We start from the raw sequence: 850,000 nt of genomic DNA, 5'->3' as shown, positions 1-850,000 counted from the left end.
CGCAACCGCGTCGTGGTCAGCCGCCGCGGCAAGTTCGGCGGCTACACCCTCGCCCGCCCCGCAGCGGAGGTGAGCTTCGCCGAAGTGATCCGCGTGATCGACGGGCCGCTGGCGCTGGCCCCGTGCGTCAGCCGGCTCTCCTTCCGCAAATGCGAGGACTGCCCGGACCTGGCGACCTGCGCCCTACGCGAAGCCCTGCTCAAGGCGCGCGACGCGACCTCCGAAGTCCTGGAGGGCTACAGCCTCGCCGACGCGGCGGCTTCGACCGGCGCCGAAGTGTTCGCGCACATCTGATCGGCCCCGCCGGTTCAACCCGTCGCGATGTAGGCCTTCAGGCCGTCGGCCTCGGCCTCGACCTCGGAGATCTTCCACTTCACGAGATCGCCGATCGAGACGATGCCGACCAGGCGGTCGGACACGCAGACCGGCAGGTGGCGAATCCGCCGATCGGTCATGCGGCCGAGCAGGGAATCCACCGTCTCGCTCGGATCCGCGAAGATCACGTCGTGGGTCATGACGCTGGTCACCGGCCGATCGAGCGCCCCAGCGCCTTCGCGGGCCACTGCACTCACCAGATCGCGCTCCGATACGATCCCGACCACCCGATCGGCGTCCAGCACCACCATCGCCCCGACCCTGCGCGAATGCAGCAGGGCGCAGATCGCGCCGACGGTTTCCGCTGGACCGACCGTGAACACGAGGTCGCCCTTGGCCTTGAGGATCTGAGACACAAGCATCTGCACGTTCTCCCTGACACCGTCAGGGAAGCGTCGCGCAGGACGCCAGCGAAATCAACGTTCTCGCGAAAACGTCAAGCTTGCTGGGCGCCCGCGACGCGGCCGAACGCGCCGACCAGCAGCAGCCCGGCGATGTAGCCGAAGATGTGCGCCTCCCAGGCGACGCCCGCGCCGCCCAGCCCTGGCGCGAAGCCGACCAAGGCCAGCAGCAGGTTCACCGCGATCCAGCCCAGCGTCATGCTGATCACCGGCGGGCTGAGGAACGGGCCAGGCGTCGGACGCCCGATCAGCCGCGCGGCCGCGCCCACCAGTCCGGCCACCGCGCCGGACGCGCCGATCATAAGCGTGGTGCTGCCGGGATTGACGAGGCCATAGCCCAGGCTCGCGAGCCCGCCACACAATAGATAAAAGACCAGGAAGATCAGCGCCCCGCGGGCGCTGGCGCCGAAGTAGCGCGCGACCGGCGTGCCGAACGCCAGCGCCGCGCCGCCGTTCATCAAGGCGTGCGCCCAGCTGCCGTGCAGGAAAATGGCGGTGAACAGCAGCGGCCAGCGCCCCTGCTCAAAGGCGGCCGAGGAGAAGGCGAAGTTCGCCAGCAGCCAGTTCTGCGGCAGGAACGTCTGCACCAGATAGCCGAGGACAATGACCATGGTGGCCACGACCGCAGGCCACGGCGCGTTGAAGATCGGCTGCCGCTCGTCGTCGCTCAAAACCCGCACTCCGCACCCGACCAAAGAAAAAGACCGGCGTTCACCTTATTCCGCTCGCCTTAACCAAATCGCGAGGGTCTGGCCCCTAGATACACTCAAGTTCGGCCAGTCTGAGTGCAATGTGCGGCTGGCCGTCGTCTTTTTCGGGGTGGGACTTCCCAAGGGTCATGGCCGCAGCACCTTTCACAGCTCTGCGCATGCTGGCGTTCGCCGGCGTGGCGAGCCTTCTGGGCGTCGCCACCGCGCAAGCCCAATCGATGTCGACCAATTCCGCCGACTTCAACGCCGGCTACGGCCGTCGCGCCGGGTCCGAGAACCACCCAGTCAACGTGTCCACCCGCGACGCCAACGGCAACCGGGTGATCATCGACGGCATCATCCAGTCGGGCGAGGACCAATCCAGCTTCGCGTTCGGTTCGGGTGCCGGGGAATCCTACTCCGGCGTCGGCTCGCTGGGCGGCGGCTCCACCGCGATCGGCAACAGCCTCGTGGTCGTCACCCAGGGCAACTACAACACGGTCATCGTCAACTCGTCGCAGACCAACAACGGCAACGTCTCGGCCGGCTCCACCCTGAACGGAGGCGTCGCACCCGATGGCCAATAGTTACGCCATGCGCGCCGGCGCTCTGCTCAGCGTCGCGGCGATTGCGCTGTCGGCCTGCGCCACGCCGATCGCCGGCCCGGGCGGCAACTACGCCCGCGCCATCGGCACGGCGACAGTGACGCCCAACCCGACCCCCTACTCCGACGCGCTGGTCTGTATGGCGGGCTTTGCGCGCAACACCGGCCTGGTCGCCCCTCGCATCGCCATCGGGCGCATCGCCGACTACACCGGCAAGTCGGAATCCGACGGGTCGGGTCGCAAGATCACCCAAGGCGCCTCGCTGATGGCGATGTCGGCCTTCGCCAAGGCCGGCATGCCTTTGGTCGAACGCTTCGACACCTCGGTCTCCGAGCTCGAACTGAAGTACGCCAACAACAAGCTGATCTCGGACACGCCGAACCCGGCGCCGGACCAGGCGGCCGAGTACCGCCGCATCCTGGCCGGCCAGGTCCCCGGCTCCGACTTCTATGTCGCCGGCGGCATCACCGAACTGAACTACAACATCCGCTCGGCCGGCATCGACGTCGCCGGCGGCGACCTCGACCCGACGGATCCCAAGGGGTCGTTCCGCGGCCGCCTGTTCGTGATGAACATCGGCCTCGACCTGCGCCTCATCAACACCCGCACGCTGGAGGTGGTCGACGTCATCTCCTACCAGAAGCAGGTGATCGGCCGCGAGGTCGGGATCGGCTGGTTCGACTTCCTGAACGGCAATGTCTTCGACATTTCGGCCGGATCGGGCGCGCTGGAGCCGATGCAGCTGGCGGTCCGCAGCCTGGTGGAACGCGCCGTGGTCGAGATGACCGCCAATCTTTACGGCATGCCGGGCCCGGAAGCCTGCCTCGCCTACGACCCGCTCGGCGCCATCGGTTCGGTCGGCGCCACCGGCGGCTATGTTCCCGCCTACAACAACCTGGGCACCAACAATGGTCAGACGCGCGAAGATCCTTCTCGTTGGAACGCTCGCCGCGACTCTGCAATCCCAAGCCGCTACTAGCCAGACCCAGCCGAGCGCGGCTCTCAACAACCAGCTCCAGTTCGGCGACGTGTTCAGCCAGCAGTCGCTGAACGTGGTCGAGGTCAGCGACTACACCCAGGGTTCGTCGACGGCGACCGGCAACGCCTACTCGGCCGCAGCCAGCCGCTACGACGCCGACATGCGCTCGTACCAGGAGACGCAGGGTCAGGTCGTAGCCGACACCCGGCTGGACGTCGCGTCGAACTCCGGCGCGACCACCAGCCTGACGACCACCGCCACCGGCAACTTCGTCCAGGCCACCGGCTACGGCGCGACCGTAACCGGCGTCTACACTCAGGCGACCAGCGCGAACGCGGTCACCGCCCACAGCCATACCGAGGCGCCCGGCGGCAGCACCGGCGAGATCGCCAGTTCGGTCCAGGCCGCCGGCAACGCCCAGGCGTTCGGACTCGAGTACGGGTCGGCCGGGGTGCGGACCAGCCAGTCCAACGCGGCGACCGTCACCACCGACGGCGGCGGGATCTATGGCTATGTCGCCGGAACGGCCAGCTTCGCGGCCACCACCGCCGCCAACGACGTCACCCTGTCCGGCGCCAACGGCTCCGCCGCGCGGATGATCGTCGACCAGAACAACGCCGCGCCGCTGACCCAGGCGGCGCAGTTCACCGCCTTCGCCAACGTTCAGGACGCGGTCACCACCGCTACGGCGTCGGGCAACAACGTCAATGCCGTCAACCAAGGCCATCTGCTCGACGTCACCGCGCGCCAGAGCAACCAGGCGTATGTTCGCGCCCAGTCGGCCTCATCAGCCTATCAGTACGGCTCGGCCTCGGCGTCGGCCTACGGCGTCGGCAACGCCATCGTGGCCGGCGACATCGGCGGTGAGCTGCTGCTCGACACCGTGCAGTCCAACGACGGCGGCGGCATCGAGGCCGTGGCTCAGTTCGACGGGACGGAGGGCTACGACGCCAATGTCAGCGCCACCGCTTACGGCAACTCGGTCATGGGCTACGCCTGTTCTGACTGCCAGGGCCGGCTCGACGTCAACAATGACCAGATCAACAACGCCGACGTCGGCGCCCAGAGCGTGGTCAATGTGACGTCCGGCCGATCGGCGCGCGGCGTGGCCAATGCCGTCGGCAATTCGGCCACCTACTACGTCAGCCGTCCTTCCGGCCAATAGCCGCCTTTCTGCGCCGCAACCGCGCCTTGCGAAGGCCATCCTCGCCTGCGCATGGTTTCCGCTCCACTGGTCTCGGATCCGTAACACCTGATGCGACGTCTCTTCGGCGCGGCCTCCGTGCTCGCTATCGCCCTGTCCCTGCCCGTGGACGCCTCCAGCCTCCCCTTCCCAAAGCTGGGACGCGACAAGACGGCGGCGGCGGCGGAAGCGGCGCCGGCGGCGCTGAAGCCCGGTGAGTGGGCCCAGGCCAAATCAGACGTCGCGCCCGACCCGACCATCCGCTTCGGCGCCCTGCCCAATGGCATGCGCTATGCGATCCGCAAGCAGTCGATCCCGGCTGGCCAGGCGGCGATCCGCCTCCGCATGGACGCCGGCTCGCTGATGGAGACAGACGCTCAGCAGGGCCTGGCCCACTTCCTCGAGCACATGGCCTTCAACGGCTCCAAGGCCGTGCCCGAAGGCGAGATGATCAAGATCCTCGAGCGATTGGGGCTGGCCTTCGGCGCCGACACCAACGCGTCGACCAACTTCGACGAGACGGTCTACAAGCTCGACCTTCCGCGCACGAACGACGAGACCGTCGACACCGCCCTGATGCTGATGCGCGAGGCGGCCGGGAACCTGACGCTTGACCAGGGCGCCATCGACCGGGAGCGCGGCGTGGTGCTGTCGGAGGAACGCGCCCGCGACACCCCGCCCTACCGCATCTACAAGGAAAGGCTCGACTTTTTCCTGAAGGGCCAGCGCCCGCCGACCCGCTATCCGATCGGCCAGGTCCAGGTGCTGGAAACCGCTCCGGCCTCCGAGTTCACCGATTTCTACCAGCGCTACTATCGCCCCGAGCGGGCGGTGCTGGTGGCCGTCGGCGACTTCGACGTCGATGCGATGGAGGCCAAGATCAAGGCCAAGTTCGGCGACTGGGCGCCCACCGGTCCGGCTGGCGAGGCTCCGAATCTGGGTCAACTCCAGCCGCGCAAGACCGAAGCCAAGCTGGTCATTGAAGCGGGCGCGCCGCTGTCGATGCAAATGGCCTGGATGCGCAAGCCGAACCTGGCCGCCGACACTCTCGCCAAACGGAAGGCCGATCTTGTCGAGCAGCTGGGCTTTTCGGTGGTCAACCGGCGCCTGCAGCGACTGGCCCGCGCCGGTCAGCCGCCGTTCCTCGCTTCCGGCGTCTTCAAGAACAACGAGTACAACGCGGCCGAGGCCACGCTGCTGATCGTCAACGCCGAACCGGGCCGCTGGCGCGAGGCGCTGGCCGCCGCCGAACAGGAGCAGCGGCGCGCCGTTCAATACGGGGTCCGCCAGGACGAGCTGGACCGTGAGATCGCGGAGTATCGCGCCAGTCTGAAGGCAGACGCCGCCGGCGCCGCGACCCGCACCCCGGCGCAACTGGCTGGCGAGATCGTCGGTTCATTGGCCGAGCGCGAAGTGGTCACCGATCCGGCCCAGGACCTGGCGCTGTTCGAAGAGACCGTGAAGGATCTGAAGGCCGACAAGGTGTCGGCTGCACTGAAGGCCAGCTTCGCCGGCGAGGGTCCGCTGCTGTTCATGGCCTCGCCCCGTCCGATCGAGGGCGGCGAAGCCAGCGTGCTGGCCGAGTTGGAGGCCTCGCGCAAGGTCGCGGTCGCCGAGCCGTCGGCCGCCGTCGAAGTCGCCTGGCCCTACACCTCGTTCGGCGGCGCCGGGAAGGTCGTCGAGACCAAGGATGCACCGGACTTCGACACCACGTTCGTGCGCTTCGAGAACGGCGTGCGGCTGACCATCAAGCCGACCCGCTTCAAGGACGACGAGGTGCTGGTGCGGGTGAATGTCGGCGACGGCCGGCTCGACCTGCCCAAGGACGCCCAGAGCCTGGGCTGGGCCTCCGGAGCGTATATCGAGGGCGGCCTGAAGCAGATCAACGCCGAGGACATGGAGCGCGTGCTGGCCAGCCGCGTCTACGGCGCGCAGTTCGGCGTCGCCGACGACGCCTTCGTGCTCAGCGGATCCACCCGTCCCGAGGACCTGGACGTCCAGCTGCAGGTTCTGACCGCCTATGTCGCCGAACCGGGCTGGCGGGGTGAGGCGTTCAAGCGACTGCAGAGCGCATTCCAGACCGCCAACGATCAATACGAGTCCACCGACTCCGGCGTGCTGAGCCGCGATCTGGCGCTGCTGCTGCGCGACGGCGACAAGCGTTGGGCCTTCCCGAGCCGCGACCAGATCGCCGACGCCAAGCTCGACGACTTCCAGAAGATGGTCGCCCCCGCCCTGGCCGATGGCCCGATCGAGGTCGTGATCGTCGGCGACACCACGGTCGAGAAGGCCACGGAGGCGGTGGCCCGCACTCTGGGCGCCTTGCCGCCCCGCGCGGGAACGCAGGTCCCTGCCGCCCAGCGCGAGGTCGGCTTCCCCGGCGGCGTTCAGCAGCCGGTGGTCCTGACCCACAAGGGCCGCGCCGATCAGTCGATCGGCTACCTCGCCTGGCGCACCAACGACTTCTTTGCCGACCCGCAGAAGGCGCGCGACACCGCCGTGCTGGGGGAGATTCTCGAGCTCCGCCTCGTCGAGGAACTGCGCGAGGCGCAGGGCGCGACCTACTCGCCGAGCGTGGTCTACAGCCACAGCATGGTCTGGCCGCGCTGGGGTTATGTCTCGGCGAGCGTCGAGATTCCGCCCGCCAAGCTGCCCAACTTCTTCGCCGACGTGAAGAAGATCGCCGCCGACCTGCGCGACAAGCCCGTCACCGCAGACGAGCTGGCCCGCGCCAAGAAGCCGCGGATCGACCAGATCGAGAAGGCCCGCGAGACCAACGGCTACTGGCTGTCGGAATTGTCCGGCGCGCAAACCGATCCGCGCCGGCTGGACGCCACCCGCGGCCTGATCCCTGGCACCGAAAGGGTTACCGCCGCCGACGTGCAGCGCGCCGCCCAAGCCGTGCTGAAGGACGACGCGATGTGGATGCTAGAGGTCGTGCCCGCCAAGAAATAGGGAACGGCGCCGATCGTCGCGCCGAGCGCGGCATACCGTCATATGGTCAAGCTGGCGGCGGGCTGGCTCTATCCTCCGGCGAATCCGCGGCGCTGTCGCGGGACTGGAACGGCAGTCGGGGGGTATCGCCCGTATCAGCGACCCCGTCGTCTCGATCTTGCGCGCACTCCGCGTTGCGCCAAGATCGCCCCTCGAAGGGGCGAGCATGCTGCCGTTGGATCACATCGCGTTTCAGGGGCCGGACCTCCCTGCCCTGGCCCAGGCGTTCGCCGCCCTTGGCTTCACGGTCTCGCCGCGGGGCTTCTATACATCGCCCGATCAACCTGACGCCCGCTGGGACAGCCACTGCGTCTTCATGGATCGCGGCTGGTTCGACCTGTTGCACGCGCCTGGAGCGCCCGCCGCGGTCGCCCCCGGCGGCACGCTGTTCCTGACCTCGGACCTCGACGCGGCGGCGGCCCGCCTGGGCGACATGCGGCTGGCTCCGGCCTATCGGCTCGTCCGCGGCTGGGAGGACGAGCATGCCCATGAATCGTTCAAACTGCTTTCGATCCGCGAGCGCATCGCACCGCTGGGGCTGGCGGTCATCGAGCACGCCTACCCATGCGCCGACGCCCTGCCGCAATGGTTCTCGCACCCCAACACCGCGATAGAGGCGGCCGGGTTGATCTTTGCGGGCGCTCAGCCGGGGCCGTTGGCGCAGGTCGCCGACGCGGTCCTGGACCTGACGGCGTTCGAATACTGGGAGCCGCAACGGTTCAGCGACGCCTTTGGCGAGCACGTCGATCGCGCCGTCCGCGTCCGCGTCGCCTCGCTGGCCGCGGCGCGCGCGGCCTTGGCCGGCGATTTTGCGGTCCAGGAATCAAAAGGGCGGCTGCACGTGGCGCCGCCCTCGCCGCTCAGCTGCGGCTTTCAGTTCTTAGAGGCCTAGTAGATGTAGCCGCCGACGCCGCCGTCCAGGCTCAGCGAGCCGCTGACGGTTTCGATGCGCTCTTCTTCTTCGCGATAGGCGGTGTAGGTCTCGATTTCGGTGATGGTCAGCACCTTCACGCCGGCGCCGAAGCGGCGCAGCAGCGAGCGCTCGTTGCAGTCGCGGGCCGGGGTCTGACGGCGGCATTCCAGCTTGCCGTCGCGGCCGTGATAGAGCGCCTGGCCCTTTTCGCAGGCCATGGTCTTGCCGCCGCTGAAGTCGACCTTGCCGCTGAAGTCGGCGATGGTCGCCTGCAGCCAGGTGCCGGCGATGCAGCGGTAGAGCTCGCCCTCGAATGACGAGGCGATGTCGCGGTCGGGACGGACCTGCGAGGCCGGGTGCGGGATCTGGCGCGCGTCGATGCAAACCGCCTGGATCACGACCTGACGCGTGCGCATGCGGCTGGCTTCGTAGGGCACGCGGCGGATGCGGCTGCCCGCATCGACATTGAGTTGAACCGAGCCGGTGACCATCGGCGGGGTGTAGCCGCCGTTGTAGCCGCCGCCGTAGTAAACGGCCGCGCCTGCGCTGGCGCCAGCTCCCGCCCGGGCGCCGGCCGAGGCGCTGGCCACCGCAACGTTCACGTTGGAGACGTGGACGTTGATGTTCGGACGACCGGGGTCGCCGCAGCAAGGTGTCGTGGGCGGAGTCGGCGGCGGCGGCGGCTGGGTGCAGCACGGCGGCGTCGGCGGATTACAGCATACCGGCGGCGGTGGCGGCGGCGCGCAGCATTGCGCCGAGGCGCTTTGCGGCCCCACGAGCAAGAGAAGGCCAAAGCCGAGCATCAGGCCCAGCAAGGTCGAACGCGTCTTCATGGATGGCCCCTCCAAAGGCCAGCCGGCCGCCGCGGCGCAACTGCCGATCTACGCAGTAAAGCTTATGCGGCTTAAGAATCTCTGAGCCTCGCCAAGGTTCGGCGTCTCGTTCTGGCACGGCGGCGACTTGGCACGGATTTGCTTGCAAGCCCCATGCGGTCGCTGACGGCCGCCGCGGAGGCGTCGAGATGTTCCATTCGAACACGCAGCAGATGATCGATTACTGGCGCAGCAAGTGCGGCGTCGCCGGCCTGCCCGTTCGGGCCGATATCGATCCCACCGAGTTCGCCAAGCTGGCGCCGCAGGCCTTCGTGCTCGGGCGCGAGGCTTCGGGCGTCTATCCGGTGCGGCTGTCGGGCGGTCTCGTGTCCGACCTGCATCGGCGCGACCTGCGCGGCCGCAACTTCCTGACGCTGCTCGACCCGCTCGGCCGCCATGAGATCCAGACGGCTCTGGAAACCGGACGCCGCCGCCCGGAGCCTGTCGTCGCGCGCATCGATGCGCTCAGCGACACCGCTACGCTTGAACTGGAACTACTGTTTGCGCCGATCGCAGGTGGGCCCGGTTCTCCCGAACGCTTCCTCGGTCTCTATCAGCCGATCTCACTGGTCGCCGCCTTGGGAGACGAACCGCTGCGCCAGCTGTTCGTCCGCGAAGTCCACGGCGTGGGCCCGGCCAACGAAGAAACCAACCGGCTGCGACTGGCGACCCTCGACGGTCGCTGGGTCGCCTGAGGCCTCAAAGTGCTTCGCCGGCGTCATCCAGTATCCGGGACACGGCCTCTTCGGCTCGCACGCGGGCGTTGGGGGCGCGGAACAGCTTCGCCTGCTGCTGGAACGCCAGGCTGACCCCGACCAGTTCGAAGACAATCTGCCGGCAATAGTCCGGCGGCGCCTTGCCGGCCTTGGGCAGGTCGGCAGCCACGCGGACCAGGGTCTCGTGCCATTCACGCTGAGACTCGACCAGCCGATCGCGGATGGCGCCGGGACGGTCGTCGTACTCCTGGGCCGACACCGCGAAGATGCAGCCGCGCATGTCGGGCTCGCCTTCCAGCCAATCGAACCAACGACTGAGCAGGGCGTCCATCCTCGCCCGGCCGCGCGGCATCGCGAGACTGGGTTCGACAACGCGGCTGCTGAACCGCGCGATCGCTTCCTCAAGCACCGCCAGTTGCAGCGCTTCTTTGGAGCGGAAGTGAGCGAACAGGCCGCTCTTCGACAGCTCCAGGCTGTCGGCCAGCGGGCCGAGCGACAGCCCCTCCAGCCCGACCGCAACGGCCTGCTGGAGGGCCCGCCCGACAATAGCCTCTCGTGTCGCGGCGCCCTTTTTCATGCGCCGCACATTAGCACGATCGGTCGTTTTTTCAAGAATCCTTGGCCGACGCCTTGTCCAGGGTCGCCAGGTCCTCGGCCGTCAGGGTCAGCCGCGCCGATCCCATCAATTCGTCCAGCTGCTCCAGGCTGGTGGCCGAGGCGATCGGACCGGTCAGGCCGGGCTGGGCCATGACCCAGGCCAGCGCGACCTGCGCCTGCGACGCCGTGCGGGCGGCCGAGACTTCGTCCAGGGCGGCGAGGATACGCATGCCGCGCGCGTCCATCATCCGCTTCACGCCCTGGCCGCGCGGGCTCTTCGAGAGGTCCGCCTCGGTGCGGTACTTGCCGGTCAGGAAGCCGGAGGCGAGGCCGTAGTACGGAATCACCCCGACTTCGTTGTCGATGCAGACCTGCTGCAGGCCGCTCTCGAAGCCGTCGCGCGAGTAGAGGTTATAGAGCGGCTGCTCGCTATTGTAGCGCGGCAGGCCCTTGGCTTCGCTGATCTCCAGCGCCGACTTCAGACGCTCGGGCGTGAAGTTCGACGACCCGATGGCGCGCACCTTGCCGGACTTCACCAGGCGGTCGAACGCCTCGGCGGTTTCTTCCTGCGGGGTGTCGGGATCGTCGCGGTGCGATTGGTAGAGGTCGATGTAGTCGGTCTGCAGGCGCTTGAGCGAGGCTTCCACCGCTTCGACCATGTACTTGGCCGACAGCCCCTTCATCCCCTCGCCCATTTCCGAGCCGAGCTTGGTCGCCAGCACGATCTTGTCGCGCTTGCCGCCCTGGGCCAGCCACTTGCCGATCACCGTCTCGGACGCGCCTCCGCCGGCCGGGGCCCAGCGCGAATAGACGTCGGCCGTGTCGACCATGTTGAAGCCGCCGGCGACGAACGCGTCGAGCAACTTGAAGGAGGTGGCCTCATCGGCGGTCCACCCGAACACATTGCCGCCGAGCACCAGCGGCGCGACCTTCAAATCGGACTTGCCCAGTTTGCGCAGTTCCATCGTCGCCTCCCATGAAATTATTGAAAATATAAAGAAAAAGGCCCCCTCCTTTCGGAGAGGGCCAAATAATAGCGCTAAGCGGCCTTCTGGTCGTCCTCGTAGACCGGCGCGTCCTCCGCCGGCAGCGCGGCCCGGCCGCGGATCACATCCGAGATCTTCTCGGCGATCATGATCGTGGGCGCGTTGGTGTTGCCGCCGACCAGGGTCGGCATGACCGAGGCGTCGACCACGCGCAGGCCTTCGATCCCGCGCACCTTCAGTTCGCCGTCGACCACAGCCATTTCGTCGCCGTCCGAGCCCATCTTGCAGGTGCCGACCGGGTGATAGATCGTCTCGGCGTGCTTGCGGATCCAGGCGTCGATCTGCTCGTCGGTCTCCACGTCCTTGCCGGGGAACAGCTCCTCGGTTCGATAGGGATCAAGCGCCGACTGAGCGGCGACTTTGCGCATCATCCGCACGCCCTCGCGCAGGGCCCGGCGGTCTTCCTCGGTGGCGAGGTAGTTCGCGAAAATCGCCGGATCGTCGGTCGGATCGGCCGAGCGCAGACCAACGCGGCCGCGGCTTTCGGGGCGCAGCTGGCAGACGTGGAAGGTGAAGCCGTCCTTGGGAACGGCCGTGTTGCCGTGGTTCTGCATGATCGCCGCGACGGTGTGGACCTGCAGGTCGGGGCGGTCGAGATCGGGGCGCGACTTCAGGAACGCGCCCGATTCCAGGAACTGCTGGCGCCCCAGGCCCTTGCCGAAGAAGGCGTAATTCATGCCGATCGCCAGGGTCTTGATCAGGCCCTTGCGCAGCGAGTGGGCGGTGATCGGCTGCGGGCACTCCCAGGACATGGTCACGTCGAGGTGGTCCTGCAGGTTGGCGCCGACGCCCTTCAGCGCCTTCACCACCGGAATGCCGAACTTGCCGAGCTCCTCGGGGTCGCCGATGCCCGACAGCTGCAGGATCTGCGGCGACTGCACGGCGCCGGCCGACAGCAGCACTTCCTTGGCCGCATGGACGACGTGCTTCTGGCCCGACTTGGCGTCGATGTACTCGACCCCGGTGGCGCGGCCGTTCTCGATGACGATCTTGCTGGTCCGCGCGCCGGTGATGCAGGTCAGGTTCGAGCGCGACAGGGCCGGATGCAGATAGCCTCGGGCGGCGCTCCAGCGCTGGCCGTCATGGATGGTCAGCTGGTAGGGACCCCAGCCTTCCTGCTGGAAGCCGTTGAAATCGCTGGTGACCTTGAATCCCGCCTGACGGCCGGCCTCGACCGTGGCCGAGTAGATCGGGTTCGGGGTCGAGGCCTTGGAGACCTTCAGCGGACCCGCGCCGCCATGCCAGGCGTCGCCGCCGCCCTCAAGGCTCTCCGAGCGCTTGAAGTAGGGCAGCACGTCTCGATACGACCAGCCCTGCAGGCCCATCTGGCGCCACTGGTCGTAGTCGCGGGCGTGGCCGCGGATGTAGATCATCCCGTTGATCGACGAGGAGCCGCCCCAGCCCTTGCCGCGCGGCCACCACAGCTTGCGGTCTTCGAGGTTCGGTTCCGCCTCGGTCCAGAAACCCCAATTGTAGGTCCCCGGCTTGCCGATCAGGGCGCCGACGCCGGCCGGCATCTTGACCAGGATCGAACTGTCCTTGCCGCCCGCCTCCAGCAGCAGAACCTTGACCTGAGGATCCTCCGTCAGACGGTTGGCGAGCACGCATCCGGCGGACCCCGCGCCAATGATGACGTAGTCGAAGCGATCCATGTGTTCCGTCCCTAAACACTGTTAAGTTAGCCGCACACTGGCCGAAGCCCGGACGAGAGACAAGTGCCGCAGAACCCTGTTTTTGGGCGCCGCAGCGGCAGGTTTTGGCCCCCTCACTTCAGGAATCTGCCGGACGGCATGACGCCTTGAGTGCGACTGAGTTTCATGCGCCAATGGACTTCGGCGGCAATCTGGTCCTAACGACAGTCCTATGAGCGCCCAGCAGACGGCCTCGGCTGAAGGCGAGCACCGCCTCGTCCGAGGCCTGAATCATCAGGTGACCGCCGGCTTGACTGTCGGCGCGATCGTCTTCCTCGCGGCGATCGCGGGAATTCTGCTGCGCCCCAGCGGACACCTCAGCACATTTTGGGCGGCGAACGCGATCCTGCTCGGTCTGCTCGTGCGCCGCCCGGACCTGGCGACGCCTACCGGCTGGCTGGCGGCGGCCGCAAGTCTCATCGCCGCAGACACCATCACCGGCAGCGGCTCGACGCGAACCCTGCTGCTCACCGCCGGCAACCTGGCCGGGGTGATGACCGGCTATCTGCTGTTCAAGCGCCTTTCGCCCGAGGACCGCCGGCTGCAACGGCCGGCCTCCCTGCTGTCGGTGACGCTGATCGCGCTCGCGGCCTCAGCCGCCACCAGTGTGCTCGGTGCGGCGGTCAACGCCCTGCTGTTCCACCGCGATCCGGTCAGCGGCTTCTTCATCTGGTTGGCGACGGAGTTGGCCAACTACATCGTCGTGCTGCCCGTGGCGCTGACCTTCCCGCGCCCGTCCGAGCTGAAGTGCTGGTTCGTGCGGACCTTCACGACCGTTCCGCAGTTGCGGACGGTCGCGCCGCTGGTCCTCTATCTGATCAGCCTGGCGATGGTGCCCTCGGTCGGCGGCCCTGGCGCCCTGGCCTTCCCGGTCCCGACCCTGCTCTGGTGCGCGCTTACCTACAGTCTGGCGGCCACCACCCTGCTGACCCTATCGTTCGCGGTCTGGAGCCTGCTCTTCCTGTCGACCGCGTCAGCCTCGATGGGCTTTGCGTCGGTGATGGGCTTCGACCTGATGTCCCTGCGGCTCGGCGTCATGCTGGTCGCTCTGGCCCCGATCACCGTCGCCGGGGTCATGGCCAGCCGCAACGCGCTGCTGCGGGAGGCCGAGCTCGCCCGCCGCGCGGCCGAAGAGGCGATGGCCGCCCGCACCCTGCTGCTGGCGACGATGACTCACGAACTGCGCTCGCCGCTGACCGCCGTCGTCGGCTTCTCCGGGATGATGTCGCGCCAGGCCTTCGGGCCGGTCGGACACCCGAAGTATCTCGACTATGCGCAGTCCATCGAGATCGCCGGCTCGCATCTCAGCGAACTGGTCACCGACCTGCTCGACACCGCCAAGATCGAAGCCGGGCAGATCGAACTGTCGCCCTCCCCGGCGTCCAGCCGCGAGATCGTCGAACAGGCCCTGCGCCTGGTCCGGGGGCTGTCGATCGAGGCCGGCGTCACGGTGGTGATGGAGCCCGGGGATTGGCCCGACGTCCATGTCGACCAACGCGCCGTGAAGCAGATCCTGATCAACCTGCTGGCCAACGCCGTAAAGTTCTCGCCGCCCTCCGGACTGGTCGAGGTCTCCTCGGAGACCAAGGACGAGCGGCTGGTCATCTGCGTCAAGGACTTCGGCCAGGGCATCCGCGAGGAAGACCTGGCCATTCTCGGCCGCCCGTATGTCCAGATGGGCGATCGGGTGTCCCGCTCCGAGGGCTGGGGCCTGGGCCTGGCCCTGTCGCACGACCTGATCGAGCGGCATGGCGGCCGACTGGAACTCGAGAGCAAGCTGGGCGCGGGCACCCGCGCCTGCTTCGACCTCCCGCTGGCGGAGCCCGAGCCCGAGCCCGAAGCCCGGGCCGCCGGCGTCGCCCGCTAGTCCCGCGAGAGCGCGGTCTCGGGCATCTCGATGTCGATCTCCAGGGTCGACACCTGGTCTCCCCGGTCGAGCTTGACCACCACGCGGTCGCGATCGATCGGGATGTGCTTGGCGATCACGGCGAGGATCTCCTGCTGAAGGATGGCGGCGAGGTCCTCGCCGCCGCCCAGACCGCGCTCGTGCGCCAGCAGCAACTGCAGCCGATCGCGCGCCACCGGGGCCGAACGCCGTCCCCGGCCGAAGAGGTTGAGCAGGCTCATGCGACCGCCTTTCGGCCGAACAGCCGGCTCATGAAGCTCTGACGCTCCTTGGGGACGCTGACGGCGACGTTGTCGCCCATCAGCCGGCGCGCCGCTTCGCTGTAGGCCTGTGCGGCCGGCGACCCCGGATTGTGCAGGGTCACCGGGCAGCCGACGTTGGAGGCGCTGAGCACGTCGGGACTTTCCGTCACGATGCCGAGCAGCGGGATCGCCAGGATCTCCAGCACGTCGTCGACGCTCATCATCTCGCCCTTGGCGGCGCGGGCCGGGTCATATCGCGTGAGAAGCAGGTGCTTTTCCACGCGCTCGCCGCTCTCAGCGCGCTGGGTCTTCGAATCGAGCAGGCCGATGATGCGATCGGAGTCGCGCACCGAGGAGACCTCGGGATTGGTGACCACCACCGCCAGGTCGGCGTAGCGCATGGCCAGGGTCGCGCCCTTTTCGATGCCGGCCGGGCTGTCGCAGATCACCCAGTCGAACTGCTCGCGCAGATCGTCGATGACCCGGCCGACGCCCTCCTCGGTCAGGGCGTCCTTGTCGCGGGTCTGGGAGGCCGGCAGCAGGCTCAGCGTCTCCACCCGCTTGTCGCGGATCAGGGCCTGGGCCAGCTTGGCGTCGCCCTGGACCACGTTGACCAGGTCGAACACGACCCGCCGCTCGGCCCCCATGACCAGATCGAGGTTACGCAGGCCGACATCGAAGTCGACCACCACCACCTTCTGGCCCGCCTGGGCGAGCGCCGCGCCCAAAGACGCCGAGGACGTGGTCTTGCCCACGCCCCCCTTACCGGACGTGACGACGACAACCTTGGACATGACTCACCGTTCCTTCCCCTCGCCCCACGACGAGCAACTCAACTAGCCGAGCGCCGAGAGACGCAGCGCGCCCCGGTCGCAGCGGATCTGGACGGCCTGGCCGTGGAGGTCGGGCCCCCAGTGCTCGGCCGTCCGGTACAAATGATCGACGCCGACAAGTTCGGCCTCGAGCCGGCGGCAGAAGATGCGGGCCTCGGCGCCCGTCCGCAGGCCGGCGATCGCCCGCCCCCTCAGGGCGCCGTAGACATGGATCGAGCCCCCGGCGAGCACCTCTGCCCCGGAGGCGACGGGCCCGACGATGGTCACGTCGCCTTCTTCGAAGATCACCGACTGACCCGAGCGCACCGGCCGGTCGATCAGCAGCGACGGCGCAGCCGGCGCAGGCGCGTCGGACGCCTCCGGCGCGACGGCCGCGGCCACGTCGCTGCGGGCCTTACGCGCGACATTGCCGTGGAGATTGGTCGGCAGATGCGACCAGGGCGTGCCGCCGAGCGCCGCCGGCCGCAGCCCCTCGACGCCGATCAGCTTCAGGCCGCGCGCATTGAGCCCATCGAGCGCGACCAACACCGCCTCGGGTCCGACGCTCTCGAGCGCCGCGCCCAGATCAACGACGATGGGGCGGTTGTCGAACAGCGCCGCCGAGGCGTGCATCTGCTCGTCGAGCGCCGCGAACCACTGCGCGAACGGCGCCTCCGGGGCCAGGATCAGCGCCATGACGCTGCGCCCGCGCACCCGGATCTTGGGCAACTCGAACGTCTCGGCGTTCACGTCGCGCGGCCTAGGGCACAGGGCCAATTGTCAATGTGCGCGCTCATGACGCCTCCGTCCGAACTGGGGGACAGGGGTCCCCCTCCGGGCGCTCCCTGGCGTCGTAAGTTCAAGATTCGTGGGGCTTTCTTGCGGCCTGATCCCGCCGCAGTTTCGGCGCCATGAGGTCAAGCTTCAACGCGCAGGGCGGCGGAACTCCATGATCCAGTTGGTCTCCCAGGTTGCGCCGTCGTCATACGAGAAGGCCTGGCTCCAACGCGGCGTCTCGGTATCGGTGCCGCTCCAGTCAAAGAGGACCTTCACTGGCCGCCCGTCATCGACGTCGTCGCCGGCGAAGACGCCCTTGCCATCCTTGAACCGGCCGTAGACCGGCGGCTGCAGTTGGCCGTCCTTGGAGTTGATCCAGTAGATCGCCCAGCGATCTTCGCCTGGCTCGTAGAGACGCAGGGTCATGCCCTTGAAGCCCTTGGTCGGGAAGTCGCTCTCGTCGATCGAGACCGCGCCTCCCATCCAGAGCTCGGCCTTTTCGTAGGACGGGAAGACCTCCCAATCGTCGGAGCCGACCCCGCGGACCTTCAGCCGCCGGTTCGTGACGTCCCAGTCGCCGTGATTGAAGTCGAAGTCGTGCGCGGAACCCATGGGCTGATCCTCCTGCTTGAGCCGCGCCGGGTTTAGCCAGGCGCTGCTGCCAGCAGAGTGTCAGCAGCCTGTCAGGACGCCGATCAGGGCCGCATCGAGCCGGTTTCGATGAACCGCTGATGCCAGGAGAGCGCCTCGTTCAGCAGCGACGGCGACTGCTGGCCGTAGGCGTGCAAGCGGGCCCGAGCATAGTAGTCCGCCAGGGCCGGGCGATAATCCGGGTGCGCGCAGTTGGCGATGATCACTTCGGCCTTCTGCTTGGGCGAGAGGCCACGCAGGTCAGCCAGTCCCTGTTCGGTGACGATCACCTGGACGTCCTGGTTGATGTGATCGACGTGGCTGGCCTGGGGCACGATCGCCGAGATCTTGCCGCCCTTGGCGACCGAGGGCGTCACGAAGATCGAACAGTAGGCGTTGCGCGCGAAGTCGCCCGAGCCGCCGATGCCGTTCTGGATCCGCGAACCCATGATGTGGGTCGAGTTCACGTTGCCGTAGATGTCGGCCTCGATCATGCCGTTCATGGCCACGCAGCCTAGGCGGCGGATCAGCTCGGGATGATTGCTGATCTCCTGCGGCCGGAGGATCAGCTTGTCGCGGTAGAAGGCCATGTTCTCGTTGAGGGCGGCGGCGGCCTCCGGACTCAGCGAGAAGGCGGTGGCCGAGGCCATGCGCAGCTTGCCGGCGGTGATCAGGTCCAGCATCCCGTCCTGGAGGACCTCGGTATAGGCGGTCATGTTCTCGAACCGGCTGTCCAGCAGGCCGGCGAGCACGGCGTTGGCGATGTTGCCGACGCCCGACTGCAGCGGCAGCAGGTTCTCAGGCAGCCGCCCCTTGGCGACCTCGTGTTCGAAGAACTCGAGCAGATGGCCCGCGATGGCCGAGGCGACGCCGTCCGGCGACGAGAACGGCAGATTGCGGTCCGGCGCCTGCGTCTCGACGATGGCGACGATCTTGTCGGGGTCGCAACGGAAGTAAGCTTCGCCGATGCGGTCGTCGGGGCGCACCAGCGGGATCGGCACCCGGTTCGGCGGCAGGGCCGTGCCGTAATAGATGTCGTGCATCCCCTCGAGCGCCGGGTTCTGCCAGCTGTTGACCTCGAGGATCACCTGCTGGGCGCGGTCCAGCCAGGTCTTGTTGTTGCCGACCGACGACGACGGGATCAGCGAGCCGTCCGGCCGGATGCCGGACACCTCGACCACGGCGGTGTCGAGCGGGCCGAGGAACCCCTGCCAGGCCATCGGCGCGACCTGGCTGAGGTGCATGTCGAAGTACTCCATCTCGCCGCGGTTGATCTTCTCGCGGGCGATGGGATCGGAGTTGTAGGGCAACCGGAACTCGATGCCGTCGGCCTTGGCCAGGGCGCCGTCCAGTTCGGGGCCGGTCGATGCGCCGGTCCAGACGCGGACCTGGAACTTACGGCCAGCGGCGTGCTCGGTCTCGATGCGGCTGGCCAGGGCCAGAGGCACGGCTTTGGGGTAACCGGAACCCGTGAAACCGCTCATGGCGACGGTCGAGCCCGAGGCGATCAGGCTGGCCGCCGTCTGCGCGTCCGTCACCTTGGCGCGAAGCCTTTCGCAGCCGATCCGAGTCTTGTCCGCCATACGCGCCTCCACTGACAGGTCTGGCGCAAGCAATAGCCGGGACGCAGCGGCGTTCCCATGCGACACGCATGAAAACCGGCGGTCGGCGGACTAGGCGGCGGCGAAGCCGCGCCGCGAGCGCCGCAGCACGCTCCCGACCAGGCCGAAGCCCACGATCATCATCGCCCAGGCGGCCGGCTCCGGAACGGCGGAGAAGTCGCTGATGGTCAGGGCCACCGAATAGGGCGAACGCGCCGCCGGCGAGACGCGGAACACCCCGTCGAAGGTCGCGAATTGCGGGAAGAAATGCGAACTGCAATCGCCGGCCGTCGCCGGCGTGCAAGGCTTGTCGAAGCCGAGCGGCGTGCTGAGGGTCCCCGTCGCCACGCCCGGGCTGGTCTGAACCACGCAACCGCCGCCGAGCGAGCAGTCAAAGGCCAGGGAGTACTCGTTGCCCCAGACTCCGCCGATCGCCTCGTCCCACCAGGTCTTCTGTTCCTCGACGTTGCCGGTGAAGACCGCGTCGATGAGTTGAAGCCCGCTGAAGGTCAGGGTCGCGGTGGCGCTGTGGCCTTCCGGCGGCCAGTCGAAAGCGCCCGAGGCGTAGATGAAACCGTCGACATCAGGATCGGTAAGCGAAAGGTCCACCACCTGGGCGGACAGCGCCGGGGTCGCAAACAACGCCAACGCAGCGGCGACCGGGCCGCACCACGACAATGACTTCATCACAGCAGCTCCCTCTGGGCGCGTTAACCATTCGCCCCGCGCCAGAGGGAGTCAAGCTCGCCGAACCCGCTCAGCGAACAACGATAGCTTAGCCTTAGCGCCCCTTCCAGGCGGGCGCGCGCTTCTGGGCGAAGGCCATGGGCCCCTCGACGAAATCCTCGGACTTGAAGAGCGCGCTCACCGCCGGATAGCGGTTCTGGCCCTTGATCGCCGCTTCGAGCGTCGGCTCGTCCAGGCCTTTGTAGACCGCCTCCTTCGAGGCGCGGATCGACATCGGCGACAGTTCGCAGATCTGGCCGGCCCACCGCCGAGCGGCGGCCATCAGATCGGCCTGCGGAACCACTTCGTTGACGAAGCCCAGCGCCTGGCCTTCGGCCGCGCCGACGCGGCGACCGGTGAGGATCATGCCCAAAGCCTGCTTCTGGCCGATCATCCGCGGCAGACGGTGCAGGCCGCCGGCCAGGGCGGCCAGGCCGACGCGCGGCTCGGGCAGGGCGAAGGTGGCGGTATCGGCCGCCACGATCAGGTCGCAGGCCAGCGCGATCTCGAACCCGCCGCCCATCGCCACGCCGTTGACCGCCGCGATGAGCGGCTTGGTCAGGTCGAAGCGGGAGGTCAGCCCGGCGAAGCCCGATGGCGGGCTCTTCATGTCGCCGCCGGTGGCCTGGTGCTTGAGGTCGTTGCCGGCCGAGAAGGCTCGGTCCCCCGCGCCGGTGACGATGCCGACCCACTGGTCCGGATCGGCGGCGAAGGCGTTGAACGCGTCGTCGAGCTCGAAGTGAGCCGGCGAATGCAGGGCGTTCATCACCTCGGGCCGGTTGAGCGTGAAGATGGTGATCGGACCCTCGCGGTCCACGCGGATGAACTCATAGGCCATCGAGGATCCTCCCGTTGTCATGCGGCGCCCAGGCTCGCCGGGGCGCCGCTACGTCGGTCAAGCGTTCAGACTAGGCGTTCAGACCGGGCGCAGGCCGGCGCGATAGCGCTTCCAGTTCTCGACATAGTGCAGCGCCCCGCCCGCCAGCGCCCTGCCCTGCTCCGGCGAGATCTCGCGCACGACCTTGCCCGGCGCGCCCATGACCAGCGAATTGTCGGGGATCTCCTTGCCTTCGGTGATCAGGCAGTTGGCGCCGATCAGGCAGTTCTTCCCGATCTTGGCGCCGTTGAGCACGATCGAGCCGATGCCGATCAGCGAGCCGTCGCCGATGGTGCAGCCGTGCAGCATGACCATGTGGCCCACGGTGACGTTGGCGCCGATGGTCAGCGGATAGCCGGTGTCGGTGTGCAGGACGCTGCCGTCCTGGACGTTGGAGTTCTCGCCGATGGTGATCGGATCGTTGTCGCCGCGAATCGTCGCGCCGAACCAGACGGAGGCGTTCTTCTTGAGAATCACCCGGCCGACGACGGCGGCGTTGGGCGCGATCCAGTATTCATCTTCTTTAGGCAGTTCCGGGGCGACTTCGCCCAAGTTGTAGACACTCATCCGTACACCCCGTTTATTTAATCAAATGAGCCATTTAAGGATTCAGAAACCACGTTAGCATCACTCTAGTGATGCGATTCGAGAGGGGCGAGAGCCCTTCCGCATCACGCCGCGAGTCGGCGTCCGGTTCGTGGCCTGCGTTTGGGGCGGGGTACAAGGTGTCGCGTTTGCTACGGCGGGGTTTCCCGCCTGGATCACGAACCGAAGACGGACCTCCGGGCCGTTGCGCGCGGCCCCGCCGCACCACTGAAAACTTCATGGATCCTCGAGGGCGAGCCGTTTCGGCGTCGCCCTTTTTTCTTGCCCCTATGGAGGCCTAGATGACCAAGCGAGCTCTGAAGCGACAACTGCGCGAAGGCGCGTTCGACGCCGCCCAGTTCGAGGATGACGCGAAAGTCCGCCGGCTGCCGGTGGACCGGGCGTGGTCCCCCTTGGCCCATCACAACGACGATCGCGACCAGGGGTATCTCAAGACAATAAAAGCCAAGTCGCCGGGCCAGCAGGCGTTGATGGACGCCATCGACGCCAAGAACCTGGTCATGGCCCTGGGCCCGGCCGGCACGGGCAAGACCTACCTGGCCATCGCCAAGGCGGTGGAAGCGCTGGAGGCGGGACGGGTCGGCCGCATCGTGCTGTCTCGGCCCGCCGTCGAGGCCGGCGAGTCGATCGGCTTCCTGCCGGGCGACGCCGAGGACAAGCTCGCGCCCTACCTGCGGCCGCTCTACGACGCGCTGTCGGACCGGCTGTCGATGAAGCGGGTGCGGGCGCTGATGGCCGAGGGCGCCATCGAGATTGCGCCGGTCGGGTTCATGCGCGGCCGCACGCTGAACAACGCCTTCGTGGTCATCGACGAGGCGCAGAACTGCACCTACGGGCAGCTGAAGATGCTGCTGACCCGCCTGGGCTGGCATTCGACCATGGTGGTGACCGGCGACCCGGCCCAATCGGACCTGCTGCCGGAACTCTCGGGCCTCGGCCCCGTCGCCGACCGCTTCGAGGAGATCTCGAACATCGCGGTAGTGCGGCTCAAGGACGTCGACATCGTGCGCCACCCGCTGGTGGCCGAGATGCTGGGCGTGCTCTGACGCCGTAGTGGAGGCCGGCCCCGGATCACGGGGCCGGCGCTCGACCTGTTAGGGCAGGTCTTCGGCGAGGATCGCCATTTCGAACATGTACGAGCCGTCGCCGTCCTCGTCCTCGAAGACGACGCCGATGAACTCCTCGCCGATATAGACTTCGGCGGAGTCCTTTTGCTTCGGGCGGGGGACCAACGTGATCCGCGCGTTGGCGAAGGTGCCGCGCAGGTGGCCTTCGAGACGGCGGATAGCTTTTTCGTCCAGCACGCTGGGCTCCTTCGTAGATTTTCGCCGGGAACCTACGGGTTTTGCGCCGCACCGCAAAGCGCCTGCGCCCGAAAAAGCTGGGGACGCGGCCCTCGCGCCCGCTAGTCTGCCCGTCAAATCAAGGGGAGGACCGCGTGGCGGGCGTCGAGCTGGGACTGGTCGAGGGCTATTACGGCAAGCCGTGGTCATGGGCGGAGCGCCGGGCCGTGGTCGAGGCGCTGGTCCCGCACGGCTACCGATTCTTCCTCTATGCGCCGAAGGCCGACGCCTTCCTGCGCCGCCGCTGGCAGGAGCCGCATCCGCAGGAGACCGCTGACGAACTGCGGGCTTTCTCGGCCTTCTGTCGAGCGGCCGGCGTGCGGTTCGGGGTCGGCCTCAGTCCCTACGAGATCTACCGCGATTTCGGCCCGGCCGCGCAGGAGGCGCTGGCGGCGAAGCTGGCGCAGCTGGACGCGCTGGGGCTCGACGACCTGGCCATCCTGTTCGACGACATGCGCGGCGACCTGCCGGACCTCGCCGCCAATCAGATCGAGATCGTCCACTGGATCGCCGCGCGGACCACGGCGAAGCGGGTGATCGTCTGCCCGTCCTACTACACCGACGATTCCATCCTCGACCGCGTGTTCGGCCAGCGGCCGGCCAACTACCTGGAGGATCTGGGCGCGGGTCTCGATCCGTCGATCGAGGTGTTCTGGACCGGCGAGGAGGTCTGCTCGCGCGAGTTCAGCCCGGGCCACCTGGAACGCGTCGGCCGCCAGCTGCGCCGCAAGCCGCTGCTGTGGGACAACTATCCGGTCAATGACGGGCCGCTGATGTCGCCGTTCCTGCATCTGCGCGCCTTCACCGGCCGGCCCGCGAGCATCGGGCCGCAGATCGCCGGTCATGCAGTCAATCCGGCCTTGCAGCCCACCCTGTCGCTGATCCCGGCCATCACGCTGGCGCAGAGCTATGCGCAGGGCGAGGCCTACGAGTACGTCCGCGCCTTCCAGGCCGCCGCTCGCGAGGTGCTCGGCGAGGACCTCGCCGCCGCGGTGGAGCGCAACATGAGCCAGTTCCAGGGCTTTGGCCTGGATCGGCTGACCGAGGAGAACCTCGGCCGGATGCGGCCGCGCTACGCCGGCTTCGACCATGCGGCCGCCCGCGAGATCGTCGCCTGGCTGGACGGCGCCTACCGCATCACCCTGGCCGAGATCGAGGCGACTTGAACCGGCGCGCGGCCGGCGCCTAGAGTGATAGGACCGCGTTGGCGGAACACGCGAAAGACCTCCCCAGTGGCCGGCTGATCTCGTCCTAGACGACTGACCTTCGCCGACCGGCGCCACAGGCGTTCGGGTCGCCCTGCCGCACGACGATTTCCTGGACAGCCGCCATGGCGTTCTTCCGCAACTCCACCGTCAACCTGCTGAACCTGCACTACGGAATCCACGCTCTCGCGCTCAGCGGCGGCGGGGCGTTCTTCGCGGTCTATCTGCTGCGCGCCGGCGTTCCGGCCCATGGGGTGCTGGCTTCGCTGGCCGCGATCCTGATCGGCCGCTTCTTCATTCGCCCGGCGGTGCTGCCGCTCTGCAAACGCTTCGGCCTCAAGCCGATGGTCATCGTCGGCACCATCCTGACCGCCGGCCAGTACCTGCTGCTGGCCAGGGTCGACGGGATCGGCTGGCCGCTGTTCACGCTGTGCGCCGTCTCCTCGATCGGCGACACCTTCTACTGGACGACCTACCACGCCTACTTCGCCTCGCTCGGCGACGCCGAGCACCGCGGCCATCAGATCGGCGCGCGCGAAGCCATCGCCGCCCTGGTCGGGATCGCCGCGCCGCTGCTGACCGGCTGGGCGCTGGTCACCGTGGGAGCGGAGATCGCGTTCGGCGCGACGGCCGTCGTGCTCGCCTTCTCGGCCCTGCCGCTGTTCTTCACCCCGCCGGTCCCGATCGCGCTTGAGGCGCCGAACGCCTTCTGGTCGGCGCGCCCGGGCGTCGCGCTGTTCGTCGCCGACGGCTGGATGGCCTCGGGCTATCTGTTCGTCTGGCAGATCGCGCTGTTCATTTCATTGGGTGAGAATTTCGCAGCTTTCGGCGGAGCGATGGCGGTCGCCGCGGTCGCCGGAGCGGTCTGCGGGCTGCTGCTGGGCCGGTTCATCGACGCCGGCCATGGTCGGCGCGCCGTGTGGTTGGCGGCCGGAACGGCGGCGGCGGTCATCGCCGTCCGCGCGGCAGGCTACGGGCACCCGGCCATCGCCGTCGCCGCGAACGCGGCCGGCGCGCTGGTGGTGGCGCTCTACACGCCGACCATGATGACAGCCGTCTACAATCTCTCGCAGGCCTCGCCCTGCCCCCTGCGTTTCCACATCGCCACCGAAGGCGGCTGGGACGCTGGCGGCGCTGGGGGCGCACTCACGGCGGCCGCCCTGCTATGGGCTGGCGCGCCGTTCTGGGCGGCGATCCTGATGGGTCTTGTCGGCACCATCGCGGCCTTCGTGCTGCTGCGACGCTACTATTATGCTGCGCCGGCGCCCGCGCCTCAGATGACGTAGTCGTAGACCGCCTCGGCCAGGGTGTGGTCCATGCTGCGCGCCGGCTCTTCGCAGGTCGGGCAGTTGACCAGCCGCGCCGGCACGCCCGCGGCCGTGCAATGCGGCGGCACCGGCTTGAGCACCACCGAACCGGAGGCCACCTTGGCGTAGTCGCCGATGGTGATGTTGCCGAGCACCTTGGCGCCCGCGCCCAGCAGCACGCCATTGCCGATCTTCGGGTGACGGTCGCCGCGCTCGGCGCCGGTCCCGCCCAGGGTCACGCCCTGAAGCAGCGAGACGTCGTCGCCGATCACCGCGGTCTCGCCGATGACGATGCCGGTGCCGTGGTCGATGAACACCCCCGAGCCGATCTTGGTGGCCGGGTGGATGTCGACCTGGAAAATCTCTGACATGCGGCTCTGCAGATAGAGCGCGATGGTCTCGCGGCCCTGATGCCACAGCCAGTGGGCGACGCGCTGGGTCTGCAGCGCCTGGAAGCCCTTAAAGAACAGGAACGGTTGGACATAGCCCTTGCAGGCGGGGTCCCGCTCGAAGACGGCCTTCAAGTCCGCTTCGGCAATCTCGACCAATCGCGGATCGGCGCGATAGGCGGCGTCGGCCAGTTCGCGCAGGCTCATCGCCCGCAGCTCCTGATCGCCCAGTTTGCGCGCCAGCTGATACGACAGCGCCGCGCCCAGGTCGTCATGGCTCAGCACCACGGCGTTGAGCAGCGAGGCGAGCGCCGGCTCGGCCTTCGCGGCGCGTTCCGATTCCATGCGCAACGCAGCCCATACCGGCGGCGCGGCGGTGGGGTCGATCACTTCAAGGCGTTGGCTCAAAGGCTCCTCCCGTCCCAAAGGCGGTCCCCTATCCTAGCATGGCGCGCGCGAGCGACGCCGACAAAAGCCCTTCTCGGGCCATGTGGTACGCCCGAAGCAACATGGCAACCGTTAAGGCGTCGCGGATGTGCCCATCCATCGCGGCCTGGAGGACCTCGCGGAAGGGCGCGCGCACCATGGCGATGTCCTCGGTGTCGTCGGCGTGGACGGTCTCGGACGCTGCGCGCAGGTCGGTCGCCAGGTAGCCGATCGCCAGTTCATCGGTGACCGAGTTCGACAGCTGCACGCGCAGGATCTCGCGCCACTCTCCAGCCGCCAGCCCCGCCTCCTCGGCCAGCTCACGCTGTGCGCCGAGCAGCGGATCCTCGCTCTTGGGCCCGCCGCCCTCCGGGATCTCCCAACTGTAGTCCGCGAACGGAAACCGATGCTGTCCGACCAGCACCACCGAACCGTCCTGGTCGATGGGCAGCACCGCCAATGCGTAGTTCTTGAAGCCGACGACGCCGTAAAAGGCCGCGGCCCCGGTGGGCGCGACCGCGTCATGCTCGGTGATCCGGATCCAGGGGTTCTCGTAGGCGACCTTGGATTCGCCACGAAGCCAGGGCCTTCCATGTTCGGTCAGCCACGCCGGTTTTTGCGACATATTCTCAACTAACCTTGCAGATCGCGCCCGCGGCCCCCAATAAAGGCCCCCGACGATCATTCATCCCAGCGAGAAGCCCGTCTTGTCCATTGCACTTCCCGAAGCCCCGTCGTTCGGCGCCCCGGTCGACCAGCACCCCTGCCCCGAACTGCTGAGCTTCCTCGCCACCCGCCGCTCGGCCTCGGCGGTCACGCTGGCCGAGCCCGCGCCAGGCGATGAGGACGTCGCCGCCCTGATCCGGCTGGCCGCCCGCGCGCCGGACCACGGCAAGCTGGCCCCCTGGCGTTTCATCGTGCTGCGCGGCGAAGACAAAGCTGCGTATGCGGCGCGCCTGGAAGCGCTCGCCCAGTCACGCGGCGACACGCGCGCAGCCGCCAAGCTCGCCAAGCTGAAGATTCCGCCGATGGGGATCGCCGTGGTTTCGGCGCCGCGCGCGCACGACGTCCCCGAGTGGGAGCAGGTGCTGTCGGCCGGGGCGGTGTGCACGGGCCTGCTCTACGCGGCCCAGGCGCTCGGCTACGGGGCCAACTGGATCACCGACTGGTACGCCTATGACGGCGAGGCCAAGGCTATCCTGGGGCTCAATGCTGCTGAAAACGTCGCCGGCTTCATCTTCATCGGCACCGCAAAGGAATCGCCGATGGAACGCGAACGGCCCGACAGCGCAGCGCTGACCACCGTCTGGAAGCCCTGACCCGCGACAAGGGCCAAGAATCACGAAGGCCGGACAGCGATGGCCCGCTGCCCGGCCTGATGTGACACGCCCGAGGAGAGATGGGCACGGTCCTTATATCACGCAGGCGACCAGTCCGCTAGTCAATCGCGGCTCTCTCGCGTGGGACGCGAGACCGCGGCAGGCTCAGCGCCCCAACGCATTACAACCATTGCGATGTATTCAGCCAAATGAATACTCTCCGACGGCGAAGCGCATTCCAAGCTTCAACCGTCCCGACTAGGATTACCTGCGCGCAATGGCCCAGGACTTCTGATCAACCGCGACCGCGATACGTGGCCACACCCTGATCTGGCACCCAAAGCCCCTCGGGCGCAGGACCGCTTTGCCAGAAAACGTCGATCGGAATGCCTCCGCGCGGGAACCAATAGCCGCCGATGCGGAGCCAACGCGGCGCCGCGACCTCGACGATCTTGCGTCCGATCGCGACCGTGCAGTCCTCATGGAACGCGCCATGGTTGCGAAACGAGCCGAGATACAGCTTCAGAGACTTCGATTCGATCAGCCATTCGCCGGGGGCGTAGTCGATCACCAGGTGCGCGAAATCGGGCTGTCCGGTCACGGGGCAGAGCGACGTGAACTCCGGCGCGGTGAAGCGAGCCAGATAGAGAGTGTCGCTCTGCGGATTGGGGACACGCTCGAGGGTCGCAGCCTCGGGACTGTCGAAGCCCCGGACGTCACGGCCCAGCTGGGTCAGATGCAGTTCTTCCATCGCCGGGATTTATCTCGCCGCAAGGTTTGCGGCAACCGAGCGAACCGTTATCAGATCAAGCAAACAGACAGATGGGGAGAACGGCATGTCCGGCAGCGATTTCGAAGGCTTCGTGGTGGTGGTCACCGGCGCATCGACCGGCCTTGGCCGCGCCATCGCGGTGGAGACGGCCAGCCGCGGCGCGCAGGCGGTGGTCATCAACTACGCACGCAGCGCTGACGAGGCCAAAGAGACAGCCCGCCAGGTCGAAGCGCACGGCGCTGTCGCGGTGCTGGTCCAGGGCGACGTCGCCGACGACGCCGACTGCCGCAAGATCGCCGCCGCAGCCGAGCCCTTCGGGCGCATCGACGCCCTGTTCAACAACGCCGGCGTCACCAAGTTCGCGCCCAATCACGCCGACCTGGACGCCGTCTCCGCCGAGGACTTCCTGAACCTCTACGGCGTCAACGTGGTCGGCGCCTTCCAGATGACCCGCGCCGCCCGCGCGCTGCTTGAGGCCGGCGAGCGCCCCGGCGCCGTCGTCAACACCTCCTCGATCGCGGGCGTCGCCGGCATCGGCTCGTCGGTGCCCTACGCCGCCTCGAAGGGCGCGATGAACACCATGACCCTGTCGCTGGCCCGCGCCCTGGCGCCGAGGATCCGCGTCAACGCGATCTGCCCGGGCTTCATCGACACGCCCTGGTTCGACAAGGGCGTCGGGGCCGAACGGGCCCAGAAGATGCGCGAGGGCGCGGCAGCCAACACGCCGCTGAAGGCCGCTTCCACCGCCGAGGACGTCGCCGCCGCCGCGGTGTTCCTCGCCTCGCCGGGCTCGCGGCACGTCACCGGCGAGACCCTGCTGGTCGACGCCGGCACGCACCTTGGCTATGCGCCGCTGGCCATGCGGTGAGCAAAGGGCGACGCAATCTGGGGTGAAACCCTGACTCGCAGGACAGCCGTGGCGCCGAAGGCACACTCATTCGCCCAAAAGCGCGGCGCCACGCGCTGTTAACGCTCAAAAATCAAACAGCGATTACCCAGCAAAGGTGATCGGCTCCGCTCGCGTTGATCTGCCGGTCGGCCGCATGGCGATCTCGGTTCGACGGTCAGCTGGAGCCTGATCGAATAATGGGGATACAACGCTAATGAAGACTCTCACCACCGCGCTTCTGGCCGCTGCCGCCACCGTCGCCATGGGCGGCGCCGCCTTCGCCCAGGAGGACAGCGCGCTCGACCTCTCCTTCAACGTCGGCGCGGCCACCGACTACGTCTGGCGCGGCGTCAGCCAGACCGACGAAAGCCCGCAGATCTCGGGCGGCATCGACGCCACCATCGGCGGCCTGGTCTACGCCGGCACCTGGCTGTCGAACGTCGACTTCGGCACCGGCAACGACACCGACTTCGAACTCGACCTGTACGCCGGCATCCGTCCGCAGCTCGGCCCGGTCAGCCTCGACTTCGGCATCCAGTACTACGGCTACATCAACGCCCCGACCGGTTCGGACCAGGACTTCATCGAGTTCAAGGCCGCCGGCTCGGTTCCGGTCGGCCCGGCCACCGTCGGCGCAGCCGTGTTCTACTCGGACGACTTCTTCGGCGGCACCGGCAAGGCGACCTACGTCGAACTGAACGGCTCGAGCCCGATCGGCGAGAAGTTCAGCGTCTCGGGCGCCCTCGGCTATCAGGACGTCGACTATGACGGCGACTACACGACCTGGAACCTCGGCGTCGGCTACGCCCTCACCGACTACCTCGGCGTGGACCTGCGCTACCACGACACCAGCGAGCACGATTTCGGCGATCTCTATGAGAGCCGCGTCGTTCTGGGTCTTAAGGCCGCCTTCTAAGGGTCGCGAGACTTGAGGAAAAGGAGAGCCGCCTCGGCGACGAGGCGGCTCTCTTGCTTTATTCCCCGCGACTACTGCGGGAATTCGGCCACAGGTCAAAAAAACATCGTTCTCCTGCGGAGCGAAAACCTCGCCTTGGAGTTTCATTGGACGGTCGCGTTGACGCGTCTATGTTGCCAACCTTCGGACAGGACGCGGAGCACGATTCATGGAGCAGGTGGCCAATCGGGCTCAGACCATCGTCGCTGACGCCCTGATTGCAGCTGGCGCTTTCTTTCTGGCGTACCTGCTGGCGTCCGGTCAGTTCCTGGATACTGTTGGACCTGCTCTCCCTGCATTGAAGCTACTTCAGCTGATCGGAATCTATACCGGTCTGGCGGCGCTGTTCTCGACGTTGTTCCGCCGCGAGCTGTCGCCGTGGCGCTACGTGTCGATCCCCGACGCGCTGGTGCTGGCGCGCACCGCCTTCCTGACCGCCGGCGTCTTCCTGCTCATGGTGTTCGTGCTCAACCGCGCCGAGGGTCTGCCGCGCTCGGCCCTCGCCATGGCCGTGATCTTCCAGATGGTCGGCTCGATGGGCGCGCGCCTGATGCGCCGCGCCATGCATGAGCACGCCCTCGACAGCTTCTCGCCGCTGAAGACGATCAAGGACCGCGCGCCGACCGCCCCGTCACTGCTGCTGATCGGCTCGCCGGCACTGGCCGATTCGTATCTCCGCGACGCCGCCCGTCGGCATGACCAGGCGTGGACGCCGGTCGGCATCGTCAGCCCCGACGCCCGCGACCTCGGCCAGCAAGTGCGCGGCGTCTGCGTCATCGAAAGCCTGGGCAACCTGGACGAGGCGCTGGCCGATCTGCGCCGGTGGAACCGCTACCCCCGCGCCATTCTCTTCCTGGAAGAGCCCGGTCGTCTGAAGGGCCTGACCGCGAATCAGCTCGGCCTGCTGAAGAACGATGGCATCCGCCTGCTGCGCCGCCCCTCGATCGTCGAGCTCGCGCACCACGAGGGCATGCCGCTGCTGCCGATGCGCGAGATCAGCGTCGAGGAACTGCTGGCGCGTGAACCGATCGAACTCGACCGCGCCGCGGTCGGGGCCCTGATCCAGGGCCGCCGGGTGCTGATCACCGGCGCCGGCGGGTCGATCGGCGCCGAACTCGTGCGCCAGGTCGCGCAGTTCAACGCCGCCCACGTCACGGTCATGGACTTCTCGGAAACCTCGCTGTTCGAGATCGACCGCGAGATGGCCGAGACCTGGCCGCAGCTGTCGCGCACCGCCGTGCTCTGCGACGTGCGCAACTCCCATCGCCTGCACCAGGCTTTCCAGCGCGAGAAGCCGGACCTGGTGTTCCACGCCGCTGCGCTCAAGCACGTCTCGATGGTCGAACAGCACCCCTGCGAAGGCGTGCTGACGAACGTGGTCGGCACCTGGAACGTGACCGAGGCCGCGCGCGCCTGCGGCGCGGCGCAGATGATTCTGATCTCCACCGACAAGGCGGTCGATCCGTCGAACGTCATGGGCGCGACCAAGCGCCTGGCCGAAGCGGTCATCCAAGCCCAGCAGGCAGGCGAAGGCACGCGCTTCTCGGCCGTCCGATTCGGCAACGTGCTCGGCTCGGCCGGCTCGGTGGTGCCGATCTTCCGCTCGCAGATCGAGCGCGGCGGGCCCGTGCGGGTGACCCACGAGAATATCGAACGCTTCTTCATGACCATTCCGGAGGCCGCCCAGCTGGTGCTGCACGCCACCGCGCACTCGGCTGAAGGCGAAGAGACGAAGCACGCGCGCCTGTTCCTGCTGGAGATGGGCGAGCCGGTGCGGATCATGGATCTGGCCCGCCAGATGATCGCCCTGTCGGGCCATGTGCCCGGCAAGGACATCGAGATCGAGGTCACCGGTCTGCGTCCGGGTGAAAAGCTCACCGAGCTCCTGCTCGACGAGACCGAACGCTCCCTGCCCTGCGCGCCCAAGGTCATGGAGGTGGTGTCCTCCTCGGCGCTGCGGATCACCGCCAACCACCTGATCGAGCTGGAAGCCATGGCTCAGGGCGGCGACGTCGATCAGGTCAGGGCCAAGCTGTTCGACATCGTGGCGCAAGTGCGCGGTGAAAAGCCTTCCGCCCCGGCGCTGCGGGTCGTCTCGAGCGCCTGAGCGACGCCTAGGTCGTCGAGCGGACGTGACGCGGCCGCGCCGAGAGTATAATCGGGCGACATGGCGGTTATCCTGGTCACCGGCTCGGCCGGCTTCATCGGCTCCCACGTCGCGCATCGGCTGCTGGACCGCGGCGACACGGTCGTGGGTCTCGACAATCTCAACGCCTACTACGATCCGACGCTGAAGCAGGCGCGGCTGGCGCGGCTAGAGGCGCGCGACGGCTATCGCCATTCGGCCATCGACCTCGCCGACCGCGAGGCGATGACCGCCCTGTTCGCCGAGGCCAAGCCCGACCGGGTGATCCACCTCGCGGCCCAGGCCGGGGTTCGCTACAGCCTTGAGCAGCCCGCCGCCTACGTCGACGCCAACCTCGTCGGCTTCGGGAACATCCTGGAGGGCTGCCGCGCCGTGCAGGCCCAGCACCTGGTGTTCGCTTCGACCAGTTCGGTCTACGGGGCCAACGGCAAGCTGCCGTTCTCGGTGCATGACAGCGCCACCCACCCGATCACTCTCTATGCGGCGACCAAGCTGGCCAACGAGGCCATGGCGCACTCCTACGCCCACCTGTTCGATATCCCGTCGACGGGCTTCCGGTTCTTCACGGTCTACGGCCCCTGGGGCCGGCCGGACATGGCGCTGTTCAAGTTCACCAAGGCGATCCTCGAAGGCCAGCCGATCGACGTCTTCGGCCAGGGGAAGATGCAGCGCGACTTCACCTATGTGGACGACATCGTCTCCGGCGTCGTCGCCGCGCTCGACCGCCCGGCGCAGATCGATCCCAACTGGGATGCGATGGCGCCCGATCCCGCCACCAGCGGCGTCGCGCCCTGGCGCATGCTCAACCTCGGCAACAGCCAGCGGGTCGAGTTGATGCGCTATATCGAGGTGCTGGAAGAGAAGCTCGGCCGCAAGGCCCAGCTCAACCTGCTGCCGATGCAGCCGGGCGATGTGGCCCGCACGGAAGCCGACGTCACCGACACCAAGGCCGCGCTCGACTATGCGCCGTCGACGCCAATCGAGGTGGGGGTGTCGAACTTCGTCGACTGGTATCTCGACTACTATCGCGTCGGGGCGAACTGACGATCAGCGGCCGCGGGCCTGATCGCGCGCGGCGGCGGCCTCTTCCTTGGCCCGGCGCGCCGCCTCGCGGGTGGCGCGGCGTTCGGAGAGAATCGACCAGACGATCAGCCCGACTATGCAGGCCGCCAGGAACGGCAGGGAAAACTGGCCAAGTCGTTCCATCTGGAAGGGTCCTCACCTCGGCGTCGATGACCTAGTCGATACCAGGGTTCCGCGCCCTGGCAAGCGGCCCTCTAGAGTCGGAGGTCGGCCGCTCCCTGCGGGAACATCGCCTTGACGTCGTAGAGCACCGCGCCGGGCTTGCCCAAGGCGCGGATCGCGTCGACGCCCATTTCCTTGAACTCGTTGTGGGCCACGGCGACCACGATGGCGTCGTAGGCCCCCTGCTCCAGCGTCGCGACCGGGGCGACGCCGTACTCGGCCTCCGCTTCGGCCGGATCGGCCCAGGGCTCGTGCACGTCGACCGCGATCTCGTACTCGCCGAGCTCGCGGACGATGTCGATCACGCGGGTGTTGCGCAGGTCCGGGCAGTTCTCCTTGAAGGTCAGGCCCATGACCAGCACCCGCGCGCGGCGGACCTGGATCTCGCGGCGGATCATGGTCTTCACCAATTCCTGCGCGATGTAGCCACCCATGCCGTCGTTGATCCGCCGCCCAGCCAGGATGACCTGCGGATGATAGCCGGCGTCCTCGGCCTTGGAGGTCAGGTAGTATGGGTCGACGCCGATGCAGTGGCCGCCGACCAGGCCCGGCGTGAACTTCAGGAAGTTCCACTTGGTGCCGGCCGCGGCCAGCACCTCCTGGGTGTCGATGTCCAGGCGATTGAAGATCAGCGCGAACTCGTTGATCAGCGCGATGTTCAGGTCGCGCTGGGTGTTTTCGATCACCTTGGCGGCCTCGGCGACGCGGATCGAGCTGGCCAGGTGCGTCCCGGCCTGCACTACGGCGGCGTAGAGGGCATCGACGAACTGCGCGGCCTGCGGCGTCGAGCCGGCGGTGACTTTGACGATGGTCGACAGCCGATGCTGGCGGTCGCCCGGATTGGCCCGCTCGGGGCTGTAGCCGGCGAAGAAGTCCTCGTTGAACTTCAACCCCGAGACCTGCTCGATCACCGGCACGCAGTCTTCTTCGGTCGCGCCGGGATAGACGGTGGACTCAAAGATCACCACGCCGCCCTTGGCGATCGCCCGGCCCACCGTGCGGCTGGCCGACAGCAACGCGGTCAGATCGGGGCGCTTGTAGCGGTCGATCGGGGTCGGAACAGTGACGATGAAGACGTTGCAGGCCTTCAGCGCCGCTTCGTCGGCCGCAAAGCTCAAGCCGCTGGCGGCAGCCAGTTCTTCAGCCGACGTCTCCAGCGTGCGGTCGTGGCCGGACTTGAGCTCGGCGATGCGGTCGGCGTCGATGTCGAACCCGACCACAGGGTACTTCTCGGCCAGCGCCACCGCCAGCGGCAGTCCAACATAGCCAAGGCCGATCACGCCGATCGCGGCCGGCGTGCGGGTGAAGGGGTTCTGCAGCATCGCTGACAAGTCTCCTAGCGTCCGGTCGCCCGGAACAGCTCCGTGCAGGCGCAGAGGATATGGTAGAACGACGTCGCCGGCGCAGGCTCGTCGACAAAGGTCCCGTCGGGACGCAACTTGTCGCGCCAGGCGCCCGCAGCCGGGGTCTGCAGATAGCGACGCAGCACCTCGGCGGCCTCGGTCTTGCCCGCCTCGTCGCCGAACAGCAGCTCGGCCTTCAAGTGCTCGGTCTGCGGCCACAGGCGCGCCGTCGCTTCGCGCACCGAGAAGTCGTCCCAGAGCTCGTTCATCACCACCTGACGGCCGGGGTCGATCCCGCGTCGGCCGGCGTCGTAGAGGCCGCGGGCCGCAGCCAGGGCGTCGGCGCGTCCGCGCAGGCGGCCCCACTTCTCCAGCAGCCAGGCCCACTCGAACTGGTGGCCCGGTTCGACGAGACGGCCGTCGTCGCCGTCCACCAATCGCCAGTCGGCGTCGAAGAACTCGCGCAGGAACCCGCCCTCCGGGTCGATGAACACCCGCAGCGCCATCTCGACGATCTCGTCGGCCAAGGCGTCCCAGACGCCGCCTTCGTTCTCCGCCCAGGCCAAGGCCCCCTCGAGCAGGTGCATGTGGGCGTTGGCCTGATACGGATAGGCGATGTTCTCGACGAAGCCGCCAGCCGGATTGCGCATCGAATCGAGACCGCTCAGCACGCCCAGCGCCACCTTGCGCAGGTCGAGCCGGTCTGGATCGACGCGGTGCAGGGTCGCCGTGCCCAGCAGCGCGAAGGCCTGATCATAGAGCATCGGCGTGTCGTCGAGCGGCGCGCCGTCGAGGCCCACCAGGGTGCGGAACAGGCCGTCCGACCGCAGGTAGCGATCCAGGAAGAAGTCCATCCCGTGCCAGGCAGCCTCGCGCCACGGGCCATCCCAGCCGAGCGCCCCGGCGGTGGCGAAGACGTAGGTCTGACGCCCTTGCACCCGCGCACGGCGCGGCCCTGGCCGCGGCTCGCCCTCGATGCTCAGCGCCTCGTGATAGCCGCCCCGCTCACGGTCGGCCCCGCGCGCCCACCACAGCGGCAGCGCGGCCTCGCGCACCCAGCGGTCATACCAGGCTCCGGCGGCGTCCAGGCTCTTGAAGGGGGCTTCGTCCCGAGGATCCACGCTCTCGTCCCGTCGCGGCGGCGAATCGACTTTCAATACTTCCAACCTCGTCCTCACGGCCCCTCGATAGCGCGTCGGGGCGTACGCGTCATCGCGATTGCGCCGCGGCCGGATAAGCGCAGCTTGAGGCGAAATTGCGGGAACGCGCGCCGCGACGCCAAATCCACCGGAAACCTTTCCTCAGGGCGAGGATGCTAGACAGATGCTCGGCGTCTCCACCGACGCCTCGGTCACCGCAAAGGCTTCGAAATGCTCGGACTGTTCAACGCCGCCGTCCTCAAGCTGAGGCTCTACCTGATGAAACGGCGCCAGTTCGACAACCTGGCGCTGCGCAAACTGTTCCGCGAGCGCTACGACATCGACATCGGCATGTACTCGTACGGCTGCTTCGATCAGTGGCGCATGCCCGGACCGATCCGTATCGGCCGCTACTGCTCATTCGCCAACACGGTCCGCTCGGCGCCGATCAACCATCCGCTGGACGCGCTGACCACGCACCCGGCGCTGTATGAGAAGAAGTTCGGCGTGGTGGACGCCGACATCACCTGGGACGAGCCGCTGATCGTCGAGGACGACGTCTGGGTCGCGCACAACGTGGTGATCCTGCCGAGCTGCAAGTTCATCGGCCGCGGGGCGGTGATCGGGGCCGGAGCCATCCTGACCAAGAACGTCGACCGCTACGCTGTGATGGTGGGCAATCCGGCGCGCAAGATCCGTGACCGTTTCGATCCCGAGCTGGCCGCGGCGATCGAGGCCACTCGCTGGTGGGAACTCGATACGCCCGAACTGCGGCGGCTCGTGCAGAGCCACGGCGAAATGGTCAATCACCCGAGCGTCGCGGCCCTGGAGGCCTGGCGCCGCGGACAGCCGGTCAGCGGCTAGCGGGCTTCAGGGTCCGCAACAGCCCGACCACCTCACCGATCGTTTCGCGCTCGCGCAGCGCGACCCCGGCGGCGATCGCCGCCAGCAGCGCCGCGAACAGCGCGGCGAGAGCGTAGTGGCCGGAATCCGCGGCGGCTGCGGCGCCGTAGATCACTGCAAACGACGCCGCGAACGCGGCCACGCGATCCCAGCCGTCCCAGCCGGGGAAACCGACGGCCCTGTTCAACAGCACCAGGGCCACGATCAGGGCGGTGAACTCGCCGATGATGAAGCCGATCAGCACGCCAGGCAGTCCGCCCAGCATCATGAACCCTGCGATCGCCGCCGGCAGCGCGACCAGACGCGCAATGTTGTTGATCATGACAATGCGGCTCACTCCGACGCCGAGCGCGACATTGGTCGGCCAGAGACGGATGAAGCGCGCAGCCTGCAGCATCCCGATCAGGGCGAGCACCGTCGCCGGAAGGTCGAAGGCCCTGCCGTAGAGCATCACGACCGCCACGGGGGCGACCAGCGCGAACCCGGCGGCGATGCCGAGCGCCAGCAGCACGGACCGCCCGGCCAGCCGATCTGCAGCCCGCTTCAGGTGAGCCGGATCACTCCTGGCCGCAGAGATGATGGGCAGGTTCGTGGCCCCTAGCACGCGGCTCACCATCGCCGCCGGCGAACTGACCAGCAGCAGCACCGCGGTGTAATGGCCAAGCTCGGTCACGCCCAGCTGATGGCCGATCAGCACGCGGTCGCCTTGCGAGCCGACGAACAGCAAGAGGCCGTTGACCACCAAAGGACCGGCGAACATCGCCAGCCTTCCGGCGTAGTCGCGGGAATAGCCGATCGCATACGGGCGTTTGGCGGTCAGGTGGGAGACGATCACCTGCGCCACCGGCCGGGCGATCAGGCCGTAGAGAATGGCCGTGAAATCACGCGTGTAGTAGGCGGCGATGATGATCGCCGCGGTGCTGACCAGTTCGGCGACGGCGATCCCCAGGGCTTCCGGCCGGAAGTCGTGCGCCCGTTGCGCCCGCCGGAAATCGAGGTGGACCCAGCCGCCGATGAGCGGCGCGGCCGCAAGCACCATCAGGCCAGTGGCGAGCGCGGGCTCGTCGTAGAGGCTCGCCATCGGGTAGGCCGCAATGAGCAGGCCGAGCGCGATGAATATGCCACGTCCCACGAAGACCAGCTGGACGAGCTTCTGGACAGCCGGCTTGTCGCCGTCGGGATCCTGGATCAGGAACCGGTCGCTGCCGTTGTCGCTGACGGACTCGAAGAACGACGACGTAAGGATCAGCAGCGCCGCGAGACCAAGCTGCTCTGGCCCCAGCAGCCGCGCCATGATCGTGTAGCGCGCCAGCGAGCACACCTGCGCGATTACGGACGCGGCGACATATGCTCTCGTGCCTTGGCGAATGACGGCGCCCTCAATCTTGCATCTATCCAGCCGCACCCCGCAGCTGGCACCTCACCCGCCCCGTCGTCGGCGCTCGCCGACGTTGGAGGCCAAGCTTACTCAGCCCGCAGCCGCTTCGAAGGTTCGGCGAAGCTCCGCCCGATAGACGCCGAGCAGGTCATCCACCTCACGCATTCCGGCGACGATATCGGCCGCCAGCTCCTGCCGCCGATCAAGACAGTCCTCCAGGTACCCCAGCGCCCCCTCGACATCGACGCCCGACGTGGGGATCATCCACTTGTACGCCAGCAATCCGAACAACCCGCTGAACTTTCGACTGTAGGCGACCGGCACGACGGGCGTGCCCGATGAAAACGCTCCGATACAAGCATGCATCCGGCCGGCGACCAGGAAGTCGAGGCTGGAAATATAAGACTTAGCGTCGGAAGGATTTGTGAAGTTCCCAACCCTCACCGTGGCGGGGAATTCAGTCGCAAGTTTGTCCGCGATCCGGCCATCGTCATCCCAGGCGTAGGCCTCGGCGGTGGCGTGCGGGACAAGGTGAACCTCGACGTCGTCTCGGGCCGCGGCACGGCCGATGAACCGGCGCATCAGATCGGCGTAGTCGACGCTCAGCCCGAAGCGGTTGCGGCCGCTCTCGGCCTCGTTGAACAGCAGCCCGGACACGTTCACGCCGAGCCGCAGCCGTGCGCCGCCTCGCTCTGCGCTGCGGTCGACATAGGGCAAGGCGAACGCCACATCGACCGACAGGGCGCCCTTGGCGGCCGGGGCCAGGCCGCGAAGCGCGTCGAGCGAGGCCTGGTCGCGGGCCAGCACGCTGTCGGCCCGCTTCAGGGCCACCGACGCCATCTGGCGATAAGGCGATCTCGTAAACGGACCGATCGTCTGCGGCGACAGGACCAGCGGCGTACGCGCGGCCAGCGCCTGCATCTTGGTCAGCCACAGGAACATGAAGCGGCGCAGGCCGTAGATGTCGGCGAAGCTGTCGCCTGCGCCGATGTCGAGAATGCAGTCCTGGTCGGCGATGACACGCAGCGCCCCGCTGGGATCCAGAAGGGTGCGGGTGCTGACCACGAATAGATCCGCCTCGGTCGGCGACACGTACACCGCCCCGTCGTCCCGCATGCCGATGATCGTGAAACGCGGCGTGAGGCCCATTTCCGTCGCGACCGTACGCACGATCGCCATGTTGGCGACCGTCAACGCCCCGACGCCGAGGTTGCCGGAGTTCGGCGAGTGCCACAGCAGGCCGATCTTGATCGCCTTGTCCGCCATCGCGTTCACTCTCAACTCCAGTACTGCCGCGGCTTCAGCCAGTGCGCCGCACCCGAGCGTCTCCGCCCGCACCTCAATATCGTCGCACCGCCGGCCGAGCGCCGTCGCCGGCGTCAGGCCTTGATGGCGTTCGCCAGTTGCGTCCCGATCAGCGCGTTGCGGCGCGAGGCCGGGGTCGCGGCCAGCAGGGCCGGCACGAACCGGTCGATCAGGCCGAACGCGCCCTTGGCATCCGAACCCAACGCCGAGAAGCGCACCAGCACGCCGTCAGGCACGTAGCCTTCCATCGCCGTCTTCAGACGCACCGAGCGTTGGTCGCCGGCGCTCTTGGGCAGGTACTCGCCCATCCGCGTCCAGTAAGTCACGTACTCGATCCGGTCCGCGCCCTTGGCGACGATCCGGCGCACCGGCAGTTCCGCGCCGCCCGGCAGCGCCATTTCCCCGGCTCGCACCGATTGCAGCTCGAACCCCAGGGCCGGGTAGCAGGACTCTGGCCGGTGCAACTGCAGCAGATCGCTCTGGGTGTCCCCATAGGCGATCAGCATCATGATCTGCTCGTCGGTCTCCAGGTCGCGATAGATGCGGCTGACCATCTCGCTGTAGAGCGTCGCGGCCAGACCCTCGGTGTTGGGCTGGACCAGGCCGTCGCTCTCTTCCGAGGACCACTGACCGAAGCGCACCGGCACGATCGCATCGATCTTGTCGCCTGACTTGACCAGGCTGAGACTGCGGCGCGGCTTGAGCCCGTAGGAGACGCCCGCGGCGCCCGCACAGGCGCCGAGGAACAGGAGTTCGCGACGCCCGATCATGCCGCCGCTCCCTTCAGCTTCAGCAGGCGCGACATCAGGTTGTCGACCGCGAAGACCAGCAGCAGCGCCGTCACGAACAGGAAGATGCCGGCGGCCATGTGCAGGAAGCCCTGGGCCACGGCGTCGCCGAAGAAGTAGGTCAGCAACACCAGCGTCACGATCCGGATGATGTTGGCAACGATGGCGATCGGGATCACCAGCGCCACCAGGAAGAGCGAGTAGCGCCACGACGCGTTGCGCAGCAGGTAGATGTAGAACAGGCTGATCGCCACCAGGCCGGTGATCGAGTTCATGCCCGAACAGGCGTCCTCCACCAGCAGTTGGTAGTGGCCGATCATCAGCGTGACGCCTTCACGGAAGACGGGAATGCCGACGGCCTGCAGGCCTTCGGTGGCCGCGAACGACACGAACAGCTTCAGCGGCGCGGTGATGCCGTCCATGAACCAGCCTGGCGGCGGGACCAGGAAGCCCAGATAGAACAGCGGAAACCAGTTGGTCAGCAGCACCCGCAGGCCGAAGCAGGCATAGAGCACCGACACCCCGACGCCATACAGCCCGATCACCTCAAGGCTGATGAAGTCATAGGCTCGGCCAAAGATGTAGAGGGCCAGCGACGCGGTCATCGCGGGAATGGTCAGCCAGTCGCTGCCAGGGACCGCCGCAGCGAGCATCTCGTCCCGTTTGCGCCAGAGCAGCCAGAGGCCGGTGACCAGAACGATGGGGCCATGCGCCCCGGATTCCTTGGACCAGACCTGCTCGCCCAGCGTGGCGATCGTCGGGATCGCCAGCAGCGCCATACCCAGCGCGACAACCCAAGACGGGGTGATCGCGAACCGGGAACGCGGCGCGTTTTCTGATACTGCGGAGGCCACTGATCAGCCTTCGTTCATCACCGTGCCGACGATGCGGGCGCGGTCTTCATTCAGTTGGGCGGCCAGGGCCTGCATGTCGCCGACGAAGCTGCGGTTCCGGCGCACCACGATCAGGCTGTAGCCGACGACCGTGCTGATGCGGCGCGCGTCGGCGCAGCTGTTGGCCGCCGGCGTGTCGATGATCGTCATGTCAAAGTCGCGCAGTTGCTGGTCGACCAGGTCCTTGAACCGATCGCTTGCGAGCAGTTCCTGGGCGTCCGGAGCGGCGCCGCCCGAGAACATCACCGACAGGTTCGGCAACACCGACGACTGGATGACGCCGTCCAGCGGCTCCTCCGAGCTCAGCGCCTGGAACAGGCCGATCACCGGCTTGGTGGGACGAATGAGGTCCTGAACGGTCGGGCGTCGCAGGTCGCCGTCGATCAGCAGCGTATTGACGCCGATCTGCGACAGCGCCACGGCGAGATTGACCGCGGTGAACGTGCAGCCGACGCCGCTGCTCGGTCCGCAGATCGCCAGGCCGCGCCGACCGTCGTCGACGTGCTGGGCCATGATGTGCGTGCGCAGGGTGCGGATGGCCTCGGCCTGCTCGCCATGCGGGGCCGACAGGCTGACGACCGAGGGCGCAAACGAGTAGGCGCCCTCGCCGCCCCGGGGCGACCCGGCCTCGCCGATGGAGGCGCCGCCGAGGGGGGTGGCTTCATTTGTCCGAGGCACTTGCGTTTCCTTGCTCATGCGTTCGCAAATTTACGACGCGCCGGCCCCCGGGCGCCGCCGGTCGGCAGCGACATCCCCAGGAAGCTGGGCGGCTTGCGCGGCCCGGCGATCACCGCCAGCAGCGGCGCGTCGATGATCGAGGTGACGTCCTCGGCCCCGCGGACGCGGCGGCCGAACAGCTCGATGAGCAGCGACACCAGCACGCCGAAGCCGAGGCCGAAGCCCAGGGCGCCGAACATGATCAGCGGAATGTTGGGGAAGCTGGGGTTCTGCGGGGTCACCGCGCTGCCGAGCGGCACCAGATTGGTTTCGCCGACCTCGGCTTCCTGACGCAGTTCGGCGGTGCGCGCCGCGGCCTTCTCGAACTGCGAGCGGCGCAGATCGACTTCGGCCTGCAGTTGGCGCAGGCGCTCGACCTGATCACGCTGGCCGATGACCTTGTTCTTCTGGCGCTCCAGCGCACCGGCGCTGACCGCGTTAGCCCCGGCCATGGCGCCGACGGCGGACCGCTCCTGGGCGACCTGCTGGGCCATCACGGCGCGTTGCTGACGCATTGCGATCAGGTCGGGGTGGTTCGGACCCAGCACCCGCGAGGCCTGGGCGATCGAAGCGTCGATCTGGGCCAGTTGCATGGCCGAGGCCGACGGGCCGGCGATCACCGGGGCGGCGGAGGCCGCGGAAGCCGCCGCCAACGCACTCAGCTTGGCGCTTTCGATATCGGGGCCGCCGTCCTGCAGCACGATGCCGGTTTGCTTTTCGTAGGCGGTCTTGGACGCTTCGGCCGTGACCAGGACCGACTTGGCCTTCACCGTCTGGGCGTCATACCACTCGGCGGTGCGGCGCGCGGACTCGCGGCGGAAAGCCAGGCTGGTGTCGATGTAGGCCTTGCGCAGGGCGTCGGCGACGGTGCGCGCGGATTCCGGCGAGTTCGAGGTGTAGCTGATCTCTAGGATGTTGCTGCCCTCGATCAACGAGGCGCCAGTTCCGTCGATGACGCGCTGAGCGGCCCAGCGACGGAAGTCGCGGTCGTCGCCCGGCCCGCGCATGTCGTACTGCGTGATCAGGTTGGGATCTTGCAGCCAGCCGAGGTCCTCGACCACCTGGCCGGCGACGCGGTAGTCCTTGATCAGCTCGATCTGGGTCTTGGTGTAGGCCCGCGCGAAGCTGGGCGCGGCGGTGACCTGACCGGTCACCGGGTCCGGCTTCACGAGGTCCATCATGACCCGCGAATAGGCCGAGTACCGCGGCGGCACGATCAGGGTGACGATGAACGCGCCCAGCACGCAGCTGACCGTCGCCGCGATGGTCACCCACCGCCGGGCCCAAAGGATCCTGAGGAACTGGATAATGCTCATTGCCTGTCTCCGGCCCCCAAAGCCGCCTTAGAACAAACGCTCGCCGATGACGATCACGTCGCCCGGCTCGACCTTGTCGTCGAGATTGACCTTCAGTTTCGTGCCCGCACGGGTGACCTGCAGACGGCGGTCCGAACCCGCCGGGCCAAGGCCGCCGGCCTTGGCGATCGCCAGGCGATAGGTGAGCCCCGTGGCCACCGGGTACGATCCCGGCGAATTGACCTGGCCGCTGATGTAGAAGAGCTCGGCTTGCGGGGCGAAGATCTTGTCGCCGGCCGCGACGACCGGGTCCTGCGACGGGTCGCCCGTCGCCAGATCCTTGATCAGCAGGCGCTTCTCGGCGCTGCCGTCCGCGGGACGCAGGACGATGTAATCCGCACCGGCAGCATTGACGCCGCCGACCCGCGCCAGGATTTCCGACAGCCGGTAGGAGCGGTTGACCGTGACCAGGCCCGGCGAGGTGACCGCGCCCAGGACGGTGACGTAGCGGCTCGAGTAGGAGACCACTTCCACGTTGACGATCGGGCTGGCGAAGTAGCCGCCCGCCTGCAGCGCCGCGCGCACCTGTTCGCTGAGGGCGCGGGCCGTACGATCACCGGCCGCGATACGCCCGATCAGCGGCAGCTGGATGGTGCCGTCGGCCCCGATGCGCGCGCGGGTCTTGAAGTCGGCCCGGCCCAGCACCTCGACATCGACCACATCGTCGGCGCCGAGGATGTAGTCAGGCGACGGCGCCGGCTGCGCGTCAGGCGCAGCCATCGACGGGCCGACGGCCGGAGCCATCGCCGGACCTGCCGCAGGGTTGGTCGCCTGCGCCTGCGCGCTCAGCGGCACAGCGAGAGCAGTCCCGATGACGACAATCAGTTTGAGCAGGCTATTGCGCATGGTCAGGCCTCAGTCCGATTAAAACGCGACCCCCGCCGACAGCGCGACGACGGTCCGATCATAGGTGTACTGCGGGGCGTTGGCGTCCCGATCCTCGTAACGCGCATTCAGGGTCCAACGGATCCGCTCGCTTTGCGCAAACGTGACGCCCCCGAACACGGCGTAGCTCTGGGAATCCGTCAGCACCGGGAACAGGGAGGCGAATGAGCCGTCCGTTTCGGTGTCCACGAACTCCGTCCCGGCCGACAGTGCAATTCGCGAGCCAAGATCGTAGTCGGCCGTAAGGCGATAGTTGGTCGCGATCGAGTAGAGGCCGCCGATGCTGCTGGCCGGCACGACCGCACGGCCCATGCTGAATTCGGTCCGCAGGCGCGTCGTCGGGCGATAGATCAGATCGACGCTCCAGGTCGAACCTTCGAAATCGCTGTTGGCGATTAGGCTGTCGGTCTCGACCGTGGTGTAGCCGTAGTTGATGACGCCCTGCAGGCGGCTGCTGATCCGACGCTCGAACGACACGCCCAGGGTCGTGGTCTGGTAGCCGCTGGCCGAGGTCGGCAGGAGGCGGTTCGGATAATCGGTGTCGGAGTAGCCCGCATAGAGCGTGAGCGTTCCCAGGGCGGGACGCGAATAGGTCACGCCGACGGTGCCGTCCCACGTCTCTGAATCATTTTGGAACACGACGGCGTTGCTGTTCTCGGACCAGGTCTTGTGGGCCGCAGCCGTGACGCCGAGGCCGGTGCCGCGGGTGCAGGCGACGGTCGCGCCGAGCGAGCTGCTGTCGATGGCGTTCTCGGAGTCCACCAGGGTGACGGTCTGAATGTTCGCCTGGCCATGGTGGAACGATCCGCCGAGCTGGCCCTCGCAGGGACCGAAGCGCAGGTTGGCCCCGCCTTCGAAATCCAGGTTCTCGGTGTCGAGCTGGGTGTTCTTGTCGTGGAAGTCGTAGCCCACGCTGCCCCGCAGATAGAGCGACTGGCGGCTGACCGGCAGCAGCACGTCGGCCGTCACCGCGGGACTGAAGATGGTGTCCTCTCGCTGGATGCCGCGGATCGCCGCGGTCGCCGCGTCCGAGCGGGAGACGTTGCTGTCGTGCACGACCGTCGCCTGGACGCCGAACTTGACGCTTCGCGTCTCTTGCGCGAGCGCAGGCGTCGCCAACGCCACCACGCCAAGCAAACTACCGCAGACGAACTTTCCGTAATGCATGCGCGTGCCCCCCAATTCGTAACGCCTTCTGACAGGCCCGAAGCCCTTCAGAGAGATAGCGCCCGCGATTTGCGCGTGCACTAACAAAGTAGGCTGAAGTTTGTGAACAATCTGCTGATGAGCAGTTCGGTTAACTAGCGCTTTCCAAGCAGTACCCGGCGCATCGTTCCAACCAGATTGCGCGCGGCCTCCGCCGGCGGCGCGAGCCGCGCCGCGGTCGAAACCTCGGTCCCCCGCATGTCCGGCTTGGGCTGCAAGGTGGCGCTGAGCGCGCCCAGCCGCGCACGCACCAGGCGCTTTCGGCGCGCTTGCGACGGCTGCATCAGGTCAATCTCGCCGATCTCGAGCGGCTCGGCGCTCAAGACGCCGTCGTCGACCGCGCGCTGGAACATTTCGGCGCCCACCGGCGAGCGCACCACGATCAGGCTGCGGCCATCCTGTTCTTCGAAGCTCGGATAACCGCTCTCACCGCCATACCAGGCATCGGCGCAAGCGATGTCCGCCGCTCCGCCGACCGCGTCCGGGCAGATCTTGCAGCGGAACTGCACTTCCTTCGAGAGGTGGCCGCCCCAACTGTCGGCATAGGACATTTTCGCGACCCGGCCGTCATGCGTGGTCGCCGCCGCTGTTCCGGGCCAGCCCTGGCCGCGGAAGCGGAACGCCGCCACGTCCTCGAACGACACCTCCATCGCCTTCAGGATCCGGTGCACGCCGTCATGGCTGGGCATGCCGCCGCAGAAGAACGACAGCATCAGCGGCACGTGCTGATCGACACGCGGATCGTGCAGCGCGAGCCGACGCAACGCCGAGACGTCGCAGGGCTTGCCCACGAAAGCCATGCGCCCGCCGGCGGCCAGCGCCTCGTCGATGCCGCTCAGCGGCGAAGAGGCCGTGTAGCGCGAACCGGCGCCAGCCAGAATTTCCTGCGGCGTCGTCGAACAGACCGTAACGTTGCCGGTGGGATTTTCGGGATCGGCCTTGATGTGAACCACCCGGTCGACAAAGCCGCTGGCGAGGGCGTGGATCAGGATCGCCGAAATCGCACCGCCGGACGAGCCTTCGAAGCGCACGGCCTCGTCAGTGGCGAAGCCGGTCCAGACCCCGCGCCACGGTCCCCAGTAGGGATGCATGTTCGCATCGCGATCCCAGGCGGCGACGACCGCGCCGGGGCAAGACCCCGCTATGGCCCGCTCGGCCTCGGAGGAAATCGGCGCGGACTGCACCGGCCGGCTATAGCCGGGCGGCGTCATCTGCATCGTGATCGCACCCTCGGACACGGATGCGCAAAGCCCACACCCCGTGCAGAGCTGCCCACGAAGCACGCGTTCGACGGTTGGTGACGCCGGCAAGGCCATACTGGTTTCCCTGACCGCGCCGAGCGCGCGCGACCTCGCTACAACAAAAAAAGGTTTCGCGGCGGTTTAGCGGCGACTGGCCGACGAATATCAAGCCACGTAGTAACCCGTCTTTAGATGTCTGAGTGGTAACGAGAGATTTCCCGCGTGAACAGTGATGGCGAGACGGTGGCGGTTTCAGACGTCGTAGCTGCGGAAGCGGCGCCCGCCAGCGGCGCGAAGCCGGCAGGCCGTCGCCTGCGGCTGTGCCTCGCCGCCTCGGGCGGCGGCCACGTCCGCCAACTGCTCGACCTCGAGAGCATCTGGTCGAAGCACGACTATTTCTTCGTCACCGAGGACACCGCGCTGGGCGCAACACTCGCCCAAACGCATCGCACGCACTTCGTCCCGCACGTGGCGATAGGCCAGGCGCGGCTCGGCGCCCCATGGCGGATGGTCCGCGCCGGGATCAGCAATTTCTTTCGCTCGGCGTCGATCATCGCCCGCGAACGTCCGGACGTCGTCATCTCGACGGGCGCGGGAGCAGTGTTCTTCGCGGTCGCCTGGGCGCGGCTGCGCGGCGCGCGGACAGTGGTCATCGACTCGTTCGCACGCTTCGACCGCCCGTCGCTGTTCGCCCGTATCGCCGCCCCGATCGCCGACGACATGGTGGTGCAATCGAAGGCGCTGGCCTCGCACTTCCCCAAGGCCAAGGTGTTCGATCCCTTCCGGCTGCTGGACGCCGCGCCGCCGCCCAAGCGGCCGCTGCTGTTTGCGACCGTCGGCGCCACCCTCCCCTTCGAGCGCCTCGTCTCGTCTGTCGCCGAACTGAAGGCGCGCGGCGATCTGTCGGAAGAGGTCATTATCCAGACCGGCGTCGGCGCCCCGCAGCCCGAGGGCGTGACCGCGGTCGAGACCCTGCCCTTCGACAAGATCCAGCAACTGCTCACGGAAGCCGACATCGTCGTCTGCCACGGGGGCACCGGTTCGCTGATCACGGCGCTGCGCCAAGGCTGCCGGGTGATCGCTTTCCCTCGGTTGCTGGAAAAGGGCGAGCACTACGACAACCACCAGGCCGAGATCACGAGCGCCTTCGCCGCCCGCGGCCTGATCGAGGTCGCCAACGACGCCGACGAACTGGCTGCAGCGATCGCGCGCATCAAATCCCGGCCGCCGGTGCTGGCGACCACCGATCCGAGCGAACTGATCGGCTATCTCGACGGCGTCCTCGACGAGGAGCGCCGCAGGCGTAGGTCGAAAACGCAAAAAGCGTGACGACCGCTGGGGCCGTCACGCTTTTCGGTAGCGTGGTTCGGATGCCCCGAACCTGGGCATGGCGCCCAGGTCCGGGGAAGTCCGAAGGAGCCGCTTAGAGCGCGAACTCCGAGCCATCCAGGCTGTGAACGCCCGTCAGCTTGATGTGCAGGTCAGCCACCTTGTCGCCATTCATGTCGCCATAGACGTGAGTTTCGCCGTTGGTGACTTCGTAGCGGAGTTGGCCGGCCTGGCCGCTGAACGCCTTGGTCCCGATGAAGGCGAACTTGTCGTTCGCCGCCGTCTTGGTGTTGGCGTCCAGCTCGCTGAGCAGGATCTTGTCGCCCTGCGCCTTCGAGAAGTCCGTGATCAGGTCGGTCGACCCGAGGTCGGCCGGACGGAACACGAAGTTGTCGGCGCCAGCGCCGCCGGTCAAGGTGTCGGCGCCCGGGCCGCCTTCCAGGCGGTCGTTGCCGGCGCCGCCCAGCAGGACGTCATTGCCGTCGCCGCCGGTCAGCGTGTCGTTGCCGTTGCCGCCGTCGAGACGGTCGGAGCCGGCGTCGCCCAGCAGACGGTCATTGCCGTCGCCGCCCGACAGGGTGTCGTTGCCTTCACGACCGCGCAGGATGTCATCGCCGCCCAGACCCGACAGGTTGTCGGAGCCGGTGGTGCCGGAGATGTCGTTCGCCAGATCGTTGCCGGTGCCCGACGTCGCGCCGTCCTGCAGCTTCAGGTTCTCGACGTTGTCGGTCAGCTTGTAGTTCACCGACGCATAGACCGTATCGGTCCCACCATTCGCAGACTCGACGACCTTATCGTCGGCGTCCTTGATGATGTAGGTGTCGTTGCCGGCCCCACCGATCAGGACGTTGGCGCCCTTACCGCCGGTCAGCACGTCGTCACCAGCGCCGCCTTCCAGCTGCATGTTCTCCTTGCCGCTGACCGTCAGACGGTCGGCGCCGGAGGTGCCCTTCACGATGGTCAGCGAACCACCGTCAGAACCCGAGCCGCTTTCCGTACCCGAACCGCCGTCCGAACCGGAACCACCGTCCGAGCCGGAGCCCGTACCCGGATCGGGATTAGGCGTCGGATCCGGGGTCGGAACCGGGGTCGGATCGGGCGTCGGATCCGGAGTCGGGGTCGGCGTCGGAGCACCGCCCGGCAGCGGGAAGGTCGAGATCGCGCCGGCTTCACCCTCGTGCGCCTTCACCCAGGCGTCGATCTTGGCGATCTCCGCAGAGGTCAGGGCCTTGATGGTGACGTTGCCGCTGTTCGCCGTCGTGGTCGTGCCGCTCAGGTTGAAGCTGGCGGCTTCGTTGTTGGTGATCTTGGCATTGGTCGAGTTGGCGATCCGGATCCACGACGTCATGTCGCCATAGGGCGCGACAGTGTTGCCGTCGACGGTCAGGCCGTTGGTGTTGGACACCATGATGCCGTTGTACATGCCGCCCACGACCACGTTGTCGGTCACGGTCACGTTCTTGTAGCCGATGCCGGCCTGGTCGGTGATGAAGATGCCCTGGATGATGCCGCCTTCACCGCGCGCAACCACGTTGCCGCTGACCACGATGTTCTGCGCAGCCGAGGTGGCGCCGCGGGTCAGGAACTGAACGGCGTCCGGGTGGTCGCCGGTGGCCGGGGCGAAGTCGTGGAAGGAGTTGTTGAGAACCTGCACGTTGGACGTACCCACGGCGATCACGCCGTCAGCACGCATGTCATGCATGTTGTTGCCTTCGACGCGGACGCCGTTGCTGTTCATCATGCTGACGCCGTGCGCGAGCTCGTGGAACTCCGAGTTCGTCACCTTCACGTTCGAGCTTTCACGGATCAGCATCGCCGACTGGTCATCGCCGGGGTTGTTGTTCAGCGAGCCGTGGAAGTTGATGTTGTCGAACGAGATGTTCTTCGAGCTGTTGACCTGGGTGTTCCACACCGTGGACGGATTGCTGTAATCCATGTGCAGGTTCTCGAAGGAGAGCCCTTGGCTGTTGGCCACGGTCAGACCCGTCAAGGTCGCTGGATTACCCGCATCCTTCGAGGTGATCGTCACCGTACCGTCGAAGACAATGCCCTTCAGATTGACATTGCCGTAGTTGCCGGCCGAAAGAAGGATAGTATCGCCCGCCTTAGCAGTCGTAAGAGCGGCACGCAGCGAATCTGCACTATTAACAGTAATATTAGTCACGTAGGGAGACCCTCACTATTGGTGGCCAAAGTCCGGTACACTTGCGTGCACCAAAGCCACTGAATGTGAGCGTCTATCTACATACTCAGATTGCGCCCATCCAGGTGACGGAACGTCGCAACAATCCTGCAATGTCGCGAATTTAGACTGTCATATACCTGGATAGTGACGGTTGATTCGCGTCCAAGACATGTCACAAATCGGGCAGAATCCGGGCGAACAGCGACTAATCTTCAGTTCTCCTTTCGAACGACCAAAAGAAAACCCGCCGCTGCGGGGGACGCAGCGGCGGGATGGTGTTCGAACTCGGTTTTCAGCTCACTCAGAGCATGAAATCGGCGGCCGTGAGCTTGCTGACACCCACCACGTTTATCTCGAAGTCGGCGATGCGGTCGCCGTTCATGTCGCCGTAAACGTGTGCGTCCCCGTTAATGACCTGGAACCGCAACTCGCCCGCCTTGCCGCTGAAGGCGCTGGTGCCGATGAACGTGAATTTGTCGTTCGCGGCGGTGTTGGTGTTGGCGTCCAGCTCGGCGAGCAGGATCCGATCGCCCTGAGCCGACGAGAAGCCCTCGATCCGGTCCACGCCGACCAGGTCGCCCGGACGGTAGACAAAGCTGTCCGCACCGGAGCCGCCGACCAGCGTGTCGGCGCCGGGCCCGCCCTCGAGACGGTTGTCGCCGGCCCCGCCGATCAGGACGTCGTTGCCTTCGCCGCCATACAGGCTGTCATTGCCCGCCCCGCCGTCCAGGCGGTCGTCGCCGGCGTCGCCGTAGAGCTGGTCCGCGCCGTCGCCGCCGCTGATCGTGTCGTTGCCTTCACGCCCCCGCACGGTGTCGTCGCCGCCCAGACCCGACAGATTGTCCGCCTGGGTCGTGCCGGTGATGATGTTGGCTAGCCCGTTGCCCACGCCGACGGTCGCGCCTTCCTGCAGCTTCAGGTTCTCGACGTTGGCGCTGAGCGTGTGGTTGACGTAGGCGTAGACGAGGTCGGTCCCGCCATTCGCGCCCTCGACGATCACGTCGTCGCTGTCGCGGATGATGTAGGTGTCGTCGCCGGCCCCGCCGATCAGCGTGTTGGCGCCCGCACCACCGGTCAGCACGTCGTTACCCGCGCCGCCTTCCAGCTGCATGTTGGCCTTGCCGGTGACGGTCAGGCGGTCATCGCCAGCCGTGCCGGCGAGCACGATCACGGCGGTCTCCACCGGAGCCGGATCCTTGACGACCGGCGCCGTCGGCGTCGACGTGGTCGGCGCGGTCGGCGTGGTGGGAACCGTCGGAGTGGTCGGCGTGGTCGGGACCGTCGGGGCGGTCGGGGTCGTCGGCGTGATCGGGGCCGCGCCGTCCAGCATGCCCACCAGGCCGCTCGAAACGTCGGTGTTCGTGGCCAGCCAGGTCTTCAGGCTGGCGATCTGCTCAGACGTCAGCGGCTGCAGGACGACGTCGCCGGTCTGCGTCAGGGCGGAGTTGCCCTGCAGGATGTAGGCGCCCGCCTGATTGTTGCTCATCTGGACGTTGGTCGAGTCGCCGACCCGGATCCACGACTTCTGATCGCTGTAGGAGGCCACGACGTTGCCGTCGATGACGACGCCGTTGGCCATCGCCACCATGATGCCGTTGTACATGCCGCCGGTCACGACGTTGTCGGTCACCGTCACCCGGTCATAGCCGAGCCCGATCTGGTCGGTGATGAACACGCCCTGGATGATGCCGCCATCGCCGCGCGTGATCAGGTTGCCGCTCACCAGGATGTCGTGAGCCTTCTCGGTCGTGCCGCGGGTCAGGAACTGGATCGCGTCCGGATGGTCGCCGTCGGCCGGATAGAAGTCCGTGAAGACGTTGCCGACGATCTGCACGTTCGAGGTCCCCGCCCCCATCACCCCGTCGGAACGCAGGTCGTGGAAGCTGTTGGCCTCGATGCGAACGCCGTTGCTGTTCATCATGCTGACGGCGTGGGAGAACTCTTGGAACTCCGACCCGACCACCTTGACGTTCTCGCTGCCGCGGATCAGCAGCGCGTTCTGGTCGTCGGCAGGGTTGCCGTTCAGCGAACCATGGAAGTCGAGATTGTTGAGCTCGATGTTCTTCGAGCTGACGATCTGGGCGTTCCAGACCGTCCACGGCGAACTGAAGTCCATGTGCAGGTTCTGGAAGGTCAGGTTCTCGCTGCCCGTCACCACCAGGCCGGTAAAGGTCGCCGGATTGCCGGGATCCTTCGAGGCGATGGTCACCGTGCCGTCGAACACGAGGTTCTTGATCTGGACGTTTGAGTAGTTGCCAGCCTCAAGAAGGATCGTATCGCCAGACTTGGCGGCGTTAAGCGCCGCGGTCAGGGATTGAGCGCTATTCGCCGTGAGTATCACGATATCTCTCCGCCACCAGATCCGCACTCGCGCTGTGTATTGGCGAGTACGGGATGCCCCGTTGTGGACTTATGAGTAGCAACAAGCCGCTTGAACCGGCCTTAATCAGCTAGGTTAATTGCGCGATAACATAAACATCTGGAAACCATACGCTCCGACGCCTTGCAGGCGCACGGAATGGCGCCGCCCCGGCGGGCGCCAGGGCGGTCGATCGCTATCAGTGAGATCGGACTAGGTTTGCTGGGCGGCCAGTCGGCCGGCGCGCCGGCGGCGTCGATAGGCGTCAAGCGCCGGGCGCTCGACCAGGTGCCAGGACAACGCCGCCAGCGGCACCGTCGCAGCCATGGTGACCAGCGTCAGGGCCAGATGCGAGGAGGTCGGCCAGAAGGCGTAGATCAGCACCATCACCGGATAGCCGTAGATGTACATGCCGTAGCTGTAGTCCGGCCACTTGGCGGAGAAGACGCTGCGCTGCGCGCTGAGCAGGCCCCAGCACAACACCGCATAGCCGATCAACAGCGCGCGCATATGCAGGCCAAGCCCCACGGCGTGCGCCGCCAGGGTCAAGACGAACAGCACGCCCAGCCACGTCCACGAAAGCGGAATGCGCTCGCGGAAGAGATAGGCGGCGATGCCCAAGGCGAACGCCGCCCACAGGCGGTCGAAGGTTTCGATCAGATAGACCGCGCCATCGCCCACGAGGCTGCGGGCCAGTTCCTGGACCTGCGGAACATCCCAGACCAGCACGCCGACCAGGCTCAGCGGCAGCACCAGCCGCTTCATGATCGTCGGCTTGGCCAGACCCAGCGCGCCAAGGATCGCCAGCACGGCATAGCATCGGACCTCCCAGGGCAGGGTCCAGAGCGAACCGTTGATCACGCACGGCTCGCCGCCGCACTCCACGCCAGTCAGCCGGTAGGATGCGACTGTGAATGTCAGGTTGGTCAGGACGAACTTCGAAGTCTCGCCGCCGAGATAGGCGCCGGGGGCCGCCGTGGTGAAGAAGCCGCCCGCCAACACCGTCAGCAGCACGCACAGCGCCAGCCCCGGCCATAGCCGCACGAACCGCGCCGTGAGGAAGCGCACCGAACTGCTCAGCCGCAGCAGGCTTGGATAGACGAGAAACCCGCTGAGGAAGAAGAAGCCGTCGACCGCATAGGCCGATATCGGCGCGCCGAGAAACCCACTGAGGTCGTCGGCGTTCCGCACGCCGGTCGTCATGAAGTAGCAGTGCGTGTAGATGACCGAACTGGCGAGCAACAATCTCACCGCGGTGAAGTTATTGGCGTCGGCGTCCAGTCGCTCGTCGCTGATCCGCATTGCCCGTCCCTCAACCACGCCGCTTCGCACTATCCGAGCGCCAAGCAGCGACTAGTACAGCAAAGCTGATACGTAAACCTTACGCGAACCGCACCCGACCGCTCCGTCAACTCATACTGGCTGCAGGTCGCGCCAATATTGATGAAACGTCAACATCGCAGGGGCATATGTGCGACCGGGCGCGCCGTCGCGGCGGTCCGTTGTTCATGTGCGAGTTCGCCCCGCCGATGGAATTGACCGGAGACGCCCTGCCCCCTGGCGTGCAGCCTCACGTCAGCGTGATCGTGCCCCACTACAACGACCTCGCATCGCTGGATCGCTGCCTGTCGGCCCTTCAGGCCCAGACCTATGCGGCCGATCGCTTCGACGTGATCGTCGCCGACAACATGTCCCCGGTGGGGGCAGACGCCGTGAAGCTGACCATCGGCGGCCGCGCGAGCCTCGTCAGCGTAGCCGAGCGCGGGGCCGGCCCGGCCCGCAACGGCGGCGTCGCTGTGGCGCGCGGCCAGATCCTCGCCTTCACCGACTCCGACTGCATTCCGGCGCCCGAGTGGCTGGCCGAAGGTGTCGCGGCTCTACAGAACAGCGACTTCGTCGGCGGCGGCATGCGCGTGCTGGTCGGCGATGAAGCCCACGTCACCGGCGCCGAGGCGTTCGAACTGGTCTTCGCCTTCGACAACCAGGCCTACGTGGAGCGCAAAGGCTTCACCGTCACCGCCAACCTCTTCTGCCCGGCCGCATTGTTCGCCCAGGTCGGCGGCTTCCGGGTCGGGGTGTCCGAGGATCTGGAATGGTCGCACCGCGCCCGCGACGCTGGATTTAAGATCGGCTACGCGCCGGCTGCGCTCGTCGCCCACCCCGCCCGCCGCGACTGGAACGAGTTGTCCGCCAAATGGCGGCGGCTGAACGCGGAGACCTTCGGAATCGTCGTCGCCCGACCGCAAGGGCGGGGACGCTGGCTGGCCCGCAGCCTGCTGCTGCCGCTCTCGGCCGTCGCCCACACGCCACGCGTTCTGACCAGCCCGCGCCTGCGCTCCCCGCGCCAGAAACTCGACGCCGTGGCCATGCTCTACCGGCTACGCTTCTGGCGCGCCTTTGACGCCGTGGGCCTGCTGGCCCGTGCGGAGCGCTGATCCATGCATGTCGCCGTCTGCATCGTCGCCTTCCGCAACGTTCCCGACATCGTCGCCTGCCTCGACGCGCTGGGCCGCTCCAGCCACAGCGCGTTCGAGGTCCTGATCTGCGAGAACGGCGGCCAGGCGGCCTACGACGCGCTCGTCGCCCAGCTTCCCCAGGCCCTGCCCGGCGGCCAGATCGTCCGCGCTGTGCGCGCGCCGCGCAATCTCGGCTATGCCGGCGGCGTGAACGTCGGCCTGCAGGAAACGCCCCGCGCCGACGCATGGTGGGTGCTCAACCCCGACACCCTGCCGCAACCGCAATCGCTCGAACGCCTGGTGGCGCGGCTGCAGGCTGGCGACTGCGAAGCGGTCGGCGACACGGTCTACCTGCCGGACGGCCGGGTGCAGTCGCATGGCGGCCGCTGGCGGCCATGGCTGGCGCGGGCCGTCTCCATCGGCCACGGCTCGCCGCACGGCACGCCGCCCGATCAGGCGCAGATCGAGCGCGAGCAGAACTATCTCAACGGCGCGTCGATGATGATCGGGCGCCGCTTCCTCGAGACCGTCGGCCCGATGCGCGAGGATTACTTCCTCTATTGCGAGGAGGTCGAATGGTGCCTGCGCGGGCTTCAACTCGGCATGCGCCTGGGCTACGCGCCCGGCGCTGACGTCCTGCATGAAGCCGGCACCACCACCGGCTCCTACGCCGCCATCCGCAGCCGCCCGCGCACGCCGATCTATCTGGGCGAACGCAACAAGCTGCTGACCACCCGCGACCGTTATCCGACGCGCCTGCCGGTCGCGGCCGTCGCGGCGCTCGCCCTGCTGGGTCTGCGGTTTGGTCGCGCTCGCGCCTGGCGTCAGCTCGGCTATGCGCTGGCCGGTTGGAGCGCGGGCCTGCGCGGCGAGCGCGGCCCCCCGTCCTGGCTCGACGTCAGCTGACCCTGGCCGGCGGCGCGCCCGCCTCGGGCTTCTCGTGGGTGGCTCGGTAGACCATCGCCGTCACGATGCCCATCAGCATGAAGATCAGCGGGTGGTTGTCCTGCTGGCTGAACACCGACTTGATGACGATGAAGTTCACCAGGGCGATGGCCGCGGGCATGAAGTAGCTGAGCTCGCCCGTGGGTGACCGCACCGCGTACTTGGCCGCGTAGTAGGTCGAGATCACCAGCATCCCGTAATAGACGAAGAAGCCGATCACGCCGTACTCGAGGCCGACCGCCAGGTAGTAGGTGTCGATGGTCGTGATGCCCGCCGGGCTGACGAAGCCGAGCGTGCTGCCGCCCGTACCCGCCCCGTGCCCCCATGGCGCCTTCAGGATCATCGGAATGCCCATGTCGTACTGAGCGCCGCGCGAGGCCGTGCTGGCCGCCGTGTCGCCGCCACCCCAGACCATGTTGCGAAGCCGGCCTACGAACATCGTCGCAGCGATGAACAGGGCGAAGATCACCGGATAGGCCAGCACGATGGCCGGGGCCAGCAGGCTGGTCTTGTCCGCGCGCCATCGCAGCCAGCTCCACAGCAACAGGTAGAGCATGAACGACAGCAGGAAGCCGACCATGCCGAGACGGGAGTCGGTGATGATCACCACATAGAGCATCACCGGCATGGTCACCCCGGCGGCGATGCGGGTCACCAGCCTCTTCCCGAACATCACGAAATGCAGGATGAACGGCGCCGTCAGCGCCAGGAATTCGGCCAGACCAAGCGGCGTGGTGAAGGTGCTCTGCACGCGATACTGCCCGGTCGCCGAACGCATGCTGCCGGTGAGCGTCCGGATCACGCTCTCGTCCTCGACCTTCAGGAAGCTCGGCACGAAGGCGCCCCAGGACGGGCGGCTGATCTTGAACTCAAAGAGCCCCATCAGGCAGACGACGACGGTCACGACCCAGAGGATCACCGCCCAGCGGTGGACTCGCCCGGGCTTCAGGAAGACGAACGCACTGGCGAAATAGATCGACGTCCAGGTCAGCTGGGCGTTGATCACCCGCTGGATGGACTGATCCTTGTCGTCGGAGAAGGCGATCGTGACTACCTGGATCAGCACGAAGCCTGCCAGCAGCTTGTAGACCAGCGGCGTGGCGTTCAGCGCTTCCTTCATCTGCGCCCTGAAGTCCGGCGACATCGAGTAGCTGATGGCCAGAACCAGGGCGAGCGGCGCGCCGACCAGGCGCATCAGCGTGATCCACGGCAGGCCGGGCAAGGCCACAGCCAGATAGTTCGGCCAGAGGAACAGCACGATGATGAAGGCGAAGCTGAGCCCGTACAGCGTGCCGGTCGGCGCGGTGCGGGTGTCGGGCAGCGCCCAGACCGTCAGCAACGCCAGGAGGATGACCGGAATGACCAGCTGCTTGATCAGGTACGGCGTCGTCAGGCCGTAGAAGAAGCCGAAGAACAGGCAGAAGCCCATGAACGCGAGCAGGAAGACAGCCTGAACCAGGCGGCCGGGGCCGGGCCGGGTATAGGGTCTCAGGATAATCGGCCGCGAACTGCGGCCGTCATTGTCGCTGCGCGCCCACATCAGGGCTTCTCCCAGTCGTTTTCAATCCGCCGGCTCGCAGACGCGCCGAAGCTAGGCGTTCACAACCTGACGTCCATGAATTAACATTCCTCTCAGCGCTCGCTAAGTCGCGAAGCCGCATGGCGGCGGGAGAGTTCAGGACCCGCAGCCGCGTGCGACGGAGGCGAGTAAGGCCCCGAATTTAAGCATTTGTTAGGTGTACTCGGGCCCGATCGGCCCGACGGAGGCGCCAGACCTCCTGCGTCAATTTAGCCCCGGTGACCGTTGAGCTTCACCCGCTATGGTCGTTGAGACAGCGGGGGCTGCGACCAGAATAGAGAAGACGCGAACCTCATGGCTGATATCCTGTGCGCCAGCGCCGCCGAACTTACCGCTGCACTTGGCGCCGCCAAGGCTGGAGACAGGATACTCCTGCAAGCAGGCAACTATTCTAACGTCCAACTGAAGAATCTCGTCTTCGACAGCGCCGTTACCATCACCTCGGCCGATCCCGGCAATCCGGCCACCCTGACCGGGCTGACGGTGAGCAACAGCCAGGGGCTGGTGATCAGCAACCTGAACCTCGACTTCAGCGCGCCGTGGACGGTCTGGAACGCCCAGGTCCTCAGTTCGAAGGACATTACGCTCGCCAATCTCAGCATTCACGGTTCTTTGAACGGCAACCCGGCCGACGATCAGTCCGGGATCCTGATCCGCAACAGCACCGGCGTGCGCGTCACCGGATCGGAGTTCCAGCAGCTCGATCACGGCATCAGCCTGACCGACAGCAGCGACGTTCGGGTCGACAACAATCGCATGCACGACCTGCGCGCCGACGGCATCGTCGCGGTCGGCACGTCCCGGGTTCAGATCGTCGGCAACTCCTTCACCGACTTCTATCCGGTGAGCGGCGACCACCCCGATGCGATCCAGTTCCTGACGCGGGGCGCCACGGCCCGGGCGACCGACATCGTGGTCAGCGGCAACCTGATCACCCGCGGCTCCGGCGGGGTGATCCAGGGCGTGTTCATCACCGATCAGATCGGCCTCGGCTACGACCGGGTCACCGTCACCGACAATGTCGTGGTCGGCGGCATGTACAACGGCATCATGGTCACCAAGACCAACGGCTTGGTGGTCGACGGCAACCTGGTGGTCGGCTACGGCGACATGACGTCGTGGATCCGCATCAACGACTCGACCAACGCCCAGGTCACCAACAACCAGGCGATGACCTTCAACCTCCAGGGCACGACGAACCTGACGCAGTCGGGCAATTCGATCGTCGCGGCGCTGCAGGACAACGGCGCCAATGCGCTGGCCCACTGGATCAAGGGCGGCGACGGCGATGACCATCTCAGCGCCCGCATCGACGGCGGCAGCCGTATCGAGGGCGGCGCCGGCAATGACGTCATCACCGGCCGCGACTTCGCCGACTATCTCCGCGGCGGCGACGGCAACGACAGCATCCTGGGCGGCGGCGGCAACGACGACATCAACGGCAATACCGGCGACGACACCATCAACGGCGGGGCCGGCGACGACTGGGTGTCCGGCGGCCAGAACAACGATCTGCTGCTCGGCGGCGCCGGCAACGACCTCGTGCTGGGCAATCTCGGCAACGACACGATCTATGGCGACACGGGCAACGACACCCTGCGCGGCGGCCAGCACAACGACATCATCTTCGGCGGCGACGGGAACGACTGGATCTCGGGCGATCTCGGCGACGACACCATCATCGGCGGCGCCGGGGCCGACACCTTCCACATCTTCGCCCAGTCCGGCCTGGACCTGGTCACCGACTTCAACCGCGCCGAGGGCGATCGCGTCTTCATCGGCGACGGCTCGCGCTACAGCGTGACCCAGGTCGGCGCCGACGTGGTCATCGATCTGGTGGGCGGCGCCCGCATGGTCCTGGCCAACGTCCAGCTCTCGTCGCTTTCCGACGGATGGATCGTCTCGGCCTGACGACGCGGCCGCAACGTCTGATAGGGTGTCGCTCCGCCGAAGCTAACGGAGCGCACCATGCTGGAAATCCTGCTCTTGGCCCTGGCCGCGGACGTCGCGCCTCAGCAAGCGCAACTGTCCGCGCCGTCCGTTGAGCGCGTCGCCCAACGCGGGCCGGTCACGGTCCGCAACGCCCTCACCCTGACGCTGGCGATGAAGACCGCCAGCCCGGGCGCGACCGTCGTGCTGGCGCCCGGCGACTACGGCCAGATCGCACTGAGCGACCTGAAATTCGACACGCCCGTCACCCTGGTCGCCAAGGACGCGCAGACCACCGGCTTCGTGCTGAAGAACGTCACCGGACTGCGGGTCGTCGGGCTGAACGTGGTGCTCGACCAGCCGGGGGCCGGACGGCTCGCCGTCAACGACAGCCAGAACATCCAGTTCAGCGGCCTGACGGCGCGCGGACTGCCGACCGGCCAGGGGCTCTTCTTCACCAAGTCGCGCAATATCCGCGTGGATAAGTCGTCCTTCTCCGGCTTTCGGAACGGGATCGTCCTCAGCAACTGCTACGACGTGGCGATCGAGGGCAGCACCTTCCGGCGGCTGGGCGCCGACGGCGTCACCAGCAACGGCACCTCGAGGCTGCTGATCAAGGGCAACGACTTCGCCGACTTCGCGCCGACACCGGGCTCGCACCCCGACGCCGTCCAGCTGTTCACCCGCAACGCCACGGCCTCGGCCGAGGACATCACCATCGTCGGCAACCGGATCCGCCGCGGATCGGGCGGCATCATGCAGGGGATCTTCATCACCGACCAGGTGGGCACCCTGCCCTATCGCCGGGTGGTGATCCGCGACAACATCATCGAAGGCTCGATGTACAACGGCATCGCCCTGATGCACGCCGAGGACGTCGAGGTGTCCGGCAACACCGTCCAGCCCTATGCGGGCATGAACGCGCGCATCAACCTCTCCGGCGTCACCCGCGCCCAGGTCTTCAACAACCGCTACTGGAAGCTGCTGCAGAGCGACAACAAGGACATCGTCGTCAAGGATCGGCCGAGCCTCAGCCCGATCCGGCCGCCGGCCGCGCCCTAGATCAGGCGACGGCTCGGCGGGGCCGCCTGCTCGGCGATGTCGAGCAGGTATTTGCCATAGGCGGTCTTCTCGAACAGCTTGCCGCGCGCACGCAACTGATCGCGGTCGATGAAGCCGTTGATGTAGGCGATCTCTTCCAGGCAGGCGATATGCACGCCCTGCCGCTTTTGCACGGCGCGCACGAACTCGGACGCTTCGACCAGGCTCTCATGCGTGCCGGTGTCGAGCCAGGCGTAGCCCCGCGACAGCTGCTCGACGAACAGGTCGCCGGCTTCCATGTACATGCGGTTGAGGTCGGTGATCTCCAGTTCGCCGCGCGCCGAGGGGCGGACCTGCTTGGCGAACTCGACCACGCGATTGTCGTAGAAATAGAGGCCGGTGACCGCCTGCCGCGACTTCGGCTCGACCGGCTTTTCTTCCAGGCTTACGGCCCGGCCGGTGTCGTCCAGCTCAACCACGCCATAGGCCTGCGGCTGGTCGACTTCGTAGGAGAAGATCGTGGCCCCATGCTCGCGGTCGGCGGCGTTCTTCAGCAGCCGGCTCATGCCCGCGCCAAAGAAGATGTTGTCGCCGAGCACCAAGGCGGCGCGCTCATCGCCGACGAAGCTCTCGCCGATCAGGAAGGCCTGCGCCAGGCCCTCAGGCTTCGGCTGGATCGCATACTCGATGCGGAGCCCGAAGTTCGAGCCGTCCTCGAACAGCCGCCGATAGTTCTCGATATACTCCGGCGACGAGATGATCAGGATGTCCCGGATGCCGGCCAGCATGAGCACCGACAGCGGATAATAGATCATCGGCTTGTCGTAGATCGGCAGCAGTTGCTTGTTAACCGCCAGCGTCGCCGGATGCAGCCGGGTGCCCGAGCCACCGGCCAGGATGATGCCCTTCATCTAAAGTCCTTGTTCCTGCGGGGCGGGAAGCAGCGCCTCGACAATGTCTTCCACCGCCGCCCGCCAGGGGCGCGGTACGATCCCGTAGTCGGCCTGCAACTTGGCCGTATCCAGGCGCGAATTGGCCGGCCGGCGGGCCGGGGTCGGAAACTCAGCCGTGGTGATGGCTTCGAGCCGCGGCGACGGCGCGCCGCGCGCCGCGGCCTTTTCGAAGACGGCCCGGGCCAACTCGCACCAGCTCGCCTCGCCGGCGTTGACGAAATGATAGGTGCCGCTCGGCGCCGTTTGCGGATCGGCGATCATCCGGGCGGTGATCTTGAGCAGGGTCGCGGCGATGTCGACCGCGCTGGTCGGGCAGCCGCGTTGATCGTCGACCACCCGCACCTCGGGCCGTGTCTGCGCCAGCCGCAGCATCGTCTTGATGAAGTTGGATCCATGGGGGCTCACCACCCACGCCGTGCGCAGGATGACGTGACGACGGTTACCCGTTCGAACAGCCTGCTCCCCAGCTTCCTTCGACCCGCCGTAGACGCCCAGCGGCGCGATCGGATCGGTCTCCAGGTAGAGCCCGGACTTGGAGCCGTCGAACACATAGTCGGTGGAGACGTGGATCAGCGGGATCTGCGCAGCGGCGCTCGCCTGCGCCAGGGCTGCAGGCCCAAGGGCGTTGGCCCGCCAGGCCTCGACCACGTCAGTCTCGGCGCGGTCGACCGCGGTGAAGGCGCCGCAGTTGATGATCGCGGCCCAGGGCCGTGAGGCGACCATCGCCAGGATTGCGTAGGGGTCGCCCAGGCTCATCTCTGCGCTCGACGGCGCGACGACGTTCATCGTCGCCGGAGCCTGGCGACGAATTTCGGTTCCGACCTGACCGCTGCCGCCGGTCAGCAGCACGTCCGCCGTGACGGTCGAGGTCATGCGCTGACGGTCTTCAGGCCCAGCCGCTGGCCGACGTCGCTGCGCGCCAGGATCGGGCCCCACCACGCGTCGTTGTCGAGGTACCAGCGCACGGTCTTCTCAATGCCGGTGTCGAAGCTCTCCGCCGCTCGCCAGCCCAGTTCGCGATCCAGCTTGGTCGGATCGATCGCATAGCGGTGATCGTGACCGGGGCGGTCGGCGACGAAGCTGATCTGCTCCCTGTAGGACTTGCCGTCCGCGCGCGGGCGCAGGCGGTCCAGCGTCTCGCAGATCGCATGCACGACCTGCAGGTTGGTGCGCTCCGCGCGGCCGCCGATGATGTAGCTCTCGCCCGGGGCGCCGGCCTCGAACACCCGCGTCAGCGCGCGGGCGTGGTCATCGACATAGAGCCAGTCACGAACGTTGGCGCCCGCGCCGTAGACCGGCAGCGGCTCGCCAGCCAGGCACTTGACGATCATCAGCGGGATCAACTTCTCGGGGAAGTGGAACGGCCCGTAATTGTTCGAGCAGTTGGTGACCAGCACCGGCAGGCCATAGGTGTGGTGCCAGGCTCGCACCAGATGGTCGGACGACGCCTTGGAGGCCGAATAGGGCGAGCGCGGGTCGTAGGCGGTCGTCTCGGTGAAGAAGCCGGTGTCGCCCAGCGACCCGAACACCTCGTCGGTCGAGATGTGGTGGAAGCGGAAGGCGTCCTTGGCCGCCTCGTCCAGGCCGCGCCAATAGGCGAGCACCTCCGACAGCATGACGAAGGTGCCGATGACGTTGGTCTGGATGAACTCGGCCGGGCCGTCGATCGAGCGATCGACATGCGACTCCGCAGCCAGGTGGGTCACGACCTGCGGGCGGAAGTCGCGCAGGGCGGCGCGCACTGCGCCGGCGTCGGCGACATCGGCCTTGCGGAAGCCGTAGCGGTTGTCGCCCGCCACGCCGTCCAGAGAGCGCTCGTCTCCGGCATAGGTCAGCTTGTCGAGGTTCAGCACCTCATGCTCGGTTTCGGCGATCAGGTGCCGGATCAGAGCCGAGCCGATGAAGCCGGCGCCGCCGGTGACAAGAATGCGCAAAACCTACTCCCCCAGAGATCGCTGGCGTCGAAGGCTACTCCATACCGCCTGCACCGCCTTTGGCGAAAGGGCCAGCGGCCCTTTCGGTTCCAGATCAGGGCCGACCAGCGGCCCTCGGGGTCACGACAGTGGCCGACGCCGCCTTCTCGGCCGGCTTCTCAGCGGCGATTGGGGCGACAGGAGCCTTGTCGGTGGTCGGCACAACGGGTCTGTCGGCCGCCGCGCTCGCCGCCTTGCGACCCTCCAGGAAGCGCTGTTGCGCCGCCAGGATCCACAGGTAGGGCAGCACCGCCTCTTCCGAGAACCGGTAGCCGCGGCCGAACTCGTCATCGTGAGCGTCGAGCAGCACGTGCTTGGCCGCCAGTTCCTCGAGCGTCGCCTTGAAGCTCGCGGCGTTGGCCGTGCTCGGATAGAGGGCGTCCACGTCGCGGTCGTCGAAGCGGCCGTTGTTGAAGATCGCCGCGCCGGCCATGACGCCCAGCACATGGCGCACGCCAGTCTTGGCGGCTTGGTCGATCTGGACCAGCGAGTGCTTGGAGATCCGGCCGCGGAATTCGGTGAGCGCCTGATCGACGGCCTGCGACACGTCTTCGACCGCAACGTTCGTGCGGCCCTTGTCGATCGCGGCCAAGCCCGAGTGATGGCTCAACAGGCTGGCGAAGTAGGGCGAACCGTTGGCCACGAAGACGATGAAGTCGGTGGCCGACTTGTCGTAGGTCAGGCCGCTCAGTTCCTCGCCGTTCTCGACGAGGTGATTGACCTCCGTCGCGCTCATCTTCGGCACCTGCAGGGCGAAGATGTTGCGGCGGATCGAAGGGATGTGCTCGACCAGTTCGGTCAGGTCCGCGGCCACGCCGGCGATCACCAGCTGGGTGCGGATCGAACGGTCGGACAGGTTCTTGATCAGTTCAGCGATGTTGCGGCGGAATTCCGGAGAGTCGCAGACGTCGAACTCGTCCAGCACCACCAGCACGCGGGTGCCGGTCAGCTTGGCGAAGAGATCGGCGACCAGGCGCGGCGTCAGGGTGGTGGCCGGCAGCAGGTCGGCCAAGACGCCGCCGCGCTCGGCTTCGTTGGTGGTCGGCGCAAAGCCGCTGTGGAACAGCAGCGGGATATCCGCGGCCACGGCGCGGAAGATCTCGTCGAAGGTCGAACCGGCGCCGCACGAACAATAGACCACGATGTAGCGGGCCTCGATGGCCGCCTGGGTCAGCACGTGGACGAGCGACGTCTTACCGATGCCGCGCTCGCCGTACATGATCACGTGGACGCGTTGGTCCTCGATCGAACGGATCAGCGTCGTCAACACGTCGAGACGGCCGGCGAACATCCGACGGTCGGTGATCGGCTGCGACGGTGTGAACGCGCTGCGCAGCTTGATCCGAGCGCTCGCGAAGCGGTCGTTCAGTCGCGGGCTCAGCTGATCGCCGGCCATCGACTGGAAGCGCGGAAACGCCATGTCGGCCGGCTTCTTGGCGGGCGCGCCCTCGCGCGCCGTCGGCGGCGCAGCGAAGACAAGGTTCGGCTGGGGGTTCGTGGCGGCTTTCGGCTTACGCCCGAAAGAGCGCGCCATCATGTTATTGATCCAACTCACGGCGCCTCCAAGCACGCATGCTGCGGTGCATCTGCGATATCGACGGTCTACGACCGCAGGTCTGAACCCGCCACCCGTAAACACGTCGATTGTGGCGAAATCTTAAACCGGCCCGAGTTGAGTCAACGTTAATCGCCGCCGCTGCTCGCCGCCTCTACGGAATAACTTCCCTTCGCTGCCCCGCATGGCCTCGCGCCAGCCGCTCCGACACCTTCTCTGAAACCTTGTAGGCCGCCACGCCCAACGCCAACGAAACCGCCAGGATCAGCGGGACATTCTCGATGTGCAGGGTGTGCAGGAACGCGTGCACCGGCAGACCATGCGTCAGGTAGATGTAGAAGCTCGCCGCTGCGATCAGGCCGACCAGCCCATGCAGGATGTTGGGCAGGAAAATCCGCGGCGCCCACATGATCAGGCCGGCCGCCGTCGCGAACCAGAGGGCATGCGTGACGTTGGCGGGATAGCTGAAGTGCTCCCAGATCTCCTGCGGGCCGGCCACCTGCAGCGCCGCGATCGCGAGACACGCCACGGTCAATCCCAGCTTGCGCGTGATCGTCGTGGCCCGGTGCAGACACCAGCCGAACGCCAGCAGGTAGAAGATGCTGTCGGGCGTACGCTCCAGCAGGTACTCGTGCGGCAGGATCAGCGAAGCGATCACCCGCACGGCCAACGCCCCGGCCAGCAGCGTCAGGCCGAATTCCCACGGTCTTTGCACCGCGAACCGGCGCACCGGCCCGATCGCGAACAGCAGCGCGAAGATCACCATGCATTGGAAGAGCACCTCCAGGAACCAATACGGCTCCAGGAATGTGCCGAACCGGCCGAACAGGTTGCTGACCAACAACAACGACGGCAGGTCGAACGACTTTTCCGAGATCAGATAGAGACAGAGGATCACATAATAGGGCGCGATGATCCGCTGGAAGAACGTCACCAGCATCGAGACCCCGCCGCCCTCATTGAGGCGCGAGCCCTGGTAGCGCGAGAAATTGTAGCCCGACAGCAGCAGCAGCACGTGCGCACTGCCGCCGACGGGCCAGGCCGAGGCGTGCGCGATCACCACGCTGATGATCGCCGCCGCACGGATGGCGACCTCAGACTCGATCCCCCGCAGGCTGAAGACCCCACGATTGCGCGTGGTCGCCTTATCGGCCAGCGCCTGCAGTTCGGCGATGCTGGTCTCCTCCCAGCGCTCCGGGAGGAAGCCAAGCTTGCCTTCGATGTCGAGCGACAGGCTCACGTAGCCAAGGGAGTCGCCGCCGAGACTGACGAAACTGTCGGCCGGCGTGATGGTCGCGCGCGGGAACGCATGTCGGAACGCCGCCTCGATGGCCCGCCCTGCCCCGCTTCGCGCCGGTGCGCGACGGGTGCGCGCGGCGCGCGCCGCGGCGAGCACCGCCTGGTAGTCCATCTTGCCCGAACTCAAGGTCGGCAGCTCGTCATAGCCGACCACCTCGATGACCGCGGCCGGCAACGAGAACGTCTGCGCCAGCCCATCGGCCACGACTTGCGTATCGGCCGACGCCACGCCGACCGCCAGTACGTCGTCGTCGCCCGCCGCGATCGCGCTCACGCCCTCGCGCCGCAGGTGCGCCTCGACCTCGTCGAAGCTGATGCGAAGGCCGAACAGCTTGGAAAAGCGGTTCTTGCGGCCCACGATCCGATAGAGACCTCGCGCGTCGCGCACCGCCAGGTCGCCGGTCCGCAACTCGGAGACCTCGCGTCCCTTGGCGAGGTCGGCCTCGACCAGCGCATAGCCGGACATCACGTTGGGACCACGATAGACCAGCTCACCCTGGGTCTCGGCCCCATCGACGACCCGACCGGTGTCGTCGATCAGATGAAAAGCGCCCCCTGGGATCGCCACGCCGATGCAGCCCGGATTGTCGAGCAACCGCTCCGGCGGCACGTAGGCCATCCGCGCCGTCGCCTCGGTCTGGCCGTACATGACGAAGAAGCGCACGCCCGCGCCACGCGCCCACTCAGCGTAGGTCCCGGCCGTCTCGGCCGGCAGGCGGCCGCCGGCCTGGGTCATCGTGCGTAGCGAGGGCAGGCGGCGTCGACGCAGGCCGATCCGTTCGAACAGTTCGTAGGTGTAGGGGACCCCGGCGAGCGAGGTCGCCTCCTCGGCCGCGAAGAAGTCCCAAAATACATCATCGACCACCGAGCGGTCGGTGAGCAGGATCGCGCCGCCCGCGGCCAGGTGCGAGTTCACGACCGACAGACCATAGCTGTAGTGGATCGGCAGGGTGGTGATCGCCCTGTCCTCAGGCCCCAGGCCCAGATACTCGCCGATCGATCGAGCATTGGCCTCGACCGCGGCGCGCTCGAGACGCACCAGCTTGGCCGCGCCGGTCGAACCAGACGTCGACAGCAGCACCGCCAGGTCCTGGTGCAGGTCCCGCGGGCCGGGCGGACCGGCTTCGGCGACCCAGCGCGCTCCCGCCTTATGAAAGCGGATGCTGGGCCGATAGGTCTCGATGGTCCGTCGCAACTGGCCGCTGTCGCCGCCGGCCATGATCACGGGGTGCCCATGACGAAGGGCCGCGACATAGGCGACCAGCGGCGCCAGTTCGTTGGTCGCCTCGATCAGCAGCAGATGTCGCCCAGGCGGCAGGCCCTTGGCGAATTCGTCGGCGTGAGCCGCAAGCTCAAGGTAACTGAGGCGCTCACCGGCATCGGTGGCCACGGCCAACGCGTGACCGTGCTCCTCGAGGCGCCCCGCAAACGTGGCCGCGAGCGGAACGGATGGGGCAGCGATATCAGACGCACTCAACGGTTCGGCCCCCGCCTCTCTGGGTCCGGCCGCGTCGTCAGCCCCATGCCTTGCGCGACCGAAGGGGATACTCCCGGACCGCGAGATCCGGTTAGAACTTCAAGTTGAACGGCTTCAACACATAAGCAACGTAGGCAAGCACCGCGACGATAATCCCGAAGGCCGCCGCGCCATAACCTTCATTGCCCACGTAATTGGCCAGCGCACAACCGATGCACGCAGGCAGGTACTGATAGATGTTGTCCTTCGGCTCTTCCTGAGCCGTCGACCTGTGCAGAAATAGGACGATCAAAGCTCCGAAGATCGCGACCGTGACCCAATCGTAGATAGTCTGCAAGACACCAGCCCCTAAGCAATACTGTTAAATCCGAGCAGCTGCGCCCCTGCACAATTCGGGCCAGTCCGGAGGTCGCCGCCGGCCGTGATAGCCGAATTCCGGAACGACGCTACGCGAAAATAACGTATCGATGATGAACCTGGATGAAGCCTCGATCCAGCCCCAAGGCGATCGCGCTGCGGGAAATGAATCTTAACCGGCACGGTCTAGTTTGCGGGCTCGACTACAATGATCCGGCGTATCGTCATTGAGCCCATCACCCCCAGAGACCGAGCGGCGTCGCCAAGGCCGCACTCCGTTTCGCCGCTCGCGCCGCGAGGGTGAGCGCGTCGCCACGCTCGGCGTCGAGGTCGATCTGGTGCGTCCCGAAGAGGTCATGCACCAAATCAGCCAATCGGTCCTGGCCCGCGCGGCCGCGCGCATCGCCAATCACAACGCTCACAGCATCTATCTGACGAAGAAGAACCCGGAGTTCGCCGCCTTCTTCGACCAGGCCGACCTGATCGAGGTCGACTCCACCCCGCTCATCTTCTTCACGCGCGTTCTCGGTCTGCACAGCCGGCGCTTTCACCGCTGCACCTATCTCGACTGGCGCGACCATTTCTGGAGCGTCGCCGCCCGCAACGGCTGGCGCGTGTTCTATCTGGGCGGCGCGCCCGGCGTGGCCCAGGAGGCGGCCCGTCGGCTCTGCGAGCGCTACCCGGGGGTCGAGATCCAGACTCGCGACGGATTCTTCGACATGGTGGAAGGATCGGCTGAAAACGCCGAGGTTCTGGCCAAGATCGCAGCGGCTGACCCCCACATCCTGTTCGTCGGCATGGGCATGCCGCGCCAGGAGATCTGGATCCATCGCAACCAGCACCTGCTGCCGCCAACAGTCACGCTCTCGGTCGGCGCCGCCTTCGACTACGAGGCCGGCGTGCAGTGTCCCGCGCCGCGCTGGATGGGTCCACTGGGGATCGAGTGGCTGTTCCGCCTCGTCGGTGACCCGAAGCGGCTGTTCGCGCGCTATTGCGTCGAGCCGTGGTGGCTCGTCCTTCCGGCGCTGAGCGACGTCGCCTCCGCGGCCCGCCAAGGCCGCCTGTTCAAGACGCCGCGAAAGCGGCGCGCTCCGGCCGCGGCCACCGCCGCGCCCCCGGCCCACGCCCAGGATTTCGAGCCCTACGAAACGCGCTCGACCTGACCTGGCGCGCCGCCGCGCAGGCCTCGCGAACTCTACCCTGACCCGCAGCTGCAAGATGTTGATCAACTCCTGCTAGCGGCGACCGCGCATAAGTGCATAGTCCGCTCCCGACCGCGCCCGGCAACGGCGCGGCGGCGCATTGGACCGAAACTTGCTGCTGCGCGGCGAGTTCGAGAGAAAGGCCAGTTGCTTTATGGATGTCCTGGTTCAGGACAAGTCGCGTGCAAGTGCAAAGCGTACGCGTAAGGGGGGCCTGCTCTCCATTGTCATTCCGATGCACAACGAGCGCGAGATGCTCGACATCCTGTTCCAGCGCTTGGACCAGGTCGTCGCCACGCTCGGAATTTCAGCCGAGTTCATCTGCGTCGACGACGGCAGCCGCGACAACACGCTGGCCTTGCTGGAAGAGCGGGCGAAGTCGGATTCGCGCATCACGGTCGTGGCGCTGGCCCGCAACTTCGGCAAGGAAGCCGCCCTCACCGCAGGTCTCGACGAGGCGCGCGGCGACGTGGTCGTTCCCCTGGATGCGGATCTGCAGGATCCGCCGGAACTGATCGCCGAGTTCCTGGACCTCTGGGAGCAGGGCTACGACGTGGTCTACGGGGTCCGCGGCGACCGGGCGAGCGACACGCTGTCCAAGCGCGTCACCGCCAATCTTTTCTACAGCGTCTTCAACAAGCTCGCCGACTATCGCATCCCGGCCAGCACCGGCGATTTCCGGCTGATGGACCGCCAGGTCATCACCGCCCTACAGCAGTTGCCCGAGCGCAACCGCTTCAACAAGGGCCTGTTCGCCTGGGTCGGCTTCCGCCAGATCGGCGTGTCCTACGTGCGGCCCTCGCGAGCGGCGGGAACGACCTCGTGGGCCTCGCCGGCCCTGTGGAAGCTCGCCGTGGACGGGATCACCGCCTTCTCGACGGTGCCGCTGCGGATCTGGAGTTTCGTCGGCTTCCTCGGCGCCGCCGCCGCCATGCTGGCCGGCGCCATGCTGATCGCCAGGGTCCTGCTGTTCGGGCGCGACGTCCCCGGCTACGCGTCGCTGATGGTCGTCATCCTGTTCTGCTTCGCCGTTCAGATGATCGCCTTCGGCGTGATGGGCGAATATGTCGGGCGGCTCTATCAGGAGACCAAGGGCCGGCCGGTCTACATCATCCGGCACAAGACGCGGTTCGGGGGCTAGGCCGTTGAGCTGCAGGACACGCGCCCTGCCGCCGGAAGGACCGGGGGCATGATCACCGCCGCGCGCCTTCGTCAGGTCGGCGTCTTCGCGCTCGTCGGCGTGGCCGCCACCGCCACGCATGCGATCGTCGCCATGGCCGCCCACCGGGTCGGACACGCCTCGCCGCTCATCGCCAACATGGCCGGCTACCTGTCGGCCGTGATGATCTCGTATCTGGGGCATTCGACGTTCACCTTCGGCACCGACGCTTTCAGCGGACCTCAGTTCCTTCGGTTCGTGGTGGCGTCGCTCGCGGTGCTGATCCTGAACCAGGCGGTGATGTTCGCCTGCGCGAACCTGCTGGCGATCCCGTTCGACTACGCCCTGGCGATCACCATCGTCTCGGCCCCGGTGATCAGCTTCATCATTTCCAAGCTGTGGGTGTTCGTCGAATAGCGCCCGCCCCGGCGCCGCCTCCCAGGCGCCCCCGCAGTGCTCGCAAAGCACGCAAGACCCTTCAGACAGAGCCGAGCCAGTCCGTGAACGCAGCGTCTAAAAACTACCTGGCATGCGCCGGGATCTTCCTCGTCTCGCTGGTTCCGATCCTGTCGACGCCGATCCTGCCGCTGATCGACTTCTACAACCACATGGCTCGCTACTTCGTCCTGGCGCAGCTGGACCAGTCCGCCTTTCTCGCCGCGAACTACGCGTCCAACTGGTCGCTGTTGCCGAACATCGGGATGGACGTGATCGGCACGGCCCTGTTTCGCATCCTGCCGCCGACACTGGCGCCGCACGTCATCGCCATCGCCATCTTCGCGACCCTGTACTTCGGCGTGCTCTCGTTCAACGCCCGCCTGAACGGGCGCCCGTCGGTTCTAGTCGCGCTGCTCCTGGCCCCGCTTCTCTACAGCTTCATCTTCATCTGGGGCTTTGCGAACTTCCTCTTCGGCCTTGGCCTGACGTTCTGGGGCGCGAGCTGGTGGCTGGCCATGCGCGAGCGTCCCCGCATCGCGATCCCCGTCGCATGTCTGCTCGCGGTCCTGATCTTCCTCGCCCACGGCCTGACCTTCGCGCTGTATGGCCTTCTGCTCGGCGCGATCGAGCTCGGGGTCATGCTGACCCAGCGCGACTTCAGCCTCTCGCGCATCGTCAAGAGCACGGCCAGCCTGGCGGTGCAGGCCGTCGTCCCGGTGATCCTGTTCGCCAACGCCACGACCTCGAAGGCCGAGGGCGGCTTCACCAATGCTGAGGAGAGCATCGATCGGCTCGCTGGGTCCGGACGGCTGCTCGACCGCCTGCACGAACTGCTGCTCTATCGACTGCAGACCATCGTCCGGGTATCCGAGGGACCGAGCTTCGGGTTCGACCTGGCCTGCTTCCTGGTCGTCGGCGCCGTCGTCGGCTGGCTGCTGATGCGCAAGCAGATCAAGACGCCGAAACTGGTCTGGCCGGCCCTGGCGATCGCCGTGCTGCTGATCCTCGTCACGCCGCCCACCGTCTTCGGGGTCGGATATGTCGCCGACCGCATGCCGTTGTTCGCAGCCCTTATCTTCGTCGGGTCGCTGCAGGTCGACTGGAAGCGCACGCCGGCGGACACGGCCTGCCTGGGTATCCTCGTCGCCCTGGTCGGGGTGCGACTGGCGGCGATCGGCCTCGAGTGGCGCAGCTACGACGCCCGGTTCCGCGAGTTCGAAACCGCGGCCGGCAGCATCCCTCCGCAAAAGGTCGTCAAAGGCCTGGAGGTCGCGCTGGACCGGCGGCTCGCCGCGACGCCGCGCTGCGAGATGTACGGCCCGCTGCTCACCCTCCGGCACGGCCAGGCCTCGCCGCTGTTCGCCAACGCCACCCAGCAACCGATCAAGCTCTCGGGTCAGTTGAAGCAGGCCGTCGACGCCGCGCCCAAGCCCTCGGGGCGACGGGCCGACGAGGCCGCCGGCTATGTCAGCGACGTCATCGACCACGGGCGCGACCAGGCCGGCTTCGACTATGTGCTGATCTGCGGCGCCGCCAAGCCTGAACGCCCATTCCCCGACGGGGTCACGGTGGTCGCCCAGACGCCGAACTTCACGGTCTTGCGGTTCGGCTCACCCTAGGCGCGGGCTGCGCTCAGGCGTTCTCGACCTCGCGGACGTTTTCGACGCCGGCGTCCTTCAACGCCACGACCAGTTCGTCCAGCGCGCGCGCCAGCTCCTCGGGATCGCGGCTGCGCAGCACCAGGTTCGAGCCGTAGCCGCCATCGCCGAAGAACGGATAGCTGCCCAGCGACATGTCGGGATGGGCCTTGGCCACAGCTTCCAGCGGCGCGGCGATCACGCCCTCGCCCGAGCCCTCGACCCGCACGGTGCGCGCCACGGTCACCGCGCCGCCGCGCAGGCGCCAGCCCACGTCTTCCAGCATGCCGCGCATGATCGTGGGCACCCCGGCCAGGACGAACACGTTGCCGATGGTGAAGCCGGGCGGGCCTTGCACCGGATTCTTGACCAGTTCGCCGCCGACCGGCACCCGCGCCATGCGCCGGCGCGCAGCGTTCAGCTCCACGCCCCAGCGGGCGGTCATCATGGCGATGATCTCGGGATGCTCGATCAGTTCGACCCCGAAGGCCGCGGCCACCGCATCGGCGGTGATGTCGTCGTGGGTCGGGCCGATGCCGCCCGTGGTCACCACATAGTCGTAGCGCTCGCGCAGGGCGTTCAGCGCTGCGACGATCTCTTCCTGCACATCCGACACCGTCCGCGCCTCGGCCAGGTCCACGCCCAGCACGCCGAGATACTTGGCGATGTCGCGCAGATTGGTGTCCTGCGTACGACCCGAGAGGATCTCGTCGCCGATGATCAGCACTGCGGCGGTCACCCGGCCGTCCGTCGAACCCGCCATACGCACCTCCGCAACGCCGCCATTGTGTCGCACCTGACTAGTGGCCTCCGCAGGCGCGCACAACCTGTCATCCGTCCGCCGCTTTGCGCAGCACGCCGTTCGGATGCTAGCCACGGCCGGCCCGACCGGTTCAAGGAACGTCCATTGGAATTCGCCCGCCCCCTCGTCCGCGGCCAGCTCGTCAGCCGCTACAAGCGCTTCTTCGCCGACGTGATGCTGGATGACGGCACGCCGGTGACCGCCCACTGCCCCAATCCTGGCGCGATGCTGGGCCTGAACATCCCGGGCCTGCCGGTGTGGCTCTCGAAGTCGGACGATCCCAAGCGCAAGCTCGCCCACACCCTGGAACTGGTCGAGGAGGGCGGCGGTCTGGTCGGGGTCAACACCATGCATCCCAACCGCCTGGTCGCCGAGGCCTTGGCCGCCGATGCGATCCCGGAGGTCGTCGGCTACGCCGTCCACCGGCGCGAGGTGAAGTACGGCGCCGCCTCGCGCGTCGACTTTCTGCTCGAGCATGACGCTCGCCCGCCCTGCTGGCTGGAGATCAAGAACGTCCACCTGATGAGGTCGCAGGGGCTGGCCGAATTTCCCGATTGCGTCGCGGCTCGATCCACCAAGCATCTGGGCGAGTTGGAGGAGATGGTCCGTCAGGGAGACCGCGCCGTCGTGCTCTTCGTCGTCCAGCGCACCGACTGCGAGGCCTTCGCGGCCTGCGCCGAACTCGATCCCGCATTCGCCAAGGCGCTCGACCGTGTCGCCGCGGCCGGCGTCGAGGTCTACGCCTATGCCTGCGACATCTCCTCCGAGCGGATCGTCCTGTCGCGGCGGATCGCTTGAGGCGCGGCGCCTAGTTCAACGGCGGCGGCGAGCTCCCGTCCTGCCGCGCCGGCTTGGGCGCGGGGTGCCAGTGGGTCGACACGCCAAGCCGCCGCTTTACCTTTCGCCACAGCAGACCGCCGGCGTCAGGACCGGCGATCGAGTCCGGAAGGCCCGAGACCGGCTGCGGAACCAGGGTGTCATCGCCCTGGTCTTCGTAACAGTCGCTGGCGGTCGCCAATCGCTCCGACCAGTGGAACGGCTGATCCGCTGGAATATCGGGCCGCCAGTGCTCGCGCCGCTCGTGGGCAAATTCGCCCCGTTCCATCGACTCCGCGCGGGTCGCCATTCGACGCGCGATCTGTTCGGGCGAGCGGTACATGTACTGACGAAGCCGGATTGGCTCTGGATAGATCGGCCCCCAGTTTTCCGGCGGCAGCCGATCGAGGCCCCACCAATGGCGCACGAAGCGGGCCTCGCTGTAGCCTGACGGCACATAGTGGCGGAGCACCTCGCGCCATGGGCGGCTGCCGTCGTATCTGCTCGGATCGAGCATATAGGCGACCTGATCCCGATCCGTGAACAGATAGTTGTAGCTGTTGGCCCACACCGCGTTGTAGTGGCGCGGCACCCTCGCCAGGAACGCTCGCGGATCTTCGACATAAGCTTCGTCGGCGTCGAGCTTGCACCACCAGTCACCCTGGCGCACCCGGTCGCGATAGTGCTCGAACACCCTGTCGCGCATGCTGTCGCAGAAGGGGCTCAGGTCCTGCCGATAGGGCACGATCGCGGGATTGGAACGCGCCGTCTCGTTGACGAATTCCCAGGTCCCGTCATCGCTGCCGTTGTCCAGCACGTAGATGCGGTCGGCCCACGCCGAAGCCGTCGCCAGCGTCTGGGCGATGATATCCAGCTCGTTCTTGACGAGGCAGATCGCGTGGATCGCCATTGGCCTACCCCAGCGTCGTTAACCATGATCCGTTTGCACAACGTGGGTCGATTGCATTTGGCTCCACCGGTGCGATCGACGCGGCGTGCGCCGGGGTGGAAGTCCTGTGCTAGGATTGCGATATAAGCCCCAGCGCCATCCGCAGCGCCCGCCCGGTTCCCTGGCGCGACGCGGCGCTCAAGGAAGCCGAAAAGAGTACTGCCATGACCGACGTCCTCGAAGCTGAGCACCGCACCGGCCAGATCCGCATCCACGGAGCCGAAGGCTTCGAAGGCATGCGCGCCGCCGGCAAGCTGGCCGCCGAGTGCCTCGACGTGCTGACCCCGCACGTCGTGCCCGGCGCCGTGACGGAAAAGCTGGACGACCTGGCCCGCGAGTTCATCCTCGACCATGGCGCCATTCCGGCCTGCCTGTTCTATCGCGGCTACGGCAAGACCACCTGCATCTCGCCCAACCACATCGTCTGCCACGGCATCCCCGGCGAGCGGGTGCTGCGCGACGGCGACATCGTCAACATCGACGTGACCGTCATCGTCGACGGCTGGCACGGCGACACCAGCCGCATGTACGGCGTCGGGCCGATCGCCCCGCGTTCCAAGCGCCTGATCGACATCACCTACGAGGCGCTGCAGCGCGGCCTGGACCAGGTCAAGCCGGGCGCCCACACCGGCGACATCGGCTACGCCATCCAGCAGTACGTGGAATCGATGCGCTGCTCGGTGGTCCGCGACTTCTGCGGCCACGGCCTGGGCAAGGTGTTCCACGACGCCCCGAACATCCTACACTTCGGCCAGAAGGGCACCGGCGAGGTCCTCGCCCCCGGCATGTTCTTCACGATCGAGCCGATGGTGAACCTCGGCAAGTACCAGGTGAAGCTGCTCGCCGACGGCTGGACGGCGGTGACCCGCGACAAGTCGCTCTCGGCCCAGTGCGAGCACTCGATCGGCGTCACCGAGGACGGCTACGAGATCTTCACCGCCTCCCCTGCCGGCCTCTTCAAGCCGCCCGTCCAGGCCGACTGATCTTCGCGCGGCAGGGTTGCGAGAGCCCGCCGCTGCACGCCCCCTTGCCAAGCTCGAACAAATGACGAACACTGTTCGGCATGGATGGTACGCGCCACCTCGCCGAGGGCCCGCAGCCTGACCTCTGGTCGGCCGCGCCGACGAGTCCGCCCAAGGCGCTGCGCCCCCATTTCCATGGCCATCGCGAACGGCTGCGCGACCGCGCCGGCCGCGACCTCGCCGCCCTTCCCGACTACGAGCTGCTCGAACTGCAGCTGTTCCGCTCGATCCCGCGCGGCGACGTCAAGCCGCTGGCCAAGGCCCTGCTCACCCGGTTCGGGTCGCTGGCCGGCGTGCTCGCAGCCTCTACGGCCGAACTGCGCAGCGTCCCTGGCGTCGGCGAAAGCGTGGCCTTCGACCTCAAGCTGCTCAGCGAGATCGGCCTGCGGGTCGGCCGCGCGGCGGTCGGCAAGCGCCCGGTCATCAGTTCGTGGAGCCAGTTGCTCGACTATGTGAAGCTGGGTCTCGCCCACGCCCCGCGCGAGCAGTTCCGCGTGCTGTTCCTCGACAAGAAGAACCAGCTCATCGCCGACGAGGTCATGAACCACGGCACCGTCGACCACGCGCCGGTCTATCCGCGCGAGGTCGTGCGCCGCGCGCTCGAGCTGTCGGCCAGCGCGGTGATCCTCGTCCACAACCATCCGTCCGGCGACCCGACGCCGTCCCCGGCCGACATCGCCATGACCAAGGAAGTCGTCGAGGCCGCCCGCGCCCTGCGCATCGCCGTGCACGATCATCTGGTCGTCGGCCGCGATGGGATCGCCAGCTTCCGGGCCCTGGGCCTCTTCTGAATACGTAAAGCCAAGCTTCAAAGAACACCGCCTTGGGGGGCCGCCATGATCCATAAGTCTCTTCTCCTCGCCGGCGTCATGGCGCTGGCGCTGACCGGCGCGGCGTCGGCGCAGACGCCGGAGGCCGATTCCGAAGTCGATCCGCTCGGGCTCGCCTGCCTGGGAAAGGGCGGAGAAGCAATCGAGGCCCGTCTGGCCGCCTGCACCGAAATCGCCGACACGTTCGAGACGCCGGCGGACAGAGCCTGGGGGCTCCAGACGCGCGCGCATATCCAGCACAGCATGGGCCTCTCCGACCGCGCGCTCGCCGACGCCAGCAAGGCGATCCGTTTGGCCCCCGGCGACGCGTACGGCTACTACACCCGGGCCGACATCCTGACCGACACCGGCGACTACAAGCTCGGCCTCGCCGACGTCGAGCGCGCCGTGAAGCTCGATCCGAAGGAAGCCCTCTACCTCTCGCTGCGGTCGCGCCTGCGCGAGAAGACCGGTGACCGCCCCGGGGCGCTGGCCGACTCCACCCGCGCCATCGAACTAGAGCCGGCCGCGTGGCTGTATCTGGTGCTGCGCGCTCAACTGCGTGAGGACGGCCAGGACCAAGCTGGAGCCCTTGCGGACCTCGACCAGGCGGTAAAGCTGTCCAAGGATGATCCGGCCGCCCTGGTGATCCGGGCCGAATTCCTGCTCTACGCCGGCCGCTACGACGAGGCCAAGGCCGGCTACAAACAGGCCATCGCCAAGCAGCCGGACTACGCCGAAGCCTTCACCGGCCTCGCACGCGTCTTCGAGGAACAGGGCGACTACGCCGCCGCCAAGGCTGAGCTCGATCGCGCGCTCGCCGTGAACTCCGACGACGCCGACGCCTTCCAGGCCCGCGCCTGGGCGCGATACCGCCTGGGCGACGCCGTGGGCGCACGCAGCGACATCGACAGGGCGGTCGAACTCGACGAGGTCGCCGTGCTCAATCGCGCCATGCTGCTCTCGGAGCTGAAACAGTACGATCTCGCGCTGGCGGACATCGCCCGCGCCGAAACGATGGAGCCGAAGTCGGCCATTCCCGGTGTCGTGCGCGCGGGTGTCTTCGCCGCTCAGCAGGACTGGGCGAGAGCGATCGCTGAGGCCGATCGCGCGGTGAAGCTCGAACCCGACAACCTCGAAGCCCTAAACGCCGCCTGCTGGATCAGAGGTGAAGCCAAGCGCGATCTCGACCGGGCGCTGGCCATCTGCACCAAGGCGGTCAAGGTCGCGCCCAACAACTTCGCACCGCTCGACAGCCGCGCTTTCGTCCATCTGCGGCGCGGGGATCTTCAGAACGCGCTGGCCGACGCCGACGCCGCCCTCGCCCTCCATCCCAAGTCGGCCGAGACGCTCTACCTCCGCGGCGCGATCCGGCAGCATCTCGGCCAGAAGCAGGAGGCCGAGGTCGATCTGGCCGCGGCGCGGAAGCTGGATCCGAAGATCGAGGAGCAGTACGCCAGCTACGGCCTGCTGCTGTAACGGTTGGTGCCCCCTCCCGGACTCGAACCGGGACGCCTTACGGCAAAGGATTTTAAGTCCTCTGCGTCTACCATTCCGCCAAGGGGGCGCCGATTGCTCGGTACACGTGATCGCGCCGCGCCCGCAAGCGCGCCGCGCGGCATGCGGAACCTTTGGCGTCCGACTTGCTTACCTCCTCCCTGCGGTCCCGATCCGGGACGCCAGGAGGAGCACATGGGCGAACTGGCTTACGCGATCGATCCGGCCGACAACGGCTGGCGTTGGCGGGTGTTCGACTTCGAAGGCGAGCTGGTCGCCGGCGGCGTCGAGCCGAGCCAGGCCGAGGCGGAGTCCGCCGCCGTCGCCCTGTTCCACGACGGCGTCAGCGCCGCGTCCGCCATCTAGCCGCTAGCCCTTCGGCAGAGCCTCCACCGCCTCGCGCAGCGCCGCCAACCGCGGCCCGTCGGCCGGGTGGGTCGACAGCACCTCCGGCGGCTGCGGCCGCTTCTCGCCCTCGGCCGCCATCCGCTCGAAGAAGCGCACGGCGCCGGCGGGGTCCATGCCGGCCCGCTGCGCCAGTTCGACCCCGACGCGGTCGGCCTCCAGCTCGTGGTTGCGCGAATAGGGCAGGATGACGCCGTACATCGCCCCCATGCCCAGCGCCCCGGCGATCTCGCCGGCGTGCTCGGCGTACTCGCCATTGGCCAGGATCGCCTGCAGCACGTTGACGCCCAGCTCGACCGCCATCTGCTGGCTGACCCGCTCGGACGGATGGCGCGCCAACACGTGACCCACCTCGTGGCCCAGCACCCCGGCCAGTTCGTCGTCGTCCTGCACGAAATCCATGAGGCCCTTGAAGGCCCCGACCTTGCCGTTGGGCAGCACGAAGGCGTTGATCTCCGGTCGATCGAAGACCACGAACTCCCAGGCTAGGTCCGTACGGCCGCTGGCCTCGACGATCTTCCAGCCGATCTGCTCCAGCCGCGCCTGCGCGGCCGGATCGGCTGAGACCGGGGTCTGGGCGCGCAGGTCGGCCCAGGCCTGGTCGGCCATCTGGGTCAAGGCCTCGTCCGGAACCACGGCGAACTGGCTTCGACCGGTCTCGTTGTTCTGCGAGCACCCCACCAGCAGCACACCGGCCGCCAGCAGGCTCAGCAGGTTGCGGCGCGAGACCGGCTCGGCCCGGCCTTCGCGGCCGCAGCCGCACGTCACGCTCACGCCTCCGCCCGCGCCGCCGCTTCCCACTCGCGGAACTCCGGCGTCGCCAGCAGCCGGGTCACATAGGCGCCGCAGGTTCCGTCGTCGCCGTAGTCCGACAGATGCACGCCATAGGTCCGGAACCGCGTCGCCACCGGCGTGTAGAACGCATCTGCGATCGACCACTCGCCGGCCAGGTACGATCCGCCCGACCGACCCAGCAGGTCGGACCATAGCGCGACGATCCGGCGCACGTTCTTCTGGGTGGCTTCCGACAGGCTCGTCACCTTCGGTTCGGTCTCCAACGCCATGGGGCATTCACCGCGCAGGGACTGGAACCCGGAGTGCATCTCGGCGGCCGCCGCACGGGCCAGGGCGCGCAACGCCGGGTCGTCCGGCCACAGCTTCGCCGCGGGAAATTTTTCGGCCAGGTATTCGCAGATCGCCAACGAATCCCAGACCGTAAGCCCGCCGTCCTTCAGCGCCGGCACCAAACCCGAAGGCGAGTGCGGCAGGATCGCCGCCTCGGTCCGCCCCTCGTCCTGGCGCAGGCCGACCAGGGTCTCGGTGAAGGGAGCGCCGGTGCGCTTGAGCGCCAGCCAGGGCCGCAGCGACCAGGTCGACCAGCGTTTTGTTCCGATAACCAGTTCCATAGGCCGCTCCATTTCGTTACGTCAGCCTATTGCCCAAGCCCCGGGCTACTCGTCTAGAGTGGCCCCAACAATAAGAATTCAGTTCCCAATGTTTTGCAGGAAACGCCATTCATGACCGAGACCGTCGCGCCGTCGGTTGACTCGACCGCACCGCCGGCCGCGCCCGCGGCTAGCGCTCAGCCATACTCCGCATCTTATACCCGGTATGCGATGTTCCTCCTGTTGGGGATCTACATCGTCAACTTCCTCGATCGCGCCGTCGTCAACATTCTGGCCGAGCCGATCAAGAACGACCTCGGCCTCGCCGACTGGCAGCTCGGCCTGATGAGCGGCCTGGCCTTCGCCATCTTCTACACCGTGCTGGGCATCCCGATCGCCCGCATGGCCGAACGTAAGAACCGACCGATCATCATCGGCACCGCCGTCGCGGTGTGGTCCGGCTTCACCGCCCTCTCGGGCATGGCTCAGAACTTCGCTCAGCTGGTTCTGTTCCGGATCGGCGTCGGCGTCGGCGAAGCTGGCTGCACGCCGCCCGCCCACTCGCTGATCGCCGACTACGTGCCGAAGGAAAAGCGCGCCTCGGCCCTGGCCTTCTACTCGATGGGCACCCCGCTCGGCGGCCTGCTCGGCCTGGTGATGGGCGGCCTGATCGCCGACGCCTACGGCTGGCGCGTCGCCTTCTTCGTGGCCGGCGCCCCGGGCATCCTCTTCGCCCTGCTCTGCTGGTTCACCCTGAAGGAACCCCGCAAGCAGATCGCCCAGCACTCGGCCGCCATCCAGGCGACCCAGGCGACCTTCGGCGATACCCTGAAGTATCTCGGCACCAAGAAGACCTTCTGGCTCATCGCGCTCGGCGCGGCGATCAAGGCGTTCATCGGCTACGGCCACGCCCCGTTCACCGCCTCGTTCTTCCTCCGCGTCCATGGCGAGGAAGTCTCGAGCCTGGCTTCGATGTTCAACCTCCAGTCCATCGGCTTCCTTGGCCTGGCTCTGGGTCTGATGGGCGGCACCGCCGGCGCCATCTCGGCCTATCTCGGCGGCCAGATCGCCGACCGCTACGCCAAGAAGGACCTGCGCGGCTACGTGTCGGTCCCGGCCATCGCCTCGCTGCTGGCCGTGCCGATCTACATCATCGCCGTCAGCGTCCCGTCGGCGTCGGTCGCCCTGTGGATCCTAGTCATCAACGGCCTGCTCGGTTCGCTGTGGTACGGCCCGGTCTACGCCATCGGCCAGTCGATCGTGCCGCCGCACATGCGCGCCACCACTTCGGCGATCCTGCTGTTCACGATCAACCTGATCGGCCTGGGCCTCGGCCCGCTGGCGGTCGGCATTCTGTCCGACGTCATGAGCAACGGCTTCGGCCTCGGCTCGGCCCAGGGCGTGCGCTGGGCGCTGATGCTGTCGACCTGCTTCGGCTTCCTCGCCTTCGGCCTCTTCTGGATGGCCCGCAAGACGATCCGCGAAGAAATGGTCAGCTAAGTCTCTACGGGGGCGCCGCCAGGCGCCCCCGCCTCTTCCGTCCTCACAGCAGCGTGCCATTGAGGATCACCAGCGCCACGCTGAAGTAGATGACCAGCCCGCTCACATCGACGAGCGTGGCTACGAACGGCGCCGAGGCGCTCGCCGGATCGAACCCCAGCCGCTTCAGGATGAACGGCAGCATCGAGCCGGTCATCGATCCGAAGGTCACGATCCCCAGCAGTCCGGTCCCGACGGTCAGCGCAATCAGGCGCCAGTGCTCGCCGTAGTCATAGATTCCCAGGGACTGCCAGGCGGCGATCCGCACCATCCCGATGAAGCCGAGGATCGCCCCCAGCGTCAGGCCGGTCGGCAGCTCGCGCACCGCCACTTTCCACCAGTCGCCTAGCCGCAGCTGTCCCAGCGCCAAGGCGCGGATCAGCAGCGACGTCGCCTGCGACCCCGAATTGCCGCCTGAGCTCATGATCAGCGGGATGAACAGGGTCAGCACGATCGCCTTCTCCAGCTCGTGCTCGAAGTGCTGCATGGCGCTCGCGGTCAGCATCTCGCCCAGGAACAGCGCGCACAGCCAACCGGCCCGCTTACGGATCATCTCGCGGAAGCCGATCTGCAGATACGGCTTGGCGAACGCCTCGACGCCGCCGAAGCGCTGCACGTCCTCGGTGCTCTCGGCCATGATCGCGTCGATGACGTCGTCGACGGTGACGATGCCCAGCACCCGGCCGCGCTCGTTCAGCACCGGCACGGCCAGCAGGTCGTGCAGGGTGATCAACCGCGCCACCTCTTCGCGGTCGGTGTCCGGATGCACGCTGACCGGCTCGATCGGCAGCGCGATCTCGGTGATCGGCTGATCCGGCTCGCCGCCGATCAGCCGCCGCAGGCTTATGCTGCGGACCAATTCATGGGTCTGCGGGTCCAGCACATAGATCGCGTAGATCGTCTCGCGGCTGCGCTCGACCTCGCGCAGATGGAGCAGCGTCTCGCCAACAGTGGCGTCGGCCAGGACCGCCACGAACTCGGTGGTCATCAAAGCTCCGGCGGTGTCGGGCGCATAGACCAGCAGGCCCTTCAGGGCTGCGGCGGTCTCGAAGTCCAGCGACGCCAGCAACTGCGTGCGTTCGCTGTCGTCCAGGCCGCGCAACAGATGCGCGGCGCGGTCCGCCGACATGCCCGCCAGCACCTTCGTACTGCGCGCCGTCGGCAGCGACTGCAGCAGTTCGCCGCCGGCCTCCAGCTCCGGCCGGTCGAAGATCTGGATGACGCGCTCAAGCGGCAGGCGTTCGAGAACCGCTCCGGCCTCGTCGGGCGACAACTGATTCAGCCGCGCGACGTTGTCGCCGACGTGCTCGCCGCAAAGCGTCGCAAGCAGGATGGGATCGGCCGCATGGGCGGCGGTGTATTCTTGCATGGCTCACCTTTCGACACGCCGCCACGGCGCAACGCGGTGAGCAGACCGAAGGTCAGACCACGAGCTGCCGGGACGGCGCGATCAATCGACTACTGTCGCTGGGCATGGGTTCAGGTCCTTTGGGTCGCGTCGGACTACTCGGCCGGCGCCCGGCCCCCATGCGCCCCTCCCGGCGGGGCGTCAAGCGCGTTCAGGGCTGCAGAAACACCAGCCAGATCGCGGTCATTGCGAAGATCACCCCGAACACCAGGTTCAGCCACCGCGCGCGCCGCACCGGCCGCCCAGTCGCCGCCTGGATAAGGAACACCGCCGCAGCCAGGGCGCAGCCGGCGCCGGCCAGCCAGAACTTCGCCGGCGGCGCGACGAAGATCGCCGCCGCCACCATCGCCAGCGCCACGGCCCGCCCGATCAGTTCGGGGGCCACTCGCCCGCCGCTCTTGCCGCCGTCCGCCGCCATCGCGTCCTCACTCGCCTACCTGCATCCCGGGTTTGCCACGCCCACGAGCGGCGGCAAAGTGCAAGCCGCCCCCGTAAACCGTCCGATGCGAGCATGTCACCGAGACGTCATCTGTGGCTTCGGCGCCATGGCGCGCCTCCTGGCGATCCCGTAGAATCCTGGCGAAACACCCGCGAGGGTGGAGTCGCCAAATCCCGAGGGGGGAAATGATCTCCAAGCGTTCCGGCTTGCTCTGCGCAAGCGCCCTGGCCAGCGTCATGGCCATCTACGCTGCGCCCGCCGCCGCGCAAGACACCGAAGTGTCCGAGGTCGTGATCACCGGCTCGCGCATCGCCCGGCAGGACTACGTCTCCGAGAGCCCGATCGTCACCCTCGGCCAGGACCGCATCACCCAGGCCGGCATGGTCACGGTCGAGAACACGCTCAATCAGCTGCCGCAGTTCGTGCCGTCGAACGGCGCAGGCACCAACACCACGAACTTCGTCTCCACCCCCGGCCAAGCCTACGCCAACCTGCGCGGCCTCGGGCCCACCCGCACCCTGGTGCTCGTCGACGGCCGCCGGATGGTCTCCGGCAACCCCAACGCCGTCGTCGACCTGAACACGATCCCGACCTTCCTGATCGACAGCATCGAGACCATCACCGGCGGGGCTTCGGCGGTCTATGGTTCGGACGCCATCGCCGGGGTCGTGAACTTCAAGCTCAAGAAGGACTTCGAGGGCCTGGTCATCGACGCCCAGCTGGGTTCGACGACCCGCAACGACGCCGGCCAGCAGAGCTTCTCCATCGGTTACGGCCACAACTTCGCGGAGGGCCGCGGCAACATCTCGGCCGGCGTCAGCTACGACCGCCGCGAAGGCCTGGTGGCCTCCGACCGCGACTGGTCGGCGATCGGCTACTCCGTGCTCACCACCGGCCTCGTTCCCTCCGGCGCAGCGACCATTCCCGACGGCCGCTTCGATCCGTCCTCCAACGCCGGCGGCGCGGCCAACCTGCCGACCCAGGCGGCGATGGACGCGGTGTTCGCCAAGTACGGCCTGGCCGCCGGCAGCGTCGCCCGCGGCGCAAATCTCTCCTTCAACGCCGACGGCACGCTGTTCTCGACCTCGCCGGTGCGCAACTACCGCGGCGAGCAGGTGCCGGGCTTCGATCCCAGCAGCTACACCTTCAACAGCGCCGACTACCGCTACCTGAACCTGCCGCTGGACCGCTGGTCGCTCTACGCCGCCGGCCGCTACGACCTGACCGACAACATCGAGGCCTACGGCACGGCCAGCTACACCACCTACGACGTCTCGCGTCAGCTCGGCCCGGCCTCGGCCTCGGACGGCGCCTTCCCCGGCCCCGACATCGTGGTGCCGACCACCAACCCGTTCATCCCCGCCGACCTGCGCACGCTGCTCGCCTCGCGCGCCAACCCGACCGCCGCCTTCTATCCGCGCCGTGCCTTCAACGAGGTCGGCGGCCGCCTGTCGAACAACACCTACGAGACCTTCCAGGTCGTCGCCGGCCTGCGCGGCGACGTCGGCTTCAAGGACTGGAAGTGGGACGCCTACGCCGCCTACGGCGAGATGAACCACACCGAGAACCAGCATGGGAACGTCAGCCGCGCAGCCATGCGCGAACTGACCTTCGCCCCTGACGGCGGCGTCGCCATCTGCGGCGGCTTCAACATCTTCGGGGCCGGCAAGGTCAGTCCCGGTTGCGCGGCTTACATCGCTCGTGAAGTCACCAACGACACCAAGATCCAGCAGACCGTACTGGAAGGCTTCGTCACCGGCTCGGTGTTCGACCTTCCGGCCGGCGCGGTGAAGTTCTCGGCCGGCGCCCAGTATCGCAAGGACGAGGTCGGCTATTCGCCCGACCTGCTGCTGCAAGGCCCCGACATCGTCGGCTTCAACCCGGCGGTGCCGATCAGCGGCGACATCTCCTCGACCGAGGCCTACGCCGAACTGTTGGTGCCGATCCTCTCGCAGGCGCCCTTCGCCTACAGCCTGGACGTCTCGCTCGGCGGCCGCATCGCCGACTACAACACCACCGGCACGATCAACGCCTACAAGGCCGACTTCACCTGGCGCCCGGTCGAGAGCCTGATGGTTCGCGGCGGTTACCAGCGCGCGGTCCGCGCGCCCAACGTGGCCGAGCTGTTCTCGCCGCAGTCGCTGGGCTTCTCGGGCATCGGCACGCCGGGCCTGGCCACCACGGCCGGCGACCCCTGCGACGTGCGCTCGTCGTTCCGCAACGGCGGCAGCGCCGCGGCGGTGCGCACGCTCTGCGTCGCCCAGGGCGTTTCGACCGGCATTGTCGACACGTTCCAACAGGCCTCGACGCAGGTCGAGATCCTCGCCGGCGGCAACCCAGACCTGTCGGAAGAGAAGTCCGATAGCTTCACCTTCGGCGCGGTCTGGACGCCGAAGTTCGACGCGCCGCTGCTGCGCCGCTTCAGCGTCAGCCTCGACTATTACAAGATCGAGCTGGAGGACGTGATCGGGAACCTGTCGGTGCAGACCATCGTCGGCGAGTGCTTCAACACCGGCGGCGCCAACCCGACATTCGACAACTCCAACTTCTACTGCCAGCAGTTCAGCCGCATCGCCAATGGCAACATCACCGGCGTGCTGACCACCCAGGTCAACCTCGCCGCCTGGAAGACCTCGGGCTACGACGCCCAGATCGACTGGGGCTTCGACCTGACCGACCTCGGCCTGCCGGACGGCGCCGGCGCGCTCGACTTCAACCTGGTGGTATCCAAGCTGGAGAACTTCGAGAAGCAGGCGCGGCCCGGCGCACCCTTCCTGCAGAGCGGCGGCACCATCGGCGGCGACCTCTCGGGCGGCGCCTATCCGGAATGGAAGTCAGCGATGTCGGCGACCTACTCTGTCGGCCCCGCCAAGGTCACCCTGCGCTGGCGGCACATCGACGCCATGACCGACTTCCGCAACGTGCCGGTGTTCTCGCCGACCGCGGTCAACACGCCTGACTACGACCTGTTCGACCTGACCGGGACCTGGGCGTTCGACGAGCGCGTCACCATGCGCGCCGGCGTCAACAACATCGGCGACAAGGATCCGCCGTTCTACACCTCGTACTCCAACTCCAACACCGACCCCTCGACCTACGACGTTCTGGGCCGCCGGTTCTTCGTGGGCGTCACCGCCCGCTTCTAGGATCGCTGCGACACGACCTGAGCCCCGCCCGACCAGGGCGGGGCTTTTTCATGCCTGCTTGCCGAGCTGGCCGTTCCTCCGGAGAATGCCCCGGTGACCAAGCTGATTTTCGATTGCGACCCGGGCGTCGACGACGCCGTCGCCCTCTTCATGGCCTTCGCCGCGCCGCAGGACCTGGAGCTTCTCGCCATCACCACCGTCGCCGGCAATGTCGGCGCCGAGCTGACCGCCCGCAACGCGGGGATCATCCGCCAGATCGCCGGCCGCGAGGACGTGCCGATCTACGCCGGAGCCAAGCTGCCGCTGTTCCGACCGCCCTTCGACGCCGGCGCCTTCCACGGCGAGAGCGGTCTTGGGACCTTGCCGCTGTTCGAACCGGACCAGGGCCTCGCCGACGGCCGCGCCGCCGACGTCATCGTCGATCAGGTGATGGCGCACGCCCCCGGCGAAGTGACCCTGGCCGTTACCGGCCCCTTCACCAATCTGGCCCTGGCCATGCGGCTGGAACCGGCCATCGTCGAGCGCCTCGGCCCCGTCGTGGTCATGGGCGGCGCGCGACGCGAGGGCGGCAACATCACCGCCTCGGCCGAGTACAACATCTGGGCCGATCCCCACGCCGCCGAAATCGTGTTCGCGTCCGGCGCCCAGTGCGTGGTCATGGGACTGGACGTCACCCACCAGGTCCGCTCGGACCCGGTCCGCACCGCCGCCATCGCCGCCATCGACACCCCGGCCGCGCGGGCGACCCACAACCTCCTGGAATTCTCCAACGCCCTGGAGCGCGACATCGTCGGCGGGACCGGCGCGCCGATCCACGACCCCTGCGTGATCGCCTACCTGCTGGCGCCGCACCTCTTCACCCTGCGGCCCTGCGAGCTGCAGGTGGAGACCGCCTCCCCGCTCACGGTCGGCCATACGGCGGTCGAATTCCGCTTGCACGATCGGGCCGCGGCGCGGATTCTCTGGGCTGCCCATGCGGACGCCGACGGCGTGTTCGCTCTGCTGAACGACCTGCTCGCACGATGACCGCGATCACCGTCATAGGCTCGGTCAACCTGGACTTCGTGGCCACCGCCGCGAGCCTGCCCGCGCCTGGCGAGACGGTGACCGGCGCGAGCCTCGCCCGTCATCCTGGCGGCAAGGGCGCCAACCAGGCGCTGGCCGCTCGCCGGCTCGGCGCCGACGTGACCCTGATCGCCCGGGTCGGCGCCGACGCCCTCGCCGACGAGGCCCTCGCCCTGCTGGCCGCCGAGGGGGTCGATCTCGACCAGTGCGATAATGACGCCGGGGCCGCCACCGGCGTGGCCCTCATCGCCGTCGCCGTCGGCGGCGAGAACCAGATCATCGTCGCGCCGGGCGCCAACGCCGCCTTCACGCCGGACCACCTGACCACGCCGACGCACGACGCCCTGATCTGCCAACTCGAACTGCCGCTGGAGACGGTCGCCGCCGCCGTCGCCCAGGCCAGCGGCTTCGTCTGCCTGAACCTCGCCCCGGCCGCGCCGCTCGCGCCCGCCGCCCTCGCCCGCGCGAACCTCATCGTCGTCAATGAGACCGAGGCGGCGTTCTACGGCCCGGCGCTGCACGAGCTGCCGGGTCTCGTCGCGGTGACCTGGGGGGCGAAGGGCGCGGGCCTGTTCCAGGGCGGTCGCCAGCTGGCCGCCGCCGCCCCGCCGCCGGTCGAGGCGATCGACGCCACCGGCGCCGGCGACGCCTTCGTCGCTGCTCTGACCCTGGCCCTGCTGGAACACCGCCCGCACGAGGCCGCCCTCGCCTTCGCCTGCGCAGCTGGCGCCCTGGCCGCCACCCGCCCCGGGGCCCAGCCGTCGCTGCCGACCCGCGCCGAGGTCGAGGCCCGCCTGGAGACCGCCCGATGAGCGTTCCCACCCTCAGCCTCAAAGCCTTCACCCAGGGCTCGCCCGCCGACCGCGCCGCCTTCTCCGACGCTCTGATGCAGGGCCTGCAGCAGTACGGCTTCATCATCCTGGCCGACCACGGCGTCGCCGAGGACCTGCTCGATCACGCCTACGCGCACGCGCAGGAAGTCTTCGCCCTGCCCTATACGGTCAAGCGCCACTATGCGGCGGGCATGCGCGGCTATACGCCGTTCGGGACCGAGCATGCCCGCGACTCCAGCCTGCCCGACCTCAAGGAGTTCTGGCAGATCGGCCGCGATCCGGCGCCTGGCCTGCCGCCGGAGGACTTTCCGCCCAATGTCTGGCCTGCCGAGTTCCCGGCCTTCGAGCGCACCTTCACTGACCTCTTCGCCGCCCTGGACGTGACCGGCCGCATCCTACTCACCGCATTGGCGCCCAAGCTCGGCCTGGCCGGCGACTACTTCGACGACAAGGTGGCGGCCGGCACGTCGATCCTGCGCGTCCTGCACTACCCGCCGGTGCCGGAGGACGCGCCGGAGGGCGCCGTCCGTTCTGCCGCCCACGAGGACATCAACTTCATCACCCTGCTGGTCGCCGCCAAGGGCGCGGGCCTGCAGCTGCTGGACCGCGACGGGTCCTGGCTGCCGGTGGAAACCGCCCCAAACAACCTGATCGTCGACAGCGGCGACATGCTGCAGCGGCTGACCAACGGCGTGATCCCGTCGACCACCCACCGCGTAGTCAATCCGGTCGGCCCGAATGTCAGCCGCTACTCGATGCCGTTCTTCATGCACCCGGCCTCGGACGTCTCGCTCAAGTGCCTTCCCTCCTGCGAAGGCGACGGCGCGAAGTGGCCGGAAATCACAGCGGGCGAGTTCCTCGCCGAACGCCTGCGTGAGATCGGCATGGCCAAGTAGCGGCTGTCAGCGCGGCGGCGCGCCGATGAAGTCCATCTTGCCGACCGGGACGCCCTGGCTGCGCAGGATCCCGTGCGCGATCGCCACGTGGAAGTAGAAGTTCGGCAGCGCGAAGCCGAACAGATAGTCGTCGCCACGGAACACGTGCTTGTTGTCGGGGCCGAAGTTCAGTTCGACCGTCCGGTCCTCTGCGCCGTCCAGCGCCTTGGGCTCGATCGTCTGCAGATAAGCGATGGTGGCGTCGACCCGCTGGATCAGCTCGTCCAGCGTTGTCTCGGTGTCAGGCATCGACGGCGCCGCAACCCCGCTCAGCCGCTGCCCCGAGAGCTTCGAGGTGTCGCTGGCCCGCTGTACCTGGCCCGCCAGGGTCAGCATGTCCGGGGCCAGCTGCGCGGCGACCAGCGCATTCGGGTCGGTCTCGGAGGCGGCCGCATGCGCTGCGCCTTTCCGCAACAGGCCGCGAAGCGCGCTTAGCCCCCGCACGAAAACCGGGATCGAGGCTTGGTACATAGTCAGGGACATGGCGCGCTCCAGCGGCAGGATTGGTCAGCGTCCGATATGGTCGGCCTACAGCTCAGCCGCAACGGCGGTGAGGGGCGGCGGCGGGGCGGCGACCGCCTCTTCCAGCAGCCAGTCGCGGAACGCAGCCGTCACCGGCCGCGCAGAGGCCGTCGGCGTCACGAAATGAAACCGCGCCGGGGTCCGCACGAAGCCGTAGGGCGCAGCTAGGCGGCCCGAGGCTATGTCGCCGGCCACGTAGATCCACGGCGAGACCCCGACGCCCAGGCCGGCGACGGCCGCCTCCAGCATGTAGAACAGGTGCTCGTACTCGCGGTGCTCGCCGCCAGGCCCGATCGCCACCCCCGAATGGTCCGCCCATTCGCGCCACGCCTGCCGGTGCGGGCGCGTGTGCAGCCGTGGCGCCGAGGCGAGGTCCGCGTCGGCCAGCGACGGCGCCATCACCGGGCCGTGGTAGTTGTCGAGGAACGGCGTCGCTTCCAGACCTTCCCCGGCGATGGTCTCGGCCAGCCGGATCGCCGCATCGAACGGGTCGCGCCCGAAGTCGACCGGCCCATAGGCCTCGGTCACCCGGATGCTCAGCCCCGGATGGCGCGCATGGAAGCCGGACAGCCGCGGGATCAGCCAACGCATGGCGAGCGTGCCGACGCAGGAGACGTGCAGTTCCCTTTCCGCCGCCGAACGCAGCGCCGTGAACGAGCGCTCGATGCCGTCGAACGCGCCGCCCAGGCTCTCGGCCAGGCTCAGTCCCGCCTCGGTCAGCCGCAGGCTGTTGCGCGGCCCGTAGGTCAACCGCACGCCACACAGGCGCTCCAGACTTCGCACCTGCCGGCTGATCGCCCCATGGGTGACGCAGAGTTCGTCGGCGGCCAGGTTCATGCGGCCAAGACGCGCGAACGCTTCGAAGGCGCGCAGGGCGGTGAGCGGCGGCAGGTTTCGCTTTGGCATGTGACCTCAGATCACAGACATATCGTGGTTATACGCTACGCCCGGGCCCGCGACAGCGGGCCTTACTGATCCTTCTCGCCCGGACCCTGCATCACCTTCATCCAGGCGTGAGGGGGCTCTTCCAGGCAGTCGCGCGGTATCCCGTGACGGGCCGCGACATGGGCCCTCAACACCCACCAATAGCAGGTCCAGAGCGCATGCAGTTCGTAGACCGTTCGGTCGAGGACCCAGCGGAAGATCCCGCGTTGCTCGCCCGGCGCCATCGTCATCTGCTCAACCAGCATCGGTCAGCCCTCGATCTGCAGCCGGAGGATGCGAGGAGCCGCACCCGGCCGCAAACGACTAGTTGGCCGCGCATCTGTGAGCTGAGCTCACTTAGCCGTCCCGATTGACAGCGGCGCGCCGCGGGCCACCCTCTCCGGAATGGAAACCACCGAGATCGCCGGCCTTCGGGCCCTGCTCTGGCCCGAGGACGGGCCGCCCCTGGCGTCCGGCCGCGACGCCAGCGACATCATCGGCGACGCCTTTTCGGTCGAGGCGAAGATCGTCGTGATCCCGGCCGCGCGCCTCTCACCGGACTTCCTGCGTCTCTCGTCCGGCCTCGCAGGCGAGGTGCTGCAGAAGTTCGTCAACTACGGCCTGCGCGTGGTGATCCTCGGCGACGTCTCGGCCGCCGCCGCCGCCAGCGCCCCCCTGCGCGACTTCATCGGCGAATCCAATCGTGGCCGCCAGGTGTGGTTCCTGCCGGACCTCGCCACGCTCGAAGCCAGGACCGCCGCACTCATCTAACGTCGTTCTGCGACGTGACCCAGGTCACAGCCGGCGGCCCGCGGCGGGCCTATCAATCTGCCTCACAAGACGGCCGCATCCCGCGGTCCTTCACTCCCCTGGAGGCAGTCATGCATCGCTTGGTTCTCCCGACCCTCGCCGTCCTCGCTCTGTCGATCACGAGCGGCGCTCGTGCCGAAGAAGGCGTCATGCGGGTCAAAGTCGGCGATCTGAACGTCCATTCGGACGCCGGCGCCCGCACGGCTTTCAAGCGCATCAGCAACGCAGCCCGCGACTTCTGCGGTCCGCTTCAAGGCTACTCGCCCGGTTACCCGGCCGAGGTCCGCGCCTGCCGCAAGGAGATGACGGACAAGGCGGTCGCGAAGCTCGACGCACCGCTGGTCACTGCGCTCCACACGCCGCAGACCACGACCCAGCTGGCGCGGCGCTGAACCGACAGCCCACGGTTCGCACCGCTGTGATAGCCTCCGCCCTCAGGAGCGGAGGCTATCACTGTGTCCGATCGGATCGACGGCGTCGAAGCGGTCCTGGCCGGGCTCGGCCGCAGCTCCGTACTCGCACGTTTCTCGGCGCCCGGCCTTGAACGCCTAGCCAGGGCCGGCGGCTGGCGGCCGCTCGCCGCCGGCGAGATGCTGTTCCAGGCCGGCGATCCTGGCGATGCGGTCTATGTGGTGGTCGAAGGCGAGATCGAGGTCCGCACCACAACCGGCGGCGGCCGCGACGTACGGCTGATCTCACTGGGCCCCGGCGATCTGGTCGGCGAGATGGCCGCTCTCGACGGCGGCCCGCGTTCAGCCGACGTGGCCGCCCTGCGCCGCTCGCGGCTATGGCGGATATCGCGCGAGGCCATGCTCACCGCCCTTGAGGCTGAACCCAAGGCCGCGGTGGCGCTTGTGGTCGAGCTCAGCGCCCGCCTGCGCGCCGCCGACGCGGCGATCAGCGACAAGTCCGTGCTCGACCTCGGGGGCCGCCTCGCCCGACTGCTGCTGGCCGAGCAAGGCGCGGGCGGGATCGTGCCCCTCACCCAGACCGAAATCGGCCGCCGCCTTGGCCATTCGCGGGAGAAGGTGAACCGCAAACTGCACGAATGGGTCCGCGAAGGTTGGGTCGACCTGCCGCCCTCTGGAGTTCGCGTCCTGACCGCCGGACGGCTGCAAACCCTGATCGGGCATCGGTTGGGGACCTGAATCCCGGCAGGCTCGGCGCTGCGGTATGCTGGCGCCAACCTGGCGTCGCCGACGGCGCTCGCGCGGCGCCGTTCCCAGCTACGAGGGACGCCCTGCATGCCCGCGCTCCAAACTGCAATGTCCAAGCTCAACGCCTCGTTCGGACCGGACGAGATCGGCAAGTTCGCCGCCGCCAACGCAAGATCCTTCGCCCCCGGCGGGAAGATCGCCGCGGACCTGCTGACGCCGCCCGGCACCGTGCTGCACCGTGCGCTCGGGACCTATCTCGACACCCTGCCCGGCGCGTTCCACGAGACGTTGCGCGGCATCCTGCACTATGCGCTGAGCGCCGAGCCCCCGATCCCGGTAACCTTCGCCTGGGCCCCGGGCTACGACTTCGAGCTCAACATCTGGCAGGCGCCCGACGCGCCGGAGACCCGCGGCGGGATCACGGTGCTCATCAAGAGTCGCTATCCGGCCGACAAGCACCCGCTTAGCCGCTAGCAGGCGCGCTCGCCCTCGTCGCCGCGGAACGCCAGGCGCACGCCTTCGCGCAGGTGCCGCTCGTCCTCGGGATTGGCGTAGGTGACCAGCCGCGGCGCCTCGGCGCGGGCGCGTTCGCGCACGTCCAGCGGATAGGCCGCGCGCGCGTCCTCGAACCGCCCCAGCCGCGCCAGCCCCGCCGCCAGGATCGACGCGGCGCGGGAGTCGTTCAGCCGCACCGCCGACTGCGCATGACGCACCGCCTCGCCGTAGTTGCGCGCCTGGTAGTGGGCCAGGGCGAGCAGCTGCAGCATCGGGGCGATCTGCGGGTCGTAGGGACTGAGCCTCAGGCTGTGCTCGATCGGCTCGACCGCCTGCGCGGGCTGGCCGGAATAGATCAGCACCTGGCCCAGCCGGAAGTGCCCGAAGGCGAAGTTGGGGTTCAGCGACAGCGCCCGCTGCGCCTGCTCCAGCGCCTCCTCGTGACGGCCCAGATAGAGGGCCGCTCCGGCTCCAGCGAAATAGCCATAGGCGTCGCGCGGATCGAGCGCCACCGCCCGCCGCGACGCCTCGCGCGCCTCCTCCAGGTCGGCGAGCGGCTGCTCGGACCAGCCATAGATCGCCCCGCCGTAGAGCATCCGCGCCAGGCCGACATAGCCCAGCGCCAGGGTCGGATCGCGGGCGATGGCCTGGCGAAACAGCTCCAGCGCCTGGTGGTAGTCGCCCCGGCTCATGCGGTTGAAGTGCCACATGCCGCGCTGAAAGCAGTCGAGCGCGCTGAGATCGGCCAGGCTCTTGCGGGCGATCCGTGCCGCTTCGGTGTCCAGCATCGCCGGCTCGATGGCCGCCACCACATGCTCGGTGATCTCGTCCTGCAGCGCGAACAGGTCGGCCATGCTGCGGTCCAGGGCGTCGGCCCAGATCTGCTGCGCGCTGGCCGCCTCGATCAGCCGCACATTGACCCGCACCCGCTCGCCGGCCCGCCGGACGCTGCCTTCCAGCACGTAGCGGACGCCGAGGTCACGGCCCACCTGGCGCGCGTCGACACTGCGGCCCTTGTAGGTGAAGCTGGTGTTGCGATCGATGACGAAGAACCAGCGCCAACGCGACAGCGCCGTCACCACGTCGTCGGTGACCGCGTCGGCGAAGTAGTCGCTCTCAGCCTCCGGGCCGAAGCATTGAAACGGCAGCACCACCATCGAGGGCTTGTCCGGAAGCGCCAGGCCGGTCCGCCGCGAGGTCTCCGCCGCCCCGTCCAGCAGCACCCGATAGACCCGGACGGGCCGTGTCATGTTCTTCAGGCTCTGCTCTCCGACATCGTCGAACCCGACGTCGACCCGGCCCTGCGCGTCCTCCTGCACCCGCGCCGAGACCCATATGCCGCCAGGCTCGGCCAGGCCCTCCAGCCTCGCCGCGACATTGACCCCGTCGCCCAGGATGTCGTCGCCGTCGATCACCACGTCGGCGGCGTTCACCCCGACCCGGAAGCGGATCTGCTCGTCCTCGGCCACGCCGTCGTTGACGCTCGCCATGCCGCGCTGGATTTCAATGGCGCAGTTCAGCGCCTCGACGACGCTGTCGAACGCGGCCAGAAGCCCGTCGCCCGCCGTCTTGATGATCCGCCCCCGCCGCGCGGCGATGGTCGGCTCGATCAGCTCGTGCAGGTGATCGGCGAAGCGCGCCAGCGTCGCCTCCTCGTCGGCCTCGACCAGGCGGCTGTAGCCGACGACGTCGGCGGCGAGGATCGCGGTCAGCCGACGCTCCATGGGACCGGCCAAAACTCCTTCTGGCCCGCCCCGACGCCGCGGCGACTATAGCAAACTCGGCGCTGGCCGAACGCCCTCATCGGCGATCGCGGTGCAGAATCATCGGCTTAGCCGCAATTGCGACCAATACGGCCGCCGGGTCGACCAGCAGGGAGCCGCATTCGCAGCTTTGCTGCTAACCTCTCGCGAGAAACCCGAGGGCAGCGATGTTCAAGACCGACGTATCGCGACAGGCCGCATGGCTGACGCTCGGCATCTGGCTGCTGTCCGGCTCGCTGGCCTCGACCATCGCCGCGATCGTCGGCGTGCGGATGACCCCGGCCCTGATCGGCACCGCCATCGCCATCAACCTGGTCGGCATCCTCTGCTCGGTGTTGCTCTACCGGGTGTCCGTCCACGTCCGCGACAAGAACGCCTTCCAGCGCATAGCCTTGATGGCCGCCGCGGTGGTCTTCCTGGCGGCCGTGCTGTCCGGCTCGGACATGGTGATCATGGACCTGTCCAACACCGCCAGGCAGTGGTCGCCCAATCGCACCCTGTGGATGCGCTTCGCCAACAACGCCGGCGGCTTCTTCTGGATCTTGGGCGCGCTGGGCGCGATCTACACGACCCTGCAGGCCAACCACATGGTGCGCGAGCGCGAGCGCCAGCTCGCCGATGCGCGCACCGCGGCCAGCGAGGCCAACGCCGCAGCCAGCGCCGCGCGCCTGGCCGCGCTGCGCTACCAGCTCAACCCGCACTTCCTGTTCAACACGCTCAACGCCGTCTCGTCCGCCGTCATCACCGGCCGCAACGACGAGGCCGAGAGCATGCTGTCGAAGCTGGCCGATTTTCTGCGGGTCACCCTGGTCGCCGACCCCGAGGCGATGATCTCGCTCGACGACGAGATGGCCACGCTCCAGGCCTATCTCGAGATCGAGAGCGTCCGCTTCCGCGAGCGGCTGGCCCTCGAGTTCGTCTGCCCCGACGACCTGCGAACCGCCCTGATCCCGTCCTTCCTGCTGCAGCCGCTGATCGAGAACGCCATCAAGCACGCGGTCTCCCCGACCAGCGCCACCGTCACCATCCGCCTGGAAGCGACCCGCGACGGCCAGGACCTCGTGGTCCTGGTCCAGGACGACGGCGACGGCTCGCACGGCGGCGAGGTGCGCCCCGGCGCTGGCGTCGGGCTCAGCAACGTGCGTCAGCGGCTGGAAGCGCTCTACGGTCCGCGCGGGACGCTGCAGGCCGCGCCGCTGGCCCGCGGCTTCCTCGCCCTGGTCCGCCTGCCGCTGCAGCGCGCGCCCTCCGTCACCGCCATCCGATCGAAAGCCGCCGCCTGATGCGTCTCCTGCTCGTCGACGACGAACCCGCCGCCCTCGAGCGGCTCTCGGCCCTCCTGACCCAGGTCAGCGACGTCGAGATCGTGGGACAGGCCCGCAACGGCCGCGAGGCCGCAGAGGCGGTCGAGGCGCTTAAGCCCGACCTGGTGCTGCTCGACATCCAGATGCCCGAGCGTAGCGGCCTGGACGTCGCCGCCGGCCTGCCGCTGGAGGAGCGGCCGGAAATCGTCTTCGTCACCGCCTTCGAGCTCTACGCCGCCGACGCCTTCGAAGTCGAAGCCGCCGACTATCTGCTCAAGCCCGTCCGCTTCGACCGCCTGCGCCAGGCGATCGAGCGCGCCCGCCGCCGCCGCGCGCTGCGCGCCGCCGCCGCCCGCGCCGAAGACGCCGCGGCCACTCCCGCCGACGAAGACCCCGACGGCTTCTGGGTCCAGGTCCGCACCGGCTACGTGCGCGTGCCGCTGGGCGAGATCGACTGGATCGAGGCGGCCAAGGACTACGTGCTGCTGCACACCGCCACCCGCAGCCACATCCACCGCGCCACCATGACCGCGCTGGAGCGCAAGATGCCGCCGGCCGAGATGATCCGCGTGCACCGCTCGGCGTTCGTGCGGCCCAGCAAGGTCAAGGAGGTCAAGCGCCTGGGCAAGGGGCTGATCTCGCTGGTGCTCGAGGACGGCGTGAACGTCGCCGTCGGCCCCTCGTACGTCAACGCCGTCACCGAGCGCCTCGCCCTGTACCAGGACTGAAGCCGCGCAAACGAAAACGCCGCCCTGGGGGAAGGGCGGCGCTCGCAGCAGGCTGGTGTCCGGGGCGTCAGCCGTAGGCCAGGCTCCGCCGGCGGCTGCGGATCACGGTCCCGGCCAGGCCGAAGCCCATGATCATCATCGCCCAGGTCGCCGGCTCCGGCACCGCGCTCGGCATCGTCCCGGTGACCAGCAGGTTGTCGAACGTCACGCCGCGCCCGTACGCGGCATGGTCGCTGGCGAACTGGAAGCGGATGTCGATCACCTGGCCAGCCAGCGCGCTCAGGTCGTACACCGCCCGCCCCGACTGGTCGCCGGAATAGCCCTTGCCGCCCAACAGTGTCGCGGCGCGGCCGGACAGGTTGTAGAACTGGTCCGTCGCCACCGGGGTCAGCATCGCGCCCGGCCCGAACACGCCGGTGGTCGAGAACGCGACGTTGAACGCGTCGTAGCCGTACTCGCTGAGGATATCGTAGTCGAACGCCAGCAGAGCGTCGGTCGCCTTCGTCAGGTCGAGCCGCACCTGATAGAACGAGTACTCGTTGTTCGTGTGGACGCCGGCCTGGTGCCCGACCGTCCCGCTGCCGGCGCTGAACTTGCCGCCGACGCTCTCGTTCGCGCCCAGTCCGCTGTTGAAGTTCTGCGAGAAGATCGTCGCGGCCTCGGCCGCCCCGGTCATCAGGGCGCTCGCGGCCACCGCCGCCAGCAGTATGCTTGTCTTCATAGGAAGCCCTCATTGAGCGCCGCGACGTCCGCGGCGGCTTTTCCAGGGACTGCTCTTGAGGACCGCGCGCGCAGGCGTCAGCGTGGCTGCGCCCAAAGCCGACCGGCCGGCGCTCCGCGCACCGAAACACGACGCACGGTCGACCAGTCCTGGGCGATGTTCACCTCTGGTTTTATATCTGACCGATGTCGGGAACGGGCGCCCTGCCCCGTCCTTAGGGAGAACGAGACAGACCCATGCGCTACGCCATCCTCTGCTACAACGACGAGACCGTGACCTCCGCCTGGAGCAAGGAGGAGGACGACGCGGTCATGGAACGGCTGGAAGTGGTCCAGGAGCGGCTGCGCCAGGAGGGCAAGCTCGGCCCGGCCATCCGCCTGCTGCCGACCACCTCGGCCACCACCCTGCGCAAGGCCCAGAACCTGGTTGTGGACGGTCCGTTCGCCGAGACCAAGGAACAGCTGCTCGGCTTCTACATCGTCGACGTTGAAACCCTTGAGGACGGTCTGCAGATCGCCCGCGACCTCGCCGTGGCCAATCCCGGCGGCGCCTACGAACTGCGCCCGATCGCCCTCTTCCTGCCTGGAATCGAGATGACGTGACCACCGACCCCGCCTGGATCGACGCCGCCCTGACCTCCGCCCGCCCGCAGGCGGTCAGCGCCCTGCTGCGCTATTTCCGCGACCTCGACCTGGCCGAGGAGGCGTTCCAGGACGCCTGCCTGCGGGCGCTGAAATCCTGGCCGGAGAAGGGCCCGCCCCGCGATCCGGCGGCCTGGCTGATCCTGGTCGGGCGCAACAGCGGCATCGACGCCACCCGCAAGCGCTCGCGGCTCCAGGCCCTGCCCTCCGAGGACGTCCTCTCCGATCTCGACGACGTCGAGGCGCCGCTGGCCGAGCGCCTCGACGGCTCGGACTATCGCGACGACATCTTGCGGCTCCTGTTCATCTGCTGTCACCCCGACCTGCCGGCCGTGCAGCAGGTGGCCGTCGCCCTGCGCATCGTCAGCGGCCTGTCGGTCAAGCAGATCGCCCGCGCCTTCCTGGTCAGCGAGGCGGCCATGGAGCAGCGCATCACTCGCGCCAAAGCCAAGATCGGTCAGGCCAATGTCGCCTTCGAGGCCCCCGGCCCGATCGAACGGGCCGAGCGCCTGGCCGCCGTCGCCGCCGTGATCTACCTGATCTTCAACGAGGGCTATTCCTCCACCGTCGCCGAAGCCGACGCCCGCGCCCCCTTCGCCGAGGAGGCCATCCGCCTCGCCCGCCTGCTGCTGCGCCTGTTCCAGACCGAGCCGGAGATCATGGGCCTGGCCGCGCTGATGATGTTGCAGCACTCGCGCGCCGCCGCCCGCTTCGACGCCGATGGCCAGATCGTGCTGCTCGACGACCAGGACCGCGGCCTCTGGAACCGCACCCTGATCGCCGAGGGCCTGGCCCTGATCGACAAGGCGCTGCGCCATGCGGCTCCCGGCCCCTACCAGGTCCAGGCCGCCATCGCCGCCCTGCACGCCCGCGCGGCCAGCGCCAGCGACACCGACTGGCCGCAGATCGACCGGCTCTACGCCACGCTGGAGCATATGAACCCATCGCCGGTCGTCACCCTGAACCGCTCGGTCGCGGTCTCCAAGACGCAGGGGCCGGAGGCGGCCCTGGCCATGATCGACCCGCTCGCCGATCAGCTCGGCGGCTATTTCTACTTCCACGGCGCCCGCGGCAGCTTCCTCAAGCAGCTCGGCCGCAAGGAGGAGGCGCGTGTCGCCTTCGACCGCGCCATCGCGCTCGCCAACAGCGCCCCGGAGGCCGCCCACATCCGTCAGCACCTCGACAGCCTGGCCGGCGAGACCGGCTGAGCGCATTTTTTGCGAGACCCGCTGTCGGATCGGGCTAACCTCGTTCGTCCTTGGATTAGACGCCCCTCCTGAGGGGCCAGCCAGGAAGGAAGCCGCCATGTCCGTCACCGCGACCATGGAAACCACCGCCGGCGAGCTCGCCGCGATCGATATGCCGCCGATGACCGGCGTCACCCCGCACCTCAACGTCGTCGGCGCCAGCGATGCTTCGGCGTTCTACCAGAAGGCCTTCGGCGCCCGCGAAACCTTCCGGCTGCCGGCCGACGACGGCAAGCGGCTGATGCACTGCGCGCTGGTGATCAACGGCGGCAATCTGATGATCTGCGATTGCTTCCCGGAGATGGGCCACGGCTTCGAGCACCAGCCGTCGGGCTCCTTCACCATGCATCTGCAGGTCGACGACATCGAGGCCTGGTTCCAGCGCGCGGTCGACGCCGGTGCCCAAGTGCTGCAGCCGATCGAGGACATGTTCTGGGGCGACCGCTACGCGCGCCTGCTCGATCCCTACGGCGTCCACTGGGCCCTCGGCCAGACCAAGACCAACTGACGAAGGAACCGCCATGCTCGCCGCGCTCGTCGGCCTCCTGATCCTCGCGCTTCTGGGCCTCATCGCCTATGTCGCGAACCATCCCTCCGACTTCCGGCTCGAGCGCTCGACCACCGTCCGCGCCTCGCCGGAAACGCTCTTCGACCTGATCTCCGATTTCCACCGCTGGACCGCCTGGTCGCCGTTCGAAGGTATCGACGCCGACCTCAAGCGCACCTACGGCGGGGCCGAGCGCGGCGTCGGGGCGACCTACAGCTGGGAAGGCAGGAAGACCGGCGTCGGCAGCATGGCGATCACCGAGGCGACCGCCTCCTCGCGGGTGCTGATCGACCTCATCTTCGTCAAGCCGTTCCACGCGCACAACAAGGCCGAGTTCACCCTCGAACCGGACGGCGATGCGACCAAGGTCACCTGGGCGATGTCGGGCCATAGCGGCTTCTTCGCCAAGCTGATCGACGTCTTCCTCCCAATGGAGAAGATGGTCGGACCGCAGTTCGAACAGGGGCTCGCCAAGCTCAAGGCGCTCGCCGAGCAAGGCTGACCGCCGCTCAAAGGACCACCGCCATGACTTCCCTCGATCCTGCGGCGCGCGCGTCTGCGCCCGCTGCTTCCAAGGCTCTGACCTGGGCCGGCTGGGGCCTCACCAGCCTGGCCACCCTGTTCATGACGTTCGACATCGCCATCAAGCTCATCGATCTTCAGATCGTCCGCGACACCCTGGTCCAGCTCGGCTACCCGCCCGAGCTCGGCCGCACCATCGGCGTGATCGAGCTGATCTGTCTGGCGCTCTACCTCAACCCGCGCACCGCCGTGCTCGGCGCAGTGCTGTTCACCGGGGTGATGGGCGGGGCGATCGCCACCCACATGCGGGTCGGCGACCCGCTGTTCAGCCACGTCCTGTTCGGCGTCTATCTCGGCGCCGCGCTCTGGGGCGGGCTCTGGCTGCGCGACGCCCGCCTGCGCGCCCTCTTCCCTGTCCGTCTCTGACCCGGAGCCCTGACATGTCCGACAAGGTCGACGCCTATCTCGCGACGCTGCCCGATTGGCAGGCCGCCGCCGCCAGGACCATCCGCACCGAGGCGCAGGCCGCCGGGCTCTCGGAAGACTTCAAGTGGGGACATCCCATGTGGTCGTCGGCCGACGGCGCGGTGTGCCTGGTCAAGGGCTTCAAGACGCACATGAACCTCGCCTTCTGGCGCGGCGCCCAGATGACGCAGCTCGACGCCCGGCTGACGCCGAGCGGCGGCTTTCAGATGGCGACGATCAAGCTGACCGATCCCGTCGAGCTGACCTCCGGCCAGCTCCGCGGCCTGATCGAGGCCGGCGCCGCGCTCAACGCCCAGCACGGCGACCCGATGAAGGCGAAGGCCTAGTCGGCGTTCGACAGCGTGTCTCGGCGGCGGCCAGGCCGCCGCCGAGACGAACGCCCTAGAACTCTTCCCAGGCGTCGACCGCCGGCTCCAGCTTGCGGGCCGTCGCCGCACCAGAGGCTGCGATCCGCACCGGCGCGCCCGCGCGCCGCGGCGGCGCCTGGACCGCCGGGGCCGCACCGCCCAGTTCGAACTGGGCCATCGAGTGGCCGAGTTCAGACGCCTGTTGCGCGAGGGCGTGGCTGGCGGCCGTGGACTGTTCGACCATCGCGGCGTTCTGCTGGGTCATCTGGTCCATGTCGTTGATGGCGGTGTTGACCTGGCCCAGACCGACGGCCTGCTCCTGCGCCGACGCCGCGATCTCGGTGACCAGGTCGGTGATCTTGGCGACCTCGCCGACGATCCGCCGCAACGCCTCGCCGGTCTTCCCGACCAGCTCGACGCCCGAACTCACCTGGGCGGTCGAGGCGGTGATCAGCGCCTTGATCTCCTTGGCTGCTTCGGCCGAGCGTTGGGCCAGGGCCCGCACTTCGGAGGCGACCACCGCAAAGCCGCGGCCGGCTTCACCGGCGCGGGCGGCTTCGACGCCGGCGTTCAGCGCCAGCAAGTTGGTCTGGAAGGCGATCTCGTCGATGACCCCGACGATCTGGCTGATCTGCGTGGCCGAGGCCTCGATCTTGCCCATCGCCGAGATGGCGTCGGACACCACCACCCCGGACTGTTCGGCGTCGCCGCGCGCAGCGTTGACGACACTCTGCGCTTCCTTGGCGCCCTCGGCGGTCTTCTTGACCGTCGCGGTGATCTCGTCGAGCGCGGCGGCCGTCTCCTCGAGATTGGCCGCCTGACGCTCGGTCCGGCGCGACAGATCGTCGGCCGCCGAGGTGATCTCGCCGCTCCCCGACTGGATCGCTCCCGCCGCGGAGGAGACGCTGTCCATCACCTCGTGCAGCCGGCCGATGGCCGCATTGAAATCGGCCTGCAGGCGCAGGTACTCGTCGGGGAATTCCCCCTCGATGCGATAGGTCAAGTCGCCCTTGGCCAGCCGCGACAGGGCCTTGGCCGTGGCCTCGACTGCGAACACCTGCTGCTCGCGCGCCGCCGCCCGTTCGGCGTCGCGCTTCTGATGCTGCAGCTCGGTGGCGGTGATGTCGGTGGCGAACTTGATCACCTTGTAGAGCCGGCCCGACTTGTCGAACATCGGGTTGTAGGTGGCCTGCAGCCAGATCTCGCGGCCGCCCTTGGCGACACGAAGAAACTTGTCGGACAGGAACTCGCCGCGGTTCAGGCCGCGCCAGAACTCGCGATAGGCCTCGCTGGCCCCATAGTCGGACGTGACGAACAGGCTGTGCTTACGCCCCACCACCTCGGAGGGGGTGTAGCCCATCGCGCTGTAGAAATTGTCGTTGGCCTTGATGATCGTGCCGTCGAGTTCGAATTCAATGACGGCCTGAGACTTATGCACGGCGCCCATGATCGCCTCGAGTTCAGCGACCGCGCTGGCCGCCGCCTCGTCGGCCGGCGTCCTTCTCTTGAACATCATGTTTCTGCTCCCCCGCAGTGCGGCGGCACGACCCGCCTCACCCTAAGAGAGTTGCGCCGACAGGGTAAACGAAACCGTAAGGACAAAAGACAAAATTATACGTATTTTCCGCAACTTACGCCCGATTACTTGCAACATTATTGAGCAGCGTAGCGGCCGGCTGGCAGCGTCCTCGCGCCGCATTCGCAACCTGCGACGCATCGGCCCTTCCCCTCGGCCGCGGCTGCGGCCATGCTCGCCGCAACAAACATGTCGGGGGAGAGAACGACACTCATGGCCGCCACAGAAGCGGGCGCCGCCGCGCCACCCCGCCAGCCGTTGTTCTCAGAGGGATACAAGCAGTCCGTCCTGTGGCTCCTGGTCCTCGCCTACACCTTCAACTTCATCGACCGGACGATCATCTCGACGATCGGTCAGGCGATCAAAGTCGACCTGAAGCTGACCGACACCCAGCTCGGCCTGCTCGGCGGTCTGGCCTTCGCCCTGCTCTATACGACCCTCGGCATCCCGATCGCCCGCCTCGCCGAGCGCCATAGCCGGGTCAACATCATCACCATCGCCATCGTCGTCTGGTCGGCCTTCACCGCGCTCTGCGGCATGGCCACCAGCTTCCTGCAGCTGCTGCTGTTCCGGGTCGGCGTGGGCGTCGGCGAGGCCGGCCTCTCGCCGCCCGCCCACTCGCTGATCTCGGACTACTTCGAGCCCAAGAAGCGCGCTTCGGCCCTGTCGATCTACTCATTCGGCATCCCGCTGGGCACCATGTTCGGCGCCGTCGCCGGCGGCTGGATCGCCCAGAACCTCGACTGGCGCATGGCCTTCATGCTGGTCGGCCTGCCCGGCGTGATCGTCGCCATCCTGCTCAAGGTCTTCGTCAAGGAGCCGCCGCGCGGCTACTCGGACCGCCTGGTGGCCCAGCAGGCCGCCGACGCGCCGGTCCTAGAGGGCGACGAGACGGCGCCCGCCGTCCACGCCAAGCCGCCCTCGATCCTCGCCGTCGCCAAGCGCATCTTCGGCAAATGGGGCTTCTTCCACATGGTCGCCGGCATCACGCTGGCATCCTTCGCCGGCTACGGCACCGGCCAGTACTCGGCCCCCTACTTCATCCGCATGTTCGGCCTGGACCTCGCCACCGTCGGCCTGATCTTCGGGGTCATCGGCGGCATCGCCGCCGGCATCGGCACCCTGCTCGGCGGCTTCCTCACCGACTATGCCGCCAGGAAATCGGGCCGCTGGTACGCACTGGTGCCGGCCATCGGCCTGCTGATCGCCTGCCCGCTCTACATCCTCGTCTACACCCGCGACGACTGGAAGCTGGCCGCCGGCCTGCTGCTGATCCCCGGCATCTTCCACTACACCTATCTCGGCCCGACCTTCGGCGTCATCCAGAACGCCGTCAGCCTGCGCATGCGCGCCACCGCCACGGCGCTGCTGTTCTTCGTGCTCAACCTGATCGCCCTGGGCTTTGGCCCGCCCTTCTGCGGTTGGGTGATCGACACGCTCAGCCAGGCCCACTTCGCCGCCAAGGATCTCGGTCCGTTCTTCGACCTCTGCCCCGGCGGCGTGGGCAAGGAAGGCGCCGGCGCGATGATCGACGCGGCCTGCAAGGCCGCGGTCGCGCAGGGCACCCGTGACGGCATCGTCTGGAACCTGTTGATCTACGGCTGGGCCGGCCTTCACTACCTGCTGGCCGCGATCACCCTGCCCAAGGACATGGCCGACGCCCTCGCCAAGACCGAGGCCGAAGCCGCGGCCGGCGCCTGATGGACGGCCAGGCGGACCACATCGGCCGCCTGATCGGCCTTCCCGGACGCCTGACTGACGACGTGGTCCTGCTCGACGGCCACGTCGTCGCCGACGCCGAGGCCCACCTGGCCGGCGAGGACGCCGAGATGCTGCTGCGCTTCGAGGCGCCGCACGCCTCCACCCTCGAGCAGACCCGGGCGGCCATCGGGCGATGGATCGCGGCGCGGGCCGCCGGCGGCCCGATGTTCGCCTACGCCGTGCGCAACGCCGCGGGCGAACTGGTCGGCGGCTGCGAGCTGCGGCTGGCCGCGTCCGACAGCGCCGACGTCTCCTACTGGGTGTTTCCGGCCTTCCGCGGCCGGGGCTACGCCCGCCGGGCGCTGACCCTGCTCTGCCAGGCCGCCGCTCAGTTGGACGAGGTGTGCTGGGCCGAGGCCCGCATCGACGCCGACAACCTCGCCTCGCGCCGCGCCGCCGAGCGCGCCGGCTTCGTCGAGACGGGAACGGTTCACGACCGCGCCGCCTCGGGCGAGACGACGCGTCGCGTGCTCTACACCCTGGCGCTCAGACCCGAGCTGAGCCGCTACTCCGGCCAGCGGCCGACGCCGCCGTCCTGAACTAATAGCCCGGTGAGCGTGCGGTCGGCATGCTGGGCGCGCCAGGCCAGCATCGCCTGGGCCTGCGCCAGCACTCGCTCCGGATCGTTCGTCAGCGTGCGCCAGCTGGGATCGGCCGCCAGGTCGAAACACAGCCAGTCGCCGTCCGCGAACTGAACATAGGCGCCGTCCTGGTCCCGCCGCACCGCCAGGCTCTGCCGCTCCAATCGCCGGTCCCACGGCCACGGGTGCGGCCCGCGCGGAATGTTCCCGAACCGCCAGTCGAACTCCCAGTGCGCGGCCTCGCGCCACCACGGCGGATCCACGCCCTCAAGGAACGGCGTCAGCGGCAGGCCATCACACTGGGCCGGGACCGCAACGCCCATCGCCTCGTACAGGGTCGGCAGCACGTCGACGTTCTCGGTGAACCGCTCGACCACCGAGCCGTGCGCCTGCGGCTTGCGCGGATCGCGGACGATCCCCAGCACGTGGTAGCTGGCCTCGAAGTAGCCCGCCTTCTGGATCAGGCCCTGGTCGCCCAGCTGCTCGCCGTGGTCCGCCGTCACCACGATGAAGGTGTCGTCCCACTGGCCCGCCGCCTCCAGCGCCGCCCAGACCCGGCCGAGCTGATGATCGACCTCGCTGACCATGCCGAAATACTGCGCGCGCAACTTGGCCATCTCGGCCGGATCGCTCGGCGCAGCCAGGCCCGACTTCAGCAGCCCCTCGTGCAGTCGATGCCGCGCCTCACCGGCTGGGACCGGCGCCGGGACGTCGGCCGGATCGTACATCGTCGCAAACTCGCCGGCCGCGGCGTACGGCGGGTGCGGCCGCAGCTGCGAAAGATGCGCGAACCACGGCCCGTCCTGACGTCCCAGCCAATCGAGAAAGACGTCGGTATGGAACGCCGACAGGCTGTGTTCGGCCGGCCGATCGGGCTCGCCGGCCAGCGCGCCCTCGCTATCGTCAGGTACCTGGTGACCCAGGGCCCTCAACCTGCCGATCCAGGCGCTCGGGTCATGTGTCGTGAAGTCGAGCCCGACCTCGAAACCGGGCAGTACGCCCTCATAGGTGAACAGCCGCGGATCCTTGCGGTCGTTGACCTCGCGGGGGTCCACGGCCTGGTCGGTGTAGCCGAACAGCGTCGGAACGTATCCGGCGCGAACGGCGGCTTTCGCCACGTTGTCGAGCCTGCGATCCAATGGCGTCCCGTTGGCGACCACCCGGTGATTGAGCTGGTAGGTCCCGGTGTAGAGACTGGCCCGCCCCGGCGCGCAGGGCGCGGCCTGGCTGTAGTGCCGCGCCAGCCGAACCCCTTGCCGCGCCAGGCGGTCCAGGTTCGGCGTTCGCACGATCGGATGCCCGGCGCACGACAGGCAGTCGGCGCGGAACTGGTCGAGGGTGATGAAGAGGATGTTCACGCGCGCCACAGTGGACGCTGCGTGGCCGAAGGGGAAGCGGCCTAGCCTGGCGCCCAGGGTTGCGCTTACCCTTGGCCCCGCATGACTCTCACCGACCTCAATCCGCTCCCGCTCACGACCGTCGTCGGCGCCTTCCTCCTGGCGTTCCCGGCGCTGTTCTCGATCGTCAATCCGGTCGGCGCGGCGATCACCTTTCACCAGGTCACCGAGGGCCGCACCGACCGGCACGAGCTGGCCTGGCGCATCGCCTTCAACGCCCTGCTGATCCTGCTGGGATCGCTGCTGCTGGGCGGCTACATCCTGAACTTCTTCGGGGTCAGCCTGGGCGCCCTGCGGGTCGCCGGCGGCCTGGTCGTCGCCATCCGCGCCTGGCAATTGCTGATGCAGCCCGAGGCCCAGGAGAACCGCAAGGCCAACGCCGCGGCCTCGGCCGAGCAGCACGTGCAGGAAGACGTCGCCTTCTTCCCGCTGACCATGCCCTTCACCACCGGGCCCGGCGCGATCTCGGTGGCCATCGCCCTGGCTTCGCAGCGGCCGGCCGACGGCCAAGGCGTCCTGTCCTTCTTCGCCGGGGTCAGCATCGCCGCGGTGCTCGTCGCCTTGCTGGTCGGCGTCTCCTACCGCTGGTCCAGCAAGGTCCTGTCGCTGCTGGGCGCTTCTGGCGCGCGGGTGATGTCGCGGCTGGTCGCCTTCCTGCTGCTCTGCGTCGGCGTCCAGATCATCTCCAGCGGCCTGGAAAGCCTGGTCACCTCGTACCTCAAGGCCGCGGCCTGAGGCCCCCGAACATTGCGATTCCGGCTCGGTGGGGCTAACACCCGCCGCGAAGGAGCCCCGCCATGATCCCCCGTTACGCCCGCCCGGAAGCCGCCGCCATCTGGGACCCGCAGACGCGGTTCAAGATCATGTTCGAGATCGAGGCCCACGCCGCCGACAAGATGGCCGAGCTGGGCGTGATCCCGAAGCAGGCCGCCGAGACCATCTGGGAAAAGGGCCGCGACGCGATCTTCGACGTCGAGCGTATCGACGCCATCGAGCGTGAAGTGAAGCACGACGTCATCGCCTTCCTGACCCACGTCACCGAGATCGTCGGGCCGGAAGCCCGCTTCCTGCACCAGGGCATGACGTCGTCGGACGTCAATGACACCGCCCTGGCCGTCCAGCTCAGCCGCGCCACCGACCTGCTGATCGAGGACGTCGACCTGGTCCTGGCCGCGCTGCAGAAGCGCGCCTTCGAGCACAAGCTGACCCCGACCGTCGGCCGCAGCCACGGCATCCACGCCGAGCCGACCACCTTCGGCCTCAAGCTCGCCGGCCACTACGCCGAGTTCGTCCGCGCCAAGGAGCGCCTGGCGATGGCCAAGTTCGAGATCGCCACCTGCGCGATCTCCGGCGCGGTCGGCACCTTCGCCAACGTCTCGCCCGAGGTCGAAGCCCACGTCGCCGAGAAGATGGGCCTGGCCGTCGAGCCGGTCTCCACCCAGGTCATCCCGCGCGACCGTCACGCCGCCTACTTCGCGGCCCTCGGCGTCGTCGCCTCTTCGGTCGAGCGCCTCGCCGTCGAGATCCGCCACCTGCAGCGCACCGAAGTGCTTGAAGCCGAAGAGTTCTTCGACGTCGGCCAGAAGGGCTCGTCGGCCATGCCGCACAAGCGCAACCCGATCCTGACCGAGAACCTGACGGGCCTGGCGCGTCTGGTCCGCTCGGCCGTGGTCCCGGCCATGGAGAACGTCGCCCTCTGGCATGAGCGCGACATCAGCCACTCGTCGGTCGAGCGCGGCATCGCCCCGGACACCACCATCCACCTCGACTTCGCCCTGCGCCGCCTGGCCAACGTCGTCGACCGCCTGCTGATCTACCCGCAGAACATGCTGAAGAACCTCGACCGCCTCGGCGGCCTGGTTCACTCCCAGCGCGTGCTGCTGGCCCTGACCCAGAAGGACATCAGCCGCGAGGGCGCCTATGCCGCGGTCCAGCGCAACGCCATGAAGGTGTGGCGCGGCGAAGGGAACTTCCTGGACTTCCTCAAGGCCGACCCGGAAGTGATCCTCTCGGACGAAGAGCTCTCGGAGCTGTTCGACAACGGCTACCACTTCAAGAACGTCGACGCCGTCTTCGCCCGCGTGTTCGGCGAAGACGCCATGAAGGCCGCGGCGGAGTAGTTCCGTCGCGCGCCAAGTCAGGCTAGAGATCGGTCATGATCACCACCTCACGTGGTCGGCGGCGCTTCTGGCTCCGCCGGACCCAGGGCCCGACCTGCATCGTATGACGCCCCTGATCTGATCAGGCGACGCCGCACGGCCGTGCGGCGTCTTGGGGCGGCCTGCGCCGCCAGCGACACATACGAGATCCTTCAATGACCGATCACACCACCGCCTGGGCGCAGCGCTTCAGCGAACGCATGTCCCGCGTGCGCGCCAACGAAATCCGCGAGCTGCTCAAGCTGCTCGACCAGCCCGACATCCTCTCCTTCGCCGGCGGCATTCCCGACCCGGGCCTGTTCCCCGCCGAGCGCATCCAGGCCAGCTACCAGGCCGTGCTGACCGATCCGCAGCTGTCGCAGCAGGCCCTGCAGTACTCGGTCAGCGAGGGCTATCTGCCGCTGCGCGAGTGGCTGGCCGAGCGCATGGCCACGCATGGCGTCGCCTGCGGGCCGGACAACATCATGCTGACCGCCGGCTCGCAGCAGGCGCTGGACCTGCTGGGCAAGCTGTTCCTCAGCAGTGGCGATACCGTGGTCGTCGCCCGCCCGACCTATCTGGGCGCACTGCAGGCCTTCACCGCCTACGAGCCGAACTATCTCGATCTGCCCGACGACGCCCTGGACGGCGACTGCGACGCGCAAGGCCTGTTGGCCGGCCGCGCGGCCCGGCCGCTCGGCTACTTCGTGCCCGACTACGCCAACCCGACCGGCGAGAGCATGACCACCGCCCAGCGCCAAGCGCTGCTGGAGCTGGCCGACGCCGCGGACATGACGCTGATCGAGGACGCCGCCTATCGCGAGCTGCGCTTCGCCGGCGAGGCGCTGCCCAGCCTGCTCGCCCTCGACATCGCCCGTTCGGGGTCGATCGAGCAGGCCCGGACCCTCTATTGCGGCACCTTCTCCAAGACCATCTCGCCGGCCCTGCGGCTGGGCTGGGTCTGCGGCCCGAAGGCGGTCATCGAGAAGCTGGTGCTGCTCAAGCAGGGCAGCGACCTGCACGTCTCGACGATCAACCAGATGGTCGGCTGGCGCACCGTGACCGAGGACTACGAGCAGCACCTGTCGCGCCTGCGCAACGCCTATGGCGCCAAGGCCCAGGCGACCCTGGACGCCCTGGACCGCCACATGCCCGAGGGCGTGACCTGGTCTAAGCCGGAGGGCGGCATGTTCGTCTGGCTGCGCCTGCCCGAGGGGATCGACGGCAAGGACCTGCTGGCCAGCGCCATCGCCGAGGAGCGCGTGGCCTTCGTGCCCGGCGCGCCGTTCTTCGCCGAGACCGCGGCCGACAACACCATCCGGCTCAGCTACTCGCTGCCGACCCCGGACGAGATCGACGACGGCGTGGCGCGCCTGGCCCGGCTGATCGCCCGCCAGACCTAGAAGGGAAGGCTCCCCCGCGCGAGGGAGCCTTCGACTTGCCTAGACGCGCTCGACGATGATCGCCGGGGCCATGCCGCCGGCCGCGCACATCGTGATCAGCCCGCGCTTGAGGTCGCGGCGCTCCAGTTCGTCGAGGACGGTGCCGATCAGGATCGAACCCGTGGCGCCGATCGGGTGGCCCAGCGCCATGGCGCCGCCGTTCACATTGACCTTCTCGCGGTCCAGCTTCAGGTCACGGATGAACTTCTCGGCGACCACCGCGAAGGCCTCGTTGATCTCGAACAGGTCGATGTCGTCGATGGTCAGGCCAGCCTTGGCCAGGACCTTCTGCGCCGCCGGGACCGGGGCGTTGAGCATCAGGGTGGGGCTGTCGCCCATATTGGCCATGGCGACCACCCGGCCGCGCGCCTTCAGGCCGTTCTTGGCGGCGTAGGCTGGCGAGGCCAGCAGCACCGCGGCCGCGCCGTCGACGACGCCCGACGAATTGCCGGCATGGTGCACGTGGGTGATCTTCAGGTCCGGATAGACCTGACGGATCAGGTCGCCATAAGTGGTGCCCTTGTCGTCGACCGGCACGTTGGCGATCATTTCGAACGACGCCTTCAACCCCGACAGGCCCTCGAGCGTGGTCTGCGGACGCGGGAACTCCTCGCGGTCCAGGGCCAGCGAGCCGTCTTCGCGATAGACCGGCACCAGCGACTTATCGAAGCGGCCTTCCTTGATGGCGACGTCGGCCCGTTGCTGGCTCAGCAGAGCCAGTTCGTCCAGCGCCAGGCGGTTGATCCCTTCCAGCGTGGCGATGGCGTCCGCGCAGACGCCCTGCTGGCTCTGCGGATGACGCGCGCGCAGGCGCAGGTTGCCGCCGTCCATCATCGGCGGCGTCGACGGATCGCCCGTCGAGGAGGTGTAGGACATCATCTCGGTGCCGCCGGCGATCACCAGGTCTTCCATCCCCGACATGATCTGCGCCGCAGCCAGGTTCACCGTGGTGATGCCCGAGCCGCAGAAGCGGTCCAGGGTCATGCCGCTGGCCTTGACGTCATAGCCGGCGTCGAGCGCCGCCATCCGGCCGAGGTCGCCGCCCTGCTTGCCGCGTTGGCTGGAGGTGCCCCAGATGATGTCGTCGACTTCGCCGGTCTTCAGGTTGTTACGCTCGGCCAGGGCCTTGAGCACCGTGGCGGCCAGGTGCTGCGGGTGAAAATCGGCCAGCGCGCCTTTGCCGACCTTGCCGATGCCGCGCGGGGTGCGGCAGGCGTCGATGATCAGGGCCTCGGGCATTGTCGTGTTCCTTCCTGGTGCGTCCGGCGCGCGCCGGTTCGTTTGGAAGACAGTCGCCCACCCGCCGCCACGTCAGTCCAGCGCAAATCCGTCGCAGGGATCAGGCCGAGAAGATCCATCCCGCCGGCAAGGTCGACAGCTGCACGCCAGCCAGGATCAGCACGTCGGGGCCGCCCAGGTTCACCAGCACGTCGCTCCCGACCTGGCTGACCGTGTAGGCCACGCCGCCCTCGACCCGCACCCGGTCGCCCTCGCCGGCGTTGAAATCCAGCACCCGGTCGATGCCGGCCCCGGCGAAGGTGTTGAAGATATCCGCGCCGCTCCCACCAGCGACGGTGTCGCTGCCGCGATCGCCGCTGATGAAGTCGTCACCGGCCTCCCCATACAGCACGTCCGAACCTTGGCCGCCGCGCAGGGTGTCGTTCCCCTCCCCGCCAAAGCCGGTGTCGTCGCCCATATTGCCGTAGACTTGGTCGGCGCCCTCGTCGCCGTAGAGCAGGTCGCCGTCCTGGCCGCCCACGACCCAGTCGTCGCCCTCGCGCCCACGGATGGTGTCGCGGCCGACATTGCCGTTGATGTCGTCGAACCGGATGCCGCCGACGATCGAGTCGTCGCCCGCCTCGCCTCGCAGGTAGCTGTCGCCGGGCCCATGGTTGGTCCCGCTGACGATGACGTCGTCGCCGGCCCCGCCGTAGAGGCTGTCGAAGCCGCCGCCGCCGTCGATGGTGTCGTCACCGTCATGTCCGCGCAGGACGTCGTCGAGCGAAGCGCCAAGGAAGCTGTCGTCGCCGCTCAGGATGATCCGGAAGGCGGTGGGCATGTCGCCGTCAGCGGCCAGGCCGACGATGCGCGTCGCCGAAGCGGAAAATCCCGAGACGTCGAAGTGCAGGTATCCGGAGAGGTTTTCTTGGATGTGATTCAGCTCGCCGCCGGCCAGCCGCCCGGCCCCGTCGAAGCTGAAGTTCCCGAACAGCGCGACCCGGTCGCCGAAGGCGCCGTCCGAATAGATCCGCCCGGTGTTGGCCAGGGTGATCACCCCGCCGAAAAGAATATTGAGATCAATGGTGTCCATGTTGACGCCGAACCTGGCGCCGGCCTTCAGAAACGCCATCACATGCTCCCGTCGGTTCGCCGGCATGACGGGCTCGCCCCGGACGGGCGTCAATGGCCAACACGCATTGGTGGCGCAGTATTAAGACGAATTAGGAAATCGGCCCGTCTAGCCCAGCGGCCAATGAGGCCAGGGTATCGCGCGCAGCGTCACGGGGTTTCACCCGATCCCTTGCTTGCCCGCCGACCGCTTCTCTGTCGGCTCGCAGCAATCGGAGCGTAGCCATGGCCGCCAAGCAACCGAACATCCTCGTCATCTGGGGCGACGACATCGGGCAGTCGAACCTCAGTTGCTACACGCACGGGCTGATGGGCTACCGCACGCCCAACATCGACCGGATCGCCAAGGAGGGCATGCTGTTCACCGACAGCTATGGCGAGCAGTCCTGCACCGCCGGCCGCTCCTCGTTCATCACCGGCCAGAGCGTGCTGCGGACCGGCCTCTCCAAAGTCGGCATCCCCGCCTCGCCGATCGGCATGAGCGACAAGATCGTCACCATCGCCGCGCTGCTGAAGGAACAGGGCTACACCACCGGTCAGTTCGGCAAGAACCACCTGGGCGACCTCAACCACATGCTGCCCACCAACCATGGCTTCGACGAGTTCTTCGGCAACCTCTACCACCTGAACGCCGAGGAAGAGCCGGAGATGTACGACTATCCGAAGGACCCGAAGTTCCGCGAGCGCTTCGGTCCGCGCGGGGTCATCCACTCCTGGGCGACCGACAAGGACGACCCCACCGAGCAGGAGCGCTGGGGCAAGGTCGGCAAGCAGAAGATCGAGGACACCGGCCCGCTCAACAAGAAGCGCATGGAAACCTGCGACGACGAATTCATCGCCGCGGCGACCGACTTCATCAAGAAGGCGCAGAAGGACGGCACGCCCTGGTTCGTGTGGCTGAACACCACCCACATGCACCTGATCACCCACACCAAGCCCGAGAGCCTGGGCCAGGCCGGCAAGTGGCAGTCGCCCTATCACGACACCATGCTCGACCATGACAAGAACGTCGGTCAGATGCTCGACCTGCTGGACGAGCTCGGCATCGCCGACGACACCTTCGTCCAGTACTCGACCGACAACGGCCCGCACCGCAACACCTGGCCGGACGGCGGCATGACGCCATTCCGCAGCGAGAAGAACACCAATTGGGAAGGCGCCTTCCGCATCCCGATGCTGGTTCGCTGGCCCGGCAAGGTCGAGGCCGGATCGGTCTCGAACGGCATCGTCCAGCACCATGACTGGCTGCCGACCTTCCTCGAAATGGCCGGCGATCCCGACGTGGTCGACAAGCTGAAGAAGGGCCACAAGGCGATCGGGCGGACCTACAAGAACCACATCGACGGCATGAGCCTGCTCAGCCACCTGACCGGCGAGAAGAAGGAGAGCCCGCGCAACTTCTTCTTCTACATCAGCGACGACGGCGACATCCTCGCCATGCGCTACGACAACTGGAAGCTGGTGTTCATGGAGCAGCGCTGCCAGGGCACCATGCAGGTCTGGGCCGAGCCGTTCACCCGGCTGCGCATGCCCAAGCTCTTCAACCTGCGGACCGATCCGTACGAGTTCGCGGACGTCACCTCGAACACCTACTACGACTGGTTCATCCACAACGCCTACTTCATCTACGCGGCCCAGACCGGCGCAGCGATGTTCGCGGCGACCTTCAAGGATTTCCCACCGATCCAGCGGCCGGGCAGCTTCACGATCGACGACGCCGTCGCGAAGATGGCGGACGCCGGCGCCGGAGCATCCTGAGCGGCTGGGCGGGGCGGCGGTTCTGGCCCGCCGTCCCGCGCCTTTCCCGCGGCGCTTCCATTCCGTAACGTCACTATCCGAACGTCAGCCGGATGCTCGGGGAGGAGATGAACGACATGGACGCTGCTGCGATGAACGCCTTGTTGGCCAGGCAGAAGGCCGCTCACCTGCGTGACGGGGAGCCGTCCGCCCAGGTCCGCATCGAGCGTATCGACCGCGCCATCGCCCTGCTGATCGACAACCGCGCGGCCATCGAAAACGCGATCAACGAGGACTTCGGTTCGCGCTCGCGCGAGGCCACCACCTTCACCGACATCGCCGCCTCCATCGGCCCGCTCAAGCACGCCAAGGACAACCTGGCCAAGTGGATGCGGCCCGAGAAGCGCAAGCCGACGCCGGCGATCCTCGGCCTGTTCGGCGCCAAGGCCGAAATCCGCTTCCAGCCCAAGGGCGTGGTCGGGATCATCAGCCCTTGGAACTTCCCGGTGAACCTGACCTTCGGGCCGCTGGCCGGAGTGCTGGCGGCCGGCAACCGGGCAATGATCAAGCCGTCGGAGTTCACCCCCGCGACCTCCGACCTGATGGCGAAGATGTTCGCCGGCGCCTTTTCCGAATATGAGATCGCGGTCGTCACCGGCGGCCCCGAGGTCGGCCAGGCGTTCTCGTCGCTGGCCTTCGATCACCTGATCTTCACCGGGGCGACCTCGATCGCGCGGCACGTCATGCGCGCAGCCGCCGATAACCTCGTCCCGCTGACCCTCGAACTGGGCGGCAAGAGCCCCGTGATCCTCGGCAAGTCCGCCGATCTCGACGTCGCCTCGGCGCGGATCATGAACGGCAAGACGCTGAACGCCGGTCAGATCTGCCTGGCGCCCGACTATGTCCTGACGCCCAAGGAGAGCCTCGAGCCCTTCATCGCGGGGGCCCAGGCCTCGGTGGCGAAGATGTTCCCGACCCTGAAGGACAACCCCGACTACACCGCGATCATCGCCCAGCGGCACTACGACCGGATCAAGGGCTACATCGACGAGGCCAAGGCCAAGGGCGCGCGGGTGATCGAACTGAAGCCCGAAGGCGAGGACCTGTCGCAGCAGGAGCACCGCAAGATCGCCCCGACGCTGATCATCGATCCGAGCGACGACCTGAAGGTCATGCAGGAGGAGATCTTCGGGCCGGTGCTGCCGGTGAAGACCTATTCGGGGATCGACGAGGCCATCGCCTATGTGAACAAGGGCGAACGGCCGCTGGGCCTCTACTACTTCGGCTCCGACGAGGCCGAACGCGAGAAGGTGCTGGCCAGCACGACCTCCGGCGGGGTGACGGTCAACGACGTCATCTTCCACGTCGCCCAGGAGAACTTGCCCTTCGGCGGCGTCGGGCCGTCAGGGATGGGCAGCTATCACGGCGTCGACGGCTTCCGCGAGTTCAGCCACGCCAAGTCGATCTATCGCCAGATCAAGGCCGACAAGCCGCTGCAGCAGATGCGTCCGCCGTACGGCCCGGCCATTCGCAAGTACCTGGACGGCCAATTGAAGCGCTGACGAACAGCGCCAACTCCGAATCGGTGAGGAGGCCGGCGTCCGCGCCGGCCGCTTCAGGCGACGGCAGCAGCGGCTCATGCGCTTCGGCCGGCGTGAACGCGCAGACCAGGCCCCAGACGGCGACGGCGATCGGTCGTGGCATGGCTGCGCTCCCATCCGGCGGCCTTCAGGCTGCTCGTTGGGGCGTTCTTGCAGCGCTTCGCGCGTTGCGCGCAGTTGCACCGGAGCGCGTGTGCGCCGCTGCAACCCGGCGCCACCGGTTGCAATTTGCGGCGCCGCGATGCATTCGGCGACCCACGTTCGGCCAGCGGCGAGCGCGCAACAAAAAACGCCGCCCCGAAAGGGCGGCGCTCTTTTCGTGACGCCGGAAGGTCTTACTCGCCCGAGCGCAGTTGCTCGCGGGCCTGAGCCAGCAGTTCGTCCATCTTCATGCGCACTTCGCCTTCGCTGACGGCGACGCCCGAGCCCTTCAGGTCCTCGAACACCTTGCGCAGAACATCCTCGTCGCCAGGCAGCTCGAAGTCGGACTTGACCACGGCCTTGGCGTACTCGGCGACGCTCTCGGCCGAGAGGCCCATCAGACCGGCGGCCCATTCGCCCAGCATGCGGTTGCGACGAGCACCAGCCTTGAATTCCTGCTCCTGGTCGAGCTCGAACTTCTTTTCAAAGCCACGCTCGCGATCGTCGAAGGTCGTCATGTGTTCCCCAGTAGGCGGTCGGTCGGCGTTGCATATCCCGTGAACCGCGCCGTAGCAACGTAAACGCACGACCAGGCGATGCGGCTCTTGCGCCGTTTGCGCCGCGAAGGCCAATCCGTTAGTTTTTTCAGGCCTCATATGAGTGAGAGGGCCATACGGTCGGAGCCGCGCGCGTTTGCCTCGAACTGCGCGCGTTTTTTCGTTTTTCCGCTGGCGGCCAAGCCCTCGCTCTGGGAGAAGGCGCACATGACTACCCGCCGCAAGAAGATCTACGAAGGCAAGGCCAAGATCCTCTACGAGGGCCCCGAGCCCGGAACCCTGATCCAGTACTTCAAGGACGACGCCACCGCGTTCAACGCGCAGAAGAAGGCGATCCTCGAAGGCAAAGGCGTCATCAACAACCGCATCAGCGAGTACGTGATGACCAAGCTGAACTCCATCGGGGTTCAGAACCACCTCATCCGTCGGCTGAACCTGCGCGAGCAGCTGATCCGCGAAGTCGAGATCATTCCGCTGGAGGTCGTCTGCCGCAACGTCGCGGCCGGCAGCCTGTCGCAGCGCTTCGGCCTGCCCGAAGGCCAGGCCCTGCCCCGCTCGATCATCGAATTCTACCTGAAGGACGACAAGCTCAGCGACCCGATGGTCGCCGAGGAGCACATCACCGCGTTCAACTGGGCCTCGACCCAGGAGATCGACGACATGATGGCCCTGACCCTGCGCGTGAACGACTTCCTCACCGGGCTGTTCGCCGGCGTCGGCATCACCCTGGTCGACTTCAAGGTCGAGTTCGGCCGCATCTACGAGAACGACTTCTCGCGGGTGATCCTGGCCGACGAGATCAGCCCCGACTCATGTCGCCTCTGGGACAGCCAGACGAACGAGAAGCTGGACAAGGACCGCTTCGACCGCGACATGGGCGACGTCATCGAAGGGTACACCGAGGTGGCCCGTCGTCTCGGCATCATGAAAGAGATGCCCACCGTCATCCAAGGAGGCCTGCACTAGTGCGCGCGAAAGTTCATGTGTTCCTGAAGCCCGGCGTGCTGGACGTTCAGGGCAAGGCCGTCGAAAGCGCTCTGCACGGCCTGGGTTGGCCGCAGGTCGACGGCGTGCGCGTCGGCAAGACCATCGAGTTCGACCTGAAGGACGCGACCGACAAGGCCGCGGCCGAGGCCCAGGTGAAGGACATGTGCGAGAAGCTGCTCGCCAACACCGTCATCGAAAGCTACCGGATCGAGGTGGCGTGAGGGGGCTCATCGCCCTCTCCCCTATTCTTCCCCTGATCCTGACCGCCTGCGCGCCGGAGCCTGAACCGCCCCGGCCGCGCCTGGCGCTCGACTGCTCGCTCTCCTACGAGGCCCTGTCGGCCAAGGTCCTGGCCCAGCCGGGACTGATTCCGGCGTCGCAGGAGCGCGGCGAGCCTTATCGCTTCTACAACGTGCCGGGCAGCGGCGAGGCTTTCGTCCTGACGCAGGTCGGCGCGCCTGGCCACCCGGCGGTCTTCAAGCAGGAAGCGGTCCAGGAAGGCGGCCGCAAGGTCATGAAGAACACCGGCTGCGCCTATGGCGACAAGGCTGGATTCGACCAGGTGATGACCTATCTGGAGGGCCTGAGCGCCAGATGAGGGGGCACTATCGATGAGCGGCTATCACCTCGCCCAGATCAACGTGGGCCGGCTGAAGGCGCCGATCGACGCGCCCGAGACGGCGGACTTCAAGAACAACCTCGAGCGCATCAACGCGCTGGCCGAGGCCTCGCCTGGCTTCGTCTGGCGGCTGACCGGCGAAGGCGACGACGCCACCGACCTCGTCGCCTTCGACGACCCGCTGATCATCACCAACCTCTCGGTCTGGGAGAGCCAGGCCGCGCTGGGCGCCTTCGTCTACCGCTCGGGCCACGTCGAGATCATGCGCCGGCGCGGCGAGTGGTTTCACGAGATCGAGGCCTACATGGCGCTCTGGTGGGTCCCCGCCGGCCACGCGCCGACGCTCGCCGAGGCGGTCGCTCGGCTCGAACTGCTGCGGGCCAACGGCCCAGGTCCGGAGGCCTTCACCTTCCGCGAGCCGCATCCGGCGCCGGATGCGACCACCTCCCCCCTCCCCATTCTCGACAAATGCGCGTAAAGGGCCGCCCATGAAAGCCGCCGTCATCGTATTCCCGGGTTCCAACTGCGATCGCGACTGCAAGGTCGCCGTCGAACGCTCCACCGGCGCCAAGGTCGATATGGTCTGGCATGCCGAGACCGCCCTGCCCCAGGGCCTGGACCTGATCGTGCTGCCCGGCGGCTTCTCCTACGGCGACTACCTTCGCTGCGCGGCCATGGCCTCGCTGGCGCCGGTGATGAGCGAAGTGCGCGCCGCCGCCGACCGCGGCGTCGCCGTCGTCGGGATCTGCAACGGCTTCCAGGTGCTGACCGAGTCGAAGATGCTGCCCGGCGCGCTGCTGCGGAACGAGAAGCTCAAATACGTCTGCAAGCCGGTGGCGCTAGAAGTCACCAACGCCCAGACCCGCTTCACCGCCGGCTATGCCGGCCGCCGCGAGGTCGAGATGACCGTCGGCAACGGCGAGGGCAACTACTTCGCCGACGAAGAGACGCTGGACCGGCTGGAGGGCGAAGGTCAGGTGGTCTTCCGCTACCTCGACAATCCGAACGGCTCGTCGCGCGACATCGCCGGCATCGTCAACAAGCGCGGCAACGTCATCGGCCTGATGCCGCACCCCGACCGCGCCTTCGAGGCCGAGCTCGGCTCGGCCGACGGCGCGATCCTCTTCCAGAGCGCGCTCGCCAGCGCCTAGTCCTCGTCGTCTTCGCCGGTCTCGTCGCCGATCGCTTCGGTGACCAGCCGGCGCCAGACCGGATCGCTGTCGTCGACCAGGTCGACGTCCTCCAGCAAGGCCACCGCCCCGGCGCCGTCCGGCAGCACCAGGCCCAGCACCTCCATCACCTCGCCGTCCTCGGTCTCGTGGGCTTCGGCCTGCACGGCCACGGCGGCGATCTCGCCGTCGTCCTCCCACCAGATGATCGGTTGCGGCAGGTCCATGTCGATCGGGCGGCCGCGATGGGTGTCGCCCAGGGCGAAGATCGCGACCTTGGCCTGCACGTCCTCGAGGGTCGCCAGCGCGCCAGTGAACGGCTTCAGGCGGGCCCAGTCGTCGACATCATAGCCGCCGCCATCGAAGATCGGTTCGTCGTCAAACTCACTCATCGGGCCTGCCTAGACCCGATGGCCGCACGTTTCCAGGGCCCTCAGTGCACGGTGGCCGGGACGCTTGCGTCGTCCCACATCCGCACCGGCATCGGGAAGCCGGCGTTGCAGAGCGCCACGTTCAGGGTCCGGGCCAGCAGCACCGGCGCCTCGGGCGCGCCAACCAGCGGCCGCAGCAGCTGCAGCGCCACATCCGGCGCGGTGCGGGCGACGCCGCAGGCCAGCACCACGCGCTGCTCGTCCTGCGAATAGCCGCCGCAGGCGATGCAGTGGACTTCCATGGCCCGGCGGGCGTTGCGCTCGATGTGCTCCATCAGCGCCACGAAGACGCTGGCCACGGGCCTGGAGCTCACGTGGGTCAGGCCCGGCTGCACCAGCTCGCGCGGATCATCGCCGGCCATACGAGCCCTGGCCCAGGCGCGCAGGGAGGCGAGCACCAGCTGCTCGGACACCGCCAGGCCCTGGGGACCGACGCGCAGGGACGCCGCGGCGAGAGGTGCGATGGCCATGGAAGCGTTCCTTTATTGCGAATGACTCGCAATATCGATACGCCCGCCAGGCCCGCCGGTCAATCGGGCTGAGCCCCCTCGAGGTTGCGTTTCAGCGCCGCCAGGCCGGCCTCCATCAGCGGCGTCACCATATCCGCCAAGGCGTCGGGCTTGAGATCGCTGAACCACACGACGCGGCTGCCGGCCCCGTCCGCGACCACCTGCATCGAGGCGGCATGCCGCTCGAACGGCCCGTCGACGACGCTGTAGGCCACCCGCCGAGAGGGCTCGTCGACGCCGAGGATCTGCTCGGTCACGACCATGCCGTTCGCGAACGTGACGGTCCGCAGGTCGCCCTCGATGGACCCGTCGACCAGCACGCTGGCGAAGAGTTCGTGCGCCTTGCCGACCTGCCGCAAGCGTTCCCAGACGTCCGCTATCGGCAGGTTTACCGGCACGTCTCGCAGGATCGTGACCATGGGCGGCCTCCGCTGGCTGGTTTTCAGGGATTGTAGCCCTCGGAGCCGGCGGTTTCTGGCGGCTATCGGACGCTATCGGCAGCCTTTGCGCTGCCGTTGCGTCATGCCGTAAGCACGCCCGGGCAACCTGCGGAGGCGACATGCAGAAGCTTATGGGAACGGGCGAACTGCTCGACGCGAACGGACACCTGGTCGAGCGCGGCTGGGCCGCCAGCGAGGTTCGCCGCTACGACCGCGCCGCCATCGGCGTCGCCCATGACGATCCGGCGATCAAGGAGTGGGACTACTACGCGATCCTGTCGCCCGACTTCGGCCTGGCCCTGACCGTCGCCGACAACGGCCACATGGGCTTCCTCGGCGTCTCGTGGATGGACTTCCAGGCGCGGAGCTTCGTCAACGGCGGCGTCGGCCTGCCGGCCCCGCACGGCGCCATGAACCTGCCGCCCAGCGCCGACGCGGGCGACATCGCCCACGTCCACCCGAAGATGGAGATCGCGTTCCGCTTCGCGCCGGGCGGACGGGTGCTGACCTTCGACGCCCCCAGCTTCGACAAGGGCGCGGGCATCTCCGGCGAGATCGTCCTGGCCCAGCCGCCGATGGACCGCATGGTCATCGCCACGCCGTTCGCCGAGCAGGCGACGGCCTTCTACTACAATCAGAAGATCAACTGCATGCCGGCCGGCGGTCACGTGATCTATGCCGGCCAGCGCTACGAATTCGAGCCGACCAGCGCGTTCGCCGTGCTCGACTGGGGCCGCGGGGTCTGGACCTACGACAACACTTGGTACTGGGGCTCGGCCTCGGGCCTTGTCGACGGCAAGCCGTTCGGCTTCAACATCGGCTATGGCTTCGGCGACACCTCGGCCGCCAGCGAGAACATCCTTTTCTACGACGGCAAGGCGCACAAACTGACCGAGCTGGAGTTCCACCTGCCCGACGGCGCCCACGACAGCGGGCCCTGGCGCTTCACCTCCAGCGACGGCCGCTTCGAGATGACCTTCGAGCCGATCGTCGACCGCCACGCGGACTTCGCCATGGGTCCGGTCAGCAGCCGCCAGCACCAGGTGTTCGGCAAGTTCTCCGGCGTCGCGGTGCTGGACGACGGCACGCGGCTGCAGGTCCGCGACCTGATCGGCTTCGCCGAAGAGGTCGAGAACCACTGGTGACCGATCAGGCCTGCTGGTGCTTCAGCGGCAGCAGGGCGACCAGGCTGATCAGCGCGGCGACGGCGAGATAGATCCCGACCGGCACCAGGCCGCCCTGCGTCGACAGCGCCTGAGCGACCATCGGGGTCAGGCCGCCGCCGATGATGCCGCCGACGTTGAAGGCCATCGAGGCGCCGGTGTAGCGCACCCGCGCCGGGAACAGTCCGGGCAGGAACGCGCCCAGCGGGCCGTAGACGAAGCCCATGGTCAGCAGCGCCAGCGACAGGAACGCCCAGCAGCCCAGCAGCGAGCCGCCGCCCATCATCGGCGCCATGAGCGCGCCGACGGCGATGGCCATGAAGCAGCCGGCCATCAGCACCCGGCGCGGGTTGCTGGCGTCCGACCAGTAGCCGGCCAGCACGATCCCCAGCGCCATGAAGCCGATGGCGCCCAGCTGCACACCGAGGAAGGTCTCACGGCTGTAGCCCAGGGTCTGGGTGCCGTAGCCGAGCGCAAACGCGGTCGCGAGGTAGAAGGTGGCAAAGCACGCCACCACCGCGAAGGTGCCGGCCAGGGTCGGGCCCAGGTGGCGCTTGAACAGCTCGGCCAGGGGCACGTCGGACGGCTTCTCCTCGGCCAGGGCCTTGGAGAAGGCCGGGGTCTCGGTGAGCTTCAGGCGCACCCAGAGGCCGACGCCGACCAGCAGGGCGCTGCCCAGGAACGGAATGCGCCAGCCCCAGGCCTGGAACTGCTCGGGCGTCAGCAGCATCCCCAGGATCAGGAACAGGCCGTTGGCGGCGATGAAGCCGACCGGCGCGCCCAGCTGCGGGAACATCCCGTAGCGCGCCCGCCAGCCGGGCGGCGCGTTCTCGACCGCCAGCAGCGCGGCGCCGCCCCACTCGCCGCCGAGGCCGAAGCCTTGGCCAAAGCGCAGGATGCACAGCGCCACAGGCGCCAGCCAGCCGGCCTGATGGTAGGTCGGCAGGAAGGCGATCAGCACCGTCGAGGCGCCCATCAGCAACAGCGAGGCGACCAGGGTCGACTTACGGCCGATGCGGTCGCCGTAGTGGCCGAACACGATCGCCCCGACCGGGCGGGCGAAGAACGCCACGGCCATGCTGGCGTAGGATGAGAGGAGCTGCATCGAAGGCGAGGCGGCCGGGAAGAACAGCGGCCCGAACACCAATGAGGCGGCGGTCGCGTAGATGTAGAAGTCGTAGAATTCGACGGCGGTGCCGACCAGGCTCGCGCCCAGGACCCGCCGCGTCGACGGCGCCTCAACAGTCTTCGACATCCACACCCCCAATGTTGGCGTCCGGCTTCGCGCCAGACGCGGGCGAGGTCAAGGCGCAGCGAGGCGAAAACTGCGTCCGGGGGGTTGCGACAGTTCGCCTGATTGGCGTCTATCAGCACATAGATTCGCCGAGGACGGGAAAGTGACGCAAGGACTTGGGGCTCTGCGAATACTGGTCGTCGACGACAACGAGCAGATGCGCACGATCATCGGCACGGTTCTCGCCGCAGCCGGGGTCGGACGCCTCTACTATGCGACGGACGGGCGACAGGGCCTGGACCAGCTGATGAGCGCGCCGGTCGACGTGGCCTATGTCGATTACGAGATGCCGACGATGAACGGTCTCGACTTCATTTCCCGGGTCCGGGCGCTGCCGGGCGAGGCTCGCTATCTGCCGATCATCATGCTGACCGGCCACTCGGACCTGCCGCGCCTGAACGCCGCGCGCGACCGCGGGGTGAACGAGTTCCTCGCCAAGCCGGTCACCGCCCGCGACATCCTCAAGCGGCTGGAGTCGGTGATCCTGCGCCCGCGCCCCTACGTCGCGGCCACCGACTTCTTCGGACCGGACCGGCGCCGGCGCTCGCCGACCGGCTACGCCGGGCCGATGCGCCGCGCCATCGACCAGGCCGGGGTGCTGGAGCTTTAGAGTTCCGCACACCGCTCATCCCGGCGAAAGCCGGCACCCAAGCGGCGCTTCGGTCAAGCTGGAGTGCGGCCCGCTTGGCTGCAATTCAGCTTGGGTCCCGGCTTTCGCCGGGATGAGCGGATGGGGAGCCCCAGCTGGACTACCAGCTTCGGCAGACCGCATCGGGGACCGAGGCGACCCGCACCCAGCGATAGCCCTGCACCGGGACGCCGCCGACATCGTAGGTCGCCGGCTCGCGGGTGAAGCATGGACCGAACGCGCCGGCGTCGGGCACGAACATCTCGCCGCCTAGCACGACCCTCTCGAAGGTCCCGACCGCCTCGGGCCCTAGCTCGCCGCCGACCATCGCCTTCCAGGCCTCGTGGTCGAAGGCGGCGCCCTTCTCGCGGCTGACGAACATCGGCGCGAGCAGGTCGTCGAGCCGGCGCTTGCCGCCGGACTTGGCGCGGATCTTGGCGTCGAGGTCGGCGAAGTAGAGCGCGCCGCGATTGTAGGGCACGTGGCGGATGCTCTCCGAGCCGAAGCCGGCCTTGGCGATCTTCTCGGCCGACCAATCGCGCGCCTCGCTGCCCCAGTAGCCGCGGGTCATGGCGTCGATCTGCTCGCCATACTCCGCCACGGTGGAGAACCCGGCCCGCATGGGCGCGAGCGCCGTGTAGTGGGTGGTCAGCCCCTCGCTGAACCAGCTGCTGATCCCGACCGCGCCGGGCGACTCGATGCCGCCGACCCACTGGTGGATCATCTCGTGGGCGAAGGTGGTGCGCGGCCCCTCGGCGGCGGGATCGCGCGGCGCAGAGGCGCGCGAGAGCATGAACGAGTTGGGCAGCGCGGTGCCGCCGCCGACCGGCGGGGTGTCGAGGAAGCGCATGAACACCCGGTAGCGCGGGGCCGGCTTCAGATAGCCGAAGTCCTTGTCGAGCTGCTGGTAGAGCTTGCCGGACCATTCGAGCTCGGCGGCCGGGTCGAACGGCGCCTGGCCGAGCCAGGTCCCGCTGAAGCCGTCGATGTCGCCGGTCGCCGGATAGCGGCCCATCGGCCCGGCCATGTACCAGGATTGGCGCAGCTTCTCGGGATCGCCGGTCAGCGTGAGGTCGCCGTCGCCGAGCGAGGCCACGGCGCGCGAGCCCCTGGCCAGGCCGCTGAGATCCCAGCGCAGCTTCAGCTCGGCCTCGCCGACCTTCTCGGGCAGGACCAGGAAGCCGGCCCCGGCGCCGCTGACGCCGCCGGCCGCCGGCCGGATGCCGAACGGCGGTCCCTGGGGCGCGCCGGCCGGCTGCACCACGGCGCGGTAGCTGATCTTCACCGGATAGGAGACCGCGCGCTGGGCGGTCCAATGACGGAAATAGGGGAAGCCGCCCGGCGCGGCCGGATCGTCGACGGAGGTTAGCGGCACCACGCCTTTCGCATCGGTGACGACCAGGTCCTGCACCCGGTCGGCGACGCCGCGCACCCCGGCGTAGACGACCGGCGCCGACAGCACGAGCGCCTCGCCCTCGCCGCCCGCGAGTTCGGCCTTCACCTCGATGGCGGTGACTTCGGTCCCGCCGTCACGAACCGGCTTCAGCACCGTGTCGAGCCGCGGCGCGGCCTGCGCGCCCAGGGCGAACACGCTCGCCGTCGTCGCCAGCAGCCATGTTCCAGCCTTCAAACCGATGCGCATGTCGCCCCCTCCTGCTCGCGACAAATGCTATGCGCCGGCGGAGGCTTTTCTATGCAAAGTCGAGCATGGGGCGCAGGTCGCCGAGCAGGCCCATGCACGAGCCGCGCGAAGCGGCGAAACGGCTATGCGCGCGCCCGGGCCGGATTGCCGACCACGGTTGCGCCGGGCGGCACGTCGCGGGTCACCACCGCTCCGGCGCCGATCAGAGCATCATCGCCGACACGTACGCCGGGCAGGATGATCGCGCCGCCGCCGATCCAGACATTGGCGCCGATGCTGATCGGCCGGCCGAACTCCAGCCCGCCCGCGCGTTCGGCGGCGTCGCGCGGATGGTCGGCGGCGAGGATCTGCACGCCGGGGCCGATCTGGGTCTTGGCCCCGATGGTCACCGCCACGACGTCGAGGATCACGCAGTTGAAGTTCAGGAACGCGCCGTCGCCGAGGCTGATGTTGAAGCCGTAGTCGCAGTGGAACGGCGGCCGGATCGTCGCCCCCTTGCCGGCGTAGGCCAGCTTCTCGGCCAGCAGGGCGTGGCGCTCGTCCATCGGCAGGTCGAGGGCGTTGAAGCGAGCCATCCAGGCGACCGCCGCGGCGTGGTCGGCCTGGATTTCCGGGTCGCTCGCATCATAGAGCTCGCCGGCCAACATCTTCTGCTTCTGGGTCAGCGCCATGCCTATCCGCGCCAGATGCTGACGCCCTCCTTGATCGTCTTGACCACCTTCAGCGCGGCCAGCTTCTCGGGATCGACGGCCGTCGGGTCCTGAGACAGCAGCGCGAAGTCGGCCAGCTTGCCGGCGACGAGCGAACCCTTCGTCGCCTCCTCGAAGTGCTGATAGGCGGGCCAGATGGTCATCGCCTTCAGCGCGACGTCCACAGGAACGCGCTGATGCGGCCCCAATATGTCGCCCGAGCGGGTGCGGCGGGTGACGGTCGCCGAGAGCACCCGGATCGAGTCCGGCTTGGCCACCGGGGCGTCGTGGTGGGTGGTGAACATCATCCCCCGGCGCAGCGCCCAGCCGGTCGGCGAGATGTTCTCGGCCCGCACCGGCCCGAGCACGGAGTCGCGGTGCCAGTCGCCCCAGTAGAAGGTGTGCATCGGGAAGAACGACGGGATGATCCCCAGCGCCTTGCAGGCGTCGACCTGGTCCTCCCGCGCGGTCTGGCCGTGGATGAGCACCGGGCGGCGATCGCCGGGGCCGTACTTCCTGGTCGCCTCGCGCACCCCGGCGATCAGCACGTCGATCGCGGCGTCGCCGTTGGCGTGGACGAGGATCTGCCAGCCGTTGGCGAAGGCCTGGTCGATGGCCGCCAGGCATTGGTCGACCGGTACGGCCGGATAGCCGGCATAGGCCGCGCTCTGACCTTCCGGCGGCACGAAGTAGGGCTGCGAGAGCCAGGCGGTCTTGCCCTGCGGCGAGCCGTCGATGGACAGCTTCACGCCGCCGACGCGGAAGCGGTCCTTGTAGCTCGGCCCCCACAGCGGCGCCTTGACCACGTCGGTGGCGGTCAACACGTCCGGATAGGCGACGACGTCGGCGGTCAGCATCCCGCGGCTGGCGGCCAGCTGCAGCGCCTTGACCCCGCCGCTCGACGACTTGCCGTCCTGGCAGGTGGTGTAACCGTAGCTCGTGTAGAGCTTCACGCCCTCGGCGATCATCTTGAGGTTGGCGTCGAGGTCGAGACGGCTGAGCAGCTTGCCCATCACGCCCATGAAGGCGTGCTCCTCCATCACCCCGTTCGGTTCGCGGCCGCCGGGCTCGCGACGGAACACGCCGCCCTGCGGGTCGGGGGTGGCGGCGCTGATCCCCGCCGCCTCCAGCGCCTTGGAGTTGGCGACGCCCAGGTGGCCGGATTGGTGGATGAACAGCACCGGGACCTCAGCGGAGATCTCGTCCAGTTCGCGGCGGGTGGGATGACGCTGCTCGCGCAGCTGGGAGTCGTCGTAGCCGAACCCCATGACCAGCTTGTAGCGGTCGATGAACGGACGGTTGGCCTCCATCCAGGCGCGGGTCACCCGCTGCAGGTCGGCGACGGAATTGCCCTCGCCGTCCGGCGCGGGCAGCAGGTTGGCCGAGATCGCCTGCAGTCCGACAAACGAGACGTGGCCGTGCGGATCCACGAAGCCGGGCAGCAGCGCCCGGCCGCCCAGGTCCACCTGCCGCGCCCCGCGGCCGGCCTTGGCCAGCACCTCGTCCCTGCCGCCGACCGCGAGGATGCGCCCGCCGCGCACCGCCAGCGCCTCGGCCCGCGGTCTGGCGTCGTCCATGGTCAGGATCGGCCCGCCGAAATAGACGGCGTCGCCCTCCGCGGCGAAAGCCCGCGACCCCGCCGCCAGCGCCGCTGCGCCGCCCAGCATCACGTCCCGACGTGTTCCCCAGCTCATGCCCCTCGTTTCCTCCAGCCCGCGGCGCTTTCCGCCGTCTAATCCAGTTCCTGCACCCCGCCGCCGCTGACGGTCAGCACCTGACCGCTGATCCACGAGGCGGCCGGCGAGCACAGGAACAGCGCCGCGTTGGCGATATCCTCAGGCTCGCCCAGCCTACCAAGCGGGGTATGGCGCAGCATCGCCCGTTCCGCCTCGGGTGTCAGCACGCTGGCCAGCGCCTGGGTCCGGATCGCGCCGGGCGCGATGGCGTTGACCCGCACCCCCAGCGGTCCCAGATCGAAGGCGAGGTTGCGGGTCAGATGGTTCGCCGCCGCCTTCGAGGCGCCGTAGGAGGCCATCCGCACATTGCGGTTCTCGCCGGCCATCGAGGAGATGTTCAGCACCGCCCCGCCGCCGGCCGCCTTCATGTGCGGCACGCAGAGCTGGCAAAGCCGGAACATCGAGAACACGTTCAGCTCGAAGGCTCTCACAAAGTCGGCCATCGGCATGTCGAAGGGCTTGGGGCCGCCGCCGCCGGCGTTGTTGACCAGGATCGTCAGGCGGCCGAACCGCCCAATCGCGGCCTGAATCATCTCCTCTAGATCTTCCTCGCGGGTGACGTCGCAGGCGACAGCGATGGCCCTGCCTCCCATCCCGGCCACCTCTTCGGCGAGGCTGCGCGCCGCGGGCAGATCTCGGTCGCCGATCACCACCGCCGCGCCCGCCATCGCAAAGCGCGAGGCGATGGCCCGGCCGATGCCCGCCCCGCCGCCGGTGACGATCGCCACCTGATCGGTCAGCGCCAGCAGTTCCTGAACGCCCGTCGCCATCTCGGACTCCGTCGCTGTTTCGGAGCTAACGCGCCGCGAGATCCGAGGGCTCCTTGATTTGGCCGCTAGGCTGCGCCAGAGCTTCGGTCATGTCCCTGCGCATCGATCCGTTCCACGCCATCTCCGTCAGCGGCTTGGCCCATCGGCTGAAGTCCGAGGGCCGCTCGGTGATCCACATGGAGTTCGGCCAGCCCTCGACCGGGGCGCCGAAGGCCGCGATCGAGGCTGCGCACCGGGTGCTCGACAGCGATCCGATGGGCTATTGGGAGAGCCCGGCGCTGAAGGCGCGCATCGCGCGGCACTACAAGGACAAGTACGGCGTCGAGGTCGCGCCGAACCGCATCACCCTGACCTGCGGCGCCTCGCCGGCCCTGGTGCTGGCCCTGGCCTCGTCGTTCAATCCCGGCGACCGCGTCGCCCTGGCCCGCCCCGGCTACGTCGCCTATCGCAACACGCTGAAGGCCCTGCACATCGAGCCGGTGGAGCTGGCTTGCGGCGCCAACGAGCGCTACCAGCTCAGCGCCGAGCGCATCGCCGCCCTCGATCCGGCCCCGGCCGGCGTGATCATCGCCAGCCCGGCCAATCCGACCGGCACCATCATCCCGGCCGCCGAGCTCGAAGCCATCGCCAAGGTCTGCCGCGAGCGCGGCATCAAGATCGTCTCGGACGAGATCTATCACGGCCTGAGCTATGTCGAGCCGGCTCGCTCGATGCTGGAGTTCGAGCCGAACGCCCTCGTGGTCAACTCGTTCTCGAAGTACTTCAGCATGGCCGGCTGGCGGCTGGGCTGGCTGCTGTCGCCGCCCGAGCATGTGAAGGCGGCGATCGCCTATATGGGCGCGCTGTTCCTGACCCCGCCCTCGCTCGCCCAGCACGCGGCGCTGGCGGCGATGGACAGCGAGGACGAGCTGGAAGGCCACATCGAGGTCTACCGCGCCAACCGCGCCCTGCTGCTGGAGGCGCTGCCGCGGCTCGGCCTGTCGGCGATCGCCCCGCCCGACGGGGCCTTCTACATCTATGCCGACGTCGCCCACCTGACGAACGACAGCCTAAGCTTCTGCCAGCGTCTGCTGCAGGACACCGGCGTCGCCACCGCGCCGGGCGTCGACTTCGACCCGGTCGAGGGCCACCACTTCATCCGCATGTCGTTCGCGGTCTCGACGCCGGAGATCGAGGAGGCGATCGCGCGGCTCGAGCCCTGGTTCGCGAGCCAGGCCGCGGCGACCGCCGAGTAGGACCGCCCGTCAGCCGGCGTCCTGCGCGAGGTACTCGGTCCAGGCATGGACCAGCACCTGGCGCGAGCCCAGCGCGATCGGCGAGCGCTGGTGCAGCGTCGAGGGACGCATGTCGAGCACCGGGCCGTCGGCCCCGTAGGCGACGCCGCCGGCCTTCTCGATGAGCCAGCCCATCGGCGCGCACTCGTAGAGGATCCGCAGCTTGCCATTCACGACCTTCGGCCGGGTGTCGCCCGGGTAGAGGAAGATCCCGCCGCGGACCAGGATGCGGTGCACGTCGGCGACCATCGCCGCGGTCCACCGCATGTTGAAGTCCTGCTTCAGCGGGCCCTCGCCCCCGGCCAGGACGTCGTCCATGTAGCGGCGCAGACCCGGCTTCCAATGACGCTCGTTGGACGAGTTGATGCCGTACTCGGAGCTATGCTCAGGGACTGTCATCCCTGGATGGCTGAGCAGCCAGGCGCCGCGCTCGCGGTCGAGAGTGAAGCCGGCCACTTCGCCGCCGACGCTCAGCACGAGCATGGTCTGGGGGCCGTACATCGCATAGCCGGCGGCGATCTGATTGCGGCCCGGCTGCAGGAAGTCCGCCTCCTCCACCGCTCGCCCGGCGTCGAGCGCCGGCAGCACCGAGAAGATCGACCCCACGCACATCGACACCTCGATGTTGCTCGACCCGTCCAGCGGATCGAACGCCAGCAGCAGGCCGCCGCCCAGCGCGCCCGGCTTCACCTCGTCCAGTTCCTCGGACGCGAAGCCGGCGAACGCCGGCTCCTGGCCGCAGATGTCGAGGAATACGTCGTTGGAGACGACGTCGAGCGCCTTCTGGACTTCGTCCTGCACATTGGTCGTCGCCAGCGCGCCGAGCCGGCCTTCGAGCGGCGCGCGCTCCACCAGTCCCGAGATCACGCGACAGGCCTCGGCGACGCGCTCCAGTCCGGCCCGCAGCCCTTCGGCGGGCGCGTCTTGCTTGGCAAGCCAATCGGTGAGCGTCGTCGTCATGCGTCTTGTTCCTTCAATTCGGCCCCTCGATAGCCGTTTGTGCGGCCGGAGACGAGCCACCTCTCAAGCAGGAGCGCAGGGCGGGCCGCCATGCACTAAGGTCGGACCCGGCCGTCCCGCCGCCCCGGAGTGTTCCATGAGCGTCCAGATCCGCCCTTTCGTCGAGGCCGACCGCCCGGCCTGCCAGGCCATCGCCGCGGCCGCCGCCCTGACTTCGTACGGCGCGCACATGCCGCCCGAATCCTTCGGGCCGCATGAGCCGCTGGAGCCGGCCGACCAGCGCGCGGTGGCGGTCGTGGACGGCGAGATCGTCGGTTTCATCGAACTGGTCGGCGCCCGCGTCTCCAACGTGTTCGTCGGCCCGGCGGCGCAGGGCAAGGGCGTCGGCGGGCTGATGATGGCGTGGGCGGAGGCGCAGACCGACGGGCCGCTGACGCTGTCGGTGTTCACCGTCAATCCGAACGCCCGGCGCTTCTACGAGCGGCTCGGCTTCGTGGTCGAGGGGACCAAGAGCATCGCCTTCGCCGGCGGCGAGCACGAGGTCTGGCGCATGCGCAAGGACCGCGCCGCGCCGCTTTGACGAGGATCAAGGCGGGCTGCATCCAAGGCCGCTAGTTGGACGTTGCAGTGACCAGGAGGTCGCTATGGCGCTTCTGTCCCACCCTCTGAAGACGCCGCAGCGATGGCTCGGTCCGCGGCGGTCCTCCCTCGATCCGCCGCCCGGCGCTCCTCCGCCGCTTCGTCTGTCGCCAGGACGAGCGGCGGCGGGCGCATTGCTCACCCTGATCGGCGCCGCCGGCCTCATCGCCCAGATCGTGGTCTTCAACTGCGGCTCGCAGGCCTGTGACCGCGTGATGATGACCCTCGGCCTGGCCATGGGCGCGGCGCTGGCCGCGCTCTGCCAGCTGGCGGTCATCATCGGGCTGTGGCTGCTGGCCAGTTCGCGTCGCCGCGACTCCTAGGCCCTTGCCGCCCCCAGACGCCGCGCATAGGCTGGCCGCATTAATTTACGCCATAAAGGGAAGCGACGATGAGCGCGGCGGTGGAAACGACCCCCAAGTCGGAAGAAGTGCTCTACGAGGTGGCTGACGGCATCGCCACCCTCACCCTCAATCGGCCCGAGCGGCTGAACACCATTTCCGGGCCGATGCTGGCCCGCCTGACCCAGCTCCTGATCAAGGCCAACGAGGACCCCGCGGTGCGGGTCATCGTGCTGACCGGAACCGGCCGCGCGTTCTGCGCCGGGCTCGACCTGGTCGACGCGACGCAAGGCTCGGGCATCGGCTCGGACAAGCAGGTGTCGACCGTCTCGGTGAACATCGACCTGCGCAACACCCCGCCGACCGTGCTGTTCGCCATGGACAAGCCGACGATCTGCGCGCTCAACGGCTCGGCCGCCGGCTACGGCATGGACACCGCCATGGGCTGCGACATCCGCATCGCCGGCGAGAGCGCCAAGATGGCGGCCGCCTTCGTCAAGCGCGGCGTGGTGCCGGAAAGCGGCGGCACCTGGATCCTGCCGCGGCTGCTGGGCTGGGCCAAGGCGGCCGAGCTGATCTTCACCGGCCGCACGCTGTCGGCCAAGGAGAGCCTGGAGCTCGGCCTGGTCAACCACGTGGTGCCTGACGCCGAACTGGCGGCCAAGACCCGCGAGATCGCCCTGGAGATGGCGGCCAACGCGCCGCTGGCGGTGCAGTCGGCCAAGCGGCTGATGCGGATGGGTCTGTCGGAGACGTTCAACGACCACGTCCACCACGTCTATCTGCAGTTCCTGCAGCTGATCCGCACCCACGACTTCAAGGAAGGCATGACTTCCTTCCTCGAGAAGCGCCCGGCGGACTTCCAGGGCCGCTAGTACTTCCCGGCCAGCAGCAGCCGGCCCGGCCCCAGCCGGGCCAGCACCTGGGGCAGATCGGCCTCATCGAAGGCGAAGCAACCTTCGCTGCGGCCGAGCATGCCGTGCTGGGCGACCATCTTCGGACTGACGTACCAGGCGCCGTGCACGACGATGGCGCGCGGCTCGGCGTTGCTGTTGCTGCCTTCCAGGCCGTGCAGCCGCATCGAGCGGCCGTGCTTGCCGACATAGTAGTCGCCGGTGACGTAGGCGCCCTGCGAGGTCGCCGCCGACCCGACCTCGTTGGAGAACGAGCGGAGCCAGCCGCTGTGGCCGGGATCCGACCCACGGCCGTGCGACACCAGGAGGCTGGTGGTCGATCCGTTGCGCAGGTCGACGAGATGGAAGCGCGGCGTCTTGGACGCCGCGGTGAAGTCCGCGATCCCGACGAGGTCGCGATAGCGCACGGTGTCGCCGGCCCGTTCCAGGCCGCGGCGGGCCACCGAGACGAGCGCCGGCGTAGCGGCGGCCAGCGCCGGCGAAGCCGCACTGGCGGCGAAGGTCGCGAGGCCCGCCTGCAGCAGGCGGCGGCGATGAAACTGTCGGTCCAAGTCCGGCTCCCTGGCTAAGCCGCAAATCTAGGGTCGTAGGCGCCCGATGACACCCGCTCGCGGCGAAAATGCGCCGACCTGTCGCAGGGGTCAGCTGCGCGCATTGAATCCGATGCTGCCGTCGTCGTCCGCCGCCAGGGGCTGCACGCCCCCCACCGCCGCGGCCGGCGGCCCGCCGCGGCAGGCCTCGATCAGTCGTTCCAGGGCGACCTCGTCGCCGATCGCCAGCAGTTCGACGGAACCGTCGGGGCAGTTGCGCACCCAGCCATCCAAGGCCAGCGCGCGGGCCTGACGCTCGGCCCACCAGCGATAGCCGACGCCCTGCACCCGACCGGTGATGCGCAATCTGACCGCGCGGCGCTCCATGGCCGCCAACATGCGCCACGGCGAATACGGGTTCAACGGTCCCGATCAGGGGCCTGCCCGATATGCTGACGTATGGTCACTCGCCTAGGCTGTGCGGAATCGACAGTAAGGGAGACGGCGATGGTCAGGCAGGCATGGGTGGTCGCGATTGCGGCGTTGGCGGCGAGTTGCGCGACGCCGGACGGTCAGAAGCCGCAGGTCCAGGCCAAGGCCGAGCCGAAGCCGATCCCCGAGATCCGTCCCGGCTACCTCGCCGGCTACATGCAGATGGGCAGCGCGCCCAACAGCCTGGCGATCCTGCCTGGCCCCCCGGCGGCGGGCTCACCCGCCCAGGCGCGAGACGACGCCTCGGCCAAGGCCGCCGTGGCGCTGAACGGCAGCGCGCGCTGGTCGGTGGCGGTGCAGGACGCCGAACTGAAGTTCCCGGCGGCCGCGGAGACGTTCTCCTGCGCGGTCGGGGTCAAGATCAGCCCGGAGACCACCCCGCGGCTCTATACGATGCTGCGCCGAACCCTGGTCGACAACGGCCTGTCGACCTATCCGACCAAGACCAAGTTCCAGCGCCCGCGGCCGTTCATGGTCAACAACACCCCGATGTGCACGCCGCAGGACGACGCCGAACTGCGCAAGGACGGCTCGTATCCGTCCGGCCACAGCGCCATCGGCTGGGGCTGGGCGCTGATCCTGGCCGAGGCCGCGCCCGACCGCGCCACCGAGGTGCTGCATCGCGGCCGCGCCTTCACCCAGAGCCGCGTAGTCTGCAACGTCCACTGGCTGAGCGACACCGAGGAAGGCCGGATGATGGGCGCGGCGACGGTCGCCAAGCTGCACGACAACGCCGACTTCAAGGCCGACCTGGAGGCGGCCAAGGCCGAGATCCTCGCCGCCCGCGCCGCGGGGCAACTGCCGACCCGCGACTGCGCCGCCGAGACCGCAGCCCTGGCCAACGGCTAGTTCTCACCCGGCGTGGGCGGCCTCCAGGTCGGCGATGATGATCTTGTTCATCTTCAGCATGGCCTGGACCACCCGCCCGGCCTTGGCGGGATCCGGATCGCTCATCAGCCGCGGCAGCGCCTTGGGCACCACCTGCCATGACAGCCCGAAGCGGTCCTTCAGCCAGGCGCACTGGCTGGGGGATCCGCCGCCGGCGAGCAGCCCGTCCCAGTAGCGGTCGACCTCGGCCTGGTCCTCGCAGTCGATCACGAACGAGACCGCCTCGGTGAACTTGAAATGCGGTCCGCCGTTGAGCGCGGTGAAGCGCTGACCGTCCAGTTCGAACTCCACCGTCATCACCTGGCCGTCCATGCCGCCCGGCGATCCGGGCGGATAACGCGTCGTCGAGACGATCTTCGAATTGGGGAACAGCGAGACATAGAGCTCGGCGGCCTCATGGGCCTGGCCGTCGAACCACAGGAACGGGTGAACCTTGTGCATGTCGTCCTCCACATCGGGGCGGCGCGCCGCGCCCGCGACCGAGCCCACCAGCAGGCTCATGGATCAAGGACGAACGGGCGCCCCGCCTTCCGACATCGGTAGAAGACCCGATTGCCGCGTTCGCGGCTGAGCGCCCAAGCTTGCCGCCGAAAGGACACCAACGTGGTCCATCAGGCAGCCATCCCGCCGATCATCGGCGTCGAAGCGATATTCGAAGGCGGCCCGCCCCGGCGTCTGACGGCGCTCGCGCGCCTGCCCTCGCCGGTCGCCCCGAACGCCGTTGTGCGCGCCACCCTCACCTTCGGCATCGCCTGGATCCCGCTGGCGGTGCTGGTCGCCATCGACATCGTGCTCGGCCGGCCCGGCATCCTCTACAGCTTCATCGAGGACATCGGCGTGCACGCCCGCTACGCGATCGCCGCGCCGCTGCTGGTGCTCGGCCACGTCGTCTGCGCCCGCCGGCTGGGGCGCATCGCCTATCATTTCCAGGTCGCGGGGCTGCTCGACGAAGACGATCAACGGCGGGTGCGCGACGCGCTTGAGACCACGCGCCGCCGGGTCAACTCGCTGTGGGCCGAGGCCATCGTCATCCTGTTCGTCTATTCCCAGGTCGCGCTCATCGTGACCCTCGAGCCGCAGGCCCTTCGACAGGCCGCGTGGCAGGTCGCCGCGGACGGGGTAGGACTGTCGCCGGCCGGATGGTGGCACGGCGTGGTCAGCGTGCCGCTGCTGCTATCGCTGCTGCTCGGCTGGCTGTGGAGGATCGGCAACTGGGCCTGGTTCCTGCGCACGGTTTCGCGGCTGGACCTGAGGCTGGTGTCGGCGCACCCCGACCAAGCCGGCGGGCTCGGCTTCCTTTCCCAGTCGGTGCGGGCTTTCTGCATCGTCGGCGCGGGCTTGGGCGCGATCGTCGCCGGCCGGTTCGGATACGTCTATCGGCACGACCTGGCCACGCCGTTCACCAATCTGATGCTGGTCGGCGGCGTGGCGGTGCTGGCGCTGACCCTTGCGGTCGGGCCGCTGCTGTTCTTCATGCGGCCGCTGATGCAGTCCTGGCGTGAAGGGGCCTTGGAGTACGGCGTGCTGGCCAGCGACATGGGCGTGCAGTTCGAGCGCAGCTGGTTCGGCGCCTCGCCGCGGCCGATGCTGTCGGAGCCGGATTTCTCCGCCGCCACCGACCTCTACCAGGTGGTCTCGAACGTCTACTCGATGCGCTTCATACCGGTGGACCCGCGCAGCCTGTTGATGCTGGTGGCCGCCACCCTCGCCCCGTTCGTGCCGGCGATGTTCCTGTCGATGCCCACGGAGATGGTCATCGGCGAGTTGAAGGCGCTGCTGTTCTGAGGCGTTTCAGCGATCGAGCCAACGCCGCCAGGCGGGCTTCGGCTTGGGCTTGGCCGGCGGCGGCTCGGGCGCGGCGACTGGCTCGGCCACCGGCTCGGGCTTGGGCGGCGCGGGCGGCGGCAGGCTGAACATCGCCCGGTCCGCCGGCAGGAAGTCGACCCGCTTGACGATCCGCTCGCGCGGCGCGGCCTGGGCGCCGCCGCTGATCATCACCCGGTGCGCGATCATCACCGCCCCGACCCGGCGATAGTCGGACATCTCGTACGTCGTCGGCGCGCCCTGGCCGTCGTGCTCGACCATGCGGCCGAGCATGCCGCTGCGGGCGTCGAACCACAGGTCGCGCGGCGCCCCGCCGGCCGGCTGCACGCGCAGCACTTCGTAGCTGCGGCCCTGGTGCTGGCGCACCCCTTCGTGCGTGCTGCGCAGGTCGAAGCGGCTCGGGTAGAAGTAGCCGTAGGCGGCGAAGAACGCCTCGCCGCGCACCTTGGCCAGGTACGGCCCGCGGTCCGATCCGGTGGCCGCGCCGCTGGCCAGAATCCGCCACTCGGCCGCGCCGTTGTAGCCCTGGATCAGCTTGCTCCCGCTGTCGGTCTGGCTCTCCTCGCGCAGGCCGTAGCGCAACGGGTCGAACCAGCGCTCGACCGGCTTGCCGGCTTCCTCGCTGACCTCGTGCACGCCGCGCAGCATGTTCCAGCCGGCCGAGCCGCCCGAGGCGGTGCGCGCCTTGTCGAGCACCCGCTGGGCGGCGGGAGAATTCTGGGCCTGGGCGGCGCCTGCGGCGAGCACCGCGACGGCGACCACCGCGGCGAAAGGCTGACGCATCGGCGAAGTCCACATGAGCCGGCGAAGGAAGCGGCGAAGGTTGTCGAGAATGCGGCGACTCGCGCGCCCTCCCGGTTCTGTTAGCCCGCTGCGCGGCGTCTGCAAAACGCCTCGCCAGCTTGAGTTCGGCCTCCCCGACCCCGGCTCGAAGGCCTGACGACGGCGCTCCGCTCGGCCGCGCCCCCGCTTTCCCTTGGACGGCCGGCTGTTGCAGCGGCCGCACACTCGCTCAATTACGATACTTTGAAGTTGACTTAATTGAGCCGCGCGGAGACACCTCCCTCGCCTAACGCCGTGCGGCGAGGCCTGCGCTTCGCAGGCCGCCACGCCTATGCGGCGCAGAACAAATTGGGGGATGCATGTTCCACACTGCCTTCACGCGGACTTCCGCGCTCACCCGGCACGCGCTGCTGGCCGGAGTCGCGGCCGCCGCCGCGCTCGGCTCAGCCTCGAGCGCCCTGGCTCAGGACGCCGAGTACACCCTCGGCGAACTGGTGGTCACGGCCCAGAAGCGCACCGAGCGCCTGCAGGACGTGCCGGTGTCGGTGAACGTCGTCTCCGCCCAGGCGCTGGCCGACAGCCATGTCTCGGGCCTGCAGCAGCTGCAGCAGCTCTCCCCGTCGCTGACCTTCACCCCGTCGGCCAACACCCGCGGCCAGGGGCTGTCGGTGCGCGGCCTCGGCACCCTGAACTTCTCGGACGGCGTCGAGCCGACCGTGTCGGTGGTGCTGGACGGCGTCGTCATCGGCCGCAGCGCCGGCTCGTTCTTCGACTTCAACGACGTCGAGCGGATCGAAGTGCTGCGCGGGCCGCAGGGCATGCTGTTCGGCAAGAACGCGGCGGCCGGGGTGATCAACATCGTCACCGCCCGCCCGAACCTCAGCGAGTTCGAGGCCGACGCCTCGCTCAGCTATGCGACCTTCGACGAGGTGCGGGCCAAGGGCTCGGTCTCGATCCCGATCAAGAGCGGCGAGCTGGCCGCCCGGATTTCCGGATTCTACAATGAATCCGAAGGCATCATCACCAACAAGTTCGACGGCAAGAAGTACAACGGCCTGAACTCCTACGGCCTGCGCGGCAAGCTGGTCTGGAGCCCGGACGACAGCTTCGACCTCTTCGCCACGCTCGACTACACCCGCGCCGACCAGGACTGCTGCGTCAGCACCGTGCGCTCGATCCTGCCGACCACGCGCTACTTCGGCGCCACCGGCCCGACCCGCGCCTCGCTGTTCACCGGCGTAGAAGTCGGCCCCTACAGCCGCGAGGCCAACTTCGACGGCAAGGCGTTCAATGACCAGAGCACCTGGGGCGCCTCGGTCGAGATGAACAAGGAGTTCGAGGCCTTCACCCTGACCTCGATCACCGCCTATCGGGCGTTCGAGGTCGAGGACAACAACGACGCCGACGGCGGGCCGCTGGCGATGCTGAACGTCAACAGCGCCCACCAGAAGCAGGACCAGTTCAGCCAGGAACTGCGCATCACCTCGCCGGCCGGGCAGCGGCTGGAGTACGTGGCGGGCCTGTTCTACTTCGACCAGGACGTCTCCACGACGACCGAGATCCTCGGCAACTTCGGCCAGGTGCTGCCGGCCGGCCAGTACTTCGAGAACTTCATCGACCGGGCGATCAGCACCCGCAACTACGCCGCGTTCGGCCAGGCGACCTTCAACGTCACCGAACAGCTGCGGCTGATCGGCGGCCTGCGCTACACCAACGAGGAGCTGAAGGCGCGCTTCCTGCGCACCATTCCGGCCGGCGCCCGCGCCGCGGTCCCCAGCCTCGGCGGCCCGGCGCTCGACGCCCCGCACCTGAACGCCAGCGACGACGACGTCTCGGGCAAGCTCGGCCTGCAGTACAAGGTCAATGACGACGTCATGGCCTATGCGACCTACTCGCGCGGCTACAAGGGCAAGGCGATCAACCTGCTGAACAACCTCAGCGCCGCGACGGTCAATTCGGGCAAGTACGTCCTGGCCCCGGAAATCGTGAACAACTACGAGGTCGGCCTGCGCACCACGCCGTTCGACCGGCGGATGATCTTCAACATCACGCTCTTCCAGACCGAGATCGAGAACTTCCAGGCCCAGACGTTCGACGCCAACACCACCAGCTTCGCGCTGGCCAACGCCGGCCTGCTGCGCTCGCGCGGGGTCGAACTGGAAACCCAGTACCGTCCGAACCAGGCGTTCCAGTTCTCCGGCAACGTCGCCTATGCCGACACCCGGGTCGAAGACTTCGCCCCGGCCTGCTACCCGGGCCAGACGGCGGCCCTGGGCTGCGTCGGCGGCCGCCAGGAGGTCACCGGCAGCGCGCTGACCAACGCCCCGATGTGGTCCTACACGCTGACGGCCAACTACAACCGGCCGCTGGAATCCATCCCGTTCGACCTGACGGCGGACCTCTCCTACAGCTACCGCTCGTCGGTGTTCTTCACCTTCCGCGACCCGAACACCATCCAGCCCGGCTACGGCCTGCTGAACATGAACGTCGGCCTGCAGAGCCAGGACGGCCGCTACGGCGTCACCGTCTTCGCGCGCAACCTGCTGGACGAGCAGTTCTACTCGGGCATCGGCACCGGCTTCCTGGACACCAACGCCACGGGCGCGGGCTATACCCAGAGCCTGACCCAGGACGCGTTCCGCCGCGTCGGCATCGAGGCCAAGGTCCACTTCTGAGGCCGGTCGCGGCCCGCTTCGGCGGGTCGCTCCCATCACGAGGCCAAGGAGAAAGGGCGCCGCGATCGCGGCGCCCTTTTTCGTATCTAGTGCTCGAAGTAGCGGGCGAAGCGACAGACCAGGTCCGTCGACGGCCGCTCTGCGGAGCCGTACTTGCCCCACTCCTGGTCCCAGAGGCGCTGCAGGCGCGCGAGCTCCTGCGGGTGGCGCGCGGCCAGGTCGACGGACTCCGCGAAGTCGACGTCGGTGTTGTAGAGCTCCCAGCGATCCTGGCCCTCGTCGCACTTGTAGAGCGCCACCGCCCGCCAGCCGCCGTCGGTGATCGCGCGGTTGCCGCGCAGCTCGAAGTACTGGGTCGTGCGCGCCGGCGGGGCCGTCGGATCGGCGAAGGTCGCGGCGAACGAGCGGCCGGCGACCGGCAGCTGGCGCTCGCCGCCGACGCTGTCGGCGAACCTGGTCCCGGCGGCCGCCAGCAGGGTCGGGGCGATGTCGACGACGTCGGCGTACTGGCTGCGCACCGCGCCGCCGTCCTTGATCACCGCCGGCCAGGAGACGATCAGCGGCGTGCGCACGCCGCCCAGGTGCGGCCAGAGCTTGTAGCGGCGGAACGGCGTCACACCCGCCATCGCCCACGGGCGCGGATACTCGGCCTGGGTCTTGACGGTGCCCAGCTCGTCGAGCCGCGCGCGCTGCTGCGCCGGGGTCAGGGTGTTGGGACGATAGAGGCCGTCGAACGATCCGGTCTGGCCCGCCTCCGGCGCGGCGCCGTTGTCGGACAGCAGCACGACGATGGTGTTGCGGCTGAGGCCCGAGGTCTCGAGATGCGCCAGCAGCCGCCCGATCTGCTCGTCGGCGTGCTGCATGAAGCCGGCATAGACTTCCATGTAGCGGGCGTAGACGGCGCGCTCGTCCTCGCTGAGCTCGGCCCAGGGGCGGTCGCCCTCGGCCGACGGCGGCAGCACGGTGTCGGGCGGGATGATCCCGATCGCCTTCATGCGCTCGAACCGCTCGCGGCGGATCTCGTCCCAGCCCTTGTCGTAGACGCCCTTGTAGGCGTCGGCGTAGCGCGCCGGGACCTGCAGCGGCGCATGAGCGACGCCGAGCCCGAGGTTGAGGAAGAACGGCTGGGCCGGCGCCTTGCCCTGGTGCTCGCCGATCAGGGCGATCGACTTGTCCACGAGGTCGCTCGACAGGTGGTAGTCGGCCGGCAGGGTCGGGTGGATGTAGCCGTTGTTCTCCACGAGGTCGGGCTTGTACTGGTCGGTCCAACCGCGCGCGAAGCCGTAGAAGTAGTCGAAGCCGCGCTGCAGCGGCCACGACTCGCGGCCCGCCCCCTCGCCCAGCTGGCTCATCGGGATCAGGTGCCACTTGCCGACCAGCCAGGTGGCGTAGCCGGCGCCCTTCAGCGCCTGGGCCATGTTCTGGGCGTTCTTCGGAACGTCGAAGGCGCCCTTCGGGAAGGCGGTCGGCATGACCGCGGCGACGTCGGGCACGTCCGGCATGTTGACGGTGTGGCCGTTGCGGCCGGTGATCATCGCCGCCCGCGTGGTCGAGCAGACCGCCTTGGTGTCGAAGCGGTTGTAGCGCAGGCCGCGCGCCGCCAGGGCGTCAATGTGCGGGGTGCGGATCTCAGCCCCGAAGCAGCCCAGGTCCGAGAAGCCGACGTCGTCGAGGACGATGGTGATGATGTTGGGCCGCGCGCCGGCCGCCGGCTTGCGCGTCGCCGCCGACGCGGCCCGCGCCAGGGCGGTGGACGCCAGCAGAGAGGTGAGCAGGACGCGGCGGTGGATCATGGCGGACTCCGAGGTTCCGCTCAGGTTTCGACCCGCCCCGATATTATGTCAACTTTATAGTATCGTAATTCAGCGCACCGGACCGGGCGGCGTCAACAGGCTCTGGATCAAGGTGCGCAGATCCTCGTCGCTGACCGGCCAGTTGAGCGTATGGGTGTTGCGCGCGACCCCGTTCAGCGCATTGAGGATCACCGCGGCCGGCAGCGCCGGCGGCGGGGTCATGCGCTCCAGCGCCAGGGCCAGCGCGCGGGTGTTGCGGCCGCGTCGGCCCTTGGCGCCGGCGAACAGCGGCTCGGCGATCTCGCGGTTCACGCGGGCCTCGGTCTGCAGCGCCACCGAGCAGGCGCCGAGATGCGAATGGCCGTAGAGCTCGATGAGCTTGTGCGCGAAGGCCTCCAGGTCGGCCGCCGGGGCTCCGGTGTCCTTGAAGTCCGCCTCGTTCCAGACCTCGAGGAAGGCCTCCATCACGCAGGCCGTCGGGGTGTCCCAGCGCCGGTAGAACGTCGCCTTGGTCACGCCGGCTTCGGCGCAGACCCGCTCGAGCGTCATGCCGGAATAGCCGTGCCGGGCCAGCACCGTCAGCGACGCCGTCTTGATACGCTCTTGCAGGCCGCTGTCGCGCGGGCGCCCGCGTCCCCGGCGCGCCGGCTCTGCCGTCTTGGCCTCGGTCGAACTCATGACCTTGGATGTCTCCGCGCGCCGAATCCCCCAGCGCTCGGGTCTAGAGGCCTCCGCCATGGTCGCCCGTCAAGCCCTGCGACCCTCAAGCCCTTGGCCGCGCCCAGGATTTTCGCTAGGAGCGGTCGGGCGTCGCGGCCTCTTTCGGGTTTCCGGCCGTCGCCTCTCCCCCGAGCCCGCATGCAGGAGACATCCCATGGCGTGGCTCGTCCTCGGCGTCGCCGTCGTGACCGAAATCATCTGGGCGCTAAGTCTGAAATGGGCGGGGGTGCAAGCCACCTGGCAGGCCGCCAGCGTGCCGATTGCGCTTAGCTTCGTGAACATGGGCCTGCTGGCCTGGGCCATGCGCGGGCTGCCGGCCGGCACCGCCTATGCCGTCTGGACCGGCCTGGGCGCCGTCGGGGTCGGGATCTGCGGCGCGCTGCTGTTCGGCGAGAAACTGAGCGGCGTGCAGATCGGCTTCATGGCCCTGATCGTGGTCGGCGTGGTCGGGACCAAGCTCGCCGCCTGAGCCGGCCGCATTGACACCCGCGGCGCGCCGGCTCCATCTCCATGGCGATGTCCAAGTCGGAGAAAGCGCCGCGCCGCTGGTCGGACGCCACCCACGCCAGCCTGATCGCGGCGGGGCTGGAGGCGTTCGGCGAGCACGGCTTCGACGCCCTGAGCGAGGACGCCATCGCCCGCCGCGTCGACCTGACCCGCGGCGCGATCCAGTACCAGTTCGGCGGCAAGCGCGGCCTGTTCGCGGCGGTGTTCCAATCCGTCCTGAGCCAGACCGCCCGCGACCTCTACGACCAGACCATGGAGCGCGCCCACTCGGTCGCCGAGCTGGGCGAAGGGGTCGGGGTGTTCATGGACATGGCGCTGGACCCGCACCGCCGCCGGCTGCTGTTCGTCGAGGCGCCGGTCGTGCTCGGCTGGGAGGACTGGCGCGCAGGCCTGCGCGGCGCGTTCGAGCCGCTGCTGCATCACGCGCTGGGCCACTGGGTGTCCGCGGGGCTGCTGCGCGAAGAGGAAGTCCCCGGCTACGCCGAGGTGCTGCTGGGCGCCGGCGTGCAGGCGGCGCTGGCGCAGAGCGCCGGCGACCCGGCTCCGCGCGCGGCGCTGGAGGCGATGATCGCACGGCTGGCCGCCCGCCCCTGAGCCCATGGTTGCATGCCGAAGTTATTTCATGCACGCTGCACGAAATAACAGGAGGAGGCGCCCCATGTTCCGTTTCGCCGTCGTTTCGGCCGCCTTGCTCGGCGTGCTGTTCCCGCTGCTGGAGACGCTGCGGCGCGGCCTGGGCGCCTGGCTGACCACGCCCGTCACTCTATTGGAAGACTACGTCGCTGGCGGGCTGCTGCTGTGGGCGGCGCTCGCGCTGGCCCGGCGCCGGCCCAGCGGCTGGGTGCTGATGCTGGCGGCCAGCGCCTACGCCACCGGGATGATGTCTTCCAGCTTCTGGAAGCAGCTGGAGGCGCAGCTGACCGGCGAGACCTGGGAGGACAACCAGGGGGTCGTCGTCGGCTTCAAGCTGTTCCTGTGGGCGCTGCCGCTGATCCTGACGATCATCTCGGCCAAGGCGGTGCTGCGCGAACGGACCGCCGCGTGAGCAAGGACATCTATCTGGTCGCCCACGGCGAGGCGCAGCACCACGTCCAGGGCCTGGTCGGCGGCTGGTACGACAGCGAGCTGACTGAGCGGGGCCATCGCCAGGCGCAGGCGATCGCCGACAGCCTGGCCCAGCGCCTGGCCGGCGCGCCGGCCGTGGAAGTCTATTCGTCGGACCTGCGGCGCACCGCGCAGACCGCAGCTCCCATCGCCAAGGCGCTCGGCGTCGAAGCCATCCAATGGAGCGACCTACGCGAGCGCAGCTACGGCGAGGCCGGCGGCCAGCCCGACGCCTGGCTGGAAGAACGCACGGTGCTGGCGCCGAAGGATGGCGACCGGCTCGATCACCGCGACGGCCTCAGCGAAGCCGAGACCAAGCGCGAGTTCGCGACCCGCCTCTACCGCGCCATGGACGCCGTCGCCGCCAGCCCCTGCCCGGTCCAGGTGGTCGTCACCCACGGCTATGCGGTGACCTTCGCCATCGCCGCCTGGATCCGGATGCCGCTGGAGTCGGTCGGCTGGGTGAATTTCCGGTCGGCCTCCGGCGCGATCAGCCACCTGCGCGAGGACGATCGCTGGTTCAACCGCTACCTGATGAGCCTGAGCGAGACCGGCCATCTGGCCGGCGTCGACTAGGCCTCGTCGGCGTCGCGCTCGTAGGCGAGCGCCGCCTGGCGCGCGATGGCGAGGATCTCGTCGCCGCGCGCGCCGGGCCCGAAGACCCGGGCCAGCAGCAGCCCGCCGAGCATGGTGCTCCAGGCCGCCACCGCCGCGTCGGTCTTGCCGTCCGGCTCGCCCATGGTCCTGGCGGTCCGCTCGAACACGCCCTGCAGCCGATCGGCCATCAGCGCCCGCACCTGCGGATCGTCCGAGCGCGCGACGTCGGCGGCCAGCGAGGCGATGGGACAGCCCTGGCCGATGCCGTCGCGGTGCGAGCGGCTGAGATAGCGCGTGACCATGGCCCGGAAGCCGCCGCCAGCCCGCTGCTGCGCGGCCCGCTGGACGGCGAAGGTCTCGTCCAGCGCCCGGCCGAGCGCCGCCACCGCCAGCGCCGAGCGCGAGCGGAAATGCCCGTAGAAGCCGCCGCGGGTCAGGCTGGCCTGCTTCATCAGGGTGTCGATGCTGAGGTCTTCCAGGCCGCCGGCGCGGATCCGGTCGGCGGCCGCCGCCAGGATGCGCTCACGGCTCTCGGCCTTCTCGGCTTGCGAATGTCCCATCGGCTCCGGACCTCACGGCTGACCGTCTCCAGAGCTAGCACACTCTGTGCTGACGCAACAGGACACGCATGATTTTCCTCGCGAATCTGAATGATTGACTTCATGCAGATGAATGTCGACCATCATGCAGATTGCCGAGCTGGAAGAATTTCGATGACCGCCGCCACCATTTTGGCCCAAGCCCCCGCCCACCCGTTCGACGAGGCCCTGGCCCTTAAGGCCGTCGCCGAGGGCGTCTATGAAGGCGTTCCCAGCCAGCTCTACTGGAACATGGCCGGGCCGTTCGGCGGGGTCACCGCCGCAACGCTGATGAAGGGCGTGCTCGACCATCCTGCGATGCGCGGGCGGCCGCTGGCCCAGACCGTCAACTTCTGCGCCGCCGTCACGCCCGAGCCGTTCGTGCTGAAGGTCGTGCTGGAGCGCGACGGCAAGTCGACCCAGCACTGGAGCGTGCGCCTGGAGCAGGCCGGCCAGATGGCGGCCAACGCCACCCTGGTCACCGGGCCCGAGCGCGACACCTGGAACGCCCAGCCCTCGCAGCCGCCGGCCGCCCGCGACGCCGCCGACGTGCCGGTGTTCGCCAGCCAGGCGCTGACCGCCTGGTTCTCGCAGTACGAGATGCGTTTCGACCATGGCGCGCCGAGCCTGGACCAGGCCTCGGAGACCGGCCTCACCCGCGCCTGGCTGCGCGACCGCCAGGCGCGGCCGCTCGACTATCTGGCGCTGGCCTCGATGGCCGACGCCTTCGCGCCGCGGGTGTTCCTGATGCGCGGCGTGCGCGCGCCGGCCGCGACGGTCAGCCTCTCGACCTACTTCCTGGCCGCGCCCGACGAACTGGCGGCGCAGGACGTGCGCCCGATCCTGGGCGAGGCCCAGCCGCGCGCGGCCCGGCACGGCTTCCACGACCAGAGCGTCGAATTGTGGTCCGACGCGAAGTCGCTGCTTGCGGTCTCGCATCAGTTGGTGTGGTTCAAAGACTAGAAGAACGAAAAAGTACAAGACGGGGGACTAATGGGGGGAATTCGACGCGGGCGCGCCCATCTGGGCGCGGCCTCGCTTATCGCGCTGGGCTGGCTGCTGGCCGGCCAGGCGATGGCGCAGCCAGCCAAGGCCGACGACGGGACCGCGACCTTCCCAGCCGCCTTCTTCGCCCAGTACAATCCCGTGACCGCCGCCGACATGGTCGCGCGCGTCCCCGGCTTCGAGCTGCGCGACGGCGACGACCGCCGCGGCTTCGGCGGCTCGTCCGGCAACCTGCTGATCAACGGCGAGCGTCCCAGCTCCAAGACCGCGGCCTCGGAGATCCTCAAGCGGATCCCGGCCAGCGACGTCGTCCGCGTCGAGGTGATGTCGGCGACCAACGCCTCGTCCGACGTCAGCGGCCAGACCCAGGTGGTCAACCTGGTCATCAACCAGTCGGCGGCGCGCAAGCCCTCGACCACCTTCGTCGCCGGCCTACGCCAGATCCAGTATTCCGAGCGGGTCGGCTGGACGCTGCAGGCCTCGCGTTCGATGGCCCTGTCCGACACGGCCGACCTGTCGATGGACGTGCAGACGCCGAACATCCTCGGCCGCGGCGAGATCCGCGACCTGATCTACAACAACGTCGGCGACCTGACCGGCGCGCGCTACCAGATCGGCCAGTCGACCAATGTCAGCCTGCAGGGCTCGGCCCACCTGCGCTGGCGGCCCAACTCGCAGGACGTGATCAACCTCAACGCCCAGTACGTGCCGGCCTGGAACAAGACCGACACCGTCCAGTACGAGGCCATCGCCACCACCGCCCTGCGCAGCAGCCTGGTCGGGCGCACCGAGTACGACGACAACTATACCGCCGAGGTCGGCGGCGACTGGGAGCACCGCTTCTCGCAGGCCCTCTCGGTCAAGCTGATCGGGCTGATCTCGCAGTCCAGCGTCGTGCAGCAGGACGTCTACGACATCTTCACCGCGCCGGCGGCGTACCTGATCCGCACCCAAGACCGCACGACCAGCGGCGGCGAGCGCATCGCCCGCGGCGTGGTGAAGTGGAACGCGATCTCGCGCCACGCCCTGGAGTTCGGGGGCGAAGGCGCCTTCAACTTCCGCGACACGACCCTCGACATCGTCAACCAGCCGCGCGGCGGGACGCCGGTGCGCGTGCCCCTGCCCGTCGCCGACGCCCGGGTCGAGGAGGTGCGCGGCGAGGTGTTCGTCACCGACATGTGGTCGGCGTCCGAAAAGCTGACCATGGAGGGCGGGGTCAATGTCGAGTTCTCGCGCATCTCGCAGACCGGCGACCAGGAGCAGGAGCGCGAGTTCAACTTCGTCAAACCGCGCCTGAATGCGACCTACGTGCTCACCCCCGACCACACCCTGCGCTTCAGCCTGGTGCGCGACGTGGCCCAGCTCGACTTCGCCGAGTTCAGCAGCACCATCGACTTCGTCAATTCGTCGACCATCCAGGGCAATCCGGACCTGGTGCCGGAGAAGGCCTGGAAGTCGCGCGTGGAGTGGGAGGGCCGCTTCGGCAAGCGCGCCGCCGTGACCCTGGCGGCCTTCGCCGACGCCGTGCAGGACGTCCACGACCTGGTCGAGATCGGCGGCTTCGACGCCTACGGCAACATCGGCGACGGCACGCGGGTGGGCGCCGAGATCCGCGGGACCGTGCCGCTCGACCAGCTCGGCCTGGTCAACGCCGAACTGCGCTTCAACGGCCTCTACCAGCAGACCCGCGTCACCGACCCGATCACCGGCCAGAAGCGCTCGTTCTCGGTGCCGCTGGAGCGCCAGGGCACCGCGTCGGGCGCGCCGGTGCTCAACGCCGGCAACAAGGACTGGGCCTATGTGCTGAACTTCCGCCAGAACCTGCCGGCGATCTCCTCGGCCTGGGGCGTCGTCGCCGTGCAGTGGGCCGAGCGCGAAGAGTACCGCCGGGCCGAGATCATCACCTATGTCCGTCCCGAGCCGCGGATCGACGTCTTCTTCGAGACCACGCTGATCAAGCCGGTGACCCTGAAGCTCTACGTCAACAACATCCTCTCCTCGTCGGAGGAGCGGACGCGAACCTACTTCCTCGGCTCGCGCGCCGGCGCTCAGATCGACCGGGTCGAGGAGCGGCTGTCGGACGGCGGCCCCGAGGGCTCACGCGCCATCGGGGTCCAGGTGTCCGGTCGGTTCTAGGCTTCGGCGGCGTCCATCGCCGCCTTGGCCGCGGCCATCATCTTGGCGAAGGCGCCGCTGCGGATCAGCTCGCGGCGCTCTTCGAGGCCGCGGTGCAGTTCGGCCAGCACCTTGGCGGCGTGCTCGTTGGTCTGGATCGCCGCCCACCAGGCCGCGACGTTGGCCGCTTTCGGCACCGGATTCTCGACCCCGGTCCCCGGCAGCACGTTCTCGATCAGGAACAGAGCGGGCACCAGCGCGCAGTCGGCCAGGGTCAGCCGACCGCAGCAGGCGTAGCCGTCGGTCCCGATCATCTTGTCCAGCGCCTTGACGTTGCGCACCACCTGGCCGCCCAGCAGGTCGACGATCCCCTGGTCGCGGCTTTCCGCCCGCGACTGCGGACCGAGCATGAACATGTTGTTCATCAGGTAGACGTCGCCGATCCGCGCCAGGGTGCGGATGTGGGCGGTCTCGCGCGGGGTCGCGCCGAGCAGCGACGGCTGCGGATAGACCTCCTCGATGTACTCGGCGATGACGTCGGACTCCGGCATCAGGTCGCCGTCGATATCCAGCACCGGAATACGGCCGATCGGCAGCCGCTGGCGGAACGAGGGCATGCCGAAGTCGGCGGGCCGTTCCAGCTCGATGTCGGTGATGCCCTTGGCGTAGATCTGCATCCGCACGCGGGCGGAATAGGGGCTGAGATCGCCCGAATAGAGCGTGGGCATGGCTTCCTCCTGATCGACTTTGTTTTCCCCTTAAGAGCACGGATTCCGTCCGCCGCCCATGGCTACGCCTGGAACAACCGCGCCGGGCCCCCGTTTCCTGCTGCCTTACCCATCACCGCAAGGAGGAACGCCATGACCAGCCCCGCTGACCTGCGCGAAAAGCTCTGGAAGTCGCTGAAGTCCGACAAGACCCTGATGCTCGGCTTGGCCGGCGTCGACGAGGGTCACGGGCAGCCGATGACCGCCCAGTTCGACGGCGACGACACCCGCGCGATCTGGTTCTTCACCTCGCGCGATACCGATCTGGCCCAGGCGCTGGGCGCGCGCCACGAGGCCGTCGCCCACTTCATCGACAAGGGCCACGATCTCTTCGCGACCCTGCACGGCGACCTGGTGGCCGATAACGACCCGGCGATGATCGACCGGCTCTGGAACAAGTGGGTCGCCGCCTGGTTCGAGGGCGGCAAGTCCGATCCCAAGCTCCTGCTGCTGCGCTTCGAGCCGGAACGCGGTCAGATCTGGCTGAACGAGAACAGCCTGTTCGCCGGCGTGAAGATGCTGCTCGGCGCGGACCCGAAGAAGGACTTCGCCGACAAGACCGCCGAAGTCCGCCTCAACTAGACGCGGTATAGCCGGACCGGTGAACCGGCCGCGCGGGCGATCACCCGCTTGGCCTCGAGGTCCAGTTGCACGCACTTCAGCCACCAGCCGGCCTTGTCTCCGCCCGGGAACAGGTCGGCTGGGAGCTGGGGCAGCAATGCCGCCTTGGCCGCCGCCACGGTCAGGCCGGGCGCGTCGCCCGGCAGCACCGCCAGCAGGGCGGTCTTCATCGCACCGTACTTGGCCGCGTCGACGCGCGTGGTGCGGCCGGGGCTGTTGGGGTTCTCGACCTCGACCTTGTCCGACATGCGCGTCTTCTCCCTCTAGATTGGTTAGTTCGCGGCGGCCGCACCCGGATAGTGCACCTGCGCGCCGGGTCCCAGCGGCAGGTCCAGCAACACCCAGCCGACGGTCATGGCGATGCCGGCGGCCATGAAGCAGAGCGCATAGGGCAGCATCAGCGCCAGCAGCGAGCCCACGCCCATGCCCCGGTCCCAGCGCTGGCCGAACGCCAGGATCAGCGGGAAGTAGCTCATCAGCGGGGTCATGATGTTGGTGTAGCTGTCGCCCATCCGATAGGCCGCGGTGGTCATCTCCGGGCTGACGCCGAGCAACATGAACATCGGCACCACCACCGGCGACAGCGCGCTCCACTTGGCCGAGGCCGAGCCGATGAACAGGTCGAGGAACGACGACAGCAGCAGCACGCAGACCAGCAGCACCGCCGGCGGCAGGGCCATGGCCTGCAGCGCCTCGGCCCCGTTGATGGCGACGATCGGCCCGATCCGCGACCAGTTGAACATCGCCACGAAGTGCGCGGCGAAGAACACGAACACCAGGTAGGGCGCCATGGTGCGCACGCCGTGCTGCATCATCTGCACGACGTCGTCGGCCGACCGCACCGTGCCGGTCGCCCGGCCGAAGGCGATGCCGCTGAGGATGAACAGCAGGAAGAAGCCGGCGATCAGCGAGGCGTAGAGCGGCTGCAGACGCGCCGGCCCGACCGCATCCTGGTCGATGAAGGGGGTGTAGCCGGGCCAGAGCGCCAGGGCGGTGAAGCTCGCCACCACCGCCAGCGCGGCCAGACCCGCCCAGCGCAGGCCTTTGCGTTCCTCGGGAGTCAGCCCCGCCTTCTCCAGGTCGGCGCGCAGCTCCTCGTCGACCACGCCGTTCCAGACGCCGAGCCGCGGCTCGACGACCTTGTCGGTCAGGAACCAGATGATCGGGGTGAACAGCAGGACGATGGCGCAGATGTAGTACCAGTTGCCGAGCGGGTTCATCGTCCAGTCCGGCTGCACGATGCGCGCAGCCTCCTGGGTGAAGCTCAGCAGCAGCACGTCGATCTGGCCAGGGATCAGGTTGCCGGCGTAGCCGCCCGACACCGCCGCGAACGCCGCGGCCAGGCCGGCCAGCGGATGGCGGCCGGCCACCGCGAAGGTGATCGCCGCCAGCGGGATGAACACCACATAGGCCGCGTCCGAGGCGTGGTGCGAGACCATGCCGATCACCGCCACGATCGGGGTGAGCAGCGCCTTGTGGGCGTTGCCGAGCGAGGCCCGGATCAGCGCCGAGAACATCCCCGAGCGCTCGGCCACCGCCGCGCCCAGCATGATGGTCAGCACCAAGCCGAGCGGCGCGAAGCCGGCGAAGGTGCGCGGCATGTCGGCGAACAGCCGGGCGATGTTGTCCTGCGAGAACAGGCTGGCGGCGCGATAGGTCAGCACGCCGTTCGCGAGTTCGGCGTGTTCCGGGGCCTTGGCGCCCGAATAGGGCAGCGAGGCCTGCCAGCCCATCGCCGCGCCGAAGGCCGACAGCAGCATCAGGGCGAAGATCAGGTAGACGAAGATGATGGTCGGATCGGGCAGCAGGTTGCCCGCGCGCTCGACAAACCCAAGAAAGCCGCGTTGGCGGTCGGGTCGGGTTTCGTCGCTCATCAGGGCTCCTGGCGCCGCTTGAAAGGGGCGACCTGTCTAGCCAAGCCTGTGAGCGGCGACCATCAACATCTACTTGACCGCCTTGCCGGCGCTCCAGCCCGCAAACGCCGGGCGCGCGGACTGTGCGGCGACCGCCAGGCTCGTCCTGTCGAGCACGGCCATGAAGGCGGCGACCGCCTCGGCGAGCACGCTGCTGGTCTCGCAGCCCAGCCGCAGCTCGCAGTTGGCGCAGTCGGCCATGCGCATGCCTGGCTCCAACGCGCGCACCACCTCGCCGACCGTGATCTCCGTCGGCGACCTAGCCAGGGCGACGCCGCCGTTGCGTCCGCGCAGGCTGCGGATGAAGCCCGTCCGCACCAGCGCCTGGGCGACCTTCGACACGTGGTTGTACGACAGCCGCTGCTCGGCCGCGAAACTGGGCAGCGAGATCGGGCCGCCCTCCATCCGCGTCAGGACGATGAGAAGCCGCAGGCCGAAGTCGGTGTGCTGGGTGAGCTGCATGCCAGCCGCAATGTGGAAAATGCCCTTGCCGCAATCAAGCAGATATAATACCGGCTTTTTAATTACCTCTTTTAGGGAGCCCTTTATGCGCGTCGCGTCCGCCCAGGCCATGGCCATCGTCAAATCCACCGCGCCCGCCCTGCAGAAGCATGGCCTGGCCATCACCACGGCGATGTACGCCCGGCTGTTCGAGAATGCGGAGATCGAGGCGATGTTCGATCGCGCCGCCCAGGTCAGCGGCGAGCAACCGCAGCGTCTGGCGGGCGCCATCCTCGCCTACGCCAAGAACATCGATAAGCTCGAGAACCTCGGGCCGGCGGTGCAGACCATGGTCGCGCGCCACGTCGACACCGGCGTGAAGCCGGAACACTACCCGCATGTGGCCGCCGCCCTGCTGCCGGCGATCCGCGACGTGCTCGGCGCCGAGGTGGCGACCGACGAGGTGCTGGCGGCCTGGGGCGAGGCCTACTGGATGCTCGCCGACATCCTCATCGCCGCCGAGGCCCAGGCCTACGAGGACGCGCAGGCCGCCTGACGCTACTCGGGGACGGGCGGCGGGGCTTGGCGATACCAGGCCAACTGCTCGCTGGTCGCCAGCAGCCGCCCGTCGCGCGACCAGTAGCTGGAGCGCTCGTCCGAGGCGCCGCCGCCGCCGACCCGGCCTTCGCACTCGATCAGGATGAAGTCGTCGCCGAGTTCGGCGACCTCGTCGGCGCGGGCGTGCAGATAGACCGTCAGCGACAGCGTCGTCGTCATCACCCGGTCGAGCGCATACATCGCCCGCGGCGCGGAGTTGTCGGTGACCATGGCCAGCAGCGCCTTGTCCCAGACGCCGTTGCGCGGCCGCACCCAGGCCAGCGACCGCGAGTCGCCGCCGGGCTTGGGCGGGAAGCCGTCCAGCGTCCGGCGCTCGAACGCCGAGGCGCCGAAGTGCATCGGCCCGGCCGGATGGTCGGGGGTGGGCAGTTCGTCTGGCGACGGCGCCTGCGGCAGGGTCGCGAAGGCGAACGGCGGGGTCGGCGGGCGCCGCGCCATGGTGATCATGCCGTGGACGCCGACGTCCTCGACGCCCTGCGGCCGCAGCTCGACCTCCCAGACCCCGATGGAGCCGCCCTGGCGCAGGCGGCGGGTGCGCACGTCGAGCTCGCCCGACGGGAGGCCGGCGGCATAGGTCAGGGTCATCGACAGCACCTCGCCGGTCGCTTCCGGCTCGGCTTCCAGGGCCCGCACGCACAGGCCCAGCGCATAGCCGCCCCACAGGCCGCCGCCGGGATTGCGCCACTCGGGCGCGGCGAAGGTGGTCCAGCGCCCGGGGGCGAGGGACTGCAGGGCGATATCGTAGGCGGGGTTGGCGGACGTCGTGGACATGCCGACGTTCTACCGAGTGGGCGCGCGGGCGCAAGGATCGCCGGCCGCCGGGGATCCCAGCGGCCGGCTCCGCATCAGAATTTGTGACGCAGGATCAGCTGGGCGTTGATCATGGCGACCTCGACCAACGGCGAGTTGTTCCGCACCACCGGCCTGCGCAATCCCTATCCCGGCAAGATCGGGGTCGTCGAGGAAGGGGCCTATGCCGACCTGCTGCTGGTGAACGGCAATCCGGTGGAGGACATCAAGCTGGTCACCGACCCCGACCGGAACTTCCTGGTGATCATGAAGGACGGCAAGATCTACAAGGACACGTTGGCGAACTGACGTCGACCGGCTCAGAACACGTCGTCGAAGCCCTTTTGCACCACGTACTTGATGCCGACGTTCCCGGCCGACAGCACCTCAATGCGCGCACCCTTGAAGCCGATCACCTTGTCCTGCGAGATGTCGTATTTCAGGTCCTGACTGAAGGCGGGACGAGCCATGTCGTCGCGGAACTCGCGATAGGTCGCCGACAGGATGTTGTTCGCCACGCCCGTGTAGATGAACTCGACGCGGAAGCTGACCTTGCCATTCTCAACGTACGTCGCCGGCTCGTACGGAATCTGACCGACCGGCCTCAACTTCGGTCCAAAAGCCATGTAGCGGTAGGTGTACATCGGCTTAGACGTGTCGTTCGGCACAAAGAGACCGCCGAACTCGTGCGGTAAACTGACCCCGAGCGAAACCACCTCTACGAAGCTGTCGGATTGGTAGAACTTACCTTCCGGATTCACACCTTTGAGGTACAGCAGCCCGGCAGGGATGTTGAGCTGAATGCCAACCTCTTTGCTCGTCACCGGCGTACTGATTCGGATCGCCGGGATGGCGGTTTGCCGGTGGAAGCTGACCATGCTGCGCCCCAGGTCGGCCTCGGCGGGCCGCCCCGGCATGGGTTGCTGGATGACCTCGGTCTTGGCCGCCCCGGCCGCGTACATCTTGTTGTCGACCGCCCACGCAGGCGTTCCGAGCAGCGCCATAGACATGGCGCAGGCGAAGAATGTCTTGAGCCTCATTAGTCCCCCCATAGCGGGCCGGCGATCGCCGATGCGACCGCCGCCACCACCTATGCAGGTAACCACCCCGACCGCCCGCTGGGAATAGCGCACTGCGATCGTGCGGCGCCCAACGCCGCAGTTTGCCCCTTCCCCCTCCCCCTTGCGGCAGAGTCCCGCTATATGCGCGCCCATGAGCGCTCAGCCTGGCAAGACCCTTCGCGAAACGGCCGCCGAGTACGGCCTGAAGTCGGAAGAATTCGACGTCATCCTTCAACGCCTGAACCGCGAGCCCAACGAGGTCGAGCTGGGCGTGTTCTCGGTGATGTGGAGCGAGCACTGCTCCTACAAGTCGAGCAAGAAGCACCTCGTGAAGTTCCCGACCACGGGCCCGCGGGTGATCTGCGGTCCGGGCGAGAACGCCGGGGTCATCGACATCGGCGACGGCCAGGCCTGCATCTTCAAGATGGAGAGCCACAACCACCCGTCCTACATCGAGCCCTACCAGGGCGCGGCGACGGGCGTCGGCGGCATCATGCGCGACGTCTTCACGATGGGCGCGCGCCCGGTGGCGCTGCTCAACGCCCTGCGCTTCGGCGATCCGAGCCATCCGAAGACCAAGCGCCTGGTGTCGGGCGTGGTCAGCGGCATCGGCGGCTACGGCAACTGCGTGGGCGTGCCCACCGTCGCCGGCGAGACCAACTTCCACCGCGGCTATGACGGCAACATCCTGGTCAACGCCATGTGCGTGGGCCTGGCCGACGCCGACAAGATCTTCTACTCGGCCGCCCCGGCCGCCGGCCTGAGCGTCGTCTACTTCGGCTCCAAGACTGGCCGCGACGGCATCCACGGCGCCACCATGGCCTCGGCCGAGTTCGACGACGCCTCGGACGAGAAGCGCCCGACCGTGCAGGTCGGCGACCCCTTCGCCGAAAAGCTGCTGATCGAGGCGACCCTCGAACTGATGGCCAGCGGCGCGGTGGCCGCCATCCAGGACATGGGCGCAGCGGGCCTGACCTCGTCGTCGGTCGAGATGGCCGGCAAGGGCGGGGTCGGCATCGAGCTCACCCTCGACAACGTGCCCCAGCGCGAAGACGGCATGACCGCCTACGAGATGATGCTGTCGGAAAGCCAGGAGCGCATGCTGGCGATCCTGAAGCCAGGCCGCGAGCGCGACGGCCACGCCATCTTCGAGAAGTGGGGCCTGGACGCCGCGATCATCGGCATCACCACCGACACCGGCCACCTGGTTCTGAAGCACAAGGGCGAGGTGGTCTGCGACGTGCCGCTGGCGCCGCTGTTCGACGACGCCCCGCTGTATGACCGCCCGTGGGTCGCCTCGCCGCAGCTGCCGCGCCTGGCGCCGGCCGACGTCGCCGCCCCGGCCGACTATGCCGATGCAGTGCTCAAGCTGATGAGCAGCCCGGACATGGCCTCCAAGCGCTGGCTCTGGGAGCAGTACGACCGCCACGTCATGGCCGACACCCTCGAGGACTCGGCCACCGGCGCAGACGCCGGCATCGTGCGCGTGCACGGCTCGAAGAAGGCGCTGGCCGTCACCTCCGACTGTACCCCGCGCTACGTGCTGGCCGATCCCTTCGAGGGCGGTAAGCAGGTCGTGGCCGAGGCCTGGCGCAACCTGACCGCCGTCGGCGCCGACCCGGTCGCCATCACCGACAACCTGAACTTCGGCAACCCCGAGCGCCCCGAGATCATGGGCCAGATCGTGCGCGCCATCGAGGGCATGGCGGAAGCTTGCCGCGACCTCGACTTCCCGGTCGTGAGCGGCAACGTCTCGCTCTACAACGAGACCAACGGCGCGGCGATTCCGCCGACCCCGACCGTCGGCGCCGTCGGCCTGATCCCGGACTACGCGCACCGCGCCGACTTCGCCGGCATGAAGGACGGCGACGCGCTGGTGCTGATCGGTTCGACCGTCGGCGAGCTGGGGGCCTCGATGTACCTGCGCGAGGTTCAGGGCCAGGAAGCCGGCGCGCCGCCGCCCGTCGACCTGGCGCTGGAACGCAAGGTGGGTGACCTCGTGCGGAACCTGATTCTCTCGGACCAAGTCACTGTTTGTCATGACCTTTCCGACGGCGGCTTGATCGCTGCCGCAGCCGAGATGGCGCTAGCCTCGAAGGTGGGCTTCACGCTGCAGGCCGACGGTTCGATCCCCGCTCACGCCCAGCTGTTCGGCGAGGACCAGGCCCGCTACCTGGTCGCGGTCAAGGACGCCGGGCCGATCCTCGTCGCGGCCCAGGCGGCCGGTGTCGAGGCCGCCGTGATCGGCAAGGCCGGCGGCGACGACATCGCGGTGGCGGGGCTCTTCGCCTTGCCGCTCGCCAAGCTGCGCAGCGAGCACGAGGGCTGGATGCCGGCCTATATGGGCGGCTGATGACCAAGCTCCGCCGCCTCATCGACCTGGCCGGGATCCGCGACCTTGAAGACAAGGCGCTGATGCAGCCGCGCTATGCGGACGCCGACGCCCGCGCGACCTATCCCGAGATCGACGAGGTCTCGCGCGCTCTGTTCGGGATCACCCAGGACGAGGCCGACGACGTTCCGCGGCCCGAGGGCTGGGACCGCATCGACCGCAAGCCGGTCCGCGATCAGCTCATCGCCTTCGAGGCCGAGGGCTGGGACGTCACCGACGACAAACGCCGGCCGCTGCGGATGATCGACCACTTCGCGCCGCAGCTCTGGCTCGCCCTGCGTGGCGTGGCCGGCGAGTTGCCGTTCCAGGCCGAAGCCGATCCGGACGATGCGGTCTATTCGTCGCTCGCCGCCGACGCCGCGAAGTTTCGACGCGACCGGCGCTAGTGCATCCAGCCGCGAGGCTCGCGCGTAGGTAGGAACATGACCCGTCTCCTCGCCCTCGCCTCGCTCCTGCTGCTGGCCGCCTGCGCCAGCGCCCCGACCCGTTCGGGCTTCCTCTCCACCTATGACGGCCTGGCGCCGCGCACCGACACCTTGCGCGCCAAGATCGAGCAACGGCGCGACGAGGCCGCCTTGGCCGAGGTCCGCCAGGTGGCGATCGAGCCCACCGTCCTTGTGGGCCCTGGCGGCTGGCTCACCCCCGGCGAGCGCGTGCTGCTGCAACGCGAGCTCGACGCGCAGCTCTGCTTCGAGCTCTCCGAACGCTTCGATATCAATCCCACGGCGCCCAACCGGGTGCGCGTGGCGATCACCCGGGTGGATCCCACCGGGCGCGCCGCCTCGGTCGCCTCGGCCGCGGCGGGCTTCTTCATCCCCGGCCCGCTGGGGCTGCGCGCGCCCGGAACGCTGGGCGCGCTGTCGGCGGAGGCCGAGATGATGCAGGGCGAGCGCCAGTTGGTCGCGGTGAGCTGGAGCCGCAGCGCCACCGCCATCGGCACCGACGATCCCTCGCTCAGCCGCGTGGGCGATGCGCTGCAGTTCGCCGAACCGTTCGCCGACGCGGTCGCCGCGGCGATGACCCCCGAGGGCCTGAAGTCGCGCCCGATCCCCAAGCCGGACCCCTGCGCCGAGTACGGCGGCCGCTTCCGGCCGGAAGGTTGGGCGGCCAAGTTCGCCACGGGCCTCTACGTGCCGCAGATGAGCGGCGCCAAGGCTGAGGAGGCCGACGACGGCCGCTAGGCGCTGGCCTTGGCCAGCAGTTCCAGCGCCGCGGCGGCGAAGGCTTCCATATTGGCGACCCGGTCGTCCGAACCGGTCTCGATGGTGGTGACGAACTCGACGGGGCCCGAGATCGCCACGCAGGTGTGGCCGGCCGCGTCCCCGTAACCGTTGCCGGTCGGCCCCGCCGCGCCGGTCTCGGACAGCCCCCAGGTGGCGCCGAAGCGTTCGCGGACGGTGCGGGCCAGCAGCAGGGCGTAGGGCTCGCTGGCCGAGCGCATGCCCTCCAGCGCCTCCTTCGGGATATCCATCAGCATGACCCGCGCCTTGGGCGTGTAGACCACCCCGCCGCCGAGATAATAGGCCGAGGCGCCCGGCACGCTGAGCAGCGCGGCGCTGATCAGACCGCCTGACGAACTCTCGGCCACGGCCACGCGCTCCTTGCGCGCCTTCAGCTGCTCGCCGATCTGCGCGGCCTGGGCCATCAACGCCTGCATTCTCAGTGCTCCTCGTCCAGTCGATAGGTGGATCGCGCCACGTCGCGGAACAGCAGCGCCTTGTCGTCGGCGCTGGCGCCGGACGCCAGCCGCTTCAGCGCGTTCCAAAGGGTGGCGTAGTCGCAACTGCCCCGGTCGACCGGGAAGTTGCTCTCGAACATCGCCCGCCGCGGCCCGAACAGCTCGATGCAGGTGTCGATATACGGCCGCCACGCGTCGGCCAGCTCGGTCGAGGACGGCAGGTTCTCACGCTTGTGGAACTCGAAGCCGCAGATCGCCATGCCCAAACCGCCCAGCTTGACCACCACGTTCTCATGCCGGGCCACCTGCGCCATGTCGCGCTTCCAGCGGGCGAACTCCTCGTCGCGGCGGCCGGCATAGGGACCGATGCCGAGCACGCCGCCTACATGGTCCAGCACGATCGTGGTTTCCGGGAAGGCGCTGGCGAGATCGGCGACCTCCGGCAGCTGCGGATGGAACTGCCAGGCCTCGAACGACAGGCCGTTGGGCGCCAACTGGGCGAAGCCGCGGCGGAAATCCTCGCGTCCGTACAGCCCCTGAGGCGGATTGGTATGGCCGTTGCGCACGTCGTCGCTGGGGTCCCAGGCGCCGGTGTGGCGGATGCCGCGAAACCGCCCGCCGCCGGCGCGGATATGACCCGCGAGCGCCTCGCCGACGTCCGCGTGCGTCAGGTCGGCGAATCCCACGATCCCGGCGCAGGCGCGAACCGGGCCATAGCGGCCGCTGGCCGACATCGCCGCGACGCCGTTGACGAACTCGGTCTCGCCGATCGGGGACATCAGCCGGCCCACGTCGGCGCTGTACATGGCCCCGCACTCGACGAAGACGGTGCTCTCGACGTTGTGGCCCGAGCCCAGGTCGGCCAGCAGCTCGTCCAGCAGGTAGCGGCCGTTCGGGAAGTCCCAGAGGTGGTGGTGCGGATCGCAGATCGGCAGATCCGGTTCGATGATCTCCTCGGTCACGCCTTCCCCCGTTTGTTTTTCTTGGCTTCCGTACGCCGGCGCGCTCATGATGCCCGCCAATTAGAACGACCGCCATTTTCTTCGGGAGGATTTTTATGGACGCCCAATCTCAGTGGACGGGCCTGGACGCCGGGCGCCTGGCGCGCATCGACGACCACATGCAGCGTAACTACATCGGCCCGCAGAAGATCATGGGCGCCCAGATCGCGATTTCGCGGCGCGGCCAGCTGGCCTACCGCAAGTCGTACGGCTCCATGGACCTGGAGCGCAGCAAGCCGATGGCCGACGACGCCATCTTCCGCATCTATTCGATGACCAAGCCGATCACCTCGGTCGCGCTGATGATGCTCTACGAGAAGGGCTACTTCCAGCTCAACGACCCGGTCAGCCGCTTCGTGCCGTCCTGGAAGGACCACCGGGTCTATGTGTCGGGCGACGGCGACGATCTGGTGACCGAGCCGGCGCGCCGGCCGGTGTCGTTCCGCGACGTGCTCAGCCACACCTCGGGCCTGACCTATGGCGGCGGCCTGCCCGGCGTCGGCGTGCAGCATCCGGTCGACAAGGTCTATCGCGGCCTGAAGGTCCGCACCTTCGGCGGCGAAGACACCATGCAGGGCTTCCTCGACAAGCTCGCGCAGGTGCCGCTGCTGTTCCATCCGGGCGAGCGCTGGATGTACTCGCTGGCCACCGATGTCTGCGGCGCGCTGGTCGAGGTGATCTCCGGCAAGCCGTTCGGCCAGTACCTGCAGGACGAGATCTTCGGCCCGCTGGGCATGAAGGACACCTCGTTCTCGGTCGCGCCCGACAAGGCCGACCGCTTCTGCGCCAACTACCAGCGCGGCCCGGACAAGAAGCTGAAGCTGATCGACGATCCGGCCACCAGCGCGTTCGCGCGCCCGTCCGGGTTCGAGTCCGGCGGCGGCGGTCTGACCGGCACCACCGACGACTACATGCGCTTCTGCGAGATGCTCCGCCGCGGCGGCGAGCTCGACGGCGCGCGCATCCTCGGCCCGCGGACGCTCGAGATGATGCACATGAACCACCTGCCCGGCGGCCAGGACCTGTCGACCATGGCGCTGGGCAGCTTCTCGGAGACCGCCAACGACGGCGTCGGCTTCGGCCTGGGCTTCGCGTCCACCAAGGGCCAGGTCGAGACCGCCTCGCTCGGAGCCGGCGACTACTATTGGGGCGGCGCGGCCTCGACCATCTTCTGGGTCGATCCGAAGGAGGAGCTCTCGGTCGTGTTCATGACCCAGCTGATGCCGTCGGGCACCTTCAACTTCCGCGGTCAGCTGAAGAGCCTGATCTACTCGGCGATCGTCGACTGACGCTGGAGGGGACGTCGATGGACCTGCTCGTCAACATCGACGTCCCTGACCTCGCTACGGCCGAGGCCTTCTACACCACCGCCTTCGGCCTGACCGTGACGCGCCGCTTCGGCGACGGCGGGGTGGAGCTATCGGGCCTGCCGGCCCGGATTTACCTGCTGGAAAAGGCTGAGGGATCGGTCGGCGCGGGCGAGGAGCCCCGCCGCTACGTCCGCCACTGGACGCCGGTGCATTTGGACGTCGTGGTCGAGGATCTCGATCCGGCCCTGGCGCAGGCCCTAGCCGCCGGCGCAACCCTGGATTCCGAGCCGCGCACCCACGTCTGGGGCCGCATCGCCGTGCTTGCCGATCCGTTCGGCAACGGCTTTTGCCTGCTGCAGTTTCTGAACCGCGGATACGACGAGATCGCGCCTGCGATCTAAGGGCGACGCCGGGCGGACCCATATGGCAATCCAGCGGTTGTTAAGCTTTCTGCCGCACTAAAGATTCGCCGAGTGGAGTTCCCCCCGATGCCCATGTCCATCGCTGACCTGGAAGCCAATCTGAGAGAAGCGTTCCCGGACGCCGAGATCGCCATCGACGATCTGGCCGGCGACGGCGACCATTATCGCGCTCGCATCGTCTCGCCCGCCTTCGCCGGGCTCTCGCGGGTCAAGCAGCATCAGCTTGTCTACACGGCCCTGAAAGGCAAGGTCGGCGGCGAACTGCACGCTCTGGCGCTCGAAACCTCCGTTCCGGCCTAGGAGGCCCGCCCTTTGCGCTACCGTCCGTTCGGCGCATCGGGAAAGGCGGTTTCCGCCGTCAGCCTGCTATTGCGCGACGCGCCGAACATGGGCTCGCCAGCCGCTTGGCGCAGCCTCGTCATCTCGGCGATGGAAAGCGGCGTGAACAGCTTCGAGGCGACCGCGGGCTCCGACGTCCTGGCCATGGGCCTGGGCGAAGCGCTCAGCGTCGTGGAACGGCGGCTGATCTTCCTGGGCTGGCGCCTGCGCGGCAATCCGGCCGGCGCCGTCACCGCCCGCGACATCGCCGATCATGTCCGCGCCGCGCTCCAGCGCACCCGCGCCGGTTATCTCGACCTGCTGATGCTGGACGAGACGGCGGCCGAGACCATGACCCCGGACGCCTTCACCTATCTGGCCGACCTGCGCAACGCCGGCGTCTGCCTGCAGATCGGAGTGGTCGGCGAGGGCCCGGTGATCGACAAGTGCATCGCCAACGACACCTTCGATGTCCTGGCGACGGGCTTCAACCTGGTGTCCGACTGGCAGACTCGCCGCCGCATCCGCGACGCCTCGGCCGCGAACATGACGCTGATCGGCTGCGATCCCTTCCCGACCGGCCTGCAATCGGGCCCCTCGGCCCGTAGCGAGATCGAGCGGCCGATGCGCCGGGGGCTGCTTGGCGGACGCCGTCACGAACCCACGGCCGGTCCCAACGTCTACGGCTTCCTGCATGACACGCCGGGCTGGTCCTACGAAGAGCTGTGCCTGGCCTTCGCTCTGACCGAGCCGGCCTTTGCGACCATTCAGCTCGAGGCGGGCCGCGCGGACATGATCGAGCGCATGGCCGCAGTGACCGACAAGGACCTGCCGACCGGCGTCGCCGCCCAGATCGAGATGGCGCGCTTCGGCCAGATCGCCGCACAGCGGCGCGCCTGACGCCGCCGCCGCTTGACCCGGGCGCTCAGGCTCCCTAGCTCTGGGACGAATTCTTCGCCGCAAAGGCTCCAGTCATGACCGACTCCGCGACCGCCAATCCCGTCCACGACTTCATCGCCAAGGCAGTGGCCGACCATTCGGTGGTGCTGTTCATGAAAGGCGTGCCGGAAGAGCCCCGCTGCGGCTTCTCCTCGGTCGTGGTGCAGATCCTCGATCACCTCGGCGCGGACTTCGTCGGCGTCGACGTGCTGCAGAGCGAGCCGCTGCGCGAAGGCATCAAGACCTTCAGCGACTGGCCGACCATCCCGCAGCTCTACGTGAAGGGTGAATTCGTCGGCGGCGCCGACATCGTCCGCGAGATGTTCCAGTCGGGCGAACTGAAGACCCTGCTGACGGAGCAGGGCGTCCTGACGGCGTGAGCCGTCTGCTCGAACCGCCGTCCGGCCGCCAGGTCTTCACGCTCCAATTCACGCCGTCCGCGTCGGACATCGACGCCAACGGCCACGTCAACAACGTGGTCTATGTGCGCTGGATTCAGGACATGGCGACCTCGCACTGGGCGTCCCGGCAACCGGCCGAGGACCAGGCCCGCTGGGCCTGGATCGTGCTGCGTCACGAGATCGACTATCGCCGCGCGCTGATGCCCGGCGAGACGGCGACCGGCCGCACGTGGGTGGCCGAGACCGCCGAGGGACCGCGCTTCGACCGCTTCGTGCGGATCGACGGCCCCGACGGCGCCATGTGCGCTCAGGCGCGCACCGAGTGGTGCATGATCGACGCCACGAGCGGCCGCCCCAAGCGGGTGACGGCCGACATCATCGAACGCTTCACCTGACGCGCTAGACGCCCGGCCCGGTCCAGGCGGTCACCGGGTTCAGCAGGAACACCGTCGCGCGCGGCTCCAGGCCGAGCTCGGCCCAGGTGAAGCGCAGCTCGGTCTTGCCCATAGCGAAGGAGCGGCACTGATCCAGGCGCTTGCGCGCGAACGACACGGTCGGGGCCAGCCCCTTGCGGTCGACATAGAAGGCGAAGTCGTCCTTCCGCGTGCAGCCGTTCGAGGCGACCTGGATCGTCAATGCGTCCCGCCCGGCGACCGCGGCGTAGAGGGCCTCCAGCTCGGGATGTGTGGGCGCAGCGGCCCTAGAAGGCGTGACGACTGTCGGCGCGGTGGCGCACCCGGCCAGCAGGCCCAGGCCCGCCAAAAGCACTACTCGACGATTCATCCATGGACTCGGCCACAGATCGCCCAAAAGCAAAAGGCCCCGGATCGCTCCGGGGCCCTCGCAATTCGATCTGGTCTTCGGCGCCGATTAGGACGCGTAGAATTCGATAACCAGGTTCGGCTCCATCTTCACCGGGTACGGGACCTCGGAGAATTCCGGAACGCGCACGAACTTGGCGGTCATGGCCTTCGGGTCGAGCTCGATGTAGTCCGGGGTGTCACGCTCGCCCGACTGCAGGGCTTCCAGCACCAGGGCCATGTTGCGCGAACGCTCGCGCACGGTGACCACGTCGCCGACCTTCACGCGGTAGGAGGCGATGTTGACGCGCTTGCCGTTCACCAGGACGTGGCCGTGGTTCACGAACTGACGGGCCGCGAACACGGTCGGCACGAACTTCGCGCGGTAGACGACCGCGTCCAGACGGGCTTCCAGCAGGCCGATCAGGTTTTCCGAGGTGTTGCCCTTGCGGCGGGCGGCCTCTTCGTAGGTCCGCGAGAATTGCTTCTCGGTGAGGTTGCCGTAGTAGCCCTTCAGCTTTTGCTTGGCGCGCAGCTGCAGGCCGAAGTCCGAAACCTTGGACTTGCGACGCTGGCCGTGCTGGCCGGGGCCGTAGGCGCGCGAATTGATCGGCGACTTCGGACGACCCCAGATGTTTTCGCCCATCCGGCGGTCGATCTTGTACTTGGCGCTCTGGCGCTTCGACATACTCGTCTCTTTCTATTCGACCTAAGCCGGCGTCCCCGAAAGTGGGAACGCGATCTCAACGGCGGCGTCAGGTCACCCGTCATAGATCGCAGACCGCCAGACGAGGTCCGGCGGCGCGAAGGGGCGGTGTATGACGTCCGCAGGCCGAAGAGTCAATCGGGGCAGGCGTTTGCGCCTACTTGCAGCGCGCCTTGCCGAGCAGGTCCACGCGGCAGCTGGTCTTGTTCCCACGATCGTCGCTGACCACCGTGTTGCCCAGCACGTCACGGCGGACCGTGGTGCGATTGCCCTCGCTGTCCTCGATGATGCGGTTGCCGAGCACGTCGCGGCGCACCGAGACCTGATTGCCGTACTCGTCGACCCAGGTCGCCTTGCCCAGCACGTCCTTCGTGCCGACCACCGAGTTGCCGTAGATGTCGTAGCAGGTGACGCGGCCGACATCGTCGCGGCACATGACCTGCGCTGCGGCCGGGGTGGCCATCGCGGTCAGGGCGGCGAGCGTCAGGACGAGATTCTTCACGGCGCACCTCAAGCGTTACCTTGGACCACCCTAGCGCGAAACCTCGGCCGTCGCCAGAACGGCCGCCGTCAGCGCGCCGTACGCACGGACAGCCGGCCGGCGGCGTCCTGCGCCTCGCTCCACCACTGCCGGACCAGATCGCCGGCGTCGCCGGGACGCGCCAGCCGCACGCCCTGCCCGGCCCACAGCGAGATCATCTCCGGCTCGCCGGCCTTGGCGGCGGCCGCGCGCAGCGGCTGGGTCAGGCGGTTCTGCACCGGATAGGCCGGGACCTCGTCCTGCACCGTGCGGAGATCGCGCATGAAGCGGTTCTCGATGCCGCGGGCGCAGCGGCCGGTGAAGGCGCGGGTCAGGCGGGTCGCCTCGTCATCGGCCGCTTCGATGGCGCGCTTCCAGGGCGCGCTGACGCCGGTCTGGTCGGCGAGCAGGAAGGCCGTGCCCATCTGGACGGCGCTGGCCCCCAGCGCCAGGGCCGCGGCGACGCCGCGCCCGTTCATGATCCCGCCGGCCGCGATCACCGGCAGGTCGACCGCGTCCAGGATCAGCGAGGTCAGCGGCAGCGTCCCGACCAAGCTGGCTTCCGGATCGGCGAGGAAGTGACCGCGATGGCCGCCCGCCTCGAAGCCTTGGGCGCAGATCCCGTCGGCGCCGACCGCCGCCCAGGCCCGGGCCTCAGCGACCGTGGTGGCCGTGCCGACGACCAGCGTGCCGGCGCGGTGCAGCGCCTCCACCTGATCGGCGGTGAGAATGCCGAAGGTGAACGAGGCCAACGGCGGGGCCGCGCGGGTCAGGGCGGCGAGCTGCACCTCGAAGTCGGGCGCGAAGCTGTTGGGGTGGCCGGGCAAGGCCTCGCCCAGCTCGGCGTACCAGGGCGCCAGCCTGGCGAGCGCTGTTTCGACCGCCGCGCCGTCAGGTTCGGCGCGCGGCGCCATCAGCAGGTTCACGCCAAACGGGGCGTCGGTCGCCGCACGCAGGAGCTCAACTTCCGGCTCGATCTGGTCAGGCGCCAGCGCGCCAGCCGCCAACGAGCCCATGGCCCCGGCGCGCGACACCGTCAGCGCCATTTCCGGGGGAGATGCGCCGACCATCGGGGCCTGGAGAATCGGAATCGCCAGACGGTCCAACAGCTCGCGCAACGCCATCAGCTTTCTCCGTCGGCCTTCCTGCGGGCCAGCTTCTCGAGCGAACGCCCGCGCCCCTTAGATAGCGCCGTGACCACGCCGCGGAAGGTGCGGACCTCCTGGTCGGAGAAACGCGCGCGGCCCAGCGCCGAACGCAGGTTCTGCATCATCGACGGCTTCTTTTCCGGCGGATGGAAGAAGCCGGCGTCGTCCAGCTCGCGCTCGAAATGTTCGTAGAGGCCGAGCATGGCCGCGGCGTCGGCCGGCGGCGGACCATCGCGGAAGATCGGCGGCGCGCCCGATTCGACGGTCATCCGCCACTCATAGGCGTTGATCGCTACGGCCTGCGCCAGATTGAGCGAGCGGAACCGCGGATCGATCGGCAGCGTGACCACCGCCTGGCAGAGCGCGATGTCGGCGGTCTCCAGCCCCGCGCGCTCGCCGCCGAACAGCAGGCCGGTGGCGCGGCCTTCGGCGACCTCGTGCGCCAGATTCGCCGCCGCCTCCCGCGGTCCGATGACCGGAAGCTGCAGTTCACGCGGGCGAGCGGTCGTGGCGTAGACGAGATGCAGGTCGGCGATCGCCGCCTCGACGCTGTCATAGACGCGCGCGGCGTTCAGCGGCCACTCGGCCCCGGAGGCGGCCGCCCAGGCGCGTTCTTGCGGCCAGCCGTCGCGCGGATTGACCAGGCGCAGGTCGGTCAGGCCGAAATTGGCCATCACGCGCGCGACGGCGCCGATGTTCTGCGCCAGTTGCGGCACGTTGAGGATGATGCAGGGCGGAGCGGCGGATTCCATGCCGCGTTTTGAGATGCGAGGGGCGTAGAATGCAAGCGCCGCCTGCCCGATCGCGTCTATCGCAGGTCAATACGGGGTGACCCACCCTTTGCGTCCGGGCCTTGGCCTAGTATACGGCCCTTACCCTATCTACCCTACCCTATCCTAGCCGTTACGCCCCCGGAGCGCTCTGCCCTCATGGCCAAGATTAAAGTCGCGAACCCCGTCGTAGACATCGACGGGGACGAGATGACCCGCATCATCTGGAAGTGGATCAAGGACAAGTTGATCTTCCCGCATCTGGATATCGATCTGGACTACTACGACCTGGGCATCGAGCACCGCGACGCCACCGACGACAAGGTCACCGTCGACGCGGCCGAGGCCATCAAGCGCCACGGTGTGGGCGTGAAGTGCGCCACCATCACTCCGGACGAAGCGCGGGTCGAAGAGTTCGGCCTGAAGAAGATGTGGAAGTCGCCGAACGGCACCATCCGCAACATTCTCGGCGGCGTGGTCTTCCGCGAGCCGATCATCTGTAAGAACGTCCCGCGCCTGATCCCGGGCTGGACCCAGCCGATCATCGTCGGCCGTCACGCCTTCGGCGACCAGTACAAGGCCACCGACTTCAAGGTGCCCGGCAAGGGCCGCCTGACCATCAAGTGGGAAGGCGAGAACGGCGACACCATCGAGCACGAAGTGTTCGAGTTCCCCGGCGGCGGCGTCGCCATGGGCATGTACAACCTCGACGACTCGATCCGCGAATTCGCGCACGCCTGCCTGAACTACGGCCTGCAGCGGAAGTACCCGGTCTACCTGTCGACCAAGAACACGATCCTCAAGGCCTATGACGGCCGCTTCAAGGACATCTTCGCCGAGGTCTACGAGGCCGAGTACGCCGGCAAGTTCAAGGAAGCCGGCATCGTCTACGAGCACCGCCTGATCGACGACATGGTCGCCTCGGCCCTGAAGTGGTCCGGCGGCTTCGTCTGGGCCTGCAAGAACTACGACGGCGACGTGCAGTCCGACCAGGTCGCCCAGGGCTTCGGCTCGCTGGGCCTGATGACCTCGGTGCTGATCACGCCGGACGGCAAGATCATGGAATCGGAAGCCGCCCACGGCACCGTGACCCGCCACTTCCGCCAGCATCAGCGCGGCGAGTCGACCTCGACCAACTCGATCGCCTCGATCTTCGCCTGGACCCAAGGCCTGAAGCACCGCGCCAAGCTCGACGGCAACGCCGAGCTCGCCCACTTCGCCGACACCCTGGAGAAGGTCTGCGTCGACACCGTCGAAGCCGGCTCGATGACCAAGGACCTGGCGCTGCTGGTCGGCGACACCCAGGGCTGGCTGACGACGGAAGGCTTCATCGACAAGGTCGCCGCCAATCTGGAAGCGGCCCTGGCGAAAACGTCCGCCTAAAGCCATGAACGACCGCGTGCGCGAGGACTGGAGCCTTGCCCGCGCGGTCTTCCGCTTGATCGTTACGTTGATCGTGGGAACGGCGCTGGTCTTCGCGACCGCGCCGTTCTTTGCGTTTAGGGCCACCAAGGCCGCGGCCCGCGACGGCGACGGCCAGGCGCTGGCCCAGTTGGTGGACTACACCGCCGTGCGCCAGGGCCTGCGCCCGCAGGTCGCCGAACGCGCCGTCCCCGCCCCGCCGCCGCCCGACGTCTGGACCGACCCGATCGGCGCCGTGAAGCGCGCCATCGAACCGATCGTACCGACCCCGCCCCAGGTCGAGCCCTATCTCAGCGCATCTGGCCTCTATGATCTCGCGCGGGGCTACGCCCCAGGCGCCGCGCCGGCCGACGCCTCTGAGCGGGCCTTGCCGCGGCTGCGTTACTGGGACCCGAATCGCGCCCGCTTCCTGGTCTTGGCCAAGGGCGTGAAGTCGGCGGACCAAGGCGTGGTCTTCACCTTCGAGCGCCGCGACCTGTTCACCTGGAAGCTCGTGCAGATCCGCCTGCCCGTCAAAGCCGGCGCGTGAGGGGCGGCTTTCTGCTCAGCTTGCTGGCGGCCTGGTCGGCGGCCGGCGTCGCAGCAGCCGCGCCGCTGCGGGCCTGTACTCCGCCGGCCCACGTGACGCCGGCGCCGGCCGAGCGCGCGCCTGAACGCGAGATCGTCCGCAACACGCCGGTCGCCTCCTACATGCTGGCGCTGAGCTGGTCGCCCGAGTGGTGCCGGACGCGCGGCGGGTCCGCCGAGGCGCGGTTTCAATGCCGCCAAAACCACATGGGCTTCGTGGTCCATGGCCTGTGGCCCAACGGACCGGGTAAGCGCCATCCCCGCTACTGCGCGGCCGCGCCGGCCATCAACGCCGCGACTGTCCGCAGGAACTATTGCATGACGCCGTCCGCGGAATTGCTGCAGCACGAGTGGGCGGCGCATGGCACATGCGGCTGGAAATCGCCTGAGGCCTATTTCGATCGGGCCCGAACGCTCTGGGGCTCGATCGACGCGCCGAGCCTCATGTTCCCCGCCAGCAAAGAGGTCACGGCCGGCGACGTCCGCGACGCCTTCCTGGCCCGCAACCGCGGTCTTCGGCGCAACAGCCTCTATGTGAAGGTCGCCGACGGCAATCGGCTGCAGGAAGTCCGCATCTGCTACGATCTGGCGTTTCGGCCGGCGGCGTGCCGGAGCGGTCTCGGCGCGCCCGATCACGCCCGGATCCGGATCCAGCACTAGCATTTGTTCTTGTTATGTTCGCACCTCGCGACTAGCGTCGCCCCCTGACATCAGGGAGACGGACGACATGATCGGCTACGTTACGATCGGGGCGCTGAACGTCGAGGACGCCATGCCGTTCTACGACGCCGTGCTGGGCGCCATCGGCTACGAGCGGCAGTTCTTCGACAGCGGCTGGGCCGGATATGGTCCGAAGGGCCAGGAGGCCAACACCTTCGTCTGCCCGCCGTTCGACGGCCAACAGGCGCGGGGCGGCAATGGCGTCATGATCGCGTTCCGCGGCCCGGACAGGGAATCGGTCGATGCGGCCCATGCGGCGGCGCTCGCCTTCGGCGGCGCCGACGAGGGTGCGCCAGGTCCGCGGCCGGCGGATTCGACAACGTTCTATGGCGCCTATGTGCGCGATGCGACGGGCAACAAGATCGCGATCTTCACCCGTCCGTAGGCTGGAGCTTAAAGGAGGACCGCGTTGGGGTTCGCGGCCCTCCTCCTTCGTGGGGACGGACGTTCTCGCCGATGCGCGGCGAGCGGCGGCGTAAGGCCCCGCCGAGCCCCCGGCCCAGGCCGCTGGAGTCGGCTGGAATGGGAGCCTCATTCAGCGCGCGCCCTCGCTCCCCGGCAAACCTCTGCACCCCATGCGCGCACAGGCACGAACGGCGCAAACAAAAAAGGCCGGGGTCGCCCCCGGCCTTTCTGCTGACTGTTCGCGCGATTTAGGCCGCGACGAGCGTCTCACGACGACGACGGATGGCCACGCCGGCCAGGCCGAAGCCGGTGATCATCATCGCCCAGGTGGCCGGTTCCGGCACCGCCGACGGCAGGTCGATGAGCTTGAAGTTGGCTTCAACCACCGCGCCGTACTTCTGGCCCGGGTTGGTGCCGAACAGGCCCCAGTTGAAGTTGGTGTCCTTCAGCGACACTTCGAGCTTGCCGCCGTTGCCGAAGGTGTAGATGGCCGGGCCATCCCACTCGATGCGGCCGCCTTGAACCAGGAAGCCGTTGATGCCGAAGGTGTCGCCGGTGATCGGGCCACCCGACCACGGGCCGGTCGGCGCGGTGAACTGCAGCTGGACCGAGATCGGGCTATGCGCCCAGTCGTCGAAGTTGATGGCGCTTTCGTTGGTCCAGATCGAGAACAGGCCGACCGGGGCGCTGGTCACGCCGACTTCGAGCGGCAGGCTGAAGGTGTTGTAGTTGCCGGTCTGGACGACGAGGCCCGGATCGGTGTTGTTCGATTGGACGTTGTTGACGCCGCCCGAGAAGACGGTAGCGGCTTCAGCGGCCGGAACGGCGGCGAAGCTGAGCGCCAGCGCAGCGGCGGCAGCGGGCAGATACTTAAACATTGAACCCATCCTTACGTTGATCCTGCGCCCCGTAAGGCGCCCCTCTGGATGGTGAACTAGAGCTTAATGCAATTTCTGGCAACGCCACTCGCCTCACACGGGTATGCAAATTTTACGTTTCGCCGAGCGGCGTTCGCTTTTTTGCAAATCAGGGTTAACCCAGGGGCAATCGACAAAAAAAAGGGGGCGCATCTGCGCCCCCTTTCCGAACCGTCATTGAACCGAATCAGGCCCCCAGCAGGGCCTTGATCGCCGCCATGCCCTCGTTGGCCTTTGCGCCGTCGGGCGCTCCGCCCTGAGCGAAGTCGGGACGTCCGCCCGCGCCCTGACCGCCCATCGCCTGGACCGCCGCCTTGGCGAGATCCACGGCGCTGAACTTGGCAGCCGCTGCGCCGGTGACGGCGACGGTCACCGCCGCCTTGCCCTCGGCCGAACCGACCAGCGCGATGACGCCGTCCGGCAGCTGCTTCTTGAATTCCTCGGCGATGGGACGCAGGTCCTTGCCGCCGACGCCGTCCATGACCCGGGCGATGACCTGCACGCCGCCGATCTCTTCCGGGCCCGACGCCGCGCCGCCGCCGCCGCCCATGGCGAGCTGACGCTTGGCCTCGGCCAGTTCCTTCTCGAGCTTGCGGCGCTGGGCTTCCAGGGCCTCGACCCGCGCGGTCACTTCGACCACGGGCACCTTGAACTGGTCGGCGAGGGCCTTGGCGACGCCCGCCTGTTCGATCAGCCAGCGCCGCGCGGCCTCTCCGGTCAGCGCCTCGATCCGGCGCACGCCCGCGGCCACGCCGCTTTCGGACACGACCTTGAACAGCGCAATGTCGCCGGTGCGGGCCACGTGGGTGCCGCCGCACAGTTCGACCGAGTAGTCGCCCTCGCCCGCCAACGACTTGCCGAGGGTAAGAACGCGGACCGAGTCGCCGTACTTCTCGCCGAACAGCGCCATCGCGCCGGCCTCAATCGCCTGCTCCGGCGCCATTTCCTGGGTCACGGCCGGCAGGTTCTGACGAACCACCGCGTTCACCTCTGCCTCGATCTTCTCGATCTCCTCGGCGGTCACCGGACCGCCGTGGCTGAAGTCGAAGCGGATCCGCTCGCCGTCGACCATCTGGCCCTTCTGGGACACGTGCGGGCCGAGCACGTTGCGCAGCGCCGCATGCAGCAGGTGGGTCGCCGAGTGGTTGGCTCGGGTCGTGGTCCGCAGGTCGGGATCGACCGCCAGGCGCGCCTCGGCGCCGGGAGCTAGGTCGCCCTGCAGGATCTCGATCTCGTGCACGAAGAGATCGCCGGCCTGCTTTTGGGTGTCGAGCACGCGGGCCTTGCCGCCGTTCCACTCGATCTCGCCCACGTCGCCGGCCTGGCCGCCGCTTTCGGCGTAGAAGGGCGTGCGGTCGAACACCGCCAGCACCGTCTCACCGGTCTTGGCGCCTTCGACTTCAGCGCCGTTCGCGACCAGGGCCAGAAGCTTGCCCGTCGCCTCGGTCGTCTCGTAGCCGAGGAACTGGGTCGCGCCGAGGCGCTCGCGGATCGCGAACCACTCTGCGCCCTGCGCCGACTGGCCAGATCCCGTCCAGGCCTCGCGGGCCTGTTCGCGCTGACGCTTCATGGCGTCCTCGAAGCCCGACAGATCGACGCTGATGCCCTTGTTGCGGACCGCGTCCTGGGTCAGGTCGAGCGGGAAGCCGTAGGTGTCGTAGAGCTTGAAGGCGGTTTCACCCGAGAGCATGTCGCCCGCCTTCATCTTGGCGGTCGCCTCGTCCAGCAGCGTCATGCCGCGGCCCAGGGTGCGGCGGAACCGCTCCTCTTCCTGGCGCAGGGTCTCGACGATCACCGGCTCGGCGCGGCGCAGCTCAGGATAGGCCTCGCCCATCTCGGCGACGAGGACCGGCGCCAGGCGGTGCATCAACGGCTCTTCGGCGCCCAGCAGGTGCGCGTGGCGCATGGCGCGGCGCATGATCCGGCGCAGCACGTAGCCGCGGCCTTCGTTCGACGGCGACACGCCGTCGGCGATCAGGAAGCTGGTCGAACGCAGGTGGTCGGCGATGACCCGGTGCGAGGGGCCGTTGGTGCCGTCCCCGACCAGTTGCTTGGAGGCGGCGATCAGCGTGCGGAACAGGTCGACGTCGTAGTTGTCGTGCACGCCCTGCAGCACCGCGGCGATGCGCTCCAGACCCATGCCGGTGTCGATCTGCGGCTTCGGCAGGTCGATGCGCCGCCCATCGGCGAACTGCTCGAACTGCATGAAGACGAGGTTCCAGATCTCGACGAACCGGTCGCCGTCCTCATCCGGGCTGCCGGGCGGGCCACCGGGGATGTGCGCGCCGTGGTCGTAGAAGATTTCCGAGCACGGGCCGCAGGGGCCGGTGTCGCCCATCGACCAGAAATTGTCGTTGGTGGCGATGCGGATGATCTTCTCGTCCGGCAGGCCGGCGATCTTCTTCCAGAGCTCGGCCGCCTCGTCGTCGGTGTGGTAGACGGTGACGCACAGCTTCTCCGCCGGAATCTTGAATTCCTTGGTCAGCAGGGTCCAGGCGTACTCGATCGCGCCGGCCTTGAAATAGTCGCCGAAGGAGAAGTTCCCCAGCATTTCGAAGAAGGTGTGGTGGCGCGCGGTGTAGCCGACGTTGTCGAGGTCGTTGTGCTTGCCGCCGGCGCGAACCGACTTCTGCGACGACGCCGCACGCGGAGCGGGCGGTGTTTCGGCGCCGGTGAAGTAGTTCTTGAACGGCACCATGCCCGCGTTGACGAACAGCAGGGTCGGGTCGTTCTGCGGCACGAGCGGGGCCGACGGAATGATCAGGTGATCATTCTTTTCGAAGTAGCCCAGGAACGCAGCTCTGATTTCGTTGAGGCTCGGCATGGCTCGTCGGACGTTGAAAGCGAAAAAGAGATAGGGGCTTGCGCGCTGTTGCGCCGCCCCGCGCGCGACCGTTTACGGATTTTGTCGACACCCGCAAAGGAAAAGGACGCTTGGACGGCGTGCGTCCAAGCGTCCTTGCACATCTTCCGAAGCGACTGCGCGGGGGCTCAGCCGGCTCGGGCGGGTCCGGACGTCGGGTTGGAGGCGTCCGGGTCCGAGCGGCCGTGGCGGCCGCTCCGGCGATGCGGATCCTAGTCTTCGGCGTCTTCGTCGCCAGTCGGCCCGACCAGCAGCTCTTCCTCGATCGCCTCTTTGGCGCCGCGGACCTGCCGCTCGATCTGCTGGGCGATGTCGGGATTGTTCTTGAGGAACTCCCGGGCGTTGTCACGGCCCTGGCCTATACGGGTCGAGTTCCAGGAGAACCACGAGCCGGACTTCTCGATGACGCCGGCCTTGACCCCAAGATCGATGATCTCGCCCAGCTTGGAGATGCCCTCGCCGTACATGATGTCGAACTCGACCTCGCGGAACGGCGGGGCCACCTTGTTCTTAACCACCTTCACGCGGACGTTGTTGCCGAGGATCTCGTCACGCACCTTCACCGAACCGGTGCGGCGGATGTCGAGACGCACAGAGGCGTAGAACTTCAGCGCGTTGCCGCCGGTGGTGGTCTCCGGGCTTCCGTACATCACCCCGATCTTATGGCGGATCTGGTTGATGAAGATGACCAGGGTCTTGGACTTCGAGATCGACCCCGTCAGCTTGCGAAGCGCCTGGCTCATCAGGCGGGCCTGCAGGCCGGGCAGTTGGTCGCCCATTTCGCCTTCGATTTCGGCGCGCGGCGTCAGCGCGGCCACCGAGTCGATGACGATCACGTCGATGGCGCCGGAACGCACCAGGGTGTCGGTGATCTCCAGGGCCTGCTCGCCGGTGTCCGGCTGCGAGACCAGCAGATCATCCAGACTCACGCCCAGCTTGTTGGCGTACTGCGGGTCCAGCGCATGCTCAGCGTCCACGAAAGCGGCGACGCCGCCGGCCTTCTGGACCTCGGCCACCACGTGCAGAGCCAGAGTGGTCTTGCCGGAGCTTTCCGGACCGTAGATCTCGATGATCCGCCCTTTAGGCAGGCCGCCGATGCCCAAGGCGAGATCCAGACCGAGCGAACCGGTGGACACCGCCTCGACCTCGATATGGCTCTTTTCGCCAAGCTTCATCACCGAGCCTTTGCCAAAGGCCCGATCGATTTGCGCAATCGCCGCTTCCAGAGCGCGCTGCTTATCGCCTTCTTCTCGTCCCACGAGCTTTAACGCCGACTGACTCATTTCAAGGCGCCCCTTGTTTCATGATTCCAACCCGACAGTCCGTGCCACGAGTGGCGCCGGCGTCCGTCGAAACAAGGCGTACGCGCTTTGTTCTGAGTTCACAAGATGTTCTTTTTTACACCACCCCTACGATACGTCCGAAACTGACGCAGGACCAGCAACGTCTCAAAAGTCGTAGGTAGCCGTCAGTCCGAACCGGCGCGGGCGTGGCGCGATCGTCAGCGGCTGCCGGGCGGTGGTGGCGAAACTCGGGTCATCGACGTCGGTCAGATTCTCGACGAACGCGCCGATCGTCCACCGCGCGGCCCGCACGAAGGCCCGGGTGTTGAACAGCCAGTAGTCGCCCAGCGCCACATCCGAGCCGACGCCGGGATCGAACGTGCTGTTCGAGCGCCCGACATAGGCCGCGTCCCCTCGCAACATGAGCTCCAGCCCGCCGCCCAGGTCGCGCCGATACTCCAGCCAACCGTCCGCCGCCACGCGCGGCACCGCCGGAATACGGTCGCCGGCCGAGCCCAGGCCCACCCCGTCGGCGCTCGCCTGGTCGCTGGTGAGAATCGCGTCGGTCAGAGCCAGGTTCGCGCCGCCCCGCAGCGCCGGATTGAAGACGAAGCTGACGTCCGCCTCCAGCCCGTTGACCCGCGCCTGGCCGAGGTTGGTGATGAAGGAGAACGCCCCGTTCGTGCTGTTGGCGGTGTACTGCATGTCCCGCCAGTCGATGTGATAGAGGGCGGCGTTGACCGCCAGGCGGTTGTTCAACCAGGCGCTCTTGAGGCCGAGCTCGTAGTTCCAGAGCGAGTCGGCGCCATAGACCGCCAGGTTCACCGGCAGCCCCGGGACGGTATTGACCCCGCCGGGCCGGAAGCCCTGCGAGGCCTGGGCGTACCCCATTGCCGACGGGCCGAACCGATGGCTGGCGAGGAACTTGAGGCTCCAGCCGCTTTCTTCGACGCCGTTGCGGAAGTTGGCCTCCGAGGTGTTGGAGATCACGTTGACGACGAGGGCCCGGCCCTCGGTCCGCTTGTCATAGGCGAAGCGGCGCGCACCCATCACGAAGGACGTATCGCGGTCAGCGCCCACGGTGACCTCACCGTAGACCGCGCGCTGGGTCAGGCGGCTATCGACGATGCGCCGGCCGGTGAAATCGCCGTGCCGCGGCAAACCCGTGAGGGGGTCGCCGACGATGACCTGGCTGTCGATGGTGTCGCTGCGAACCTCGCGGAACACGCCGGCGGTCCAGGCCAGGAAGCCCGGCGTGTCCGACTGCAGCCGCACCTCCTGCACGTCTGCACTGAGGTCGATCGGCTGGTAGAGCAACCCTGGCGCGCGGCTGTCGACATAAGTCGAATAGGCGGAGAGTTGCGAGGCCGAACAGGTCCCGGCGATGGGGATCTGGAGATAGCGCTTGCAGCCGTCGACGCTGAGCCGCTCGCTCTGCAGCGTGCCGGTGTAGTCGATCTGGCGAGTGCTCTTCCATGCGTAGGACGCGGCGTTGGCGGCGAGCCTCATTCCCGAGAACCGCCAGGACAAGGCGCCCTCGAACATCGTCATCTGGCTGTCGAAGGGTGTCCGCACGAAACCGTAGGAGACGTTCGGCGGCGCGCCGGCCCAGCCGCCGCTGGTGTCGCCTTCGCGGGTGTCCTGGTGCGCCGCGGTCAGGTTGACCTGCAGGTCGTTGTCGAACTCGAAACCGAGTCCCAGCCGTGCGCCCCAGGTGGCGCTGTCGTTTTTGCCCTTCAGGCCCAGCCGGCGGTTCTCTAGATAGCCCGGATCGCGGCGGTGGTAGGCCGCCAGCCGCAACCCGACCTTGTCCTGCACGAGCGGCTGGTTGACGGCCAGCGTCTCGGCCTCGCCCCAGAACCCCGCATTCGTAGATGCTTCGGCCGACAGCGAGGCGCTGGGCTCGCTCAGATCTGGCCGCTTGAAGACCACCTTGAGCGCCCCGCCCATGGCGCTGGAGCCATAGAGCGTGCCCTGCGGCCCGCGCAGCAATTCCATCCGCTCGACGTCGACGAGCAGGAACTCCGGCGAGGAGCCGCCGGGATCGGCGGTCGTGCCGCTGGGGCCGGTCACCGGGATGTCGTCATAATAGAGTGCGGTGGTCGCCTCGCCGGAACCGTAGACGCCCCGCAGGCTGAAGCGATTGCGGCCCGTGCCGGTGCTGGTCTGGGTGAGCCCGGACATCAGCGTCGCCGCCTGGGTGAACGTGGCCGCCCCGGCCCGGGTCAGATCATCGCCCGAGAACGCCCGCACAGACATCGGCGTCAGACGATCGAGCGTCGGGCGGCGCAGGGCGGTGACCACCAGGCCTTCGATCTCGGCTTCAGGTTCCTCGATCGTTGGCGCCAGCGCCTGCTCGACCAGGTAACGCCCTTGGAACTCGCGCCAGCTGAGACCCGAGCCGCGGAGCAGCGCATTGAGCGCGGCGTCAGAATCCATCCGCCCAAAAACCGCCTTGCTTCGGCGGCCGGCGACCATGGACGGTGTGAAAAGGATGTCGCGGTCGCTCTGCGCCGAGAACATGGTCAGGGCGCGATCGAGCGGCGCCCCCGCGGGAAGCGCAAATTGAGTCTTCCGGCCGGCCGCCTCGGCCGCAGTCGCAAGCAGCATGGCGGACGACGCGCACGCAACAACGATCCCGAGACGTAGAATACTCAACGGCTACAAGGCTCCGCGCCAACGCCACGGCCTTCCGACAACCGCGGTTTTAAAGCCAGCCCTGCGGGCCAACCACTGCGCTCTTTGCCGCTCTCCGCCCCCATGGCGCCGACGACCGCCCCACCGTTGCACGAAAACACAGCAGCCCCCGCAACGAACGCGGAGGCTTCCCAAACGTCATTGACCTGGGCGCCCCCATCAACAACCATGACGCCAATAAGACATTTCGGGGTGTTCAGGAAATTTCCATGGCGTGGGCGGAAACGACCGGTGCCAGGGGCGAGCCGGAGGGGTTGGCGCATGCGTCGATCCCGTACCAGCAAGCCTTACGCGCTTTCTTTCGGCGTAGAGCCGACGGACACGAAATCGACGACCTGATTCAGGAAGTACTCCTGCGGCTGCACAACCGCCGCCAGGGCGGCGAGGTGACGAACCTCTCCAGCTTCATCTTCCAGACCGCGACCAACGTCCTGCTCGACCGCCGTCGCCGCGACACAGTGAGGCGCCGGGGCGCGCACTGCGAACTGGAAGAGGCCCACCACCCGCTCGACGAGTTGTCTCCCGACCGGATTTTGCAGGCCAAGCAGGAAGCTTCCGTGGCGCTGGAGGCTCTAAATCAACTTTCGCCCCGCACCCGTGCGGCTTTCATGCTCGTCCGCTTCGAGGGCTTGAGCTACAAAGCTGCTGCGGCGCAACTCGGCATCTCGGTGAGCGCTGTCGAGAAACACGTCACCAAGGCTCTCCGGATCGTATCGATCCGGTTGCAGGAATTCGATGAACGACAACCAACGACAAATCGGTCTTTCCGGTAGCCCGGACGCCGCGTCGTGGTTCGTGCGCTTGCAGCGCCATCCCGACGATAGGGGTGTGCAGAACGAATTCGAGACCTGGCTGGCGGCCGATCCAGCCCACCGGGAGGATTGGGCCCTGGTCAGCGGCGCGTGGGACCGCGTCGGCGACCTTAAGGACGATCCACAAATCCAGGCCGCGCGCGAAGCGCTGAAGGCCGATCTCGCCGCCGAACGTCGACGTCCGAACATGCGTTGGGCGGCCGGCATCGCTGCGACGATCGTGACCGCCGGCTCCATGCTCGGCTACGGCGCCTGGCGGCAGGCGCAAAGCACCGACACCGCGCCGGCCGCGGTCGTCGCCGCCGCGCCGCAAACGCTGGCGGTCTACCGCACGCCCGTCGGCGGTCAGCAGACCGTGACCCTGCAGGACGGATCCAGGGTCACGCTCAGCACCGACACCGAGGTGCAGCTGACCGACTGGAACAAGCGGCGCGGCCTGACCCTCGTGCGTGGCGAAGCCTATTTCGAAGTCGCCAAGAACCCCGAAAAGCCATTTGTCGTGACCGCCGCCGGACGGACGGTCACCGCGCTCGGCACCGCGTTCGACGTCCGCGTCGATCCTGGCCAATGGTCGGTCAGCCTGGTCGAAGGCAAGGTCCGCGTGGCGGCCGCCCACACCAGCGTCGACATGACGCCCGGCCACCATCTGGTCCAGACCGGCGCGGCGCCGTGGACGGTCGAGAAGCGCAACCTCGCCGAGCTGACGAGTTGGCGCGACGGCAGCCTGGTGTTCGAGAACCGGCCGCTGGCGTCCATCGTCGAGGAAATGAATCGCTACTCGGCCCGCAAGGTGCGCATCGCAGATGCGGATCTCGCCGCGACCCCGCTCAGCGGCCGCTTCAAGACCGGCGACATGGCCGGCTTCGTCGCGACGCTCGAGGCGTACGGCATGGTCAAGGCGGGCCACAGCGCCCCGAACGTCATCGACCTCTACCCGCCCGCGGGAGAGTGAGGATTTAGGACGCCACTGCGTCTTGAAGGGGAGCGGCCGCGCCCTATGCGCCGCCGTCCTGGAGGACCCATGAAACTGATTTCGAAGGCGCTGGCGACCAGCGCGCTCTGCGCTACTGCCTGGCTTGCCGCCTCGGCCGCCACCGCCGCCCCGCTCACCGCGGCCGACAAGAGCCAGCTGACTGCGGCCGTCGACGCGTACACGCCGAAGATGAACGATGCGGCCCTGAAGATCTGGAGCTTCGCCGAGCTCGGCTATCAGGAAACCAAGAGCAGCGCCCTCCTCCAGGATCAGTTGAAGGCCGCCGGCTTCAAGGTGCAGGCCGGCGTCGCCGGCGAACCGACCGGCTTCGTCGCCAGCTTCAAGAACGGCACGGGCCCGGTCATCGCCATTCTCGCCGAGTTCGACGCCCTGCCCGGCCTGTCGCAGGCCGCCGTCCCCACCAAGCAACCGATCGCCGGCCAAGACAACGGCCATGGCTGCGGCCATAGCCTGTTCGGCGCCGCCTCGGTGGCCAGCGCCGTGGCGCTGAAGCAGTGGATGGTCGCCAACAAGGTCCAGGGCGAAGTGCGCGTCTACGGCACCCCGGCCGAAGAAGGCGGCTCCGGCAAGGTCTACATGGTCCGCGACGGCCTGTTCAACGACGTCGACATCACCCTGCACTGGCACCCGGGCAACACCAACTCGGCCAACCAGGGCACCTCGATGGCCAACATCAGCGGCAAGTTCCGCTTCTACGGCCAGTCCAGCCACGCCTCGGGCGCCCCGTGGGCCGGCCGCTCGGCCCTGGACGGCGTCGAGATCATGAACGTCGCCAACAACTACCTGCGTGAGCACATCCCGGACCGGACCCGGATCCATTACGTGGTCACCAATGGCGGCAAGGCTCCGAACGTCGTGCCCGACTTCGCCGAGGTCTACTACTACGTCCGCAACGCCGACCCGAAGATCGTCGTCGACGTGATGGACCGGGTGAAGAAGGCCGCCGACGGCGCGGCCATGATCACCGACACCAAGGTCGAGTTCGAACAGACCGGCGGCGTCTACAACCTGCTGCCCAATGACGTGCTCGGCAAGGTGATGTACCAGTCGCTGAACGACGTCGGCGGCATCACCTGGACCGCTGAAGAGACCAAGTTCGCCCAGCAACTGGCCAAGTCCCTGCCGAACGGCGGCGGCGACCTGTCGTCGGTCGGCAAGATTCAGGCCTACAAGGACGCGGACACCTCGGGCGACGCCGGCGGCGGTTCGACCGACGTGGCCGACGTCTCGTGGGTCACCCCGACCGTGGGCCTCTCGACCGCCACCTTCGTGCCCGGTTCGGCCGGCCACAGCTGGCAGAACGTTGCCGCGGCCGGCATGAGCATCGGTCTCAAGGGCGCGGCCGTCGCGGCCAAGACCCTGTCGCTGACCGGCGCCGAGCTGCTGTCAAACCCGGAGCTGATCGCGCAGGCCAAGGCCGAGCTCAAGCAGCGCCAGGGCGCTGACTTCAACTACAAGTCGATGGTCGGCGATCGCAAGCCGCCGCTCGACTACCGCAAGGCCGGCGGCGCCGAGTAAGCCGCAAGCGGGGGCCGGCCGCGCCGGCCCCCGTCTTTTCAACGCCGCGGTATCCCCTCGCCGCGTTGAATTTTCATCCGCAACTGCAGGTGCGGAATCGAAGCCAGCGTGCGTCTCGTCTACTGAGGCAGGTCCATTTGTAGGACCGCCAGTTCTGGCAATCGAGACGGGGGATGGAATGACGCGAAAACACGCGATGACGGGCGCCGCCCTGGCGTTGGTCATGATCATGGGTGGGGCCGCCAACGCGGCGAGCATCACCCAGCCGAGCGAAGCCTTCGCCCAGAACCCGGGCAGCGACTACTTCCTCGCCGACTACACGGCCTATGAGGCCTATCTCAAGACCCTCGCCTCGCAATCCGACCGCATCAAGCTGGTCGACTTCGGCAAGTCCGAAGAGGGCCGCACCCAGTGGATGGCCGTGGTCTCGTCGCCCGCCAACCTCGCCAAGCTCGACCACTACAAGGCCATCTCCAAGCGCCTGGCCAAGGCCGAGGGCCTGTCGAAGGAAGAAGCCGCCAAGCTGGCGGCCGAGGGCAAGGCGGTGGTCTGGATCGACGCCGGTCTGCACGCCACCGAGACGGTGACCTCGCAGGGCCAGATCCAGGTGCTCTACCGGATGCTGAGCATGAACGATCCGGAGACTCTCCGGATGCTCGACGACGTCATCATCCTGTTCGCGCACGACAACCCGGACGGCATGGAGTTGGTGTCCGACTGGTACATGCGCCACGAGGACCCGAAAAAGCGCGAGTTCAACTCGATCCCGCGCCTGTACCAGAAGTACGTGGGCCACGATAACAACCGCGACAGCTACATGTCGCAGATGGCTGAGACGACCAACGTCAACAAACAGCTGTTCCGCGAGTGGTTCCCGCAGATCATCTTCAACCAGCACCAGACCGGCCCGACGGGCATGGTGGTGTTCGTTCCGCCGTTCCGCGACCCGTTCAACTACAACTACGACCCGCTGGTCATGACCTCCCTGCAGGAAGTCGGGATGGCGATGCACAGCCGCCTGGTCGCCGAGGACAAGCCCGGCTCCGGCGCGCGCAGCGCCGCGTCTTACTCCACCTGGCACAACGGGATGGAGCGCTCGATCGCCTACTTCCACAACTCGATCGGCCTGCTGACCGAGATCATCGGCGGCCCGACCCCCGAGACCGTGAAGCTGGTGCCGAACCTGCAGCTGCCGAACGGCGACCGGCCGATGCCGATCGCCCCGCAGACCTGGCACCTGTCGCAGACCGTCGAGTACCAGTGGACGATGAACCGCGCGGTCATCGACTACGCCTCGCGCAACCGCGAACGCCTGCTGTCCAACATTTACAAGATGGGCGCGAACAGCATCGAGCGCGGCTCCAAGGACAGCTGGACCACCACGCCGACCAAGATCGACGAGCTGAACGAAGCGGCCAAAAGCGCCAAGCCCGCGGGCGAGGACGACTTGATGGCCTCGATCTTCGGTCGCGCCGGCGCCGTCGACCCGAAGCTCTACAGCGTCCTGCAGAAGCCCGAGGAGCGCGACCCGCGCGGCTTCATCATCCCGTCTGACCAGGCCGACATGCCGACCGTCACCGCGTTCGTGAACGCGCTGATCAAGACCGGCGTCGACGTCGACCGCGCGACCAAGCCGTTCAAGGTCGGGGCCAAGACCTACCCGGCGGGCTCGTACGTCGTGAAGGCGGCGCAGGCCTATCGCCCGCACGTGCTGGACATGTTCGAGCCGCAGGACCACCCGCACGACCTCGAGTATCCGGGCGGCCCGCCGAAGGCGCCGTACGACATCACCGGCTACACCCTGGCCTACCAGATGGGGATCAAGTTCGACCGCATCCTGGACGGCTTCGAGGCCCCGACCGAACGCCTGCCCGACCTCGTGCCGGTGCAGGCCGGTTCGGTGAAGGGCTCGGGCAAGGCCGGCTGGCTGATCAGCCACGAGACCAACCAGAGCTTCACCCTGACCAACCGCCTTCTGAAGGCCGGTCAGCCGGTGTTCTGGCTGAAGGACGGCGCCAAGGCCGGCAAGGACAGCTTCGGTCCGGGCGCGATCTGGGTTCCGGCCTCGGCTGAGGCCCAGGCCGTGATCGCCAAGGGCGTGAAGGATCTGGGCATCGACGCCTTCGCTGTCGGCGCCAAGCCGGCCGGCGAAGCCCTGCCGCTGAAGCCGGTGCGCATCGGCCTGGTCGACGTCTATGGCGGCTCGATGCCCTCGGGCTGGAACCGCTGGCTGTTCGAGCAGTTCGAGGCGCCCTTCGAGGTGGTCTACCCGCAGCGCCTCGACGCCGGCGACCTGGCCAAGGACTACGACGTGCTGGTCTTCGCCGACGGCGTGATCCCGGCTCCCCAGGGCGGTCCGTTCCGGGCCGGCCGCGGCTTCCCGCAGCCGAAGGCCGAGAACATCCCGGCCGAGTTCCACCCGTGGCTGGGCGCGATCACAGACGACAAGACCCTGCCGCAGGTGGCCAACTTCGCCAAAAACGGCGGCACGGTGATCACCATCGGCTCATCCTCGCGCCTGGCGACCGTGATCGGCGCGCCGGTCGAGGTGGCCGTGGCCAAGAAGGACGGCGACAAGCTCGTCGGCCTGTCGAACAAGGAATTCTACATTCCGGGTTCGGTGCTGCGCGCCAAGGTCGATAACCGCCAGCCGCTCGCCTACGGCATCCCGCAGGACGTGGACGTGTTCTTCGACCGCAGCCCGACCTTCAATCTGAAGGCCTCGGCCAGCGGCGTGGCGCGCGTTTCGTGGTTCGACACCGACGCTCCGCTGCGCAGCGGCTGGGCCGTCGGCCAGGAGAAGCTCAAGGGCTCGACTGGCGTCCTCGATATCGACGTGGGCAAGGGCAAGCTGTTCGTGATGGGCCCGGAAGTGACCCAGCGGGCGCAGTCGTACGGAACCTTCAAGTTCCTGTTCAACGGCCTGCTGTACGGCCCGGCCGTGGCCAAGAAGTAGGCGTCTCCCCAGGACGCCGGCGCCGGGCGGCGACGCCCGGCGCGTCAGGAGCGCCGGACCTTCGGGTCCGGCGCTCTTTTCTTTTGCGCCGCCGCCTCGGGACGATCGCGCAACAGAAAGGGCGCCGGTCTTTCGACCGACGCCCTTCGCCGCCAAGGACGCAGCGGCTTGTGGCGACGGGGGCGGTGGGGCCGCCCCCGTCGCCGTTAGTCCTAGAAACGCTTGCGCATGCCCACGTAGTAGGTGCGGCCCATGACGTCGTAGTTCTGTTGGTCGTAGTTGTACTCGGTGTCGCCAGCCTGCGGCGGGTTCTGGTTGAGCAGGTTGTTGACGCCAAAGCGCAGGTCGGTCTCCCACGGCAGCTTCACGCGGCCGTTGAGGTCGAAGATGTTGTAGGCCTTCACACCGCGCGCAGTGCTGGTCGGGGAGACCACCGTGGCCGAGTTCTTCATCTCGCTGATATAGCGCCAGCGCAGGCCGACGCTGGCCGGACCGCGGGTGTAAGTCGCCGAGGTGACCGACTTCCATTCCGGGTGGGCCTGACCAGCGCTGGTTTCGACGGCCGTGCCCCAGGTGCCGGCGTAGTCGTAGGTCGCGGCGTTCGGCAGGTTCTGGATCTTGAACTGGTCCAGCCAGCCGACCGAGACGTTGATCGCCAGCGAGCCGGCGTCGTCGCCCAGGCCGACGTCCATCAGATCGATGTTCCAGTCGAACTGGACGTCGATGCCGGTGGTTTCGAACTGGCCGAGGTTCTGCAGCGGCTGAACCGGGTTCAGCGGCACGCCGGACGCCGTGTTACGCGCGATCAGCTGGCAGTAGTAGTTGTTCGGATCGAAGGTCGGGTTCGCGCCGCCGGCGTTGTAGCAGAACTGGAACGAGTTCTTGACCGGCAGGCTGCCGACGGCGTCCTTCACCTTGATGCTGTAGTAGTCAATCGAGGCCGACATGCGGCTCAGCAGCGGGTGTTCGAACGGCGAGGTGAGGACAGCGCCGAACGAGAAGGTGTCGGCGGTTTCTTCCTGCAGGTCCGGGTTGCCGCCGGTGAGGGCGAACACCTGGGCCGTGCCGAGCTGGTAGCTGTCGATGATCGCGGTCGGGACGCCCTGGGCCAGGCAGAGCGCCCGGACCTGAGCCGCGCTCGCGCCCTGACGGAACGACGAGCGGACGTCGCAGGGATCGCCGTCGGTGTTGGTCGGGCCGGCGGTGCCGATGGCCACCGAACCCGTCGAGACCGGCGCGTAGAGTTCGCCGACGCTCGGGGCGCGGATGGCGCGGTTGTAGCCGCCGCGGAAGCGAAGGCTGTCGATCACCGACCAGTCGAAGTCGACCTTGTAGGTGCTGATCGCGCCGACCGACGAGTAGTCCGAGAAGCGATAGCCGAGGTTGGTGTTCAGCTCCTTGACGAACGGCAGATCCTTCACGATCGGGATCAGCAGTTCGCCGAAGGCCTCGTAGGTGTCGACCGAGCCGGAGGCGTCACGCAGCACGCTGTAGCCCAGCACGTCCGAGGTGCCGTCGGGCTGGTTCAGCTGGCTGTCCGGGGTGAAGGTGTACTCGTTCGAGCGGTAATCGACGCCGGCCGCGAAGCGGATTTCGCCGGCGGGCAGTTCGAACAGGCCGCCCTGGACGCTGGCTTCAACGATGCGCTGTTCCAGTTCGTTCTGGTTCAGCGTGCGGCGGCTGATGTAGCGGATGCAGTCGCCCGACGGCGTCAGGTTGCCGAAGGGGTTCCAGCCGCCGGCGCAATACTCCGTGCCGCCCGTCGGGCTGCGGAGCAGGCGGTTGACCGCGCTGGCGCTGGCGCCGCCGGTCTGCTCGTTGTCGAACTTGGCCTTCGAGAACGAGGCGTAGGCGTCCCAGGTCCAGTCCTTGAAGCCCACCTCGCCCGAGAGGCCGCTGGTCAGCTGATAGACGGTGTATTCGTAGCGCTGGATCCGCGGCCCCAGGATGTTCAGCGCTTTGTAGAACGTGAAGTCAGCGCCGGGGGTGGGGCGCGAGGCCAGGATGCCGCGGAAGTCGGTCGGGATGAACGGGTTCGAGACCGGAACCGTCAGGCCGTACACGTTCGAGGCCAGGGTCGGGTTCGAGATGCCGACCGACTCATAGTCGGTGAAGGTGAACTGCGTGAAGAACTTGATGTTGTCGGTGACGTCGTAGTCGATCTTGCCGAACACCGAGTAGCGGTCGAGGTCCGACTGCATCGAGGCGCCGTCGTAGCCGAAGTTGACCTGCTGCTGAGTGCCCGACGCGTTCGAGTTGACGATGTAGGCGTCGTTGGTCTGCGGGTCGCGGAAGTTCTGCACCTTCACGCCGGCGGTCGAGAAGATCGACTGGTCGGTGTTGAAGCCGATCTGGCCGGTGTACTTGCCGGCGGCGTTGCCCGGCAGGGCGGCGGTGCCGTACTGGCCGACGAACACGCCGTTGACGGCGGCCAGGGTCGGCAGGTTGGCGCCGAACAGCACGGTGCCTTGCGGAATGGTCGACAGGCCCGGCGTCGTCAGGCGGAAGACGTTCCAGTCGCGGGCGCTTTGCAGGGCGATGTCGCGGTTGGTGTAGTCGACCGAGATCACGGCACGGCCGCGGCCCTCGTCGAACGCCCGACCGGCGGTCAGCGAGGCCTTGAAGGATTCGCCGTCACCATGTTCCGAAATGCCGTACTGGCTATCGATGGTGATGCCTTCGAAGTTGCGCTTCAGGCGGAAGTTCACGACGCCGGCGGTGGCGTCCGAGCCGTAGGCGGTCGAGGCGCCGCCGGTGATGACTTCGACGTTCTCGATCAGGGCTTCGGGGATGGTGTTGAGGTCGACCGAGCCGTCCGGGTTCGACGGCTGCAGACGGCGGCCGTCCATCAGGATCAGGGTGCGCTTGGCGCCGAGGCCGCGCAGCGAGGCGTACGACTGGCCGCCGTTCAGGCCGGTCGAGGTGGAGCCGGTGTTGCCCTGACCGAAAGAGCCGGTGAACTGCGGCATCTGCGACAGGGACTTTTCGACGGTCACCTGGCCGGTGTTCTCGATGGCAGCTTGGCCGACGGACACGATCGGGCTGTTGGCGACATAGTCGGGCCGGGCGATACGCGAACCGGTGACAACCACTTCTTCAACCGCGGTGGTCGCATCCTGGGCCTGAGCCACCCCGCCAGCGAGCAGCGCGCCGTAGGCGACGCCCCCCACCATCAGCCACTTCAAAGAACTCGAATTCATCCGTCCGCCCTTATTATTTGACGACGCACCCCTCGCGCGTCCGGACCCCAAGACGCAGGGGTTCCAAGGACCCACATGTCGGATCTGTAATTTTTCGCAGCGCGGCGCCGCGGCCTTCCGGAGTGCGGCTTTTGCGTCGCGCCCGATCGGCCGGCGCCCACTGGACAGGCGTGCGGTGTGGTTCGCACAATGGGCGCGCACGCTCGCGCGCCGGACTCGCGAATGCTCAGTGAACGGAAGTTGAGACGCTTGCTCGCCGCCCCTCCCCCGCCGCCGCCCGCAACCGCCCAGGCGCTGGATCAGGCGCGCGCCTTGGGTCGCGCCGGCCGGGCGCCCGAAGCCGAACGGCTGTATCGCGCCGTGCTCGCGGGCGACCCCGCTTGCGCCCAGGCCGCCGTCGCCCTCGCCCGCCTGCTGACCGGGCTTGGGCGCGCGACCGAGGCCGAGGCCTTGGCTCGTCCCTTCGCCCAGGGCGAGCCCCCGTGGCATGAGGCGCTCTCGGCGCGGGCCGCGGCGCTGAAGGCGCTCGACCGCAAGCCGGAGTCGCTGGCCGACTATCAGCGCGCCGCAGAACTGCACCCAGGCAGCGGCGTCGCCGCCCACAACGTCGCCTCCGGCCTCGGCGACGCGGGCCGCGACCGCGAGGCCGTCGCCGAGGCCGAACGGGCGTTTTCGCTCGGGCTCGACGCGCCTGAGACCTGGCTCGTCTATGGCCGGGCGTTGCAAGGGCTGCGGCGGTTCGAGGAGGCCGAAGCCGCGTTTCGCAACGCCGTCGCCCGACGCCCGTCCTATGCCGACGCCCTGCGCGATCTTGGCCAGCTGATCTGGATGCGCTCAGGCGACGCAGCCCTGGCCCTTGCCCCCATCGACGCCGCCCTGGCCGCCGCCGGCGCCGCACTGGCGCCGCTGCTGGCGGGCGTGAAGATCCGGCTGCTGAACCACGTCGCCGGAGAGGCTCAGGCCCTGGACTTCGCTCAGACCGCTCTGGCGGCCGCGCCCAGGGACCCGCGACTGGCGCTGGAGACCGCGGCGCTGTCGCTGCGCGTGGCGCCGGAACGCAGCCGCGAGCTCTGCGCCGCGGTGCTGGCCCGCAACCCCCGCGATCCGACCGCGCGCAGGGCCATGGCCCACGCCTGCCTGGCAGTGGGCGACGCCGCCGAGGCCGCGCGTATCGCCGAGCGACTGCTGATTGAGAACCCCGTCGACCAGGAGGCCGCCGCCGCCCTCGCCACGGCCTGGCGGGCGGCGGGCGACGAACGCTATCGCGGCCTCTGGGACTACGGCGCGCTGGTGCGCGCCCAGACCATCGACACGCCCGAAGGTTGGAGCAGCCTGGAGGCTTATCTCGCCGACCTGCGCGTCGCACTCGCCGAACTTCACGCCCTGCAGGCCCATCCGGTCGAACAGTCGGTCCGCGGCGGCACCCAGACCTCGCAGAACCTGCTCGCCTCCGAGCATTCGGTCATCCGCGCCTTCTTCCAGGCGGTGGAAGGCCCGATCGCCGCGTATCGCGCCGCGATCGGCGGAGGCGACGACATGTTCCGCAGCCGCAACGGCGGCGGTCACCGGGTGCTGGGCGCCTGGTCGGTGCGGCTGCGGCCAGGAGGCTTCCACGTCGACCACATTCATCCGCAGGGCTGGATCTCCTCGGCCTGCTACATCGACGTGCCGCAGGCGCTGGGCGACGAAGCCGACCGCGCCGGCTGGCTGCGCTTCGGGGCGCCGCCGATCCCGACGCAGCCGACGCTGGAGGCCGAACACTTCGTGCGCCCGCAGCCCGGACTGCTGGCGCTGTTTCCCTCGTACATGTGGCACGGCACCGTGCCGTTCGGCGGCGACCAGGTGCGCACGACCATCGCCTTCGACATCGCCCCGACCGAGGCCTAGCCCACGGAAAGGTTATGGCCGGCCGACGATTTGGCATGAGGCGCCGAGCCTTGCGTGCGTCTTGATGGAAAGTCGGAGTTCGCGGACCGCCCGCGCCGACCGCTTTCCACGAGCCGTGAGCCGCCTATGAACCGCCGTTTCGCCCTGCTGATCGTCCTTTCCATGGTGCTCGGCATAGGCGTCGGATGGGCCTGCAACCAGTTCCTCAGCGCCGATCAAGCCAAGCAGGCCGCGGACAATCTGTCGCTGATCACCGACGTGTTCCTGCGGCTGATCAAGATGATCATCGCCCCGCTCGTGTTCACCACCCTGGTGGCCGGCATCGCCCACATGGAGAACGCCGCAGCCATCGGCCGGATCGGCGCCAAGACCATGGGCTGGTTCATCGGCGCGTCGGTGGTCTCGCTGCTGGTCGGCCTCATGATGGTCCACTTGCTGCAGCCGGGCGCCGGCCTGCACCTGGAGACCGCGGCCGCCGCCGCGCCGACCGCCGCCAACACTGACGCCTTCACGCTCAAGGGCTTCATCACCCACCTGGTGCCGACCTCGATCGTCGACGCCATGGCCAAGAACGAGATCCTGCAGATCGTCGTCTTCTCGCTGTTCGTCGGCACCGCGGTCGCCGCGGTCGACGACCGCGCCCCGGCCGTCTCAATCCTGGTCGAACAGGGCGCCCAGATCATGCTGAAGGTCACCGAGTTCGTGATGAAGCTGGCCCCGCTGGCGATCTTTGCGGCTCTGGCCTCGACCATCGCGACGCAGGGCCTGGCGATGCTGGCGGTCTACGGCAAGTTCGTCGTCGGCTTCTATGCGACCATGGGCGTGCTGTGGGGGCTGCTGTTCATCGCCGGCTTCTTCGTCATCGGAAAGCGCGTAATCCCGCTGTTCGGCGTGATCCGCACCCCGGCCCTGCTGGCCTTCTCGACCGCCAGCTCGGAAGCCGCCTATCCGCGCATCCTCGACGCCCTGCCGAAGGTCGGCGTGCGTCGCCGCATCGTCTCGTTCGTGTTGCCTCTGGGCTACTCGTTCAACCTCGACGGTTCGATGCTCTACTGCACCTTCGCGACCATCTTCATCACCCAGGCGCACGGCGTGCACCTGACGGTCCAGCAGCAGATCTTCATGCTGTTGCTGCTGATGGTGACCTCGAAGGGCATCGCCGGCGTGCCGCGCGCCTCGCTGGTGGTGATCATGGCCACCCTCACCTATTTCGGCCTGCCGGAAGCCTGGATCGCCATCGTGCTCGGCGTCGACCACCTGCTCGACATGGGCCGCTCGGCGACCAACGTGGTCGGCAACTCGGTCGCCGCCGCGGTGGTGGCCAAGTGGGAAGGCGAACTGGAGGACATCGAGGACCAGGATCCCGACGCCCCCGGCGAGCCCGCCAAGGCAAGCGCCTAGCCGGCCGGCGGCTTCGCCCAGGCGCAGACGCCCAGCGTGGCGCCGGCCTTGAGCATCTGATCGGCCTGCGCCTTGGGAACCGCCCGCGAGCGGCCCGAGGCGCAGATCGCGGTGAGCTGGGAATGCCCCGCCACGTCCAGCAGCAGCTGGTCCCAGTGCCGGTACTGCACATCGTGCCCTTCGCCCGGGTAGAGGCGCATCTCCACCACGTTCGACAACTGCGCCTGCCACCGCTCGGCGGTGTCTGCAGTCACCAGCTTGTCCGCCGCGCCCTGGTAGATGAACGCCGGCGCCTTCACCGCCGAGAGGTCCGGCGACGCCCCGCAATAGCGCATGATCTCCGCCACCTCCGGCGCCGGGTCGCCCATTTGGCCGCGGATGTAGAAGGCCCGCGCGCCCTCGTCATAGGCGCGGTCGGCGAAGCCCGGGATCTGGTGCGTCGGACTGTCCTTCGGGAAGCCCCACCAGGTCTTCGGGTTCTGCACCTGGGACTTCATCACGCCGGTCAGCTGCTCGGCGGTCAGCTTGCAGATCGGATCGCCGTCCGGCCGCTGGGTTGCGGCGGCCAGCAGGTGCAGCGAGATGAAGCGTTCGGGCATGGCCGCGGCGACCTGCGCCATGTACGGCCCGCCGCCGGAGATCGCGACGCCGGCCATCCGCTGGACGCCCAGATGGTCGAGCACCGCCCGCACCTCGCCGACATAGTCGCCATAACCCCAACCGGCGGCGATCGGACTGTCGCCGAAGCCGTTCCGCTCGACGGTGATGAACCGCAGCTTCAACTGCTTGCGCATCGACTTGAGGAACTCGGTCATCTCGAACGCCCGGGCGCTCGTTCCCGTGCCGCCGATGAACAGAACCGGCCTGAACCCGGCCTCGCCAGTGTCCGTGAAGTGGACGGTGCGGCCCTCCGCGGTCTGCAGGGTTTGAACCGCCGCGCCGAGATCGTCGAACGCGACGGGCAGGTCTCCGACCTTGGCCACGGTCGGCGCTTCGGCATGCGCTGCTGAGGCCAGCAGGCAGGCGGCAAGGGTCAGGCTCAGCAGTTTCACGGCGTTCTCCCCGATCTTTGGCGACCACTGAAACCAGTTCGCCGCGCCGTGCCAGGGGCGCCGTGGCGTCAGGACATGATGCGCATTCGCCGCAGCAACCAGTACGCCCCCGCCACCACCGCCAGACAGAGCGCGCAGGCCACCGCGAACCCGGCATGGGACGCTGCGAACGGCATGCCTTCGAGGTTCATGCCGAACGCGCCGACGATGACGGTCGGCGGGATCAGCAGGCTCGACATGACCGTCAGCGCCTTCATGCTGCGGTTGGTGGCGCTGGTGATCTGGGTGTCGATCTCCTCGTGGATCAGCCGCGCCCGCTCCTGCAGGCTGGCGGCCTCGCGGTCGAGGTCTTCAGCTTCCTGCGCCAGACGCGGCAGTTGCGAGGACAACGCCTCGACGCCATGGGCGGCGCGGGGCGCGCAGGCGCGGTGCAAGGCGCTACGGAGACCGAGATACTCGCGGTGGTCGCGCGACAGACCGCGACGGGTCGGCCCCAGCTTCAGCCCCTCGATCTCGCCATGACCGCTCAGCATGCGGTCTTCGACACGGTCCAGCGCCTCGGCGGCGGCGTGCAGGCGCATCTCCGAGACGTCGACATAGCGTTCGATCAGGCGGATCGCCGCCTCCGCCGGCGACGCCAGCAGGTCGCCTCGCTCGGCCTCCCGCCGCACCTCGTCGACGACGCGCAACGCCTGGCGGCGGGCGGTGATGAGCCGATGGCTGCTGAGGGCGAACATCAGCCGGCCCGCGCCGTTCGCCCGGCCGTCCAGGTCACGCTCGAAGTCGGGGAGGACGCCGTAGGCCCAGGCGCCGCTGAACTGGATCTGCACGCGCTGTTCGGTGCGCAGGATCATCTCCCGCGCCGCGCCCGGCATCTCGCTGAAGTCCTGCAGATAAAGTCGCGCCCGCTGGTCGCTCAGCGGGAAATGGGTCCATACCCAGGCGTCGTGGGGTTGCGAGTTCAGGGTGGCGTCGGTCAGCGGCCGCGCCCGGCCGCTCTCGAACACATACGCCCAGAGAAAGGCGCTGGCCTGCACCATGGATCGACGACCTCCCGAGCCCTGCTCGAAGCGGTCATGCGACGCAGACGTGACAGGCCGATGACGGCCCTAGCCGACCATGCCGCGCAGGAAGACCACCGTCTCGACGGCGGCGTAGAGAACAGCGCCGATGACCACGAAATCAAAGGCGCGACGCGCCAAGGTCAGCATCGGGTTGCGCCGCACGACCGGCGCCTCTTCGGCGAAAGTGAACCGCATAGTGTCCTCCGTTGGGACGTCTTGCCCTGTCGGAGAACGGTGACCGCAAACTGCGGGCCAAGGTCGCTACTTGGCCAGCATCGCCCAGCTCCAGAGGCCGAGAGAGGCAAACAGCAGGGTCCACATGAAGACACGCAGAATGACCCAGCCGCTGGGCGGCGGCTTGCGCGGCGTCGGCTCCTCGTACTGGATCGAAAAACGGGTCATGCGCGGATGAATAACAATGTTCCGTCAAGTTCCCGTAAACGGTTTTGGTTAGTTTCTGCGCCCTTAACCCTAATGCTCGCGTCAAGGTTTCAAGGAGTTGACCAATGCACGCCGGATCCTGCCTCTGCCGCGCCGTTCGCTACGAGGTGGAGGGCGACCTGCCGCCCATTCAGCTCTGCCACTGCAGCGACTGCCGCAAAGCCCAGGGCGGTCCGTTCGGGGCCAACATCCCGCTTGAGACTGTCAATTTCCGCCTGCTCAGCGGCGAGGAACAGCTGACCGCCTACGAGTCTTCGCCTGGTAAGGAACGGGTGTTCTGCCGCCGCTGCGGCGGTCCGCTGTTCAGCCGCCTGGCCAGCAAGCCCGGCGCGATGCGGCTGCGCGCCGGCACGCTGGACGCGCCGGCCGACGCCACGCTGGGCTTCCACTTCTACGTCGACTCCAAGGCCCCGTGGTGGCCGATCACCGACGACCTGCCGCAATACCCGGACGCTCGCCCTTAGCGGATCGGATTGGGCCGCGCGGCGCCGCCCCCAGGCAGTTCGACGCGATAGGCGCCGAAACGCACGTCCGGCGACATGTAGTCGGTCGACACGAACTGCGCGCCCGAGGCGAAGGCGGCCTCGCGGCGGGCGGTGTCGCCGCTGCGGGCTTCGACCGTATCGGCGTCGGCCCGGGTGCGCACGATGATCCCCGCCTTCACCGCCGCGGCGATCCGGACGGCCTGCTCCTGCGGCTCGTTGAGCGTGATGTAGCCGGCCGCAGGCGAGGTCTCGTCGATGTTCACGAACATCGCCCGGCCTTCGAGAGAGCGGCGTTGGCCGCGATAGACGGCGACCTGCTCCGGCGGCGCGTCGAGCGCGAACATCACCTTGCCGCGGGCCGCCTTCAGCGTCGGCCAGGCGCCCGCCGTCACCGCTTCGCGTAGGCTGGCGTGACCGTCCTGGACGCTGTCTGGCGTGATCAGGTCGCGCTCGGCGAACACTGAGCGGATCTCGGCGTCGACCGCGTCCATCGCCGCTGCGTCGAAAGGCAGCGGATCGACCGTGCCCGGGACCTTCAACCCGTCTTCCTTGAGGTTCAGCAGGATCAGGATCGGCAGATGGTCGGGGTGAGCCTTCGACCATCCGGCGATCTGTCGCAGACAGTCCATGAACCGCGGACAGCTCGAGCGATAGTCGATGTCCTGGACGTGCATGACCTTCATGCCCGGCGCGCGCAGCGGATCAAGATCGTACGGCAGATCCGGGGCCATCTTCATGGCCAGCGGCGAGGCGTAGCGCCCGCCCTGCGGATCGTTCAGCAAGTCGAGCTCCAACTGCCGGGCGCCGGCATCGAGCTGCGCAGCCAGCGGAGGATGCGCGTAGTCGAGACCGTCGGCCTGCTTGCGGTCGACCGCCCGCAACAGCGCCATCTGCTTGGGCGCGATAGCCTGCTTGTAGGAGTTGTGGGTGCCGACGGCCTGCAGATCGTTGAGCTTCAGGGCGTCGACCGCCTCACGCGTGCAGCCCGGCCCGCCGGTGGGCTTTTCGAGGTCGCAGCCTGCGTGGATGGCTGCGGCCGCAGCGATCACGGTGATGATCATTTGTTCCCCCCAAGCGCCGTCAGTCGACGCTGATGATCAGCGGTTCGTCCGGATGCTCGCCCCTCGCCGCCGCACCGATCAGCTCGCAGAACCGCTCGGGCCAGATACGGTCGCTGGTGGCGGCGATCTCGTCCAGGCTCCACCAGCGGATGTCGTCGATCAGGTCGCGTTCGTACTCCTCCCACCCATCACGGGTCGGTTCGCCGCCGCGGCATCGCGCGACGATGTAGCTTTCCTTGAACAGCACCGTCTCGCCCGTAACCAGCGCGCTGACGGACTCGCGGACCCAGATGATGGGACCAAGCTCCACGCCGTCGACGAAGCCGGTCTCTTCGGCGATTTCGCGCATCGCCGCCTCGATCAGCGTTTCGCCGGGCTCCACCCCGCCGCCCACGGTGAACCATGACGAGGTGTGTGCAGGGCGGTTCGGCAGACGCCCCTTCAGGAGCAGAATGCGGCCGCTGTCGTCGAACAACAGCACCCTGGCCGTCGGTCGTTCGCGCATTCACCCCTCCTGAATACCTGCGGCGACAAGCCCCCGCGATCCGCCGCATTTATGGCGAACCTTGGTCTCAACGTGAAATTAATCGCGTCGGTAAAGTATGCGGCGCTTCCCGCGGGATGGAGCTCACCGCTTGTCACTAGCCCCTCAGCGCCTGCTCGGCTTCGCGTTCGCGAGCGCAGACCTCCTGCTGGAGATGGCGCCGGACGGCCGTATCGCCCTGGCGATCGGGGCGAGCGAGGCTCTGTCCGGATCGGCGGAAACCGATCTCGTCGGCCGCGCCTGGCGTGACTTCATCGACCCGCGCGATCGCATGATGGTCGCGGCCCTGCTGAGCGGGCTCAAGGACGGCGGCCGCGGCGGACCGATCGTCGTCGGCCTGGCCGGTGAGAACGACGGCGAACGCGCAGCTTCGATGACCGCGTTCAAGATGCCCGGCAACGGCGGCGCGATCTCCTGCGCCCTGAGCCGCGCAGCGGCCAAGACGCGCCACGACCTGCACGACAAGTCCGGCTTCGAGGCGGCCACCGGCGCGTTGATCGAGGCTGCGCGCGCCACCGGCGAAGAGCTGGAAATGGCGTTCCTGGAGTTCGGCGGCCTAGAGACCCTGCGCGACCGGCTGGGACCGGAAGCCTTCATGGCCTTGGAACAACGCCTGATCGGCGGCCTGCGCGCGCAATCGCACGGCGGCTCGACGGCCGCCAGCCTCGGCGCAGACCGCTTCGCGCTCGTTCGCCTGAAGGGCGAAGGCGTCGACGCTCTGGTCCAGCGACTGATCGCCGGGGTGACGTCGGACTCCGCTTCTGACCTGAACGCCAACGCGCGGCTGATGAGCCTGCAATCGACCGCTTCGCCGGCCCAGCTCGCCCGCGCCATCCGCTACACCCTGGACAACTTCATTTCGGAAGGCGTCGGCGACGGTTCGTCCCTCGACCTCAACGACATGGTCGACCGTTCGATCAAGAAGACCCTGGCCGACGTCGGGGTGCTTGGCGCGGCGGTGAACGACAAGCGCTTCCGGCTCGTCTTCCAGCCGGTGGTGGACCTCAAGGCCGGCTCGGCCCTGCATCACTACGAGGTGCTCGTCCGCTTTGGCGACAGCGCCAGCCCCTATCCGATGATCCGCATGGCCGAAGAGCTCGACATGATCGAGCCGCTCGACATCGCCGTGGTCGAGGAAACCATCGCCCGCCTTACCGCCGAGCCGGACCTGAAGCTGGCCGCCAACGTCTCCGGCCGCACGATCATCAGCCCCGCCTTCATCAACGCCGTGCGGCAGATGCTGGCCAAGTCGCCGAACGTCGCCGGCCGGCTGCTGCTGGAGATCACCGAAAGCGCCGCCATCGACGACCTGGCCCTGGCCGACCGCCATCTCTCGGCGCTGCGCCAGGAGGGCTGCATGGTCTGCCTCGACGACTTCGGCGCAGGCGCCGCGTCGCTCGCCTATCTGCAGCAGTTGACCCTCGACATCGTCAAGATCGACGGCCGCTACATCCGCGAACTGCAGCACGGCGGCCGCGAAAGCACCTTCATCCGTCACCTGGTCCGCATGTGCGCCGAGCTCAAGGTCCGAACCATCGCCGAGATGGTCGAGAACGCCGCCGCCGAGGACGCCGTCCGCCGGGCCGGCGTCGACTTCGCCCAGGGCTGGCTCTACGGCGCGCCGAGCGAGATCCCGGCTCGCGGTCCTGCGCCCGTCTCCGCCGTCGCCTCGGCTCGCCGCCCTGCCGCCCGCCGCGTGGGATCGGTCGACAGTTGGGGCTGATGGTCCAACCGCGTTTTACGACCGAACGGCTGATCCTGCGCCCTCGCCAGGTCAGCGATCTCGAAGACAGTATCGCCATCAACAGCGATCCAGAGGTCATGCGCTATCTTGGCGCGGTCTGGCCGCCGGAGCGCCAGCGCGCGCACCTGTCGGCCCAGATCGAGGCCGACTTCGGCGAGGGTCTCGGATACTGGAGCCTGTTCGAGCTGGCCGCGCCAGAGCGCATGCTGGGCTGGGCTCTCCTGACGCCCCTGCCGGGCACGGACGACGTCCAGATCGGCTATCGCCTGCGCCGCGACGCCTGGGGCCGCGGCATCGCCACCGAGGCCGCAGCCCGGCTGATGGATCATGCCTTCACCACCGTCGACCTGCCGGCCCTGGCGGCGAGCGTGCACCCTGAGAACCTCGGCTCCCAACGGGTCCTGACCAAACTCGGCCTGGCCGATGCTGGAAGCTACGAGGCCGGCGGCAAGATCGAACGTCTTTACCGCCGGCTCGCTTAAGGTCAGCCGCGCGCGCCGGCCACGTACTGGTCGACCACCGCCTCGAGCACGGTCAACGGCATCGCCCCCGACAGCAGCCCGGCATCGTGGAACTTGCGAATGTCGAAGCTCGCGCCGAGCGCGGACTTCGCCTTTTCGCGAAGCCGCAGCCACTCCAGCTTTCCGACCATGTAACTGCACGCCTGCCCCGGCCAGACGACATAGCGTTCGATCTCGGTGGTCGAGGCGGTGGTCGGGGTGCCGCTGATTTCGGTCATCGTCTTGATGGCCTGCTCGCGGCTCCAGCGCTTGGCGTGCATGCCGGTGTCGACGACCAGACGCGCGGCGCGGAACAACGCCGCCTGGATGTAGCCGATCTCGCCGCGGGGATCGCCCTCGTACACCCCCATCTCACGGGCCAGTTCCTCGGCATAGAGCGCCCAGCCCTCGCCGTAGGCCGACAGGAAGGTCGCGCGGCGGATCATCGGCAGGTCGGCTTCCTGCTGCAGCGACAGCTGCAGGTGATGGCCCGGGACGCCTTCATGATAGGTGATCGTCGGCAGCGCCCACTTGGGATACTCGGCCGTGTCGCGCAGGTTCAGCCAGTAGATGCCGGGCCGCGTACCGTCGAGGCTGGGCTGGTTGTAGTAGCCGCCCGGGGCCGCCGCCTCGATCGACTTGGGCACGCGTTGGATCTTGAGCGGCGCCTTGGGCAGCGTCCCGAAGTACTCCGGCAGGCGCTTGCTGGTGGCGGCGACCAGATCCATCAGGTCGGCGATCAGCTTTTCCTTGCCGGCGTCCGTGTTCGGATAGTGGTAGCGCTTGTCCTTGTAGAGCGCCTGGATCCGCTCGCCGACCCCGCCCTTGGTCAGGCCCTGCCCTTTCAGCAGTTCGTCGGCGCGCGCCTGCAGCGCCTTGGCCTGCTCGAGGCCGATGTTGTGGACCTCGTCGGCGGTCAGCCGCGTCGTGGTCGAGCCGTGCAGCGCGTGCTCGTAGTAGGCCTGCCCGTCCGGCCGGCGCCAGACGCCGGCGTCGTGCCAGGCCTTGCCCTGGATGTCCTTGAACAGCGCAATCTGGCGCTGCAGGGCGGGCGCGACCTTATCGGCGTAGATTTTGGCCGCCTGGCCGGCGTAGTCGCCGGCGATGCCCTTCTCCCGGGCGCGGCGGGCCACCGAGGTCACCAGGCCCGAAGCCTCGGGCGCGACCAGCATGCCCTGCATCTGGGGCAAGGCGCGGGCGATGATGAAGTCCGGCGGGATCACCCCGGCCCCAATGTCCTTGCGGGCGCGCTCGACCTCGTCGTCGATCACCTTGCCGAAGTCGGCCAGACGCGAGAGGTAGGCGTCGGCGTCCTCCTTGGTCTCGATGCGATGCTGGTTGTCGAGCCAGTCCGGCGTCGACTGATAGGACCCGCTCAGCTGAGAGATCATGTAGGGCACGCCCGCGCCCAGATAGCCGTAGTCGAAGCGCTGGTTGGCCGTCTCTGCGGTCTCCAGATTGAACATCACGCTGTCGTAGTTGACGCCGGCCATGCCGCTGAGCCGGCTGCGGTCGATCGCCTTCAGTTCGGCAAGCTGGGCGCTGTTCAGCGCCTTGGCGCGCGCCTTCTCCGCCATCGAAGCGTCGTCGAGCTTGAACTTGGCCGGCGCGCGGGCGTCCTTGTCGAGGCCGAGCCCGGTGACCAGTTGCGGCGAATCGTCCAGCGCCTGCTGGAAGATTTTCTCCAGGAACGCGTTCAGTTGCGTCTGGGCGTCCGGAGCCGGCGAGGCGGGCGGCGGGGCCGCGGCGACGTCAGGCGCCGCCGCCTTGCTGGCGCAGCCGCCCAGAAACGCCAAGGCGCCGGCGGAAAGTAGAAGTTGTCGGCGACTGTGCATGTCCGCCCCCCAAGCTGTCACAACGTGACGCGACCCTAGGGGCATCCCCCTTCCCGCGACAAGACATCGGCATGGCGTGCTCGAGGATTTCGCCTTAATGCGGGCGGCCGCTTCAATGTGCTGTCGTAGAACCACCGCATTCTGACGGCAGAAAAGACACCTGCCCCGTGACGGAAACTGGACCACGTGACCGATCCCAAGCCCGCCGACTGGAGCCGCAAGCTCGCCGCCTATAAGCGCCCGCGCCTGTCGCGCAGCATTTTTGAACTCGCGCTCACGGCCTCGATCCTAGCCGGCCTGTGGGGTCTTGGCTGGGCTGCGTTCCACTTCGGCTTCTGGTGGCTGGCCCTGCTGCTCGCCGTACCGGCGGCCGTGTTCCTGGTTCGCCTGTTCATGATCCAGCACGACTGCGGCCATGGCTCGTTCTTCGAGGACAAGGCCGCCAACGACTGGGTCGGGCGCGCCATCGGCCTGCTGACTCTGACGCCCTACGACTACTGGCGGCGCACCCACGCGATGCACCACGCGACGTCCGGCAACCTCGACCGTCGCGGCCTGGGCGTGATCGAGATGCTCACCGTCGATGAGTATCTGGCCCTGTCGCCGATCCGTCGGCTCGGCTACCGGCTCTACCGCAATCCGGCGGTCATGTTCGGCCTCGGCCCGACCTTCGTCTTCTTCCTGCAACAGCGTCTGCCGGTCGGCCTGATGAAGGACGGCTGGCGGCCTTGGGCCTCGACGCTGGGCAACACCGCGATCGCCGCGGCAGGCGTCGGCGTGATGATGTGGCTGCTGGGCGTCGCGCCCGTGATCCTGGTCAACTTCACGACCATGGTGATCGCCGCCACCATCGGCGTCTGGCTGTTCTTCGTGCAGCATCAGTACGAGGGCGTGTCTTGGTCGCGGAACGGCGAGTGGAAGCGCGACGACGCCGCCCTGCACGGCAGCTCGCACTACGACCTGCCCCAGCCGCTGCGCTGGCTGACGGCCAACATCGGCATCCACCACGTGCACCACCTGTCGGCCCGCATCCCGTTCTATCGCCTGCCGCAAGTGTTGAAGGACCACCCGGAGCTGCACGACGTCAGCCGCATCGGCCTCTGGGACAGCTTCAAGAACGCGCGCCTGGCCCTGTGGGACGAGCATGCCCAGCGCCTGGTCTCGTTCCGCGATATCCGCGGCCTCGCCCGCGCGGCCTGACGCGCCTGCCCTGGGGTCAACGTTGACACCCGCACGCGGCTGACCCCCAACTTCCTCCCAAAACACAAAGACATTGGGAGGTGACGTCGTGAGCGCGTGGACATTCGCTGACGTCTGGGAGGCGATCGCCGCCAGACAGCCTGACCATCCGGCCCTGATCCAGGGCGACCGCGTCGTCACCTGGGGCCAGTTCGACGCCCGCGCCGACGCGCTGGCCGCCCACCTGGTCGCCAACGGGATCACCGCCGACGCCAAGGTCGCCGCCTACCTCTACAATGGGCCGGAATACCTCGAGACCTACTACGCCGCCTTCAAGGCCGGGGTCGCGCCGATCAACACGAACTATCGCTACGGCGGCGACGAGCTGACCTATCTGTTCGACAACGCGGACGCCCAGGCCGTGGTGTTCCACGCCGGGTTCGCCGAGACGCTGGCGCCGCTGCGCGCCAAGCTGCCGAGCGTGAAGCGTTGGATCGCGGTCGCCGAGCCCGGCCACCCCGTCCCAGACTGGGCCGACGATTACGACCAGATCGTCGCCACACCGCCGGCCCAGCGCCCGTTCAAGGCGCCCTGGGGCCGCTCGCCCGACAATCTGCTGCTGCTGTACACCGGCGGCACCACCGGCATGCCGAAGGGCGTGATGTGGCGTCAGGACGACCTGTTCAACGTCATCGGGTCCGGCGGGCACGCGCTGATGGGCCTGCCGCCGCTGGAAGCTGTCGACGATCTTGGCGCGCGGCTCGGAACCTATCCCTCGCCGACCACCCTCGTCTGCTGCCCGCTGATGCACGGCACCGGCCAGTTCTCAGCCTTCATCACGCTCAATATCGGCGGCGCGGTCGCCAGCCTGCCCTCCCGGCACTTCAACGCCATGGAGCTGTGGGACGAGGCGGTGCGGCTGAGGGCCGACAACATCGTCATCGTCGGCCTGGCCTTCTCGACGCCGATGCTGGAAGCGCTGGAGGCCAATCCCGGTCGCTGGGACCTGTCGAACGTCAAGGCGATGAGCTCGTCCGGCTCGATGTGGAGCCAGGAGAACAAGCGCGGCCTGCTCAGCCACGCGCGCAACGCCATGATCATGGACTCGTTCGGCTCCTCGGAAGCCGTCGGCCTGGGCGCCTCGGCCTCGGCGCCGGGCGCCGAAGCGGCTACGGCGGCCTTCATGCTCGGCCCCAACTGCGCAGTGTTCACAGAGGAGGGCCGCCGGGTGGAACCCGGCTCGGGCGAGCGCGGCCTGGTCGCCGTCTCCGGCTTCCTGCCGGTCGGCTACTACAAGGACGCCGAAAAGAGCGCCAAGACCTTCAAGACTATGGAGGGCCAGCGCTGGAGCGTTCCGGGCGACTGGGCCGAGGTCAATCTGGACGGCACCCTGAAGCTGCTCGGACGCGGCAGCCAGTGCATCAACACCGGGGGTGAGAAGGTCTTCCCCGAAGAGGTCGAGGAGGCGCTGAAGACCCATCCGTCGGTTCGCGACGCGGTGGTGGTCGGGGTGCCGGACCCGCGCTTCGGCGAGCGCATCTGCGCCGTGGTCGAGGCCGAACCCAGCGCCGAACCGCCCAGCCTGGAGGATATGGCCGCCCACGTCCGCTCGCGGCTGGCCGCCTACAAGGCTCCGCGCGAAATGGTGGTGGTCCCCAGCATCGGCCGGGCCCCCAACGGCAAGGTCGACTACAAGGCCAGCCGCGAACGGGCGCTGGCGGCGTTGGGCGTGGGGGCCTAGCGCCCCCGTTCAACGTCAGGCGTGCCTGGGCTCGGGCGAGACCTGGACCAGCAGCTTGCCGTCATGGTCGCCGGTAAACAGCCGGCCCAGCGCGCCGACGGCGTTCTCCAGGCCGTCGACGACGTGGACCTTCCACTTGAGCTGGCCGCCGGCCACCAGCGGCTCGAGCTCGGCCATCGCCTCGGCCGCGCGCGGCAGGTAGTCGATGACGATGAAGCCCTTGATCAGGATGCGGTGCATCAGCACCCGCCCGAAGTCGGTCGGGCCGGCGATCGCGCCTTCGCTGTTGTAGGTCGAGATCATCCCACATAGCGGCATGCGGCTGAAGTTGTTCATCTGCCCGATGACGGCGTCCATCACCTTGCCGCCGACATTCTCGAAATTGATGTCGACGCCGTTCGGGGCCAACCGCGACAAGGCATTGCTGACGTCCTCGGACTTGTAGTCGATGGCCGCGTCGAACCCGAGGTCCTGGGTCAGCCAGCGGCACTTCTCCGGCCCGCCGGCGATGCCGATCACGCGGCAGCCCTGCAGCTTGGCCAGCTGGCCGACGATCGAACCGACGGCGCCGGCGGCGGCCGAAACCACCACCGTCTCGCCCGGCTGCGGCTTGCCGATGTCATTGAGCCCGAAATAGGCGGTCAGGCCGGTCGCGCCGAGCACGCTCATATGTGCGGTCAGCGGCACGTCGGTCAGATGCGGCACCCGCCGGGCCATGCCCTCGTGCACCACGGCATAGTCCTGCCAGCCGCCCAGGCCGGCGTTGACGATCGCTCCCTCGGGCAGCGCCGCGTTGCGCGACTGCTCGACCACCCCGATCGCGCCGCCGCGCATCACCTCGCCGATCTGGACCGGCGGCAGGTACTGGTCCTGGTCGCTCATCCAGATGCGGTTCGTCGGGTCGAGAGAGAGGTAGATGTTGCGAACCAACACCTCGCCGTCGTGCAATTCGGGCGTCACCGTCTCGATCAGCTCCAGGTCGTCGGGAACGATCTCCCCGGCGGGACGGCGACGCAATATCCACTGACGGTTGGTCGGCATGAGGGGCTCCTTCCGAGAGGCTCCCCGATCATGGGCCGCGCCAGGCGGCGGAGTCGAGCGCCTACAGCGGCTGCTCGCGACGCTTCAGTCGCCCGCTGAGCAGGCTGAGCGCCCCCAGCGCCGCCAGCGGCAGCGCCACCTGCGGCCGCAGCAACAGACTGGCGTCCGGCGTCCGCCCGCCCAGGAACGCCTGGCCCAGGCCTGCGCCGAGATAACTGTAGATCAGCGAATAGGGCACCGCACCGACCGCAGTGGCGGCCGCATAGGCGCGGAACGGCGCGCGCGCACAACCGGCCGCCAGGTTCACCAGGCCGAACGGGCTGAGCGGCACCAGGCGCAGGGTGAGCAGATAGCGGAACGGGGCGCGGTCGAACCCCTCCATCAGTTTGCGGAAACGCCCGCCGGTCAGCGCGCGGCGAATGCGGTCTCCGGCGGCGAACCGCGCCGCCAGATAGGTCATGATCGCGCCGAGCGTCGATCCGACGATGGTCGCCAGCGCCCCGATCAGCGGCCCGAACAGGAAGCCGCCGGCCAGCATCAGCACCAGGCCAAGCGGCACGAACGCGCCCGTAGCGACGGCGTAGAGCGCGATGAATACCGCCAGGGCTACGATCGGCGCAGCCGCGACCTCGCCGCGCAGACGGATCTCGTTGGCCTGAACGCTGTCGAACGAGAGGGTCCCCAGGCCGCTGGCGTAGAGGGCGATCGCCGCACCGACCAGCAGCACCGCCGGAACCCACCGCGCGGCGATGCGCAGGCGGGCCAGGCGTCGGTCTTTCTCGGTCTCGGTCATCCGGCTGGCGCCTTCGTCCCTGTCGCGCGTCCCCAAGAGAACGCGCGACCTCAGCCTAGGACTGATTTTGTGACCGGACCAAGACGGCTACTTGCGCTGATCGTTGCCCTTTTTCTTCCACGGCGGCTTGCCGGCCTTGGGCCCCGGCGCGCCCGGAGGCCCCTTGAAGGCGGGCTTGCCGCCCTCACGCGGCGGGCCTTTGCCGAACGGCTTGCCTTCGCCGGGCGGCCCCTTGCGGGACGTCGGCTTGCCTTCGCCAGGGGGGCCCTTGCGGAAGGGCCGATCGCCGTTCGGCGGCCCCTTGCGATGCGGACCGCCACGCGGCGGCGAAGTCGGCCCGCCGGGCGGGCCCGAGGCTTCGATCTTGATCTCGTCGTCGACCGTCGCCTTCACGGCGGCCGCGAACTTGACTTCGGCTTCCTTGGATATCTCGAACTTCGTCTCGCGATCGAAGATGCGGATCGAGCCGATGTCCTTCTTGGTGATGTGTCCCAGGCGGCAGATCATCGGGATCAGCCACTTCGGGTCGGCGTTCTTGGCGCGGCCGACCGTGATCCTGAACCACGAGACGTCCTCCGGCGCGAGACGCGGCGGGCGGCCCATCGGACCATCGTCGCGGTCGGACGGCTCCCAGCGATCGCCGCGCTGCGGGCGTTCGCGATCACGCGCCTGGGCGTCGCGCATCCGGCTGTCGTCGTAGAGTTCTTCCGGCGCCGGCAGTCGCTGGCGGTAGAGGCGCATCAGGGCGGCGGCCACCTGCTCGGCGCTGCGGGTCTCCAGCACCAGGCGCGCAAGGGCGAGGTCTTCCTCGGCCGGGGTCTCGGTGAGGATCGGGTCCTCGAGCATCCGGGCCTGGTCCTTGGCCTTGATCTCGTCGGCGGTCGGCGGCCCCTGCCACTGGACGTCTACGCCGGCCGAGGCCAGCAGCTGCTCGGCCTTGCGGCGGCGCGTGTAGGGGACGAGCAGGACCGAGGTGCCCTTGCGGCCGGCGCGGCCGGTGCGGCCCGAGCGGTGCAGCAGGGCCGGCTTGTTGATCGGCAGGTCGGCGTGGATCACCAGGCCGAGGTCCGGCAGGTCGAGGCCGCGCGCGGCGACGTCGGTCGCCACGCAGACCCGGGCATGGCCGTCACGCAGCGCCTGCAGCGCTTCGGAGCGCTCACGCTGGCCAAGCTCGCCCGACAGGCCGACGACCTGGAAGCCGCGCTCGCGCAGGGCCGCATGCATGTGGCGCACGCCGTCGCGGGTGTTGCAGAACACCAGCGCGCCGGGAGCTTCGAAGAAGCGCAGCACGTTGACCACGGCCAGCTCGACTTCATTGGGCGCAACGCGGACGGCGCGGTACTCGATGTCGCCGTGCGGCTCGTCGCGGCGCACGGTGTCGATGCGCAGGGCGTTCTTCTGGTAGCGCTTGGCGAGGGCCGCGATGTCCTTGGCGATCGTCGCCGAGAACAGCAGCGTGCGGCGGTCGACCGGCGAGGAGTCGAGGATCTCTTCCAGGTCCTCGCGGAAGCCCATGTCGAGCATTTCGTCGGCCTCGTCGAGGACGAGCACGCGCAGCTCGCCGAGATCGAGGTTGCCGCGTTCCAGGTGGTCCTTCAGGCGCCCGGGGGTGCCGACCAGGATGTGACAGCCGGCGGCCAGGGCGCGCTGCTCGCGGCGCGGGTCCATGCCGCCCACGCAGGTCTCGACCTTCGCGCCGGCCTGGCCGTAGAGCCAGCTGAGTTCGCGGGCGACCTGCATCGCCAGTTCACGGGTGGGGGCGATGGCCAGCGCCAGCGGCGGGCCGGCCTGGCCGAACCACTGCTCCTCGCCGAGCAGCGTGGGCCCGGCCGCCAGGCCGAAGGCGACAGTCTTGCCAGACCCGGTCTGGGCCGAGACCAGCAGGTCGCGCCCCTCGGCTTCCTCGGTCAGGACCGCGGCCTGTACGGGGGTGGGTTCTTCGTATCCCTGGCTCGCGAGCGCGCGCGCCAAGGCGGGATGAATGTTGGGGAAGGCCATGGTCGTCCTTGAAGGTTCGCGCCACACACAAAAAAGAGCGCGGGCGCGCCTTAGAGGCCAAGCAGGCGTCTACGGCAAGCCTTACAACGCGGAATTCGTACCGCCGGGCGCAAGCGCCGCAGAAATAAACGTGCCAAGCTGGTGTGATCAAGGGAGATGATATGTCGAACTACGAAGCGCAGATCGCCGCCGCCCTCGCCGTCACCGACGCGTTCATGACCGCCTTCAACGCCCGCGACCTGCCGGCGTTCGAACAGACCTTCAATTTCCCCAGCGTGCGGCTGGCCTCCAACACCCTGACGATTATCGAGCCTGGCTATCACCAGCCGCAGATGTTCGAGAAGGGACCGCTGTCGGACTGGGACCACTCGGCCTGGGAGCGGCGCGAGGTGATCCATGCCGGCGCCGACAAGGTCCACATCGACACCCGCTTCACCCGCTATCGCAAGGACGGCAGCGTCATCGGCGGCTTCGACTCCATCTATGTGATCACCTGCGAAGACGGTCATTGGGGCGTCAAGGCGCGCTCCAGCTTCGCGCCCTGAGGCTGGACATTTGCGGCGGAACGGCCTCTGACCTCGCCGATGTCCAAGTCAGTGAAGACCGCCGCGGTGGTCGGCGGCGGCCCCGCGGGCCTGATCGCCGCCGAGATCCTGAGCGCCGCCGGCGTGAAGGTGACGCTCTACGACCGGATGCCGACCCTCGGCCGCAAGTTCCTGATGGCCGGCCGCGGCGGCCTCAACCTCACCCACTCGGAAGATCTGGCGACGTTTGCCGGACGCTACGGCGAGGCCGCGGACTGGCTGGCGCCGATGATCGAAGCGTTCTCCCCCAGCGACCTGCAGGCCTGGACGCACGGCCTGGGACAGGAGACCTTCGTCGGCTCCAGCGGGCGTGTGTTCCCGAAGGCGTTGAAGGCCTCTCCCCTGCTGCGGGCCTGGTTGGCGCGGCTGTCCTCGCAGGGCGTGGAAGTGCGGCTGCGGCATGAATGGCGTGGCTGGAACTCGGCCGGCGAGCTGGTCTTCGCGGCCCCCGAGGGCGCGGTCGAGACCGTTGGCCCCGACGCCACGATCCTCGCTCTGGGCGGCGCCAGCTGGCCTAATCTCGGCTCGACGGGATCGTGGACCGCGCTGCTCGCCGACAAGAGCGTCGCCCTCGCGCCGTTCCGCAGCGCCAATGCGGGTTTCAACGTCGCGTGGAGCTCGATGTTCGCCGAGCGCTTCGCCGGCGAGCCGCTGAAGAACATCGCCCTTAGCTTCGACGGCAGGTCCGTGCGCGGCGAAGCGATGATCGCCGCCTACGGAATTGAGGGCGGCGCGATCTACGCCTTGTCGGCGGAGCTGCGCGAGACGCTCGCCCGCGGCGCCGCTGCGGTCCTGGAGGTCGACCTGACCCCCGACCTCAGCCGCGCCAAGCTGACGGACCGGCTGCACCGCGCGCCGGGCGGACAGTCGACCAGCAACCTGCTGCGCAAGGCGGCGGGACTGTCGCCGATCGAGATCAACCTGCTGCGCGAGGCGCACGGCGTGGACCTGCCGCGCGAGCCCGGTGCGCTGGCGCGGGCGATCAAGGCCGCGCCGTTGCCTCTGACCGGCATGCGTCCGCTGGAACGCGCGATCTCGTCGGCAGGCGGCGTCGAGCGATCAGCGTTGGACGAGGACCTGATGCTGCGCACGATCCCCGGCGTCTATGCGGTCGGTGAAATGCTCGACTGGGAAGCCCCGACCGGCGGCTACCTGCTGCAGGCCTGCTTCGCGACCGGCGTCCACGCCGCGCGGTCGATCCTTAAGGCTTAGCGCGCAGCCGGTCGCTTAGGGTCGGACGCGGCTTCTTCTTCGGGGCCGCGGGCTTGGCGCGCGGCGCCGGCAGCGCCGGCAATTGCTCGGCGCCTTCGGCCAGCAAACGGCCGGCCAGCATCATGTCGGCCTTCACGGTCCCAAAATCGCCGGCCTCGACCCAAGCCCGGACGGTCAGCTCGACGAAGGCCTCGGACATTCCGGTCAGTTCGACCTGAGGGGCCGGGTCCTTGAGCACCAGGGGATTGGCCTCGGCGCGGGCCTTCAGCCCCTCCATCAGGGCCGGGACATCGCGCTTGAGGTCGGTCTTGATCACCGCGTCGACGCGGCGGCGGCTGTGATAGCTTGTGTTGACGATGACGTCGCCGAACACCTTGCCGTTGGGCAGCACGACCTTGAGGTTGTCAGGCGTGGTGAGTTCGGTGACGAACAGGTCGAGCGACCGCACTGTGCCGGTGCGCCCAGCCACCTCGATGACGTCGCCGACCCGGTAGGGACGAAACAGCAGCAGCATGACCCCGGCCGCGACGTTGCTCAGCGTGCCCTGCAGCGCCAGGCCGACCGCCAGCGAGGCGGCGCCCAGCACCGCCAGGATCGAGGTCGTCTGCACGCCCAGCTGCTGCAGCACGGCGATGATCCCGACAATCATCACGAGGTAGCGCGCCGCCGAGCCGGCGAAGCCCTGGAGGGTCACGTCCGGCGGCCCGCCGCCATGCACGCGGGCGATCAGCCGCCGCACCAGCCGCGCGGCCCAGCCGGCCGCCCACCACGTGACGGTCAAAATGACGACGGCGACGACGAGGTTCACGGCCAGGTCGCCGGCCGCGTCGATGAACTTGTGGAAGACGTTCTCGTCAGCCCGGACCGTCTGGTTCAGACGGGTGGTGATCTCGCGTTCAATTCCCTGCATGCCCACCGCTTAGCATCGACGCCCCCGCCAAGGCTATTCCGGGCCCAACGCTAGGCCGCCTTCTGGAGTTCCTGTTTCACCCGTTCGGCCAGCGTCTTGATGTCGATCGGCTTGGGCAGGAACGAGATGTTTTCCTCGCCCTCCAGCAGGTTCGAGAACTCCGCCTCGGCGTAGCCGGAGATGAACATCACCGGCGCGCCGGCCAGATAGGCGCGGGCGTGCTTGAGCAGATCCGGCCCCTGCATGCCCGGCATCACCACGTCCGAGATCATCAGGTCGATCTGGCCGGCGTGCTGTTCGGCCAGTTCCAGCGCTTCCTCGCCCGACCCGGCTTCGATGACCTCGTAGCCGCGAGCCCGCAGCAGCTTGGCGGCCACGGTGCGCACCGCGTCCTCGTCCTCGACGAACAGGATGCGGCCGGCGCCCGACAGGTCGCGCGCCTTCGGCGGCGCCTTGTTGGCGGCGGGCGTCGGCGCCGGCGCGGCGGCGGTCGGGATATGGACGGGCAGGAAGATCCGGAACGCCGCGCCTTCGCCCGGCTTGGACGCGACGCTGATCCAGCCGTCGGACTGCTTGACGATGCCGTAGACGGTGGCGAGGCCCAGCCCCGTCCCCTCGCCCACCGGCTTGGTGGTGAAGAACGGGTCGAAGATCTTGTCCATCACCTCGGGCGGAATGCCGGGACCGTCGTCCGAGACCTCGATCAGCGCCTGGTCGCCCTTGGCGGCCGGATAGCCCTGGGCGGCGGCCTCGTCCTGGGTGAGCCTCGCCAGGCGGATGCGGACCACGCCGCCGCCATGGGCGCGCACCGCGTCGCGGGCGTTGACCGCCAGGTTCATGACCGCGGTCTCAATCTGGCTGCGGTCGGCCCGCACGTGCGGCAGGTTGCGGCCGTACTCGGTCTCGAGCTTCACGTCCTCGTAGAGCACGCGGCGCAGCAGCACTTCGGACTCGCTGATCAGCTCGCCGAGGTCGAGGGTCTCGCGCTGGACGGTCTGCTTGCGCGAGAAGGCCAGCAGCTTGCGGACCAGGTCGGCGGCGCGGGTCGAGGTCGAGCGGATCTCGTTCAGCCCCTCGTACGAGGGATCCCCGACCGGGTGGCGCTGGGCCAGCACGTCGAGCTGGAAGAAGATCGCCGTCAGCAGGTTGTTGAAGTCGTGGGCGACGCCGCCGGCCAGCTGGCCGATGGCCTGCATCTTTTGGCTCTGCGAGAGCTGCAGCTCGATCTGCTTCTGCTCGGACACGTCGACCAGGTAGGCGACCCAGCGGCCATCGCTCCTGGAGAGATAGAGGTGGGCGATCTTGGCCGGATCCTTGGCCAGCCGCACTTCCAGCGCCCCGACATGCCCCTCGGCCAGCTTCTGGACCGCATCGGCGCGTGAGCCCGCGTCGATCAGGTCGCCAAACCGCGAGCCGCTGGTCGCCCCGCCCGACAGGCCGGCCAGGGCGGGATTGGCCTCGATGATCGTCGCTTCGAAGGGGTCGTCCCCGTCCAGCAGCGCCGCGCCGAACGGCGAGGCGGCGGCGAAGGCGTCCAGCACCTTAGGCGGCGGCGGCTTGGCCGTATTGAACGCCTGCAGCACCTCGGCCGCGGCCGGCGGCAGGGCCAGCGGCGGCGCTTCGGCCAGGCGCACAAGGAAGCGGCGCTCGCCCAGCGGGGCGACGGTGGCCGAGTGCTCCGAGCCGTTGTTGCGGATCGAGGCCTGAGCCGTCTCGCCGCGGCGCGCGGCGGTCAGGGCCGAGAACAGGCTGGCGGCCGACGAACCGCCCTTGGGCAGGCGGGCGGCCGCGCCGAGCATCGCGCGCCAGGCGGCGTTGGCGGCATGAATGCGCCCGTCGGCGGCGGCGATCGCCGCTGGCTCGGTCAGCGCGTCGACCATCTGATCGGCGCCGGGCTCTCCGGCCACGGCCGGCTCGGCCGAGTTGCGCAGCGCGAACAGGCCCAGGCAGGCCACGCCGAACAGCCCGATCAGCAGCATCACCCCGGCGCGCGTCGCCGGGCCGGCGTTGAAGGCCGGCACGGCCGCAAAGCCCACCGCGGCGAGAAAGCAAAGCACCGCCAGCGCCGTCATCGGATCGAAGCGGCGGGCCGCGCGGTCCTTCGTCTTAGGCTTGGCCATGGGACGGTCCCGGTTGAATTCGGACGGGGAGGCCAGCGCCTCCGGCGAATCAGTCACGCAATGTTCTCATATTTCTCAGTGGTGGCGGGCCTTTGCAGCCACACGCGCGCTGCTCTGCATGATGAAGCCGATCAGCTTGGCCACGGCTTCGTAGTGAGCCGGCGGAATGAAGTCGTCGAGTTCGACGGCCGCATAGAGCGCGCGAGCCAATGGCGCGTCCTCGATGACCGGCACGCCATGCTCCTCGGCCAGGGCCCGGATCTTCAGCGCGACGGCGTCCATGCCCTTGGCGACGCACTGCGGCGCATTGGTTTCGCCGGCCTCGTAGCGTAGCGCCACGGCGTAGTGGGTCGGGTTCATGACCACCATGGTGGCGTTGGGCACCGCCGCCATCATCCGGCGGCGCGAGCGCTGGATGGCGATCTGGCGGCGCTTGGCCTTGAAGTGCGGGTCGCCTTCCGAGTTCTTGAACTCTTCCTTCTGCTCTTCCTTGGTCATGCGCATGCGCTTGAGGAAGCGCTGGCGTTGCCAGAGCCAGTCGAACCCGGCGATCGCCAGCATGAGCGCGGCGGTCGCGAACACCAGCTTGCGCAGGATCTCGACCATCAGCGGCAGCATGGCCGCCGGGTCCAGGGCGGCCAACTCCTTCAGCGGATGGATGTAGGGCTTCATCACCACCCAGCCGACCCAGCCGACCATGATGATCTTCACGATCGACTTGAAGAACTGCATCAGGCCGTCAGGCCCCAGCGTGCGCTTCAGCCCCGCCATCGGCGAGACCTTCTTCCAGTCGGGCTTGATCTTGTCGGGGCTGTAGAGCAGCCCGGTCTGCACCAGGTTGCCGGCCGCGCCCATGACGGCGGCGACCATCATCACGCCCAGCAGGATCGGGGCGGCCGCGCGGGCCACATGGCGGGCGACGTCGATCGAGCCGTGGCCTTCGAGGCTGATGCTCTCGGGCCGCGCGATGAACGGCAGCAGCTCGGCCGCCAGGTTGCGCGACATCCAGCCGCCGGCGATGGCGATCACCGCCGCAGCGCCGACGAACGAGGCGAGCATCGCCAGGTCGGGGGTCTTGGCGACATCGCCCTTCTCTCGCGCCTTGGCGAGTTTCTGGGGTGTCGCCTCTTCTGTTTTGGAGGCTGCGTCCTGTTCGTCGGCCATGTCCTAGCCCAGGAACAGCGAGACGAGCTCGCGATAGCGGTTGAGCCAGACCATGCCGATCACGCCCAGGCTGAGCGCGAAGATCGACAGGCCCAGCAGCACGATCAACGGTGTGACGACGAAGAACACCTGGAACTGCGGCATCACCCGGCCGACCAGGCCGGCGGCGACGTTGAAGATCACTGAGAACACCACGACCGGCGCGGCCAGTTGCAGCCCCAGGCGGAACGAGCCTGCCACCGTCTGCACCGCCAGCTGGGTGCTGTCGGCGATCGCCAGTTCGCGCGTGAACGGGAACACGGCGTACGACCGCACGATCGCAGCCAGGAACATGTGATGCAGGTCGGTGGCCATGATCAGGGTCACCCCGATCAGCATCAGGAAGGTGCCCAGCGTTGTAGACGGCTGCGCCTGCCCCGGCGCGGCGGTCTGGGCGAAGGACAGCGTCGTCTGGATCGAGATGATCTCCCCCGCCGTCGACAGCGACGACAGGAAGAGCTTGAGGATCGTGCCGATCATCAGGCCGATCAGCAGCTCCTTGATCACCGCGCCGGCCACACCCGACACCGTGCCCGGCACCGGCAGCCCTTGGGCCACGACCGGCATCAGCATCATCGCCATCAGCAGCGAAAAGCCCAGGCGGACGCGCGGCGGCACACTCGTGTCGCCCAGGCCGGGCAGCAGCATGATGATCGCGCCCACCCGGGCGAAGATCAGCCCGGCGGCGTAGACCTGATTGGCGGCGGCGAAGCTTTCCATGCGGGCGGCCCGGGCGGCCGCTACATCGCCGCGATGCGGGCGGCGATCTGGCGCATGAAACCGCTCATCAGCGCGCCCATCAGCGGCAGGAACAGCAGCAGCGACAGGAAGATCGCGACGATCTTCGGCGCATAAACGAGGGTGGCTTCCTGGATCTGCGTCAGGGCCTGCATGAGGCCCACGCCGACCCCGACCACCAACCCGACGATCAGCACGGGCGCGCAGAGCTGGATGGTGAGCCAGATGGCGTCGCGACCGACGTCCAGAACTTCGGCGCCGCTCATCGGTAGGCCTCTTGGGTACGCGTGAAACGCTGGAAATCAGCTAGGTCGAAATTGCCTACTTATGGTTAACGAAGGGCTACTTCGATGGTTCGAGCGCCCTTGCGGCCTGGGCCGGCGACAGCTTGCCGCGGTCGCGGTCGACGCTGTAGTTCGCCGCCCGCATCGCCTCCACCGAGATCGACCCGACCAGCGGTCGCAGGGCCTCCAGCAGGCGCGCATCATCGGCCCGCTTGGGAGAGACCAGGATCACCGCGTCGTAGGGCGGCAGCGCGCCTTTGGGATCGCTCAGCACCACCAGCTTGTCGGCGGCGATGCGCCCGTCAGACGAGAACGCCGAGATCACGTCCGCCTCCCCGCCCGCCAGCGCCCGGTACATGAAGGTCGGCTGGAAGGAGCGCTCGGTCTTGAAGTGGAAGTCATAGGCGGTGTCGACGGCCTTCCATTCCGGCCGCGACAGGAACTCCAGGTCCGACCCTAGCGTCAGCCTCGGCGCCCGGCGCGCCAGATCAGACAGGCTGGCGATCCCCAGACTGCTCGCGCGGTCGGCGCGCATCGCGAAGGCGTAGGCGTTCTCGAATCCCAGCGATCCCAGCACCACCACGCCGTCGCGCCGCTTCAGCTCGGCGGTCAGCTGCTCCAGCACCGCCTCTCGGCCAGGGTTGTCCTGGCGCTTCAGGACGTTGGTCCACAGCGTGCCGGTGTAGTCGACATAGACGTCGACCTCGCCGGCCGCGAGCGCGCGATAGGCCACGGCCGAACCCAGGTCTTCCTTGCGCGAAACGCGTGCGCCGGTCGCCTCCAGCCGTTCGGCCATCAGCTCGGCCAGGATGTATTGCTCGGAGAAGTTCTTGGCCCCGACCACATAGCTCGCCGGCTTGCCGAAGGCCGCCAGCGGGCTCATCGCCGCCAGCGCGCCGAGCACCAGCAGCGCAGCGCCCGCGATGACCAGGCCGCGCCGACGCTTGGCCGCGCCGGTTTCGATCAGGCCCAGCAGTTGGTCGACGATCATCGCCAGCGCCGCCGACGCCGCGCAGCCGAACAGCACGAACACCCAGTTCTCGGTCTGCAGGCCGGCGAAGATGTAGTTGCCCAGGCTGGTCTGTCCGACCGGGGTCGACAGCGTCGCTGCCCCGATGGTCCAGACCGCGGCGGTGCGTACGCCGGCCATGATCACCGGCATGGCCAGCGGCAGCTCGACCTGGAACAGCCGCTGGCGCGGCGTCATGCCGACGCCGTCGGCGGCCTCGCGCACGGCGGGATCGACCCCGAGGATGCCGGTGGTCGCCGTGCGCAGGATCGGCAGCATCGAATAGAGCGTCAGGGCCAGCAGCGAGGGCAGGAAACCGAGCGCTGAGAAGCCCTTTCCGAACACCGCCTGGCTGGCGGCCGACAGCCCCAGCAGCACCGGATAGAACAACGCCAGCAGCGCCAGGCTGGGGATGGTCTGGATCAGGCCCGCGAAGGCCAGCACCGGCCAGCGCAGGCGCGGGCTGCGGCTGGCGGCCACAGCCAGCGGCAGGCTGATCAGCACGCCCAGCGCCAGGGCGCTGGCGCTGAGCAGCACATGCCAGGCCAGATAGTCGGGCAGCAGGGCGAAGGCCTGGGCGATGCGCTCGTTCACGCCATGCCTCCCAGCCGCTCGCGCAGCCGTTCGGCCTGGCGCCGCGGCGCCTCCAGCAGGGCGCGGACCTCGGGATCGGTCGCCGTGGCCAGCAGGCTGGCCGGCGCGCCGTCCGCCAGGATTCGTCCCCCGGCCAGCACCACGATGCGGTCGGCCAGCAGCACGGCCTCGGCCATGTCGTGGGTGACCATCACCGTAGTCAGGCCAAGCTTGTCGTGCAGGGCGCGGTAGTCGCCGCCCAGGGCGTCACGGGTCAGCGGATCAAGGGCGCCGAACGGCTCGTCCATCAGCATGATCTTCGGTTCGGCCGCCAGCGCGCGGGCGACGCCGACCCGCTGGCGCTGGCCGCCGGACAGCTCTGACGGCGCGCGCCCGGCGACCTCCGGCGGCAGCGCCACGAGATCGAGCAGTTCGTCCACGCGCCGGGCGATCCGCGCCTTGTCCCAGCCCAGCAGGCGGGGCGTGACGGCGATGTTCTCGGCCACCGTCAGATGCGGAAAGAGCCCGATCTCCTGGAAGACGTAGCCGATCCGTCGGCGCAGCAGGTGACCCGCCAGCGCCCCCACGTCCTCGTCGGCGATGCGGACGGCGCCGGCGTCAGGCTGCGAGAGGCCGTTAATGGTCTTGAGCAGGGTGGTCTTGCCGGACCCCGACGGCCCGACCAGCGCGACGAATTCGCCCGGCTGGATCGTCAGATCGACGCCGGCCAGGGCGGCGTGGTCCCCGAAACGCTTGTCGATTTGCGAAAGCTCGATCGCCGCCATGCCCTAGGCGTAACACGGTGAGGTGGAAGGGGAACCCCTGCCTCGCCGTCAGATCGGCATACGCATGATTTCCTGGTAGGCGTTGATCACCTGGTCGCGGACGGCCATGACCGTCTCCAGGCTCGCCTCGGCGGCCGAAATCGCGGTGACGACGTCGATCAGCTCGGCCTTGCCGGCCACCTGGGCGGCGATCTGGCCTTCCGCCTTCTTGGTGTTGTGCATGACGTCGTTCATGGCCGACTTGACCATGGATCCGAAGTCGAGACCTTGATCCTCCTGGCCGGCCGACGGCGGCTTGATGACCGCGGTGTTCTGGGTGGCGGCGTAGGCCTTGGCGGCGGCGAGCGCGGTCATCATGACTTAGGCCGCCTTTACTTCTTGAGGATGTCGAGGGTGCGCTGCTCCATGGCGCGCGCCGTCTCGATGACGTTGAGGTTGGCTTCGTAGGCTCGCTGGGCCTCCTTCATGTCCAGCGCCTCGACCAAGGTGTCGACGTTGGGCAGCTTCACATAGCCCTTGTCGTCCGCCGACGGATGGCTGGGGTCGTAGACGCTGCGGAAGTCCTTGCGGTCGGGCTCGACGCGCGCGACGCGCACGCCCTGGCCGGCGTCGGTCTTGTAGGGCGTGAACACCGGCACCTGACGGCGATAAGGGTCGCCGCCCGGCTGGCGCGAGACCGACTGGGCGTTGGCCATGTTCTCGGCGATCACCCGCATGCGCGCCTGCTGAGCGCGCAGGGCGGTGGCGGCGATCATCTGGGTCGCACCGGTCATGGGCTTGATGTCAGCCATCTAGCGTTCCTTAGCCGCGGCCCGGCGCGCGGCTGGCCAGCCGCAGCATGCCCAGGGACTTCTGGTAGAAACTGATCGCCGCGTCGTAGTTCATCCGCGCCTCGGCCATCTTCAGCATCTCCTCCTCGAGCACGACGGAGTTGCCGTCGAGCGTGGTCTCGGAGTCCTTGGCCTTGATCGGCTTGTAGGCGCTGCGGTGCTGCGAGGCCGGCGTCATGTGCCCCGCCTGCGTCACTGCCTGTCCGCGGGCGGCCGAACCGACCGTGCCCGACGCCGTCTGCGCCGCGCGCACCTGGGCCTCGAAGCTGTAAGCCTTGACGTCGTTGGGCGTGTAACCGGGCGTGTCGGAGTTGGCGACGTTCTGCGAGATCAGGCGCTGACGCTCACCGAGGTGCGAGAAGCGCCCCTTGAGCATCGCGAACAACGGAATCTCGTTCAGGTTCATAGCTCAAGATGGTGAACAAACAGGGTTAACCGCGTCTTAAGACCCTGCGGCGCACACGAGGGAGGACAGCGCACGAGTCGCGCCCCGCCCCCTTTCGAACATCCGATGGAATTGGCTGATTTCCTCCGCGCCGTCTTCGCCCTGGCGCTGACCCTGGGGCTCGTCGGCCTGGCGGCCGTCGCGCTGCGGCGGTTCGGGCCCGACGCCGTCGCGCGGCTGGCGAAGGCCAAAGCCGACCGCCGGCTGAAGGTCGTCGAAACCCTGGTCCTGGACCCCTCGCGACGGCTGGTCGTGGTCGCGTTCGACGGTGAGGAAAAGCTCCTGCTGCTCGGCGAGGGCCAGGTTCTGCCGACCCAAGCCAAACCCGCCCGCAAGCCAAAGATCACCGCCGATGCGTAAGGTTTTCGCCGCCCTCTTCCACCTACGTGCCGAAGACTGGCGCCGCGCGGCGGGCATCTCGGTGCTGGCGACCCTGGCGGCCATGGTCTTCCCCGCGGTCGCGGCGGCTCAGGCCATCAATATCGACCTCGGCAGCGGCGCGGGTCTCTCCGAGCGCGTCGTGCAGATGGTCGGGCTGCTGACCGTCCTGTCGCTGGCCCCCTCGATCGTGATCATGACCACATCGTTCGTGCGGATCGTCGTGGTGCTGGGCCTGCTGCGCACCGCGCTCGGCCTGCAGCAGAGCCCGCCCAACGCGGTGCTGATCAGCCTGGCCCTGTTCCTGACCGCCATCGTCATGGGCCCGACGTTCCAGAAGTCCTACGAGGACGGCATCAAGCCGCTGATGGACCAGCAGATGGAACTGCCGGCGGCGTTCGACGCCAGCGCCGCGCCGGTGAAGACCTTTATGCTCAGTCAGGTGGACCAGGACGACCTGGCGCTGTTCATCCGGCTGTCGAAGATCCAGCGGCCGGCCACCGCCCAGGAGACGCCGCTGAGCGTCGTCACCCCGGCCTTCATGATCTCGGAGCTGAAGCGCGCCTTCGAGATCGGCTTCCTGCTGTTCATCCCCTTCCTGGTCATCGACCTGGTCGTCGCCAGCGTGCTGATGAGCATGGGTATGATGATGCTGCCGCCGGTGGTGGTGTCCCTGCCTTTCAAGCTGATCTTCTTCGTGCTGGTCGATGGCTGGCGGCTGGTCGCGGGCAGCCTCGTCGAGAGCTTCCAGCGCGGCGCCGGCGGAGGTTAGAAGCGGCGCGAAAGCCCGACGGAGACCTCGAGGTCCGGGGTGTCGCGCGTCAGCCCGCCGTAGATCCCGACATCGAACTGCAGATCGTCGTGACGCGGCGGCGACCAGGCCATCGTCAGGTCGAGCGACGCGCGGTGCGCGCGCTCAGCCGGATCGTCGTCGATCGAACCCCACAGTTCGGCGCCCAGAGTCACCGGCCCGAACGGCCGGCTGAGCCCGGCAGCCAGCGACCAGGCCGGATGCGCGCCGGCGCCGTCGGCGTCGCGGACGATGTCGACCTCGGGCGCCAGGCTCAGCGTCACCGTCTTCGAGAGCGGCAGCGAGAGGGGCGCGACCAGACCGCCTTGCCAGCCGCCGGCGCCGACGCCGCGCGTCGCGGTCGGCGCCGAAACGAACGGCTCCAACGCCACCGACAGGCCCGATCCGTCGGGGTTCAGCAGCGATCTGCGTAGAAGCAGGACGACGTCGCCGACGCCTTCGACTTTCGAGGCGCGCTCACCGCGCGTGCGGACCTCGGTGTACGGCGCCCATTGGACCTGCCCTTCCAGAGTCGGCGTCAGGCCCAGCCGCCACTCCATCGCGCCGATTACATAGGTGTCGCTCGAACCAGGGCCAGCGCGCTGGAATGCGGCGTCGAACGCGCCGAGCTCCAGTTGGACGACGCCGGGATCGACGACGCAGGGCGGTGATCCCTTGCCGGGGCGGTCGGGGCAGAAATCACGGCGCGGTTCGGCGTGCGCGCCGGCGGCGGACAGGATCGCGGCTCCAAGCACGGCGACGGCGCCGAGCCGGACCCGCACCGGGTCAGCCCCGAGCCGCCGTCGTCGCCGCCGCCTGCTTGGCGGCGGTCGGCGCGGGCGGCGTCTTGGCCGGCGTCGGCGGCCCCAACGGAGCCGGCTTCTCGCGGAACCTGACCTTCATCTTCGCGACCCAGCCGGCGAAGGCTTCGTTGTCCGCCGTCGCCCGGCCGAAGTCTGAAACGCTCAAGGGCCCCGATTGGACCCCGGTCAGTGCGACGCGCAGCGCTTCGGGATTGCGCGCCTGATCGTAGAAGCCGGAATAGCGCTGCTGCATCCGCGCCAGCGCGGCGTCATCCCCGGCCAGGCTGTAGGCGACGCCGGTCCGCAGCAGCTTGCCTTCGTCTTCGGCGGTCAACGGCCCGGGCTGTTTCCAGCGCTCGCCGAGGCTCTTCTCGAAGACGCCGCCGGCGGCGGCCCAGTTCTTCTGCTTCCAGTAGATCTCGCCGCGCAGGTCCTGGGCGTCGCGACCGGTGTCGCGCTCCAGCAGTTCGAGGCCGTGGTCGTAGCGGCCCAGGCCCATCATCGCACGCGCCTCGACCACCCGGCGCTCGGCGTTGAGGGCGGTCGGCAGGATCGTCGTGCGCGAGGCGTTGATCGCCTGCAGCGCCTGTTCGGGTCGGCGGTCCATCAGGTAGATCAACGCCAGGTCGGTGGAAACCTGGGCCCGCGGCACGCCGTTGAGGCGGTTCTCGGCCTGGTACTTCAGAAGTTCGGCCGCCTGGTCCAGCAGATCGACGTCGACCAGCCGGCGCACCAGCCGGCGCACCATCATGTCGCCGTCGGCGCCGAGCGGGGTCAGCTCGCGGAAATCATAGAACATCGCCAGCGCCTGAACCGGCTCCAGCCCATCGGCCGCGCCGTCCAGGAACAGGGTGCGGAAGGCCGCGCCCAGGTCGGCCTGCAGCTGCAGCGCCTCGGGCAGGTCGGGCAGCCGCGAACCGGCGCCGCGCAACGCCTCCAGCGCCTCGCGATAGCGCCCCTGGCTCAGATAGAGGTGACCGAGCGCGCGGATCGTCTCCAACTCGGTGGCGTCGCCACGCCAGCGATAGCGCAGCCCGGCGAAGACGTTGGCCGCCTGCACCGGGGTGATCTTGCCCGTCTCCAGCCGGATCTTGGTGGCGCGCAGGGTGGCCGGCGCGGCCAAGCCCTCGCTCGGCGCGCCGGCGACCGCAGCGTAGATCCGCAGCGCCCGATCCTTGTGGCCAAGCGCCTCGACCACCTGGGCCTGGACCAGGCGCGTGGCCAGCTCCTCCAGCGGGTCGGTCTTGTCCATCAGCGCGAGCTTGATGCGCGCGTCGGCGCCGTTGACGTCGCCCAGCGCCAGCGCCGCCAGGGCGTCGGACCGGGCGAAGCGGGCCTTCCAGGTCGGTGAGAACTGGTTGAAGGCCTCGGCGCCGGCCCCGAACTGATTGCGGGCCTCGGGCCATTGGGCCAACTGCGCGGCGATGTAGGACCGCCACAGCGCGACCGAGGGATCATCCTGCAGGATCGGCGCGGAGAAGTCGGCCTGGGCCTCCTTGTAGCGGCGGGCCATGACCCGGGCGATGCCGCGCAGGCCGCGGAACTCCGGATCTTCCATCACCGCCGGGCTGCGGCGCGCTGCTTCGTTGAGGACGCCGATCGCCTCGAACGACAGTTCAGAACCGACTAGGAAGCGGGCCAGCGCCATGCGCGCAGCCACGGGGGCGTCGCGGCCGACCGCGGCCTCCTCGTTGGCCGCCGACAGCAGCGCGTTGTAGCGCGACAAGAAGCCGCCCGAGCCGGTCTTGGACCAGTTCTCGTCGTCGATCAGGCCCGGCATGCTCGCCGGTTGCGGCGCCCCGAGCGTCGCTTCGGCCCGGGCGACGCTCGCCGAGGCCGGCGACAAGGTCAGGCCGCTGGGGCGGCCGATCTGCACCAGGTCGCCGTCCTGGCGCATCGCCAGATCGTCGATGTAAGATTCCGCCGCCAGGCCCTGGGCCGAAGGCAGCAGCGCCATCTGCACGAACTCGCGGCGCGACGGCAGGCCCTTGGCGGGACCGAGCGCGGTGACCACCGACAGGGTGTCGCCGACCACGGGGTCAGAGACCCGGACGACCTTGGTCGCGCCGGCGACAGCGGCCTTCAGGCCCGCCGGTCCGCCAGCCTGATCGCGCACCACGCGGATCTGGGCGGGCTGCTCGACCTGCGCGCCTGGGCCGAGGATCACCGTCCAGGTCGCGCCCTGCGACGAGGCGAAGAACGGCGTGCCGGTCGGCGAGTCGATCCGCACGGCCGTATAGTCGGTCCCGCGATAAGCGGCGGCGCCGGTCATCTGGCGCAGGCCGCGCGGCGCGGCCGAGACGTCGAGCGTCGCCGGGGCGTCGAACACGATCCAGACCGCCCCGCCGCGACGGAACACCGAGGCCCCGGCCGGATTGGCCCACGGGAAGCTGAGCTGCACTTGGCCGGCGCCGATCTTGGTGGCCATGCGCACGACGCCGCCGGCCGGGACCGGGTTGGGCCGCGGCGGCGACGGAGCCGCGACGGGCTCGGCCTGCGCGACCTCAGGCGCAGGCGGGGCCGGCGGCTTCTCGAAGAGATTGACGTAAGTGGCGCCGTCCGCGGTTCCGACACGCGCGTCCGCGTCGTCGGCGAGGGTCAGGACCAGCGCCGCGCCCGCGGCCCCGCGGCGCAACTCGGCGCTCTTCAGCCAGCGCGGCGGGGACGTCCGCAGGCGGCTGATGTCGGGATTGGCCCCGCGCGCCAACTGCAGCGTCAGGACCTGGCCGTCGCGCCGGGCCACCGCCCGGCCGCCCAGTTCGATTCGCGAAAAGTCCTTGGCCTGGGCGACGCGCACCTGGGCGCCGCCGCGCGGCGCGGCCTCGGAGGTCTGGGCCGACAGGCCGGTCGGCGCAGCGACGCTGGCGATGGTGATCGCCGCGACGCTCGACCTAAGGGCCTGACGCAGTTTCATCGATTAGCCGGCCTTGGCGGGCGGCGCGGCCGCTTTCGGCGCGGGCGCGGCGGCCTGGCCGGCGGCGCGCGGGGCGGCCGGCAGCGGACCGGCGGCGGCCTGGGCCGCGGCCGCGACCTTCTTCACTTCGGCGAAGCGGGCGGCCAGGGCCTCGGTCAGCTTCTTGGCCTCGACCGGCGGCATGTTGGCGATGATCGGCGAGAGCGCCCGCTCCTTCATCCGCGAGGCCACCGGCAGACGCACCGCATCGTCCAGCAGCACCATCCGCGGCGCGGCGTCCTTGGGCTTCATCAGCTCGAACACCTTCACCAGGCGGTCGATCTCGGCCTGTTCCTTCTCGTCGGCGTCGACCATCAGCTTGGCGATGTCGCCCTTCATGCCGTTCAGCGCCTGGATCTTGGCGTCAAGCTTGGCCTCGGCCGCAGCCATCAGAGCCAACTGCACGTCCATGTCCTGTTCGCGCTTGTCGAGCTGGCCGCGGCGAGCGCCGAGGCTCTGCAGGACCTGCAGCTCCGCAGGCGACAGGCCGGCTTCCTTTGCCAGCTCGGCAGCGGTCGGGGCGCAGACCGCAGCAGGCTTGGCCGCCGGCGGCAGGTTCGGAACCGCGGCGGCGGCGTCCTTGGCCTCGCCGGTCGCAGCCTTCGCTTCATCCTTCGCCGGCGCGACGCCCTTGGCGGCTTCCTCGGCGAAGGCGCGCGCGCCCGAGAACAGGTCGGGCAGGCTCTGGGCGCCGGACAGCGCATTGAGGCTCAGCACGCCGACCATGGCGACGCCGACCAGCGGCAGGATGCGGGGAACATTCTTCATCGGCGGGCTCCCAGGCGCGCGCCTGGCGTCGGGCGACGCTCGGCGGGCTGGTCGAAGAGGTCGTCGTCAAAGGCCGGGCGCGGCGGCGCGGCGGCGGCCTGGCGGCGGGCGGGGGCGGCAGGCGCGCGTTCGGGACGGCTGTCACGCGCGGCCGACAGCAGCGAACCCAGGCGCTGGGTGACGCGCTCGACATCGGCCTCGGCCACCGGTTCGGCGCTGTCGCGGCGCGCCGACGAGGCCGACGAGGCGGGCGCGCCTTGCAGCTGGCGGTCGAGCTTGGCGGTCAGGGCGCGGGCCTTTTCGATGCGGTCGGCCAGGGCGTCGTGGGCTTCGTCGGTGGCGGCGCGCAGGTCGGCGAGACCCTGCTCAGCCCGGGCCGCGGCGGCGTCCAGTTCGGCCACCGCCCTGGCGAAGCCCTCGTGGCTCTCGCGCAGCGCCTTCAGTCGCGCGTTGAGGCGGTAGCCCATCATCAGGGCGGCGGCCAGCAGGCCGGCCAGCATCAGGTTCAGGCCGATGGCGATGGCGCTCATTTGAACCTCGAAATGGCTTTTTTGGCATGCGGCGACAGCGGGCTGTCGACGCGTACGGCGATGTGGTGGTTGCGCCGCCCCATGCGCCCGCGGGTCAGCGGGATCGCCCCGGCGCGCAGTTCGACCTGGCTGTCAGGCGTGGCGTTCAACATCAGCGTGTCGCCGACTTTCAGCTCCAGCACCTCGCGCAGCGGCAGCTGCTGCTCGTCGAGCACGGCGCGGACGTCGAGCTGGGTGGTCCAGAGCTCGGTCGCCAGGTGGCTTTCCCAGATGTTATCGCGACCGAACTTCTCACCCATGAACTGCTGCAGCAGCATCTTCCGGATCGGTTCGAGCGTGGCGTAGGGCAGCAGCAGTTCGATGCGCCCGCCGCGGTCTTCCATGTCGATGCGCAGCTTGACCAGGATGGCGGCGTTGGCCGGCCGGGCGATGGCGGCGAAGCGCGGATTGGTCTCCAGCCGGTCGAGGGTGAAGGTCACCGGGGTCAGCGGCTCGAACGCGGCGCGGGCGTCGGCCAGCACCACCTCGACCATCCGCTGGACCAGCACCCGCTCGATGGTGGTGTAGGGACGGCCCTCGATGCGCATCGCCGCGGTGCCGCGGCGACCGCCGAGCAGTACGTCGACGATCGAGTAGATCAGGTTGGAATCGACCGTCAGCAGGCCGTAGTTCTCCAGCTCCTCGGCCTTGAACACCGAGAGGATGGCCGGCAGCGGGATCGAGTTCAGGTAGTCGCCGAAGCGGATCGACGAGATGTTGTCGAGGCTGACCTCGACGTTGTCGGACGTGAAGTTCCGCAGCGACGTCGTCATCAACCGCACCAGGCGGTCGAAGACGATCTCCAGCATCGGCAGGCGTTCGTACGAGACCAGCGCCGAGTTGATGATCGCGCGGATGCCCGAGCGCTCGGCCGCCTCCTCATCGGACAGGTCGAAGCCGAGCAGGCTGTCGATCTCGTCCTGATTGAGAATGCGCTCGGCGCCCAGCAGGCCCTCGACCTTCTCGTCAGGGTTCTGCCAGGTGGCCGGGTCGTCGGGATTTATCCCGCCCTGCAGCCCGCCGATGATCTGGGGTTCTTCGTCAGCCATGGGTCACGCGCCAACCAGGGACCAGCCCTAGTTGATCAGCATCTCCTCGATCAGGACGGCGTTCACCTTCGACGGGGCGATGACCAGGTTCACCCGGCGCTGGATCTCCATGCGCAGCTGGTACGACCCCTGGCTGCCCTGCAGGTCCTCGGGGCGCAGTTCGCGCAGGAAGGTCTGGAACATGTCCTGCAGCCTGGGCATGTTCGGCTCCAGCAGGTCGACGGTCGCCTGGTCCGGCACTTCCAGCGTCAGCTTGAGCTTCAGGAAGGTCGAGCGGCCGTCGGCGGTCTGCATGTTCACCACCACGCTGGGCATGGTGTAGAACAGGATGCCGTCGGGTCCTTCGCGGACCTGGCCGACGGGCTTCTCGGCCTCGCCCTTTTTCTCGCCCTTCTTTTCCTTCTTCTTCTCGGCGGCCTTGCCGGCGGCCGCTTCCGGCTTCGGCTTCAGCAGGAAGAACGCGCCGGCCCCGCCGCCGCCGAGCACGAGCACGGCCGCGACCCCGGCGATGATCATCATCTTCGGGGTGAACTTCTTCTTCGCGGGCGCACCCTCGCCGTCTTCGCCTTCGGCGTCGCCTGACGGGGCTTCCTTCACCTTGTCCTTGGCCACGCGCGCGCGCTCCTTAGAATCTTACCCCGTCTCATGGCCTAGGCATGGTTAAGGACAAGTTTTTAACGTGTGTTAACGAGCGCGATTTTCGTGCCGGGCAATTTCCGCCGGGCGGCGGGCGTTAACTTTATTTCCCGCTGTTTTCATTGAGCTTTTGAACTGGCCCGATCCTTGCAGCCAAACCAGCGACGAAAACGCCGCAGGTTAAGGCTTCGCCATGGACAACGCCCTCTACGTCGGACTCTCGCGCCAGATGACTCTGCGCCGTGAACTCGACATCGTGGCCAACAACATCGCCAACATGGATACGACCGGCTTCAAGGTCGAAAACCTGATGGTCGAGACCGAGCCGATGGCGCCGGCCCACACCTTTGGCGCGCCGCGGCCGGTGAAGTTCGTGATCGACCGCAGCGTCGGGCGCGACTTCGGCCAGGGCGTGCTGCGCCAGACCGGCGCGCCGTTCGACTTCGGAATCCAGGGCGACGGCTTCTTCCGGGTGCGCACCGCCGACGGCGAGCAGTTCACCCGCGACGGCCGGTTCCACATGGACGGCGACGGGCGTCTGGTGACCGAGGACGGCGCGGCGCTGCTGGACGAAGGCGGCGGCGAGATCGCCATCGACCCCAAGCTGGGCCCCGTGATGATCGCCAAGGACGGCACGGTCAGCCAGGGCGCCGAGCGCCTGGGCAAGATCGGCCTGGCCCGCTTCGACGAGCTGTCGGTGCTCGAGAAGGTCGGCGAGAACCGTTACCGCAACACCTCCAACGCCCAGGCCCAGCCCGCCACGGAATCCGTGATCCAGCAGGGGATGCTGGAGGGCTCGAACGTCAAGCCGGTCGCCGAGATCACCCGGATGATCGAGATCACCCGCACCTACGAGTCCGTCGCCAAGATGATGGACGCCAACGCTGAACTCTCCCGCCGCTCGATCGAGCGGATGGGCAAGGTGAACTGAGGAATTTCCGCCGATGCAAGCGCTCCGCACCGCCGCGACCGGCATGGCCGCCCAGCAGCTGAACGTCGAGGTCATCTCGAACAACATCGCCAACATGAACACCGTCGGCTTCAAGAAGCAGCGGGCGGAGTTCCAGGACCTGCTCTACCAGACCATCGAGCGGGCCGGCGCGCAGTCCTCCGACCAGGGCACGGTCGTCCCGACCGGCGTGCAGGTCGGCGGCGGCGTCAAGACCGGGTCGGTCTACCGCATCACCCAGCAGGGCAATATGACCCAGACGGGCGGCAAGTTCGACATGGCCATCTCGGGCCGCGGCTACTTCCAGGTGATGATGCCGAGCGGCGAGATCGCCTACACCCGGGCCGGCAACTTCTCGCCCAACGACCAGGGACAGCTGGTCACCGAAGACGGCTATCTGGTCGAGCCGGCCATCACCATCCCGGCCGACGCCACCGACATCACCATCTCCAAGAGCGGCCAGGTGCAGGCGATCCGCGCCGGCCAGACCGCCCAGGACGTGATCGGCAACCTCGAACTGGCGACCTTCGTCAACGAGGCCGGCCTCGACGCCATCGGCGACAACCTGTTGAAAGAAAGCGCCGCCTCGGGCGCCCCGACCGTCGCCGTCCCCGGCGTCGACGGTACCGGCACGATCAACCAGGGCTACACCGAAGCCTCGAACGTCGACGCGGTGACCGAAATCACCGCCCTCATCGTCGCCCAGCGGGCGTATGAGATGAACTCGAAGGTCATCACCTCGGCCGACGAGATGCTGCGCACCGCCAGCAACATCCGGTCCTGATCATGATGAAGCGTCTCCTGATCGCCGCTGCGGCGGCCCTGATCGCCTCCCCCGCCCTCGCCGGCCAGCCGGTCGTGCTGAAGGCCGATCCTGTCGACAGCGACGGGATCATCACCCTGTCGGACCTATTCGAAGGCGCTGGCGCGGCCGGCAAGACCCCGGTCGCGGCCAAGCCGGGAGCCTCGGCGGTGCTGGACGCCGCCGCCGTGCAGGGCGTCGCGCGCCGCGCCGGCCTCGACTGGGCCAACGCCGAGGGCTTCCGCCGCATCGTCGTGCGCAGCGCCGCCAGCGGTCCGGGCCTGGCCGCCGCCGGTCCGGCCGCCGCCCGCGGCAATGTCGAGGTGCTGACCTACGCCCGCAGCCTGACGGCCGGCGAGATCGTGCAGCCGCAGGATCTGGTCTGGGGCAAGGCCGCAGCCGCCCCGAGCGACGCGCCGAACGACGCCGAGGCGATCATCGGTCTGGCCGCCAAGCGCCCGCTGCGCGCCGGCTCGGCGGTCTCGGCCCGCGACGTCTCCGCGCCCCAAGTCATCAAATCCGGCGACCTGATCACCGTGACCTACGAGGACGGCGGCATCTCGCTGGTCCTGCAGGGCAAGGCGATGGCCGCCGCCAGCCTCGGCGAGACCCTGGCGGTCCAGAACGTCACGTCGAAGAAGATCATCCAGGCCGTCGCCAGCGGTCCCGGCCAAGCCGTCGTCGGCCCGGCCGCCGACCAGCTGAAGGCCCTTCCCCGCACCCAGTACGCGCTCCGATAGGGATCACCGCCCATGCGCCTTTCCGTTCTCGCCGTCCTCGCCCTGGCCCCGCTGGCCGCCTGCTCGACCGTCACCGAGGCGGTGCGCGCTCCCGAACTGGCGCCTGTCGGCTATCCCGCCACCCTGATCGCCCGCGATCAGCCGACTTTCGTCTCGGCCCGCGAACCCGCCCCGCAGGCGGCCTCGGCCAACTCGCTGTGGCGGACGGGCGCACGTGCGTTCTTCATCGACCAGCGCGCCAACCGGGTGGGCGACATCCTGACGGTGCAGATCGACATCGACGACAGCGCCCAGACCCGCAACGCCTCGACCAGCAGCCGCACCGCCGGCATGCAGGCCGGCGTCGACAACTTCTTTGGGCTGGAGGCCAGCCTCGGCAAGTTTTTCCCGGGCGGCTACGACCCGTCGAACATGGTCAACACCAACTCGGCCTCGAACAACGCCGGGTCCGGCGCCGTGACCCGCTCGGAGAAGATCTCGCTGACCATCGCCGCGGTGGTCACCAACGTCCTGCCGAACGGCAACATGGTGATCCAGGGCACCCAGGAGGTGCGCACCAACGCCGAGCTGCGCCAGCTGACCGTCGCCGGCATCGTGCGCCCCGAGGACATCTCCTCGGCCAACACCATCCGCCACACCCAGATCGCCGAAGCCCGGATCAGCTATGGCGGCCGCGGCGACATCAGCCGCGTGCAGAAGGTGCCGGCCGGCCAGTCGCTGGTCGAGCGCTTCCAGCCGTTCTGACGGTGGAGGCGCAGCCGAGCCGATGCTAGGTTGAGCCGATGAAGTCCGCCGCTCTCGCGTTCGCCCTTTTCGCCGTCGCCGGCGCCGCCCAGGCCCAGGAACCGCTGCACGTCTGGAGCGTCGAGACCCCGAAGGACGCGGACGCCGCGCTGCGCTTCGGCCTGCCCGACACCGACGACCAGCCGATCGCCTTCACCTGCGTACGCGGCTCAGGCCAGGTGAAAGTCAGCGCCGACATCGGCAAGCGGCTGGGGGTCGAGCGGGTCGGCGAGACCTGGGTCGACAAGTCCGGCGTTCGCGCGCCCTGGCCGATGAGCGTGAGCCTGGCGTCGGAAGGCGCGACGCTGAGCCTGCGCGGCGTCGGTCATCCCAACGACATCACCGACGGCACCCTGGTGCTGACCGAGTTCTCGACCCGCGCCCCGCTGGCCGCGGCCTTCCGCAAGACCGGGGTCATCAGCCTGAGCGCGGCCGGCGACAGCGTGAAACCGCCCCCCGCGCCCAAGGGCGCGGTGCGCAAGTTCCTCGGCGCGTGCAAGTAGAGCCGTAGGCCCGGCCGCCTAGCTGACCGTCGCGCTCACGCGCCGCCTTGCACGTAAAGCGGAACCAAGAACGCCGAAGCCGACAATCATCATCGCCCAGGCGCCCGGTTCAGGAACCGCACTACCGGTCAGATCATCGACGTAGGTGCGGAAAGCGAACTCGTTGCCAAGCAGCACCGGGCCCGGGAACCCCGGCACGTCGAACCTGTACGACTCTCCGCCAGAGTAGCTGATCAAGCCGTCCGCATTGCTCGCGCGCCAGACCTGCCCAAAGGGCGTGCCAGGCGATCCAGACACCTTGAGCATCAACATGTCTCCAGCCGAGACGAGGATGTTCGCTGACCGCACGCTCACGGTGAAGGCCTGCGCGGCGTCGATGCCGGCAACGCCCAAGGTCGGCAACTCCGTAGCGGCGATATCCACTGCGAACAGCACGACATTCGACGTGTCGAGAATCTCGAAGCGCGCGGTGCTGCTGGAGGCGTACCAGTTCTCCATTCCCAGCGAGACTTTGTCCAACCGCCCCGAGACACCGACGGTGAAGGTCTGACCGAGCGCGAGCGGCCCGAGCTCTCCACCGACCGAGCCGATCCGCGCAATATGCCCGCTTTCCGGAATGGTGGCCTGATCAAGAAGCACCGCCGCCGACGTGGGGCTAGCCAGAGTCAACGACAGCGCCAAGCGGCGAGAACTTTCGAAGCCATCACACCCCTCATGGTTAAGCTTCGCGAGGCTAGCGCGCCGAGGGAATGGCAGCAAGTTTAGATAGCGACAAACGATCAACTCCCGCCATGAGGGAATCGCGTCATCGACGGCGGACGCCGCTAGGCCCGGCGTCCCGCCGCCGAGACGTTGTCCGCGCCCAGCGCCGACAGGGCGCCGGCGACGATGCCTTCGGCGTCCAGCCCCGCCTGAGCGTACATCGCCTCGGGCTTGTCCTGGTCCTGGAAGATGTCCGGCAGGGTCAGGGTGCGGACCTTGAGGCCGCGGTCGAGCGCGCCGTGCTGGGCCAGGGCCTGCAGCACGAACGAGCCGAAGCCGCCCATGGCGCCCTCTTCCACCGTGATCAGAGCCTCGTGATTGCGGGCCAGGTTCAGGAGCAGGTCGATGTCCAGCGGCTTGGCGAAGCGGGCGTCGGCGACGGTCGCCGACAGGCCGCGGGCGGCTAGCAGGTCGGCGGCCTTGAGGCTCTCGGCCAGGCGGGTGCCGAACGACAGGATGGCCACGGCCGAGCCTTCGCGGACGATGCGGCCCTTGCCGATCTCCAGCGGCGACGCCAGGTCGGGGATCGCGACGCCCACGCCCTCGCCGCGCGGATAGCGGAAGGCCGAGGGGCGGTCGTCGATCTCAGCGGCGGTGGCGATCATCGCCGCCAATTCGGCCTCGTCGGCGGCGGCCATCAGGACCATGCCCGGCAGCGCGCCCATGAAGCCGATGTCGAACGAGCCCGCATGGGTCGCGCCGTCGGCGCCGACCAGACCGGCGCGGTCCATCGCAAAGCGCACCGGCAGGCCCTGGATCGCCACGTCGTGGACGACCTGATCGTAGCCGCGCTGCAGGAAGGTCGAATAGATCGCGCAGAACGGCTTCATGCCGTCCGCCGCCAGGCCGGCGGCGAAGGTGACGGCGTGCTGCTCGGCGATGCCGACGTCGAACATCCGCTGGGGGAAGCGCTTGGCGAACAGGTCCAGGCCGGTGCCGGAATCCATCGCAGCGGTGATCGCGACGATCTTCGGATCCAGCTCGGCCCGCTTGATCAGTTCCTGGGCGAAGACCTTGGTGTAGGTCGGGGCGGCCGGCTGGCTCTTGGCCTGCTGGCCGGTGATGACGTCGAACTTGGCGACGGCGTGCAGCTTGTCGGCGGCGCTCTCGGCCGGGGCGTAGCCCTTGCCCTTCTGGGTGACGACGTGGACCAGGACCGGCTTGTCCTTGATCTCGCGGACGTTCTTCAGCACCGGCACCAGGGCGTCGAGGTCGTGCCCGTCGATCGGCCCGACGTAGTAGAAGCCCAGCTCCTCGAACAGCGTGCCGCCGGTGACCATGCCGCGAGCGTATTCCTCGGCCTTGCGGGCGGCTTCCTGCAGCGGCCGCGGCAGCACCTTGGCCACCGACTTGCCGAGATTGCGCAGCGACTGGTAGCCACCGCCGGAGACCACGCGGGCGAGGTACGCGCTCATCCCGCCGACGGGCGGGGCGATCGACATGTCGTTGTCGTTCAGAATGACGGTCAGCTGGCCGGTGGTGGTGTGGCAGGCGCTGTTCATCGCCTCATAGGCCATGCCGGCGCTCATCGAGCCGTCGCCGATCACCGCCACCACGCTGTTGGACTTTCCGGCTGCATCGCGCGCAGCAGCGAAGCCCAGCGCCGCCGAGATCGAGGTCGCCGCGTGGGCGGCGCCGAACGGGTCGTACTCGCTCTCGCTGCGCTTGGTGAAGCCCGACAGCCCGCCGCCCTGGCGCAGCGTACGGATACGGTCGCGGCGGCCGGTCAGGATCTTGTGCGGATAGGTCTGGTGGCCGACGTCCCAGATCAGGATGTCGTCCGGCGTCTCATAGACGTGGTGAAGCGCCACAGTGAGTTCGACCACGCCCAGACCGGCGCCGAAGTGTCCACCGGTCTGCGAGACCACGTCGATCATTTCAGCCCGCAGCTCGTCGGCGAGCTGTCGCAGTTCAGGCGCGTTGAAGTCGCGCATGTCGCGGGGATACGAAACCTTGTCGAGCAGGGGCGTGACTGGCGGCATATTGTTGTCGTTCTCGAACTAATTTCGGCGATCTAGCACGAAATCCACGCTGGCCCGCAGGAAATCGGCCTGCTGACCAAACGGATCAAGGTGCGACTTGGTTTGCTCGGCAAGCAAGCCAAGGCGTTCGCGAGCAGCGTCCGCGCCCAAAAGGGTGACGTAGTTCGCCTTGCCCTTTTCCGCGTCCTTGCCGGCTTTCTTGCCCAGCACCGCGCTGTCGCCGTCGACGTCCAGCAGGTCGTCGGCGATCTGATAGGCCAGACCGATGTCCTGGGCGAAGGCCATCAGGGCGTGGCGCTCGGCCTCGCCCGCATGGGCCATGATCAGCGGCAGTTCGAACGAGACGGCGATCAGGGCGCCGGTCTTCAGGCGCTGCATCCGGGCGACGGCGCCCAGGTCGTCGCGCACGCCCAGCATGTCGATCATCTGGCCGCCGCACATGCCGCGCGCACCGGCCGCCTGGGCCAGCTTCATGACCATTTCGGCGCGCACGGCGCCGTCGTGATGGGTGTCGGGATCGGCCAGGATCTCGAAGGCGACCGTCTGCAGGGAATCGCCGGCGAGCACGGCGGTCGCCTCGTCATAGGCCTTGTGCACGGTCGCGCGGCCCCGGCGCATGTCGTCGTCGTCCATGCACGGCAGATCGTCGTGGATCAGGCTGTAGGCGTGAATGCACTCCAGCGCGCACGCGGCACGCAGGACCGGGCGATCCTCGAGATCGAACATCCGGCCCGTCTCGATGGCGAAGAACGGGCGCAGCCGCTTGCCCGGACCGAGCGCCGCATACCGCATCGCTTCGGTCAGCCGCTGCTCGGGCCCCTCGGCCCGCGGCAGAAGCTGGTCCAGCGCCACCGTCACCAGGTCGGCGGCCTCGGCCACGCGCTTGGCGAGGGCCATGTCAGTTGAACTCGGCGGGTTCGACGCCGGCCTGACCGCTGGCGCCGACCACGATCTTCTCGACCCGCAGGCGCGCGGCTTCCAGCCGCTTCTCGCAGTGCGCCTTCAGGAGCGCGCCGCGCTCGTAAAGCTCGATGGATTGCTCCAGCGGCGCCTGGCCCGACTCCAGCTGGCCGACGATGCGTTCCAGCTCGGCCAGGGCCTGCTCGAAGGAGAGCGCGTCAATGTCAGCGGCGTCGGCCATTCCGATTTCCTTGAGAAGCTATCAGGTTAGTGACCGGCGTCCCGGCCCGCAACGTTTCGAGCGTCGTCAGGATCGCTCGTAGCGCCGGGTGGACCAGTACTTCCAGCCCTGATTGGCCGTCAGGCGCCAGCCGCGCCGGCGCAGCGCGCGCCCGACCATGAAGTTGAAGAACCCGTGCGCCAGCACCACGACGTCCTCGCCGTGGCCGGCCAGGTCGACGATCAAGTCAGCGGCCTGGTCGGCCCGCTTCTCGGCCTCACGGCGGGTCTCCTGGCCATCATGGTGATTGAAGAACCACCACCAGAACCGCGCGATGAAGCCCCAGATCTTTGGCGACATCCGCACGAAGCCCGGAAAGTGCGGCGGCGGCAGCGGGGCCTCGACGAACAGGGGCGTGCGGTCGAACTCACGGCCCGCGGCCAGGGCCAGGGCGCTCTCGATGGAACGGTTTCGCACGGACGAGATGATCACGCCGGCCCGGGCGGTCTGCTCGATCAGCGCCGGCGGCGGCGTCTGGCCAGGCCGAATGCCCAGTTGTTCGTAGCGGCTCCAGTAGTCGCGGTAGCCGTGCACGTTCAGCATCACCTTGCGGTGAATGTCCGGCTCGCCGTGGCGTGCAAGCACGATCGCCCCTGGGCGCGCGGCGGTCGATTTCGGAAGGTCGGCGGTCAAAGCGTCGGCCATGTCATCCAATGGCCAGGATTCTTGCAACCCGGCCTTCGCCCTCACCCCTGCGAAAGTGCCTGTACATGCGCAAGCGCAGAACGGCCTAGAGCCTCCAGGTCGTACCCGCCCTCGAGCGAGGAAACAACCCGCCCGCGACTATGGGTCCGGGCAAGGCTCATGATCGCCCGGGTGGCCCAGGCGAAATCCTCGGCTTCGAGGTTCTGGCTGGAATCGCCGATCGGGTCGCGGGCGTGGGCGTCGAAGCCGGCCGAGATCAGAATCAGTTCGGGCGCGAAGGCGTCGACGTGGGTCAGCAGCCCCTCGAATTCCTTGCGCCACAGTTCGCGCGGCGCGTTCGGGGGCACCACGGCGTTGCGGATGTTGCCGGGGACCACCTCGGACGGATGGCCGCTGCCCGGCCACATCGGCCACTGCTGGACCGAAGCGAAGAACAGGTCGTCCTGCCCGCCGAGCGCGGCCTGGGTGCCGTTGCCGTGGTGGACGTCGAAGTCCACGACCGCCACGCGCTTGATCCCGGCCAACTGCGCGGCGCGTGCGGCCAGGGCGACGTTCGAGAAGATACAGAACCCCATCGGCAGCGCCGGCTCGGCATGGTGTCCGGGCGGCCGCACAGCACAGAACGCCCGCTCGATGCGGCCCGCGGCCACCTCGCGCGCGGCCTCGACCACCCCGCCGGCCGCCCGCAGCGCCGCGCTCAGGCTGCCGGGCGACATGTAGGTGTCGTCGTCCAGTTGCAGCATGCCCTGCGTGGGCGCGCTGTCGATCACCGCCTGGACGTAGGCCCCGCGGTGGGCGAGCTCCAGGTCGGCCCGCGCGATCAGCGGCGCCTCGCGCCGGTCGAGCTTCAGGTCGCTGTCTCCGAGCGCGGCCAGCACCGAGCTCAGACGCTCGGGCCGCTCCGGATGCCATTCGCCCGGCCGGTGGTCCAGCATCTCAAGATGGGTGTAGAGGGCGATATCCATGCGAATCGCAGCCTAACCCGGCTTACGTGGAACCCGAATGCAACAACCGACGATACGCCGCGCAGATCCTTCCGACGCTCAGGTTTTATCCGACCTTGGGTCGCGGACGTTCGCCGAGACCTTCGCCCATCTCTACCCGCCGCAGGACCTCGCCGACTTCCTGGCGCTGGCCTACGGCCTCGAGAAGACCCGAGCCGATCTCGCCGACCCGGCCAAGGCCCAATGGCTGGTCGAGGCCGACGGCCAGGCGGTCGGCTACGCCCTGGCCGGCCCCTGCGACCTGCCCCATCCCGACGTCACCGCCGCCAGCGGCGAGCTCAAGCGCTTCTACCTGCTGAAGCCGTGGCAGGGCGGCGGCACGGGCGGGCGGCTGTTCTCGGAGGTCATGGCCTGGCTCGAGCGCGACGGGCCGCGCGACCTCTGGATCGGGGTCTGGTCGGAGAACCTGGGCGCCCAGAGATTCTACATGCGCCAGGGCTTCGAACAGGTCGGCGAGTACGGCTTCCAGGTGGGCGGCACGGTCGACCACGAGTTCATTCTGCGGCGTGCCGCGCAAGGGTTCTCCACCTAGGGGCGAATTTTAGGGCGGCGCTTGCCAGTTGCCCTGCAAATTATCGTCCGCTTAGAGAAATATTGCTGCGAATTAACGTCGCGGACTTTGACGCTGACGCTCGCATTTGCGAACTTCCCGGCAATCATCGACGTAGCTGCACGCGACGGGTGGGATGCTCAAAATCGGATATGTCAGGCTGCGCGACGCGCGGTCCGCTGACGACACTGCGACCCTGAAGGCGATCGGCTGCCATGTCGTTCGCGCCGAGGAACCGGCCGGCCCGGGCGCCGACGGCTCGTGCGTGCTCATGTCGATTCTCGACTTCATCTCAGAAGGCGACCAGCTGGTCGTCACCCGCCTCAATCACCTGGCCACTTGCACCCGTGAGGTGCTTGACGTGATCGAACGACTGGAAGTCCGCGGCGCGAGCCTGTTCGTGGCCGAGTCGGACGTCAGCAGCCTGGGCGAAGGCGGTCGCGCGCTGCGCGCAGCGCTGGAGGCCGTCGCCTCGGTCGAACCGCCGTGGAACCGCCGCCGCCGCGGCGCGCCCGCCGCCGACATTCGCGCGCTGCAGGCGGCCGGCGTCGGTCCGGTCGAAATCGCCCGCCGGCTCGGCGTTTCGCGCATGACCGTTTGGCGCAAGCTCAAGGAAGCGGCGGTCTGACGCCGTCCCGCTGAAGCGGGCTTGAATCTGAAATGTTATAATATTACATTCCTTCTGCCGCGACGGTTGCGGCCGCTGCGGAGGGACGCTTGAAATCTGCCCCTAGCTCCCTCCTGGACGCCTCGGCCATCAGCCTGTCAGGCCTCTGCCTGGCCCACTGCCTGGCCCTCCCCCTCGTCGCCGCCTTCTCCCCAGTCGTGGCGACCTGGGCGGAGGCCGAGTGGGTCCACGCGCTCGCCATCGGCCTGGCCGCGCCGATGTCGGCCCTCGCCCTCTGGCGCAGGGGCCAGTCGCTGGCCGTGATCCTGCTGTCGCTGGTCGGCCTGTCGCTCATGGCGCTGGGCGTCGCACACTGGCCGAGCCATGAGGCCGAAACCCCGATCACCGTGGCGGGCAGCCTGCTGCTGGCCGGCGCGCACATCGCCAACTGGCGTCGCCGGCACAGCTGCACGGGCAAGCCCGACTAAGTCAGGCCGCCATCAGGGCGTCGAAGCCGTCGATCTCGACGATCGGCGAGGCGACCCCCGCATCGATGCGCATGACCTTGTTGCAGTAGGTCCGCAGGGTCATCGGATCATGCGAGGCCAGAACCAGGATGCCGGCGCGCTCGACCAGTTGCTGCAGGCGCCGGTGCGCCTGATCGCGGAAATCGGCGTCGCCGACGGCGATCCATTCGTCCATCAGCAGCACGTCCGCCTCCACGGACGTCGCCACCGCGAAGGCCAGCCGCGCCTGCATGCCGGCCGAATAGGTCTTCAGCGGCATCTCCAGGAACTGCCCCAGGCCCGAGAACTCGGCGATCTCCGGCAGCCGCTCCTCGATTTCGCGGCGGGTGAGCCCCGCGATCAGGCCGCGCAGGCGGATGTTGTCGAAGCCGGTCGCCGTCGGGTCGATGCCAAGGCTGAGGTCGAGCAGCGAGGCGATCCGCCCGTCGACCGCGACCAGCCCCTCATCAGGTTCGTAGGCGCCGGCCAACGCGCGGAGCAAGGTCGTCTTGCCAGATCCGTTGTGACCGACGAGACCCAGCCGATCGCCGGGCCGCAGCTCGAAGCTGACGCCCTGCAGCGCGGTGACGATCCGCCCGCCGTTGCTAAGCGCGCCGCCGACCGCGGCCCGCGCCAGGTGCTTCTTCAGGGATCGGTCGGCGCCGTAGACCGGAAAGCGCAGGGTCAGGCCCTCCACCCGGACCGCGACCAGCGAGTCGCCTGAGTCGTTCGGGGCGGGCACGACCTCCAGCCCGGCCGTGATCGGCCGCACGGTCGGCCCCGTCCGCGTCCCCGCCAGCCACCTGCGTCGCGTCGCGATCATAATTTGTTATGTGACTCGTTCTAACTTGTTAAGTTAAAACTGTAGTACGCCGTTCCCACGCGTTCAAGGCGCGCAGCCGAATGTTAGGGGCGCGATCTGGGCGCCGCATATTAGGTAGAGACCCTAGACGCCGCAGGCTCGGTCACGTCGCAGCGGCGCGACGCAAGGGCATGCTGGACAACGGCGGTCTGCGGCCCCATCTTTCGAAGTCAAACGTCTGTTCGTCTCCCAGCGGGAAGCCTGCCCATGTTCATGCGCTTTTTCACCGAGCTGCGCGAAGCCAAGGTGCCAGTGACGCTGAAAGAGTACCTGATGCTCATGGAGGCGCTGGACAAGGTGGTCATCGACCGCTCGGTCGAGGATTTCTATTTCCTGTCGCGCTCGGCCCTGGTGAAGGACGAGAAGAACCTCGACAAGTTCGACCAAGTCTTCAGCCACGTGTTCAAGGGTCTGGAGAAGGTCGAGGGCGAAGGCGTCGCCGACATCCCGGCCGAATGGCTGCGCAAGCTCTCCGAGAAGTTCCTGACCGAAGAGGAAAAGGCCCAGATCGAGGCCATGGGCGGCTTCGACAAGCTGATGGAAGCCCTGGCCGAGCGGCTGAAGGAACAGAAGGAACGCCACGAGGGCGGCAACAAGATGATCGGCACTGGGGGCACCTCGCCCTTCGGCGCCAACGGCTATCATCCCGAAGGCGTGCGCATCGGCCAGGACAAGGGCCGCCACGGCAAGGCCGTGAAGGTCTGGGACAAGCGCGAGTTCAAGAACCTCGACGACGCCGTCGAACTCGGCACGCGCAACATCAAGGTCGCCCTGCGCCGGCTGCGCAAATGGGTCCGCGACGGCGCCGCCGACGAACTGGACCTGCCAGGCACCATCAAGGGCACCGCCGAGAAGGGCTATCTGGACATCCAGCTGCGCCCGGAACGCCGCAACAAGATCAGCGTGCTGATCTTCTTCGACATCGGCGGCTCGATGGACAGCCACATCAAGGTCTGCGAGGAGCTGTTCTCGGCCGCTCGCTCAGAATTCAAGAACATGGAATTCTACTACTTCCACAACTGCCTCTACGAGAGCGTATGGAAGGACAATCGTCGCCGTCACACCGAGAAGCTGAACACCTGGGACATCCTCCACAAGTACTCCAGCGACTATAAGGTGATCTTCGTCGGCGACGCGACGATGAGCCCCTACGAGATCACCTATCCGGGCGGCTCGGTCGAGCACTGGAACGAGGAAGCCGGCGCGATCTGGATGGACCGCGTGGCCCAAATCTACGAGCACGTGGTGTGGCTGAACCCGACGGCCGAGCGCCATTGGGACTACACCCCGTCGATCGAGGTGATGAAGCAGTTGGTCAACGACCGCATGTTCCCGCTGACCATCGAAGGCCTCGACAAGGCGATGCGGGAACTGGCGCGCTAGGCCGCATCGCCCATCGCGTGCGACCTGCTAAGCTGGCGTGACGTATGAAAGATTCGCCCGTGGACCCGGCCCAGGCCAACGAACCCGAAGAGACCAACGAAGCCGCAACCAAGGCGGCGGTCTTCTGCGCCGCTGAGCGGCTGTTCGCCCTGCACGGGTTCCAGAACGTCTCGGTGCGCGACATCACCGCCGACGCCGGCGTGAACCTCGCCTCGGTGAACTATCACTTCGGCTCCAAGGACGCCCTGCTGTTCGAGATCTTCCGTCGCCGGACGGCGGAGCTGAACCGCGAGCGCGCCCGCATGCTGCACGAGGCCAACGATCGCCATCAGGGCAATCCGCCGGTTCGTGAGATCCTCGAGGCGCTGTTCGCCCCGCCGCTGCGCTGGGGCTCGCCCGAGAACGACCGCCGCATCTCGATCCAGTTCATCATCCGCTCGCGCAGCGAGGGGAACGAGGAAATGCGCGAGGCTCTGGCCAAGGACGTCAGCCACCTCGCCCGCTTCGCCGACGCCCTGATCAAGGCTCGCCCCGACCTGCCGCCCGAGACCGTCTACTGGCGGCTGCACTTCTGCCTGGGCATGGTCCACAACAACCGCTTCGCCGAATTCGACCGCCTGCACGTGCTGTCCGACGGCGCGACGCGCGAAGGCGACACCGCCGCCCTGCTGACCCGGATGCTCGACTTCGCCGAAGCCGGCTTCAAGGCCTAGGACGCCAGGTCCCAAGCGAACCTGAGATCCTCCACGAAGGCGGCGTAGGCCTGCGCCTTGGCCTGCGCGTCGGGCACGCGCAGCAGGTAGGACGGGTGATAGGTCACCACGCCCTGCGCCCGGTCGCCCAGTTGCAACGCCTGGCCCCGCGACTTGCCGATCGCCACCGGCTTGCCGACCACGCCGAGCGCGGCGGTCGCGCCCAGCGCCACGATCACCCGCGGCCGAACGATCCGCCGCTCGGCGTCCAGCCACCAGCGGCAGGCCGACACATGGCCGGCGGTCGGGGTCTGGTGGATCCGCCGCTTGCCGCGCAGCTCGTGCCGGAAATGCTTCACGGCGTTGGTGACGTAGGTCTCGGCGCGCGGCACGCCCGCCGCTTCCAGCGCTTCGTCGAGCACGCGTCCGGCCGGCCCCACGAACGGCCGGCCGGCTAGGTCCTCCTGGTCTCCCGGCTGCTCGCCGACCAGCATCAGCCGCGCCTGGCCCGGGCCTTCGCCGACCACGCCCTGCGTGGCGTCGCGCCAGAGTTCGCAGCGACGGCAGGCCTCGACGCCGGCCGCCACCTCTTCCAGCGTGGTGGGCGCGCCCTCCTCGAACGTCCCCTCCGGCGATGGCCGCTGGGGCTGGCGCACGACACGCCGGTTCGGTTCTGACGGTTGCTGGCGGACCATGTCCTGCGCGCGCGCCTCCGCGGTGGCGACCAGTTCGGGAATGAGCCGCGCCTCCGGCAGGTTCCGCCAGTAGCGCTTGGGCATCTCGCGCTGCATCGCCGCCGTCTTGAGCCGCGCCGGGTTGAAGATCGAGGCGTAGTAGGTGCGCCAATACTCCTCGAGCGCATCCTCGCGTGGCGCGTCCGCCGGGTCGGCGCCGGCGGTGAAGTTGAGCCGGCTGCGGTCCCAGTGCGCGCAGACGTCCGGCGTCAGGATCGACCAGCACATGTTGGCGAACCGCCGCTGGAAGAACGGCGCCGTCGCCTGCGTCACCCGATGGGCCGGCTCGAACCAGGCGACATAGGTCTCCTCGGCGGCGTCCTCGACCAGCCGGAAGCGGACGAAGGCCTTCATCTTGTGCGCCGCGCGCGACACCGCCCGGGCCATGTCGCGCGCGCGAGCCACGTCGAGATCGGAGGCCAGGTCCAGCAGTTCAGGCCGCTCGCACAGCCGCCAGAGCAGCCGGTAGAGCAGCGCGAACCGCTCCCCCGAACGGTGCAGCACCACCTCCTCCGCCAGGTCAACGAACGCCCGCGGCACGGTGAAGGCCGGCGCCCCCGCGCCAGGCGCCCGCGCCTCCTCCCCGAACAGGTCGCCCTCGCCGTCCACCGTCCAGATCACGTCCTGCGGCGAGGTTCCCGCAGATCTCAGCGCCCGGGCGGCCAGTCGCCAGCCGTCGAAGTCGATCTCCGAGGCGAGCCGCACCACCTGCATCAGAACAGACTCAGCTGCTTCGGCGCCGGCCGCAGATCGTCCTGGTCGGCCAGCCGGGTCGGCCGCCAGTCGTCGACCACGATGAACGGCTGCGAAGTCTTCGAGCCCCGGCTCAGCCGCCGCACGTCCTCCAGCCGCAGCCGCTTGCGCCGGCGCAGCACCAGCAGCTTGTCGACGGCGGTGACGCCGAGCCCCGGCACCCGCAGCATCTGCTCGCGGTCGGCCAGATTCAGGTCCACCGGAAACGCCCCGCGATGGCGCAGGGCCCAGGCGTGCTTGGGGTCGAGCTCGAGGTCGAGGTTCTCCCCGTCGGCGGCGATCTCGCCCGCTGCGAACCCATAGAAGCGCATCAACCAGTCGGCCTGGTAGAGCCGGTGCTCGCGCGCCAGCGGCGGCCGCGCCGGGGGCAGGCGCGCGGTGGTGTCCGGGATCGGGCTGTAGGCCGAATAGTAGACCCGCCGCAGGCCATAGGCGCCGTAGAGCCCGGCGCTGCGGGACAATATCTCGCCGTCGAAGGCCCCGTCCGCGCCGACGATCATCTGCGTCGACTGCCCGGCCGGCGCGTACTTCGGCGGCGCAACGGTCCGCGCTGGTTCTGACGCGGCCTCGATGCCCAGCCGCACCGCCCCCATCGCCTTGCGGATGCGGCGCGCATCCTTTTCCGGGGCGAGCGAGGCGATGCTGTCGTCACGCGGCAGCTCGATGTTGATCGACAATCGGTCGGCATAGAGCGCGGCCTCGTCGACCAGGGCGGGCGAGGCTTCGGGAATGAGCTTCAAGTGGATGTAGCCGCGGAAGTCGTGGACCTCGCGCAGGGTCCGGGCGACCCGGACCATTTCCTCCATCGTGTAGTCGGCGCTGCGGATGATGCCCGACGAGAGGAACAGCCCCTCGATGTAGTTGCGCTTGTAGAAGCCGAGCGTGAGGTCGACGACCTCCTGGACCGAGAACCGCGCCCGCGGGGTGTTCGAACTGACCCGATTGACGCAGTAGGCGCAGTCATAGACGCAGAAGTTGGTCAGCAGGATCTTCAGCAGGCTGATGCAGCGGCCGTCAGGCGCATAGGCGTGGCAGATCCCCATGCCCTCGGTTGAACCCACCCCGCGGCCGCCGACAGAATCGCGCCGCGACGTTCCCGAAGAAGCGCAGGAGGCGTCGTACTTCGCCGCGTCGGACAGGATGGAGAGCTTGCGCTTGAGGCTGAGAACCGCCATCCGCGCACATTAGTGTTCCACATTTGTTCTGTCGAGGGCTGGAAAGCTCGACGGGCTCTCTGTCGCAGCCTAGCCTCCGGCGCATGGATCTGATCGACCCCTTCGCCCAGGCCACCCCTCACCTGGCCACCCGCCTCAAGACCGGCGAGCCGCACCAAGTGTTTTCGGGCTTCCTGTTCCACGTCGAGGGCGACCGCTACATCATCCTGACCGCCCTGCACTGCCTGCTGCGTCCCAACACCTTCTACTTCAAGAACCGTGGGACCGAAGGGACCTGGGCCGACACCTACGCCCACGACCTCGACTGCGCGGCGCTGGGGATCAGCGTCCCGCTCTACGATGGCCGCACGCCGCGCTTCCGTTGGCATCAGGACCCCGACAACGCCTCGCTCGACATCGCCGGCGTGCCCGTACGGCTGCACAGCCAGCCCCAGGCGATCAATTGGACCGGGCGCTTCGGCGACTACGACGTCCTGTCCCAGGGGTTGCCGCTGACCACCGGCTCGGCGGGGATGATCTATGGCTTTCCCGGCGGCGCAGCGATCCTGCGAGAGGCCCCGATCGCGCGTGGCTTCACCCTGGCCAGCGACTATCGGCTCAACCCCTACGCCTTCCATGTCGACGGCATCGGTGGGGTGGGCTGCTCAGGCGGGCCGGTCGCCCTGCGGGCCGAGCGCGGCGACCGCACGCTGATGCAATGGATCGGCATCTACGTCGCCACCTACGAGGCCGAGCGCCTCGGCCGCTGCATCCCGCTGGGGCGGATCATGGAACTGGTCGACGCCATGACCGCCGAGCCGATGCTGTGGGGGGCCTAGGCCTCAAAAATCGGTTGCGCCCCGGCTGAGCTTGGCGTCCCGTACCGGTGTTGTCGGGGGACGCATGGAGGCTTTGGGCTGCATGGCGACGACGTTCAAACTCAATGGCCGCGATGTCACGGTCAAAGGCCCGAACGACTCCCCCCTGCTCTGGGCGATCCGCGACGAGCTCGGCCTCACCGGCACCAAGTTCGGCTGCGGCATCGGTGGCTGCGGCGCCTGCACGGTGCACCTCGACGGCGAGCCGGTGCGCTCGTGCGTCACCCCGGTCAGCTCCATCGCCGGCCACGCGATCACCACCATCGAAGGCCTGGACGGCCGCCATCCGCTGCAGAGCGCCTGGATCGAGGCCCAAGCGCCTCAGTGCGGCTACTGCCAGTCCGGCCAGATCATGTCGGCCGCGGCGCTGCTGAAATCGACGCCCAACCCCACCGACGCCCAGATCGACGACGCCATGAACGGCAACCTCTGCCGCTGCATGTCCTATGTGCGGATCAAGAAGGCCATCAAGCTGGCCGCCGCCAAGACGCAAGGGGCCAAGGCATGAACGCTATCGCCCCGCTCTCTCGCCGCGGCTTCCTGGCCGCGATCGCCGCCACCGGCGCGGCCATGACCTTCGCGGTCGGCCCGGCCGCCGCCGCGGCCGGCGATTTCGAGCCGACCATCTGGTACTCGATCGGCCGCGACGGGATCGTCACCGTCAACGTCATCCGCGCCGAGATGGGCCAGCACGTCGGCACCGCCATCGCCCGCATCGTCGCCGACGAGCTCGAGGCCGACTGGTCCAGGGTCCGCATCAACCACGTCGACTCCGCCGCCAAGTGGGGCCTGATGGTCACCGGCGGCAGTTGGTCGGTCTGGCAGAGCTATCCGCTGATGAGCCAGGCCGGCGCGGCCGGCCGCATCGTGCTGATCGAGGAAGGCGCCAAGCTGCTCGGGGTCGACCCGAAAACCTGCACGGCGGCGAACAGCGTCGTCAGCGGCGGCGGCAAGTCGATCGGCTATGGCGACATTGTCGCGCGCGGAGACCTGAAGCGGTCCTTCACCGCCGACGAACTCGGCAAGATGCCGATCAAGAAGGCTGCCGACCGCCGGCTGGTCGGCAAGCCCTCGGCCCAGCTCGACATCGACGAGAAGGTCGACGGCTCGGGCAAGTTCGGCATCGACGCCAAGATCGACGGCATGGTCTACGCCCGGCCGAAGATCCCGCCGACCCGCAACGAATCCAAGGTCGTCTCGGTCGACGACAGCGCCGCCAAGGCGGTGCCCGGCTACATCCGCACCATCACGCTCGACGATCCGTCGGGCACCGTCCCCGGCTGGGCGATGGTCATCGCCGACAGCTTCGTCGCCGCCGACGCTGCGTGCGAACTGGTCAAGGTCGAGTGGAGCTCCGGCGACACGGCCAAGACCTCGGAGGCCGATATCCAGAAGCGCGCCAGCACCCTGATCGCCGATCCCAAAGCCGGCGCCCTAGTGGTCGAGGATCCCGGCGTCGACGCCGCCTTCGCCGCGGCCAAGACCAGGCTTGAGCGCACCTACACCACCGCCAGCGCCCTCCACTTCCAGCTTGAGCCGGTCAACGCCCTGGCTTTGGTCAACAAGGACGGCTCCTACGAAATCCACACCGGCAACCAGTGGCAGTCGCTGGTGCTGCCGTGGCTGTCCAAGGCGCTCGGCGTGCCCGAGGACAAGATCGTCCTGAAGACCTACCTGCTCGGCGGCGGCTTCGGCCGCCGGCTCAACGGCGACTATGCGGTGCCCGCCGCGCTCGCCGCCAAGGCGCTCGGTCGGCCGGTGAAGATGGTCTGCACCCGCGCCGACGACAGCCGCTTCGACTCCTTCCGCTCGCCCTCGGTGCAGGTGGTGAAGATGGCGTTCGGCGAGGGCGGCCGCGTGACAGCCATGGACCACGCCGCCTGCGCCGGCTGGCCGACCCAGGTCATGGCCCCGTTCTTCATGCCCAAGGGCGCCAACGACGTCGCCTACGATCCGTTCGCGATCAGCGGCGCCAACCACTGGTACAGCGTCGGGGCCCAGCGCGTCCGCGCCGTGCCCAACGACCTGGCCAACCGCGCCTTCCGCCCAGGCTGGCTGCGCTCGGTCGGACCCGGTTGGACCAACTGGGCGGTCGAGTGCTTCATGGACGAGGCGGCGCGGTCGGTGGGCAAGGACCCGCTCGCCTTCCGCCTGGCGATGCTGGACGGCGCCGGCCGCAACGCCGGGACCCCGCCCAACTCGGTCGGCGGCGCCAAGCGGCAAGCCGCCGTGCTCTCGCGCCTCGCCGCCAAGGCCGGCTGGGACCAATCCCTGCCCAAGGGAACAGGCCTGGGCATCGCCACCACCTTTGGCCAAGAACGCGACATGCCGACCTGGGTCGCCTGCGCGGCGCGGGTCAAGGTCGACGCCGCCAGCGGGGCGGTGAAGGTCGAAAAGCTGACCCTGGTCGCCGACGCGGGAACCATCGTCTCGCCAGAAGGCGCCCTGGCCCAGATGGAGGGCGCAGCGCTCTGGGGCATGAGTCTGGCCCTCTTCGAAGGCACCGAGTTCGAGAACGGCGCGCCGCGCGACACCAACCTCGACGGCTATACGCCGTTGCGGATGGCCGACGTCCCCGAGCTCGATATCGAGTTCATCGAGAGCGCCGAGGTCCCGGTCGGATTGGGCGAGCCGGCGACGACGGTGGTCGGCCCGGCGATCGGCAACGCCATCTTCGCGGCCTCCGGGGCGCGGGTCCGCCACCTGCCGATCAGTCCTCAATCGGTGCTTAACGCCTTGAAGACCAACTCTTAACCCGCGGAGGGCTATCTCCAGGCCGCGCCTCCCCCCTCTTGGCGCGTAGCAGACCTGGAAAGCCCTTTCTATGCATCGCCTTCTTCTCGTGGGCGGCGCGGCCGCCGCCGCGCTCCTGTCCTCCAGCGCCGCGCTCGCCGCCGACGCGCCGCAGGTCGAGGAGCTGATCGTCACCGGCGAGAAGACTAGCCGCAGCCTGCAGGACACCGTCGCCAGCGTCGCGCTGTTCACCGAGCGCGACCTCGACGCCCGCAATGTCCGCGACCTCAGCGATCTGGTGAACCAGGCCGCCAACGTCGGCCAGACCTATCAAGGCTTCGGCTTCACCATCCGCGGCGTCGCCAACAACGGCGTCTCGGGCGGCGGCAGCGGCGGCCTGGCCACGGTCTATCTCGACGGCGCGGCCCTGCCCGACCGCGCGTTGGCGGCCGGCCCGCTGAACATGTGGGACATCGCCCAGGCCGAAATCCTGCGTGGCCCGCAATCGACCCTCCAGGGCCGCAACACGCTCGCCGGCGCCATTGTCCTGCGCAGCAACGATCCGACCTGGACCTGGAGCGGCGCGGCCCGCGCCGACCTGGCCGACGATGAGTCGCGCATCCTGGCCTTCGCCGCCGGCGGCCCGATCGTCGCCGACCAGCTGGCCTTCCGCCTGTCGTTCGAGGACCGCGAGTCCGAAGGCTTCACCTACAACGCCACCCGCAAGACCCAGGAAGACCCGCTGCTGTCGACCACCGTCCGCGGCAAGCTGCTGTTCACCCCCTCGGCCCTGCCCGACCTGACCGTGCGCGCCAGCGTGCTGCACAATCGGCATAAGGGCGGCTACATCTACAGCTACTCGCGCTCCGACGTGCCGAACCCGGCCGAGAACCGCGTCGCCACCAGCGACTATCCGGGCCAGACCCGCAGCACCTCCGACATCCTGACGGTCAACGCCGACTACGCGCTCTCCGACCAGCTGACGCTCACCTCGGTGACCGCCTGGAGCAAGGTGCGCAGCGCCAGCCTGTTCGACATGGACGGCGGCCCGGCCTCGATCGCCTACGGCCAGGAAGACGACCTCGACCGCTCGTTCTCGCAGGAGCTGCGGCTGCACTACGAAGGCGAACGCCTGTCCGGCCTCGCCGGCGTCTACTACGCCGACCGCGACCGCGACTTCGCCGTGGCCACCCGCAACGCCCTGGCCACGCCGCGCGCCACCCTGCTCGGCGTGCTGATGAGCGCCCCGTTCAACCTGCCCGCGGCCACCGCCAACGCCGCGGCCAACGCCTATGTCGCGGCCCTGCCGGCGGTCTCGGTCGACTTCGCCGGCCGCGCACCGGAAGAGATCCAGACGATCGCCCTCTTCGCCGACGGCCGCTACCAGCTGACGCCGCAGCTCTCGCTGCTGGCCGGCTTCCGCTACGACCGCGAAGAAAACACCCTGTCGGTCGCCCAGACCACGCGCTTCGCCGGGACCTATCCGAACCCAGCCGCCTTCGGCGCCCTCGCCCCGGTCATCGCCGGCCTGAACCAGGTCGTCGGCCTCTACGTCGCCCAGGCCACCGCCAACCAGCCCGAGACCTCGCGCACCTTCGAGGCCTTCCTGCCCAAGCTCGGCCTGAAGTACGACCTGACCGAGGACGCCTCGCTGAGCTTCGTGGCCCAGCGCGGCTACCGCTCGGGCGGCGCCAACATCAACGTCATCCGCTCAGCGGTCGTGCCCTACGATCCTGAGTACACCTGGAACTACGAGATCGCCGCGCGCACCAGCTGGCTGGACGGCGCCCTGAGCGTCAACGCCAACGCCTACTATGTCGACTGGACCGACCAGCAGGTGGTCGTGAACCTCAGCGCGACGCCCTACGACTACCAAACCGAAAACGCCGGCGCCTCGACCCTCTACGGGGCCGAGCTGGAAGCGGCCTATCGCCCCTCGGCCGCCTGGGACCTCTACGGCTCCGTCGGCTACAGCCACACCGAGTTCGACGACTTCACGATCCGCGCCGGCACGACGACCATCGACCTGTCGGGCAGCGAGTTCGCCTTCGCCCCGGAATGGACCTGGAACCTCGGCGGCGCCTACCGCTGGGACAACGGCGTGTTCGTCAACCTGGACGCCGGCTACCGCAGCAAGTCCTATGGCGTGTCGGGCCCGACCCAGAGCGCCAACAAGCTCGACGCCCGCACCCTGCTCGGCGGCAAGATCGGCTATCAGGCCGAACGCTGGACCCTGGCCGCCTACGCGACCAACCTGCTGGACGAAGAGTACGTCCAGTTCCGCCAGCCGACCCTCAACCGCGCCATGTACGGCGCGCCGCGCGTCTTCGGGGCCGTCCTCGAAACCCGTTGGTGACGACAGCGTACTCCCGCCGGACCGGCCACGGTTCGGCGGGGAAATGCTCCAAATCCAAAAAGCTCCCAGCGCGATCAGATTCTATCGAAGCCGATCGCGCTCTGGGCCGCTCGCGGCCCTTCCCCCGCGGCATCGGACTCTGATACGACGGTCGGCATAAAATTTAGCCGTAATAATTAGGGAGTCGCCCGCGCGACCCATTTAGCGATCCGTGCGCGGGCGGAACGCGATTGGAAGCACATATTTCAAAGCAGGACGCGGCCGACGCCGCGTCTGAGGACGCCCCTGTCGAGCTCACCCTGGCGGAGAAGGAAGCCGCCTACGAGAAGTTCGTCTGGGACAACCTGAAGCGCAATTACATCGGCAACTACCTGCATGGCATGCTTGGCATGACCGGGTTCAGGTTGATCAACGCCCCGACCTTCCTCCCCGCCTACCTGCACATGATCTCCGGATCGAACACCATCGTCGGGCTCGGCCTGGCGTTGCAGCAGGTCGGCAGCGTGATTTCGCCGATCTTCGGCGCCACCCAGATCGAACACCGCAGCAAGGTGATGCCGGCCGCCGTCTGGATGGGCGGCCTGGCGCGGGTCCAGATCATCGGCATGGCCCTGGCCGGCTGGTTCCTGAAGGGCCAGTCGCTCGTCGTGACCATGATGGTCCTGATGTTCCTGTTCGGGCTGTTCATGGGCACCCAGCGGGTGGTCTTCGGCCTGCTGATGGCCAAGGTCATTCCGCTCAGCCGCCGCGGCCGCCTGCAGGCCTGGCGCAACGCCACTGGCGGGCTCATAGCCGCCGCCCTGGCATGGGCGGCGGGTAAGTACCTGATCGAGGGCAACGTCTTCGGCAACGGCTACGCCACCACCTTCGCGCTGGCGGCCTTCCTGACCAGCATGGGCCTCTGGGCCCTGCAGGTCCTGCTGAAGGAGCCCGAACCGCCGAACCTGCCGGCCCAGGCCCGGTTCCGCGACCGGGTGAAGGACTTCCCGGCGCTGATCATGTCGGACAAGGGCTATGCCTGGTTCCTGGTCGTGCAGATGGTCGCCACCGCCAGCCGGATCGCCACGCCGTTCTACATCATCTTCGTCTCGTCCACGATGAAGCTGGACGGCATGACGCTCGGCCTGCTCAGCCTCGCCTTCCTCGGCGCCGACACCCTGTCGAACCTGGTCTGGGGCTATCTGGGCGACAAGACCGGCTTCAAGCTGGTGCTGGTGTTCTCGATGATCTTCTGGGTCGCGGCCACGGCGCTGCTGATGCTCAACCACGCCCCCTGGGCGATCTTCCTGGCCTTCTTCGGCCTCGGCGCGGCCCAGTCGGGTTACATGATGGCGGCCCAGACCATGATCCTGGAGTTCGGCTCGCGGGCCGAAATGCCGATGCGGATCGCCATCTCCTCGACCGCGGAAGGCATCATGGCCTCGCTGGGCCCGCTGGCCGGCGGGTTCATCGCCGACCACTACGGGTTCAACGTCGTGTTCGGCGCCTCGATCGGCTTCCTCGTGCTCGGCCTGATCGTCCTTCTCACCGTCGTGAAGGAACCGCGCACCGCACGGATGGCCTCGCTCTGAAGGCGTGCTAGATCGGAAGCCATGAAGCCCGAAAAGGACCCGGAGGTCGTCGACCTCGCCGAACGTCGGAAGGCCATCCAGGCCCGCGAGGCGGCCGCCAAGGCCGCCCGCGAGAAGGCCGCCCGACAGGCCAAGTCGGGCGGCTCGATGCTCGGCGGGCGCAAGCACGCCGGCCCGATCCTGATCCTGGTGATCCTCGTGCTGCTGGCGATCTTCGTCCTGCCGCGCCTGCTCTAGGTGAATTCTCGCCGCGCCGTGTCACACGGCGCGGCGCTCGCGCGTCCTGTGTTTGAACCCCAAGCACAGGACCTCCCCATGTCTGCTCGCCTCAATCCCTACCCCCACGCGCCCGAGATATTCGCGGCCATGACCGCGCTCGAAACGGCCGTCGTGTCGTCCGGCCTCGAACACAGCCTGATCGAGCTCGTGAAGACCCGCGCCTCCCAGATCAACGGCTGCGCCTTCTGCATTCACATGCACACCCGCGACGCCCGCGCCCACGGCGAGAGCGAGGAGCGCCTGTACCTGCTGGCGGCCTGGTGGGAGAGCTCGCTGTTCACGCCGCGCGAGAAGGCGGCCCTGACCTGGACCGACTCCCTGACGCTGATCGCCCAGACCCGCGCGTCGGACGCGGACTACGCGGCCATGCGCGAGCACTTCGACGAGGCCGAAGCCGTAAAGCTGACCATGCTGATCGGCGCGATCAACGTCTGGAACCGTCTGGCCGTCGGCTTCCGCAGCCAGCACCCGCGCAAGTGGGTCGCCGAGAAGGCGGCCTAACTCACAAGATGCTCCCCCTCTGGGGGAGCTGTCAGCCGAACGGCTGACTGAGGGGGACTTTGACAGCTTGAGAGCGGTCCCCCTCCGTCTCGGCGCTGCGCGCCAATCCACCTCCCCCAAGGGGGGGAGGATCGTTCTAAGCCGCCAGCTTGCCGGCGGCGGCCTGGGCGATGCGCGCCTTCGCCATCTCGTTGGCGACCTCGTGGCTCGGCCGCCCCTCGGACGCGGCGCGGTCGAGCACCTCTTCCAGCGTCAGCGTCAGGCGGTCGAGCTTGGCCGCGACCCAAGCCTGGTCGAACGCCTCGCCGCGCTCCAGGGCGCGGATCTCACCGGCGACGTTGATGATGCCGCCGCCGTTGATCACGTAGTCGGGCGTGTAGAGGATGCCGCGCGCGAACACCTCGCGGCCGATCTCGGCGCTGGCCAGCTGGTTGTTGGCGCCGCCGGCGATGATCTTGGCCTTCAGCCGCGGCAGGGTGCTGTCGTTGATCGCCCCGCCCAGCGCGCACGGCGCAAAGACGTCCGCCTCGGCGTCGAAGATCGCGCCCGGCGCGACGATGGTCGCCCCGGTCCGCGCCGCCACCTGCGACAGCGCCTCTTCGTTGACGTCGGTGATAATCAGCTTGGCGCCGGCCGCGTGCAGCTTCTCGGCCAGGTAGGCGCCGACATGGCCGACACCCTGGATGGCGACGGTGACGCCGTCCAGCTCACGGTTCAGGCCGCGGCGCACCGCCAGCCGCACGCCGCGAAACACACCCTCGGCGGTGACCGGGCTCGGATCGCCCGAGGCGGCCGGGTGGCCCTCCAGCCCGGCGACATAGCGGGTTTCCTTGCGCGCATAGCCCAGATCGACCGGCGAGACGCCGACGTCCTCGGCCGTCCAATAGACGCCGTTCAGCGCCTCGATCGCGCGGCCGAAGGCTTCGAACAGCGCCGGGGTCTTCATGGTGCGGCTGTCGCCGATGATCACCGACTTGCCGCCGCCCAGCTCCAGGTCGGCCATGGCGTTCTTGTAGGACATCGCCCGCGACAGCCGCAGCGCGTCGTCGAGCGCCGCCTCGGCGCTGGCGTAGGGCCACATCCGGCAGCCGCCCGCCGCAGGCCCGCGCGCGGTGGAGTGCACCGCGACGATCGCCTTAAGGCCGGTTATTTCATCGAAGAACGAATGTACGCCTTCGTGACCCTCGAACGCGGGGGAATCGAACAAGGTCATGCTGCAATCAAAGCCTCTGACTGGAAGAGCTTGCCCGCCTTACGCCCCTCCCCGGCGCATCACAAGCCCGCTCTAAGCCGCGCCGCCGCCTCAGCGTGGATCGGCGCATTCGGCTGGGTCGGCGAGCCCGGAATAGTGGGCGCGCCGGACGGCAGCGGGGCCTGCGGCGTCTTGATGAACGACAGCAGGTCGGCCCACACCACCGGACCCTGGTGATCGCGGGTCATCAGGTGCCAGCCCTTGGCGTAATAGGCCGAACGGTCGGTCGGCTTCAGCTTCTTGGCGGCCTGGAACGACGGCGTCTCTGGGATGATCTCGTCATTGGCGCCATAGATGTACAGCGTCGGAACCTTGATCTGCCCGGTCCCAGCCCAGGCCCGCTCCATCATCGCCACCAGGCCATAGAGGGTGTCCGAGCGCGCGCCCCAGACCATCAGCGGATCGCGGCCCATGGCCACCAGTTCCTCGTGATTGTCGGTGGGCTTTACGCGGGTGGTCAGCCAGCGCGGCGGCTCGTAGACCTTGGCGGCGGTGAAGCGCGAAGCCAGCCACAGCATGGTCTTGTAGGGCAGCGGCTGGTTCGACCAGCCCCAGACCGCCGGCGCCATGAGGATCAGCCGGTCAGCGTCGGGCGGTACGTCAGAAGCAAAGGCCTCGATCGCCACGGCCCCGCCCATGCTCTCGCCTGCGACGATCAGCGGCACGCCCGGATGGCGCATCCGCACCACCGAGACCATGGTCCGCAGGTCGTCGATCATCAGTTCGTCGCCGCCCCAGATGCCGCGATTGGGCGAGCGCCCGAACCCGCGCTGGTCGAAGGCGTAGGTGGTGACGCCATGCTCCGCCCAGTACGGCGCGGCCAGGTGGAAGGCGTTGGCGTAGTCGTTCATGCCGTGCAGGGCGACGACCACCGCCTGCGGCGGCCCTTGCGCCTCCCAGCGGGTCAGGCCCAGCCGCGCGCCGTCGAACGAGACGAAGACGTCCCGCTCCAGCCGCGGCCCTTGGAAACCCATGGGCGGCGCGCCGGCCTGCTGCACCATCAAGGGGGTGCAGGCGCTCAGCATCATGGCGGCGAGGACAGCGGCGAGGCGTTTCACGAACCCAGGATCTCCAAAACCCTTTGGCGAAGATAGGGCGCCACCTCCGCCTCGAACCAGGGGTTCCGTTTCAGCCAGCCGGTGTTACGCCAGGATGGGTGCGGCATCGGCAGATAACTCGGCGCATAGTCGCGCCAGGCCCGAACCGTCTCGGTCATGTTGGTCCTGGCGCCCGGCCCCAGCGCCCAGTCCTGGGCGTAGCCGCCGACCAGCAAGGTCAGTTCCACCTTCGGCAATTCGGCCAGCAGTTGCGGCCGCCAGAGCTGCGCGCAGCGGCGCGGCGGCGGAAAGTCGCCGCCCTTCGGATTGGTGCCTGGAAAGCAGAACGCCATCGCCGCGACGCCGATCTCAGGCCGGCCGTAGAAGGTCGCCGCGTCGATCCCCATCCACTGGCGCAGCCGGTCGCCGGACGGGTCGGTGAACGGCAGGCCGCTCTCGTGCACGCGTCGGCCCGGAGCCTGGCCGGCGATCAGCAGCCGGACTTCCGGCCGCACGAACACCACCGGCCGCGGCGCATGCGGCAGGTCGCCGGCGCAGGCCCGGCAAGCGGCGATGTCGTCGAGAACGGCCGAAAGGCTCATGGGCCCGATATGGGCCCCGGCGCCTTACTCGTCCACGTCGCCGTCGGCCGGCGGAGCTGCGACCACTTCGCCCTCCAGCGGCAGGCGCAGGCGATAGACGCCCTTGAACTTCTCGGGGTCGGCCGGCTTGCCGTGGCGGGTGATGACGATCTTGCCCTGACGGGCCAGGCCGCGCGCGGTGTTGCGCACGTGGCCGGTCAGGCGGCGCCAGTTCTCGTTGTCGGCGGCGCGCGCCACCTCTTCCGACGAGGCCGACTTGCCGGGCGCGAGCTTGCCCAGCACGTCGAAGATCACCGCTTCCATGTCGACGCTCATGATCAACCGCCCCGCTTCAGGGTTTCGCGGGCGATGACCACCTGCTGGATCTGGCTGGTGCCCTCGTAGATCCGGAAGATGCGCACGTCGCGATAGAACCGCTCGATGCCGTGGTCGGCGACATAGCCGGCGCCGCCGAAGATCTGCACCGCGCGGTCGGCGACGCGGCCGACCATCTCCGAGGCGAAGTATTTGGCCGCCGCCGCTTCCATGGTCACGCTCTGGCCGGCGTCGCGCTTGCGGGCGGTCTCCATGGTCATGGCCTTGGCGACCAGCGCCTCGGTCTTGGAGTCGGCGATCATCCCCTGGACCAGCTGGAAGTTCGAGATCGCTTGCCCGAATTGCTTGCGCTCGGTCGCATAGGCCACGCAGTCGGCCAGCAGCCGCTCGGCCACCCCGATGCAGACCGCCGAGATGTGCAGCCGCCCGCGGTCCAGCACCTGCATCGCGACCTTGAAGCCTTCGCCCTCATTGCCCAGGCGGTTCTCCACCGGCACCCGGACGTTGTCGAAGATCACGTCGCAGATGTGCGCGCCCTGCTGGCCCATCTTCTTCTCGGGCTTGCCGACCGACAGGCCCGGCAGGTTGCGCTCGACCAGGAAGGCGCTGACCCCGCCGCCGCCGGCCTTGCCGGGGTCGCTGCGGGCCATGACCGTGAACAGGTCGGCCTTGTTGGCGTTGGTGATGAAGCGCTTGGTGCCGTTCAGCACATAGACGTCGCCGTCCCGGATGGCGGTGGTCTGGACGTTGGCGCTGTCGGAGCCGGCTTCCGGCTCGGTCAGGGCGAACGAGGTGATGATCTCGCCCGAGGCGATGCCCGGCAGGTACTTGGCCTTCTGGGCCTCGGTGCCGAACATCACCAGCCCCTGGCTGCCGATGCCGACATTGGTGCCGAAGGCCGAGCGGAAGGCCGGGCTGGTGCGACCGAGTTCCACGCCGACCAGGCACTCGTCCTCCATGGAGAGGTCGAGGCCGCCGAACTCCTCGGGGATCGACAGGCCGAACAAGCCCAGCCCTTTCATCTCGTCGATGACTTCGGCCGGGATGGCGTCGTCCTCGGAGACCTTGGCCTCCAGCGGCCGCAGCCGTTCGGTGACGAACCGGCGGACCGTGTCGATCAGCTGTTCACGGGTTTCGAGGTCGAGGGCCATGGAGAAGTCTCGGCTATTGGCAGACGTGCTGGTCCGCCGGGGTCTCGGCGAACTTGGAGAGGGTGACGCTGATAACCGGATCAGGCCAGACCTCATAGCCCACGGCGCCGGCCGGGACCGTGCAGATCGTGCTCATCCGCTTCATCAGCTTGCCGCCGCGCAGGGCGGTGATCTCGGCCTCATAGGCCAGAGGACGGGTCAGGCCGTTCCAGATCTTCAGGATCGACTGGCGCTTCTCGACCGAGGCGTCCAGCGCGAAGGCCAGCTTGCCGGCCCCCGCGCCATTGTAGGTTTCCTTGCCGTCGGCGCTCGCCATGCCGACGCGGCCGGCCTCGACGTCGTCCAGCGCCGGCTGGCCGGCCTCATCGAGGCGGACGACCGCCCGCTGGCCGGTCAGCACCTGCACCAGGCCGTTCTCGACCTTGGTGTGCGGATCCAGCCCCGCCGCCTTCAGCGCTTCGACCGGGATGGTCGGCAGCTGGGCCTGGGCGGTCCCGGCCGCCAGCCAGACGCCGAGCGCCGCGATGGCCAGGCGCCGCATCTCAGGCGCGCGCCAGCGCCAGGGCCGAGCCCTGCCCGACCCCGACGCACATCGTCGCCAGGGCGCGCTCGCCGCCGTTGAGCTTCAAGGTGCGGGCGGCGGTCAGCGCGATCCGCGCGCCGGAGGCGCCGAGCGGGTGGCCAATGGCGATCGCGCCGCCGTGGGCGTTCACGTGAGCAGCGTCGTCGGCCAGGCCCCAGGCGCGGGTGCAGGCCAGGGCCTGGGCCGCGAAGGCTTCGTTCAGCTCGACGACGTCGAAGTCGCCGACCTTGATCCCCAGACGCGCGGTCAGCTTCTCGACCGCCGGGATCGGGCCGACGCCCATCACCCGCGGCGCGACGCCGCCGGACGCCCCGCCCTGGATCCGGGCCAGCGGCTCCAGGCCCAGCTTCTCGACCATCTCGGCGCTGGCCAGCAGCAGCGCCGCGGCCCCGTCGTTGACGCCCGAGGCGTTGCCCGCCGTCACCGTGCCGCCCTCGCGGACGATCGGCTTCAGCGCCTGCAGCGCCTCCAGGCTGGTGTCCGGGCGCGGATGCTCGTCCTGCGCCACCACCACGTCGCCCTTGCGGTCCTTGATGGTCAGCGGCGCGATCTCGCCGTCGAAGAAGCCGGCCGCGCGCGCCGCGCCGACCCGGGCCTGGCTGCGCTGGGCGAAGGCGTCTTGGTCCTCGCGGTTGATCTGGTAGTCGGTCGCCACGTTCTCGGCGGTCTCGGGCATGGCGTCGACGCCATAGGCCTTCTTCATCGCCGGGTTCACGAACCGCCAGCCGATGGTGGTGTCGTAGATCTCGGGGCTGCGCGAAAACGCCGCGTCCGGCTTGGCCATGACGAACGGCGAGCGGCTCATGCTCTCGACCCCGCCGGCGACGATCAGGTCGGCGTCGCCCGAGGCGATGGCCCGCGCCCCGGCGATCACGGCGTCCAGGCCCGAAGCGCAGAGCCGGTTCACGGTCAGGCCCGGCACGCTCTCCGGCATCCCGGCCAGCAACAGCGCCATGCGCGCGACGTTGCGGTTGTCCTCGCCGGCCTGGTTGACGCAGCCGTAGACGACCTCGTCGACCCGCGCCCAGTCCAGTTTCGGATAGGCGGCCATCAGCGCCTTCAGCGGATGGGCGGCCAGATCGTCGGCCCGCACCTTCGACAGCGCGCCGGCGTAGCGGCCGATCGGGGAGCGCAGGCCCCCGCAGAGAAAGACAGTCCGGCCTTGCATCACTTGTCCCCGCCGCCTAGTTCGCTTCGGGCCGCAAACTAGTGACTGGGACCGCGGCGGGCAAACCCTTCATAGGGGTCAGGGGACGGGAATGGACGGCGGCGAAGAACTCGAGATCGGCGGCTGGAAGCACCAGGTCGTGAAGGACGGCGAGTGGGCCGGCTGGGTGCTGTACGGCAACGACCCGTTCGAGGATCACGCCGGGCCGTTCTACTACCGGGTCGACGAGACCGGCCAACGGGTCTGCGCCATGCGCGCCGAGAAGCACCACATGAACGGCGGCGGCTTCATGCACGGCGGCGCGATCATGACCTTCGCCGACTACTGCCTGTTCGTGATCGCCCGCGACGACCTGCAGGACAGCCGCAGCGTGACCGCCCAGTTCAACGGCGACTTCGTCGGCGCGGTGCCGGTCGGCGCGCTGGTCGAGTGCCGCGGCGAGGTGGTCAAGGCCGCCCGCAGCATGGTGTTCGTCCGCGGCCTGATCACCACCGGCGGCGAGCCGGTGATGAGCTTCTCGGCGATCATCAAGAAGACCAAGCCGCGGACCTGACCCATGAAGAAGCTCGACGCCGCCATCGCCAAGAAGATCGCGCCCTCGGCGCTCATGGTCCTGATCGCCGGACCGATCTTCCTGTTCTTCGTCATGGACCTGATCATGTTCGCGGCGATGAGCGGGAGCCGCGGCGCGACCTCGCCGAACCAGGTGGTCGATCTCTCGATGGAGATCGTCATCTGCATCATGACCGGCGTGCTCAGCGCCTTCGGGATCCGCTCGATCCTGCGGGCCCTGAAGGACTAGCGCGGTGGGCCAGCTCGTTCCGCTGACGCCGGCCGACATCGCCGAGGTCATGCGGATCGAGCGGCTGCCCGGCTACGACGCCTTTATCGGCCAGTTCAGCGCGGACGAGCACGCCGCCGAGTTGGCTTCCCCCGACGCCCGCTACCTCGGCTACCGCCAGGGCGCCGGTCTCGCCGGCTTCGTAATCGTCCAGGCGTTCACGGCGCCGACGGTGTTGCTGCGCCGCATCGCGGTCGACGACACCGGTCGGGGGACCGGCAGCGCCCTCTTCCGCGCCGCCGTCGATTGGATCTTCGCCAACACGCCGGCGCAGGCCGTGAAGCTGCACGTGCGGCCCGAGAACCACCGCGCCCGCCACATCTACGTCCGCGAGGGCTTCACCCGCCACGGCGACGATCCGGCGACCGAGTACCTCTCCGTCACCCGCGCGCGCTGGGTCGGCTAGTCTACTCCGCTCATCCCGGCGAAAGCCGGGACCCAAGCGGACTCCCAGCCCCACGAGCCTGGGCCAGCCATGGCCGAACCTCAGCTTGGATCCCGGCTTTCGCCGGGACGAGCGGACGAAGTAACTAGGGAACGATCGTCGCCTCGATCTTCGTGACGCCGTAGACGCTGCGCCACGCCTTCTTGTCTTCGGACAGCACCAGCCGCCAGGGCGCAGCCTTGTCGTCCAGCGGCGCTCCGTCGACCGTGTCGGCCAGGATCACCGTGCCGGCGTGATAGTCGCGGTCGAGCTCGGCCAGCGAATAGACCGCCCGGAAACCGTCCTTGCCGCTGACCACCGCATAGGCGCGCAGCGGATCGCCGTGCAGCTTGGCCCCGACCGGCATGCCGCCGGCGCGCAGCACATAGGCCAGGATCGGCCCCTCATAGGTCTTGGCGCCCAGCTTCACGCTCTCGCGCGGCAGGCTGGCGAGGTCGGCCTGCGTCAGCACCTTGGCCGCGCCGCCGGGCGGCTGGATGGTCAGCTCGGCGGCGCTGGCGGCGACCGGCGCGAAGACCAGGGCGAGCGTGAAAGCCAGCGTCCTCACATCGCCGCCTTCGCCGCCGGGCGGCTGCGCATGACATCGGCCCAGCGGTGCAGGTTGGTGAGCTCTTCGGGGATCGGCAACTTGATCATCCGCGTGAAGTCGATGCCGATGAAGGCGATGATATCGGCGATGGTCAGGCGCTCGCCGGCCAGCCACTCGCTCTCGCCCAGCCGGCGATCGAGCACCTTCAGCCCCTTCAGGCCGATCTCCTTGTTGTACTCGCCGACCGGCGGGTTGGGCGCCTCGAGCGCCGCCAGGGCCGGATGGGTGTGGCGCACGCCCAGCATGAACGGGTTGGCGACCAGCATCTCGGCGCGCCGGGTCCACATCTCCACCACCGCGGCTTCTTCCGGCGTGCGCCCGAACAGGTTCGGCTCCGGATAGCGGGCTTCCAGGTAGCGGCAGATGGCCAGCGACTCGGTGATCGTCGTGCCGTCGTCCAGCTCCAGCGCCGGCACGTTCGGCAGCCCGGCCTTGGCCAGGTAGTCGGCTTGCTTGTGCTGGCCCTGGATCAGGTTGAGCTGGACGATCTCGATGTCGCCAATGCCCTTCTCGGCCATGAACCAGCGCACCCGCCGCGGGTTGGGAGCCATCGCCGTGTCGTAGAGCTTCATCCCTGATCCTCCCGCGGCTCTGGCGGCCGCCCTATTGTCCGAACAGTTCCCGCGGCATGGCGCCGACCAGCGCCCCGGTCATGCAGGTGGCCAGGAAGCCGGCGATCAGCGCCTTCCAGACCATGCCGATGATCTCGTTACGCCGCTCGGGCATCAAGACGCCCATGCCGGTCACGGTTATCCCGACTGACCCCACGTTAGCGAAGCCGCACAGCGCATAGGTCAGGATCATCCGCGTGCGCTCGGTCATCTCTCCGGACGGGATCGCGCCCAGCTGGATGAAGGCGATGAACTCGGTCAGCATCAGCTTCACGCCCAGCAGGTAGCCGGCCTTCAGCGCCTCGTCCCAGTGCACGCCCATGGCCCAGGCCAGAGGCGAGAAAACCAGACCCAGGACCCGCTCGATGGTGATCGGCTCGCCGCCGACCATCGGCAGCACCGACAGCAGCGCATTGCCGATCGCCACGAAGGCCACGAACACGATCAGGATCGCCGAGATGTTCAGCACCACGGTCAGGCCGTCCATGGTGCCCTTGCTGATCGCGTCGATCGAGCTGTCGTACTTCAGCAGCGAGGAGTAGTCGGCGTAGAGCCCGCCCTGGCCGGGCTTTTCCGGGATCATGATCTTGGCCAGCAGGATGCCGGCCGGGGCCGAGATGATCGAGGCGACCAGCACGTGCGCGGCGGCGTTGGGCAGCACCATCTTCAGGATGGTCGCATAGGCGACCATGGTCGAGCCGGCCACCGTCGCCAGGCCGACCACCATCATCAGGAACAGCTCCGAGCGGGTCAGCTTGTCGAGATAGGCGCGGATGACGATCGGGCTCTCGATCATGCCCAGGAAGATGTTCACCGCCACCGCCAGGGCCGAAGCGCCGCCCAGGCCCATGGTCTTCTGGAACAGCAGTCCGAAGCCGCGGGTGATCCACTTCAGGATGCCCCAGTGCCACAGCAGCGCCGACAGCGCCGAGATCACCAGGATCAGCGGCAGCACCTGGAAGGCGAAGACGAACAGCGCGCCGGAGTTCGTCACCTCGTAGGGCTGCGCGCCGCCGCCCATGTAGCCGAACACGAACTGGGTGCCGGTCGCGGTGGCCGCAGCCAGCCCATCGACCCCGCGGTTGATCGTCTCGATCACCGTCTGCGCGCCCGGCAGCCCGAACAGCAGCAGGATCAGACCTATCTGCACGGCGATCGAGCCCAGCGCCAACCGCCAGGGAAAGGCCTTCTTGTTTTCCGAGAGCGCCCAGCAGACGGCGATCACAAAGCCCAGGCCGGCCAGGCTCTGGGCGTTCTCAGGACGAAACATGCATGGCCCCCGGACGCCGCTCTCGCGGCGTCCAATCTTCCTCAGGTCCGCGCGGACTCGCGCAGGAAATCTCGCGCTATTGACTACGGCAGGGCAGGGTCATGCAAGCGCACGCAGCGTCGCGTCTGCACGTCGCCCCTTGACGAGGTCGGATAGCGTCATATTTAATTGTGCACAATTGAATTGGAGATAATCAGATGACCGCTCTCTACGCCACCCAGGCCCGCGCCGTCGGCGGCCGCGCCGGCCACGTCGAATCCCAGGATGGCCTGCTCAGCCTCGACCTGGCGCTCCCCCGCGAGATGGGCGGCAAGGGCGGCGGGACCAATCCCGAGCAGCTGTTCGCCGCCGGCTACGCCGCCTGCTTCGAGAACGCGGTCCGCTACATCGCCGGCCAACAGAAGATCCCGCTGAAGGGCGCGGCGGTCACCGCCACCGTCGAACTGCACCCGCGCGCCGAAGGCGGCTTCAAGCTGGGCGTGGCGCTCGACGCCGAGACCCAAGGCCTGGACCAGGCCGCGGCCGAAGCGCTGGTCGCCGCCGCCCACCAGGTCTGCCCTTATTCCAACGCCATTCGCGGCAACGTCGATGTTGCGATATCTGTGCGAGCTGAATGACCGCCAAGACCAAATCTTCGCCGACGACGCCGGCCGCACCCGCGGCCGGCGATCTGCTGCGCCTCGACAACCAGCTCTGCTTTGCGCTCTACGCCGCCAGCGGGCTGGTCACGCGGGCCTATCGCCCGCTGCTCGAACCGCTGGGCCTCACCTATCCGCAGTACCTGGTGATGATGGCGCTGTGGGAAACTGCACCGCGCACCGTCAAGGCGCTGGGCCAAGCGCTGGATCTCGACTCCGGCACCCTCACCCCGCTGCTCAAGCGGCTGGAGGCGGCCGGCTTCGTCACCCGCCGCCGCGACGCCCAGGACGAGCGCAAGGTGCAGATCGACCTGACCGACGCCGGCCGCGCCCTGCGCGAGAAAGCGGCGGAAGTTCCAGCCGCCCTCGCCTGCCAGCTGCATCTGCCGTTGGACGAGATCGTCGACCTGCGGGCCACGCTGCAGGACCTGGCCAGGCGGATGAAGGCCTAGCGCGCCCCCAGCCGCATCAGCACTTCGCGCGGAATGCCGTAGTGCTCGATGGCCGGCTTCTGATTGCGGATCCCGCACGCCTCGCGCTGGATGAAGTAGTACCAGACCGCGGTCGCCGCCTCCTTCAGCAGCGGCGCGCGCTCCTCGTCTGGACCGTCGAACGCCTTGAGCGCCGCGAGCGCCCGCTCGACCCGCTCCCCGGCGCGACCGAGCGCATAGCCGCGCTCTTCCTGGATCTCGTAGTCGAGGATGCTCGCGCCGGTCTTGAACAGCGGCGACGTCGATCCCTGCGGCATGCGGAGACTGGACATCCCGCCAATATGAGGGGCCAGGCGCGCACGGCAAGCGCTGTCGGATCCTCCCCTCTTGGGGGAGGTGGATCCATGCGCAGCATGGAGACGGAGGGGGACTGCTCTCAAGCAGCTTGAGACAAAGTCCCCCTCAGTCAGCCATTCGGCTGACAGCTCCCCCAGCGGGGGAGCAACTAACTTCGCCGCCCCTACTTCCCGGTCAGCTCCTTCACCAGCGCCGTCCGCCCGTAGACCTTGGTCAGCGCCTCGGTCGCCGCCGAGGTGGCGACCACCACCGTGCGGTTGATCGAGCCGTCATAGCCGAAGGCGCCGCCCAGCGAGTGGATGTTGCCGTCGAAGGCCGCGCCCAGCACCTCGCCCTTGGCATTGACCACCGGCGAGCCGGAATTGCCGCCGATGATGTCGTTGGTGGTGACGAAGTTGTAGACCGTGTTCGGGTTGACCTTGGATTGGGCCTCGACCCAGCGCGGGGCCAGCTTGTAGGGCTCAGCTCCGGTCGCGCGGTCGTAGAGGCCGGCGAACTTGGTCATCGAGGGCACGGTCACGCCGCGATAGCTCCAGCCGGCGACCTTGCCGTAGGACAGCCGCAGGCTGAAGGTCGCGTCCGGATACACCGCGTCGCCATAGGCCGCGAACTTGGCGCGGGCGACGCGCTCGGCGGCCGCGTCGGTCGGGCCCTGGACGTCGGTCTCCCAGGCCTTGCGCACGGCGCGGGCGGCCGGATCGTTGCGCAGCACCAGCTGGATCATCGGATCGTCCGAGGCCTTGATCGCCGCCAAGCCGCCGTCCCACAGCGCCTTGCGCGCCGCCGGATCAGCCAGCTTGGAGCCGGCGACCGCCCGCTTGGCCAGGCCCTCGGGGCTTTCCTTGCCCAGCAGGGTCTTCACTGCCGGATCATCGGTGGTCAGGTACTCGCGGGTCTTCGACAGCCAGAAGGCCAGGTAGACCTCCTCCAGCTCCGCATCGACCGGCTTGGCGTCCAGCAGCTTCTTCTCGACCAGCGGCAGGCGGGTGTCGGCGTACTCGGCCAGGCGCTCGGCGCTCGGCTTCTCGCGCTCCTCGGCGGCCCTGACCAGCGCCTGGGCGTAGTAGTAGAGGTTCGAGTAGCCCGCGCCGCCCTCGATCTGGCGATAGCGCAGGTAGTTGTTGGCGTAGGCGGCCTGCGCCTTGGCGATGTCGCTCCACGGATCGCCGATCTCGGCGGCCAGCTTCGGATCCGCCGCGACCTTGGCCTTCAGCTCGGCCTCCTGGGCGCGCTTGGCGTCCATGAACGCCTTGTCGTTCAGCGCCGATTGCTGGCCGTAGAACACCTTGAAGCTGTTCTCGACGCCGAACAGCGGGTCGGTGGCGATGCGCTTGTGCTCGGCGCTCTCCTCCCCGAACTGCGCCAGGCGGCCGCGGATCTCCGAGCGCTGCAGCTGGCCGACCGGGATGGTCAGGTCGCGCAGCGTCTCCAGCTGCGAGACGGTCAGCAGGCGGTTGGTCGAGCCAGGATTGCCCGACACGAACGTGGCCTCGCCTTCCTGCGGCGCGCGGGCGGTCCAGGTCAGGTGGGTCGGGGTCACCGCCGGCTTGCCGTTCTCGTACAGCCGGATGAAGCCGACATCGAGATTGAAGCGCGGGAAGTTGAAGTTGTCCGGGTCGCCGCCGAAGAACGCCGTCGCGAACTCGGGCGCGAAGACCAGCCGCACGTCGGCGTACTTGCGGTACTTGTAGAGCTTGAACTGGCCGCCCCGGTACAGGGTGATGACCTGGCAGCGGAGGCTCGGATCATCGCCGCAGCCGGCCTTTTCGATGGCCGCCATCGCCGCCTCGCGGGCCCGGACATAGTCCTGGCCGGTCTTGCCGGCGCCGGCCGCCTGGATGTCCTTGGTGACGTCGGTGATCGAGGTCAGGATCTCGGCCTGCATCCCCGGGCACTTCTTCTCGTCCTCGCGCCCATTGGTCAGGAAGCCGTCCTGCACAAAGTCCTTGTCGCCCGACGACAGGTCCTGGACGCACTCGACCACGCAATGGTGGTTGGTCAGCACCAGGCCCGAGCCCGAGACCAGCGAGGCCGAGCAGCCGGTGGTCAGGCGCACCGAGGCGCCCTGCATCCGGTCCAGCCACTTCTGGTCCAGCTTCAGCCCATAGGCTTCGTTGACCTTGGCGAGGGGAAAGTTGTCGTAGGTCCACATGCCTTCGTCGGCCAGCGCCGGCGCGGCGGCAATCGAGAACGCGGCGGCCAGTCCGAGGCCCGCGCCGAACTTCACTGAATTCATCATCACCAACTTGAAAGGCGCTGAGCGCCGCAAAGATGTAACTCTGTAACACCTGCATTTCGGCGGGACCAGCGGCCTGGGCCGCGCCTTACCTCGATTTAACTAGGCGAGAACCCCGGTCGGCCGCACATGCTGGGCGCGAGGAGGGCCCCATGTCATTGGCTCTAGCGACCCTGATCTACGAGTGGCGCCGCTATCTGGCGGCGGTGATCGCGCTCGCCTTTTCGGGCCTGCTGATCCTGGCCCAGGTCGGCATGTTCACCGGCATGATCCAGGCTGCCACGGCGACGATCAACCGCTCGCGCGCCGATCTGATGATCATGCCTGCCAAGTCGGAAAGCCTCATCAACTCAGGCCCTTCCAGCCTGCCGCGGCGCATCGGTCCGCAGCTCTACCTCAACCCCAACGTTGCAGAGGTCGCCAGCTTCGACGGCGGCGGCGGCCGCTGGACCAACCAGCCCAAGGACGGCCAGAAGCAGGTCACCACCTTCGTGCAGGTGAACATGGTCGACACCGAAGCGGGCGCCCTGACCCTGCCGGTCGACTACCCGGAAAGCGTGCGCATCGCGCTGATGGAGCCGAACGCCGTCGCCATCGACCGCTCGGGCCTGGGCCGTCTTGGCGTCAAGCTCGGTGACACCGCCACGGTCAACGGCAAGACGGTCCGCGTCCGCGCCCTGCTCGACAATTATCCCGACATCAACCAGCCCTCGATCGTCGTCTCGCGCGACACGCTTCGCCGGCTCGGCATGATGGAGAAGGGCGAGAAGACCGGCCCGCTGATGGTCCGCGTCAACAATCCCGCCCAGGCCGCGGCGGTCCGCGACCAGCTCAACGCCGACGCCAAGGGCGCCTATCGCGCCTGGACCCGCGCCGAGCTCGCCAAGGCCAACGAGAGCGCGCTGATGAAGGAGCAGATCATCGGCATCTTCCTCGGCTTCTCGGTGTTCCTCGGCTTCCTGATCGGGGTCGGCATCACGTCCCAGACCCTGCGCGGCGCCATCCTCGCCAACATCAAGGAGTTCGCCTCCCTGCGCGCGCTCGGCGTCTCGATGGGCTCGCTGCGGCTGATCGTGCTGGAGCTGTCGTTCTGGGTCGGGGTCGTGGGCCTCGGCGCCACCGCCCTCTTCACCTTCCTCGTCTCGATGCTGGCGCGCAGCGGCGGCCTGCCGATGGGCTTTCCGATGGGCTGGGTCGTGGCGGTCGGCGTGCTGCTGATGGCGATCTCGCTGGCCTCCGGGCTGATGGCCCTCGGCATCCTCAAGAAGAGCCAACCTGCGGACCTGCTGCGATGACCTCCAAGACCGCCATCGCCCTGCAGGGCACGGGCCTCACCAAGCGCTTCAAGACCGGCCGCACCCACATCGAGGTGCTCAAGTCCGTCGACTTCGACTGCCGCCACGGCGAGATGACCATGGTCATGGGCCCGTCCGGCTCGGGCAAGTCGACCCTGATCGCCAGCCTCTCGGGCCTGCTGCGGCCGGACGAAGGCCAGGTCGTCGCGCTCGGCGAGGACCTCTGGAGCCAGCGCCCCGGCAAGATCGACAAGTTCCGCCTCGACCACTGCGGCTTCATCTTCCAGGGCTTCAACCTGTTCGGCGCGCTCAGCGCCCTGCAGCAGGTGACGACGATCCTGAAGTACAAGGGCTACTCGCCGTCGGAAGCCAAGGACCGCGCCGCCCTGGCCCTGACCGAGGTCGGCCTGGGCCATCGCCTCGACCAGCGCCCGTCCGAGCTGTCCGGCGGCGAGAAGCAGCGCGTCGCCATCGCCCGCGCCCTGGCCAAGGATCCGCGCTTGCTGTTCGCCGACGAGCCGACCAGCGCCCTCGACGGCGAGAACGGCCAGATCGTCATCAAGCTGCTGCAGCGCGCGGCCAAGGAGCACGGCGCGGCGGTCATCTGCGTGACCCACGACCCGCGGCTCGAGGCCTATGCCGACCGCATCATCCACATCGAGGACGGACGCATTCTGGACGATCGCCGAACGCGCGACGCCCAGCCTCCCGTCCCCCACACCGAGCTCGTTGGAGCCTAAGAGACCATGCTCGCCTTCGTGAAATCCAACCGCATCAAGATCGCGGTCGTCGCCGCCCTCGTCGTTCTGGGCGGCGGCGCCTTCATGGCGTCGGGTCAGGCCAAGGCCAAGAAGGAAGCCGAGGCCAAGGCCGCCGCGGCCGCCGCGCCCAAGAGCCCGTTCGTCGCCGTCGCCAACGGCAAGGCCGACGTCGAGGGCGGCATGATCCAGGTCGCCGCCCGCCGGGCCGGCATCGTGCGCGAGGTCTATGTCCAGGAAGGCGACAAGGTCGTGAAGGGCCAGATCCTCGCGCGCCAGGAAGACGACGAGCCCAAGCTCTCGGCCGCCCGCGCCGCCGCCGCGGTCGAGCAGGCCAAGGCCCAGATGGCCCAATACCAGGTCCAGCTTTCCAGCGCCGAGCGCGAGCACAAGCGCCTGCAGGGCCTGGTCTCGACCAACTTCGTCGCCGCCCAGAAGGTCGACCAGGCCATCGACAAGATCCGCGAGGCCCAGGCCAACATCCAGGCCCAGCGCGCGGCCATCGCCACCGCCCAGGCCGCTCTGGAAGAAGCCCGCTACAATCTCGAACTGACCATCATCCGCGCCCCGACCGACGGACGCATCGCCCGCCGCTACGCCAATCCGGGCGCCGGCGCCTCGACGCTCAACGTCTCCAACATGTTCGACCTGGAGCCCGAGGCCCCGCGCATCGTCCGCGCCGAGATCGCCGAGAGCGCCCTGCCCCACGTCGCCATCGGCCAGACCGTCCAGATCGCCCCGGAGTCCGAGCCGACCAAGGTCTACAATGGCAAGGTCCTGCGCCGCGCTGCGGTGTTCGGCGCCCGCAAGCTGCAGTCGGACGATCCCAGCGAGCGCGCCGACGACCGCGTCGTCGAGGTGGTGGTCAGCGCCGACAGCGCCCCCTTCCTGATCGGCCAGCGCGTGCTGGTGAAGTTCATGCGCGACGGCGCGGCCGCCCTGGCGGCCCGCTGACCGGCGACGCCTGACCTCATCGGCCGCCAGGACGGAGGGAACCACGGCCAGAAATTTGAGGGATGCACCCGATAGGCGCGGCCGGCTCTTTGGCTTTCCGTGACTCCGCCGGGATGCGCCGCAGCACCCCTAAGGCGACGCCGCCCCCGGCCGACAAGGAGTTGGTCAATGGGCACGACAGCCGCCTCCTCGCCCCCGCCAGGCGACGCCGACATCTTCGTCGGCATGGACGCCGTCGAAATCAAGGTCACGATCCGTCCGGACCAGGAGCTTCGCGCCGAGCGCGAGATGCAGGTCAATGAGGACACCGCCGAAATCCGGGTGATCTACTTCTATGACACCCCGGATCTGGACCTGCTGAATGCGGGGATCGCGGTCCGCTCGCGCCTCGTGAAGGGCGACGCCGACGACTCCACCGTCAAGTTCCGGCCGGTCGAACAGGCGAACATCTCGGAGGCCTGGAAGATCCTGGAAGGCTTCAAGCTGGAGGCCGACTGCGTCGGCGAGCGGGTGGTCCGCTCGGCCTCGCTGACCTGTCTCCAGAAGCGCGACGAAATCGACGAGGTCGCCGAAGGCAAGCGGCCGATCGACAAGCTCTTCTCCCAGGACCAGGAGCGCTTCCTGACCGAGTTCTCCAGTCACCCCATCGACTTCTCGAAACTGAGCGTCATGGGTCCGATCCGCGTTCTGCGCTGGAAGCTGGAACACAAGGGCTTTCCGTACCGGCTGACGGTCGAGGAGTGGCGGCTCCCCGACGGCGACGACCTGGTCGAGGTCTCCATCAAGACCTCGCCTGAGGATGCCGCGACGGCCCGGACGGCGTTCGAAGCTCACCTCGCCAAGCTCGGCCTCGACCCGCAGGGCGCGCAGGAAACCAAGACCCGCACAGCGCTGGAATACTTCGCCAAGACGCTCAAGGGCGCCTCGGCCTAGTTCCGGCGCGGGAGGCTCCTATGCCGCCGATCGTTCCTCGATGGGAGTGGCGCGCATTCGCCGCCGGCTTCGGAAGCCTGGGAGAGCGCTTCGCCGCGTCGCCGCAGACCGGCGTGCAGGACAGCGACGAGATCTACTTCGTCGGCGGCTCCGGCGCGATCGTGAAGGTCCGCGACGCGCTGTTCGACGTGAAGGTGCTGCGCGAGGTGGACGCCTTCGGGCTCGAGCGCTGGGAGCCGGTGCTCAAGCAACCCTTCCCTCTGCCGGCCGCGGTGGCGGCCGACGTCTATAGGGCGCTCGGGCTCCCGACGCCGGACCTCCGCCGCGAGGCCTACACCCTCGACCAGGTCATCGATGACCTGGTCGCGCCCGCGGGGGTGCTCCACCCGGTGCAGGTTCACAAGCATCGCGTCCGCTTCACCGTCGACGGGTGCATGGCCGAGATGTCCGACGTCCTCGCCGCGGGAAAGCGATGCCGCACGATCGCCATCGAGGACGAGGATCCGGCTGCGGTCGTCCGCGCCGTCACGTCCGCTGGCCTGGGCGGCTACCGGAACACCAACTACCCACGCGGCCTGCAGCGGCTGCTTGGCGAGGCGCCCGAACGCTGCGCCGTGATCGACGTCGGGACGAATTCGGTGAAGCTGCATCTCGCCGAGCGAGACGGCTCCGGCTGGCGGTCGATTGTGGATCGGGCCGAGCTGACGCGTCTCGGTGAAGGCCTCGAGGCGAGCGGCGAGATTTCGCCAGCCGCCGCCGCCCGGACCGTCGACGCCATCTGCGCGATGGTGGAGGAGGCCGGCCGCCGCGGCGCCGACGCCATCCTCGCCGTCGGCACCGCCGGCATGCGGCTGGCCCGCAACAGCGCGGCGGTCATCGATCTGGTCCGGGCGCGAACCGGCGTCGAGATCGAGGTGATCTCCGGCGAGGAGGAGAGCCGGCTGGCCTACCGCGCCGTCGAGGCGGGCCTGACTGCAGCCGCCGGGTCCCTCGTCGTCTTCGACACCGGCGGCGGCAGCAGTCAGTTCACCTTCGGCCAGGGCGGCCAGGTGCGCGAACGGTTCAGCGTCAATGTCGGCGCGGCCCGCTACACCGAGCGCTTCGGCCTGGGCGGCGCCGTCGACCCCGAGGCGTTGACCGCGGCGCTGGCGGCGATTTCGGCGGACCTGTCGCGCCTCGACGGACGCACGCCGCCCGACCTCCTGGTCGCCATGGGCGGGGCGGTCACCAACCTGGCGGCGGTCAAGTTCGCACTGAGCACCTACGCCCCCGACGTCGTGCAGGGCGCCGTCCTGGATCGGGCCGAGATCGATCGCCAGATCGAGCTCTACCGGTCCTGCGACGCGGCGGCGCGACGGGCGATCGTCGGCCTCCAGCCCAATCGCGCCGAGGTCATCCTGGCCGGGGCCTGCATCGTCAGGACGGTCATGGACAAGCTCGGCGCCGGCGCGCTGACCGTCAGCGACCGGGGTCTCCGGCATGGCGTCGTCGTCGACCGCTTCGGCGCCTAGCGGCCACCTGGCCTTCGGGCCGCGCCCCGCACGCTCGCCCGTGACCTGGACGACGGGGAGGAACGCTTGACGTCCCCTCTCCCGCACCGCACAAACCGCGGCGAAAATTCAAACCCCTGTTTGATGGGAGACTTCTCATGGCGGACATCCGCTTCGACGGCAAAGTCGCGATCGTCACCGGCGCGGGCGGCGGCCTGGGCCGTCAGCACGCCCTGGAACTGGCCCGTCGCGGCGCCAAGGTCGTCGTCAACGACCTGGGCGGTTCGGTCGACGGCTCGGGCGGCTCCTCGGCCGCGGCCGACGCCGTGGTCGCCGAGATCAAGGCCGCCGGCGGCGAAGCCATCTCCAACGGCTCGTCGGTCACCGACGACGCCGGCGTCGCCCTGATGATCAAGCAGGCGATGGACACCTGGGGCCGCATCGACATCCTGATCGCCAACGCCGGCATCCTGCGCGACAAGTCCTTCTCCAAGATGGACATCTCGGACTTCGAGCTGGTCGTGAACGTCCACCTCATGGGCACCGTGAAGCCTGTGAAGGCGGTCTGGGAGATCATGAAGGAGCAGAACTACGGCCGCATCGTCGTGACGACCTCGTCGTCGGGCATGTACGGCAACTTCGGCCAGTCGAACTACGGCGCGGCCAAGCTCGGCATCATCGGCTTCATGAACACCATCAAGCTCGAAGGCCAGAAGAACAACATCCACATCAACGCCATCAGCCCGGTCGCCGCCACCCGCATGACCGAGAACCTGATGCCGGCCGAGGTGCTGGAGCGTCTGAAGCCGGAATACGTGACCCCGGGCGTCGTCTACCTGGCCTCGGAAGAAGCCCCGAACGGCGCGATCCTGACCGCCGGCGCCGGCGCCTTCGCCCTGTCGCGCATCTACGAAACCGAGGGCGTCTACCTCGGCGAGGGCGGCCTCTCGGTCGAAGAAGTCCGCGACAACTGGGCCAAGATCGCCGACCCGGCCGGCCAGCAAGCCTACGTCACCGGCGGCGAGCAGAGCGGCAAGTTCTTCCGCAAGCTGCAAGGCGGCTAAGCCTCCTCATCTGAGGCACTCGAATACGCGGGCGGTCGCTCCTCACGGGGCGGCCGCCCGTTTTCGTTTCAGGCCGCCTCGATGTCGGCGATCAGCCCCGGTCCCGTCGGCGTCCAGCCCAGCTTCTCCCGGGTCAGGGCGCTGGAGGCCGGCACGTCGTGCGTGGCGAACATCGCCATCCAGCCGAAGTGCGCAGGCGCCTCCTCGGCTGCGATCGAGCGGGCCGGAACCCCGACGCGCCGCCCGACCGCCTCGGCGATCGCCCGCATCGCAATCCCTTCCTCGGCGATGGCATGGTAGCGGGCGCCGCGCTCGCCGCGCTCCAGCGCCAGCCGGTAGAGCCGCGCGGTGTCGCTCACGTGCGCGGCGGTCCAGCGATTAGCGCCCTCGCCGACATAGGCCGAGACGCCCTTCGCCCGCGCCAGCTCGATGGCGTAGGTGATCAGCCCGTGCTTCTCGGTGTCGTGCACCTGCGGCAGCCGCACCACGCCGACGTTGACGCCCTTGGCCGCCGCCGCTTGCGCCGCTTCCTCCGACGCCGCCCGCGGCAGCAGCGCCGAACTCGCCGGCGGATCGTCTTCGCGCGCCGTCTTGCCTGGCCCGGCGGTGCTCATCCCCGTGCCCGAGGTCACCAGCAACGGTCGATCGGATCCGGCCAGGACCCCGGCCAAGGCCGCCACGACCCGTCGGTCGTCCTCGCAATTGGCCTGGTAGGTCGAAAAGTCGTGATTGAACGCCAGGTGGATCACGCCGTCCGCCTGAGCCGCGCCCGCCTTCAGGCTGGCCAGGTCCTCCAGCGATCCAGGGTGCGCTTGCGCGCCCAGCGCGGCCAGCGCCTCGGCGCCGGCTTCCGAACGGGTCAACCCCAGCACCTGATGGCCGGCGCCGATCAGTTCAGCGGTCACCGCCGCCCCGACGAACCCCGTCGCCCCTGTCACGAATACGCGCATGCCCGATCTCCTTGGCTATCTCGATCCACAGGGTGCGCGCGCCTCCTCATCCTGGTAAAGTAGTGCCTTTATCAGGGTATAATGGGTAACAGCATGAGCCTGGCCTTCGCGGACGACAACCGGCTCGGGACCTACCTCAAGGACCGCCGCGGCAAGCTTGATCCCACGGCGCTGGGCTTTGCGACCGGCCGGCGGCGCACGCCCGGCCTGCGCCGCGAGGAGGTCGCCCAGCGCGCCAATATCAGCCCGACCTGGTACACCTGGCTCGAACAGGGCCGCGGCGGCGCGCCTTCGGCCGACGTGCTCGACCGCATCTCCCGCGCCCTGCTTCTGACCGAGGCCGAACGCGAGCATCTGTTCCTGCTCGGCCTCGGCCGACCGCCCGAGGCCCGCTACCGGCCGAGCGAAGGCGCCTCGCCGCGCCTGCAGCGGGTGCTCGACGCCTTGCTGCCCTGCCCGGCCCTGATCCGCACCGCGACGTGGGACGTGGTGGCCTGGAACCGCGCAGCCAGCGTGCTGCTCACCGACTACGACGCCGCCCCGCCGGAGGAGCGCAACGCCCTGCGGCTGATGTTCCTCGACCCGCAGGCCCGCTCCCGGCACTACGACTGGGACGCCATCGCCCGCTTCGTGGTCAGCGCCTTCCGGGTCGACGCCGCCCGCGCCGGGGCGGCCGACGAAGTCGCCCCGCTGGTCGAGGAGCTCTGCCGCCGAAGTCCGGAGTTCGCCGCCATGTGGCGCGAGAACGAGGTCCTGCCCCACGTCGAGGCCGTCAAGCGGATGCGCCACCCGCAGCTGGGGACCATCGCCTTCGAGCATTCGGTCTTCGCTGTCGACGGGCGGCTGGACCTCAGCATGCTGGTCTACAATCCGGTCAGCCCCGCCGACGCCGGGAAGATCGCCGCGCTGCTCGATACGACCGCGCGCAAGGCCTGACGCCGCCCTCTATGCGTGCATGCGGGGCGGCGCGCGCGACGCACCGTCGCGCTCTCTCCCGCATTTCAACGAATTCACTTGCCGCAACCTAGGTGATCGCGCGTAACCTAACGGCATGAGGTGGCCCGTCAGAGGCTCGCCCACCCTAGGGAGAATCGAACCTTGACCCAGGCCTCGCCGGCTCCGCGCGCCAGCACGTTGCCGCTGTCCACCATCTTCGCCTTCGCGGCCACCAGCCTACCGATTCAGGCGGTGATCATCGCGGTGGCGGTCTACCTTCCCCGACATTACGCCAGCCACCTGGGTGTCAGCCTCGCCGCCGTCGGCGGCGCCTTCTTCATCGTCCGCATGATCGACATTCCGGTCGACGGCCTGCTGGGCTGGGTGATGGACAAGACGCGGACCAAGTGGGGCCGCTACCGGCTCTGGACCGTGGTCGGCGCGCCGTTCCTGATGGCCTCGATGTACTGGCTGTTCATGCCGGCCGAAGGGGTCGGGATCGGCTACCTGATCTTCTGGCTGCTGGTCATGTACCTGGGCACCTCGATCCTCAGTCTCTCTCACGCGGCCTGGGCCGCGACCCTGGCGCCGACCTATCACGACCGCTCGCGGGTGTTCGGCATCATGACCGCGGTGGGGGTGCTCGGCGCCGCCGCCATCCTCGCCATCCCGATCATCGCCGAGCAGCGCGGCCTGCCGGACTCCGGCAACGTCGCCACCATGGGCTGGTTCATCCTCGCCCTGACCCCGATCGCCGTCGGCCTGGTGGTCTGGCGCACGCCCGAGCGGATCGCCCCCGACGTTCCCGGCCACCAGTTCAAGCTGCGCGACTACTGGTCGCTGGTCTCGCGGCCCAGCATGGCCCGCATCCTGGCCGCCGACCTCTGCCTGGCGCTTGGCCCGGGCTGGATGAGCGCCCTCTACCTGTTCTTCTTCACCGACAGCCGCGGCTTCACCACGGGCCAGGCCTCGATCCTGTTGGCCATCTACATCCTGGCGGGCTTCGCCGGCGCGCCGATGATGGGCCGGCTGGCCATGACGATCAGCAAGCACCGTGCGGTAATGGTCGCCACCACCGGCTACTCGCTGATCCTGATCTCGCTGATGGCGATCCCGAAGGGAAACATGCTGATCGCCATGGTCCCGATGTTCGGGGCCGGCTTCCTGGCCGCGGGCTTCAACGTCCTGACGCGCGCGATGACCGCCGACATCGCCGACGAAGTGCGCCTGGAACAGGGCCGCGAACGCTCGGGCCTGCTCTACGCGATCACCACCATGACCTCGAAGATCGCCGGGGCCTTCTCGATCGGCCTGACCTTCCTGGTGCTTGAGGCGGTCGGCTACCAGGCCAAGGAAGGGGCGGTGAACACCCCCGAGGCGATCCACAACCTCGAACTCGCCTACCTGATCGGCCCGGTGGTGTTCGTGATGCTCGGCGGGGCCTGCATGATCGGCTACGCCCTCGACGCCAAGCGCCACGGCGAGATCCGCCGCCAGCTCGACGAACGCGACGCGCTCTACGACGAAACCCCGATCATCGAGGTCGTTTCCGCCGAAGCAGCCATTGCGGTCCCGCCCCAAGCGGGTCGATAACACCACTGCCCCGGCCCGGCTTCGTCCGGGCCGGTTTCATTTTGACCCTGCCCCTCTGCATTTTTCCGGGGCCTGACATTTGAGGCGATACATGGCGCATTCCGCCGCCGGCAGCACCCGCCTGCCCTTGCCCGTCGTTATGGCGTTTTCCTCGACCGCCCTGCCCATCGCCGCCATCGGCCTGGTGATGGCGGTCTACCTGCCGCGGTTCTTCGCGGGCCAGCTCGGCCTGTCGCTGGCCGCCGTGGGCCTGGCCTTCACCATCGTCCGGCTCATCGATCTGGCCATCGACCCGATCTTGGGCATGGCCATGGACCGCACCCGCACGCGCTTCGGCCGCTACCGGCCCTGGCTGCTGGCCGGCGGTCCGATCGTCATGGTCGCCGCCTACATGCTGTTCATGGCCCATCCGGGCATCACCGAGGCCTATCTGATCGAGTGGCTGCTGGTGCTCTATCTCGGCGTCTCGATCCTGACCCTGGCCCAGGCCGCCTGGGGCGCGTCGCTGGCCACCGACTACCATGACCGCTCGCGCGTCTACGGCGTCATCCAGGCGGTCGGCGTCATCGGCGCGGTGCTGATCCTGCTGCTGCCGCTGGCGCTCGGAAAGCGCGGCGAAGGCGCCAACGGCGTCCATGCCATGGGCTGGTTCTGCATCCTGCTGATCCCGGTCACCCTGGCGCTCTGCACCCTGTTCACGCCCGAGCGCGTCGCCCCCGACTCCGGCAAGGAACGCGTCACCCTGCGCGACTACTGGGACCTGATCCGCCGTCCCGAGATGGCCCGCCTGATCTTCGCCGACCTGTTCATGGCGCTTGGCCCGGGCACGACCGCCGCGCTCTACCTGTTCTTCTTCCACGACGCCCGCGGCTATACCGGCCAGCAGACCGGCGTCCTGCTGGTGTTCTTCATCGGCGCGGGCCTGGTCGGCGCCATGTTCTGGGGCTGGCTGGCCCAGAAGATCGGCAAGCACCGCGCCCTGATCGTCTCGGCGGTCGCCTACGCCGTCAGCCAGTCGGCGCTGATGATCATCCCGCCGGCCACCATGGCTTTGGCGATCCCGGGCATGTTCGCGGTCGGCTTCGTCTCCTCGGCCTTCGTGCTGATCGTCCGCGCCATGGTCGCCGACGTCGCGGACGAAGTCCGCCTGGAGACCGGCAAGGAACGCGTCGGCCTGCTCTACGCCCTGGTCACCACGACCCAGAAGATCGGCACCGCGATCACCGTCGGCATCAGCTTCACCGTTCTCGACCTGGTCGGCTACAACGCCGCCGAGGGCGCGACCAACACCCCCGAGGCGATCCGCGGCCTCGAGCTCTGCTACGTCTTCGCCCCGATCATCCTGGTGTTCTTCGGCGGCGCGGCGTTCATCGGCTGGAAGCTCGACGCCAAGCGTCACGCCGAGGTCCGCCGTCAGCTCGACGAACGCGACGCCCTGGCCGCCGAAGCCGGCCTGCTCGAGAGCGTCAGCGGCGTCGGCCTGGCGACCGACGCGCCGCGCTAGATCAGCGCCTTCGCCGCCGCGATGAAGGCCTTGGCGGCCGCGCTCTCGGGCGCGGTCGCCACCAGCGGCCGGCCGGCGTCGCAGGCCTCGCGCAACGGCACCTCCAGCGGGATCTCCGCCAGCACCGGCACGCCGAGCTTTTCGGCCTCGGCCTTGGCTCCGCCGGAGCCGAAGATCGGGATCGGCGCGCCGGTCGTCGGGTCGCTGAAGAAGGCCATGTTCTCGATCACCCCCAAGATCGGCGTCGCCGTCTTCTGGAACATCGAGGCCGCCCGCCGCGCGTCGATCAGCGCGATCTCCTGCGGCGTCGAGACGATCACCACCCCGTCGATCTTCATCTTCTGGATCAGGGTCAGCTGGATGTCGCCGGTGCCCGGCGGCAGGTCGACGACCAGCACGTCCAGCGGCGCGGCCTCCGTGCCCCAGGCCACATCGTTCATCATCTGGCGCACGGCCGAACTGGCCATCGGCCCGCGCCAGATCATCGGCGCGCCCTCGTCGACCATGAAGCCGATCGACATCACCTTCAGCCCCCAGGCCTCCAGCGGCTGCAGCTTGCCGTCCACGAAGGCCGGCTCCTCGTCGATGCCCAGCATCCGCGGCGCCGAGGGCCCATAGACGTCGGCGTCCAGCAGCCCGACCTTCAGCCCCTGGGCGGCGAACGCCGTCGCCAGGTTGACCGAGACCGTCGACTTGCCGACCCCGCCCTTGCCGCTGGCCACCGCGATCACCCGGCGCACGTGGGCCGGGCGCTGAGCGTCGGCCGGCGGGGCGGGCGCAGCCTGCGGATCCTGCGAGACGCGCGCGCCCTTGCGCACCCGGGTGACGCCCTCGGCCGGCGGGGCCGCGGCGTGCTCGGCGGTCAGCACGACCTGCGCCTTCTCGACGCCCGGCAAGGCCGCCAGCACGTCCTGGGCGGCATCGCGCACCGGCGCATACAGCGCCGTTTCGCCGGCCGGCACCTCGAGCATGAAGCCGGCGCGGCCGCGCCCGACCGTCAGCCCACGGACGAGCCCGGCGCTCGCCAACCCCTTGCCCGTCTTCGGGTCGAGGACGCGATCGAGCGCCGCCAGGATGCTGTCGCGGTCGGGGATTGTCGGATCCATACGGCCCTTTGACTTGCTTTAACCGGTGTTGGGCCACATATCCGGCTCACAGCGCCGGTTTACAAGCCCATCCACGGGCCTAACGACGCGGCCGCGCCGAGACGAAAGCAAGACGACGCGACCATGCCTTGGAATGACAACGCGAACCCTGGACCCTGGGGCGCGCCGCCGCCCAACGACGGGAACGGCGACAAGAAACCCGGACCCCGCCGCCCGCTGGGCGGAGGCGGAGGCGGCGGAGGCCCCCGCGGCCCGCGCCGGCCCGAAGGTCCTGAGCTGAACGCCGCCTTCGAGCGGCTGCAGCGCCAGCTGCGCGACTTCTTCGGCGGTCCTGGCGGCGACGGCGTTCGCCCTGCCGCGGTCGCCGCGGTGGCCGGCGTCGGCGTCGGCCTGTGGGCGCTGTCGGGCGTCTACATCGTCCAGCCCAATGAGCAGGCCGTGGTCACCACCTTCGGCGCCTATTCGCGCTCCGAGGCCCCGGGCATCCGCTACCATCTCCCGGCTCCGATCGAGCGGGTCGAGAAGGTGCCGGTCACCACCCTGAACCGCATCGACATCGGCGGGGTGGGCGACGCCAAGGTTCCCGAAGAGAGCCTGATGCTGACCGGCGACGAGAACATCGTCGACCTCAACTTCAGCGTCACCTGGCGCGTCGCCGACGCCAGCAAGTACGTGTTCACGCTGCGCGACCCCGACGCCTCGGTGAAGGCCGCGGCCGAAAGCGCCATGCGCGAAGTGGTCGGCAAGTCCGACCTGCAGCCGATCCTCACCACCGGCCGCGGCCAGGTGCAGGCCCAGACCGCCGAACTGATGCAGAAGACCCTGGATTCCTGGGGCGCCGGCATCAGCGTCGTCGAAGTCCAGATCCGCTCGGCCAACCCGCCGCAGGAAGTGGCCGCCGCGTTCCGCGACGTGAACAGCGCCGGCCAGGACCAGGAGTCGGCCCGCAACGAGGCCAACACCTACCGCAACCGCGTGGTCAACGAAGCCAAGGGTGACGCGGCCAAGCTGGTCCAATCGGCCGAGGGCTACCGCGAGCAGGCCGTCCGTGAGGCGACCGGTGACGTGGCCCGCTTCAACCAGATCTACAACGAGTATCGCCAGGCTCCGGGCGTGACCAAGGACCGCCTCTACATCGAGACCATGGAACGCGTGCTGGCCAAGTCGAACAAGGTCGTCATCGACGGCAAGGGCGCGAGCGCGCCGATCATCCTGCCGCCTGACGTCTTCCGTCCGCGCACCCAGCCGGCCCCGGCCGCGGAGCCCGCTCCGCCCACGGTCGCTCCGACGACGGGAGCCGCCCGATGAACCGCAGCCTTCCCATCCTCGGCATTCTGCTGGCCGGCGCCCTGATCGTCCTGTCGCAGACCTTCTTCATCGTCGATCAGCGCAAGCAGGCGGTGATCGTGCGGCTGGGTGAACCGGTCCGCGTCATCAACGCCCCCGGCGATCCCGATCCCGGCCTCAAGATGAAGGTCCCGTTCGTCGAGAACGTGGTCCAGTTCGACAAACGCAACCTCGCCATCGAGGCCGCCCAGGAGGAAATCACCGCCTCCGACCAGCAGCGCCTGGTGGTCGACGCCTTCGTCCGCTACCGCATCTCCAATCCGCTGCTCTACTACCGCACCCTACGCGACGAGCAGACCGCCAGCGACCGCATCGAGCGGCTGGTCAACTCTTCGCTGCGTCAGGTGCTCGGCACCGCGACCTCGACCGAGATCATCTCGGGCCGTCGCGAAGCGCTGCTGGCTCAGACCAAGAAGGACGTCGTCGCCCGCGCCGCCGCCTCGCGCCTCGGCATCCAGATCATCGACATCCGCATCAAGCGCGCCGACTACCCGCCGCAGATCCAGGAGTCGGTGTTCCGCCGGATGCAGACCAGCCGCCAGCAGGAAGCCGCCCGCATCCGCGCCCAGGGCGAGCAGGAGAAGCGCGAGATCATCGCCGGCGCCGACAAGGAAGTGGCCATCACCCTCGCCACCGCCCGCGAGCAGGCCGAGACCACCCGAGGCGCCGGCGACGCCGTCCGGACCCGGCTCTTCGCCCAGGGCTTCGGCAAGGACCCGGCCTTCGCGTCGTTCTATCGCTCGATGCAGGCCTACGAGGCCTCGCTCGGCCAGGGCGACACGACCATGGTGCTCTCGCCTGACAGCGCCTTCTTCAAGTACTTCGAGCGCGGGCCCAACGCCCGCTAGGGCGCCCATGCCCGCACTCGTCCGGCCAGACCTCGCGCATATGCCGTCCTTCGTGGCGGCGATGCGCGAGGGCTACGCCCGCGACACCCTGCGTCCCGAGACGCCGGAGAGCATCGCCCAAGTGGCGGACGATCCGGCGGCCTTCGTCGCCAGCCAGCTTGCCCCGCCGACCAGCGTCACCCTGCCCGACGGCAGCCAGGGCCCGGCCGTTCCCTACACCGTGCTGTGGTGGGTCGAGGGCGACCAGTTCCTCGGCTCGCTGCACATCCGCCATCACCTGAACGAGAACCTGGAAAAGGTCGGCGGCCACGTCGGCTACGCTGTGCGCCCCTCGGCCCGCGGCCAGGGCCACGCCAGCGCCATCCTCGCCGCCGGCCTCGACTACATCCGCGCGCATCTGCCGCTCGATCGTGTGCTGCTGACGGTCAATGCGACCAACGCCGCCTCGATCCGCGTCATCGAGAAGAACGGCGGCGTCCACACCGCCTCGATCCCGCACATCTGGATCCCCGGCGACACCGCCCTGCACTACTGGATCGAGCTGTAGGCCCGGCCGAGCGCGCCTAGCAGCAGCGACGCGGCGAGGGCCAGCATCGTCAGCCCGACACCGACGTCCAGCACCCGCCAGGACACGGGCCGGGCGAACACCGGCGCCAGCAGGCGCGCGCCGAACCCCAGGGCCGAGAACCACGCCAGGCTGGCCAGCGACGCGCCGGCCATGAACGGCGGCCGCTCGGCCGGCGACAGGCTCGCGCCGACCGCCCCCATCAGCATCACCGTGTCGATGTAGACGTGCGGATTGAGGAAGGTGAAGGCCGCGGCGCCGGCGATCGCCGCGCCCAGCGTCATGCCCGCCTGCTGCTGCACGACCATCACGCCTGGTCGAGCCGCGCGGCGCAGCGCCGACAGCCCATACCAGCCGAGGAACGCCGCGCCGCCCAGGCCCATCGCCAGCGACAGCCCCGGCACGAGGTTGAGCGCCGCGCCCAGCCCCTTCACCCCCGCGATGATCAGCAGCGCGTCCGCGCCGAACAGGTCCGGCTCATGGAGCGCGAGCTGACCGCCGACCTGCCCGGCCTGGGTGACACCGCCGAGCCGCCGTCGATCCGGATCGCCGTCAACGCCGACAGCATGAGCACCTGGTTTCCCCAGGCTGCGGCGGCCTTCGCTCGAGAGACGGCCGCCACCCTCGACCTCGTGTTCGACGACGAGGCGCACACCGCCGAGCGGCTGCGGTCCGGCGAAGTGCTGGCCGCCGTCACCGCCGATCCGGTCCCGGTCCAGGGCTGTCGCACCTACGATCTGGCCCCCCTGGTCTATGTGGCGACCGCGACCCCGGCCTTCGTCGCCGCCGCCTTTCCGACCGGCGTCGACGCAGCCAGTCTGCGGCAGGCGCCGACCTTGCGCTTCGACCGCCGCGACCTGCTCCAGGCGCGCTGGGCCCGCGAGGCCTTGGACCTGGAGCTGAGCGCCCCTGTCCACTGGTCGCCTTCGACCCAGGGCATGCTCGACCTCTGCCTGGCGGGCCTTGGCTGGGCCATGACCCCGCTCGACCTGGCCGCGCCGCATCTGGCCAGCGGCCGGCTGGTCGAACTGCCGCCCGCCCGCCGCATCGCCGTGCCGCTCTACTGGCAGCGCACCCGGCTCGCCGCGCGGCTGCTCGATCGCCTCACCCTGGCGGTTCTCGCCGCCGGCCGGTCGGACGGCGAATTATGATGAACGCCGTTATGCGACATGACATGCTGCCCCAACTCACTCTGAGGGCGGCGATGGGCGAGCGTCCAAGAGGAGGTCTCGACAGCGGGCGTTCATGACGCAGCCAACCTCCGAACCGGCCCGCGTCATCGGCGTCGCCGGGGTCGCGCTCACCTCCTTCAACTGCGTCGTCGGGGTCGGCATCTTCGCCCTGCCTGGGCTGGTCGCCGGGGTGCTGGGTCCGGCCGCGATCCTGGCCTACGGCGCCTGCCTGCTGCTCATCGGACTGGTCGCGCTGTGCCTGGCCGAAGCCGGCAGCCGCGTGCCCCATGCCGGCGGTCTCTACGCCTACGCCACGGCGGCGTTCGGTCCCGTGGTCGGCGGCGTCACCGGGGCGCTGGCCCTGTTCGCCACTTCGATCGGCAGCGCCGCGGCCCTGGCCCGGTTCTTCATCGACACGCTGGCGAGCTTCATTCCCGCCGTCGGCGAGCCGATCGGCGCGATCATGGTCCTGCTGGCCCTCTACGGCTTCCTGGCGATCTCCAACACCTTGGGAACACGCGGCGGCGGCCGTCTCGCCATCGTCTTCGGCATCCTGAAGTTCACGCCGCTGCTGCTGCTGATCCTCGTCGGGGCGTTCGCCGTCCAGCCGCAGAACCTCGTCTGGACCTCCGTCCCGCCGGTCGCCAAGGTCGGCGAGGGCGCGCTGCTGCTGTTCTTCGCCTTCATGGGCATCGAGTCCGGCCTCTGCATCTCCGGCGAGACGCGCAATCCCTCGCGGACGATCCCACGGGCCATCGCCCTGACCCTGATCATCGTCGCGGCGCTCTATATGGGCCTTCAGGGCGTGACCCAGGGCGTGCTCGGCCCGGCCCTGGCTGCGTCCAAGACGCCGCTGGCCGACACTGCGGGCGCCGTCTTCGGCCCCTGGGGCGCATCGCTGCTCGGCGTGCTGACGCTGCTGTCGGCCGGCGGCTATCTCGCCGCCGACATGCTGTGTACGCCGCGGATCGCCTTCGCCCTGGCGCGAGCCGGCCAGTTGCCGCAAGTGATCGGCCGGCTTGATCCGCGCTTCGGCACGCCCGCCGTGGCGATCTGGCTCTACTCGGGGCTGGTGATCCTGCTCGCCCTGTCGGGCAGCTTCCAGCAGATCGCCGTGCTGGCGGTCGCCGGGACGCTGGTCAGCTACATGATCTGCTGCCTGGGGGTGCTTCGTCTGCGCGCCGTGGACTTCAAGGGCGACGGCGCGCCGTTCGTCGCCCCGGGCGGGTGGATCGCGCCCGTCGCCGCGGCGGGCATGATCGTCTGGCTGCTGAGCACTCTGGCGCCGCGCGAGTTGGCCGCAACCCTTGCATTTGTGGTCGTCGCCGGCGCGGCCTACGCGACGCGGCAGGCATTGCAACGTCGTTCCCTGGTCGAATCCTAGACGATCCTGCCCCGAAACAGCCCCAAACTGCGTCCATCCGCAGCAGGCCCTAAAGGGAACCAAGCTGCGCCTTGGCCGCTTTCCGGCGTGAGTCCCTACGTCGGAGCCCGCACTTTGCGCACCCAACAACTTCTCTACGCCGCGGCCAGCGTTGTTATTTTCCTGATCCTGCTGCTCATCGGATTTGGGCTCAGCCATCGCGGCGAGGCCCCGGCCGCCCGCGGCGCGACCAACTTCGTCGACGCGGTCCAGCGGGCCCAGTCCGCCACCGTCATGCTCACGGTCTCCGGCTCTGACGGCCGCAATGGCGGCGCGCCAATGCAGATGGGCTCGGGCTTCGTGGTCTCGGCCGACGGGCTGGTGGTCACCGCCGCCCATGTCACCGGCGGCCTGCCGGTGGTCAATCTGGTGTTCGCCGACGGCACGGTCGCCCGCGCCGAACTGGCGGGCGCCAACGAAGCCGCCGACGTCGCCGTCTACCGCGCCACCCCCGGCCGCCAACTCTCGGCCCTCTCGTTCGGCGACAGCAACCAGGTCAAGGCCGGCCAGCCGGTCGTGTTGATGGGCGCGCCGTACGGCCTGGTCGGCACCGCCACCTCGGGCATAATCTCGGCTGTGAACCGCCAGATCGGCGCGCCGGTCGACGAGGACGACCCCTTCGCCGGCGCGGCGCTCAGCGGCCCGGTGAAGGCCTACCTGCAGACAGACGCGGCCCTGACCGCCGGCGGCTCCGGCGGCCCGCTGCTCAACAGCGCCGGCCAGGTGATTGGCATGGCCAGCGCCCGCGAGTCTCGCGGCGAGCCCGGCGCCGGCCTGGCCTTCGCCATCCCGGCCAATGTCGTGAAGTCGGTCGTCGACGAGGTGAGGGCCGGCCCGCCGCCGGCCGCCGCGCCCGCCCAGCGCTAGCCGCGCACCGCGACCATCAGCCTGCGCACTTCGTGCAGGTCGCCGGCGACCCGCACGCACAGCTCGCGCATCTCCTCGGTGGCTTCCAGCAGATCGGGGACCATGACCGTCATCATCCCGGCCGACGAGGCGGCGCGCACGCCGTTGTGGCTGTCCTCCAACGCCAGGCACAACTCCGGCGCCACGTTCAGCCGCGCAGCCGCGGCCAGGAACGGATCGGGGTTCGGCTTGCCGCGCTCATAGTCGCCGCGCGCCAGGATGGCGTTGAAGCGCGGGATGATCCCGCTCTTGCCCAGGTGCGCCTGCACCGCCCGGTGGCTGGACGAGGTGGCGATCGCCCGCGGCAGGCCCAGTTCGTCCAGCTGGTCGAGCATCTCCAGCACGCCGGCCTTCAGGGCGATGCCGGTCTCGCAGGCCGCATCGACGTGCTCCATGACCCGCGCGTTGAAGACGTCGATCGGGAAATCGGCGCCGAAGTGGTCGAGGACCTTCTGGTTGCCGGCCGGACCGGGCAATCCGATCATGCTCATGAACAGGGTCAGCGGCATGTCGTGACCGTGCTCGGCGCAGGTCGCGGTCATGGCGTCGCGATAGACGACCTCGGTGTCGCAAAGCAGGCCGTCCATGTCGAAGACGACGGCCACGGGAAGACGGGGCAAACTCATGGCCGGGCTTCTAGCGCGCGGCGGCCGTGAGCGGAATTCAAACCCGGCTTCAGTCCGTTACGAACTCTTCGGCGCGGTAGCCCTGGAAGTAGAGCAGCGCCGTCAGGTCGGCATGGTCGACCTTGGCGTCGGCCTGGGCCGCGACGATCGGCTTGGCGCGGTACGCCACGCCGAGGCCCGCGGCCTCGATCATCGCCAGGTCGTTGGCGCCGTCGCCGACCGCCAGGGTCTGCGAGAGCTCGATCCCCATCCCGGCCGCCTCTTCCTTCAGCGCCGCCAGCTTGGCCTCCCGGCCCAGGATCGGCTCGCCGACCGTGCCGGTCAGGGCTGCGCCGTCCTCGTTCAGGGTGTTGGCCCGATTGGCGGCAAAGCCCGCCGCCTGCGCCACCCGCGAGGTGAAGAAGGTGAAGCCGCCCGAGACCAGCACCGCGCGGCCGCCGCCCGCCGACATGGTCCGTACCAGGGTCCGCGCCCCGGGGTTCAGCCGCACGCGCTCGTCATAGGCCCGCTGCAGGTCGCCGAGCGGCAGTCCCTTCAGCATCCCGACCCGCTCGCGCAGGGCGCCTTCGAAATCCAGCTCGCCGCGCATGGCCCGCTCGGTGATCTCCGAGACCTTGTCCTTCACGCCGGCGAAGTCTGCCAGTTCGTCGATGCACTCGACGTTGATGATGGTCGAATCCATGTCGGCCAGCAGCAGCCGCTTCTTGCGGCCGTCCCAGGGCTGGGCGCAGGCGTCGACGCCGCTCCCGGCCAGGGCCGCCTCGGCGGCCGCGCGGACACTCGCGACGTCGGCGCCGTCCACCAGCAGGTCGAGCGCGCCGGGCCCCAGGGTGCGGGGCTCCTTGACGCGGGCGTGCACGCCTGCGAGCGCTGGGGCCAGTGTGGCGAGCGCCTTCGCGGCGGCGTCTGAATCGGGACCGACAAGGGTAAGGGCGATCTGCATGGAGCCCCGCATCTGGCTGATCGCCGGGCCGACCGCAAGCGGCAAGTCGGCCCTGGCCCTGCGCCTGGCTCGCGAAATCGGGGCTGAGATCGTCAACGCCGACGCGCTGCAGCTCTACCGCGACCTGCGACTGCTGACCGCCCGCCCCTCCCCCGAGGAGGAGGCCGCCGCCCCGCACCACCTGTTCGGCGTCGTCGACGCGGCCGAGGGCTGGTCCGTCGGCCGCTGGCTGCGCGCCGCCGTGGCCTTGATCGACGAGATCGCCGCCCGCGGTCGCCCGACCGTGATCGTCGGCGGCACCGGCCTCTATTTCCGCGCCCTGACCCACGGCCTGGCCGAGGTGCCCGACACCCCGCCGCAGATCCGGGTGCAGACCGCCGCCGAGTTCGAGGCGATGGGCGAGGCGGCCTTCCGCGAGCGGCTGGCGCAGGCCGATCCCGCCGCGCAGGCGCGCATCTCGCCGGCCGACCGCCAGCGCCTGACCAGGGCCTGGGAGGTGTTCGCCGCCACCGGGACCTCGCTCAGCGACTGGCAGGCGCGCACCGATCCGGCCATCGCCCCGGGGACCTGGGCCGGCGTCGCGCTCGACCCGCCGCGCGAGGCGCTGTTCGATCGTTGCGACGCGCGACTGGAGATCATGGTCGAGGCCGGCGCGCTGGACGAGGTCGCCGCCCTCGCCGCCCGTGGGCTCGATCCCAATCTCCCGGCCATGAAGGCGGTCGGCTACCGCGAGCTGGCGGCCGCGCTGGCCGGCGAGGTCAGCCTTTCGGCAGGTTTGCAGAACGCCCAGCGCGAAACCCGCCGATACGCCAAGCGTCAGGCCACCTGGCTGCGGGGTCAGATGGCCGACTGGCCGCGCCTTACCGCCGTCGCCCATGAGGACCAATGGAGGCAGTTTATTGCGCTACACCCCGCCTTGACGGGGTGAGCGGGGCATGTCATGACCTCGACGACTTCATTTGGAGAACGCTCGTGCGTGAGCTTCTTGTACTCTCTGTGCGACCTCTCGCGGACTGACCACGTGTCAGACCGCTGAAGGTCGCTCGCCCAGGCCCCTCGAGGGCCTTTTTTATTGCCGAAAATCAAGGCCTTGCTGAAATGACAGCCCACCAGACGATAGCTGCCGAAACGACGATTGAGACCCTGACCGGCGCCGAGATCGTGGTCCGCGCCCTCATCGACCAGGGCGTCGAAGTGCTGTTCGGCTATCCGGGCGGAGCGGTGCTGCCGATCTACGACGCGCTCTTCGAAGAGCAGCGCCTGCAGCACGTCTTGGTCCGCCACGAGCAGGGCGCGACCCACATGGCCGAGGGCTACGCCCGCTCGACCGGCAAGCCGGGCGTGGTCCTGGTCACCTCCGGCCCCGGCGCGACCAACGCCATCACCGGCATCGTCGACGCGCTGATGGACTCGATCCCGATGGTCGTCTTCACCGGCCAGGTCGCCACGCACCTGATCGGCACCGACGCGTTCCAGGAGTGCGATACGATCGGCATCACCCGCCCGATCACCAAGCATAACTACCTGGTCAAGGACGTCGCCGACCTGCCGCGGATCATCCACGAGGCGTTCCACATCGCCACGTCCGGCCGCCCCGGCCCCGTCGTCATCGACATCCCCAAGGACGTCCAGTTCTCCAAGGGCGTCTACCAGGGCCCGACCGAAGTCACCCACGCGCACAACTACAATCCGCGCACCAAGGGCGACGCCAACAAGATCGCCGAAGCCGTGTCGCTGATCGCCGGCGCCCGCCGCCCGATCCTCTACACCGGCGGCGGCGTCATCAACGCCGGCCCCAGGGCCGCCGAGCTGCTGCGTGAACTGGCCAAGCTGACCGGCGCGCCGGTCACCTCGACCCTGATGGGCCTGGGCGCCTTCCCGGCCTCGGACCCGGCGTGGCTGGGCATGGTCGGCATGCACGGCAGCTTCGAGAGCAACAACGCCATGCACGACTGCGACGTCATGGTGGCGATCGGCGCGCGCTTCGACGACCGCGTCACCGGCCGCCTCGACGCCTTCGCGCCGGGCTCGAAGAAGATCCACATCGACATCGACGCCTCGTCGATCAGCAAGAACGTCCGCGCCGACATCGGCATCGTCGGCGACGCCGCCAGCGTGCTGGAGGACCTGATCGCTGCCTGGAAGTCGCGCAACCTTTCGACCGACAAGGCCGCAATCGACGATTGGTGGCGCCAGATCGAGGCCTGGCGCGCCCGCCAGTCGTTCCGCTATCGGCCCGACGCCAAGCTGATCAAGCCGCAGTACGCCATCGAGCGCCTGTACGAGCTGACCAAGGACCGCGAGACCTACATCACCACCGAGGTCGGCCAGCACCAGATGTGGGCGGCCCAGTACTACCACTTCGACAAGCCCAACCGCTGGATGACGTCCGGCGGCCTGGGCACCATGGGCTACGGCCTGCCGGCCGCGGTCGGCGTGCAGATGGCCCACCCGGACGCCCTGGTCATCGACATCGCCGGCGACGCCTCGGTGCAGATGACCATGCAGGAAATCTCGACCGCCATTCAGTACGACCTGCCGATCAAGGTCTTCATCCTGAACAACGAATGGATGGGCATGGTCCGCCAGTGGCAGCAGCTGCTGCACGGCGAGCGCTACAGCCATTCCTATTCGTCGAGCCTGCCGGACTTCGTGAAGATGGCCGAGGCGTTCGGCGGCGTCGGCATCCGCGCCGAGCATCCGGACGAGCTGGACGACAAGATCCGCGAGATGATCGCCAGCCCCAAGCCGGTGCTGTTCGACTGCCGGGTCACCAAGGAAGAGAACTGCTTCCCGATGATCCCGTCCGGCAAGGCCCACAACGAGATGATCATGGCCGAGGAAGCCCGGGACCTCGGCTCGATCATCGACGACGCCGGCAAGCGTCTGGTCTAGGTCGAGCGGCGGCGCCCCCAGCGCCGCCCGCCTCGCCTCAGCCGTAGAAGAACCGCTCCTCGGCGATCTTGCCGTCCTTGATCGTGTAGACGCCGACCTCGTCCATCTGGATCCGATTACCGGATTCCTTCTGGGTCAGGTCCATCTTGAAGCGCACCACGAACTGGTCGCCGTTCACGTAGGGGCCCTCGACCTCGGTCGAGTGCACCTCGTGGGCGCTGGCCCACCACTCGCCCTTGCCGCGCAGGGCCTCCTTGCCGCGCATCTGCGCCATGTCGCCGGGCGCGGCCTCGACGCTCAGCACGTCGTCGGCCCAGTACTTCTTTCCCGCCTCGTCGAACTTGCCGGCCTTGCAAAGGGCGACCAGATCGTTGGCGATGTCTTGGGTGCTCATGACTGTCAGCTCCAGGGGGGCAGCCCGGGCGCAGCGCCCGGCCCGGCATTCCCGTCACCAAACACCGTTCTGCGCAAGTGAAATGTTCATGACTTGTTCACCCGCAGCCCGCAGTCACGACTTGCCCCCCACGCCTGCTTGTGACACGTCCTCAGCGACCGACGATTAGAGAGCCCCGCATGTCCGACGCCCAGCCCGCCTCCGTCTACGACCTCAGCCACGCCGAGGAAGCCGAGAACCTGGCGACCTTCGCGATCCTGGTCGAAAACGAGCCTGGCGTGCTGCATCGGCTGGTCGGGCTGTTCGCGGCCCGCGGCTACAACATCGAGAGCCTGACCGTCGCCGAGACCGACCGCCGGGCGCACACCAGCCGCGTGACCATCGTCACCCGCGGTGCGCCGCACGTGCTCGAGCAGATCGAGGCGCAGCTGGAGAAGATGGTCGCCACCCGCCACGTCCAGGACGTGACCCGCGACCCCAACGGCCTGGAGCGGGAACTCGCCCTGGTGAAGGTCAAGGGCACCGGCCCCGACCGCGTCGAAGCCCTGCGCATCGCCGACATCTTCCGCGCCAAGGTGCTCGACACCACCATCGACAGCTTCATCTTCGAACTGACCGGCGCCTCCTCGAAGATCGACAAGTTCATCGAGCTGATGCGTCCGCTCGGCCTGGTGGAACTCTCGCGCACCGGCGTGCTTTCCATCACCCGGGGCCCTGACGCCATGTAGGAAGGAGGATCGGATGGTCCGCATCGCCGCGACCGTTCTTGGCCTCGCCTTCCTATCCGCGCCGCACCTGGCCAACGCCCAGGCTGCGCCGCAGCCCGCGCCGCCCGAGCCGGTCCTCGACTGGCCCTGGCCAGATCCCGATCCGAAGTCCTGGTGGGACGACACGCGTCCCAAGCCCGACGAAGCGGCCGACCCGCTGGGCGGCCGCCGCCCTAACCGCGGCGAGCGACCGCTGGTCGTCGCCAACGGCTATGATCCCCTGCTCTATCGCCTATGGGGCCTGCCGCCGCTGCAGAACCAGGTGCTGCGGTCCGGTGAATTGATCGTCGAGATCGCGGTTCGGCCGGCGACTTCGGCGCGCCAGACCTTGGTACGCGCGACCGTGCGGCGCGACGGGAAGGCCTTCATCCAGGCCCGCGCCGGTCTCGGCTGCTGCGAGCCTGGCATCGCCCGCCGCGTCGGCTTCGACGCCGAGGCGCCGCAGGGCGCGGCCGCGCGGCTGGCCGCCCTGGCCCAGGATCCGCTCTGGAGCGCTCCGCGCGAGGTTCGAGTGGTCGACAGCGCCGGGGCGGCCGACGCGCTCTGCGTCGACGGCACCTCCTACGACATGACCCTGGCCCAGCCGGGGCAGGTGCGCGCCGTGCGCCGCGCCTGCGACAGCGCCGAGATCGGCCAGGCTGCTGACGTGCTGGAGACCGTGCTCGGCCTGGCGCTTGGCCACGAGCCGCGCATCGACGTGATCTATCCGGGCGGTGCGAACTATTCGGCGGCGCGGTCCGCCTATCGCGACCTGATCGCCGAGGGCGGCGGGCTGAAGCCCGCGCCGAACGCCCGCCCCCAGCCGCCGAGCTTCACGGAGCCGCCGCCCGAGGACGAGCCGGCGGCTCCGCAGTCGCCTAACGCAGAACGTTGAGGCGGTAGAGCGCCCCGCCGATGATCGCGCCGATCGCGGGGGCGACGAAGAACAGCCAGAGCTGCGACAGCGCCTGGCCGCCGACCAGCACCGCCGGTCCGAAGCTGCGCGCCGGGTTCACCGAAACGCCGGTGACCTGGATGCCGACGATGTGGATGACGGCCAGCGTGATGCCGATGGCCAGGCCCGCGAACCCCGCCGGGGCCGCGCTCGAGGTCGAGCCGAGGATGACGATGACGAACAGGGCGGTCATCACCACCTCGAAGATCAGCGCCGCCTGCATGCTGAACTCGCCCAGATAGCCCGGCCCCCAACCGTTCTGTCCCAGGCGTTCGGGCCAACCGGCGATGGCCGCCAGGATGACGGCGCCGGCCAGCGCGCCGAGGAACTGGGCGATCCAGTAGAGCACCATGTCCCGGGCGTTCATCCGCCCGGCGATGAAGGCGGCCAGGCTGACCGCCGGATTGACGTGGCACCCCGAGATCGAGCCGATCCCGTAGGCCATGGCGACGATCGCGAAACCGAAGGCCAGGGCGATGCCGAGCTGGCCGACATTCTCGCCGCCCAACACGGCGGCGCCGCACCCGAAGAGCACAAGCGTAAGCGTACCGATGAACTCAGCGACGAACTTCTGCATGGAATGCCTCCCGTTTGAAGCGAGGCTAACCCATGGTTGAAGCTTGAGATAGCGCCGCTCTGCGAACGGCGTAACGCTCACTCAGAGTTGAGCACAGCGTGGCTGACCCATGCGAAGCCTGGCTGTTAGGGTGCCGGACCGCGTGCAACCTATGTAGTTTCGCGGAATTGGAACTGCGGATTTCAGAAGCGAATACTCACGCGGGCCGCACGAACGTGGCCCGGCCCAGTGCATGGAGACAAAATGTACAAGCACGTCCTCATCTCCACCGACGGCTCCGAAACGGCCCAGAAGGGCGTCGATCAAGGTCTGGCGCTCGCCAAGGCGCTCGGCGCGCAGGTGACCCTGATCACCGTCACCGAGCCGTTCCCGGTCTATGCCAGCGCCGCCGGCGGCTGGGTGCCGACCGAGATGGGCAACTATGACGAAATCCAGAAGGAATTCGCCGACCGCGTGCTCGGCCTGGCCAAGGCCACCGCGGAAAAGGCCGGCGTCGCCGCCAAGACCCTGCACGTCCCGAACTCGCCGCCGGCGGAGGCGATTATCGAGACCGCCAAGTCGCAGGGCGTCGACGTTATCGTCATGGCTTCGCACGGGCGCCGCGGCCTTGGCCGGCTGATCCTCGGCAGCCAGACCTCCGAAGTGCTCAGCCACGCGCCGGTGCCGGTGCTGGTGGTCCGCTAGACGCTGACCGCCGTGTTTCGCCGCGCAACCGACCTGAACAGCAGGTACTGCGCGGCGAACAGCGCCAGCTTCGACCCCGGCGCCCACAGCGACATGACGCTCGCCGTCAGCTTCGGGTCGGCCAGCAGCGTCATGCCGAGATTGAGCAGCCCGCTGACGAACATCAGCCCCGCCCAGACGTATCCCGCCCCGTTGATGTAGGACTCCGGGATGCGGCCCTGGGCGATCGGCGGCATGTAGCGCCCCATCCAACCGCACTCGAGCATCGCCGCCCCGATCGCTGCATAGACGATGGTCGCCTTGAACAGCACGAACCGGGCGTCGTGAGTGATCAGCGTGGCTCCGCCCATGATCACCACCAGGGCCAGCGCCGTCCATTGCATGGCCGCGATCTTGCGCCCCCGCAGCTTCATCACCGCCACCTGCGCCACGCCCAGCGCGATGCCCACGCCGGTGGCCAGGGCGACGTCGCCGCTGGCGGCGAGAAAGACGTAGAAGACGAGGGTCGCGGCCATGTCGATCAGGATCGGGCGGGCGGCGTAGACGAGGGGGCTCACGGGGAAACTCCAGGCGTTGAAAGCGTGCCCAGAGCCTAGCGGCGAGGCCCCGCGACCGCCGAGGCCGCCCGCGCAGCCGGCGCGGCGGTTCGCGAAATCAACCTGTCCGTTCGCGCTTCGCGAACGGTCATCCACCGTTCCGAAGCCGGAAGTTCTTCTAAAACCAGCGCGTCACCCCTATATTGGGAGTGTCGGGGCTTGCCCTGACTATGGAGATAAACGCGCACGTCATAAGCGGACTGGACCCGGGTGCGATTCCCGGCGGCTCCACCAATCCTTCCTCGGCAGTTGTCGCCGGAAGCATGGGGCCGATCAGCATCGACAGACGTCTAAAGGTGTTGCTTTCTCTCGGCTTGGCCCACCGTTTCGGGCTTTAAACTAAATGCGAACGACAACTTCGCTGAAGAAGTCCGTCTGGCTGCGTAAGCGGTCCGATAGATTTCGACCTAAACTCCTAGTGTCTTAGCAGCGCTAGGCGGGGCCCGGAGGGGGCCTTGCAACAGAACCCCTCCACCTTCACCTGACGAACCTGCGATTCAACGACGCCTGCGGCGAGAGCCGCCTTGCGCGCTGACGCCGAAACGCTACCCTCCGCACCACGTTCAGTACCCCCGGAGTTTAGATGGCCCAGGACCCGCCGGCCCAAGATCAGATGCACTACGAAGCCATGGCCCAGGAGGCCCTGCGCGGCGTGGTGAAGGCCGCGTTGAAACGCGCCGCGGCCCCGGAAGGCCTGCCTGGCGCGCACCACTTCTACATCACCTTCAAGACCGAGGCCCCGGGCGTCTCCGGCCCCAACGACCTGCTGTCGAAATACCCGGACGAAATGACCATCGTCCTGCAGCACCAGTACTGGGACCTGGCGCCGGGCGAGACCTTCTTCTCGGTGACCCTGAAGTTCGGCGGCCAGCCGAAGCGCGTGTCGGTGCCCTATGCGGCCGTGACGCGGTTCTATGACCCCAGCGTCCAGTTCCTGCTGCAGTTCGAAGCTCCGGCCGCCGCCGCCACCCTGCCCGCCGCCGCCGCCGCCGAGGCGGAGCCGCCGGCCGCGCCGAGCGAACCGGCGGATCCCAACGCGCCCAACGTCGTGTCGCTCGACACCTTCCGAAAGAAGTAACTCGCCCGCATGACCGACGTCGCCCCCGCCGAACCCGAAGTCCTGACGGACGAAGCCATCCTGGCGCGCTTCCAGCGCTCGAAGAACCAGCCGACCGGCTCCCAGACGCTGGGCTTCCGCATCGTCGCGGTCAGCCAGGCCGAGAAGTCGGTCGAGGTCGAGTTCGACGCCAAGCCCGAACTGCTGCTCAACCCGATGAAGCAGGTCCAGGGCGGCTACCTCTGCGCCATGCTCGACGAATGCATGTCGGTGGCCTGCATGGTCGCCTCGGGCATGACCCACGTGGCGCCCACCGCCGAGATGAAGACCACCTTCTTCCGCCCGGCCATGCCCGGTAAGCTCAAGGGGATCGGCAAGGTCGCCAAGTGGGGCCGAACCATCGCCTTCACGGAGGGCGAGCTCTACGACGCCGACGGACGGCTGGTAGCCAAGGCGACAGGGACCGCGGTGCCCACGCCCTTCCAGCGGTACAAAAGCTGACATGTTGAAACGCGCTGGCATCGTCGGCGCGTTTTTCATTTGGGCCTTGGCCATGGTCGCGCCTTCCGTGGCGTCAGCCCAGGCCGGGCCGTTCGGCGACTGGGCCGCAGTGGTCATCGCCGGCGACTTCCACGGCGCAGGCGGCGGCCCGACCGAGGCCTTCGACAACGCCCGCCGCGACGTCTCCAAGGAGCTGCAGCGGCTCGGCTTTTCCCGCGACAACATCGTCCAATTCTCGGTCCGGCCCGAGCGCTACAAGGACCGGCCGCTGAAGTCGGACACCCTGGCGATCTACCGCTCGCTGAACGACCTGTCGGCCAAGGCCAAGGCCGGCTGCCTGGTCTACTTCACCTCGCACGGCGCACCGCAGGGCGTGGTCGTCGACCAACAGATCCTCACCCCTGGGCTGCTGGGACGAATCCTCGACTCCACCTGCCAGAACCGCCCGACCGTGGTGATCATGTCGGCCTGCTTCTCGGGCGTGTTCGTGCGGCCGTTGGCCCATCCGAACCGCATGATCCTGACCGCCGCCCGGCCCGACCGCACCTCGTTCGGGTGCGGCGAGGACAACATCTATCCGTTCTTCGACGACTGCGTGCTGAAGTCGAGCCCGTCGGTCCGCGACTTCGCCGCCCTCGCCAGCGCGGTGAAGAGCTGCGTGGCCCTGCGCGAGATCGCCGAGGGCATGAAGCCGCCCTCCGAGCCGCAGATCTGGATCGGCGGCGAACTGCGCCCGATGCTGCCGCTCTACGCCTTCCCGACCGGTCCGCCCGGCGGCGAATGAACACTGATCCACGGCCTGATCGTCGCAGGCCGCAACCGCTCTAGCGCCCCGCGCGTGCGGCGCCCTACAAGAGGAATCGTGGGGCAATAGGGGCCAGCGGGTAATCATCCATGCGTTTGATCTTCAAGGCTGTCTTCGCCGCCGCCTTCGCCTGCGCCGCCACGGCGGCGAGCGCCCAGGACACGGCCCAGCCGGCGCCCGCCTCGGCCCCAGCCGCCAGCCCGCCGCCGGCCTCCGCGCCAGCCGTCAATCCGCGCGGCCCGGTCCCCTACACCAGTCTCCAGCGCCCGCAGCGTCCGCGCCCAGTTGCGCGGACCACGGCTGCGGCTGCAGCGCCCACAGCGGCCGCGACGACGACCGCGACCGCCGCGCCGGGGGTCCCGCTGACCGTAGCGCCCGCCCTGCCCGCCGCCGCTTCGGGCGCGCGCCTGGCGCCCGGCGAGGCGATCCCCGCCGCTGAGCTCGAGTCCTACGTCGACGGCGTGGTGCGCAGCGCCATGAACCGCGACCACATCGCCGGCGTCACCGTCTCTGTCGTCCAGAACGGCCAGGTGGTGCTGAAGAAGGGCTATGGCCTGGCCGCCCTGTCGCCGGCCCGCAAGGTCGATCCCGACCAGACCTTGTTCCGCATCGGCTCGATCTCCAAGACCTTCACCTGGATCGCGCTGATGAACGAGATCGAGGCCGGCCGCATCCGCCAGGACGCGCCGGTCAATCTCTACCTGCCCGAGCGGCTGCAGATCCGCGACCAGGGCTTCCGCACCCCGGTGCGGGTGATCAACCTCATGGATCACTCGCCCGGCTTCGAGGACCGCGCGCTCGGCCACCTGTTCGAGCGCAACTTCGACCGCGTGCGCCCGATGGCCGACTACCTGCGCCAGGAGCGGCCGCGCCGCGTGCGCGAGCCTGGCTCGGCCTCGGCTTACTCCAACTACGGCGCGACCCTCGCCGGCCAGGCGGTGTCCTATGTCGCCGGCAAGCCGTTCGAACGGCTGATCGAAGAGCGGATCTTCCTGCCCGCGCGGATGAACAGCACCAGCTTCCGCGAACCTCATCCGCCGAAGGCCGGCATTCCCGGCGCGATCCCCCAACGCCTGGGCGAGAGCATCTCCGAGGGCTATCGCTGGACGCCTGGCGGCTATGTCGCGCGGCCGTTCGAGTACATCAGCCAAGTGGCGCCGGCCGGCTCGGCCTCGTCCACCGCGGCCGATATGGCCCGCTACATGCAGCTGCTGCTGAACGGCGGCACGCTGGACGGCGCGGTCATCTACGGCCCCGGCGCGGCCCGCGCCTTCAACACCCCGATCCGCAAGACCTCGCCCGGCGTCAATGGCTGGCGACATGGCTTCATCGAATACAATCTGCCCGGCGGCCGCACCGGCTTCGGCCACGCCGGCGGCACCCTGTCTTTCCTCTCGAACATGGTGGTGATCCCCGACCTGAACCTCGGCGTGTTCATCAGCACCAACACCGAGACCGGCGGCGACCTGGCCATGGGCCTCGCCGGAGACGTCGTGCAGCAGTTCTACGTCGCGCCCGAGACGTTCCCGCGCAAAGGGTCGCGCGCGCTGGCCGAGCGCGGCGGCGACTTCGCCGGCTACTATGTCGGCACCCGCCGCGCCTATCGCGGCCTGGAAGGCATGGTCGGCCTGATGATCGGCGGCGCGTCGGTGGCGGTGACGCCCGACGGCTATCTGCTGGTGACCGCCAACGGCAAGACCAGGAGCTTCGTGCCGCAGGGCGACCTGTCGGAAGGCCGCTTCATTTCCACCACTGGCTCCGACCACCTAGCCTTCGCCATCGACGGCGGTCGCGCCCACAGCTTCCAGAGCGCCTTCGGCGACCAGACCTTCGAACGCGCCGGCTTCTGGAAACGCCCCGAAGTCCTTGCCGGCGTGGCGATCCTGGTCGGGCTGGCGGCGTTGGCGACGATTGGCGGGCTGTTCCTGCGCAATCGCCGCGACTTCCGCGAGAGCGCAATCCAGCGTCAGGCCAGCCTGCTGCAAACCACCCAGGCGGTGCTCTGGCTGCTGGCCCTGGCGCTGTTCGGCGCCTGGGCGGCGAACGCCGCTGACATCGCCAACGTCATGTACGCCTGGCCGGGCGCCACGCTGATCTTCGCCTCGGCCTGCGTGCTCGTCGCCGCGGCCCTGACTCTGGGCGGGCTGATCCTGATGCCGGCCATCTGGCGTGGCGGTCGGCGGGTTGATTCGTGGCCGGCCACACGCAAGGCGGCGTTTACCTTTACCGCCCTGCTCTACGGCGTCTTCACGCTGCTGCTTGGCCTCTGGGGCGCGCTTACCCCTTGGAGTGGTTGATTTTTCTCAACCATAGAGAACGAAATTCTTCCGCGAATTGAGGCGTTAACGCCGCAAATGTAAACGCGTCGTTTACCAAGCACTGGGTAAATCCTGCCTAGCGGCGGGCGAGTGAGCGTCCGTCCCGCGTACCCCGGGAAGGACGCCCGCTTGAACAACTTCGTCGCCGCCCTGCAGAGGTTCGGAATAGGACGACTGGCGGCCATCCTCGGGATCGGGGTCGGCGTCGCCGCCGCCCTCATCGCGCTCACCATGAACCTGGGCGAGCCCAAGGCCCTGCTCTATTCGAACCTGGACCTGAAGGAAGCCGGCTCGATCACCACCGCCCTCGACCAGGCGGGCGTGAAGTACGAGGTCAAGGGCGACGGCTCGACCATCATGGTGCCGCGCGACAAGGTCGCCTCCACGCGCCTGATGCTGTCGTCCAAGGGCCTGCCGACCTCCGGCTCTGTCGGCTACGAGATCTTCGACGAAGCCAATGCGCTCGGCCAGACCGACTTCGTCCAGCAGCTGAACCGCCAGCGCGCACTGGAAGGCGAGCTGGCCCGCACGATCCAGGGCCTCGACGGCGTCACCTCGACCCGCGTTCACCTGGTGCTGCCCAAGCGCCAGTTGTTCGAGGAAGAGGCCGAGCAGCCCTCGGCCGCAGTCACCATCGGCGTCGGCGGCCGTGCGCCCTCGGCCGACCAGGTGCAGGCGATCCAGAACCTGGTCTCCAGCGCCGTGCCGAACCTGAAGCCGGGCCGCGTCACCGTCGTCGACCAGCACGCCAAGACCCTGTCGACGGGCGAGGACGGCTTCGGCGCCCAGGCCGCCGACGGCCGCCGCAGCGAGGTCGAGCAGCGGATCGCCAAGACCGTCACCAAGCTGGTCGAGGGCGTCGTCGGCCCCGGCAAGGCGCGCGTCAACGTCACCGCCGACCTCAACCTGGCTCGCGTCACCGTCCAGCAGGAGACGTTCGACCCCGACGGCCAGGTCGTCCGCTCCGAGACCACCAACGAAGAGAATTCGCGCGAGAGCCAGCCCGACGCCAACGGCGCGGTGTCGGCCAGCGCCAACATCCCCGGCGGCGTCGGGGCCAACGGCGAGACCACGAACCAGTCCGCCAGCGGCCGCACGGAATCGACCACCAATTACGAGATCTCCAAGACCGTCCGCACCGAGGTGCAGGAGCCGGGCGACATGAAGCGGCTGTCGGTCGCCGTGGCCGTCGACGGCGCCACCGCCGCGGGCCAGGACGGCAAGCCCGGCGCCTACACCCCGCGCACGGCCGAGGAGATGCAGCGCATCGAGCAGCTGGTCCGCACCGCCGTCGGCTTCAACGCCGACCGCGGCGATCAGGTCACCGTGGTCAACGTCCGCTTCCCCACCGCCGACGTGGAGGGCGGCGTCGAGGCCGCCAATCCACTGATGGGCTTCGACAAGAACGACATCATGCGCGCCGTCGAGATCGCGATCCTCGGCCTCGTCGCGGTGCTGCTGATCTTCTTCGTCGTCCGCCCGCTGCTGAAGCCGTCATCGGGCGCGGGCGGCATGCCCGCCCTGGCCGGCGGTCCCCCGATCACCCGTCTGGTGACCACCGCCGACGGCCAGCCGATGCAGATCCAGCTCGATCCGGCCACCGGCCAGCCGCTGGCCCTGCCTGGCCCTGGCAACGAGCTGGAGCAGCGCATCGACATCGCCCGCATCGAGGGGCAGGTGAAAGCTTCCTCGGTGAAGCGCGTCTCGGAGTTCGTTGAGACGCACCCCGAAGAGTCCGTCTCGCTGCTGCGTAGCTGGCTCCACGAGACGACATGAGCAGCCGCGTGAAGTCCATCAACGACGCATCCAAGCTCAGCGGTCCTGAGCGCGCCGCGGTCGTGCTGCTCGCGCTTGGCGAAGAGCACAAGACGATCTGGGAGCACCTGGACGAAGAGGAGATCAAGGAGATCTCCCAGGCGATGGCCGGTCTCGGCACCGTCTCGTCCAGCGCCGTCGAGCAGCTGCTGGTCGACTTCATCTCCGGCATGTCCGGAGCAGGCGCGATCATGGGCTCGTTCGAACAGACCCAGCGCCTGCTGCAGGCCTTCCTGCCGCCCGACAAGGTCGACTCCCTCATGGAGGAGATCCGCGGCCCTGCCGGGCGGACCATGTGGGACAAGCTGGGCAACGTGAACGAGGCGGTGCTCGCCAACTACCTGAAGAACGAGTACCCGCAGACCGTCGCCGTCGTGCTGTCCAAGGTGAAGTCCGACCACGCCGCCCGCGTGCTGGCCGCCCTGCCGGAAGACTTCGCGCTCGAGTGCGTCACCCGCATGCTGCGCATGGAGCCGGTGCAGCGCGAGATCCTCGACAAGATCGAGCAGACGCTGCGCACCGAGTTCATGTCGAACCTGGCGCGCACGTCCAAGCGCGACAGCCACGAGATGATGGCCGACATCTTCAACGCCTTCGACCGCCAGACCGAGGCCCGCTTCATCGGGGCCCTGGAAGAACGCAACCGCGAAAGCGCCGAGCGCATCCGCGCCCTGATGTTCGTGTTCGAAGACCTGTCGAAGCTCGACCCTGGCGGGGTCCAGACCCTGCTGCGCAACGTCGAGAAGGACCAGCTGGGCCTGGCCCTGAAGGGCGCGTCCGACTCCCTGCGCGAAATGTTCTTCTCCAACATGTCCGAGCGGGCCGCCAAGATCATGCGCGAGGACATGGAGAGCATGGGCCCCGTGCGCCTGCGCGACGTCGACCAGGCTCAGATGGCCATGGTCCAGGTCGCCAAGGACCTGGCCGCCAAGGGCGAGATCATGCTGGCCGGGTCCGGCGGCGATGACGAGCTGATCTACTGATGACCAGCACGCCCCACCAGAAATTCGGCTTCGACACGGTGTTCGACAACGCCGGCGACGTCGCCTACGCCGCCCAGCGGCCCAAGCGCCTGTTCCCGGCCGAAGAGGTCGAGGCCCTGCGCGCCCAGGCCTTCGCCGAGGGCGAGCGCCAGGCCCTGGGATCGATGGCCGCGCTGCAGGCCCAGGCCCTCTCTCAGATCGCCGCGAGCGTGGGCCAGGCCCTGCCCCGGCTGGCCGGCGTCGCCCACGAGCACCGCGTCGGCTCGGCCGAACTCGCCCTGGCCTGCGCCCGCGCTATCGCCGACGCCGCCCTCGCCAAGTTCCCCGAGGCGCCGATCCAGGCCGCGCTCGAGAACCTCGCCCGCGAGATCGAAGCTTCCCCGCGACTGGTCGTCAGCGTCGGCGCCGATCTGGCCGAAGGCGCCCAGGCGGCGCTGGAGCAGACAGCCCAGGCGATCGGCTACGCCGGCGCGATTCAGGTCCGCCCGGCTCCCGGCGTCGGCCCTGCGGCCTTCACCCTCGACTTCGGCGACGGCGCGGCCGCCTTCGACCCCGCCGCCGCAGCCGCCCGCGTGGCCGCCGCTCTCGAAGCGGCCCTGGCCGCCGAAGGGCTGCACGCCGAACCCCTCATTCCCGGAAGCGAAAGCTGACCGCCATGTCCGACAACGACCTCAAACTCGACGAATTCGGTCCCTCCGACATGCCCATGGCCGATATGGGCATGGAGATCGAGGACAAGACCGCCAGCGATCTGGCGCCGGTCTTCGACGTGCCGGTCTCGATCTCGGCGGTGCTCGGCCGCGCCACCATGTCGGTGGCCCAGCTGCTGCAACTGCAGTCGGGCAGCGTCCTCGACCTGGACCGCAAGGTCGGCGAGGCCATCGACATCTACGTGAACAACCGGCTGGTCGCCCGCGGTGAGGTCGTCATCGTCGACGACCGCCTGGGCGTGACCATGACCGAAATCATCAAGGACGGCGACACTCAGGGCTGATCGCCTGAGGGTCTGTAGGAGATAGTGCTATGCGGCTTTTGGTCGTCGGAAAACTGAACGGACAGCTCTCCAACGCCGTGAAGATGGCGATGACGGCGGGCGCCAAGGTCAGCCACGTTGAGACCATCGAGGCGGCCACCCACGCCCTGCGCGCGGGCCAGGGCGCGGACCTGCTGCTGGTCGATTACGACCTCGACATCGCCGGCCTGATCGCCGCCAACGAGGGCGAGCGCATCCGCGTGCCGGTGGTCGCCTGCGGCGTCGATCCGGACGCCCAGAAAGCTGGCGACGCGATCCGCGCGGGCGCCAAGGAATTCATCCCGCTGCCGCCGGACGCCGAGATGATCGCCGCCGTCCTGGCCGCCGTCTCCGACGACGAAAAGCCGATGGTCGTGCGCGACCCCGGCATGCAGTCGGTGATCAGCCTGGCCGACCAGGTCGCCCCGTCCGAGGCCTCGATCCTGATCACCGGGGAAAGCGGCTCGGGTAAGGAAGTCATCGCCCGCTACGTGCACCAGAAGTCGCGCCGCGCCAGCCGCCCGTTCATCTCGGTCAACTGCGCGGCCATCCCCGAGAACCTGCTGGAAAGCGAGCTGTTCGGCCACGAGAAGGGCGCCTTCACCGGCGCTGTCGCCCGCCGCATCGGCAAGTTCGAGGAAGCCAACGGCGGCACGCTGCTGCTCGACGAAATCTCGGAGATGGACGCCCGCCTGCAGGCCAAGCTGCTGCGCGCCATCCAGGAGCGCGAAATCGACCGGGTCGGCGGCGCCAAGCCGGTGAAGGTCGACATCCGCATCCTCGCCACCTCGAACCGCGACCTGGCCCAGGCGGTCAAGGACGGCACGTTCCGCGAGGACCTGCTCTACCGGCTCAACGTCGTGAACCTGCGCCTGCCGCCGCTGCGCGAGCGGCCCGGCGACGTCGTGGCCCTGGCCGAGTTCTTTATCCGCAAGTACGCCAAGGCCAACGGCATGCCCGAGCGATCGCTGTCGGCCGAGGCCAAGCGCCGCCTGGCCGCCCACCGCTGGCCGGGCAACGTGCGCGAGCTGGAGAACGCAATGCACCGCGCGGTGCTGCTGGCGAGCGGGCCGGAGATCGAAGAAGGCGCGATCCGCCTGCCCGACGGCCAGCCGCTGGCCGCCCCCGATCCGGCCGCCCGCGCCGCCCAGACCGCGGCCGACGCCGCCGAGGCGGTGACCCGCACCTTCGTCGGCCAGACCGTCGCCGACATGGAGCAGCGGCTGATCATCGACACCTTGTCGCATTGCCTGGGCAACCGCACGCACGCGGCCAACATCCTCGGCATCTCGATCCGCACCCTGCGCAACAAGCTCAAGGAATACACCGAGGCCGGCGTCCCGGTGCCCGCCCCGCAGATGGGCGCCAGCGCGGCCTGAACGAGTAACCCGAGCAGATCATGACCGACGCCTCGCTCCCTTCCTCGACCCGTCCGTCGCCCCGCGAAATGCTGGGCTGGCTGATGAAGGGCGAGGTCGCCCTGGCGCTGGGCGTCATCGGCATCGTCATTCTGCTGATCCTGCCGATCCCGCCGTTCGTGCTGGATCTGCTGCTGGCCGTCTCGATCACCTCCTCGGTGCTGATCCTGATGACCTCGCTTCTGATCAAGAAGCCGCTGGAATTCACGGCCTTCCCGACCGTCCTGCTGGTCACCACCCTGTTCCGCCTCGGGCTGAACATCGCCTCGACGCGCCTGATCCTCGGTCACGGCCACGAAGGCGCGCATGGGGCCGGCAAGATCATCGAAGGCTTCGGCAAGCTGATGATGGGCGGCAACTTCGTCATCGGCGTGATCGTGTTCATCATCCTGGTGATCGTGAACTTCGTCGTCATCACCAAGGGTTCGGGCCGGATCGCCGAAGTCGCCGCGCGCTTCACCCTGGACTCGATGCCCGGCAAGCAGATGGCCATCGACGCCGACCTCTCGGCCGGCCTGATCGAGGAAAACGAAGCCAAGAAGCGCCGCAAGGAGCTGGAGCAGGAAAGCACCTTCTTCGGGGCCATGGACGGCGCCAGCAAGTTCGTGCGCGGCGACGCGGTCGCCGGCCTGATCATCGTCGCCATCAACATCATCGGCGGCATCCTGATCGGCGTCGTGCAGCACAAGGTGCCGCTCGCCCAGGCCGCCTCGTCCTATACGATCATGACCATCGGCGACGGTCTGGTCAGCCAGATCCCGGCCCTGATCATCTCGATCGCCGCCGGCTTCCTGGTCTCCAAGGCTGGCGTCGACGGCTCGGCCGACAAGGCCCTGGTCGCCCAGCTGGCGATGAATCCGATCGCCTTGGGCATGGTCTCGGCCTCGGCCGGCGTCATCGCCCTGATCCCCGGCATGCCGATCATCCCGTTCGCGGGCCTCGCCGCCGGCGCCGGCTTCCTGGCCTGGAAACGCTCGCAGGACGCCCTCGCCCCGCCGCCCGTCGAGTTGGTGCCGGTGGACCCGGCCGCGGCCGCCCAGGATCAGGAAGAGCCGATCAGCCAGGCCCTGGCCATCGACGAGATCAAAATCGAGCTGGGCTACGGCCTGCTGCCGCTGATCAACGACCTCGAAGGCCGCCGCCTGACTGACCAGATCAAGGCTCTGCGCCGCACCCTGGCCCAGGACTTCGGCTTCGTGATGCCGGCGGTCCGCATCCTCGACAACATGCGCCTGCCCTCGCAGGGCTACATGATCCGTATCAAGGAGATGGAGGGCGGCGGCGGCGAAGTGCGGCTCGGCTCGCTGATGGCCATGGATCCGTCCGGCGGCCAGGTCGAGCTGCCGGGCGAGCACATGCGCGAGCCGGCCTTCGGCCTGCCGGCCACCTGGATCGACGACTCCCTGCGCGAGGAAGCCACCTTCCGCGGCTACACGATCGTCGATCCGGCCACCGTGCTCACCACGCACCTGACCGAGATCCTCAAGGAGAACATGCCCGACCTGCTCTCCTACGCCGAGGTCCAGAAGCTCCTGAAGGAGCTGCCCGGCGAGCAGAAGAAGCTGGTCGACGATCTGGTCCCGGCTGTCGTCTCGGCGACGACGATCCAGCGGGTGCTGCAGGCGCTGCTGCGCGAGCGGGTCTCGATCCGCGACCTGCCGGCGATCCTGGAAGGCATCGGCGAGGCCGCGCCGCACACCGCCTCGATCACCCTGCTGGTCGAACAGGTCCGCGGCCGTCTGGCCCGCCAGCTCTCGTTCGCCTATCGCGGCGACGACGGCGCCCTGCCGATCATCACCATGTCGGGCGAGTGGGAAAACGCCTTCGCCGACGCGCTGATCGGCGCCGGCGAGGAAAAGCAGCTGGCCCTGGCCCCCTCGCGTCTGCAGGACTTCATCCGCGCCGTCCGCGACAGCTTCGAACGCGCGGCCCTGGCCGGCGACAGCGCCGTGCTGCTGACCAGCCCGCAGATCCGCCCCTATGTGCGTTCGATCATCGAGCGCTTCCGCGGCCAGACCCCGGTGCTCAGCCAGAACGAGATCCACCCGAAGGCCCGCCTGAAGACGGTCGGGCAGATCTAGGTCGGCGTCAGCCTAGCGGCTTGGCGAAGATCAGCTGCGGGCCGAAGCCCTCCTCGTGCCGGCCGCCAGTGTCGACGAAGCCGATCTTCCGATAGGCCTCGATGGCCGGGATGTTGCGGGCGTTCACCGCCAGCATCAGCTGCGGCTGCACCGGACGCTCGCGCACGAACCACTCTTCCAGCAGGCTGATGCAGCGCCGCCCGACGCCCCTGCCCTGAAAGCCGGGCCGGACGCGGAAATTGTGCAGGCTGACGGTGCCGGGCGGCGCCCAGGGCGGACGGCGCAGCCCCTCGCGCAGGACGAAGAACCCGACCACCTCGCCGCCCGGTTCGACGACCGCGAAGCCCTGCTCGAGCCCGACCGCGTCGGACTCGTTCAATCGCCCGAACACCTCGTCCAGACTGCCGGCGAACGCCTCCTGTTCGGGCGGCAAACCGATGATTTCGACCACGTCGCGGTCGGCGCCCGAGATCGGCTCAAGTCTCCAGTCGGCGGCTTGTGTCGTCGTGCCCATGGCTCGAAGGCTAACACGCATTCAGCGAATGTTGTCATCCCAGCGCTCGCCTGGGCGCTCGGCTGGCGCTCAAAACCCCGCGCCCGGGCCGCCCGGACCGAAGCTGCGGCGCGAGGGGCGTTGCAGCCGCGCCCCCTGGCTGGTAGCGATTTGCGCCTGGCGCGGTCGATTGGGCCGCGAAGCGTTGGAAATCGAATGCGGCGACCTGCTTCCCCGACCCGGCGCGGCCCGGGCAGCTCGATCTTCTGGGATCTGCTGACCTTCGAGCGCCTGATGACCAACCAGGTGATTCATCTCATCTATTGGGCGGGCCTGGGGGTCATCGCACTGATCGCGTTCGGTACGGTCGGCGCCGCAGTCGGCGTGGCCCTGCGCGAAGAAAGCTGGATCGGCGTGATTCTGGCGATTCCGGTGCTGGTCGCCGGTCTGCTGGTGGTCGCTGGGCTGGTGCTGCTCTGGCGCTCGTTCTGCGAACTCTATGTCGCCCTGTTCCGCCTCAGCGACGACCTCCACGCCCTGCGTCAGGCCGCCGACGCCGCCGAACAGGCGCCTGCCCGCCCTGCCGCGCCGCGTGCGCCGACCCCCGGCCCGCTGAACTAGCGCAGTCCGTTGATCCAGGCGGCCGTCGCCGGCTTCGGACGACCGCGGCCGTCGAACAACAGCGGCTTGTCGCCGCCGCTCTTGTAGTTGAGCCACGAGTCCGGATCGCGCAGGCCCCAATGCGTGAAGGCGAAGCGCTGCTGCGCAGGCAGGCTTGAGAAGGCCTCCGCGGCTTCGGCGTAGAGCCGCGCCTGACCGGCCTCGAGCTCAGCGCGGCCGTGCAAGCCTTCGGCCCGCTTCAGCGAGACGTCCATTTCCGACAGGTGCACAGGCAGGCCGAAGCTGGCCAGGTCCTTGATCGCCGCGGTGATCATGCCCGGGGCGAGGTCGGCCGCCACATGCGTCTGGGTCCCGACGCCGCTCAGCGGCGCGCCGGCCTTCAGCAGCGTCTCGACCAACTTCATGAACGTGGCGCGCTTCTTCGGCCGGTTCTCCAGGTTGTAGTCGTTGAGGAACAGCACAGCGTCGGGGTCCGCTTCACGCGCGTGCTGGAAGGCCAGAACCATGTGCTCCAACGGCCCCAGCCGCTGGGCCCACAGGCAGTCGCGCCAGCCGTCGCCGTCCTCGTCGACCGCCTCGTTGACCACGTCCCACCCCACCGCCTGGCCGCGATATCGGCTGACGACGGCGGAGATGTAATTGCGATAGGCCGCCTCAAAACTGGCCCTGCCGGTGTCCAGATTCTTGAAGGCCGGCGGCTCCTGCGCGTACCAGACCAAGGTGTGACCGAAGAACCGCATGCCGTGCGTACGAGCGAAGGCGGCGATCTGGTCCGGCGCATCGAAGCGAAGCGAGCCGTCGTCCTGGACGATGTACTCCATCTTCATCTCCCACTCGGCGGTGAGTTGGGAGACCTGGGCGGCGATCAGCGCCGACAGATCCGGCTCGTCGAGCTGGAACGCCTGGACGCAGGTTCCGATCGGGAACGGCGCCACCGACTTCAGCGGCGGCAGATCGAGAGTTGCGGCCTGGGCGTCGGGGGCACGGTCGCAGGCCGCCAAAGCCAGCGCCGCTCCGACCACCGAGCGCCGTGAAAGGCTCACCGGGCGCCGGCCGCCCTGCGCAGCCCCAGTTCGTCCAGGGCGGCGGTCTCCAGGCGCGCGGCCTCCTTCACCTGGGCCAAGCGGATGCCCTCGGCCACCTGCTCGTATTTCTTCTGCTCTTCGAAGGCCAAGGCCAGCGCGTCGCGGGCGCCGGCCTCCTCGATGGCGACACGATCAATGTCGGCCTGGATCAGCGCCTTGCGGGCGCGCAGACCTTCCCAAAAGCCGACCTGGTACCACCCGGCCTCGGCGTCCTGGCGAGCGCGCTGCGCCTCGGCTTCACCCTCCGCTTCGAGGAAGGCCAGCTTCATCTCGTACTGCATGCGCCGGTCGGCGATCTCGGCCAGCCGCTTCTGCAGGATCTCGACCTCGTAGGTCGAGAGTTTGATCAGGGACTTGGCCCAGCTCATGCGGCTTCACCGTTCAGGATGTGGGCGAGGATGTTGAAGCTGTCGTCCAGGCTCGTGGCCTCGTCCTTGTCCTGGCCAAGGAACGCCTCGAGCGCCGGATTGAGGGCGATTGCCCGGTCGACCTGCGGATCGGCGCCGGCGCGATAGGCGCCGATGCGGATGAGTTCTTCCATGTTGGCGTAGGCCGACAGCGACTGGCGTGCGGACTTCACGATCTCGCGTTCGTGCGGCAGGTGGCAGCCCGGCATCGTCCGGCTGATCGACTTCAGGACGTTGATGGCCGGGAAGCGACCGCGCTCGGCGATCGCCCGCTCCATGACGATGTGGCCGTCGAGAATGCCGCGCACGGCATCGGCGATCGGCTCGTTGTGGTCGTCGCCGTCGACCAGCACCGTGAAGATGCCGGTGATCGGCCCAGCCGTTGTGCCGTCCGGGCGGATCGGCCCCGGCCCGGCGCGTTCCAGCAGCTTCGGCAGCTCGGTGAAGACCGTGGGCGTGTAGCCCTTGGTAGTCGGCGGCTCGCCGGCGGCGAGGCCGATCTCGCGCTGGGCCATGGCGAAGCGGGTGACGCTGTCCATCATGCAGAGGACCTCGAGGTCCTGGTCACGCAGGAACTCGGCGATCGCCAGCGTCATGTAGGCGGCCTGGCGGCGCTTCAGCGCCGGCTCGTCCGAGGTGGCCACCACGACGATGGCGCGCTTCAGGCCTTCTTCGCCGAGGGTCTCCTCGATGAACTCGCGGACCTCGCGGCCCCGTTCGCCGATCAGCCCAACCACGACCGCGTCGCAATCGGACTGCTTGGCCAGCATCGACAGCAGCACCGACTTGCCGACGCCCGAGCCCGCGAACACGCCCAGACGCTGGCCGCGGCAGCAGGTGGTGAAGACGTTCATCGAGCGCACGCCGAGATCCAGGCGCTCGCCCACCCGGCCGCGCGCATGGGCGGCCGGCGGGGCGGCGCGCAGCGGATAGGCGGCCGTGCCTTGCGGCAGCGGCCCCAGGCCGTCGATCGGCTCGCCGAAGGCGTCGACGATGCGGCCCAGCCAGGCCGTGGTCGGCCGCACGGCCGAGCCTTGCGGTTCGATGCGGATCTCGGCGCCTGGCGCGACGCCCTCGACCGGGCCGAACGGCATGAGCAGGGCGCGGGTCTCGCGGAAGCCGACCACTTCGGCGGCCAGCGGCTTGTCGGCCCGGCGCTCGATCTCGGCGCGCGCCCCGACCGCAAGGCGCGTCAGACCGCCTCGCGCCTCGATCAGGAGGCCGTTCACGGCCGCGACGCGGCCGGAGACGGTAAGCGGATCGATCCGCTCGACGGCGGCGACAAGGCTACGCAAGGACAGGACCCCAGCGGTCAGATTCGACCGCCTGGGAGAATCCGCCCGCCGCCGTTAACTCCCGATGAAGATTCCCCGCGTCGTCAACGCAGGGCCGCCGCCAGCCGCGCCGCCTGGCCCGGATGGCGCGCCACCAGCTTGGCCGCCGTGCCGGGGCGCTGCATGGCCGCGCGCAGCAGGAGCGGCCGCGCGGCCTTGGCCAGCATCGGCCGGGCGTTCTTGGCCAGACTGTCACGCCCCAGGAAAGCGGCGATCCCGACCACCGCCAGCGCGCCGAGCCCGAGCGTCAGACCGGGTCGCTTCTGCACCTCGGCGTAGACGCTGAAGCGGCGGCCCTTCAGGTGCTCGCTCTCGGTCAGGCCGTCGACCCCGTGCGCATGCAGGCTGTCGCGTGTCGGCTTGTCGCCGCGACGGCGGGTCATCGGCGGCATCATGCGGGCCATCATCTTGTCGACCAGGATCGGCGCGGCGGCCGAACCGATCGCCATCGGGCGCGCGCCCGAACCGACCGCGATGTCGCGGATCGGATGCGCCGCCGCATGCAGGATGGCGTCGGCGACCACCTCCGGCGCATAGCGCGGCGGCGGGACCGAGGCGGGCTGATCCATCATGTTGCGCGCGTGGTCGGCGAACGGGGTCGAGACGCTCGACGGCTTGATGAGCGTCACCGAGACCGGGATCTTCTCGCGCAGCACTTCCAGGCGCAGCGCGTCGGTGAAGCCCTTCACTGCGTGCTTTGAGGCCGAGTAGGCGCCCATCAGCGGGGCGGCCACGTCCGACAGCGACGAGCCCACATTGATCACCGCGCCGGAGCGGCGGTTCTCCCGGAAGTGCTTCACGGCCTCCAGCGACCCGTTGACCACCCCGAAGTAGTTGGTGCGGAACAGTCGTTCATGGTCTTCCGCCGTGGTCTCGGCCAGTTCGCCATAAAGCCCGACGCCGGCGTCGTTGATCCAGGTGTCGAAACGGTCGAAGCGCGCGATCGCCGCCCGAGCGATCTTGTCGACGTCCTCCGGCGCTCCGACGTCGGCGACCACCGCGTGGGCGCGGCCGCCCTGGGCGTTGATGTCCTCGCAGATCGCCCGCAGCGCCTCGCCGTTGCGCGCAGCCAGCACCACCGCCGCACCGGCCTTGGCGGCCTTGCGTGCGGTCGCCAGGCCGATGCCCGACGATGCTCCGGTGATGACGATGACCTGGTCGGCGAGCGGCTTCAGTTTCACGGCCATGACGATCCTTTGGGCTGGGGGATTGTTCCAGGTCCAAACGACCCGCCGGCGTGACCGTTCCGCCCGCCGCGCGCCGTTAAGATCGGGCGCCGCGGCAGCCGGTGTTCGCCAATCAAGTCCAATCACAAAAGATTCAACGGCCGTGCGACTCGCCCCGGAGGCGGGCGCTTGTCGCCGATTCCCGAACCGAGTTAACGATTCGTCCGAAGGCGCTTCACCATTAACCGGTCATAAATTAACTCGCTGGCAAGTTAACAGCGAGGATCGGGGCGGATTGCCCGGATATGTTGTTTTCTAGCGCTACCGTTCGAGGAGGAACTGATGCGCGTACTGTTGATCGAAGATGACAGCGCCACGGCGCAGAGCATTGAATTGATGCTCAAATCCGAGGGTTTCAACGTCTATACGACGGACCTCGGCGAGGAAGGCGTCGATCTGGGCAAGATCTATGACTACGATCTGATCCTGCTCGACCTGAACCTCCCCGACATGAGCGGGATGGACGTTCTGCGCACCCTGCGGGTCGCAAAAATCAACACTCCGATCATGATCCTGTCCGGCACGGCGGAGATCGACACCAAGGTCAAGACGTTCGGCGCCGGCGGCGACGACTACATGACCAAGCCCTTCCACAAGGACGAACTGGTCGCCCGCATCCACGCGGTGGTCCGTCGCTCCAAGGGCCATGCCCAATCGGTCATCAAGACCGGCGACATCACTGTGAACCTCGACGCCAAGACCGTCGAAGTGAACAACAGCCGCGTCCACCTGACCGGCAAGGAATACCAGATGCTGGAGCTGCTCTCGCTCCGCAAGGGCACCACGCTCACCAAGGAAATGTTCCTGAACCACCTGTACGGCGGCATGGACGAGCCCGAGCTGAAGATCATCGACGTCTTCATCTGCAAGCTGCGCAAGAAGCTGGCGGCCGCCGCCGACGGCAAGCACCACATCGAAACCGTCTGGGGCCGCGGCTACGTGCTGCGCGACCCGCACGAGAGCGCCGCGGCCGCCTGAACGGGCCCGACGCTTCACTAGACTGCCGAACGCCCGCCGCTCCTTCCGGCGGGCGTTTTCTTTTTGCCCGCGTTCCGCGTTAGGCTCCGCCACACAGTTCGCGGGGAGGCGGCGTTGGGAAGAACTATCGCACTGGTCGCGTGCCTTGCGCTCGCGTTCCTGATCGGTTGGGCGCAGGAGCGCACGCCGACGCCCCTCCCCGTCGACGCGCCTGCCTCGGCCTTCTCCGCCGGCCGCGCCATGGCCGACGTCGAGGTCATCGCCAAGGTCCCCCACCCGATCGGCAGCCCGGCCAACGCCGCGGTCCGCGACCACCTCGTCGCGCGGATGACCGAGCTCGGCCTCTCGCCGCAGGTCCAGCGCGCGCAAGTGCTGCGCCAGGAGGACGGCTGGATCGCCGGCGGGACGGTCGAGAACGTCATCGGCGTGCTGCCCGGTCGCGACCGGACAGCGCCGGCCGTTGCGGTCATGGCCCACTACGACAGCGTCCCCGGCTCGCCCGGCGCGGCCGACGACGCGGCCGGGACCGCCGCGGCCCTCGAGATCGCCCGCGCGATCAAGGCCAAGGGCCAGCCGGCCCGCGACGTGATCCTGCTGATCACCGACGGCGAGGAAAGCGGCCTGCTCGGCGCCCAGGCGTTCTTCGACCAGCACCCGCTCGCCGGCCGCATCGGCTTCCTGCTCAACATGGAGGCCCGCGGCGGCGGCGGCCGCGCTCAGATGTTCCAGACCGGGGCCGACAACGCCGGCACGATCGAGCTCTTCCGCAAGAGCGCCGTCGCACCCGTCGCCTCGTCCCTGACCGTCTTCCTCTACGAGCACATGCCCAACGACACCGACTTCTCGGTGTCGAAGGCCAAGGGGATCCCCGGCCTGAACTACGCCTTCATCGGCAGTCAGTTCGACTATCACGCCGCCACCTCGACCCCGGCCAACCTCGACAAGGGCTCGTTGCAGCACATCGGCGAGCAAGTGCTGGCAGCGACGATCGCCGCCGCCGACGCCACGACGCTGCCCGCCGAGGGGCCGAACCTCGTCTACGCCAACACCTTCGGCAGCCACATCCTCGCCTACCCTCAAGCCGCCGGCTGGCTTGTCGTCGCGGCGGCCGGGCTCCTGCTGACCTTGGCGATGCTGCGCGCCCGGCGAGCTGGCGCGCTGTCCTTCTTCGACGTCCTGAAGGGCATGGGCGCAGCGCTGTTCGCCCTGACCTTCGCCGCAGCCGTGTTCCGCCTCGCCCGCCTCGCCACCGGCGTCCCGTTCGGCTTTCTCGAGCAGAGCCAGTTGCTGGCCCAGGCCGGCCGCTGGGAGACCGCCCTCGCCCTGCTGGGCGTCGGCGCGCTGCTGCTGGCCGCCGCCGCCGCCGGCCGCGGCCGAACCCGGCTGGCCGGCGCCGTCCTGGCCCTGATCGTCGGCGGCGCGTGCTCGGCCTTCGGACGCCTCGACCTAATCGGGCTGGCGCTCGGCGCGATCGCCGCCGTCCTGGCGGTGGCGAGCTTCGGACGCCCTGCACGCCTGGCCGGCGCCTGGGCCGGCGTCCTGGCCACCGGCCTGCTGATCGCTGTCGCCCTGCAGTTTGCGGCCCCGACCACCGCCTTCCTGGTCGGCTGGCCGTTGGCCCTGGCGAGCCTGGCGGCGGCGCTGACCACGCTTGGCGCACGCCGCAGCCTGCCGGTGCTGTTCGTCCTGGCGATCGCCGGCGTGCTCGGCCTGTCTTGGCTGCTGGCGTTCGGGCACGGCATCTACCAGGGGCTCGACCAGCCCGAATTGTTGGCGGTGATCGTCTGGCTGGGAGCGCTGACGCTCTGGCCGCTGGCGCAGCCGGCCGAAGACCAGAAGGGCGCGCGGATGTCGGCCCTGGCCGTGGTCCTGCTCGGCGCCGTCGCGGTCTTGGTGGTGCGGCTCGATCCGCCCTGGACCGCCCGCCATCCGCAGGTCACCCACATCGCCTACTACCTCGAGCGCGAGGCGGGCCGCGCCTACCGCATCAGCGACGCGCCCGGCCTGCCCGACTGGACCCGCGGGATCCTGGCCGCCGACGGCGGCGCGGTGGAGCGGACGAAGCTGCCGGGCCTGCGCCGCGACGGCGTCTGGGCGGCTCGGGCTGCCGCCGTCGCCGTTCCGCCGGGCGGGATGGAGTTCACGCGCCAGCCGGACGGCGGCTACCGCCTGCACCTGGACGCGACCGGCGCGCGCACGCTCATCCTGCGGCTCGACGCCAAGACCAAACTGGAGAATGCGGCGCTCAACGGCCATCCGCTCAAGCCGCTCGTCGGCGGCTCGGCCCGGATCGCCTGGGAGGCCCCCACTGAGGGCCTCACCCTGACCTTCCGCGCCCCCAGCCCGGGAGCGATCGAGGTCAAGTATTCCACGGTGATCGACCAATGGCCGGCGGAAGCGAAGCCCTTGCCCGCTCGCCCCGCCGACCTGATGGCCTTCGGAACCTCGGGCGCGACCATCGTCGGCGGCGCCCGCAGGTTCACCTGGTAGCGCCCTACTTTTCGAAGGCGGCCGTGATCTTCAGGTCGACGTCGTCGCCGACCACCGGCAGGGCGTAGCCCAGGCCGAAATCGCTGCGCTTGATCTTGGCGGTCGCCTCGAAGCCGACGGTGTGGGCCTTGCTCATCGGGTTGGTCCCGGCGCCGGTCAGCTTGGCGTCCAGGGTCACCGGCTTGGTCACGCCCTTCAGCGTCAGGTCGCCGTTGATCTTGGCGGTCTGGCCGTCGACGACGACCGAGGTCGAGACGAACTTGGCGGTCGGGAACTTCTCGACGTCGAGCAGGTCCTTGCTGGCCAGGTGCTTGGTGAAGCCCGGCGAGGTCGTGGTCGAACCCGACATCGGGATGTCGATGACCACCTTGGCGGCCGCCGGGTTGGCCGGGTCGAGCGTCAGGCTGCCGGTCATCTCGCCGAACATGCCGTAGAGCACCGAGAAGCCCATGTGGTTCAACGACCAGACGACCTGGGTGTGGTGGCCGTCGACCTTGTAGGTCGCCGCGGCGATGCGCGAGGTGTCGGCGGCGCCGGGCATCTGGGCGAAGGCCGGGGTGGCGATCAGCATCGCCATGCTCGCGGCCGCGAGAAGCTTCTTCATGTCTGCAGTTCTCCGAATATCGAAATGGCCCAGATCGGACCTAGATCGAACCGCACCCGCCGTCCGTCAAGAACAAGCGCTGGTTTTCACAAGACCGTCGCAGGTCTGGCGCACCGCCGGGCGAACGCGCTATGCCGAACCCGCTTAGCCCAGCCAGGCCCGGAGGACCCCGCATGACCGCGCAGGACGACATCGTCATTTATCACAATCCCGCCTGCGGGACCTCGCGCAACACCCTGGCCCTGCTGCGCGAGAAGGGCCTCGAACCCACCGTCGTCGAGTACCTGAAGACCGGCTGGACCAAGGACCAATTGGTCGCCCTGGCGGCCAAGATGGGCGTCTCCCCCCGCGAGTTTCTGCGCGAGCGCGGCACCAAGGCGGTCGAGCTCGGCCTGACCGATCCGGCCACCTCCGACGAGGCGATCGTCGCGGCCATGATCCTCGATCCGATCCTGGTGAATCGCCCTATCGTCTCGACCCCGAAGGGTGCGGCGCTGTGCCGTCCTGCCGAACTGGTCCTTGGTCTGCTCTAACCGGAGCTGTGAGGGTCGTCGGATTGGTTACCGGCGATTAACCATATCGGTAGAGAACGGTTAAGCCGTTCGCCAGTTACGACGCAGCTTTCGCATGGCCGGCAGGCCGTGTGGCATCGCGAGTACGGGGGCACGATGCAAGAGTTCGATCCGCGACGTCCGACCTTTCGGCTGACTCCGCGCCTCGCCATCGGCGTGGCCGGCGTCGCCGCCCTGGCGCTGGGCTGGAAGCTCACCGCCGATCAGGCCGCCGCCCCGCCCAAGGCGCCGCTCGATCCGGCGGCGATCACCGCCCTCCAGCACGCCGCGTTTACGCAGTCCGAGGCTCAGCCCGGCTTCGGCCGCCCGCAGAGCGTGCCGGTCAAGGTGCTGCCGGGCGAGACGCTCGAGTCCGCCGTCGAGCGCGCCGGGGTGCCGCGCGACGAAGCCCGCCGCGCCGTCGAGACCCTGGCCGAGGCGATGGACACCGTGCACATCAAGGCCGGCATGGCCTTCGACGCCGCCGTCGCCCAGCCGCGCGGCGAGCGCGGTCCGGCCCGCCTGGTCGGCCTGTCGCTCCGCACCGGCCCGGCCCAGTCCATCACCCTCTCGCGCACCTTCGACGGCGCCCTGCGCCTGCGCGAGATGGAGGAAAAAATCCGCGACGAGCAGATGGTCGCCCGCGGCGAGATCACCGGCTCGCTCTACGAGAGCGCCTCGCGCATCGGCGCCAATCCGACGATCGTCGCCGGCATGGTCAAGCTGTTCTCGCACAAGGTCGACTTCGACCGCGACCTGAAGGCCGGCGACGCCTTCACCATGGTCTTCGACCGCAAGGTCACCGAGAGCGGCCGCACCATCGAGACCGGCGACCTGGAGTACGCCCAGATCAAGGGCGTGCAGTTCTATCGCTTCGAGCGCCAGAACGGCGATGTCCAGTACTTCGACGAAACCGGCAAGAACATCAAAGGTTTCCTGCTGCGCACCCCGGTCGACAACGCCCGGATGACCAGCCGCTTCGGCATGCGTCGCCACCCGATCCTCGGCTACAACCGCATGCACCAGGGGATCGACTTCGGGGCCGGAACCGGCACCCCGGTGCTCGCCGCCGGGGACGGCGTGGTCGTCGAGGCCCGCCGCTGGGGCGGCTACGGCAACTGGGTGCGCATCCGTCACTCGGGCGGGTTCGAGACGGGCTACGCCCACCTTTCGCGGTTCGGCAAGGGCATCAAGACCGGCGCCCGCATCAGCCAGGGCCAGGTCGTCGCCTATGTCGGCTCGACCGGCGCCTCCACCGGCCCGCACCTGCACTACGAGATCTGGCAGAACGGCAAGCGCGTGAACCCGATCGGCGCGAAGGTGCCCCAGGGCACCGTGCTGGCCGGCGCCGAACTGGCCGCCTTCCGCGCCCAGAAAGCCCGCATCGACACGCTGGTCCGCGACCAGGGCGCCGACGAGGCGCCCGCGCGTCTGGCGGTGGCGGAAACCACCCCTCCGCTGGCCCTTCGACGCTAGGTTGTCCTAACGGAAGCCTCCACGCGGCTTCCAACCTGCTCTCCTGCGCACTAATGTGGCAGATCGAACCCTGCTCGCGCGGAGAGTCGCCTTGACTGCAGCCGTCAAACCCAAGCCCCGCGCGCGGTACGCCGCCAAGCGCGACGCCATCATGGCGGCCGCGACCAAGGTGTTCGCCGACCAGGGCATGAGCGGGTTCACCCTGGCCGCCGTGGCCAAGCGGATGGACCTTCACCCGGTCAGCCTCACCTACTACTTCAAGCGCAAGGAAGACCTCGCCGCGGCGGTGTTGCACGACACCATCGCCCGCTTCGCGCTCATGCTCGACGAGGCCGAGACCCACACCACCCCGGCCGAACGGCTGACCGCCTTTATCGCCGCCTACTTCGAGACCCGCCGACGCATCGCGGTGGGTGAGGAGGATGTGCTGGCGCCGTTCAGCGAGGTCTATCTGATCGAAGGCGAACAGAAGCAGCCGGTGATCCAGAGCTTCGAGGCGCTCTACGTCCGCATCGGACGGCTGCTGAAGTCGGACGACACCCCATGGGTCAGCACGCCGCGCCGCCAGGGCCTGGCGCGGCTGGTGGTGAACCAGCTCACCTGGGCTGACACCTGGCTGTCGACCTATGAGCCGCAGGACTATCCCCGGGTCGCGGCCCGGCTCAGCGACATCATGATCAACGGTCTGCCGTCTGGGGGCCAACCCTGGCCGGATGGACCGTTGCTGGCGCTCGGCGCGCTGAGCGCCGAGAACGACGAGGTCACCCGCGACCGGTTCCTGCTGGCCGCGACGAAGCTGATGAACCGCGAAGGCTATCGCGGCGCGTCGGTCGACAAGATCTCGGCCGAGCTCAAGGTTACCAAGGGCTCGTTCTATCACCACAACGCCGACAAGGACGAACTGGCGGTCGCCTGCTTCGGGGCCACCTTCGACCTGATCGACCAGGCCAAGCGCGAGGCGGCCAAGGCCGGCAGCAACTGGACGCGGCTGTGGCTGGCGGTGACGTCGCTCGGCATGCTGCAGGCGCAGAGCGCCGGTGGGCGGCTGCTGCGCCACCACTGCATCGCCGCAGTGCCGCCGGCGATGCGCCGGCAGATGCTGGTGCGCTTCCTGCAGACGACGAACTCGTTCGCCGGCATCATCGCCGACGGCGTGGCCGACGGTTCGATCCGCCCGGTCGACCCGCTGCTGGCCGCGCATGCGATGATGGTGACGTTCAACGCCTGCCTGCCGCTGGAACCGCGGCGGCGCCCGGTGGTCACGGACGGGGTGATGGAGGAGTACCTCCGCCCGGCCTTGCTCGGCTACTTCGTGAAATAGAACCCCCGGTCCGGGTGCGTTCCGTCCGGGGGCTCCCAGCCTCCTACTTGGTCGGGGCCTTGGTGGCAGGAGGCGTCTTGGCGACCATGGCCGTGGTCGAGGCCTTGGCCGACGAGCACTTAGCGTAGTGCCCCTTGGCGTCTCGGCACTTTTCAGACTTGGCTGGGGCGGCGGCCGGGCACTTGGCGAAGTGACCTTGGGCGTCGCGGCATTGGGTGGCGGCCGAGGCCGCGCCGGCCGTGGACAGGCCGGCGACGAGCGCCAGGGCGGTCATCAGGGACAGACTGCGGGACATGGCGGTCCTCCTCAGGTTTGGACGACCTACTTGGTCGCCGGCGTGCTCGCCGTCGCGGCGGGCGCGGCCTTGTGGTGCTTGTGCTTCTTGTGATGGGTGGCCGGCTTGGCCGTAGTGGTCGCGGTCGACGAGGTGGTGGTCGGCGCGGCGGCCGGTGCGGCCGCCATGGCGACGCCGGCGAGGGCGAGCGAGGCGGCCAGCGAACCGGCGACGATGAGGGTGGGCTTCATGGGACTTGCTCCGAACGGCGGGGACATCCGCCTGTCAGCAAGCCTCGTCCTGCCACCTGACGCCGCTCAGGCGCGGGCCTTACAAATAGTTGAGCGAGCGCCCACGAAAAAAGCCCTCCCGATGGGAGGGCTCCTGTTCGTCCCCGGCGGGGAATTCTTCGTCAGTCGAAGACGATGACCGAGCGGGCCAGCTCGCCCTTCTTCATCTCGTCGAAGCCCTCGTTGACCTGCTCCAGCTTGATGCGCTGCGAGATCATCTCGTCGAGCTTCAGCTTGCCGGACATGTAGAAGTCCACCAGGCGCGGCATGTCGACCGGGAAGCGGTTCGAACCCATCATCGAGCCCTGGATGCGCTTCTCGGACAGGAAGGCGAAGCCCGGCAGGGTGACGGTCTGGCCGATCGGGATCATGCCGATGACGTTGGCCGTGCCGCCGCGACGCAGCATGCCGAACGCCTGCTCGGCGGTCTTGGCCAGGCCGATGGCTTCGAACGCGTGGTGCACGCCGCCCTTGGTCATCTCGAGCACTTCCTTGACCGCGTCGGTCTTGGAGGCGTCGATGAAGTCGGTGGCGCCGAACTGCGAGGCCAGGTTGCCCTTCGAGGACACCATGTCGATCGCGATGATCCGCGAGGCGCCGGCGATCGCCGCGCCGTTGATCGCCGCCAGGCCGACGCCGCCGCAGCCGATGACCGCCACGGTCTCGCCCGGGCGCACGTTCGAGGTGTGGATCGCCGCGCCGACGCCGGTCATCACCGAGCAGCCGATCAGGGCGGCGCGGTCCAGCGGCATATCCTTGCGGATCGCAACGCAGGCATGCTCGTGGATCAGCATCTGCTCGGCGAAGGACGACAGGTTCAGGTACTGCTGCATCGGGCCGGTGGTGGCCTTCAGACGCGGCTCCTGCTCGGCGTCGCGCTTGGTGTCGGGCGACACGCACAGCGACAGGTGGCCGGTCAGGCAGAACTCGCAGTGGCCACAGTAGGCCGACAGGCAGGTGATGACGTGGTCGCCCACCTTCACGGTGCGCACTTCCGAGCCGACCTGCTCGACGACGCCGGCGCTCTCATGGCCCAGCACCGCCGGCAGCGCCGTCGGATAGGAGCCTTGCATGAAGTGCAGGTCGGAGTGGCAGAGGCCGGCGGCCTTGGTGCGGATCAGCACTTCGTGCGGGCCCGGCTTGTTGATCTGGACGTCTTCGATCTGAAGCGGCTTGCCCACTTCGCGCAGCACTGCGGCTTTCATCTACGGCGATCTCCCCAAGCGACGCCCGATCGGGCGCGGATTATCGAAGCCACGGTATGGCCGCGGCGCTCGTCACGCCAACCTTATCGCTGTTCAGATGGCCGCGGCCAAGGACGTTTTTGGCGTGAGACACCCGATCGGGCGCTGGAGAGGTCGCTTGGGGTTACTTCGGCGCCCAGACGTCCGCGCGGCTGGACGAAGAGATGATATCCGAGCCCGAGGTGCTGAGGCTCGACATCGGCACCTTGGTCGTCTTGCCCTTCGATGAGAGGGTCACCATGCCGCCGTCGACCTTGACGACCTGGCCGACCTCGGCGCCGGCCGCATCCTTCACCCGCGAACCCGCGCGCAGGTTGGACGTGGTGGCCGCGGTGTTCGCCGCCCGTCCGGTCTCGGCGACCGGCGGAGCTTCGTAGTTTCTGCCCGGCTGGTTCGCTGGGGTGTCGATCGGCGGATTGAGCCCGCGACCTTGATCATATTGCATCGGTTGCTGCGCCGCCGCCGAGACGGCGAGCGCCGCCAGCGCGGCGCCGACGAGGGCTGGCAAGAACTTCACGTTCATCTTGGGTCCTCCGGAGGCCCGCCCAGCGGCGACCCAACTCAGGCCCTCGCGCGAAGTTCCGCCCACCCGTCCAATCGTGATCACGCCTGCGCCGTGCGTCCGCCCAGGCGCAGCTTGGGCCAGGCCAGTCGCGTCCAGGCCGGCAAGCGCAGCGCCCAGGCGTTGCGGGCGGGGATACAGGCCTCCAGCGAGGCCAGCAGCGGCTCAACCGGACCGTCGCTGATGAAGTGGTTTCCGCCGGTCACCCGCTCGAACCGGATCGGCTTCCAGCTTGCGGTCTGGACCGCCAGCCGTTCGGCGATCTCGATCGGTGCGAAGTCGTCCTTGTCGCCATGGATCACATGCACCGGGATGCGCAGCCGCGACAGGGCCTTGTGCAGGTGCTCCAACTGGCTCGGCTGGCCGGACACCTCCAGCACCGCATGGCGCAAGTCGCGCGGGATCACCTTCAGGAGCTTTGTGCCCAGGTGCACCAGCCAACGCGCGGTCGGCCCAGACTCACCGAAGTACCCCGACAGCATCACCAGTCCGGCGACACGGCGCGGGTTCTGCTCGGCCATGATCGAGGCGATCGCTGCGCCGTACGACTGGCCGACCAGCAGCACCTTCTGGCCCGGCCGGGCCTGTAGCAGCGGAGCCAGGGCCCGGGCCTGGGTCTGGATGTCGCCGACATACTCCACCGGCTCGGACCCGGCGTAGCCGGGGCGGTCGACGACGACCATTTCGCGGTCCTGCGGGAGGCCGGCCAGCACCGGAGCCCAGTACTCGGCCCAGGACGGCGCGCCGGTCACGACCACGATCTTCCAGGGCGCGGGCCGATCGCGGGGGGTGGTGAGCGCGGAAATCTTCCAGCCAAGGCCGCCACCGGCCTCGAAGCGAAAGCGTCGCACGACGCTGTCGGGATAGTCGTCCGACGTCGGCACGTGTTCGGTGCGGCCGCTCGCAGCCGAAGCGAAACACGCCCATCCCACGGACAACACGCCCTTGGGTCTCTTTTGCAAGGTTCAGCTCCCAACTCGGATGCCTGATGTAGGGTGAACGCCTTGAGGCGACGGCAGTTTCGTTGCGTCGCAACATCTCAACTACAGCGGGATATGTTCGCCTTCTGCGCCCGTCAGACGGCAAAGCGCCCGCTGTAGGCGAAAACCACGCCCAACCACCGATGGGCAGTGACCACGCTGAACCGATAGACGCCGTCGCGCTCGAACGACGCGGCGCGCACCTGCGGCGCCAGGGCCATCGGCAACACGAGCGGTCCCAGCCGCCACGACAGCAATCGCCAGGAAAAGCCGTTCGCTTTCAACACAGGTCGAAACCGGAAGCTCAGCGGCCCAACCTGCTCCTCGAACTCGCCGGGCGCGGCCAGCGTCCGCAACCGAGACGAAAACCGGCAGGGCCCGAAGTCGCGGGTCCATCGCTCGCCGCGCGCATCGGGCGCGATCGTCACCCTCAGATCCCGGTATCGCCCGGTTTCCGGCAAGCCGATCACCGCACGCGACAGGCGCTGCAACGGTCCGCGCGCGCCACGCGCCACGCCCTGGCCGCTAAAGGTCTGAGCGGCCAAGCGGTCGTGCACCGCAACCACCGGCGCAGGCAGCCTGCAGGCGCCGTCGCCAAGCAAACGCCGCAGCAGCGTCGGCGCATCCGGCGCGCCATGATCGACCTGCGTCGTGATCGCCAATCCAGCCAGTTCGGCGACGATCTCGTCGAGCGTGACCACGCCCACGCAAGCTCGCGCGCCGCGGATCGTGATCCGCCCCGACAACAGACCACGCAGCACCGCGGCGGCCGCCGCCACCGGCACGGTCGGCCCGGCGTTGGCCTGCGCCGCCAGCGACCAGCGCGCGCGACGAGGCGAACCGTCCTCGCCGCTCCCTTCGGCCAGCACGACCATCCCGCCGCGATCCGACCCCAGCCGCGCCACCGCGTCGGCCATGGCCCGCAAGGGCGCGGCCGCCGGCTCCAGCGAGCGGACGAGGCGCAGCCGCACGAGCCACGACAGCAGCCAGAGGCCCAGATGCAGCGGCGCCAGCTCCAATCCGGCCAGGAACCGCGCTTCCTTTCCGACGCGGCCGGCCATCAGGTCGAGGTCCGGGGTCTCGCACAGCGAGGCGAGCCGCTGGCCGACGCCGGGTATCGCGATGCGTCGCAGCCCGCTCCAGCCGGGCTGGCAGGTCCATCCGCCGCCGGAGAACACCCGGACCGGCTGACCGACATAGGAAAGGATCGCCCGCACCACCGAAACGCCGCGCGGCGCCCGCGCGCCCGGCGAGATGGCCACCAGGACCCGCTCGATGTGGGACCAGCCGGCGGTCATGGCGTGGAGGGTTTCTGGGCGGTCGCGGTCGAAACCTGCCGCTGCGCAGCCCAACTCGCGCGCCAGAAGCTGCGCCCGCTCCAGCCCACGCGCCGCCAGGATCAGCTCGATCTCAGGCCAGGAGGCCAGCAGCCGCGCCAACCGCTCCCCAAACGCGCCCGTCGCGCCGACCAGGAGGATGCGGCGCGTCACAGCGGCGTCCTCAGGCCGCCATGCGCGCCTTGAAGACTCCGTCCGGCAGCTCGCCGGCCCGGTCCGGGTGAACGAAGAAGTAGTCCTTCCAAGGCGCCTCGACGTCGACGTCAGAACTTTCTTCCAGACGGTCGCCGTTGAGCGCGAACATTCGGTAACCGCGGGACAGAAAGACCTCGAGCACCGCCTGCGCCGAACCGCCGAACCGGCCTTCGAGCATCAGCGGATGGATCTCGATCAGCACGTGCGGCAGGTCGCGTTCGAGGATCTGCTCGGCGCCTTTCAGCGCCTTCAGCTCGGCGCCCTCGACATCCATGCGGATGAAGTCGATCCGGCTCAGGCCCTGGGATTCGCAATATTGGTCGAGGGTCGTGACCAAGGTCGTCTCGACCTCCGCACCCATGTCCTCGAAGTCGGGTCGCACCGGGCTTTGCGGTCGCTCGGCGGCGACATAGGCGTAGCCGCGCGCCATGCGCCCGGACATCTTGATCGGCGTCACCAGCAGCAGCTCCCCCGGGATGTCGGCGACCGCCGCGTTGACCGGGGTGACGTGGGCCGAGATCCGGTGCCAGGCCAGGCAGGTCTTGAGCACCTCGAAGGTGAAGGCCGAGGGTTCGAAGGCGTGGATCTGCGCCTTCGGCGCGACCTGGGTCATCACGTACGAATGGCGCCCGTCGCTGGCTCCCACGTGCAGGCAGACCGGCGAACCGCTGAGCAGATCGGCGAGATACGGGGTCTCGGGCTCGTGCTTGGCCCACGTCCTGTTACGGCGCCAGGCGCGATAGGCGTGACCAAGCACCCTGATAGACGGCATGGGTACTTCCTCGTGGCCGGCCTCTTTACGCTGCGTCCCGCGTCACCGTCACCATGTAGTTGATGTCGCAGTCCGAGGAGCGGACCCACCGATCGGTCAGCGGATTGAACGCCACGCCGAACGGGCCATGCACGGCGACCGGCTCGCCGTCGAGGAATCCACGGAGTTCTTCCGGCTTGAGAAACTTGTTCCAGTCGTGGGTCCCGGCCGGCACCCAGCGCAGCACGTATTCGGCCCCGATCTTCGCCAGCGCCAACGCCTTCAAGGTGCGATTGAGGGTGGCCACGATCATCAGCCCGCCCGGCGCCAGCAGCCGCGCGCAGTCGCGCAGGTAGGCACCCGGATCGGCGACGTGCTCGATGACTTCCATATTCAGGATCACGTCGAACGGACGCTCGCCGGCGGCCAGCAGGTCCTCGGCGGTCGTGGCGCGGTAGTCGATGGCCAGTCCCTGTTCGGCCGCGTGCGCGCCGGCCGTGCCGATGTTGCGCTCCGAGGCGTCGACGCCGGTCACCTGGAAGCCGAGCCGGGTCATCGGCTCGCACAGCAGCCCGCCGCCGCAGCCGATGTCCAGCAGCCGCAGCCCCTCGAACGGCCGGATCGCCTTCGGGTCGCGCCCGAACCGCGCCTGAACCTCGTCGCGGATGAACGACAGCCGCACCGGATTGAACTTGTGCAGAGGGGCGAACTTGCCCTTCGGATCCCACCATTCGGCGGCGATGCGCGAGAATTGTTCGACCTCTTTCGGGTCGATCGAGGATGCGGACGCAGACGACATGAAAGCCTTTTCCTACCGAGCGGCGCACGGCGCCAGCCCCTATCGGCCGGCAAGGCCCAGAATGGGCGCCATCTTGCGCGGGGCGCGTCCTTTTCGCGCCTGCGAAGGCAGACATTGCCCCTGACGGCGCGCCCCGCTATTAGGCGCAGCCTTCCCTCTCAAGCGGAGCTCCTGCGCTGTCTCGGCTAGTGATGAAATTCGGCGGCACGTCCGTCGCCGACCTCGAGCGTATCCGACGCGTCGGCCGTCTGGTGGCGGCTGAAGTCGCGGCCGGACACAAGGTCGCCGTCGTGGTTTCGGCCATGGCCGGCAAGACCAACGAACTGGTCGCCTGGACCGACGGCGCCGGCGCCGCCGCCCAGGGCCTGCCCTCGTCCGACGACGAGTACGACGCCATCGTCGCGTCGGGCGAGCAGGTCACCGCCGGCTTGCTGGCCATGACCCTGCGCAACATGGGCCTGCCCGCCAGGTCGTGGCTCGGCTGGCAGATCCCGATCGTCGCCGACGACGCCCACGGCCGCGCCCGCATCGACGACATTCCGCCCGAGAAGCTCAACGCGGCGCTCGACGCTGGCGAAGTGGCGGTGATCGCCGGCTTCCAGGGCGTGACCCGCGACGGCCGCATCGCCACCCTCGGCCGCGGCGGCTCGGACACCAGCGCGGTCGCCATCGCCGCTGCGGTGAAGGCCATCCGTTGCGACATCTACACCGACGTCGACGGCGTCTACACGACCGACCCGCGCATCGAGAGCAAGGCCAGGAAGCTCAGCAAGATCTCCTACGAGGAGATGCTGGAGATGGCCTCGCTGGGCGCGAAAGTCCTGCAGACCCGTTCCGTCGAACTCGCCATGGCCCAGAACGTGCCGGTGCGGGTGTTGTCCAGTTTTGTCGAGCCCGGCGAAGCGCCCGGCCAAGGCACCATCGTGTGCGACGAGGAAGAGATCATGGAAAAGCGCATCGTGAGCGGCGTCGCCTATAGCCGCGACGAAGCCAAGATCAGCCTGTTCGGCCTGCCCGATCATCCGGGCGTCTCGTCCGAGATCTTCGGCGCCCTGGCCGACGCCAACGTCAATGTCGACATGATCGTGCAGAGCCATGCTCGCACCGCCGACACCGCGAACATGGAGTTCACGGTCGGCAAGCGCGACGCCCAGCGCGCGGTCGAGATCGTCCGCGCCCACCAGCCGCAGATCGGCTTCGACGACGTCCAGGTGAACGAGGACGTCGCCAAGGTCTCGGTCATCGGCGTCGGCATGCGCAGCCACACCGGCGTCGCCAAGACCATGTTCCAGTCGCTGGCCGACAAGGGCGTCAACATCCAGGTCATCTCGACCTCGGAGATCAAGATCAGCGTGCTGATCGACGCGGCCTACACCGAACTGGCCGTGCGCGCCCTGCACGCCGGCTTCGGCCTCGACCAGCTCTAGATCTTCAAGAGCACTCGCCCCTGCTTTCCGCGGGCGGCGAACCGATCAAAGGCGGCGTCGGCGTCCTCCAGGGCGTAGACGCTGTCGATCGCCGGCCGCATCGCGCCCATCCGCCAAAGCTCGACCAATCGCGACAGCTTGGCCGGATCGGTGCGCAGCATCATCAGCCAGCCGGCCCGCTTCCCAGACAACATCGCCCTGACGAAGCCGCCCATGTCCGCGGTCGGGTTGGTCGTCACATAGGTTCCCCCAGGCGCTAGATACGTCGCGGCCTCGGCGAAGGACGACTTGGCCGGCGCATCGATCACCAGGTCGAACCGGTCCCCGGCGCGATAGCGCGGGCCGTCCTCATAGGCCCGCACCTCACCCGCGCCTTGGGCTCGCACCCAGTCGGTGTTGGCGCGCGAGGCGATCGCGGTGACCTTGGCGCCCTGGCTTGCGGCCAGTTGCGTCGCATAGACGCCGACGCCGCCAGCCGCCCCGATCACCAGACACTGTTCGCCCGCCTTCAGCCGCCGGATGCGCTCCAGCACCTCGATCGCCGTCAAGCCCATCACCACCAGGGCGGCGGCGCCCTCGTCCGACAGGTCGTCAGGGATGACCTGCACGTCCCGCTCATGGACGCAGGCGAACTCGGCATGGGTCCGCGGGCCATTCAGCACGTGGCTGTAGCCGATGACCCGTCGCCCCGAGCGGATGCGCGCGCCGTCGCTGCGTGCCACGCCGGCGAACTCGAAGCCGGTCAGCACCGGACCGGCGCGGCGGAACCGCTTCACCTGGCCGGCCCAGCCGCCAGAGCGCACTTGGACATCCATTTCGTTCACCGCTGAGACCCTGATCTCGACCAGGATCTCACCGGGGCCAGGGGTCGGGACCGGCGCCTCGATCACGCTCGCCCGGGCCTGGCCCAGGTCTATGCCCAGCGCCCGCATCACGCCGCCCCGATCCGCACGCCGAAGGCCCGTAGACGCTCCACGGCCCAGTCGGCGTCGATGGTCGTCTCCGGTAGCCTGAAGCCCGCCGCCGGCGGCGCCTGGCCATCCAGACCCAGAACCCGCTCGGCCCCCATCAGCACCCCGAGCGCGGTTAGATGCGCCTGCCCCTTGGGATCGCTCATCAGGGTTCGGCGCGTCGTCGTCTCGCCCGCCGCGGTGGTTCCGGTGATGTCGATATAGAGGTCGTGCGAGGCCGCGCCGCCGCCCGCCGTCCCGATCGATGCGCCCGTGCCCAGGTCGAAGCGCACGTCGGCCGCCCCCGTCATCGCCGCCAGCCCCGGCGTGTCCAGCACCCCCATCGGCATGGCGTCGAAGGCCGGGGCTTCTCCCCGTTCGACCCGGCGACCGTTGACCGCCGCGTCGAGGTTCGCCCAGGCGTCGTTCTCGCGGACCAGGGCCCGGCCGACGAAGCCGCCGGAGTCCGTCGCCGTCATCGGCCCGATCGGGTCGGCGTAGTCATAGAGCGCCGCCAGCTCGATACGCTCGACCCGTGCGAAGACCCTGGCGGCGGCGAGCGCCGCCAGGATCAGCACGCCGGCCTGCCAGTGTCCCAGCATCAGCGCCGGCTTCTGCGCCAGATTGGTCGCAGCGACGGCGCTTGAGGCCATGCTGTCGGCCGTCCGTACGATCCCGATGTGCGCCGCGCCGGCTCGCAACGCTGCGGTCAGCAGGTTGTCGCCCGGGTCCTGCAGCGTGGCGATCACCAGGTCGACAGGCCCCAGCCCAGCCAGCGCCGCCGTTGGATCGGCCACGTCCAATCGCGCGGTCCGCGCGCCCAGTTCCGCCGCCAGAGCCTCCCCCTGCTCAGGATTGCGGCCGGCCAGCACCAGATCCAGGTCATGGCCCGCCGCCCGCAGATGCCGCGCGACCCAGCCGCCGACCAGGCCATAGCCCCCGGCGATGACGACCCGCGGGCTCACAGCGTCACCGCCATGCGGTACTCGGCCGGGAAGCCATGGTCGCGGCTGAGCAGCGGCGAGCGAAGCTCGGCGACGATGCGCAGGCCCATGGCCTGGTAGAATCCTACCGCCGGATTGTCGGCCAGCACGTCGAGCTGCAGCTCGCGATAGCCCGCCGTCCTGGCGCGGCCGATCGCGGCTTTCAGCAGGTCACGCCCCACGCCCTTGCCGCGGTGCTGCGGCGGCGTCGACAGGGCGTGCAGGTAGTAGACGTCCTCCGGCACATGGGCGTTCAGATAGCTGGCGATCTCCGCGCGCGCCGCCAGGCCGGCGAACTGTTCGTAGCTGACCTTGCCCTCCGCCATCAGCGCCGGCGCCAGCGCCACGAGATTGGCCTTGAAGGCATAGAAGTTCGGCCCGGCGAAACCGAGCTCGATCCCGAGCAGTTCGCCGTCCTGAACCACCGCCGTCGTGCAGGACGCGCAGAACAGCGTGTCCGGCGTCCCCCACGACGCGGCGACCACCTGCTCCAGCAGGCCGTCGACGCCGAACTGATAGTCGTAGCTGACCGGTCCGGTCGCCCGGATCAGGCCGGGGATCAGCGGCGCGAACCGCGCGATCTGGTCCGCACCGACCGGCGCGAGCTGAAGGGTGTTGGCTGTCACGTCCGCCTCCGCTAAGTCTGTTGTTACGATCTGTAAGTTACGGATCGTAAGTTACGACTCGTAAGGTCGCTGTCAAGCGGCGTGGAAGGACAGGGCGTGTCGGTCAGGCGCATGCCGCGCGATCAGCGGCGCAACCAGCTTCTGGAGACGGCGGCGGCCATCGTCCGCGCCGAAGGCACCGACGCGCTGACCCTGGCCCGGCTGGCCGAGCAGGCCGGCGTCACCAAGCCCATCGCCTACGAGCACTTCGGCACGCGGGCCGGCCTGCTGATCGCGCTCTACCGCTACTTCGACGAACGACAGGCGAAAGCCGTTCAGGCGGCGCTGGCGGCACAGGCCAAGACCCTGGAGGACGTGGTCGAGATCCTCAGCGCGGCCTATGTCGACTGCGTACTTCAGTCCGGCCCGGAGTTCGGCGCCATCGCCGCGGCGCTGTCGGCCAGCGAGGAAATGGACGATTTCCGTCAGGCGCTGCGCGAGGGCTACGTCGATCAGTACGCGGCCGCGCTCGCCCGCTTCGCGCCGCTGTCAGGCACGGCGGGACGCGCGGTGCTGCTGGGCGTGATCGGTGCGGCCGACATCCTCTCGCAAGCCGCTGCCGCCGGTCGGATGAACCGCGCCGAGGCGGTCGCAGCGTTGTCGCGCATCATGCTGGGCGCGCTTCGCCCGTCCTAGCCGACGTCAGCCCGAACGCCGCCCAGACGCCGGCGATGGCGAGCGGCAGCACCGCGACGAACACCCACAGACCCGCCGAACGGGCGCTGGCCTCGCTCAAGCCTTCCGAGAACCCGACCAGGTTGGCGACTGCGCCGGCCGCCGCCGCGCCCACCGCCGAGCCGGTCAGGCGCACGGTGGTCATCGCCGCCGCCCCGATCGCCCGCTCGTCGCCTTCGGGCAGCGAGGCCAGGATGCGCTGGCTCATGAACGCCCAGGACAGGCCAAAACCGCCGCCCAGGAACACGCCGGCCACGACCACGCCGACGACCGAGGCCGACGGCATGGTCAGGGCCGCGAACGCCACGCCCAGGGTGGCGACGATCGCGCCTAGCCGGATCATCCGCTGCGGCCAGGCTCCGGTCAGGTGCGCCACCAGCAGGCCCATCACCGTCCAGGCCGCCGCCTCGCCGGCGATCACGTAGCCGGCCTCCAGCGCCGTCAGTCCGGCCAGCTTCTGCAGGATCGCCGGGCCGTAGATCGCAAAGCCCATCGAGGCGACGGTCAGCAGGAACATCGCGGCGAACCCGGCCCCGGGAATGGTGGTCAGGTCGCTCGCCCCCTTGGGCAGCAGTCGCGTGCGCGCCCGCCCGTCGAACCAGACCGTGAAGGCCAACAGCGCGCAGCCTAGCGCCGTCAGCAAGCCTGACCTCAGGAAGTCGCGGGCCATGTCGGCGAGGCCGATGGCCATCACCCCGGCCGCGATCAACGCCAACTGCGGCCAGGCGACCTTGGCGTCGTCGTTCCCTCGGTCGCTCGGCAGCATGACATAGGCCGCCCAGGCCACGCCGACTCCCTGGATCGCAAACAACCAGAACACCCAGCGCCAGGCGCCGAGGTCGGCGAAGATCCCGCCGATCAACGGTCCCAGCAGGCTGGCCACGCCCCAGATCGCGGTGATCGTCGCATAGACCCGCGGCAACAGCCGGTCGGGGAACATCAGGCCGATGGCCACCGAACAGAAGCCGACCACCCAGCCGCCGCCCAGGCCCTGCAGCACCCGCCCGATCAGGAAGCTGGCGATGTCCGGGCCGCCGGCGCTGAGCGCGCAGCCGACGGCGTACAGGATCGCCGCGGCCGCCGTCGCCCGCCGCAGGCCAAAGCGCAGCCCCAGCAGCCCAGAGCTCGCCCCGGCCAGCACCGACCCCAGCAGAAAGCCCGCCGTCGCCCAGCCGAAATAGGCGTAGCCGCCGAGGTCGGCGCCAACGCTGGGCATGATCGTCGCCGTGACCATCGAGTCGGCGGCGCTGATCCAGACGCCAAGGCAGATCAGCACGAACCGCGGCAGCCGCCCCTCGCCCACCACATCGGCCCAACTTCCGTCCGCGCGCGCCGCCACAGCCATTTGGCAATCTCCAACTTTACATATTAGGCGCTAGACCCGGCGCGCAGGTTTTGCAATCATCTATTTGTCAAATGCACAGCACATCCGACCAGATCCTCCTGCTGCTGAAGAGCAAGGGCCCGGCTCAGACCAAGGCGATCGCCGAGGCCATGGGTGTCACCCGCCAGGCCGCCCGCCTGCAAATGGAAAAGCTGCATTCAGAGGGCCTGGTCGAGCACGTCACCGAACGCATGGGGGTCGGACGGCCGCGCCGCTCGTGGTCGCTCAGCGCCAAGGGCGACGAGCGCTTTCCCAACACCCACGCCCAGCTGACGGTCGAGTTGCTGGACGCGGTTCGCAGCGAGTTCGGCGAAGACGGCCTGGAGCGGTTGGTCGGCCGACGCGAACAGGCGATCGAGATCGGCTACCGCCGCGCGCTCGCCGCCGCCGACACCCTGGAACAGAAGCTGGAGCGTTTGGCCGCGGTCCGCGCCGCGGAAGGCTACATGGCCGAGTGGACCGCGCTGGCCGACGGCGGCTACCTGCTGATTGAGAACCACTGCCCGATCTGCGCGGCGGCCAGCGCCTGCCAGGGGTTCTGCCGCTCGGAGCTGGCGCTGTTCCGCGCCATGCTCGCGCCAGCCGGCGTCGAGCGCACCGACCACATCCTGGCGGGCGCGCGACGGTGCGCGTACCTTGTCACGCCATGGACATCGTCGCCTTCGAGCACCTGAACGCCGCCCAACGCGCCGAGAGCGCGCGCATCCTCCGCGAGGCCTTCGCCCACGTGCCCGCCTATCAGGAGGAGGGCGAAGCTGAAGCCGAGGTCGAGACCTTCCTCACCGTTCCCGAACGCTTCGCCATGGCCGCCCTCGACGGCGACACCGTCCTCGGCGTGATCGGAGGCATCGACACCTACAGCCACGCCGCAGAGCTGCATCCGCTGGCGGTCGATCCGCGCCACCACGGCAAGGGGGTCGGCGCGGCGCTCACCGCCGCGCTGGAGGCCCACGTCGCGGCCATGGGCAAGCTCACCGTCTATCTCGGCACCGACGACGATTTCGGCGGCACCAGCCTGTTCGGGGCCGACATCTTCCCGGACGCCCTGGCCAAGCTGGCCCAGATCGCTCCGACCAGCGGCCACCCGTTCTTCTTCTACCGCAAGCTCGGCTACGAGGCGGTGGGGGTCGTGCCCGACGCCAACGGCTTCGGCCGCCCCGACCTGCTGATGGCAAAGCGGGTCGCCCGTCCCTAACCCCGGCCCTTAACCTGGCGCCGGCAGCTGGAAGTTCGGCGACCAGTGCGTCGCCGTACCGGCGCTCACGTACCAGGTGAGCAGCAGCGCGCAGATCAGCGCCCCGGGCACATGGCTGCCGGTGCGACGCCAGGTGAACACCGAGATCACCCCGACCAGCGCCAGCAGCGGCACGAACTGGATGGCGATGATGGTGTTCAGCGGCTCGGCCATGGCCAGCTTACCGGTCAGGAACAGCGCCCCGTACTGGATCGCCAGCAGCATGGCGAAGCCCAGCGACATCGCGGCCATGCCGGCGAAGTAATGGCTCCAGCGCCCCTCGTCGGCCACCGCGAGCCGCGAGTGCAGCCCGCGCAGCGCAATGACGAAGAACACCGCCCAGAGCGGCAGATAGGCCAGCGCAAAGCCCAGGTGGCGCAGGTCCAGCGGCTTCAGCCCGACCACCCAGAAGCGATAGTCGACGTGCAGCACGCCCGCCACGACCACCAGGGTCAGATAGCCCGCCGCCACGGTCAGCAGCGCGATCGCCGCCGACCTTGGCCAGTCGGCGCGCACCGCCGGCTTCGGCGCCTTGCTCGCCAGCCCGATCACCAGGGTCAGGGCCGCGCCGCCCAGCGCCCAGGCCAGCAACTGGTTGGTGATCCACTGCGGATAGAGCGGCATCGGCAGGAACAGCATGCCGAGCTTCATCAACGGGAAGTAGGTGATCGCCGGCAGCGCGGCCGTCACTGCGAAGAACAGCCACCACCGGCCGTCACGGTGCGGAACGACGGGCGCCGCCGGCTGTGGTCGCCGATCCAGCCGGTGCAGCCAGCGCACGCTGAGCAGGATCTCGAACGCGGCCAGCAACACCGCGGCCATCCCGGCGAAGGCGATCAGGGTCCCGACCTCCTTCCAGAACCAGATCTGGTCTTCCGGCGGCAGCGGCCGCGCCTCGCCGTCCAGCGTGCGCTGGAACCAGTCGATGGTCGGCGCCACCCCGCCCGAGGAGAAATGCTCCCAGGGATGGGTGACGGGCGGCGCGTGGAGCACATGCGCCGTCCCTGCCGCGATGTCGCCGTAGACACGGCCTGGCACGATCGGCTCACGCGTCCCGAACAGCGCCTGCAGGGCCGGCGAGCGCGGAACATCGAAGCCGCGCGGGACCTGCCACATCAGTTCGGCGAACTCGTCATAGCCGCCGAACACCAGCGCCAGGTTGCGCAGGTCGGCCCTGGCCTTCGACCCGAACACCGCCCCGATCGCCGGGGTCGAGCCGAGCAGCACCGCCGCGCGGTATCCGTCCGGATCGGACGCCGCGGCCCCCACCACCGGCCCGCCGCCAAGGCTGTGCCCGGCCAGGCCGATATTGGCCGGATCGACCTGCGGCAGGCTCTTCAGGTAGCGCAGCGCCGCCGGGCCGCCGAAGTCGTTCGCCCCGACGATGGCGTCGGAATAGCCGTGGCCCGGCTGGTCCATCGCCACCACCACGAAGCCGCGCCGCGCCAGCTCGATGGCGAAGGCCGACTGCATCTCGCGGGTGTTGATGTAGCCATGGCTCAGCAGCACGCCCGGCGCGGGCGTCTCCGCCGTAGCGGACGCCGGCGTGTAGACCAGCGCCGACAGCGTCGTGCCCCGATCGCCCGCGAAGCGGACGTCGCGCACGCTCACGCCGCCCGCCGTCTGCACCAGCCAGGCCAGCAGCGCTCCGCTCAGGATCACCGCCAGCCCGCCGACCAGCCCCAGCCAAGCCTTCCCCATGGTCGCCGCCCCGAACGTTGTTATGCGGGAACTATGAGCGTGACCGCTCCGCTCAGGCAATCGTAGAGCGAGGCCTAGCCTTCCGGCTTGGAGAAAGTGACCGGGATTGTCACCAAGGCGCCGTCGACCGGCTTGCCCCGCAGACGGGCTGGGGCGAACACGAACTGCTCGACGATCCCCACTGCGGCGTCGTCGAAGCCCAGGTCCTGCGGCGCCTCGGACAGCACGACGCAATCGCTTGCCCGCCCGTCAAGCCGTACGCGGCAACGCACCCTCACCGCCCCGCTGGCGCCGACTTGCGAGGCGCGCTCCGGATAGGCCGCGGTCAGGCTCACGCCCTCGGGCCGCTGCAGCACGGCCACCGGCATGTCGAAGCCGACAATCTCCGCCGGCGTCAGTGTTTCGGGCGAGCGCGAGTATATCGGCGGCCGCGGCGCGATCTGGTTGATGCGAAAGAAGTCGATGCTGTAGGCGACCGCCGGGTCCAGGTCCGTGGCCCGGGCCCGATCGGCGCCGCCCCCCTGCCGATCCCCCATCGCTATCCGGGCCTCGCCGCGGCCGTAGAGCGCCCGGACATTGCCAGGACTGCGCCCCAGCAAGGCGTCGTAGTCGCGGACCGCCCCGGCCATGTCGCCAATACGCGCCTTGATCAGCGCCCGATCGCCCAGCACGCCCAGCGACCGCGGCGCCAGCGCCAGCGCCCGCTCACAGTCGTTGAGCTCGATTTCCGTCGGCGCGTCCCCCCGGGCGCGCTCGCGGCAGAGGTCGGCCCACAGCGCCGGGTCGGTCGGCTCAGCCGCCGCCCGCGCCGCCAGGTCTTGCGGCGCGTGGCCGAGCCGGGCAGCGACGGACAGCAGCACGACGACCGCCAGGAAGGCGACCCAGAGCGCCGCACGGACATGCGGCTTCTTCTCGCGCCGCGCGATCCGCCGCTCCCACGCCTCGACCGCCTCGGGATCGAGCATGTGCAGCACGCCGGGCGCGTGGCCGGTGGCAAAGTGGAGGAACTCGGACACCAGGCGATGACGGCGGTCGAGCCGCAGCCGCCGCCACAACCCCAACTTCTCCGGCGGACCGGCGCGCAGGGTCATGTAGCCCAGGTGATGCTCGTGACGGCGATTGCTCAGCCGCTCGATCATGCTCAGCGCCCGCTCTCGAGCCAGCGCGCCGCGGATCTCATGTGCGAGGTCCCAGCGTCCCTCCTGGTCATACCAGCCGAAGTGCTGGATCGCCGCGGGCAGCAGCACGTCGCCGCGCGGCGCGAAGTGCAGCAGCACCCGCGCCAGCCCCACCTCGGTGTCGGCGAAGATCTCGAGGTTCTCCATCGAGTCCGAGCGCAGCACCGCCTCGAGCGCGGCCTTCATGGCGGCGGGATCGACCCCGCCTTCCATGGCCAGAAGCTGCTCCAATCGCCCGCAGACGCGCCAGTGCGCCTCATGCGGATCCTCCTCGGGTATGAACGGCTCGGCGGCCGCCGGTTCCTCCTGCGCCAGGTCGGGGCGCTCGACCTCGGCCGCATCGACCGCCTGCCCGCGAACCGCCTCGTGCGCGGCGATCGCCATCGCGTGCTCATAGGACTGCCGCAGCAGCTGGAAGCCGGCGGCGTCATCCTCAGGATGCGTCCGCTTCAGCTGCCGGGCGTAGGCGCGCTTGATCGCCCGCAGGTCGTCGGTCGGATCGAGGCCAAGAACCTCCCAAATCGACCGTCCGCTCACAGGAAGCTTTCGCCTTCCAGCTGGTCCAGCGCCGCCAGCAGCTCGCCTCGCGCCAGCGCCGCCGCCCGCGGATCCTGCCGGTCCAGCACGCCCTCGAACTGACCGATCAGCCGGGCGACATAGTCGCGGCGCTCGCCGATGAAGTCCTCGTAGCAGCGGCCGGCCCGCGCCATCGCCGCGCGATTGGAGCCCTCGTCGCGCGGATGCACCTTGAGCTGCGTCAACGCCGCGCGCCGCGTCGCCACGTCGGCCTCGTCGACATTGTCCTCGTCGACGACGACCAGTTGCCGTCGCTCGCCGGTCAGCGGCACCTCGACGTCGACCTCCAGCAGGCCATTGATGTCGTAGGTGAAGCGACACTGCACCTCGACCTCGCCCGCGGGCCGGGCCGGGATCGGAATGACGATGTCGCCGAGCTTAATGTTCTCGGCGACCCAGCGCGCCTCGCCTTGATAGACGCCGAATTCGATCTGCCGCTGGCCGGCCCGCAGCGTGCGGAAGGACTCGACGCGACTGGCGGGGATGGTCGTGTTTCGCTCGATGATCGGCGAGAACAAGCCCGTGCGGATCTGGCCGTTGGGACCATGCTCGCCGACATCCACGCCCAGCGAATAGGGACAGACATCGGTCAGCACGACCTCGTTGAGCGCCGCGTCCCGCGCCTTCAGGCCGGCCTGCACCGCCGCCCCGCGGGCGATCGCTTCGTCGACATTGATCGATGCGGCCGGGAAACGTCCGAACATCCGCGTCACCGCCTTGCGGACCATCGGCATCCGCGTCGCGCCGCCGACCAGCACGATCTCGTTCAACGCCCCGATCCGCAGGTCGCTGTCGCGCAGCGAGCGCAGCACCGGATCGCGCAAACGGCTCAGCAGGCCCTCTGCCGCCGCCTCCAGGGCCTCGGCGCTCACCTCGTGTTCGTAGGCCCTGTCCTTCCAGACCACCGACAGCGTCGCGGTCGACTTCTCCGACAGCTCGCGCCGTCCGCGCTCGGCCGCCGTGCGCAAACGCTGCAGCAGCGTGGCGTCGTCCCGCGCAGCCTCGCCCCATTCGGCATCGAAGCGGCGACGCAGCATGTCGACCAGCAGGTCGTTGAAATCTTCGCCGCCCAGCCGGTTGTCGCCCGCTGAGGCGCGCACCTCGACCACCCCGTCGAAGAGTTCGAGCACCGAGACGTCGAAGGTGCCGCCGCCAAGGTCGAACACCAAGAAGCGCACCTCGTCGCCCCGCTCGCCAATGCCGTAGGCGAGCGCCGCGGCGGTCGGCTCGTTGATCAACCGTTCGACCTTCAGCCCCGCCAGCTCGCCGGCGCGTCGCGTCGCCTTGCGCTGCTTGTCGTTGAAATAGGCCGGTACGGCGATCACCGCCTCGGTGACGGGTTCTCCCAGGAACGCCTCGGCGTCGGCCTTCAGCGCGCGCAGCACGAGCGCCGACAGTTCCTCGGGCAGGAATTCGCGCCGGCCCAGCCGCGTCGCCTTTTGACTGCCCATGTAGCGCTTGAACGCCGTGGCGGTGTCGTTCGGGTGCGTCGATTGCCGCTCGCGCGCGGCCATGCCGACCAGCACCACGCCGTCGTCGGCGATGCCGACCGCAGACGGCGTCAGGTAGTGGCCAAGGCTGTTGGGGATGAGTTGCGCCTCGCCGTCGCGCCAGACGCCGATCGCCGAATTGGTGGTCCCCAGGTCGATGCCGACAATCACCGCCACACTCCAAGCTCGCCGCAGGGGCCCCCGATGCGCCTCAGCCAGAAAGAGTGCTGGCTGCGGCTGCGATCAAGCTTGAGTATGATGCTGGCGGCGGGACGAGGGAACGCATGGAACTGCGCTGGTTGTATTTTTCGGCTCGTGGACGTCTTAGCGCGAAGGCCTTTCGACAGACCTATCTGGGCCTGTTCGTCGTTTCGGTCCTCAGTTCGCTCATGCCGCTGATCGGCGTGATCTTCGCGCTGCTGACCTCGATCGCGATGATCAACATCACCACCAAGCGCCTGCATGACATGGGCCGCAGCGGCTGGCTGCAGCTCGCCCAGATCGCGCCCTGGGCCGGCGTCGTCGCCTGGGCTGCGCTCGCCGCGGCGGGCGAAGCGAAGGCCGACGAGGCCATCGTCCGGATGGCCCAGAACAACGCCCTGTTTTTAGGCGCCCTGGCGCTGGCGACGGCGATTTCCCTCGGCTTCCTCGCCTGGGTGGCGCTGGCCCCCGGGCAAGACGGAGCCAACGCTTACGGCGAACACTCGATCAGCATCGTGCGCTGAGGGCGCGCGCCGCGCGGACCAGCGACGCTGCGCGAATTATCGGCAAAGCGCCGCCGGGCGGCCGCAGCGGCCGCGACGCACCGCATGGCCGCGCTCACAAAGTCGCTCCGCCCCGTTTTCGTCTCCGTTCCGACGCGCAAAGCTGCTAGGAGGCGGTTAGGGAAAAGGGAGAGAAACTCGCCTGATGGCCATGCCGGGGATCGCGGTTCGGGGACAACGCAGTCTGCTGCGGCAGATTCGCGAAGCGCTCGCCTCGGGCGGGCCGGCCCAGTCGCGCCTGGACATCGTGGTGCGGATCATCGCCCGCTCGATGGTGGCCGAGGTCTGCTCGCTCTACATGCGGCGCGCCAGCGGCGACATGGAGCTGTTCGCCACCGAAGGCCTGGATCCCGGCGCCGTCCACGTCACCCGCATGAAGCCCGGCGAGGGCCTCGTCGGCGAGATCATGCGGCTCGGCCGGCCGCTCAACCTGTCCGACGCGCCCAACCACCCGGCCTTCTCCTACCGGCCCGAAACCGGCGAAGACCCGTTCCACGCCTTCATGGGCGTGCCGCTGCTGCGCGGCGGCCGCGCGATCGGCGTGCTGGTCGTCCAGAACCGCACCGAGCGGGTCTATACCGACGACGAGGTCGAGGACCTGCAGATCGTCGCCATGGTGCTGGCCGAGATGGTGGCCGGCAGCGAGCTGGAAGGCGAGCTCAAGGGCGTCGAGATCGCGCCGCACCGGCCCGAGCGGCTGATCGGCTCGAAGTTCGCAGACGGCCTGGCCCTGGGCGTGGCTGTGCTGCACGAACCGCCGGTCGCCCCCTCGCAGCTGCTGGCCGAGGACGTTGTGGCCGAGGAAGCTCGCCTGAAGGCCGCGATCCTCAGCCTGCAGGCGCAAATCGACGACATGCTGACCGGCGAGCACGGTCTGGTCGACGCGTCCTACGAGGTGCTCGAGACCTACAAGATGTTCGCCCACGACCGCGGCTGGAACCGCAGTCTGGAGGACGCGGTCCGCAATGGCCTGACCGCAGAGGCGGCGGTCGAACGGGTCCGCTCGGAACACCGCGCGCGACTGGGCCAGGCGCGCGATCCCTATCTGCGCGAGCGACTGCACGACTTCGAGGACCTGGCCGACCGGCTGCTGCGCCACCTCTCTGGCGAAGGCCACGCCGCGCGCGACCTGCCCGAGAACGCCATCCTGATCGCCCGAAACCTGGGCCCGGCCGACCTGCTGGAATACGACCGCACCAAGCTGGCCGGCCTGCTGCTCGAGGAGGGCTCCTCCGCCAGCCACGCGGCGATCGTGGCCCGCGCGCTCGACATCCCCTGCGTCGGCCGCCTGCCCGGGTTGCGCGACAAGGTGTCGGAAGGCGACCCGGTCATCGTCGACGCCGAGACCGGCGAGGCCTATCTGCGCCCGCGCGTCGACGTCGTGAAGGCGCTGCACGCCCGCCTCGAGGTGCGCCTGCAGCGGCGCGCCGAGTTCGCCAAGCTGCGCGACACGCCGGCCTTCACCCGCGACGGCGCCAAGGTGACGCTGCTGATGAACGCCGGGCTGGATGTGGACCTCGACATCCTCGGCGAGACCGGCGCGGAGGGCATCGGCCTGTTCCGCACCGAGTTCCAGTTCATGGTGGCCGAGGAGATGCCGCGCTTCAACGCGCAGACGGCGCTCTACGGCCGGGTGATGGACGCCGCCGGCGATCGGCCGGTGACGTTCCGCACCCTCGACCTCGGCGGCGACAAGGTGCTGCCGTACCTGGAGGCCGAACGCGAGGAGAACCCCGCCCTCGGCTGGCGCGCGATCCGCATGGGCCTGGACCGTCCGGCCCTGCTGCGCCTGCAACTGCGCGCCCTGATCGCCGCCGCCCGCGGCCGGCCGCTGCGCATCATGTTCCCGCTGGTCGCCAGCGTCGACGAGTTCCGCGCCGCTCGCGCCCTGGTGGATCACGAGGTCGCCTGGGCCCAGCGCCGCGGCCGCCCTGCGCCGTCGCGCCTCGACGTCGGCGCGATGATCGAGGCGCCGGCCCTGGTCTGGCACTTGGACGCTTTGCTTCCGATGACTGATTTCGTCAGCGTCGGCACCAATGACCTGATGCAATACCTGTTCGCCGCCGACCGCGGGAACCCGCGGGTGTCGGATCGCTACGACTTCCTCTCGCCGCCAGCGCTGCGGGCGCTGGAGGTGATTCAGAAGGCTTGCGAGGAAACCGGCACGCCGGTGTCCGTGTGCGGCGAGATGGCCGGCCGCCCGCTCGAAGCGTTCGCCCTTGTAGCGCTTGGGTTTGATCGCCTGTCGATGCCGCCGGCCGGTATCGGTCCGGTCAAGCAGATGGTGCTGTCCTGCGATCGCGAGGCCGCGCGCCGCGGCGTCACAGCCCTGCTGCGGACCTCGGCCGGATCGGTCCGGAACGAGATCGAAACCCTCGCCCGAAAATTGTATTTGGCCATCTGAAACAGGCTTGACCGGGGACGCTGCGTCGCACCCCGCCACCCGTTTAGCGCATTGAATTTCAATGCCTAGGGTGATACTCACAACCTAATATTAAGACCTATACTGTAAATCTGGCAGGGCGCGACTTCGCCTTTAGATCGTAAACGCTAGCAAGAGGCGCCAAAGTAGCCATGCCGCTCGATACTGGCGGGGTTACCAGTCTGGATTTGCGTAACAGCGGTGATCGCGAGACCAACCGCGCCAGCGGCCTGACCCCATCCCTCGAAGTTGGACCCGATGTTGGCGCCGCGCTGAAGGCCGCCCGGGAACTTCGCGGCCTCAACCTGCAGGAACTGGCCGACTCCACGCGAATTCGCCGCAGCTACCTGGCGGCGATCGAAGAGATGCGGCTGGACGAGCTGCCCTCGCGCCCGTTCACCATCGGCTACATCCGCGCCTACGCCGCCGCCCTGGGCCTGGACGGCGACGCCGCGGTCGAACGCTTCCGCCGCGACGAGCCGGTCACCGACACGGCCCTGCGCGCGCCGATCGGCGTCGTCGAGTCGAAGGATCCGCGTCTGACCCTGGTCATCGGCGGCGGCATGCTGGTGATCGCAGCGATCGTGCTCTGGAACGTCGCCCAGCGGGCGATGACCGCCGAGGCACCGCCGCCGCACACAGCGCCCGCCGCGGCCATCGCCAAGGCCAAGCTCGGCGCGCCCGCCGGTCCGGTCGCGCTAGGCGCGCCGTTGCCGGCTCCGGTCGAGTCGACCACCCCGACGCCCTACGAAACGCCGGGCCTGGCCGAGGCCACCGCCGCCGGCGGCTCGTCCGACGCCGTCGTCGCCGCCAAGAAGGCCGCGACGCTGGCCACGCAGGCCGATCCCACGGCCGCCGAACCGCTGCCTCCGACCTTCGTGCCCCGCGGCGCCGTCTATGGCGCCCAGCCGGCCGCGTCGCTCGTCACTCTGCAGGCCCGCAAGGGCGCGTCCCTGATCGTCCGCGGCAATGGCGGCGCGGCCTACTTCGCCCGTCAGCTTTCTGCGGGCGAGGCCTACCGCGTCCCGAACCTCAAGGGCCTGACCCTCGAGGTCACCGACCCCGCCGCCTTCCAGGTCTTCGTCGGCGGGCAGAGCAAGGGCGTGATGCCGGCCCCGACGATCGCCGCCGAGAAGCTTGCGGGCTAGCCTCGCGGCGCCGTCTCGGCGAAGTTGCCCTCCGATTCAGTACGGAGGTTCAGTCATGGTCGCAGGCGTCACAGAAGGCGGAGAGCACCCCAGCAACGCCGAGCAGATGGCCGCCCCATCCTATCGGCTGGCCGCGCTCGACGAGGACTTCCTGCTCGGCGACTCCATGCGCGGCGTCCGCTTCCTGCTGGAATACGCCAAGGCCGAAGAGGCGCTGCGCGCCTGGGGCGTGCGCTCGACCATCGTGGTGTTCGGCAGCGCCCGCATTTCCGAGGCGGGTCCCGGACGCCATGCCGACTGGTATGCGGCCGCCCGCGAGTTCGGCAAGATCGCGTCCCAGCGCGGCGGCGCCCTGCTCAGCAACGGCGGCCCGCGTGACAACGTCATCGCCACCGGCGGCGGTCCTGGCGTGATGGAAGCCGCCAACCGCGGCGCGGTCGACGCCGGAGCCCCTTCGGTCGGGTTCAACATCACCCTGCCGTTCGAGCAGGAGCCGAACGCCTACTCGACCCCGGACCTGACCTTCCGCTTCCACTACTTCGCCATGCGCAAGATGCACCTGGCCATGCGCGCCAACGCCCTGGTGGTGTTCCCGGGCGGCTTCGGGACCCTGGACGAACTGTTCGAGATCCTCACCCTTCGCCAGACCGAAAAGGCCCCGCCGATCCCGGTGGTGCTGTTCGACGAGGCCTATTGGCGCTCGGTGATCAACTTCGACGCCATGATCGCCGAGGGCATGATCAAGGCCTCCGATCTTGAGCTGTTCAGCTTCGCCGAGAGCGCCGAACAGGTCTGGACCCAGCTTGTCGCCGGCGGCGTCAAGCATGGCGAGGACATCACCTGACGCTATGCGAGGCTGCGCCGCTCCGCTGCGGCGCGGCGCGGCCTCGCGTTTTCCCGCCAAAGCCCTTATTTTCGAAGCCATGACCGTGCAAGATCACACCCACGTCCGTCCCTGGCGCGCCATCGACCGCCGGGTCTCGCGCAAGATCCGCGTCGGCAAGGTCGAGGTGGGCGGCGACGCCCCGATCACGGTCCAGTCGATGACCAACACGTTGACGGCCGACGCCGCGGCGACCATCGACCAGATTCGCCAGCTCGAAGAGGCCGGCGCCGACATCGTCCGGGTTTCCTGCCCCGACGTCGACTCGACCGAAGCGTTCAAGACCATCGCCCGCGAGGCCAAGGTCCCGCTCGTGGCCGACATCCATTTCCACTACAAGCGCGGCATCGAGGCGGCCAAGGCCGGCGCAGCCTGCCTGCGGATCAATCCCGGCAACATCGGCTCGCCCGATCGCGTGCGCGAGGTCATCCAGGCCGCCCGCGACCACGGCTGCTCGATGCGCATCGGCGTCAACGCCGGCAGCCTCGAACCGCACCTGCTGGAGAAGTACGGCGAGCCCTGCCCCGCCGCGATGGTCGAGAGCGCCCTCGATCACGCCCGCATCCTGCAGGACAACGACTTCCACGAGTTCAAGATCAGCGTGAAGGCGTCCGACCCCTTCATGACCGTCGCGGCCTACCAGCAGCTGGCCGAGGCCATCGACTGCCCGCTGCACGTCGGCATCACTGAGGCGGGGGCCCTGCGCACCGGCACCGTGAAGTCCGCGATCGGCATGGGCGCGCTGCTCTGGGCCGGGATCGGCGACACCATCCGCGTCAGCCTCGCCGCCGATCCGGTCGAGGAGATCAAGGTCGGCTTCGACATCTTGAAGTCGCTCGGCCTGCGCCACCGCGGCGTCAACATCATCGCCTGCCCGTCCTGCGCGCGGCAGGGCTTCAACGTCATTCAGACCGTCGAAGCGTTGGAGCAGCGCCTAGCCCATATCGCCACCCCGATGAGCCTTTCGATCATCGGCTGCGTCGTGAACGGTCCCGGCGAAGCGCTGATGACCGACGTCGGCTTCACCGGCGGCGGCAAGGGCGCGGGCATGGTCTATCTGGCCGGCAAGCCGGACCACAAGATGGACAACGAGCGGATGGTCGACCACATCGTCGAGCTGGTCGAAGCCAAGGCCGCCGAGCTCGCCAAGGCCGAGCAGGCCGCGCTGCAGGCGGCCGAATAGATCACACGTTATGCGAACTGCGTCGGGCCCGCTATTCGCGCCCGACGAAATGCCCTAGACCTTGTGATGAGTGCTCTGGGGTATTGATTTGACTACGTTCTCTCCCGTTCCAGCGGACACCCGCCGCGCCGTCGTTCGTATCGTCGCCACCGAGATGACCAAGATCTCGCGGGGCATGGCCAAGGTCCATGGCGACGACGTCATCGAGTATTTCGTGTTCACCGCCCTCTGGGTGCTGAACTCGAGCCACCTGATTGGCGACCAACGCTACGTCCAGCTCAAATCGATCCCGCCGGACGCCCTGCGCAAGCCCGCCAGCCTCGAAGAGCTGCGCGCCGCATTGCCGATGCCCGACGACATTCTGCAGACCTACGTGAAGCGCCTGCTCGACAAGGGGCTGGCCGAGGAGGTCTCGGGCAAACTGGTGGTGCCGACCGCGGTCTTCACCCAACCCGAGATGCTCCAGGGCACGAGCGAACTCTATGAGAGCGTGGTGCAGATGGTCACCTCGATGCGCTCGGCCGGTTTCTCCTTCGGCGACTGACCTGGACGGTTGACCAGGGCCCCGCCGGTTCGCATAGGTCGTTCGGCGAACGCAATTCGAGGGGGGCGACCATGGACGCAGCAGCCGACAATCGGCGCGCCGTGCTCCGCACCGGCACCTTCGAGATCCTCGCGGCGCTCCGTTCCTTCGCCAAGCTGCATGGCGGCGATGTCTTCGCCCTGCTGGTCTTCACCACCATCTGGAGCGCCAACGGCGAGAACCTGCTCGGCGACGACCGCTATGCCGGGCTGCACCGCATCGGCCCGGACAAGGGCAGTCTGCCGATGACCGACGCGGCGCTCTACAAAGCCATCGGCGCGCCAGCCGAGATCGTCGGCCGCTACGTCGAGGCTTTTATTTCCCTGGGGATCATCGAGCGCGCGCCCGGCGGCCTGATCGCCCCGGCCGCAGTGTTCACCTCGCCCGAGATGATGGACGCCGCCGTGGAATTCTACGAGCGCATCCAACGCCTTGGCCGCGCCTTGCGCGAGGTGGGCTTTGAGCTCGTCGAACCTGAGCTTCCTCCGCTCAGCGCGTGAACGCCGGTCCCCGAACGGCATTTCAAATTGAACATTGTCAAAGATGACGCCCGCGTCACCTCTTGCGCTCTCGCCTTAGCCTTGATTAGGTGCCCCGCCTAAACCCCAGGGAGGGACACAATGTCCGCTGACGGCAACTGGAAGATCACCATCAACTCGCCGATGGGCGCTCAAGAGGTCGAAGCCTCGATCACCACGAGCGGCGACACCTTCACCGGCCAGACCAAGGGCCGCATGGGTGAGCAAGCCATCGAAGGCAAGGTTTCGGGCGACACCCTGACCTGGTCGACCGCCATCACCCAACCGATGCCGATGACCCTCGAGTTCTCGGCCACCGTGTCGGGCGACTCGATGAGCGGCAACGTGAAGCTGGGCGCCTTCGGCTCGGCCCCGCTCACGGGCGTGCGCGTCTAAGACGTTTTTCCGCTTCGGCGGACGGACAGGCCCTCTCCTCGCGGAGAGGGCCTTTTTCGTTGGAGGCTCGACGCGGGGGCGTTAGAGAAGCGTCCCTTCATTTCAGCAGCGACTGGAACTCCGTGCGTCTCCCCCAGGCCAGATTGGATCAGGTCCTCGACCGCTTCCGCGAGATCGAGGCGCGCATGGGCGCGGCCACCGACGGCGCCGAAATCGTGCGCCTGTCCAAGGAGCACGCCGAGCTGAAGCCCGTGGCCGACGCGGTGCAGGCCGTGGCCCGCGCCCGCGAGGAACTGCCCGAGCTCGAGGAGATGGCCAAGGCCGGCGACCCCGAGATGGCGGCCATGGCCGAGGACGAACTAGCGGCCCTCAACGAACGCCTCCCGGGGCTGGAGCGCGACGTCGCCCTGCTGCTCGCGCCCAAGGACAAGGACGAGAACGCCTCGGCCATTCTCGAAGTGCGGGCCGGCACCGGCGGCGACGAGGCGGCGCTGTTCGCGGGCGACCTCTTCCGCATGTACCAGCGCTACGCTCAGAGCCGCGGCTGGCGGGTGGAGATCGACAGCGTCTCGGAAGGCGAAGTCGGCGGCTACAAGGAAATCATCGCCTCGATCACCGGCGACGGCGTCTTCGGCCGGCTGAAGTTCGAGAGCGGCGTCCACCGAGTCCAGCGCGTGCCCGAGACCGAGGCCGGCGGCCGCATCCACACCTCGGCCGCCACCGTCGCCGTGCTGCCCGAGGTCGAGGACGTCGAAATCGAGATCCGCGAACAGGACCTGCGCATCGACACCTACCGCTCGTCCGGGGCCGGCGGCCAGCACGTCAACAAGACCGACTCGGCCGTGCGCATCACCCACCTGCCGACCGGCATCGTGGTCACCTCGTCCGAGAAGTCGCAGCACCAGAACCGCGCCCGCGCCCTGAAGGTGCTGCAGGCCCGGCTCTACGACCAGCAGCGCGAGGCGCTCGACACCGCCCGCGCCGACGCCCGCAAGAGCCAGGTCGGTTCCGGCGACCGCTCCGAGCGGATTCGCACCTACAACTTCCCGCAAGGGCGCGTGACCGACCACCGGATCAACCTGACGCTCTACAACCTCGCCAAGGTCATCGAAGGCGAAGCCTTGGACGACGTGATCAATCCGCTGATCGCCGAGGACCAGGCCGCCCGCCTGGCCGCGCTGGAAGACGAGTTCAACTAGCGCCGCAGCGCCCGGCGCACGCGATCGGCTTGCCGAAGGCTGTCGCTCACCGCCTTGTTGGTGATCTTCGAGATATCCAGGTGGAACGCCAGGCCGACGCTGTCGGCCATGGCCGCGCCGCGCTCGCCCATCGGCTTCTCCGGACCGATCGTCGTGTCCAGCGCCGTCTGGTGCTCGATCTCGGCGTTGATCTCAGCTCCCAGCAGCACGACCATGACCGAGAACCAGATCCAGGTCATGAACGCCACCACCGCGCCCAGCGAGCCGTAAGTGACGTCGTAATGGGCGATGTTGTTGAGATACCAGGAAAAGCCCAGCGACCCGAGCAGCCAGAAGACCGCCGCGAGCACGGCCCCGACCGTCACCCAGGCCCACTTCGCCCGCGCCCTGCAAGGGCCGTAGCGATAGATCACGCAGAACGCGCCGGCCGCCATGGCTAGCAGGATCAACCATCGGAGCGGGCCCCACACGACCGCGAGTTCGTACAGGCCAAGATAGTCGAAGGCGATGGGGGCGGCGATCAGCACCGCGGTCATCACCACCAGGAACAGCAGGGCTCCAAACGTAAAGCCGTAGGTCAGCAGGGTGCGGCTGAAGAAGTTCCGCTTCTCATCCTCGTCGTAGGCGACGTTCAGACCGTCGAACAGCGCCTTCATCCCCGCATTCGAGGACCAAACCGACAGCAGCAGGCTGACCACGAACGCCACCGACAGCGTGGCCGAAGGCCGGTTCGCCAGCCGCAGCATCTGTTCGCCGACGATGTTGATGACCTCCGCCGGGAACACCGTGGACATGCTCGCCAGTTGCTGCTGGACCGCACCGACATCGGCGATCAGGCCGTAGAGAGAAACGAACACGCCCATGGCCGGAAACAGCGCCAGCAGCGTGTAGAACGTCACTCCGCCCGCCACCGAAGGCAGCCGGTCGCGGCCGATCTCCTGGTAGGTGCGCCAGACGATGTCCTTCCAGCCCTTGGGCGGGATGGCATGCGGGCTGTGGGCGAACCGCCCGCGCCGCGGCTCGGCCTCCTCGAAGGCCGCCGGCGTGGCGATCGCGTCGACGCTGAGCCCGCCGCGGACATGCTGGCGGCTGCGCCGCCAGAGCTCGGTCATGGCGATGAACCCGACCCACGGCGCGGCCCGCCAGAAGATTCCGACGACGCGATCCCACGCCGTTCGCTCTTCCTGCTCCGACATCCGCACCCTCTCTCCGCCGCACCCGACAGGCTGGAACACCCCGATCATGCCAGCGTTCCGCCCGCCAGGCAGCTACCGGCTCGGTCATGACTGTGCGAAGACAATCCACCCGTGGAAGGGTCAGGAAGACGAAGGGCACATGACCGGTCACATCGCCGCGCTTTATCGCCACCCCGTCAAAGGCTTCACGCCCGAGCGCCTGGACCAGGCCCAGCTGACCGCCGGCGGGCCGTTCCCCTGCGATCGGCTCTACGCCGTCGAGAACGGCCCCTCCGGCTTCGATCCGGCCGCCCCGGCCTACATCGCCAAGCAGAAGTTCACGGTGCTGATGTCCATCGCCGAGGTGGCCAAGGCCCGCACCCGCTACGACGAGGCCAGCGGCGTCCTGTCGGCGACCGCAGAGGGCCAGCCGGACTTCAGCGGCTCGCTGCAACAGGCCGACGGTCGCGCCGCCTTCGCCGGCTGGCTCACCGCCCTGCTCGGCGAGGAGGTCCGCGGCGAGCTCAAGGTGCTCGACGCGCCCGGCTACCGGTTCATGGACCACCCGCAGGGCCATGTGTCGATCGTCAACATGGCCAGCATCCGCGACCTGGAGGCCAAGATCGGCCGCCCGGTGGATCCGCTGCGCTTCCGCGGCAACCTCTATGTCGAGGGCTGGCCCGCCTGGGTCGAGAACGAGTGGGAGGGGCGCGAACTAATGGTCGGCTTCGCCCGCGCCAAGGTGTTCAAGCCCATCGTCCGTTGTGCAGCCACCCACGTGAACCCGGACACCGCCGAGCGGGACATGGATGTGGTCAAGGCTCTGTTCGACAACTATGGGCACATGAACCTGGGCATCTATGTCCACGTTACCGATTCTGGACGGGTCACGGTCGGCGACGCCGCCACCATGCCGTCCCTGGAGCCCACTGCATGACGATCACCCTCCTGCAAGCCTGGCAGTCGGCCAAGACGCGCCTGGAGGCCGTCGGCCTCGTGGGACCGGTGATCGACGCGCGCCTGCTGGTCGAGGCTGCGGCCGACGCCACCCGCGCCGACATCGTCGCCGACCCGCACCGCGCCCTGACGCCCGCGCAGGAGGAGCGCCTCAACGACTACGTCTCGCGCCGCGAGCGCCGCGAGCCGGTCAGTCACATCCTTGGCCGCAAGGGCTTCTGGAAGGTCATGCTGGCGGTGAACGCCGACGTCCTGACCCCCCGCCCGGAGACCGAGGTCATCGTCGACTACGTGCTCAAGCAGTTCCCCGAGCAGATGGCTTTCGACATCCTCGACCTCGGCGTCGGCTCGGGCGCGATCATCCTGTCGATCCTGGCCGAGCGCCCGGCCGCCAAGGGGCTGGCCACCGACATCTCCGACGAAGCCCTGGCCGTGGCGCGCGAGAACGCCTCCAACCTCGGCCTCGCCGGGCGCGTCGCCTTCGCCCGCGGCGATTGGACCGCCGGCCTGCAGGACGCCAGCTTCGACGTCATCGTCTCCAACCCGCCCTACATCGCCAGCGAGGTGATCGAGACCCTCGAGCCCGAGGTACGCCATTTCGACCCGCGCCTGGCGCTGGACGGCGGCGCGGACGGTTTGGACGCCTACCGACACCTCGCCCCCGAGATAATGCGGGTGCTGAAGCCGGGCGGCCTTTTCGCGGTCGAGATCGGCTACGACCAGAAGGATCAGGTCGAAGCCCTGTTCAACGAAGCGGGCGGCAGTGAAGTCTGGACGATCAAGGATTTGTCGACGAACGACCGCGTCGTCGTGGGCGTGAAAAACCCCTTGGAAACGCGCAAGTGAATCGCTAAGTCTTTATCTCGTCTCCACCCAATTCGCCGGTGCTAGAGGTTAGACGCCCTGAGAAGTCAGGACGTACACCCGCTCCGGAAGGCGCGCAGGCTTAGCGTGTCTCGCGCCTCAAGGTCAGGGCGGACGACGGAGAACACTTACGTCTTCAACACGGACTTACGGGCGAACGGCCCGACCAAGGCGAGAGGATAGACCGCGCGCAGACCGGCGAAAGACCGACGCGGCGGCGGACACAGAGAATGAGAGATTTCAAGGGTATGAAGCGCCAGCGCGGCCGCAATCGCGGTGGCGGCGGGGGCGGCAAGCCGCAGCAGCAGAACGCGAACCGGGCCTTCGACTCCAACGGTCCGGACGGCGTGAAGGTGCGCGGCAACGCCCAACACGTTTTCGAAAAATACCAGCAGCTCGCCCGGGACGCGTCGTCGGCCGGCGACCGCGTGCTGGCTGAGAATTACCTGCAGCACGCCGAGCACTACTTCCGCACGGTGCGCGCCATGCAGCCGAACAAGCCCGCCGCCGAGATCCTCGGCCGCGACACTTACTCCGGCGGCCTCGACATCGACTTCGAGGACGAGAGCGGCGCCCAGGCTGCGGCGGCGGAAGCTGAAGCGGCGGCCAACGAGGCCGCTGAATCCGGCGAGAACGGCGAAGGCGAAGGCCAACAGGCCCGCGGCGAGCGCTGGCGCGATCGCGACGACCGTCAGGATCGTCCGCGCGACGACCGCAACCGTGACCGCGACGACCGTCAACGCAACGACCGCTTCGAAGGCCGCAACCGCGACCGCAACGACCGCTATCGCGATCGCGACGACCGTCCGCGTGATGATCGGCCCCGTGACGATCGCCAGCGTGACGACCGCCAGCGCGACGACCGTCCGCGTGACGAGCGTCCCCGCGACGATCGGCCCCGCGCCGAGCGTGAGGATCGCCGCGACCGCGACGACCGTCCGCGCAGCGAGCGTTTTGAAGGCCGTCGCGACCGCGAAGATCGTGGCGAACGTCCGGACCGCACCGAGCGGGCCGAGCGGCAGGACCGCCCCGAGCGCGATCCGCTGGCCGTCGTCGAACCCAAGGCCGCGCCGCTGGTCGCGACCGAACAGCAAGCCTCGCCCGTGCTGCGCGACGAGGACGGCGGCGAAAGCCACGCTCCGGCCTTCCTGAAGGCTCCGCGTGCGCCCCGCGCCCCGAAGGCCGAGGCTCCGGCCGCCGCCGAGGGAGAAGAAAAGCCCAAGGCCCGCCGTCGCCGCGCCCCGCGCAGCTTCGAGGGCGGTGAAGCTTCTTCGAACGAGACTGAAGAAGCCTGAGGCCAGCGCCTAGGCTCTGAAAACGATCAACCCCTCCCTCGCGGGAGGGGTTTTTCTTTGGCCCCTAGAACTTGTAGCCGACGCCGAGCCGGACGCTGCGCCCCGGCAGCGGGGCCAGGTCCTTCAGGAACGAGGCATGCTCGCGGGCTTCGGCGTCGTTGAGGTTCCGGCCTTCCAGGAACAGCCGCAGCTTGCGGTCGGCGAACGGCGTGGCCGACAGATAGGCGTTGATCATCTGGTAGCTGTCGGTCGGCAGCTCGTACTCGGCCACGCGGTCCTGTTCGCCGACATGGCGCAACTCCAGCTTCCCGCTCCACCAGCCGCCGTCGAACACCGCCCGGCCGGTGACCGACCACGGCGGGATGCGCGCCGGCGGGCCGAGGTCGGTGTCGCCGTGCACATAGTCGGCCGCGCCCTGCAGCGAGAAGCTGCGCTCGCCGTCCTGCCACAGGCGGTACGACGCCTCGGCCTCGGCGCCGTAGAAGGTCGCATCGGTCTGCAGATAGTCGAAGACCGCAAAGCCGCTCTCCGGATCGATCTGGCCGTTGGCGCGCAGATCGATGAAGCCGTCGTACTTCACGGCGAAGGCGTGCAGGTCCATCTCCCAGGGGCCGGCGCCATAGTGCACCGTGGCGTCCAGCGAGTAGGAGACTTCCGGGTCCAGGTCGGCGTTCCCGACCTCGAACCCGCGGGTGGCCGCATGGGCGCCGTCAGCGAACAGTTCCGCCTCGGTCGGCGCGCGCGCCGTGCGCGAAGCCGACAGCCCCAGGAACCAGCCCTCGGCCGGGCGCAGGAAGCCGCCGATGCTGGCGGAGACGTTGGTGAAGTCGCGCGACATCGCGTCGGTCTCGAGTTCACGGCGGTCGAGCCGTAGCCCGCCCTCGACGCCCCAGGTGTCGTTGTCCAGCCGCTGCAGCGTGAAGAGGCCGAGTTCACGGGTCTCGGTCGAAGGCACGTAAGCCTCCTCGCCATTGGCGTCGAGCGTCCGCGACAGCGCCTGGAGGCCGACCGCGCCCTGCCAGCCGCCGCGGGCCTTCTGGACCAGCTCGGCCCTCGCCTCCCAGCCTTCGGAGAGGAACTGGGTGCCGATGTGACCGCCTTCCAGTTCGGCGTGCTCGTAGTCGGCGTAGCCGGCCGAGACCTTGAGTTGGTCGAACGGTCCAAGATCGAGATTGAGCCCGCCGCGCAGGTCGTAGCGGGTCTGCTTCAGGTCGATCTGGACGCCGCCTTCTTCGCCCTCGTGGTCATGGTCGTGATCGTGGTCGTGATCCTCGCCGGCCTCATGCGAGTGGCCGGGCACGCCGTAGGTCGTGTCGGTGCGCTTGACCGCCACGCCCAGGAACCCTTTGTCGCCGACATAGGAGACGCCGCCGCCATAGGCGTTCAGCTCGACCGCGGTGTTGGCGACGGTCGAGGGCTCCTTGCCCAGGTACTCCTCGCCCTCGGCGGCCATGAACCGGCGCGACTCCGCGGGCGAGGGAATGTCGTAGTCCGAAATCTCGCGGTGCAGGCCGTCGATGCTGAACACCCAGTTTCCGACGCCCGCCTTCACCGAGGCCGAGACCGCAGAGCCCTCGTCGACGGTCGTTCCCGAGGCCAACATGCGGCCATGCACGCCCTCGACCTTGGTGCTCGAAATCCGGTCGTCGATGATGTTGACGATGCCGCCGATCGCCGAGCCGCCATAGGCCAGGGCCGAGGGCCCGCGCAGCACCTCGATGCGCTCGGCTTCCTGCGGATCGTTGGCCACCTGGTGATCCGGCGACAGCGCCGAGGCGTCGATCATCCCGACGCCGTTGCTCAGCACCAGCACCCGCGGCCCGGCCAGGCCCCGGATCACCGGCCGGCTCGCCCCCGGTCCGAAGAAGGTCGAGCGCACGCCCGGCAGCCCAGCCAGCACGTCCCCCAGACCCGCCGACGGCGCAGCGTCCAGGTCGTCGCGCTTCATCACCTCGACGCTGGTCGTCACTGAGTCCATCGAAACGACGTAAGGGGCGGCGGTCACCACCAGCTCGGAGACCTCCTTGGCCGCCTCGGCATGGGCCGATCCCGCGGACAGCGCAGCAGCGCCGGCGGCGGCGAGCAGGTAGGTCTTGGTCATACGAACGCCTCGGGCATACTGACGGACGCCGGCCTTGAAATCGCCGCGCCATGTTACGAAATAACATCGACCGTTATGAGATAACATAACCACGCGTCAAGCGGCATTGCTTGCGGCGAGCGCGAGAGGCAGGTAGCCAAGGCTTATGGGAAGCGAGTGTCATCACGCGGACGGCGCGCATCCGGGCCTCAAGGGACACGCCCTGAGCCATGCGCTCGGCGCCGCCGAAAACCGTTGTGTGGCGACCCAGGAACGCCTGACCGCCCCGCGTCGCCGGGTCCTTGAGCTGCTGCTCGAGGCCGACGGCCCGCAGAAGGCCTACGACCTGATCGCCGCCTTCGGCGAGCATGGTGAACCGGCCAAGCCGCCGACCGTCTACCGCGCGCTGGAATTCCTCGAACGCCTGGGGTTCGCCCACCGGATCGAGAGCCTGAACGCCTACGTGCCCTGCCGCCATGACGGCGGCGAGCATCGCGCCGCCTTCCTGATCTGCGACTGCTGCGGGGCCGCCCAGGAATTCGAGCCCGACTTCTCCGCCCAACTGAAGGCGGCCGAAAGCGCGGGCTACCAGGTCGCGACCATCACCCTGGAAGCCCGCGGCCGCTGCTCGGCCTGCCGCGCCGGCTAGGGCCGAAGACGCGCCATCGAGATGGCGTCGACATGTTCCCCGTCCCGCCAGGCATAGCTGCGCATCAGCCCTTCGCGCTCGAACCCGAAGCGTTCGTAGAGCGCGATGGCCCGGGCGTTGTCGCTCCACACCGTGAGCTCCAGGCGCCGCAGCCCCAACCAGCGGTCGGCCTGCTCGACCGCCGCCGCCATCAAGGCTTTGCCCACGCCTCGGCCGGCATAGGCGTCGTGGACCGCCATGCCGAACGTGCCGACCTGGCTGCGACGCCCCTCGAGGCGGCTGAGTCCCAGACTGCCGACGGCCTTGCCAGCGATCACCGCCACCAGCAGGGTTTGGGTCGTCGAGGTGACCTTGAAGCGTTCGCGCCGGGTCGCAACGCTCGTGAAGGGAAGCTGCATGGTCCCCCAGACGGCGCGCGGCTGGTTCATCACCTCGGTCAGATCGGGCACGTCCTCGGGCTCGGCGGCGCGGATCAGTATTTCATCTTGGCTCATCGTCTTCTCTCGTTGGTTCGGAGAACGGAGCCATGAAAAAAGCCCCGTCCTTGCGGCGGGGCTGGCGGGGTTGATGCGGCCTAACAGTCCTAGCGCACGACATCCCTCACCGATCCCGCTTGGGCGGTTCGGCAGGTCACGTGCATAAGGGTCGCGAAAGCGCGCATGCGGCATAGTTAGTCGGAACGCAGGTATCTGGAAAGCCGGTGATCGAAGTCACCCCCACCATCGCCATCTCCGAGGACGAGATCACCGAACGGTTCATCCGTTCGGCCGGTCCCGGCGGCCAGAACGTCAACAAGGTCTCCACCGCGGTGGAGCTGCGATTCGACGTGCGCCGCTCGCCGTCGCTGCCCAATGACGTGGCGGTGCGACTGATGCGCCTGGCCGGCCGTAAGCTGACCCAGGACGGCGTGCTGGTGCTGACGGCGATGAGCTTTCGCACCCAGGAGCGCAACCGCGCCGACGCGCAGGAACGCCTGCTGGAGCTGATCCGCGAGGCCGCCAGGCCGCCGCCGCCGCCGCGCAAGCAGACCAAGCCGACCAAGGCCTCGCAGAAGCGCCGCGTCGAAGCCAAGGTCCGCCGCGGCGACGTCAAGGCCAAGCGCGGGCGGGTGCGGAGCGACGACTAGGGGTAAACCCTTGGCGCGCAGGCGTTGCGGTGCGTAATGTGCGCGCGCCATGTCACGCATCCGCCTGCTCTCCGCCTCCGCCGCCCTTCTGCTCGTCGCCGCCTGCGCTCCGACCCTGGGCCCGCCCCCGCCTCCGCCGCCCGGCGGCGGCCCCGCCACGGCCGGCGCCTTCCGCGCCGAGGACTTCTCGTGGTCGGCCGTGCCTGGCTCGGGCCGCGTCGACGGCCGCTTGACCTACAAGGCCGGCCAGACCCGCTATTCCTGCACCGGCGCCGGGGTTGTGCTGACGCCGGAGACGCCGTGGACCCGCCGCCGGATGGCGATCCTCTACACCTCCGCAGAGCGCGCCGCCCTGCCGGCCGACGAAGTCCGCGCCCGCACGCCTTCGGCGCCCAGCGGCGACTACTCGGCTTTCGTCAAGCGCGCGGTCTGCGACGCCAACAGCACGTTCAGCTTCTCTGGGCTGGCCAACGGCGCCTGGTACGTGATCACGGTCGCCAAGCCGGTCAGCGGCCCTGGCCCGGACATCGCCGTCATGCGCCGCGTTGAGATCCGCGGCGGCCGTGCGGTGAAGGTCGAGCTCTAGACGCCTTCGCAGTCCCAAACAAAAGCGCCCCGGAGATCGCTCTCCGGGGCGTTGTCGTTAGTGGACCTTGGCCTTGCCGATCTCCAGGCCGTCGGCGTCGGCCCCGACCTGGATCACTGCGCCGTCCTCCAGGTCGCCCGCGAGCAGCTTGCGGGCGATCGGATCGACCAGCTCCTTCTGGATCACCCGCTTCAACGGGCGCGCGCCATAGACCGGGTCGTAGCCCTTGTCGGCCAGCCAGTGCATGGCCGCGGCGTCCAGGGCGATCGACATGCGCCGGTCGGCCAGCAGCTTCTCGACCCGCTGCAGCTGGATGGCGACGATGTTGTCCATCTCCCCGCGGCCCAGCCGCTTGAAGAGGATGATCTCGTCGATCCGGTTCAGGAACTCGGGCCGGAAGTGGCGGCGGACGACCTCCATGACCAGCGGCCGCGCTTCCTCGACGTCCTCGCCCTCGGCTTGGTTGGCGAGGAACTCGGAGCCGAGGTTCGAGGTCATGATCAGGATGGTGTTGCGGAAGTCGACCGTGCGGCCCTGGCCGTCGGTCAGGCGACCGTCGTCCAGCACCTGCAGCAGCACGTTGAACACGTCCGGGTGCGCCTTCTCGACCTCGTCGAACAACACGACCTGATAGGGCCGGCGCCGCACGGCTTCGGTCAGCGCCCCGCCCTCGTCGTAGCCGACATAGCCGGGAGGCGCGCCGATCATCCGGCTGACCGAGTGTTTCTCCATGTATTCAGACATATCGAGGCGGGTGATCGCGCTCTCGTCGTCGAACATGAACTCGGCCAGGGCCTTGGTCAGCTCGGTCTTGCCGACCCCGGTGGGGCCGAGGAACAGGAACGAGCCGATCGGCCGGTGGGGGTCCTGCAGGCCGGCCCGCGCGCGGCGGACGGCGTCGGAGACGGCGACCAGCGCCTCCTCCTGCCCGACCACCCGGCCGCGCAGGGCGTCCTCCATCTTCAGCAGCTTTTCGCGCTCGCCTTCCAGCATCTTGTCGACCGGGATGCCGGTCCAGCGGCTGACCACCGCGGCGATCTGCTCGGCGTCGACGACCTCGGGGCTGATCGGATTCTCGGCCGCGGCCGCCTCCTCCTGCTCGAGGCGGCGCTCCAGGGCCGGGATCTCGCCATAGGCGATCTCCGAGGCGCGCTGCAGGTCGCCCCGGCGCTGGGCCGCGACCAGTTCGGCGCGCAGCCGGTCCAGCGCCTCGCGGGCCTGGGCGGCCGACGACACCTTGTCCTTCTCCGACTTCCAGCGCGCGGTCATCTCGGCCGAGCGGCCTTCCAGGTCGTCGAGCTCGTCTTCCAGCTTTTCCAGCCGCGCCTGCGAGGCGGCGTCCGGCTCCTTCGACAGGGCCTCGCGCTCGATCTTCAGCTGCACGACGCGCCGGTCGATCTCGTCCAGCTCCTCGGGCTTTGAGTCGACCGCCATCCGCACGCGGCTGGCCGCCTCGTCCACCAGGTCGATGGCCTTGTCGGGCAGGAAGCGGTCGGTGATGTAGCGGTTCGACAGGGTCGCGGCGGCCACGATGGCGCTGTCGGAGATGCGCACCCCGTGGTGCACCTCGTACTTCTCCTTCAGGCCGCGCAGGATCGAGACCGTGTCCTCGACGGTCGGCTCGCTGACGAACACCGGCTGGAACCGGCGCGCCAGGGCGGCGTCCTTCTCGACGTGCTTGCGGTACTCGTCGAGCGTGGTCGCGCCGACGCAGTGCAGCTCGCCGCGCGCCAGGGCCGGCTTGAGCAGGTTCGAGGCGTCCATCGCCCCATCGGTCTTCCCGGCGCCGACCAGGGTGTGCATCTCGTCGATGAACAGCACGATCGAACCTTCGGCCGCGGTGACCTCGCCGAGCACGGCCTTCAGCCGCTCCTCGAACTCGCCGCGATACTTCGCGCCGGCGATCAGCGAGCCCATGTCCAGGGCGTGCAACTGCTTGTCCTTCAGGCTTTCCGGCACGTCGCCGTTGACGATGCGCAGGGCCAGGCCTTCGACGATGGCGGTCTTGCCGACGCCGGGTTCGCCGATCAGCACGGGATTGTTCTTGGTCCGGCGGCTCAGCACCTGGATCGTGCGGCGGATCTCCTCGTCGCGGCCGATCACCGGGTCGAGCTTGCCGTCGCGCGCGGCCTGGGTCAGGTCGCGGGCATAGCGCTTGAGCGCGTCATAGCCTTCCTCGGCCGAGGCGCTGTCGGCGGTCTTGCCCTTGCGCATGGCCTTGGCGGCCTCTTCCAGCGCAGAGGCGTTGGCCCCGGCGTCCTTCAGGGCCCTGGCCGCGTCGCCGCCTTCCTTGGCGATGGCGATCAGCAGCCGCTCGGTGGTGACGAAAGCGTCGCCGCCGGCCTTCGCCCCGGCCTCGGCCTCGGCGAAGATCCGCGCGGTCTCGGGCGACATGTAGAGCTGGCCCGAACCGCCCTCGACCTTCGGCCGCTTGGCCAGCAGGTCGTCGGCGGCCTTGTCGGCCGCGTCGGGACGTCCGCCGGCGCTCTGGATCAGCGCGCGGCTCAAACCGTCCTTTTCTTCAAGCAACACCTTCAGCAGGTGCTCGGGCGCGAGTTGTTGATGGCGGCGCGCCAGCGCCAGGCTCTGGGCCGACTGGATCGCCTGCTTGGCGCGGTCGGAGTAGAGGTCGATGTTCATGTGTTCCCCTCGATAGGCGGATTGACGCGACCGCCTTCATCAAGCACGGCCGCGCCTCGACGGGATGTAGTGTGGCGATTTCGCCACACAACCGGGACCACCCCGAAATCAGCTCGGCGGGTTGTTCTTCTCCAGGAACATCGTCAGCGCATTGAGCATCCGCAATCGGGTGTCGCCCCCAGACAGCCAGTGGTCCTCGCCGTCCAGCACCACCAGCTCGGCGGGGGCGCCGGCCGCCTTGAGGGCCTCGGCCATCACGTAGCTCTGGTCGGCCGAAACCACCTTGTCGTCGCGGCCGTGCACCAGCAGGACCGGCGTCTTGACGCCCTCGACGTTGAACGCTGGCGAGAGCGTGATCAGCTTGCGGTCGTTGGGACCATCGGCGCCGAGGAACCGCATCCAGTAGCGCTCCTGGCCCCCGGCCGAGGTCAGCATCCGGCGCAGGTCGGAAACGCCCGCCACCGAGGCTGCGCAGCGATAGACGCCGCGGTCGAGCGTGGCCCCGGCCAGCGCCGCATAGCCGCCATAGCTGGCGCCGACCACGCAGACGCGGCGGGCGTCGATGGTTCCCTCTGCGGCCAAGTGGCGAACCCCGTCCGAGAGGTCGGTCTGCATCTTGCGGCCCCACTCGCCGAACCCGGCCTCCAGGAACTCGCGACCGAAGCCCGCCGAGCCGCGGAAGTTCACCTGCAGCACGGCATAGCCGCGCGAGGCCAGCGCCTGGGCCCACCAGTCGAAGCCCGGCGCATCGCGCGCGGCCGGCCCGCCATGCGCCAGCACGACCAGCGGCAGGCCCTTGGCCTCGCGGCCCTTCGGCAGGGTCAGGTAGCCCGAGAGTTCGAGACCGTCGGCGGCCTTGAAGCGAACCGGCTTCACCGTCGCGATGTCGGCCGTGGTCAGCTCGGGATAGTAGGGTCCGATCCAGTCAGCCTTCTTCGTGGTCCAGTCGACATAGGCCAGAGCCGGCCCCTCGACCGGCGAGTCCACGCTGACGATCAGGCGGTTGCGGTTGTCCGACCACGAGACGAGATCGACCAGTTGCCCGGGATAAGCGGCCTGCACCGAGCGCCAGAGCTTCTGGTCGTCGGCGCTGCGGAAGTCGTAGCGCCGCTGATCGCCCTCCAGATAGCTCACGCCGGTCATGTGAACGCCCATCGGATCCAGCACGATGTCGCGCCCGCTGACGTCGGCGAACGGCTCGGGCCAACCAGCGGCGTCGGGGGCGATCTCCCGCAGCATCGGCTTGCCGTCGATATCCTCTTCCACCAGGGCGGAAACCCCGTCGCGTCCCAGTCCCATCAGGACCGGCGTCTCGGCGAAGGAGGTCATTGACTTCACGTCCCGCCATCCAGCGGGCCCGTTCAGCTTCATGGTCCACTGGCCCTTGGCGGCGTCGTATCCGGTCTCGGCCAGCGGCTGACCGTCGGCGCCGACGAGCCAGTCCACGGTGTTCGGAAACCCGGCGTGCAGCACGGTGGAACGCCGCGTCTCCGGGTCGACCCGAAACAGGGCCAGCCGCGACTGCCCCAGCTTGTCGAACCGCGCGCCCTTGACGAAAACCTGCACCTCGCCGCCGACCTTGCGGACTTGCGGGCCGCCCACGGTGACGTTCAAGCCCGTGGTCGAGTCGATGAGCAAGGGTGATCCCTTGCGGCGCACGACATCGAAGACGCTGATGGTCGTGTATTCGGCGCCGGGCGCGAGCACGCCGACGACCTCCGCCGTGCGGTTGGTTGTGATCAGCAGGTAGCGGGGCCCGGCCCAGATGACTCCCGGCGCCTTCGCCCGGCCCGCGGCCATGACCTCCGCCTGGCCGGTCTCCACGTTCTTGATCAGGATCCGATGCTCGTCGCCTTCCGTGGTCACCAACGCGAAGTGCTTGCCGTCCGGCGCAAGCGCGGCCGCCTCGATGGCCGGCAGCCGGCCATAGGCCTCAAGCGGCGCGGCCTCAGCAACCGGCGCGACCGAAAGCAGCGCCGCGGCCAGCGCAATCACCCTGATAAGCACGATGGTAGTCCTCCCCGGATCACGAAGACCTTGGCCGAGCCAAGGCCGTCGCGCAACTCGGAGTTGGGGTCCGCAATCTACTGTCGCGACAGCGCCGTCAGCTCGGCGGGTTGTTCTTTTCCAGGAAGGTCGTCACCGCGTTGAGCATCCGCAGGCGGGTTTCTCCCCGAGACAGCCAGTGGTCCTCGCCGCTCATCACCACCAGTTCGGCGGGATTGCCCGCTCTTTCGAGCGCCCGCTGCATGATGTTGCTTTGCTCCAGCGGCACCACCGTGTCGTCGCGACCGTGGACGAGCAGGATCGGCGTCATCACCCCGTCGACCTTCTCGGACGGCGACAGTTCACGCAGCACCGGGTCGTTCGGATCATCCGCCCCCATGAAGCGGATCCAGTACTTTTGCGCCGTCCGTCCCTTGTTGGTCTTCGACCAGCCAACCATCCGGCGCAGGTCAGACACGCCCGCCACCGAAGCCGCACAGCGATAGACCCCGCGATCGAGCGTCGCTCCGGCCAGGGCGGCGTATCCGCCATAGCTCGCCCCAACGATGCAGACCCGCGCTGGATCGACGATCCCCTGCCCGGCTAGGTGCCGCACGCCGTCCGAGAGGTCGGTCTGCATCTTCCGGCCCCACTGGCCGTATCCGGCCTGCAGGAACTCGCCCCCGAACCCGGCTGAGCCGCGGAAGTTCACTTGCAGCACCGCATAGCCGCGCGAGGCCAGGGCCTGGGACCACCAATCAAAGGTCGGCGTGTCGCGCGCCGCCGGCCCGCCGTGGGCCAGTACGACCAGCGGCAACTTCTTGGCCTCGCGACCGCGCGGCAGGGTCAGGTAGCCGCTCAGGTCGAGGCCGTCGGCGGCCTTGAACCGCACCGGTTTCACCTGAGCAATGTCGGCTTCCTTCAGCCCGCGGTAGACTGATCCGATCCAGTCGGCGCGCTTGGTCTTCCAGTCGACATAGGCGATCCCAGCCCCTTCGGTCGGAGAGTCCACCCGGATGATCATCCGATCGCGATTGTTGGACCACGAGAGCAGTTGCACGTGCTGGCCGCGATAGGCCACCTCGATCGAGCGCCAGATCCTCTGGTCCTGCGGACTGAAGAAGTCGTAGCGGAACTCGTCGCCGATCAACGCCCGCGATCCGATCAGATTATGCCCGTCCGGGTCGAACAGCAGTTGATCGCCGCCCTGGGTCGACATGGGTTCACCAAAGGTGCCGTCGGCATTGAGCTCGCGCAGCACCCGTTCGTCGTCCACCTCGTCGAACAATAGGATCGAACGTCCGTCCCGGCCCAGGCCGGCCAGGCTCGGCCGATCAAGGTAGCCTTCCGAACGCATGGCGTCCTTCCAGCCGCCCGAGACCTTGACCTTCAGCGTCCAGATTCCGGTGGTGTGATCGAACACCGACGCCGCCGCCGGCTGACCGTCCCCGCCGACCAGCCACTCTTCGGTGTTCGGGAAGGCCTCGTGGACCACCTTTGAGGCGCCGCTCTTGAGGTCGATGCGATAGAGGGCCACCCGTCCGCGGCCGGTGCTGTCGAACCTGACGCCCTGCACGAAGGCCACCGGCTTGCCGTCGACCATCCGCCGGAACGGCGTGCCGAGCACGATGTTGAGGCTGTTCTGAGCGTCGTGCATCAACCGGGTCTGCCGGTTCGCCGCCACGTCGTAGAGCACGACGGTCGTGTACTCCTGGCGCGGCGCGATCACATTGGCGATGGTCGCGGTGACGCTGGCGGTGATCAACAGGTGCTGCGGGCTGGCCCAATCAAGGTCGCGGACCTTCGCCGCGCCCGCATGGATGACGCTGGCTGTTCCGGTGGCGATCTCCTTGACGACGATCTGACGATCCTCGCCGTCGTCAGGATGACGGCGAAACGCTCGCCGTCGGGCGACATCGCCGCCGCCTCGATGCTCGGCAGCTTGCCATAGGCCTCAAGCGGCGCCGCCAACGCCACGGACGCCGACGCCAGCAACGCGGCGGCGAGCGCCATCACTCTGATAAACACGTAGTTCCTCCCCCCGGATCACCGTGACAGTGGCCGAGGGGCGGCGTTTCCGCAACCCGGAGTTGGGCGGCGCAATCTACTGGCGCGCCAGTTCCGCAATCGCGACGGCGTCGCCGTCCAGGGCCTGGTCGGCGTCCATGGTCACCGTCACCGTGCGCAGGGCGCCGGTGAACTTGAACGGCTCGGCATATTCGCCGACCGCGCTGCCGCGGTCGCGGCCGATATCCAGGCCCGACCATGAGATCAGGGTCATGAAGCCCAGATGGGTGGCGACTTCGCCGGCCGGCTGGCCGTCGATGCTGAGGATGAACCGCCGCCCGTCGCCCTGCACGCACTGCACGCCCAGCCGCCGGCGTCCCGGCTCGACCGGCGCCTGCGAACTCACCGTGGTGCGAAGGCCTCCCACGTTCAGCGTGTGATGCAGCCGCCCGTCGCGGACGAACAGCGAATAGCCGCTGGTGGCGTCGCCATGCGCGATCAACACCCCCTCGTCCCCCGCGTCGAGGGTCACGTCGGCCTCGATGAAGTACGAGCGCGAGCGCACGTCAGGAGCGCAATCGCTGGGCACGTGGCCCATGCCCTTGTGGAACACGAACTGCTTGCGCGCGCCCTGGTGGCGCAAGGCGTTCTCGGCGAAGCGCGGGCCGAAGCGGTCGTCCAGCGGCAGCACGTTGCAGCGCTCGGCCTGGGCCCACCACTCGTCGATCAGCGCCTCCAGCCGCTCCGGCTCGGCCTGCGCCAGGTCCTTGGTCTCCGAGAAGTCGGCGTCGAGCTGGTAGAGCTCCCAGACGTCCTTGTCGAAGGGCGCGCCCGGCGGGTGGAACGCCACCGCCTTCCAGCCGTCCTTCCAGAGCCCGCGGTGGCCGAACATCTCGAAGTACTGCGGCGAGGTCTTGGCCGGCGCGTTGGGATCGGCCAGCGAGGCGGCGAAGCTCTCGCCCTCCATCGGCATCTGCGCGACCCCGGCGATGGCTTCCGGCGAGCTCATCCCCAGCAACTCCAGCAAGGTCGGGGTCAGGTCGCTGGCGTGCGCGAACTGGCCGCGGGTCTCGCCGCGCGCGGCGATCCCGTTCGTCCAGCTGATCACCAGCGGGTCGCGGATGCCGCCGCCGTGGGTGTTCTGCTTGTAGCGGCGCAGAGGCGTGTTCGAGGCCTGGGCCCAGCCGAACGGGAAGTTCGAATGGCTGTCGGGACCGCCGATGTCCTCGATCCGCGCCAGCTTCTCCGGCATCGGCTCGAACTTCATGTTGTAGGGGCCCATGGCGTTGACGAAGCCCAGCGGCCCGCCTTCCTGGCTGGCGCCGTTGTCCGACAGCACCAGGATCAGGGTGTCGTCCTTCACGCCGGCCTGTTCGAGGAAATCGACCAGCCGCGCCAGGTGGCGGTCGGCATGGTCCAGCATCCCGGCGAAGGCGCTCTGCAGGCGGGTGAAAACCTTCTGCTCGTCCGGCGAATGGTCGGCCCAGGCCTTCACTCCGTCGTTGCGCGGCGGCAGCTGCGTGTCGGCCGGCACGATCCCCATCGCCTTCTGGCGTTCCAGCCGGCGTTCGCGCTCGACGTCCCAGCCGGCTTCGAACACCTCGTCATAGCTGCGGATGATGTCCATCGGCGCCTGGTGCGGCGCATGGCAGGCGCCCAGCGCCAGCCACAGCAGCCACGGCTGGTCGGGGGCGTCGGCGATGTGGTCGGCGACGAAGCGGATGCTCTCGTCGACCAGGTCCTCGGTCAGGTGATAGCCCTCGCGATAACCGGCCGGCGCTTCGACCGGGGTGTTGTCGCGCACCAGCTCGGGCGAGAACTGATCGGTCTCGGCGTCCATGAAGCCGTAGAAGCGGTTGAAGCCGCGCCCCAGCGGCCAGCCGTCAAACGGCCCTGCCGCACCCGTCTGGTTGACCGGCGTCGCGTGCCACTTGCCGACCATGTAGGTCCCATAGCCCTGGCCGCGCAGGATCTCCGGCAGGGTCCCCGCTTCCCGGGCGATCTTGCCGCGATAGCCGGGGAAGCCGCTGTCGAAATTCGCCAAACAGCCCATTCCCACCGAGTGGTGGTTGCGCCCGGTCAGCAGCGCCGCGCGCGTCGTCGAGCACATCGCTGTGGTGTGGAAGCCGGTGAAGCGCAGCCCCTCGGCCGCCAGCTTGTCGATGGTCGGAGTCTTGATCGGCGAGCCGTAGCAGCCGAAGTCGGAAAATCCGACGTCGTCGAACAGCACCACCAGGATGTTCGGCGAGCCGGCCGGCGGCTTCGTCTTGGGCGGCCAATAGGGGACGGAGTCCGCCAGGGTGCGGCCGACCTTCGCCGCGTCATGCGATCCAGACATATGACAGGCTCCATGCCAATTTATCTAAATGTGGCTCCTGGGCCACGGTTTGGCAAGCGGTTGATCGCCGTTCTGCAACCGGCGACGGGCTCACCGGGTTTGGGGGACAACCGATCCGCGCGCGGATCCTCCCCCGGAAGACGAGCACCTCCCATGACCCGGCTGACCCTCCTGGCGGCGACCACGGCCGCCATCGCCCTCCTGTCCACCCAGGCCCATGCCGGCGGCTACTACCTGCAGGAACAGTCGGTGAAGGGCGCGGGCCGCGCCTACTCCGGCGAGGTCGCCGACCAGGGCGTCGCCTCGCTGTGGTGGAACCCGGCCGCCATCGCGCGCTCGGAGCGGGAGGCCTATGTCGGCGTACATGCCGTGTTCGTCGACGCCACCGTCCGGAACGAAGGCTCGACCATCACCTATCCGAACGGACTGACCATCCCGATCCAGGGCGAGCCGCGCGCCTTCAACCCGATTCAGGACGGCGCCGCCCCCAATTTCGCCATCGCCACACCGATCGGCGACCGCTTTGCGCTTGGCCTGTCGGTGGCCGCACCCTTCAACTTCACCACCGAGTACCGCAAGACGTCCTGGGCGCGGTACGACGCCCTGACCTCCCGCCTAACCACCGCCGACATCCAGCTGACCGGGGCGATGAAGGCCACCGAGTGGCTCGATCTCGGGGTCGGGGTGAGCGCCCAGTACACCGACGCCAAGCTGCAGACCGCCTATCCGAACCTCTCGCCGCTGCTCGCCGACGGGATTTCGCAGCTCAGCGGCGACGGCTGGGACTTCGGCTGGACCGTGGGCGCCCAGGCCTATTTCGGGCCGGTGACGGTCGGCGCCAGCTACCGCTCGAAGATCGAGCATGACCTCGACGGCAACGTGCTGGTCGGCGGACTGGTCGGCCCGCTTGCCCCGGTCAATCGCGAGGTCGGCGGCTCGGCCGCCTTCACCACCCCGTGGATCGCCACCCTCGGCGCGCGCTGGCAGGCCACCGACAAGCTCGCGCTCAACGCCCAGGTCCAGCGCATCGGCTGGGGCGAGTTCGAGTCGATCGACGTGAAGTTCGCCGGCGGCGGCGAAAACCTGTTCCAGGGCTACGAGGACGTGACGACCGGCGGCGTCGGCCTCGACTATGCGGTCAACGACAAGCTGACCCTGCGCGCCGGCGTGCAGTACGACCCGACCCCGACCCCGGACGAGGCCCGCACCGCCCGGGTGCCGGACGGCGACCGCTGGCTCTATGGGGTCGGGGCGACGGCGGACGTGATGTCCGGCCTCAAGGTCGACGCGGCCTTCGCCTACATCGACTTCGCCAACTCCGACGTCCACCACGACACGGTGTTCTACGAGGGCACGCCCGCAGCGACCACGACGCGCCTGCGCGGCGAGGTCGAAGGCGCCGGCTACGTGCTGTCGCTGGGCCTGCGCAAGACGTTCTAGTCCCACATCCGCTCATCCCGGCGAAAGCCGGGACCCAAGCGGCCTCGCACAACGCAGAAGCGGCGCTCCAGCCAGGCTGAAGCGCCGCTTGGGCCCCGGCTTTCGCCGGGGTGCGCGGTCGCCCTACTTCTGGTTCGCGTAGAGCTTCACCACCTCGTAGAGGAAGTCGCGGCCCTCATAGAGCGAGCGCACCCGCATCTTCTCGTTCAGGCCATGGGCGCCATTGCCGCTCGGCTCGCTGAACATCCCCGTCAGGCCATAGGTCGGCACGCCGACCGCGTTCAGGAAACGGCCGTCGGTGGCGCCCGTCGCCATCACCGGCACGATCGGCACGCCAGGCCACAGCTTGGCCGAGACGGTTTCGACCGGGCCCATGATCTGCTTGTTCAGCACCGGCGGCGGGGTGACCGGGCTCGGCTCGCCGACCGTCGTCACCTTGATCGCCGGATCGGCCAGCACCTTGACCAGCGCCTCGCGCGTCGCCTCGACGCCCTCGCCCGGCAGGATCCGGCAGTTGACGTTGGCCCGCGCCCGCTGCGGCAGGGCGTTGGGCGCATGGCCGGCGTTGACCATCGTCGCCACGCATGTGGTCCGCATCATCGAGTTGCGGCCCGGATCGCGCGCCACCGCCGCCACGGCCGCGGCGTTGGACGGATCCTTGGCGACGGCGGCCATCGCCTCGCCCATCGGGCCGCCCTCGATCTTGGCCATCTGCACGAAGTTGCCGCGCACCGCGTCGTTCAGCTTCACCGGGAAGTCGTACTCGCCCAGCCGCGCCAGCCCCTGCGACAGGTGGTAGATGGCGTTGTCGCGTACCGGTGCCGAGGAGTGGCCGCCCGGATTGGTCACTTCCAGGGTGTAGTCCTGATAGACCTTCTCGCCGGCCTGGACGCCGAGCGAGACCCGCTGGCCCTGGGCGTCCAGCCGCCCGCCCGCGCCCTCGTTGAGCACGAAGGCGGCGTCCATCAACTCGCGGTGGTTCTTGATCAGGTACTGGACGCCGTTGAAGGTGTCGGGCGTCTCCTCGCCGCAGGTCAGCGCCATGCGGATCGTGCGCTTGGGCTTGAAGCCCTCGGTCTTGTAGCGGGCCAGGGCGTCGACCCAGACCGCAGCCTGGGCTTTGTCGTCGGCCGCGCCGCGGGCGTAGAAGAAGCCGTTCTCCTCGACCAGCTTGAACGGGTCGCGCTCCCAGTCGTCGCGATTGGCCTCGACCACGTCGATGTGGGCCAGCAGCAGGATCGGCTTGGCCTTGGCGTCGGTCCCCTTCAGCGTCGCCACCAGGTTGCCGTCCTTGGGCCGGTCCGGCGAGACGATGATCTTCAGGTCCTCGTCGGCGAACCCGGCGCTCTTCAGCCGCGCGGCCATCGCCTCGGACGCCGCGGTGCAGCTGCCGACCGACAGGGTGGTGTTGATCTCGATCAGCTCTTTGTAGAGGTCGCGGAACGCCAGCTGGTCAGGACGCGGGCTCTGCGCCATCGCAGGCGAGGCGACGGCGGCGGCCGCCAAGGCGGCGGCGGTGAAGGTACGGATCATTGACGCTCCCCATGAACTGGCGGGAGCCTATGGGGCGTCAGCCGCGCGGGCAATGGCCGAGCCGCCCACAACAACCGGGGGATTTAGTTCACGTCCGACTTCTTCGGCGCGGCCGGCGGCAGCGGCGCGATCTGGATGCCGTCCTCCTTCAGCGCCTTGATCTCGGTGGGGCTGGCCTCGCCGTAGATGCCGCGATCCTCGGACCGGCCTTCGTGGATGGCGCGGGCCTCGCCGGCGAAGGCGTCGCCGACATAGTCGAAGTTCTCCTCGACGTGGGCGCGGACCTTGCCCATCGCCTCCATCACCATCGAGCGCACCTGCGGCGGCAGGTCGGCGGCCTGGGACTTCTTCGTGCCCGCCACCGACGGGGCCATGATCTGCTTGTCCACGGCCGTGGTCTCGCAGACCGGGCAGGAGACCAGGCCCCGCGCCGACTGGTCGTCGTAGTCGCCGGACGAAGCGAACCAGCCCTCGAATTCGTGGGCGTGCTCGCAGATGAGCGCATAGCGGATCATGCGATGGATATAGGCGCCGCGAAGCTTCGCGCATTGGGCAGGGCTGGGATCGCCGCGCGCGCCTTGGCGACGGCGCCCAGGTCGAGGTCGGCGACCAGCACCCCCGGCTCGTCGTGATCGACCTTGCCGATCACCTCGCCCCACGGGCCGATGGCCAGGGTCCGGCCCCAGGTGCCGCGGCCGTCCTCGTGGAATCCGCCCTGCGCCGGGGCCAGCACGAAGCTGCCGGTTTCGATGGCGCGGGCGCGCAGCAGCGTCTCCCAGTGCGCCTCGCCGGTCGGACGCGTGAACGCCGCCGGCGTCACGATCACCTCGGCGCCGGCCAGGGCCAGGGCGCGGTAGAGCGCCGGAAAGCGCACGTCGTAGCAGATGGTGAGGCCAAGCTTCAGCTCGCCGGCCCGCGCCGCCACCGCCAGTTCGCCGGGCTCGTAGGTCTCGCTCTCGCGCGCGGTCTCGCCGGTCGGCAGATCGACGTCGAACATGTGCAGCTTGTCGTAGGTGGCGGCGATCTCGCCCTGCGGCGTGATCAGGGCCGCGCGGTTGGCGGCCTTGCCGTCGGCGCGCTTCACCAGCGCCGAGCCGATCAGGATGGTGACGGAGAGCTCGGCCGCCAGCGCCTGCAGGCCGCGAACTACGGGATCGTCCTCAAGCAAGGTCAGCTGCGGCAGCAGCGCGGCCTTGTCCTTCTGTAGGATGTTGGTCCCCTCGGGCGTGGCGATGAAGCTCGCGCCGTCCGCAGCCGCCTGACGGATCAGCGGCGCCACGTGCGCCAGGGCGGCTTCGTGGCTGGCGGGGGTTCTCGTCTGGATCAGGCCGACGCGCAGGGTCATCAAGTACTCCACTCATCCCCGCCCAGGCGGGGATCCAAGCCCATGCTCAGCTTAGGCTCCCGCTTTCGCGGGAGTGAGCGGAAAGATCAAGCCTAGGCGGCGAGCAGGGCGTCCAGCTTGCCGTCGTATTCCAACGCCATCATGTCGTCGCAGCCGCCGATGTGCTGATCGCCGATGAAGATCTGCGGGAAGGTCGCCCGGCCGTTGGCGCGCTGGATCATCTCCTGGCGCTTGTCGGGATCGAACGACGCTTCGATCTCCTGGAACTCCACGCCCTTCTTCTCCAGCAGCGACACCGCGCGGATGCAGTAGGGGCAATACGGCTTCGTATAGATGGTGACTTCGGCCATGGCTCAACTGAAACGGGTTGCGACGGTTTCGGTTCTATATGGATCGACTTGAGCTTTCTTTAACCCTCGCCACCACTGCGGCATTCACGCGCAGCGCGCCCGCCGCCAGCAAGGCCCGCGCGCAGCCTTCCAAAGTGGCGCCGGTGGTCATCACGTCGTCGATCAGCAGGATGGTCTTGCCGGCCACCCGCCGGGCCCGCGCCGGCGGCACGGCGAAGGCCGCGGCGACGTTGCGCCGCCGCCCGCTCCCCGACTTGCCGCCCTGGGGCGCGGTGGCGCGCACCCGCGCCAGCGTGTCGGGCAGATAGGCGACGCCCGACAGCCGGCTCAGCGGCCGGGCGATCTCGGCAGCCTGGTTGTAGCGGCGCCCCAGCAGCCGCGAGCGGTGCAGCGGCACGGGAACCAGGGCGTCAGCCTCGTCCAGCAGCTCGCGGGCCGAGCGGCTGATCCAGCGGGCCATCAGCGGCGCCAGGTCAGTGCGGTCGGCGTGCTTGAGCTGCAGGATCGGTCCGCGCGAGGTCTCGTCATAGAGGCAGGCGGCCCTGGCCCGCGCGAACGCCCGCGGCCGCGCCGAGCAGTCGGGGCAGCGTACGCCGGGCCCCAGGTCGTACTCGAACGGCAGGCCGCAGCCGTCGCACAGCGGCCCGTCGATGAACGGGATGGCGCTCCAGGCCGCGGCGCTCAGACCGCCGCTCATCGCCGGCGCGCCGCCATCGAGCGATTGGGGTGGGAAAAGCAGGTCGAGCGCGGTACGAACCGCGGCCTTCGCGCGCGGCCCGGGTTTCCACCGGGCGTCCGCATCGCCATCTAGAAAGCCCATGTCCGCCTCGCCCCGCATCTTCGACCGCGACCAGCACCGCACCCGCCTGGACCGCGCCGCCCCCGGCTACGCCGCCGCCGACTTCCTCAAGGCCCGTGCCGCCGAGGACGCCGTGGTGCGTCTCGAAGCGATCATGCGCGACTTCCCGCGCGCCGTCGATCTGGGCGCGCGCAACGGCTGGTTCGCCCGGTCCCTGGCGCAGAGCGACGCCGCCGAGCGGGTCGGCTTCCTGGTCGAGGCCGACCTGTCGCCGCGCATGCTGGTCGGACGCCAGGGCGTTCGCCTGGTCGCCGACGAAGAGCGCCTGCCCTTCGCGGCCGGCAGCCTTGATCTCGTGGTCTCGACCCTGGCCCTGCACTGGACCAACGACGTGGTCGGCGCCCTGATCCAGATCCGCCGGGCGTTGAAGCCGGACGGGCTGTTCATCGGCTCGCTGCTAGGCGGCGCGACCCTGACCGAGCTTCGCCAGTCCCTGCTGGCCGCCGAGGCCGAGCTCACCGGCGGCGCCGGGCCCCGCGTCTCGCCCTTCGCCGACCCCTACGACGCCGCCGGCCTGCTGCAGCGCTCGGGCTTCGCCCTGCCGGTCGCCGACGTCGACCGCGTCACCGTCCGTTACGCCCATCCGCTCAAGCTGCTCGCCGACCTGCGCGCCATGGGCGAGACCAGCGTCCTGGCCGAGCGGCATCCCAAGCGCCTCACGCGCCAGGTCCTGGCCCGCGCCTTCGAGATCTATGTCGAGCGCTTCGCCGAGCCAGACGGCCGCGTCCCCGCGACCTTCGAGATCCTGACCCTGACCGGCTGGGCCCCCGACCCCAGCCAGCAGAAGCCGCTGAAGCCCGGCTCGGCCAAGATGCGCCTGGCCGACGCCCTCGGCGTCGTCGAAAACCCGCTGCCGCGGGACGAGGACTAGCCCGGCTGCCGGCGCCCGCAGGCGCGCAGCTGTCTGCGTCAAACCTGGGCGCCACGAGATCTTCACGGACCGAACGGCCAAGCCGGGTCGCTTTTTGGCCACGTCGGCGCTTTAACCTCGCTCCTGGCTCGACCCCAAAACGACTACAGGAACCCCCCTACATGCGTATTGCTATCCTGGCCGCCGGCCTGCTCGGCGCCGCTGTCGCCGCGACTTCCGTGCAAGCCCAGACCGCTCCGGCCGCCCCCGCCGCCGAAGCGCCTGCCGCGGGCGGCTTCTCCGACACTGACCTGAAGGCCTTCGGCTCGGCGATGACCGAGATCCAGAAGATCAACGGCGAGTACACCCCGAAGATGGCCGGCGCCGACGGCCCGACCAAGGCCGAGGTGCAGAAGGAAATGATCGGCAAGATGGGCGCGGCCGTGCAGGCCAGCGGCCTGTCGCCGCAACAATACAACGACATGTCGGCCGCCGTGCAGAAGGACCCCGCCCTGCGTGCGCGTCTGACCACGGTGCTGAACGCCGAACCGGCCGCCTAAGGCCTTAGGCTCACGCCTTTCGAAGGCCGCTCCGGTCCGCCGGGGCGGCCTTTTTCATGCCTGCAACGTCGGCCGCCGCGCCTCGTCCAGAGCCACCACGACATCGGCCCGCGCCGGCATCTCCGCCAGGATCCAGGCCGTCAGCCGCTCGTAGTGGGCGATGAAGGCGGAGACCTCTTCGTCGCTCATCGCTCGGCTGGCGTCGGCGCCTTCGCGCGCCAGCCGCTCGCGCAACTTGCGCTCCTGTTCGATCCGCCAGCCCAGCACCACCTCGAAGCTCGGCGCCTGCAGCAGCACCAGCAGGTCGAGGCTACCGAACAGCTGCTGGTAGGGGCCGGCCAGCGCCGCGTTCACGAACCTGCGCCAGGCGCCGTCCGCGTCCTGCTGCGCCTCCAGCGCATTGACCGGCCCGGCCAGCGCCTCCGCCGGTTGGGCCCGCGCCCCGACGCACCAGCCTTCGAACAGCACGACGTCGGCCGGGCCCTCGAACGGCGCGCCGTGCTCGCGGCGGTCGTCGCGGGCCTTCTCGAACACCGGCCGCTCGTGGTTCCCCGGCGTGCGCAACGCCCGCAGCATTTCCACGCCCAGCGCTACGTCGTGCGTGCCCGGAACCCCGCGCACCGCCAGCAGCGGATGCACCTGGCCCGCCAGCTCCTGCCGCTCGGCGCGCGTCAGATAGAGATCGTCCAGCGAGATCGCCGCCGTCTTCAGGCCGCGCTGCTCCAACAGCCGCGCCAGCACCGCTGTCAGGGTCGACTTGCCGCTGGCCTGCGGGCCGCAGACGCCGACCACGATCCCGCCCGGCCGCGCGGCCGCGGCGATGCGATCCGCCAGCGGCACGGCGACGTCGCGCACCACCGCCTCGTAGCTGGCCGGCAGCCGCTCCTGCGCCATGAACTGCGTCAGCCAGGGCTCAGGCGTCATCGGCGGCCTCCGTCGTCAGGCGCGCGGCGATGTCCTTCAACTGGCGACGCCGCGCCGAGCCCGTACGCCAGGCCATGACGATAGTCCGCCGCGGGGCCGGATCGGGAAACCGCGCCAGGCTGATGCGCGGATCGGCGAGGTTCCGGGCCGCCATCTGCGGCAGCAGGGTCACCCCCTGCCCGTGCGCCACCAGTTGCAGCAGCGTCGTCAGGCTGGTCGCACCGAAGGTGGCCAAGTCGCTGAGCTCGCAGGCCCCCAGCGCCTGGTCGCGCAGGCAATGGCCCTCCTCCAGCAGCAGCAGCCGGTCGGGCGGCAGTCGCCGCGGGTCCTCCGCCGCCAGCGGCGCGGCCGCGGGACTGGCCAGCAGGAACGGGTCTTCGAACAGCGCCACGGTCTCGATGCCCTCGGCCGCGAGCGGCGCGGCCGCGATCACCGCGTCCAGGTCGCCCGCCGCCAGCTCGGTCAGCAGGGTCGCGGTCTGGGTCTCGCGAACCTGCAGCTCCAGTTCCGGCAGCACCGCCTGCAGCACGGGCAGGGCCCGCGGCAGCAGATAGGGCGCCACCGACGGGATCATCCCCAGCGCCAGCCGCCGGGAGCCGACGCCGCGCCGCTCGCGCGCGAAGTCCTCGAGGTCCTTGACCCCCGCGGTCAGCGCCCGCGCCCGCTCGGCCAGCGCCGCGCCGTCCGGCGTCAGCACGCTCGCGCTCCGGCCGCGTTCGACCAGCACCAGGTCGAGCTCGGCCTCCAGGTCACGGATCTGCATCGACAGCGCCGGCTGGCTGACGTGGCACGCCGCCGCCGCCCGCCCGAAGTGGCGCTCGTCGGCCAGGGCGGTCAGGTAGCGCAGCTGTCGGAGGGTCGGCATCGGGATAAGCTAAACTTACTGCGCCATCGAACAAGCGTGCTCGACGCTTATGAAATTCGCCGCCCCTGAGGTGCGACGTTTCGCCCTAGCCGAACGGGGATATGGCGCTGGCGTTGAGGCGGGACTCGGGCTCAACCTTGAGGGGTCCGATGCACAGCCTGCGTCGACACGGTCGGGGACTAGCTAGCTCCGGCCCTGAGAGGCCCGCGGTGATCCGAGCTCACCGCGGGCCTTTTTCATTTCAGATCAGGTCGCGCAGCCAGGCCACCAGCGGCGCGTCGGCCGGCGGCATCGGATAGTCGCCCAGCTTCATCGGCTTCACCCAGGCGATGCCCGAGTGCTCCTTGGCGGTGACCACGCCCTCCCAGCGCCGCACGAGGTAGAGCGGCATCAGCAGGTGGAAGTCCTCGTAGGTGTGGCTCGCGAACACGAACGGCGCCAGGCAGGCGTGCGAGACGACGATGCCCAGTTCCTCGTCCAGTTCGCGGATCAGGCACTGCTCGGGGGTCTCGCCCGGCTCGACCTTGCCGCCCGGAAACTCCCACAGCCCGGCCAGCTGCTTGCCGGGTGGGCGCTGGCAGATCAGCACCCGGCCGTCGGAGTCGATGAGCGCCGCGGCGGCGACGAGAACCATGCGCTTGGTGTCGGACATGCCTGCTTCCTCGCGGGATGCGCCCGCGATTGCAAGAGCTCAGGACCACAGCTCGAAGGGCTCGTCGATGTCCTCGCCGGCCAGGAACCTCGCCAGCAAGGCCGGCAGCCGCCCCGGATAGAAGCGGCCGTCGTGGCCCTCGATCTCGGCCGGCGTCCACCAGCGGAAGTCGGTGTAGTCCTCCAGCTCGTAGTCGAGGCGCCCGGTCTCGTCGATCGCCGCGCCGCGCCCGTCCAGCCTCACCTCGACGACCACCTCATGCTGCAGCCGCCGGGCCTGGCGATAGCGGAAGGTGGCGGTGCGCCGCCACGACGGGCGTCCGACCTGCTCGGCCCGAACCACGATGCCGGTCTCCTCGCGCAGTTCACGCAGCGCCGCGTCGAGATAGGTTTCGCCCGCGTCGATCCCGCCGCCAGGCAGCTCCCACCACTCGCCCTGCTCCGGTTCGGTCACGTCGCGGGTGTGGAACAGCAGGATCCGGCCCTCGCAGTCGCGCACCACCACCCGCACCGCATGGCGCTCGGTCAGCGGCAGGTCGTCCGGCATCTCGAGCATCGGAGTCGGCAATCCCTTGCAAAACTTGACTTTCGGCGCGCGGCCAGCCATATCCCTGCTGCGCCGCAACATTCGTGGCGCTATCGGCGCTCCAGCCGCGTGATGGTTCCGCAACTCGGACCCAGCTGTCGAGCGCCCTGAAGAGATCGCATAGATCGCCCCGCCACGCGGGGGCTTTCCACAAATGACCCGCGACCTTCGCGACCCTCGCAGCATGCGAGCGGCCGCGCTCGGCGCATCCGTGAAAGACACTCGTTTGACCAAATTTACCGACCTCGGCCTCGACAAGATGCTGCTCAAGGCCCTCAACGACGAGGGCTATGAGAAGCCGACCCCGATCCAGGCCCAGGCGATCCCCGGCGTGCTGGCCGGCAAGGACCTGCTCGGGATCGCCCAGACGGGCACCGGCAAGACCGCCGCCTTCGCCCTTCCGATCATCCACCGCCTGGCCGCCGACAAGAAGCCGGCGCCGCGCCGCGGCTGCCGCGTCCTGGTGCTCTCGCCGACCCGCGAGCTGGCCACTCAGATCGCCGAAAGCTTCAAGGCCTACGGCAAGCACATGAACCTCAGCGTCGCCGTGATCTTCGGCGGCGTGAAGTACGGCGGCCAGATGCGCGCCATGGCCCCGGGCGTCGACGTCCTGGTCGCCACGCCGGGCCGCCTGCTCGACCACCTGCAAGAGAAGACCATCACGCTGCAGGGCGTGGAGATGTTCGTCCTCGACGAGGCCGACCAGATGCTCGACATGGGCTTCATCGTGCCGATCCGGCAGATCCAGAAGCACCTGCCGCGCGTGCGTCAGAACCTGTTCTTCTCGGCCACCATGCCGAGCGAGATCGAGAAGCTGGCCAGCGAACTGCTGCGCCCCAACCCGACCAAGGTCTCGGTGACCCCGCAAGCCACCACGGTCGAGCGCATCAAGCAGCAGGTCATCTTCGTCGAGACCGCCCGCAAGCGCGCCCTGCTCTGCGAGATGTTCGCCGAGCGCGACTTCAAGCGCGTCATCGTCTTCACCCGCACCAAGCGCGGCGCCGACCGCGTGGCCAAGTCGCTTGAGGCGGCCGGCGTCGAAGCCGCCGCCATCCACGGCGACAAGAGCCAGGGCCAGCGTGAGCGCGCCCTCGCCGCCTTCAAGGCCGGCGAAGTCCGCGCCCTGGTCGCCACCGACATCGCCGCCCGCGGCATCGACATCGACGCGGTCAGCCACGTCATCCAGTACGAACTGCCCAACGTGCCGGAAGCCTACGTCCACCGGATCGGCCGCACGGCTCGCGCCGGCGCCGACGGCTCGGCCGTGGCGTTCTGCGCCGACGACGAGCGCAACCTGCTGAAGGACATCCAGAAGGTCACCCGCCAGACCATCCCGTCCTTCGACCGCCGCAACGACCGCGGTCTGCACGTCATGACTCAGGCGATGCCGGAAGTGGCCGCCGAGCGCGCCGAGGCCGGCCGCAAGAACGCCGACCGCGCCAACGGCGGCGGCGGACGCAAGCCGCAAGGCCGCAGCGACCTGCCTCCGGGCCTGCGCAAGCAGCGCAACCGTCCGGCCAAGGCGGCCGGCGGCGGCCGTCAGGGCCAGGGCGGCGGCGAACAGCGCCAGGGCCAGCCCCAGCGCCACACCGACCACCGCGCCGGCGGCCAGCGCGCTCACGGCGAACGCGCCGCGACCACGCCGATCGACCAGTCGCAGTTCAAGGGTCCCAAGCGCGGCGCCAAGCCCGCCGCCGAGAAGCGCTGGTCGCCGATCGACTAAGCCGCTGAGTAAATGCTCCCCCTCTGGGGGAGCTGTCAGCCGAACGGCTGACTGAGGGGGACTTTGGCTTCCCTGCTTTGAGAGCAGTCCCCCTCCGTCTCGCCGCTTTGCGGCGATCCACCTCCCCCACTGGGGGAGGATCTGAAGCCGCTAAGACCGATAGTCGCCGTTGATCGCGACGTACTGCTTGGTCAGGTCGCAGGTCCACATGGTCGCCGAGGCGCGGCCGACGCCGACGTCCACCGACACTTCCAGCTCCTGGTTCTTCATGTAGGCGCTCATCTTGGCCTCGTCGTAGGTCGGCGAGATGAGTCCGTCCTGCGCGGCGACCAGCGGCCCGAACTGCACCTTGACCCGGTCGCGGTCGATCGGCTCGTCGGCGCGGCCCACGGCCATGACGATCCGGCCCCAATTGGCGTCCTCGCCGGCGAAGGCGGTCTTGACCAGCGGGCTCTCGCAGATGGTGCGGGCGATCTTGCGGGCGCTGGCCGAGCTCGCGGCCCCCGACACCGTCACCTTCACGAACTTGCTGGCGCCCTCGCCGTCGCGGACCAGTTGCAGCGCCAGGTCCATCAGCACCGCCTCCAGCTTCTCGCGGAAGTCGGCCAGCCGCCGGTCGCCGGCGCGGGTGATGTTGGGGGCGCTGGACTGGCCCGTGGCGAACAGCAGCAGGGTGTCGTTGGTCGACCGGTCGCCGTCCACCGTCACCGCGTTAAAGCTGTTGCGGGTGTAGAGGCTGGCCAGGGTCTGCAGGGCGGTCGACGAGATCTTCGCGTCGGTGGCCACGAAGGCCAGCATCGTCGCCATGTCGGGCGCGATCATGCCCGAGCCCTTGGCGATGCCGGCGATGCGCACCTTCTCCCCGTCGATCATCGCCTCGGCGTAGGCGCCCTTGGGAAACGTGTCGGTGGTCATGATCGCCCGCGCCGCGCCGGCCCACCCGTGGTCGGTCAGCTTGGCTTCCACCTCCGGCAGCCGGTGGGCGATCTTGGTGTCGTCCAGCAGCACGCCGATCACCCCGGTCGAGGCGACCATCACGTCGCGCTGGCGGCAGTCGAAGCGCTTGGCCACGGCCGAGGCCACCCGCCGCACCGCATCGGCGCCCGGCTTGCCGGTGAAGGAGTTGGCGCAGCCGGCGTTGACCACCAGGGCGCGCACGTCGGCGCCCTTGGTCATTTCCAGATGCTTCTTGCACCAGTCGACCGGCGCTGAGCCGATGCCGTGGCGGGTGAACACGCCGGCGCCGGCCGTGCCCTTGGCGAAGCGCATGACCAGCAGGTCCTCGCGCTCGTGCTTGTAGAAACCGGCCCGGCCGGTCGCCAGCTGCACGCCGGCGATCGGCGGGATCTGCGGGAACGGCACGGCCAGAGGCGACACCGGCAGCGCGCCCTTGGCGGGCTTGGCCGGCTCGGCCTTCGGGGCCGGCTCGGTCTTCTTGGCGGCGCGCTTGATGGCGGTGGCGAGCGGATCGACGATCGCGCCGGCCAGCGCCTCGACGGGCTTGGCGGCGGCTTCCAGCGCCTTGCCGGCGGTGGACTTGATCGGGGCGGCCTTCTTCGGGGCGGCGGGCGTCTTGGTCATGGCTGGGCGGCCTTGGCTGGGGCGGCGGACGCGGCCGGGGCGGCCTTCGTCGCGGGAGTTTGCGGAGCGGTCTTCGGGGCGTCGGCGGGTTCCTTCGGCTGACCCGGCACGTCTTGCGGCGCGCCGATCAGCGTCTGGACCTTCGCCCGGCTTCGGAGCTTCTCCAGCAGGTCGCGGACTTGGTCATAGGTCAGGAAACGCACGATCTGCGGTCTGGCCGCCTCGAAGGTGATCGGCTGCTCCAGCCGCCGGTCCTCGATCTTCAGGATCGCCCAGCCGCCCTCGATCCCGAACGGGCCGACGATGTCGCCGACCTTTCCGGTCTTGAGGTTCGCCGCATAGGCCTCGGGCATGACGTCGACGGTGAAGTAGCCGAGGTCGCCGCCGTTGAACCGGGTCGCCGCGTCGGTCGAGCGCTCCATCGCCAGGGCGTCGAACGAGGCCCCGGTCGCCAGCAGCTTGCGCACCGCCTCGGCCTCGGCCTCGGTGGCGACGACGATCTGGCGGGCGCGGATCTCCTCCGACTGCTTGGCCAGCTTCAGCTGCTCCTGGTAGAGCCCGCGGATGGCGTTGTCGTTGACGGCGTCGGCCACCACGCTCTCGACCAGCATGTCGCCGAGGATCCGCTCGCGCGCCGCGGCCAGCCGCTTCTGCGCCACCGGATCCTTGTCCAGCTTGCGGCTCAGCGCCTCGGCGGCCAGCAGCTTCTGGTCGACCACCTCGTCCAGCACCCGGCGGAACAGGTCCGAGGAGACGTCCAGCGGCTCGCCTTCGCCGATCAGGCCCTGGGCCACCGCCTCGCGCTTGACGTCCGAGGCCCACACCGTCTTGCCGTCGACCTTGGCCACGGCGGTGTCGCCGGGCGCGGGCGCGCCCTCGGTCCCGCCGCGGTCGCCGCAGGCGACGAGCAGGCTCGCCGCGACCAGCATGACCGCGGCCAGCGCCAGCGCGTTCGGGACGCGGCGAAAGGCGGAGTTCGTCATCGTCGACGTACCTCGTGTGCGAAAACCGCCCGCAGGCGCTTGCCCGTCCCTAGCCAACTCGGCGCGGGGATGCAAAGGTCGCGCCCGATCTAAAGCCGCCCGGACCGGATAACAGCCGTCGCGGCCTCATTTTTTTCGGAGGAATCATTTCATGACGCGTGAAGCCGTAATCGTCTCCTACGCTCGGACCGGGATGGCCAAGTCCCAGCGCGGCGGGTTCAACATGACCCCGACCGTGACCATGGCCGCCCATGCGATCAAGCACGCAGTCGAGCGCTCGGGCGTGGACAAGGCCGCCGTCGAAGACGTGATCCTCGGCAACGTGGCGCACGGCGCCGGGAACCTGGGCCGTCAGGCCGCCCTGCTGGCCGGCCTGCCGATCACCACCTCGGGCGTGACCGTCAACCGCTTCTGCTCGTCGGGTCTGCAGACCATCGCCACCGCGGCCAACTACATCCGCAACGACGGCGCTGAAGTCGCCATCGGCGCCGGCGTCGAATCCCTGTCCTTCCCGGGCGGCGGCGGCGGCGGCAGCGACAACTTCGACAAGAACCTCGTCGCCCAGTATCCGGCCATCTTCATGCCGATGATCGACACCGCCGACATCGTCGCCGAGCGCTACAAGGTCAGCCGCGAAGCCCAGGACGAGTACAGCCTGGAATCCCAGCGCCGCATGGCCGCCGCCCAGCAGGCCGGCAAGTTCAAGGACGAAATCGTCCCGCTGGCGACCAAGATGAAGGTCGTGAACAAGGAAACCAAGGAAGAGAGCATCGTCGACTATCTGGTCGATCGCGACGAGTGCAACCGTCCCGACACCACCATCGAAGGTCTCCGCAAGCTCCAGCCGGTCCGCGGCGAAGGCAAGTTCATCACCGCCGGCAACGCCTCGCAGCTGTCGGACGGCGCCGCCGCCGTGGTGCTGATGGAAGCCAAGGCCGCCTCCAAGGCCGGCCTCGAGCCGCTCGGCGCCTTCCGCGGCTGGGCCGTCGCCGGCTGCGCCCCTGACGAAATGGGCATCGGCCCGGTCTTCGCCGTTCCGCGTCTGCTGGAGCGTCATGGCCTGAAGGTCGACGACATCGACATCTGGGAACTGAACGAAGCCTTCGCTTCGCAGTGCGTCTATTCGCGCGACCAGCTGGGCATCGACCCGGAAAAGTACAACGTCAACGGCGGCTCGATCGCCATCGGCCACCCCTACGGCATGACCGGCGCCCGTCTGACCGGCCACATCCTGCAGGAAGGCAAGCGCCGCGGCGCCAAGTGGGGCGTTGTCACCATGTGCATCGGCGGCGGCATGGGCGCCGCCGGCCTGATCGAAATCTACTAAGACTTGAGAACTGACCCCTCCCCCGCTCATCCCGGCGAAAGCCGGGACCCAAGCTGAATTTCAGCCGAGCGGGGGATGGGCTTCTACACCTACATCCTGGCGAGCGGCCCTTACGGGACGCTCTACACCGGAAGCACCGACGACCTTCCGAAGCGGATCTTCGAACACAAAGAAAAGGTCCGGCGCGGTTTCACCGCCAAATACGACATCACGCAACTTGTCTGGTTCGAGGCCTTCGAGGGCCGAGAAGGCGCATTTCGTCGCGAGCGCCAGATCAAGGAATGGAAGCGTCGCTGGAAGATCGAGTTGATCGAAGCGCTAAATCCGACGTGGCGGGACCTCTATCCGGACCTCAACAATCTGCTCTCGCTCGATTGACGAGCAGCTTGGATCCCGGCTTCCGCCGGGACGAGCGGTGATGGGGCGCGACACCTCACCATTGCGTTGAGCGGCCACCCCCGCGTTGACACTGGCATGGGCGCTGCTTAAGTCTCGCGCGCCCTGAAAAGAGCGGAATTTCCGGGCAGGCGAGCAGGCTTAGAGGCGCCGCCGCCGGGCCCTCCCGCAAATCCGGAACGATTTCCCTTGAGCATCTTCCAACGCTTCTTCGGCTCCTCGAACGACCGCAAGGTCAAAGGCCTCAACACGCGGATCGCCAAGATCAACGCGCTAGAGCCGAAGATGCAGGCGCTCTCCGACGCCGAGCTTCGCGGCAAGACCGACGAATTCAAGGACCGCCTGGCCAAGGGCGAGACCCTCGACCAGATCCTCGAAGAAGCCTTCGCCGTCGTCCGCGAAGCTTCGCGCCGGGTGCTGGGCCAACGCCACTTCGACGTCCAGCTGGTCGGCGGCATCGTGCTGCACAACGGCGGCATCGCCGAGATGCGGACCGGCGAAGGCAAGACCCTCGTCGCCACCTCGCCGACCTATCTGAACGCGCTCGCCGGCAAGGGCGTGCACGTCATCACCGTCAACGACTACCTGGCCCAGTTGCACGGCGACTGGATGGCCCAGGTCTACGCCTTCCTCGGCCTCTCGACCGGCGTCATCGTCCACGGCCTTTCCCAGGGCCAGCGCCAGGCCGCCTACCAGGCCGACATCACCTACGGCACGAACAACGAGTTCGGCTTCGACTATCTGCGCGACAACCTGGTCTACGATCCGACCGAGATGGTCCAGCGCGGCCATAACTTCGTGATCGTCGATGAAGTCGACTCCATCCTGATCGACGAAGCCCGCACCCCGCTGATCATCTCGGGCCCGACCGAGGACCGCAGCGAGCTCTACAAGACCATCGACCTGGTCATGAAGGAGCTGATCCAGGATCCGACGACCTTCGACCACGACGAGAAGCAGCGCCAGGTCATCCTGACCGAGGAAGGCTCCGAGAAGGTCGAGGAACTGCTGACCGCCGGCGGCCATCTCGATCCCGACTCGGCCGGCCTCTACGACGCGGCCAACGTCTCGATCGTCCACCACGTGAACCAGGCGCTGCGCGCCAACATCCTCTACACCCGCGAGAAGGACTACATCGTCCGGGCCGGCGAGGTGATCCTGATCGACGAGTTCACCGGCCGCATGATGCAGGGCCGCCGCCTGTCCGAAGGCCTGCACCAGGCCATCGAGGCCAAGGAAGGCGCCAACATCCAGCCCGAGAACCAGACCCTGGCCTCGGTGACGATCCAGAACTACTTCCGCCTCTACGAAAAGCTCTCGGGGATGACCGGCACAGCCGCGACCGAGGCCCAAGAATTCGGCGACATCTACAAGATGGACGTCTCCGAGATCCCGACCAACCGTCCGGTCGCGCGGATCGACGACGACGACGAGGTCTATCGCACCGAGCGCGAGAAGAACGACTCGATCATCAAGCAGATCGAGGCCTGCTATGTCCGCGGCCAGCCGATCCTCGTCGGCACCGTCTCGATCGAGAAGTCCGAGCAGCTGTCCGAGCTGCTCAAGGCCCACAAGTTCGAGCACAACGGCAAGACCCAGAACGGCGTCCCACACAACGTTCTGAACGCCCGCTACCACGAGCAGGAAGCCATGATCGTGGCCGACGCCGGCATCCCCGGCGCGGTGACCATCGCCACCAACATGGCCGGCCGCGGCACCGACATCCAGCTGGGCGGCAACATCGACATCCGCGTGCTGAAGTGGCGCGAGGAGCAGCGCGGCCTCGGCATCGAGGTCACCCCCGAGGCCGCCGCCGAGGAGCGTGCGCGTATCGAGGCCGACACCAAGGCGCTGAAGGAACAGTCCCTGGCCGCCGGCGGCCTCTACGTGCTCGGCACCGAGCGCCACGAAAGCCGCCGGATCGACAACCAGCTGCGCGGCCGGACCGGCCGTCAGGGCGACCCCGGCCACTCGAAGTTCTTCCTCTCCTGCGAGGACGACCTGCTGCGCATCTTCGCCGGCGAACGCCTCGATGCGATCATGCGCACCTTCGGCGTCCAGGAAGGCGAGGCGATCACCCACAAGTGGCTGAACGCCGCCATCGAGAAGGCCCAGAAGCGCGTCGAGCAGCGCAACTACGAGATCCGCAAGAACCTGCTCAAGTACGACGACGTCGTGAACGACCAGCGCAAGGCCGTGTTCGAGCAGCGCGCCGAGTTCATGACCGCCGCCGACCTCTCGGAAATCATCACCGAGATGCGCCAGGACACGGTCGAGGACCTGGTCGAGCGCCACCTGCCGCCCAAGGCCTACGCCGAACAGTGGGACATCGCCGGCCTGACCGAGCGCGTTCAGGAACTGCTCGGCCTCGACCTGCCGCTCGCCGCCTGGGCGGCTGAGGAAGGCATCGCCAACGAAGAGATCCGCGAGCGCATCCAGCAGGCGGCCGACGCCCGCGCCGCCGAACGCGAGACCGCCATCAGCCCCGACCAGATGCGCAATCTGGAAAAGAGCTTCCTGCTGCAGATGATCGATCTGCAGTGGCGCGAGCACCTGATGCACCTCGACCACCTGCGCAACGTCATCGGCCTGCGCGGCTACGGCCAGCGCGACCCGCTGAACGAGTACAAGACCGAGGCGTTCACGCTGTTCGAGAAGCTTCTGGTCGATCTGCGCCAGAACGTCACCCGCTGGCTGATGACCGTCGAGTTCCAGTTCGCCGAGCCCGAACCCATCGCGCCGCTGTCCGGCTTGACAGAAGTCCACATGGACCCGCTCACTGGCGAGAACGCGGCCCAGATGGGCGCCCTGCCTGACGGCCTCTCGGCCGAACAGCGCCAGGCTTTGCCGATCACGGCCCTGCCCGACGGCTGGGAGCAGACAGGTCGCAACCAGGTATGTCCCTGCGGCTCGGGTAAGAAGTTCAAGCACTGCCATGGTGCGCTGATCTAGGGGACCCGAGCAGATGGCCGACTTCCTCTTCCAGGTCGACGGCTTCTGCCCAGTCTGCGAACTCCCCGCCACCTTCGCGGCCAGGGATCCCTGGCTGCGGGACCACTTCCTCTGCCAGACCTGCAACGCCCAACCGCGCGAGCGGGCGCTGCTCTCGGTGCTCGCCCAGCTGCGGCCCAACTGGCGCGAGCTGACGATCCACGAGAGCTCGCCCGGCACCGCCGCCAGCCGGCGCCTGGCCGACCAGGCGCCAAGCTACCGGGCCAGCCAGTACGATCCGTCGATCCCCTGGGGCTCGACCCATCCCGCCGGCGGCTGGCGCTCCGAGGACCTCGAGCGCCAGACCTTCGCGGACGCCAGCTTCGATCTCGTCGTCACCCAGGACGTCATGGAGCATGTCTTCGCCCCGGACCTGGCCCTGCGCGAGATCGCCCGCACCCTGAAGCCGGGCGGCCTGCACGTCTGCACCGTGCCGATCGTGAACAAGGAAAAGCCGTCGGTCCGTCGCGCCGCCCGCCGGCCGGACGGCGGCGTCGAGCACTTGCTGGAGCCGGTTTATCACGGCAACCCGATGGACCCGAACGGCTCGCTGGTGACCATCGACTGGGGCTACGACATCGCCGCCTACTGGGACTCGGTCAGCGGCCTGAGCACCACCATCTGGACCATCGACGACCTCGGCCGCGGCATCCACGCCGAATACATCGAGGTGCTGGTCTCGCGCAAAGGCGGGCTGCCCGACCTGTCGTGCGACATCGCCCCGCCGCCCGCGCCGCCGCGCAAGGGCCTGTTCGGCAAACTCTTCGGCTAGGCCTCCAGGGCTGCTAGGCTCCCCCCCAAATGGGAGGAGCCAGACCATGGCCGACGGTGCAGTTCAGGGTCTCGTCCACGACAAGTACGCCGGCGTGCGCACGGCGTTCGAAGCCAATCTCGACAGCGGCGCCGACATCGGCGCCTCGTTCTGCGCCACGGTGGAAGGCGAGACCGTGGTCGACCTCTGGGGCGGTTTCGCCGACGAGGCCCGCACGCGCCCCTGGGAGCGCGACACCCTCGTCAACGTCTACTCGACCACCAAGACGATGACCGCCCTGACGGCCCTGCTGCTGGCCGACCGCGGCGAGCTCGACTTCGACGCCCCGGTCGCCCGCTACTGGCCCGAGTTCGCCGCGGCCGGCAAGCAAGCGGTCAAGGTCAGCCACCTGATGAGCCACTCGGCCGGCCTCTCCGGCTGGAAGGAGCCGATGGTCAAGGAAGACCTCTACGACTGGGACAAGGCGACCTCGATGCTGGCCGCCCAGGAGCCGTTCTGGGAGCCGGGCACGGCCCCGGGCTACCACGGCCTGACCCAGGGCTATCTGATCGGCGAGGTCGTGCGGCGCATCACCGGCAAGAGCCTGGGCACGGTGTTCCGCGAGGAGATCGCTCAGCCGCTGGACGCCGACTTCTACATCGGCCTTCCGGCCTCGGAAGACGCCCGCGTCGCCGAGCTGATCGCCCCGCCGCCGGCCGAGGCGGGTCTCGGCGCCGGGCCGCGCAGCGAGCTGCAGGCCAATATGTCGGACAACCCGCCGCTGGAGGTTTCGGAGACCCGCACGCGCGCCTGGCGCGGCGCGGAGATCCCCGCCGCGGGCGGGACCGGCAATGCGCGCTCGGTCGCCGAGGTGCAGTCCGTCCTCGCCAACGGCGGCGTCGCCAAGGGCAAGCGGATCCTGTCGGAAGCCGGCTGCCGCAAGGCGCTGGAGCTGCAGATCGAGGGGCCGGACCTGATCCTCGGCATTCCGGCGCGCTTCGGCATGGGCTTTGGCCTGGCCGGCGGAGCGGTGCCCCTGCCCAACCCCAATACCATCTACTGGGGCGGCTACGGCGGTTCGCTGGTGATCGTCGACATGGATGCGCGCACGGTCTTCGCCTACGCCATGAACAAGATGGCGGGCACCACGACCGGCGACATGCGCGCCTTCAGCCTGGCCATGGCGATGTGGGAGGCATTGGGCTGAGGCGGCGCGCCCGTACGCGCCGCCCCAGCCCTCAGGCTTCTAGGATGGCCAGATCCTAGTCGCCTTTCTTCTTCTCGGCCGCGGTGACCACGCCGTCGCCGTCGCCGTCCTGTTCGGCGAAGGCGCGCAGGCCCGAGGCCTCGAATTCGGCCGGCGTCATCTTGCCGTCCTTGTCGCTGTCCAGGACGCCGAAGCGCACGTGCGCCTGGCGCATCTGGCGCACGCGCTGCTCTTCCTTGCGTTCGGCGCTCTCGCTGGAGGCCGCCAGCTGGGCGGTCAGGCGGCCCTCGTACTCGCCGACGTACTCGGCCTCGGTCAGCACGCCGTCCTTGTCGGCGTCCATGGCCGCGAAGCGCTGGTCGCGCGCGGTCTTGAACTCGGCGGCGGTCACCTTGCCGTCCTTGTCCAGGTCGTAGTCGGTGACGAAGGCCGAGTGCTCGTGCGGCGCGGCCTGCGCCGAGGCGGCGCCCAGCGCCAGCAGGGCGGCGGTCACGGCAAGCGGAAGACGAAAGCTGGTCATGTCGGTCGGTCCTATTCGGTCGCTTCGAAAGTCAGGGTGTAGGAGTAGCTGCGGTAGGGGGTCTCCGCGCCGGCCGGGGCTTCGGTGCGGTAACGGATCAGCGCCAGGTAGGTCCCGGCGTCCGGCGGCGTGATCGCGAACTTGCCGGCCGCGTCGGTGGTGATCTGGCCGCCGACCTGCTTCTTGCCGTCATAGACGCCGGCGCTGCGGAACACCTCGACGTGCGCGCCGCTGACCGGCTTGCCCTCGAACAGCAGCTCGAACTGCGCCGGCTGGGCGGCGAAGATTTCGCTCGGATGGGTGATGGGGCGCAGCTCCAGGCTCTTGCCGGTCGGCGCCAGGGCGTCCTTGCTCGGCCCGCCGCGGGTCACATAGACCTCGGCCAGGGTCATGCTTTGCACGTCGACCAGCGGCGCATCGGCCGGCTTGTCCTTGCCCTCGCTGATGATCCACTGGCCCTTGGCGTCGCGATACATCTTGCCCTTGCGGCCAAAGCGTTCGCCCGACGACACGCGATAGGTGCCCTTCGCCGCGATCGGCGCCTCGAACACCGCCAGGTCGCGCAGATAGGTGACGCCGGAGATCGGGGTCACCGCCCCGCCCGGGCCGCGCACGTGCCAGGCGTCCGACTTCATCACCACCTCGGCCTGGAACGGGTCTTCGGTGAAGCTCGCCTGGACGGTGACATGATCACGGCCGGTCAGGTCGAACAGGTTGGGCAGCATGTAAGGCATGTGCGCCTGCGCCATGCCTGGCGCCGCCGCCAGCAAACCGGCGCCTGCCAACGCCGCAAATCCGATACGCCCCATGGGGTCCCCTTCATCAGTTCGTCCTTTGCCGACTAATGCACTTGCGAGTCACTTGCAATTGACTTTCGGATGCTGCATTAGCGGCCTCATTGAGCGCCCACGGGGGGCGTCACACGAGTCATATGCGATTGACTCGCACTTGCATATTATTTGGAGAGAACGATGGCGCCGGGGCGTAGACGGGTTGGACTACTGGCGGGCGCGTCCGTCCTGCTGCTGGCCGGGGCGGCGAACGCCCAGCAGGCGTCGGAAGGCGCGGCCTCGCAGCTGTCGCTCGGCCGCATCGTCGTTTCCGCCGGCGCCGAGAAGGTCGCCATCGACACGCCCCAGGCGGTCACCGCTCTCGACCAGGACGACATCGACAACGCCCAGGCCACCACCATGGGCGACCTGCTGGAAGCCATTCCGGGCGTCAGCGTCGTCGGCGGCGTCTCGGCCCTGGGTCAGGGCTTCAACATCCGCGGCATGGGCACCGGCATCGCCGACTCCGACAGCCGCATCCTCACCCAGATCGACGGGGTGACGAAGTTCTACGAGCAGTACCGGATGGGCGCGCTGTTCAGCGAGCCGGACATGTACAAGCGCGTCGAAGTCCTGCGCGGCCCGGCCTCCTCGACCCTCTACGGGGCCGGCGCCCTGGCCGGGGTGGTCAACTTCACCACCAAGGACGCCTCGGACTTCCTGAAGGGCGACGACCGCTTCGCCGTGCGCCTGCGCGCCGGCTTCGAGAGCAACAACGAAGGCGTGTTCGGCACCGCCATCGTCGCCGGCCAGCCGGTCGAGAACCTCGACTTGCTGGCGATGTACACCCGCCGCGAGGCCGACAACTACAAAAGCGGCGACGGGACCACCGTCGACCCGTCCGGCGTCTCTTCCAGCTCGTACCTGCTGAAGGGCCGCTACTACATCGGCGGCGACCAGGACCACAGCATCTGGGCGACCTACCAGAACTGGCTGTCCGACAGCACCCAGATGTACGACCAGGCCGAGGCCTTCGGCACCACGCCGGTCCGCCGCAAGGTCGACGACATCACCGCCACCTTCGGCTACGAGAACGACTTCGGCGGCTCCAAGCTGTTCGACCTCGAGGCCCAGGTCTCCTACGCCAACTCCAAGGTCGAGCAGCGCGAGACCACCTTCCTGCCCGGCGTGGTCTATTCCGAGTTCTCCTACGAGACCTGGCAGGGCCGCATCCAGAACACCTCGCGCTTCGACTGGGGCGAGGACTGGACCGGCTTCCTGTTCCTCGGCGCCCAGGCCTACAAGCAGGAACGCCGCAATCCGCGGGTCAACGCCGCCGGCAACACCACGCCCGGCGCCGCCACCCACCCGGAAGGCGACATGGGCAAGTACGGCCTGTTCGCCCAGGCCGAGCTGATCTGGTCCGACAAGCTGACCATCATCCCCGGCGTCCGCGTCGATTGGACCAAGCTGAAGCCCGGCGCCGGCGTCACCAACCGCACCGAGGTCGAGGACAGCGCCGCATCGCCCAAGCTGGCCGTGCTCTACTCGTTCACCGACAACTTCGCGGTGTTCGGCTCGGTCGCCCGCACCGTGCGCATGCCGGTGCTCGACGAGATCTACAGCCGCACCAACGCCACCGCGAACAACTTCAGCCTCAACCTGAAGCCGGAAGAGTCGGACAATTTCGAGGGCGGCTTCACCCTCTCGTTCGACGACGTGCTGACCCAGGGCGACGCGGTCCGCGCCAAGGTCACCGCTTTCCGCAACGACGTCTCCAACCTGATCACCCGCGGCACCGCCAACTCGGCCTACTTCGTCAACGTCGGTGAATCGCGGTTCGAGGGCGTCGAGATCGAGGCCGAGTACGCCTCGCGCAACCTCTTCGCCCGCGCCGGCCTCTCGCGGATCGAGGGCGAGAACCGCATCACCGGCCTGCCGCTCAACACCATCCCGGCCGACGAGCTCGACATGACCGTCGGCTGGCGGTTCGTCGACCAGAACCTCAGCGCCGGCTGGCGTGGAGAGTTCGCGGCCGACCAGGACGACATTGGTCCGGGCGGCCGCCGCACCGGCGGCTACGGGGTCCACGGCCTCTTCCTGACCTGGACGCCGGACCAGGGTCCGTTCGAGGGCCTGGAGGTCCGCGCGGCGGTCGACAACGTGCTCGACAAGCAGTTCCGCCGCCACCTGCAGTCGCTCGACGCCGAAGGCCGGACCTTCAAGCTGACCCTGGCGCGGACCTTCTGATGATCCGCGTCACGCCCACACGCACGGTCGCCTTCGCGGTCTCCGCGGCGCTGAACCTGGGCGTCCTCGCCCTGGTCATGCGCTCGGGGGGCGATGCGGCGCCGGTGTGGGACGAGACGGTCATGCTGGCGGAATTGGTTCAGGTCCGGGGCGGCGCGAATAACGCCCCGGTCCCCACGTCGGCGCAGGCTCCTTCCTCCCCTCCTCGGGAGCCTGCGCCGACGTCTTCCGCCTCAGTCCCCGCGCCGCCGCAGCCGCGAGAGGCGCCCAGCGCGCCGCCGGCGGCCGCTGCGGCCGCCCCCGCGCCGTCGCCTTCGCCCGTGCAGGTCGCCGCCGCCGGCCCGCCCGCCCCGGCCCTGACCGCTCAGCGGCAGGGAACCCGCGACGGGCTCGACATCGACGCCAGGAACGGTGCCAGCAACGACTACGCCTCGCGCCTGCGCGCCTGGCTGGAAGCGCACAAGACCTATCCCAAGCGCGCGCGGATGCGCCGCGAGGAGGGCGTCGTGCATGTCCATTTCGCGGTCGATCGCCAGGGCCGGCTGCTCGGCGGCGACGTCACCCGCTCGTCCGGCTACGCCACCCTCGACGCCGAGGCCATGGCCATGCTGGACCGCTCCAACCCCTTCCCCGGCGCCCCGCACACCGTGCGCGGCGAACGGATCGAGGTCTCCACCCCGGTGGAGTTCTTCATCACCCGCTGACGCTCATCTCGGCGAAGGCCGGGGCCCACGACCGCGCTTGGAGTCGGTCACCGGCCCGGTCGATGCGCTGGACCCCGGCCTTCACCCGGATGAGCGGCAAGCCTTCAGTTCCTCTCCCGCTGGGGGAGGTGGATCGCGGCGCAGCCGCGAGACGGAGGGGGCCTGCTGAGTCGGAAGTCCCCCTCAGTCAGCTTCGCTGACAGCTCCCCCCATGGGGGAGCAATCGTCCTCACACCCCGTTCGCCGCGCTGAGCACCGCCCGCACCGAGGCGGTCGCCACGTCGGCGTCCATGCCCACCCCGAACACCGTGCGCCCGTCCGCCGTGCGGCACTGGACATAGGCCGCGGCGATCGCGTCGCCGCCGGCCCCGATCGCATGCTCCTGGAAGTCGGCGACGTCGAGCTTCAGCCCGCAGTCGTGCTCCAGCGCCGCCAGCAGGCTGGAGATCAGCCCGTTGCCGCGTCCGCGGATGGTCATCTCGCGCCCGTCCAGCCGCAGCTGGCCAACGAACACCCGCTGGCCGTCGACGCGCGAGACCCCCGACTCCTCGAAGCTGGCCAGCTCGAAGCGCTGGCCCGGCGTCAGGTGATAGGCGCGCTCGAACGCCTGCCAGATGTCGGCCGTCGCCAGCTCGCGGCTGGTCTCGTCGGCCAGCTGCTGCACCGCGCGGCTGAAGTCCGCCTGCATCGGCTTGGGCAGCTTCAGGCCCTTGTCCTGCTGCAGCACCCAGGCGACGCCGCCCTTGCCGGACTGCGAATTGACCCGGATCACCGCCTCGTAGCTGCCGCCCAGGTCGGCCGGGTCGATCGGCAGATAGGGCATCGCCCAGATCTGGTCGTTGCGCTTGGCCTGGGCGTCGAAGCCCTTCTTGATCGCGTCCTGGTGGCTGCCCGAGAACGCCGTGAACACCAGCTCGCCCGCATAGGGGTGGCGCGGATGCACCGGCAGCTGGTTGCAGTACTCGACGGTCTTCACGACCGTCTCCATGTCCGAGAAGTCCAGCCCCGGATCGACGCCTTGCGTGTAGAGGTTCAGCGCCAGGGTCACCAGGTCGACATTGCCGGTGCGCTCGCCGTTGCCGAACAGGCAGCCTTCGATGCGGTCGGCGCCGGCCATCAGCCCCAGCTCAGCCGCCGCCACGCCGGTGCCGCGGTCGTTGTGCGGATGCAGCGAGATCACCACGCTGTCGCGCCGCGAGATGTGGCGGCACATCCACTCGATCTGGTCGGCGTAGATGTTGGGGCTCGACGCCTCGACCGTCGCCGGCAGGTTCAGGATCACCGGCTTCTCCGGCGTCGGCTGCAGCACATCCAGCACCGCCTCGCAGACCTCCAGGCTGAATTCCAGCTCGGCGGTCGAGAAGGTCTCGGGGCTGTACTCATAGCGCCAATCCGTGCCCGGCCGCCGCTCGGCCTGCTCGCGCATGATGCTGACGCCCTCGACCGCCAGCGCCTTCACGCCGGCGCGGTCCAGGCCGAACACCACCTCGCGCCAGACCGGCGAGACGGCGTTGTAGAGGTGCACCGTCGCCGTCCGCGCGCCCTCCAGGGCTGCGAAGCTGGTCTCGATCAGGTCGCGGCGCGACTGGGTCAGCACCTGGATCATCACGTCGTCGGGCACTCGGCCCTGCTCGATCAGGCTGCGGATAAAGTCGAACTCGGTGGCGCCGGCCGACGGGAAGCCGACCTCGATCTCCTTGGCGCCGATGCCGACCAGCAGGTCGAAGAAGCGCTGCTTCTTCTCGGCGTTCATCGGGTCGGCCAGGGCCTGGTTGCCGTCGCGCAGGTCGGTCGACAGCCAGCGCGGCGCCTTGGTGATGGTCTTCGACGGCCACTGGCGGTCGGGCAGGTCGACTTGCGGGAACGGGCGGTATTTTACGGAAGGGTCGCGCAGCATGGTGCGGCTCTCTCTAACGAGGCGGTCAGGTACGATTGTCGATGAGGCTGGCGTGCCGCCGCCGGGGCAGCCGTCTAGGTCCGGCGGCCGCCGGTAAGTCGCGCAAGAAGGGCTGCAAAGGTGCGGACCATGCCCCATCCATAGCCGCAGGCCGCGCGCGGTTCAACCGCGCCGCCGCGTCAGCCGACCGTGACGAACGTCTCGCTCTCGATCACCCACTGGCCGACCACCTTCTTCCAGGCCGCGAGATACGGCCCGGTCGCGGTCTGGTCTTTCCACGTCGCCAGCCAGGTCCCGGCCTCGGCGGCGCGGGCGCCGTCGGCCGCCAAGGTCACGCTCTCGGTGGTCCGCAGATAGGTCACGAAGCTCGGATCGGCGAACTGCGCCTCGAAGGCGGCGATGATCGACGGCGCGCCCATCAGCAGGCCGCCCTCGCCCGAGATCAGGTTGGCGTCCGGCGCGAAGAACGGCTTCAGCCGCTGGGCGTCATGGGCGGCGATCAGCTTGTTGGTCAGCTTGCGCCGCGCGCGGATGGCGTCCTGCGGCGCGGTCACGGCTCGACCACCACCGTGCCGACCTTGCCGCCGCTCTCGACCAGCTCGTGCGCGCCGGCGCAGTCCTCGAGCGGAAAGCGCCCGGCCACCGACAGCATCCGCTCGCCGGTCCCGATCCAGCGGGTGATGTCGGCCTGGGCGCGGCGCCGCGCCTCGTGCGGCGACACCGGCAGGTAGACGCTGTTGATCTGCAGGTTCAGGCCCATGGCCGCCCCGGCCGCAAAGACCGGCTCGCGCGCGCCCTTGGTGGCGTAGTAGGCGATCGAGCCGTTCAAGCGCACGCTGGCCAGGGTCGAGGCGAGGTTGCCGCCGAAGTCGACCTCGACCGCGTGCTGCACGCCCTCCCCGCCGGTCAGCTCGCGCACCCGCGCGGCGACGTCCTCGCGGCGATAGTCGATGACGTGATGCGCGCCGCCTTCGCGGGCCCGCTGCGCCTTTTCGTCCGAGCTGACCGTGGCGATCACCGTGGCGCCCGCCCAGGCGGCCAGCTGCACCGCATAGTGCCCGACCGCGCCGGCCCCGCCGGTGACCAGCACCGTGCGCCCCTGCACCGGCCCGGCCAGGAACAGGCTGCGATGCGCGGTCATGCACGGAATGCCCAGCGTTGCGCCTTGTGCGAACGACACCGCGTCCGGCAGTTCGCTCAGCAGGTCGACGTCGAGCTCGATGTACTCGGCCGCCGAGCCGAACGCCCGGCCGTTGCGCTGGCCGTTGTAGAACCAGACCCGCTTGCCGACCCAGCTCTGCGCCACGCCCGGCCCGACCGCCTCGACCACGCCGGCCCCGTCGCTGTTGGGGGTGATGCGCGGATAGGCCATCGGCCCAGGTCCCGCCCGCATCCCGGCGTCGGACGGGTTGACGCCCGAGGCCCGCACCCTGATCAGCGCCTGGCCCTGCCCGGCCTGCGGCGTCGGCCGCTCGCCCAGCTCCAGCACGTCCCGCGCCGGTCCCGTCCGGTCATACCAGATCGCCCGCATGGCCCCTCCCGCTTGTTCAGGGCGACAGGTCTAGGGCGGAAATCGGCGGCCGTCAGCTTTTCCTCCCCCATTCATGGGGGACCGGCGCAGCCGGTGGAGGGGGCGTGACCGGGCTCGGTGGGCGGGGCCGCCCCCTCCACCACCCTTCGGGCGGTCCCCCTCCCCCGCTGTGCAGGGGAGGAAGAAGTTCGGCCCTACTCCGCCACCCAATTGCCGTGGAACCCGAACGGCACGCGGCGCGGCAGGTGCGCGGTCCCGATCGGGCCCTTGGCGATGTCCTGGGCGTCGAACACCACGAAGTCGCTGCGGTTCTCGGCCGCCCGCCAGACCACCGCCGTCACCCAGCCGTCGCCCTCGTCGGCGCTGTCCGAGCGCGGCGTGAACACCGGCTCCGACGTCATGTCCCCGCCCGACAGCTCGTAGACCTGGCGCTTGCCGGTCTTCAGGTCGAGGTGCGCGATCGCCGTCTGCTTGATGGTCTTGGCGTTGCTCGGGTCGGCCGCATACCAGCCGTGCCGATAGGCCAGGCCCGCATGCCGCTCGTCGAAGCGCGGGAACTCGCCGTCCAGGTCATCGATCGCCTCTTCCTTGATGGCGTCCGAATTGCCGTTCAGGTCGAAGGTCCAGCGCACCAGCCGCGCCGCGGCCTTGGCGCCGGGCGAGCCGTCGGCGTTGGGGAACAGCGGGGCGCTGTCATAGCGGAACACGTCGGCGATGATCTTGCCGTCCTCCTCCCAGGCGTTCATCGGGTGGAAGACGTAGGATGGCGGGGCGTTGAACCAGCGGATGGTCGAGACGTCGGCGTTGCGGCGCATCACCGCCACGTGGCTGCCCTTGTCGGGCTCCCAGGCGAAGGCCGGCAGGCCGCTCATCGCCCGCTGCATGCTGCCGGTGAGCGGCAGCACCGGGAACAGCACGTAGTTATCGGTGACAAGGAAGTCGTGGATCATCGAGGAATAGGGCGCCTCGAAGTCGTCGCGCCGGACGACCTTGCCGGACGCGTCGGTGACCCCGTAGCTGATCCCCGTGCCGAACGGCATCGGCCCGATCCCATAGCCGAACCAGACCATCTCGCCGGTCTTCGGATCGATCTTCGGGTGGGCGGTGACGCGGCCCTTGTACTGCTCGACCGGGCCTTGCGACTCCAGGGTCCGCGGCTGCATCTCGAACGGCAGATGTCCCTCTTCCAGGGCCAGCAGCTTGCCGGCGTGGAAGACGATGTTGGTGTTGGCCACCCCGCCGCTGTCCTTGCCCAAGACGCTCGGATCGGTGGTCGCCGGGTTGCCGAATGCGCCCCACAGCGCCCGGCCGGCGGCGTTCTCGGCCTCCCACTTGGGCGTGCGCACATAGCGGTTGCGATAGCTGACCTTGCCGTCCTCGACGTGGAAGGCGTGGATCATGCCGTCGCCCGAGAACCAGTGGTACTCGCCGCGCGGCTCGAACTGCGGGTTCGGCCCGGTGCGATAGAGGGTGCCGCGCAGGCCCTTGGGGATCTCCCCGGTCACCGTCAGCTCGAAGTCGTCTTCGCTGCGGACCGGCGCGAAGTTGCCGGCCAGGTAGGGATTGATGCGAACATCGCCGTCCATGGTCTTCCTCCTCTGACGCCGGCTTCAGGCCGGTCGAATGATGTGTCCTTCGTCGGGCCGGGCCCGGCCTTCCAGCACCTCGCGATAGGCCGCCAGAAGCCCGTCCGGGCCGGTCGATTGCTTCAGCTTCAGCCAACCGGCGTCGGCCACGAATTCGCGCAGCGCGGCGACGAACCGCTGGTCCAGCTCCTGCTGGCCCCATTCGGCTGCGCGCTTGCGGATCTGGTCGGGGGCGAAGAACAGCACCGGCTGCGGGCCGGCCAGGGCGCGCGGCGCGCGATCGCCGCTCCAGTGGGTGCCGCCGACGATGATGCTGCGCGCCAGGTCCCCGCCCAGCGCCGTGTGCACCGTCTCATTGACCTGCGCGTCGCCGGCGAAGTCGACATAGACCGCCGGCCCCTCAACCTTCAGCGATCCGGCCTCTCCATAGGGCACGATCCGATCGTAGAGTCCGAGGCTAGCCAGCGTTGCGGCGTTTCCCGGAGACGTCAGCCCCACCACCGGCGTCCCGCGCCGCCGCGCGAACCAGGCCAGCCCCATCGCCGTCTTGCTCGAGGCGCTCGACAGCACCAGCGTCTTCAAGGACGCGTCCTCGGACAGGAAGTCGTCCAGCAGCCATGAGGTCATGAACAGCGGCCGCAGCAGCGCCCGATGGTCGTCCGAGGCGTCTTCCGGCGCCTGCGCATAGGCGTTGTAGGTCGGCGGCAGTTCGGCCCGGTGCGCCGAGGTGTCGACATAGCCGCCGCCCTTGCGCGCCAGCCTCGCGACGAAGCTGCTCGACATCGGCAGATAGCCGAACACCCGCAGGCCGACCGGCGCGTCGGCGGCGTTGGAGTCCACCACCGTCGCAAAGCCCCAGACCGGGATCCGCCCCAGTCCCTCGGCGGCCGGGAAGAACTTCCAGTAGCCGAAGGCCTCGCCGATCAGGCCATAGGTGATGTTGTTGGCGGTGAGCGAGAACCGCTCGACCTCGAGCCGGACTTCGCCGTCCGCCAGCGGCGCCCGCGGCGCGGCCTCCCGCACCTCGATCTTGCGCAAATCGTCCTTCGCGACGAGCACATCCCAGTCCGACATCGCTTCCTCGCCTTTTTACGTTGTAAATTTATTACGTAAGAGCTAACCCAGGACAAGCACTTTCTTTGGGTCGAGTTTACCGATGCCCCGCGTCCTCTCCGAGTCCGATGTCGCCGACTTCCGCGAACGCCTGTGCGACGCGGCCGAGAAGCTGTTTGCGGAAAAGGGCCCCGACGCGGTGACCATGCGCCAGCTGGCCGCCGAACTCGGCGTCAGCCCGATGACCCCCTACCGCTACTTCACCGACAAGGAAGACATCCTGGCGGCGGTGCGCACCAACGGCTTCAACCGTTTCGCCGAAGCGCTGGAGACCGCGCTCTCGACCACCCAGGGCAGCGCCAAGGCCAAGAGCTCGGCGGTCGGCGAGGCCTATCTGAACTTCGCCTTCGAACACCCGCAGACCTACAAGCTGATGTTCGACCTCAACCAGCCGCACGAGAAGGACTATCCCGAGCTCGTCGCCGCCGCCGCCCGCGCCAACGCCATGCAGTCGGCCTATATCCGCGGCCTGGTCGAGGCCGGCGTCATGGAGGGCGACCCGGAAGAGATCGGCCGCATGTTCTGGGCCGCCACCCACGGCGCGGTGACCCTCGAACTGGCCGGCAAGCTGCCCAAGGGCATGGCCCGCACCCTCAACCGCCAGCTCGGTCACGCCCTCGCCAAGGGCCTGCGGCCGGAGGCGTAACGCGCGCGCCCTCTTGACGCCCCTTGGGGCAAGCCGCGCATCCTCCCCTCAACGAGATCGGGAGGGGTAAGATGGTTCAACCGTTCGAGGTCGCCTGGAGCGACCAGGCCGTGCAGGCGGTGCTGGATCAGGTCCGCGCCTATCCCTGGCCGCCGGCCCCGGAGGTCCCTGACGGCTGGGCCTATGGCTGCGATGGAGCTTACCTCAAGGATCTCTGCGCGCACTGGACCGGCGGCTACGACTGGCGCGCGGCCATGGCCGACCTCAACCGCTTCCCGCAGTTCACCGCCCGGGTCGAGGACTACGACCTGCATTTCGTGCACGTGGTCGGCGAGGCCGGCGGCCGGCGTCCGCTGCTGCTGACCCACGGCTGGCCCGGCTCGCACTATGAGTTCTGGGGCGCGATCGAGAAGCTCGCCTTCCCCAGCCGCTTCGGCGGCGATCCGAAGGACGCCTTCGACCTGGTGATCCCCTCGCTGCCCGGCTTCGGCTTCTCGTCCAAGCCGGTCCGTCCGATCGGCCAGCGCACCACCGCGCGGCTGTTCAACGCCCTGATGACGCAGGTGCTGGGCTACTCGAGCTACCTCGCCCAGGGCGGCGACTGGGGCGCGATGGTCACCTCCTGGCTCGGCCACGAGCATGGCGAGAACGTCCGCGCCATCCACCTCAACATGATGGCCCTGCGCCCGTTCGGCGGCCCCAAGGACGAGGCCGAGGTCGCCTGGCTCACCCGCCAGGGCCAGATGATGGAGCTCATGGGCGCCTACTTCCGGCTCCAGGCCTCCAAGCCGCAGTCGCTGGCCTGGATGGGCGCGGGCAACCCGGTCGGCCAGGCCGCCTGGATCGCCGAGCGCTTCCACGACTGGTCGGACCTGCGTGAGAAGCCCCTCGATCAGGTCCACCCCAAGGACAAGCTGCTGACCAATATCATGCTCTACGTGATGACCGGCAGCTTCACGACCGGCGCCTGGTACTACCGCGGCTTCCTTGAGGAGGGCGGCGTCGCCCTCGCCGAAGGCCAGCGCTGCGAGACCCCGACCGCCTTCGCCAACTTCCCGGGCGAGCCGCTCTACACCGCCCCGCCCCGCGCCTGGGCCGAGCGCGCCTACAACATCGTCCGCTGGAGCGACCAGCCGCGCGGCGGCCACTTCGCGGCCATGGAGGAGCCGGACCTCTTCGTTGCCGACGTCCAGGCCTGGGGCCGGGAGCACGGATAGCTCCTCCCCCTCCTGGGGGAGGTGGATCGATGCGCAGAAGCGAGACGGAGGGGGAGGCCTTAGCTCTCCACCACAGCGGCGATCGCCCCGATCAGCCGTTCCAGCTCGACCGGCTTGGGCACCAGCACGTCCATGCCGGCCGCACGGTACTCGGCCTCGTGATGGGCCATGGCGTTGGCGGTCAGGGCGATGATCGGCGTGCGCGCCAGCCCCTGCTCGGCCTCGCGCTCGCGGATCGCCCGCGCCGCCGTCGGGCCGTCCATCACCGGCATCTGCACGTCCATCAGGATCACGTCCCAGCCGCCCTCCTGCGCCGCCTCGACCGCCGCCGCGCCGTCCTCGACGCAGCGCAGCTCGACGCCCAGCTGGTTCAGCAGCGTCTTCAGCACCAGCCGGTTGACCGGATTGTCCTCGGCCGCCAGCACGCGCAGTTCGCCGGTCGGCGCCACGGCGGGCGCCTCGGGCGCGACCTCCGGCGCGGCCTTGGCCCGCACTAGCGGCAGCACCACCGTGAAGCTCGCGCCCTCGCCAGGCTGCGAGGCCACCGCGATGGTCCCGCCCATCAGCTCAGCCAGTTCCCGGCAGATCGCCAAGCCTAGTCCCGAGCCGCCGTATCGCCGCGTGGTCGAGGCGTCTTCCTGCACGAACTTCTGGAACAGCGCGCCCTGGCGTTCCGGCGCGATCCCGGGCCCCGAATCCGAGACCTCGAGCACCAGCTTGCCGGCCCGTCGCAGAGCCCGCACTCGGACATAGCCCTCCGCCGTGAACTTCACCGCGTTGGAGACCAGGTTGTGCACGATCTGGCGCAACCGGGTCGGGTCGCCGACCCACACGCCCTTGAGCGCCGGCTCGATCTCAAGTTCGAGCGCCAGCCCCTTCTCCGCCGCCAGCGGCCCGAAGGTCGACTCCGCCCCCTGCATCAGGGCGAAGATGTCGATCGCCCCGTCTTCCAGGTCCAGCCGTCCGGCCTCGATCCGCGACAGGTCCAGCAGATCGTTGAGCAGCACCAGCAAAGTTTCGCCGGCCTGGCGGACGACCCCGAGCCGCTCGCGCTGGCGCGCGCTCAGTTCGTCCCGCTCCATCGCCTGGGCCATGCCCAGCACGCCGTTCAGCGGCGTACGGATCTCGTGGCTCATGGTCGCCAGGAACGCCGACTTGGCGATATTGGCGGCGTTGGCCTGGTCGCGGGCGCGCTTCAGCGACGAATTCACCACCTTCAGCCGCCGCTCGGAGCGCTTCAGGTCTTCGATCGACTGGGTGATGACCACGCAGCGCACCGGACCCTCGCCTTGGAACCGCGCGGCGGTCAGCCGGAACCATTCGCCGTCCTTGGCCTGGTAGGCGCGCGAGAAGCTCGCCGCCTCACCGGCGATCACCGAGCGCACCCCGCGCACCAGCGCCTTGCCGCGACCGCCGGGCAAGCCATGAAACACCCCGAAGAGATTGCGGCCCATCGGATAGGCGTCTGCGCCGACGCGCTCGGCGCCGAGCTTCTTGAAGGCGGAATTGGCGGCGATGATCGCGCCGTCCTCGTCGATCACCGTCAGATAGGCCGGCAAGCCGTCGATCACGCCGCGGCCGAAACGCTCGGACTCCCGCAGTTCGGCGATCGATTCACGCTGGGCGGTGACGTTCTGGCTGGCGCCGTGCAGCGCCACGCAGCGGCCGTCGACCATCAGCGGCTCGCCCATCACCCGCAGCCAGATGATCTCGCCGTCGGCCCGGCGCGCCCGCGCCTCGAAGTCGATTGGGATCCCGGTGGTCATCGCCTCGCGCAGGTGGTCCAGCACCCACTCGCGGTCCTCGTCGGCATAGACCGCCAGCGACTCGATCTGATCGTCGACCGCGGGTCGCCCGAACAGTTCGGCCAGCTCCGGGCTCCAGCGCACCACGCCTTCGACCAGGTCGACCTCCCAGCCGCCGAGCCGCGCGAGCCGGCCCGCCGACTTCAGGGCCAGCGAGGCGGCCTTGAGCCGCTCGCGGGTGGCGTGGGCCGCCGAGATGTCGGCCGTGATCACGACGAAGCCGTCCAGCGTTCCGTCGGCCGCATAGCTCGGCCGCATATCGACATCGACGTGAATGCGTCGCCCGTCCTTGGTCTGGTCGACGACCTCGGTGCGGAAGCCGTCGCCGACCGCTACGGCCGTGTCCATGATCGCCCAGGCCTCGGGGTCGGCGTCGGGGCAACGCACCACTTCGGCCAGCGTGCGCCCCTTCACCTCGTCGAACTCATAGCCGGTCATGGCCGTGAAGCCGTCGTTGACCCAATCGATCCGCCCGGCCGGATCGCACAGCACCACCGAATGCGGCGTCAGCCGGGCCACGCTCGCCAACCGCGAAGTCAGGTCGGCCGACTTGGAACCACCCATACGCTACGCTCCCCCTGGCGCCACCATGCCCGACGTCTATGAAAAAAGCAGAAAACTCCGGGTATCGCCGTGACCTGGGGCCGCGCTACGAAGACGCACATGGCCCGCTACGACTTCGCTTCCGACAACACCGCCCCCGCCGCGCCCGAAGCGATCGAGGCGCTGGTCGCCGCCAACACCGGCTTCACGTCCGGCTACGGGACCGACGCGGTCAGCGCCCGCGCCGCCGACGCGGTCCGCGCCCTGCTCGACGCCGACGCCGAGGTCCGCTTCGTCGCCTCGGGCACCGCCGCCAACGCCATCGCCCTGGCCACGCTCTGCCGCCCCTTCGAGGCGGTGCTGGCCCACGAGCACGCCCACGTCTGCACCGACGAAACGGGCGCCCCCGGTTTCTTCGGCCAGGGCCTCGGCCTCGTCGGCCTTCCCGGCGCCAGCGGCCGCATCGATCCGGCCGCCCTGGCCGCGCCGCTGACCCAGCCGGACATGGCCCACCGCCAGTTCCCGGTCGCCCTGTCGCTGACCAACGCCACCGAGTACGGCACGGTCTATTCGGTCGAGGAGCTCGCCGCCCTCACCGCCCCGGTCAAGGCCAAGGGGCTCGGCGTCCACCTCGACGGCGCGCGGCTGGCCAACGCCGCGGCGGCCGGCTTCGACCTCAAGGCGATCGGCTCGCTCGGCGTCGACATCCTGGTGGTCGGCGGGACCAAGGCCGGCATGACCGCCACCGAGGCGGTGGTGATCTTCGACCGCGCCCTCGCCCGCCGCTTCGACGCCCGGCTGAAGCAGTCGGGCCAGCTGCCCTCCAAGGGCCGCTTCTACGCCGCCCCGTTCATCGGCATGCTGGAGAGCGGCGCCTTCGTCTCCCGCGCCGTCCACGCCAACGCCATGGCTCGCCGGCTGGCCGAGCTGTCGCCGTTCCCGCTCGCCCATCCGGTCGAAGCCAACGCCGTGTTCGTCGAGATGGACGATGCGACGCTTGGCCGCCTCCACGCCGCCGGCTGGTTCGCCTATCGATTCCTCGACGGCTCGGTGCGCTTCATGTGCTCGTGGGCCGTCACCCCGGACAGCGTCGAGGAACTCGGCGCGACGCTCAAGGCCATCGCCTGATCGTCCGATCCCCCGCGCCTTAAGGCCAAGGCTGCCACGCGTCACAAGTGTGTCGCATTCGCCGCACCTTAAGGCGATCTGATACCCCTCGATACGTAGCGTTGCGATTCTGTGACTTTTCCGTTGCAGGCGTAACAAACGCGTGGAAGCGTCCCGGTTCGCCGTTTTCGGGACGCAAGACCGTCACAATCGCAGCTGCGAGCGTAACAATCTGGCGTTGCGAGACGGCCGAGAAACCGCGGCTTCGGCGTCCCATCCGAAGCCCTCTTCCTCACCCAGGCCGGGGGGCCAGATTGAAAGTTCCAATGAAGAACGCGCTTCGAGCCGTATTGCTCGGCTCCGTCGCGGCGAGCAGTTTCGCCGTGCCCGCTATCGCTACCGCCCAGGAACAGGTCGCGGTTGACGAGATCGTCGTCACCGGTTCGCGCATCCGTCGCGACACCTTCAACTCGCCGGTTCCGGTCTCGGTTCTGACGTCCGAGCAGATCGCCGCGTCCGGCAACCTGTCGATCGGCGACATGCTGCTCGACATCCCGATGATCAACGCGGCCAGCAATGGTCAGAACACGTCGTCGACCCTGTTCCTGGCGGGTCAGGCCCGCGCCGACATCCGCGGCCTCGGCCCGACGCGCACCCTGGTGCTGCAGGACGGCCGCCGGATCGTCTTCTCCGACGCCTCTTCGCCCGCCGTCGACCTGAACCTGCTGCCGGCCATGATGGTCGAGCGCATCGACACCGTCGCGGGCGGCGCCTCGGCGGTCTATGGCTCGGAAGCCATCGCCGGCGTCGTCAACCTGATCATGAAGAAGGAATTCGACGGCCTGCAGATCGAGGGCCAGGTCGGGACCTCGCAGGAAGGCGACGGCGAGACCTTCCGGATCTCGGGTATGTACGGCACGAAGCTGCTGGACGACCGCCTCAACATCCTGGTCGGCGGTGAAGTCTCGCGCGAAGAGCCGATCTTCCAGGTCGACCGCGACTGGGGCTATCCGGGCATCCGCCGCAACACCCTGGCCAACCCGCAGACGGTGATCCCGGCCAGCAAGACGAACACCACCCCGACGGCGACCTTCCAGCTGCTGCCGGGCGCGGTGGGCGTGGCGCGCGCCGTCACCCTCGACTACCGCAATCCCTCGCAGGTCGTGCGCCTCAGCGCCCCCTGCTCGACCCCGGCCGTGCAGCCGACGTGTCAGGACGACGCCCTGTTCTACTCGGCCTCGCTGAACGCCCTGCAGGCCAAGTCGCAACGCGGCACCATCCGCGGCTACGCCGACTACCGCATCACCGACAACATCAAGGCCTTCGCCGACGTCACCTACTCCAAGGTCGACGGCTACGGCTTCTTCCAGCCGCCGTTCTCCAACGCCCAGGGCGGCGGCACGATGCCGGTGGTCCTGCGCGGCGACAACGCCTACCTGAACGGCGCCGGCTCCACCGCGGCGGCCCTGCGCGCCGAATGGCTCGCGGCCGGCAAGACCCTGACCCAGGGCTCCACCGCCCAGGTCGGCAAGTTCTGGACGGAGTTCGGCGGCCGTGACGTCAAGACCGAGCGCGAGACCCTTCGCGTCCTCGGCGGCATGGAAGGCGACTTCGAAGCCGTCGGCCGCACCTTCAACTGGGACTGGTACGCCCAGTACGGAAAGACCACCGGCTCGACGACCTCGTACAACGTGCCCCGCGTGGCGCGGGTGCAGCAGGCCACCGACGCGGTTCTGGTCAACGGCGCGGTCGTCTGCCGTGACGTCGCCGCCCGCGCCGCCGGCTGCGTGCCGTGGGATCTGATCAACGGCCCGAACCAGGCCGCTGTCGCCTGGACCAACGCCAACTCGGTCACCGACCAGGAGGTGAAGCAGACCGTCGTCGCCGGTAACATCGGCACGAACCTGTTCGAGCTGCCGGCCGGTCATGTCGGCGTCAACATCGGCGCGGAGTACCGCAAGGAAGAGAGCTTCTTCGCCCAGGACGCCCTCGGCGCTTCGGGCGCGCTGTTCTTCAACGCCATCGGCACCCGCGAAGGCGAGTACGACACCAAGGAAGCCTACGCCGAACTGCGCGTGCCGATCCTGAAGGATCTGCCGTTCGCCCAGGAACTGACCTTCGAGGCCGCCGGCCGCATCGCCGACTACTCCTCGATTGGCAAGACCGACCAGTACCAGGTCCGCCTGGACTGGGCTCCGGTGCAGGACATCCGCTTCCGCGCCTCGCAAGGCACCGCCGTGCGCGCGCCGAACATCGTCGAGCTGTATTCGCCGCAGAGCCGCAACTTCACCACCGCGGCCGTCGACCCCTGCGACAAGGACAGCTACGCCGTCGCCAGCGCCGCCAACAAGGCCCTGCGCCTGGCCACCTGCTCGGCCGCGATCGCCAACTATAACCCGGCGACCTTCGTCTCGAACTTCGGCACCGGCCGTCCGTCGCTGCCGCTGCTGCAAGGCGGCAACCCGGATCTCGGCCCGGAAACCGCGAACACCTACAACCTCGGCGTCGTGATCCAGCCCCGCTGGATTCCGCGGCTGCAGATGTCCCTCGACTTCTTCAAGTACAACATCGAGGACCAGGTCGGCACGATCCCGATCAACACCCTGCTGCAGGACCTCTGCTATCAGTCGACCGACGCCTACGCTTCGAACCCGTTCTGCTCGCTCATCGTTCGCGATCCGACCGGCACGAACGGCGGCGCGGTTCCCGGCGGCGTGGTCGAGGTCATCTTGACCAACCAGAACGTCGCCAAGGTGAAGGTCGAAGGCTACGACGCCTCGATCCAGTACGGTTTCGACCTGCAGGACGCCATCAACAAGCCGTGGGGCCAGGTGGCCATGCGCCTGGACGGCACCTGGATGTACCGCTGGGCCCAGCAGGGCCTGCCGGGCCAAGCCTACACTCAGCTCGCGAACAACATCGCCAACGCAACGCCGGAGTGGAAGGCCCAGGGCACCATCCAGTGGACCCACGACGACGTGAGCGTCAGCTGGACCACGCACTACATCGGCTCGATGGCCTCGACGACGGCCTTCACCCCGACCCAGCTCTCTCCGTACTACACGGGCGACTACTACAACCACGACATCAAGGTCAGCTACACCTTGAACGATCAGGTCTCCATGCGTGCGGGCATCCTGAACGTCACCAACGAAAACCCGCCGTACCTGCCGGAAACCTTCCAGGGCGTCGGCACCGGTTCGTCGAGCTTCGACAACCGTGGTCGCTTCTTCTACATGGGCGCGACCCTGCGCTACTAGGAACCGGACGCCGCTCGCCCGCCCCACGGGCGAGCGGCCGATGGTCCTCACGGCCAATGGAAAACCCGCCGGAGCGCTCGCTCCGGCGGGTTCTTCATTTCAGCGATGAAGCCGGCGTCTAGGCCGGAACCGAGCGCCGCTCCGGGGCGAAGCGGGCCAGGCGGCCGTGGATGATCTCCTCGGCCTCGCGGACGATGCGGCCGATCAGCTCCTCGCAGGACGGGATGTCGTGGATCAGGCCCTGGACCATGCCCGCCGACCAGATGCCGTGCTCGGGATCGCCGGCCTCGTAGACCACCTTGCCGCGGGCCCCGGCGACCAGGTCCTTCACGTCCTCGAACTTGGCGCCGCCGCGCCGCTCGATCGCCACCACCTCGTCCGAGACGGCGTTCTTCGCCACCCGCGCCGTGTTGTGCATGGTCCGGAAGATCAGGTTGGTGGCGCGCTCGTCGTTGGCGACGATCTGCTCCTTCACCTTCTGATGGATCGGGCTTTCCTTGGTGCACATGAAGCGGGTGCCCATGTTGACGCCGTCGGCGCCCAGCGCCAGCGCCGCCACCAGCCCGCGCGCGTCGCCGAAGCCGCCCGAGGCGATCATCGGGATCTTCACCTTGTCGGCCGCGGCCGGGATCAGGATCAGGCCGGGAATGTCGTCCTCGCCCGGGTGACCGGCGCACTCGAAGCCGTCGATCGAAATGGCGTCCACGCCCATCCGCTCGGCCGACAGCGCGTGGCGGACCGCCGTGCACTTGTGGATCACCTTGATCCCGTGCGCCTTGAAGTGGTCGACGTGCTCCTGCGGCTTGTAGCCGGCGGTCTCCACGACCGTGACGCCGCTGTCGATGATCGCCTGGCGGTACTCGGCGTAGGGCGGCGGCGTGATCGCCGGCAGGATGGTCAGGTTCACCCCGAACGGCTTGTCGGTCAGCTTGCGGCAGCGGTCGATCTCGCGCCGCAGGTCATCCGGCGTCGGCTGGGTCAGGGCGGTGATGAAGCCCAGGCCGCCGGCGTTGGCGACCGCCGCGACCAGTTCGGCCCGGCCGACCCACTGCATGCCGCCCTGGACGATCGGGTGCTCGACGCCCACGAGCTCGGTGAAACGGGTTTTCAAGGCCATCGCGCCCTCCAAACGTTTGTTTGGACGACACTGAGCCCGGCGCCGGAGCGTCAGGCAAGCGCGATCGGAGTCGACGCCTACTGCAGCCCGCTGCGGCCGATCGCGTAGAAGCGGTCGGCCCGCTGCTTCTTCAGCTGCTCGGCGCTCATGTCGGCGATTTTCGCCAGCTCGTCGGCGATCACCTCGCCCACCGCCGCGACCATCGCCTCCTTGTCGGAGTGCGCGCCGCCCGGCGGTTCCGGAATGATCCGATCGACGATCTTCATGCCGATCAGGTCCTGGGCGGTGATCTTCATCGCCTTGGCCGCTTCCTCGGCGGTGCGCGCGCCGCGCCACAGGATCGAGTTGGCGCCTTCCGGCGGGATCACCGAATAGATCGCGTGCTCCAGGATCAGCACCCGGTTGCCGCAGGCGATGCCCAGCGCGCCGCCCGAGCCGCCCTCGCCGGTGACGATGGCGATCATCGGCACCTCCAGCATCAGGCTCTTCTCGGTCGAGCGGGCGATGGCCTCGGCCACGCCGCGTTCTTCCGAGCCGACGCCCGGATAGGCGGCCGGGGTGTCGACGAAGCTGATCACCGGCAGGTTGAAGCGCTCGGCCAGCTCCATCAGGCGGATGGCCTTGCGATAGCCCTCGGGCCGCGCATAGCCGAAATTGTGCTTCACCCGGCTGACGGTGTCGCGGCCCTTCTCATGGCCGATCACCACCACCGGCTGGCCGCGGAAGCGGCCCAGGCCGCCGATCAGCGCCTGGTCGTCGGCGAACTTGCGGTCGCCGCGCAGCTCGACGAACTCGTCGATCAGCCCGCCGACATAGTCGATGAAGTGCGGACGGTCCGGGTGGCGCGCGACCTGGGTCTTCTGCCAGGCGTCCAGTTTGGAATAGGCTTGGCGGCGGACTTCCTGGGCGCGGGCGCGCAGCGCCTCGATCTCGGCGTCCAGGGTTCCCGAACCGGTCGTCTCCGACAGCTTCGACAGTTCCTCGATCTTCGCTTCGAGGTCGGCGATAGGGCGCTCGAACTCGAGATAGTGTGCGGCCATTCGAGGAATCTTCTCTTTCCGTTTGCGGAAGCGGCGGAAACTAGGCCCGAAGCGCCCGCCTCACAACCCCGAGGAACAGCCATCGGACGCCCGGCGTCAAGCCGCCAGCGCCCCGGCGCTGCAACTGCCCTGGCCCGCTCACGTTTTGTTGCGGACCAGGAGGTCGACCATGCACGCCACCAGAACCGTCATCGCCGCCGCCGCGCTCGTCGCGGCCGCCGCCACGCCCGCCCTCGCCCAGTACCCCTATCAGGGCCAGTACCAGGGTCAGTACCAGAGCCAGTATCCGCCGCCGGCGGCCAATCCGTACTCGGATCCGCGGCCGACGCCGCAGTACCAGTACGACCAGGGCCGCTATCAGGCCGACCGCGCCGCCTACGAACAGTCCCGCCAGGACTACGAGGCCGCCCGCGCCAACTGGGAGCGGTCGCGCGAACAGTATGACCGCCGCTACGGGTACGGCGCCTACGCCCGCGCCTACGGCCCGGCGCCGACCTGGTCCGAGCCGAGCTATCAGCCGACCACGTCCTACCCGCCCGCCGGCCAGAGCCGCTTCGACTACGAACAGCGGCTGGCCGCCTACGACCGCGCCCGCACCGACTACGACCGTCGCTGGGGCGCCGGCGCCTATCAGCGCGCCTACGGCCCGCCGCCGGTGTGGAGCGCCGACACCTACGCCCAGGACGCCTCGACCACCGCCTACATGAGCAACGATCCGTCCTGCACCAACAGCAAGACCAACCGCTCGATCGGCGGGGCCCTAGTCGGCGCCCTGCTCGGCAGCGCGCTCGGCTCCAACGTCGCCGCCAAGGGCGTGCGGACCGAGGGCGCGGTGCTCGGGGCGCTGGTCGGCGGCGGCATCGGCCTCGGGGTCGGCCGCGCCTCGGCCAAGTGCGACGAGCGCGGCTACTTCTACAGCTACGACCAGACCATCCCGTACCAGGAAAGCGACTTCGACCGCTCCCGACAGTCGGGCCAGTATGGCTACAACGACTACGACCGCATGCAGTGCCGCCTGGCCCCGGCCCAGGTCTCCAGCAGCGAGCAGCGCTACGTCCGCGTCTGCCCGGACGGTTCGGGCAAGTACCGGATCACGAGCTGACAATTCCTCCCCTTCTGGAGCGTCTTTCCTCCCCCGCGCGGCGGGGGAGGGGGACCGCCCGAAGGGTGGTGGAGGGGGCTAGCCCCAAGCTCTGACCAGCGGCCGCCCCCACCACCGGCTGCGCCGGCCCCCTCCCCCATCAGGATGGGGGAGGAAAGCAGGCGCTCTCGCCCCTACTTCTTCGCCAGCGGATGCTTGGTCTGCACCACCTCACGCAGCCGCTCGCCGGCGACGTGGGTGTAGATCTGGGTGGTGGCGATGTCGGCGTGGCCGAGCAGCTTCTGCACCACCCGCAGGTCCGCCCCGCCCTCCAGCAGGTGGGTCGCAAAGGCGTGGCGCAGCACGTGCGGGCTGACCCGGGCCGGATCGATCCCGGCGTCGGCCGCCGCCTCGTCCAGCAGCTGCGCGAACCGCCGCGGCGTGAGCCGCCCGGCCTTGCTGCGCGACGGAAACAGCCACGGGTTCGCGCCGTCCCCCTTCGGCAGGAAGTCCTTGCGGACCTCCAGATAGGCCTTCACCGCCGCCCGCGCGGCCTCGTTCAGCGGCGCCAGCCGCTCCTTGCCGCCCTTGCCCTTGACGATCAGATAGGCCGGATCGCGCGCCAGCACCGACAGCGGCAGCGCCGTCAGCTCCGAGATCCGCAGGCCCGAGGCGTAGGCCAGCTCGACCATGCAGGCCAGCCGCAGCCCCTGCCCGCCGTCGCGCGCGCCGGCCGCCGCGATGATCGCGTCGACCTCCGCCCGGCTCAGCACCTTGGGCAGCGGCCGGCCCTTCTTGGGGGCGTCGACGCGGCGCGAGGGATCATCGCTGCGCCAGCCCTCGCCCAGCACGAACCGATAGAACTGCCGCACGGCCGAGCGCCGCCGCGCCGCCGTCGCCGGCGACATGCCGCGGTCGCTCAGCGCGGCGAAATAGGCCTCGATCTGCTCGGCCCCCGCGGTGCTCAGGTCGACGCCGCGTCCTTTGAGGAACGCCTGCGCGTCGGCCAGATCCTTGCCATAGGCGGTCAGCGTGTTGCGGGCGCTGGCCCGCTCGCCGGCCATCATCTCCAGAAAGGCTTCGATCCAGCCGGCGCCGCTCATCTCTGCGCCAGCAGCCCTTCGACGGCGAAGGCGCGCGCGTCGGCCTCCAGCCCGGCCAGCCGCAGCGCGCGGATGATCCGCGCCCGATCGCCGGTCGCAGGCCCCGCGTCGCCCGCATCGGCGCTGATCCACAGCGCCAGCAGCGCGCTCTCGCCCATCAGCTTCGCCTCGCCGCCCAGGTCCAGCGCCAGGCCGCGGGCCACCGTCGCCTTGCCGGCCTCGGCCCCGGCGAACTTGGCGAACTCGCCGCGCGCCTGCGGCGTCATCGGCGCGCCCAGCGCCGCCAGCAGGATCGCCGCGTTCTGCATCTTGCCCCGGGTCTTGGCGTCGGAGACCGCGCCGCGCTCGACCAGCCGGTCCAGGGTCGGGCCGTCCGGCTTGCCGGCCGCCGCCGCGATCAGTGCGTCCAGCAGCGCCAGCTCGTTGACCGGCGTCGCGTCCGCCGTCAGCCCGGCCCGCAGTGTCTGCGCCCCGGCCAGGTCTCCGGCCGCTACCGCCGCCATCGCCGCCTGCAACGGCCCCGGCCCGCTCTCGATGTTCCAGGTCGCCGCCGCCGGCTCGCTGGCCGCCAGCGCCGCGGCCACCGCCGGCGCGGGGGTCGCGGCCGCGAGGTCCAGCCCCAGGCTGCGCGACAGCGCATAGTCCAGCCCGCCCCGCAGCGAGGCCGCGCCTGGATTTCCGGTCCCGGCCAGCTTGGCGCCCATCAACCGCCCGTAGGTGGCGTCGCGCGCCACCCCCTGGGCCAGGTCGAAGGTCACGTGAGCGGCGTCGGACTGGCCCTCGCGCGCCTGGCAGTAGGCCCGCAGCCGCAGCCAGTAGATCTCCTCGCGGCCGCTCGCCAGGCCATCGCCGATGGCGCAGGCCCGCTCGTCCTGGCCGGCCAGCAGCGCCGCCTCGGCGCCGGCCTGCGCCATCGCCGGATTGCTCTCCAGCCCCGAGGTCCGCGACAGGATCGTCCCGGCGTCCTTGATCCCGCCCTGAGCGATCAGCGCGGCGATCCGCGCCCCGGCCAGGTCGCGGTCCTGGGCTGCGCCTTCCGGGCCGTTGGCCCCGGTCGCCAGCACCCGCCGTGCCAGCGCCGCTGCGGCCGGCGATAGCGGCTTGGCGGCGACCAGCGGCAGCACCGTGCGCGCCGTCTCCAGCGAGGCTCCGCGCCACAGGTCGGCCGGCAGTCCGGTGTCGCGCGCGCCGTTGGCGAAGGCGTCGGGCGCCGCCAGCGGCGTGACTTCCACGGCGGGTTGGGAAAGGGCGGGGTTGGCGCCGATCAGGAAGGCGCCAAGCGTCAGGACAGCAAGCTTACGGCTCATCCCTGCCAGCTTTGCAGTACGGTCAACTTGGCGTCGAGGCACATGCTCGTGTAAGACCCTGGCCGTTCATGGACCGTTACACACCGCTGCGCGCCCGCACCATCACCCTCGTGGGCCTGATGGGGGTCGGCAAATCAAGCGTCGGCCGCCGCCTCGCCAACGCGCTCGACCTGCCGTTCAAGGACGCCGACGTCGAGATCGAGGCCGCCGCCGGCCGTTCCATCCCCGACATCTTCGCCGAGATGGGCGAGCCCGCCTTCCGCGAGGGCGAGCGCCGGGTGATCACCCGCCTGCTCGAGAACCCGCCGCACGTGCTGGCCACCGGCGGCGGCGCTTTCATGAACGACGAGACCCGCGCGCTGATCAAGGAACGCTCGATCTCGGTCTGGCTGAAGGCCGACCTCGAGGTGCTGGTCCGCCGCGTGTCGCGCAAGGACAGCCGCCCGCTGCTCTCGGGCAAGGACCCGCTGGAGGTCCTCACCGAGCTCGCCGAGAAGCGCTATCCTGTCTACGCCGAGGCCGACATCACCGTCGAGACCGGCGACACGGCCCACCACGTCACCGTCGACCAGGTGATCCGCGCCCTGACCCGCCACCTCGAGGAACAAGCCCCATGAGCCGCACCGTCCGCGTTGGCCTCGGCGATCGCGCCTACGACGTCGTGGTCGGCGGGGACCTGCTCGGCCAGGCCGGCGTGCTCCTGGCGCCGATGCTCAAGCAGGGCCGCACGGCCATCGTCAGCGACGAGACGGTGTGGAAACTGCACGGCCAGCGGCTGACCGACGCCCTCGCCGCGGCCGGGATCTCCTCCCAGGCCATCGTCGTGCCGCCCGGCGAGCCGACCAAGAGCTGGGACGGCCTCTCCGACGTCTGCGACCGGCTGCTGGAACTCGAGCTCGACCGCGGCGACCTGATCATCGCCTTCGGCGGCGGCGTGGTCGGCGACCTCGCGGGCTTCGCGGCGGCGATCTACAAGCGCGGCGTCGATTTCATCCAGATCCCCACGACCCTGCTGGCCCAGGTCGACTCCTCGGTCGGCGGCAAGACCGCCATCGACACCCCGCGCGGCAAGAACCTGATCGGCGCCTTCCACCAGCCCAGGCTGGTCCTCGCCGACCTCGACCTGCTGGGCACCCTGCCCGAGCGCGAGATGCGCGCCGGCTACGCCGAGATCATCAAGTACGGCCTGCTCGGCGACTTCGCCTTCTTCGAGTGGCTGGAGACCAACGGGCCCGCCGTGCTCGCCCGCGATCCCGACGCCCTGGCCTACGCCGTCGCCCGCTCGGTCGAGATGAAGGCCGAGATCGTCGAAGCCGACGAAAAGGAAGCCGGCCGCCGCGCCCTGCTCAATCTCGGCCACACCTTCGGCCACGCGCTGGAGGCCGAGACCGGCTATGGCGAGGCCCTGCTGCACGGCGAGGCCGTCGCCGCCGGCAGCGCCATCGCCTTCCGCTTCTCCGCCGCCCAGGGGCTGTGCTCCCCCCAGGACGCCCAGCGCGCCGAGAGCGCCATCGCCGCCGTCGGCCTGCCCACCCGCCTGGACCAGGTCGGCTCGGGCGCCTTCGACGCGCGCAAGCTGGTGCGCCACATGGGCCAGGACAAGAAGGCCGAGGGCGGCCGCCTGACCTTCATCCTCGCCCGCGCCCTGGGCGATGCGTTCGTCGCCAAGAACGTCGACGACCAGGCCGTCCGCGACTTCCTGGTCGCTGAAGGCGCGCTCCCGTGACGATCGTCGCCGTCCTCGCGGGCCTGGCGCCCGTGCTGGTCGTGCTGCTCTCGCTCTCGGGGCTGATCTCGGCGGCCGAGACCTCGATGACCGCCGCCAGCCGCGCGCGCATGCACCAGCTCGAACGCGAGGGCGACCGCGCCGCCAAGCGCGTCAACCGCATGATGGCCGATCAGGAGAAGATGATCGGGGCCATCCTGCTCTCCAACAACGTCATCAACATCGGCGCCTCGGCGCTCACCACCGTGGCGCTGTCGACGGCGTTTCCAGGCCCGGTCGGCGCCCTGATCGCCACCGCCGTGATGACCGTGCTGATCGTCGTGTTCAGCGAGATCCTGCCCAAGACCCTGGCCATCGCCCGCGCCGACGACGTCGCCCGCTTCCTGTCGATCCCGACCTGGTGGGTCGTGCGGATCTTCGGCCCGCTGGCCAACGGCGCGCAGTGGATCGTGCGCCAGACCCTGCGCCCGTTCGGCATCAAGCTGTCGATGGAGACCGACGTCCTGGCCGCCCACGAGGAGATCCGCGGCGCGGTCGAGTACCACCACTCCGAAGGCCTGGTGGAGGCCAGCGACCGCCACATGCTGGGCGGCGTGCTCGACCTCTCCGAGATGGACGTCACCCAGGTCATGGTCCACCGCCGCTCGATCTCGATGATCGACGCCGCGCTGAAGCCCAAGGACCTGCTCGCCGAGCTGCTGGAGACCGGCCACAGCCGCGTGCCGCTCTACCGCGACGATCCCGAGAACATCGTCGGGGTGCTCCACGCCAAGGACGTCCTCACCGCCCTGGCCGGAGCGCCGCTGGACGCCCTCGACCTGCCGGGCCTGGCCCGCGAGCCCTGGTTCATTCCCGAGACCACCTCGCTCAAGGACCAGCTCGCCGGCTTCCTCAAGCGCCAGAGCCACTTCGCCCTGGTGGTCGACGAGTACGGCGCCCTGCAGGGGCTGATCACGCTCGAGGACATCCTCGAGGAGATCGTCGGCGAGATCGAGGACGAGCACGACAGCGCCCTCAAGGGCGTCCGCCGCCAGGCCGACGGCTCGGTGATGGTCGACGGCTGGGTGGCGATCCGCGACCTCAACCGCGCCCTCGACTGGGATCTGCCCGACGATGACGCGGTCACCGTGGCCGGCCTGGTCATTCACGAGGCCCAGACCATTCCCAAGGTGGGGCAGACCTGGACGTTTTACGGTCATCGCTTCCAGATCGTGCGGCGCGAACGCAATCAGATCACCGTCATGAAGGTTTCGCCGCCTCAACAGCGCGCGCAAGACTAGTTCATTGGGCTTAGCCTCTTGACCTAGCTGATAAAACGACTTTGGTTTGCAGCCCAAAGTCGGCACAGTTCCGGGGCGCCGTACGATACCGTGAGCATGACTGAGACGACGTCCGCCAGGATCGAGGCGCTGGAAGCGCGCCTGGCGAGCGCCCGCGCGGCCCTCGCCGAAGAGACGGTCCGCGCCGACGCGCTCAACCGTATCGCCGCGGCCATCGGCGCCGGCGGCGACCTCGACCAGGTCGTGCAGATCGTCGTCGACGGCGGCGTTGAACTGACCGGCGCCGCCTTCGGCGCCTTTTTCTATACGGCGTTCGACGACAACGGCGACACGCTGACCCTCTACTCGCTGTCGGGCGCGCCGCGCTCGGCCTTCGACCACTTCCCGATGGTCCGCAAGACCGCGATCTTCGCCCCCACCTTCGACGGCGAAGGCATCCTGCGCAGCGACGACATCACCGCCGACCCGCGCTACGGACGCAACGCGCCGTTCCACGGCATGCCCCGCGGCCACCTGCCGGTGCGCAGCTATCTCGGCGTGCCGGTGATCTCGCGCTCGGGCGAGGTGCTGGGAGCGCTGCTGTTCGGCCACCCCGAGCCGGGCCGCTTCTCCGAACGGCTCGAGCATCTGATGGCCGGGGTCGGCGCCCAGGCCGCGGTCGCCATCGACAATGTCCGCCTGCACCAGGCCGCCCGCGCCGAGGTCCGCGAGCGCGTGCTGGCCGAAGAGCGCCAGCGGCTGCTGCTCAACGAGCTGAACCATCGGGTCAAAAACACCCTGGCCTCGGTGCAATCCCTGGCACGCCAGAGCCTGGTTAACGCCAAGGATATCGACACCTACTACAAGGCGTTCGAAGCCCGGCTGATGGCCCTCTCGCAGACCCATAACCTGCTCACCGCCCAGAACTGGGAAGGCGCCAGCCTGTTCGACATCCTGGCCGCCGAACTGCGTCCCTACGGCGGCGGACGCCAGGGCGGCGGGGCGCGCTTCAGCCTCCAGGGCGACCAGGACGTGCGCCTCCGGCCCAAGGCGGCGGTGGCGCTCGGCATGGCGTTCCACGAGCTGGCCACCAACGCGCTGAAGTACGGCGCCCTGTCGACGCCCGCCGGCCACGTGGCGCTGCGCCTGCGCCTCGACGACCAGCAAGCCGATCGCCGCCTGATGATCGAATGGACCGAGTCCGGCGGGCCCGAGGTGGTCAAGCCGGAGCGCCAGGGCTTCGGCAGCCGACTTCTGGAGCGCGGCCTTGCGGGAGAACTCGCTGGCCGCGTCCGACTGGACTATCATCCGACCGGGCTGTCCTGTCGGATGGACCTTCCCCTTCACGTCTTGGAGCCCTCCGAATGAGCGGACTTAGCGACCTGGCCGGCCTGCGGGTCCTGGTGGTCGAAGACGAGATGATGGTCTCGATGCTGATCGAGGACATGCTCGAAGACCTGGGCTGCAAGGTGGTCGGGCCCGCGTCCCGGCTCGAGGAGGCCATCGAACTGGCCAACAGCGTCGAGCTCGACTGCGCGGTGCTGGACGTGAACCTAGGCGGCCAGCCAATCTTCCCGCTCGCCGACCTGCTGCGCGAGAAGGGCGCCCCCTTCGCCTTCGCCACCGGCTACGGCGACGCCGGCCTGCGCGACGCCGACAAGGGCTCCCCGGTCCTCCAGAAACCCTTCCGCGAAGGCGACCTCGCCCGCATCCTCGGCGAACTCCTGCCCCGCGTGGGATAACCTGACGTGACTGTTCTGCTTGCGGCCATGGCAAGCGGCGTGGCCGGCCTGCTGGCCGCGACCGCAGCGCCGACGCTCCCCAAGGCTATCTCCACGCTGAGCTTCGAACTTCCGGTCGGCCGCTCGGACAACGTGCGCTTCCGCGAAGGGCTGATAGACTTCTCATACACGTACCGCCCCGGCGGCTTCCCGATATCCCACGTGGGCGAATTCGGCGACGGCCGCTACGAAATCACCATTGCGACCGATTGCAGCCAGTCGGACATGGTCCTCAGCGACATCATCCGCGGAGCCGCGCCCCGGGATCGCATTCCGGAATTCCTCGCCGCCGCGCGTGCGAACGCCCGCTGCCAAGCCGGCGTCCCGCCGCCGCCTATCGAGTGGCCCATCACCTAGTTCCTCCCCCCTTGGGGGAGGTGGCTCGGCGCACAGCGCCGAGACGGAGGGGGACCGCTGACTCAACATACCCCCTCAGTCGGCCCATCGGCCGACAGCTCCCCCAGGCGGGGGAGCAGTTCTCTTCCCTACAGCCCCTTCGCCATCAGCCCGGCCAGCACCTTGTCCGGCGTCATCGGATAGTCGCGCAGCCGCACGCCGGTGGCGTTGTAGATGGCGTTGGCGATCGCCGCCCCGGCCCCGGCGATGCCTAGCTCGCCGACCCCCTTGATGCCCATCGGATTGGCCTTGTCGTCGGCCTCGTCGAGGAACATCGAGTCCAGGTCGACGATGTCGGCGTGCACCGGCGCCAGGTACTCGGCCATGTCCTGGTTCATGAACGAACCGAAGCGCGGATCGACGGCGTTGACCTCGGTCAGCGCCGTGCCGACGCCCCAGATCATCCCGCCGGTGATCTGGCTCTTGGCGGTCTTGGCGTTGAGGATCCGCCCGGCCGCGAACACGCCGAACATCTTGCGCAGCCGCACCTCGCCGGTGACCTGGTTCACCCCCACCTCGGCGAAGTGGGCGCCGTAGGTATGCTGGGAATAGTCGCGCGCGTCGGCCGCCGGCGAGATCGAGCCCTCGACATAGACGCCGTCGGGCGCGGCCCGCCGCACCAGCGCCGCCAGCGTCTCGCTGCGGTTCTCGATGGCGATGTTTCCGTTCTCGAAGGTTACGTACTCGGCCGGCCCGCCATAGAGCGGCGAGTTGGGATCGCCCACCGCCAGTTCGGTCAGCGCCCGGCGCAGGTTCATCCCGGCCTCGAACGCCGCCGATCCGGCCGTCGCCGCCCCGAACTGGCCGCCCGAGCCGGGGGCCGGCGGGAAGTCGGAGTCGCCGATCTCGACCCGCACGTGGCCCAGCGGCACGCCGAGGGTCTCGGCGGTGATCTGCTGCAGGATCGTATAGGTGCCGGTGCCGATGTCGGTCATGCCCTGGCGCAGGGTGATGATGCCGCCGGCGTCGATCCGTACGCCCGCCTTGGCCGGCAGCAGGAAGTTGCCGCGGATCGCCGTGGCCATGCCCATGCCGACCATCCAGCGTCCGTCGCGGACCTGGCCGGGGACCGGATTGCGGCGCTCCCAGCCGAACCGCTGCGCGCCCTCGGTCATGCAGCGCACCAGCTGGCGGATCGAGAACGGCTTGCCGGTCTCCGGATCGATGTCCGGCTCGTTGCGGATGCGCAGCTCGATCGGATCGATGCCGAGCTTCTCGGCCAGCTCGTCCATCGCGCATTCCAGGCTCAGCATGCCCGGCGCCTCGCCCGGCGCCCGCATCGGACCGGCGTGCGGCAGGTCCATCCGCACAAGCCGGTGCCCGGTCAGTCGGTTGGGCGCGGCGTAGAGGTTGCGCGAGAAGTTGGCCGCGTGCTCAGTGAAGGTCGCCGCCCGCGCGCAGTGCGTCGTCGCCTCCACCGCGAACGCAGTCAGCCGCCCGTCCGGCTCGGCTCCCAGCCGCACCCGCATGTCCACCGCCGGGCGGTGGATGGTGCCGTGGAACATCTGCTGGCGGGTGTAGGCGACCTTGACCGGCCGCTTGAGCTCGCGCGCCGCCAGCGCCGACAGGATCAGGTCGTCATAGGGCTGGCCCTTCCCGCCGAACCCGCCGCCGATGTAGCGGGTCAGCAGGTGGACGTCGGTCGAGGGGATCGCCAGGGTCTCGGCCAGGGCGTGCTGCCCGCCCTTCACCATCTGGATCGAGGTGTGCACCGTGACCTTGTCGCCCTCCCACCAGGCGACGGTGGCGCAGGGCTCCATCTGCACGTGGTTCTGGATCGGGCTGAAATAGCTCTCGTCGATCGTCACCGGCGCGGCGGCGAAGGCGCCGTGGAAGTCGCCGATGTGCACGTCATCCTCGTCCGGCGGCAGGGTCGCCTGGTCGAAGCTGGCCAGGAAGTCGACCACCGCCGGCTCGGCCGCGTACGCGACCTTGACCAGCTCGGCCGCCGCCCGCGCGTTCTCGAAGGTGTCGGCCACCACGAAGGCGACGCTCTGGCCGTAGTACTCGACCCGGTCGCCGCCCAGCGCCGGGTTCGAGGCCCGCTGGCTGCGCGGATTGGCCCGCGTCCCGCGCGGCGCCTGGGTCGGCACGTTGAGGTGCGTCCAGACCAGCTGCACGCCCGGCGCGGCCTGCGCCTCCGCGGTGTCCACCGACGTCACCCTCCCGCGCGGGATCGTCGCGGTGACCAGCACCCCGATCGCCGGCGGCGAGGGCGCCACGGTGTCATAGGCATAGGGCGCGGTGCCGGTGACCTTCAGCGCTCCCTCGTAGCGGTCGACGCCCTTGCCGATCACGCCGCCGCGGTTCTCGGTGACGGGGTTGGGCCCAGCCCAGTCGCGGACGGAGGTCATCGGGCGCTCCCGGCGTCTTCGATGGTCGCGGCCGCCAACCGGCGGACCAGGGCGATCTTGTGCGTGCGGCGGTCGTCGGCGTCGGCGCCGGCCACTTCGGCGGTCGCCGCCTCGGCCGGGCTCGCGCCGGCCGCCAGCGCCGCTTCGGCCCGCTCGGCGCGCCAGGGCTTGGCGGCCACGGCGCCGAACGCCACCCGGCCTCCAGCCACCGCCACCATGGCCAGGCCGTGGGCGTAGGACGCGCGGTCGCGGACCTTGGCGTAGGCCTGCCCTCCCGCGGGCGGCGGCGGCAGCACCACCGTGGTGATCAGTTCGCCGGCCGCCAGGTCGGTCTCGACCTGCGGCGTCGCCCCGGGCAGCCGGTGCAGCGCCTCGACCTTGATGCTCCGCGTCCCGCCGTCCGGGGTCATCGTCTCGACGCTGGCGTCCAGCGCGGTCAGCGCCACGGCCATGTCCGAGGTGTGGGTGGCGATGCAGGCCTCGCTGGCCCCGAAGATCGCGCCATAGCCGCCCGGGCCGCCGATCGCGCTGCAGCCCGAACCGGGCTCGCGTTTGTTACACGGCTTGGCGGTGTCGTAGAAATAGTCGCAGCGCGTCCGCTGCAGCAGGTTGCCGGCCGTCGTCGCCTTGTTGCGCAGTTGCCCCGAGGCCCCGGCCAGCAGCGCCCTGGCCAGCACCGGATAGAGCTCGCGCACTTTCGGATGCGCCGCCAGCTTGGCGTTGGTCATCGCCCCGCCGATCCGCAGGCCGCCCTCGGCGGTCGCCTCGACCCCGGCGAAGGGCAGCCGGCCGACGTCGACCAGGTGGGTGGGCCGCTCGATCTCCAGCTTCATCAGGTCCAGCAGGTTGGTGCCGCCGGCCAGGAACTTCGCGCCGGGGATCTCGGCCACCGCCTTCACCGCCGCCTGGGCGTCGGCGGCGCGCTCGTAGGTGAACGGCTTCATGCGGCCTCTCCGGCCAGGTCGCGGATCGCCGCCAGGATCTGCGGGTAGGCCGAGCAACGACAGATGTTGCCGCTCATCCGCTCACGGATCTCGGCGTCGCTCAGCGAGGTCGGCGCCGTCAGATCGGCGGTTTCCTTGCTGGCCCAGCCGTCGGCGGCCTCCTGCAGCATGCCGACCGTCGAGCAGATCTGCCCGGGCGTGCAGTAGCCGCACTGCAGGGCGTCGTTCTCCAGGAACGCCTGTTGCACCGGATGCAGCGCGCCCGGCTGGCCCAGGCCCTCGATGGTCGTCACCTGGTCGCCGTCGTGCATGGCCAGGATCGACAGGCAGGAGTTGATTCGCACTCCGTTCACCAGCACGGTGCAGGCGCCGCACTGGCCGTGGTCGCAGCCCTTCTTCGAGCCGGTCAGCCCCAGATGCTCGCGCAGGGCGTCAAGCAGGGTGGTCCGCGGATCGACGTCGAGCGTTCGCGCCGTCCCATTGACCGTGATCGTCGTTTGCATCCCCACCTCCCCTGATGTGAGCGCTCACATACGCTGTTATTATGCTGGCCCAGCTACGAACGTTCAAACGCTCGTTCCGGTCCGCGGTATAGTTTTAGGCGGCCTCTCCGGGCGCCAGCGCCTTGACCGACAGCGCGTGCACCGGACCGGCCAGTTCGTCGGCCAGGGCCTTGTAGACCAGGCGCTGGCGCACCACTTTCGACACCCCGGCGAAGACCGCGGACTCGATCAACACATTGAAGTGGCTTTCCCCGCCCTCCCGTGCGCCGCTATGACCGGCGTGCCGGTCGGAGTCGTCGACGACTTCCAGGCGGGTGGGCGAAAACGCCGCGTCTAACTTGTGGTGGATAGCCTCAAATATGGCGCCCATCGTATCGATGTTCAATTCTTGAAAGGGACTCAGGGAGCCTCATACTTGGGCCATGGCCGGCGCGTTTCAATACAAGCCTAAGTTCGTCGATATCCGTGTGCGTCCCCCCGGTTCGGAGGAGGAGGCCAAACGGAACGACGATGTCTATGCGCTGAAGCCCGGCGAACGGGCTTGCGACCATCCGGGCTGCCGGACGGCGGCGACGGCGCGCGCGCCCAAATCGCGCGAGATGCTCAACGAGCACTACTGGTTCTGCCAGCCGCACGCGGCCGAGTACAACAAGCAGTGGGACTTCTTCGCCGGCATGAGCGAGGGCGAGATCCGCAAGCGCCAGGCCCAGAGCGCGGTCGGCGACCGCCCGACCTGGCAGTTCAAGGCCAGCAAGTTCTCACGTGAGGCCGCCGGCGCCGCCCACGGCTTCGGCAAGGGCGAAGGCTATGCCGACCCGTTCAGCCTGTTCGGAGCCGGCGCCAAGCCGCAGGCCAAGGCCGCCGAGCCGGCCCGCCGCCTCGGCAAGCTCGAGCGCAACGCCCTGGCCGACCTCGACCTCGACGAGGACGCCGACGGCCCGACCATCCGCGCCCGCTACATCGAGCTGGTCAAGCGCACCCACCCCGACTCCAACGGCGGCGACCGCTCGGCCGAGCACAAGCTCCAGCGCGTCATCAAGGCCTACCAGACACTGAAGAAAGCCAAGATGGCCTAGGCCTCCAGACTGTCGATCCAGACCTTGAACAGGAAGCCGGCGCCTTCGGCCTCGCAGTCCTCGACGATTTCGCCGAGCCGCAACATCGAGCGTCCTGCCCGCTCGTCAGTCGAAAGCTCGGCCTCCTCGGCCGAGCCCTGATAGAGGCCGAGGTCGATCCGCGGGACCTCCAGGTCGCCACGCAGCTCATAGGCCTCGACATTGCAGATCAGGTGCCCGCGTGACGCCGCGTATCGCGCGAACCGCGCCAGCTCGCCGGCGCCGCGGATCGAATGCCCCTTGCCGGTCAACGCCGCCTCGAAGCCGATGATCAGGTCGCCGCCGCTCATACGCCGAGCCTCGCAGCGGGCGACGGCGGGCGCAACGCCCTACCCCGGGTTCTCCGGAAACTGCTTGGCGCTGTCGCAGATCTCGTACCAGGCCGGCTTGACCGACACCCATTCGTGGAAGCGGTTGCGCACCAGCGGGTCGTCGTCCAGGCAGTGGGCGGCGATCGGGAAGCTCTCGGCGTCCGAGGCGATCTCCCCAAGACCCGTCCCGCAGCGGCGGCAGAAACAGCGCGCATACTTGAACGGCGGCTCGGGCAGATAGCTGGCGACGTCCTCGCGCCCGGCGATCCAGGTCAGAGTCTCGCGCGCCACGATCACGAACGTCCCGGCCCCTGCCTTGCGGCAGCGCGAGCAGTGGCACGTCCCCATCATGGTCGGCGGCGCGGTCAGCTCGAACCTGACCGTCCCGCAGTTGCAGCTTCCCCGGATCATCCTCGCCTCCATGTCTGGCCGCCAGCATGCTCCCCCGCGGCCAGGAACGTGTCAGCAGCCGCCTCAGCTGCGTGACCGCAGCGCCTCCACCAGCAGCGCGAACGCCGGCGTGTGCTGGCGCCGGCTCGGATAGTAGAGGTGGTAGCCGGAGAACGGCGGGCACCAGTCCTCCAGCGCCCGCACCAAGCGCCCGTCGGCCAGGTGCTCGGCGACATGGTCCTCCAGGATGTAGGCCAAGCCCAGCCCTGCGCAGGCCGCGCGCACGATCAGCCGGGTCTCGTTGAAGACCAGCTGACCTTCGACTCGCACGTTCAGCTCGCGCCCGTCCTTCTCGAACTCCCAGGCGTAGAGACCGCCCAGGGTCGGGAACCGCAGATTGATGCAGTTGTGGCCGGTCAGGTCGTGCGGCGTGCGGGGCGCAGGCCGCTGTTCGAAGTAGGCGGGCGCGGCGACCAGCGCCATGCGCAGGTCCGGGCCGATGCGCACCGCGATCATGTCCTTCTCGACCTGCTCGCCCAGCCGCACCCCGGCGTCGAAGCGGTCGGCGACGATGTCGCGAAAGCCGGTGTCGATCGACAGCTCGACATTGACGTCGGGATAGTCCGGCAGCAGCTGGGCGATCACCGGGAACAGCACCGTGTCGGCGGCGTGCTGGCCGGCCGTGATCCGGATCGTGCCGGCGGGCCGGTCGCGCAGTTCGCCAAGCGCCACCAGCTGGGTCTCGATTTCGTCGAAGGCGAACCGCAGGGACGCCAACAGCTGCTCGCCGGCTTCGGTGACCGCGACGCTACGGGTCGTACGGGTCAGCAGCCGCACGCCGAGCCGCGCTTCCAGACGCTTGACCGTCTGGCTCAGCGCCGATTGCGACGTCCCCATCCGCGCCGCCGCGCGCGTGAAGCTGCGCTCCTCGGCGACGGCGACGAAGGCGGCGAGCCCGCCGAGATCCTCGCGGCGCATTCATAAGCTCCAAGCATAAGTACATACGCATCCTAGCGGCTAATCGGCTGGATACGCGCCGCCTAAATTCCTGGTCGCGTCAGGCGCCGGAGCCCGTCTCCCGCCCTCCCGCGTTAGATCCACATCACGGCGGTCGAGAAACGACATGGAACAGCGCAAGCTTGGAGAGCTTCAGGTCTCCGCCCTCGGTTACGGCTGCATGGGACTGTCGTCCGCCTACGGACCGGCCACGCCCCGGCCCGAAGCCGTCGCGATCATCCGCGCCGCCTACGAACGCGGCGTGATCCTCTTCGACACCGCCGAGGCCTATGGCCCGTTCGCGAACGAAGAGCTTGTCGGCGAAGCCGTGGCCCCGTTCCGCGACCAGATCGTGATCGCCACCAAGTTCGGCTTCGACATCGATCTGCAGACCGGCGCGCGCAGCGGCGGCCTGAACAGTCGCCCAGACCACATCCGGCAGGTCGTCGAGGCCATGCTGACCCGCCTGCGGACCGATCGCATCGACCTGCTCTACCAGCACCGCGTCGATCCGGACGTGCCGATGGAAGATGTCGCCGGAGCGGTGAAGGACCTGATCCAGCAAGGCAAGGTGAGGTGTTTCGGCCTGTCGGAGGCGAGCGTCGCCTCGATCCGCCGGGCCCACGCCGTTCTGCCGGTGAGCGCCCTCCAGAGCGAGTACTCGCTCTGGACCCGCGACGTCGAAGCCAATGGCGTGCTGGGCGTCTGCGAAGAGCTGGGGATCGGCTTCGTGCCGTTCAGCCCGCTCGGCGCGGGCTTCCTGACCGGCAAGATCGATGCGGCGACCCCGCTGGCGCCCGGCGACTTCCGCGCCATCTCCCCGCGCTTCACCGCCGAGGCCCGCGCCGCCAACATCGCCGTCGTCGATCTGCTGACGCGGATCGCGCAAGCCAAGCGGGCGACGCCGGCCCAGATCGCGCTCGCCTGGCTGCTGGCCCAACGCCCCTGGATCGTGCCGATCCCTGGCACGACCAAGCTGCATCGCCTGGACGAAAACCTCGGCGCGGCCGCTGTCGCGCTGTCGGCCGACGATCTTGTCGCCATCGACCAGGCGGCGGCCGCGATCGTCATCCAGGGCGCGCGACTGCCCGCGGCGGTGCTGGCCCAGACCAATCGCTGAGCCTGGGCCTCAGTCGGCGACCGGCTCCATCCACTCCACCGACTTGCCTTCGTGCGCTTCGGAGACCGCGACGTGGGTCATGCCCGACCACGGCGTGGCGCCATGCCAGTGCTTCACGCCGGGCGGAATCCACACCACGTCCCCGGGGCGGATCTCCTGAACCGGACCGCCCCACGCCTGGACGTGGCCGGCGCCGACCGTGACGAACAGGGTCTGCCCCAGCGGATGAGTGTGCCAGACCGTCCGCGCGCCGCGCGCGAACCGCACCACGCCTCCGCCGACCCGCGCCGGCCCCTCCCGCTGGAACCGCGACGTCACGCTGACCTCCCCCGTGAAGTTGGGAGAACCCGCGACCGGAGGCTGGGGCTTCGACCGCTCGATGACGATGGCCGGCGCGCTGGCCGCGCTCAGGGCGACGACGGCGACGGACGCTGCGATGAAGCTCATTTCCCGGTCTCCTTTGATCCGCCCGGCTCGGTCCGGAAGACCTCCCGGGCCACGCTCACCGCGGTGATCGCGTTCGGCCAGCCCGCATAGAAGGCCAGCTGGGTGATCGCCTCGACGATCTCCTCCTCGGTCACCCCGTTGCGGCGGGCGAGCGCGATATGCGAGCGCAGCTGCTCGGGACGGTTCAGCGCCACCAGGGCGGCCACCGTGACCAGGCTGCGGTCGCGCTTGGACAGGCCGGGCCGCTCCCAGACGTCGCCCAGCAGCACCTCGTCGGTCAGCTCGGCCAACTTCGGCGCGACGTCGCCCATAAGTTGCTGCGCGCGCGAGGGCGTCTGCGCGGAGGCGGCCTCCGCCGCGCACAGGGCGCCGGCTGCGAGCAGCGGCGCAACCAGCTTGCGGGCGCCGCGCGGCGCCTGGCGATCAGTCAAGGTGGTTCTCCTTCAGGAAGCTTGAGACGACGTCGGCGACCTCGACGTTGTTGAGGTCCGAGAACGGGAAGTGCGTGTTCCCGCGGACGCCGATCTGCGGCAGGTGGATCAGGGTCGCCTGGCCGCCGTGCCGGTTGACCGTGTCGCGCCACTGGCGCGCCATCTCCAGCCGCGCCCGCCAGCTGTCCTGGGCCGGCGACGTCACCGGACGGTCGGGGATGTTGTCGCCATAGACGATCAGGATCGGGATCCTGGTCAGCGCCATGAACTGGTCCTTGGGCACGGCCGCGCCGGCTACGGTGTCGAAGGCGCTCGGGATCGGCGGCGGAACCTCGCCCTCGGGAAAGACGAAGCCGCTGCCTGGTTCGAAGGCGACGACGGCCTTGACGTTGGGGGTCTTGATGGCGGTCATCCAGCCCGGTCCGCCGCCCTGCGAATGAGTGAACAGCACGCCCGGGCCGATCTTCTCGAACAGCGCCTTGCCGGCGTCCGACACCACGTCGACGTCGTAGGGTCCCGTGTTCGGCGTCATCGACCGGAAGAACTGGTCGAGCGCCTCGGGCCCCTGGTCGAACTGGACGCCCTCGAAGTAGCTCGGCCAGAGCCCGATGCGGAACTGGTTGAACCAGAGCTGCTCGTCGGGGGTCGGCGTCAGCGTCGTGGCGGCCATGCTGCGGCCGGCCGCGCCGCGCCGCGCCTGGTCGATCAGATAGGTCGCGAACCGCCGGCGCAGGAAGATCGTCTCGAAGCCCTCGCGCCCGTCGGCGGTGGTCTCCCACGTCTTCGAGGACTGCCCCGCGCCGTGCCACATCACGATCGGGTAGCGGCGCGCGTCCACCGGCGTCTGATAGCGGGCGTAGAGGTGGTCGCCGCGATAGGTCTGCCCCGCCGGCTCCAGCGGCTTCAGGGGATCGAACGTCCCGGGGGCGGTCGCCATCGTCCCGCCGACGGCGAAGCTGCCCTGGCTCTGGATGGCCAGCGGCTCGCTTGCGGCGGCCGACGCGGCCGTGGCCACGCCGACCACCAAAGCCGCAATGCAAGCAGACCAGCTGTTCATCGGGGCGCTCCGGGTTCCGAGCGCCCCAAGATAGGTCTGGCCACGTTCAGCCATTAGGTGGGGAGATACGCTAGAACCTATTAGCTCTGATTATGAATCGACGTTCGCCACGGCCCAGCCGGCATGGCGCGAACGGGGGGATGGCCACTAGGCCCGGCGTGAGCCAATACTCGCCAAGCCATTCCGGAGACGGGCCATGGATGATCGCACGAGCGCCGCGCTGACCAAGGTGCCAGCCGTCACGCTGGGCTTCTGGATCATCAAGATTCTCTGCACCACCCTGGGGGAGACCGGCGGCGACAGCGTCTCGATGACCTGGCTGGGCGAGACGACGGATCAGGCGGGCCGGGCGGGCCTCAACGGCTATCTCGTCGGAACCGCCATCTTCGGCGCGCTGCTGATCGTGCTGGTCGCCGCCCAGATCCGGGCCTCTCGGTTCAATCCCTGGCTTTACTGGGCCACCATCGTCGCCTCGACGACCGCAGGCACGACCCTCGCCGACTTCTGCACGCGCTCCCTCGGCATCGGCTATCCGGGCGGCTCGCTGCTGCTGCTCGGCTGCGTCCTGGCCTCGCTGTTCGCCTGGCATCGGACGCTCGGCAGCGTCTCGGTCAACACCGTCGCCAGCCCGCGCGAAGAGCTGTTCTACTGGGTCACCATCACCTTTTCCCAGACCCTCGGCACCGCGCTCGGCGACTGGGCCGCCGACGGCGGCCTGGGATATCTCGGCGCCGCCGTGGTCTTCGGCGCGCTCCTGGCGGCGCTGGCCGCCCTGTTCTTCTGGACGCGGGTCAGCCGGGTCTTCCTGTTCTGGGCGGCGTTCATCCTCACCCGCCCGCTCGGCGCGACCGTCGGCGACTTCCTCGACAAGCCGCTGGACAAGGGCGGCCTCGACTTCAGCCGCCCGCTGGCCACCCTGGTGCTCGGCGTCGCCATCGTGCTGCTGATCGTCTTCCTGCCCCAGCGCCCCGGCCGGCATCCTGGGGCGGAGCCCGCCGCTTGAGGCCGCGCCTTAGGCTGACCGGCCTGCTGCTCGCGCTGGCCACGCCCGCAGCGGCCGGGCCGCCCTTCCTAACCGACGATCCCGAGCCCACCGACACCGGCCATTGGGAGCTCTACGCTCCCGCGCTCGACGCCGCGGGCAAGGGCCGAGACTACGACGGCGCGCTCGGCGTCGAGCTCAACTACGGGGCCGCGCCGGACATCCAACTGACGCTCGGCCTGCCCGCTGCCTATGTCCACGACGCCGACGGGTTCAGGTCCGGCCGCGGCGATCTCAAACTGTCGGTGAAGTATCGGTTCTTCCACGACGAGGCGGCGGGCTTCTCCGCCGCGGTGTTCCCGGGGATCACCCTGCCCACCGCCGCCCATGGGCTGGGCGCCGGCCGCGCGACCGCCCTGCTGCCGGTCTGGATCCAGAAGGACGCCGGCCCCTGGTCGGTGTTCGGAGGCGGCGGCTACGCCGTCAATCCGGGCGCGGGGGCCCGCGACTACTGGACCGGCGGCCTCGCCGTCAGTCGCCAGGTCTCCGACGCGCTGCTGATCGGCGCCGAGATCGACCGCCAAGGCGCCGACACCGTCGACGGAGCCGCGTCGACCAGCCTCGGCCTTGGCGCGATCCTGAATCTGAAAGCGCCCTTCCGGTTGCTCGCCTCCGCCGGCCCGACCTTCGTGGACGGCGGAGACGCGCCTGGTTTCCACGCCTTCATCGCCCTGGGCCTGGACTTCTAGCCTCGAAATAAGTTTCAATTTGCAAGTCATGGTCCGTCTGCTAGCACGCCGGCCAGGCGCAGGTCCGCGCCGCGAAGGGCGTTTCGATGAGCAGCTACATCCTGAACCGGCGTGATCTCGACTTCCTGCTGTTCGACTGGCTGAAGATCGAGGACCTGCTCGCCCGCCCGCGCTTCGCCGACCATTCGCGCGAGACCCTCGACGCCGTGCTCGACCTCAGCGAGGGCCTGGCCGCCGACATCTTCGTTCCCGCTTACAAGCCCGCCGACCAGCGCGAACCGTGGCTCGACGCGGGCGGCGTCCACGTCATTCCCGAGATCGCCGCCGCCGTGCGCCAGTACGCCGCCGCCGGTCTGATGGCCGGGACCTTCGACGCCGGGCTGGGCGGCATGCAGTTGCCGATCGTGGCGGCCAGCGCCTCGATGGCCGCGTTCATGGCCGCCAACATCTCGGCCTCGGCCTTCCCGATGCTGACCATGGCCAACGCCCGGCTGATCGCGACCTTCGGCACGAGCGCCCAGGTCGCCGCCTTCGCCCAGCCGCAGATCGCCGGCGAGGCGCTCGGCACCATGTGCCTGTCCGAGCCGCAGGCCGGCTCGTCCCTGGCCGACATCACCACCCTGGCGACGCCCGACGGCCAGGACGGCCTCGGCGCCCGCTACCGGCTGCGCGGCGGCAAGATGTGGATTTCCGGCGCCGACCACGACATCACCGGCGACATCGTCCACCTGGTGCTGGCCAAGACCCCCGGCCTGGACGGCAAGCCGCTGCCGGGCGTGAAGGGCATCTCGCTGTTCATCGTGCCCAAGCTGCTGGACGGTGAACGCAACGACGTCGTCGTCACCGGCCTCAATCACAAGATGGGCTACCGCGGCATCCCCAACACCGTGCTCGCCTTCGGCGACGGCGCCCATACGCCCGGCGGCCGCGCCGGCGCGGTCGGTTACCTGGTCGGCGAGGTCGGCCAGGGCCTGGCGCAGATGTTCCAGATGATGAACGAGGCCCGCATCAATGTCGGCCTCGGCGCCGCCATGCTCGGCTATCGCGGCTACCGCCAGTCGCTGGCCTACGCCCAGGAGCGGCTGCAGGGCCGCCCGGCCGGCGCCAATGCGCCCGCCCCGATCATCGGCCACCCGGACGTGCGCGGCATGCTGCTGGCCCAGAAGGCCTATGCCGAAGGCGCCATGGCGCTGATCTTCTACTGCGCGCGCCTGCTCGACGAGGAACAGACCGGTCAGGACCCGGAGACGGCCCGCCGCCTGCTCGACCTGCTGACCCCCGCCGCCAAGACCTGGCCCTCGGAACTGGGCCTGGCCGCCAACGACCTCGCCATCCAGATCCACGGCGGCTACGGCTACACCCGCGACTTCGACGTCGAGCAGATCTACCGCGACAACCGCCTCAACCCGATCCACGAAGGCACCACTGGCGTCCAGGGCATCGACCTGGTCGGCCGCAAGCTGGCCCGCGACCCCGCCGCCCTGGCCGAGCTCCGCGCCCGCATCGCCGCCACCGCGGCCGCCGCGCAGGCCCATCCCGACCTCGCCCCGAACGCCCAGGCGTTGCTCGCCGCCTGGGAGCAGGTCGCCGCCTTCGCAAGCGCCGTCGCCGCGCCGCTGACCCCGCACGCCCTGGCCGGCGCCACCAGCGCCCTGCGCGCCTTCGGCCACGCCGTGGTCGGCTGGCTGTGGCTCGACATGGCCCTGGCCGCCAAGGCTCTGCCCGCCGACGCCTTCACCGCCGGCAAGGTCGCCGCCTGCCGGTTCTTCTTCGAACAGGAGATGCCCAAGGTCGCCCTCTGGCTCGACCTCGCCCCCGGCTCCGACATCGCCGTGGAGCTCGACGCCGCGGGGTTCTAGCTCGGAAAATTCCTCCCCCGTTGGGGGAGGTGGATCGGCGCAACGCGCCGAGACGGAGGGGGCCTGCTGACTCAGCACCCCCTCAGTCGGCCGACGGCCGACAGCTCCCCCAACGGGGGAGCAATTGGAGGCCTCACGCCCACCGCTGCGGCGGAGCCTTGGCCTTCAGGTCCTCCAGCCGCGCGCGCAGCTCGTCCAGGAACGCCTGCCGGTCGCCCTGCCAGTGCAGCGGGTCGCCGACCAGCACCGTGCAGTTCATCGGCACCGGCAGCGCCTCGCCCTTGGGCAGCACCCGCCCCGCGCCCTGCAGCCAGATCGGATAGACCGGCGCCTGCGGCACGTCGGCGGCCAGCCGCGCCACGCCGCTCTTCAGCTGCGCCATCTCCTCGCCGTCGCCGCGCGTGCCCTCCGGGAAGATCAGCACGATGTCGCCGGCCTCCAACGCCGCGCGCACCGGGGCCAGCACGTCGACCCCGGTCCCGGCCTTGTCGCGCGCCACCGGCACGATGCCGATGATGGTGTTCGACAGCCAGCTGATCAGCCCGCCGCGCAGGAAGTAGTCGGCCGCCGCCGCCGGCCGCACCCGGTCCAGCCCCTTCGACGGATAGAGCGTCAGCATCAGGATGGTGTCGACGTGGCTGGCGTGGTTGGCGGCCAGGATCGCCGGCCCCTTCAGCGGCAGCTTCTCGCGCCCGATGATGTCGGCGCCGGTGAACACGCGGGCGATCGGACGCCCGATCAGCACCAGGACGAGGCGGCGGAACCAGCGCATCAGAAGTGCCCCAGGGCGAAGTAGGCGAGGATGTGGAAGTAGAGCGGCGCGGTGAAGGTCAGGCTGTCGGCCCGGTCCAGCAGCCCGCCATGGCCGGGGATCAGCGCGCTGGTGTCCTTGACCCCGATGTCGCGCTTGATGGCGCTCATCGTCACGTCGCCAGCGAAGCCCGCCAGCGGCAGGAAGATCGCCAGGCACGCCAGCCCGATGCCGCTCAGCGGCGTGAACACCGGGCCCAGGAACCAGATCAGCGCGCTGGTGGTGACCCAGCCGCCGATGAAGCCCTCCCAGGTTTTGTTGGGGCTGACCTTGGGCACGATCTTGCGCTTCCCGAACAGCTTGCCCCAGACGTACTGCGCCACGTCGTTGGCCTCGGTGACCACCAGCAGGAAGAACACCAGCCCCGCCGCGCCGGCCGGCTGCGCCTCGGCGGCCGGGGTGCGCATCAGGAAGGCGATGTAGCCGAGGTTGTAGACGCAGGTGACGATCGCCCAGTGGAACGTCGCCGTGGTCGCCAGGAACGCCCGCGTCTGGCCGATGCAGGCCATCAGGAACGGGATGATCAGGAACACGTAGGTCGGGATGAACACCCGATAGAGGCCGTAGTCGTCGATGACGATGAAGAGGTAGTTGATCCCCATCGCCACGAACGCCGCCAGCACGATCAGCCGGTCCTCGCGCCGCACCGGGGCCAACGACAGGAACTCGCGCAGGGCGATGAACGAGATCACGATCATCAGCGCCGTGAACGCCTGCCAGCCCAGCAGCAGCGCCCCGGCCAGCAGCGCGATCATCACCCACCACGAGGCGATCCGCTGGCGCAGGTTGGTGAAGTCGCCGGCCGGTTTCAGCACCGGCAGCAGCGCGGTGATCCCCACCGCCAGGGTCAGGACCGCCAGCACCCCGCCAAGTCCCCAGAGGACCACCGGCGACTGCTGCGCGAAAAAGGCCGTGAACGCGTCCATCCGTGAGCTGCTCCTGCTGGTTCGCAGCCTTGACCGTACAGCCGATGGCGGCGCAGATTCCATCCCCCAGCAGCAAAGCCACGTCCTGCCACCCTTGAGCGCGTTCCGCACCTTCGCCGGCTCGACCTTCGCCCATGTCGGCTTCGCCTTCCTGGCCATGGGCGGCTGGGCGCTCTACGCCAACGCCGGCCACGGCCTCGCCGCCGCCGCCCTGCCCGCCGTCTCGCAAGGCGTGCTCTCGGGTCTGATCACCCTGGTGCTCAAGCGCGCTCTTGAGGCGATGAGCCCCCGCTTCCCCGGCGCGCTCGCCTACGTGGTCCCCCCGGCGATCACCGCCGCGACGACCCTCGCCCTGCTGGCCAGCGTCCACAAACTGATCGGCACGCCGGAGATCGTCCGCACCATCGCGGTGCCGTGGTCTGTCTCGACCCTCTACGCCGTCGTCTACGCCGCGACCCTGGCGCGCGGCCAAGCCAAGGCCGCCAAATGACCGAAACGCCCGAGAACCGCCGCCCCCTGAAATCGCGCGGGACCGGCTGGGCCCAGGGCCTGGCCTCGGGCCTCGCCAAGGCCGGCGCCAGCCCCGACATGATCTCGGCCGGCAGCATCATCTTCGCCCTGCTCGGCCTGCTGGCCTTTCTCTACGCGGCCGGCGACCAGACGCCGTTCAATCGCGGCGCGCTGCTGATCGGCGCGGGCGTCTGCATCCAGCTGCGCCTGCTGTGCAACCTGCTCGACGGCATGGTGGCGGTCGAGCATGGCAAGGGCGGCCCCTCCGGCCCGATCTGGAACGAGTTGCCCGACCGCATCGCCGACGCCCTGTTCCTGGTCGGGGCCGGCTACTGCGCGGGCCTGGCCGGCTTCACCCTCGGCGCGCCGCTCGGCTGGGCCGCCGCGGTGCTGGCCGTGCTCACCGCCTATGTCCGCGAGCTCGGCCGCGGGCTCGGCTTCCCGGCCGACTTCTCCGGCCCCATGGCCAAGCCGCACCGCATGGCCGCCCTCACCCTGACCTGCGCCATCGCCGCCTTCGAGCCGATGTGGGGCTGGGACGGCCAGACCCTGATCCTCGGCCTGCTGGTCATCGTCGCCGGCGCCGCCTGGACCGTCGTCCGCCGCACCCGCACCCTGGCCGCGCGGCTGGCGGGACGGGACGTCTAGGGCCGCTACCGAAGTCAGCACTCCCGGCCGCCGGCATGTTCATTCGATTTGTCATCGCAAAGCGAGACCGCCAGTCGGGGCGGCGTCAGGGCCTGTTCTATGCCGCGTACGAACTGGAAGAGGTCGGCCAGCTGAGCGACCACGACCTGAAGAGGTTGGCGGCCGTCCATCGTTGGTTCTTCGAGAACATGGACGAGCCGACGCGCGCAGCGCTATCGGCACGCCCGCACGCCACAGCCATGGCGCTGAGCTGGTTCAAGGAGACTGCGATTGAACACGTCTCGAAGATGCGGGAGCTGCAGCGCAGCCTCGAAGACCACGGGGTCTACGCCGAAACGATACGGACAAGACGGCCAGGCTACATCGTCTATGAAGACGCCCATCAAGTCCTGGCTCAGCCCTTCGCCGACACGCCAGTCTGAGCGTTGGCAAGCCTCAGGCGCGGCCATGTCCGTCCGCCCCCCGGCCGAACTCCGCCCCCGCGCACCGGGGAAGCCCCTTGCGCGGCCGACCGCCCTCCCCGCACTCTCGCCGCCCAACCGGCCGGAGAACCGCATGGACAAGCCGCGCATCTTCCTGGGCTCGTCGGGCAAGCAGGCCAAGCTGCTCGCCGCCCTGACCCGCGGCCTGGCCGACGTCGCCGAGGTCGAGCCCTGGACCACGACCTTCAACCCCGGCACCACCACGCTCGGCCGGCTGCTGGAGCTGACCGGCCAGGTCGACTTCGCGGCCTTCGTCTTCGCCCAGGACGACTGGACCGCCGCCACCCCTGAGCCCGACGCCGCTCAGGCCTCGCCGCGCGACAACGTGGTCTTCGAGGCCGGGCTGTTCGGCGGCGTGCTGGGCATGCGCCGCACCTTCATCCTGCACGCCCGCGGCTCCAAGCTGCCGACCGACCTGCTCGGCCTGACCTGCGTGCGCTACGAGGACGCCCTCACCCCGGCCGAAACCAAGGCCATGCTCCAGAAGCTGCGCGGCGCCATCGAGGCCGAGCGCGCCCTGGCCCGCATCGAAGGGGCCTGGTGGCAGTTCTCGCTCACCGCCCGCACCGAGCGCGAACCCTCGGCGCTCAGCCTCATGCGGATCGCCCGCGCCCGCGGCGGCGAACTGGAGATGACCGGCCGCGCCTGGCGCGAGGACGGCGCCCTCTCCTCGCGCTACTGGAGCGAGGCGGTGAAGGAGCGGCGCGACCCGGCCGGCCTGTTCTACTACTGGAACGGCGAGCGGCCGCTCGACCCAGACGCCCCGCAGCTGCACGGCACCGGCGAACTCAAGCTCGAAGCGCCCGACCGCGCGACCGGCTACTTCACCACCTTGTCGGCCAGCCAGCCGGACCTCAACGCCCGCACGTCTGGAACCTATCTGCGCGCCAGCCCCGCCGAGGTCGCGATCATGGACGGCCGCGACGACGCCGCCCGCACCGCCCTGATCGCCGAACGTCTCGAGCACTGGAAAGCGATCCGCAGCGCGTAGGCCGCCTCGATTTCGCGCTAAGCTCACGCCGAGCGCGAGGGGGATCGGATGAGTTGGGAACTGGTCGGGGCGATGCTGGTCGAAGTCGCGCGCGGACGCGGCGGCCGCGGCGGCCTTCGCACCTGGTTCGGCACGGCGCCGTACGCATCCTCGCAGGACGAGGAGCTGCAGGCGATCGCGCAGATGGCGGGGTACGCCCTGGAAGCCCCGGACGCCTTTGTCGAACTGTCCGCCGACGCGGCCCGCGAAACGCTCGCCTTCTTCGCCGCCGACAGCATGGTCACGCCGCGCGGCCGGCCCGCTTCGGCCGAGACGGTCGAAGCCTTCGCCAAGGGGATCGAGCGCCTCGGTCCTTCGACGCGGTTCTTCTCGAACGGCCGCTGGCACGAGTACGCCACGTCCGGATCGTTCGGCAGCTACGCCATTTCCAAGGCCACCTTCGACGGCGGCGTGATCGGCACGAACGGCGAGGTCGCCTTCATCGTCTGGGCCGAGGAAGAGGACTGACGGCCGCCCCGCTCATCCCGGCGAAGGCCGGGACCCAAGCTGAATCTCAGACAGGCCGGCAGCGCTCCAGCGGACGCAAACGTCGCTTGGGCCCCGGCCTTCGCCGGGGTGAGCGGATGGAGTGAAGCCCTAGCTCCGCCGCCGCTCGACCAGCTCGTGCACGATCCCGCCCGGCGCCCGAAACGCCGCATAGGCCAGGCCCGCCTGCGCGTTCCAGGCCGGCTGCGCGTGCAGGAACTCCACGCCCTTGGCGGCGAGTTCGGCCATCGCCGGCCCGATCGCCGCGACCTCGAAGCTGATCACGCTGGCCCCGTCCGCCCCGTGCTCGCCCGCCGGCGCCGGCCGCGCGCAGGCGAAGACGTGCAGCGCCCGCCCGCCGAGCTCGAACACCAACTGGTCCTCGAACCGCTCGCTGAGGCTCAGCCCCAGCACGTCGCGATAGAAGACCAGCGCCGCCTCAAGGTCGGGCGTCATCACCAGCGCCGGGCCGAGTTTCATCATCGCGCCTTCACTCACACCGCTCATCCCGGCGAAAGCCGGGACCCAAGCGGAATCTCAGACACGCAGGCCGCGATCAACCGAAACGCCGCTTGGGCCCCGGCTTTCGCCGGGGTGAGCGGCAAAGGGGCTGCGCGCCCTAAACCGGCGCATCCCCCGCCACCGTCGTGCGGTGCATGACCCGCAGGTGGCCGTCATAGCCGCCCTCGGCGAAGTGCACGGTGCAGCGGTTGTCCCACATCAGCAGCATCCCCTGCTTCCACGTGTGGCGGTAGATGAACTGCTCCTGGGTCATGTGCTGGTAGAGGTAGCCAAGGATCGCGTGGCTTTCCTGGAAGGTCAGGCCTTCGATGCCGACCGTATAGGTCGGGCTGACGAACAGCGCCTTGCGACCGGTTACCGGATGGGTGCGGACCAGCGGATGGGTCAGGGTCTTGTCGGCCTCGGCCGAGACGATGATCTCCATCGTCCGCGCCTCGGTCTCCTTGGCGAACACCCCTTCGGTGCCATAGGCGCGGGTCGCCGAGTGCACCGCCTTCAGCGGCGCCAGCAGCGCCTTCATCCCGTCCGACAGCGCCTCATAGGCCCGCGCGCAATCGGCGAACAGCGTGTCGCCGCCGACCGGCGGGGTGACCTCCGAGCGCAGCAGCGTCGCGGCCGGCGGCTCCTTCTGGAAGCTCCAGTCCGAGTGCCAGCCGGCCCCGAAGTTCTTGGCCTTCTCGTCCGGCTCGCGGCGCAGCTCCAGCACGTTCGGATGGCCGGCCATCGGCTTGATGAACGGGTCGACCCCGAACGGCCCGATCTGCAGGGTGAAGGCCTCCAGCGCCTCCAGGCTCAGCGGCTGGTCGGGAAACGCCACCACCGCGTGCCTGGCCCAGGCGTCCTTGACCTGGCTCAGCGTCTGCGGCGCGAGCGGCGCCGACAGGTCGACGCCCGTGATCAGCGCCCCGAAGCCGCTCGGCTGCGGGGTGACGGCGATAGCGTCGGCGAGCATCTGGCCCATGGTCGTTTCCTCCTGTTTAGCGCAGCCTACCCCCGAACAGTTGACCTCACGCGCCGAAGTTTTGACATTATGCGCCATGCTGCAGCGGTCTGCCCTCGATCAGGCGATCGGACTGCCCTCTCCGGTGGAATCCGGCTAAAGACATTTCCCTTCCCAGGCCGACGCGACGTCATGCGCAAACAGCCGTTTGCATCGGCCCCGTAACCTTGTAATCGAACCGCGCCATGACCTCTTTCGCCAATACGCAAGAAGACAAGCTCATCGCCCTGGTGCCGGACAAGAAGGTCTCGGTCCGCGAGACCTTCGGCGTCGACGTCGACATGAACGTTCCGGCGTTCTCCGAACGTGACGCTCACGTCCCGGACATCGACCCGGCCTACAAATTCGACGCCGAGACGACCAAGGCCATCTGCGCCGGGTTCGCCTTCGACCGCCGGGTGATGGTCCAGGGCTATCACGGCACCGGCAAGTCGACCCACATCGAGCAGGTCGCCGCGCGCCTCAACTGGCCGCTGATCCGCGTCAACCTCGACAGCCACGTCTCGCGTATCGACCTGGTCGGCAAGGACGCCATCGTCCTGAAGGACGGCAAGCAGGTCACCGAATTCCGCGAGGGCATCCTGCCCTGGGCGATCCAGCGCCCGGTGGCGCTGGTGTTCGACGAATACGACGCCGGCCGCCCGGACGTGATGTTCGTGATCCAGCGCATCCTGGAAGCGCAGGGCAAGCTGACCCTGCTCGACCAGAACCGCGTCATCCGCCCGAACCCGTTCTTCCGGCTGTTCTCGACGACCAACACCATCGGTCTGGGCGACACCACCGGCCTCTATCACGGCACCCAGCAGATCAACCAAGGTCAGATGGACCGCTGGTCGATCGTCACCACGCTGAACTACCTGGCCCACGACGTCGAAGCCGACATCGTGCTGGCCAAGTCGCCGCACTACGACACCGCCGAGGGCAAGCGCACCATCGCCGCGATGGTCCGGGTCGCCGACATGACCCGCAACGCCTTCATGAACGGCGACATCTCGACCGTCATGAGCCCGCGGACCGTGATCACCTGGGCCCAGAACGCCGAGATCTTCGGCGGCGACATCGCGCTCGCCTTCCGCATGACCTTCCTGAACAAGTGCGACGAGCTCGAGCGCGGCACCGTGGCCGAGTTCTTCCAGCGCGCCTTCGGCCAGGACCTGCCGGAGAGCACCGCCCGCGTCCGCGTGGCCTGACGACCTCGCCAGCTGAGGCGGGATGTCGCAGACGTCCCGCCCGTCCGGCGCGATTCACCATTTGCTAGCGCGGCGTAGGCGACACCTTGGGCGAACCAAGTGTCGTGTGCCGTGTGATCAGATCGAGTCTCGCCCGTAACCGGCGCGCCATCAGCCGGATCGTCGCCTTTTCTTCAGCCGTGCTGTTGATCGTGGCCGCCGGCTGCCTGGGACTGATCTTCTACACCGCCAAGGTCGTCGACCGCGCCCACGTGGACGAGGAGCGCGCGCTGGTCTCCAACTACCTGCGCGAGCGCGAGCACGAGCTGGTCGGTCAGCTGATCTCGGCCTCGATCTGGGACGACGCCTACCAGAAGCTCGGCCGCAACGGCTTCGACGCCGAATGGGCCGACCTCTACGTCGGCAGCTACTTCGAAACCTACATGCGCCACGCCGCCTCGTTCGTACTCGATGAGGCGGACCAGCCGGTCTACGCCTGGCGCGACGGCGCCCGCGCCGGCGAGCGCCAGGCCGCCGCCTTCCTGCGCGAGACCGCGCCCCTGGTCGCCAAGGTGCGCGAGCTGGAGGCCCTGCGCGGCGCGGCCCGCAACCGCGGCATCGGCGGCTCGATCACCCGCACCGGCGTGATCAGCGTGGGCGGCGAGCTCTACATGGCCGCCGTCACCAACATCTTGCCCGAGACCCCGGCGATCAATTCGCGCGGCGCGCCCGACCGGCTGCTGATCTCGGCGCGCCGCATCGACGCCGCCCTGCTGCAGGACGTCGCCCAGGCCATGCGGGTCGACGACGTGCGCCTCACGCCCTGGAACCGCGCCGTCCCGGCCAGCGTGCAGCTGCACGCCCCCGACGAGACGCCGATCGCCGCCCTGGCCTGGACCAGCAGCCATCCCGGCAACGCCGTGCTGCGCCAGGTCGCGCCGCTGTTCGCCCTCGGCATGGTCGCGCTGCTGATCTCGGCCCTGCTGCTCGCCGCCCGCGTCCACCGGGTGTTCGGCGAGATCGACCGCAACGACCTGGTGCTGCGCCAGACCATGGACGACCTGGTGCGCGCCCGCGACGAGGCGGCCGCCGCCAGCATCGCCAAGTCGCAGTTTGTGGCCAATATGAGCCACGAGATCCGCACCCCGCTGAACGGTATTCTCGGCATGACCCAGATCCTGGCGCGCGAGGACCTCACCGCCGGCCAGCGTCGCCAGCTCGACGTCGTGCGCGAGAGCGGCCAGACCCTGCTGGTGCTGCTCAACGACATCCTCGACATGTCGAAGATCGAGGCCGGGCGCCTGCAGATCGACGCCCACGAGTTCGACCTCGGCCAGGCCGTGCACGTCGCCTGCGCCCCGTTCGCGGCCATGGCCGCCGAGAAGGGCGTCGATCTGCGGTTCGACCTCGACCCGGCCGCCGACGGCGTCTGGTGCGGCGACGGCGTGCGCCTGCGCCAGGTCATCGCCAACCTGGTCTCCAACGCCGTCAAGTTCACCGACGCCGGCGAGGTCGCGGTCCGCGTCGAACGCCAGGCGACGGCTGTCTGCATCACGGTCGCCGACACCGGCATCGGCATCCCCGCCGACCGCATGCACGACCTGTTCGACAAGTTCATCCAGGTCGACGCCTCCACCACCCGCCGCTACGGCGGCACGGGCCTCGGCCTGGCGATCAGCCACGAGCTGGCCGCGATGATGGGCGGCGAACTCACCGTCGAAAGCGTCCCCGGCCAGGGCTCGGTCTTCACCCTGGCCGTGCCGCTGGAATGGCGCGCCCCGGCCCTGGCGCCCGCCGCGCCGCTGCCGCCGGCCCAGGCCCGCATTCCCCGGCCCGACGCGCGCCTGCGCGTCCTGGCGGCCGAGGACAACCTGACCAACCAGCTGATCCTGCGGGCCATGCTCGAGCCGTTCCCGATCGACCTGACCATCGTCAGCGACGGCGCCCAGGCCGTGGATGCGTTCTTCCAGGGCGACTTCCAGCTGATCCTCATGGACGGCCAGATGCCGGTGATGAACGGGGTCGAGGCCGCGGTCGCCATCCGCCGCCTGGAAGGCGAGCGCGACCTGCCGCCGATCCCGATCCTGGCGCTGTCGGCCAACGTCATGCACCATCAGGTCGCCGAGTACCTGGCCGCCGGCATGAACGGCTTCGTGCCTAAGCCGATCGAGATCATCCAACTGCTCGACGCCATCGACCGGGCCCTCGACACCCGCCTCTGCGCCGAGCAGCGGGTCGCCTGACCGAGCAGAGCTAAGAAGCCTAGACCCCGACCGGCGTTCTGCGCATTCTCCGCGCCATTACGAAGACCAGATTTTCAGGTGGGGAAACATGTCCAGGATCACGCTTGCGGCCGCGGCCGCCGGCCTGCTTTTCAGCGCTTTTGCCGTTCCGGCCGCCGCCCAGGCGCCGGCCGCCGGCGACCATAACGACTACTCGAAGACCGACGCCTGGCTGTGCTGGCCGGGCCGCGCCGACGCCTGCGCGATCGACAACACCACGACGGTGATCCAGGCCGACGGCGCGATGAGCCAGGAGACCTGGAAGCCCGACCTCGCCGCGCCGGTCGACTGCTTCTACGTCTATCCGACCGTCTCCAACGACCCGGGCGTGTTCTCGGACATGACCCCGAACGCCGAGGAGCGCCGCGTCGTCGAGCAGCAGCTCGCCCGCTTCGGCTCCAAGTGCAAGATCTACGCGCCGATGTACCGGCAGGTGACCCTGACCACCCTGCGCGCGCGCATGGCGCCCGGCGCCAAGCCGCCGGCCGGGCCGATCCCGACCACCAACTACGACGACGTCGCCGACGCCTGGAACTATTACCTGAAGCACGAGAACAAGGGCCGCGGCGTCGTGCTGATCGGCCACTCGCAGGGCGCGGGCCTGCTGACCGAGCTGATCGCCAAGGAGATCGACGGCAAGCCGGCCCAGAAGCAGCTGGTCTCGGCCCTGCTGCTCGGAACCAACCTGCCGGTGCTGAAGGGCCAGGACACCGGGACCTTCAAGTCGATCCCGCTCTGCAAGACCCCGACCCAGACCGGCTGCGCGGTGGCCTATGTCAGCTTCCGCGAGACCTCGCCGCCGCCCAAGGGCAGCCGCTTCGGCGTGCCGCGCGAGCCGAACCCCGCCATGCAGGCGGCCTGCGTCAATCCGGCGGCGCTCGCCGGCGGCAAGGCCCCGCTGCACGCCTACCTGTCGTCGGGCGCGATGATCGCCGCCGAAGCCGCCCCGCCGCCGGCCTGGACCAAGGACGGCGCCAAGGTCACGACGCCGTTCGTCTCGGTTCCGGGCCTGCTGACCGGCGAGTGCGTCTCCAAGGACGGCTTCGACTATCTGTCGGTGGGGATCAACGCCGATCCGAACGATCCGCGTACGGATGAGATCGCCGGCGACGTAAAGGCCGGCCCGATCATCCTCAAGGATTGGGGCCTGCACCTGATCGACGTGAACCTCGCCATGGGCGACCTCGTCGATCTCGTCGGCAGCCAGTCCCAGGCCTATCTGGCCAAGAAGTAGAACAGCGCCAGCGGCCCGATTTTCCTCCCCCAGCTTTGATGGGGGAGGGGGACCGCGAAGCGGTGGAGGGGGCGGCGGCCGGCAATGAGCCGGAGGCTCGCCCCCTCCACCACGCTGGCGCGTGGTCCCCCTCCCCCGCTTCGCAGGGGAGGAACCAGCGCCTCGCCAGGCTATCCGCCTGTGATCTTCCGCCCGGCCATGAAGCCGAGCACCAGGAACAGCACGAAGCCGACCAGGAACACGAAGAACAGGATCTTGGCGATGCCGGCCGCTGCGCCGGCGATACCGCCAAAGCCCAGGGCGCCGGCGATCAGCGCCACCACCGCGAAAATCAAAGCCCATTTCAACATCGGAACGCCTCCTTGACTGTGGTGGCAACGCCCGTCCTCGGCGCCCGTTCCGCTGGCTTCAGTCGACCAGGCTCGCCCCGCAATCGGCCACCGTGTCGCGCGCCGGACGCGGCGCGAAGCCCAGCTCCGTCCGCGCCTTCTGGGTGCTGAACGCCTGGGTCCGGCCCAGCAGCGGCAGCAGCGCCTTCATCTGCGGCGAAGCCACGGCCAGCCCCTTGGCGACCAGGTCGGGCATGTTCGCGCTCGGGGCCCTGGCGCCGGCCTCCCCCAGCCGCTCACGCAGGGTCTGCGACAGCTCGGCGAACCATAGCGACTCGCCCAGGGCGATGTAGCGCTGGCCCGCCGCCTGCGGCGCCTCCATCGCCTTGATGTGCAGGTCGGCCAGGTCGCGCACGTCGCTGATGTTGAAGCCGAGCCGCGGCAGGGCCGGCGGCTGGCCCTCCAGCAGCCGCTGGATGATCCCCACCGAGCCCAGGTGCTCGCGGGTCAGCACCGGACCGAAGATCGCGCCGGGCAGGATGGTGGTCAGCTGCGTCTGCGGCGCCGTGGCGATGAAGTCCCAGGCCGCCTTCTCGGCCAGCACCTTGGACTTGCGGTAGGCCGCCAGGTCCTTCTGGTCGGGGTCGGTCCAGTCGCTTTCGTCGATCGCCCGCTCCAGCGGCTTCGCCGGCGTGCAGGCCGCGGTCGAGGAGGTCATCACCACCCGCTTGACGCCCGCCCGCGCCGCCGCGCCCAGCACCCGCAGCGTCCCCTCCCGCGCCGCCGCGATCAGGCTTTCGTCGTCGCCGCCCAGCGGCGAGGCGATGTGCAGCACGGCCTCACAGCCTGCGACCGCCTCGTCCCAGCCGGCGTCGGACTTCAGGTCGGCGACCGCGAACTCCAGCCCGTCGGGGGCGACCTGGGTGGCGACCGCCGCGCGCACGTCCGCCTCCCGCGCGGCGCTGCGCACGGACGTCCGGACCTGATAGCCGCGCCGCAACAGCTCGACGATCGTCCAACCGCCGACGAACCCCGTCCCGCCGGTCACCAACACCCGCTGCGCCATCGCTCGCTCCTGCCGCTCGATCCGATAAGTCTTCACTTGTATACTTATCGAACGCAGGTATGTCTACAGGCGTAGATTCATGACCCAACCGACCCCGCCCCGCCGCCGCAACGCCGCCGCCACCCGCGCCGCGATCCTGGCCTCGGCCCGCCGCGCCTTTGCGCGCGCCGGCTACGACGGCGCCGGCGTGCGCGAGATCGCGGCCGGCGCGGGCGTCACCGCCATGCTGGTCAACCGCTACTTCGGCTCCAAGGAGAAGCTGTTCGCCGAGGTCTGCACCGACACCATGCGCGACCCGGTCATCCTCTCGGCGGCCAACCTGGCGGCCAAGGACTTCCCCGCCGCCTTCGCCAAGGCCCTGGTCCAGGTCACCGCCCCGGGCGAGACCCCGCTCGACGGCTTCCTCGTGCTGCTGCACTCGGCCTCCAGCCCGCGCGCCGCCGAGATCGGGCGCGACTGGATCAGCCAGGGCCATCAGGAGACGCTCGAGCGCATGATCGGCGGCCCGCTCGGTCGCGAGCGCGCCGCCGTCGCCCTGTCGCTGGTGGCCGGGCTGCAGGTCATGCGCCAGATGATGGAGATCCAGGTCCTGGCCGGCGCGAAGCCCGCCGACCTCGAGGCCATCCTGATCCCGGTCATCCGCACGCTGTTCGAGTCGAAGGCCGACTAGCTAAACACCGGTCATCCCGGCGAAGGCGTGGCCGAGCTAAGCGCTTGGAACGCGACCGCGCTCTAGGAGCCCGACTCCAGCTTGTCGCGGACCCGGTCGTGGATCTCGGCCGCGGCCGGGGTCAGCGCCTCGCCGAAGTCCTCCATCTCGTAGAACGGGCGGATCTCGATCTCGCTGGGACCCGGCATCGGGTTGGGGCAGCGCTTCACCCACGCCACCGCCTCGTCCATGTCCTTGACCTCCCACAGCCAGTAGCCGGCCACGACCTCCTTGGTCTCGGCGAACGGCCCGTCGATCACCGCCCGCTTGTCGCCGTCGAAGGCCACCCGCTTGCCCTTGGACGAGGGCTGCAGCCCGTCGCCGCCCTTCATGATCCCGGCCTCGACCAGCAGTTCGTTGTAGCGGCCCATCTCCTCCAGCAGCTCGCTCGACGGCATCAGCCCAGCTTCGCTGTCGGCCGTCGCCTTCACCAGAACCATCACGCGCATCGTTCTTCTCCTCAGCATGAGCCCCGCAGGCCCGATCGACCCTAGGACGAACCAGAACCCAGCGAACCGACATCAGGACACGCGCCGACGAAATTTCACCGCACGCGGCGCCCCTCGCTGTAGTCTGGCTTCCCGCCGGCCCGGGCCGCGGTTGGTCTGGAGGCGTGTCCCATTCCCACCGAACCTATCCTGAACCTCGCCGTGGCGCTGGGCGTCGGGCTGCTGATCGGGGCCGAGCGCGAACGCCGCAAGCAGGAACGCCCCTCGCGGTCGGCGGCGGGAATTCGCACCTTCACGGTCGCCGCGCTGGCCGGCGCGGTCAGCCTCCTGGTTGGCGGCGTCGTTCTGCTCTCGGTCGTCACCGCGGCCACGGCGGCCTTCGCCGCACTTGCCTACTGGCGCGCCCAGGGCGAGGACGATCCGGGCCTCACGACGGAAGCCGCCCTCGTGTTGGCGGTTCTGGTCGGCGCGCTGGCCGTCCCGCAACCGATGCTCGCCGCGGGGGTGGGCGTCGTCGTCGCGATCCTGCTCGCCGCCCGCACGCCGCTGCATCATTTCGTGGGATCGGTGCTGACCGGCGACGAGGTCCGCAGCGGCCTGCTGCTGGCCGGCGCCACCCTGGTCGTGCTGCCGCTGCTGCCGGATCAGCCGATGGGCCCCTACCAGGCCCTCAACCCTCGCTCGATCTGGCTGGTGGTGATTCTGCTGCTGGGCATCGGCGCCGCCGGCCATGTCGCCATCCGCACCCTAGGCGTCCGCTTCGGCCTGCCGCTCGCCGGCCTCGTCGCGGGCTTCGTGTCCAGCACCGCCGCGATCGGCGCCATGTCGGCGCGCGCGGCCAAGACCCCGAATCTGCTGGCCGGCGCCGTAGCCGGCGCAGTGCTCTCGACCGTGGCGACCATCGTACAGTTGGCCGTCCTGCTCGCCGCTCTAAGTCCGCCGACGCTGCGCGCCATGGCCGCGCCGCTCCTCTGCGCCGGGCTGGCGGCGGGGGCCTATGGCGCGGTGTTCACCCTGCAGGCGCTGCGCCAGCCTCCCGCCGAGGAGGACGCCGACGCCGGTCAGGCCTTCAGCCTGTCCAGCGCCCTGATCTTCGCCGCGACCTTGGCGGTCATCCTCGTCGTCTCGGCGGCGCTCAACGCCCGGTTCGGCGGCGCCGGCGCGGCGGTGAGCGCGGCCGCCGCCGGGCTGGTCGACGCCCATGCGGCGGCGATCTCGATGGCCTCGCTGGCCGCCGCCGGGGACATGACGCCCCACGCCGCGGTTCTGCCCATCCTGGTCGGTCTGACCACCAACACGCTTTCCAAGACGATTTTCGCCCTGTCCGGCGGCCAGCGCGCCTTCGTCTGGCGGGTGGTCCCCGGCCTGGTGCTGGTCACGGCCGCCGCCTGGGCCGGCGCGTTGCTGCAGGCCTGGCTCGGGTGGTGATCCCTCGCCGGGCCCGCAACTCCCCCTTTAGGGGGAGCATCTGAGCCACACGGCGCATTCCCGCTTGGGCGACGCGAACCGTCGTTCTAAATGGGTGGCATGGCCAAGAACCCGGAAAGCCCTGTCGAGCCCTTCAAGCGCGCCCTGGCCCACGCCGCGCGCTCCCTGGCTGAGAAGCCGGACCTGGAAATCGTCTATTCAGGCGAGGGCCCGCAGCTGGCCGGCAACCGCGCCGTGCTGCCGCATCCGCCCCGTGACCTGACCCCGGCCGACGCCGCGCGCATCCGCGGCCTCGCCGACCAGATGGCCTTGCGCCTGGCCCACCACGACACCGCCGCCCACGCCAAGGGCCGGCCGGCTTCGGCGCTCGGCGCCCCGATCTACGACGCGCTGGAGCAGGCCCGCATCGAAGCCATCGGCGCGAATGCGCTGGGCGGGGTGAAGGTCAACCTCCGCGCGGTCCACGAGCACGCCTGGGCCAAGAAGCCGCTGAACCAGCTCGAGGCGCTCGCCAACCCGCCGATGGCCGACGTCGTCGCCCTGCTGGCCCGCGAACGGATGACCGGCGAGCCGCCGCCCTCGATGGCCAAGCCCTTGGTCGACCTGTTCCGCGCCGAGGTGGAATCCAAGGCCGGCGCCGACCTCGACCGCCTGGTCGAAGCGGCCGACGACCAGAAGGCCTTCGCCAAGATCGCCCGGACCATCCTGCGCGACCTCTCGATGGGCGACGACCTGACCGACGCCCCCGACCAGGCCGACGACGAGGAAGGCGACAGCGAGGACGGCGAGGCGGAATCGCAGGACGACGGCGACGAGGGCGAAGGCGAAGGCCAGTCCCCGCAGCAGACCTCGATGGACGAGAACGAGGCGACCCATCGCGAGAGCGAGGACGCCGACAGCCAGATGATGCAGGCGGAGGACGATCCCAACGCCGAGGACACCGACGAGCCGCCGGAGATGGGCGAAGGCGAGCAGCCGGCCCGCCCCGACCTCAAGGGCGACGCCAAGGTCGCCACCTACAAGGTGTTCACCACCGCCCACGACGAGGTCGTGGCGGCCGAGGAGCTCTGCGACGCCGAGGAGCTGACGCGCCTGCGCGCCTATCTCGACCAGCAGCTGGCCAGCCTCTCCAGCGTCGTCTCACGCCTGGCCAACAAGCTGCAGCGCAAGCTGATGGCCCAGCAGAACCGCTCGTGGAGCTTCGACCTCGAGGAAGGCATCCTCGACACCGCGCGGCTGACCCGGGTGATCACCGACCCGACCGCGTCGCTGGCCTTCAAGGAAGAGGAAGACACCGAGTTCCGCGACACGGTGGTCACCATCCTGATCGACAATTCCGGCTCGATGCGCGGCCGCCCGATCATGGTCGCCGCGGTCTGCGCCGACATCCTGGCCCGCACGCTCGAGCGCTGCGGCGTGAAGACCGAGATCCTCGGCTTCACCACCCGGGCCTGGAAGGGCGGCTCCTCGCGCGAGGACTGGCTGAAGGCCGGCAAGCCGGCCCAGCCGGGCCGCCTGAACGACCTGCGCCACATCATCTACAAGGCCGCCGACGCTCCGTGGCGGCGGGCCCGCCGCAACCTCGGCCTGATGATGCGCGAGGGCCTGCTCAAGGAGAACATCGACGGCGAGGCGCTGATGTGGGCGCACCAGCGGCTGATCGGCCGCCCCGAGGCGCGCCGCATCCTGATGGTCATCTCCGACGGCGCCCCGGTCGACGACTCGACCCTGTCGGTGAACTCCGGCCACTACCTCGAGCGTCACCTGCGCGACGTGATCACCGAGATCGAGACCAAGAGCCCGGTGCAGCTGATCGCCATCGGCATCGGCCACGACGTCACCCGCTACTATCGCCGGGCCGTCACCATCGTCGACGTCGAGCAACTGGCCGGCGTCATCGTCGACCAGCTGGCCGAGCTGTTCGACGAGGAGATCCGCAAGGTCACCCGCAAGAACGCGAACCTTCTGGCCCCGCCGCCGAGCACCCAAGGCCCGCAAGGCGGCCCCGCCCGCCGCTCGACCTTCAAGGAAGTCCGGAGAGCGGTGGCGTGATCGCAAGGCGGGGGCGCCGGTCCAGTTCCTCCCCCACTGGGGGAGGTGGATCGATGAGAAGCATCGAGACGGAGGGGGACTGCCCTCACATGGCGTCAAAGTCCCCCTCGGTCGGCCGTCCGGCCGCCAGCTCCCCCAGAGGGGGAGCAATTAAGGTGGCCGCCGCCTTCGCCGCGCTGGCGCTCGCCGCCTGCGCGCAGCAGGCCCCGGCCCTGCCGACCGCGCCGCTGCCCGCCGGTCCGGCCATCGCCATCGCCGCGACGCCGGTCCCGCTCAACCCGGCGGACCCCGCCCAGGACCGCATCGGCGACTTCCACTACGCCGGCGGCCTGGTGCTGTCCTCGGCCAACACCGCCCGCTTCCACGGGCTCTCGGACATGGCCGTGCGCAATGGCGTCGACCTGACCGCGGTCAGCGACGAGGGTGACATCGTCAAGGCGCGCCTCGTGCTCGACAAGGCCGGCCGCCTGGTCGGACTGACCGACGGCCGGGTCAGCGCTCTGACCGGCCTCGACGGCAAGCCGCTGCAGGGCAAGCTTGAGTCCGACTCTGAGGGCATGGCCCTGCTCGCCAACGGCGACATGCTGATCAGCTTCGAGCAGCGCCATCGCATCTGGCTCTACCCGGCCGACGGCTCCCCGCCGCGCGAGGCGCCCGCCCCCGACGCGACCTTCCCCGCCAACGGCGGCATGGAGGCGCTCGGCCCCGATCCCGCCAACGGCCCCGACGCCTATGTCGCCGGCGGCGAGGAAAGCGGCCAGACCTGGACCTGCAAGCTCTCGGGCGGCTGCACGCCCGGCCCGGTCATCGCCAAGCCGGTCGAGTTCGGCCTAGTGGCCGTCACCCGCCTGCCCCAGGACCGCACCGCCTGGCTGCTGCGCGCCTGGGACCCGGTGCGCGGCAACCGCATCGCCCTCAGCATCCACGACGCCGGCGGCGAGATCGCCCGCATGGACATGGCCCGGCCGCTGACCATCGACAATTTCGAGGCCATCGCCGCGGTCCCGGCCAAGGACGGCGCGGTGCGCTTCTACATCCTGTCGGACGACAACTTCCAAAGCAGCCAGCGCACCCTGCTGCTGGCCTTCGACTGGAAGCCGGCGCGCTAGCCGAGCGGCGGCTTTCTGGAAGCCCGCGGCCGAAACCTGCCGCTAGAGGGCCTATCGGCAGGCCAGAGCGGCCTATGGGCAGGTTGATGGCCCGAAAAACCGTCCTATCGGCAGGATCGCCCTAGCCCTCTGCCGGTAGCCAGACGAACCCGTCGCCGTGCGTCTTCACCCGGCCCAGGCCCGGATAGGGGAAGTGCACCGCATAGAGCTGCAGGTCCTGGTCGGCGGCCATCTTGAGCAGCGCCCGGCGGCTGGCCGGCGCGCTCGTCGAGCCGCCGTCGTACTCCAGGGTCCAGTCGGGCTTGGCGACCGAGATCACGAAGTGATGCATCGCATCGCCGATATAGAGCAGCCGCTGGTCGCCCGAGGCGATCTCGTAGGCGCTGTGGCCGGGCGTGTGCCCCCTGACCTCGACCGCCGTCACCAGACCGGGCAGGATCTCCGCGTCCGGCGCGAACGGCGCGACCTTCGGCGCGATCGCCTTCACCAGCGCCGCCTGGCCCGCATCGGCCTGCATCGCCGCCCATTCGGGCGCGGAGACATGGATCGCCGCATTGGGGAACGCCAGGCCCCCGCCCGCATCGGTCAGGCCGCCGACATGGTCGGCGTGGCTGTGCGAGATGAAGATGTCCGTGACCTGGGCGGGCTCGACGCCGGCCGCCCGCATCGAGGCGAGCAGCTGGCCGCCCTCCGCGAAGCCGACCCGCGCCGCGCCAGCGTCGAACAGCATGACGCGTCCCTCGCCGCGGACCAGCAGGGGCTGGATGCTGAGATCGAGCGAGTCGCGGCCCGCGCCCTTGAGCACGGCGGCCACTTCGGCCGGCGGGCGGCCGATCCCGAAAGTCTTGCCGTCGTTGGCGACCTTGATCGTCCCGTCCAGCAGCGCGTCGGCCCGCAACTCGCCGATCCTGAAGCTGTAGGGGGCCTGGGCGACTGCGGCGGGCTCGGGCGGTGCGGCGCGCTCGGTCTTCGGCGAGCAGGCCGCGAGCGCGGCGAGCGCGGTCAGGGTCAGGGCGACGTTGCGAAGGCTCATGGCCGGAGCTCCCTGTCGGACCTCGCCGAATATGGGCCCTTCGGACAACGGCCGAAACGAAAAAGGCCGCCCCGGAGGGCGGCCCTTTGAACTCTGGAGAGAGCTCGTAGACTTAGGCGGCGGCTTGGCTGGCCAGCTTGGCCTTCAGCTGGCGCTTGATCTTCAGAGCGCGCGGCGACAGTTGCTCGTCACGGGCGCCGGCAAGGAACACGTCCAGGCCGCCCTTGAAGTCCAGGGTGCGCAGCGCGGCGTTGGTCACGCGCAGACGGAACGATTGGCCCAGCGCGTCCGACTGGAGCGTGGCGGGCGACAGGGCCGGCAGGAAGCGGCGCTTCGTCTTGATGTTCGAGTGGCTGACGTTGTGGCCGACCATGGGACCGACACCGGTGAGTTCGCAACGACGCGACATGGCTTTATGACCTACGCGAGAAAGGGATGGACGGCGGGCGAACCCGCGCCAAGGAGCGGGCGATATAGTCGAAGGGTCCCGGCGGCGTCAAGGCGGAGCCGACATTTGCCTGCTCCAAACCGCCAGAAAAGCGACTCCCGCCGCTGACGAGGGGCGAGCCGCGTTGTGGTCCAATGACCTTGAGGTACAATAGCTTGTAGGGAACAAAAACTGAATCGGCCCGAGTCGCTGATTCGGTCACCCTTCGTTTCGCCGGTGTTCCCCGCGCCCCGCTAATCCCAGAACGCCGTTCTCCAAGAATGACAAAAGCCCCGCACGCGGACGCGCGGGGCTTTCGATTCTGCGGTGCTGTCTGCCTGTTAGGACAGAACCACCAGCACGACGCGGCGGTTGGCCATGCGGCCTTCGCGGGTGGTGTTCGACGCGACCGGCTCATCCTCGCCATAGGCGATGGTGGCGATGCGGTTCAGAGCCACGCCCTGCTTGTTCAGGTAGCGGCGAACCGTCTCGGCGCGGTCCTGGGCCAAGCGCATGTTGCCTTCCGGCGAACCGGTGGCGTCCGTGTGACCTTGGACTTCGACGTAGACGTTCTTGTTCTCGCCCTTCAGCTGCTCGGCGAAGGCCGACAGACGCGACTCGGCTTCCGGCGACAGCGTCGACTTGCCGAGCGGGAACTTCAGCGCATCGTCCGACATCACCACCGAGTACATGAACTTGCCCTCGGCCAGCTTGCCGGCCGCGGTGGCGCGATCCAGGGCTTCACGCGAGGTGCGGTCCAGTTCGCCCAGGCGGGTCTCGTGGTTGGCGACCTTGCCGTCGACAACGGCGACCTGCTCATTGACGAACTTCTTGGTGGCGCAGCCGCCGAGCCCGAGCGTCCCGATGGCGAGCGCGCTCAAAACCACCGCGCGAGTTTTTGTACCGATCATCTTCTTACGACCTCTCCCGTCGCCTTTTCCTAAGTCTGGATGCTTTCGAACCCCCCTGATGAGCCAAGGGTTTCCCCGCATGAAACGGGCAGACTTCGGCGTCCGTAACGGTCGTGGTGGCGCATGGTTGCCAATCGGTTGCGGCGACGTTCCGTCGCACCCTGGCCAAATGGCCAGGGCTCCGCGCCCTCCGGGTCCTACCGGAGACGGGTCTTAGGACCGCGAAATCCCAAGCCTGCTTTGGGTTGGCGCGCCCGCGCCCGGCCCGCGAAAAAATCGTCGCCTGTTCGGGAACCCGCGCCACGCCGGAACCTTAGGCAGTGAAGGCCGCCCGGAGCGCCACGGGATTGCGGAACCCGTGTCGATACACTAATAACTGACCGGTCAGTTATTAAAGGCGAGACAGATGCTTCCCGCCGGACAGCCGAAGTTCAAGCGCCGCAAAGCCGACCGACCTGACGAGATCGTCGCCGCGGCGATGGAGATCTTCGCCGAGAAGGGCTTCGCCGCCGCGCGGCTGGACGACATCGCCGCCCGCGCCGGGGTCTCCAAGGGGGCGCTCTACCTCTACTTCGCGACCAAGGAAGACATCTTCCGGGCCGTGATCGAACATGGCGTCGCCCCCAACCTGGGCCGCATCCAGGCGGCGCTGGCCGAGCACCACGCCTCGTTCCCCGACCTGCTGCGCGCCGTCGTGGCGATCGTTTCCGGCATCGCCGCGGACTCGCCGGTCGGCGGGATCATGAAGATGGTGATCGGGGAATCGAGGAACTTTCCGGAACTCGCCCGCGCCTGGCGCGAGCGGCTGGTCGAACCGGCGCTCGGCGCGATGAGCGGCGCCATCGCCGCCGCTCAGGCCCGTGGCGAACTGCGGGCCGGCGATCCGCGCCACTACGCGATCTCGCTGGTCTCGCCGATGCTGCTCGGGGTGATCTGGCGCGAGACCTTCGTCCCCGTCGGCGCCGAGCCGCTCGACATCCCGACCCTGGCGCAGCAGCACGTGGAGCTCTGGCTCCGCGGCATGCGTCCCGAGACAGGAGCCGCCGCATGAGGCAACGCCTTCTGGTCGTCGGCCTGCTGCTGGTCGCCGCCGTGCTGGTCGCGGTGCTGTGGGTCTTCCCGCGCCTGCACCGCTCGCCGGTGCTGTCGGGCTATGTCGAGGGCGAGGCGCTTTACATGGCCTCCCCCGTCGCCGGCCGCGTCGATCAGATGCTGGTCCAGCGCGGCGATCAGGTGGTGGCCGGCCAGAAGCTGTTCGTCGTCGATCCCTCGCAACTGCAGGGCGCGCGCGACCAGGCCAGCGCCGAGGTCTCCGCCGCCCAGGCCCAGGCCGCCGACGCCCGCAAGGGTCAGCGCCCTGTGGAACTGGCGGTGTTCGACGCCAATGTCGCCGCCGCCGAAGCGACCCTGCGCGACGCCGAGGCCACCCTGCGCCGGGTGCGGCCGCTCGCCGAGAAGGGCTTCTACGCCAAGGCCCAGCTGGACGACGCCCAGGCCTCCCGCGACGCCGCCGCCGCCCAGGTCGCCGCCGCCCGCAAGCAGCGCCAGGCCGCCGCGCTCGGCGCCCGTGAAGACCAGATCCGCGCCGCCGACAGCCGCGTGGCCCAGGCCGACGCCGCCCTGACCGCCGCCCAGGCCCGGCTGACCGACATCGCCCCCCTCGCCCCCGGCGCGGCGCGGGTCGAGGACGTCTTCTTCCAGACCGGCGAGTGGGCCGCCGCGAACCAGCCGATCCTGGCCCTGCTGCCGGACGAGCGCATCAAGGTCCGCTTCTTCGTGCCCCAGGCCGACGTCTCGACCTACAAGGTCGGCTCAGTGGTCAAGTTCGCCTGCGACGGCTGCGCGTCCGGTCTCACCGCCAAGGTCAGCTACATCAGCCCCCGGCCCGAATTCACCCCGCCGGTGATCTACAGCCGCGAGGCCCGCGACCGCATGGTGTTCCTGGTCGAGGCGGTTCCTTCGGCCCGACTCAATCCCGGCCAGCCCGTAGACGTCACGCCGCTGGAGCGCGCCAAGTGAGCCTGGCCATCGACGTCCGCGGGCTCAACAAGAGCTTCGGCGACAAGCACGTCGTCCAGGACGTCTCGCTGCAGGTCGAAGAAGGCAAGATCTGCGGCTTCCTGGGGCCCAACGGCTCGGGCAAGACCACCACCCTGCGGATGCTCTGCGGGCTGCTGACCCCCGACAGCGGCGAAGGCACGGCGCTGGGCCTCGACATCATCACCCAGGCCAACCTGATCAAGCGCCGCGCCGGCTACATGACCCAGAGGTTCTCGCTCTACGAGGACCTGACCATCGAGGAGAACCTGCAGTTCTCCGCCCGCATCCACAGCCTCAACCGCCGCAAGGACAGGGTCGACCAGGCGCTGGAACGGCTGGGCCTGATCGAGCGCCGCGCCCAGCTCGCCGGCTCGCTGTCGGGCGGCTGGAAGCAGCGCCTGGCCCTGGCCACCGCTACCCTGCACGAACCCAAGCTGCTGCTGCTCGACGAGCCCACCGCCGGCGTCGATCCCAAGGCGCGGCGCACCTTCTGGGACGAGATCCACGCCCTCTCGGCCGAGGGCCTGACCGTGCTGGTCTCCACCCACTACATGGACGAAGCCGAGCGCTGTCACGAGATCGCCTACATCAGCTACGGCCGGCTGATCGCCCGCGGCACGGCGCAGCAGGTGATCGAGAGCACCCACCTGGTGACCTTCAACGGCGACGGGCCGGGCGTCGACCGCCTGTCGGTGGAGATCGGCAAGCTGCCCGGCGTCGACATGGCCGCCCCATTCGGCCAGTCGCTGCACGTCTCGGGAACCGACCGCGCCGCGCTCGAGGCCGCCCTCGCGCCCTACCGCCGCGCGCCGTTCAAGTGGACCCAGGTCGAGCCGAGCCTCGAAGACGTCTTCATCCGGCTGATGGAAACGTCGGAGGACAACTTCAAATGAACGGCTTCTCGATGACCCGCGTGCTGGCGGTGATGATCAAGGAGTTCAAGCAGCTCACCCGCGACCGGCTGACCTACGCGATGATGTTGGCCATCCCGGTCGTCCAGCTGCTGCTGTTCGGCTACGCGATCAATTCCGAGCCGCGGCACCTGCCGACCGCTTTGCTGGTGCAGGAAGACAGCGTCTTCGCCCGCTCGATCACCGCGGCGCTGAAGAACAGCGCCTATTTCGACCTCGTCGCCCAGGCCCGCACCCCGACCGAGCTGGACGAGATGGTCCGGCGCGGCGAGGTGCAGTTCGCGATCACCATTCCCGGCGACTTCACCCGCCGCGTCGCCCGCGGCGATCAGGCCCAGATCCTGGTCGACGTCGACGCCACCGATCCGTCGGCGACCGGCGCGGCGGTCGCCGCCCTCGCCGCCCTGCCGCAGCAGGCCCTGGTCAACGACCTGAAGGGCGCCCTCGCCGCCCGCGGCCAGGCCGCGCCGCCGTTCGAGGTGATCGTCCACCGCCGCTACAATCCCGAGGCCATCACCGCCTACAACATCGTCCCGGGTCTGCTGGGGATCATCCTGTCGATGACCCTGGTGATGATGACCGCGCTGTCGGTCACCCGCGAGGCCGAGCGCGGCACCATGGAGAGCCTGCTGGCCACGCCCGTCGAGCCGATCGAGGTGATGGCCGGCAAGCTCGCGCCCTATGTCTTCGTCGGCCTGGTGCAGACCGCGATCATCCTGCTGCTGGCGCGGTTCCTGTTCGACGTGCCGATGATGGGCGGGTGGCTGGGCCTGTCGCTCGGGGTGGCCCTGTTCATCGTCGGTTCGCTGGCCCTCGGCTTCCTGATGTCCACCGTCGCCAGGACCCAGCTGCAGGCCATGCAGATGAGCATGTTCTACATCCTGCCCTCGATCCTGCTCTCGGGGTTCATGTTCCCGTTCCGCGGCATGCCGGCCTGGGCCCAGGCGATCGGCGAGGTGGTGCCCGTCACCCACTTCCTGCGGGTGGTGCGCGGGGCGCTGCTGAAGGGCCAGGGGATCGAGGACATGTGGCGCGAACTGCTGGCCCTGACCGCCTTCGTCTGCGTGGTCACCGCCCTGGCCATGGCCCGCTACCGCCGCACCCTGGATTGATCTCCCGGACGCGGCGCCAGATTAGCGCGAATTAACGGGAGCCCCCGCCTGCGGCGGTGTAACTGCATTTGCAAAGTTACAGTTACGGGGGGATCCCATGCATAACCGTCGCCAGCTCCTGGCGAGCGCCGCCGCGTTCGGCGCCGCCGCCGCCGCGCCGAAACTCGCCCTCGCCGCCGCGCCGACCGGCGAAGCGGCCAAGATGTACGCCTTCTTCGACCAGGCGATGGCCCGGACCTTCCGCCGCTCGCCGGAGGTGCCGACCTCGCTCGGCATCGACAAGGGCGACCTGGCCTGGACCAAGTCCGAGCTGTCCGACTACTCGCTGACCGCCCTGGCCGAGAACAAGGCCAACACCACCCGCGACCTCAAGGACCTGCGCAGCCTCGACCGCAAGCAGCTCAAGGGCATGGACGCGGTCAGCTACGACACCGTCGAGTTCGTGCTGGCCGTGCAGGACGAAGCCAACCGACGCTTCCAGTACGGCGGCCAGGGGGTGAACTCGCCCTATGTCATCTCGCAGCTGACCGGCGCCTACCAGCAGATGCCGGACTTCCTCGACACCCAGCACAGCATCGAGGCCAAGGACGACGCCGACGCCTATGTCGCGCGGATGGAGGCCTTCGGCCGCCTGCTCGACCAGGAAGCCGACGTCGTCCGCCATGACGTGGCCCTGGGCGTCACGCCGCCGGACTTCGTGCTCGACAAGGCGATCACCCAGCTCAAGGCGTTCCTGGCCTATGAGCCGGAGAAGGCCCCGCTGGTCGCCAGCCTGGTGCGCCGGACCAAGGAGAAGAACATCGAGGGCGACTGGGCCGGCCAGGCCGAGGGCCTCTACGCCGACAAGGTCCGCCCGGCCCTCGCCCGCCAGCTGGCCCTGCTGGAGGGTCTGCGCCCGAAGGCCGTGCACGACGCTGGCTGCTGGCGCCTGCCGGACGGCGACGAGTACTATCGCCTCGGCCTGCGCAACTACACGACCTCGAACATCACCCCGGACGAGGTGCACAAGACCGGCCTCGACCTGGTCGCCAGCCTGGGCGCCGAAGCCGACGCCCTGATGAAGAAGGCCGGCTACACCAAGGGCAGCGTCGGCGAGCGCTACCGCGCGATGGCGCAGGATCCCAAGCAGGTCTACCCGAACACCGACGCCGGCAAGGAAGAGCTGCTGGCCAAGCTCAACGAGCAGGTGAAGATCATCGAGGGCAAGCTGCCGCAGTGGTTCGGCCAACTGCCCAAGGCGCCGCTGGAAATCCGCCGCGTGCCTCCGGCCACCGAGGCCGGCGCCCCGGGCGGCTACTACTTCTCGCCCAGCCTCGATGGCGCGCGCCCGGGCATCTACTGGATCAACCTGCGCGACACCGCCGAGGTCCCGGCCTGGACCCTGCCGACCCTGACCTATCACGAGGGTCTTCCGGGCCACCATCTGCAGCTGGCGCTCAACAACGAGGCCGGCGACCTGCCGCTGATCCGCAAGGTCATCGGCTTCTCGGGCTACAGCGAAGGCTGGGCGCTCTACGCCGAGCAGTTGGCGGTCGAGATGGGCATGTATGACAACGACGTGCTCGGCCACATCGGCATGATCCACGACGCCATGTTCCGCGCGGTCCGCCTGGTGGTCGACTCGGGCATGCACCACAAGCGCTGGAGCCGCGAGCAGGCGGTGAAGTATTTCGTCGACAACATCGGCGACGCCGAGGCCAGCGCCATCACCGAGGTCGAGCGCTACTGCGTCTGGCCGGGCCAGGCCTGCAGCTACATGGTCGGCAAGATCACCTGGATGGACGCGCGCGCCCGGGCCAAGAAGGCGCTGGGCCGCAAGTTCGACATCCGCAAGTTCCACGACGCGGGCCTGCTCGCGGGCGGAACCCCGCTGACGGTCCTCGACCAGGTCATCGACAACTACATCGCCGCGGCGAAGTAGGCGTTCAATTCCTCCCCCGGTGGGGGAGGTGGATCGATGCGCCGCATCGAGACGGAGGGGGCTTGCTGAGTCAGCAGTCCCCCTCAGTCGGCCATTCGGCCGACAGCTCCCCCAGAGGGGGAGCAACTTAGGCGCACTCCCCGCCAAGCCCCGCTTGCCGCGCGGTGATTCCCGCCCCACCTTCAGTTCATGAGCGCGCGTCTGTCGGACTTCGGCCCGCCCAAGTTGGTGGCGGTGCTCGGACCGACCAATACCGGCAAGACCCACCTGGCCGTCGAGCGGATGCTCGGCCATGCCAGCGGCATGATCGGCCTGCCTTTGCGGCTACTGGCGCGCGAGATCTACGACCGTATCGTCAAGCTGCGCGGCCCGTCCTGCGTCGCCCTGATCACCGGCGAGGAGAAGATCGTCCCGGCCCGCGCGCAGTATTTCGTCTGCACGGTCGAGGCGATGCCGCTGAGCCGCCAGGTCGAGTTCCTGGCCGTCGATGAGATCCAGCTCTGCGCCGACCCCGAGCGCGGGCACATCTTCACCCACCGCCTGCTGCACGCCCGCGGCCGGTTCGAGACCATGTTCATGGGCGCCGGGACCATGGCGCCGCTGATCCGCCGGCTGCTGCCCGACGCCGAGATCGTCACCCGCGAGCGGTTCTCGCGCCTGACCTATTCCGGTCCCAAGAAGCTGACCCGCCTGCCGCGCCGCTCGGCCGTCGTCGCGTTCTCGGCCGACCAGGTCTATGCGATCGCCGAGCTGATCCGCCGCCAGCGCGGCGGCGCGGCGGTGGTCATGGGCTCGCTGAGCCCCCGCACCCGCAACGCCCAGGTCGCGCTCTACCAGTCCGGCGAGGTCGACTTCCTGGTCGCCACCGACGCCATCGGCATGGGCCTGAACATGGACGTCGACCACGTGGCCTTCGCGGGCCTTCGCAAGTTCGACGGCAAGCGCACCCGCTTCCTGCACCCGCCGGAGGTCGGCCAGATCGCCGGCCGCGCCGGCCGCTTCACCCGCGACGGCACCTTCGGCGTCACCGGCGAGTGCGAGGACATGGACGCCGACCTGATCGAGGCGGTCGAGCAGCACCACTTCGAAGCCGTGACCGCCGCCGAATGGCGCAACGCGGCCCTCGACTTCTCCTCGCTCGCGACCCTGCAGCGCTCGCTCTCGGCGCCGCCGGCCCAGCCGGGCCTGAAGCTGTCGGCCGAGGCGCTGGACGAAAAGACCCTGCGCGCCCTGGCCGACGAGCCGGAGGTGATCGACCGCACCCTGCGCGACCGCTCCGCCATGACCCGGCTGTGGGACGTCTGCCAGACGCCCGACTTCCGCAAGACGTCGGGCGAGGAGCACATCCGGCTGGTGCGCGAGTTCTTCGGCTGGCTGACCAGCCGCGACCGCAAGGTCCCCGAGGACTGGATCGCTGGCCAGTACAAGCACCTCGACCGCACCGACGGCGAGATCGACACCCTGGCGGCCCGGCTCGCCAGCGTCCGCACCCTGGCCTATGTCGCCAACCGACCCGACTGGCTGGCCGATCCCGGCGGCTGGCAGGGCAAGACCCGGCTGCTCGAGGACCGGCTCTCCGACACCCTGCACGAGAAGCTGATGGCGCGGTTCGTCGACCGCCGCACCAGCGTGCTGATGCGCGCCCTGCACGTGCGCGGCGACGTGCTGGCCGGCGTCGCCGCCGACGGCGCGGTGACGATCGAGGGCCAATATGTGGGCAAGCTGAGCGGCGTCGCCTTCGAGCCGGCGCATGGCTCCTCGATGATCGAGGAAAAGGCCCTGCGCGCCGCCGCCGTCGCCGCCGTCTCGCCCGAGATCGCCAAGCGGCTTGGCCAGCTGTCGGCCGAACCGGACGACGCCTTCTCCTTCACCCCCGACGGCGTCGTGCTGTGGCGCGGCGAGGCGACGGCGGCCTTCGCCGGCGGCACGCCGTTCGCGCCGCGCGTGCGGCTCTATGGCGAGCTTGGCCCGGCCCAGGCCCGCGAACGCGCCGCGCGGCGCCTGGAAGCTTTCCTGGCCGCAGAAGCCGCCCGCCGGTTAGCGCCGCTGCGCAGGCTCGAGGGCGCCGTCGCCACCGGCAAGGTCAAGGGCCTGGCCCGCGGGCTCGCCTATCGGCTGATCGAGGGCGGCGGGGTGCTGGATCGCGATCTGGTGCGGGCCGACGCCAAGGCGCTGAGCCAGGTCGAGCGACGCACCCTGAAGTCGCTGGGCGTGCGGCTGGGGGCCTTCAGTCTCTACCTGCCGGCGCTGCTGCGGCCGCAGGCCCTGGCCTTCGCCCAGGGCTTCGTGCCGCGCGAGGGTCGCCCCGCCGCCGGACGCCTCGAAGGCCCGGTTCCCGAGCCACGGATCCTCGCCGCCTTCGGCCTGCGTGCGGTCGGCCGCCACGCCGTCCCGGTCGAAACCCTGGAGCGACTGGACGCCCTGCTCCGCGCCGCGCCCAAGGCCGGCCTGCTGTCCGACCAGGCCCGCGAAGAACTCGGCTGGAGCCAGGACGACGCCCGCGAGATCATGCGCGCCCTGGCCTTCGCGCCGACCACCAGGCCCAAGGACGGCGAGCCGCTGGTCTGGCGCCGTCGCGGCGAGAAGCCCAAGCCGCAGGTCGCCGCCCCGCCGCCCGTCAACTCGCCCTTCGCCGCCCTCGCCGCGCTCAAGGAGGCGCCGCCGCCCGCCCGCCGGCCGCGCCGACGTCGCAAGCCCAAGACGGCGCGGAGCCAGGCGTCGTGAGCGAGGACGCTTGCCGGGCCGACGTGTGGCTGTGGCGCGCGCGGTTCTTCAAGACCCGCTCGATGGCCGCCAAGTTCCTCGATGACGGCAAGGTGCGGCTGACCCGCGGCGGGTCCGAGACCCGCATCGACAAGTGCGCGCGGCCGGTGAAGATCGGCGACAGGCTGGTCTTCGCGCTCGGCGGCCGGCTGATCGCCGTCGAAGTCGCCGCCCTGGGCGAGCGCCGCGGACCGGCCGAGGAGGCCCGCACGCTCTACGCCCCGATGGACGCCGGCTAGCCCGCGCCGTACATGGACGCCATGGCTTGGACCCGGCGCTACGACGACCCCGAACCCCAACGCGTCAACAAGTGGCTGGCGCAGAGCGGCGTCTGCTCGCGGCGCGAGGCCGAGGGCCTGATCGCCCAGGGCCTGGTGTTCATCGACGGCGAGCGCGTGGACGACGCCGGCCGCAAGATCCTGCAGGGCCAGACCCTGGTGCTGAACGACAGCGCCCAGGAACAACTGAACAGCAGCCTCTCGATCGTGCTGCACAAGCCGATCGGCATCGTCTCTTCGCTGCCGCAGGACGACCAGATCGAGGCCGTCACCCTGCTGACCCGGGATGCGTTGTGGGGCGGCGAGGCGACGGTGCCCACCGCCGCCAACAACCTGGCCCCGCTCGGCCGGCTGGACCGCGAGTCGCGCGGCCTGCTGGTGCTGTCCGAGGACGGCGTGCTGGCCAAGGCCCTGATCGGGCCGGAGTCCGAGATGGACAAGGAGTACAACGTGCTCCTGACCGGGGTGATCACGCCCCAGAAGATCGCCCTGCTGCGCCACGGGCTGGAGCTCGACGGCCGCAAGCTGCGCCCGGCCAAGGTCACCCAGGTGACCGAGCAGAAGCTCAACATCGTCCTGAAGGAAGGCCGCAACCGCCAGATCCGCCGGATGGCCGAACTGGTCGAACTGCGCGTCGTCGACCTGATGCGCGTGCGCGTCGGCCCGCTGAAGATCGGCGACCTGCCCGAAGGCAAGTGGCGGCCGCTGAGCGCCGAGGAACGCGCGGCGCTGATCACCGCCTCAAAGGGCTAGCCCCGGCCGGGCGCCCGGCCTAGCGTGGCCGTATGCAACGCTTGGTCACGCTTTCCGCCCTTCTGCTCGCCACCGCCGCCCACGCCGCACCCAAGCAGGAGACGCTGAGCGTCGCCGGTCTGGCCCAGCCGGCCGAGATCCGCATCGACCGCTGGGGCATCGCCCACATCTACGCGGCCGACACCCGCGACGCCTTCTTCCTGCAGGGCTACAACGTCGCCCGCGACCGGCTCTGGCAGGTGGACCTGTGGCGCAAGCGCGGCCTGGGCCTGCTGGCCAAGGACTTCGGCCCCGACTACGTCGCGCAGGACCGCGCCGCGCGCCTCTTCCTCTATCGCGGCGACATGGCCCGCGAGTGGAACGCCTACGGCGCCGGAGCCAAGGACAATACCGAAGCCTTCGTCGCCGGCCTCAACGCCTATGTCGACGAGATCGCCGCCGGCAAGCGGCCGCTGCCCCAGGAGTTCCAAGTGGCCGGGACCAAGCCCGACCGCTGGAGCGCCGACGACGTGGTGCGCATCCGCAGCCATGGCCTGACCCGCAACGTCCCCAACGAGGTCGGCCGCGCCCGCATCGCCTGCGCGGCCGGGATCGATGCGGCCAAGCTCTACAGGCACATCGAACCGCAATGGACGCCTAAGCTGCCCGCCGGCCTCGATCCCTGTGACGTCACGGAGGCGGTGCTCGGCGACTACGAACTGGCCACCCGCGGCGTGCGCTTCACCGGCTCGCAGGCCAAGCTCGCCATGCTGGAGATCCCGCCCGAGGCGATCGGCTCGAACAACTGGACCGTGGCCGGCAGCCGCACCGCCACCGGCCGGCCGATCCTGGCCAACGACCCGCACCGCGAGCACAGCACCCCGTCGCTGCGCTACATCGTGCACATGGAAGCGCCTGGCTTCTCGGTGATCGGCGCCGGCGAGCCGGCCCTGCCCGGCGTCTCCATCGGCCACAACGGCACGGTCGCCTTCGGCCTGACCATCTTCCCGGCCGACCAGGAGGATCTCTACGTCTACGAGACGAAGGCCGGCGCGCCGCTGAACTACCGCTACGGCGACGGCTGGGCGCAGATGACCACCGTCACCGAGACCATCGAGGTCAAGGGCGAGGCCCCCCGCAAGGTCGAGCTGCACTTCACCCGCCATGGCCCGGTGGTCTACGCCGACGCCGCCAAATCGCGCGCCTTCGCGGTGCGCAGCGTCTGGGCCGAGCCGGGCACCTCGGCCTATTTCGGCTCGATGGGCTACATGACCGCCAAGGACTGGCCGAGCTTCCGCGAGGCGCTGTCGGACTGGGGCGCGCCGTCCGAGAACCAGGTCTTCGCCGACACCAAGGGCGACATCGGCTGGGTCGCGGCCGGCAAGGTGCCGCGGCGCGCCAACTGGGACGGCCTGACGCCGGTCCCGGGCGACGGCCGCTACGAGTGGACCGGCTTCCTGAAGCTCGACGAACTGCCCAGCACCCACAACCCGGCCTCCGGCTGGTTCGCCTCGGCCAACCAGCTGAACCTGCCGGCCGACTATCCCTACGCCGAGCGCAAAGTCGGGTTCGAATGGTCGAACGCCGCGCGCATGCAGCGGATCGAGGAGGTGCTGGCCGCCAAGGACAAGCTGACCCTGGCCGACGCCATGGCGCTGCAGACCGATCCGACCGACGTCACCGCGCGGCGGATGAACGCCCTGCTGGCCGGCGTGAAGACGAGCGATCCGAAGCTCGCCGCCGCCATCGCCCTGCTGGCCGGATGGGACCAGAAGACCAGCGCCGACAGCGCCGCCGCGGCGCTCTACGAGGTCTGGATCACCAAGCACCTGGGCAAGGCGACCGTCGCCCGCGCCGTGCCGCAGCCGGCCCGCGCGGCTGTCGGCAACGGCGACATCGCTGCAGTCATGGCCCTGCTCGAAGCCCCGGACGCCAGCCTCGGGCCCGATCCGGCCGCGGCCCGCGACGCCATCCTCTCGCAGAGCCTGCTGGCCGCCTATGACGAGGTCGCCGGCCAGCTCGGCCCCGATCCGAAGATCTGGGCCTGGGGCAAGCTGCACCAGGCGCGCTTCGATCATGCGCTGACGCCCAAGGTCCCGGCCGCCGACCGCGAAGCCTGGTCCAGCGGGACCGCGCCGATGGCCGGCACCGCGCTCTCGCCTCTGGCGGCGACCTGGCGGCCGAACGACTACCGCGTCGTCGCGGGCGCGTCGTTCCGCATGGTTCTGGACGTCGGCGCCTGGGACAACAGCATGGCGATCAACACCCCCGGCCAGTCCGGAGACCCGGCCAGCCCGCACTTCCGCGATCTGTTTCCGTTGTGGGCGAAGGGACAGTACGTGCCGCTTAGTTATTCGCGGCAGGCGGTCGAGGCGGCGACGGAAACAGTGCTCCGCTTGCAGCCCTCCGGCGCGGCTAATGCCCCTTCCAGATAACTTGCGGGCCCCAGGCATTGACTTTGGGGCCCCAGGGCCGGAAAAACCGCCGCCCGATTAGACCGGCCGGAGCTGTACCCCGCGATGACCTACATCGTCATGGATCCTTGCATCAAATGTAAGTTCATGGACTGCGTGGAGGTGTGTCCGGTCGACTGCTTCTATGAAGGCGAGAACTTCCTGGTCATCAATCCGGACGAGTGCATCGACTGCGGCGTCTGCGAGCCGGAATGCCCGGTGGACGCCATCAAGCCGGACACCGAGGACGACTCCGACTCCAAGTGGTTGAAGATCAACACCGACTACGCCAAGGTCTGGCCGAACATCACGGTGAAGGGCGAACCGCCCGCTGACCGCGAGGAGTTCGAACGCGAGACCGGCAAGTTCGAAAAGTACTTCAGCGAAAAGCCCGGCCGCGGCTCGTAAGGCTCCGCCCCGGGGGCAAGCCTTTCTTTCGGCTGATTTTTATGCTACCTTCCGCGCTGATGTGACGGTTGCGATCAAACGCGCCGCATCAATTTCTGCAGAAGAGCCGTCCCCGGCCAGTGTACGCCGCTAAAAGGCGAAGGGTGTCCTAGAGGTCTATTCCGTTCCTACAGGGGTAAGCCACCGCGCAGTTTTGCGGATGGTGTCCTTTGGCCTTGGTGGAACCGATTAACGCCTCTTAACGGGTACGGACGAGTCGAAAGGACTTGAGCGAATGAGCAAGAGCGGTCTGGAATTCTCCGTCGGCGATCACGTCGTCTACCCGGCTCATGGCGTGGGCCAGGTACAGGGGATCGAAACCCAGGAAGTCGCCGGCTATTCTCTCGAAGTTTACGTCATCACCTTCGACCACGAGAAGATGACCCTCCGTGTTCCGACCGCGAAGGCCCGCACCGCCGGCCTGCGTTCGCTGGCCGAAGGCAACGTCGTCAGCCAGGCGCTGACCACCCTGAAGGGCCGCGCCCGCGTGAAGCGCACCATGTGGTCGCGCCGCGCCCAGGAATACGAAGCCAAGATCAACTCGGGCGACCTGATCTCGATCGCCGAAGTGGTCCGCGACCTGCACCGCGCCGAAAACCAGCCGGAGCAGTCGTACTCGGAACGCCAGCTCTATGAATCGGCGCTGGACCGCATGGCCCGCGAAGTCGCCGCGATCGAGCGCATCGACCGCGAAGAGGCCATCACCATCCTCAACAAGAGCCTGGTGAAGGCGGTGGCGGCCTAAAGCCGCCCCAACCGATTGCACGTTCGGAACGCCCGGCCGCAAGGTCGGGCGTTTTCGCATCCAGAGTTCCGCATGCCCGCGCCGATCACCTTCAGCGACCTGCTGTCCCGTCCCCGCGCCGCCGCCGACATACGCATCGCCTATGGCGAGGCTCCGCTGCAGTTCGGCGACCTCTGGCTGCCGCAGGGCGCCGGCCCCCACCGGCTGGTGGTGATGATCCACGGCGGCTGCTGGCGCGCCGACCTGCCGGGGCTGGAGCTGATGGACTACGCCTGCGCCGACCTGCGTGCGCACGGCGTCGCGGTGTGGAACGTCGAGTACCGCCGCATCGGCCACGACGGCGGCGGCTTTCCCGGCACCTTCGTCGACGTCGGCGCGGCGCTCGACCACCTGCGCCAGCTCGCCGGGCCGCACGCGCTGGACCTCTCGCGCACGGTCTTCAGCGGCCACTCGGCCGGCGGTCACCTGGCGGTCTGGGCGCTGGGCCGCCGCCGCCTGCCCCCCGCCAGCCCGCTCTACGTCGCCGATCCCCTGCCCGCGCGCGGCGCGGTCCCGCTGGCCGGGATCATCGACCTGGCCGCCTATCACGCCCGCGGTCCCGACGAGTGCGGCGGCCCGGGCGTCATCGACGCCCTGGTCGGAGCCGGCGCGCGCGACGACGTCTACGCCGACACCTCCCCGCCCCGGCTGCTGCCGCTGGGCGCCCCGCAGACGGTGATCTCGGGTGCCCTGGACCACATCGTGCCGAGCATCTTCGGCGCCGAGTATGGCCGCGCCGCGGCCGCGGCGGGCGACGCCGTGCAGGTGATCGACTTCGCAGACGCCGGCCACTTCGAGCTGATCGATCCGACCTCGCAGGCGTGGCCGACGATCCGCGCCGAACTGCTGGCGCGGCTCGGCTAGACCCGCGCGAAGATCGGACCCCAGAGGATCTGGTAGCGCGTGCGGTCGACCCGCCGCCGCGGCCGCAGCTGATAGATCCCAGGCGGCAGCGGCTCGGTCCCCTCGATCCGCGCCCAGGCGGCGTCCTCGTCCAGCGGGTTGGCCAGAGCATAGCTGTCGAACGCCGGCAAGGCCTGCCGCAGGGCGTTGGCGAGCTCGGCCTCCTGTTCCAGCTTGAACGGCAGCGGCGCGCCCAGCGCCCCGTCCGGCCGTGCATAGAGCCCCACCGCATAGGTCCGCTGTCCCCGCGCGACGACACCGAACCCGGCCTGGGCGTAGCGCGGCCGCAGCAGGTTCGACCAGTGCGAGGGACTGCGCCGCCAGATGCCCATCAGGTCGTCGGCGTCGGCGGTCTGCGCCGCTCGGCGGTAGGCGATGTTCTCGCTGGCCGACCCGATCATCCGCCGCGCCAGCAGTCCTACCCTGTGGCTGGGATCGAACCCCTCGGGCGACAGGTGCTCGACATAGCCGCGGGCGGCGAGATCGGCGGCATGCCCGCGCGCGACCTTGGCCAGCTCGGGATTCCAGGCCAGGGCCGGCGCGCCGCTCGCCGCGCGGGCCGCATTGGTCAGGGAGAGCAGCTGGCGCTCGCTCGCACCCTGGAACGCGCCGCCGCCGGCGTCGGCCGCCCGGGCGCGCAACCGCGCCTCGTAGGCCAGCCAGACGTCCTCCGTCACGCCGGGGATCACACGGGCCGCGACCGGCGTGGCGAGCAGCCCGGCCAGACCGGCGAGCAGCAGGCGGCGCGACGGCGTGACGGACGCGATACGGGATGGGGCGCGTGGCTGCATCCTGGTTCCCGTCGGGCCGAACCTGGCCCGTCAAGCTACGCTAGGCGAGGGCCGCGAACGCCCGCACCACCGGCAAGAGCTGATCATGATTGACCGGCTTGCTCAGCAGCGGAGTGTCCGGATAGCCGTCGCTCGGCAGAACTCCATAGCCCGTTGCGAAGACGAACGGCACCCCGCGCGCGCGCAGCGCCTCGGCCAGCGGGAACACCGTCTCGCCGCCGCCGAGATTGACGTCCAGCACGGCTCCATCCGGCGGTGTCTCCTGGCGCGACAGCCAGGCCAGGGCCGGCGCCAGCGCCCCGAAGGCCGCGGCGACTTCGCAGCCCAGGTCCGTCAGCAGGTCCTGCATCATCATCGAGACCAGCGGCTCGTCCTCGACCAGCACCACCCGCGGCGTCATGCGAGCGCCATCCGCGCCGAGAGCGGCGCGCGCAGCCGGAACTGCACGCCTTCCGGGTCGAACACGATCTGCGCCTCGCCGCCGAGTTCCTGGGCCATGCCCTGTTCGATCAGCCGCGAACCGAACCCACGCCTGCTCGGGGCGTCGACCTTCGGGCCGCCGCGCTCGATCCAGCGGAACTCCAGCGCGCCGGGCGCCTCGCGCTGGTCGATCTCCCAGCTCACATCGAGCCGGCCGCCCTCGACGCTGAGCGCCCCGTACTTGGTCGCGTTCACCGCCAGCTCGTGAACCGTCATGTGCAGCGCCACGGCCGTCTCGGGGGTCAGACCGACCTGCGGTCCCGACACCGCCAGCCGCAGTCCGCCGACCCCGCAGAACGGGGTCAGCGCCTGGCCCACCACGTCGGCGAGGCCCGCCCGCCCCCAGTCTCCGCGGGTCAGCAGTTCGTGCGCCCGTGACAACGCCTCGATCCGGCCGCTGAACGCTTCGACGAAGTGCGCCGGCGAGGCCGAGCGCCGCAGCGTCTGGTCGGCGATCGACTGCACGGCGGCCAAGGTGTTCTTGCAGCGGTGATCGAGCTCGCGGACCAGCAGCTTGCGCCGCTCCAGCGTCTCCTCCAGCGAGGCGTAGGCCTGGACGTTGGCCAGGGCGGTGGCCGTGGCGCGGGCGATGACCTGCAGCAGGGTGACCTCCGCCTCGGTCGGCTCGCGCGGCTGGCTCCAGTAGGCGCCGATGGCGGCGATGGCGTCGCCTGGACGCACCGGCGTCATCACCAGGCTGCGCACGAAGGTCGGGCGATAGGCGTCTTGCGGGATCCGCGGATCGACATGGATGTCCGGGATCACGGCGGTGCGGCCGTTCAGCATCGCCCAGCCGGATATGCAGGCGCTCATCGGAAAGCGCCGACCTTTCCAGAGCGGGGCGACGGCGTCCTCGTCCAGGTAGACGCACTCTTCGCCGTCGCGCAGCACGAAGGTCACCCCGTCGGCGCCCGACAGGGCGCGTGCGCGGGTTCGCACGATGTCGGCGATCTGCGCGACCGAGCGCGCGCCGGACAGCGCCTCGATCACCTCGACGAGGGCGAAGACCGGGTCCTTCGGGTCACCGCCCGACATCCCCATCTGAGCGGCCGCCTCCAACATGGCGTGCTCCCCTGGCGCTACAACTACTAGCCCTAGGTTGAATCCTGCCCCATCGGCGCCACCTGACGCAAGTCAATCGCGGGTTGATCGCGATTTGAATTCGCCGTTTCAGTCGGCTTCGGCGTGGGCGGGGACCGGCGGGGCGGCGGCATGGTTGGGACCGCGCTCGAGTTCACGAGCCAGGGTTTCGCGGTCGAGATCGCCCTCCCAGCGGGCGATGACCAGGGTGGCCACGCCGTTGCCGACCAGGTTGGTCAGGGCTCGGCACTCGCTCATGAACCGGTCGACGCCGACCAGGATCGCCAGCGAGGCGATCGGGATCTGCGGCGCCACCGCCAGGGTCGCGGCCAGCGTGATGACCCCCGCGCCGGTCACGCCGCTGGCGCCCTTCGAGGTCAGCATCGCCACACCCAGCAGGGTCAGCTCCTGGGTCAGGGTCAGGTCGATGTTGGTCGCCTGGGCCAGGAACAGGGTGGCCAGGGTCATGTAGATGTTGGTGCCGTCGAGATTGAACGAGTAGCCGGTCGGGATCACCAAGCCGGTCGTCGTCTTGCCCGCGCCCAGGCGCTGCATCTTGTCCATCATCTGCGGCAGCACCGACTCCGACGACGAGGTGCCCAGCACGATCAGCAGCTCCTCGCGGATGTAGCGCAGGAACTTGAAGATCGAGAAGCCGGCGGCCAGTGCGATCAGGCCCAGCACCACCAGCACGAACAGCAGCGATGTCGCATAGAAGGTCGCCACCAGCGCGCCGAGCTTCAGCAGCGCCGCCAGCCCGTACTTGCCGATGGTGAAGCCCATGGCGCCGAACGCGCCGATCGGCGCCAGTTTCACGATCACCTGGATGATCGAGAAGAACACCTTGGAGACGTCCTCGAGCACGCCGGCGACCTTGTCGCCGAACGCCCCCAGCCGCGAGCAGGCGAAGCCGGTGATGATCGCGATGACCAGCACCTGCAGCAGCGCCCCGTCGGCGAAAGCGCCGAAGAAGGCGTCGGGGATCAGGCTGAGGATGTAGTCGGGCAGGCTGTCGCCGTGCTCGGCCTTCTCGACATAGCCGGCGGCGATGCTGGGATCGAGGGTGCTCGGGTCGATGTTGAACCCCTGCCCCGGCTTGACCAGGTTGCCGACCACCAGGCCGATGACCAGCGCCAGGGTCGAGACCACCTCGAAATAGATCAGCGTCTTGGCGCCAAGCCGGCCGAACGCCTTGATGTCGCTCATCCGGGCGATGCCGGCGACGATGGTGCAGAAGATGACCGGCGCGACGGCCATCTTGATCAACTTGATGAAGCCGTCGCCGAGCGGTTTCAGCGCGATGCCGACGTCAGGCCATATCGCGCCCACCGCGATGCCCAGCGCGATCGCGACGAGAACCTGCACGTAGAGCAGGCGAAACACCTTCAAGAACCCCATACGCCCCTCTATCGCAGCCATTCCCACCGGAACAGCCTTGCGCTATCACCCCCACCGGTCGGCCCGGTAGCTCAGCAGGATAGAGCAGCGCTTTCCTAAAGCGAAGGTCGGGGGTTCGAGTCCCTCCCGGGCCGCCAGATGCTGGGGCGTCGTCGCTGTGCGGGCACCTTTCCCAGGTCTGCTTTCCACGCAGAGGCGAACTTGGCGGAGTCCGCATTGCGGAACGACCTGTCGCCGGGGCGGCTGCAGAATTGTCAGGCAAAATGCCACTTAAAATAGTCAACTTGGTCGATGCCATATTATGCGTTAGTTCACGTTTACGCTAGGACAGTCTCCCCGCGCCGCGCTCCCAGTGGAGGCGTGCGTAGGCCCGCCACTTCCCCCCAGGCCGGCCGCCAGTGGGTGCAGTCATGTCGCGTTCGTACAGTTCCTCGTCCCGTCGGATGGGGCTTTGCTTGACCGCTTCGGTCCTGGCGCTCAGCGCCGTCGTCCCGGCCCAGGCCGCAAACTTCACCGCCGGAACCGAACAGCAGTTCCGCGACGCCCTGGCCGCAGCGGCCGCAAGCGCGGACGCCCAGTCGACGATCCTGCTGACGGCCGGCTTTGCGGTCGCCGCGCCGATCAGCTTCCCGGACAAGCAGATCGTGGTGGATCCGGCCGGCTTCACGGTGACGGGGCTGACCTTCAACGGCGCGGCGGGCAGCCTCTCGGTGAGCGGGGCGGGGACGATCCCGCTGGCGGGCGCCAACACGTTGACGAACTTCAGCGTCAGCAACGGCGAGGCGCGGCTGCTGGGCGGCGCGACGCTGAACGTCAGCGGCCTCACCAATATCGCCAGCACTGGGAAGCTCGTCATTGACGGCGCCGGCACGTTGCTGACGACCGGCACGCTGTCGGCAGCCAACCCTGGGGTCACCCCGGTCATCGACATCCAGAACGGCGGACGGCTCCACGCCACAGCCGGCACCGGTATCGGCGGGTTGGGCAACACCGGCGCGCTGGAGCTGCGGGTCACCGGGGCCGGCTCTCGACTGGACATCGAAGGAGCGACTGCGACGACTTTCGGCGGAAGTACGACGACTGCGTCGTGGACGATCGCCGACCGCGGCGCGAGCACCATCGCCGGCGGCCTCATTATAGGCTCGCAGACCTCCGGAAGCAGCACGCCGCAGCTGACGGTGACGGATGCGAGCTCCATCTTGAACCTGGGCGGCCTGACGTTCTGGCGCGGCACGTTCAGCGTCCTGGGCGGCGGCCAGGTCAACATTTCCGGAAGTGTGGGCATGGGCCCGCGGATCGGCGCCGGTTCAGCCAATCTGCTCATTTCGGGCCCGGGCTCGCGGTTCGTCGTAAACGGTCCGATGTCGCTCGGCGCAAACGCCCCCGGCTCGAACGGCGCGGGCTTCCTGACCCTGGCCGACGGCGGCGTGCTTGAAGCGCGCGGCGGCGTCACCCTGGGCGCCAACTTCGCCGCGACCACCGGCGTGCTCAACATCGGCGGTGTCGAGGGCGGCGCGGCCGCTGCGGCGGGGACTCTCGACACAGCCACGCTGGCCTTCGGCCCTGGGACGGGTCGGCTGAACTTCAACCACACCGGAACCAATTACGAGTTCGTCGCCGCGATCACCGGCGGCGGGACCATCAACCAGGTGGCGGGCGTTACGCACCTGACCGGCGACAGTTCGGGCTTCACCGGCGTCGCCAACCTGACCGGCGGCACGCTCCATGTGGACGGTAAGCTGGGCGCAGCCACTTCGACCTTCGCGGTCGGCGCGGGCGGGGTGCTGGCCGGCTCGGGGACCATCGGCGGCGACGTCACCGTCACCGGCGGTAGGATCGCGCCCGGCAACAGCCCCGGCACTCTGACCATCGCCGGCGACCTCAGCCTGGATGCGGCGACGACGCTGGACATGGAGTTCGGGGAGTCGAACGTCGTCGGCGGGCCGATGAACGACCTGATCAAGGTCGGCGGCGACCTGCGGCTGGACGGCACGGTCAATGTCACGGTCACCGCGGGCGGCGTGTTCGACGCCGGCCTCTATCGCATCATGTCCTACAGCGGGACCTTGGATAACCAGGGCCTGAGCGTCGGCGCGACGCCGGCCGGATCGACCGTCACCGTCCAGACCCTGATCCCCGGCCAGGTCAATCTGGTCAACACTGCCGGGCAGCCGGTCAATTTCTGGGACGGCGACGGCGCCGGCAGCGCCAACAACGGCCGCGTCGAAGGCGGCGCCGGGACCTGGACGACGGCCAGCACCAACTGGACGACCGGGACCGGCGCGGTGAACACGGCCTATGCGGCCACCGACTTCCTGATCTTCGCGGGTGCGCCGGGCACGGTGAACGTCGGCGCGGTCAACCTGACCGGCGGGACGGGGCATGGCCTACAGTTTGCGGTGGACGGCTACCGCCTGACCGGCGGGACGATCGCGATGACCGGCTCCGGGCGCACGATCCGGGTCGGCGACGGCACCGCCGACGGCGCCAACTACGTGGCGACCATCGACACGCCGATCAGCGGCGGCGGCGCAGGCTTCACCAAGACCGATCTTGGGACGCTGATCCTCAACGGCGCCAACACCTTCAATCAAGTCATGACGATTCAGGCCGGCACGGTGCTGCTGAACGGATCGGTGGCTGGCGGCGGCAATGCGCTCATCGTTCAGGCGAACGGCACGTTTGGCGGAACCGGCACATCGCGTGGCGGCGCCATCAGTGGAACGCTCGCCCCTGGCGGCCTGACCAATCCCGGCACGCTGACCTTCAATGGCCCGCTCAGTCTCAACGCATCCGCTGTGCTGCGATATCGCCTGGGCCAGGCCGATACGGTCGGCGGGGCGCTGAACGACCTGACCGTGGTCAACGGCGCCCTGACCCTCAACGGCACGCTGAACGTCACCCAGTCGACCGGCGGCAGCTTCCTCCAGGGCGTCTACCGGCTGATCAACTACACCGGCGTCCTGACCGACAACATCCTCGACGTCGGGACCTTGCCGGCCGGGTTCACCGGGGTGATCCAGACCTCGATCGCCAACCAGGTGAACCTGATCGCCTCGGGGGCGCCGCCGGCGGGGCCCGGCGGCGGCGGGGAGCCGCCGGCTCCGCCCCCGACCTTCAACTTCTGGGACGGCGCGGGCGGCGCGGACGGTGCGATCACGGGCGGCGACGGCGTCTGGAGCGCCAGCCCCGCCAACTGGACCACCGCCAGCGGCGCGGCCAACGGCGCCTTCACCACCGACGCCTTCGCGATCTTCGCAGGGACCGCCGGCACGGTAACGGTCGATGGCTCGGAAGGCCCGATCGCGGTCACCGGCCTGCAGTTCGCCTCGGACGGCTATCGCCTGACCGGCGACGCGGTGACCCTGCAGGCCGGCGACAATGTCGTCCGCGTCGGCGACGGCACGAGCGAGGGCGCGACATTCGTCGCCACCATCGCCTCGGAGCTGACTGGCGCCGGCCTGCTGAACAAGGAGGACGGCGGCGCCCTGATCCTCACCGGCGAGAACAGCTATTCGGGCGGCACCACGGTCAGCGCCGGCGTGCTGCAGATCGGCGACGGCGGCAAGACCGGCTCGATCTGGGGCGACGTGAGCAACGGCGGGACCCTGGCGTTCAAGCGTTCGGACGACGTCAGCTTCGGCGGCGCGGTCTCGGGTGACGGGACCTTGGCGCAGCTGGGCGCCGGCGTGCTCAGCCTGACCGGCGACAGCTCGGCCTTCGCGGGCGTCACCGAGGTCCGCGCCGGGACGCTGGCTATCGACGGTCAGTTGGGCGGGGTGACCAACGTGCTCTCCGGTGCGCGGCTGATCGGTTCGGGCCAGCTTGGCGGGCTGGTCAACCAGACCGGCGGCGTGGCTTCGCCGGGTCGCGGCGGCGTCGGCGTGCTGACCGTCGCCGGCGACTATGTCGGGGCCGGCGGCGTGCTGGAGCTGGACGCGACCCTGGCGGACGACAGCGCTTCGGCCGACCGGCTGGTGGTGCGCGGCGCGACCTCGGGCGTCACTGGGGTCAAGATCAACCGCCTGGCCGGCGGGACCGGGGCCCTGACCCGGGACGGCATCCTGCTGGTGCAGGTGGACGGCGCCTCGGCGCCGGGCGCTTTTGCGCTGGCGCAGGGCGATTATCGCCGCGGCGACGAGAACGTGCTCGTGGCTGGGGCTTATGGCTACGTGCTGCGCCGCGATGCGGTGGGCGGCGACTGGCGCCTGCGCTCCAACCTGGAGCCGAGCGAGATTCCGGGCGCGCCGGCCGACGCGCCCCTCTACCAGCCCGGCGCGCCGATCTACGAAGCCTATCCGCAGGCGCTGCAACTGCTGAACGGCCTGGGCACGATGCGCGAGCGCACCGGCGCGCGGCAGTGGTCGGGCGAAGCGGGCGTCGGCGTCTGGGGCCGGATGGAGGGCGGCCGCACCCAGCTCAAGCCCGACGCCAGCACCACTCGCGCCGACCTCAAGGCCGATCGCTGGAAACTGCAGTTCGGGGTCGAGCCGCTAGTGGGTGAAGCGGCCGGCGGCGTGATCAGCGCCGGATTGACCGGCTATCTCGGCGGGGCGAAGACCAAGGTCGCCTCGCCCTATGGCGGCGGCGACATCGACACCAAGGGCTATGGCCTGGGCGCAAACCTGACCTGGATCGCGGCCGGCGGCGGCTATGTCGACGCCCAGCTGCAGGCCAGCTGGTTCGACAGCGACCTGTCCTCCAACCTGCTCGGCGCTCGCGCCGACGGGATCGAGGGAGACGGCCTGTCCGCCTCGCTGGAGGCCGGCCACGGTTTTGCGGCCGGCGGGCTGCGGCTGACCCCGCAGGCGCAGGTCACCTACGCCGGGGTCGATTTCGACAGCTTCACCGACGGGTTCGGGGCGGTGGTCGCCAATGACAAGTCCGAGAGCCTGATCGCCCGGGCAGGGCTCGGCGTCGACTACGCCCTGGCGGCCGGCGGCGGCGTCTACGCTGTGGTCGACCTTAGCCACGAGTTCCTCGACGGGACCGCGATCGACGTCTCCGGCGTGCCGGTCGTCAGCCGCGGCGAGCGGACCTGGGCCGGCCTCGCCGCCGGCGGGACCTACGGCTGGGGCGATGGCCGCTACAGTGTTTACGGCGAGATCGCCGGCGACACCTCGCTGTCCAGCTTCGGCGACAGCTACGACATCACCGGCGCCGCGGGCTTCCGCGTCCGGTTCTAGGGCGCACGGCCGGCTGGCTCTGCGGAGCTAGCCGGCCGTGTACCAAGCGGTAGGTGTCCGGATTGCCCCGGTCTTCAAGAGAGGTCCGATAATCCGGTTTCCCCTTGCTGAACTTAGCCATACGCCACGGGGCGGCGCGGATCGCTGCTCCAGCCTGACCAGGACGCCACATAGAGCGCAGGCGCCTTGCCGAGGATCGCCAGCGCCGCCGCGGCGTGCGCCGCCGATACGCCCGATCCGCATGAGACTCCCAGTCCGTCGTTCCACGCAGCATAGCGCGACGCCAAGGCCTCATCGGACAGGAACAACCCGTCCGGGCCGAGATTGCCGGCCGCCGGAAGATTGACCGAACCGGGAATATGCCCGCCGGTCCGCGCCGCCTCATCGCCCTTGAAGGGCGCGGCGCCGCGCGCGTCGAGCAGCCGCCCCGCGCTCGCCAGTCCGGCGGCGCCGTCGGCGTCCAGAACCGGCAGATGTCCGGCCGACAGCTCGGCGTCGCCTTGCGGACCAGATCGCTCCGCGAGCGGTCCAAGCGGCAGCGCGGCGGCCTGCGCCGCCTGGAGCCCCCCGTCGAGCAAGCGCACCTGGGAAAGGCCCGCCCAGCGCAGCGTCCACCACGCTCGGGCGGCCTGCAGGCCGCCCTTGTCGTCATAGACCACGACCAGGTCGCCGGCGTTGACGCCCCAGCGCCGGACGCGGGCCTGCAGATCGGCGACTTGCGGCAGCGGCCGCGAACCCAGGTCGCCGCCGCCAGCGCCGGCGAAGTCGGCCCCGAGGTCTGCCGGTACGGCGCCGGCGAGGCCGACGTCGCGGCCTTCGCGCGGTCCGACATCGATCAGCACCACGTCAGGCCGCGACTTCAGCTCCGCGGCGGAGATCAGGACGTCGGAGCGGCTCATGACCTATTCCGCCGCGGCGCGGGCGCCGCTCAGGGTGTTGGCCGGACGCGCCAGGCCGAGATGGTCGCGGAAGGTCGGTCCCGAATAGTCGCGGCGGTAGAGGCCGCGGTCCTGCAGCACCGGCACGACCAGATCGGCGAAGGCGCTGACCGAGTCGGGATTGTAGGACGGGAAGATGTTGAAGCCGTCGCAGGCTTCCTTCTCGAACCAGTCCTGGATGTAGTCGGCGACCTCCACCGGATCGCCGACCACGCCGCCGCCCTGCCCCGCCGCGGCGATGATCAGGTCGCGGTAGGTGATGCGGTTTGCGCCGGTCACGTCGCGGCGGGTCCGCTCGCTGATCTGGGCGAAGAGGCGCTGTCCCTCCTCGTTGGCTTCCTTCAGAACCCGCGGATCGACGGCCTCGTCCGGAGCGCGCCCGCGCACGTCGACCTCGATCACCCGGGTGACGTTGGAGAGGTTGCGTTTGCCGCGGCCGCCCAGCGCGCCATAGCGGCGGTGCTCCTCGGGCGTATCCTCGGCGTCGAGCTGGATGAAGCTGTTGAGCTGGTCGTAGATCTTCACCGCCTCGGCGGTGGTCGGGGCGACGATCGGCGTCATGCCCGGCAGGATGGCGATCTGGTCGGGGGTGCGGCCGTACTTCCTCGCCCGGGTCTTCACGTCGTCATAATAGGCCTTGGCCACCGCGATGGTCGGGCCGGCCGCGAACACCACGTCGGCGTCGCGGGCGGCGAGTTCGCGCGAACGGTCGGACGTGCCGGCGTGCAGGATGACCACGTGGCCCTGCGGCGGACGGCGCACCGGCAACGGGCCGTCGATCGAGAAGAAGCGGCCTCGATGGTTGATCGCCCGCGCGCCGCTGTTCGGCTCGGCGCCATAGGCGTCCTCGTCCCAGGAATCCCACAGCTTCTTGGCGACCTGGACGAACTCCTCGGCCCAGTCATAGCGCTTGTCGGTGTCCCAGTGCTCGTCGCGGCTGAAGTTCGCGGCCGCGATCTCGTCGGCGCCGGTCACCAGGTTCCACGAGGCCCGCCCACCGGACAGGTGGTCCAGCGACGCCGTGAGGTGGGCGATCGCGAAGGGGTCGTAATAGGTTGGGTTGGCGGTGACCACGATGCCGATGCGGCTGGTGGCGGCGGCCAGGCTGGAGGCCGAAATGAACGGCTCCAACCGCGACATCTGCGAAGGGTTGGTGGTCTGCAGCGCCGGGTCGGAGGCCAGGCGGTCGCCCAGGAACAGGAAGTCGAACTTCGCCGCCTCAGCGATCTGGGTCACGCCTTGCAGAAACTCGATGTCGAAGGGCGCGGTCTCGAGCGCCGTCGGCATCCGCCACCCCGACGGGTGGGTGCCGTTCGCCCAGAACATCAGTCCGAAGTGCAGTTCACGCTCAGCCATAGGACGCTTCCACTTTGGCGCCAGCGGAGCTTCGCCGGCGAGGGTCGTAGTTGTTGGCCGGCCGACCCGACGGCCGGCCGACGTCGATGCCGCGGCTCAAGCCGCCGCGTAGCGGTTCGCAGGCTTCTTCAGAGCCAGGTGATCGCGCAGGGTCGCGCCGTCCTGCGGGGCGGCCAGCAGCCCCAGGCGTTGCAGTTCGGGCGCAAGACTTTCGATCAGGGCGTCGAGCTGCCCTGGAAGCGCCGCGGCCTTCAGCGTCAGGCCGTCGAGCCCGGCGCTATCGGCATAGGCCGCCAGTTGCGCGGCGACCTCGCCCGGCGCGCCGGCGAAACGCGGCGCGGCGTCCGGAGGGAGCTGATCCAGCAGGGCGGCGGCGTTCGCGGCGTCTGTCGCCACGATCGGCGTCGCCTCGGCGAACAGGCGGACGTCGGAACGGTCACGGCCCGCGGCGGCGAGCGCCGCCAGGAAGGCCTGAACGCGAGCCTTCAGCTCCTCGACCGGGTGGGCGCCCAAGAAGACCACTTCGGCCTCGGCGGCGGCGAGCCGGTAGGACAGCTCCGAAGCGATCTCATGCGCCAGGACGAGCTGGCCCTGCGGCGGCCGCGCGACGTTAAGCGGCCCCTTGATGCGGAAGCGCTCGCCGGCGTGATGGATCGGATGGATCTTGTCGCCGTCGACGTACTCGCCGGTCGCCTTGTTGCGGATGAAGGCGTCGTCCTCCCAGGAGTCCCACAGCTTGCGCAGGATCTCCGTGGCCTCGGCCGCACGCCCGTAGTGTTCCTCGGCCGACGGTTCGGCCTGGCTGTAGTTGATCGCCGCGGGATAGGAGGCCCCCGAGACCAGCTCCCAGCCCGCCCGGCCATGGGTGACGTGGTCGAGCGATGCGGTGAGCCGCGCCAGGTTGAAGGGCTCGAAGTAGCTCGTATTGCCGGTGACGAAGAAGCCGAGCCGTCTGGTGCGAGTGGCCAGGAACGACGCCGTCGTGAGCGGTTCCGTGCGGGCGAAAGCCGCTGCGCCCTCGCCGACCGCCTGCTTGTCCTGGAAACGGATGAAGGTGAAGCCGGCCTTTTCGACGCTCTGGGCCAGGGCCGAAATCTGCGCGGGATCGAACGGATCGAACCGCGCCCCGGGCTCGCCATACGGCGCGTAGCTGAAGCCGAAATGCAGAGGTCTGGTGCTCATTTCGCCATGGTCCCGCTAGAATTTCACCGTCCAGCTGCGGCGCGCAGCACGCCTTGAGCCGGCTGGAAGCAAGGCTCGCCTTGCCCCCCAAGGCCGTGTCTGTTACGCGTCATATCCTAGTAGGTCAATAGGATTACAAGGATAAGAAATGAGCTCGATCGGATCGCTCCAGGTGAGCCGCCAGGGGTTCGGGGCCATGGGCCTTTCCCACAACTACGGGCATGCCGATGAGGCGGAGTCGCTGCGCACGCTGGAGCGCGTGCTGGAGCTCGGGATCAATCTGATCGACACGGCGAACGTCTACGGCGCCGGTCACAACGAGGAGCTGGTCGGCCGTGCGATCCGCGGGCGCCGCGACCAGGTGGTGATCGCCAGCAAGGTCGGGATCGTCGGCGGCGGCGAGGCCCAGGAAGGCGCCGAGGGCAAGCGCGTGAACAACAGCCCCGCCTACACGCGCATCCAGGTCGAAAAGAGCCTCAAGCGGCTCGGGGTCGAGCAGATCGACCTCTACTACCTGCACCGCATCGACGCCTCGCTGCCGATCGAGGACGCGATTGGAGGCCTGGTGCGGCTGAAGGAGGAAGGCAAGATCGGCGCGATCGGCCTCTCCGAAGCGACCGCCGAAACCGTGCGGCGCGCGCACGCGGTGCACCCGATCGCCGCCCTGCAGAGCGAGTACTCGCTCTGGACCCGCGAGGTGGAGGCCGAGATCCTGCCGACCACCCGCGAGCTGGGCGTCACCTTCGTGCCGTTCTCGCCGCTGGGGCGTGGCTTCCTGGCCGGGGCTTCGGCGCCCGAGGACGCCGAGGACGTCCGTCACCGCCACCCGCGCTTCCAGGGCGAGGCGGTCGAGGCCAACGCCCGCCGCCGCGCGGCGATCGAAGGCGTCGCCGGCCGGCTGGGCGCCACCAGCGCGCAGGTGGCGCTGGCCTGGGTGCTGTCCAAGAACGTGGTCCCGATCCCAGGCACGCGGCGGGTCTCGCATCTGGAGAGCAACTGGGCGGCCAACGACCTGCAACTGGACCAAGGCGTCGTCGCCGAACTGGAGGCCGCCTTCCCTGTCGGCGTGACCGTCGGCGCGCGCTTCCCCGAGAACGCGCCGGCCCAGGGCCCCTCCTAGGCGGACGTCCCCCGGCCCGCCAACACGGCGGGCCGGGCGGGCTCCTCCACGCCGGCGAAGGACGGCGTCAGCGCATCCTCGATCCGGTCGATCTTGCGAAGCGTCGGAAACAGCCAGAGCCACAGCCCGCCCACCGCCAGCACCCCGACGCCGCCGATGACTGCGGCGGGGGCGGCCCCGGTCAGGGAGGCGACGAACCCGGCCTCCATGTCGCCCAGCTCCGTCGAGGCGCTACCGAACACCATGTTCGCCGAGCTCACCCGGCCGCGCATGTCGTCGGGCGTGGAAAGCTGGATGAGCAGCTGGCGAACGCAGGCGCCGACCATCCGGGCCGCACCCATCACCGTCAGCGCGGCGACCGACAGCAGGTAGGACTTCGACAGTCCGAACACGACCAGCGAGACCCCGAACACCGCGAGAGCCACGAAGGTCCAGAGCCCGACCCGTCGCCGCAGCGGACGCAGGGCGATGACCGTCCCCGCCGCCAGGGCCCCGACCGCCAGAGCGCTGCGCAGCACCCCGAAACCCGCCTCGCCGACGTGCAGGATCTCGGTGGCGAAGATCGGCAGCAGCGCCGTCGCCCCGCCCAGCAGGCCGGCGAACAGGTCCATGGTCGTCACCGACAGGATCAGGGGGCTGCGGGCGATGAAGGTGAGCCCGCCGAGCAGATGCGCCAGGCCCTTGGTCTGGGTGTCGCCGCCGCGACTGCGGGTCTTCACCAGGGTGGCGAGCACGAAGGAGGCGAGATACGAGCCCGCCGCCACGCCGTAGGCCGACGCCTCGCCCGAACCGGCGATGATCAGACCCGCGACCGCCGGTCCGGCGATGGCGGTCAACTGGAAGGCCGACGAGGTCCACGCCACTGCGTTGGGCAGGTCCTGGACCGGCAGCAGCCGCGGCATCCAGGCCAGGGCCGACGGCGCCGAGAAGGTCTTGCCCATGCCGAAGATCGCTGCCGCCAGGAAGTACGGGGCCGCCGAGCTCACGCCCGCGACCGTGCATGCGGTGAGCAGCGCCGCCGCGGCGGTCAGCACCAGCTGGAAGACGCGATAGACGTTGCGCCGCTCGAAGCGGTCGGCGGCCTGGCCGGACGGCAGGGTGGACAGCAGGACCGGCACGAAGACCGCCAGCCCCACCATGCCCAGCGCGAAGGGATCACGCGTCAGCGCATAGACCTGCCAACCCAGCGTCGGCAGCATGATGTTGGTGCCCAGGTTGTTGGCGACGCGCGCCGCGTAGAACCAACGGAAGTCGCCCGAACGAAAGGCGGCGAAAGCGGTCATCGGAAATCGGCCGGGCCGCTCAGCTCCAGTTTTCGCGCGGAGACTCGATCAGGATCACCTTGATGTCGGCCTCGGCCAGGCCCAGCCCGCCGAGATTGCGCTTCACCGCCGCGAACAGCGCCTGCTTGAGCTCGTCGGTGCGGCCCGAGAAGAGCGTGATCTGCAGTTCGGTGTAGCGGTCGCTCTCCCCAGGGCCGCTGGCGAAATGGCTGGCCGGGTGCTCGACCAGCCGCAGGTGACGCGCCGCAGGCGGCGTGCCGATGCTCTCGGTCAGGGCGGACTGCACGGCGTCGAACAGCGCCTGCGGGTCTTGGATCCAGCCTTGGCGCGTGGAGATCAGGGTCGAGGGCATCGGGTTACTGACTTTCGGTGGGAGCAAGTTGGGACGACGCGCCCGGCTGGACGCCGGCGGCTTCGGGAACGAGATGGCAGGCGACGAGATTGCCGCCCTCGGCCGGCCGCAGTTGCGGCGCGACCTCGCGGCAGCGCGCTTCGACCAGCGGGCAGCGGCCCTGGAAGAAGCAGCCCTGGGGCAGGTTCAGGTTGCTGGGCAGTTCGCCCTGCAGGACGGGCTTGTCGATGGCTTTGGCGGCGTCCGGATCGGTCGCCGGCGCGGCGGCGAGCAGTGCGCGCGTATAGGGGTGCCGGGGCGCAGACCAGAAGGTCTCCCGCGCCCCCTGCTCGACGATCCGGCCGAGGTACATCACCACCACCCGGTCGGCGATGTGCTCCACCACCGAAAGGTCGTGGGAGATGAACAGGTAGGACATCTGCAGATCGCGCTGCAGGTCGCCCAGCAGGTTGATGACCTGGGCCCGCACCGAGACGTCGAGGGCCGACACCGGTTCGTCGCAGACGATCAGGCTGGGATTGAGCGCGATGGCGCGGGCGATGCCGATCCGCTGGCGCTGGCCGCCGGAGAAGGCGTTGGGGTAGCGGCCATAGGCGTCGGTGGGCAGCCCGACCAGGGCCAGGAGTTCCTCGACCCGGCGACGGGTCTCCTTCGCCGACCACCCGGCCAGGCGCAGCGGCTGGCCGATGCTCTTGCCGATCGTATGGCGTGGATTGAGCGCGCTGCCGTTGTCCTGGAAGATCATCTGCATCTTCGGCCGCACGGCGCGCAGCGCCTGGGCGTCCAGATGGGTGATGTCCCGCCCGTCGAGCTCGATCGCGCCCTCGGCCGACGGCGCCAGTCGCAGGATCGCCTTGCCGAGCGTCGATTTTCCGCAGCCCGACTCGCCGATCAGCCCGACCGTCGTCCCGGCCTCGATCTCCAGGTCGAGCCCGTTGACGGCGTGCACCACGCCCTGCCCGGTCGGCAGCCGGACGTGCAGATCCTTGATGCTGAGCAGGCTCATGCGCTCACCTCCCCATCAAACCAGCACTCGACCTCGTGGCGACGGCCGACGATCCGACGGGCTGGAGCCGTCGTCCCGCAGATCTCCAGCGCGCGGTCGCAGCGGCCGCGGAACGCGCAGCCCGCTGGACGGTCGGCGTAGGACGGCACGACCCCAGGGATCTCCGGCAGCCGCGCTCCGGCCGGGACCGGCCGCGTGAGCGCCAGGAGCCCTTGCGTGTAGGGATGCCGGGGCGCGCGGAAGATCTCCCGCACCGGGCCCTCCTCGACGATCCGGCCCGCGTACATCACCGCGACCCGGTCGGCCATTTCAGCGACCACCCCGAAGTCGTGGGTGACGATGAGCAGCGCCATCCCGGTCTCCTCCTTCAGGCGCTGCAGCAGTTGCAGCACCTGGGCCTGGATGGTCACGTCCAGCGCCGTCGTCGGCTCGTCGGCGATCAGCAGCCGCGGATTTCCCGCGATCGCCATGGCGATGACGATCCGCTGGCACATGCCGCCCGAGAGGCGATGCGGATATTCGCCTAGCCGCGTTTCGGGATCCGGGATGCGCACCAGACGCATGAGCTCCAGGGCCCGCGCGCGCAGCGCCTCGCGCGGCAAGGCCGCATGCGCGCCGATCGCTTCGTAGAGCTGGGCGCCGACGGTCATCAGCGGATTGAGCGCGCTCATCGGATCCTGAGAGATCAGGGCGATGTCGCGGCCGCGCAGGGCGTTCATCTCGCGCTCGCGCAGTCCCAGGATGTCGCGCCCGTCCAGCCGCACCTCGCCGCCGGTCACCCGCGCCTGGCCCTTGGGCAGCAGGCGGATCATCGAGAGGGCGGCCAGCGACTTGCCGCAGCCGGACTCACCGACGATCGCCACCGTCTCGCCGCGGCCGATCAACAGGTCGAGCGAGCGCACGATCGGTGTTTCGCCCGCGGCGGTCCGCACGGCCGTGGACAGCCCACGCGCCTCAATCAGCGGCTCGGCCAAGGTCATCGCTGCCTCCGGGGATTGAGAACGTCGTTGAGGCCGTCGCTGACTAGGCTGAGCGCGAAGACGGTGAGCACGATCGCCACCCCAGGGATGGCGCAGACGTACCAGGCGGTGCGGATCAGGCCCCGGCCTTCGCCGATCAGCCGGCCCCAGGTGGTGACCGACGGATCGCCGAGCCCCAGGAACGACAGTCCGGACTCGGCCAGGATGGCCCCGGCGATGCTGAGCGTGGACACCGCCAGCACCGGCCCGATCGCGTTGGGCAGGATCTCGCCGAAGATGATCTGCAGATCGCCCATGCCGATGGTGCGGCCGGCTAGCACGAAGTCGCGCTTGCGCCAGGTCAGGAACTCGCCGCGCGTCAGACGCGCGATCGACTCCCACGAGATCAGGCCGATCGCCAGCACCACGAAGATCAGCTGCGGACCGACGAACGACACGACCGCCAGCAGGAAGATGAGCCCCGGAATGGTCTGGAAGAGCTCGATCAGGCGCGTGAAGAACGCCCCGACCGCCCCGCCGTAGTAGCCGGCGATCGCGCCCACCGAGACGCCGATCAGGATCGCTGTGCAGGCGGCCGCCACGCCGATCAGCAGCGTGGTGCGCGCGCCATGGACCAGCATGGCCAGCATGTCGCGGCCGAGGGCGTCCGTCCCCAGCGGGAAGCCCGGCGAGAACGGCGGCGCCAGCGCCGGCCCGACGATCCGCAAGGGGTCCTGCGGAGCAATGACCGGCGCCAGCAGGGCGACCAGCAGGACCAGGCCCAGCAGGATCAGACCTGCCAGGGCCAGGCGGTTCTGGGAGAACCGTTGGAGGAAGTTGATCATGCGGCTAGTCCAGCGCGATGCGAGGATCGAGCCACGCGTAGAGGGCGTCGACCACGAGGTTCACCAGGATGACGACCAGGGCGCTGAGGATGATCACCCCCAGCACCATGGGATAGTCGCGGGCCACGACGGCGTCGTAGAGCAGGCTGCCGATGCCGGGCCAATTGAACACCGCCTCGACCACCACCGAGCCTGAGAACACCGTCGCGAACTGCAGCCCCAGCACGGTGACGATCGGCAGCAAGGCGTTGCGGAAGACATGGCGCAGGGCCACCGCCCGTTCCGACAAACCCTTGGCGCGCGCGGTCTTCACATAGTCGGCGGCGGACGCCTCGATCATCGCCGCGCGGGTCACGCGCAGGTAGATCGCCGACTGGTGCAGCCCCATGGCGAGGGCCGGCAGGATCAGGTGCTTGGCCACGTCCAGCACGCCGCCGACGACGCCGAAGTCGCCGCCGATGGTCCGCATGTCGCCGATCGGCAGCCATCCGAGCACGACCCCGAACAGCACGATCAACATGATGCCGAGCCAGAAGCCCGGGGCGGCGAACAGGAAGACGCCGGCCAGCGACAGCACCCGATCCAGCGCGCTGTTGGGCCGCGAAGCCGCCAGGACGCCGGCCGCGACGCCGGAGATCAACGCGACCAGCAGCCCGGTCACCATCAGGATCAGGGTCGCCGGCAGGTGGTGCAGGATCGCGTCGAGCACCGGCATGTTCTGGCGATACGAGAAGCCCAGGTCGAACCGGGCGATCGCCTCGAGGTACTTGAGCCACTGGATCCAGAGCGGCTGGTCGAGCCCGTAGGTCACGGTCAGCCGGTCGATCATCGCCTGGTCGGAGATCTGCATCTCCGAGGACATGATCTCGACGAAGCTGCCCGGCGCCGAGTGGATCAGGAAGAACGTGCAGGTGATGATCACCAGCATCAGCGGCAGCACGTGGGTCAGCAGGCGCAGCCCCACGCGGCGCGCGACGTTCAGCCCGCGCGAGGCGGTCGATGTCCGCGCCGCGCCCTCGAACCGCAGAGGGTCCGAGAACGGCGTCGGCAGGGTGCGCTTGCCCTCCATGTCAGTCTTCCGCCTGGCCGAGCGCGGCGGCGATCGCGGCGCGGGACGCGGCGTTGTGCGAAGGCACGGTCTCACGGCCGAACTGCGGGGGCTGAGCCACATAGGGCTCTTCCAGCCGCGCGATCTCCTCCGGGGTCAGGACCACGTCCAGCGCCGCCACGGCGTCGGTGATGTGGTTGAGCTTGGTCGCCCCGACGATCGGCGCCGTGACGCCCGGGCGCGAGAGCAGCCAGGCCAGACCCACCTGCGCGGCCGGCGCGCCCCGCGCCTCAGCGACCTCCAGCACGCGGTCGACGACGGCCTCGTCCTCGGGACGGGCGAAGTCCTTCACGACCTCGGAGCGCTTGGTGCCGCGCCGGCGCGAGCCGGTCAGCAGGCCCCGCGCCAGCGGGCTGTAGGGAATGACGCCGACGCCCTGGTCGAGGCACAGCGGGATCATCTCCCGCTCCTCCTCCCGATAGAGGAGGTTGTAGCGGTTCTGCATGGTCACGAACTTGGTCAGGCCGTTCTGTTCGGCCAGGGCCTGCAGCTTGGCGAACTGCCACGCGTACATGCTCGACGCGCCGATGTGCAGGACCTTGCCCTCGCGGACGAGGCCGTCCAGGGCTTCCAGAATCTCCTCCGGCGGGGTGGTCGGGTCGAGGCGATGGATCTGGTAGAGGTCGATGTAGTCGGTCCTCAACCGTCGCAGCGAGGCCTCCACCGCGTGGCGGATGTGCTTGCGCGACAGCCCCCGCTGGTTGACGTCCGGCCCCATGGCGCCGAACACCTTGGTGGCGATGACGACCCGCTCGCGGTCGACCCCCAACTCCTTGAAGACGTCGCCCTGGATCGTCTCGGCCAGACCGGTCGAGTAGGAGTCGGCGTTGTCGAAGAAGTTGATCCCGGCCTCCAGCGCGGCCTTGTAGAAGGGCAGCGCTTCGGACGGCGGCAACGCCCACGGCATCCAGTCGGTCGAGCCATAGCTCGAGCAACCGAACGCGATGCGGGAAACCTTCAGGCCCGTGGGGCCCAGATTGACGTACTGCATGGGGCGCGGCCTCAGTAAGCGTAGCGGACGCGCACGAACCAGGTGCGCGGATCCGAGTAGGTGGTGGCGTTGGACGACGTGACGCCGTTGCCGCGGGTGCCGCCGGTGTCGAACTGGTCGTTCAGCAGGTTGCGGACGGTGAACGAGAACCGCCAGTTGCGGGCGTTCTCGGGCTGGAAGCTGGCCGACAGGTTCACCAGTTCCTGCGCCTCGGCCGCGGCCGCGACGGTGTTGGGACCGTCGATGAAGTACTCCGACCGGTTCACGTACTCGGCGCCGACCCGATACTCGCCGAACTTGGTGATCGGCAGCACGTAGTCGACCGAGACGAAGTGCGACCACTCCGGCGCGTTCTGGACCTTCTTGCCCACGAACTGCGCGGTGTTGGACGCCGCGCCCCCGGCGCTCAGGACCTCGGAGTCCATGAAGGCGATGTTGTAGAGCAGCGAGAGGCCGGTGACCGGCACCCAGGTGGTCTCGAGTTCGAAGCCCTGGGTCTCGACCTCGCCGAGGTTGATGCGGTGGCTGACGTTGTTCTCATCCAGCGCGGTGGCCTGGTAGCCTTTGATCTTGTTGTGGAAGACCGCCAGGTTGGCGCGCAGGCTGCGGTTGAAGAAGTCGGTCTTCAGGCCCGCCTCGATCGCCGTCACGTACTCGGGATCGTACGGCAGGCCGGCGGCCTCCTTGGAGTTCGCGCGCCCGTCGAAGCCCCCGGCCTTGAAGCCCTTGGAGTAGGTCAGATAGGCCAGGACATGGTCGTTGGCCCGCCAGTCGACCCCGAGCTTCGGCGTGAACGAGTTCCAGTTCTCCCAGTCGCGATAGATCGTGTAGTTGATCGGAAGGTACTGGCCCTGGGCGTTGCGCTCGTCGCCGGTGAAGCGGAAATTGTGCTTCTCGACGGTGTAGCGGGCGCCGGCGATGACGCTGATGGTCGGCGTCAGCTCGTAGGTCGCCTGACCATAGACCGAGTAGTTCTTGGTCTTCTCGGCCGAGTCCTGGAGCGTCGTCCGCGCCTGCAAGAACTCGTTGCGGTAGGGCAGCAGCGCGTGGCTGTTCAGCGGCGAGTAGCCGGTCCGGTAGGAACGGAAGTTGTCGTAGAGGTAGAACAACCCGCCGACGACGTTCAGCCGATCTCCGTTGTAGAGGTACTGGAGCTCCTGCGACCAGTTCTCGTTGCGGTGGTCGGAGTAGGTCCGGTTGATCGCGTTGGCGCCGCCGTCCTGGTCGTAGTAGCCGGGCTGCTTGAAGGCCCGATACGACGTGATCGAGCGCAGCGACGTGTTCTCGTTCAGGTCATAGGTCGCCCGGATCGACGCGCCGCCCAGCTCCGTGTGGTTGCTGATCGGCCATTCCGAATAGTTGACCTTCTTGTTGATCACCCCGCCCGGCTGCAGGCGGGTCTGCTTGGGGGTCGGGTCGCCGTTGTCCTCGAAGTAGTCGGCGGCGAACAGGATCGCGAGCTTGTCGGTGGCGTTGTAGTTCACCTTGAGGCGGATCGCGTCGGTCGCGACGTCGCCGACATACTCGTCGTTGGTGACGTTGTAGACGAAGCCGCGGCGCTCGCGGTGGATGAACGACAGGCTGGCCGCCAGCTTGTCCTCGATGATCGGGCCGGAGATGCCCGCCCGGATGATGTTGGCCGAGTAGTTGCCCGCACCGACCTCGAAGAAGGTCTTCAGGTCGTTGTCCGGCAGCCGCGTCGTCACCTTGATGGCGCCCGCCGAGGAATTCCTGCCGTAGAGCGTGCCCTGCGGACCGCGCAGCACCTGCACGTCCTGGACGTCGTTCAGCTCGAAGGTGCCGCCGATCGGCCGCGAAATGTAGACGTCGTCGACATAGGTTCCGACCGTCTGGTTGGCGATCGAGTCCGACTCCCCGATGCCGCGGATGTAGTAGCTGGTCTGCGAGTGCTGCAGCGCGGTCGGCGCCGCCAGGCCCGGGATGCGGGTCACGACGTCGCGAAGGTTCTCGACCGCGCGGAGCTCCAGGGTCTGGGGCGTGACTACCGTGATCGCGATCGGCGTGTCCTGGAGCTTGGCTTCACGGAACTCGGCCGTGACCAGGACTTCCTCGACCGTGGCGGCGTCGAGCGCCTCCTCCGCCAGGGCGGGCCCCGCGGCGCCCGCCGCCAGGACCAAAGCTATCGCCGTCGATGAAGACCACCGACCAGTTACGGGCCGCAACATATGTACGCTCTCCACAATGTCGGACCGCGGCGCGCTTGCCGGCGCCGTCGCGTCCGCTGTCAGGCCCTGCGGCCCCCCGAATTCATACTTGTTGGATAGAGATTAAATTCGGCCGCGAGAAGAGGGTTCGAACACCAGTTTTCCTCTTGATATCGTTTAGTTTTTTATCCGCCGTCGCCGCAGCGAACGCGCACGCGTTTCGCCCGCCGCGCCGGGTGGCGGGCGGGTGAAAACAGGCTCGGATCTAGGGAGAGGATCAGCTCTTCGAGATGTCGCCCCAGGAGTCTGTCGCGATGCTCGCGGCGCTCGAAGCGATCTTCACCGAGCTCTTCTGAATGATGTGCGTCGGCCACTCGACGAGCGGCACGATCGGCGCGTCGCGCAGGATGATGCGGGTCGCCTGCAAGGTCTCGGCCTTGCGCCGGGCCGGATCGACCTCCTGCTTGATCTGGTCGAAGATCGCATCGAGCTCGGCGTTCGAGTAGCGCGCCGAGTTGCGGAAGATGAGCCCCTTCTTGATCCCCGCGGTCCCGAACACCAGCGGCAGATCCGGGATCGGGTCGTTGTAGGTGCCCCCGCCCTGGCTGTAGGCCACGTCGAAGTCGTAGTCGGTGTAGAGCGCCTTCAGCGAATTGGCGCGGTCCGGGACCTTGAGGGTGGTCGTGATCCCGAGATCCTCGAAGGCCTGCTTCAGGTACGCGCCGGACTTGCCGTTCTCCTCCGACCAGCCCGAGGCGAGCAGGTTCAGCTTGAAGCGCTCGGCGCCGGCCCGGCGCGGGAAGCCGGCCTCGGTCAGCAGCTTGTCGGCCAGGGCCGGGTCGTACGGGTACGTCGGGATGTCCGGATCGAAGTACAGGCGGTTGCTGCTGAGGATCGGTCCCGCCGCCGGCTTGGCGTAACCGTAGTAGACCGTGCGGGCGATGAAATCGCGGTCGACCGCATGCAGCAGGGCGCGCCGGACCCGCGCATCCGAGACCACGGGATTGCGCGTGTTGAAGTGCAGGCCCAGCGGCGCGCCCTGATCCTCGAAAATGACCGCGAGTTGGGGATTGGCCTGCAGCCGCTTGAGGTCGCCCAGCGGGGCCGGATTGTGCACCCCGATATCGAGCTGGCCGGTCTCGAACGCCGCGGCCCGCGAGGCCGGTTCGCGCCACCAGCGGACGATCAGCCGGTCCATCTTCGGCTGGTCGGGGATCCAGTAGGTCGGGTTCTTCACGAACTCGGCGTGCGAGCCGCGAACCCATTGCGAGAACTTCCAGGGACCCGTGCCGACCGGCGCGTTGTTCACCGGATTCAGCAGCAGGTCCGTGCCGGCGTAGAGATGCTTGGGCAGGATGTAGTTGGCGCCGTCGCTCAGCAGATAGCTGACGCTGAATTCGGGAACGGGGCGGTCGAAGCGGACCACGACGCCCAACGGGCCGGTCGCCTCGACCCCCGCCAGGAAGTCGAGGATCGTCTGGGGGAAGAACGGCTTCCAGTACTCCTGGATCGTCCAGACCACATCCTCGGCGGTGAACGGCTTGCCGTCGTGCCAAGTCACGTTCGGCCGCAGGTTCAGGGTCACCGAGCGATGGTCGGGCGCGATGCTCCAGTTCTCGGCGAGCACGGGCGAGAAGGTCTGGTCGCGGTTGTAGCGGGCCAGGCGCTCGAGCACCTTCGACCCCGTAAAGCCCGGGCCGCCGCCGCCGCCGCCCGGCGCGAACATGGTGTGAGGCTCAGGATAGCCCGTCGTCGCGGTCAGCGAACCGGCGCCGCCGCCGCCAGCCGTCTTCTCCCCGCCGCCGCAAGCGGCCAGCGCCATTCCAGCTCCGCCGACGGGGATGAGCGATAGAAGCGAGCGACGGGAGAACATGAACGACCTCAAACGTGAACTGGCGGCCGGCTACGCGGCCGGCTGCGGGGCCTGAACCAGGCCTGTGAAGCTGCGCTCGAAGTAGAGCAGCGGCGCGCCGGGCTGGCTGGCCACCTCCAGAACCTCGGCGATGAGAATGGTGTGGTCGGCGGCGCGGATCCGATGCTCGATGGCCAGATCGAACCGGGCTACGCCGCCGGCGTAGCGCGGCGCGAAGTCGTCGCTCAGGTTCCAGGCGGCGGACTTGAACCGTTGGTCCTGGGCGTCGGAGACCGCGAACAACCGGGCCTCCTCCAGATCGTCCTCGGCGAGCGCCACGGCCGCGCAGCGCCCCGCCTTCAGCAGCCCGTCATGGGCCGAGGCCGCGCGCCGGACGCTGAACAGCACGCGCGGCGGATCGACCGACAGGCTGACCAGCGAGGTCGCCGCCAGGCCGACCGGCGCGCCATCCGCCCAGCAGGTGATCAGGGTCACGCCGCTGGCCAGCCGCGCCATGCCGTCTCGCAGGCGCGCCGCGTCCAGGCGCGGCGAAGCCGGAGCCAAGGGATGCACTAGGCCCACGACAGAATCGCCCGCGCTTCAGGGGCCTGATGTTCGTCGCGCTCGTCGCCTCGCCAGACCGCCGACAGCAGTTCGACCTGAGCGGCCTGCTCGACCTGCAGGATGAGTTCCGTCAGCTGCGTCACGCTGGAGCCGGCCAGCACCGCGCCGCCCTGCGCATGAACGACGCCGGCATAGTTGTTGTTCAGGGCGGGCTCGAGCGCGGCCGCCGCCGAACCGTAGCGATAGACCTGCACGCCTTGGTGCAGGCTCGAGCGAGCCAGCGGCATGTGGGCGAATGGAAGGGTGCGTCCGCCTCGCGCCCAGGCATCCAGCTGCGGGCTGCTGAAACGGGCGATCGCAGTGAGGTCTTCCCGCCGACGGAAGAGGTCGATGAACTCCTCGACAGGCGCGCGCGCCGCGCGCTCTCCCGCCACCAGCTGCCCATCCAGGCCCAGGACCGTGACCTTCGGCTCCAGCGAGACCGACCACAGACCGGGATGCCCGAGCCGGACGACCTGCCCCTCCTCCGGGCCGCGAAGGATGAAGTCGAGTTCGGCGGCGGGATGAACATGACCCACGTCCCGCAGAACCCGGAACGCGCGAGCCGCCTCGAGGCGCGCGCCACTCAAAAACTCCTGGAGGGTTACGCTCAACGCCACCAATCCAAGGCCGACAGGCGTCTGGCGCATGAAATTCTAGCTCCTACGGACCAACTTTATATTCCTATAATTCCGATAGGAACAATATTGCAATACCGCAAGCGGATTGCGTCAGTGCGCGCCGGGCCTGATCGGTCTATCCGCCGGCGCCCCCTACAAACCGGCGGTCTTGTGGCGCATAGATTTCAAGCTCGTGACGTGGGGTCATATGCTCGTGCTTTCCGGCGACTAGAGAACCTCGAGCACGTAGCGTGAGTTCTGTGTAGCTGAACGAAGACGTGCCTTCGGACGACTGCGCCCACCAGTCAGGAAGACGGATACATGCCAATGCGCGCCCCAGCGTCGAGAGCGTCTTGCGGCCAGATAAGGCCGCCCATCCCGACCTTGCCGGGCGCCGCATCTTGATGCGGCGCAGCGCGATCCTCGCGACGCTGGCGAGCATGAGCCTCCTGACCGCGTGCGGGGCCAAGACCGATGCTCACAAGGGCGGGCACGACAACGGCCCCACGAACGTCGGCTATGTCGTCGTCCAGCCCACCCGCGTCGACCTGACCAACGAGCTCACCGGTCGCGTCGTCGCCTATCAGAGCTCCGAGGTGCGGCCGCAGGTCGCCGGCGTGATCGAGAAGCGCCTGTTCACGGAGGGCTCCCTCGTCACCCGCGGCCAGCCGCTCTACCAGATTGATCCGAGCCTCTATCAAGCGGCAGTCAGCCAGGCGCTGGCCAACGTCCAGAGCGCAGAGGCCAACCTCTCGGCCGCGTCCGCCCTGGCCGAACGCTACAAGCCCCTCGCGGCGATCGAAGCGGTCAGCCAGCAGGACTATGTGAACGCCGCCGCGCAGGCGGCCCAGGCCAAGGCGTCGGTCGCCCAGGCGCGCGCCGCCCTCGACACCGCCCGGATCAATCTGAGGTTCACCACCGTCCCTGCCCCGATCAGCGGCCGCATCGGGCGTTCGCTCTCGACCGTCGGCGCGCTGGTGACGACCAGCCAGGCCGATCCCCTGACCACCATCCAGCAACTCGATCCGATGTTCGTCGACATCCAGCAGTCGAGCGGCGACCTCTTGGCCCTGCGTCGGGCGCTGGCCGCGGGCGGGCTCGCGCCAGGCAGCGCCGCGGTGAAACTGACCCTCGAAGACGGCAGCACCTACGATCAGGTCGGCGCGATCGAGTTTTCCGAAGTGGTCGTCGACGAGTCCACGGGGACGGTCACGCTCCGGGCCCGCATTCCCAACCCCAAGGGCGTGCTGCTTCCGGGCATGTTCGTCCGCGCCAGCTTCAACCAGGCGGTCGCCACAGCCGCCTACCTCGTGCCGCAGACTGCGGTCACGCGCGATCCCAAGGGCGCGGCGAACGTCTACATCGTCGGCGCTGACGGCAAGGCCGAGCAGCGCACCATCACCGCCGATCGAACCGACGGCGCCAACTGGGTCGTCCGCAAAGGTCTCAACCCCGGCGACAAGGTGATCACGCAGGGCCTGGCCAACGTACAGCCCGGCAAGCCCCTCAAGGCGGTTCCGGCCGAGACGCCGCAACGTATCGAGACCCCGGCCGGCAAGTCCGGCGGGCAGGCCAAGGGCTCCGCCGCAGGGGGCGCCTGACCATGCTCTCGCGCATCTTCGTCGACCGGCCGATCTTCGCCTGGGTCATCGCCATCATCATCATGCTGGCGGGCCTGGGCGCCATCCGGTTTCTGCCGGTCGCCCAGTATCCCGACGTCGCGCCGCCGCAGGTCTCCGTCCGCGCCACCTATCCCGGCGCCTCGGCCGAGACGATCCAGAACAGCGTCACCCAGGTCCTCGAGCAGTCCCTGACCGGGATCGACGGCCTGCTCTATTTCAGCTCCTCGTCCACCTCGCGCGGGCAGGTCACGATCACCGTCACCTTCGACAAGGGCGTCGATCCCGACATCGCCCAGGTGCAGGTGCAGAACCAGGTTCAGCAGGCCGTTTCCCGCCTCCCGACCCAGGTGCAGCAGCAGGGGCTCGTGGTCAGGAAATCCAATCCCGACAACCTGCTGATCGTCGGGGTCTATGACGAGACCGACCGGATGACCAACCGGGACGTTTCCGACTATCTGGTCTCCAACCTCCAGGACCCGATCTCACGGCTGAAGGGGGTCGGCGACACCAACGTCTTCGGCTCCCAGTACGCGATGCGCATCTGGCTCAACCCCGACCGGCTGGCCAGCTACCAGCTGACGCCGGGCGACGTCGTGAGCGCCATCCAGAACCAGAACACCGAGGTCGCAGCCGGCGAGATCGGCGGCCAGCCGCAGCCGGACTCGCAGATGCTGAACGCGACCGTGACCGCCCAGTCGCGGCTGCAGACGCCCGAGCAGTTCGCCAAGATCGTCCTGAAGAGCCAGTCCAACGGCGCCGCCGTCATGCTGTCCGACGTCGCGCGGGTCGAGCTCGGCTCCGAAAACTACAACGCCCGCAGCCGGGTGAATCAGCACCCCGGCGCCGGCCTGGCGATCCTGCTGGCCCCGGGCGCCGACGCCCTGAAGACCGCCGACCTGGTCAAGGCGAGGGTCGAGGAGCTCTCGAAGGAGTTTCCGCCCGGCCTGACCTTCGCCTACGCCAACGACACCACCGACTTCATCAAGCTGTCGATCATCGAGGTGGTGAAGACGCTGGCCGAAGCCATCGTCCTCGTCGTCATCGTGATGTTCGTATTCCTGCAGAGCTGGCGCGCGACCCTGGTGCCGGCCATCGCGGTCCCCGTGGTCCTGCTGGGGACGTTCGCCGTGCTGTACGTCGCCGGCTTCTCGATCAACACCATGACCCTGTTCGGCCTGGTGCTGGCCATCGGCCTGCTGGTCGACGACGCCATCGTGGTGGTCGAGAACGTCGAGCGGCTGATGGAGGAAGACCCTGAGCTCAGCCCGCGCGAAGCCACCATCCGCTCGATGGACGAGATCACCATGGCGCTGGTCGCCATCGCCCTGGTGCTGTCGGCGGTGTTCCTGCCGATGGCCTTCTTCGGCGGCTCGACGGGGGTGATCTACCGGCAGTTCTCGCTGACGATCATCTCGGCCATGCTGCTGTCGGTGTTCGTCGCCCTGACGCTGAGCCCGGCCATCACCGCCAACCTGCTGAAGCGCAAGCGCGACGCGCACGAGATCCACGACGGCTGGTTCGGCCGCCGCTTTCCGGCCGCGGCCAGCCTGATCCATCGCGGCTCCAAGAGCTTCAATACCGGGTTCGACCGCATGGCCGACGCCTACCGGCGCACGGTGCGCGCGATCCTGGGCCGCCGCGTCCTGGCGCTCGGCGTCTACAGCGTGATCGTGGCGCTGCTCTGCGTGCTGTTCATCCGGCTTCCGACCGGCTTCCTGCCGACCGAAGACCAGGGCGCCGCGAGCGTCCAGTTCCAGCTCCCGGCCGGAGCCACCCAGGCTCGGACGGTCGAAGTCCAACGCCAGGTCGAGAACTATTTCCGCGAGCATGAGGACGCCAACGTCCGCACCATGTTCACAGTCAGCGGCGGCGGCGGCGGGGCCAGCGGCCAGAACACCGGCCAGGGCTTCCTCAACTTCGTCGACTGGTCCGAGCGCAACGGCAAGGACAACACCGCCGACGCCGTCGTCGCCCGCGCCTCGGCCGCCTTCCAGAACTTCCGCGACGCCCGAGTCTTCGCGCTGATCCCGCCCGCCATCCGCGGCCTCGGCCAATCCGACGGCTTCACCATGGAGCTGCAGAACGCCAGCGGCATGTCCCAGGCCGACTTCAACGCCGCCCGCGACAAGCTGTTGGAAGCCGCCCGCCGTGATCCCGCCCTGGCCTCGGTCCGCCTGACCGAACTGCCCGACATCGCGACGCTGAAGATCGACATGGACGCGCGAAAACTGGCCGCCCTCGGCCTCAGCCAGGCCGACGTCAACGCCACCCTGTCCACTGCCTGGGGCGGGCGCTACGTCAACGACTTCGTCGACCGCGGCCGGGTCAAGCGCGTCTACGTCCAGGGCGACGCGCCCTATCGCGCCGATCCGTCAAATCTCGAAGAGTGGTACGTGCGCGGTTCGAACGGCCAGATGGCGCCGTTCTCGTCCTTCGCCAGCATTTCCTGGTCGCAGGCGCCGACGACGCTGTCGCGGTTCAACGGCATCCCGTCCTACGAATTCCAGGGCTCGGCCGCGCCCGGCGGCAGCTCGGGCCAGGCCATGGCCGCGATCGAGAAGCTGGCCGCCGACATCCCCGGCACCAGCATCGCGTGGTCGGGCCTCTCCTTCCAGGAGCGGCTGTCCTCGGGCCAGGCGCCGATCCTCTACGGGCTTTCGCTGCTCGTCGTGTTCCTCTGCCTGGCGGCGCTCTACGAGAGCTGGTCGATCCCGTTGGCCGTGCTGCTCGTGGTCCCGCTCGGACTGGTCGGCGCTGTGATGGCAGTCACGCTGCGCGGCCTGATCAACGACGTCTATCTCCAGATCGGCCTGCTCACGACCATGGGGCTGGCGGCCAAGAACGCCATCCTGATCGTCGAGTTCGCCGAGCAGGCCGAGAGGCGCGGGGCGTCCGCCATCGAGGCGGTGATCCAGGCCGCACGCACCCGGCTGCGGCCGATCCTGATGACCAGCCTGGCCTTCATCTTCGGCGTCCTGCCGCTCGCCATCTCGACCGGCGCCGGCGCCAACAGCCGCATCGCGATCGGGACCGCGGTCATCGGCGGCATGCTGACCGCGACCATCCTGGCGATCTTCTACATCCCGCTGTTCTTCGTGATGGTCCGGCAAGGCTTCCGCGCGATGCGCAAGGGCCGAGGCGACTCCAACGAACTGGAGCCTGCATGAGACGCGCGCTCGTCCTCCTGGCCGGCCTGAGCCTCGCCGGGTGCTCCCTGGCCCCGCGCTATGAGCAGCCGCAACTGCCCACGCCCACGTCATGGCCGGCCGGCGATCCCTACCTGACGCAAAGCGAAGCCGAGCTGCCGAAGATCGGCTATCGCGATGTGTTCGCCGACCCGCGACTGCAGACGCTGATGGTTCAGGCCCTGGCCAACAACCGCGACCTGCGGGCGGCCAGCGCCAACATCCTGGCGGCGCGGGCCCAGTACCGCATCCAGCGCGCCGAGCGCCTCCCCCAGGTCGATGTCGCCGGCCGCTACACCCGAACCGGCGGCGGCTCGGCCCCCAACGTCGAGGCCTACACCGCTCAGGTCGGCGTCACCGCCTTCGAACTCGACCTGTTCGGCCGCGTGCGCTCGCTCAGCGACGCGGCGCTCAACCGCTACTTCGCCACCGAGGCGGCCGCCCGCGCCACCCGCCTGACCCTGCTCGGCGACGTCGCCGAGGTCTGGCTCACCTATGGCGCCGATGCCAGCCGCCTGAAGATCGCCCAGGACACCGCCGTCAGCGCCGAAAGCAGCGTCAAGCTGACCCGGGCCAGACTGCAGGGCGGCGTCGCCCCGCGCACGGATCTGCGCCAGGCCGAGACCGTACTCGCCGCCGCCCAGGCCGATGTCGCCTCGCTGCGCACGGCGCTGGCCCAGGACATCAACGCCCTGCAGCTGCTGCTGGGATCGCCAGTCGACCAAAGCCTGCTGCCGTCCTCGATCCAGGACGCCAGCCAAGGCTTGAAGACCCTGCCCGTCGGCCTGCCGTCTGACGTGCTGCTGCGACGGCCGGACGTGCTGCAGGCCGAATACGGCCTGCGCGCCGCCAACGCCGAGATCGGTGCCGCGCGGGCGGCGCTGTTCCCGACCATCTCGCTGACCGGCGCGCTCGGCTACGCCAGCCCCGCGCTCTCGTCGTTGTTCAACGACGGGACGTTCACCCGCTCGTTCACCCCGTCTGTGACGCTTCCGATCTTCCGGGCCGGGGCCGGCGTCGCCGGGGTGGCCGCCTCCGAAGCCCAGCGCGACGCGGCGCTGGCCGCGTACGAAAAGGCCATTCAGTCCGGCTTCCGCGAAACCGCCGACGCCCTGGCGCGGCAAGGCACGCTCGCCGAGGAACTCGCCGCCACCCGGACCCAGCTCGACGCGGCCCAGGACACCATGACCCTCACCGAGGCCCGCTATCGCGGCGGCGTCGACACCTTCCTCGCCAGCCTGGTCTCCCAGCGCTCCCTGTTCACCGCCCAGAGCGCCTACGTCGCCAGCCAACTCGCGGCCGCCGTCAACCGCGTCGACCTCTACCGAGCGGTCGGGGCCGCAGACGAGGCTGAAACTACGCGCTGATCACCGGCAGTCCGTCGACTGCTCGCGCATCGCCGCAGTGCTGCAAAGATGCGAGCAGATGCTATGGGGTCGCCCGCATACTGCTGCGATCCAATTCAACACGAGACAGTCTGGCGATGATTCAACCTGGTGCGGCCTTCAAGGAAAACCTTCTGCAACTGCCGCCGATCGATGGCGTGCAACGCATCGACCTCGTGGACGCGAACGGGAACGTGGTCGCCAGCATCGAGAACCAGCCGGGCAAGCAAGGCTCGTTGGCGGTCTATCAATACCTGAACCAGTCCTTCGGCGGGCTGGACGCGAAGGCCGCCGAACATGGCCTGGCCGTCTTCGGCGAACATACGGCCGATGCGCGCAGCCGGCCGGGCGCGCACCCCAACATCGACCGCCTGATCGAGATCGCCGCCGGCGGCGATCGGCTGACCATTGAGGTCGTCGCCAGCGGCGGCTGACCGCGCTGAGCGGTTCGGTCGCAGCGGCCGCGTAACGAGGATCGCTTGAGCCGATCCCGCCGCGGGCGTATGAGGGCGCAAATCGATGCGAACGACTCGCATTCGTATTTGCACTTCAGCTGGAGAGACCCTTTGCGCCGCCTTGTCTCCGCGCTCGCCGAGCCCCTCCGGTCCTGATGGCCGCCGCCGTCAAAGCCGGCGCGGCCTATCGGCTGGCGGTCGCCTGGCGCGCCCTCCTATCGGTGGTCGCCAACTACGGCCTCTGCGCGCTGGCCGCCACGGCGCTGGCCCGGCTGCTGCCGCTGGCCGGCATGAGCCGCGTCGAGGCGGCGGTCACCGCGACCCTGATCACGGTTCTGGCCATGCCGGTGGTCCCGATCTTCGTCTTCGCGGCCAAGAGCGCCTGGAAGCCGACCCTGGTCATGACCTGCCTCGCCGCGGCTCTGTGGGCGGGCGCATGGCTGGCGGGAGCGCCGGCATGAAGGGCGGCCTGCGCGCATCGACCAGCTGGCTGCACACCTGGACCGGCCTGATCTGCGGCTGGCTGGTGTTCGCCATCTTCGCCACCGGGACGGCGACTGTGTTCCGGCACGAGATCGAGGCCTGGACCCGGCCCTCGCTCAGCGCCGACCCCGATCCCGCGGCCGGCCTGCAACGGGCCTACGACTATCTGCTGACCGCCGCCCCCCAGGCGACGCTGTTCGGCGTCCAGGCGCCGAGCCGCCAGGAACGCGACATGCAGACCTACTGGTCCAATCTCGACGGGAGCTTCGGTCAGGCCGAACTCGACCCGGCCACCGGCGCGCCGGTCGCCGACCCGCCGACCGGCGGCGGCGAGATGTTCTACCGTTTCCACTTCGAACTGATGGCCCCCTACCCGTTCGGACGCCTGGCCGCCTGCCTGGCGGCGGTGTTCTTCGTGAGCGCCGTGATCAGCGGGGTCATCACCCACAAGCGGATCTTCTCGGACTTCTTCACCTTCCGGCCGGAGAAAGGCGGCCAGCGCGCCTGGCTGGACGGCCACAACGTGCTGGGCGTCCTGGCCTTGCCGTTCCACCTGTTCGTCGCCCTGACCGGGATCGTCACCCTGGCCACGACCTTCATGCCGTTCGGCATGGTCGGCGGCTATGGCAAGGACCTGGCCGCCTTCTACGCCGACAGCGCTCCTGAGACCCGCAGCATCCCAGAGCGCGCCGGCAAGCCGGCCGTCATGGCCCCGCTCGGCCCGATGATCGCCGCCGCCGAGCGCCAGCTGGGCGGCGAGGTGCTGCGTCTCACCGTCAACAATCCCGGAGACGCCTCGGCCCGCGTGACCCTGCATCGCGACAACGAAGGCCGGCTGAGCCGCCCGGCGGTCGCCGCGGTCTTCGACGGAGTCACCGGCAAGCTGCTGGTGTCCTCGCCGCCGCCGGGCCCGGCCATGGCGACCAGCGATCTGCTCTACGGCCTGCATATGGCCGAGTTCGCCGGCCCGGCCCTGCGCTGGCTCTACTTCTTCGCCGGGCTGTCCGGCTGCGGCCTGATCGCCTCGGGCCTGGTGCTCTGGACGGTCTCGCGCCGCCGCAAGCTGCCCGATCCGGCGAGGTCCTATTTCGGCTTCCGGCTGGTCGAGGTGATGAACGTCGGCGCGGTCATGGGCCTGCCGCTGGCCATCGCCGGCTTCTTCTGGGCCGACCGGCTGCTGCCGGCGGGCCTGGCCGAGCGGCCGGCGGTCGAGGGCCGGATCTTCCTGGCCACGATCGCCGCGACCATCGCCTACAGCGCCCTGCGCCCGCAGAAGCGCGCCTGGGCCGAGACCGCCGGGCTCGCCGCCTTCGCCTTCGCCGCCATCCCGCTGCTCTCGGCGGCGACCGGCGGACGCAACCTGGCCGCCAGCGCAGCGGCCGGCGACTGGGCCATGGTCGCCCTCGACCTCACCCTGGTCGCCCTGGGCGGCGGCTTCCTGTTCATGGCCCGCCGGGCGAGCCGCGTCGTCGCGCCGGCCCCGCGCCGGGCGGCTAGAGCCGCAGCGGAGTAGCGTCATGGAACTGCTCGGCCTCGCCAGCGCCCCGCTCGCCTTCGCGGCCTTAATCTGCGCGGCGCTGTCGATGGACCGCCACCACCGCCAGGCGACCGGCCACGCCTGTCCGCCCGCCCGTCGATCGCGGCTGCGGCTGGCCAGCAAGGCGCTGTTCGTGCTGGCCTTCCTGCTCGGGGTGATGGGCGGCGGCGTCGGCATCGTCGCCGGCGTGCTCGGCGCGGCCCTGGCGGCGGGGGTCGTGGTGACGACCCTGACCGTCCGGCCGGCCCTGCTGGCGCGGCTGCTCGCCCCCCGCGCCTAGGGTCGGGCCGCGCCGCGGAGCAAAGCCGCGGCGCGGTCTCGGCGTCAGCCCCCGGCCAGCTGCGCCTTACGCTCGCGGCGGCGGCGGGTCAGGACGTGCTCGGTGTAGCCGTTCGGCTGCACCCGGCCTTCGAACACCAGTTCCAGCGCCGCCTGGTAGGCGATGCTGGCGTCCGGGTTCGAGCTCATGGCCTGATAGGCCGCGTCGTTGGCGTTCTGGCCGTCGACCACCTTGGCCATCCGGCCGAAGGTCTCGCGCACCTGCTCCTCGGTGCAGACCCCGTGGTGCAGCCAGTTGGCCATGTGCTGGCTGGAGATCCGCAGAGTGGCGCGGTCTTCCATCAGCCCGACGTCGTGGATGTCCGGCACCTTCGAGCAGCCGACGCCCTGGTCGATCCAGCGCACCACGTAGCCGAGGATGCCCTGGGCGTTGTTGTCCAGTTCCTGCTGGATGTCGGCGGCGTTCCAGTTGGACTTGGCCAGCGGCGGGGTCAGCAGATCGTCGGTGCCGGTCTTGGTCGCCGACTTGAGCATCGAGGCCTGCAGCGCCGGGACGTCGACCTCGTGATAGTGCAGCGCGTGCAGCACGGCGGCGGTCGGCGACGGCACCCAGGCGGTGTTGGCGCCGGCCTTGGGGTGGCCGACCTTGGCGGCCAGCATGTCCTTCATCATGTCGGGCGCCGCCCACATGCCCTTGCCGATCTGGGCGCGGCCCGGGAAGCCCGTGGCCAGGCCGATCTCGACGTTGCGCTTCTCATAGGCCGGCAGCCAGGCCTCGGCCTTGATGGCGTCCTTGCGGACCACCGGGCCCGCTTCCATCGCCGTGTGGATCTCGTCGCCCGTGCGGTCGAGGAAGCCGGTGTTGATGAACACGATCCGCTCGCGCGCGGCGTGGATGCAGGCGGCCAGGTTGGCGCTGGTGCGGCGCTCCTCGTCCATGATGCCCAGCTTCACGGTGTTGCGTTCCAGGCCCAGGGCGTCCTCGACCATGTCGAACAGACGCACGGCCAGCGCCACCTCGTCGGGGCCGTGCATCTTCGGCTTCACGACATAGACCGAGCCGGCCGTGCTGTTGCGGCGCGCGCCCTTCAGGTCGTGCAGGGCGGCGGCGACGGTGACCAAGGCGTCGACCACGGTCTCGAACACCGGCTGGCCGTTGAAGGTCGCCACGTCGGTCAGCATGTGGTGGCCGACATTGCGCACCAGCATCAGGCTGCGGCCGCGCAGGGTGAGCGCGCCGCGGGACACGGCGGTGTAGGTGCGGTCTTCGTCCAGGCGGCGGGTCTCGGTCTGACCGCCCTTGGCGAAGGTCGCGGTCAGGTCGCCGCGCATCAGGCCCAGCCAGTTGCGGTAGACGTTGGTCTTGTCCTCGGCGTCGACGGCGGCGACCGAGTCCTCGCAGTCCTGGATCGCGGTCAGCGCCGCTTCGACCAGCACGTCGGCGACGCCCGCGGCGTCGTCCTTGCCGATGTTGTGCTCGCGGTCGATCAGGATCTCGAGATGCAGGCTGTTGTGGGTCAGCAGCACGCCGGCCGGCGCGGCCGCCTCGCCCCGATAGCCCGCGAACTGGGCCGGGTTCGCCAGCGCGACCTCACTGCCGTCCTTCAGGCGCACGACCAGGTTCTGCCCCGCCACCACATAGGCCGCGGCGTCGGCGTGGGAACCGGCGGCCAGCGGCGCGGCGCGGTCCAGGAAGCCGCGGGCGAAAGCCACCACCTTGGCCCCGCGCACCGGGTCATAGCCCTTGCCGCCGGTCGGCGGCTCGAGCGCGTCGGTGCCGTAGAGGGCGTCGTAGAGGCTGCCCCACCGCGCGTTGGCGGCGTTGAGCGCGAAGCGGCCGTTCGAGACCGGCACCACCAGCTGCGGGCCCGCGATCGAGGCGATCTCCGGGTCGACGTTCTGGGTGTCGATCTGGAAGGCGTCGGGCTCAGGCAGCAGGTAGCCGATCTCGCGCAGGAAGGCGGTCTCTTCGGCGACGTCCAGCGGCTTGCCGCGGCGCTCGCGCCACCAGCCGTCGATCTGGGCCTGCAGGTCGTCGCGGCGCTGCAGCAGCGCCGCGTTGCGCGGAGTGAAGTCGGCCAGCACGTTTTCCAGCGCGGCCCAGAACGCGTCGGACGCTACGCCCGTGCCGGGCAGAAGCTCGCCCTCCACGAAAGCGTGCAGCATATCGTCGACCGTGAGGGATTTGCTGATGTTCATGCGACTCGTGTCCCCAACTAAAGCGTCCCTGGGCTTCGCCGCAGTGCAGCGAGCCGGACCATTCCGGCGCTTTACTGCACGGAAGCGCGCCGGTTTGAAGCGTTTTGTTCGCGAGGGGCGACGCTTTGGGGCGTCAGGGGCAGAATTTGCCTTAAGCGTCCGAGAAGCCGAACGGCGCGCTCGTGCGGCGGATGTCGTCGGCCAGGATCTGGCGGCCGATTGGCGGGGCCGAGCGGGCGGTGCACTCGGTGCGATGGCAGAGCCGGCAGGTGACCCCGATCGGCGTGGCGCTCTCCGGCCCAGGCCGGTCCTGGGTGTAGATCAGCCGGTGCGCATGCTCGGCCGAGCAGCCCAGCGCGATGGCCCGCTCGACCCTCGGGGTGCCGAACGCGCCGCCTCCCGCCGTGACGGTTCGGGCGATCGAGAAGAACCGCTCGCCGTCCGGCAGCTCCAGCCACTGGGTGACGATCTCGCGCGGGGTCTTGAACGCCTGGTGCACCGACCATAGCGGGCAGCCGCCGCCGTGGCGGGCGAACGGAAACCCCGCCCCATCCAGGCGCTTGGAGACGTTGCCGGCCGGGTCGACGCGGATGAAGAAGAACGGCACCCGCTCGTGGCCGGGCTTCTGCAGGGTGGTCAGCCGGTGGGCGGTCTGCTCGAAGCTGGCCCCGAACTGGCGGCCCAGCGCCTCGACGTCGTAGCGCCGCGCCTCCACGGCCTTGGCGAAGGCGGTGTAGGGCATCAGGATCGCGGCGGCCGCATAGCTGGCCAGCGCCCGGCGGGTCAGCCGCTCGCCGCTCTCGCTGGCGAAGGTCCCTTCGGCGGCGACCGCGTCGACGTCGTCGCGCATCTCCAGATAGGCCAGTTGCAGGGCCAGCTGGAACACCTGGCTGGCGGTGTCGAGCGAGTCGTCGAGCAGCAGTTCCTTGCGGTGCCAGTCGAGCCGCCGGATCGAGCCGACCATGAAGTTGGATGGGATCCGGCGAACCCGCAGATTGTGCCGCGCCTTCAGATAGGCCGCGATGCTGTCGTGGGCGGCGACCTGCTGGGCCAGTCGCTCAGCTGCGTCGTCCAGCACCGGAAACGAGTTTCGCCGCGCGGCCAGGAACCGCCGGGACTCGGCGACCGGATCGGCCGCGTCCGGCCCTTGGGCGGCGTCGCCCGCCGGGCCCTCGGCGCTGCGGTCGGCCAGGGCCAGCTGTTCTTCCTTGTAGGACGTGTAGAGCCGCAACAGCGCCTCGGTGATGCCCGGGAAGTTGGTGGTGACGTCGGTGCTCTCCAGCGTCGGCAGGTCGATGTCGCCGAACATCGGGTCCTTCAGCACCGCCTGCAGCCGCGCCGCGTCGTCCGACCCGCCGTCGCCGGCCAGGGTCGCCATGTCCATCTTGTAGGTCTGCGACAGCCGCAGCAGCATCTCGGCGCTGAGCGGCCGGTGATTGCGCTCGAGCAGCGCGATGTACGAGGGCGAGACCTCGAGGTCCGCGGCCATGTCCGCCTGGGTCAGCCCATGGTCCCGGCGCAGGCGGCGCAGGCTCGGCCCGACATAGAGGCGACGTTCGGCGGCCATTTCTTACTCCGGCGATTGTCGAGACATTACAGCATTACAGAGATCGGCCGTAAAGTCTTACATCCGCACCTCGCAGCGACTCCACAGGCTGCGGCGGCCGTCCTAGGTGACCGTCCAACACCGGGTCCAGTTCCCCGGGCGGAGCGGAAGAGGCACATGTCCTACCAAGACCACATCATCGAGATGAGCCAGCTCATCAAAAGCAAGAACGGCACCTGGGACGGCATCAACGCCGAATCCGTGGCCCGCATGCGTCTGCAGAACCGCTTCAAGACCGGCCTGGAGATCGCCAAGTACAACGCCGCGATCATGCGCCGCGACATGGCGGCCTACGACCTGGACGCCGGCAAGTACACCCAGTCGCTGGGCTGCTGGCACGGCTTCATCGGCCAGCAGAAGCTGATCTCGATCAAGAAGCACTTCGGCAACACCGACCGCCGCTACCTCTACCTGTCGGGCTGGATGGTCGCCGCCCTGCGTTCGGAATTCGGCCCGCTGCCGGACCAGTCGATGCACGAGAAGACCTCGGTCCCGGCTCTGATCGAAGAGCTCTACACCTTCCTGCGTCAGGCCGACGCCCGTGAAATGGGCGGCATGTTCCGTGATCTCGACGCCGCGCGCGCCGCTGGCGACAAGAAGCGCGAGCAGGAACTGATCGACGCGGTCGACAACTACCAGACCCACGTCGTTCCGGTGATCGCCGACATCGACGCCGGTTTCGGCAACGCCGAAGCCACCTACCTGCTGGCCAAGAAGATGATCGAAGCGGGCGCCTGCGCCCTGCAGATCGAAAACCAGGTCTCGGACGAAAAGCAGTGCGGTCACCAGGACGGTAAGGTCACCGTTCCGCACGAAGACTTCCTCGCCAAGGTCCGCGCCTGCCGCTACGCCTTCCTCGAGCTGGGCGTCGACGACGGCATCATCGTCACCCGCACCGACTCGCTGGGCGCCGGCCTGACCAAGCAGATCGCCGTCAGCCACACCCCGGGCGACCTGGGCGACCAGTACAACAGCTTCCTGGATTGCGAAGAGATCGCCGCCGCCGACCTGAAGAACGGCGACGTCATCATCAACCGCGAAGGCAAGCTGCTGCGTCCGAAGCGTCTGCCGTCGAACCTGTTCCAGTTCCGCGAAGGCACCGGTGAAGACCGCTGCGTCCTGGACTCGATCACCTCGCTGCAGAACGGCGCCGACCTGCTGTGGATCGAAACCGAAAAGCCGCACGTCGAGCAGATCGCCGGCATGATGGACCGCGTCCGCGAAGTCATCCCGAACGCCAAGCTGGTCTACAACAACAGCCCGTCGTTCAACTGGACCCTGAACTTCCGTCAGCAAGTGTACGACGCGTGGAAGACCGCCGGTAAGGACGTCTCGTCCTATGACCGCAACGGCCTGATGAGCGTGGACTACGACGCCACCGAACTGGCGGCCGAAGCCGACGAACGCATCCGCACCTTCCAGGCGGACGGCGCCAAGCGCGCGGGCATCTTCCACCACCTGATCACCCTGCCGACCTACCACACCGCGGCCCTGTCGACCGACAACCTGGCCAAGGAGTACTTCGGTTCGCAAGGCATGCTGGGCTACGTGAAGGGCGTCCAGCGCAAGGAGATCCGCGAAGGGATCGCCTGCGTGAAGCACCAGAACATGTCCGGCTCGGATCTGGGCGACGACCACAAGGAATACTTCGCCGGCGAAGCCGCGCTGAAGGCCGGCGGCGCCCACAACACGATGAACCAGTTCGCCTAAGCGAGCCTCATCGACCGACAAGGGAACGGCCCGGAGCTCGCGCTCCGGGCCGTTTTCTTTGGCGCACCGCGCGGGGGCGCGCGCGAACTTCATTCTCAACTAAGGCATTTGGGCGTTTAATTCGCCGGCAGGCATCGCTGTGCTGGAAAGTGGTCTCGGATGTCCAGGATCAGACGTATCGCGCGCAAGGTCAGGAACCGCCTGGCGACGGCGGGCCGCCGCGCGCTTGGCCTGCCTGCCGGACCGGCGATCCTGATGTATCACCGCGTCAACGAGCCCGGTTACGATCCCTGGGAGCTGGCGGTCACGCCGGCCCACTTCGATGAACAGCTCGCCTGGCTCAAGCGCCGCCGCACGGTGCTGCCGCTGATCGAGTTCGCGGAGCGCCACGCCCGCGGCGACCTGCCGCGTGACGCGGTCGCCATCACCTTCGACGACGGCTACGCCTGCAATGGGCTCAACGCCGCGCCGCTGCTGGCCGCCCACGGCCTGCCGGCCACCGTCTTCCTGGCCACCAGCGCGATCTCGGCCGACCATGAATACTGGTGGGACGATCTGGAGCGCATCGTCGTCGGCGCGCCGGTCGCAGCCATGGATATCGAGATCGAAGGCCAACGCCATGCGTTCGACCTCGGTCCGGCCGGCGACCTTCACGCCCCCAACCCCCTACGCCAGGCCGCCTACAAGGCGCTTTGGCAGGCGATGCGCCTGCTCGACCCGGTCGAGCGCCGGGCGCTGCTGGCCGATCTCGCTCTTCGCCACGGCATGCCGGCGGCTGGCCGGTCCAGCCATCGCAGCATGACCCGCCAGGAGATCCAGACCCTGGCCGCCGAAGGCGTGATCAGCTTCGGGGCGCACTCGGTGAACCACCCGGCGCTCAGCGAGCTCAGCCGCGAGGAACAGCGCACCGAAATCGAGACCAGCCGTGAGGTCTGCGCCGAGCTGCTGGGCGCGACGCCGTCGACCTTCGCCTATCCGTTCGGCGACTACAGCGACGTGACCGTGGACGTGGTGCGCGAGGCGGGGTTCGCCGTCGCCGTCACCACCGACGCCGACGTGGTGCGCAAGGGCGCCAACCACCTGCGCCTGCCACGGCTGCAGGTCGGCGACTGGCCGGCCCGGCGGTTGAGCGCGGCGCTCAGCGCCTAGGCGCCGCGGCGCGCCTTGATGGTGATGATCACCGGGTAGCGGTCGTCGACCACGTCGAGCTTGCGCTTGCTGACCTCCTGGTGGGCGAGGCCCTGCAGGAAGGTCGTGGCCGCATAGGCGTTGCCGAAGGTCTCGATCTCGATGTTCTCGGGTCCGAAGACATCGCCGAACAGCCGCGTGGCCGCCAGCGTCGTCAGCGACCAGTACCAGGTCGCGCCCCATTCATCCTCGGCCACCGGACTGATGCCCGGCACCGTCACCAGCGCCACACCGCCCGGCTTCAGCCCGCGGCGCATGCCCTCGACCGCCGCCTTCATGTCGTAGATCAGGTGCAGCGTCTGGGTCAGCACGATGCAGTCCAGCCCCGCCTCGGGCAGCACGCCCGGCACGGAGATGTCGCCGACGATCGTCGCTTCCGGATTGCCGGGATTGATGTGCAGCACTTCCTGCTGGGTGATCTGCGCGCCCCCGAAGCGGCGGCAATAGGCGGCGTCGCCGATCTCCAGCGCCCGTCCGCGGATTTCGCCGGACTGCCGGGCCAGGAAGTTTTCGATGTAGTATCGATCGACCGGCGTGCCGCGATCGTAGCCGAATTCCCGGCTCACCGGTTCTGTGCTGAGGAACCTCAAGAACAGGCCAGCCCCGATACGGCGGTCGATTTTCGACATCAAGGCATGGCGCCGGCGGCTGTCGGTCAACACAGCATTCCTCAAAAGCGGCGGGGAAAGTTCAAATAGCGAAGCAGCAATTGACTATCGCGCTTCAATATTAACACTCCCTAAGCATCGGCCATGGTCAATGCCTTGGCAACTGGAGTCTTGATGTGGACGCCCGGTCCGGCCAATGCTCGGGAACCGCGAAGGAGTTCGTAACGACATGGCTGACAGCGCCGTAGTCCCGAACCATGAGGCGCCCGCCCCGCACCTGCTGCGGGAGACGGTCGTGCGCCCGACCAGCGGCTGGCGCTCGCTCAATCTCGGCGAACTGTTCCTCTATCGCGACCTGCTGATGTTCCTCGTCTGGCGCGACCTCAAGGTTCGCTACCAGCAGACCATCCTCGGGAGCGCCTGGGCGATCATCCAGCCCCTGGCGACCATGGTCGTCTTCACCGTCGTGTTCGGAAAGCTCGCCAAGCTGCCCTCCGACGGTGTTCCCTATCCGCTGTTCAGCTTCACCGCCCTGGTGATCTGGACCTATTTCAGCCAGGCGGTGACCGGCGCCGTGAACAGCCTGATCGGCAACACCCAGCTGATCGAGAAGGTCTACTTCCCGCGCCTGATCCTGCCGATCGCCGCGGTGGTCCGCGGCCTGGCCGACCTGGCGATTTCCTTCGGCTTTCTCATCGCGATGCTGGCCTTCTACGGCGTCTGGCCGACCTGGAAAGTCGTGTTCGTCGTTCCCTTCACCCTGCTGGCCATCATCGCCACCGTCGGCGTCGGCGCGGGGCTGGCGGCGATCAACGTCCGGTTCCGCGACGTGCGCCAGATGATGCCGCTGCTGGTCCAGCTCTGGATGTTCGCCACCCCGGTCGCCTATCCGGCCAGCATGGCGCCGGAGAAGTGGCGCGTCCTGCTCGGCCTCAACCCGATGACCGGCGTCGTCGAGGGCTATCGATGGGCCATGCTGAACACCGGCCCCTTCCCGTTTGATCTTGTCGCCCTGTCCACCGCCAGCGCGCTGGTCATGCTGATCATTGGCCTCTTCGTCTTCCGACGGATCGAGAGCAGCTTCGCGGACATCATATGAAGAACGAGCGGCCATGGGCGATTAAGGTCGACGACCTCACCAAGCGCTATCGCTTGGGCGGGGCCGGCTCGACGAACCTGCGCCAGACGATCTCGCAGGGCGTCCGGCGCCTCCCTGACCTTCTGCGCGGCGAACAACGCCCGCGGCCGGAGGACTTCTGGGCGCTGAAGGGGGTCTCCTTCGATATCAAGCGCGGCGAAATCGTCGGCGTCGTCGGCAAGAACGGGGCCGGCAAGAGCACGCTGCTGAAAATCCTGTCGCAGATCACCGAGCCGACCTCCGGCGAGGTGCGATTCCGTGGCCACGTCGGCTCGCTGCTCGAAGTCGGAACCGGCTTCCATCCGGAGCTCTCCGGCCGCGACAACGTCTTTCTAAACGGCGCCATCCTGGGCATGTCGCGCCAGCAGATCGGCCGCCGGTTCGACGAGATCGTCGCCTTCGCCGAGGTCGCCGACTTCATCGACACCCCGGTCAAGCGCTACTCCAGCGGCATGTACACGCGCCTCGCCTTCGCGGTGGCCGCGCACCTGGAGACCGACATCCTGCTGATCGACGAAGTCCTCGCCGTCGGCGACATCGGCTTCCAGCAGAAGTGCCTGGCGCGCATGGGCGAGATGGCGCACGACGGCCGCACCGTGCTGTTCGTCAGCCACAACATCACCGCCATCCAGTCGCTCTGCCCCCGCGCCATCCTGCTGCAGGGCGGCAAGGTCGCCGCCGACGGCCGCACGCACGACGTCCTGAACGCCTATCTCCGGGCCGGCGCCGAGGGCCCCTCCGGCGTCCGCATCTGGGCGCCCGAGGACGCCCCGACCGGCGGGTCGGCCAAGATCCATGCGATCCAGGCGATCTCGTTCGACGCCGACCGCCAGCATCACGTCGACATCCACACTCCGTTCCAGATCGCGTTCGACTACGAGTGGACCGGCGGCTCGCAGCCATTGCGTTTCGACATCCGGGTCCTCAACCGCAGCGGCGTCGTGGTCTTCTTCATCAGCAGCTCGAAGTCGACCTGGGCCCAGACCCCGGGACGCCACCGGATCAGCTGCTTGATCCCCGCCGACCTGCTGAACGCCGACGAGTACCGGCTTCACGTCACCCTGCTCCAGGGCGGCGAGGAGGTGCTCGACCTGCCCGACGCCATGACCTTCGAAGTGCTCGACAGCGACCGCGACCGCGACGGCTGGTACGGCGAATGGGAAGGCGTCCTGCGTCCCCGGTTCGAATGGCGCGCCGAGGCTGCGCCGGCCGTCGTCGCCTGACCCCGCCGGCCCGCCGACGGTGAACAGCCCGCTTACCAGCGACCTCATCGGTCCCGGCGTCGCGACGCCCGGCGTCAGCCACCGCCCGCTGTCGGCCGAACCAGATCCGGCGACGGCCATGACCGTCTTCTGGGACCAGGGCCTGCCGATCGCCCAGGCGCTGACCGGCAGCGACGGCGTCACGCGCCGCACGCAACCGACCGCGCGGACCGCCCCTCCGCGGCTGTCGCCCCAGTCGCCGTCGGTGAGCGTGGTCATCTGCACGCGCGACCGGCCGGAAGAACTTCGCCGCTGCCTGGCCTCGCTGCCGGCCCAGACCCTGCGTCCGCTGGAGGTGATCGTCGTCGACAACGCCTCAGCCGGCGACGCGACGCGCACCGCCGCCCAGGACGCCGGCGTCGTCTATGTCCGCGAGGACCGGCCGGGCCTCGACTATGCCCGCAACACCGGCGCGACGACCGCCCGCGGCGAGATCGTCGCCTATACCGACGACGACGTGCTGCTGCATCCAAACTGGCTCCAGAACCTGGTCGCCGCCTTTGACACGGCGCAGATCGGCGCCGTCACAGGACTGGTGCTGCCGGCCGAACTGGCGACTCCGGCCCAGCTGCATTTCGAGACCTACTGGAGCTTTGCGCGCGGCTACGCGCCGAAGGACTACACGCCAGAGGCCTTCAAGGCCGAGCGGCGGGCCTTTCCCGCTTGGGACATCGGCGCCGGCGCCAGCATGGCCTTCCGCCGCGAGGTGTTCGCCAAGGCCGGATTGTTCGACGAACGGCTTGATGTCGGCCGCGCCGGCTGCTCCGGCGACTCCGAATTCTGGCACCGGCTGCTCGCCCACGGTTACGTCTGCCGCTACGAGCCGTCCTCGGTCGCCTTCCACTATCATCGGAACTCCGACGAGGGCCTGGCCCGCCAACTGTTCAGCTACATGCGCGGCCACTCCGCCGCGCTGCTGGTCCAGTTCGAACGCAACCGCCGGCTGGGCGACCTGCGGCGCGCCTTCGTCAGCCTGCCGGTGCGCTATGGACGCCGGGCGCTGCGCCGCTCCCAGCCGCGTGACCGCTTCCTCGACCTGGAGGTTCGCGGCTACCTCTCGGGCCTGCGCTTCTATCTGACCGGATCGCGCCGCAACTAGCGGCCGACCATGCCGCGCACCGACCGCCGGACGGCGCGGCGCGCGCGCACGGCCGCCTCCGAGGCTCGCCGCGTCGCCAACGCGATACGGTCGCCGGGCCCCAGCGGCCACTCGGGCAGATCGTAGGGCGCGAAGGCCAACCGGAAGGCGCGCTCGGTCTGCGGCGTCATCAGGCCATGTTCCCGGGCATGTTCCGCCGCCCAGTTCAGGAACGCGATCCGCGCCGCATGCGGCCGATAGCGGTCATAGTCGCCGCCCTCGGCGGCCTTGTTCGACGTCGAGTCGGGATGCTGGCGATAGCGCGACTGGAACTGGTCGGCGACATAGACCGGATAGCGCAGCAGCAACTTGGCCCAGAGGCTCTGGTCCTCATAGAGCGCGAACTGCTCCTCGAAGCCGCCGACCTCCTCGAGGGCCGAGCGGCGGATCAGGACCGCGCACGTGCAGGGCACGTCGCCCTGCTGGCCCAGCAGCACGGCATTGAACAACGCAGGCGCCGGATGCGCCCGTCCAGCGAAGCGACGCATGGTCTCGGTCCAGGTGCGGGGGTTCTCGCCTTCCCACCACCAGAGCGTCGGCCCGTACACCCACGCTGCCTGCGGCGCGCGCTCCAGCATGGCCAGTTCGAAGGCAAGCTTCGTCGGCTCGAACAGGTCGTCGGCGTCCAGGAAGGCGATGAACCGCCCGCGCGCGGCGTCCATGCCGCGGTTGCGCGCGGCGGCCGCCCCGCGTCGGGCTGGATCGGGCGCAATGACTCGGATGCGGCCGTCGGCGGCGGCCGCCGCCGCGGCCATCTGCGGGCTGGCGTCGCTGGACCCGTCGTCCACCAACAGCAGTTCCCAGTCGCCGAAGGTCTGGGCCTGCACCGAAGCGATCGCCTGCTCGATATAGGCTTCGGCGTTCAGGAACGGCGTGATCACCGACACCTCGGCCATCAGCGGGGCGCCTTTCCAAGCAGGCGCCTGACCAGGTTCTTGGCCATCCTCAGCCGCAGCTCGGCGATCGTTTCCCGCACGGCCAGGCGCGCCTGCGGGTCCGCCTTCTGCGCCGTCAGGTAGCGCGACAGCCAGCCGAGATAGCGCAACCGCGCCCGGTCGTCGGCGCCCGCCGCAGCGGACTCGGCGGTCGCGCTCTGCGGATGCTGCCGATACTTGAACCACACCGCATCGCCGACATAGGTCGGCGCGGCCAGCAGCGCCTTGGCGTAGAACACCTGGTCCTCGAACATGCCCTTGAAGGCCGCCTCGAAGCCGCCGACCCCGTCGACCAGCGACTTGCGGAGCAACGAACCGCTCGAGGTGGGCGTCTGGTAGACGTTCTTCAGTTGCAGGTGAAACAGGTGCGGCGGCCGGTAGAGCTGATCAGGCTCCACGCCGAGATCGTAGACGAAATCCGCTTCGGCGGCGTCGGGCCGCCAGGCGTGCCAGATCAGCGCCCGCCCATAGACCATCCCGGCCTCAGGCTGCTGGTCCAGGATCGCCACCTGCTCGGCCAGCTTGCCAGGCGCCCAGACGTCGTCGGCGTCGAGGAACGCGACCAGTTCGCCCTTGGCGTGGGCCAGGCCCAGATTACGCGTCGCGCTCATGCCGCGGTTGACGCCGCCTGGATGGCGCAACAGCTGTACGCGCTGCGGATACGCATCCACGTAGCTTTGGGTCAGCTCGCGGCTGCCGTCGCTCGATCCATCGTCGACCACCAGCAGTTCGAAGTCGGGCCAGCTCTGCGCCAGTACGCTGTCGATCGCTTCCGCCAGATAGGTCTCGCCGTTGTAGACGATGATGATGACGCTGACCCTAGGCGGGGCCATGCGGACCTCCGGCCCGCTGCGCGCGGCGGCGGCGGAACGCCGAGCGGGCCGAGCGCAGCCGTTCGCGCGTGTTGGAGATCGCCATCCGGGCGGCGCTGGCTGGAAGGGCGCGCGGCGCGATTTGCGTGATCCCGATCGCCTGCCGCATCAGCGGCCCAAGCCCGGCCGGCTTACGGTTGGCCAGCAGGTTCATCAGCCAGGTGTCGGAGTAGAAGCGGATCCAGCGCGCCTCGCCGTCGTTGACGGCGGCCCGCCACTCGGGTCGCTCGTCGGCCGCGCTCCGATAGCGGCGCACGACGCCGAGCACCGAGCGCAGCATCATCGCGCTGTCGCGCGACATGTTCTGATCATGCTGCCAGTACTCGGCCATCATCTCGGGCCGGGCGGCGATCGCGTAGTTGCGCGACATGCGCAGATAGGTGTCGTAGTCCTCACAGGCGCGCAGCGAGGCGTCGAACGCCCCCACCGCTTCCAGCCGGTCGGCGCGATACATCACCGTCGCATGCATGCCGATGCAGTTGCAGCGCAGGAATGTCGCGAACGGGTCCTCGCCCGGCGGGAACAGGGTCACGGGCGTGATCTGCCGGGTGACGGCGTCGACATAGCAGTATGAGCCGTAGACCATGCCGCAGTCGGGATGCTGCGCGAACAGTTCCAGCTGCTTGGCCAGCGCGTCGGGCATCAACTGGTCGTCCGCGTCGAGGAAGACGAGGTACTCGCTGCTGGCCGCGCGCATGCCGGTGTTGCGCGCCGCCGACAGGCCCTGGTTCTCCTGGCGGATCAGCTTCACCGACGGATAGGCGGCCGTGACCGCGGCGGGGTCGTCGCGCGAGCCGTCGTCGACGACGATGATTTCCTTCGGCGGCGCGGTCTGGCCGAGCGCGCTCTCGATCGCCGCGGCCAGATAATGCGCGTGATTATAGGTCGGTATGATCACCGCTACGCTGGCTGACATCGCCCCACCCTGTCCTCTTACGAAACGACTGGATACCCTGCGTACTCGAGCCACGCGATGGAACGGCGTAGCCCCTCATCGAACGATACGACAGGAACGTAACCAAGTTCCACCTCGGCGCGAGCCCACGGCAGCCAGACCTCGCCCGTCTGCAGCAACGCCCGTTCCAATGAGACTTCGGGACCCCGGGCGGCCGCGCCGGAGGGCGGCGAGCGGCGTGCGCGATACGATTTCAGCCCGGCCCCGACCCCGACGCGGACCGGCCGCGGCAGAGCGCCCGCCAGCCCTTTGACCAGCTCCGAGCGCCGCAGCTGCTCCAGCTGCGAGGGCGGTGTGGGAACCTGCGCGGCGGCGGCCGGCATGTCGGGCAGGGAATCCAGGTCGACGCCCAGCGCCGCGGCGATGGGGCCATACAGATCGCGCCAGCTGGGCTGCTCGCGGTCGCCCAACAGATAGGTCCGTCCGTCCGCGCGGTCCGCGCTCGCCGCGAGCCCGATCGCATGGACGAGGTTGTCGACATAGATAGAGTTACAGGCGCCGCGCGCGCCGGCGACGACATAGGCCTCGCCGGCCAGCAGCTCGTCGGCCCAGCCCCCGACCCACTGCGAGCGCGGTCCGAACACGATGCCGGGGCGCAGCACTACGGTCTCCACCGCGCCGCCGCGGCGCAGCTCGGCCAGCAGCCGCTCGGCGCGGACCTTGGCGTTGTTGTAGTCCATCGGCTGACGGTCGCTGAGGACGCTGTCCTCGTCGACGCCGGCGGCGGGCGCCTGGCCATGAACCGAGGCGCTGCTCAGATAGATCAACCGTCGAACGCCGGCGTCCTGGGCGGCGCGGTAGATCGGCTCGACGGCGCCGACGATGGTCTGCGGATCCCCCGCGACGGCCGAGACCACCACGTCGCAGCCCTCCAGCGCGGCGGCCATGGCGACGCGGTCGCCGGCGTCGGCCACCCGCACGTCCAGATCGAAACGCCGCGGCAGGGCTGCGGCGCTGGCGCGGCGCACGATCGGGCGCACCTGGGCTTGGCCCGAGAGATGCAGCATTTCGACGGCGCGGTTTCCGACGAAGCCGTTGGCGCCGACAATGGCGATGCAGGTCATGCCGCGCGCCCGCCGTCGATCCACGGCTCGGCCATCGGTTGGCGGCGCGCATAGCAGAGATCGATCAGCCGCAGGGCCTCGACACCCGGCGTCTGCCCCCGGCCGACGCTGGCGGGACCGGCGATGGCCGCGCGCAGCTGGGCGGTGAAGGCGTCCTGGAACTCGCCGGCGCCTTCCAGGATCAAGGCCGCGGTCTGCCCGTCCAGGCGCAGTTCCAGTCGGTCCGTCTCATAAGGCGTCCAGGCGATGGCACCGGACGCGCCATTGAAAACGAAGCGGTTGGGCCGCGCCCAGTCGCGGCTGAGGCGGGCGTTCGCCCGCACGCCGGCGAAATCCAGTTCGACCCGCGCATTGGCCTCGACGCCGCCGCGGGCGTCGTCGGCGCAGGAGACCAGCTGCGGCTCCCCCAGCCAGCCGATCAGCAGGTCGAAGACGTGGGGCCCGAGATCGCGCAACACCCCCCCGCCGCTCTCGGCGCGGCTGAAGTAGCGTGGCGAGCTCACCGGCCAGTCGAACGGGCCGCCCTCGAAGACGTCCACCGAAATCAGCTCGCCGATCACCCGGCGCCGCAGAAGATCGGCGATGGCGCGCACCGACGGGAACTGCCGGCGCATCAGCCCCTCGGTCAACGGCCGGCCGGCGGCCTGCGCGGCGGCCGTCATCGTCGCCGCCTCGTCCCCGGACATCGCCAGCGGCTTCTCGCAATGCACCGCCAATCCCTTGGCGAGGGCCGCAAGGGTCTGTTCGGCATGGCGGCGCGGCGGGGAAGCGACCAGGACCAGGTCGAGCCCGGCGGCCAGCAGCTCATCATAGCTTGCGCACGCGCGCGCCTCGGGCAGGCGATCGCAGATCGCCTGCATCGCTGCGACGTCGGGATCGAAGACAGCGACCAACCGGGTCTCCCCGGCGGCCGCCAGTGCGGTCAGCGCGGGCACGTAGTAACGCGCGCTGACCGCACCGCATCCCGACAATCCGATACGGATCATGCAGCTTCCGCGTTACCGGCCGCGGAGCCGGCGCTCAGGGCGATGCCCGCGGCGCGCCGCAGCACGCCCGGGGTCGCACTCATCCTGACCGCCTCCAGCAAGTGCGCCTGCATCCCCTGCCGATCTCCGCTGCGCGCGAACCTGCGGGCATTGTTGAGGGCGGTGTCGGCATAGGTCAACCGAGCCCGGCGGGCGATTTCCCGCGCCCGATCCGCCGGCAGATACGGCGTGAACATCTCGATGGCGCGGCGCGTATAGCCAAGCTCCTCGGCCATGCGGAAGTGGCGGCCGGTGTTCGACTCCTGGTGCATGCGATAGCCGGCCAGCACCTCGGGCTCGTACCAGACCGGATAGCGCGCGGCGATGCGCACCCACATCTCCCAGTCCTCGGAACAGACGAGCCGCGGATCGAAGCCGCCCAACTCTTCGTAGACCTCGCGCCGGACAGTGATCGACGGGGTCATGATCCGCTGTTCCTCGGCCAGCCGCTCGACGCCGCCCGCCAAGACGCCGGCCCGCGGCTGCTCTGCGTCCGGAATGGACAGCTCACGGCCCTCGCCGTCGATGTAGCGATGCCGGCAGAACGCCGCGCCGACGTCCGGGGAGCTCTCGAAGCCTTGCTGCAATGCCCGATAGAAGCCCGGCTCGACGCGATCGTCGCCATGCAGCAGGTGCACGTAACGCCCGCGCGCCCGGGTCAGGCACGTCGCGAAGTTGAGGATGTGCCCGACGTTCTGGGGCTGTCTGAAAAAGCTCACGCGATCGCCGCCTACCGCACGAACGACCGCTTCGGGGTCGTCGACCGAGCCGTCGTCGACGACCTCGATCTGCATATCGTCGGGACCTGGCGCCTGATCGAGCACGCTGCGCAGGGTCTCGGCGAGATAGCCGGCGCAGTTATAGGTCGGGATCATCACCGACCAGTCCGGTCTTGGAAGGTTATCCATGATCGGTTCGATCTGGGCGCGCTGAAGGGAGGTGTTCATCGTCTTTCTCCGCTCCCCCACACGCGCCGGGATACGCGCAGCAAGCTGCGCGCGCTGAGCTGTCTGGCGCCGCCGGCGCGCAGCGCCCGCCAGAGACAGTCGCGGGCCATCGCGGTCTCACCACGCTCGGCGTAGACCTCGGCCCACTCGAAGAAGTAGCGGCTAGCGCCGCCGCGAGCGGCGCGCTGCTGATCGGGCGGCGAGACCGCCCGCATGCGCCGGTAGAACCCCTCGATGCGATCGAGCTTTTCCTGGCCCGGCAGCGACGAGAACATGCCGCCCGGATGCAGCCGGTAGCCGCCGATCGGCTCGTCCACGAAGGCGATCGGCCCCCACGCCGCACAGAGGATGTAGAGCGGCCAGTCGGTGATCGGGAAAAAGTCGGCGTACCAGTCGCCCAGTCCGCTCAGCGCCTCGCGCCGCATCATGCCGGCGCAGGTCGCGAACGGGTTGCCGTTCCAGAGATCGTCGACGCCGCTGAGCGCCTTCTGGTCGGCCGGCGTCCAGCGGCGCGACGGCGGCCCTTCGCCGTCGTCGATCATGGCATTGTGAAAGACGGCGGAGAGCGTCGGGTCGGCGTCGAGCAACTCGGCCTGATGCTGCACCTTGTCGTGATCGGTCCAGTAGTCGTCGCCGTCCAGCAGGCAGATATAGCGGCCGCGCGCGGCCCGGATCGCCCTGGCGACCACCTCGTTGGAGCGCAGGTTTTGCGGCGACATCAGCATGCGGATCTGCGGATGCCGGTCAACGTAACGGGCCAGGATCGTGCGTGTGGCGTCCGTCGAACTGTCCTCGCTGACAATCACTTCGACCCTCCTATCGGTGCGCTGGGCCAGCACACCGTCAAGAGCAGAGGAAATATAATCGGCGTGGTTATATGTAATTAAAAGAATACTGACATCCGGGTCGTCGTCATTTGTTACAATTGACAACCCATGCGATAATTCTGACGCCATATATCGCCCCGATAATGTGTGATATCGGCCGGCTACAGCTCAGCCAGGCCACACTCAACTATCGCGCGCCCCCACGCGTCGGCGATGAGAGCAATCTTCGCTATGAGATATTAAAAATTCCCCCAACCCGTGCAGCAAAGTTTATCCGGGTTTCATGGGAGGCGAGCCGCCGCTCGCGTGTAGTTGGGTGAAGAAGAGTCCAGGCAATGATTTCCCGCGAAGGCGGTGCGAAATCGACCTCGACTGTAACCGCTCAGAAACCCCTGACGGCTAAGGTGTGCATTCCATCGGAATTCTCCGAAATGGAGAATGACGTTTTTTCTGGATGTATCCGATCGTAAATCGACTAATGTACAGTCTATAAGTCTCGGATTATCGCGTACCTTTGGCTCCACCCCTTTTCGGGAAGTCGACGGCCCTAGTCAGCGGGTTGTCGAGCCGGCTTGTTGCTGGGTGGTGCTTGGCTCTACCGTTCACAACTGGGGGTGAATGTGGGAAAGGCAGTACTCGTTGCCGGTGGGTGTGGCTTCCTTGGCTCGCACCTGATCGATCGCCTCCTGCTGAGGTCTGATGTCGACCGCATCGTCGTGGTCGACAACCTTTGGACCGGCACGCGGGACAATCTCAAGCATATCTCGGATCCGCGCCTCCACCTTGAGGTCGCGTCGGCGGAGCACTTCTCCACCTCCGAGCGCTTTGACGAAATCATCCACCTCGCCTCGCCGGCCTCGCCGCCGTGGTACATGCGCGACCCGGTCGGCGTCATTCAGGCCAACCTCGGCGGCGCGCTGAACCTGCGCAACCTGCTGGCCAAGGGCGGCCGCTTCTCGTTCGCCTCCACGTCCGAGGTCTATGGCGATCCGCTGATCTCGCCGCAGCCCGAGCACTATCGCGGCTCGGTCGACTGCACGGGCCCGCGCTCGTCGTACGACGAAAGCAAGCGCTGCACGGAGTCGCTGCTGTTCGAGTGCCGCCGCGTCTACGGCATCGACATCCGCATCGTGCGCCTGTTCAACGTTTATGGCCCGCGCACCCGGATCGACGATGGTCGGGCGGTGTCGAACTTCCTCGGCCAAGCGCTGACTACCGGCAAGCTCACCGTCTATGGCGACGGCCTGCAATCGCGCAGCTGGGGGTATGTCGACGACATCATCGACGCGCTCGAACGCTATTTCTGGCGCGACCAGGTCAACTATCCGGGCCCGCTCAACGTCGGCAACGACCGCGAGATCTCGGTGCTGGAAGTCGCCGAGTACATCACCAAGCTGGTGCCCGGCTCGTCGATCGAGTTCCTGCCGCCTGTCCCGCAGGACCCGACCAACCGCCGGCCCGACCTGACCCGCATGAACCAGATCCTGCCCGGCTGGTCGGCCGACATCCCCTACGAGGACGGGATTCGCCGCACCCTCGAATGGTTCAAGCTGCAGATCGGCCAGCAGAAGACCGTGCCGCCGCTCGCGCCCGCGCCGCTGCTCATGGGTCCTAACTAACGGGGCGTCCCACCATGCGCGGATCGTACGCGGCGTCGAGCGCAGCCAGGCTTCTGAACCTTTGAAGCCGGCGCCTCGAATCCCAGGCCGTGTCGACCTCGGTGTCGGAATAGGCGTCGAAGTGGCGCGGGTCGATCACCCGCTCCACGTCCCCGCCGCTCCGACGGCCCAGGTAGACGAACGCCAGACGCGCCTGCTCAACAAGCTTGAGCGGGGCGCCCAGCGGGTCATGCGCGAACGCCTCGCCGACGGCGCCCAGCGCTTCGCGCGCCAGGCCGCGCCGGGCGCGGTTGCGGGCGTACTCGGCGAAGAAGGTGGCCATCCGCCGCCGCGCCAGATTGCGCGCCGTGTCATCGAGCTCCGGCCACATCACCCGGTACATCTGGATGTGCGAGCGGATCATGCGCCCGACGTCCTCGGTCATCGCCCCGTCGGTTCGGCGGTAGCCGGTCAGGTAGGCCGGCACGCAGGCGAACTGGTGCTTCAGCGCGACCTGCAGCTGGATCAGGTAGTCTTCGCACCCCTGGGCGTTCGCGGCGTTGAGCCCCGGATCGTAGCGCAGGTCGCCCAGCGCGCTGCGCCGGATCAGCGGCGTGCTGCCGTTGGAGACGAAGTTCCAGTCGAGATGCCGGTACAGCACCCAGCCCTCCACCACCGGTGCGGCGGAGGCGTCGATGATGCGGCCGGACGTGTCGATGCGGCGGTACCAGTTGTAGACGAGGCCCAGGCTGGCCGGCCCGTTCGTGAAGCGCTCGAGCTGCAGCCGCAACTTGTCCGGATGCCACAGATCGTCGGCGTCCAGCGGCGCGATGAAGTCGCCGCGCGCCGCGTCGATGCCGGTGTTGCGCGCCGCCGCCACCCCGCCGTTCGGCTTGGAAATCACCCGCACCCGGGCGTCCTGCGCCGCGAAGGACTCCGCCATCGCGCGGGTGTCGTCCTTCGACCCGTCGTCGACGACGATGACCTCGAGTTCGGCGTGGGTCTGCCGCAGCGCCGACCGCAGCGTTTCAGCCAGGGTCGGGGTGGCGTTGTATGCGGGCACGACGACAGAGATCAGGTTCGGCATGATCCAACTTCACGGTGAAAACGTGCAGATTTCGAACTACACTATACAAATACCTTTGATCGCCTTCGGCCTAGAGCCAATGTGCTGGTGAGCGGGAGTCATTGTGCGTATCGCCTTTGTCTCGCTGGGAAGTCCTTTCAACCGCTCCTCTTGGAGCGGCATTCCCTATTACGCGCTGCGCGAATTGAGCCGGCGCTTCAACGACCTCACCGTCATCGACACCCCGCGACTCGATGAGAGCCTGCGCTACGCCTCCAGCCTGGCGGCGATCGGCGTGCTGGTGTCGCGCGAGCCCGTGGTCACCCGCGCCTTCGGCCACTGGCTCGACAAGCGGCTGACCGAAACCGACGCCGACGCGGTGATCTCGATCGGCGCGGCCCACAAGGTCGCCTACATCGATCCCAAGTGGCCGGTGCTGCATGTCGCCGACGCCCTGTTCGGCCCGCTGGTCGACTACTATCCGAAGTATCGGCCGCTCAACGGGCGCAGCCGGCGCATCGGCAACGCGCTGCAGCGGCACCTGATCAATCGCAACCAGCCGATCATGCTGACCTCCGACTGGGCGGCGCGGTCGGCGGCCGAGTACTACGACGTCCCGACCGAGCGGTTCGGCGTGGCCCCGCTGGGCGCGAACTTCGACGTCGAACCGGCCGCCTACACCCGCGCGTCCCAAGGCGACAAGCTGAAGCTCCTGTTCGTCGGCTATGACTGGCCGCGCAAGGGCGGCGCCCTGGTGCTGCAGGTGTTCCGCGAGTTGCGCCGGCACATCGGCGACGCGGAACTGCACATCGTCGGCTGCAAGCCCGCCGAGACTTTCGGCGTCGCCGGAGTGGTCCATCACGGGCATCTCAGCAAGACCGACCCCGAACAGGCGGCGCAGCTGGAGAACCTGTTCCGCACGTCGTCCTTCCTGTTCATGCCCAGCCAGCAGGAGGCCTTCGGACTGGTCTACTGCGAGGCCTGCGCCTTCGGTCTGCCATCGGTCGCCCGCGACACCGGCGGGGTCAGCGCCATCGTCCAGAACGGCTCCAACGGCCTGCTGTTCGCGGCCGACGCCGAGGTCCAGGACTACGTGAACGGCATCCGAGAGATCTGGGCCGACGAGCCCCGCTATCTGGCCATGACCCGCGCGGCCCGCGCGGCGTTCGAGAACCGTCTGCGCTGGAACGTCTGGGGCGCGACGGTCGAGGCGGAGATCCGCGCCCTGGGGAGGAAGGTCAATGGCGATTGAGGCCGGTCGGGCCAAGCCCGCCATCCTGGTCAGCGGCGGCGCCGGCTACATCGGCAGCCACGCGGTCCTGGAACTGCTCGACGCCGGTTATCCGACCGTCGTCATCGACAACCTGGTCACCGGCTTCCGCTGGGCTGTCGATCCGCGCGCGACCTTCGTCGAGGGCGCCATCGACGACGACGCGCTGGTCCGCCGCACGCTTCGCGAACACGGCGTCGCCGGGGTGCTGCACTTCGCCGGGTCCACGGTCGCGCCGGAGTCGGTCTCCGACCCGCTCAAGTATTATCGCAACAACACCGCGGCCAGCCGCGCGCTGCTGGAGAGCGTGATCGGCGAGGGCATCCGCCACTTCGTCTTCTCGTCGACCGCCGCCGTCTATGGCGTGACGCCCGAACGGCCGGTGACCGAGCGCGATCGGGTCGAACCCGAGACCCCCTACGGCCGTTCCAAGCTCATGACCGAGCGGATGCTGGCCGACGTCGCCGCCGCGAAGGCGGACTTCAACTATTGCGCGCTGCGCTACTTCAATGTCGCCGGCGCGGACGCTCTTGGCCGGGCCGGTCCGTCGGGCATCGGCGCGACCCACCTGATGAAGGCCGCGGTCGAGGTGGCGGTCGGCAAGCGCGACGCGCTCATCGTCCACGGCGACGACTTCGCCACCCACGACGGCACCGGCGTGCGCGACTACATCCACGTCAGCGACCTGGCCGCCGTGCACATCCTCGCCCTCCAGCGTCTGTTCGACGAGCCGGGCGTCAGCCACGTGCTCAACTGCGGATACGGCCGCGGTCATTCGGTGCTCGACGTGGTCGGCGCGGTCAGCGCCGCGGCCGGCCGCCAGATCCCCTATGTCATCGGCGGCCGCCGCCCCGGCGATCTCGGCTCGGTCATCGCCGACAATGCGCGCATCCGCACCGAATTCGCCTGGCGGCCGCGCTACGACGAACTGTCGGTCATCGTCGCCGACGCCCTGCGCTGGGAGCAGGAACTGGATCGGCGTAGAGCCTGAGCATGTCTGAGCCAGATCCCCCCAGGTTGGAGCGTCTGCTGCAACTGGGGATCTTGCGGCTCCGCGAGCACTTCCTGCATCACGCCGAGCAGATCTTCCGCCAGATGCTGGCCGAGACCCCCGAGCATCCGCACGCCCAGCGGTTCCTGGGCGTGACGCTCTTCAAGCTCGGCCGACGCGACGAAGGCGTCGAGCTCCTGCGCCAGGCCACCGCCGATCCCGACACCCCGCCCAAGGCCTGGGGCGACCTGGCCGCCGCCCTGCATCGGATGGGCGCCGACGACGAGGCGGCCAAGGCCTACGGCCGCGCCGTGCACGGGCCGCCCACGCCGCCGCCGGCCGATATCGCCTTCGCCACCGAGCGGGCGGTGCACGAGTTCAAGCTCTCGGACTATCCGTATCGCGCCGTGGTGCGCTACGGCGCCGGACGCCCCTCGCACCCGCGTCTGATGGAGCTCATCGACTCGCGGCGCGACAACTACCTCCAGCAGTTCGCAGCTGTCGCCGAGATCCAGGCCGACTTCGCCGACATCGCCTGGAACGGCCACTACGACTCCACCGAACCGTTCTGGATGAACGGCTGGTTCCCGCCCCTCGACGGCATGATCCTGACCAGCATGCTGCGCCAGTCCAACCCCAACCGCTTCGTCGAGGTCGGGTCGGGCGTCTCGACCAAGTTCGCGCGCCGCGCCGTGCGCCGCTACGGCCTGCGGACCAAGCTGATCTCCATAGACCCCCAGCCGCGCAACGAGATCGACGGGATCTGCGATCAGGTCCTGCGCAAGCCGCTCGAGACATGCGATCCGGCGATGTTCGACGTGCTCGACCCTGGCGACGTCTTCTTCCTGGACTCGTCGCACCGCGCCTTCCAGGGCTCGGACGTCACCGCCTTCTTCCTCGATATCCTGCCGCGCCTGAAGCCAGGCGTGATCGTCCAGATCCACGACATCTACCTCCCAGACGATTACATCGGCGGCCACGTCGAGCGGCTCTGGAACGAGCAATACCTGCTGGCCGCGGCGCTGCTGTTCGGTTCGGGCGCGTTCGAGATCCTGTTCCCGGCCTGGTACGCGGGCCAGGACCCGGCGCTGTCCGATCACGCCGCCGGCCTGTTCCGGGGCGGTCCGCTTGAGGGTTTGAACCTCTACGGCGCGTCCTTCTGGCTGCGCAAAGTCTAGCAGCCCGCTTCCGCACATTGCCAGGCTTGGCCGCCGCGGGCAGGTTGCGCGGCCCGGTCGCCCAGCCGCAGGGCCGCCGCTTCAAACACCATGCGGCCAGGGAGATTCCATCGATGTCAGGCGCCCAAGCTTCCTCGCCGGCCAGCGAACTCGACCGTCTGCGCGAGGCCGCCTGCGAGGCCTGGATCTATGGTCTGCCGCTCATCGAGATCGCCGCCACTCGTGGCAGCAGCGTCGGCTTCGGCGGATCGCTGAACACCTTCGGCCACATGCGCAACCTGGCCAATCACAAGATGCGGGCGGTCACCACGCCCAATAACGACACCCTCTACACCAGCGCCCAGATCGACCTCAGCGAAGGCCCGGTGACGATTTCGCTGCCGGCCTCGGGCGAGCGCTATCTCTCGCTGGCCTTGATGGACGCCTACACCAACAACTTCGCGATCCTCGGCACCCGCACCACCGGTCCGGACGCCGTGACCTTTCGCCTGATCGGCCCGCAGGACACCAGCGAGGGCCCCAACACCCTGCGCTCGCCGACCAACCACGTCTGGGCCCTGGCCCGCATCCTGGTCGACGGTCCGTTCGACCTGGAGGCCGCCCGCGCCGTCCAGGCCGGCATCTCGCTGCAGGGACCGCCCGCCTCGGCCGCGCCCGTCTACGCCCGCCGCAGCGCGCCGTGGAACGAGTACTTCGCCAGCCTCGACGCCCTGCTGGTCGCCAATCCGCCGCCGGTCACCGATCTGGCGCTGCTGCGCCGGATCGCCGTGCTCGGCCTCGGCGGCGGCGCGTTCGACGCTTCGCGCTTCAGCGCCGACGAGGCGGCGGCCATCGAGGCCGGCATCGCCCAGGGCCGGACCATGATCCGCACCTCCGGCATCGGCGGCGTGAACTGGGTCGACGGCTGGTCCTATCCGCGCTCCGACCTCGGCGACTTCGGCCAGAGCTACGGCTACCGGGCCGCGGTCGCGCTGGCCGGCCTCGCGGCCTTGCCGCCAGTCGAAGCGATGTACATGCGCGGCAAGGGCGAGAGCCGCGGGCTCTATGACGGCGCCAAGTCCTGGCGCCTGCATTTCCCGGCCGACCGCCTGCCGGCGGTGGACAGCTTCTGGTCGCTCAGCCTCTACGAGGCGACGCCCGAGGGGCAGTTCTTCTTCACCGACAACCCGATCGACCGCTACGCGATCGGCGACCGCACCTCGGGCCTGACCTACAATGAGGACGGTTCGCTCGACATCTGGATCGGCCACGCCCATCCGGGCGAGGGACGCGAGAGCAACTGGCTGCCGGCCCCCGATGGCCCGTTTGCTCTCTTCATGCGCGCCTACCTGCCCAAGGCGGCGATGCTCGAAGGCGACTATCGCCTGCCGCCGGTGACCGCCGCCTAGACGTTCGTCGTGAGTGGGGGGCCCTAGTGCACCCGCTCGAAGTGGCCGCAGAGGCGCTCGACCGCGTAGACCGTGGTCCGCAGTTCGCGGGTCAGGACCGGGTTGAGCGTCTCGTCCGGGTCGACCACCCATAGCTCGCTGTTTTCGGCGCAGGTCGCCAGCAGCACGCGCAGCGCCAACATCAGATCTTCCCAGATCGAACGGTCGTTGTCGGGCGCGCCGTCCGGGTCCGACACGAACATCAGGTCGGCGAAGCGACGCATCGCCCGCGACGCGTGGGCGACGTCCATGGCCAACGCGCTGGCCTGGAACTGCGGCGCGGTCATCAGGCGGCCGAGCTCCCCGGGGGAAGCGCCGGCCCACAGCAGGCCCTCGTTGAGGCGATGCAGCGACTCGCTCAGCCGCAGCAGCCAGTAGGTCAGCTGGTCCTGCTGCGAGAGGCCCAGATAGGGCGTGTCCACGAACGCCGCCACGTCAGGGCTTGTCCGCCGGAGGGCCGCTGGCGAGACACCGCTTGAGGGCGAATCCCAGCGACAAAACCATGAAAAGCCAGACGAACGACAGGCCGGCGATATAGGCGGCGATACTCATGGAAACACACAGGGGTAGACGAAACTCGCCCCATGGGTAGTCCAGGACCCTGGCCGACAGGTGTAAACTTCCGGCGCATTTACACTTGTTTACCGGCCCAAGCCGGACCATGGCTGTAGTTCTCTATGTGGCGCTGATCATTTGCGGCGTCGATGACGATCTCGATCGAGCATGCGTATGAGAATTGCGGCGTTGGAAGACGACGACGCCCAGAGAGAGGCGATCGCTCGCCTGTTGGTGAGCGGCGGGCATAACTGTCAGTGTTTTCATTTGGCCACGCCGCTGATCGCGGCGCTGCGTCGGGAAACCTTTGACCTGCTTGTGCTCGACTGGAACCTGCCCGACATGAGCGGGCTGGACGTGGTCGCATGGGCGCACAAGAACCTGACGCCCTGCCCGCCGATCCTGCTGCTGACCAGCCGCTCGGCCGAAGCCGACGTCGTCGCCGGCCTGAACGGCGGCGCCGACGATTATGTGGTCAAGCCGGTGCAGTCGGGCGTCCTGCTGGCCCGCGTCAACGCCCTGCTCCGCCGCAGCTATCCCGATCGCGCCACCGGCGGGATCGAGACCCATGGCGAGTACCGCTTCAATCTCCCGGCCGAGCAGGTCACCCGCAACGGCGAGCCGGTGCCGCTGACCGCCAAGGAGTTCGGCCTGGCGCTGCTGATGTTCCGCAACGTCCACCGGGCGCTGTCGCGCGGCCACATTCTCGAGGCGATCTGGGGCCGCAACCCCGACCTGCCGACCCGCACGCTCGACATGCACATCTCGCGCATCCGCTCCAAGCTGGAGTTGCGCCCGCAGAACGGCTACCGCCTGGCGCCGGTCTACAGCTACGGTTACCGGCTGGAACGGCTGACCGAAGAGGCTCCGGAAGAGGCGGCGGAATGATCTGGAAATCGGCGGCGGTCGCCGGCCTGGCGCTGCACGCGCTCGCCGTGGCGCCCGCCCTCGCGGCCGAGCCGGTCGAACGCTACGTCGTCCAGCCGGGCGACACGCTCTACGAACTGGGCCGACGCTACTTCGCCGGCGGCGACTACCGCGCCGTCCAGCGCCTGAACCGCATCGCCGATCCGCGCCGGCTGAAGGTCGGCAGCCAGCTCAAGGTGCCGGCGCGCCTCCTGCAGGTCACCCCGATCGAGGCCCGCGTCGCCGGCTTCCGCGGGGCGGTCACCGTCACCGCCGGCGGCCGCACCCTGCCGGTCTCCACCGGCATGATGCTCAAGGAGGGCGCGGTCGTCGCCACCGGGCCCAACGCCTTCCTGCGTCTCGACCTGCCTGACGGCACGCACCTGTCGCTGCCTTCGCAGAGCCGGGTGCGGCTGGGCAAGATGACGCTCGTCGAGATGACCGGGGTCGTCCGCCGCGACCTGCAGGTCCAGGGCGGGCGGCTGGAATCCGACGTCACCCCGCTGCGCGATCCTCGCGACAGCTACACCGTGCGTACGCCGATGTCGGTCTCCGCCGTGCGCGGCACCGAATTCCGCGTCGCCTATGACGAACAGGCCGGCCGGGCCAGCACCGAGGTCCTCGAGGGTCTGGTCGCGGTCAGCGCCGATCACGACGGCGCCGACGTCTCCGCCGCCCATGGCGCGGTCGCCACCGCCGACGGCGTCTCCGATCCGATCGTCCTTGCGCCGGCGCCGGCCCTCGCTGAGCCGGGCAAGGTGCAGGACGAGCAGGCGGTGCGCTTCCAGATCGCCGCGCCGGCCGCGACCCGCGGCTACCACGTGCGCCTGGCCATGGACGCCGGCTTCGTCGAGGTGCTCGAGGAGACCGCCGCAGACGGCCAGACGGTGGCGCTCGGCGACCTGCCGGACGGCGTTTACTTTCTGCGGCTGACGGCGCTGGACGACAACGGCCTGCTCGGCCTGCCCGCCACCTACGCCTTCCAGCGGCGCCTCAACACCCTGCGCGCCGACACGCCCATCGCCTCGCGCGACGGCGGCGTGCGACGCTACAAGTTCCGCTGGCAGGCCGGCGGCGCCGGCGAGCGCACCTACCGGCTCCAGCTCCTGCGCGAGGGCGCAGACGCGCCCGTCGTCGACGAGGCCGGCCTGACCCTGCAGGAATTGACCGTCACCGACCTGGCGCCCGGCGTGTACAACTGGCGCGTGATGTCGCGGACCTTCGCGGGCGGGGGCTACTACGAGAAATGGACGCCCCTCGAGCGGTTCGAAATCGGCCGTTGAGCCCGCGCGCCGGCAAGCCTGCGGCCTGGTCCGCGCGCCGGCGGGTGATCGCCGAGTGGGCGCTGGTGGCGCTGGCGGTCTCGGCCCTGGTCGCGGTCCTGGTGCTGACCCGGGCGACCGAGCGCGCCGACAACGTGGTTTTCGACACCGTCTCGGGCTGGGGCGTGCGCGCGCCGCACGAGGACATCGTCGTCGTCGCCATCGACAACCGCAGCATCGCCGAGCTCGGCCGCTGGCCGTGGCCGCGCGCCCGCCACCAGGCGCTGCTTGAAACCCTGGCCGGCTACGGCCCGCGCGCCGTCGCCTACGACGTGCTGCTGGTCGAGCCCGACCCGACGCCCGGCGCCGACGCGGCCCTGGCCGGGGCGCTGACCGCCGGGCCGCCGGTCTTCCTGCCGCTGACCTTCGACGTTCCCGGGCCGAACGGCGCGCCCTTCGAAGTGCTCGCGCCGATCGCGCCGCTGGCCGCCGGCGCCGCCGGCCTTGGCCAAGTCAATGTGGACTTCGACAGCGACGGCGTCATCCGCCGCACCTACATGCTCGAGCGCGACGGGCCCCGCGCCTGGCCGCACCTGATGGCCTTCATGCAGGCCGCCGCCGAAGGCGCCGCGCCTCCCGCCAGCGCCGGCGCGGCGCCGGGCCCGGCCCGCGCCCCGCTGATCCGGGAAGAGCCGCTGCTGATTTCGTTCGCCGGCCCGCCCGGCCATTTCCGCACCGTCTCCTTCGTCGACGTCGTCAACGGCGCCACGCCGGCCGACTTTCTGAAGGACAAGCTGGTCCTGGTCGGCGCCACGGCCGACGGCCTCGGCGACCGCTACGCCACGCCGCTCTCGCACCACACCGAGATCATGTCCGGCATCGAGCTGCAGGCGAACCTGCTCGACACCCTGCTGACCGGGCGCGCCATCGCCCCGGCCGGCCCCGGCCAGTTGCTGGCCTTCTCGCTGACCCCGCTGGTCCTGGCGCTGGCCGGCTTCCTGCTGCTGCGGCCGCGCGCCAACCTGCTGCTCGGCGGCGGCCTGCTGGCCGCGACCATCGTCGCCAGCGCGGTGCTGCTGCTCCAGGCCCAGGTCTGGGCCCCGCCCACCGCCGCCCTGGCCGGTCTGTTGCTGGTCTATCCGCTGTGGAGCTGGCGGCGGCTGGAGGCGACCAGCGCCTACATGCTGCAGGAGCTGCGCGCCTTCTCCCAGGAGCCCGACCTGCTTTCGGCCCTCGCCCAGCGCCGCGGCGGCCCGCCGACCGACGTCATCGACCGCCAGGTGGCGCTGATGCACGCCGCCATCGACCGCGCCCGCGACCTGCGTCGCCAGGTGCTCGACACCCTGCAGGGCCTGCCCGACGCCACCCTGGTCACCGGCCTCGACGGCCAGGTGCTGATCGCCAACCGCGAGGCCGAGGCCCTGTTCGGCGGCGACCCGGTCGATCGCCCCGTCGCCGACCTCATCGCCGGCCTCTCGACGGAGGCGCCGGCCCTCGACATCGCCGCCGAGGCCGCCGACGTCGAGCTGTCGGTCCCCGACGGCCGCAGCTTCGCCATCCGCCGCACCTCGCTCAGCGAGGCCGGCGGCGCCCAGGTCGGCTGGATCGTCCGCTTCACCGACGTCACCGCCCTCAAGGACGCCGGCCGCCAGCGCGAACACATCCTCGAACTGCTGACCCACGACATGCGCTCGCCGCAGGTCTCGATCCTGACCCTGCTCGGCAGCTCCGAGGCCAAGGCCGCCGTCGCCGCCCCGGTCGCCGACCGCATCGCCGGTTATGCGCGGCGCACCCTGTCGCTGGCCGACAACTTCGTGAACCTGGCCCGCGCCGAGGCCGACGCCTATGCCGTCGAGGTGCTCGATCTCGGCGACGTGCTGCTGGACGCGGTCGACGACCTCTGGCCGCAGTCCTCGGCCCGCCAGGTGAGCGTCGTCGCGGCCGAGACGGACGGCGAGGTCCTGGTCGAAGGCGACCGCGCGCTGCTGACCCGGACGCTGATCAACCTCGTCGACAACGCCATCAAGTATTCGCCGCCGGGCGGCCGCGTCGACTGCGCGGTGCGGGTCGAGGGCGAAACGGCGTTCTGCACCATCGCCGACCAGGGCGAGGGCATGACCCCGGCCCAGGTCGACAACCTGTTCAAGCGCTTCCACCGCGTCCGCCCCAAGGGCGGCGAGCGGATCGACGGGGTCGGTCTGGGCCTCTCCTTCGTCCACGCGGTGGTTCAGCGGCACGGCGGGCGCATCGACTGCGCCAGCACCCTCAGCCAGGGCTCCAGCTTTACCGTCCGCCTGCCGCTGGCGCGCGCCTAGGGCGTCGGCACGGGCGCCAGCGCCGCCGCCACGGCGGTGTTCAGGCCCTCCGAGGCCTCGCCGCAGTCAGGCGCGCGGCCCTTGACGCTGGCGCGCACGCGATAAGCCTCGGCGCCGCTAGCCGCCTCCACGACCCGCGCCGTCAGCGTGCAGAGCTGGCGGCTGCGCGGCGCCCACCACGGGCGCTCCTGCGGCGGCGCCACCCACGCGGCCGGCGCGGCGTCGGCGGCCGGCCGGGGACCGGCGTAGGCGCCCACCATCTGCGGCCGCTCGCTGTAGCTCAGTTCAATCATATAGCCGTCGCCCGGAGTCTCGCGCACGGCCAGGCCCGCGGCCTGCAGCTTCTCGGCGACCGGTCGGCCGCCGACGTCGTCGGGCGCCAACGCCAGGCCGCGGACCCGCAGGTCCGGCCGCGCGCCGCTCTCGACCACGTCGATCTTGTTGGAAGCACAACCCGCCAGCAGCAAAGCGCCGACGCACGCGACCGAGGCTCTAATCATCTCGACCCAGACTTGGACATGCCCCGAGTATGGCGATTTCACCGGGCGAGTAAATCACGCGGCCGCCTCGCCCGGCGCAGGCTCCCCGCGCGCCAATTCCCGCTCAAGTCGCAGCCGCGGGCGGCGCCAGCAACAGCTGTCCGCAAGTTGCGGATATTGTGGGATTTGCAACCTCGCCGGAGCGGAGCCTCGATCTAAGGCTCCGCTTCAAATCGTCGCTTAACTCAGCCATAGGGCGAAAAATCCACCGAGACGCGTGAACGCGCTCAACCCGCGCAGCCCCGCGAGCACAACCGAGACTGAGGCCGCAAGGCGCCGATCCTGAGGCGAAATCGGCCGATATCTCGCCTTTCCGCCGCCTGCACGCCCCGATTTATTCGCCGAACAAAGCTTTCGGAGCGCGAGTACTCGAAAGCCGCAGAACGCGTTCGCTGAGCATGCTCGGCTGTCGTCGCCAATTGCGCCAACAGTACTCTTTTCAAAGGAGAATTATGGGCCTTAACTTCCTTGGAATCCAAGGCGATCCTCGGAGCCTTCACTCCGCCGGCGGACCTTTGGGTGAGGAGACCACAATGTCTGCTGAACCTTCAAACAAGACTCCCGATCCCATGGACGTGGCGCTCGGCGCGGCGGTCCGGATCCGGCGAAGGACAATCGGCATGTCGCAAGAAGCGCTTGCCGAGCAGTGCGGCGTAAGTTTCCAGCAGATCCAGAAATACGAGAACGGCGCCAACCGGATCTCGTTCTCCCGGCTCGTTCAGATTGCACGCGCGTTGCGATGCCGGGTTGTGGACCTGATGGACGTTCTGGACACCCCGGCCGGCGAAGGCGACGTCGACCTGCTCAGCCGGATGCGCACGCCAGGCGCCCTGGAGTTGCTGAGCGCCTTCGAACGCCTGCCGCAGGAAGCCAGGTCCTCCCTGGTCAATCTGCTGCGGGTGATGACCGACCCCGAGGCCGGCCAGCGGACGCGCCAGAAAGAAGTGGCCTAAACGAAACGAGCGCCGGCCTTTCGGACCGGCGCTCGTCGTCGCGTCTCTATAGTATCTGGCTTCTAGAGCGGCTTGAGATCGACCGCGGCGATCTTGCCGCGCTCCTCTCGCTCGACGAACTCCAGCTTCTGACCCTCGTCCAGGCCGCGCAGGCCCGCACGTTCGACAGCGGAGACGTGGACGAAGACGTCCTTGCCCCCATCATCCGGCTGGATGAAGCCGTAACCCTTGGTGGTGTTGAACCACTTGACCGTCCCGGTGGCCATAACGCTTTCGTCTCCCTGACTAGCGTCCAAACAGGACGCGCGCACAGCGCGCCCCGCAACAATCTCAAGTCTGGGAAGGCTGGTTCGGTCCGCAAAGGCGGGGGGAATGAACGTCTGCAGGCCCAAGTCCGGATTGCGGGCCAAATTTTTGCACACGGCCAGGCTGGGCGGTCAACAGAGAACGCGGGTCAACTTTCCGCCAGGACTTTGTCGATCAGGGCCTTTGCGTCCTTGCCCGACCAGTCGGCGTCGCCGGCCAGCCGGCCGCGCTCGACCCCGTCGGCGCCATAGATCACCGTCGTCGGCATGCCCGCCGCCGGCGGCTTGAAGGCAAACGGCAGGGCCATCTTCGGGTCGTGATAGAAGGCCAGCGGCGCGTGCTTGGCGATGAAGGCGCGGGCCTTGTCGGCGTCCTGCGGGCGATCGACGCTGATCGCCACCACCTGGACGGGCTTGCCCTCATAGCTGGCGGCCAGCTTGGCCAGGGTCGGCATCTCGATCACGCACGGCCCGCACCAGGTGGCCCACAGATTGACGATCGTCACCTGCCCCTTGAAGTCGGCTATGCGCTTGGGCGCGCCGTTGGCGTCCAGGAAGCTGGTGGCCGGCGGCGAGGTCGCTTCGAGCGGCGTCACGAACTTGGCCATCTCGCCCTTGGCCAGAGACTTCAGGTCGCTTTCCCGCTGGGGGTTTATGGAAGCCTGGGCGATGATGTAGACAACCGCGGCGACGCCGGCGACGGCGACGCCCCGAAGCACCCATTTCAACGGGAACGCCTTGGGTTCTCCAGCGGCTTTCTCGGCAGACTTCTCGTTCATATGACGCACTCTTCCTCGACTGGCGCCGACGGCGCGGCGCAAGCGCCCCAAGACGGGGGCCAGGCCATGTGGGGCGGACGGTTCTCGTCCAAGCCGGCCGAACTGATGCAGGCGATCAACGTCTCCATCGGCTTCGACAAGCGGCTTGCGGCCCAGGACCTGGCCGGTTCCCGTGCGCACGCCGCGATGTTGCTCAAGCAGGGCGTGATTACAAGCGAGGACGAGGCCGCCATCCAGGGCGGCCTGCAGGCGATCGAGGCCGAAATCGCCGCCGGGACCTTCCCGTTCCGCGACGAGTACGAAGACATTCACATGAACGTCGAGGCGCGGCTGCGCGAGCTGATCGGCCCGGCGGCCGGCCGGCTGCACACCGCCCGCTCGCGCAACGACCAGGTCGCGCTCGACTTCCGGCTCTGGGTCCGCGACGCCTGCGACCGCACGGTCCACCAGATCCAGGCGCTGCAGCGCGCCCTGGTCGCCAAGGCCGAGCCGAACGCGGCGACCCTCATGCCGGGCTTCACCCACCTGCAGCCCGCCCAGCCGGTGACCTTCGGCCACCACCTGATGGCCTATGTCGAGATGTTCGGCCGCGACGCCTCGCGCTTCGCCGACGCCCGGGCGCGGATGAACGAGTGCCCGCTCGGCGCCGCCGCCCTCGCCGGCTCGCCGTTCCCGATCGACCGCCACGCCACCGCGCAGGCCCTGGGCTTCGCCGCCCCGACCGCCAACTCGCTGGACAGCGTCTCGGACCGCGATTTTGCGATCGAAAGCCTGTCGGCCGCCAGCCTCTGCGCCGTCCACCTGTCGCGCCTGGCCGAAGAGATCGTGATCTGGATGACCCCGCAGTTCGGCTTCGTGAAGCTGACCGACGCCTTCACCACCGGCTCGTCGATCATGCCCCAGAAGAAGAACCCGGACGCGGCCGAGCTGATCCGCGCCAAGGTCGGCCGGGTGCTCGGCTCGCTGACCCAGTTGACCGTGGTCATGAAGGGCCTGCCGCTGACCTATTCGAAGGACATGCAGGAGGACAAGGTCCCGACCTTCGAGGCCTTCGACGCGCTGGAGCTGTCGCTGGCCGCGATGGCCGGCATGGTCGCCGACCTGGAGCCGAACGCCGAACGCATGGCCGCCGCCGCCGGCGCTGGTTTCTCGACTGCCACCGATCTGGCCGACTGGCTGGTGCGCACCCTCGACATGCCGTTCCGCGACGCTCACCATGTGACCGGGGCCGCGGTGAAGAAGGCCGAGGGTCTGGGCGTCGATCTGCCCGGCCTGCCGCTCGCCGAACTGCAGGCCATCGAGCCGCGCATCACCGCGGCTGTCTTTGACGTGCTGACGCCCCAAGCGTCGGCCGCCAGCCGCATGAGCTACGGCGGCACCTCGCCGGAGCAGGTCCGCGCCCAGATCGCGCGTTGGAAGGAGAAGCTCTGATGAACCTTCATCCCCTCGCCACGATCGCCCTGATCGGCGCGGCCGCCCTGGCGGGCTGCGGCAAGATGGGCGACCTCGAACGTCCCGGCCCGATGTTCGGCAAGGGCTCGGGCGCCGACGCCGGCGCCGACCCGGCCCGCGCCGTGCGCACCGTCGACCCGCGCACCCGCGACGACCGGCCCGCGCCGCCGCGCACCCTGCCGATCGACTCCGCCCAGAACCCGACCGCCAGCGCCCCGCAAGGCGCCCTGCCCGACCCGTACGCGAACCCGCGATGAATCATTTTGAGCTGAAGGGCGACGAGCTCTTCTGTGAGGGCGTGTCCCTGGCCGACGTCGCTTCGGCGGTCGGCACGCCGGTCTATGTCTATTCCACCGCCACCTTCGAGCGGCACTACAGCGTGCTGCGCGACGCCCTGGTCGCCGAGGGCATCAAGGGCGACGACGGCGGCGATCCGCTGATCGCCTTCGCGGTCAAGGCCAACTCCAACCTCGCCGTGCTGCGCACCCTGGCCAAGCTGGGCGCCGGCGCGGACACGGTCTCCGAGGGCGAGGTCCGCCGCGCCCTGGCCGCCGGCGTCCCGCCCGAGAAGATCGTCTTCTCAGGGGTCGGCAAGACCGAGGGCGAACTCGCCTTCGCGCTCCAGGCCGGGGTCGGCGAGATCAACGTCGAGTCCGAGCCGGAAATGCGCTTGGCCAGCCAGGTCGCCCAGTCGCTGGGGACTCGCGCGACCATCGCCATCCGGGTCAATCCGGACGTCTCGGCCGGCGGTCACGCCAAGATCTCGACCGGCAAGTCCGACAACAAGTTCGGCGTCTCGTTCTCCGAGGCCGAGCGGCTCTACGCCAACGCCTCCAACGACGCGGGCCTCAACCCCGTGGGCGTCACCTGCCATATCGGCAGCCAGATCACCGACCTCGAGCCGATGGCCCAGGCCTTCGCCAAGATGCGCGGCCTTGTCGAACGCCTGCGCGGCGAGGGTCTGTCGGTCAAGCGCCTGGACCTCGGCGGCGGCCTCGGCGTGCCGTATTTCAACCAGCCCGAGCCGCCCTCGCCGGCCGACTACGCCCGCATGATCGCCAAGACCATGAACGGCCTCGACGTCGGCTACGCGTTCGAGCCCGGCCGGATGATCGCGGCCAACGCCGGCGTCCTGCTGGCCCGCGTGCAGCACATCCACGAGCGGCCGGAGGGGAAGAAGTTCGTCGTCCTCGACGCGGCGATGAACGACCTGATCCGACCGGCGATGTACGACGCCTATCACGAGATCGTCCCGGTCCACCCGCGCGCGGGCGAGCCGGTGGTCTACGACGTGGTCGGGCCGATCTGCGAGACCGGCGACACCTTCACGCGTGAGCGGTCCCTGCCGCCGCTGCGGGCCGGCGACCTCGTCGCCTTCCTCAGCGCCGGCGCCTACGGCGCGGTGATGTCCAGCGAGTACAATAGCCGCCTGCTGGTCCCCGAGGTGCTGGTCAAGGGCGGCGCCTACGCGGTCGTGCGCCCGCGCCCGACCTACGACGACATGCTGGCCAGGGAAGCGCCGGCTCCGTGGCAATAGGGTTTCACTGAGCTAAACCATTCCTGAACTCCCTCCTGCCAGAATGTCGCAGGCATTGGGAGCGGCATGTGGCGCTGAGAGACATCCTGGACGACGGCCGGGTCGGCGCGACGCTTGTGATGAGCAAGCGCAGCACCTTCAGTCGTCTGACGATTACTGCGCTGATGGGCGCGCTCGTCTGGGCTGAGTTCGATTGGCATGCGGCCGCCGCCTGGGCGGCCGCGGCCGGCGTCCTCGAAATCCTGCTCAGGTCCACGCACGCCTACTTCTACAAGCGTCAGGCGCAGGGCCTGCCGGTCTCGCGGCTTCGCCGCATGGCGCCGGCGCTGATGTTCAGCGTCACCTGGTCGACTCTCGCGGCCGGATGCTGGGCGTTCGGCTCCGATCCGACCAAGTTCGCAGCGCTGGTGATCCTGTTCGGGATCGTCATCGCCGCCCTGAAGTACGCCGCACTCAGCCGCGCGATCTTCCTGGTGATGATCCCCTGGCCGCTGCTGGCCATCGTCATCGCGCCCCTGCAGGTCGACGGCGTGAGCGGCTGGCGCGCCGGCGTCGTCGTCGCCGCCCTGGCCGGGTTCGGCATCAGCCTCGTCAACGTCTCGCGGGCCTTGCGCGCCAACGCCCTGGCGCTCGAAAAGGCCCAGGCCGAGGCCCAGGAGGCCAGCCGCGCCAAGTCGGCCTTCCTGGCGATGATGAGCCACGAGCTGCGCACCCCGATGAACGGCGTGCTCGGCATGGCCCACGCCCTGGCCGCCACCAAGCTCAGCCGCCAACAGGCCGACTATCTCGACATGATCGTTCAGTCGGGCGACGGCCTGATGGCGATCCTCAACGACATCCTCGACCTCTCCAAGATCGAGGCCGGCAAGCTGAACCTCGAAAGCGTCGGCTTCGATCTCGAGAAGATGGGCCGCCAGACCTTCCTGCTGTGGAGCGAGACAGCCCGCCAGAAGGGGCTGGAGCTCTCGCTCGACATCGACGCCGATGCGCCGGCCTGGCTGGTCGGCGATCCGGTGCGCGTGCGCCAGATCCTGCTGAACCTGATCTCCAACGCGCTCAAGTTCACCGAGCAGGGCTCGGTCGCTGTCCGCATCGCGGGCGTCGCGCCGCAAGGCATCGAGATCGTCGTCACCGACACCGGCGTCGGCATGCGCCGCGACCAGCAGGAAAAGCTGTTCCAGGCCTTCTCCCAGGCCGAGGTCTCCACCACCCGCCGCTATGGCGGCACCGGGCTTGGCCTCTCCATCTGCCGCCAACTGGCCGAGATGATGGGCGGTTCGATCTCGGTCGAGAGCGAGCCCGGCTCCGGCTCGACCTTCAAGGTCGTGCTGCCGTTGCCGGCCGGTGCGGCGCCGGCGCCGACGCAGGCCGCGCCCGACACCGTCAGCCTCGAAGGCCGCCAGGTGCTGGTCGTCGACGACAACAAGGTCAATCAGGCCGTCGCGCGCGCCATCCTGGAAGCGGCCGGAGCCGTGGTCAGCCTGGCCGACGACGGGGTCGACGGCCTCGACCTGCTGCGGGCGGCCCACTTCGACGTCGTGCTGATGGACGTCCACATGCCGCGCATGGACGGCATTGAGGCTCTGCGCCGCATCCGCGCCGGCGAGGCCGGTCCGCGCGGCGTGCCGGTCCTGGCGCTCACCGCCGACGCCATGTCCGACGAGTGCGAGCGGCTGATCGCCCAGGGCTTCGACGACGTCCACCCCAAGCCGATCCAGCCGGCCGAGCTGATGTTCACCGTCGCGGCCTGGTGCGCGCGCGCCGACCAGGCGGCCGTGCTGGCCGCCAGCGCCGCCTAGTCCATCGCCCCGATGTAGGGCAGGCCGCGCAGCGCGCCGGCGGCGTCCATGCCGTAGCCGACCAGGAACCGGGCGGGCGCCTCCCAGGCCACGAAGTCGGGGACGATCGCCCGTGGCGTCGGCCAGGGCTTGCTGGCGAACACCGCGGTCAGCACCCGGCTGGCGCCGGCGTCGCGCACCAGCCGATGCGCCTCCGACAGCGACAGGCCGGTGTCGATGACGTCGTCGATGACCAGGGCCGTGCGTCCGGCCAGCGGCCGCTGCAGATCGGCCCGCACCTCGCAACGTCCCAGACTGGCGCGCTCGTCGCCGTACGAGGCCAGCCACAGCGCGTCGAAACGCACGAACCGCCCGGCCCGCGCCAGCGCCCGCGTCAGGTCCGAGGCGAACCACAGCCCGCCGGTCAGCAGGCAGACCGCCACCGTCTCGTCGTCGATCACCGGCGCGATCTGGCGGGCCAGCGCCTCGACGCGCCCGGCCACCTCCTGCTCGGTCAAAAGGACGGTCGGGGCGTCAGTCATGGGTCGGCAGTGCGTCGGGGCTGCCCGGCGGCAGCGGTTGAGCCTCGACCGGCGCCAGGGCCGGCGGTTCGGCGGCGGGACGCAGGGCCGGGCCGGCCGGCTTGGCGGCGGCCGGGGCCGGATCGCCCTGCTTGACGTTTAGGTTCACCGGCTCGCGCGGCGCGAACGCCACCTCAAGCTCCTTGGCGCTCGCCGGCGGGTCGAGCAGCGCGATCGCGAAGTGGCGGGTCTCGCCCGGCGGGATCCGCGCATCGGCCGGACGGGCGATCTTGGTCGCCACCGCCTTGCCCTCGGCGTCCAGCAGGCTGATGCGCAGCGGCGGGGTCACCACCGGCTCGTTCTCGATATTGCGGATCATGCCCGAGACCGACAGCGCCGCATGTCCGTCCTGCAGCGACGGCTCGAAGCGCACGCCTTCGATGACCAGCCCCAGGGTGTTCACCGGCAGGCCGACGCCGGCATAGGCGCTGGCCGTGCGCGGCCACAGCCGCACGACGTCGACGCGGAAGATGATCCCCAGCGCGATCATCAACACCAGCGCCGCGGCCATGCCCGCCCAGATGACGCCGGTCGCCGCCGCCTCGCGCACGCGCCGGTCGGTGTCGGCCTTGGCCCTGAACGCGCGCGGCAGCTCGTCGCCGCTCAGGTCACGGACCGGCTTCTCCGCGGCCGGCTCCGGCGCGGGCTCGCGCGCCACCGCGCCCTCTTCCTCGGAGGTCGCCAGCTCCAGCGAAGCTTCGGGGGCCGCGGGGGTCGCAGTCCAGCGCGCGCCGCAACTGGCGCACTTCACCAACCGGCCATCCGTGGGGATCTTGGAATCGTCCACGAAATAGCTGGTGGCGCAGTCTGGACAGGTCAGTATCATGACAGCCGAATCGGACGCTCCAGCAACCTCCACCGAGGTCGCCGATTTCGGTCTCCATGTCCAGAAACCCGAACGCCACAGGCGCCACCGACGCCGATCACGCCGTTGTCCGCTTCGATGATGTGTCGATGCGCTATGGTCGCGCCCCCGAGACTTTGAAGGACCTGTCCTTCTCCCTGCAGCCGGGGTCTTTCCACTTCGTGACCGGCGCCTCGGGAGCGGGCAAGACCTCGCTGTTGAAGCTTCTGTTCCTGGCGGCCAAGCCGTCCAAGGGACTCATGCACCTGTTCGGCCAGGACGTCTCCACAATCGCGCGCGAGGCCCAACCCTTCCTGCGCCGCCGGATCGGGGTGGTGTACCAGGAGTTCAAGCTGCTCGATCACCTCTCGGTGTTCGACAACACCGCCCTGCCGCTGCGCATCGAGGGCCGCAAGCCCGACACCTATCGCGACGACGTCGCCGAACTGCTGGCCTGGGTCGGCCTCAAGGACCGCATGCACGCCATGCCCGCGACCCTGGCCGGCGGCGAGCGCCAGCGCCTGGCCATCGCCCGCGCCGTCGTCAACCGCCCCGAGATCCTGCTGGCCGACGAGCCGACCGGCAATGTCGATCCCGAGATGGCGCTGCGCATCCTCAAGCTGTTCGTCGAGCTGAACCGCCTGGGCGCCACCGTGCTCTTCGCCACCCACGACCAGGATCTGGTCGCCCGCTCGGGCATGCCGGTCCTGCACCTGGAGCGCGGCCGGCTGGTCGCGCAGGGAGCGCGCCGATGAGCGACTTCGACGTCGCCCGCTGGCGGCCCGCCCCGTTCCTGCCGGAGTCCGACGCCCGCGACGGCTCGCTGACCTTCGTGGTGGCGGTGCTCTGCTTCCTGGCCTGCCTGACCCTGCTTGCGGTGCTCGCCGCCGACCGCGCCGCCCGCGACTGGACCGACCAGCTCGAAGGCCAGGCGACGATCATCGTGCGGCCCAAGGCCAACGAGACGCCCGACGGCGCCGCCGCCCGCGCCGCCGAGACCCTGGCCGGGGTCGACGGCGTGGCCGAGGCCCGCGCCATCGAGCGCGAGAAGGCCGAGGCGCTGATCGCCCCCTGGCTCGGCGACGCCGACCTTTCGGACCTGCCGGTGCCGCGGCTGGTCGCCGTGCAGCTGACCCGCGAGCGGCCGGCCAGCGCCGCCACCCTCGACCAGGCGCTGAAGGCCCAGGGGCTGGACGCCGTCGTCGACGACCATTCCGTCTGGATGGCCGACATTCAGCGCTCGGCCCGCACCGCCCGCTGGGTCGGGCTGGCGGTGTTCGGGCTGATCGCCGTGGCCGCCGCCGCAGTGGTCGCCTTCGCCACCCGCGCCGGCCTCGCCGCCCGCCGCGAGGTGGTCGAGGTGCTGCACCTCTCGGGCGCCGAGGACAGCTTCATCGCCCGCCTGTTCCAGGCCCGCTTCGCGCGCATGGCGGCGCTGGCGGGCTTGTTCGGAGCCGGCGGGGCGGCGATCATGGGGGCTCTGTTGCGTTTGGCGGGTGGAGGCCAAGGTTTGACGCCGGTGCTGCCGATCGCCTGGATCGATCTGTTGTCGGTCCTGCCCGCGCCGCTGGTGGCCGGCGGCGTCGCCGCCCTGGCCGCGCGCTTCACCGCCCAGGCCATGGTCCGGGAGCTGGCGTGAAAGGCCTCGCCGCCCTCCTCGTCGTCGCTGTCATCTGGGCGGCCGGCCTGCTCGCCTTCGCCGAGCGCGTCGAGCGCTCGACCCCGGCGCCGCAGCCGCAACCGGCCGACGGCGTCGTCGCTCTGACCGGCGCCGGCTCGAACGAGCGCATCGGCGCGGCCATGGAGCTGCTCGCCGACGGCAAGGCCCGCCGCATGCTGGTCTCCGGCGTCAGCCGCGAGGCCTCGCGCGAAGACATCCGCGTCGTCAGCCGCGCCGTGCGCCGGGTCTACGACTGCTGCGTCGACCTCGGCTTCGACGCCGCCAACACCCTCGGCAACGCCCGGGAGACCCAGGAGTGGGCGCGGGCCATGCGCTTCGACAGCCTGATCGTGGTCACCGCCGACTACCACATGCCGCGCGCCATGCTCGAGCTGCGCGGCGCCATGCCCGACAAACGCCTCACCCCTTTTCCCGTCGCCACCTCGGTGATGACCGCCGGCCGCTGGTGGCGCACCAGCGGGGCTGCGCGGTTGATGGTGACCGAGTACTGCAAGTATCTGGCGATCCTGGGCCGCGAGGCCGTGTTGGGCCTTGGCCCCCGCAACGACGCGCCGAAGAAAGGCTGACCTGTTTGACCACCCTGCGCTCCCTGGCGTTCGCCGTCCTGTTCTATCTGTGGTCCGTTCTCGTCGCGGTCGGCTGTGCGATCGTCGTCCTGCCGGCGCCGCGCAGCTGGTGCACGGAGATGATGCGCGGCTGGGCCAAGGGCATCATCTTCCTGCTGCGCGTGGTCTGCGACATCAAGGTCGAGGTCCGCGGCCGCGAACACATGCCGAAGGGCGCGGCCCTGCTGGCCCCCAAGCACCAGTGCATGTTCGACGTCTTCGCCCAGTTCGCCTTCATGCCGGACGCCTGCTTCGTCATGAAGAAGGAGCTGATGTGGATCCCGTTCTTCAGCTGGTACGCGATGAAGGCCAAGATGATCGTCGTCGACCGCTCGGGCCACTCGGCCGCCCTGCGCAAGCTGGTGAAGGATGCCCAGGAACGCTTCGCTGAACACCGCCAGGTGATCATCGCCCCTGAAGGCACCCGCACCGCCCCCGGCGCGCCGCCCGACTACAAGCCCGGCATCGCCGCCCTCTACCGCGAGATCGACGTGCCGGTGCACCCGATCGCCACCAACGCCGGCGTCCACTGGCCCAAGCACGGCTTCACCCGCAAGCCGGGCACCATCGTCTTCGAGTACCTCGAGCCGATCCAGCCGGGCCTCAAGCGCGCCGAGTTCATGCGCACCCTGCAAGAGCGCACCGAAACCGCCTCAAACGCCCTGCTGGCGCTGTGACTTCTCGATCCTTCTCCCCTTGTGGGAGAAGGTGGCCCCGCTCAGCGGGGTCGGATGAGGGGTAAGCGCCTATCCGTTCACGACGCATTCGGGGGCTTGATCGAAGCCCCCTCATCCGTCGGGCTTCGCCCGCCACCTTCTCCCACAAGGGGAGAAGGAACCAGGCCTCACCGCGCCGCCAGCTCGCGCGCCTCGACCATGCCCAGCAGCTTCTCCATCGCCTGATCGTGCACGCCCATCTCGCAGAGGTGGGCGACCAGGTCGCGCAGATAGTCGACATTGCGGCCCGACAGCCCGTGGGCCCCGGCGATCAGCTCGGCCTGCCGCTCCAGCGACAGCGCCCCGGCCCACTGCGGATGATGCACGTCCGACAGGAACACCAGCGTCTCGACCCGATGGCCGTTCGCCAGCCGGATGTTGGCCTTGGCCTCGACATAGGTCTCGGTCGGCTGCTCGCGTTCGCGCAGATATTCGTAGGTCGCCGGCCAGTGCTCCTCGGCGACCCGATAGGCCGCGCCGCGCACCGCGCCGCCCGGCGCCAGGCCCAGCACCAGGCCCGGCCGTTGGTAGGTGCCGCGATGGTGCACCGAATAGATGCAGAAGGCGCGACGCCGCCCGTGTAGGGTGGCGCTCTGGCGCTCGACGAACTCGAACCCCGGACGCCACATCAGCGACCCGTAACCGAAGACCCAACGCTCAACCGACATGGCCCGCCGCGACAATCCCGCTCCGCCTACCTCCCCTGTGCCCGATCCGGCGCACCACCGCAAACCCCGACGCGCGGCGCTCTACATCCCGTTCATCATCGCCGGGGTCGCGGCCATCGGCTGGAGCGGCCTGTGGGTCTATGCCCGCGGCGAGGCGGACAAGCGGCTCGAGGCCGGCGCCGAACAGCTACGCAAGGCCGGCTACGACGTCGCCTGGAGCAACAAGCGGATCTACGGCTACCCGTTCCGGCTCAACATCCAGCTCGACGACGCCAAGGTCCGCGAGCCGTCCGGCTGGGCGCTGGCCGCGCCGAAGCTCGAAGCCCAGGCGTTCATGCACGGACTGTCGACCTGGGTGCTGGCGACGCCGGGCGGCCTGACCTTTACCCGCCCGGTCGGGGGACCGGTCGACGTCAAGGGCGACGTCATCCACGCCAGCCTCGCGGGCCTCGACCAGCCATTGCCGCGCTTCTCGTTCGAAGGAACCAAGCTGACCTTCGCGCCGACGCCGGGCGCCCAGCCGTTCGCGCTGTCGGCCGCCGACAAGGTCGAGTTTCACTTCCGGCCCGGCCCCGAGGACCAGGCCGCGGTGTTCTTCAAGGTCGACGCCGGCACGGCGCGGCTCTCGGGCCTGTTCGCCCGCGTCGCCGGCGACAAGCCGATCTCGATCTCGTGGGATTCGCTGCTCTCGAAGATCAGCGCCTTCCAGGGCGCCAATTGGCCCGAGGCGGTCCGCGCCTGGACCACCGCCGGCGGCCGCATGACCGTGCGCCAGGCCGGGATCACCGCCGGCGAAGCGGTGATCGGCGCTCAGTCCGGCGTGCTCAGCGTCGGCTACGACGGCCGCCTCAACGGTTCGCTCGACGTGACCCTGCGCGAAGCGCCCAAGGCGCTGGGCGCCATGGCCGAGACCGGGGTGATCCGCCCCGAGGCCGCCATCGCCGCCTCCGCGGTCGCCGCCGCCCGCCAGGGCGCCGACGACGTCGCCCGCGCTAACGTCACCTTCCAGGCTGGCCAGACCACCCTCGGCCCGGTCGCCATCGGCCCGGCCCCGAAAGTCTACTAGGCCATGGCCTCGTCACCGTCGCTGGTCGCCGGATCCTGCCTCTGCGGCGCCGTGCGCTTCGAGGTCGAAGGCGCCTTCGACGCCTTCTTCCTCTGCCATTGTGCGCGTTGCCGGAAGGGCAGCGGATCGGCTCACGGCGCCAACCTGTTCGCGTCGGGCGGCCGCCTGCGCTGGCTGAGCGGCGAGCAGGAGGTGAAGACCTATCGCGTGCCCGGCACGCGCCACGAGCGCAGCTTCTGCACCTCGTGCGGCTCGGCCCTGCCGGACGTCCAGATGGACGGCGCCTTGCTCAAGGTCCCCGCCGGCAGCCTCGACGGCCCCGTCGACATCCGCCCCACCGCCCACATCAGCTGCGCCAGCCGCGCGGACTGGGACGCCGACCTCGACGCCGTCCCCAAGCTCGACGGCCTGCCCGGCTGATCTAGCCCGCCAGCTCCGCCGCGCACATCGCCCGGAACTGCGCCAGGCTATCGGCCCGCTCGGGATGCAGCGCGCCCAGCACCTCGATCGTGAAGGTGACCGGCGCCGAGCCGGCCGCCGTCACCAGCGTCCCGTCGCGCACCGCCGCCGACGTATCGACATAGAGGTCCCAGGCCCGGTAGCCGGGCGTATAGCAGCGCATGAAGTCGAGCGCGTTGGAGGTGTGGCGCCGGCTGTCCAACAGGCCGGCGCGGGCGGCCGCCACCGTCCCGGCGCAGATCGCTCCGACCACCTTGCCGGCTTCGTCGGCCGCCCGCAGCACGGGGGCGATGTCAGGCGCGTCGTCGCCGGTCCAGCCGTCCGACCCCACCACGACCAGCGCGTCGTAGGCGTCCGGCGTCAGGTCCTCGATGGCCGATCCGGGATCGATGGTCATGCCGCCCATCGAGGTGACCGGCCGCCCGCCCGGGGTGTGGAACGACGTCGCTCCGTCGAAATAGGCGCGGGCCGCGGCGCTGAGCTGCGCGTGCTCCCAGTCGGCGAAATTGTCGATGACGATGAAGGCGATGTGCTTGCCCATGGCGATACTCCAGACCCGCGATGACGAAACGCACCATCGCCGGTTCCGGCGCCAAATCCTGTCAGCAGGATGTCAGCCCATCGGCCGGTCGATCGAGGTCGGCGGCTTGGAGAACCAGCGCGGTCCCTGCTCGGTCATGTAGAGGCAGTCCTCCAGCCGCACCCCGAACTGGCCGGGCAGATAGAGGCCGGGCTCGTTCGACAGGCACATGCCCGGCGCCAGCTTCGTCGTTTCGCCGCGGACGAAATTGATCGGCTCGTGGCCCTCCATGCCGATGCCGTGCCCGGTGCGGTGCGACAGCCCCGGCAAGCCGTAGTCCGGCCCATAGCCCAGGCTCTCGTAGTAGCGGCGGACTGCGTCGTCGACGGCGCCGGCGGCGGCCCCGATCTGGGCCGTTTCGAAGGCGATCTGTTGGCCGCGCGCCACCTCGTTCCAGACCTTGCGCTGGGGGGCGGTCGGCTCGCCGAACACGAAGGTCCGCGAGATGTCCGATTGATAGCCCTCGACCGTGCAGCCGCAGTCCATCAGCACGATCTCGCCCTCGCGCACGACCTGCGGCTTCTCCGAGCCATGCGGCAGGGCCGCGTCCGCGCCCACCAGCACCATCTCGAACTCCGGCGATCCGCCCAGCGCGCGGGTGGCCTTGTTCATGATCGCCCCGACGTCGGCATGGCTCATGCCGCGCTCGACCTTGCCGTGGGTGTAGCGGTAGGCCGCCAGCGTCACGTCGGCGGCCAGTTGCATCAAGGCCAGTTCGGCCGGCGACTTGATCATCCGGCAGCCGCGCACGACGTCCGCGCCGGAGACGAACCGCACGTCGGGCATCCGCCGCGCCAGGCCGTCATGGACGAAGAACCGCACCGTCTCCTCGACTCCGATCTTGCCGGAGGCGAGCTTGCGCGCTTTCAGCCAGTCGGCGACGACCAGGGCCGGATCCTCGTCCTCCTGCCAGACCCGCACCTGCGCCGGGACCGCCAGGGTCTCGCGCACCGACGGCTCTTCGAAATGAGGGGTGACGATCAGCGTCTCGCCCTCGACCGGGATGATCGCAGCCGTCACCCGCTCGCTGCGCCACCAGCGCACGCCGGTGAAATAGGTCAGCGACGCGCCGGCCTCGACCACCAGCGCCGACAACCCTTGCGCCTTCATCAGCCGCTGGACCTTGGCCATGCGCGCCAGCCGTTCGGCTTGCGAAATCGGGACCGCGCCGCCGGTGATCTTGCTCAGGCCCTCGACCTGCGCGGCCGCTGCGCCGCCGAGGCTCAGCGCCAGGCCGGCGCCCGCCGCCCCGGCCAGGAAATTCCGTCGATCCAGAACCATGGCGCATCCCCCCTCGCCGCGCGGCGCTCGCGCCGTTGCGCGGCTATGTGAGCCGAGCCGCCGACCAGATCCAACCGATAACAATGATATTCCCGAAGCGTCCGCGCCCGGCTAGCCTGCCGCAAAACGGAGAGGCGTCCCCCATGACCACCCGCACCAGCATCCTCGCCTTCGTGCTCGCCGCCGGCCTGGCGGTCCCCGCGCTCGCCGCGCCGCCTGCCAACATCGCCGCGGCCCTGGCCGATCCGGCCCGCCCGGCCGCCGACGTCGCCCGCGACGCCGCCCGCAAGCCCGGCGAGCTGCTGGCCCTGGCCGACATCAAGACCGGCGACAAGGTGGCCGACTTCGTGATCGGCGGCGGCTACGTCACCCGCATCCTGTCGGCCGCGGTCGGCCCGACCGGCCACGTCTACGCCTACCAGCCGGCCGAGTTCATCAAGTTCCAGGCCTCGTACGGCGAGAACCTCAAGAAGGTCGCCGACGCCTACAAGAACGTCACCCCGCTCGACGCCAGCCTTCAGCAGCTCGACCTGCCCGACGGCCTCGACGCCATCGTCACCGTTCAGAACTATCACGACCTCTATCTGAAGCCGTTCCCGTCCGGGACCGCCGCCAAGGTCGACGCCGAGCTCTTCAAATCGCTGAAGCCCGGCGGCGTGCTGCTGATCGTCGACCACGCCGCCCTGCCCGGTTCGGGCATCAGCGCCGCCGACAGTCTGCACCGCATCGACCCCGAAGCGGTGAAGAGCGACCTTAAGGCCGCCGGCTTCGTGCTGGAGAGCGAAAGCCCGCTGTTCCACGACGCCGCCGATCCCCACACCACCAACGTCTTCGACCCGTCCATCCGCGGCAAGACCGACCAGTTCACCATGGTCTTCCGCAAACCGCGCTAGCCAGCAAAATCCGGTCATCCCGGCGAAGGCCGGGACCCAGGTCATAGAGCTGTGCCTTGGGGCGCAAACGCCATCTGCGGCGGCTGAAACTGGGTCCCGGCCTCCGCCGGGATGACCGGCGTTAAGATTGGGCTCCGCCCTGCCTCGCCGCCCCGCGCGGCAACAGGTTTCCCGTGCAACTTTTTTGCGGCGAAGGGGCCTATTGCGCCGTCGCCTGCGATGACCTATGCGCCAAACCTTCGTTTTCGGGGGAAAGTATGGCCAAGGCCGATCCCAAGTCCGCTCCGCCCACCCTTGAGGCCGTGCGCGCGCGCATCGACGCGATCGATGCGCAGCTGCTGGCCCTGGTCGACGAGCGCGCGGGCCTGGCCGTCCAGGTCGCCGCCGCCAAGGCCGCCGCCGGCGACGCCGACAAGTTCGCCCTGCGTCCCGGCCGCGAGGCCCAGCTCCTGCGCACCCTGCTCGACAAGCCGCGCAACGCCGCCCGCCCCAGCCTGGTGGTGCGCATCTGGCGCGAGCTGATCGGCGACAGCCTTTCGCGTCAGGGTCCGTTCCACATCTCGGTCTTCGGCGGTCGCGATTCCGGCCGCGCGGTCGAGGGCGCGCGCCTGCGCTTCGGCGCGGCCCCCTCGCTGCGCCAGGTCGCCCGCCCCGAGGACGCCATCGCCGGCGCCAAGACCCTCGGCGGCGTCGCCGTGCTCGCCCTCTCGTCCGACACCCCTTGGTGGGGCCGCCTGCTGGCCGAGCCGAAGCTCAAGGTGTTCGCCGCCCTGCCGTGCCTGTCGGCCTGGGGTCCCAACGTCGCCCTGGCCGTCGCCGAGGTCGAGGTCGAGCCCACCGGCGCGGACCTCACCTACTGGGTCACCGACGCCGGCGGCACGGCCTCGGCCATCGAGAACGCGCTCGGCCGCGACGGCGTCGCCGGCGACCTGATCGCCGAGGCCGGCGGCCTGAAGCTGTTCGCGCTGATGGGCTTCTACCAGCCCGGCGACGAGCGCCTGGCCCGCGCCCCCGGCCGCCTGACCGGCGTCATCGGGGCTGCGCCGGCGCCGATCGACGTGTAAGACGGCGCTCCCTCCCCTCGCCGCCGAGCCCCCGCCGCCGACCCCCATGTCCGACATCGTTCTCGACCGCGCCTCCGCCCCGCGCCCGACGCCCAAGCCGGGCATCCTCGACATCGCCCCCTATGTACCGGGCAAGTCGAAGGTCGAGGGGGTCGAGCATCCGCTGAAGCTGTCGGCCAACGAGAACATCCTCGGCTCTAGCCCGGCCGCGCGCGAGGCGTTCTCCACCGCCTTCGACCAGCTGCAGATGTACCCGGACGGGCGCTCGACCATCCTGCGCGAGGCGCTGGCCGCGACCTACGGCCTGGAGCCCGAGCGCCTGCTGTTCGGCTGCGGCTCGGACGAGATCTTCCAGCTGCTCAACCAGACCTTCCTCGAGCCCGGCGACAACATCGTCCAGGGCGAGTTCGGCTTCGGCGCCTACGCGATCGGCGCGCGCGCCTGCCAGGCCGAAGTTCGCATGGCCCCCGAGCCCGGCTACCGCATCGACGTCGACGAGCTCTTGAAGCTGGTCGACGACCGCACCCGCATCGTCTTCGTCGCCAACCCGGCCAATCCCACGGGCACCTGGAATTCGGGCGCGGAGATCCGCCGCCTGCACGCCGGCCTGCCGCCCAGCGTCGTGCTCTGCCTCGACGGCGCCTATGCCGAGTTCTGCGACGACCCGGCCTACGAGGACGGCATGTCGATGGTCCGCGAGTTCGAGAACGTCGTCGTCACCCGCACCTTCTCCAAGCTGCACGGCCTGGCCGCGCTGCGGGTCGGCTGGGCCTATATGCCGCCCGAGATGGCCGCCGCCGTCGACCGCATCCGCCTGCCGTTCAACGTCAACATCCCGGCCCAGCTGGCCGCCGTGGCCGCGCTCGGCGACGAGGACTTCCAGCGCCGCTCGCTCGACCTGGTGAACCAGTGGCGCCCCTGGCTGGCCCAGCAGCTCGGCGGCCTCGGCCTCGAGCCCCTGCCCTCGGCCGCCAATTTCGTGCTGGTCGGCTTCCCGACCACCCCGGGCAAGACCGCCAAGGAGGCCGACGCCTTCCTCAGCGCCCGCGGCCTGATCGTGCGCTACGTCGCCGGCTACGGCCTGCCCAACCACCTGCGCATCACCATCGGCCTGGAAGAACACAACCGCGCCGTCGTCGACGCCCTGGCCGAGTTCATGAAGGGAGCCGCGCAGTGAGCGTGATCTATCCGCGCATGGCGGTGATCGGCTGCGGCCTGATCGGCTCGTCGGTGATCCGCGCCGCCCGCGAGGCCGGCGCCGTCGGCCACGTCTTCGTCGCCGACGCCAGCGAGGCCCACCGCGCCCGCATCCTTGAGCTCGGCTACGCCGACGAGGTCACCGGCGACATTGCTGAGGCGGTGAAGGACGCCGACCTCGTGGTCCTCGCCGTCCCGGTGCTGGCCATGGGCCAGGCCGCCGCCGCCGCCGCCTCGGCCCTGAAACCGGGCGCCACGATCACCGACGTCGGCTCGGTCAAGGGCAGCGTCGCCGACGCCATGGCCAAGGCCCTGCCCGCTGACGTCTTCGTCATCCCCGGCCACCCGATCGCCGGCACCGAGCACTCCGGCCCCGACGCCGGCCTCGCCGAGCTGTTCCAGAACCGCTGGGTGATCCTGACGCCCCAGGCCCGCGACGACGAAGCCTATGTCGAGGCGACCGGCCGCCTGGCCGAGTTCTGGCGCGCGCTCGGCGCCAATGTCGAGCAGATGGACGCCGGCCACCACGACCTGGTCCTGGCCGTCACCAGCCACCTGCCCCACCTCATCGCCTACAACATCGTCGGCACCGCCGCCGACATGGAGGAGGTCACCCAGGCCGAGGTGATGAAGTACTCGGCCGGCGGCTTCCGCGACTTCACCCGCATCGCCGCCTCGGATCCGACCATGTGGCGCGACGTCTTCGTGGCCAACAAGGACGCGGTGCTGGAGATCCTCGGCCGCTTCACCGAGGACCTCCAGGCGCTGTCGCGCGCCATCCGCTGGGGCGAGTCCGACAAGCTCTACGACCTCTTCAGCCGCACCCGCGATATCCGCCGCGGCATCATCGCCGCCGGTCAGGAAAGCGCCGAACCCAACTTCGGCCGCGACCGCGGCAAGCACTAAGCTGCCGGCTGCTCGCCCTTGGTCACCTGCTCGGCCAGCCGGCCGGGCAGCTCGGCCATGTGGTCGAACGCCGCGGTGAACTCGCCAAGCCCCTGGGTCAGGCCGCGCAGCTCCTGGATCAGGTCCTGGCGCTCGGCTCGCGGCAGGCAGACCTCGATCTCGTCCCAGCCGCTCCAGCCCTCGCGCGGCGTAAAGCCGAGGATCTGGCCGCGCCGGGCGCTCACCGCCTGGGTGATCTTCGAGGTCGAGGCCTGCGGCGCGTGGATGATCAGCTTCTCGACCGGCTCCAGCAGATAGGGCGCGGCGGCCCGCAGGCCCTCGCTCATCGCCAGCCGCCCGGCCGCCCGGAAGCTCATCTCCGAGGAGTCGACGCTGTGGTACGAGCCGTCGACCAGCACCACCTCGACGTCGGTCACCGGAAACCCGAAGGCGCCGCGCTCCATGGCGTCGCGCACGCCCTGCTCGACCGAGGGGATCCACTGCTTGGGCACCACGCCGCCGGTGATCTTCTGCGAGAACGCAAAGCCCTCGCCGCGCGCCCGCGGCCGGATCTCCAGCACCACGTCGCCGAACTGCCCGTGGCCGCCGGTCTGCTTCTTGTGCCGTCCGCGCTGGGTGACGGGTTTGCGTAGGGATTCCTGGTACGAGACCTTCGGCCGCCCGGTCGCCGCCTCGACCCCGAACCGCCGCTTCAGCCGCTCCAGCAGCACCTGCAGATGCGCCTCGCCGCGGCCGGAGACGATGGTCTCCTGGGTGGCCGGATCCTGGGCGATGACGATCGCCGGGTCCTCCTCGGCCAGCTTGTTCAGCGCCGCCGACAGCCGCACGTCGTCCTTGCGGTCCCTGGCCGAGATCGACATCGAGTACAGCGTCGCCGGCGGGAACGCCGGCTGCGCCAGGCTGCGCGCCTTGCCGTCCATCGAGGCGACCATGCCCGGCATCGCCGCCTCCAGCTTGCCGATCGCCACCACGTCGCCCTCGCGCGCCTTGTCGGCCTTCTTGCCGTTCGGCGAGGAGAAGATCGTCAGCCCGCCGGCCCGCGCCTTGTCGCCGCCGCCCAGCGTCAGCTCCTGGCCGTCGGCCAGCTCGCCCTGCATCACCCGGCCATAGGCGATCTTGCCCGCCTGCCCGGCGTACGAGGTCTTGAAGATGTAGCTGCACGGGCCGTCCAGACCCATCCGCGCCGCCGCCGCCACCACGTCCGGCGTCTCGTGGCGCAGCGCCTTCAGCAGTCGCCGGATCCCAAATCCGTTCAGCGCCGAGCCGAAGAACACCGGGGTGATCAGGCCCTGAGCGAGATCGGCCACCAGATCGGCGAACACCGCGTCCCGCTCCGGACTGAGGTCCGACAGCAACTGCTCCATCAGCGTGTCGTCGAAGTCCGCCAGCTGCTCCAGCATATGAAAGCGCGCGTCGGCCTCGGCCGCGGCGACATCGCCGCTCAGGTCGACCTGCTGGCTCGGCTGGCCCGGCCGGTAGACGAAGGCCCGCTCCAGCGCCAGGTCGACGAAGCCGGTGACATGCTCCTTCTCGACCATCGGGATCTGCCGCGCGACCAAGCGGTTCCCGGACGCCGGGGCCAGGGCCGCCATCAGCTCGTCCAGCCCGCCGCGGGCCTGGTCGATCTTGTTGACGAACACCGCGTGCGGCGTGCGCCGCGCCTCCAGCTCCTTGAAGATCGGCTGCAGCAGGTGCGCCCGCGTCGGGTTCGGGTCGGCGACGATGATCGCCAGGTCCACCGCCGGCAGCACGAAGTCCTCGGTCCCGGCGAACTCGGGCGATCCAGGGCAGTCGATCACCGCATAGCGGTCGCCCATGAACTCGAAGCCCGCGACGTTGAACTCGATGGATTGCCCGCGGGCCCGCGCCTCGGGGCTGGCGTCGCCGACGCTGGCCGCGCCGACCTCGCCCTGGCGCGGGATCGCGCCGGCCGCGAACAGCATGGCTTCCATGAGGGTTGTCTTACCGGCTCCCGCCGCGCCGACGAGGGCGATGGCGCGTGCGGCGCCGGATCCTGGTCTGCCCATCCTTGGGCCCTCCCAAACGTGAGGGCGCCCGCCTCTGGCAGCGGGCGCTTGTGACCCCGACCGCCTATATGCTTCCACCCGCCATGCGATCTGCACAAGCGCCGAGTTCACTTAGGGAGTTGGGATGAACGGTTACGTCTGGCTGGGTCTTGCCATCGTCGCGGAGGTGATCGCCACCACCGCCCTGAAGGCCTCCGACAGCTTCACCCGCCTGGTCCCCTCGCTCGTCACCGCAGTCGGCTACGGCATCGCCTTCTACTGCCTGTCGCACTCGATGAAGACCGTGCCGGTCGGCATCGGCTACGCGATCTGGTCCGGCGTCGGCATCGTGCTGATCACCGCCATCGCCTGGGTGCTGTTCAAACAGCGCCTCGACGCCCCGGCGATGATCGGCATGGGCCTGATCCTGCTCGGCGTGCTGGTGATCAACGTCTTCTCCAAGAGCTCCGGGCACTGACCTCCTCAGTGGGCGCCGGCCGCCTCGACCTCCAGCGCCAACCGCTCGATCCCCTCGCGGGTGCCGTGGATGCGGTCCTCCAGGTCGTCGTGGCCGTCGAAATAGGCCAGCTGCTCGGTCATCCGCATGAAGGTCGCCGCGCCCTCGGCGCTGAACTCGACCGTCACCAGCGAGGCCGACAACCGTTTGCCGCCGATCTCGATGTCGTAGGCGAAGACGATCCGCTCATCCTGGACGATATCGAAGAACACCTTCTCCACCCGCTGGTCGATCCCGCCAGGCAGCTGCGCGCGATAGCTCTCGCGGCCGCCGGGCCGGAAATCCATGGTCAGTTCGGTCTCGCCCTCGCCGGTGTGACAGTCCGACCAGCGCTTCTTGGCCTCGACGTCGGCCCAGGCGCCGAACACCGCCGCCGGCGACGCGGCGAACCGGCGCTCGATCACGAAGCTGGTGTGGCTCGCCGATCTCATTGCCCGCCTCCATCCTTGGTTTGCGCCAGATAGGCGTCCAGCCGGTCGAACTGCGCGTTCCAGGCCCGCTTGCGCTGCGCCACCCAGGCTTCCAGTCCGGCGAAGGCGTCGGGCGCCAGCCGATAGGTCCGCACCCGCCCGGCCTTCTGCGAAGAGACCATGCCGCTGGCCTCCAGCACCGCCAGGTGCTTCATCACCGACGGCAGCGCCAGCGGGGTCGGGGCCGCCAGCTCGCTGGCCGAGGCCGGGCCGCTGGCCAGCCGGTCGATCATCGCCCGCCGGCCCGGATCGGCCAGCGCCGTGAACACGCGGTCGAGACCTTCTCCACCCCCGACCATGACCCCGCTCACGCCTCCTCCAGGAAGCGCGCCGGCATCAGCTCGCGATAGGGGAAGTATTCGAAGAACGGCCGCGCCTCGGTCAGCGTCCGCGCCACCGACGGCCGCGCCAGCAGCCGCTCGAAATAGGCGTCCAGCTCACGCCGCTCCTCGCCCCACGGCTCGACGATCCCGGCGTAGAACAGCGCCGGTGCGGCCGCGCAGTCGGCCAGGCTGAAGGCCTCGCCCGCCGCCCAGGTGCGGCCCGCCATGTGCCCATCGATCAGGCCATAGGCCATCTGCAGCATCTCGCGGGCGTTCTCGACCCCGCGCGGATCCTTCTCGTCCTGCGCCCGCATCCGGTCGGCGACGATCTTCTGCATCGGCGTCATCACGTACTGGTCGAACAAACGGTCCCACAACCGCGCCTCCAGCCGCGCCTCGGGATCGGCCGGCAGCATCGGCGGGCCGGGATGGTGCGCATCCAGATATTCCAGCTGGATGCTGGTCTCCGGAACCACCCGCGTCCCGTCGACCAGCAGCGGGATCTTCGCGGTCGGCCACAGCGCCGCGAACTCGTCCGCCGTCTGCGAAAGATCGAGCACCCGCGCCTCGAACGGCGTCCCGCGCTCATAGAGCCCGATCAGCACCTTGTGGCAGTAGGACGACAGCGGATGGAAGTGCAGCACCAGGCTCATCGGCTCGGCTCCTTGCGAGAGATACTTTCCGCAAAGGCTAACTATGAGCTCATGCGCCGGCAAGAAAAACTTTCCGCTGCAGCTAAGTATTTCCTTCGCGGGGGAAGCGCCCAACAAGCGCTGACGCGCTTTCCGGGATGACCCTCTGGGCTCAAACCTGTCGACGACAAGCAGGGCCCCACGCGGCGACCGCCCAGAAGGCCAGCCCGCTCACCGCGCCTGCCACCGCGGCGATCGCGGCGAGCCAGAGCAACGCCAACCCTGTAGAATTAAGCGCCAGCCCGGCAGCCGCCACGAACCATGGAACCGCGGCGACCAGCGCGCCGGCGATCATAGCGCGCAGCGGCGTGAGCCGAACGCCTCGCCGCCGTAACAGAAGGTACGCCGGGGCGCCCAAGACTAATGCGGGCAAGTATGCGAAGAACACCAAAGCGAACAGGCCGAGGTTTGCCCACACCGGGCTCCCCAGCAGAAGCGCCCCGAGGCTCCACAAGGCCGGCGTCAGAGCGGGCGCGAGGATGAAGGCGTAGATCAGCCGCACTGCCGGCATGCGGTTCGGAGCACCTTCAGCTGTGCTCCCCGCCTGCGTCACGACGGATCTTCCACCGCCGTCCCCGGCCCCAGGAACTCCGTCACCGCCTCGATGACCTCGACCAGGCCCAGCCGGTCGACCCGCACGCCTTCGGGCAGGCCCGAGAACAGCCGCGTCGGGGCCGCGGCGTCCAGCATCACGAACACGCCCTTGTCGTCGGCGCGGCGGATGAGACGACCGAAGGCCTGGGAGATGCGGGCGCGGGCGACGTTGTCGTCATAGACCTTGCCGCCGAACCGGGTCCGGCGCGCCTTGTGCAGGATGTCGGGCCGCGGCCAGGGCACCCGGTCGAAGGCCAGCAGCCGCAGCGAACGGCCCGGCACGTCCACCCCGTCCCGCACCGCGTCGGTGCCCAGCAGGCAGGCGTCCTCTTCCGCGCGGAAGATGTCGACCAGCGCGCCGACCTCCAGCGGGTCGACGTGCTGGGCGTAGAGCGCCAGTCCCTTGTCGGCCAGCGGCGCGGCGATCCGCTCGTGCACGGCGCGCAGCCGGCGGATGGCGGTGAACAGGCCTACGCCCCCGCCGCCGGCCGCCAGGAACAGCTCGCGCATCGCCGCGGCCACCTGGCGCGGGTCGTCGCGGCCGATGTCGGTGACCACATAGGCCCGCGCATTGGCCGCGTAGTCGAACGGCGAGGTCAGCTTCAGGGTCTTGGGCCGGTCCGGCAGCCGCGCCGCGCCGGTCCGCATCTCGGCCAGGGCGAACGGATCGTCCAGGGTCGGGTCGGTCAGGGTGGCGCTGGTCACCAGCACCCCGTGCGCAGGGGCGATGACGGCGTTGGTCAGCGGCTCGGTCGGATCGACCCAGTGGCGGCGGCAGGCGGCGTCCACCACCCGGCCATAGAGGAAGGTGGCGTCGAACCAGTCGACGAAGTCCGGATCGTCCTCGGCGTCCTCGTCGATGGCCCGCAGCATCGAGCGCCAGGCCGGCAGCAGCATCCGGCAGCGGCGGTCCAGGCCGCGCAGCGCCCCTTCGATCCGGCCGCGGTCGCTGGTGACGATCTGGCTGGCTTCCTCGTCCAGCAGGTCTTCCAGGTGTCGGGCCAGGGCCAGCAGCGGGGCCTCGATCTTGGCCAGGGCGACGGCGGCGTCGCGGGCGGTGGCGCGCACCAGATCCAGGGCCGGGCGCGCCGCGCACTCCATGCCGACGTCGGACGGCGCGGCCCGCGCGCGCAACTGCTCGATCACCGCCACCAGGAAGGCCTCGATCGGCCCGATCGGATTGACCTCGCCGTTCGGCGGCGCGATGCGGCCCGACCAGCCCTCGCCCGGCAGGGCGGCGGCGGCCTGGATGGCCGAGACCAGCGCCTCACGGGCGTCCTCGCGGTCGCCCAGCATGTCCATCAGCCGCGCTTCCAGCCCGCGGCCGCGGCGGCCGCGGCCTTCCGGTCCGCGGATCCAGCGGCGCAGCTCGGCGGTCTCCTGCCCCGACAGCGCCGCGGCGAAGGCCGCGTCGGCGGCGTCGAACAGATGGTGGCCCTCGTCGAAGACGATGCGCTTGAGCTGGGTGGTCTCGCCGTCGGCCTTCGAGCCGCGCGCGGCCCGGGCGCCGTCGAACGCCGCCTGGGTCAGCACCAGGGCGTGATTGGCGATCACCAGGTCGGCCTTGCGCGAGCCGCGGATCGCTTTCTCGACGAAGCAGGCCCGGTAGTGCTGGCAGCCGGTGTGCACGCACTCGCCGCGCCGGTCGACGAGATTGGCGGCGCTCGCCTGCCCCGCCGCCGGCACCGCGAACAGGGTCGGCAGCCAGGCCGGGAAATCGCCGCCGGTCATGTCGCCGTCGCGGGTGGCCCTGGCCCAGCGCGCGGTCAGCGCCATGCCGATCAGGTCGGCCCCGCCGAGCTGGGCGGTGTTGGCCAGGTCCTGGAAATTCAGCAGGCAGAGATAGTTCTCGCGCCCCTTGCGCACGACCGCCTTCTTGGCGCGCACCTTGGGGTCGGGGAAGATCGAGTGGCTCTCGCGCTCGATCTGCCGCTGCAGGGCGCGGGTGTAGGTCGAGACCCAGACCGACGGGCCGTTGGCCTCGGCCCACAGCGAGGCCGGCGCCAGGTAGCCGAGCGTCTTGCCGACCCCGGTGCCGGCCTCGGCCAGCATCATCCGCGGCTCGCCCTCGCGTTCGCGCGGAGCGAAGGCGAAGGCCGCCTCCTGGGCGTACTCGGCCTGGGCGGGCCGCGTCTCGTCCAGCCCCGAGCGCTGCAGCAGTTCGGCCAGCCGCTTGCCGGCGTCCTCCGGCGCGATCGGCCGCGAGCTCGCCTCGCCGGGCGGGGCCTGATCCTCCCACTCCATGATGCGGGTCCAGACGTCGAGGCCCGAGGTCCGGAACTGGTTGCCGACCGGGGCCGAGCGCAGGGCGGCGACCACCGCCGGGCCCCAGGCCCAGCCGGCGCGCATCATGGTCTCGGCGATGGCCAGCGCCTCTTCCCGGCTCGGCTGCGGGCTGGCGGCGATCTCGTTCAGCAGCTGCGTGCAGGCCGCGCGCAAGGCCTCGGCCTGGGCCTGCGCGCCCTTCGGCTCGGGCTGCCCCAGCGCCAGGGCCAGGCCCACCGACGACGGCGCGCAGAAGGTCGCGGGTCGGGCGAAGGCGTAGAGCTCGAGCGCGTCGAACAGGCCCGGCATCCGCGGCGGCGCGTTGAGCCCCAGCCGCCGCGCCGTCATCGAGGCGTGGGCGACCAGCACCGGGCCGCGCTGCAACAGATCGCGGGCGTCCGGCGCGCGGATCGCCTGGCCGCCGGTCGCGTCGGCGACGCCGCCCCGCGGCCCGGGCAACACCACCAGGGCGGGCGCAAGATCCAGACTCGGTGCCGGGGCGTTCACACCGCCTTGCTAGCGGCTTTCGGCAGGAAACGGAAAGGGAACGTTGAAAACCTGCCCATAGGCCGCATCTACTCGGCGATCGCCTCGCCGGAGCCGCCGAACTCGGCCGGGAAGTCCTTCAGTTTCGGCAGGCCGTCCTTCATCCGCAGTACGGTCTCGGCATAGTTGACGTGGACGCCCGGCGTGAATTCCAAGGTCGGCAGGGTCGCCGCGAACACGTCGATCAGCTTCAGGGGCGGATGATTGGTCATCAGGTGGCCGCCGCACTTGCTGCAGTACTTGCGTTCGCTCATCTCGGTCTTGGCGAAGGTCGCCACATGTTCCTCGCCCGCCGTCACCTTGACCGCCGAAGGCTCCCATAGACTGAAGGCGTTGACCGGCCCGCCGGACCACGATCGGCAGGATCGGCAGTGGCAATAGCCCATGGCTGCCGGTTGGCCCGTGACCTCGATTTTCACTGAACCGCAAAAGCACTCACCCGGGTACGACTGAGACATGCTCGGCTCCTGTCAGCTTATGCGCGACGGGCGCAAGTCTACGCCCCCCGCGTGCGCCGACCACCGACTCAGGGGCGCAAGAATTCGCTGAAACGGAACGGGAACATGCTATAGGCGGACCATGGCCGATAGCCCGGCGAGCCCGCCAGATCTGTTGCCCGCAAGGTTCGCCGCCTGGTTCGCCGAGCGCGGCTGGAGCCCGCGCGCGCACCAGCTCGACATGGTCGCCCAGGCCCGCCAGGGGCGCGACGCGCTGCTGATCGCGCCGACCGGCGGCGGCAAGACCCTGGCCGGCTTCCTACCCAGCCTGATCGAACTGGCGGAGCGCCCGCCGGCCAACGCGCCGCGCGGCATCCACACCCTCTACATCTCGCCGCTCAAGGCGCTGGCCGTCGACGTCGAGCGCAACCTGATGGCCCCGATCCTCCAGATGGGCCTGCCGATCGTCGCCGAGAGCCGCACCGGCGACACCGGCATCTCGCGCCGCCAGCGCCAGCGGGTGAAGCCGCCGGACATCCTGCTGACCACGCCCGAGCAGCTGGCGCTGTTCTGCGCCTGGGAAGGCGCGCGGCTCTATTTCGAGAGCCTGTCCTGCGTGATCCTCGACGAGATCCACACCCTGCACGGCTCCAAGCGCGGCGACCTGCTGGCGCTGGACCTGGCGCGCCTGCAGCAGTTCGCGCCGAACCTGCGCCGGGTCGGGCTGTCGGCGACGGTCGACGATCCCGACGTCATCCGCCGTTGGATGGGCTATGGCCGCTCCGCCGACACCCACGAGCAGGTCGCCCTGGTCCGCGGCCCGGCCGGCGCGGCGCCGATCGTCGACATGCTGCTGTCAGAGGGCAAGGTCCCCTGGGCCGGCCACACCGCCAAGCACGCGATGGACGAGGTCTATGACGCCATCAAGCAGGCCCGCACCGCGCTCGTCTTCGTCAACACCCGCTTCCAGGCCGAGTTCGCCTTCCAGGAGCTCTGGCGGCTGAACGACGAAAACCTCCCCATCGCCCTGCACCACGGCAGCCTGGCCGCCGAGCAGCGCCGCAAGGTGGAGGCTGCGATGGCGAGAGGCGAGCTGCGCGCCGTGGTCTGCACCTCGACCCTCGACCTCGGCATCGACTGGGGCGACGTCGACCTGGTCATCCAGCTGGCCAGCCCCAAGGGCGCCAGCCGCATGGTCCAGCGCATCGGCCGCGCCAACCACCGCCTGGACGAGCCCTCGCGCGCCCTGTTCGTGCCCGCCAACCGCTTCGAGATGCTGGAATGCCAGGCGGCCCGCGAGGCCATCGCCGAGAACCGCTTCGATGGCGAGCTGAGCCGCGTCGGCGCGCTCGACGTGCTGGCCCAGCACGTCATGGGCTGCGCCTGCTCCGAGCCCTTCGACCTCGTGGCGTTCTATGACGAGATCACCAGCGCCGGGCCCTATCGCGACCTTGCCTGGGAGGACTACGAGCAGGTCGTCGACTTCGTCTCCACCGGCGGCTACGCGCTCAAGACCTACGACCGCTTCCGCCGGATCGTGAAGACCCTCGACGGCCGCTGGACCGTGCGCAACGCCGAGACCGCCCAGCGCCACCGCCTCAACGTCGGGGCCATCGTCTCGCCGGCCATGCTGGCGGTGCGGATTTCGATGGGCCGCGGCCGCGCCGGCCGCAAGATCGGCGAGGTCGAGGAGGGCATGCTGGAAATGCTCGACCCCGGCGACACCTTCGTCTTCGCCGGCCAGGTCTGGGCCCTGGTCGCCGTCACCGGAACCGAGGTGCTGGTCAGCCCCGCCGTCAACAAGGACCCGAAGATGCCCTCCTGGGGCGGCTCGAAGTTCGCGCTCTCGACCTTCCTGGCCGGCCGCGTCCGCGAGCTGATGTTCGACCAGGAACACTGGCGGGTGCTGCCGCCGGACGTGCGCGAATGGCTCGAGGCCCAGCGCGACCTGTCGCTGATCCCGCCGGCCGAGGAGATGCTGCTGGAGACCTTCCCACGCGGGAAGCGGCACTTCCTGGTGGTCTATCCGTTCGAGGGCCGGCTGGCCCACACGACTCTGGCCATGCTGCTGACCCGGCGCCTGGAGCGCCTGGGCGCCGCCCCGCTCGGCTTTGTCTGCAACGACTACGCGATGGCTATCTGGGCGCTGAAGCCGATGGACGGCCTCGATTTCGACGAGCTGTTCGGCGAGGACATGCTCGGCGACGACCTGGAGGCCTGGCTCGCCGAGAGCTTCATGATGAAGCGCGCCTTCAAGGGCTGTGCGATCATCTCGGGACTCATCGAGCGGCGCTTCCCGGGTCACGAGAAGACCGGCCGCCAAGTGACCTTTTCGACGGACCTGATCTACGACGTGCTGCGCCGCCATCAACCCGACCACCTGCTGCTGCGCTGCGCGCGCGACGACGCCGCCACCGGCATGATCGACGTCGCCCGCCTGGGCCAGATGCTGGCGCGGATCAAGGGCGCCATCCGCCATGCGCCGCTGGAGCACCTATCGCCGTTCTCGGTGCCGATCCTGCTGGAAATCGGCAAGGAGCGCTCGCCCGGCGACGCCGGCGAGCTGATCCTGGCCGAGGCCCAGGACGACCTGATCGCCGAGGCGATGTCGTGAGCGCGCTCGCCGCTCCCGCCCCCTACGCCTTCGGCGCCAGTCCTTGCGGCGGCCTGCGCACCGGCCTGAACGGCGCCGCCGTGACCTTGCGGCCCAGCGGCGCGCTGTGGATCGAGGCGGCGCGGATGCTGGTGGTCGCCGACCTCCACCTGGAGAAGGGCTCGGCCTACGCCATGCGCGGCCAGATGCTGCCGCCCTACGACACCCGCGACACCCTGCGCCGGCTTCAGGCCGAGGTGGTCGCCGCCCAGCCGGACGCCGTCGTGCTGCTCGGCGACACCTTCCACGACCGCGCTTCGGAGGACCGCCTGGCGCGCGACGACGCCGAGGGCCTGCGGGCGCTTTCAGGCCTGACCCGGCTCATCTGGGTGGTCGGCAACCACGACGCCGACGGCCCCCGCCACCTGCCGGGCGAAGTCGCCGACGAGATCGGCGTCGAAAGCCTGGTCCTCCGGCACGAGCCGACCGCCGGCCGCCAGGACGGCGAGGTCGCCGGCCACCTGCACCCCTGCGCCCGCGTCGTCGCCTCGCGCGGCAGCGTCCGGCGGCGCTGCTTCGTCACCGACGGGGCGCGCATGGTGGTGCCGGCCTTCGGCGCCTATGCCGGCGGCCTCAGCATCCGCGACGACGCGTTCTCGGGATTGTTCTCGCGGCCGCCGCTCTGCGGGGCGCTGGGGGCCGGACGGGTGCACGCCGTGGGCTGGCGGTCCGTCGCCGGCGACTGAGTTCGCAAGATGATCGAAGTTCGATTTCGATCAGGGCTACATCCGCATCGCCTGTTCGAGCGCCAGGGCCAGCGACAGGCAGGCGCCGAGCGTCAGGGTGGTCATCAGCCGCGGGAACCGCGCCGGCACGTCGGGCGCGGCGTGGTCGTACAGCCACTGCAGGATGAACGCGGCCAGGAAGCCGCACAGCAGCCAGGCGGTCTCCACCGAGCCGCGCGCGAAGATCAGCGTCCAGGCCACCGTCGGCGACACCACCGAGGTCGCCAGCCGCGTCCAGCGCGGGCTGGCGCGGCCGCTCTCCAGGCCCCAGCGGATGCCCCCCAGGAACCCCAGCACGATCGCCGACCAGGTCAGCAGCACCGTCAGCGCCGGCCCGCTCATGTCGGCGTCGCCATAGACATAGGTCAGGGCCGAGATCGGGAACGGCGCCAGCCCGAACAGCGCGATCACCCAGAGGGGACGCGGCGCGGCGGTCTCGGCGTGCACGTGGCCGTCGGTTTCCAAGCGTCAGTTCCTCCGGAAGGCCGCCGAGGCGGCCCAGCCCGCGGCCAGCGCGATCGCCACCGAAGCCAGACCGTACGACCATGGCCTTTGATGGGCGAACAGGTAAAGCGCCCGCTCGACGCCGGCCTTCTCGACGGTCAGGCCGCGGGTGCGGTTCGACACCGGCTGGCCGTCCTGGAATAGGTAGATGTCAGCGGAATAGACCCCGATCGGCGCCCCGGTCGGCAGGTCGATCTCGGCTTTGAACAGTCCCTTGTCGACGAAGCTGACCCCGCGGGAGTCGGCGGCGTAGAGGCCGCTCGCCTCCTTCAGCCGCACCACCGCGCGGCGCCAGTCGAGATAGTCGGCCCCCAGGCCGCTCACCACCACGTCGCGCACGCCGTAGCGGCTCTCAGTGCGCTGCTCCATCGGCGCGTTGATCCGCAGGTGGTCGATCCCCGCCCCCAGTCGCCGCAGGGTGCTGAAGTTGGCGATCTCGTCCAGCGGGCGGGTCGAGGCGGCCATGTAGAAGCCCGGCGCGCCCTCGAACACCACCGGCCGGGAATTGACCCAGATCCCGGCGACACGGGTCTTGCGCGCCATGCGCACCGGCGCCTCCGGGCCGCGGACGATGACCACCACGTCGCTGGCCTTCTGGGCCGGATCGAGCACGGCTCCGTACAGAACGATGCGCGCGCCCCGGAAGCTGGAGGTCACCCGCACATTGGTGGTGGTCAGCGCGGCCGACACGGCGGCCGGCGGCGTCGGGGGCGGGGCTGCGTCGAGCGCCATCAGCCGTTCCCCGCCATCAGCACGAAGGGCTCGGACGGCGTGAAGAACAGGCCCAGTCCCATCCGCAGGCCGACGGCCAGGACGATCAGCGCCAGCAGCGCCCGCAGTTCCTCGGCCCGGAACCGCGACGAGGCCCGCGCGCCGACCTGGGCGCCCAGCACGCCGCCGACCAGCAGCAGGGTCGCCAGCACGACGTCGACGGTCTGGTTGCGCCCGGCCTGCAGCACGCTGGTCAGCGAGGTGGTGATGATGATCTGGAACAGGCTGGTGCCGACCACCACGCCGGCCGGCATCCGCAGGATGTAGACCATCGCCGGAACCAGCACGAAGCCGCCGCCGACGCCCATGATCGCCGACAGGATGCCGACGAACACGCCCAGCAGGATCGGCGGGATGACGCTGATGTAGAGCCGCGAGCGGGGGAACCGGACCTTGAACGGCAACCCGTAGAGCCAGGGCGGCCGCCGGTCCTTGCGCGGCTTGGGCGCATCCCCGCGACGCCGGCGCAGGATCGACCCCAGCGACTCCCAGAGCATCAGGGCCCCGATCACCCCCAGGAAGATCAGGTAGGACAGCGAAACGACAAGATCGGCCTGGCCGAGCAGGCGCAGCCAGCGGAACACCTCGACGCCGAGCAGCGAGCCGACCGCGCCGCCGGCCGCCAGCACCCCGCCCATGCGGAAATCGACCGCCTTGCGCCGGGTGTAGGAGATCACGCTGGAGGTCGACGAGGCGGCGACGTGGTTGGCCTCGCTGGCCACCGCCACCGCGGGCGGGATCCCTAGGAACACCAGCACCGGCGTCATCAGGAAGCCGCCGCCGATTCCGAACAGGCCCGAGATGAACCCCACCACCGCGCCCAGCGCGATCAGCAGGGGCGCGTTCACCGAGACTTCCGCGATGGGGAGGTAGAAATCCAAGGGCGCCCCTTACCCGGCGCGCGTCACCGCGTGAAGACCTGAAGCCGCGAAAGCGTGACGGGATCGAGCGAACCGGTCGCCGCCATGCCCTGATGGCGCTGATAGGCGGCGATCGCCATGGTCAGCGCCGGCGACACGGCCCCGTCGGTCGGGCCCTGGTAATAGGCCAGCCGCGAGAGCGCCCGCTGCGCGGTGGCGACGTCGTTGTTCGACACCGTCGCCATCGTGCCGGTCGAGCTGTTCGGCGCCACCGGACGGAACCCCTGCGCGGAGCGCTCCGAGACGGCGCGCGCCTCGGCCGACAGACCCGCGCGCACCCGCGCGGCGTTTTCCAGCGCCAGCTCGTCGCGGCTGCGGGCCGCGATCAGGTACCACTTGTAGGCCTCGGCGGCGTTCTGGGTGACGCCGCGGCCCTGTTCGTAGAGGACGCCGAGATTGTACTGGCTGTCGACCAGGCCAAGATCGGCGGCCTTGCGGAACCACTCGGCGGCCAGGGTCAGGTTCTTGGCGCCGCCCACGCCCTGGGCGAGCGCGATGCCCAGGTTGTGCATCGCCGCGCGATTTCCGCCCTCGGCGGCGCGTTCGGTCCAGCGACGCGCCTCGACGGGGTCCTTCTTGAGGCCCGCGCCGCCGTCCGCATAGAGCTTGGCGAGATAGAACTGCGCCGGCGAGTGGCCGAGGTTCGCGGCCTTGCGCAGCTTGTCGAGGCCGCCCGGCTCGGAGGCCTCGAGCGCGCGCAGCGCCTCGGCGTAGAGGCTGGCGACCGCCGCAGGATCTTCCACCGACGCAGCCGCCGCCGGAGCCGGAGTCCCGGGCGCGGTGAGCGGTTGCGGCGCCAGCGCCACGGCGGCGCGGACGGGGGTCGGATTCGGGGCGGTGTCGGCTTCGCCGCTGGTGATCTCGCCGGCCTGGTCGCTGGCGAACACCGCCAGGGCGTCGGCCACCCGCTGCGGCGGCGCGCCGCCGGGTTCGCCGTCGGCGACGAAGTAGCTGGCCGCGCCCAGGCTCAGGAACGCCGCGCCGCCGGCCACCAGCAGGGCGGTCTGCAGCGACGAGGACCCGACCGCCCGCTTGCGCAGGCTCAGTCCGGAGAACAGCGAACGGCCCCCCTCCTTCTCCTTGCGGGGCAGCTTCTCGATCTTGCCGCCGCCCTTGCGCTTGGCTTCGGCGGGGCTTGAGGCGGCGCGCGCGGCGGCGCGCGCCTGCTCGATGACCTCACGCGTCGACAGCGGACGGGCCGGCTCGGCGGGCTCTCCGCCATCGGCCGGTGTCGAGGCTTCAGCGACCTCGTCGACTTCGGGGGTCGGCTCGGACGCGGCCGGCGACATCCAGGCCGCGGCCGCGAACGGGTCGGCGTTCGATTGCGGCTCGGGAAGTTGGACTTCCGACGTCTCGGCCACCGCCTCGATCTCGGGCTCGGGCTCGGGCTCAGGCTCGATCGCGGACTCGCTTTCGGTCTCGATCTCGGCCTCGACCGGCGTTGCGGCGGCTTCCTCGATCGGATCGAAGCCGTCGGCCGCCTCGAAATCGACCGCGTCGAACACGGGCGCGTTGGTGGTCTGCGGGAACTCGGAGGCGACAGGTGCTGCGGCGAGGTCCTCGGCGGCCTCGGCGTCGGCGTCGCGCGCCGCTTCGCCGAACGCGCCGGCGGGCAGATCGGGGGCCGCGAACGCCTGCAGCGCCAGGCCTTCCGGCCGGACGGCCGCAACCGGGCCGAGCTCGCGGAACGGATCGTGGTCGAACGGGGTCGCCGCCGGTTCCTCGCGGGTCAGCCGCGGCGCAGCCGGCGCGGCGGCGGCCAGGGCCTGCTCGCTGATCCGGCGATGCGACTCGGCCAGGCTGCGGTCGATCTTCTCGCGCGCCTCGTCGAGCAGGCGCGCCGTGCGCTCCTCGCTCTGGCGGATGCGGTCGGCGAGGTCCTCGGCCGAACGCTCCTGGCGCTGGCTGATCCGTTCGCTGACGCGGGCGACCTGTTCGCCGACGTCGTCGATGGCCTGGGCGGCGCGGCGCTCGGAGCTGCCGATGCGTTCCGTCAGGCGGTCGGTGATGCGGCCGATCTCCGCGCCCAGCTTCTCAAGCGCCTCGGCGTGCGCGCCCTCGGAGCGCCCGAGCCGTTGCTCCATCGCCTGGGCGATGCGGGCGACTTCGCCGCCGACCTGTTCGATCGCATCGGCGCTGCGGTGTTCGGCGGCCTGAACCTGGCGGTTCAGCGTATCGGCCACGGACAGGACTTCGCGGCCCATCCGCTCGATGGCCTCGCCCGAGGCTTGCTCGGACTTGCGCACCGTCTCGGCCATCTCGCCGAGCTGGCGCTCCATGCGGTCGAAGCGGCCGGCGCCAACGTCCTGCAGGCCCTTGGCGATCTCGCCGCGCACGTCTTCGACGCGGCGCGACAGGGTCGCGGCCAGCGCCTCGATCCGGCGCTCGACCTCGGGACCGACGGCCTTTTCGGCCACGCCCATGCGGCTGTCGAGATTGGCGAAAGCCTGGCCCAGATTGACCAGCGCCTCCGACGTCCGCGTCTCGGCGTCGGTCAGACGCGCATCGACGCGATCGACCACTTCCTCGAGCAGGCTGGCCGGATCGCCGCCGCCGGAGGCGAAGATCTGGTCGATCCGCTGCTCCATGGCCTGGAGGCTGTCGCGAGTGCGGCCTTCGCCTTCGTAAAGATGATTGGCGACCTTGCCGAGCGCGGTCTCCAGCGAGCGCAGGGCCTCGGCCGACCGCGGGCCGGCGGCCTCCGCCTCGACCCGACGCAGGCGTTCGGCCAGGCGGGTGTTCTCGGCGCGCGCCTCTTGTACGGCGCCCTCGAAGCGGGCGGCGACGGCCACCGCATCGCGTTCGGCCGCCTCGATGCGGGCCATGGCTTCGCGCAGCACGTTCTCGGCGGCGATGGATTCCGGGGTCAGGCGCGGCGGCTCGGCGCGATCGAACTTTCCGCTCAAGCGGTCGAGCGCCATCGCCACGCGGCCCATTTCGTCGCCAGGATGCTGTAACGCCTCATAACGGCCGGGCGGCGGCTCCACAACCGCCACCGGCGCGGCGTCCGGCGCACGCGAGGTCTCGAAGTAGGCGCGGTCGGAACGTGCAGGACGTTCCTCGAAATAGGATTGCGAGGTGATTTCCTCGGGCGCGTCATCCTCGAGGATCATGCGGTTCAACCATTCGCCGAGGGTCATGCCGGACCGGCGCGCGAGGTCCTTCGCGACCTCCCTCGCCTTAGGGTCGATCCCCTTGACGCTCCAGGGCGCACCCGACGTCATATCGAATCGTTCTCCCAGCCCATTCTGGACGCTACCACCGATCCCTGGTGTGTAAACGGAAGGTTAACACTAGATATTGGGCCAGCCGTGAAAGTCTGTGGATGGCGCCGGGACCCCTAGGGAAAACAAGCCTCAACGTGGTTAAGAGGCCGTTAAGGCTTAGCGACGGGTTCACCTTTGCACCCGCCATCGGCCTGCTGTAGGCGCACGAAAATGGATCTGAACGTCACCCTCGCGCTTTGCGGCGCCCTGCTCGCGCTCGCCGCCTTCGCCGGCTGGCGCGGCTCCAAGCCGTTCGACCCCATCAAGGGCCCACGGCTGGTGCCGTGGCGCTTCATCATGGTGACCGCCAGCGCGTTTGCGCTGTTCATGATCGTCCACGCTGTGAATCTGCTTGGGGTGACGACGGGCCGCCGCTAGGCGACCGCGCGTCACGCCGCGGTGGGCAGCCCGGTCGCCTCCTCGGCCTTCTTCGGCCGCTTGGCGAGGCCCGCGACCCCGCCCGACGTCAGCAGGCCCATATCGGCCAGCAGCAGCGGGATCGCCCACTTGTTCGGCGCCGCCATATAGCGCGGCCGCCAAACCGGATCGTACTTGCCCTTGTACGCTCGGACGCCCTGAAAATTGTAGATCTCTTCGCCGCGCTCGAAGATCAGCGCCCCGACCCGCGAGAGCACCGGCGCCAGCGGCCGGTCGTCCAGCCCCGACAGCGGGGCCATGCCGAACTCGATCGCCTGATAGCCCTCGCGCCGCCCCCACTCGATCAGCTCGACGAACAGGTAGTCCATGATCCGCCGGGGGCCTTCCTCGATGTAGCGCATCAGGTCCATCGAGAAGGCGGTCTTGTTGGCGGTGATCCAGAGCGTCGCGAAGGCGATGATCTTGCCCTCGAAGCGCACGACGCCGACCGGGAACTCGGCCACGTAGGACGGATAGAAGCCGCCCATCGAGAAGCTCTTGTCGCCGCCGGCGTGGTGCACCAGCCAGGCGTCGGAGATCGCCTGCAGCTGCGGCATGATCTCGTTCACCCGCTCGGGCGGCACGACCTCGAAGGTGGCGCCGGCCTCTCCCGCCTGGCGCCAGGCGCGCCGCAGGTTGCCGCGCTTGGTGCCCTCGATGGTGAAGGTGTCCAGCGCCACGGCGGCGCTCTCCCCGACCTTGGCGATCGCAAAGCCCAGCTCGACCACGTCGGGCAGATCTTCGGCGTCCAGGCCATAGAAGCCTGGGCGCGCGGCATGGGCGTCGGCCAGCTCGCGGAAGCGCCAGAGCAGATCCATGCACTCGTCCCGGCGCCCGACCGGCGCGCCCAGGGAAATCCAGGACCGGCCGCGGACGCCGAACATCAGGAAGCTCTCGCCCGACGGTGAGAACAGGAACCGCTTGTCGCCGAGCATCGCCAGATTGGAGCCGGGCTCGGCCTCCTCGGCCTTGGCCAGGATGGCGCGCACGCGTGCCAGCTCAGGATCGTCCTCGCCGACCACCTTGGGCGTCGCGGCCGAGGCGAACAGCCGCCAGACCCCGAAGGCCAGCAGCAGGATCGCCGCCCCGACCCAGCCGCGGATGGCCCGCGCCGCATCGGCGTCGGCCATCACCACCCAGAACGGCTTGTCGCCGTAGTCGGCATGCTGAAACGACCAAAGACCCAGCAGCCCGGCGCCGACCATCACCGCAAAGGCCGAGATCAGCCAGCCCGGCGTGACCTCCATGCTGAGCAGCCGCGCCTTGCGCGGGAACGCGCCGTGGAACGGCAGCAGCGCCGCGGCGAACAGCGCCAGCGCCAGCGCTTCCTCCCAGGCGAAGGCCTTCAGCAGCGCCAGCGGACTGGCGAGGATCAGGGTGAACAGCGTCGCCCACCAGGCGCCGTCGAGTCTGGCCCGCAGTCCGAAGGCCAGCAGCACCAGCACCAGGCCGAGGATGCTGGACAGGAAGTGGCTGACTTCGATCAGCACCACGGGGCTGATCTCGTAGATCTGGAAGAACCGGTCAGGGATGGTGGGCGTCGCGCCCGAGGCGAGGAGCATGATCCCGGCCAGCAGGGCCAGGATGGCCGCTGTTGACGGCGCCGCGGCGAAGGCCGCCGGCTTCAGTTCGCGCCAAAACCTCATCCGCCCTCCAAATGGCCGCCCCTGGCGCCCGTATATATCGTGATTTGCCGCCTGGGCAGGGGCGCCCGGTTCAGTCAAACAAGCGTTTCGTTCCGCTTGCTCTTGCAACGCCCGGCGCTAATGTGCCCGCGCGTAAAGCGTTTCCGTTTGCGGGAGGAACTCATGGCCGACTTTGGCGGCGGCGATCTCGACGCGTTCCGCGGCGAGGTGAAAGCCTGGCTCGAAGCCAACTACCCTCCCGAACTGCGCGATCCGAACGCCAAGACCGACTATGAGGCGGTCTGGGGCGGCCGAGCCTTCGCCGGCTCCAGCGACCCGCAGATCGTCTGGATGCAGCGCATGGCGCAGCAGGGCTGGACCGCGCCGACCTGGCCGAAGGCCTACGGTGGCGGCGGCCTGTCGCCGCAGGAGGCCCGCATCCTCGACCAGGAGCTCAGCGCCGGCCGCTACCGTCAGCCGCTGGCCTCGTTCGGGATCTGGATGCTCGGCCCCGTCCTGCTCGAATACGGGACCGAGGAGCAGAAGCAGGAGTACCTGCCCAAGATCGTCCGCGGCGAGATCCGCTGGTGCCAGGGCTACTCCGAGCCGGGCGCCGGCTCCGACCTCGCCGGCCTGCAGACCCGCTGCGAGGACAAGGGCGACCACTGGCTGATCAACGGTCAAAAGGTGTGGACGTCCTACGCCAACAAGGCCGACTGGTGCTTCTGCCTGGTCCGTACCGATACTTCGAAAAAGCACGAAGGAATCTCCTTCGTCCTTATTGATATGAAGACCCCCGGCGTCGAGACCCGGCCTATCCAGCTGATCTCGGGCGAGAGCCCGTTCTGCGAGACCTTCTTCACCGACGTGAAGCTCCCGAAGGCCGCGCTGGTCGGCAAGGTCAACGGCGGCTGGGAGATCGCCAAGCGGCTGCTGCAGTACGAGCGCCAGAACATCTCCGGCGGCTTCGGCGGCGGCGGCGGCGCGGGCGGCGCGGCCGGCGACCTGGCCCAGATCGCCAAGACCTATGTCGGCGCCGACGCCGACGGCGTGCTGGCCGACGCCGACCTGCGCACCCGGATCACCAAGAACAAGATGGACTTCGACTGCTTCTACAAGACCATCGCCCGCGTGGCGGCGGAGTCGAAGGCCTCGAACGGCCCCAGCGCCGCCACCTCGATCATCAAGTACGCCGCGGCGACCTTCGCCCAGGAGCGTTCGGAACTGATGGTCGAGGCCATGGGCGCGCAGGGCCTGGGCTGGGACGGCGAGGCCTACACCCCGCTGGAACTGACCGCGACCCACGGCTGGCTGCGCTCGAAGGGCAACTCCATCGAGGGCGGCACCTCCGAGGTGAACCTCAACGTGGTGTCCAAGCGGGTTCTCGGCCTGCCCGACCCCAAGTAAGTGTGAACGACGGCGCCCTGTTCTTCGGGCTCTGTCCTTGATTTGATCGACCGGATTTCGAAAGGCGAGATTTCCCATGGCTGACTTCGGCGGCGACGACCTGCAGGCCTTCCGCGAAGAGGCGGCGAGCTGGCTCGAGGCGAACTTCCCCAAGGCTCTGGCCGCCGATCCGGCCGCCCAGACCGCCAAGGCCAGCGGCGGCGTCGAGTCGCCGGACGCGCAGGCCTGGCGCAAGGCCATGGGCGCCAAGGGCTGGGGCGTTCCGACCTGGCCGGCCGAGCACGGCGCCGGCGGCCTGAGCCGCCAGCAGGCCCGCGTGCTGCACGAGGAAATGGCCAAGGTCGGCGCCCGCAACCCGATCGGCGGCATGGGCGTGATGATGTTCGGCCCGACCCTGATCGAATACGGCACCGAGGAACTGAAGCGCCAGCACCTGCCGGGCATCATCAACGGCGACGTCCGCTGGTGCCAGGGCTACTCCGAGCCGGGCTCGGGCTCCGACCTCGCCAGCCTGCAGACCCGCGCCGAGGACAAGGGCGACCACTACCTCGTTAACGGCTCGAAGATTTGGACAAGCGGCGCGAACACCGCCGACTGGTGCTTCTGCCTGGTGCGGACGGATACGTCGAAGAAGCATGAGGGCATCTCGTTCCTGCTGATCGACATGACCTCGCCCGGCGTCGAGGTCCGGCCGATCCTGCTGATCAACGGCACCTCGCCGTTCTGCGAGACCTTCTTCACCGACGTGGTCGTGCCCAAGAACCAGCTGTTCGGCCCGCTGAACGGCGGCTGGACGGTGGCCAAGCGGCTGCTGCAGTTCGAGCGCGACAACATCTCGGCCGGCCTCGGCGGCGGCTCGATCGGCGCGCCGGTCAACGCCCTGACCGTCAAGAGCGCGGCGACCAAGTACGTCGGCCTCGACGACACCGGCCGCCTGGCCGACAGCGACCTGCGCAAGCGCATCACCGAACACCTGATGGAGGTGCAGACCTTCCAGCAGACCGTCCGCCGCGCCGCCGACGAAGCCAAGGCCGGCAACGGCCCGTCGGCCGCCACCTCGATCATGAAGTACATGGGCGCCAAGGTGGCCATGGACCGCAACGAACTGATCGTCGAAGCCCTGGGCACAGCCGGCGGCGGCTGGGGCGGCGAAGGCTACGAAGACCCCGAGCTGGCGGCCGTCCGCACCTGGCTGCGCTCGAAGGGCAACTCGATCGAAGGCGGCACTTCGGAGATCAATCTGAACGTCGTTTCGAAACGAGTGCTGGGCCTTCCCGATCCCAAGTGATTTCATAGACCCGCCCGGAAACGGGAGCGCGAACTATAATCGTCGCTAAGATAATGATTATTAGGGAGAATTTTCATGGCTGACTTTGGCGGCCCCGATTTGGAAGCCTTCCGCGCCGAAGCCAAGGAGTGGCTCGAGGCGAATTTTCCGAAGTCCTTGGGCAAAGACGTGGCGGCTCAGACCGCCGCGATGATGAGCCCCGAAGCCCCCACCGGCGACCAGGCGGTCTGGAAAGAACGCATGGGCGCCAAGGGCTGGGGCGTCCCGACCTGGCCGAAGGCCTATGGCGGCGGTGGGCTCAGCGGCCCTGAAGCCCGGGTCCTGGCCCAGGAGATGGCCAAGATCGGCGCGGTGAACCCGATCGGCGGCATGGGCGTGGGCATGTTCGGCCCGACCCTGCTGGAATACGGCACCGAAGAACAAAAGCAGAAGTATATCCCCGACATCGTCACCGGTAAGATCCGCTGGTGCCAAGGTTTCAGCGAGCCCGGCGCCGGTTCAGACCTGGCCTCCCTGCAGACCAAGGCAGAAGACAAGGGCGATCACTGGATCGTCAATGGCTCGAAGATCTGGACCAGCGGCGGCCAATACGCCGACAAGATCTTCTGTCTTGTTCGGACGGACCAGACCCGCAAGCATGAAGGCATCTCGTTTGTTGTCTTCGATATGCACCAGCCGGGCGTCGAAGTCCGCCCGATCCGCCTGATCGCCGGCAACTCGCCGTTCTGCGAGACCTTCTTCACCGACGTGAAGGTGCCGAAGGAAAACCTGGTCGGGCCGCTGCACGGCGGCTGGACGGTGGCCAAGCGCCTGCTGCAGCACGAGCGCAGCGGCATGAACGGCGGGCGCGCCGGCGGCGGCTCCAGCGTCTCGCTGGGCGTGCTGGCCAAGAAGTACGTCGGCGAGGACGAACAGGGCCGCCTGGACGATCCGGACCTGCGCACCCGCATCATCCTGAACGAGATCGACCAGCGCGCCGTGGCCCAGACCGTGGTCCGCGCGGCGCTGGAGTCGAAGGGCAATTCCGGCCCGTCGGCGGCGACCTCGATCATGAAGAACGCCTTCATGAAGGCGACCCAGGACCGCGCCGAACTGACCCTCGAGGTCATGGGCCACCAGGGCCTGGGCTGGGAAGGCGACGAGTTCAGCGAGGAGGAGCGCACCGCGGTCCGCACCTGGCTGTCGGGCAAGGCCGGCTCGATCTACGGCGGCTCGAACGAAGTGCAGAGCAACATCATTTCCAAGCGTATCCTGGGACTCCCCGACCTGACGCAGAACCACTAGGGTGATCCCGAACCAGGCCGTTTGCGCCATGTCATTTCGCATGGCGCGGACGGCCGCGAGTTTTCAAACGACCTGATTTTTCTAGGAGACTATTTCAATGGCAGATTTTGGCGGCGGCGATCTCGACGCCTTCCGGACGGAAGTGCGCGGCTGGGTCGAAGCCAACTTCCCGGCGGGCCTGAAGGGCAAGCCCAACCCGATGATGCGCGAAGAGCGCAGCAACCCGAGCGCCGACCAGGAAGCCTGGCGCAAGGCGGTGGGTTCGAAGGGCTGGGGCACCCCGACCTGGCCGGCCGAATACGGCGGCGGCGGACTGTCGGCGGCCGAGGGCCGCGTGGTCATGCAGGAATTCCAGCGCGCCGGCGCCTACAACCCGATCGGTGGCATGGGCGTCATGATGTTCGGCCCGACTCTGCTTGAGTACGGCACCGAAGATCAGAAGAAAGAGCACATTCCGCCGATCTGCCGCGGCGACCTTCAGTGGTGCCAAGGTTTCTCCGAGCCGGGCGCCGGTTCTGACCTGGCCTCTCTTCAGTGCAAGGCTGAAGACAAGGGCGATCAATTCATTATCAACGGCCAAAAGATCTGGACTAGCGGCGCTCAATACGCCGACTGGTGCTTCTGCCTGGTGCGTACGGATACCTCGAAGAAGCATGAAGGCATCTCCTTCGTGCTGTTCACCATGCACCAGCCGGGCGTCGAAGTTCGCCCGATCCCGCTGATCGCCGGCAACTCGCCCTTCTGCGAAACCTTCTTCACCGACGCCGTGGCGGACAAGAAGAACCTGGTCGGCCCGCTGAACGGCGGCTGGACCATCGCCAAGCGCCTGCTGCAGCACGAGCGTTCGGGCCTGTCGGGCGCCGGCGGCGGCGGCTACGGCGCCGGCCGCGGCCTGCCGAAGCTGGCCAAGGACTATGTGGGCGTCGACGAACAAGGCCGCGTGGCCGACAGCGACCTGCGCACCCGCATCATCCTGAACGAGATCGACGGCCGCGCCTTCCAGCAGACCGCCGTGCGCGCGATGATGGAAGCCAAGGGCAATTCCGGCCCGTCGGCGGCGACCTCGATCATGAAGAACGCCGGCACCCGCTGGATGCAGGACAAGGCCGAACTGACCCTGGAAATCATGGGTCACCAGGGCCTGGGCTGGGAAGGCGACGCCTTCACCGGCGAAGAACTGGGCGCCGTGCGCTCGTGGCTCGGCGGCAAGGCCACCACGATCTATGGCGGTTCGCAGGAGGTGCAGAACAACATCATCTCCAAGCGCATCCTCGGCCTGCCGGACCTGACGCAAAACAACTAACCATCAGAACAACCACAGATATTTTCGAGAATAGGATTTAAGACATGGCCGTTCTGAACGAAGAACAGAGCATGCTCCGCGACGCGGCGAAGAGCTGGGTCCAGGAAAAGAGCCCGGTCACCGCCTTCCGCAAGATGCGCGACTCGGGCGTCGAGCTCGGCTACGACGCCGCCGCCTGGAACGAGCAGGCTGAAATGGGCTGGGCCGGGGTCATCATCCCGGAAGACTTCGGTGGCTCGAACTTCGGCTACCTGTCGATGGGCCTGATCCTCGAGGAGATGGGCCGCACGCTCACCGCCTCGCCGCTGCTGGCCTCCGGCCTGGCCGCCGCCAGCGCCCTGATCCTGGGCGGCAACGACGCCCAGAAGGGCGAGTACCTGCCGAAGATCGCCGACGGTTCGCTGGTCGCCACTCTGGCGGTCGACGAAGGCGCTCACCACGCCCCGGAAAAGGTCGCGCTGGAAGCCAAGAAGTCGGGCGCCGGCTACACCCTGAACGGCAAGAAGACCTTCGTGCTCGAAGGTCCGGCCGCCGGCCTGCTGGTCGTCTCGGCCCGCACCTCGGGCAAGCCGGGCGACAAGGACGGCATTAGCCTGTTCCTGGTGCCGGCCGACGCCAAGGGCGTGACCAAGCAGAACCTGAAGCAAGCCGACAGCCGCGGCGTCTCGAACATCTCGTTCGACAACGTCGAGGTTTCCGCCGACGCCCTGCTGGGCGCCGAGGGCAAGGGCTGGGACGTGCTGGAAGCGACCCTCGACCGCGCCCGCGCGGGCGTGGCCGCCGAAATGCTCGGCGCCGCGGTCCAGGCCTTCGAAACCACGCTGGACTACCTGAAGGTCCGCGTTCAGTTCGGCCAGGTCATCGGTTCGTTCCAGGCCCTGCAGCACCGCGCGGCCAAGATGTTCACCGACCTGGAACTGGCCCGCTCGGCCGTCGAAGCCGCCCTGGCGGCGATCGACGCCGGCAGCCCGGACGTGCCGGAGCTGGTGTCGCTGGCCAAGGCCAAGATGGGCGACGTCTTCCACCTCGTCTCCAACGAGATGGTCCAGATGCACGGCGGCATCGGCATGACCGACGCCCACGACGCGGGCTTCTACCTGAAGCGCGCCCGTGCGGCCGAGGCGGCCTATGGCAGCCAGTCGTACCACCGCGACCGCTACGCCAAGATCCAGGGCTACTAAGCCCTAGAGCTTCGCGCCCCCCGGGGCGCGGGGCCATGGAGAGCAAACGAAACCCCGCTGGCGCGAGCCGGCGGGGTTTTTGTTTGGGGCGGCAGGTCATCGTCCCGGTTGCTAAGCCCACGGAAAATACCGCGACATGCATTTCACAATACTGAGTAGTGCGAATCGCCGAATATTCTCACCGATCTGAAATTATAGAGCGCGCCTGATGGACTACGAAACGCTACGCATCACACCTTCACAGCTCCTGCTGGATCCGAACAATTATCGATTTCACGATGTTCGCGGGTACAAAGAGGTCAAGCAGCGCGCTCGCTACCAGGAACTTGGCGTACAAGATCGCGCCCTGGCGCTTCTCAAGGAAACGACAGCGTTCGATCTGGGATCACTGACGGACTCCATCAGAACCAATGGCTACATTCCGGTCGAGCAGATCGTGGTGTCTCCATACGACAACGATGAAAATGGAAATGCGCGCTTCCTAGTAATTGAAGGCAACAGACGCGCGGCATCTCTAAAAATTCTACTTGCAGACAATGCGGCTGGAGCCGTCGACCTCTCCGAGAAGGTCAAAGAATCTCTCGTCGAAATTCAAGTTGTCGTTCTAAAGGCGAACGAGGACGAGATCGATTCGTACCAAAGAACTCTAATGGCAATTCGACACGTCGCCGGTATTCGCGAGTGGGGTCCGTACCAACAAGCGAAGCTGGTTGTTGAAATGTTTGAAGAAGACGGAGCCACATTAGGATCAGTCGCCCAAAAGATCGGAATTTCGTCTCGCGAGGTCGCCCGCCGCTACCGGGCATCCAAAGCGCTGAGGCAAATGGAAGAAGACGAAGAGTTCTCAGAACACGCTGAACCCAGGCTGTACGTCTTCTTCCATGAAGCCGTCTCGCAGCCAAAGGTTCGGGAGTGGTTGGGATTCAATGATGAATCCTACAAAGCCGAAAACGCTGATGCTCGTCGGCTATTTTTCGAGCTGCTCAGCCCCACTGAAATCGACGGGGAAAAGCGTCAGCCCAAGCTGACCAGCGCAAACCAGCAAGTCCGTCAGCTGAAGGAAATTGTCTCAAAGGGCTATGCGCTGGAAGTTCTCGCGGATCCCGACAAAACCTTCGAGCAAGCCGTCCAAGCAGCGCAAGCCGATATCGTAGAAACAGACGAGGGCGTCGTCGAAAGATCTCTAGCAGGCGCGATTTCGGCTCTTCGCAAGCCTGGCCTCGCATACATGGAGGCAAACGAGCGGGCTAAAGAGCTATGGAAAGAATTACTTAGCGACGTCGAGAAGATTAAGAAGATTCTTGGCCAATGACACCCACTGCGATCGTGAATGCGATCGAAGTCCGGATCGGCGTAAGCGGCGCGCCTCGCCAATTGCGCGATGCCATTGAGTACGAACTACTCGCCAGCGGGCTGAGCCCAGCCACGGCGGCCGAGCGCGTTGATCTTTTGCTCCGACGAGCAACGATCGAGATCCTTCGTCGGCGAGACGACCGCGACAATGTTGGCGAGATCTCCGTTCTCAATCTCCGTGGAGCAGGAAATGAGATCGTATTTGGTTCATGCTTTGTGCTCGCGGACGACAACGAGCAAATAAGGCAGTCCAAGCGCAATCGGGTCTTCGCAGAGGCTATCCTCGGCCACATTCGCGCCCTCACCTTTGGTGAGTTTGAGCGCTTCGGCCGAAGCGTGCTGCGTGAGCTTGGGTGCAGCGCGCCCCAAGTTACGCCCCACGCCGGGGATCAAGGCATCGACTTCTACGGCGACCTATCAGTCGGAAGTCTTCTCGGCGCAGAACCGACGATCCTTCGTCTAATGCACGAGACACGCGTCATAATTGTTGGACAAGCAAAACATTATCCAAATAACACCATCGGACCATCAACCATCAGAGAGCTCGTAGGCGCCCTTTCATTATCCCGAACATATACATATTCTCGCGACGGCCTAGATTTACTAAATGATGTAAAACTAAGACCATTCTCTCCCGTTCTTGCCTTAATATTTAGCACGGGGACATTCACGAAGGGCGCGAGACATCTAGCCAATCGCGCTGGGCTCATAGCATTTTCTGGCTGGCAGCTATCAGTTTTTCTTGCCGATAAGGGCGTGGGGATGGTCGATACTGGAGGAACTTCCCACTTCGATCCAGCCTCATTCAATGCTTGGCTTGGCTAGCCCCACGTCCGCTTCCGACGCCCCGGCACGCGATGCTCCGCGCCATGGCCCGCCCGCCCTCCCCGCCCCTGCCCGTCATCGACCACAAGGGCGGCGCCAAGGCGAGCCAGTACCATCCCAACATCGGCTGGGAGATCAGCCAGCGGATCTGCGACGGGCTGACGATCCGGGAGATCGCCGCCGATCCGGCCATGCCGTCCTACGCCACCATCTTTCACTGGCGAAAGATCCATCCGGACTTCGCGGCGATGTACGACGCCTGCCGCGACAAGCTGGCCTGGAAGCGGCAGTTGGAGGCCGCCTCGTTGGCGCAGGCGACGGCGGTGCTGCGCGAGCGGGAAATTGCGCGCGGCCTGCGTCGGCGGCGGCCGGCCGGGGCTGGGCGCAAGAGCACCTTTACGATGGAGGCGGCGCTGGCGGTGTGTGTGCGGCTGGCGGCCGGCGAGGCCCTGAGCGCCATCTGCGCGCGGCGCGGGGCGCCGTCGCTGAAGGCGGTCTATACCTGGCTGAAGCGGTTCCCGGAGTTCGAGGCCATGTACCTGGCCGCGCGCGAAGAGCAGCGCATGTGGCTGGAGCTGAAGATCGAGCACGTGGCCGCCTCGTGCCACTGGACGCAGTTGGACGCGGCCATGGCCCAGGTGGCGCAGCTTCAGGGGCGGCTGGGGCGACTGACGCCCAAGCACTATCGGCCAGGCGGGCGGACGGCGTCGGTGACGCTGGAGGCCGAGGGCGACGGCCCGCTGTTCGGCGACCACGGCGGGCGCGTGGCGCGCGGGCATTGGCTGAACGGGCTGTTGGACGAGGACGATTGAGGCTGGCGCCGGCTCCCCCTCACCCCATCCCTCTCCCCCAAGGGGCGAGGGGGTCGTTCGGGGGTGCTGCCCCCCTGAGGGAGGGCTATCGCTTATGGCGCGGGCTCCCTCCCCCTCTTTGATCGTCATCCCCGGCCGCGCATGCGCGCCGGGGATCCATACGCACCGGGGTTTGCCGGCGAACTCGGCGTCTATGGATGGCCGGGACCTGCCGGCCCGGCCATGACGAACCCCCAGCTTCGCGGCAAGCGCGGTTGCGTCGGCAGGGGGGTTGAGCCGCATCCTGCGCCATCCGGTGGGTCCCGGTCTTCGGCCTGCGGCCGAAACCGGGACGACAGGGGTGGGGTGCGGCTCAGTAGTAGTCCTTCAGGGTCAGCGGGGCCTGGGCGCCGTCCTGCAGGGTCAGCGTCATCACGCTGCCGGCCTTGGCGGTGCGCAGGGCGCTGTAGCCGGCGACGCCGAGTTCGGCGGCCGGGCGGCCGTCGACGGCGGTGATCAACTGGCCGGCCTTCAGGCCCGCGGCCTCGGCCGGCGAGCCGGGGGCGACCAGGGCGATGGTGAGGCCGCCTTCGGCCGGGCGGACCAGGGCGCCGGCGCGGTCCTTGACGAACGGGGCGGCCAGGGCGTCGGCGCGCGGGGTCAGCAGGATGCGGTTGCGGGCATAGTCGGTGGTCAGGCCAAAGCGGCTGAGCACCGGCATGCCGACGTTGCCGGAGGTGTGGCCGATGTTGAAGACGCTGTTGTCCTCGTCGCCGAACACGGCGGGGACGTCGCGCACCGCGATGCCGCCGAGGCTGATGGTCTTGACCGTGGCGATGGTGCGGGTGCGCGGGCCGCCGGCCCCGACGCCGCCGGAGAGCACTTTGGAGGCTGGGCGATCGGTCAGCATCGCCTGGGGCTTCCAGTAGTTGGGATAGACCAGCATCGGCGAGCCGTTGCCGAGGTCGAAGTGCATGAGCACCGGGTCTGCGCCCTCGATCGAGACCGGAATCGCGTGCAGGCCGCCGACATTGCTGACCGGGACGGCGACGGCGTCGGCCGGGGCCTGGAAGCTGGCCGGGTCGTGGAAGGTGATGGTCTTGCCGGCGAAGTCGAGCTGGACGGTCAGGACGTTGAGCACCTCCTTGCCGAGGATGGCCGGCAGCGGGCGGCCGATGCCGGCGGCGATCGGCGAGAGGTCCATGATCGCGACGGTGACGCCCTTCAGCTCGACCTCGCCGAGCTTGAGGGTGACGCCGCTGGCCAGCTCGGCGATGTCGCGCCCGCCGGTGCCGAGGGCGGCGACCAGGCCGTCCGGCTTGATGCCGAGCTTCTCGGCATAGGCCTTGTCGAGGACGGTGACCTCGGCCCCGCTGTCGAGCATGACCGGGGTGGCGACGCCGTTGATGGCGGCCGGGATGACGATGCGGTTGCCGAGGAAGAGCTCGAAGGCGAGCGGCGCGGTCGCCGCGCGGCCCTGCGGGAAGCTGTAGATCCGCCGCGAGGCCGGACGCTCGAACGCCGCGGCGTCGGCGGCTGGATCGATGTCGACCGAGGTCAGGCGGGTGGTCAGGGTCAGCGGCTCGCCTTCGGTGGTCTGGACCTGATGGAAGGCCATGCGCACGCCCTCGACCATCCGCCAGTCGGCGAAGCGGGTGGTGGTGGGCACGCCCTCCTCGGTGCTGCGGTCGGCGAGCAGCGCGCCGCTGGCCGGGTCGAGCAGCAGCTCGTAGGCGCCGCCGGAGGTGAAGGCGACGCGCAGCACCTGCACCGGCTTGCCGTCGAAGGTCTCGTCCGGGGCGAGGGTCACCTGCCCGTGGGCGCCGTCGAAGGCGTCGTCGAAGGCGCTGAGCCGGCGGCGGGCGGCCTCCTGGGCGGCGGGCTCGCCGGCGTCCTCGACCTGGCCGCTGAAGGTGACGCTCCAGCCGCCCTCGCCGATCAGGGCGCGGCGCATGTCGGCCGAGCCGACGGCGATGTGCTCGGCCAGGCGCCCCGGCTCGATGCGGCGCTCAAGGGTTCCCTGGTAGCGGCCGTTGTCCATGGTCCCGCGCACAGCCAGCCCTTGCGCCTTCGCGAACGGCGCGCCGCCGCGCCAGGCGACGTAGCGGGCCAGGGCGTCGGCGGCGGGGTCGGCGTGAGCGGCGGCCGGCGCGAGCAGGGCGACAGCGGCGGCGGCGGCGAGCAGGGACTTCATGGGCGGGCTCCTGAAACAGCGCCGGCATTTGTGCGCCCCGCGGCGCTCAAGTCCAATTAAGCCGCTGTAAGGATTGGCGTTTTCGTCCTATTTCGTCGTACGGGCGGCGGCTTTCGTCGATCAGCGGCCGTGCATTGCGGTGGAGCCTGCCGCGCGGGGGATGCTAAGGGCCTGCGTTCCGACCACGGAGAGTTCGCATGCACGGGCCGACGTCGCACTTCTACTTCTCGCAGCGCCTGCGCCTGCACTATGTGGACTGGGGCAACGAAGGGGCGCCGCCGCTGCTGCTGGTGCACGGCGGGCGCGACCATTGCCGCAACTGGGACTGGGTCGCCGAGCGGCTGCGCGACCGCTACCACATCATCGCCCCGGACCTGCGCGGCCACGGCGACAGCGCCTGGGCGGTCGGCGGCGGCTACGACATGAGCGCCTATCTCTACGACATCGCCCAGCTGGTGCATCAGAAGGCGATGGCGCCGGTGACGATCATCTCGCACTCGATGGGCGCGGGGATCTCGCTGAACTACTGCGGCGCCTTCCCCGACCAGGTGAAGAAGATCGTCGCCATCGAGGGGCTGGGCCCCTCGCCCAAGGTGATGGCGCAGCAGGCCAAGAAGAGCGTCGACGGCCGCCTGCGCGACTGGATCACTGAGCGCCGCGAGAACTCGGGCCGCACGCCGCGCCGCTACGCCAGCCTGGACGAGGCGACGACGCGGATGGCCGAGGAGAACCCGCACCTGTCGGCGCAGCAGGCCCGCCACCTGACGATCTACGGCGCGCACCAGAACGAGGACGGCACCTTCTCGTGGAAGTTCGACAACCACGCCCGCTGGGGCGGGGTCGGCGGGCTGTCGCACGCCGACCAGCACCAGCTGTGGCGCAACATCACCTGCCCGGTGCTGTTGATGCGCGGCATGGAGTCGTGGGCCTCGGACCCGGTCGAGGACGGGCGGATCGAGAACTTCGCCAACGCCCGGCTGGTCAATTTCGAGGGCGCCGGCCACTGGGTGCATCACGACAAGCTGGACGAATTCATGCGCGAGACCGAAGCTTTCCTCGCCGAGTGAGAGCCCCATGCGCAAAGCCCCGCCTGCCGCCGACCCTGACGCCTACGTCGCCGCGCTGACGGGCTGGCAGGGGCCGCTGGTGAGCGCGTTGCGCGCGGCGGTGCGCGGCGCGGCGGCGTTCGACGAACAGATCAAGTGGGGCCACCTGGTCTATTTCGCGGGCGGCCCGGCGCTGCTGATCCGGGCCGAGGAGGCCCGGGTGATCCTCGGCTTCTGGCGCGGCAAGCGGCTGACCGGCCTGGAGCCGCGGCTCGAGACCGGCGGCAAGTACGAGATGGGCCGCATCGTGCTGCGGGAGGACGAGACGCTCGCGCCTGAGACGGCGGCGGCGCTGGCCCACGAGGCTTGGCGGTTGAACCACGAGATCGGCGATCCCACCGCCCGCGCGTGACCAGCCTGGCGAGTTTGCGGTAAGGCCTGCGCACCGCCGCGTGTGTCAGGCGGCGTGGGGCGTCGCATGCAGTCAGGGTCATTGGGAAGTTGGTTCGGGGACGACGGCGATCCCCAGGCGCCCTACGACGTGGCGGTGGTCACCCCGAGCGTGCTGCGCCCCTCGCTGCTGGCCAGCCTGGAGTCGGTGTTCCGCCAGGACCTGGACGGACGCATCCAGGTGCTGATCGGGGTGGACGCGCCGACGCCGACGTCGCCGGCGCTGCTGGAGCTGATCGCGCGGCGGCCGGCCCATGTCGCGGTGTTGCTGCTGACCCTGCCCTATTCGACCTCGATCCGGCACGGCGGCGTGCACCGGGCCACCGACGGCGGGGCGCTCCGCTCGATCCTGACCTTCATGGCGAGCAGCCGGCACGTGGCCTATCTCGACGACGACAACAGCTGGGAGCGCGACCACCTGTCGGCCCTGCGCGCGGAGATCGAGGGCAAGGCCTGGGCCTATTCCCTGCGCATGCTGGTCGACGAGGCCAGCGGCCGCGAACTGGGGATCGACCGCTGGGACTCGGTGGGGCCGAACCGCGGCCGCTTCGCCGAGCGCGGCGGCTTCGTCGATCCCAACTGCCTGATGATCGACAAGCTGATCGCGCTGCGCACCCTGGGTCGGTGGTCGCAGGGACCGGGGATGCAGTCCGACCGGGCGTTCTTCGAGGCCATCCGGCTGGGCAAGCACGGCCACGTGCCGCGGGCCACGACGCGCTATTCGGTGCGAGCCGGCACGGACGTGTTCAGCGGTTTCATGGCGCAGGGCGTCGAGTTCTGATTCACCAAATCTTGGCGAACTCGCCCAATGAGTGTTCACACCAATAAGCTGCGCGTCACAGTGGCGGGCAGAGTTTGGGGGGGAACATCATGGCTCATCACACCGGGCGCCTCGCGCGCCTGATCGCAGTCCTGTGCGCAGGATCGTCGCTGGCGGCTTGCGCCACCGTCACCCGCGGCTCGGAAGACGCCTGGGTCGTCAACAGCGAGCCGTCCGGCGCCAAGGTCGAGACGACCAACGGCCACCAGTGCCCGGCCACGCCCTGCGCCATCAAGATGAAGCGCAAGTCCGAATTCACCGCCACCCTGTCCAAGCCGGGCTACAAGCCCGCGACGGTGCAGGTGACCCACAAGACCGCCGGGGCCGGCGCGGCCGGCGTCGCCGGCAACGTGCTGGTCGGCGGGGTGATCGGCCTGGGCGTCGACATGTACACCGGCGCCTCGCAGGACCTGACGCCGAACCCGGTCATGATCAAGCTGGAGCCGGACGCCCCGGCCCCGACGCAGGTCGTCATCCAGTAGGCGCAAAGCCCCTTCGGTTTCGCCGGAGGGGCTTCTTCTAGCGCCGCAGGGTCTTGCCGTGGGTGACGGCCGAGCGGGCGTGGATCAGGTCCGTCCAGGTCCAGTCGCCATCGCCGAGCGCGATGTGAGCGCCGCCGCCCCCGTCGCGCAGCGAGATCAGCACCAGGCCGCGGACCCGTTCGGCGCGGCAGGCCTCGGGCGCATAGGCGATCTCCCAGGTCATGATCTCGCGCACGGCGGCGAGGCCGCCGCCTTCCTGACCCGGATGCACGACCCAGTCGCCGTTCCAGACCATCACCGGCCGGCCGCGATGCGCGCTGGCCATCGCCGCCTGCACGCGGCGGTCCTGGCGCAGCTTGGCCTGCAGCCAGCGCAGCATGTCGCATTCGCCGCCGCCGGCCCCGTCGCCGGAGCCTGAGCCGGACCCGGCGCGGGCCGCGCCGGCGATCTGGGCGTCGGTGAGCTCGACGCCCGAGCCAACGCTGGCGGTCTCGACCCGGCTGGCGGGCACGGTCTCGACCTCGGGCGGCGGCGGGCGCGGCGTCGGCCGGCGCTTGGGCGGCGGCTTGGCGGGGGTCGGCTTGGGGGTTTCGACCGGCGCGGCGGCCGGGGCCGGCGACGGCTCAGGATCGGGCGCCGGCGGCGAGAGGATGGGGATCGGCTTGGGGATCTCGACCAGTTGCACGACCATCGGCGGCGGCTCGGGCTCGATGGGCTCGGACGGCGCCAGGATCATCGGCAGCACGATCAGGCCGTGGACGACGACGCTGAGCACCAGCACCACCGGCCGGCGGCGGCGCATCAGCCAGCCGCGCAAGGCGAGCTCGGCCCGGGCGATCGGGGGCAGGTCGTCGGTGATCGGCTCGCCCTCCCCTGGCGACAGTCTCGTCCATGCGGCGCAACCGCGGCGAGCGCCCTGCATTGAGGGCGAAAGGGGCGGATTGTGGGCGGCGGCAGGGCGCCGAAAGGTCGCAGCTTGACCGTCAGAGCCGCCGTCCGCGGGTCAGGCCCCCGACTACGCCCACGCAGATCAGGAACTGACCGAAGTAGTAGAGCCCCCAGATCGCCAGCCCGACCCAGGCCGCGCCGGCCAGCGGCCCGGCCCGGCCGAAGATCAGCAGGTCGGAGACCACGAACATCAGCGCCCCGAGGCCGACCAACGCCCGCGGGAAGCGGCTGGCCCAGGCGCAGGCGGCCATGATCGCCAGCCCGAGCGAGTAGAGCGCCGCGCCGCCGCCGAGCGCCCGGTCGGTCGGCAGGAAGTAGGCGGCGATCGCCGTACCCGGCACCAGCACCGCGATCAGCAGCTTGTCGGCCAGCGTCAGGCCGCGGCGGCGGTTGCGCAGATAGAGGCCGATGGCGACCAGGTGGCCGACCAGGAAGGCGACCGCCCCGACGTTGAGGCCGTGGGTCTCGAGCAGCACGTCGCCGAGCGCGCCGAACGCCATCACCGCGCAGATCAGCCAGCCGTCGAGATTGCGCGCGCGCAGGCCGGCATAGACCGCCAGCAGCGCCACCCCGGCCCCCTTCCAGGCGGTGGCGGCCCATTCGGGAAAACCGGCGAGGTTCCAGGAGGCGACATAGCTGACGCCCGCGATCACCGATGCGGCCAGCACCAGCCAGGCCAGCGGATTGGTCCGCTCCATTCGTGTCCCTCCCGATTTTGCGGCAAGTCTAGCTGCGCCGCAGCCGCGCCGTCACCACTGACCCGTTAGGGTTAAGGCGCCTCCTGACGCGAAAGCGGCTGGTCGCGCTGCAGTTGCAGACCATGTCGCGGCCCGCGCATGTCCTCATAGGTTGCCCTCCGACACCGCAGGTGGAGTGGGAGAGCAAGCGATGTTTCTGATCGGCAAGGCTGTGCGCGACGTCCTCAAGGGCGGCGCGGGCGACGACACGCTCTATGGCTACGGCGGCGACGACAGCCTGTCGGGCGGCGGCGGCAGCGACGTGCTGGCCGGCCACGAGGGCAACGACAGCCTGAACGGCGGGACCGGCGACGACTACCTGCTGGGCGGCGCCGGGACCGACATTCTCGACGGCGGCGCCGGCGTGGACTGGGCGGCCTACGAGGACGCGACCGCCGGCGTGACGGTGAGCCTGGCGCTGACCGGCTGGCAGGAAACCGGCGGCGGCGGCCGCGACAAGCTGAGCGGGATCGAGAACCTGTACGGCTCGGCGTTCAACGACACGCTGATCGGCGACGCCGGGGTGAACTACCTCAGCGGCGGGGCCGGCGACGACCGGCTGGAAGGCGGCGCGGGCGATGATCACCTTGAAGGCGGTCTCGGCAACGACACCATCATCGGCGGCGATGGCTGGGACGTGGTGAGCTACGACGATGGGATCGAGAACGGCGTTTACGTCAATCTCACCACCGGCATTTCCTACGGTCACGCCGCGGGCCCAGAAAATTCGCTTAGCGACTTCGACGTCCTAAGCTCCATTGAGGACGTCTACGGGACCAACTACAGCGACTATCTCGAAGGGAACGCTGGCGGCAACTATCTGGCCGGCCGCGACGGCGACGACGGACTGGTCGGCGTCGGCACGAAAGGCGCCCCTTCGACGACCGTCCTCGATGGCGGCAATGGCGACGACACCATGCGCCTGGGATACGGAGAGACCTTCGCTTTGGGAGGCGAAGGGGCGGATCAGATCGTGGTTCAGCTGGACCAATTCAGCACTCCCCTGACCATCGACCTGGCCAAGACCCACGTTCAGAACCTGGATGCCGACCACCAAGTGACGCTTTCGTCCGTCGAGGGCCTCACCCTCAACGGGATGGGGTCCGTCACAGTCTTCGCCAGCACAGCTCAGAACAAGATGACGGCGACGTCTGCCAACGCGACCTTTGTCTACCGAAGCCTCGAGGAGCTCGGGTTGGGGTCTCAGGCCGATGTCATCCTGACTGGGTATCAAAGCAAAATCGACCTGCGTGCAATCGATGCGGACACGAACACGGCGGGCGATCAGGCATTCAGGTGGGTGCTCGAGTTTACCGGTAGCGCCGGAGAGGCGAAGTTCTCGCGCGAGCCCACCACGGGATACACTCGATATGAGTTCGATGTGAATGGCGACGGGATCGCCGACGCAGGTCTTACGGCGGACATATCGCCTAGCGACTCCTTCCTGCTCTAGAGTGTTGACCTCGCGTGAGCGCCGACCGCTACGCCCGCCCCACGACCTCGACCTCGTCCCCCACCCGCACGATGGCCTCGCCGTCGCGCAGGGTGCGGTGGGCGAGGCCCTGGTTCGCCAGCCACGCTGCGGCGACCGTCGCGGCGTCGGCTTCCGGGTGATCGGAGGCGAAGTGCGGGACGATGACGAAGTCGACCAGGCCGAGCCCCTCGTAGATCGGGGCTCGGTCGTAGCCGTCGGCGACTTCGTCCGGCGCGTCCATCAGATCGACGCCTCGCAGGGTCGGGCCGGCGACGCAGGCGCCGGCGCTCCAGCCGCCGTAGGCGAGGCTGTCCTCGGCCAGCCGGCGACGCACGATGGCGTCGAGACCGCTCTGGGCCATGGCCCGGCGCAGCAGGAAGGCGTTGCCGCCGACCGCCCAGACCAGGCCGACATCCGCCAGCTCGCGCTCCAGCCCCGCCGCATCGCCGAACCAGCGGCGCAGATCGAGGTCGAACGGCGCAAAGCCCATCTCCGCCAGATCAGCCAGCGGGTCGTGGACGTTGCGGGCGTAGGAGCGGCGCGACTCGTCGGGGACCAGGTCGAGGGCGTTGGACACCACCGCCACCCGCGCGCCGGCCGGGACCAGGGCGATGAGCCGGTCGCTCGCCGAGCCGAAGCGGTAGGAGGAGAGGTAGAGGCGCATCAACGCGCCTCTGGCAGGGCGAACGGCACCTGGAAGCGCGCTCTCGCGCCCACCGGCGTTGCGGGATCTGCGGAGATCCAGTTCGTCTGCGCCATCCGCAGCGCCGCGGCGCCGAAGAACGCCCCTTTGGGCGCCTCATCCACGACCTTGCACCGCCGCAGCACGCTCTTCTTGCCGACCTCGCACTCGATCAGCGCCGAACCGGTGACGCGCTGCTGGGCGGCGACCTGCGGATAGTAGGGGCCGACCGGCCCCAGCTGGCGATAGCCGTCCTTCGGCTCGGCGAAGCGCACCGCCAGCGGTTCGTCCGCGACCGCCGCGATCGGGGCCGCAGCGAGCACGAGGGCCGTCAGCATCTTCCACACGAGCGTCATTCTCCCCTCGTCGTCACAGCCAAGCTAGCCGCCCGTCGTTTGCGCGTCGATCTGCGCTTTCGCCGGCCGTCGTCCGCGCTAGGGTGCGCCGCATAAGGGCCATGAGCCCACCGATTCATTAGGAACGAAACGCCCCATGATGATCATCGATTTCGAATGCGACACCCCGACCAAGGAAGCGGTCGAGGACACCGTCCGGCTCATCAAGTCCGGCCGCGGGTTCGACAAGGAAGGCTACGCTCAGCACATGGCGCCCGGCTGGGCCGCCCAGATCGGCATGAGCGTCGAGGAGTTCAACGCCGCCAAGGAGCGTGACGGGCTGACCAGCCTGGCGCTCAAGCTGTGCGAGGTCGACATGACCCGCGCCATGAGCCACGCCGACATCATCGCCATGCTCGACACCGCCCAAGTCCGCTACGCCTGCGTCGGCAACGCCGGGCGCCGGGCCAGCAACGAGGACGTCGCCAAGTTCGCGGCGGAGTATCCGGACCGGCTGATCCCCTGGTTCCGCATCTGGGGCGACGAGGGCGAGGACGGCGTCGCGGCGCTGGAGCGCGGCGTGCGCGAATGGGGCTGCAAGGGCTTCGAGATCTCGTCCTACCGCGAGGAGCGCTACATCAACGATCCGGCCTATTGGCCCTTCCTGGCCAAGTGCGTCGAGCTGGACATCCCGGTGCGGATCACGGTCGGCCTGCACTTGCTGTCGGACCGCCCCTACGACTATGCGCACCCGAAGTACCTGGACGAGGTGGCGGTGCGGTTCCCGGAGCTGAAGATCGTCGCCGGCCTGACCGGCTGGCCGTGGGTGGACGAGGCCTGCGCGATCGCCTCGCGCCATAAGAACGTCTACATCGACTTCGCCTGTAAGCGGGTGAAGCACCTGCTGGCGCCCGGCGCCGGCTATGAGGCGCTGATCTACTACGGAGCCCGCAACCTGCAGGACAAGATCATCTTCGCCACCGGCTGGGGCACCCAGATGGTGCCGCTGCACCAGCTGGTCGCCGAGACCGATGAGCTGCCGCTGAAGCAGTCCGTCCGCGAGAAGTGGATGGGCGGCAACGCGGCGCGGGTGCTGGGTCTGGGCGGGTGACGCTCGCCTTCCGCTCATCCCGGCGAAAGCCGGGACCCAAGCGGCCCAATCGCGGCTGCGGCCGCAAGTCGGCTTGGGCCCCGGCCTTCGCCGGGGTGAGCGGGATGTTGGCGATCGCCCTGGCGTCGCCGCCGGCCCACGCTGCGCCCCGGTTGACCGAGGCGCAGGCGCGGGCCTTCGCCCAGAAGCAGGAGGCGGCCTGGAACGCCCGCGACCTGGACGCCTACTTCGCGCTGTTCACGAAGGACGCGGTGTTCGTCGACCAGACCCGCGACGTGAAGCACGGCGGCATGATCCCCTATGGGACCAGCACCCTGCCCCAGGCCCGCGCCCAGGCGGCCAAGTTCCTGGCCGGGGCGACCTCCACCGAGCGCGGCGCGATCGACAAGGTCGAGATCGCGCGCGACGGGACCAGCGCGCGGCTGGTCGGGCGCGAGGTGACGAGCGTGCAGAGCAAGGGCCGCACCCGCAAGGCCTGCGCCGACACCGAGCAGACCCTGGTGCTGGTCGGCGGGCAGATCCGCTCCAAGGGTCAGACCGACACCATCACCCGCTGCCGCTAGGGGCTGACGGCCGGCCGGGCGTCCTCGATGCGGAAGCGGTCGTAGGCCGAGGCCGGCGTGGTCTTGAGCGATTGCACCAGCCGCTCCATCGCGCCCTGGCCCTCGCGGATGCCGCCGCGGGTGGGGCGGTCGATGTCGATGATCAGCAGCAGCGACATCGACAGCAGCAGCAGCATGAAGGCGGCGGCCGCACGGCCGCGGACGCCGACCAGCACGTAGCCGAGCACACCGGCGGTCACGACCATGTAGATCACCAGGACGATGAACACCTCGGTCGGCACGTGAACCGTGCGCGCGGCCTTGCGCGAGGCGTCGAGGTCGATGACCGTGTTCATGCTGTCGAGGTAGGCCGACGAGAAGTCGAGCCCCTTGATGCTCTGGAAGGCCGAGGAGGTGGCGGCCCAGAGTTCGGTCAGGAGGCGGTCGTTGGCGACCAGCCGCTCAGGGCTGCTCTTGGCGTCGGAATTGCCGAGGGCGACGCGGTTCTCGGCGTAGTCGATCAGCAGGCCGCTGATCCGGCTGCGGTGCGGCTCTTCCAGCAATTGGGTGCGCAGATAGGTGGTGCCGATGGCGTTGGCTTCTTCCAGCACCAGGCCGCGGCGGGTCTCGAAGCGGTCGACGGCCAGGGCGAAGGTGAAGCCCATCAGCAGGGCCAGCAGCCCCAGCACGCCGGAGACGATGTAGCCTTCGCCCTCGGCTTCGTCCTTGTCGGCCTTGCCTTGCTCGCGCCGGCGCTTCAGGGCCACGCCGATCGCCACCGCCGCGATCATCAGCACGATCACGACGCCGCCGAGGATCAGGATCGGCGCGCCGTCCAGCCAGGCCTTGAGAACTTCCATGATCGCCTCCTGAAGCGAGAGGCAGGATCATGCGGCCAAGCCTGAGGGCCTATCGGGCGAAACCCGTAGTCGGCGGCTCAGGCCACCGGGCCCAAATGAAAAGCGGCGCCTCCGTGGAGGCGCCGCGGGCCGGATCAACCGTAGACGAGGGCTGGCTCGTCGAGGTCCACCTTCGGCAGTTCGTCCTTCTCGGACCAGTAGTCCTGGGTGTGCCGCCACTCGGGCTTGTCCAGGCTCTTGGGCAGCAGGTGCATGCCGCGCATCAGATAGCCGGGATTGAAGTTGTCCGGGTCGATCCACGGCCGCAGTTCGTCGGACTGGTCCTCGGGCCGCAGGGCGGGCGTCACGGTCTTGAAGCCCTTGTCCTGCATGTGGCCCAGCAGGCGGGCCACGAAGTCGCCCATCAGGTCGGCGCGCAGCGTCCAGGAGGCGCGGAAGTAGCCGAACACCCAGGCCAGGTTCGGCACGCCGGTGAACATCATGCCGCGGTAGGTGACGGTCTTGGACCAGTCGACCGGCTTGCCGTCGATGGCGAACGGGATGTCGCCCATGACGCTGAGGTCGAAGCCGGTGGCGCTGATGACGATGTCGGCTTTCAGCTCCTCGCCGGACTTCAGCAGGATGCCGTTCTCGGTGAAGCGCTCGATCTCGTCGGTGACCACCGAGGCCTTGCCAGAGGCGATGCCGCGGAACAGGTCGCCGTCCGGAATGAAGGCGATGCGCTGGCGCCAGGGGCGGTAGCTGGGGGTGAAGTGCTTGTCGACGTCGAACTGGTCGCCGAGGAAGGCGCGCACGCCGCCGAGCAGCTCGGCCTTGACCGCCTCGGTCTCTTCCATCGCCCGCTTGGTGAAGGCCGCGCCGTCGAACAGGCGCTTGCGGCGGACGATCTCATGCACCCAGGTCTCGTCGACCTGCAGCTGGCGCAGGGTGTCGGCCAGTTCGTCGACGTTGCGGCCCGGCACGAACCAGGTCGGCGAGCGCTGCAGCAAAGTCACGTGGGCGGTCTGGTCGGCGATGTTCGGCACCAGGGTCGCGGCGGTGGCGCCCGAGCCGATGACGATGACGTTCTTGCCCTTCAGATCGAGATCGTCGGGCCAGGTCTGCGGGTGGACGATCTGGCCCTTGAAATCGGCCATGCCGTCCCACTGGGGCGTGTAGCCCTGGTCGTGCTTGTAGTAGCCCTGGCACATGAACAGGAAGTTGGTGGTGAACTGCGCCTTGCTGCCGTCCGTGCGCGCCACGTCGACGGTCCAGAGGTTGTCGGCGCTGGACCAGTTGGCGTCGACGATCTTGTGGCCGTAGCGGATATGCTGGCCGATGTCGTTCTCCTCGATCACCTCGTTCATGTAGCTGAGGATCTCGGCGGCGGTGGCGATCGGCGCGCCGGTCCAGGGCTTGAAGCGGTAGCCGAAGGTGTAGAGGTCGCTGTCCGAGCGGATGCCCGGATACTTGTGGGTCACCCAGGTGCCGCCGAAGGTGTCTTTGGACTCCAGCACCACGAAGCTGGTTCCCGGGCGCTGGGTCTGCAGGTGATAGGCCGCGCCGACGCCGGAAATCCCGGCCCCGACGATGAGCACGTCGAAGTGTTGGACGGCGGCGGAAGCCGGACGCTCGGCGATCATGTCGGTGGCGGTCATCTGTTTCCTTGCCCTGGGTGCGGACCGCTCGCCGCGGCCTCTAGGTTATCGGTGATAATGAACAAGCCGCGGACCTCGCGTCAAGCGCCCGCGTGACGCACGCCAAACCCGTTTTTCGAAAATGCAGGCTCCGTGGGGTCAGGCTTTCGTCGCCGGCCGCGCCAGGGCTAAGCTCTCGGCTGACCAAGGGATGGAACAAGGAACAGCATCATGAGCCAGGAACTGGCCGGCAAGGTCGCCTTCGTGGCGGGCGGATCGAGCGGCATCAACCTCGGCATCGCCAAGCGGTTCGCCGCCGCCGGCGCCAAGGTGGCGATCATCAGCCGCAGCCCGGAGAAGATCGAGGCGGCCGCCAAGGAAGTCGCCGCCTTCGGCCCCTGCATCGGCATGGCCGCCGACGTCCGCGACTATGCGGCGGTCGAGGCGGCGCTGAAGCGCACCCATGACGAGCTGGGCCCCATCGACATCGTGCTGTCGGGCGCGGCCGGCAATTTCGTCGCCCCGGCCCTGGGCATGAGCGCCAACGGCTTCAAGACCGTGGTCGACATCGACCTGATCGGCACCTTCAACGTGCTGCGCGCCTCGTTCGAGTTCCTGAACCGGCCGGGCGCCTCGCTGATCTCGATCACCGCCGGCCAGGCCGAGCGCGCCTCGATGTTCCAGGCCCACGTCTGCGCGGCCAAGGCCGGGATCAACATGCTGACCAAGTGCCTGGCGCTGGAGTGGGGTCCGGCCGGGGTGCGGGTCAACGCCATCTCGCCCGGCCCGATCGCCGACACCGAGGGCATGGCCCGGCTGGCGCCGACCCCGGAGGCCGAGGCGCGGGTCAACAGCCGCAACCCGATGCGCCGCTACGGCCAGAAGGACGAAATCGCCGACATGGCCATCTTCCTGTCGACCGAAAAGGCCGCCTATGTGAACGGCGCGATCATCCCGGTCGACGGCGGCAGCGGCGCCGGCGACGCCAGCGGCAATGCGCTCGGCAACTACGCAGCGGTGTACTGACCGGCGCTCAAGGCAGGAAGCGCGGGACCCGCGCTTCCAATAGCCTGACCAGCGCCGGGTCCATGAACTCGTAGTCGTCAGGGATGTCGAGGCAGATCACCCGAGCGCGCTTGAGCTGGGGACGGAAGCGCCTGGTCAGCTTGCTCCGGTGCGCCTTCTCCATGACGAAGATGATGTCGGACTCCTCAACCATCTCGGCCGTGAGCGGCTCGACCGCGTCGTTGTTCAAGCCGGCCGACGTGACCTCGATCCCCTCCCAGGCGGCGAACACCTGCTCGGCGGTCGGGCTGCGCAACTTGTTCTGACTGCAGACGAACAACACCCGCTTCATCCGGCAGACGCCGCCCCGTCCTCGGCGGGACGGTAGAACATGCCGAGCTTGAAGCTCTCGGCGATGCGGCCGGCCCTGGCCTGCAGCGCCTGGGCGATCGGCGGGACGTAGGTCTCGTCGGTCGCCTCCTTCCACAGCGCCAGCCAGCGGTCGAACATCGGTGGGGTGATCGGCTGGCGCATGTGCTTGGCCATCGGCCGGCCGGTGAAGCGCCCGACGCCGAGCAGGCCGGCGGCCCAGAACTGGGCGATGTGGTCCAGGTGATGGTCCCAGTCGTCGATCGCGGCGTTGAACACCGGACCGATCAGCGCGTCTTCGCGGGCGCGGCCGTAAAAGCGGCCGACCAGCTCGCGCAGGTTCTCGGGCGTCACTTGCGAATGCATACGCGCCAGATAGGGGGCCAGGCTCGGCGACGGTAGTCCGGAATTGTCCTGGGGGCCGGCGAAGCCCGCTTGCCGCCAGCCGGTGGTTCGGCCAAAGCTCAAGCTGAAGTTGCGGGGGCGGCGATGAGACTACTATCGGACGTGGCGGCCGGCGTTCTGGCGCTGGCGATCATGGCGAGCGGCGTCCAGGCCGCGCCCTACTGGAGCTCGGACGAGACGCGCGCCGCGCGGCCGACAGCGAGCGAGCCGGTACTGACGTTCGCAATGCGCACGGAGACGCAGGAAGGCGACCGCCCGGCGCGGATCAAGGCCATGCAGGTCGTCCTGGCCGAAAGCTACATCCATGTGGCCGAGGCCGACGGCGGGCACATCCTGCATGATCGGACGCTGTGCGAGGTCCTGGTCTGGCGCGCGGGCGGGACGCTGGAGAGCTCAAGCTGCCACGCCGTGCCGGCGTTCGCCTACTTCGAACTGGCCAACCGCCTAGCCCTGACCAAGGTGCTCGCCGCCGGCGACCTGGGCGACTCCGACCCGGCGTGGAGCGAGGCCGGCCTGGGCGTCAGCGTGCGCGACGGAGCGCCGCTCAAGGTGGCGCAGAGGGGCGACGTCACCGAGTTCCGGCTGGGCGAGACCCTCATGGCTTCGGTCAGCGGCGACGCGGGGAGCGCCAGCCCCGAGGAGATGGCGCGCTTCGCACGGCTGCTGGCGCGGCATGCGCCGATGCACCCGCAAGTCCGCGCCGCGATCGTGGCGCGAGGGCGGCTGCCGGCCCGCCTGGAACTGCACAGCCGCTCGCTCGGTGTCATCAAGGGGCGACAGGTGGTGACCATCGAGGGCGTGCGACGCGCCGCCCACACCTATCCCCTGCCCGCTGGCCTGCCGTCGGCGCTGCGGGCGACGCCGACCGACACGCCGCGCGGCCGCGGCGTCGCACGGGCGCTGGCGGTGATCGACGCGGGCGGCAAGGACGCGCCGCCGCCGCTGGCGAGCCTGGTCGCCGACCTGAAGGCCAGCAAGGTCCCGCTGGAGACGGTGATGCTGTTCATGAACATCACCCAGCAATACGCCGCCGAGGTGAAGCCCGGCGCGGACGACGTGCTTCCGCAGATCGTTCCCAGCCTGCGCGCGGCAATGGCCGATCCTCAGGCGCAGCGGTTCATGGCGATCAACAGCCTGGCCGGCGACCGCCGCGCCCAGGGCGACCGCGAGGCCGCCGCCCGCTTCCTCGCGAACTCGGCCGGCATGGACGAGTTGAAGTTCGGCACCTTCCGGCAGGTGACCTACGCCAACCTCGTCAGCGTGTCGGACACCTCAAAGTGGGATCCGGCCATCCGCGCGGCCATGCCCGAACGTCCGCAGGACAGCTATTGGACCCACATCGCCGCCTATCCATGGGCTGCGAACGCCTATGGCGACCTCGGCGACGTGCTGACCCGCCAGTACGACACCGGCCAGGCCTGGATCGCCTACGACCTCGGCCGGGCGGTCGATCCGAACTGGCGCGACGGGGTGTTGGCCCGCCTCGTCGACCGCGAAGCCCAGCTGAAGGCGCGAACGCGCGACTTTTACTGATCGACGAAATCCGGACTCGTTCATTATCAAACGACCGATCCGTACGGTTTTTTGCGGACACCCCGGGCGAGGACTTGCGCGGCGGCGCGCGCAGCGGCGCCGAACCGACGCCTTTCGAGGCGAAATCTTGCCGTTTCGGCGCCAGCCATAGGTCCCCAAAAACGCATTTCAAGGGGCGCTGCGCAGACTGTGACTGACCGGTCACACCACTCGCAGACCGGTGAAATGCAAGGGGTTGAGCCATTGTGACGGCGACATGACAGGCATAGCTGGGGTCCAGTGTTTCAAGCCCAAAAGGGGACAAGAACGTGAAGACCCAACTGATCGCGACGGCCGCCGCGGCCGCCTTTTTCGCGCTGACCGGCGCCGCCCAAGCCCAGACCGTCGGCCATGTCGGCGCCAACTATAGCCGCGCCGAAATCGACGCCGGCGCGCTCGGCGACACCGACGCCGACGTGTTCCAAGGCGAAGGCGCGGTGGCTTTCGACGTCGGCTCGTCGCTGCGCGGCGCCGTCGATGGTTCGGTGACGAACTTTGACGCCGACGGCGGCGACGCCACCACCTGGGCCGTGACCGGCCACCTGAACAAGACCTTTGAAGGCGGCCTGGCCGGCGGCTTCCTGGGCGTGAACAAGAGCGACGACGTGACCCTGTGGGCGGTCGGCGCCGAAGCCCAGTTCAACGTCTCGCCGAAGACGACCCTCTACGGCCAAGTCGGCTACGGCCAGTCGGACGACCTGGACGACGTGGACTTCTGGGCCGGTCGCGCCGAGCTGCGCTACTTCATCACCGACACCTTCAAGGTCCAAGGCACCGCCGGCTACACCAAGGCCGACGCCAAGGGCGGCGACCTCGACATGTGGAACATCGGCGCCGACGCCGAGTACCAGTTCGCGGGCACCCCGTGGAGCGTCACCGGCGCCTACGAGCACGGTGAAATGGACGACGCGGACCTGAAGGCCGACACCTTCAAGATCGGCCTGCGCTACACCTTCGGCGGCACCCTGCGCGACCGCGACCAAGCCGGCGCGTCGCTGGGCTCGACCACGAACCTGTTCGGCGGCACGCTCGGCCAGAGCGTGATCGCGGCCGCCGGCGCGTTCTAAGCGCCAGCGCTCCAGATCGGACGCAAGGACGCCCCCGGCTTCGGCCGGGGGCGTTTTCTTATGCGATGTGCAGCGGCTCGACGCTGACCGTGTTCAGGCTGGCCTCGAAATCCATGAAGATGTCGATCAGCTCGTCGACCGCGATCCGCGGCAGCTGGCCGGCCGGGAAGCGGAAGCGCCAGAAGCTGGCGACGTGCTCGATGGCCGAGAGCCGCTCGCCCAGGCTGTTGAACATCGCCGGCGCGCGCAGCAGGAACTCGCGGAACGCCACCGGGTCGCTGCGCTCGGTCATGGCCAGGTAGGCGGTGTCGTAGGCGGCCAGAGACTCGGTCACGGCCGTCGTGGCCGCGAAGATCCAGCCGCGCAGGTCCTTCTTGATCCGGGTGATGTAGACCCGGTCATCGTGCTCCATCGGGCCGACCGGGCGGATCACCGCGATCTCGTCAACCACCTTGCGGATCCGCGGCAGCAGGTCGCGCAGCTGCCATTTGTAATAAAGGAAGGCCTTCCAGCAGAACACGCCCTCGCGGAACTGCTGGGCGTCCATGTTCATCACCCGGCGCAGCGGCTCGAGCTCGGCGCTGCCGGCGTCCGACAGCAGCTTGGAAAGCAGCGTCGCCGACTTGGCCGCAAAGGCGTGGCCCGAGCCGAACGACATCCGCACCAGGGGCTCGAGCTCCAACCGGGCCGAAGCCGACATCCGCTCGACGTCGCCGTCGGAGAGGTTGAAATAACAGGCGGCCGGCGTGAAGCCGTTGGTCTTCAGACTCTCGCGCATCAGGAACGGATCGAGCGAGGGCAGACCCGAGATGATGTCGAGCACCAGGCGGTCGCGCGACCCGCGCCGCAGGTCTTCGGCAAAGGACGCAGCGGCCACCTCCTCGAAGTCGCGCTGGCCCACGAACAGGAAACGCGCGCCGTAGCGCAGTTCGCGCTCAGCGATCGGCAGCAGGATCTTGGTCGCGGTCTGCACCGGGTAGTCGAAGAGATCGACCTCGCTGCCGCGCACGCGATGCTTGAGGATCATCGCGCGGTTCAGCAGCGAGTTGCGGAAGAACGGATTCTCCTGGTGCTCGGGCTTGCCGCCCTCGCGCTGGGCGATCTGCCAGAGATTGAGCACGCGGGACGTGGCGGCGCTCTTCCTCAGGTATTCGAGGCTGCGATAGGTACGATCACGCGACACGGTTAATCCCCCAGACTCCGCGTCGTAGGATCGCGCGCGGTCCGCTTCAAGCCGCAATCAACAATTGCAACGATGCAAACGCCGGTCCGCCCAAAAGCGGGGCGGTCAAACGCGGACGTCGAAGGTGCGGCCTTCTTCGCGGCTTTCGACAGGGCGGCTGGGCACGACCCGGGCTTCGTCGGCGAAGCCGAGGTCCTGGAGGGTCTTGGCCAGATGCGTCGCCGCCGTCTGCGTCATCGGCGCCGCGCGGGACCAAAGCCCCTCTCCCATAAAGTGAAACTCCACCTTGAACATCGGACGACCCTTCTAGTCGCGACGTAGGGAAAGCTTGCGCCTGCATGGTTAGCGAGGGGTTAAATATATGGAAGTTCCGCGAACTTTGTTCGCTGAACACTCTTTATGTGGCGGCGCGGACACACGTCGAAAGGGGCCGGCGCACCGCCGAACCCCTTGCGGCGCGCCGTTTGGGCGGCGCGCCGGTGACTTGAACGTGATCGACGCGCGACGGCGCCGTCAGGCCTGTTGGGTCGCCCCGAGCGGCGCCGGCGCCGGAGCGCCCGGCGGGCGGCCGATCCAGATCTGACCGGAACGGGCCATCACCTCGCCCGCGCCGTCGAACAGCGCGACGCCGGCGAAGTGCTTGCGGCCCTCGACCTCGCGGGCCCAGGCGACGACGACGTAGGACTCGCCCGCCTTCGGCTTGCGCAGCACCTCGCCGGCCATGGTGCCGAGCAGGCCGACCGGAGAACCGGCCTTGATCCACCAGGCCATCGAGCCCGAACAATCGAGCGCGCCCCAGGTCACCTCGTCCGGGATCTCGCCGTTGGCGTCGGCGAAATTGGCGTGCGGCGTCCAGACGCCGGCGCAGTGGCCGGCCGGAGCGCCGTCGATCTGGCCGACGAACACGCCCAGACCTTCGCCGGCTTCGCGTTCGACGCAGCAGGAGAAGCAGCCGCGGTGCAACGACCGGCTGGCGAAAGGCGACGCCGCGCCGAAGGCCTTGGCCTCTTCAATGGTCGGGGTGGCTGGCGGCGGATTGGGAATTTGGCTGTCGTCGGCCGGACGGGCCGAGCCGAGCACGGCGCCCTCGGCGTTGACCAGCAGCACGCCGTCGCCCTCGCCGGGCTGCAGGGTCACCGCGGTGTCCAGCGGCACGCCGGACCGCAGCATCGCCACGCCGCGGCCTCCGACCGCGTTGGAGAGCACGCCACAGATATAGCCGCCATTGGCCGTGAAGGGAGGTCCCCGAAATTGGCGGGGAACAACGATCTCGCTCATCGAAATGATCTCAACTTTGAATCGGCAGTCGAAAGAATGGGGACATCATGACCCACGCGACCGCGTCCTGGGAAGCATGACGCAAGGGAAAGGCGTCGGAACCGCGACTGTGGTTCGGGGTTCAAGCTAGGCGCGGAAAGCCTCACCGGCCGCTCGCGCCCCTATCAGAACCGTCGCAGGAGCCGTCATGAGCATCGACATGAACGACCGCGCCGCCGTCGAACATAAGCTGTGGGACGACATCGAGCGCCACCAGACCGGCATGCTGGGGCTGGCGGATGGACCCGCCTTGCAGCCAATGACCGCCTTCGTCGAACGCGACGGCGAACGGCTATGGTTCTTCGCTCGCACCGACACTGCGCTGACGCGCCGCATCGGCCAAGGCGCCGAAGGCCTGTTCGTGTTCCAGCAACGCGACCTGCAGGCGACGATCACCGGCCACCTGAGCGTGCAGCACGACGAACCGCGGATCGCCAAGTACTGGAACGCCGTGGTCGCCGCCTGGCACCCGCAGGGCAAGGCCGATCCGCGCCTGACCATGATCTGCCTGGACGCCCGCGACGCGGATGTCTGGTGCCTGCAGGCCGGACCGATGACGTTCGCCTGGGAGATCGCCGTGGCCAACGCCCGCAAGCACGAACCGCACCTGGGCGGGCGGACGAACCTGCACTTCCACTGAGGCCTCCGCGCCCCTCGCCCGAGCGCGCGGCTTTTACTTCGGGTCGTCCTGAAGTTTAAAGAACGGCGGTCTATATTCGCCAGTTCTTGACGCGTGTTCTGACCCCGCCGCCACACGACCTTAAAGTTGTGTCGTGTTCACGACAGTCATCAAGCAGCGCTCGGACTAGGTTAACGCCAAGCCGTATGGCGACGCTTGATTCTCTGCTGCGAAGGTCTTCGAGTTCAGTGCAAAATCGCTTACTCGCCGCACTGCCTGCCGAGGATTACGGGCTGGTGGCGCCGCACCTGACCCACATGGACCTCGAACGCGCGCGGCTGCTGTACGAGCCCGGCGACCGCGTCGACGTGGTCTACTTCCCCCATGACGGGGTCATCTCGATGATGACCCTGATGGAGAACGGCGCGGCGATCGAAAGCGCCACGATCGGTTGGGAAGGCGCGGTCGGGCTGTCGGCGGCGGTGGCGCCGCGGCGCTCGCTGTCGCGGGCGATCGTCCAGACGCCCTGCCGCTGCTCGCGCATCGGATCGAGCCAGTTGCACGAGGCCTGGGCCAAGAGCCCGCGGATCCGCGAGATGGTCGACCGGCACGGCGAGGCGCTGCTGGCCCACACCACCCAGTCGGCCGCCTGCAACGCGCTGCACTCGGTCGAGGCGCGCTTCTGCCGGTGGCTGCTGACCTGCCACGACCGGATTTCGACCGACACCTTGGCGCTGACCCAGGAATTCCTGGCCGACATGCTGGGCGTGCAGAGGACCACAGTCACCGCAGTGGCGCGCAGCCTGCAGGAGAAGGGCTGGATCCGGTATCGCCGGGGCGTCGTCGACATCGTCGACCGAGACGGCCTGCAGTCGGCCAGCTGCGAGTGCTACGACGCGGTCCGCCGCCAGTATGAGCGCCTGGCGCCGCCGCCCCGCCCGGAAACCGCCCGCACCTAGAGCGAGAACAGCAGCCGGGCGCAGACGCCGTCGCGGGTGTCCAGCTTCAGCTCGCCGCGGACCTGCGCCGCCAGGCTGCGGACGAACCACAGGCCGAACCGCTCGCGCCCGCCCGGCGAGGCCGGATCGAAACCGCGGCCATGATCGCGCACCACCAGCTCGTAACGCTCGCCGACCTTCGACAGCCGCACCTCGACCTGACCGCTCTCGCCTTCCGGATAGGCATGGGCGAGCGCGTTGGCGACCAGCTCGTGGATGATCAGCGCCAGCGTCGAGGCGGCCTGGTCCGGAGCGATGACCGGCTCCATCTCCACCACGACCTCGGTGGGGCCGGCCGATTGCCGGCGCCGCCAGACCGGGGCCATTTCCTCGAGGTAGGCCTGGAAGTCGACCCCCTCCCCGCGGCGGTGGCGTTCCAGCGCGCCGAGCGCGCCGATCGCGTCGGCCATCCAGACCAGCTGGCGGCGCGCCTCGGGTTCGGCCGTCCGCTGGCCGCGCATGCGGGCCAGGGCGGAGATGAGTTGGAAGGTGTTGGCAGCGCGGTGGCGCATCTCCGCCGCCCGGACGTCGTCCTGGCCATCGTCCGTCATGGTCTCGCTCGACGCCCCACGTCATCGCACCCCGAGATGAGTATATCCGCCGCCGATCACACGCTTGCGCGGCCCGCCGGCAGTTGTCTCAGGGACTCAATCAGTATGAATCAGAATATGCGGCGCCTAAGCGCCACGAAAGCTGAATAATTCCCGCTTAGGTCGTGCAATTTGATCGCGATTCTCAGCGTTCGGGAACCGACCAGGCCAGGGCGGCGGCGACGCCCAGCGTAAAGCCAAGCTCGAACACCTGCTCGATCGCGCCCAGGACGTCGCCCGTATAGCCGCCCAGCAACCGGCGGGCGACCAGCGCCAGCATCAGGGCCAGCAGCGCCCCGGCCAGCAATCCCTGGAACACCACCCCGGCCGGCGACAGCGCCAGCGGCAGGGCGGCGAAGGTCACTGCGGCCAGGACCTCCCAGAAGCCGAGGTCGGACGGCGCGGGCTTCCACTTGCCGCCGTCGATGTCGCGGACATAGGCCAGCGCCCGCATGGCCAGCACCGAGGCGCCGCGGCCGCCCGCGTGCGCCGCCACCAGCGTCCAGGCGCCGAGCCCGGCCGGCAGGGTGGCCAGCGCCGCCGCCTTGGTCGCCAGCACGAGGCCGAGGCCGAGCGCGCCGTAGGTCCCGATGCGGCTGTCCTTCATGATCTCCAGCCGGCGCTCGGGCGAGCCGCCGCCGCCCAGGCCGTCGCAGGTGTCGGCCAGGCCGTCCTCGTGGAACGCCCCGGTGACCAGCACCCCCACGCCGATCGCCAGCAGGGCCGGCAGCGCGCCGGTCCACAGCTGCGAGGCGCCCCAGAACACGGCGGCGCTCACGCCGCCGACCAGCAGGCCGACCAGCGGGAAGTAGCGGGCGCTGCGTGAGATCCAGTCCGGTTCGAAGCCGGCCAGGGCCGGGGTCGGCACGCGGGTCAGGAACTGCACGGCGCAGAGGAACAGCCGCAGCTGGCGGGCGGCGAAGCTCACAGGCGGCCGGCCAGCACGTCGTCGAGGCTGGCCACTTCGCGGAGCATGGCCGCGGCGGCGCGGATCATTGGCAGGGCCAGCAGCGCGCCGGTCCCCTCGCCCAGGCGCATCGAGAGATCGAGCAGCGGGTCGGCTCCGGCCGCGGCCAGGACCAGGGCGTGGCCCCTTTCGGCGGAGCGATGGGTGAAGATGCAGAAGTCGGCGCAGGCCGGTTCGAGGCGGATCGCCGCCAGCGCCGCGGTCGAGGCGATGAAGCCGTCGATCAGCACCGGGGTGCGCGCCGCGGCCGCGCCGAGGATGGCTCCAGCCATGGCGATGATCTCCAGCCCGCCGAACTGGGCCAGCACCTCGCGCGGGTCGGTCGCGTCGCTGCGGGCGGCGGCGGCGGCGAGCACCGCGTGCTTGCGGGCCAGCCCTTCAGCGTCGTGACCGGCGCCCAGGCCGATGCAGTCGGCGAGCGGCGCAGGGGCCAGGCGGTGGAGGATGAGGGCGGCGCTGGCGCTGTTGCCGATGCCCATCTCGCCGACCGCCAGCACCTGCACGCCGTCCGCCTCGACGGCGTTGCGGGCGATGGCCGCGCCGCGGGCCAGGGCGCTCTCGACCTCGTCCGGCGTCAGCGCCGGCCCATGCTGCGCGTTGCGCGTGCCGCGGCGCACCTTGGCGTCGATCAGGGCCCGATGCGGCGGCAGGTCGGCGTCGACGCCGGCGTCGACCACCATCACCTGGGCCCCGACCGCGCCGGCGAAGGCGTTGGCGCTGGCCTTGCCGGCCAGCAGGGTGGCGACCATCGCCAGGGTGACGGCGGACGGATAGGCCGAGACGCCGGACTCGTTGAGACCGTGGTCGCCGGCGAACACCAGCAGCAGCGCTTTGTCGAACCGCGGATCGGGCCGGCCGGCGATCAGCGCCAGTCGGACCGCGAGGTCCTCGACCTTGCCCAGCGCGCCCGGCGGCTTGGCCTTGCCGTCGACGATCGCGCGGAACGCCGCCTCCTGGCTGCGGTCGAGCGGGACGATCGGGGTCATGCGCGGAGCTCCAGGCCGGCGATGGCCGCCAGGCGGGGGATGTCGAAGGACGACTGCAGCACGGCGGCGATCTCGTCCAGGGCCGCGTCGACGCGCGCGGACTGGTCCAGGCCGTCGGACGCCGCGCCCAGTTCCGCCAGCAGCGCGGCGCGGGCCTCGGCGCGATCGAAGAGACCGTGGACATAGGCGCCGGCGATACGGCCGTCGGGCGAGACCGCCCCCTCGCCCGCTCCGTCCTCGCGGATCAGCAGCGGCCGCTCAAGGGCCGGGCCTGAGGTGCGGCCGACATGGATCTCATAGCCGGCGAACGGCGCGCCGCTCGCAAGGCGTCCGGCGGCGGGGCGCAGCACCTTGTCGCCGGTCAGCACGGTCTCGACGTCGAGCAGGCCGAGGCCGGCGGCGGCGCCGGGCGGCCCCTCGACGCCGTCGGGGTCGGAGATGCTGCGCCCCAACATCTGGAAGCCGCCGCAGATTCCCAGCACGCGGCCGCCGCGGCGGACATGGGCGAGAAGGTCGATGTCCCAGCCCTGGGCGCGCAGGAAGGCCAGGTCGGCGATGGTCGCCTTGGTTCCCGGCAGGATGACCAGGTCGGCGTCGCCCGGCAGCGGCGAGCCGGGCGGCACGAAGCCGAAGTCGACCTCGGGCTCGGCCCGCAGCGGGTCGAAGTCGTCGAAGTTGGCGATCCGCGAAAGCATCGGCGCGACGATGCGCACCTGGCGGCCCTGGCGGCCGCCGACCCGGTCGAGCACCACCGCGTCCTCGGCTGGCAGCCGGCGGGCGGCCGCCAGCCAGGGCGCCATGCCAAGATCGGCCCAGCCGGTGCGGGCGACGATCTCGGCGCGGCCGTCGTCGAACAGGCTGGGATCGCCGCGGAACTTGTTGATCAGGAAGCCGGCGATCATGTCGCGATCGGCGGGTTCCAGCACCGTGTGCGCGCCGACCAGGGCGGCGATGACGTGGCCGCGGTCGACGTCGCCGACCAGCACCACCGGGACGCCGGCGGCGCGCGCAAAGCCCATATTGGCGATGTCGCCGGCCCGCAAGTTGGTCTCTGCCGGACTGCCCGCCCCCTCGACGATCACCATGTCGGCCTCGGCCTGCAGGGCGCGGTAGCTGTCGAGCACCACGTCCAGCAGCGCGGTCTTGCGCTCCTGATAGCCGCGCGCCTGCCAGGTCCCGGCCATCTGGCCGCGGACGACAAGCTGGGCGCCGACGTCGGACTGCGGCTTGAGCAGGACGGGGTTCATGTCGACGGTGGCGGGGGTGCGGCAGGCGATGGCCTGCAGCGCCTGGGCGCGGCCGATCTCGCCGCCGTCGACGGTGACGGCGGCGTTGTTCGACATGTTTTGCGGCTTGAAGGGGCGCACGCGCAGGCCCTGGTTGGCGAACACCCGGCAGAGCCCGGCGACCAGCACCGACTTGCCGACGTCCGAGCCGCATCCCTGGATCATCAGCGCGGCCACAGCAGTCCTCCCAGGGCAAGCGCGGCGGCGATGACCGCGCAGGCGCGCAGATAGAGCCCAAGCCCGCGCTTCAGGTCCAGCGGCGACGGACGCGGGCCCTCGCCGAAGGTGGGCCGCTCATGGGGAACGCCGTCATAGCTGGCCGGTCCGCCGAGCCGCACGCCCAGCGCTGCTGCCATCGCTGCCTCGGGCCAGCCGGAGTTGGGCGAGGCGTGCTTGCCCGCGTCGCGGAACATAGTCTTCCAGCCGCGGCCGGCGACCAGGGCGATCAAGGCGCCGGCCAGCCGCGCCGGGATCAGGTTCATCAGGTCGTCGGTGCGCGCCGCCGCCCAGCCGAAGCAGCGGTAGGGCTCCTCGCGGTGACCGATCATGCTGTCGGCGGTGTTGACCGCCTTATAAGCGAACAGGCCGGCCGGCCCGGCGACCAGGAACCAGAACAGCGGCGCGACGACGCCGTCGTTGAAGCTCTCGGCGAGGCTCTCGAGGGCCGCGGCGGCGACGCCCTCCTCATCCAAGGCGGCGGTGTCGCGGCCGACAATCATGGCCACGGCTGCGCGGGCGAGCGGCAGGTTGGCGCCGGGGTCAAGCGCCCGACTGACCGCGGCGACGTGGTCGTAGAGACTGCGGGCGGCGAGGCCCGTAGAGGCCAGCCCTATCGTCAGGATAAGCGCCCAGCCGTGCAGGAACCTGTCGATCAGGACGCCGGCGGCGGCCGCGCCTCCAGCGACGAGCAGCAGGGTGAGGATGCCGGCGGCCCGGCGGCGCAGGTCGCCGCCGTGGTTGAGCGCGGTCTCGAGCCGGCCCAGCGCCGCGCCGATCCAGACCACCGGATGGGGGATCGGCAGGCGGCGCGGATAGCCGAAGGCGCCCTCGACCGCCGCAGCGGCGAGGACGATCCAGGGATCAGCCGCCACGCCCGACGATCTCGATCAGCGGGCCGCCCTCGCCCTGAACCACGCGGGCGCGGACGCCATAGGCGCGGGCCATCACTTCCGGCGACAGCGCCTGGGCCGGCGGACCGTCGGCCAGCACCTTGCCCGCCGCCATGACGATCACGCGGTCGGCGATGCGCGCGGCCAGCGACAGGTCGTGCAGGGTGACGATGACGCCCTTGCCCTGGTCGTGCGCCAGGCTGCGGAACAGCTCGCCGGCGTCGAGCTGGTGACCCGGATCGAGGCCGGTCAGCGGCTCGTCGGCCAGCAGCCATTCGGGCTCGCCGGCCAGGGCGCGGGCGATCAGCACGCGGCCGCGCTCGCCGCCCGACAGGGTGGTGACGTCGCGGTCGGCCAACTCGACCACCCCGGCGGCGGCCATGGCGCGGTCGATGGCGGCGGCGTCCTCGATCGAGAGGCCGCTGGAGCCGATGAACGGCGTGCGGCCCAGACCGACCAGGATCCGCGCTTCGACCGCCCAGGCGACCTCCTGGGTCTGGGGCAGCACGCCGATGCGGCGGGCGCGGGCGCGGGGAGCCATGGAGATCACATCGTCGCGGTCGAGATCGACGTGGCCGAACTGCGGGCGGCGCAGGCCGGCCAGGCAGGCGAGGAAGGTCGACTTGCCCGCGCCGTTGGGACCGAGGATGGCGGTCACGGTGCCGCTCTCGAACGTGGCGCTGACCCCGTCGACCACGGCCTTGCCGCCGAGGCGGACCTGGACGTCCTGGGCTTGCAGACGGCTCATGCGATCCTCCGGCGCAGGGACAGCAGCAGGGCGAAGAAGAACGGCCCGCCGAGCACGGCCATGGCGACGCCAAGCTTCACCTCGCCGGCGGCGGGGGTCAGGCGCACGGCGATGTCGGCGGCGAGCACCAGCACCGCGCCGCCCAGGGCGCTCGGCCCGAGCAGGCCGCCCGGCTGGGCGCCGACCAGCGGCCGCAGCAGGTGCGGCACGATCAGGCCGACGAAGCCGATGACGCCGGTGACCGCGACGCTGGCCCCGGCGGTGAGCGCCACGCCGAGCGCCAACATCCAGCGCACCGTGGCCATGTTGACGCCCAGCGAGCGCGCGCCGGTTTCACCCAGGGTCAGGGCGTCGAGGCTGCGGCCAATCATCAGCAGCAGGCCGCAGCCGACCGCGATCAACGGCAGGGCGGTCTGCACCTCGGTCAGGCTGCGGTCGGCCAGCGAACCCATCAGCCAGTTGACGATCTCATTCACGGCCCAGGGATTGGGCGCCAGGCTGAGCGCCAGGGCGACGCCGGCCCCGGCCATGGTCTGCAGGATCACGCCGGCCAGCACGAAGGTGACGATGCTGGAGGCGCGGCCCGAGAGCGCCAGCAGCAGGAACACCGCGATCAGGGCGCCGAGCATGGCGAACGAGGTGATCACCCAGGGCTCGGCCGCGCCCGCGCCCAGATAGAGCGTCAGCACCGCGCCGAGCGCGCCCATCGACGAGACGCCGAGCGCGCCGGGATCGGCCAACGGATTGCGGGTGTAGCCCTGCATCGCCGCGCCGGCCATGCCGAGCGCCGCGCCGACGGCGATGGCCAGGATGGTGCGCGGCAGCCGCAGCTCGAAAATGATCGACCAACGCGGATCGCCGGGGTTCAGCCAGTCGGACAGCGGCACCCAGACCCGGCCGGCGGCCATGCTGATCATCGACAGCAGCACCAGCAGCAGGCCGAGGACGAGGAGGGTCGTGCGTCTCTTGCTCATGAGCATGCTCGGTCGCCCTTCTCCCCTTGCGGGAGAAGGTGGCAGGCGAAGCCTGACGGATGAGGGGAAAGCCGCCTTGCCGATGCGAGGCGACGGAAAGTCCCCGCCCCCTCATCCGACCTCGCTGCGCGGGGCCGCCTTCTCCCGCAAGGGGAGAAGGAAGATTGGCGTGCGGGCGCAAATTCAGTTGCGGGCGGCAGGGTCAGCAGGCCCCCTCCGTCTCGCGGCTGGCGCCGCGAGCCACCTCCCCCAGAGGTGGAGGAACTATGGAGCCTCATGCGCCCCTCCGCTTGGCGAGGGCGTCGTCGCGGGCCTTGGCGAGCATGCGGGCGGTCTCGATCAGCACCGGGCCGCCGCAGAAGGTCAGCTGCTGCGGGAAGGTGGCGCGGTGCATGCGGGTCGCGACCCGCGACAGCGCCGGATGGGTCAGGACCCGGTCGGCCCACGTCGGGGCGCCGGGCTCGGCCTCGCCGGCCAGCAGGACGTCAGGCGGATCGGCGACCAGCAGCTCGAGCGGGATGTTGCCGGTGCGCTTGAGGCCGTAGCGCGCGGCGGCGTTGTCGAGGCCGCAGCGGCGCATCATTTCGTCCATCATGGTGCCTGGGGCGGTGGCGAAGCCGCCGGCCTGGTAGGTGATCGCCGACAGCCGCGGCGTTCCCGGGCGCGGCGCGGCGGCGGCCAGAGCGGCGCGGACCTGGGCGATCACCGCTTCGCCGCGCTCGGGCCGATGCACCGCGCGGGCGACCTGGCGGACCTGGTCGAGGCTCTCCTCGACGGTGTTGGGCACCGCGAACAGCTCGGCCGGAATGCCCAGCCGCTTCAGCGCCGCGCGGGTGGCGGGCGAGGAGTGGCGGCCGGTCAGCACGAGGTCAGGCCGCAGGGCCAGCACCTCCTCGGCGCTCTCGTAGGTGAAGGGATAGGTCGCGCCGGCCGGGCCGATGCTGGAGGAGCTCGGGTCGTGCGAGTAGTGGCTGATCGCGGCGATCTGGGCGCGGTCGGCCACGTGGACCAGGATCACGTCCAGGCAGGGGTTGAGCGAGACCACGCGCCGCGGCGCGCGGACCGGCGCGGCCCCGGAAAGGCCCACCACGGCGCCCGCGGCGAGCGCCGACCGCCGGGTGAGCATCCAGCTCAAAAGTCGATGCCCCGCTGGGCCTTGATGCCCTGGTCGAACGGATGCTTGACCAGCGTCATCTCGGTGACGAGATCGGCGATCGCCAGCAGTTCAGGCTTGGCGTTGCGGCCGGTGACGACGACGTGCTTGTCGCGGGGGCGGGCCTGGAGATCGGCGACCACCTTGGCGATGTCGAGGTAGTCGTAGCGCAGGGCGATGTTCAGCTCGTCGAGGATGACGAGATCGAGCTCGGGGTCGTGGAGCATCTCCAGCGAGGTGGCCCAGGCGGCCTCGGCGGCCTCGATGTCGCGGGCGCGGTCCTGGGTGTCCCAGGTGAAGCCCTGGCCCATGATCTCGTAGCGGACGCTCTCGGGGAAGCGCTTGTAGAACTGGCGCTCGCCAGTGATCCACTTGCCCTTGATGTACTGGACGATCCCGACCTTCTGGTTCCAGCCGAGGGCGCGGGCGACCATGCCGAAGGCGGCGGTGGACTTGCCCTTGCCATCGCCGGTGTGGACCAGCAGCAGGCCCGGCGCATCGGTCTTCTCGGCCATCATCGCGTCGCGCTCGGCCTTGAGCGCCTGCATGGCGGCCTTGTGTTCGGCGTTCTTGCGGTCTTCGTCTTCGCTCATGGGCGGGAGCTCTCCAGGGCCGCCTTCAGACGCGGCCAATCCTTGGGTTTCGGCAGGCCGAACCTGAGCCAGGTCGGCTGATCGGGAAAGGGCCGCGTGAGCACGCCGCAGCGGGCGAGATGCTCGAAGCGGCGGCTGGCGTCCGGCGCCGACGCCAGCCGGAACAGCGAGGTTCCGCCCAGCACGGCGAAGCCGCTCGACGTCAGCAGCGCGTCGAGCCGCGCGGCCTCACGCACCAGACGCCCGCGCGTGCGTTCGGCCCAACCGTCGTCGGCATAGGCGGCCAGGCCCGCGGCGATCGCCTCGGCACCGACCGGCCAGTCGCCGAACTGGGCGCCGATGCGGGCGGCCAGGCCCGGCTCGGCGATCACGAAGCCGAGCCGAACGCCCGGCAGACCGTAGAACTTACCGAACGAGCGCAGCACGACGGTGCGGCTCGAGCGGCTTCCTTCCCCCTCCCCCGTTTGCACGGGGGAGGAGAAGAAACTCGCGGCGACGCTGAGCTGCGGCGCGGTTTCGACGAAGGCTTCGTCGACGATCAGCCAGCGATCGCCGAGGTCCGGCGCGGCGACGATCGCCCCATCGGGGTTGTTCGGATTGACCAGCACCACCGCCTCGGCGGCGCTGGTGGAGATCTGGTCGGCTGTGACGGCCTTCACCTTCGCGCCGGCCAGCCGCCAGGCCTCGGCGTGACCGCCATAGGTCGGCGAGACGATGGCCGCTGAGCGGGCGCCGAGGATCCGCGGCAGCACGCGCAGCGCCGCTTCCGTGCCGGGGGTGGCGACCACCCGGTCGGCGTCGACCCCGAAGGCGCGGCCGGCGGCGGCTTCCAGCGCCCTCACCTCCTCGGGATCAGGCAGCCGGCGCAGCGCCTCGGGAGCGGCCCGCGGGGCCCGATAGGCCCGCGGGTTGATCCCGGTCGACAGGTCGAGCCACGGCGCGGGAGCGTCCGGAAACGCTCCCTTGGCCGCCGCCAAGCGGCCGCCGTGGCGGAGGAAAGCCCCCGCGTCGAGATCAGAAGCGGGCGCGGACACCAGCGTACACGCCCCGGCCCGGCGAGCCGTAGTTGCGGGTGGTCTCGTAGTCGTCGTCGAAGGCGTTCTCGACGCGGCCATAGAGCTCGAAGGTCTCGTTGACCGGATACGACGCGCGCAGATCCAGCAGGGTGTAGGCCTGCAGGACGTAGCTGTTGGCGGCGTTGTCGTAGCTCTTGCCGACATAGCGGATCGAGCCGCCGAGGCTGGCGCGGTTTTCCCAGGTGTAGGTCGCCTGGATGTTGGCCTGATGCTCGGGCCGGCGGGCCAGGTGCTTGCCGCGGTTCGCGTTGCCGGGCGAGTCGTTCTCGGTGTCGGTCCAGGTGTAGTTGGCGCCGAGCTCCAGCGGGCCCAGGTCAGCGCTGCCTTCCAGCTCCACCCCATGCGCCTTCGTCTGGGCGGTGTTGGCGTAGTAGCCGAAACGGCGCACGCCGTTCACGACGCACATCGGGTCGGGGGTCGTGGCCGTGCAGGAGAAGTAGTCGATCTGGTTGTCGGTCTCGCGGTTGAAGTAGGTCGCGCGGACCAGGAAGCGTCCGGCGAAGCGCTGCTCGATGCCGGCGTCCCAGCCGTCGGCCTCTTCGGCTTCCAGCGCCAGGTTCCCGTACTCCGAATAGAGCTGGTAGAGGGTCGGGGCCTTGAAGCCCTGGCCGAAGCTGGCGCGCAGCACGGTGTTCCCGTCGTTCAGCGACCAGGCGGCGGCCAGTTGGCCGAGGGTCGCTTCGCCGAAGGTGTCGTGGCTGTCGCGGCGCAGGCCGGCGGTCAGGGTCAGGCCGGTGATCACCTCGCCCTGAACCTGGGCGTAGATGCCGTCGATGCCGGCCTTGGCTCTCGTCACCGGCGGGTTGGGGGCGAAGGCGCTGGGCGATGCGGAGCGCATCGAAGCGTCCTCGGTCTCGCCGCCGAAGGTCGCGGTCCAGGCGTCGTTGATCGCCCAGACGCCCTGGTACTCCCAGCGCTTGTTCTCGCCGCGGGCGTCGAAGGTGGTGGTGGTCACCGCCTGGTCCGGATTGGTGTTCTGGCGGTCGGTGCGGGTGTAGGCGTAGGCGACGCGGTTGGTCAGGGCGCCGTCGAACAGGTTGAAGTTCACCGCGCCGTAGCCGACGAACTCCTCGGTCTCGCCGGTCTCGCGGGTGTCGCCGAAGCTGAAGGTGGGCGGCGGGAAGCCGTCGAAGCCGTTGCGCCCCTTGGAGTAGACGCCGCGCAGGTCGAAGGAGAGGTTCTCGGTGGCGGTGAACAGCGCGCGACCGCTGACGCCGGTGTTCTCGTAGCCGTCCTTTTCCTTGCCGAGGCGATAGGAGGAGACGCCGTCGGTGTCGTAGCGGCCGGCGGCCAGGCGCCAGGCCAGGCGCTCGGTCTTGCCGCCGACGCCGGCGCGGAAATAGGTCGTGCCCATCGAGCCGCCCTCGGCGGCGGCGTCGGCCTCGAACGGCTCGGACGCCTCGCGGGTGATGATGTTGACAACGCCGCCGATGGCCTGGCTGCCCCACAGGGTCGACTGGGCGCCGCGCAGCACCTCGATGCGGCCGATGTCGCCCGCCAGCAGGTTCGAGAAGTTGTATCCGCCGCCGGTGGTCGACGGGTCGTTGAGCTTCACGCCGTCGATGATGACGACGGTCTGGTCGGCCTCGGCGCCGCGGATGCGCACCGAGGTCGAGCCGCCGACGCCGCCGTTGCGCGAGAACGAGACGCCCGGCATCGACGACAGCAGGGTCGAGATGTCGACCGTCTGGGCGGCCTTGATGGCCTCGTAGTCGAGGACGCTGATGGCCTGGCCGACGCGGTCGGCGGCCTGCGGGTTGCGGTTGGCGGTGACCACCAGTTCGCCGACGCTGGCGATGGCGACCGGGGCGGCGGTCTGGGCGAGCGCACTGGTGGCGAGACCGCAGAGCGCGGCGGTGGTGGCGAGTAGAACGGTCTTCAACGGGTTATCCCCCCTGACGCATGACGACATGACCCGCGCACGAACGCAGGTCGACGGACGTCGTCTCTCGGGAAGGTTCCCCGTTCGCGCGCTCCCACCGAGCGTACGAAGGACGACCGCGTCAGGCAGGTCTCCTGGCTCACGGGTCACAGCCTTTGCGCGCCGCCTTCCCAGACTGTCGTCCAGTGGCATATGACGCGCGGGCTCGCCGCTTACAGTTGCGGGGGCAGCCCAGGTTTCACACCTGAGTTCCCTATTAATCCCCTCTCGGGGAACCTGTCGCGGGGCCTGCCTAGGCTCTGCCATGCGGAGCGTCAATCCCATGAGCCTGACCTTCGTCCTGGGCGGCGCGCGATCCGGCAAGACCAGCTATGCGCTGCGCGAGGCCTGGAACCACGCCGGAAATCGCCGGGTGATGATCGCCACCGCCCAGGCCCACGACGTCGAGATGGCGCAGCGCATCGCCCGCCATCAGGCCGAACGCGGCGAGGGCTGGGTCACGGTGGAGGCGCCGCTGGAGCTGGCCGGAGCGGTCGCCGCGCTGGACGCCGGCGACGTGGCGGTGGTCGACTGCCTGACCCTGTGGCTGACCAACCACCTGCTGGCCGAGGCCGACCTGGCGCAGAAGGTCGCCGAGTTGGCCGCGGCGCTGAAGGCCAGTCCGGCGACGCTCTACGTCGTCTCCAACGAGGTCGGCCAGGGCATCGTGCCCGACAACGCCCTGGCCCGCCGGTTCCGCGACGAGGCCGGCTGGATGAACCAGGCGATGGCCGCGGCGGCCGACCGCGCGGTGCTGATCAGCGCCGGATTGCCGCTGGTCCTTAAGGGCTGACGCTTTTTGCATCCAAAATATTGACCGTTTGAATTCACACCCATAGGCTTGTCGAAACGCCCGCCAAGGGCGCAGGCCAGGGTGGAGCGCGATGGACGGACCGATCAGGATTCTGGTGCCGACGGGCTCGCTCGGCGCCGGCGCCAGCGAGAAGGAGGTCGCCTACGGCATCGCCCAGGGGGCGCGGGCGATCGCCACCGACGCCGGCTCCACCGACAGCGGCGCGGCCTATCTGGCGCTGGGGATCTCGAAGAACAACCGCGGCTCGGTGAAGCGCGACCTGAGCATCCTGATGAAGGCCGGGGCGGAGGCGAACATCCCGCTGATCATCGGCACCTGCGGCCAGGCCGGCGGCGACCGCAACCTCGACTGGACGGCGCAGATCGTCGTCGAGGTGGCCGGCGAACTCGGTATCCGGCCGAAGATCGCCCTGCTCTATTCCGAACAGGACAAGGCCGACCTGAAGGCGCGCAACGCGGCGGGCCAGATCTCGCCGCTGGCGCCGCTGGGCCCGCTGGACGACGCCGACATCGACGCCTGCGAGCACATCGTCGCGGCCATGGGCCCCGAGCCGTACATGGCCGCGCTGCAGGCCGGGGCCGACATCGTGCTGGGCGGACGCACCACCGACACCGCGGTGCTGGCCTGTTTCGCGTTGCTGCACGGCGCGCCGGCCGGGCCCGCCTGGCACGCGGCCAAGATCGCCGAGTGCGGGGCGCAGTGCACGGCGGTGCGCAACGGCGGGGCCGGGGTGCTGATCGGCATCGGTCCCGACGGCTTCGAGGTCGAGCCGCTGGCCGCCGACAACTGGTGCGATCCGGAAAGCGTCTCGGCGCACATGCTCTACGAGAACAGCGACCCGTTCCGGCTGACCGAGCCCGGCGGGGTGCTGGACGTGACCCAGGCGGTCTACACCCAGCTGTCGGAGCGGGCGGTGAAGGTGACCGGCTCGGTCTGGGAGCCGCGGCCCTACACCATGAAGCTGGAGGGCGCGGCGGCCAGCCGCTTCCAGACGGTGATGCTGATCGGCGTCCAGGACCCCGACGTGCTGGCCAATATCGACGCCTTCCACGACCGACTGCTGGCCGCCCTCTACCAGCGGGTCCACAAGACCATCGGGGCGGCGGCCGGCGACTTCCACATCTCGCTGCGGCTCTACGGCTGGAACGCGGTCTCGGGCGACAAGCCGCCGGAGGGCACGCCGCCGCCGCGCGAGGTCGGGGTGCTGTTCGTCGCCACCGCCGACACCCAGGAGATGGCCTCGCAGATCGCCAAGGCCTGCAATGCCTACTTCTTCCACTTCCCCCTGGTGATGGACAAGGAACTGCCGAGCTACGGGTTCGCGTTCACCCCGGCCGACATCGACCGCGGGCCGGTGTTCGAGTTCAAGCTCAACCACGTGGTCCAGGTCGACGACCCGATGGAGTTGGTGCGCACCGCCTGGATCGACCTGCGCGAGGGGGAGAGCGCCTGATGGCCAAGGTCAAGGACGTCTGCCGCCATGTGCGCTCCAAGAACGCCGGGCCGTTCTGGGTGACGATCGACTTCTTCTTCGACGGCCCCGAGAGCTTCGCGCGCTATCACGAGAGCCCGGTGCTGGGGCCCGAGCTGTTCGCGCGGCTGTTCGGGACCGACCCGGCGCTGGTCAAGCGGTTCGCCGCGCCGAGCCTCAACGTCGTGAAGGTCTCCTATCCGCGCGCTGCGCCGCAGGGCGGGATGGTCGAGCGCGACATGCATGCGGGCCAGCAGTACGTGCGGCTGCTGGACGTCGAGCTGGACGCGTGAGCCGCCGGGTCGTCGTCACCCAGCGCTTCTTCGACGACGCCGCCCGCGGCTATCTGGAGGCCAACGGCTGCGAGGTCGCGGTCGCCGACCTGCCGCCCGGCAAGGGCGACGGCGACTTCACGCAGGCCGAGCTTGAGACGCTGCTGGCCGGCGCCGCCGGCTGGATCGTCGGTCATGCGCGGGTGACGCGGCCGCTGCTGGCGGCGCTGCCGCAACTGCAGGTCGTCTCGCGCCGCGGGGTCGGCTACGAGCGGGTCGACCTGGAGGCGGTCCGCGAGCTGGGCAAGGTGGCGGCGATCGCGGCCGGCGGCAACGACGCCTCGGTTGCCGACCACACGATCGCGCTGATGCTGGCGGTCGCCCGCCGGCTCCGCGAGTCGCAGGCCGCGATGCAGGCCGGGAACTGGACGATCCTGACCGGCTCTGACCTCTATCGGAAGACGGTCGGCGTGGTCGGCGCCGGCCGCATCGGCCGCAGCGTCGTGCAGCGGCTGAGCGGCTTCGAGGCGAAGGTCCTGGTGCACAGCCCGCGCCGGGACGAGGCTTGGGCGCGCGCCGCCGGCGTCGCCTACGCCGATCTGCCGACCCTGCTGGCGCAGTCCGACGTCCTGACCCTGCATGCGCCGTTGACGCCGGCGACGCGGTTCCTGATCGACCAAGCGGCGCTGGCGGCGATGAAGCCCGGCGCGATCCTGATCAACACCGCCCGCGGCGGGCTGGTCGACGACCGGGCGCTGCTGGCGGCGCTGGAGAGCGGGCGGCTGGGCGGCGCGGGGCTCGACACCTTCGTCAGCGAGAGCGATCCCGACTGGGCGCCGGTAACGCAGGCGCTGCTGGCTCGCGGCGACGTGGTCGCCAGCCCGCACGCGGCAGCCTCCTCGCGCGAGGGCCTGGAGCGCACCAACATGGTCGCGGCGCGCTCGGTCGTGGCGGTGCTGGACGGCGGCGAGCCCGCGGCCGGATGCGTGGTCGCCGACGGGCGCTAGCGCAGCGCCGCGGCGATCGCCTGGCCGCAGGCGACCGTGCCCAGCGGCCCGCCGAGGTCGCGGGTGCGCAGCTCCTGGCGCGCCAGCACCGTCTCGATCGCGCTCACCACCGCGCTCGCGGCCTCGTGCTCGCCGAGATGGTCGAGCATCAGCGCCGCCGACCAGATCTGGCCGACCGGATTGGCCACGCCCTGCCCGGCGATGTCGGGGGCCGAGCCGTGCACCGGCTCGAACAGCGAGGGGAATTTGCGCTCGGGATTGATGTTGGCGGCCGGGGCGATGGCGATGGTGCCGGTGCAGGCCGGGCCGAGGTCCGAGAGGATGTCGCCGAACAGGTTCGAGGCCACCACCACGTCGAACCAGTCGGGGTGCTGCACGAAGTGCGCGGTCAGGATGTCGATGTGGTACTTGTCCCAGCGCACGTCGGGATAGTTCTGCGCCATGGCTTCGACCCTCTGGTCCCAGTAGGGCATGGTGATCGAGATGCCGTTCGACTTGGTGGCCGAGGTCAGGTGCTTCTTCTCGCGCCGCTGGGCCAGGTCGAAGGCGTACTTCAGCACGCGGTCGACGCCGATCCGGGTCATCACCGTCTCCTGCACGACCACCTCGCGCTCGGTGCCCGGGAAGATCACGCCGCCGATCGAGGAGTACTCGCCCTCGGTGTTCTCGCGCACGACGTAGAAGTCGATGTCGCCCGGACCGCGCCCGGCGAGCGGACTGGGCACGCCGGGCATCAGCTTGACCGGCCGCAGGTTCACGTACTGGTCGAATTCGCGCCGGAACTGGATCAGCGAACCCCAGAGCGAGACGTGGTCGGGCACGCTGTCGGGCCAACCGACCGCCCCGAAGAAGATCGCGTCGTGGCCGCCGATCTGCTGCTTCCAGTCCTCCGGCATCATCGCGCCGTGCCGCAGGTAGTAGTCGCAGGACGCGAAGTCGAAGTGGTCGAACGCGAAGCGGCAGCCGTAGCGCGCCGAGACCGCCTCCAGCATGCGCAGGCCCTCGGGCACGACCTCCTTGCCGATGCCGTCTCCGGGAATGACGGCGATGCGATGGGTGCGGCTCATGACCCCCTCGGGCGCTGGCGACTATGGACAGCGCCGATGCTATCGCCCAAAAGATTGGATGCAATAATTATATAAAATGGATGCCGTTTGCGGACGGCCTCATCGAAGGGTGGCGATGGCGAGGATGCGGGTCTTGGTGCGCAGCACGTGGTCGCTCATCGCCCGCTCGGCGCCCGGCGCGTCGCCGGCGCGGATCAGGCGCAGGATCTTCTCGTGATCGGCCTGCATCTCGACGATGTGCGGCGGGGTGGTCGCCGGCAGCGCCCGGGCCGGCGCCGGGACATGCGCGGCGATGGTCGGCGAGACCCGCACCGGGTCGCCGAACAGCGGGTAGAGCAGCGTCATGCGGATGGCGCTGCGCAGGGCGTGGTTGCGGGTCACCTGGTGGATCAGCCGGTGGAAGATGCGGTTGTACTCGTACCAGTCGCGCTCCAGCGCCTCGGACCAGTCGCCGCGCTGCACGATGGCCTGCGAGCGGGCCGCCACGTCGGCCAGATAGGCCAGTTCCTCTGCGGTCCAGCCGCGATCGACCGACAGGCGGCAGGCCAGGCCCTCGAGCGAGGCGCGCACGTCGATCGAGTCGTAGACGTCGCCCAGCGTGACCGCGCGCACGGTGTAGCCGCGGTTGACGCTGTAGAGCACCAGCCCCTCGGCCGAGAGCACGGCCAGCGCGCTGCGGATCGGGGTGCGCGAGACCTCCAGCTGGGTCGCCAGCCCCTCGGCGCGCAGCCGCGTCCCCGGCGCGATCTGCCCGGTCACGATCATCTCGCGCAGCCGGGTCAGCACGGTGTGGGTGGCCGGCTCGGTGTTCTGCGGATCGGCCAGCGCCTCGACACCGCCCATCGTCTTGCCCGCCATGCCCCGCTCCGAGAATCTTCGATCGGCCCCACGGTGGGCGATCCCCCGGAGCGATACAATCACCGGGCCGTGCGCGTCCCGCCCTTTCCACGCGCCGGCGCCGCCGCGCGAGCGACGGAGCTTCTGCCGTGATCCCCCAGCTGCCCCCGGCCCTGCTCGGCCTGGCGATGGTCGCCGTGTTCATGACCCTGATCATGACCAAGAAGATGTCGGCGATCGCCGCGCTGCTGATCGTGCCGATCGCGTTCGGCCTGCTGGCTGGGGCCGGGCCGCAGCTCGGCGAGATGATCATCAAGGGCGTGCTGCAGGTGGCCCCGACGGCGCTGATGCTGGCCTTCGCCGTGCTCTACTTCGCGATCATGATGGACGCCGGGCTGTTCGACCCGCTGGTGCGCAAGGTCCTGGCCACGGTGGGCGAGGATCCCGTGCGGATCAGCCTGGGCACCGCGGTTCTGGCGGCCGCCGTCTCGCTCGACGGCGACGGCACGACCACCGCCCTGATTGTGATCAGCGCCATGCTGCCGGTCTACCGGCGGGTGGGGATGAACCCGCTGATCCTCGCCACCCTTCTGGGCCTGACCAACTCGCTGATGAACTTCGTGCCTTGGGGCGGGCCCTCGGCGCGGGCCGCCGCGGCGGTGCACGCCGAGCTCTCCGACGTCTTCCTGCCGCTGCTGCCGGCGATGATCGCCGGGCTGGCCGCCACCTTCGTCCTGGCCTGGCTGTTCGGCCGGGCCGAGCGGCGGCGCCTGGCCGCCGCGCCCGCGACCCCGGCCTCGCCGCCCTCGGCGTTCGCCAGCGCCGATCCGGCCCTGACGGAGATCCGCCGCCCGCGGCTGTTCTGGCTCAACCTCGCTCTGACCGCGGGCCTGGTCGCCGGGATGATCCTCGGACTGGCGCCGCTGCCGGTGCTGATGATGGGCGCCTTCGCTATCGCCGTGACGCTCAACTATCCGCGGCTCGGCGAGCAGCGCGCGCGGATCGCCGCTCATGCCGAGAACGTCGTCAACGTCGTGGTGCTGATCTTCGCGGCCGGCGCCTTCACCGGCATCCTCAACGGCGCGGGCATGGCCGATGCGATGGCCCAGGCGGCGCTGTCGATCATCCCGCCGTCGGTCGGCCCGTTCCTGGCGCCGATCACCGCCCTGGCCAGCATGCCGCTGACCTTCGTGATGTCGAACGACGCGTACTATTTCGGGGTGGTGCCGGTGATCGCCGCCACCGCCGCCAACTTCGGCATCGCGGCCGAAGAAATCGCCCGCGCCTCGCTGATCGGCCAGCCGGTCCACGCGCTGAGCCCGCTGCTCGCCCCGATCTACCTGGCGTGCGGCCTGCTCGGCGTCGACGTCGCCGACGCCCAGCGCTTCGCGCTGAAGTGGGCGGTGCTGATCTGCCTGGTGGTGCTCGCCGCCGCGCTGGCGACGGGGGCCGTGCCGCTGGCGGCGTAGGTCGGCGCGGAAATGTCGGAAAGCTTCATCCGCTACGTCAGCGCTCCGCGCGGCCGGCAAACGCCTAGAACAGCGCGACCTCATTCGTGAACGACGAAATGTAAGCAAAGGGAGATGCTGGCACCCGCTGGTAGCGCAGGCCAACGGTGAGCTCGATGCTTGCCGCAACTGCTGCGCCGATACCCCCGAGCGCTGCCGTGGCGGCACCCATGCCTAGATGCCCAAGCCCTACAGCCGCACCCATGCCGACGGCATACGTCGCAGCATTTAGTTTCACCTGCAAATCACTGAACTTGACCTTAAGTCCACTCTCTCTCGTGACCTTAATGTGATCCGCGATTGCCTGATCAAGCCGGCCAATCTCCGCCATCTCGGCGTGCAGTGGGTCTCCCGAAACGATAATGCGTTGGTACACCCCATCCAATTCCGCCCGAAGCGCGAGCAACTCCGCGCCACGCCGTCGCTTGAAATCGAGAACGTCATGCATGCTCACGCTACCACTAGGAAATGGTAGGGAATTGGATAGTCGGAATAGGATACCCCGCCCCTCTTCGAGACGATCCTCGGGGAAATCAATCCCATGAATGCCCTCGGCGACCGCCCATTGCCCAGGCGTGGTCGCCTCCATATGGTCAAACGTGACGCCCACGACCGCTTTGAACAGTGCGGCACCACCGTTAGTCCCGCCCACGACATTGACCCGGCTTCGCTGGAAAATTCCTTCCTCGCCAAGGAAATCAAGCTCGGGACAGGTCCCGAGGTTGACCGAATTGTTGTCCGGCCAATCAAGACGGTCCCACAACAACGCAAACTTGCGGATCGCAGTGGGATCCCAGCCAATAGCCTGAAATCCACGCGTCTCCGCCATTACGCCTGGCGCAATGATTAGGCCGCGCTCTCCGCGCTCAAGTGCCCGGGAGTGCATCAGGTTGACTGCGAAACCCTCCGCTTCGCGACGAGCGTGGCCGCGAGTGAAGTATTTCTTGTAAATTCGAGAAGCTAGCTCGCGTGCCTCTGGAGAACTCACAGCCCCTGCCCCACAACTCTCCTGGCGCTTACATCGCCCAGATCGAACAAGGCGGCAACCACCCAAGTACGCCCCATCCCGCCGCAAACATTGCCGCACGGCAGCGAAGATTGCGCGGGTCAGGGTGCTACCCGCGGCTGTCGAGTTCGACGACGAACGATTCTCGCAAGATTCTTAGATAATTGATTTCGTACAGCTTTCTCAATCATTGCTGACGACGCTTTGATTCAGCTGGATCGACAAGATCGATTCAATCGCCCCCATAGGACGATAAGATTGATTCACTTGCGCGCTTCGGCAGGTCGCCCACCACCAAGCCCCATCAGCAGCGACATGCTCGCTCTGCGCCACTAGCGGAAGTCGGGGCTTGCTTAGGAGCGGACATTCGCTCACCCAGTTCGCTGGAATCGACCCAACGCTGATCGGCTTCTAGTCGTCATTTGACAGCTGCTCGGCCGCTTGCTGTGGCAAGAACTTAGGGAAGACGTCCCTCACTTCGAGGATGTCGAAGGTCCGCGATTTGCCATCCTCGTCCTCGATTGTGAACTCGCCAGCAAACCTGGGCGGATGAGCATGTGGGTCCTGATGAGTGCTCGATCGGACCAATCGTCCCGTGTGATGGCGGCCATTACGCTCGATGACGAGCAGATCCATGGAGACGCAAAACGCGTCGATGAAGGCATGGGCAACACGGGCGTACTCCCTCACCTCGTTCGGTTGAGTCCACCTCGCCATTCATCACCTCGCAGGTTCAAAGTACCGCCGCGCATCATAGCGGCGCACGCAGAACGACGTCGAGATCGCGCAAATATACATGGGGGCCGTCGTCTCGACGCTCTTGGCTGGGCGCCAGGAGAGGACGTTGGCGTCATGCCTAAAGGCAGACATCCGACCGGCGCTCTTTGCGCCGCGCAGAGAGCCAGGCACAACGAGGAGGAGGTCGTCCTGCGTGCCAAGCTCTAGGCTGCACTCAAACCCGCTGCCTTCAGACGGCTCTCAAGCTCGTCGACGAAGATGGAGCGGCCCTGATACCAACGGCCTCTCTTCGACGGGACCCAGCCCGAGTAAAGCATGTAGACGGCATCCCGCGCGCGGGTGAGGCCGACGTAGAATAGGCGTCGATCGTCAGCAAGTTGCTTGGGCGTCGCATTGCCCCAGGGCAGAGCGCCCTGATCCAGCCCCAGCATGATGACGACATCGTATTCGCAGCCCTTCGACGAATGCAGAGTTAGCAGATTGAGATGGTCTGGCGAGCCGTCTTGGCTGCCTAGCTCGCGCGTCTTGAAGCCCTCGAGGGCACCGCCCGGCTCGAGCGCCGCAGTCAGCTTCCTGACCTCCTCACCCTGATCGGCAAGAGTGGGCTCCGCGGAGAGCAGAGCGTCGAGGAGGTCTGCACACACCGCGCGCACGAACGAAGCGGCCTCCGCATCGTCCCGACGATGGTCCCAGAGGAAGCGTGTCAGGCGCTCGCCCTCTTCACGCCGCCGGATCTCGCCGCGCGCGCCGGCGTGGAAGGCGACCCAGCGATGAATGAGCTCGCGCAGTTGCGGCCGAGCTTCGCGCCAGCCGCCCGCGCACCATCCCGCGCAGTCCTCGATCCAGCTGGTCAAAGCGACCTTCTTGTAGGGGGCTGCGTTATCCACTCGGACGAACTTGCGACCCGCCGCAAGGGCGGCGGACGCAGCTGCGTTGCCGATGTTGAAGTCCTTGTAGAGGATTGCGATGTCCCCCAACCGCCGTCCGGACTTAGCCGCCAAGGCCTGCGGAATGATCTGCTCAATCGCGAACGCTGCCTGATCCTCCAAACCGTTCGGGCGCTCGACGAAATCGAGGATGGCTTGGCGTGCAGGTTCGCTCGCGCGGTAGCCGCGCTCCTCCCCCAACAAGAGTTCAGAAGCGCGGATCAGCCGCCCGGCCGACCGATAGTTCATCTCAAGCTGGACCTTCTCGACCTCAGACCGATTGGCCAAAGTCTCCAGCAGGGCACCGTCTGCGCCCGTGAAGCCGTAGACGGTCTGGTCGTAGTCCCCCACCGCGAACAACCGCACGCCGCCGGCGAACGCGAGACGCTCGACGATGTCGTGCAACGCGACTCCGAGGTCCTGATACTCGTCCACGACCAGGGCGGGAAACTTCGCCTGGACGAGCGGCAGCACCCAATCATGCTCCGTCACGAGCTTGCGCCCGTAGACCACAAGGTCGTCGAAGTCGACCAAGCCTTCGGCCCGGAGGTCGGCCTCGGTCCGCTCGGCCCACGCCGCCAGATTCGGCTCGGCGCGCCAGGCGGCACCGTTCCGATCCAGCACTGAGCGCCGGTGCTTCCCCATCTCGATCGCCTTATAGGGATGACCGAGACCGAACAGAGCCTCGCCCGCGCGCCGCTCGATCGCCCTGGCCTGAGAGGGCGAGGCCATGGTGAGCGGAACGGGCAGCGGCAGCCTGGCCAGTTCAGCGTAAGGCATTAGGAGATGGCGCAGGCAGAACCCATGCACCGTCCCCACAAAAAGATCGCGCCCCTCTGACAAGCCTAAGGCCAAGAGCCGGCGCGACAGTTCGCGCGCGCATTCTTGGCTATAGGTGATACAGGCGACGCCGCGCGGCGGGCGCACGTCTTCGGCAAGGATGCGCGCGAGCTTGAGCGTCAGGGTTTTGGTCTTCCCGCTGCCGGGGCCAGCAAGGACCACGCAGTGGCCTTTGGAGTCGTAGGCCGCGCGCTGACGCGAGTTGCCGTCGAGGCTGGCCGCCCCCGCAAGGTAGGCCGTAGTGACCTTACGAGACCGCATCACGGATGCGCTCCAGCGCGCGGCGGATATAGTCTGGGCAGTCGGCGGGCGCGGTCACCTGCGCAGCCAGGAGCTGCGCAAAGCGCCCTTTGCCGATGCGGTCGATCCACTTAAGGAGCAGATCACCGTCGAGCCCCACAGGCTCATCGACCCAAGCTGCGAGGGCGGCCTGATCCCCGGGTGGTAAGTTGAGCTCGTCAAGCAGGACGGCCCGGATAGCCGCGCCGAACCCCTCCGTGAACAACTCGACCTCCAAGGTGCTGCCGTTGAGATAGACGCCCTCTTCCTCGCCGCGCACACGAACCTGCTGCGGCGACAACAGGCTCAGGTCCTCTTCCGGGCGAAGGATCGCAAGCAGCGCTATCAAGCGGTTCAGTCCGAGTGACGCCCCAGAAAGCGTGACGTCGTAGTCGGTGAGCACGACGAATGGGATCTGCAGGCCGTCCGGACCGAGCAGCTTCACGTAGGGCTTGAAGTTAACCCCCGCCACCGAGCACACCGTCACACCCAGTTCGTCGAGCGGGATGCCAAGGACCTCCGCGAACGCGGGGATGAGGAAGCGCTCGGCGTCGCCCTCCACAAGGATGACGCCGCGGGCGAAGAATAGCTCTCCGCGCGTCACGTCGATGTAGCGCTGTAGGTCTGCCAGCTCGTCGGCCTCGAGCGGAGCTTTGGCTGCCGCGACGCCGGTGGTGGCGCCAGAGGCGACGTCGCGACGCAGCAGCACAATCGAGCGGAGGGGCGCGACACTGGCGATGTGCGGCGAGTGGGTGCTGAGAATCGTCGTTTGCGGACGCGGTCGCTCGGTGTCGGGCGACGCGAGGAAGTGGCGATAGACCAAACGCTGCACGTGAGGGTGAAGGTGCGCCTCCGGCTCCTCCACCGCGAAGAAGGTGTGATCGCGCTCGCCGTCGGCGACCAAGCGGTCCAACTCCAGGCTCTTCAAGGCCAGGAAGATTAGGTTGGCGCTGCCGAGGCTAGCGTCGCTGATGGTGCGCGTGCCGCCGTCGATCAGCAGCCGCAGGCCTCGCAGCAGCGCGTCGAGCCGCGTGGGCGCCAGACCGAGCGAGAGCGGGACGGCGTGCTGTTCGCCCACCATCTCGCTAAGCCGTGTGGTGATGCGGTCCGCCGTCGCCTGCACCTCAGGCCGCGCGCTCAGCACAGACTGCGCGGCGTCGATGTCAGCCTGAATATCTTGGCGGTCTTCATCGCCGAGCTCCGCCTGGAGTTCCTCGATCAACGGGCGAAGCGGAGAATGACGCCAGGAGGCGAGATCCTTCTCCGCGTCACGCAATGCGCCCTGAACATCCATGGGCGTCATGCGCCGCATATCCGAGCCCACGTCATTGTCGGGATTTGTGCCACCGAAGATCAGGTAGTCGTAGTCCGCCAGCGATGTCGGCGCTCGGCCGAGATCGACCTTGGGCTGATAACGGTAGGTAACCCGCCCCACGAAAGGCGGTCCCGGGTCCACGACGCAGTCAGCGAGATGCCGCAGCAGCCGCGGGTCCTCGGTCTCCTGCGTGAATTCGATCGAGACCTCCACCACGCTGCCGAGCTTGTCCGCGCCGAGGCCGTCCCAGAACTGCTCGAGGCCTAAACGCCGATCGCGCTCTGAAAGCCCGGGGTCGAGCACCAACTGCATCGCCCGCAAGAAGTTGCTCTTGCCGACCTTGTTCTCGCCGACGATGACGATGTCCTCGCCCGTCCGGATGTCTAACGCCTGGAAATTCGCAAAGTTCCTGATCGCGACGCGGGAGATGTGCATGTCTGTTCGCCTGCAGAGGGACCGACCAGGGAGCGGACCAAGCTGCGCACGAGCGCGCCTGCCGCGTGCACAGCGGACCCGCTGCCGCCCTGCGATCATGACGGCCCCGGCATCCCAAGGTTGTCGTCGGCAAGCTAAGCCGTTTGACGCTCGGGACAAGCCCCTAGCTGGCGAGATCACCGCCGGCCGACGAACAGGCAAGCGTGCGGCCGAAAGCGACCTCTCAACTAGGTCCTGCATCGGGAGGATCGCCTCCGACCCTTTCAGTGCGAAAGGTGCCCACCGCACATGGTGCGAAAGCCCTTTGCTTAGCCCTGGGTTGTCTGCCGTCGACGTTTGACTAGGATCGACTCTAGCAGAGCTTCCCCGAAGCTCGGGGGACCCAGGGATCAAATGCCGCGCAGCACCACCCTCAATGCAAGTGCGCAATTATGAGCAGGGACCCACGCTCACCATATTCGGCCGCCGAGCAAGGCCTTGGCTATATCTACCAGGCTCGGTTCGCGCTCCTGAAGATTCTGGAGCTTCCTGAGGACTGTTCGCTCCTCCTGGAGAAGGAGGACGACGTCGACTTCGACAACGCGGCGGGCCACAAGAGCCTAGTGTCCCTTAAGCACAAGGCCCCCGGCGACACGCTTACCGACATGGCGACCGACTTTTGGAAGTCGGTTCGAATCTGGCTCGCGCATTACAAGGCCAACGGCAAGATCGGTTGTGATGCCCGCTTCATACTGTTTACCACCGGGATCGTCAGTCCTGCCTCCATCCTGACCAAGTTCAAGGATGAAAAGATCGACGGTGAGGCTCGCGCACAGGCGGTCCGGGATCCCCTGTCCAAATCCAAAAGTGTTCTGGTCGTCGCCGTACGCGACGAGCTGGCGACGCTGACGGCGGCCGAGCTGGCCGACTTCTATGGTCGCATCACCATTGCCGACGCCACGCTCCGGATTACGGAAATTCCTAGCGCCGTCATCAATCAGCACTTGCGGACGATCCGGCGTGAGTCGCGACCATTCCTGTTCGAGCGGCTTGAAGGCTGGTGGATAGACCAAGCGATCCGACTTTTGGCGGGCGAGCGCACCGCGCCAATTTCCGGCGTGGAAGTCTCCGACAAGCTCTCAGCCATGGCCGAGGAATATCGCAACGACAACCTGCCCATCACCTTTCGGCAACGCCAACCAGACGAAATCGACGTGGTCAACGATCCGCGCCTTTTCGTCGAGCAGCTACGCGTGCTGGACCTCAACACGACGCGATTGCGCGCGGCGATCATCGACTACTATCGGGCGTTCGAGCAGCGTTCGAGCTGGGCGCGCGAGAACCTCTTGGTCTCGAACGAGATCGAGGAATACGAAGACCGGCTCATCGACGAATGGACCCGCTACAGGGACGTGGCGTTCGAGCGCCTCAACGACGCTAGCGATGACGAGGCCTGTCTAGCAGCGGGTCGCGAGCTCTATCGCTGGGCCGAGATGGAAACGACCTTCCTACGCATTCGAGAGCGGGTGACCGAGCCCTATGTCGTGCGGGGTGCCTTTCACATGCTGGCCAATGCCAGGCCCCAGCCGCACGTCCATTGGCACCCTCGGTTCCTGACGAAACTGGCCCGGATCCTGGCGAAGGCCGCATGAGGGTTTGGGATCAACGCCCCATCGAAATCCGCAATCTATTCAATCCGGCCTTCTGCGGACTGGTGCTGTACCGGGCCATGGCCGCCTACGAGATCGAAGACGAACGAGGCCTTCCGTTTTCTCTGGCGCCGCTCATCCTGCCGATCTGCTTGCACAAACCCTCCCGCGACGTCCTAGCCCCAGGCACGCGCAGCTACTTCCTCAAGCTAGTGGCCACCCATCCACAGCTGCTGGTCGGGTTCGGATCGCGCGCGCACGACATGCTTCCGTTCACTTTCGAAGCCCTGGGCCTGCTGCATCAGCTTGGCACGGTCCAGGTGCGCCCCGACGGCCGACTGAAGAGCAATGCTCAAGGGGTCCGCAAAGCGATTTCGGGGTCTGACGAGACCCAGGCGATTCAGAAAGTCGCCAAGTTTCTGGGGAAGGAGTTTGCCCGCATCGGTGATCGCGTGACGATCTACACGACGATGGGCGTGCGACCATGAAGATCAAATCCATCCACATCTACAGCCATGACGGCCGTCGCCGTGACGTGGCGTTTCATTTGGAAGGCCTGAACGTCATCACCGGCCGGTCCTCAACCGGCAAGTCGGCGCTGTCTGACATTCTCGAATATCTGATGGGCCGATCCAGCTTCAACATCCCCGAGGGAGTGATCCGCGATCGCGTGGCTTGGTTCGCGGTGATCTATCAGTTTGACGGCGAGCAGGTCCTGGTAGCCAAGCCCACGCCCGGCGCGGGCCGCGCTAGCTGCAGCCTGGCCATGATTCGGCGTGGGGCGCAGGTAGCAGTGCCGACCTTCGCGGAACTGGCGGTCAACGACGAGGACGAGGGCGTGGAAGCCCTGCTTTCGCAACTCCTGGGCATTCCAGAAAACGTCACGGACGTGCCGCTGACCAGCAGCCGGGAGAGCTATCAGGCCAACATCAAGCATACCCACTATTACCTCTTCCAGAAGCAGACGATCGTCGCCAACAAGGACCAGCTCTTCTACCGCCAGAACGAGCAGTTCCAGCCGCAGGCGATCAAGGACACGCTACCGATCCTGCTAGGCATCTCTTCGCGCGACAAATACGAACTGGAATCGCGGCTCCGGAACGTACAGCGTGACATTCGCCTGAACGGAAAACTACTCGAACAGGCGCGCACCGCCGTTATGACCTCGGACGAAAAGGCGCTGGGCCTGCTGTCGGAGGCCAGGGCCGTGGGCATTCCCCTGGCGGAGGTCGGCGAGACCGGGTCGTGGATCGAGATGTTGCGCAGCGTCCTGGCCTGGAAACCCATGCCGGTGCCGGAGGACGACGGCCTGCGGGTGTCGGCGATCGAGAACGACCTTGTGGCCCTGCGCGAACAGCGCCGGGAGATCCAGCAGCGAATCGATGCGGCGATCCAGTACGCGAGGCGCTCAGAAGGCTTCGAAACTGAAGCCGGAGAGCAGAAGGATCGCCTGACCTCGATCAAGCTCCTGCCCAAGAGCCCCACGACGGGGGAATGGCAGTGGCCGTTCGCTGAGGCAAATCTGGGTATGGAAACCCCGCTCGCCGCCGCGCTGCTAGCAGAGCTGGAGTCGCTCGAACGGGAAATGGCCGCCGTGGTCGGTGAGCGCCCCGTGCTCGACGAGTACCTGGCCGCCCAGCGCCAGGAAATCCAAGACGTCGGCGACCAACTGCGCAACAAGGAGGTGGAGCTGTCGGCGGCCATCGCCAGCAGTGAGATCATCGCCCAGATGGGCGGGCGCAACAATGCCGCCTCGCGCGTCGTGGGCCGAGTCAGCCTTTTCCTCGAAGGCTTGGTGCCTGACGAAGAGCTGGCCCGCCTTGAACGCGAGGATAAGCGGCTGAAGGCCAAGGCCGACGATCTGGAGCGCAAGATCGGTGCCGACGATTCCCGGGAACGGTTAGTCTCCACGCTCAACAGCATCGCCATGAACATGTCGGGCTACATTTCGGCGCTCGGCGGTGAGTTTGGCCAATTCCCTGCTCGGCTGGACCTGCACAACCTGACCGTGGCGATCGATCGCCCAGGCCGGCCCATCTACATGCCCCGCACGGGCGGCGGCGAAAACCATCTAGCCTACCACCTGGCTGCCTTGCTGGCCCTGCACCGCTACGCCGCCAACAACGGCCAGCCGATCCCCCGCTTCCTTCTGATCGACCAGCCGACCCAGGTCTATTTTCCCTCCGAAGCCGTCTACCAGGCGGCCGATGGGTCGATCGAGAAGACCGAAACCGACGCAGATCTCGAAGCGGTGCGTAGGCTGTTCGAGCTGTTGCGCCGCTTCACCGAGGAAGACGCCCAGGGATTCCAGATCATCGTCACCGAGCACGCTAACTTGCGGGATGACTGGTTCCAGGCCGCGCTGGTCGAGCCTCCCTGGACCAAGCCACCAGCCCTAGTTCCCGACGACTGGCCCGACGAGAATGGCGAGGTGGCCTAAGGCTCATGCTGAATAACCTAAAGCTGGTCCGCGGAGCTTTTGTGCCAAGCGCCACTCACGCTCACCCGTCTCGCTTCGCTGGCGCGTGGTGCCATTTGACGAGAACGGCAACAGCGGCGGCCTGACCAGACGGGCTCGAGCTTCCCCCTCGGTGGGGCCGACGAGCGAACCTCGCTATCTTCGCCCTTGAGCCCGGCGCGGGCATGCGTGATGTCGGGCATGCACTCCACACGGTGGGTGGGTGAGGCACCGTGCGCGTCCACGCACGCCAGCTCCTTAGGTCACCGCCGAGTTTAGCGCTGACTCAAATGCTTCTCGATTCCAGACATTGCATTTCGCAATCCTGTGTGCGGGTCTAAGGCCCAGCTTTTGCATCCGATAGCGGACCTCCGCCGGCGTGCAACTCAACCGACGGCTCGCCTCCGCATTGAACATGAGCTTTCGCGCAAACGCCTGGACGCTGGCCAAAGACACCTTTGAATTCCTAGGATGCACTTCGCCTACCAGTAATCCAGCGCGCACAGCTTCACTGATGCGATTGGCAGGAGCCCCGAGCATTCGACTTGCGGCTAAACAAGAGACCAGCTCACTACCGGCGCTAGATGAAAACCCGTCCAATGCCACTTTCATGTGACCATCGTCGATAGACATACTCGAGAATGGTGCTTCCGCGCTCCGCTTAGACACACCGACCTGATGCTTTAGGATCGCCACGATGGCCCATGCCCAGGCATGTGGGTCTGCGAAACCTTGCAACGCGGCCTCTAGCGGAACAGCATCAGCACTCTGGCTTTCAGGCAACTCCTCCAGTTGAGCCAGGAGATGAGTTACAGCCGATTTCACGACACGCGGGCGGTTGGGAAAAATCAGCGCTAGATCGGAATTCGACGGACGCTCCAACACGCCACGAGATACCAACGAGGGCATTACGAAGGCCGGCAGCCCCAATAGCTTCGCGGCAGCGATGTCCGACATGCTCGCATCTCGCCCCGCAGCAAGAGCTGCCAACCGCGCCCTGTCGTAGAGTTCTGTGCCGCCTCGCCCCGTTCGTCCGCCCACGAAGGTTTGGCTGCGGCCTTGCAACAACAGTAACTGCCTGCGCGCTATTCCAAATTGCGCTTCGGCTTCACTGCCGACAACAACAGTTTCTCTCCAACCGGCTTCGGACGACAGGCGCGAGCTGCGCTTCAGCGGAATGCCAGCCTGTCCAATCGCGTGGAGAACCTCTCCCCGCAGTAGATCGCGTAGTGGCGAGGGGCGCGCAGTCGCCGCGAGAAACTTGGCCAGCCCACCAAGACAGCCCCGGAACGACGGCGTTGCAGACTGCTCATACTCTGCGCGGACAACGTCAGTCAGGCTGCTCGGCCACTCGGCGACGCAGCGGAAACCTGCGTCCAGTTCCGCGAGGCCAAAATCGTCGAAGTCCCCGACAGCAACCTTCTTGTTGATTTGTGCGCTGCGGGGCCCCGCGGTGATCGCGGCGCCCAACTCGACAACGGCCGCAAACACATCTCCCGCGCCCCAGTTGCAGAATGGAGACGGCAAGGCCCTGAGCGTCCGCTCTCGATCGTCGTCAACATGGCTCACCAGCTTTGCAACAGCCGCCGCAGATTGGGCAAACTGCGGCGGCACGAAGTTGGGTTCCTGCGCGATAGGCTCATTGCAACGATCACAGCGAAGCAGATCATGGCAGCGCGCCCAACCGAACTCCTTCCGGCAGGCGCTGCACTCCTCGATCAACATCTCCATCGACTCTGGGCAAAATTTCAGCGGACGAACTTGCCAGTAGGCACGCTGGTGCGGCGATCCCTTCAGGCCGAGAGGCGAGACCCGCCGCACCTTCGCTTCCACGAAGCGCCTCTCAAGAGCGATCCCATTGAACATCACTCGCGCGGGTGGCTCATCATCTATAGTTGGGTGCAGGCGGTCTTCTATCTCCTTCAAACTTGCTCCGAACGCGGCAGCCAAGTCCTGCGCCCGGCCCGTCTGGGTAAACGGGACGAAGCTTGGAACTGCAGTCTCGATGCCGATTTCAGCAAGGAGGTCGGCCGGGCGCGCGACGAAGTTCGCCTGACCGTGCCGAACGATAAGCGACATCAAAGACTCGCCCGCAATCGGCGGAACGGTGATGGCCAGACGCCTACGCATCTTCATGCACCTGACGCCCGCTCAAAAACTTGAGTCCCGCTCGGAACGGGTTGGACCTGCTGCGATCGTACGCGACGTAATTGCGATCAACCGCAAGCTCGAGATCTTCCAATCGGATCTCATCGCGACCGCTGCTCACCGCCAAGTAGAGGGCCGCCTTGAGGATATTGCAGGTTTCACCCAGCACCCCCTTGGCGACCTCGAACAGTCCATCGGGAACTTGTGGAATTCTGAGCAGACGAGTCGCGTTCTTGGCGATCTTCCTCTGCTCAAGCTCGACCAGGTAGGTCGAGAGAAACGAAGCGAAGAGACCTCGATCGGCGTCGTTCGCGGGGTCGAGCGGGTTCAGTTCGAGGGGGGCCTCGCACCGATGAGCCAATTGCGCGTTCGCGCGCACCGGCCGCCAAGCATCTTCGATACCAGACATCACGACGGGAACGATGGATTCGATAAGCAGCCACTTGATGGTCTCGGACACCGAGATGCTGACTTCCTGCCGCTCCGAATGAACCAGGTGCTGAAACTCATCCAGGATCAGCAACTCGACTCCGCGGGCTTGCATGTAAGCCCTTACACGGTCGAGGAGCACGGTCTCCGAGCCAGACTTCCACGGCGCCAGGTAACCGAAAGGCTCGAACGCTCGCAGGATATCCTGAGCCAGGCCCTTGCGTGTTTGGTTGGCCGTCAAGGTCACCATCAGGACAGGAATACGACCGGCTTCCAAAGCCTCGGCGGTATTGGCGCGCTCCTGGTAGGTTCGCAGGATCTTCGACTTACCGCTCTGCGTCGGCCCGACGATCAGAAAACCACGGAACCCCCGCTCCGACCCTTGCTGCCTCTGCGCTCGCATGAAGTCGAACGTCCGGTGCGCGAGCTCCGCACGCGGATTGCTGATCGTCAGCGCATCAGCTTTCGCGATCCTACGGGCCGCAGCCTCCTGCCGCTCAAAGCTCACGCCTTCGACTCGCTGTTCTGGCGTGCAGCACGCAATTGAGCATTCCAGTCCACCGTGCCGAGCAGCGAGGTAGGCTTGGTCGTGGGCAGCATCTCCACGGTCCGCGCCGTTGGCGGGCGCTTGCTCGATTTCCTGGGCCCGCCCAACGGGCTTCGAGGCTCTTTGCGATCGCCGTCGGCGCGGTTGCCAGCGGTATCGATCAGCACCTCATTTTCGGCGGTAGCCCTCGCCTCGTCGGCACCTGTCACAAGTCGACGCACGACGACATCGCCATTCGCGACACGTTCCGGATGACGGGCGCGCTGAACTCGCTTTCGATCTACGACCTTGCTCGGTCGAAGCTCGTCGATGCGCGCATAGAACGCCGCGCGCGCGGACGTCATGTCCGCTTCAGTTTCAAATTCCCGGTCCGCTTTGGCAGCCCAACCGCGGACCATCTCGTGGACATTAAGCGCCAGGCCGCGGGTATAATCCGGCCTCGTGGACCGCGCTTCAACGTAGCTTCGCTCGATGGGATCCCAGACGAAAATCCGCTCCAGGTTCGCTGGATCGTAGGAGACCTTTACCTGCATCGATGCGGACTTGCGGTTCGCCCGGCTACTCTTCTGATGCAAGCGAAGGCGCAGATCCTTCAGCGCCTCGCTGCGATAGTGCAGGTTGTGGATTCCGACGCCCTCCTTGGACAGCGAACGTAAGACGACATGCGCGCAGGCTTGATTGAGCACCGCCGGATCACGGGCGATCTCGATGGTGTCGGTTTTGCTGCGCTCTCGCCAGACCTGGGCCGGAGCGGCGCCAAGCATCCGGTTCTTGGTGTTCGCGTAGATATCGACGACCCAGCGATGGATAAGTTCATTCAGTTTGGACAAGGTCAGCACCGCCGTCTTCTCTGGATCGATGCCGAGTTCTCGCATCACGGACGCCTTGAACTGCACTCCGCCAGGGAGCTTGTGGAAGAGTCCGCGATTGGCCGTCCCGAAGAGGCGTTCGATCTGGCCTTTGAATTCCGGCGTACGCACGGGTGCAACTTCAATCGCGATCCCTAGGGTCGCGCACGCATCCTCGAAGGTCGAACCCATGAACTCGACGCCTTGGTCGACCAGGATCGTGCGCGGCTGGCCGTATGCCAGCCAGGGGTGCTTGAGGTCGGGATAGAGCTCCTTCATGTAGAGCTTCGGCATCACCGCGTGCCGAAGGCAGGCCATCACGGACGCTAGGCTGGCCCCTTCCCATCCGACGTGAAATCCGAGCGGATAGCGCGAACAGGAATCGAGCAAGATCGTCAGCGTCGGACGTCCGATTGGCTGGCCACTCTTGTCGTCGATCACCCAGCAATCGAGGACCGTGTGATCGATGATCGCAAGATCGAGGATCGCCTCGGCGCGCATCGATCCCCGAACCATTCCAAACTGACGGCTGGCCTCCCTATGCCCCCAACGCCGACAAGCCCGCTCGAAGGTCACCAACTGCCGCAGGCGATGACAAATGGTCGAAAGCGCAGGGCACGACAACGCCGCGTGGCCAAGCCGCTCGTTCTCTTCACGAACCCGATACGCAATCCGATGCCAAATCTCGGACGGCGTCACTGCGATGTCGGACCAGTAGCGCTCGGCCTCATCCTCAAGCATCCGCTCGACATCAGGGACTAGGCGCGTTCCCCTGGGCCCCTTGTGCTGACGTCCAACCATTTCGTGGAGGCGTCGATGGTCGGGGATACCGCGCTGAACGATCCACCGCCGGAGGGCCCCTGGGGAAGGCGGCTGGAGATCGTCCTGCCTGCGAGCCTGCTCCTCAATGAACTCCCTGAGGCTCTTGGTCGACTTCGCTACCGGCGCTCGATCGTAGGCCTGAAGGTAGGCGAGCCGCCGCCTTGCTTTCTGAATTGCACGGCCAGCGCCGAGATCCTCCTTGTCTCCCGACCCGGTCTGCTGCGGGAGACGATCGCTGACCCGTTCGGTCGGGCTTAGAAGGCGAACCTTCTCGGCCGCGTAGACTTCGAGGAATTCGGGCAGAGTATAATTCTGGACCCGATTGGTCCGCGGATCGCGGAACTGAAAGTCGTCGTCACGAAGCCCGCCGCTATCGTTCGGCACCATACAATCGAGGATATGGACTCTGCCCTCGATGACGACGCGGTCCCCAGCATCGATGTTGAAATGTTGACGCGCCATGGCTCACACAGCGACGACCCGTGCAGTGGCAACCAAGTCGTTGGCGAGGTCGATCTCAACGTAGCGACCGACCATCATGGCCGAGACGACCGCGACGCCGACGACCGAATTCCGGAATAGACCCGTCAGGTCGTTCAGCGTGCACGCGCCACCGCCGCCGGCGATCGTCTCACGCACCCGAGCGAGATCGTTGGCGTCAAACCCGGTGCGCCGGTGGGACTGTACCTTCGAGATTGCCCGAAATCTCGAGCCCTCGCCGAACGAGGACCTCTCCACAATCTGAAATGACCAACCAAGGGCATAGTAGACATCGCCAAAGAAGGCGAGTTTCAGTGCGTAGTCTTCATCCCGCTTGGCCTCGAACTCCTCCTTCACCTCAACGATGCGGATGGACCCATCACTCAGCCGCTCTTCGATGTCGGGCGTGTAGCGCCGAACCCGACCGCCGATCAGCGCCTCGATCGTATGAGGCTGAGACCGATAGGCCACGACACGCGTATCGACCTCACTGCAATAGAACGCGTCGCGTTCGGCGCGGGACTCCCACCCGACCATCCGCCCATTCTTGTGGCTGGCGTAGAGACCGCCGGGCCGAACGCCCCGACGGCGTCCGACCGGCCTCATCGGCCCGCCATCTTCCCGCTCCGTGATGGTCGCCATCGTCCTGAGCGAGGAAATAAAATGGTCGCGCCGGCGCGCGCCGTAGCTCGCCGTGCTCACCACCGTCCGGCCTCAGCGAAGATCGCGGCCAGCGCCCGGTCGGCGCTTTCGACCGCGCCGGCCAGCAGGTCGCCACCATTCGACGGATAAGGTTCACGCGCAGGGAACGAGGCGAAATCGCCATTCATACTCGGCGGGCCAAGCGCAACATCCCGCGCCGCCTGCATCGCCTGCTCGCGGGTATCGAAGCGCCGCAGAATGAAGGCGGCCTGCCCCTTCCAGATCGTGACCCAAGGGGTGCCCGGATACCGCGGATCACGGGTGCAGATGAGTTGAGTCGCTTCAGCCGTTTTTGGATTGCTGCTCATTGCTACCGCCGCCCGCGCGTTTGGCGAGCGATCCGCGCGATACGGATCTCGCCGGCAGCAAAGCGAATGCCGGGACGCATGGAGGAACTCGGGCCGATCCGGGCCAGCCAGCCGTAGTACAGCAGACGCCCATCAGGTCCGAAAATGCCAAGGTGGCTCGCCGCGGTCTGGGCGGCGTCCGGCATCGGGAAGCACACTTCGGCGATGTTCGCCCAGTGGTGGCTGGAAGCCAGGTCGAACGCGACTGGCTGGCGCTCATACGTCCCGCCCCCCGTCTCAATGTAGGCGTCGCCCTCGATCGACGGCCTGGCGAGCAGCAGGCCGGCAGTGAGTTCGCCGGGCAAAGTCATCGCTAGGGCCTGGAAAATGACCGGTCCCGTATGGGCGCGGTAGAGTCCTTCGCCTTGCAGCGCGGGCCTCTCCTGAGGCTTGAGTTGTTGCGGGCGGCCGCCCGCGATTCCGATAGGCACGTTCATGTCTGCTCCAGATTGATCAAGTCTCGACGATCATCTGGATCTGCTGAGCGGGGATCAGCACGCGCACCGGCGGATCAATCGGTTGCTCGCACTCGGCGATTAGATCGCCGAGCAACCAACGCCGACTGGCCAGTTGGAAGGCCAGTTCATCAGCGCCAGTCGCTTCATGCGACACCGTGAGAGAACCGCCCCGCGCAATGTGAATGCGAAAGATCGCCACCGCATGCTCCAGAGAAATCGTTGGATAAATGCTAGTCGCGACGATCTGGAACCGACAGTAACTATATACTCATTTGATTCAAAGTGGACAATGTGGTCTATATTATCTTGCTTACTGTCACGTTTCGCGGAAAACATGACTATAAACTCACGACAACGGTATGATTATTTTCTGGAATTAAGCCGGACGGCACATGCCGAGGCGCACTGAAGCATGACTAAGAGCCCACTCGAAGGCCTGCCTCTACGGCACCAATCGGCAGCACCGGGTGTGCCGCTGCCAGCAGACGGGCACCCCCGTAAGTCGCTTTGAGCGGGCACCGTCGCCATTTCTGCCGTTACGGCGGGAGATACGAGAGCTCATCGCAGGTCGATGAGGTTTTCGCCTTCCATCTCGTCACAAGCCAGCTTCTGCCAGTCTGCCGCCGACACGCCCACCACGACTTTCTTGGAGGGCAGGTCGATGACGAAGCGCTGGCGAGTCTGGCCGAATAGGCCCTCGCCGCAATAGGCAGGCAGCGGCTGCGGCGTCAACAACTCACGCAGGTAGATGATCCGCGTGGTTTTCCCCGACTGCTTGAACAGCAGTTGCTCCATGAGATCGATCTTGTCTTCTCGAAAGCGCCGCAGCGCATCGTCCGCTCGGGATTGCGCCGAGGCCGGCTGCGCGCCGACAAGGAACACCGAGACGAGCCCGAAAACGATCCAGCGAACCAATCTAGGCATCCAGTCGCCCTCCACACGCAAATAATCACTATAGTGACTGGCTGAAAGTTTAGGATTCCTTGCGGCTGCCCCTATGCGTTTGGGGCAGGTCTTTGGGATCAACGTACGGCGCCTGCGCAAGGAACGCGGGCTGAGCCAGGAGGCGTTGGCGCACGAAGTGGATCTTGCCGTCACCTACGTGGGTCAGATCGAACGGGGGCTGCGCAATCCGACCCTGGACGTTGTGGAAGAGTTCGCGCGCGTCTTCGGTGTCGATCCGCTCGACCTGCTACAGCGGGCATAATTCACGGCCGCTGCGCGCCACTTGAACTGCGCGGCGTAGACGTCCCTACCGGGCGTTCAGGGCAGCCGTTTAGGTTTGGTCGAGGGCAACCAACCATGATCGTAGATCGCCCGGTTCCCGAACATCCCGAAGCACTGAAGACGTCGGCCAGGAGCCACTTTGGGGCCGAACGACGGTGCTAGGCTTTGCCGTCGAGCGGCTTGATCGCGACGCCTTCGACGCCAGCCCGAATCTTCACGAGAGCGGCTCACCGATCCACGGCGCCGACACGGGTCGTGAAGCCGCCGTCGACCGGCAGCAGGACGCCGGTGACGTGCTTGGCTTCGTCGGAGGCCAGGAAGAGAGCCGCATAGGCGGTGTCCCAGGCGTCGCCCATGCCGCCCTTGAGCGGCACGCGCGAATTGCGCATCTCGCGCACCACGTCGTCCGACACGTCATGTACACTGGCGTTGGCGCGGATCGCCATCGGGGTGTCCATCAGTCCGGGAAGGACCGCGTTGCAACGGACGCCGTGCTCGGCGTTGGCGCTCGCCACTGCGATGGTCAGGCGGTTCACCGCAGCCTTGGAGACCATGTAGCCAATCATGCTGTCGCCGGCGACCGAGGCCAGGGACGAGATGTTGACGATCGAGCCGCCCCCAGCCTCCCGCATGATCGGCAGCGCGGTCCTGATCGTCAGCCACATGCCCTTGAGGTTGATGTCCAAGGTGGCGTCGAAACCCTCTTCGCTCGCCAGATGCGCCGGGCCGTCGCCCATCAGGCCGACGCCGACATTGTTGACCAGGACGTCGATGCGCCCCAGCCGCTCGACCGCGCTCGTGATCATCACAGACACGTCGGAGGCGTCGACGATGTCGGCCTGGATGCTGGAGGCGCGACCGCCCTCCGCCTTGATCGCCGATACCGTCTCGTTCGCGCGGGCCAATTCCCGATCGACGCACACCACCTCCGCGCCCTCCCGCGCGAAGAGCAGCGCCATCGCGCGCCCGTTCCCGATCGTCGGGCCCGGCGTCTGACCGGCTCCGACGACGATGGCGGTCTTGCCCTCCAGTCGTCCCATCGCCCTACCGCCTCGCCCGACCACTTGGAGCTGCTGCGCCGCTGGTGGCGTTCCGCGCGGCCCAAGGGCTGGCTCTTCCCTGGCCGCGATCCGGGCCAGCCGATCACGACGCGGTAGCTCGACCGCGCCTGCAAGGCGGCGGCGGCGACGGCGGCGCTCGACAAACGGGTGTCGATGCACACGCTGCGCCACAGCTTCGCCACCCACCTGCTGGAGCGGCGGACCGACATCCGGGTGATCCAGGTGCTGCTGGGCCACAAGAAGCTGGACACCACGGCGCGCTACACCCGCGTGGCGCTGAAGACCCTGGGCGCCGTGAAGAGCCCGCTCACGCACCTGAGGCCACCGCCGGCCTGAGCCCGTGCGGCCACCGCTGGAGGTGGCCGATATCCTGCGTCGGCACGGCGAGGCCTTCCGCCGGGCGCACGCCGGACACCTGAGCCTGGGCCAGCTCAAGGTCATGTCGGCCGTCGAGGCCTGTCGCACCGCCGAGCTCGGCGGCCACGTCGCCCGCTGCGACGGCTGCGAGCGCCTGGCGGTGAGCTCCAACTCCTGCCGCAACCGCCACTGCCCCAAGTGCCAGGGCCAGGCGGCCCGGGCCTGGCTCGCGGAGCGGGAGGCGGACCTGCTGCCCGGTCCCCTACTTCCACGTGGTCTTCACCCTGCCGGCCCCGCTCGCCGCCATCGCCTTCCAGAACAAGGCCGTGGTCTACGACCTGCTCTTCAAGGCCGCCGCCGAGACGCTCACCACAATCGCCGCCGACCCCAACCACCTGGGCGCCCGCATCGGCCTGATCGCGGTGCTGCACACTTGGGGCTCGGCGCTGACCCACCATCCGCACGTCCACGGCATCGTGCCCGGCGGCGGGCTGGCGCCCGATGGACGCTGGATCGCCTGCCGCAAGGGCTTCTTCCTGCCCGTCCGCGTGCTCTCGCGGCTCTTCCGGCGGCTCTTCCTGGAGAAGCTCATGGCCGCCCACGTCCGCGGCCGGCTGAGCTTCTTCGGCGAGCTGGCGGGCCTAGCCGATCCGAAGGCCTTCGCCGCACACCTGGCGCCGCTGCGCCGCGCCGAGTGGGTGGTCTACGCGAAGCCACCCTTCGGCGGGCCGGCCGCAGTGCTCGCCTACCTCGCCCGCTACACCCACCGCGTGGCGATCGCCAACAGCCGGCTGCTCAGCCTCGACGACCACGCCGTCCGCTTCCGCTGGAAGGACTACCGCACCGCCGACCTCGCCACCGGCGCGGTGAGGATCCGCACAATGGCGCTCAGCCCGGACGAGTTTATCCGCCGCTTCCTGCTGCACGTCCTGCCCACCGGCTTCCACCGCATCCGCCACTACGGCCTGCTGGCCAAGGGCCCGCGCGCCCCGGATCTCGACCGGCTGCGGTCGCTGATCGCCAGCCAGTCCGGCCAGGCCACGACGCAGACCCACCTCAAGCCCGATCCGGCCGAGCCGGAGCCGCAGACCTGCCCCGGCTGCGGCGGTCGCCTGCGCATCGTCGAGATCTTCCGCCGCGGATGCTCGCCGCGGACGACCGTCACTAGCCGGCTCTGGATGGACAGCTCATGAGCCGCATCGTGCTGCCCCCGACCCTGCGCCGCCGTCGCCTCCCGGCCACGGCGCCGGACCGGCTGCGCTCATCGCTGCCGACAACCTCCAAAGCCGCCAGCTCACCTCGCGCCGTCACCGCCCAGGCCGCTTGGGCGATCGCATGCGACTGCCGCCACGGCCCGGGAGCGAACCGCTCAGGCCCCGAGGCGAGGCGCAATCCCCATAGCCGCGTCACGCTTCCCAGGCGTCCCGCCGGCTGACCGCGGCTTCCTCCCCTGAAGGCTTCCGGACGCCGGCCCCTCGGCCGGGCCGACCTCATGCGCGAGGGCCGGCATCCGAAACCCTCAACATCAGCGGAAGTAGGGCCAGGAGCGGAAAGCGGACCTCGTTCGCTACGCCTGGGGCAAAGGCGCCGGTGGCGACGGTCAGCACCCCATCCGAGTTGTGCATCGAGGTGTTCTCGGGGCTCGACTGGTCGAGGTCCGAGACGCGGTCTTCCCGCTCCCAGGCAAATGCGCAGATCCGGCGAGGCGTATTAGTCGTCGTACATGTTGCGCGACTTGCCGGGCGGGCCGTAGTTGCCCAGCGGCTCACACCAGACGCTGCCGGCCGCCATCAGATTCTCGTCGATCTTGGCCGCCGAGATGTTCAGCGTACTGAGGCCTTTGCCGACAAAGGCGAGCCATCGTCCGGTCGATCGACTGGAAGAACGGGAACGTATTCACGAGAGAGCGGCTCCCCGGGACGCCCGTGTAGCCGCCGGTCAGCGTGAACGCCTTGCTGAACTGCCTGCCGATGTTGCCGGCGGTGACGATCGAGTTCGATCCCGCGGACGTCCCGACCGTGGAGCTGTAGCTCAGCCGCCGGTCGAAGATGAGCTCTTGGCGCCTTGCGCGCCGAAATATAGAATAGGAATTATTGTTCTGGTTAAAATTAGTGAACTGCGCCTCTCCACCGCGGCAGCCGTGATCGCGCTGTCCCACCATGTGGCAAGGCTTGGTCTAGCGGCAGTGGCGGGGGTCAGGCGCTCGACTTGTGTCGACGCCATGAGCATCGCCACATCTGCCGACGGCGGGAGCCGGACTTGGTGAGCGACAAGGGGGTTAAATTATCAGGATGCGCAGTTGGACTTGGAGCGTGGCGATATGCGCCGCCCTTGCCCAGGCAGGTTGCAGCCCGCCGCCGCCCACGAGCTTGGCGCAGGGGACGGCGAGGCTAACCACGCCATGCCTCGCCGATCGCGTCGCGCCGGCGCCGGCGCCGGCTACGGAGGGCATGGTGTTGGTCCAGGGCGGGGAGTTCGTGCAGGGCGCGGCGGCGGCAAGACAGGAGGAAGGCCCACCCCGCAGGACTCGAGTCGGGTCGTTCTGGATCGATCGTACTGAGGTGACCAACGACGACTTCGCCCGATTCGTGGCGGCCACCAGCTATGTAACCTTGGCCGAACGCGCGTTGGATCCGAAGGCGTATCCGACCCTTAGCGGCGATCAACTCAAGCCGTCGGCCATCGTGTTCGTGGTCGCCGAGACGCCGACCCAGGGCGATCCTGGCCAGTGGTGGCAAGTCGTCCAAGGCGCGAACTGGCGACATCCGCAGGGACCAAACAGCACCATCGAGGGAAAGGGCGCTCTGCCGGTCGTGCAGATCGGTTGGACCGACGCCCTGGCCTACGCTCAGTGGCTTGGCCGCGATCTGCCGACTGAGGCGGAATGGGAATATGCCGCGCGCGGGGGACTGCAGGGCGCGGCCTATACGTGGGGCGACAAGCCGTTGGATACATCGAAGCCGCAGGCGAACGTCTGGCAGGGCCCGTTCCCAGCGGTGGACTCTGGCGCAGACGGCTACAAGGCGCAGGTGGCGCCGGTCGGCTGCTTCCCGGCCAACGGCTATGGCCTGCACGACATGGCCGGCAACGTCTGGGAGTGGACGCGAGACTGGTACGCACCCGGCCTGCCCGCCTCGGAGATCGTCGATCCGGTCGGCCCGGTGGAGCGGGCGGCCTACGATCCCGACGACCCGACTGAGCGCAAACACGTCATCAAGGGCGGCTCATTCCTGTGCGCCGACAACTTCTGCTTCCGCTATCGCCCGCCGGCACGGCAAGCTGGGCCTGCCGACACCGGCTCAGACCATGTCGGCTTCCGCACCGTCCTGCGGGTCGGAGCCGACCAGGCGCCCTAGCTAGCGCCCCGTCCACTGAGGCTGGCGCTTTTCGGCGAACGCGCGCGGCCCCTCGCGCAGATCCTCGCTGGCCATCATGGCTTGCACCGCCGGATAGGCGTTCTGGCTGGCCAGCGCGTCGGCCACCGAGGCTTCGCTAAGCCCGCGGATCACCGCCTGCTTGGAGGCGCGAATGGACATCGGACTGAGTTCGAGCATCTGACCGGCCCAGCGCCGCGCGGCGGCCATCAGTTCGGTCGGCGCCACGACCTCGTTGACGAACCCCAGCGCCCGCCCTTCGTCGGCCCCGACGCGGCGCCCGGTGATGATCATGCCCATCGCCTGTTTGACCCCGATCTCTCGCGGCAGCCGATGCAGACCGCCGGCCAGGGCGGCCAGGCCGACCCGCGGCTCGGGCAGCGCAAAGACGGCCGTGTCGGCCGCGACGATCACGTCACAAGCCAACGCGATCTCGAATCCACCGCCCATGGCCACGCCGTTGACAGCGGCGATCAGCGGCTTGTCGAGGTCGAACCGGTGGGTGATCCCGCCGAAGCCGCGGGGTGGAAGGGGTGTGCGTCCACGCTCGGCGGTGGCCTTCAGGTCGTTACCTGCGCTGAAGGCCTTCCCGGCGCCGGTGACGATGGCGACCCATTGCTCGGGGTCGGCGGCGAAGGCGTCGAACACCCCCGCTAGTTCCAGGTTGGCCTCCAGATGCAGCGCATTGAGCATCTCCGGCCTATTCAGGGTGACGATGGTCAGCCGCCCCTCGCGCTCGACGGTGCAGAATTGATGGCGGGTCATTTCTCTCTATTCCCTTCCTACACCAGGAATGGCGTACAGCCGGCGGCCTCAAGGACGGCGGCCAACTCGCGATCGTCCTTGACCGATCGGTACTTCTCACGCAGGGCTGCCAGCGACTTGGCGTGGTATTTTTGCGGCGGCTGCACATAGAGACGCCCCGCCAACTCGACGGAGAACTCCGCCGCCCCCCGGGCTAGGGCCTCGGCGTTGGCCTGCGACCAGGGGAGGAAATAGCGGCCGATGTAGGCGAGCAGCGGATCCAGCGTCGGGGCCAAGGTCGGCAAGGCCTCGAACGGGCCGCCATCGCGCGGGTCGACCATCCTGAAACACCAGTCGAGCACCGCGGGCGCGCGAGCCCGCATCACCGCTCCGCCTGTGGGGTCGGACGCCGCGTGGTAGAGCTGCGCCGCTAGGGCGAAATCACCGAACGAAGGCCGGGCGCCGAGCAGAAAGCACCGGCCCTCCAGGTGGGGCTGCAGGAGGTCCAGCAGTTCGACGAAGTAGTCGAAAATCAGCGGCGCAGTGGCTGGGCTGGAGCCGACGAAGCGCCCTCGCTCCGCCATCCGTTCCCGGACCGCTGTCGCGCGGGCGGCCACGGTCGGCTCGTCAGCGCCGGTCATGTTCAGCCGTGCGGCCCGGTCGGACGAGGCCGCCACATCGATGTCGGCGTACCAACGCAGGTGGAACATCAGCTTGTTGCCCCACTCGTCGCCGAACTCCTCGATCAGCGTCGAGAGGAAGCCCAGCAGGACGCCAGGCGGCTGGATGGCTGGTTCAGGATAGCTCGGTTCCAGCCCCTCGATGATCGGCGTGGAGTCCTGCTCGGCCTTCTCCTCGTCGGGCCAGACCAGGGTGGGGACAATCGGCAGCCGCGCGTGGCCGCGATAGCCAGGGTCGCTGGATCCGGGTCCGCTGGGAATCCAGCGGTGGGGGGCGCCCTTGTACCGGAACCAGGATCGCACCTTGTGCGAATAGGGCGACATTTCCGAACCGTAGAGCGTGAAGGGGCGGTTCATCGCAGAGCCTCCAGACAGCCGGTCTCGGTGAGGATCAAGTCGAGCTTCGCCTTCTCCGGAACGGCGGCGTAGCGGGCCTTGAGGGCCGCAAGGGATTTGGCGTGGTACTTCTGCGGCGACTGGACGTAGGCGCCGCCGGGCAGGTCGACGCGGAACTCGGCTTCGCCTGCCGCAAGCGCCGCGGCGTTGGCGACCGACCAAGGCAGGAAGTAGCGGCCCACATAGGTGATCACCGGCGAAAGCGTGGCCGCCAGGCTGCCCCAATCTTCGAACGGTCCCTCGTCGCGCGGATTGAGCATGCGATAGCACCAGTCGAGCACGTTCTGCGCACGCCCCCGGATCAGGCTGCCGCATGTTGGATCGACGGACGCCTCATAGAGCTGCGCGGCGAGGCCGAAGTCGCCGAACGACGGCCGTGCGCCGAACAGGTAGCGACGGACCGCCAAATGCGACTCGAGAAGGTCCAGAAGTTCGAGCAGATACGCGCGGATCAGGGGCGCAGTGGCGTCGCTGGATCCCACGAAGTGGCCGCGTCCGGTCATCCGCGCCAACACCGCAGCCGCCTGCGCGGCGACCGCCTCCTTGCCGCCGTAGGGCAAGGCCAGCCAGGCGAGGGTCTGGGCCGACGCGCGGGCGTCGATATCGGCGTACCAGCGATGGTGGAACATCAGCTTGTTGCCCCACTCGTCGCCGAACTCCTCGATCAACGCCGAGAGGAAAGCCAGTTCCGGCGACGGCGGATGAATGGAGGGTCCTGGAAACTTCGGCTCCAGCGCCTCGATGATCGGGGTCGAATCCTGCAGGCCCTGGCCTTCGGGCGTGGCCACCACCGGCACGATCGGGAGCTTGGCGTAGCGCTGGTACTCGCTCTCGCTCGCCGCGTTGCGCGCCACCCACTGGTGGGGCGTCCCCTTGTAGCGGAACCAGGATCGCACCTTCAGCGAATAGGGCGACATCTCCGAACCGAAAATGCGATAGGCGCCGCTCACGCCCCGCCCTCCGGCGAGAGCATGGCCTTCTGGCGCTCGGCGAACTCGTGCTTGCCGATGTTCGCGCCCCTCACCACCGCCTCGCGGGCGCCGACCCGCTTGAACCAGGCTTGCAGGTTTGGGAATTCCGCGAGGTCGATGCCCAGCATCTTGTAGCCCCGGGTCCAGGGCCAGGTGGCGATGTCGGCGATCGAATAATCACCCGCTAGATATTCGGCCTCGCCGAGCCGGCGATCCATTACGCCGTACAGGCGCCGCGCCTCGCCGACATAGCGGTCGATGGCGTAGGGAATCTTCTCCTTCCGATACTTGAAGTGGGCGGCCTGCCCGACCATCGGTCCCAGACCCGCGCACTGCCAGTAGAGCCACTGCTCCACCGCCGAGCGTGCACGCCGGTCGGTGGGAAAGAACCGACCAGTCTTGTCGCCCAGATACTGCAGGATGGCGCCCGTCTCGAAGATGGCGATCGGCGAACCATCCGGCCCCTCGGAATCGACGATCGCCGGCATGCGCCCGTTCGGCGATACGGCCAGGAAATCGGGCTTGAGCTGGTCGCCGGCGCCGATGTCCACTGGGATCAGCCGGTACGGAAGCCCGGTCTCCTCCAGCATGATGGTGATTTTCCAGCCATTGGGTGTGGGCCAGAAATGCAGGTCGATCATCCTCGGGTTCCTTTCACGCGACGGCCAGACGATTGCCGACCCGGGTCAGGGGGCGGGCGAGGTCGATGGCCAGCAAGTCTTCGGCCCCGATCTCGGCGGCCAGTTGGCCGCAGGCGCGGCGTTGGTCGACCGGCAGGGCGGCCAGCCAGCGCAGCGTGCGTTGCAGGACCCACAGCGAGTGGGCCGACGCACCGTGAGTCATCTGGCGACCGCGCAGTCGAACGGTGACCATGCCCAGGCTCGGCTGGTCCTCGTCCTTGTCGGAGACCAGCGCGCCGGCGGGCTTGGCGGGATTCCGCGCCACCCACTCGCGCCAAAGCCGGGCGGCCTCGATGAAGCTGGAAGCGTGGTCGACCATGATGTTGCGCAGGAGCTCGACCACGGCCGGCGGTATGGCGTCGTCCGGCAGATAGGACATGGGTGCCTCGGAGAACTCCGGCGAGCGGATTTCCGGGGTGTTCATGTGCTCCACCCAGCGGAACACCCTGGGCGCCCGGCGCTGCATCAGGTGCAGCGGATAGGGGTCACGCCCCAAGTGGCCGAACAGTGGTCCCATCAGACCGAAGTCGCCGACGCTGGGAAGGCCGCCGAACAGGTACGGATGCTCGGTGAATTGCGCCTCGAGCTGATCCAGCAGGTCGAGGTAGATCGCTTCCATGATTGGGAACAGGTCCGGCGTGATCCCGATCCGCGCGCGGTGACTGTCCATCTGCCGGGCGACAACGCCGCCATAGTGGTCAAGTTCGGCGTCCGTGCCCTGCGGCCGGAAGCTGCGGCCGAATTCCCGCGAGACAAAATGATAATTGGCCTCCTGGAAGTTCCAGCGGAAATGCCAGGCGATCTTCAGCGCCTCGCTCGCCATTAGGTCGATCAGGTACGCCGCCAGCCGCTGACGCGGTCCTGGCGGCAGGGCGGGCGGATCAGGAAAACGCCGCTCCAACACCTCGAAAATCTCGGTAGTGTCCTGCACCACTTCACCGGCCGGGGTCTCCAGGATCGGGATGCGCCGCGAACGAGCGGCCGGGCTGACCACCTCGCGGAACCGCGGATGACTGGGCAGGCGTTCGATGAAGGGGATGGCCTTCTTGCGCAGATAGCTGCGCGTCTTGCCGGTGTAGAACGAAGCGTGGGCGCCATAGAGGACATAGGTCGCGGCCGCGCCAGCGCTCGTCCCGTGATCGGCGGCTACTGGCACAGTCATCCTCCCCGTACGCGTCAAGACGGCCCGGGACATCCCCCGACCGCGCCAATATGTGAACCGAAATTACGGTTCAGTTCAAGGGCCGTCTTGATGTCTGCGAGCAATCGCTGCACAGGTTCCAGCTAGGCTCGGCGAACGCCGAGATAGCCGGCCAGCATTTCGGTCAGGGATTCGATGACGAAGGGCGTGCCTGCCCGCTCGCCGGTGACCTCCGAGCGCAGACCACGATGGATCAGCGCCGCTTCCACTGTCCGCAGGCCGAAGATGCAGGACTCCTCCAACTCGGTCGGCCGCCCTTCTCCGCGTTTGACCAGGAACTCCGCAAGCAGGCGGCCGGAACGATCGTCGGCGGCGCGCAGGGCCGGGACATAGGCCGAGCCCGCCCCCGACAGGGTGCGCTGGAACAGGGCGCGGAAGAAGCCCGGGTGACGCTCGATCACGCGCGCGGTGTTCGTGACCAGGGTGCGCAGGATTTCATAGCTCGACTTCTCCGCCCATTCCGGCATGGCGAGAAAGCGTTCCATGTTGTTCTCGATCCGCTGCGCGAACTGGATATGCAGCGCGCGGAACAGCGCCTCCTTGTCGCGAAAGCGGCGGTAGAAACTACCGATCGAGCATTTGGCGGCGGCGGCGATGTCGCTGACGTGGGCGTCGTCGTAGCCCTTGCGCGCGAACACCTGCTCGCCGGCCTTCATGAGCCGCGCCTGAGCCTCGCGACTTCGCGTCTGGTTGGCCGGGATAACGCCGTCGATGTCTTCGATATCGGAGGTCTGAGCCGCCAATCTTGTCGCCTTCCATCCCACATGCCGAGTCACGGATCACGGCCGCAGCGCCCTCATGACACACCCCCGAGGGGGCCGACAACGGAGCAGAAGGTCCGTCAAGAGTGATTAATCGATCGACCTATTGCATCCCACCTGGTCGTTGAATCAAGAGTGGAAACGGTCGGAACACGTATTCCGTTTCATAGCCCTGTTCATACGCTGGACATGGCTGGAAAAGAGGTATCCCCTCCCCCGCCGCGCCAGAGACCTAGTTGCCCCAGTAGACGTATTCGTCGCTCTCCGCCTGGGGTGTTTCAAGGGTGTGGTCGAGCATCACCGGCGACTGCCCGAGCTCGGGCCACATGGGCTTGACCTGCTGGGCGTTGTGGCGGTCAAGCAGGACCTTCAGTTCGGCGACCTTTTCGGGCTGGGCCAGGGCCAGGTTGTTGCGTTCCGTGGGATCGACGGACAGGTCGTAGAGCCAGTCCTTGGCCGGCCGCTCCGTCACCTGCAACTTCCAATCGCCCGCCCGAACGACTTGATAGGGGCCGGTGCGCCAGAACAGCACCTCATGCGGCCGGCCGAGCTTCTTGGCCTGGACGTAGGGGATGAGATCCACCCCGTCATAGACTCGGTCGCTGGGCAGCTTGGCGCCCGCGACCGCCGCAGCCGTAGCGAAGATGTCGAAGTGAGAGACCGGCGCGCGAAAGACGGTCCCGGCCTGGATCGCGCCCGGCCAGCGCACGAAATACGGCGTGCGGACCCCCCCCTCGAAGAAGGTCTGCTTCCAGCCCCGATAGGGCCGGTTGATCTCCGGCAGGCCGAGGTAGTAGGCGCCGCCGTTGTCGCTGGTGAAGATGACGATGGTGTCCTTCTCCAGCCCTTGCTCCTGCAGGGCTTCGAGCAGACGGCCGACATTGCGGTCCAACGAACGGATCATGGCGCCATAGATCCGCGTCCGCCGGTCGGTGATGTTCGAGAGCGCCTCGAAGTCCTCCTTCGTCGCCTGCAAGGGCGTGTGCGGTGCGTTGTAGGCCATGTACATGAAGAACGGCCTGTTACGATTGGCCGCGATGGCGTTCACCGCTTCATCGGTCAGATAGTCGGTCATGTAACGCTTGGGCGCAAAGGCCTCGCCGCCGTCCTTGCGGACATAGAACTGCAGACTCTTCCACAGATTCATGTCGATGGGATCGAAGTCCTGCCGCGCTTCCACCCCGCGCGGATCCCCTGGCGGGAGGAACATCGAACCGCCGCCGATAAAGCCCAGGCTTTCGGAGAAGCCCCGGTTCTGCGGTTGGAACTGCGGCGACTCGCCCAGGTGCCACTTGCCGAACTGCAGGGTGTGGTAGCCCGAATCCTGCAGCAGCTTCGCCAGCATGATCTCGCTGGGCGGAACACCCATCTCCGACGTCGGAATGATGTCCTTCTCGCGATCGGCGAAATAGACCGGATTGCGCATGCCGTAGTTGAACGCCCGTACGGAGCGCGCGAAGGCCAACGGCACCGGCGTGAATTCAAAGCCGAAGCGAGTCGGATAGCGGCCGGTCAATAGCGCCGCGCGAGACGGCGCGCAGGTGCCGTGCCCAGCGTATCCTTGGGCGAAGCTGACGCCTTCGTGCCCGATGGAGTCGATGTTGGGCGTCTGAACCAGACCGCCCGCCACACCGCCTCCGTTGAAGCTGACGTCGTTGTAGCCGAGGTCGTCGGCGACGATGAGGATGATGTTCGGCTTGCGCTTGCCGGCAGGCGGTCGTTCCGGTCCCAGCTGCCAGACCACGTCGCGCGGCGGGCCGACCACAACCCGGGCGCGTTCTGTCGGGACGTGGGCCGGCGCCTGGCCCCACGAAGGCACGGTCATCGCCAGGCATGCGGCGATCCCCGTCGCCACCACTCCAAGACGGCGTTCTACACTTCGCATCTATGGACTCCCCTCAATGAACCGGAATTTTTATTCACGTTGATATTCGCGACGGCGGCTGTCAACGCCGCCCCGGCCGTCGGCGGCCGCTCCGAACCGCTGCATTCCGAGCCTGGCCGGACAGCCCCGAAAAGCGGGGCGCGCGCAGGGCGCGCCCCGAGGTCCGGGGAGAAAGAGCTAGAATTTCTTGGAAACCTCGACGCCCCAGGCGCGCGGCGCGCCATACCAGCCGACATAGCCGCGCGCCTGGCTGGTTCCGCCCCCGCTGATGAAGGCCGCCAGGGGTTGAGGCGTTTTCTGAACGAAGTAGACCTCGTCTGTCAGGTTCTTACCGAACAGCGACACCCGCCAGTCCTGGCCGTCCGAGGTGAGGCCGATGCGCGCTCCGACCAGAGTTGTGGCCGGTTCGAAGGAGCCTGGGCCAAGCGTCGGCTCAAGCTGCCTGTCGCCGACATAGCTGACGTCGGCATTGAGGAACCAGGTCAGGCCCGTGTCGGCAAGCGGCGCCTCCCACTGACCAGTCAAGCTCCAGCTCCACTTCGGGCTCTGCGAGGGAGTGAGGCCATTGTAATTGCAGGTCCCCGGCAAGGTCCCGTTCGGGACCTTGCCGGAATAGCACTGGCCGGCCGGATAGTCGGTGAACTCGGCGTCCATGTAGGACAGCGCGCCCCGCAGCGAGAGCTGCGTGATCGGATGGAACTGCGCCTCGGCCTCGAAGCCTTGCACCCGACGAGATCCGGCATTGGCGACGATGAAGCCGGTGCTGGTCACCGGGTTGAGGATGGAATCCTGGAAGTCGTCCAAGTCCATTCGATAGATGTCGGCATTGATCAGCAGGCGACGGTCTAGCCAGGTGGACTTGATCCCCAGCTCATAGGTCAGCGAGCTTTCCGCATCGAAATCCACGGGCACGCCCGCAGCGGCCGAACGTCCGTTGAAGCCGCCGGTCTTGTAGCCGGTGGCCGCAATTGCATAGGCCATCACGCCCGGCGACAGGTCATATTGCGCGCCCAGCGACCAGGTGAGCTTCTCCTCGGACCGATCGACGGCGCCGAGGTGGTTCACCGCGAAGACGGCGCGGGCCGCCAACGAAGCCGTGGGGTTGACGTCGGAATCGAAGAACGCGTCCTTGCCGTCCCAGCTGTAGCGCAACCCGCCGGTGAAGCGCAGCGCCTCACTGGCGTTCAGCGTCGCTTGTCCGAAGATCGCTGCGCTCCGTGTCTTCTGGGTGAAATAGAACCTGCTCTCGTCGGTAGGCAGGAAGGTGCGACCATTGGGCAAAGTGCGATTGGCGTGGACGCCCAGCGAGGTCCTGGTCGTGTGCGTAACGCTTTCCGAGAACAGGTAAAGTCCCGCCAGATAGCTGAACGTCTGCTCCACCGGCGAAGCGATCCGCAGTTCCTCGCTGTAGCCTTCCCGACGCAGGTACTGCTTGCCGGACGCGGTGGATTGCGGAAGGCCGTCGGCCGCCAGCGAGCGGATATCGTCCTTGTAGCCGTTCCACGCGGTGATCGAGGTCAGGGTGTGGCCGCTGTCGAGGTCCCAGTTGAAGCTCGCCGACAGGCCGTAGGCCTGGGTGACGTCCAGCCCTTGATTGTCGTCGTCGACGACGTGGTCCTTGTCGTCAAAATTCTGGAACGGCCGGCCCAGCGCCGCGGTCGCCGCGAGGAAGCCAGGAGTTGCGATGCCGGTCGGCCCCCTGGGATCGAGGGTCTCGGGGGTACAGCACTCCGAACGCATTCGAGTGAAGTAGCCGATGAAGTCGCCGGTCACGTTGTCGCGCGGCCGCCATTGCAACCGGCCCCGTACGCCGTACTGCTCGACGCCGTTCACGTCGTCGCCGGTGAAGCGATTGGTTTCGTAGCCGTCGCGCGAGCCGGCCCAGAACGAAAGTCGCCCGGCCAGGGTCTCAGTCAGGCCGCCGCCGACGTAACCGCTGATCTGCTTGTCGGAGTAGTCGCCAATGCGCAGAGCGAGCATCGCCTCGGGCGTTTGGGAAGGCGCACGCGAGGTGATGTTGATCGCGCCCACCGGCGTATTGCGGCCATAGAGCGTGCCCTGCGGACCACGCAGGACCTCCAGGGTCGAGATGTCCTGCAGGTTGGACTGGATGGGCCCGGCGGCGACAATATAGACACCGTCGATGAAGATGCCGACGCTGGCCTCGATCCCAGGGTTGGTGCCGGAGGTGCCGATGCCCCGCACGAAGACCGTCGAGTTGCGGTTGTTGTTGGACTGGGTGATCGAGACCGATGGGATCATGCGGGAGAGTTCCGCCGCGGTGACGACGCCGGTCTTCTCCAGGTAGTCGCCGCTCACCGCGCTGACCGACATGCCCACATCCTGGATGTCCTCGGCCCGCTTGTTAGCGGTGACGATGATCGTCTCCACCTCGGCGACCCTGTCCTGCGCGCGGGCCGGCGACGCCGCCGTCAGGACAAGGGCAACGGCGGTTCCGCCAAACAACATGCTCGCGAATCCACGACGGTCCATTTCGCTCCCCCTTTCATTGCACGACCTTGTTCCTGGCGGAGGGCCCGCCGAGCCGGTCGCGATAAATCAACCATAGTGGAATAAGAATTCCGGTTCAAGTCATGACACCCACACACGCTCCCCTGCGCGGGCCGGCACCCTTAGATCGCTCCTGCGGTGCGCAGATTCGCCATGCCGGCTTCGTCGTACCCGAGCGCGCGAAGCACCTCTTCAGTGTGTTCGCCGGTACGGGGCGGCGGACCGGCGATGACGCCGGGATTGGCCGAGAGGGAGATGGGGACGCCGATGACCGGCGTGGGTCGGGAGGCGTCGGCAGACCTCACCTGCTGCAGCAGGCCCATGGCCTGGACGTGCGGATGGTCGAGGGTTTCGGCAGGGCTCAGGACGGCGCCGGCCGGGATTCGCGCCGCGGCCAGGGCTTCCAGCGCTTCGGCGCGGCCTCGCGCGCCGCACCATTCCCCCACGCGGGCGCTGATCAACGCGCCATGCTCGCCGCGTGAGAGATCGTCAGCGAAACGCGGATCGTCCAGCCAGCCGGGCTCGTCGATCAAGTGCGCAAGACGGCGGAAGAGGGGCTGGCCGACGACCTGGATGAGGATCCAGCCATCCCGCGTCCTGAAAAGGTCTGCGGGCGCGGCCCCGAAGCTCCGATTTCCCAAGGGCGCGCGGTTGGAAGCGAGAACCGCCTGCTCGATGAGCGTAGGACTCATGAAGGCCAGCGCCGTGCCCAGCAGAGAGGTCGCCACCTCCTGACCTCGACCACTCTTCCGCCGTTCCATCAGCGCCAGCAGCGTCCCCACCGCGCTGTGGAGCGCCGTTCCAAAATCCACCCAGGGCACGGGGGTGCGGAAAGGCTGGTCAGGCAAGCCGGTCAGATAGACGGCGCCCGACATCACCTGGCCGATCCCATCGAACCCCACCTGGTCGCGGAGCGGGCCGTTCTGGCCATAGGCGGAAGGCGTCGTCAGGATGATGTCTTTCCGCACAACCTTCAGGCTCTCGTAATCGAGACCCATCGCACGCAGGGTCGCCGGCGGCAGATTGGCGACGACGACGTCGGCAGTGGCGACCAGCCGGCGGACCACCGCACGGCCGGGCTCGCTCATAGGGTCCAGGGTGATGGAGCGCTTGCCTCGGTTCATCTGCGAGAACAGCGCGCCGTCCAGGCCAGGTCCCAGCGGAGACACGAAGCGGTCCTCGCTGCCGTCCCGCTTTTCGATACGGATGACCTCAGCGCCGAACTCGGCAAGCAGAGCCGCGCAGTAAGGACCGGCGATGTAACGCCCGAAGTCCAGCACGCGCACGCCGTCCAGAATCCCCATCGCCTTCTCCTGCCCTGCGGGACGACTTCAGCCGAACAACAACTCGCATCCGGTGCCGGCGAGTGTCGCATCGACCACGTGGCGGCTGGCCGTCGGCAGAGCCTGGTACTCGGCTCGCAACCAGGCGAGGCACTTGGCGTGGTAGGCAAAGGTCTGCTGCACCCAAGGCAGGCCGTCGATTTCCGTCACCACCTCGGGCTTGCCCGAACGCGCCGCCTGGTCGTTCGCCAGCAAGAGCGGCGCGTAGACCCGTCCGATCTCACCGAGCAGGCCACGGACCGTTGTCGGCAGGTCCGCGGCGCTGAACCAGTCGTCACCGGCCGGCTCAAGACCGGAAAGATCTTCCACCGCGCCGACCCAGGCATGGACACGGGGGGCGCGTTCGGCCGTCAGCGCCAACGGCGTGGGATCGAAATGGGCCAATTGGGTGAGTTGCCCGAAGATCGCGAAGTCGCCGGCGCCCGGCCGCCCTCCCAAGAAGAAGGGTTGCGAACGCAGGTGGTCCTCCATCACGTCCAGGAACCGCCGGTAACTGGCCTCGATCACCGGGCGGGTCGTCTCGTTCGACCCCACATAACGAAGCCGCGGAATCTGGCGAGAGCGGATGATGTCGGCGGCGACCTCCAGTTCGGCGTCCGAACCACGCCCCCGCGTCCAGGCCGGCAGGATGCGGCCCGCATGGTAGGCGTCCTCCTCATAAGCCCAGCGATAGTGGAACATTGCCTTGGTCAGCCATTCGTCGCCGTAGTCCTCGATGAGGGCGTCGATGAACGCCAGCGCCGGATCGGCGGGCCTAACGTGCCGTTGAGCGTACTCGGCTTCAAGGCGCCTGATGATCGGCGTGGAGTCCGTTACGGCCTCCAGAACGCCCCCCTCGCCGGGGAGATAAAAGGTCGGCAACAGGCTGACCTTCGGTCGCGGCAGAAGCTTGCCGCCCCGCTGGGCGAGATTGTCGTGCGACGCAAGGATCAGCTTGTAGGGAATGCGGCGATAGCGAAGAACCGCCAGCATCTTGCGAGTGTACGGCGAGCCGGGAACCCCCGAAAGCACGATGCGCGAGGTCTGGTTCATGGGATCAGGTTCCGGATTGCTCGTTCGCGGAGAGGAGGCACGGGTCAGTTCACGGACCGGGTCTTGCCGGCCCAGAAGGGCTCGCGCAGGTCGCGGCGCATGATTTTGCCCGCGAGGTTTCTTGGGATGGAGGCGGCGAAGTCTACGCTCTTGGGCGCCTTGTAGCCGGCGATATGCTCGCGGACCCGGCGGATGATTTCCGCCTCGTCGCTGACGACCCCAGGGCGCAAGACGACGATCGCCTTGACGGCCTCGCCCCAGCGGGCGTCCGGCACGCCGATCACGGCGGCGTCCGCCACGTCCGGATTCCGGAACAAGGCGTTCTCCACCTCCGCCGGATAGACGTTCTCACCGCCGGAGACGATCATGTCCTTCACGCGGTCGTGGATGTAGAGGTAGCCCTCGGCATCGAAGTAGCCGGCGTCGCCGGTATGCAGCCAACCGTCGATGATCGTCCGGCCGGTGGCGTCGACGTCGCGATAGTACCCCGGCGTCACAACCCCGCCCTGAACCACCACCTCCCCCACCTCGCCCACGGCGCAGGCCTGGCCGTCGGAAGAAACCACCCTCACCCCGATCCCCGGCAAGGGCCGCCCGCAGGACTGCAGCTTCCCGCGCCCGTCGGCATGGTCGGCCGGCGCAAGCATGCAGACCGCGCTGGTCGTCTCCGTCATGCCGTAGCCCTGCGCGAAGGCGCACTTGAAGGTGTCGCGGGCTTCCACCAGCACCCGTTCGGTGATCGGCGAGCCACCGTAGGTGATCAGCTTCAGGGCGGAGAAATCGCGCTCAGCGATCCCCGGGACCTCCAGGCACATCTGCAACATGGCCGGTGCCATGGCCGCACGCGTGACCCGTTCGCGTTCGAAGATCTCGACCACCTGGGCCGGACGAAACTGATCGACGGTGATCAGGCGTGAACCGGAAATCAGGCTGCGCAGTAAGCCGTTGACGCCGTTCACATGAAAGAACGGAGCCGGCGCGAACACGACCTCGCCGGCGCCGGTTCGCGACCACTCGTGCCTGTCCATCGCCTCGAAGGAGCGGTTGTAGTTCCGATGGGTCAGCTGCACGCCCTTGGGCATCCCCGTCGTCCCGCTCGTGTACATCTGGATGAACACGTCCTCAGGGTCGACGGGACCGACGGGATCGTCACCGGACTGCCTGGAGCACCAGGCGTCGTAGCTTTCGGCAAGCGTGGAACCCTTGCCCACCACGATCACGGCGCGGGCGCGACCAAGGATCTCCGCCGATTGCGAGAGGCTCGGCAGGAGGTCCTCCTCGACGAACATCGCCTCGACCTGGGCGTGCTCGAGAATGTAGCGGACTTCGCCCGGCGCCAGCCGCCAGTTCACCGGCAACAATACGGTGGCGGCCTTCAGCGAACCGCAGAGAATCTCGATGAACTCAGGAATGTTGCGCGTCAGAGCGGCGATCCTGGCCCCGGGCCGACACCCCGCAGCGATCAGGCCGTTGGCGATCCGGCTGGCCCGCTGGTCAAGGGCTTCGAAGGTGATGTCCCGCCCGCCAGCGCTGCAGGCTATCGATGTCGGGCGGAGCCTCCCCTGCAAGCGGACGGCGCTCCCCATCACGTCGACCAATTCCATGCAGCCCCTCCTCGTATCCTCACCGTCTCGCTACGCGCGCTCCGGCTCCCCATCGGGCGACTATATAGGAACCATAATTCTGGTTCTCATCAAGTGGATTTTTCAAATTCCATCGTCGGAGTCTTCGCCGCTGCGGCTTGCGCCGGCGCTGGTCGCATGCGGCATGGTATCTGCTTGCCCCGCACTCATCGATCAGTGAGGCGTCCGCAGCCGACCATGCCGCCGCTCCCGGCACTTGACATGGCTCAGAGCACCAAGAAGAATGCGAATAGAAATTCCTATTTTAGAAAATTGCGGCGCCTGGGAGGGAACTCGAATGACCGAAAGCACCGCAGCCGCCCCTGCGGGAGGGCTCCAGACGACAGGGATGGCGCCCTTCTCACCGGCCTACACCCGCTACGCCATGTGGTTCTTGCTGCTGGTCTCGACGCTCAACTACCTGGACCGCCAGGTGGTCAACATCCTCGCCGAATCCATCAAGCGCGATCTTGACCTGAGCGACACCCAGATCGGGCTAATGACCGGCCTGGCGTTTGCGCTGTTCTACACCTTCCTGGGCCTGCCGCTGGCCCGGCTCGCCGACAATCCGAAGGTCAGCCGAAGCTCCCTGATCGCGGCCTCGCTAGCGGCCTGGTCGGCGATGACGGTCATGTGCGGCCTGGCGCAGAACTTCGTGCAGCTGCTTCTGGCGCGGGTCGGCGTCGGTATCGGCGAGGCCGGCTGCGCGCCGGCGGCGCACTCGCTGATCACGGACATGGTCCCGCGCGAGAAGCATGCCTCCTCGATGGCCTTCTACGGGATCGGCATCCCTATCGGCGGTCTCCTCGGCATGGTGATGGGCGGATTGCTCACCGACCTCTACGGCTGGCGATCCGCCTTCCTCGTCCTCGGCCTGCCAGGCCTGATCTTCGCCTTGCTGCTCTGGACCACCCTGAAAGAACCTCGGGGCGTCTTCAAGGAGCGGGCCCTTGCGTCCGCCACGCCCGCCCCGCCGCAGATGTCATTCCGCGAAGCCGTCGCTGAGGTCGCCGCGTCGAAGGCGTTCGTCCTGATCACCATCGCCGCCTCCTTCGTGGCCTTCCTCGGCTACGGCAAGACGGTCTGGCAGGCGATCCTGTTTATCCGCACGCACAATCTGTCGCCGGGCCAGGTAGGCCTGTGGCTAGGCATCTCCGCGGGCGTGGCCGGGGCGATCGGAATGTTCCTGGGCGGGTACTTCGCCGATCGCTTCGGCGCCAAGGACCCGCGCCGCGTCCTCGCTGCGCCGATCATCGGCATGGCTCTGGGAGCCCCCCTGCTGGTGGCGGGTTACCTCCAGGCCGACTGGCGGATCGCCCTAGTGCTGATCTTCCTGCCCTCCATCGCCAACAACCTCTTCTATGGTCCGACCTTCTCCTGCGCCCAGCGGCTGGTGAGCCCCCCTGCCCGCGCCATGGCGTCGGCCATCATCCTGTTCGTCATCAATCTGATCGGCCTGGGCCTGGGACCGCTGTTCTTCGGCATGTTGTCCGACGCCGTGCAGCCATTCGCCGGCGACCAGAGCGTGCGATGGGTGCTGGCCGGGGCCGCCGGCCTGGGCGTTGTCCCGGCGGTGTTCTTCTGGCTAGCCAGCCGGCGCCTCACCAGCGAACTCAAGACCATCTAGGCCCAGCTCGACACCCCGGCCGACGAGGCCGGGAGAGCGGTCACGCACGCACACCCCTTCAAGGCGAAGCATATGAAAACCAGGATCACCGAACTCTTCGGCATTGAACATCCGATCATCCAGGGCGGCATGCACTATGTCGGCTACGCCGAGTTGGCGTCGGCGGTGTCGAACGCCGGCGGCCTGGGGATCATCACTGGGCTCACCCAGCCGACGCCTGAAGCTTTGGGGAAGGAAATCGCGCGCTGCCGCGAGATGACCGACAAGCCGTTCGGCGTGAACCTGACATTCCTGCCCAGTTTCCAGGCGCCGCCCTATCCGGAATATATCGACGCCATCATCGCCGGCGGCGTGAGGGCGGTGGAGACGGCCGGCCGCAACCCGCAGGATCACATGCCGCGCATGAAGGCGGCCGGGATCAAGGTGATCCACAAATGCACCTCGGTGCGCCACTCGCTGAAGGCGGAAGCCATCGGCTGCGACGCGGTCAGCGTCGACGGCTTCGAATGCGGCGGGCACCCGGGCGAAGACGATATTCCCAACATGATCCTGCTGCCGCGCGCGGCCGAGGAGCTGAAGATCCCCTTCGTCGCCTCCGGCGGCATGGCCGACGCCCGCAGCCTGGTGGCTTCGCTGGCTCTGGGCGCCGAGGGCATGAACATGGGCACCCGCTTCATCGCCACGCGCGAGGCGCCCGTGCATGAGAACGTCAAGCGCGCCCTGGTGGAGGCCGACGAGTTGCAGACACGGCTGGTCATGCGGCCGCTGCGCAACACCGAGCGCGTGCTGCTCAACGCCGCGGTCGAACAAGTGCTGCGGATCGAGGCCGAGAGGGGCGCGGAAACCACCATCGGCGACATCCGGCAGTATGTGGCTGGCGGCCAGAGCCGGCTGGTGTTGCACGAGGGTCAAATGGACGCCGGAGCCTGGAGCTGCGGCATGGTGGCCGGGCTGATCCACGACGTCCCGACGGTAAAGGAACTGATCGACCGGATCATGAACGAGGCCGAGGAAATCATCCGTCGGCGGCTGGAAGGCCTGCTGGCCGCCTGAACGCGCCCGGACAGTTGAAAGGAACGGAGATCATGACAAGCCAGTTGATCGAGACGGTGGAAGACGGAATCGCCACCTTGACCATGAACCGCCCGGAAGCGCGCAACGCCCTGTCGGGCGAAATGCTGGCTGCGCTGTCCGAAGCCGCCCAGCGGCTGGCGGGCGACCGCGACGTTCGAGCTGTGGTCCTGACCGGGGCGGGCGGCGCATTCTGCGCCGGCGGCGACGTCAAGGGTTTCGCGAGCGACAGCGGAGAGGGAACGAGCTTCGAGCAAAAGCTGTATTCCCTCCGCACCGGCATGGATCTCAGCCGCATACTCCATGAGATGCCCAAGCCGACCCTGGCGGTCATCGCGGGCGCCGCGGCCGGCGCGGGCCTGTCCATAGCGCTGGCCTGCGACCTTCGGATCGCCGCCGCCGAGGCCAAGCTCACCACCGCGTTTTCGAAGGTGGGCGTCTCCGGCGACTATGGCGGCAGCTATTTCCTCAGCCATCTCGTCGGCTCCGCGAAGGCGCGGGAGCTCTATTTCCTGGCCGACGTGATCACCGGCGCGGACGCTGAGAAGCTCGGCGTCGTGAACTGGGCCGTACCGGCGTCGGAGCTCGCTCAGGCGGCCGGAGCCATGGCCCGCCGACTGGCTGAACTGCCGACGATCGCGGTGGGCTATATGAAGAAAAATCTGAACGCCGCCGACCAGGGCACGTTGAGCGACGTCCTCGACTTCGAGGCCGTGAACATGGTGCGGACGATGATGACCGAAGACCACAAGGCCGCGTCCAAGGCGTTCGTTGAAAAGCGTGCACCGCGGTTTTCGGGCCGGTGACGCGAGCCACGCCCCGACAAGGCCAAGACGTCGACTGACGTCCTCGCGGCCTTCGACGCGCGCCTCGGGTCGCGTCGAAGGCTCACCTGACTGCTACCGAAGGAACTGCAGACAACCGGACGTTTCGAGAATGGGATCGATACGTTCGCGCGCCGCGCCGTTCAGCGCCGCATAGGCGCCACGCAGGACCTGAAGGCACTTCGCCTGATAGCGGAACGCCGCCTGGCTGTAGGTTTCTCCGAGCACGGTGAACGACATGGTTTCCGCACCGCGCTCGAACGCCTCGGCGTTGGCCACGAGAAACGGCAGGTAAACCTCTCCCGCCAGCGTCAACAGAGCCTCGACTCCTTTCGAGACGGCTTTGACGGACCACTCGCCCTCGATCCCGCCAAGGTCGTCCACATGCATGATCCAGCGCGCCGTATAGGGCGCGGTCGAACGCAGCAGCTCGTTCGGCGTCGGATCGACGATGAGCTGCGAGAGCTGGCCATAGAGCGCGAACTCGGCGCGCGATGGACGGTCGCCGAAGAAGTACCAGCCGTTGACCACGTGCGCCTCCAGGGCCGCCAGGGTGCGCCGACAGGTCTCCTCGATCAGCGGCTGGTTGGCCTCAGTGCATCCAACCAGGGCCAGCCTTCCGATCTGACGATCGCCGAATTCACGTGCGAAGCCGCGGATATTGGCCAACCCGCCGCCCTGGAACCGGTCGAAGCCAAGCCAGTGGCCCATCTGGTCCTGATCGCGGGCGCGGAACCAGCGATAGTGGAACATATATTTGGTGACCCACTCGTCGGCGAAGTCCTCCAGAAGGAAGGCCAGAAAGGCGTCCCCCGCATCCTCCGGGACGATCGAGCGTTCGCCCGGGTGCAGGCGCTCCAGCTCGTCGATCATCGGTGTGGAATCGTTGTGGTACGATCCGTCGAGGAACTGGATGACGGGAATGACCGCGACCTTCAGCGGCACACGCCCAGCCAGGTCCTGGTTGCCGCCCCGGATCCAGATGTGCGGCAGGCGGCGATAGCGAAGGATCGCGCGCATCTTCATCGTATAGGGCGATCCCAGACTTCCGTGGATGCGGTAGTGTTCTTGCGCCATAGGCGGGCCTCCGGATTGCAGTAAGGGTTCGGTGCGGTCGGAGGGGAGAGAGCCAGGCGGGACGCTGGCTCTCGCCCACGTCAGAAGCGGTAGGTGACTTCCAGTCCGAAGGTGCGCGGTTCGGCGTAGTAGCCATGGAACCCCTCGGCCCCCGCGGTCCCGCCTGTGCTGACCATCGGCGCCAGCGGAATTCCGCCGATCCGCTGATAGTAGTGTTCGTCGGTCAGATTCTTGCCCCAGAGGGCAAGGTTCCAACGTCCGTCGCCGATGTCGAGCGCGAGACTGCCGTTGAGCAGGGTCACGGCCTCCTGACGCGAACGCGGATCCAGCGCCGCATCCAGCAGCATCGAGCTGGTGTGCTGGACTTCCAGCCGGCCGTTGAAGGTCAGGTCATCGGTGATCGGCCGCGAATAGTCTGCCGCCAGATTGAATTTCCACTCCGGCGAACTCACGGGAGTCATGCCGTTGAAGGAACAGGTGTTGGGCAAGCTGCCGTCTGGCGCACGGCCGGCGTAGCAGGGACCGATGGTGTAGTCGGTGAACTCGGCGTCGAGGTAGGTGAGGCCGCCGGAAAGCCGCAAATGCTCGCCGACCACCGCAGCGAAATCGCCCTCCAGCCCACGCACCCTGCGTTCGCCAGCGTTGCCGGTCAGAAAGCCCGAGCGGGTGACCGGATTGAGAATGGATTCCTGGAAGTCGCTGAGCACCATGTTGAACAGCGTGAGGTTGACCCTCACTCGCTGGTCGAAGAGCTGGGATTTCACGCCGAGTTGGTAGTCTATCGAGGATTCCGGTTCGAACTGGACGGGGGCCGAGGGCGCCTGGCGGCGGGCGTTGAAGCCGCCGGCCTTGTAGCCGGTGGAGACGCTGGCGAAGACCATGACGTCCGGCGTCAGGTCGTATTGGGTGCTGAGCAGCCAGGTGAACTTCTCCTCGCTTCGCGAGACATCGCCGATTGGGTTGGGCCCAAACAGCGCCTGGAACGCTGCATTGGTCCCCGGCGAGTTGGTGTGATTGATCACCCCCTCCTTCTCTTCCCACACGTAGCGAGCTCCGGCCGAGACCCGCCACCGTTCGGAAAGATTGAATCGTGCCGTGCTGAACAAGGCGGTGCTTGTGGTCTTCAGATCCGCTTCGGAACGCATCGCGTCCCCGGGATTGAAGTGCTGCGGCCCGCCCAGCGCAGCCGGCAACGGAAACAGCCGGTTGGCGTCCGGCCCCACCGTCACGGTCGACCAGAAGTCATAGGTCTGCCGATAGAGATAGAGGCCCGCAATGTATTCGAAGAACCCTCCGACCGGAGAAGCGAGGCGCAGTTCTTCGCTGTAGGAGTTTATCTCCCCGCGCTCGATCAGGGTGGCCACTTTCTGCGGCAGGGCATCGGCGGAGTAGGGATCGGCCGAGCCAATGTTCACGTCCCAGGCCGTGATCGAGGTCAGGCTATGACCGCCGGAAAGCTCGAACTGCCCAGTCACGGAAAGGCCGTACGATCTGGCGCGATCATTGGTGACGTCGTCGGCCTGGACTACGAAATCGCCGCTGGTGAAGTTCTGAAAATCGTAGCCCAGCGCCGCGGTGGCGGCGAGGAACCCCGGCGTGGCGACACCGCCAGGACCGGTCGGATTGATCGCATCGGCCACGCCGCCATGCGACCTCACGTCTGAGTAGTAGCCAATGAAGTTGACCTTCAGATCGTCGCTCGGCCGCCAGAGAAGGCGCAGGCGTGCGCCCTCTCCTTCCATGTCGTTGACCCACTCGCGGGTCGCCAGATTGTAGGCGAAACCTTCACGCGATCGCGCCCAGAATGAAGCGCGGGCGGCGAGGTCCTCGCCCAAGCCCCCGCCGACATAGCCCTTGGCGTAAATCTGGTCATAATTGCCGACACCGGCGCTCAGCATCGCCTCCGGCGTCGATTGCGGCTCGCGAGTGACGATGTTGATGGCGCCGACCGGGGTGTTGCGGCCATACAGGGTGCCTTGTGGGCCTCGCAGCACCTCGACCGCCTGGATGTCCACCAGATCACCCTGCAGCACGCTCAGGCCCGGCAGATAAACGCCATCCAAGAATACCCCGACGCTGTATTCGATGCCTGGGTTGTTCCCCGAATTGCCGATGCCGCGCAAGGAAACGGTCGTGTTACGGGTATTGTTTGTCCCCTCCATCCGGAGGCTCGGCACGATGGCCGACAGTTCACGGAAATTGACCACCCGGGCGGCTTCCATTTCCCGGCCGCTGACCGCGGTGATCGACAACGGCACGTCCTGGACGCTTTCCACTCGCTTCTGGGCGGTGACCACCAGTTCCTCAAGCTGAACATCTGGCGACTGGCTGTAAGCCGGCGCCGCGGCGAGCCATCCACCGGCTATCGCCGTTGCGGCGACGCACCCGCAGCATCGCGTCGTTGTCTTCCTATGCACGCTACGCCCCCCCAAAGGCTCTCATTATCGGAACCAGAATTCATATTCCGAATTGCAGGTCATCTTGTCAATCACACGTTCGCGCTCGTCGCCGAGCAGCTTCCATGGGGCAGGTCCAAGAAATTCTAGAAGAAGTCGGCCGCACCAATCCGGACGCTATCGACAGCGCCGCCGCCATGGTCGAAGACGCCATTGATCGCCAGACCGACCAAGATGCGGCCGTAGTCGCCATGATGATCATGGTCTCTTTGCGGGAACATTCACTCCGGGCGCGCTACGGTCTGAACTGACCGCTGGAGATATACGGCGCTTCCCAACGCCCTCGCCTACCCGGTCCGCGATATCGTTTCAGCCGCACGTTGAAGCAGCGGCAAGGCGCGCTCCACCAAGCTTGCCATGTCCATGCGGCTCGCTTCGGCCGAGACATTGAGCGCAGCATTGACGCCGCCGGAGCGATCATAAACGGGCACGGCAAGAGAGATCAGGCCGCGCTCCAGTTCCTGATCGCAGATGCACCAACCCCGCTCGCGGGTTTCCCGCAAGATCCTTCGCAAGGCCTCGTGGTCGGTTACGGTGTAGGGTGTGAGCGCCTCGAAGCTGCGCCCCTGCAAAAAGTTGTCGACCTCCGCCAGTGATCGATAGGCGAGCATCACCCGTCCCGTCGAGGTGTGGAAGGCCGGCAACCGGCTGCCGATGCGCAGGTTGAGCGTCATCATTCGGCTTGCGGTGACGCGCGCCACATAGACCACCTCGTCGCCTTCCAACACGCTGAGCGAACAAGACTCGCCCACCTCTCGCGTCACGTCGGTCAGCACGATCTGGGCCCCTTCCCACGGCCCGACCCCCGAAAGGTATGCGTAGCCGAGATCAAGGATCCGCGGCGTCAAGCGAAAGTCACGACCATCGGTTCGCGCGTAGCCTTCTTCCGCCAATGTCAGCAGCAGGCGTCTGGCGGCCGCTCGGGTGATGCCGACCTTTTCAGCTACCTCGCTCAACGTCATCGCCGGCGTCTGAGCTGAGAAGGCGCGAATGACTTCAAGACCGCGGGCGAACGACTGCACGTAGTCGCGGCGAGTCTCATCGCTTTCCGATTTTGTGCGCATATCGCACATCTGTACGAAAATATTGACGCATAAGCGAGTGCGCCGTAGCGGCAAGATCGCGCAACTAGGCGATGGAGAACGCGTCATGGCCCTCGACACCGGCGACCAGCAGAAGACCTTCAACTGGGAAGATCCGCTGGACCTCGGCTCGCGCCTCACCGAGGAGGAGCGGATGGTGTGGGAGAGCGCCCGCGCCTACGCCCGCGAGAAGCTGCTGCCGCGCGTGGTCTCGGCCTATGCCGACGAGCGCTTCGACCGCGAGATCATGACCGAGATGGGCGCCCTGGGCTTCCTGGGCGCGACCCTGCCCGAGCAATATGGCGGCGCCGGCGTCAGCCACGTGGCCTACGGCCTGATCGCCCGTGAGATCGAGGCGGTCGACAGCGGCTACCGCTCGGCGATGAGCGTGCAGTCCTCGCTGGTCATGTACCCGATCTACGCCTTCGGCTCGGAAGAGCAGAAGATGAAGTACCTGCCGGGCATGGCCCGCGGCGAGATCGTCGGCTGCTTTGGCCTGACCGAGGCCGACGGCGGCTCTGACCCGGCCTCGATGCGCACGGTGGCCAGACAAGTCGACGGCGGCTACGTGCTGAGCGGCGCCAAGATGTGGATCACCAACAGCCCGATCGCCGACGTGGCGCTGGTCTGGGCCAAGCTGGACGGGGTGATCCGCGGCTTCCTGGTCGACCGCGGCTCGGAGGGCTTCGCCACCGCCAAGATCCAGAACAAGCTCTCCCTGCGCGCCTCGGTCACCGGCGACATCTCGCTGAGCGACGTGTTCGTGCCCGAGAACCAGATGCTGCCGAACGTCAGCGGCCTGCGCGGCCCGTTCTCGTGCCTGAACAAGGCCCGCTACGGCATCAGCTGGGGCGCGATGGGCGCGGCCGAGTTCTGCCTGCACGCCTCCCGGGAATACACCCAGACCCGCAAGGTGTTCGGCCGGCCGCTGGCCGCCCGCCAGCTGGTGCAGAAGAAGCTGGCCGACATGCAGACCGAGATCGCCCTGGGCTTCGAAGGGGCGCTGGCGCTCGGCCGGCTGCTCGACCAGGGCGCCTGGGTCCCCGAAGCCATCAGCCTGATGAAGCGCAACAACTGCGGCAAGGCCCTGGCCATCGCCCGCGAGGCCCGCGACATCCACGGCGGCAACGGCATTTCCGGCGACTATCACGTGATGCGCCACGCGGCGAACCTCGAGACCGTCAACACCTACGAAGGCGCGCACGACGTCCACGCCTTGATCCTGGGTCGCGCGATCACGGGCGAGAACGCCTTCTGATTGAGGTCACGGGTCCCGTCGACGTAGCCGACTTTCCGCATGCCGCTTGGTGCCGACAACGGACATCGGCCACGCGCCTAGAAGCGGACTCGCCTGAAAGAAGGCCGGTTCCCGAAAACGGGACCGTCCTGACGTGCCCTTAGCGGACCTTTAGGCAGCCTGCTGGAGGCTGTGCCGTCAGGAGATGGGCAAATGAGCTACGAGGCGGTCGATGACGGCATCAACGCGTGGGCAGCGAGGCACGGCCTGCCCCTCAGCACTGAGTTCGGCGGCCGGCCCCACCGTTATTGTTATGTCAGCGCCGGGGAAGCTGAGTGCTTCCGAGTTTCAATTGAGGAGCCCGCGGACGGGACAATCACCGTCAGCGAAGACGCCGTACTCCATCGCGCCTGGCAGGTGCCGGTTGCCAAACTGAGCACATCGCTCGATGAAGCCATGGAGCAGATCGCCCAATGGTCCCGGCGACGCCGTCGATTCTAGGTCCATGGAGCCTGACGGCCTGCACCGCGCAGCCATACGCCTGCAGGACCGGCGCGAGGATGGCGACGAGTACTCTGCCACCTAGGAGCCGCCTTTCGCTCCCGCTGTACGCCGCGCCGAGGCCGTTCCAAGTTTGCACGATGAGCCCTCTGCCCACTATTCTCCTGAAGTACGGGGAGCGCATGACGAAAAGAAATCGGGGCCGTTACAGTAACACGTGGTCAAATTTTCTAGCGCCCCTGCTCTAACAAGGGACGTCGCTCCGACTCTGCCGCATATAATCTCGACATCAATTGGAGAATATCAAAGCGTTCTAGTTCCTCAGGCCTCCACCGACGCTGGTGATTGCCTGCTTGAAAACCTGGATTGGATTCTTCAGGCACCAAACAAGCCGGCGCTGCGACTTCTCCTCAACCGGTTGGAGCCGTGGACCGCGCCTGAGCCACGGCTCTCCGGACAACTTGTCGAACCCTCCGAACCCGCGCCGCGTCCGCCGCAGCCGTTGCCGCCAGCACCGCCGCCATTCACCGAACCCGAGCCCAGCCAAGCTGACTTCGTCAAGCGCCTACCCAATCGACTTGCCAACGCCTTCAATCGTGCGCTGTTTGCGAGGGACGGGCTTACGCGCGAAGAAGCTGCTGAATTCGAAGCGGCACACGAAAGTTGGAGAACCAAGCTCCGCACGTATGAGCGAGTGGATGAGGCGCACGAGGCGCTGGTCCGGGCACACACCCAGGACCAGGCGGCCTACCTGAAGCAGTTTCCGACCTGGGAGACCCGCAAGAACGCATACGATGCGCGCGTCGCGTCGCTGCGAGAGGAACTGGCGAAAGCCGAATTCGGGTACAGGCAAGACCTCGCGAGGCGAGAGGCGGCGCGAGATTCCGATCTGTCGCACCTTGAGCGCCTTCTCGATGCAGCCCCCGACGGTGCCGCCCAAGACGTGATCGAGCTGGCAAGGCAGTGCTGGCTTGCGATCCCCCTGCCGGAGGACTTTCCGCGAAGCTTCGTCGGCGAATATGACCAAGAAGCTCGTATTCTTCTCATTACGATCACGGCGCCCGATTTCGAACGGGTTCCGCTATGGACCCCGCTCAAGACGACGCGGAAGCCCGCTGGTGAGCGGGCCCGTAGGCTTGCCCAGCAAAAGGTCGCCTACAGCCTGTGCCTGCGCTTGATCCACGAGATCTTCGCGACACCAGAGCTTAGCGGCGTCGACATGGTCGCGATCAATCTTGAGCTTGAACATTCTGGCAAAAGGGACGGACGCATTCGCCGCGATGTTATGGCTTCCATCAAAGTCGCGCGGCTCGATTTTGAACCTATCGACATACGAGCCGTCGACCCAAAGCTCTGCTTCAGGGCGCTAAAGGGGCGGGAGACCCCCAGCTTCGAGGAAATCTCCTCCGTCATGCCGCTCCTGTCCTTCGATAGGTCGGACAAGCGCATCGTCGCCGGACGCGACGTGGCAGACACCCTACCCCTAAGCAGCAATCTCGCGGCGATGCCCTGGGAGGATTTCGAGCACATAGTCCGCGAACTTTTTGGGAAAATGTTCAGCGAACGCAGCCCCGGCGCCGAAGTGAACGTGACGCGCGCCAGCCGCGACTATGGGGTTGATGCTCTCATCTACGATCCCAATCCGATCTTGGGCGGGAAGTACGTTATTCAGGCCAAGCGCTATGTAAATACAGTCGATGTCGCCGCCGTCCGAGATTTATTCGGTACTGTTCAGAATGAAGGCGCATCGAATGGATTCCTCGTCACTACGAGCAGCTATGGCCCTGACGCTCATTCATTCGCGAACGGCAAACCGATAGTCCTCATCGACGGCCCCCAACTGCTCGGCTTGCTGGCGAAATTTGGATATGATTTCAGAATTGATCTTGCCCAGGCGAGACGAGAGCTAGGCCTAGCTGTCAGACCCAAAGGAAGAGCTAGGCACTAGGCTTCCGCTCTTGACGCTTACAGCGTAGGTGAGGCGGTCGCGCTCACCAACGTGCGTTCAAAGCGGATATGTGGAAGGTCGGCTAAGAGCCGATTGTGTTGAAGAAGTCGGATCTCGGGCGGGACAGCTATCAGGCGCGCTGGCGCGCATCGCCCTCTCAGGCCGTTGCGAGGGTCGGCGGCGGGATCAGCTTGGCCAGCTTGCGCAGGTTCTGGGCTGTTGCGGCGAGGTGGAACTCATCTCGGGCGCCTTGGGGACCGTGGAGCCGCAGGCGTTCGAGTTTCAGGATCCGTTTGAGGTGGGCGAACAGCATCTCGACCTTCTTCCGCTCTCGCCTTGAGGTGACGTAGGCGTCGGTCTTGGCGATCGCGCGGGCGAGGTCCCTGGCGCCTTCGTAGATCGAGCGGGTCACCTTGCGGGCCGGCGTGTTGGGCGAGCAGCGGCTCTTCAGAGCGCAGGCGTCGCAGTCGGCCTTGCTGGCCCGGTAGCGATAAGTGTCGTCCGGCGGGACATCGGGATGATCGATGCGGAAGGCTCGCCGGTGCTGTTTCAGCTCCTTGCCGCCCGGACAGCGGTACAGGTCGCCCTCCGGATCGTAGGTGAAGTCGCTGCGAGCGAAGGTCCCGTCGTCGCGGCTGGACTTGTCGATGACCGGGATGTGCGGCGCGATGTGCTGCTTGTTGACCAGCCAGTCCAGCATCTCGGCCGAGCCGTAGGCGGTGTCGGCTGCGAGGCGGCCAGGCTGCAAGTCATGGCGCTCGCGCACCCGCTCAATCATCGTCCTGACCGCGCCGACCTCGGCCTGGCGCACCGCCGTACTGGCTTCGACATCGACGATCACCGCATGATCGAGATCGATCAGGTAGTTGGTGGCGTAGGCGAAGTAGGCCGGCCCCTTGTCGGCGCCGGTCCAGCGCGAGGCCGGATCGGCCGGCGAGATGAACTTCGGAACGACCGGTGTGGCCGCTCCAAAGGCGGCGTCGTCGAGCACCGCCAGATACTCTGCGATGGCGCGGCTGGTCGCCTCGGCGGGAAGCCCCTCAGCGCCCGGCACGCCGCGCTGGCGATTGGCGTCGGCCTTGATCAGGCTGGCGTCGGCGGCGAAGCCTTCGCCGCCGACCAGACCCTCAGACATGCAGCGCTCGACGACGCTCTCGAACAAATGGCGTAGCAGATCGCTGTCGCGGAAGCGGCCGTGGCGGGTCTTAGAGAAGGTCGAGTGGTCGGGCACGTCGCCGTCGAGGCCGAGCCGGCAGAACCAGCGATAGGCGAGGTTGAGATGCACCTCTTCACACAGCCGACGCTCTGACCGGATCCCGAAGCAGTAGCCGACGATCAGCATCCGGATCAGCAGCTCGGGGTCGATCGAGGGCCGGCCGATCGGACTGTAGAACGGGGCCACGTGAGCGCGTACGCCCTCCAGATCGACGAACCTGTCGATCGCCCGCAGCATGTGGTCGGCTGGCACGTGGCGCTCGAGCGAGAACTCGTAGAACAGCGCCGCCTGGTCGATCCGCCGCTCGCCCATCATCGCCGTCTCTCCCGACCCAAGGAGAGTGAATCAGGCCCGAGTCACCGCTTCAACCGGCCTTTTTCAACACAATCAGCCCGCAGCAGTCATACAAGGGCAATTAGGGGCGACCCCCGAGAATCACTTCTTACGAAATTTGAATCATTCTTTGTCGAACTCGACAAAGTGTTAGATGTTTGGGAACTAAAAAATTGGAGCGGGCGATGGGATTCGAACCCACGACATTCAGCTTGGGAAGCTGACGCTCTACCCCTGAGCTACGCCCGCGCCGGTCGCGCGCCGTTTGGGCGGGGCGGACCAAGGCCTTCCATCTAGCGATTCCCTGCGCGCGGCTCAAGCGGCGGCCGAGGCAGCGTGAAGATTCCCGCGATAGTCGTGCGCCGCGCGCGAAACGCGCAGAATCATGCCCGTTTTCCGCGCGTCCTGCGCCTCATGGTTAAGGCGTTACAATTTTTCATGGTAAATTCATGCTAACGCTGTTGCGCCAAAAGGTCGCGGCCGGCTAATTGCGCGCTCCAATAGCGTCGGCTCTCGAAGCACAACACCAAGTGGTTCTCGGGCCCGGCGCACCTGTAAGCTGGAGTACCGTATGAAGAAGCTGTTTGTCGGGGCCGCGCTCGCCGTCTCGATGTTGGCCGCCGCTCCGGCCGCCAACGCCGCGCAATACCTGAACCTGACCACCCCGGCCGCTGACGGCTCGATCACCGGCGTGTTCGGCGACACCGCCGTCGCCGGCGGCAACTTCTCGCATGTCTTCGACTTCGTCTTCCCGACCAACGGCGCCGGCGGCGCGACCATCAGCTCGATCCTGACGCTGGGCTCGCCCCTGACCAACATCAACTTCTCCTCGGTGAAGCTGAACGGCGTCGAGCTGGACCTGGTCTCGCAAGGCAACGTCGAGTTCCGCTCGCTGTTCAACCTGCCGATCACTGCCGGCGCGCAGAAGCTGGAAGTCTTCGGCTGGAGCGGCGGCAACGGTTCGTACAGCGGCACCCTGACCTTCGGGTCGGCGGTTCCGGAACCGGCCACCTGGGCGATGATGATCATCGGCTTCACCGGCGCCGGCGTCGCGATCCGCGCCAACCGTCGCAAGGGCGCCCTGGCCACCGCCTAAGCCCCCGACGATCTGACGGCTTTAAGGACCCGCCTGCCCCGCGCCGGCGGGTCCTTTTGTTTTGACGCTCCCGCTCAGCGGCCGCACGATGGCGCAAACAACGAGAGGGAGGCCGCCATGGCCGACGGCGAGATCCAGACCCAGGCCAAGTTCACGGCCATGACCGAGGGCACCCAGGACGACTGGATGGCCATCATGAAGGCCGCCGGGCCGTTCAACCGCACCCTGCCCGACCGGCTGATCGGCCATCTGAAGATGCTGCAGGGCGACGACGGCGGCTATCCGGTCGACCGGCTGGAGCACTCGCTGCAGACCGCGACCCGCGCCTTCAAGGACGGCCGCGACGAGGAGTACGTGGTCTGCGCGCTGATGCATGACATCGGCGACATCCTGGGCCCGGCCAACCACGCCGAGGTCGGGGCGGTGATCATGAAGCCCTACGTGTCGGAGCGGAACCACTGGATGCTCGACAAGCACGGCATCTTCCAGGGCTACTACTTCTTCCACCACCTGGGCCTGGACCGCGACATGCGCGAGCAGTTCCGCGGCCATCCCGACTTCGAGTACACGGCGCAGTTCTGCCACCTGTACGACCAGAACAGCTTCGACCCGGCCTACCAGTCGATGCCGCTGGAGGCCTTCGAGCCGATGATGCGGCGGGTGATGGAACGGCCGAAGCGGTCGATCTACAAGCGCGACGAGGCGTAAGGGGCTCCCCCGCTAGGGGAGATGGCTCGCCACAGGCAAGACGGAGGGGGCCGACGGCGCACCGCAGTCCCCCTCGGTCGGCTTCGCCGACAGCTCCCCCCGCGGGGGGCCATTTGCTCTAGGCGTCCATGTCCAGCGAGTAGCCGGCCGAGCGCACGGTGCGGATCGGGTCGATCATCGCCTCTTCCTTGTTGAGCGCCTTGCGCAGGCGCCCGACGTGGACGTCGACGGTGCGGGCCTCGACATAGACGTCCGAGCCCCAGACCGCGTCGAGCAGCTGCTCGCGGCTGAACACCCGGCCCGGGTGCTGCATCAGATAGTCGAGCAGTCGGAACTCGGTCGGGCCGAGATGGATTTCCTTGCCCGCTCGCTTCACCCGGTGGGCGACGCGGTCGATGGTCAGGTCGCCGATGTGCACGCGGTCCTCGGCCAGGCCCGGACGGATCCGGCGCAGCACCGCGCGGATGCGCGCCGACAGCTCGCTCATCGCGAACGGCTTGACGATGTAGTCGTCGGCCCCCGTGTCCAGGCCGCGGATCCGGTCGCTCTCCTCGCCGCGGGCGGTGAGCATGATGATCGGCACGTTGCGGCTTTCCGAGCGCTGGCGCAGCCGTCGGCAGACCTCGATCCCGGAGATCTTCGGCAGCATCCAGTCCAGGATGATGATGTCGGGCAGGCGCTCTGAAACGAGCGTCAGCGCTTCCTCGCCGTCGGCGGCCACGACCACGTCGTAGCCTTCCTTGTCGAGGTTGTATTGCAGCAGGGTCGAGAGGGCGTCTTCGTCCTCGACCACCAGAATGAAGGGCGTCAAGTCAGCAGGCTCCTAGACGCTCAGCGCGTCCGTCTTCGGCCGGTCCGCGGAGATCATCTCCTCGCCGGTGATTTCGTAGTGGATGATCTCGGCGATGTTGGTCGCGTGGTCGCCGATGCGCTCGAGGTTCTTGGCGACGAACAGCAGGTGGGCGCAGGCGGTGATCGTGCGCGGATCGCCCATCATGTAGGTCAGCAGCTCGCGGAACAGGCTGTTGTAGTGCTCGTCGACCTCGTCGTCGCGCGACCAGACGGCCAGGGCGCGGTCGAGGTCCGAGCCGGTATAGGCGTCCAGCACGTCCTTCAGGCGGCCCGCCACCAGCCGGCCCATGCGCTCGATCGAGCGGGTCAGCGGGCTGATCGGCTCGGCCTCGTTGAGGATCATGGTGCGCTTGGCGATGTTCTTGGCCAGGTCGCCGCAGCGCTCGAGGTTCGAGGCGATCTTCATCGCCGCGACGGTCTTGCGCAGATCGTTGGCCATCGGCTGGCGCAGGGCGATCAGGCGGATCGCCTTGCGCTCGATGTCGGCCTCCAGCACGTCGAGCCGCTCGTCGCGGCCGACCACGGCCTCGGCCAGGGCCTGGTCGCGCTTGACCACCGCCTCGAGGGCGTCGCCGACCTGCGCCTCGGTGAGCCCGCCCATCCGCGCGCAGTCGGCGGTCAGGGTGTTCAGTTCGTCTTCGTAGGATTTGACGATGTGCTCGTTCATGTCCCTGCCCCTAGCCGAACCGGCCGGTGATGTAGTCCTGGGTGCGGCTGTCGCGCGGGTTGGTGAAGATCTCGCCGGTGGGACCGGCCTCCACCAGCTTGCCCAGGTGGAAGAAGGCGGTCTTCTGCGACACCCGCGCGGCCTGGGCCATCGAGTGGGTGACGATGACGATGCAGTACTGGTTGCGCAGCTCGTCGATCAGTTCCTCGATGCGCGCGGTGGCGATCGGGTCGAGGGCCGAGCACGGCTCGTCCATCAGGATCACTTCCGGCGACACGGCGATGGCGCGGGCGATGACCAGGCGCTGCTGCTGGCCGCCCGACAGGCCGGTCCCCGGCTGGTGCAGGCGGTCGGCGACCTCGGCCCAGAGGCCGGCGCGCTTCAGCGAGGATTCGACGATGCCTTCCAGCTCGGTCTTGCCCGAGGCGATCCCGTGGATGCGCGGACCGTAGGCGACGTTCTCGAAGATCGTCTTCGGGAACGGGTTCGGCTTCTGGAACACCATGCCGACGCGGGCGCGCAGCACCACCGGGTCGATGGAGCGGTCGTTGACGTCCTCGCCGTCCAGCTCGATGCGGCCGGTGACCTTGCAGCCCGGGATGGTGTCGTTCATCCGGTTGATCGAGCGCAGGAAGGTCGACTTGCCGCAGCCCGACGGCCCGATCAGGGCGGTGACGGAGTTCTCCGGCACGTCGAGCGAGACGTCGAACAACGCCTGCTTCTCGCCGTAGAAGACGCTGACGTCGCGGGCGCGGATCTTGATCGGCGCGTTGGGAAGGGCCGCATGACTGCGGTCGACGGCGATGTGGACAGGGGCGGCGGCTGTATCGTGAGCCATGGCGTCATCTCGCTGGCTGGGCATGGAAAACCTCGGGATCAGGCGCATCGCGTCACCACCGCCGCTCGAAGCGGCGCCGAACTAGGATGGCGGCCAGGTTCATGATGATCATGAAGACCAGCAGCACGATGATGGCGGCGGCGGTGCGTTCATGGAAGCCGCGCTCGGAGGCGTTCTCCCAGATGAACACCTGAACAGGCAGGACGGTGGCGGCGCCGGTGAAACCTTCCGGCACGCCGGGCACGAACGAGACCATGCCGATCATCAGCAGCGGCGCGGTCTCGCCCAGGGCGTGGGCCAGCGACAGGATCGAGCCGGTCATCACGCCGGGCATGGCCAGCGGCAGCACGTGGTGGAACACGGTCTGGGTGCGTGAGGCGCCGACCCCGAGCGCGGCCTCGCGGATCGAGGGCGGCACGGCCTTGAGCGCCGAGCGGGTGGCGATGATCACGGTCGGCAGCGACATCAGCGCCAGCACCAGGCCGCCGACCAGCGGCGAGGAGCGCGGTACGGCCAGCCAGTTGATGAACACCGCCAGGCCGAGCAGGCCGTAGACGATCGACGGCACGGCCGCGAGGTTGTTGATGTTGACCTCGATCAGGTCGGTCCAGCGGTTCTTCGGCGCGAACTCTTCCAGGTAGGTCGCCGCCAGCACCCCGATCGGGATCGCCAGGGTGGCGGTGACCAGCAGCATCATCAGCGAGCCGACGATGGCGCCCAGCACCCCGGCCTGTTCCGGCTCGGTCGAGTCCGAGCGGGTCAGGAAGCCGGTGTTGAAGCCGGAGCTGACCGCGCCGGAGGCCTTCAGCTTGTCCATCCAGTCGAGCTGCTCGTTGTCGAGCTTGCGTTCGTCCTCGGGAGTGGCGCGCTTGATCTGGCCCTTGAAGTAGAGCGCGGCGTCCGACTTCACCGGACCGGTGACGGTCACGGTCTTGCCGATCAGGCTCGGGTCCTCGCGCACCATCTTCAGCAGCTGGAAGCCGAGGTCGTTGGACATGATCTCCAGGACCTTGCCCGACTTGTTCCCGAACTCGTCGTCGGTCTCGCCGAGCTTGGCCAGCACCGAATTGGCGACCAGCATGTCGTAGTTGGCGCCGGTCGGATCGGCCTTGTCGATCTTGCTGGCGTCCAGGTGGACCGGGACGGCGATCTGGTAGTCGATGAAGGTCGAGTAGCCCTGGGTCACGATCCGGCCGAGCAGGATCGCAAGGAAGGACAGCGCGACCACGATGGCCAGGCGGCCATAGAGGCGGAAGCGCATTTCCTGGGCGTGGCGCTTCTTCAGCCGCGCCTCGACGGTCTGGCGCAGGCTGTTCGCAGAGGGCGTCAGGGCGGCGTCAGTCATACTGTTCCCGGTATTTCTGCACGATGCGCAGGGCGACGATGTTCAGCATCAGCGTCACCGCGAAGAGGGTGAGGCCGAGGCCGAAGGCCGACAGCGTCTTGGGGCTGTCGAATTCCTGGTCGCCGGTGAGGAGGGTCACGATCTGGACGGTCACGGTGGTGACGGTGTCCAGCGGATTGAGGGTCATGCGGGCCTGCAGGCCCGCGGCCATGGTCACGATCATGGTCTCGCCGACGGCGCGGGAGACGGCCAGCAGCAGGGCGGCCATGATCCCCGGCAGCGCAGCCGGAAGGACGACTTTCTTGACCGTTTCGGAGCGGGTGGCGCCCATGGCCAGGCTGCCGTCGCGCAGCGACTGCGGCACGGCGTTGATGATGTCGTCGCTGAGCGAGGAGACGAAGGGGATCAGCATGATCCCCATCACCGCGCCGGCGACCAGGGCCATCTGGTTCTGCACCTGCATCAGGTACTGGGCCAGACCGTCGAAGCTGCCGCCGGCGAGCTGGGCGCCGATCCAGTTGAAGAACGAGCGGAACAGCGGCCCCACCGTCAGGGCGGCGAAGAAGCCGTAGACCACGGTCGGCACGCCGGCGAGGATCTCCAGCAGCGGCTTGACCACCGAGCGTGTCCAGCCGCTGGCGTATTCCGAGAGATAGATCGCCGAGAACAGGCCGATCGGCGCGGCGACCAGCATGGCGATGAGCATGATCAGGAAGGTGCCGACGAAGAGCGGCACGGCCCCGAAGGCGCCGGCGCCGGCGAACTGGTCGGCGCGCATGGCGATCTGCGGGTTCCACTCGGTGCCGAACAGGAACTCGTGGATCGGCACGGCCTGGAAGAACCGCCAGCTTTCCCAGACCAGCGAGGCGATGATCCCCGCGGTGGTCAGGATGGCGGTCACCGAGCAGACGATGAACAGGCCCGCGACCCAGCCCTCGACCTTGTTGCGGGCCCGGAACTGCGGGGAGATGCGCGGATAGGCGATGAAGGCGCCGGCCAGCGCGAGGATCGCGCCCAGGCCGATGGAGCCGTACTGGATCAGCCCGGTCAGCTGCTGCGACTTGGCGGCCTTGGCTTCAAGCGCCGTCTTCAGCGCGCCGTCGTAGATCGTTTCGCTGGGCGTGCCGCCGCGGGCGATGGCGCGGGCGTCGTCATAGAAGACGTCCTGTTGCGGCGCAGTCAGTTCCTGGACCGCCGCCGGCGGATCGGTCCGCAGCAGCCCCTCCTCCAGCCGCCCGCCGAACATGGCGAACAGCAGGATCAGCAGGGCGGCGGGCACGCCGACCCAGAGAGCCGCATAGCTGCCGTAGTAGCCGGGAAGCGAGTGAAGCTGCGAAGGCTTGCCGCCGGTGGCGGCCACCGCGCGGCGGCGCCCGGCCATGTAGGTGGCCAGCGAGAACAGCAGCAGCGCCGTCAGGGCGATCCAGGTGAGCATCGAAGGTCCATGCCGTTGCGCGAGCCGGACACTCGAGAGGCTGTTCGCCCCTCTGCCCGCCCGGGCTGGAAAGTGCCCGCCTTATGCTGTCGGGCTGCGACAGTTCGATGACAGTTTCATTACGATGTGCGGCCCCGCCCTATCACATCCGTCAGCTAGGCGCGGTCGCAGGAACTCCGCACCTTCCACCCTGGATAGGCCGCACGCGCACGACAGAGGCGCGGCGCCGGAGGAGGGAAGAGAGATGCCAGGACAATTCAGCCTGCGCGGACTGCTGGCGCTGAGCGTCAGCACGGCCGCGCTGTTTTCGGCCGCGCCCGTGGCGGCCCAGTCGTCGGGGCAAAGCGCCACCGAGATCGAGGCGGTCGTCGTCACCGCCCAGCGCCGGGAAGAGACAGCCAACACCATCGGCATGGGCATCCAGGCCGTCACCGGCGAGACGCTCGACAAGCTGCACGTCACCAACGTCAAGGACCTGAGCACCTTCGCGCCCAGCTTCAGCGTCTCGCAGAGCTATCAGGGGGTGCCGACCTACACCCTGCGCGGGATCGGCTTCAACACGATCAACATGTCGGCCACCTCGACCGTCGGGACCTATACCGACGAGGTCGCCTACGCCTACCCGATGATGAACACCGGCCCGATCTACGACCTGGAGCGGGTCGAGGTGCTGAAGGGGCCGCAGGGCACGCTCTATGGCCGCAACACCACCGCCGGCCTGATCGACTTCGTGACCCGCAAGCCGACCGAGGACTTCCAGGCGGCGATCACCGGCGAGATCGGCAACTACAAGACCCACAACTTCGAGGGCTATGTCAGCGGCCCGATCGCCGACCGCATCCAGGGGCGCCTGGCGTTCCGCACCGAGGACAGCGACGAGGGCTGGCAGATCAGCAACACCCGCGGCGAGCGCCAGGGCGAGGTCCATCGCTATGGCGGCCGCGCCTCGTTGGCCATCCAGCCCACCGACACCCTGTCGATCGACGCCTCGCTGACCGCCTGGCGCAACAAGTCGGACACCGTCGCGGCGCAGGGCATCGGCTTCACCCCGGCCACGACCGGCAGCCCGTTCAACGCGCCCGGCCTGGCCGCCTACATCGCCGCCAACGCCCCGACCAAGGCCGACCAGGCCGACTGGGCGCCGCTGTCCGTGCGCGGGGCCGACATCGGCGTCGGGATCGGGATCGGCGGGCCGCTGCGCGAGAACAACGACTTCTACGCCGGCAAGGTGCGGATCGACTGGAACATCGGCGGCGACATGCAGCTGGTCTCGCTGACCAGCTACAACAAGCTCGAGCGCAACGCGAAGTTCGACTGGAGCGGCGCGCCCTACGAGATCCTGATCCAGCACGCCCAGGGCGACATCGAATCGATCGCCCAGGAAATCCATCTGGAGGGCTCGGGCGAGAACTTCTTCTGGCTGGTAGGCGGCTATGTCGCTCGCGACCGCATCCTCGACTCCAACCGCACCCTGCTGGGCCAGAACGCCAACGTCACCCTGATCCGCACGGTCGGCCAGCCGCTGCTGGCGACGCCGTTCAACTCGGGCGGCTACACCCCGACCCAGCTGAACCAGTCGTTCCGGACCTATCAGGACATCGGCCGTATCGAGACCGACACCTGGAGCCTATTCGCCAACGGCGACTATCGCATCAACGACCAGTTCAAGCTGACCGCCGGCATCCGCTACACCCAGGACAAGCAGGACTATGCGGGCTGCTCGCGCGACGTGAACGGCAGCATGCTGCCCAACGTCAACGTCGTGAACCGGGCGCTGTTCTTCCCCGCCTACGGGATGGTGGCGCCGATCGGTCCCAACGACTGCAACACCTTCGATCCGGCCAAGCGGGCCTTCGGCCTAGTCACTTCGACCCTGGACGAGGACAACGTCGCCTGGCGCGTGGCGCTGGACTGGACCCCGGCCGAGGGCGTGCTGGTGTTCGGCTCGATCTCGCGCGGGGCCAAGGCCGGCGCGACGCCGATCAACGCGGCCAACATTTCCACCCAGAACGCGCCGGCGACGCAGGAACTGCTGACCGCCTACGAGGTCGGGGTGAAGGCGGCGCTGTTCGAGCGGCGAGTGCAGGCCAATGTCAGCGCCTTCTACTACGACTACGAGGACAAGCAGCTCAGCGTCTACTTCGCCGACCCGATCTACACGGCGCTGGCGCGGCTCGCGAACGTGCCGGACTCCGAGGCCTACGGGCTGGACGGCGAGGTCACCTGGCGGGCGACGCAGGCGCTGACCCTGATCGGCTCGGCCACCTTCCTGCACACCGAGGTCAAGAACTACATCGGCATCAACGCCGCCGGCCGGCCGATGGACTTCGACGGCAAGCCGTTCCTCTACAGCCCGAAGTTCCAGGGCGGCCTGACGATGCTCTACAGCCGCGACCTGAGCGAGAACCTCGGCCTGCAAGCCGCGCTCGCCGGCCGCTACCAGTCCAAGTCGCACGCCGACCTGGAGGGCGACCCGCGCTTCGTCATCGAGGACTACGGCGTGCTCAACGCCAGCCTCGGCGTGCATTCGCTGGACGATCGCTGGGAGCTGTCGGTCTGGGGCCGCAACCTGACGGACGAGTATTACTGGAGCGCGGTCAGCAGCAACGCCAACGTCGTGGTCCGCTTCCCCGGCCAGACCCGCACCTACGGGGCGTCGCTGACCTTCAAGTTCTAGAAGCCGATTTTCCCTGCCAACTGATCCCCGGGCCCGCGCCCGGGGATTTTTGTGTCGGCCTCAGACGGCGGGCTCGTCGGCCTTCACCATCGGGAAGTAGGCGGTGAAGGTCGCGCCTTCGCCCTGCACGCTCTCCACGGTCAGCCCGCCGCGGTGGCGATTGACGATGTGCTTGACGATGGCGAGGCCCAGGCCCGTGCCCGAGCGCTCGCCGCTCTTCTGGCCCTCGACCCGGTAGAAGCGCTCGGTGAGGCGCGGCAGGTGCTCGCGCGCCAGGCCGACGCCGGCGTCCGACACCCGCAGCGCCGCGTAGAGGTCCGAGGCGCGATCCGGGGTCAGCAGCGAGAAGCGGGCCGCGCGCGGATCGCCGACCGCCGCCGCGGCGCCGGCCGAGACGCCGCTGCGCAGCGAGATCCGTACCGCTTCGCCCTGCGGCGTGTACTTGATGGCGTTGTCGACCAGGTTCTGGATCACCTGGATGATCTGGTCGCGGTCGCCGGCGATCATCACCGTGCCGCGGCCAGGCAGATCGACCGGCTCCAGCCGCACGCCGCGGTCACGCGCCACCGGCCCCAGCGAATCCAGCACGTCCATGACCGCCATGATCAGGTCGACCTCGCCGTGCGGGGCGATGTGCTCGTTGAGCTCGATTCGGCTCAGCGACAGCAGGTCGTCGATCAGCCGCGACATCCGCTCGGCCTGGGCCTGCATGATCGACAGGAACTTCTCGCGGGCGCCGGGGTCGTCCTTGGCATGGCCGCGCAGGGTCTCGATGAAGCCGGCCAGCGACGCCAGCGGCGTGCGCAGTTCATGGCTGGCGTTGGCCAGGAAATCAGCGCGGGTGCGCTCGGCCCGGCGGATGTCGGTTTCGTCGCGCAGCACCAGCAGGGCCAGCGGCGCGCCGTCGGCTGCCTGTCCGACAGGCTTGGCGATGGCCCGCATGACGCGTTCCTGGGCGCCGCCCATCTCGTAGACGGCTTCGGCGACGGTCTGCTCGAACAGCGCCTTGTCGACGGCTTCGAGCACGTCGGGGTCGCGGATGACTGTCACCAGCATCCCTGCGTCATATTGTACGCGAAGAGTTTCCCGGGCGGCGGCGTTAACCAGCACGAAACGCCGCCCTGTGAGGTCATCTGGCTCATGGGCGGCGATCACCAGCACCGGGTCCGGCAGGGCGTCGATCAGGCTCGCATAGGGGGGCGCGTCCTCGTGCGTGGCGCGTTCGAAGGCGCTGGCGCTCGGGGCGGCGACGCCGACGCGCTCGGCCACATGCCAGGCCGCCAGGCCGGTGACGCCGCTGACCACCAGCAGCATCCATGACACGGCCTGCGCATCGGCGCCGACCAGCAGGGCGAAACCGAGAATGGCGGCCACGCCTGCAGCGCCTGCCGACAGGACAGGGCCGACCGGCCCCAGCCAGGCCGGAAGAGCTGACCGCGAAGACGACGGCGGAAGCGCCAAGGCGAATCGATCCTGCAACACAACGAACAACGAAGCCCGACCCTTATGTCACCGGCATGACAGCGACCCAAGCGCGAGGCTGCGACCGATACGCGCTGTCAGGAAATCTGCGACCGCTTGAAGTCAAACTCGATTTTTCCGATGGGAATTATCGCGTCTACATGCGGTCGAGTTTGAAACGAACTCCAACAAAACGAGGGGCAAGAACCACATGACGTGGAAAACCAAACTCATCACCGGGGCGGCGGCGATCGCCTTCGCCTGGCCGGGACTGGCCGCCGCCGACGAAGCGACCGACGCGCGCATCAAGGCGCTCGAAGAACAACTGGAACTGCTGCAGTCGCAGATCTCCGACCTCAAGCAGTCCACCGCCAACAACATCGCCGACGTCCGCAAGGAAGCGACCGCCACGACGGTGTCGCTGGCCAACGGCCGGCCGACCATCGCCACCGCCGACGGGAACTTCACCGCCTCGTTCCGCGGCGTGTTCCAGCTCGACGCCGCCCACTACGACCAGGCCGCCGCCGGTCCGCTGGGCACCGACTTCCGCCGCGGCTCCTATGGCGACGCCAGCGAGAACGACCACGCCCGCGACCTGAGCGACGGCGCCAACTTCCGCCGCGCCCGCCTGGGCATCGAAGGCAAGGCCTTCGGCGCCTTCGACTACAACTTCCTCTACGACTTCGGCGGTTCGGGCACCGAAGAGGCCGGCAAGATCAGCGCCGCCTGGGTGCAGTACGGCTTCCCCGTGGCCGGTCTGAAGCTGCGGATCGGCGCGTTCTCGCCGCCCTCGGGCCTGGAAGAAGCGGTGTCCACCAACGGCTCGCTGTTCGTCGAGCGCGCCTCGCCGTCCGAGACCGTGCGTAGCATCGCCGCCGGCGACGGCCGCACCGCGGTCGCCCTGCTGGCCGGCGGCGACAACTGGACCGGCACCGCGGCGATCACCGGCAACATCATCGGCACTTCGACCTTTGACGAGCAGACCGCCTTCGTCGGCCGCCTGACCTATGTGCCGTTCCGCCGCGACGACAGCCTGATCCACGTCGGGGTCAACACGTCGATCGTCATCAATCCCGCCGCCGGCGGTCCTGATGTCAGCGGCGCGCCCGCGACCACCAACATCCGCCTGCGCGACCGTCCCGAAATCCGGGTCGACGGCACCCGCCTGATCGACACCGGCAACATCGACGCCGACGGCCTGACCGCCATCGGGGCCGAATTCGGCGCCCAGTGGAAGAACCTCTACGTTCAGACCGAGTACTTCGACATCAAGGTCGACCGTAAGGGACAGCTGTCGGATCCTGACTTCAACGGCTGGTACGCCCAGGCCGGCTGGACCATCACCGGCGAGCCGCGCCGCTACAGCGCCGGCACCTTCGACGCCCCGCGTCCGGCCAAGCCGTTCGACCTGAAGAAGGGCACCTGGGGAGCTTGGGAGCTCGGCCTGCGTTATTCGCAGCTGGACCTGAACTATCTCGCCGGCGCGCCGGGCACGGCGCCGGTCGCCTCGGCGATCCGCGGCGGCGAACAGGAGATCATCACCCTGGGCCTGAACTGGTACGTCAACAACGTGCTGCGGTTCCAGGCGGCCTTCCAGGACGTCTCGGTGGACCGTCTGTCCCCCGGCGGCACGGCTTTCGGGGCCGGTACGGCGACCCCGCCGGCCGGCGCCCAGGTCGGGCAGGACTTCAACATCTACTCGCTGCGCACTCAGTACGCGTTCTAACCCCACAAAGGCGGGTTGGCGCGGCTACGGCCGGCCGCGTCAGCCCGCCGACGAGACCGAAGAACAAGGACCTCGATCCATGAGCCAGAACCGACAAGTCCCGTCCCGCCGCGGCGTGCTCGCCGCCGGGACCGCCGCCGGCGCCGCGGCCGTTGCCGCGCCGGCCCTGATGGCCGGCCCCGCCGCCGCCCAGGGCAAGGCGATCACCCTGCTGAACGTCAGCTACGACCCGACGCGGGAGCTCTACAAGGACATCAACGCCGCCTACGCCAAGTACTGGAAGGACAAGGTCGGCCAGGACCTGGTGATCCAGCAGAGCCACGGCGGCTCGGGCAAGCAGGCCCGCTCGGTGATCGACGGCCTGCAGGCCGACGTCGTCACCCTGGCGCTGGCCAGCGACATCGACGAGATCGCGGCCAAGGCCAAGCTGCTGCCGGCCAACTGGCAATCGCGCCTGCCGAACAACTCCACGCCCTACACCTCGACGATCGTGTTCCTGGTCCGCAAGGGGAACCCCTGGAAGATCAAGGACTGGGGCGATCTGATCAAACCCGGCATCGACGTGATCACGCCCAACCCGAAGACCTCCGGCGGCGCGCGCTGGAACTATCTGGCCGCCTGGGCCTGGGCGCTGCGCCAGCCGGGCGGCAACGCCGCCAAGGCCGAGGCCTTCGTCGGCGAATTGTTCAAGCACGTGCCGGTGCTCGACACCGGGGCGCGCGGCTCGACCACCACCTTCGTCCAGCGCGGCATCGGCGACGTGCTGCTGTCGTGGGAAAACGAAGCCTATCTGGCCATCGAGGAGCTGGGCCCCGGCAAGGTCGACATCGTCTATCCGTCGATGTCGATCCTGGCCGAGCCGCCGGTCGCGCTGGTCGACAAGGTCGTCGACCGCAAGAAGACCCGCACCATCGCCGAGGGCTATCTGAACTTCCTCTACAGCCCGCTGGCCCAGGACCTGATCGGCAAGAATCACTACCGCCCGCGCAATCCCGAGGCGGCCGCCAAGTGGGCCAAGAAGTTCCCGAAGATCCCGCTCGTCACCATCGACGACACCTTCGGCGGCTGGAAGAAGGCCCAGGCGCTCCACTTCGGCGACGGCGGCGTGTTCGACAAGATCTACAAGCCGCGCTGATCCTTCCCACAGGGATAGGCGTGACGAGGGCGCGGGGCGCGAGCTCCGCGCCCTTCTTCGTGCGCGCAACCTCGGCCGCGGCGGGCCGTTCTGCGGCCATGGCCCTGTCACTCGCCGACATCGTCGGAACCGCTGCGGCGCTGTGCTCGATGGCGAGTTTCACGCCGCAGATCATCAAGATCTGGCGCGAGAAGGACGCCTCCTCGATCAGCCTGCGGATGTATGTGGTGACCGTCACCGGTTTCAGCCTCTGGACGGTCTATGGCGTCCTGACCGGCAGCTGGCCTGTGATCGGGGCCAACAGCGTCTGCCTGATGCTGTCGGCGGTGATCCTGAGCCTGAAGTGGCGCTACCGCGACCGATAAACGCGCCATAGTTGGCGCCGCGGGCGGCCCTCACTAGATTGCCGCCCACTTCGAGTGGCGATCCGCCGCGACGCCCGCGCCAACAGGAAGTCTTGATGTCGATCGATAGATTCGCACCCGCCGAAGCCGCCCTGAAGGCTGGAAACTTCGAAGAGGGCATGCGGCTGATCGAAGCCGAACTGGAGCGCGATCCCAAGGCTCCGGTCGGGGTCTATCGCAACCTCACCGCCATGCTGTTCCGCAACAACCGCATCGAGCAGATGGGCCGCTGGGCCGCGGTCGGGACGGAGCTGTACCCGAAGGACTACGATCTCTGGAACGTGCTGGGCGTCTCCTATCGCCGGGCCAAGAAGTTCGACGAGGCGATCAAGGCGTTTCGCCTGGCCGAGAAGATCAATCCCAAGAACACCTCGGCGCTCAGCAACCGCGGCAACGTCTACAATGACATGCGCAACGGCCCGGCCGCGGTGGAGGTGTTCACCAAGATCGTCCGCCTGCAGCCGAGCTCGGCCGAGGCCCAGCGCAATCTGGGCCGCGCCTACTGGTTCTCCGCCGACCTGGACAAGGCGACGATGCGGCTGAACCTCGCGGTGAAGCTGAAGCCCGACTACATCGACGCCTGGCTCGACCTGGCCGCGGTCACCTCAGAGCGCCACGGCTATCCCGAGGCCCTGACCGTGGTCGACCAGGCGCTGGCGATCAATCCCGACACCGTCCGGCTGTGCGAGGCGCGCACGACCTCGCTGCGCCGCTCGGGCCGCCTGCGCGACGCCGAGGCCTATCTGATCTCGCTGCGCGATCGGTTCGACGACCAGGGCTGGCTCCACCACCAGCTGGGCGGCGTGATCAGCGACTACGACCGCAAGCGCGGCAACGAGCACATGGAGATCTCGCTCAAGCTCGCGCCCAACAACTTCGAGTACCGCATCGCGCTCGCCGAGAGCCTGGCCCGCTCGCGCTACGGCAATGAGGCCGAGCACCTCGAGCGCGCCTACCAGATCCTCAAGGAGGCGCTCGACCCGACCGTCAAGCTGACCCCGTCGGGCCAGAAGGTGGCGCTGGAGATCCTGATCCGCCTGGGCGACTACGACACCGCCGACATGCTCGGCAGCTTCTCGGAGGTCGGCCACGGCTGGGCCAGCTCGGGCAAGCATACCGCCCTGCTCGGCCACCTGGCGCGGATCACCGGCCAGGAGGACCGCCTGGACCTGCTGGAGATGCACCGGGTCTGGGGCCGCGCCGTCGCCAAGACGGTCGAGCGCTGGCCGATCGAGCGTCCGGCTCCGCGGCCCGACAATGGCAAGCTGCGGATCGGCTTCATGTCGTCGGACCTGCGCAACCACCCGGTCGCCTACTTCGCCATGCCGCTGTTCCAGCACCTCGATCGCAGCCGCTTCGAGGTCTACTGCTACTCCTACTTCCAGGGCGACAACGCCGATCAGACCCAGACCCGGATCGTCGAGCTGGTCGACGCCTTCCGCTGGGAAAAGGACATCAGCGACCGCGACGCGGCCCAGATGATCGCCAACGACCAGCTCGACATGCTGATCGAACTGGGCGGTTCGACCCACATGAACAAGCTCGGCGTCATGGCCTTCAAGCCGGCGCCGCTGCAGGCCAGCTGGCTCGGCTATCCGCACTCGGCGGGCCTCGAGACCATCGACCACCTGATTCTCGATCCCTATGTCGCGCCGACCGGCCCCGACCTGCTGATCGAAGAGCCGCTGCTGATGCCCAAGAGCTGGATCGCGATGGGCGAGCAGGCCTTCCCGCCCCGCCCGATCACCGAGGGTACGCCCGAGCAGCGCAAGGGCTTCCTGACCTTCGGGACGGCCAACAACCCCTACAAGTACAGCCGCGAGATGGTGCGGACCTGGGCGCGGGTGACCGCCGCGGTCGAGAACGCCCAGTTCCTGTTCATCCGGCCGGAAGGTGGCACGCCGACCTTCCGCAAGAGCATGCTCGAGCTGTTCGCGGCCGAAGGCGTCGGCGAAGAGCGCGTGCGGTTCGAGGACATCCGCGGCGCGCACCTGCCGTTCTACAACGAGATCGACATCTCGCTGGACACCTTCCCGCAGACCGGCGGCACCACCACCTGCGAGTCGCTTTGGATGGGCGTGCCGGCGGTGACCCTGGTCGGCGAGGCGATGTTCGAGCGGCTCAGCTACTCGATCCTGACCAACGCCGGCCTGGGCGACCTCTGCGCGCGCACGCCGGACGAGTTCGTCGAGATCGCCCTGCGGCTGGCCAAGGATCCGGTGCGCCGCGCCGAACTGCGCGTCAACCTGCGCGACATGCTGAAGGCCAGCCCGCTCGGCCAGACCCAGCAGTTCGCCGCCGACTTCTACGAGATGCTGGAGGGCGCCGTGGCCCGGGCCCGGGCCAGCGGCAAGATCGCCGCCGCGGCCTAGCCGAGGAAGAAGCCGGGGTCGGCGAGCGCCCCGGCGATGACCGCGCGCGCGTCCCTCGGTTCAACGCCCAACGACCGCAGCCGGGTGATGTCGCACACAGGCCCATGCGGCGCGCCCTGGCCGGTGAGGGTCAGGGTCCAGCCGGCCTCGCCCATCACCGCAGCGACATCGCCGTTCGACAGGGACTCGCCGCGGGCGATGTTGACGACGCCGTCGGCGTCCTGCGCGTCCATGGCCAGCAGCGCGGCGATCACGTCGCCCGTATGGATGTAATCGCGGCCGGCCTGAGGCGAACTGTCGAGGGTGATGGCCTTCTCATGCCGCGCCCGCTTGAGCAGGTCCGACAGGAAGCCGCCGGCGTCGTCGGTCCAGTCGAAGACGTTGGCCAGCCGCGCCACCGCCGCGCGGCCGCCCGAGCGCGCCAGGCAGAGGTTCTCGCCCAGGGCCTTGGAGAGGTCGTAGACGTTGCGCGGCGCGGCGACGTCGAACTCCAGGACGTCGCTCTCCTTGCCGCCGCGCGGGCCAAGGCTGTCATAGACCCGCGTCGAGGAGAGATAGATCAGCCGCTCGAAGGTCGCGTCGCGCAGCACCGCGTTGAGTAGTCCGACATGCGCCTCGACCGTGTCGTAGGGCCGGACCATGAAATCGCCGGTGAGCCCGGCGCAGTAGAAGACCCGGCCAAGATCGCGGGTGAACAGGTCCGCTTCGCCGCGGGCCGGGGCATAAACCTCCTCGCCGCGCGCAGTCAGCGCCGTGACGAGGCGCGAGCCGATGAAGCCGCCGGCGCCGATGACGGTGTAGCGGCTCATTCGCCGCGCGCGCCGACGCGCTGGGCCGGCACGCCGGCATAGATCGAATAGGGCTCCAGCTTGCCGCGCACGACCGCGCCGGCGGCGACGACGCAGCCGGTCCCGATATCCGCCCCGTCGAGCACCACGACATTGGCGCCCAGCCAGACGTCGTCGCCGATGACGATGCCGCCCTTGGACGGCAGGAAGCCCTGGTCGCGGATCCGGCGCTCGCGGTCGCCGAAGGCGTGGTTGGTGGGCGCCAGGGTGCAGTTGGCGGCGATCAGCACCGCATCGCCCAGCTTCACGCCGTTCCCCGTGTAGATCACCGTGCCGGAGTTGATCGCGCAGTCCGCGCCGATGACCAGTTCGCCCATGCCGCCGGCCGGTTTGATCTTCACGAAGGCGTCGACCATCGTCCGCGCCCCGATGCGCATCAGGGTGCCGCGGGCCGAGGGCTCGATGTCGGCCAGCGGTGAGATCTTGGCGGTGGGATCGATGTCCAGCATGGCGGCAGTCTAGGCGGCGCCGTCCAGGTCGGGATAGTCCGCATCCCGCTGCGAGATGACCGTCGGCTGCATCGGCCATTCGATGCCAATGGCCGGATCGTTCCAGCGCGCGCCGCGGCCGTGGCCGGGCTCGAAGATCCGGTCGATCTGGTAGAGGACGTCGGTGTCGTCCTCCAGCGTGATGAAGCCGTGCGCCATACCCTTGCCGATCAGCAGGGCGCGACCGTTGTCGGCCGACAGCTCGGTCCCGGTCCAGCGGCGGTAGGTCGGGCTGGCCGGGCGCAGGTCGACGGCGACGTCAAAAATCCGCCCACGGACCACCCTCACCAGCTTGGCCTCCTCGTGCGGCGCGGCCTCGTAGTGCATGCCGCGCAGAGTGCCGGCCCTGACGTTGCGCGACAGGCTGGTCTGCTGCGGGACGAAAGGATGGCCGGCGGCCGCGAACTCGTCCGGGCAGTGCAGGCGCGCGAATGCGCCGCGCTCGTCGCTCATCAGGTCGAGGTCGACGATCACGACGCCGTCGATGTCGGTCGCCGTGAAACGCATCAGCCGACGACCTTGGTGTCCGGCGCGGCGGTCACGAACTGTCCGCCCCAGTCACGGATATAGGCCAGCTGGCCCATGATCTCGTCCTTCAGGTTCCAGGGCAGGATGACCACGTAGTCGGGCTTGAAGTCGGCGATCGCGGCCGGGGCGTGGATCGGGATGTGCGTGCCCGGCAGGAAGCGGTCCTGCTTGTGCGGGTTGGCGTCGAACACCGCGACGATGTCGGCGGGCGTGACGCCGGCATAGTTCAGGAAGGTGTTGCCCTTGGCGGCCGCGCCGTAGGCGGCGACGCTCTTGCCTTCGGCCTTCGCCTTGGCGAGGAACTCGAGGAAACCGCGGCGGACCTCCTCCACGCGGGCGGCGAAGCCCTCGTAGCCGGCCGGCTTGTCCAGGTTGGCCGCCTGCTCGCGGGCCCGCAGGTCGCGCAGGGCCTGCGTCTCCTGATGGCTGGACGCCTCGTGCGCGCAGAACAGCCGCAGCGAGCCGCCGTGGGTCGCCAGCAGCTCGACATCGAACGGGCGCAGGCCGTTGGCGCGCAGCACCTTCTCCACCGCCAGCAGCGACAGATACGAGTAGTGCTCGTGATAGATGGTGTCGAACTGGACCTTCTCGATCAGGTTCAGCAGGTGGGGAAATTCGAAGGTCAGCACGCCTTCGGGCTTCAGCACGTGCTGGAAGCCGGCGACGAAGTCACCGATGTCCGGCACGTGGGCCAGGACGTTGTTGCCAGCCATCAGGTCGGCGGCGACGCCGCGGGCCTTCAGGTCGCGGCCGGTGGCGTCGTTGAAGAAGGTGACCTCGGTGGGAATTCCCCGCTCCTTGATCGCCACCTCGGCGGTGTTGGCGGTCGGCTCGATCCCCAGCACCGGCACGCCCATCGCCTTGAAATGCTGCAGCAGGTAGCCGTCGTTCGAGGCGACCTCGATGACAAGCGACTGCGGACCCAGTTGGAACCGCTCGGCCATCGCCTCGGCATAGCGCTTGGCGTGCGCCACCCAGCTTTCCGAATAGGCCGAGAAGTAGGCGTAGCCCTCGTCGAAGATGGCGTCGGCGGCGACCGGATCGTCGGCCTGGACCAGGAAGCAGTTCCCGCAGACGCGGGTGTGCAGCGGGTAGAAGCCCTCCTTGCCGGCTTCCAGCTGGGCCTTCGTCAGGTACGAATTGGCCAACGGCTGATCGCCCAGGTCGAGGAAGGTCTGGGTCAGCGGCGCGCGGCAGAAGCGGCAGGTCGGAGCAGTCATCAAAGGCTTTCGTATCGCGAGATCTGGTCGCGCATCAGGGCCAGGGCGTCGCCGCCGTCGGCCTGGGCGCGGTACCAGTCCATGGTCCAGTCCACCGCCGCGGGCGCGTCCAGGCGGCTCTCGAAGCCGAGAACCTGGCGGGCCAGGCTGGCGTCGATGCCGAGAGACTTGGCCTCCAGCGAGTGGGGATCGGGTTCGTGGCGCCAGGGCTTGGCGCCGAGCGCCTGGGTGGCGCGGGTGGCGAGTTCGCCGACGCTGACCTCCGGGCCGCCGGGACGCGGGCCGAAGTTCAGGGCGCGCGGCGCGGCCGGGTCGGTGGCCAGCCGCTCCAGATAGACGAGGTAGCCGGCGACGCAGTCCAGGACATGCTGCCAGGGGCGCGTCGCCTCGGGGTGGCGCAACACAGCGACGGCCTGGGTCTGGCCGGCTCGGACGATGTCGGCCACCAGCCGGTCGCGGGAAAAGTCGCCGCCGCCGATGACGTTGCCGCCGCGGGCGGTGGCCAGCGGGACGCCGGCCTTCTCGTAGAAGCTGCGGGCGAAGGATTGGGTGACGATCTCGGCCGCCGCCTTGGAGGCCGAATAGGGGTCCTTGCCCCCGAGCGCGTCGGCTTCCTGGAACGCCCTGCCCTGTTCGTTGTTGGCGTAGACCTTGTCCGAGGTCACGACCAGGGCCGCCGCCAGGGCCGGCTGGGCGCGCAGCGCCTGCAGCAGGTGGGCGGTGCCCATGATGTTGGACGCGAAGGTGCTGACCGGGTCCTCGATCGAAGTCCGCACGATCGGTTGGGCCGCCATGTGCAGCACCAGGTCGAACTGCCGGTCCGAGGCCAGCGCCTCGACGGCGGCCTGGTCGCGCAGATCGACGAAGTGCGAATCGACCAGATCGGCGACGCCGGCCTGGTCGAACAAGGCCGGGGTCTGGTCGGGCGCCAGGGACAGACCAGTGACCTGCGCGCCCATCTGAGCCAGCCAGACCGCCGCCCACGAGCCCTTGAACCCGGTGTGGCCGGTCAGCAGCACGCGTTTTCCCGCCCAGAAGGCGGGGTTGGGGCGGGTCATTCCCAGAGCTTCCAGGGCGCCTTGCCCGACGCCCAGAGGGCCTCGAGCGTGTTCTTGTCGCGCAGGGTGTCCATGGCCGCCCAGAAGCCGTCGTGCGGACGGGCCATGAGCTGGCCGTCGCGGGCCAGGCCTTCCAGCGGCTCGAGCTCCCAGACGGTCGAATCGTCCTTGATGCGCTCGACGACCTGCGGCTCCAGCACGAAGAAGCCGCCGTTGATCAGGCCGTTGTCGCCCGGGGGCTTTTCGATGAAGCGCTGAACTGCGCCCTCGACGATCTCCAGCGCGCCGAAGCGGCCGGGCGGCGAAACCGCGCTGACCGTCGCCTGCTTGCCGTGCGCCTTGTGGAATTCGACCAGCGCGCCGAGGTCGATGTCGCTGACCCCGTCGCCATAGGTCAGACAGAACGGCTCGTTCGGGTCGAGGTACTGCGCCACGCGCTTCAGCCGGCCGCCGGTCATGGTGTCGGCCCCGGTGTCGACCAGGGTCACGCGCCAGGGCTCGTGGTTGGTGGCGTGGTACTCGACGCTGCCCTTGGCCAGATCGACGGTCAGGTCGGCGTTATGCAGGACGTAGTTGGCGAAGTACTCCTTCACCACGTAGCCCTTGTAGCCCAGGCACACGATGAAATCGTTGAAGCCGTAGTGCGAGTACAGCTTCATGATGTGCCAGAGGATCGGCCGTCCGCCCACCTCGATCATGGGCTTGGGCTTGAGGTGGCTTTCCTCGGAGATCCGCGTGCCCAGACCGCCGGCCAGCAGGACGACCTTCATGCTCAGGCGATCCGCTTGACGAAGGCGTCGGGCCAGTAGGTCACGCGCTCGGTCACCACGCCCTCATTGAACGGGAAGGCCGGCTCTTCGACGATGAAGCGCTTGTCCTGCGCCACGAAGTCGTGGACCGCCTTTTGCGGGTTGTTCCAATCCCAGTCGTCGCCCGTACGCGGGCCGCCCTTCACCTGGGCCATGATGCCGTCGGTGGCGACGACATAAGAGCCGACCTCGATCAGATCGCCGTAGAGGCGCAGCTCTTCGAGGACGTGGGCGTGGGTGTGGTTGGAGTCGAGGACGACCAGCACCTTCTCGCCCGGCTTGATCAGCGCCTTGACCTGGTCGAGGACTTCCGGCGCAGTCGACGAGCCTTCGATGAGCTCGATGCGCTTCTTCATCGGATGCGCCTCGATGGCGGCACGGTTGTGCGGGCGGATCTCGATGTCGACGCCGACGACGCGGCCCTTGCCCATCGCCTCGAACAGCGAGGCATAGAAGATCAGCGAGCCGCCGTGGGCGACGCCGGTTTCAACCAGGACGTCGGGCTGGAGGGCGTAGATCACCTCCTGCAGGCGAATCATGTCTTCCGGCAGCTGGATGATCGGACGCCCCATCCAGGCGAACGAGTAGACGTATTTCGAATCCCAGGTGGCGCGCAGCCAGGCCTTGGACGCGGCGGCAAAGCCTTCGGCGCTCGCCAGGCTGTGACGAACCTCGGTCTCGCCGTTCTTGACGATGACCTCGCCGCGCTCTTCGTCGATGGTGGTGATCAAGTTCTTCAGGCCTTTTGTGCGGATGCGTCGGGGTAAGGAGATAGCCTGCCCGCCCCGACAGCGAAATCATGCCTCTATTATCTCGTGTCGTTTGCGCGATGAAGCCGTATCCAAGGACCGATCGCCGCGAGCGAGATGATTTGGGGGCCGGGTTTGGCGTCGCGCGTGAACTTCATCATCGCCGGGGTGCAGAAGGCGGGTACGACGGCGCTGTTCGACTACCTGTCCGACGATCCGGCGTACTCGCTGTCGAAGGTCAAGGAAGTCCACTTCTTCGACGATGAGTCGGTCGATTGGGCCGCGCCGGACTACGCCCCCTATCACGCGCAGTTCGAGTGGGAGCGACAGGCGATCCGTGGCGAGGCGACGCCGATCTATTTCTACTGGCCGCGCAGTCTGGCTCGGATCGCGGCCTACAACCCCGCTGTCCGGCTGATCGTCATGCTGCGCGATCCGGTCGAGCGGGCCTGGTCGCACTGGCGGATGGAGACCTCGCGCGGGGTCGAGACGCACCCGTTCTCGTGGTGCATCCGCCAGGGGCGGCGGCGGCTGTTCGACGCCGAGCCCTGGGGCGCGCACCGCGAGTTCTCCTATGTCGAACGCGGCTTCTACGGCGAGCAGGTCGAGCGGCTGTTTCGCCTGTTCCCCCGCGAGCAGGTGCTGTTGCTGCAGGCCGACGATCTGCGGCAGAACCCGGGCGCGACGCTCGATGCTGTCGGGAGCTTCCTCGGCGCGCCGCCGCGAGGCGCCGTCGAACATCGCGACGTGCATGTGGGCCAGGATGTCGGGGCCGAGCTTCCGGCCGCAGACGTCGCCTATCTGCGCGAGATCTACGCCGACGACATGGCGCGGCTGGCGCGGCTGACCGGCGTTTCGTTCTGGTGACGCCACATTGCGGCCCCGCCTAGCCGCGAGGGTCACGGCCATGCAGGTCGCCCTGAAACCCGTTCCGCTCATCCTGGCCGGCGTGCTGGCCGCCTGTACGCCGCCGGACGACGGCGGCCGCGCCAGGGCGGCGCCGAACGACAAGCCGGCCGCGGCGACGGCGGCGCAACCCGCACCCGCTCCAGCCGACGGACCGCGCCTGGCCTTCCCGGTGGCCTGTACCGTTGGCCGGGACTGCGAGGTCCAAAACTATGTCGACCGAGATCCGGGGCCCGGCGTGCAGGACTATCGCTGCGGCTCCAACACCTACGACGCGCATGGCGGCGTCGATATCCGCATCCTGGACATGGCGGCGCAGCGGGCCGGGGTGGCGGTGCTGGCCGCCGCCGACGGCCGGGTCGCTCGTCTGCGTGACGGGGTCGAGGACGTGTCGGTGACCAAGATCGGCCGGGCGGCCCTGGGCGGCCAGGACTGCGGCAATGGCGTGGTGGTGGATCACGGCGATGGCTGGGAGACCCAGTACTGCCACGTCGCCAAGGGCAGCCGGAAGGTGAAGGTCGGCGACCTGGTGACCTCCGGTCAACCGCTCGCGCTCATCGGCCTTTCGGGCAACACCGAGTATCCGCACGCCCACGTCACGGTGCGGCGTAACGGCGAGATGGTGGACCCTTCCGCGCCAAACCTGCCGAATGGAACCTGCGCGGGACCCAATCCTCCGGCCAGTCTGTGGACGCCGGCGGCGGCCCAGGCGATGGCCTACAAGCCGGGCGTGGTGCTGAACACCGGCTTCGCCGCCGCTCCGGTGTCGATGGAGACGATCGAGGCGGGCGGGATCGCGCCTCCGACCGGCGCCTCCCCGATGCTCATCGCCTATGTGCGGGCGATCAATCTGCGCGGCGGCGACGTGCAGGAGCTGACCATCGTCGGCCCGGACGGCAAGGCGCTGGCCACAGGCGCGCAGCCGCCGCTCGACCGCGCCAAGGCCCAATACATGATGTTCACCGGCAAGCGCGCCGGCGGATCGCCGTGGGCGCCGGGCGCGTACAAGGCGACCTATGTGGTCAGGCGCGATGGAAAGATCGCGATCAGCCGGAGTTTCGAGGTCCGGCTTTAAGGCTGATGGACGCCGCGTGCGTCACAGCGCCGCTCACAAATCCGTTAGACACGCTTGCAGGCCGGCCGCCCCTCTAGGCGGCTGAGTCGCGATGCGTTACAGTTCAGTGTCAGCCTTGCTCTCCATGGCTGTGTCGCTTTGATCGGGCGGTGAAGCACCAGCTTCGCCGCCCGATTTCTTTTTGGGCGACATGCAGCGCTGGCGCTTTCCCGACAATCTCATCCGACCTCTGCCGCAGACCGCCGCGCGGCCCTGGATGACGCGCACGAAAAAAGGGCCGCCCCGAAGGACGGCCCTCAATTCTCCTAAGGTCTGAAGACCTTAGATGAAGTTGGTCTCGCTGATCTGGCCGAGGTTGGCGCCGACCAGAGCGATGGCCGATTCCGCACCACCGCCAGCGGCGGTGCTGACGAACACCACCACGTCGTTGCCGATCTGGGCCGACACCACGTTGATGGCGCCGTTCAGCAGGGCGTCCGCGGTCGCCTTGGCCGACGCGTAGTCAGCCGAGGTGATCTCGGTGTAGGTGCCCGAAGTGACCGCCACGGTCAGGTCGAGCTTGTCGCCCACTTCCCAGCCGTTGATCTGGTCGAGTTCGCCAGCCACCGCGCTCGAGTCGCTCGCACCGAACACGAAGGTGTCGTTGCCAGCGCCACCCGTCAGGGTGTCCTTGCCGGCGCCGCCGGTGATGGTGTCATCACCCGCACCGCCACCGATGACGTCGTTGCCAGCGCCACCGACCAGTTGGTCGTTGCCGTCGCCACCCGAGATCGTGTCGGCCGCAGCGCCACCGGTGATGGTGTCGTTGCCGGCGCCGCCGGTCAGGGTGTTGCTGGCGGTGCCGCCGCCGGCCGCGGTGATGACGTCGTTGCCGTCGCCGCCGTCAACCGTGTTCGCACCGGTGCCGACGTTGATCGTGTCGTCGCCAGCGCCACCAGCGATGGTGTTGTTGCCGTTGCCGACGGTGATGGTGTCGGTGCCGTCGCCGCCATCAACGAAGTTGTTGCCAGCGCCCGCGTCGATGGTGTCGTTGCCAGCGCCGCCGTAGACGGTGTCAGCACCTGCACCCGCGGTGATGTTGTCGTTGCCCAGGTCGCCGTAGACTTGGTTGGCGCCGTCGCCAGCCACGAGGGTGTCGTTGCCTTGACCGCCGTAGATGGTGTCGTTGCCCGTGCCGCCGGTCACGTTGTCATCGCCCATGTTGCCATGGAGCCAATGATTGCCGTCACCCACGGTGATGACGTCGTTGTCCTGGCCACCCGAGATGGTGTTGTTGCCGTCACCGCCCGAAATGGTGTCGTTGCCGGTGTTGCCGTTGATGTTGTCGTTGCCCAGGCCGCCGACGATGCTGTCAGCGCCTTGACCACCGAACAGGGTGTCGTTGCCGTCACCGCCGTCGATATTGTCGGCGTCGTCGCCACCATCGATGCTGTCGTCGCCAGCGCCGCCCGCGAGGGTGTCGGTGCCGGCCAGGCCGAACAGGGTGTCATTGCCCGCGCCGCCGTCGACACTGTCGTTGCCGGCGTCAGCGTAGACCGTATCCGTGCCGGCGCCAGCGACGATGGTGTCGTTGCCTTGGCCGCCATAGATCAGGTCGGCGCCGGAGCCGCCGGTGATGCTGTCGTTGCCCATGTTGCCATGGATGTAGTTCGAACCAGCGGAGTCACCGATGACGTCATCGCCTTGACCGCCGAGCAGGGTGTCGTTGCCCGCGCCGCCGTCCAGGGTGTCGTTGCCCTTATTGCCTTGCAGGTAGTCATTGCCACCGCTGCCGGTCAGGCTGTCGGTGCCGTCGCCACCCCAGATCACGTCGCCGCCGGCGCCGCCGGCGACGGTGTCAGCCGCCGTCGAGGCCGAGTCGCCGAGGAAGAACACCGAACCGTCCGGGAAGACCGGGGTTTCGCCGTAGAACGTGGTGCCGAACACGACGGTGCGGCCGCCGAAGCTCAGCGAGATGGTTTCCGGGGTCGTCGCGGTCGCGGCGTTGATCACCACCGACACGGCCGAAGCGGTCGCGGTCGCGGTGGTGAAGATGAGCTGATCGGTGGCGGAGCTGAACTTCAGGGCGTCCGCCGCCGTAATCGTCTCAAAGAAGTAGTTAGCCATGCTTCTCTCCAGTCTGTGTCACATGGACCCCCGAAACGCCTGGCCACCATTTTCCAATGGAGCGGTCCCAGCGGTCCTTGCCTTCGGTCACAACAAGGTCGTGGCGAAGGTTAAACGAGCCCGAGGAAGACGTATCGGAACCTCGGTTGATGCGCAACACCAAAAACGGGTGCAAACCCCCTTCACGGCTGCGCTTCCTGAACACCAATTGTTAACGGATCAGTCCTCGCGCAGGGCGTCCCGGATGGTGTCCGTCAGCGGGCTCACCACGTAGGACAGGATCGAGCGATTGCCTGTAACAATCATGGTCTCAGCCGGCATGCCGGGGGTCAGCTTGTCGCCCTTGGGCAGCTTCACGAGCTCCTGCGGATCGATCTTGAGGTCGACGCGGAAGTAACCCTCGCCGGTCTTCTCGTCGGCCAGCTGGTCGGCGGAAACCGTCACGACGGTGGCGTCCACCGGCGGCGTCCGACGCGAATTGAAGGCCGAGAGTCGGACGCGGGCCTTCATTCCCGGCTTCACGACATCGACGTCCTGCGGCTTGATTCGTCCGGTGACGATCAGCGGCGCATTGGCCGGAACCACGCTCATCAACCGCTCCCCGGGGGCGACGATGCCGCCGATGGTGAACTGGGTCAGGTCGAGGACGTAACCATCGGCCGGCGAACGCACGGTCGCGGCGTTCAGCATCTGGCGGGCGGCGGCCAGCTTCGGCGTCGCCTCAGCCAGGCCGGTCTGCATCTGGCGCAGACCTTCGGCCGCCTGGGTGATGCGCTGTTCCTTGAGCGTGGTGATCTGCAGGCGAGTCTCGCCGATCTGCTCGCGCAGGCGGGTGATCTCGGCGATCAGCTGGCCCTTGCGGCCGGCCAAGTCGGCCAGCGAGCGCTGATAGCGCAGGATCAGGGTCTTGGGCGCGTAGCCCTTCTCGTAGAGCGTCTGATAGCCGGCCAGCTCCTCGCGGGTCAGGCGGTCCGATTCGCGCACTGCGTCGACCTGCGCCTGGACGCCGCCGATCTGGGTCTCGAGCTGCTGCAGCTTCTGCGCGAGCACCGCGCCCTGGGTCTCGAAGAACTGCAGGCGTGAGGTGAACAGGAACTCCTGGTCGCGGATGATTCCCGCGACTCGCGGATCGTTGGGCGCGCGGGCGGTCAGCTCGGCCGGAATCACCAGCGTCTTCTGATCCGTCGCCTCGGCCTGGAAGCGCGCCAATTGCGCGGTCAGGGTGTCGTACTGATTCTGCAGGACGTCGGTGCTGGCGCGCGGCTGCACCTCGTCGAAGGTCAGCAGCACCTGGTTCTGGCGAACGTGCTGGCCTTCCTTGACGTTGATCGACTTGATCGTGCCGCCCTCGCGGTGGCGGATGGTCTTGCGATTGTCTTCGACCCGCACGACGCCCGGCGCGACGACGGCGCTGTCGACCTTGGCCACCGCCGCGAACAGCGTCAGGCCGACCACGAACACGCCGACCACCGCCGCGCCGGCCATGATCGGGCGGCGCATGCGTTGCGCCAGGACCGGATCGAGCGGAACGAGGTCCTTATCGTCGAACTGCGGGGTGACGTAAGGCTTCGGCGCGTTGAAATCCATTTTCATCGGCCGGCCTCGATCGCACGCGGGGCAGCGGGTTGGACGACCCGCGCCATGACCTGGTCGCGCGGCCCGAACATCTCCATCCGGCCGTCACGCAGCATCAACATCTTGTCGGCCGAGCGGAACACGCTCGGCTTGTGGGAGACGATCACGATCGTCGAGCCGCCGGCCTTCAACGCATCGAGCGCCTTGACCAGCGCCTCTTCGCCTTCGGCGTCGAGGGCGGCGTTCGGCTCGTCGAGCACGATCAGCCGCGGATTGCCGAGCAGCGCCCGGGCCAGACCCACGCGCTGACGCTGGCCGGCCGACAGCACGTGACCGGATTCGCCAAGATCGGTGTCGTAGCCGTTCGGCAGCCGCAGGATCAGCTGGTGGACGCCGGCCACCTGGGCGGCGCGAACCACCTGCTCGTCGTCTACGTCGGCGCGGAAGCGGGCGATGTTGTCGCGAATGCTGCCGGAAAACAGCTCAGTGTCCTGCGGCAGGTAACCCACGTGACGGCCGAAGTCGCCGCGATCCCAGGTGTAGACGTCGGCGCCATCGAGGCGGACGTTGCCGTTGTTCGGCTGCCAGATACCGACCATCAGGCGGGCCAACGACGACTTGCCGGCCCCCGACGGGCCGATGATCCCGAGCATCTCGCCCGGTTCGATCTTGAAGTTGACGCCTTGCAGCACGAAGCGCGTGGCGCCCTGCGGCGCGAAGTTCACGCCCTCGACCGACAGTTGGCCCAGCGGCTTAGGCAGAGTCGTCGCGAGCTTGGTCGGCCGGTAGTCGGCGAACAGCGAGTTGAGCCGCTGATATGAGCGATAGCCGTTGGTCAGGGCGTCCCAGGAGCCGACCAAGCGCTCGATCGGCTGCAGCGCGCGGGCCGCCAGGATCATGTTGGCGAACAGCAGGCCCGAGTGGATCTTGCCCTTGACCACCAGATAGGCGCCGATGGCGATGATCAGCACCTGGATCGCCTGACGCACGAACTTGCTGATGTTGCTGATGATGCTGGCGCGCTCGCTGGCGCTGGCGCTGCGCTCCATGGTGATCGAGCGGAACGTGGCCCAGCGCGAACCCAGCGGCTCGACCATGCCCATCGCTCGCACGACCTCGCCATTGCGCAGGGCCGCGTCCGTGAAGGCGTAGCTGCGCAGGGCCGCTTCGTTGGCTTCCTTCAGCGCCGGACGCGTCGCCCGGTCCTGGAAGAGGGTGATGAGGAACAGCAGCACCGCGCCGCCGATCGTCACCAAGCCGATGATCGGGTCGATGATCAGCAGCACGATCATGAACACCGGCATCCACGGCAGGTCGAACATGGTGCCGAACGCCGGGCCGGTCAGCATCTGGCGGAACCCGTCGAGGTCGCGCAGCGCCTGCGAGCGCGCCGACGGATTGCCGCGGATGACCGTATCGAACAGCGCCGAGAACACGCGGCCCGACACCCGTTGATCCATGATCACGCCGTAGTTGATCAGCACCTTGGCGCGGAAATCATCAATCAAGCCCGAGATCAGGAAGGCCAACATGACCATGAAGGTCAGGACCAGCAGGGTCGGCACGCTGTAACTGGACAGCACGCGGCCATAGATCTGGAAGGTGAAAATCGGCAGGGCCAGGTACAGCAGGTTCGAAACCAAGCTGAAGCCGCCAGCGTAGGCGAGCGGCTTGTACCCTTCCTTGATCGCTCGGGTGAGCGGATTGTCGGGCATATCCGCGAACGGATTGAAAATCTTCATGCGCGCCGCGCCGTTCCGTGGATGGTCGCCGCCGATGGCCGGAGTGACCATGGCCGAAATAGGTGCTCGAAGTCTAAGGCGGATTGCGCCAAAAACGCGCGACACATGATCGGGCCTCTTAAGGATGTCAATGGCGCTCGCGAACGCGAAAATTCGCGCCATGCGTGTCGAAGTTATAATCGCCGTCGCCTGAGGCGCGAGGAGTAAGGATTGCCCAGGGTCGCCGTAATCGGGAGTTGCATTACCCGCGATGTGTGGCCGATCGTGGGCGAAGCGCCGCCGCAGGACCTGCTCTATATTTCACGCACCAGCCTGCCGAGCCTGTTCGCACCGCCGATCCGCGGCGTCGATCTGAGCGATGACCTGCCGCCGGAGCTCGCGGCCTTCCCTCATCGCTCGATGGTCGCCGATCTACACAAGAGCGCGCTTGTCGCGCTGATCGAACATCGCCCGACCCACATCGTCTTCGACTTCATCGACGAACGGCTGGACCTGGTCTGCGTGCAGGACAGCATCGCCACCCACAGCTGGGAGTTGGACGTCAGCGGTTATCTCAACCAACCTGCGTTCGACGGCGCGCGCAGCATTCCACGCACCAGCCCAGCCGCCGATCTGCTCTGGCGTCAGGGGCTCGACCACATGGCGGCGCTGCTCCGACTGACGCCGCTGGCGGACGCGGCCCTGATCCTTCACGAGGCCCAGTGGGCGAGCGAGCATCTCGACGAGGCCGGAGCGCGACGGGCGTTCGGCGACGTCGAGATCTTCACAGGCAAGCCGGCCCGGATCGCCGACTACAACGCCGTGCTGGCGCGCCACCAGGCGGCGTTCGCCGTCGCCCTGCCGCAAGCGGTCCGCATCGCCGCTCCAGCAGCGCTGCATCTGGCCGACAGCCGCCATCGCTGGGGCCTCAGCCCCTTTCACTATGTCGAAGACTACTACCACGACGTCTGGCGGCAGCTTCAGGCGCTCGGCGTCTAAGCTCCGCCCCGACGGGCCCACTGCTCCAGCGGCGTCAGCGCCCGGCCCGCGAACTCGGCGGCCAGATCGAGGAAGCCGGCGTCCGGGCACCCCAGCCAGGGTTCGCTGATCCGCCAGGCGCCGCCTTGCAGGTAGTCGAGGAGCGGGTTGCGGCCGGGCGGCGGCCCGTCCACCCGCTGACCGAGATAGCGCGGGGTGTCGAACCACGGACCGGGGCTGCGGCCCTCGACGCCGCCGACCAGCAGGAAATGAACAAGCGGTTCGACCGACACGACGTCCGGGTACTGATCGCGATACCAGGTCGGGTCGAATAGAGGGTGGGGCTTCAGCCCAGCGGCCGAACCGGCCTCGAGATAGTGAACCAGCGACGCCGCGCCGCCCAACCCCGCCTGGGCGACCTGTTCGGCGTAATAATCGGCGGCGAACAGCGGATGGGGGCAGAGCCCGCGCGCCGCGCCCTCGCGCTCGTAGTGGGTGATCGGGTTCTCGCCGCTGGCGATCAGGTCGGGCGCCTGACGAAGGTAGTATGCAACGTCGAACAAGGGATGGGGATCGCGCCCCTCGCCTGCTCCCACGCGCACGAAGTGCTCGAGCGGCGTCAGCCCGGTCTCGCCAAGCGGCGCAGCGTTCTGCACCCTGTAGAAATCGGTGTCGAACAGCGGATGCGGATCCAGGTCCTCCGCAGCGCCATGCAGCAGATAATGCGGCAGCGGGCTGGTCCGCGTGCCGACGAGATCCGGCCGCGCGCGCAGATACCAGGCCTGATCGAACAGGGCCGGCGGCTGGACTGATGCGTCGCCGCCGCGCCGGGCGTAGGCGGCCATCGCACTCAGCCCGCCCTTCTGACCATCGCGCCACAGGCCCGACCGCGCGATGACCGCAGCCCGCCCGACCGCGCCAAGGCGTTCGATCGCTGAATCGATACGCCGCGCGATCCGATTGTAACGCCGCGGCCGCGCGAACGGCCGGGCGACCGCGCGATACCCGGTGAGGGCCAGTTCGCGGGCTTGAGCTTCTAGCGTCTCACGAGCGAGCAGCGCTTCAGCCAGCGCTGCGCCCAGGCGCGTGCGGCTGAGGCCGCTCTCTGCGGAAACACGCTGGCTGGCGCCTTGCAGCGTGGCGCATCGCCGAGCCAAGGCCTCGACCTTGTCGATCAGCGCGCCGGTCGCCTGAATGTCTTCGAGCGCCGCGGGGCCCCCGTTGTCGGCCGCCATGATGGCCCGGCCCTCCATAATTCTCGGCCTTCGTGTCAGGTGCGCACGCCGGCCTGTCAAGCGGCCGGGCGCGCGGCGAGCCCTTCGGCGCGCAGCCAGGCGAGAAAGCCGCCCTCCTCTGCACCAAAGGGATCGGCGACCAGCGCGCGAAGGTCGGCGCGCTCGCGCCAGATCAGACGATGAGCTTTCTCGATCGGCGTCCCGTCGCTGTAGGCGCCGTAGGCCCAGTAGGGCTCTGGAATGATCGGATCGCGCGCCGCATCGACCTGTTCCTTGTACCAGCGCCAGATCTCGTAGACCGCGTGATTGTCGCCCGCATAGCGCCGCGTCATCGTGTCGCCGGTCGCCCCGAGCTTGGTGAAATGCCAGAAGCGCAACGGCGAGCCGTTGACGGTGATGGCGCCGTCGCGGCCGATCTCGACCGCCCGCTGGCTGATGTTCCAGCTGGCGACGTTGTAGCCGGGGTCGCGCACGACCCCGACTCGGTCGAACAGGGCGGGGACGTGGTCGCACCACTTCTGGTCCACGAACAAGCCGGCCGGAATGTCGTCGTAGCAGAACTCCAGCAGCCGATCGTTCCACCAACTGGCGAAACGCGCGCCCTCGCCCCGCGTACGGATCATCACGAAGCCGAGGTTGAAGATGCCCGTCCGCGAGGCCGATAGGTCGTTGTCGAGGATCGCCTGCCGCTCGGTGTTCGCATCGAGCAGGTGCGGGGTCAGCAGGATGTCGCTGTGTTCCAGTCGCGCCAGCAGCGGATCGAGGGTCTCGAACAGGGCGGTGTCCGGATCGAGGTAGATCACCGCGTCGGCGCCGGAGGCGCAGGCCTGATGCAGGAACGGGCCTTTGACGGCCGTGCAGACCTCCACCACGTCGTGCTTGAAGAGCCACGACTTGAAGTCCGCGATCGCCAGTTCGTGGGCGTAGACGACCTGATCGAACGGCTCCTCGGCGAGCCGCAGGTGGAAGCCGGGCGGCGGCGCGTCGGTGATCAGCGCCACTAGGTTCCAGTCGGGATGAAACTTGCGGAGGCTGGCGAACAGCACCCGCGCCCGATCGAGATAGGCGAACGTGAAGCTGGAAAAGCAGGTGACCTTCATGGCGTCTCCACCAACTCGGCGGTCAACTTACTGAAGGTGAGGTCGAAGGTCTGCACCTCGCGCGCGCCGCGCGCAAACCGCAGGATGTCGCCGCTCTCGAACAGCGCCTCGAGCGCGTGTTCGTCGTCGAGCACCAGCCCATGGCCGCTGTCGCGTACGAAGGCCGCCACATTGCCGCTGTCGGGACCGGTGATCACCGCCGCGCCGGACGCCGCCGCCTCGTATGCGGCGAAGGAAAAGGTCTCCAGGCACAGCGACCAGACCATCGCCGCATCGATGTCGAGATCGAGCAGCGCCTGGCGCATGGCCAACGGCTCGGCCGCGGTGACCGTCACCGGATGGTGCCGCGCCAGCGACCCGGCCACCGGCCGGCTGGCCAAGTGGACGAAGTCGTAGCGAGGATCGTCGGCGAAACGCGCCGCCAGGTGGCGGAAGATCGGCCACCCCTTGTGCACCGACGGCATGCCCGGAAAGGCGAAACGGAAGGGCCGCCCGGCGGTCGGCGTCGCGGCGGGCTCGGACGTCGGCGTCAGCTGCGCGTGCGGCAGCACCCGCTCGTTCATGGCTTCGAGCCGTCCGCCGGCCCGCCAGGCGTCCAGCGCGACCTGGGACGGCGCGGCGATGGTGAGATCGAGACGTTCGAACAGCCGCTGGTGTTCGCGCACATGCGCCGCGCGGGCCTTGCCGTAGACGCAGATGCTGCAGGCCGCGCTGTCTTGGGGCGGCGCGCCGCAGCTCTCGACGTCGTTGCGCAGCAGGTGGACGCCGGCGCAGAGGCTGCCCATGTCGTGCAGCCAGAACCAGCCCCTGTTCAGGCCGGCGGAGCGCACGATGTCGATCACGTCGCGGCTGGAGTGCCCCAGCATGTTGTGGATCGCAAAGCTGCGCGGCCCGGCGGGAATGACCGTGCGCAGCGCCTCGGCGATGGCGGCCGGCGTGAAGGCCCCCACCCGCTCGCCATTCAGCAGCACGCCCATCGGCGTCTCGGTGGCGCCGACGCGGATCGTCGGCCAGCCGTTGGCGGGATGGATGTGCAGGTGGTTGCGCCCCAGCCGGGCGAACTCGGCCGACTCGCGCTGCACGCAGAGCTGCGACCCTCCGACCGAGCGGCTGTAGTCGTCCTGGCTGAAGGTGATGTGCAGGCCCTGGCGCGAGGCGGCCACAAGGGCGTCGATCAGCCGACTGGCGAGCGAGATATCCACCGGACGCGCCCAGCGCCTGGAATCGGCCAGCCGCTCTGAGAACGGCTTCAGGGTCGCGAGCACCTGTTGGCGGAAGCCGTGGTCGGCCTTGGTCGCCCGGTTCTCGTCGCGGCCCTGCACGACGTAGTGGATGAACGGATGGCGGCCGCTGGCGGCGACATCCGGGTTGAGCTCGAGATAATCGGCGATGCAGAAGTCGTAGCTGGGATCGCGGCCCTCGCGCCAGCCGAGGCGCAGGAAGTGGTCAAGTGGATCGCCGCCCGCGGCGCCGACGTCGGGGTTCATGGCCAAGTAGTAGGCGGGGTCGAAGAACTCGGCCGCCGCCTCGTGCTCGGCGGCGGTGATCCGCCCGCCCCCTGCCCCGTCGAGCAGCGCGAAATAGTCGCCAGCGCGCACCGACGGCATGATCTCGCGGCCCTCGCGCCAACCGCTGAGGAGATAGTGCACGAACGGATTGACGCCGGCCTCGGCCACGTCGGGATGCTGCGCAAGGTAGGCGTCGGTCGAGAACCAGGGCGTCGGGTCACGGCTCTCGCGCCAGCCGACCACGCCGTAGTGCCCGGCGGGGTCCACATCCGCATAGGTCAGGTCGGGATGGGCCTGGCGGTAGAAGTCGAAGTCCATCGCCACCACCAGCAGACGATGGGCGCGATCTGGTGAGGCCGCGGCGGCCATGTGCGATCTTTCCGTGCGACGCCAAGCCTGGGTTTGCATCAGTTGCGGCCCCCGATCAACCGCGTCGGCCTTGCAGCGCGGCGCAAGCGGCCATACAGCGGAACGCCAGAGCCTGGCGGTTCCGGTTTGAAATCGCGGCGAGAACGCCGGTTTGGCGATCGGCCCAGGACCGACGACGACGTCCAAGCGAGACAAAGGCGACATGCAGCAGACCTTCCAGCGGACCGCCTATCTGGTCCTCGGCATGCACCGCTCGGGCACCTCGGCGACCGCCCAGCTGCTGGCCCTGGCTGGGGCCGAACTGCCCGACAATGTGATGCCGGGCGACGAGCACAACGCCAAAGGCTACTTCGAGCCCTGGAAGATCTCGGTGTTCAACGACCAGCGCCTGCGCGCGGCTGGCAGCGCCTGGGACGACCCCTTCAACCTGCCCTACGCGCCGCTGGCCCCGGACGCCGAGGCCGACTGGACGGCGCGCGCGGTCGACCTGTTCAAGGCCGAGTTCGGCGAGGCGATCCATCCGCTGCTCAAGGACCCCCGCGTCTCGGTGCTGCTGCCGATGTGGCGCAAGGTTCTGGAACGCGCCGAAGTCGCCGCCCGCGTGATCATTCCCGTGCGCCACCCGCTCGCCGTCGCCGGCTCGCTGGCCCGGCGCGACGCCTTCCCAGTCGAGAAGTCGGTGCTGGTCTGGACGCTCTACATGCTGGCCGCCGAGGCCGGCAGCCGCGACCTGCCGCGAGCGTTCGTCTCCTATGACGGGCTGCTCGCCGACTGGAGGGCCGAAGTGGCGCGGATGGAGCAGGCGCTGGGCGCGCCGCTGCCGCGCCTGACCGAGCACGCCGCGCGCGAGATCGATGGCTTCCTGACCAAGGACCTGCGTCACAACGACGGCATGGGCGCCTTGGCCGACGTGCCGATGGTCGGCGCCATGGCCCAGGAGGTGCTGGACTGGTTCACCGCGGCCGCAGCAGGCGAAGCGCCAGACCGCGCTCCGCTGGAGCGCGCCGCAGCCCATATCGCCCAAATGAAGTCGCAGATGGGCGTATTGGTCACGCCCGTGACCAGCACGCTCGATTCGACCCGCGCCGAACTGCTCTACCAACGCCAGCTCGGCGAGGTGCAGGATCAGCAGATCAAGACGCTCGAGCGCGAACTGGCGGCCCTGCGGCAGGAGCGCGCGAAGATCGAGGCCGTGGTCGACACGGCCCTGGCCGGCCGCTAAGCAGCGCGCCCGAGAAAATCCGACCGTGGCTAACGACACTCAAAAACCCGTCCCCGACAACACGGCCGAAGCTCTGCTCGCCCGACGGCGCGATCTGCACCGCGCCCGGCGCGTGGTCGCCGAGGACCGCTGGAACCGCTTCTGCAAGGCCGCCGCCCGCCGGGTCGGCCTAGCCGACAAGGGCCCGACCGAACAGCGCATCGACCTGATGCTGGCCCGCGCCAAGTGGCCTGGCCGCGCCGCGCTGATCGCCCGCTCGGGCGTCTGGGACTTCAAGCTGAAGGGCGGCCTCGGCCGTGACGGCGGGCCGGCCCGCGACCTGATCGGCTATGTCCGCGCCGGCCCCGACGGCGGGGCCAACCCCAAGGCCCTGTTCGACCAGGCCTGGTATCTGGAAAACAACGACGACCTGCGCGGATCGCGCTGGGCGCCGCTGGCGCACTATTTGGTCGCCGGCGACCAGGAGGGGCGCGCGCCCCACCCGTTGTTCGACCTCAAGGACTATCGCAGCCGCCATGCCGTGAAGGTCGCCGCCACCGGCCTGACCACCCTGCAGCACTACCTGCACAAGGGCGTCACCGAGGGCTACGACCCGCACCCGCTGTTCGACGTCCGCTATTATGTCGGCCAGTCGGAGGAAGTCGCCGACAGCGGCGAGAACCCGTTGGTCCACTATCTGCGCGAGGGCTGGCGCAAGGGCTACGAGCCGCACCCGCTGTTCAGCGGCGTCTGGTACCTGGCGATGAATCCGGACGTGGCCGAAGCGGACGCCGCCCCGCTGCTGCACTACGCCACCAGCGGCGCCAGCGAGGGCCGCAGCCCGCACCCGCTGTTCGATCCGGGCTGGTACATGGACCGCTATCGCGACGCCGCCCCGATGGGCTCCAGCGCGCTGGCGCACTTCCTGTCCTACGGGTTCGAGGAGCGCCGCGACCCGAGCATCCACTTCGACACCGCCTACTATCTCGACCAGCAGGCCGACCTTCCGGCCGGCGCCCACCCCGTCGTGCACTACCTGACCGAAGGCGCCTTCGAGGGCATTTCCCCGGCCGCGGACTTCAACGAGATCGCCTATCTGCTCGAGAACCCGCAGGCGGCGGAACAGCCGGTGTCCTCGCTGGAACACTGGGCGCTCAGCCGTACGCCCAAGCCCGAGCCCGGCGCCACCGTGGCGCGGCCGCAGGGCGAGGCGGGACTGTTCGAACAGCTGCGCGCCGCGGGCCGGGCTCGTGACGCCGGCGCCTATGACAACCAGGCCTATCGCGACCTGAAGGCGGCCCGCAAACGCATCCGCGAGCGCGCGATCGGCGACGTCCGCGCCAAGCCGTTCAACCTCATCAAGGTCGAGGCTCGCGACATCGACAAGGCCGCCGGCGAGCTGAGCTTCGCCGCGCCGAAGGCTCCCCGCGTCTCGATCGTCATCCCGGCCTACAACAACCTGACCTTCACCCTGGAGTGCCTGGCCGCGCTGCAGGCCTGCGGCGAGCTGGACGACGCCGAGGTCATCGTCATCGACGACGCGTCCAGCGACGAGACCGCCAAGGTGCTGGCCAAGGTGCCGGGCCTGAAACTCATCTCGAACCCCGAGAACCTCGGCTTCATCCGCACCTGCAACCGCGCCGCCGGCGAGGCGATCGGCGAGTTCGTGGTGTTCCTGAACAACGACGTGCAGGTACGGCCGGGCTGGCTGTCGGCGCTGCTGGCGCCGTTCGCCGAGGAGACCGACGTCGGCGCCGTCGCCCCGAAGATGCTGTTCCCCGACGGCCGCCTGCAGGAAGCCGGCGCCCGGATCGGCGTCGACGGCGCGGCGGAGATGATCGGCCTATTCGAGGATCCGGAGCTGCCGCGCTGGAACGTGCGGCGCGAGGTGGACTACGCCTCAGGCGCCTGTCTCATGGTCCGGCGCGAGGTGTTCGGCGAGCTCGGCGGCTTCGACCTGACCTTCGCGCCAGCCTACTGCGAGGACGCCGACCTCTGCTTCCGGCTGCGCGAGCGCGGCCTGCGGGTGATCTACGAGCCGACCTCGGCCATCGTCCACCACCTGAGCGTCACCGCCAACTCGATCGACAGCGGCTACAAGCACCGCCTGGCGACGCGCAACCAGCAGAAGTTCGTCGAGCGCTGGGGCGAGCGGCTGGAAGCCCTCAACCGTATCCGCACGATCGCCTTCCACCTGCCGCAGTTCCACACGGTGGCCGAGAACGACCGCTGGTGGGGCCCCGGCTTCACCGAGTGGACCAATGTCAGCCGCGCTCTGCCGAACTATCGCGGCCACTACCAGCCGCACGTGCCGGCCGACCTCGGCTTCTACGACCTGTCCAATCCCGAGGCGATGCGCCGCCAGGCCGAGCTCGCCAGCCGTTACGGGATCGGCGGCTTCTGCCACTACTTCTACTGGTTCACCGGCGGGCGGCGGATCCTGGAGACGCCGCTCGAGCCGCTGCTGGACGGCGGCGCCGACGACTTCCCGTTCTGCCTCTGCTGGGCCAACGAGAACTGGACCCGCACCTGGGACGGCCAGGAGCGCGACGTGCTGCTGGCCCAGACCTACGAGCCCGGCGACGCCGAGGCCTCGATCGCCGAGATGGAGCCGTTCCTGCAGCGGCCCAACTACATCCGGGTGAACGGCAAGCCGCTGGTGCTGATCTATCGTCCCGGCCTGCTGCCGGACGCGAAGATCTGGGCCGACGCATGGCGCGACCACTGCCGCCAGGCGGGGATCGGCGAGATCTACCTGGCCTTCGTCGAGAGCTTCGAGAAGGCCGGCGGCAAGACCGACCCGGCCGACATCGGCTTCGACGCCTCGGTGGAGTTCCCGCCGGCCGGCAACGGCGCGCTGATCCATCCGCCCGGCCCGCTCTACAACACCCGCTTCGAGGGGCGCGTGAACGACTATCGCCAGATGGTCCGCAACTACCTCGGGACCGAACCGCTGGGCCACAAGCGCTTCCGCGGGGTGATGCCCTCGTGGGACAACACTCCGCGCCGCCAGGACGGCGGCTGGAACTACCAGCACGCCACGCCGGGAGCCTTCCAGGCCTGGACCGAGGCCATGTTCGAGGAGACCCGTCGCCAGAACTTCGGCGACGAGCGGATCGTGTTCATCAACGCCTGGAACGAATGGGGCGAAGGCGCGCACCTGGAGCCCGACCAGCGCTTCGGCCACGCCTGGCTCGAAGCCGTCAAGAACGCCGCCGACGCCGACCTGCTGGACAAGTCATGACGCCTGAAGACCTCGTCCTCGTCGGACATCCGTTCTCGGCCATCGGCATGGCCGAGCACGTACGCTCGGCCTTCCGCGCTTTCCGCGCCGCCGGCGCCACACCCGGGGTCATCGACATCTACGGCATGGACCGGAACAAGGATCCGGACTTCGAACGGGAGTTCGCCGGCCACATCGTTCCCAAGCTGAGCCCCAAGGCCAACCTCTTCTGCATCAACGCCGACGAGGTCGAGCAGGCGATGGGGGTGCTGGAGCACCTGGGCTCGGGCCCGGCGTTCGAGAGCGCCTACAACATCATCTATCCGGCCTGGGAGCTGGCCAAATACCCCGAGCCCTGGGCCAAGGTGCTGGACCGCTTCGACGAGGTCTGGGCGCCCTCCGAATTCATCCAGGGCGCAGTCGCCGCCGCGACCACCCGGCCGATCACGCACATGCCGCTGTCGGTCGAGCTGACCATGTCGTCGTTCCTCGGCCGCCGTCACTTCGGCATCCCCGAGAACGCCTTCGTCTGCCTGTTCTTCTTCGACTTCTCATCCTACGCCGAACGCAAGAACCCGTTCGCGATGCTGGAGGCGTTCGAGAAGCTCGTCGCCCAGCGCCCGCACGCGCCGCTGCATGCAGTGGTCAAGTACAAGGGCGGCGACGACGGCAACCCGGCCCGTAAGGAACTGGAGCGCCGGATCAAGGCCATGGGCGGCCAGATCCAGGCGATCACCCGCCAGCTCAGCGACAACGAGATCAAGAACCTCGTCCGCTGTTGCGACGCCTTCGTCTCGCTGCACCGCTCCGAGGGCTTCGGCCGCGGGCCGGCCGAGGCGATGGTCATGGGCCGCGCGGCCGTGGCCACCAACTACTCGGGCAATCTCGACTTCATGACCCCGGACACCAGCCTGCTGGTCGACTGCCAGCTGATCCCGGTCGCCGAGGGCGCGTACCTGTTCGGCGAGGGCCAGGTCTGGGCCGACCCGTCGGTCGAGCACGCGGTCGAGCTCATCGGCGGCCTGGTCGACGATCCGGCCTGGACGCGGGCCCTGGGCGAGCGCGCGCGCCGTCACATCCGCACGAACTTCAGCGCCCGGGCGATCGGCCTGCGCTACGTGGCGCGGATGGAGGAGCTGGCCGCCGCTCAGGCGGCCTGAGACGCCTTAGCGCTGCGCGATGGTGGTCGGCCCGACCGGGGCCTGGGCCAGAGCGGTCACGCCCGGATTCTCGGTGACGGCGATCTGATGGACGACAAAGCCGCCGCCGGCCTGATCGTCGGTGTCGACGCGGATCTGGTCGATCAGCGAATTGGTCCAGTCGTCGCCGCCCTTCTTCAGGTTGGCCATGTCGTAGACCAGCACCACGGTCTCGTTGACCGCCGGATCGGCGCCGTCGCGCGGCTTGGCGTGATATTCGCCCGCCTCGCCGTGCGCGGGGGTCGAATAGAAGATCGAACCATCCCACTCGGCGCCGGCCCGCGTCCGCGTCAGACGCACCAGCACCAGCGAATAGCGGCTGCCGTCCAGGCCCAGCCCCTTGGGCGAGCGCAGCATCGAGTCGGTCCCGCCGTTGCGCAGGTCCATGCCGGTCGGACTGGCGGGCAGCACTTCGCCGCCGCCGGCGACGAAGCCTTCGGTCGAACCATCGAAGGTCCAGAGGCGTCCGGCCTTCAGCGGCGCGCCGTTGATCTCGAATCGTTGCGCGTCGTCGTTCCAGGCCACGACCTGGGAACGCTGGTTCAGCGCGATCTTCGCCGGTTCGGGGGCCGTGGCGGCGCGCGCCCACGGCGCGGGCTGGTCACAGGCCGAAAGGGTGAGAGCGATGGCCGCCGCACCCGCAATGTTCAGGATGGATTTCATACGAGACTTCCGAGCGCCCCCGGGGGGAGGATTGGGCGGCCCACAGCCCAGATAGATAGCCGTCCCGGCTCTCGCCAGGGTCGCAGCGAAGATATTGCAGCGAGTCGCCGGGCGGATCTGTGGCGCCGATGGTGGTTGCCAAGCCGGCCTGCGGCGACTACCCCGCCAGTCATCGCAGTCAGTCAGGTCGGGATCAGATCGCTCCTCATGCGTCATGAACTGGTGCGCGCCCGCGCCCCCCTTCGTCTCGGCTTCGGCGGCGGCAGCACGGACGTCTCGCCCTATTGCGACGAACACGGCGGGGTGGTGCTGAACGCGGCTATCGACCTGTTCGCCCATGTCACCGTCCAGGCCCGCGACGACGACCAGGTCCGGCTGGTCGCCGCCGACCGTGACCAGACCTGGCAGGCAAGCGCGATCGCGCCGCTGCCGACCGACGAGCCGCTGCGCCTGCTGAAGGGCGTCTACAACCGGTTCATGGCCGATCATGCCGGCGGCCGCGCCCTGCCGCTCACCCTGGTCTCCTACGCCGACTGCCCGCCCGGATCGGGGCTGGGCTCTTCGTCCGCACTCGTGGTGGCGATGGTGGAGGCCATGCGCAGATTCATGGGACTGTCGATGGACGCCCATGCGGTCGCGACGCTGGCCTTCGACATCGAGCGGCGCGAACTCGGCCTCGCCGGCGGGGCGCAGGATCAGTACGCGGCGGCCTATGGCGGCCTCAACCTCATGCGCTTCTTCGACGCCGCCCGCGTCGAGGTCGAGAGCGTCGCGGTGCCGGACAAGGTGATGAAGGAGCTGGAGGCGAGTCTCGTGCTCTATTTCACCGGCGTCAGCCGCGAATCCGCCGCGATCATCGAGGAGCAGACCGCCAACATGCGCAGTCACGCCCCCAAGTCGATCGAGAGCCTGCACGCCATCAAGGCCAGCGCCTTCGAGATGCGCGACGCCCTGGTGGCCGGCGACCTGCCGCGCTTCGGGGCCCTGCTCGATTCCGGCTGGAGCCTGAAGAAGCAGACCGCCCACAACATGTCCTCGCCGATGATCGATTCCGTCTACGAGGCGGCCAAGAGCTTCGGCGTGTTCGGCGGCAAGGTATCTGGCGCCGGCGGCGGCGGGTTCATGATGTTCCTCGTCGACCCGACGCGGCGAGAGGGGCTCAAGCGCCTGCTCGGCGGCTTCGGCGGCGTGGCCCAAGCGGCGCGCTTCACCTCGACCGGGGCCGAGTCCTGGGACGTACGATAGGATCAAGACCTTGAAAGAACTTTCGAAATCCATCGTCCGCCGGATGGCCGACCCGAACTTCACCCGGCGCTGGTTCATCGGCGAAGGGCTGGACATCGGCGGCAAGCCCGATCCGCTGTCGCTCTACGTGCCGTTCTTCCCGGGCCTGAAATCCGTGCGGGTCTGGGACTGGGAGGACGGCGACGCCCAGTATCTCGAGGGCCTGGCGCCCGAGAGCCTCGACTTCGTCCATTCCAGTCACTGCCTGGAACACCTGGTCGACCCGCGCCAGGGCCTGAAGGCCTGGTTCGGCGCCATCAAGCCAGGCGGCTTCCTGGTCGTGACCGTGCCGGACGAGGACCTCTACGAGCAGGGCCTGTTCCCCTCGACGCACAATCGCGACCACAAGTGGACCTTCACCATGCTGAAGGCGAAGTCCTGGTCGGACCGCTCGATCAACGTGCTGGAGCTCCTCTCCGACCTCGGCCCGGCCGCCGACGTCGAGAAGGTGGCGCTGCTGAACTCGACCTTCCGCTACGACCTGCCGCGCTACGACCAGACCCTGACGCCGATCGGCGAATGCGGGATCGAGTTCGTGGTCCGCAAGCGTTCGGCCGCGGAACTGGAGGCAGGGGGGCTGGTCCGCGAGACCGCCCAGCCATCGCCGGCCGACCGCCGCCACTTCAACCAATACCGGGCCGATCACGCCCACATGAAGACCAGCGCTCCGCCGTTCGAGGACGAAAGCGAGCTGTAACCGCTCGCAACCTGCGCCGGAGCGGATTTTCCTTTGGATTCCGCGCCCGGCGCCATGCTTGCGCCGCAAAATGCGACCTGTTACCCACCGGCGAGCGCCACAGACGGCGGGTGCGTCGGCGCGCCCTTGGTCGGGAGACTGAATGCAATCCGCACAACACATGGTTCGCACCGGACGGCGCGGGGCCATGCACGAGCTCAGCATGGCGTTCGCCGACCTGCGCGCCTCGCTCGACCGCATCGGCCTGGCCTGGTCGCTGGCCAAGCACGACGTCGTCTCGCGCTACCGCGGATCGATCCTCGGCCCGTTCTGGATCACCCTGTCCATGGGCCTGATGGTGGCCGGGATCGGGTTCCTCTACGCGAACCTGTTCAAGGTCCCGGTCAACGAGTTCATCCCCTATGTCGCGCTCGGCATCGTCGTCTGGGGCCTGATCGCCAACGTCATCCTCGAGGGCTGCCAGACCTTCGTGCAGGCCGCCGGCATCCTCAGCCAGAGCTCGCTACCGATGTTCACCTTCGTGTGGCGGACGGTCATGCGCAACGTGATCAACCTGGCGCACCACCTGATCATCATCGTCGGCGTGCTGGTCTACTACGACCACTGGCGTCAGACAGACGTGCTGATGGGCGCGGTCGGCGTGCTGCTGCTGCTGGTCAACATCTCCTGGATCAGCCTGGCGGCCGGCATCGCCTCGGCCCGCTTCCGCGACATCCCGCAGATCGTCGGCTCGGTCGTGCAGTTCGCGATGTTCATGACCCCGGTGTTCTGGCTGCCCGGCGGGCGCCTGCTCGACCACGCCGTGCTGATCCTCAACCCGTTCTATCACCTGCTCGAGGTCGTCCGCGCGCCGTTGCTCGGCAACGTCGTGGACCCGCGCACCTACATCTTCATGGTGGTTCTGGCGGTCGTCGGATGGACCGGCGCCTTCGCCACCTTCGCCCTCACCCGTCGACGGATCGTGCACTACCTATGAAGGGCCCCGAGGTCTCCATCCGGGTCACCGACCTGACCCTGCGCTTCCCCGTCTACGGGGTCGACGCCAAGTCGCTGAAGAAGCATCTGGCCCGCATCACCGTCGGCGGCAAACTTGGCCGCACCGGCATGGGCGCGACCGAGGTGACCGCCCTGTCGGGCGTCAATCTCGAGCTGCGCTCCGGCGACCGTCTCGGTCTGATCGGCCACAACGGTTCGGGCAAGACCACCCTGCTGCGCGCCCTGGCCGGCGCCTACGAGCCTGACGAGGGCACCATCGACGTGCACGGCCAGATCGCCGCCATGCTCGACCTGAACCTCGGCATCGACCCGTCGGCCACGGGACTCGACAACATCCGTCTGCGCGGCCGCATCGCCGGTCTCTCCGCCAAGGAGATCGAGGACCGGATGCAGGAGATCGGCGAGTTCACCGGCCTCGGCCCGTTCCTGGCCATGCCGCTGAAGACCTATTCGGCCGGCATGCAGGCGCGGTTGGCCTTCGCGGTCGCCACCGCCGTCCACGCCGACGTCATCCTGATGGACGAGTGGATCGCGGTCGGCGACGCCGACTTCCAGAAGATCGCCCACAAGCGGATCCTGGAGCTGATGGAGCGCGCCGGCATCCTGGTGCTGGCCTCGCACGACCTCGAACTGATCCGCCTCTACTGCAACAAGGTGATGCGCATCGAGAGCGGGGTCGCCTCCAAGATCATGGACGTCAAGAAGCTGGACGAACTGCTGGCCGCCGCCTGACGCCCCGGGGAGCGACCTTGGACTTCATCTTCACCATCGTCTCGCGCAACTACGCCGCCCAGGCCGCCAGCCTGATGGAAAGCCTGGAGCGCGCCGAGCCCGGCATTCGCCGCGTCGTCGTCACAACCGACGGCCCGATCGCCTTCAAGGACCCGGGCATCCGCACCCTCGACGCCGCGACCGTGGTCCCCGAGTTCGCGGCCATGTGCGCCTATTACGACGCGCTGGAGCTCAACACCGCGGTCAAGCCGCTGTGCTTCAAGGCGCTGCTGTCGGAAGAGGGCGTGACCTCAGGCGCCTATTTCGACCCCGACATCTGGGTCTATCGCCCGCTCGACGCAGTGCGCGAGGGCCTGGCCAAGGCTCCCCTGGCCCTGACCCCGCACACCACCCGCCCGCTGCGCGGCGAGGCCAGTCCCAACGACCACGTCATCCTGCAGTCAGGCTCCTACAACCTCGGCTTTGCAGCCATGCGGGCCGAGCCGGAGATTTTCGATCTGCTCGACTGGTGGGCCGAGAAGCTGCGCTTCGACTGCCGCGTCGATTTCGCCGCCGGCCTGTTCACCGACCAGAAGTGGATGGACCTGGCGCCGGGGCTGGTCAGCGACCTGGCCATCCTGCGCACCCCGACCCTGAACCTCGCCTACTGGAACCTTGAGGGGCGCCATGTCGCCCGCGCGGAGGACGGCTGGACGGTCGACGGCCAGCCGCTGGCCTTCTTCCACTTCTCCGGTTTCGACCCGACCCGGCCGGACCTGCTCTCCAAGCACCAGGACCGCATCAAGGTCACGCCGCGCTCGGACTTCGCCGCCCTGCTCGCCGACTACGCCCAGGCGCTGCTGCGCAACGGCCATGTCGAGGCCTCGGCCATTCCCTACGCCCACCGCGCCTTCCCGTCGGGCGAACTGGTCCCGCGCGAGACCCGCCGCCGGATGCTGGCCGCAGCCCGCGCCGGCGAGGACTTCGGCGGCGGCCTGACCTCGGCCGCCGAGGCCTGGGCCGCCGTGCGCCCCGGCGAGGTGATCCGCGAGCCGCTCGGCGGTCTCCTCGACGGCCCCTGGCTGACCGGCTCGTCCGAGCTGACCAGCTGGCTGACCAGCGCCTCGCAGGCGCCGGCGGTCGGCGCCCTGACCCATGCGCGGCGCGACCTGCGCGACCGCTTCGCCGCCGACGAGGCCGGGCTGAAGGCCTGGCTGCTGGGCCCTGAATCGATCGACGGTCGGTTCTCGGCCCGGCTGGCGCCCCCCGAGGCGTTCGCCGAGCCGGAGCTGGCCCTGCGCGCCGCCCGCCAAGTGGCCGGCGACCTCTCGGAAGCCAAGCTCCGCTTCGCCGCCTATGGCCTCGCCCATCGCGCCGCCTGGCCGCAATGGGTCGGCACGGCGCTGCGCTCGGGCTTCAACGCCCCGGTGCGCGAGCTGGCCCGCGGCATGCCGTTCCCGCGCCTGTTTCTGTCGATCTGGGAGAGCCGCGGCGACCTGCAGCGACTGTTCCCGCTGACCAGCTTCAAGGGCCGTTTCGGCTTCCTACGCTGGCTGATCGGCGGCGGCCTCGCCGAATACGGCGTCGACGTCGCCGCCCTGCCGCCGATCGTGGACAGCCATCCGGTCTTCGAGCTCGCCCGCCTGTCGGTGCGCCGCGAGCCGGTCGAGGCCGGCCGCGCCCCGGCCGCCGGGGCCATCAACACCCTGCTGGCGGTCGAGCGATGGACGCCCGACGCCGCCGGCGGCGAGGCGCTGGTGTTCGACGCTGGCGCCGGCCGCTTCCGCACGCCGCAGGGCGCGCCGGCCGATCCGCCCGCCCGGGTCGGCAAGCTCGTATTCCGCACCGCGCCGGGGCTGATCGCCGCCGACGCCGTGGCCCTGCTGGCGCAGGGTGTCGCCTGGGAGTCCGCCAGCGCATGAGTCTGCTGTCCACGGCCCGCGGCGCCTGGCGCGCGCTGACGCCTGAGCCTGTCCGCCGCTTGGCCCAGCCGGTCCTTGGGCCCGCGCTGGAGGCCTATGTTCGCCATCAGGCCCGCGCCCCGCACGAGGCCCAGACGAGCGCCGGGCCGATCCGCGTGGTCGGCGACTTCGGCGGCTCCTATGGCATCGCCGCCTCGGCCAAGCTGGCCGTCCGCGCCTTCCAGGCCCTGGGCGCCCCGGTCGAGCAGGTCGACATCGCCGGCGCCAAGCTCGACTGGATCGGCGCTTCGGAGGCGGCCCGCACGCCCGGTCCCTGGATCTTCCACGTCAACGCCCCCGAGCTGCTGGCCGCCCTGGCCTTCCTCGGCCCCAAGAACGTCCGCGGCCCGCGCTACGGCTACTGGGCCTGGGAGCTGCCCCGCGCGCCGAAGACCTGGCTGAAGGACGCCGCCTTCCTGGAGGAGGTCTGGGTTCCCAGCGCCTTCACCGGCGCGGCCCTGACCGGCGCCAAGGCTCCGGTGCGGGTGGTGCCCCATCCGCTGTTCATCGAGGACTATCGCGACGTCGCCCCCGCGCCGCGTGACGAACGGTTCACCGCCGTCACCCTGTTCGACTTCAAGTCCTCGGCGGCGCGCAAGAACCCCGAGGCGATGATCGCCGCCTTCGCGCGCGCCTTCCCCGACGACCCGACCGCCCGGCTGGTGATCAAGACCCAGAACGGCGCAGCCTTCCCCGATTTCCTGGCGCGGCTGCGCGGCCAGGCCCCGGCCAATGTCGAAGTGCTCGACGTGGTCTGGCCCTACGACCAGGTGAAGAGCCTGATCGCCTCGGCCGACGTGCTGATCTCGCTGCACAGGGCCGAGGGCTTCGGCCTGACCATGGCCGAGGCCATGGCGCTCGGCACGCCGGTGATCGGCACCGGCTGGTCAGGCAATGTCGACTTCATGGACGAGACCTGCGCCCTGGTGATCCCCTCGCAGCCGATCGCCGTCGACGACCCTCAGGGCATCTATCGCGGTCAGACCTGGGCCGACCCGGACGTCGAGGCCGCCGCCCAGGCGCTGCGCCGGCTGCGAGCCGACCGCGATCTGGCCGCGCGGCTGTCGGCGGCCGGCAAGCGCCGTGTCGCCGAGCAACTCTCGCCTCAGGCCTGGTTCGCGACCCTGCCGGACGGCGTGCAGCGCGCCGCCCTCGCCGCGGCGGGCGCCGCGCGCCGGACTCAGTCCTCGCGATAGGGCTTGGCGTAGGTGGTCAGCACGAACACCGCCGCCATCGTCACCACCGCCGCCGGCGCCAGCGCGCTCAGCACCTCTCCCGGGCCGTAGCCGACCGCGCGCAACTGCCCGGCGATCAGCGGCCCGACGATCGAGCCCAGCCGCCCGGCCGCCACCGAGGCTCCGGCGCCCGCGGCGCGGAACTGCGGCGGGTAGTAGACCGGCGCCAGGGCGTAGAGCACGTAGAGCCCGCCGATGACCGTGAAGCCGGCGGCGCCCGACGCCGCCAGGATCAGCGGCAGACTGGTCGCCGCGGCCAGGGCGTAGAGCGCGCCGGCCAGACCGGCGAACACCGCGATGAGCAGCCAGCGATAGCCGACCTTGTCCGCAGCCCAGCCGAGCGCCAGCGAGCCGACCACCGCCATGATGTTCAGGGCGAACGCCGCCGATGCGCCCTCGGCCGGCGAGAAGCCCTTGGCCACCACCAGCAACGGCAGCCAGTTCAGCAGCAGGTAGGTGACCAGCAGGTCGAGCGCGAACACCGTCCAGATCAGGATCGTGGCCAATCCCCGACCGTCCCCGAACAGCCCGGTCAGCATCTGCGGCGGCGCGCCGTCCTCGCCGCGCGCCGGGCGCGTCTCCGGCAGCAGGAAGTAGACCACAGGCACCAGCAACAGCGGCAGGGCGCCGCCGATCATGAACAGCATGCGCCAGTCGACCCCGCCGGCCTCGCCGACCTGGGCGGCCAGGGCCACGAGCGCCCCGCCGACGGGCAGGCCGCAGAACATGCTGGTGGTGGTCAGGGCGCGCCGATGCGGCGGACTGATCTCGGTGGCGATGGCGATCAGGTTGGGCATCGCCCCGCCGAAGCCGAGGCCGGTGGCCAGGCGCGCCAGGGTCAGAAGCTCGAAATTGGGCGACAGGGCGGTGGCCAGCGAGAACAGCCCGAAGAGCGCCACCGAGCCCAGCAGCACCGGCCGGCGGCCATAACGGTCGGCGGCCCAGCCGCCGAACAGCGCCCCGATCACCAGACCGATCATCGCCGCGCTGCCCGCCCAGCCGAGCTGAGAGGGCCCAAGGCCCAGGTCGGGCGCCATGTGCGGCGCAGCGACGCCGAACGCCTGGATGTCATAGCCTTCGAGGGCGGCGATGCCGAAGCAGATGGCGATGATCAGGCCCGGACTCGCCGTGCGCTCACTCGAACCTGTCATGCCATATTCTCCCCGGCGCACTGGATCTGGTCGAACAGGTCGCTCGCCTTCACTATACAATTCGTGTTCGCACGCGTTCAGTAAACAGGAAGCGCTTGGATATCCCCGTCAACGCCCCCGATTGCCTGCCGGTCATGATCATTGTCGCCGGCCAGTCGAACGCGCTTGGCTACACCTTGGGCGCCGCCGACCTGCCGCCGCATCTCGCCGCGCCGGGCCCGGCCAGGATCTGGAGCCCGCAAGCGCGCGCCTTCGTTCCGCTGCAACCAGCGGCCAACACCGGCGCCCCCAACAATCCGCAGACCTGGGGACCTGAGGCGCAGTTCGCCTATCGCTGGCGTCAGGACCACGCCTGCGCGCCGCTCTACGTCGTCAAGTACGCGCGCGGCGAGACCGGCCTGGCGCCCGATCCGGCCGCGCGCGACTGGTCGCCGTCCTCGCACGGCGACCTCTGGGACGCCGCCAGCGCCGAGATCGACGCCGCCAAGGCCGTCCTGGCGGCGCATGGCCTGGCCCCGCGCGTGCGGGCGGTGCTGTGGATGCAGGGCGAAACCGATGCGCAGAGCCCAGCCAAGTCGCGCGCCTACGCCGCCAACCTGGCGGCCTTCGTGGCTCAGGTGCGGGCCCGCTGGGGGGACGCCGACACCATCGTGCAGATCGGCCAGATCGACCGGCCCGGTCCGGCCGGCTGGGACGCCGTGCGTCAGGCCCAGGCGCAGGTGGCCGGCGGCGACGCGAAGACCACGCTCACCGACACCGATCCGTTCGAGCGCCAGCCCGCCGACGGCGTCCACCTGACCGCCTCTGGCCAGGTCCGCCTCGGCGACGGGTTCTATGAGAGGCTGACGGCCGCGCGGCCCTAGCCGTCGAGGCGGTCCGGCGTGAAGCTGATCACGCCCTGGCGCTCCAGCTCCGTCAGGATCTGGTCGATCTGGCTGCGCAGCTCCAACATGCAGTTGGGGGTCAGGATCAGGTAGCCAGACTTGACCTTGTGCTCCTCGCCCGCCGCGTCGGCGACGTTGGCGGCGAAGGCCAGCCGCGCGACCCCGGACTGGAAGCCGAGTCCGGCCATGGCGTCGCCGAAGATCATCGGCAGGTCGAACTCAGGCAATCCGGGCGGGCTGGGCATGCGGCCTGATCGCATGATTCCGGGGTCTGCGGCCAAGACGCACACGACGGCTTGAATTTGCGCAAAACTACACAACGTCTATTCTTCGTTTATTCGCGGAGGATCCTCCCCATGACCACCCTCGTTTTCGTCGCTCTGGCCCGCAGCGCTCCGGCCGGCGGCTACAGCGCCAGCTTCCCGGACCTGCCTGGTCTCAGCGTCGAGGGCGCCGACATCGCCGCCCTGGTCGTCGCTGCCCGCGAGACGGTGCTGAAGGAGCTGCAGCGCCTGGCCGACGACGGCCATGACTGGCCCAAGCCGACCGCGCTCGAAGCCGTCACGGCCGAGCCCGGCGTGATCCCGTTCCTGGTCGACGTCTCGGTCGAGGACACCCCGGTGCGGGTGAACATCTCGATCGGCGAGCGGCTGCTTAAGCGCATCGACCAGGCCGCCGAGACTCGCGGCATGAGCCGCTCGGGCTTCATCGCCGCGTCCGCGCGCACCGCCCTGGGAGAAAAGATCGGCGCCGGCACCGGCGCCGACTTCGACGCCATCGCCCGCAAGCTGCAGGACGAATGGTCGGTGCTCGGCCGCAAGATCACCGACAGCCTCGGCCCGGACTCGGCCTTCAATCGCAGCGTCAACGACTTCGACGCCAAGCTGACCGAGACCATCCGCAAGACCGCCGACAACATCTCGGCGGCCATGGCGCGCCGCAAGGAAGCCGAAGCTCGCAAGGACGAGGCCCCGGAAGCCAAGAGCCAACCCGCCGACGCGGCGATCTAGTCCAGCATGGCGGCGGGCACGATCGCGACCACGACGTCGCGGGACGAACTGAAGCTGCGCGAACTCAAGCGCATGCAGGCCATCGCCACCGGATTACTGGTGGCGATGGCGATCGTCTTCGTGGCCGCCAGCCGCGCCGACGACCATTGGCCCTGGCTGGCCTATGTCCGCGCCTTCGCCGAGGCCGCGATGGTCGGGGCCTGCGCCGACTGGTTCGCGGTGACCGCGATCTTCCGCCGTCCGCTCGGCCTGCCGATCCCGCACACCGGCATCATCCCGCGCAACAAGGACCGCATCGGCGAGGCGCTCGGCGGCTTCATCGCCGACAACTTCCTGACCGTGGACGTGCTCGACAGCCGCCTGAAGCAGATCGAGGTCGCCCGCTGGGGCGGCGAATGGCTGCGCCAGCCGCGCCACGCGCGGCGGCTGGCCCGCCGGCTCTCGGGTCTGGTCCCGACCATCCTGAAGGTGCTGCCCCGCGACATGCTACGCGAGACCGCCGGCTCGGCCGCGGTCGCCGCCATCCGCGCCGTACCAGCCGCGCCCACCGCCTCGAAGCTGCTGGCCGCGTTCTGGAACGAGGGTCGCTCGCAAGCCGCCTTCGACTGGGGCCTCGACAAGTTGGCGGCCTATCTCGAGGACAACGAGACGACCATCCAGGAAAAGGTCGAGGCCAAATCCTGGAAGTGGATGCCGAAGTTCATCGACAAGATGATCGCCCAGAAGGTCACTACCGGTCTTGGCGAACTGCTCGTCGAGATGCGCGAGCCCGACCACCCCTGGCGCCGGGAGCTGAAGGCCTGGATCGAAAGCTTCATCGACCGGCTGGCCCATGATCCCGATTTGATCGCCAAGGGCGAAGACCTGAAGGCCAAGCTGCTGGCCGACCCGGCCCTGCGCGAACAGGCCGCCGGCGTCTGGCGCGAGATCGAGCAGCGCCTTGCCGACGGCGACGGCGCCGGCCTGACCGAGCGCCTGGAACAGATGCTGACCGCACTCGGCGAATGGCTGCACACCGAGGAGACCGCCCAGGCGCGGCTCAACGAGTGGGCCCGGATCCTGGCCCGCCAGGTCATCGCCCCGCGTCGCCACGAGATCGGCGGCTTCGTCGCCCAGGTGGTGGCCAGCTGGGACACCAAGGGCGTGGTCGACAAGCTGGAACTGCAGGTCGGCAAGGACCTCCAGTACATCCGCGTCAACGGCACGCTTGTAGGCGGGCTGGTGGGTCTGGCGATCTTTTCTGCGAGCCGCGCCTTCGGACTCTAGTAGCGCCATTCTCCGGCCCGCGCTTAGATGCGGCGAGCAGGCGGAGAACGCGACATGGCCCAGTTCAAGGTGACCCCTCTGACCCCGACCATCGGGGCGTTGATCGAAGGCGTCGACCTCGCGCAGCCGGTCAGCGACGACCTGCTGCACGCGATCCGCCAAGCGCTCCTCGAGCACCAGGTGGTGTTCTTCGAGGACCAGCACATCACCCCGGCCCAGCATCGCGACTTCGCCGCGCGGTTCGGGGCGCTGCACACCCACCCGCTCTATCCGGGAGTGCCGGAGGCGCCGGAGCTGTTCATCCTGGACAACCACAAGGACAACCCGACCGACAACGACAGCTGGCACACCGACGTGACGTTCATCGAGACGCCGCCGATGGCCTCGATCCTCTATGCCAAGCTGCTGCCGCCGTCTGGCGGCGACACCATCTGGTCGAACTCCAAGGCCGCCTACGAGGCGCTGTCGCCGGCCTTCCGCGAATTCCTGTCAGGGCTGGATGCGGTGCACGACTTCGCGCGCGGCTTCCCGACCCGCGGGATCGTCGCCAAGGGCGCCGGCGAGGACAAGCACGCCAAGGCCGTCGCCGAGCATCCGCCGGTGCTGCACCCGGTGATCCGCACCCATCCGGAGACCGGCGAGGACGGCTTGTTCGTCAATTTCGGCTTCACGGACCGGATCAAGGGCCTGCGCCGCAAGGAGAGCGACGCGATCCTGAACATGCTGTTCGAGCACATCCAGAAGCCGGAGTTCCTGGTCCGCTGGCGCTGGAGCCCGAACGCCATCGCCTTCTGGGACAACCGCGTGACCCAGCACTATGCGGTCAACGACTACCTGCCCCATCGCCGGATCATGAACCGCGCCACGGTGCTGGGCGACCGCCCCTATCACCGCTCGCGGCTGCCGACCGGGGTGAAGGCGGCGGCCGAGTAGGGCCTAGCGCCAGTCCAGCAGGCCAAGCTTGCACATCCAGACAATGGACATGCCCAGCTGCTGCTGACGACCGGACGGGAACGGCGCGACCAGGTCGCGCACGCTCAGCTCGCCCTCGGCGATCAGCCGCCCCAGCATGACGGCGTTGTCCTGCGGCGAGGCGCGCCAATTGCCGGCGAAGTGGTCGAGCCGGATGTTCTGTGTGCGCTCCAGATCGGCGAGGGTCACGCCCGGCCGCGCCGACACGCGGGTGCCGGGCGCCAGCACCTGGGTCGCGAACCGCGCGAAGGCGCCGAACGGTTCGGTCTTGGTCGGATTGCGCTTGTACTTGAGCTCTTCGGGCTGGGCGGCCAGGCGGATCGCCTCGAGCTGAGCGAGAAGTTCCTGCAAGCCGGCGACGACAACCTGCCAGTCGAAGGTCTCGCGGATGCGCCGACGGCCGGCCTCGCGCATCTTCGCGCGCAGCTCCGGCGAGGCGATCAGCTCGCCGATCCGCGCCGCCGCGTCGCCGACATTGATCGCCGTGTGCTGGGCCACCGCGCCGACATAGGACTGGTAGGTCATACCCATGTGCAGGTGGCGGTTGACCATCCCCTGGCCCGCGCCCACCGGCCCGCCCAGCGAGCGCACCAGGAAGCCGTCGATCCCGTCGCGCACCGTGAAGCGGTAGCCGTCCCAGTCGCTGGCCACGACCGGCATGCCCGCAGCCATCGCCTCCAGCGGGGTGATCCCGAAGGTCTCCTGGATGTTGTCGACCAGCGACAGGAAGATGTCCCCGGCCGCCCACATGGCGCCGACCAGCCCCGCGTCGTTGCCGTTCAGGTAGTGGACGGCGACCGAAGGCGCATAGGCCTGGGCCGCCTCCTCGTACATGGCGCGATGGTCTTCCGGATTGGGGAACCAGCCGACCAGAGCGAAGTGCACCTTCGCGCCCGTCGCCTTGGCCGCCTCCTCGGCGGCGCGGAACATCGGCTGCGGGAAGGCCTTCTCGAAGAACGACAGCCGCCCGACCCACATGACCACGACGTCGTCGGGCCCGACGCCCATCTGCTCGCGGGTCACGGCGCGCACGTCCGGTCGGTCGGCCAGGGCGGCGAAGGCCGAGCCCTCGACCCCCAGCGGCAGCAGCGGCAAGTGCGGGCGAATCTGCTTGGTTCCGCCGTAGCGGTCGGCCAGATAGCCGGTCCACTCGTCGAACATCTCGACCAGCGATTCCTGCACCACCGGTGAGGTGCAGATCAGCGCGTCCCATGGCTGCATCGGCGCCACGGCGGACTTGGCGATCATCTCGCGCATCGCCAGCGGCGCCAGGGTGTGGACCATGCCGACGAGGCTGTAGGTGTTCTCCAGGCCCACCTGCCGGCGCAGCCACGCTATGTCGGTCAGCTCCGGCACCCCGCGCACCAGCGCCCCGGCCGCGGTCGGCGGCCCCTGGTCGAGCAGGTGGGTGGTGGCGACCTGCGCACGCACCGCTTCACCGGGGACCAGCCCCGCGACGAGGTCGGCGGGCGCCACCTGGGCGCCGGTCAGGAAGTCGATCCGATCGACGTCGGCATAGCGCAGCACCGCCTTGAACAGCTCGACGTTGGCGACGTCCTTGCCGAACGGATTGTGCTTCGGCCGCACGCCGGCGGACGGATGATAGAGCGCGATGCTGCGTGCCAAGGCGGCCTTCCCCAGTTCGAAGTCGCCGTCCGTGCCGCGGCCCCTGCCCGTGCTCTCGCACAGCCGCCGCGCCGAGCCAAGCGGCCTAGGGGTCGCTGCGCCGGAAGGTCGTCACCAGCACGTCGCGATAGGCCGGGCGGCTCGGATCGACCGGCTCGATCGCGGTCACTCCGTGGAACACCCTGTGGTCGTCGATGAACACCGCGTCCAGCGGCTCCAGCAGGGTGAAGCTGCCCAGGGCCGCGCCGGCGGGATCGAAGATGTCGGTGACCCCGGCCGCGACGTTCTCGCGCGCCACCAGCATGACCAGCACCCAGTCGACGCCGTCGCGATGCGCGCCCTCCGGCGTCGGCCGCCCGGCCTCGCCGGCCCGCGCCTCGATGCGGAACTGGTGCATCTCGGTCCGCCAGGGAAACCCGGCGTCCGGCCCCGCGGCGGCTGAGAACACGTCCAACGAGGCCTCGATGATCCGCTCCGTCAGCGGCAGGTCGAGAACCGCGGGCGTGATCGGCTCGAACCACCGCTCCACCCCGCCGTTCAGGCGGTTGTAGTCGAGGCTCTGAAAATGAGGCTGATGGGGCAGCCGCTCGACGCGGCCCGGCCGCGCCTCCAGCGTCGCGTAGCGCCGCCGCCGGTAGCGGCCGCCGTCGGCCATGTACTCGTCCACCGCCAGGTCGTCCCAGCTCGCCGCGTAGGCGTCCCAGTCGGCCAGCGGCGCCGCGCGCAGCAATTGGCGCATCTGCGGCCCGCGCACCCGCGCGAACCCGTCCCTGGCCACCTGCGATCTCAGATCATCGAGCAACGGCGCATCCCCTTCGGCGCACCGCAGCTATGCCGTTCACAGCGACATTCAAGCCCGCACACCCCGCAAGCGAAGGAGCAGGCTACGCCGCGGCGGAAAAGCCCGCCGACGATGGTGATTTCATTTCAGGAAGAAGTGGCGCGCCCGGAACGATTCGAACGTCCGACCCTCAGATTCGTAGGCTCTTGCGGATTATTGATTTTGTTGAACTTTCCGGCAAACCGGGGGTTCAGGGCCACATTGAAAGTCCACGCCTATTTGGAACGTCTGCAAACCGCCTGAGCTGCTCAAGGGCCGGCGCAGGAGCCCTTCCGGCGTGAGCAGGCTTCTCAATCCCCGACGCTTCAACGCCGAAAAGTTCGCCTGGCAGCACCAGGTCCTAGCGGATGTAGAGCTGAGCGCGTTCTCGAAGGTGCTTGGCGCATTCCTGACCCACTATCTCGACCCGGAGAAGGGCGGCAGCTGGGCTTCGCAGCAGTTTCTCGCGACACACCTAGGCGTCGATGTCCGAACCATCCGTCGCGCGACCAGCGAGCTTGTGGCGCATGGGCACATCGCGCTGGAAGTCTCGCGCGGACGCGGAAACGCGAACGTCTGCCGGGCGCTATTGAAAGGCTTGGAGTCCATCGAAGCAATCGCTCCCGAACCCGTAACAACTTTGCCCCGCGTTTCCAGACGAGTTAAGGCGGCGGAACACCGGACAGCTCCGTCCGGAGATCGATCGCAAAACCGGGCAAATGGCGCGCGAAAACCGGACACCGCTGCCCGCCCAATCCTTTCTGAACCCGAATCCCCCCTAGTCCCCCCCACTGGGCCAGTCGCCGCATGGCACCGCCAACGCCGGCAATCCTCCGATGTCCGCCACCGCCCTCATAGGCAGCATTCTCAGGTGCCCTGGGCAGCTGAATGCACGACATTTCCCAACACAGAGGTGAGAGCGGCAGTCGTGCGAGCCATGGGTGAAGGTGGAGCGAGAAGCTACCTAGATCCAGCTACTTGGAGTGAAGCGGACCGAACCATCGTCTGTCAGCTAGGCATTGCTAGCGATGCGCTGCGCTCACGCGCAGGCAAAGAACTGGGTACTCTTGGCGTGGCGATCATCCGCTCGCCGGGAAGCGGAGCTTTGAGCCGAGCAGCACCCTCGGCGGCGTCCTGATGAGATCGTGACGCGATGTGGCCCAACAGATATCGATACGCCTCAGGAGTTGTTAATTCCGAGGGGGACTACCGATGGTCACACAACCTGAAGCGCTTGCGCTCCTGCGTCAGGCCACGAACGGCGAAGCGGTCGAATTCATGCCGGGCCAGTGGGAGGCCATCGACCGCCTTGCCAATCATCGAAGCAAGGTCCTGCTCGTGCAGCGCACGGGTTGGGGAAAGAGCATGGTCTACTTCCTGACTACTCGTATCCTGCGAGATGCGGGTTCGGGGCCGACTTTAATTCTATCGCCGCTGCTGGCGCTCATGCGTAACCAAGTTGAGGCTGCCCGCGCGCTCGGCCTCCGCGCCGAAACCATCAACGCAACCAACGCCGCGCAGTGGGACGAGATTATCGCGCGCGTCACCGCTGATGAGGTCGATTTGCTTCTGGTTTCGCCGGAGCGGCTTTCCAACGAGACCTTCATGCAGGAATGCCTCCTGCCAATCGCCGAGCGAATCCACTTTTTGGCGGTGGATGAGGCGCACTGCATCTCCGATTGGGGCCACGATTTCCGACCCGACTATCAGCGGATAGACCGTATTCTACGCCGTCTTCCCGACAATGTGGCCGTGCTGGCCACGACGGCGACAGCTAACGATCGGGTAGTCGCCGATGTGCAGGCGCAGCTTGGCGATGGCACGCTACTGCTCAGGGGGCCCCTCGCCCGCGCAAGCCTACGACTCCAGGCGACGTCGTCGCCGAACCGCGCGGGGCGTTTAGCTTGGCTGGCAGAGGCGATCCCTCAACTTCCCGGCAGCGGCATCGTCTACACACTGACAATCCGAGACGCCGAGCGTGTGACGGCCTGGCTGCTCGAGAACGGTATCGCCGCTCGCGCCTATCACGGCCAGGTAACCGAAGCTGACGAAGACGGCCGAGAGCAGCCCGGGCGGGAGGAACTTGAGAACCTACTACTTCGCAATGAGATTAAGGCGCTCGTGGCCACCAATGCGTTGGGCATGGGCTTCGACAAGCGTGACCTTGGATTTGTAGTCCATTTCCAGGCGCCACAGTCGATTGTCCACTACTATCAACAGGTCGGCCGCGCCGGACGCGGGATCGACGACGCTGTGGGTATCCTTCTCGGCGGCGATGAGGACGACGAGATCAACACCTTCTTCATCGAAAGCGCGTTCCCACCTCGACGCGAGATCAACGCGATCCTCAAGGCGCTGGATGAGGCCGATGACGGCGTGACCGTCAACCACCTCATGGAGGCAGTAAACCTGCGGAAGGGACAGATCGAAAAGGTCCTAAAGCTCCTGGCGGTGGCAAACGCGGCACCGGTGATCAAGCAGGGAGCGCGTTGGTACCGCACAGCAAACCCGTTCCAGCTCGATGAGGAAAAGATCGCGCGCCTGCAGGCTCAAAGACGGGCGGAGGCCGATGAAGTCCATACCTACCTTGAGGCCGACGGCTGCCTTATGGAGTTCCTCACGCGCGCGCTCGATGATCCAGAGTCGGGTCCGTGCGGCAAGTGCGCGAACTGCTTGGGCGGGCCGATTGTCGAGGTATCGCCGGGGAGGAAAGCTATTGCGAAGGCTGCGCGGTTCATCCGCCAGAGCGAGGTCCCGCTGGCCCCACGCAAGCGATGGCAAGCTGACGCGTTCCCGACGTACGGCTTTAAGGGCAATATTCCACTGGCTTTGCGATGCGAACCTGGCAAGGCGTTGGCGCTTTGGCGGGACGCTGGCTGGGGCGAATTAATCGAAGGCGGCAAGGCGGAGGGACGTTTCTCGGACGAACTCGTCGAAGCCTGCGCTGAAATGGTCGAGATGCGTTGGGGACCGGAGCCGACTCCGACGTGGGTTACCTGCGTTCCCTCTTTGCGTAGCGTAGACCTTGTGCCGGACTTTAGCGCTAGGCTGGCGTCACGACTGGGCCTGACTTTTGTGCCAGCCGTTGAGAAGGTCGGTGACACCGAGCGGCAGAGAAATATGATGAACAGCTATCAGCAGGCGAATAACCTCGACGGTGCCTTTGCAGTCCGCGAGGATCTCGTCCAAGACGGGCCCGTGCTGTTGATTGATGACATCGCCGACTCTCAATGGTCTCTGACCGTGATTGGCGCATTGCTGCGCAAGGCTGGGAGCGGACCCGTGCATCCGTGCGTTCTGGCCTTGGCATCTGGCTCGAGCGGCTAGCGGCATGGATAGACTTCCTGCAGACACCCAGGCGACCCTGCTTCTCGTCAGTCGCCTTGGAGGGTCCGGCACAAAGCCGTTGACCACCGCTGAGTACAATCGACTGGCAAAGGACCTGCACCAGAAAGGTCAGCGTCCGGCCGATCTCATTAAGGGTTCACGCGCCGACTATGTCATCGACGCGAGGCGCTTGGACGGGCTGCTATCACGGGGCGCAGCGCTGAGCCTAGCCATGGAGCGCTGGGAGCAGGCCGGCATTCGCGTCGTCGGCCGCAGCGAACCGAGTTATCCTGGACACTTTAAGTCAAAGCTCCGAAGCGCGGCCAGGCCCCTGATCTTCTATGGGGGCGACCTCGCGCTTCTCGACCGCGAAGCGATTTGCGTTGTTGGCTCGCGAGAACCTACGGACGACGGGCTGAGTTTTGCCGGACGGCTCGGCGCGGCATGCGCTGACCAGGGCTTTGTCGTGGTGTCGGGCGATGCGCGTGGCGTGGATCGAGAAGCCATGAGCGCTTCCCTGGCGGCCGGTGGACACGCTATCGGCGTACTTGCGGAAGGCCTTTCAGACGCAGTGCTAGTGAAGCGCAACCGCATTCCCATGCTTCAGGGTCGCTTGTTACTTCTGAGCCCCTACGATCCCGACGCTCGCTTCACCGTTGGACACGCAATGGAGCGCAATCGGTATCTCTATGCCTTGGCTCAGACGGCCGTGATCGTGGACAGCGATACCTCCGGTGGCACTTGGTCAGGCGCCATTGAGAACCTCAAGCAAAATTGGACTCCCGCGCTGGTGCGAACCGGCGGAAACACAAGGGCCGGTAACCCGAAGCTGGCTGAGCTCGGAATACTGCCCATCGACAACAGTGCCGGGCCATCGTTGACCATCCGCGACCTCATAGACAGAGCGGCAAATCACAGAGCGGCGCGGTCACCAGAGCTTCCCTTTGAGCCTCCCTTTCGAGTCAGGCCTCAGGACAGCGAAGACGCGGACGAACTCTTTGAGATTTTCCTCCTGCGTCTTCGCAAGTTTCTCCATCAACAGCCCCGCTCCGAGGCCGAGATCGCAGCCCATTTCAAGCTAGAAGCTATGCAGGTGGAACGGTGGCTTGAAACGGCACGGCGCGCCCACGGGCTGGTGCGCTCCAGTGACAACCAAGTCTGGACGGACGGTAGTCGCGCCGCGTAGCGTTTGCTCTCCCCCCTGACAACCTAGGCGTCAGGGAGCGCAGAAGTTGTCGCGTAAGCCCCACCGGTTGCCCGCGCGACGGCGAGCTACGCCTCTTCCTCGTTCGCCCCAGCCTTTCGCCGCAGCGCACCGTAGAGATCGCCCGGTCCAAGAAGTATCTTCAGCAGCTCTTCGCGGATGCGTTCCGAGGCAAGAACCTGCCGGCTCATCGACGTGAAGGCATCATCGCTGTCCATCGCGGCGTCGAGCAGTTGGCTCTGCAGCGTGGGCGAGTTGCTGAACTGCGCCCGCGTGTTGGCCATGGCCTGCTCTTGCAGCTCCTCGGACGCCAGCATGTGGCCCTTCAGGAAGCCGTTGACGTAGTGCAGCTGGTCATCGTCGGAGAGCTGCCCTTCGAAGAGGTCGTTGACGCGGGCGATGATCTCGTTGAGCAGCGCCTTGTCTTTTTCCTGCAGGCTCCCCGAGCCTGTCTCGGACATGCCCGGCAGCTTGGGAGCGTCGCCGCTGCCATAGAGCAAGTCGCGTTTGGCCTCGGCCTTCAGGCTGTGGTGGGTCAGCTTCACGCCCGACAGGTCGATTCCCTCGCGCTCACGGCCGAACTCCAGCAGCGGCAGCAGGCGACGGTAGAAGATCGCGCGCTTCTCGATCTCGGTGTTTCCGTAGTCGAGGATCTGGCTGAGGAAGCTGTAGAGCCGTTGGAAGGTGCCGATGTCGCCCTTGAACAGCGTCAAGCTGTCCATGTGGTCCTTGGCGTCGTTCTTCGCGCGCTCGTCGCCTTGGGCGTCGGCGATCGTGAAGGCCTGATTGGCGGCGTTGAAGGCGTGGACGATGCGGCTGGCCACTGGCTCGATAGCCGCGATCAGGTCGGATTGGCGCGCCATTGGGTTCAGTTCGACCTTCACCACCCTCTCGACCTCGAAGTCGTCGTAGTGGCCGCTGCCGTCCAGCTTGGCGCGCAGATCGTAGATCAGGTTCGGATCCGTGGCGCTCTCCAGCTCCGCCGTCTCGTAGTAGGTGCGGAACGCCGCCAAGATCTCATCCGAGCTGTTGACGAAGTCGAGGACGTAGGTGGTGTCCTTGCCCGGATGGGCTCGGTTCAGGCGAGAGAGGGTCTGCACCGCCTGGATGCCCGCCAGCCGCCGGTCGACATACATCCCGCAAAGCAGCGGCTGGTCGAACCCGGTCTGGAACTTGTTGGCCACCAGCAGCAGGTGGAAGGACTCGCCCTTGAAGGCGTCGCGGATGTCGCGGCCGTTCAGGCCCGGATTGAGTACGGGGCTCGTCTCGCTGACCTCGCCTAGGTCCTTGTCGTTGACCTCCCCGGAGAAGGCCACCAGCGTGCCCAGCGGGTAGCCCTGCTCCTTGATGTAGCGCTGGATCGCCACCTGCCAGCGCACCGCCTCGGCGCGGCTGCCCAGCACCACCATTGCCTTGGCCTTGCCGTCCAGCAGCGGCATCACGTTCTCGCGGTAGTGCTCGACGACAATCTGGACCTTCTGGCTGATGTTGTGCGGGTGCAGGCGCACCCAGCGCATGATCTCCTTTTGAGCCTTGCTGCGCTCGACCTCCTTCTCGTCGAGATCACGCCCCTCATGGGCCAGCCGGAACGCCAGCTTGTAGGGGGTGTAGTTGCGCAGCACGTCGAGGATGAAGCCTTCCTCGATGGCCTGGCGCATCGAGTAGACGTGGAAGGGCTCAGGCAGGTTGGTGTCGCCGACGGGGCGGTCGGGATGAGGCGGACGTCCAAACAGCTCCATCGTCTTGCCCTTGGGCGTGGCGGTGAACGCGACATAGGTGATGCCCTTGTCGCTGGCGGCCCGGCCCGCCATCTGGGCGGCCAGGACGTCCTCGTTGCTGACCTCGCCGCCGTCGGCCAGTTCCGCCGCCTCTTCCGCCGAGAGCATCTGCTTGAGCTTGGCGGCGGCCTCGCCGGTCTGGCTGGAGTGGGCCTCGTCGGCGATCACGGCGAAGGCCTTGCCCTCGGTGGCCGCCAGTTCGCGCACGGCCTCCAGCGCGAAGGGGAAGGTCTGGATCGTGCAGACGATCACCTTCTTGCCGGCCGCCAGGGCCTCGGCCAGTTGGCCGCTCTTGGAGCCGCCCTCGTTCTTGATCGTCGCCACCACGCCGGCGATACGCTGGAAGTCGAACAGCGCCTCCTGGAGTTGGGTGTCGATGACGTTGCGGTCCGACACCACGATCACACTGGAGAACAGCTTGTCGTCCTTGGAGTCGTGCAGCTCCGACAGCAGGTGCGCTGCCCAGGCGATGGAGTTGGTCTTGCCCGACCCGGCCGAGTGCTGGATCAGGAAGCGCCCGCCAGGCCCTTCTTCCAGCACCTTGGCGGCCAGCTTCCGGGTGGCGTCCAGTTGGTGATAGCGCGGGAAGATCACGCCGGTGATCTGCTTCTTGGCGTCCCGCCGGGTCACCATGTAGCGGCCCAGGATCTCCAGCCAGCTGTCGCGCTGCCAGACCTCTTCCCAGAGATAGGCCGTGGCATGACCAAGCTTGTTTGGCTCGTTGCCCTTGCCGCCTTTGTTGCCCCTGTTGAACGGCAGGAAGAAGGTGTCGCGGCCTTGCAGCTTGGTGGTCATGGCCACTTCGGCATTGCTGACAGCGAAGTGCACCAGCGCCCCGCCGGGGAAGCTGAGCAGCGGCTCGGCCGCATGCCCCTTGGGCCGCGGATCGCGATCGAAGCGGTATTGGTCGATGGCGTCCTGCAGGATCTGGGTGAAGTCGGTCTTCAGCTCCACGGTCGCGACCGGCACGCCGTTCAGATAGAGCACCAAGTCGAAGCAGTTCTCGTTGGTGGTCGAGTAGCGCACCTGCCGCGCCACCCGCAGGCGGTTGGCCTGATAGCGGCGGGTGATCTCGGGGTTCATGCCCATGGCCGGCTTGAACTGCGCCAAGTCCAGCCGCCGGCGCAGCCCCACCACGTCGAGCCCGCCGCGCAGCACGTCCAGCACGCCCCGGTCGTCGAGCGACTTGCGAACCCGGTCGGCCAGCACCTCGGCGGCGGCCGGGCCGTGGGTCTTGCTCAGGGCCTCCCAGGCCTCGGGCTGGCTGTCCCGCACCCAGGCGACCAGATCCTCGACGAACAGCGCCCGTGTTCGGTCATGCCGCGCGCCCGCGCCGGGCTCGTAGATCCAGCCGTTCGCGCCGAGATGGTCGACGACATCATCCTCGAAGCGGATCTCCTTGTGCAGGCTCATACGGTTTCGCTGCCTTTGAGGCGCGCCGCCTCCCAATCCTTGTAACTCTGGCCGTTGTCGTTCACCCACGAGATGGCGCCGTTGGTCGAGCGGCCAGCAATGACCGCCGCAGCCGCGCTGGGCGAAGTGAAGGCATAGTCCGAGGCGAACACGTTGCGGTCACCTTCCTCCCGAAGGACGCCAGATCTCACCAACTCCCCGTGAAGCGGAGTGTAGGTGGTTGGCACCCCTTCCCAGCGTTTGCGGGCTGTCGAGCCGGCCTCAACGATGAACTCGCCGTTCTCAAGCCGGGCGGTGGCGCTCAAGCCGTGGCGCTTCACTTCGAAGTGGAAGAGCGGAGGCGGGGGGACAACGAGCGGCATCGCCAAGACAACAGCAGCGGCCGCCGCGCGCGGAGCCCTTGCACGCTGGATGAAGGTGTCCACCCGCACGGCCGGCAAGACGATCAGCAGGTTCTCCAGGAACGCCTCCATCTTGGAGACGTCGGCCTCGCTGAGTGTGGGCCGCGCCGGATTGGTGCCGTTGTCCAGCGGAGTGCGGCCAACACCCTTGGCGTCCTCGATAAGCCGGGCCTCCAGATAGCGGACATGAGCCTTGTTCAACTTGTTGCCCGCCGTTGTCACAAGGACGGCGGTTGTCCACCAGTCCTTCCCGACATCGTGGCTCTTGATCCTCGCCGAGATGTCTTCCCCTTCGCCGACATAGAGCAGCGGCTCTCCCTCTCGCTCGCCGAGGAGCAGGTAGACACCAGCGTAACCGGCTTCCGTGCGGCTTAGCGCCTGACTCAGCTGGGTGCGGGGCGTCATCAGCACATGCCCGGTCCAGTTGAACATCTCGGCGGTCAACATCCCATCGGGGCGTCCGTCGATGTAGTAGAGCTCAAGCGAGCGGCCGGCGGCGGGTGAGATCATGCGGCGTCGGCTTCCTTGGTGAGCACGGCGACATCCCGCACGTCGATTTTGCCGGTCACAGCGGCGGAGATCAGAGCGGCGCGGCGCTCTTGGAGGAGCGCGATGGCGGACTCAGCTTCGCCAATCAGGGGATCAAAAATACTCAGCGCCTCTTCGATTGCGTTAGCGATCCCATACTGTTCGTCCATGGACGGGCACGGGCAACGCAGGTTGCCGAGCGCATCGGCAGAAAGGCCAGGCTGTGCCGCTGCGACCGAATACTGACCGAGGTTCATCGTTCGCAACAACTCGCCGAACCATCGCGTGCTGAAGGCTTGTAGAGGATGAGCAACGATGGCGTGTTCCGAAGCCCAAAATGTCCCCTGCGCGTAGTTGATGTTTCCGCACAGAGCACCTTGCCTGCCAATCAAGACGAAGTCGCCATCGTGCGTGTAACGTTCGCTAAAACCTCGCAATCCGTTGCCGCCATATACGGGAAATGAGCCAGTCGCCTCGATGTCGGTTGAAGTAATCGCTTCCCCGCTCTGTAAACGAGCGAGTCGCTTAATCGGCACCACCTCCCAGTGCGCCGGAACCTGGCCGAGCCACTCGACGCCGGAGTCCTTCATCGGGGCGGAAAGATCGAGGCCCTTGGTGACGGCGTGGAAGATGACTGCCTGCCGCTTCTCCTTCAGCAGTTCGATCAGCCGCCGCTGCGCCTCCACTAGCGCGTCGATCTTGGCGGTCTCCCGGTCGAGGAACGCAGCGATCGCAATCTGATCAGGAAGCGGCGGCAGCGGCAGTGGAAATCGGTTCAGATCATCTTGGAAGAGATGGGGCACGCCCATGCCGCCCTTCAGCTGATCTATCCGCGACCGGACAAAGCTTGATTGAAAATAGAAGAAGAGAAACAGGCCATAGCAAGTCGCATCTGGCGTTATGACGGCGAGCGAACTGTTCACCGTTGCGGGACGAGGTAGAGACCTAACAATGTTGACGGTGCCAAGGGTCGAGCCATCTTTCGCCAGAAGGATGTCTCCCGGCGCGATCTTGATTTCAGGCGACTCGTCGTAGCGCTCCAACGTGATGCGGTTCGCGCCATCGAAATCAATTTCTCGGTTCTTGATGTCCGGCGTCGCCAACAGCGGATACCCGTCTTCGACATACTCGTCGGCTTTGAGTCCTTTCCACCCTAGCCGGGCTCGCACCCACGACTCGTAGCCGAGACGCGACAATCCCCAATGGGTAGGGATTGGACCGAGACCATCTACGTGAATGTCGCTGTAGCGCTCGTAAGCCGGAAAGCTCATGCCGCCAGCCCTTCGAGCATCGCCTTAATCTTGTCGGTGACCTCGCGCAGGTCGGCGTCGATCTCGGCGAGGTCACGCGGCGGTTCGAAGACGTAGAAGTGGCGATTGAAGGGGATCTCGTAGCCAGTCTTGGTCTTGTCCTCGTCAATCCAGGCGTCGGGGGCGTGCGGCAGCACCTCACGGGCGAAGTAGGCGTCGACATCCTCGATCAAGGGCACGTTCTCGGTGTCGCGGCGGGCGCTGTCGGCGACGGGCTTGCCCTTGTTCTTGCCCTTCTGCCCGATCACCGGCGCGCCGACTTCGTCGAGCAGCGGACGCTCGACGGTAATGGTGCGGTAGCCAAAGGTCTCGTTGGAGAAGATCCGCGACAGAGGTGCCAACTTGACCTTGCCGCCCTCGGGCGCGGCGGGCGGGATCTCGCCGGCCCGCACCACGACCTTGCCGGTCTCCTTGCCGCTCGCGTCGACCACCGTGGCGATTTGGGCCTCAACGAAGTCGCCGAACAGCTTGGTGACCAGGGCGATGTCATCCTCGCCCATCTCCTTACGCTTGGAGCCCAGAGACTTGCGCATCTTCTGCCAGAAGCCGCTGGCGTCGATCAGCTGCAGCTGGCCGTTGCGCGCCGCCGGCTTGCGGTTGGAGACGATCCAGACATAGGTGGCGATGCCGGTGTTGTAGAACATGTCGGTCGGCAGGGCGACGATCGCCTCGACCAAGTCGTTCTCCAGCAGATAGCGGCGGATCTCGCTCTCGCCGCTGCCGGCCCCCCCGGTGAACAGGGGCGAGCCGTTGAGGACGATGCCGAACCGGCTACCGCCTTCCTGGGCTGGCCGCATCTTCGACAACAGGTGGAGCAGGAAGAGCAGCGAGCCATCCGAGAGGCGCGGCAGGCCGGGGCCAAAGCGGCCGGCGAAGCCCTGCTGCTCATGCTCGGCGCGTACAACCTTCTCGACCTTCTTCCACTCCACTCCGAACGGCGGGTTGGACAGCATGTAGTCGAACTTGCGGCCCTGGTGACCATCGTCGGACAGGGTGTTGCCGGCGACGATGGCGCCGACGTCCTGCCCCTTGATCAGCATGTCGGCCTTGCAGATGGCGTAGGACTCGTCGTTCAGTTCCTGGCCGAACATGGTCAGCCGCGCGCCGGGATTGTGTTCGGACAGGCGCTCCTCGGCGACCGACAGCATGCCGCCTGTACCGGCCGTCGGGTCGTAGATGGTGCGGACCACGCCGGGCTTGGACAGGGCGTCGTCGTCCTCGACGAACAGGAGGCTGACCATCAATCCGATGACCTCGCGGGGCGTGAAGTGCTCCCCGGCGGTCTCGTTGGACAGCTCGGCAAACTTCCGGATCAGCTCCTCGAAGGCCAAGCCCATTTGGTGGTTGTCGACCGCCTCCGGGTGCAGGTCGATGCGGGCGAACTTCTCGGTGACCTGGTAGAGCAGGCCCGCCTTGGCCAGCTTGTCGGCCTGAGTGAAGAACTCGAAGCGCTCGAAGATGTCGCGCACGGCCGGAGAGAAGGCCTGGATGTAGGCGTAAAGGTTGGCGGCGATGTGGTCGGCGTCGCCGACCAGCCGACCCATGTCGAGCTTTGAGGTGTTGTAGAAGCTCTGCTTGGCGGCCCGCAGCAGGTACGGCTCGGGATTGACGCCCGCCGCCTCGCGCTTGGCCAGTTCCTCCAGCACCGCCGGCTTGGTGGCTTCCAGCACGCAGTCCAGCCGTCGCAGCACTGTGAACGGCAGGATGACCTTGCCATAGTCGGACTGCTTGTAGTCCCCGCGAAGCAGGTCGGCGACGGACCAGATGAAAGCCGACAACGATTGATGGTTCATACGCACGTCCCCCGAACTCGCGGGGATAGCACATCAGCGTGCGCGTGCAGGCAAGCTGATCATACGCGCTCGCGCGCTGGACGGGCGCGGGCGCTCTCATCCAACACCCAGGGCTGCCGGAGAAGTAGCGAGGCAGTGAGAATCCAGCCACGCTTCCAGAATGCGAGCGAGAACAAGTGAAAATAAGTGCGAACGAGTGAGAACGAGTGAGAATAAGCGGAAATAAGCGGAAATAAGCGGAAATAAATTGGCGGCCGCGTCGATTTCCACTCAATTTCACTTAATATCACAGAATGAGAGGCAAGATATGTAATGTAGGCCCACAAGCGGCCCCACATTACCGTCCTTAATCGCCGCCTGCGGCGCTCTACGGCTCGCCTCTGCGAGGCGTACGACGGCTTCCACCGCAAATCGGTCTCCGTCCGACATTGGACCAAGGCTCGACGGATAGCAGACGGCGTTGCCTTACTGGGGCGAAGCACTGGCCCAACCTTCTGGCGCTGGGCGAGCCTCGGGATGCGCACCCATCGGCCTCTCGTCGCGATCTAGCTGCCTGTGGTCGCGTACAAAACGCTAGACCGTCTATAATGGAGGGATCGAGCCTGAAGGCACCCCAATGACCATGATCGAGCTTGCAAAGAACGCCGCCCTCGTCTTGAGCGTCGCCTCAGTACCAGTCGCCCTGTATTTTGCGCTGTTGGAATTTGCACGGCGGGATGAAGAACGACGAGCAGCGCAAACGCCGCTTCCTAGGGACGCGCGATCAACTGCGGGACCAGCCGCCAAGACGACGCCGCCGTTGGCTTGAGCAACCTGGCGACTGGAGCACCGCACCGCCAAGCTGAGCAGCACAAACGCGAGCCCGGCCTCGTTCACGGAGTGGGACGGGCCTATTCTCGCTTCTTTATCTCGCTTGCCACGTAGGATCGCCCTTCGCTTAGCCACCAGGCTGAAACAGCGCGAACAGGAAAACGCCAGACGTCAGCGCGTGCGGGATCTCCGAGGTCTACATTCTCCTCGCAGAACGTCCGCAGCCTCCGAGCCACATTGCTGAAGACGACACCTTGGCTCCCAGCATAGCCCGCTGCGCGCACGATCTCAGTCGATGAGATGAGAGCGGCGGCGGGATAGTCCACGAGCGTCGCGGCCGGCGGGGAATCCAACAATCCAGGAATGTCACGAACTACGCCACTTAGGCTAACGACAGCTCCGAGCCCCACAAAGGGCCTCAACGAGTCAATATGGCGACCAATGTCTTCGTAGGTCTCAGGACGGAACGTCTCTGTCCACTCCGGCCCCCTCTGCAACCTATGAGCAGAGAATCTCCTCTTGATGGAGGCCTCGACCTTCCTCGCGTCGAATTTGTCCAAGCCCTTCACGATGTAACTCTTCGAAAGATCTCGAATGAACCCGATACCAGGCCTGCGAGATCTCGTATCCTGACTGGTTCCAATCTTTACCAATCCGCTCACTTGGTCGACGACTACGTAGAGATCCACGGTCAACTCCTCCCCGTCGCGGCTATCTGCGCAGGCCGCCTCTGCAAACAAGCAGCCCCCCCCCCCGCCGGCTCTCATTTGAAATATTTGCGGATGGCGTTGCGCGATCCATTTGCACTTGTTACGAATGGAAATGGCTTGGCTCTCCACCCTGATTAGGACCGTCGCAGAGACCTCCGGCGAACCGGAGGCAAGCGTGACGGTGATCGCCCGCACCCTTCGCGAGGGCGGATTTATTACAACGGGGGGCCGCGGCCGTAGCGCGGCATCGATGACGACTTTCGATGCCGCCAGTCTCCTTCTTGGCGTGGGCGCCCCGGGCGACAACACCAAAGCCGCAGCGACCGTGGCTCGCTTGTCAGCCGCCGCCCTTGAGAAGTCGCTTACTTGGAAGCGAGGCTCCCCGGACGGGCGCCAGAAGGCCGCCGTGGTCCCGAGCAACCTCAACATCAACACGGGCGATGAACTGATCCACGTCATCGCCAGGCTGCTCAACGAATTTGAGCTACCGAAAATTGGTGCGACCGGGCTTCGGAAAATTCGCCCGAAGCCTCCAGTTCAAAACGAAGACGGAGCCGAGATCTGGCTTCCGCAGGCGATTCAACTGGAGACCACGTTCGATCAGCGTGGCTGGTCGGCGGACCTAGAAGTCACCACCTCCGATGGACGGCTGGTCCGCTTCGTGTTCGCCGAGACGCAGCAAGCCCTGCGGCACACGACGACCGAGCTTAGATGGAAGCGATCCTCCGTCACCCTCCTGCCCCCGATCTTTGAAGCTGTTGTTTGTTGCCTGCGGGACGAACCGAGCCCCGTGTACGCGTTCCCGAGGCCCGTGGATTGAAGAGATCGCCACTCCCACAGGGCCTCACCCCCAGAGGCCTTACAGTGTCGCAGGCCGCGGCGCTTGCAGGACTAAGCGAGGGCACGTTCGCCACAGCACGGGCGCGCGGAGACTACCCGAATCCAACGCTGCCGGGCGGTCGCATTGACCGCGTACTCCTGGAACAGGCCATGGATCGCCTGAGCGGGCTACTCACCGAACGGGAAGTCAACGACCCGCTGACCATGTGGGAGAGCAAGCGCAATGCGCGTCGCGCTTAGGGGCATCAATACCGTCAAGAAGCGGCTGAGCGACGGCCGCGTCGCTCGCTACTACTATCACCGCGAAACCGGCGCGCGCCTGGAGGGTGAACCTGGCTCGGCTGAGTTCGTCGCGTCCTATGCTCGCGCCGAGCAGTTGGTCCGAGAGCGCCACTCCACCGGCGTGTTCGCCAGCCTGATCCGCGACTACACGATGTCGCCCGAGTTCAAGACCCAGCTCGCCGATAGCACCCGCAAGGAGTACCTGCGCAAGTTGACCTTCGCCGAGGCTGAGTTCGGCGACCTGCCGATCACGGCGCTGAACAATCCGAAGGTGAAGGCGCCGCTGCTGGCTTGGCGAGCCGCCGTGGCCACGGCGTCGGGCGCGCGTGAGGCCGATTACAGGCTATCGGTGATCTCCGCGATGCTCAGCTGGGCGGTGGACAATGGGCGGATCGACACCAATCACCTGAAGGGCTTCAAGCGCCTCTATAGATCGAACAGATCGGACATCATCTGGCTGCCGGCGGACATCGAGGCGTTCATGAGCGCAGCGCCGCTGGCGATGCAGCGCGCGCTGATCCTGGCCCTGCACACCGGCCTCAGGCAGGGCGACATCCGAAAGCTCTGCTGGAGCAACTACGACGGCGCCAACCTCACCCTGCGCATCGGCAAGAACCAACGCGGCGGCCAGAAGGCTCCGCTGGTCACCATTCCCTGCACGAAGGCCCTCCGCGCGATGCTGGACGGGATGGAGCGGCAGTCCGCGGTCATCTTGACCACAAAGGAGGGAAGGCCCTTCACGGCCCGCTATTTCGGCCATCAGTGGGACAGCGCCATGACGCTCGCCGGCCTTGAGAGCTCGCCGCTCCACTTTCACGACCTGCGAGGCACCGCGGTGACCATGCTCGCGGAGGCGGGCTGCAGCGTGGCTCAGATCGTGGCGATCACTCAACACTCGCTGGCGACGGCCACCCGGATCCTAGAGGTCTACCTGTCGCCGACTCGGCACCTGGCGAACCAGGCGATCGCCCAGTTCGAGAACGCCAAGGCAACAGAATTTGCAAACCAGCTGCAAACCGGCGCTCAGAACGCGCGGTTCGGCACCAACCAAAAAGGCTGATACCCCAATGTATTCAAGGGGAAGAAGTGGCGCGCCCGGAACGATTCGAACGTCCGACCCTCAGATTCGTAGTCTGATGCTCTATCCAGCTGAGCTACGGGCGCGCAGTGCCTTTCGGCGAAGGCGCGGAACCTAGTCGGCGAGGCTCCGGTTGGCAAGCGGGGGCGAGCGGAAAATTTCGCCCCCGCCGATTTTCTTTTCAGAGCCCCGGAAGGCGGCCGCCAAGCCCCTTCAAAATCGCCCCGCCGACCCCCGGCACGCCGAAGGGCGACTTGCCCTGCTGGCCGCCTTGGCCGCCCTGGTTTGCCCGAGCGACGTCCTCGTCGTCGCCGCCCATGCCCGGCATCTCCATGCCCAGCATCGCGCCGGTCTGGGATTTGTACCGGACCTTGACCGTCCAATCGATGTTCCAGGCCACCTTCGGGTCGTCCGGACGCGGCGGATAGGAGATGTTGGTCTCGCCGCCGTAGGCGGCCAGCTGGACGATCGCCTGGGGCGCCGCCTTGGTGAACTCCACCGGAATGGTGCAGCTGGTCGTGCCGGGCGCCATCAGCGCCCGCGACGCCACCAGCCGCTTGAGGTCCGCCGAGGAGAGATACTCCGGCAGGGCGAAGGCCGAGGCCTGCACCTCGCTAGACGACCACATGACCACCGTGTCGCCGTCAGACGCGCCGACCGCGGTGGCGAGATAGCCCTCGGCGTTGCTGAGCGCGTTCCAGGCCAGTTGGCCCGAGCCGCTGGGGTTCACCAGGTTCTTGGTCAGGTTGAGCGGCCCCAGGAAGTCCTGCTGGGCGGCCAGGGCGAACTTGATGTCGGGGGTGTAGGTGCCGCGGATCAGGTGATCGCCGACCAGCGAACCGGCGCCCGGCACCGAGGTGCGGGTCTTGTCGTTCGGCCACTCGCCGTAGGTGGTGTTGCGGCTGGGCGACGGCGGCTGCATCGCCGTGCCGAGCTGCCCGGCCAGGGCCTGCATGCCGGGCGGAATCTGCCCCGCCGCGACCTTGGCGAAGTCGATGACGATCGGCTGTCCGGCCTTGGCGTGCTCGCCGCAGCCCCAGAAGACCAGCAGCTTGCCTTTGGGCTTGTAGTTCTCGGGCATGTAGTTGTCTTCGCGCGGCGGCCCCACCGGACCGTTCGGCGTCACCAACGGCAGGCTCTGGCCGGCCCGCAGCCCCGCCGGCGGCAGGTGCTCGGCGCTCGGCGCGCCGGTCGGCTTGCGCGAGGTGCCAAGCTGCAGGTTCAGGGTCTTGGCGACGTTCGAGCCGCCGCCCCCGCCCATCATCGCCCCCATCATCGCGCCCATCGAAGGGCGTCCGCCGTCCCCGCCGCCCATGGCGCCGAATCCGGTCTGGGTCTGGGCGCTCATCCAGTAGGTGGCGACCGGGCCGGTCACCTGCTGCTTGGTCTGCGCATCGGCTGCGCCGGCCAACAGGCCCGCGCCGGCCACGAGGGCCGTCGTTCTCACCCACTGCATGGGCAGGTCTCCATTCAGAACTCTAAGAACGCGGGTCTCTAAACTGTATGCGCAGCTGCAGCGTTCTCCAAATCGTCGAATGGGCCCAGGCGCGCGACGAAAGCGCCGAAGGCGTCAGACGGGCAGATCGCGCCAGCCGCGGACGCCCGTCCAGGGCGTGGCGGCGTAGACGCCTCGGGCCGTCGCCCGCGCCAGGACGTCGGCCGCCAGCGCCCCGATCCGCGCCACGACGTAGTCGGCGCCCTCGGCCGGCAGCGGCCGGCGGGCGGTGGACAGCGCGAACACCACGTCGCCGTCGAACGGCGCATGGATCGGACGAATCGCCCGGGCAAGCCCGTCCTGGGCCATGATCGCCACCCGCTTGGCCTGGGCCGGGGTCAGGGCGACGTCGGTGGCGACGCAGGCGATGGTGGTGTTCATCCGGGTCTTCGGATCGGACTTGGCCAAGCCCCACTCGTCCGGCCCGGCGCGCAGGTCGCCCGCGCCCAGGCCGCCGAACTCGCCGGCCAGCTCGAAGGGCGCGGCCCAGAAGGCGCGGCCGCCGGGGGAAACGACCGACCCGAACGAATTGACGCAGACCAGCGCGCCCACGGTGATCCCGTCAGAGCTGACGATCGAAGCCGACCCGGTCCCGCCCTTCAGCGCCCCGGCCATCGCGCCATAGCCGGCGCCGGCGGTGCCGAGCTCGACGTCGAGGCCGGCGGCGAGCGCCGCCTCGCGCCCGAGACGGCGATAGGGCGGCTCCTCGCCCCAGGCCTTGTCGCCGCCGTTGGCGAGGTCATAGAGGATCGCGCCCGGCACGACCGGCGAGCGGGGCACGCCGCTCGAGCTGACCATGCCGTAGCCGCGCCCCTGCGCGCCCAGCCAGCCCACCACGCCGTCGGCGGCCGCCAGGCCGTAGACCGAGCCGCCGGACAGCACGATGGCGTCGACCGCGTCGACAAGGTTCTCCGGGGCCAGGGCGTCGGTCTCGCGGGTGCCGGGACCGCCGCCGCGGACGTCGCAGCCGGCGACCGCGCGCTCGTCCGGCAGGATGACGCTGACCCCGGTGCGGGCGGCCGCGTCGCTGGCCTGGCCGACCTTCAGGCCCGGCACGTCGGTGATCAGGTTGCGCGCGCCGGGCGCGGCGGAGGGCATCTGGCTCATAATCGGCATCGAAAGCACGGCGGCGCATTTGTTGTCCACGCGCGGATGGCTATGGTGGCGCTCTTCTCCCCTCCGCCTCCGACGGGTTCTACGTGCTTCAGCTCCAGCGTTTCGCCGCCCTCCCCCTCGCCTTGGCCCTGGCCGCCTGCGCCACGAGCGCCACGAAGGAGGCGCTGGCCCCCGCCCCCGCGCCGACCGCGACGGCGCCGGGCCCGAAGGTCATGGTCTCGGCCGCCAATCCGCTGGCGGTGGAGGCCGGGCTGAACGTGCTGCGCAAGGGCGGCTCGGCGGTGGACGCGGCGGTGGCCGTGCAGGCGGTGCTGAGCCTGGTCGAGCCGCAGAGCTCGGGCGTCGGCGGCGGCGCCTTCATGACCTACTACGACGCCAAGACCAGGAAGGTGACGGGCTTCAACGGCCGCGAGACCGCGCCGGCCGGCGCCACCGACACCATGTTCCTGGACGCGTCCGGCAAGCCGCTGCCGTTCCCGGTGGCGGTGACCAGCGGCAAGGCGACCGGCGTGCCCGGCGCGGTGGCGATGCTGGCCATGGCGCAGGCCCAGCACGGCAATCTGGCCTGGAAGGACCTGTTCAGCGACGCCGAGCGGCTGGCCGCCGACGGCTTCGTGGTCAGCCCGCGCCTAGCCGGCATGATCGCCAGCCCGTTCCCGCAGGCGGGCGTCCCCGACGCCAAGGCCTATTTCACCAAGCCTGACGGCCAGCGCTACCAGGCCGGCGACGTGCTGAAGAACCCGGCCTATGCGCAGACCGTGCGCAAGATCGCCGCCGAGGGTCCCAAGGCCCTGCTCGAAGGCTCGATCGCCGAGGCCATCGTCGCCAAGGTGCATGAAGGGCCCCTGCCCGGCACGATCACCCTGGCGGACCTGAAGTCCTACAAGCCCAAGGCCGACGACGCGGTCTGCCGGCCTTACCGCGTCTACATCGTCTGCGTGCCCAACGCGCCGTCCAGCGGCGCGGCCCTGCTGCAGGCGCTCGGCATTCTCTCGCACACCGACATTGCCGACCGCGGCCCCACCGATCCGCAGGCCTGGTTCCTGTTCGCCCAGGCCAGCCGCCTGATGTACGCCGACCGCGACCGTTACTTCGGCGACCCGGACTTCACCCCAGTGCCGATCGAGGGCCTGCTGGAGGACAGCTACGTCGCCCAGCGCGCCACCCTGATCGGCGACGTCGCCGGCCCGGCCCCGGGCCCCGGCACGCCGCGCGGCGCCGGCGCCCTGGCCCCCGACGCCACCAAGGAGCCGGGCGGCACCTCGCACTTCGTCGTCGTCGACGCCGACGGCAACGTCGTGTCGATGACCACCACGGTCGAGAGCATCTTCGGCACCGGCCGCATGGTCGGCGGCTTCTTCCTGAACAACCAGCTGACCGATTTCTCCTGGGCCCCGGCCAACGCCGACGGCACCAAGGCGGCCAACGCCGTGGCGCCGGGCAAGCGCCCGCGCTCGTCCATGGCCCCGACCATCGTGCTGGACCGCGAGGGGCGCTTCGTGGCGGCCGTCGGTTCGCCGGGCGGCAACTCGATCCTGGCCTACAACCTCAAGGCCCTGGTCGGCATTCTCGACTGGAAGCTGAGCGTGCAGGACGCCTTCAACCTGCCCAACCTGATCGCCCGCGGCGACAACATCGCCTCGGAGCCGGCTCGCTACGCGCCGGGCGTCGTCGACGCCCTGGCGGCCAAGGGGATCGCCTTCAAGGGCAGCGGCGGCGAAGGCTCGGGTCTGCACGGCGTGATGGTCACCCCGCAGGGCCTGCAGGGCGGCGCGGACGAACGCCGCGAGGGCGTCGCGAAGGGCTTCTAGCTCTCGGCGTTCTTGGCGCGCCGGCGCTTCGGCGTCGGCGCGCGGGTCGGCGCGCCTGGCAGACGTAGTTCGAACACGGTGCCCTGCGGCCCTGTCTCGGCCAGCGTCAGGTCGCCGCCATGGCCCTGGGCCAGCTCATGGGCGATGGCCAGGCCAAGGCCCGCCCCGCCCTGCCGCGTCGAGCCGGCGAACGGCTGGAACAGGCGCTCGCGCGCCCGCTCAGAAACCCCCGGGCCGTTGTCGGCCAGGCGGATGACGCTGACCCCGTCCTCGTCGAACAGCGAGACCTGCACCGAGCCTGGGCTCTCGCGACCGGTCTGCAGCTCGATCGCCTGGCGGGCGTTGCGCATCAGGTTGACCAGGATCCGATGCAGCTGGTCGGGGTCGGCGACCACCTGGTCGGCTGGGTCGACCAGCGAGATCATCCGGACGCCGTCCGGCGACAACCGCGCCTCCTCCTCGGCGTCCTCGAGCAGCTGGGCCAGCCGCAGCGGCCGGACGTCGGGCGCGGCCTCCTCGGTCTTGCCATAGGCCAGCACGTCGCTGGCCAGCTTCACGGCCCGGTCCAGCGCCCGCTCCAGACGGGGCATGGCCTGGGTCACCTGCGGGTCCTTCAGCGCCGCCAGCCGCTCGGAGGCGATCTGGGCGCTGGTCAGCATGTTGCGCAGGTCGTGATTGATCTTGGCGACGGCTTCGCCAAGGGCGGCGAGGCGCGCGCGCGATTGCAGGGCGGTGCGCAGTTCCTCCTGCATCCGCTCCAGCTGCACCTCGGCGCGGCCGACCTCGTCGCGGCGGCCGGAGGGTTCGATGTGCGCGGCGGTGTCCTCGGGGTCGGCGGCGAAGCGCTCCATCGAGCGGGTGATCCGCTGCATCGGGCGGACCAGGAAGTAGTTGAGCGACAGGTAAACCAGGCCGCCTGCCAGGAACGAGACGAAACCCATGATCGCCAGCAGCCGCCACAGATAGGCGCTGAGCTCGGCCTTCAGCTCGGTGTCGGGCGCGACCACCTCGATGAACTGGGCCTTGTAGAAACGCGGCTCGGCGATCACCCGGACCATGCGGTTCTCGCCGCCACCGAACAGGGTCTGGAACGGGGCCGACAACCACGAGGCCGGGGCCTGGTCGCGCAGGTCGACGAGATAGGGCGGCTCCTCCAACCGCGGGCCGGGGACCTTCAGGAACCGGTTGCCGTCGTTGTCGAGCACCGCGACGGTCTGCACGCCCGCGCCCTCGCGCAGCTGCGAGGCCAGATTCTCGCTGAGGATCTGATCGGGCGCGACCTCGGTGGCCATCGAGGCCAGTTCGGCGGCGCGGACCCGGTCCAGCAGCCACTGCTCCTCGAACGAGGCGAGCGCGGCCGGCAGGGCGATGGCGCTGGCGCCGGCGACGAACAGAATGGTCAGAATCAGCAGACGCGCCGACAGGCCGCCCGGCCAGAAAAAGCGGCGCGTGGGCGGCTTCTTGGGCGCCGAAGGAGAGGGGGCGTCCGCCATGACGACTCCCCCGTTACTGCACCCGGAACGGTTCGGCAACGCAGCGCCGTTCCGAAGCGTGGCCGATTCCGTAGGAAAGCCCGCGCTTTGACCTCAATTGGCGCCCACCGCCAGGGCGACGGAGGCGAAGCCGTCGCGGCGAAGCAGGTCCGCCAGCTCGCGCTTGATTCGGGTCACTAGGCCCGGGCCGCCGAACACCATGGCCGAATAGAGCTGCACCGCAGACGCGCCGGCCCGGATCTTGGCGTAGGCGTCCTGGCCCGAGCCGATCCCGCCGGCCCCGATCAGCGCCACCCGACCGCCGGCCGCCTGGGCGAAAGCGCCCAGCATCCGGGTCGACAGCGCCGTCAGCGGCGCACCCGAAAGCCCGCCGGCCTCGCCGGCCAACCGGGACGCCAGCTGCGGGCGGCTGATCGTGGTGTTGGAGACGATGATCCCCTCCAGGCCGTTGGCGACCACGGTCTCGACGATCGCCTCGACCTCGCCGTCCTCCAGGTCGGGGGCGACCTTCAGGAACATCGGCACGCGGCCGTCGGCGGGCAGCGAATCGCGCGCCTGGGCCAGCCGGCCGAGCAGCTCTTCCAACGCAGCCTTGGTCTGCAGCGCGCGCAGGCCGGGCGTGTTGGGCGAGGAGATGTTGATCGTGAAGTAGGAGGCCAGGCCCCACAGCCGCGTCAGACCGGTGACATAGTCGGCGACGCGGTCCTCCGCGTCCTTGTTGGCGCCGATGTTGGCGCCGACCACGCCAGGCCCGCGCCGCGCCAGGCGGGCGGCGAACGGCTCAAGTCCTTCGTTGTTGAAACCCATGCGGTTGATCACCGCCTCGTCCTCGGTCAGCCGGAACAGCCGCGGGCGCGGATTGCCGGCCTGGGCCAGCGGGGTGACCGTGCCGCATTCCACGAAGCCGAAGCCGCTGGCCAGCATCGGGCCGAACACCTCGGCGTTCTTGTCGAAGCCAGGCGCCAGGCCCACACAGTTGGGCAGCTTCAGGCCGGCGATCTCCGTCGCCAGGATCGGGTCGTCGCCGCCGGCGCGCGGGCCGAGCCCCAAGGCCAGCAGACGAATGGTCAGGCGGTGGGCGTCCTCGGGATCGAGGACGTGCATGGCGCGGGCGGCGATGTCGTGCAGGCTCATGCGAGCTTCCCTAGCTGCGGAACCCCGTCCGAGGCCAGCGGCGCTTCCGTGACGCCCAGCACCTTGTCGACCGTGAGCTCGCCATAGAGATGCGGGAACAGATCCCCGCCGCGCGAGGGTTCCCAGACCAGGGCCGCGCCCAGGTCGTCGGCCTCGATCTCCAGCACCACCAGGTCGGCCTGGCCCTTGAAGTGACGCCGCGCCGTCTCGGCCGCCTGGGCGGCGGTCGAGAAGTGGATGAAGCCGTCGGCGTGGTCGACGGCCGAGCCGTCGAAGGCGCCCGCCGCCTGGGCCAGGGTCCACTCGGCGCGGGAAAGGATCTTGTAGATGCGCGCCATGCTCAGCCCCGCGGGAAGAACAGGCCGTCGTAGGCCGGGCGCCCGGCGGCGTCGAACAGGAACACCGCCGCCGCCGCCGTCGGGAAGGCGGCGTGGGCGCGGGCGATCAGCGGCGCCGGGGCCGAGCCCTCCGACAGCAGCCGGATGGCCAGTTCCTGCAGGCCCGGATTGTGCCCGACCACCATCACCGTGCGCGAGCTCTCGCCGGCCGCTTCGGCCAGTTCGCGGATGATCCGCTCCTCGGCCAGGTACAGCGAGCGCTCGAAGCGCGCGGCGCAGGCGGGAAACGCGCCTTGCGCCGACGCCCAGGTCTCGCGCGTGCGCTGCGCCGACGACACCAGCGCGATGTCGGGGACGAGGCCCAGGTCGGCGAGATTGGCCGCCATCGCCGCCGATTCCCGCACCCCGCGATCAGTGAGCTTGCGGTCGAAGTCCTCGCCGCTCTTGGAGTCGCGCTCCGCCTTCCCGTGGCGCATGAGAATAAGCCGATCCATGAACTCTCCGCCGCGCTCCTTGCTGTCTGACGCGCCCCGAGCGCTGCTTGGAAGGTGTCATAGCCGCCTAGAGCCGATACGCGAAGCTGTTGACAGCGAAAGAGCTTGGCGGTCCAAGCGCTAGATGAGCGCGATTGCGATCCCGAAGGGCGAAACGGGCGGGGGCCTGCACAGCTTCCCTGCCGATCGGCCGCTTCGGTTGGACTCGGGCGCGCTGCTCAGCCCGTTGGAAATCGCCTACAAGACCTACGGCGCGCTGAACGCCGACAAGTCCAACGCCGTGCTGGTCTGCCACGCCCTGACCGGCGACCAGCATGCGGCCTCGCCGCACCCGGTGACCGGCAAGCCCGGCTGGTGGGACCGGGTGATCGGCCCGGGCCTGCCGCTCGATCCCGAGCGTTACTTCATCATCGCCACCAACGTCGTCGGCGGCTGCATGGGGTCCACTGGACCGGCCTCGCTGAACCCGGCGACCGGCGAGCCCTACGCTCTCTCCTTCCCGGTCATCACCATCGCCGACATGGTGCGCGCCCAGGCCATGCTGATCGAGGCGCTGGGCATCGAGACCCTGTTCGCCGTGGTCGGCGGCTCGATGGGCGGGATGCAGGTCCTGCAGTGGGCGGCCGACTATCCGGAGAAGCTGTTCTCGGCGATCTGCATCGCCGCGGCGGCCCGCCACTCGGCCCAGAACATCGCCTTCCACGAGGTCGGGCGCCAGGCGATCATGGCCGACCCCGACTGGCGCGGCGGCGCCTACCAGCTGGCCGGCGTGCGGCCGGAAAAGGGCCTGGCCGTCGCGCGCATGGCGGCGCACATCACCTATCTGTCCGAGCCGGCCCTGCAGCGGAAGTTCGGCCGCGAGCTGCAGCGCGACGGCCTGTCCTGGGGTTTCGACGCCGACTTCCAGGTCGAGAGCTACCTGCGCCACCAGGGCGCCAGCTTCGTCGACCGCTTCGACGCCAACTCGTATCTCTACATCACCCGTGCCCTGGACTATTTCGACCTCGGCGCGCGGTGCGGCGGGGTGCTCGCCGAGTGCTTCGGCAAGGCCCGGCATGTCCGGTTCTGCGTGCTCTCGTTCTCGTCCGACTGGCTCTATTCCACGGCCGAGAGCCGCGACATCGTCCGCGCGCTCAACGCGGCCGGCTGCCGCGCCAGCTTCGCGGAAATCGAGACCGACAAGGGCCACGACGCCTTCTTCCTCGACGAGCCGGTGCTCGATTCGGCGCTGCGCGGCTTCCTGGCCTCGGCGGCCGACAAGCGGGGCCTTGCGTGACCGCCATCCGCGACGACTTCAAGGAAATCCTCAGGATGGTGCGCCCGCACGCGCGGGTGCTCGACGTCGGCTGCGGCGAGGGCGAACTGCTCGAGCTGCTGACCCAAGAGAAGGGCGTCGACGGCCAGGGCCTGGAGCTGTCGCGCGAGGGCGTCGCCGCCTGCCTGGCCCGCGGCCTGGCGGTCGTCCAGGGCGACGCCGACCGCGATCTCGACAACTTTCCGACCAAGGCCTTCGACTACGCGGTGCTGTCCAAGACCCTGCAGCAGGTGCGCGACCCCAAGCACGTTCTGTCCGAGCTGCTGCGCATCGCCGACCGCGCCGTCGTCTCGCTGCCGAACTTCGGCCACTGGCGGGTGCGGATGGACCTGCTGACCAAGGGCCGGATGCCGGAGACCAAGGCCCTGCCCGAGCCCTGGTGGTCGACGCCGAACATCCATCTCTGCACGCTGCGCGACTTCACCGCCCTGTGCGAGGACCTCGACCTGCGGATCGACGCCTGCGCCTCGCTGGTTCCGGGAAAGCCCGCCCGGCAGATCGACCCGATGGCGCCGATCGAGAATTGGCGGGCGGAGAACGCCCTCTTCCTGCTCAGCCGAAGAGCGGAGCCGGCGCCTCCAAGCACGCCGGCCCCGCCCCCAGGCGACCTCTTCGAATAGCGGCGGGCGGCGGGGGGACCTTCCGCCCTGGGGGGAACCTTGCCGCGTTAGGAGAGCCACTTCGGCTGCGGGCGTCCCGCCGCAGCCATCAGGCTGAGGAGCGCCAGGCTCCCCTCGAAGAGGCAGAAGCCGGCCACGAACAGGACCGGCGTCTCCACGATCGCGCTGGGATGGACCACCACCAGCGCAATCCCGAAGATCAGACAGATGACGGCTCCGGCCAGGGCGGCCCAGGACCGCCAGAGCGGCGGGCGACCGTGGGTGCGCCGCGCCACGCCGACCAGCCCGGCGGCGATCGCCAGGAGACCTCCAGCCAAGAGCGTCATCTCAACCCAACTCCACACTAGAAGAGGAAGCGGACCACCACCCGGCCGTCATAGGCCTCGTAGTCGTCGCGGTACTCCCCGCCGCCCTCAAGGGCGAAGTCGAAGTATTGCCCCTGACCACGCAGGGCCAGGCGCACCACCGGCCCGCCGCCCGACAGGTCGGGTGCGGCGAGGCTGAAGGCAGGACCTCCGGCGACGAAGCGGGCGGTCGTGACGTCCACTCCGTCGCCGGTTGCCTGACGCCAGCCGGCGGTCAGCTCGGGAATCCAGACAAAGGCGCTCTCCTCGCCGAAGCGGGCTCCGAGGGTGAGCCCCGCGAAGGCGCTGAGCTGGTTGCTCGAGCGCTCGTCGATGGACAGATCCATGGCCGCGCCGCCGCCGGACTCGGTCCGGCCGTCTTCCTTCAGCATGAAGTAGTCGGCGTTGGCCTGGGGCTTGAAATAGAAGCGGCCGAGATCGAACAGGTACGACAGGCCGGCGTGGGCGGCGAGCGTCAGGCCGCTCCAATCCGACTTCGACTGTTTGTTGAGACCCGCGGCCGGGTCCGACAGCACCCGCGTGCTCTTCAGCGTCGCATAGCCGCCGTTCAGGCCGAGATTGGCGGTCAGGCCGCCGGCCGTGTCGCGCCAGTAGACCCCGGCCGAATAGACCTGGCCGCCGAGCGATTCCGCCGCCGAGGCGAAGGCGTCGTCGACATTGACGTTCACGAAGCTGGTCATCAGGCCCAGCGTGCCGATGCCGGTGTAGGGGGCCTCGATGCCGCCGGCCAGGCCGAAGCCGTCGGCGTCATAGTTGGTGGTCCGGTCGACGTCGCGCTTGACCAGGAAGGCGATCTCCTGGGTCCAGACCCGCAGGCCGTCGCCGTTCAGCTGGCCGTCGCTTTCGTCGATCGCCCGGTTGGTGGCGTCGGAGGCGGCCGCCAAGGTGTGGAACAGGCTGCCGGTGAAGTCGGGCAGGAACTGGTCGTAGAGACCGGCGAAGCCCTTCTCGTCGGTCTTGCCGAGCAGCGCGTCGCGGACCGTGGAATCCCGGTCGAAATTGGCGAACACCGCGTCATAGGCCGCGGCTTCGGCGCTGTTCAGTCCCGCCTCTGCGGCGGTGCGCCGGCGCACGTCGGCCAGCAGCGAGCTGCTGGCCTGGTCGATGCGAAGCTCGGACTTGTAGAGCCACGGCGTCGTGCCCAGCAGGCTCTGGTCGAGCGTCCCGGCGGTCAGCGCGCCGGCCTTGATCAGGGTGAAGGTGGTCGGTTCGGTGAGCTTCGAACTGAAGCGCAGACCGACCTTCGAGCCGGTGGCGAGGTTCGCAGCGCCGGCGACGTTCAGGGTCGTCGACTTGCCGGCCGTCGGATCGGCGGTGAGCACGAGCTCGCCGGTCGACCCGAGGCTCAGCGAGGTCAGGTTGACGACGTCGGTGTTGGTCGCGGTCAACCGCCCCTTGGCGATGTTCATGGTCAAGCCGCCGCCGGCGTCGGTGACCGACCCGGTCAGGGTGGCGCCGCCGTCGATCACCATGGTGTCGGCGCCCGAGCCGAACGCCACCGCGCCGACCATCGTGCCGGCCAGCAGCTCCAGTCGGGCCGGGCCGGAACCGAACAGCACGTCGCCGATAATCGTCGGGGTGACCGAGCTCGAAGCGTTCGGGCCCTGGCGCACGGTCACGCCGTTGGTGTTGGCCCGCAGGTCCATGGCCACGGCCTTGCCGGTGACGGTGTCCGAGCTGGAGAAGGCCGCGCCGATGGTCTTGACGTTCTCGATCAGGCTCAGCGAGCCGGACGCGTCGAGGATCGCGGTCGCCGTGCCCTTGGTCCCGGTGATCGCCGCGGTGATGTCGCCGGAGTTGCCGAGGTAGGAGACGCCGGCTCCGGCGTCGATCTGCACGGCACGAACATCGACCGCGTCGGTCGAGGTGGAGGCCGCCTTGATGGAGCCGCCGTCGACCAGGATCTTCGGCGTGCTGGCGCCGGCCCCCAGCCGCAGGCCCGTCGCATTGGCCTTGGCGGCCGTGGCGCTGACCGCGCCCGAGACGCGGACGCCGCCGTCGATCGTCACGCCGCCGCCGAGGCCGCCGAGTTGTACGGCCGTCGCCGAGATCCCGTCATAGATGCCGAGCGCCTGGGCCGAGCCCTTGATGTTCAGGCCATAGGCGCTGACGCCGGTTCCGCCGACGCCGAGGCGGATCGCCCGCGAATCCGAACCGATCAGCATGGCCGGCGCGGAACCGATCGAGGTGATCGCCCCGGTGGTCTGGCTGGCGTCGGCCACGCCGTCGCCGTCCTCGTCGGCGTTGTTCTTGTCGAGATCAGCCGGCGGGGCGTCGACCACGACGCCGCCGAACACGTCGCCGCGCACGCGCACGGCCGGGCCGCCGATCAGCAGGTCGTCGGCGTCGAGCTTGGCGACGGCCGCGTCCGTCCCTCGGCTGGTGTAGCGGAAGCCCGTCGACGAGATCGCGCCGCCCAGGATCAGCTTGCCGCCGATGTTGTCGTCGGTGGCCACCGCCACCGCGCCCTCGCCCTGCACCGCCGTCGAGGAGCGGATCGCCACGTCGCCGCCGACCGTGCTGGCCGTGTGCACGCCGTAGACATTGCTGCCGGTGACCGCAATGGCGCCGGCGGTGCGGACCGAGCCGTCGATCGCTGTCTCCACCGAGATGGCGGCCGAGTTGTTGCCTTCGATGGTGATCGAACCGCCCGACTGGATCACGTCGCCATGGAAGGCGCCGGGGCCGACGACGCGGACGCCGAAGCGGCGCGCGCCGGTGGCGAACGGTCCATCGAGGTCTCCGTCGCCGTCGGTGTCCTTGATCTCGGTCGTCTCGTCGATGGTGATCGTGCCGGCGTTCTTGATCGAGCCGGTCATGCCGCCCAGGCCGAGAATGCCGGTGGCGTCATTGACGTCCGAGAACTTGATCGTCCCCTCGTTGGTCACCGTGTTGTTGCTGTTCAGCGTGACCGCGGCGCCGGCGGACGTCGGCTGGATCGTCCCGGCGGTGCTGATCTTCACGTCGTCGCGGGCCCCGCTGGCGGCGGTGGCGGTGGCGACCGGCGTGGCGACGGTGGTCGAGATGACGGTTTCGGCCTGGGCCGCGCCCGCCAACAGGCAAAGCGGCGATGCGGCGGCGAACAGGACGTGGCGAAGGCGCATGATCACTCCAGTCGGATCTCACGACGTGGCTTGCGGCCACAGATCCGTGCTATGACGATGACGAGGCGTTACACGTCTCGTATGAATACGTTTCGTAAGTACTGTACATCGGCGGGTCAATGCGCAAAATGCGCAGGCGGCCGGACGCGCCGCGAGCTGAAGGAGTAGAAGCATGCCAAGAAGCGCGGTCGATCCTGCGCGGGCGGCGGTCACCAAGAGTCTGCGGCAAGAGGCCGGACGCTGGTTGAAAGCCGGACGCGAAGCCGCGGGCCTGACCCAGGCCGAACTGGCGGAGCGCGTCGGGTTGCGCTACTACACCTTCGTCTCGCAGGTGGAGAGCGGCCTCGGCCGCGTCCCGATCGAGACACAAGGCGCCTGGGCTCAGGCGATTGGCCTCGATCCTGCCGAATTCGCCCGCACCTTGCTGCGCTACTATGAGCCGGAGCTATTCCGGCTGCTGTTCGGGGACGCCGCTCAGGATGCGCCGGTCGCGCGCCTGGCCGGGAGGGGCTAAGGAACCATCGTCGGAATGGACAACGTCGTCCCGTTCGCGCCGCGGCCCAGCGCCGGCGGCGGATGGACCGCCGCTGAACGCGCGCGGCTGTCGGAACTGGCCGACCGCCTGACCGAGGGCGGCGCCAAGGTCGAGGTCGTCTACGGCGTCACCGACGAGGGCGATCCCTGGTGCGTCATCAAGGACGACCAGGAAGATGTGCTGATCCACGTCGCCCGGATCAACGGCCAGTTCGTCATCCACGACGCCTCGGCCGACGCGATCCAGGAGGGCGAGACCCTCTGGGCCGCCTGCGACCGACTGCTCGGCGGCGACTGGCGCGAAACCCGCGACGACGTGGTCGTGTCGCTCAGCGCCCGCCAGGTGCAGACCTTCATCGCCCTGGTCGTGGCCGCCACCTTCATCCACGAGGTCGACGACGCCGAGGCGGCGACGCCGACGGCGATCGACCATGCGGACGCCATCGCCGCAACCGCGCCGTTGGCGGTGGTCGCCGCCAGCGCCCAGTCGAACGACGAGGTCCAGCGCCAGGACCTGCTGGCGCCGCAGAACCACGGCCCCGGCGAGGACGCGCAACCGGCGCCCGCCTCAACCGTCGCCGAGAACGACGCCGCGCCCGCCGGCGCGCAGCAGGCTCCGGACGAGACGCCGAACGAGCCGACCACGCTGGCCGCGCTCGACGCGCCGGCCGACCCGAACCATGACGCCGCCCCGCCCGCCGAAGAGGTCCATCCCGGCCGCGTGATCGAGGGCACGGCCGGCGACGACACCCTGCGCGGCGGCGAGGGCGACGACACCCTCTCGGGCGGCGCAGGCCACGACAGCCTGCTCGGCGGAGCCGGGGCGGACCAGCTCTACGGCGGCGACGGCAACGACACCCTCGATGGCGGCGGCGCTCCCGAAGGCTGCTTCGACATTCTCGACGGCGGGGCCGGCGACGACCTGATCCACCTGTCGGCCACGACCATCGCGGTCGGCGGCGCGGGCGCCGACACCTTTGCGATCGGCGCGCCGCCGCCGGGCGGCGGGCTGCTGGGGGTGGTGTTCGACTTCTCGGCCGGCGAGGGCGACCGCCTGACCTATCGCGGCCGCGACGTGAACGTCGTCACCCACAAGGAACAGCCGAACATCTTCGAGGGGATGCACACGGCCGGGACCTTCACGCCGACGCCCGGCCAGCGGGTCGAGGTCGACCTCGACGGCGACGGCCAGCTCGACGGCTACCTGCTGCTCGGGCACGGACGGCCAGGAGGCCCCGGGACGCCGCCAGACCCGAACACCGTGGCGGTCGTCGAGGCGCACGCGTTCGGCGATCCGGCCGACTACGCGGCCTTGAAGGCCGCCAACGACGACGGAACGTTCGTCTAGCCGGCGATTGCCGACGCGTCGCGGTCGCCGGTGCGGATGCGCAGCGCCTGTTCCAGATCCAGCACGAACACCTTGCCGTCGCCGATCTTGCCGGTGTTGGCGGTGCGCGCCACCGCCTCGATCACCGCCTCGGCGATGTCGGACGGAACGGCGATCTCGAGCTTGACCTTGGGCAGCAGCTTCACCTCGTATTCGGCCCCGCGATAGACCTCGGTCTTGCCGCGCTGGCGGCCATAGCCGCGGACCTCGGTGACCGTCAGGCCCGACGCCCCGGCCTCGGTGACGGCCTCCAGCACCGCGTCCAGGCGGCTCGGCTTGATGACCGCGACGATCATTTTCATGGTGCTACTCCAAGACTCCGCAGACGCCCCAAGCTAGGGCCAAGCGATACCGTGTCCAAGCGCTTGTCTACTTCGGCGGTTCCTGCGCCCGCGAAACAGGCGCCCGATTGGCCGGAACAGGCGAAAGGCCCGGTCGAACGGCAGGCACGCGCACCCGCGCGGTCCGCGCCTTCACCGCGAAGGTCTCCTTGACCGCCTCGGTCAGCACCAGCCCGGCGAACCCTGGCCACAGCCGCGAGCCCGCCTGTTCGAAGCCCTCGGCCCAACCGGCCATCCAGGTCAGCGGCGGCACATAGAGCGCCCGCGTCCAGCCGGTCGGCTCCAACTCGGCCTCGCGCAGCAGATCGGCGAGCTGGCTCCGGGTATAGGGCCGGCCGTGGCCGAACGGGGTCCGCTCGGCGTTGGCCCAGAGGCCGTTGCGGGCGGCGGTGACCACCACCACCCGGCCGGTGGGCGAGAGCACGCGCCAGACCTCGCGCAGCAGCGCGATGGGGTCCGGGCTCTCCTCCAGCGCGTGCACCGCCAGGATGCGGTCGAAGAAAGCGTTCTGGAACGGCAAGGCGTCCTCGGCCGACAGACAGGCGAGGTTCGCGCCCTCGGCCGGCCACAGCTCCACCCCCTGCTGGGCGGGCATCGCCGCCACCACGCGCCGCGCCGCCGGCCTAATCGAACCGAGGAACGGCGTGGCGTAGCCGAGGCCCAGCACGTCGAGATCGCGGGCGTCGTCCCAGGTCTCCAGCACCTTGCGCGACACCATTTCGCGCGCGGCGCGGCCGAGCCGGGTGGCGTAGAATTGGCGGAGTTCGAGGACGTCGCGACGCATGCTCTGCAAGACTTAGGCTCGACTTGGCCGGCTGCCGACCCTAAATCGCAAGAACCCCGACAAGAAGGCCAGGAGAGACACGTGTCGATCACCGTCCATCAGTTCCCCTGCCTCTCGGACAACTACGGCTTCCTGGTCCGCGACGACGCGACCGGCCTGGCCGCCTGCGTCGATACGCCGGAGGCCGCGGTCATCCTGCGCGAGTTGAACGCCCTCGGCTGGAAACTCGATCTGATCCTCAACACCCACTGGCACCCTGACCACGCCGGCGGCAACGCCGAGATCAAGGCCGCCACCGGCGCCACGGTCGTCGGCCCGGCCGAGGTCGAGCGCATCGGCCAGGCTCCTGAGCGGATCGTCGCCGGCGGCGATCACGTCATGCTCGGCCAGACCCGGTTCGAGGTGATCGAGAGCGGCGGTCATACCCTGGGCCACGTCGCCTACTTCGACCCCGCCGATCATGTCGCCTTCGTCGGCGACACCCTGTTCGCGCTCGGCTGCGGGCGGCTGTTCGAAGGCACGCCGCAGCAGATGTGGGACAGCCTGCAGCGGCTGGCGGACCTTCCGGACGACACCAAGGTCTACTGCGCACACGAGTACACCGCCTCGAACGCTCGCTTCGCGCTGTCGGTCGACGACGATCCGGCGCTGAAGGCCCGCACCGGCGACATCTTCGCCGCCCGCGAGCGCGGCGAATGGACGGTGCCGACCACCATCGGCCTTGAGAAAGCGACCAACCCATTCCTGCGCGCGCCGCAGCTGGCCGGACGCCTTGGCCTCTCCGGCGCCGCCGACCATGAGGCGTTCGCCGCCGTGCGGGCGGCCAAGGACAGCTTCAAGGGCTAGGGCGGCCGTTGTCTTCGATCTCGACCGTTCTCGTCCTGCTGCTGGCCGTCGTGGTCAGCGCCCCTCTGGCCCGGCTCGTCCGCCTGCCGCTGCCGCTGGTCCAGATCGGGCTCGGCGCGATCATCGCGCTGTCGTTCATCCCGACGGTCGATCTCAAGCCGTCGATCTTCTTCCTGCTGTTCCTGCCGCCGCTGCTGTTCCTCGACGGCTGGCGGATCCCCAAGGACGACCTGTTCCGAGACGGAGCGGTGATCCTGGAGCTGGCGCTGGGCCTGGTGGTGTTCACCGTCGTCGGCGTCGGTTTCCTGATCCACTGGCTGATCCCGGCCATGCCGCTGGCCGTCGCCTTCGCGCTGGCCGCCGTCCTGTCGCCGACCGACCCGATCGCGGTTTCGGCCATCGCCTCGCGCGCGCCGATCCCCAAGCGGCTGATGCACATCCTCGAGGGCGAGTCCCTGCTCAACGACGCCTCGGGCCTGGTCTGCATGCGCTTCGCGGTGGCCGCCGCGATGACCGGCGCCTTCTCGCTGCAGGAGGCGGTCGGCTCGTTCCTGTGGGTGGCGCTGGGCGGCCTGGCCATCGGCGTCGGCGTCACCTGGAGCGTCACCACCGCCAAGAACTGGGTGGCGGCCAAGGTCGGCGAGGACACCAGCGTCCAGATCCTCGTCAGCCTGCTGATCCCGTTCGGCGCTTACATGCTGGCCGAGCACTTCCACTGCTCCGGCATCCTCGCCGCCGTCGCGGCCGGCGTGACCATGAGCTTCACCGAGCGGAGCGGCCAGGCGCTTGCCGTCACCCGCGTCCGCCGCGCGGCGGTCTGGGACACCGTCCAGTTCGCGCTCAACGGCGTGATCTTCGTGCTGCTGGGCGAGCAGATGCCCTCGATCATGGCCCGCGCCGCCGAGACCGTCCGCGTCACCGGCCATCATGAGCCCTGGTGGCTGGCGGTCTACGTGCTGGCGATCACCGCCGCCCTCGCCGTCCTGCGCTTCGTGTGGGCGTGGTTCTCGCTGAAATGGAACATGGCCCGCGCCATCCGCCGCGGCCAGCCGGCCCCGCCGGTCAGCTGGCGGCTGATCGCGGCGACCTCGGTCGCCGGCGTCCGGGGCGCCATCACCCTGGCCGGCGTGCTCACCCTGCCGTTCGCGCTGTCGGACGGCACGCCCTTCCCGGCCCGCAACCTGGCGATCTTCCTGGCCGCCGGCGTGATCATCGTCTCGCTGGTGCTGGCCAGCATCGCCCTGCCCCGACTGCTGAAGAACCTCGAGCTGCCGCCCGAGCCCTCGCATCAGAACGAGATCGACAACGCCCGGGTCGAAGCCGCCCAGGCCGCGATCACCGCCATCGAACAGGCCCAGCACGACATGGCCGAGGGCCGCGCCGACGCCGACCTCTACATCGACGCCTCCGGGCGGATCATGGAGCTGTACCGACAGCGGATCGACAGCCGCCGGCAGGAGCCGGAGGCGATCGAACTGAACCGCCGCCTCGACCAGATCGAGCGCCAGTTGCGCCTGGCCGGCCTGCGGGCCGAACGCGATGCGATCTTCAAGCTGGCCCGCGCCCGCCGTCTCGACGACGAGAACGCCCGCAAGCTGGTGCGCGAGATCGACCTGCTGGAAGCCCGCTACGGCTAGCCCAGCACCACCACCGAGTCGGACAGCTCGTTGGGATTGTCGTCCTCGCGCGGCGGGAAATGCTCGGCCAGGATAACGCCGCAGAGGCCGATCGCCTCCTCGAAGCCGTCGGCCGGACGCCCGGCCTTGAGCCCTTGCATCAGCCGCTGCATCGCCCCGTCCCAGGCGGCGTCCGACACCTTGGCGGCGATGCCCTCGTCGGCGATCAGCTCGGCCATGTGCTCGCGGGCCGAGACATAAATCAGCACCCCGGTCCGCTCGCGGGTGGCCTGCAGGTTCTTGGCCAGGAACTGCTCGTGGGCGCGCCGCCGCACCCGCTGGCGCTTGAGGCCGCGCGGTGTCATGAGCTGGCGCACCGCCGGGATCGCCACCAGGATCGCCACGGCCACAAACAGCGCGCATTGCAGCAGGATCGCCCCGCTGAGCGCCGTGCGCGCCGCAGCTTCGGCGGCCGAACTCATCTGCGCGGCCGACCAGCCGCCGCCGATGTCGTCAGGCGCGGTGACGTGGACGCCGGCCGCCAGCAGCACCGCAGGCGCCGCCAGGGCGGCGATCGCGCCCCAGGCGATCGGCACCTCCAGGTATTCCGAGGACTCGGGCGCGACCACGCAGTAGATCTCGCCCGTGGTGCCCGCCTCGGCCGTCTTCACGGCCGCCTCGATCCGGGCGCGGTCGGTTTCGCTCAGCATGCCTACCAACTCCCCGAAGCGCCGCCGCCGCCGCCTGAACCACCGCCGCCGCTGAAGCCGCCGCCGCCGAAGCCTCCGCCTCCGCCGCCGCTCCAACCGCCGCCGCCGCGACCGCCGCCGCCGCCGCTGCTGAGGATCAGCGGCAGCCACCACAGGCTTCCGCGCCGGCGACCGCCGAACACGCCGCGGAGCAGCCAGAAGATGATGAGGAGGACGACGATCGTCCCGAAGCTGACCCCGCCCTCGTTCTGCGGGCTCTCCTTGGCCTTGGCGACCGCCGCCCGCGCCTCGTCGTCGGGCAGCGACAGCTGCTGGACGATGGCCTGGGTCCCGTCGACCACGCCCTCCTCCAGCCGGCCCTCCTTGAAGGCCGGGATGATCCGCTGGTTGATGATCAGGCTGGAGAGCGCGTCGGTCAGCACCGGCTCCAGGCCGTAGCCGACCTCGATGCGCACCTTCCGGTCGCTCGGCGCGACGATCAGGATCGCCCCGTCGTTGCGCTCCTTGCTGCCGATGCCCCAGGTGCGCAGCAGCTGATAGCCGTAGTCCTCGATCTCGTAGCCCTGCAGATCGGGCAGGGTGGCGACCACCAGCTGGCGGCCGGTCTGGGTCTCCAGGTTGGCGAGCTCGGTGGTCAGCTGCGCCTCGGTCTCCGGCGACAGGATGTTGGCGTCGTCGACCACCCGCCCGGTCAGGGGCGGAAAGGTCGGCGCCGCCGCGGCCGCGCCGACCCAGACGAACAGGACTAGGACCGCGAGGCGCAGCGCGCCCCACGGCCCCGTGCGCATCGTCATTGGGCGGGAGCCGGAGCCGGAGCCGGGGCCGCGGGAGCCGGCGTCGCCGGCGCCATGTTGACCGGCGGCGCGGCCGGGGCGGAACCGCCGAAGTTCACGCTGGGCGCGGTCTGCGCCGCGGCGCTGGCCGCGAAGGTCTGCATCGGCTTGGCCCAGCGGTGCACGGTGCCGGCCCACAGGGCGCCCGGGAAGGTGCGGATCTCGGTGTTGTAGTCCTGGACCGCGGCGTTGTAGTCGCGCCGCGCGATGGCGATGCGGTTCTCGGTGCCTTCCAGCTGGCTCTGCAAGGCCAGGAAGTTCTGATTCGACTTCAGGTCCGGATAGCGCTCCTGGATCATCATCAGCCGGCCGAGCACGCCCGACAGCTGGTCCTGGGCCTGGGCGAACTTCTGGAACTGCACGGGATCGGTGATCGTCGAGGCGTCGACCTTGACCTGGGTGGCCGAGGCGCGGGCCTCGGTGACCTGGGTCAGCACTTCGCGCTCCTGGGTCGCATAGCCCTTCACGGTCTCGACCAGGTTGGGGATCAGGTCGGCGCGGCGCTGGTACTGGTTCTGCACCTCGGCCCAGGCCGCCTTGGCCTTCTCGTCCTTCGTGGGAATGGTGTTGATGCCGCAGCCGGCGATCAGCATGGGCGCCAGCACGATCAGGGCTGCGCGCACGAAGCGTTGGCGAATATTGGTCACGTGTGGGTGCTCCCAAGCCGCCAAGTCCGAGCTTGGCTCGCGCATCATTGTCCCGCGGCGCGCGACTTCGCAATCTCCGCGCGATTACTGAGACGCGCTCTCGCCTCTGCAGCGTTCGGCGGGACTTGGCCTGACGCGCCGAAGCAGAGAAAATCCGCGCGGGCGCCCCAGCCGGGCACAGACGGAAGCCACGCGTGACGAACGGCCAGCGATGCGGCCCTGAGCTGAACGGCGTCTTCCGGCGCTCGCTCCCCGTGTTCGCCTTGACGATCCTGGCGCTGAACACGGTCAACATGCTGACCGCCTTCCAGGACCGCCCGCAGACGCCGTGGATCTTCCCGGCGGTCGAGCAGTACACCAGCGCCCTCTGCGCCATCGCCTTCATGTGGATCGGCTGGGTCGCCTTTCGCATCGCCCCGCCCGACAGCCGCCCGCTCTGGCGGATGCTGGCGGTGCAGCTCGTGGGGCTGATGGCCTTCGCCACCGCCCACATCGTCGGCTTCTACCTACTGCGCGCCCTGGTCTTCGGCTGGCTCGGCCTGCCCTTCGACTTCGATCTGGTCCAGCGCTTCGTCTACGAACTGCGCAAGGACGCCATCGGCTACTTCATCGGCGTCGGCGCCTTCTGGGGCCTGGCCCGGCTCTACGGGCAGCCCGCCGCGCGGACGCAGCAGACCCCGCCGCCGCCGCCCGCCACCTTCGACATCCGCGACGGATCGCGCATGCTGCGCACGCCGCTCGCCGAGATCCTCGCCGCCACCTCGGCCGGCAACTATGTCGAGTTCGTGCTGGCCGACGGGCGCAAGCCGCTGATGCGCGCCTCGCTCACCGCGCTCGAGGCCGAGCTGGCGCCGCTCGGCTTCGTCCGCACCCATCGCTCGTGGCTCGTCAACGCCGCCCGCGTCACCGAGCTGCGGCCAGAGAAGTCCGGCGACTATGCGGTCCGGCTGGGCGACCTGGAAGCGCCGCTCTCGCGCCGCTTCCCCGACGCCCTGGCCCGCCTGCGCGGTGGCTAGCGTCCATCCTTCGCCCAGGCCCGCGCCGCCTCCAGCTCCTTCAGGTCGAAGGTCCGCACCTGCACGGACAGGAAGGCCGCGAAGAACCGCGCCATCGGGCCCATCCAGCCGTTGTCGGTCACCACCGCGCAGCGGCCGAACGAATCCAGCCGCGAGAAGCTGTAGTTGAGGTCGCGCCACCAGAGGCTGGGCTCCATGCCGGCGAAGCTGCGCACCACCTCGACGGCGTTGATCTTGTCGTGAGTCTTCAGCAGCGCCTCGATGGCCGCGACAGCGGCCTCGTACCCGGCGCTGTCGATGGCGCCGTCGACCGTCAGCTCGATGTAGCCCGCGGTCTCGTCGATCTTGATGTCCAGCATGCCCAGCTCCTTTGCGGCGAGACTTCGCTCCCGGCCCAAGCAACGCATTGAGGGCCATCAAGGCTGCCGATAACCTTTCGCCGGCGCGAGCGCCGCGCCGGGCCGGGGCCGGAGCCGTTCATGGACTTTATGAAAATCCTGCGGAGCTTCGAGGACTTCCTCTTCGAGGCGACCTCGTGGCTGGCCTTCTATCCATTGACCCTCTGGCGGGTGATCACCCGCCCGTTGACCTGGATGGCCTATTCGGACGCCGAGCAGTCGGATGAGGGCGAGGCGCGCTACGATCGGGCGCTGTCGCCGCCGCTGCTGTTGCTGATCACCGTCGTCCTGCTGAACGTGATCGGGACCGCCACCCACTCGGCTCCGGAAAGCTCTTCCGAGGTGGTGCAGGCGATCAACAGCACGCCCGAGAACCAGGCGCTCGCGCGGGCGCTGATTTTCAGCCTGCTGCCGCTGGTCGCCGCGATCGCGATGCTGAAGGCGCGTCGTCAGTCGCTATCGCGCGAGGCCCTGCGCGCGCCGTTCTACGCCCAATGCTACCTGGCCGCCCCGTGCGCCGTGATCTTCAACGCCGGGATCTTCATCTTCGCGCACGACAACCTGTCGAACGCCCTGGGGATCGCGGTGATGACCGGGGGCGCGGCCTGGTTCCTCGTCGCCCAGAGCCGCTGGTTCTCGGCGAAGCTGACGGTGGGCGTCGCCAAGGGCGTCGTCTACGCGGTCAGTTCAATGCTGGCGGCGATCGTCTGCCTGCTGGCGATCCTGATCCCGATCGCCTTGCTCTAGACCCCCGCCATTTCCCGCAGGTGCGCGCGCTCGTTCAGCGCCACCACGTTCCGCTGGCCGGCGCGGGCGCACATGTAGCGGTGCACGCTGGTGTAGCCCGGCTCGAAGAACAGCCGCGGGGCCATGCCCAGCACGTGCGCCGTCCAGACGTTGATCACCCCGCCGTGGCAGAACACCGCCACCCGTTGGCCGGGATGGGCGGCGATCATCTCTTCCAGCCCGCCGACCACGGCGGCGCTGAACGCTTCGATGTCCATGGCGTGATCGCCGGTGGCCATCGCCAGCCAGGCTTCGTAGTTCTCGCGCTTCAACACCTCCATCGGGATGTAGGCGCCGGAGTCGCGGTCGAATTCGGCGACGCCTTCGTGGATATTGATGGCGTGGCCGAAGCGGTCGGCGAACGGCTGGGCGGTCTGCACGGCGCGCCGCATCGGGCTCGACCACACTGCGTCCGCGCCCTCGTGCGCCAGCCAGTCGGCGACCTTGCGCGACTGATCGTGGCCTTCCGCCGACAGGTCGGGATCGGCGCTGTCGTCGCGGCGCACCGGCAGGCCATGGCGGATGAGGATCAGTTCCATGCGTTTCCCCTTGCCGGTTTCCCCCGGCCTTGGATCCGTTATCCCCGACGCTCGCGCAACGCGCCATACCGCGGCGCACTTTTGTCGGCGCGTTTAATCCTGTATATGCCGGATAATGCAGCCGGCTGACGACATGCTCTGGTTCTGCTTCGGACATCGCAGCCGCAACGCCGCGCGCGCCGTGACCCGAGCCTTCAACCAGCGGCTCAAGCCGTTCGGCCTCAACATCAGCCAGTACGTGCTGCTGGGCGTCATCGCCCGCGGCGAGCACGGCTCGGTCGCCGCCATGGCCGAGGAGGTCGGGGTCGAGCCCTCGGCCCTGCTGCGGAACCTCAAGCTGCTGGAGGCCCGCGGCCTCGTCGCCGGCGAAGGCGGCCGCGGGCGCGGCGGCCGGCGTCTTGCGGTCACCCCTGCGGGCGCCGACCTGATCAGAACGACCATCCCCAGCTGGCGCCAGGCGCAGGCCGATCTGGCCGCCTTGCTGGAGGGCCAGGCCGACGAAACCCGTCAGGCCCTGGTGCGCTTGGAACATGCGGCCTTGGCCCTCGAGAAAGCCGAAAGGTGAGTGAGATGCGTAGAATCGTCGTGACCGGACAGGGCGTGGTGTCGCCGCTGGGAACCGGAACCGAGAAAGCCTGGGCGCGGCTGGTCGCCGGACAATCGGGCCTGCGCCGGCTGCCCGCCGAACTCGCCCCCGACGTCCCGGCCCAGGTGGCCGGCAATGTCCAGTCCATCGCCGAGGATCCCGAGGCCGGCTTCGACCTCGACGCGGTGGTCTCCGGCAAGGACCAGAAGAAGATGGACCGCTTCATCCAGTTCGCGATCGCCGCGGCGGAGGAAGCGGTCGCCCAGTCCGGCTGGGCCCCGCAAAGCGAGGCCGAGAAGCACCGCACCGCCACCGTGATCGGCACCGGCATCGGCGGCTTCCCGGCCATCGCCGAGGCGGTGCGCATCACCGACGAGCGCGGCGTGCGCCGGCTGTCGCCCTTCACCGTGCCCTCGTTCCTGGCCAATCTGGCGGCCGGCTGGGTGTCGATCCGCCACGGCTACAAGGGCCCGCTCGGCGCGCCGGTCACCGCTTGCGCGGCCGGGGTCCAGGCGATCGGCGACGCGGCCCGGATGATCCGCGCCGGCGAGGCCGACATCGCGATCTGCGGCGGGGCCGAGGCGACCATCGACCGCGTCAGCCTGGGCGGCTTCGCCGCCGCCCGCGCCCTGGGCTCGGCGTTCAACGACGAACCGACCAAGGCCTCGCGCCCGTTCGACGCCGCCCGCGACGGCTTCATCATGGGCGAAGGCGCCGGGATCATGGTGATCGAAGCCCTCGATCACGCCCTGGCCCGCGGCGCCAAGCCGATCGCCGAACTGGTCGGCTACGGCACCAGCGCCGACGCCTATCACCTGACCGCCGGCCCTGAGGACGGCGACGGCGCGGCCCGCGCCATGCGCGCGGCCCTGGCCCAGGCCGGCCTGGAGCCGTCGGCCATCGGCCACCTCAACGCGCACGCCACCTCGACTCCGGTCGGCGACAAGGGCGAGCTGGCGGCCATCAAGTCAGTGTTCGGGACCGGCCACGGCCCGGCCATCGCTTCGACCAAGTCCGCCACCGGCCACCTGCTGGGCGCCGCCGGCGGGCTGGAGGCGATCTTCACCGTGCTGGCGTTGCGCGACCAGGTGGTCCCGCCGACCCTCAACCTCGAAATTCCGGACGAGGACGCCGCCGGCCTCGACCTGGTGGCGCTCACGTCTCGCCAGGCGAGCTTCGAGCACGCCCTGTCGAACGGCTTCGGCTTCGGGGGCGTGAACGCCAGCGTGATCTTCAAGCGCTGGACCGGCTGATCGGCGAGGACGCGCCCAGAAGATGCATCTGAACGGCCGGCCGCACCCCAGGGTGCGGCCGGTGTCGTTTTGAGCCTCTCGCTTCCCCAATATGGGGAACTTCGCGCTCAACCTTCAGGACTTGTTAGCTATCGCCGCGCGGCTATCAGCCCTAGTTGTTCAGCTTACATTTCCGAGCGCGTGATGATTGAACTTAAGAAAAACAACAGTTCATTGCATGGCGGCGACGCACATGCGTCGTATACCCGACGCCATCTCATTTGGATTTTACATGGAGTTACAATTCGTCGTCCGGGACGTTGCGAATGACGATCATCAATTTCCCAACCGACCGGTTCCGGACGCCGCACAGCGCTGCCGAAAAGGCGCGGATTCTTATTGTCATCGTCACCGGCATCCGCACCCTGGGCGAGCCGACCACCACCGATGAACTGGTCGAGTTCGCGCGCGGCCGACTGGCGACGATGGAGGGCTTTCGGCTGAAGGCCGGCGTCGAGGCGTTGCTGCGCGAGTACGCCGAACCGGCCCACTCCGCGCCCTTCGCCCACCCGCCGTTCCGCAGGGTGCTGCTCGGCGGGACCGAGGCCTGGGCGTTCAGCAAGCCGTTCCGCATGGAGCTGGCCGCCAGCGGCCTGGACGTCAGGCTGCGGCCGATCGAGGGCGCCGATGACGCCTGATCCCCCGCCCCCGGCCGCCGCAGCCCAGGAGCCGGCGGACATCTTCTTTGCGCGCCTCGCCGGCGGCTTCGTGCTTCGCACCCTGGTCAACGCCAGCGAGGTGTTCGAGGGCGACATGATGCTCGGCGTGGTGTTCATGGCCATCGGCCAGGCCACCGTCAGCCACGTCGCCGCCGAGCGCCACCTTTCGGAGTTCGAGGCCGGCGTCGCGCCGGACGACATGCGCCATCCGGTCAGCGTGCTCTCGATCGCCGGCTCGCTGAACATCCCGCGCGAGACCGCCCGCCGCTACGTCTCGCGGCTCATCGACCTCGGCTACTGCGAACGCGTGCGCGGCCGCCGCGTTATCATTCCTGGCGAGGTCTATCAGCGCCCGGAGCTGGTCCAGGCGCTGCACCTCAACAAGCGCGACCTATTGCTGCTGCTCGCCGCCTACCGCCGGGCCGGCGCGCCGAAGGACGACGCGATCTAGCGCCGCTTGGCGGCGCTGGCGTCGCGGACCGGCTTGAACTCCGAGCCGTCCTTCCAGTTCGGCCAGCTCCCGCCCGCGGCCAACTGCTTGCCCATCTCGTAGAACAGCGCCACGTCCTGCGCCGCGCCCGACAGGTCCCAGTCCGCCGACCAGGCGTCGCCGGTCGTGTGATAGGCGCTGGCCGTATAGTCGGTGACCCACTTGTCGCCGGCCGCGCGGCCGCCGTTCACCAGATCCGCGCCGCCGCCCAGCCCCATCAGCAGCAGCACCGGCACGCCCTTGCGGGCCAGCGAGAAGTGGTCGGCGCGGTAGAACAGCGCCCGCTCCGGATGGGCGTCCGGCGTCACCGTCCGGCCCTGGGCGGCGGCGACCTTGGCCAGCATGTCCTCCAGCGCGTTCTGGCCCGCGCCGATCAGCACCACGTCCTTGGAGAGGCCGTTCGGCTGCAACACGTCCATGGTCAGGTTGGCGGCCATGGTCTCCAGCGGCACGGTCGGATGGACGCCGTAGTACTCCGAGCCCAGCAGCCCGCGTTCCTCGGCGGTCCAGGCCGCGAACACCAGGGTGCGGGCCGGCGGCGGACCGGCCTTGAAGGCGCGCGCGATCTCCATGGTCCCGGCCACGCCGATCGCGTCGTCGAGCGCGCCGGGACGCACGGTGCGGCCCTGGGCGTCCGGCGCGCCGACGCCGTAGGCGTCCCAGTGGGCGGCGAACATCACGCTCTCGCTGGGCAGCTTCGCGCCGGTGATCTTGCCGATCACGTTGCGGCTGACGATCTGGTCGTGCGTCACGCCGTAGCTCGCCGAGAACGCCGCCCCGGTCAGCGGCACGGGGCGGAAGTCGGCCCGCTGAGCCTTGGCCTTGAGGGCGTCGAAGTCCTGGCCCGCGGCGGCCAGCAGCTCGCGCCCCGCCGCACCGCTCAGCCAACCCTGCAGCAGCACCTTCTCCTTGGCCGGATCGGCGCGCACGATGTCGAAGCCCTCGCCGTTGGAGGCGATCACCGTCGACCAGCCGTAGCCTGCGCCCGGCGCCTCGTGGATGATCAGCGCCCCGATCGCGCCGCGGCGCGCCGCCTCCTCGTACTTGTAGGTCCAGCGCGCATAGTAGGTCGCCGCCTGGCCGCCGAACTTGCCGGCGATCGCCGCATCGGCCGGCGCCTCAAAGTCAGGATCGTTGATCAGGAAGACGGCGATCTTGCCCTTCAGGTCGACGCCCTTGAAATCATCCCAGCCGCGCTCGGGCGCGGTGACGCCATAGCCGACGAACACCAGCGGAGCCTTCTCGATCGCCACCTGCTCCACCGGACGAAGGGTCGTGGCGGTGACGTCGGTGTTGCGAACCAGCTCGCGGCGCTTTCCGTTCAGGTCGAGCGCGAAGCTCGCCCCGTCCTTCAGCCGCGTGTGCAGCAGCGGCACGTCCTGGGTGTAGGCGCCCGCGTCCCCGGCCGGCTCCAGGCCCAGGGCTTTGAACTCCTTCACCAGGTATTCGATGGTCTTGGCTTCGCCGGGCGTCCCGGGAGAGCGGCCCTGGAACTCGTCCGAGGCCAGCACCTTGGTGATCGACGACAGCCGCGCCGGGTCGATCGGGTCCTGGGCCAGGGCGCTCGTGGCGAGCAGCGACAGGGCGAGCGACAGCGCGGCGGTGCGGATCATGGAGGGCGACTCTGAACTGGGATTGTAGAGCGCGACCCTAACCACCCGCTCATCCCGGCGAAAGCCGGGACCCAAGCGGCCTCTCGTGCCCACCGCCCATGACCCAGCTTGTCCAGCGCCAGCTTGGGTCCCGGCTTTCGCCGGGATGAGCGGTGAAGGCCTCACGTCCGCGTCGCGAACTCCGCATCGCCCGTCGTCGCCACCACCTGGTCGTCGAACGAGGCGTGCGCCGAGGTGTAGAGGTGCGAGTAGAGCCCGCCGGTCGCCATCAACTCGTCGTGGTTCCCCTGCTCCAGGATGCGTCCCTGCTGCAGCACGATGATCCGGTCGGCGTCGCGGATGGTCGCCAGCCGGTGCGCGATGACGATGCAGGTCCGGCCTTCGAACAGCACCTTCAGCGCCTTCTGGATCGCCTGCTCGGTGAACGAGTCGATGTTGGCCGTCGCCTCGTCGAGGATCAGGATCTGCGGGTTGGCGACCAGCGCCCGGGCGAACGAGATCAGCTGCCGCTGGCCCATCGAGATGTTGCGCCCGCGCTGGCCCAGCTTGGTCTGGTAGCCGTCCGGCAGCTTCATGATGAAGTCGTGCGCCGCCACCGCCTTGGCCGCCGCCACCACGTCATCGAAGCTGGCGCGCTCGGTGTTGTAGCGGATGTTCTCCTCGATGGTGCCGGTGAACAGGAACGGCTCCTGCAGCACCATGCCGATGGTCTTGCCGAGGCTGTCGAGGGTCACGTCGCGCACGTCCTGGCCGCCGACCAGCACCTGGCCCTGGTCGACCTCGTAGAACCGGTGGGTCAGAGCGATGATCGAGGTCTTGCCCGAGCCCGTCGGCCCGACCAGCGCCACCACTTCGCGCGGCTTCACCGTCAGGCTGATGTCGTGCAGCACCGGCCGGGCCGGATCGTAGCCGAAGGTGACGTTCTTGAACTCGACCGTCGCCGGCGCGTCGCTGAGCGGCTGAGCGTCGGGCGCATCCTGGATGGCGACCTTCACGTCCAGCACCTCGAAGATCCGGTGCGCCGCGGCCATCGCCCGCTGCATGATCGTGTACTGCATCGACAGCATGCGCACCGGGTCGAAGAACCGCTGCACATAGAAGATGAAGGCGACCATCACGCCCACTTCCAGCCGCCCGCCCAGCACCGCATTGCCGCCGACCACGATGACGATGGCCATGGCCAGGCCCGTCAGCACGTCGACCGTCGGCACCATGATCTGGGTCATCCAGGCCGCCCGCGCCTGGGCCTCGAAGTTGTCGTACGCCTTGTCCTTGTAGAGGTCGAAGTTGACGGCCTCGCGGCGGGTCTCCTGCACGGTGCGCACGCCGTTGATGTTCTCGGCCAGCGCCGAGTTGGCGGTCGAGGAGGCGTCGCGCGCCTCGCGGAAACTGCTCTTGGAGAACGGCAGCCACACCGCCCGCACGGCGATCAGGATCGGCAGCACGGTCAGGGTCAGCAGCCCCAGCTTCCAGTCCATGCTGATCAGCACCGCGGCGATGCCGATCAGCATCGCGAAGTCGCCGACTGCGCCGGTCGAGCTTTCCAGGAATTCCTGCAGCGCGTTCACGTCGCCCTGCAGCCGCGACATGATCCGCCCGACGTGGGTCTTGTCCATGAACGACAGCGAGACGTCCTGGAAGTGGTCGAACATCTTGCGGCGGATGTCGAAGATCACCCGCTGGGCCAGCCGCGCCGACAGCCACTGCTCGATGAAGAACGCGGTCGAATAGACCGCCACCAGGCCAGCGAACGCCATCAGGGTCTGGTTCAGCAGGTCGCCGTCACGCGCGACCGCCGCGTTCACCGCCCGCCCGATCAGCGCCGGGATCGCCACCACCGAGGCGGCCGAGACCAGCACCGCCACCACCGCCACCAGGAAGGCCCGGCGGTAGGGGACCATCATGGCCATGAAGCGCTTGGCCACCCCGGCGTCGAAGCTGCCGAAAATGTCCTCGCCCTCGGACGAGCCGAGCGAGGCGCGGGGCTTTCTGACCTGTTCCTGGCTCATGCGGCGTCCTCGTCCAGCACGGCCTCGGCGTCGGACCGCGTCTGCAGCTCATAGAGATCGGCATAGACCCCGCCGGCCTTGACCAGCTCGGCGTGGGTCCCACGCTCGGCCACCCGCCCGTCGTCGAGCACGACGATGTGGTCGGCGTGCATCAAAGACGACAGCCGGTGGGCGATGATGATCGTGGCCTTGGTCGCGGTGGCGGCGGCCAGGGCGTCGCGCACCCGCCGCTCGGTCACCGCGTCGATGGCGGCGGTGGAGTCGTCGAAGATCATCACGCCCGGGCCCGGAACCACGCCGCGCGCGATCGACAGCCGCTGACGCTGGCCGCCCGACAGCGCCACGCCGCGCTCGCCGACCCGGGTCTCGTAGGTCTCGGGCAGGCCGGCGATGTGGTCGTGGATCTGGGCCGTGCGCGCCGCGTCCTCGATCCGGGCGTCGTCGGCCCAGGGATCGGCATAGGCGACGTTGTGGCCGATCGAGGCGTCGAACAGGAACGACTCCTGCTGCACCAGCCCGACATACTCGCGCAGCGAGGCCAGGGTGACGTCGCGGATGTCCTGTCCATCGAGCGTGATCGCCCCGCCGGTGACGTCGTAGAAGCGCGGGATCAGGTTGGCGATGGTCGACTTGCCGCTGCCGGGCGGGCCGACGATCCCCAGGGTCTGGCCGGCGCGCACCTCGAAGGATACGTCGCGCAGGATCTGCTTGCCGGCCGGATCGAAGGCGAAGTCGACGTTCTCGAAGCGCAGCGTGCCGGCGCTCGGCGCCAGCGGCTTGGCCTCCGGCGCATCGGCGATCTCCGGCTCCAGGTCCAGCACCTCGAACAGGCGGGCGCCGGACGAGGTCGCTCGCGCCGCGGCGTTGAAGATCATCGCGATCTGCCGGATCGGCGTCTGCAGCAGCGTCATGTAGGTCAGGAATTCGGTGAGCTTACCGACGCTCATCGCCCCGCCGACCACCTTGTGGCCGCCGTACCAGAGCAGCACGCCCATCGAGCCGTAGAACGACACCGTCATCACCGCCACCGCCCGGAAGCGCAGGGTGATGCGCTTGTAGGAGTAGTCGAGCGCGTCCTTGGAGGCGGCGTCGAACTTGCCCATCTCGAAGCGCTTGCCGGCGAAGGCGCGGACCACGCGGATGCCCTGGAGGTTCTCCTCCATGGTCAGGGTCAGCACCGCCATCAGTTCCTGCACCCGCAGCCAGGTGACCCGCAGCAGGAAGCCCATCCGCCCCAGCGCGAAGCCGGCGATCGGCACGAAGGCCAGGCCGATCAGCCCCATCACCAGGTCGGTGGTCAGCATCATGTAGGCGGCGAAGCCGAGCAGCAGCAGCAGCGAGACCAGCTGCATCACCCCGTTCTGGATGAACACCCGCGCGCCCTCGAGGTCGAGCATGCCGCGGGTGACGAGGTCGCCGGAATGGATGCGGTCGTGGAAGCCGAAGCTCAGCCGCTGCAGCTGCTGGAAGTACTGCAGGCGCAGGTCGTAGCCGACCCGCTGGCTGACATATTCGGCCTGATAGCCGGTCATCATGGTCAGCACGCCGCGGATCACCGTGGCGGCGATGACCAGCAGCGCCGTGGCGACCAGGGCGCCCTGCGCCTCGCTGGCGTGCGCCGCGCCGGACTTGAGCAGGGCGCCGGCCTGGTCGACCCCCTGGCCGAACAGCCGCGGCAGGGTCAGGCTGGCGACCGCCGCGCCTAGCGAGCAGCCGATCGCCAGCGCCATCCGCCCCGGATAGTGCAGCGCCCGGGCCGTGATCCGTTGCAGCACGCGCGGCATTTTGCTGACGTCCACACGCGCTACGGTGGAGTCAGAGCTGCGCGCGCCCCGCTGGGAGGGGCGTGACTCGCTCATGGCAAGTTTCCATCTTGAAGTGTGCGGAGCATTCTGACGCGCACGCCTGCTGCGCGCCAGACTTGTTTTGACGTTATCGCAGATTTTGCAGGTTGTGTGACGCGGCCGCTTCTAGCAGCCGGTGTGCGCGCCGACCGTCACGAGTCGCAGCGGCGGCGCGGGCCGCGGACGCAGCGGTTCGCCCTTGACCCACAACCACAAGGCTTCCCAGCGGATCGCCCACAGCACGCCGAGGCTCATCAGCGGATGCGCGGCCCAGGCGCTCAGCAGGGCGCCGTCGGTGAGCTCGCGCCGCACGGCGTGATAGGCGGCCGACAGCACCGGCCCCTGCTCGTCCTCGGCCTCGATCGCCACCGAGACCGAATCACCGGGCCCGCTCACGGCGAACCGATAGGTCAGTCCCATGTCCATGAACGGCGAGACGTAGAACTGCTTGTCGCAGCGCTGGCGGATCGGCCCGCCGTCATCCGCCGCCGGGACGAGATAGAGGTGGCGCTCGCCGAAGGTGTTGTTGACCTCGTACAGCACCGCGCTCAACGCCCCGTCGGCGCGGTGGCAGAACCAGACGCTCAGCGGATTGAAGCCCGATCCGCCCAGCAGACGCGGCATGCACAGCACCCGCACCGGCCCGTCCCCCGCCAGGCCGGCGTCGGCCAGGATCTGCTCGACCTGCGCCCTCAGCGGCCGCCCGTCGCCGTGCAGATGGTCGGCCGGATGGAAGCTCGCCAGCCCGCGTCGCCCGTGACCGAACAGCCTCAGCCGGCGCGCCAGCGGCTCGACCTCGTCGAGGTCCAGCAACAGCATGAAGATTCGATAGGCCAGCCGGTGACGGCGCGGTCGGCGGCGCAGATGCGTCACCCGCCCGGCATAGAGACCGCTGGCGCGCGCGCTCATCGCGCCCGCCGCTCCGGCGGCATATGGATGCGGCTGGATTCGTCGGCCACCCGCCAGGGCCGCGGGGCGCCGCCCAACGCCTCGGCGGTCGCCAGCCCCGATTGCAGCGCATCCTCATGGAAGCCGTGCCCGAAGTACGAGCCGCAGAACCAGGTCCGCCGCCGTCCCTGCAACGCCCACAGCTCGCGCTGGGCGGCGAGCGCCGCGGCGTCGAATTGCGGATGGGCGTAGGCGTCGGCCCAGAGAATGCTCTCCAACTCGATCTCGCGGGTGGGATTCAAGGTGACGAACAGGTCCTGCGGGCAGGCCAGCGACTGCAGGCGGTTCATCCAGTAGGTGACGCAGCCCTCGCCGGGCTCCTCGCGCCGGCCGATGTGATTCCAGCTGGTCCACGCCGCTCGCCGCACCGGCATCAGCCGCGCATCGGTGTGCAGCACCGCCAGGTTCTGGCTGTAGCGGAAGGCGCCTAGCAGCTCGCGCTCCACCGGGTCGGGATCGTGCAGCATCGCCAGCGCGCTGTCGGCGTGGGCGGCGATCACCACCTGGTCGAACCGCTCGACCCGGCCGCTCGCCTCGCGCACCTCGACGCCCAGCAGGTCGCGGCGCACCGCGCTCACCGGGCTCGAAAGCCGCAACGTTCCCTCGAACGCCGCCGCCAGCTTGCCGACATAGGCCTGGCTGCCGCCACGCACAGTGCGCCAGGCCCCGCGGCCGAACACGCTCATCATGCCGTGGTTCTGGAAGAACCGGATCAGCGCCGCGGCCGGATACTCGCCGATGGTGCGCAGCGGCGTTGACCAGATCGCGGCGGCCTGCGGCAGCAGGTGGTCGTCGCAGAACGCCTGGCAGTAGCCGCGCTGCGCCAGATAGTCGTCGAGCGACGTCAGCGGCGCCTCGAGCTGCGCCAGGTCCTTGGGCCCCTGGCGGTAGAACCGCGTGACGTCGCGCAGCATCGCCCAATAGCGCGGGCTGAACAGGTTGCTGGCCTGGGCGAACAGCGCCCCGGACGAGTACTCGAAGTCGCCGTCGTCCAGCGAGACGCTCAGCGCCATGTCCGCCGCCCGGCTCTCGACCCCGAAATGGGCCAGCAGGGCGGTGAAGTTCGGATAGTTCGGCTCGTTGTAGACGATGAAACCGGTGTCGACCGCCACCGGCCCCTGCGGCCCCTCGACCTCGACCGTGTTGGCGTGGCCGCCCAGCCGCTCCTCGTCCTCGTACAAAGTCACCGCATGACGCTGGCTCAGCAGCCAGGCGGCGGACAGTCCCGCGACGCCCCCGCCGATCACGGCGACCTTCAATGGAGGCTCCCAGGTCACGTCGTGCTCCACGCTCGCGCCGGCTGGCGTCCGGTCATGGGAGTTACGGTCGCGGGCCGCGCTCGGATGCAGTCGTCGCATCCAAGAACGGGTCTGCGTCGTATCTGCTGGGTGCGAAGTCATTCCGGAGGCGCCCATGCGGCTGCTTGCTTCGACCATCCACGCTTTCGAAGGCGCGCCGCTGCCCGATGCGGCGCGGCGAGCAGCCATCGGCCTGCTGGTCGCCGGGGCGCGGCGTAATCTGGCCGCCGATCCGGCGACCAGCGCCGCCGATTTCGCGCGCGAGATGGACGCCCGGCCGATCGCCGAACACGTCGCGGCCGCCAACGCCCAGCATTACGAACTGCCAGCCGCCTTCTTCCAGGCCGTGCTCGGCCCGCAGCTCAAGTACTCTTCCGGCTACTATCCGCCCGGCGTGAGCACCCTGGCCCAGGCTGAGGAGGCGGCGCTATCGCAGACCGCCGCCCACGCCGGCCTGCAGGACGGCCAGACGATCCTCGAGCTCGGCTGCGGCTGGGGCTCGCTGTCGCTGTGGATGGCGCGCGCCTTGCCGGCGGCCCGGATCGTCGCGGTCTCCAACTCCGCCAGCCAGGGCGCCTTCATCCGCGCCCGCGCCGTCGAGCGCGGCCTGACCAATCTGTCGGTGATCACCGCCGACATGAACGACTTCGTCCCGCCGCGCCGCGACTTCGATCGCATCGTCTCGGTCGAGATGTTCGAGCACATGGCCAACTGGCGCGCCCTGCTCAGCCGCGCCAGGACCTGGCTGAAGCGTGACGGGCGGCTGTTCCTGCACGTCTTCACCCATCGCGACACGCCCTACCGCTTCGACGTCGCCGACGGGGCCGACTGGATCGCCCAGCACTTCTTCACCGGCGGGGTGATGCCCAGCCACGACCTCGCCCGCCAGTTTCCCGACGTCTTCCGGGTCGAGGCCGACTGGCGCTGGAACGGGACCCACTACGCGCGCACCGCCCAAGACTGGCTGGCCAACTACGACCGCCGCCGCGACGTGATCGCCCCGCTGCTGGTCCAGACCTATGGCGACGACGCGGTCCTGTGGGGCCGGCGCTGGCGACTGTTCTTCCTGGCGACCGCCGGCCTGTTCGGCCATCGCGGCGGGACCGAGTGGGGCGTCAGCCACTATCTGATGGCGCCGGCATGATGCCCCTCGTCGCCGCCTATCTCGCCGCCGGACTGGCCTTCGCCGCCGTCGACGCGGTCTGGCTGACCCAGGTCGGTCCGCGCCTCTACCGCCCCGCGCTCGACGCCGTGCTGGCCGAGCGCTTCGACCTGACCGCCGCGATCGCCTTCTATCTGGTCTACATCGCCGGCGTCGTCGCCCTGGCCGTGCTGCCGGCGGCGCGCGACGCATCGGGACTGCCGCGGGCGGCGCTGAACGGTGCGATGCTCGGCTTCGTCGCCTATGCGACCTACGACCTGACCAACCAGGCGACGCTGAAGGTCTGGTCCTGGAAGATCACTCTCGCCGACGTCGCCTGGGGGACATTTTTGACCGCCTGCGCCGCCGCCGCCGGCTACGCCGCCTGGCGCTGGGCGAGCGCCCGCGGCTGATCCGATCCATGTTCGGATTTCGCGCGCCGTTGTCGGCGGCGTCGAGCCGTGTGATTGTAGGTTTCCGAAACGGAAGCGGCCCATCCCGCAACGCATATTTCGCGTGGCGGCCGCCGGGGAAACGCCGTCTCGGATCATAGAAAAGATCGCTGCGCGGACCGCACCGGCCGTCGGCGACGGGAGGAATTTGATGGAAGATTTGAAAGAGCGCATGAGCCTGGAAGACGCCCTGAACGCAGCGGCGGCGACCGGCATGACCACCGCCGTCTGGGCTGGACTGCAGCCGGACAAGGTCGCCGTGGTCAATCCGGACGGCAGCGCGCGGACCTTCGCCCAGGTGAACGCGGCGGCCAACAAACTGACCCGCCTCTTCCGTCAGCATGGCCTGAAGGCCGGCGACGCGCTGGCGATCGTCTGCTCCAACCGCGCCGAGTTCATCGAGGTCCAGGCCGCGACCCTGCGCTCGGGCCTGCGCATCACGCCGGTAAACTGGCACCTGACCACCGACGAGATCGCCTACATCATCAACGACTGCGAAGCGAAGGTGCTGGTCGGCGAGGCGCGCGTCGCCTCCGTGGCTCCCGCCGCCGAGCAGTGCCCGAACGTCGTCCTCAAGCTGGCCGTCGGCGGCGAGATCCCCGGCTTCCAGAGCTATGACGACGCGCTCGCCCCGCTGGACGGCTCGGACATCGACGATCCGGTGCTCGGCAACCAGATGATGTACACCTCGGGCACCACCGGCCGCCCGAAGGGCGTGTTCCGCGAGGCCCCGGCCATCACGCCGCAGGCGATGTACGGCATGCGCGGCTACGACGACGACTCCATCCAGCTCTGCGCGGGCCCGGCCTATCACGCCGCTCCGCTGGCCTTCGACATCCGCGCCGCCATGGGCGCCGGCGCCCCGCTCCACTTCATCGACAAGTGGGACTCCGAACTGGTGCTGCGCACCATCTCGGAACAGAAGATCACCCACCTGCACCTGGTGCCGATCATGTTCCAGCGGCTGCTGTCGCTGCCGGACGAGGTGAAGGCCCGCTACCCCGTCGACCACGTGAAGTACATCGTCCACGGCGCGGCGCCCTGCCCGCCCGAGGTCAAGCAGGCGATGATCGAGTGGTTCGGCCCGGTGCTCAGCGAGTACTACGCCGGCTCGGAAGGCGGCGCGGGCTTCACCATCTCCTCCGAGGAATGGCTGAAGAAGCCGGGCAGCGTCGGCAAGCGCCCGGCCCTGCTGCAGGTCCGCATCCTCGACGAGGAAGGCAACGACTGCGCGCCCGGCGTGCCCGGCGGCATCTACCACCAGCTGCCGCCCGGCGGCGGGTTCCAGTACTACAAGGACCCGGGCAAGACCGCCGCCAACCGCGTCGGCGACTTCTTCACCATGGGCGACGTCGGCTTCTTCGACGAGGACGACTATCTGTTCCTCACCGGCCGCAACGCCGAGACGATCATCTCCGGAGGCGTGAACATCTACCCGCAGGAAGTCGACAACGAGCTCATCAAGCATGACGCCGTCGCCGACAGCGCCACGGTCGGCGTGCCGCACGACGAGTGGGGCGAGCAGGTCAAGGCGGTGATCCTGCTGAACCCGGGCTACCAGCCCTCCGAGGAACTGGCCCAGGAGATCCTGGACTTCGGCCGCAAGGCCCTGCCGGCCTTCAAGGTCCCGCGCAGCCTCGACTTCGTGACCGACCTGCCGCGCTCCGAAGCCGGCAAGATCCAGCGCAACAAGGTCCGCGCCCCCTACTGGGAAGGCCGCACGCGCCAGATCTGAGCCGAAAGCTCACGGACGGGCGGCGGCGAAATCGTTTGCCGCCGCCCGCACCCGGCCGCAGCCTCGCGGCCATGACCAAAGACCAGCAAACGCTTCTGGACCAGCTCCTCGCCGCGCTCGCCGCCGACGGCCGCGTCCGCTCGGCCTGGCTCTCGGGCAGCCTCGGCAAGGGCGCCGGCGACGCCTGGAGCGACGTCGACCTGACGCTGGTGGCCGATGAGGCCGACATCGCCGCCTGCCTGCGCGACTGCGCCGCCGGAACGATCGCGCTCCCCGCCACGGTGTTTTCCCAGCTCGTCCACGGCCGCATCTTCTCGGGCGTCACGCCCGCCTGGACCCGCTTCGACCTCGCCTTCCTGACCCCGGCCGAATTCGCCCGCCAGGACGGGGCCGGCCTCGTCCACCTGTCCGGCGAGTCCGACGCCCCGCCGCCGCGTGCGGCTGGCCCCGACCCCGACGCCGCCGGCCGCATCCTGCGCCTCGTCTGCGAGTTCCTGCGCGTGCTCGGCCTCTCGCCGGTCTGCCTTGGCCGCCAGGAGTGGCTGGTCGGTCAGCAGGGCGTGGAGCTGCTGCGCGGCATGCTGGTCGAGTTGTTGCTGGAGGAGAACGGCGTCCCCCGTGCGGCCCGCGGCGCCAAGCGCCTGAACGGTTTCCTGTCTGCGGAACAGCGCGCCGCGCTCGAAGCCCTGCCCGCGCCCGCCGCCGACCGCGCAGCCCTGCTGGCCGCCCAGGCCGAGATCGCCCGGCTGTTCCTGACCCACGCCCGTCCCCTGGCGCAACGTCTCGGCGCGACCTGGCCCGAGGCCTTCGAAGCCGCCACCCGCGCGCACCTGCGCCGGGAGCTCGGCCTGACGTTCTAGCTGGCGGCCGCGCGCACCTGGTCCAGGAACCAGTCAACGCCTGGATCGTCCGTGCCGCTGCGGCGCACGGCCTCCACCGTCAGCCGCATCGGCTCGAACGGCGGGTCCAGCACCTGCAGGCCCAGCATGTCGGCATGACGCTCGGCCAGCCGCCGCGGACAGGTGGCGATGGCGTCGCTGGCTGCGACCATCACCAGCACGGTCAGCCAGTGCGGGGCGCCGGCCCGCGCGACGACCCGATCTTCGAACGCCTCGGGCAGCGTCTCGTCGCCTGCCGTCTCGCTGCCGGCCGTCGCATAGACGTGCCCCACGCCGGCATAGGTCGGAAGGTCGATTATCCCGTCGATGCGCGGATGCCCGCGCCGCGCCGCCACGCAGTAGCGGTCCTCATACAGCACCTCGGCCCGCCCGCCGCCGAAGCCCGGGGCGAACCGGCCGACGGCGACGTCGATCTCGCCGCGGCGCAACGCCTCCGCCGCACGGTCTTGGGCCAGGTGCTCGATGGTGAACACCACCCGCCTGGCGCTTCCGCCGATTACTTAGATTACAAGGTTATATAATCTTGAAATCCGGGAAATTACGGAATTTCCGCAAACATTATTCCTCGAAAACCTTGATCTCCATTTTGTCGTTATTTCACCGTTAACCGTTGAGGCGCGTCACTGCTGCCCGACAACGATGGCCGCCTGATCCCCGCGGCCGGAGCGTGACGGCGAACGGACGCCCTGCACTGGCGCTCGTCACGCTCCACTTCTTGTACGACTTGGGGCCCCACGCGCCTTGGCGAACGCCGGCCGGGGACCCCGGTCCCGGTGGCGTCGGGGGGCGCCCCGGGACCATTTCGTTTCAGGCGAAACGTTCCGAAAACAAGCGTGTTTGGCCTAGGCTCCCGACGCGTGCCATGTAGCGCGCCGCTTCGTTACGCGAGATGCCGACATGCCGATCCCCTTCATCGACCTGCAAGCCCAACGCGCCCGCCTCGGCCAACCGCTGGAAGACGCGATCCTCAAGGTCGTGCGGTCCGGCGCCTACGTCATGGGCCCGGAGATCGCCCAGTTCGAAAAGGAGCTCGGCGCCTTCGGCGACGCGCCCTACGTGCTCTCCTGCGGCTCGGGCACCGAGGCGCTGCAGCTGCCGCTGATGGCCTGGGGCGTCGGCCCCGGCGACGCGGTGTTCTGCCCGTCCTTCACCTTCGCAGCGACCGCCGAGGTCATGCCGCTGGTCGGCGCGTCGCCCGTATTCGTCGACATCCTGGACGACACCTACAACCTCGACCCGGTCGCGCTCGACGCCGCCATCGAGGCGGTGAAGGCGCAGGGCAAGCTGACCCCCAAGGCGATCATCGCCGTCGACCTGTTCGGCCAGCCGGCCGACTACCCGGCCATCTCGGCGGTCGCCAGGAAGCACGGCCTCAAGCTGATCTCCGACAGCGCCCAGGGCTTCGGCTGCACCCTGAACGACCAGCATCCGATCCATTGGGCCGACGTCACCACCACCAGCTTCTTCCCGGCCAAGCCGCTCGGCTGCTACGGCGACGGCGGGGCGGTGCTGTGCAAGGACGAGCGCCTGCACGACCTGCTGGTCTCCCTGCGCGTCCACGGCCAGGCGGTGAAGTCCGACCTCGAGGGCAAGACCTTCGACCACGATCCGAAGTACCTGAACCTGCGCATCGGCATGAACAGCCGCATGGACACCATCCAGGCCGCGGTGCTGCTGCAGAAGCTGACCATCTTCGCCGACGAGATCGCCGCCCGGAACCGCGTCGCCGACCGCTACGCCGCCGGGCTCGGCGACGTCGTCAAGGTTCCGAAGGTGATCGACGGGGGGGTCAGCGTCTGGGCCCAGTACACGATCGAGACCGACGACCGCGACGGCCTGATCGCCCATCTGAAGGGCCAGGACGTGCCGACCGCCGTCTACTACCCGATCCCGATCCACCGCCAGGACGTCTACTCGGTCTACCCCGCGCCGGGCGGCCTGCCGGTCACCGACGCCAAGTCCAAGGTGGTGATGAGCCTGCCGATGCATCCCTACCTGACGCAGGACGACCAGGACCGCGTCATCGCCGCGATCCGCGCCTACGTGAAGCGCAACGGCTGATCGCCCGCTAGAGATGGCGGACACGGCCCCTGCGGGACCGTATCCGCCGCCTCGGAGGCCTGACCGACCTCCCCCGAAGCCGGTCAGGGTGCGCCGGGGGGCCTAAACACCCTGACGACTTCGCTCCCGCCCACGGTCTTGGACCGTGGTCACGCCAGGGTCCGGGACGTTAGTCCCTGGCGAAGGGCGGACCCGCCGCTCCGGCTGGGTGGAGCCAAGGCGGCGGGCCCTCGATGGCCGCGGCGCCAGACCGCCGCCGTCGAATCCCAAGAATGTCGCTAGCGGGCTCGTTGCGCGGTCCGGTCCGCCTCACCGTCAGCAGAGCCTGCGTCGCCCGCGACCCGCATGACCCAAATGCACTAGGCCGCGGCCAACTCGCGCAGGATCTCGTCCCAGTGCCGCAGGACGAGGAAGTGCCCGACGCCCGGACGCACGTGCACCTCGCTGGCGTGCGGCCCCAGGAACGCCAGCAGCTGCGGCAGCGGGGTCAGGCGATCCTGCTCGCCGTGCCAGACGATCAGCGGCGCCTTCAGCCCGCTCACGCTCATGTTGCGCCCCCGCCGGAAGGCCCGCAGTTCGTCTGCGGGCCCGCGACTGGAGAGCGCTAGGGCCTCGGTCATGTAGGCCGCCACATAGGTCGCGGCCTCCGGATGAGCGGCCAGGAAGGCCTGGTCGCCGGGCGATTGGGCGCTTGAGCGCTGCATCACCCGGATCATCATCGCGGGCGACAGCCGCAGCCGCAGCACCGCCAGGAACGTCTCCACAAGCCAGGGATTGGCCTCGATGCGGCTGCGCATCATGGTCAGCGGGTTGCGCGTCGGATCGGGCACGCCCCGCGGCGGGCGGCCGGAATAGATCAGCACCCGCTCCACCCGCTCGCCCATGGCGATGGCGGTCTGGATCGCCGACGGCGTCCCGGACAGCGCAGCGGCGATCTGCAACCGCTCCAGGCCGACCTCATCGCACAGCTCGACCATGTCCTGGGCGATCCCGTCGAAGCTGTAATCGGGCCGCGGGTCGGACCGCCCGAAGCCCGGCCGCTCGGCGCTGACGATGCGCAGGCCCAGCCGCCGCCCGACGGCGTCGGTCTCCGGCGGCAGCAGGCTCGAGCCGAGCCCCTCATGGAACATCAGCACCGCCCGGCCAGCCGGGTCGCCGTATTCACGATAGGCCAGCCGTCGGCCATCGGAGAGGCTGACGAACCGCACCGGCGGCGCCTGGGCGATGGCCTCCTCCTGGGCGCGGACCGGATCGTCCGCCTCGATCAGCCCGGCCAGGGCCGAGAGTTCGGTCAGGGCCCGGATCAGGTCGCTCTGCCGCTTCAGGCCCATCTTGTCGAAGACGGCCCGCAGTTGGTTGCGAACGGTGTTGACGCTGACCGACAGCTCGTCGGCGGCGTCCTGCAACGAGCGGCCGTCCCGCAGCTTGCGCGCCAGCCGCACCTCGGCCGGGGTCAGGCCGAAGCTCTCCGACAGCGAGCTCCACAGCCGCCCGGCCTCGGCCGCGGCCGGGAACACCACCGCATAGCTCTCGTCCTCGGCCGCCAGCACCGGCAGGTCGGCCAGGCCCGGCAACGACCGGGCCGGGACCACATAGGCGAAGCCCGGCCCGTCGTCGTCGCCGCGCTCCAGCTTGAGGATGATCTGGCCGCGCTGGCGCCCGCGCGCTCGGGCGAGAGCGGCGACCATCGCCTCGGCGTTGTCGGGATCACGGAAGGCGACCGGGTGGCCGATTTCCAGCCGCGACACCGCCCCGCCCAGCGCCGCCAGCACCGCGCCATTGTGAGCGATCACCTTGCCGCGCGGGTTCAGCAGCAGCCAACCGATGTCCGAGCGCCCGGTCGTGGTCGGTCCCTCGTCGGGCCGGCTGGCCAGCCGGGCGATGTCCTCGCTCAGCGCCAGGCCGCGCAGGATTTCCGGATCGGGATCACGGCCCAGCCCGTCCTCGTCGAGCACGTCGATCAGCCGCTCCCAGGCCTCGGGATTGGCCGCCACCTGGTACATGGTCTCGATCACCAGCCGCACGGCGTCGGGCGACGGCGGTTCGTTCGCGACTTCCTGACTGTCGAGCAGGGCCATTAGGTTAACGCCGCGGTCCGAACGAAGGTGTGCCGTTCTGGTACAGGAGAACGGCGTTCGGGCAAGCTCTGCAAGCGATGCACCGCCACGTGCTCGTCACAGCCTCGTGTGATGTCCGGGATGCCTCGCAGGCGGCCACGCTTTCCCTTGCGTCGCCCCCCTGGTCTTGGCTAGCGTCCTCAAACAATTGTTTAAGTCATTAGGAGGAAACCCATGAAAGCTGCTGTCTATTATGAAACCGGTGGTCCGGAAGTCCTGAAATACGAGGAAATCCCGGATCCGCAGTGCCACCCCAAGGGCGTGATCATCAAGGTCGAGGCCATCGCCATCGAAGGCGGCGACGTCCTCAGCCGCTTCGGCGGCCGACTGATGACCACCCCGCACGTGGTGGGCTATCAGGCCTCGGGCGAGATCATCGAGGTCGGCTCCGAAGTCACCCATTTGAAGGTCGGCCAGAAGGTCGCCACCCTGAACAGCTGGGGCAGCCACGCCGCCCTGCGCGCCGTTCCCGCCCGCAATTGCTGGGTCGTGCCGGACGGCTACGACATGCAGAAGGCCGCCGCCATTCCGGTGACCTTCGGCACCGCCCATGACTGCCTGTTCGAGTTCGGGCGCATGAAGGCCGGCGAGACCGTCCTGATCCAGGCCGGCGCGTCGGGCGTCGGCGTCGCCGCCATCCAGCTGGCCAAGCGCGCCGGCGCGGGCCTGATCCTGGCCACCGCGTCGTCGGACGAACGCCTGGAACGCCTGAAGCCGCTCGGCCTCGACCACGGCATCAACTACGCCCGCGAGGATGTGGTGAAGGAAGTCATGCGCCTCACCGACAACAAGGGCGCGGACGTGATCGTCGATTCGGTCGGCGGCCCCACCCTGCAAGGCTCGATCAACTCGCTGGCCTATCGTGGCCGGGTCTCCATGGTCGGCGCCGCCGGCCGTGAACCGATGGTCGCGGACGTCGGCTCGATGATGGGCGGCAACCGCACGCTGTCGGGTGTGTTCCTGGGCGCCGAGATCGGCACCGATCGGGTTCACGACAACATCCAGCAACTGATCGAAGACGCCGCCAAGGGCGAGCTGGAAGTCCTAGTCGACAAGGTCTTCCCGCTGTCGGACGCCGCCGGCGCCCACGCCTACATCGAAAGCCGCGCCGCCGTCGGCCGCGTGGTTCTGGTGCCGTAACTGAAAATGCTCCCCCTGTGGGGGAGCTGTCAGCGAAGCTGACTGAGGGGGACTTTGGCCCTTCGGCCATTGGCCCTCTCAGTCGTTCGTCGCTTCGCGCCGAACGCCACTGACGAGGAGAGAACCCATGCCCCGCGCGAAGAACGGTTCAGTCGAGCTCGAGTATGAGTCCTTCGGCGACGAAGCCGCCCCGACGATCCTGCTGATCAACGGCCTCGGCTCGCAGATGACCCGCTGGCCGCACGTCTTCTGCGAGAAGCTCGCGGCGCAGGGCTATCGCGTCATCCGCTTCGACAACCGCGACGTCGGCAAGTCGACCTGGTTCCAGCCGGGCGACCGCTACAGCCTCTCCGACATGGCCGCCGACGCGATCGCGGTGCTCGACGCCGCCGGCGTCGCCAAGGCCCACATCGCCGGCGTCTCGATGGGCGGCATGATCTCGCAGCTGGTCGCCATCGAGCATCCGGATCGGGTGCTGTCGCTGACCTCGATCATGTCCTCCACCGGCGCGGCCGGCACCATGGCCCCCGCGCCGAGCGCCGGCGCGGTGCTCACCGCCCCTGCGCCCGATCCCAAGGTCGACTTCGAGGCCTTCGTCGCCCATGCGATGGAGAACGCCCGCATCATCGACAGCCCCGGCTATCCGTGGGACGACGCTGCCCTGCGCAAGCGCGTGATCGACGAGTACGAGCGCGCCTACACGCCCACCGCCAGCCAGCGCCAGATGGGCGCCATCCGCGCCGACGGCGACCGCACCGAACGGCTGTCGAAGCTGAACGTCCCCACCGTCGTCCTGCACGGCGCCGACGACCCGCTGGTCCAGGTGATCGGCGGCGAGGCGACCGCCAAGGCCATTCCAGGCGCGGAGCTGCGCATCATTTCCGGCATGGGCCACAACGTGCCGCCCGGCCTCTACGACACCTTCATCGACGCCATCCTCGCCGCCGTCGCGCGCGCCTGATCTTCTAGTACAAGGAACACCCCATGGGACGTCTCTCCGGCAAGTCCGCCGTCATCACCGGCGCCGGCTCCGGCATCGGCCGCGCCGCCTCGCTGCTGTTCGCGGCCGAGGGCGCCAGCCTGGTCATCGCCGACAAGACCGACGGCGCGGTCGAGACCGCCCGCCTGGTGGCCGAGGCCGGCGGCAAGGCCATCGCCCTGACCGGCGACGCCGGCGACGAAGCCTTCGTCGAGAGCCTGGTCGCGAAGGCCGTGGCCGAATACGGCGGCCTCGACGTGGCCTGGGCCAACGCCGGCATCTCGGGCGGCTGGACCGGCTTCGACGAACAGGACGGCGCCTTCTGGGCCGAGATCCTGCGGGTCAACCTGATCGGGGCCTTCCTGCTGGTGAAGCACGCCTCGCGGGTGATGATCCCCAAGGAGAAGGGCTCGATCATCTGCACCGCCTCGGTGGCGGGCATCCGCTCGGGCGCCGGCGGCTCGCCGTACTCGGCCTCGAAGGCCGGGGTGATCAATCTCGCCCAGACCTCGGCCAACGAGTTCTACGGCACCGGCGTGCGCGTCAACGCCATCTGCCCGGGCCTGATCGAGACCGGCATGACCCAGGCGATCTTCGACGGCGCCCGCGCCCGCGGCAACGAGGACAAGATCGGCCAGCTCAATCCGATGACCCGCGGCGGCGTGCCGATCGAGATCGCCAACGCCGCGCTGTTCCTGGCCTCGGACGAGAGCTCCTACGTCAACGGTCAGGCGATCGTCGTCGACGGCGGCCTGTCGTCCTCGCATCCGGTCGTGCGTCGCAAAAAATGATCTACCTGCTGCGTCACGGCCAGACCGACTACAACCGCGACGGCCGGCTCCAGGGCCAGACCGACTCCCAGCTGACCTCGCTGGGCATGGCCCAGGTCCAGGCGATGGCCAACGTGCTGGCCGACCAGATCGGCGACCAGGAGGGCTGGCGCATCCTCGCCAGCCCTCTGCGCCGCACGCGTCAGTCGGCCGCTATCGTATCGCGCACCCTGCGCCTGCCGGTAGAGATCGATCCGGCCCTGATCGAGGTCGGCTGCGGCTCGTGGGAGAACCGGATGTACGCCGACCTGCGGGTCGAGCATCCGGAAACTTTCGCCAGCCGGGAGTGGGTGTTCGGCAGCCCGGACGGCGAGCGGTTCGAGGACGTCGACGCCCGGGTCCGCCCCTGGCTCGCCAACCTGCCGCCCGAGCCCGAGCGCAAGGTCATCGCCGTCAGCCACGGCATCGCCGGGGTGCTGATGCGCGGCGCCTACCAGGGCCTCTCGCGCGAGGCGACCATGGAGCAGGACACGCCCCAGGACGCCCTCTTCCGCCTTTGGGGCGGCGAGGTCGAACGCCTGGCCTGCGCACCGGTGGCTGCGTGATCTACCTGGTCCGCCACGGCGAGACCGAGTTCAACGCCGAGCGGCGTCAGCAGGGACATCTCGACTCCCCGCTGACGGCGCTCGGCCGCGCGCAGGGCGCGGCTATCGGCCGGTTGCTGCGGGGTCTGATCGAAAAACCTGACGGTTGGCGGCTGATTTCCAGCCCGCTCGGCCGTGCTCAGACCACCGCGCGCCTGATCTCCGAGGCCCTCGGTCTGCCCATCGAGACCGACCGCCGGGTGATCGAGGTGTCGTTCGGCGAATGGGACGGCCGGCTGCGCGACGAGCTCGCCGCCGAGCACCCGGACACCTTCGGCCGCGGCGGCTGGCAGTTCGCCGCCCCGGGCGGCGAGAGCTACGAGAGCGTCGAGGCTCGCGTCGGCGAGTGGCTGGCCAGCCTGCCGCCGGAGCCCGAGCGCAAGGTGATCGTGGTCAGCCACGGCGGCTCGGGCCGCGTGGTCCGCGGCGCCTATCTCGGCCTGCCGCGCGCTGAGACCCTGGCGCAGGAGGTGCCCCAGGACGCGGTGTTCCGGCTCGCTAGTGGATCAGTCGAGAGAATTGATTGCGAAGTCGCGGCTCAATAGTCGTCCGCCGGCTCAGCACCACCAGCCCCAGGGCCGCGACCGCGCCAAGCAGGAAGGCTCCCGCCACCGCGCCCGACAGCGCTGCGGCCCCCACATGCATCGGTGGGCGGTCCATCCAGCGCACGAGGGATCCGGTGGGTTCTTCGTCAAGCACGTCGTCGAAGTAGTCGGTCATCGGCTAGGCTCCGGTGTCTGCGCAGGCCTAACCCCTGTGCGGCAAGCAGGTTCCGGCCCCGCTGGCGTTCAAACGCCTCTGAGGTTAGAAGCCGCCCACTGACCTTTCAGAGAGACACATGGCCGGACATTCCAAGTTCAAGAACATCATGCACCGCAAAGGCCGCGCAGACGCGGCGCGGTCCAAGCTGTTCTCCAAGCTGTCGCGTGAAATCACCGTCGCCGCCAAGTCGGGCATGCCCGATCCGGCGATGAACCCCCGCCTGCGCCTCGCCGTCACCAACGCGCGCGCCGAGTCCATGCCCAAGGACAACATCGAGCGGGCCATCAAGAAGGGCGCCGGCGGCGACGGCGAGAACTACGAGGAAGTGCGCTACGAGGGCTTCGGCCCGGGCGGCGTCAACATCATCGTCGAAGGCCTCACCGACAACCGCAACCGCGCGGCCTCGAACATTCGGAGCATCTTCTCGAAGAACGGCGGCAACCTCGGCGCCTCCGGCTCGGTGGCCTTCCAGTTCGACCGCCTGGGCGAGCTGACCTACCCGGCCAGCGTCGGTTCGGAAGACAAGGTCATGGAAGCGGCCATCGAGGCCGGGGCCCAGGACGTGGAATCCGACGATGAAAGCCACATCGTCTACACCGCCTTCGAAGACTTCGCCGAAGTCGCCGCGGCGCTGGAAGGCGTGCTGGGCGAGGCCAAGACCAGCAAGATCGTCTGGCGTCCGAAGACCTACGTCAATGTCGACGCCGAGTCGGTCCCGACCCTGCTGAAGCTGATCGACGCCCTGGACGACGACGACGACGTCCAGAACGTCTACGGCGACTACGACATCTCCGACGAGGACATGGAGAAGTTCGGCTAGGCCGAACCTCTCCGCCGCGGGCGACCTAGTTGTCCGCGGCCTTGCTCACCACCACGCCGACGCCGGCCCCGACCGCCGCGCCCACCGGGCCGCCGACGATCAGCCCGGCCGCTGCGCCGGTCGCGGCCCGTTGCTCGACATTGTGCCCGCACGCGGCGAGCCCCAGCGCCATGCCGGCGACGGTGAGTACCAAGACGATCCTGCGCACGATTTCTCATCCCCCGTCGCGTGGCGCCCCACGGCGCCGCCTGACGCGACTATTGCCCTTCGATAACAGGATGTTGGCTGATTTGCGGCGCCGCTTGCACGCCTGCGAAGCTTAACCGCAGTTCGCGCGTTGTGACCTTATGAGCTGGGTGATCGACTATCTGGCGCCCCTCGCAGGCGCCGTGGCGGCCGGCGGACTGATCGGCTTCGAGCGCGAGTATCGCGGCCGGGCCGCCGGCGTGCGCACGCACATTCTGCTGTGCCTGGCCTCGGCGTTGCTGATGCTGGCCGCCGTGCACCAGGTGCGCTGGATGTTCGACACCCCGCACGACGTCATTCGCATCGACCCGGTGCGGATGGCGCACGGCATCCTGACCGGCATCGGCTTCCTGTGCGGCGGTGTGATCTTCAAGGAAGGGTTCTCGGTCCGCGGCCTCACCAGCGCTGCCTCGCTGTGGACCACCGCTGCGCTCGGCGTTCTCTACGGCATCAGCTTCTTCAGCCTGGCGATCAGCGGCACGGTGCTGACCCTGCTGGTGCTGGTCGGCTTCCGCCTGCTGGAGGTCAAGCTGCCCCAGTACCACCACGTCGATCTCGTCGTCCGCTACGCGCCGAAGGACTACGCGACGGAGTGCGAACTGGTCGCTCTGCTGGCGCGTCACGACCTCAAGCCCGACGTGATCACGCACCGGCTTCTGGCTGATGGCGCCGGTTTCGAATTCGCCGCCACCTTCCGCCGCCGCGGCAGCATTCCGGGCCAGGCCATCGCGGCCGAGCTCTGCGCCGATCCGCGCGTGCTGTCCTTCGAACTGGCCCCCCGCCACGAATAGCCGCGACCGCGGGTTTCACCCGATGTCCGAAACCCGACCAACAAGCTCCGCATTGTCTTCCAAGGTGAGTGGAGGGCTTCATGGCGAAAGTCGGCGATGGCGCGCAGAAACTGAACCGACGCCATCTGCTGGCGCTCGGCCTCGTGGCCGGACCGGCCGTCGGCATCGCCAGCGACGCGGCCGCCGCCTGGCCGAGACGAAAACCCAAGACGCCCCCGACGCCGGCCCCCGCCCCAGCGGCGGCCCCGACCGCCACGCCGGCGTCTGAAGGCCCCGGCGCCGAGTTCGACGACGATCCGGGTCTGCCCGAACCGCCGGCGCCGCCTGCGCCCGGCTCGCGCCCGCCGCCCGACTGGATGCGCCTACGCGCGCAATGGGACCTCGACTGGAGCGAGGTCGACCTCTCGGCGATGCTGTTCGCCGCCAATCCGCGGCCGGTGCGCGAGGCCATCACCCGCCACCGCTTCGCGCTCGACCGCAACCCGGTCACCTACCTGGAGCACAACAACAAGCGCGGCCAGAACCTCTCGCGCGCGGCGGCCGGCGCCTATTTCGGCGTGCCCACCGACCACGTCGCCCTATGCGAAAGCACCACCGCCGGGATCGGCCTGCTCTATGGCGGCCTGACCCTTCGCTACGGCCAGGAGGTGCTGACCAGCGTCCACGACTACTATGTCACCCACGAGTCGCTGCGCCTCTCGTCGCTGCGCAACGGCTTCTCGGTCCGCAAGATCACTCTGCACGACGGGGCCGAAACCGCCTCGACCGTCGATATCGTCTCGCGCATCACCCGCGCGATCACGCCGGCCACGCGGGTGCTGGCCCTGACCTGGGTGCACTCCTCGACCGGACTGAAGCTGCCGATCCGCGCCATCGCCGACGCCCTCAAGCCGATCAACGCCGGCCGCCAGCCCGCCGACCAGATCATCTTCTGCGTCGACGGCGTGCACGGCTTCGGGGTCGAGAACACCACCCTGCCCGAGCTCGGCTGCGACGTGCTGGTCGCCGGCTGCCACAAGTGGCTGTTCGGGCCGCGCGGCACCGGCGTGGTGTTCTTCTCGCCCCTGGCGCTGACCAAACTCTCGCCGGTGATCCCCAGCTTCCTGGCGTCCAACGCCTATTCGGCCTGGATCGGCGGCTACGATCCGGGTCCGACCACCGCCGCGCGCATGACTCCCGGCGGCTTCAAGGCCTTCGAGCATGTCTGGGCGCTCGCCGACGCCTTCCAGTTCCACCAGTCGATCGGCAAGGAGCATGTGGCGGGGCGTACTCACGAGCTGGCCAGCCAGCTGAAGAGCGGCCTGGCGGCGATGCCGCACGTTCGCGTCCGCACTCCGATCAGCCCGACGATGTCGGCGGGGATCGTCAGCTTCGACGTCGCCGGCATGTCGGCCCGCGGCGTCGTCTCGCGGCTGCGTCAATGGCGGGTCATCGGCTCGGCCGCGCCCTACGGCGTCTCGCACGCGCGGTTGACGCCCAGCATCCGCAATACGCCCGACGACGTCGCCTTCGCACTGAAGGCCGTCGCCGGCATGGGCTAGGCCACATTCCCGCACGAGGCGAATGACCTCCCCGATTGCCCGCCTGCCGAGTGAACTAGCTTGGCCTTAACCACGACCTGTGGCCGGGTCGCGCGCAGTGCAGTGGCGACCCGCCGGTGCGGGGCTTGGTTCGGGGATGGCGATGAAGGCGATTTTGGCGGCTCTGGCGCTCGGCGCGGCGGCTCTGGCGGGCCCGGCCTGCGCGGACGTGATCACCTTCGACGACCGCGGCCATGCGGTGCAGTCGCTCGGGACCTACCAGGGCTTCGACTGGAGCAACATGAGCACCGTCGCCCCCAAGAAGGTCGGCCTTGGCCAGACCGGCTACGGCGAGGGCGTGGTCTCGCCGAGGAACGTCGCCTTCAACGACTACGGTCTCAAGCAGAGCTCGGTGTCGGTGGCGACCGGCAGCTTCACCTTCGAAAGCGCCTACTTCAACGCCGCCTGGATCGACGGCCTGAAGCTGACCATCACCGGGTTCAGCGACGGCGTGCAGAAGTACACCCAGACCCTGACGCTCAACACCAAGAAGCCGCAGCTGTTCGAAGCCAACTGGACCGGCGTCAACAAGCTGACCTTCGAGACCTACATCAACGACTGCACCGACAAGGGCCGCCAGTTCGTGATGGACAACTTCAAGTTCGTCTCCGGCGTGCCGGAGCCGAGCACTTGGGCGATGATGATCGTCGGCTTCGGCGGCGTCGGCGTCATGGTCCGCGTCAACCGCGCCCGCGACGCCCGCGCGGCGGCCTAGGGCGTCACCTGGTCGCCCTTGACCGCGCTCAGCACGGTCAGGTGCGTCCCGCTGTTGTCAGCCCCGACCGGCGAGGCGGTGACCAGCACCGTGGTCCCCACGGTCATCACCTGCGCCACCTGGTCCAGGAACGCCTTGGGCGCGCGGATCTTCTCGAAGGCCGCCGCGTCCACCGGCTGGCCTGCCTCGTCGTCGTGGCCGGGCGCGCCGACCCGCAGCCACACCGCCTTGCCGTCCGCCCCCTTGGCCAGGGTCGCCACATGAGTGGAGACGGCGTCCTCGTCGATCTCGGCATGCGCGCGGCCGATCTCGACGCCGTTGCGCAGCACCACCGCGCGCTGGTCGGCCTTTGAGATGATGATCGAGACCGGGCCGCTCGGCGAAACCTCCGGCGTCCAGCGGAAGGCTTCGCCGCCGCTGAGCGGAACGTGCGCCTCGGCCACGCCGCCCGCGGCGAACGGCGCCAACACCCCGGCCTCCCGTGCGGTCACCGGCTCGCCATGGCGACCGGCGATCACCACCGTCCCGCCCATCTGGGTGATGCCAAACAGCAGCTTGGAGAACTCGTAGGGCAGGTGGATGCAGCCGTGGCTCTCCGGATAGCCGGGCAGACCGCCGGCATGCAGCGCCACCCCGTCCCAGGTCAGCCGCTCCTGATAGGGCATGGGAGCGTTGTTGTAGGTGCTGGAGTGGTGGTCCTTGTCCTTCTGCAGGATCGTGAACACCCCGGTCGGGGTCTCGTGCCCCTCCTTGCCGGACGAGATGGTGCTAACCGCGATGCGCAGGCCGTTGCGGTAGACGCTGGCCAGCTGCCGGTCGAGGTCGACATAGACGATGATCGGCCCCACAGGCGCGACCTGCGGCGCCCAGACCCACTGGCCGGGCTTCAGGCTCTCGGCCTGCCGCGCCAGCTCCACCGCCGAACTGACCTTCGCGCCCTGGGCCAGGGCCGGACCGGCGAGGGCGGCGCAGGCCAGCGCCGCGACGACGCACAAACGCATGACTAGGCCCGCGGATAGAGGATGATCTGGGTGCAGCGGAAGGCGGCCATCAGTTTGCCGGTCGCTGCGTCCTCGACCTTGGCGTCCCACACCTGGGTGGTGCGCCCGCCGTGCAGCAGGCTGGCGGTGCAGATCGCCTCGCCGTCGCGCAGGGTGCCGACGAAATTGGCCTTCACCTCGGCGGTCGTGAAGCCGTTGGCTCCCTCCGGCCATGCGGTCGAGACGCCGTAGGCGCAGAGGATGTCCGCGACCGACAGCACCGCCCCGGCCAGCAGGTAGCCGGTGTGGGCGACCAGGTCCTGCCGGACCTTCAGGCGTCCGACGACCTTGCCGTCGGCGACCTCGGTGATGACCAGGCCCAGGTGCCCGGGCAGCTTGCCCTCGTTGGCCTGGTTCAGCTTCTCGACGCTAGTGTGATTGGTGGTGGCGGGCATGAGCTACTCTCTTTTGGCGAGCGATCATGCATGGGTTCGCGCAAACTGCTAGATCGCGGCGATGAGCACCGCCATCTGGATCCAGACCAGCTTCCACGACGCCTTCAAGTGCGGCGGCTGGGCCTATGTCCGCAGCCACGACAAGGCCGCGAGCGGCCAGGCCGGCGGCGAGCGCTACACCAGCCCCGAGCGCATGGCGCTGACCGCGCTGCTGGCGGCGCTCAAGGACCCGCCCAAGGGGGCCGCTTCGATCCAGCTAGACAACGGCGCGGTGGCTCGCACCGCCGCCTTGATCGCCGCCGGCCGCCCGCCGCAGGGCGACGAGGCGCCGACCGAAAACCTCGACCTGTGGGCCGCGCTGACCGCCGCACTGGCTGGCCGTCAGCCCGCCTTCGCCATCGCAGCACCCAGCAAGGCGAGCCCCACCGGCTTCGCCGCCGCCTGGGCCGAGCTGGCTCGCGACAAGGCCAACACCCAGGGCGCCTTCGTCTCGGCCATCCCCAAGCCCAACCTCGCCAAGGTCGCGGGCCTGCCCCTATAGTCGCGCTCCATTTTTGCGAGCCCGCCCGTGAGCCTGCCCCAGATCATCGAGCTGTTGAGCCCGCTGCGCCCTGCGGCCGGTCCGTTCATCGTCGGCGTCACTGGATCGGTGGCGGCCGGCAAGAGCACGTTCGCCCAGGCCCTGGCCGACCAGCTGGCGGCCGGAGGGGCGCAGGTCGAGATCGCCTGCACCGATGGATTCCTGCACCCGAACGCGGTGCTCGAGACCCGCGGCACCCTCGGCCAGAAGGGCGCGCCCGACACCTATGACCACGCCGCCCTGCGCGCGGCGCTTTCCGCTGTCCGCAGCGGCCCGGCTCAGTTCCCGGCCTATTCGCACGTCATCTACGACATCGACCCGGCGCTGACCCGCACCCTCGCGCCGCCCGACGTGCTGGTCATCGAGGGACTGACCCTGCGCCATCCCGACACCGGACCGGCCGACCTGCTCGACGCCCTGATCTATCTGGATGCAGCCGAAGCCGATCTCGAGCGCTGGTACGTCGCGCGCTTCCTGGAGCTGTGGGAGGCGGCCGAGTATGATCCGACCTCGTTCTACGCCCGCTTCCGGCACATGAGCCGCGAGCAGACCGACGGCCTGGCCCGCATGGTCTGGCGCGACGTGAACCTCAAGAACCTGCACGACCACATCATTCACGCGCGCGCCCGCGCCGACCTCGTGGTCGGCAAGGCGCCCGATCACGCCATCGCCATAGTGAGCGGCCCCGCCGCCCAGAGACCATGACCCAGGACCCGACCTTCGAGCCCCGCCCCGGCGTCAGCCCCAACGCCCTGATCCTGTTGGCCGCCTGGCTGGCTTCGGGCGCTTTCCTGGCCTACGCGCCGAGCGAACTGGCCGCGAGGCTGGCGACCTTCGCCTTCGTGATCCTCGGCTGGGTCCTGGCGGTCATGGTCCACGAGTTCGGTCACGCCTTCATCGCCCACAAGGCCGGAGACCACACCATCCGCGCCAAGGGCTACCTCAGCCTCGACCCGCTCAAGTACGTCGATGTCGGCGTCTCGATCGTCATCCCGATCCTGGCCGTGGTGCTGGGCGGCATCGGCTTTCCGGGCGGCGCGGTCTATCTGCGCGAGGACCTGATGCGCAATCGCTGGTGGCGAGCGCTGGCCTCGCTGGCCGGCCCGCTCGGCACGCTGCTGGTGATGATCGTGCTGGTGGCCGCGATCTGGGCGGTGGCGCTCTCGCCGCTGGCGACGCCCGGTGCGCGGATGCTCTGCGATGCGCTGGCGTTCCTGGCCTTCCTGCAGGCGACCGCCTTCGTGCTCAACCTGCTACCGGTGCCGGGACTCGACGGCTACGGCGTGATCCGCCCGTTCCTCCCGGACTCCATCCGCCACGGCCTTCGAAAGTTCGAGGGCCTGGCGATGGTCGGGCTGTTCCTGCTGATCTTCCTCGTGCCCGGGGCCTCGGCGATCATCTTTGCGCCGGCCCTGATGCTCACCGACGTCGCCGGCCTGCCCCGCGAACTGATCCAGGCCGGTTGGGACGCCTTCCGCTTCTGGCGGTCCTAAGCCGCTCGGTCCTCCGACCCGGACACCATCGGTCCGGCGAAGGTGCTCAGGTGGCGTTTGCCTTGCCAAAGCTCAGCCCCGAAGGCGTGGCGGTTACTCGCCGCCTTTTCCAGCGCCTCCTCATCGGAGGCGCACTCCCATTCCTCGACGTCCGCGAACTTGCCGACGGAGTTCAGCACAAACAGTCGATAGTCCATCGCGCATCCTTCCCTGCACGGAAAATCGAACCCCCTGGGCGCAGCTTCGGTTCCTTCAACTCTCGGCGCCTCGGGCGTCTCCCTCAACGTTTGCTTAACCCCGGCGACGTCCTGTATCCCTCACTGGAACAGATGACGAACGCGCCGATTCCCATGCCCGCTCCCTTGCGTATCCTTGGCCTCGATCCCGGCCTGCGCCGCACCGGTTGGGGCGTGATCACGGTCGACGGCGCGCGCCTGGCCCATGTCGCCCACGGGGTGATCGCCCCCAAGGAAACCCTGCCGTTCTCCGAGCGGCTGCTGGTGCTGTTCGAAGCCATCAGCGAAGTCGTCGCCGCCCACGTCCCGCACGAGGCCGCGGTCGAGGAGACCTTCATGAACAACAACGCGGCCTCGGCGCTGAAACTCGGCCACGCCCGCGCCATGGCGATGATCGTGCCGGCCCGCGCCGGGCTGCCGGTCGCCGAGTACGCCGCCACCGTGGTCAAGAAATCCGTGGTCGGCACCGGCGCCGCCGAGAAGGACCAGGTCGGTTTCATGATCGCGCGCCTGCTGCCGACCGCCGGCAAGACCACCGCCGACGCCGCCGACGCCCTGGCCGTCGCCATCGCCCACGCCCACCATCGCAAGCTGCGCCGCATCGGAGCGGCCGCATGATCGGGCGCCTGCGCGGACTGGTCGCCGAGGTCGGCGAGGAGGAGGCCCTGATCGACGTGGCCGGAGTCGGCTATGTCGTGCGCTGCGGTTCGCGCACGCTCGGCCACCTGCCCGCGCTCGGCGAGGAGACCGTGCTGCACGTCGAGAGCATCTGGTCGGAATCCAACGGCATGAAGCTCTACGGCTTCCTCGGCCGCGACGAGCGCCGCGCCTTCGTGACCATGCTGGCCATCCAGGGTGTCGGGCCCAAGGCCGCCCTGGCCGTGCTCGACGTGCTGGCGCCCCCGGACCTTGCCGGCGCCGTCGCCCGCGACGACAAGGCCGCGCTCGGCCGCGCCAACGGGGTAGGGCCCAAGCTCGCCGTGCGGCTGATCACCGAGCTCAAGGGCAAGCAGCTGACCGAGGGCCCCGTGGCCGCCTTCCACGCGCAGATCCACGCCCCGGCCGCGCCGCCGCCGCCCAGCGCCGTGGGCGAAGCGGTCGCCGCCCTGCTCGGCCTTGGCGTCGCCGAGGTCAACGCCCGCCGCGTCGTCGAACAGGCGGCCCTGCGGCTGGGCGAGGACGCCGATATCCCGGCCCTGATCAAGGCCGGCCTGCAGGAGCTGGGCCGGTGACCCGTATCGTCTCGCCCGACGCCCAGCCGTTCGAGGGCGGCGTCGTCCACGACAAGGCCCTGCGTCCCCAGACCCTGGCCGAGTTCGTCGGCCAGGAGCAGGCCAAGGGCAACCTCAAGGTCTTCATCGAGGCCGCCAAGGCCCGCGAGGAAGCCCTCGATCACGTGCTGCTGTTCGGGCCGCCGGGCCTCGGCAAGACCACGCTCGCCCAGATCGTCGCCCGCGAACTCGGCGTGAACTTCCGCGCCACCTCCGGCCCGGTGCTCGCCAAGGCCGGCGATCTCGCCGCGATCCTGACCAACCTCGAACCGCGCGACGTCCTCTTTATCGACGAGATCCATCGCCTGCCGGCCAACGTCGAGGAGATCCTCTATCCGGCCATGGAGGACCACGTCCTCGACCTGGTGATCGGCGAAGGCCCGTCGGCCCGCTCGATCCGCATCGACCTGGCCCCCTTCACCCTGGTCGCCGCCACCACCCGCGCTGGCCTGCTAGCGACGCCGTTGCGCGACCGCTTCGGCATCCCGTTGCGGCTGGAGTTCTACACCCACGCCGAGCTTTCCAAGGTGCTCAGCGGCGCCGCCGCCAAGATGGGCCTCGGCCTCGCCCCCGACGGGGCCGGGGAGATCGCCGCCCGCTCGCGCGGCACCCCGCGCGTCGCCGGCCGGTTGCTGCGCCGGGTCCGCGACTTCGCCGCCGCCGACGGCGTCGAAGTGATCGACGGCAAGGCCGCCGCCCGCGCCCTGGCCCGGCTCGACGTCGACCAGGCCGGGCTCGACGCGCTGGACCGCCGCTATCTCCAGGCCATGATCGACAACTACGGCGGCGGCCCGGTCGGGGTCGAGACCATCGCCTACGCCATCGCCGAAGCCCGCGACGCGGTCGAGGACGTCATCGAGCCGTTCCTGCTGCAGCAAGGCTTCATCCAGCGCACCCCGCGCGGGCGCATCGCCTGCGCCAAGGCCTATGGCCACCTCGGCCTGACGCCGCCGGCGCAACCGCCCGGCGCCGGCCAGCCGACCCTGTTCGACGAGTAGGGTGTAGCCACTACAGCCGCACATCCCGGCGAAGGCCGGGACCCAGGTCGTAGGGCTGTGCTTTGGAGCCAGGATCACCCATCGCTGAGAGTGAATCGGGGTCCCGGCCTTCGCCGGGATGAGCGGGGTAAGCCTCACGCCAACGGCTGCAGCGCCACGTCCAGGAACCGCCGCAGGGTCGGTGTGGCGTCGTCGGCGCGCCAGACCAGGCCGCTCTCCAGATACGGCCCGTCGCCCGGCAGGCTCATATAGCGCACCCCCGTCCGCGCCAGATGGCGCAGCGAGGCTGGGACCAGCGCCACCCCGATGCCGGCCGAGACCAGACTGATGATCGTCTGCATCTGGATCGCCTCCTGCACGATGCGGGCGCCGCCAGTCAGCGATTTCAGCGTCTCGATCGCCAGATCGTAAAAGGCCGGCGCCACCCGCCGCGGAAAGATCACCCCGGCCGCTCCGACCAGGGCGTCGGCCGCCAGCCGCCCGTCCTCATGCGCCAGCCGGCCCTCGTCGACCCAGCTCTGCGGCACGGCCGCCACCAACGGCTCCAGCAGCAGCCGGCGGTAGCTGAGCCGGTCCGGCAGTCCGCCCGGCGGCGGGATGACGATCCCGGCGTGACCGTGGCCCTCCAGCAGGGCGGCGATCTGGACGTCGCTGGTCGCTTCACTGAGCGCGATCTCGACCTCGGGATGCAGGGCCGAATAGCGCCGCACCAAGGTCGGCAAGGTGCTGTAGTCGGCGGTGCTGACGAACGACAGTTCAAGCCGCCCGGTCTGGCCGTCGCGCAGCTGCCGGGCGATCTCGGGCAGGCTTTCCAGCTCCTCCAGCGCGGTCTTCACATGCGCCAGCCACTGCTCGCCGAACGGGGTCAGCGCCACCTGCCGCTTGGTCCGCACGAACAGCGGCGCGCCGAGTTCGCGCTCGAGCGCGAGGATCGATTGGCTGAGCGGCGGCTGGGTCATGCCGAGTTGCTCGGCCGCGCGGCCGAAATGCAGCGTCTCGGCCACAGACCGGAAGTGCCGAAGCTGGCGCGTGTCCATATTTGATACCTCAGACGACTTAATAGAGGCTGCTTAATATATTTCACCAACGGGACACGATTGGCTACGGGTGAGGCGCGCAATCTCCGTCAGGACCGATCCGATGCCGACCTATCGCTCACGCACGACCACCCACGGCCGCAACATGGCCGGCGCCCGCGGCCTGTGGCGCGCCACCGGCATGAAGGACTCCGACTTCGGCAAGCCGATCATCGCCGTGGTCAACTCCTTCACCCAGTTCGTGCCGGGCCACGTGCACCTGAAGGACCTCGGCCAGCTGGTCGCCCGCGAGATCGAGCGGGCGGGCGGCGTCGCCAAGGAGTTCAACACCATCGCGGTCGACGACGGCATCGCCATGGGCCACGACGGCATGCTCTACAGCCTGCCCTCGCGCGAGCTGATCGCCGACAGCGTCGAGTACATGGTCAACGCCCACTGCGCCGACGCCATGGTCTGCATCTCGAACTGCGACAAGATCACGCCGGGCATGCTGATGGCCTCGCTGCGCATCAACATCCCGACGGTCTTCGTCTCCGGCGGTCCGATGGAAGCCGGCAAGGTGATCCTGAAGGGCAAGGAGGTCGCCCTCGACCTGGTCGACGCCATGGTCGCCGCCGCCGACGACAAGATTTCCGACGAGGAGGTCGCCGCCATCGAGCGCTCGGCCTGCCCGACCTGCGGTTCCTGCTCGGGCATGTTCACCGCCAACTCGATGAACTGCCTGACCGAGGCGCTGGGCCTGTCGCTGCCCGGCAACGGCTCGGTCTTGGCCACCCACGCCGACCGCGAGCGCCTGTTCCTGGAAGCCGGCCACCTGATCGTCGACATCACCCGCCGCTACTACGAGCAGGACGACGCCTCGGTGCTGCCGCGCTCGGTCGCCTCGTTCAAGGCGTTCGAGAACGCCATGAGCCTCGACATCGCCATGGGCGGTTCGACCAACACCGTGCTGCACCTGCTGGCCGCGGCCCACGAGGCCGGCGTCGACTTCACGATGGAGGATATCGACCGGCTGTCGCGCAAGGTGCCGTGCCTGTCCAAGGTCGCGCCGGCCAAGGCCGACGTGCACATGGAGGACGTCCACCGCGCCGGTGGCATCATGGCTATCCTCGGCCAGCTCGACCGCGCGGGCCTGCTGCACACCGACCTGCCGACCGTCCACACCAAGTCCATGGGCGAAGCGCTGGACCACTGGGACATCAGCCGCACCAACAGCGAGGCGGTGCAGACGTTCTTCCGCGCCGCCCCCGGCGGCGTGCCGACCCAGACCGCGTTCAGCCAGGACCGCCGCTGGAAGGAACTCGATCTCGACCGCCAGGGCGGCGTCATCCGTGAAGCCAAGCACGCCTTCTCACAGGACGGCGGTCTGGCGGTGCTGTCGGGCAACCTCGCCGAGGACGGCTGCATCGTGAAGACCGCCGGGGTCGACGAGGAGATCCTGAAGTTCACCGGTACGGCTCGCGTCTTCGAGAGCCAGGACGAGTCGGTCAGCGCCATCCTGACCGGCAAGATCGTCGCCGGCGACGTGGTCGTCATCCGCTACGAGGGCCCCAAGGGCGGCCCGGGCATGCAGGAGATGCTCTACCCGACCAGCTACCTGAAATCGAAGGGCCTCGGCAAAGCCTGCGCCCTGATCACCGACGGCCGTTTCTCCGGCGGCACCTCGGGCCTGTCGATCGGCCACGTCTCGCCCGAGGCGGCCGAGGGTGGCCTGATCGGCCTCGTCGAAGACGGCGACCGCATCGTCATCGACATTCCGGGGCGGACCATCCAGCTCGACGTCTCCGACGCCGTGCTGGCGCAGCGCCGCGCGGCCATGCAGGCCAAGGGCTCGGCCGCCTGGAAGCCGGCCGAGCGCAAGCGCGTGGTCTCTCCGGCCCTGCGCGCCTACGCCGCCATGACCACCAACGCCGCCCGCGGCGCGGTCCGCGACGTCAGCCAGGTCGAGTAGTCACGCCCGGCGCGGCGCTGTTCAAGACAGCGCCGCGTCCCTAAACCTAGGCCCATGCAGACCCCGATCCCCACCGCCCCAATCCCTACTGCAGGCGTCATTGAAGGCCGCGAGCATGTCCTGCCCGTCCGCGTCTACTACGAGGACACCGACTTCACCGGGGTGGTCTATCACGCCAACTACGTCCGCTATTTCGAGCGCGGCCGGTCCGACTTCCTGCGGGTGGCAGGCGTTCATCACGCCGAATTGCTCGACCGCGACGATCCGGCCGCCTTCGCCATCGTGCGCATGGAACTGGAGTTCAAGCGCGCCGCCAGGATCGACGACGCCCTCGCCGTGCGCACCACCTACGATTCCGCCCGCGGCCCGCGGCTCTTTATCAGCCAGAGGATTACGCGCGGCGAGGAGCTGATCTGCGCCGCCCAGGTCGAGGCCGCCTGCATCGATCTCGCCGGCCGTCCGCGAAAACCGCCGGCCGGCATGCTCGAAACTCTGCGCCCGCTCTTCGCGTAAGGTTTTCGTAAAACCGCCTTCACCATTTCGGCGTTAGAGGTCGGTTAACCAGAAGGCATGGCCTTAAGTTCGCCACCGCGGGCGGCTTGAAGTCGTGCGCCTGCCTTTCTTACGGAGCCCTACGAGCGCATGGACCCCGCTGCGATCACCGCCGACAGCTTTAGTTTCATCAATCTGTTCATTCGCGCCGACTGGGTCGTGAAGGCGGTGATGATCGGACTGATCCTGGCCTCCCTGTGGTCGTGGACCGTGATCATCGACAAGTCGGTGCGCCTGACCAAGCTCAACAAGGAGGCCAGCGCCTTCGAGGATCAGGTGTCCTCGGGCCGCTCGCTGGAAGACATCGCCGCCGAACATGGCGAGCGTCCGACCCAGGCGCTGCCGCGCATGCTGCAGGGCGCGTTGAAGGAGTGGCGCGACGCCCGCGCCCGGGGACTGGTCTCCGAGAGCCAGACCGCCTTCCTGATCCAGCGCATAGACCGCGCCCTCGACACCACCATCGCCCGCGAAAGCGCGCGGGTTGAAAACGGCCTCGGCTCGCTGGCCATCGTCGCCACCGCCTCGCCGTTCATCGGCCTGTTCGGCACCGTCTGGGGGATCATGAAGGCCTTCCAGGCGATCGCCGTCGAGAAGTCGACCAACCTGGCTGTCGTCGCCCCCTCGATCGCCGAGGCGCTGTTCGCCACCGCCATCGGTCTGATCGCGGCGATTCCCGCCTACATCGCCTTCAACAAGTTCTCGACCGACGCCGGCAAGTACGCCGGCCGGCTCGAAGGCTTCGCCGACGACCTTTCCACCGCCATCCAGCGCCGCCTGGCCGAGCGGGGCTAAGGGTCATGGCGCTTTCCTCCCACGACGCGTTCTCCGCCCCCGGCGGCTCGCGGCGCCGGCGCGGCCGTCGTTCGCGCGGGGCGCTGTCCGAGATCAACGTCACGCCGCTGGTCGACGTGATGCTCGTGCTGCTGATCATCTTCATGGTTTCGGCCCCGCTGCTGACCAGCGGCGTCGAAGTCGAGCTGCCTAAGACCGAGGCCGGCGCCATGGAGGATCCCAAGGAGCCGCTGACCGTCTCGATCCGCCAGGACGGCTCGGTGTTCATCCAGGAAGACGCGGTGGCGTTCTCCAGCCTGGCGCCGCGCCTGCGGGCCATGGCCGGCGACGACCAGGCCAAGCCGATCTATGTGCGCGCCGATGGCCGCGCGTCCTATGCGATCGTCGCCCAGGTGATGGCCGCGCTGTCGACCTCGGGCTTCACGAGCATCAACCTGATCACCGACACCGGCGGACCGTCCTCGGGCGGCGAGCCGCGCTGAGGCGCTGATGGCCCGGGAAAGGTCTGAATTCTCCGGCGCGATGCTCGCATCCACCCTGCTGCACGCAGGGGTGATCGTCGCCGCCATGATCTCCTGGCCGTGGGCCCGGCAGTTGCCGCTCGGCTCGGCCGTGCCGGTCAACATCGTCGCCAACGCGCCGGTGACCGATCTAGCCCCCGCCGAGCAGGGTCCGGAAGACGCGCCAGCCCAGACAGAAGAGCCGGTCCCCGAAGCGCCTGCCCCGCCGGCCGCGCCCGCGCCGACGCCGCAACCGGTCCCGACGCCGCCCAAGCCGGCCCCGGCCCCAGCGCCCAAGCCGACCCCTGCGCCGACGCCTAAGCCTGCGCCGGCCCCAACGCCCAAGCCGGTCCCGGCCCCGGCCAAGCCCGCGCCGGCCAAGCCCGCCGCGCCTGCCAAACCGGCCCCCAAGGCCGACAAGGGCCTCGACCTCGACGCCCTGGCCGCCAGCCTTCCGGGCGCGCAGCGCTCGTCGGCGGCCAAGGGGCCCGCACGCCAGGCCACCGCGCCCGAGGCGCGCCCCGACCTCGGTTCGGGCCAGGCCGCCGCCGCGATCGCCGGCATGAGCGACGAGATCCAGAAGCGCTGGAACCCCAACTGCAACGTCGAGGGCGGCCGCGACGTCCGCCTGAAGGTGTCGTTCACTCTCGGCGGCGGCGGCCAGGTCGTCGGCCAGGTCGGCGCCAACGGCGCCGAGAATTCCGCCGATCCGGTAGTCAAGGCCGCGGCAGAGCGGGCGATCCGCGCGGTCTACGCGGCCGCGCCGTTCACCCGTCTGCCCCGCTCGCTCTACGGCCAGCGCTTCGACCTGAACTTCAAGACCAGTGAGGCCTGTTCGTGAACAAGGAGAACCGCCCCATGCGCCTGAGGACCCTGGCCCTGGCCGTATTCGCCGCGCTCCTTACGTCGGCGGCGATCACCGCGCCCGCCCGCGCCCAGATCGAGGTCGACATCAACCGCGGCGACGTCAAGCCGCTGCCCATCGCGATCCCGGCCTTCGGCGGCCAGCAGGGCGCCGAGATCGCTCAGGTCATCACCGGCAACCTGGAGCGCTCGGGCCTGTTCGCCCCGATCCCGCCCGCCGCGCACATCGAGAAGACCCTCGACGTCAACGTCCAGCCGCGTTTCCCCGACTGGAAGGTGCTCAACGCCCAGGCTCTGGTGAACGGCCAGGTGACGGTCGAGGGCGGCCGCCTGACCGTCAACTTCCGGCTCTGGGACGTCTATTCCGAGCAGCAGCTGCTCGGTCTGCAATTCACCTCGACCCCCGATAACTGGCGGCGCGTGGCGCACAAGATCTCGGACGCGGTGTATGAGCGACTGACCGGCGAGAAGGGCTACTTCGACACCCGCGTGGTGTTCGTCTCCGAGAGCGGCGATCGCCTGAACCGCCGCAAGCAGCTGGCGATCATGGACCAGGACGGCGCCAACCCGTCCTACCTGACCGACGGCTCCTACATCGTGATGACCCCGCGGTTCTCCTCGACCAGCCAGGAGATCACCTACATGGCCCTGCGGCCGGAGGGCTCGTCGATCTACCTGTTCAACCTGGAAAGCGGCCGTCGCGAGACGCTCGGCAACTTCCCCGGCATGGTCTTCGCGCCGCGCTTTTCGCCGGACGGCGGCCGCGTCGCCTTCTCGGTCGAGCGGGCCGGCAACACCGACATCTACGTGATGGACCTGCGTAGCCGCTCGTCCAATCGCTTGACCTCAGATCCGTCGATCGAGACCTCGCCGTCGTTCTCGCCGGACGGTTCGCAGATCGTCTACAACTCCGACCGCGGCGGCAGCGCCCAGCTCTATGTCATGGGCGCCAACGGCGGCGGCGGCCGACGCATCTCCTTCGGGTCCGGCCGTTACACCACCCCGGTCTGGAGCCCGACCGGCGAGTACATCGCCTTCACCAAGCAGACCGGCGGCGAGTTCCATATCGGCATCATGAAGCCCGACGGCTCTGACGAGCGCATCCTGACCAGCAGCTACATGGACGAGGGCCCGACCTGGGCGCCCAACGGCCGCGTTCTGATGTTCAGCCGCGAAACGCCTGGTGGGGCTCCGCGTTTGTGGACCGTGGACGTCACCGGCCGGATCGAGCGCGCCGCGCCCTATCCCGGCTCCGGGTCCGATCCCGCCTGGTCGCCGCTGCTGAATTAACCAGTGTTTCCAGGTTTAAAATTCCCCCCAACGGACTTTTGAAATGTCCGGTAACGGCAAAGCCGGGTAGAACAAGGAACTGGCTGTGGGGACCGCCGTCGTCGTAACTTATTAATTGGAGAAGCAAACGTGCAAAGCTTCAGTATCAAGCACGCCCTGCGACTGAGCCTGGTTGCAGCCGCCGCCATCTCGGTCACGGCCTGCGCCTCGCGCCCGAAGCCGGCCCCCGCGCCGGAACCGACGCCCGCGCCGGCCCCTGCGCCCGCCCCGGAGCCGGCCCCCGCGCCGCCCCCGACCTCGTCGGTGATCCCGGGTTCGATCCAGGACTTCACGGTCAACGTCGGCGACCGCGTCTATTTCGACCTCGACAGCTACAGCGTCCGCGCGGACGCCTCTCCGCTGCTCGACGCGCAGGCCGCCTGGCTGGTGCGCTATCCGAACGTTCAGATCCGCATCGAAGGCAACGCCGACGAACGCGGCACCCGTGAGTACAACCTCGCCCTCGGTTCGCGCCGCGCCAACTCGGTGCGCGAATACCTGGTGCAGCGCGGCGTGCAGCCGTCGCGCATCTCGACCGTGTCGTACGGCAAGGAAAAGCCGATCGACGCCGGCGCCAACGAGGAAGCCTACCAGCGCAACCGGAACGCCCACACGGCGATCACCTCGGGCGCTCAGTAAGCCCGTTGCTTGCAGTTTGCGGGAGGGGGCCTTCGGGTCCCCTCTTTGCATTTGCGCTCTACTTTGCCTTCCTCACCGAACAGCCGCATTTTGGCCGTCCGTTTTTGCAGATGATGCCGACTATGAAGCTTGCCCGTCTCGCCCTGCCGCTCGCCCTCACCCTGATCGCCTCCACCGCGGTGGCCCAGGTCCCGATGGATCCGCTGGACGCCCGCGACGCGCGGCGCCTCGACCGCATGGAACAGGTGATGCGCGAGCTCCGCTCGATCGTGTTCCAGGGTCGCGACAGCGGCAAACCCGTCATCGTGCAGCCGGCCGAGACCGACTACCAGCTCCAGGAGGTCAGCCGTCGGCTGGCCGACATGGAGCAGTCCATGACCCGGATGACCGGCGACCTGGAAAACGCCAACCGCCAGGCCGAACTGGCCAAGCGCGAGGCCGACACCCTGCGCGCCGAGAACAGATCGCTGTCCGACCGCATCGCCAACCTCGAGAGCGGGGCGCTGGCCTCGACCGGCTCGGCGCCCGCCGGCGGCGGCCTAGCCGGCGGTCCGGCCCCGGCTCCGACCGCGGGCCTGTCGGCCAACGACGCGTTCAGCCAGTCGCGCCAGGCGATGCTGGCCGGCGACTACGCCGTCGCCGAGGCCGGCTTCCGCGACTACGTCTCGGCCTATGGCGACAACGCCAAGGCGCCCGAAGCTCGCTACTGGTTGGGCAAGACCCTGACCGCCCGCGGCGCCCACGCTGACGCCGCGGGCTCTTACATCGCCGCCATCCGCGGCTGGCCGCAGACCACCTGGGCCCCGGACGCCGTGCTGGAGCTCTCGCGTTCGCTGATCGCCCTCAAGAAGCCGGCTGACGCCTGCCAGACCCTGGCCGAACTGGCCAAGCGCTATCCGAAGGCCTCGACCACCGTGCAGACCCGCGCGGCCCAGGCCCGCACCCAGGCCAAGTGCTCGGGCTGAGCGACCTAGGGACGGTCGTTCGGACCGTCCTCGACCGCCGGCTCGCCGCCGGTTCGGTCGCGCCGCTCGCCGTGGCGCTGTCGGGCGGCGGCGATTCCCGCGCCCTGGCCCTGATGGCCGCCGACTGGGCTCAGGTCCACGGCCGGCGAGTGGCGATCCTCACCGTCGATCACGGCCTCAACCCCGACAGCGCCGCCTGGAGCGCCGCCTGCGCGGCGCTCGCCGCTCGGCTGGGCGCCTCGTTCCATCCGCTGGCCTGGACCGGCGACAAGCCCGCCCAGGGCCTGCCCGCAGCCGCCCGCGCCGCCCGGCACCGACTGTTGGCCGACGCGGCCCGCGCGATCGGCGCACGCGTCATCCTGATGGGCCACACCGCCAGCGACCTGGCCGAGGCCGCCGCCATGCGCGCCGACGGTTCGAGCACGCCGTCGCCGCGCGATTGGGCTCCCTCGCCCGCCTGGCCCGAGGGGCGCGGGGTGTTCCTGCTGCGCCCGATGCTGGCCGCCAGCCGCGCGCAGGTGCGCGAGTGGCTCAGCGAGCAGGGCGAGACCTGGATCGATGATCCCGCCAACGACGATCCGCGCTTCGCCCGCGCCCGCGCCCGGCTCGCAGAGCCGCCCGCCGCCGCACCGCCCGCCGCGCTGGAGCCGGCATTGGCCGAACTCGCCGCCGCCGCCCAGGTCGACTCCGCGGGCGTCATCGACCTGCCGAGCGCGCGGCTGCCGGAAAGGCTGGTCGCCGCCGCCGCCCTCTGCGCGGCCGGGACCACCCGGCCGCCGCGCGCCGACCGACTGGCGCGGGTCATGGAGCATCTGGCCATGCCCGAGCCGTTCATCGCCACCCTCGCTGGGGCTCGGATCCAGGCCAAGGACGGGCGCGCCCTGTTCATGCGCGAGCCGGGCGAGTTGCTTCGCTCCGGCCTCGCCGACCAGATGCTGGCTCCCGGCGAGCAGGTTGTCTGGGATGGCCGTTTCGAGATCACCGCTCAGCGCGTGGCGGTGATCGCCCCCCTGACTGGCCATGCGGGGCAATTGCCGCGCGCCCAGCGGGCGGCGCTGCACGAGATCCCCGCCCGCGCCCGCGCCGCCTTGCCCGTCGTGCTCGACGGCGACCAGGCCGCCTGCCCGCTGCTTGAAGAGACCCCGGGCCTGGCGGTCCGCAGCCTGGTGCGCGAGCGGCTGCTCGCCGCCAGCGGCGCAGTGGAACGCGAGCCCTAACGGGCGACCGTCGCCAACACGTGCTCCACGCCGGCGACGATCGGGTCGGCGAACGCCTTGCCCAACAGGTTGGCGTGGTTGGCGCCGCTCACGTGCGCGACATAGCCGTGCTCTGAGCGCTCGGCGGGCGCGACCTGCAGCGCCTTCAGGCGCGCCTGGGTCGCCACATCGCCCGCCGTCACCACCGCCACCGGCAGATCCGGCGCAAAGCCGCCGGCCTCGCGGCCAAGGGCCGAGGTGCGCGGCCAGTTCTGGACCTCTTCCGCCGCCCAGCGCGTGTGGCTGGCCGAGCCGTAGACGCGGCGCTTCTCCTTGCGCGCCTCGCCTTCCAAGCCGATCAGGTCGCCGATCACCAGCGAGACCGGCCGCATGAACCCTGCCGCCGACCAGGCGCCGACCAGCTTCATCGCGCCACGATAGGCGTGGATGCCGACCGCCGTACGGCGCACGTCCAGCATCTCGGGCGTCACGGCATCGACCAGCACCACGCCCAGAACCCGCTCGCGATTGCGCGGCACGAACACCCGCGCCATCAGCCCGGCCATCGAGTGACCGGTGTAGACGATCGGCCCGGTCTCCCCCAGGCGCGCCAGCAGCGTCTCCAGGTCGGCGGCGATCGCGCGGCCGTCACGCGGCTCGGGGCTGGGATCGGAATAGCCGAGACCGGCCCGGTCGTAGGCCAAGCTGCGCAGTCCCTTGGCCGCCAGCCGCTCCTGCACCACCGCCCAGTCGGCGGCGCAGCCGAACGCGCCGCATTCGAGGACGATCAGGGGGCGGTCGTTCTGCGGTCCGGCCGGCGTGGCCCGGATCCGCCGTCCGCCGATGTCCACCAACTGGCCCCGGGACGGGTGAAAATGCTGGGCCGTCATCTGCATACCTTGAGCATCCCCCCAATCTAGTCGAGGTTGCCGCCCAAACTAGGAGTCGGTGGGAATGTTGCGGACGATCTTGCGAACGGCCTTGGGCGTAGTGCTGGGCCTGATCGTCGGCCTGCTCATCATTCTCGCAGTCGAGGGCGTCGGCCATACGATCTTTCCGCCTCCGCCCGGCGTGAACCTGACTGACCCGGCGCAACTGTCCACCGCCATGGCCATGATCCCGACGCCGGCCAAGTTCGCTGTGCTGCTGGCCTGGTTCCTGGGCACGCTGGGCGGAGCGTCGGCCGCCGATCTGATCGCCGGACGCCGGCCCTGGGCCGGGCGCATCGTCGCGCTGATCGTGCTGGCCCTGTCGATCTTCAACATGACCAGCATCCACCACCCCCTGTGGATGGCGATCGGCGCAATCGCGGCGATCCTATTCGGTGGCTTCGTCGCCGATCGCGCCTTCGGCAAGCCGCGTCTGCGCTAGCCGGCGACCTCCAGGCGAGCCATCACCCGCTCGCCGTCAGCGGCCTTGCGATGCTTGCGGGGGGTTGCGCCAGAGGCCTGCGCCACCCGCACCTTCTTCGGATAGTAGGCCGCGGTCTTGAGCGGCAACTGCTCGGCGGTCGCGAACTCGCGGCCGATGAAGGCGGTGGGATTGAGCGGCGTCTCGCCGCGGCGCATCTCGAAATGCAGATGCGGTCCGGTCGAGATACCGCTCGAACCGATGCGGCCGATCACGGTCCCGGCGTTGACGCTCGTTCCGGCCTTCGCGCCGCGCTCGATACGTCCCAGGTGGGCGTAGAAGCTGGTCAGCCCGCCGTCGTGCTTCACCTCGACGAAGCGGCCATAGGATGGGCTGGTCCCCGCTCGCACGATTACGCCGCCCTCCACCGCGGTCACCGGCGTTCCCGACGGCGCGGCGATGTCGACCCCGCGGTGCAGCCGCCCATGGCTCTCCCAGGGCATGCGGCGCAGGCCGAACGGCGAATTGACCGAGTGCCCGGCCACCGGCTCGCCGAACGCGAACTCCGGCTCGGGCGGCGGCGGCGGCGGTGCGGGCGGAGCCTCTGCGACCACCTTGGCGTAGGCCGGCTGAGGCTCGGACGCGCGCGGAGCGATCACCGTGGTCGCATAGGCGGCCGTGACCACGCTCAGCGTCATGACCACCGAAAGCAGGCCTTCGACCCAAAAGTGACGCATGCCGTATTGCGCGGCCAAGCTCATCGAGTTCAAGAAGCGGCCTCTTCCAGTACAGTCGAGCTATACAAGCGGCCACTAGAGGTGATGTGACCTAGCTGCGACGACGCCCCGCGCGGCGGGGAAGCTGATGGCCGCCCTTTTAACCCAAAAGATGTCGCTTATACGAACTTCGTGTGGCGCACATTGTCGCGCCACGGAACCTTGTGGCGACATCCTTCGCACGCATAAGCGTTGCTTGAAAATATACTCAACTTGACTATGGCGGAGCGGGACGCCCAACGAAAAGGGCGCGCCCATCGCTGGGCGCGCCCCTCCGCAAGGACCTTGATGCTCGACGATCAGAGGCCCTTCAGGATCCCCTCGACCATCTTCTTGGCGTCGCCGAACAGCATCATCGTGTTGTCGCGGAAGAAGAGTTCGTTCTCGACCCCGGCATAGCCAGAGGACATGCCGCGCTTCACGAAGAGAACCGTACGCGCCTTTTCGACGTCCAGGATCGGCATGCCGTAGATCGCGCTCGTCGGGTCGGTCTTGGCGGCCGGGTTGGTGACGTCGTTGGCCCCGATCACGAACGCCACATCGGCGGTCGAGAACTCGGAGTTGATATCCTCCAGCTCGAAGACCTCGTCGTAGGGCACGTTGGCCTCGGCTAGCAGAACGTTCATGTGGCCCGGCATCCGGCCCGCGACGGGGTGGATGGCGTACTTCACGTCGACGCCTTCCTCCTTCAGCTTGTCGGCCATTTCGCGCAGGGCGTGCTGGGCCTGGGACACGGCCATGCCGTAGCCCGGGACGATGATCACCTTGCTGGCGTTCTTCATGATGAAGGCCGCGTCGTCGGCGCTGCCCTGCTTGACAGGGCGGGTCTCGACCTTGCCGCCGCTGGCCGCAGCGCTGTCGTCGGCGCCGAAGCCGCCGAGGATCACCGAGACGAAGCTGCGGTTCATGCCCTTGCACATGATGTAGCTGAGGATCGCACCCGACGAGCCGACCAGGGCCCCGGTGATGATCAAGGTGACGTTCTCGAGCGTAAAGCCCAGCGCCGCCGCGGCCCAGCCGGAGTAGCTGTTCAGCATCGACACCACGACAGGCATGTCCGCGCCGCCGATCGGGATGATCAGGGTGACGCCGATCAGCAGCGCCAGGGCGAAGATGGCCCAGAACGCCCAGATCGCTTGGCCGCCGCTCATCACCAGCACCACCACCAGGCCGACGATGGCCAGGGCGATCAGGATGTTCAGCAGGTGGCGGGCCGGCAGCAGGATCGGCGCGCCCGACATGTTGCCGTTCAGCTTGGCGAATGCGATCACCGAGCCGGTGAAGGTGATGGCGCCGATCGCCAGGCCGAGCGACAGCTCGATCAGCGACGTCATGTGCACATGGCCGTCGGGAGTCGCGATCCCGTAGGCCTGCGGCGTGTGGATGGCGGCGACCGCCACCAGACAGGCGGCCATGCCGACCAGGCTGTGGAAGGCGGCGACCAGCTGCGGCATCGAGGTCATGGCGACCTTGCGCGCGATGACCGCACCGACCGCGCCCCCGACGGCGATGCCGCCGAGGATCAGGCCCAGGGTCAGGGCGTCGAGCTTGCCTTGGGTGGCCAGCGTGGCCAGCGCGGTGCCGACGGCGATGGCCATGCCGATCATGCCGTTGCGGTTGCCCGCCTGGCTGGTGGTCGGCGACGACAGGCCGCGCAGGGCCAGGATGAAGAGGACGCCCGAGACGATGTAGGCGATGGCGGCGAGATTAGCGTTCATGTTCCCCCCGCTCCCCTTACTTCTGCTTCTTCTTGTACATGGCCAGCATGCGCTGGGTGACGAGGAACCCGCCGAAGATGTTGACCGCCGCGAAGGCCGCGGCGACGGCGCCGGCCCCCTTGGAGATCAGCACGTTCTTGGTCAGTTCCCCGTCCGATCCGCTGGCGGCGGCGGCCAGGAGGGCGCCGACGATGATCACGGACGAAATGGCGTTGGTCACCGCCATCAGCGGCGTGTGCAGGGCCGGCGTCACGCTCCAGACGACGTAGTAGCCCACGAAGATCGCCAGGACGAAGATCGCCAGGCGGAAGACGGTTGGATCGACAGCTTCCATCGGTGCGGCTCCGGTCAGGCAGTCAGGTTGGGGTGGACGATCGCGCCGCCCTGGGTGACGAGCGCCGCCTTCAGGATCTCGTCCTCGTAGTCGGGGGCGAACTTGCCCTCCTTGTCGAGGAACAGCCCGGCGAAGGCGAACAGGTTGCGGGCGTAGAGCGCGCTGGCGTCGGCGGCGATGCGGCCGGGCAGGTTGGACTTGCCGAGGATCTTGGCGCCGTTGGCGGTCGTGACCACCTCGTCCAGCTTCGCGCCCTCGACATTGCCGCCCTGCTCGATGGCCAGGTCGACCAGCACCGAGCCGGGCTTCATCGACGCGACCTGCGCGGCGCTGACCAGCTTGGGCGCCGGGCGGCCGGGGATCAGAGCGGTGGTGATGACGATGTCCTGCTTGGCGATGTGGCTGGAGACCAGTTCGGCCTGCTTGGCCTGGTACTCGGCGCTCATCTCCTTGGCGTAGCCGCCGGCGGTCTGGGCATTCTTGAATTCCTCGTCCTCGACGGCCAGGAACTTGGCGCCCAGGCTCTCGACCTGCTCCTTGGTGGCCGGGCGCACGTCGGTTGCGGTGACCACCGCGCCCAGACGGCGCGCCGTGGCGATCGCCTGCAGGCCGGCGACGCCGACCCCCATCACGAACACCTTGGCGGCGGCGACCGTGCCGGCCGCAGTCATCATCATCGGCAGCGCCTTGCCATAGGCCTCGGCGCCTTCGATCACCGCGCGATAGCCGGCCAGGTTGGCCTGCGATGACAGCACGTCCATGACCTGGGCGCGGGTGATCCGCGGCACGAATTCCATGGCGAAGGCGGTCGCGCCCTTGGCGGCGAGCGCCTTCAGCGCGTCCTTCTCGACATAGGCGTTGAGGCTGGCGACGACGATCGCGCCGCTCTTGATCGCGGCGATCTCCTCGTCGACCGGGGCGCGAACCTTGAACAGGATGTCGGCCTTGCCGATGGCGTCCTGCGCGGTCTTGGCGAGGGTCGCCCCGGCGGCTTCATAGTCGGCGTCGGGATAGCTGGCGGTTGCGCCTGCGCCTGCCTCGACCACCACCGAGAAGCCGGCGCTGATGAGTTTCTTGACGGTTTCCGGGGTCGTGGCCACGCGCGTCTCCCCCGCGCGGCGTTCCTTGGTGACGGCGATCGTCGTCATGCGCCCCTTATCCCCCTAGTCGTTCCCTACTTGCCGGCGACCATAGAGGTCGCCGGCAGCCGTTGTCCAGCGACCGCAGTGCAACATTCAAACAATTGTTTGATGGGCAATCCCTTTGGCGCTCAGGGTTTGTCGATGGCCTGTCGCCCCTGGTCGAACCGTAGTCCGCGCCCGTCGCAGCGCGGCTGACGAGCGACCTCAATCCGCGTCACCGCTCACACGCTCAAACCAGAAAATGTCGGTGACCTGTGAAAAGAACTGCACTTGTCCTGTCCGCCGCGCTCTCGCTCGCGGCCGTTGTCGCCTCGCCTGCCCTGGCCGAGGGCGCCATTCGCCCGGACGACGACTCCCTGTCCTGCGAAGCGCTTTCGACCGAAGTCGGCAAGCTCGAGGACGCCGAGACCCGTCGCGCCCAGCGCGCCGAAGCCGGTCGTAAATTCATGGGGTTCGCCGGCTCGGCGCTCGCCTCCGCCGGCCCAGGCATGATCGCCCGCGCCGACGCCGGCGCCGGAACGCTGCTCGCCCAGCAGATGATGCGGTCCGCCGGCTCGCAGGCCTCGAGCGCCGCAGCGGACGACACTGCGCCGCCGTCCGGCGGGCCGCAGGCGCGCCGTCTGGAGCGGGTGAGATCGCTTATGACCGAGAAGGGCTGCTGACCCTGCGCTTGATGCTCCTGGCGGCTGCCGGATTGGCCATGGCTGCACCGGCCCACGCCCAGCAAAGCCCGGCCTCGGCGGCCGCGAAGGGCCGCGTCGCACCGCTCAGCGTCCAGGTGATCGGCGCCCTGCCGCCGGCGGAGGTGAAAGCCTTCACCGCCAAGGCCGGGGCGATCATCGACAAGGTGCTGGCCACACCAACCCTGCACCAACCGCGCGGCTTTTCGATCACCCGCTCGCTGACCATCGACAGCCCGCCCAGCGAGCAGCCGCAGGGCCAGCCATTCCTCGCCCGCGCGACCATGATCCCGCAGATGGTCAACCTGGAGGCCGGCGCCGCACCGGACGCCGACGGGACCTATATGGGCCGACTGGAAGGCCCGACCTTCCAGATCCGGTTCAACACCCTGGCGGCGCTCTACGCCAACGACAACGGCGACCGGCTCGACCAGCCGCGTGACCTGCCGATGAAAATGACCGCGATCCAGGGCTTCCCGGTGTTTCAGGTCGGCATCCGCCAGGTGATCCTGATCGCCAAGCCGGGCCGGCTGCCCTACCGGCCGATGACCAAGGGCGAGTACCTCGACTGGCTGGCCAAGGAGATCCCCGGCGACACGCGCCTGGCGCCGACCCGGGCGGCGCTAGCTCCGCAACAGCTCGCGGCCCCGGCCTGCGCCAGTTCGCGCCTGCGCGAGTTGTTCGGCGACTGCGCCGCCGGCGCGGCCCCCTATGTCCGCCTGAACCCGGAGTACTTCGATAAGGGCGTTCGCAAGGGGGCGATTCAGCTGGTGGCGATCTCCACCCCGATCCCTGGCGGCCATGGCCACAAAATCCTTGAGCCCAAACTCAAGGCCGCGGCGTCCGAGCTCGACCTGGGCTCGATCCAGGCGTTGCTCGACTAGAATGAAAAAGGGCGGACGCCGTCACCGGCGCCCGCCCTTCGAAATCTTGAAACGCGATCGCCCCTAGTGGGCGTCGTCGCCCCCGTGCTCGCGCAGGACGAAGAAACCGCCGACGGCGATGACCACGCCGATCGCCAGGCTGCCGAAGAAGCTGGTCGGGGTGCAGAACGCCAGCACCAGGAACACCAGCAGCGCCGTCAGGGCCAGCGAACCCCACTTCGTCAGCATGACGAACAGGTGGTAGGTCGAGGTCTGCTCGTGGATGTCCATGTCGCCGCGGTGGTATTCGGAAGCCATGGCGGAGCCGTCTCTCTCTTCGAAAATTCTGTTGCCGCCGGACCTACACGAACCGCAGGCCGGCCTCAAGGGTTCCTGGCGCCGCTTGTCTTAAGCCGGCCACACCGCCAGCAGCGAGCGCAGCGCCGCCACCAGCGCCAGCGGCTGGTCGACCATGACGTGGTGGGCCGAGTCGGGGATGGCGATTTCCAGGATGTCGTCGGGCAGCGGCGTGGTCTGACCCTCGGTCCGCCGGGTGATGATCACTGAGCGGTCGCCGAAGATGTGCGCCAGCGGCACGTCGACCTTGGGCTTTCCGCCGACCATCATCTGGTTCATCGCCGTGCGGTCGAGCTTGTTCCACATGTTGGGGTCGAACCGCCAGGTCCAGCCCTCGCCCGAGCCGTCCTCCATCGGCGCGCGCTTCAGCGAGCGGCGGGCGATGAAGTCGGCGATGAACAGGTTGCCAGCCGCCTGCGGCGGCATGAACCGGAAGCGGGCCAGCGCCGCCTGGATGCTCGGATAGACCTTCTGGGCGCGGTCCGGGGTCGGGATGTTGGCGACCCGCTTGGCCTGCTCCTCCTGCATGCGCTTGCCTTCGGGGCTGTCCGGCGGCGGACCGCCGAAGCCGACGTCGACCATGATCGCGGCTTTCATCCGCTCGGGATGCGCCGCGGCGGCGAAGAACACCTGGCTGCCGCCGAACGAGTGGCCGATGTAGACCGGCTTGCCCGCCGCATAGAGCCCGGCCGCCTGAGCGCAAGCCTCGGCGTCCTCGGCGAAATCCTGGAAGGCATAGGTTTCACGCCAGTCCGAGGCGCCCATGCCGGCCAGCGACATCGAAGCGACGCGATACTCGGTCGCGAGGTAGGGGGCGATGAAGCTCCACCAGTCGGCATGGGCCGAGTTGCCGTGCACCAGCAGCAGGCCGGGCTTGCCGACCTCGCCCCAGGTCAGCAGCTCGAGCTTGCTGCCCTTGGAGGTTACGAAGCTGCGCTCGGGCTCTTGAGCGATGGCGTCAAGGAACCAGGCCGGGGCGTCCGGCTCGCGGCCACGGAACGGCAGCAGCGGGGCCTGCACTTCCGGCGGCAGGCTGCCGGGCTCGCTCGAAACCGGCCGGTCGTCGTCATAGTAGCCGACCGGCGCGCCTTCCTTGATCGCAGGATCCATCGCCATGGCCTAAGCGCCCCTCTTCTCGCGCTCGCCCGGCTTGCGCTGGATCGAGCGGATGCCCTTGTAGACGCCAGTGCCGGTCATCAGCGTGCGCTCGGCGCACCAGATCCGGCCGCGGACGGTGAACACGTCGTCCTGCTCTGCGATGATCTCGCTGGAGCCCTCGATCCATTCGCCCATGTGGGCGCCGGAGAGGAAGTCGGTGGTCAGCCGCACCGTCACCCAGCCGATCTCGCGCTGGTTGGAGATCACCCGGCCCCAGGCCATGTCGGCGAAGCTCATCAGCATGCCGCCGTGGCAGTTGCCCATGCCGTTGGCGTGGTGCTCTTCGACCCGGAACGCCATGATCTCGTCGTTCGTGACGGGGTCGCGTTTGGAATAGAACGGGCCGACCGTGCGGCCGAAGCCGCGCTGCCAGAGGTTGATGACAAAGCCGTCGGGAACGACGGCGGCCTGCACTTCGGTCAGATCGTCGGACATCGTGCGTTGCTGATGAACGGGCGTTTGAAAAATGGCAAGCGCCGAAACACCCGAGCGCTGTGCACATTCCTTGGCGCCATGGTCGCGCTTCGTGCGTTGTGGCTTGGCCGATACGCCCTGGGGGGTGGTCGGACCAACATCGGAGGAACGCATGCGTATCGCACTTAGCCTGGCCCTGGTCGCCGTTCTGGCCGCCGCCTGTTCCAAGAAGGAAGAAGCCGCCAAGGCCCCGGAGGCCGCCGCCCCCGCCGCGCCGACGGCCCCGGCCGGCCCCGCTCTCGCCGCCGCCGACCTGGAGGGCCCCAAGGCCGGCAAGTGGAAGATGACCACCACCCTGTCCGCCGCGCCCAAGCCGGTGACGGTGGAAACCTGCGTCGCCCAGACCAGCTTCAAGGACATGGACGCGGCCAAGCGGCAAGCGGGCGTCACCTGCTCCGAACAGTCCTACACCCGCGACGGCGCCGACATCGTCGGGCGCAGCGTCTGCACCATCCAGGGCGGCATGAAGGTGATCACCGACAGCCGCATCTCCGGCGACTTCGCCAGCCGCTACACGATCGACGCCAAGACCGTCATGGACCCGGCCCCGACCCCGGCCATGAAGGAAACGACCATGAAGATGACCGCCGAACGCATCGGCGACTGCTGAGTCCGTCCTTGATGATCGTCATCGCCGGGACACGCCTGGCGATGACGATGAGAGCAGGAGGGAAAACCAGCCCCTCGTGGCCCCGATTGGTCGCAAAGCCGTCCGCCCAGCCTTCCCCACCACGCAGGTTCCAGCCTATCGTCCGGGCCGGTTCGCAGGGGATGTTTTCCGACGATGAGAGTTCTGACGACGGCGGTCGCGGTGTGCGCGGCCGCGGCCCTCAGCGGTTGCGCCACCACGGCGGCGACCTCCAGCAAGCCCGCCGCCAGCGACAGCGCCAAGGCCAAGCCGCTGCCCAAGGGGCTCGACTCCGGGCGCAGCGAAGACGCCTACGCCTCGACCTATCGTCCGCTGCCCAGCCGCCCTACCGCCCTGGTCGACGCGACGATCTTCACCGGGACCGGAGAGAAGATCGAACGCGGAACCGTGCTGATCCGCGACGGCAAGATCGAAGCCATCGGCCCCCAGATCGCGCCGCCGGCCGCCTATGACGTGATCGACGTCGCGGGCAAGTTCGTCACCCCCGGCCTGATCGACGCCCACTCGCACCTGGGCGTCTATCCTTCGCCGGCCGTGCCCGCCCACTCCGACGGCAACGAGCTGACCGACCCCAACACCGCCGGCGTCTGGGCCGAACACTCGGTCTGGCCGCAGGACCCCGGTTTCAACCTCGCCCGCGCGGGCGGCGTCACCACCCTGCTGGTGCTGCCCGGCTCGGGCAACCTGATCGGGGGCCGGTCCGTCACCCTGCGCAACATCCCGGCCCGCACCGTCCAGGACATGAAGTTCCCGAACGCGCCTTACGGCCTGAAGATGGCCTGCGGCGAGAACCCCAAGCGTGTCTACGGCAGCCGCAACCGCGCGCCGTCCACCCGCATGGGCAACGTCGCCGGCTACCGTACCGCCTGGATCAACGCCGCCGACTACGCCCGCAAGTGGGACGACTACCGCGCCAAGGCCGACCGCGGCGAAAAGGCCGAACCGCCCAAGCGCGACCTGCAGCTGGAAACCCTGGCCGGCGTGCTCAAGGGCGAGATCCTGGTCGAGAACCACTGCTACCGGGCCGACGAGATGGTCCAGATGATCGGGATCGCCCACGAGTTCGGCTACAAGATCACCGCCTTCCACCACGCGTTGGAGGCCTACAAGATCGCCGACATCCTGGCCAAGGAGGACATCTGCGTCGCCACCTGGGCGAACTGGTGGGGCTCCAAGCTCGAGGCCTGGGACGCTGTCGAGGCCAACGCCCCGATGATCCACGCGGCCGGCGGCTGCGCGATCATCAAGTCCGACGATCCCGACGTGATCCAGCGGCTGAACCAGGAGGCCGCCGAAGCCCTCTCCGCCGGCCGCGCCGCCGGCTACCAGATCACCGAGGGCGAGGCGATGAAGTGGATCACCCTCAACCCGGCCAAGGCCATCGGCGTCGACAAGCAGACCGGCAGCCTGGAAGCCGGCAAGCGCGCCGACGTCGTCGTCTGGGACAAGAACCCCTTCTCGATCTACGCCAAGGCTGACCGCGTCTATCTGGACGGGGCCATCGCCTACGACCGTCACGACCGGCGCTACCAGCCGACCTCCGACTTCGAACTCGGCCAGGGGGCCGGCCGCTGATGCGTAAGCTTGTCGTTAGCCTGGCGGCGCTGGCCGCCGTCCTCGCCACCCCTGCGCTCGCACAGTCCGTGGTCATCACCAACGCCCGCGTCCTCACCGCCGGTCCGGCTGGCGAGATCGCGCACGGCCTGGTGATGATCGACAAGGGCAAGATCACCGCCGTCCTCGACCAGACTACGGTGCGGCTGGCGTTCGCGCCCGGCACGCAGGTGATCGACGCCCAGGGGGGCGTCGTCACGCCCGGCTTCATCGCCCCCAACGCCCTGCTCGGCGCCGTCGAGGTCCGCTCGCTCGGCGACGACCTGGTGGTCAACAATCCCGACATCGGCGCTGCGTTCGACGTCCAGTACGCGCTGAACCCGGCCTCGACCCTGATCCCGGTCGCGCGCATGGCCGGCATCACCCGGGCCATCGTCACGCCGATCTCGGCGGGCGGAGGAGGCGGCGGCGCAGACTTCCACGCCGACGATGGCGAAGAGCTGATGACCGCGGGCGGCGGCGGCGGCACGAAGGCCGCGGCCCTGTTCGCCGGCCAGGCCGCCGTCATCCACCTGGGCGAGGCGACCGACATCCTGGTCAAGCCCAAGGTCGGCATGGTGGTGCCGTTCGGCGACGGCGGAGCCAATGTCGCCGGCGGTGCGCGCGGGGCCGAGATCGTCGCCCTGCAGAGCGCTTTCCGCGACGTGCGTGACTACATGCGCAACAAGGCCGCCTATGACCGCGCTGGCGTCCGCGACCTGGCGCTGTCCAAGGCCGACCTCGAAGCTCTGATCCCGGTGGTCGAAGGCCGCATGCCGATCGTCGCCGTGGTCCAGCGCGCCTCCGATATCCGCGCGGTGCTTCGCTTCGCCCGCGAGGAGAAGATCAAGGTCATCCTCTCCGGCGCCGAGGAAGGCTGGATGGCGGCCCGTGAGATCGCCGCCGCCGGCGTCCCGGTGATCCTCGATCCGCTGTCGAACCGGCCGCAGACCTTCCAAACCCTGGGCGCCAGCCTGGAGAACGCCGCCAAGCTCGACGCCGCCGGGGTGACTGTGGTGCTCCAGGGCAGCGGCGGGGCGCATCGCATCCGCGAGCTGCGCTACAACGCCGGCAACGCCGTCGCCTACGGCATGCCCTACCAGGCGGCGCTGGCGGCGATGACCATCAACCCGGCCAAGGTGTTCGGCGTCGCCGACAAGGTCGGGTCGCTGGAGCCCGGCAAGGACGCCGACGTCGTGATCTGGACCGCCGACCCGTTCGAACCGCTGAGCCAGCCGACCGCGGTCTTCATCCGTGGCCAGGCCCAGCCCCTGACCTCCCGCCAGATCGAACTGCGCGACCGCTACAAGGACCTCTCGGGTCCGTACCCGCCGGCGTATTCGCGTTGATCCAATGCGTAGGTGCTCCCCCACAAGGGGAGGATCTACTCTGCTACGCCCGTCCCCGCTCGGCCTGGATGAAGTCGATGAACGCCCGCAGCGGCGGCGGGACGTGGCGGCGGCTCGGATAGTAGAGCGACGGCCCCGGGAAGCTCGGCAGCCAGTCCTCCAGCAGACTGACCAGCCGCCCCTGGTCGATGTCGTCGCGGACATAGCCCTCGAACGCGGTCCAGAACCCGACCCCGTCCAGCGCCGCCCGCCGCTGCAGCGCTACCTGAGTCGAGACCAGCCGCGGCGGCGGGTCGATCCGCACCACCTGACCGTCCTTCTCGAACTCCCAGGGGAACATCACCCCGCTGGTGAAGCGCTGGCGGATCGCCGGCAGGCCGTCCAGGTCCTGCGGCGTCTGCGGGCGGCCGTGCGCAGCGATCAGCGCCGGCGCCGCCACCAGCACGAAGCGCTGCCTGCCGCCAAACGGAACGGCGACCATGTCCTGGTCCAGGTGCTCGTCCCAGCGCACCCCGGCATCGAAGCCTTCGGCGACAATGTCGATGCGGCTCGATTGGCCGACGATCTCCAACCGCACGCGCGGATGCTGCTCGAGGAAGCGTGCGACCAGCGGGGCCATGACCAGCTCGACGGCCGGCTCCGGCGCATTGATCCGCAGCAGTCCGGCCACGGTCCCGGCGCTTTCGTGCACGCTCTCGACCGCCGAGGCGATCTCGCCCAGCGCCGGCCCCAGACGCTCGAGCAGCCGCTGCCCGGCCTCGGTAAGTGAAACGCTGCGGGTGCTGCGGTTCAGCAGCCGCAGTCCCAGTTCGCTCTCCAGGTCGCGCACCGCCTGGCTCAGGGTCGACGCCGACACCCCGCGCAGGCTCGCCGCACGCCGGAAACTCCGCTCCCGCGCCACCGCCGCGAAGGCGTCGAGATCGGCGAGGTTCAGATGGCGCATTGTGCAGATTTCCGAACAGCACGTGAGGGTATGAGCGGATTATCGGATGAATGGCGCGGACCTAGTCTGGGGTCAACCAAAGGAGCCCCCACATGCAGACCCGTCAGCTCGGCCGCACCGGCCCCGTCTCCTCCGCCCTCGGCCTCGGCTGCATGGGCATGTCCGATCTCTACGGCCCGGCCGATCGCGATCAGGCCCTGGCCACCTTCGAGGGCGCCCGCTCCGCGGGGATCACGCTGCTCGACACCGGCGACTTCTACGGCATGGGCCACAACGAGATGCTGGTCGGCGAGGCGCTGGCCCAGACGCCCCGCGACCAGGCGATCGTCAGCGTCAAGTTCGGCGCCCAGCGCGGTCCCGACGGCGCCTGGCTCGGCTACGACGCCCGCCCCGTGGCTGTGAAGAGCGCGCTCGCCTACAGCCTCAAGCGGCTGCGGACCGACTATGTCGACATCTACCGCCCTGCCCGTCTCGACCCGAACGTGCCGATCGAGGACACCGTCGGCGCGATCGCCGAGCTGGTCCAGGCCGGCTACGTCCGCCACATCGGCCTCTCCGAGGTCGGCTCCGAAACCCTGCGCCGGGCCGCGGCCGTCCATCCGATCAGCGACCTGCAGATCGAATACTCGCTGATCTCGCGCGGCATCGAGGACGGGGTGCTGCAGACCTGCCGCGAACTCGGCATCGGGATCACCGCCTACGGCGTGCTCTCGCGCGGCCTGATCAGCGGCCACTGGTCGACTGGTTCAGGCCCCACCGATTTCCGGAGCCACAGCCCGCGCTTCCAGGGCGACGCCTTGGCGCACAATCTCGGCCTGGTCGAGGGGCTGCGCGCCTTCGCGGCCGCCCGGAACGTCACCCCGGCCCAGGTCGCGATCGCCTGGGTCTCCGCCCAGGGCGACGACATCGTCCCGCTGATCGGAGCCCGCCGTCCCGAGCGCCTCGCCGAAGCGCTCGGCGCAGCCGATCTGGTCCTGAGCGCCGCTGACTTGGCTGAACTCGAACAGATCGTCCCCAAGGGCGCGGCCGCCGGCGAACGCTACGCCTCGCAGCAGATGCTCATGCTCGACAGCGAGCGGGGCTGAGCCGCAGGCAAGGCTGTCCTCCCCCGCACGGCGGGGGAGGCAGAGCCCTAGAGCGCCTTCTCGGGGTTCAACGTTTCGCGCAGTTGGCGCTTCAGGAACTTGCCGCTGGCGTTGCGCGGCAGCGGGTCGTTCATGAACCACAGGTAGCGCGGCACCTTGTGCTTGGCCATCAGGCCGGAAAGGTGCTCGCGCAGTTCCTCGGGCGAGACGTCCGCGCCGGGACGCAGCAGCACCGCGGCCCCGACCTCCTCGCCCAGCCGCTCGTCCGGCACGCCGAAGACGGTGACCTCAGCCACCGCCGGATGGCGGAAGATCCCGGCCTCGACCTCGGCGCAATAGACGTTCTCGCCGCCGCGCAGGACCATGTCCTTCTTGCGGTCGACGATGAAGATGAAGCCGTCCTCGTCGATCCTCGCCACGTCGCCGGTATGTAGCCAGCCGTTGGTGATCGACTCGGCGGTGGCTTCGGGGCGGTTGATGTAGCCCTTGATCACCGGCGCGCCCTTGACCCACAGCTCGCCGACCTGGCCCGGCGGTACCGCATTGCCGTCGTCGTCGACGCACTTGGCCTCGAAGGCCGGCATCGCCGGGCCGCAGCTGTCGGGCTTGTCGACGAAGAAGTCGGCCGACACCGCGGTGATGATCCCGCAAGTCTCGGTCATGCCGTAGCCGGTGTTCGGCCGCGCGGTTTTCACCGCCCCGTCGATCTTGGCCACCAGGTCGGGCGGCAGCTGCGCGCCGCCGCCGCCGAGGGTCAGCAGGCTTGAGGTGTCGGTGGTCGCGAAGTCGGGGTGGTTGATCACTTCGCGCGCCATGGTCGGCACGCCGCTCATCGCGGTGATCTTCTCCTTGGCGATCAGGCGCAGCGCCTCGCCCGCGTCCCAGCGATACATCAGCACCAGCTTGCCGCCGCCGGCAGTGACGGCGTAGGCGCCGCAGTTGTTGGCGGTGACGTGGAACAGCGGCGTGGTGATCAGCGCCGCCGGAATCGGGGCGTCTTCGGGGTTCGGGATCACGCCCGTCGCCTTGGCGACGGCCAGCGCCTGGACCTGGCCGGAGAAGCCCATATTCATCAGGTTCGCGATGCAGCCGCGATGGGTGAGCTGCGCGCCCTTGGGAAAGCCGGTGGTGCCCGAGGTGTAGAAGATGCAGGCGTCGGCGTCCGGATCGACGCTGACCTGCGGCATCTCCCCGCCGCCGGCGATCACGTCGGCATAGGGGATGACGCCGCCCGTCGCCGGCGTGCGCACCGCCACCAGCTTGATCCCGTCGGCCATCGCCGGCCGTTCCTTGATGCGGGCCAGCCGCTCGGCGTCGGCGAACACCACCTTGGGCGCGGAGTCCTTGAGCGCGTATTCGAGTTCGTCGGTGACCCACCAGGCGTTGACGCCGACGGCGGCGACCCCGACCGACAGGCAGGCCCAGTAGACCAGCATCCATTCGGGATAGTTGCGCATGGCGATGGCCACGCGGTCGCCCGGCTGGACGCCCTGGGCGAACAGCCACGCGGCGATGGCGTTCACCTGCGCGTGGGCCTGGGCGTAGGTCAGGCGATCGTCCTCGTAGACGAGGTAGTCGCGGTCGCCGTAGGCGGCGGTGGAGAGCCAGAGTTCGCGCACCGACGGCGGCGCGTTCTTGTACATGCGGATGTTGTTCCCGCGCACCGGGATCTCGGTGACCTCGAACGGGGCGCCGGGCGCCGTCAGTTCAGACCAGGCCTGCTTCAGCTCTCGATAGTGCATGGACTCCCCAATTGTTTGATCACCGGCCGCGTCGAGGCGGATGGCGGGTCTTGCCTTACGACACGACAAGCGCCGACGCTGCGGAACGCAAGAGACAAAAAGGGAGATAGGCGCCGTGGCGATCGATTTTGAGATTCCGGAGGACGCGAAGGCCGTCCGTGCTCGTGTGCGCGAGTGGGTGGACAACGAATGCATCCCCGCCGAGGCGCGGCTGAAGGACAAGGAGTCGTTCAAGACCGTCCTGGCCGAGCTGCGGACCAAGGCGCGCGCCCAAGGTCTGTGGCTGCCCTTCATCCCAAAGGAATACGGCGGCATGGGCCTGGGCCCGCTGGCCAACGCCCTGGTGCAGATGGAGCTGGGCCGCAGCCATCTCGGCGCATTGTCGATGAACAGCCAGGGACCCGACGACGCCACCATGCTGACCCTGCTGGCGCACGGCACCGAGCATCAGAAGGAAAAGTTCCTCAAGCCGCTGCTAAACGGCGACAAGCGCGTCTGCTACTCAATGACCGAGAAGGCCTCGGGGGCCGACGCCACCGGCATGCGCACCACCGCGGTCAAGGACGGCAACGAGAACTACGTGCTCAACGGCGAGAAGTGGTTCTCGTCGGCCGCCAGCGCCGCGGACCTCGCCGTGGTCATGGCCCGCACCGACCCTGACGCCCCGCGTCACCAGCAGTTCTCGACCTTCATCGTCGAACTGCCGGACCCGGGCTACGTCATCAAGCGCGACATCAAGACAATGGCCGTCGAGGGACCGCTGTCGCACATCATGGGCGGCGGCCACTCCGAGATCGAGATCAAGGACCTGGTGGTCCCGGCCGAGAACCTGCTCGGCGGCGAAGGCCAGGGCTTCAACATGGGCCAGCACCGACTGGCGTATGGCCGCCTGCGCCACGGCATGCACAACGTCGCCATGGCCCAGCGCGCGCTCGACATGGCCACCGCCCACGTCACCCAACGCTCGACCTTCGGCAAGCCGCTGGCCGAACGCCAGGCCGTGCAGTTCATGCTCGCCGAGTGCGCCAGCGAGCTGTACATGGCGCGCCTGATGCTGCTGCACATCGCCTACAAGGCCGAGCGCGGCATGGACCTGCGGCAGGAGAACTCCATCGCCAAGGTCTTCCTGGCGCACATGGTGCACAAGGTCGTCGACACCGCCATCCAGCTGCACGGGGCGCTCGGCTACAGCCAGGATACGCCGCTGGCCAGCTGGTACACCCACATCCGCTCCCAGCGCCTGGTGGACGGGCCGGACGAGGTGCACCGCTGGACCGTGGGCCGCAACGTGATCAAGGCCTACCAGCAGTTCGGCACCACCGCCTCGGCGGCCGGCGGCGACCTGCTCTAAGGCCCAGATCGTCCCGTCAGATGCGCCCGATCAACCGGGCCGCATCTGGCGGCGGCGGTCGCTCGATCCGCCGATAGACGCTGCCGTCGGCGTTGCGCTCGATCAGGCGCGAGATCACCAGCTCACGCCGCAACAGGGCATGGTCGCCGAAGTCGTGCAGGCGGCCGAGCATCTGGCTGATCTCGCGCTCGCCGGACGTCTGGCCGGCCGGCAGTTTCGACCACAGTCCCCAGAGCGCCAGCACCTGATCTTCTCGCCGCGAGGGCCAGCGCGTCATGCGGCCGTCCTCGAAGCAGCGCTCCACACGCTCGACCCGGCGCTCGTCGATGGGCGGCGGCGCAGGCGACGCAGCCGGCGGCCGTTCGGCCTCGGCGCGCAGTTGCTGGAAGTTTCGCCGGCCGACCGCGCGCGCCAGCATGTTCAGCAGTTCGACATGGCCAGGCGTGGTCTCGCGCGCCTGCAGCTGCGCACGCAGCGACTTGGCCAGGCTCGAGACGTCGTCGGCTTGGAATGGAATGACGGTTTTCGACATGATCTACCCTCGCGTGCCGAGGTGAGCGGTGATCGCCGTTCCGATCTGGCACGGGAAGATGTGTCAGTCGATCAAGTCGGATGCAGGTTTAGCGTACCCTCGCGGGCGGCGATGCCTCGGTGAACTGCAGACCGTGGTTCTGCGATAGTCACCGGCCGCTTGGTCGTCAAGTCGCAGCAAATCGCCGATAACCGGGGCGACTGTCTTCAAGGAAGCCCCATGACCCAACCGCTCCGCATCGTCGGATTGTCCGGCAGCCTTCGCTCCGGCTCGTTCAACGCCCACCTGCTGCGCGCGGCCGCGCGGGTCGCCCCGGCCGGCATGGAGATCGAGGTCGAGACCATCCGCGGCGTGCCGCTCTACGACGGCGACGTCGAAGCGGCCGAGGGGCTGCCGGCGCGGGTCACTGAGCTCAAGGATAAGATCGCCGCGGCCGACGCCCTGTTCCTGGTCACGCCCGAGTACAACAACTCGATCCCCGGCGTGTTCAAGAACGCCATCGACTGGCTGACCCGGCCCGCCAGCGACATTCCCAAGGTGTTCGGCGGCAAGCCGGTCGCCTTCATCGGCGCCTCGCCCGGCGGGTTCGGCACTATCCTCAGCCAGGAAGCGTGGCTGCCGGTGCTGCGCACCCTGGGAACGCAGCCGTGGTTCGGGGGGCGGCTGATGGTCTCGCGCGCCCACAAGGTGTTCGACGAGTCGGGCACGATCCTGGACCCGGCCATCGAGGAGGCGTTGAAGTCCTATGTCGCCGGCTTCGGCGGCTTCGTGCGCGAGCTGAAGGCCGGGCGCGCCTAGCAGCGCCGCGGCACGCCGGGCGCGCCGAATGCGCACTCCAGCTCGGACCGCGGCCAGTCTCCGGCGTCTGCGGCGGCTTCGTAGGTCGAAAGCAGGAAGTCGGCCAGCGCCGCATCGGGGTCCGGCGCCGACCGCACGGCCTCGTAGGGCAGGACGAACTCGCCCAGACCCTCGTGGAACCCCGCCTGGGCTGGCCGTACTGTCGCCTCTCGGAAACCCTTCGGCTCGGGATAGGCGTAGGCGTAGAAGGCCGGAAACTCAACCAGGCCGCCGCCCGGCCAGAAGCCGGCGCTCGACACCTCGTGCGAGTAGGCCTCACGCGTGACACTGTCGGGCAAGTGGGGAACGCCGCCCGGATGCGGCGGGGCCGTCCGCCCCGAGAAGCGGGTCACCGCCAGGTCGAACGCGCCCCAGAACAGGTGCACGGGGCTGACCTTACCCAGGTATCCGGTGCGGAACTTCTGGAACACCCGCTCGATCTGGATCAGCGCCTGCCAGAGCCGCCACGCCGCGTCAGGGTCGTAGACTCGGATCGCCGCGTCCTGGAGGAACGGGACCGGATCGGGAATTTCGTTGGGAACGCCGTTGATCCGCACCGGCGCGCCGGTGCGCGAGAGCATCTCCTCCACCGCCCGGTAGACATGGGCGATGCTCTGTCCGGCCAGCGGGATCTCGCCGAGAAAGCCGTTGCTGGCCCTGCAGCGCAGCAGGTGCTCGCCGAAATCGAACTCCAGGTCGAACAATCCGCCGCCGTTGGGAACCGGCGAGGTGGTGAGCCCACGCGGCGAGACATAGAGCGCCACCTGCCAGCCGTGGTTGACCCAAGGCGCGCAGGCGGTGCGCGCCTTGCCAACGATCTGGCTCATCAGGTGCAGAGTCTCGAAGGTCGCGCGGTCCTTCGCATAGTCGAGGGCGGGCCAAGGGTTCGACGTCGCCTCGGCCATGGCCCGCTTCCCTCACACCAGGTCGTCGAACTCGTCGACCAACCGTTCCAGCTGGCTCATGCCCGCGGCCCAGAAGGCCTTCTCGCGCGGGTTCAGCCCGAACGGCTTTAGCGCCTCGACATAGGTCCGGGTTCCACCAGCGGCGAGCAGGTCCTCGTAGAGCGGGGCGAAGGCCTTCGGATCCTCGCGGCGCTTCTCCATCAGCCCGCGCACGAGCAGGTCGCCGAACGCGTAGGCGTAGACGTAGAATGGCGCGTGCACGAAGTGGCTGACATAGGCCCAGTAGTGCTCGTAGCCCGGGTTCAGCTTCACGGCGGGGCCCAGGCTTTCGGCCATGACGTCGAGCCAGAGGGCGCTGATGTCCTCCGGCGCCAGCTCACCGTCCTGGCGCATGGCGTGGAAGCCGGTCTCGAAGCGGTGGAAGGCGATCTGGCGCACCACCGTGTTGAGGCCGTCTTCGATCTTGCCGGCCAGCAAGCCCAGGCGTTCCTGCTTGGAGGCGCCGGCCAGCAGCCGCTCGAACACGAGGCCCTCGCCGAAGATCGAGGCGGTTTCGGCGAGCGTCAGCGGCGTGTCGGCCAGCAGGGTGCCCAGCGGCGCGCAAAGGGTCTGGTGCACGGCGTGGCCCAACTCGTGGGCCAGGGTCAGCACGTCGCGGCGCTCGCCCATGTAGTTCATGAACACGTAGGGGTGCCGGTTGGCGGTGACCGGGTGCGAATAGGCGCCCGACTGCTTGCCCGGCCGCGGCCGTGCGTCGATCCACGGATGGGTGAAGAAGGTCTGGGCGGTGTCGGCGAACTTGGGGGCCAGGTCGGCGAAGCTCTCCAGAACCATGCCGCGCGCCTCGTCCCAGCCGTAGGTGCGGGGCGCGGCGGTGTCGAGCGGAGCGTTGCGGTCCCAGTAGTCGAGGGTCTTGCGGCCCATGACCTTGGCTTTCAGCGCATAGTAGCGGTGGCTGACCGAGGGATAGGCCTCGACCACCGCGTCCTCCAGCGCCTTGACGGCGTCGGCGTCGACCTCGTTGGCCAAGTGCCGCGAGGCGGCCGGATCCGGATAGCGCCTCCAGCGGTCCTCGACCTGCTTTTCGAAGGCCAGGGTGTTCATCGACAGCGCCAGGATGGGCGTGCGTTCTTCCAGGGCCTTGGCCAGCCCCTGGGCCGCCTGCTTGCGGCGCGCGCCATCGGGATCCGACAGCCGGTTCAGTGCTTCCGACAGGGTCAGGTTCTCGCGCCCGACCTTGGCGACCAGTCGGGCCAGCGTCTCGTCGAACAGCCGCGTCCAGTTGGCGACCGCAGGGCCGCGATCGATCAGCAGCCGCTCCAGGTCCGCGGTCAACTCATGCGGACGCGACAGGCGCACGCGGCGCATCCAGGGCCGCCAGCGGGCGGCGGGCGGATGAGCCTTGAAGGCCATCTCGATTTCGCTGTCCTCGAGCTGGTTGAGCTCCAGGGTGAAGAACAGGCTGTCGGCGGCGATCTGCGAGGAGCGCGCCCGCAGGTCGGCCTCGAACTTGGCCCAGGCCGGATCGTCCCTCGCCACCGAGGCCGACAGCGCCGCATAGGCGCCCACGCCCCAGAGGCCGTTTGTGGCGCTCTCGTAGAGGCCGATCCCATGGTCGAGCACCTCGCCCAGCCGCAGCGGGTCGGTGCGCATCGCGGTGAAGCGTCCCTTCAGCTTGACCAGTTCGTCATTCGCCGCCTTGGCCGCAGCGAGGTCGGCCTCGATCTTCGGATCCTCGCGCCCCGAATACAGGTCGGCGAGATTCCACTCGGGCAGGGTGTCCAGTTTCACGGGAGCGTTCATGCGCTCAGAGATAGCCCCTCGGCGGCGTGGTCGCTAGCCGGGGACGCGCCCATCGACGCGCCCCCGGCGGCGAACCTAGCTCTTCGGCGGAGGCCCGCCCTTGGCCGGCGCGGCGGCGGGCGGGGCGGCGGCGGTTCCCTGCACGGCGCGGGCTTCGGTCAGCACATAGGCCCGCAGGTCCTCGGCGCCCTTGGCGTCGATGAAGCGGCTGAAGCTGGCCATGCCGCGTTCGGCAAGCGCGCCGTCGATCAGCACCGACTTCCAGCTGTCGGACGACAGCAGCATCTGCGAGCGGCGCAGGTCGGGCAGGTAGGTCCCGGTGGCGTTGGGGCCGTGGCAGACTTGGCAGTTCTGGTGGAACAGCGCGAAGCCGCGCTTGGCGTCGCCGGTCGAGGTGACGCCCGTCAGGTCGATCTCCAACTTCTCAGGCCGCACATAGGCCGGCGCCGTCGCTTTGCCGCCCAGCTTGAAGACCATGAGACGGCCCGGCAGGCGCGGACGGTCGGGCAGGACGAACGGCGCCGACAGCGCGCCGGCCCCGCCGTAGCCGACCATCTGGGCGACGTACTGCTCGCCGTCGATCTCATAGGTCATCGGCGCCGCGATGACGCCGTTGTCGGTCTGGTAGGACCAGAGCTTCTTGCCGTCGCTGGCGCTGTAGGCGGCGAACTCGCCCTGGGCCGCGCCCTGGAAGATCAGGCCGCCGCCGGTCGACAGTACGCCGGCGTTCCAGAAATAGGGGTGCTGGATCGTGAAGCGGGCCTTCTGGGCGACCGGGTCCCAGGCGATCAGTTCGCCCTTCACCATCGCCTTGAGCGCGGCGATCTGGGCCTTGTCGGTGGGCAGGGCGTTGGCGAGGAAGTCCGTGCCGACGTTCCAGCCGCCGGCGCGGTAGGTGTAGCCCTTGTCCGGGGTGTAGGCGAAGGGGATCACCTGGGCCGGGATGTAGACCAGGTTTTCCTTGGGGTTGAAGGCCATCGGGTGCCAGTTGTGGGCGCCGAAGGGCGCCGGCACCTGCAGCGACGGGGCGTTTTCGTAACGCACGCCGGGGTTTTCGATCGGTCTGCCGGTGGCGGGATCAACCCCCTTGGCCCAGGTGATCGGCACATAGGGCTTGGCCGAGATCAGCTGGCCGTTGGTGCGGTCGAGAACGTAGAAGAAGCCGTTTTTCGGCGCCTGCATCAGCACCTTTCGGGCGGCGCCTCCCACATTCATGTCAGCCAGGATGATGTGCTGGGTGGCGGTGTAGTCCCAGCTCTCGCCCGGCGTCGTCTGATAGTGCCAGACGTACTCGCCGGTGTCGGGCTTCAGCGCCAGGATCGAGGACAGGAAGAGGTTGTCGCCCTTGCCGTCCGAGCGCTTCACGTGGTTCCACGGCGTGCCGTTGCCGACCCCCGCATAGAGGATGTCGAGCTCCGGATCGTAGGCCATGGCGTCCCAGACCGTGCCGCCGCCGCCGGTGGCCTTCCAGCCCTCGCCGAACCAGGTGGCCGCGCCCTTCTCCTTCATGACCTTGTCGGAGGCGGCGTTGTCCGGCTGACCGTTGGGATTGGGCGTGGTGTAGAAGCGCCAGACCAGCTTGCCGTCGTTGGCGTTGTAGGCCGACAGGTAACCGCGCACGCCGTACTCGGCGCCGCCGTTGCCGATCAGCACCTTGTCCTTGATGACCCGCGGCGCGCCGGTGATGGTGTAGGGGCGCGAGGTGTCGGTGGTCTGCACCGACCAGACCTGCTTGCCGGTCGCCGCGTCGAGGGCGATCAGGCGACCGTCGAGCGCGCCGACATAGACCTTGCCCTTCCAGACCGCGACGCCGCGGTTGACCACGTCGCAGCAGGCGTCGAAGCCCTTCTTGCCGTCGACCTTGGGATCGAACGACCACTTGAGCGCGCCGGTCTTGGCGTCGAAGGCGAAGACCTTGGACCACGACGTCGTCGTGTAGAGCGTGCCGTCGACGACGATCGGCGTCGCCTCCTGGCCGCGATCGGTGTCGAACTCGTACATCCAGGCCAGGCCGAGCTGACCGACGTTGCTGGCGTTGATCTTGTCGAGCGGGCTGTGGCGCTGCTCGTCATAGGTCCGGCCGTAAGACAGCCATTCGCCGTTGCCGGCCGCCGCGGCGATGCGCTCGCCGTCGACATTGCCGGCCTTGGCCGTCTCGGCCTTCTGACTGCATGCGGCCAAGACCGCCGCCACGACGATGACCGCCGCCAGCTTCAAGCTCTTCATGGTGCGCCTCCCAGCGGCCGTCATCACGCGGCCGTTAGCGGGACTATGCGCCGATGATTTTCGGGGGCAAGGGCGCCGCTAGGTCACCTTCCGCGGCCGATCCAGGGCGAAGGCGACCAGGCCCAGAACCAGGTAGACGGCCAGCGCCGTGCCGCCCAGTCCGGCCGCATCGCCGTCGCCTGGCATGACCATGGCGACGATCTGCACGGCCACCAGCAACGTCGTGAACACCAGCACCGGCCAGAGCGTCCGGCCCTGACGTCCGCGCACGAAGGCCCAGGCCGCGGCGCCGAGGCCCAGCAGACCGATCTCCACGGCCTGCTCGGGGACAGGATAGTTCCAGAGCCCGAAGCCGACCTTGGTCCCGCCGAACCAGAGCTCCAGGTCCGGGCGGTGAACGAGCAGGTCGGTCAGCCAGTGCGAGAAGACGACCAGGGCGATGGCGATCGCCGCGCCCCAGGGCAGCCGCGCGGCCCGCGCGAGCAGCAAGCCCGCCAGCGACCACAGCACCACCGCCGGCAGACTGTGGGTGAAGGGCATGTGGTAGAGGTCCAGCGCGCTGCCCGGCAGGCTCGGATCGATGCGCACCTTCTCCACGCCGGCCATGACCAGCGCGCCCCAACCAATGTCGATGGCCTGTGCCGCGATCACGTAGCTCCAGAGCGGGGCGCGCGGCTCGATGGCCTTGGCGGCGAGAGAAGCAGCGTAGTGTCCGACGAACATGGCGCGGGGCTCCGGTGGACCAGGCCGCCAAGGTTGAGCTTGGCGGCCTGCCGCGCAACCACCCAATTCCGAACCCCAGCCATTCGGAAAACGGCTAGGCGAGGAACTCCACCAGCGCCGCGGCGAACTGCGGGGCGGCCACGACGCTGCGGTGGTCCCCCGGCGCGATCCGCACCTGGGCGCCGTCGATCGCGGCGGCCAGGCGCTCGGGCCGGGCGGCCAGCGGATCGTTGTCGCCGGCCAGCACCAGGGTCTGGGCCGTGATGTCCTCCAGCGGAATGCGGCTGGCGTGGACCACCTGCGCCTGGGCGGCCAGGGCCTTGCGGTCGGCGCCGGTGGCGTCGGCCAGCTGACGGAAGCCGCGGGCGGCAGGCGGGATATCGGCCGGGTCGTCGGCCAGCAGGGCTTTGACGATGTCGCGGTTGTCGACGACCCGGGTGTCGACCCCGCCTTGAGCGAGGATGCCGTCGCCGACGCCGCCGATGACCAGGCGGCGGATGCGCGGTTCGCGCGTGCCCGCGATCAACGAGACGATGGCGCCCATGGAATAGCCGACCAGGTCGAACTCCGAAAAGCTCAGGTGGTCGATCAGTTCGGAGACGTCCCGAGCCATGCGATCCTCGCCGTAGAACGCAGGATCGTGCGGCTTGTCGGACTCGCCGTGGCCGCGCGCATCGACGGCGATCACGCGGCGGCCCGCCGCGGTCAGGGCGGCGATGACGCCCGCCCCCAGCCAGTTGAGCTTGGCGTTGGCCCCGAACCCGTGATGCAGCACCACCGGCGGGCCCGGCAACTCCGCGCCCCATTCGTGCCAGACGATCCCAACACCGTCGGAAGTCTCGAACCGCTCGCCCATTTCGTATTCCCCCTATCCGATTTCGTAGACGCGCAACCGGACCCGGTCGGCGGCCCGCTCACCGACCGCCAGGGCCAGCAGCCGGTTCAGCCGCTCCAGCCCCGGCGCCGCGGTGCGCAGCCGCACCGCGGTGCGGAAGTAATAGCTGGCCGGATCGACCGCCTCGCCGCGGGCCAGCGCCGCCAGCACCTCCGGCGGGCCGTGACGCAGACCTTCGGAGCGGACCTCGACGGTCCCCTGCCCGGCGATGTCGAGGACGTAGTGGGCGGCGATATCCATGCGCCCGTCCGGCCATAGGGTCTGCCAATCCCCGCCGCCCGGCAGCACGACGCCGTCCAGCCCTCCGCCGACCGTCCCGCCGATGATCGGAATGAAGCGCCGGCCGTGCGGCGAGGCGTCGACCGACACCGGCGCCCCGACCAGGACCTCCAGCATCATCAGCGGCGCGAGTTCGGGCGTCATGCTTGCGTCTCCTTCGGGCGCAGTCCGGTCAGCACCTTGTAGCGGGCGGCGATGGCCTCAAGCTCGCCGGCCGCGAAGACGTCCTCGATGCGCTCGAATCCTTGGGGCGCGCGCTCGTGGGCCAGCTGCATGCACTGCTCAGGGCCGTTGCCGCGATTGGCGACGACGATGGCCGCGGTCGGGCCGAGACGGGCCTGTTCGTAGGCGGCGAGACCGCTCGCGGGATCCGGCGCTGCGGCCAGCGCCCGGGCCAGGGCCCGGGCGTCGAGGATCGCCTGGCTCGCGCCGTTGGAGCCGATCGGATACATCGGGTGTGCGGCGTCGCCGAGCAGAGTGACCGCGCCATGCGTCCAGCGCGGCAGCGGATCGCGGTCGACCATCGGATACTCGTAGACCGCCGGCGCGCCGGTGATCAGGCCGGGCACGTCCAGCCAGTCGAAACGCCAGTCCTCGAACCGCGGCAGGAAGTCCTCCAGCGCGCCGCGCCGGTTCCAGTCCTCGCGCCGAAGGCGTTCGGGCAGGCTTAGCTCGGCGATCCAGTTGATCAACTGGCGGCCATCGGCCTGCACCGGCGCGATCGGATAGGCGACGAACTTCTGGTCCTGCCAACCGGCCATGATCATGGTCGCTCCGGTCAGGAAGGGCGCGGCCAGGGTCGTGGCGCGCCAGAGCGTCCGGCCCGAATAGACGGGCGGCCCTTCGTGCGGGAACCACGCCGCCCGCGCCGTCGAATGGATGCCGTCCGCGGCGATCAGGATGTCGCCCCGCGCCGTGAGTTCGTCGCCCGACGCGGAGACAAAGGTCGCCGCGCCATCCTGGGTGAAGCGCGCGAGTCGCCGATCGCAGACGACCCGCTCTAGGCCGAGGCGCTCACGCGCCGCTTCCACCAGCACCGCCTGCAGGACGCCGCGCGGCAGCGACAGCTGCGGCGTCGCATGGCCTGCGTAACGGCCCCGCGGCTCGCCCCAGATGCGTTGGCCGAGGCGGTTGAAATAGACCAGTTCGCGTGTCGCTACGGCCTGGGCCGCCAGCGCATCCATGAGACCGAGCTCGGCGAGCACTTCGCCTGCATGGGGGAGAAGATTGATGCCGACGCCCAGCGGCAGAACCTCCTGGACGGCCTCAAAGACGGTGACGTCATGCCCATCGGCGTGGAGCGCCAGGGCGGCGGCCAGACCGCCGATGCCGGCGCCGGCTATGATCGCTTTCATCGTCGCCTCCCTGGCCATGGCGCTTCACGCGCGCCATTTGTTATGCACCATAACAATATAGATTTCGACTTCAATGCCCCGCCGCGAACGGCGATGAACGCAGGACGTGGAGGCGATGCGATGAGCGAACGGTTCGAACCGCGGCGGCCAGGCGTCGACTATGGGGTGCTGGACGAACTGGTCGGCTATGGCCTGCGCCGGGCGCAGATCCGCATGACGGAGGCTTTCGACGCCCGCCTGGGCCCCGAAGGCGTCACCACCCAGCGCTTCTCGGCCCTGGCGCTGATCGACGCCAATCCAGGGCTCAAGCAGACCGAGTTGGCCGCGATCATGGGCATCGCCCGTTCCGGCGCCCTGGCGATCGTCGACGCCCTGGCCGCGCAGGACCTGATCGAGCGCCGGCCGGTCCCTGGTGACGGCCGCGCCCACGCACTGCACCTGACCGACCACGGGCGCACGCGGCTGCCGCAGATCGTGGACCTGGTGCGCGCGCACGACCGCGACCTGACCGAAGGGTTCACGGCGGACGAGGTCACGACCCTGCGCGCGCTGCTGGAGCGGATCCGGACCTAGGAGCGGCGCGGCGGCGGGCCGACCGGCGGAGCGCTGGACTGCAGCGCCTCGCGCATCTGGCGATTGTCGGCCTCGACCTCTCGGATCATCGCGCGGAAGCGCGGATCGCCGCGGATCGGCGCCATAATCGGATAGGTGTCCAGCCGGGTGAACAGGTCGAGGTCGTAGAGCGAGCGGTAGCCGCTATCGATCGCCGCGCGCAGTTCGGCCAGGGCGCGGTCGTGCTCCTCCAGCATCACATAGGCCTTCACCCGGGCGATCCGCCGCCCGTTGGGCTGACGCAGGCCGGGCTTGGGCTCGGTGGCGGCCAGCATGGCCAGCAGAATGCGCCGGGCCTGTCCCTTGTCGCCGGTGCGGTCGATCACATAGGCCGCGTCGACCGCCTCGTTGGCCAGACGCGTGGAGACCTTGGGCGACGGCGTGAAGAGCTCAGGGGACATCACCAGCCACTCAGCGCGCGCCTGGTCGTACTGTCCGAGTTGCGAGGAGGCGAGCGCCAGCCCGCTGTGCCAGAGCGGATCGGCCTCGGGTTCGGCCAGCTTGGCGCGCGAGAGGGTCGCCAGCCCGGTGAAATCGCCGGCGATGATCAGGCGGACGGCCTGGGCGACCGGCCCCACCACCGGGTGATCGGTCCACGGCGTCAGAGCGCGGTCGGCCTCGGCCGGCAGACCCAGGTTGTAGTAGAGATTAGCGAGCTGGATCGACGAGGCCGGATCCGTCTGCGGCTCCGCGGCCATCCGGTACCAGACCACCGCCTGGTCCAGGCGACCCTGTTCGATCAATACGTCGCCAAGCTGTTCCTTGGCGTCGATAAACTCGGGGAACAGCTCGATGTTGGCGCGCAGCCGTTGCTCGGCCTCGTCGAGACGGCCGGTGGCCACGAGAGAGCCGGCCAGGGCGTTGTTGGCGATGCGGTCGAGGGGATCGACCTCCAGCGCGCGCCGAAGATAGGTCACCGCCTCCTGCGGGCGCCGAGGCGCAAGGAAGTCGCCATAGAGACTGAGAGCTTCCGGATCGCGGGGGGCCAGATCGACCGCGCGCTTGTAGGCGGCCTCAGCGTCGACCTCGGCCTGGGCTGAGCCTTCGCGGATGAAGCGTATCGCCGCGACCATGCCCTTGGCGATGTAGGCGGACGAGGATTGCGGATCGAGCTCCAGGGCCTTGGCGATCTGTTCCTCGGCGCTGCGCACGGCCGGGCTGAAATCGCCCTCCAGATGGTTCTGGGCCAGATAGGCGGTTGTGTAGGCGTAGGCGGCGCGGACGTCGGCGTTGCCCGGCTCCATATCGATCAGCCGACGATAGATCGCCTGGGCGGCCATCACATGGTCCTTGCCGCGCCGGCGCAGCTGGCCCTTGGCGACCACCTCCAGGCGATAGGCTTCCGGATCGCGCTGCGCCTGGCGTGCGACCGCGGCTTCGCCGCCGCCGGCTCGCAGTTCTGCCTTGAGCGCGGTGGCCACGCCGTCGGCGATCTCGGTCTGGATCGCGAAGGCGTCGTTCATCGGCCGGTCGTAAGTCTCCGACCACAGGTGAAAGCCGTTCTTGACGCTGACCAGCTGGCAAGTGACCCGCAAACGGTCGCCCGAGCGCCGCACGCTGCCCTCCACCACATGGGCGACGTTGAGCTTCTTGCCGATCTCGCGGATGTCCTCGTTCTTGCCCTTGAAATAGAAGGCGGAGGTGCGGCCGGCGACCTTGAGATCCGGCACCTGGGCGAGGCTGTTGGTGACCTCCTCGGTCAGGCCGTCAGCGAAATACTCGGCGTCCTTAGCGGCGCTGAAGTTGGCGAACGGCAGCACCGCCACCGACTTGCTGGGGGCGGCCGTGAGGCCCGGCCCATCGCCGCCGCGCAGCGAACCGGCCAGGCCGACGGCGCTGGCGACGAAGATCACCACGCCCGCGCCGATCGCGGCGAGCGCCGTCCAATCCATCCAGTTCATGCGCTTGGGCGCATCGTCGCCCGTGGCCCGAGTGCGCCGGATGGTCCCGTCGGGTCCCAGCTCGAACGCCCAGGTCAACATCAGGGTCAGCGGCAGGCCGATGGCCAGCAGCAATAGGGTGGTGACCGACAGCCACTTGGGCAACTCGAAGGTTTCGAACACTGTCCTGGCGACCTGGAACACGCCCCAGGCGGTGACCGTGTAGACCCCGGCCACGCGCACGACATTGCGCGTCTTCAGTTCGTTCAGGAAGGTGCGAAGGTTCAACTCAGCCCACTCCTACCCACTCACGAGTACGCGTCAGACGAGTCCCAGAAGAAGCTGAACACAGAACCGGGTTATTCGGAAGTCGGGAGCTGGAACGCGGCCATCGGGCCGTTAACCCCCGACTCAGGACTCCGAAACCCGGCCTTTACCCCGCCCATGTATCAATCCGGCTCAACAAGAGCCTCGTTCGACCAAGCCATCGGCGAAACGAGCGTCCGATTCCAGGTGTGGGTGTTTCAAATGACCAAGACGGTCCTTGTCGTCGATGACGACCCGACGCAGCGCCGGCTGATCCAGGCCGTGCTGGAACGCGAAGGCTTCGCCGTGGCCCACGCCGAGAACGGCGATGCGGCGATCACGCGCCTGCAGTCGGGCGCCTCGACGGACATCGTTCTGCTCGACCTCGTCATGCCTGGCATGAGCGGCCAGGACACCCTGAAGGAGATGCGCGCGCGCAACTTCGCTCAGCCGGTGATCGTGCTGACCGCGACCGGCGGCATCGACACCGTCGTCCAGGCCATGCAGGCCGGGGCCAGCGACTTCTTCATCAAGCCGGCCAGCCCGGAACGGATCATCGTCTCGATCCGCAACGCGCTGTCGATGGGCGCCCTGAAGGGCGAGGTCGACCGACTGAAGAAGCATGCCAGCGGCCGCACCAGCTTCGCCGACATGGTTGGAAACTCGCCGGCGATGACGATGGTCAAGCGCATTGGCGAGCGGGCGGCCAAGTCGTCCATCCCGATCCTGATCACCGGCGAAAGCGGCGTCGGCAAGGAAGTCATCGCGCGCGCCGTGCATGGATCGTCCGACCGCGCCGGCAAGCCCTTCGTGGCCGTGAACTGCGGCGCCCTGCCAGAGAACCTGGTCGAGAGCATCCTGTTCGGCCACGAGAAGGGCAGCTTCACCGGCGCGACCGACAAGCACCTGGGCAAGTTCCAGGAGGCCAACGGCGGCACCCTGTTCCTCGACGAGGTCGGCGAGCTGCCGCTGGACATGCAGGTCAAGCTGCTGCGCGCCCTGCAGGAGAGCGAGATCGACCCGATCGGCTCCAAGCGCTCGATCAAGGTCGACGTGCGGATCGTCTCGGCGACCAACCGCGACCCGGCCCAGGCCGTGAAGGACGGGCTGTTCCGCGAGGACCTGTTCTATCGCCTGAACGTCTTCCCGATCGAGGCCCCGTCGCTGCGCACCCGGCGCGAGGACATCCCGGCCCTGGTCGACCACTTCATCCGCCGCTTCAACGTCGAAGAGGGCAAGAGCGTCGTCGCGGCCTCGGCCGAGACCCTGGCCTTCCTGACCGCCTACGATTGGCCGGGCAATGTCCGCCAACTGGAAAACGCGGTCTATCGCGCCATCGTGCTAGCCGACGCACCGTATCTGCAGCCTTTCGACTTCCCGGCGATCTCCGGGGTCGCGGCGCCGCCGCCGGAAGCCTTCGAAGCCGTCGCCAGCCAACGCCCGGTCACGCTGCCGACAGCCGAGGAGCTGGTCGCCGAAATGCCCGCCGACGCTCCGGTCCGCATCCTCGACCACCGCGGCCATCTGCGGACTTTGGAAGAGATCGAGCGCGACCTGATCGCCCTGGCCATCGAGATCTATGCCGGCCACATGAGCGAAGTCGCCCGCCGGCTCGGCATCGGCCGCTCGACCCTCTATCGCAAGGTCCGCGAGCAAGGCCTGGAAGACGCGGTCAAGGGCGCCGGCGGCGAGGAAGACGCCAGCGCGGTGGCTTAGAATGCGCCGCCCATCCCCGCGAAGGCGGGGACCCAAGCTGCCTCGGACCATGGACGCTCCGCATAGATCCCCGCCTTCGCGGGGATGAGCGGGTTTGGGGGGCTCAATCTTCCGAGTACGATTTCGGTCGCCGCCGGAAGGGCTTCTTCTCGCCCTTCGCCTTGGCGGCGATCTCCTTGAGCTTCACGGCCTGCATGACCGAGAGCGCCTCGCCCGCGCCGCCCTTCTCAGGGTCGCCGAAGGCGCGGCCGTAGGTCTTCACGCGGTCCTCGACAGAGCCGAGGAACTCCCCCTCCCAGTCCGAAAGTTCGACCTCCGCGCGTTCGGCCTGGCGGCGAACGCGCTTGAGGGCATTGAGCGCGGCCCGTTTGGCCTGCGCCTTCCGATCTGGCGGGGAGCGCTTCAAATCTCTCCGATGGCCGAGAGATAGAGGTCGAGGATCGCCTCTTCCTCCAGCCGCTTGGCGCGGTCCTGCTTGCGGATGCGGACCACCTTGCGCAGCACCTTGACGTCGAAGCCGTTGCCCTTGGCTTCGGCGAAGACCTCTTTGATCTGCTCGGCGATCTCGGTCTTTTCCTGCTCGAGGCGCTCGATGCGCTCGATGATGCTCTTGAGCTGGCCCTGGGCGGCCTGGTTCAGGATGTCGCCGTGGGAATTGTCGTCGGACATGGGCTTAAGCGTCTCACAGCTCGAGGTTTGCGGAAAGGCGGCGGAAACTAGCGGGGCGACCGCCCCCTGTCATCCGCCCTGCTGAACCTTCGCCTTGGCCGACCGTTGAGACGGATCGACGCGGAGTTTTCGCCATGCCCCATTCACGCACCCGTCCGAGCCGCAGCGACGCCGAGGCTGCTGTCCGCACGCTGATCGAGTGGGCCGGCGACGACCCCGACCGCGAAGGCCTGCTCGACACGCCCGGCCGCGTCGTCCGCGCCTATGAGGAACTGTTCTCAGGCTACGAAAGCGATCCGCGCGAGTACCTCGAGCGCACCTTCGAGGAGGTGGCCGGCTACGACGAACTGGTGGTGTTGCGCGACATTCGGGTGGTCAGCTTCTGCGAGCACCACATGCTGCCGTTCCTGGGCAAGGCGCATGTCGGCTACCTGCCGTCCGACCGGGTGGTCGGAATCTCGAAGCTGGCCCGGGTGGTGCATGGCTTCGCCCGGCGGCTGCAGATCCAGGAGAAGCTGACCTCCGAGATCGCCGGCGCCATCCACGACATCCTGCAGCCGCGGGGCGTGGGCGTGGTCATCGTCTCCGAGCACAGCTGCATGACCATGCGCGGGGTGAACACCCCCGGCTCGCGCCTGACCACCAGCAGCCTGACCGGGGTGATCCGCGACGATCCGCGCACCCGTCAGGAGTTCCTCGAATTCGTCAGGAACGGCTGAACCGCCGCGCCGCGTAGGGCGGCGGCGGCGGCGGCCCGCCTTCGAGCGCGGGCGCCAGCAACGCGATCACCGTCTCGACCAGCCGCTCGATCCCCTGCGGCAGCCGGGCCTGCGCGACCGTCCAGTACCGCCAGGTCGTGGAGTCCAGATAGTAGGCGTAGATCGCCAGGTCGAAGAGCGCCCCGTCCGGCCAGGTCGAGCCGAACCGCTTGAGCTGGGCGACGACGCCGTCGGCCATCTCCTGGGCGTGGACCGGTTCGACCTCGGCCAGCCGCGGGAAGTGGTCGAACGCGGCGCTCATCGACAGGCCGTAGCCGACCGCCTCCTCGCGTTCCTTGATCTGGCGGATCCAGCGGCGGAAGAACGCCCGCCAGTCGGTCTCGCCGTCGTCCTGCGCCTCGCGCGCCTCGCCGCGGATCTCGGCCAGCCGCGCCTCATAGAGCGCCAGGACGATCGCCTCCTTGTTCGGGAAGTACTGGTAGATCGAGCCGACCGAGACGCCCGACTCCGCGGCGATCGCCGGGGTGGTCAGGGCGGCCGGCCCATCGCGGTTGAGGATCGCCTGGGTGGCGTTCAGCACCCGCTGGATACGGGCCTTGGCCCGCGCCTGGGTCGGCAGCTTGCGAGGGGTGAGAGTCGCGCTCATCGCCCCTCTCCTAGCACGCCGAAGCTCACTGCGCCTGGGACTGCGCCCGCATGCTGGCGCTGAGCGCGTCGAACATGGCGAAGGTCTCCAGCGCCATCGGATCGTCCCAGGCCGCGGTCCAGGCGCTGGTCTTCACCACCACCAGATCGAGCTCCGGATTGACCATCAGGAACTGGCCGTAGATGCCCTCGCCTGTGAAGGCGCGGTCCTGGCCCGGGATCAGCCACCACTGATAGCCGTAGCCCAGCGGGCCGTCGCCGAGCTTGCCGTACTGCACCTGCGGCCGCTGCGGCTGGGTGGCCAGCGCGATCCAGCCCTTGGGCAGCACCTGGCGGCCGCCGACCACGCCGTCGTGGGCGGCGAGGTAGCCGAAGCGGGCATAGTCGCGCAGCCGGATCAGCAGGCCGCCGGCGGCGACCTCGCGGCCGGCGTCGCCCGGCTGGTCGAGGATCCAGCGGGCCTCGGCCTCGGCGCCCATCGGCTTCCAGAGCTTCTCGGTCATGTAGTCGGCGGGCCGCACGCCGGTGGCCTTGGTCAGCAGCGCGCCGAGGATTTCGGTGTCGGCGCTCGCGTAGTTGAACTTGGCGCCCGGCGCGCGGGCCGACTTGAACTGGCGCGAGTAGTCGTAGAGCCCGCCCTGGTTGGCGTCGAACCGGCCGAGGAAGCCAGCGATCCCCGACTTGGCGCTGGTATACTCCTCGTCGAACGCGGTGCCCGACGACATCTCCAGCACGTCCTTGATGGTGGTCTTCTCATAGGCCCCGCCCTTGAGATCGGGCAGGTAGTCGATCATCGGATCGTCGAGACTGCGGATCTTGCCCTCGGCCAACGCGATGCCGATCAGGGTCGAAACGAACGACTTGCCGACCGAGAACGAGACGAAGCGGCTGTCAGGCGAGGCGCCCATGTAATAGCGCTCGTGCAGGATCTGGTCGCCGCGCAGGATCAGCAGGCCGCTGGTGCGGGTGTCGGCGGCGAAGTCCTCCAGGGTCTTGGTCTTGCCTTGATAGGCGTAGGTGAAAGCCAGCGGAGCGGTCGGTTCCTTCAGCGCCATCGGCGTCACGGCCGGCGCGATCCGCCGCGAGGGGAACAGCTCCTCCATGTTGTGGAAGGCGCCCGGCGCATTGGCCGGCGCGCCCCAGGTACCGCGCACCCCGACGCGGTCCTGCGCCCCGGCCCCGCCGGCGGCCATCAAGGCCAGCGCCATCGCACTCGCCGCAAACATCCTGCTCATCGCCTTCCCCTTTTGCCGTGGAGGCCCTGCCGGCCTCACTTGATACAAATGTGAACTAACATTCATATCTTTGGCAAGAGGGCGTCGCCGGCCGGTGTCGGCGGCTATAGGAGGCCGCGGGCCTCCAGGGCCAGACGGACATCGGCCGGATCGGTGAAGTGATGGACGTCGAAGCCGAACTCGCGGGCGCTGGCGATGTTGGCCGCCGAGTCGTCGAAGAACAGCACGTCGGCCGGCCCCAGCACGAACTGCTCGCAGGCGTGGGCGTAGAAGGCCGGATCCGGCTTCAGCAGCCCGACATGGGCCGAGACCACATAGTCGGCCAAACGCTTGAAGGCCGGGCTCATGGCCACCGTCCCCGGAAAGGTCTCGTGCGACATGTTGGTCACGCCGTACTGCGGCACGCCCGCGGCGTGCAGGGCCTCGATGGCCGCCTCGGTCTCGGGAATCGGCCCTGAGAACATGTCCCACCACCGGGTCTCCCAGGCGTGGATGGCGTCGGCGTATTCGGGAAACTGCTCAAGCAGCGGCGCGCGATTGTCCGCGAACGTCACCCCGAGGTCGTGGGCGACGTGCCATGTCATGTTGCAGACATGAGAAAGGAACCGGTCGCATTCGGCCGGTTCCTTGAAAATCTCTTGGTAAAGCGTGCGCGGATTCCAGCGCACGATCACATTACCGATGTCCCAGAGGACGGCCTTGGGAGCCATCCTCGTCGCCTCAGCCTTGCTTGGCTTTGAAACGCGGGTCGGTCTTGTTGATGACGTAGACCACGCCCTTGCGACGCACGAGCTTGCAGTCGCGGTGGCGAGTCTTGAGCGACTTAAGCGAGCTTCTGACCTTCATGGACCTATCTCAAGGCTCCGGACCGGGTCCGGCGGGGTTATCTACAGAGCGGGCGCGTATACGGGCCGGGGCACCAAGAGTCAACGGCGCAGCGGCGTCGAGATGGTCGCGCCCGCCTCGCGGCCTTGTGATTGAGGCCCGCCCGGGGCACGGCTAGGTTGCTCCTTATGGACCGTCGCCTGTTTCTTGTCTTGCTCCTCGCCGGCTGCGCCGGTCCCGCTCCGCCGCCGCCCACGCACGCGCCGCCGCCGCCCCCGCCTCAGGTTCCGCCATCCGTCCTGCCCCCCGCCCTTGTGTCCCCTGCGACGTCGGGCGACGCCGGCTATGACGCCTGGCGCAGCGACTTCCGCGGCCGCGCGATCGCCGCCGGGCTGCCTGCGGCGCTGGTGGACCGCGAGATGGCCGGCCTGACGCCCAATCCGCGGGTCATCAGCCTCGACTCGGCCCAGCCCGAATTCTCCAAGCCGATCGGCGACTATGTGAAGGGCGTGATAAGCGCCGACCGCATCGCCCGCGGCCAGCGCTATCGCAACGACCTGCCGTTCTGGCCGGGGATCGAACAGCGCTTCGGCGTGCCGCGTGACATCCTGCTCGCGGTCTGGGCCATGGAGAGCGCCTTCGGAGCGGTCCAGGGCGACTTCGACGTCGTCCGCTCGATGTCGAGCCTAGCCTATCACGGCCGCCGCCGCGCCTGGGCCGAAGGCGAGCTGATCGCCACCCTGAAGATCATCCAGTCGGGCGAGGCCAGCCGCGCCCAGCTCAAGGGCTCCTGGGCCGGCGCCATGGGCCAAACCCAGTTCCTGCCCTCCAACTATATCTCCACCGCCGTCGACGGCGACGGCGACGGCAAGCGCGACATCTGGGGCTCGCCGAACGACGCCCTGGCCTCGGCCGCCAACCTGCTGGCCAAGGGCGGCTGGGTCCGCGACCAGGCCTGGGCGCGGGAAGTCGTGCTGCCCGCCGGGTTCGACTACAGCTTGACCGAGGGCCCCAAGGAGGCTCCGCCCTACTGGGAGGCCCTAGGCGTCAAGCCGGCCGACGGAGGCCCCTGGAAAGCCGCGGAGCAGGCTCCGGCGCAGCTCGTCGCCCCGGCGGGCGCGAGCGGCCCGATCTTCCTGCTGTTCCCGAACCACTTCGCGATCCGCAAGTACAACAACTCCACGGCCTACGCCCTGGGCATCGGGCTGCTGGCCGACGCCTTCGCCGGCAGCGCGCCGCTGGTGAAGCCCTGGCCGGTCGAGACGCCGCTGGCGATCAGCGACCGCATCGGGGCGCAGGCCGCCCTGGCCAAGCTCGGCTTCAATCCGGGCTCGCCGGACGGCGTGGTCGGGGTGAACACCCGCACGGCGCTGCGGGCCTGGCAGAAGTCGCGCGGCCTGATCGCCGACGGCTACCTGTCGATGGAGATGGTACGGCGGCTGAACGTCGAAGCCGGCGCGGCGCCGAACTGATCAACGAGATGCTCCCCCGCTGGGGGAGCAGTCAGCGGAGATGCTAGGCATCGATCCACCTCCCCCAAGAGGGGAGGATTTAGTTGCGCCTAGACGCCGCCCTCGTCGCTCTTTTCCAGGGTCGCCATGGCCGCGTCGGCGCGGGTGGCCGGCTGCGGGTGCGCGTTGCGCAGCTGCGGATTGCGGAAGGCGTAGATCAGCATCAGCACCATCAGGCCGCCGCAGAGGATGAACGGCGCCGGGGCGATCCGCTCGTAGAGCCAGACGAAGAACGGGGCGAGCACCACGTTCACCCCGTTCACCGCCGCGATGGCCCCGGCGACGCGCGCCTGCTCGTGCATGCCGACCGCCAGCGACGAGCCGGCGGTGAAGCCTGGGCGGGCCAGCCCGAAGCCGAGGCTCGAGATCGCATAGCCCGCCACCACGGCCCCATAGGTCGGCTGGAAGGCGACGATGACGTTGCCCAGCGCGGCGACAGCCACGCCCCAGCGCAGCAACTGGCGCGGAGTCATCTCGAACATCCGGATGATGCCCCACTGGGCGAGCAATCCGGCCATGGCGCCGAACATCATGGCGATGGCGATGAAGCCCTGCGCCTGCAGCGGCGATAGCTGGAGCTTGTCGATGATCAGGAAGCCGAGGGTCTGGCCCTGGGCCGTCTGGCAGACCGCGACGATGAAGCCGTAGATCAGGAACGGCGTGACGCGCGGATCGCGCCACATCGGCTTTTCCTTGGTCGCGTCGCCGCCGGTCGCGTCCTTGGCGACCGCGGCCTTCACCGGCGCGACCGGCATGTGCTTGCTCTCCGGCAGGAACTTCCAGACCACGAAGAGCATGGCGCCCGCCAGCACGGCGAAGCCGAGCATCGGCCCCGACAGCCCGACGAACGGCAGGACGAACAGCGGCGCCACGAACGGCCCGATGACGGTGCCCAGACCGAACGCGCCAGCCAGGCTGGACATGGATTGGGTGCGCTTTTCCGGGGGCGTGTGCTCGGCCACATAGGCCTGGGTCGCCGGATTGGACGCCGCTCCGAAGAGGCCGAACAGAGCCCGGGCGAACAGGAACAACACGAAGATCACCATCGGCGCCGCCAGCTTGTGCAGGCCGGCCATCACCACCAGGGCGCAGGCGATCATCGAGAACATGAACCCGGAGAGCCCGATCAGCATCAACGGCTTGCGGCCGTGACGATCGGAGGCTCGCGCCCACCAGGGGGAGGAAAAGGCCCAGAGCAACGCCGAGAGGGAGAAGATCGCCGCCACCATCGGATCGGGGATGCCGATCGATCGTCCGATCGCCGGCAGCACCGAGATCATCCCGGTGTTCCCCATGGCGGTCACCAGCGACACGCCGAAAATGATGGCGAACGTCTTCTTGGGCAGGCCTTCCTGCTCTTCGGCGGACTTGGGCATGGGAGGGCTGTTAAGCCGCGCCGTCGGGTTGCGCAAACCTCAAAGCGCACAAGGGCCGCGCACACCGGGCATTAAGCATTAACAGCCATGCTCCGCGCTGAATTCCGCGGGGACTGCGTCTTCCTATGTTTCAGATTATCGGCATCGTGCTGCTCTTCGCGCTGGTGTTCGGCAGCTACATCATTTCCGGCGGCAACATGGGCGTGATTATGCACGCCCTGCCCCACGAAATGATGGCTATCGGCGGCGCGGGCGTCGCGGCCTTCCTGATCTCGAACTCGGTTCCCGTGATCAAGGCGTCGCTGGGCGGCTTCGGCAAGGTGTTCGCCGGGCCCAAGTGGAAGGCGTCGGACTACCGCGACCTGCTCTCGCTGCTGTTCCTGCTGACCAAGACCATGAAGTCCAAGGGCGTCATCGCCCTGGAAAGCCACATCGAAAATCCGAAGGAGAGCACGATCTTCTCGCGCTTCCCGAAGATCATGAAGGACCACTTCGCCATCGACTTCATCTGCGACACCCTGCGGATGATGACCATGAACCTCGAAGACCCGCACCAGGTCGAGGACGCCATGGAAAAGCAGCTGGAGAAGCACCACCACGAAGCGCTGGCCCCGGCCGGCGCACTGCAGAACCTGGCCGACGCTCTGCCCGCCCTAGGCATCGTCGCCGCCGTGCTCGGGGTCATCAAGACCATGGGCTCGATCACCGAGCCGCCGGAAGTCCTGGGCGGCATGATCGGCGGCGCGCTCGTCGGCACCTTCCTCGGCGTGTTCCTGGCCTACGGCCTGGTCGGTCCCTTCGCGGCCCGACTGAAGGAGATCATCGAGGAAGAAGGCTCCTTCTATAAGATCATCCAGTCGGTGCTCGTCGCCCACCTGCACGGCAACGCCGCGCAGATCTCGGTCGAGATCGGCCGCGGCAGCGTCCCGTCGGGAGCGCAACCGAGCTTCCTGGAACTGGAAGAAGCCCTCTCGGCGATCCCGGCCGAAGCTTGACAGCTCCGCTCATCCCCGCGCAGGCGGGGATCCATCGGACCTCGCCGAAGCCAGAGATTCAGCTTGGGTCCCCGCCTTCGCGGGGATGCGCGGGACTTAGAGCGGCTTAAGCCGGTTCACGTGGCCCATCTTGCGGCCCGGCTTGGCGTCGCGTTTGCCATAGAGGTGGACGCGGGTCTCCGGCTCGCCGGCCAGCTTGGCCCAGCCGTCGGCCTCCTTGCCCAGCAGGTTCAGCATCTCGACCTTGGCGTGGGCGTGGGTCGGGCCCAGCGGCCAGCCGGCCACGGCGCGGATGTGCTGCTCGAACTGGTCGACCTCACAGCCGTCCATGGTCCAGTGGCCGGTGTTGTGCACCCGCGGAGCGATCTCATTGACCAGCAGCTTGCCGTCCTTGAGTTCGAACAGTTCGATGCCGATCACCCCGACATAGTCGAGCGCGGTCAGCACCTGGGCGGCGATGCGCTCGGCCTGGCCGGCGGTCTCCTTGCTGACCTCGGCCGGCGCGAACGAGCGGCGCAGCACGCCCTTCTCGTGGTGGTTCTCGGCCAGCGGATAGACGGCGATCTCGCCATCGCGGCCGCGGGCGGCGATCACCGACAGCTCGCGCACGAAGTCGGCGGGAGCTTCCAGGATCACCGGCTTGGCGCCGACCTTCTTGAACGCCTCGGGCGCATCGGCGGCGTGCTCGACCCACATCTGGCCCTTGCCGTCGTAGCCCTCGCGGCGCGTCTTCATCAGCACCGGCGCGCCCATGGCCACGACCGCCTCGCGGGCGGCCTCACCGTCGTCGGCGGCGATGAAGGCGACGGTCGGCGCGCCCGCGCCGTTGAGGAAGGTCTTCTCCTCCACCCGGTCCTGGGCGACGGCCAGCGCCCGCGCGCCCGGCGCGACCAGCACGCCGAGCTCGGTCAGCTTCTCGACCGCGAGAGCCGGCACGTTCTCGAACTCATAGGTGACGACGTCGGCGACCTTGGCCAGCTGCGCCAGGGCGTCCGGATCGTCATAGGCGCCGACGATGGTGTGGGCGGCGACGCGGCTGGCCGGACCGTTCGGCGCCGGATCCAGGATCGCGACGTCGAAGCCCAGCCGCCCGGCGGCCAGAGCCAGCATGCGGCCGAGCTGCCCTCCGCCGAGAATCCCGATCGTCGAGCCGGGGGGCAGAGGAGAGGCGGTCATGTGAATTCTCAGTCTTCGACGGTTTCGGCGACGCCGGCGGTGTTGCGGGCGCGGAAGTCGGCCAGCCGCTGGGCCAGCGCTTCATCGGAGAGCGCCAGGATCTGGGCGGCAAGAAGGCCGGCGTTCTTGGCGCCGGGCTCGCCGATGGCCAGGGTGGCGACCGGGATGCCGCCAGGCATCTGCACGATCGACATCAACGAATCCATGCCCTTCAGCGCCTTGGATTCCACCGGCACGCCCAGCACGGGCAGCTCTGTCAGCGAGGCGGTCATGCCCGGCAGGTGCGCCGCGCCGCCGGCGCCGGCGATGATCACCTTGAAGCCGGCCGCCTTGGCGCCCTTCGCGAACTCGTACATCCGGTCCGGGGTGCGATGGGCCGAGACGACCTTGGCCTCGTAGGCCACGCCCAGCGCGTCGAGACTGTCGGCGGCCGCCTTCATGGTCGGCCAGTCCGACCGGCTGCCCATGATGATGGCGACTTGCGCCTTGCCTACGCTCATTCCGACGTGCCCCTTCTCTCGGAAAGGCGCGGAGTATAGGCGCCGCCCTTGCGCCCGCAACCAAGGACGTTCAGGATTCTCAACGCTTAAGGTTCCCTGCCGATTCTAGAGGTGGGCGAGAGGCTCAATGAAGATCACCGGCGCGCGCACCGAACCCTTCTCGGCGATCCGCAAGCGAGCGTTGGTTCATGCCGGCGCTCAGGCGACCGCCGCCACGGCCGGACCGATCGACAAGACCGCATTCCTGGGCCTCGGTGAGGCTGATCTGACGCCGGCCGTTCAAAGCGCGCTGGCCACGCTGCTGACCGAGATCGACGACCTGCGCGGCGAGGTGACACGCCTGAAGGCCAAACTGCGGGAGGTCGAGGGGTTGGCCGATCGCGATCCGCTGACGCCGCTGCTCAACCGGCGCGCCTTCGTGCGCGAACTCGGCCGCATCCGCACCTTCGCCCAGCGCTACGGCTCGCCCGCCAGCTTGGTCTACTTCGACCTCGACGGCTTCAAGGCGGTGAACGACCGCTACGGCCACGCCGCGGGCGACGCCTGCCTTTGCGCAGTGGCCGAGCGGCTGGCCGCCAATGTCCGCGACAGCGACGTGGTGGGGCGCATGGGAGGCGACGAGTTCGCGGTCATCCTGGTGCAGGCCGACCGCCAGACGGCCGAGGCCAAGGCACGCTCGCTGGCCGAAGCGATCGAAGCCACGCCGATCCGGTTCGGCGAATGGACCGCGCCGCTGCACATCTCGTTCGGCGTGCGCGAGATCTCGCCCGAGATCGACGCCGAGGCGCTCGTCGCCGAAGCCGACGCGGCCATGTTCATCCGCAAGCGCGAAGCCCGCGGTTTCGCCCCCCGCTGAGCCCCCGTTTTCCCTTTCGGTGACGCGCGCGTCAGGTTGCTATGAAGCAGCCAGCGAAAGCTACCAAAGGGGAAACACCATGATCGGCTACACCACTGTCGGCGCGAACGATTTCGAGAAGTCCAAGTCGTTCTTCGACGCCGTCCTGGCGCCGCTGGGCGTCGCGCGGTCCTTCGGCATGGACCGCATCCAGTTCTACGGCGCGCCGGGCGCCGGCGCTCTGGCTGTCTGCAAGCCTTATGACGGCGAGAAGGCCACCATCGGCAACGGCATGATGGTCGCCCTGGCCTGCCCCTCGCCCGAGGTGGTCGACCAGGTCCACGCCGCGGCGCTGGCCGCCGGCGGTACGTGCGACGGCGAGCCCGGCAAGCGCATGCCGACCTTCTACGGCGCCTATTTCCGCGATCTCGACGGCAACAAGTTCTGCGCCTTCAAGATGGGATGACGCCCGCAGGCCCGCGCTTGCGGGCCTAGGCGATGATGTCGGGCGTCTGCTGATCCTTCAGACGCTCGATTTCGTCCTTCAGGGCCAGCTTCTTCCGCTTCAGGCGGGCGATGACCATCATGTCGGGCACCGGCGCCTGGCCGATGGCTTCGACCGCCACGCCGAGGTCGGAATGCTCCTGCGTCAGCAGGTGCAGGCGCTCGGCCATCCGCGCCTCGGGATCGTTTCTGTCGTCGTCGTTCATACGCTAGCGGCCCCACGTCACCGCGCGTTCTATGCCATGGCGGCGGTTAACGACCTAGCCCAGGGCGCGCGCCAGGCGAGCCAGGGCCTCATCCGGGGCGGGCGCTCCCCAGGCGCGCGAAGCGGCTTGCAACGCCGAGAGCGCCGGCTGCCCGCCGCGACGATGTTCGCTCAGCGCCTCGAACGCTTCCATCAGCACCCTCTCGGCCCGCAGTTCGGCGGCCTTCACGTCGTCGCGCAGTCCCTCGCGCGCGCCGTCGGCGACTGCCTGGAACGGCGCCTTCAGCGTCCGGCGCACGGCGCGCACCGGCGTCAGCACCGCCTCGTCCCAGGACCGGCCGGCCGCCGCCGCCGCCTGCAGGGTCGCGGCGTCCGCGCCTTCGGCCCAAACCGCCCACAGCAGGTAGGAGGTGTTCTGTCCGTAGGCGTCCTGCAGCTCCAGGCACACCTCCGGCACGCCCGGGCGCGCATAGGCCTCCAGCGTCCAGCTCCAAAGCGACATCGCTAGCCCTCCCCGGTCAGCGGCTTGAGATCCAGTCCCCAGCGCTTCACGGGCGTCCAGGACAGGCCGAACAGGTCGAGCGCCCGGCCGACCGATTGGTCGACCATCTCCTCCAGGCTCGACGGCTTGGCGTAGAAGGCCGGCAGCGGCGGGGCGATCACCGCGCCCATCTCGGCCAGCCGCACCATGGTGCGCAGGTGCCCCAGATGCAGCGGCGTCTCACGCACCATCAGCACCAGCGGACGGCGCTCCTTCAAGGTCACGTCGGCAGCGCGGGTCAGCAGCGAGGAGGTCACCCCCGTGGCGATCTCGCTCATCGTGCGCACCGAACAGGGCGCGATGATCATGCCCAGCGTCGGGAACGAGCCCGACGAGATCGCCGCGCCGACGTCGCCGACCTTGTGCGTCACGTCGGCCCGCGCATTGACGTCGGCCACGCTGAGCCCGGTCTCCTGGGCCAGCGTCAGGGCCGCAGCCTTGGAGAAAATCAGGTGGCTTTCCACCCCCAGATCCCGGCACGCATCGAGCGCGCGCAGGCCGTAGGCGACGCCGCTGGCGCCCGAAACGCCGACCACCAGGCGCGCGGCTGTGCTCATGCCCTTGTATCTCCGAGCCCGGTTTCAAGGCGTGGGCGCGGCTCAGCCCACTGCAAACATATGTGATCTGACAGGCCAGACCAGCGGGTGTTCACTCTCTGCGACAGTAGTTCGACAAGGAGATGACACGTCATGGCCGTCGAAGCCCGTATCCGTGAACTTGGCTTCCGTCACCAGAATCTGGATCGGATGATCGAGGAGGAAACGAACAGGCCGGCCGCAGACGCCACCAAGTTGAAGGAACTGAAGCTCAAGAAGCTGAAGCTCAAGGAGGAGATCGAAGCCCTCGGCGCGCAAGCGCACTAGGGACGGTTTCCTCCTCGTCCGTGCGGGCGGGGGACGGACGCCAGTCGACCCTGATCGATCGTTTCCATGGGTCCCCGGAGGCGATCGGCAGGGTCGCCTGCGCGTGTCAGCGCTCTCTGACAAGCTGGCGAACGCAAAAGGGGTGGCCGCGCCGCCCCTTCCCTGAACCTTAGTCCTCTTCGCCGTCCTCGTCGTCGAAGTGCGGCGGCTCGGCAGCGTAGGGCTGGTCGTCCTGCTCGGCGGCGGCGCCGAAGGCGCCCGTCTCCGAGGCCGGCTCCAGGGTCGGGCCATCGACGATGCCGCGACGGGCGTCGTCCTTGGCCTTCTTGTCGGCGGCCTTCTTGACCACGGCGTCCAGTTCCATCTGGGTCGCCAGGCCGAGCGTCACCGGATCGACCGGCTTGATGTTGGCCGAGTTCCAGTGGCTGCGATTGCGGACCTGGTCGATGGTGGCCTTGGTGGTGCCCAGCAGGCGCGCGATCTGGCTGTCGGCCACTTCCGGGTGGTTGCGGATGAACCAGGCGATGGCGTCCGGACGGTCCTGACGGCGCGAAACCGGGGTGTAGCGCGGAGCCTTTTTCACCGGCTTCAGCAGTTCGGCGTGGCGGCTCTTCTGCGCCTTCATGCGGTACTTGTCATTGCCCTGGGCCTTGTCGAGCTCCTCGCGCGACAGCTGGCCGTTGGCGATCGGATCGGCGCCGCGGATGTCGCGCGCCACTTCGCCGTCGGCGATGCCCTTCACTTCCAGCGGATGCAGGCCGCAGAAGTCGGCGATCTGATCGAAGGTCAGCGAGGTGTTGTCGACCAGCCAGACAGCGGTCGCCTTCGGCATCAGAATCTCGGTCATGACGGTCTTTCCAAAATGACGGCGCCCGGCCTTTCGGCCGGGCGGTGCAATCAAGCAACGCCACATATAGGCCCGTTCCGCGCTCAAGAAAACGACAATCCTGCGCGGTTCCGGCGGGTAACGGCGGCGCCTGACGTGCGCAATTCCGTGAAGTCGCTCGCCCGCCGCACGTTCCCTGAAGACATTTGCGAACGTCGTGCCAAAGTCTTCGTAACAACGACCCTTCAGGGAGGGCTCCAGGAATGAGAGGCGCGGTCCTGCCGATCGCCGCAGCGGCTTTGCTGTCGGCCTGCGCGACGACCGATACTCAGCGGGCGGCCGCGACGGCCCCGCGCACCGACTACAGTCACCTGTCCTGCCGCGAGATCGCCGCCCAGCTGGCGCTCACCGAACGCGCGGTGGTCTCCGGCGCCCGCCGCCAGCCGCTGACGCGCGGGGGCGAGACGGCCCAGGCCTATCTCTTCCCGGCCTCGCTCGGGGCCGCCGCGCCGGCCGCATCCGCCAAGCTCGAGACTCGCCTCGAAGACCTGCGCCGGGCCTCGCGGGCCAAGCGCTGCGAAAGCGCCTGGCGCAGCTACGACACGGCCACCGCCTAGTTCACAGAACCGCGATTGCCGAGCAGCGGAAAGCCCCCTAGCAATAGGCGTATGAACGCTGTCCCTCTACCTGAGATCGGCACGCCGCAGACCATCGCCCGAGGCCGCTCGGCGCATGACGGCTACCAGCGCGGCTGGGGCCTGATGCACGCCGGGGTCGCCGAGCGCGTCGCCCACCATCCCCTCTATCAGGCCGGCCTCGAGGCCTCCGCCCACTGGTCGGTGATGGTCGAGGCCAAGCGGATGAACCTGTTCCTGATCCTGACGTCCTTCTATGCGGATCTGGCGGGCAAGGACGTCATCGAGTTCGGCTCCTATCGCGGTGGCAATGCGCTGTTCATGGCCCGGGTCCTTTGGGACGTGGCGCCGGGCGCCAAGGTCTATGCCTGCGACACCTATGCCGGGATGCCGGCGACCGACGCCGCCCGCGACCTGCACGGCCCGGGCGATTTCGGCGACAGTTCCTACGACGCCCTGGTCGAGCGCCGCGACGCGCTCGGCCTGACCAATCTCGTAGTGGTGAAAGGGCTGTTCCAGGACACCTTCCCGGCGATCGCGCGCGAGCGCCCCGCCTTCGGGCTCGCCCACATCGACTGCGACATCTATTCGGGCGTGAAGTACGCCCAGGACGCGGTCTGGCCGAGCATGGCCCGCGGCGGCTACGTGGTCTACGACGACGCCGACACCCCTTCCTGCATCGGCGCCACCGAGGCGGTCGAAGAGCTGGTCATGAAGCGCAAGCTGCATTCCGAACAGGTCTGGCCGCACTGGGTGTTCCGCGCTGGCCTCTAGGCGCCCTCCCCGCTAGCCTTGCGCAAAACAAGGACGGGCGGAAATGACCGGATACGTGCAGGCGGCGCGCGAAGCGCTGAATTTCATCGAGTCGCAGCGCGCGGGCGCGGTCTGGCGCACCAACGACCACCCCAAGGCCCGCCCGGCCCACAGCCTCTACCACGGCGCGGGCGGCGTGATTCTGCTGCTGCTCGAACTGCACGCGCAGTCCGGCGAGCCGCAGCTGATGGAAAAGGCGCTCGCTGCAGGCGACGAGATCCTGGCGGCGCTGCCGACCTTCGAGGACCTCTCCATCAATTCCTCGACCGGCTGGGGCGGCTACGTGTTCGTGCTCGGCGAGTTGGCGCGGATCACAGGTCACGCCCGCTACCGCGATGGCGCAGCCTTCTGCCTCGGCAAGATCCGCGACTTGGCCCGGCCAATCGGCTCCGGCGTCGGCTGGATCGAGCCCGCGCCGTTCGGCGACATCACCGGCTTTACCGACGATCGCGAAGTCTTCGACCAGTCGGTCGGCTCGGCCGGCGTGATCCTGACCCTGCTCTATGCCGACCGCGAGGCGCTGGACGACCAGGCCCTGCCGCTGGCCCGGGCCGCCGCCGAGCGGCTGCTGGAGGTCGCCGAACCGACGCCGGAAGGCCTGCGCTGGAAGATGATGGCCGACATGCCGTTCCAGTTCACCGCCCCCAATTTCGCCCACGGGGGCGCAGGCGTCGGCTACGCGTTGCTGCAGCTGCACCAGGCGACCGGAGAGGCGCGCTATCTCGACGCCGCCATCGCCGCTGCGCGCTATGCGATGAGCCGCAGCCATCCGGTTGGGAGCGGACGGCTGGTCTGTCACAACGAGGACACCCGCAAGCCGATCTTCTACCTCGGCGCCTGCCACGGCCCGGCCGGCACCGGGCGGTTGTTGCTGGAACTGCATGCCGTCACCGGCGAGGCCGAGTGGGCCGAGGCGCTCGCCCAGCTGGTCGCCGGCATCGAGGGCGCCGGCGCGCCGGAAGCGCGATCGGCGGGCTTCTGGAACAACCACGGCCAGTGCTGCGGCGACGCCGGGGTCGGCGAGTTCGCATTGTTGCTGGCGCGGCGCTTGGGCGATGAGGCCTATCTCAAGCTGGCGCAACGTTGCGCAGCGGTGATCCTGGAAGCAAGCGAGCTCGATGACGATCGCCGGCTGTGGCGCCAGGCCGAGCACCGCGACCGTCCCGACTTCATCCAGGCCCAGACCGGCTACATGCAGGGCGCGGCCGGGATCGCCAGCTTCCTGCAGCACCTCGACGGCGTGGAGGCCGGCCGCCCGGTGAAGCTCGCCATGCCCGACTGGCCGGCGATGGAGGCGTCCTGACGCCAAGGGCTCAGACACGAAGAAGCCCCCGAGCGAAGCTTGGGGGCCTGTTGAAACCTTGGGTGCGGGGACAGGATTTGAACCTGTGACCTTCAGGTTATGAGCCTGACGAGCTACCGGGCTGCTCCACCCCGCGTCAGGGTGTTTGTAGATTGTGTATTGAAGGGTTGTTTGACGTATCCGTTTGGTAGACCTGGCGGCGACCTACTCTCCCGCGCCTTAAGACGAAGTACCATCGGCCCAGAGAGGCTTAACGACCGAGTTCGGGATGGGATCGGGTGGGGACCTCTCGGTATAACCACCAGGTCAACGAAACGGATACGTTGAAGAGAGAAGACATCAAGCAAAGCGCAATAGTCATGAGTTTGACTAAGAACGATCAAGCCTATCGAGCGATTAGTACCAGTAAGCTGCATGCCTCGCGGCACTTCCACACCTGGCCTATCAACGTGGTGGTCTACCACGGCTCTCGGCGAAGCCTTGTTTTGAGGTTAGTTTCCCGCTTAGATGCTTTCAGCGGTTATCTATTCCACACTTAGCTACCCTGCTGCGCAGCTGGCGCCACGACAGGTCCACCAGAGGTGTGTCCATCCCGGTCCTCTCGTACTAGGGACAGATCCTCTCAAGCTTCGTACACCCACGGCAGATAGGGACCAAACTGTCTCACGACGTTCTGAACCCAGCTCACGTACCACTTTAATCGGCGAACAGCCGAACCCTTGGGACCTGCTCCAGCCCCAGGATGTGATGAGCCGACATCGAGGTGCCAAACTTTGCCGTCGCTGTGGACGCTTGGGCAAAATCAGCCTGTTATCCCTAGAGTACCTTTTATTCGTTGAGCGATGGCCCTTCCACGCAGAACCACCGGATCACTATGGCCGACTTTCGTCTCTGCTCGACTTGTCAGTCTCGCAGTCAGGCGGGCTTATGCCATTGCACTCGTCGAGCGATTTCCGACCGCTCTGAGCCCACCATCGCGCGCCTCCGTTACACTTTGGGAGGCGACCGCCCCAGTCAAACTGCCCGCCACGCCATGTCCCGAACCCGGATAACGGGCTGCGGTTAGACGTCAGCGACAACAAGGGTGGTATTTCAAGGATGGCTCCACCGGAACTGGCGCCCCGGTTTCATAGCCTCCCACCTATCCTACACATGTTGCCGCTAACGCCAAGGCGAAGCTGCAGTAAAGGTTCATAGGGTCTTTCCGTCTGACCGCGGGAACCCCGCATCTTCACGGGGAATTCAATTTCGCTGAGCCTATGCTGGAGACAGTGGGGAAGTCGTTACGCCATTCGTGCAGGTCGGAACTTACCCGACAAGGAATTTCGCTACCTTAGGACCGTTATAGTTACGGCCGCCGTTTACCGGGGCTTCAATTCGTAGCTTGCACCACTCCTTTTAACCTTCCGGCACCGGGCAGGCGTCAGACCCTATACGTCGCCTTGCGGCTTCGCAGAGCCCTGTGTTTTTGATAAACAGTCGCTACCCCCTGGCCTGTGCCACTCTCATCTGGTTGCCCAAAAGAGAGTCACGCTTATCCCGAAGTTACGCGTGCAATTTGCCGAGTTCCTTCAGCATAGTTCTCTCAAGCGCCTTGGTATACTCTACCTGTCCACCTGTGTCGGTTTCGGGTACGGTCTCCGTTGGGGTTATTTCCAGGAACTCCTTCACTGCCAGGACAATCCAATAAGCCCTGACAATTTACGGAATTCGTCACCTCCAACTGGCCCAGGAATATTCACCTGGTTCCCATCGACTACGCCTTTCGGCCTCGCCTTAGGGGCCGGCTAACCCTGCGCAGATTAGCTTTACGCAGGAACCCTTGGACTTTCGGCGAGA

Annotated in this window: 808 protein-coding genes, 5 tRNA genes, 2 rRNA genes, 1 other RNA gene, 7 pseudogenes and 1 riboswitch (2 of these 824 only partly in view); of the genes and pseudogenes, 407 read left to right on the top strand and 416 right to left on the bottom strand. The window is 68.6% G+C overall.

Translation table 11 applies throughout. The annotated features are described in order from the left end of the window. Nucleotides 1-294: the 3' portion of an RrF2 family transcriptional regulator gene (locus tag ACSQ2H_RS06690; RefSeq protein ID WP_436060666.1), read on the top strand. The gene continues 144 nt to the left of window position 1, outside the view; 294 of the gene's 438 nt are visible here — the last part of the coding sequence; its start codon lies off the left edge, out of view; its stop codon occupies nucleotides 292-294. 14 nt (nucleotides 295-308) lie between these two features. Here ACSQ2H_RS06690 and ACSQ2H_RS06685 read toward each other — a convergent pair whose 3' ends face one another. Next, nucleotides 309-737: a CBS domain-containing protein gene (locus tag ACSQ2H_RS06685; RefSeq protein ID WP_436060665.1), complete on the bottom strand. Its 429-nt coding sequence runs from the start codon at nucleotides 735-737 to the stop codon at nucleotides 309-311. 74 nt (nucleotides 738-811) lie between these two features. Next, the gene (locus tag ACSQ2H_RS06680) at nucleotides 812-1,447 is read right to left on the bottom strand and encodes a rhomboid family intramembrane serine protease (RefSeq protein ID WP_436060664.1); all 636 of its coding nucleotides are present in this window, start codon (nucleotides 1,445-1,447) and stop codon (nucleotides 812-814) included. Between the two features lie 167 nt (nucleotides 1,448-1,614). Between ACSQ2H_RS06680 and hfaA the strand changes: the two genes are divergently transcribed. The 5 genes from hfaA (at nucleotide 1,615) to ACSQ2H_RS06655 (ending at nucleotide 8,118) form a co-directional block, all read left to right on the top strand. Beyond that, a complete protein-coding gene (gene hfaA / locus ACSQ2H_RS06675) occupies nucleotides 1,615-2,052 on the top strand; it encodes a holdfast anchoring protein HfaA (RefSeq protein ID WP_436060663.1) in 438 nt (145 codons plus the stop codon). 7 nt (nucleotides 2,053-2,059) lie between these two features. After that, nucleotides 2,060-3,049 (top strand): holdfast anchoring protein HfaB, encoded by a 990-nt coding sequence (gene hfaB / locus ACSQ2H_RS06670; RefSeq protein WP_436063552.1) that lies wholly within the window; start codon nucleotides 2,060-2,062, stop codon nucleotides 3,047-3,049. Beyond that, complete coding sequence (gene hfaD, locus ACSQ2H_RS06665; protein ID WP_436060662.1) at nucleotides 2,979-4,214, top strand: holdfast anchor protein HfaD; 1,236 nt, start codon at nucleotides 2,979-2,981, stop codon at nucleotides 4,212-4,214. Before hfaB ends, hfaD begins: the two co-directional genes overlap by 71 nt. A gap of 90 nt (nucleotides 4,215-4,304) precedes the next feature. Continuing rightward, nucleotides 4,305-7,187, top strand: a complete 2,883-nt coding sequence (locus tag ACSQ2H_RS06660) for a M16 family metallopeptidase (RefSeq protein ID WP_436060661.1) — start codon at nucleotides 4,305-4,307, stop codon at nucleotides 7,185-7,187. 205 nt (nucleotides 7,188-7,392) lie between these two features. Next, entirely contained in the window at nucleotides 7,393-8,118 is a 726-nt protein-coding gene (locus ACSQ2H_RS06655; protein WP_436060660.1) for a hypothetical protein, read from the top strand. On the opposite strand, the gene ACSQ2H_RS06650 is transcribed toward ACSQ2H_RS06655, so the two are convergent. Next, nucleotides 8,115-8,972, bottom strand: coding sequence for a hypothetical protein (locus ACSQ2H_RS06650; protein ID WP_436060659.1), 858 nt, complete (start codon nucleotides 8,970-8,972; stop codon nucleotides 8,115-8,117). The genes ACSQ2H_RS06655 and ACSQ2H_RS06650 overlap by 4 nt on opposite strands. 188 nt (nucleotides 8,973-9,160) lie before the next feature. Between ACSQ2H_RS06650 and ACSQ2H_RS06645 the strand changes: the two genes are divergently transcribed. Beyond that, nucleotides 9,161-9,706, top strand: a complete 546-nt coding sequence (locus ACSQ2H_RS06645; RefSeq protein WP_436060658.1) for a PAS domain-containing protein — start codon at nucleotides 9,161-9,163, stop codon at nucleotides 9,704-9,706. Between the two features lie 4 nt (nucleotides 9,707-9,710). Here the strand turns inward: ACSQ2H_RS06645 and ACSQ2H_RS06640 are convergent, their stop codons facing one another. From ACSQ2H_RS06640 to ACSQ2H_RS06630, 3 genes are all read right to left on the bottom strand, one after another. Next, complete coding sequence (locus ACSQ2H_RS06640; RefSeq protein WP_183773767.1) at nucleotides 9,711-10,304, bottom strand: TetR/AcrR family transcriptional regulator; 594 nt, start codon at nucleotides 10,302-10,304, stop codon at nucleotides 9,711-9,713. A 31-nt stretch (nucleotides 10,305-10,335) separates the two neighbouring features. Continuing rightward, complete coding sequence (locus tag ACSQ2H_RS06635; protein WP_436060657.1) at nucleotides 10,336-11,289, bottom strand: aldo/keto reductase; 954 nt, start codon at nucleotides 11,287-11,289, stop codon at nucleotides 10,336-10,338. 74 nt (nucleotides 11,290-11,363) lie between these two features. After that, nucleotides 11,364-13,022 (bottom strand): choline dehydrogenase, encoded by a 1,659-nt coding sequence (locus ACSQ2H_RS06630; protein ID WP_436060656.1) that lies wholly within the window; start codon nucleotides 13,020-13,022, stop codon nucleotides 11,364-11,366. Nucleotides 13,023-13,233: 211 nt separating this feature from the next. Between ACSQ2H_RS06630 and ACSQ2H_RS06625 the strand changes: the two genes are divergently transcribed. Further along, nucleotides 13,234-14,928 (top strand): ATP-binding protein, encoded by a 1,695-nt coding sequence (locus tag ACSQ2H_RS06625; RefSeq protein ID WP_436060655.1) that lies wholly within the window; start codon nucleotides 13,234-13,236, stop codon nucleotides 14,926-14,928. On the opposite strand, the gene minE is transcribed toward ACSQ2H_RS06625, so the two are convergent. From minE to ACSQ2H_RS06585, 8 genes are all read right to left on the bottom strand, one after another. Next, entirely contained in the window at nucleotides 14,925-15,188 is a 264-nt protein-coding gene (minE, locus tag ACSQ2H_RS06620; RefSeq protein WP_183773760.1) for a cell division topological specificity factor MinE, read from the bottom strand. The two genes, ACSQ2H_RS06625 and minE, sit on opposite strands and share 4 nt — an antisense overlap. Beyond that, a complete protein-coding gene (minD, locus tag ACSQ2H_RS06615) occupies nucleotides 15,185-16,003 on the bottom strand; it encodes a septum site-determining protein MinD (protein ID WP_436060654.1) in 819 nt (272 codons plus the stop codon). The genes minE and minD overlap by 4 nt, the downstream gene beginning before the upstream one ends. Nucleotides 16,004-16,045: 42 nt before the next feature. Continuing rightward, nucleotides 16,046-16,771 carry a septum site-determining protein MinC gene (gene minC, locus ACSQ2H_RS06610; protein ID WP_436060653.1) on the bottom strand — a complete coding sequence of 242 codons (726 nt, stop codon included), beginning with the start codon at nucleotides 16,769-16,771 and terminating at the stop codon, nucleotides 16,046-16,048. Nucleotides 16,772-16,945: 174 nt separating this feature from the next. Further along, nucleotides 16,946-17,410, bottom strand: a complete 465-nt coding sequence (locus ACSQ2H_RS06605) for a DUF1579 domain-containing protein (RefSeq protein WP_436060652.1) — start codon at nucleotides 17,408-17,410, stop codon at nucleotides 16,946-16,948. A gap of 83 nt (nucleotides 17,411-17,493) precedes the next feature. After that, nucleotides 17,494-19,011 (bottom strand): acetyl-CoA hydrolase/transferase family protein, encoded by a 1,518-nt coding sequence (locus tag ACSQ2H_RS06600; protein WP_436060651.1) that lies wholly within the window; start codon nucleotides 19,009-19,011, stop codon nucleotides 17,494-17,496. Nucleotides 19,012-19,101: 90 nt separating this feature from the next. Continuing rightward, nucleotides 19,102-19,716 carry a PEPxxWA-CTERM sorting domain-containing protein gene (locus tag ACSQ2H_RS06595; protein ID WP_436060650.1) on the bottom strand — a complete coding sequence of 205 codons (615 nt, stop codon included), beginning with the start codon at nucleotides 19,714-19,716 and terminating at the stop codon, nucleotides 19,102-19,104. Nucleotides 19,717-19,810: 94 nt separating this feature from the next. Beyond that, complete coding sequence (locus ACSQ2H_RS06590; RefSeq protein WP_436060649.1) at nucleotides 19,811-20,593, bottom strand: enoyl-CoA hydratase-related protein; 783 nt, start codon at nucleotides 20,591-20,593, stop codon at nucleotides 19,811-19,813. Between the two features lie 78 nt (nucleotides 20,594-20,671). Further along, complete coding sequence (locus ACSQ2H_RS06585; RefSeq protein ID WP_436060648.1) at nucleotides 20,672-21,199, bottom strand: gamma carbonic anhydrase family protein; 528 nt, start codon at nucleotides 21,197-21,199, stop codon at nucleotides 20,672-20,674. 320 nt (nucleotides 21,200-21,519) lie between these two features. Between ACSQ2H_RS06585 and ACSQ2H_RS06580 the strand changes: the two genes are divergently transcribed. After that, nucleotides 21,520-22,284, top strand: coding sequence for a PhoH family protein (locus ACSQ2H_RS06580; RefSeq protein WP_183773747.1), 765 nt, complete (start codon nucleotides 21,520-21,522; stop codon nucleotides 22,282-22,284). 48 nt (nucleotides 22,285-22,332) lie between these two features. Here ACSQ2H_RS06580 and ACSQ2H_RS06575 read toward each other — a convergent pair whose 3' ends face one another. After that, complete coding sequence (locus ACSQ2H_RS06575) at nucleotides 22,333-22,539, bottom strand: DUF3126 family protein (RefSeq protein WP_183773873.1); 207 nt, start codon at nucleotides 22,537-22,539, stop codon at nucleotides 22,333-22,335. Between the two features lie 137 nt (nucleotides 22,540-22,676). Between ACSQ2H_RS06575 and ACSQ2H_RS06570 the strand changes: the two genes are divergently transcribed. Both ACSQ2H_RS06570 and ACSQ2H_RS06565 read left to right on the top strand, forming a co-directional pair. Then, nucleotides 22,677-23,747: a beta-N-acetylglucosaminidase domain-containing protein gene (locus ACSQ2H_RS06570; protein ID WP_436060647.1), complete on the top strand. Its 1,071-nt coding sequence runs from the start codon at nucleotides 22,677-22,679 to the stop codon at nucleotides 23,745-23,747. Between the two features lie 164 nt (nucleotides 23,748-23,911). Next, nucleotides 23,912-25,072 (top strand): MFS transporter, encoded by a 1,161-nt coding sequence (locus tag ACSQ2H_RS06565; RefSeq protein ID WP_436060646.1) that lies wholly within the window; start codon nucleotides 23,912-23,914, stop codon nucleotides 25,070-25,072. On the opposite strand, the gene cysE is transcribed toward ACSQ2H_RS06565, so the two are convergent. Together cysE and ACSQ2H_RS06555 are read right to left on the bottom strand one after the other, a co-directional pair. Next, a complete protein-coding gene (cysE, locus tag ACSQ2H_RS06560; protein WP_183773741.1) occupies nucleotides 25,060-25,890 on the bottom strand; it encodes a serine O-acetyltransferase in 831 nt (276 codons plus the stop codon). The two genes, ACSQ2H_RS06565 and cysE, sit on opposite strands and share 13 nt — an antisense overlap. 28 nt (nucleotides 25,891-25,918) lie before the next feature. Beyond that, entirely contained in the window at nucleotides 25,919-26,533 is a 615-nt protein-coding gene (locus ACSQ2H_RS06555) for an NUDIX domain-containing protein (protein WP_436060645.1), read from the bottom strand. An 82-nt stretch (nucleotides 26,534-26,615) separates the two neighbouring features. On the opposite strand from ACSQ2H_RS06555, the gene ACSQ2H_RS06550 reads away from it, so the two are divergent. After that, nucleotides 26,616-27,227: a nitroreductase family protein gene (locus tag ACSQ2H_RS06550; RefSeq protein WP_436060644.1), complete on the top strand. Its 612-nt coding sequence runs from the start codon at nucleotides 26,616-26,618 to the stop codon at nucleotides 27,225-27,227. 295 nt (nucleotides 27,228-27,522) lie between these two features. On the opposite strand, the gene queF is transcribed toward ACSQ2H_RS06550, so the two are convergent. Next, a complete protein-coding gene (queF, locus tag ACSQ2H_RS06545) occupies nucleotides 27,523-27,978 on the bottom strand; it encodes a preQ(1) synthase (RefSeq protein ID WP_436060643.1) in 456 nt (151 codons plus the stop codon). Nucleotides 27,979-28,063: 85 nt separating this feature from the next. On the opposite strand from queF, the gene ACSQ2H_RS06540 reads away from it, so the two are divergent. The 4 genes from ACSQ2H_RS06540 to ACSQ2H_RS06525 all read left to right on the top strand — a co-directional run bounded on the left by ACSQ2H_RS06540 (nucleotide 28,064) and on the right by ACSQ2H_RS06525 (nucleotide 33,033). Next, nucleotides 28,064-28,867 (top strand): SDR family NAD(P)-dependent oxidoreductase, encoded by an 804-nt coding sequence (locus ACSQ2H_RS06540; RefSeq protein WP_436060642.1) that lies wholly within the window; start codon nucleotides 28,064-28,066, stop codon nucleotides 28,865-28,867. 235 nt (nucleotides 28,868-29,102) lie between these two features. Continuing rightward, nucleotides 29,103-29,804 carry a TorF family putative porin gene (locus ACSQ2H_RS06535; protein ID WP_436060641.1) on the top strand — a complete coding sequence of 234 codons (702 nt, stop codon included), beginning with the start codon at nucleotides 29,103-29,105 and terminating at the stop codon, nucleotides 29,802-29,804. A gap of 208 nt (nucleotides 29,805-30,012) precedes the next feature. After that, on the top strand, nucleotides 30,013-31,950 hold the full coding sequence (locus ACSQ2H_RS06530) for a polysaccharide biosynthesis protein (RefSeq protein WP_436060640.1): 1,938 nt from the start codon (nucleotides 30,013-30,015) through the stop codon (nucleotides 31,948-31,950). Nucleotides 31,951-32,010: 60 nt separating this feature from the next. Further along, nucleotides 32,011-33,033, top strand: coding sequence for an NAD-dependent epimerase (locus ACSQ2H_RS06525; protein WP_436060639.1), 1,023 nt, complete (start codon nucleotides 32,011-32,013; stop codon nucleotides 33,031-33,033). Nucleotides 33,034-33,036: 3 nt separating this feature from the next. On the opposite strand, the gene ACSQ2H_RS06520 is transcribed toward ACSQ2H_RS06525, so the two are convergent. From ACSQ2H_RS06520 to ACSQ2H_RS06510, 3 genes are all read right to left on the bottom strand, one after another. Continuing rightward, nucleotides 33,037-33,195, bottom strand: coding sequence for a hypothetical protein (locus ACSQ2H_RS06520; protein ID WP_436060638.1), 159 nt, complete (start codon nucleotides 33,193-33,195; stop codon nucleotides 33,037-33,039). A 71-nt stretch (nucleotides 33,196-33,266) separates the two neighbouring features. After that, entirely contained in the window at nucleotides 33,267-34,556 is a 1,290-nt protein-coding gene (locus ACSQ2H_RS06515; protein WP_436060637.1) for a nucleotide sugar dehydrogenase, read from the bottom strand. A gap of 14 nt (nucleotides 34,557-34,570) precedes the next feature. Next, entirely contained in the window at nucleotides 34,571-35,698 is a 1,128-nt protein-coding gene (locus ACSQ2H_RS06510) for an AGE family epimerase/isomerase (RefSeq protein ID WP_436060636.1), read from the bottom strand. 249 nt (nucleotides 35,699-35,947) lie between these two features. Here ACSQ2H_RS06510 and ACSQ2H_RS06505 point away from each other — a divergent pair, with 249 nt between their 5' ends. Then, the gene (locus ACSQ2H_RS06505; RefSeq protein ID WP_436060635.1) at nucleotides 35,948-36,580 is read left to right on the top strand and encodes a CatB-related O-acetyltransferase; all 633 of its coding nucleotides are present in this window, start codon (nucleotides 35,948-35,950) and stop codon (nucleotides 36,578-36,580) included. Here the strand turns inward: ACSQ2H_RS06505 and ACSQ2H_RS06500 are convergent. From ACSQ2H_RS06500 to ACSQ2H_RS06460, 9 genes are all read right to left on the bottom strand, one after another. Next, nucleotides 36,570-38,024, bottom strand: a complete 1,455-nt coding sequence (locus tag ACSQ2H_RS06500; protein ID WP_436060634.1) for an oligosaccharide flippase family protein — start codon at nucleotides 38,022-38,024, stop codon at nucleotides 36,570-36,572. The two genes, ACSQ2H_RS06505 and ACSQ2H_RS06500, sit on opposite strands and share 11 nt — an antisense overlap. 63 nt (nucleotides 38,025-38,087) lie before the next feature. Beyond that, the gene (locus tag ACSQ2H_RS06495; protein WP_436060633.1) at nucleotides 38,088-39,335 is read right to left on the bottom strand and encodes a polysaccharide pyruvyl transferase family protein; all 1,248 of its coding nucleotides are present in this window, start codon (nucleotides 39,333-39,335) and stop codon (nucleotides 38,088-38,090) included. Between the two features lie 41 nt (nucleotides 39,336-39,376). Next, entirely contained in the window at nucleotides 39,377-40,072 is a 696-nt protein-coding gene (epsI, locus tag ACSQ2H_RS06490; RefSeq protein WP_436060632.1) for an exosortase-associated protein EpsI, V-type, read from the bottom strand. After that, the gene (xrtV, locus tag ACSQ2H_RS06485) at nucleotides 40,069-40,944 is read right to left on the bottom strand and encodes an exosortase V (RefSeq protein WP_436060631.1); all 876 of its coding nucleotides are present in this window, start codon (nucleotides 40,942-40,944) and stop codon (nucleotides 40,069-40,071) included. Before xrtV ends, epsI begins: the two co-directional genes overlap by 4 nt. Before the next feature lie 3 nt (nucleotides 40,945-40,947). After that, nucleotides 40,948-41,661 (bottom strand): CpsD/CapB family tyrosine-protein kinase, encoded by a 714-nt coding sequence (locus ACSQ2H_RS06480; protein WP_436060630.1) that lies wholly within the window; start codon nucleotides 41,659-41,661, stop codon nucleotides 40,948-40,950. A gap of 14 nt (nucleotides 41,662-41,675) precedes the next feature. Beyond that, on the bottom strand, nucleotides 41,676-43,016 hold the full coding sequence (locus ACSQ2H_RS06475; protein WP_436060629.1) for a Wzz/FepE/Etk N-terminal domain-containing protein: 1,341 nt from the start codon (nucleotides 43,014-43,016) through the stop codon (nucleotides 41,676-41,678). Nucleotides 43,017-43,043: 27 nt separating this feature from the next. After that, on the bottom strand, nucleotides 43,044-43,901 hold the full coding sequence (locus ACSQ2H_RS06470) for an SLBB domain-containing protein (protein ID WP_436060628.1): 858 nt from the start codon (nucleotides 43,899-43,901) through the stop codon (nucleotides 43,044-43,046). Between the two features lie 18 nt (nucleotides 43,902-43,919). Further along, a complete protein-coding gene (locus ACSQ2H_RS06465) occupies nucleotides 43,920-45,107 on the bottom strand; it encodes a hypothetical protein (protein ID WP_436060627.1) in 1,188 nt (395 codons plus the stop codon). Nucleotides 45,108-45,241: 134 nt separating this feature from the next. Then, nucleotides 45,242-46,462, bottom strand: a complete 1,221-nt coding sequence (locus ACSQ2H_RS06460) for a Coenzyme F420 hydrogenase/dehydrogenase, beta subunit C-terminal domain (protein WP_436060626.1) — start codon at nucleotides 46,460-46,462, stop codon at nucleotides 45,242-45,244. Nucleotides 46,463-46,609: 147 nt separating this feature from the next. Between ACSQ2H_RS06460 and welK the strand changes: the two genes are divergently transcribed. Beyond that, nucleotides 46,610-47,716 (top strand): beta-1,4-glucuronosyltransferase WelK, encoded by a 1,107-nt coding sequence (welK, locus tag ACSQ2H_RS06455; RefSeq protein WP_436060625.1) that lies wholly within the window; start codon nucleotides 46,610-46,612, stop codon nucleotides 47,714-47,716. Nucleotides 47,717-47,810: 94 nt separating this feature from the next. On the opposite strand, the gene ACSQ2H_RS06450 is transcribed toward welK, so the two are convergent. The 3 genes from ACSQ2H_RS06450 to ACSQ2H_RS06440 form a co-directional block, all read right to left on the bottom strand. Next, the gene (locus ACSQ2H_RS06450; RefSeq protein ID WP_436060624.1) at nucleotides 47,811-49,745 is read right to left on the bottom strand and encodes a right-handed parallel beta-helix repeat-containing protein; all 1,935 of its coding nucleotides are present in this window, start codon (nucleotides 49,743-49,745) and stop codon (nucleotides 47,811-47,813) included. Between the two features lie 457 nt (nucleotides 49,746-50,202). Beyond that, the gene (locus tag ACSQ2H_RS06445; RefSeq protein ID WP_436060623.1) at nucleotides 50,203-52,242 is read right to left on the bottom strand and encodes a right-handed parallel beta-helix repeat-containing protein; all 2,040 of its coding nucleotides are present in this window, start codon (nucleotides 52,240-52,242) and stop codon (nucleotides 50,203-50,205) included. Nucleotides 52,243-52,473: 231 nt separating this feature from the next. Then, nucleotides 52,474-53,562 (bottom strand): acyltransferase family protein, encoded by a 1,089-nt coding sequence (locus ACSQ2H_RS06440; protein ID WP_436060622.1) that lies wholly within the window; start codon nucleotides 53,560-53,562, stop codon nucleotides 52,474-52,476. 227 nt (nucleotides 53,563-53,789) lie between these two features. Here ACSQ2H_RS06440 and ACSQ2H_RS06435 point away from each other — a divergent pair, with 227 nt between their 5' ends. Together ACSQ2H_RS06435 and ACSQ2H_RS06430 are read left to right on the top strand one after the other, a co-directional pair. Then, nucleotides 53,790-54,695 (top strand): glycosyltransferase, encoded by a 906-nt coding sequence (locus ACSQ2H_RS06435; RefSeq protein WP_436060621.1) that lies wholly within the window; start codon nucleotides 53,790-53,792, stop codon nucleotides 54,693-54,695. Nucleotides 54,696-54,698: 3 nt separating this feature from the next. After that, nucleotides 54,699-55,622 (top strand): glycosyltransferase family 2 protein, encoded by a 924-nt coding sequence (locus ACSQ2H_RS06430; RefSeq protein WP_436060620.1) that lies wholly within the window; start codon nucleotides 54,699-54,701, stop codon nucleotides 55,620-55,622. On the opposite strand, the gene ACSQ2H_RS06425 is transcribed toward ACSQ2H_RS06430, so the two are convergent. Continuing rightward, the gene (locus ACSQ2H_RS06425; protein ID WP_436060619.1) at nucleotides 55,615-57,201 is read right to left on the bottom strand and encodes an O-antigen ligase family protein; all 1,587 of its coding nucleotides are present in this window, start codon (nucleotides 57,199-57,201) and stop codon (nucleotides 55,615-55,617) included. The genes ACSQ2H_RS06430 and ACSQ2H_RS06425 overlap by 8 nt on opposite strands. Before the next feature lie 333 nt (nucleotides 57,202-57,534). Between ACSQ2H_RS06425 and ACSQ2H_RS06420 the strand changes: the two genes are divergently transcribed. Further along, complete coding sequence (locus ACSQ2H_RS06420; RefSeq protein WP_436060618.1) at nucleotides 57,535-59,151, top strand: right-handed parallel beta-helix repeat-containing protein; 1,617 nt, start codon at nucleotides 57,535-57,537, stop codon at nucleotides 59,149-59,151. A 57-nt stretch (nucleotides 59,152-59,208) separates the two neighbouring features. Beyond that, nucleotides 59,209-60,231: a right-handed parallel beta-helix repeat-containing protein gene (locus ACSQ2H_RS06415; RefSeq protein ID WP_436060617.1), complete on the top strand. Its 1,023-nt coding sequence runs from the start codon at nucleotides 59,209-59,211 to the stop codon at nucleotides 60,229-60,231. Here ACSQ2H_RS06415 and rfbA read toward each other — a convergent pair. From rfbA to ACSQ2H_RS06385, 6 genes are all read right to left on the bottom strand, one after another. Further along, nucleotides 60,228-61,121 (bottom strand): glucose-1-phosphate thymidylyltransferase RfbA, encoded by an 894-nt coding sequence (gene rfbA / locus ACSQ2H_RS06410; protein WP_436060616.1) that lies wholly within the window; start codon nucleotides 61,119-61,121, stop codon nucleotides 60,228-60,230. The genes ACSQ2H_RS06415 and rfbA overlap by 4 nt on opposite strands. Beyond that, entirely contained in the window at nucleotides 61,122-62,036 is a 915-nt protein-coding gene (gene rfbD, locus ACSQ2H_RS06405; protein ID WP_436060615.1) for a dTDP-4-dehydrorhamnose reductase, read from the bottom strand. Further along, nucleotides 62,033-63,097: a dTDP-glucose 4,6-dehydratase gene (gene rfbB, locus ACSQ2H_RS06400; protein ID WP_436060614.1), complete on the bottom strand. Its 1,065-nt coding sequence runs from the start codon at nucleotides 63,095-63,097 to the stop codon at nucleotides 62,033-62,035. The genes rfbD and rfbB overlap by 4 nt, the downstream gene beginning before the upstream one ends. 94 nt (nucleotides 63,098-63,191) lie before the next feature. Continuing rightward, the gene (locus ACSQ2H_RS06395; RefSeq protein WP_436060613.1) at nucleotides 63,192-64,691 is read right to left on the bottom strand and encodes an AAA family ATPase; all 1,500 of its coding nucleotides are present in this window, start codon (nucleotides 64,689-64,691) and stop codon (nucleotides 63,192-63,194) included. A gap of 154 nt (nucleotides 64,692-64,845) precedes the next feature. After that, nucleotides 64,846-67,380 (bottom strand): AMP-binding protein, encoded by a 2,535-nt coding sequence (locus tag ACSQ2H_RS06390; protein WP_436060612.1) that lies wholly within the window; start codon nucleotides 67,378-67,380, stop codon nucleotides 64,846-64,848. 178 nt (nucleotides 67,381-67,558) lie between these two features. Beyond that, nucleotides 67,559-67,804, bottom strand: a complete 246-nt coding sequence (locus ACSQ2H_RS06385; protein WP_183773685.1) for an XrtV sorting system accessory protein — start codon at nucleotides 67,802-67,804, stop codon at nucleotides 67,559-67,561. 247 nt (nucleotides 67,805-68,051) lie between these two features. Here ACSQ2H_RS06385 and ACSQ2H_RS06380 point away from each other — a divergent pair, with 247 nt between their 5' ends. From ACSQ2H_RS06380 to ACSQ2H_RS06365, 4 genes are all read left to right on the top strand, one after another. Further along, complete coding sequence (locus tag ACSQ2H_RS06380; RefSeq protein ID WP_436060611.1) at nucleotides 68,052-68,987, top strand: WecB/TagA/CpsF family glycosyltransferase; 936 nt, start codon at nucleotides 68,052-68,054, stop codon at nucleotides 68,985-68,987. Between the two features lie 193 nt (nucleotides 68,988-69,180). After that, nucleotides 69,181-70,167 (top strand): glycosyltransferase family 2 protein, encoded by a 987-nt coding sequence (locus tag ACSQ2H_RS06375; protein ID WP_436060610.1) that lies wholly within the window; start codon nucleotides 69,181-69,183, stop codon nucleotides 70,165-70,167. Nucleotides 70,168-70,215: 48 nt separating this feature from the next. Continuing rightward, nucleotides 70,216-70,602, top strand: coding sequence for a GtrA family protein (locus tag ACSQ2H_RS06370; protein WP_436060609.1), 387 nt, complete (start codon nucleotides 70,216-70,218; stop codon nucleotides 70,600-70,602). Between the two features lie 83 nt (nucleotides 70,603-70,685). Continuing rightward, the gene (locus ACSQ2H_RS06365) at nucleotides 70,686-72,242 is read left to right on the top strand and encodes a hypothetical protein (protein WP_436060608.1); all 1,557 of its coding nucleotides are present in this window, start codon (nucleotides 70,686-70,688) and stop codon (nucleotides 72,240-72,242) included. A gap of 13 nt (nucleotides 72,243-72,255) precedes the next feature. Here the strand turns inward: ACSQ2H_RS06365 and ACSQ2H_RS06360 are convergent, their stop codons facing one another. Continuing rightward, a complete protein-coding gene (locus ACSQ2H_RS06360) occupies nucleotides 72,256-73,023 on the bottom strand; it encodes a competence/damage-inducible protein A (protein ID WP_436060607.1) in 768 nt (255 codons plus the stop codon). A gap of 144 nt (nucleotides 73,024-73,167) precedes the next feature. Here ACSQ2H_RS06360 and sfsA point away from each other — a divergent pair, with 144 nt between their 5' ends. After that, nucleotides 73,168-73,860 (top strand): DNA/RNA nuclease SfsA, encoded by a 693-nt coding sequence (gene sfsA, locus ACSQ2H_RS06355; protein ID WP_436060606.1) that lies wholly within the window; start codon nucleotides 73,168-73,170, stop codon nucleotides 73,858-73,860. A gap of 10 nt (nucleotides 73,861-73,870) precedes the next feature. Here sfsA and ACSQ2H_RS06350 read toward each other — a convergent pair whose 3' ends face one another. Next, nucleotides 73,871-74,788: a glycosyltransferase family 2 protein gene (locus ACSQ2H_RS06350; protein WP_436060605.1), complete on the bottom strand. Its 918-nt coding sequence runs from the start codon at nucleotides 74,786-74,788 to the stop codon at nucleotides 73,871-73,873. Nucleotides 74,789-74,991: 203 nt separating this feature from the next. On the opposite strand from ACSQ2H_RS06350, the gene map reads away from it, so the two are divergent. The 3 genes from map (at nucleotide 74,992) to ACSQ2H_RS06335 (ending at nucleotide 78,137) form a co-directional block, all read left to right on the top strand. Continuing rightward, complete coding sequence (map, locus tag ACSQ2H_RS06345; protein WP_436060604.1) at nucleotides 74,992-75,810, top strand: type I methionyl aminopeptidase; 819 nt, start codon at nucleotides 74,992-74,994, stop codon at nucleotides 75,808-75,810. An 80-nt stretch (nucleotides 75,811-75,890) separates the two neighbouring features. After that, entirely contained in the window at nucleotides 75,891-76,640 is a 750-nt protein-coding gene (gene radC, locus ACSQ2H_RS06340) for a RadC family protein (RefSeq protein WP_436060603.1), read from the top strand. Nucleotides 76,641-76,685: 45 nt separating this feature from the next. Then, nucleotides 76,686-78,137 carry a tetratricopeptide repeat protein gene (locus ACSQ2H_RS06335; protein ID WP_436060602.1) on the top strand — a complete coding sequence of 484 codons (1,452 nt, stop codon included), beginning with the start codon at nucleotides 76,686-76,688 and terminating at the stop codon, nucleotides 78,135-78,137. A 4-nt stretch (nucleotides 78,138-78,141) separates the two neighbouring features. Here ACSQ2H_RS06335 and ACSQ2H_RS06330 read toward each other — a convergent pair. Continuing rightward, a tRNA-Leu gene (locus tag ACSQ2H_RS06330) sits at nucleotides 78,142-78,225 on the bottom strand. Between the two features lie 125 nt (nucleotides 78,226-78,350). Between ACSQ2H_RS06330 and ACSQ2H_RS06325 the strand changes: the two genes are divergently transcribed. Next, the gene (locus ACSQ2H_RS06325) at nucleotides 78,351-78,521 is read left to right on the top strand and encodes a hypothetical protein (protein ID WP_436060601.1); all 171 of its coding nucleotides are present in this window, start codon (nucleotides 78,351-78,353) and stop codon (nucleotides 78,519-78,521) included. 3 nt (nucleotides 78,522-78,524) lie between these two features. On the opposite strand, the gene ACSQ2H_RS06320 is transcribed toward ACSQ2H_RS06325, so the two are convergent. Further along, the gene (locus ACSQ2H_RS06320; RefSeq protein ID WP_436060600.1) at nucleotides 78,525-79,334 is read right to left on the bottom strand and encodes a M48 family metallopeptidase; all 810 of its coding nucleotides are present in this window, start codon (nucleotides 79,332-79,334) and stop codon (nucleotides 78,525-78,527) included. Then, the gene (locus tag ACSQ2H_RS06315) at nucleotides 79,331-79,966 is read right to left on the bottom strand and encodes a glutathione S-transferase family protein (RefSeq protein WP_436060599.1); all 636 of its coding nucleotides are present in this window, start codon (nucleotides 79,964-79,966) and stop codon (nucleotides 79,331-79,333) included. The genes ACSQ2H_RS06320 and ACSQ2H_RS06315 overlap by 4 nt, the downstream gene beginning before the upstream one ends. 210 nt (nucleotides 79,967-80,176) lie before the next feature. Here ACSQ2H_RS06315 and ACSQ2H_RS06310 point away from each other — a divergent pair, with 210 nt between their 5' ends. Continuing rightward, complete coding sequence (locus tag ACSQ2H_RS06310; protein ID WP_436060598.1) at nucleotides 80,177-81,445, top strand: spinster family MFS transporter; 1,269 nt, start codon at nucleotides 80,177-80,179, stop codon at nucleotides 81,443-81,445. A gap of 43 nt (nucleotides 81,446-81,488) precedes the next feature. On the opposite strand, the gene mgtE is transcribed toward ACSQ2H_RS06310, so the two are convergent. Together mgtE and ACSQ2H_RS06300 are read right to left on the bottom strand one after the other, a co-directional pair. Continuing rightward, nucleotides 81,489-82,853: a magnesium transporter gene (gene mgtE / locus ACSQ2H_RS06305; protein ID WP_436060597.1), complete on the bottom strand. Its 1,365-nt coding sequence runs from the start codon at nucleotides 82,851-82,853 to the stop codon at nucleotides 81,489-81,491. Between the two features lie 190 nt (nucleotides 82,854-83,043). Then, nucleotides 83,044-83,310 carry a hypothetical protein gene (locus ACSQ2H_RS06300; RefSeq protein WP_436060596.1) on the bottom strand — a complete coding sequence of 89 codons (267 nt, stop codon included), beginning with the start codon at nucleotides 83,308-83,310 and terminating at the stop codon, nucleotides 83,044-83,046. A 206-nt stretch (nucleotides 83,311-83,516) separates the two neighbouring features. Between ACSQ2H_RS06300 and ACSQ2H_RS06295 the strand changes: the two genes are divergently transcribed. The 4 genes from ACSQ2H_RS06295 (at nucleotide 83,517) to ACSQ2H_RS06280 (ending at nucleotide 89,271) form a co-directional block, all read left to right on the top strand. Continuing rightward, a complete protein-coding gene (locus ACSQ2H_RS06295) occupies nucleotides 83,517-86,477 on the top strand; it encodes a TonB-dependent receptor domain-containing protein (RefSeq protein WP_436060595.1) in 2,961 nt (986 codons plus the stop codon). 93 nt (nucleotides 86,478-86,570) lie between these two features. Continuing rightward, on the top strand, nucleotides 86,571-87,503 hold the full coding sequence (locus tag ACSQ2H_RS06290; protein WP_436060594.1) for a nucleoside hydrolase: 933 nt from the start codon (nucleotides 86,571-86,573) through the stop codon (nucleotides 87,501-87,503). Beyond that, nucleotides 87,500-88,354 (top strand): PfkB family carbohydrate kinase, encoded by an 855-nt coding sequence (locus tag ACSQ2H_RS06285; RefSeq protein ID WP_436060593.1) that lies wholly within the window; start codon nucleotides 87,500-87,502, stop codon nucleotides 88,352-88,354. The genes ACSQ2H_RS06290 and ACSQ2H_RS06285 overlap by 4 nt, the downstream gene beginning before the upstream one ends. Next, complete coding sequence (locus tag ACSQ2H_RS06280; RefSeq protein WP_436060592.1) at nucleotides 88,351-89,271, top strand: isopenicillin N synthase family dioxygenase; 921 nt, start codon at nucleotides 88,351-88,353, stop codon at nucleotides 89,269-89,271. Before ACSQ2H_RS06285 ends, ACSQ2H_RS06280 begins: the two co-directional genes overlap by 4 nt. Before the next feature lie 6 nt (nucleotides 89,272-89,277). Here ACSQ2H_RS06280 and ACSQ2H_RS06275 read toward each other — a convergent pair whose 3' ends face one another. The 3 genes from ACSQ2H_RS06275 to ACSQ2H_RS06265 form a co-directional block, all read right to left on the bottom strand. Continuing rightward, nucleotides 89,278-89,793, bottom strand: a complete 516-nt coding sequence (locus ACSQ2H_RS06275; protein ID WP_436060591.1) for a DUF1993 domain-containing protein — start codon at nucleotides 89,791-89,793, stop codon at nucleotides 89,278-89,280. 45 nt (nucleotides 89,794-89,838) lie between these two features. Further along, nucleotides 89,839-90,738 carry a LysR substrate-binding domain-containing protein gene (locus ACSQ2H_RS06270; RefSeq protein WP_436060590.1) on the bottom strand — a complete coding sequence of 300 codons (900 nt, stop codon included), beginning with the start codon at nucleotides 90,736-90,738 and terminating at the stop codon, nucleotides 89,839-89,841. Between the two features lie 62 nt (nucleotides 90,739-90,800). Further along, nucleotides 90,801-91,022, bottom strand: a complete 222-nt coding sequence (locus tag ACSQ2H_RS06265; RefSeq protein WP_436060589.1) for a hypothetical protein — start codon at nucleotides 91,020-91,022, stop codon at nucleotides 90,801-90,803. Nucleotides 91,023-91,161: 139 nt separating this feature from the next. On the opposite strand from ACSQ2H_RS06265, the gene ACSQ2H_RS06260 reads away from it, so the two are divergent. The 4 genes from ACSQ2H_RS06260 (at nucleotide 91,162) to ACSQ2H_RS06245 (ending at nucleotide 93,197) form a co-directional block, all read left to right on the top strand. Next, a complete protein-coding gene (locus tag ACSQ2H_RS06260) occupies nucleotides 91,162-91,527 on the top strand; it encodes a DUF4180 domain-containing protein (RefSeq protein ID WP_436060588.1) in 366 nt (121 codons plus the stop codon). A 110-nt stretch (nucleotides 91,528-91,637) separates the two neighbouring features. Beyond that, nucleotides 91,638-91,958, top strand: a complete 321-nt coding sequence (locus ACSQ2H_RS06255; RefSeq protein WP_436060587.1) for a UrcA family protein — start codon at nucleotides 91,638-91,640, stop codon at nucleotides 91,956-91,958. Nucleotides 91,959-92,021: 63 nt separating this feature from the next. Then, nucleotides 92,022-92,714, top strand: coding sequence for a Crp/Fnr family transcriptional regulator (locus ACSQ2H_RS06250; protein WP_436060586.1), 693 nt, complete (start codon nucleotides 92,022-92,024; stop codon nucleotides 92,712-92,714). Nucleotides 92,715-92,810: 96 nt separating this feature from the next. Then, nucleotides 92,811-93,197: a hypothetical protein gene (locus tag ACSQ2H_RS06245; protein ID WP_436060585.1), complete on the top strand. Its 387-nt coding sequence runs from the start codon at nucleotides 92,811-92,813 to the stop codon at nucleotides 93,195-93,197. On the opposite strand, the gene ACSQ2H_RS06240 is transcribed toward ACSQ2H_RS06245, so the two are convergent. Next, on the bottom strand, nucleotides 93,194-94,942 hold the full coding sequence (locus tag ACSQ2H_RS06240) for an adenylate/guanylate cyclase domain-containing protein (protein ID WP_436060584.1): 1,749 nt from the start codon (nucleotides 94,940-94,942) through the stop codon (nucleotides 93,194-93,196). The two genes, ACSQ2H_RS06245 and ACSQ2H_RS06240, sit on opposite strands and share 4 nt — an antisense overlap. 206 nt (nucleotides 94,943-95,148) lie before the next feature. On the opposite strand from ACSQ2H_RS06240, the gene ACSQ2H_RS06235 reads away from it, so the two are divergent. After that, on the top strand, nucleotides 95,149-96,264 hold the full coding sequence (locus ACSQ2H_RS06235) for a sensor histidine kinase (protein WP_436060583.1): 1,116 nt from the start codon (nucleotides 95,149-95,151) through the stop codon (nucleotides 96,262-96,264). After that, on the top strand, nucleotides 96,264-97,013 hold the full coding sequence (locus tag ACSQ2H_RS06230; protein WP_436060582.1) for a LytR/AlgR family response regulator transcription factor: 750 nt from the start codon (nucleotides 96,264-96,266) through the stop codon (nucleotides 97,011-97,013). The genes ACSQ2H_RS06235 and ACSQ2H_RS06230 overlap by 1 nt, the downstream gene beginning before the upstream one ends. Nucleotides 97,014-97,080: 67 nt before the next feature. Here ACSQ2H_RS06230 and ACSQ2H_RS06225 read toward each other — a convergent pair. Then, nucleotides 97,081-97,185 (bottom strand): annotated as a pseudogene (locus ACSQ2H_RS06225) (PEPxxWA-CTERM sorting domain-containing protein); the annotation flags it as partial. 21 nt (nucleotides 97,186-97,206) lie between these two features. After that, nucleotides 97,207-97,689: pseudogene (locus tag ACSQ2H_RS06220) on the bottom strand (hypothetical protein); the annotation flags it as partial. A 281-nt stretch (nucleotides 97,690-97,970) separates the two neighbouring features. Here ACSQ2H_RS06220 and ACSQ2H_RS06215 point away from each other — a divergent pair. The 6 genes from ACSQ2H_RS06215 (at nucleotide 97,971) to ACSQ2H_RS06190 (ending at nucleotide 101,503) form a co-directional block, all read left to right on the top strand. After that, on the top strand, nucleotides 97,971-98,336 hold the full coding sequence (locus ACSQ2H_RS06215) for a YciI family protein (protein WP_436060581.1): 366 nt from the start codon (nucleotides 97,971-97,973) through the stop codon (nucleotides 98,334-98,336). Next, nucleotides 98,333-99,583, top strand: a complete 1,251-nt coding sequence (locus tag ACSQ2H_RS06210; RefSeq protein ID WP_436060580.1) for an RNA polymerase sigma factor — start codon at nucleotides 98,333-98,335, stop codon at nucleotides 99,581-99,583. Before ACSQ2H_RS06215 ends, ACSQ2H_RS06210 begins: the two co-directional genes overlap by 4 nt. Before the next feature lie 97 nt (nucleotides 99,584-99,680). Next, nucleotides 99,681-100,130, top strand: coding sequence for a VOC family protein (locus ACSQ2H_RS06205; protein WP_436060579.1), 450 nt, complete (start codon nucleotides 99,681-99,683; stop codon nucleotides 100,128-100,130). Between the two features lie 13 nt (nucleotides 100,131-100,143). Then, the gene (locus tag ACSQ2H_RS06200) at nucleotides 100,144-100,671 is read left to right on the top strand and encodes an SRPBCC family protein (RefSeq protein WP_436060578.1); all 528 of its coding nucleotides are present in this window, start codon (nucleotides 100,144-100,146) and stop codon (nucleotides 100,669-100,671) included. A 23-nt stretch (nucleotides 100,672-100,694) separates the two neighbouring features. After that, nucleotides 100,695-101,117: a DoxX family protein gene (locus ACSQ2H_RS06195; protein ID WP_436060577.1), complete on the top strand. Its 423-nt coding sequence runs from the start codon at nucleotides 100,695-100,697 to the stop codon at nucleotides 101,115-101,117. Between the two features lie 14 nt (nucleotides 101,118-101,131). Then, entirely contained in the window at nucleotides 101,132-101,503 is a 372-nt protein-coding gene (locus ACSQ2H_RS06190; protein WP_436060576.1) for a DUF1801 domain-containing protein, read from the top strand. A gap of 55 nt (nucleotides 101,504-101,558) precedes the next feature. On the opposite strand, the gene ACSQ2H_RS06185 is transcribed toward ACSQ2H_RS06190, so the two are convergent. Then, nucleotides 101,559-103,040: a methyl-accepting chemotaxis protein gene (locus ACSQ2H_RS06185; protein WP_436060575.1), complete on the bottom strand. Its 1,482-nt coding sequence runs from the start codon at nucleotides 103,038-103,040 to the stop codon at nucleotides 101,559-101,561. 273 nt (nucleotides 103,041-103,313) lie between these two features. Here ACSQ2H_RS06185 and ACSQ2H_RS06180 point away from each other — a divergent pair, with 273 nt between their 5' ends. Together ACSQ2H_RS06180 and ACSQ2H_RS06175 are read left to right on the top strand one after the other, a co-directional pair. Continuing rightward, nucleotides 103,314-104,801: a spinster family MFS transporter gene (locus ACSQ2H_RS06180; RefSeq protein ID WP_436060574.1), complete on the top strand. Its 1,488-nt coding sequence runs from the start codon at nucleotides 103,314-103,316 to the stop codon at nucleotides 104,799-104,801. Continuing rightward, nucleotides 104,801-105,400, top strand: a complete 600-nt coding sequence (locus ACSQ2H_RS06175; RefSeq protein ID WP_436060573.1) for a GNAT family N-acetyltransferase — start codon at nucleotides 104,801-104,803, stop codon at nucleotides 105,398-105,400. Before ACSQ2H_RS06180 ends, ACSQ2H_RS06175 begins: the two co-directional genes overlap by 1 nt. On the opposite strand, the gene ACSQ2H_RS06170 is transcribed toward ACSQ2H_RS06175, so the two are convergent. Further along, nucleotides 105,367-106,800: a sulfatase-like hydrolase/transferase gene (locus ACSQ2H_RS06170; RefSeq protein WP_436060572.1), complete on the bottom strand. Its 1,434-nt coding sequence runs from the start codon at nucleotides 106,798-106,800 to the stop codon at nucleotides 105,367-105,369. The two genes, ACSQ2H_RS06175 and ACSQ2H_RS06170, sit on opposite strands and share 34 nt — an antisense overlap. An 81-nt stretch (nucleotides 106,801-106,881) precedes the next feature. On the opposite strand from ACSQ2H_RS06170, the gene ACSQ2H_RS06165 reads away from it, so the two are divergent. From ACSQ2H_RS06165 to ACSQ2H_RS06155, 3 genes are all read left to right on the top strand, one after another. After that, complete coding sequence (locus tag ACSQ2H_RS06165; protein WP_436060571.1) at nucleotides 106,882-107,574, top strand: MarC family protein; 693 nt, start codon at nucleotides 106,882-106,884, stop codon at nucleotides 107,572-107,574. Between the two features lie 62 nt (nucleotides 107,575-107,636). Further along, nucleotides 107,637-108,959, top strand: coding sequence for an adenylosuccinate lyase (gene purB / locus ACSQ2H_RS06160; protein ID WP_436060570.1), 1,323 nt, complete (start codon nucleotides 107,637-107,639; stop codon nucleotides 108,957-108,959). A 194-nt stretch (nucleotides 108,960-109,153) separates the two neighbouring features. After that, entirely contained in the window at nucleotides 109,154-110,380 is a 1,227-nt protein-coding gene (locus tag ACSQ2H_RS06155; RefSeq protein ID WP_436060569.1) for a PLP-dependent aminotransferase family protein, read from the top strand. A 39-nt stretch (nucleotides 110,381-110,419) separates the two neighbouring features. Here ACSQ2H_RS06155 and ACSQ2H_RS06150 read toward each other — a convergent pair whose 3' ends face one another. Then, a complete protein-coding gene (locus ACSQ2H_RS06150; protein WP_436060568.1) occupies nucleotides 110,420-111,658 on the bottom strand; it encodes an acetyl-CoA C-acetyltransferase in 1,239 nt (412 codons plus the stop codon). A gap of 100 nt (nucleotides 111,659-111,758) precedes the next feature. Next, on the bottom strand, nucleotides 111,759-112,769 hold the full coding sequence (locus ACSQ2H_RS06145) for a calcium-binding protein (RefSeq protein ID WP_436060567.1): 1,011 nt from the start codon (nucleotides 112,767-112,769) through the stop codon (nucleotides 111,759-111,761). Nucleotides 112,770-112,993: 224 nt separating this feature from the next. On the opposite strand from ACSQ2H_RS06145, the gene ACSQ2H_RS06140 reads away from it, so the two are divergent. Together ACSQ2H_RS06140 and ACSQ2H_RS06135 are read left to right on the top strand one after the other, a co-directional pair. After that, nucleotides 112,994-114,526, top strand: coding sequence for an arylsulfatase (locus ACSQ2H_RS06140; RefSeq protein WP_436060566.1), 1,533 nt, complete (start codon nucleotides 112,994-112,996; stop codon nucleotides 114,524-114,526). Between the two features lie 107 nt (nucleotides 114,527-114,633). Then, the gene (locus ACSQ2H_RS06135; RefSeq protein ID WP_436060565.1) at nucleotides 114,634-116,067 is read left to right on the top strand and encodes a coniferyl aldehyde dehydrogenase; all 1,434 of its coding nucleotides are present in this window, start codon (nucleotides 114,634-114,636) and stop codon (nucleotides 116,065-116,067) included. Between the two features lie 374 nt (nucleotides 116,068-116,441). Here ACSQ2H_RS06135 and ACSQ2H_RS06130 read toward each other — a convergent pair whose 3' ends face one another. After that, entirely contained in the window at nucleotides 116,442-116,765 is a 324-nt protein-coding gene (locus ACSQ2H_RS06130; RefSeq protein ID WP_436060564.1) for a DUF1476 domain-containing protein, read from the bottom strand. 246 nt (nucleotides 116,766-117,011) lie between these two features. Here ACSQ2H_RS06130 and purC point away from each other — a divergent pair, with 246 nt between their 5' ends. From purC to purQ, 5 genes are read left to right on the top strand one after another with little or no spacing between them, the layout of a single operon-like run. Further along, nucleotides 117,012-117,770 carry a phosphoribosylaminoimidazolesuccinocarboxamide synthase gene (gene purC, locus ACSQ2H_RS06125; RefSeq protein ID WP_436060563.1) on the top strand — a complete coding sequence of 253 codons (759 nt, stop codon included), beginning with the start codon at nucleotides 117,012-117,014 and terminating at the stop codon, nucleotides 117,768-117,770. Beyond that, entirely contained in the window at nucleotides 117,770-118,012 is a 243-nt protein-coding gene (gene purS / locus ACSQ2H_RS06120) for a phosphoribosylformylglycinamidine synthase subunit PurS (protein WP_183773609.1), read from the top strand. Before purC ends, purS begins: the two co-directional genes overlap by 1 nt. Continuing rightward, nucleotides 118,009-118,389, top strand: a complete 381-nt coding sequence (locus tag ACSQ2H_RS06115) for a hypothetical protein (protein WP_436060562.1) — start codon at nucleotides 118,009-118,011, stop codon at nucleotides 118,387-118,389. Before purS ends, ACSQ2H_RS06115 begins: the two co-directional genes overlap by 4 nt. Before the next feature lie 13 nt (nucleotides 118,390-118,402). After that, nucleotides 118,403-118,888, top strand: coding sequence for a DUF3291 domain-containing protein (locus ACSQ2H_RS06110; protein ID WP_436060561.1), 486 nt, complete (start codon nucleotides 118,403-118,405; stop codon nucleotides 118,886-118,888). 10 nt (nucleotides 118,889-118,898) lie between these two features. Beyond that, nucleotides 118,899-119,561 carry a phosphoribosylformylglycinamidine synthase subunit PurQ gene (gene purQ, locus ACSQ2H_RS06105; protein WP_436060560.1) on the top strand — a complete coding sequence of 221 codons (663 nt, stop codon included), beginning with the start codon at nucleotides 118,899-118,901 and terminating at the stop codon, nucleotides 119,559-119,561. On the opposite strand, the gene ACSQ2H_RS06100 is transcribed toward purQ, so the two are convergent. The 3 genes from ACSQ2H_RS06100 to ACSQ2H_RS06090 are packed head-to-tail and all read right to left on the bottom strand — an operon-like array spanning nucleotide 119,558 to nucleotide 120,938. Next, a complete protein-coding gene (locus ACSQ2H_RS06100; RefSeq protein ID WP_436060559.1) occupies nucleotides 119,558-119,971 on the bottom strand; it encodes a hypothetical protein in 414 nt (137 codons plus the stop codon). The genes purQ and ACSQ2H_RS06100 overlap by 4 nt on opposite strands. Nucleotides 119,972-120,012: 41 nt before the next feature. Then, complete coding sequence (locus ACSQ2H_RS06095; protein ID WP_436060558.1) at nucleotides 120,013-120,480, bottom strand: hypothetical protein; 468 nt, start codon at nucleotides 120,478-120,480, stop codon at nucleotides 120,013-120,015. A 59-nt stretch (nucleotides 120,481-120,539) separates the two neighbouring features. Next, entirely contained in the window at nucleotides 120,540-120,938 is a 399-nt protein-coding gene (locus tag ACSQ2H_RS06090) for an SRPBCC family protein (RefSeq protein WP_436060557.1), read from the bottom strand. Nucleotides 120,939-121,078: 140 nt separating this feature from the next. Here ACSQ2H_RS06090 and ACSQ2H_RS06085 point away from each other — a divergent pair, with 140 nt between their 5' ends. Continuing rightward, nucleotides 121,079-122,104: a DUF2804 domain-containing protein gene (locus ACSQ2H_RS06085; protein WP_436060556.1), complete on the top strand. Its 1,026-nt coding sequence runs from the start codon at nucleotides 121,079-121,081 to the stop codon at nucleotides 122,102-122,104. 4 nt (nucleotides 122,105-122,108) lie between these two features. Here the strand turns inward: ACSQ2H_RS06085 and ACSQ2H_RS06080 are convergent, their stop codons facing one another. Then, entirely contained in the window at nucleotides 122,109-123,377 is a 1,269-nt protein-coding gene (locus ACSQ2H_RS06080) for an MFS transporter (RefSeq protein WP_436060555.1), read from the bottom strand. 142 nt (nucleotides 123,378-123,519) lie between these two features. Here ACSQ2H_RS06080 and ACSQ2H_RS06075 point away from each other — a divergent pair, with 142 nt between their 5' ends. Continuing rightward, nucleotides 123,520-124,026, top strand: a complete 507-nt coding sequence (locus ACSQ2H_RS06075; RefSeq protein WP_436060554.1) for a response regulator — start codon at nucleotides 123,520-123,522, stop codon at nucleotides 124,024-124,026. 139 nt (nucleotides 124,027-124,165) lie between these two features. Here ACSQ2H_RS06075 and ACSQ2H_RS06070 read toward each other — a convergent pair whose 3' ends face one another. From ACSQ2H_RS06070 to hdhA, 4 genes are all read right to left on the bottom strand, one after another. Then, a complete protein-coding gene (locus tag ACSQ2H_RS06070; protein ID WP_436060553.1) occupies nucleotides 124,166-125,686 on the bottom strand; it encodes a hypothetical protein in 1,521 nt (506 codons plus the stop codon). 122 nt (nucleotides 125,687-125,808) lie between these two features. Then, nucleotides 125,809-126,357, bottom strand: coding sequence for a sugar O-acetyltransferase (locus tag ACSQ2H_RS06065; RefSeq protein ID WP_436060552.1), 549 nt, complete (start codon nucleotides 126,355-126,357; stop codon nucleotides 125,809-125,811). Between the two features lie 2 nt (nucleotides 126,358-126,359). Then, nucleotides 126,360-128,069 carry an amidohydrolase gene (locus ACSQ2H_RS06060; protein WP_436060551.1) on the bottom strand — a complete coding sequence of 570 codons (1,710 nt, stop codon included), beginning with the start codon at nucleotides 128,067-128,069 and terminating at the stop codon, nucleotides 126,360-126,362. A gap of 38 nt (nucleotides 128,070-128,107) precedes the next feature. Further along, entirely contained in the window at nucleotides 128,108-128,881 is a 774-nt protein-coding gene (hdhA, locus tag ACSQ2H_RS06055; protein WP_436060550.1) for a 7-alpha-hydroxysteroid dehydrogenase, read from the bottom strand. Between the two features lie 89 nt (nucleotides 128,882-128,970). Between hdhA and ACSQ2H_RS06050 the strand changes: the two genes are divergently transcribed. After that, nucleotides 128,971-130,116: a pyridoxal phosphate-dependent aminotransferase gene (locus tag ACSQ2H_RS06050; RefSeq protein WP_436060549.1), complete on the top strand. Its 1,146-nt coding sequence runs from the start codon at nucleotides 128,971-128,973 to the stop codon at nucleotides 130,114-130,116. Between the two features lie 9 nt (nucleotides 130,117-130,125). Here ACSQ2H_RS06050 and ACSQ2H_RS06045 read toward each other — a convergent pair whose 3' ends face one another. Then, nucleotides 130,126-131,115: a class 1 fructose-bisphosphatase gene (locus ACSQ2H_RS06045; RefSeq protein WP_436060548.1), complete on the bottom strand. Its 990-nt coding sequence runs from the start codon at nucleotides 131,113-131,115 to the stop codon at nucleotides 130,126-130,128. Between the two features lie 136 nt (nucleotides 131,116-131,251). Here ACSQ2H_RS06045 and ACSQ2H_RS06040 point away from each other — a divergent pair, with 136 nt between their 5' ends. The 3 genes from ACSQ2H_RS06040 to ACSQ2H_RS06030 all read left to right on the top strand — a co-directional run bounded on the left by ACSQ2H_RS06040 (nucleotide 131,252) and on the right by ACSQ2H_RS06030 (nucleotide 132,970). Further along, nucleotides 131,252-131,695 (top strand): GNAT family N-acetyltransferase, encoded by a 444-nt coding sequence (locus ACSQ2H_RS06040; protein ID WP_436060547.1) that lies wholly within the window; start codon nucleotides 131,252-131,254, stop codon nucleotides 131,693-131,695. Nucleotides 131,696-131,759: 64 nt separating this feature from the next. Further along, on the top strand, nucleotides 131,760-132,077 hold the full coding sequence (locus ACSQ2H_RS06035; RefSeq protein WP_436060546.1) for a hypothetical protein: 318 nt from the start codon (nucleotides 131,760-131,762) through the stop codon (nucleotides 132,075-132,077). Nucleotides 132,078-132,145: 68 nt separating this feature from the next. Beyond that, on the top strand, nucleotides 132,146-132,970 hold the full coding sequence (locus ACSQ2H_RS06030; protein WP_436060545.1) for an enoyl-CoA hydratase/isomerase family protein: 825 nt from the start codon (nucleotides 132,146-132,148) through the stop codon (nucleotides 132,968-132,970). Here ACSQ2H_RS06030 and ACSQ2H_RS06025 read toward each other — a convergent pair. Next, nucleotides 132,967-133,560, bottom strand: a complete 594-nt coding sequence (locus tag ACSQ2H_RS06025) for a murein L,D-transpeptidase catalytic domain family protein (protein WP_436060544.1) — start codon at nucleotides 133,558-133,560, stop codon at nucleotides 132,967-132,969. The genes ACSQ2H_RS06030 and ACSQ2H_RS06025 overlap by 4 nt on opposite strands. Nucleotides 133,561-133,650: 90 nt before the next feature. Further along, complete coding sequence (locus ACSQ2H_RS06020; protein ID WP_436060543.1) at nucleotides 133,651-133,905, bottom strand: acylphosphatase; 255 nt, start codon at nucleotides 133,903-133,905, stop codon at nucleotides 133,651-133,653. A gap of 141 nt (nucleotides 133,906-134,046) precedes the next feature. On the opposite strand from ACSQ2H_RS06020, the gene ACSQ2H_RS06015 reads away from it, so the two are divergent. After that, the gene (locus tag ACSQ2H_RS06015; protein ID WP_436060542.1) at nucleotides 134,047-134,880 is read left to right on the top strand and encodes an acid phosphatase; all 834 of its coding nucleotides are present in this window, start codon (nucleotides 134,047-134,049) and stop codon (nucleotides 134,878-134,880) included. Between the two features lie 3 nt (nucleotides 134,881-134,883). On the opposite strand, the gene ACSQ2H_RS06010 is transcribed toward ACSQ2H_RS06015, so the two are convergent. Next, nucleotides 134,884-135,420 carry a VOC family protein gene (locus ACSQ2H_RS06010; protein ID WP_436060541.1) on the bottom strand — a complete coding sequence of 179 codons (537 nt, stop codon included), beginning with the start codon at nucleotides 135,418-135,420 and terminating at the stop codon, nucleotides 134,884-134,886. A 102-nt stretch (nucleotides 135,421-135,522) separates the two neighbouring features. Between ACSQ2H_RS06010 and ACSQ2H_RS06005 the strand changes: the two genes are divergently transcribed. Continuing rightward, nucleotides 135,523-136,704: a hypothetical protein gene (locus ACSQ2H_RS06005; RefSeq protein ID WP_436060540.1), complete on the top strand. Its 1,182-nt coding sequence runs from the start codon at nucleotides 135,523-135,525 to the stop codon at nucleotides 136,702-136,704. A gap of 6 nt (nucleotides 136,705-136,710) precedes the next feature. Here the strand turns inward: ACSQ2H_RS06005 and ACSQ2H_RS06000 are convergent, their stop codons facing one another. After that, nucleotides 136,711-137,526, bottom strand: coding sequence for a hypothetical protein (locus ACSQ2H_RS06000; RefSeq protein WP_436060539.1), 816 nt, complete (start codon nucleotides 137,524-137,526; stop codon nucleotides 136,711-136,713). Nucleotides 137,527-137,885: 359 nt separating this feature from the next. Between ACSQ2H_RS06000 and ACSQ2H_RS05995 the strand changes: the two genes are divergently transcribed. Further along, a complete protein-coding gene (locus ACSQ2H_RS05995; RefSeq protein ID WP_436060538.1) occupies nucleotides 137,886-140,201 on the top strand; it encodes a TonB-dependent receptor in 2,316 nt (771 codons plus the stop codon). Between the two features lie 86 nt (nucleotides 140,202-140,287). On the opposite strand, the gene ACSQ2H_RS05990 is transcribed toward ACSQ2H_RS05995, so the two are convergent. Then, nucleotides 140,288-141,994, bottom strand: a complete 1,707-nt coding sequence (locus tag ACSQ2H_RS05990; RefSeq protein WP_436060537.1) for an arylsulfatase — start codon at nucleotides 141,992-141,994, stop codon at nucleotides 140,288-140,290. 69 nt (nucleotides 141,995-142,063) lie between these two features. Further along, complete coding sequence (locus ACSQ2H_RS05985) at nucleotides 142,064-142,672, bottom strand: TetR/AcrR family transcriptional regulator (protein WP_436060536.1); 609 nt, start codon at nucleotides 142,670-142,672, stop codon at nucleotides 142,064-142,066. A 196-nt stretch (nucleotides 142,673-142,868) separates the two neighbouring features. Between ACSQ2H_RS05985 and ACSQ2H_RS05980 the strand changes: the two genes are divergently transcribed. From ACSQ2H_RS05980 to ACSQ2H_RS05965, 4 genes are all read left to right on the top strand, one after another. Next, entirely contained in the window at nucleotides 142,869-143,183 is a 315-nt protein-coding gene (locus tag ACSQ2H_RS05980) for a DMT family transporter (RefSeq protein ID WP_436060535.1), read from the top strand. A gap of 41 nt (nucleotides 143,184-143,224) precedes the next feature. Next, nucleotides 143,225-143,815 (top strand): TetR/AcrR family transcriptional regulator, encoded by a 591-nt coding sequence (locus tag ACSQ2H_RS05975; protein ID WP_436060534.1) that lies wholly within the window; start codon nucleotides 143,225-143,227, stop codon nucleotides 143,813-143,815. A gap of 64 nt (nucleotides 143,816-143,879) precedes the next feature. After that, nucleotides 143,880-144,266 (top strand): hypothetical protein, encoded by a 387-nt coding sequence (locus ACSQ2H_RS05970; RefSeq protein ID WP_436060533.1) that lies wholly within the window; start codon nucleotides 143,880-143,882, stop codon nucleotides 144,264-144,266. Continuing rightward, complete coding sequence (locus tag ACSQ2H_RS05965; RefSeq protein ID WP_436060532.1) at nucleotides 144,263-144,901, top strand: histidine phosphatase family protein; 639 nt, start codon at nucleotides 144,263-144,265, stop codon at nucleotides 144,899-144,901. The genes ACSQ2H_RS05970 and ACSQ2H_RS05965 overlap by 4 nt, the downstream gene beginning before the upstream one ends. Here ACSQ2H_RS05965 and ACSQ2H_RS05960 read toward each other — a convergent pair. Beyond that, nucleotides 144,898-145,482: a TetR/AcrR family transcriptional regulator gene (locus ACSQ2H_RS05960; RefSeq protein ID WP_436060531.1), complete on the bottom strand. Its 585-nt coding sequence runs from the start codon at nucleotides 145,480-145,482 to the stop codon at nucleotides 144,898-144,900. The two genes, ACSQ2H_RS05965 and ACSQ2H_RS05960, sit on opposite strands and share 4 nt — an antisense overlap. A 153-nt stretch (nucleotides 145,483-145,635) precedes the next feature. Here ACSQ2H_RS05960 and ACSQ2H_RS05955 point away from each other — a divergent pair, with 153 nt between their 5' ends. Next, on the top strand, nucleotides 145,636-146,463 hold the full coding sequence (locus ACSQ2H_RS05955; RefSeq protein ID WP_436060530.1) for an acyl-CoA thioesterase: 828 nt from the start codon (nucleotides 145,636-145,638) through the stop codon (nucleotides 146,461-146,463). A 30-nt stretch (nucleotides 146,464-146,493) separates the two neighbouring features. After that, the gene (locus ACSQ2H_RS05950) at nucleotides 146,494-148,641 is read left to right on the top strand and encodes a TonB-dependent receptor plug domain-containing protein (RefSeq protein ID WP_436060529.1); all 2,148 of its coding nucleotides are present in this window, start codon (nucleotides 146,494-146,496) and stop codon (nucleotides 148,639-148,641) included. Here ACSQ2H_RS05950 and ACSQ2H_RS05945 read toward each other — a convergent pair. Then, complete coding sequence (locus ACSQ2H_RS05945; RefSeq protein WP_436060528.1) at nucleotides 148,638-149,348, bottom strand: glutathione S-transferase family protein; 711 nt, start codon at nucleotides 149,346-149,348, stop codon at nucleotides 148,638-148,640. The genes ACSQ2H_RS05950 and ACSQ2H_RS05945 overlap by 4 nt on opposite strands. Nucleotides 149,349-149,480: 132 nt before the next feature. Between ACSQ2H_RS05945 and ACSQ2H_RS05940 the strand changes: the two genes are divergently transcribed. Continuing rightward, nucleotides 149,481-149,969 (top strand): pyridoxamine 5'-phosphate oxidase family protein, encoded by a 489-nt coding sequence (locus ACSQ2H_RS05940; RefSeq protein WP_436060527.1) that lies wholly within the window; start codon nucleotides 149,481-149,483, stop codon nucleotides 149,967-149,969. Here ACSQ2H_RS05940 and ACSQ2H_RS05935 read toward each other — a convergent pair. The 3 genes from ACSQ2H_RS05935 to ACSQ2H_RS05925 form a co-directional block, all read right to left on the bottom strand. Further along, a complete protein-coding gene (locus ACSQ2H_RS05935) occupies nucleotides 149,966-150,256 on the bottom strand; it encodes a DUF6958 family protein (RefSeq protein ID WP_436060526.1) in 291 nt (96 codons plus the stop codon). The genes ACSQ2H_RS05940 and ACSQ2H_RS05935 overlap by 4 nt on opposite strands. 24 nt (nucleotides 150,257-150,280) lie before the next feature. Continuing rightward, complete coding sequence (locus tag ACSQ2H_RS05930; protein WP_436060525.1) at nucleotides 150,281-151,882, bottom strand: AbgT family transporter; 1,602 nt, start codon at nucleotides 151,880-151,882, stop codon at nucleotides 150,281-150,283. A gap of 69 nt (nucleotides 151,883-151,951) precedes the next feature. Continuing rightward, nucleotides 151,952-152,383: an RrF2 family transcriptional regulator gene (locus ACSQ2H_RS05925; RefSeq protein ID WP_436060524.1), complete on the bottom strand. Its 432-nt coding sequence runs from the start codon at nucleotides 152,381-152,383 to the stop codon at nucleotides 151,952-151,954. An 85-nt stretch (nucleotides 152,384-152,468) separates the two neighbouring features. Here ACSQ2H_RS05925 and ACSQ2H_RS05920 point away from each other — a divergent pair, with 85 nt between their 5' ends. Then, nucleotides 152,469-152,918, top strand: a complete 450-nt coding sequence (locus ACSQ2H_RS05920) for a globin domain-containing protein (RefSeq protein WP_436060523.1) — start codon at nucleotides 152,469-152,471, stop codon at nucleotides 152,916-152,918. A 2-nt stretch (nucleotides 152,919-152,920) separates the two neighbouring features. On the opposite strand, the gene ACSQ2H_RS05915 is transcribed toward ACSQ2H_RS05920, so the two are convergent. Further along, a complete protein-coding gene (locus ACSQ2H_RS05915; RefSeq protein ID WP_436060522.1) occupies nucleotides 152,921-153,751 on the bottom strand; it encodes a thioesterase family protein in 831 nt (276 codons plus the stop codon). A gap of 111 nt (nucleotides 153,752-153,862) precedes the next feature. Between ACSQ2H_RS05915 and ACSQ2H_RS05910 the strand changes: the two genes are divergently transcribed. Continuing rightward, nucleotides 153,863-154,078, top strand: a complete 216-nt coding sequence (locus ACSQ2H_RS05910) for a hypothetical protein (protein ID WP_436060521.1) — start codon at nucleotides 153,863-153,865, stop codon at nucleotides 154,076-154,078. An 11-nt stretch (nucleotides 154,079-154,089) separates the two neighbouring features. On the opposite strand, the gene ACSQ2H_RS05905 is transcribed toward ACSQ2H_RS05910, so the two are convergent. Then, complete coding sequence (locus ACSQ2H_RS05905; protein ID WP_436060520.1) at nucleotides 154,090-154,809, bottom strand: hypothetical protein; 720 nt, start codon at nucleotides 154,807-154,809, stop codon at nucleotides 154,090-154,092. Between the two features lie 172 nt (nucleotides 154,810-154,981). Here ACSQ2H_RS05905 and purL point away from each other — a divergent pair, with 172 nt between their 5' ends. The 3 genes from purL to ACSQ2H_RS05890 are packed head-to-tail and all read left to right on the top strand — an operon-like array spanning nucleotide 154,982 to nucleotide 158,403. Next, nucleotides 154,982-157,183, top strand: a complete 2,202-nt coding sequence (gene purL / locus ACSQ2H_RS05900) for a phosphoribosylformylglycinamidine synthase subunit PurL (RefSeq protein ID WP_436060519.1) — start codon at nucleotides 154,982-154,984, stop codon at nucleotides 157,181-157,183. Then, a complete protein-coding gene (locus ACSQ2H_RS05895; protein WP_436060518.1) occupies nucleotides 157,183-157,608 on the top strand; it encodes a hypothetical protein in 426 nt (141 codons plus the stop codon). Before purL ends, ACSQ2H_RS05895 begins: the two co-directional genes overlap by 1 nt. A 36-nt stretch (nucleotides 157,609-157,644) precedes the next feature. Further along, nucleotides 157,645-158,403: a DUF3313 family protein gene (locus tag ACSQ2H_RS05890; protein WP_436060517.1), complete on the top strand. Its 759-nt coding sequence runs from the start codon at nucleotides 157,645-157,647 to the stop codon at nucleotides 158,401-158,403. Here the strand turns inward: ACSQ2H_RS05890 and ACSQ2H_RS05885 are convergent. Further along, the gene (locus tag ACSQ2H_RS05885; protein WP_436060516.1) at nucleotides 158,400-158,879 is read right to left on the bottom strand and encodes a CinA family protein; all 480 of its coding nucleotides are present in this window, start codon (nucleotides 158,877-158,879) and stop codon (nucleotides 158,400-158,402) included. The two genes, ACSQ2H_RS05890 and ACSQ2H_RS05885, sit on opposite strands and share 4 nt — an antisense overlap. Before the next feature lie 2 nt (nucleotides 158,880-158,881). Continuing rightward, nucleotides 158,882-159,862, bottom strand: a complete 981-nt coding sequence (locus ACSQ2H_RS05880) for an amidohydrolase family protein (protein WP_436060515.1) — start codon at nucleotides 159,860-159,862, stop codon at nucleotides 158,882-158,884. Between the two features lie 95 nt (nucleotides 159,863-159,957). Between ACSQ2H_RS05880 and ACSQ2H_RS05875 the strand changes: the two genes are divergently transcribed. From ACSQ2H_RS05875 to ACSQ2H_RS05850, 6 genes are all read left to right on the top strand, one after another. Next, nucleotides 159,958-161,190, top strand: coding sequence for a serine hydrolase domain-containing protein (locus ACSQ2H_RS05875; RefSeq protein WP_436060514.1), 1,233 nt, complete (start codon nucleotides 159,958-159,960; stop codon nucleotides 161,188-161,190). Nucleotides 161,191-161,207: 17 nt separating this feature from the next. Further along, the gene (locus tag ACSQ2H_RS05870) at nucleotides 161,208-161,612 is read left to right on the top strand and encodes a VOC family protein (protein ID WP_436060513.1); all 405 of its coding nucleotides are present in this window, start codon (nucleotides 161,208-161,210) and stop codon (nucleotides 161,610-161,612) included. A gap of 87 nt (nucleotides 161,613-161,699) precedes the next feature. Next, nucleotides 161,700-161,933, top strand: coding sequence for a BolA family protein (locus tag ACSQ2H_RS05865; RefSeq protein ID WP_183773527.1), 234 nt, complete (start codon nucleotides 161,700-161,702; stop codon nucleotides 161,931-161,933). Nucleotides 161,934-161,945: 12 nt separating this feature from the next. Beyond that, nucleotides 161,946-162,851, top strand: a complete 906-nt coding sequence (locus ACSQ2H_RS05860) for an aldo/keto reductase (protein WP_436060512.1) — start codon at nucleotides 161,946-161,948, stop codon at nucleotides 162,849-162,851. Nucleotides 162,852-162,925: 74 nt separating this feature from the next. Continuing rightward, entirely contained in the window at nucleotides 162,926-163,270 is a 345-nt protein-coding gene (gene grxD / locus ACSQ2H_RS05855; RefSeq protein WP_436060511.1) for a Grx4 family monothiol glutaredoxin, read from the top strand. Beyond that, the gene (locus ACSQ2H_RS05850) at nucleotides 163,267-163,686 is read left to right on the top strand and encodes an acyl-CoA thioesterase (protein ID WP_436060510.1); all 420 of its coding nucleotides are present in this window, start codon (nucleotides 163,267-163,269) and stop codon (nucleotides 163,684-163,686) included. The genes grxD and ACSQ2H_RS05850 overlap by 4 nt, the downstream gene beginning before the upstream one ends. Before the next feature lie 4 nt (nucleotides 163,687-163,690). Here ACSQ2H_RS05850 and ACSQ2H_RS05845 read toward each other — a convergent pair whose 3' ends face one another. From ACSQ2H_RS05845 to ACSQ2H_RS05825, 5 genes are all read right to left on the bottom strand, one after another. Next, complete coding sequence (locus ACSQ2H_RS05845) at nucleotides 163,691-164,074, bottom strand: hypothetical protein (RefSeq protein ID WP_436060509.1); 384 nt, start codon at nucleotides 164,072-164,074, stop codon at nucleotides 163,691-163,693. An 87-nt stretch (nucleotides 164,075-164,161) separates the two neighbouring features. Further along, entirely contained in the window at nucleotides 164,162-164,779 is a 618-nt protein-coding gene (gene rpsD, locus ACSQ2H_RS05840) for a 30S ribosomal protein S4 (RefSeq protein WP_436060508.1), read from the bottom strand. A gap of 175 nt (nucleotides 164,780-164,954) precedes the next feature. Then, complete coding sequence (locus ACSQ2H_RS05835) at nucleotides 164,955-165,299, bottom strand: hypothetical protein (RefSeq protein ID WP_436060507.1); 345 nt, start codon at nucleotides 165,297-165,299, stop codon at nucleotides 164,955-164,957. Nucleotides 165,300-165,367: 68 nt separating this feature from the next. Further along, the gene (locus ACSQ2H_RS05830) at nucleotides 165,368-166,441 is read right to left on the bottom strand and encodes an NAD(P)H-dependent flavin oxidoreductase (protein ID WP_436060506.1); all 1,074 of its coding nucleotides are present in this window, start codon (nucleotides 166,439-166,441) and stop codon (nucleotides 165,368-165,370) included. Then, nucleotides 166,441-167,217, bottom strand: a complete 777-nt coding sequence (locus ACSQ2H_RS05825) for an RNA methyltransferase (RefSeq protein ID WP_436060505.1) — start codon at nucleotides 167,215-167,217, stop codon at nucleotides 166,441-166,443. Before ACSQ2H_RS05825 ends, ACSQ2H_RS05830 begins: the two co-directional genes overlap by 1 nt. A 177-nt stretch (nucleotides 167,218-167,394) precedes the next feature. On the opposite strand from ACSQ2H_RS05825, the gene ACSQ2H_RS05820 reads away from it, so the two are divergent. From ACSQ2H_RS05820 to ACSQ2H_RS05805, 4 genes are all read left to right on the top strand, one after another. Continuing rightward, a complete protein-coding gene (locus ACSQ2H_RS05820; protein ID WP_436060504.1) occupies nucleotides 167,395-168,618 on the top strand; it encodes an NADP-dependent isocitrate dehydrogenase in 1,224 nt (407 codons plus the stop codon). Nucleotides 168,619-168,622: 4 nt separating this feature from the next. Next, a complete protein-coding gene (locus tag ACSQ2H_RS05815) occupies nucleotides 168,623-169,186 on the top strand; it encodes a DUF2939 domain-containing protein (protein WP_436060503.1) in 564 nt (187 codons plus the stop codon). Further along, entirely contained in the window at nucleotides 169,183-169,884 is a 702-nt protein-coding gene (locus ACSQ2H_RS05810; RefSeq protein WP_436060502.1) for a ribonuclease T2 family protein, read from the top strand. The genes ACSQ2H_RS05815 and ACSQ2H_RS05810 overlap by 4 nt, the downstream gene beginning before the upstream one ends. A 67-nt stretch (nucleotides 169,885-169,951) precedes the next feature. Beyond that, nucleotides 169,952-170,329: a VOC family protein gene (locus ACSQ2H_RS05805; RefSeq protein ID WP_436060501.1), complete on the top strand. Its 378-nt coding sequence runs from the start codon at nucleotides 169,952-169,954 to the stop codon at nucleotides 170,327-170,329. Between the two features lie 268 nt (nucleotides 170,330-170,597). On the opposite strand, the gene ACSQ2H_RS05800 is transcribed toward ACSQ2H_RS05805, so the two are convergent. The 4 genes from ACSQ2H_RS05800 to ACSQ2H_RS05785 all read right to left on the bottom strand — a co-directional run bounded on the left by ACSQ2H_RS05800 (nucleotide 170,598) and on the right by ACSQ2H_RS05785 (nucleotide 177,935). Beyond that, nucleotides 170,598-171,227: a PEPxxWA-CTERM sorting domain-containing protein gene (locus tag ACSQ2H_RS05800; protein ID WP_436060500.1), complete on the bottom strand. Its 630-nt coding sequence runs from the start codon at nucleotides 171,225-171,227 to the stop codon at nucleotides 170,598-170,600. A gap of 226 nt (nucleotides 171,228-171,453) precedes the next feature. Continuing rightward, a complete protein-coding gene (gene alaS / locus ACSQ2H_RS05795) occupies nucleotides 171,454-174,090 on the bottom strand; it encodes an alanine--tRNA ligase (RefSeq protein WP_436060499.1) in 2,637 nt (878 codons plus the stop codon). A 251-nt stretch (nucleotides 174,091-174,341) separates the two neighbouring features. Further along, nucleotides 174,342-175,412: a recombinase RecA gene (recA, locus tag ACSQ2H_RS05790; protein WP_436060498.1), complete on the bottom strand. Its 1,071-nt coding sequence runs from the start codon at nucleotides 175,410-175,412 to the stop codon at nucleotides 174,342-174,344. Between the two features lie 165 nt (nucleotides 175,413-175,577). Next, on the bottom strand, nucleotides 175,578-177,935 hold the full coding sequence (locus ACSQ2H_RS05785) for a TonB-dependent receptor plug domain-containing protein (RefSeq protein ID WP_436063551.1): 2,358 nt from the start codon (nucleotides 177,933-177,935) through the stop codon (nucleotides 175,578-175,580). Nucleotides 177,936-178,318: 383 nt separating this feature from the next. Here ACSQ2H_RS05785 and ACSQ2H_RS05780 point away from each other — a divergent pair, with 383 nt between their 5' ends. The 4 genes from ACSQ2H_RS05780 (at nucleotide 178,319) to ACSQ2H_RS05765 (ending at nucleotide 184,389) form a co-directional block, all read left to right on the top strand. Beyond that, on the top strand, nucleotides 178,319-178,882 hold the full coding sequence (locus ACSQ2H_RS05780) for an RNA polymerase sigma factor (RefSeq protein ID WP_436060497.1): 564 nt from the start codon (nucleotides 178,319-178,321) through the stop codon (nucleotides 178,880-178,882). Beyond that, nucleotides 178,845-179,873: a FecR family protein gene (locus ACSQ2H_RS05775; protein ID WP_436060496.1), complete on the top strand. Its 1,029-nt coding sequence runs from the start codon at nucleotides 178,845-178,847 to the stop codon at nucleotides 179,871-179,873. Before ACSQ2H_RS05780 ends, ACSQ2H_RS05775 begins: the two co-directional genes overlap by 38 nt. Nucleotides 179,874-179,942: 69 nt before the next feature. Then, on the top strand, nucleotides 179,943-181,433 hold the full coding sequence (locus ACSQ2H_RS05770; protein WP_436060495.1) for an amidohydrolase: 1,491 nt from the start codon (nucleotides 179,943-179,945) through the stop codon (nucleotides 181,431-181,433). 178 nt (nucleotides 181,434-181,611) lie between these two features. Then, nucleotides 181,612-184,389 carry a M14 family metallopeptidase gene (locus tag ACSQ2H_RS05765; protein WP_436060494.1) on the top strand — a complete coding sequence of 926 codons (2,778 nt, stop codon included), beginning with the start codon at nucleotides 181,612-181,614 and terminating at the stop codon, nucleotides 184,387-184,389. A gap of 212 nt (nucleotides 184,390-184,601) precedes the next feature. Here ACSQ2H_RS05765 and ACSQ2H_RS05760 read toward each other — a convergent pair whose 3' ends face one another. After that, nucleotides 184,602-187,589, bottom strand: coding sequence for a TonB-dependent receptor domain-containing protein (locus ACSQ2H_RS05760; RefSeq protein ID WP_436060493.1), 2,988 nt, complete (start codon nucleotides 187,587-187,589; stop codon nucleotides 184,602-184,604). A 249-nt stretch (nucleotides 187,590-187,838) separates the two neighbouring features. Between ACSQ2H_RS05760 and ACSQ2H_RS05755 the strand changes: the two genes are divergently transcribed. Together ACSQ2H_RS05755 and ACSQ2H_RS05750 are read left to right on the top strand one after the other, a co-directional pair. Beyond that, entirely contained in the window at nucleotides 187,839-189,476 is a 1,638-nt protein-coding gene (locus ACSQ2H_RS05755; protein ID WP_436060492.1) for a putative 2OG-Fe(II) oxygenase, read from the top strand. A 126-nt stretch (nucleotides 189,477-189,602) separates the two neighbouring features. Next, nucleotides 189,603-190,877: a dicarboxylate/amino acid:cation symporter gene (locus ACSQ2H_RS05750; RefSeq protein WP_436060491.1), complete on the top strand. Its 1,275-nt coding sequence runs from the start codon at nucleotides 189,603-189,605 to the stop codon at nucleotides 190,875-190,877. Here ACSQ2H_RS05750 and ACSQ2H_RS05745 read toward each other — a convergent pair. The 4 genes from ACSQ2H_RS05745 to ACSQ2H_RS05730 form a co-directional block, all read right to left on the bottom strand. Beyond that, nucleotides 190,874-191,929, bottom strand: a complete 1,056-nt coding sequence (locus ACSQ2H_RS05745) for an alpha/beta fold hydrolase (RefSeq protein ID WP_436060490.1) — start codon at nucleotides 191,927-191,929, stop codon at nucleotides 190,874-190,876. The two genes, ACSQ2H_RS05750 and ACSQ2H_RS05745, sit on opposite strands and share 4 nt — an antisense overlap. Nucleotides 191,930-191,997: 68 nt before the next feature. Beyond that, nucleotides 191,998-192,969 (bottom strand): CorA family divalent cation transporter, encoded by a 972-nt coding sequence (locus tag ACSQ2H_RS05740; protein WP_436060489.1) that lies wholly within the window; start codon nucleotides 192,967-192,969, stop codon nucleotides 191,998-192,000. Between the two features lie 69 nt (nucleotides 192,970-193,038). After that, a complete protein-coding gene (locus ACSQ2H_RS05735) occupies nucleotides 193,039-193,188 on the bottom strand; it encodes a hypothetical protein (protein WP_436060488.1) in 150 nt (49 codons plus the stop codon). A 66-nt stretch (nucleotides 193,189-193,254) separates the two neighbouring features. Next, a complete protein-coding gene (locus ACSQ2H_RS05730) occupies nucleotides 193,255-193,395 on the bottom strand; it encodes a hypothetical protein (protein ID WP_436060487.1) in 141 nt (46 codons plus the stop codon). A 104-nt stretch (nucleotides 193,396-193,499) separates the two neighbouring features. Between ACSQ2H_RS05730 and ACSQ2H_RS05725 the strand changes: the two genes are divergently transcribed. After that, nucleotides 193,500-193,898 (top strand): GFA family protein, encoded by a 399-nt coding sequence (locus ACSQ2H_RS05725; RefSeq protein ID WP_436060486.1) that lies wholly within the window; start codon nucleotides 193,500-193,502, stop codon nucleotides 193,896-193,898. Here the strand turns inward: ACSQ2H_RS05725 and ACSQ2H_RS05720 are convergent. Together ACSQ2H_RS05720 and ACSQ2H_RS05715 are read right to left on the bottom strand one after the other, a co-directional pair. Then, nucleotides 193,895-194,980 carry a phosphatidylinositol-specific phospholipase C1-like protein gene (locus ACSQ2H_RS05720; protein WP_436060485.1) on the bottom strand — a complete coding sequence of 362 codons (1,086 nt, stop codon included), beginning with the start codon at nucleotides 194,978-194,980 and terminating at the stop codon, nucleotides 193,895-193,897. The genes ACSQ2H_RS05725 and ACSQ2H_RS05720 overlap by 4 nt on opposite strands. Nucleotides 194,981-194,999: 19 nt before the next feature. Beyond that, the gene (locus tag ACSQ2H_RS05715) at nucleotides 195,000-195,485 is read right to left on the bottom strand and encodes an NUDIX hydrolase (RefSeq protein ID WP_436060484.1); all 486 of its coding nucleotides are present in this window, start codon (nucleotides 195,483-195,485) and stop codon (nucleotides 195,000-195,002) included. 130 nt (nucleotides 195,486-195,615) lie between these two features. Between ACSQ2H_RS05715 and ACSQ2H_RS05710 the strand changes: the two genes are divergently transcribed. Together ACSQ2H_RS05710 and ACSQ2H_RS05705 are read left to right on the top strand one after the other, a co-directional pair. Next, on the top strand, nucleotides 195,616-197,247 hold the full coding sequence (locus ACSQ2H_RS05710; RefSeq protein WP_436060483.1) for an EAL domain-containing protein: 1,632 nt from the start codon (nucleotides 195,616-195,618) through the stop codon (nucleotides 197,245-197,247). Then, a complete protein-coding gene (locus tag ACSQ2H_RS05705) occupies nucleotides 197,247-197,750 on the top strand; it encodes a GNAT family N-acetyltransferase (protein WP_436060482.1) in 504 nt (167 codons plus the stop codon). The genes ACSQ2H_RS05710 and ACSQ2H_RS05705 overlap by 1 nt, the downstream gene beginning before the upstream one ends. A 2-nt stretch (nucleotides 197,751-197,752) precedes the next feature. Here the strand turns inward: ACSQ2H_RS05705 and ACSQ2H_RS05700 are convergent, their stop codons facing one another. Next, nucleotides 197,753-199,603 carry a DUF885 domain-containing protein gene (locus ACSQ2H_RS05700; RefSeq protein ID WP_436060481.1) on the bottom strand — a complete coding sequence of 617 codons (1,851 nt, stop codon included), beginning with the start codon at nucleotides 199,601-199,603 and terminating at the stop codon, nucleotides 197,753-197,755. A gap of 186 nt (nucleotides 199,604-199,789) precedes the next feature. Between ACSQ2H_RS05700 and ACSQ2H_RS05695 the strand changes: the two genes are divergently transcribed. Then, nucleotides 199,790-200,803: a fatty acid desaturase gene (locus ACSQ2H_RS05695; RefSeq protein WP_436060480.1), complete on the top strand. Its 1,014-nt coding sequence runs from the start codon at nucleotides 199,790-199,792 to the stop codon at nucleotides 200,801-200,803. A gap of 88 nt (nucleotides 200,804-200,891) precedes the next feature. Beyond that, nucleotides 200,892-202,523: an acyl-CoA synthetase gene (locus ACSQ2H_RS05690; RefSeq protein WP_436060479.1), complete on the top strand. Its 1,632-nt coding sequence runs from the start codon at nucleotides 200,892-200,894 to the stop codon at nucleotides 202,521-202,523. 15 nt (nucleotides 202,524-202,538) lie between these two features. Here the strand turns inward: ACSQ2H_RS05690 and ACSQ2H_RS05685 are convergent, their stop codons facing one another. The 3 genes from ACSQ2H_RS05685 to ACSQ2H_RS05675 form a co-directional block, all read right to left on the bottom strand. Continuing rightward, a complete protein-coding gene (locus ACSQ2H_RS05685; protein WP_436060478.1) occupies nucleotides 202,539-203,564 on the bottom strand; it encodes an NADP-dependent oxidoreductase in 1,026 nt (341 codons plus the stop codon). Between the two features lie 61 nt (nucleotides 203,565-203,625). Further along, nucleotides 203,626-204,357 (bottom strand): TVP38/TMEM64 family protein, encoded by a 732-nt coding sequence (locus ACSQ2H_RS05680; protein WP_436060477.1) that lies wholly within the window; start codon nucleotides 204,355-204,357, stop codon nucleotides 203,626-203,628. A gap of 87 nt (nucleotides 204,358-204,444) precedes the next feature. Beyond that, nucleotides 204,445-206,355, bottom strand: coding sequence for a DEAD/DEAH box helicase (locus ACSQ2H_RS05675; RefSeq protein WP_436060476.1), 1,911 nt, complete (start codon nucleotides 206,353-206,355; stop codon nucleotides 204,445-204,447). Nucleotides 206,356-206,516: 161 nt separating this feature from the next. On the opposite strand from ACSQ2H_RS05675, the gene ACSQ2H_RS05670 reads away from it, so the two are divergent. Together ACSQ2H_RS05670 and ACSQ2H_RS05665 are read left to right on the top strand one after the other, a co-directional pair. After that, the gene (locus ACSQ2H_RS05670; RefSeq protein ID WP_436060475.1) at nucleotides 206,517-206,900 is read left to right on the top strand and encodes a hypothetical protein; all 384 of its coding nucleotides are present in this window, start codon (nucleotides 206,517-206,519) and stop codon (nucleotides 206,898-206,900) included. Between the two features lie 39 nt (nucleotides 206,901-206,939). Next, nucleotides 206,940-208,151: a TIGR03862 family flavoprotein gene (locus ACSQ2H_RS05665; RefSeq protein WP_436060474.1), complete on the top strand. Its 1,212-nt coding sequence runs from the start codon at nucleotides 206,940-206,942 to the stop codon at nucleotides 208,149-208,151. Here the strand turns inward: ACSQ2H_RS05665 and ACSQ2H_RS05660 are convergent. The 10 genes from ACSQ2H_RS05660 to flgB all read right to left on the bottom strand — a co-directional run bounded on the left by ACSQ2H_RS05660 (nucleotide 208,141) and on the right by flgB (nucleotide 217,009). Continuing rightward, nucleotides 208,141-209,061 (bottom strand): mechanosensitive ion channel family protein, encoded by a 921-nt coding sequence (locus ACSQ2H_RS05660; RefSeq protein WP_436060473.1) that lies wholly within the window; start codon nucleotides 209,059-209,061, stop codon nucleotides 208,141-208,143. The genes ACSQ2H_RS05665 and ACSQ2H_RS05660 overlap by 11 nt on opposite strands. 50 nt (nucleotides 209,062-209,111) lie before the next feature. After that, nucleotides 209,112-211,181, bottom strand: coding sequence for a cell cycle histidine kinase CckA (gene cckA / locus ACSQ2H_RS05655; protein ID WP_436060472.1), 2,070 nt, complete (start codon nucleotides 211,179-211,181; stop codon nucleotides 209,112-209,114). A 75-nt stretch (nucleotides 211,182-211,256) separates the two neighbouring features. Continuing rightward, the gene (gene flhB / locus ACSQ2H_RS05650; RefSeq protein WP_436060471.1) at nucleotides 211,257-212,345 is read right to left on the bottom strand and encodes a flagellar biosynthesis protein FlhB; all 1,089 of its coding nucleotides are present in this window, start codon (nucleotides 212,343-212,345) and stop codon (nucleotides 211,257-211,259) included. 3 nt (nucleotides 212,346-212,348) lie between these two features. Next, nucleotides 212,349-213,104, bottom strand: a complete 756-nt coding sequence (gene fliR, locus ACSQ2H_RS05645; RefSeq protein ID WP_436060470.1) for a flagellar biosynthetic protein FliR — start codon at nucleotides 213,102-213,104, stop codon at nucleotides 212,349-212,351. 20 nt (nucleotides 213,105-213,124) lie between these two features. Continuing rightward, nucleotides 213,125-213,388, bottom strand: coding sequence for a flagellar biosynthesis protein FliQ (gene fliQ / locus ACSQ2H_RS05640; RefSeq protein ID WP_183773444.1), 264 nt, complete (start codon nucleotides 213,386-213,388; stop codon nucleotides 213,125-213,127). Nucleotides 213,389-213,464: 76 nt separating this feature from the next. Beyond that, the gene (locus ACSQ2H_RS05635) at nucleotides 213,465-215,009 is read right to left on the bottom strand and encodes a glycine betaine ABC transporter substrate-binding protein (protein WP_436060469.1); all 1,545 of its coding nucleotides are present in this window, start codon (nucleotides 215,007-215,009) and stop codon (nucleotides 213,465-213,467) included. After that, nucleotides 215,006-215,773, bottom strand: coding sequence for an ATP-binding cassette domain-containing protein (locus ACSQ2H_RS05630; RefSeq protein ID WP_436060468.1), 768 nt, complete (start codon nucleotides 215,771-215,773; stop codon nucleotides 215,006-215,008). The genes ACSQ2H_RS05635 and ACSQ2H_RS05630 overlap by 4 nt, the downstream gene beginning before the upstream one ends. 48 nt (nucleotides 215,774-215,821) lie before the next feature. Further along, nucleotides 215,822-216,130, bottom strand: a complete 309-nt coding sequence (gene fliE / locus ACSQ2H_RS05625) for a flagellar hook-basal body complex protein FliE (protein ID WP_267230539.1) — start codon at nucleotides 216,128-216,130, stop codon at nucleotides 215,822-215,824. Between the two features lie 14 nt (nucleotides 216,131-216,144). Then, on the bottom strand, nucleotides 216,145-216,564 hold the full coding sequence (gene flgC, locus ACSQ2H_RS05620) for a flagellar basal body rod protein FlgC (protein WP_183773440.1): 420 nt from the start codon (nucleotides 216,562-216,564) through the stop codon (nucleotides 216,145-216,147). Nucleotides 216,565-216,574: 10 nt separating this feature from the next. Next, nucleotides 216,575-217,009 (bottom strand): flagellar basal body rod protein FlgB, encoded by a 435-nt coding sequence (flgB, locus tag ACSQ2H_RS05615; RefSeq protein ID WP_436060467.1) that lies wholly within the window; start codon nucleotides 217,007-217,009, stop codon nucleotides 216,575-216,577. Nucleotides 217,010-217,114: 105 nt separating this feature from the next. Between flgB and ACSQ2H_RS05610 the strand changes: the two are divergent. Both ACSQ2H_RS05610 and fliP read left to right on the top strand, forming a co-directional pair. After that, nucleotides 217,115-217,397 (top strand): annotated as a pseudogene (locus ACSQ2H_RS05610) (flagellar biosynthetic protein FliO); the annotation flags it as partial. Nucleotides 217,398-217,400: 3 nt separating this feature from the next. After that, entirely contained in the window at nucleotides 217,401-218,198 is a 798-nt protein-coding gene (gene fliP, locus ACSQ2H_RS05605; protein WP_436063550.1) for a flagellar type III secretion system pore protein FliP, read from the top strand. On the opposite strand, the gene ACSQ2H_RS05600 is transcribed toward fliP, so the two are convergent. The 6 genes from ACSQ2H_RS05600 to ACSQ2H_RS05575 are packed head-to-tail and all read right to left on the bottom strand — an operon-like array spanning nucleotide 218,195 to nucleotide 224,970. After that, a complete protein-coding gene (locus ACSQ2H_RS05600; protein WP_436060466.1) occupies nucleotides 218,195-218,998 on the bottom strand; it encodes a transporter in 804 nt (267 codons plus the stop codon). The two genes, fliP and ACSQ2H_RS05600, sit on opposite strands and share 4 nt — an antisense overlap. A gap of 4 nt (nucleotides 218,999-219,002) precedes the next feature. After that, nucleotides 219,003-221,933, bottom strand: coding sequence for an endoglucanase (locus tag ACSQ2H_RS05595; protein ID WP_436060465.1), 2,931 nt, complete (start codon nucleotides 221,931-221,933; stop codon nucleotides 219,003-219,005). Nucleotides 221,934-221,936: 3 nt separating this feature from the next. Further along, entirely contained in the window at nucleotides 221,937-222,740 is an 804-nt protein-coding gene (locus ACSQ2H_RS05590) for a MotE family protein (protein WP_436060464.1), read from the bottom strand. Then, nucleotides 222,737-223,270: a DUF6468 domain-containing protein gene (locus ACSQ2H_RS05585; RefSeq protein ID WP_436060463.1), complete on the bottom strand. Its 534-nt coding sequence runs from the start codon at nucleotides 223,268-223,270 to the stop codon at nucleotides 222,737-222,739. The genes ACSQ2H_RS05590 and ACSQ2H_RS05585 overlap by 4 nt, the downstream gene beginning before the upstream one ends. Next, nucleotides 223,267-224,358: a flagellar motor switch protein FliM gene (gene fliM / locus ACSQ2H_RS05580; protein ID WP_343056137.1), complete on the bottom strand. Its 1,092-nt coding sequence runs from the start codon at nucleotides 224,356-224,358 to the stop codon at nucleotides 223,267-223,269. Before fliM ends, ACSQ2H_RS05585 begins: the two co-directional genes overlap by 4 nt. A gap of 27 nt (nucleotides 224,359-224,385) precedes the next feature. Next, on the bottom strand, nucleotides 224,386-224,970 hold the full coding sequence (locus ACSQ2H_RS05575) for a flagellar basal body-associated FliL family protein (protein WP_436060462.1): 585 nt from the start codon (nucleotides 224,968-224,970) through the stop codon (nucleotides 224,386-224,388). Between the two features lie 217 nt (nucleotides 224,971-225,187). Here ACSQ2H_RS05575 and flgF point away from each other — a divergent pair, with 217 nt between their 5' ends. From flgF to ACSQ2H_RS05550, 5 genes are read left to right on the top strand one after another with little or no spacing between them, the layout of a single operon-like run. Beyond that, entirely contained in the window at nucleotides 225,188-225,925 is a 738-nt protein-coding gene (gene flgF / locus ACSQ2H_RS05570; RefSeq protein WP_436060461.1) for a flagellar basal-body rod protein FlgF, read from the top strand. A 13-nt stretch (nucleotides 225,926-225,938) separates the two neighbouring features. Beyond that, nucleotides 225,939-226,727, top strand: a complete 789-nt coding sequence (gene flgG, locus ACSQ2H_RS05565; protein WP_436060460.1) for a flagellar basal-body rod protein FlgG — start codon at nucleotides 225,939-225,941, stop codon at nucleotides 226,725-226,727. A 5-nt stretch (nucleotides 226,728-226,732) separates the two neighbouring features. After that, on the top strand, nucleotides 226,733-227,485 hold the full coding sequence (gene flgA / locus ACSQ2H_RS05560) for a flagellar basal body P-ring formation chaperone FlgA (protein ID WP_436063549.1): 753 nt from the start codon (nucleotides 226,733-226,735) through the stop codon (nucleotides 227,483-227,485). 12 nt (nucleotides 227,486-227,497) lie between these two features. Next, nucleotides 227,498-228,229: a flagellar basal body L-ring protein FlgH gene (gene flgH / locus ACSQ2H_RS05555; RefSeq protein WP_436060459.1), complete on the top strand. Its 732-nt coding sequence runs from the start codon at nucleotides 227,498-227,500 to the stop codon at nucleotides 228,227-228,229. 38 nt (nucleotides 228,230-228,267) lie between these two features. Continuing rightward, complete coding sequence (locus ACSQ2H_RS05550; protein ID WP_436060458.1) at nucleotides 228,268-228,771, top strand: hypothetical protein; 504 nt, start codon at nucleotides 228,268-228,270, stop codon at nucleotides 228,769-228,771. A gap of 18 nt (nucleotides 228,772-228,789) precedes the next feature. On the opposite strand, the gene ACSQ2H_RS05545 is transcribed toward ACSQ2H_RS05550, so the two are convergent. From ACSQ2H_RS05545 to ACSQ2H_RS05520, 6 genes are all read right to left on the bottom strand, one after another. Then, nucleotides 228,790-229,410, bottom strand: a complete 621-nt coding sequence (locus tag ACSQ2H_RS05545; protein ID WP_436060457.1) for a PEPxxWA-CTERM sorting domain-containing protein — start codon at nucleotides 229,408-229,410, stop codon at nucleotides 228,790-228,792. 185 nt (nucleotides 229,411-229,595) lie between these two features. Beyond that, entirely contained in the window at nucleotides 229,596-231,515 is a 1,920-nt protein-coding gene (dxs, locus tag ACSQ2H_RS05540) for a 1-deoxy-D-xylulose-5-phosphate synthase (protein ID WP_436060456.1), read from the bottom strand. 18 nt (nucleotides 231,516-231,533) lie between these two features. Then, on the bottom strand, nucleotides 231,534-232,412 hold the full coding sequence (locus ACSQ2H_RS05535; RefSeq protein WP_436060455.1) for a polyprenyl synthetase family protein: 879 nt from the start codon (nucleotides 232,410-232,412) through the stop codon (nucleotides 231,534-231,536). 1 nt (nucleotide 232,413) lies between these two features. Then, nucleotides 232,414-232,656, bottom strand: coding sequence for an exodeoxyribonuclease VII small subunit (locus ACSQ2H_RS05530; protein ID WP_436060454.1), 243 nt, complete (start codon nucleotides 232,654-232,656; stop codon nucleotides 232,414-232,416). A gap of 66 nt (nucleotides 232,657-232,722) precedes the next feature. After that, a complete protein-coding gene (locus tag ACSQ2H_RS05525; protein WP_436060453.1) occupies nucleotides 232,723-233,340 on the bottom strand; it encodes a phosphoglycerate mutase family protein in 618 nt (205 codons plus the stop codon). A gap of 41 nt (nucleotides 233,341-233,381) precedes the next feature. Continuing rightward, on the bottom strand, nucleotides 233,382-234,305 hold the full coding sequence (locus ACSQ2H_RS05520; RefSeq protein WP_436060452.1) for a histone deacetylase family protein: 924 nt from the start codon (nucleotides 234,303-234,305) through the stop codon (nucleotides 233,382-233,384). Between the two features lie 37 nt (nucleotides 234,306-234,342). Between ACSQ2H_RS05520 and ACSQ2H_RS05515 the strand changes: the two genes are divergently transcribed. The 3 genes from ACSQ2H_RS05515 (at nucleotide 234,343) to ACSQ2H_RS05505 (ending at nucleotide 235,989) form a co-directional block, all read left to right on the top strand. Next, nucleotides 234,343-234,876 (top strand): N-acetyltransferase family protein, encoded by a 534-nt coding sequence (locus tag ACSQ2H_RS05515; RefSeq protein WP_436060451.1) that lies wholly within the window; start codon nucleotides 234,343-234,345, stop codon nucleotides 234,874-234,876. Nucleotides 234,877-235,030: 154 nt separating this feature from the next. Further along, nucleotides 235,031-235,522, top strand: coding sequence for a recombinase family protein (locus ACSQ2H_RS05510; RefSeq protein WP_436060450.1), 492 nt, complete (start codon nucleotides 235,031-235,033; stop codon nucleotides 235,520-235,522). Between the two features lie 89 nt (nucleotides 235,523-235,611). After that, entirely contained in the window at nucleotides 235,612-235,989 is a 378-nt protein-coding gene (locus ACSQ2H_RS05505; protein WP_436060449.1) for a MerC domain-containing protein, read from the top strand. Between the two features lies 1 nt (nucleotide 235,990). Here the strand turns inward: ACSQ2H_RS05505 and ACSQ2H_RS05500 are convergent, their stop codons facing one another. Then, nucleotides 235,991-236,779, bottom strand: coding sequence for an ABC transporter ATP-binding protein (locus tag ACSQ2H_RS05500; RefSeq protein ID WP_436060448.1), 789 nt, complete (start codon nucleotides 236,777-236,779; stop codon nucleotides 235,991-235,993). 297 nt (nucleotides 236,780-237,076) lie between these two features. Between ACSQ2H_RS05500 and ACSQ2H_RS05495 the strand changes: the two genes are divergently transcribed. Beyond that, nucleotides 237,077-238,252 carry a vWA domain-containing protein gene (locus tag ACSQ2H_RS05495; protein WP_436060447.1) on the top strand — a complete coding sequence of 392 codons (1,176 nt, stop codon included), beginning with the start codon at nucleotides 237,077-237,079 and terminating at the stop codon, nucleotides 238,250-238,252. 44 nt (nucleotides 238,253-238,296) lie between these two features. Beyond that, nucleotides 238,297-238,965 (top strand): TetR/AcrR family transcriptional regulator, encoded by a 669-nt coding sequence (locus ACSQ2H_RS05490; protein ID WP_436060446.1) that lies wholly within the window; start codon nucleotides 238,297-238,299, stop codon nucleotides 238,963-238,965. Here the strand turns inward: ACSQ2H_RS05490 and ACSQ2H_RS05485 are convergent. Both ACSQ2H_RS05485 and ACSQ2H_RS05480 read right to left on the bottom strand, forming a co-directional pair. Beyond that, nucleotides 238,962-240,392, bottom strand: a complete 1,431-nt coding sequence (locus tag ACSQ2H_RS05485; RefSeq protein WP_436060445.1) for a UdgX family uracil-DNA binding protein — start codon at nucleotides 240,390-240,392, stop codon at nucleotides 238,962-238,964. The genes ACSQ2H_RS05490 and ACSQ2H_RS05485 overlap by 4 nt on opposite strands. Then, entirely contained in the window at nucleotides 240,392-241,606 is a 1,215-nt protein-coding gene (locus ACSQ2H_RS05480) for a putative DNA modification/repair radical SAM protein (protein WP_436060444.1), read from the bottom strand. The genes ACSQ2H_RS05485 and ACSQ2H_RS05480 overlap by 1 nt, the downstream gene beginning before the upstream one ends. A gap of 83 nt (nucleotides 241,607-241,689) precedes the next feature. Between ACSQ2H_RS05480 and ACSQ2H_RS05475 the strand changes: the two genes are divergently transcribed. The 7 genes from ACSQ2H_RS05475 (at nucleotide 241,690) to ACSQ2H_RS05445 (ending at nucleotide 249,903) form a co-directional block, all read left to right on the top strand. Beyond that, nucleotides 241,690-242,424: a hypothetical protein gene (locus ACSQ2H_RS05475; RefSeq protein WP_436060443.1), complete on the top strand. Its 735-nt coding sequence runs from the start codon at nucleotides 241,690-241,692 to the stop codon at nucleotides 242,422-242,424. Nucleotides 242,425-242,506: 82 nt separating this feature from the next. Then, nucleotides 242,507-242,971, top strand: coding sequence for a (2Fe-2S)-binding protein (locus tag ACSQ2H_RS05470; protein ID WP_436060442.1), 465 nt, complete (start codon nucleotides 242,507-242,509; stop codon nucleotides 242,969-242,971). Beyond that, on the top strand, nucleotides 242,968-245,217 hold the full coding sequence (locus ACSQ2H_RS05465) for a molybdopterin cofactor-binding domain-containing protein (RefSeq protein WP_436060441.1): 2,250 nt from the start codon (nucleotides 242,968-242,970) through the stop codon (nucleotides 245,215-245,217). Before ACSQ2H_RS05470 ends, ACSQ2H_RS05465 begins: the two co-directional genes overlap by 4 nt. A gap of 70 nt (nucleotides 245,218-245,287) precedes the next feature. Then, nucleotides 245,288-247,552: a TonB-dependent receptor gene (locus ACSQ2H_RS05460; protein WP_436060440.1), complete on the top strand. Its 2,265-nt coding sequence runs from the start codon at nucleotides 245,288-245,290 to the stop codon at nucleotides 247,550-247,552. 230 nt (nucleotides 247,553-247,782) lie between these two features. Then, complete coding sequence (locus ACSQ2H_RS05455) at nucleotides 247,783-249,123, top strand: MFS transporter (RefSeq protein ID WP_436060439.1); 1,341 nt, start codon at nucleotides 247,783-247,785, stop codon at nucleotides 249,121-249,123. Nucleotides 249,124-249,144: 21 nt separating this feature from the next. After that, the gene (locus ACSQ2H_RS05450; protein ID WP_436060438.1) at nucleotides 249,145-249,360 is read left to right on the top strand and encodes a hypothetical protein; all 216 of its coding nucleotides are present in this window, start codon (nucleotides 249,145-249,147) and stop codon (nucleotides 249,358-249,360) included. A 78-nt stretch (nucleotides 249,361-249,438) separates the two neighbouring features. After that, entirely contained in the window at nucleotides 249,439-249,903 is a 465-nt protein-coding gene (locus tag ACSQ2H_RS05445) for a carboxymuconolactone decarboxylase family protein (RefSeq protein WP_436060437.1), read from the top strand. 136 nt (nucleotides 249,904-250,039) lie between these two features. Here ACSQ2H_RS05445 and ACSQ2H_RS05440 read toward each other — a convergent pair whose 3' ends face one another. From ACSQ2H_RS05440 to pcaF, 7 genes are read right to left on the bottom strand one after another with little or no spacing between them, the layout of a single operon-like run. Beyond that, nucleotides 250,040-251,116, bottom strand: coding sequence for a Glu/Leu/Phe/Val dehydrogenase dimerization domain-containing protein (locus ACSQ2H_RS05440; RefSeq protein WP_436060436.1), 1,077 nt, complete (start codon nucleotides 251,114-251,116; stop codon nucleotides 250,040-250,042). Between the two features lie 59 nt (nucleotides 251,117-251,175). Further along, nucleotides 251,176-252,213, bottom strand: a complete 1,038-nt coding sequence (locus ACSQ2H_RS05435) for a lysophospholipase (RefSeq protein WP_436060435.1) — start codon at nucleotides 252,211-252,213, stop codon at nucleotides 251,176-251,178. Further along, complete coding sequence (locus tag ACSQ2H_RS05430) at nucleotides 252,210-252,794, bottom strand: uracil-DNA glycosylase family protein (protein ID WP_436060434.1); 585 nt, start codon at nucleotides 252,792-252,794, stop codon at nucleotides 252,210-252,212. Before ACSQ2H_RS05430 ends, ACSQ2H_RS05435 begins: the two co-directional genes overlap by 4 nt. Nucleotides 252,795-252,818: 24 nt before the next feature. Next, a complete protein-coding gene (locus tag ACSQ2H_RS05425) occupies nucleotides 252,819-253,109 on the bottom strand; it encodes a DUF3253 domain-containing protein (protein ID WP_436060433.1) in 291 nt (96 codons plus the stop codon). Between the two features lie 2 nt (nucleotides 253,110-253,111). Continuing rightward, nucleotides 253,112-254,260 (bottom strand): acyl-CoA dehydrogenase family protein, encoded by a 1,149-nt coding sequence (locus ACSQ2H_RS05420; RefSeq protein WP_436060432.1) that lies wholly within the window; start codon nucleotides 254,258-254,260, stop codon nucleotides 253,112-253,114. Between the two features lie 13 nt (nucleotides 254,261-254,273). Next, nucleotides 254,274-254,801, bottom strand: a complete 528-nt coding sequence (locus ACSQ2H_RS05415; protein ID WP_436060431.1) for a hypothetical protein — start codon at nucleotides 254,799-254,801, stop codon at nucleotides 254,274-254,276. Nucleotide 254,802: 1 nt separating this feature from the next. Next, on the bottom strand, nucleotides 254,803-256,011 hold the full coding sequence (gene pcaF, locus ACSQ2H_RS05410; RefSeq protein ID WP_436060430.1) for a 3-oxoadipyl-CoA thiolase: 1,209 nt from the start codon (nucleotides 256,009-256,011) through the stop codon (nucleotides 254,803-254,805). Between the two features lie 91 nt (nucleotides 256,012-256,102). Between pcaF and ACSQ2H_RS05405 the strand changes: the two genes are divergently transcribed. From ACSQ2H_RS05405 to ACSQ2H_RS05395, 3 genes are read left to right on the top strand one after another with little or no spacing between them, the layout of a single operon-like run. Then, nucleotides 256,103-256,564 carry a PaaI family thioesterase gene (locus tag ACSQ2H_RS05405; RefSeq protein WP_436060429.1) on the top strand — a complete coding sequence of 154 codons (462 nt, stop codon included), beginning with the start codon at nucleotides 256,103-256,105 and terminating at the stop codon, nucleotides 256,562-256,564. Nucleotides 256,565-256,567: 3 nt separating this feature from the next. Then, nucleotides 256,568-256,813, top strand: coding sequence for a hypothetical protein (locus ACSQ2H_RS05400; protein WP_436060428.1), 246 nt, complete (start codon nucleotides 256,568-256,570; stop codon nucleotides 256,811-256,813). A gap of 4 nt (nucleotides 256,814-256,817) precedes the next feature. Beyond that, entirely contained in the window at nucleotides 256,818-257,258 is a 441-nt protein-coding gene (locus ACSQ2H_RS05395) for a GNAT family N-acetyltransferase (RefSeq protein WP_436060427.1), read from the top strand. 124 nt (nucleotides 257,259-257,382) lie between these two features. Here the strand turns inward: ACSQ2H_RS05395 and ACSQ2H_RS05390 are convergent, their stop codons facing one another. From ACSQ2H_RS05390 to ACSQ2H_RS05380, 3 genes are read right to left on the bottom strand one after another with little or no spacing between them, the layout of a single operon-like run. Beyond that, on the bottom strand, nucleotides 257,383-257,844 hold the full coding sequence (locus ACSQ2H_RS05390) for a molybdopterin-dependent oxidoreductase (protein ID WP_436060426.1): 462 nt from the start codon (nucleotides 257,842-257,844) through the stop codon (nucleotides 257,383-257,385). Next, nucleotides 257,841-258,458 (bottom strand): glutathione S-transferase family protein, encoded by a 618-nt coding sequence (locus ACSQ2H_RS05385; protein WP_436060425.1) that lies wholly within the window; start codon nucleotides 258,456-258,458, stop codon nucleotides 257,841-257,843. Before ACSQ2H_RS05385 ends, ACSQ2H_RS05390 begins: the two co-directional genes overlap by 4 nt. Nucleotides 258,459-258,489: 31 nt before the next feature. Next, on the bottom strand, nucleotides 258,490-259,767 hold the full coding sequence (locus ACSQ2H_RS05380; protein ID WP_436060424.1) for a NupC/NupG family nucleoside CNT transporter: 1,278 nt from the start codon (nucleotides 259,765-259,767) through the stop codon (nucleotides 258,490-258,492). A 197-nt stretch (nucleotides 259,768-259,964) separates the two neighbouring features. On the opposite strand from ACSQ2H_RS05380, the gene ACSQ2H_RS05375 reads away from it, so the two are divergent. Next, complete coding sequence (locus ACSQ2H_RS05375) at nucleotides 259,965-260,384, top strand: organic hydroperoxide resistance protein (protein WP_183773369.1); 420 nt, start codon at nucleotides 259,965-259,967, stop codon at nucleotides 260,382-260,384. After that, on the top strand, nucleotides 260,381-260,857 hold the full coding sequence (locus ACSQ2H_RS05370) for a MarR family winged helix-turn-helix transcriptional regulator (protein WP_436060423.1): 477 nt from the start codon (nucleotides 260,381-260,383) through the stop codon (nucleotides 260,855-260,857). The genes ACSQ2H_RS05375 and ACSQ2H_RS05370 overlap by 4 nt, the downstream gene beginning before the upstream one ends. Here ACSQ2H_RS05370 and ACSQ2H_RS05365 read toward each other — a convergent pair. Both ACSQ2H_RS05365 and ACSQ2H_RS05360 read right to left on the bottom strand, forming a co-directional pair. Then, on the bottom strand, nucleotides 260,854-261,168 hold the full coding sequence (locus ACSQ2H_RS05365; RefSeq protein ID WP_436060422.1) for a DUF6665 family protein: 315 nt from the start codon (nucleotides 261,166-261,168) through the stop codon (nucleotides 260,854-260,856). The two genes, ACSQ2H_RS05370 and ACSQ2H_RS05365, sit on opposite strands and share 4 nt — an antisense overlap. Nucleotides 261,169-261,356: 188 nt before the next feature. Next, nucleotides 261,357-263,432: a S46 family peptidase gene (locus tag ACSQ2H_RS05360; protein ID WP_436060421.1), complete on the bottom strand. Its 2,076-nt coding sequence runs from the start codon at nucleotides 263,430-263,432 to the stop codon at nucleotides 261,357-261,359. Nucleotides 263,433-263,581: 149 nt separating this feature from the next. Between ACSQ2H_RS05360 and ACSQ2H_RS05355 the strand changes: the two genes are divergently transcribed. The 6 genes from ACSQ2H_RS05355 to ACSQ2H_RS05330 all read left to right on the top strand — a co-directional run bounded on the left by ACSQ2H_RS05355 (nucleotide 263,582) and on the right by ACSQ2H_RS05330 (nucleotide 269,923). Then, nucleotides 263,582-264,724 carry an ABC transporter permease gene (locus ACSQ2H_RS05355; protein ID WP_436060420.1) on the top strand — a complete coding sequence of 381 codons (1,143 nt, stop codon included), beginning with the start codon at nucleotides 263,582-263,584 and terminating at the stop codon, nucleotides 264,722-264,724. Next, a complete protein-coding gene (locus ACSQ2H_RS05350; RefSeq protein ID WP_436060419.1) occupies nucleotides 264,721-265,464 on the top strand; it encodes an ABC transporter ATP-binding protein in 744 nt (247 codons plus the stop codon). Before ACSQ2H_RS05355 ends, ACSQ2H_RS05350 begins: the two co-directional genes overlap by 4 nt. Before the next feature lie 6 nt (nucleotides 265,465-265,470). Further along, nucleotides 265,471-266,436, top strand: coding sequence for an HlyD family secretion protein (locus tag ACSQ2H_RS05345; RefSeq protein ID WP_436060418.1), 966 nt, complete (start codon nucleotides 265,471-265,473; stop codon nucleotides 266,434-266,436). 168 nt (nucleotides 266,437-266,604) lie between these two features. Then, on the top strand, nucleotides 266,605-267,369 hold the full coding sequence (locus ACSQ2H_RS05340) for a hypothetical protein (RefSeq protein ID WP_436060417.1): 765 nt from the start codon (nucleotides 266,605-266,607) through the stop codon (nucleotides 267,367-267,369). Between the two features lie 20 nt (nucleotides 267,370-267,389). Further along, nucleotides 267,390-268,880 carry a Ppx/GppA phosphatase family protein gene (locus ACSQ2H_RS05335; RefSeq protein ID WP_436060416.1) on the top strand — a complete coding sequence of 497 codons (1,491 nt, stop codon included), beginning with the start codon at nucleotides 267,390-267,392 and terminating at the stop codon, nucleotides 268,878-268,880. Between the two features lie 137 nt (nucleotides 268,881-269,017). Next, nucleotides 269,018-269,923 carry an SDR family NAD(P)-dependent oxidoreductase gene (locus tag ACSQ2H_RS05330; RefSeq protein ID WP_436060415.1) on the top strand — a complete coding sequence of 302 codons (906 nt, stop codon included), beginning with the start codon at nucleotides 269,018-269,020 and terminating at the stop codon, nucleotides 269,921-269,923. A gap of 68 nt (nucleotides 269,924-269,991) precedes the next feature. On the opposite strand, the gene ACSQ2H_RS05325 is transcribed toward ACSQ2H_RS05330, so the two are convergent. Beyond that, nucleotides 269,992-270,873: an SDR family oxidoreductase gene (locus ACSQ2H_RS05325; RefSeq protein ID WP_436060414.1), complete on the bottom strand. Its 882-nt coding sequence runs from the start codon at nucleotides 270,871-270,873 to the stop codon at nucleotides 269,992-269,994. A 93-nt stretch (nucleotides 270,874-270,966) separates the two neighbouring features. Here ACSQ2H_RS05325 and ACSQ2H_RS05320 point away from each other — a divergent pair, with 93 nt between their 5' ends. The 3 genes from ACSQ2H_RS05320 (at nucleotide 270,967) to ACSQ2H_RS05310 (ending at nucleotide 274,906) form a co-directional block, all read left to right on the top strand. Then, a complete protein-coding gene (locus tag ACSQ2H_RS05320) occupies nucleotides 270,967-271,809 on the top strand; it encodes a helix-turn-helix transcriptional regulator (protein WP_436060413.1) in 843 nt (280 codons plus the stop codon). Between the two features lie 162 nt (nucleotides 271,810-271,971). Beyond that, entirely contained in the window at nucleotides 271,972-273,402 is a 1,431-nt protein-coding gene (locus tag ACSQ2H_RS05315; protein ID WP_436060412.1) for an MFS transporter, read from the top strand. Nucleotides 273,403-273,493: 91 nt separating this feature from the next. Then, nucleotides 273,494-274,906 (top strand): MFS transporter, encoded by a 1,413-nt coding sequence (locus ACSQ2H_RS05310; protein ID WP_436060411.1) that lies wholly within the window; start codon nucleotides 273,494-273,496, stop codon nucleotides 274,904-274,906. Here ACSQ2H_RS05310 and ACSQ2H_RS05305 read toward each other — a convergent pair. Then, the gene (locus tag ACSQ2H_RS05305; RefSeq protein ID WP_436060410.1) at nucleotides 274,903-276,012 is read right to left on the bottom strand and encodes an Mrp/NBP35 family ATP-binding protein; all 1,110 of its coding nucleotides are present in this window, start codon (nucleotides 276,010-276,012) and stop codon (nucleotides 274,903-274,905) included. The two genes, ACSQ2H_RS05310 and ACSQ2H_RS05305, sit on opposite strands and share 4 nt — an antisense overlap. A gap of 123 nt (nucleotides 276,013-276,135) precedes the next feature. Here ACSQ2H_RS05305 and hflK point away from each other — a divergent pair, with 123 nt between their 5' ends. Genes hflK through ACSQ2H_RS05290 form a run of 3 tightly spaced genes read left to right on the top strand, consistent with a single transcriptional unit; the run spans nucleotide 276,136 to nucleotide 278,754 of the window. Continuing rightward, complete coding sequence (gene hflK / locus ACSQ2H_RS05300; RefSeq protein ID WP_436060409.1) at nucleotides 276,136-277,320, top strand: FtsH protease activity modulator HflK; 1,185 nt, start codon at nucleotides 276,136-276,138, stop codon at nucleotides 277,318-277,320. Continuing rightward, nucleotides 277,317-278,207, top strand: a complete 891-nt coding sequence (hflC, locus tag ACSQ2H_RS05295; protein WP_436060408.1) for a protease modulator HflC — start codon at nucleotides 277,317-277,319, stop codon at nucleotides 278,205-278,207. Before hflK ends, hflC begins: the two co-directional genes overlap by 4 nt. 7 nt (nucleotides 278,208-278,214) lie before the next feature. Continuing rightward, nucleotides 278,215-278,754 (top strand): GNAT family N-acetyltransferase, encoded by a 540-nt coding sequence (locus tag ACSQ2H_RS05290; protein ID WP_436060407.1) that lies wholly within the window; start codon nucleotides 278,215-278,217, stop codon nucleotides 278,752-278,754. Here the strand turns inward: ACSQ2H_RS05290 and ACSQ2H_RS05285 are convergent. Beyond that, nucleotides 278,736-279,221 (bottom strand): LysE/ArgO family amino acid transporter, encoded by a 486-nt coding sequence (locus tag ACSQ2H_RS05285; protein ID WP_436063548.1) that lies wholly within the window; start codon nucleotides 279,219-279,221, stop codon nucleotides 278,736-278,738. The two genes, ACSQ2H_RS05290 and ACSQ2H_RS05285, sit on opposite strands and share 19 nt — an antisense overlap. Between ACSQ2H_RS05285 and ACSQ2H_RS05280 the strand changes: the two genes are divergently transcribed. The 3 genes from ACSQ2H_RS05280 (at nucleotide 279,120) to ACSQ2H_RS05270 (ending at nucleotide 282,234) form a co-directional block, all read left to right on the top strand. Then, nucleotides 279,120-279,923 carry an ArgP/LysG family DNA-binding transcriptional regulator gene (locus ACSQ2H_RS05280; protein WP_436063547.1) on the top strand — a complete coding sequence of 268 codons (804 nt, stop codon included), beginning with the start codon at nucleotides 279,120-279,122 and terminating at the stop codon, nucleotides 279,921-279,923. The two genes, ACSQ2H_RS05285 and ACSQ2H_RS05280, sit on opposite strands and share 102 nt — an antisense overlap. Nucleotides 279,924-280,017: 94 nt before the next feature. Further along, nucleotides 280,018-281,328, top strand: a complete 1,311-nt coding sequence (locus tag ACSQ2H_RS05275; RefSeq protein ID WP_436060406.1) for an APC family permease — start codon at nucleotides 280,018-280,020, stop codon at nucleotides 281,326-281,328. Nucleotides 281,329-281,442: 114 nt separating this feature from the next. After that, complete coding sequence (locus ACSQ2H_RS05270; protein WP_436060405.1) at nucleotides 281,443-282,234, top strand: S1C family serine protease; 792 nt, start codon at nucleotides 281,443-281,445, stop codon at nucleotides 282,232-282,234. Here the strand turns inward: ACSQ2H_RS05270 and ACSQ2H_RS05265 are convergent. Further along, nucleotides 282,231-282,899 carry an HAD family hydrolase gene (locus tag ACSQ2H_RS05265; RefSeq protein ID WP_436060404.1) on the bottom strand — a complete coding sequence of 223 codons (669 nt, stop codon included), beginning with the start codon at nucleotides 282,897-282,899 and terminating at the stop codon, nucleotides 282,231-282,233. The genes ACSQ2H_RS05270 and ACSQ2H_RS05265 overlap by 4 nt on opposite strands. Before the next feature lie 49 nt (nucleotides 282,900-282,948). Continuing rightward, entirely contained in the window at nucleotides 282,949-283,842 is an 894-nt protein-coding gene (serB, locus tag ACSQ2H_RS05260) for a phosphoserine phosphatase SerB (RefSeq protein ID WP_436060403.1), read from the bottom strand. Between serB and miaA the strand changes: the two genes are divergently transcribed. Next, the gene (gene miaA, locus ACSQ2H_RS05255; RefSeq protein ID WP_436060402.1) at nucleotides 283,841-284,770 is read left to right on the top strand and encodes a tRNA (adenosine(37)-N6)-dimethylallyltransferase MiaA; all 930 of its coding nucleotides are present in this window, start codon (nucleotides 283,841-283,843) and stop codon (nucleotides 284,768-284,770) included. The genes serB and miaA overlap by 2 nt on opposite strands. Before the next feature lie 170 nt (nucleotides 284,771-284,940). Further along, entirely contained in the window at nucleotides 284,941-286,737 is a 1,797-nt protein-coding gene (locus ACSQ2H_RS05250) for an acetolactate synthase 3 large subunit (protein ID WP_436060401.1), read from the top strand. Between the two features lie 37 nt (nucleotides 286,738-286,774). On the opposite strand, the gene ACSQ2H_RS05245 is transcribed toward ACSQ2H_RS05250, so the two are convergent. After that, nucleotides 286,775-287,131 carry a SnoaL-like domain-containing protein gene (locus ACSQ2H_RS05245; protein ID WP_436060400.1) on the bottom strand — a complete coding sequence of 119 codons (357 nt, stop codon included), beginning with the start codon at nucleotides 287,129-287,131 and terminating at the stop codon, nucleotides 286,775-286,777. Between the two features lie 179 nt (nucleotides 287,132-287,310). Between ACSQ2H_RS05245 and ilvN the strand changes: the two genes are divergently transcribed. Further along, complete coding sequence (ilvN, locus tag ACSQ2H_RS05240; protein ID WP_293401334.1) at nucleotides 287,311-287,859, top strand: acetolactate synthase small subunit; 549 nt, start codon at nucleotides 287,311-287,313, stop codon at nucleotides 287,857-287,859. Nucleotides 287,860-287,872: 13 nt separating this feature from the next. Beyond that, nucleotides 287,873-288,772 carry a hypothetical protein gene (locus ACSQ2H_RS05235; protein WP_436060399.1) on the top strand — a complete coding sequence of 300 codons (900 nt, stop codon included), beginning with the start codon at nucleotides 287,873-287,875 and terminating at the stop codon, nucleotides 288,770-288,772. Here the strand turns inward: ACSQ2H_RS05235 and ACSQ2H_RS05230 are convergent. Beyond that, entirely contained in the window at nucleotides 288,756-289,409 is a 654-nt protein-coding gene (locus ACSQ2H_RS05230; protein ID WP_436060398.1) for an aquaporin, read from the bottom strand. The genes ACSQ2H_RS05235 and ACSQ2H_RS05230 overlap by 17 nt on opposite strands. 243 nt (nucleotides 289,410-289,652) lie before the next feature. Here ACSQ2H_RS05230 and ACSQ2H_RS05225 point away from each other — a divergent pair, with 243 nt between their 5' ends. Continuing rightward, the gene (locus tag ACSQ2H_RS05225; protein WP_436060397.1) at nucleotides 289,653-290,093 is read left to right on the top strand and encodes a universal stress protein; all 441 of its coding nucleotides are present in this window, start codon (nucleotides 289,653-289,655) and stop codon (nucleotides 290,091-290,093) included. Here ACSQ2H_RS05225 and ACSQ2H_RS05220 read toward each other — a convergent pair. After that, on the bottom strand, nucleotides 290,090-290,650 hold the full coding sequence (locus ACSQ2H_RS05220; RefSeq protein WP_436060396.1) for an inner membrane-spanning protein YciB: 561 nt from the start codon (nucleotides 290,648-290,650) through the stop codon (nucleotides 290,090-290,092). The genes ACSQ2H_RS05225 and ACSQ2H_RS05220 overlap by 4 nt on opposite strands. Nucleotides 290,651-290,801: 151 nt before the next feature. Here ACSQ2H_RS05220 and ssrA point away from each other — a divergent pair. The 11 genes from ssrA to flhA all read left to right on the top strand — a co-directional run bounded on the left by ssrA (nucleotide 290,802) and on the right by flhA (nucleotide 302,679). Beyond that, nucleotides 290,802-291,165: a transfer-messenger RNA gene (gene ssrA / locus ACSQ2H_RS05215) on the top strand. A 107-nt stretch (nucleotides 291,166-291,272) separates the two neighbouring features. Further along, nucleotides 291,273-291,767 carry an SspB family protein gene (locus tag ACSQ2H_RS05210; protein ID WP_436060395.1) on the top strand — a complete coding sequence of 165 codons (495 nt, stop codon included), beginning with the start codon at nucleotides 291,273-291,275 and terminating at the stop codon, nucleotides 291,765-291,767. 9 nt (nucleotides 291,768-291,776) lie between these two features. Then, a complete protein-coding gene (locus tag ACSQ2H_RS05205; protein WP_436060394.1) occupies nucleotides 291,777-292,247 on the top strand; it encodes a PaaI family thioesterase in 471 nt (156 codons plus the stop codon). A gap of 1 nt (nucleotide 292,248) precedes the next feature. Continuing rightward, nucleotides 292,249-293,031, top strand: coding sequence for a C13 family peptidase (locus ACSQ2H_RS05200; RefSeq protein ID WP_436060393.1), 783 nt, complete (start codon nucleotides 292,249-292,251; stop codon nucleotides 293,029-293,031). A 110-nt stretch (nucleotides 293,032-293,141) separates the two neighbouring features. Beyond that, on the top strand, nucleotides 293,142-295,349 hold the full coding sequence (locus tag ACSQ2H_RS05195; protein WP_436060392.1) for a serine hydrolase domain-containing protein: 2,208 nt from the start codon (nucleotides 293,142-293,144) through the stop codon (nucleotides 295,347-295,349). Nucleotides 295,350-295,499: 150 nt separating this feature from the next. Further along, nucleotides 295,500-297,146: a flagellar basal-body MS-ring/collar protein FliF gene (fliF, locus tag ACSQ2H_RS05190; protein WP_436060391.1), complete on the top strand. Its 1,647-nt coding sequence runs from the start codon at nucleotides 295,500-295,502 to the stop codon at nucleotides 297,144-297,146. Continuing rightward, entirely contained in the window at nucleotides 297,143-298,168 is a 1,026-nt protein-coding gene (gene fliG, locus ACSQ2H_RS05185; protein ID WP_436060390.1) for a flagellar motor switch protein FliG, read from the top strand. The genes fliF and fliG overlap by 4 nt, the downstream gene beginning before the upstream one ends. Then, a complete protein-coding gene (locus ACSQ2H_RS05180) occupies nucleotides 298,168-298,818 on the top strand; it encodes a flagellar assembly protein FliH (protein ID WP_436060389.1) in 651 nt (216 codons plus the stop codon). Before fliG ends, ACSQ2H_RS05180 begins: the two co-directional genes overlap by 1 nt. A gap of 5 nt (nucleotides 298,819-298,823) precedes the next feature. Then, nucleotides 298,824-299,162: a flagellar motor switch protein FliN gene (gene fliN, locus ACSQ2H_RS05175; protein WP_183773317.1), complete on the top strand. Its 339-nt coding sequence runs from the start codon at nucleotides 298,824-298,826 to the stop codon at nucleotides 299,160-299,162. 29 nt (nucleotides 299,163-299,191) lie between these two features. Further along, nucleotides 299,192-300,559 carry a sigma-54-dependent transcriptional regulator FlbD gene (gene flbD, locus ACSQ2H_RS05170; RefSeq protein ID WP_436060388.1) on the top strand — a complete coding sequence of 456 codons (1,368 nt, stop codon included), beginning with the start codon at nucleotides 299,192-299,194 and terminating at the stop codon, nucleotides 300,557-300,559. A 20-nt stretch (nucleotides 300,560-300,579) separates the two neighbouring features. Further along, nucleotides 300,580-302,679: a flagellar biosynthesis protein FlhA gene (gene flhA / locus ACSQ2H_RS05165; RefSeq protein WP_436060387.1), complete on the top strand. Its 2,100-nt coding sequence runs from the start codon at nucleotides 300,580-300,582 to the stop codon at nucleotides 302,677-302,679. 7 nt (nucleotides 302,680-302,686) lie between these two features. Here flhA and ACSQ2H_RS05160 read toward each other — a convergent pair whose 3' ends face one another. Next, nucleotides 302,687-303,214 (bottom strand): GNAT family N-acetyltransferase, encoded by a 528-nt coding sequence (locus ACSQ2H_RS05160; RefSeq protein ID WP_436060386.1) that lies wholly within the window; start codon nucleotides 303,212-303,214, stop codon nucleotides 302,687-302,689. Between the two features lie 174 nt (nucleotides 303,215-303,388). Here ACSQ2H_RS05160 and ACSQ2H_RS05155 point away from each other — a divergent pair, with 174 nt between their 5' ends. Beyond that, nucleotides 303,389-303,793 (top strand): DUF4282 domain-containing protein, encoded by a 405-nt coding sequence (locus tag ACSQ2H_RS05155; RefSeq protein ID WP_436060385.1) that lies wholly within the window; start codon nucleotides 303,389-303,391, stop codon nucleotides 303,791-303,793. Here the strand turns inward: ACSQ2H_RS05155 and ACSQ2H_RS05150 are convergent. From ACSQ2H_RS05150 to ACSQ2H_RS05135, 4 genes are all read right to left on the bottom strand, one after another. After that, the gene (locus ACSQ2H_RS05150; protein WP_436060384.1) at nucleotides 303,790-304,836 is read right to left on the bottom strand and encodes an endo-1,4-beta-xylanase; all 1,047 of its coding nucleotides are present in this window, start codon (nucleotides 304,834-304,836) and stop codon (nucleotides 303,790-303,792) included. The genes ACSQ2H_RS05155 and ACSQ2H_RS05150 overlap by 4 nt on opposite strands. Continuing rightward, on the bottom strand, nucleotides 304,833-305,246 hold the full coding sequence (locus tag ACSQ2H_RS05145; protein ID WP_436060383.1) for a flagellar export protein FliJ: 414 nt from the start codon (nucleotides 305,244-305,246) through the stop codon (nucleotides 304,833-304,835). The genes ACSQ2H_RS05150 and ACSQ2H_RS05145 overlap by 4 nt, the downstream gene beginning before the upstream one ends. Continuing rightward, nucleotides 305,243-306,580 carry a flagellar protein export ATPase FliI gene (fliI, locus tag ACSQ2H_RS05140; protein WP_436060382.1) on the bottom strand — a complete coding sequence of 446 codons (1,338 nt, stop codon included), beginning with the start codon at nucleotides 306,578-306,580 and terminating at the stop codon, nucleotides 305,243-305,245. Before fliI ends, ACSQ2H_RS05145 begins: the two co-directional genes overlap by 4 nt. Before the next feature lie 83 nt (nucleotides 306,581-306,663). Further along, on the bottom strand, nucleotides 306,664-307,806 hold the full coding sequence (locus ACSQ2H_RS05135; RefSeq protein ID WP_436060381.1) for an SDR family oxidoreductase: 1,143 nt from the start codon (nucleotides 307,804-307,806) through the stop codon (nucleotides 306,664-306,666). A 321-nt stretch (nucleotides 307,807-308,127) separates the two neighbouring features. Here ACSQ2H_RS05135 and ctrA point away from each other — a divergent pair, with 321 nt between their 5' ends. Both ctrA and ACSQ2H_RS05125 read left to right on the top strand, forming a co-directional pair. Beyond that, complete coding sequence (gene ctrA, locus ACSQ2H_RS05130) at nucleotides 308,128-308,823, top strand: response regulator transcription factor CtrA (RefSeq protein WP_183773298.1); 696 nt, start codon at nucleotides 308,128-308,130, stop codon at nucleotides 308,821-308,823. 114 nt (nucleotides 308,824-308,937) lie between these two features. Beyond that, entirely contained in the window at nucleotides 308,938-311,313 is a 2,376-nt protein-coding gene (locus ACSQ2H_RS05125; protein WP_436060380.1) for a M20/M25/M40 family metallo-hydrolase, read from the top strand. A 4-nt stretch (nucleotides 311,314-311,317) separates the two neighbouring features. On the opposite strand, the gene ACSQ2H_RS05120 is transcribed toward ACSQ2H_RS05125, so the two are convergent. After that, nucleotides 311,318-311,917: a YceI family protein gene (locus tag ACSQ2H_RS05120; protein ID WP_436060379.1), complete on the bottom strand. Its 600-nt coding sequence runs from the start codon at nucleotides 311,915-311,917 to the stop codon at nucleotides 311,318-311,320. A 173-nt stretch (nucleotides 311,918-312,090) separates the two neighbouring features. Here ACSQ2H_RS05120 and arsC point away from each other — a divergent pair, with 173 nt between their 5' ends. The 3 genes from arsC (at nucleotide 312,091) to ACSQ2H_RS05105 (ending at nucleotide 315,265) form a co-directional block, all read left to right on the top strand. Further along, on the top strand, nucleotides 312,091-312,450 hold the full coding sequence (arsC, locus tag ACSQ2H_RS05115; RefSeq protein ID WP_436060378.1) for an arsenate reductase (glutaredoxin): 360 nt from the start codon (nucleotides 312,091-312,093) through the stop codon (nucleotides 312,448-312,450). 135 nt (nucleotides 312,451-312,585) lie between these two features. Next, nucleotides 312,586-313,944, top strand: a complete 1,359-nt coding sequence (locus tag ACSQ2H_RS05110; protein WP_436060377.1) for a peptidoglycan DD-metalloendopeptidase family protein — start codon at nucleotides 312,586-312,588, stop codon at nucleotides 313,942-313,944. A 91-nt stretch (nucleotides 313,945-314,035) separates the two neighbouring features. Next, nucleotides 314,036-315,265 (top strand): TetR/AcrR family transcriptional regulator, encoded by a 1,230-nt coding sequence (locus ACSQ2H_RS05105; RefSeq protein WP_436060376.1) that lies wholly within the window; start codon nucleotides 314,036-314,038, stop codon nucleotides 315,263-315,265. Nucleotides 315,266-315,308: 43 nt separating this feature from the next. Here the strand turns inward: ACSQ2H_RS05105 and ACSQ2H_RS05100 are convergent, their stop codons facing one another. From ACSQ2H_RS05100 to ubiG, 8 genes are all read right to left on the bottom strand, one after another. Further along, nucleotides 315,309-315,560: a hypothetical protein gene (locus tag ACSQ2H_RS05100; RefSeq protein WP_436060375.1), complete on the bottom strand. Its 252-nt coding sequence runs from the start codon at nucleotides 315,558-315,560 to the stop codon at nucleotides 315,309-315,311. A gap of 26 nt (nucleotides 315,561-315,586) precedes the next feature. Then, nucleotides 315,587-315,790, bottom strand: coding sequence for a hypothetical protein (locus ACSQ2H_RS05095; RefSeq protein ID WP_436060374.1), 204 nt, complete (start codon nucleotides 315,788-315,790; stop codon nucleotides 315,587-315,589). 161 nt (nucleotides 315,791-315,951) lie between these two features. Then, complete coding sequence (locus tag ACSQ2H_RS05090) at nucleotides 315,952-317,034, bottom strand: Zn-dependent alcohol dehydrogenase (RefSeq protein ID WP_436060373.1); 1,083 nt, start codon at nucleotides 317,032-317,034, stop codon at nucleotides 315,952-315,954. 163 nt (nucleotides 317,035-317,197) lie between these two features. After that, complete coding sequence (locus tag ACSQ2H_RS05085) at nucleotides 317,198-317,596, bottom strand: hypothetical protein (protein ID WP_436060372.1); 399 nt, start codon at nucleotides 317,594-317,596, stop codon at nucleotides 317,198-317,200. Nucleotides 317,597-317,676: 80 nt separating this feature from the next. Further along, nucleotides 317,677-318,597 carry an alpha/beta fold hydrolase gene (locus tag ACSQ2H_RS05080; RefSeq protein WP_436060371.1) on the bottom strand — a complete coding sequence of 307 codons (921 nt, stop codon included), beginning with the start codon at nucleotides 318,595-318,597 and terminating at the stop codon, nucleotides 317,677-317,679. Nucleotides 318,598-318,710: 113 nt separating this feature from the next. Next, nucleotides 318,711-320,105 (bottom strand): DUF4166 domain-containing protein, encoded by a 1,395-nt coding sequence (locus ACSQ2H_RS05075; protein WP_436060370.1) that lies wholly within the window; start codon nucleotides 320,103-320,105, stop codon nucleotides 318,711-318,713. Between the two features lie 10 nt (nucleotides 320,106-320,115). Further along, nucleotides 320,116-320,919, bottom strand: coding sequence for an FkbM family methyltransferase (locus ACSQ2H_RS05070; RefSeq protein WP_436060369.1), 804 nt, complete (start codon nucleotides 320,917-320,919; stop codon nucleotides 320,116-320,118). A 25-nt stretch (nucleotides 320,920-320,944) separates the two neighbouring features. Next, nucleotides 320,945-321,697, bottom strand: coding sequence for a bifunctional 2-polyprenyl-6-hydroxyphenol methylase/3-demethylubiquinol 3-O-methyltransferase UbiG (gene ubiG, locus ACSQ2H_RS05065; RefSeq protein WP_436060368.1), 753 nt, complete (start codon nucleotides 321,695-321,697; stop codon nucleotides 320,945-320,947). A 176-nt stretch (nucleotides 321,698-321,873) separates the two neighbouring features. On the opposite strand from ubiG, the gene ACSQ2H_RS05060 reads away from it, so the two are divergent. Then, the gene (locus ACSQ2H_RS05060) at nucleotides 321,874-323,124 is read left to right on the top strand and encodes an aspartate kinase (RefSeq protein ID WP_436063546.1); all 1,251 of its coding nucleotides are present in this window, start codon (nucleotides 321,874-321,876) and stop codon (nucleotides 323,122-323,124) included. On the opposite strand, the gene ACSQ2H_RS05055 is transcribed toward ACSQ2H_RS05060, so the two are convergent. Genes ACSQ2H_RS05055 through ACSQ2H_RS05045 form a run of 3 tightly spaced genes read right to left on the bottom strand, consistent with a single transcriptional unit; the run spans nucleotide 323,121 to nucleotide 325,683 of the window. After that, nucleotides 323,121-324,056: an NAD(P)-dependent alcohol dehydrogenase gene (locus ACSQ2H_RS05055; RefSeq protein ID WP_436060367.1), complete on the bottom strand. Its 936-nt coding sequence runs from the start codon at nucleotides 324,054-324,056 to the stop codon at nucleotides 323,121-323,123. The genes ACSQ2H_RS05060 and ACSQ2H_RS05055 overlap by 4 nt on opposite strands. Further along, nucleotides 324,056-325,039, bottom strand: a complete 984-nt coding sequence (locus ACSQ2H_RS05050; RefSeq protein WP_436060366.1) for a saccharopine dehydrogenase NADP-binding domain-containing protein — start codon at nucleotides 325,037-325,039, stop codon at nucleotides 324,056-324,058. Before ACSQ2H_RS05050 ends, ACSQ2H_RS05055 begins: the two co-directional genes overlap by 1 nt. After that, nucleotides 325,036-325,683, bottom strand: a complete 648-nt coding sequence (locus ACSQ2H_RS05045; RefSeq protein ID WP_436060365.1) for a GNAT family N-acetyltransferase — start codon at nucleotides 325,681-325,683, stop codon at nucleotides 325,036-325,038. The genes ACSQ2H_RS05050 and ACSQ2H_RS05045 overlap by 4 nt, the downstream gene beginning before the upstream one ends. Before the next feature lie 96 nt (nucleotides 325,684-325,779). On the opposite strand from ACSQ2H_RS05045, the gene ACSQ2H_RS05040 reads away from it, so the two are divergent. Beyond that, entirely contained in the window at nucleotides 325,780-326,358 is a 579-nt protein-coding gene (locus ACSQ2H_RS05040; protein ID WP_436060364.1) for a TetR/AcrR family transcriptional regulator, read from the top strand. On the opposite strand, the gene ACSQ2H_RS05035 is transcribed toward ACSQ2H_RS05040, so the two are convergent. After that, on the bottom strand, nucleotides 326,330-327,742 hold the full coding sequence (locus tag ACSQ2H_RS05035; protein WP_436060363.1) for an MFS transporter: 1,413 nt from the start codon (nucleotides 327,740-327,742) through the stop codon (nucleotides 326,330-326,332). The two genes, ACSQ2H_RS05040 and ACSQ2H_RS05035, sit on opposite strands and share 29 nt — an antisense overlap. A 71-nt stretch (nucleotides 327,743-327,813) precedes the next feature. Here ACSQ2H_RS05035 and ACSQ2H_RS05030 point away from each other — a divergent pair, with 71 nt between their 5' ends. Together ACSQ2H_RS05030 and ACSQ2H_RS05025 are read left to right on the top strand one after the other, a co-directional pair. After that, a complete protein-coding gene (locus ACSQ2H_RS05030; protein WP_436060362.1) occupies nucleotides 327,814-328,455 on the top strand; it encodes a helix-turn-helix transcriptional regulator in 642 nt (213 codons plus the stop codon). After that, a complete protein-coding gene (locus ACSQ2H_RS05025) occupies nucleotides 328,428-328,976 on the top strand; it encodes a GNAT family N-acetyltransferase (RefSeq protein ID WP_436060361.1) in 549 nt (182 codons plus the stop codon). The genes ACSQ2H_RS05030 and ACSQ2H_RS05025 overlap by 28 nt, the downstream gene beginning before the upstream one ends. Nucleotides 328,977-328,985: 9 nt before the next feature. Here the strand turns inward: ACSQ2H_RS05025 and ACSQ2H_RS05020 are convergent, their stop codons facing one another. From ACSQ2H_RS05020 to ACSQ2H_RS05010, 3 genes are all read right to left on the bottom strand, one after another. Continuing rightward, entirely contained in the window at nucleotides 328,986-330,716 is a 1,731-nt protein-coding gene (locus ACSQ2H_RS05020) for an alpha/beta hydrolase (RefSeq protein ID WP_436060360.1), read from the bottom strand. A 74-nt stretch (nucleotides 330,717-330,790) separates the two neighbouring features. After that, the gene (locus ACSQ2H_RS05015) at nucleotides 330,791-332,431 is read right to left on the bottom strand and encodes a TonB family protein (protein WP_436060359.1); all 1,641 of its coding nucleotides are present in this window, start codon (nucleotides 332,429-332,431) and stop codon (nucleotides 330,791-330,793) included. After that, a complete protein-coding gene (locus ACSQ2H_RS05010) occupies nucleotides 332,428-334,137 on the bottom strand; it encodes an Hsp70 family protein (protein ID WP_436060358.1) in 1,710 nt (569 codons plus the stop codon). Before ACSQ2H_RS05010 ends, ACSQ2H_RS05015 begins: the two co-directional genes overlap by 4 nt. Nucleotides 334,138-334,244: 107 nt before the next feature. Between ACSQ2H_RS05010 and ACSQ2H_RS05005 the strand changes: the two genes are divergently transcribed. The 9 genes from ACSQ2H_RS05005 to prfA all read left to right on the top strand — a co-directional run bounded on the left by ACSQ2H_RS05005 (nucleotide 334,245) and on the right by prfA (nucleotide 343,056). Next, nucleotides 334,245-334,685 carry a DUF805 domain-containing protein gene (locus ACSQ2H_RS05005; RefSeq protein WP_436060357.1) on the top strand — a complete coding sequence of 147 codons (441 nt, stop codon included), beginning with the start codon at nucleotides 334,245-334,247 and terminating at the stop codon, nucleotides 334,683-334,685. 184 nt (nucleotides 334,686-334,869) lie between these two features. After that, nucleotides 334,870-337,128 (top strand): phosphoenolpyruvate--protein phosphotransferase, encoded by a 2,259-nt coding sequence (gene ptsP / locus ACSQ2H_RS05000; protein WP_436060356.1) that lies wholly within the window; start codon nucleotides 334,870-334,872, stop codon nucleotides 337,126-337,128. A 170-nt stretch (nucleotides 337,129-337,298) separates the two neighbouring features. Continuing rightward, nucleotides 337,299-338,294: a helix-turn-helix domain-containing protein gene (locus tag ACSQ2H_RS04995; protein WP_436060355.1), complete on the top strand. Its 996-nt coding sequence runs from the start codon at nucleotides 337,299-337,301 to the stop codon at nucleotides 338,292-338,294. A 55-nt stretch (nucleotides 338,295-338,349) separates the two neighbouring features. After that, nucleotides 338,350-339,138 carry a TIGR00730 family Rossman fold protein gene (locus tag ACSQ2H_RS04990; protein WP_436060354.1) on the top strand — a complete coding sequence of 263 codons (789 nt, stop codon included), beginning with the start codon at nucleotides 338,350-338,352 and terminating at the stop codon, nucleotides 339,136-339,138. Nucleotides 339,139-339,217: 79 nt separating this feature from the next. Beyond that, complete coding sequence (gene ispG, locus ACSQ2H_RS04985) at nucleotides 339,218-340,360, top strand: flavodoxin-dependent (E)-4-hydroxy-3-methylbut-2-enyl-diphosphate synthase (protein WP_436060353.1); 1,143 nt, start codon at nucleotides 339,218-339,220, stop codon at nucleotides 340,358-340,360. An 88-nt stretch (nucleotides 340,361-340,448) separates the two neighbouring features. Further along, complete coding sequence (locus ACSQ2H_RS04980; protein WP_436060352.1) at nucleotides 340,449-340,904, top strand: hypothetical protein; 456 nt, start codon at nucleotides 340,449-340,451, stop codon at nucleotides 340,902-340,904. A gap of 71 nt (nucleotides 340,905-340,975) precedes the next feature. Next, nucleotides 340,976-341,443 (top strand): hypothetical protein, encoded by a 468-nt coding sequence (locus tag ACSQ2H_RS04975; protein WP_436060351.1) that lies wholly within the window; start codon nucleotides 340,976-340,978, stop codon nucleotides 341,441-341,443. A gap of 120 nt (nucleotides 341,444-341,563) precedes the next feature. After that, nucleotides 341,564-341,857, top strand: coding sequence for a hypothetical protein (locus tag ACSQ2H_RS04970; protein WP_436060350.1), 294 nt, complete (start codon nucleotides 341,564-341,566; stop codon nucleotides 341,855-341,857). Nucleotides 341,858-341,979: 122 nt separating this feature from the next. Then, nucleotides 341,980-343,056, top strand: a complete 1,077-nt coding sequence (gene prfA / locus ACSQ2H_RS04965) for a peptide chain release factor 1 (RefSeq protein WP_436060349.1) — start codon at nucleotides 341,980-341,982, stop codon at nucleotides 343,054-343,056. On the opposite strand, the gene ACSQ2H_RS04960 is transcribed toward prfA, so the two are convergent. Beyond that, nucleotides 343,053-344,252, bottom strand: coding sequence for a YihY/virulence factor BrkB family protein (locus tag ACSQ2H_RS04960; RefSeq protein ID WP_436060348.1), 1,200 nt, complete (start codon nucleotides 344,250-344,252; stop codon nucleotides 343,053-343,055). The two genes, prfA and ACSQ2H_RS04960, sit on opposite strands and share 4 nt — an antisense overlap. Nucleotides 344,253-344,391: 139 nt before the next feature. On the opposite strand from ACSQ2H_RS04960, the gene ACSQ2H_RS04955 reads away from it, so the two are divergent. From ACSQ2H_RS04955 to ACSQ2H_RS04945, 3 genes are all read left to right on the top strand, one after another. Then, nucleotides 344,392-345,168, top strand: a complete 777-nt coding sequence (locus tag ACSQ2H_RS04955) for an MOSC domain-containing protein (protein ID WP_436060347.1) — start codon at nucleotides 344,392-344,394, stop codon at nucleotides 345,166-345,168. After that, nucleotides 345,165-346,034 (top strand): peptide chain release factor N(5)-glutamine methyltransferase, encoded by an 870-nt coding sequence (prmC, locus tag ACSQ2H_RS04950; RefSeq protein WP_436060346.1) that lies wholly within the window; start codon nucleotides 345,165-345,167, stop codon nucleotides 346,032-346,034. Before ACSQ2H_RS04955 ends, prmC begins: the two co-directional genes overlap by 4 nt. Nucleotides 346,035-346,282: 248 nt before the next feature. Next, nucleotides 346,283-347,347 carry a DUF4167 domain-containing protein gene (locus ACSQ2H_RS04945; protein ID WP_436060345.1) on the top strand — a complete coding sequence of 355 codons (1,065 nt, stop codon included), beginning with the start codon at nucleotides 346,283-346,285 and terminating at the stop codon, nucleotides 347,345-347,347. A 64-nt stretch (nucleotides 347,348-347,411) separates the two neighbouring features. Here ACSQ2H_RS04945 and ACSQ2H_RS04940 read toward each other — a convergent pair whose 3' ends face one another. Beyond that, nucleotides 347,412-349,448 carry a TonB-dependent receptor gene (locus ACSQ2H_RS04940; RefSeq protein WP_436060344.1) on the bottom strand — a complete coding sequence of 679 codons (2,037 nt, stop codon included), beginning with the start codon at nucleotides 349,446-349,448 and terminating at the stop codon, nucleotides 347,412-347,414. A 145-nt stretch (nucleotides 349,449-349,593) separates the two neighbouring features. Between ACSQ2H_RS04940 and ACSQ2H_RS04935 the strand changes: the two genes are divergently transcribed. Then, nucleotides 349,594-350,076 (top strand): Fur family transcriptional regulator, encoded by a 483-nt coding sequence (locus ACSQ2H_RS04935; protein ID WP_436060343.1) that lies wholly within the window; start codon nucleotides 349,594-349,596, stop codon nucleotides 350,074-350,076. Here ACSQ2H_RS04935 and ACSQ2H_RS04930 read toward each other — a convergent pair. Beyond that, nucleotides 350,073-350,570, bottom strand: a complete 498-nt coding sequence (locus tag ACSQ2H_RS04930) for a GNAT family N-acetyltransferase (RefSeq protein ID WP_436060342.1) — start codon at nucleotides 350,568-350,570, stop codon at nucleotides 350,073-350,075. The two genes, ACSQ2H_RS04935 and ACSQ2H_RS04930, sit on opposite strands and share 4 nt — an antisense overlap. 206 nt (nucleotides 350,571-350,776) lie before the next feature. On the opposite strand from ACSQ2H_RS04930, the gene arfB reads away from it, so the two are divergent. Together arfB and ACSQ2H_RS04920 are read left to right on the top strand one after the other, a co-directional pair. Next, nucleotides 350,777-351,202, top strand: a complete 426-nt coding sequence (arfB, locus tag ACSQ2H_RS04925) for an alternative ribosome rescue aminoacyl-tRNA hydrolase ArfB (RefSeq protein WP_436060341.1) — start codon at nucleotides 350,777-350,779, stop codon at nucleotides 351,200-351,202. A 49-nt stretch (nucleotides 351,203-351,251) separates the two neighbouring features. After that, a complete protein-coding gene (locus ACSQ2H_RS04920; protein WP_436060340.1) occupies nucleotides 351,252-351,788 on the top strand; it encodes a hypothetical protein in 537 nt (178 codons plus the stop codon). A gap of 57 nt (nucleotides 351,789-351,845) precedes the next feature. Here the strand turns inward: ACSQ2H_RS04920 and clpB are convergent, their stop codons facing one another. From clpB to ACSQ2H_RS04905, 3 genes are all read right to left on the bottom strand, one after another. Next, nucleotides 351,846-354,428, bottom strand: coding sequence for an ATP-dependent chaperone ClpB (clpB, locus tag ACSQ2H_RS04915; protein WP_436060339.1), 2,583 nt, complete (start codon nucleotides 354,426-354,428; stop codon nucleotides 351,846-351,848). 108 nt (nucleotides 354,429-354,536) lie between these two features. Continuing rightward, entirely contained in the window at nucleotides 354,537-356,435 is a 1,899-nt protein-coding gene (locus ACSQ2H_RS04910; protein ID WP_436060338.1) for an alpha/beta hydrolase family protein, read from the bottom strand. A 97-nt stretch (nucleotides 356,436-356,532) separates the two neighbouring features. Beyond that, the gene (locus tag ACSQ2H_RS04905; RefSeq protein WP_436060337.1) at nucleotides 356,533-358,179 is read right to left on the bottom strand and encodes an alpha/beta hydrolase family protein; all 1,647 of its coding nucleotides are present in this window, start codon (nucleotides 358,177-358,179) and stop codon (nucleotides 356,533-356,535) included. A 51-nt stretch (nucleotides 358,180-358,230) separates the two neighbouring features. Here ACSQ2H_RS04905 and ACSQ2H_RS04900 point away from each other — a divergent pair, with 51 nt between their 5' ends. Then, complete coding sequence (locus ACSQ2H_RS04900) at nucleotides 358,231-358,365, top strand: hypothetical protein (RefSeq protein ID WP_436060336.1); 135 nt, start codon at nucleotides 358,231-358,233, stop codon at nucleotides 358,363-358,365. 153 nt (nucleotides 358,366-358,518) lie between these two features. On the opposite strand, the gene ACSQ2H_RS04895 is transcribed toward ACSQ2H_RS04900, so the two are convergent. Beyond that, nucleotides 358,519-360,759 (bottom strand): arylsulfatase, encoded by a 2,241-nt coding sequence (locus ACSQ2H_RS04895; protein ID WP_436060335.1) that lies wholly within the window; start codon nucleotides 360,757-360,759, stop codon nucleotides 358,519-358,521. 153 nt (nucleotides 360,760-360,912) lie between these two features. On the opposite strand from ACSQ2H_RS04895, the gene ACSQ2H_RS04890 reads away from it, so the two are divergent. Beyond that, nucleotides 360,913-362,199 (top strand): OmpP1/FadL family transporter, encoded by a 1,287-nt coding sequence (locus tag ACSQ2H_RS04890; protein WP_436060334.1) that lies wholly within the window; start codon nucleotides 360,913-360,915, stop codon nucleotides 362,197-362,199. A gap of 123 nt (nucleotides 362,200-362,322) precedes the next feature. Here the strand turns inward: ACSQ2H_RS04890 and ACSQ2H_RS04885 are convergent, their stop codons facing one another. From ACSQ2H_RS04885 to ACSQ2H_RS04865, 5 genes are all read right to left on the bottom strand, one after another. Further along, nucleotides 362,323-363,732 carry a M20/M25/M40 family metallo-hydrolase gene (locus ACSQ2H_RS04885; RefSeq protein ID WP_436060333.1) on the bottom strand — a complete coding sequence of 470 codons (1,410 nt, stop codon included), beginning with the start codon at nucleotides 363,730-363,732 and terminating at the stop codon, nucleotides 362,323-362,325. Between the two features lie 83 nt (nucleotides 363,733-363,815). Then, a complete protein-coding gene (locus tag ACSQ2H_RS04880; protein WP_436060332.1) occupies nucleotides 363,816-364,247 on the bottom strand; it encodes a DUF1178 family protein in 432 nt (143 codons plus the stop codon). Further along, entirely contained in the window at nucleotides 364,244-365,077 is an 834-nt protein-coding gene (locus ACSQ2H_RS04875; protein WP_436060331.1) for a carbon-nitrogen hydrolase family protein, read from the bottom strand. The genes ACSQ2H_RS04880 and ACSQ2H_RS04875 overlap by 4 nt, the downstream gene beginning before the upstream one ends. A 92-nt stretch (nucleotides 365,078-365,169) precedes the next feature. Further along, complete coding sequence (grxC, locus tag ACSQ2H_RS04870) at nucleotides 365,170-365,427, bottom strand: glutaredoxin 3 (RefSeq protein ID WP_436060330.1); 258 nt, start codon at nucleotides 365,425-365,427, stop codon at nucleotides 365,170-365,172. Nucleotides 365,428-365,461: 34 nt separating this feature from the next. After that, nucleotides 365,462-366,247, bottom strand: a complete 786-nt coding sequence (locus ACSQ2H_RS04865; RefSeq protein WP_436060329.1) for a ComF family protein — start codon at nucleotides 366,245-366,247, stop codon at nucleotides 365,462-365,464. Between ACSQ2H_RS04865 and ACSQ2H_RS04860 the strand changes: the two genes are divergently transcribed. After that, nucleotides 366,246-367,157, top strand: coding sequence for a methyltransferase domain-containing protein (locus ACSQ2H_RS04860; protein ID WP_436060328.1), 912 nt, complete (start codon nucleotides 366,246-366,248; stop codon nucleotides 367,155-367,157). The genes ACSQ2H_RS04865 and ACSQ2H_RS04860 overlap by 2 nt on opposite strands. A 161-nt stretch (nucleotides 367,158-367,318) precedes the next feature. Then, nucleotides 367,319-367,696 carry a DUF4168 domain-containing protein gene (locus tag ACSQ2H_RS04855; protein ID WP_436060327.1) on the top strand — a complete coding sequence of 126 codons (378 nt, stop codon included), beginning with the start codon at nucleotides 367,319-367,321 and terminating at the stop codon, nucleotides 367,694-367,696. Between the two features lie 54 nt (nucleotides 367,697-367,750). On the opposite strand, the gene ACSQ2H_RS04850 is transcribed toward ACSQ2H_RS04855, so the two are convergent. The 4 genes from ACSQ2H_RS04850 to ACSQ2H_RS04835 all read right to left on the bottom strand — a co-directional run bounded on the left by ACSQ2H_RS04850 (nucleotide 367,751) and on the right by ACSQ2H_RS04835 (nucleotide 370,692). Continuing rightward, entirely contained in the window at nucleotides 367,751-368,620 is an 870-nt protein-coding gene (locus tag ACSQ2H_RS04850; RefSeq protein WP_436060326.1) for a kinase, read from the bottom strand. Continuing rightward, nucleotides 368,610-369,485, bottom strand: coding sequence for a LysR substrate-binding domain-containing protein (locus ACSQ2H_RS04845; protein WP_436060325.1), 876 nt, complete (start codon nucleotides 369,483-369,485; stop codon nucleotides 368,610-368,612). Before ACSQ2H_RS04845 ends, ACSQ2H_RS04850 begins: the two co-directional genes overlap by 11 nt. A gap of 241 nt (nucleotides 369,486-369,726) precedes the next feature. Further along, nucleotides 369,727-370,137, bottom strand: coding sequence for an 8-oxo-dGTP diphosphatase MutT (gene mutT / locus ACSQ2H_RS04840; protein ID WP_436060324.1), 411 nt, complete (start codon nucleotides 370,135-370,137; stop codon nucleotides 369,727-369,729). A 39-nt stretch (nucleotides 370,138-370,176) separates the two neighbouring features. Continuing rightward, nucleotides 370,177-370,692 carry an NUDIX hydrolase gene (locus ACSQ2H_RS04835; RefSeq protein ID WP_436060323.1) on the bottom strand — a complete coding sequence of 172 codons (516 nt, stop codon included), beginning with the start codon at nucleotides 370,690-370,692 and terminating at the stop codon, nucleotides 370,177-370,179. A gap of 256 nt (nucleotides 370,693-370,948) precedes the next feature. Here ACSQ2H_RS04835 and ACSQ2H_RS04830 point away from each other — a divergent pair, with 256 nt between their 5' ends. Beyond that, complete coding sequence (locus ACSQ2H_RS04830) at nucleotides 370,949-372,445, top strand: DEAD/DEAH box helicase (RefSeq protein ID WP_436060322.1); 1,497 nt, start codon at nucleotides 370,949-370,951, stop codon at nucleotides 372,443-372,445. A 150-nt stretch (nucleotides 372,446-372,595) separates the two neighbouring features. Here ACSQ2H_RS04830 and argJ read toward each other — a convergent pair whose 3' ends face one another. Both argJ and ACSQ2H_RS04820 read right to left on the bottom strand, forming a co-directional pair. Then, a complete protein-coding gene (gene argJ, locus ACSQ2H_RS04825; protein ID WP_436060321.1) occupies nucleotides 372,596-374,026 on the bottom strand; it encodes a bifunctional glutamate N-acetyltransferase/amino-acid acetyltransferase ArgJ in 1,431 nt (476 codons plus the stop codon). After that, nucleotides 374,023-375,009, bottom strand: coding sequence for a peptidyl-prolyl cis-trans isomerase (locus tag ACSQ2H_RS04820; protein WP_436060320.1), 987 nt, complete (start codon nucleotides 375,007-375,009; stop codon nucleotides 374,023-374,025). Before ACSQ2H_RS04820 ends, argJ begins: the two co-directional genes overlap by 4 nt. A gap of 151 nt (nucleotides 375,010-375,160) precedes the next feature. Between ACSQ2H_RS04820 and ACSQ2H_RS04815 the strand changes: the two genes are divergently transcribed. The 5 genes from ACSQ2H_RS04815 to ACSQ2H_RS04795 all read left to right on the top strand — a co-directional run bounded on the left by ACSQ2H_RS04815 (nucleotide 375,161) and on the right by ACSQ2H_RS04795 (nucleotide 381,681). Then, complete coding sequence (locus ACSQ2H_RS04815; protein ID WP_436060319.1) at nucleotides 375,161-376,336, top strand: acetyl-CoA C-acyltransferase; 1,176 nt, start codon at nucleotides 375,161-375,163, stop codon at nucleotides 376,334-376,336. A gap of 75 nt (nucleotides 376,337-376,411) precedes the next feature. Next, entirely contained in the window at nucleotides 376,412-376,714 is a 303-nt protein-coding gene (locus tag ACSQ2H_RS04810) for a GIY-YIG nuclease family protein (RefSeq protein WP_436060318.1), read from the top strand. 207 nt (nucleotides 376,715-376,921) lie between these two features. Then, nucleotides 376,922-379,684: a preprotein translocase subunit SecA gene (gene secA / locus ACSQ2H_RS04805; RefSeq protein WP_436060317.1), complete on the top strand. Its 2,763-nt coding sequence runs from the start codon at nucleotides 376,922-376,924 to the stop codon at nucleotides 379,682-379,684. A 13-nt stretch (nucleotides 379,685-379,697) separates the two neighbouring features. Then, nucleotides 379,698-380,495, top strand: coding sequence for a class I SAM-dependent methyltransferase (locus ACSQ2H_RS04800; protein ID WP_436060316.1), 798 nt, complete (start codon nucleotides 379,698-379,700; stop codon nucleotides 380,493-380,495). A gap of 46 nt (nucleotides 380,496-380,541) precedes the next feature. Continuing rightward, nucleotides 380,542-381,681: a serine hydrolase domain-containing protein gene (locus ACSQ2H_RS04795; RefSeq protein ID WP_436060315.1), complete on the top strand. Its 1,140-nt coding sequence runs from the start codon at nucleotides 380,542-380,544 to the stop codon at nucleotides 381,679-381,681. A 55-nt stretch (nucleotides 381,682-381,736) separates the two neighbouring features. Here ACSQ2H_RS04795 and ACSQ2H_RS04790 read toward each other — a convergent pair whose 3' ends face one another. Beyond that, on the bottom strand, nucleotides 381,737-382,201 hold the full coding sequence (locus ACSQ2H_RS04790; RefSeq protein ID WP_436060314.1) for a hypothetical protein: 465 nt from the start codon (nucleotides 382,199-382,201) through the stop codon (nucleotides 381,737-381,739). A gap of 11 nt (nucleotides 382,202-382,212) precedes the next feature. Next, nucleotides 382,213-383,010, bottom strand: coding sequence for a DUF4198 domain-containing protein (locus ACSQ2H_RS04785; RefSeq protein WP_436060313.1), 798 nt, complete (start codon nucleotides 383,008-383,010; stop codon nucleotides 382,213-382,215). 162 nt (nucleotides 383,011-383,172) lie between these two features. Between ACSQ2H_RS04785 and ACSQ2H_RS04780 the strand changes: the two genes are divergently transcribed. Beyond that, complete coding sequence (locus ACSQ2H_RS04780) at nucleotides 383,173-385,221, top strand: TonB-dependent receptor domain-containing protein (protein WP_436060312.1); 2,049 nt, start codon at nucleotides 383,173-383,175, stop codon at nucleotides 385,219-385,221. Beyond that, on the top strand, nucleotides 385,221-385,925 hold the full coding sequence (locus ACSQ2H_RS04775) for an energy transducer TonB (protein ID WP_436060311.1): 705 nt from the start codon (nucleotides 385,221-385,223) through the stop codon (nucleotides 385,923-385,925). Before ACSQ2H_RS04780 ends, ACSQ2H_RS04775 begins: the two co-directional genes overlap by 1 nt. A 229-nt stretch (nucleotides 385,926-386,154) precedes the next feature. On the opposite strand, the gene leuA is transcribed toward ACSQ2H_RS04775, so the two are convergent. From leuA to ACSQ2H_RS04750, 5 genes are all read right to left on the bottom strand, one after another. Beyond that, nucleotides 386,155-387,822 carry a 2-isopropylmalate synthase gene (gene leuA / locus ACSQ2H_RS04770; RefSeq protein WP_436060310.1) on the bottom strand — a complete coding sequence of 556 codons (1,668 nt, stop codon included), beginning with the start codon at nucleotides 387,820-387,822 and terminating at the stop codon, nucleotides 386,155-386,157. Between the two features lie 179 nt (nucleotides 387,823-388,001). Continuing rightward, nucleotides 388,002-388,376 carry a DUF4440 domain-containing protein gene (locus tag ACSQ2H_RS04765; protein ID WP_436060309.1) on the bottom strand — a complete coding sequence of 125 codons (375 nt, stop codon included), beginning with the start codon at nucleotides 388,374-388,376 and terminating at the stop codon, nucleotides 388,002-388,004. Further along, entirely contained in the window at nucleotides 388,373-389,353 is a 981-nt protein-coding gene (locus tag ACSQ2H_RS04760) for an NADPH:quinone reductase (protein WP_436060308.1), read from the bottom strand. The genes ACSQ2H_RS04765 and ACSQ2H_RS04760 overlap by 4 nt, the downstream gene beginning before the upstream one ends. A gap of 194 nt (nucleotides 389,354-389,547) precedes the next feature. After that, nucleotides 389,548-390,939, bottom strand: coding sequence for a carotenoid oxygenase family protein (locus tag ACSQ2H_RS04755; RefSeq protein ID WP_436060307.1), 1,392 nt, complete (start codon nucleotides 390,937-390,939; stop codon nucleotides 389,548-389,550). Nucleotides 390,940-390,963: 24 nt separating this feature from the next. Continuing rightward, complete coding sequence (locus ACSQ2H_RS04750) at nucleotides 390,964-392,013, bottom strand: DUF2855 family protein (protein WP_436060306.1); 1,050 nt, start codon at nucleotides 392,011-392,013, stop codon at nucleotides 390,964-390,966. Between the two features lie 82 nt (nucleotides 392,014-392,095). Here ACSQ2H_RS04750 and ACSQ2H_RS04745 point away from each other — a divergent pair, with 82 nt between their 5' ends. Next, nucleotides 392,096-392,698, top strand: a complete 603-nt coding sequence (locus tag ACSQ2H_RS04745) for a TetR/AcrR family transcriptional regulator (RefSeq protein ID WP_436060305.1) — start codon at nucleotides 392,096-392,098, stop codon at nucleotides 392,696-392,698. 71 nt (nucleotides 392,699-392,769) lie between these two features. Next, nucleotides 392,770-393,915, top strand: coding sequence for an epoxide hydrolase family protein (locus ACSQ2H_RS04740; RefSeq protein WP_436060304.1), 1,146 nt, complete (start codon nucleotides 392,770-392,772; stop codon nucleotides 393,913-393,915). A 59-nt stretch (nucleotides 393,916-393,974) separates the two neighbouring features. Here the strand turns inward: ACSQ2H_RS04740 and ACSQ2H_RS04735 are convergent, their stop codons facing one another. After that, on the bottom strand, nucleotides 393,975-396,284 hold the full coding sequence (locus ACSQ2H_RS04735; RefSeq protein WP_436060303.1) for an ATP-binding protein: 2,310 nt from the start codon (nucleotides 396,282-396,284) through the stop codon (nucleotides 393,975-393,977). Between the two features lie 99 nt (nucleotides 396,285-396,383). On the opposite strand from ACSQ2H_RS04735, the gene ACSQ2H_RS04730 reads away from it, so the two are divergent. Further along, nucleotides 396,384-397,391: a threonine aldolase family protein gene (locus ACSQ2H_RS04730; RefSeq protein ID WP_436060302.1), complete on the top strand. Its 1,008-nt coding sequence runs from the start codon at nucleotides 396,384-396,386 to the stop codon at nucleotides 397,389-397,391. Between the two features lie 362 nt (nucleotides 397,392-397,753). Continuing rightward, nucleotides 397,754-400,630: a TonB-dependent receptor plug domain-containing protein gene (locus ACSQ2H_RS04725; RefSeq protein WP_436060301.1), complete on the top strand. Its 2,877-nt coding sequence runs from the start codon at nucleotides 397,754-397,756 to the stop codon at nucleotides 400,628-400,630. 118 nt (nucleotides 400,631-400,748) lie between these two features. Here the strand turns inward: ACSQ2H_RS04725 and ACSQ2H_RS04720 are convergent, their stop codons facing one another. Then, a complete protein-coding gene (locus tag ACSQ2H_RS04720) occupies nucleotides 400,749-401,747 on the bottom strand; it encodes an NAD(P)H-dependent flavin oxidoreductase (protein WP_436060300.1) in 999 nt (332 codons plus the stop codon). Nucleotides 401,748-401,824: 77 nt separating this feature from the next. Further along, nucleotides 401,825-402,787 carry an acetyl-CoA carboxylase carboxyltransferase subunit alpha gene (locus ACSQ2H_RS04715; protein WP_436060299.1) on the bottom strand — a complete coding sequence of 321 codons (963 nt, stop codon included), beginning with the start codon at nucleotides 402,785-402,787 and terminating at the stop codon, nucleotides 401,825-401,827. Nucleotides 402,788-402,956: 169 nt separating this feature from the next. Between ACSQ2H_RS04715 and ACSQ2H_RS04710 the strand changes: the two genes are divergently transcribed. After that, nucleotides 402,957-403,889, top strand: coding sequence for a hypothetical protein (locus ACSQ2H_RS04710; RefSeq protein WP_436060298.1), 933 nt, complete (start codon nucleotides 402,957-402,959; stop codon nucleotides 403,887-403,889). Between the two features lie 173 nt (nucleotides 403,890-404,062). Here ACSQ2H_RS04710 and ACSQ2H_RS04705 read toward each other — a convergent pair whose 3' ends face one another. Together ACSQ2H_RS04705 and ACSQ2H_RS04700 are read right to left on the bottom strand one after the other, a co-directional pair. Further along, nucleotides 404,063-404,971, bottom strand: coding sequence for a site-specific tyrosine recombinase XerD (locus tag ACSQ2H_RS04705; RefSeq protein WP_436060297.1), 909 nt, complete (start codon nucleotides 404,969-404,971; stop codon nucleotides 404,063-404,065). Next, nucleotides 404,968-406,278 carry a hypothetical protein gene (locus ACSQ2H_RS04700; protein ID WP_436060296.1) on the bottom strand — a complete coding sequence of 437 codons (1,311 nt, stop codon included), beginning with the start codon at nucleotides 406,276-406,278 and terminating at the stop codon, nucleotides 404,968-404,970. The genes ACSQ2H_RS04705 and ACSQ2H_RS04700 overlap by 4 nt, the downstream gene beginning before the upstream one ends. Before the next feature lie 68 nt (nucleotides 406,279-406,346). On the opposite strand from ACSQ2H_RS04700, the gene ACSQ2H_RS04695 reads away from it, so the two are divergent. The 6 genes from ACSQ2H_RS04695 to ACSQ2H_RS04670 all read left to right on the top strand — a co-directional run bounded on the left by ACSQ2H_RS04695 (nucleotide 406,347) and on the right by ACSQ2H_RS04670 (nucleotide 411,401). After that, on the top strand, nucleotides 406,347-406,895 hold the full coding sequence (locus ACSQ2H_RS04695) for a shikimate kinase (protein ID WP_436060295.1): 549 nt from the start codon (nucleotides 406,347-406,349) through the stop codon (nucleotides 406,893-406,895). Continuing rightward, nucleotides 406,892-408,004: a 3-dehydroquinate synthase gene (gene aroB / locus ACSQ2H_RS04690; RefSeq protein WP_436060294.1), complete on the top strand. Its 1,113-nt coding sequence runs from the start codon at nucleotides 406,892-406,894 to the stop codon at nucleotides 408,002-408,004. Before ACSQ2H_RS04695 ends, aroB begins: the two co-directional genes overlap by 4 nt. Nucleotides 408,005-408,006: 2 nt before the next feature. Further along, nucleotides 408,007-409,284 carry an HlyC/CorC family transporter gene (locus ACSQ2H_RS04685; RefSeq protein WP_436063545.1) on the top strand — a complete coding sequence of 426 codons (1,278 nt, stop codon included), beginning with the start codon at nucleotides 408,007-408,009 and terminating at the stop codon, nucleotides 409,282-409,284. 96 nt (nucleotides 409,285-409,380) lie between these two features. Then, nucleotides 409,381-410,631, top strand: coding sequence for a sensor histidine kinase (locus tag ACSQ2H_RS04680; protein WP_436060293.1), 1,251 nt, complete (start codon nucleotides 409,381-409,383; stop codon nucleotides 410,629-410,631). Beyond that, nucleotides 410,628-411,005, top strand: a complete 378-nt coding sequence (locus ACSQ2H_RS04675) for a response regulator (protein WP_436060292.1) — start codon at nucleotides 410,628-410,630, stop codon at nucleotides 411,003-411,005. The genes ACSQ2H_RS04680 and ACSQ2H_RS04675 overlap by 4 nt, the downstream gene beginning before the upstream one ends. A 39-nt stretch (nucleotides 411,006-411,044) precedes the next feature. Next, a complete protein-coding gene (locus ACSQ2H_RS04670) occupies nucleotides 411,045-411,401 on the top strand; it encodes a hypothetical protein (protein ID WP_436060291.1) in 357 nt (118 codons plus the stop codon). 128 nt (nucleotides 411,402-411,529) lie between these two features. On the opposite strand, the gene ACSQ2H_RS04665 is transcribed toward ACSQ2H_RS04670, so the two are convergent. The 4 genes from ACSQ2H_RS04665 to ACSQ2H_RS04650 all read right to left on the bottom strand — a co-directional run bounded on the left by ACSQ2H_RS04665 (nucleotide 411,530) and on the right by ACSQ2H_RS04650 (nucleotide 415,611). Next, nucleotides 411,530-413,794: a molybdopterin cofactor-binding domain-containing protein gene (locus tag ACSQ2H_RS04665; protein WP_436060290.1), complete on the bottom strand. Its 2,265-nt coding sequence runs from the start codon at nucleotides 413,792-413,794 to the stop codon at nucleotides 411,530-411,532. Then, a complete protein-coding gene (locus ACSQ2H_RS04660) occupies nucleotides 413,791-414,738 on the bottom strand; it encodes an FAD binding domain-containing protein (RefSeq protein WP_436060289.1) in 948 nt (315 codons plus the stop codon). Before ACSQ2H_RS04660 ends, ACSQ2H_RS04665 begins: the two co-directional genes overlap by 4 nt. Next, nucleotides 414,735-415,241 carry a 2Fe-2S iron-sulfur cluster-binding protein gene (locus ACSQ2H_RS04655; protein WP_436060288.1) on the bottom strand — a complete coding sequence of 169 codons (507 nt, stop codon included), beginning with the start codon at nucleotides 415,239-415,241 and terminating at the stop codon, nucleotides 414,735-414,737. Before ACSQ2H_RS04655 ends, ACSQ2H_RS04660 begins: the two co-directional genes overlap by 4 nt. 94 nt (nucleotides 415,242-415,335) lie before the next feature. Then, entirely contained in the window at nucleotides 415,336-415,611 is a 276-nt protein-coding gene (locus tag ACSQ2H_RS04650; RefSeq protein WP_436060287.1) for a BolA family protein, read from the bottom strand. 52 nt (nucleotides 415,612-415,663) lie between these two features. Here ACSQ2H_RS04650 and ACSQ2H_RS04645 point away from each other — a divergent pair, with 52 nt between their 5' ends. Next, nucleotides 415,664-416,317, top strand: coding sequence for a J domain-containing protein (locus ACSQ2H_RS04645; RefSeq protein WP_436060286.1), 654 nt, complete (start codon nucleotides 415,664-415,666; stop codon nucleotides 416,315-416,317). On the opposite strand, the gene ACSQ2H_RS04640 is transcribed toward ACSQ2H_RS04645, so the two are convergent. The 3 genes from ACSQ2H_RS04640 to ACSQ2H_RS04630 form a co-directional block, all read right to left on the bottom strand. After that, nucleotides 416,314-416,646, bottom strand: a complete 333-nt coding sequence (locus ACSQ2H_RS04640) for a hypothetical protein (protein WP_436060285.1) — start codon at nucleotides 416,644-416,646, stop codon at nucleotides 416,314-416,316. The genes ACSQ2H_RS04645 and ACSQ2H_RS04640 overlap by 4 nt on opposite strands. A 39-nt stretch (nucleotides 416,647-416,685) precedes the next feature. Continuing rightward, a complete protein-coding gene (locus ACSQ2H_RS04635) occupies nucleotides 416,686-417,078 on the bottom strand; it encodes a GFA family protein (protein WP_436060284.1) in 393 nt (130 codons plus the stop codon). Between the two features lie 63 nt (nucleotides 417,079-417,141). Beyond that, nucleotides 417,142-418,035: a LysR family transcriptional regulator gene (locus ACSQ2H_RS04630; protein ID WP_436060283.1), complete on the bottom strand. Its 894-nt coding sequence runs from the start codon at nucleotides 418,033-418,035 to the stop codon at nucleotides 417,142-417,144. Between the two features lie 145 nt (nucleotides 418,036-418,180). Here ACSQ2H_RS04630 and ACSQ2H_RS04625 point away from each other — a divergent pair, with 145 nt between their 5' ends. Continuing rightward, on the top strand, nucleotides 418,181-419,173 hold the full coding sequence (locus ACSQ2H_RS04625; protein ID WP_436060282.1) for an aldo/keto reductase: 993 nt from the start codon (nucleotides 418,181-418,183) through the stop codon (nucleotides 419,171-419,173). 9 nt (nucleotides 419,174-419,182) lie between these two features. Here ACSQ2H_RS04625 and ACSQ2H_RS04620 read toward each other — a convergent pair whose 3' ends face one another. From ACSQ2H_RS04620 to ACSQ2H_RS04610, 3 genes are read right to left on the bottom strand one after another with little or no spacing between them, the layout of a single operon-like run. Further along, the gene (locus tag ACSQ2H_RS04620) at nucleotides 419,183-419,620 is read right to left on the bottom strand and encodes a (R)-mandelonitrile lyase (RefSeq protein WP_436060281.1); all 438 of its coding nucleotides are present in this window, start codon (nucleotides 419,618-419,620) and stop codon (nucleotides 419,183-419,185) included. Beyond that, nucleotides 419,617-420,051 carry a carboxymuconolactone decarboxylase family protein gene (locus ACSQ2H_RS04615; RefSeq protein ID WP_436060280.1) on the bottom strand — a complete coding sequence of 145 codons (435 nt, stop codon included), beginning with the start codon at nucleotides 420,049-420,051 and terminating at the stop codon, nucleotides 419,617-419,619. The genes ACSQ2H_RS04620 and ACSQ2H_RS04615 overlap by 4 nt, the downstream gene beginning before the upstream one ends. Beyond that, nucleotides 420,044-421,108 carry an alpha/beta hydrolase gene (locus tag ACSQ2H_RS04610; protein WP_436060279.1) on the bottom strand — a complete coding sequence of 355 codons (1,065 nt, stop codon included), beginning with the start codon at nucleotides 421,106-421,108 and terminating at the stop codon, nucleotides 420,044-420,046. Before ACSQ2H_RS04610 ends, ACSQ2H_RS04615 begins: the two co-directional genes overlap by 8 nt. A 196-nt stretch (nucleotides 421,109-421,304) precedes the next feature. Here ACSQ2H_RS04610 and ACSQ2H_RS04605 point away from each other — a divergent pair, with 196 nt between their 5' ends. The 3 genes from ACSQ2H_RS04605 (at nucleotide 421,305) to ACSQ2H_RS04595 (ending at nucleotide 424,698) form a co-directional block, all read left to right on the top strand. Further along, nucleotides 421,305-422,111, top strand: a complete 807-nt coding sequence (locus ACSQ2H_RS04605; RefSeq protein WP_436060278.1) for a COG4705 family protein — start codon at nucleotides 421,305-421,307, stop codon at nucleotides 422,109-422,111. Beyond that, nucleotides 422,108-422,839, top strand: coding sequence for a hypothetical protein (locus tag ACSQ2H_RS04600; RefSeq protein ID WP_436060277.1), 732 nt, complete (start codon nucleotides 422,108-422,110; stop codon nucleotides 422,837-422,839). The genes ACSQ2H_RS04605 and ACSQ2H_RS04600 overlap by 4 nt, the downstream gene beginning before the upstream one ends. 86 nt (nucleotides 422,840-422,925) lie before the next feature. Beyond that, nucleotides 422,926-424,698 (top strand): acyl-CoA dehydrogenase, encoded by a 1,773-nt coding sequence (locus tag ACSQ2H_RS04595; protein ID WP_436060276.1) that lies wholly within the window; start codon nucleotides 422,926-422,928, stop codon nucleotides 424,696-424,698. Between the two features lie 133 nt (nucleotides 424,699-424,831). On the opposite strand, the gene ACSQ2H_RS04590 is transcribed toward ACSQ2H_RS04595, so the two are convergent. Both ACSQ2H_RS04590 and ACSQ2H_RS04585 read right to left on the bottom strand, forming a co-directional pair. Beyond that, nucleotides 424,832-425,470 carry a lysophospholipid acyltransferase family protein gene (locus ACSQ2H_RS04590; RefSeq protein ID WP_436060275.1) on the bottom strand — a complete coding sequence of 213 codons (639 nt, stop codon included), beginning with the start codon at nucleotides 425,468-425,470 and terminating at the stop codon, nucleotides 424,832-424,834. After that, entirely contained in the window at nucleotides 425,470-426,435 is a 966-nt protein-coding gene (locus ACSQ2H_RS04585; RefSeq protein WP_436060274.1) for a phosphatidate cytidylyltransferase, read from the bottom strand. Before ACSQ2H_RS04585 ends, ACSQ2H_RS04590 begins: the two co-directional genes overlap by 1 nt. Here ACSQ2H_RS04585 and ACSQ2H_RS04580 point away from each other — a divergent pair. The 5 genes from ACSQ2H_RS04580 (at nucleotide 426,422) to ACSQ2H_RS04560 (ending at nucleotide 429,573) form a co-directional block, all read left to right on the top strand. Continuing rightward, the gene (locus ACSQ2H_RS04580; RefSeq protein WP_436063604.1) at nucleotides 426,422-426,925 is read left to right on the top strand and encodes a hypothetical protein; all 504 of its coding nucleotides are present in this window, start codon (nucleotides 426,422-426,424) and stop codon (nucleotides 426,923-426,925) included. The two genes, ACSQ2H_RS04585 and ACSQ2H_RS04580, sit on opposite strands and share 14 nt — an antisense overlap. After that, the gene (locus ACSQ2H_RS04575) at nucleotides 426,922-427,593 is read left to right on the top strand and encodes a CDP-alcohol phosphatidyltransferase family protein (RefSeq protein WP_436060273.1); all 672 of its coding nucleotides are present in this window, start codon (nucleotides 426,922-426,924) and stop codon (nucleotides 427,591-427,593) included. Before ACSQ2H_RS04580 ends, ACSQ2H_RS04575 begins: the two co-directional genes overlap by 4 nt. A gap of 35 nt (nucleotides 427,594-427,628) precedes the next feature. Next, nucleotides 427,629-428,015: a hypothetical protein gene (locus tag ACSQ2H_RS04570; RefSeq protein ID WP_436060272.1), complete on the top strand. Its 387-nt coding sequence runs from the start codon at nucleotides 427,629-427,631 to the stop codon at nucleotides 428,013-428,015. A gap of 133 nt (nucleotides 428,016-428,148) precedes the next feature. After that, nucleotides 428,149-429,066, top strand: a complete 918-nt coding sequence (locus ACSQ2H_RS04565) for a TIR domain-containing protein (RefSeq protein WP_436060271.1) — start codon at nucleotides 428,149-428,151, stop codon at nucleotides 429,064-429,066. Nucleotides 429,067-429,114: 48 nt separating this feature from the next. Further along, complete coding sequence (locus ACSQ2H_RS04560) at nucleotides 429,115-429,573, top strand: hypothetical protein (protein ID WP_436060270.1); 459 nt, start codon at nucleotides 429,115-429,117, stop codon at nucleotides 429,571-429,573. 129 nt (nucleotides 429,574-429,702) lie between these two features. Here the strand turns inward: ACSQ2H_RS04560 and ACSQ2H_RS04555 are convergent, their stop codons facing one another. Continuing rightward, a complete protein-coding gene (locus ACSQ2H_RS04555) occupies nucleotides 429,703-430,071 on the bottom strand; it encodes a VOC family protein (RefSeq protein ID WP_436060269.1) in 369 nt (122 codons plus the stop codon). Between the two features lie 139 nt (nucleotides 430,072-430,210). Further along, entirely contained in the window at nucleotides 430,211-431,074 is an 864-nt protein-coding gene (locus ACSQ2H_RS04550; protein WP_436060268.1) for a TauD/TfdA dioxygenase family protein, read from the bottom strand. Between the two features lie 224 nt (nucleotides 431,075-431,298). Between ACSQ2H_RS04550 and cobS (ACSQ2H_RS04545) the strand changes: the two genes are divergently transcribed. The 3 genes from cobS (ACSQ2H_RS04545) to ACSQ2H_RS04535 all read left to right on the top strand — a co-directional run bounded on the left by cobS (ACSQ2H_RS04545) (nucleotide 431,299) and on the right by ACSQ2H_RS04535 (nucleotide 435,798). After that, entirely contained in the window at nucleotides 431,299-432,303 is a 1,005-nt protein-coding gene (gene cobS / locus ACSQ2H_RS04545) for a cobaltochelatase subunit CobS (protein ID WP_436060267.1), read from the top strand. Nucleotides 432,304-432,416: 113 nt separating this feature from the next. Next, nucleotides 432,417-434,525 (top strand): ATP-binding protein, encoded by a 2,109-nt coding sequence (locus tag ACSQ2H_RS04540; protein WP_436060266.1) that lies wholly within the window; start codon nucleotides 432,417-432,419, stop codon nucleotides 434,523-434,525. A gap of 88 nt (nucleotides 434,526-434,613) precedes the next feature. Then, nucleotides 434,614-435,798 carry a DUF3089 domain-containing protein gene (locus ACSQ2H_RS04535; protein WP_436060265.1) on the top strand — a complete coding sequence of 395 codons (1,185 nt, stop codon included), beginning with the start codon at nucleotides 434,614-434,616 and terminating at the stop codon, nucleotides 435,796-435,798. 170 nt (nucleotides 435,799-435,968) lie between these two features. Here ACSQ2H_RS04535 and ACSQ2H_RS04530 read toward each other — a convergent pair whose 3' ends face one another. Both ACSQ2H_RS04530 and ACSQ2H_RS04525 read right to left on the bottom strand, forming a co-directional pair. Continuing rightward, nucleotides 435,969-436,148, bottom strand: coding sequence for a DUF1328 domain-containing protein (locus tag ACSQ2H_RS04530; protein ID WP_267232609.1), 180 nt, complete (start codon nucleotides 436,146-436,148; stop codon nucleotides 435,969-435,971). Between the two features lie 58 nt (nucleotides 436,149-436,206). After that, complete coding sequence (locus ACSQ2H_RS04525) at nucleotides 436,207-437,193, bottom strand: NAD-dependent epimerase/dehydratase family protein (protein ID WP_436060264.1); 987 nt, start codon at nucleotides 437,191-437,193, stop codon at nucleotides 436,207-436,209. A 79-nt stretch (nucleotides 437,194-437,272) separates the two neighbouring features. Between ACSQ2H_RS04525 and ACSQ2H_RS04520 the strand changes: the two genes are divergently transcribed. Continuing rightward, nucleotides 437,273-437,863: a TetR/AcrR family transcriptional regulator gene (locus ACSQ2H_RS04520; RefSeq protein WP_436060263.1), complete on the top strand. Its 591-nt coding sequence runs from the start codon at nucleotides 437,273-437,275 to the stop codon at nucleotides 437,861-437,863. A gap of 62 nt (nucleotides 437,864-437,925) precedes the next feature. Here ACSQ2H_RS04520 and ACSQ2H_RS04515 read toward each other — a convergent pair whose 3' ends face one another. Next, entirely contained in the window at nucleotides 437,926-438,351 is a 426-nt protein-coding gene (locus tag ACSQ2H_RS04515; RefSeq protein WP_436060262.1) for a YciI family protein, read from the bottom strand. A 201-nt stretch (nucleotides 438,352-438,552) separates the two neighbouring features. On the opposite strand from ACSQ2H_RS04515, the gene ACSQ2H_RS04510 reads away from it, so the two are divergent. The 3 genes from ACSQ2H_RS04510 to ACSQ2H_RS04500 all read left to right on the top strand — a co-directional run bounded on the left by ACSQ2H_RS04510 (nucleotide 438,553) and on the right by ACSQ2H_RS04500 (nucleotide 442,940). Next, nucleotides 438,553-439,779, top strand: a complete 1,227-nt coding sequence (locus tag ACSQ2H_RS04510; RefSeq protein ID WP_436060261.1) for an MgtC/SapB family protein — start codon at nucleotides 438,553-438,555, stop codon at nucleotides 439,777-439,779. 99 nt (nucleotides 439,780-439,878) lie between these two features. Beyond that, nucleotides 439,879-441,831: a cobaltochelatase subunit CobT gene (gene cobT, locus ACSQ2H_RS04505; RefSeq protein WP_436060260.1), complete on the top strand. Its 1,953-nt coding sequence runs from the start codon at nucleotides 439,879-439,881 to the stop codon at nucleotides 441,829-441,831. A gap of 155 nt (nucleotides 441,832-441,986) precedes the next feature. After that, nucleotides 441,987-442,940, top strand: a complete 954-nt coding sequence (locus ACSQ2H_RS04500) for an esterase-like activity of phytase family protein (RefSeq protein WP_436060259.1) — start codon at nucleotides 441,987-441,989, stop codon at nucleotides 442,938-442,940. Between the two features lie 121 nt (nucleotides 442,941-443,061). Here the strand turns inward: ACSQ2H_RS04500 and ACSQ2H_RS04495 are convergent, their stop codons facing one another. The 3 genes from ACSQ2H_RS04495 to ACSQ2H_RS04485 all read right to left on the bottom strand — a co-directional run bounded on the left by ACSQ2H_RS04495 (nucleotide 443,062) and on the right by ACSQ2H_RS04485 (nucleotide 445,311). Further along, entirely contained in the window at nucleotides 443,062-443,973 is a 912-nt protein-coding gene (locus ACSQ2H_RS04495) for an MBL fold metallo-hydrolase (protein ID WP_436060258.1), read from the bottom strand. Nucleotides 443,974-444,085: 112 nt separating this feature from the next. Then, a complete protein-coding gene (gene rpmB, locus ACSQ2H_RS04490; protein ID WP_436060257.1) occupies nucleotides 444,086-444,382 on the bottom strand; it encodes a 50S ribosomal protein L28 in 297 nt (98 codons plus the stop codon). Nucleotides 444,383-444,741: 359 nt separating this feature from the next. Then, entirely contained in the window at nucleotides 444,742-445,311 is a 570-nt protein-coding gene (locus ACSQ2H_RS04485) for an OmpA family protein (protein WP_436060256.1), read from the bottom strand. Between the two features lie 406 nt (nucleotides 445,312-445,717). Between ACSQ2H_RS04485 and ACSQ2H_RS04480 the strand changes: the two genes are divergently transcribed. The 12 genes from ACSQ2H_RS04480 to ACSQ2H_RS04425 all read left to right on the top strand — a co-directional run bounded on the left by ACSQ2H_RS04480 (nucleotide 445,718) and on the right by ACSQ2H_RS04425 (nucleotide 459,616). Beyond that, nucleotides 445,718-446,362, top strand: coding sequence for a TetR/AcrR family transcriptional regulator (locus ACSQ2H_RS04480; protein ID WP_436060255.1), 645 nt, complete (start codon nucleotides 445,718-445,720; stop codon nucleotides 446,360-446,362). Further along, nucleotides 446,359-447,330 carry an HlyD family secretion protein gene (locus tag ACSQ2H_RS04475; protein WP_436060254.1) on the top strand — a complete coding sequence of 324 codons (972 nt, stop codon included), beginning with the start codon at nucleotides 446,359-446,361 and terminating at the stop codon, nucleotides 447,328-447,330. Before ACSQ2H_RS04480 ends, ACSQ2H_RS04475 begins: the two co-directional genes overlap by 4 nt. Next, nucleotides 447,327-448,244, top strand: coding sequence for an ABC transporter ATP-binding protein (locus ACSQ2H_RS04470; RefSeq protein ID WP_436060253.1), 918 nt, complete (start codon nucleotides 447,327-447,329; stop codon nucleotides 448,242-448,244). The genes ACSQ2H_RS04475 and ACSQ2H_RS04470 overlap by 4 nt, the downstream gene beginning before the upstream one ends. Next, entirely contained in the window at nucleotides 448,241-449,374 is a 1,134-nt protein-coding gene (locus ACSQ2H_RS04465) for an ABC transporter permease (RefSeq protein ID WP_436060252.1), read from the top strand. Before ACSQ2H_RS04470 ends, ACSQ2H_RS04465 begins: the two co-directional genes overlap by 4 nt. A 97-nt stretch (nucleotides 449,375-449,471) precedes the next feature. After that, nucleotides 449,472-451,295, top strand: a complete 1,824-nt coding sequence (locus ACSQ2H_RS04460; RefSeq protein ID WP_436060251.1) for a DUF885 domain-containing protein — start codon at nucleotides 449,472-449,474, stop codon at nucleotides 451,293-451,295. Nucleotides 451,296-451,484: 189 nt separating this feature from the next. Continuing rightward, a complete protein-coding gene (locus tag ACSQ2H_RS04455; protein WP_436060250.1) occupies nucleotides 451,485-454,019 on the top strand; it encodes a helicase-related protein in 2,535 nt (844 codons plus the stop codon). Then, nucleotides 454,016-454,297: an RNA-binding S4 domain-containing protein gene (locus ACSQ2H_RS04450; protein ID WP_436060249.1), complete on the top strand. Its 282-nt coding sequence runs from the start codon at nucleotides 454,016-454,018 to the stop codon at nucleotides 454,295-454,297. The genes ACSQ2H_RS04455 and ACSQ2H_RS04450 overlap by 4 nt, the downstream gene beginning before the upstream one ends. Before the next feature lie 21 nt (nucleotides 454,298-454,318). Further along, nucleotides 454,319-455,089, top strand: coding sequence for a pseudouridine synthase (locus tag ACSQ2H_RS04445; protein WP_436060248.1), 771 nt, complete (start codon nucleotides 454,319-454,321; stop codon nucleotides 455,087-455,089). Between the two features lie 32 nt (nucleotides 455,090-455,121). Beyond that, nucleotides 455,122-457,503, top strand: a complete 2,382-nt coding sequence (locus ACSQ2H_RS04440) for a penicillin acylase family protein (RefSeq protein ID WP_436060247.1) — start codon at nucleotides 455,122-455,124, stop codon at nucleotides 457,501-457,503. An 84-nt stretch (nucleotides 457,504-457,587) separates the two neighbouring features. Next, a complete protein-coding gene (gene fdxA / locus ACSQ2H_RS04435) occupies nucleotides 457,588-457,929 on the top strand; it encodes a ferredoxin FdxA (protein ID WP_056023631.1) in 342 nt (113 codons plus the stop codon). A gap of 274 nt (nucleotides 457,930-458,203) precedes the next feature. Continuing rightward, on the top strand, nucleotides 458,204-458,713 hold the full coding sequence (locus tag ACSQ2H_RS04430) for a CarD family transcriptional regulator (RefSeq protein ID WP_293407673.1): 510 nt from the start codon (nucleotides 458,204-458,206) through the stop codon (nucleotides 458,711-458,713). 72 nt (nucleotides 458,714-458,785) lie between these two features. After that, nucleotides 458,786-459,616, top strand: a complete 831-nt coding sequence (locus ACSQ2H_RS04425; RefSeq protein WP_436060246.1) for an alpha/beta hydrolase family protein — start codon at nucleotides 458,786-458,788, stop codon at nucleotides 459,614-459,616. On the opposite strand, the gene ACSQ2H_RS04420 is transcribed toward ACSQ2H_RS04425, so the two are convergent. From ACSQ2H_RS04420 to dctA, 4 genes are all read right to left on the bottom strand, one after another. Next, nucleotides 459,613-460,446, bottom strand: coding sequence for a CAP domain-containing protein (locus ACSQ2H_RS04420; RefSeq protein ID WP_436060245.1), 834 nt, complete (start codon nucleotides 460,444-460,446; stop codon nucleotides 459,613-459,615). The two genes, ACSQ2H_RS04425 and ACSQ2H_RS04420, sit on opposite strands and share 4 nt — an antisense overlap. A 40-nt stretch (nucleotides 460,447-460,486) precedes the next feature. After that, a complete protein-coding gene (locus ACSQ2H_RS04415) occupies nucleotides 460,487-460,846 on the bottom strand; it encodes a response regulator (RefSeq protein ID WP_436060244.1) in 360 nt (119 codons plus the stop codon). Beyond that, on the bottom strand, nucleotides 460,843-461,988 hold the full coding sequence (locus ACSQ2H_RS04410; RefSeq protein ID WP_436060243.1) for a sensor histidine kinase: 1,146 nt from the start codon (nucleotides 461,986-461,988) through the stop codon (nucleotides 460,843-460,845). Before ACSQ2H_RS04410 ends, ACSQ2H_RS04415 begins: the two co-directional genes overlap by 4 nt. A gap of 108 nt (nucleotides 461,989-462,096) precedes the next feature. Then, nucleotides 462,097-463,404 carry a C4-dicarboxylate transporter DctA gene (gene dctA / locus ACSQ2H_RS04405; RefSeq protein ID WP_436060242.1) on the bottom strand — a complete coding sequence of 436 codons (1,308 nt, stop codon included), beginning with the start codon at nucleotides 463,402-463,404 and terminating at the stop codon, nucleotides 462,097-462,099. Nucleotides 463,405-463,464: 60 nt separating this feature from the next. On the opposite strand from dctA, the gene ACSQ2H_RS04400 reads away from it, so the two are divergent. Continuing rightward, nucleotides 463,465-463,541, top strand: a tRNA-Arg gene (locus ACSQ2H_RS04400). 318 nt (nucleotides 463,542-463,859) lie between these two features. Continuing rightward, nucleotides 463,860-468,590, top strand: a complete 4,731-nt coding sequence (locus ACSQ2H_RS04395; RefSeq protein WP_436060241.1) for an autotransporter outer membrane beta-barrel domain-containing protein — start codon at nucleotides 463,860-463,862, stop codon at nucleotides 468,588-468,590. 113 nt (nucleotides 468,591-468,703) lie between these two features. Here ACSQ2H_RS04395 and ACSQ2H_RS04390 read toward each other — a convergent pair whose 3' ends face one another. From ACSQ2H_RS04390 to ACSQ2H_RS04380, 3 genes are all read right to left on the bottom strand, one after another. Next, a complete protein-coding gene (locus tag ACSQ2H_RS04390; RefSeq protein ID WP_436060240.1) occupies nucleotides 468,704-469,489 on the bottom strand; it encodes a sulfurtransferase in 786 nt (261 codons plus the stop codon). A 3-nt stretch (nucleotides 469,490-469,492) separates the two neighbouring features. Next, the gene (locus ACSQ2H_RS04385) at nucleotides 469,493-470,884 is read right to left on the bottom strand and encodes an NtaA/DmoA family FMN-dependent monooxygenase (protein WP_436060239.1); all 1,392 of its coding nucleotides are present in this window, start codon (nucleotides 470,882-470,884) and stop codon (nucleotides 469,493-469,495) included. 96 nt (nucleotides 470,885-470,980) lie between these two features. After that, nucleotides 470,981-472,066 (bottom strand): LLM class flavin-dependent oxidoreductase, encoded by a 1,086-nt coding sequence (locus tag ACSQ2H_RS04380; RefSeq protein ID WP_436060238.1) that lies wholly within the window; start codon nucleotides 472,064-472,066, stop codon nucleotides 470,981-470,983. 148 nt (nucleotides 472,067-472,214) lie between these two features. On the opposite strand from ACSQ2H_RS04380, the gene ACSQ2H_RS04375 reads away from it, so the two are divergent. Continuing rightward, complete coding sequence (locus ACSQ2H_RS04375; protein ID WP_436060237.1) at nucleotides 472,215-473,186, top strand: aldo/keto reductase; 972 nt, start codon at nucleotides 472,215-472,217, stop codon at nucleotides 473,184-473,186. Here ACSQ2H_RS04375 and ACSQ2H_RS04370 read toward each other — a convergent pair. From ACSQ2H_RS04370 to ACSQ2H_RS04320, 11 genes are all read right to left on the bottom strand, one after another. After that, entirely contained in the window at nucleotides 473,183-474,469 is a 1,287-nt protein-coding gene (locus tag ACSQ2H_RS04370; protein ID WP_436060236.1) for an MFS transporter, read from the bottom strand. The two genes, ACSQ2H_RS04375 and ACSQ2H_RS04370, sit on opposite strands and share 4 nt — an antisense overlap. A gap of 19 nt (nucleotides 474,470-474,488) precedes the next feature. Beyond that, a complete protein-coding gene (locus tag ACSQ2H_RS04365; protein ID WP_436060235.1) occupies nucleotides 474,489-474,821 on the bottom strand; it encodes a tautomerase family protein in 333 nt (110 codons plus the stop codon). 4 nt (nucleotides 474,822-474,825) lie between these two features. Next, complete coding sequence (locus ACSQ2H_RS04360; RefSeq protein ID WP_436060234.1) at nucleotides 474,826-475,827, bottom strand: ABC transporter ATP-binding protein; 1,002 nt, start codon at nucleotides 475,825-475,827, stop codon at nucleotides 474,826-474,828. Further along, the gene (locus tag ACSQ2H_RS04355; RefSeq protein WP_436060233.1) at nucleotides 475,824-476,807 is read right to left on the bottom strand and encodes an ABC transporter ATP-binding protein; all 984 of its coding nucleotides are present in this window, start codon (nucleotides 476,805-476,807) and stop codon (nucleotides 475,824-475,826) included. The genes ACSQ2H_RS04360 and ACSQ2H_RS04355 overlap by 4 nt, the downstream gene beginning before the upstream one ends. Next, nucleotides 476,804-477,631, bottom strand: coding sequence for an ABC transporter permease (locus ACSQ2H_RS04350; protein WP_436060232.1), 828 nt, complete (start codon nucleotides 477,629-477,631; stop codon nucleotides 476,804-476,806). The genes ACSQ2H_RS04355 and ACSQ2H_RS04350 overlap by 4 nt, the downstream gene beginning before the upstream one ends. 4 nt (nucleotides 477,632-477,635) lie before the next feature. Continuing rightward, on the bottom strand, nucleotides 477,636-478,700 hold the full coding sequence (locus tag ACSQ2H_RS04345; RefSeq protein WP_436060231.1) for an ABC transporter permease: 1,065 nt from the start codon (nucleotides 478,698-478,700) through the stop codon (nucleotides 477,636-477,638). A gap of 1 nt (nucleotide 478,701) precedes the next feature. After that, entirely contained in the window at nucleotides 478,702-479,730 is a 1,029-nt protein-coding gene (locus ACSQ2H_RS04340) for an aldo/keto reductase (RefSeq protein ID WP_436060230.1), read from the bottom strand. 11 nt (nucleotides 479,731-479,741) lie between these two features. Continuing rightward, a complete protein-coding gene (locus tag ACSQ2H_RS04335; protein ID WP_436060229.1) occupies nucleotides 479,742-481,868 on the bottom strand; it encodes a TonB-dependent receptor in 2,127 nt (708 codons plus the stop codon). A gap of 304 nt (nucleotides 481,869-482,172) precedes the next feature. Continuing rightward, nucleotides 482,173-483,717 (bottom strand): ABC transporter substrate-binding protein, encoded by a 1,545-nt coding sequence (locus ACSQ2H_RS04330; RefSeq protein WP_436060228.1) that lies wholly within the window; start codon nucleotides 483,715-483,717, stop codon nucleotides 482,173-482,175. Nucleotides 483,718-483,798: 81 nt separating this feature from the next. Continuing rightward, nucleotides 483,799-484,329: a flavin reductase family protein gene (locus ACSQ2H_RS04325; protein WP_436060227.1), complete on the bottom strand. Its 531-nt coding sequence runs from the start codon at nucleotides 484,327-484,329 to the stop codon at nucleotides 483,799-483,801. Then, a complete protein-coding gene (locus ACSQ2H_RS04320) occupies nucleotides 484,320-485,000 on the bottom strand; it encodes a class II aldolase/adducin family protein (protein ID WP_436060226.1) in 681 nt (226 codons plus the stop codon). The genes ACSQ2H_RS04325 and ACSQ2H_RS04320 overlap by 10 nt, the downstream gene beginning before the upstream one ends. 410 nt (nucleotides 485,001-485,410) lie before the next feature. On the opposite strand from ACSQ2H_RS04320, the gene ACSQ2H_RS04315 reads away from it, so the two are divergent. The 7 genes from ACSQ2H_RS04315 to ACSQ2H_RS04285 all read left to right on the top strand — a co-directional run bounded on the left by ACSQ2H_RS04315 (nucleotide 485,411) and on the right by ACSQ2H_RS04285 (nucleotide 493,917). After that, a complete protein-coding gene (locus ACSQ2H_RS04315; protein ID WP_436060225.1) occupies nucleotides 485,411-486,571 on the top strand; it encodes an efflux RND transporter periplasmic adaptor subunit in 1,161 nt (386 codons plus the stop codon). Nucleotides 486,572-486,573: 2 nt separating this feature from the next. Continuing rightward, nucleotides 486,574-489,759 carry a multidrug efflux RND transporter permease subunit gene (locus tag ACSQ2H_RS04310; protein WP_436060224.1) on the top strand — a complete coding sequence of 1,062 codons (3,186 nt, stop codon included), beginning with the start codon at nucleotides 486,574-486,576 and terminating at the stop codon, nucleotides 489,757-489,759. Continuing rightward, nucleotides 489,756-491,144, top strand: coding sequence for an efflux transporter outer membrane subunit (locus tag ACSQ2H_RS04305; protein WP_436060223.1), 1,389 nt, complete (start codon nucleotides 489,756-489,758; stop codon nucleotides 491,142-491,144). Before ACSQ2H_RS04310 ends, ACSQ2H_RS04305 begins: the two co-directional genes overlap by 4 nt. 116 nt (nucleotides 491,145-491,260) lie before the next feature. After that, nucleotides 491,261-491,596 (top strand): DUF2322 family protein, encoded by a 336-nt coding sequence (locus ACSQ2H_RS04300; protein WP_436060222.1) that lies wholly within the window; start codon nucleotides 491,261-491,263, stop codon nucleotides 491,594-491,596. A gap of 176 nt (nucleotides 491,597-491,772) precedes the next feature. Next, the gene (locus tag ACSQ2H_RS04295; RefSeq protein WP_436060221.1) at nucleotides 491,773-492,078 is read left to right on the top strand and encodes a hypothetical protein; all 306 of its coding nucleotides are present in this window, start codon (nucleotides 491,773-491,775) and stop codon (nucleotides 492,076-492,078) included. After that, on the top strand, nucleotides 492,054-493,613 hold the full coding sequence (locus tag ACSQ2H_RS04290) for a PepSY-associated TM helix domain-containing protein (RefSeq protein WP_436060220.1): 1,560 nt from the start codon (nucleotides 492,054-492,056) through the stop codon (nucleotides 493,611-493,613). Before ACSQ2H_RS04295 ends, ACSQ2H_RS04290 begins: the two co-directional genes overlap by 25 nt. A 4-nt stretch (nucleotides 493,614-493,617) precedes the next feature. Then, complete coding sequence (locus ACSQ2H_RS04285) at nucleotides 493,618-493,917, top strand: DUF3325 family protein (protein ID WP_436060219.1); 300 nt, start codon at nucleotides 493,618-493,620, stop codon at nucleotides 493,915-493,917. Nucleotides 493,918-493,961: 44 nt separating this feature from the next. Here the strand turns inward: ACSQ2H_RS04285 and ACSQ2H_RS04280 are convergent, their stop codons facing one another. Then, nucleotides 493,962-496,115 (bottom strand): malate synthase G, encoded by a 2,154-nt coding sequence (locus ACSQ2H_RS04280; RefSeq protein ID WP_436060218.1) that lies wholly within the window; start codon nucleotides 496,113-496,115, stop codon nucleotides 493,962-493,964. Between the two features lie 151 nt (nucleotides 496,116-496,266). Beyond that, on the bottom strand, nucleotides 496,267-497,682 hold the full coding sequence (locus tag ACSQ2H_RS04275; protein ID WP_436060217.1) for a helix-turn-helix domain-containing protein: 1,416 nt from the start codon (nucleotides 497,680-497,682) through the stop codon (nucleotides 496,267-496,269). A gap of 156 nt (nucleotides 497,683-497,838) precedes the next feature. Here ACSQ2H_RS04275 and ACSQ2H_RS04270 point away from each other — a divergent pair, with 156 nt between their 5' ends. Next, the gene (locus tag ACSQ2H_RS04270; protein WP_436060216.1) at nucleotides 497,839-499,431 is read left to right on the top strand and encodes an isocitrate lyase; all 1,593 of its coding nucleotides are present in this window, start codon (nucleotides 497,839-497,841) and stop codon (nucleotides 499,429-499,431) included. 159 nt (nucleotides 499,432-499,590) lie between these two features. Beyond that, nucleotides 499,591-500,580, top strand: a complete 990-nt coding sequence (locus ACSQ2H_RS04265) for a polysaccharide deacetylase family protein (protein WP_436060215.1) — start codon at nucleotides 499,591-499,593, stop codon at nucleotides 500,578-500,580. Here ACSQ2H_RS04265 and ACSQ2H_RS04260 read toward each other — a convergent pair. Continuing rightward, nucleotides 500,577-501,248, bottom strand: a complete 672-nt coding sequence (locus tag ACSQ2H_RS04260; protein ID WP_436060214.1) for a methyltransferase domain-containing protein — start codon at nucleotides 501,246-501,248, stop codon at nucleotides 500,577-500,579. The genes ACSQ2H_RS04265 and ACSQ2H_RS04260 overlap by 4 nt on opposite strands. A gap of 208 nt (nucleotides 501,249-501,456) precedes the next feature. Here ACSQ2H_RS04260 and ACSQ2H_RS04255 point away from each other — a divergent pair, with 208 nt between their 5' ends. The 3 genes from ACSQ2H_RS04255 to ACSQ2H_RS04245 are packed head-to-tail and all read left to right on the top strand — an operon-like array spanning nucleotide 501,457 to nucleotide 504,726. Beyond that, nucleotides 501,457-502,326 carry an ABC transporter permease gene (locus ACSQ2H_RS04255; protein WP_436060213.1) on the top strand — a complete coding sequence of 290 codons (870 nt, stop codon included), beginning with the start codon at nucleotides 501,457-501,459 and terminating at the stop codon, nucleotides 502,324-502,326. Next, on the top strand, nucleotides 502,323-503,588 hold the full coding sequence (locus tag ACSQ2H_RS04250) for an ABC transporter ATP-binding protein (RefSeq protein WP_436060212.1): 1,266 nt from the start codon (nucleotides 502,323-502,325) through the stop codon (nucleotides 503,586-503,588). The genes ACSQ2H_RS04255 and ACSQ2H_RS04250 overlap by 4 nt, the downstream gene beginning before the upstream one ends. A 19-nt stretch (nucleotides 503,589-503,607) precedes the next feature. Continuing rightward, nucleotides 503,608-504,726 (top strand): glycosyltransferase, encoded by a 1,119-nt coding sequence (locus ACSQ2H_RS04245; protein WP_436060211.1) that lies wholly within the window; start codon nucleotides 503,608-503,610, stop codon nucleotides 504,724-504,726. Here ACSQ2H_RS04245 and ACSQ2H_RS04240 read toward each other — a convergent pair. The 7 genes from ACSQ2H_RS04240 to ACSQ2H_RS04210 are packed head-to-tail and all read right to left on the bottom strand — an operon-like array spanning nucleotide 504,723 to nucleotide 511,519. Then, nucleotides 504,723-505,661 (bottom strand): glycosyltransferase family 2 protein, encoded by a 939-nt coding sequence (locus ACSQ2H_RS04240; RefSeq protein ID WP_436060210.1) that lies wholly within the window; start codon nucleotides 505,659-505,661, stop codon nucleotides 504,723-504,725. The genes ACSQ2H_RS04245 and ACSQ2H_RS04240 overlap by 4 nt on opposite strands. Then, nucleotides 505,661-506,533 (bottom strand): glycosyltransferase family 2 protein, encoded by an 873-nt coding sequence (locus ACSQ2H_RS04235; protein WP_436060209.1) that lies wholly within the window; start codon nucleotides 506,531-506,533, stop codon nucleotides 505,661-505,663. The genes ACSQ2H_RS04240 and ACSQ2H_RS04235 overlap by 1 nt, the downstream gene beginning before the upstream one ends. Beyond that, on the bottom strand, nucleotides 506,520-507,488 hold the full coding sequence (locus ACSQ2H_RS04230; RefSeq protein ID WP_436060208.1) for a glycosyltransferase family 2 protein: 969 nt from the start codon (nucleotides 507,486-507,488) through the stop codon (nucleotides 506,520-506,522). The genes ACSQ2H_RS04235 and ACSQ2H_RS04230 overlap by 14 nt, the downstream gene beginning before the upstream one ends. A 17-nt stretch (nucleotides 507,489-507,505) precedes the next feature. Then, nucleotides 507,506-508,591, bottom strand: coding sequence for an NAD(P)H-binding protein (locus tag ACSQ2H_RS04225; RefSeq protein ID WP_436060207.1), 1,086 nt, complete (start codon nucleotides 508,589-508,591; stop codon nucleotides 507,506-507,508). Next, nucleotides 508,588-509,577: a Gfo/Idh/MocA family protein gene (locus ACSQ2H_RS04220; protein WP_436060206.1), complete on the bottom strand. Its 990-nt coding sequence runs from the start codon at nucleotides 509,575-509,577 to the stop codon at nucleotides 508,588-508,590. Before ACSQ2H_RS04220 ends, ACSQ2H_RS04225 begins: the two co-directional genes overlap by 4 nt. Further along, nucleotides 509,574-510,563: a glycosyltransferase gene (locus ACSQ2H_RS04215; protein ID WP_436060205.1), complete on the bottom strand. Its 990-nt coding sequence runs from the start codon at nucleotides 510,561-510,563 to the stop codon at nucleotides 509,574-509,576. The genes ACSQ2H_RS04220 and ACSQ2H_RS04215 overlap by 4 nt, the downstream gene beginning before the upstream one ends. Further along, nucleotides 510,560-511,519, bottom strand: a complete 960-nt coding sequence (locus ACSQ2H_RS04210; protein ID WP_436060204.1) for a glycosyltransferase — start codon at nucleotides 511,517-511,519, stop codon at nucleotides 510,560-510,562. Before ACSQ2H_RS04210 ends, ACSQ2H_RS04215 begins: the two co-directional genes overlap by 4 nt. A 491-nt stretch (nucleotides 511,520-512,010) precedes the next feature. On the opposite strand from ACSQ2H_RS04210, the gene ACSQ2H_RS04205 reads away from it, so the two are divergent. Further along, nucleotides 512,011-513,009, top strand: coding sequence for an NAD-dependent epimerase/dehydratase family protein (locus ACSQ2H_RS04205; RefSeq protein ID WP_436060203.1), 999 nt, complete (start codon nucleotides 512,011-512,013; stop codon nucleotides 513,007-513,009). On the opposite strand, the gene ACSQ2H_RS04200 is transcribed toward ACSQ2H_RS04205, so the two are convergent. Beyond that, a complete protein-coding gene (locus ACSQ2H_RS04200) occupies nucleotides 513,002-514,075 on the bottom strand; it encodes a glycosyltransferase family 2 protein (RefSeq protein WP_436060202.1) in 1,074 nt (357 codons plus the stop codon). The genes ACSQ2H_RS04205 and ACSQ2H_RS04200 overlap by 8 nt on opposite strands. Nucleotides 514,076-514,178: 103 nt before the next feature. Here ACSQ2H_RS04200 and ACSQ2H_RS04195 point away from each other — a divergent pair, with 103 nt between their 5' ends. The 4 genes from ACSQ2H_RS04195 to ACSQ2H_RS04180 all read left to right on the top strand — a co-directional run bounded on the left by ACSQ2H_RS04195 (nucleotide 514,179) and on the right by ACSQ2H_RS04180 (nucleotide 518,881). Then, nucleotides 514,179-515,306, top strand: coding sequence for a glycosyltransferase family 4 protein (locus tag ACSQ2H_RS04195; protein WP_436060201.1), 1,128 nt, complete (start codon nucleotides 514,179-514,181; stop codon nucleotides 515,304-515,306). Next, complete coding sequence (gene galE, locus ACSQ2H_RS04190; RefSeq protein ID WP_436060200.1) at nucleotides 515,296-516,315, top strand: UDP-glucose 4-epimerase GalE; 1,020 nt, start codon at nucleotides 515,296-515,298, stop codon at nucleotides 516,313-516,315. Before ACSQ2H_RS04195 ends, galE begins: the two co-directional genes overlap by 11 nt. A gap of 2 nt (nucleotides 516,316-516,317) precedes the next feature. Beyond that, nucleotides 516,318-517,493, top strand: a complete 1,176-nt coding sequence (locus ACSQ2H_RS04185; protein WP_436060199.1) for a class I SAM-dependent methyltransferase — start codon at nucleotides 516,318-516,320, stop codon at nucleotides 517,491-517,493. Between the two features lie 113 nt (nucleotides 517,494-517,606). Continuing rightward, complete coding sequence (locus ACSQ2H_RS04180; RefSeq protein WP_436060198.1) at nucleotides 517,607-518,881, top strand: DUF1254 domain-containing protein; 1,275 nt, start codon at nucleotides 517,607-517,609, stop codon at nucleotides 518,879-518,881. 23 nt (nucleotides 518,882-518,904) lie between these two features. Here the strand turns inward: ACSQ2H_RS04180 and ACSQ2H_RS04175 are convergent, their stop codons facing one another. Next, nucleotides 518,905-519,354 (bottom strand): hypothetical protein, encoded by a 450-nt coding sequence (locus ACSQ2H_RS04175; RefSeq protein WP_436060197.1) that lies wholly within the window; start codon nucleotides 519,352-519,354, stop codon nucleotides 518,905-518,907. A 289-nt stretch (nucleotides 519,355-519,643) separates the two neighbouring features. Between ACSQ2H_RS04175 and ACSQ2H_RS04170 the strand changes: the two genes are divergently transcribed. Genes ACSQ2H_RS04170 through ACSQ2H_RS04160 form a run of 3 tightly spaced genes read left to right on the top strand, consistent with a single transcriptional unit; the run spans nucleotide 519,644 to nucleotide 523,958 of the window. Then, the gene (locus ACSQ2H_RS04170) at nucleotides 519,644-520,363 is read left to right on the top strand and encodes a response regulator transcription factor (RefSeq protein ID WP_246370814.1); all 720 of its coding nucleotides are present in this window, start codon (nucleotides 519,644-519,646) and stop codon (nucleotides 520,361-520,363) included. Then, a complete protein-coding gene (locus ACSQ2H_RS04165) occupies nucleotides 520,360-521,664 on the top strand; it encodes a FecR domain-containing protein (protein WP_436060196.1) in 1,305 nt (434 codons plus the stop codon). The genes ACSQ2H_RS04170 and ACSQ2H_RS04165 overlap by 4 nt, the downstream gene beginning before the upstream one ends. Continuing rightward, nucleotides 521,661-523,958: a CHASE2 domain-containing protein gene (locus tag ACSQ2H_RS04160; RefSeq protein ID WP_436060195.1), complete on the top strand. Its 2,298-nt coding sequence runs from the start codon at nucleotides 521,661-521,663 to the stop codon at nucleotides 523,956-523,958. Before ACSQ2H_RS04165 ends, ACSQ2H_RS04160 begins: the two co-directional genes overlap by 4 nt. On the opposite strand, the gene ACSQ2H_RS04155 is transcribed toward ACSQ2H_RS04160, so the two are convergent. Then, nucleotides 523,955-524,458, bottom strand: a complete 504-nt coding sequence (locus ACSQ2H_RS04155; RefSeq protein ID WP_436060194.1) for a hypothetical protein — start codon at nucleotides 524,456-524,458, stop codon at nucleotides 523,955-523,957. The two genes, ACSQ2H_RS04160 and ACSQ2H_RS04155, sit on opposite strands and share 4 nt — an antisense overlap. Nucleotides 524,459-525,030: 572 nt before the next feature. Here ACSQ2H_RS04155 and ACSQ2H_RS04150 point away from each other — a divergent pair. Continuing rightward, nucleotides 525,031-525,450, top strand: a complete 420-nt coding sequence (locus tag ACSQ2H_RS04150) for a helix-turn-helix domain-containing protein (protein ID WP_436060193.1) — start codon at nucleotides 525,031-525,033, stop codon at nucleotides 525,448-525,450. A 62-nt stretch (nucleotides 525,451-525,512) separates the two neighbouring features. Here ACSQ2H_RS04150 and ACSQ2H_RS04145 read toward each other — a convergent pair whose 3' ends face one another. Next, nucleotides 525,513-525,716 (bottom strand): cold-shock protein, encoded by a 204-nt coding sequence (locus ACSQ2H_RS04145; RefSeq protein WP_436060192.1) that lies wholly within the window; start codon nucleotides 525,714-525,716, stop codon nucleotides 525,513-525,515. 188 nt (nucleotides 525,717-525,904) lie between these two features. After that, nucleotides 525,905-526,534 (bottom strand): TlpA family protein disulfide reductase, encoded by a 630-nt coding sequence (locus ACSQ2H_RS04140; protein ID WP_436060191.1) that lies wholly within the window; start codon nucleotides 526,532-526,534, stop codon nucleotides 525,905-525,907. Between ACSQ2H_RS04140 and argH the strand changes: the two genes are divergently transcribed. From argH to ACSQ2H_RS04120, 4 genes are all read left to right on the top strand, one after another. Next, nucleotides 526,535-527,965, top strand: coding sequence for an argininosuccinate lyase (gene argH, locus ACSQ2H_RS04135; protein ID WP_436060190.1), 1,431 nt, complete (start codon nucleotides 526,535-526,537; stop codon nucleotides 527,963-527,965). It abuts the gene before it with no gap. Further along, nucleotides 527,965-528,243 carry a hypothetical protein gene (locus ACSQ2H_RS04130; RefSeq protein ID WP_436060189.1) on the top strand — a complete coding sequence of 93 codons (279 nt, stop codon included), beginning with the start codon at nucleotides 527,965-527,967 and terminating at the stop codon, nucleotides 528,241-528,243. The genes argH and ACSQ2H_RS04130 overlap by 1 nt, the downstream gene beginning before the upstream one ends. Next, the gene (lysA, locus tag ACSQ2H_RS04125) at nucleotides 528,240-529,523 is read left to right on the top strand and encodes a diaminopimelate decarboxylase (protein ID WP_436060188.1); all 1,284 of its coding nucleotides are present in this window, start codon (nucleotides 528,240-528,242) and stop codon (nucleotides 529,521-529,523) included. Before ACSQ2H_RS04130 ends, lysA begins: the two co-directional genes overlap by 4 nt. A 68-nt stretch (nucleotides 529,524-529,591) precedes the next feature. After that, nucleotides 529,592-531,322, top strand: coding sequence for an ATP-binding protein (locus ACSQ2H_RS04120; RefSeq protein ID WP_436060187.1), 1,731 nt, complete (start codon nucleotides 529,592-529,594; stop codon nucleotides 531,320-531,322). Here ACSQ2H_RS04120 and ACSQ2H_RS04115 read toward each other — a convergent pair. Both ACSQ2H_RS04115 and ACSQ2H_RS04110 read right to left on the bottom strand, forming a co-directional pair. Further along, a complete protein-coding gene (locus ACSQ2H_RS04115; protein ID WP_436060186.1) occupies nucleotides 531,319-531,843 on the bottom strand; it encodes a phosphoribosyltransferase in 525 nt (174 codons plus the stop codon). The two genes, ACSQ2H_RS04120 and ACSQ2H_RS04115, sit on opposite strands and share 4 nt — an antisense overlap. Beyond that, the gene (locus tag ACSQ2H_RS04110) at nucleotides 531,836-532,708 is read right to left on the bottom strand and encodes a DUF3426 domain-containing protein (protein ID WP_436060185.1); all 873 of its coding nucleotides are present in this window, start codon (nucleotides 532,706-532,708) and stop codon (nucleotides 531,836-531,838) included. Before ACSQ2H_RS04110 ends, ACSQ2H_RS04115 begins: the two co-directional genes overlap by 8 nt. Nucleotides 532,709-532,764: 56 nt before the next feature. Between ACSQ2H_RS04110 and ftsE the strand changes: the two genes are divergently transcribed. Genes ftsE through ACSQ2H_RS04090 form a run of 4 tightly spaced genes read left to right on the top strand, consistent with a single transcriptional unit; the run spans nucleotide 532,765 to nucleotide 535,689 of the window. Continuing rightward, the gene (gene ftsE, locus ACSQ2H_RS04105; RefSeq protein WP_436060184.1) at nucleotides 532,765-533,481 is read left to right on the top strand and encodes a cell division ATP-binding protein FtsE; all 717 of its coding nucleotides are present in this window, start codon (nucleotides 532,765-532,767) and stop codon (nucleotides 533,479-533,481) included. Continuing rightward, nucleotides 533,478-534,365: a cell division protein FtsX gene (locus ACSQ2H_RS04100; protein ID WP_436060183.1), complete on the top strand. Its 888-nt coding sequence runs from the start codon at nucleotides 533,478-533,480 to the stop codon at nucleotides 534,363-534,365. The genes ftsE and ACSQ2H_RS04100 overlap by 4 nt, the downstream gene beginning before the upstream one ends. After that, complete coding sequence (locus ACSQ2H_RS04095) at nucleotides 534,362-534,973, top strand: YdcF family protein (protein ID WP_436060182.1); 612 nt, start codon at nucleotides 534,362-534,364, stop codon at nucleotides 534,971-534,973. The genes ACSQ2H_RS04100 and ACSQ2H_RS04095 overlap by 4 nt, the downstream gene beginning before the upstream one ends. A gap of 5 nt (nucleotides 534,974-534,978) precedes the next feature. After that, a complete protein-coding gene (locus tag ACSQ2H_RS04090) occupies nucleotides 534,979-535,689 on the top strand; it encodes a lysophospholipid acyltransferase family protein (protein ID WP_436060181.1) in 711 nt (236 codons plus the stop codon). A gap of 167 nt (nucleotides 535,690-535,856) precedes the next feature. Here the strand turns inward: ACSQ2H_RS04090 and ACSQ2H_RS04085 are convergent, their stop codons facing one another. Then, on the bottom strand, nucleotides 535,857-536,396 hold the full coding sequence (locus ACSQ2H_RS04085; RefSeq protein ID WP_436060180.1) for a gamma-glutamylcyclotransferase: 540 nt from the start codon (nucleotides 536,394-536,396) through the stop codon (nucleotides 535,857-535,859). Here ACSQ2H_RS04085 and ACSQ2H_RS04080 point away from each other — a divergent pair. Continuing rightward, nucleotides 536,395-537,462: a DUF2125 domain-containing protein gene (locus tag ACSQ2H_RS04080; RefSeq protein ID WP_436060179.1), complete on the top strand. Its 1,068-nt coding sequence runs from the start codon at nucleotides 536,395-536,397 to the stop codon at nucleotides 537,460-537,462. The genes ACSQ2H_RS04085 and ACSQ2H_RS04080 overlap by 2 nt on opposite strands. 3 nt (nucleotides 537,463-537,465) lie before the next feature. Continuing rightward, nucleotides 537,466-537,882, top strand: a complete 417-nt coding sequence (locus ACSQ2H_RS04075) for a GFA family protein (RefSeq protein WP_436060178.1) — start codon at nucleotides 537,466-537,468, stop codon at nucleotides 537,880-537,882. 1 nt (nucleotide 537,883) lies between these two features. Here the strand turns inward: ACSQ2H_RS04075 and ACSQ2H_RS04070 are convergent, their stop codons facing one another. Then, nucleotides 537,884-538,462 carry a DJ-1/PfpI family protein gene (locus ACSQ2H_RS04070; RefSeq protein WP_436060177.1) on the bottom strand — a complete coding sequence of 193 codons (579 nt, stop codon included), beginning with the start codon at nucleotides 538,460-538,462 and terminating at the stop codon, nucleotides 537,884-537,886. Between the two features lie 72 nt (nucleotides 538,463-538,534). Continuing rightward, entirely contained in the window at nucleotides 538,535-539,782 is a 1,248-nt protein-coding gene (locus ACSQ2H_RS04065; protein WP_436060176.1) for a M24 family metallopeptidase, read from the bottom strand. Between the two features lie 143 nt (nucleotides 539,783-539,925). Between ACSQ2H_RS04065 and ACSQ2H_RS04060 the strand changes: the two genes are divergently transcribed. From ACSQ2H_RS04060 to ACSQ2H_RS04045, 4 genes are all read left to right on the top strand, one after another. Then, nucleotides 539,926-540,675, top strand: coding sequence for a class I SAM-dependent methyltransferase (locus ACSQ2H_RS04060; RefSeq protein ID WP_436060175.1), 750 nt, complete (start codon nucleotides 539,926-539,928; stop codon nucleotides 540,673-540,675). 257 nt (nucleotides 540,676-540,932) lie between these two features. After that, a complete protein-coding gene (locus ACSQ2H_RS04055; RefSeq protein ID WP_436060174.1) occupies nucleotides 540,933-541,739 on the top strand; it encodes a chorismate mutase in 807 nt (268 codons plus the stop codon). A gap of 46 nt (nucleotides 541,740-541,785) precedes the next feature. Then, a complete protein-coding gene (gene hisC / locus ACSQ2H_RS04050) occupies nucleotides 541,786-542,916 on the top strand; it encodes a histidinol-phosphate transaminase (protein ID WP_436060173.1) in 1,131 nt (376 codons plus the stop codon). Further along, nucleotides 542,913-543,842: a prephenate/arogenate dehydrogenase family protein gene (locus ACSQ2H_RS04045; RefSeq protein ID WP_436060172.1), complete on the top strand. Its 930-nt coding sequence runs from the start codon at nucleotides 542,913-542,915 to the stop codon at nucleotides 543,840-543,842. The genes hisC and ACSQ2H_RS04045 overlap by 4 nt, the downstream gene beginning before the upstream one ends. On the opposite strand, the gene ACSQ2H_RS04040 is transcribed toward ACSQ2H_RS04045, so the two are convergent. After that, a complete protein-coding gene (locus tag ACSQ2H_RS04040) occupies nucleotides 543,839-545,869 on the bottom strand; it encodes an elongation factor G (RefSeq protein WP_436060171.1) in 2,031 nt (676 codons plus the stop codon). The genes ACSQ2H_RS04045 and ACSQ2H_RS04040 overlap by 4 nt on opposite strands. 124 nt (nucleotides 545,870-545,993) lie before the next feature. Here ACSQ2H_RS04040 and ACSQ2H_RS04035 point away from each other — a divergent pair, with 124 nt between their 5' ends. Further along, on the top strand, nucleotides 545,994-546,326 hold the full coding sequence (locus ACSQ2H_RS04035) for an SMR family transporter (RefSeq protein WP_436060170.1): 333 nt from the start codon (nucleotides 545,994-545,996) through the stop codon (nucleotides 546,324-546,326). Between the two features lie 5 nt (nucleotides 546,327-546,331). Here ACSQ2H_RS04035 and ACSQ2H_RS04030 read toward each other — a convergent pair whose 3' ends face one another. The 6 genes from ACSQ2H_RS04030 to ACSQ2H_RS04005 all read right to left on the bottom strand — a co-directional run bounded on the left by ACSQ2H_RS04030 (nucleotide 546,332) and on the right by ACSQ2H_RS04005 (nucleotide 551,713). Next, complete coding sequence (locus ACSQ2H_RS04030) at nucleotides 546,332-546,796, bottom strand: SRPBCC family protein (RefSeq protein WP_436060169.1); 465 nt, start codon at nucleotides 546,794-546,796, stop codon at nucleotides 546,332-546,334. Next, nucleotides 546,793-547,146, bottom strand: a complete 354-nt coding sequence (locus tag ACSQ2H_RS04025) for an ArsR/SmtB family transcription factor (RefSeq protein WP_436060168.1) — start codon at nucleotides 547,144-547,146, stop codon at nucleotides 546,793-546,795. The genes ACSQ2H_RS04030 and ACSQ2H_RS04025 overlap by 4 nt, the downstream gene beginning before the upstream one ends. Continuing rightward, the gene (locus ACSQ2H_RS04020; RefSeq protein ID WP_436060167.1) at nucleotides 547,143-547,811 is read right to left on the bottom strand and encodes a glutathione S-transferase family protein; all 669 of its coding nucleotides are present in this window, start codon (nucleotides 547,809-547,811) and stop codon (nucleotides 547,143-547,145) included. The genes ACSQ2H_RS04025 and ACSQ2H_RS04020 overlap by 4 nt, the downstream gene beginning before the upstream one ends. Before the next feature lie 151 nt (nucleotides 547,812-547,962). Next, nucleotides 547,963-548,361, bottom strand: coding sequence for a hypothetical protein (locus tag ACSQ2H_RS04015; RefSeq protein ID WP_436060166.1), 399 nt, complete (start codon nucleotides 548,359-548,361; stop codon nucleotides 547,963-547,965). Between the two features lie 38 nt (nucleotides 548,362-548,399). Next, complete coding sequence (locus ACSQ2H_RS04010) at nucleotides 548,400-551,216, bottom strand: ATP-dependent DNA helicase (protein ID WP_436060165.1); 2,817 nt, start codon at nucleotides 551,214-551,216, stop codon at nucleotides 548,400-548,402. 68 nt (nucleotides 551,217-551,284) lie between these two features. Next, complete coding sequence (locus ACSQ2H_RS04005; RefSeq protein ID WP_436060164.1) at nucleotides 551,285-551,713, bottom strand: GFA family protein; 429 nt, start codon at nucleotides 551,711-551,713, stop codon at nucleotides 551,285-551,287. A 121-nt stretch (nucleotides 551,714-551,834) separates the two neighbouring features. Here ACSQ2H_RS04005 and ACSQ2H_RS04000 point away from each other — a divergent pair, with 121 nt between their 5' ends. Beyond that, the gene (locus tag ACSQ2H_RS04000) at nucleotides 551,835-554,306 is read left to right on the top strand and encodes a ligase-associated DNA damage response DEXH box helicase (RefSeq protein ID WP_436060163.1); all 2,472 of its coding nucleotides are present in this window, start codon (nucleotides 551,835-551,837) and stop codon (nucleotides 554,304-554,306) included. Beyond that, nucleotides 554,303-555,031: a ligase-associated DNA damage response endonuclease PdeM gene (pdeM, locus tag ACSQ2H_RS03995; protein WP_436060162.1), complete on the top strand. Its 729-nt coding sequence runs from the start codon at nucleotides 554,303-554,305 to the stop codon at nucleotides 555,029-555,031. The genes ACSQ2H_RS04000 and pdeM overlap by 4 nt, the downstream gene beginning before the upstream one ends. 36 nt (nucleotides 555,032-555,067) lie before the next feature. On the opposite strand, the gene ACSQ2H_RS03990 is transcribed toward pdeM, so the two are convergent. Genes ACSQ2H_RS03990 through ACSQ2H_RS03975 form a run of 4 tightly spaced genes read right to left on the bottom strand, consistent with a single transcriptional unit; the run spans nucleotide 555,068 to nucleotide 560,489 of the window. Further along, nucleotides 555,068-555,535 carry a DUF3429 domain-containing protein gene (locus ACSQ2H_RS03990; protein ID WP_436060161.1) on the bottom strand — a complete coding sequence of 156 codons (468 nt, stop codon included), beginning with the start codon at nucleotides 555,533-555,535 and terminating at the stop codon, nucleotides 555,068-555,070. Between the two features lie 3 nt (nucleotides 555,536-555,538). After that, a complete protein-coding gene (locus ACSQ2H_RS03985) occupies nucleotides 555,539-556,306 on the bottom strand; it encodes a TIGR02186 family protein (protein WP_436060160.1) in 768 nt (255 codons plus the stop codon). Next, the gene (locus tag ACSQ2H_RS03980) at nucleotides 556,306-557,226 is read right to left on the bottom strand and encodes a sulfite exporter TauE/SafE family protein (protein ID WP_436060159.1); all 921 of its coding nucleotides are present in this window, start codon (nucleotides 557,224-557,226) and stop codon (nucleotides 556,306-556,308) included. The genes ACSQ2H_RS03985 and ACSQ2H_RS03980 overlap by 1 nt, the downstream gene beginning before the upstream one ends. Nucleotides 557,227-557,249: 23 nt before the next feature. Continuing rightward, nucleotides 557,250-560,489: a peptidoglycan-binding protein gene (locus ACSQ2H_RS03975; RefSeq protein WP_436060158.1), complete on the bottom strand. Its 3,240-nt coding sequence runs from the start codon at nucleotides 560,487-560,489 to the stop codon at nucleotides 557,250-557,252. A gap of 213 nt (nucleotides 560,490-560,702) precedes the next feature. On the opposite strand from ACSQ2H_RS03975, the gene ACSQ2H_RS03970 reads away from it, so the two are divergent. After that, nucleotides 560,703-560,909 (top strand): hypothetical protein, encoded by a 207-nt coding sequence (locus ACSQ2H_RS03970; protein WP_436060157.1) that lies wholly within the window; start codon nucleotides 560,703-560,705, stop codon nucleotides 560,907-560,909. 11 nt (nucleotides 560,910-560,920) lie between these two features. Here the strand turns inward: ACSQ2H_RS03970 and ACSQ2H_RS03965 are convergent, their stop codons facing one another. After that, complete coding sequence (locus ACSQ2H_RS03965; protein WP_436060156.1) at nucleotides 560,921-562,594, bottom strand: phosphatidylglycerol lysyltransferase domain-containing protein; 1,674 nt, start codon at nucleotides 562,592-562,594, stop codon at nucleotides 560,921-560,923. 162 nt (nucleotides 562,595-562,756) lie between these two features. Here ACSQ2H_RS03965 and ACSQ2H_RS03960 point away from each other — a divergent pair, with 162 nt between their 5' ends. From ACSQ2H_RS03960 to ACSQ2H_RS03925, 8 genes are all read left to right on the top strand, one after another. Next, complete coding sequence (locus ACSQ2H_RS03960; RefSeq protein WP_436060155.1) at nucleotides 562,757-563,980, top strand: acyl-CoA dehydrogenase family protein; 1,224 nt, start codon at nucleotides 562,757-562,759, stop codon at nucleotides 563,978-563,980. A 76-nt stretch (nucleotides 563,981-564,056) separates the two neighbouring features. Next, complete coding sequence (locus tag ACSQ2H_RS03955; RefSeq protein ID WP_436060154.1) at nucleotides 564,057-565,268, top strand: acyl-CoA dehydrogenase family protein; 1,212 nt, start codon at nucleotides 564,057-564,059, stop codon at nucleotides 565,266-565,268. A gap of 75 nt (nucleotides 565,269-565,343) precedes the next feature. Beyond that, on the top strand, nucleotides 565,344-566,552 hold the full coding sequence (locus ACSQ2H_RS03950) for an acyl-CoA dehydrogenase family protein (RefSeq protein ID WP_436060153.1): 1,209 nt from the start codon (nucleotides 565,344-565,346) through the stop codon (nucleotides 566,550-566,552). A gap of 97 nt (nucleotides 566,553-566,649) precedes the next feature. Beyond that, entirely contained in the window at nucleotides 566,650-567,855 is a 1,206-nt protein-coding gene (locus ACSQ2H_RS03945) for an acyl-CoA dehydrogenase family protein (protein ID WP_436060152.1), read from the top strand. Between the two features lie 44 nt (nucleotides 567,856-567,899). Continuing rightward, complete coding sequence (locus ACSQ2H_RS03940) at nucleotides 567,900-569,036, top strand: acyl-CoA dehydrogenase family protein (protein WP_436060151.1); 1,137 nt, start codon at nucleotides 567,900-567,902, stop codon at nucleotides 569,034-569,036. A 208-nt stretch (nucleotides 569,037-569,244) separates the two neighbouring features. Then, nucleotides 569,245-570,348 carry a hypothetical protein gene (locus tag ACSQ2H_RS03935; RefSeq protein WP_436060150.1) on the top strand — a complete coding sequence of 368 codons (1,104 nt, stop codon included), beginning with the start codon at nucleotides 569,245-569,247 and terminating at the stop codon, nucleotides 570,346-570,348. Next, nucleotides 570,345-571,214 (top strand): restriction endonuclease, encoded by an 870-nt coding sequence (locus ACSQ2H_RS03930; protein ID WP_436060149.1) that lies wholly within the window; start codon nucleotides 570,345-570,347, stop codon nucleotides 571,212-571,214. The genes ACSQ2H_RS03935 and ACSQ2H_RS03930 overlap by 4 nt, the downstream gene beginning before the upstream one ends. Nucleotides 571,215-571,258: 44 nt before the next feature. After that, complete coding sequence (locus ACSQ2H_RS03925; RefSeq protein ID WP_436060148.1) at nucleotides 571,259-572,026, top strand: hypothetical protein; 768 nt, start codon at nucleotides 571,259-571,261, stop codon at nucleotides 572,024-572,026. A gap of 352 nt (nucleotides 572,027-572,378) precedes the next feature. Here the strand turns inward: ACSQ2H_RS03925 and ACSQ2H_RS03920 are convergent, their stop codons facing one another. Then, nucleotides 572,379-574,199, bottom strand: a complete 1,821-nt coding sequence (locus ACSQ2H_RS03920) for an aspartyl protease family protein (protein WP_436060147.1) — start codon at nucleotides 574,197-574,199, stop codon at nucleotides 572,379-572,381. A gap of 197 nt (nucleotides 574,200-574,396) precedes the next feature. Here ACSQ2H_RS03920 and ACSQ2H_RS03915 point away from each other — a divergent pair, with 197 nt between their 5' ends. The 4 genes from ACSQ2H_RS03915 to ACSQ2H_RS03900 all read left to right on the top strand — a co-directional run bounded on the left by ACSQ2H_RS03915 (nucleotide 574,397) and on the right by ACSQ2H_RS03900 (nucleotide 576,997). After that, complete coding sequence (locus tag ACSQ2H_RS03915) at nucleotides 574,397-575,266, top strand: alpha/beta fold hydrolase (protein WP_436060146.1); 870 nt, start codon at nucleotides 574,397-574,399, stop codon at nucleotides 575,264-575,266. 7 nt (nucleotides 575,267-575,273) lie between these two features. Then, nucleotides 575,274-575,657 (top strand): DUF1801 domain-containing protein, encoded by a 384-nt coding sequence (locus tag ACSQ2H_RS03910; protein ID WP_436060145.1) that lies wholly within the window; start codon nucleotides 575,274-575,276, stop codon nucleotides 575,655-575,657. A gap of 66 nt (nucleotides 575,658-575,723) precedes the next feature. Then, a complete protein-coding gene (locus ACSQ2H_RS03905; protein WP_436060144.1) occupies nucleotides 575,724-576,476 on the top strand; it encodes a glycosyltransferase family A protein in 753 nt (250 codons plus the stop codon). Nucleotides 576,477-576,565: 89 nt separating this feature from the next. Beyond that, a complete protein-coding gene (locus tag ACSQ2H_RS03900) occupies nucleotides 576,566-576,997 on the top strand; it encodes a PEGA domain-containing protein (RefSeq protein ID WP_436060143.1) in 432 nt (143 codons plus the stop codon). 37 nt (nucleotides 576,998-577,034) lie between these two features. On the opposite strand, the gene ACSQ2H_RS03895 is transcribed toward ACSQ2H_RS03900, so the two are convergent. Both ACSQ2H_RS03895 and ACSQ2H_RS03890 read right to left on the bottom strand, forming a co-directional pair. After that, nucleotides 577,035-577,919 carry a hypothetical protein gene (locus ACSQ2H_RS03895; RefSeq protein ID WP_436060142.1) on the bottom strand — a complete coding sequence of 295 codons (885 nt, stop codon included), beginning with the start codon at nucleotides 577,917-577,919 and terminating at the stop codon, nucleotides 577,035-577,037. Between the two features lie 61 nt (nucleotides 577,920-577,980). Beyond that, nucleotides 577,981-578,643, bottom strand: coding sequence for a lysoplasmalogenase family protein (locus tag ACSQ2H_RS03890; protein WP_436060141.1), 663 nt, complete (start codon nucleotides 578,641-578,643; stop codon nucleotides 577,981-577,983). 190 nt (nucleotides 578,644-578,833) lie between these two features. On the opposite strand from ACSQ2H_RS03890, the gene ACSQ2H_RS03885 reads away from it, so the two are divergent. Beyond that, nucleotides 578,834-580,135 carry a calcium-binding protein gene (locus ACSQ2H_RS03885; RefSeq protein ID WP_436060140.1) on the top strand — a complete coding sequence of 434 codons (1,302 nt, stop codon included), beginning with the start codon at nucleotides 578,834-578,836 and terminating at the stop codon, nucleotides 580,133-580,135. A 28-nt stretch (nucleotides 580,136-580,163) separates the two neighbouring features. On the opposite strand, the gene ACSQ2H_RS03880 is transcribed toward ACSQ2H_RS03885, so the two are convergent. Both ACSQ2H_RS03880 and ACSQ2H_RS03875 read right to left on the bottom strand, forming a co-directional pair. Then, nucleotides 580,164-580,820: a Type 1 glutamine amidotransferase-like domain-containing protein gene (locus ACSQ2H_RS03880; protein WP_436060139.1), complete on the bottom strand. Its 657-nt coding sequence runs from the start codon at nucleotides 580,818-580,820 to the stop codon at nucleotides 580,164-580,166. After that, nucleotides 580,820-581,194, bottom strand: coding sequence for a TonB family protein (locus tag ACSQ2H_RS03875; RefSeq protein ID WP_436060138.1), 375 nt, complete (start codon nucleotides 581,192-581,194; stop codon nucleotides 580,820-580,822). Before ACSQ2H_RS03875 ends, ACSQ2H_RS03880 begins: the two co-directional genes overlap by 1 nt. 136 nt (nucleotides 581,195-581,330) lie before the next feature. On the opposite strand from ACSQ2H_RS03875, the gene ACSQ2H_RS03870 reads away from it, so the two are divergent. Both ACSQ2H_RS03870 and ACSQ2H_RS03865 read left to right on the top strand, forming a co-directional pair. Further along, nucleotides 581,331-582,284: an amidohydrolase family protein gene (locus tag ACSQ2H_RS03870; RefSeq protein ID WP_436060137.1), complete on the top strand. Its 954-nt coding sequence runs from the start codon at nucleotides 581,331-581,333 to the stop codon at nucleotides 582,282-582,284. A 104-nt stretch (nucleotides 582,285-582,388) separates the two neighbouring features. After that, the gene (locus ACSQ2H_RS03865) at nucleotides 582,389-582,847 is read left to right on the top strand and encodes a YybH family protein (RefSeq protein WP_436060136.1); all 459 of its coding nucleotides are present in this window, start codon (nucleotides 582,389-582,391) and stop codon (nucleotides 582,845-582,847) included. On the opposite strand, the gene ACSQ2H_RS03860 is transcribed toward ACSQ2H_RS03865, so the two are convergent. After that, entirely contained in the window at nucleotides 582,844-583,686 is an 843-nt protein-coding gene (locus tag ACSQ2H_RS03860; RefSeq protein ID WP_436060135.1) for a hypothetical protein, read from the bottom strand. The genes ACSQ2H_RS03865 and ACSQ2H_RS03860 overlap by 4 nt on opposite strands. Before the next feature lie 134 nt (nucleotides 583,687-583,820). Further along, nucleotides 583,821-585,323: a flavin-containing monooxygenase gene (locus tag ACSQ2H_RS03855; RefSeq protein WP_436060134.1), complete on the bottom strand. Its 1,503-nt coding sequence runs from the start codon at nucleotides 585,321-585,323 to the stop codon at nucleotides 583,821-583,823. A gap of 210 nt (nucleotides 585,324-585,533) precedes the next feature. On the opposite strand from ACSQ2H_RS03855, the gene ACSQ2H_RS03850 reads away from it, so the two are divergent. Further along, entirely contained in the window at nucleotides 585,534-586,328 is a 795-nt protein-coding gene (locus tag ACSQ2H_RS03850) for an SDR family oxidoreductase (protein ID WP_436060133.1), read from the top strand. 7 nt (nucleotides 586,329-586,335) lie between these two features. Here ACSQ2H_RS03850 and ACSQ2H_RS03845 read toward each other — a convergent pair whose 3' ends face one another. Both ACSQ2H_RS03845 and ACSQ2H_RS03840 read right to left on the bottom strand, forming a co-directional pair. Beyond that, complete coding sequence (locus tag ACSQ2H_RS03845) at nucleotides 586,336-586,659, bottom strand: low molecular weight protein tyrosine phosphatase family protein (protein ID WP_436060132.1); 324 nt, start codon at nucleotides 586,657-586,659, stop codon at nucleotides 586,336-586,338. Further along, nucleotides 586,656-587,042, bottom strand: a complete 387-nt coding sequence (locus ACSQ2H_RS03840) for a group III truncated hemoglobin (RefSeq protein WP_436060131.1) — start codon at nucleotides 587,040-587,042, stop codon at nucleotides 586,656-586,658. The genes ACSQ2H_RS03845 and ACSQ2H_RS03840 overlap by 4 nt, the downstream gene beginning before the upstream one ends. Before the next feature lie 123 nt (nucleotides 587,043-587,165). On the opposite strand from ACSQ2H_RS03840, the gene ACSQ2H_RS03835 reads away from it, so the two are divergent. Both ACSQ2H_RS03835 and ACSQ2H_RS03830 read left to right on the top strand, forming a co-directional pair. Further along, the gene (locus ACSQ2H_RS03835; protein WP_436060130.1) at nucleotides 587,166-588,614 is read left to right on the top strand and encodes a hypothetical protein; all 1,449 of its coding nucleotides are present in this window, start codon (nucleotides 587,166-587,168) and stop codon (nucleotides 588,612-588,614) included. A 308-nt stretch (nucleotides 588,615-588,922) separates the two neighbouring features. After that, complete coding sequence (locus tag ACSQ2H_RS03830; protein ID WP_436060129.1) at nucleotides 588,923-589,720, top strand: outer membrane protein; 798 nt, start codon at nucleotides 588,923-588,925, stop codon at nucleotides 589,718-589,720. A gap of 58 nt (nucleotides 589,721-589,778) precedes the next feature. Here the strand turns inward: ACSQ2H_RS03830 and ACSQ2H_RS03825 are convergent, their stop codons facing one another. From ACSQ2H_RS03825 to ACSQ2H_RS03815, 3 genes are all read right to left on the bottom strand, one after another. Continuing rightward, nucleotides 589,779-590,903 carry a hypothetical protein gene (locus ACSQ2H_RS03825; protein ID WP_436060128.1) on the bottom strand — a complete coding sequence of 375 codons (1,125 nt, stop codon included), beginning with the start codon at nucleotides 590,901-590,903 and terminating at the stop codon, nucleotides 589,779-589,781. Between the two features lie 105 nt (nucleotides 590,904-591,008). Then, the gene (locus tag ACSQ2H_RS03820; protein ID WP_436060127.1) at nucleotides 591,009-591,140 is read right to left on the bottom strand and encodes a hypothetical protein; all 132 of its coding nucleotides are present in this window, start codon (nucleotides 591,138-591,140) and stop codon (nucleotides 591,009-591,011) included. Between the two features lie 276 nt (nucleotides 591,141-591,416). After that, on the bottom strand, nucleotides 591,417-592,181 hold the full coding sequence (locus ACSQ2H_RS03815) for a hypothetical protein (RefSeq protein ID WP_436060126.1): 765 nt from the start codon (nucleotides 592,179-592,181) through the stop codon (nucleotides 591,417-591,419). Between the two features lie 187 nt (nucleotides 592,182-592,368). Here ACSQ2H_RS03815 and ACSQ2H_RS03810 point away from each other — a divergent pair, with 187 nt between their 5' ends. Both ACSQ2H_RS03810 and ACSQ2H_RS03805 read left to right on the top strand, forming a co-directional pair. Then, complete coding sequence (locus tag ACSQ2H_RS03810) at nucleotides 592,369-592,860, top strand: pyridoxamine 5'-phosphate oxidase family protein (RefSeq protein WP_436060125.1); 492 nt, start codon at nucleotides 592,369-592,371, stop codon at nucleotides 592,858-592,860. Between the two features lie 275 nt (nucleotides 592,861-593,135). Beyond that, entirely contained in the window at nucleotides 593,136-593,798 is a 663-nt protein-coding gene (locus ACSQ2H_RS03805) for a Crp/Fnr family transcriptional regulator (protein ID WP_436060124.1), read from the top strand. Here the strand turns inward: ACSQ2H_RS03805 and ACSQ2H_RS03800 are convergent. From ACSQ2H_RS03800 to ACSQ2H_RS03750, 11 genes are all read right to left on the bottom strand, one after another. Beyond that, the gene (locus ACSQ2H_RS03800) at nucleotides 593,795-594,388 is read right to left on the bottom strand and encodes a sensor histidine kinase (RefSeq protein ID WP_436060123.1); all 594 of its coding nucleotides are present in this window, start codon (nucleotides 594,386-594,388) and stop codon (nucleotides 593,795-593,797) included. The two genes, ACSQ2H_RS03805 and ACSQ2H_RS03800, sit on opposite strands and share 4 nt — an antisense overlap. A gap of 184 nt (nucleotides 594,389-594,572) precedes the next feature. Continuing rightward, on the bottom strand, nucleotides 594,573-595,355 hold the full coding sequence (cobS, locus tag ACSQ2H_RS03795) for an adenosylcobinamide-GDP ribazoletransferase (protein ID WP_436060122.1): 783 nt from the start codon (nucleotides 595,353-595,355) through the stop codon (nucleotides 594,573-594,575). Then, the gene (gene cobT, locus ACSQ2H_RS03790; RefSeq protein ID WP_436060121.1) at nucleotides 595,352-596,380 is read right to left on the bottom strand and encodes a nicotinate-nucleotide--dimethylbenzimidazole phosphoribosyltransferase; all 1,029 of its coding nucleotides are present in this window, start codon (nucleotides 596,378-596,380) and stop codon (nucleotides 595,352-595,354) included. Before cobT (ACSQ2H_RS03790) ends, cobS (ACSQ2H_RS03795) begins: the two co-directional genes overlap by 4 nt. Further along, a complete protein-coding gene (locus ACSQ2H_RS03785) occupies nucleotides 596,377-597,843 on the bottom strand; it encodes a cobyric acid synthase (protein WP_436060120.1) in 1,467 nt (488 codons plus the stop codon). The genes cobT (ACSQ2H_RS03790) and ACSQ2H_RS03785 overlap by 4 nt, the downstream gene beginning before the upstream one ends. Continuing rightward, nucleotides 597,831-598,757, bottom strand: a complete 927-nt coding sequence (gene cbiB, locus ACSQ2H_RS03780) for an adenosylcobinamide-phosphate synthase CbiB (RefSeq protein ID WP_436060119.1) — start codon at nucleotides 598,755-598,757, stop codon at nucleotides 597,831-597,833. Before cbiB ends, ACSQ2H_RS03785 begins: the two co-directional genes overlap by 13 nt. Continuing rightward, nucleotides 598,747-599,523, bottom strand: coding sequence for an ABC transporter ATP-binding protein (locus ACSQ2H_RS03775; protein ID WP_436060118.1), 777 nt, complete (start codon nucleotides 599,521-599,523; stop codon nucleotides 598,747-598,749). The genes cbiB and ACSQ2H_RS03775 overlap by 11 nt, the downstream gene beginning before the upstream one ends. Next, the gene (locus tag ACSQ2H_RS03770; RefSeq protein ID WP_436060117.1) at nucleotides 599,520-600,497 is read right to left on the bottom strand and encodes a FecCD family ABC transporter permease; all 978 of its coding nucleotides are present in this window, start codon (nucleotides 600,495-600,497) and stop codon (nucleotides 599,520-599,522) included. The genes ACSQ2H_RS03775 and ACSQ2H_RS03770 overlap by 4 nt, the downstream gene beginning before the upstream one ends. 274 nt (nucleotides 600,498-600,771) lie before the next feature. Next, entirely contained in the window at nucleotides 600,772-601,623 is an 852-nt protein-coding gene (locus ACSQ2H_RS03765) for an ABC transporter substrate-binding protein (protein WP_436063544.1), read from the bottom strand. A gap of 5 nt (nucleotides 601,624-601,628) precedes the next feature. After that, entirely contained in the window at nucleotides 601,629-602,243 is a 615-nt protein-coding gene (gene cobO, locus ACSQ2H_RS03760; RefSeq protein ID WP_436060116.1) for a cob(I)yrinic acid a,c-diamide adenosyltransferase, read from the bottom strand. Then, nucleotides 602,240-603,277 (bottom strand): threonine-phosphate decarboxylase, encoded by a 1,038-nt coding sequence (locus ACSQ2H_RS03755; protein ID WP_436060115.1) that lies wholly within the window; start codon nucleotides 603,275-603,277, stop codon nucleotides 602,240-602,242. Before ACSQ2H_RS03755 ends, cobO begins: the two co-directional genes overlap by 4 nt. Then, entirely contained in the window at nucleotides 603,258-605,201 is a 1,944-nt protein-coding gene (locus ACSQ2H_RS03750; protein ID WP_436060114.1) for a TonB-dependent receptor plug domain-containing protein, read from the bottom strand. Before ACSQ2H_RS03750 ends, ACSQ2H_RS03755 begins: the two co-directional genes overlap by 20 nt. 107 nt (nucleotides 605,202-605,308) lie before the next feature. Then, nucleotides 605,309-605,496: riboswitch (cobalamin riboswitch) on the bottom strand. 27 nt (nucleotides 605,497-605,523) lie between these two features. Here ACSQ2H_RS03750 and cobU point away from each other — a divergent pair. The 4 genes from cobU to ACSQ2H_RS03730 all read left to right on the top strand — a co-directional run bounded on the left by cobU (nucleotide 605,524) and on the right by ACSQ2H_RS03730 (nucleotide 608,804). Next, nucleotides 605,524-606,033 carry a bifunctional adenosylcobinamide kinase/adenosylcobinamide-phosphate guanylyltransferase gene (gene cobU, locus ACSQ2H_RS03745; protein ID WP_436060113.1) on the top strand — a complete coding sequence of 170 codons (510 nt, stop codon included), beginning with the start codon at nucleotides 605,524-605,526 and terminating at the stop codon, nucleotides 606,031-606,033. A gap of 91 nt (nucleotides 606,034-606,124) precedes the next feature. Further along, nucleotides 606,125-607,507 (top strand): acyclic terpene utilization AtuA family protein, encoded by a 1,383-nt coding sequence (locus ACSQ2H_RS03740; RefSeq protein WP_436060112.1) that lies wholly within the window; start codon nucleotides 606,125-606,127, stop codon nucleotides 607,505-607,507. Beyond that, nucleotides 607,507-607,818 carry a DUF4387 domain-containing protein gene (locus ACSQ2H_RS03735; RefSeq protein WP_436060111.1) on the top strand — a complete coding sequence of 104 codons (312 nt, stop codon included), beginning with the start codon at nucleotides 607,507-607,509 and terminating at the stop codon, nucleotides 607,816-607,818. Before ACSQ2H_RS03740 ends, ACSQ2H_RS03735 begins: the two co-directional genes overlap by 1 nt. Then, nucleotides 607,815-608,804: a phosphoglycerate dehydrogenase gene (locus ACSQ2H_RS03730; RefSeq protein ID WP_436060110.1), complete on the top strand. Its 990-nt coding sequence runs from the start codon at nucleotides 607,815-607,817 to the stop codon at nucleotides 608,802-608,804. Before ACSQ2H_RS03735 ends, ACSQ2H_RS03730 begins: the two co-directional genes overlap by 4 nt. Here ACSQ2H_RS03730 and ACSQ2H_RS03725 read toward each other — a convergent pair. Both ACSQ2H_RS03725 and ACSQ2H_RS03720 read right to left on the bottom strand, forming a co-directional pair. Next, entirely contained in the window at nucleotides 608,801-609,871 is a 1,071-nt protein-coding gene (locus ACSQ2H_RS03725) for a tartrate dehydrogenase (protein WP_436060109.1), read from the bottom strand. The two genes, ACSQ2H_RS03730 and ACSQ2H_RS03725, sit on opposite strands and share 4 nt — an antisense overlap. 99 nt (nucleotides 609,872-609,970) lie before the next feature. Next, a complete protein-coding gene (locus ACSQ2H_RS03720) occupies nucleotides 609,971-610,729 on the bottom strand; it encodes a GntR family transcriptional regulator (RefSeq protein ID WP_436060108.1) in 759 nt (252 codons plus the stop codon). Between the two features lie 128 nt (nucleotides 610,730-610,857). On the opposite strand from ACSQ2H_RS03720, the gene ACSQ2H_RS03715 reads away from it, so the two are divergent. Further along, a complete protein-coding gene (locus ACSQ2H_RS03715; protein WP_436060107.1) occupies nucleotides 610,858-612,177 on the top strand; it encodes a CitMHS family transporter in 1,320 nt (439 codons plus the stop codon). Nucleotides 612,178-612,241: 64 nt separating this feature from the next. Here the strand turns inward: ACSQ2H_RS03715 and ACSQ2H_RS03710 are convergent, their stop codons facing one another. From ACSQ2H_RS03710 to ACSQ2H_RS03695, 4 genes are all read right to left on the bottom strand, one after another. Further along, nucleotides 612,242-613,045, bottom strand: a complete 804-nt coding sequence (locus ACSQ2H_RS03710) for a DUF6236 family protein (protein ID WP_436060106.1) — start codon at nucleotides 613,043-613,045, stop codon at nucleotides 612,242-612,244. A 588-nt stretch (nucleotides 613,046-613,633) separates the two neighbouring features. After that, nucleotides 613,634-613,858: a hypothetical protein gene (locus ACSQ2H_RS03705; RefSeq protein WP_436060105.1), complete on the bottom strand. Its 225-nt coding sequence runs from the start codon at nucleotides 613,856-613,858 to the stop codon at nucleotides 613,634-613,636. Nucleotides 613,859-614,163: 305 nt separating this feature from the next. Continuing rightward, nucleotides 614,164-615,987, bottom strand: coding sequence for an ATP-dependent helicase (locus tag ACSQ2H_RS03700; RefSeq protein ID WP_436060104.1), 1,824 nt, complete (start codon nucleotides 615,985-615,987; stop codon nucleotides 614,164-614,166). Continuing rightward, nucleotides 615,974-617,755 carry an ATP-dependent nuclease gene (locus ACSQ2H_RS03695; protein WP_436060103.1) on the bottom strand — a complete coding sequence of 594 codons (1,782 nt, stop codon included), beginning with the start codon at nucleotides 617,753-617,755 and terminating at the stop codon, nucleotides 615,974-615,976. Before ACSQ2H_RS03695 ends, ACSQ2H_RS03700 begins: the two co-directional genes overlap by 14 nt. Nucleotides 617,756-618,186: 431 nt before the next feature. On the opposite strand from ACSQ2H_RS03695, the gene ACSQ2H_RS03690 reads away from it, so the two are divergent. The 3 genes from ACSQ2H_RS03690 to ACSQ2H_RS03680 are packed head-to-tail and all read left to right on the top strand — an operon-like array spanning nucleotide 618,187 to nucleotide 621,823. After that, on the top strand, nucleotides 618,187-619,386 hold the full coding sequence (locus ACSQ2H_RS03690) for an ABC-three component system protein (RefSeq protein WP_436060102.1): 1,200 nt from the start codon (nucleotides 618,187-618,189) through the stop codon (nucleotides 619,384-619,386). Beyond that, the gene (locus ACSQ2H_RS03685; protein WP_436060101.1) at nucleotides 619,383-619,871 is read left to right on the top strand and encodes a three component ABC system middle component; all 489 of its coding nucleotides are present in this window, start codon (nucleotides 619,383-619,385) and stop codon (nucleotides 619,869-619,871) included. The genes ACSQ2H_RS03690 and ACSQ2H_RS03685 overlap by 4 nt, the downstream gene beginning before the upstream one ends. Next, nucleotides 619,868-621,823, top strand: coding sequence for a DUF3732 domain-containing protein (locus ACSQ2H_RS03680; protein ID WP_436060100.1), 1,956 nt, complete (start codon nucleotides 619,868-619,870; stop codon nucleotides 621,821-621,823). Before ACSQ2H_RS03685 ends, ACSQ2H_RS03680 begins: the two co-directional genes overlap by 4 nt. A gap of 276 nt (nucleotides 621,824-622,099) precedes the next feature. On the opposite strand, the gene ACSQ2H_RS03675 is transcribed toward ACSQ2H_RS03680, so the two are convergent. The 8 genes from ACSQ2H_RS03675 to ACSQ2H_RS03640 all read right to left on the bottom strand — a co-directional run bounded on the left by ACSQ2H_RS03675 (nucleotide 622,100) and on the right by ACSQ2H_RS03640 (nucleotide 629,537). Then, entirely contained in the window at nucleotides 622,100-623,971 is a 1,872-nt protein-coding gene (locus ACSQ2H_RS03675) for a TniQ family protein (RefSeq protein WP_436060099.1), read from the bottom strand. Continuing rightward, nucleotides 623,964-624,926 carry a TniB family NTP-binding protein gene (locus ACSQ2H_RS03670; protein ID WP_436060098.1) on the bottom strand — a complete coding sequence of 321 codons (963 nt, stop codon included), beginning with the start codon at nucleotides 624,924-624,926 and terminating at the stop codon, nucleotides 623,964-623,966. Before ACSQ2H_RS03670 ends, ACSQ2H_RS03675 begins: the two co-directional genes overlap by 8 nt. Continuing rightward, complete coding sequence (locus ACSQ2H_RS03665) at nucleotides 624,923-627,097, bottom strand: Mu transposase C-terminal domain-containing protein (RefSeq protein ID WP_436060097.1); 2,175 nt, start codon at nucleotides 627,095-627,097, stop codon at nucleotides 624,923-624,925. Before ACSQ2H_RS03665 ends, ACSQ2H_RS03670 begins: the two co-directional genes overlap by 4 nt. Nucleotides 627,098-627,100: 3 nt before the next feature. After that, complete coding sequence (locus tag ACSQ2H_RS03660) at nucleotides 627,101-627,817, bottom strand: hypothetical protein (protein WP_436060096.1); 717 nt, start codon at nucleotides 627,815-627,817, stop codon at nucleotides 627,101-627,103. Next, nucleotides 627,814-628,125 carry a hypothetical protein gene (locus ACSQ2H_RS03655; protein WP_436060095.1) on the bottom strand — a complete coding sequence of 104 codons (312 nt, stop codon included), beginning with the start codon at nucleotides 628,123-628,125 and terminating at the stop codon, nucleotides 627,814-627,816. The genes ACSQ2H_RS03660 and ACSQ2H_RS03655 overlap by 4 nt, the downstream gene beginning before the upstream one ends. 2 nt (nucleotides 628,126-628,127) lie before the next feature. Continuing rightward, nucleotides 628,128-628,601, bottom strand: coding sequence for a phage tail fiber protein (locus ACSQ2H_RS03650; RefSeq protein ID WP_436060094.1), 474 nt, complete (start codon nucleotides 628,599-628,601; stop codon nucleotides 628,128-628,130). A gap of 16 nt (nucleotides 628,602-628,617) precedes the next feature. After that, nucleotides 628,618-628,821 (bottom strand): hypothetical protein, encoded by a 204-nt coding sequence (locus ACSQ2H_RS03645; RefSeq protein ID WP_436060093.1) that lies wholly within the window; start codon nucleotides 628,819-628,821, stop codon nucleotides 628,618-628,620. Between the two features lie 359 nt (nucleotides 628,822-629,180). Further along, the gene (locus ACSQ2H_RS03640) at nucleotides 629,181-629,537 is read right to left on the bottom strand and encodes a hypothetical protein (protein ID WP_436060092.1); all 357 of its coding nucleotides are present in this window, start codon (nucleotides 629,535-629,537) and stop codon (nucleotides 629,181-629,183) included. 82 nt (nucleotides 629,538-629,619) lie between these two features. On the opposite strand from ACSQ2H_RS03640, the gene ACSQ2H_RS03635 reads away from it, so the two are divergent. After that, nucleotides 629,620-629,829, top strand: coding sequence for a helix-turn-helix domain-containing protein (locus tag ACSQ2H_RS03635; RefSeq protein WP_436060091.1), 210 nt, complete (start codon nucleotides 629,620-629,622; stop codon nucleotides 629,827-629,829). Nucleotides 629,830-630,076: 247 nt separating this feature from the next. Here ACSQ2H_RS03635 and ACSQ2H_RS03630 read toward each other — a convergent pair whose 3' ends face one another. Beyond that, nucleotides 630,077-630,889 carry an SDR family NAD(P)-dependent oxidoreductase gene (locus ACSQ2H_RS03630; RefSeq protein ID WP_436060090.1) on the bottom strand — a complete coding sequence of 271 codons (813 nt, stop codon included), beginning with the start codon at nucleotides 630,887-630,889 and terminating at the stop codon, nucleotides 630,077-630,079. 135 nt (nucleotides 630,890-631,024) lie between these two features. Between ACSQ2H_RS03630 and ACSQ2H_RS03625 the strand changes: the two are divergent. Then, nucleotides 631,025-631,246: pseudogene (locus ACSQ2H_RS03625) on the top strand (tyrosine-type recombinase/integrase); the annotation flags it as partial. Between the two features lie 4 nt (nucleotides 631,247-631,250). Further along, a pseudogene (locus ACSQ2H_RS03620) lies at nucleotides 631,251-632,460 on the top strand (IS91 family transposase). A gap of 572 nt (nucleotides 632,461-633,032) precedes the next feature. Here the strand turns inward: ACSQ2H_RS03620 and ACSQ2H_RS03615 are convergent. Continuing rightward, nucleotides 633,033-633,428: a hypothetical protein gene (locus ACSQ2H_RS03615; RefSeq protein WP_436060089.1), complete on the bottom strand. Its 396-nt coding sequence runs from the start codon at nucleotides 633,426-633,428 to the stop codon at nucleotides 633,033-633,035. Between the two features lie 130 nt (nucleotides 633,429-633,558). Between ACSQ2H_RS03615 and ACSQ2H_RS03610 the strand changes: the two genes are divergently transcribed. Beyond that, nucleotides 633,559-634,623, top strand: a complete 1,065-nt coding sequence (locus ACSQ2H_RS03610) for a formylglycine-generating enzyme family protein (protein WP_436060088.1) — start codon at nucleotides 633,559-633,561, stop codon at nucleotides 634,621-634,623. On the opposite strand, the gene ACSQ2H_RS03605 is transcribed toward ACSQ2H_RS03610, so the two are convergent. From ACSQ2H_RS03605 to ACSQ2H_RS03555, 11 genes are all read right to left on the bottom strand, one after another. Beyond that, the gene (locus ACSQ2H_RS03605) at nucleotides 634,624-635,406 is read right to left on the bottom strand and encodes an enoyl-CoA hydratase-related protein (protein ID WP_436060087.1); all 783 of its coding nucleotides are present in this window, start codon (nucleotides 635,404-635,406) and stop codon (nucleotides 634,624-634,626) included. A gap of 17 nt (nucleotides 635,407-635,423) precedes the next feature. Then, entirely contained in the window at nucleotides 635,424-636,422 is a 999-nt protein-coding gene (locus ACSQ2H_RS03600; protein ID WP_436060086.1) for a glutathione S-transferase family protein, read from the bottom strand. After that, on the bottom strand, nucleotides 636,419-637,411 hold the full coding sequence (locus ACSQ2H_RS03595) for a glutathione S-transferase N-terminal domain-containing protein (protein ID WP_436060085.1): 993 nt from the start codon (nucleotides 637,409-637,411) through the stop codon (nucleotides 636,419-636,421). The genes ACSQ2H_RS03600 and ACSQ2H_RS03595 overlap by 4 nt, the downstream gene beginning before the upstream one ends. After that, nucleotides 637,408-638,073: a glutathione S-transferase family protein gene (locus tag ACSQ2H_RS03590; RefSeq protein ID WP_436060084.1), complete on the bottom strand. Its 666-nt coding sequence runs from the start codon at nucleotides 638,071-638,073 to the stop codon at nucleotides 637,408-637,410. The genes ACSQ2H_RS03595 and ACSQ2H_RS03590 overlap by 4 nt, the downstream gene beginning before the upstream one ends. A 13-nt stretch (nucleotides 638,074-638,086) precedes the next feature. After that, nucleotides 638,087-639,268 carry a glutathione S-transferase N-terminal domain-containing protein gene (locus tag ACSQ2H_RS03585; RefSeq protein WP_436060083.1) on the bottom strand — a complete coding sequence of 394 codons (1,182 nt, stop codon included), beginning with the start codon at nucleotides 639,266-639,268 and terminating at the stop codon, nucleotides 638,087-638,089. 128 nt (nucleotides 639,269-639,396) lie between these two features. Continuing rightward, nucleotides 639,397-640,056, bottom strand: coding sequence for a TetR/AcrR family transcriptional regulator (locus ACSQ2H_RS03580; RefSeq protein WP_436060082.1), 660 nt, complete (start codon nucleotides 640,054-640,056; stop codon nucleotides 639,397-639,399). Nucleotides 640,057-640,306: 250 nt separating this feature from the next. After that, entirely contained in the window at nucleotides 640,307-641,959 is a 1,653-nt protein-coding gene (locus tag ACSQ2H_RS03575; protein ID WP_436060081.1) for a sulfatase-like hydrolase/transferase, read from the bottom strand. A 177-nt stretch (nucleotides 641,960-642,136) separates the two neighbouring features. Further along, nucleotides 642,137-644,428 carry a TonB-dependent receptor gene (locus ACSQ2H_RS03570; protein ID WP_436060080.1) on the bottom strand — a complete coding sequence of 764 codons (2,292 nt, stop codon included), beginning with the start codon at nucleotides 644,426-644,428 and terminating at the stop codon, nucleotides 642,137-642,139. Between the two features lie 164 nt (nucleotides 644,429-644,592). Beyond that, nucleotides 644,593-645,774 carry a CaiB/BaiF CoA transferase family protein gene (locus ACSQ2H_RS03565; protein ID WP_436060079.1) on the bottom strand — a complete coding sequence of 394 codons (1,182 nt, stop codon included), beginning with the start codon at nucleotides 645,772-645,774 and terminating at the stop codon, nucleotides 644,593-644,595. A 27-nt stretch (nucleotides 645,775-645,801) separates the two neighbouring features. After that, the gene (locus tag ACSQ2H_RS03560; protein WP_436060078.1) at nucleotides 645,802-646,845 is read right to left on the bottom strand and encodes a glutathione S-transferase family protein; all 1,044 of its coding nucleotides are present in this window, start codon (nucleotides 646,843-646,845) and stop codon (nucleotides 645,802-645,804) included. 44 nt (nucleotides 646,846-646,889) lie between these two features. Beyond that, on the bottom strand, nucleotides 646,890-648,449 hold the full coding sequence (locus tag ACSQ2H_RS03555) for a long-chain-fatty-acid--CoA ligase (RefSeq protein ID WP_436060077.1): 1,560 nt from the start codon (nucleotides 648,447-648,449) through the stop codon (nucleotides 646,890-646,892). Between the two features lie 367 nt (nucleotides 648,450-648,816). On the opposite strand from ACSQ2H_RS03555, the gene ACSQ2H_RS03550 reads away from it, so the two are divergent. From ACSQ2H_RS03550 to ACSQ2H_RS03540, 3 genes are all read left to right on the top strand, one after another. Further along, entirely contained in the window at nucleotides 648,817-650,094 is a 1,278-nt protein-coding gene (locus tag ACSQ2H_RS03550; protein WP_436060076.1) for a spinster family MFS transporter, read from the top strand. Nucleotides 650,095-650,166: 72 nt separating this feature from the next. Then, entirely contained in the window at nucleotides 650,167-651,147 is a 981-nt protein-coding gene (locus ACSQ2H_RS03545; RefSeq protein WP_436060075.1) for an NAD(P)H-dependent flavin oxidoreductase, read from the top strand. Nucleotides 651,148-651,179: 32 nt separating this feature from the next. Continuing rightward, nucleotides 651,180-651,971 (top strand): enoyl-CoA hydratase-related protein, encoded by a 792-nt coding sequence (locus ACSQ2H_RS03540; RefSeq protein ID WP_436060074.1) that lies wholly within the window; start codon nucleotides 651,180-651,182, stop codon nucleotides 651,969-651,971. 93 nt (nucleotides 651,972-652,064) lie between these two features. Here the strand turns inward: ACSQ2H_RS03540 and ACSQ2H_RS03535 are convergent, their stop codons facing one another. Together ACSQ2H_RS03535 and ACSQ2H_RS03530 are read right to left on the bottom strand one after the other, a co-directional pair. Further along, entirely contained in the window at nucleotides 652,065-653,066 is a 1,002-nt protein-coding gene (locus ACSQ2H_RS03535) for a glutathione S-transferase N-terminal domain-containing protein (protein ID WP_436060073.1), read from the bottom strand. An 80-nt stretch (nucleotides 653,067-653,146) separates the two neighbouring features. After that, on the bottom strand, nucleotides 653,147-655,363 hold the full coding sequence (locus ACSQ2H_RS03530; protein WP_436060072.1) for a TonB-dependent receptor: 2,217 nt from the start codon (nucleotides 655,361-655,363) through the stop codon (nucleotides 653,147-653,149). Nucleotides 655,364-655,587: 224 nt separating this feature from the next. On the opposite strand from ACSQ2H_RS03530, the gene ACSQ2H_RS03525 reads away from it, so the two are divergent. Then, a complete protein-coding gene (locus ACSQ2H_RS03525) occupies nucleotides 655,588-655,773 on the top strand; it encodes a hypothetical protein (RefSeq protein ID WP_436060071.1) in 186 nt (61 codons plus the stop codon). Nucleotides 655,774-655,809: 36 nt separating this feature from the next. On the opposite strand, the gene ACSQ2H_RS03520 is transcribed toward ACSQ2H_RS03525, so the two are convergent. Then, nucleotides 655,810-656,586, bottom strand: a complete 777-nt coding sequence (locus ACSQ2H_RS03520; RefSeq protein ID WP_436060070.1) for an IclR family transcriptional regulator domain-containing protein — start codon at nucleotides 656,584-656,586, stop codon at nucleotides 655,810-655,812. Between the two features lie 85 nt (nucleotides 656,587-656,671). Here ACSQ2H_RS03520 and ACSQ2H_RS03515 point away from each other — a divergent pair, with 85 nt between their 5' ends. From ACSQ2H_RS03515 to ACSQ2H_RS03505, 3 genes are all read left to right on the top strand, one after another. Continuing rightward, nucleotides 656,672-657,862 carry an acyl-CoA dehydrogenase gene (locus ACSQ2H_RS03515; RefSeq protein ID WP_436060069.1) on the top strand — a complete coding sequence of 397 codons (1,191 nt, stop codon included), beginning with the start codon at nucleotides 656,672-656,674 and terminating at the stop codon, nucleotides 657,860-657,862. A gap of 192 nt (nucleotides 657,863-658,054) precedes the next feature. Further along, a complete protein-coding gene (locus ACSQ2H_RS03510) occupies nucleotides 658,055-658,342 on the top strand; it encodes a hypothetical protein (RefSeq protein WP_436060068.1) in 288 nt (95 codons plus the stop codon). Nucleotides 658,343-658,559: 217 nt separating this feature from the next. Further along, nucleotides 658,560-660,290, top strand: coding sequence for a restriction endonuclease (locus tag ACSQ2H_RS03505; protein ID WP_436060067.1), 1,731 nt, complete (start codon nucleotides 658,560-658,562; stop codon nucleotides 660,288-660,290). Nucleotides 660,291-660,447: 157 nt separating this feature from the next. Here ACSQ2H_RS03505 and ACSQ2H_RS03500 read toward each other — a convergent pair whose 3' ends face one another. Further along, nucleotides 660,448-661,821, bottom strand: a complete 1,374-nt coding sequence (locus tag ACSQ2H_RS03500; RefSeq protein ID WP_436060066.1) for a transposase — start codon at nucleotides 661,819-661,821, stop codon at nucleotides 660,448-660,450. 192 nt (nucleotides 661,822-662,013) lie between these two features. Next, nucleotides 662,014-662,088 (bottom strand) — tRNA-Gly (locus ACSQ2H_RS03495). 322 nt (nucleotides 662,089-662,410) lie between these two features. Here ACSQ2H_RS03495 and ACSQ2H_RS03490 point away from each other — a divergent pair. Further along, nucleotides 662,411-662,935, top strand: coding sequence for an FxDxF family PEP-CTERM protein (locus ACSQ2H_RS03490; protein WP_436060065.1), 525 nt, complete (start codon nucleotides 662,411-662,413; stop codon nucleotides 662,933-662,935). Nucleotides 662,936-663,052: 117 nt separating this feature from the next. Continuing rightward, complete coding sequence (locus tag ACSQ2H_RS03485) at nucleotides 663,053-663,643, top strand: HD domain-containing protein (RefSeq protein ID WP_436060064.1); 591 nt, start codon at nucleotides 663,053-663,055, stop codon at nucleotides 663,641-663,643. A gap of 118 nt (nucleotides 663,644-663,761) precedes the next feature. Here ACSQ2H_RS03485 and phoB read toward each other — a convergent pair whose 3' ends face one another. From phoB to pstC, 5 genes and pseudogenes are all read right to left on the bottom strand, one after another. Next, a complete protein-coding gene (gene phoB / locus ACSQ2H_RS03480; RefSeq protein WP_436060063.1) occupies nucleotides 663,762-664,454 on the bottom strand; it encodes a phosphate regulon transcriptional regulator PhoB in 693 nt (230 codons plus the stop codon). 12 nt (nucleotides 664,455-664,466) lie between these two features. After that, complete coding sequence (gene phoU / locus ACSQ2H_RS03475) at nucleotides 664,467-665,162, bottom strand: phosphate signaling complex protein PhoU (protein ID WP_436060062.1); 696 nt, start codon at nucleotides 665,160-665,162, stop codon at nucleotides 664,467-664,469. 10 nt (nucleotides 665,163-665,172) lie between these two features. Then, a pseudogene (gene pstB, locus ACSQ2H_RS03470) lies at nucleotides 665,173-666,008 on the bottom strand (phosphate ABC transporter ATP-binding protein PstB). Nucleotides 666,009-666,052: 44 nt separating this feature from the next. Beyond that, the gene (gene pstA, locus ACSQ2H_RS03465; protein WP_436060061.1) at nucleotides 666,053-667,345 is read right to left on the bottom strand and encodes a phosphate ABC transporter permease PstA; all 1,293 of its coding nucleotides are present in this window, start codon (nucleotides 667,343-667,345) and stop codon (nucleotides 666,053-666,055) included. Beyond that, nucleotides 667,338-668,780 carry a phosphate ABC transporter permease subunit PstC gene (gene pstC / locus ACSQ2H_RS03460; protein ID WP_436060060.1) on the bottom strand — a complete coding sequence of 481 codons (1,443 nt, stop codon included), beginning with the start codon at nucleotides 668,778-668,780 and terminating at the stop codon, nucleotides 667,338-667,340. Before pstC ends, pstA begins: the two co-directional genes overlap by 8 nt. A 244-nt stretch (nucleotides 668,781-669,024) precedes the next feature. Here pstC and ACSQ2H_RS03455 point away from each other — a divergent pair, with 244 nt between their 5' ends. Further along, entirely contained in the window at nucleotides 669,025-671,457 is a 2,433-nt protein-coding gene (locus ACSQ2H_RS03455; protein ID WP_436060059.1) for a TonB-dependent receptor, read from the top strand. Between the two features lie 60 nt (nucleotides 671,458-671,517). On the opposite strand, the gene ACSQ2H_RS03450 is transcribed toward ACSQ2H_RS03455, so the two are convergent. Beyond that, nucleotides 671,518-672,918, bottom strand: a complete 1,401-nt coding sequence (locus ACSQ2H_RS03450; protein WP_436060058.1) for an ATP-binding protein — start codon at nucleotides 672,916-672,918, stop codon at nucleotides 671,518-671,520. A 211-nt stretch (nucleotides 672,919-673,129) separates the two neighbouring features. Here ACSQ2H_RS03450 and ACSQ2H_RS03445 point away from each other — a divergent pair, with 211 nt between their 5' ends. The 4 genes from ACSQ2H_RS03445 to ACSQ2H_RS03430 all read left to right on the top strand — a co-directional run bounded on the left by ACSQ2H_RS03445 (nucleotide 673,130) and on the right by ACSQ2H_RS03430 (nucleotide 678,555). After that, nucleotides 673,130-674,644: an OprO/OprP family phosphate-selective porin gene (locus ACSQ2H_RS03445; RefSeq protein ID WP_436060057.1), complete on the top strand. Its 1,515-nt coding sequence runs from the start codon at nucleotides 673,130-673,132 to the stop codon at nucleotides 674,642-674,644. A gap of 79 nt (nucleotides 674,645-674,723) precedes the next feature. Next, complete coding sequence (locus ACSQ2H_RS03440; RefSeq protein ID WP_436060056.1) at nucleotides 674,724-675,779, top strand: sulfate ABC transporter substrate-binding protein; 1,056 nt, start codon at nucleotides 674,724-674,726, stop codon at nucleotides 675,777-675,779. 98 nt (nucleotides 675,780-675,877) lie between these two features. After that, nucleotides 675,878-676,144, top strand: coding sequence for a SemiSWEET family sugar transporter (locus tag ACSQ2H_RS03435; protein ID WP_436060055.1), 267 nt, complete (start codon nucleotides 675,878-675,880; stop codon nucleotides 676,142-676,144). 95 nt (nucleotides 676,145-676,239) lie between these two features. Next, nucleotides 676,240-678,555, top strand: coding sequence for an O-linked N-acetylglucosamine transferase family protein (locus ACSQ2H_RS03430; protein ID WP_436060054.1), 2,316 nt, complete (start codon nucleotides 676,240-676,242; stop codon nucleotides 678,553-678,555). Here ACSQ2H_RS03430 and ACSQ2H_RS03425 read toward each other — a convergent pair. The 7 genes from ACSQ2H_RS03425 to ACSQ2H_RS03395 are packed head-to-tail and all read right to left on the bottom strand — an operon-like array spanning nucleotide 678,552 to nucleotide 684,237. Further along, nucleotides 678,552-679,364 (bottom strand): NAD-dependent epimerase/dehydratase family protein, encoded by an 813-nt coding sequence (locus ACSQ2H_RS03425; RefSeq protein ID WP_436060053.1) that lies wholly within the window; start codon nucleotides 679,362-679,364, stop codon nucleotides 678,552-678,554. The two genes, ACSQ2H_RS03430 and ACSQ2H_RS03425, sit on opposite strands and share 4 nt — an antisense overlap. Next, complete coding sequence (locus ACSQ2H_RS03420) at nucleotides 679,361-679,852, bottom strand: acyltransferase (protein ID WP_436060052.1); 492 nt, start codon at nucleotides 679,850-679,852, stop codon at nucleotides 679,361-679,363. The genes ACSQ2H_RS03425 and ACSQ2H_RS03420 overlap by 4 nt, the downstream gene beginning before the upstream one ends. 9 nt (nucleotides 679,853-679,861) lie before the next feature. Further along, nucleotides 679,862-680,398: a dTDP-4-dehydrorhamnose 3,5-epimerase gene (rfbC, locus tag ACSQ2H_RS03415; RefSeq protein WP_436060051.1), complete on the bottom strand. Its 537-nt coding sequence runs from the start codon at nucleotides 680,396-680,398 to the stop codon at nucleotides 679,862-679,864. After that, on the bottom strand, nucleotides 680,398-681,639 hold the full coding sequence (locus ACSQ2H_RS03410; protein ID WP_436060050.1) for a methyltransferase domain-containing protein: 1,242 nt from the start codon (nucleotides 681,637-681,639) through the stop codon (nucleotides 680,398-680,400). Before ACSQ2H_RS03410 ends, rfbC begins: the two co-directional genes overlap by 1 nt. Then, nucleotides 681,639-682,697 carry a CDP-glucose 4,6-dehydratase gene (gene rfbG, locus ACSQ2H_RS03405; RefSeq protein ID WP_436060049.1) on the bottom strand — a complete coding sequence of 353 codons (1,059 nt, stop codon included), beginning with the start codon at nucleotides 682,695-682,697 and terminating at the stop codon, nucleotides 681,639-681,641. The genes ACSQ2H_RS03410 and rfbG overlap by 1 nt, the downstream gene beginning before the upstream one ends. After that, on the bottom strand, nucleotides 682,694-683,467 hold the full coding sequence (rfbF, locus tag ACSQ2H_RS03400) for a glucose-1-phosphate cytidylyltransferase (RefSeq protein ID WP_436060048.1): 774 nt from the start codon (nucleotides 683,465-683,467) through the stop codon (nucleotides 682,694-682,696). The genes rfbG and rfbF overlap by 4 nt, the downstream gene beginning before the upstream one ends. A 2-nt stretch (nucleotides 683,468-683,469) precedes the next feature. Beyond that, nucleotides 683,470-684,237 carry a cephalosporin hydroxylase family protein gene (locus ACSQ2H_RS03395; RefSeq protein ID WP_436060047.1) on the bottom strand — a complete coding sequence of 256 codons (768 nt, stop codon included), beginning with the start codon at nucleotides 684,235-684,237 and terminating at the stop codon, nucleotides 683,470-683,472. A gap of 165 nt (nucleotides 684,238-684,402) precedes the next feature. Here ACSQ2H_RS03395 and ACSQ2H_RS03390 point away from each other — a divergent pair, with 165 nt between their 5' ends. Continuing rightward, entirely contained in the window at nucleotides 684,403-685,122 is a 720-nt protein-coding gene (locus ACSQ2H_RS03390; RefSeq protein WP_436060046.1) for a sulfotransferase domain-containing protein, read from the top strand. Between the two features lie 40 nt (nucleotides 685,123-685,162). Further along, nucleotides 685,163-686,236 carry a M23 family metallopeptidase gene (locus tag ACSQ2H_RS03385; RefSeq protein ID WP_436060045.1) on the top strand — a complete coding sequence of 358 codons (1,074 nt, stop codon included), beginning with the start codon at nucleotides 685,163-685,165 and terminating at the stop codon, nucleotides 686,234-686,236. Nucleotides 686,237-686,557: 321 nt separating this feature from the next. On the opposite strand, the gene ACSQ2H_RS03380 is transcribed toward ACSQ2H_RS03385, so the two are convergent. From ACSQ2H_RS03380 to ACSQ2H_RS03370, 3 genes are all read right to left on the bottom strand, one after another. Next, entirely contained in the window at nucleotides 686,558-688,342 is a 1,785-nt protein-coding gene (locus ACSQ2H_RS03380; protein ID WP_436060044.1) for a calcium-binding protein, read from the bottom strand. Nucleotides 688,343-688,561: 219 nt separating this feature from the next. Further along, entirely contained in the window at nucleotides 688,562-689,935 is a 1,374-nt protein-coding gene (locus ACSQ2H_RS03375; protein WP_436060043.1) for an HlyD family type I secretion periplasmic adaptor subunit, read from the bottom strand. Next, on the bottom strand, nucleotides 689,932-691,710 hold the full coding sequence (locus ACSQ2H_RS03370) for a type I secretion system permease/ATPase (RefSeq protein ID WP_436060042.1): 1,779 nt from the start codon (nucleotides 691,708-691,710) through the stop codon (nucleotides 689,932-689,934). The genes ACSQ2H_RS03375 and ACSQ2H_RS03370 overlap by 4 nt, the downstream gene beginning before the upstream one ends. A gap of 159 nt (nucleotides 691,711-691,869) precedes the next feature. Between ACSQ2H_RS03370 and ACSQ2H_RS03365 the strand changes: the two genes are divergently transcribed. Beyond that, the gene (locus tag ACSQ2H_RS03365; protein WP_436060041.1) at nucleotides 691,870-692,637 is read left to right on the top strand and encodes a DUF6270 domain-containing protein; all 768 of its coding nucleotides are present in this window, start codon (nucleotides 691,870-691,872) and stop codon (nucleotides 692,635-692,637) included. On the opposite strand, the gene ACSQ2H_RS03360 is transcribed toward ACSQ2H_RS03365, so the two are convergent. The 3 genes from ACSQ2H_RS03360 to ACSQ2H_RS03350 are packed head-to-tail and all read right to left on the bottom strand — an operon-like array spanning nucleotide 692,634 to nucleotide 696,828. Next, nucleotides 692,634-693,851: a hypothetical protein gene (locus tag ACSQ2H_RS03360; protein ID WP_436060040.1), complete on the bottom strand. Its 1,218-nt coding sequence runs from the start codon at nucleotides 693,849-693,851 to the stop codon at nucleotides 692,634-692,636. The genes ACSQ2H_RS03365 and ACSQ2H_RS03360 overlap by 4 nt on opposite strands. A gap of 56 nt (nucleotides 693,852-693,907) precedes the next feature. Beyond that, nucleotides 693,908-694,951 carry a hypothetical protein gene (locus tag ACSQ2H_RS03355; protein WP_436060039.1) on the bottom strand — a complete coding sequence of 348 codons (1,044 nt, stop codon included), beginning with the start codon at nucleotides 694,949-694,951 and terminating at the stop codon, nucleotides 693,908-693,910. Further along, the gene (locus ACSQ2H_RS03350) at nucleotides 694,948-696,828 is read right to left on the bottom strand and encodes a hypothetical protein (RefSeq protein WP_436060038.1); all 1,881 of its coding nucleotides are present in this window, start codon (nucleotides 696,826-696,828) and stop codon (nucleotides 694,948-694,950) included. Before ACSQ2H_RS03350 ends, ACSQ2H_RS03355 begins: the two co-directional genes overlap by 4 nt. Nucleotides 696,829-697,030: 202 nt before the next feature. On the opposite strand from ACSQ2H_RS03350, the gene ACSQ2H_RS03345 reads away from it, so the two are divergent. The 3 genes from ACSQ2H_RS03345 to ACSQ2H_RS03335 are packed head-to-tail and all read left to right on the top strand — an operon-like array spanning nucleotide 697,031 to nucleotide 702,412. After that, nucleotides 697,031-698,050: a sulfotransferase family protein gene (locus ACSQ2H_RS03345; protein ID WP_436060037.1), complete on the top strand. Its 1,020-nt coding sequence runs from the start codon at nucleotides 697,031-697,033 to the stop codon at nucleotides 698,048-698,050. Nucleotides 698,051-698,075: 25 nt separating this feature from the next. Then, complete coding sequence (locus tag ACSQ2H_RS03340) at nucleotides 698,076-701,273, top strand: glycoside hydrolase family 99-like domain-containing protein (RefSeq protein ID WP_436060036.1); 3,198 nt, start codon at nucleotides 698,076-698,078, stop codon at nucleotides 701,271-701,273. Then, the gene (locus ACSQ2H_RS03335) at nucleotides 701,270-702,412 is read left to right on the top strand and encodes a glycosyltransferase family 4 protein (RefSeq protein WP_436060035.1); all 1,143 of its coding nucleotides are present in this window, start codon (nucleotides 701,270-701,272) and stop codon (nucleotides 702,410-702,412) included. Before ACSQ2H_RS03340 ends, ACSQ2H_RS03335 begins: the two co-directional genes overlap by 4 nt. Nucleotides 702,413-702,418: 6 nt before the next feature. Here the strand turns inward: ACSQ2H_RS03335 and ACSQ2H_RS03330 are convergent, their stop codons facing one another. Next, a complete protein-coding gene (locus tag ACSQ2H_RS03330) occupies nucleotides 702,419-703,114 on the bottom strand; it encodes a hypothetical protein (protein WP_436060034.1) in 696 nt (231 codons plus the stop codon). Nucleotides 703,115-703,321: 207 nt separating this feature from the next. Here ACSQ2H_RS03330 and ACSQ2H_RS03325 point away from each other — a divergent pair, with 207 nt between their 5' ends. The 6 genes from ACSQ2H_RS03325 (at nucleotide 703,322) to ACSQ2H_RS03300 (ending at nucleotide 709,959) form a co-directional block, all read left to right on the top strand. Further along, nucleotides 703,322-704,359, top strand: a complete 1,038-nt coding sequence (locus ACSQ2H_RS03325) for a GHMP family kinase ATP-binding protein (RefSeq protein WP_436060033.1) — start codon at nucleotides 703,322-703,324, stop codon at nucleotides 704,357-704,359. A gap of 10 nt (nucleotides 704,360-704,369) precedes the next feature. Beyond that, nucleotides 704,370-705,095 carry a class I SAM-dependent methyltransferase gene (locus tag ACSQ2H_RS03320; RefSeq protein WP_436060032.1) on the top strand — a complete coding sequence of 242 codons (726 nt, stop codon included), beginning with the start codon at nucleotides 704,370-704,372 and terminating at the stop codon, nucleotides 705,093-705,095. 142 nt (nucleotides 705,096-705,237) lie between these two features. Next, nucleotides 705,238-706,071 carry an ABC transporter permease gene (locus ACSQ2H_RS03315; RefSeq protein WP_436060031.1) on the top strand — a complete coding sequence of 278 codons (834 nt, stop codon included), beginning with the start codon at nucleotides 705,238-705,240 and terminating at the stop codon, nucleotides 706,069-706,071. Continuing rightward, nucleotides 706,068-706,823, top strand: a complete 756-nt coding sequence (locus tag ACSQ2H_RS03310) for an ABC transporter ATP-binding protein (RefSeq protein ID WP_436060030.1) — start codon at nucleotides 706,068-706,070, stop codon at nucleotides 706,821-706,823. Before ACSQ2H_RS03315 ends, ACSQ2H_RS03310 begins: the two co-directional genes overlap by 4 nt. A gap of 17 nt (nucleotides 706,824-706,840) precedes the next feature. Beyond that, nucleotides 706,841-708,724, top strand: coding sequence for a hypothetical protein (locus tag ACSQ2H_RS03305; RefSeq protein WP_436060029.1), 1,884 nt, complete (start codon nucleotides 706,841-706,843; stop codon nucleotides 708,722-708,724). Then, the gene (locus ACSQ2H_RS03300; RefSeq protein ID WP_436060028.1) at nucleotides 708,721-709,959 is read left to right on the top strand and encodes a glycosyltransferase family 4 protein; all 1,239 of its coding nucleotides are present in this window, start codon (nucleotides 708,721-708,723) and stop codon (nucleotides 709,957-709,959) included. The genes ACSQ2H_RS03305 and ACSQ2H_RS03300 overlap by 4 nt, the downstream gene beginning before the upstream one ends. Here the strand turns inward: ACSQ2H_RS03300 and ACSQ2H_RS03295 are convergent. Beyond that, nucleotides 709,944-711,149 (bottom strand): MFS transporter, encoded by a 1,206-nt coding sequence (locus ACSQ2H_RS03295; protein WP_436060027.1) that lies wholly within the window; start codon nucleotides 711,147-711,149, stop codon nucleotides 709,944-709,946. The two genes, ACSQ2H_RS03300 and ACSQ2H_RS03295, sit on opposite strands and share 16 nt — an antisense overlap. 95 nt (nucleotides 711,150-711,244) lie before the next feature. Between ACSQ2H_RS03295 and ACSQ2H_RS03290 the strand changes: the two genes are divergently transcribed. After that, nucleotides 711,245-712,012, top strand: a complete 768-nt coding sequence (locus ACSQ2H_RS03290; RefSeq protein WP_436060026.1) for a sialate O-acetylesterase — start codon at nucleotides 711,245-711,247, stop codon at nucleotides 712,010-712,012. On the opposite strand, the gene ACSQ2H_RS03285 is transcribed toward ACSQ2H_RS03290, so the two are convergent. After that, on the bottom strand, nucleotides 712,009-712,278 hold the full coding sequence (locus ACSQ2H_RS03285; protein WP_436060025.1) for a hypothetical protein: 270 nt from the start codon (nucleotides 712,276-712,278) through the stop codon (nucleotides 712,009-712,011). The genes ACSQ2H_RS03290 and ACSQ2H_RS03285 overlap by 4 nt on opposite strands. A gap of 111 nt (nucleotides 712,279-712,389) precedes the next feature. Here ACSQ2H_RS03285 and ACSQ2H_RS03280 point away from each other — a divergent pair, with 111 nt between their 5' ends. The 3 genes from ACSQ2H_RS03280 to tauD are packed head-to-tail and all read left to right on the top strand — an operon-like array spanning nucleotide 712,390 to nucleotide 715,242. Next, nucleotides 712,390-713,043, top strand: coding sequence for a type II toxin-antitoxin system HicB family antitoxin (locus tag ACSQ2H_RS03280; protein WP_436060024.1), 654 nt, complete (start codon nucleotides 712,390-712,392; stop codon nucleotides 713,041-713,043). A gap of 6 nt (nucleotides 713,044-713,049) precedes the next feature. Beyond that, on the top strand, nucleotides 713,050-714,309 hold the full coding sequence (locus ACSQ2H_RS03275) for a DUF445 domain-containing protein (RefSeq protein WP_436060023.1): 1,260 nt from the start codon (nucleotides 713,050-713,052) through the stop codon (nucleotides 714,307-714,309). 54 nt (nucleotides 714,310-714,363) lie between these two features. Further along, nucleotides 714,364-715,242, top strand: a complete 879-nt coding sequence (gene tauD, locus ACSQ2H_RS03270) for a taurine dioxygenase (protein ID WP_436060022.1) — start codon at nucleotides 714,364-714,366, stop codon at nucleotides 715,240-715,242. A gap of 3 nt (nucleotides 715,243-715,245) precedes the next feature. Here tauD and ACSQ2H_RS03265 read toward each other — a convergent pair whose 3' ends face one another. Both ACSQ2H_RS03265 and ACSQ2H_RS03260 read right to left on the bottom strand, forming a co-directional pair. After that, nucleotides 715,246-716,907: a glycosyltransferase family 4 protein gene (locus tag ACSQ2H_RS03265; RefSeq protein WP_436060021.1), complete on the bottom strand. Its 1,662-nt coding sequence runs from the start codon at nucleotides 716,905-716,907 to the stop codon at nucleotides 715,246-715,248. An 85-nt stretch (nucleotides 716,908-716,992) separates the two neighbouring features. Further along, the gene (locus tag ACSQ2H_RS03260) at nucleotides 716,993-717,646 is read right to left on the bottom strand and encodes a 2OG-Fe dioxygenase family protein (protein ID WP_436063543.1); all 654 of its coding nucleotides are present in this window, start codon (nucleotides 717,644-717,646) and stop codon (nucleotides 716,993-716,995) included. A gap of 379 nt (nucleotides 717,647-718,025) precedes the next feature. Here ACSQ2H_RS03260 and ACSQ2H_RS03255 point away from each other — a divergent pair, with 379 nt between their 5' ends. The 3 genes from ACSQ2H_RS03255 (at nucleotide 718,026) to ACSQ2H_RS03245 (ending at nucleotide 722,240) form a co-directional block, all read left to right on the top strand. Then, nucleotides 718,026-718,865 carry a helix-turn-helix domain-containing protein gene (locus ACSQ2H_RS03255; RefSeq protein WP_436060020.1) on the top strand — a complete coding sequence of 280 codons (840 nt, stop codon included), beginning with the start codon at nucleotides 718,026-718,028 and terminating at the stop codon, nucleotides 718,863-718,865. A gap of 74 nt (nucleotides 718,866-718,939) precedes the next feature. Beyond that, nucleotides 718,940-721,054 carry a RecQ family ATP-dependent DNA helicase gene (locus tag ACSQ2H_RS03250; RefSeq protein ID WP_436060019.1) on the top strand — a complete coding sequence of 705 codons (2,115 nt, stop codon included), beginning with the start codon at nucleotides 718,940-718,942 and terminating at the stop codon, nucleotides 721,052-721,054. A 79-nt stretch (nucleotides 721,055-721,133) separates the two neighbouring features. Continuing rightward, nucleotides 721,134-722,240, top strand: coding sequence for a DNA-processing protein DprA (locus tag ACSQ2H_RS03245; protein ID WP_436060018.1), 1,107 nt, complete (start codon nucleotides 721,134-721,136; stop codon nucleotides 722,238-722,240). Between the two features lie 371 nt (nucleotides 722,241-722,611). Here the strand turns inward: ACSQ2H_RS03245 and ACSQ2H_RS03240 are convergent. The 5 genes and pseudogenes from ACSQ2H_RS03240 to ACSQ2H_RS03220 form a co-directional block, all read right to left on the bottom strand. Further along, a pseudogene (locus ACSQ2H_RS03240) lies at nucleotides 722,612-725,449 on the bottom strand (type I restriction endonuclease subunit R); the annotation flags it as partial. Then, nucleotides 725,446-726,360 (bottom strand): GIY-YIG nuclease family protein, encoded by a 915-nt coding sequence (locus ACSQ2H_RS03235; RefSeq protein ID WP_436060017.1) that lies wholly within the window; start codon nucleotides 726,358-726,360, stop codon nucleotides 725,446-725,448. The gene ACSQ2H_RS03235 and the pseudogene ACSQ2H_RS03240, both read right to left, overlap by 4 nt. Further along, nucleotides 726,357-727,649 (bottom strand): restriction endonuclease subunit S, encoded by a 1,293-nt coding sequence (locus ACSQ2H_RS03230; RefSeq protein WP_436060016.1) that lies wholly within the window; start codon nucleotides 727,647-727,649, stop codon nucleotides 726,357-726,359. Before ACSQ2H_RS03230 ends, ACSQ2H_RS03235 begins: the two co-directional genes overlap by 4 nt. Continuing rightward, nucleotides 727,646-729,481 carry a type I restriction-modification system subunit M gene (locus ACSQ2H_RS03225; protein ID WP_436060015.1) on the bottom strand — a complete coding sequence of 612 codons (1,836 nt, stop codon included), beginning with the start codon at nucleotides 729,479-729,481 and terminating at the stop codon, nucleotides 727,646-727,648. Before ACSQ2H_RS03225 ends, ACSQ2H_RS03230 begins: the two co-directional genes overlap by 4 nt. Nucleotides 729,482-730,371: 890 nt before the next feature. After that, on the bottom strand, nucleotides 730,372-730,980 hold the full coding sequence (locus ACSQ2H_RS03220; RefSeq protein WP_436060014.1) for a GIY-YIG nuclease family protein: 609 nt from the start codon (nucleotides 730,978-730,980) through the stop codon (nucleotides 730,372-730,374). A gap of 196 nt (nucleotides 730,981-731,176) precedes the next feature. Here ACSQ2H_RS03220 and ACSQ2H_RS03215 point away from each other — a divergent pair, with 196 nt between their 5' ends. After that, a complete protein-coding gene (locus ACSQ2H_RS03215; protein WP_436060013.1) occupies nucleotides 731,177-731,821 on the top strand; it encodes a hypothetical protein in 645 nt (214 codons plus the stop codon). 243 nt (nucleotides 731,822-732,064) lie between these two features. Further along, nucleotides 732,065-733,183, top strand: coding sequence for a tyrosine-type recombinase/integrase (locus tag ACSQ2H_RS03210; RefSeq protein ID WP_436060012.1), 1,119 nt, complete (start codon nucleotides 732,065-732,067; stop codon nucleotides 733,181-733,183). Nucleotides 733,184-733,210: 27 nt separating this feature from the next. Here the strand turns inward: ACSQ2H_RS03210 and ACSQ2H_RS03205 are convergent. The 3 genes from ACSQ2H_RS03205 to ACSQ2H_RS03195 form a co-directional block, all read right to left on the bottom strand. Then, nucleotides 733,211-733,287 (bottom strand) — tRNA-Arg (locus tag ACSQ2H_RS03205). 95 nt (nucleotides 733,288-733,382) lie between these two features. Further along, complete coding sequence (locus tag ACSQ2H_RS03200; protein ID WP_436060011.1) at nucleotides 733,383-734,657, bottom strand: hypothetical protein; 1,275 nt, start codon at nucleotides 734,655-734,657, stop codon at nucleotides 733,383-733,385. Nucleotides 734,658-734,771: 114 nt separating this feature from the next. After that, entirely contained in the window at nucleotides 734,772-735,794 is a 1,023-nt protein-coding gene (locus ACSQ2H_RS03195) for a P1 family peptidase (RefSeq protein ID WP_436063542.1), read from the bottom strand. 101 nt (nucleotides 735,795-735,895) lie between these two features. On the opposite strand from ACSQ2H_RS03195, the gene ggt reads away from it, so the two are divergent. Further along, entirely contained in the window at nucleotides 735,896-737,623 is a 1,728-nt protein-coding gene (gene ggt, locus ACSQ2H_RS03190; protein WP_436060010.1) for a gamma-glutamyltransferase, read from the top strand. Here the strand turns inward: ggt and ACSQ2H_RS03185 are convergent. The 4 genes from ACSQ2H_RS03185 to ACSQ2H_RS03170 form a co-directional block, all read right to left on the bottom strand. Further along, the gene (locus ACSQ2H_RS03185) at nucleotides 737,620-739,116 is read right to left on the bottom strand and encodes a sensor histidine kinase (RefSeq protein WP_436060009.1); all 1,497 of its coding nucleotides are present in this window, start codon (nucleotides 739,114-739,116) and stop codon (nucleotides 737,620-737,622) included. The genes ggt and ACSQ2H_RS03185 overlap by 4 nt on opposite strands. A 93-nt stretch (nucleotides 739,117-739,209) precedes the next feature. Further along, complete coding sequence (locus ACSQ2H_RS03180; RefSeq protein ID WP_436060008.1) at nucleotides 739,210-740,250, bottom strand: quinone-dependent dihydroorotate dehydrogenase; 1,041 nt, start codon at nucleotides 740,248-740,250, stop codon at nucleotides 739,210-739,212. Continuing rightward, the gene (locus ACSQ2H_RS03175) at nucleotides 740,247-740,588 is read right to left on the bottom strand and encodes a DUF952 domain-containing protein (RefSeq protein ID WP_436060007.1); all 342 of its coding nucleotides are present in this window, start codon (nucleotides 740,586-740,588) and stop codon (nucleotides 740,247-740,249) included. The genes ACSQ2H_RS03180 and ACSQ2H_RS03175 overlap by 4 nt, the downstream gene beginning before the upstream one ends. A gap of 2 nt (nucleotides 740,589-740,590) precedes the next feature. Continuing rightward, nucleotides 740,591-741,082, bottom strand: a complete 492-nt coding sequence (locus ACSQ2H_RS03170; RefSeq protein ID WP_436060006.1) for a SixA phosphatase family protein — start codon at nucleotides 741,080-741,082, stop codon at nucleotides 740,591-740,593. A 124-nt stretch (nucleotides 741,083-741,206) separates the two neighbouring features. On the opposite strand from ACSQ2H_RS03170, the gene metX reads away from it, so the two are divergent. Continuing rightward, nucleotides 741,207-742,358, top strand: coding sequence for a homoserine O-acetyltransferase MetX (gene metX, locus ACSQ2H_RS03165; protein WP_436060005.1), 1,152 nt, complete (start codon nucleotides 741,207-741,209; stop codon nucleotides 742,356-742,358). After that, nucleotides 742,355-743,017 (top strand): methionine biosynthesis protein MetW, encoded by a 663-nt coding sequence (metW, locus tag ACSQ2H_RS03160; protein WP_436060004.1) that lies wholly within the window; start codon nucleotides 742,355-742,357, stop codon nucleotides 743,015-743,017. The genes metX and metW overlap by 4 nt, the downstream gene beginning before the upstream one ends. Before the next feature lie 47 nt (nucleotides 743,018-743,064). On the opposite strand, the gene ACSQ2H_RS03155 is transcribed toward metW, so the two are convergent. Together ACSQ2H_RS03155 and ACSQ2H_RS03150 are read right to left on the bottom strand one after the other, a co-directional pair. Next, entirely contained in the window at nucleotides 743,065-743,343 is a 279-nt protein-coding gene (locus ACSQ2H_RS03155; protein WP_436060003.1) for a hypothetical protein, read from the bottom strand. A gap of 17 nt (nucleotides 743,344-743,360) precedes the next feature. Then, the gene (locus ACSQ2H_RS03150; RefSeq protein WP_436060002.1) at nucleotides 743,361-746,486 is read right to left on the bottom strand and encodes an autotransporter outer membrane beta-barrel domain-containing protein; all 3,126 of its coding nucleotides are present in this window, start codon (nucleotides 746,484-746,486) and stop codon (nucleotides 743,361-743,363) included. Nucleotides 746,487-746,658: 172 nt separating this feature from the next. Between ACSQ2H_RS03150 and ACSQ2H_RS03145 the strand changes: the two genes are divergently transcribed. Next, a complete protein-coding gene (locus tag ACSQ2H_RS03145; protein WP_056022743.1) occupies nucleotides 746,659-747,000 on the top strand; it encodes a helix-turn-helix domain-containing protein in 342 nt (113 codons plus the stop codon). 15 nt (nucleotides 747,001-747,015) lie between these two features. After that, nucleotides 747,016-748,368 (top strand): hypothetical protein, encoded by a 1,353-nt coding sequence (locus ACSQ2H_RS03140; protein WP_436060001.1) that lies wholly within the window; start codon nucleotides 747,016-747,018, stop codon nucleotides 748,366-748,368. Here ACSQ2H_RS03140 and ACSQ2H_RS03135 read toward each other — a convergent pair. Next, nucleotides 748,365-748,709 (bottom strand): P-II family nitrogen regulator, encoded by a 345-nt coding sequence (locus ACSQ2H_RS03135; RefSeq protein ID WP_183772580.1) that lies wholly within the window; start codon nucleotides 748,707-748,709, stop codon nucleotides 748,365-748,367. The genes ACSQ2H_RS03140 and ACSQ2H_RS03135 overlap by 4 nt on opposite strands. A gap of 67 nt (nucleotides 748,710-748,776) precedes the next feature. Further along, on the bottom strand, nucleotides 748,777-749,532 hold the full coding sequence (locus tag ACSQ2H_RS03130) for a class I SAM-dependent methyltransferase (RefSeq protein WP_436060000.1): 756 nt from the start codon (nucleotides 749,530-749,532) through the stop codon (nucleotides 748,777-748,779). A gap of 81 nt (nucleotides 749,533-749,613) precedes the next feature. Here ACSQ2H_RS03130 and gloB point away from each other — a divergent pair, with 81 nt between their 5' ends. Both gloB and ACSQ2H_RS03120 read left to right on the top strand, forming a co-directional pair. Beyond that, nucleotides 749,614-750,378, top strand: a complete 765-nt coding sequence (gloB, locus tag ACSQ2H_RS03125; RefSeq protein ID WP_436059999.1) for a hydroxyacylglutathione hydrolase — start codon at nucleotides 749,614-749,616, stop codon at nucleotides 750,376-750,378. An 8-nt stretch (nucleotides 750,379-750,386) separates the two neighbouring features. Beyond that, the gene (locus ACSQ2H_RS03120; protein ID WP_436059998.1) at nucleotides 750,387-752,015 is read left to right on the top strand and encodes a Na+/H+ antiporter; all 1,629 of its coding nucleotides are present in this window, start codon (nucleotides 750,387-750,389) and stop codon (nucleotides 752,013-752,015) included. Here the strand turns inward: ACSQ2H_RS03120 and ACSQ2H_RS03115 are convergent. Genes ACSQ2H_RS03115 through ACSQ2H_RS03105 form a run of 3 tightly spaced genes read right to left on the bottom strand, consistent with a single transcriptional unit; the run spans nucleotide 752,012 to nucleotide 754,130 of the window. Further along, on the bottom strand, nucleotides 752,012-752,704 hold the full coding sequence (locus ACSQ2H_RS03115; RefSeq protein ID WP_436059997.1) for a TPM domain-containing protein: 693 nt from the start codon (nucleotides 752,702-752,704) through the stop codon (nucleotides 752,012-752,014). The two genes, ACSQ2H_RS03120 and ACSQ2H_RS03115, sit on opposite strands and share 4 nt — an antisense overlap. Nucleotides 752,705-752,706: 2 nt before the next feature. Continuing rightward, the gene (locus ACSQ2H_RS03110; protein ID WP_436059996.1) at nucleotides 752,707-753,498 is read right to left on the bottom strand and encodes a TPM domain-containing protein; all 792 of its coding nucleotides are present in this window, start codon (nucleotides 753,496-753,498) and stop codon (nucleotides 752,707-752,709) included. Beyond that, nucleotides 753,495-754,130, bottom strand: coding sequence for a LemA family protein (locus tag ACSQ2H_RS03105; protein ID WP_436063541.1), 636 nt, complete (start codon nucleotides 754,128-754,130; stop codon nucleotides 753,495-753,497). The genes ACSQ2H_RS03110 and ACSQ2H_RS03105 overlap by 4 nt, the downstream gene beginning before the upstream one ends. Nucleotides 754,131-754,378: 248 nt before the next feature. On the opposite strand from ACSQ2H_RS03105, the gene ACSQ2H_RS03100 reads away from it, so the two are divergent. After that, nucleotides 754,379-755,200: a LytTR family DNA-binding domain-containing protein gene (locus tag ACSQ2H_RS03100; RefSeq protein ID WP_436059995.1), complete on the top strand. Its 822-nt coding sequence runs from the start codon at nucleotides 754,379-754,381 to the stop codon at nucleotides 755,198-755,200. On the opposite strand, the gene ACSQ2H_RS03095 is transcribed toward ACSQ2H_RS03100, so the two are convergent. After that, a complete protein-coding gene (locus ACSQ2H_RS03095) occupies nucleotides 755,197-755,559 on the bottom strand; it encodes an STAS/SEC14 domain-containing protein (RefSeq protein ID WP_436059994.1) in 363 nt (120 codons plus the stop codon). The two genes, ACSQ2H_RS03100 and ACSQ2H_RS03095, sit on opposite strands and share 4 nt — an antisense overlap. A 120-nt stretch (nucleotides 755,560-755,679) precedes the next feature. Here ACSQ2H_RS03095 and ACSQ2H_RS03090 point away from each other — a divergent pair, with 120 nt between their 5' ends. Then, nucleotides 755,680-756,345 carry a hypothetical protein gene (locus ACSQ2H_RS03090; RefSeq protein ID WP_436059993.1) on the top strand — a complete coding sequence of 222 codons (666 nt, stop codon included), beginning with the start codon at nucleotides 755,680-755,682 and terminating at the stop codon, nucleotides 756,343-756,345. Here the strand turns inward: ACSQ2H_RS03090 and ACSQ2H_RS03085 are convergent. After that, nucleotides 756,342-756,923, bottom strand: a complete 582-nt coding sequence (locus tag ACSQ2H_RS03085) for a histidine phosphatase family protein (protein WP_436059992.1) — start codon at nucleotides 756,921-756,923, stop codon at nucleotides 756,342-756,344. The genes ACSQ2H_RS03090 and ACSQ2H_RS03085 overlap by 4 nt on opposite strands. A 115-nt stretch (nucleotides 756,924-757,038) precedes the next feature. Here ACSQ2H_RS03085 and ACSQ2H_RS03080 point away from each other — a divergent pair, with 115 nt between their 5' ends. From ACSQ2H_RS03080 to ACSQ2H_RS03065, 4 genes are all read left to right on the top strand, one after another. Next, nucleotides 757,039-757,488 carry a MarR family winged helix-turn-helix transcriptional regulator gene (locus tag ACSQ2H_RS03080; protein ID WP_436059991.1) on the top strand — a complete coding sequence of 150 codons (450 nt, stop codon included), beginning with the start codon at nucleotides 757,039-757,041 and terminating at the stop codon, nucleotides 757,486-757,488. A gap of 5 nt (nucleotides 757,489-757,493) precedes the next feature. Further along, a complete protein-coding gene (gene fabF, locus ACSQ2H_RS03075) occupies nucleotides 757,494-758,762 on the top strand; it encodes a beta-ketoacyl-ACP synthase II (RefSeq protein ID WP_436059990.1) in 1,269 nt (422 codons plus the stop codon). A gap of 305 nt (nucleotides 758,763-759,067) precedes the next feature. After that, nucleotides 759,068-759,439 (top strand): hypothetical protein, encoded by a 372-nt coding sequence (locus ACSQ2H_RS03070; RefSeq protein WP_436059989.1) that lies wholly within the window; start codon nucleotides 759,068-759,070, stop codon nucleotides 759,437-759,439. Then, the gene (locus ACSQ2H_RS03065) at nucleotides 759,429-759,911 is read left to right on the top strand and encodes a hypothetical protein (RefSeq protein WP_436059988.1); all 483 of its coding nucleotides are present in this window, start codon (nucleotides 759,429-759,431) and stop codon (nucleotides 759,909-759,911) included. The genes ACSQ2H_RS03070 and ACSQ2H_RS03065 overlap by 11 nt, the downstream gene beginning before the upstream one ends. Here the strand turns inward: ACSQ2H_RS03065 and ACSQ2H_RS03060 are convergent. The 5 genes from ACSQ2H_RS03060 to ACSQ2H_RS03040 all read right to left on the bottom strand — a co-directional run bounded on the left by ACSQ2H_RS03060 (nucleotide 759,908) and on the right by ACSQ2H_RS03040 (nucleotide 767,641). Next, complete coding sequence (locus tag ACSQ2H_RS03060; protein WP_436059987.1) at nucleotides 759,908-761,563, bottom strand: M28 family metallopeptidase; 1,656 nt, start codon at nucleotides 761,561-761,563, stop codon at nucleotides 759,908-759,910. The genes ACSQ2H_RS03065 and ACSQ2H_RS03060 overlap by 4 nt on opposite strands. A gap of 161 nt (nucleotides 761,564-761,724) precedes the next feature. After that, on the bottom strand, nucleotides 761,725-763,572 hold the full coding sequence (locus tag ACSQ2H_RS03055; protein WP_436059986.1) for an ABC transporter ATP-binding protein: 1,848 nt from the start codon (nucleotides 763,570-763,572) through the stop codon (nucleotides 761,725-761,727). Continuing rightward, on the bottom strand, nucleotides 763,569-765,371 hold the full coding sequence (locus ACSQ2H_RS03050; protein WP_436059985.1) for an ABC transporter ATP-binding protein: 1,803 nt from the start codon (nucleotides 765,369-765,371) through the stop codon (nucleotides 763,569-763,571). The genes ACSQ2H_RS03055 and ACSQ2H_RS03050 overlap by 4 nt, the downstream gene beginning before the upstream one ends. 171 nt (nucleotides 765,372-765,542) lie before the next feature. Next, on the bottom strand, nucleotides 765,543-766,325 hold the full coding sequence (locus ACSQ2H_RS03045; protein ID WP_436059984.1) for a DUF1365 domain-containing protein: 783 nt from the start codon (nucleotides 766,323-766,325) through the stop codon (nucleotides 765,543-765,545). Continuing rightward, nucleotides 766,322-767,641, bottom strand: a complete 1,320-nt coding sequence (locus ACSQ2H_RS03040) for an NAD(P)/FAD-dependent oxidoreductase (protein WP_436059983.1) — start codon at nucleotides 767,639-767,641, stop codon at nucleotides 766,322-766,324. The genes ACSQ2H_RS03045 and ACSQ2H_RS03040 overlap by 4 nt, the downstream gene beginning before the upstream one ends. Before the next feature lie 136 nt (nucleotides 767,642-767,777). Between ACSQ2H_RS03040 and ACSQ2H_RS03035 the strand changes: the two genes are divergently transcribed. The 4 genes from ACSQ2H_RS03035 to ACSQ2H_RS03020 all read left to right on the top strand — a co-directional run bounded on the left by ACSQ2H_RS03035 (nucleotide 767,778) and on the right by ACSQ2H_RS03020 (nucleotide 771,850). Next, nucleotides 767,778-768,806, top strand: coding sequence for an SAM-dependent methyltransferase (locus ACSQ2H_RS03035; RefSeq protein WP_436059982.1), 1,029 nt, complete (start codon nucleotides 767,778-767,780; stop codon nucleotides 768,804-768,806). Then, on the top strand, nucleotides 768,803-769,216 hold the full coding sequence (locus ACSQ2H_RS03030) for a DUF2177 family protein (protein WP_436059981.1): 414 nt from the start codon (nucleotides 768,803-768,805) through the stop codon (nucleotides 769,214-769,216). Before ACSQ2H_RS03035 ends, ACSQ2H_RS03030 begins: the two co-directional genes overlap by 4 nt. 190 nt (nucleotides 769,217-769,406) lie before the next feature. Beyond that, on the top strand, nucleotides 769,407-770,990 hold the full coding sequence (locus ACSQ2H_RS03025) for an AMP-binding protein (protein ID WP_436059980.1): 1,584 nt from the start codon (nucleotides 769,407-769,409) through the stop codon (nucleotides 770,988-770,990). 71 nt (nucleotides 770,991-771,061) lie between these two features. Beyond that, nucleotides 771,062-771,850 (top strand): hypothetical protein, encoded by a 789-nt coding sequence (locus tag ACSQ2H_RS03020; RefSeq protein WP_436059979.1) that lies wholly within the window; start codon nucleotides 771,062-771,064, stop codon nucleotides 771,848-771,850. On the opposite strand, the gene ACSQ2H_RS03015 is transcribed toward ACSQ2H_RS03020, so the two are convergent. Further along, nucleotides 771,847-772,365: a LysR substrate-binding domain-containing protein gene (locus tag ACSQ2H_RS03015; RefSeq protein ID WP_436059978.1), complete on the bottom strand. Its 519-nt coding sequence runs from the start codon at nucleotides 772,363-772,365 to the stop codon at nucleotides 771,847-771,849. The two genes, ACSQ2H_RS03020 and ACSQ2H_RS03015, sit on opposite strands and share 4 nt — an antisense overlap. A gap of 421 nt (nucleotides 772,366-772,786) precedes the next feature. Between ACSQ2H_RS03015 and ACSQ2H_RS03010 the strand changes: the two genes are divergently transcribed. Continuing rightward, nucleotides 772,787-773,950 carry a DegT/DnrJ/EryC1/StrS family aminotransferase gene (locus ACSQ2H_RS03010; protein ID WP_436059977.1) on the top strand — a complete coding sequence of 388 codons (1,164 nt, stop codon included), beginning with the start codon at nucleotides 772,787-772,789 and terminating at the stop codon, nucleotides 773,948-773,950. A gap of 359 nt (nucleotides 773,951-774,309) precedes the next feature. On the opposite strand, the gene ACSQ2H_RS03005 is transcribed toward ACSQ2H_RS03010, so the two are convergent. Beyond that, a complete protein-coding gene (locus ACSQ2H_RS03005; protein ID WP_436059976.1) occupies nucleotides 774,310-776,028 on the bottom strand; it encodes an alpha/beta fold hydrolase in 1,719 nt (572 codons plus the stop codon). Nucleotides 776,029-776,241: 213 nt separating this feature from the next. Here ACSQ2H_RS03005 and ACSQ2H_RS03000 point away from each other — a divergent pair, with 213 nt between their 5' ends. The 5 genes from ACSQ2H_RS03000 to ACSQ2H_RS02980 all read left to right on the top strand — a co-directional run bounded on the left by ACSQ2H_RS03000 (nucleotide 776,242) and on the right by ACSQ2H_RS02980 (nucleotide 780,145). Further along, on the top strand, nucleotides 776,242-777,207 hold the full coding sequence (locus ACSQ2H_RS03000) for a quinone oxidoreductase family protein (RefSeq protein ID WP_436059975.1): 966 nt from the start codon (nucleotides 776,242-776,244) through the stop codon (nucleotides 777,205-777,207). Nucleotides 777,208-777,334: 127 nt separating this feature from the next. Further along, a complete protein-coding gene (locus tag ACSQ2H_RS02995) occupies nucleotides 777,335-778,168 on the top strand; it encodes an alpha/beta fold hydrolase (RefSeq protein ID WP_436059974.1) in 834 nt (277 codons plus the stop codon). A 23-nt stretch (nucleotides 778,169-778,191) separates the two neighbouring features. Beyond that, nucleotides 778,192-778,977, top strand: coding sequence for an SDR family NAD(P)-dependent oxidoreductase (locus ACSQ2H_RS02990; protein ID WP_436059973.1), 786 nt, complete (start codon nucleotides 778,192-778,194; stop codon nucleotides 778,975-778,977). After that, nucleotides 778,974-779,561, top strand: a complete 588-nt coding sequence (locus ACSQ2H_RS02985) for a histidine phosphatase family protein (RefSeq protein WP_436059972.1) — start codon at nucleotides 778,974-778,976, stop codon at nucleotides 779,559-779,561. The genes ACSQ2H_RS02990 and ACSQ2H_RS02985 overlap by 4 nt, the downstream gene beginning before the upstream one ends. Beyond that, nucleotides 779,558-780,145 (top strand): histidine phosphatase family protein, encoded by a 588-nt coding sequence (locus tag ACSQ2H_RS02980; RefSeq protein ID WP_436059971.1) that lies wholly within the window; start codon nucleotides 779,558-779,560, stop codon nucleotides 780,143-780,145. Before ACSQ2H_RS02985 ends, ACSQ2H_RS02980 begins: the two co-directional genes overlap by 4 nt. Here the strand turns inward: ACSQ2H_RS02980 and ACSQ2H_RS02975 are convergent. After that, complete coding sequence (locus tag ACSQ2H_RS02975; RefSeq protein WP_436059970.1) at nucleotides 780,099-780,320, bottom strand: hypothetical protein; 222 nt, start codon at nucleotides 780,318-780,320, stop codon at nucleotides 780,099-780,101. The two genes, ACSQ2H_RS02980 and ACSQ2H_RS02975, sit on opposite strands and share 47 nt — an antisense overlap. 118 nt (nucleotides 780,321-780,438) lie before the next feature. Here ACSQ2H_RS02975 and ACSQ2H_RS02970 point away from each other — a divergent pair, with 118 nt between their 5' ends. Continuing rightward, nucleotides 780,439-781,182, top strand: a complete 744-nt coding sequence (locus ACSQ2H_RS02970) for a YebC/PmpR family DNA-binding transcriptional regulator (protein ID WP_436059969.1) — start codon at nucleotides 780,439-780,441, stop codon at nucleotides 781,180-781,182. Between the two features lie 25 nt (nucleotides 781,183-781,207). On the opposite strand, the gene ACSQ2H_RS02965 is transcribed toward ACSQ2H_RS02970, so the two are convergent. Continuing rightward, nucleotides 781,208-781,375: a hypothetical protein gene (locus ACSQ2H_RS02965; protein WP_436059968.1), complete on the bottom strand. Its 168-nt coding sequence runs from the start codon at nucleotides 781,373-781,375 to the stop codon at nucleotides 781,208-781,210. A gap of 154 nt (nucleotides 781,376-781,529) precedes the next feature. Here ACSQ2H_RS02965 and ACSQ2H_RS02960 point away from each other — a divergent pair, with 154 nt between their 5' ends. The 3 genes from ACSQ2H_RS02960 to ACSQ2H_RS02950 all read left to right on the top strand — a co-directional run bounded on the left by ACSQ2H_RS02960 (nucleotide 781,530) and on the right by ACSQ2H_RS02950 (nucleotide 784,514). After that, nucleotides 781,530-782,219 carry an MgtC/SapB family protein gene (locus ACSQ2H_RS02960; protein ID WP_436059967.1) on the top strand — a complete coding sequence of 230 codons (690 nt, stop codon included), beginning with the start codon at nucleotides 781,530-781,532 and terminating at the stop codon, nucleotides 782,217-782,219. Between the two features lie 80 nt (nucleotides 782,220-782,299). Next, nucleotides 782,300-783,760 (top strand): aminotransferase class V-fold PLP-dependent enzyme, encoded by a 1,461-nt coding sequence (locus tag ACSQ2H_RS02955; RefSeq protein ID WP_436059966.1) that lies wholly within the window; start codon nucleotides 782,300-782,302, stop codon nucleotides 783,758-783,760. Nucleotides 783,761-783,902: 142 nt separating this feature from the next. After that, a complete protein-coding gene (locus tag ACSQ2H_RS02950; RefSeq protein ID WP_436059965.1) occupies nucleotides 783,903-784,514 on the top strand; it encodes a PEPxxWA-CTERM sorting domain-containing protein in 612 nt (203 codons plus the stop codon). Here ACSQ2H_RS02950 and ACSQ2H_RS02945 read toward each other — a convergent pair. Then, complete coding sequence (locus ACSQ2H_RS02945; protein ID WP_436059964.1) at nucleotides 784,511-785,515, bottom strand: L,D-transpeptidase; 1,005 nt, start codon at nucleotides 785,513-785,515, stop codon at nucleotides 784,511-784,513. The two genes, ACSQ2H_RS02950 and ACSQ2H_RS02945, sit on opposite strands and share 4 nt — an antisense overlap. 2 nt (nucleotides 785,516-785,517) lie before the next feature. Beyond that, nucleotides 785,518-785,949 carry a PaaI family thioesterase gene (locus ACSQ2H_RS02940; protein WP_436059963.1) on the bottom strand — a complete coding sequence of 144 codons (432 nt, stop codon included), beginning with the start codon at nucleotides 785,947-785,949 and terminating at the stop codon, nucleotides 785,518-785,520. A gap of 61 nt (nucleotides 785,950-786,010) precedes the next feature. Here ACSQ2H_RS02940 and ACSQ2H_RS02935 point away from each other — a divergent pair, with 61 nt between their 5' ends. The 3 genes from ACSQ2H_RS02935 to ACSQ2H_RS02925 are packed head-to-tail and all read left to right on the top strand — an operon-like array spanning nucleotide 786,011 to nucleotide 788,022. After that, a complete protein-coding gene (locus ACSQ2H_RS02935) occupies nucleotides 786,011-786,490 on the top strand; it encodes a ribonuclease H (protein WP_436059962.1) in 480 nt (159 codons plus the stop codon). Between the two features lie 27 nt (nucleotides 786,491-786,517). Next, complete coding sequence (locus ACSQ2H_RS02930) at nucleotides 786,518-787,234, top strand: type I pantothenate kinase (RefSeq protein WP_436059961.1); 717 nt, start codon at nucleotides 786,518-786,520, stop codon at nucleotides 787,232-787,234. After that, the gene (locus ACSQ2H_RS02925; protein ID WP_436059960.1) at nucleotides 787,231-788,022 is read left to right on the top strand and encodes a site-2 protease family protein; all 792 of its coding nucleotides are present in this window, start codon (nucleotides 787,231-787,233) and stop codon (nucleotides 788,020-788,022) included. Before ACSQ2H_RS02930 ends, ACSQ2H_RS02925 begins: the two co-directional genes overlap by 4 nt. Here ACSQ2H_RS02925 and ACSQ2H_RS02920 read toward each other — a convergent pair. Continuing rightward, nucleotides 788,019-788,219, bottom strand: coding sequence for a hypothetical protein (locus ACSQ2H_RS02920; protein ID WP_436059959.1), 201 nt, complete (start codon nucleotides 788,217-788,219; stop codon nucleotides 788,019-788,021). The two genes, ACSQ2H_RS02925 and ACSQ2H_RS02920, sit on opposite strands and share 4 nt — an antisense overlap. A 153-nt stretch (nucleotides 788,220-788,372) precedes the next feature. Between ACSQ2H_RS02920 and ruvC the strand changes: the two genes are divergently transcribed. From ruvC to ruvB, 3 genes are read left to right on the top strand one after another with little or no spacing between them, the layout of a single operon-like run. Next, the gene (gene ruvC, locus ACSQ2H_RS02915; RefSeq protein WP_436059958.1) at nucleotides 788,373-788,876 is read left to right on the top strand and encodes a crossover junction endodeoxyribonuclease RuvC; all 504 of its coding nucleotides are present in this window, start codon (nucleotides 788,373-788,375) and stop codon (nucleotides 788,874-788,876) included. Next, on the top strand, nucleotides 788,873-789,490 hold the full coding sequence (gene ruvA, locus ACSQ2H_RS02910; RefSeq protein WP_436059957.1) for a Holliday junction branch migration protein RuvA: 618 nt from the start codon (nucleotides 788,873-788,875) through the stop codon (nucleotides 789,488-789,490). Before ruvC ends, ruvA begins: the two co-directional genes overlap by 4 nt. A 5-nt stretch (nucleotides 789,491-789,495) precedes the next feature. Next, nucleotides 789,496-790,527 carry a Holliday junction branch migration DNA helicase RuvB gene (gene ruvB, locus ACSQ2H_RS02905; RefSeq protein ID WP_436063540.1) on the top strand — a complete coding sequence of 344 codons (1,032 nt, stop codon included), beginning with the start codon at nucleotides 789,496-789,498 and terminating at the stop codon, nucleotides 790,525-790,527. Nucleotides 790,528-790,661: 134 nt separating this feature from the next. Here the strand turns inward: ruvB and ACSQ2H_RS02900 are convergent, their stop codons facing one another. Further along, complete coding sequence (locus ACSQ2H_RS02900) at nucleotides 790,662-791,564, bottom strand: LysR family transcriptional regulator (RefSeq protein WP_436059956.1); 903 nt, start codon at nucleotides 791,562-791,564, stop codon at nucleotides 790,662-790,664. A gap of 103 nt (nucleotides 791,565-791,667) precedes the next feature. Between ACSQ2H_RS02900 and ilvD the strand changes: the two genes are divergently transcribed. The 9 genes from ilvD (at nucleotide 791,668) to tilS (ending at nucleotide 800,373) form a co-directional block, all read left to right on the top strand. After that, on the top strand, nucleotides 791,668-793,515 hold the full coding sequence (ilvD, locus tag ACSQ2H_RS02895) for a dihydroxy-acid dehydratase (protein WP_436059955.1): 1,848 nt from the start codon (nucleotides 791,668-791,670) through the stop codon (nucleotides 793,513-793,515). 54 nt (nucleotides 793,516-793,569) lie between these two features. Next, nucleotides 793,570-794,028, top strand: coding sequence for a tol-pal system-associated acyl-CoA thioesterase (ybgC, locus tag ACSQ2H_RS02890; protein WP_436059954.1), 459 nt, complete (start codon nucleotides 793,570-793,572; stop codon nucleotides 794,026-794,028). A gap of 129 nt (nucleotides 794,029-794,157) precedes the next feature. Then, entirely contained in the window at nucleotides 794,158-794,859 is a 702-nt protein-coding gene (tolQ, locus tag ACSQ2H_RS02885) for a protein TolQ (protein ID WP_436059953.1), read from the top strand. A gap of 5 nt (nucleotides 794,860-794,864) precedes the next feature. Further along, nucleotides 794,865-795,341 carry an ExbD/TolR family protein gene (locus ACSQ2H_RS02880; RefSeq protein ID WP_436059952.1) on the top strand — a complete coding sequence of 159 codons (477 nt, stop codon included), beginning with the start codon at nucleotides 794,865-794,867 and terminating at the stop codon, nucleotides 795,339-795,341. A 7-nt stretch (nucleotides 795,342-795,348) separates the two neighbouring features. Then, entirely contained in the window at nucleotides 795,349-796,200 is an 852-nt protein-coding gene (locus ACSQ2H_RS02875) for an energy transducer TonB (protein ID WP_436059951.1), read from the top strand. A gap of 17 nt (nucleotides 796,201-796,217) precedes the next feature. Further along, nucleotides 796,218-797,513 carry a Tol-Pal system beta propeller repeat protein TolB gene (gene tolB, locus ACSQ2H_RS02870; RefSeq protein WP_436059950.1) on the top strand — a complete coding sequence of 432 codons (1,296 nt, stop codon included), beginning with the start codon at nucleotides 796,218-796,220 and terminating at the stop codon, nucleotides 797,511-797,513. A 129-nt stretch (nucleotides 797,514-797,642) separates the two neighbouring features. Then, nucleotides 797,643-798,191 carry a peptidoglycan-associated lipoprotein Pal gene (gene pal, locus ACSQ2H_RS02865; protein ID WP_436059949.1) on the top strand — a complete coding sequence of 183 codons (549 nt, stop codon included), beginning with the start codon at nucleotides 797,643-797,645 and terminating at the stop codon, nucleotides 798,189-798,191. A 122-nt stretch (nucleotides 798,192-798,313) separates the two neighbouring features. After that, the gene (gene ybgF, locus ACSQ2H_RS02860) at nucleotides 798,314-799,156 is read left to right on the top strand and encodes a tol-pal system protein YbgF (RefSeq protein WP_436059948.1); all 843 of its coding nucleotides are present in this window, start codon (nucleotides 798,314-798,316) and stop codon (nucleotides 799,154-799,156) included. Continuing rightward, nucleotides 799,153-800,373, top strand: coding sequence for a tRNA lysidine(34) synthetase TilS (gene tilS / locus ACSQ2H_RS02855; RefSeq protein WP_436063539.1), 1,221 nt, complete (start codon nucleotides 799,153-799,155; stop codon nucleotides 800,371-800,373). The genes ybgF and tilS overlap by 4 nt, the downstream gene beginning before the upstream one ends. Here tilS and ACSQ2H_RS02850 read toward each other — a convergent pair. Continuing rightward, entirely contained in the window at nucleotides 800,370-801,248 is an 879-nt protein-coding gene (locus ACSQ2H_RS02850; protein ID WP_436059947.1) for an alpha/beta fold hydrolase, read from the bottom strand. The genes tilS and ACSQ2H_RS02850 overlap by 4 nt on opposite strands. 58 nt (nucleotides 801,249-801,306) lie before the next feature. Between ACSQ2H_RS02850 and ACSQ2H_RS02845 the strand changes: the two genes are divergently transcribed. Continuing rightward, the gene (locus ACSQ2H_RS02845) at nucleotides 801,307-801,723 is read left to right on the top strand and encodes a hypothetical protein (protein WP_436059946.1); all 417 of its coding nucleotides are present in this window, start codon (nucleotides 801,307-801,309) and stop codon (nucleotides 801,721-801,723) included. On the opposite strand, the gene ACSQ2H_RS02840 is transcribed toward ACSQ2H_RS02845, so the two are convergent. The 4 genes from ACSQ2H_RS02840 to ACSQ2H_RS02825 form a co-directional block, all read right to left on the bottom strand. Then, nucleotides 801,720-802,463, bottom strand: a complete 744-nt coding sequence (locus ACSQ2H_RS02840) for a M23 family metallopeptidase (RefSeq protein WP_436063538.1) — start codon at nucleotides 802,461-802,463, stop codon at nucleotides 801,720-801,722. The two genes, ACSQ2H_RS02845 and ACSQ2H_RS02840, sit on opposite strands and share 4 nt — an antisense overlap. Nucleotides 802,464-802,777: 314 nt before the next feature. Next, nucleotides 802,778-804,196, bottom strand: coding sequence for an NAD(P)(+) transhydrogenase (Re/Si-specific) subunit beta (locus ACSQ2H_RS02835; protein ID WP_436059945.1), 1,419 nt, complete (start codon nucleotides 804,194-804,196; stop codon nucleotides 802,778-802,780). Nucleotides 804,197-804,212: 16 nt separating this feature from the next. Further along, nucleotides 804,213-804,530, bottom strand: coding sequence for a proton-translocating transhydrogenase family protein (locus ACSQ2H_RS02830; protein ID WP_183776952.1), 318 nt, complete (start codon nucleotides 804,528-804,530; stop codon nucleotides 804,213-804,215). A gap of 14 nt (nucleotides 804,531-804,544) precedes the next feature. Beyond that, the gene (locus ACSQ2H_RS02825) at nucleotides 804,545-805,678 is read right to left on the bottom strand and encodes a Re/Si-specific NAD(P)(+) transhydrogenase subunit alpha (protein WP_436059944.1); all 1,134 of its coding nucleotides are present in this window, start codon (nucleotides 805,676-805,678) and stop codon (nucleotides 804,545-804,547) included. Between the two features lie 248 nt (nucleotides 805,679-805,926). Between ACSQ2H_RS02825 and ACSQ2H_RS02820 the strand changes: the two genes are divergently transcribed. Both ACSQ2H_RS02820 and ACSQ2H_RS02815 read left to right on the top strand, forming a co-directional pair. Next, nucleotides 805,927-806,334 carry a hypothetical protein gene (locus tag ACSQ2H_RS02820; RefSeq protein ID WP_436059943.1) on the top strand — a complete coding sequence of 136 codons (408 nt, stop codon included), beginning with the start codon at nucleotides 805,927-805,929 and terminating at the stop codon, nucleotides 806,332-806,334. Nucleotides 806,335-806,372: 38 nt separating this feature from the next. Further along, nucleotides 806,373-807,236, top strand: coding sequence for a hypothetical protein (locus ACSQ2H_RS02815; RefSeq protein ID WP_436059942.1), 864 nt, complete (start codon nucleotides 806,373-806,375; stop codon nucleotides 807,234-807,236). Nucleotides 807,237-807,299: 63 nt separating this feature from the next. Here the strand turns inward: ACSQ2H_RS02815 and ACSQ2H_RS02810 are convergent, their stop codons facing one another. The 3 genes from ACSQ2H_RS02810 to ACSQ2H_RS02800 form a co-directional block, all read right to left on the bottom strand. After that, nucleotides 807,300-807,533 (bottom strand): aa3-type cytochrome c oxidase subunit IV, encoded by a 234-nt coding sequence (locus ACSQ2H_RS02810; RefSeq protein WP_436059941.1) that lies wholly within the window; start codon nucleotides 807,531-807,533, stop codon nucleotides 807,300-807,302. Between the two features lie 90 nt (nucleotides 807,534-807,623). Further along, the gene (locus ACSQ2H_RS02805; protein ID WP_436059940.1) at nucleotides 807,624-808,688 is read right to left on the bottom strand and encodes an alpha/beta fold hydrolase; all 1,065 of its coding nucleotides are present in this window, start codon (nucleotides 808,686-808,688) and stop codon (nucleotides 807,624-807,626) included. Between the two features lie 3 nt (nucleotides 808,689-808,691). After that, nucleotides 808,692-809,165: a PaaI family thioesterase gene (locus ACSQ2H_RS02800; protein WP_293406286.1), complete on the bottom strand. Its 474-nt coding sequence runs from the start codon at nucleotides 809,163-809,165 to the stop codon at nucleotides 808,692-808,694. A 151-nt stretch (nucleotides 809,166-809,316) separates the two neighbouring features. On the opposite strand from ACSQ2H_RS02800, the gene ACSQ2H_RS02795 reads away from it, so the two are divergent. From ACSQ2H_RS02795 to ACSQ2H_RS02785, 3 genes are all read left to right on the top strand, one after another. After that, nucleotides 809,317-809,814, top strand: coding sequence for a DUF3617 domain-containing protein (locus tag ACSQ2H_RS02795; protein WP_436059939.1), 498 nt, complete (start codon nucleotides 809,317-809,319; stop codon nucleotides 809,812-809,814). Between the two features lie 174 nt (nucleotides 809,815-809,988). Further along, nucleotides 809,989-811,428, top strand: a complete 1,440-nt coding sequence (locus tag ACSQ2H_RS02790) for an amidohydrolase (protein WP_436059938.1) — start codon at nucleotides 809,989-809,991, stop codon at nucleotides 811,426-811,428. Next, the gene (locus ACSQ2H_RS02785; protein ID WP_436059937.1) at nucleotides 811,428-812,795 is read left to right on the top strand and encodes an amidohydrolase family protein; all 1,368 of its coding nucleotides are present in this window, start codon (nucleotides 811,428-811,430) and stop codon (nucleotides 812,793-812,795) included. Before ACSQ2H_RS02790 ends, ACSQ2H_RS02785 begins: the two co-directional genes overlap by 1 nt. A 43-nt stretch (nucleotides 812,796-812,838) precedes the next feature. On the opposite strand, the gene ACSQ2H_RS02780 is transcribed toward ACSQ2H_RS02785, so the two are convergent. Beyond that, nucleotides 812,839-813,738: a LysR family transcriptional regulator gene (locus ACSQ2H_RS02780; protein WP_436059936.1), complete on the bottom strand. Its 900-nt coding sequence runs from the start codon at nucleotides 813,736-813,738 to the stop codon at nucleotides 812,839-812,841. Between the two features lie 92 nt (nucleotides 813,739-813,830). Here ACSQ2H_RS02780 and ACSQ2H_RS02775 point away from each other — a divergent pair, with 92 nt between their 5' ends. Beyond that, nucleotides 813,831-814,823, top strand: coding sequence for an aldo/keto reductase (locus tag ACSQ2H_RS02775; protein WP_436059935.1), 993 nt, complete (start codon nucleotides 813,831-813,833; stop codon nucleotides 814,821-814,823). A 47-nt stretch (nucleotides 814,824-814,870) separates the two neighbouring features. Here ACSQ2H_RS02775 and ACSQ2H_RS02770 read toward each other — a convergent pair whose 3' ends face one another. Beyond that, on the bottom strand, nucleotides 814,871-816,565 hold the full coding sequence (locus tag ACSQ2H_RS02770; RefSeq protein ID WP_436059934.1) for a class I adenylate-forming enzyme family protein: 1,695 nt from the start codon (nucleotides 816,563-816,565) through the stop codon (nucleotides 814,871-814,873). Nucleotides 816,566-816,680: 115 nt separating this feature from the next. Between ACSQ2H_RS02770 and ACSQ2H_RS02765 the strand changes: the two genes are divergently transcribed. Then, entirely contained in the window at nucleotides 816,681-817,916 is a 1,236-nt protein-coding gene (locus ACSQ2H_RS02765; RefSeq protein WP_436059933.1) for an acyl-CoA dehydrogenase family protein, read from the top strand. Nucleotides 817,917-817,932: 16 nt separating this feature from the next. Here ACSQ2H_RS02765 and ACSQ2H_RS02760 read toward each other — a convergent pair whose 3' ends face one another. Continuing rightward, nucleotides 817,933-818,448 carry a DUF2087 domain-containing protein gene (locus tag ACSQ2H_RS02760; RefSeq protein WP_436059932.1) on the bottom strand — a complete coding sequence of 172 codons (516 nt, stop codon included), beginning with the start codon at nucleotides 818,446-818,448 and terminating at the stop codon, nucleotides 817,933-817,935. Nucleotides 818,449-818,667: 219 nt separating this feature from the next. On the opposite strand from ACSQ2H_RS02760, the gene ACSQ2H_RS02755 reads away from it, so the two are divergent. Beyond that, nucleotides 818,668-819,246 (top strand): NADPH-dependent FMN reductase, encoded by a 579-nt coding sequence (locus ACSQ2H_RS02755; RefSeq protein WP_436059931.1) that lies wholly within the window; start codon nucleotides 818,668-818,670, stop codon nucleotides 819,244-819,246. Here ACSQ2H_RS02755 and ACSQ2H_RS02750 read toward each other — a convergent pair. The 7 genes from ACSQ2H_RS02750 to ACSQ2H_RS02720 all read right to left on the bottom strand — a co-directional run bounded on the left by ACSQ2H_RS02750 (nucleotide 819,243) and on the right by ACSQ2H_RS02720 (nucleotide 827,471). Continuing rightward, complete coding sequence (locus tag ACSQ2H_RS02750; protein ID WP_436059930.1) at nucleotides 819,243-820,190, bottom strand: DUF5996 family protein; 948 nt, start codon at nucleotides 820,188-820,190, stop codon at nucleotides 819,243-819,245. The genes ACSQ2H_RS02755 and ACSQ2H_RS02750 overlap by 4 nt on opposite strands. Before the next feature lie 12 nt (nucleotides 820,191-820,202). Further along, nucleotides 820,203-821,993, bottom strand: a complete 1,791-nt coding sequence (locus ACSQ2H_RS02745) for a M3 family oligoendopeptidase (RefSeq protein WP_436059929.1) — start codon at nucleotides 821,991-821,993, stop codon at nucleotides 820,203-820,205. Nucleotides 821,994-822,068: 75 nt separating this feature from the next. After that, the gene (locus ACSQ2H_RS02740) at nucleotides 822,069-824,219 is read right to left on the bottom strand and encodes a PQQ-dependent dehydrogenase, methanol/ethanol family (protein ID WP_436059928.1); all 2,151 of its coding nucleotides are present in this window, start codon (nucleotides 824,217-824,219) and stop codon (nucleotides 822,069-822,071) included. A gap of 78 nt (nucleotides 824,220-824,297) precedes the next feature. Then, nucleotides 824,298-824,942 (bottom strand): metal-dependent hydrolase, encoded by a 645-nt coding sequence (locus ACSQ2H_RS02735; protein WP_436059927.1) that lies wholly within the window; start codon nucleotides 824,940-824,942, stop codon nucleotides 824,298-824,300. A gap of 94 nt (nucleotides 824,943-825,036) precedes the next feature. Continuing rightward, nucleotides 825,037-825,798, bottom strand: a complete 762-nt coding sequence (locus ACSQ2H_RS02730; RefSeq protein WP_436059926.1) for an alpha/beta fold hydrolase — start codon at nucleotides 825,796-825,798, stop codon at nucleotides 825,037-825,039. A 12-nt stretch (nucleotides 825,799-825,810) separates the two neighbouring features. Then, nucleotides 825,811-826,260 (bottom strand): DUF3237 family protein, encoded by a 450-nt coding sequence (locus ACSQ2H_RS02725; protein ID WP_436059925.1) that lies wholly within the window; start codon nucleotides 826,258-826,260, stop codon nucleotides 825,811-825,813. Next, entirely contained in the window at nucleotides 826,257-827,471 is a 1,215-nt protein-coding gene (locus ACSQ2H_RS02720; RefSeq protein WP_436059924.1) for a flavin-dependent oxidoreductase, read from the bottom strand. Before ACSQ2H_RS02720 ends, ACSQ2H_RS02725 begins: the two co-directional genes overlap by 4 nt. A 120-nt stretch (nucleotides 827,472-827,591) precedes the next feature. Here ACSQ2H_RS02720 and ACSQ2H_RS02715 point away from each other — a divergent pair, with 120 nt between their 5' ends. Further along, on the top strand, nucleotides 827,592-828,044 hold the full coding sequence (locus ACSQ2H_RS02715; protein WP_436059923.1) for a MarR family winged helix-turn-helix transcriptional regulator: 453 nt from the start codon (nucleotides 827,592-827,594) through the stop codon (nucleotides 828,042-828,044). On the opposite strand, the gene ACSQ2H_RS02710 is transcribed toward ACSQ2H_RS02715, so the two are convergent. Continuing rightward, the gene (locus ACSQ2H_RS02710) at nucleotides 828,041-830,251 is read right to left on the bottom strand and encodes a tetratricopeptide repeat protein (protein ID WP_436059922.1); all 2,211 of its coding nucleotides are present in this window, start codon (nucleotides 830,249-830,251) and stop codon (nucleotides 828,041-828,043) included. The genes ACSQ2H_RS02715 and ACSQ2H_RS02710 overlap by 4 nt on opposite strands. Nucleotides 830,252-830,491: 240 nt before the next feature. On the opposite strand from ACSQ2H_RS02710, the gene ACSQ2H_RS02705 reads away from it, so the two are divergent. Next, nucleotides 830,492-831,985, top strand: coding sequence for a sigma-54-dependent transcriptional regulator (locus ACSQ2H_RS02705; RefSeq protein ID WP_436059921.1), 1,494 nt, complete (start codon nucleotides 830,492-830,494; stop codon nucleotides 831,983-831,985). A 103-nt stretch (nucleotides 831,986-832,088) separates the two neighbouring features. Here ACSQ2H_RS02705 and ACSQ2H_RS02700 read toward each other — a convergent pair whose 3' ends face one another. Continuing rightward, on the bottom strand, nucleotides 832,089-832,391 hold the full coding sequence (locus ACSQ2H_RS02700) for a hypothetical protein (protein WP_436059920.1): 303 nt from the start codon (nucleotides 832,389-832,391) through the stop codon (nucleotides 832,089-832,091). Continuing rightward, nucleotides 832,388-832,654, bottom strand: coding sequence for a DUF2312 domain-containing protein (locus ACSQ2H_RS02695; RefSeq protein ID WP_183776971.1), 267 nt, complete (start codon nucleotides 832,652-832,654; stop codon nucleotides 832,388-832,390). Before ACSQ2H_RS02695 ends, ACSQ2H_RS02700 begins: the two co-directional genes overlap by 4 nt. A gap of 134 nt (nucleotides 832,655-832,788) precedes the next feature. On the opposite strand from ACSQ2H_RS02695, the gene folE reads away from it, so the two are divergent. Further along, entirely contained in the window at nucleotides 832,789-833,373 is a 585-nt protein-coding gene (gene folE, locus ACSQ2H_RS02690; RefSeq protein ID WP_436059919.1) for a GTP cyclohydrolase I FolE, read from the top strand. Here the strand turns inward: folE and ACSQ2H_RS02685 are convergent. The 4 genes from ACSQ2H_RS02685 to ykgO all read right to left on the bottom strand — a co-directional run bounded on the left by ACSQ2H_RS02685 (nucleotide 833,360) and on the right by ykgO (nucleotide 836,099). Next, the gene (locus ACSQ2H_RS02685) at nucleotides 833,360-834,019 is read right to left on the bottom strand and encodes a TetR/AcrR family transcriptional regulator (RefSeq protein ID WP_436059918.1); all 660 of its coding nucleotides are present in this window, start codon (nucleotides 834,017-834,019) and stop codon (nucleotides 833,360-833,362) included. The genes folE and ACSQ2H_RS02685 overlap by 14 nt on opposite strands. A gap of 25 nt (nucleotides 834,020-834,044) precedes the next feature. Further along, complete coding sequence (locus ACSQ2H_RS02680; protein WP_436059917.1) at nucleotides 834,045-835,253, bottom strand: serine hydrolase domain-containing protein; 1,209 nt, start codon at nucleotides 835,251-835,253, stop codon at nucleotides 834,045-834,047. Between the two features lie 104 nt (nucleotides 835,254-835,357). Beyond that, the gene (locus ACSQ2H_RS02675) at nucleotides 835,358-835,963 is read right to left on the bottom strand and encodes an HAD family hydrolase (RefSeq protein WP_436059916.1); all 606 of its coding nucleotides are present in this window, start codon (nucleotides 835,961-835,963) and stop codon (nucleotides 835,358-835,360) included. A 10-nt stretch (nucleotides 835,964-835,973) separates the two neighbouring features. Continuing rightward, on the bottom strand, nucleotides 835,974-836,099 hold the full coding sequence (gene ykgO / locus ACSQ2H_RS02670; protein ID WP_056023006.1) for a type B 50S ribosomal protein L36: 126 nt from the start codon (nucleotides 836,097-836,099) through the stop codon (nucleotides 835,974-835,976). 167 nt (nucleotides 836,100-836,266) lie between these two features. Between ykgO and ACSQ2H_RS02665 the strand changes: the two genes are divergently transcribed. Next, nucleotides 836,267-837,550, top strand: a complete 1,284-nt coding sequence (locus tag ACSQ2H_RS02665) for a lytic murein transglycosylase (RefSeq protein WP_436059915.1) — start codon at nucleotides 836,267-836,269, stop codon at nucleotides 837,548-837,550. An 89-nt stretch (nucleotides 837,551-837,639) separates the two neighbouring features. On the opposite strand, the gene ACSQ2H_RS02660 is transcribed toward ACSQ2H_RS02665, so the two are convergent. Further along, nucleotides 837,640-838,965, bottom strand: a complete 1,326-nt coding sequence (locus tag ACSQ2H_RS02660; RefSeq protein WP_436059914.1) for an MFS transporter — start codon at nucleotides 838,963-838,965, stop codon at nucleotides 837,640-837,642. A 125-nt stretch (nucleotides 838,966-839,090) separates the two neighbouring features. On the opposite strand from ACSQ2H_RS02660, the gene motA reads away from it, so the two are divergent. After that, nucleotides 839,091-839,960 (top strand): flagellar motor stator protein MotA, encoded by an 870-nt coding sequence (motA, locus tag ACSQ2H_RS02655; protein ID WP_056023012.1) that lies wholly within the window; start codon nucleotides 839,091-839,093, stop codon nucleotides 839,958-839,960. 96 nt (nucleotides 839,961-840,056) lie between these two features. On the opposite strand, the gene ACSQ2H_RS02650 is transcribed toward motA, so the two are convergent. Beyond that, nucleotides 840,057-841,136 carry a 5-(carboxyamino)imidazole ribonucleotide synthase gene (locus ACSQ2H_RS02650; RefSeq protein ID WP_436059913.1) on the bottom strand — a complete coding sequence of 360 codons (1,080 nt, stop codon included), beginning with the start codon at nucleotides 841,134-841,136 and terminating at the stop codon, nucleotides 840,057-840,059. Between the two features lie 8 nt (nucleotides 841,137-841,144). After that, the gene (gene purE, locus ACSQ2H_RS02645) at nucleotides 841,145-841,636 is read right to left on the bottom strand and encodes a 5-(carboxyamino)imidazole ribonucleotide mutase (protein ID WP_436059912.1); all 492 of its coding nucleotides are present in this window, start codon (nucleotides 841,634-841,636) and stop codon (nucleotides 841,145-841,147) included. Between the two features lie 127 nt (nucleotides 841,637-841,763). Here purE and ACSQ2H_RS02640 point away from each other — a divergent pair, with 127 nt between their 5' ends. Beyond that, a complete protein-coding gene (locus tag ACSQ2H_RS02640; RefSeq protein WP_436059911.1) occupies nucleotides 841,764-842,492 on the top strand; it encodes a GGDEF domain-containing protein in 729 nt (242 codons plus the stop codon). Between the two features lie 79 nt (nucleotides 842,493-842,571). Beyond that, the gene (locus ACSQ2H_RS02635) at nucleotides 842,572-842,937 is read left to right on the top strand and encodes a VOC family protein (protein WP_436059910.1); all 366 of its coding nucleotides are present in this window, start codon (nucleotides 842,572-842,574) and stop codon (nucleotides 842,935-842,937) included. A 25-nt stretch (nucleotides 842,938-842,962) separates the two neighbouring features. Here the strand turns inward: ACSQ2H_RS02635 and ACSQ2H_RS02630 are convergent, their stop codons facing one another. The 3 genes from ACSQ2H_RS02630 to ACSQ2H_RS02620 are packed head-to-tail and all read right to left on the bottom strand — an operon-like array spanning nucleotide 842,963 to nucleotide 844,278. Next, complete coding sequence (locus ACSQ2H_RS02630; protein ID WP_436059909.1) at nucleotides 842,963-843,181, bottom strand: YdcH family protein; 219 nt, start codon at nucleotides 843,179-843,181, stop codon at nucleotides 842,963-842,965. A 54-nt stretch (nucleotides 843,182-843,235) separates the two neighbouring features. After that, nucleotides 843,236-843,682 (bottom strand): TIGR02444 family protein, encoded by a 447-nt coding sequence (locus ACSQ2H_RS02625; protein ID WP_436059908.1) that lies wholly within the window; start codon nucleotides 843,680-843,682, stop codon nucleotides 843,236-843,238. A 2-nt stretch (nucleotides 843,683-843,684) separates the two neighbouring features. Beyond that, the gene (locus ACSQ2H_RS02620; protein WP_436059907.1) at nucleotides 843,685-844,278 is read right to left on the bottom strand and encodes a UbiX family flavin prenyltransferase; all 594 of its coding nucleotides are present in this window, start codon (nucleotides 844,276-844,278) and stop codon (nucleotides 843,685-843,687) included. Between the two features lie 132 nt (nucleotides 844,279-844,410). On the opposite strand from ACSQ2H_RS02620, the gene ACSQ2H_RS02615 reads away from it, so the two are divergent. After that, nucleotides 844,411-844,584 carry a DUF465 domain-containing protein gene (locus tag ACSQ2H_RS02615; RefSeq protein ID WP_183776984.1) on the top strand — a complete coding sequence of 58 codons (174 nt, stop codon included), beginning with the start codon at nucleotides 844,411-844,413 and terminating at the stop codon, nucleotides 844,582-844,584. A gap of 169 nt (nucleotides 844,585-844,753) precedes the next feature. Here ACSQ2H_RS02615 and ACSQ2H_RS02610 read toward each other — a convergent pair whose 3' ends face one another. Continuing rightward, entirely contained in the window at nucleotides 844,754-845,431 is a 678-nt protein-coding gene (locus ACSQ2H_RS02610) for a DUF1013 domain-containing protein (RefSeq protein ID WP_436059906.1), read from the bottom strand. 242 nt (nucleotides 845,432-845,673) lie between these two features. Between ACSQ2H_RS02610 and ACSQ2H_RS02605 the strand changes: the two genes are divergently transcribed. The 3 genes from ACSQ2H_RS02605 to ACSQ2H_RS02595 are packed head-to-tail and all read left to right on the top strand — an operon-like array spanning nucleotide 845,674 to nucleotide 848,161. Further along, the gene (locus tag ACSQ2H_RS02605; protein WP_436059905.1) at nucleotides 845,674-846,027 is read left to right on the top strand and encodes a hypothetical protein; all 354 of its coding nucleotides are present in this window, start codon (nucleotides 845,674-845,676) and stop codon (nucleotides 846,025-846,027) included. A gap of 51 nt (nucleotides 846,028-846,078) precedes the next feature. After that, entirely contained in the window at nucleotides 846,079-846,819 is a 741-nt protein-coding gene (locus ACSQ2H_RS02600) for a TylF/MycF/NovP-related O-methyltransferase (protein WP_436059904.1), read from the top strand. A gap of 43 nt (nucleotides 846,820-846,862) precedes the next feature. After that, nucleotides 846,863-848,161: a lanthionine synthetase LanC family protein gene (locus ACSQ2H_RS02595; RefSeq protein WP_436059903.1), complete on the top strand. Its 1,299-nt coding sequence runs from the start codon at nucleotides 846,863-846,865 to the stop codon at nucleotides 848,159-848,161. Between the two features lie 59 nt (nucleotides 848,162-848,220). On the opposite strand, the gene ACSQ2H_RS02590 is transcribed toward ACSQ2H_RS02595, so the two are convergent. From ACSQ2H_RS02590 to ACSQ2H_RS02580, 3 genes are all read right to left on the bottom strand, one after another. Continuing rightward, nucleotides 848,221-848,297 (bottom strand) — tRNA-Met (locus ACSQ2H_RS02590). Nucleotides 848,298-848,352: 55 nt separating this feature from the next. Continuing rightward, nucleotides 848,353-848,467, bottom strand: a 5S ribosomal RNA gene (rrf, locus tag ACSQ2H_RS02585). 69 nt (nucleotides 848,468-848,536) lie between these two features. Further along, nucleotides 848,537-850,000 (bottom strand): 23S ribosomal RNA (locus ACSQ2H_RS02580) (it continues 1,323 nt past the right edge of the window).

The sequence above is a fragment of the Phenylobacterium sp. LjRoot97 genome, from assembly GCF_964254345.1.
Taxonomy (GTDB): domain Bacteria; phylum Pseudomonadota; class Alphaproteobacteria; order Caulobacterales; family Caulobacteraceae; genus Phenylobacterium.
The sequence above is the reverse complement of the archived record's forward strand: the minus strand, read 5'-3'. Positions and strand labels throughout refer to the sequence as shown.

What these genes read in the sequence shown, in the direction of transcription:
- ACSQ2H_RS06685 (WP_436060665.1), bottom strand. Translation starts at nt 737, where the DNA reads ATGCTTGTGTCTCAGATCCTCAAGGCCAAGGGCGACCTCGTGTTCACG.
- hfaA (WP_436060663.1), top strand. Translation starts at nt 1,615, where the DNA reads ATGGCCGCAGCACCTTTCACAGCTCTGCGCATGCTGGCGTTCGCCGGC.
- hfaB (WP_436063552.1), top strand. Translation starts at nt 2,060, where the DNA reads ATGCGCGCCGGCGCTCTGCTCAGCGTCGCGGCGATTGCGCTGTCGGCC.
- hfaD (WP_436060662.1), top strand. Translation starts at nt 2,979, where the DNA reads ATGGTCAGACGCGCGAAGATCCTTCTCGTTGGAACGCTCGCCGCGACT.
- ACSQ2H_RS06660 (WP_436060661.1), top strand. Translation starts at nt 4,305, where the DNA reads ATGCGACGTCTCTTCGGCGCGGCCTCCGTGCTCGCTATCGCCCTGTCC.
- ACSQ2H_RS06655 (WP_436060660.1), top strand. Translation starts at nt 7,393, where the DNA reads ATGCTGCCGTTGGATCACATCGCGTTTCAGGGGCCGGACCTCCCTGCC.
- ACSQ2H_RS06650 (WP_436060659.1), bottom strand. Translation starts at nt 8,972, where the DNA reads ATGAAGACGCGTTCGACCTTGCTGGGCCTGATGCTCGGCTTTGGCCTT.
- ACSQ2H_RS06645 (WP_436060658.1), top strand. Translation starts at nt 9,161, where the DNA reads ATGTTCCATTCGAACACGCAGCAGATGATCGATTACTGGCGCAGCAAG.
- ACSQ2H_RS06640 (WP_183773767.1), bottom strand. Translation starts at nt 10,304, where the DNA reads ATGAAAAAGGGCGCCGCGACACGAGAGGCTATTGTCGGGCGGGCCCTC.
- ACSQ2H_RS06635 (WP_436060657.1), bottom strand. Translation starts at nt 11,289, where the DNA reads ATGGAACTGCGCAAACTGGGCAAGTCCGATTTGAAGGTCGCGCCGCTG.
- ACSQ2H_RS06630 (WP_436060656.1), bottom strand. Translation starts at nt 13,022, where the DNA reads ATGGATCGCTTCGACTACGTCATCATTGGCGCGGGGTCCGCCGGATGC.
- ACSQ2H_RS06625 (WP_436060655.1), top strand. Translation starts at nt 13,234, where the DNA reads ATGAGCGCCCAGCAGACGGCCTCGGCTGAAGGCGAGCACCGCCTCGTC.
- minE (WP_183773760.1), bottom strand. Translation starts at nt 15,188, where the DNA reads ATGAGCCTGCTCAACCTCTTCGGCCGGGGACGGCGTTCGGCCCCGGTG.
- minD (WP_436060654.1), bottom strand. Translation starts at nt 16,003, where the DNA reads ATGTCCAAGGTTGTCGTCGTCACGTCCGGTAAGGGGGGCGTGGGCAAG.
- ACSQ2H_RS06605 (WP_436060652.1), bottom strand. Translation starts at nt 17,410, where the DNA reads ATGGGTTCCGCGCACGACTTCGACTTCAATCACGGCGACTGGGACGTC.
- ACSQ2H_RS06600 (WP_436060651.1), bottom strand. Translation starts at nt 19,011, where the DNA reads ATGGCGGACAAGACTCGGATCGGCTGCGAAAGGCTTCGCGCCAAGGTG.
- ACSQ2H_RS06595 (WP_436060650.1), bottom strand. Translation starts at nt 19,716, where the DNA reads ATGAAGTCATTGTCGTGGTGCGGCCCGGTCGCCGCTGCGTTGGCGTTG.
- ACSQ2H_RS06590 (WP_436060649.1), bottom strand. Translation starts at nt 20,593, where the DNA reads ATGGCCTATGAGTTCATCCGCGTGGACCGCGAGGGTCCGATCACCATC.
- ACSQ2H_RS06585 (WP_436060648.1), bottom strand. Translation starts at nt 21,199, where the DNA reads ATGAGTGTCTACAACTTGGGCGAAGTCGCCCCGGAACTGCCTAAAGAA.
- ACSQ2H_RS06580 (WP_183773747.1), top strand. Translation starts at nt 21,520, where the DNA reads ATGACCAAGCGAGCTCTGAAGCGACAACTGCGCGAAGGCGCGTTCGAC.
- ACSQ2H_RS06565 (WP_436060646.1), top strand. Translation starts at nt 23,912, where the DNA reads ATGGCGTTCTTCCGCAACTCCACCGTCAACCTGCTGAACCTGCACTAC.
- ACSQ2H_RS06555 (WP_436060645.1), bottom strand. Translation starts at nt 26,533, where the DNA reads ATGTCGCAAAAACCGGCGTGGCTGACCGAACATGGAAGGCCCTGGCTT.
- queF (WP_436060643.1), bottom strand. Translation starts at nt 27,978, where the DNA reads ATGGAAGAACTGCATCTGACCCAGCTGGGCCGTGACGTCCGGGGCTTC.
- ACSQ2H_RS06540 (WP_436060642.1), top strand. Translation starts at nt 28,064, where the DNA reads ATGTCCGGCAGCGATTTCGAAGGCTTCGTGGTGGTGGTCACCGGCGCA.
- ACSQ2H_RS06535 (WP_436060641.1), top strand. Translation starts at nt 29,103, where the DNA reads ATGAAGACTCTCACCACCGCGCTTCTGGCCGCTGCCGCCACCGTCGCC.
- ACSQ2H_RS06530 (WP_436060640.1), top strand. Translation starts at nt 30,013, where the DNA reads ATGGAGCAGGTGGCCAATCGGGCTCAGACCATCGTCGCTGACGCCCTG.
- ACSQ2H_RS06525 (WP_436060639.1), top strand. Translation starts at nt 32,011, where the DNA reads ATGGCGGTTATCCTGGTCACCGGCTCGGCCGGCTTCATCGGCTCCCAC.
- ACSQ2H_RS06520 (WP_436060638.1), bottom strand. Translation starts at nt 33,195, where the DNA reads ATGGAACGACTTGGCCAGTTTTCCCTGCCGTTCCTGGCGGCCTGCATA.
- ACSQ2H_RS06515 (WP_436060637.1), bottom strand. Translation starts at nt 34,556, where the DNA reads ATGCTGCAGAACCCCTTCACCCGCACGCCGGCCGCGATCGGCGTGATC.
- ACSQ2H_RS06505 (WP_436060635.1), top strand. Translation starts at nt 35,948, where the DNA reads ATGCTCGGACTGTTCAACGCCGCCGTCCTCAAGCTGAGGCTCTACCTG.
- epsI (WP_436060632.1), bottom strand. Translation starts at nt 40,072, where the DNA reads ATGATCGGGCGTCGCGAACTCCTGTTCCTCGGCGCCTGTGCGGGCGCC.
- ACSQ2H_RS06475 (WP_436060629.1), bottom strand. Translation starts at nt 43,016, where the DNA reads ATGAGCATTATCCAGTTCCTCAGGATCCTTTGGGCCCGGCGGTGGGTG.
- ACSQ2H_RS06470 (WP_436060628.1), bottom strand. Translation starts at nt 43,901, where the DNA reads ATGCGCAATAGCCTGCTCAAACTGATTGTCGTCATCGGGACTGCTCTC.
- ACSQ2H_RS06465 (WP_436060627.1), bottom strand. Translation starts at nt 45,107, where the DNA reads ATGCATTACGGAAAGTTCGTCTGCGGTAGTTTGCTTGGCGTGGTGGCG.
- ACSQ2H_RS06460 (WP_436060626.1), bottom strand. Translation starts at nt 46,462, where the DNA reads ATGGCCTTGCCGGCGTCACCAACCGTCGAACGCGTGCTTCGTGGGCAG.
- ACSQ2H_RS06440 (WP_436060622.1), bottom strand. Translation starts at nt 53,562, where the DNA reads ATGCGGATCAGCGACGAGCGACTGGACGCCGACGCCAATAACTTCACC.
- ACSQ2H_RS06435 (WP_436060621.1), top strand. Translation starts at nt 53,790, where the DNA reads ATGGAATTGACCGGAGACGCCCTGCCCCCTGGCGTGCAGCCTCACGTC.
- ACSQ2H_RS06430 (WP_436060620.1), top strand. Translation starts at nt 54,699, where the DNA reads ATGCATGTCGCCGTCTGCATCGTCGCCTTCCGCAACGTTCCCGACATC.
- ACSQ2H_RS06425 (WP_436060619.1), bottom strand. Translation starts at nt 57,201, where the DNA reads ATGTGGGCGCGCAGCGACAATGACGGCCGCAGTTCGCGGCCGATTATC.
- ACSQ2H_RS06420 (WP_436060618.1), top strand. Translation starts at nt 57,535, where the DNA reads ATGGCTGATATCCTGTGCGCCAGCGCCGCCGAACTTACCGCTGCACTT.
- ACSQ2H_RS06415 (WP_436060617.1), top strand. Translation starts at nt 59,209, where the DNA reads ATGCTGGAAATCCTGCTCTTGGCCCTGGCCGCGGACGTCGCGCCTCAG.
- rfbA (WP_436060616.1), bottom strand. Translation starts at nt 61,121, where the DNA reads ATGAAGGGCATCATCCTGGCCGGTGGCTCGGGCACCCGGCTGCATCCG.
- rfbD (WP_436060615.1), bottom strand. Translation starts at nt 62,036, where the DNA reads ATGACCTCGACCGTCACGGCGGACGTGCTGCTGACCGGCGGCAGCGGT.
- ACSQ2H_RS06375 (WP_436060610.1), top strand. Translation starts at nt 69,181, where the DNA reads ATGGATGTCCTGGTTCAGGACAAGTCGCGTGCAAGTGCAAAGCGTACG.
- ACSQ2H_RS06370 (WP_436060609.1), top strand. Translation starts at nt 70,216, where the DNA reads ATGATCACCGCCGCGCGCCTTCGTCAGGTCGGCGTCTTCGCGCTCGTC.
- ACSQ2H_RS06360 (WP_436060607.1), bottom strand. Translation starts at nt 73,023, where the DNA reads ATGGCGGGTTCGACGGACGGCCGGGTGACCGCCGCAGTGCTGATCATC.
- ACSQ2H_RS06350 (WP_436060605.1), bottom strand. Translation starts at nt 74,788, where the DNA reads ATGGCGATCCACGCGATCTGCCTCGTCAAGAACGAGCTGGATATCATC.
- map (WP_436060604.1), top strand. Translation starts at nt 74,992, where the DNA reads ATGACCGACGTCCTCGAAGCTGAGCACCGCACCGGCCAGATCCGCATC.
- radC (WP_436060603.1), top strand. Translation starts at nt 75,891, where the DNA reads ATGGATGGTACGCGCCACCTCGCCGAGGGCCCGCAGCCTGACCTCTGG.
- ACSQ2H_RS06335 (WP_436060602.1), top strand. Translation starts at nt 76,686, where the DNA reads ATGATCCATAAGTCTCTTCTCCTCGCCGGCGTCATGGCGCTGGCGCTG.
- ACSQ2H_RS06325 (WP_436060601.1), top strand. Translation starts at nt 78,351, where the DNA reads ATGGGCGAACTGGCTTACGCGATCGATCCGGCCGACAACGGCTGGCGT.
- ACSQ2H_RS06315 (WP_436060599.1), bottom strand. Translation starts at nt 79,966, where the DNA reads ATGGAACTGGTTATCGGAACAAAACGCTGGTCGACCTGGTCGCTGCGG.
- ACSQ2H_RS06310 (WP_436060598.1), top strand. Translation starts at nt 80,177, where the DNA reads ATGTTCCTCCTGTTGGGGATCTACATCGTCAACTTCCTCGATCGCGCC.
- mgtE (WP_436060597.1), bottom strand. Translation starts at nt 82,853, where the DNA reads ATGCAAGAATACACCGCCGCCCATGCGGCCGATCCCATCCTGCTTGCG.
- ACSQ2H_RS06300 (WP_436060596.1), bottom strand. Translation starts at nt 83,310, where the DNA reads ATGGCGGCGGACGGCGGCAAGAGCGGCGGGCGAGTGGCCCCCGAACTG.
- ACSQ2H_RS06295 (WP_436060595.1), top strand. Translation starts at nt 83,517, where the DNA reads ATGATCTCCAAGCGTTCCGGCTTGCTCTGCGCAAGCGCCCTGGCCAGC.
- ACSQ2H_RS06285 (WP_436060593.1), top strand. Translation starts at nt 87,500, where the DNA reads ATGACCGCGATCACCGTCATAGGCTCGGTCAACCTGGACTTCGTGGCC.
- ACSQ2H_RS06280 (WP_436060592.1), top strand. Translation starts at nt 88,351, where the DNA reads ATGAGCGTTCCCACCCTCAGCCTCAAAGCCTTCACCCAGGGCTCGCCC.
- ACSQ2H_RS06275 (WP_436060591.1), bottom strand. Translation starts at nt 89,793, where the DNA reads ATGTCCCTGACTATGTACCAAGCCTCGATCCCGGTTTTCGTGCGGGGG.
- ACSQ2H_RS06270 (WP_436060590.1), bottom strand. Translation starts at nt 90,738, where the DNA reads ATGCCAAAGCGAAACCTGCCGCCGCTCACCGCCCTGCGCGCCTTCGAA.
- ACSQ2H_RS06265 (WP_436060589.1), bottom strand. Translation starts at nt 91,022, where the DNA reads ATGCTGGTTGAGCAGATGACGATGGCGCCGGGCGAGCAACGCGGGATC.
- ACSQ2H_RS06260 (WP_436060588.1), top strand. Translation starts at nt 91,162, where the DNA reads ATGGAAACCACCGAGATCGCCGGCCTTCGGGCCCTGCTCTGGCCCGAG.
- ACSQ2H_RS06255 (WP_436060587.1), top strand. Translation starts at nt 91,638, where the DNA reads ATGCATCGCTTGGTTCTCCCGACCCTCGCCGTCCTCGCTCTGTCGATC.
- ACSQ2H_RS06245 (WP_436060585.1), top strand. Translation starts at nt 92,811, where the DNA reads ATGCCCGCGCTCCAAACTGCAATGTCCAAGCTCAACGCCTCGTTCGGA.
- ACSQ2H_RS06240 (WP_436060584.1), bottom strand. Translation starts at nt 94,942, where the DNA reads ATGGAGCGTCGGCTGACCGCGATCCTCGCCGCCGACGTCGTCGGCTAC.
- ACSQ2H_RS06235 (WP_436060583.1), top strand. Translation starts at nt 95,149, where the DNA reads ATGTTCAAGACCGACGTATCGCGACAGGCCGCATGGCTGACGCTCGGC.
- ACSQ2H_RS06230 (WP_436060582.1), top strand. Translation starts at nt 96,264, where the DNA reads ATGCGTCTCCTGCTCGTCGACGACGAACCCGCCGCCCTCGAGCGGCTC.
- ACSQ2H_RS06215 (WP_436060581.1), top strand. Translation starts at nt 97,971, where the DNA reads ATGCGCTACGCCATCCTCTGCTACAACGACGAGACCGTGACCTCCGCC.
- ACSQ2H_RS06205 (WP_436060579.1), top strand. Translation starts at nt 99,681, where the DNA reads ATGTCCGTCACCGCGACCATGGAAACCACCGCCGGCGAGCTCGCCGCG.
- ACSQ2H_RS06200 (WP_436060578.1), top strand. Translation starts at nt 100,144, where the DNA reads ATGCTCGCCGCGCTCGTCGGCCTCCTGATCCTCGCGCTTCTGGGCCTC.
- ACSQ2H_RS06195 (WP_436060577.1), top strand. Translation starts at nt 100,695, where the DNA reads ATGACTTCCCTCGATCCTGCGGCGCGCGCGTCTGCGCCCGCTGCTTCC.
- ACSQ2H_RS06190 (WP_436060576.1), top strand. Translation starts at nt 101,132, where the DNA reads ATGTCCGACAAGGTCGACGCCTATCTCGCGACGCTGCCCGATTGGCAG.
- ACSQ2H_RS06185 (WP_436060575.1), bottom strand. Translation starts at nt 103,040, where the DNA reads ATGATGTTCAAGAGAAGGACGCCGGCCGACGAGGCGGCGGCCAGCGCG.
- ACSQ2H_RS06180 (WP_436060574.1), top strand. Translation starts at nt 103,314, where the DNA reads ATGGCCGCCACAGAAGCGGGCGCCGCCGCGCCACCCCGCCAGCCGTTG.
- ACSQ2H_RS06175 (WP_436060573.1), top strand. Translation starts at nt 104,801, where the DNA reads ATGGACGGCCAGGCGGACCACATCGGCCGCCTGATCGGCCTTCCCGGA.
- ACSQ2H_RS06165 (WP_436060571.1), top strand. Translation starts at nt 106,882, where the DNA reads ATGACTCTCACCGACCTCAATCCGCTCCCGCTCACGACCGTCGTCGGC.
- purB (WP_436060570.1), top strand. Translation starts at nt 107,637, where the DNA reads ATGATCCCCCGTTACGCCCGCCCGGAAGCCGCCGCCATCTGGGACCCG.
- ACSQ2H_RS06155 (WP_436060569.1), top strand. Translation starts at nt 109,154, where the DNA reads ATGACCGATCACACCACCGCCTGGGCGCAGCGCTTCAGCGAACGCATG.
- ACSQ2H_RS06150 (WP_436060568.1), bottom strand. Translation starts at nt 111,658, where the DNA reads ATGCCCGAGGCCCTGATCATCGACGCCTGCCGCACCCCGCGCGGCATC.
- ACSQ2H_RS06145 (WP_436060567.1), bottom strand. Translation starts at nt 112,769, where the DNA reads ATGGCGTTTCTGAAGGCCGGCGCCAGGTTCGGCGTCAACATGGACACC.
- ACSQ2H_RS06140 (WP_436060566.1), top strand. Translation starts at nt 112,994, where the DNA reads ATGGCCGCCAAGCAACCGAACATCCTCGTCATCTGGGGCGACGACATC.
- ACSQ2H_RS06135 (WP_436060565.1), top strand. Translation starts at nt 114,634, where the DNA reads ATGAACGACATGGACGCTGCTGCGATGAACGCCTTGTTGGCCAGGCAG.
- ACSQ2H_RS06130 (WP_436060564.1), bottom strand. Translation starts at nt 116,765, where the DNA reads ATGACGACCTTCGACGATCGCGAGCGTGGCTTTGAAAAGAAGTTCGAG.
- purC (WP_436060563.1), top strand. Translation starts at nt 117,012, where the DNA reads ATGACTACCCGCCGCAAGAAGATCTACGAAGGCAAGGCCAAGATCCTC.
- ACSQ2H_RS06110 (WP_436060561.1), top strand. Translation starts at nt 118,403, where the DNA reads ATGAGCGGCTATCACCTCGCCCAGATCAACGTGGGCCGGCTGAAGGCG.
- purQ (WP_436060560.1), top strand. Translation starts at nt 118,899, where the DNA reads ATGAAAGCCGCCGTCATCGTATTCCCGGGTTCCAACTGCGATCGCGAC.
- ACSQ2H_RS06100 (WP_436060559.1), bottom strand. Translation starts at nt 119,971, where the DNA reads ATGAGTGAGTTTGACGACGAACCGATCTTCGATGGCGGCGGCTATGAT.
- ACSQ2H_RS06095 (WP_436060558.1), bottom strand. Translation starts at nt 120,480, where the DNA reads ATGGCCATCGCACCTCTCGCCGCGGCGTCCCTGCGCGTCGGTCCCCAG.
- ACSQ2H_RS06090 (WP_436060557.1), bottom strand. Translation starts at nt 120,938, where the DNA reads ATGGTCACGATCCTGCGAGACGTGCCGGTAAACCTGCCGATAGCGGAC.
- ACSQ2H_RS06085 (WP_436060556.1), top strand. Translation starts at nt 121,079, where the DNA reads ATGCAGAAGCTTATGGGAACGGGCGAACTGCTCGACGCGAACGGACAC.
- ACSQ2H_RS06080 (WP_436060555.1), bottom strand. Translation starts at nt 123,377, where the DNA reads ATGTCGAAGACTGTTGAGGCGCCGTCGACGCGGCGGGTCCTGGGCGCG.
- ACSQ2H_RS06070 (WP_436060553.1), bottom strand. Translation starts at nt 125,686, where the DNA reads ATGCGCATCGGTTTGAAGGCTGGAACATGGCTGCTGGCGACGACGGCG.
- ACSQ2H_RS06065 (WP_436060552.1), bottom strand. Translation starts at nt 126,357, where the DNA reads ATGGCGCTGACCCAGAAGCAGAAGATGTTGGCCGGCGAGCTCTATGAT.
- ACSQ2H_RS06060 (WP_436060551.1), bottom strand. Translation starts at nt 128,069, where the DNA reads ATGAGCTGGGGAACACGTCGGGACGTGATGCTGGGCGGCGCAGCGGCG.
- hdhA (WP_436060550.1), bottom strand. Translation starts at nt 128,881, where the DNA reads ATGGCGACGGGCGTTCAGGAACTGCTGGCGCTGACCGATCAGGTGGCG.
- ACSQ2H_RS06050 (WP_436060549.1), top strand. Translation starts at nt 128,971, where the DNA reads ATGTCCCTGCGCATCGATCCGTTCCACGCCATCTCCGTCAGCGGCTTG.
- ACSQ2H_RS06045 (WP_436060548.1), bottom strand. Translation starts at nt 131,115, where the DNA reads ATGACGACGACGCTCACCGATTGGCTTGCCAAGCAAGACGCGCCCGCC.
- ACSQ2H_RS06040 (WP_436060547.1), top strand. Translation starts at nt 131,252, where the DNA reads ATGAGCGTCCAGATCCGCCCTTTCGTCGAGGCCGACCGCCCGGCCTGC.
- ACSQ2H_RS06035 (WP_436060546.1), top strand. Translation starts at nt 131,760, where the DNA reads ATGGCGCTTCTGTCCCACCCTCTGAAGACGCCGCAGCGATGGCTCGGT.
- ACSQ2H_RS06030 (WP_436060545.1), top strand. Translation starts at nt 132,146, where the DNA reads ATGAGCGCGGCGGTGGAAACGACCCCCAAGTCGGAAGAAGTGCTCTAC.
- ACSQ2H_RS06015 (WP_436060542.1), top strand. Translation starts at nt 134,047, where the DNA reads ATGGTCAGGCAGGCATGGGTGGTCGCGATTGCGGCGTTGGCGGCGAGT.
- ACSQ2H_RS06010 (WP_436060541.1), bottom strand. Translation starts at nt 135,420, where the DNA reads ATGAGCCTGCTGGTGGGCTCGGTCGCGGGCGCGGCGCGCCGCCCCGAT.
- ACSQ2H_RS06000 (WP_436060539.1), bottom strand. Translation starts at nt 137,526, where the DNA reads ATGCGTCAGCCTTTCGCCGCGGTGGTCGCCGTCGCGGTGCTCGCCGCA.
- ACSQ2H_RS05995 (WP_436060538.1), top strand. Translation starts at nt 137,886, where the DNA reads ATGTTCCACACTGCCTTCACGCGGACTTCCGCGCTCACCCGGCACGCG.
- ACSQ2H_RS05990 (WP_436060537.1), bottom strand. Translation starts at nt 141,994, where the DNA reads ATGATCCACCGCCGCGTCCTGCTCACCTCTCTGCTGGCGTCCACCGCC.
- ACSQ2H_RS05985 (WP_436060536.1), bottom strand. Translation starts at nt 142,672, where the DNA reads ATGAGTTCGACCGAGGCCAAGACGGCAGAGCCGGCGCGCCGGGGACGC.
- ACSQ2H_RS05980 (WP_436060535.1), top strand. Translation starts at nt 142,869, where the DNA reads ATGGCGTGGCTCGTCCTCGGCGTCGCCGTCGTGACCGAAATCATCTGG.
- ACSQ2H_RS05975 (WP_436060534.1), top strand. Translation starts at nt 143,225, where the DNA reads ATGGCGATGTCCAAGTCGGAGAAAGCGCCGCGCCGCTGGTCGGACGCC.
- ACSQ2H_RS05970 (WP_436060533.1), top strand. Translation starts at nt 143,880, where the DNA reads ATGTTCCGTTTCGCCGTCGTTTCGGCCGCCTTGCTCGGCGTGCTGTTC.
- ACSQ2H_RS05960 (WP_436060531.1), bottom strand. Translation starts at nt 145,482, where the DNA reads ATGGGACATTCGCAAGCCGAGAAGGCCGAGAGCCGTGAGCGCATCCTG.
- ACSQ2H_RS05955 (WP_436060530.1), top strand. Translation starts at nt 145,636, where the DNA reads ATGACCGCCGCCACCATTTTGGCCCAAGCCCCCGCCCACCCGTTCGAC.
- ACSQ2H_RS05950 (WP_436060529.1), top strand. Translation starts at nt 146,494, where the DNA reads ATGGGGGGAATTCGACGCGGGCGCGCCCATCTGGGCGCGGCCTCGCTT.
- ACSQ2H_RS05945 (WP_436060528.1), bottom strand. Translation starts at nt 149,348, where the DNA reads ATGCCCACGCTCTATTCGGGCGATCTCAGCCCCTATTCCGCCCGCGTG.
- ACSQ2H_RS05940 (WP_436060527.1), top strand. Translation starts at nt 149,481, where the DNA reads ATGACCAGCCCCGCTGACCTGCGCGAAAAGCTCTGGAAGTCGCTGAAG.
- ACSQ2H_RS05935 (WP_436060526.1), bottom strand. Translation starts at nt 150,256, where the DNA reads ATGTCGGACAAGGTCGAGGTCGAGAACCCCAACAGCCCCGGCCGCACC.
- ACSQ2H_RS05930 (WP_436060525.1), bottom strand. Translation starts at nt 151,882, where the DNA reads ATGAGCGACGAAACCCGACCCGACCGCCAACGCGGCTTTCTTGGGTTT.
- ACSQ2H_RS05925 (WP_436060524.1), bottom strand. Translation starts at nt 152,383, where the DNA reads ATGCAGCTCACCCAGCACACCGACTTCGGCCTGCGGCTTCTCATCGTC.
- ACSQ2H_RS05920 (WP_436060523.1), top strand. Translation starts at nt 152,469, where the DNA reads ATGCGCGTCGCGTCCGCCCAGGCCATGGCCATCGTCAAATCCACCGCG.
- ACSQ2H_RS05915 (WP_436060522.1), bottom strand. Translation starts at nt 153,751, where the DNA reads ATGTCCACGACGTCCGCCAACCCCGCCTACGATATCGCCCTGCAGTCC.
- ACSQ2H_RS05910 (WP_436060521.1), top strand. Translation starts at nt 153,863, where the DNA reads ATGGCGACCTCGACCAACGGCGAGTTGTTCCGCACCACCGGCCTGCGC.
- ACSQ2H_RS05905 (WP_436060520.1), bottom strand. Translation starts at nt 154,809, where the DNA reads ATGAGGCTCAAGACATTCTTCGCCTGCGCCATGTCTATGGCGCTGCTC.
- purL (WP_436060519.1), top strand. Translation starts at nt 154,982, where the DNA reads ATGAGCGCTCAGCCTGGCAAGACCCTTCGCGAAACGGCCGCCGAGTAC.
- ACSQ2H_RS05895 (WP_436060518.1), top strand. Translation starts at nt 157,183, where the DNA reads ATGACCAAGCTCCGCCGCCTCATCGACCTGGCCGGGATCCGCGACCTT.
- ACSQ2H_RS05890 (WP_436060517.1), top strand. Translation starts at nt 157,645, where the DNA reads ATGACCCGTCTCCTCGCCCTCGCCTCGCTCCTGCTGCTGGCCGCCTGC.
- ACSQ2H_RS05885 (WP_436060516.1), bottom strand. Translation starts at nt 158,879, where the DNA reads ATGCAGGCGTTGATGGCCCAGGCCGCGCAGATCGGCGAGCAGCTGAAG.
- ACSQ2H_RS05875 (WP_436060514.1), top strand. Translation starts at nt 159,958, where the DNA reads ATGGACGCCCAATCTCAGTGGACGGGCCTGGACGCCGGGCGCCTGGCG.
- ACSQ2H_RS05870 (WP_436060513.1), top strand. Translation starts at nt 161,208, where the DNA reads ATGGACCTGCTCGTCAACATCGACGTCCCTGACCTCGCTACGGCCGAG.
- ACSQ2H_RS05865 (WP_183773527.1), top strand. Translation starts at nt 161,700, where the DNA reads ATGCCCATGTCCATCGCTGACCTGGAAGCCAATCTGAGAGAAGCGTTC.
- grxD (WP_436060511.1), top strand. Translation starts at nt 162,926, where the DNA reads ATGACCGACTCCGCGACCGCCAATCCCGTCCACGACTTCATCGCCAAG.
- ACSQ2H_RS05845 (WP_436060509.1), bottom strand. Translation starts at nt 164,074, where the DNA reads ATGAATCGTCGAGTAGTGCTTTTGGCGGGCCTGGGCCTGCTGGCCGGG.
- rpsD (WP_436060508.1), bottom strand. Translation starts at nt 164,779, where the DNA reads ATGTCGAAGCGCCAGAGCGCCAAGTACAAGATCGACCGCCGGATGGGC.
- ACSQ2H_RS05830 (WP_436060506.1), bottom strand. Translation starts at nt 166,441, where the DNA reads ATGGCGTTGCGCGAGCTGTTGGACCGTCTGGCGATTCCGATTCTCCAG.
- ACSQ2H_RS05825 (WP_436060505.1), bottom strand. Translation starts at nt 167,217, where the DNA reads ATGGAATCCGCCGCTCCGCCCTGCATCATCCTCAACGTGCCGCAACTG.
- ACSQ2H_RS05820 (WP_436060504.1), top strand. Translation starts at nt 167,395, where the DNA reads ATGGCCAAGATTAAAGTCGCGAACCCCGTCGTAGACATCGACGGGGAC.
- ACSQ2H_RS05815 (WP_436060503.1), top strand. Translation starts at nt 168,623, where the DNA reads ATGAACGACCGCGTGCGCGAGGACTGGAGCCTTGCCCGCGCGGTCTTC.
- ACSQ2H_RS05805 (WP_436060501.1), top strand. Translation starts at nt 169,952, where the DNA reads ATGATCGGCTACGTTACGATCGGGGCGCTGAACGTCGAGGACGCCATG.
- ACSQ2H_RS05800 (WP_436060500.1), bottom strand. Translation starts at nt 171,227, where the DNA reads ATGTTTAAGTATCTGCCCGCTGCCGCCGCTGCGCTGGCGCTCAGCTTC.
- alaS (WP_436060499.1), bottom strand. Translation starts at nt 174,090, where the DNA reads ATGCCGAGCCTCAACGAAATCAGAGCTGCGTTCCTGGGCTACTTCGAA.
- recA (WP_436060498.1), bottom strand. Translation starts at nt 175,412, where the DNA reads ATGAGTCAGTCGGCGTTAAAGCTCGTGGGACGAGAAGAAGGCGATAAG.
- ACSQ2H_RS05785 (WP_436063551.1), bottom strand. Translation starts at nt 177,935, where the DNA reads ATGTTCTCGGCGCAGAGCGACCGCGACATCCTTTTCACACCGTCCATG.
- ACSQ2H_RS05780 (WP_436060497.1), top strand. Translation starts at nt 178,319, where the DNA reads ATGGCGTGGGCGGAAACGACCGGTGCCAGGGGCGAGCCGGAGGGGTTG.
- ACSQ2H_RS05775 (WP_436060496.1), top strand. Translation starts at nt 178,845, where the DNA reads ATGAACGACAACCAACGACAAATCGGTCTTTCCGGTAGCCCGGACGCC.
- ACSQ2H_RS05770 (WP_436060495.1), top strand. Translation starts at nt 179,943, where the DNA reads ATGAAACTGATTTCGAAGGCGCTGGCGACCAGCGCGCTCTGCGCTACT.
- ACSQ2H_RS05765 (WP_436060494.1), top strand. Translation starts at nt 181,612, where the DNA reads ATGACGCGAAAACACGCGATGACGGGCGCCGCCCTGGCGTTGGTCATG.
- ACSQ2H_RS05760 (WP_436060493.1), bottom strand. Translation starts at nt 187,589, where the DNA reads ATGAATTCGAGTTCTTTGAAGTGGCTGATGGTGGGGGGCGTCGCCTAC.
- ACSQ2H_RS05750 (WP_436060491.1), top strand. Translation starts at nt 189,603, where the DNA reads ATGAACCGCCGTTTCGCCCTGCTGATCGTCCTTTCCATGGTGCTCGGC.
- ACSQ2H_RS05740 (WP_436060489.1), bottom strand. Translation starts at nt 192,969, where the DNA reads ATGGTGCAGGCCAGCGCCTTTCTCTGGGCGTATGTGTTCGAGAGCGGC.
- ACSQ2H_RS05735 (WP_436060488.1), bottom strand. Translation starts at nt 193,188, where the DNA reads ATGCGGTTCACTTTCGCCGAAGAGGCGCCGGTCGTGCGGCGCAACCCG.
- ACSQ2H_RS05730 (WP_436060487.1), bottom strand. Translation starts at nt 193,395, where the DNA reads ATGACCCGTTTTTCGATCCAGTACGAGGAGCCGACGCCGCGCAAGCCG.
- ACSQ2H_RS05725 (WP_436060486.1), top strand. Translation starts at nt 193,500, where the DNA reads ATGCACGCCGGATCCTGCCTCTGCCGCGCCGTTCGCTACGAGGTGGAG.
- ACSQ2H_RS05720 (WP_436060485.1), bottom strand. Translation starts at nt 194,980, where the DNA reads ATGATCATCACCGTGATCGCTGCGGCCGCAGCCATCCACGCAGGCTGC.
- ACSQ2H_RS05715 (WP_436060484.1), bottom strand. Translation starts at nt 195,485, where the DNA reads ATGCGCGAACGACCGACGGCCAGGGTGCTGTTGTTCGACGACAGCGGC.
- ACSQ2H_RS05705 (WP_436060482.1), top strand. Translation starts at nt 197,247, where the DNA reads ATGGTCCAACCGCGTTTTACGACCGAACGGCTGATCCTGCGCCCTCGC.
- ACSQ2H_RS05700 (WP_436060481.1), bottom strand. Translation starts at nt 199,603, where the DNA reads ATGCACAGTCGCCGACAACTTCTACTTTCCGCCGGCGCCTTGGCGTTT.
- ACSQ2H_RS05685 (WP_436060478.1), bottom strand. Translation starts at nt 203,564, where the DNA reads ATGCCGACCAACCGTCAGTGGATATTGCGTCGCCGTCCCGCCGGGGAG.
- ACSQ2H_RS05680 (WP_436060477.1), bottom strand. Translation starts at nt 204,357, where the DNA reads ATGACCGAGACCGAGAAAGACCGACGCCTGGCCCGCCTGCGCATCGCC.
- ACSQ2H_RS05675 (WP_436060476.1), bottom strand. Translation starts at nt 206,355, where the DNA reads ATGGCCTTCCCCAACATTCATCCCGCCTTGGCGCGCGCGCTCGCGAGC.
- ACSQ2H_RS05670 (WP_436060475.1), top strand. Translation starts at nt 206,517, where the DNA reads ATGTCGAACTACGAAGCGCAGATCGCCGCCGCCCTCGCCGTCACCGAC.
- ACSQ2H_RS05665 (WP_436060474.1), top strand. Translation starts at nt 206,940, where the DNA reads ATGTCCAAGTCAGTGAAGACCGCCGCGGTGGTCGGCGGCGGCCCCGCG.
- ACSQ2H_RS05660 (WP_436060473.1), bottom strand. Translation starts at nt 209,061, where the DNA reads ATGCAGGGAATTGAACGCGAGATCACCACCCGTCTGAACCAGACGGTC.
- cckA (WP_436060472.1), bottom strand. Translation starts at nt 211,181, where the DNA reads ATGGCCAAGCCTAAGACGAAGGACCGCGCGGCCCGCCGCTTCGATCCG.
- flhB (WP_436060471.1), bottom strand. Translation starts at nt 212,345, where the DNA reads ATGGCCGACGAACAGGACGCAGCCTCCAAAACAGAAGAGGCGACACCC.
- fliR (WP_436060470.1), bottom strand. Translation starts at nt 213,104, where the DNA reads ATGGAAAGCTTCGCCGCCGCCAATCAGGTCTACGCCGCCGGGCTGATC.
- fliQ (WP_183773444.1), bottom strand. Translation starts at nt 213,388, where the DNA reads ATGAGCGGCGCCGAAGTTCTGGACGTCGGTCGCGACGCCATCTGGCTC.
- ACSQ2H_RS05630 (WP_436060468.1), bottom strand. Translation starts at nt 215,773, where the DNA reads ATGGCGGCGATCGAGCTTTCGCAAATCGACAAGCGTTTCGGGGACCAC.
- fliE (WP_267230539.1), bottom strand. Translation starts at nt 216,130, where the DNA reads ATGATGACCGCGCTCGCCGCCGCCAAGGCCTACGCCGCCACCCAGAAC.
- flgC (WP_183773440.1), bottom strand. Translation starts at nt 216,564, where the DNA reads ATGGCTGACATCAAGCCCATGACCGGTGCGACCCAGATGATCGCCGCC.
- flgB (WP_436060467.1), bottom strand. Translation starts at nt 217,009, where the DNA reads ATGAACCTGAACGAGATTCCGTTGTTCGCGATGCTCAAGGGGCGCTTC.
- fliP (WP_436063550.1), top strand. Translation starts at nt 217,401, where the DNA reads ATGCGTAAGGTTTTCGCCGCCCTCTTCCACCTACGTGCCGAAGACTGG.
- ACSQ2H_RS05595 (WP_436060465.1), bottom strand. Translation starts at nt 221,933, where the DNA reads ATGAAACTGCGTCAGGCCCTTAGGTCGAGCGTCGCGGCGATCACCATC.
- ACSQ2H_RS05590 (WP_436060464.1), bottom strand. Translation starts at nt 222,740, where the DNA reads ATGAAGAATGTTCCCCGCATCCTGCCGCTGGTCGGCGTCGCCATGGTC.
- ACSQ2H_RS05585 (WP_436060463.1), bottom strand. Translation starts at nt 223,270, where the DNA reads ATGAGCGCCATCGCCATCGGCCTGAACCTGATGCTGGCCGGCCTGCTG.
- fliM (WP_343056137.1), bottom strand. Translation starts at nt 224,358, where the DNA reads ATGGCTGACGAAGAACCCCAGATCATCGGCGGGCTGCAGGGCGGGATA.
- flgF (WP_436060461.1), top strand. Translation starts at nt 225,188, where the DNA reads ATGGACAACGCCCTCTACGTCGGACTCTCGCGCCAGATGACTCTGCGC.
- flgG (WP_436060460.1), top strand. Translation starts at nt 225,939, where the DNA reads ATGCAAGCGCTCCGCACCGCCGCGACCGGCATGGCCGCCCAGCAGCTG.
- flgA (WP_436063549.1), top strand. Translation starts at nt 226,733, where the DNA reads ATGAAGCGTCTCCTGATCGCCGCTGCGGCGGCCCTGATCGCCTCCCCC.
- flgH (WP_436060459.1), top strand. Translation starts at nt 227,498, where the DNA reads ATGCGCCTTTCCGTTCTCGCCGTCCTCGCCCTGGCCCCGCTGGCCGCC.
- ACSQ2H_RS05550 (WP_436060458.1), top strand. Translation starts at nt 228,268, where the DNA reads ATGAAGTCCGCCGCTCTCGCGTTCGCCCTTTTCGCCGTCGCCGGCGCC.
- dxs (WP_436060456.1), bottom strand. Translation starts at nt 231,515, where the DNA reads ATGCCGCCAGTCACGCCCCTGCTCGACAAGGTTTCGTATCCCCGCGAC.
- ACSQ2H_RS05535 (WP_436060455.1), bottom strand. Translation starts at nt 232,412, where the DNA reads ATGGCCCTCGCCAAGCGCGTGGCCGAGGCCGCCGACCTGGTGACGGTG.
- ACSQ2H_RS05530 (WP_436060454.1), bottom strand. Translation starts at nt 232,656, where the DNA reads ATGGCCGACGCCGCTGACATTGACGCGCTCTCCTTCGAGCAGGCCCTG.
- ACSQ2H_RS05525 (WP_436060453.1), bottom strand. Translation starts at nt 233,340, where the DNA reads ATGGCCGACGCTTTGACCGCCGACCTTCCGAAATCGACCGCCGCGCGC.
- ACSQ2H_RS05520 (WP_436060452.1), bottom strand. Translation starts at nt 234,305, where the DNA reads ATGGATATCGCCCTCTACACCCATCTTGAGATGCTGGACCACCGGCCG.
- ACSQ2H_RS05515 (WP_436060451.1), top strand. Translation starts at nt 234,343, where the DNA reads ATGCAACAACCGACGATACGCCGCGCAGATCCTTCCGACGCTCAGGTT.
- ACSQ2H_RS05510 (WP_436060450.1), top strand. Translation starts at nt 235,031, where the DNA reads ATGCTCAAAATCGGATATGTCAGGCTGCGCGACGCGCGGTCCGCTGAC.
- ACSQ2H_RS05495 (WP_436060447.1), top strand. Translation starts at nt 237,077, where the DNA reads ATGTTCATGCGCTTTTTCACCGAGCTGCGCGAAGCCAAGGTGCCAGTG.
- ACSQ2H_RS05490 (WP_436060446.1), top strand. Translation starts at nt 238,297, where the DNA reads ATGAAAGATTCGCCCGTGGACCCGGCCCAGGCCAACGAACCCGAAGAG.
- ACSQ2H_RS05485 (WP_436060445.1), bottom strand. Translation starts at nt 240,392, where the DNA reads ATGCAGGTGGTGCGGCTCGCCTCGGAGATCGACTTCGACGGCTGGCGA.
- ACSQ2H_RS05480 (WP_436060444.1), bottom strand. Translation starts at nt 241,606, where the DNA reads ATGGCGGTTCTCAGCCTCAAGCGCAAGCTCTCCATCCTGTCCGACGCG.
- ACSQ2H_RS05475 (WP_436060443.1), top strand. Translation starts at nt 241,690, where the DNA reads ATGGATCTGATCGACCCCTTCGCCCAGGCCACCCCTCACCTGGCCACC.
- ACSQ2H_RS05470 (WP_436060442.1), top strand. Translation starts at nt 242,507, where the DNA reads ATGGCGACGACGTTCAAACTCAATGGCCGCGATGTCACGGTCAAAGGC.
- ACSQ2H_RS05465 (WP_436060441.1), top strand. Translation starts at nt 242,968, where the DNA reads ATGAACGCTATCGCCCCGCTCTCTCGCCGCGGCTTCCTGGCCGCGATC.
- ACSQ2H_RS05460 (WP_436060440.1), top strand. Translation starts at nt 245,288, where the DNA reads ATGCATCGCCTTCTTCTCGTGGGCGGCGCGGCCGCCGCCGCGCTCCTG.
- ACSQ2H_RS05450 (WP_436060438.1), top strand. Translation starts at nt 249,145, where the DNA reads ATGAAGCCCGAAAAGGACCCGGAGGTCGTCGACCTCGCCGAACGTCGG.
- ACSQ2H_RS05445 (WP_436060437.1), top strand. Translation starts at nt 249,439, where the DNA reads ATGTCTGCTCGCCTCAATCCCTACCCCCACGCGCCCGAGATATTCGCG.
- ACSQ2H_RS05440 (WP_436060436.1), bottom strand. Translation starts at nt 251,116, where the DNA reads ATGACCTTGTTCGATTCCCCCGCGTTCGAGGGTCACGAAGGCGTACAT.
- ACSQ2H_RS05430 (WP_436060434.1), bottom strand. Translation starts at nt 252,794, where the DNA reads ATGAGCCTTTCGGCCGTTCTCGACGACATCGCCGCTTGCCGGGCCTGC.
- ACSQ2H_RS05425 (WP_436060433.1), bottom strand. Translation starts at nt 253,109, where the DNA reads ATGAGCGTCGACATGGAAGCGGTGATCTTCGACGTGCTGGGCAAGCTC.
- ACSQ2H_RS05420 (WP_436060432.1), bottom strand. Translation starts at nt 254,260, where the DNA reads ATGGCCCTCGACCTCGAAACCCGTGAACAGCTGATCGACACGGTCCGC.
- ACSQ2H_RS05415 (WP_436060431.1), bottom strand. Translation starts at nt 254,801, where the DNA reads ATGCGGCGCCTGGCCATCGCGGCGCTCGGCGTCTGGCTGGCGGCCGGG.
- pcaF (WP_436060430.1), bottom strand. Translation starts at nt 256,011, where the DNA reads ATGCAAGGCCGGACTGTCTTTCTCTGCGGGGGCCTGCGCTCCCCGATC.
- ACSQ2H_RS05405 (WP_436060429.1), top strand. Translation starts at nt 256,103, where the DNA reads ATGGACGGCGGCGAAGAACTCGAGATCGGCGGCTGGAAGCACCAGGTC.
- ACSQ2H_RS05400 (WP_436060428.1), top strand. Translation starts at nt 256,568, where the DNA reads ATGAAGAAGCTCGACGCCGCCATCGCCAAGAAGATCGCGCCCTCGGCG.
- ACSQ2H_RS05385 (WP_436060425.1), bottom strand. Translation starts at nt 258,458, where the DNA reads ATGAAGCTCTACGACACGGCGATGGCTCCCAACCCGCGGCGGGTGCGC.
- ACSQ2H_RS05380 (WP_436060424.1), bottom strand. Translation starts at nt 259,767, where the DNA reads ATGTTTCGTCCTGAGAACGCCCAGAGCCTGGCCGGCCTGGGCTTTGTG.
- ACSQ2H_RS05375 (WP_183773369.1), top strand. Translation starts at nt 259,965, where the DNA reads ATGACCGCTCTCTACGCCACCCAGGCCCGCGCCGTCGGCGGCCGCGCC.
- ACSQ2H_RS05370 (WP_436060423.1), top strand. Translation starts at nt 260,381, where the DNA reads ATGACCGCCAAGACCAAATCTTCGCCGACGACGCCGGCCGCACCCGCG.
- ACSQ2H_RS05365 (WP_436060422.1), bottom strand. Translation starts at nt 261,168, where the DNA reads ATGTCCAGTCTCCGCATGCCGCAGGGATCGACGTCGCCGCTGTTCAAG.
- ACSQ2H_RS05360 (WP_436060421.1), bottom strand. Translation starts at nt 263,432, where the DNA reads ATGATGAATTCAGTGAAGTTCGGCGCGGGCCTCGGACTGGCCGCCGCG.
- ACSQ2H_RS05355 (WP_436060420.1), top strand. Translation starts at nt 263,582, where the DNA reads ATGTCATTGGCTCTAGCGACCCTGATCTACGAGTGGCGCCGCTATCTG.
- ACSQ2H_RS05350 (WP_436060419.1), top strand. Translation starts at nt 264,721, where the DNA reads ATGACCTCCAAGACCGCCATCGCCCTGCAGGGCACGGGCCTCACCAAG.
- ACSQ2H_RS05345 (WP_436060418.1), top strand. Translation starts at nt 265,471, where the DNA reads ATGCTCGCCTTCGTGAAATCCAACCGCATCAAGATCGCGGTCGTCGCC.
- ACSQ2H_RS05340 (WP_436060417.1), top strand. Translation starts at nt 266,605, where the DNA reads ATGGGCACGACAGCCGCCTCCTCGCCCCCGCCAGGCGACGCCGACATC.
- ACSQ2H_RS05335 (WP_436060416.1), top strand. Translation starts at nt 267,390, where the DNA reads ATGCCGCCGATCGTTCCTCGATGGGAGTGGCGCGCATTCGCCGCCGGC.
- ACSQ2H_RS05330 (WP_436060415.1), top strand. Translation starts at nt 269,018, where the DNA reads ATGGCGGACATCCGCTTCGACGGCAAAGTCGCGATCGTCACCGGCGCG.
- ACSQ2H_RS05325 (WP_436060414.1), bottom strand. Translation starts at nt 270,873, where the DNA reads ATGCGCGTATTCGTGACAGGGGCGACGGGGTTCGTCGGGGCGGCGGTG.
- ACSQ2H_RS05320 (WP_436060413.1), top strand. Translation starts at nt 270,967, where the DNA reads ATGAGCCTGGCCTTCGCGGACGACAACCGGCTCGGGACCTACCTCAAG.
- ACSQ2H_RS05310 (WP_436060411.1), top strand. Translation starts at nt 273,494, where the DNA reads ATGGCGCATTCCGCCGCCGGCAGCACCCGCCTGCCCTTGCCCGTCGTT.
- ACSQ2H_RS05305 (WP_436060410.1), bottom strand. Translation starts at nt 276,012, where the DNA reads ATGGATCCGACAATCCCCGACCGCGACAGCATCCTGGCGGCGCTCGAT.
- hflK (WP_436060409.1), top strand. Translation starts at nt 276,136, where the DNA reads ATGCCTTGGAATGACAACGCGAACCCTGGACCCTGGGGCGCGCCGCCG.
- hflC (WP_436060408.1), top strand. Translation starts at nt 277,317, where the DNA reads ATGAACCGCAGCCTTCCCATCCTCGGCATTCTGCTGGCCGGCGCCCTG.
- ACSQ2H_RS05290 (WP_436060407.1), top strand. Translation starts at nt 278,215, where the DNA reads ATGCCCGCACTCGTCCGGCCAGACCTCGCGCATATGCCGTCCTTCGTG.
- ACSQ2H_RS05275 (WP_436060406.1), top strand. Translation starts at nt 280,018, where the DNA reads ATGACGCAGCCAACCTCCGAACCGGCCCGCGTCATCGGCGTCGCCGGG.
- ACSQ2H_RS05265 (WP_436060404.1), bottom strand. Translation starts at nt 282,899, where the DNA reads ATGAGTTTGCCCCGTCTTCCCGTGGCCGTCGTCTTCGACATGGACGGC.
- miaA (WP_436060402.1), top strand. Translation starts at nt 283,841, where the DNA reads ATGGAGCCCCGCATCTGGCTGATCGCCGGGCCGACCGCAAGCGGCAAG.
- serB (WP_436060403.1), bottom strand. Translation starts at nt 283,842, where the DNA reads ATGCAGATCGCCCTTACCCTTGTCGGTCCCGATTCAGACGCCGCCGCG.
- ACSQ2H_RS05250 (WP_436060401.1), top strand. Translation starts at nt 284,941, where the DNA reads ATGACAGCCCACCAGACGATAGCTGCCGAAACGACGATTGAGACCCTG.
- ACSQ2H_RS05245 (WP_436060400.1), bottom strand. Translation starts at nt 287,131, where the DNA reads ATGAGCACCCAAGACATCGCCAACGATCTGGTCGCCCTTTGCAAGGCC.
- ilvN (WP_293401334.1), top strand. Translation starts at nt 287,311, where the DNA reads ATGTCCGACGCCCAGCCCGCCTCCGTCTACGACCTCAGCCACGCCGAG.
- ACSQ2H_RS05235 (WP_436060399.1), top strand. Translation starts at nt 287,873, where the DNA reads ATGGTCCGCATCGCCGCGACCGTTCTTGGCCTCGCCTTCCTATCCGCG.
- ACSQ2H_RS05230 (WP_436060398.1), bottom strand. Translation starts at nt 289,409, where the DNA reads ATGCAGAAGTTCGTCGCTGAGTTCATCGGTACGCTTACGCTTGTGCTC.
- ACSQ2H_RS05225 (WP_436060397.1), top strand. Translation starts at nt 289,653, where the DNA reads ATGTACAAGCACGTCCTCATCTCCACCGACGGCTCCGAAACGGCCCAG.
- ACSQ2H_RS05210 (WP_436060395.1), top strand. Translation starts at nt 291,273, where the DNA reads ATGGCCCAGGACCCGCCGGCCCAAGATCAGATGCACTACGAAGCCATG.
- ACSQ2H_RS05205 (WP_436060394.1), top strand. Translation starts at nt 291,777, where the DNA reads ATGACCGACGTCGCCCCCGCCGAACCCGAAGTCCTGACGGACGAAGCC.
- ACSQ2H_RS05200 (WP_436060393.1), top strand. Translation starts at nt 292,249, where the DNA reads ATGTTGAAACGCGCTGGCATCGTCGGCGCGTTTTTCATTTGGGCCTTG.
- ACSQ2H_RS05195 (WP_436060392.1), top strand. Translation starts at nt 293,142, where the DNA reads ATGCGTTTGATCTTCAAGGCTGTCTTCGCCGCCGCCTTCGCCTGCGCC.
- fliG (WP_436060390.1), top strand. Translation starts at nt 297,143, where the DNA reads ATGAGCAGCCGCGTGAAGTCCATCAACGACGCATCCAAGCTCAGCGGT.
- ACSQ2H_RS05180 (WP_436060389.1), top strand. Translation starts at nt 298,168, where the DNA reads ATGACCAGCACGCCCCACCAGAAATTCGGCTTCGACACGGTGTTCGAC.
- fliN (WP_183773317.1), top strand. Translation starts at nt 298,824, where the DNA reads ATGTCCGACAACGACCTCAAACTCGACGAATTCGGTCCCTCCGACATG.
- flbD (WP_436060388.1), top strand. Translation starts at nt 299,192, where the DNA reads ATGCGGCTTTTGGTCGTCGGAAAACTGAACGGACAGCTCTCCAACGCC.
- flhA (WP_436060387.1), top strand. Translation starts at nt 300,580, where the DNA reads ATGACCGACGCCTCGCTCCCTTCCTCGACCCGTCCGTCGCCCCGCGAA.
- ACSQ2H_RS05160 (WP_436060386.1), bottom strand. Translation starts at nt 303,214, where the DNA reads ATGCGTGTTAGCCTTCGAGCCATGGGCACGACGACACAAGCCGCCGAC.
- ACSQ2H_RS05155 (WP_436060385.1), top strand. Translation starts at nt 303,389, where the DNA reads ATGCGGCGACCTGCTTCCCCGACCCGGCGCGGCCCGGGCAGCTCGATC.
- ACSQ2H_RS05145 (WP_436060383.1), bottom strand. Translation starts at nt 305,246, where the DNA reads ATGAGCTGGGCCAAGTCCCTGATCAAACTCTCGACCTACGAGGTCGAG.
- ACSQ2H_RS05135 (WP_436060381.1), bottom strand. Translation starts at nt 307,806, where the DNA reads ATGGCCGTGAAACTGAAGCCGCTCGCCGACCAGGTCATCGTCATCACC.
- ctrA (WP_183773298.1), top strand. Translation starts at nt 308,128, where the DNA reads ATGCGCGTACTGTTGATCGAAGATGACAGCGCCACGGCGCAGAGCATT.
- ACSQ2H_RS05120 (WP_436060379.1), bottom strand. Translation starts at nt 311,917, where the DNA reads ATGAAGAAGCTTCTCGCGGCCGCGAGCATGGCGATGCTGATCGCCACC.
- arsC (WP_436060378.1), top strand. Translation starts at nt 312,091, where the DNA reads ATGACCGCGCAGGACGACATCGTCATTTATCACAATCCCGCCTGCGGG.
- ACSQ2H_RS05110 (WP_436060377.1), top strand. Translation starts at nt 312,586, where the DNA reads ATGCAAGAGTTCGATCCGCGACGTCCGACCTTTCGGCTGACTCCGCGC.
- ACSQ2H_RS05100 (WP_436060375.1), bottom strand. Translation starts at nt 315,560, where the DNA reads ATGTCCCGCAGTCTGTCCCTGATGACCGCCCTGGCGCTCGTCGCCGGC.
- ACSQ2H_RS05095 (WP_436060374.1), bottom strand. Translation starts at nt 315,790, where the DNA reads ATGAAGCCCACCCTCATCGTCGCCGGTTCGCTGGCCGCCTCGCTCGCC.
- ACSQ2H_RS05090 (WP_436060373.1), bottom strand. Translation starts at nt 317,034, where the DNA reads ATGAAAGCCGCAGTGCTGCGCGAAGTGGGCAAGCCGCTTCAGATCGAA.
- ACSQ2H_RS05085 (WP_436060372.1), bottom strand. Translation starts at nt 317,596, where the DNA reads ATGAACGTGAAGTTCTTGCCAGCCCTCGTCGGCGCCGCGCTGGCGGCG.
- ACSQ2H_RS05070 (WP_436060369.1), bottom strand. Translation starts at nt 320,919, where the DNA reads ATGCCGTCTATCAGGGTGCTTGGTCACGCCTATCGCGCCTGGCGCCGT.
- ubiG (WP_436060368.1), bottom strand. Translation starts at nt 321,697, where the DNA reads ATGTCGTCTGCGTCCGCATCCTCGATCGACCCGAAAGAGGTCGAACAA.
- ACSQ2H_RS05055 (WP_436060367.1), bottom strand. Translation starts at nt 324,056, where the DNA reads ATGCGGGCGCTGGGCATAGACCTGGGCCAGGCCCGGGCGAGCGTGATC.
- ACSQ2H_RS05035 (WP_436060363.1), bottom strand. Translation starts at nt 327,742, where the DNA reads ATGGCTGTGGCGGCGCGCGCGGACGGAAGTTGGGCCGATGTGGTGGGC.
- ACSQ2H_RS05030 (WP_436060362.1), top strand. Translation starts at nt 327,814, where the DNA reads ATGCACAGCACATCCGACCAGATCCTCCTGCTGCTGAAGAGCAAGGGC.
- ACSQ2H_RS05025 (WP_436060361.1), top strand. Translation starts at nt 328,428, where the DNA reads ATGGACATCGTCGCCTTCGAGCACCTGAACGCCGCCCAACGCGCCGAG.
- ACSQ2H_RS05020 (WP_436060360.1), bottom strand. Translation starts at nt 330,716, where the DNA reads ATGGGGAAGGCTTGGCTGGGGCTGGTCGGCGGGCTGGCGGTGATCCTG.
- ACSQ2H_RS05005 (WP_436060357.1), top strand. Translation starts at nt 334,245, where the DNA reads ATGGAACTGCGCTGGTTGTATTTTTCGGCTCGTGGACGTCTTAGCGCG.
- ptsP (WP_436060356.1), top strand. Translation starts at nt 334,870, where the DNA reads ATGGCCATGCCGGGGATCGCGGTTCGGGGACAACGCAGTCTGCTGCGG.
- ACSQ2H_RS04995 (WP_436060355.1), top strand. Translation starts at nt 337,299, where the DNA reads ATGCCGCTCGATACTGGCGGGGTTACCAGTCTGGATTTGCGTAACAGC.
- ACSQ2H_RS04990 (WP_436060354.1), top strand. Translation starts at nt 338,350, where the DNA reads ATGGTCGCAGGCGTCACAGAAGGCGGAGAGCACCCCAGCAACGCCGAG.
- ispG (WP_436060353.1), top strand. Translation starts at nt 339,218, where the DNA reads ATGACCGTGCAAGATCACACCCACGTCCGTCCCTGGCGCGCCATCGAC.
- ACSQ2H_RS04975 (WP_436060351.1), top strand. Translation starts at nt 340,976, where the DNA reads ATGGACGCAGCAGCCGACAATCGGCGCGCCGTGCTCCGCACCGGCACC.
- ACSQ2H_RS04970 (WP_436060350.1), top strand. Translation starts at nt 341,564, where the DNA reads ATGTCCGCTGACGGCAACTGGAAGATCACCATCAACTCGCCGATGGGC.
- ACSQ2H_RS04960 (WP_436060348.1), bottom strand. Translation starts at nt 344,252, where the DNA reads ATGTCGGAGCAGGAAGAGCGAACGGCGTGGGATCGCGTCGTCGGAATC.
- ACSQ2H_RS04955 (WP_436060347.1), top strand. Translation starts at nt 344,392, where the DNA reads ATGACCGGTCACATCGCCGCGCTTTATCGCCACCCCGTCAAAGGCTTC.
- prmC (WP_436060346.1), top strand. Translation starts at nt 345,165, where the DNA reads ATGACGATCACCCTCCTGCAAGCCTGGCAGTCGGCCAAGACGCGCCTG.
- ACSQ2H_RS04945 (WP_436060345.1), top strand. Translation starts at nt 346,283, where the DNA reads ATGAGAGATTTCAAGGGTATGAAGCGCCAGCGCGGCCGCAATCGCGGT.
- ACSQ2H_RS04940 (WP_436060344.1), bottom strand. Translation starts at nt 349,448, where the DNA reads ATGACCAAGACCTACCTGCTCGCCGCCGCCGGCGCTGCTGCGCTGTCC.
- ACSQ2H_RS04935 (WP_436060343.1), top strand. Translation starts at nt 349,594, where the DNA reads ATGGGAAGCGAGTGTCATCACGCGGACGGCGCGCATCCGGGCCTCAAG.
- ACSQ2H_RS04930 (WP_436060342.1), bottom strand. Translation starts at nt 350,570, where the DNA reads ATGAGCCAAGATGAAATACTGATCCGCGCCGCCGAGCCCGAGGACGTG.
- ACSQ2H_RS04920 (WP_436060340.1), top strand. Translation starts at nt 351,252, where the DNA reads ATGTCACGCATCCGCCTGCTCTCCGCCTCCGCCGCCCTTCTGCTCGTC.
- clpB (WP_436060339.1), bottom strand. Translation starts at nt 354,428, where the DNA reads ATGAACATCGACCTCTACTCCGACCGCGCCAAGCAGGCGATCCAGTCG.
- ACSQ2H_RS04900 (WP_436060336.1), top strand. Translation starts at nt 358,231, where the DNA reads ATGGATGACGCTGGCTGTTCCGGTGGCGATCTCCTTGACGACGATCTG.
- ACSQ2H_RS04895 (WP_436060335.1), bottom strand. Translation starts at nt 360,759, where the DNA reads ATGTCTGGATCGCATGACGCGGCGAAGGTCGGCCGCACCCTGGCGGAC.
- ACSQ2H_RS04890 (WP_436060334.1), top strand. Translation starts at nt 360,913, where the DNA reads ATGACCCGGCTGACCCTCCTGGCGGCGACCACGGCCGCCATCGCCCTC.
- ACSQ2H_RS04885 (WP_436060333.1), bottom strand. Translation starts at nt 363,732, where the DNA reads ATGATCCGTACCTTCACCGCCGCCGCCTTGGCGGCCGCCGCCGTCGCC.
- ACSQ2H_RS04880 (WP_436060332.1), bottom strand. Translation starts at nt 364,247, where the DNA reads ATGATCCGCTATGCGCTCATCTGCGAGCACGCCCACGAATTCGAGGGC.
- ACSQ2H_RS04875 (WP_436060331.1), bottom strand. Translation starts at nt 365,077, where the DNA reads ATGACCCTGCGCGTCGGCCTGATCCAGACGAGAACCCCCGCCAGCCAC.
- grxC (WP_436060330.1), bottom strand. Translation starts at nt 365,427, where the DNA reads ATGGCCGAAGTCACCATCTATACGAAGCCGTATTGCCCCTACTGCATC.
- ACSQ2H_RS04860 (WP_436060328.1), top strand. Translation starts at nt 366,246, where the DNA reads ATGTCCGCCTCGCCCCGCATCTTCGACCGCGACCAGCACCGCACCCGC.
- ACSQ2H_RS04865 (WP_436060329.1), bottom strand. Translation starts at nt 366,247, where the DNA reads ATGGGCTTTCTAGATGGCGATGCGGACGCCCGGTGGAAACCCGGGCCG.
- ACSQ2H_RS04855 (WP_436060327.1), top strand. Translation starts at nt 367,319, where the DNA reads ATGCGTATTGCTATCCTGGCCGCCGGCCTGCTCGGCGCCGCTGTCGCC.
- ACSQ2H_RS04850 (WP_436060326.1), bottom strand. Translation starts at nt 368,620, where the DNA reads ATGACGCCTGAGCCCTGGCTGACGCAGTTCATGGCGCAGGAGCGGCTG.
- ACSQ2H_RS04845 (WP_436060325.1), bottom strand. Translation starts at nt 369,485, where the DNA reads ATGCCGACCCTCCGACAGCTGCGCTACCTGACCGCCCTGGCCGACGAG.
- mutT (WP_436060324.1), bottom strand. Translation starts at nt 370,137, where the DNA reads ATGTCCGACACCAAGCGCATGGTTCTCGTCGCCGCCGCGGCGCTCATC.
- ACSQ2H_RS04835 (WP_436060323.1), bottom strand. Translation starts at nt 370,692, where the DNA reads ATGCTCGAGATGCCGGACGACCTGCCGCTGACCGAGCGCCATGCGGTG.
- argJ (WP_436060321.1), bottom strand. Translation starts at nt 374,026, where the DNA reads ATGACCAAGACGCCCGCCGCCCCGAAGAAGGCCGCCCCGATCAAGTCC.
- ACSQ2H_RS04820 (WP_436060320.1), bottom strand. Translation starts at nt 375,009, where the DNA reads ATGACGAACTCCGCCTTTCGCCGCGTCCCGAACGCGCTGGCGCTGGCC.
- ACSQ2H_RS04815 (WP_436060319.1), top strand. Translation starts at nt 375,161, where the DNA reads ATGACGCGTGAAGCCGTAATCGTCTCCTACGCTCGGACCGGGATGGCC.
- ACSQ2H_RS04810 (WP_436060318.1), top strand. Translation starts at nt 376,412, where the DNA reads ATGGGCTTCTACACCTACATCCTGGCGAGCGGCCCTTACGGGACGCTC.
- ACSQ2H_RS04800 (WP_436060316.1), top strand. Translation starts at nt 379,698, where the DNA reads ATGGCCGACTTCCTCTTCCAGGTCGACGGCTTCTGCCCAGTCTGCGAA.
- ACSQ2H_RS04795 (WP_436060315.1), top strand. Translation starts at nt 380,542, where the DNA reads ATGGCCGACGGTGCAGTTCAGGGTCTCGTCCACGACAAGTACGCCGGC.
- ACSQ2H_RS04790 (WP_436060314.1), bottom strand. Translation starts at nt 382,201, where the DNA reads ATGACCAGCTTTCGTCTTCCGCTTGCCGTGACCGCCGCCCTGCTGGCG.
- ACSQ2H_RS04785 (WP_436060313.1), bottom strand. Translation starts at nt 383,010, where the DNA reads ATGGGGCGTATCGGATTTGCGGCGTTGGCAGGCGCCGGTTTGCTGGCG.
- ACSQ2H_RS04780 (WP_436060312.1), top strand. Translation starts at nt 383,173, where the DNA reads ATGGCGCCGGGGCGTAGACGGGTTGGACTACTGGCGGGCGCGTCCGTC.
- ACSQ2H_RS04775 (WP_436060311.1), top strand. Translation starts at nt 385,221, where the DNA reads ATGATCCGCGTCACGCCCACACGCACGGTCGCCTTCGCGGTCTCCGCG.
- leuA (WP_436060310.1), bottom strand. Translation starts at nt 387,822, where the DNA reads ATGCTGCGCGACCCTTCCGTAAAATACCGCCCGTTCCCGCAAGTCGAC.
- ACSQ2H_RS04760 (WP_436060308.1), bottom strand. Translation starts at nt 389,353, where the DNA reads ATGCGGGCGATCTGGTATGACCGGACGGGACCGGCGCGGGACGTGCTG.
- ACSQ2H_RS04755 (WP_436060307.1), bottom strand. Translation starts at nt 390,939, where the DNA reads ATGGACGGCGATGTTCGCATCAATCCCTACCTGGCCGGCAACTTCGCG.
- ACSQ2H_RS04750 (WP_436060306.1), bottom strand. Translation starts at nt 392,013, where the DNA reads ATGTCGGACTGGGATGTGCTCGTCGCGAAGGACGATTTGCGCAAGATC.
- ACSQ2H_RS04745 (WP_436060305.1), top strand. Translation starts at nt 392,096, where the DNA reads ATGCCCCGCGTCCTCTCCGAGTCCGATGTCGCCGACTTCCGCGAACGC.
- ACSQ2H_RS04740 (WP_436060304.1), top strand. Translation starts at nt 392,770, where the DNA reads ATGGTTCAACCGTTCGAGGTCGCCTGGAGCGACCAGGCCGTGCAGGCG.
- ACSQ2H_RS04735 (WP_436060303.1), bottom strand. Translation starts at nt 396,284, where the DNA reads ATGGGTGGTTCCAAGTCGGCCGACCTGACTTCGCGGTTGGCGAGCGTG.
- ACSQ2H_RS04730 (WP_436060302.1), top strand. Translation starts at nt 396,384, where the DNA reads ATGGCCCGCTACGACTTCGCTTCCGACAACACCGCCCCCGCCGCGCCC.
- ACSQ2H_RS04720 (WP_436060300.1), bottom strand. Translation starts at nt 401,747, where the DNA reads ATGGCCTTGAAAACCCGTTTCACCGAGCTCGTGGGCGTCGAGCACCCG.
- ACSQ2H_RS04715 (WP_436060299.1), bottom strand. Translation starts at nt 402,787, where the DNA reads ATGGCCGCACACTATCTCGAGTTCGAGCGCCCTATCGCCGACCTCGAA.
- ACSQ2H_RS04710 (WP_436060298.1), top strand. Translation starts at nt 402,957, where the DNA reads ATGCACGCCACCAGAACCGTCATCGCCGCCGCCGCGCTCGTCGCGGCC.
- ACSQ2H_RS04705 (WP_436060297.1), bottom strand. Translation starts at nt 404,971, where the DNA reads ATGAGCGGCGCCGGCTGGATCGAAGCCTTTCTGGAGATGATGGCCGGC.
- ACSQ2H_RS04700 (WP_436060296.1), bottom strand. Translation starts at nt 406,278, where the DNA reads ATGAGCCGTAAGCTTGCTGTCCTGACGCTTGGCGCCTTCCTGATCGGC.
- ACSQ2H_RS04695 (WP_436060295.1), top strand. Translation starts at nt 406,347, where the DNA reads ATGGACCGTTACACACCGCTGCGCGCCCGCACCATCACCCTCGTGGGC.
- aroB (WP_436060294.1), top strand. Translation starts at nt 406,892, where the DNA reads ATGAGCCGCACCGTCCGCGTTGGCCTCGGCGATCGCGCCTACGACGTC.
- ACSQ2H_RS04680 (WP_436060293.1), top strand. Translation starts at nt 409,381, where the DNA reads ATGACTGAGACGACGTCCGCCAGGATCGAGGCGCTGGAAGCGCGCCTG.
- ACSQ2H_RS04675 (WP_436060292.1), top strand. Translation starts at nt 410,628, where the DNA reads ATGAGCGGACTTAGCGACCTGGCCGGCCTGCGGGTCCTGGTGGTCGAA.
- ACSQ2H_RS04665 (WP_436060290.1), bottom strand. Translation starts at nt 413,794, where the DNA reads ATGACCTCCGTCCGCGACTGGGCTGGGCCCAACCCCGTCACCGAGAAC.
- ACSQ2H_RS04660 (WP_436060289.1), bottom strand. Translation starts at nt 414,738, where the DNA reads ATGAAGCCGTTCACCTACGAGCGCGCCGCCGACGCCCAGGCGGCGGTG.
- ACSQ2H_RS04655 (WP_436060288.1), bottom strand. Translation starts at nt 415,241, where the DNA reads ATGCAAACGACGATCACGGTCAATGGGACGGCGCGAACGCTCGACGTC.
- ACSQ2H_RS04650 (WP_436060287.1), bottom strand. Translation starts at nt 415,611, where the DNA reads ATGGGCGCCATATTTGAGGCTATCCACCACAAGTTAGACGCGGCGTTT.
- ACSQ2H_RS04645 (WP_436060286.1), top strand. Translation starts at nt 415,664, where the DNA reads ATGGCCGGCGCGTTTCAATACAAGCCTAAGTTCGTCGATATCCGTGTG.
- ACSQ2H_RS04640 (WP_436060285.1), bottom strand. Translation starts at nt 416,646, where the DNA reads ATGAGCGGCGGCGACCTGATCATCGGCTTCGAGGCGGCGTTGACCGGC.
- ACSQ2H_RS04635 (WP_436060284.1), bottom strand. Translation starts at nt 417,078, where the DNA reads ATGATCCGGGGAAGCTGCAACTGCGGGACGGTCAGGTTCGAGCTGACC.
- ACSQ2H_RS04630 (WP_436060283.1), bottom strand. Translation starts at nt 418,035, where the DNA reads ATGCGCCGCGAGGATCTCGGCGGGCTCGCCGCCTTCGTCGCCGTCGCC.
- ACSQ2H_RS04625 (WP_436060282.1), top strand. Translation starts at nt 418,181, where the DNA reads ATGGAACAGCGCAAGCTTGGAGAGCTTCAGGTCTCCGCCCTCGGTTAC.
- ACSQ2H_RS04620 (WP_436060281.1), bottom strand. Translation starts at nt 419,620, where the DNA reads ATGAGCTTCATCGCAGCGTCCGTCGCCGTCGTCGCCCTGAGCGCGGCC.
- ACSQ2H_RS04610 (WP_436060279.1), bottom strand. Translation starts at nt 421,108, where the DNA reads ATGAACAGCTGGTCTGCTTGCATTGCGGCTTTGGTGGTCGGCGTGGCC.
- ACSQ2H_RS04605 (WP_436060278.1), top strand. Translation starts at nt 421,305, where the DNA reads ATGGATGATCGCACGAGCGCCGCGCTGACCAAGGTGCCAGCCGTCACG.
- ACSQ2H_RS04595 (WP_436060276.1), top strand. Translation starts at nt 422,926, where the DNA reads ATGAGCAGCTACATCCTGAACCGGCGTGATCTCGACTTCCTGCTGTTC.
- ACSQ2H_RS04590 (WP_436060275.1), bottom strand. Translation starts at nt 425,470, where the DNA reads ATGCGCTGGTTCCGCCGCCTCGTCCTGGTGCTGATCGGGCGTCCGATC.
- ACSQ2H_RS04585 (WP_436060274.1), bottom strand. Translation starts at nt 426,435, where the DNA reads ATGGACGCGTTCACGGCCTTTTTCGCGCAGCAGTCGCCGGTGGTCCTC.
- ACSQ2H_RS04575 (WP_436060273.1), top strand. Translation starts at nt 426,922, where the DNA reads ATGACCGAAACGCCCGAGAACCGCCGCCCCCTGAAATCGCGCGGGACC.
- ACSQ2H_RS04570 (WP_436060272.1), top strand. Translation starts at nt 427,629, where the DNA reads ATGTTCATTCGATTTGTCATCGCAAAGCGAGACCGCCAGTCGGGGCGG.
- ACSQ2H_RS04565 (WP_436060271.1), top strand. Translation starts at nt 428,149, where the DNA reads ATGGACAAGCCGCGCATCTTCCTGGGCTCGTCGGGCAAGCAGGCCAAG.
- ACSQ2H_RS04560 (WP_436060270.1), top strand. Translation starts at nt 429,115, where the DNA reads ATGAGTTGGGAACTGGTCGGGGCGATGCTGGTCGAAGTCGCGCGCGGA.
- ACSQ2H_RS04555 (WP_436060269.1), bottom strand. Translation starts at nt 430,071, where the DNA reads ATGAAACTCGGCCCGGCGCTGGTGATGACGCCCGACCTTGAGGCGGCG.
- ACSQ2H_RS04550 (WP_436060268.1), bottom strand. Translation starts at nt 431,074, where the DNA reads ATGGGCCAGATGCTCGCCGACGCTATCGCCGTCACCCCGCAGCCGAGC.
- cobS (WP_436060267.1), top strand. Translation starts at nt 431,299, where the DNA reads ATGACCTCTTTCGCCAATACGCAAGAAGACAAGCTCATCGCCCTGGTG.
- ACSQ2H_RS04535 (WP_436060265.1), top strand. Translation starts at nt 434,614, where the DNA reads ATGTCCAGGATCACGCTTGCGGCCGCGGCCGCCGGCCTGCTTTTCAGC.
- ACSQ2H_RS04530 (WP_267232609.1), bottom strand. Translation starts at nt 436,148, where the DNA reads ATGTTGAAATGGGCTTTGATTTTCGCGGTGGTGGCGCTGATCGCCGGC.
- ACSQ2H_RS04525 (WP_436060264.1), bottom strand. Translation starts at nt 437,193, where the DNA reads ATGGCGCAGCGGGTGTTGGTGACCGGCGGGACGGGGTTCGTCGGCGGT.
- ACSQ2H_RS04520 (WP_436060263.1), top strand. Translation starts at nt 437,273, where the DNA reads ATGACCCAACCGACCCCGCCCCGCCGCCGCAACGCCGCCGCCACCCGC.
- ACSQ2H_RS04515 (WP_436060262.1), bottom strand. Translation starts at nt 438,351, where the DNA reads ATGCGCGTGATGGTTCTGGTGAAGGCGACGGCCGACAGCGAAGCTGGG.
- cobT (WP_436060260.1), top strand. Translation starts at nt 439,879, where the DNA reads ATGGCCAAGAACCCGGAAAGCCCTGTCGAGCCCTTCAAGCGCGCCCTG.
- ACSQ2H_RS04495 (WP_436060258.1), bottom strand. Translation starts at nt 443,973, where the DNA reads ATGAGCCTTCGCAACGTCGCCCTGACCCTGACCGCGCTCGCCGCGCTC.
- rpmB (WP_436060257.1), bottom strand. Translation starts at nt 444,382, where the DNA reads ATGTCGCGTCGTTGCGAACTCACCGGTGTCGGTCCCATGGTCGGCCAC.
- ACSQ2H_RS04485 (WP_436060256.1), bottom strand. Translation starts at nt 445,311, where the DNA reads ATGATCGGTACAAAAACTCGCGCGGTGGTTTTGAGCGCGCTCGCCATC.
- ACSQ2H_RS04480 (WP_436060255.1), top strand. Translation starts at nt 445,718, where the DNA reads ATGCTTCCCGCCGGACAGCCGAAGTTCAAGCGCCGCAAAGCCGACCGA.
- ACSQ2H_RS04475 (WP_436060254.1), top strand. Translation starts at nt 446,359, where the DNA reads ATGAGGCAACGCCTTCTGGTCGTCGGCCTGCTGCTGGTCGCCGCCGTG.
- ACSQ2H_RS04465 (WP_436060252.1), top strand. Translation starts at nt 448,241, where the DNA reads ATGAACGGCTTCTCGATGACCCGCGTGCTGGCGGTGATGATCAAGGAG.
- ACSQ2H_RS04460 (WP_436060251.1), top strand. Translation starts at nt 449,472, where the DNA reads ATGCATAACCGTCGCCAGCTCCTGGCGAGCGCCGCCGCGTTCGGCGCC.
- ACSQ2H_RS04455 (WP_436060250.1), top strand. Translation starts at nt 451,485, where the DNA reads ATGAGCGCGCGTCTGTCGGACTTCGGCCCGCCCAAGTTGGTGGCGGTG.
- ACSQ2H_RS04445 (WP_436060248.1), top strand. Translation starts at nt 454,319, where the DNA reads ATGGCTTGGACCCGGCGCTACGACGACCCCGAACCCCAACGCGTCAAC.
- ACSQ2H_RS04440 (WP_436060247.1), top strand. Translation starts at nt 455,122, where the DNA reads ATGCAACGCTTGGTCACGCTTTCCGCCCTTCTGCTCGCCACCGCCGCC.
- fdxA (WP_056023631.1), top strand. Translation starts at nt 457,588, where the DNA reads ATGACCTACATCGTCATGGATCCTTGCATCAAATGTAAGTTCATGGAC.
- ACSQ2H_RS04430 (WP_293407673.1), top strand. Translation starts at nt 458,204, where the DNA reads ATGAGCAAGAGCGGTCTGGAATTCTCCGTCGGCGATCACGTCGTCTAC.
- ACSQ2H_RS04425 (WP_436060246.1), top strand. Translation starts at nt 458,786, where the DNA reads ATGCCCGCGCCGATCACCTTCAGCGACCTGCTGTCCCGTCCCCGCGCC.
- ACSQ2H_RS04420 (WP_436060245.1), bottom strand. Translation starts at nt 460,446, where the DNA reads ATGCAGCCACGCGCCCCATCCCGTATCGCGTCCGTCACGCCGTCGCGC.
- ACSQ2H_RS04415 (WP_436060244.1), bottom strand. Translation starts at nt 460,846, where the DNA reads ATGACGCCGCGGGTGGTGCTGGTCGAGGACGAGCCGCTGGTCTCGATG.
- ACSQ2H_RS04410 (WP_436060243.1), bottom strand. Translation starts at nt 461,988, where the DNA reads ATGTTGGAGGCGGCCGCTCAGATGGGGATGTCGGGCGGTGACCCGAAG.
- dctA (WP_436060242.1), bottom strand. Translation starts at nt 463,404, where the DNA reads ATGGGGTTCTTGAAGGTGTTTCGCCTGCTCTACGTGCAGGTTCTCGTC.
- ACSQ2H_RS04390 (WP_436060240.1), bottom strand. Translation starts at nt 469,489, where the DNA reads ATGAGCCGCTCCGACGTCCTGATCTCCGCCGCGGAGCTGAAGTCGCGG.
- ACSQ2H_RS04385 (WP_436060239.1), bottom strand. Translation starts at nt 470,884, where the DNA reads ATGGCTGAGCGTGAACTGCACTTCGGACTGATGTTCTGGGCGAACGGC.
- ACSQ2H_RS04380 (WP_436060238.1), bottom strand. Translation starts at nt 472,066, where the DNA reads ATGAGCACCAGACCTCTGCATTTCGGCTTCAGCTACGCGCCGTATGGC.
- ACSQ2H_RS04375 (WP_436060237.1), top strand. Translation starts at nt 472,215, where the DNA reads ATGAGCTCGATCGGATCGCTCCAGGTGAGCCGCCAGGGGTTCGGGGCC.
- ACSQ2H_RS04370 (WP_436060236.1), bottom strand. Translation starts at nt 474,469, where the DNA reads ATGACCGCTTTCGCCGCCTTTCGTTCGGGCGACTTCCGTTGGTTCTAC.
- ACSQ2H_RS04365 (WP_436060235.1), bottom strand. Translation starts at nt 474,821, where the DNA reads ATGCCCTCGACCCTGATCTCCACGCGCCAAGGCTGGATCCAAGACCCG.
- ACSQ2H_RS04360 (WP_436060234.1), bottom strand. Translation starts at nt 475,827, where the DNA reads ATGAGCCTGCTCAGCATCAAGGATCTGCACGTCCGGCTGCCGACCGGG.
- ACSQ2H_RS04355 (WP_436060233.1), bottom strand. Translation starts at nt 476,807, where the DNA reads ATGACCTTGGCCGAGCCGCTGATTGAGGCGCGTGGGCTGTCCACGGCC.
- ACSQ2H_RS04350 (WP_436060232.1), bottom strand. Translation starts at nt 477,631, where the DNA reads ATGATCAACTTCCTCCAACGGTTCTCCCAGAACCGCCTGGCCCTGGCA.
- ACSQ2H_RS04345 (WP_436060231.1), bottom strand. Translation starts at nt 478,700, where the DNA reads ATGGAGGGCAAGCGCACCCTGCCGACGCCGTTCTCGGACCCTCTGCGG.
- ACSQ2H_RS04340 (WP_436060230.1), bottom strand. Translation starts at nt 479,730, where the DNA reads ATGCAGTACGTCAATCTGGGCCCCACGGGCCTGAAGGTTTCCCGCATC.
- ACSQ2H_RS04330 (WP_436060228.1), bottom strand. Translation starts at nt 483,717, where the DNA reads ATGGCGCTGGCCGCTTGCGGCGGCGGGGAGAAGACGGCTGGCGGCGGC.
- ACSQ2H_RS04320 (WP_436060226.1), bottom strand. Translation starts at nt 485,000, where the DNA reads ATGCGCCAGACGCCTGTCGGCCTTGGATTGGTGGCGTTGAGCGTAACC.
- ACSQ2H_RS04315 (WP_436060225.1), top strand. Translation starts at nt 485,411, where the DNA reads ATGAGCCTCCTGACCGCGTGCGGGGCCAAGACCGATGCTCACAAGGGC.
- ACSQ2H_RS04310 (WP_436060224.1), top strand. Translation starts at nt 486,574, where the DNA reads ATGCTCTCGCGCATCTTCGTCGACCGGCCGATCTTCGCCTGGGTCATC.
- ACSQ2H_RS04305 (WP_436060223.1), top strand. Translation starts at nt 489,756, where the DNA reads ATGAGACGCGCGCTCGTCCTCCTGGCCGGCCTGAGCCTCGCCGGGTGC.
- ACSQ2H_RS04300 (WP_436060222.1), top strand. Translation starts at nt 491,261, where the DNA reads ATGATTCAACCTGGTGCGGCCTTCAAGGAAAACCTTCTGCAACTGCCG.
- ACSQ2H_RS04295 (WP_436060221.1), top strand. Translation starts at nt 491,773, where the DNA reads ATGGCCGCCGCCGTCAAAGCCGGCGCGGCCTATCGGCTGGCGGTCGCC.
- ACSQ2H_RS04290 (WP_436060220.1), top strand. Translation starts at nt 492,054, where the DNA reads ATGGCTGGCGGGAGCGCCGGCATGAAGGGCGGCCTGCGCGCATCGACC.
- ACSQ2H_RS04285 (WP_436060219.1), top strand. Translation starts at nt 493,618, where the DNA reads ATGGAACTGCTCGGCCTCGCCAGCGCCCCGCTCGCCTTCGCGGCCTTA.
- ACSQ2H_RS04280 (WP_436060218.1), bottom strand. Translation starts at nt 496,115, where the DNA reads ATGAACATCAGCAAATCCCTCACGGTCGACGATATGCTGCACGCTTTC.
- ACSQ2H_RS04275 (WP_436060217.1), bottom strand. Translation starts at nt 497,682, where the DNA reads ATGGCCGCCGAACGTCGCCTCTATGTCGGGCCGAGCCTGCGCCGCCTG.
- ACSQ2H_RS04270 (WP_436060216.1), top strand. Translation starts at nt 497,839, where the DNA reads ATGTCCTACCAAGACCACATCATCGAGATGAGCCAGCTCATCAAAAGC.
- ACSQ2H_RS04265 (WP_436060215.1), top strand. Translation starts at nt 499,591, where the DNA reads ATGTCCAGGATCAGACGTATCGCGCGCAAGGTCAGGAACCGCCTGGCG.
- ACSQ2H_RS04260 (WP_436060214.1), bottom strand. Translation starts at nt 501,248, where the DNA reads ATGTCGAAAATCGACCGCCGTATCGGGGCTGGCCTGTTCTTGAGGTTC.
- ACSQ2H_RS04255 (WP_436060213.1), top strand. Translation starts at nt 501,457, where the DNA reads ATGGCTGACAGCGCCGTAGTCCCGAACCATGAGGCGCCCGCCCCGCAC.
- ACSQ2H_RS04250 (WP_436060212.1), top strand. Translation starts at nt 502,323, where the DNA reads ATGAAGAACGAGCGGCCATGGGCGATTAAGGTCGACGACCTCACCAAG.
- ACSQ2H_RS04240 (WP_436060210.1), bottom strand. Translation starts at nt 505,661, where the DNA reads ATGGCCGAGGTGTCGGTGATCACGCCGTTCCTGAACGCCGAAGCCTAT.
- ACSQ2H_RS04235 (WP_436060209.1), bottom strand. Translation starts at nt 506,533, where the DNA reads ATGGCCCCGCCTAGGGTCAGCGTCATCATCATCGTCTACAACGGCGAG.
- ACSQ2H_RS04230 (WP_436060208.1), bottom strand. Translation starts at nt 507,488, where the DNA reads ATGTCAGCCAGCGTAGCGGTGATCATACCGACCTATAATCACGCGCAT.
- ACSQ2H_RS04225 (WP_436060207.1), bottom strand. Translation starts at nt 508,591, where the DNA reads ATGACCTGCATCGCCATTGTCGGCGCCAACGGCTTCGTCGGAAACCGC.
- ACSQ2H_RS04220 (WP_436060206.1), bottom strand. Translation starts at nt 509,577, where the DNA reads ATGATCCGTATCGGATTGTCGGGATGCGGTGCGGTCAGCGCGCGTTAC.
- ACSQ2H_RS04215 (WP_436060205.1), bottom strand. Translation starts at nt 510,563, where the DNA reads ATGAACACCTCCCTTCAGCGCGCCCAGATCGAACCGATCATGGATAAC.
- ACSQ2H_RS04210 (WP_436060204.1), bottom strand. Translation starts at nt 511,519, where the DNA reads ATGGCGTCAGAATTATCGCATGGGTTGTCAATTGTAACAAATGACGAC.
- ACSQ2H_RS04200 (WP_436060202.1), bottom strand. Translation starts at nt 514,075, where the DNA reads ATGCCGAACCTGATCTCTGTCGTCGTGCCCGCATACAACGCCACCCCG.
- galE (WP_436060200.1), top strand. Translation starts at nt 515,296, where the DNA reads ATGGCGATTGAGGCCGGTCGGGCCAAGCCCGCCATCCTGGTCAGCGGC.
- ACSQ2H_RS04185 (WP_436060199.1), top strand. Translation starts at nt 516,318, where the DNA reads ATGTCTGAGCCAGATCCCCCCAGGTTGGAGCGTCTGCTGCAACTGGGG.
- ACSQ2H_RS04180 (WP_436060198.1), top strand. Translation starts at nt 517,607, where the DNA reads ATGTCAGGCGCCCAAGCTTCCTCGCCGGCCAGCGAACTCGACCGTCTG.
- ACSQ2H_RS04170 (WP_246370814.1), top strand. Translation starts at nt 519,644, where the DNA reads ATGCGTATGAGAATTGCGGCGTTGGAAGACGACGACGCCCAGAGAGAG.
- ACSQ2H_RS04165 (WP_436060196.1), top strand. Translation starts at nt 520,360, where the DNA reads ATGATCTGGAAATCGGCGGCGGTCGCCGGCCTGGCGCTGCACGCGCTC.
- ACSQ2H_RS04155 (WP_436060194.1), bottom strand. Translation starts at nt 524,458, where the DNA reads ATGATTAGAGCCTCGGTCGCGTGCGTCGGCGCTTTGCTGCTGGCGGGT.
- ACSQ2H_RS04150 (WP_436060193.1), top strand. Translation starts at nt 525,031, where the DNA reads ATGTCTGCTGAACCTTCAAACAAGACTCCCGATCCCATGGACGTGGCG.
- ACSQ2H_RS04145 (WP_436060192.1), bottom strand. Translation starts at nt 525,716, where the DNA reads ATGGCCACCGGGACGGTCAAGTGGTTCAACACCACCAAGGGTTACGGC.
- ACSQ2H_RS04140 (WP_436060191.1), bottom strand. Translation starts at nt 526,534, where the DNA reads ATGAACGAGAAGTCTGCCGAGAAAGCCGCTGGAGAACCCAAGGCGTTC.
- argH (WP_436060190.1), top strand. Translation starts at nt 526,535, where the DNA reads ATGACGCACTCTTCCTCGACTGGCGCCGACGGCGCGGCGCAAGCGCCC.
- ACSQ2H_RS04130 (WP_436060189.1), top strand. Translation starts at nt 527,965, where the DNA reads ATGAACCTTCATCCCCTCGCCACGATCGCCCTGATCGGCGCGGCCGCC.
- lysA (WP_436060188.1), top strand. Translation starts at nt 528,240, where the DNA reads ATGAATCATTTTGAGCTGAAGGGCGACGAGCTCTTCTGTGAGGGCGTG.
- ACSQ2H_RS04115 (WP_436060186.1), bottom strand. Translation starts at nt 531,843, where the DNA reads ATGACTGACGCCCCGACCGTCCTTTTGACCGAGCAGGAGGTGGCCGGG.
- ACSQ2H_RS04110 (WP_436060185.1), bottom strand. Translation starts at nt 532,708, where the DNA reads ATGATACTGACCTGTCCAGACTGCGCCACCAGCTATTTCGTGGACGAT.
- ftsE (WP_436060184.1), top strand. Translation starts at nt 532,765, where the DNA reads ATGTCCAGAAACCCGAACGCCACAGGCGCCACCGACGCCGATCACGCC.
- ACSQ2H_RS04100 (WP_436060183.1), top strand. Translation starts at nt 533,478, where the DNA reads ATGAGCGACTTCGACGTCGCCCGCTGGCGGCCCGCCCCGTTCCTGCCG.
- ACSQ2H_RS04080 (WP_436060179.1), top strand. Translation starts at nt 536,395, where the DNA reads ATGGCCCGCCGCGACAATCCCGCTCCGCCTACCTCCCCTGTGCCCGAT.
- ACSQ2H_RS04085 (WP_436060180.1), bottom strand. Translation starts at nt 536,396, where the DNA reads ATGTCGGTTGAGCGTTGGGTCTTCGGTTACGGGTCGCTGATGTGGCGT.
- ACSQ2H_RS04075 (WP_436060178.1), top strand. Translation starts at nt 537,466, where the DNA reads ATGGCCTCGTCACCGTCGCTGGTCGCCGGATCCTGCCTCTGCGGCGCC.
- ACSQ2H_RS04070 (WP_436060177.1), bottom strand. Translation starts at nt 538,462, where the DNA reads ATGGGCAAGCACATCGCCTTCATCGTCATCGACAATTTCGCCGACTGG.
- ACSQ2H_RS04065 (WP_436060176.1), bottom strand. Translation starts at nt 539,782, where the DNA reads ATGGTTCTGGATCGACGGAATTTCCTGGCCGGGGCGGCGGGCGCCGGC.
- ACSQ2H_RS04060 (WP_436060175.1), top strand. Translation starts at nt 539,926, where the DNA reads ATGACCACCCGCACCAGCATCCTCGCCTTCGTGCTCGCCGCCGGCCTG.
- ACSQ2H_RS04055 (WP_436060174.1), top strand. Translation starts at nt 540,933, where the DNA reads ATGGCCAAGGCCGATCCCAAGTCCGCTCCGCCCACCCTTGAGGCCGTG.
- hisC (WP_436060173.1), top strand. Translation starts at nt 541,786, where the DNA reads ATGTCCGACATCGTTCTCGACCGCGCCTCCGCCCCGCGCCCGACGCCC.
- ACSQ2H_RS04040 (WP_436060171.1), bottom strand. Translation starts at nt 545,869, where the DNA reads ATGGGCAGACCAGGATCCGGCGCCGCACGCGCCATCGCCCTCGTCGGC.
- ACSQ2H_RS04035 (WP_436060170.1), top strand. Translation starts at nt 545,994, where the DNA reads ATGAACGGTTACGTCTGGCTGGGTCTTGCCATCGTCGCGGAGGTGATC.
- ACSQ2H_RS04030 (WP_436060169.1), bottom strand. Translation starts at nt 546,796, where the DNA reads ATGAGATCGGCGAGCCACACCAGCTTCGTGATCGAGCGCCGGTTCGCC.
- ACSQ2H_RS04020 (WP_436060167.1), bottom strand. Translation starts at nt 547,811, where the DNA reads ATGAGCCTGGTGCTGCACTTCCATCCGCTGTCGTCCTACTGCCACAAG.
- ACSQ2H_RS04015 (WP_436060166.1), bottom strand. Translation starts at nt 548,361, where the DNA reads ATGCCGGCAGTGCGGCTGATCTACGCCTTCATCCTCGCGCCCGCTCTG.
- ACSQ2H_RS04005 (WP_436060164.1), bottom strand. Translation starts at nt 551,713, where the DNA reads ATGTCTCAGTCGTACCCGGGTGAGTGCTTTTGCGGTTCAGTGAAAATC.
- ACSQ2H_RS04000 (WP_436060163.1), top strand. Translation starts at nt 551,835, where the DNA reads ATGGCCGATAGCCCGGCGAGCCCGCCAGATCTGTTGCCCGCAAGGTTC.
- ACSQ2H_RS03985 (WP_436060160.1), bottom strand. Translation starts at nt 556,306, where the DNA reads ATGGCGCTCGACGCAGCCCCGCCCCCGACGCCGCCGGCCGCCGTGTCG.
- ACSQ2H_RS03975 (WP_436060158.1), bottom strand. Translation starts at nt 560,489, where the DNA reads ATGACGTCGGGTGCGCCCTGGAGCGTCAAGGGGATCGACCCTAAGGCG.
- ACSQ2H_RS03970 (WP_436060157.1), top strand. Translation starts at nt 560,703, where the DNA reads ATGGATCTGAACGTCACCCTCGCGCTTTGCGGCGCCCTGCTCGCGCTC.
- ACSQ2H_RS03965 (WP_436060156.1), bottom strand. Translation starts at nt 562,594, where the DNA reads ATGAGGTTTTGGCGCGAACTGAAGCCGGCGGCCTTCGCCGCGGCGCCG.
- ACSQ2H_RS03960 (WP_436060155.1), top strand. Translation starts at nt 562,757, where the DNA reads ATGGCCGACTTTGGCGGCGGCGATCTCGACGCGTTCCGCGGCGAGGTG.
- ACSQ2H_RS03955 (WP_436060154.1), top strand. Translation starts at nt 564,057, where the DNA reads ATGGCTGACTTCGGCGGCGACGACCTGCAGGCCTTCCGCGAAGAGGCG.
- ACSQ2H_RS03950 (WP_436060153.1), top strand. Translation starts at nt 565,344, where the DNA reads ATGGCTGACTTTGGCGGCCCCGATTTGGAAGCCTTCCGCGCCGAAGCC.
- ACSQ2H_RS03945 (WP_436060152.1), top strand. Translation starts at nt 566,650, where the DNA reads ATGGCAGATTTTGGCGGCGGCGATCTCGACGCCTTCCGGACGGAAGTG.
- ACSQ2H_RS03940 (WP_436060151.1), top strand. Translation starts at nt 567,900, where the DNA reads ATGGCCGTTCTGAACGAAGAACAGAGCATGCTCCGCGACGCGGCGAAG.
- ACSQ2H_RS03935 (WP_436060150.1), top strand. Translation starts at nt 569,245, where the DNA reads ATGGACTACGAAACGCTACGCATCACACCTTCACAGCTCCTGCTGGAT.
- ACSQ2H_RS03930 (WP_436060149.1), top strand. Translation starts at nt 570,345, where the DNA reads ATGACACCCACTGCGATCGTGAATGCGATCGAAGTCCGGATCGGCGTA.
- ACSQ2H_RS03925 (WP_436060148.1), top strand. Translation starts at nt 571,259, where the DNA reads ATGGCCCGCCCGCCCTCCCCGCCCCTGCCCGTCATCGACCACAAGGGC.
- ACSQ2H_RS03920 (WP_436060147.1), bottom strand. Translation starts at nt 574,199, where the DNA reads ATGAAGTCCCTGCTCGCCGCCGCCGCCGCTGTCGCCCTGCTCGCGCCG.
- ACSQ2H_RS03915 (WP_436060146.1), top strand. Translation starts at nt 574,397, where the DNA reads ATGCACGGGCCGACGTCGCACTTCTACTTCTCGCAGCGCCTGCGCCTG.
- ACSQ2H_RS03910 (WP_436060145.1), top strand. Translation starts at nt 575,274, where the DNA reads ATGCGCAAAGCCCCGCCTGCCGCCGACCCTGACGCCTACGTCGCCGCG.
- ACSQ2H_RS03905 (WP_436060144.1), top strand. Translation starts at nt 575,724, where the DNA reads ATGCAGTCAGGGTCATTGGGAAGTTGGTTCGGGGACGACGGCGATCCC.
- ACSQ2H_RS03900 (WP_436060143.1), top strand. Translation starts at nt 576,566, where the DNA reads ATGGCTCATCACACCGGGCGCCTCGCGCGCCTGATCGCAGTCCTGTGC.
- ACSQ2H_RS03895 (WP_436060142.1), bottom strand. Translation starts at nt 577,919, where the DNA reads ATGCAGGGCGCTCGCCGCGGTTGCGCCGCATGGACGAGACTGTCGCCA.
- ACSQ2H_RS03890 (WP_436060141.1), bottom strand. Translation starts at nt 578,643, where the DNA reads ATGGAGCGGACCAATCCGCTGGCCTGGCTGGTGCTGGCCGCATCGGTG.
- ACSQ2H_RS03885 (WP_436060140.1), top strand. Translation starts at nt 578,834, where the DNA reads ATGTTTCTGATCGGCAAGGCTGTGCGCGACGTCCTCAAGGGCGGCGCG.
- ACSQ2H_RS03880 (WP_436060139.1), bottom strand. Translation starts at nt 580,820, where the DNA reads ATGCGCCTCTACCTCTCCTCCTACCGCTTCGGCTCGGCGAGCGACCGG.
- ACSQ2H_RS03875 (WP_436060138.1), bottom strand. Translation starts at nt 581,194, where the DNA reads ATGACGCTCGTGTGGAAGATGCTGACGGCCCTCGTGCTCGCTGCGGCC.
- ACSQ2H_RS03870 (WP_436060137.1), top strand. Translation starts at nt 581,331, where the DNA reads ATGATGATCATCGATTTCGAATGCGACACCCCGACCAAGGAAGCGGTC.
- ACSQ2H_RS03865 (WP_436060136.1), top strand. Translation starts at nt 582,389, where the DNA reads ATGTTGGCGATCGCCCTGGCGTCGCCGCCGGCCCACGCTGCGCCCCGG.
- ACSQ2H_RS03860 (WP_436060135.1), bottom strand. Translation starts at nt 583,686, where the DNA reads ATGGAAGTTCTCAAGGCCTGGCTGGACGGCGCGCCGATCCTGATCCTC.
- ACSQ2H_RS03855 (WP_436060134.1), bottom strand. Translation starts at nt 585,323, where the DNA reads ATGACCGCCACCGACATGATCGCCGAGCGTCCGGCTTCCGCCGCCGTC.
- ACSQ2H_RS03850 (WP_436060133.1), top strand. Translation starts at nt 585,534, where the DNA reads ATGAGCCAGGAACTGGCCGGCAAGGTCGCCTTCGTGGCGGGCGGATCG.
- ACSQ2H_RS03845 (WP_436060132.1), bottom strand. Translation starts at nt 586,659, where the DNA reads ATGAAGCGGGTGTTGTTCGTCTGCAGTCAGAACAAGTTGCGCAGCCCG.
- ACSQ2H_RS03840 (WP_436060131.1), bottom strand. Translation starts at nt 587,042, where the DNA reads ATGCATTCGCAAGTGACGCCCGAGAACCTGCGCGAGCTGGTCGGCCGC.
- ACSQ2H_RS03835 (WP_436060130.1), top strand. Translation starts at nt 587,166, where the DNA reads ATGAGACTACTATCGGACGTGGCGGCCGGCGTTCTGGCGCTGGCGATC.
- ACSQ2H_RS03820 (WP_436060127.1), bottom strand. Translation starts at nt 591,140, where the DNA reads ATGACGCAGACGGCGGCGACGCATCTGGCCAAGACCCTCCAGGACCTC.
- ACSQ2H_RS03815 (WP_436060126.1), bottom strand. Translation starts at nt 592,181, where the DNA reads ATGAGCGAGATCGTTGTTCCCCGCCAATTTCGGGGACCTCCCTTCACG.
- ACSQ2H_RS03810 (WP_436060125.1), top strand. Translation starts at nt 592,369, where the DNA reads ATGAGCATCGACATGAACGACCGCGCCGCCGTCGAACATAAGCTGTGG.
- ACSQ2H_RS03800 (WP_436060123.1), bottom strand. Translation starts at nt 594,388, where the DNA reads ATGACGGACGATGGCCAGGACGACGTCCGGGCGGCGGAGATGCGCCAC.
- cobT (WP_436060121.1), bottom strand. Translation starts at nt 596,380, where the DNA reads ATGACCCCGATCGTCCCGCTCGACCGCAGCCAGGAGGCGGCGTTCCGC.
- ACSQ2H_RS03775 (WP_436060118.1), bottom strand. Translation starts at nt 599,523, where the DNA reads ATGAGCCGTCTGCAAGCCCAGGACGTCCAGGTCCGCCTCGGCGGCAAG.
- ACSQ2H_RS03770 (WP_436060117.1), bottom strand. Translation starts at nt 600,497, where the DNA reads ATGAGCAAGAGACGCACGACCCTCCTCGTCCTCGGCCTGCTGCTGGTG.
- ACSQ2H_RS03765 (WP_436063544.1), bottom strand. Translation starts at nt 601,623, where the DNA reads ATGCTCACCCGGCGGTCGGCGCTCGCCGCGGGCGCCGTGGTGGGCCTT.
- cobO (WP_436060116.1), bottom strand. Translation starts at nt 602,243, where the DNA reads ATGAGCGAAGACGAAGACCGCAAGAACGCCGAACACAAGGCCGCCATG.
- cobU (WP_436060113.1), top strand. Translation starts at nt 605,524, where the DNA reads ATGAGCCTGACCTTCGTCCTGGGCGGCGCGCGATCCGGCAAGACCAGC.
- ACSQ2H_RS03740 (WP_436060112.1), top strand. Translation starts at nt 606,125, where the DNA reads ATGGACGGACCGATCAGGATTCTGGTGCCGACGGGCTCGCTCGGCGCC.
- ACSQ2H_RS03735 (WP_436060111.1), top strand. Translation starts at nt 607,507, where the DNA reads ATGGCCAAGGTCAAGGACGTCTGCCGCCATGTGCGCTCCAAGAACGCC.
- ACSQ2H_RS03725 (WP_436060109.1), bottom strand. Translation starts at nt 609,871, where the DNA reads ATGAGCCGCACCCATCGCATCGCCGTCATTCCCGGAGACGGCATCGGC.
- ACSQ2H_RS03720 (WP_436060108.1), bottom strand. Translation starts at nt 610,729, where the DNA reads ATGGCGGGCAAGACGATGGGCGGTGTCGAGGCGCTGGCCGATCCGCAG.
- ACSQ2H_RS03710 (WP_436060106.1), bottom strand. Translation starts at nt 613,045, where the DNA reads ATGGCGGAGACGCGTGGATTTCAGGCTATTGGCTGGGATCCCACTGCG.
- ACSQ2H_RS03705 (WP_436060105.1), bottom strand. Translation starts at nt 613,858, where the DNA reads ATGGATCTGCTCGTCATCGAGCGTAATGGCCGCCATCACACGGGACGA.
- ACSQ2H_RS03700 (WP_436060104.1), bottom strand. Translation starts at nt 615,987, where the DNA reads ATGCGGTCTCGTAAGGTCACTACGGCCTACCTTGCGGGGGCGGCCAGC.
- ACSQ2H_RS03695 (WP_436060103.1), bottom strand. Translation starts at nt 617,755, where the DNA reads ATGCACATCTCCCGCGTCGCGATCAGGAACTTTGCGAATTTCCAGGCG.
- ACSQ2H_RS03690 (WP_436060102.1), top strand. Translation starts at nt 618,187, where the DNA reads ATGAGCAGGGACCCACGCTCACCATATTCGGCCGCCGAGCAAGGCCTT.
- ACSQ2H_RS03685 (WP_436060101.1), top strand. Translation starts at nt 619,383, where the DNA reads ATGAGGGTTTGGGATCAACGCCCCATCGAAATCCGCAATCTATTCAAT.
- ACSQ2H_RS03680 (WP_436060100.1), top strand. Translation starts at nt 619,868, where the DNA reads ATGAAGATCAAATCCATCCACATCTACAGCCATGACGGCCGTCGCCGT.
- ACSQ2H_RS03675 (WP_436060099.1), bottom strand. Translation starts at nt 623,971, where the DNA reads ATGCGTAGGCGTCTGGCCATCACCGTTCCGCCGATTGCGGGCGAGTCT.
- ACSQ2H_RS03665 (WP_436060097.1), bottom strand. Translation starts at nt 627,097, where the DNA reads ATGGCGCGTCAACATTTCAACATCGATGCTGGGGACCGCGTCGTCATC.
- ACSQ2H_RS03655 (WP_436060095.1), bottom strand. Translation starts at nt 628,125, where the DNA reads ATGAGCAGCAATCCAAAAACGGCTGAAGCGACTCAACTCATCTGCACC.
- ACSQ2H_RS03650 (WP_436060094.1), bottom strand. Translation starts at nt 628,601, where the DNA reads ATGAACGTGCCTATCGGAATCGCGGGCGGCCGCCCGCAACAACTCAAG.
- ACSQ2H_RS03635 (WP_436060091.1), top strand. Translation starts at nt 629,620, where the DNA reads ATGCGTTTGGGGCAGGTCTTTGGGATCAACGTACGGCGCCTGCGCAAG.
- ACSQ2H_RS03630 (WP_436060090.1), bottom strand. Translation starts at nt 630,889, where the DNA reads ATGGGACGACTGGAGGGCAAGACCGCCATCGTCGTCGGAGCCGGTCAG.
- ACSQ2H_RS03615 (WP_436060089.1), bottom strand. Translation starts at nt 633,428, where the DNA reads ATGGTGGGACAGCGCGATCACGGCTGCCGCGGTGGAGAGGCGCAGTTC.
- ACSQ2H_RS03610 (WP_436060088.1), top strand. Translation starts at nt 633,559, where the DNA reads ATGCGCAGTTGGACTTGGAGCGTGGCGATATGCGCCGCCCTTGCCCAG.
- ACSQ2H_RS03605 (WP_436060087.1), bottom strand. Translation starts at nt 635,406, where the DNA reads ATGACCCGCCATCAATTCTGCACCGTCGAGCGCGAGGGGCGGCTGACC.
- ACSQ2H_RS03600 (WP_436060086.1), bottom strand. Translation starts at nt 636,422, where the DNA reads ATGAACCGCCCCTTCACGCTCTACGGTTCGGAAATGTCGCCCTATTCG.
- ACSQ2H_RS03590 (WP_436060084.1), bottom strand. Translation starts at nt 638,073, where the DNA reads ATGATCGACCTGCATTTCTGGCCCACACCCAATGGCTGGAAAATCACC.
- ACSQ2H_RS03575 (WP_436060081.1), bottom strand. Translation starts at nt 641,959, where the DNA reads ATGCGAAGTGTAGAACGCCGTCTTGGAGTGGTGGCGACGGGGATCGCC.
- ACSQ2H_RS03570 (WP_436060080.1), bottom strand. Translation starts at nt 644,428, where the DNA reads ATGTTGTTTGGCGGAACCGCCGTTGCCCTTGTCCTGACGGCGGCGTCG.
- ACSQ2H_RS03565 (WP_436060079.1), bottom strand. Translation starts at nt 645,774, where the DNA reads ATGGGGATTCTGGACGGCGTGCGCGTGCTGGACTTCGGGCGTTACATC.
- ACSQ2H_RS03560 (WP_436060078.1), bottom strand. Translation starts at nt 646,845, where the DNA reads ATGAACCAGACCTCGCGCATCGTGCTTTCGGGGGTTCCCGGCTCGCCG.
- ACSQ2H_RS03555 (WP_436060077.1), bottom strand. Translation starts at nt 648,449, where the DNA reads ATGGAATTGGTCGACGTGATGGGGAGCGCCGTCCGCTTGCAGGGGAGG.
- ACSQ2H_RS03550 (WP_436060076.1), top strand. Translation starts at nt 648,817, where the DNA reads ATGGCGCCCTTCTCACCGGCCTACACCCGCTACGCCATGTGGTTCTTG.
- ACSQ2H_RS03545 (WP_436060075.1), top strand. Translation starts at nt 650,167, where the DNA reads ATGAAAACCAGGATCACCGAACTCTTCGGCATTGAACATCCGATCATC.
- ACSQ2H_RS03540 (WP_436060074.1), top strand. Translation starts at nt 651,180, where the DNA reads ATGACAAGCCAGTTGATCGAGACGGTGGAAGACGGAATCGCCACCTTG.
- ACSQ2H_RS03535 (WP_436060073.1), bottom strand. Translation starts at nt 653,066, where the DNA reads ATGGCGCAAGAACACTACCGCATCCACGGAAGTCTGGGATCGCCCTAT.
- ACSQ2H_RS03525 (WP_436060071.1), top strand. Translation starts at nt 655,588, where the DNA reads ATGGGGCAGGTCCAAGAAATTCTAGAAGAAGTCGGCCGCACCAATCCG.
- ACSQ2H_RS03520 (WP_436060070.1), bottom strand. Translation starts at nt 656,586, where the DNA reads ATGCGCACAAAATCGGAAAGCGATGAGACTCGCCGCGACTACGTGCAG.
- ACSQ2H_RS03515 (WP_436060069.1), top strand. Translation starts at nt 656,672, where the DNA reads ATGGCCCTCGACACCGGCGACCAGCAGAAGACCTTCAACTGGGAAGAT.
- ACSQ2H_RS03510 (WP_436060068.1), top strand. Translation starts at nt 658,055, where the DNA reads ATGAGCTACGAGGCGGTCGATGACGGCATCAACGCGTGGGCAGCGAGG.
- ACSQ2H_RS03500 (WP_436060066.1), bottom strand. Translation starts at nt 661,821, where the DNA reads ATGATGGGCGAGCGGCGGATCGACCAGGCGGCGCTGTTCTACGAGTTC.
- ACSQ2H_RS03490 (WP_436060065.1), top strand. Translation starts at nt 662,411, where the DNA reads ATGAAGAAGCTGTTTGTCGGGGCCGCGCTCGCCGTCTCGATGTTGGCC.
- ACSQ2H_RS03485 (WP_436060064.1), top strand. Translation starts at nt 663,053, where the DNA reads ATGGCCGACGGCGAGATCCAGACCCAGGCCAAGTTCACGGCCATGACC.
- phoU (WP_436060062.1), bottom strand. Translation starts at nt 665,162, where the DNA reads ATGAACGAGCACATCGTCAAATCCTACGAAGACGAACTGAACACCCTG.
- pstA (WP_436060061.1), bottom strand. Translation starts at nt 667,345, where the DNA reads ATGACTGACGCCGCCCTGACGCCCTCTGCGAACAGCCTGCGCCAGACC.
- pstC (WP_436060060.1), bottom strand. Translation starts at nt 668,780, where the DNA reads ATGCTCACCTGGATCGCCCTGACGGCGCTGCTGCTGTTCTCGCTGGCC.
- ACSQ2H_RS03455 (WP_436060059.1), top strand. Translation starts at nt 669,025, where the DNA reads ATGCCAGGACAATTCAGCCTGCGCGGACTGCTGGCGCTGAGCGTCAGC.
- ACSQ2H_RS03445 (WP_436060057.1), top strand. Translation starts at nt 673,130, where the DNA reads ATGACGTGGAAAACCAAACTCATCACCGGGGCGGCGGCGATCGCCTTC.
- ACSQ2H_RS03440 (WP_436060056.1), top strand. Translation starts at nt 674,724, where the DNA reads ATGAGCCAGAACCGACAAGTCCCGTCCCGCCGCGGCGTGCTCGCCGCC.
- ACSQ2H_RS03435 (WP_436060055.1), top strand. Translation starts at nt 675,878, where the DNA reads ATGGCCCTGTCACTCGCCGACATCGTCGGAACCGCTGCGGCGCTGTGC.
- ACSQ2H_RS03430 (WP_436060054.1), top strand. Translation starts at nt 676,240, where the DNA reads ATGTCGATCGATAGATTCGCACCCGCCGAAGCCGCCCTGAAGGCTGGA.
- ACSQ2H_RS03425 (WP_436060053.1), bottom strand. Translation starts at nt 679,364, where the DNA reads ATGAGCCGCTACACCGTCATCGGCGCCGGCGGCTTCATCGGCTCGCGC.
- ACSQ2H_RS03420 (WP_436060052.1), bottom strand. Translation starts at nt 679,852, where the DNA reads ATGCTGGACATCGATCCCACCGCCAAGATCTCACCGCTGGCCGACATC.
- rfbC (WP_436060051.1), bottom strand. Translation starts at nt 680,398, where the DNA reads ATGCGTTTCACGGCGACCGACATCGACGGCGTCGTGATCGTCGACCTC.
- ACSQ2H_RS03410 (WP_436060050.1), bottom strand. Translation starts at nt 681,639, where the DNA reads ATGACTGCTCCGACCTGCCGCTTCTGCCGCGCGCCGCTGACCCAGACC.
- rfbG (WP_436060049.1), bottom strand. Translation starts at nt 682,697, where the DNA reads ATGACCCGCCCCAACCCCGCCTTCTGGGCGGGAAAACGCGTGCTGCTG.
- rfbF (WP_436060048.1), bottom strand. Translation starts at nt 683,467, where the DNA reads ATGAAGGTCGTCCTGCTGGCCGGCGGTCTGGGCACGCGGATCTCCGAG.
- ACSQ2H_RS03385 (WP_436060045.1), top strand. Translation starts at nt 685,163, where the DNA reads ATGCAGGTCGCCCTGAAACCCGTTCCGCTCATCCTGGCCGGCGTGCTG.
- ACSQ2H_RS03380 (WP_436060044.1), bottom strand. Translation starts at nt 688,342, where the DNA reads ATGGCTAACTACTTCTTTGAGACGATTACGGCGGCGGACGCCCTGAAG.
- ACSQ2H_RS03375 (WP_436060043.1), bottom strand. Translation starts at nt 689,935, where the DNA reads ATGAAAATGGATTTCAACGCGCCGAAGCCTTACGTCACCCCGCAGTTC.
- ACSQ2H_RS03370 (WP_436060042.1), bottom strand. Translation starts at nt 691,710, where the DNA reads ATGGTCACTCCGGCCATCGGCGGCGACCATCCACGGAACGGCGCGGCG.
- ACSQ2H_RS03360 (WP_436060040.1), bottom strand. Translation starts at nt 693,851, where the DNA reads ATGGCGGCCGACAACGGGGGCCCCGCGGCGCTCGAAGACATTCAGGCG.
- ACSQ2H_RS03355 (WP_436060039.1), bottom strand. Translation starts at nt 694,951, where the DNA reads ATGAAGGTCACCTGCTTTTCCAGCTTCACGTTCGCCTATCTCGATCGG.
- ACSQ2H_RS03350 (WP_436060038.1), bottom strand. Translation starts at nt 696,828, where the DNA reads ATGGCCGCCGCGGCCTCACCAGATCGCGCCCATCGTCTGCTGGTGGTG.
- ACSQ2H_RS03345 (WP_436060037.1), top strand. Translation starts at nt 697,031, where the DNA reads ATGCAGCAGACCTTCCAGCGGACCGCCTATCTGGTCCTCGGCATGCAC.
- ACSQ2H_RS03335 (WP_436060035.1), top strand. Translation starts at nt 701,270, where the DNA reads ATGACGCCTGAAGACCTCGTCCTCGTCGGACATCCGTTCTCGGCCATC.
- ACSQ2H_RS03330 (WP_436060034.1), bottom strand. Translation starts at nt 703,114, where the DNA reads ATGAAATCCATCCTGAACATTGCGGGTGCGGCGGCCATCGCTCTCACC.
- ACSQ2H_RS03325 (WP_436060033.1), top strand. Translation starts at nt 703,322, where the DNA reads ATGCGTCATGAACTGGTGCGCGCCCGCGCCCCCCTTCGTCTCGGCTTC.
- ACSQ2H_RS03315 (WP_436060031.1), top strand. Translation starts at nt 705,238, where the DNA reads ATGCAATCCGCACAACACATGGTTCGCACCGGACGGCGCGGGGCCATG.
- ACSQ2H_RS03310 (WP_436060030.1), top strand. Translation starts at nt 706,068, where the DNA reads ATGAAGGGCCCCGAGGTCTCCATCCGGGTCACCGACCTGACCCTGCGC.
- ACSQ2H_RS03300 (WP_436060028.1), top strand. Translation starts at nt 708,721, where the DNA reads ATGAGTCTGCTGTCCACGGCCCGCGGCGCCTGGCGCGCGCTGACGCCT.
- ACSQ2H_RS03295 (WP_436060027.1), bottom strand. Translation starts at nt 711,149, where the DNA reads ATGACAGGTTCGAGTGAGCGCACGGCGAGTCCGGGCCTGATCATCGCC.
- ACSQ2H_RS03285 (WP_436060025.1), bottom strand. Translation starts at nt 712,278, where the DNA reads ATGCCCAGCCCGCCCGGATTGCCTGAGTTCGACCTGCCGATGATCTTC.
- ACSQ2H_RS03280 (WP_436060024.1), top strand. Translation starts at nt 712,390, where the DNA reads ATGACCACCCTCGTTTTCGTCGCTCTGGCCCGCAGCGCTCCGGCCGGC.
- ACSQ2H_RS03275 (WP_436060023.1), top strand. Translation starts at nt 713,050, where the DNA reads ATGGCGGCGGGCACGATCGCGACCACGACGTCGCGGGACGAACTGAAG.
- tauD (WP_436060022.1), top strand. Translation starts at nt 714,364, where the DNA reads ATGGCCCAGTTCAAGGTGACCCCTCTGACCCCGACCATCGGGGCGTTG.
- ACSQ2H_RS03260 (WP_436063543.1), bottom strand. Translation starts at nt 717,646, where the DNA reads ATGCGCCAATTGCTGCGCGCGGCGCCGCTGGCCGACTGGGACGCCTAC.
- ACSQ2H_RS03250 (WP_436060019.1), top strand. Translation starts at nt 718,940, where the DNA reads ATGGTCACACAACCTGAAGCGCTTGCGCTCCTGCGTCAGGCCACGAAC.
- ACSQ2H_RS03235 (WP_436060017.1), bottom strand. Translation starts at nt 726,360, where the DNA reads ATGATCTCACCCGCCGCCGGCCGCTCGCTTGAGCTCTACTACATCGAC.
- ACSQ2H_RS03230 (WP_436060016.1), bottom strand. Translation starts at nt 727,649, where the DNA reads ATGAGCTTTCCGGCTTACGAGCGCTACAGCGACATTCACGTAGATGGT.
- ACSQ2H_RS03225 (WP_436060015.1), bottom strand. Translation starts at nt 729,481, where the DNA reads ATGAACCATCAATCGTTGTCGGCTTTCATCTGGTCCGTCGCCGACCTG.
- ACSQ2H_RS03210 (WP_436060012.1), top strand. Translation starts at nt 732,065, where the DNA reads ATGCGCGTCGCGCTTAGGGGCATCAATACCGTCAAGAAGCGGCTGAGC.
- ACSQ2H_RS03200 (WP_436060011.1), bottom strand. Translation starts at nt 734,657, where the DNA reads ATGCAGTGGGTGAGAACGACGGCCCTCGTGGCCGGCGCGGGCCTGTTG.
- ACSQ2H_RS03195 (WP_436063542.1), bottom strand. Translation starts at nt 735,794, where the DNA reads ATGCCCTCCGCCGCGCCCGGCGCGCGCAACCTGATCACCGACGTGCCG.
- ACSQ2H_RS03185 (WP_436060009.1), bottom strand. Translation starts at nt 739,116, where the DNA reads ATGGCGGACGCCCCCTCTCCTTCGGCGCCCAAGAAGCCGCCCACGCGC.
- ACSQ2H_RS03180 (WP_436060008.1), bottom strand. Translation starts at nt 740,250, where the DNA reads ATGAGCCTGCACGACATCGCCGCCCGCGCCATGCACGTCCTCGATCCC.
- ACSQ2H_RS03175 (WP_436060007.1), bottom strand. Translation starts at nt 740,588, where the DNA reads ATGGCGCGCATCTACAAGATCCTTTCCCGCGCCGAGTGGACCCTGGCC.
- ACSQ2H_RS03170 (WP_436060006.1), bottom strand. Translation starts at nt 741,082, where the DNA reads ATGGATCGGCTTATTCTCATGCGCCACGGGAAGGCGGAGCGCGACTCC.
- metX (WP_436060005.1), top strand. Translation starts at nt 741,207, where the DNA reads ATGAGCGCGATTGCGATCCCGAAGGGCGAAACGGGCGGGGGCCTGCAC.
- ACSQ2H_RS03155 (WP_436060003.1), bottom strand. Translation starts at nt 743,343, where the DNA reads ATGACGCTCTTGGCTGGAGGTCTCCTGGCGATCGCCGCCGGGCTGGTC.
- ACSQ2H_RS03150 (WP_436060002.1), bottom strand. Translation starts at nt 746,486, where the DNA reads ATGCGCCTTCGCCACGTCCTGTTCGCCGCCGCATCGCCGCTTTGCCTG.
- ACSQ2H_RS03145 (WP_056022743.1), top strand. Translation starts at nt 746,659, where the DNA reads ATGCCAAGAAGCGCGGTCGATCCTGCGCGGGCGGCGGTCACCAAGAGT.
- ACSQ2H_RS03140 (WP_436060001.1), top strand. Translation starts at nt 747,016, where the DNA reads ATGGACAACGTCGTCCCGTTCGCGCCGCGGCCCAGCGCCGGCGGCGGA.
- ACSQ2H_RS03135 (WP_183772580.1), bottom strand. Translation starts at nt 748,709, where the DNA reads ATGAAAATGATCGTCGCGGTCATCAAGCCGAGCCGCCTGGACGCGGTG.
- ACSQ2H_RS03130 (WP_436060000.1), bottom strand. Translation starts at nt 749,532, where the DNA reads ATGCGTCGCGACGTCCTCGAACTCCGCCAATTCTACGCCACCCGGCTC.
- ACSQ2H_RS03115 (WP_436059997.1), bottom strand. Translation starts at nt 752,704, where the DNA reads ATGCTGAGCGAAACCGACCGCGCCCGGATCGAGGCGGCCGTGAAGACG.
- ACSQ2H_RS03110 (WP_436059996.1), bottom strand. Translation starts at nt 753,498, where the DNA reads ATGACGATGCGCACGGGGCCGTGGGGCGCGCTGCGCCTCGCGGTCCTA.
- ACSQ2H_RS03105 (WP_436063541.1), bottom strand. Translation starts at nt 754,130, where the DNA reads ATGCTGATCGCCGGCTGCGGCATCAACACCATTCCCACGAAGGACGAG.
- ACSQ2H_RS03095 (WP_436059994.1), bottom strand. Translation starts at nt 755,559, where the DNA reads ATGCTGGACATCAAGATCGACGAGACCGCGGGCTACATCGAGCTGACG.
- ACSQ2H_RS03090 (WP_436059993.1), top strand. Translation starts at nt 755,680, where the DNA reads ATGGACTTTATGAAAATCCTGCGGAGCTTCGAGGACTTCCTCTTCGAG.
- ACSQ2H_RS03085 (WP_436059992.1), bottom strand. Translation starts at nt 756,923, where the DNA reads ATGGAACTGATCCTCATCCGCCATGGCCTGCCGGTGCGCCGCGACGAC.
- ACSQ2H_RS03080 (WP_436059991.1), top strand. Translation starts at nt 757,039, where the DNA reads ATGCAGCCGGCTGACGACATGCTCTGGTTCTGCTTCGGACATCGCAGC.
- fabF (WP_436059990.1), top strand. Translation starts at nt 757,494, where the DNA reads ATGCGTAGAATCGTCGTGACCGGACAGGGCGTGGTGTCGCCGCTGGGA.
- ACSQ2H_RS03070 (WP_436059989.1), top strand. Translation starts at nt 759,068, where the DNA reads ATGACGATCATCAATTTCCCAACCGACCGGTTCCGGACGCCGCACAGC.
- ACSQ2H_RS03065 (WP_436059988.1), top strand. Translation starts at nt 759,429, where the DNA reads ATGACGCCTGATCCCCCGCCCCCGGCCGCCGCAGCCCAGGAGCCGGCG.
- ACSQ2H_RS03060 (WP_436059987.1), bottom strand. Translation starts at nt 761,563, where the DNA reads ATGATCCGCACCGCCGCGCTGTCGCTCGCCCTGTCGCTGCTCGCCACG.
- ACSQ2H_RS03055 (WP_436059986.1), bottom strand. Translation starts at nt 763,572, where the DNA reads ATGAGCCAGGAACAGGTCAGAAAGCCCCGCGCCTCGCTCGGCTCGTCC.
- ACSQ2H_RS03045 (WP_436059984.1), bottom strand. Translation starts at nt 766,325, where the DNA reads ATGAGCGCGCGCGCCAGCGGTCTCTATGCCGGGCGGGTGACGCATCTG.
- ACSQ2H_RS03035 (WP_436059982.1), top strand. Translation starts at nt 767,778, where the DNA reads ATGCGGCTGCTTGCTTCGACCATCCACGCTTTCGAAGGCGCGCCGCTG.
- ACSQ2H_RS03030 (WP_436059981.1), top strand. Translation starts at nt 768,803, where the DNA reads ATGATGCCCCTCGTCGCCGCCTATCTCGCCGCCGGACTGGCCTTCGCC.
- ACSQ2H_RS03025 (WP_436059980.1), top strand. Translation starts at nt 769,407, where the DNA reads ATGGAAGATTTGAAAGAGCGCATGAGCCTGGAAGACGCCCTGAACGCA.
- ACSQ2H_RS03020 (WP_436059979.1), top strand. Translation starts at nt 771,062, where the DNA reads ATGACCAAAGACCAGCAAACGCTTCTGGACCAGCTCCTCGCCGCGCTC.
- ACSQ2H_RS03010 (WP_436059977.1), top strand. Translation starts at nt 772,787, where the DNA reads ATGCCGATCCCCTTCATCGACCTGCAAGCCCAACGCGCCCGCCTCGGC.
- ACSQ2H_RS03005 (WP_436059976.1), bottom strand. Translation starts at nt 776,028, where the DNA reads ATGGCCCTGCTCGACAGTCAGGAAGTCGCGAACGAACCGCCGTCGCCC.
- ACSQ2H_RS03000 (WP_436059975.1), top strand. Translation starts at nt 776,242, where the DNA reads ATGAAAGCTGCTGTCTATTATGAAACCGGTGGTCCGGAAGTCCTGAAA.
- ACSQ2H_RS02995 (WP_436059974.1), top strand. Translation starts at nt 777,335, where the DNA reads ATGCCCCGCGCGAAGAACGGTTCAGTCGAGCTCGAGTATGAGTCCTTC.
- ACSQ2H_RS02990 (WP_436059973.1), top strand. Translation starts at nt 778,192, where the DNA reads ATGGGACGTCTCTCCGGCAAGTCCGCCGTCATCACCGGCGCCGGCTCC.
- ACSQ2H_RS02985 (WP_436059972.1), top strand. Translation starts at nt 778,974, where the DNA reads ATGATCTACCTGCTGCGTCACGGCCAGACCGACTACAACCGCGACGGC.
- ACSQ2H_RS02975 (WP_436059970.1), bottom strand. Translation starts at nt 780,320, where the DNA reads ATGACCGACTACTTCGACGACGTGCTTGACGAAGAACCCACCGGATCC.
- ACSQ2H_RS02970 (WP_436059969.1), top strand. Translation starts at nt 780,439, where the DNA reads ATGGCCGGACATTCCAAGTTCAAGAACATCATGCACCGCAAAGGCCGC.
- ACSQ2H_RS02960 (WP_436059967.1), top strand. Translation starts at nt 781,530, where the DNA reads ATGAGCTGGGTGATCGACTATCTGGCGCCCCTCGCAGGCGCCGTGGCG.
- ACSQ2H_RS02955 (WP_436059966.1), top strand. Translation starts at nt 782,300, where the DNA reads ATGGCGAAAGTCGGCGATGGCGCGCAGAAACTGAACCGACGCCATCTG.
- ACSQ2H_RS02950 (WP_436059965.1), top strand. Translation starts at nt 783,903, where the DNA reads ATGAAGGCGATTTTGGCGGCTCTGGCGCTCGGCGCGGCGGCTCTGGCG.
- ACSQ2H_RS02945 (WP_436059964.1), bottom strand. Translation starts at nt 785,515, where the DNA reads ATGCGTTTGTGCGTCGTCGCGGCGCTGGCCTGCGCCGCCCTCGCCGGT.
- ACSQ2H_RS02940 (WP_436059963.1), bottom strand. Translation starts at nt 785,949, where the DNA reads ATGCCCGCCACCACCAATCACACTAGCGTCGAGAAGCTGAACCAGGCC.
- ACSQ2H_RS02935 (WP_436059962.1), top strand. Translation starts at nt 786,011, where the DNA reads ATGAGCACCGCCATCTGGATCCAGACCAGCTTCCACGACGCCTTCAAG.
- ACSQ2H_RS02925 (WP_436059960.1), top strand. Translation starts at nt 787,231, where the DNA reads ATGACCCAGGACCCGACCTTCGAGCCCCGCCCCGGCGTCAGCCCCAAC.
- ACSQ2H_RS02920 (WP_436059959.1), bottom strand. Translation starts at nt 788,219, where the DNA reads ATGGACTATCGACTGTTTGTGCTGAACTCCGTCGGCAAGTTCGCGGAC.
- ruvC (WP_436059958.1), top strand. Translation starts at nt 788,373, where the DNA reads ATGCCCGCTCCCTTGCGTATCCTTGGCCTCGATCCCGGCCTGCGCCGC.
- ruvA (WP_436059957.1), top strand. Translation starts at nt 788,873, where the DNA reads ATGATCGGGCGCCTGCGCGGACTGGTCGCCGAGGTCGGCGAGGAGGAG.
- ACSQ2H_RS02900 (WP_436059956.1), bottom strand. Translation starts at nt 791,564, where the DNA reads ATGGACACGCGCCAGCTTCGGCACTTCCGGTCTGTGGCCGAGACGCTG.
- ilvD (WP_436059955.1), top strand. Translation starts at nt 791,668, where the DNA reads ATGCCGACCTATCGCTCACGCACGACCACCCACGGCCGCAACATGGCC.
- ybgC (WP_436059954.1), top strand. Translation starts at nt 793,570, where the DNA reads ATGCAGACCCCGATCCCCACCGCCCCAATCCCTACTGCAGGCGTCATT.
- tolQ (WP_436059953.1), top strand. Translation starts at nt 794,158, where the DNA reads ATGGACCCCGCTGCGATCACCGCCGACAGCTTTAGTTTCATCAATCTG.
- ACSQ2H_RS02880 (WP_436059952.1), top strand. Translation starts at nt 794,865, where the DNA reads ATGGCGCTTTCCTCCCACGACGCGTTCTCCGCCCCCGGCGGCTCGCGG.
- ACSQ2H_RS02875 (WP_436059951.1), top strand. Translation starts at nt 795,349, where the DNA reads ATGGCCCGGGAAAGGTCTGAATTCTCCGGCGCGATGCTCGCATCCACC.
- tolB (WP_436059950.1), top strand. Translation starts at nt 796,218, where the DNA reads ATGCGCCTGAGGACCCTGGCCCTGGCCGTATTCGCCGCGCTCCTTACG.
- ybgF (WP_436059948.1), top strand. Translation starts at nt 798,314, where the DNA reads ATGAAGCTTGCCCGTCTCGCCCTGCCGCTCGCCCTCACCCTGATCGCC.
- ACSQ2H_RS02850 (WP_436059947.1), bottom strand. Translation starts at nt 801,248, where the DNA reads ATGCAGATGACGGCCCAGCATTTTCACCCGTCCCGGGGCCAGTTGGTG.
- ACSQ2H_RS02845 (WP_436059946.1), top strand. Translation starts at nt 801,307, where the DNA reads ATGTTGCGGACGATCTTGCGAACGGCCTTGGGCGTAGTGCTGGGCCTG.
- ACSQ2H_RS02840 (WP_436063538.1), bottom strand. Translation starts at nt 802,463, where the DNA reads ATGAGCTTGGCCGCGCAATACGGCATGCGTCACTTTTGGGTCGAAGGC.
- ACSQ2H_RS02835 (WP_436059945.1), bottom strand. Translation starts at nt 804,196, where the DNA reads ATGAACGCTAATCTCGCCGCCATCGCCTACATCGTCTCGGGCGTCCTC.
- ACSQ2H_RS02830 (WP_183776952.1), bottom strand. Translation starts at nt 804,530, where the DNA reads ATGGAAGCTGTCGATCCAACCGTCTTCCGCCTGGCGATCTTCGTCCTG.
- ACSQ2H_RS02825 (WP_436059944.1), bottom strand. Translation starts at nt 805,678, where the DNA reads ATGACGACGATCGCCGTCACCAAGGAACGCCGCGCGGGGGAGACGCGC.
- ACSQ2H_RS02815 (WP_436059942.1), top strand. Translation starts at nt 806,373, where the DNA reads ATGGCTGCACCGGCCCACGCCCAGCAAAGCCCGGCCTCGGCGGCCGCG.
- ACSQ2H_RS02810 (WP_436059941.1), bottom strand. Translation starts at nt 807,533, where the DNA reads ATGGCTTCCGAATACCACCGCGGCGACATGGACATCCACGAGCAGACC.
- ACSQ2H_RS02805 (WP_436059940.1), bottom strand. Translation starts at nt 808,688, where the DNA reads ATGGCGATGGATCCTGCGATCAAGGAAGGCGCGCCGGTCGGCTACTAT.
- ACSQ2H_RS02800 (WP_293406286.1), bottom strand. Translation starts at nt 809,165, where the DNA reads ATGTCCGACGATCTGACCGAAGTGCAGGCCGCCGTCGTTCCCGACGGC.
- ACSQ2H_RS02795 (WP_436059939.1), top strand. Translation starts at nt 809,317, where the DNA reads ATGCGTATCGCACTTAGCCTGGCCCTGGTCGCCGTTCTGGCCGCCGCC.
- ACSQ2H_RS02790 (WP_436059938.1), top strand. Translation starts at nt 809,989, where the DNA reads ATGAGAGTTCTGACGACGGCGGTCGCGGTGTGCGCGGCCGCGGCCCTC.
- ACSQ2H_RS02785 (WP_436059937.1), top strand. Translation starts at nt 811,428, where the DNA reads ATGCGTAAGCTTGTCGTTAGCCTGGCGGCGCTGGCCGCCGTCCTCGCC.
- ACSQ2H_RS02780 (WP_436059936.1), bottom strand. Translation starts at nt 813,738, where the DNA reads ATGCGCCATCTGAACCTCGCCGATCTCGACGCCTTCGCGGCGGTGGCG.
- ACSQ2H_RS02775 (WP_436059935.1), top strand. Translation starts at nt 813,831, where the DNA reads ATGCAGACCCGTCAGCTCGGCCGCACCGGCCCCGTCTCCTCCGCCCTC.
- ACSQ2H_RS02770 (WP_436059934.1), bottom strand. Translation starts at nt 816,565, where the DNA reads ATGCACTATCGAGAGCTGAAGCAGGCCTGGTCTGAACTGACGGCGCCC.
- ACSQ2H_RS02760 (WP_436059932.1), bottom strand. Translation starts at nt 818,448, where the DNA reads ATGTCGAAAACCGTCATTCCATTCCAAGCCGACGACGTCTCGAGCCTG.
- ACSQ2H_RS02755 (WP_436059931.1), top strand. Translation starts at nt 818,668, where the DNA reads ATGACCCAACCGCTCCGCATCGTCGGATTGTCCGGCAGCCTTCGCTCC.
- ACSQ2H_RS02750 (WP_436059930.1), bottom strand. Translation starts at nt 820,190, where the DNA reads ATGGCCGAGGCGACGTCGAACCCTTGGCCCGCCCTCGACTATGCGAAG.
- ACSQ2H_RS02745 (WP_436059929.1), bottom strand. Translation starts at nt 821,993, where the DNA reads ATGAACGCTCCCGTGAAACTGGACACCCTGCCCGAGTGGAATCTCGCC.
- ACSQ2H_RS02740 (WP_436059928.1), bottom strand. Translation starts at nt 824,219, where the DNA reads ATGAAGAGCTTGAAGCTGGCGGCGGTCATCGTCGTGGCGGCGGTCTTG.
- ACSQ2H_RS02735 (WP_436059927.1), bottom strand. Translation starts at nt 824,942, where the DNA reads ATGTTCGTCGGACACTACGCTGCTTCTCTCGCCGCCAAGGCCATCGAG.
- ACSQ2H_RS02730 (WP_436059926.1), bottom strand. Translation starts at nt 825,798, where the DNA reads ATGGGCGAGCGGTTCGAGACTTCCGACGGTGTTGGGATCGTCTGGCAC.
- ACSQ2H_RS02725 (WP_436059925.1), bottom strand. Translation starts at nt 826,260, where the DNA reads ATGACGCCCGAACTCGCGCCGCTGATGATGCTGGAGGTCCTGGTCGGG.
- ACSQ2H_RS02720 (WP_436059924.1), bottom strand. Translation starts at nt 827,471, where the DNA reads ATGAAAGCGATCATAGCCGGCGCCGGCATCGGCGGTCTGGCCGCCGCC.
- ACSQ2H_RS02715 (WP_436059923.1), top strand. Translation starts at nt 827,592, where the DNA reads ATGAGCGAACGGTTCGAACCGCGGCGGCCAGGCGTCGACTATGGGGTG.
- ACSQ2H_RS02705 (WP_436059921.1), top strand. Translation starts at nt 830,492, where the DNA reads ATGACCAAGACGGTCCTTGTCGTCGATGACGACCCGACGCAGCGCCGG.
- ACSQ2H_RS02695 (WP_183776971.1), bottom strand. Translation starts at nt 832,654, where the DNA reads ATGTCCGACGACAATTCCCACGGCGACATCCTGAACCAGGCCGCCCAG.
- folE (WP_436059919.1), top strand. Translation starts at nt 832,789, where the DNA reads ATGCCCCATTCACGCACCCGTCCGAGCCGCAGCGACGCCGAGGCTGCT.
- ACSQ2H_RS02685 (WP_436059918.1), bottom strand. Translation starts at nt 834,019, where the DNA reads ATGAGCGCGACTCTCACCCCTCGCAAGCTGCCGACCCAGGCGCGGGCC.
- ACSQ2H_RS02680 (WP_436059917.1), bottom strand. Translation starts at nt 835,253, where the DNA reads ATGAGCAGGATGTTTGCGGCGAGTGCGATGGCGCTGGCCTTGATGGCC.
- ACSQ2H_RS02675 (WP_436059916.1), bottom strand. Translation starts at nt 835,963, where the DNA reads ATGGCTCCCAAGGCCGTCCTCTGGGACATCGGTAATGTGATCGTGCGC.
- ykgO (WP_056023006.1), bottom strand. Translation starts at nt 836,099, where the DNA reads ATGAAGGTCAGAAGCTCGCTTAAGTCGCTCAAGACTCGCCACCGCGAC.
- ACSQ2H_RS02665 (WP_436059915.1), top strand. Translation starts at nt 836,267, where the DNA reads ATGGACCGTCGCCTGTTTCTTGTCTTGCTCCTCGCCGGCTGCGCCGGT.
- ACSQ2H_RS02660 (WP_436059914.1), bottom strand. Translation starts at nt 838,965, where the DNA reads ATGCCCAAGTCCGCCGAAGAGCAGGAAGGCCTGCCCAAGAAGACGTTC.
- motA (WP_056023012.1), top strand. Translation starts at nt 839,091, where the DNA reads ATGTTTCAGATTATCGGCATCGTGCTGCTCTTCGCGCTGGTGTTCGGC.
- ACSQ2H_RS02650 (WP_436059913.1), bottom strand. Translation starts at nt 841,136, where the DNA reads ATGACCGCCTCTCCTCTGCCCCCCGGCTCGACGATCGGGATTCTCGGC.
- purE (WP_436059912.1), bottom strand. Translation starts at nt 841,636, where the DNA reads ATGAGCGTAGGCAAGGCGCAAGTCGCCATCATCATGGGCAGCCGGTCG.
- ACSQ2H_RS02640 (WP_436059911.1), top strand. Translation starts at nt 841,764, where the DNA reads ATGAAGATCACCGGCGCGCGCACCGAACCCTTCTCGGCGATCCGCAAG.
- ACSQ2H_RS02635 (WP_436059910.1), top strand. Translation starts at nt 842,572, where the DNA reads ATGATCGGCTACACCACTGTCGGCGCGAACGATTTCGAGAAGTCCAAG.
- ACSQ2H_RS02630 (WP_436059909.1), bottom strand. Translation starts at nt 843,181, where the DNA reads ATGAACGACGACGACAGAAACGATCCCGAGGCGCGGATGGCCGAGCGC.
- ACSQ2H_RS02625 (WP_436059908.1), bottom strand. Translation starts at nt 843,682, where the DNA reads ATGTCGCTTTGGAGCTGGACGCTGGAGGCCTATGCGCGCCCGGGCGTG.
- ACSQ2H_RS02620 (WP_436059907.1), bottom strand. Translation starts at nt 844,278, where the DNA reads ATGAGCACAGCCGCGCGCCTGGTGGTCGGCGTTTCGGGCGCCAGCGGC.
- ACSQ2H_RS02615 (WP_183776984.1), top strand. Translation starts at nt 844,411, where the DNA reads ATGGCCGTCGAAGCCCGTATCCGTGAACTTGGCTTCCGTCACCAGAAT.
- ACSQ2H_RS02610 (WP_436059906.1), bottom strand. Translation starts at nt 845,431, where the DNA reads ATGACCGAGATTCTGATGCCGAAGGCGACCGCTGTCTGGCTGGTCGAC.
- ACSQ2H_RS02605 (WP_436059905.1), top strand. Translation starts at nt 845,674, where the DNA reads ATGAGAGGCGCGGTCCTGCCGATCGCCGCAGCGGCTTTGCTGTCGGCC.
- ACSQ2H_RS02600 (WP_436059904.1), top strand. Translation starts at nt 846,079, where the DNA reads ATGAACGCTGTCCCTCTACCTGAGATCGGCACGCCGCAGACCATCGCC.
- ACSQ2H_RS02595 (WP_436059903.1), top strand. Translation starts at nt 846,863, where the DNA reads ATGACCGGATACGTGCAGGCGGCGCGCGAAGCGCTGAATTTCATCGAG.